Here is a 905,375-nt window from a genome sequence, read left to right as displayed (position 1 = left end):
CCACGCCGTGTCGGTCGGCGGCAGCGGAGCCACCGTGTTCGGGTGCGCGCTCGACCGCAGGACCAGCCCCGAATGGGCGGCGTGGGCGAACGGCGTCGCCGTGCGCGAGCTGGACTACCACGACACGTTCCTCGCAGCGGAGTACTCGCACCCGGGCGACAACATCCCGCCGATCGTGGCCGTGGCGCAGCACGTGGGTGCCGACGGCGCCGCGCTCGTGCGCGGACTCGCGACCGGCTACGAGATCCAGATCGACCTGGTGCGCGCGATCAGCCTGCACAAGCACAAGATCGACCACGTCGCCCACCTCGGCCCGTCGGCCGCGGCCGGCATCGGGACGCTCCTCGGCCTCGACGTCGAGACCATCTACCAGGCGGTCGGCCAGGCCCTGCACACCACCACCGCGACGCGGCAGTCGCGCAAGGGCGAGATCTCGACGTGGAAGGCGCACGCACCCGCGTTCGCCGGCAAGATGGCGATCGAGGCCGTGGATCGGGCGATGCGCGGCGAGACGTCGCCAAGCCCCATCTACGAGGGCGAGGACGGCGTCATCGCATGGCTGCTCGACGGCCCCGATGCCACCTACGAGGTCCCGCTCCCCGGTGCGGGCGAGCCCAAGCGGGGCATCCTCGACTCCTACACGAAGGAGCACTCGGCCGAGTACCAGGCGCAGGCCTGGATCGACCTCGCCCGCAAGCTCCACGGCGAGCACGAGGAGCTGCTGGACCCGGCGAACGTCGAGGCGATCGTGCTGCACACCTCGCACCACACGCACTACGTGATCGGCTCGGGCGCGAATGACCCGCAGAAGTACGACCCTACGGCGTCGCGCGAGACGCTCGATCACTCGATCCCGTACATCTTCGCGGTCGCGCTGCAGGACGGCGGCTGGCACCACGTCAACTCGTACACGCCCGAGCGTGCGGGCCGCGCCGACACCGTCGACCTCTGGCACAAGATCACCACGGCCGAGGACCCCGAGTGGACGCGCCGTTACCACTCCGAGGACCCGAACGAGAAGGCGTTCGGCGGCCGCGTCGAGATCCGCCTGACGAACGGCGAGACGATCGAGGACGAGATCGCGGTCGCCGACGCCCACCCGCTCGGCGCCCGGCCGTTCGCCCGCGAGGACTACGTGCGCAAGTTCCGGCTGCTGGCCGAGCCGGTGCTCGCGGCCGACGAGATCGAGCGCTTCCTCGACCTCGCCCAGCGCCTGCCCGGGCTGACCGCCGCCGAGGTGCAGCAGCTCACCATCGTCGCCGACTTCGGCGTCCTCGCGGGTGCACCGGCGCCGAAGGGCCTGTTCTGATGCTGTACTCCACCGTGCCGGCGCACGAGAAGCGCAGGCTGTTCCGCGAGCGGCTTGCGAGCGGCGAGCTGCTGCGCTTCCCGGGCGCGTTCAACCCGCTCAGCGCCCGGCTCATCGAGCGCAAGGGGTTCGAGGGCGTGTACATCTCGGGGGCGGTGCTCAGCGCGGACCTCGGTCTGCCCGACATCGGCCTGACGACGCTCACCGAGGTGGCCGCCCGCGGCCAGCAGATCGCGCGGATGACCGACCTGCCGGCCATCATCGACGCCGACACCGGGTTCGGCGAGCCGATGAACGTGGCACGCACGATCCAGACCCTCGAGGACGCCGGCATCGCCGGCACGCACATCGAGGACCAGATCAACCCGAAGCGCTGCGGTCACCTCGACGGCAAGGCCGTCGTCGACGAGGGCACCGCGATCAAGCGCATCCGGGCGGCCGCCGATGCCCGGCGCGACCCGAACTTCCTGATCATGGCGCGCACCGACATCCGCGCGGTGGAGGGGATGGATGCCGCCATCGACCGCGCGAAGGCGCTGGTGGATGCCGGAGCCGACGCGATCTTCCCCGAGGCCATGAGATCCCTCGACGAGTTCGCCGCGATCCGGGCCGCCGTCGACGTGCCGATCCTCGCCAACATGACGGAGTTCGGGAAGTCCGACCTGTTCTCGGTCGACCAGCTGCGGGACGTCGGGGTGAACATCGTCATCTGGCCGGTCTCGCTCCTGCGCATCGCGATGGGCGCGGCATCCCGTGCACTCGATACGCTCATCGAAGACGGACACCTCACCGCGAAGCTGGGTGAGATGCAGCACCGGGCCGATCTCTACGACCTCATCGACTACGAGCAGTACAACCACTTCGACCAGGACGTCTTCAACTTCCAGATCGACACCTCTGGTCGTTGAGCGAGGAGCGCAGCGACGAGACGAAACGCGTTTCGACTCGCGCGGACTCGCTCAACGAACGATGGCTGAGCAAAGGAGCAGAGCATGACCGAACCCGACATCAAGAAGGGGCTCGCGGGCGTCGTCGTCGACTACACGGCGGTCTCGAAGGTCAACCCCGACACGAACTCGCTGCTGTACCGCGGCTACCCGGTGCAGGAGCTCGCGGCCACGCAGTCGTTCGAGGCCGTCGCCTACCTGCTGTGGCACGGCGACCTGCCGACCGACGTGCAGCTGGCGCAGCTGCGCGCGACCGAGCGAGCGTACCGTCACCTCCCGGCTGATGTGCGTGCCGCGATCGACCTCGTGCCGATCGACGCGCACCCGATGGACGAGGTGCGCACGGCCGTGAGCCTCATCGGCGCCCGCGACCTCGCTGGCACCGGCTCGGTGCTCGACGTGAGCGGCAGCGCCGAGGAGAACCTGGCGCGCAGCGTCCGCCTGTTCGCCGTGCTCCCCGCGATCATCGCCTACGGCCAGCGCCGCCGGCGCGGCCAGCAGCCGGTCGCACCGCGCGACGACCTCGACTACGCCGCCAACTTCCTCTGGATGACGTTCGGCGAGGAGTCCGACCCGGTCGTCGTCGATGCCTTCAATCGCTCGATGATCCTGTACGCCGAGCACTCGTTCAACGCCTCGACGTTCACCGGCCGCGTCATCGCCTCGACGCTCAGCGACCTATATTCGGCAGTCGTCGGGGCCATCGGCGCCCTTAAGGGACCGCTGCACGGCGGGGCCAACGAAGCCGTGCTGCACATCTTCGACGAGATCGGCACCGCGGAGAACGTCGGACCGTGGCTCGACGAGGCGCTCGCCGAGAAGCGCAAGATCATGGGCTTCGGCCATCGCGTCTACAAGCGCGGGGACTCGCGCGTGCCGACGATGAAGGCCGCGCTCGACTCACTCGTCGAGCACTACGACCGGCCCGACGTCGCTGCGCTCTACGACACGCTCGAGTCGGAGTTCGTCGCACGCAAGGGGATCTACCCGAACCTCGACTACCCGTCGGGTCCGGCTTACAGCCTCATGGGCTTCGACACGCTCACCTTCACCCCGCTCTTCGTCGCGGCGCGCGTCACCGGCTGGACCGCGCACATCATGGAGCAGCTCGCCTCGAACGCGCTCATCCGCCCGCTGTCGGAGTACAACGGCCCCGACGAGCGCCACATCGAGGGCTATGTGCCGGATGCCGCGACCCTCGCCGCCGCCCAGCGCGAAGAGGAAGCGGCGGGGTGAGCCGATGAGCCTCTGGCACGGCGCCGACGCCGTCGATCTCGGGGCGATGGCAGCAGGGACGCTCATCGAGACCCTCGGCATCGAGATCGTCGAGATCCGCGACGACGCACTGGTCGGACGGATGCCGGTGGACCATCGCACCGTCCAGCCGGCGGGCGTGCTGCACGGCGGGGCATCGGTCGCGCTCGCCGAGACGCTGGCGTCGTGGGCGGGCTACCTCGCGGTGGATCGCGAGCGGTTCCACGTCGTCGGGCAGGAGGTCAACGCCAACCACATCCGCCCGATCTCGTCGGGCTGGGTGACGGCGACCGTGACGCCGGTGAACATCGGTCGCCGCGTGCACGTGTGGGAGATCCGCATCGTCGACGACGCCGGCAAGCTCGTGTGCATCTCGCGGTGCACGCTCGCCGTCATCGAGCAGCGCAGCACCTACGCGACGCCCGAGACGCGTCGATGATGCCGCGACCCGCGGCATCCGGGGCCGTCTTAGGCTCTTGAACAGGAGGTCTCCATGCCACAGGCCGTCATCGTCGACGTCGTCCGCACCCCGTCGGGGCGCGGCAAGCCCGGGGGCGCGCTGAGCGCAGTGCATCCGGTCGACCTCGTCGCCGGGGTGCTCACGGCGCTGCTCGAGCGCAGCGGGCTGGAGTCGCGGCAGGTCGACGACGTGCTGATGGGATGCGTCAGCCAGATCGGCGACCAGTCCCTCAACATCGCGCGGCAGGCCGTGCTCGCCGCCGGCTTCGACGAGACGGTGCCGGCTGTGACGATCGACCGCCAGTGCGGGTCGAGCCAGCAGGCCGCGCATTTCGCGGCGCAGGGCGTGATCGCCGGCGCGTACGACATCGTGATCGCCGCGGGCGTCGAGTCGATGAGCCGCGTGCCGCTGGGCTCGTCGGCCCACGGCGGGACCGTCTCGCAGGGCGTCGCGCACCGCTATCCCGAAGGCCTCGTGAACCAGGGCGTGTCGGCGGAGCTCATCGCCCAGCGGTGGGGCTTCGGCCGGGAAGAGCTCGACGCGTTCTCGGCAGAATCGCATCGGCGGGCAGCGGATGCCTGGACCCGAGGTGCGTTCGATTCGCAGGTGATCCCGGTGCTCGGCGGCGCCGCCGACGCGGTGGCGTTCGACGAGACCGTGCGCGCGGGCACGACCGCGGAGTTGCTGGCGGGGCTGAAGTCCGCCTTCCGCACCGATGCGCTCGCTGCGCGGTTCCCCGACCTCGACTGGCGCATCACGGCGGGCAATTCGTCGCCGCTCACGGATGCGGCATCCGCGGCGCTCATCATGAGCGAGGAGAAGGCGGCCGAGCTCGGCCTGACGCCGCGCGCGCGCTTCCACTCGTTCGCGGTGGTCGGCGACGACCCCATGATGATGCTGACCGGACCGATTCCGGCGACGAAGCGCATCCTCGAGCGCAGCGGCCTCGGGATCGACGACCTCGACGCGTACGAGGTGAACGAGGCGTTCGCGTCGGTGCCGCTCGCGTGGCTGCGCGAGGTCGATGCCGACCCTGCGAAGCTCAACCCGTGGGGCGGCGCGATCGCCCTCGGCCACGCGGTCGGGGCATCGGGCACCCGCCTGCTCGGCACCCTCGTGTCGTACCTCGAGGCGACCGGTGGCCGCTACGGCCTGCAGACGATGTGCGAGGGCGGCGGCATGGCCAACGCCACGGTGATCGAGCGCCTGTAGCGGGGGAGCGGTCGGGCTGCGCGATCGACGCGGGCGCCAGCTGCCCTCCGGGGATCCGCTGTCAGCCGACGCGTGATCGAACCGGATCCAGCACCGCCTCCGCCGCCCATGCGGCGGCATCGGCGATGTCGCGACGGCTCATTCCGAACTCCCGGCGGAAGGTGACCCAGGTCGCAGCCGAGTCGAGGTGCGCCAGGCCCGCGACGATCGCGATGCGTTCGGCGTCCTCGAGAGAGGGGATCTCGGCATCGACCATCTGCTCGAGCCTCGCCCGCGTGGGGGTGGGTGCCGCGCCGCTGATCCCTCGCATCGTCGTCTCAGCCACCACATGGGCCAGTTCCGGGCGGTGATCGTACGACTCCATCGCCGCCCGGATCGCGAGGGGCATGTCGAAGATGCTCGCGGAGTCCTGCCGGGGAAAGATCCTGCTCTCGATCCATGCCGCCGTCGCGAGCAGCAGATCGACCCGTGTCGCGTAGTTGCGGAAGACGGTTCGCTCGCCGACGCCGGCTCGGCGGGCGATCAGCCGGAATGACACGTCGTCGGTGCCGAGCTCCTCGATCAGCTCGGCGTAGGCGGCGAGGATCGCCTCTTGGGTGCGACTCACCTCGTGCGCTGCCTGCGCATCGATGTCGGAGGTCGCCGGCACGGTCATCCGCCTCCCCGTCGCGCCGCGCCTACTTCGGTCTCTCTCGGAATCAGCAGGTCGCCCAGGACCTCGGCGCACGTGCGGTCGAAGACATCCGCGATCTCCGGCGCACTCATATCGAAGCCCGTGCGCATACGGGCCCAGAACTGGGGCGACGCGAAATAGCGCAGTGCCGCTGCGACGCGCTGCAGATCCCGCTCGTTCAGAGAAGGGTGATTCGTGGCGAGCATCGCCACCAGGGCTCTGGTGAGGAAGGTCGGCTCCGCCTCGCCGGTCGGCGAGATCGTCGCCGCCCGCGCACACACGAAAGCGAACGCCGGTGACGAATCGAAAGCGTGGAACCTGCCGCGCGAGGCGGCCCGGAACTGAGCGATCGTGACGAAAGGCGGAAGCGGGAACTCGGTGGACTCGATCCACCCCGCGACACCCTCCAGCAGGTGCGATCTCGTCGGGAAGTGACGGTAGACCGTCCGCTCCGACACGCCGACCGCGTCGCCGAGCGTGCGGTACGAGATGTCGTCGAACGGGTGCTCGCGCAGAGCCGCGGCGGCGTTGGCGAGGATCGCTGTCGGAGTGTCGACGCCCTCCGCCATCGTCAGCCTCGTTCCTTCTGCCGTCTGGCCTGCTCGGCGGTCCGCCCAGGCGAGCTGTCCTGCGATGACGCCGGCTCGGCGGGCAGGAGATAGCGATCCGAGTCGTCCAGCGTGAGTGCGAGCGACGACACGTACTGGGTCTCGCCGAATGTCCCGCGCTCCGCCGATGCCAGCATATCCGGCCGCTCGAACGTATAGCCGGTGACGTGGCAGCGCAGCCGCTCACCGGACGGGTTGCCGTCGATATCGAGGATCGGTGACGCGATGCCATCGGTCTGGCGTCGCAGGTAGTACCTGCCGCGCGTCAGCAGCGCCATGAGCGGGGTCGTGATCACCGCCACGCCGATCGCGATCAGCACCGAGAGGGGCCGCAGATCCTCCCCGAACACACCAGCGAATGCCGCGAGCGACAGCAGCGACGCCAGACTCACCGACACGAGGCCGACCGGGTTCCAATCGCGCAGCATCCCGCGGCGGAACTCGGGGAACAACGGGGAGATGCGGAGGACGTGCTTGTTGATCGCGATGTCGGCGGCGATCGTGACCAGCCATGCCATCACGACATTGGCGTAGAGGCTGAGCACGAAGCTGATGAGGCTGAAGACGTCCATCCACATCAGCGCGAGCGCGATGGCGAGGTTGAAGAAGATGAAGACGGATCTGCCGGGGTACGTCTTGGTGAGGCGGGTGTACACGTTGGACCATGCCAGCGACCCGGAGTACGCGTTCGTGACGTTGATCTTCACCTGCGCGACGACGACGAGAACGAGCGCCAGCCCGATCGCCAGCCACTCCGGCATGATCGATTCGTAGAGCGCGATGAACTGGCGGACCGGCTCGGCGGCCTTCTGGCCGAGCTCCGGATCGACACGGGTGATGAGGTAGACCGCGAGGAACACGCCGATGACCTGCTTGATGCCGCTGAAGAGCACCCAGCCGGGTCCCGCGAACAGCAGCGAAGCCCACCACATCCGCCGATTCAGGCGCGTGCGCGGGGGCATCGCCCGGATGACGTCGATCTGCTCGGCGAGCTGCGGCGTCAGAGCGAAGCAGAGCGCGGCAGTGGCGACGATCGCCTGGAAGCTGACACTCCCATCGGACTCGCCCGGGAACGCGACGAACGCGCTCACCGCATCGGGATCGGTCACGATCACCCAGAGCAGCGGCAGCAGGGCGAGCGCGAGCCACAGCGGCGTGGTCCAGAACTGCAGTCGCTCGAGTGCGCGCATTCCGTAGATCACGATCGGGATCACCACCACCGTGGAGACGAGGTAGCCGATCGGGAGCGGGATGCCGATCGCGATGTGGAGTCCCTGTGCCATGATCGCCCCCTCGAGGGCGAAGAAGATGCACGTGAACACCGCGAAGATGACGGTCGTGATCGACGAGCCGTAGTAGCCGAACCCCGATCCGCGCGCGATCAGGTCCAGATCGAGGTTGTAGCGAGCGGCATAGTAGGCGATGGGCAGACCGACGATGAAGATCGTGATCGATGCGAACAGGATGCCGAGGACGGCGTTGTTGGTGCCGTGCTCGATCCCGCCGCTGGCCCCGATGGAGAAGTCGGCGAGGAAGGCGATCGAGCCGAGGGCGGTGACCCCGATGGAACCCGCGCTCCAGCGCCGGAACGAACGGGGGACGTAGCGGAAGGCGTAGTCTTCGAGGCTGTCCTCGGCGGCTGCCCGCGCGTTGTCTGCCCTGCCCACGTCGGACCCCCTGCGGCTCGCGTCAGGCTCATTCTGCGCCCCGCGTGTTACAGCCGCATTGCGAAGAGACAGCGCTAGATCGCCATTGCCGCCCGCACGCCTTCGGCCGCGGACGCTCCGCCGTCGCCCACGCTCGAGACGAAGCCGCTCGCGAGCACGAGGTACTTGTCCGCCGCCTCCAGTGCGAAGCCGATGTGCTGCTCGACGAGCAGGACGGATAGTCCCTCGCTCGCAAGCTGCATCACCGTGTGCTCGATCTCGGCGACGATCGTGGGCTGGATCCCCTCCGTCGGCTCGTCGAGGATGAGCATCTTCGGCTCGGTGATGAGCGCCCGAGCGATCGAGAGCTGCTGGCGCTGACCGCCGGAGAGCAGCCCGGCCTTGCGGCTCGCGAACTTCTCCAGGGCGGGGAATCGTGACAGCTGCTGCTCGATGAGCGCCTTGCCGCGCTTGCGACCGTCGGCGATGAGCTGCAGGTTCTCCATCGTGGTGAGCTGTGGGAACGACTGCTGACCCTGCGGCACATACGCCATGCCCCGTGCGACGCGCTTGTTGGGCGGCAGTGACGTGACGTCGTCTCCGTCGAAGATCACCCGACCGCTGCGCGGCTTGATGAGTCCGATCGCCACGCGCAGCAGAGTCGACTTGCCGGCGCCGTTGTGGCCGAGCACGGCGACCACCTTGGCGGCGGGCAGCGTCACACCGTGCAGCACGAGCGTCGGGCCGTACCCTGCCTGGATTTCGTTCAGCTCGAGCACGTCAGGCTCCCTCTTCCTGCATTGCGGCATCCGTCGTCCCGTCGGGCACCACGAACATGGCGGCGGTGGTCGCGGCCCCGGCGGTGCCGAGGTAGACCTCCTGCACCCTGGGGTCGGCCTGCACCTGGGCGACGGCCCCCTCCGAGAGGACCTTTCCCTGATGCAGCACCGTGACGCGCGACGCATAGCGGCGCATGAAGTCCATGTCGTGTTCGACGACGAGGACGATGCGGCGCTGGGCGATTCGCTGCAGCAGCTCTCCCGTGGCGGTCCGCTCGTCCTGGCTCATTCCGGCGACGGGCTCGTCCAGCAGCAGCGCGCGGGGCTCCTGAACGAGCATCATGCCGATCTCGAGCCACTGCTTCTGGCCGTGGGACAGGATGCCGGCGGGAGTCTCGCGCTCATCGCTGAGGCCGGTCTCCTCCAGCGCCGACTCGATCGCCGGGTCGACGCCGCGGCGGGCTCGCAGCAGCGAGAGCGAAGAGCGGTGCAGCCCCGCCGCGATGTCGAGGTTCTGCAGCACGGAGAGCTGCTCGAACACGCTCGCAGTCTGGAAGGTGCGGCCCACGCCGAGCCGCACGATCTTCTGGGTCGACCTGCCCAGGAGCTCCTGGCCCGCGAGCGTGACGGATCCCGTGCCCTTGGAGAGGCCGGTGATGGCGTCGATGCACGTGGTCTTGCCGGCACCGTTCGGACCGATGAGGAAGCGGACCTCGCCCGGGTGGGCGTCGAAGGAGACGCCGCCGACGGCGACGAATCCGTCGAACTCGACCCGCAGGTCGGTGACGACGAGCGAACCCTCGGCGGCGGTCACTTCGTCACCTCTTCACCGACGGGCTCGAGCACGGCAGCGGGATCGGCGAGCGCAGCGGGGGGTGTTTCGCGCGGGCGCCACACCAGACCCTTCGCCTTCCCGAACAGCGAGGACAGCCCCATCGGGAGGAAGAGCGTCACCAGGATGAAGACCAGGCCGAGGATGTAGATCCACCCGTCGGGCCAGTTGGAACCGAGACTCGACTGGCCCCATCCGATCGCCATCGCCCCGAGAGCCGGGCCGAAGAGCGAGGCGCGGCCTCCCAGCGCCACGCCGGCGATCATCAGGATCGAGGCGGAGGCGCCGATCTCGGCCGGGGTGATGATGCCCACGATGGGGACGAACAGTGCTCCCGCGATGCTGGCCATCACCGCGGCGACCACGTAGGCGACCAGCTTGATGTTGGCGGGGTCGTAGCCGAGGAACCGCACGCGCTCTTCGGCATCGCGCGTGGCGATCAGCAGCTCGCCGAAGCGGCTGCGATTGAGCTGCCACACCGCGAGCAGGCACAGGATGAGCAGCGAGGCGGCGATCATGAAGACCATCACCTTGTTCGCGTCGTCGTTCAGGACGAACCCGAAGAAGTACTTGAAGTCGCTGAGCCCGGTGTCGCCGCCGGTCTCGCGGATCGTCGAACTGATCAGGACCGCGAGCGCCACGGCGAGCGCCTGGGAGAGGATCGCGAAGTACGCGCCTTTGATTCTGCGCTTGAACAGGGCGTAGCCGAGCACCCCGGCCACGATCACCGGCAGCAGCACGATGGCCGCCAGCGTGAACGCGTCACTGCGGAACGGCTCCCAGAAGGCGGGAAGGGACGCCGACGGGTCGTACAGGATCATGAAGATGGGAAGGCTGCCGGGTGCCGTGCTCTCGAGTGTGAGGTGCATCGCCATGGCGTACGCACCGAGCCCGAAGAAGACCCCCTGGCCGAGGACCAGCATTCCTCCACGACCCCAGGCCAGCCCGATCCCCACCGCGGCGATCGCCCAGCAGCAGTACTTGCCGAGGTTGTTGAGCCAGTGCATCGACAGCACTGCCGGCGCGACGACCAGGAGCAGCACGGCGAACACCGCGATGCCGATGAGCGGAAGCCACGGTCTGATTCTCGTCATGTCAACCCCCGGGTGCGGACCGTGAACAGGCCCTGTGGACGGAACTGCAGGAACACGACGAGGAGCACGAAGGCCAGCACTTGGGCCATGCTTCCGGTCGTCCAGTCGGCGAAGAACGACAGCGCGATGCCGAAGGCCCACGCGGCGATCACGGTGCCCTTGATCTGGCCGACGCCGCCGGCGACCACCACGAGGAAGGCGGGAATGATGTACTGCGTGCCCATCTGAGAGTTCGTGCCGCCGATCAGGGATGCCGCGACTCCGGCGACACCGGCCAGGCCCGAACCCACGAAGAACGTGATGCGGTCGATGTTGCGGGTGCGGATGCCGCTGGTCTCGGCGAGGTCGCGGTTCTGGACCGTCGCTCTGATCCGGCGTCCGAAGGACGAGTACTTGAGCCACGCCGCCAGTGCGACCAGGCACAGGGCGGCCAGCACGATCGTGAACACCTGGCGAAGGGGCCACGCGTAGCCGAAGACGTCGACCTGCCCGTCGAGCCACCCGGGCGCCTCCACGGGCACGCCCTGTGCCGGGAAGATCTGCAACGCGAGCTGCTGCAGGATCAAAGCCACCCCGACCGTGACCAGGAGGGTGTCCAGCGGCCGTCGGTACATCCATTGGATGATGCCGATCTCGAGAAGAAGGCCGAGCAGGCCCGCGCCGACGAAGGCGAGCGGCAGGGCCAGCAGGATCGAGATGTTGCTCGAGGTGACGACCAGCTGGGTCATGTAGGCGATGAACGCGCCGGCCATGATGAACTCGCCGTGCGCCATGTTGATCACCCCCATCTGACCGAAGGTGAGGGTGAGCCCGAGCGCGGCCAGCAGCAGCAGCGCACCCAGCGCGGTGCCGTTCAGCAGGGGCGGTAAGAGTGCATCCACGTGCTTTCGCTCTCTGTGCGGTCGGGAGTTCTTCGGTGGTGATGGTGCGGGGTCCCGCGTCCGGGGGACACGGGACCCCGCATCCGGTGAGGATCAGCCCGCGGCGGCTACCAGAGCATCGCGGACGTCAGCGGGGAACCAGTCGTAGCCCTCGAGGTACGGGTCCGGCTCGATGAAGCCGTCGGAGGACCAGACGATGTCGAACTGGTTCTCGGCGTTGATCCTGCCGATGTTGCCCGGCTTTGAGATGTGGTGGTTCTCGCCGTCCAGCGTGACGACACCCTCCGGCGCGTCGACGGTGATCCCGCCTGCCGCGGCTGCCGCATTCACGTCGTCGACCTCGAAGGAGCCGGCCGCTTCGACCAGCGCCTTGTAGAGGTACATCGAGATGTACGCCGCCTCCATGGGGTCGGAGGTCACCCCGCTGCTGCCGGGGTAGGCCTTCCATCGCTCGATGAAAGCCGGGTTGTTGGGAGTGTCCATCGACTGGAAGTAGTTCCAGGACGCGTAGTTGCCGGTGACTTCGTGTCCCATGGCCGGCGCCTCCTCCTCGGCGATCGACACCGAGATGATCGGGGTCGTCTCGGGGGTGAGACCGGCGTCGTAGTAGGCCTTGATGAAGCCGACGTTCGACGAGCCGTTGATCGTGTTGAAGACGAAGTCCGGGTCCGCCGCGACGATCTTGGACACCTGAGTGGTCCAGTCGTCCTTGTCGAGGGGAACGTACTCCTCGCCGACGATCTCGATGCCGAGTTCTTCGGCGTAGAGCTTGATGATCGCGTTCGCGGTGCGCGGGAACACGTAGTCGGAGCCTGCCAGGAACAGCGTCTCCACACCCTGCGCGGCGAGGTAGTCCATCGCGGGGATGATCTGCTGGTTGGTGGTCGCGCCGGTGTAGTAGATGTTCGGCGACGACTCGAGGCCTTCGTACTGCACCGGGTAGAAGAACAGTCCGTTGTTCTCCTCGACGACCGGCTTGACGGCCTTGCGGGAGGACGAGGTCCAGCCGCCGAAGATCGCGGCGACGCAGTCCTGGGTGAGCAGCTTCTCGGTCTTCTCCGCGAAGGTCGGCCAGTCGGTGGCACCGTCTTCCTGGATGTACTCGATCTGCTTGCCGAGGATGCCGCCGTCGGCGTTGATCTCATCCGCGGCCATGTGCAGGACGTTGGAGACGGTCTGCTCCGAGATCGCCATGCCGCCGGTGAGCGAATTGAGGAAGCCCAGCTTGATCGTGTCGCCCGACGTGTCGATGCAGCTCGCCGGTGCCGCGGCATCCGATTCGGCCGCCGCCGGGGCATCGCCGGCGCGGGAACCGCAGCCGGCGAGAACGAGGGCGACCGTCGCCGCGAGGGCGGGAACAGCCAGCAGGCTTCGCGCCCGCCGTGTCCTGTTCGTTGTCATGGGAACTCCGTTTCTGTGTGATGCAGGTGGTGCGTTCTCGGGTGGGCCGGTCCGCCCTGCGGGCACGCCGCATGACGCCGTCGCACCGGCACTGTCCTCGGGAACGCCGAAAGGGAGGCGCGTCGAGGGTGTGGCGGCGCGGGCTGATCGGTGGGTCAGCGGTGTGGTGCAGGGGTGGGCCGGTGGTGCGGTGCGTCTCGATGCCTGCTGGTGCCGGGCTTCGCGTGCCGGTTCAGATCGGCGGAAGGTGGTCGCCGACTGCTGCGGTCCTGCCAGCATGGGCGCGTGACATTACTCTGACATTTCTCGATTGTTCCGGTTCTGTTAATCGTGCGCCGTTGCTCGGCCGCAGAAGCGCGTAATTCCGGGAAACCTCGAATTAATGCCGAAGTGAGGGCTCTCGGCAGCCGTCGGCGAATACGGGCGTTGTGGCACACTTCTGACATCACCAGCCGGAGGCCCGAATGCACTTCACTCCCGCCGAGACCGAGAAGCTCCTGCTGTCGGTCGCCGCGATGGTCGCGCGCGATCGGCTCGAGCGCGGCATCCTTCTCAACCACCCCGAGACGGTCGCGCTGCTGTCCTGCTGGGTGATCGAACGGGCCAGAGAAGGCCGTGGCGTCGCCGAGCTGATGCAGGAGGGCCGCGCCGTCCTCACGCGTGACCAGGTGATGCCGGGCGTTCCCGAGATGATCGCCGACGTGCAGGTCGAGGCGACCTTCCCCGACGGTCGCAAGCTCGTCACCGTCCACCATCCGATCGACTGAGGAGTCGCCGTGGCATCCGCTACCTCCCAAGGCCCTGGCGCCTACCGGATCCGACCGGGACGCATCGAGCTCAATGCCGATCGGAGCGAGGCGGAGCGCATCCGGCTCGTGTTCGTGAACACCGGAGACCGGCCGATCCAGATCGGTTCGCACATCCACCTGCCCGATGTGAATGCGGCCCTGGAGTTCGACCGCGCGCTCGCACACGGATTCCGCCTCGACATCGCGTCCGGAACCTCGCAGCGCTTCGAGCCGGGCGCGTCACGAGAGCTCGACGCCGTCGCGCTGCGCGGAGCGCGTCGGGTTCCCGGCATCCGGGTCAAGACCGACGGAGAGGAGCTCCTCGATGGTCTGGCTTGATCGGTCGCGGTACGCCGCGATCTACGGTCCGACGGTGGGCGACGAGGTGCGCCTCGGCGACACCGATCTGTGGATACAGATCGAGCGCGACCTCACCGCAGGCGGGGAGGAAGCCGTCTTCGGCGGCGGCAAGTCCATCCGCGAATCCATGGCCCAGGCCACGGCGACGCGGGCGGAAGGAGCGCTGGACACGGTCATCACCAACGCGGTCATCCTGGACTGGTGGGGCATCATCCGCGCCGATATCGGCATCCGTGACGGTCGCATCGTCGGCATCGGGCACGCCGGCAATCCCGACATCAGCGATGGCATCGACATGATCATCGGGCCCTCGACCGACGTCATCTCGGGCGAGGGGCGCATCGTCACCGCCGGCGCCATCGACTCGCACGTCCACCTGCTCTCGCCCTCGCAGATCCACGAGGCCCTCGCCACCGGGATCACCACGATCGTGGGCGGGGGCACCGGCCCCTCCGAGGGATCGAAGGCGACGACCGTCACACCCGGTGCGTGGCATCTGTCCGCCATGCACCGCGCGCTCGATCCCCTCCCCGTCAATGTCCTGCTGCTCGGCAAGGGCAACACCGTCTCGATGGCCGCACTGAAGGAGCAGGCGCTCGCGGGCGCCGCGGGCTACAAGGTGCACGAGGACTGGGGCTCGTCCCCCGCCGCGATCGACGCGTCCTTGCGTGCCGCCGAGGAGTGGGGGCTGCAGGTCGCGCTGCACTCCGACTCGCTGAACGAGGCGGGCTTCGTCGAGTCGACCATCGCGGCGATGGGCGGCCGGTCGATCCACGCATTCCACGTCGAGGGAGCGGGCGGCGGTCACGCGCCCGACATCCTCTCGATCGCGGGGCTGCCGAACGTGATCCCCGGTTCGACGAACCCGACCCTCCCGCACACGGTGAACACCGTCGCCGAGCACCTCGACATGCTGATGGTCTGCCATCACCTCAACCCCGCCGTGCCGGAGGATCTCGCGTTCGCGGAGTCCCGCATCCGTGCCACCACGATCGCTGCGGAAGACATCCTCCACGACATCGGAGCGCTGTCGGTGACCTCCTCCGACGCACAGGCGATGGGCCGCATCGGCGAAGTGGTCACGCGCACCTGGCAGGTCGCGCACGTTATGAAGCACCGTCGCGGTGGGTTGGACGGCGGGATGCCGGCAGACAACGAACGCGCACGGCGCTATGTGGCGAAGTACACGATCAACCCCGCGATCGCCCACGGCATCGCCTACGACGTCGGATCGATCGAGGTCGGCAAGCTCGCCGACCTCACGGTGTGGGACCCGAAGTTCTTCGGCGTCCGCCCGGCCGTCGTCGTCAAGGGAGGAGCGATCGCGTGGGCCGCGCTCGGCGACCCGAACGCGTCGATCCCGACACCTCAGCCCGTGATGATGCGACCGTCCTTCGGCGACACGATCGGGGCAGACCTGTCGGTCACCTACGTCTCACCCGCGGCTCTGCAGGACGGCCTCGCCGAGACGCTCGGGCTGCGCCGCCGACTCGCGACGGTCGAGCCCACGCGTCACATCGGCAAGGCCGACATGAAGAACAACGACCGTCTGCCGTCGATCCGCATCCGCCCCGACACGTTCGAGATCGCGATCGACGGCGAGGACGTCGAACCGGCACCCGCGGCATCCCTCCCGCTGGCCCAGCTGTACACCATGTTCTGAGACGCTCCATGGACTCCGCCGCGCACACCGTCACCATGCTGCTCGCCGACGCACGTCTGCCTTCGGGCGGGCACGCGTTCTCGGCGGGCGTCGAGCCGGCCGTCCAGGGCGGGCTCGCGCGAGCGGACGTCGGGGCGTTCCTGCGTGCCCGGGCGCGCACGACGACGCTCGTGGATGCCGCAACCGCGGTCGTGGCGCGGCGGGCCGGCCTCAGCGGTGCGCCTTATACGCCGGTCGAACGGGCGTGGGCGGCGCGCACCCCGAGCCGCGCAGCGCGGACCGCCTCGATCGACCTCGGCCGTGGGCTGCTGCGACTCGCGCAGCGCCTGTGGCCGCAGTCGCCCGCGATCGACGCACTGACCGGAGGGGACACGGCGACGCCGCCTCGCCCGATCGTCCTCGGCGCGATCGCGGCTCACGCGGGGCTCGATGCCGAGACTCTCGTGCGCGTCGCCGTGTACGACGACATGGCCGGCGGCGTCGCCGCTCTCCTCAAGCTCGAACCCGGCGACCCGGTCGACGGCGTGCGGCTCGTGATCGACGCGTGCGCGGCGGTCGATCCCTTCATCCTGCAGCTCGCGGCACTCGACTCACCCGAGGCGATCCCTGCGGCGAGCGCCCCCGAATCCGAAGCGTGGACAGAAGCCCACGCCGTAACGAACAGGAGACTCTTCCGTGCCTGACTCACCACTCGCTCCCCGCGCGCTCCGGCTCGGCGTCGCCGGCCCCGTCGGCACCGGCAAGTCGTCGCTCATCGCCACGGTGTGCCGCGCTCTCGCGACCGACCTGCGCCTCGGCGTCATCACGAACGACATCTACACCGATGAGGACGCCCGGTTCCTCCGCTCCGCCGGTGTGCTCGACCCCGAGCGCATCCGGGCCGTCGAGACCGGTGCGTGCCCGCACACCGCGATCCGCGACGACATCACCACCAACCTTCTGGCCGCCGAAGACCTCGAGCGAGACTTCGCGCCCCTCGACGTCGTGCTCATCGAGTCGGGCGGCGACAACCTGACGGCGACGTTCTCGCCCGCCCTGGTGGACGCGCAGATCTTCGTCCTGGACGTCGCCGGCGGAGGCGATGTCGCTCGGAAGGGCGGCCCGGGCATCGGTCGCGCCGACCTCCTCGTCGTCAACAAGACCGACCTGGCGCCGTATGTCGGCGTCGACGTGGCGCAGATGGTGACGGATGCCGAAGGGGCACGAGACGGCCGCGCTGTGCTGGCCCTGTCGCGGCACGACGCAGCCTCGGTCGCGGCGCTGCGTGCCTGGGTGCTGATGATTCTCGCGAGCCACCGGGCGGGTACCCACATCGCGCAGGACCCCGGGCCGATGGCCCCGCACTTCCACGCCGATGACGAGCATCCCGAGGGCGGGTTCGTCCACTCCCACGACCACGATGCCGCCGACGCCACCCACGTCCATGACCACTCCCGCACGCAGGCCGCGCGGCGCTGAGACGAACGAGTGACCTCGACGCGCATCGCGGTCGTCGCGGGTGAGCCGCGGGCGCATGTGGAGCTCGCCGTGGGCGCGCTCGCACCGCGCCTCATCTCGCGCGATCGCACACACGCGCAGATCGCGGTCGCCGCAGCCGGCATGGTGCTGCTCGGCGGCGACCACGTGCACATGGAGATCGACGTCGGACCGGGGTGCACGGTAGAGATCGAGGACGTCGGGGGGACGGTCGCCTATCGCGGCGCGCGTTCGTCGTGGATCCTCGACGTGGCGGTCGGAGCCGGCGGGACGCTGCTGTGGCACGGTCTGCCCTTCGTGGTCACGGACGGGGCGGACGTCGAACGCCGCACCTGCATCACCCTGGATTCCGACGCGCGAGCGGTGATCCGCGAGACGCTCGTGCTCGGCAGGCACGGCGAACGGGGCGGGCGACTCGCCTCAGCGCTGGCGGTCGCCGATAGCGGCGGACCCCTCCTCGTGGAAAGGCTGGAGGCAGCCGGGAGTACGCCCGAGCCCGGGGTGCTCGGCAGCAACCGGGTGATCGATGCCGTGATAGCCGTCGGATTCCGCCCGCCCGCCCGTGCGGGCGACCTCGAGTTCGATCGGCCCGGATCCATGGCGCGTCACCTCTCCGACCACACGCACGGCTCGTCCCTGGACCGCGTGTGGGATGCCTGGGTCTCGCACGCGCAGGAACGCCCCTTCACGCCTGAGCCGGAAAGGACTCACATTGACAGCACTCCGCGATGATCAGACCGGGCCACGCATCCGTCGGAGCACGATCGGCGTCATTTCGCTGATCGCGATCCTGCATGTGCTCGGCTGGGGAGTCCTGGTCCTCCTGGTGATCCCCGCCGGCATCCCGCTCGGTGGCGGCGGGGGCACGCTCGTCACTCTCGGCGTCGGGCTCACTGCGTACGCCCTGGGAGTGCGCCACGCGTTCGACGCCGACCACATCGCTGCGATCGACAACACCACGCGCCGCCTCGCCGAACGCGGAAAGCCGGCCAACACCGTCGGATTCTGGTTCTCGCTCGGCCACTCGACCGTCGTCGTCGTGCTGTGCATCCTGCTGGCACTCGGAATCACGGCGATCGGCACGTCGCTCGCCGATGACTCCTCCGCCCTTCGCACCTGGACCGGGATCATCGGCCCCACCGTCTCGGGCGTCTTCCTCCTCATCATCGCCGCCATCAACATCGCGTCGCTGCGGCGCCGCCACGGGCACGCAGGCGGTCCGGTGCTGCGGATGCTCGGGCCTTTCGAGCGAGCGGTGGATCGGCCGTCCCGCATGTACGTCGTCGGACTGCTGTTCGGGCTGGGCTTCGACACCGCCACGGAGATCGGGCTGCTCGCACTCGCAGGTGCCGCCAGCTTCGGAGCCGTGCCCTGGTGGGCAGCGCTCACCCTGCCGGTTCTGTTCGCCGCCGGAATGAGCGCCTTCGACACCACCCAAGGCGCGGTGATGCGCCGCGCGTACAGCTGGCAGCCCGGTCGGCGCCACCTGGGTGAGGTGTACGCGCTCGTGATGACCGGGATATCGGTGGTGGCCGCGGTGCTGATCGCGATCGTCCAGCTGTCAGACGTCCTCGTTGCGAATCTCGGCGTCGGAGGTCCGCTTCCCTGGGTGGCATCGGTGGGCATCGACGGACTCGGGTTCGTGCTGACAGGCATGCTCCTCGTCACATGGGCGGTCGTGCTGGTGACCATGCGACGGCCTCGGACGACCACGAACTGACGCCGGCCACGGGAGCCTCGCGCCGTACCGCGATGCGCGCACCTCCTCCCGCACCGCGCCGCGCGTCGAAAGGGGTGCGGCCCTTCCATCCGGGCGCAAGCGCGATCAGTATGGGTTCGTCGGCATCGAGCGATGAGGGGTTCAAAGATGAGCGTTTACCGAGTGATCGACGTCATCGGCACCAGTGCCTCGTCCTGGGAGGAGGCGGCACGAGAGGCCATCACCACCGCCGCGGGATCACTGCACGATCTGCGCGTCGCCGAGGTGACGAAGCAGGACATCGTGGTCGGCGACGACGGGACGCTGCTGTTCCGTTCCCGGGTCCAGCTGTCCTTCAAGTACGCGCCCGAGTAGGCCGATCGCCCGCACCGGCCGGCGCCCTGTCGGCTAGCATTCGGGGATGACGAACCTGCCGCCGATCGAAGATGTCTCGATCGGCGGTGACGACATCCGCCTCGGGCAGTTCGTGAAGTTCGCCGGACTCCTCGACTCCGGCGGAAACGTCAAAGAGGCCATCATCGACGGCTATGTTCTCGTGAACGGCGAGGTCGATCGCCGTCGCGGACGCCAGTTGCAGCTCGGCGACATCGTCGGCTTCGAGGGACGACGAGTGCGCGTCTGCCCCTGAGGGCGTCGACGCGGACGTCACCTCGTCTTCAGCCGCAGTTCGGGCGGCAGCCGCGCTGGGTGACCGCGTCGACCAGCACCGTGCCGATGTCGGTCGGCTGCAGCGCCTGATATGCCGCACCGTCGGTGGCGGCGGCGATCTGCTCGAGGGCGGCCTGGTCGGTGTCGGGTCCGTAGCCGATCGCGATGACGGCGACGGGTTTCGCCGGGTCGCGGAGCGTCTCGAGCTGCGCGAGCAGCCCCGGCAGGTCGAGGCCTTCGTCGTCCTCGTTGTACCCGTCGGTGTTGAGCAGGACCAGGTTGACCTGACCGGGGACGTAGGTCTCACGCATGTACTGCACCGCCGCGAGCACGCTGTCGTAGAGCCCGGTCCCGCCGCCGACCAGGCTGTCGAGCCCGTTCGCCGTGTCGATCGTGCGCTGTTTGTGCGCCGGATCGCCCAGCGGACCGAACGGGACGATCTCCTGCCAGTCCTGCCCGCCGATCCGCCGGCTCGAGAAGACCCAGGTGGCCAGCGACGAGTCGGTCGACAGCGAGTTGATCGCCCGGACGGCAGCCTGTTCGAACAGGTCGATGCGCCGCATGTCGGCGGTCGCGGGCTGGAGCATGGAACCCGACACGTCGTTGAGAGAGAGCATCCGCGACGGCGCCGTGATCATCTGCCAGGTGCGCAGCGCTTCGGCCTGGTTGGCGCTGTCGACGGGTTCGGATGCCGCACCGGCGTCCTCCGTGGTGGAGTCCAGCGTGCTGCCCGCCGCATCGCGCAGTCCGTACTCGACGAGCCGGTCGCTCCCGCCCACCAGGGAAGCGGAGAGCTCCTTCACGGCCGCGAGTGTGTCGTCCGAGGCGTCGGCGAGCGTCACGAGGGACACGCTCACCGCGGGCTTCACGTCGGCCGGATAGATCGGCACGAGGGGGGTCTCGGCATCCTCGTCGTATTCCAGGACGGCCTGCTCGGTGGTCACGGCGATCGTCGGCGTCGTCGCGGTGGAGGCCGCCGCGAGCGCGTCGGCGGCGGTGGGAACGACGCCGGCGTCGAGGCCGAGCGCGATCGCCGTGAACATCCGCGCGTCTCCGGCGACCGCCGTCTGCAGAGCCAGCAGCGCGGCGGAGCTCGCCGCGACCGTCGACGGATCCGGCAGCACGGCGGCGACCGAAGGTGCCGCCAGGCTCGCGAACCCGGCCCCGGCGGTCTGGAGAGCAGCCGCCGTCGCCTCGGTCGCGGCGAAGACGACGGGCGTGCTGGCCACGGGGTCGCTGACGACCAGTTCCGCGGCGTCCACCCCGGTGAGCTCCGCCTGACCGGTCGCCCGCGCGGGCCACATCGCGGAGTCGGGCACCCAGACGTCGAACTCCGGCGCAGACCCCGAGGCCAGCGCCGCCGCCGTGACCGAGCTGTCCTCCACGTTGATCGTCACGCCCGGGCAGTCAGCGCGGGATCGGGTCAGTTCGGCGACGGTCGCCTCGATCGCGCCCGCGACTGCCGGATCCGCAGTGATGCGCAGACTCGCCGGCAGACAGTCACTCGTCGACGTCGACGACGCGTCCTGCTCGGGTTCACCGGGGGCTCCGCGCAGGAAGAACACGCCGAGCACGACCGCGACGGCGACGGCGAGAACGATGATGACGCCCAGGAGGATCAGCGAGCGCTTCCGCTGCTGCGCAGCACGCGCGGCCGCGCGTGTGGGCGCGCTGTCGCTGGCGGGCGTGTTCGGCTGCACTCGAGCCACAAGCACTCCGATGGACGGCGGGTGGGTGCCCGCATGGGATACGGCGTCGTATCGGGGAATACGGCATCGTACGTGGGGGGATACTTCAGTGGAGTATAGGCGACGGGGGCAGCGCCGAAACGGAACGCCCGCGGGAGGGATGATGCGTCTGCCGCACAACCGGTCCTGGCGCGGGCGGCAGACCGTGACATCGATCGGTGATGCTGACAGGATGACGGCATGGCACGCGCCCTGCGGGTGATCCTCCGTGGTCGTTCACTCGTCTCACTCGAAGACGCGGCGCCGTCGCCGCCGCGTTGGACCGAGAGCTGAGGCCTGTGCATGACGCCATCGCACGTGATCAAGCCGCTGACGCCCGAGACCTTCCCGGCCTGGCTGGCGCTCGCGCAGAAGCACAACGGGGTCTGGGGCGGGTGCTATTGCTCGTATTTCCACGATGACACCGAGCACACGGTCAAGAGCGAGTACGACCGTCCGACGTTCAAGCAGCGACTCGTGGACGAGGGGGTGGCTCACGCGGCGCTGGTCTTCGACGGCGAGGATGCGATCGCGTGGTGCGAGTACGGCAGTCCGGCCGAGCTGCCGGGCATCTACCACCGCAAGCAGTACGACGCCGGTGAGGTCAACCCGGCGCCGTGGCGCATCACCTGCTTCTTCGTCGACCGCGACCACCGGCGTTCGGGAGTGGCGCGGGAGGCGCTGGACGGCGCACTCGCGCTGATCGCGCAGGCCGGCGGCGGCGAAGTCGTCTCATTCCCCAACGAGCTCGTCCCCGGCAAGAAGACGTCGTCTTCGTTCCTCCACAACGGCACGAGGGCCATGTTCGAGAAGGCGGGATTCACCTTCGAGCGCCATATCGGCAAGAGCAAGACCGTGATGCGCAAGACGATCCCACCTGCCCAGGACTGACCCCGGGTCCGGCGCGCCGGGCGCGCAGAGCAAGGCGAAGCGGCCGCCCGCCGCTAGACCGGCTCCGTGGTGCGGATCAGGCCGCAGTTCACGCACGACCATGCGACGAGGAATCGCTCATCGTCGAGGATCTCGAACCTCAGAGCGTCGCCGCAGGTCGGGCAGGATCGCGGATCCGCAGCATCCACCGTCATGCGGCCAGCCTATGGACCTGACCGGCACGGCGCACGCTGTGAAGCGAGCGGGATGCCCTGCTCGCCCGGGATCGTCACACTGTCATGTTCCCGGGCGGGGGTCCCGTCGGCGACCAGCTGCTGCGGACAGCGCCGGCGGGACCCGCTCGGCGAGGCTCAGGCGGCGAGGGCCTTCGCCTTCAGAGCGTTGTACTCGTCCTGGGTGATGGCGCCCGAGTCGAGGAGCTTCTTGGCGGACTCGATCTCAGTGGAAGCCGACGGAGCGCCTGCGACGCCGCGGATGTAGGCGTTGGCTTCACTCTGGGCCTGTCCGCGGCGCTCGAGCTCTCGCTGGCTCATCCCACGGCCGCGGGCGATGAGGTAGATCAAGGCGGCGAGGAACGGGACGGCGACGAGGAAGATGACCCAGAGGGCCTTGCCCCACCCGTTCAGGGTGTGGTCACGGAACAGGTCCATGATGATCGTGATGAAGATCCAGATGCAGGCGAAGAGGATATAGAACCAGAAGATCCACAGCAGGAAGTCCCAGAAGCTGCCGGTCATGATGACGTGCCTTTCGTTCGGGCGGCGTACCGCGCGGGCGTCCGCGTTCAGCGGTTCGCGCTGATGCCACCATCCTCCGGATCGCCCGTCCGCTCATCACCCGCGAAGGGTGACACCGACGTCTGGACCGGTGCGCAGTCGCACCCTCCGTCAGTACCTGATGCGGTAGCGGAGGTGGGTCACACCGTCTTCGCCGGGGAGGACCCTGATCCGCTCGAGCTCCCGGCGCGGCGAGCCGAGGTGCTCGAAGAGCCGGCGACCTTCTGCGAGCAGCACGGGGATGAGGTGGATCTCGATCTCGTCGAGGAGGGCGGCCGCGATGGCGCGCTGGGCCGTGGCGGCGCCGTGCACCAGGACGTCCTTGTCGCCCGCCGCCTGTCGTGCGTCGCGGAACGCCGCGGCGATGTCGTTCGTGTAGTGCACGGCGGACATGTCGCGTGCCCATGCCGGCATCGGCCGGCGGCTGAGGACCCAGATCGGCACCCCGCCGTGGTGGTCGCCGTGCCATCCCTCGGCCGGCTCGAACGTGCCGCGACCGGCGATCACGGCGCCGGTGGACATGAACTCGTCGACGATCTGCGCATTCGCTCCGCCCTCGGGAGGAAACACCCACTCATGGAGCCTGCTGCCGCCATCGCCGAGGCCGTTCTCGTCGGTCTCGTTGGGTCCTGCGATGAACCCGTCGAGCGACATGGACATGTACAGCACCGTGTTGGCCATGCACGACTCCGCTCTGCGTCGATGCAGGCATTGTCCTCCCTTCGCGCCGGCTCGGCGAGTACGTCGCGGTCGTCGCGGTCGTCGCGGTCGTCGCGGTCGCCGCGAACCCGCGCCCCGGCGGTGCAGAGACGCTGCCCGGGCGGGCGTCGGCCGGATCAGCTCGCTGATTGTGCATGAACTCGATGCGGATGCCCTTGTCGTCCTCGACCAGACGGGCGCCCCGAAGTATTCCGCATTTCGCCGGCCCCGCTGCGACACCACGCTGCAAGCGATTGCGTGCGCGGTAGACAGAACGGATGCCGCGGCGCTCAGGATCCCCCAGATGAGGGCGTTCTCATTATGTAAGCGCTTGCAGTTCTCGCGAGCGCGCTGCTAATGTCGGCCGCACATCGCACCACAACGGGCACGTCGCCGTGCCCCCCACTCAGGAGCTCCTGTGTCGAAGTCGACCTCAGCCCGTGCCCGCATCGTGACCGCAAGCCTCACCGCGGCGGCCCTCATCCTGACCGGAGGAGTGGTCGCGATCGCTCCCGCCGCTGCAGCCGAGCGCACGTTCGCGCTCGTCGGCAGCCTTCAGTCCGAGCTCGGCTGCCCCGATGACTGGCAGCCGGCCTGCGCCGCGACCGAGCTCGCCCCGACCGCGACGGCGAACATCTACGCCACCGAGTTCGAAGTGCCGGCCGGCTCGTATGCCTACAAGGTCGCGGTGAACGACGCGTGGGACGAGTCGTACGGGCTGAACGGGGGCAACGATGACATCCCGCTCACGGTCGACGGCCCGTCGACGCTGCGGTTCGTGTTCGACGACAACTCCCACCGCGTCGGCGTCGAGGTGAAGAGCCTGCGCGCCGGCTACACCGCCGACGACGACGCCCTCGTCACGGCCCCGGTGCGGCAGCCCGGCAGCCAGGAGCAGTTCTACTTCGTGATGACCGACCGCTTCGCCAACGCGGACGAGTCGAACGACGAGGGCGGCCTGACGGGTGACCGCCTGACGACCGGCTTCGACCCGACCGACAAGGGCTTCTACAACGGCGGCGACATCGCCGGTCTCCGCGAGAAGCTCGACTACATCGACGGCCTCGGCACGACCGCGATCTGGCTGACGCCGAGCTTCAAGAACAAGCCCGTGCAGGGCGAGGGCGCGAACGCGAGCGCCGGCTACCACGGCTACTGGATCACGGACTTCACGCAGATCGATCCCCACCTCGGCACCAACGCGGAGCTCGAGGCGCTCATCGCCGAGGCGCACGCCAAGGGCATCAAGGTGTACTTCGACATCATCACGAACCACACCGCCGACGTCGTCTCGTATGCCGACGGTCAGTACGGCTACGTCGACCAGGCGACCACCCCCTACCGCGACGCCGCCGGCACCGCGTTCGACCCGGCCACCTATGCCGGCACCGACTCGTTCCCGGCGCTCGACCCGTCGACCTCGTTCCCGCACCCGCCGGTGATCGCGGCCGAGGACGCGGACGCGAAGACCCCGGCTTGGCTCAACGACCCCACGCTGTACCACAACCGCGGCAACTCGACCTGGACGGGCGAGTCGGTGACGTACGGCGACTTCGACGGCCTGGACGACCTGATGACCGAGAATCCCGCGGTCGTGAACGGCTTCGTCGAGGTCTATCAGGACTGGATCGACCTCGGCATCGACGGCTTCCGCATCGACACCGCCAAGCACGTGAACTTCGAGTTCTGGGAGCAGTGGACCACCGAGGTGCTCGACTACGCGCGCGACGTCAAGGGCAAGGCCGACTTCTTCATGTTCGGCGAGGTCTACGACGCCGATCCGGTGAAACTCTCGCCGTACGTGCGCGACACCGACATGTCCAGCGTGCTCGACTTCACGTTCCAGTCCTCGGCCGTGAGCTTCGCGTCGGGCAACAGCGCGAAGGGGCTGCAGAGCCTCTACGCCGGCGACGACTGGTACACGACGCCCGACTCGTCGGCGACGGCGCTGCCGACGTTCCTCGGCAACCACGACATGGGCCGTGTCGGCTACATGCTGCAGTCGACATCGAACCCGCTCGAGCGCGACCTGCTCGCGCACGACCTGATGTTCCTGGGCCGCGGCCAGCCCGTCGTCTACTACGGCGACGAGCAGGGCTTCGCAGGCGCGGGCGGCGACAAGGACGCCCGCCAGAGCCTCTTCGCGACCGAGGTCGCCGCGTACCAGAACCAGAACCTCATCACGGGTGCCACCGCCGGCTCGGTCGACCGCTACGACACCTCCGCACCGATCTACGAGCGGATCGCCGCGCTCGCCGCGCTCCGTGATGCGCACCCGGCGCTCATCACCGGTGCACAGATCGAGCGCTACGCCGACAGCGGCGCGGGCGTCTACGCCTTCTCGCGCGTCGACCGCGACGAGAAGGTGGAGTACCTGGTCGCCCTCAACAACACCGCCTCGGACAAGACCGTGAGCCTCACCACACTCACCCGCGGCGCGTCCCTCGAGCCGGTCTACGGCACGACGACGGCGATCTCGACGGATGCCGCAGCCACGGCATCCGTCACCGTCCCGGCTCTGTCGGCCGTCGTCTACCGCGCCGACCGGCCGGTGACCGCGCCCGAGGCGCCGCTCGCCGTCACCGTGTCGGCGCCCGCCGCCGGCGCGGCGGTCACCGGCTCGGCGCCGATCGCCGCCGACGTCGACGATGCGACGTGGACCGAGACCAGCTTCGCGTGGCGCGTGGTCGGTTCGGACGAATGGCACGCGCTCGGCACGGCTGAAGACACCGACCCCCGCGTGTTCCACACTGCGGAGGGCCTCGCCGACGGCACGCTCGTGGAGTACCGCGCCGTGACGACGGATGCCGCCGGCGCCCACGCCGCCGCTTCGACCTACGCATCGGTCGGCAACGCCGTGACGCTCGACGTGCCGGAGGAGCCGGAGTCGCCGATCTCGATGGTGACGGTGCCCGGCAGCCTCAACTCCGAGATGGGCTGCGCCGGTGACTGGGCTCCCGGCTGCGAGGCGGCGAAGCTGACGCTGCGCGCCGACGGCATCTGGGCCGGTACGTTCGACCTGGCGCCCGGGGACTACGAGTACAAGGTCGCCATCGACGGCTCGTGGACGATCAACTACGGCGCGAACGGCGTGCTCGGCGGCGGGAACATCGCCATCACGCACCCCGGCGGCCCGATCTCGTTCTACTTCGACCCGCGCACGAACATCGTGCAGTCGAGCGCCGAAGGCCCCATCGTGACGGTTCCGGGCTCGCACCAGAGCGAGAGCGGCTGCACGGGCGACTGGGCGCCGGACTGCCTCGCGAGCCTCATGGCAGACGGAGACAAGGACGGCGTCTACGAGCTCACCGTCGACCTTCCCGCCGGTGCGTACGAGGGCAAGGTCGCGCACGGCATGAGCTGGAGCGAGAACTACGGCGTCGGCGGTGCTGCGGGCGGGTCCAACTACTCGTTCACCGCCCAGGACGGCGTGCCCGTGGTGTTCCGGTACACGCTCGCGACGCACGTGCTGCAGATCGGCGACGGGCTCCCCGGCCTCGGCGAGGAGCGCGCGCACTGGATCGACGAAGAGACGCTCGCGTGGCCTGCCGACCTCGGCGCCGACCCGGCAGAGGCGTCGTGGCAGCTGCACGCGTCGGCGGCGGCATCCCTCGCTCTGGAAGACGGCGAGGTCGTCGGGGGTGAGACGGTCGAGCTCACCCGCGTCGAGGGCGATCTCACCGACGCGCAGAAGGAGCGGTTCCCGGCTCTGGCGGGCTACGTCGCGCTGCGGGTGGCGGATGGGACGGATGCCGCGGCCTTCCTGCGCGGCCAGCTCCTGGTCTCGCAGCGCGACGCCGACGGCACGGTGCGGGCGTTCACCGGGGTGCAGATCCCGGGCGTGCTCGACGACCTCTACGCGGATGCCGTCGCCGACGCCGACCTCGGCGTGACGTTCGCGAAGGACAAGCCGACGTTCCGCCTGTGGGCCCCGACCGCGCAGAGCGCGACGCTGCTCACGTGGGAGCCCTCGACGGGCTCAGGGGCCGAGGCCGGCGACCCCGTGCGTCACGAGGCGACGTGGGATGCGGCATCCGGAATCTGGACCATCGCCGGCGCCAAGGCGCTGAAGGGCGACGAGTACCTGTGGGAGGTCGTCGTCTACGCGCCGACCACGGGGGTGATCGAGACGAATCAGGTCACCGACCCGTACTCGGTGGCGCTCACGACCAACTCGCAAGCGTCGGTCGCGATCGACCTGGACGACAAGCAGTGGCGCCCGAAGGCGTGGGAGAAGACGAAGACGCCCGTCGTGGACCGGCCCGTCGACCGCGCCATCTACGAACTGCACGTCCGCGACTTCTCCGTCACCGACGAGTCGGTGCCCGCGGCAGAGCGCGGCACGTACCGGGCGTTCACGCGTGACAGCGCGGGCACGGCGCAGCTGCGCCAACTCGTCGACGCCGGCATCAACACGGTGCACCTGCTGCCGACCTTCGACATCGCCACGATCGAGGAGGACCGCACGCAGCAGGCCGTGCCCGACTGCGACCTCGCTTCTATGCCGGCCGACAGCGCCGAGCAGCAGGCGTGCATCGAGCCGATCGTCGACGCCGACGGCTTCAACTGGGGCTATGACCCGCACCACTACTCGGTGCCCGAGGGCTCGTACGCCGTCGACCCGGAGGGCGGTACACGCGTCGCCGAGTTCCGCTCGATGGTGGGCGCGCTGCACGGCATGGGCCTGCAGGTCGTGCTCGACCAGGTGTTCAACCACACCTCGGCGTCGGGACAGGCGAACACCTCGGTGCTCGACCAGGTCGTGCCCGGCTACTACCAGCGCCTGAATGCGGCCGGCGGGGTTGAGACGTCGACGTGCTGCCAGAACGTGGCCACCGAGCACGAGGTCGCCCAGCGGCTCATGGTGGACTCCGTCGTGCTGTGGGCTCGCGAGTACAAGGTGGACGGGTTCCGCTTCGACCTCATGGGCCATCACTCGAAGGAGAACATGCTGGCGATCCGCGACGCCCTCGACGAGCTCACGCTCAAGCGCGACGGCGTCGACGGCAAGGCGATCTACTTGTACGGCGAGGGCTGGAACTTCGGCGAGGTCGCGAACAACGCCCTCTTCGAGCAGGCCACGCAGGGACAGCTGGGCGGCACCGGCATCGGCACGTTCAGCGACCGGCTGCGCGATGCCGTGCACGGCGGCAGCCCGGTCGACGCCGGCTCGAAGTTCTACCAGGGCTTCGGCACGGGCCTCGCGACCGACCCCAACGGCAGCGCCCAGTCGGCGCCCGGCGATCCGTTCGCCGATCTCGCCCACAAGACCGATCTCGTCAAGCTCGGGCTCGCAGGCAACCTGCGCGACTTCACCTTCATGTCGGCGGACGGCACGCTCAAGGCGGGCGACGAGCTGGACTACAACGGCTCGCCCGCGGGATACGCGGACCAGCCCGACGAGGTCATCACGTACGTCGACGCCCACGACAACGAGACGCTGTATGACCTCTCGGTGCTGAAGCTGCCCACCGACACCCCGATGGCGGACCGCGTGCGCATGAACACGCTGTCGCTCGCGACCACCGCCTACGCGCAGACGCCGTCGTTCTGGCACGCCGGCACGGAACTGCTGCGTTCGAAGTCGCTCGACCGCAACAGCTATAACTCCGGCGACTGGTTCAACCGCATCGACTGGACCGGCCAGGAGTCCACCTTCGGGTCGGGCCTGCCGCGCGAGGCCGACAACGGCGACCACTGGGACGACCTGGCGCCGCTCCTGGCCGATCCCGCGAACAAGCCCGGCGCACCCGACATTGCCACGGCCGAGGCATCCGCCCTCGATCTGCTGCGGGTGCGCGACGAGGTCGGTCTGCTGCGACTCGGATCCGCCGCGCTCATCGAGCAGAAGGTCTCGTTTCCGAACAGCGGGACGGATGCCGCTCCCGGCGTCATCGTGATGCTCATCGACGACCTCGTCGGCAAGGACGTCGACCCGAAGCTGAAGGGGGCGCTGGTGGTCTTCAACGCCGGCACCGAGCCCACCACGCAGACGGTCGCCGAGCTCGCCGGCCGGAAGTTCTCGCTGACGCCGGCGCTCGCCCAGGGCTCGGACCCCGTCGTGAAGACCACGACGTGGGATGCCGCGACCGGCACGATCACGGTGCCGGCGCGCACCGCGGTGGTGCTCGTCGAAGCCCAGCGTCGCTGACGCTCCCGGCGCTCGCCCGTCACGTGGCGGGCGAGCGCCGGTGATGACGAGTGCCGGCTCACCTTCGACAAAGGTTCGTTGTCTGTCACGGCGGCACCGTATGGCAGCCGTCGGACATCGGCCATGCCTCCTCCACGGGGATGCGAAGTCGGCGCGCAACCGGAGTTATCCACAGGTGCGAAACGGCATTTGATCTGGGAGTTTGAATGTCGGAACCCCTGGTCAGAATGGCGGTATGACGAACTTCGCCGAGGCCCTCGCGGCGGTCGGCGATGCGCTCGTGGCATTGTCGTCCGCGGCTCTCGCTGACGACGGAATGCGCATCCGCGATGACGCCGAGGTGTTGTCGGCTCTTGCGGCGACGGGCCGCGTACAGCGTGGTGTCGAGGCAGTCATGATCGAGGCGGTCGCGACGGTGCGTGAGCGTGACGAGCTGCGTGCGCACTCCGACCGCATCACGACCCGCTACGGATGCCGCAACCTCAGCGAGCTGGTGCAGCGGGCGACGCGTATGTCGAGCCGCAGCGCGACCGGTCTGGCCGCCGCCGCGCGTGCAGTGCAGCGGAGCACGGCGCTGTCGACGGGGGAGCTGCTGCCGGCGGAGTTCCCTCGACTGCGCGCGGCGCTGGCGGGCGCGCACGTGGGTGTGGACGGGGTCGTCGCGGTCGCATCGGCGTTCCGGCGTGCAGGCGCGGGGCGAGCAGGGCTGCTCGCGGCTGATGAGGAGCTCGCCGCGGCGGCGTGCGGCGAGGGCGCGGATGCTGCGGGGCCGGCGTGCGCCGACGAACTGGGCGCCCTTGCGCAGGTGTGGGCGGCGTATCTCGATCCGGACGGTGCCGAGCCGGTCGAGGCGCGGGCGCTGCGCAAGCGGGGGCTGACTTTCGGGCGACGCGACGGCGACGGGCTGGTTCCGGTGCGGGGCGGCCTACTGCCCGAGGTCGCCGCGCAGCTGCAGCTCGGATTCGACAGCGTGCTGAACCCGCGAGTCGACGGCGCGCCGGTGCCCGGCCCGTGCTTCATCGAGACGGGCGCCGAGCCCGATGGGGACGGTCCGTACGAGGACGCCGCCGACTCCCGTACCCCGGCGCAGCGGCGGCACGATGCCCTGGCAGTGCTGCTGACGGCGGCTGCGGCATCCGGTGAACTGCCGATGCTCGGCGGCGCGGCCTCGACACTCGTGGTGCACGTGCGTGAAGACGACCTCGCGACGGGGCGCGGGTATGCGCACCTGCCGGGTGACGACGAGCCGATCTCGATCGCCGCCGCCCGGCACATCGCCTGCGCGGGTGCGGTGCAGCGGGTGATGCTCGGCGAGCGCGGCCGGATCGTGTCCCTGGTGACGCTCGATCGCGTGTTCACCCACCATCAGCGGCGTGCGATCACGCTGCGTGACGGCGGCTGTGTCATCCCGGGGTGTCACGTGCCGCCGCAATGGGGTGAAATCCACCATGTCGAAGAGCATTCACGGGGCGGCCCGACGCACACCGACAACGGAGTGCTGCTGTGCTGGTTCCACCATCGCACCATCGACACCGGTGGATGGCAGGTGCGCATGATCGACGGCGTGCCGCACGTGAAGGGCCCGTACTGGTGGGACGCCGAGGTGAAGTGGCGGCCTGCCACGAAATCCCCGACCAGGCGGCGAGATCAGATCGCGATGCGCACGTGATCGCGGTGCCCGCGGCCAGCTGCCAACGGGAATGCGCCGGGCGCCGATGCTCATCCAGGCACCGGGTGTGCCGCCTCGTCACATGTTCAGTCGGGTGAGCAGCAGCTCCGCGGCGCGCGAGATCGCGTTGAGCTCGTATGGCACCACGACGAGCGCGATCACGGTGAAGATCGCGATCGTCGAGACGGTCGCGCGGCGGATGATCCGGTCGACGAGCAGCCCCAGCACCGTGGCGATGGCGATGGTCGCCCCCGCCACGGTCGCGAAGGCCATCCGCACGTAGGCCTCGTCGTCGGGCGCGGTCGAACTGTTGAAGAGGAGGCCGAACGCCACCGGCACGACGACGAGAGCGCCGACCAGCAGGATGGGTGCCGAGAAACCTCGCAGGCTCGTTCCGGGCCGGGGCTTCGTCGCGACGTCCGTCATGGCGCGAGCCTAGCGTCAGAGCGGGCTTCCGACGCGGACGAGGTTTCCGCTCCGGTCGACGATGGCGAACTCGCGCATGCCGTAGTCCGTGGTGACCGGCGCGACGATCCGGCTGCCGGTCGCAGGGTCGGGATCGACCGCGTCCGCCCACTCCTCGTATACGCGCTGCGCGTCGTCGACGTAGAGGTAGCACATCGACGATGTGCGCAGCGGATCGACCGAGAGGTCCTCGGTGAAGTGCAGGTCGGCGGTGCCGCGGCCGATGATGAGGTAGCCCCACTCCTCGGGCGGCGCTCCGCGATTCTCGAACCCCAGCCTCTCGAAGAACGCGAGGGTCTCACGAAGGTCACGGCTGAGGAGGATCGGGACGGCGCGCTCGTTCACAGACGCAGGCTAGCCTGATGGGGCGGCCCGGCGACAGGGGATCAGAGGGCGTCGAGGATGCCGGGGCCGAAGACGGCGACCGCTGCGACGGCGATACCGGCCACGGCGACGGCGGAGATCGCGAGGACGAGGATGTTGCCGCCGATCGTGAGCAGCAGCGCGGCCGCCGTGGGCAACTCGCGGCGGCGGGCGATCGGGACGGTCGATGTGGTGCTGGCCATGCTTCGACGCTACGGAACCGCCCGTCCTGCCGCGTCCCTCCAGAGTCTCATCGTCGTCCGTCCAGAGGATGATGCTCGTCGAGCGAGCGAGCGAGCGAGCGTCCGCGCTCCGTCGGAGTCGGCGCCGAGCCGAGCCGAGCCGAGCCCGAAAAAGATTCTCGAGAGAACTGTCGACATCGTCCGGCCCCGCGCGACGACCGGAGTGAGGCTGGCGAGCGCCCGCCCGCAACGGAAGGATCAGACCATGAAGTACATGATGTTCGTCGTCACCTCGCTCGAGCCCGACACCGAAGCGGACGACTCCGACGTCGACCTGTGGGTCGATCCCCTCGACGCCAGCGGCAAGCGCGTCATCGGAGAAGTGCTCGCCCCGCAGGCGGAGTCCACCGTCGTGAAGGTCCGCGGCGGTAAGGTCCTCACCGCTCGTGGCCCGTTCGTCGAGACGGCCGAGGTCATCTGCGGCTTCGACATCCTCGAGGTCGACGACCTCGAGGAGGCGATCGAGATCGCGTCGCGGCATCCGATGGCCCGCAACGGACAGCTCGAGCTGCGGCCGTTCATGGTCTGGCCCGAGGCGGAGCCGGCCGCCGGAGCCTGAGCGGCGGCATCCGCGATCACGAAAGGGCGGCTCCTGCGGGAGTCGCCCTTTCGACGGGGCGGGCGAGCGTGACCGACGGTTGTTCCATGGTTCACCTAACAGATAGTTGGAAGTCCATGTAAAATGATCGAGGTGCCAATGCCGGCACGATCGCGTTGATCAGGATGCCCCGCGAGGGCGTGCTGCATCTCTGAAGGAGCAACGGTGTCCACGATCACCCCTCTGACCTCGAGCCTGACCACCGAGGAGCGCGCCGCGATCCTCGACGCCGTCCGCGAGTTCGCGCAGAACGAGTTGGCGCCGCACGCGCTGGAGTGGGACGCGAAATCGTTCTTCCCCCGCGACACGCTGCGCAGCGCCGGCGAGCTCGGGCTCGGCGGCATCTATGCCCGCGACGACCTCGGGGGATCGGGGCTGTCGCGCTCGGATGCGGCCGCCATCTTCGAAGAGCTGGCGCAGGGCGACCCCGCGATCGCCGCCTACATCTCGATCCACAACATGGTCGTGTGGATGATCGACACGTACGGCAGTGACGCGCAGCGCAGCGAGTGGCTGCCGCTCCTCACCTCGATGTCGGGCTTCGGCAGCTACTGCCTCACCGAGCCGGGAGCCGGATCGGATGCCGCGGCCATCACCAGCAGTGCGATCCGGTCGGGCGACGACTACGTGCTGACCGGTGTGAAGCAGTTCATCTCGGGCGGGGGCGAGGCATCGGTCTACATCGTCATGGCGCGCACGGGCGAGCCGGGGGCTCGCGGCATCACGGCGTTCCTCGTTCCCGCCGACGCACCCGGACTGTCGTTCGGTGCGATCGAGCACAAGATGGGCTGGAACGCGCAGCCGACGCGCCAGGTGATCCTCGACGAGGTGCGCGTGCCCGCCGCGAGCATCCTCGGCGGCGAGGGCCAGGGCTTCAAGATCGCGATGTCGGCGCTCGACGGCGGACGAATCAACATCGCCGCCTGCTCGCTGGGCGGCGCGCAGTGGGCACTGGACCGCGCCCTGCGCTACGTGCACGAGCGCTTCACCTTCGGCGAGCCGCTCGCCGAGAAGCAGGCCGTCGTGTTCACCCTCGCCGACATGGCTACCGAACTGCACGCCGCGCGCGCCCTTGTGCGCGGTGCCGCGGCGGCGCTCGACGCCAAGGCGCCCGATGCGTCGCTGCAGTGCGCGATGGCCAAGCGCTTCGCGACGGATGCCGGCTTCACCGTCGCGAACCAGGCACTGCAGCTGCACGGCGGCTACGGCTACCTTCACGAGTACGGGATTGAGAAGGTGGTGCGCGATCTGCGAGTCCATCAGATCCTGGAGGGGACCAACGAGATCATGCGCGTGATCATCGGACGCCAGCTGCTCGCCGACTGACGTTCGCCGCGCGTTCGAGAAGCACCGACGAGGAGGTCCGAAATGAAGATCGCATTCCTGGGGCTCGGCCATATGGGCCTGCCCATGGCGAAGAATCTGGCGGCCGCCGGTCACGAGGTGACGGGCTTCGACGTCATGCCTGCCGCCGTCGCCGCAGCGCGTGACGGGGGACTCACCACCGCGGAGTCGGGAACGGATGCCGCCACCGGCGCCGACGTCGTCATCACCATGTTCCAGACCGGTGCGCAGGTGCTCGACGCCTATCGCGGTACGGATGGCACTGCGGGGCTGCTCGGTGTCGCGGCATCCGCAGCACTCTTCATCGACTGCTCGACCATCGCCGTCGACGAGGCGCGCGCCGCTCACGCACTCGCCGAGGCGGCCGGGCACCGGTCGCTCGACGCCCCGGTCTCGGGCGGAGTGGTCGGCGCCGAGAACGCCACGCTCGCATTCATGGTCGGCGGGACGGACGAGGACTTCGAGGCCTCGCGCCCGCTGCTCGAGGCAATGGGCCGCCGCGTCGTGCACTGCGGCGGCGCAGGGCTGGGGCAGGCCGCGAAGGTCTGCAACAACATGATCCTCGCGGTATCGCAGATCGCGGTCGCCGAGGCGTTCGTGCTGGGGGAGCGGCTCGGGCTGTCGCATCAGGCGCTGTTCGACGTCGCCTCGAATGCGTCGGGCCAGTGCTGGGCGCTGACGACGAACTGCCCGGTGCCGGGACCCGTGCCCACGAGCCCCGCCAACCGCGACTACCAGCCAGGCTTCGCCGGCGCGCTCATGAACAAGGACCTCGGGCTCGCCGAGCACGCGATCTCGGCGACGGGCGTCGAAGCGCGGATGGGCATGCTCGCCCGCGAGCTCTATGCGCAGTACGCCGCCGGCGATGGCGCCGGCCGGGACTTCTCGGGCATCATCAACACGATCCGCGCCGAGAGCGCCTGACCTCGGTCGGCTCGCCTGTCACCCTGTGGCGGCGGAGCCCACAAGACATGACAGTCGAGCGGCCCCGGCACGGAGCCGGATCTGCTCATCGGTCACGATGTGCAGGCGGAACCGACACAATGTGACAGCGGAGCAGCACACGCGCAAGCGGGACGGAGTAGAGATGACCGAGTACAAGACGATCCTCGTCGAGACCCGCGGTCGAGTCGGGTGGATCACGCTGAACCGGCCGGAGGCGCTCAACGCGCTGAACACGCAGGTCTGCTGGGATGTCGTGGCCGCGGCATCGGCGTTCGATGCCGACGAGGGCATCGGCGCCATCGTGCTCACCGGCTCGGAACGCGCGTTCGCGGCCGGCGCCGACATCAAGGAGATGGAGTCCAAGTCGGGGCTCGAGATGCTGATGGGCGACCACTTCGGCGGCTGGGCGCATTTCGCGGCGGTGCGGACCCCGGTCATCGCCGCCGTCTCGGGGTACGCGCTGGGCGGAGGGTGCGAGCTGGCGATGATGTGCGACATCATCCTCGCGGCCGACAGCGCGAAGTTCGGGCAGCCCGAGATCAACCTCGGCGTCATCCCCGGCATGGGCGGCTCGCAGCGGCTCATCCGCGCCGTCGGCTACTACAAGGCCGCCGAGCTGATCCTCACCGGACGGATGATGGATGCCGCAGAGGCCGAACGCTCCGGGCTCGTCTCGCGGGTCGTGTCGACCGCCGATCTGCTCGACGAGGCGCAGAAGACGGCTGAAGCCATCGCGTCGAAGAGCCTGCCGTCGCTGTATGCCGCGAAGGCCGTGCTGGACGCCGCCCTCGAGACGTCGCTGGCCGAGGGCCTGCGCCTCGAGAAGCACGTGTTCGCGAGCCTCTTCGACACCGCGGACCAGAAGGAGGGCATGGCCGCCTTCCGCGAGAAGCGTGCTCCGGAGTTCGAGGGTCGCTGAACCTGTTTCCGGTCGTTGAGCGAGCGAGGAACGCGGTCGTTGAGCGAGCTTGCGAGACGAAACGCAGAGACGAAACGCTCGCACCCGGCGTATCCGTTCGGTTCGGGGCGTTTCGTCTCGGTCGCTGCGCTCCCTCGCTCAACGACCGGTCTCTCAGAGGGGCTCGGGCTGGGGCTTCGGGTCGGTGAAGTCGCCGGCGTCCTTGCGGAACCGGGCGATGATCCGCACCAGCTCCGTTGTGTCGGCGTCGGCGAGTCCGGGATCCTCGAACACCTCGCTGTTGAGGGCAGCGGTCGCCCGCTCCACGAGTTCGCGACCGGTGTCGGTGAGCACGAGCATCGCCGCGCGCCCGTCGCCCGGGTGCGGCTCGCGCGAGACGAGGCCGTCGCGGGCCAGCCGGTCGACGGTGTTGGTGACGCTGGTCGGGTGCACCTGCAGGCGTGCGATGGCGCTGGCCATCGGCATCCGTCCCTCTCGCGTGAAGCCGAGCAGGCGCAGCAGCTCGTACCGGGCGAACGAGAGTCCGAAGGGCCGCAGTGCCGTGTCGATGCGCGCGAACAAGAGCTGCTGCGCCCTGATGATCGACGTCACGGCGGTCATGCCCGCAGCCGCGGGTTCCCAGCCATGGGCGATCCACTGGCGCTTGGCTTCGGCGATCGGGTCGACCGGAAGACGCTTGGGTGCTGCCATGACGACCTCCTCCTTCCACCGTACCGGTCCCCGGTGCGGCGCCCGATCCGGGGGCCGCGAAGAGGCGTCTATGTATACACACGGCGGGCCACGGGTCGGTCCGATCGGTGCATTCCGCGGGATTGGGTACATTGCACGCCGCGCCATAGACTCGTGCCCAGCGTGAGGAGATCGTCATGAAGATCGTCGTCCTGGTCAAGGAAGTCCCGGATACCTACGGGGATCGCAAGCTGTCGCTGGAGACCGGTCTGGCAGATCGCGCCGCGAGCGAGACGGTGCTCGACGAGATCGGCGAGCGTGCCCTCGAGGTCGCGCTGTCGTACGCCGACAAGACGCCCGGCACCGAGGTCGTCGTGCTGTCGATGACGCCCGAGTCCGCGTCCGCGACGGTGCGCAAGGGCCTCGCGATGGGTGCGTCGTCGGCCGTGCAGGTCGTCGACGAGGCGCTCCTGGGTGCCGACCTGGGCCTGACCGCCGAAGTGCTCGCGGCGGCCCTGCAGCGGACCGGCTTCGACCTCGTCATCGCCGGCAACCAGTCCACCGACGGCACGGGCGGCGTCATCCCCGCGATGGTGGCCGAGATCCTCGACGTGCCGAGTGCGACCTACCTCAGCACGGTCGAGATCGCCGGCGACGCCGTCTCGGGCGCACGCGCGTCGGACGGTGCGAGCCTGCAGGTGACCGCACCGCTTCCGGCCGTGATCTCGATCACCGAGGCGCTTCCCGACGCGCGCTTTCCCAACTTCAAGGGCATCATGGCGGCGAAGAAGAAGCCGTTCGAGACACTGTCGCTCGCCGAGCTCGAGATCGAGCCGCACGACCCGGCCGCGTCGCGGTCGATCGTCATCGCGCTGAGCGAGAAGCCGCCGCGCGAAGCCGGCGTGAAGATCGTCGATGAGGGCGACGCGGGCCAGAAGCTCGCGGAGTTCCTGATCCAGAACCGGCTTGCGTGAGGGTGCGTGCGTGATGACGTTTGCAGATGACTCCATCCTGGTCCTCCTCGACACGACCCCGTCGGGCGGGCTCGCCAAGTCGGCGGCCGAGCTCCTGGGCGCGGCCGCCACGGTCGGCACGCCGGTCGCGGTGATCGTCGGCGACGACGCGCTGGCGGCGGATGCCGCCGCTCTCGGCGCCGCTGCGGTGCTGGTCGCCGCTCCTGGCGAGGGGCTCGGCGCCACGGCGGTCGACGCGCTCACCGCCGCCGCCGACCAGGTGCGGCCCGACGCCATCCTGGTGGCGCACTCTGTGGAGGGCCGCGAGGTCGCGGGCCGGTACGCCGCGCGCACCCGGTCCGGCCTCGCGGTCGATGCCGTCGGCGTCTCGCGCGACCCCGAGGGCGTGATCGCGCACCACTCGGTCTACGGCGGCGCGTACAACGTCGATGCCGCGGTCACGTGGGGGGCGCCGGTCATCACCATCCGTCAGGGATCGATGGATGCCCGCGCCGATGCCGTCGCCGGGGTCGAAGCCGAACCGCTCGAGGTGCGCGCCTCGGGTCGCCGTGCCGCAACGGTGACGTCGGTCGATGAGACGGTGGTGTCGTCGACGCGTCCGGAGCTGCGGGGTGCGACGAAGGTGGTGTCGGGCGGTCGCGGACTCGGCTCCGGCGACAAGTTCGCGCTCGTCGAGCAGCTCGCCGACGCTCTGGGCGCCGCCATCGGCGCCTCTCGCGCCGCGGTCGACGCCGGCTACGTGCCCTACTCGTACCAGGTCGGCCAGACAGGAGTGTCGGTGTCGCCCCAGCTGTACGTGGCGCTCGGCATCTCGGGCGCGATCCAGCACAAGGCCGGCATGCAGACCGCGAAGACGATCGTCGCGATCAACAAGGACGCGGATGCCCCGATCTTCGAGATCGCGGACTTCGGTGTCGTCGGCGATCTGTTCCAGGTGGTGCCGCAGCTGATCGCTGCTCTCGAGGCGAAGAAGGCGTAACCCGGTATGGCGACGTTCGGTTCTGCGGTGCGGCGAGGACTGCCCCGTGTTCCCGGCGGCGAGCCGTGGCCGCCCGCCGGCACGGCGCCGGTGCCCGACGGCGACGGACGGGGCGGCCCCGTCGCTGAGCGAGCGAGGAACGTGGTCGTTGAGCGAGCTGGCGAGTCGAAACGCAGAGACGAAACGCCTCGAGCCACCGAGCAACCTCTGGTCGCGGCATCCGCCGGCGCCGCCCGGCGCATCCGTCGTGGCCTGCCGCGCGTGCCCGGTGGCGAGCCATGGCCGCCGGCATCCGTCGCCCCTGTTCAGGTGCCGCAAACGGTTGCCTCGGCGGCCGTTATCTCGCAGAATGTGACACCTGAAGCGGTGGGCACCGACGCTCAGGTGGCGCAATCGGTGGCTTCGGCGGCCGCGATCCCGCAGAACGTGACCCCCGAGCCCGCCGGAACGAACGCGGCGGCGCCCGGCGCGCGGCCCCTGCGCCGCGGCCTGCCGCGCGTGCCGGGCGGCGAGCCCTGGCCGCCTGCGGGCCTTGCGCCGAGCGGCCCGGCGGTCCCGGTCGTTGAGCGAGCGAGGAACGTGGTCGTTGAGCGAGCTGGCGAGTCGAAACGCAGAGACGAAACGCCCCGAACCGATGAGGATCTCGAGGTTCGCGACGTTTCACCCTCGGATGCTGTAGCGCCCCTCACTCCACGAGCCGAAGCTCAACCGGCCGCGCCGGCCCCTCCCGGGACGGTGACGGGCGTGCCGCTGTCCGAGCCGCTGCCCTTCCCGCGCACCGTGTGGGCGGGGACGGCCGCACGCACGCGTCCGGAGCCGCCGGCGGAGCCGAAGCGGATCGGACCCTTCACGCGCAGCCAGTGGGCCGGTGCCGTCATCGTCGGCGGCGCAGGGCTCCTGTACGCCGCGGCCATGGCCGTGCTCGCGGTGCGGTGGCTGCTGTCGACGTCGTGGGGGGTCGGGTTCCTCGAGACGTACCCGGGCGAGTACCACCTGCCCGAGGGCGCGCCGATCGGATTCCCCGCATGGCTCGGGTGGCAGCACTTCTTCAACGTGTTCCTGATGGTGCTCATCATCCGGTCGGGCCTGCGGGTGCGCACCGAGAAGCGGCCGACCGCGTTCTGGTCGCCGCGCAACAACGGCCGGCGCAAGATCAGCCTGAACCTGTGGTTCCACCAGTCGCTCGACATCCTGTGGCTGGTCAACGGCGTCGTCTTCGTCGTACTGCTGTTCGTGACCGGCCAGTGGCTGCGCATCGTGCCCACCTCCTGGGAGGTGTTCCCGAACGCCGTGTCGGCGACGCTGCAGTACGTCTCCCTCGACTGGCCGACCGAGAACGGCTGGGTGAACTACAACTCGCTGCAGCAGCTCGCGTACTTCGCGACGGTGTTCATCGCCGCGCCGCTGGCGGCGATCACCGGCGTGCGCATGTCGGGCGTGTGGCCGAAGAACGCCGCCGGGCTGAACAAGGCCTATCCGGTGGAGTGGGCGCGCGCGGTGCACTTCCCGGTGATGCTCTACTTCGTCGCGTTCATCGCGGTGCACGTCTTCCTCGTGTTCGCCACCGGCGCGCTGCGCAACCTCAACCACATGTACGCCGCACAGGGCTCGGTCGATCCGGACGCGTACGCCGACAACTGGACGGGGTTCTGGTTCTTCGTCGCCTCGCTCATCGTGATCGCGGCCGCGTGGATCGCCGCACGCCCGCTCGTGCTCGCCCCCATCGCCCGCCTCTTCGGCAAGGTCTCCGGCCGCTGAGGCCTGCTCGACGGGTCGGGGCGTTTCGTCTCTGCGTTTCGACTCGCAACCTCGCTCAACGACCGGGGGCGCTGCCCGCGGGTTGCTGACCGGGGGAGCCCGAGTGACCGAGACGCGCCGTTGTGCCGCGGCCCGGGCGTTTGGTCGCGCTCGTCCTCCGCTGGCTCAGCGACCGGGGCCTTGCCTGCCGGTCGTTGAGCGAGGGGGCGCCAGCGACCGAGACGAAACGCGCTGTGCCGCGGTCGGGGCGTTTCGTCTCTGCGTTTCGACTCACAAGCTCGCTCAACGACCGCGTTCCTCGCTCGCTCAACGACCGGGGGCTCCCTGTCGAGAGGCGCACCCGAGGTCAGGACTCGACGAGGATGCCGGCGAGGTCGGCGAGCGCGGGTGCCATGAGCTGCAGTTGCTCGGATGAGATCGTCGCGCCCCGCAGTCCCGCCATGCCGACGACCTGACCGATGTCGGCGCCCCGGAGGTCGACGTCGGTGAGCCGCGCGCCGCTGGCGTTCAGCGTGGCGATGCGGGTGGCCTCGAAGGCGACGCGGCGGGCCGAGGCATCCAGCATGTCGATCTCGTCGATCGTGCAGTCGACGAACGCGACGTCGAGCAGCTCCGCGGCGCGCAGGTTGACGTAGCCGAGCTTGCAGCGGATGAAGCGGATGCCGCGCCACCCGGCGTCGTACGCCTCGACGGACCCGAACCTGCTGTCCCTTACCTCGACGTCCCGCCAATCGCTGCGCGCTCCCGACGCGACGGGGATGTTCGCACCGACGAACACGGACTCCACCACGCGCGCGCCGCGGAAGCCCCACGTGGCGACCTCGAGACCGTCGAAGCGGCACGCCTCGACCGTGTCGCCGACACCGAGCTCCCACGCGTCCAGGGCGACGTCGCTGTACGCGAGGCCCTCGAAGCCGGTGGACCCGAACTCCGTCGAGTCCCGCTCGGCGAGGCCGGACAGCGCGGACTCGTCGAAATCGAACCGGGGGGCCTCTGTTCCGCTGCGTCCGCGCGGTGTCTTGGTTCGTGCTGCCACCACTGCACCCTAGCCCGCGGTCACGACACGAGCGCCGCCGCGTGCCATCCTGAGTCGCATGAGCCTCAGTCGCATCAGTCTGGTGATTCCTCCGGTGGGTCCGTGGCGCGCACAGGCCCGCTGGTACCGCTGGGCCGACGAGGTCGGCTACGACGTCGCCTACACCTACGACCACCTCACCCATGCGACGGCCCGCGGCGAATGGCTCGGCGAGGCGTTCACCACCCTCACTGCGGCGGCGGGGGTCACCGAGCGCATCCGGCTGGGGACCCTCGTCGCCTCCGCCGTCTTCCGCCGGCCGGTCGCGCTCGCGCGGGCGGCGATGACGGTCCAGGACATCTCCGAAGGCCGCCTCGTGCTCGGGCTCGGCCTCGGAGCACCCCCGTGCGAGCTCGCCGATCGCGGCGAGAACTCGACCATGGGTGAGATGGCCGCGCGTTTCGCCGACGTCGTCGAGGGCTACCGGGCGGTGCTCGACGGCGCCACGCAGTGGCGTGGCAAGACGATGTCGTTCACAGGTCTCGAGACGACCGGCCGCCCGCAGGGCGTCGACGCTCCCGAGCTGATGCTGGCCGCTCACGGGCCGCGGGCACTGGCGATGGCCGCGCGCTACGCCGACACGTGGAACACCTACGGCGGACCGGGGTCGACGCAGCTCGATGCCGACGAGTTCTGGCCGCTGATCGCGCAGCAGGCCGCCGGCTTCGCGGCGGAGTGCGATCGCGTCGGGCGCGACCCGTCGACCGTGCGGCGCTCGCTGCTGCTGGGCTTCGGCCGCGTGCGTCCGACCGCAGACGTCGACGCCTACCTCGCGGCCGCAGAGCGTGCGGCGAGCCTCGGAGTGGACGAGCTCGTCGTCTACAGCCCCGACTCGCCCGCCGGCATGGGCTCGGACCCGGGCGTGCACGAGCGGGCGCTCGCCCAGCTGCGCTGACGTCACGAGCACCCACGCCGCAGGGGACGTGCGCCGATCGCGTGGCCGGGATCCGTGCGGGGGATAACCCGAAGACAAGACTCCGGCTGCCTCGGGCGCGCTCGGCGGCGCACGCGCCTACCGTAAGGGGCATGACCTCCTCGGACTCTCCTGCCGTTCGCCCGGTGACGCGGCCCGCCCAGGTGGCGGGCGCCATCGCGCAGCTCGCCGCGCTCGGCGTCATCGGCGTCGCGGCGTTCTCGCTGCTGTTCACGCTGCTGGGCCTCGGCATCGGACTGCTCTTCGTGCTCGGCATCGGCGTGCTCGTGCTCATCGCGCTCGTGTACGTGCTGTTCGGTCTCGGTTGGCTCGAGACCGCGCGTGTCGACGGTCTCTACGAGTTCGGGCTTCCCGCGATGCGGCCGCGCCGCAGCGGCCGCCCCGGATTCGGCGGCGCCATGCGGACGATCTGGATGCAGGCGATCGACCCCGCCACCTGGCGGGCGCTCGCGAACCTGGCGATCGCCACGATTCTCGGGTGGGTCGTCGTGGCGCTCGCCGGACTGCTGGTGTCGGGCGCCGTCCTGGCGTTCACGCCGCTGTTCGCCGAGTCGAGCTCGGTGCGGCTGGCCAGCACCGGCATCGAGGTTCCGCTCTCGTGGGCGGTGCCGGTGGGGATCCTCGCGGTGCTCGTCGCCGCCGCCGGCCTCGTCGGCCTCGGTGTGCTCCACGGCATCATCGCGCGGGCCATCATGGTGCCCTCGCGCGAGGCGCAGCTGGCCGCCGCCGCGCGCGCGTCGAGTCAGCAGCACGCCGGTGCGGTCCGAGCCGCGGACGTCGAGCGCACCCGTATCGAGCGCGACCTGCACGACGGCGTCCAGCCTCGGCTGGTCTCGGTCGGCATGACGCTGGGCCTCGCGCAGCAGAAGATCGACGCCGACCCGGATGCCGCGAAGGCGCTGATCGCGGAGGCCCACACCTCGACCAAGGCGGCCATCACCGAGCTGCGACAGCTGGCCCGCGGCATCCACACGTCCGTCCTGGACGATCGCGGCCTCGATGCGGCCCTGTCGGCGCTCGTCGCGCGATCAGTCGTGCCCGTGCACACCGACGTGCGCCTCGACGGGCGCTGCAGCCGCGAGACCGAGGCGGCCGCCTACTTCGTGATCGCCGAAGCGCTCACCAACGCCGCCAAGCACTCCCGGGCCACCGAGGTGCGGGTCGTCGCACGCCTGCGTGAGCCCGGCACCCTGTGGGCGCGCGTCGAGGACAACGGGGTAGGCGGCGCACGCGTCATCCCCGGCGGCGGGCTCGACGGAATCGTGAACCGCGTGCTGGCGGCCGGCGGCGAGGCACGCATCGACAGTCCCGCCGGTGGACCGACGAGCGTGGAGGTGAGTATCCCGTGCGCATCCTGATCTGCGAGGACTCGGCGCTGCTGCGCGCCGGCCTCGTCCGCGTGCTCGAGGACGCCGGTCACCAGGTGGTCGCGGCTCTCCCCGACGCCTCGCACCTCGACGAGACCGTCGACCGCACCGCCCCCGAGCTGTGCATCCTCGACGTGCGCCTGCCGCCGAAGTGGACCGACGAGGGCATCCGCGCCGCGCTGTCTCTGCGCGCGCGGCTGCCCGAGCTCGCCGTCCTCGTGCTGTCGCAGTACGTCGAGGAGCGCTACGCCGCCGACCTCATCTCGTCCAGCGGCGGCGCGCTCGGCTACCTCCTCAAGGACCGGGTCGCCGACGTCACGGACTTCCTCGAGGCGATCGAACGCATCGCCTCCGGTGCCACGGTGCTCGATCCGGAGGTCGTGGCGCAACTGCTCAGCCGTCGCACGCGCGACGAACGGATGCTGCGCCTCACCGATCGCGAGGCCTCAGTGCTCGCGCTCATCGCTGAAGGCCGCTCCAACCAGGCGATCGCGAAGACGCTGCACGTCACCGAGGGCAGCGTCGAGAAGCACATCACGGCCGTCTTCCAGAAGCTCGACCTCGAACCCGACGAGTCGGGCAACCGCCGCGTCCTCGCCGCGATCGCCCACCTCGAGCACGGCGGCACGACGCCGCCCGCGCCGACACCTCCCTCGACGACACAGGGCGGCCGCGGGCCGCAGACAGGAACGAACCGATGAGCACGACCATGACGCCTCCTCCTGCGGCTCCCGATCGCACCGCCGAGGCACCTCGGCCGCCCGCCGGCGGTTCGCGCGTCATCGCGATCGTGATCATCGTGCTGGGTGCCATCGTGCTGCTGGGCACGATGACCTCGGCCGTGATCGGGACGATCGCGTCGGCATCCGTCCACACCTCGACGCGGTCGGTGGACGCCGCCGGCGTCGAAGACCTCGACATCGACACGGCGGCGGGTACGCTCCGCGTCGAGTTCACCGACGTTCAGGAGGCCGAACTCGAGGTGACCAGTTCATGGGGAGCAGACAACTGGCGGTTCGAGCGCGACGGCGACACGCTCGAGGTGTCATCGCCCGATCGGCTGGGCTGGTTCGGCTGGCGCGGGTGGTTCGGCGACGGGGGAGCGGACGCGGTGCTGCGGCTGCCGTCCTCCCTCGAGGGCCTCGATGCGGACGTCTCGCTCGCGGCCGGCGAATTCGTGGTCGACGGCGAGTTCGGCGAACTCGACCTGTCGCTGGCGGCGGGGTCGTTCGACGTGTCGGGGTCGGCCCAGTCGCTGAGCGCCGACGTCAGCGCCGGCCGCGGGACACTCGAACTCGACGGTGTGAGCGAGGCCGGGCTGACGGTCAGCGCCGGCTCGCTCGATGCCGTCCTCACCGGTTCGAGGCCCGATGTCATCGAGGCCGACGTGAGCGCCGGCACCCTGCGGATGACCGTGCCGGAGGGCGACTACGACGTGACCTCCGACGTGTCGGCCGGCGAGTTCGAGAACGGCATCGGCTCCACGCCGGGCGCCTCGAGCACGATCCGGGTGCAGGTGTCGGCCGGTCAGGCAGTGCTGCAATCCGGGCGCTGACTCGCTGAGGCTCTGACGCCTGAGGCGTCGCTGCACGCCCGGCCCCCAGCTGTGGGGGTTTGGGGCGTGTCGCGCGCGTTCGGGGCGTGCGGCGTGCGCCCCGAACGCGCGTGACGCGCCCCAAACACACAGCACGGGGTCGGGACGGGGTGGTCAGGCCGAGGAGGCGGCCGCTCCCGCGGCGAACCCCTCGGCGTAGGCCTCGTCGGCGCCGAGGCGGAACATGTCGCGCTCGAGCGGGCGCACGATCGACCGCGCGCCGGGAAGGTCCAGGGCTCCGACGAGGTCGGCGCGCCCGCGGACGACGGCCACCGGGCGGCGCGTGGCCTTGCCCTTGACGAGGTCGGCGGCCGCTGCCAGCTCGTCGGCCACGCAGGGCATGGTGACGACGAGCGGGCGGCCTTCGGCATCCGTCCCCCCGCGAAGGTCTTCGAACACCTGCACGCCGCCTGCGCCGATCGCGTGGTCGGTCTGACCCTCGCGCCAGGCGCGGCCCAGCGTGTCCGACACGATGACGCCGACATCGACGCCGAGCCGCTCGCGCAGCCCCGCCGCGATCGCCCGGGCGGACGCATCGGGATCGACCGGCAGCAGCAGCACTGTGCCGTCCGGCGTGTTCGACGCATCGACTCCGGCGGCAGCCGACACCATGCCGAGGCGATTCTCGACGATCCGCGTCGTCGAGCCGTTGGGCGAGGTGCGGGATGCCACGACCCGCACGGTCTCGGCGGTGATGGCGTCCTCGCGGTCCTCGGCCTCGACGAAGCGGTCCTCGGCCTTCGACACGATCTTGGAGGTGACGACGAGGATGTCCCCGTCCGCGAGCTCGTCCCCCGCCGCCTGCACGATGACATCGACGAGGTCGGCACCTGCCTGGATCTCGGGGATGCCTTCGAGGGGCCAGACGGTGAGCGCGGTGCGAGGCGGCATGGGTCCAGTCTTCCGGAAACTCGAGTGCCGGTCGTCGAGCGAATCTGCGAGCCGAACGCCTGTGATGCCTCCGAGGCGTTTCGGCTCGCTCGTTCCTCGCTCGCTCAACGACCGCGTGCAAGCGACGAGGGGGCGCGTCCGGCGAACCGGACACGCCCCCTCGCGAAAGCGGACAGCGGTGGATCAGCGCACGAAGCGCACCTCGGTGAGCGTCTCGCCGAGGAAGGGCTCGGTATGCGAGGCTCCGTCGAGCGTGAAGCCGTTTCGCGTGTAGAAGCGGTGCGCCCGCGGGTTGTCGTCGGCGACCCACAGGTACAGGCCCTCGGCGGGCTCGACGACCGCGTCGAACAGCTTCTGACCGATGCCGGTGCCGTGGAAGGAATCCAGCAGATAGATGAAGTACAGCTCGCGGAACCGCGGGGCGTCCTTGTCGCGGGCCGGACCCGAGCCGGCGAAGCCGACGATCTCGCCGTTCACGAGGGCGGCGAACATCTTGAACTCGGGACCCTGGACGGCCCAGTGGGTCCAGAGCTCGGCGAGGCGCTTGGGTGAGACCGCCTCCAGGGCGGCCTTGCTGATCAGGTGGTCGTACGTCTCGTGCCAGGCGGTCGCGTGAACGCGGCCGAGGGCCTCCGCGTCGACGTCGCGCACCGGACGGACGACGATGTCGGTCTGGGTTTCGGCTTCCATGGCCAGACTCTACGCGCGTCGGCGCGAGACCCGAAATCCGGCCAACGCCGGGTGAACACCGGGTGGCGAGCGGATGCCGCAGCTCTGGGTGCGCGGGCTCGACGCCACCGGCTTGTGCGCGGCGGATGGACCGGTGAGGGCTCAGATGTCGAGATTCGACAATCGAATCGGCGGATCCGTCGAGGATCGCTACCATCGCACCTCGTGAACGTGATGTGGCGGACCCTGATCGTGATGCTCACCGCGCGCCGGCGCCTGCGCCGCGGCGGACGGCTCGGGCCGAGCGAGATCAGTCGCATCCGGCTCACCACGCTGCTCACCGACATCGACCTGCTGCGTCACATGAACAACGGCCGCTACCTGTCGCTGTTCGATCTCGGCCGCTGGGATCTTCTGGTCCGCACCGGGCTGTGGGACGTCATGAAGACGCGCGGCTGGTACGCGGTCGTGTCGAGCGAGACCGTCACCTTCCGCAAGTCGCTGAATCTGTGGCAGCGGTTCGATGTCGAGTCGCGCATGATCGGCCACGACGACAAAGCCGTCTACCTCGAGCACCGCGCTGTGGTCGGCGGCGAGGTCTACGCCCGCGCCATCATCCGGGCGCGGATGATGAAGCGCTCCGGAGGCACGCTCTCGCACGACGAGCTGTTCGCCGCCGTCGGTCGCCCTGAGGGGGTTCCGGAAGTCGACGAGTGGGTGCACGAGTGGGCGGCGGCATCCGCTCTCCCGCCGACGCGTGCGGAGGCGCCCAGCGTCTGGAACTGACCTCGGCTGCTAGACGGCGCCCGCGGGATGATCGGGCTCGGGAACGAGCGTCAGACCACCGGGGGAGTTGGCGGCCTTGGTCAGCGCCTCGACCCAGGCCGGGTTGAGGCGCGGCTGGCGTCCGCCGAAGTACTCGAACGTCAGTGTGACATTCGGGCTCAGCCAGATCGACGTGCGGCCGAGGCCGCTGCGCATCGGGTCGGTCCAGGTGAAGGGGAAGGCCTCGCCTCGCCGCAGCTTGGCCCAGATGACTGCCTGCAGGTGCGCGAGGATGCGGTCGTCGAAGGAGGCGGTGACCCGCGAGTCGTACGTGAGCGTTCCCATCGTCTCCACAGTAGCCGTCCGTCTGGCGGAACTGGGCCTGGGAGTGTGGCTCGGAACATGCGAGGCGGCATTCTACGCGTTTCGGGTGCCGTTGTCTGGTGTTGCGTGGATCGACCGCCTCATCGACTCTGGGTGGATGGTCAGCTCGCCTCAACTCACTCGGGATCTGCGTGCGGCGCTCTCAGCCGGCGAGCTGTCGGTCGCGTTCCAACCGCAATTCGACCTCGGGGCATCCATCGCACCGCCCGGCGCGGCCCTTCCCGAGCCGGTCGCCGTGGAGGCGCTCTGCCGCTGGAACCATGCGCTGCTGGGTGCGGTGTCGCCCGAGCGGTTCATCCCGCTCGCGGAGGAGGCGGAGTTCCTCGATGAGATGGACGCGCACGTGTTCGCCCGCGCAGCGGCTCAGCTCGCACAGTGGCGGACGGAGGGTCACCTGCTCAGCCTTGCGGTGAACGCGTCGCCGGCGCATTTCTCATCGGACTACGCCGACGCGGTGCTCGCCCGGCTCGATGAGCTCGACCTCGATCCCGCCGTAGTGACGATCGAGATTACGGAGGCGCCCGCGCCGCAGCTGCGACCGCCGATGCTGTCCGCGATCCAGTCGCTCCACGCCGTCGGCGTCGCCATCTCGGTCGACGACTACGCGGCCGGCGACACCACCGTCGCCATGCTGGAGGCCATCCCCATCGACGAGGTCAAGATCGACCGGTCGCTCACGCAGCGCACGGACGCCGCCGCGGACGACGCGATCGCCGCCGTGGTCCAGAGCAGCGGCGACCACGGCTGGCGAGTGGTCGCCGAGGGGATCGAGACCATCGCAGACCTGGAACGGTCACGCGCGCGGGGTTGCCACCGCGGCCAGGGCTACCTGTGGGGCCTCCCGCTGACGGCCGGCGAGATGGACACGCGGCTCGCGCAGATCTGACGATCCTCGCCAGGCATCTGACGATCCGCGCCAGGCAGGGTCGTCACGACGCCGGTCCGCCTCGAGGCGGACGCGTGCTCAGAGCCCGTAGTCGGTCGTGTCGTCGGAGGGGTCGTCCGCCTGGCCGCTCGAATCGCCGACCTCGAACTGGGACCAGGTGACCGGCATCCCGGGTGAGAAGAGGATGTCGACGCCGGGGCCTCCGCGCAGCGGGGGGATGTTCACGTAGCCGCCCCCGGCCTTGATCGCCTCGAGGATCCTGCCCTTGAGCTCTGACACGGGGTCGGGGAGGAAATAGTCGCGTCCGTCGACGGTCAGTCGGTTCACGATCGCCATGGCCCCACAGTACCCGCCCATCGCCGCCGGTTAGGATCGAGCGGTGGGCACACTTCACTACGGCTCCCCGCCGGCCTCGTTCCAGATCGACGATCGAGCTCTCGCTCACGTCGAGCTCGTGGTGATGGCAAAGCTGCGCCGGCGCGAGAACCTGTCGTTCTCGCTGGTCGACGAGAAGACCTCCGTGCGGCAGGCGATGTGGATCTCACCGGTCACCACCCTGCGCTTCGAGTACGACGGCCCGATGCCCGAGATCAACCGGCTGTGGCTGCAGGACCTCGTCGACACTGCGAACTCCTCCAGCGGCCTGCGGCTCGTGCCGGAGCCGGAGCTCCCCTCACGCTAGACGCGTCCGCTCACGCTGAGACGCGTCCGCCGCCGTCTCGCTTCGCCCGGTACATCGCCGCATCTGCGGCATCCAGCAGCTCACCGGGTGAGCCGCCCCGCTCGGTGGCGACCATGCCCGCCGAGGCGTTCACCGAGATCTCGGTGCCGCGGACGACGATCGGCTCCCGGATGGCAGCCGCCGCCCGGCCGGCGATCGCCGCGGCCTCGGCGGCTCCGGCGCCGACGCACACCATCACGAACTCGTCGCCGCCCAGCCGGACGACGGCGTCCGAACCTCGTGCCACGCCGCTCAGGCGCCGGCCGATCGCCGCCAGAACCGCATCGCCCATCTCGTGCCCGTACGTGTCGTTGACGGCCTTGAAGTCGTCGAGGTCGAGGAACACGACGGCCAGCGGCTTGTCGGAGTTCTGCAGGAGCTCCTCCAGACGGTCGTCCAGGAAGCGGCGGTTGTGCAGGCCCGTCAGCGGGTCCCGCAGGGCGAGTTCCGCGAGTTCGGCCTGCGTGCGCGCCGCCATGGCCGAACGGATCTCCACGCCCAGCTCGAACGCGTCCTGCGCGTGCTCGCCCCACGGCAGGCTGCGTCCGGTGACGCTCTCGCGCCAGGCCGAGAACGACCGTCGCGGCGAGAGCGGGTGATCGCGGTTCTCGGCGCGCTGGTCGCCGAGCCAGTCGACGGATCGCGCGACCTCGCTGCGGACGAACACGAGCAGGTCGCCCTCTCCTCCCAGCGGGACGATGAGCAGGCCCGTGACGTCGGGGATCTCGACGGCGAGCTCCGGCCGTTCGAGCGGGAGGGCCTCCCACACGAACCGGCCGACCTCGAGCTCGTCGACCACGGCGAACAGGCGGTCGGCCGGCGGGACGACGCCCACGGTGTGAACGAGGTCTCCGATGCGCAGCAGGGCGCCGTCGGCCGGCACGACGTCGAGGACGGTGCGTGCGCCGCTCATGAGAACGTCTCCGACGTCGCCGCGACTGTAGAGCGGGGCGATGATCGAGATCCGCCGCTCACGGGCCTCGAGCTGCCGACGCAGGCGATGGATCTGCTGGGCGGCGGCCAGCTGCGTGCCGACCTGCGAGGCCATGACCTCGAGCGCTCGCCGCAGGAGCACGGGGATCCGGCGGGGCGTGCGGTGCGCGCAGGTGAACATGCCCACCAGATGATCGTCGATGACGATGCCGAACGACACCGTCGACGCCTGACCCATGTTGCGCATGAACTGCAGGTGGTGCGGCGAGACGGCCCGAAGCTCGGTGATGCCGAGATCCGCGGGAGCCACCTCCGGCAGGAGGGTGTGCAGGGCGAGCCCCGGGTCGTCCGTGTCGGCGATCACCCGCGACCGCTTCTCGATGTACAGGGCGCGCGCCTGAGAGGGGATGTCGGATGCCGGGAAGTGCAGCCCGAAGTAGGGCTCCATGTCGGGCTCGCGCTCATCGGCGACGATCTGGCCGTGGCCGTCCTCGTGGAACTGGTAGCACATGACGCGGTCGAAGCCGGTGATGTCCTTGATCTCACGGGCCGCCCTCCGGCGCAGTTCGTCGGGATCGGAGACGCCGGACAGGCGCTGGATCGCGCTGACCACGCCGGTGCGGACGTAGTCGAGGTCGGGGACGACAGGCTCCAGCTCGAGGAGCAGCGGGGTCGTGCCGCGGTGCGCGATGACGTCGTACGCCCGGCCCTCGAAATCGGCACGAACCGGGTCCACCGCGACGCCCTCGCCGATCGCCCATGTCAGCTTGTCGCTTCCCGCCTCACGCAGGTCGCGGCAGAGCCAGTGCTCGACGTTCTCGCTGGCGACGACGACGACACCTGTCGGCTCGTCGACGCCGAAGAGGATCCCATGGGATTGGATCCGCCCGATGGAGCGGATCGGCTCGGTCGCGCACTCTTGCAGCCGCAGCTGCTCCGCGGCATCGCGTGAGTGGTCGCCATCGAAAATCCGGAAAGAGAGGTCGGTCAACGCATGCCCTTCGGTGCATGGGGAAACGGGGGGAACTGCGTTGGCGAGGTTCTCAATCATATGCGTGACCCTGCTCGGCGTCGAAGTGTCCTCCACACCGGCTGGTGCGGCCGCTAGCGCACGGCGATCCGCGGCGCAAGCGGTTTGCCCGACCGGTCCAGGTGCTGTTGCGTGGACGATCGAGGCGCCGGCGATCCCGCCGGCGCGGGAGGGGAGGAGTGCGCCGTGGATACGACCACCCTTATCTGGATCATCGTCGGCATCGCCATCGTGCTCATCGTCGTCGTCGTCGCCCTGCTGGTGACGGCACGGGGGCGCCGCGCGCGTCGGGTGGAGCAGCAGCACGACCGCGCCGAGAAGCTCCGCGCGGACGCCCGGGAGACCGAGCTCCAAGCGCGCGAGCACGAGGCCGAGGCGGCCCGCGCGCGTGCGGACGCCGCAGCCGCCGCTGCGGCGGCGGAGGCGGCGAAGGCCCGCGCCGCCGAGGCGTCGATCGACGCCGAGCGCCGAGCCGGAACGATCGACGATCACCGCTCGGAAGCCGAGAAGCTGCGCGAGCAGCAGGCCGAGACGCTGCGCAAGGCGGACGACGTCGACCCGTACGTCGGTGACGACGCTCGTTCCGCCACGGCAGGCCACGCCGCCGCCGGTGACGACCGCGCGACGGTCCGCGATGGAGCCACCGTCGACGACCGTGCGACGGTACGCGATGGAAGCACCGTCGACGACCGCACGGCGGTCCGCGATGGCGACGTCGTGGACGACCGTGCCGCCGTCCGCGACACCGGCACGGTCGACGATCGCACCACCGCGGACGAGCAGATCACGCGGCCTCCGGCGCCGCAGACGCGAACCGACCGCGCCTGACACGCACGTCGAGCACGACGGCACGTCGCCCGCTAGCGTGGGTGCGTGATCGCCGTGCTCGACGTGCTCCGCACCGCGGGCCGCCTGCTGTGGCGGCACTGGCCGGTGCTGCTCGCGTGGTACGCGGCGGGCGTGCTCGGTCGGTATGTCGTGATCGAGGCGGCGGGCTTCGTCGGTGCCTACAACGCCGTCGCCGGATCCCTGCTGCTGCCGCTGGCGATCCTCTCGCGACTGGTGGCACTCGTCGCAATGCTCCTCGTCGTGCGGGACGGGATGCGGCAGCTCGACGAGATCTCGCCGCTGCCCGAGGACGCGGCGACGCGTCGCCGGCAGTTCACGGACGCGCTCCTGGCCGGCATCCTGCCGTTCTTCGCGTTCTACGCGGCGTGGGGATTCCTGCGCGAGGATGCTGCGGCGTACTCGGCTCGCGCACTCGAGGTGAGCGCGGGACTGAACTTCGCGGCGATCGTGGACGAGACCGACGCGGCGGGCGACGGCCTGGCAGGTGCGCTGACCCTCACCCCGGTGACGTTCGCGATCGTGGTGGTGGCGTTCGCGCTGCGGTGGGTGCTGAAACGCTCTCGCGAACGACTGCCGCGATGGTTCGGCGTCGTCGCCGCGTACCTCGAGGCCGTCTGGGTGTACTTCGCCGCCCTCGTCCTGTCCGTCGCGATCGAGTCCGTCGCCGGCTGGGTGCAGACACGACAGGGGATGGTGTGGCTTGACGACTTCCGGGCCACCGTCTCGTCTGCGTTCGCGCCGCTCGCGTGGGTCTGGGAGGGCATCGAGTGGTTCGTCGGGGAAGCCGGCGGCATCATTCTGCTGCCGCTCGCGTGGCTCACGATCGCCGGCGTCGTGTACGGGCAGGCCGTCGCGCCCGAGCCCGTGCCCGCCGACTCGCTCGGAGGCGAGGTCGGAGCACGCCTTCGCAGCCGCTACCGCTCGCTTCCGGGGCGGCTCCGTGCGCGCCTGGGCGACATCTGGGCGGACCTCGTGTCGCGGTTCACCCCGATCGGCGACGCGATCGTGCTCATGTGGCGCGCGGGCCCGGTCCTCATCGGCGGCTTCGTGCTGCTCTACACAGTGCTCCTCGCCGTGCAGGGATGGGCGGAGTGGGGTCTGCTGCGACTTGTCGGCCCGCACGACCTCGACAAGTTCTGGCTGGTGTTCGATCAGGTGATCTTCCTCGTCGTCCCGGTGCTGATCGAGCCCATCCGCATCGCGCTGGTGGCGGGCGGCTATGACGCCGTCATCGGCCGCCTCGTCTCGCGCCGCGCCACCGCCGCGCCCTCGAGTGAGCCGGCGCCTGCCGCGCCCTCCGGTGCAGCGGATGCATCTGCATGATCAGGGCTCGACGATGAAGCGGACGTTCTCCGGCCAGAGATCCGCCGATATGACGTCCACCGCGAACGGGCCGGCGGCGTCCTGTGGCACGACATAGCGCACGTCGAGTGTGTACGGTTCGGTCACGTCGGACGAGCAGGATGCCGGACGCAACGGGTCCCAGTCCGTGGTGAGCGAGGAGGTGTCGGCATCCCACTCGCGGTTCGCCCCCTGCAGCTCGCGGAGCATCGGCTCCGCGCACGCGAGCTCCGACGCTCGGGGGTCGATGTCGATCTGAACCCTCAGGACCCGCGCGTCGCGCGGCGCGAGCGGGTCGTCGACGAACTCCGCCACCGCGGGACCTACGACCGCTTCCCCGTAGCTGGTGTGCTGTCCCTGTTCGAGCACGGCGGGGACGGCCGGCGCGCCGGAGTTGGCTTCGCTCCACTCGTGCCAGGCGACGGTCGCCGCCAGCGCGGGAACGAGGATCATCAGCACGCCGACCGCCACCGCGTTCCTGCGCCACCACCCGCTCACAGGTTCGCCCATCCGGTCTCGGGGAGCTCGTCGCTCGGCGCGGTGGGCGCCGCGCCGAGGTCGAAATCCAGGACGATCATCGAGTCGAGCCGGCGGTCGGATGACAGTGCGAGCTCGAGAGTGGCGTCACCCGAGTCCAGGTCGGCCGGCAGCTCGAACGCCAGACCGCCGCCGATCGGAACGCCGGCTGACAGTTGTTCCCTGAACAGCGAGTCCGGCCGCTCGCTCGCGCCGTAGCGGACGCCGTCGACGACCAGCTCGGCGTGATTCAGGCTCACGAGATCCTCCGACGTCACGGATGCGACGTCGAGATCGACGACGATCCAGTTCCCCTCCGCGGACCAGTCGCCGGCGTGCAGCTCCGACGTGCGGCGGACGTCGCTGATCGTGGCGGCGATGTTGCGGCCGACAGCCTCCTCGCCGACGGCCGCGATCAGCGGCATGGGCGCCTGGATCTGCTCCTCTCCGGGCGTGACGAGTGCGACGAACCACGCGACCACGACGAGCCCCGCTCCGACCGACCACGCCGCCCAGCGGGGGAGGGCGCGATCAGCCCTGGCCATCGGCATCCTCCGCGTCCGCACCGGCACCCACGTCCTCGACCTCCACGGTGACGACCGCGTCGCGCACCGGGTCGATCCACCATTGGCCGGTCGTGACGAACGAGCCGGTGTACAGCGATCGTGCGTACAGCGTGACGGGCACTTCGTCGCCGGCTGCGAACGCGTCGGCGGGGACGGCCCACGCGAAGACGATCCGTGCGGGAACGTGCGGCTGCAGCCGGGGGCTGATCGTCGTGTCGTCGTACCGCGCGGCGCTGACGTCGGTGTCGATGCCCTCCACCGTGAGCGAGCTCCCGACGCCGCCGGCACCCGCGGTCACCGGACGATCCCACTCGTTCTCGACATCGGCGACGATAGCGAACACACGCTCGCCGGGCTCGGTGAAGACGCCCGCGTCGGACAGCTCGTCGATGAGGACCGCCCGCTGCACCGTGAGCGATCGTTCGGCCGTGATGTGTGCGTCCCCCGGCTCGAGACTCGCGGGCGCAGGCGCCGCCGCCGTGGCGAGCCCGCCGAAGGCCGCGGTGACGAGCAGGAATGCTCCGGTGGCGATGCCCGCGAACCATCTGGTCGGGACCCGATCGGTCGCCGCGCGCACCCAGGCGAACCGGCGCTTCGGCTCGGCAGGGGTGGTCGGCGACTCGGACACGGGGCCAGCCTAGGGCGAGAGCGGCCGGGCCTCGGATGCCGCGGGGAAGGCGTCGCGCAGCGCGCGACGCACCTCGAGGATGCCGGCCCGAGCCTGGGACGCCGTGCGCTGGGCGCTGAAGATCTCGCGCGTCGGACGGCCGGGCAGATCGAGCAGCGTCACCGGTGGACGCGTCCCCTCCCAGAGGAGATCCGGCAGCACGGCGGCGGCCTGGCCCGCGGCCACGAGTCGGGCGTGCGCGGAGAGGTCGGCGAGCTCGTAGCGCACGTCGGGCTCGTAGCCGGCAGCTCTGCACTGCTGCACCGCCCACAGCCGTGCCGCCGTGCCCGCGGGCTCCATCACCCACGGCCGCTCACGCAGGTCGCCGAGCGAGCGGGCCGGATCGGCGGGACCCACGGCGATGCGGATCGGATCGATGCCGAGCGTCTCGCGATCCAAGCCGTCGGAGTGCGCGCGCGTGTGCCCGGGGTACTGCTCGGCGATGACGAGATCGACGCCGCGCGCCGTCAGCTCGAACAGCCCGAGCTCGGGCGGCATCTCGACGAGCTCGACGCGCAGCTGCGGAGCCCGGGCGGCCAGCAGGGCGAGCGCGGCGGGAACGATCGCGAGCGCCGCGGTCTGCATCACGGCGACGCGCACGGGCGCGAGCCCGGGGTGCAGCGACTCGAGCTCGCCACGGGCGCGCTCGTCGAGGTCGAGTGCGCGAGCCGCGTGGGCGGCGAGGACGTGCCCGTGCTCGGTGAGTCGCACCCGGCGGCCCTCCGGCTCGAGGAGGGTCACACCGGCCTCCTTCTCGAGCAGCGCCAGCTGCTGCGAGATCGTCGACGGGCTGTACGAGAGCGCGTCGGCGACGGCGGTGAGGGTGCCGCGCAGCGCGAGCTCATGCAGCAGGCGCAGGCGTCGCAGCTCGAACATCGGCATCCCATCGAGAATCTCGAACGATACTGATCGTAGATCATCGCTTTTCACGAATGAATGGATGCCGCACCCTTGACCTCATGCAGCAAGTTGACCGTGCAATGCCCGGGGACGCGCAGGCTGGGCACGTCGAGGTGCAGGCTGGACTCACGGAGTCGATCGATGTGACGTCTGGAGTGCGCATGCAAGACGGAGTCGAGGAGCGTCTGGCCGTCGAGGCGGTGGCGCTCGCGCAGCGATGGGTGTCCGAGAGCGCCGAGGTCGAGGTCGACCCGGCGGCCGAACGGCTCGCCGGCGTGCTGAAGGACCCCAACGGGCTGCCGTTCACGATCGGCTTCGTGGACGGCGTCATGCGGCCCGAGAGCCTCTCGGCCGCGGCATCCCATCTGCACCGCGTCGCGCCGCTCGTGCCCGACTTCCTGCCGTGGCACCTGCGCGGTGCCGTCCGGCTCGGTGGCGCGGTCGCGCCCGTGCTGCCGTCGCCGGTCGTGCCGATCGCGCGGCGAGTGCTGCGCGGCATGGTCGGCCACCTCGTCGTCGACGCGCGCCCCGACAAGCTCGGGCCGGCCATCGCGACGCTGCGCGAGAGCGGGGCGCGGCTCAACCTCAACCTCCTGGGCGAGGCGGTGCTCGGCGAGAAGGAGGCGCTGCGACGGCTCGAGGGCATCCACGAGCTCATCCGCCGTCCCGACGTGGATTACGTGTCGGTCAAGGTCTCCGCCATCGCCAGCCACATCTCGATGTGGGCGTTCGACGAGGTCGTCGACAAGGTCGTCGAGCGACTGCGTCCGCTGTACCTCACCGCCGCGACCGATGGCACGTTCATCAACCTCGACATGGAGGAGTACCGCGACCTCGATCTCACGATCGCCGTGTTCACGCGGCTGCTCGAAGACCCGCGGCTGCGCCTGCTCGAGGCGGGCATCGTGCTGCAGGCCTACCTGCCGGACGCGCTGCCGGCGCTCGAGCAGCTCACCGCCTGGGCGCAGCAGCGCGTCGCCGCCGGCGGAGCGCGCATCAAGGTGCGCCTCGTGAAGGGCGCGAACCTGGCGATGGAGCGCGTGGACGCGATCATGCACGACTGGAGCCTCGCCACCTACGGCGAGAAGGTCGACTCGGACGCCAACTACATCCGGTGCCTGCGCTACGCGCTGCAGCCGGCGCGCACCGCCGCCGTGCGCATCGGCGTCGCGGGCCACAACCTCTTCGACATCGCCTACGCGTGGCTGCTCGCCCGATCGCGCTCGCTGAGCCTGAGCGGCGCGTCGCCGGATGTGGAGTTCGAGATGCTCCTCGGCATGGCGCAGGGCCAGGTGCAGGCGGTCACGCGCGAGGTCGGCCACGTGCTGCTGTACGTCCCGGTCGTGCGTCCCGACGAGTTCGACGTGGCGATCAGCTACCTCGTGCGCCGCTTGGAGGAGAACGCGTCCAGCGACAACTTCCTCTCGGCCGCGTTCGACCTGGCCGACGAGCCCGCGATGTTCGAGCGGGAGCGCGACCGCTTCCTCGGCTCGCTCGCGCGCGCCGGCGACGCCGGGCTCGCCACCGGGCCGAACCGATCGCAGGACCGTGCCGCGGAGGAGGCCGCAGCGACCGCGGCCGACGGAGCCGAGTCGATCGACCGCACCGACTCGCCGCGGGCGCAGGCGCGCCTGCGCCGTGCCGCAGCCACCGCCGACGAGGCGGGCCTGACCCAGGCGGTGATCGGGATCGCCCGCTCCGCCGCGCCCTGCGACACCGCGCCGCTCGAGCGCGCCGTGCCCGAGCAGGTGTTCGGCGCCGAGGCGTTCGTCGAGACGGCGGTGTTCGCACCGCGCGAGGGCGGCGTCCGGGCCGCCGGAGCCCCGGGCTTCCGGAACACAGCCGACAGCGACCCCGCACTGCCGGGCAACCGCGCGTGGGCTCGCGACATCCTGTCGCGCGTCGAGACCTCCCGCGCGGGCGACGCGACCATCGCTGCCGCGCGTGTCACCGACGAGCCCGCGCTCCAGGACATCGTGGGGGGCGTGCGCGCTGCGGCGTCGGGCTGGGGCGCCCTGCCCGCCGCGGACCGCGCCGGCGTGCTGGCCGCCGCCGCGAAGGCCCTCGAGGCCCGCCGCGGCGAGATCATCGAGGTCGCGGCCTCCGAGACCGGCAAGGTCTTCGCCGAGTCCGACGTCGAGGTGAGCGAGGCCGTCGACTTCGCGAACTACTACGCGGCGACGGCGCGCGAGCTCGACCGGGTGAGCGGCGCGGTGTTCGAGCCGGCGCGGCTGACCGTCGTCACCCCGCCGTGGAACTTCCCGATCGCGATCCCCGCAGGCGGCGTGCTCGCCGCGCTCGCCGCAGGGTCGGGCGTCGTGTTCAAGCCGGCGCCCCAGGCCCGGCGCTGCGCCGCCGTGGTCGCCGAGGCGCTGTGGGATGCCGGGGTGCCGCGCGACGTGCTGGCCCTGGTCGACATCGACGAGGGCGGGCTCGGGCAGACGCTCCTCTCGCACCCCGACGTCGACCGGGTCATCCTCACCGGTGCATTCGAGACGGCGGCGCTGTTCCGATCCTGGCGGCCCGACCTGCCGCTGCTCGCAGAGACCAGCGGCAAGAACGCCATGATCATCATGCCGACCGCCGACCTCGACCTCGCGGCATCCGATCTGATCAAGAGTGCATTCGGTCACGCGGGGCAGAAGTGCTCGGCGGCGTCGCTCGCGATCCTCGTCGGACCGGTCGGTCACTCGCAGCGCTTCGCGCGTCAGCTGGTGGATGCCGCGACCTCACTGCGCGTGGGGCCGCCGTCCGACCCGCTTAGCGAGGTCGGGCCCGTCGTCGAGGCGCCGCGCGGCAAGCTCCGGTGGGCGCTCACCACGCTCGACGAGGGGGAGTCCTGGCTCGTCGAGCCCCGGCAGGTCGACGGACCGCCCGAGTATGCGGGCCGGCTCTGGACGCCCGGCATCCGCACGGGCGTGCAGCCGGGGTCGCGCTTCCACCAGGAGGAGTTCTTCGGGCCGGTGCTCGGGATCATGCACGCGTCATCGCTCGCACATGCGATCGAGCTGCAGAACGCCGTGTCGTACGGGCTCACGGCGGGCCTCTATACGCAGCACCCCGGCGACCTGGCCCTGTGGCTCGACCGGGTCGAGGCCGGCAACCTCTACGTCAACCGTGGCATCACCGGCGCTATCGTGCAGCGGCAGCCCTTCGGCGGCTGGAAGCGGTCATCGGTGGGAGCCGGCGCGAAAGCCGGCGGCCCGAACTACCTCGTCGGACTCGGCCGCTGGCGCGCGACCACGGGTGCGCCGGCGTCGGCGACGCTGCACCTGCGCGGGCTCGACACCCGCATCGCCGCCCTCATCGAGGCCGCCCAGCCGTCTCTGGACTACGAGGCGTTCGAGTGGCTCCGCCGTGGCGCGCTCTCGGACGCGATCGTGTGGGATCGCGAGTTCGGGCAGGTGAAGGACGTCTCCGGCCTCGGCATCGAGCGCAACCTGTTCCGCTACCGCCCGATCCCGGCCGTCGCGCTGCGGGCGACGGCGGACGCCTCGTGGCAGGCGGTGCTGCGCGTGGTGGTCGCCGGACTCCGGGCGGGCTCCGGTCTGACGCTGAGCACACCCGTCGGGCTCCCGGCCGCCGTCCGTCGCGTGCTCGCCGACGAGGACGTCGCCGTGTACGTCGAGACCGACGAGCAGTGGATGCAGCGCATCGCGGTGGGCGACGACCTCATGGCGGCCGTGGCCGACGCCGATCCGGCTCCCCGGCCCTCGCGCGTGCGTCTCATCGGCCCGCGGGAATCCGTCGCGGCGCTGCACGCCACGGTGGCAGCGGCTGTCGGCGGCGACCCCGACCTCGCGATCTACGACAACGAGGTCACCACCGCCGGGCGGCTCGAGCTGCTCCCGTTCCTGCGTGAGCAGTCCGTGACGATCACGGCGCACCGCTTCGGCAACCCCGACCCCTGGTCGGAGGCGGTCATCTGACGAAGGATCGCGGATGCCGCGGGCGGCGGCATCCGCGATTCTCCACGGCGCTAGTCGGCCGTGGTGTCGGCGAAGCCGGTCGATTCGCGCCGCACGATGCGGAAGGACGGCTTGACGGTCTCGGGCGGCCGGCGCTCGCCCTTCTCCTTGATGCGCGCGATGAGACGGTCGACCGCGATGGCCGCGATCTCGGCGCGGCCGGTGTCGACCGTGGACATCGAGGGGACCGAGTAGTTGCTCTCGTCGATGTTGTCGAAGCCGATGACGGCGACGTCGTTGGGAACGCGCAGGCCCTCCTCGCGCAACGCGCGCAGCACGCCGAGGCCGAGGGTGTCGTTGAGGGCGAACACGGCGTCGAAGTCCACACCCTCGCGGACCATGAGGTGGGTTGCCGCCGCGCCGCCGGCCCGGTTCCAGCGGAGCATCGCGGTCGGGCGGACGAGCTCCGGATCGAGCGGGATACCGGCCTGCTCGAGGGCACGCAGGTAGCCCTTCAGGCGCAGATTCGCCGAACTCGCCTCGTCGCGTCCGTGCAGGTCGGCGCCGACCAGCGCGATGCGTCGGCGCCCGATCTCGAGCAGGTGCTCCACCGCCGCCTGAGACGACGAGGTGTTGTGCATGGTGACGTGGTCGGTGGGTCCGCCGAAGATGCGTTCGCCGAGGAGCACGAGCGGTCCGTCGACGGCGAGCGCTTCGGCATCGTCTTGTCCGAGGCTCACCGGGCTGAAAAGCAGGCCGTCCAGGAAGCGTGGACGGTTGCCGGTGACCGCGCGCAGCTCGGCCTCGCGCTCGCCGCTGGTCTGCTCCACCATGACACCGAGACCGCGCTTCTCGGCCGCCCTGATCACCTCGTCCGCGAGTTCGGCGAAGTAGTTCTCGCGCAGTGACGGCACAGCCAGCCCGATGACACCTGTGCGGCCGGACCGCAGCCCCCGCGCCGAGAGGTTCGGGCGGTAGTCGAGCTGCTCGATCGCTTCATTGACGCGATCGCGCGTGCCGGGTCGGACGTGCGGATAGTCGTTGATGACGTTCGACACCGTCTTGATCGAGACACCGGCCACTCGGGCGACGTCATGCATCGTTGCCCCCATCGATGCTCCCGCCTTCCCATGTGCGATCTCTGCACTCTACTGCCTTCCCCAGTCGGCGAGCGGTGGCCGCCGAGGGAGCGGCAGAGTGTGTGCGACGTCGCAATGCAACGTTGTAAAAGAAGTGTATCGTGCCCGCATTGCGCGTCATGGCGGACGCACCATGCGCCGAGGACGGAGTCCGGACGCGATCCCCTTCCGTCGACTCCCTCTCGCGTCGCGCCGCGGCCACCGCCCGCCATCTGCTCGACGCGGCTCGCAACGCGATCGCGACCGGGGCCGGAGCTCGCGGCTATCGCGATGAGGCGTACACGGCCCTGTCGGCGCTCCTGGCCCGCCTCGGCAGCGCGCCGGTCACCTACTGACGGCAGAAGTTTCGCCCGCCGCCCAGAAAATCCCGCCGGCATCTTGACAGCCGATGCGGCCGGTGGGAAAGTGACTACGACGTTGCTCTACAACGTTGTAGACCACACTTGGACCGACCGTCGCCACCCGGGGCGGACCGGCCCTCGGAACGGTCGTGCACCGACGAAGAAGTCAGCAATACCGAAAGGAAACTCCAGTGAAGACGAAGCCTGTCCTTGCTGCAGTCACAGCGCTCGCCCTGGTCGGCGCTCTGGCTGCCTGCACCGCCGGAGGTGGCGGCGACAATGCCGACGGCGGCGGCAACGACGACGCGAACTGCACGAACTCCATCCCCAAAGAGGATCTGCCGGTCGTCACCATGTGGGCCTGGTACCCCAACATGGAGCTCGTCGTCGACAACTTCAACGAGCAGAACGACGAGGTCCAGGTCTGCTGGACGAACGCCGGTGCGGGCGGTGACGCCTACGACAAGTTCCAGACCGCGATCTCAGCCGGCAGCGGCGCCCCCGACGTCATGATGGTCGAGGCTGACCGGATCGCGACCTTCCAGGCGCAGGACGCCCTGGTCGAGCTGAACGACCTCGGCTACGAGGACGTGAAGGACAACTTCAGCGAGGGCGCGTGGAAGGACGTCTCCGTCGGCGACGGCGTCTACGGCGCTCCGGTCGACGGCGGCCCGATGGGCATGATCTACCGCACCGACATCTTCGATCAGTACGGCATCACTCCGCCCACCACGTGGGCTGAGCTCGAGACTGCCGCGCAGACGGTGAAGGATGCCGGGGGCCCGGTCTTCGCCAGCTTCGCCGCGAACCAGCCCGCCGAGGTCACGGCGCTGATGTACCAGAACGGCGCGCAGCCGTTCGAGTACGACCCCGCCAACGAAGGTGAGATCGGGATCGACCTCAACAGCGCCGAGGTCAAGGAGGTCCTCGACTACTGGAGCGGACTTGTCGAGAAGGATCTTGTCGGCACGGAGGACCAGTTCACGCCCGAGTACATCGCGGGTGTCATCAACGGCGACTACGCCACCTACCTCTCGGCCGCCTGGGCTCCGGGCTACCTCCAGGGCGCGGGCGTCGGCGAGGGCGCGGATGCCGGTGTCTGGGCGACTGCCCCGATGCCGCAGTGGGATGCGAGCAACCCCATCGCTATCAACTGGGGTGGCTCCGCCTTCTCGGTGTCGAGCCAGGCGAGCGACCCCGACCTCGCGGCCCAGGTGGCGTTCGGCGTCTACGCGGACCAGGCTTCGCTGGACGACGGCTGGCAGAACCAGATCATCTTCCCGCTGAACGTCAACGTGCTGGAGTCTCCGGAGTTCCAGGACTACGAGGTGCCCTTCTTCGGCGGCCAGCAGGCCAACAAGGAGGTGTACGTGCCGGCGGCCCATGCCTACGAGGGCATGACCTACACGCCGATCGGCCAGTACTACTACTCGCAGCTCACGGAGCAGATCGCCCGCATCAACGAGGGGTCCGCAACCGGCTCCGAGGCGGCGGACGCCCTGCAAGAGGCCGTCGTGGCATATGCGGAGGAGCAGGGCTTCACCGTCAAGTGACGTGACCGCAGGGCCGGTCCGTGCTCCTGCGGACCGGCCCTCGGCCATCCCCTGCCAGACCTGGAGAAATCATGACTGCGTCAACCGCAACTCCCGCGAAGACGAAGCCCAGAAGGTCGACCACGCGGCGCCAGAACCTTTACGGCTGGCTCTTCGTCGGACCCTTCGGGATCGTCTTTCTCGCCCTTCTCATACTCCCGATCGGGTTCGCGCTCTATCTGAGCCTGTTCCAGAAGTCCCTCATCGGCGGGACGAGGTTCGTTCTCTTCGGGAACTACGTCAAGGCCTTCAGCGACCCGTCCTTCCTCGACGGCATGTGGTTCGTCATCCGGTTCTCGCTGGTGCTCATTCCGCTGCAGATGGCGATCTCGCTGGCGATCGCGCTGATCCTCGACATCGTGATCACACGGTTCGCGCGATTCTCGCGCCTGATGATCTTCATGCCCTACGCGATCCCGACCGTGATCGGTGCCCTGATGTGGGGGTTCCTCTACAGCGACAACTTCGGTCCCCTCGCGGAGATCTTCGAAAGTTTCGGCAGACAGGCTCCTGATTTCCTGAGCAGCAGCCTGATCTTCTACGGCCTGCTCAACATCGTCACCTGGCAGTGGGTCGGCTACTACATGATCATCCTGTACGCCGCGCTTCAGGGCATCGATCCGACGCTCTACGAGGCCGCGCGCATCGACGGCGCATCCCAATGGCAGATCGTCCTGCGGATCAAGATCCCGCTGCTCTCTCCAGCCCTGCTGCTGATCCTGGTGTTCGCCCTCATCGGCACCCTGCAGTTCTTCAACGAGCCCCAGATCCTGCAGCAGCTGGCCGCCGGAGCGATTCCCAACGACTTCACGCCCAACATGTACGCCTACCAGCAGGCGTTCTCGCTGGCGAACTACAACTACGGGGCGGCGATCTCGTTCGCGCTCGGTGCGGTCGTCTTCCTGTGCGTCTACATCTTCCTGTTCGCCACCCGCAAGCGAGGGAGCTTCTTCTCATGACCGTCACACCCATGGAGCTCACCGGCACGAACCCGAAGCCCCGGAGGCGCCTCGAGCGTCGAACGACTCCGCAGAAGCGCGGCCGCATCCCGATGAACATCGTGCTTGCGCTGCTGATGGTGTACTTCCTGATCCCGTTCTGGTGGCTTATCGTCAACAGCTCGAAGAGCTCGGCCGGTCTGTTCGGGGGTGGCAGTGCGCTCTGGTTCTCGGACGACATCGACTACATCGGCAATCTGGTCGAACTCTTCACCTACAGCGGGGGCATCTACGCACGGTGGCTGGCGAACTCCGCCCTCTACGCGATCGCCGGCGGCGTCGGGGCGACGGTGCTCGCCGTGCTGGCCGGCTACGGATTCGCGAAGTACAGCTTCACCGGCCGGCGTGCCGCGTTCGCGATCCTGCTGGGTGCCGTCATGATCCCGACGACGGCCCTCGTCATCCCCACCTTCGTGCTGTTCGCCCAGGTCGGCTGGACGAACACCATCTGGGCGGTGATCTTCCCCAGCCTGCTCAATCCGTTCGGGGTCTACCTGATGAACGTGTACGCGCGGGATGCGGTGCCCGACGAGCTGTTGGACGCCGCACGTGTCGACGGTGCGGGCGAGTTCAGAACGTTCCTGCAGGTGGCGCTGCCGCTCCTCCGCCCGGCGATCGTGACGGTGGTGCTGCTGTCCGTCGTGGCGTCGTGGAACAACTACTTCCTCCCGCTCGTGATGCTGTCGGACAACCGCCTCTTCCCGGTCACCGTCGGCATCGGGCTCTGGCAGTCCACCGCATCCACATACGGGGCGGCAGGCGGGCAGAGCCTGTGGAGCATCATCATCCTCGGCGCGCTCGTCTCCGTGATCCCGCTCATCATCGCGTTCCTCGGGCTTCAGAAGTACTGGCAGGGCGGGCTGTCGATCGGAAGCCTCAAGTGACCGCGCGGCACACGCCCCTGCCCCTTTCCCTCGTCGTTGGAAGAGAAGAATGAACCGAGCACACCTCACCCTCGACCCGCAGTTCACGATCGGACCCGTCGATCGCCGCCTCTTCGGCTCGTTCGTCGAGCACCTGGGCCGTTGCGTGTACGACGGCATCTACGAGCCGGGGCATGAGAATGCCGACGAGGACGGCTTCCGCACCGACGTCATCGAGCTCGTGCGCGAACTCGGGGTCTCGACCATCCGGTACCCGGGCGGCAACTTCGTGTCGGGCTACCGCTGGGAGGACGGCGTCGGGCCGCGGGAGGAGCGACCGCCACGGCTCGACCTGGCCTGGCACTCGACCGAGAGCAACGAGATCGGCCTCGACGAGTTCGCGACCTGGCTGAAGAAGGTCGACAGCGAGCTGATGTACGCGGTCAACCTGGGCACGCGTGGGGTGCTCGAGGCCCTCGACGTCCTCGAGTACGCCAATCTGCGCTCGGGCACCCATTGGGCGCAGCGACGCGTCGCGAACGGGCATCCCGAACCGCACGGCATCCGGATGTGGTGCCTGGGCAATGAGATGGACGGCCCGTGGCAGCTCGGCCACAGCACGGCTGAGGAGTACGGCAGGCTCGCGGCGAAGACAGCGAGCGCGATGCGGCAGATCGATCCCGATCTCGAGCTCGTCGTCTGCGGCAGCTCGAGCGCGCAGATGCCGACGTTCGGCGACTGGGAGCGTGTGGTCCTCGAGCACACCTACGACGACGTCGACTTCATCTCGTGCCACGCCTACTACGAGCCCAAGGGCGACGACTACGGCAGCTTCCTCGCGTCGGGCGTCAACATGGACCGCTTCATCGAGGCTGTCGTCGCGACGGCAGATCACGTCAAGGCGACCCGTCGCAGCGACAAGACCATCAACATCTCGTTCGACGAGTGGAACGTCTGGTACCAGTCCCGCTACAACGAGGTGGACAAGATCACCGACGTGGCCCAGTGGCCGGTCGCGCCGCGGCTGCTGGAGGACTCGTACTCGGTGCTGGATGCCGTCGTACTGGGCAGCCTCATGATCTCGCTGATCCGCCACGCCGACCGGGTGACCGCCGCCAGCCTCGCGCAGCTCGTCAATGTGATCGCGCCGATCATGACCGAGCCCGGCGGCCCCGCGTGGCGGCAGACCACGTTCCACCCGTTCTCGCTCACCTCGAGACTGGCCCGCGACGTCGCGCTCGAGCTCAAGCTCGACAGCCCGACTTACGACACCCCGCTCTACGGCGAGGTGCCGGTCGTCGACGCCGTCGCGACCCACGACGCGGCCGGCGGCGGAACGACGGTCTTCGCCGTCAACCGCAGCCTGACGGAGGAGGTCACACTCGACATCGACACCCGTGCGGTGGGCGCTATCGGCGACGCGCGGGCGACGTCGCTCTTCGACGGCGACATCCACGCGGCGAACACCCTGGATGATCCCGAACGCGTCACCCCGCGGGAGAACACCTCGGTGAGGGTCGCCGAGGGCACGGTCAGCATCACGCTGCCGCCTGTCTCGTGGACGGTTCTGACGCTCGACTGAGCGCAGCCGACCGATCCGTCTCAGACGTGCACACAGAGGAGGAGAGTCGATGACGCCTCACGGCATGCTCCGTGTCGACGGGACCCGCATCGTGGCCGACGACGGGCCGGTGACCCTGAGGCGGTTCGGGCTCGGCGGCTGGAACGTGGCTGACGCCTTCTCGTTCGCCCACTGCCGGATCCGCGAAGGGCTGGCGACGATACTCCGGCGCGCGGCGCGCTAGCACGGGTGGTGTGATGGCGCGGTCCCAGCGGGTGACACTCAAGGAGATCGCCGCACAGACCGGGGTGTCGCTGACGACCATCTCGAAGGTGCTCAACGGTGCGGCCGACGTGTCGTCGGCGACGCGCGCCCTCGTCGAGGACCAGCTGCGCAGGAGCGGCTATCGCCGCCGGAAGAGCAAAGAGCGGCGCGAGTACATCGAGGTGGTGCTGCACGAACTCGACGGCGACTGGGCACTCGCCGTCATCGAAGGGGTTCGCGAGAGCGCCGCCGAGGCGGGCCTGGCGATCTCACTGTCGGTCAGCGGCGACAGGCGTGCGCCCGGACCCGAGTGGATCGATGCCGTCGTGCGCCGCGGACCTACCGGGATCATCCTGCTGTTCGCCGATGTGCCTCCGCAGGGTCGCGCAACGCTCAAGGCGCGAGGCATCCCATTCGTCACCATCGATCCGGCAGGGGACCCGGCACCCGGCATCCCCTCCGTCGGGTCGGCGAACTGGTCCGGCGGTCTCGCGGCGACGAGGCACCTGCTGGAGCTGGGACATCGCCGGATCGCGGCGATCACCGGTCCCGAGGATGTCATGTGCTCCCTGGCGCGACTCGATGGCTACCGAGCGGCGATGACCTCCGCCGGGCTGGCGATCGAGCCGGAGTGGATCCGCTACGGCGACTTCCGGCGTGAGGGGGGCGAGAGGCATGCGTCCGAGCTGCTGCGACTCGCCGATCCGCCGACCGCGATCTTCGCGGGGAACGATCTGCAGGCCCTAGGTGTGGTGTACGCGGCGCAGGCGAGGGGAATCGCGGTGCCGAGCGGGTTGTCTGTCGTCGGCTACGACGACCTTGCGATCGCCGAGCTCGCACGCCCGCGGCTGACGACCGTTCATCAGCCGCTTCGCGAGATGGCCGAGCAGGCGACGAAGCTGCTTCTCCAGCTGCTCGACGAGCCGCGGCCGGACGTCACCCGGGTCGAACTGGCCACCACTCTCGTCGTCCGCGATTCGACGGCCGCGCCCGCTCGATAGCTCGATGCAGAGCGTCAGACTGCGCGCGAGAAGGATGCCGGCAGTCGCTGCAGGCCTCGCACGAAGGCCGTGCGGGCGCCAGGCTACCGCCGATCCACCACGTTGTGAAGCGCCGTTTACGACGTTGTACTTTCCCTTGACCAGATGTGACCGGCTCTGCAAGAGTGAGCGAGGACGGGAATTACTACGTTGTAAAAGCGCGCTTCGCTGCGCGCCCGCCCGTCTCAGCCAGTCGGCCCCGGGGGCCAGCGTGCTCCCGGAGCCGGTCGAGTCACACGAGATGAGGAATCGATGGAGATCACATCCGAGGACCGGCGCTCCCGCCGGTTCGGGAGAGCGAGACGAGCCGTTGCCGTCGTGACTGCTGCAGTCCTGGCACTCACCGGGCTGATGGCGGCCGCGCCGGCGAGCGCGGCGGACCCCTGGATCGCGCAGCAGGAAGGCGGATATCTGCGGATCGCCGTCCCTAACGCCGCTGTCGAAGCCGCGGTCGGGCCGGTGTCGCAGGTGGTCGTCGAGGGCAATTTCGGACCCTCGCACAACTGGGCGCAGATCGGGCTGCAGCGCAGCGGCGCCAACTGGACCGCGACGTACGGGCCCTTCGAGCCCGGCCTGTACTACTACCAGGTCACGGGGGACGACAGCAAAGTCCTGAAGGACACGAGCAACCCGACGAGCGTCGCATCCGAACCGGAGTGGAGCACGTTCTTCATCCCCGGCGAGTCGGCGGCGCTGCTGGCGGATGCGCCCGAGCAGGCCGGCGTCGTCCAGACGCTCTCGTACGCCAGTTCCGTCGCGGGCGAGGAGCGCGAGGCGCTCGTCTGGGTTCCGCCGACCTACCGGCCCAAGGGGAAGAAGCTGCCCGTGCTGTACCTCCAGCACGGTGGCGGCCAGAGCTACCGCGACTGGGTCGAGGTGGGGCGTGCGGAGCAGATCCTCGACAACCTGTGGCTGCGGGGCCAGCTCGAAGACATGCTCGTCGTGATGGGCAACGGCAACGTCGACGACTTCTCGGCTGAGCTGCTCGAGAACATCGTCCCCGCGGTCGAGCGGACCTACAACGTCTCGCCCTCCAAGAACCATCGGGCGCTCGCGGGCCTGTCGATGGGCGGGGGCCAGGCATTCGAGGTGTTCAGCGAGCACCCGGGCGAGTTCGACGCGATCGGCACGTTCGGAGCCGGACGCTTCGGCGACCTCGACGCCATCCCCGTCGACAGGATGAACGACCGAACCGAGCTGTTCCGCGTCTATGTCGGCAACAAGACCGACATCGCGCACAACGACGTCTACGACTCGTTCCAGAAGTTCGACGAGCTCGGACTGGACTATCAGTTCGACGGTGTGAACCCGGATGCCGGACACAACTGGAACGCCTGGCAGGAGAACCTCATCGATTTCGCGCCGCGGCTGTTCACCGGTGTGGCATCCGACCCCGCCATGAGCGAGGGGCACACGGCGCTCACGGAGCGCTTCGAGCCGCCCGCCGCGGGCACGACGCCCACACCGTGGCTCACCGAGGACGACTTCGTGACGTTCGAGACGACGACCGACTTCGCCGATGCCGAGTACGTCTCGGTGTGGGCGAACTGGGCGCCCGGTGGCAGCTGGCTGCGGGTGGAGATGAACAAGGTCGGTGATCGCTGGAGGGCGACCGTCGGCCCGCTCGAGGAGAAGTTCTACCACTATCGGCTCATCGTCGATCGTCAGTCCGTCAAGGACACGTCCAACCCGACGAAGGTGACATCGGAGCCGGCGTGGAGCACCTTCCTCGTCCCCGGAGAGGGATCGCGACTGCTTGCCGACGTCGCCGAGGGTCAGGGCGGGGACCTGGACGTCATGACCTACGAGAGCACCGTGGCCGGCCAGCAGCGCAGTGCCACGTGTGGACCCCGCCGGGATACGACCCCGACCGCGCCGAGCCCTATCCGCTGTTCGTGCTCAACCACGGCGGCGGTCAGAGCTGGACCGACTGGGTGGAGGTCGGGCGTGCACGCCAGATCCTCGACAACCTGTCGCTGGACGGCGCCATCGAGCCGATGGTCGTCGTGATGCCCAACGGCAACGTCGGGGACTACCCGCGGGAGCTGCTCGAGAACGTCGTACCGGTGACAGAGGAGCGCTACAACGTCAGCAGCGATCCCGCCGACCGGGCGCTGGCCGGGCTGTCGGCCGGCGGGGCGCGCACAGTGTCCGTGCTCAAGGCGCATCCCGGCGAGTTCGCCTGGATCGGGACCTTCGCAGCGGGCTTCGGCGGGACGGCAGGCGTCGACGTCGAGGCCATCAACGCGGGCACCGAGCTGTATCGCCTCTACACCGGTGACATCACGGACTTCACGTACGGGTCGGTGATGAACTCCCTTCCGGTGCTGGATCAGCTGGGCATCGAATACGAGTTCGACGGCGTGACGGTCGGCCCTCACGGGTGGGACGTCTGGCAGAAGAACCTCATCGACTTCGCCCCTCGGCTGTTCCAGGACCCGAACGGGTAGCGGGCGGCAGCCGAGCCGACGCGCCGCCGTCTTCCCTCACGGGGAGGCGGCGGTGCGTCCGTATGAGGAGCGCCGTGATCGCGGTCTGTAAAAGATTCTTGACATGCGCGGCAGACCGGCCTAAGTTCGGTGTCAAGAATCTTTTACACACTGCTGGGGGCATCTCATGGTCTACGAAGAGCGCAACATCTGGGCGAGCCTCATCGCGAGCGTGGTCGGGGTCGCTGTCTACCTGATCCTGGTCCTGCAGCAGGCGGGTGGCGGGCCGTTGACGGATGTCGACTGGGTGCCGCTGATGCTCTGGACGATCGGCGGCAGCATCGTCGCGGCGATCGTCATCAGCATCGTGTGGGGGATCCTCGCCGGCATGCGCGACCCCGACGGCGTCGGCACCAGCGATCAGCGCGACCGCGACATCAGCGCCATGAGCGGCAGGGTGGGCCAGGCGTTCACCGTCATCGCCGGTCTCGGCGTCATCGTGCTGTGCGCCTTCGAGGCGGACTGGTTCTGGATCGCGAACTGCATGTTCTTCGGCTTCGCCGCCTCGTCGATCATCGGCGGCATCGCGAGCGTCATCGCCTACCGCCGCGGGCTCGTCTGATGGTCAAGCCCACCAAGGTCACCAATTCGATCCGCGCCGTGCGCGAGGCGGCCGGCATCACCCAGGCCGAGCTCGCCCGCCGGATCGGCGTGACTCGACAGACCCTCATCGCCATCGAGCAGGGCAAGTACTCGCCCACGCTCGAGCTCGCCTTCCAGCTCTCCCGCGCCTTCGGCGTGGGCCTCGACGATCTCTTCGACTATCCGGAGGAATGACATGTCCGATCCCCGTCCCTCGACGCTGCGCACCGACACGATGCCCGCGTGGACCCAGCACCGCTACGGCGAGGCCGACGCCATCGCCCGGGAGACGGTCGACGTCCCCGCACCCGGACGCGGCGAGGCCCTGCTGAAGCTTCGCGCGACCGGCCTCAACAACGGCGACATCCGCGTGATGCGCGGCGAGCCGCTCCTCGTGCGTCTCGCGTTCGGCCTGCGCCGGCCGCGTCAGCCGGTGCGGGGGATGGATGCCGCGGCCACCGTGGTCGCGATCGGCGACGGTGTGACGCAGGTGGCCGTCGGCGATGAGGTCGTGGGGGAGCTGCCCGGCGGCGGCGGGCTCGCACGCTACGCGCTGTCACCGGCCGCTCGGCTCGTGCCCCGCCCTCCCGCTCTCGACGCCGTCGTCGCGGCGGCACTCCCGATCGCGGGCGGGACCGCGTGGCAGGCGCTCGAGCGCGGCGGCGCGGCATCCGGTCATCGCGTGCTGGTGATCGGAGCCTCGGGAGGCGTCGGCACGTTCGCCGTGCAGCTCGCGGTCCTGCGCGGCGCCGAGGTCTGGGCGCTGTGCGGTGAGCAGAACCGTGACCTCGTCGAAGGATTGGGCGCGACGCGCACCTTCGACTATCGCCGCGTGCAGCCCGGTTCGCCGGAGCTCGAGGACGGCTCGTTCGACGTGGTCGTCGACATCGCCGGCACCGCGCCGCTGCGTGTGCTGCAGCGCCTCGTGCGCGACGGCGGCCGGGTCGTGCTCGTGTCGGGGGAGGGCGGTCGCCTGCTGGGGCCGATGGGGCGGATCCTGGGCGCCTCTCTGCGCTCGATCGGCTCGCGACGGCCGCTTCGCCCGCTCGCGGCGACCGCGAAGCCCGACGTGCTCGCGGAGCTCATTGCACTCGCCGCGGCCGGGTCGCTGCGCCCCGTCATCGAGCGGACGTTCCCGTTCCCCGCCGCGCCCGCCGCGCTCGCCCACGTCGCCGCCGGGCACACGGTCGGGAAGGTCGTGGTGACGGCGGCCTGAGGCTGCCGCCGGGCCCACGCCCGGAGGCTCCGCAGCTGCGTGGAAACGGCGCGGGGACCTGCTCCCAGGGCGCGCACAACCTTCGTGAGAGAATGGTCGCGGCGTGCCCGGTTGTCCCCTTCCGTCGCGGTTCCTGAGCGAGCGCAGCGAGTCGAAGGGCCGCCGGGCCCCTGGACAGCGTCCGCCGCCCCTCGTACAGGAGCAAGATGTCCACGCAGAACACCGCGCCCGCCACCTCGACCAGTTCGGCGACCGAAGGTGCGACCGAGACCGACGTCGCCGCGGGTCGCATCCAGCAGGTGCGCCGCTACCTGATGTGCCGCCCCGAGCACTTCATCGTGAGCTACCGGATCAACCCGTGGATGGAGCCGGCGAACCCGACCGACACGGCTCTCGCCGTCCGTCAGTGGCAGGCGCTGTACGACACCTACATCGCACTCGGCCACGAGGTGCACCTCATCGACCCCATCGATGGCCTGCCCGACATGGTGTACACCGCCAACGGCGGCTTCGTCATCGACAACGTCGCCTACGGCGCGAAGTTCCGATTCCAGGAGCGTGTGCCCGAGGGCCCGGCGTTCATGGACTGGTTCCGCGCCAACGGCTTCGAGGTCGCCGAGCCCGTCGAGGTCAACGAGGGCGAAGGCGACTTCCTCCTGGTCGGAGACACGATCCTCGCCGGCACCGGCTTCCGCTCGACGGGTGACAGCCACCGCGAACTGGCCGACGTGTTCGGCAAGGAGGTCGTCAGTCTCAACCTCGTCGACCCGCGGTTCTACCACCTCGACACCGCCATCTCGGTGCTCGATCCGGTCGAAGGCACGGGCGGCGTCGAGAAGGCCAACATCGCCTACCTCGAGCAGGCGTTCGATGAGCGCAGCCAGGCGATCCTCGCCGAGCGCTACCCCGACGCGATCCGCGTCGCCGACGCCGATGGCGCCGTGTTCGGGCTCAACTCGGCCAGCGACGGGCTCAATGTCATCATCTCGCCGCGTGCGAAGGGCTTCGAGGCGCAGCTGCGCGAGCGCGGCTACAACCCGGTGCTCGTCGATCTGTCCGAGCTGCTGCTCGGCGGCGGCGGCATCAAGTGCTGCACGCTCGAGCTGCGGCGCTGACGGCGGGAAAGAGGAGCACCATGACCGCCACTTCACCCTCCGTCGACGCGGCGATGAGCCAGATCATCGCCGCCGAAGAGGAGCACGTCGCGCACAACTACCACCCGCTGCCCGTGGTGATCTCCCGCGGGGAGGGCGCGTGGGTGACCGATGTCGAAGGCAAGCGCTACCTCGACCTGCTGTCGGCCTACTCGGCGCTCAACTTCGGTCACGGGCATCCGGCGCTGCTCGCCGCGGCGCAGGAGCAGCTGAACCGCCTCACGCTCACCAGCCGCGCGTATCACAACGATCGCCTGGGGCCGTTCGCGGCCGCACTCGCCGCGCTGTGCGGCAAGGATCTCGTGCTGCCCATGAACACGGGCGCAGAGGCGGTCGAGACCGGCATCAAGGTCGCACGTGCGTGGGGCTATCGCGTGAAGGGCGTGGCGCCGGATGCCGCGCGCATCGTCGTCGCCCACGGCAACTTCCACGGCCGCACGACCACGATCGTGGGCTTCAGCGACGACCCGCAGGCGCGGGCCGACTTCGGGCCGTTCACGCCGGGCTTCGTGTCGGTGCCCTTCGGCGACGCCGCCGTCATCGACGCGGCGATCACCGCCGACACGGTCGCCGTGCTCATCGAGCCGATCCAGGGCGAGGCGGGCGTCGTGGTGCCGCCCGAGGGATACCTCCGGGCGGTGCGCGAGATCTGCACACGCCGCGGCGTGCTGCTCATCGCCGACGAGATCCAGTCGGGCCTCGGCCGTGTCGGCGAGACGTTCGCGTGCGACCGCGAAGGCGTCGTGCCCGACGTGTACCTGCTCGGAAAGGCGCTGGGCGGCGGCATCCTTCCCGTCTCGGCGGTCGTCGCCGATCGCGATGTCCTCGGCGTGATCCACCCGGGCGAGCACGGCTCGACCTTCGGCGGGAACCCGCTCGCCGCGGCGGTGGGTCTCCGTGTCGTCGAGATGCTGCAGACCGGCGAGTTCCAGCGGCGCGCCAAGCTCTTGGGCGAGCACCTCGAGTCCAAGCTGCAGGCGCTCATCGGCCATGGCGTGACGGAGATCCGCGTCGCGGGGCTCTGGGCGGGTGTCGACATCGATCCTGCCGTCGGCACCGGCCGCGAGATCGCCGAACGGCTCATCGGCCGCGGAGTGCTCGTCAAGGACACGCACGGCCAGACCATCCGCATCGCACCGCCGCTCGTCATCCGCGGCACCGAGCTGGACTGGGCGGTCGAGCAGCTGCGCGTGGTGCTCTCCGCCTGAACCGGGTCGGCCACGGCCGTCAGTCGAAGACCGACACCGTGCGCCAGTGCCAGCCGGTGGCCCCGTCCGGGGCGGGGGGCGCCGTCTTCTCGGTCTGCACCTCTCCGGCCTTGCTCGTCGCGCGGCATTCGATGACGTGGTCACCCGTCGTCGCCGTCCAGGGGAAGCTCCACTGCACCCACGTGTCGTCCGAGATGGCCGTCGCGAGGGCCGCCGGCATCCACTCGCCCTCGTCGATGCGCACCTCGACGCCCTCGACGCCCACCTGCTGCTGCCACGCCACGCCCGCGACGACCACCTCCCCGGCCTTCAGCCCCTGGCCGCGACGCGGCACGTCGATGCGCGACTGCAGCTTGATCGGTCCGCGCTCCGACCAGCCGCGCGTCGTCCAGTACGCGGTCGCGCGGTCGAAGCGCGTGACCTCGAGATCGACGACCCACTTCGTCGCCGACACGTAGCCGTACAGCCCCGGCACCACCATGCGCACCGGGAAGCCGTGCTCCGTCGGCAGCGGGGCGCCGTTCATGCCGACGGCGAGGATCGCGTTGCGTTCGTCGGTGAGGGCGTCCAGCGGGGTGGATGCCGTGAACCCGTCGATCGAGCGAGACAGCACCATGTCGGCGTCCGCGGTGGGGCGAGCACGGGCGAGCAGCTCGCGGAGCGGGTAGCCCAGCCACCGCGCGTTGCCGATCAGGGTGCCGCCGACCTCGTTCGAGACGCACGCGAGCGTGGTCCACGACTCCTCGAGCGGCAGTGCCAGCAGCTCGTCCCACGTCAGTTCGAACTCGTTCGCCACCATGCCGTGCACGCGCAGGCGCCAGTCCGCGGGGTCGACCTCGGGCACGATGAGGGCGGTGTCGATGCGGTAGAACCGGTCGTTGGGCGTGACGACATCGGCGAGGCCGGCGATGTCGAGCTCCGCGCCGGCGGGGACGGCGGATGCCGCGACCGCCGGCTGCGGCAGCCTCACCGCCCGCCGGACGGCGGCGACCGTCGCCGACGTCGCACCTCGCACGCCGACCACCGTCGCGAGGATGCCGGCTGCCGCGGCGGCACCCGCCCATGCGAAGAACGCGCGCCGGCTGGGCGGCGAGGCGGCGGGCACGTCCGAGGCGGGAGCGGCAATGGGCGCTGCGGGTTCGGCCGGTGCAGGCTCGGCCGGTGCCGGGTCGGCCGGTGCAGGGTCGGCCGGTGCCGGGTCGGCCGGTGCAGGGTCGGCCGGTGCAGGGTCGGCCGGGGCCGGCTGGAGCAGCCGGATCAGCAGCCAGAGCGCGACGGCGCCCACCGCACCTGCGATGAGTGCCGGCAGCCACGCGAGTGCGCCGGCGCCGGGTCGCGTCGCCGCGACGATCGCGCCGGTGATGCCGAAGGCGGCGATCACGACGACGCCCCACGGCGGACGGCGTGCCTGGAGCCAGCCGGCGAGCGCGGCGAGGACCAGCATCGCGAGGGCGATGCCGACCACGAGCGCGATCTTGTCGGCTGTGCCGAACAGGGCGATCGCGGTGTCTTTCGCCCACGGCGGCGCGACGTCGATGAGGGCGGCGCCGATCGCGGCCACGGGGCTGGAAGAGGGGCTGACGACGATGGCCGTCAACTCGCCGAGCCCCGCCCCGAGCAGCACGGCAGCCACGCCCGCGACCCACGTCAGCGGGGCCGGGGCGCGTCCCGCCGGTCGGGTCGCTGCCATGGTGCCAGCGTATGGTTCGTGAGCATCCGCAGGGCGGTGTCCGGGATTACGGGGTTCTTACGGCGCACCGGTCCGCGGCGCGGTGCAGCGTGCCGTGAGCGGGATGGGCGCCGGTTCGCGGGTGTCGTCCCGCCGCCGGCGCTCGCGCTCACGGTGCTGCCGGCATCCGTCGAAACACCGCGGCAACACGGCCCGCATTAGGCTGTCCGGATGGGTGATCTGTTCGACGGCTACGGGTCCACGCTCGCGCCGCGCAAGACGCCCTCGGGGGTTCCCGCGTTCGACGAGATGTTCGGAAACCCGGCGCACCCGGGTGCGCCGGCCGAGTCGCGCGAGGCCTATCGAGAGCTCTACCAGGCGCTCGCGCAGATGACTCAGGAGGAGCTGCGCGGACGCACCGATTCGCTCGCGAGCTCGTATCTCGCGCAGGGCGTGACGTTCGACTTCGCAGGGGAGGAGCGTCCCTTCCCGCTGGATGCCGTGCCCCGCGTGATCACGTTCGACGAGTGGTCGCGCATCGAGGCCGGTGTGAAGCAGCGCGTGCGCGCGCTCGAGGCCTTCCTCGACGACGCCTACGGGCATCAGTACTGCGTGCGCGACGAGGTGCTGCCCGCCGGGCTGATCGCGAGCTCGCAGTACTTCTACCGCCAGGCCGCCGGCATCCACTCCGCCAACGGCGTGCGCATCCAGGTGTCGGGCATCGATCTCATCCGCGACGAGCACGGCGAGATGCGCGTGCTCGAAGACAACGTGCGCGTGCCGTCGGGCGTCAGCTACGTCATCTCGAACCGGCGTGTCATGGCGCAGACCCTTCCCGAGCTCTTCGTCTCGATGCGGGTGCGCCCGGTCGGCGACTACCCGAACAAGCTGCTCGCGGCGCTGCGCGCCTCGGCGCCCGCCGGCATCGAGGACCCGAACGTCGTCGTGCTCACGCCCGGCGTCTACAACTCCGCCTACTTCGAGCACACGCTGCTCGCGCGACTCATGGGCGTCGAGCTCGTCGAGGGCCGCGACCTGCTGTGCATCGGCGGCAAGGTGTTCATGCGCACCACCCGCGGCCCCAAGCGCGTCGACGTGATCTATCGACGTGTCGACGACGAGTTCCTCGATCCGCTGCAGTTCCGCGCCGACTCGATGCTCGGCGCACCGGGACTCATGCTGGCGGCGCGGCTCGGCAACGTCACCATCGCGAACGCGGTGGGCAACGGCGTCGCCGACGACAAGCTGCTGTACACGTACGTGCCCGACCTCATCCGCTACTACCTGGCGGAGGAGCCGATCCTCAAGAACGTCGACACGTGGCGGCTCGAAGACCCGAACGCCCTCGAAGAGGTGCTCGACCGGCTCGACGAGCTGGTGGTGAAGCCGGTCGACGGCTCGGGCGGCAAGGGGCTGGTCGTCGGACCGGATGCCTCGCCCGCCGAGCTCGAGAAGCTCCGGCACAGCCTGCGCGCCGACCCCCGCGGCTGGATCGCTCAGCCCGTGGTCATGCTGTCGACGATCCCCACCCTCGTGGAGGACGGCATGCGACCGCGCCACGCCGACCTGCGGCCCTTCGCGGTCAACGACGGAGAAGACGTCTGGGTGCTCCCCGGAGGCCTGACCCGCGTCGCCCTGCCGGAAGGTCAGCTCGTCGTCAATTCCAGCCAGGGCGGCGGCTCGAAGGACACGTGGATCGTCGGCGGCTCCGCGCCCGGAAAGGTCGAGTACGGCCACGGCCGCGGCATGCCCGAACTCGTCGCCGACCAGGCGTCGACGGTGACCGCCGCGGTGCCGATCATCTACGACGCCCAGACCGAGCCCACCCACTCGCCGCACGACCGGCCCCGCTCCCGCGTCGAGCAGCAGGAGCAGCAGCAACAGCAGCAGCAGGCCGCGGTCGAGGGCGTTTCGTCTCCCATCGCCCGCTCAGCGACCGGGATTCCGGTCGTCGAGCGAGGGAGCGCCGGCGACCGGGACGAAACGCGTCGAGCTTCCGAGGACACGACATGCTGAGTCGCATCGCGGAGAGCCTGTTCTGGATCGGGCGGTACATCGAGCGCAGCGACGGCACGGCGCGCATCCTCGACGTGCACCTGCAGCTGCTGCTCGAAGACCCCTGGATCGACGAGGACACCGCCTGCCGGTCGCTCCTCAGCGTCATGGGCTCCGCCCCGCCGTCGGGAGTGGAGCACGTCCGCCGCGAAGACGTGCTGGCCCGCCTCGCGGTCGATCGCATGAACCCCTCGAGCATCGCCTACGCCCTCACGGCTGCGCGCGAGAACGCCCGCCGCGCGCGGGAGATCGTCTCGACGGAGCTGTGGGAGACGCTCAACACGACGAATGCACGGATGCCGCGGCGCCTGCAGAACGACCGCGTGCACGAGTTCTTCCAGTGGGTGCGCGAGCGCGCGGCGCTCGCCGTCGGCATCGTCGACTCGTCCACCAGTCGCGACGAGGCATGGCAGTTCTTCACGCTCGGACGCAGCATCGAGCGCACCGACATGACCGCGCGCCTGCTGGCGACACGGTCGCTGACCGAGGCATCCGGTCCGTCGTGGACGACGATCCTGCGCTCGTGCGGCGCCTACGAGGCCTACCTGCGCACGTACCGCGGCATGCCGAGCGCCGGCAATGCCGCCGAGTTCCTCCTGCTCGACCGGCTCTTCCCGCGCTCGATCATCTACTCGATCCAGCGCGCCGAGGAGTGCATGAGCGCGATCGACCCGCGCGCCGATCGCGTGGGCCACTCCAACACGGTGCTGCGCGCGCTCGGGCAGATCCGCAACGACCTCGAGTACCGGCCGATCTCCGAGATCCTCAGCGAGCTGCCCACGCACATGGACCGCGTGCAGACCGTCACGCGCGAGGCATCCGAAGCGATCCGCGGCCGGTTCTTCCCGACGCAGGCCGAGCCCAGCTGGATCGGAGAGATCTCATGAAACGCCTGCGCATCGAGCACCAGACCGGGTTCAGCTATCTGGGCGACGTGACGGCCTCGTACAACGAGGCGCGCATGCTCCCCGGCTCGACCGACAGTCAGTTCGTGCTGAACTCGTCGCTCGACATCGAGCCGTCGACATCCGTCAACCAGTACGTCGACTACTTCGGCACGCGGGTCGCGGCGTTCGACGTGCTGTCGCCCCACGCGTCTCTCACCATCACCGCGCGCTCGCTGGTCGAGGTGCGTCCGCGACCGCTCGAGCACATCGACCTCACGTGGGACGACCTCGCCCGCGAGTCCGCCCGCTCGATCGAGACCGTCGAGCAGTTGACGCAGACCGGGCGCACCCGCCCGCACGCCGAGGTCGCCGAGCTCGCGCGCGCCATCGCCGCGGAGCACGAGCACCCCGGTCGCGCCGCGCACGCGATCTCGGTCGCGGTGGGCGACGCCGTCGAGTACATGCACGGCATCACGGGCGTGCACTCGACCGCGAGCGAGGCGTGGGAGGCGCGCAAGGGCGTCTGTCAGGACATCGCGCACGTCACCCTCGGGGCGCTCCGCGAGGTCGGCATCCCGGCGCGCTACGTGTCGGGCTACCTGCATCCGCGTCCGTCGGCGGAGGTCGGCGTCGCGGTGACGGGCGAGTCCCACGCCTGGATCGAGTGGTACGCGGGGGAGTGGCAGGGCTTCGACCCCACGAACAACATCGAGATCGGCGACCGGCACGTGCTCGTCGGCCGTGGCCGCGACTACGGCGACGTGCCGCCGCTGCGCGGCGTGTACGCCGGCCCGTTCAAGAGCAACCTGCACGTCAAGGTGACGATCACGCGCGAGGCGTAGCCCCGGCTCGCCGTCCCCGGGCGCTGCCTGCCCCGGCGCGGCGAGGCATAGCCGCGGCTCGCCGTCCCCGGCGTTGCCGGCCGGGGTGCTCGGTCAGGCAGGCGGGTTGTCGGGGTCGAGGGTCTCGAGAGTGTCGGCTTCGACCGGGTTGTCCGCCTCGAGCTGCTCTTCGGTGGTCTCGTCGCCGCCCACCGGGTTCTCGTCGCCGCTGCTCGGCCTCTCGTCGCCCGGGATGCCGTCGCGGGGCGTTTCGTCGTCGCTTCGCCGTTCGTCCATGCCGACACGTTAACCCCGACGGATGCCGTGCGCCGGGGCCTTGACATGGCGCCGCTGCGGCCGAGGAGCCCTTCTCGGTGAAGTGGCCCATGGCACCGGACGGGGTGGTGTGGGGCACCGACGAGGGCGAGACCCCTTCGTACGGCGTGGTCCGTCGCACACTCGAAGCGTGCACCCCGGTGACCGCCGTGTTCGCCGCCGATGATGAACTCGCGTTCGGGGCGATGCGCGCCGCCGCGGAGGCGGGGGTGCCTCGCGCCGTGGTCCGGGAATGCGGTGGCTCGCGAATCCGCGCATGTCGAGCCCGAGACGCTCCGCGTCGACCACGGTGTGCGGGTCGACGGAGGGATCCAGCGTGAACCCGTTCGCGCCAAGATCAGGAGCCGACGTCGCGATGTCGGCATCCCAGTCCTGACCGGTCGCATGCCGTACCAGTTCGGCGATGCCCTGGAACGCCACGGTCGAGTACCGCGAGGCGGCGCCGGCGGCGAAGTCGCGTCCGGGCGCGCGCAGCGCGGCGTGAAGTCCCGCTGCCGGGTCGAGCGTCGGCTCCCGGATGCCGGACGTGTGGCTCACGAGGTGACGCAGGCGCACCACGTCCTCACGCCCGCTCGCGAACTCGGGAACGGCTGCGGCGAGCGGCGTCTCAGTAGTGAGCAGCCCGCGCTCGATCGCGCGCGCCGCGGTCAGGCCCGTCAGCACCTTGGTGATGGAGAACAGCCAGTACGGGGCGTCTGCCCGTGCCGGCCGGCCGTCGGTGGTCCCGAACGCGTCGAGCGCGACGACCCCGTCCGCTGTCGCGACGCCGAGCACGGCGGTCGGCAGACGCCCCGCCTCGACATGACGCCGCGCCCAGTCGAACGCCGCCCCGTAGCCGCTCACGCGCGCGGCTCGTACCGCTCGGGAGACACGGATGCCGCGACCGCGCGGCGCAGGTCCTCGAGGGTCGCGTCGGGGCCGAACCAGCCGTGCGCGCGCGCCTGCACGAGGACGTTGCCGAGCGCGGTCGCCTCGACCGGTCCCGCCAGCACGGGAAGCCCCGAGCGGTCGGCGGTCGCCTGGCAGAGCAGCCGGTTGAGCGCTCCGCCGCCGACGATGTGGATGACGTCGATGTCGCGGCCGGTGAGCCGGGCGGCGGTGGCGACGGCGTCGGCGAACGCCTGCGCGATGCTCTCCACGATCGTCCGTGCGAACGCCTCCCGGGTCGCCGGCACCGTTGCGCCGGCCTCGTCGAGGACCGCTGTGATGCGGGCGGGCATGTCGCCCGGTGCCGACAGGCGCGGATCGTCGGCGTCGAACAGCGGGATGTCACCGGTGACGGCGGCCGCGGCATCCAGCAATGCCGGAAGATCGATCGACGCCCCGTTCTCGGCCTCCCACGTGCGGACGGCCTCGCTCAGCAGCCACAGCCCCGTCACGTTGTGCAGGAACCGGACGCGTCCGTCGACGCCGCCCTCGTTCGTGAAGTTCGCCTCGCGGGCCGCGTCGCTCACGACGGGCTCGTCGAGCTCGACGCCGACAAGGCCCCAGGTGCCGCACGAGATGTAGGCGGCGTCGGGAGTGCTGAGCGGCACCGCCACCACCGCGGAAGCCGTGTCGTGCGAGCCGACCGCGATCACCTCGAGAGGTGCGCCGATGCGCTCGCGAACCTCGCCGTGGAGGGTGCCGAGCACGGCGCCCGGGTCGACGAGCGTTGGCAGGACGGATGCCGGAATGCCGAGTCGTGCCGCGAGCTCGAGGTCCCACTCGCCGGTGCGGACATCGACCAGCCCGGTGGTCGAGGCATTCGTGCGCTCGGCCACGCGGGTCCCGGTGAGGAGGAATGCGACGAGGTCGGGGATGAGCAGCGATGCCTCCGCATCTGCCAGCGCGGGCTCCACGGCGTACTGGTACAGCGTGTTGAAGGGGAGGAACTGCAGGCCGTTGCGGCGGTAGAGCTCCTCGAACGGGGCATCGCGGTGGACGATCTCGACCCCGCGGGCGGTGCGCTCGTCGCGGTAGTGGAACGGCTCGCCGAGCAGCTCGTCGCCGTGCACGAGCCCGTAGTCGACCGCCCACGAGTCGATGCCGATGCTCGCGATGCCCGGCTCGCGCCGGAACGCCTCCGCGAGCCCGTCGAGGATGTGGCGGTACAGCGCCGTGAAGTCCCAGTGCAGCCCGCCGTCGGGGCCGGTGACGGGACCGTTCGGGAACCGGGCGACCTGCTCGAGGCGCAGCATCCCGTCGCCCACGTACCCGAGCATGACGCGCCCGCTGGTCGCACCCAGGTCGACGGCCGCGACGATCCCGCCGGTCATGATGGGTCTCCTGGCGTTTCGACTCGCTTCGCTCGCTCAACGACCGGGATCCGGTCGCGGTCGTTGAGCGAGCGAGGAACGAGCGAGACGAAACGCCCCGAACGCGCTGTCATCGGAGGAACGCGGCGGCGACGCCGGAGTCGACCGGGATGTGCAGGCCCGTCGTGCGGCTGAGCTCGGGGCCGGTCAGCACGAATACCGCGTCGGCGACGTTCTCGGGCACGACCTCGCGCTTGAGGATGGTGCGGTTCGCGTAGTACTGGCCGAGGTCCTCTTCCTTGACGCCGTAGGTGGCGGCGCGGTTCGCGCCCCAGCCGGCGGCGAAGATGCCCGAGCCGCGCACGACGCCGTCGGGGTTGATGCCGTTGACGCGCACGCCGTGCTCGCCGAGCTCGACCGCGAGCAGGCGCACCTGATGCGCCTGGTCGGCCTTCGTCGCCGAGTAAGCGATGTTGTTCGGGCCGGCGAAGACGGAGTTCTTCGACGAGATGTAGATCACGTCGCCGCCGAGCTTCTGCTCGATGAGGATCTTCGCAGCGGCCTTCGAGACGAGGAACGAGCCCTTGGCCATCACGTCGTGCTGCAGGTCCCAGTCCTTCTCGGTGGTCTCCAGCAGCGGCTTCGACAGCGACAGTCCGGCGTTGTTGACGACGAGGTCGACGCCGCCGAACGCGAGCACGGCCGCGTCGAAGGCGGCCTGGATCGCGTCGGCGTCGGCGACGTTCGCGGCGACGCCGACGGCGACATCCGTGTTGCCGAGCTCGGCCGCAGCGGCCTGCGCCTTCTCGAGGTCGAGGTCGGCGATCACGACGCACGCGCCCTCGGCGGCGAGGCGGGTCGCGATGGCCTTGCCGATGCCGGATGCCGCGCCCGTGACGAGCGCGATGCGGCCCTGGTGCGTCTTGGGCTTCGGCATGCGCTGCAGCTTCGCCTCTTCGAGCGCCCAGTACTCGATGCGGAACTTCTCGGCGTCGGAGATGGGGGAGTAGGTCGACAGCGCCTCGGCGCCGCGCATCACGTTGATGGCGTTGACGTAGAACTCGCCCGCGACCCGGGCGGTCTGCTTGTTCGCGCCGCACGAGAACATGCCGACACCCGGGATCAGCACGATCAGCGGGTCGGCACCGCGGATCGCGGGGCTCTCGGCGGTCGCGTGCGCGTCGTAGTACGCCTGGTAGTCGGCGCGGTAGGCCTCGTGCAGCTCTGCGAGGCGCGCGATGGAGTCCTCGATCGACGCGTCGGACGGCAGGTCGAGGATGAGCGGCTTGACCTTGGTGCGCAGGAAGTGGTCGGGGCAGCTGGTGCCGAGCGCGGCGAGGGCGGGCGCCTTCTCGGACGCGAGGAAGTCCAGGACCTCGGGCGCGTCGGTGAAGTGGCCCACCATCGGCTTGTCGGTCGACGCGAGGCCGCGGATCGTCGGCGCGAGCGCGGCGGCCTTGGCCCGGCGCTCGGTCTCGGGCAGCGCCTCGAAGCCCGCGCGGACGCCGCCGAAGGGGTCGGCCTCGCCGTGCTCGGCGATGTAGGCGGCGGCGGTCTCGATGATCCACAGCGAGTTCTGCTCGGCCTCGTCGGAGGTGTCGCCCCACGCCGTGATGCCGTGGCCGCCGAGGATGCAGCCGATCGCCTGCGGGTTCTTCGCCTTGATGTCGGCGATGTCCAGGCCCACCTGGAAGCCGGGGCGGCGCCACGGCACCCACACCACCTTCTCGCCGAAGACCTTCGCGGTGAGCTCCTCGCCGTCGGCGGCGGTCGCGATCGCGATGCCCGAATCGGGGTGCAGGTGATCGACATGCGCGGCATCGACCAGGCCGTGCATCGCGGTGTCGATCGACGGCGCGGCGCCGCCCTTGCCGTGCAGGCAGTAATCGAACGCGGCCACCATCTCGTCCTCGCGGTCGATGCCGGGGTAGACGTTCACGAGCGCGCGCATGCGGTCCAGGCGCAGCACCGCGAGCCCCGACTCCTTCAGCGTGCCGAGGTCTCCGCCCGAGCCCTTGACCCACAGCAGCTCGACGGGCTCGCCCGTGACCGGGTCGGTCTCGGTGCCCTTCGCTGACGTGTTGCCGCCGGCGTAGTTCGTGTTCTTCGGGTCGGCGCCGAGGCGATTGGACCGGGTGATGAGGTCGGAGACGGCCGGGTTGGTCATGTCGGGATTCCTTCTGAGGTGGCTGGTGTGGCTCAAGCGAGTGAGGCCGAAGCGGAGGCGGGTGCGGCGGGCCGGGCGCCGGCGAGGGACAGGGAGGCGAGGCGGGTCGCGAAGCGGCCGAGGGTGACGGATGCCGCGGGCTCCTGCGGCCGGTTGAGATGCCCGTGATCGGTGCCCGGCTCGGTGACGACCTCGATCGGGCGCCCGGCGGCGCGCAGCGACGCGGCGAACGCCTCACCCGAGACGCGGAGTTCGTCGACGTCGCCGTTGACCATGAGCGTGGGCGGGAACTCCACGAGGTCGTCGGGGCGGGCATTGCCGGGAATCGCCGCGAGCGGCGCGTCGTCGATCGGACCGCCCAGGAAGTTCTCGTACATCGCCCGGATCATCTCCGGGCGGAACCGGTCGGCCGCGGGCTGCGCGTCCAGCGCGGCCCGGAGCGCGGCATCCGGCGCCGGCTGCACCGCCAGCAGCGTGGGGTAGGCGAGCAGAACGAGCGCGGGACGCGGCATCGACCGCTGCTCGATGAGCCGGAGCGTCGCTCCGGCGGCGAGGTTGCCGCCGGCGCTGGTCCCGCCGATCGCCAGTCGCCCGCGGTCGATGCGCAGGCGGTCTGCATTGTCGACGACCCACGCCCACGCCGTGAGCATGTCGTCGGATGCCGCGGGGTAGTGCTCTCCGCCGCCGGACCGGCCGGCGGCATCCCACCCCTCCGGAACGGGCGCGAGGCGGTAGTCGACCGAGACGACCGTCGTGCCGCGGGCAGCGAGCTGCCCGGCGACCCAGTCGGACTCGGGCATGTCGAGGTCTCCGAACGCGAACGCACCGCCGTGCGCCCACACCAGGCCGGTGCCGTGGGGCTCGCGCGCAGGATAGACGCGCACGAGGCCGTCGGCGGCGGAGTAGGGCTCGCTCATCTGCATCCTTCGGGTCCGGGCCGGCATCGGTGCCGGGATCGAGGTGGTGCACCGGGGGAGCGGGGATCGGCATCCCGCACCCCCGATGGGTCTTGGTCCGCGTCAGTGGCCGCGGGTTTGGGGCGTAGCCCCAATGGGTGCTGAGGACGTCAGGCGCCCCAGCCGGCCTGCGTGCCGCCGACGCGGTCCGCAGCGATCTGCTGCTGGTAGCCGGATGCCGCGTACGCGGCCATCGGGTCGGCCGCGAGTCCGCGCGACTCGCGCCACTCGGCGAGGGCGGGCCGGACGTCGGTGTAGAAGGCGTCCATGAACACGGCGTTGGCACCGAGCACGTCGTTCGCCTGCTGCGCCGCGGCGAGGGCGTCGCGGTCGACGAGGAGGGCGCGGGCGGTCATCTCCTGCACGTTCAGCACCGAGCGGATCTGGCCGGGGATCTTGTCCTCGACGTTGTGGCACTGGTCGAGCATGAACGCCACGTCCGGGTTGTTGAGCCCACCGCCGCGCACCACCTCGAAGATGATGCGGAACAGCTGGAACGGATCGGCGGCGCCCACGATGAGGTCGTCGTCGGCGTAGAAGCGCGAGTTGAAGTCGAACGAGCCGAGCTTCCCGAGGCGCAGCAGCTGCATGACGATGAACTCGATGTTGGTGCCCGGCGCGTGGTGGCCGGTGTCGAGGCAGACCATCGCCTTGTCGCCGAGCGAGGCGACCTGCGCGTAGGACGTGCCCCAGTCCGGAACGTCGGTGTGGTAGAACGCCGGCTCGAAGAACTTGTACTCGAGCACGAGCCGCTGCTCGTCCGACAGGCGGTCGTAGATCTTCTGCAGCGAGTCCTTCAGGCGGTCCTGACGCGCGCGGATGTCGGCCTGCCCCGGGTAGTTCGACCCCTCGGCGAGCCAGATCTTCAGGTCGCGCGAGCCGGTCGCATCCATGATGTCGATGCACTCGAGGTGGTGGTCGATCGCCTTGTTGCGGATGCGGTCGTCGTGGTGCGTGAGCGCACCGAACTTGTAGTCCTCGTCCTGGAAGGTGTTGGAGTTGATGGTGCCGAGGCTCACGCCGAGGTCTTCGGCGTTGCGGCGCAGGTCGGCGTAGTCGTCGACCTTGTCCCACGGGATGTGCAGGGCCACGCTCGGGGCGAGCTTCGTATAGACGTTGACCTGCGCGGCGTCGGCGATCTTCTCGTACGGATCGCGCGGCGTGCCGGCGGTCGTGAAGACGCGGAAGCGCGTGCCGGAGTTGCCGAACGCCCAGCTGGGAAGCTCGATGCCCTGGCCTTCGAGCGCGGACAGGATGTCGGGTGACAGCGTCGTCATGATGCGGTGCCTTCGTTGTCGGATGCCGGGGCCGAAGCTGCGGCGAGTTGGTCGTGCAGGTGGAAGATCTCGGTGAGGGGGGTGGCCGCCTGATCGGGCCGGCCCTCGAGGCCGACGAAGAAGCGGCCCATCTCGGCCTCCCAGCGCGCGGCGACCTCGGAGTTCGCGAGATAGGCCTGGGCCGCCTCGTCGTCGTCGGTCTCGTAATACCCGACGAGGCGCCCGCCCTCGCCCAGGAAGAGCGAGTAGTTGCGGCGGCCGGACGCCGCGATCTCGGCGAGCATCTCAGGCCAGACCGGAGTGTGGCGCGCGACGTACTCATCGAGCAGTTCGGTGCGGACCAGGAGCTGGAAGCAGACTCTCCGCGGGGCGGCGCTCTGGCGCGGCGACCCGCTGTGCGGAGCCTCGGGACGCCCGTGTCCGGCCGGCGTGGTCTCGCTCGTCATGGCGTGGTGTTCCTTCGTGTGTGGCGGTGGTGTCGGCGGTGACAGGCCGTCCGAGCTGTGAATCGTTTCAACGATACGCGATCTGCGGCGTGCTTGGCAAGTGCGGCCGCGCGGGCCCGTGTGGGGTTTCGGCGCCATCAGCGGCTGGCTCCACCGCGTCGTGGCCGTGGGAGGTGGAGGATGCCGCACCGCCGGTCGCCGCCACCCGCGTCGGCCTCGACTCGACCATGGCGGACGTCATCGACGACCGCGGGGCCTGTCGCGCGATCGTCGAGGTGATCGAGGCGGCGGATCCGGAGGCGGCGCACGCCTTCCGGACGAACACCACCTGGTCCGAGCGACGCGAGCTGGGCGAGTCGCCGTTCATGCACCGGGTCCCGACACGCAGCGCCGGATCGCGGAGCGTCTCGCCGAGCTGTCGGCGCAGCGCGAGGGGGGCGATGGTCGATGTCTGACCGGGCGCCGGGGCGGCGGGCGGCCGTCTCCCCGGCGGCTGCGCCTGCGGCCCGTCGGCACCGGGGCGCACCCGTGCCCTACACTCGCGGACAGCGGCAGGAAGTCGGAGGAGCGCAATGGCGGTGAGTGTGCGGGACGTCGCGGCTGCGGCATCCGTCTCCGTCGGCACGGTGTCGAACGTGCTCAACCGGCCCGAGAAGGTGTCGCCCGCGACCGTCGAGCGGGTGACGCAGGCGATCGCGGAGCTCGGCTTCGTGCGCAACGACGCCGCGCGTCAGCTGCGGGCCGGGCGCAGCCGCAGCATCGCGCTCATCGTGCTCGATGCGGGAAACCCCTTCTTCGCCGAAGTCGCCCGCGGCGCCGAGGACCGGGCCGCCGAGGCGGGCATGAGCGTGCTGCTCGGCAACAGCGACGAGCGCTCCGATCGCGAGGACGCCTACGTCGAGCTGTTCCGCGAGCAGCGGGTCAACGGCGTGCTCGTCACACCGGTCGACGGCGACCTGGGGCGGCTCGAGCGTCTCCGCACCGGCGGTGTCCCCGTCGTGCTCGTCGACCACGAGGACTCCGGGCGGGCGTTCGGGTCGGTCTCGGTCGACGACGTCGAAGGCGGCTACCTCGCGGTGTCGCATCTGCTCTCGATCGGCCGCCGAAGGATCGCCTTCATCGGCGGTCCTGCCTCGATCCGCCAGGTGGCGGATCGCCTCGAGGGCGCGCGGCGCGCCATCGCCGAGGTGCCCGGCGCGACCCTCGAGGTCATCGAGATGTCGGCGCTGTCGGTGCTGCAAGGACGCGAGGCAGGAGAGCTGCTGCGCGGTCGGCCCGCGGCGGATCGTCCCGACGCGGTGTTCGCGGCCAACGACCTGCTCGCGGTCGGCGCGCTGCAGGCCGTTACCCTCACATCGGACCTGCAGGTGCCGCGCGACATCGCGCTCATCGGCTACGATGACATCGACTTCGCGTCCGCCACAGTGGTGCCGCTGAGCTCGATCCGCCAGCCGGCGCACCTCATCGGCTATACCGCCGTCGACCTGCTCCTCAAGGACATCGAGGCGCCCGACGGAGAGCACGAGCGCACGGTGCGCTTCCAGCCCGAACTCGTCGTCCGCGAGTCGACCGCCGGCTGACTCACGGATCAGCCGTCGTTCGGATCAGAACGGGGGGCCGATGCCGGCGCCGGCGCGCGCCGCAGCAACTCGCCGGGGGGCGCGGCGAAGGGACCGCCGGGGTAGAGCTGGTTGGCCACGCTCTGGATGTCGCGAGCTATCGGGAGACGGATCGTCGACAGGATGCGACCGTTGTGCGCGGCGCGGAAGACGTCGGCCTTCCCGTCGGCGTTGCCCACCCAGACCGCGGTGGTCACCCGAGTGCTGGACGCGAGGAGCCAGGTCTGGAGCTGCTCATGGGTGCCGGTCTTGCCCAGCATCGGCGTGCCGTCGTTCGGGTTGCCGCCCGACCCGGTGCCGCCGGGAACCATGACGCCCTGCAGCGCGAACGCCGTCGCCGCAGCCACCTCGGGGCTGATGCTCTGCGAGCACCGGTCGCCCGGCACCGGAAGCTCGACGCCGTCGGCATTGACCACACGCTCGATCACCCGCGGCACGCAGTACACGCCGTTGTTCGCGACGGTCGCGAACGCCCCGGCCATGGCGACCGGTGCGATGTTGTTCGTGCCGATGACCGCTGCCGCGCCGTCGACGTCCACCGGACCGCCGTCGCCGCGGGTCACGCCCATCCGGGCCGCGACATTCTCGATGTCGCAGAGGTCGAGCTTCTCGGCCATCCCGAGGAAGCCGCTGTTGAGCGACTGCGCCGTGAACTGCATCGGCGTCCCGATGTAGCCGGGCACGTTGCCGAAGTTGCGCACGACGTGGTTCTCGCGGTTGATCCACGTTCCTTCGCAGCGATCCTGCAGGCGGGGGATGGCCCGGAGGCTGCCGTTGACGCCCTCGAACAGGGTGTGACCCGTCTCGAGCCAGTCGACGAGGGTGAACAGCTTGAAGGTCGATCCGGTCTCGAACCCCGTGGAGACGCCGTGCACCAGGTCGCCCGCGTAGACGAGCGACGTATAGGCCGGGTCGTTGGCGGAGACGTCGCGGTCCTCCGTGAACCGGTTGTTCTGGCTGATCGCCAGGATGCGCCCGGTGTTGGCTTCGATGCTGACCGCTGCCGACCCGAAGTCCATGCCGGGCACGGTCTCGGGCGCGTACCGCCGCATCGCATCCTGCGAGGCGTTCTGCAGGCGCCAGTCCAGCGTCGTGTAGATGTTCAGGCCCTCGCGAGTCAGCGACTTCTGTCGCTCCTGCGGGGTCGCACCGAAGGCCGCGGCGTAGTCCGGGTCGGAGCGCACGGTGTTGACCACGTACTGGCAGAAGAAGGGCGCGGAGGTCGCCACGCAGCCGACATGCGCGGGCTGCAGCGCCGGAGTGATCGGCTCCACCGCGGCCGCGACATACTGTTCGGCGGTGATGCGGCCGTCCTCCCGCATCCGGTCGAGGACGTAGAGCTGGCGCCCCTTCGTCGCACTGTACGCATCGCCGGCGGCGAGGTGCTGTTCGGGCGTGATCGTGCCCTCCGCGAGGAGCGTGTCCAACCCGGCGAGCGTCCCTGGTGTCACATCCTCGATCGTCCCGTCGGCGACCTTGTTGTAGGTGCTCCCGTCCGCTCCGAAGATGGACCCCGTGGGCCGGTCGATGCGGAACGTGTTGGGGTTCTGCACGATGCCCGCGAGCGTCGCCGCCTGTACCAGTGTCAAGTTCGCCGCCGTCGTGCTGAAGTAGTAGCGCGCCGCGGCTTCGATGCCATAGGTCGTGCCGCCGAAGTTCGCGATGTTCAGGTAGCCCAGCAGGATGTCGTTCTTGGAGTACTCCTTCCCGACCTGGACGGCGTAGCGGATCTCCTGGAGCTTGCGCTCGTATCCCTCCGCACCCCGCGCCTGCGTCGCATCGAGCCAGCAGGCCCGCAGCACCTCGTCTCGCGTCTGAGTATCGGTCGCGATGGCGTCGCGCTCGCACCGCTGCACGAGCACGTTCTTGACGTACTGCTGACTGATCGAGGAGCCGCCCTGGACCGCGCCGCCCTGCGCGTTCCGGATCAGCGCACGGGTCGTGCCGACGATGTCGACACCGCCGTGCTCGTAGTAGCGGGGATCCTCGGATGCCAGGATCGCGTCGTACATGACGGGCGCGACCTGGTCGAAAGCCACGGGAACACGGTTCTGGTCGTAGAACGACGTCAACTCGGTATCTTGTCCGGTCGCGGGATCGCGCGCGTAGATCGTCGTCGGCAGCATGAGCCGGTCGATCGCGAGGTAACTGGGCATGCCGTCGAACATCGAGACGGCCGTGCTCGCCGCATGCCCTGAGATCGCGATGACCGGGGCCAGGGGAGCCACGATCAGCAACCCGGCGATCACGCTGAGCACCACCAGGCCGACGAGGCCGCCGAGGACCCCCGCGAGTGTGCGCCTGTAAGGCGGCAGGCCCGCGGTCTGCGGAGAAACCCCTGTTGGCTTCACGACGGCGTCCAATGTCCGGTGGGGGAAAGCATGGCAGACCACCGCGGATTGCGCGACGGGTGCGCCGCGCGAGAGCGCGTCAGAGTCGCGCGAACGCCCCGGGGGAGACCTCGGCGGTGCGCGTCCTGCCGCCGGGCAGCTCGACCTCCACCGTGCGAGCACGGTGATCGAGGTTCGCCACGAGCACGACGGCCCCCTGTGCGGTGCTCGCGCCCAGGGCCCAGACAAGGCCGTCGGGAGATTCGCCACGGAGGCCCGCGTCACCGCCCAGCTCGGCCAGCGCGGTGACCGCGTCGAGCACCGGCCGCGACGAGCCGTCCGCCGCGCGCACCCCTCGCGGCCCCCACTCCTCGAAGTAGGCGAGGGTCGCGACGCCGGGCACGGCGAGGGCTGCCGCGCTCGCGACGGTCCACGCGGCGAGTTCCGGAGCGCCGATGCGGGCGTCGGCGGAATCGATGAGCGCGGCGCCGTAGCCCTCGCGCAGATCGTCGTGGGCGGGCCTGGGCGGCGGCGTCGTGGCCACGTTGTTGAAGTGCGGACGCAATGAGATCGGGCCGATGTGGACCGGATGCCCGGCGGCGATCTCGACGCCCTGTGCCGCGACGAGCCGCTGGACCGGCAGCGACTCGACGAGCTGCGCCGTGGTGAGGCTGTGGAACAGCGGCGTGACGCTGAACACGATGCCGTCGAGACCGCGAGGCAGGCGAGGGTGCTCGCGGTTCAGCTCGGTGAAGTGCGAGCGTGCCCCGCCGGCCACGTCGACTTCGAGTCCCGCCTCTGCGAGGGCGTGGCGCAGCAGCGCGATCGCCTCAAGGTCGGACACGTCCCGGGAAGGCCCGGACGGCCAGAAGGCCGTGACGCGGGCGACGGGAAGGGCCCGCAGCGCGTAGACGGCCTCGTCGATGCTCGCGGGGTCCGACTCGTCGAGCACGAAGCGCACGTCGAGCGCGCGGCGCGCATGGTCGGGCCGGCTCGCATCCGGCCGCCGCCGGACGGGCGCGCTCCGGTGCGGGCCAGCGGCGCGGTCGAGGGCAGCGCGCCAGTTGCGGGTGGCGAGGTCGAGCTCGACGAGCACGGTCGCCGGCCAGGGGGTGTCGATGGCCGGCGACTCGTCCTCGGGGGCCGGGTCCGCTGCCGTCGATGCCGCTGTGCCGATGTCCGGGAGCGGCGGCCCTTCGACGAGCCGGATGCGGGTCACGCGATTCCGCTCGGGAGCGATCGAGGTGCCGGACACGGCGGTGTCCACCGACTGCACCACGCGCTCACCGGCGGCGAGCGTGTAGGGGAAGGGCAGCGCGAGCGGACGGCTGTACGTCTTGTACGAGGCATCCGTCCAGTTGCGCTGATCCTCCATCTCGAACACGTCGCCGGTGAACCGCACATCGACCTCGAGTCCGTCGTGCGACCACGACAGGCCGGCGATGTCCAGGGCCGGCTGGTGCGGGGTGATCCGCACCGGGAACCGCGAGTCCGCGATCGTCCCATCCGAGTGGCGGACGTGCATCGTCGTGCCGGCGAGTCCGGGCGGATGCAGCACGACGAGCCCCGTGCGGTTGGTCGCGAACGCGCTCTGCGACTCCAGGTCGGTAAGCACCCTCAGACGGCCGGGACCGCGCACCTCGGCCCGCACGATCCCGCTCAGCTCAGCACCGAGGCTGCTCGATCGCACGTGCAACGTCACGGCGAGATCGCTAGAGTCGATCCGGTCGACCGTGAACGCGGCGGTGTCCCAGTTGCGATCGCGGACGACCGCGCGCACCGAGCGCAGCACCACGCCTCCCTCGTACGCGATGTCGGCGAGTTCGTCGTCGCGCACCTCGAGCGTCCAGGGCCCGCTTCGCCAGGGCCTGCTGCGCCCGGGCACCACGGGGTCGCTGCTCCACAACTCGGTCATGCGTCCCATCCTCGTCTTCATGTGGCGGATTCGGCGCCCGGTCGCAGGATGCCGCCGAGGTGGCCGTCGTGACCGGGTGCCGGACTTGTGCAGGACGAGGTTCGACGGCACCTCGAGCAGGTGCAGCCGATGAAGAAGACGCCTGATGCGAAGCCGGACTGCGCGGCGCGGCCAACCGGTTGACCAATGCAAGCAGCAGTCGGAAGCCGTGAACACCGGACTGTCGTACGTTGTTCGCATGCCGCCTATCCCGACGACTGCTCGGCCGAGATCACCACCACGCTCGGCGCGCTGCCCAGCGGCACGCCGGTGCCGAACACCGCTTTAGCCGTAAGGAGACGCGATGCCGCGCAATTGGGCTGAACCTACGAGTACACCGCGCCGCGGATCGTCGACGCGACGTCGGTCGACGATGTGCGCCGGGTGCTCCGCGAGCCGGGGGCGCGTCCGTGCCCTGGGCACGCGCCATTCGTTCACCGATCTGCCCGACACGACCGGCACGCTCGTCGACGTGACCGGCCGTGGGTACTGCGGCTGCCGCACTTCGCCTCGACGCCCAGCCCTCGTTCGGTGACGAGATCCAGAGCGAGTACTTCGTCGCCCACGCCGATGCGCCCGCCGCCCTGAACGCGGTGCGCGCGCTCGGTGACGGCATCCGTCCCCATCTCATCTGGACCGAGCTGCGCACGGCCGCGGCCAACGAGCTGTGGCTGAGCCCCGCCTACCGCCGCGACGTCGTGATCATCCACTTCACGTGGTTCACCCACCCCGACGAGGTCGCCGCCGCGCTCGGGCGCATCGAGGCGGCGCTGGAGCCGTTCGACGCGCGGCCGCACCCGGGGCAAGCTGCACGGCTTCGGCCGTGCCGACATGGGACGGGTCCACCCGCGGCTGGCCGATGCCCGCGCGGTGTTCGAGCGTCTCGATCCCGACGGGCGGTTCACCAACGCGCACCTCGAGCGCGTCGGGGTGCGCGAGCGGCGCTGACGCCGCGGGAACTGCGAAAGGGGAGATTCCCGCACGCCGGAGTGTGCGGCTTTCGCGCATCCACCGCCGGGGCGGCGGGGGAGGGGTCAGCTCGCGGCGCGGGTGCGCGCGGGCCTCTCGTCGTCGTCTCGGGGCAGCGGGATCGGCGTGGTGCCGGCGACCTCGTCGCTGAACTCTTCGGGGACGACGACGCTGAGCGGCCGCGTCTCGTCGAGTGTCAGGCGGAACCGCTTGCGCTCGTGGCGGTGCAGGCGGCCCGAGACGAGCAGCCACGTCGCACCGATCGCGAAGGCGACGAAAGCGGCGGCAGCGCCGACTAGGATCGCGACGCGGGGCCCGAACTCGGCGGCGACCCAGCCGACGATCGGCGCGCCGATCGGCGTCCCGCCCATGAGGATCGCCATGTAGAGCGCCAGCACGCGACCGCGCAGCGCCGGGTCGGTCGTGGTCTGCACGTAGCCGTTCGCCGTCGCCATCATCGTCACGACCGAGAAGCCCGTGAACACCAGCGTCGCCGCGTACAGCCAGTACGTCGGCATGAACGCGGACACCACCGCGGCGACCCCGAACATCGCCGTGCCTACGATGAGCACGCGCAGGCGGGCCCGATCGCGGCGGGCGGCCAGCAGCGCGCCGGCGACCGAGCCGATGGCGAGGATCGAGCTGAGCAGACCGAAGCCGTCGGCCTCCTTGTCGAACTCGACCGCCATCGTCGACGCGAGGATGGGGAAGTTCATGCCGAACGCCCCGATGAGGAAGACCATGGCGAAGGTCACGATGAAGTCGGGACGACGGGCGACGTACCTGACGCCGTCGGCCAGGCGCGACGACTGCGGCGCCTTCACGCGCGGCACCAGCTCGTTCGTGCGGATCAGGACCAGGGCGCCGAGCATGGCGAGGAAGGTCACGGCGTTCGCCACGAACACCCAGCCGGTGCCGATCGCGACGATCACGATGCCCGCCACCGCGGGGCCGATCATCCGCGCGCCGTTGAACGACGCCGCGTTCAGCGCGACGGCGTTGGAGGCGTTCTCTCGTGCGACGAGGTCGGAGACGAACGCCTGGCGTGCCGGGTTGTCGAACGCGGCGACCACGCCCAGAGCGAGCGCGAAGCCGTACATGATCGGCAGGGACATCGCGCCGGCGAAGATGAGCGCGCCGATGGCGACGCCGAGCAGCAGCAGCAGGCTCTGCGTGAGGAGAAGGAGCTTGCGGCGGTCGAAGCGGTCCGCGACGAGCCCGGTGACGCCCACCAGCAGCAGCGGTGGAGCGAACTGCAGCGCCATCGTCACGCCCATGGCGGCGGCGTCGTTCGACGTCAGCTCGGTCAGCACGACCCAGCTGATGGCAGTCGCCTGCATCCATGCGCCGATGTTCGACACCAGGGCGCCGATGAACCAGACGCGGTAGTTGAAGGCCGAGAACGACCGGAACATCGCGCTCATCGGTCGACCATCCGCTGCATGATCTCGGCGGCCGCGGCGATGGTGCCGCGCTCGGCGGGCGTGAGTTCCGCGAGGGATGCCTCGACCCACGCGTCGCGGCGGCGGGCCGTCTCTTCGACCACGGCTTCGCCGTCGGGCGTCAGCGAGATGACCACCTTGCGGCCGTCGCTCTCGTCGGCGGCGCGGACGATGTAGCCGGATTCCTGCAGGCAGTTGACCGTGCGGTTCATGGAGGGCGCCGACACACGCTCGCGCTCGGCGAGTTCGCCGAGGGTGTGCGCGCCGTGGACGCGCAGGGCTGCCAGCACGGCGAACTGGCCGTCGCTCATGGAGTCGACGGCACGCTGCGTGCGCATGCGCCGGGCGAGGCGGAACGTCGCGATCCGGAGCTGTGATGCGGCGGGCGACAGGTCGGGGTGGTCTCCCGCGTCGGCGGGAGAGGGAGTGGGGGTCGTCAGGGTTTCGTTGCTCATCCGGTTGTTTAGCTTAGCTTATTAGCTTTGCTAAAGAAAGTCTGCGGTTGCCGCGATGAGCGTGTGCGCGGGGCTTCGGTGTCTCGCACCTAGACTTCTGCGCATGCCCGAGTTCATCGATGCGTACGGCATCACGATCTTCTTCGACGTCCATCCGGCGAAGACCGAACCGCGGGCGGTCGTTCAGCTGCTGCACGGCGTCGGCGAGCATGCCGGACGGTACGCCGTGCTGATCGACGCGCTCACCACGAACGGCTACACCGTGTGGGCCGCGGACCACCGCGGCCACGGTCGCACCGGCATGCAGCAGCACGGCGGCGATGTCGCCCTGTTGGGGCACCTCGGTCCCGGCGGCCTGCGCGCGGCGCTCGCCACGATGTGGCAGTTCACCGAGCAGATCCACGCCGAGAACCCCGGATTGCCGCTCGTGCTGCTCGGTCACTCCGGCGGCTCCGTGCTCGCCCAGATGCTGGTGAACGCGCATCCCGAGGCGTACGACGGACTGGTCCTGACCGGCTCCGCGCTGCGCATGCCGGGGTCGATCCACACAAGCGGACTCAATAAGCCGTGGGCGGGTCCCGACGCGACGGGAACCGAGTGGCTCTCGAGCGACCTCTCGGTGGGGCGGGCCTTCCTCGACGACCCCCTCACCACCAGCGAAGACCCGATCAAGCTGATCGGGGTGCTGGATTCGCTGCGCATGTATGGTCTGCCCCGTCGCAACCTCGGTCGCGACATCCCGACCCTCCTCATGGTCGGTCGGGACGACACGGTCGGCGGACCGCGCAGCGTGCACCGGCTCGCCGATGCGTATCGCACCCGCTCCGGATTCACCGACGTGACGACGCTCGTCTACCCGGAAGCGCGGCACGAGATCTTCAACGAGGTCATGCAGCAGGACGTCCGCGCCGACCTGCTCGCGTGGCTCGAGCGGATCGCTCCCTCGAGAGCCTGACCCGGACCGCTGCCCCGATGGCGCCTCCTGCCGGCCGATTCCACCGTTGACGACCGGCGCCGGATGAGTCAGCCTGGCCGCAGTGGTCACTGTGGGAGCGCTCCCACGCTGGTTTCGAAGTCCGGCGGGCCGTCGGTCCCGCAGTGCCGCTCCTCGGGCGACGGTGCCCGGAGGTCGACGACGACCAGGAGATCCACATGACCCACCCACCCGCCAGACTTCGCGCGCGGCCCCCACAGCGTGCCTGGGCACTGGGCGCCGCCGCCGCACTCGCGGTCGGGCTCGCCGTGCCGCTGAGCGCGACCGCGGCCGCCGCCGACGAACCGGACGGCGACCTCGTCGGCTCCGAGCTCTACGTCAACCCGTGGAGCACCACCCTCGAAGCGGCCCAGTCGCTCACCGGGCAGGCGCGAGACGACGCCCAACTGCTGGGCTCGATCCCGTCCGCGGACTGGTTCACCTCGGGCACGCCGGCCGACGTCGAGGCGGCCGTCGATGACGTGGTCACCGCCGCCGCCGCGCAGGGCCGCATGCCCGTGCTCGTCGCGTACAACCTCCCCTTCCGCGACTGCGCGCAGTACTCGGCGGGCGGAGCGGCGGACACCGCGGCGTACAACGCCTGGATCGACGGGTTCGCCGCCGGCATCGGAGATCGTGCCGCCACCGTGATCCTCGAGCCCGACGGCCTCGGCATCATCCCGCACCACGTCACGCTCGACGGGCAGATGGAGTGGTGCCAGCCGGCCGAGGTGCCCGCCGACACCGCCGCCGCCGACCGCTTCACCCAGCTGAACCACGCCGTGGATGCGATCGGCGCTCTGCCGGAGGCATCCGTCTATCTCGACGGCACCAGCTCGGCGTGGCTCAACGTCGGCGAGATCTCGGACCGTCTGATCAAGGCCGGCGTGCAGGACGCAGACGGATTCTTCCTCAACGCCCAACTACCAGTTCACGGCGAACAACACCGCGTACGGCACCTGGGTGTCGCAGTGCATCGCCTACGCCACGCAGGTCAACGCGGGCGACTTCGGCTCGTGCGGCAACCAGTACTGGAACGGCGGCCCCGCGACCGATTGGCAAGGTGTGGGCATGTCGCCGTACGGCGAATGGAGCGCGGATGCCGCCGACCCGGCGCTCAACACCAGCGGCGTCGACTCGCGCTACGCGGCGATCCTCGGCGATGTGGAGGCCACCACGCGCTTCGTCATCGACACCAGCCGCAACGGCCTCGGGCCCTGGGACCACGAAGGCCAGTACGGCGACACGCACGAAGACTGGTGCAACCCGCCGGACCGCGGCCTGGGCACCCGCCCCGACACGACGACGGGTACGCCCCTCGTGGACGCATACCTGTGGATCAAGGTGCCGGGCGAATCCGACGGCAAGTGCTACCGCGGCACGGCGGGCCCGCTCGATCCGGAGCGCGGCATGGAGGACCCCGCGGCAGGTCAGTGGTTCGTCGAGCAGGCGCGCGAGCTCATCGCTTTGGCCAACCCGCCGCTTGCGCCGCTCGACTGCCACGTCGAGTGGGTCGCCGACGGCGACGAGGATGCGTTCTCGGCGACGGTGCGCCTGTCGGGCGTCGTCGCCGACCGGTGGACGCTCGCGTTCGCCGTGCCCGACGGGCAGATCGTGACGAAGGCCACGCGCGCGACCGTCACCCAGGCCGACGGCATCGTGACCGTCAGCGGCGCGACCAAGAAGGGCGGCAAGGCGCCCGACACGGTGATCCACGCGAAGGGCGCGGCGAGCACGCCGTGGCAGTTCCTTCTCGACGGGCGGGCCTGCACCTCATAGCGAGGGACGCGCTGCACTCCAGAGAGGCGGCGATGACGGATGCCTCGGCCCGTCGTCGCCGCCTCTTACCAGTCCTGCGGGTGTCGCGTCCAGCCCCGGCCTGTTTCGGGGGCCCGGAGCCGCGCGTCGATAGGCTGACCGGCGCCGCGGCGGCTGCCGCGGCATCCCTCGCGAAAGGTTCCCCCCACCTTGATCACCCTCAGCTGGCTCCTGCTCATCGCGCTCATCGGCGGCGCGGTCGCCCTCTTCGACGGCATCCTCCGAGTGCGGGGCAAGGGCAACACCGTCGTCGGCATCATCGAGATCGTCGTCGCCGCGCTGTTCATACTGTCGCTGTTCCTGCCCGGCATTCCGTTCGGCTCGCTCGTGCTGGCGATCGCGACGCTCATCGTGATCGTCGTGGGGCTCCTGCTCCGCGGCCGTCAGGGCATCGGCATCGCGATCGCGGCCCTCGCGGTCATCGCACTGTGGATCGTGCTCGTCAACCGGTGGCTCGTCATCCCCGGGATCAACTGATCTCTCGGCCGGGCGTCGCCTTCGGGCGGCGCCCGGTCTCTGGGCGCGCCGGCAATAGGCTGAACGCATGCACGGCGAATACAAGGTGCCCGGCGGAAAGCTCGTCGTCGTCGACCTCGAGGAGCGCGACGGCCGCATCGCGGACTTCCACCTCGCGGGCGACTTCTTCCTGGAGCCGGACGATGCGCTCGACGACATCGACGCCGCGGTGAACGGACTGCCGATCGAGGCGGACGTCGCGGCCATCGCCGCCGCCGTGCGGTCCGCGCTTCCGAGCGGGGCGCAGCTGCTGGGCTTCACGCCTGAAGCGGTCGGCACCGCCGTACGCCGCGCCCTCGTCACCGCCCCCGGCTGGCACGACTTCGATTGGGAGATCGTCCACGACAAGCCGGTCTCGCCGCGCATGAACCTGGCGCTCGACGAGGTGCTCACCGGCCGCGTCGGCGACGGCCGGCGGCGCCCGACGCTGCGGATCTGGGAGTGGGACGAGAACGCCGTCGTGATCGGCTCGTTCCAGTCGCTGCGTAACGAGGTCGACCCCGACGGGGCCGCGAAGCACGGCTTCGACGTCGTGCGCCGCATCTCGGGCGGCGGCGCGATGCTCATGGGCGCCAACTCGATCGTCACGTACTCGCTGTACGTGCCCGCATCACTGGTCGCCGGTCTGACGTTCGCGGACTCGTACGCGTTCCTCGACGACTGGGTGCTGCAGGCGCTGCGGACCCTCGGCATCGACGCCACGTACCAGCCGCTTAACGACATCGCCTCGCCCCAGGGCAAGATCGGCGGCGCCGCGCAGAAGCGCCTCGCGAACGGGGGAGTGCTGCACCACGCGACCCTCAGCTACGACATGGACGGCAGGGTCATGACCGAGGTGCTGCGCATCGGCCGCGAGAAGCTCAGCGACAAGGGGACGACGTCGGCCGACAAACGCGTGGACCCGCTGCGCCGTCAGACCGGTCTTCCCCGCGAGGCGATCATCGCCAAGCTCGCGGAGACGTTCCAGAACCTCTACGGCGCCGTCGCCGGTCACATCACCGACGACGAGTACGCCGAGGCCGAGGCGCTCGTGGAGTCCAAGTTCGCGACCGACGCGTGGCTGCGCCGGGTCCCGTGACGGGCGGGGGCGCGTGACCTCGGCTGCGGGAGGAACTGATGCCGCGCCGGGCGGCCGCGCAGCGGCCCCCCGCTCCACCCCGGCGCCCGGCTCGGCGGCTCCCGGCTCCGTCGAAATCCACGAGGGCGACAATCTCGAGGTCATCCGGCGGCTGCCCGACGCCTCCTTCACCCTGATCTACCTCGACCCGCCGTTCAACACCGGCCGCCCGCAGGAGCGCTCGATCGAGACCGCCAGGTCGCGGCATCCGTCCCCCTCCCTATCACCCGACGTCCCCGCCCACTCCCTCTCGGCGAGACCCCAGCGGGCGGACGAGACGGTGGGGGATTTCCACGGTCTCGGCGACCCGGTGGGGTCTCGCGGGGTGGGTGGTGCGGGAGCGCCACCGATCGCAGCCGGCGTCGTGCGGCGCGGGTTCCATGGTCGCGAGTACGAGCGCATCCGCGGCGACCTGCGGGCCTACGACGACCGGTTCGACGACTACTGGGGCTTCCTCGAGCCGCGGCTGCTCGAGGCCTGGCGCCTGCTCGCCGAGGACGGCACGCTGTACCTGCATCTCGACTACCGCGAGGCGCATTACGCCAAGGTGCTGATGGACGCGCTGGTCGGGCGCGAGCGCTTCCTCAACGAGCTCATCTGGGCCTATGACTACGGCGCCAAGACGCGCAAGCGCTGGCCCACCAAGCACGACACGATCCTCGTGTACGTCAAGGATCCGAAGGCGTACTGGTTCGACTCGGATGCCGTGGACCGCGAGCCCTACATGGCGCCGGGGCTGGTCACGCCCGAGAAGGCCGAGCGCGGCAAGCTCCCGACCGACGTCTGGTGGCACACGATCGTGCCGACGACCGGGCGCGAGAAGACGGGCTACCCGACGCAGAAGCCCGAGGGCATCCTGCGACGGATCGTGCAGGCCTCATCGCGCCCGGGGGACCGGGTGCTCGACTTCTTCGCGGGCAGCGGCACCACGGGTGCGGTGGCGTCGGCGCTCGGCCGCGACGCCGTCCTCGTCGATCACAACCCCGAGGCGATCGCCGTCATGCGCGAGCGGATGCCGCACGCCCGCGTTTCGGGCGTGGAGGACGAGCAAACGCTTCCCTAGGCTGGAGGCATGCGCTTCGGTACCTTCATCCCCCAAGGCTGGCGATTCGATCTGGTCGGCATCGACCCCTCCGAGCACTGGGCGGTGATGAAAGGGCTGGCAGAGCGCGCCGACGCCGGTGCGTGGGAGTCGCTGTGGGTCTACGACCACTTCCACACGACGCCCGTGCCGAGCGAGGAGGCGACGCACGAGGCATGGACGCTGATGGCGGCGTTCGCGGCGTCGACCCACCGCATCCGCCTCGGCCAGATGTGCACGTGCATGGGCTACCGCAATCCCGCCTACCTTGCGAAGGTCGCCGCGACCGTCGACATCGTCTCGGGCGGCCGCACCGAGATGGGCATCGGCGGCGGCTGGTACGAGCACGAGTGGGAGGCGTACGGCTACGGCTTCCCGCCGGTTCCGGAACGGCTGCGGATGCTGCGCGAAGGCGTCGACATCATGCAGCAGGCGTGGACCACCGGCCGCGCCACCCTCGACGGGAAGCACTACCAGGTCGACGGCGCCCTCGTGCAGCCGCTGCCCCTCCAGAACGGTGGCATCCCCATCTGGGTCGCCGGCGGCGGCGAGAAGGTGACGCTCAAGATCGCGGCGAAGTACGCGTCGTACACGAACTTCGCCGGCTCGCTCGACGACATCGACCGCAAGAGCGCGATCCTCCGCGAGCACTGCGACGCCCTCGGCCGCGACTTCTCGGAGATCACCCGCAGCTCGAACTTCAACACGATCGTCGGCGCGACCGAGGCCGAGGCCCACGAGCGTCTCGCGGCAGTCAAGGCTCGGGTCCTCCCGTTCGTCGGGCAGGAGCGCGCCGACCAGATCGAGCACGACTACGTGAGCTCGCCCGCCTTCGGCGCGGTCGAGCAGGTGGTCGAGCGTCTCGCCGAGCGCGAGCGGCACGGCATCACCTACGCGATCCACTACTTCCCCGAGGCGGCCTATGACCTCTCGGGCATCGAGCTCTTCGAGCGCGAAGTGCTGGCCGCGCTGGCCTGACGCGCCAACTCCGCAGAATCACCCCGGATATGCGGCGATCGGCTCGAATCCTGCCGGGTTCGCGCGATTCTTCGGAGTTCGTGTGGCGTGCGGGGCGCGGTCGTCGGGTCAGACGAGGGTGCGGACGCTGCGGTAGCCGTCGGCGATGACATCGGGAGCGGATGCCGCGCCTCCGAACACGCGTGTCGTCCCGGGTGCGTCCGACCAGGCGCGCCACCCGGGGGCGTCGCCCCGGATGAGGGCGACCGCGGCGCCGTGGATCGCGTCGGAGAGTCGCCGCGGGGGAGCGTCGCCGGCGATCGCGGCCACATGAGGCTCGTCGAGGCAGTCGAACCAGAACGGCACGTCCAGGCAGTGCAGCGCCCACCGCCGGGTCGGCGAGGGCCAGGAGAAGCGGTACACCCACGTCGGTGCGGCCCCGCGCGCGTCGGCGACCTTCACGACCGTCGAGCGGAAGACCACGTCGGTGACGTAGCGGCCGAGGACCGCTGCCGTCCCCTTGCGGCGCTGTGCCGCATTGTCGGTGAGGTAGGCGCGTCGGCGATCGCGGGGCACGTCGAGCTTCGCAAGTGCCTGGCCCGCGGGGATGAACCGGAGCTTGCGCTGGGCCGAGTCGAGCACCATCGTGAACTCGTCGTCCGTCGTGCCGAGCACGAGGGGCTTGTCGGCCCCCGCGCCGGAGCGCAGCGCGGCGATCGTGGGATCGGGGACGAGGTCGCCGTCGATCATCGGACCCCACGAGAGCCCGTCGTCCAGCAGCCCTCGCACACCGGCGAGGCGATCGGCCGATTCGGGCTCGACAGCCTTCGACTGGAGGGCGTGCAGGGTCTCCTCCGGTACGGAGGCGAAGCCCTCGCGCGTCGGCGCGACGCCGGCGAGACGAGCGAGCCTCGCCGATGCGGTGCGAGCACGCTCGGACGAGACGTCCGCCAGTGCGCCCGACAGCGCCCACACGGAATGGAACAGATGCTGCGCGGCGGGCATTGCGAGCAGTCGGAGCACCGCGCCTCCGCCGGCGGACTGCCCCGCGATCGTGACGTGCGACGGGTCGCCCCCGAATCTCGCGATGTTGTCCTGCACCCACTGCAATGCGGCGAGCCAGTCCCGCACGCCACGGTTCGACGGTGCGCCGTCGATGTGCCCGAATCCGTCGAAGCCGAGGCGATACGAGATCGTCACCGTGACGACGCCGTCGCGGTTGAAAGCGAGGCCGTCGTACCAGGGGCTCGCCGGAGACCCGGAGACGTAGCCCCCGCCGTGGATCCAGACGAGAACAGGGAGCGCGGTATCCACCACGCCCGGAACGGGCGTGAACACGTTGACGTTGAGCGTCGCGTTGCCGGGCACGGACGGCTCCGGAATGAGGGTGATCCCCGCGTCGCCGCGCTGCGCGGTCGCACCGAACTCGAGTGCGTCCCGCACACCCTCCCATGGTTCGGGCGGCACGGGCGCCTCGAATCGCAGTGCCCCGACCGGGGCCTTCGCGAACGGAATGCCGAGGAACGCGGCCGATCCGCCCGATCCGGGTTCGCCCCGCCAGAGGCCGCGAACCCTTCCCGTGACGGTGTCGGCCTCCACGTAACGCGTCGTCGCCGTGTCTGGGCTCGAAGGCGCGGAGACTGCGGGCGACGTGCCGGCAGCTGCCGGCGGGGGCGTGGGGTTCATGGCTTCTCCGGCGTGAGCAAGTCGAACAGGGCGCCGACGGTCGCGGCCATGTCGACGTCGGGCTCCAGTATCCACTGCACCTGCATGCCGTCCGCGACCGCCTGGAAGATGCGGGCGAGCGCCTCGGGTTCGATGCGGCTGTCGAGCCTGCCCGCCGCTTGCTGGGCGGCGATCGCCGCCGCGAAGGATCCGCGCAGGTTCTTGCCGCGCGCGAGGAAGAACTGGTGCGCGGGGTGCTCCGGATCCGCCGCGTCGACCGACAGCCGTGCGAAGAGATGCACCAGGCCGGGGACGTCGGCGTTGTGGCCGATGACGCCGAGAAAGCCCGCGCGGATGTCGCCCTGCTCGGCGTCCTCGACCCGCGGGGCGCCGTGCTCGAGATCGACTCCCAGGCCCTGGTCGAGCGAGTCGATCTCGTCGCGCTTGCGCAGGATCTCGGTGAAGAGATCCTCCTTGCTGTCGAAGTAGTGCAGGAGTCCGGCCTGGCTGAGGCCCACGGCATCCGCGAGCTCCTTCACCGACGCGCCGCGGTAGCCCTCGCGGGCGATCACGTCGAGGGCGCGCGTGAGGATCTCCTCCCGCTTCGCGACGCCCTTGGCGTAGGAGCCGCGTCGTCCGGTACCGCTCTCGGTCATAGGAGAAGTAAACCCGAATATCGCTTGATTTCTCAAAACCAAATGACATAAGGTTTTGCCGAGTGCGCTCACCGTCGAGCCCATGTCATCTGAAGCAGGGACCTGGTCATGACAGTGCCGTCGGACGACACCGCGTCCTCGGCATCCTCGGCGCGCTGGCCGTCTGGCCGAGCAAGGCCGTCCGCTGAACCGCGGCCACAGGCTTCCACACCCCGAAGAAAAGGAACTCCATGAGCATCCCCGATGTCACGGAACTGACCCTCGAAGAGAAGGCGTCGCTGACCAGCGGCGCGAGCTTCTGGTACACCAAGCCCGTCGAGCGAGTGGGCGTGCCCGCGATCATGGTCACCGACGGCCCGCACGGCCTGCGCAAGCAGCGCGAGGGCGGTGACCACCTGGGCATCGGCGACAGCGTGCCCGCCACCTGCTTCCCGCCGGCCGTCGGCCTCGGCTCGTCGTGGGACGTCGAGCTCATCCACCGCGTCGGCGAGGCGCTGGGCGCCGAGACGTCGATCGAGAACGTCGCGGTGCTGCTCGGCCCCGGCATCAACATCAAGCGCTCGCCGCTGTGCGGCCGCAACTTCGAGTACCTCTCCGAGGACCCGATCGTCTCGGGTGTGCTGGGCGCCGCGATCGTGAACGGCATCCAGTCGCAGGGCGTGGGCACCTCGCTCAAGCACTTCGCGGCCAATAACCAGGAGAACGACCGCATGCGGTCCTCGTCCGACGTCGACCCGCGCCCGCTGCGGGAGATCTACCTGCGCGGGTTCCAGCGGGTCGTCGAGGACGCCCAGCCCTGGACCGTGATGTGCTCGTACAACCGCATCAACGGCGTGTACGCCTCGGAGGACCCGTGGCTGCTCACCCAGGTGCTGCGCGACGAGTGGGGCTTCGAGGGTCTCGTGGTCTCGGACTGGGGTGCGGTCAACGAGCGCGTGCCGGGCCTCGCCGCCGGCATGGACCTCGAGATGCCGTCATCCAACGGCGTCACCGACGCGCAGATCGTCGCGGCGGTGCAGGACGGCTCGCTCGACGAGTCGGTGGTGGATGTCGCGGCCGGGCGTGTGCTCGACCTCGTGCGCAAGGCGACCGACGGTGCCGGCGCCATCGCGGGACCGCTCGACGTCGACGCCCACCACGCGCTCGCGCGGGAGGCCGCCGGCCGCTCCATCGTTCTCCTCAAGAACGACGGGGTCCTGCCGCTGGCGAAGAACGCGAGGCTCGCCGTGATCGGCGAGTTCGCCGCGAAGCCGCGCTTCCAGGGCGCGGGTTCGTCGATGATCAACCCGACGCGCCTCGACACCGCGCTCGACGAGATCCGCGCGCTCGCCGCCGGTGAGGTCGCCTACGCGCAGGGGTTCAGCAACGCGCTCGACGTCTCGGACGACCAGACCGCGGCGCTGCGCGCGGAGGCGGTGGCCGCGGCATCCGCTGCCGACGTGGCCGTCGTGTTCCTGGGACTGCCCGCCCGTCTCGAGTCCGAGGGCTACGACCGCGACGACATCGACCTGCCCGCCGCGCAGCTCGCCCTGCTGGACGCGGTGCTCGCGGCGAACGCGAACACCGTCGTGGTGCTCTCGAACGGCGGCGTCGTGGCGCTGCCGTTCGCCGACCGCGTGCCGGCGATCCTGGAGGGCTGGCTGCTCGGTCAGGCCGGCGGCGGTGCGACCGCCGACGTGCTGTTCGGCGCCGTCAATCCGTCGGCCAAGCTGACCGAGACGATCCCGGTGCGGCTCGAGGACACCCCGGCGTTCCTCGACTTCCCCGGCGAGTTCTCGCACACCCGCTACGGCGAGGGCCTCTTCGTCGGCTACCGCTGGTACGACGCGCGCCGTCTCGAGGTAGGGTTCCCCTTCGGCCACGGACTGTCGTATACGACGTTCTCTTACGCGGATGCCGCGGCGGTCGTCGACGCGGACGGCGACGTCGCGGTGACCGTTGCCGTCACCAACACCGGCGATCGCGCCGGCCGCGAGGTCGTGCAGGTCTACACGTCGCTCGCGGACTCGGCGGTGCAGCGTGCGCCGCGCGAGCTCAAGGCGTTCGCCTCGGTCGCGCTCGAGCCGGGCGAGACCCAGGTGGTCACGCTCACGGTGCGCCGCAAGGATCTCGCCTACTGGGACGTCCGCGCCGACCGCTGGGTCGTCGAGGGCGGCGAGTACGCCGTCGACATCGCGGCGTCGAGCCGCGACATCCGCTCGTCCGTGTCGGTGGCGGTCGACGGCGACGCGTTCACGCTGCCGCTGTCGCGCACGTCGTCGATGGGCGAGGTGCTGGCTCACCCGATCGCCGGGCCGATCGTGCAGGCCGCGATGGCCCAGATGCTCGGCGGCGTCAGCGACAGCGCGGCGTCGATCATGCCCGAGGGCGTCGACATGTCCAAGATGATGGAGTCGTTCCCGGTCGGCCGCATCGGCATGATGGGCGCCCTCGCGGGCGACGGCGAGGGTGTCGGCCCCGAGATGATCGACGGCCTCATCGCGATGGCGAACGCCGGCGGCGCGCCGCAGCAGGTCTGACACGCGCCACAGGATGCCCCGGCACCGAGCCCCGCGCGGGCACGATGCCGGGGCATCCGTCGTCTCGGCGTGCCCCTTGCCGCGGATGCGGAGGCGCGATGCCGGGGCATCCGTCGTCCGCGCCGGGCGCCCACCAGCCGGTGGCGCCGGGCGCCCACCAGCCGGTGGCCGCCCGTTCGGTTCGACGACACCGCGCGTTCACCAGCCCTTCGCACACCGTCGAGACGCTGGGCCGAACCCGAACCCCCCTCGTCGAAGGTGACCGCCGATGCGATCTCATCCGTCTTCCCACGCGCGTGTGCGCGCCCTCGTCGCCGTCGCGGCCGTGGCCTCGCTCGCGGCCGTTCCGGTCGTGGTGGCACCGGCGGCCTTCGCCGTCGAGCCCCCCGCGATCGTGAGTGAGATCGAGGCCGCCGTCGTCGGTCTCGAGCCGACGAGCGCCGGTGCTGCGATCGTGATCAACGAGGTCAACTCTGACCCCGGCGACTGGATCGAGCTCACCAACATCGGCAGCGACGCCGTCGACCTCTCGGGCTGGCTGCTCGCCGACAACGCCCGCCTCACCGACGCCACCCACCTGCAGTCGATCGCGGCCGGGACCACGCTCCAGTCCGGCGGCTTCCTGAAGCTCGATTACACCGCCGCCGGGCTCGGCAAGGGCGACGAGACGAACCTCTACCTCCCCGACGCGACGACGCTCGTCGACACCACCACGTGGCCGGCCGGCACCCACGCCACCTCGTGGGGTCGCTGCGCCGACGGCACTGGCGACTTCCAGGCGACCACGCCGACCCCGGGCGCCGCCAACGTGTGCGGGACGACGACGCCGCCGCCGGCGCCGGCACTGGACCCGAACTGGGACGACATCGAGATCAACGAGATCGCCTCGCTCAATGACGACGACACGGGCAACCCGGGCTTCGGCGATGCTGTCGAACTGGTCAACACCGGCACGCACGACGTCACGATCGAAGGCTGGTACCAGACCGACAGCGGTGCGGCCACAGGCGCGTCGCCGCTGACCCTGGCGGATCTCACGACCTGGGACGGCGACTCGCTCGAACCGGCCGGCTCATGGATCATCCCCGCCGGCGGGTATGTCGCATTCTCCTCGAAGAAGGGCCTTTCTGGAGAGGGCGATGCCGTCAAGATCTACGGCCCGGGCGCTGACGCGGCGACGCGCCAGCTCGTCGACGAGCAGGCATACGGCGACGGCGACGCCGGTGTATCCGACACGTACGACTCCGATGCGCGTGCCTTCGCGGCCTGCCCGGACGCGTCCGACGAGTTCTGGCGCGTGACCGAGAACAGTTTCGGGCAGGACAACACCTCGTCGTGCGCGACGAAGTCCCGCCGTCTGGATACGCCGGTCGTCCTCAACGAGGTCTCGAACGTCGGCGGAAAGGCCGAGCTGCTCAACACCGGGTCGGGGTCGGTGGACATCTCGGGCTGGGAGCTGCGGGATGCGCAGGATGCCGTGGTCCACACCGTTCCCGCCGGCACCGTGCTCGCGGCCGGCGCGTTCTACGTCGCGGACGACATCGCCGGGCTCGACAGCGCCGACGCGCTCACCATCCGCCGCGCGGAAGACGGCGCGAGCGTGATCGCGCACACCTGGTACGAGGACGGCATCGCGTCCTACAGCCGCTGCGATCTGTTCGGGACGGTGTCGTACGTCGAGACGCCGACCGCGACCTGGGGTGCGGCGAACGCCTGCCCGGGCTTGAGCACCGAGACCTGGCCGGGCGCCGCCACGGTGTCGGTCGTCGACGCGGTCGACGCCTTCACCGATCTCGACGCGAACGATGAGGGCGACGTGTCAGGCGCGGCGTTCGACCCCTCCGATCCGAGCATCCTCTGGGTGGTGATGAACAAGGGCCGCCTGTTCAAGATGCACGCGGTGAACGGTGTCTACGAGTCGTTCCCCGAGTGGGTCGGCGGCATCCCGCTCCGCTTCGCGGACGGTGGGGGCGAGCTGGACTCCGAGGGCATCACGGTCGCCCCCGACGGCGCGGTCTACATCACCTCGGAGCGCGACAACGGGCGCGCGAAGGACACGTCGTCGAACAAGATCGCCCGGTTCGATGTGAGCGCCGTGATGGCGACGACCACGGAGCTCGTCGCGACGCGTGAGTGGGATGTGAACGAGTTCGTCACGACCGGCACCAACCTCGGACTCGAAGGCATCACCTACGTGCCTGACGCGTTCCTGGTCGCATCCGGCTTCGAGGTCGACGGCACCGCGTACGCGGCGTCGGACTACGTCACTCCCGGGCTGTTCGTGACGGCGGTGGAGGCCACCGGCGCGCTGCACTTCTTCTCCCTCGCCGCCGGCGCCGCGCCCGTCGAGGTGAAGGTCGAGAGCTCGGGCTTCCCGTGGTCGATGGACGTCGCCTACGACGCGGATCGCGGCGCGCTGTGGGCCCTGTGCGACGACGGCTGCGGCGGCGTCTACAACCTCCTCGACGTCGTCGACGGAGACTTCGAGGTCGCGCACTCGTACGCCCGCCCCGCCGGGATGCCGAATCTCAACAACGAAGGCATGGCCGTCGCCCCGGCGTCCACGTGCGCGGACGGCTTCCAGGAGGTCGTATGGGCCGACGACGGTGACACCGACGGCCACTCGCTGCGCGCGGGCACGCTCCCGTGCCCGTCGACGGACGAGCCGGGTGGACCGGGAGAGCCGACGCCGACCCCGACGCCGGGCGCCCCGGCGACCCCCGGGCCGGCGCCGGACGGACAGCTCACCGACGCGACGCGTGGGTCGGTCGACGCACCGGCGACGGCCGCGGCAGGGCAGACGGTGACGCTCTTCGTCGGCACGCAGTACGCCGGCGACACCGTCTCGGTGTGGCTGCACTCCACTCCGATCTCGCTCGGCGCCCACGTGGTGAGCGCGGCGGGCACGGTGACGGTGACCCTGCCGGCGGGCGTCGCCCCGGGCGAGCATCGGCTGGTCGTCCTGGATGCCGACGGCAACGTGATCGGCTGGACCGAGGTGACCGTGACTGGGTCGCTGGCGGCGACTGGCGCCGACGGTGCCGGGCTGGCCGCGACTGCGGGGCTCGCCGCCGCGCTGATCGGCGCGGGCGTTCTCACGGTCGTGCTGCGCCGCCGCCGCGCGCACGCCTGACACGAGAACGACGATGCCCCGGCACCTGGTGCCGGGGCATCGTCGCGTGGGGGATCAGCTGTTGAGGAAGGCCAGGAGCGCCTCGTTCACCTCGGCGCCGTGGGTCCACAGCAGGCCGTGCGGGGCACCCTCGAGCTCGACGTAGGTCGCATCGGGCAGGAGGTCCTTGAACCGCCGCGCGGTCACGTCGATCGGCAGGATGTTGTCGGCGGTGCCGTGGAGGATGAGCGTCGGCACGTCGATGGCCGGGATGTCGGCGCGGAAATCGGTCGGCCACGTCAGCGGCGCCGCGGCGACCGCGGTGTTGCCGGCGAGGTTCGCGATCTGCGCGCTGCCCTCCAGCGCCTCCTGCGAGATGCGCGTGCCGAGGTTGTCGTCGAGGTTGTAGAAGTCCTTGAAGAAGCCGGCCATGAACGCGTAGCGGTCGTCGCGCACGGACTGCGCGATGCCGTCGAAGAACCCCTGGGGGCCGGCGCCACCCGGGTTGTCCTCGGTCTTGAGCAGGTACGGCTCGAGAGAGCCGAGGAATGCCGCCTTCGCGATGCGAGCGCTGCCGTAGCGCGACAGGTAGCGGGCGATCTCGCCGGTGCCCATCGAGAAGCCCACGAGGACAGCGTCGCGCAGGTCCAGGTCCTCGATCAGGGCGTGGAGGTCGGCCGCGAACGTGTCGTAGTCGTAGCCCGCGCCGGCCTTGGTCGATGCGCCGAAGCCACGGCGGTCGTACGCGATCACGCGGTAGCCGGCATCCAGCAGCGCCGCCTGCTGCTTGCCCCACGACTCGCCGTTCAGGGGGAACCCGTGGATCAGCACGACAGGCTGCGCGTCGGCCGGTCCTTGGTCGGTGTAGTAGAGGTCGATGTCGACCGAGTTCTCGGTTCCGACGGTGATGTACGCCACGATCGCTCCTTACGTGCGCGGATCGGATGCCCGCGCACCAGGTTCGACGCTAGAGCGCCCCGATCCATTCCCGCCACACCTTGCGCGCCGTGCGTCGCCCCTTCCCCAACGTTCACTTGCGCTGAACGTACGCGCCCACGTGGAATCGGCGTACGTCCAGCGCAAGTGAACGGGGGCCCGGGGCGCGCGGCGCGCGGCGGCGCAGGACGAAGAGGCGAGCGGCGCGGGGGTGCGGCGCGCGGAACGCGAGGGGCGGTGATCAGTCGCGGGCGGCGCCGGCGGACGGGGTCACGCTGAAGATCGTGGGGGCGGCGAAGCCGGCCGATGCGAAGGCGGCGGTGGTGGCATCCGTCACGGCCTGCACCCGATCGCGGGCGACCAGGGCGATCGCGGCGCCGCCGAAGCCGCCGCCGGTCATGCGGGCGCCGACGGCGCCGGCGGACAGCGCCGCCTCCACCGCGGTGTCGAGCTCGGGCACCGAGATCTCGAAGTCGTCGCGCATCGAGGCGTGCGACGCGACGAGGAGGTCGCCGATTGCGGTCGGGCCCTGCTCGCGGATGGTGCGCACGGTGTCGAGCACGCGCTGGTCCTCGGTGACGACGTGGCGCACGCGGCGGAAGGTCACGTCGTCGACGATCTCGGCCAGGCGCGGCATGTCGTCGAGGGTCACGTCGCGCAGGGCGGGAACCCCGAGCGCTGCGGCTCCGCGCTCGCAGGCCGCCCGGCGCTCTCCGTAGCCGCCGGTCGCGTGCGAGTGCTTCACGCCGGTGTCGATGACGACGAGCTCGAGTCCGGCATCCGCGAATCCGAGGTCGATGACCTGGGCGTCGAGCGAGCGGCAATCGAGGAAGATCGCGGCGTCGGCGCGGCCGAGGAGCGCCGCCATCTGGTCCATGATGCCGGTGGGCGCGCCGACGGCCTCGTTCTCGGCGCGGCGGCCGACCTTCGCCAGCGCGACGCGGTCGAGGCTGATTCCCCACGCGTCGGCGAGGGCGACGGCAGTCGCGCCCTCGATCGCCGCCGACGACGATAGCCCCGCGCCCACGGGCACGTCGGAGGCGAAGGCGAGGTCGACGCCGGGGACGATCGACGGGTCGGTTCCGGATGCCGCGAGCAGCGCCCACGCGACCCCCAGCGGGTAGCGGGCCCACTCCGGCACCTCGTCGCGTCGCCCGGGGAAGACCTCGGCGAGCTCTGCCAGGGCCAGCTCGGCGGTCGTGTCTTCGAAGGTCGAGGCGACGCGCACACGGAGGGCCCCGTCGGCGCGAGGCGCGAGCGCGACGTGCGTGCGGTGCTGGATGGCGAAGGGCAGCACGAAGCCGTCGTTGTAGTCGGTGTGCTCGCCGATGAGGTTCACGCGCCCCGGTGCCGACCAGGTGCCGATCGGCTCGGCGCCGAACCGTTCTGCGAAGATGGCGCGGGCAGCCGCGGCGGCGCGGGTGTCGGTGGCGGTCACAGCGACTCCTCGGGGATGGATGCGACGGCGTCGCGCAGCTTCGCGGCGGACGACTCGGGCGGGATGTCGCCGATCCAGGCGCCCATCGCGGCCTCGGATCCGGCGAGGAACTTGAGCTTGTCGGCGGCTCGACGCGGCGACGTGAGCTGCAGGTGCAGACGGGCGGTGTCGCGGCCGCGGTGCACCGGCGCCTGATGCCAGGCCGCGATGTACGGCGTCGGCGAGTCGTAGAGGGCGTCGAGCCCTCGCAGCAGACGCAGGTACAGGGGAGCGAGCTCGTCGCGCTCGGCACCCGTTGTCGCGGCGAAGTCGGCGACGTGGCGGTGCGGCAGCAGGTGGATCTCGATCGGCCAGCGCGCCGCGAACGGCACGAATGCGGTCCAGTGCTCGCCCTCGAGGATCACGCGCTCGCCGGCGCGCTCGAACGCCAGGATGCGCTCGAAGAGGTCGGGTCCTTCGCGGTCGATCGATGCCAGCAGACTGGTCGTGCGCGGCGTGATGTACGGGTACGCGTAGATCTGCCCGTGCGGATGGGGGAGCGTCACGCCGATCGCCTCCCCGCGGTTCTCGAACGGGAAGACCTGCTCGATGCCGGGGAGCGCCGACAGCGCGGCGGTGCGGTCGGCCCACGCCTCGATAACCGTGCGGGCGCGGGTGCTGCTGAGGGATCCGAACGATCCGGAGTGCTCGGGGCTGAAGCACACGACCTCGCAGCGGCCGACGCTCGTGCGCGTGCGGCCGAGGCCGGGAGTCACGAGGTCGTCGAGGTCGCGGGGCGCGTCTGCGCCGGCCGGGGCGTCGCCGTGGGCTTGCGCGAGCGCAGGCCCGAACGACGGCGACTTGTTCTCGAAGACGGCGACGTCGTACCGCGACGGGATCTCGGACGGGTTTGTCGGCGTCTGCGGTGCGAGCGGGTCGAGCTCGGCCGGCGGCAGGAATGCGCGGTTCTGGCGTGCCGCCGCGATCGAGACCCAGTCGCCGGTGAGCACGTCGCGACGCATGGTGGCCGTATCGGGCCGGGGGTCGAGCTCGCGTGTATCGACGGCGCGTTCCGCGCCGAGCGTCGTGCCGGGGTCGTCGTAGTAGATGAGGTCGCGGCCGTCCGCGAGCCGGGTCGGGCGCTTGATGACACCGGCGCCGAGCGCCTCGCCCGGGAGTTCGCGGGTAGACGGCGGAGGGTCGTCCAGAGGCGTGTTCACGTCAACACGCTAGCAAGTCAGCTATGTTGTCGTCAACATGGATCGGGGAACACGGATGCCGCAGCCGATGCCTGGCTCGGCATGCGCGCCGAGAAGGGGTGGCGCATGACGGCCAGGCGGGTATCGATGGCGGACGTCGCCGCGCGCGCCGGCGTCTCGGGGCAGACCGTGTCGCGCGTGGTCAACGCGAGCCCGCGGGTCGATCCCGAGACCCGCACGCGGGTCGAGTCGGCGATGTCGGAGCTCGGCTACCGTCCGCATCGCGCGGCCCGGGCACTCCGCACCGGTCGCACCCAGACCATCGGCCTGGTCGTCTCGACCCTCGCCTCGGTCGGCAACTCCCGCATGCTGCAGGCGGTGGCGGATGCCGCGGCCGCCCGCGGCTATGCCCTCACCGTCGTGACGCTCGGTGCCGACGGGGACGTGTCGGCCGCCTTCGAGCGTCTGTCCGACCAGAGCGTCGACGGTGCGATCGTGCTGAACGAGGCGACCGAGCGCGTGCGTGAGGCCGACCTCCGCGCGGCGGGACTGACGTTGGTGGTCGTGGACTCGCCGCACGACGATCGCTTCGGTGTCATCGAGACCGACCACTCGGGCGGCGCGCGACTGGCCGTGAGCCACCTCCTCGATCTCGGGCACGAGACGGTCCACCATCTGGCAGGACCGGCGGACTCGTTCGCCGCCGCCGAGCGCGAGCGGGGCTGGCGCGAGGCGCTCGCCGCAGCCGGGCCGCCGGTGCCGACGGTGGTGCGCGGCGACTGGACCTCCGCGTCTGGCTTCGCCGCGGCATCCGCTCTCCTCGAGGGCGGCGCGACCGCCGTCTTCGCGGCCAACGACCAGATGGCGCTCGGCCTGCTCCGCGCATTCGCCGAGGCGGGCAGCGCGGTGCCGGCGGACGTGAGCGTCGTCGGCTTCGACGACGTGGCGGATGCCGCCGACTACCGCCCGCCGCTCACCACGGTGCGCCAGGACTTCGACGCGCTCGGATCGCGCGCGGTCGCGGCGCTCGTCGAGGGCATCGAGGCCGGCACTCCCGCCGCGTTCGAGACGGTGCCGACGCGGCTCGTGGTGCGGGCGAGCACCGCGTCCGCCCGCTGAGTTCGCTTCCCCGCGCGCCCCCGAGCGCCGGCGCTCGTCGGTCGGGGGTCACGGAGTGCGGCATCCGCGCCGTCGCTGCGGCGTGTCGTGACACCCGAGCGCGTCGCGGCGGCGCGCACCTGTGACGGCGGGGCGAAGGATGGACGTCAGCTGTGGGCGCGGCGGGCTTCCCAGCCGCTTCGCACCATCTCGTCGACGGTGTAGCGGTTCTTCCAGTCGAGGTCGCGGGCGGCGAGCTCGCCGGTTGCGACGATGCGGTCGGGGTCGCCCGGCCGGCGGGGCGCGATCTCGGGCGTGAATCCGATCCCCGTGACCCGCGCCATGGCATCCATGATCTCGCGCACGCTCAGCCCGTTCTGCGAGCCGAGGTTGTACGCAGGCTCGATCGGCCGGTTCGCGAGCAGGCGCTGGGCAGCGGCGACATGGGCGGCGGCGATGTCGGCGACGTGGACGTAGTCGCGCACGTTGGTGCCGTCGGGGGTGTCGTAGTCATCGCCGTTGATGCGCGGGGTGCGGCCCTCGATGAGCGCCTCGAAGACCAGCGGGAACAGGTTGTGCGGGCTGGTGTCGTAGACGGCGGGGTCGCCGGAACCGACGACGTTGAAGTAGCGCAGCGCGGTGTAGCGCAACGCGTGCTCCGACGCGGCGGTGGCGATCGCCTGGTCGCGGATGAGCCACTCGCCGATGAGCTTGGACTCGCCGTACGGCGATGCCGGGCGCTTGGGCAGGTCCTCGGTCACGAGTGGGACGTCGGGAGTGCCATAGACGGCGGCCGACGACGAGAACACCAGGTGGGCGACATCCGCCGCCTGCATCGCGGCGAGGAGCGCCCGCGTGCCTTCGACGTTCTGCGCGTAGGTGTGCAGCGGGCGCTGCACCGAGACGCCGGCGTACTTGAAGCCGGCGAGGTGGATGACGCCCTCGACCCGGTGCTCGCGGAGCGTGCGCTCGACGAGGTCGTCGTCGAGGATCGAGCCCGTGACGAACGGCACGCCCTCGGGCACGAAGCCGGCGTGTCCGCTCGAGAGGTCGTCGATGACGACGGGCGAGAGACCCGCGTCGGCGAGCGCGCGGACGATGTGGGCGCCGATGTAGCCGGCACCTCCGGTCACAAGCCAGGTCATGTCACTCCGTTGGTCGGATTCAGCTGCGGTCGGTTCGCCGAGCGGCGTCGCATCCCATTCTGCCCGCTCCGGTGCGGCGTCCTTGTCGGGTACCCGGAGGGAGAGGCGGATGCGGTGGCCCCGCGTCCGAATCAGGTCAACCGGCCTTCCACAGAAGGTTGATTCCTTTCACTCTCCTGTGGACGCGCGGTTGACCTGTCCAGGGCGTGAGTGGAAGCGCGGTTGACCTGTCCAGGGCGTGCGGTGGCAGGTCTTCCGGCGGGCGGCGTCAGACCCGGGCGGCCCAGCGCCCCGCGCGCTGCAGCAGCGCTACGAGCTCGGGGGAGTCGTACGCGCGCGCATCGTGACCGAGCGATGACACGACCGCCCGTGTCGGCTGCTCGCGCACCCAGACCGCGGGATGCTCGACGCCGTCGACGTCATGAACGGCGAGCACGCGCTCACCATCGTCGACCACGAGATCGCTGTAGCGCTCGTCGAAGACGTCGATCGGCGGCATCCCCTCGGTCACAGGGTGATCGCCGTCGACGATCCTGACGCGCGCGTCGCCGACCGGCGGATGCCACGACAGACCCGGCTGCCATTCGCCGCCGATCGCCTCGCGCCAGGCCGGATGATCGCGCAGTGTCGACAGCGCGGCGTGGATGGCGATGAGCCCGATGCCGCGCGCGATCGCGGCTCGCAAGCCGGCGTCGGCGGCGGGATCGGCGCGGTGGCTGAGCTCGGTGCCGCCCTCGCGCCAGGGGTCGCCCGCGTTGACGATGAGCAGGTCGATGCCCTCGAGGTGGGCGAGAGCGTGGTCGACATCGTCATCGACCGTGACGTCCCAGCCGTCGGAGCGCAGCGCAGCCGCGATGCGTGCGGAGGTGGCGGGGAACGGATGCCAGGGGTCGTCGTAGCGGCCGGTTCCGGTGGCGATGACCGCGCGTGGCGGTACGGGCTCGGCTTCCGGCTGGTCCATGGATACCATGTTCTGCAGGATAACGCTTTCCCGCTCGAATGTCGCCATCACCAGCGCCGCCGTGCGCTCCCGAGGAGAATGACACCATGGCCCGCACCGTCGTGATCGCCCCCGATTCGTTCAAAGGCACCATCGGCGCGGCCGCGGCGGCCGAGGCCCTCGCCGGCGGGTGGTCGCGGGTGCGGCCGTCCGACGACGTCCGGCTGATGCCGATGGCCGACGGCGGTGAGGGCACCGTCGACGCCTTCGCGGCCGCAGTGCCGGGTGCGCGCCGCATGCCCGTCACGGTGACGGGTCCCGAGGGCACGCCGGTCGAGGCGTCCTGGGTGCTGCTGCCCGCCACGGCGGATGCCCCGCGCGGAACCGCCGTCGTCGAGCTCGCGAACACCAGCGGCATCGAACTGCTCGGGGCGCCGCCCCGGCTGCGACCGTTGGACGCGCACACCCGGGGTTTCGGGGAGGCCATCGCCGCTGCGCTGGCGCACGGCGTCTCGCGGCTGGTGCTCGGCATCGGCTCGAGCTCCTCCACCGACGGCGGCACGGGGATGCTCACGGCGCTCGGGGCGCGCTTCACGGATGCGGCGGGCGCACCCATCGTCGACGGTGCGCGGGGTGTTGCCGCGGTGTCGGCGGCCGACCTGTCCGGCCTCGTCCCGCTGCCGCCGGAAGGCGTGACCGTGCTCAGCGACGTGACCAACCCCCTGCTCGGCACGCGCGGCGCGGCTGCCGTCTTCGGCCCGCAGAAGGGCGCGGACCCGGATGACGTCCTCGCGCTGGACGCGGGGCTCGCGCGCCTGGCGGCGCTGGTCGACGCGGATCCGGATGCCGCGGGTGCCGGGGCAGCGGGCGGCACCGGTTTCGGCCTGCTGGCGTGGGGCGCCCGGCTCGTGCCCGGCTCGGCGGCGGTGGCAGACCTGGTGGGACTGGCCGATGCCGTGGCCCAGGCGTCGTTCGTCGTCACGGGCGAGGGCTCGTACGACGGTCAGTCGGCCGCCGGCAAAGTCCCGGCCCACGTGGCGGCGATCGCCACCTCGGCGGGCGTGCCGGTCGGACTGGTCGCGGGGCGGATCACGGCGGACGCTGATGTCTCGGACTTCGCCGCGACGGCCTCGCTTACGGAGCTCGCCGGCTCGGGTGCGGCGGCGATGGCAGACGCCGGGCGCTGGCTCGAGCAGGCGGGCGCGCAGCTCGCGCGGCGGTCGCCGAGCGCTGACGGCGCAGCCGATCCCCGAGTGTCGTGAAGGTTCGAGGCGTTTCGTCTGCGGGCGCCAGAGCGCCCTCCGCTCAACGACCGGAATCACGCGGTGGCCGAGCGAGCCTGATCGCGCCCGCAGTCTGTGCGTGCTCCGTTGTCTCCGGTCGTTGAGCGGGCGAGGCGAAACGTGTGGGGATCCGGTACTCCCGGAATCCGGTCGTTGGCCCGGCGAGCCGGCGGGCGGCAGGAGGTTGTGCGTGCTCCGTTGTTTCCGGTCGTTGAGCGAGCGAGGAACGAGCGAGACGAAACGCGTGGGGATCCAGAGGCGCCGGCAGCCGCTGGACGCCCTTCGACAGCCCCAGCGATTGGCCGGCTCAGCGGCCGGTGTGGAGCACACCGTTTCGGCGGTGCGGCAGCGTCGCGAGGCTTGCGTCGCGGAGCACCTCGGGCAGCAGGGCCTCGGGAGCGTCCTGGAACACCACGGGCCGCAGGAACCGGCGGATCGCCGTCGCGCCCACCGAGGTGTGCAGCGAGGTCGTCGCCGGCCACGGGCCACCGTGCTGCTGCGACCAGGTGACGGCCACGCCGGTCGGCCACCCGGCGAAGAGCACGCGTCCGGCCTTGCGGGTCAGCACCTCGAGCACGGCCGCGACGTCGTCCGACGGTTCGGAGTGCAGCGTCGCGGTCAGCGATCCCGGCACCGCTTCGAGGGCGGCGTGCAGCTCCTCGTCCGACGAGTAGCGCACGAGCAGCGTGACCGGGCCGAAGCACTCCTCCAGCAGCGTCTCGGGGCGCGCGGCGACGGCCGCGGCATCCGTCGACAGCACCACAGGCTGGGCCGAGCCGGGCTCCGCGGGCAGGCCATGGGCGACGACGGCCACCGACGGGTCGGCTTCGAGGTGCTCGATGCCCGACGGGAAGGCGGCGGTGATGCGGTCGGTGAGGAGCGGTCCGCCGCTGGAGCCCTCCGCGAAGCCCGCGACGAGGTCTTCGAAGCCGGCGCCTTGGGGCACGAAGACGACGCCGGGCTTGGTGCAGAACTGGCCCACGCCGAGCGTGAACGATCCGACGAGACCCTGGGCGAGCGCCTCGCCGCGCGCGGCGACCGCGGCGGAGGTGATCACGACCGGGTTGACCGAGCCCAGCTCCCCGTAGAACGGGATCGGGTCGGGCCGTCCGGCCGCGAGGTCGAAGAGGGCGCGTCCGCCGCCGAGCGAGCCGGTGAAGCCGGCGCCCTGGATGACGGGATGCTGCACGAGCGCGTTGCCGGCTTCGCGGCCCTCGACCAGCGCGAGGGATCCTTCCGGGGCGCCGGCGTCGACGAGCGCGGCGGCGACGATCGCGGCCGTGCGCTCCGACAGGCGAGGGTGGCCCGAGTGCGCCTTCACGATGACGGGGTTTCCTGCGGCGAGCGCCGAGGCGGTGTCGCCGCCCGCCACCGAGAACGCGAAGGGGAAGTTCGAGGCCGAGAACACCGCGACCGGCCCCACCCCCACGAGCATGCGGCGCAGCTCGGGACGCGGCGGGGTGGCCGAGGCGTCGGCGTCGTCGACGGTGAGCTCGAGGTACGAGCCCTCCTCGACGACCGTCGCGAACAGGCGCAGCTGGCCGGTGGTGCGGCCGACCTCGCCGCGCAGGCGCGTGGCGCCGAGCCGCGTCTCCGCGTCGGCGATCTCGACGAGCTCGTCGGCGTGCGCGTCGAGCGCGTCGGCGGCCGCGCGCAGCCACGTCGCCCGGGTCGCGGCGTCGGCCGCCCGCCACACGGGGCCGGCGGCGGCCGCGGCGGCGGCGAGGGCGTCGAGCTCAACGGTGCTGGTGGTCGTGATGGCGGTGGTCATGAGACTCCTCCGGAAGCGTGCAATGGGGTCATGAGAAGCGGATGCCGAGACCGGCGTGGTCGACCTCGGTGAGGAGGCCCTCCGAGATGCGGACCGGCGAATCGTCGAGGAGGGCGCCGAGCGCGCCGAAGCCGGCGTCCTCGACGTCCTCGGCCATCGGCGCGGGAACGCCGGGCACCGCGCGCAGGCACAGGGCGAGCTGGCCCGACAGCTCGGGCAGCAGGTGGGGGTGCACGGCGGCGCCGTACTCGGCGGCGATACCCGCGATTCCGAGGAACGGAGTGATGCCGCCGACCCGCATGATGTTCGGCTGAACGATCTGGGCGGCGCCGGTGCGGAGGAAGTCGTCGAAGCGGAAGACGTTGTGCAGGTTCTCGCCGACGGCGATCGGGATGCCGCTCGAGGCGCCGAGGCGCTGTGCGAGCTCGATGTGGCCGTACAGGTCGTCGGCACGCAGCGGCTCCTCGATCCACGCCGGCGAGACGTCGGCGAGCACCTCGAGCGAGCGCGTCGCGCGGTTGAGCTCCCAGCGCTGGTTCGCATCGATCATGAGCGCGCGGTCGTGGCCGAGCACCTCGCGCACGGCGCGCATGCGGTCGAGGTCCTCCGCCACGTCGGGCTTGCCGACCTTCACCTTGACGGCATCGAACCCGGCGTCGACCCAGCGCCGCACCTGGGCGACGAGCTCGTCCTCGGTGTAGTGGAGGTTCACGCCCGAGCCGTAGGCCCGGACGCTCTCGCGCTGGGCGCCGAGGAAGCCGGACAGCGACGTGCCGGCATCCCTCACTGCGGCATCCCACAGTGCGAGGTTCAGGCCGGCCATCGCGATGGTGGTGATGCCGCCGCCACCGGCCTCGTGGAGGTGCTGCCAGAGCGCGAGCCACTCCGAGCCCGGGTCGGCTGACCGGCCGATGGCGTAGGCGGTGATGTCGTGCGCGAGGAGGGCGTGCACCGCCTCGACGCCGATCTGCGGTGTCCATGAGAAGCCCCAGCCTTCGGTGCCGTCCGACCGCACGACGTGCGTCGCGATCACGCCGACCGACGTGACGTCGGCGCCCCACGGGCGTGTGAGCGGCACCCGGAGCAGTCGCGTGTCGAAGGCGGCGATCGTCGGGGCCCCGTCGAACGCCGCGGCACTCGCGCCGAGCGCGGCCGCCGACGATGCATCCGCCACCACGCCTGCCTCTGCGGGGTTCGTCATGACAGCAGCGCCCGCCCGGCCTCGAGGATCTCGGCGAGGCGCACCTCCTGCGCCGGGGTCGGGTCGACCAGCGGCGCACGCACCGAGCCGACCGGCAGACCACCGAGCCGCAGGCCCGTCTTGATGAGCGAGACGCCGAAGCCCGGGGTCTCGTCGCGCAGGGCCACGAGCGGCGAGTAGAACCCGTCGAGCAGTTCGGCGCGTCGCGCCTCGTCGCCGTCGATGTACGCGCGATAGTACGCGTTCGCCACCTCCGGGATCATCGCGAACGCCGCCGACGAGTACAGCGGGATGCCGATGCCCCGGTAGGCGCCCTGCGTCAGCTCGGCGGTGAGCAGGCCGTTGAAGAACGCGAAGTCCTCGCGTCCCTCGGCCGCCACTGCGCGCACGATCTGCTGCGCGAGGCCGACGTCGCCGACGCCGTCCTTGAAGCCGACGACCCGCGGGTTGCTGGCGAGGCGGCGCACCGAGTCGACCGAGAACTGCGCGTTGGCGCGGTGGTAGATCACGACGGGAAGATCGGATGCCGCTGCCACCGCCTCGACGTACGCGACGAGTCCGGCCTGCGGGCCGCCGACGAGGTAGGGCGGCAGGACGAGCAGCGCGTCGGCTCCGGCGTCGGCGGCTGCGTGGGCGAGGGCCTTGGCGTGGCCGAGGGGGCCGCCGGTGCCGGCGACGACGGGCACGCGGCCCGCGACGGTCTCGGTCGCCAACTGCACGACGCGCATCGCCTCCTCGGTGGACAGGGCGTGGAACTCGCCCGTGCCACAGGCCGGGAAGATGCCGCCGGGCGAGTGCGTGAGGGTGGTGTCGAGGTACTGCCGGAGCAGATCCTCGTCGACGCGGTCGGCGGCGTCGAACGGAGTGACGGGGAAGAAGAGGATGCCGTCGAAGTTCACGCCAGCACGTCCTTTCGGGTTGAGGCGGAGTCCGGGTCCGGGGCGTTTCGACTCGCACGCTCGCTCAACGACCGGGAGTCGACGTCTCCATCCGGGGCGTTTCGACTCGCAAGCTCGCTCAACGACCGGGAGTCGACGTCTCCATCCGGGGCGTTTCGACTCGCAAGCTCGCTCAACGACCGGGAGTCGACGTCTCCATCCGGTCGTTGAGCGAGCGAGGAACGAGCGAGACGAAACGCGTCGGAGGCGGCTGCGTAGGCGGGCTCGCCCAGCTCGCCCCGCCACCTGTGCGCGGGGCGCCAGCCCAGCACGCGGCGGGCCTTCGCGTTGGAGAACGCCGGCGAGGTGCCGGTCAGTCCCGCCGCAAGCTCGTCGGTGCCGGGCACGAACTGCGGCAGCAGTTCGGCGAGGGGCCGCCGCGCGAGCGCGTCGTCGGCGCCGACGAAGAACACCTCGGCGTTCGGGATGTCTGGGAGGGCCACCAGCAGCGTGTCGATGAACGTGGCGACGTCGCGGGCGTCGACGTAGTTGAAGAGCGCGGGGGCCGAGAGGGCCGGGTCGGCGAGGCGTTCGACCACCGTGTGGCCCTGCTGCGTGAGCGCGCCCTGCCACTCTTCCGGGGCGATGACGTAGCACGGACGGAAGGCGGCGAAGCGGGTCGCGTCGCCGGTCTGGCGTGCCAGCATCGCGATCGTCTGCTCGGCGAGGTGCTTCGACAGCGCGTAGGCGTTCCACGGCTGCGGGGTCGTCTCCTCGTCGAGCGGGAAGCGGTCGGGCAGCCAGCCCCTGGGCGCCCCGTAGCCGAGGACCGTGGGGCTGGATGCCGTCACGATCTTCGGGATGCCGGCGGCGACGCCGGCCGACATCACGGTGAGCGCCATCGTCGCGTTGGTGCGGAGGATGACCTCTTCGGGCGCACTGAACGGCATGGCGATCGCGGCCAGGTGGATGAGCGCCTCGGCGCGGACGTCGACGATCGCGCGGGTGGCGGCATCCGTGTCGGTCAGGTCCACCGCGATCTGCTCGAGGCCCTGCAGCTCGGCGGCGTCCGAGACATCGCGGTCCAGCGACACGAGTTCGTGGCCGGCGGCGGCGAGACCGGCGACGAGGCTGCGCCCGAGCCTGCCGGCGCCGCCGGTGACGGCGATGCGGGTCATGCGCGTGCGACCGCGGCGTCGGCGGCCAGGAATCGGATGCCGAGCTCGGCGACCTGCACGGGCAGCCCGGTCTCGAGCGAGCGGTTGCCGGCGATGCCGACGGCGATGGAGCGGACGCCGTCGCGCCAGTCGGCGGGGCGGGCGAGTGGGTCGTCTCCGGGGCCCTCCAACACGTCGGCGAGCAGCAGCGCGTCGCCGCCGCCGTGGCCGCCTTCGCCGGCGGCGTGGATCGGCACCTCGTACGCTGCCTCCCAGTGCCGCTGCACGATGAGGCGCTCGCCCTCGGGGCGGAGCGACCCGGAGGATCCGGCATCCACCGCGGACGGGTCGATCACCGGGTGCAGGCCCTCGTCGGCGAGGACGGCGCCGCGCTCGATGACCTCGAGCTCGGCGCGGCCGAGGGTGCCGTTGACCGCGACCCGGTAGCCCTCCCAGGGCGAGTGGGCGTTGAGGGAGTAGCTGAGGGTCGCGCCCGAGGCGTAGTCGACCACGAGGGCGAGGTTGTCTTCGATGGTGATGCCCTCGCCGAACACATCGCGGTCGCGGAGGTACCCGTCGTGATGCTCGGCGTCGAGGTACAGCGCCTTGAGTCGCTCATCGCCCCGCAGGTCGAGCTCGAATGCGTCGCCGTCGTCGTGAGTGCCGCGGGCGGGACGGTCGCCGAGGCCGCGGGCCGCCGCGTTGTCTGCGCCGTAGAAGCGCAGCCCACCCGAGGCGAAGACGCGCCGCGGCGCCGAGCGGATCCACCAGTTGACGAGGTCGAAGTGGTGGCTGGCCTTGTGCACCAGCAGGCCGCCGGAGTGCTCCTTCTCGCGGTGCCAGCGACGGAAGTAGTCGGCGCCGTGCTTGGTGTCGAGCACCCACGAGAAGTCCACGCTCGTGACGTCGCCGATGACGCCGTCCTGGATGACCTGGCGCAGCGCCGAGTTGCGCGGCGAGTAGCGGTAGTTGAACGTGATGACGACCTCGCGGCCGGTGCGGTCGATCGCGTCCTCGATGGCTGCGGCGCTCGGCCCGTCGATGGTCAGCGGCTTCTCGACGACGACGTCGGCTCCGGCATCCAGCGATCGGACGATCAGCGGGGCGTGCAGGTCGTCGCGGGCGCAGATCACGACGCGCTCGACGCGCTCGGTGCGGACCATCGTCTCGAGGTCGTCCGGGCCGTACACGGCCGGCGCGGGGAGGCCGGCCTCGACTACGCGGTCGACGTAGTACTGCGCGCGCACCGGGTTCGGCTCGCAGATCGCGACCAGCACGGCATCGCCGCGATAGCGCCCGATGATCGCGTCGACGTACATCTGGGCGCGGTGTCCCGCGCCCACGAGGGCGTACCGGCGGTGGCTCATCTCACTCCTTCAGGAAACGTTTTCTCATGCTACCACCCGTTCTCCCTCCGTCGCTCGGAACACGTGTTCCGGCCGGGGAGCGGAGGGTGCAGGTCAGGCGGCGGGGCCGGTCGTGCCGCGCACCGTCAGCTCGGGCAGGACCGTGAGCGGACCACCCGGCTCGTCGCCCTCGAGCAGCTCGCGCATGCGCGCCCACGCCTGCGCGCCGAGCTCGGCCGCGGGCACGGCGGCCGTCGTGAGCGGCGGAGTCGTGTACTGCGCGAACGGGATGTCGTCGAACCCGACGATCGAGAGGTCTTGGGGCACACGGCATCCGCTCGCCTGCACCGCGCTCAACAGCCCCATCGCGACGAGGTCGTTGAAGGCCAGCGCCGCGGTCGCGCCCGATGCCAGCACGGCGGCGCCGGCGTCGGCGCCCGCCTCGAAGTCGACACCGCACGCGATCTCGGTCACCACGGTGTCGGCGTGCGCGGCGACGAAGCCCGCGATCGCTTCGAGGCGCGCCGCGTTTGCCACGCTGCCCGGGGCGCCGGCGAGGAAGACGATGCGACGGTGTCCGAGCTCGTGAAGGTGGCCGAGCTCGGCCGCGAGGGCGGTGCCGTAGTCCGCGCGCACCGAGGGGACGTCGCCCGACGAGCGATTGATCAGCACCACCGGCCGCAGCCCGCCGACCAGCCGGTCGAGCTCGTCCTGCGGCAGGCGCGGGGCACAGAGGATGACGCCGTCCGTGCGGCGGCGGGTCGCGCCCGCGAGCACGCGTTCCTCCTCGACCGACTCCGCCGAGTCGGCCACCAGCACGTGGTAGTCGTCAGCGCCGGCGGCGTGGCTGAGGCCCCGCAGGATCGCCTGGAACGTCGGGTTGCCGAGATCGGGCACGATGACCGCCACCGTCTGCGTGCGGCCGAGGACGAGGCTGCGCGCGACGGGACTGGCGGTGTAGTCGAGGGCGGCGGCGGCATCCTTCACCCGCTCGGCGAGGACCGGGTCGACCGTGGGATTGCCGTTCAGCGCACGTGACACGGTCGACAGCGAGACTCCTGCGCGGGCGGCGACCTCGGCGATCGTGACGCGCGTCGCCCGGTCGGCGCGGGGCGGTCGAGGCATCCGTGTCTCCTTGGGTCGCGGCGCGCTCAGCCTACCCGGAAACGTTTCCCGACCCACCTGCGCCGGTGCACGTTGCGCCCCAGCGCCTCAGCTGCGCGGCGGGGTGCTGCCGCGCACGATGACCTCGAGCGGCAGTTGCGGTTCGCCCGCGGTCCACTCCGGGTCGGTCGCGGCGTGCAGGGCCTGGTAGCCGAGATCCTCCAGGGGCACGCGCACCGTGGTCAGGCCCGGACGGATGTCGCGTCCTGTCGCGATGTCGTCGAAGCCGGCGACCGCGACGTCGGCGCCGACCTGGCGCCCGGCGTCGCGGACGGCCGACATGATGCCGATCGCCACCACGTCGCTGATGCCGAAGATCAGCGTGCCGGCGGGCACGTCGCCGGTGAGGAGGTCGGATGCGGCCGCGTAGCCGGCGTCGCGGGTGAAGCCGACGCGTCGCACATCGCGGATCACGCCGCCGGCCGAGGTGAACCCCTCGGTGAAGCCGGCGAGCCGGTCGTCGGAGGTGCGGATGCCCTCGGCGGCCGCGACCACGATCGCGTCGCGATAGCCGAGGCCCGCGAGCTCGGCACCGAGCGCCGCGGAGCCGCCGCGATTGTCGACGGCCACCGAGCGCGCGGAGCCGCCGCCGGGGCCGACCACGACGACCCGGCCGCCCATGTTCGAGAAGGCGTCGAGCTCGCCCTGGAGGCCGACGGCGTCCGGTCCTTCGACACGGGATGCCGCGAGGATGAGGCCACGCGGGCGCTGGCCGCGCAGTGCGCGCACCAGCTTCACCTCGCGCTGCGGGTCGCGCTCGGTGATCGCGATGGTGACGACGAGTCCCGCCTCGTCGGCGCCGCGCGCGACGCCGGAGGCGAGCTGCCCGAAGTACGGGTCGGCGATGTCGGCGACCAGGAGCGCGACGATCGCGGAGGTGCCGCGCGCGGTGGCCTGCGCCGACAGGTTCGCCGTGTAGCCGAGTTGTTCGGCCGCGGCTTCGACCCGCTCGCGGTAGCTCTCGGCGACCTTGCGGGTCGAACCGTTCAGCACGCGCGATGCGGTGGCGAGCGAGACGCCGGCCACGCGCGCGACATCGTGCAGGGTTGCTGCGCCTCGGGCAGGCGCCGTGGTGTCGCTCACAGGCCAGAGTCTAGGCCCTGTGTCCGGTTCGGACGATAGATTGGGAAGCGGTTTCCCCGCATTGCTGCTCCGACGCAGCGACCGTCACCGGATCGAAGGAGTGCCATGTCCCGCACGGCTGCCCCGGCGGCCTTCGCGCCGGCCGGCACGTGCGCCTCGCGCTGGCGGCGCAGCACACGGTCAGTGCGACGCTGCAGCGACTGGATCCCGACCGCCTGCTGGCGCCGTTCCGCCGCGAGGCGGGGTTGCCCTCGCGCGCCGACTCCTACGGCGGCTGGGAGTCCGACGGTCTCGACGGACACACCGCCGGCCATGTGCTCTCGGCGGCGAGCACCCTCGCAGCGGCGGGGGATGCCGCGGCCGCCGACCTCGCACGGACGCTGGTGCGCGGCATCCGGGAGTGCCAGCTGGCGACGGGCAGCGGCTACGTCGGAGGAGCGCCCGGCGGCGCGGCGCCTGCGCGAGCTGCGGCTCCTGTCGGCGGTCTCGGACCCCTGACGCCCTCTTGCCACTGCCCAGACGCGAGAATCGGCGCGCGCCAGGGCGGGTGGTCGAGCCGCAGTCCGGGATTCGCGGGTTTCGGGCGAGCGTTTCCGGCGAAACCTGGACCGCCCCGGGTACCGGGGGACGCCGAGGACGATGACCCCTGCGTGCGGTCCGGGATTCGCGGGTTTCGGGCGAGCGTTTCCGGCGAAACCTGGACCGCCCAGGGTAGGGTCAGGAGCGCAGCGTCCGAGCGCCCCGGCGGCCTTCGCGAGGCCGTATTCGTGAAGCGACGCGAGCTCGTCGAACCGCTCCTCGTCCGAGAGTGTCTCGCCGCGCTCTCGGTGCAGCGCGTCGAGCGCGGCACCGAGCCGTGCCAGCACGTCCGGCGGCGATGACAGGTCGAACGCGCGGCTGCCCCACGAGAACGCATCGGGCGCGAGCACGGCGAAGCCGCTGCGCGCGAGGTCGTTCGCCGGGGTTCGGCCCGCGTAGCCGCGCGCCCGCAGGCGTGCCGCGCTCGGATGCGGTGCGCGGCCGGTGTCGACGAGCTGCTCGGCGCCGGTCGAGCGCACGCCGCCGTGGGCGTGCAAGGCGAGCACCCCGGGGAGATCACCGTCATGCTCGGCGGGTTCGAGCAGGTATGCCCGCGTGCGCGGGCCGAAGCCGAGCCACCAGCTCAGCTCACGGCCGCGCACGCCGTCGGCGAGCCATTCGCGCTCGATCTTCAGGTCGGCGGCGCTTGCCGCGCGCACACCCAGCACCTCGACCAGGGCAGGGCGGGAGGCGGCGGTCGTGCCGGTCGCGGCGTCGTACCCTGGCGAAGCGGTGTCGTTCGTCGGCGAGGCGCCGGGCTTCCCGGCGCCGGCGTTCCGGCGTCCGTCGAGACCGACGGGCACCAACGCCGGAGCGCTCGCGAGGAACGCCGGCCAATCGGCGTACCCCGCGAGCGCTCCTGTGCTCATCGAAGTGCGTTCAGCTCGCGACGCGAGCGCGTAGATGCGGGGAGACGGATGCCGCGAACCCGGCGGCCGTGCGCTGCACGGCGACGAGCGGGTCGGTGGCCCAGATCTTCTCGTTGAAGATCTCGACCTCGATGTCGCGGTCGTAGCCGGTCGCCTCGACGGCGGCGGTGAGCGAGGCGAAGTCGATGACACCGTCTCCCGGGTAGTGGCGGGCCAGCAGCACGTCGGCCGGGAGCGGCGTCTTCCAGTCGCACACCTGGTACGTGGCGATGCGGCCCTCGCGGCCGGCGCGCGCGATGGCGGAAAGCACGTCGGGGTCCCACCAGATGTGGAACGTGTCGACGGTCGCGCCGACGACGGCCGGGTCGAAGTCCGCTGCGATGTCGAGCGCCTGCCCGAGCGTCGAGACGACGCAGCGGTCCGACGCGTACATCGGGTGCAGCGGCTCGATCGCGAGCGTCACACCGGCGGCGGCGGCATCCGGAACCAGCTCGCCGATCGCATCACGCACCCGCTCGCGGGCGCCCACCAGGTCGCGCGATCCTTCGGGAAGGCCGCCGGCGACGAGCACGAGGATCGCGGTCGAGCCCTCGGCGCCGGCGGCGGCGAGCGTCGCGGCCTCTTCGATCGCGACGCGGTTGTCGTCGATCGACGCGCGGCGGGCGGGGCCCTCAGGCATCGTGAAGAAGCCCGACCGGCACTGCGTCGTGAAACGCAGCCCCGAGTCGGTGAGCATGGACGCCGCGGTGGCGAGCCCGACCTCCTGCACCGGCTCGCGCCACAGGCCGATCGCGGAGACGCCCGCCTCGGCGGTCACGCGCAGCGCCGTCGCGAGATCGGCGTACTTGATGGTCGCCTGGTTGATCGACAGGCGGGGGTCGGGCGTGGTCATGCGGGGCCTTCCTGGAGCATGTCCCGGACTTCATCGCGAGACGCGCCAACGAGCGATGAAGTCCGGAACACGAGGGGAGAGCGTCGGGACACGGATGCCGCACCCGACGCGCTGCGCTGACGCGCCGTCATGTGATCAGCCCCGGCACGTCGAGGCCGTTGTGGCGCAGCATCCCGTGCCAGCGGATAGCCGCGAGCTCGGGCCGCTCGAGGGCGAGCGACGCGTTCGCGAGCTCGACGATGCGCGACAGGTGCGGGAGGCTCCTGGCCGAGTGCAGGCCGCCCACCATCTGGAACGCCGGCTGGTGGCCGTTGAGCCACGACAGGAAGGCGACGCCCGTCTTGTAGTAGAACGTCGGCGCGGCGAAGACCTGGCGGCTGAGCTCCTCGGTCGGGCCGAGGATCTCGAGGTACCGCGCCGGGTCGCCGGCGTCGAGCGCTTGGATGGCGGCCGAGGCGACCGGCGTGATCGCCGCGAAGGCGCCGAGCAGCGCGTCCGAGTGCTGCTTTCCCCCGGTCGTTGAGCGAGCTTGCGAGTCGAGACGCCCCGAGCCGACGTCGTCGATGGGTTCGGCGCGTTTCGTCTCGCTCGTTCCTCGCTCGCTCAACGACCGGATGGATTCCCCGCCGATCAGCCCGACGTAGTTGAAGTCGTCGCCGGTGAACATGCGCACGCTCTCGGGAAGGCGCTCGCGCACCGACACCTCGGAGGCGGCATCCAGCAGGCTCATCTTGACGCCCGCGACCTTATCGACGTTCTCCTCGATGATCTCGAGCAGCACCGCCGACGCGTCGCGCCAGTCGGGCGAGCCGAAGTAGCCCTCGAGCGACGGGTCGAACGCGGTGCCGAGCCAGTGCAGTACGACCGGGGTCGTGGCGGAGGCGAGCACCTCGCGGTAGACCCGGCGGTAGTCGTCGGCCGACTCGGCGACGCGGGCGAGGTGGCGCGAGGCCATGAGCACCGGGCCCGCGCCCTGCTCCTCGGTGAAGTGGAGCTGCTCCTTGTAGGCGTCGATAACCTCGTCGATCGAGATGCGCTCGGCATCGACGTGGTCGGTGTTCACGCCGACCACGACCGAGCCGCCCTCTTCGCGGGCGACCTGCGCCGAGCGGGCGATGAGGTCGCGCGTGGCAGCGGCGTCGAGGCCCATGTTCCGCTGGGCGGTGTCCATGGCATCGGCGACGCCGAGGCCCCACGAGTACACGGCGCGGCGGAAGTCGAGGGTGGCGTCCCAGTCGACCTCCGCCGGCCGGCCCGGGGTGTTGTCGGCCCAGGTCTGCGGCACGACGTGCGCGGCGGCGTAGGCGACGCGGCTGCGGAGCAGGCCCTCGGGCTTGGTGTAGCCCGGGGACTCGTTCAGCTCGGCCGTCGAAGTGGCGCCGTCGGGTGAGAGGAGTGTGAGCTGCGGCATCCGGCGATCCCTGCTCAGTCCAGCGACAGGGCGGGCAGCTCGACCTTGCGGCCCTCGCGGCTCGACTGCAGGCCGGCCTCCGCGAGCAGCACGCCGCGCGCGCCCGAGAGGAGGTCGAACTCGTACTCTGTGCCGAGCACGTACGACTCGAGGAACTCCTCCCACTGCTGGCGGAAGCCGTTCTGGAACACGTCGTTGGTGGGAACCTCTGCCCAGTCGGCGTCGTAGTCGTGGTCGTCGGCGAGGTCGGGGTTCCAGACCGGCTTCGGTGTCGCGTTGCGGTGCTGGATCTTCGCGCCGAACAGCCCCACGACGGCCGAGCCGTGCGTGCCGTCGACGTGGAACTCGACGAGCTCGTCGCGGTTCACGCGCACGGTCCACGACGAGTTGATCTGCGCGACGATGTCGCCCTCGAGCTCGAAGATGCCGTACGCGGCGTCTTCGGCGGTCGCCGTGTAGTGCTCGCCCTTCTCGTCCCAGCGGTCCTGGATGTGCACGGCGGCCTGCGCGTAGACGGTCTTGACGTCGCCGAACAGGTTCTCGAGCACGTAGTTCCAGTGCGGGAACATGTCGACGATGATGCCGCCGCCGTCTTCGGCGCGGTAGTTCCAGCTGGGCCGCTGCGCGGGCTGCCAGTCGCCCTCGAACACCCAGTAGCCGAACTCGCCGCGCACCGACAGGATGCGGCCGAAGAAGCCGGAGTCGATGAGGCGCTTGAGCTTCTGCAGCCCGGGGAGGTAGAGCTTGTCGTGCACGACGCCGGTCTTCACACCGGCCTCCTGCGCGAGCTTGGCGAGCTCGAGGGCCTCTTCGACCGTCTCGGCCGTGGGCTTCTCGGTGTAGATGGTCTTGCCGGCGGCGATCGCCTTGCGAAGGGCCGAGGCGCGCGCCTTCGTGACGAGGAAGTCGGCGTAGATCTCCCAGCGCGGGTCGGCGAGAGCCGCGTCGAGGTCGGTGGTGTAGTCCTCGATGCCGTGCTGGGCGGCGAGGTCGGCGAGCTTCGCCTCGCTGCGGCCGACGAGGAGCGGCTTGACGGTCACCTTCGTGCCGTCGGCGAGCTCGATGCCGCCCTGGTCACGGATCGCGAGGATCGAGCGCACCAGGTGCTGGCGGTACCCCATGCGGCCCGAGACGCCGTTCATGATGATGCCGATCTCACGCACGGCGGGGCGGGCGGAGGCCTCGGCCGGGGCCGGGGCGATAGTCGTGTCGGTCACGGGGTCCTGCTTTCTTCTCTGAAGGCTTGTGGGTACCCGGCGGCGCGGTTGTCCGCACATCCGGTAAACGCTTTCCAGCAGTGTGCCACGCGATCGGATGCCGCGCAAGCGCTTTCCGACGCATGTCCGTCCCTCTGCGGCCAGCCGTCGGTCCACTCGCCTGTCACGAATGGTGGCGCATGGCCCCGATTCGTGACAGGCGAGCGGAGATGTTCACGCCCGCAGCAGCACGCAGCCGTGGGGTTCCAGAGCGAGCCGCACGACCGCGCTGCCGGGCGCGACGCCGCGCGCGGCATCCGACTGCACGTGGACGCCTTCGACGGGGGCGTCCGAACCGCTCCACACGTCCACCACGCGGGCCGGCGCGGGGCCGAGCGCGAGGGACCGCGTATCGAACGGCACCTCCCGCGCCTCGTCCGCCGTGTTGAACACGGCGGTCCATCGCGTGTCGCCGCGCGCGGCGGTCCACACGACGAGGTCGCGCTCGCGCAGGAGCTCGCGGTTGCCGGTCGAGTCGCGCAGGATCTCGAGCACCTCGTCGTTGGTGAACAGCGCGATCGTCTCGGCTGCGCTGGTGGGCAGGTCGCCGCCGATCATGAGAGGTGAGCGCGCCATCACCCACAGCGTGACGAGCGCGCGGCGCTCAGGCAGCGTCAGCGCGCCCTCGCGGGGCTCGCCCCGCTCGGCACGCAGCCCGATGCGGCCGAGCGGCAGCATGTCGGCGTCCGGCCACCCTTCGGGGCCGGCCAGCGGCGCCCATCGTGCCAAGCGGGCGAAGTTGGCCTCGACGTCCTCCCAGCGGTCCCAGAGGTCATCGCAGATGCGCCACATCGTCGCGTGCGCGCGCAGGTGCTCCAGGTTCGCGGCCGACAGGTCGCGGCCGGGCGACAGCGACAGCGCGATGTCGCGGTCGGCGCGCTGCACGGCGCGCGAGTAGGCCTCGATGTCGGGCGCCTGGTACGGCCACAGCATGTCGTCGGCCTTGAGGAAGTCCACGCCCCACTCGGCATACTGCGCGACGCACGCGTCGTAGTAGGCCTGTGCGCCGGGATGCGTGTGGTCGAGGCCGAGGTAGTGCGGGTTCCACTCGCAGACGTTCGTCGCGTCGGCGATCTGCGACGCCGTGGCCCCGGTCCCGGCGATCGGGACGTCGGCGGCGACGGCGACGCGGGGGATGCCGCGCATCACGTGGATGCCGAGCTTCAGTCCGAGCGCGTGCAGGCGTGCCGCGAGCGGCGCGAAGCCGGCTCCGTCTGCCGAGCTCGGGAACCGTGCGGGGTCGGGCTGCAGGCGGCCGGAGCCGTCGATGATCAGCGGTGCCGTCTCGTTGTACCCGTGCGATCGGGCCGTCGGGTCGGCCCAGTCGATGTCGACCACGATCGTGTCCCAGCCGTGCGGCAGCAGGTGCTCCGCCATGAACTCGGCGTTGGCGAGCACCTCCGCCTCGGTGACGGTGGTGCCGTACGAGTCCCAGCTGTTCCAGCCCATCGGGGGCGTGGCGGTCTTGTGCAGCGTCATCGCTCTCTCGTCTTCCTGTCATCGTCGACATGCTCAGGGGTTCCGCGGTGCGGGGTCTTCTCGGTCCACAGCGTGCGCTGGTCGATCCAGGCGGCGCTGACCTCGCACAGGGCGCCGTCGGCGGCCGCCAGCCGCGCGGAGGCGTCGGCCGGCAGGTGCACGCGGCTGTCGGAGCGCAGCGGCAGGACGCGCAGCTCGACGCGGGTCGCCGGCCCGGCGCCGATGTCTCGCAGGTTCACGACGAGCTCTGATCCGTCCCAGAACCGGTCCGTCGCCGTGACGCCATCCACGCGCAGCTGCGCGACATCGCCGGCCCACTGCACCCGCAGCACGGCATCGTCGTCGAACTTCTCGGGCACGTCGAGGCGATACACCGCGGCGTGGGCGTCGAGCACGGCATCGTGAGGTGCGGCCTGCCGGTTGTCGCGCGAGCCGTAGTCGCCGGACGGCATGGTCTCGGCCCTCACGAGCCGGATGGGGACGGATGCCGCGCCGCCCGGGTGCGCGTCGCGTTCCGGCGTCGCCGCCGGGGTGCCGTCGGCGGCCGAGCGCCGAGCCGAGGTGGCGGCGGGGTCCTCCCACCCGAGGTGGCGCCAGGTGCCGCCCGCATACTCGCGCAGGTCGGGCTCGGAGCCGCTCGCTCGCACCGCGACCCGGCCCTCGGCATCCCATGTCACCTCGTCGGCACCCACGAGCAGCCGCCGCCCGCCGGCGGCCGCGTCGACGACCCAGACCAGGTCGGCGTGGGCCGACGCGAGGACGAGTACGTCGAGCGCGGCGCCGTGCGGCTCCTGGATCCGCAGCGGCGTCGCCGCCGGTGCGAGGCGGTGGGTGAGACCGTCGTGTGCGAGCTCGACGGGGATGCCGGCATCCTCGATCAGCACCAGCGTCGGTGCGCCGTCGGCCGTGGCGGCGGGGAGCACGGTGAGTGCGGACGCCGTCGCCCAGTCGACCTTGACGCCGCCCACCTCGAGTCCGAGCGGCCAGCGGGTGACCGTCCCCGGCGGGATGTCGACCGGAGCGCTGGGCAGCTCGACCACGCCACGGGGAGTCTCGACGCGGAACCGCGCACCGCGGTACGTCGGCAGCGGCACATGCGGCTGATGCCACCCGATGAACAGGAACCCCGAGCCGTCGTCGGCGCGCACCGCCCAGCGCAGGGTCTCGGCATCCTCGACCCCCGTCGGGCGGACGTCGGGAAGATGCGACGGCGCGGGGGCGAGTCGCTCGCCGAACGCCTCGAGGAACGCGTGCTGCAGGCGCAGCGCCGCATGGCTCGGCGCTGCGCGGCCGGACTCGCCGATCGGCGCATGGAAGTCGTAGCTCAGCCGCGTCATGTCGTTGGGGTAGCCGGTGGCCTGCGTCTCTTCGAGACCCGGCCCGGGGTTCGTGCCTCCGGTGTACATGTAGTACCCCTGCCAGGCCGACCCGCTGCCGAGCTTGGCGTGCGCGACCGCGGCGATGTCACGGGCGCCGGGTCGCGGCCGCCGGTGGTACGCGGTCGCCATGCCGCCGCCCAGCTCGCAGGTGGCGGCGGGGAACCACGGCGACAGCTCGGCGCCCCCGCTCGTCGATGCCTCGTCGGCGCCGCGCTCGTCGGCGCCCCGCTCGTCGGCGCCCCGCTCGTCCGCGCCCCGCACGTCGGCGCCGATGCCCGGGTCGTCCCACGAGTCGGAGAAGAAGAAGTGCGCCCGGAAGGTGGGGTCCCACGCGTCGCCCGGGTCGACCCAGAACCCGTCGCCGTAGCCGCCCCACAGCGGCAGCACCTCGGGGTCGGGAAGCTGGGCGCCGCCCCACGCGGTCGCCGTCCACAGCGGCGCCGACATGCCGGCCTCGCGAGCCAGCCGCTTCAGGGTCGCGAGGTGACCGGGCTGGTCGTAGAGCTCGTTGTCCAGCTGGATCGCCAGCATGTTCTCGGGTGTGCAGCGCCCGTCGAGGGCATCCGCGATGCGCGCGAACCACTCCCGCACGAGGTCGAGGTATGCCGGGTCGTCGGTGCGATGGCGCACCGGCGCGTGCTGCACCCAGTCGGGCAGCCCGCCGTTGCGCATCTCGCCGTGCACCCACGGGCCGATCCGCAGCACGAGCTCGAGGCCCTCGGCCCGCACGGCGTCCACGAACGCGCCGACGTCGAATCGTCCGTCGAAGCGCGCCTGACCGCGCACCGGCTCGTGGTGCAGCCACGGCACGTAGGTCGAGACGACCGACACGCCGCCCGAGCGCATGAGCCGCAGGCGCTCGGTCCACCGCTCCCGGGGCACGCGCGTGTAGTGCAGCTCGCCCGAGACCGGCAGCCACGGGCGCCCGTCCCGCAGCAGGCTGCGGCTGGTGAGCGTGAGCCCGGGGCGCCGGTCCTCGGCGTTCGCCATGGCGGGCCGAAGCTCTTCGCGCAGCGGTCCGGTCGCGTCCACGCGCAGCATCCAGGTCTCCGATCGGCGGGGGAGGAGGGGATCAGGGGAGGAGTTGCGAGGAGCGGAGGTGGATCCGAGGGTGAAGGGCCCTCCGCCCGTCACATCTCCTCCGCTCCTCGCGGTGGTCACGCGAGTCGGATCGCTGCCCACGACACGGCGGGCAGTGCGACCGACAGCACGTCGCCGTCGACGGATGCCGCCGCCTCGCGCACGCCGACCCGCTCCCGGTTCTCGAGGGTGTTGGCCGCGTAGAGGTCGTCGTCGTGCAGCAGGTGCGACTCGACCACCTCGACGTCGCGGCCGAGCTCGCGCACCAGCGGAGCCAGGTCGACACGGAGGTCCGCGGCATCCGTCGTCGAACGGTTCACGACGAACAGCGACACGCCCTCGTCGTCGATCGTGGCGACGGCGTTCAGGGTCGGCACCTCGCCGAGCTTCTCGCTCGTGAAGGATGCCGACGACACGGGCACGCGCAGCGCGCGGCCCTGCCCCAGACGCGAGGTGATCGCGAACGGGAAGAACGTGGTCTGCCGCCAGGCCGGGCCGCCGGGCTCGGTCATGATCGGCGCGATGACGTTCACGAGCTGCGCCAGGGATGCCGAGCGCACGCGGTCGGCGTGCTGCAGCAGCGTGATGAGCAGGTCGCCGAAGACCACGGCATCGAGGGCGTTGTACTTGTCCTCCAGCAGGCGGGGCGCGACCGGCCAGGCGCCGCCCTTGAACTCGTGTCCCGACTCGGTGCCGTCCTCGCGGTGCAGGTACCAGACGTTCCACTCGTCGAACGAGATCATGATGCGCTTGTCGCTCTTCTTCGTCGCCGCCACCGTGTCGGCGATCGCGACGACCGACTCGATGAAGCGCGCCATGTCGACGCCGGAGGCGAGGAACTCCTGCGCATCGCCGTCGTGCTCCTGGTAGTAGGAGTGGCACGAGATGAAGTCGACGTCGTCGAACGTGTGCTCGAGGACGGTGCGCTCCCACGAGCCGAAGGTGGGCATGCCGCGGCCCGACGAGCCGCAGGCGACCAGCTCGACGCCGGGATCCAGCATCCGCATCGCCTTCGCCGTGCGCGAGGCGAGCTTGCCGTAGTGGTCGGCGTCGAGATGCCCGATCTGCCACGGGCCGTCCATCTCGTTGCCGAGGCACCACATCTTCACGGCGAACGGCGTCTCGCGGCCGTTCGACGCGCGCTGGTCCGTCCAGGCCGTCTCGGCATCGCTGTTGGCGTACTCGAGCAGGTCGAGCGCCTCGGGCGTGCCGCGCGTGCCGAGGTTGACCGCGAGCATCAGGTCGCTGCCGACGCGGTCGAGCCACGCCTGGAACTCGTGCAGCCCGACCTCGTTCGTCTCGGTCGAGTGCCACGCCAGGTCGAGTCGGCGCGGGCGCTCGGCCTTCGGGCCGATGCCGTCCTCCCACTTGTACCCCGACACGAAGTTGCCGCCGGGGTAGCGGATGGTCGAGACGCCGAGCTCCTTCACGAGCTCGATCACGTCGGTGCGGAACCCCTCGCTGTCGGCGGACGGATGCCCGGGCTCGAAGATGCCGTCGTAGATGTGGCGGCCGAGGTGCTCGACGAACCCGCCGAACAGGCGCCGGTCGATGTCGGCGACCTCGTAGTGCGGGTCGAGGCGTGCGGAGGCGTCGGTCGGAGAGGTCATGGGGCTCCTTCTTCGGATGGGTCGGTCGGACAGCCGGCGCGCGAAAGCGATGCCGGCGGTGCGGTCAGGCGGAGGCCGGCTCGTGCCGGAGCACGAGCGAGATGGCCGCGGATCGGGCGGGCAGCCGGTAGCGCGGCAGCACGCCGGGCCCGCAGGTCGCCGTGCCGACGCCCGACTGGGCCAGGTCGATCGACACGAAGGTGCGGCCTTCGGCGGGCAGCTCCCAGTTGTGCGCTGCGGCGGCGAGGGCCGGCCTGCTGTGGCGTGACACCGTGAGCGCGAACGAGCTGTCGAGCGACGACACGCGCAGCGCACCGCCCCGCGTGAGGATCCGTGCGTCACGGACCCCCATCCGCGAGCCGCTCTCCTGGGGGCGGACGTTGTCGACGGTGAGGTCGTCGGCGTCGAGGTGCCACCAGCCGAACCTGGCCGCGGAGCGCAGGTCGGGGTAGCTCGGCATCGGGCCGTACCCGGCGATGTCGGCGCCCAGCGGCTCGCCCTCGAGGACGAAGTCCAGGCCGAGCCGGGCCCATTCGGTGGTCCATGCATCGTTGGGCTCGAGCTCGACGTCGAGGCGAACGGCGTCGTCTGCGATCGCGGTCCATCGCAGGCGCGCATCGATCGAGCTGGCGAGGATCGGCGTGCCCGTCCGTGTGCGCACGAGGAGGCCGCCGTCATCCGCGCTCATGTCCGCCAGGCGTGTCACCATGCGGTCGATGCCCGCCGCACGCCAGCGGTCGGCGTACGACGGAAGGTCGAGCTCGTCGTTGCCGAGGTCGCGGTCGTTGTCGGTCGGGGCGCGCCAGACTCCCACGGTCGGTCCAGTGATGGCCATGCCTGCCAGCTCCTGGAGGCCGCCCGTCTCGCCATCGAAGCGCGCGGCCCCGACGCGGTCCTCGCGCGGCCCGGCGGCGCTCGCCGCCGGCAGAGCGGGACGCCCCTGGGTCACGTGCTGCCCGCTTCCGACGACGTGGCCGGCGTCCGCCCATGGGGCGGCGACGGCCGTCACCGCCTCCACCGTGAGCACATCGGCGACGCGGGACGCGGCATCCGTCCGGCACTCCGCGGGCAGGTCGACGGCGACCGTCGACCGCGGCGGGCACGGCGGAAGGTCGAGCGTGCCGGATGCCGTGACCTCGCCGTCGATGACGCGCGTCCAGCGCACGGCGACGTGCCCGAGGTCGAGGAAGTCGTAGCGATTCGCGACGCGCACCGCCGACCGGTCCGCGTCGACGTCGACCACCACCGGCGCGATCACGGCCGCGTAGTGGAGCAGACCGGGGCGCGGGGTGCGATGGGCGTCGACGAGTCCGTCGATGACGAAGTTGCCGTCGTGCACGTCCTCGCCGAAGTCGCCGCCGTACAGGATGCGCGCCTCGCCCTCGGGGCCGTCGACCTCGATGCCCTGCTCGACCCACTCCCAGACGAAGCCTCCGGCGTGACGGGGATACGCTTCGAACAGATCCCAGTACTCCTGCAGTGCGCCGGGCCCGGTCCCCATGGCGTGGCCGAACTCGCACTGGAGGAACGGGAGCGTGCGGCGGTGCATCTCGGCAGGGGCGGCGTCTTGCGGTGCGGGCCGGAGCGTCTCCTCGCCGATCTCGCGCACCTCGTCATGCGGGGCATACATGCGTGAATACACGTCGACGTAGCGGCTCTCGTGGTCGCCCTCATAGTGGACGAGACGGCTCGGGTCGGTCAGCTTCGCCCACCGCGCCATTGCCTCGAGGTTCGCTCCGGCATGCGACTCGTTGCCGAGCGACCACATGATGACGCTCGCATGGTTCTTGTCGCGGTGCACCGTGCGCCGGATGCGGTCGAGGAAGGCGTCGCGCCAGGCCGGATCGGCGCTCGGGTTGCCGCGCCAGCCCACGTGCTCGAAGCCGTGCGTCTCGAGGTCGCATTCGTCGATGACCCAGAAGCCGAGCTCGTCGAACAGATCGAGGACGTCGGGATGCGGCGGGTAGTGCGACGTGCGGACCGCGTTGATGTGGTGGCGCTTCATCAGGAGCAGCTCGTCGCGCGCCACCTCCGCGTCGAAGACGCGGCCGTGCCGGGGACGGTGCTCGTGCCGGTTCACGCCGCGCAGCATGATCGGCGCATCGTTGACGAGCAGGCGTGCGTCCTGCACCTCGACCCGCCGGAACCCGATCCGCACCGTGACCGCCTCGCTGCCGGTGCGCACGGTCGCCTCGTACAGGCGCGGCCGTTCCGCGGTCCACGGCTCGACGCCCGCGATGCGCAGTCTCTCGCCCAGGGCAACGTCGTCGATGCCGAGCTCCGCGATGGTGAGGCGGGCAGTCCCGCCCTGGTCCACGACAGCGGTGATGTCGAGGATCCCCTCGGAGGCCCGCGCGTCGTAATCGGCGTGGACGAAGAGGTCGTCGATGCCGCCGTCCGGCCGGCCGAGGAGGGTGACGCTGCGGAAGATCCCCGGCAGCCACCACATGTCCTGGTTCTCGAGGTACGTCGCGTCGCTGAACTGGGCCACGCGCACGGCCAGGCGGTTCACGCCGTCGGTGAGGATGCCGGACACGTCGAACTCGTGGGTGAGCCGGCTTCCGCGCGTCGTGCCGAGCAGGGTGTCGTTCAGCCAGACTTCGGCGGCGGACTCGATCCCGTCGAAGCGCAGGAGCCTGCGACCGTGGGCGAGAACCGACGGCGAGGCGTGGAAGTCGAGCCGGTAGTCGCCGATCCGGTTGGCGTCCGGCGGGTGCGGCGGGTCGACCGGGAAGGGCATCTGCACGTTGGAGTAGGCAGGTGATCCGTAGCCCTGCAGGTTCCAGTGGCCGGGCACTTCGATCGCCCCCCAGCCGGCGGCGTCCTCGGTGCGCCACCCGTCGGGAGCGGTACGCAGGGACGGCGAGACACGGAAGCGCCACGTGCCGTCCAGTGTCTGCTGCGGAGCGTCGGAGTGGAGGCGGGCGCGGGGAGTGATGGTGCCGGACCCGGGGCGGGTGGTGGCGATCTCCATGGGTTCCTCATCGATGAGTGAAGAGCGTCGAAGCTCGACCTTACCGCGTGGAATGCGTTTACCCCCTGCGAGGATCTCCACGGGAAGGCGCTTGCCCGCTGGTGTACTTTGCATTAATGTCCTAACATCGTATCAGCGATCGGATCCGGGCCTCAGCTCGGTGACACACACGGGGCGCGAAATCCCGCGCTCATCGACAACGACGTTGACCCCTGGTCTCCCGGGGTGAAAGGGAAGTCCAATGAAGCATTCAGTCACATCCCGCACGCGAGTGGCTCTGGCCCTCGCAGCGGCTGCCCTGACCGCCGTCTCGCTCACGGCGTGCAGCTCGGGTGACGCCGGCGAGTCCGACGAGCCGATCCAGTTCTTCCTGTCGGGCGACGCCAACCAGGGCGGCGGGTACGCCCACATGGCGGAGAAGTACGAGGAAGAGACCGGCGTCAAGGTCGAGATCGTCGACATCGCCAACGACGACCTCGCCACCAAGCTCCGCAACGCGGCGCAGGCCAACGACCTGCCGGCCATCGCCCGCGTCGGCGCCGTCGACCCGGTGTGGCGCAACGTCACCACCGACCTGTCGGACATCACCGAGGGCAGTGACATCCGCACCGATCTGTCCGACAAGGACGACGACGGAAACGTCATCTCGCTCCCGTCGGACATCACGGCGGTCGGCATGTTCATCAACAAGACGCTGTTCGACCAGGCGGGCGTCGCGTACCCGACCAGCGAAGACGACATCTGGACGTGGGACGAGTACGTCGCCGCCGTGAAGCAGGTGCAGGCGGCGACCGGCACCAGCTACGGCATGGTGATGGACAAGTCGTCGCACCGCCTCAAGGCGCTCCTGTACGAGTTCGGCTCGGACTACTTCCAGGCCGACGACAGCGGCGAGTTCAGCACCAACGACCAGACCAAGGTGGCGCTGGAGTACTTCAACTCCCTGAACGACGACTCGTTCATGCCCCGCTCCGTCTGGCTGTCGGATGCCGACCCCAACGCCCTCTTCAAGAGCGGCGACGTGGTCTCGTACCTCTCGGGCTCGTGGCAGATCGCGGACTTCGCGGTGAACATCGCCGACTTCGAGTGGGCCTCGGTCTACATGCCGCAGGAGGAGGAGCGCGCGACCAACTTCGGCAACGCCGCGTCGGTCGTCGTCTTCGACGGTCCTCAGGAGGAGGCCGCGCACGACTTCATCAAGTGGCTGTACGAGCCGGAGAACTACACCGAGCTCTCGGAGACCTCGTCGTTCATCCCCGCGATCGACGGACTCGACATCACGTACGCGGCGCACGCGGACGCCTTCGCCATCTACAACCAGGACATCGCCGCCTCGCCGGACATCGTGGGCGAGATCAAGGCGATGGAACTGCAGTACGGCGCGCAGGGCGTGACGACCGACGGCGACCCGGTGCGTGACGAGACGGTCAAGTACCTCAACGGCGAGCAGGACGTGGACACCACGATCGCGAACATCAACGCGCTGTTCACCGACCAGCTGGGCGCCCTGGAGTGACCATGTCCACCACCAAGTCCGTCGATGGGCGCAGTGCCGAGACTTCTGCGCTCATCACCGTGGGGCGGGGCGCGCGGCGCGCGCGCCGCCCCCGGCGGAGCTCTACGAGGTTCGTGCTCGCCCCGCTGGTGTTCATCGCGGTCGCGGTGGTGCTGTTCGCACTGTTCTTCCTGTGGCCGGGAGCGCTCGGACTCTGGTATTCGTTCACCGACTACTCGGGTGTCGGCACACCCGAGTTCATCGGGGCCGAGAACTACATCGACCTCGCGCAGGATCCGGTGTTCTACACCGTGCTCGGCCGCACCCTGCTGTACACGCTGCTGTCGGTGCCGCTGCACTACGTCGCGGCGCTCGGCATCGCCATGCTGCTGACCAGCACCTTCGCCAAGGGCAAGTCGGTGGCGCGGATCATCTTCTTCCTGCCGTGGCTCATCTCGCCGATCGTGGCCGGTGTCATCTGGAAGTGGCTGTTCGGCGAGAACTTCGGCCTCGTGAACTACCTCATCGAGATGCTCGGAGGCAACGGGCTGCAGTGGGAGACGAATCCCAACCTGGCGCTGGTGCTCATCCTCATCGTGAGCACGTGGGGCGGGACGGCGTTCAACATGCTGCTGTTCATCGCCGCCATCCGCAACATCCCGCAGTCGTATCTCGAGGCCGCCCAGCTGGACGGCGCCAACGGCTGGCAGCGGTTCTACCGGATCGTGCTGCCGCTCCTGCGGCCCACCTCGTTCATGGTGATCCTGCTCACCACGATCGGGGCGATGAAGGAGTTCGCCATGGTCCAGGCGCTCAACGGCGGTGGACCCGGCACGTCGAACATGTTCATCGTCCAGTACATCTACCGGACCGGATTCGAGCGCGCCGACGTCGGGTACGCCAGTGCGGCGTCGATGGTCCTCATGGTGATCCTCATCATCATCGCGATCATCCAGCTGCGCTTCGACAAGAGGAACGATCTCGCATGACGACTCTTCGACCCGGGACCCGCGCCCGCACCGCCAGCACCGGCGCCGGCGCCGGCACCCGCACGCGCACGTCCCGTCCGCTCCGCGCGCTGCCGAGCAGCCTCGTGCTCTGGCTCCTCGCCCTCGGCTTCCTGATCCCGGTCGCGTGGTTCCTGCTGAGCTCGTTCAAGCCAGGGTCCGAGCTGTTCAGCCTGCCGCTGACGCTCTTCCCCGAGAACTGGACGGTCAGCGGCTACACGACCGCCTGGAACCGGTTCAACTTCGCGCAGTACTTCCTCAACACCTCGATCGTCGCGGTCGTTACGACGGTGCTCACCGTGCTGGTCAGCGCCATGACCGGCTACGCGCTCGCCAAGTACCAGGCATGGTGGCTCAAGGTCTTCTTCATCTGCATCCTGGCCACGACGATGCTGCCGACCGAGGTCATCATGCCGAGCTCGTTCGCCGTGGTGCGCGACCTGGGTCTGTACAACACCCTCGCCGGCATCATCGTGCCGTCGATCATCACCGCGACGGGCATCTTCATGTTCCGTCAGTACTTCAAGACCATCCCCGACGAGCTGCTCGAGGCGGCGCGCATCGACGGCGTCTCGGAGTTCGGCGCGTTCTGGCGGATCATGCTGCCGCTGGCGAAGCCGATCGCGGTCGTGCTGGCGATCTTCTCGTTCCAGTGGCGATGGAACGACTACATCTGGCCGCTCATCGTGCTGCGCGACCCCGACCGCTACACCCTGCAGGTCGCCCTGCGCTCCATCGTCGGCGCCGACAACGTCGACTGGTCGGTGCTCCTGTCGGCCTCGGTGATCTCGCTGGTCCCGATGCTCATCCTCTTCGCGATCTTCCAGCGGCAGATCCTGAACGCCGACGTCAACTCGGGCCTGAAGGACTGAGATGGCGGAGGACTCGCATTTCCATACGGTGCTGAGCGAGGCGGTGGCCGACGAGGTTCACGCGTCGCTGGTCACCGCGATCGGTCCCGACGACGGGCACCGCCGCCTCATGGATCGCGCGAAGCTGTTCGTCGCGGCGTACGTGTGGCCACGGTCGGCCCACGCCGGCGATCCGGCGCTCATCGACGCCGCGCGTGAGAGCGTGCGTGCGCTCCGCGCCCGGCAGGGCGCCGGCGGGCTGTTCATCGGCGGCGACAACGTCGACTCGCCGCCCGACTCGTCGTTCACGGTGAACGACCTGTGCGACACGCTGCACATCATCGGCGCTGCTCCGGCCGGGGCGCGGAACGCCCTCGCCGCGCTGGCCACGGAACTCGGGGCGATCGCGGATGCCGTGGAGCCCGCGCTCGTCGCGGGCGGCGTGCACACGCCCAACCACCGCTGGGAGATCTCCGCCGCCCTGGCCCGCCTGCACCGCCGACGCCCCTCGCCGCAGCTGCGCGACCGCGCGGCGGAGTGGCTCGCCGAGGGCATCGACATCACGCCCGACGGGGTCTACTCCGAGCGCAGCGCGAACTACGCGGCGTATGTCTCGAACCCGTCGCTGAGCGTCATCGCCGACGTCCTGGACCACGACGAGGCCAGGGCCGCCGTCATCCGCAACCTCGAGAGCACGCTCGGGCTCATCCATCCCGACGACACCGTCGAGACCGTGCACTCGCGACGCCAGGATCAGCTGCGACGGTTCCCGGTGGCGCCCTACCTGACGGCGTACCGGCGGTACGCCGTCGAGCTCGGCCGGGGAGACTTCGCCTGGGCCGCGACGCGCGCGCTGCGCGCCGGCGTGGTGCACCCGGGCGCCGTGCTCGCCGACCTCCTCATCACGCCGCTCATCGGCGAGGAGCTGCCGGATGCCGCACCCCCGGCTCCGCGGGAGCGCTGGGAGCAGTCCGCCCTCGTCGTCGCCGCCTCGCCGCGCCGGCGCCTCGTGGTGTTCGGCGGAAGCGACTACCCGCGGTTCCGCCGCGTCCGCTCCGGCCTGTCGGCCAATCCCACCTTCCTCCGCATGTTCGCCGGCGCTGCCGTGCTCGACTCGGTGCGCCTCTCCCGTGACTTCTTCGGCCTCGGCCCGTTCCGCGCCGACCGGATGGTCTCGGCGCCCGGGCCCGACGGCGTCCTGCGGCACGAACTGACCGAGACGGTGTCCGCGCACTACTACCAGCCGATCGACGCGGCGCGACGTTCGCCCTCGGGCGAGTACGCCCTCACCGACGACGGCCGGTTCTTCGGCTCGATGGCGTTCGACGTTCGCGCGCGCGACGAGGTGCGCCTGCGCACCACGGTCGAGATCCGGCCGACCGATGACGGCGCCGTCGTCTCGATCGCGATCGACGGCCCCGACAGCCCGTGGGCACTCGAGCTGGCGTTCCGGGACGGCGGTCGATTCGAGGGCGTGACGACGCGGGCCGACGGTGCCGCAGTCCTCACGGACGGCATCGGACGCTACCGGGTGGGCGACAGCGTCATCGCCTTCGACGCGGGCGACGGGTACGCCGCCCAAGGCCCCGCGCGCTATCACCCGGGCGAGGACTACGCGTTCCTGGGCGCGACGGATGCCGCCGACGGCCAGCGCGTCTACCTGACCGGACGATCGCCTGGCGGGCTCGAGCTCACGCTCCGCGCCGAAGGCGACGTCCGATGAGCGCCGTCGTCGACGCCGTCGGCTTCCATGCGCTGCGGACGCTCCGCGCCGAGCGCCCGCACGCCGTCGAGGAGGCCCTGTCGTCGCGGGCGCGCCGCGACATCGTGCGCGGCGACGGAAGGCTCTTCATCGTGGCCGCCGATCACCCCGCGCGCGGTGCCCTGTCGGTCGGCGGCCGCGACGACGCGATGGCGAGCCGGTACCTGCTGCTGGAGCGGCTCGCGATCGCCCTCGGGCGTCCCGGCGTCGACGGAGTGCTGGGCACGCCGGACATCATCGACGACCTCGCGCTGCTCGGGCTGCTCGACGACAAGGTCGTCGTCGGCTCGATGAACCGCGGCGGCCTGCGCGGTGCGAGCTTCGAGATGGACGATCGCTTCACCGGCTACGACGTCGCGTCCATGGTGCGCTCGGGCGTCGACTTCGCGAAGGTCCTACTGCGGGTGAACTTCGCCGACGCCGCGACCGCGGCCACGCTGGAAGCGACCGCGCGTGCGGTGACGGCCGCGGCCGAGGCCCGCATGCCCATCATGATCGAGCCGTTCATCAGCCGATGGGACGGCGGACGCATCGTCAACGACCTCACGCCCGATGCCGTCGTGCTCTCGATGGCCATCGCCGCCGGGCTCGGCGCCAGCAGCGCGTACACCTGGATGAAGCTGCCGGTCGTGCCCGACATGGAACGCGTGATGCAGGCGACGACCCTGCCGACGCTGCTTCTCGGCGGCGACTCCGGCGGCGACCCGGACGATACCTTCTCCTCGTGGGAGGATGCCCTCGCGCTGCCCGGCGTCCGCGGGCTGACGGCGGGGCGCGCGCTGCTGTATCCGCCCGACGGAGATGTCGCGGGCGCGGTCGACGCCGCCGCCCGCCTCGTCCACCCCGACCTCTAGACCCGATGGAGAAGCCCATGCCCCGTGCCGAGGAGATCCGATGAACGCCGAGGTGGCCGGTGCGCCGGTGAGCTTCGGCGTCTTCGAGATGACGCCCGAGGGCGCCGCCACCGTGGCGGCCGACGACATGCTGGTCGTGCTCGCGGATGCCGGCTACGGCGGCGTCGACCTCGGTCCGGTGGGCTTTCTCGGCCGCGATGCCGAGCTGCGATCCCGGCTCGCCCACTTCGGGCTCGAGCTGGCCGGCGGGTGGGTGCAGCTGCCGCTGTCGGACGACGAGGCGTTCGAGGCCTCGCTGCCGTCGCTGCACGACGCCCTGCGCGTGTTCTCGGATGCCGCCGAGGCGGGGCCCCGCCGGCTGCCGCTGCCCACACTGGCCGACGACGGCTCGCTCACCCGCCGAGCGCATCCCGGCCGCGGTGCCGAGGTGGACGCGCTCGACGCCCACGCCTGGGAGCGGCTCTTCGCCAACACCGAGCGCGCCGCCGCGATCGTGCGCGCCGCCGGCTTCGAGCCGACGTTCCACCACCACGCCGGCACCTTCGTAGAGTCGCCCGACGAGATCGACCGCTTCCTCGCCCACGTCGACGTCGATCTCACCCTCGACACCGGTCACCTGCTCATCGCCGACGGCGATCCCGCCGACGCCGTGTCGCGCTGGGGGGACCGCATCAACCACCTGCATCTCAAGGACGTCGATCGCGCCGAGCTGCGTCGCGTCCTCGCCGCAGGCGGGGGGATGACCGAGGTGTGGTCGTCGGGAGCCTTCGTCGCCTTCGGCCACGGCGACCTCGACCTCGCGCGGGTGATGGATGCCATGGCCGCACGCGGTTTCGACGGCTGGGTCGTCGTCGAGCAGGATGTGCTGAACACCCCCGACGTCGACATCGACGCGTTCCGCGCCGCGCGCGGCGACGACCAGCGCGTCAACCGCGCGGCGCTGCAGCCCTGGGCCTGACGCCCGACGCCCGCCGCCGGCAAGACCCGATCCCCTCACCGATAAGGACACCACCGTGACCGACGCCCCCCTCCGCTTCGGCCTGATCGGCACCGGTCGCATCGGCCAGGTCCATGCCACGAACATCGCCGCCGGTCCCGACACCGTGCTCTCCTGGGTCGCCGACCCGATGGTCGACGGCGCGCACGCCGTGGCCGAACGCTTCGGCGGTCGGGTGACGGATGCCGCCGACGAGCTGTTCGCGGCCGCCGACGTGGATGCGGTGCTCATCGCCTCGCCCACCCCGACCCACGTCGACCTCATCGCGCGGGCGGTCGATCGCGGCATCCCGGTGTTCTGCGAGAAGCCGATCGACCTCGACATCGCCCGCGTCGACGCGCTGCGCCCGAAGGTCGCGGCCGCCGGCGTGCCCGTCGCGCTGGGATTCAACCGCCGCTTCGACCCCGCGTTCGCCGAGGTGCAGGCGCGGGTCGCGGCGGGCGAGATCGGCGCTCTCGAGCAGCTCACGATCATCAGCCGTGATCCGGCCGCGCCGCCGGCCGCCTACATCGGGGTGTCGGGCGGAATCTTCCGCGACATGACGATCCACGACTTCGACATGGCCCGTTTCTTCCTGCCCGACATCGTCGAGGTGACGGCCGTCGGCACGACCACCTTCGATGCCGGCGCGCGCGAGCACGGCGACTTCGACACGGCCGTCGTGACGCTGCGCGCGGCCTCGGGCGCCGTCGTCACCATCATCAACTCGCGCCACAGCGCGGTCGGGTACGACCAGCGGCTGGAGGCCTTCGGCGCGGTGGGCTCGCTGCAGGTGGCCAACCGCTCGACCAGCCTGGTCAGCCTCTCGACGTCCGAGCGGGTGGACGCGCGAGCGCCGTTCGAGGACTTCTTCCTGCAGCGCTATGCCGACGCGTACGCCGCCGAGCTCGAGGCCTTCGTCGCCCTGGTGCGCGGCGACGCCTCGACGAGCCCGACCTTCGAGGACGGCCGTGCCGCGCTGGTGCTCGCCGACGCCGCGCAGAGGTCTGCCACCGAGCGCGTCTCGGTGGCCGTGCACACCGACTGATCTGCGCGGGCATCGACCCCGCTAGGCGAAAGACGGATGCCGCGGCACGAGGCCGCGGCATCCGTCTTCCTGCGTTCGACAGGCTCAGCCCAGGATGGCGTCCGCCTCCGAGAAGAACTGCGTCACGGCGTCGTCGACCGAGAGCGCGCCGAGGCCGATCGACTTGCCGAGGTCCCAGAAGGTCTGCTCGAGCGAGCCGTAGCCGACGACCGGGACGGGCGGGGCGTCGCCGATGCGGTCGGCGGCGGACTCGATGTAGTCGGCGACCTGCTTGTCGGCGCCCTCGAGGGTCGTGCCCTCGAGCTTCGACGACGAGGCGGGGAAGCCGAGCGTGGTGCCGAAGATCTCGCCGGCCTCGGGGCTGTTCACCACGAAGTCGAGGAAGAGGGCCGCGGCCTCGGGGTGCTCGGTGTTCTTCGCGATCGCGACCTGCAGGCCCGCCTGACGGTAGAGGTCCTTCGAGCCCTCCTCCGCGGTCGGCGGAGCGACGATCGAGATGGACGAGGCGCCCGAGTCGGCGAGGTACCCGCCGAGGAAGTTGCTCCAGCTCATCTCGCTCGCGGTGATGGCGGCGCCGAAGCCCGACTTGGGCGAGAGCTCCTCGAGCTTCTGCTGCGGCACCGTGACACCGTCGCGGATGTCGGCGCCGGACTCCCAGAAGTCCCGCAGCTCGTCCTCGGTGAAGCCGAGCTCGCCGTCGTCGGTGTACAGGTTGCCGCCGTTGGCGCGGAGCACCAGCTCGAACACCTGGATGCGCTGCGTGTAGTCGGTGCCGCCGTAGACCGCGCCGCCCGTGGCGTCGGTGACGTCGGCCATCCAGTCGTCGAAGTCGGCGAAGCTGGTGCCGCCCTCGGGCGCCTCGACGCCCGCCTGTGCGACGAGGTCGTCGTTCACGAAGTTCGCCCACAGGCTGTAGCCGGTGGGGAGCGAGTACTGCACGTCGTCGAGCGCGCCCGTGCCCAGCAGCGACTCATCGAACGTGGTCGTGTCGATGTAGTCCGACACCTCGCCGAGGTCGAGCAGGTTGCCCGACTCGGCGTACTGGCGCAGGTAGCTGTCGGAGAACTGGAACACGTCGGGCAGTCCGCCGCCCGCGGCCTCGGTCTGCCGCTTCTCCCAGAAGCTCGGGAAGTCGGTGAACGAGGTGTTGATCGTGATGTTCGGGTACTCCTCGTTGAACGCCGCGATCAGGTCGTTGTAACGGGTCGCGCGGTCGTCGTTGCCCCAGAACGCGAAGTCGAGGGTGACCTTCTCGTCGGGGTCGAACGCGGCCGCGTCGTCGGGCTCGCCGCCGGCGCAGGCGGCGAGGACGAGGGCGGCGCCGGCGGTCAGGGCGGCTGCCGCGAACAGGGTGCGAGGTGCGGGCATCAGGGTGCTCCAGTCGTGATCGGGATGGGGTCAGGAAACGCTCAGGGCATCGCGCGCGGCGGATGAGGGGGCGTGGTCGGGGCCGGCGGTCACCGGTGCGGTGACGAAGGCGACGCCCTGCGCGTCGAGCACCACGCGGTCGACGACGACACCGGTCTCGGCATCCGTTCCGTCGATCGCGATCTCGACCCGCTCTTCGCCGTGGTTGATGAGGGTGACGAGGTCGCCCCGACGCGCTGCCTCGACCCCGGCGGGCAGTCCCTCGACGACGGGACGGACACCGGATGCCGCGACCACGGTCGCAACGACGGCGTCGAGCGCGTCGGTCTCGCGCCCGCCGGCCGAACGTCCGTCGCTCACCGGCGCATCACCGACAGGCACAGTGGCGACGTACCAGGCTTCGCCGGAACCGTAGCGGTGACGCGTGAGGGCGGGCGATCCTGCCTGCAGGCCGGACTCGAACGAGGCGACGACGTCTGCTCCGCCCGCGTGGACGCTCTCGGCCACCAGGCGGCCGCGCTGCTCGGCGCCATCGAGGCCGAATGTCACGGTGCCCGCCGCGGCGGCGGTGCGCGCGGCGCGGACGGCGTCGGTGCTCAGGGCGCCCACGCCGCCGGCGCTCGCCGAGGATCCCGCGAGCGCGCCGAAGTCCTCGAACCGCAGGCCGAGCACGGGGCCGAGCTGCGTCAGGAATCCACCGTCGCGGAACTGGTCGTGCTCGTCGACGATGTCGGTGAAGGGGCCGGTGAGGAGCGTTCCGCCGTCGTGGACGAAGCGTGCGAGCGCGGCTGCGCCCTCATCGCGGAGCAGGTACAGGGCGGGGGCGACCACCAGACGATAGGTGTCGTCGACTTCTTCGGGGCCGACGATGTCGACCTGGATGTTGCGCGCGTGGAACGCGCCGTACCACTCCAGCACGAGCGCCAGATAGTCGACCTCGGTCGGGTGGTCGCGCTCCTCGACGGCCCACCAGTTCTCCCAGTCGAAGACCAGCGCGACCTGGGCGTCGCGGCCGGGCGCCGGAAGCTCCGGCAGCGCGGCCAGGCGTGCGCCGAGCTCGGTCACGGCGTCCCAGGTGCGCGTCTCGGTGCCGGCGTGGGGCAGCATCGCCGAGTGGAACTTCTCGCTGCCCGCGCGGGACTGGCGCCACTGGAAGAACATGATGCCGTCGGCGCCGCGCGCGACGGACTGCGCGGTCTCGGCCATGAGCGCGCCGGGGCGCTTGCCCGGGTTGGCGGGACGCCAGTTCACGGAATCCGTCGCCTGCTCCCAGAGCAGCCACGGCACGCCGGGTTTGAGCGAGCGGATGAGGTCGCGCTGGAAGGCAGCGTCGCGCACGCGGTGCGGGTTGGCGGGGTCGGGGTAGCAGTCGTCCGCGATGACGTCCATGAACGGCGCCCACTTGCGGTAGTCCGCCGGCTTGAACGGGCCCATGAAGTTCGTGGTGATCGGCTGCGTGGCGCCGGCGCGCTGCAGGATCTCGCGCTCCATGAGGTAGCACTCGAGCAGCATGTCGCTGGTGAAGCGCCGCCAGTCGAGCATCGACGACGGGTTGTGGCTGTAGGGAGCGAGACGCGGCGGGAAGATCTCGTCGAAGGCGCCGTAGCGCTGCGACCAGAAGTTCGTCCCCCATGCCGCGTTGAGCGCGTCGATCGTGGCGTACCGGCCCTCGAGCCACACGCGGTACGCGTCGCGCGCGGCATCCGAGAAGTCCATCCAGAGGTGGCAGCCGAACTCGTTGCCCACGTGCCACATCACGACGGCGGGGTGGTGGGCGTAGCGCTCGCCGAGGCGTCGCACGAGCTCGCCGGCGAGGCGCCGGTACGTCGGCGACGACGGGGCGAAGTGCTGGCGGCTTCCCGGCCAGTACGACGCGCCGGACTCGTCGGCGGGCAGGGTCTCGGGGTAGGTGGCGCTCACCCACGGCGGGGGAGACGCGGTGGCGGTCGCGAGGTTCACCGCGATGCCGCCCGCGTGCAGCTTCTCGATGACGGTGTCGAGCCACGCGAAGTCCCACGCGTCCTCGGCGGGCTGGATGCGCGACCACGCGAAGATGCCGAGGCTCACGATGTTGACACCGGCCTCCTGCATGAGGCGCACATCGTCGTCCCACACGTCTTCGGGCCACTGGTCGGGGTTGTAATCGGCGCCGTACAGCACGTCGAGCAGCTCCTGTCTGGATGGTGCAGCGGGGTTCGGAGGCCGTGTCAGCGACGGCCGCGGCGCGCGGGGACCGCGACGACCGCGAAGGCGGCGCAGCCGAGGCCGGCGACGATGAGCGGGGCGAGCATCCACGTCATCACGCCGACGAGCACCGCCGCCGCCGCGAGGTACAGCGCGCCGACAGGATCGGCCGCGAGAGCGGACGGGATGCCGCGGACAGCGCCCCGCCAGCCGCGCTCGGGTATCCACGCGCCCGCCGCCACGAGCAGGGCGACGGCGCCGGCGACCAGTCCCAGCCACCCGACGATCGAGATCAGGGCGCCGCCGGGCAGTGCGCCCGAGTTCGCCAGGTCGATGTCGAGCAGCAGCAGGAGCGTCAGCGCGACGGCTGCGATGCCGACGACCAGGCCACCGGGGAGCGCGGCACGCCAGTCCTGCCAGAACGTCCGCGCATGCGACTGCTCGGCGTTCACATAGCGGCGGAGGTGCCGGATGCCGGCGGCCAGTGCCGCGGGCAGCGTGACGACGAGGATCCCGGCGGCGGTCACCAGCAGCCCGATCAGCAGCACCTCGCCGAACAGGGCGAAGGCGCCCTTCGCGCCCGGGTAGCGGGCGGGCTCGCGCTCGTCGAGCGTGGGGCCGCTGCCGGAGGCGTCGGCCCGGCGCGCGGCGCGGAGTTCTCGGCGGTTCATGTGCGGTCTCTTTCCTGGGTCCGTCAGCCCTTGAGGCCCTGTGTGGCGACGCCGTCGACGAGGAAGCGCTGGAACACGAGGAAGAAGAGCAGGACGGGGATGAGGGCGATGAACGACGCGGTGACGGTGGCGCCGTAGTCGCTGACCGAGGTCTGGTCGTTGTAGAGGCGCAGCGCGATCGGCAGCGGGTAGTTCTCGGGGCTGGTGAGGTACAGCAGGGGTCCGAGGAAGTCGTTCCAGGCCCAGATGAACGCGAAGATCGAGCAGGTGATCAGGGCGGGCTTGATCAGCGGCAGGATGATCGACCAGAAGATGCGCATGTGGCCGGCGCCGTCGATGCGGGCGGCTTCGTCCATGTCGCGGGGCATCTGGCGGATGAACTGGACGAGCAGGAACACGAAGAACGCTTCGGTGGCGAGGAACTTCGGCAGCAGCAGCGGCCAGAAGGTGTCGATCATGTCGAGCCGGTTGAAGATGATGTACTGCGGGATGATCACGACGTGGAACGGCAGCAGCAGGGTGCCGATCATCGCGGCGAACAGCACGCTGAGGCCCTTGAACTGGATGCGGGCGAACGCGTAGGCGGCGAGCGACGAGGACAGCAGCACGCCGATCACGGAGCCGGCGGCGATGATGAACGAGTTCAGGAAGAACCGCCACATCGGCACCCCGGCGATGCCCTCGAACACCTTGGTGTAGTTGTCGATGGTGGGCGCGTTCGGGATGAGGCCCATGTTGGAGCCGAACTCGCTGTTGGGCTTGAAGGTGGCGAACAGCAGCCATACCAGCGGGTAGAGCACGACCGCGGTGACCGCGATGAGCACGATGAACCAGATGACGGTCTGCCAGGTCTTGCGCTTGACCTTGCGGCGCGGGGCGCGGGGGGTGGCGTCGACCTGGTTCTCGAGGGTGGCGATGGCGGGTTCGCCGAAACTTGTGGTGCTCATCGGTTGTCTCCGGCGTAGTGGACCCAGCTTCGCTGGGTGCGGAAGAGGATGAAGGCGATGACGGCGACGACGATCAGCAGCACCCAGGCGATGGCGGCCGCGTAGCCCATCTGGCCGTCGCTGAAGCCGCGCTTGTAGAGGTACAGGGTGATGAAGTTCGTCATCCCGGCGGGGCCGCCGGTGCCGTTCGAGATGATGTACGCCGACGCGAACACCTGGAACGCGCCGATCAGGCCGAGCAGCAGGTTGAAGAAGATCACCGGCGACAGCATCGGCAGGGTGACGGCGCGGAACCGGTGCCAGGCGCCGGCGCCGTCCATCTCGGCCGCCTCGTAGAGCTCCTTGGGGATCTGCTTGAGGCCGGCGAGGAAGATGACCATGGTGGCGCCGAACTGCCAGATCGCGAGGAGGATCATCGCGGGCAGCACCAGTGCGGGGTTGCCGATCCAGCCGCCCAGGTCGATGCCGATCGCCGACAGGCCGTTGTCGACCGGGCCATCGCTGGCGAACATCGCCCGCCACACGATCGCGACCGACACGGATCCGCCGATGAGCGACGGGGCGTAGAAGGCGGACCGGAAGAACCCGGCGCCCTTGTCGCGGTAGTTCAGGAGCATGGCCACCGCGAGTGCCGCGGCGAGGGTGATCGGGGTGCCGACCACCACGTAGATCAGCGTGATCTGCGCGGACTGGATGAACGCCGGGTCCGACGTGAACATCCGGATGTAGTTGTCGAAGCCGATCCACTTCGGCGGGCTGAAGATGTTGTAGCTCGTGAACGACAGGTACAGCGAGTACGCCATCGGGATCAGCGTGAGGCCGAAGAACCCCACCAGCCACGGCACGAGGAACCCGTAGCCGGCGACCGTCTCCTTCACGGCACGCTGTCGCATGCCCGGACGATCCGTCCGTTCCGGCCGGGACCGGCGGAACAGGGAACGACGCGATGACTTCTCACCGGTCACGATGACTCTGGTCGCTGTGGTGCTCACGAGACTCTCCGATACGGGTTTGGGAGTGGTGCCCGGAAAGCTGTCACTGGTTGAGGACGACGTCCATCTCGGCGAAGAACTGCGAGACCGCGTCATCAACGGTGACCGTGCCGAAGTTCAGTTCCTCACCGAGCTGGCGGAACTTCTCCTCGAGGGTGCCGTAGCCGACGATCGGCACCGGCGGGGCGTCGCCCAGGCGGTCGGCGATCGAGGCCTCGTAGTCCTTGACCTGCTGGCTGAGCGGGTCGAGCTCGGCCGCGGCGAGGGCGGTCTCCGAGGCCGGCAGGCCGCGGTTGGTGCCGAAGATCTCGCCCGACTCCGGCGAGTTCACGAGGAAGTTGACGAGCGTCGCCGCCGCCTCGGGGTGCTCGGTGCTGGCCGAGATCGTGTGGAGCATCGAGGGCTTCAGGTACAAGTCCTTCGCGCCTTCCTCCGTCACCGGGGGAGCGATCAGGCCGAGCTCGGTGTATCCCTCGCCGAGGCCGGCGAGGTAGCCGGCGCCGAAGTTGTCCCACGTGAGCTCGCTCGCCGTCAGCGCGCTGTCGAAGGCGCCCTTCGGCGCGACCTCCGCGACGCGCTGCTGGGGGATGCCGATGCCGTCGCGGATGTCCTGACCAGACTCCCAGAACTCCGTCAGGCGCTCCTCGTCGAAGCCGGGCGTGCCGTCCTCGTTGAAGACGTTCTGGCCCTCGGCGCGCAACTGCAGCTCGAAGTTCTGGATGCGGCCGGTGAAGTCGGACCCACCCCAGAACTCGCCGCCCGCGCCGTCGGTGACCTCGCCCATCCACTCGGCGTAGTCGTCCCAGCTGCCGCCTTCGAACTCTGCGACGCCGGCGTTCTCGAGGAGGACCGGGTTGGTGAAGAGGCCCCACGCGTTGGTGGACGTGGTGATGCCGTAGGTCGTGTCGTTGACGACGCCGATGTCGAGGATGTTCTCGGGCAGCGGGTCGGTCTCGATGATGTTGCCGAGGTACGGGTCGAGATCGAGCAGCAGGTTGTTCTCGGCGTACTGACGCAGGTAGGAGTAGTCGAACTGCATCACGTCGGGGAGGTTGCCGCCGGCCGCCTCGGTCTGCCGCTTCTCCCAGAACTCGGGGAAGGTGAGGAACGTGGAGTTGACCGTGATGTTGGGGAACTCCTCGTTGAACGCGACGATCGCCTCGTTGTAGAGGTCGGCGCGCACGTCGTTGCCCCAGAACGCGAGGTTGAGGGTGACCTCCTCGTTCGGGTCGAACGTGGGAGCCGCGTCGGGGGTCTCGTTGCTGCCGCCGGCGCAGCCGGCGAGCACCAGGGCGGCGCTGGCCGCGACCGCGGCTCCGGCGAGGGCCCGCTTCTTGCTGAACATCCTTGTCCTCCTTGTGAACGTCTGCGTTCGCTTCTCCGCGTGAGACGTTCGTCGTCTGTAAGTGCGGTGTAGGCGCATCCGTGGTACGGAACATGCGGTGCTGGAAAGCGCTTGCCCGCAACGGTACCCCGTCTAAAAACGTTTCGCAAGCCATTCTCCGCACAAATTTAAACGATTCAGTAACGCTTGACGCGGCTTCTGCGCTCGGGGCCGTGCACGGTCCCAGTCGCCGGCCGCCGTCGGCGCCGCGCAGCCGGCCCGGACTCGGTGCGCAATCGTCGAAACGTTTCTGAGATTTGCATGAGACGTTTCACTTCCGACGGGTCGACGAGTTGACTCCGCCCGCGGCTGCGGTTACGTTACTCGTGGCTTTGCCGGGAAAACGTATTCCCGGTCGGTGCCTCTCGCCCACAACGATGGAGATGTGATGACGGACCATTCGTCTGCCATGCCGACGTGGGCCCTGCGTGCTCACGCCGTCTTCGACTGGGTGTGGTGGATGGCGTACGTCAACGCGCTGTGGTGGGTGTTCGCTCTCGCCGGGGGCATCCTGTTCGGCGTCGTGCCCTCGAGCACCGCCGCCGCTGACCTCACACGGCGACGCCTCCGGGGCGAGGTGTTCCCGGTGGCACGGTCCTTCGCCGCCGCATGGCGCCGCGATCTGCGGAAGGCGAACGTCGCGCTCGGCGTCGGATTCCTCGTGACCGGGATGCTGGCGGTCGGCGCCGCCGGGCAGCTCGCAGCCGGGACCGTCGGCTCAGTGCTCGGCGTCTCGACCGTCGTCGCACTGGCCGCAGCCTTCCTGATCACCGCTGTCTCGGTCCCGCTGTACGTCCACTACGAACTGCCGCTCCGCGCCTACCTCCTCACCGCGAGCCGCTGGGCGATGCGCAACGTCCTCCACGTAGTCCTGCTGCTGCTGGGAGCCGTCGCGATCGCGGCGGTCGGCAGCATCCTGCCCGGGATCGTCCCGTTCCTGACGGTGGGGGCGTGGCTGACGCTCAGCACGGTCATGTGCCTCTCGTTCTTCACCGCCAATGACCGCGCCGTCGCCGACCGCGTCGCCGCGCGGTCCCCTCTTCCTGATCCTCTCCGTCCACCTCCCCAGAGAAAATCCCCACCCCCGAACGAAGGAGTTCTGCAATGAACCACAGCAAGCCGCTCGTCGGCGTCGGCATCGCCGTCGTCGCCGCCCTCGCCCTCACCGGTTGCTCCGGGAGCGGAACCGGCGCCGATGACGCGAACAGCACGGATGCCGCGAAGCTCGAGAGCCTGTCGATCATGGCGCCGTTCCTCAGCACCAACGCCCCCGAGGAGGACAACGAGATCGAGGCCGCCGTCGAGGATGTCATCGGCGTCGATCTGGACATGACGTGGGTGCCGAATGCCTCTTACGGCGACAAGGTCAACATCACGCTCGCCGGCGACGATCTTCCCCAGGTGATGGTGATCCAGGGCAAGGACCCCGGGTTCGTCCGCAACGCGGAGGCCGGGGCGTTCTGGGACCTCACCGACTATCTCGACGACTACGAGAACCTCAAGACCACCTTCCCCGAGGTGCAGCGGGCGTCGAGCGTGAACGGCAAGGTGTACGGCGTCTTCCGCGCCCGCGACGTCATGCGGGAGGCCGTCATCATCCGCAAGGACTGGCTCGAGAACGTCGGACTCGAGCTGCCCGAGACGACCGAGGACCTCTACGAGATCGCGAAGGCCTTCACCGAGGACGATCCCGACGGCAACGGGACGGACGACACCTACGGTCTCATCATCCCGAAGTGGCCCGGCACCATCGGCACGAACAGCCCGTGGGACGCGATCGAGACCTGGTACGGCGCAGGCACCCGCTGGACCGAGCGCGACGGAGAGCTCGTGCCGAACTTCACCACCGACGAGTGGTTCGAGGCCGTGCAGTTCGAGCGGCAGCTGGTCGAGGAGGGCGTCGTCAACCCCGACTACGCGACGTTCGACTCCGCGAAGTGGAACGAGCCGTTCCTCACCGGCAAGGGCGGCATCATCATCGACGTCCACTCGCGCGTCGGCCAGCTGATCAGCCTGGTCAAGCAGTCGGATCCCGACAACTTCGAGAACTATGTCGACGTCACCGGCAACCTGACCGGGCCTGACGGCGAGCTGTACGCGCTGCCCACCTCGGGCTACAGCGGCTTCCTCGCGATCCCCAAGGCGCAGGTGCGCACCGAGGCGGAGCTGCGCGGCGTGCTCGAGGTGCTGAACGAGCTCAACTCGGCAGAGGCGGGGCCGATCCTCAACAACGGCATCGAAGATGTCACCTACACCCTGGACGGCGATCTTGCCGTCGCCGTGGACGACGTGCCGCAGGCGCTGAAGGACACCGTCGGCGCGTACGCACAGCTCGGCACCAACGTCAACGGCTTCCAGGGGTATCTGCCCAAGCAGCCGTCGGAGTACGAGCAGGAGATGTACGACAAGCGCAAGGAGATCGAGACGGCCGACCTCGAGTCGGCCCAGTTCGACCCGGCAGCGCCCTACGTGTCGCCGACATACGTCTCGAAGGGCGCCCAGCTGGACACCATCGTCGCCGATGCGCGCATCCAGTACATCGCGGGTCAGATCGACCTCGACGGGCTCGAGGACGCCGTCGAGCTGTGGCGCTCCAGCGGCGGCGACGACATCATCGCCGAGATCAACGAGCTGGCCGACGCCGACTCCTGATCGCCGGGCCGGGGATGACGGGTGCCTGCGCGCCCGTCATCCCCGGCACTGACCGAGAGGCCCATCCATGGCAATGCTCGACACCGCCGTCACGGCGACCGAGACGCTGACCGTAGAGAAGCAGAGCCGGCGCCGTCGCGGCGTTCGCGTCCACTTCACCCAGTTCAAGTGGCTCTACCTTCTGCTCGTACCCGGCATCGTCTACTTCCTGCTGTTCCGGTACTGGCCGATGTACGGCGCGATCATCGCCTTCAAGGACTACGTCCCCTTCCTCGGCATCGCCGACAGCCCCTGGGTCGGATTCGCGCACTTCGAGGACTTCTTCGCGAGCCCCGACTTCCCGCGTCTGCTCGGGAACACGATCATCCTCGCGCTGCTGTCGCTGCTGATCGCGTTTCCGCTGACGATCATCGTGGCGCTGCTGCTCAACGAGATGCGCCTGACGATCCTCAAGCGCACGACGCAGACGCTCATCTACGTGCCCCACTTCCTGTCGTGGACCGTGGTGGCGTCGCTGACCTACCTGCTGTTCGCACTCGACATCGGCCCGCTGCTCCAGCTGATCAACGGCATCCTCGGCACCGACATCAACTTCCTCGCCGATCCGGCGTGGTTCCGGCCGATCATCGTCCTGCAGGACATCTGGAAGAACACCGGGTGGGGCACCATCATCTTCCTGGCCGCGCTGGCCGGTGTCGACCAGGCGCAGTACGAGGCCGCGATCATCGACGGCGCGGGCCGCTTCCAGCGGGTGTGGCACATCACGATCCCCTCGATCATGCCCACGATCATCGTGATGCTCGTGCTGCAGATGGGGCAGATCCTCAACACCGGGTTCGAGCAGATCTACCTCATGACCAACTCGCTCAACCGATCGGTGGCCGACGTCTTCGACACGTACGTCTACTTCATGGGCATCACGCAGGGCTCCTACAGCTACAGCACCGCTGTGGGCCTGTTCAAGGCGGTCGTCGGCGTCGTGCTCATCTTCGGGGCGAACTGGGTCGCCAAGCGCTTCAACCAGGTAGGGATCTTCTGATGGCTCGCGAGAAGTACCGGTTCAACACTCCCGCCGGCCGCGTGTTCGACGTGTTCAACGTCGTGCTCCTCACGGGGATCGGCATCGTCGCGCTCGTGCCCTTCGTCTACGTCCTCGCCGGGTCGTTCGCGACCGAGGCCGAACTGGCGACGCGCTCGTTCTTCCTGTGGCCGGAGACGTTCTCGCTCGACGCGTACGAGGCGATCTTCACGAGCCCCGCCTTCGTGCGGGCACTCATCACGACGATCGTGGTGACGGCCGTGGGCACCGCGGTCCAGCTGGCGCTGACCGCGACGATGGCCTATCCACTGAGCAAGGCCAACCTGCCGGGCGGCCGTCTGATCCTCTCGCTGATCGTCTTCACGATGGTGTTCGGGGGCGGGATGATCCCGACGTTCCTGGTGGTGAAGGACCTCGGCCTGCTCAACAACTACTGGGCGCTGATCCTCCCGATGGCGATCAACCCGTTCAGCCTCATCATCATCAAGAACTTCTTCCAGCAGCTTCCCGCCGAGCTGGAGGAGTCCGCGAAGATCGACGGCGCGAACGAGCTGCAGACGCTGTGGAACATCGTGCTGCCGCTGTCGAAGCCGGTGCTCGCGACGTTCGCGCTCTTCTACGCGGTCGGGATCTGGAACGACTTCATGTCGCCGCTGCTGTACCTCAACGACAACTCGATGTGGACGCTGCAGATGTTCCTGCGTCAGGTGACCGTCGCCACCGACCTGTCGGTCGTGGAGCAGGATCCGACGCAGCTGCCGCCCGCGCAGGGCATCAAGTTCGCGGTCATCATCGTCGCGACGCTGCCGATCGTGCTGTTCTACCCCTTCCTGCAGAAGCACTTCGCGAAGGGCATGCTGATCGGGTCGGTCAAGGGATGACGCTGCTGTACCGCAATCCGCTGGCGGCGGCATCCGATCTGGACGGATGGGTCGCCGAGGGCCCGGTGGCGGTCCGCGCGACCGAGGACGGCCTGGCGCTGTCGAGCTCGGGCGGCTTCGACGACCACTGGACGCTGTGGTGCCCCGAGGTCTTCCCCGACCGGGTCCGCATCTCGTGGGATTTCGCGCCCCGCGAAGAGCCGGGTCTCGCCATGCTGTTCTTCGGTGCGGCGGCGACCGGCGGGCGCGGCATCTTCGACGATGGCGTCGCGCATCGCACCGGCGTCTACCCGCAGTACCACTCGAGCGACCTGCGGACTCTTCATGTGTCGTACTTCCGCCGCCGATGGGAGGACGAGCGCGCGTTCCACACATGCAATCTGCGCAAGTCGCCCGGCTTTCACCTCGTGTGCCAGGGGGGCGATCCGCTGCCGCCGGTGGTGGATGCGAAGGACTCGTACTACCGCATCGAGGTCGTCAAGGATGCCGCTCGCGTCTCGTTCTCGATCGACGGCCTGCCCCTGTTCGACTGGATCGATGACGAGTCCACCGGTCCCCGGATACGCGACGGCCGGATCGGATTCCGGCAGATGTCGCCGCTCGTCGCCCGCTACCGCAACCTGGAGGTTCACTCGCTGTGACCACTTCGACCGTCCCGCTCCGCTGGCTCGACGACGCCCCGCCGGCAGAGCTCCCCGGCGGCGCCACCTGGGGAGTCCCTCTTCCGCGCGGCACCGTCGCGTCCGTCTCGGCGCTCGGTCTGCGGCAGGTGGGTGGTCAGAGCGTGCCGGCGCAGTTCTGGCTGCTGGCGACCTGGCCGGACGGTTCGGTCAAGTGGGCGGGGTGCGCGGTCGGCGCGCTCGACGCGCCCGGTGCGTATGAGGTGGTGACCGACCTCTCGCCGCAGACGGCGGCCGCCGGCGCAGGGACCGGGTCCGTGGTCGTACGCGAGGACGCGGACGAGATCGTGGTCGCGAACGGCGTGATCGAGCTCGCGTTCGCACGCCCCGAGCACGGCGCGATCGACACGCTCGCGCGCCGCGTGGTGCGCGACGGGCGGATCGTCGCCCGCGACATCCGGCTGGTGAGCCTGCTGCAGGACGACGTGCCGGAGGACGGTGCGGCAGGCCCGCGCCGCCGGTTCCGGTCACGGGTGCACAGGGTCGTCGTGGAGCAGGACGGTCCGGTCCGCGCGATCGTCCGCGTCGTGGGCGCGCACCGGGACGAGGACGGTTCGCGCGAATGGCTCCCGTTCACCGTCCGGTTCGTGGTGGTCGCCGGGTCGGCTGAGATGCGTCTCGTGCACACGGTGGTGTGGGACGGGGATGCCGAGCACGACTTCCTGGCCGGGCTCGGTCTGCGCGCCGACGTGCCGCTGCGGGCGCCGCTGCACGACCGCCACGTCCGGATCGCGGGTGCTGACGGCGGGTTCTTCGCCGAGGCGGTCCGCGGGCTCACCGGTCTGCGGCGCGACCCCGGCGCCGAGGTGCGCGGCGCTCAGATCCGCGGCGAGGCGACGCCGCCGACCGCGCGCTGGAACCCGCAGGTGTCGGAGCGCCTCGAGCTCATCCCGGCGTGGGGCGACTTCACGCTGACCCAGCTCAGCGCCGACGGCTTCGCGATCCGCAAGCGCACCGCGCCCGGACACGCGTGGATCGATGCCGGCGCGGGGACGCGTGCCGAAGGCCTCATCGGGATCAGTGATCCGGCCGGCGGGCTCGGGGTCGGCATCCGCTCGTTCTGGCAGTCCCATCCCGGCCAGCTCGACCTGCGCGGTGCGACGGGCGATCAGGCGGAGCTCACCGCCTGGCTGTACGCGCCCGAGGCTCGGCCGATGGATCTGCGGTTCTACCACGACGGACTCGGCCAGGACGACTTCGCGACGCAGCTCGAAGGCCTCGAGATCACCTACGAGGACTACGAGCCCGGCTTCGGTGACGCTCACGGCGTGGCGCGCACGCACGAGCTGACGCTGTTCGCTTATGCCGCGACCCCGGCGATCGAGCAGGTGGCCGCGGCCGTCGAGCGGGTGCAGCGACCGCCGCTGCTGCAGCCCACACCGGAACACCTGCACGCGGTCGGCGTGTTCGGAGACTGGGCGCCGGTCGACCGCTCGACGCCGGCACGCACCGAGATCGAGGACAGCGTCGGCTTCCTGCTGGACTTCTATCTCGGGCAGGTCGATCAGCGCCGCTGGTACGGCTTCTGGAACTACGGCGACGTCATGCACGCCTACGACGCGGACCGTCACGTCTGGCGCTACGACGTGGGCGGCTACGCGTGGGACAACAGCGAGCTCTCGCCCGATCTCTGGCTGTGGTACTCGTACCTGCGCAGCGGACGCGCCGACGTCTTCCGCTTCGCCGAGGCGATGACCCGCCACACCGGGGAGGTGGACGTCTACCACCTGGGTCGATGGCAAGGGCTCGGCTCTCGGCACAACGTGCAGCACTGGGGGTGCAGCGCCAAGCAGCTGCGCATCTCGAGCCCGATCTACCGACGCATCTTCCACTACCTGACCGCCGATGAGCGAGTGGGCGACCTGCTCACCGAGCTGCGCGACAGCGACGCCCGCTTCCTCGACACCGATCCGACCCGCAAGGTGCGGACGGATGCCGCGACCTACCGCCCCGACCGCGCCGCGCTCGCGGTGGGGCTCGGCACCGACTGGGGCGCGCTGGCGGCGACGTGGCTGGCCGACTGGGAGCGCACCGGCAACGAGCGCTCGCGCGACCGGCTGCTCGGCACGATGGCCGACATCGGCGCACTTCCGCACGGATTCCTCACCGGCGAGGCGCTGTACGACATCGACGCCGGCCGATTCGACAGTGCGCGCGAACGCATCGCCGTGTCGCACCTGAGCGCCGTGTTCGGGCTCGTCGAGGTGTGCAGCGAGCTCATCTCGCTGGTCGACGTCCCCGGCTTCCGCGACGCGTGGCTCGAGTACTGCAGGCTCTACCTCGCTTCACCCGACGAGCAGGAGGCCGCGGTCGGGCAGCGACTCACCGGCATCCATCTCGAGCAGGCCCACAGCCGGCTCACCGCCTACGCAGCGGCGAGCCGAGGTGACGACGCGCTGGCGAATGCGGCATGGCAGGCGTTCGATGGGATCGGTGAGTGGCTGGTGCACCGCCGTGACTTCGTGCTGCGGCGCATCGACGGGCCCGCAGTGCTCAACCCCGTCGACGAGGCGCCGACGGTCGGAACCAACGACGTCGCGCAGTACGGACTCGCGGCGATCCAGAACCTGGCGCTGATCGGCGACCGGCTCCCGCGGTAGCGCGGGGTGCGGCATCCGATCTCCTGTCGAGCGCCCTTCGACAGGTCAACCGGCGCTCCACAGGAGGACTGGTGGGCGGAATGTCCTGTGGAAGGCCGGTTGACCTGTTGGATGCCGGACCGCGACACCGTGCCGCTCGCGCGGCGGCGGTTCGTGGGACTCAGCGAGCCTCGGGCTCAGTGGGCCGGGCGCAGGTCGATCACGGCGCTGGCGAAGCTCTTGCGGTGCGTCGGGTGCGCGGCGAGATCCGCCGGCGTCACCACTGCGCCGTCGGCGTCGGCCGAGGCGTAGATCGCCGCGACGAGCTCGATCGACCGGGCGGGGGCGTCGGCAGTCGGAGGGAGCGGGGTGCCCGATCGCAGCGCGTCGAAGACGTCCCGCAGCAGGTACACGTGGTCGCTGCGCTCCTCGGCGCCGGTGATCTCCCACGTCGCGGCCTCGTCGGCGTCGACGTGAGCAGCAGGCGTGATGCGCCAGTTCTCGTGGCCGTGGCCGTACAGGTGGTCGACCGTGATCGTGGCCTTCTCGGTGTCGATGCGGATCGTGCTCACCTCGCGCGGCGAGAGGGTGCTCGAGACGACCTGTGCCACCACGCCGCCCTCGAACACGACGGTCGCTGTCGACACGTCCTCGGTCTGCGTCTCGCGGTCGAGGCGCCACAGGCGGCCTTCGACGCGCGTCCAGTCGCCGAGCAGGAACGCCAGCAGGTCGAGCTGGTGGATGGCGTGGCCGAGGGTCGTGCCGCCGCCCTCGGTCTCCCACTTGCCGCGCCACGGAACGGCGAAGTACGCGGCATCGCGGTACCAGAGCGTCTGGCACTGGGCGACGAGCGGACGCCCGAGCGCGCCGGAGTCGAGCAGGCGCTTCACATGCGCGGGCGCCGTGCCGGTGCGCTGCTGGAAGACGACCGCGAGCCGGCGGTCGGCGGCGGCTGCGGCATCCGTCATCTCCTGGAGCTCATCGAGCGACGGCGCCGGAGGCTTCTCGACGACGACGTGCGCGCCGGCCGCGAAGGCGGCGACGGTCTGGGTGGCGTGCGCGCCCGGGGGAGTGCAGACGTGGACGACGTCGGGGTGCTCGGTCGCGAGGAGGGTCTCGAGGTCGTCGTACACGACGGGGGCGCCGTAGGAGGCGGCGAACGCCTCGGCCGACGCGCGGCTCAGGTCGGTCACGGCGACCAGCTCGGCCCGCGGGTATGCGGCGATCGCCCTCGCGTGCGAGTGGGCGATCGCTCCGGTGCCCACGATGGCGCAGCGCAGATTCTCGGTCACGGTGGCTCCTTCGGGTGGATCGAGAGCGGATGCCGCAGCCGGCGGCATCCGCTCTTCCAGGGTAGGCGGTGGGAGCGGAAAGCGCTATCCCACGCCGGAGACACCTCAGCGCGGGTGGCCCGCCTGCGTGGCGTGGAGGTGGGCGTAGCGGCCACCGGCGGCGAGCAGCGCGTCGTGCCCGCCGACCTCGACCACCTCGCCGTGCTCGAGAACGACGATCCGGTCGGCCTGGCGGATCGTCGACAGGCGGTGGGCGACGACCAGGGTGGTGCGGCCGCGCATCAGGCGGTTGAGCGCGTCTTTGACGAGCTCCTCCGACTCCGGGTCCAGCGCCGAGGTCGCCTCGTCGAGGAGGAGGATGCGCGGGTCGCGCACCAGCGCCCGGGCGATCGCGAGTCGCTGCCGCTGGCCGCCCGACAGGCGCGCGCCGCGCTCGCCGACGACGGTGTCCCCCCCGCCCGGCAGCCGGTCGACGAACTCGGCCGCGTTGGCGTCGCGCAGCGCCTGATGCAGACGCTCCTCCGACACGTCGTCGAGGCCGTACGCGATGTTGTCGCGGATGGTCCCCTCGAACAGCACCGACTCCTGCGGCACGACCGAGACGGACTGGCGCACGGTCCGCAGATCGAGGCTCTTCATGTCGGCCCCGTCGAGCAGGATGCGCCCCGACGTCGGGCGCACGAACCCCAGCACGAGGTTGAGCATCGTCGACTTGCCCGATCCCGACGAGCCCACGAAGGCGACGGTCTCGCCGGGCGGGATGTCGAGCGAGACGTCGTGCACGGCATCCCGTTCCGCGCCGTCGTAGCGATGCGAGACGTGCTGCAGCTGCAGATGACCCCCGACCTGCTCGACCGCGCGCTTGCCCTCGTTCTGCTCCAGGTCGGGCTCCTGCAGCACCTCCGAGATCGAGCGCATCGACTCGAGGCCGCGGGCGCCGACCGGGATGAGCATCAGCAGCGACGTCAGTCCCGACGTGAGCAGCGTGAAGTACGACGACAGCAGCACGACCTCGCCGGGCGTGATCGGGAGGATGCCGGTGAGCGCGAAGATCGCGGCGAGCACGAGGCATCCGAGTCCGAGCAGCTGCATCGCGACCCACGAGATCGACGCGACGTGGCCGTTGAGCATGTCGAGGTCGAGCCCCGCGCGACGGACGCCGTCGGCGCCGGCCTGCACGCGCGAGACGGCGGTGCGCTCGAGGCCGTGCGCGCGGGTCACCGGAATGAGCGAGGCCATCTCGCCGACGCGCGCGGCGAACCCCTCGACCTCGCGGCGGAACACCTCGTTGCGGGCCCGCGAGCGGCGGCTGAGGGTGGCGCGCAGCACGAGGGCGATCGGCACCGCGAGGGCGTACACGGGCAGGAACTGCGGCACGGCGATCGCGGTCATCACGATGGCGCCGATCAGCACCATCGTCGAGGACAGCAGCGGGTGCGTCACCTGCTGCAGCATGAGCTCGACGTTCTCGACGTCGCGCACCACCTTCGTCTGCACGATCGACGAGCTCACCCGCGTGTGGTAGCCGATCGACAGGCTCTGCAGTCGCGCGGCGAGGGCGTTGCGGAGGTCCGCGCCGGTGTCGCGCACGACCGTCATGAAGTTGCGCGTGTAGACGATGTGCATCGGGTAGTTCTGGATGAGCAGCACCGCCGCGATCGCGAACCACACCAGCACGGTCGACACGTCGCCGCCGGTCGCGACCAGGTCGATGATCTTGGCCGTCACCACCGGCAGGAACCAGAGCGGGATCTCCTTGCACGCGAACGCGAGGATGGCGGCAGTCATGCGCGCGGGGCGGCGCGCGAGCAGCGCCAGCACCGATCGGCCGGGTCGGGGATTCTGGGCGATCCCGATGACGCGGATAGCGCCGGTAAACGCTTTCTGAGTCATGATGACATGGTATCGACGGATGCCGCGCCCCGGCGCCTGCGAAAGGCTGAACATGACGTACCACCTGGCCGGAGACTCGACGGTCGCCCCCGCGAAGCCCGACGAGCTGCCCATGACCGGGTGGGGCTCGTACATCGAACCCGTGGTCGAGGCGCCGGTGCGCAACCTCGCCTACGGCGGCGCGACGACTGAGTCGTTCCTTGCCGACGGAACCTGGGCCCGCCTGCTCGACGGCGTCGCCGCGGGTGACGTCGTCGTGATCCAGTTCGGGCACAACGACCAGAAGCTGCCCGAACTCGGCGCGCGCGGCGGGTACACCGTACGCCTGCGCGGCATGGTCGACGACGTCCGCGCACGGGGCGCGCGACCGGTGCTGTGCACCTCCGTCGAGCGGCGCTGGTTCGACGGCGACCAAGTGATCGCGACGCACGGCGACTATCCGAACGCCGTGCGTGATCTGGCGCACGAGCTCGACGTGCCGCTGATCGACCTTACGGCGTTCACGACGTGGCTCTACGAGGATCTCGGGCCGGAGGCGTCCGTCGCCCTGCTGTCGCATTTCGCGCCCGGTGAGCACCCCTTGTGGCCCGACGGGCTCGCCGACGACACCCACTTCCACGAGCGGGGCGCGCGGCGGATAGCCGCCTTCGTCGGGCGGTCGCTGCGGGCGATCGAGCGCCGCGACGGCGATCGGCCGGCCATGGGCTCTCAGCTGGTCAGCTGAGGCGGCAGGCAGCCGACATGGGGTCAGCCGCCGGTCGAGGCGCGGACGACGAGCTCCGGTTGAAAGACGACGTTCCCCAGATCCGCACCGGCGGTGCCCGCGATCCGGGCCAGCAGCATCTCGGCGGCCGTGTGCCCCATCTCGCGAGCCGGCTGGCGAACCGAGGTGAGCGGCACGCCGGCGATCGCCGCGAACTCTATGTCGTCGTAGCCGACGACGGCGACGTCGTCGGGCACCCGCGCGCCCTGCGAGATCAGGCCGTGGACGAGCCCGATGGCGAGGTGGTCGTTCGACGTCACGATCCCCTCGGGACGGTCGGCGGGCGAGCGTGCCGCGAGCTGCTCGCCGAAGGCGCGGCCGAGATCAGAGGTGGTGCGCGAGGTCCAGATGGGCTCGAGGGACGCGCCCTCGTACGCAGCGACGGCCAGGCGCGCGCCCTGCAGGCGCTCGCGCACCTGCCGCACCTCCTCGCGCGCCCCGACGAAGGCCAGGCGACGGCGACCGGTCGCGAGCAGGTGCTCGGCCGCGAGCCGGCCACCCGCGACGTCGTCGAACGACACCGAGGGCAGCTCGCCGGTGTCGTCGACCGCATCCACCAGCACGACGGGGATGCCGCGGCCGCGCAGCCGCTGCAGCCACGGCTCGAGGGGGCCGAACGGGCTGACCAGGGCGCCCTCGACCTGCACGCGCTCGAAGAGCTCGAGGTGATCGCGCTCCTTGGCGACGTCGTCGCTGGAGTTGCCGACGAGCACGCGGAGTCCCGCGGCGGACGCCGCGTCCTCGGCGCCGGCGACCATTTCGGCGAAGAACGGGTTCGCGATGTTGATGACGGTCATGCCGAGGAGGCCGGACCTGCCCGCGCGCAGCTGCTGCGCCGCCTGCAGCGGAACGTAGCCGAGCTGATCGGCGGCCGAGCGCACCCGGTCGACGAGGCGCTCGCTGACCATGTGCGGGCGGTTGAGCGCGTTCGAGACGGTGCTGATCGACACGCCGGCGCGTTCGGCGACATCACGGATGCCGACTCGCTTCATGTCGCTCGTTCCGTCCTGGTCTCCCGGCACCCGGCCGGGAACGGACGCCTCCGCGCGTCCGGTCCGACCATGGTAGGCGCTTTCCATGGTGCGGACGCCCCGCCGGACGGCTCCCGATCGTTACCTCGGCGTTACGGGAAGGCATTTGACGAATCCGGTCCTCCCGCCTACTCTTCAATCGAAGCGGTTCGAAATCGAAGCGGTTCGACACTGGAACCCGAAAGCCCGCCCTCGATGGAGCGGCAGCCACGTACACGAAGGAGTGACATGGAACGGCGTCATGCTCACCCGGCGGCAGTCTCGGCGGATGCCGCGCACCCGGGCACCGTCCGATGACCACGCAGGCTCAAGCGCAGACGGTCTTCCAGGAGGCCGCGGTCCACAACCTCGACAAGAATTCGAGGAAGGGTCGCGCACGGCGGCCGCGCCCCGCGGGCAGCCGCACCTCGTTCACGCTGTTCCTCTGCATCGTCCCGTTCCTGATCCTCGCGTTCCTGTTCTCCTACCTCCCGTTGTACGGCTGGATCTACTCGCTCTACGACTACAAGCCGGCCCTCGGCCTCGAGGGCAGCGAGTTCGTCGGGCTGCAGTGGTTCCAGATGCTCGTGAGCTCGCCGACGCAGATGGCCCAGATCGGCCAGGTGCTGATGAACACCCTGGCGATCAGCTTCCTGGGCATCGCGACATCCGTGCTGCCGCTGTTCTTCGCGATCCTCCTCAACGAGGTGAAGGCACCGTGGTTCCGCAACTCGGTGCAGACCCTCACCGCGCTCCCCAACTTCATCTCGTGGGTGCTCGTGTACATGATCGCCTTCTCGCTCTTCTCGAGCTCCGGCCTGGTCAACGACGTGCTCAACGACGCGGGACTCATCACGACGCCGATCAAGTTCCTCGACAGCGACCAGAACGTCTGGATCACCATGACGCTCTGGAGCATCTGGAAGGGACTCGGCTGGGGCGCGATCATCTACCTCGCCTCGATCGCGGGCATCGACCAGTCGCTCTACGAGTCGGCCCGCATCGACGGGGCCGGGCGCTTCCAACTGATGCGCTACATCACCGTGCCGCAGCTGATGCCGACGTACCTCGTGCTGCTGCTGCTGTCGATCGCCAACATCCTCAACAACGGCATGGAGCAGTACTACGTGTTCCAGAACGCGTTCAACAAGGAGTGGATCCAGGTGCTCGACCTGTACGTCTACAACATCGGCATGACGGGCAACAGCCTGTCGCTGGCCACCGCGATCGGCATGCTGAAGAGCCTCATCTCGGTCGCCCTTCTGCTCACCGTCAACGCGGTCTCCAAGCGTGTCCGCGGCGAATCGATCGTCTGAGGGCCGGGCAATGACCACGACGATGACGAGGACGCTCACCACCGCGAAGCGCGGCGACACCTCCGCCCGCTACCGGGCGACGGTCGGCGATGTGCTGTTCCGCATCGCGAACTATGCGCTGTTCCTGCTGTTCGCGATCATCTGCGCGTACCCCTTCTACTACCTGATCATCAACTCGGTCAGCGCCAACGACGTCTCCGCGCTCGGGGATGTGCGCCTGTGGCCGGTCGGGTTCCACCTCTCGAACTACACGCAGGTGTTCCAGCTGCCGGGCCTGCCGATGGCGACCGTGGTCAGCGTCGGCCGCACCGTGATCGGCACCGTGCTGACGGTGCTCGCCTCCGCGTTCCTCGGCTTCATGTTCACGCAGACCCGCATGTGGGGACGCAAGTTCTGGTACCGCTTCCTCATCATCACGATGTACTTCAGCGCGGGCCTGATCCCGGTGTTCATCATCATGAAGACGCTGGGACTCACCAACAACTTCTGGGTCTACGTGCTGCCGTTCGTGGTGCAGCCGTTCAACGTGATCCTCGCGAAGACCTACGTCGAGTCGATGCCGCGCGAGCTCCAGGAGGCCGCCGAGGTCGACGGCGCCAACATCCTGCAGGTCTTCTTCCGCGTCTACCTGCCGAATATGACGCCGATCCTCGCGACGATCGCGATCTTCAGCGCGGTCACGCAGTGGAACAGCTTCCAGGACACCCTGATCTACATCACCGATCAGAGCCTGTACACGCTGCAGTACCTGCTCTACATGTTCATCAACCAGGCGTCGAGTCTGGCGCAGGCCGCGCAGAACGCGGGCGGCAATCTCGGCCAGATAGCCGGGGTGGCGACCCAGCAGACGCCGACCTCGATACGCATGACCGTCTCGGTGCTGGTCGTGCTGCCCATCATCTTCATCTATCCCCTGTTCCAGCGCTTCTTCGTGAAGGGCATCATGCTGGGCGCCGTCAAGGGTTGACGGCGGCCACGCACCACCAAGAAAGGAAAGCAATGAAGCTTCGAAAGAAGGTGTCCCTGGCGCTCGTGGCGCTGCTCGCCGCGGGATCGCTGGCCTCCTGCAGCGCAGGCGGCGGCGACGATCAAGGTGCGATCGACCAGTTCCCCGAGGCGTGGGACGAGGAGATCACGATCGACGTGTTCGACGGTCTCGCGAACTACATGGGCGTCCAGCAGGGCTGGTTCGCCAAGATCGTCAAGGACAAGTTCAACATGAAGTTGAACATCATCGCCCCGAATGTCGCGGGCGGCGGCGACACCCTGTACAACACGCGCGTGGCCGCCGGTGACCTCGGCGACCTCATCATCACCGACAAGGGCGAGAAGCTCGACGAGCTCATCGAGGGCGGTCTGGTGCAGGACTCGTCGAACTACTACCCGGCGATGGACAATGCCGCCGAGTTCGACGCGGCCGTCGAGAAGCTCAACGACGGCAAGGACGGCATCTACGGCTTCCCGTCCGCGGTCTCCTCCCTCAAGCCCACCGAGCCGTCCGAGGGTCTGAACCCGACCTTCGGCCCGTACGTGCGGTGGGACTACTACAAGGAGCTCGGCTACCCCGAGATCGGCACGCTCGAGGACCTGCTCCCGGTGCTCGCCGACATGCAGGCGGCCCACCCCGCCGCCGACAACGGCCAGCCCACCTACGCCTTCTCGCTGTTCAAGGACTGGGACGGCAACATGATGGTGACCGCCAAGCAGCCGGCGTGCTTCTACGGCTACGACGAGATCGGGTTCGTGCTGTCCAAGGCCGATGGCTCGGACTACCAGAGCATCCTCGACCCCGACGGCGAGTACATCCGTAACCTGAAGCTGTATTTCGACGCCAACCAGCTGGGCCTGGTCGACCCGGAGTCGACCACGCAGAACTACGACACGCTGTTCTCGAAGTTCCAGAACGGCCAGGTGCTGTTCTCGTGGTGGCCCTGGCTCGGGCAGTCGGCCTTCAACACCGAAGAGAACATGGCCGCCGGCAAGGGCTTCCAGATGGCGCCCCTGCAGGACCAGAACATCTTCTCGTACGGCGCCGAGGCGTACGGCGGCAAGCAGGTCTTCGCGATCGGCTCGAAGGCCGACGACCCGGAGCGCATCGCCGCGTTCGTCGACTGGCTGTACTCCGCCGAGGGCGCGTACGCCAACAGCAGCCAGACCGGAGCCTCGGCCGGCCCGCAGGGCCTCACATGGGAGGTCAACGACGCCGGTGAGCCGGAGCTCACCGACTTCGGCAACGAGGTGTTCCTGCAGGGCGGCGCGACCGTTCCCGAGGAATGGGGCGGCGGCGAGTACGCCGACGGCGTGTCCGCGCTGAACCTGAGCGCGGTCCTCCCGATCGACACCGACGCCGAGACCGGCCTGCCGTACAACTACACGTTCTGGCCGACCTACCAGGCCTCGATCGCCAACCCGCTGACCGAGGACTGGTCGGCGAAGATGGGCGACGCGACCTCGACCATGGAGTACCTGCAGGCGAACGACCAGGTGCTCGTGGCCCCGGGCGCGAGCTACGCGGCTCCCGCCGACGACTCCGAGATCGAGACGCTGCGCAATCAGGTCAAGGAGATCATCAAGCAGTACTCGTGGCAGATGGTCTTCGCCGAGAGCGAGGCGCAGTTCGAGTCGCTGCGCGACGAGCTCATCGAGACAGCGAACGGCCTCGGCTACGAGCAGGTGCTCGAGTTCGACATGGACAACGCGAAGTCGCAGAACGACGCGCGCGTCGCCGTGGCGGAGGAGTTCGCCGGCTGACACCCGCATGACGCGAAGGGCCCGGGATGCTGCATCCCGGGCCCTTCGTTCTTGCCCGGGTGACGGCATTCGCGTCGGTCTTCGCCGTCGCCAGACATTCCCCGTGGGGGCCGCTGAACTTCCGGTTCACACAACAGACAACCCTTGGGGCCAACGGCGCACCTGTGTGAGTCGGACGTTGATGCGGGTGTGTGAACCGGACGTTGATGCGGCTGTGTGAACCGGAAGTTCATCGGGGGTGTGTGAACCGGAAGTTCAATGGGGTTTTCGACAGTGTGCTGCCTGCCCGCGTCGCGCGCGCGGGCGCAAGTCCCCGCCGCCGAACGCCGCCCCGAAACACTCGATCGGCGCGGCACGCGCGGCAGGCGGCGCCGCGAACCGGATCAGGCGTCGTGGCGGGTGAAGACGCTGCGGAAGAGGAAGGCGGTCGCGTAGGCGCCGACGGAGAAGCCGATCGTGCCGACCAGGATCGCCGCCGGCGGGAACAGGATCATGAGCGCGACGGCGGTGACGGGGATCACCAGCACGCCCAGCGTGCGGACGGGCTCGGCGGCGGGCAGCAGAAGGGCGTTCTTGAGCGTCTGGCGCACGGTGTTGCGGAAGTACGCCACCTGGGCCATCGCATACAGGAACGCCGCGAAGAGGTACGCGCTGCCGATGACCGCGGCGATGCCGGCCGCGCCGGCCAGCAGCGCGGGGTGCGCGAACCAGAACACGCTCGAGAAGCCGAGCAGCGCGGCCGGGAGCAGCAGGCAGAGCATCAGGACCGTCGCGCGGCCGAAGCTGGCGCGGAACGCGGGGAAGAAGTCCTTGAGGGGGCGCCCGCTCTCGTCGTCGGAGTAGCGCAGGGTCACCTCGTACAGCGCGCTGGTGGCGGCGCCGATCGTCACGACCGGCAGGCACAGCACGATGTACAGGAGGTTGAGCCCGACGAAGGTCAGGAACGTCGAGAAGCCGCCGAGGGTGCGACTGTCGGGGTCGATCCGCATCAGCGGGTCACCCGCTGAACGGCGTCGGGCGGGGAGGCATGCGCGCAGGTCACCGTCATGTCGCCGCGGGCACTCCGGTCAGGGCCGGCGGCAGCAGCCGCACGGCCGGCTTCGCGCCGTTCGCGAGGATCTCGCAGATCATGTCTGTCGCGGCCGCGCCGATCGCCTCGGCCGGCACGGCGATGCTGTCGGCGAGGCCCGACACCGAGCGGGCGACGTCGTCGGGGCACAGCGCGACGACGGCGAGGTCGTAGCCGCGCGCATGACCGCGCTGGGCGATCGTCGTGGCCACATGCGGAAGCGCGCCCTCGTTGTGCACGAAGAAGCCCGTGATGTCGGGGTTCTCGGTCATCACCGCGTCGACGGTCGCGACCGACTCGGCGCTGCTCGGGCACGCGTGCACGGTGCCGGTCACGCCGTTCGCCTCGCAGGCCGCAAGGAAGCCCCGCGCCAGGCGGTCGGCGTAGGAGGTGTGGCGCGACATGACCTCGGGAGGCGAGCCGATGAGGGCGAGGCGCCGGTGGCCGAGCGCGACGAGGCGATCCACGGCCAGCCAGCCCGCGGCCTCGAAGTCGAAGTCGACGCAGGGGATCGCCCGCCTCCCCTCGGGCAGGCCGATCAGGACGCTCGGATGCCCGAGGCCCGACAGCGTGTCGATGCGCGGGTCGTCGGACTCGACATCCATCACCAGCAGGGCGTCGACCATCGATCCCTTGGCGGCTCGCTGCAGCGCCTTGGCGTCGTCGCTGGCGAGCAGCAGGATGTCGTAGCCGTGCTTGCGCGCCTGCGTGACGACGCCGGTGACGATCTGCATCACGACGTGCACGTTGACGCCCGTGCGCAGCGGAGCCTGGAGTCCGATGACGTTGGTCGACCGCGACGCCAGTGACCGCGCGCCCGCGTGCGGGCTGAAGCCGAGGTTGTCGATGGCCTTCTCGACGCGGTCGCGCGTCTCCTGCGAGATGGCCCGCTTGCCGCTCATGACGTACGAGACCGTCGAGATCGACACGCCCGCCGCCTGTGCGACGTCCGCGATCGTCACCATGAGGTTCCCCGTTCTCCTGCTTCGATCACCCGCGTGGTTCCGGGGGCGAGCTCGTACGTGCCGATCGATCCGTCGGGCCCGTGCACCATCATTGTCGCCGCTCGCGCGCCTGCCCGAAGTCGTGCCCGCACGAGGCGTCCGCCTGCCCATTCGACATCGACCGAGACGTCACCACGGGAACGGATGCCGCGCACGGCGCCGTCGGGCCACTGTTGCGGCAGCGCGGGTAGCAGCCGCAGCCGCACGCGCGCGGGGTCGTTCGACTCCGCCGCCGGTCGTGGCAGGGACTCGCCGTGTTCGGCCGGCTCGTCGAAGGACTGCACGAGGGCCTCCGCGATGGCCGCGGTCACGCCCAGGTTGCCGTCGATCTGGTACGGCGGGTGGGCGCTGAACAGGTTCGGGTAGAGGCCGCCGCGGTGCTCGTCGGAGCCCTCGTCGGCGGGTCGGAGCGCCAGCCGCAGCTGAGCGTGCACCGCCTCGCCGTCGCCGAGGCGCGCCTGCATGCCTGCCCGCCACGCGAGTGCCCAACCCGTCGACTCCGGACCGCGCAGCCGGATCGACTCGGATGCCGCGCGGGCGAGCTCCGGCGTCGCCTCGGGCGTGATCTGCGCGAGCGGGAACAGCCCGAGAAGGTGCGACAGATGCCGGTGCTCCGGCTCGGCCTCGGTGCGTTCGCAATCCCACTCGAGCAGGTCGCCCCGCGCCGAGACGCGCGGGTCGGGCAGCCTGCCGGTGCGCGCGGTGAGCTCCGCGACCCAGGGCTCGTCGAGGCCCAGCGTCGCGGCGCCGGCGCGGCAGACCGCGGCCAGTTCCCGCAGCAGCGCGACATCCATCGTGGCGGTGACAGCGACGCCGTGCTCGCGGCCGTCGGCGTCGAGGTAGTGGTTCTCGGGCGAGGTCGACGGACTCGTCCACGCGCGCTCGCCGTCGTCCTGGATCCACGACAGGGCGAAGGCCCCGGCCGACGCGAGCGCCGGCCAGGCCTCGTCGCGCAGGAACGCGCGGTCCCCTCCGAACGCGTAGTGCTCCCACAGGTGCAGTGCGAGCCACACGCCGCCGAGCGACCAGTTCGCCCACGCCGGGTCGCCGTGGCCCGCGCCCACCGGTGCCGCGTGGGCCCAGGCATCCGAGTTGTGATGGGCGACCCAGCCGTCCGCGCCGTACAGCTCCCGCGCGACGACCGGCCCCGTGGTCTCCGAGAGCCGCCGCGTGAACCGCAGCAGCGGCTCGTGGCATTCGGCGAGGCCGGTGGTCTCGGCCGGCCAGTACGCCATCTGCGTGTTGATGTTGAGCGTGTACGCGCTCGACCACGGCCCCGGGAGCTCGGCGTTCCAGAGACCCTGCAGCGTGATCGGGAGGCCGCCGGGCTGCGACGATGCGATGAGCAGGTACCGCCCGTAGTGGAACGCCAGCGCCGCCAGTGCGGCGTCGTCGCGCTCCTGGGCGCGGTACACGCGGTCGACGGTGTCGAGCGAGCCGGCGTCGGCGTCATCGGGAGCGGGCAGCTCGAGCGCGCACCGCTCGTAGAGGGCGCCGTGCGCCGCGACGTGCGCACCGAGGAGCGCCGTCGCTGTGCTGGTGACATCGGTGGCTACCGGGATGCCGGAGAGCAGCTCCTGCGCGCGCTGCCGTGCGTCGCGGTCATCGGCGGGGTCGCCGGGCAGCGAGGGCGCGGTCGCCGTCGCGACGGCGAACAGGTGGGTGGTCGCGGCAGCGCTGGTGAGGACCCCGTCGGCCACCTCGGCAGCGCCGAACGAGCGCACCACGACGGCGCCGTGGCGTCCGGTCCGCTCGTCGTACCGGACCGGTTCGGCGGGCTGCTCGTGGCCGGGAGCCACGTCGACCGGAAGCAGCCACTGGGTCACCAGGTCGCCGCCCACGTTCGCGGGAGCGGACTTCGCCCGCAGCAGCGAACCGACCTGGAGCCGCACGGAGATCGGCTCCTCAGCCGTGATCTCGTGCATGATCAGTCCGGTCACGAGGTCGGCCCACGTGCGGTGCGTCACGCCGTCGTAGGAGTGCGTCGCGACGCCGGTCGCGAGGTCCAGGCGCCGCTGGAAGGTCCCCGGGCCGGCGCCGACCGGTGGCCGCAGCACTTCGATGTCGATCCAGCCGAGCGGCAGGTAGGCCTGCACCCACGGCGTCTGCATCCGCTGCAGCAGCGCATCCGCCGCGTCGAGATCGTCCGCCTCGATCGCCCCGCGGACGGCCTCGAGCGCATCCGCCCCGCGCACGGTGACGCCCTCGAGCGGGTCGGCGCCGGCGTGACCCGACCACGCCGTGATGTCGTTCAGCCACAGCTTCTCGCCCCCGGCGAGGCCGGCGCACATGGCGCCGCGCAGGCCGTTGCCGACGGGGTACGCCTCGAGCCACCGGGAGGCCGGCGCGGACGCGCGAAGGGAGTGCAGGGCCTCGGAGCGGAGGCGCGTGGCCGCATCATCGCGGCGCGTGGACATCGTCACACCCTTAGTATATGGTCTCGGTGTTGAAGCGCTTCGAAAGATCGTCGCCCACTTCGGCATCCGCTCGTCGATCACCCCGTCCGCCGCACGAAACTCAGCGAAGAGGTTCTCCGCTCCATGGCCGCCACCCCGCACCCGCGCCGCATCGACGCGTTCGGTGAGCTCACCCGCGAACTCGGCATCTGCTTCGGCGGCGACTACAACCCCGAGCAGTGGCCCCGCGAGGTCTGGCACGAGGATGTCGAGCTGATGGTCCGCGCCGGCGTCAACCTCGTCACGGTGGGCGTCTTCAGCTGGGCGCGCCTCGAGCCGTCGCCGGGGGAGCGGGACTTCGCATGGCTCGACGAGGTGCTCGACCTGCTGCACGCGCACGGCATCGCCGTCGACCTCGCGACGCCGACCGCGTCGCCGCCGCCGTGGCTCGGCATCCTGCACCCCGAGACGCTGCCCGTGAACCCCGACGGCGTACGCCTCGCCGCCGGATCGCGCAACCAGTTCACGCCGGCCTCGCGCGTCTACCGCGCGCATGCTCTGTCGATCGCGACCGCGATGGCGGAGCGCTATGCGACCCACCCTGCGGTGCGCATGTGGCACGTCGGCAACGAGTTCGGCCAGATCGACTTCGGCGACGAGGCCGCACGCGAGTTCCGGCGGTGGCTGGCCGACCGCTACGGCACGATCGACGCGCTCAACGACGCCTGGGGCACGCTCGTCTGGGCGCAGCGCTACCGCGACTTCGACGAGATCGTGCCCCCGCGGCGCTTGCCCTATCTCGTCAACCCGGCGCAGTCGCTCGACTTCCGCCGCTACACGTCGTGGGCGCTGCAGCGCGTCTTCGGCGAACAGCGCGACGCGGTCCGCGACGCCGGTGCGTCGCAGCCGGTCACCACCAACTTCATGGGGTTCGAGCCGCTCACCGACCTGTGGGAGTGGGCGGGCGACGTCGACGTCGTCGCCGACGACCAGTACCCCGACCACGCCGCGGCGACCGCGTCGTCCGACATCGCACTCGTACAGGACCTCATGCGCTCGCTCGGCGACGGCCGCCCGTGGGTGCTCATGGAGCAGGCGGTGAGCGCGACCTCGTGGCGCCCGCACAACCTCCCGAAGAGCCGGGACCGCGCGCGCCTGGACTCGCTGCAGGCCGTCGCGCGCGGGGCCGACGCGATCTGCTTCTTCCAGTGGCGGCAGGCCCGGACGGGCGCCGAGCGCTTCCACTCCGCGCTGCTGCCGCACGCCGGAGCCGACACCGAGGTCTTCGCGGGCGCCTGTGCGCTGGGCACCGACCTGCAGCGGCTGCGGCCGGTGGTCGGCGGTCGGGTGGCGGCATCCGTCGCGCTCCTCTTCGACTGGCCCTCGCGCTGGGCGGCCGACGAGCCCGGGCGCCCGACCGAGCGGCTCGACACCCTCGAGCAGGTCCAGCGCTGGTACCGCGCGCTGTGGCGTCGCGGCATCGCGGTCGACCTCGTGCGCCCCGGCGCCGACCTCTCGACGTACCGCGTCGTGCTCGTGCCGCACACGTACATCGTCGAGACGGATGCCGCAGCCGCACTCCGCGCGGCGGTCGAAGGTGGCGCGAGCCTCGTGGTGGGCCCGTTCTCGGGGGTCGCCGACGTCAACGCCGGCATCCTCACCGGGCGTTCCCCGGTGCTGCTGCGCGACCTTCTCGGCGTCAGCGGCGAGGAGTGGGTGGGGCTGCCCGACGCGCCGACGCCGCTCGCGGTGGAGGCCGGCTGGACGACCGGCCCGGCGACGGCCGAGGCCACCGTCCTCGGGGAGCGGCTGCGCGCCGAAGGCGCCGACGTGCTCGCCCGCTTCGGCGATGGGCATCTCGCCGGAGCGCCGGCGATCACGCGCCACCGTGTCGGCGACGGCACCGCCTGGTACCTGGGCGCCGTCGCGTCGGACGATGCGCTCGCCGCCGTCCTCGACGACGCGCTCGGCGCCGCGGGCGTCACTGGCGTCGTGCCTGATCGCGTGCTGCCCGACGACGTCGAGGCCGTGCGGCGCGGCGACGCCCTCTTCCTTCTCAACCACGGTCAGGCGACGCGGCACCTCACGGTGCCCGGGCCGCACCGGGATCTCCTGTCGGACGCGGACGTCGACGGGCGGGCCACGCTCGCCCCCGGCGCCGCCATGGTGCTCATCGAAAGGCACGCAGAGTGAAGTTCACCGATGGCTACTGGCTCACCCGGCCAGGACTCGCGCCGCTGTATGCGGTCGAGGTCGACGACATCCGTCACGACGAGGCGGCCGGCACCATGACCGTGTACGCGCCGACGGCCGTGATCCGCGACCGCGGCGACACCCTCAATCGCGCGATGCTGACGATGACGCTCTCGGCCCCGGCGCCCGGCGTCGTCAAGGTGCGGGTCGAGCGGCACGCGGGTGCCGTGCACCGCGGCCCCGACTTCGAGGTGTTCGGCGAGGAGGGCTTCCGTCCCGAGATCGCGATCGACGACGAGGCCGGCATCCTCACGTCCGGCTCGTTGGCCGCGCGCGTCTCGCGGTCCGCAGGTCAGTGGCGCGTCGACTTCGAGAGCGACGGGCGCGTGCTGACCAGTTCGCTGCCGCGATCGATCGGGCACTTCACGGGCACCAGCGGCAAGAACGGCACGACCGGGACCCCCGGCACCGCGGGCACCGCCGCCGGCGGCACGCAGCCCACCTGGGTGCACCAGCAGCTGAGCATCGAACCGGGCGAGCGCGTCTACGGGCTCGGCGAGCGCTTCGGCGCGTTCGTGAAGAACGGCCAGGTCGTCGACACGTGGAACGCCGACGGCGGCACCTCGAGCGAGCAGTCCTACAAGAACGTGCCGTTCTACATCACGTCGCGCGGCTACGGCGTCTTCGTCGACAACCCCGCGAACGTCTCGTTCGAGGTCGGCAGCGAGGTCAACTCGCGCGTGCAGTTCTCGGTCGACGGCGAGTCGCTCGACTACTACGTCATCGCGGGACCCGAGCCGAAGGACGTGCTGCGCCGCTACACCGCACTCACCGGGCGCCCGGCGCGCGTGCCGGCGTGGTCGTTCGGGCTGTGGCTCACGACATCCTTCACCGCCAGCTATGACGAAGACACCGTGAGCGCCTTCGTCGACGGCATGGCCGAGCGCGACATCCCGCTGTCGGTCTTCCACTACGACTGCTTCTGGATGCGGGAGTACCAGTGGACCGACTTCGAGTGGGACGCCCGCGCCTTCCACGACCCGGTCGGCCAGATCGCCCGCATGCACGAGCGCGGCGTCCACGTGTCGGTGTGGATCAACCCCTACATCGCCCAGCGCTCGGCGCTGTTCCGCGAGGCGGCCGACAAGGACTACCTGCTGCGGCGCACCGATGGCAGCGTGTGGCAGTGGGACATGTGGCAGGCCGGCATGGGGCTCGTGGACTTCACGAACCCGGAGGCGGCCGACTGGTACGTCGCGAAGCTGCAGGGACTGCTCGACCAGGGCGTCGACGCGTTCAAGACCGACTTCGGCGAGCGGATCCCGGTCGAGGGCGTCGTGTGGCACGACGGGTCGGACCCGCACCGCATGCACAACTACTACGCGAAGCTCTACAACGAGGTCGTCTTCCGCGCGCTGGAGCGGCACCACGGCGTCGGGGACGCGGTCGTCTTCGCGCGCTCGGCGACCGCCGGCTCGCAGCAGTTCCCGGTGCACTGGGGCGGCGACAACGACTCGACCTTCCTCTCGATGGCAGAGTCCCTGCGCGGCGGGCTTTCGCTCGCCATGTCGGGCTTCGGCTACTGGAGCCACGACATCGGCGGGTTCGAGGGCACGCCCGACCCGGGCCTGTTCAAGCGGTGGCTCGCGTTCGGCCTGCTCTCGTCGCACTCCCGGCTGCACGGCTCGTCGTCGGTCCGCGTGCCGTGGGCCTTCGACGTGGAGGCCGTCGACATCGCCCGTGAGTTCACGAAGCTGAAGATGCGGCTCATGCCGTATCTGGCCGGTGCGGCCGAGCAGGCGCACTCCGACGGCACGCCGATGATGCGCCCGATGGTGCTGGAGTTCCCCGGCGACCGCTCCGGCTTCGACGCCGACACCCAGTACATGCTGGGCGAGTCGCTGCTCGTGGCCCCGGTGTTCACCGCCGACGGCGGCGTGGAGTACTACGTGCCAGAGGGACGATGGACCTCGCTCCTGGACGGCTCGGTCGTCGACGGCCGCCGGTGGGTGGCAGAGACCCACGGCTACGACTCGGTGCCGCTGCGCGTGCGCCCCGGCACCGTGCTGCCGTTCGGCGCCGACGACAGCCGCCCCGACTACGACTGGGCGGACGGCGTGACCCTGCGCTGCTTCGAGCTGCCCGACGGCTACGACGCCGTCACGTCGGTGCCCGGCCACGACGCCAAGGGGTCCATCGGCGCCGCCGGCGCCACCACGTTCCGCGTGCGCCGCGAAGGCGGGGCGATCATCGCCGCGTCGGACGACGCGCGCGCGCCGTGGGCGCTGCAGGTGGGAGACCGGATCGCACGGGCTGCCGCATCCGGAGAGATCCGCATCGAGATCGAGGAGGACGCACGATGAGCGAAACGGTGACTCCCGGGGAGCAGCCGCTGTTCCGGCAGGTCGACCAGCCGCTCGCGGCGCGTGCGCGCGACCTGCTCGACCGGCTGACGCCCGACGAGCGGCTCGCGATGCTGCACCAGGCGGCCCCCGCGATCGAGCGGCTCGGCGTCGCCGAGTGGCGCACCGGGTGCGAGGCGCTGCACGGCGCCGCATGGCTCGGCCGGGCGACGGTGTTCCCGCAGCCCGTCGGCCTCGCCGCGACGTGGGACACCGACCTCGTCGAGAAGGTGGGCGGGGTCGCCGCGATCGAGGTGCGCGCCAAGCGCGCCGAGAACCCGCTCGTGAGCCTCAACGTCTGGGCGCCGGTGGTCAACACGCTGCGCCACCCCGCGTGGGGGCGCAACGAGGAGGGCTACTCCGAAGACCCGCACGTCACCGCCGTGTTCGGCACGGCGTACTCTCGGGGCCTGCGCGGCGACCACCCGCGGGTCTGGCGCACGGTGCCCGCGCTCAAGCACTTCCTCGCCTACAACAACGAGACGGACCGCTCCACGACGTCGTCCGAGATGTCGCTGCGCACGCTCCACGAAGAGGAGCTGCCCGCCTTCCGCGGCGCGATCGAGGCCGGTGCTGCGGGCGGCGTCATGCTCGCCTATAACCAGGTCAACGGCATCCCGGCGCACACGCAGCCCGAACTCGTCGCCGAGGCGCGGTCGTGGACCGACGAATCGATCGCGGTCGTGTCGGATGCCGGCGCGCCCACGTTCCTCGTGACCACCCAGCGCGCCCAGCCCGACCACGTCCACGCCGCCGCGGCGCTGGTGCGCTCGGGGCTCGACTCGTTCACCGACAACGACGCCAACGCGGCGCCCACCATCGGCTACCTGCGCAAGGCGCTGGAGGACGGGCTCCTCACGACGGACGACATCGACCGGGCGGTGGTGCGCCTGCTCGAGCTGCGCATCCGCACCGGTGAGTTCGACGGCGCCGACGACCCGTATGCGGGCATCGGCGTCGAGGCGATCGACGCGCCGGAGGCGCGTGAGCTCGCCCGCGAAACGGTGGCGCGCTCCGTCGTCGTGCTGCGGAACGACGACGGAGTGCTGCCACTCTCGGATGCTTCGAGGGTCGCGGTCGTCGGACCGCTCGCCGACCTCGTGCTCACCGACTGGTACGCCGGCACCCCAACGTACTCGGTGGGCATCGGTGCCGCGGCCGCCGAGCGCTTCGGCGAGGCGGAGGTCGTGACCGGTGCCGACACGGTGGCGCTGCGCGCCGCATCGAACGGCCGCTACGTCGTCGCCGCCGCGGACGGCTCGTCCGTCGAGGCGTCGTCCGACGCCGCGGGCGACGACGCGCTGTTCGACATCACGGACTGGGGCGACGGCATCCTCACTCTCCGCTCCCACGCGAGCGGTCTGCTGCTCACCGGAGGCTCCTGGCCGATGCGCGCCGACGCCGCCCGGGTCGGCGGGTGGATCGTGCAGGAGAGCTTCCGCGCCCACGTGCACGCCGACGGCAGCTGGTCGCTGCTGCACCTCGGCTCGGGCCGCTGGATGCGGACCTTCCGCGACTCGGGGCTGCTCGCGGCCGAGGCGGTGACCCTCGACGACGCCGAGCGGTTCGGCGTGCGCGTCGTGCGGTCCGGCGCCTCCGCGGTCGCCGAGGCGGCCGCGCGAGCCGACGCCGTCATCGTCGCGGTGGGCAACGACCCGCACCTCGCGGGGCGCGAGACCGAGGACCGCCCGCACCTGCGACTGCCCGCCGCTGCCGCCGAGGTGTGGCGCGCGGCACGCGAGGCGAACCCGCGCGCGGTGCTCACGGTCGTGTCGAGCTACCCCTACGTGCTGGACGACGTGGATGCCGCAACCGTGGTGTGGTCGAGTCATGGCGGTCAGGAGCTCGGGCACGGCGTCATCGACGTGCTCTCGGGTGATCGCGAGCCGGCGGGCCGCCTGTCGCAGAGCTGGCCCGCCACCGAGGAGCAGGCGGGCGACCTGTTCGACTACGACACGCTGCGGCAGGGCGCGACCTACCGCCACCAGGCCGGCGAGCCCGCGTTCGCGTTCGGTCACGGCCTCACGTTCGCGCCGGTCGCGTACGAGTCCGTGACGCTGGCGGATGCCGCGACGAGCGGAGACTCCGACCGCGCGGGCCGCGTGGCGATTGCCGCTCCGGCGCCGACGCACCGTCACGCCGGCTTCGCGCCGCGCGGGGATGAGCCCGTCGTGCGGGCGGCGGTGCGGGTGCGCAACACCGGCGACCGCGACGCCGAGGAGCTCGTGCAGCTGTACGTGCTGCCCACCGGCGACTTCGCGATCGCGACCCCGCGCCGGGTGCTCGTCGCATATCGCCGCGTGCGCCTCGCGCCCGGCGAGGTCCGCGACGTCGAGCTCGAGTTCTCGCCCGGCAGGCTCGCGGTCTGGGATGACGACGTGCGCCTGCCGGGAGCGGTGGACGACTGGCTCCACGCCGGCGCGCTCCGGGTTCAGCCGGGTGCTTACGCCGTCGGGGCAGGCCCCTCCGCCTGGGACCTCCCCGTCCGCGCGGACCTCGAGGTCATCGCCTCCTGAAGCGGGCCCGTCCGTCCTCCCGGTCGTTGAGCGAGCGAGGGACGAGCGAGACGAAACGCGCCGCACCCGGCGCGGCAGTTCGGTTCGGCGCGTTTCGTCTCGGTCGCTGCGCTCCCTCGCTCAACGACCGGAATATACGACGCCACCCTCGGTCGCTGCGCTCCCTCGCTCAACGACCGGAACTCTGCTCCCGGTCGTTGAGCGAGCGAGGGACGAGCGAGACGAAACGCGCCGCACCCGGCGCAGACGACGAACTCAGGGTGCGAGTTCGTCCGCGAGAGCGCGGGTCTCGTCGGGGGTCCAGATGCGGTCGCCGAAGACGTGCCGGTGCGCCAGCGAGAGCTCGGCCCCCGGTGCGAGCACGATGTGCTCGTCGAACGAAGGGGAGGGCGCGAGGATCGGGAACGGCTCGCTGCGCACGAACCAGCGGATTGCGGGGCCACCGGTCGACGAGCCTGCGAATGCGAGCACCGTCCCGCCGCCGTCGAACTCGTCGTGCTCGCCCGAGAGGGCGACCCACGGCGCGTCGAGACCCATGACGGCGTCGGCGCCGGCGTCGTCGGGCAGGCCGCCGGCCAGCACGCGGCCGCCGGTCCAGGCGCGCGGCATCCGGATGACGAAGCCGGTGTAGCCGGCGTTCGGGCGGCCCTGCGTCGTCGGGCTACCGAACTCGAGGTCGCGGCCGGCGACGTTGCGGAGCGTCGTCGAGAAGTCCAGCAGCCACAGGCCGCGCTCGGCGTCGACGCTGTGGAAGCGGTGCGTCCGCGTCTCGGCGACCCACTCCTCTCCGCCCTGCGTGATCCAGGTGAGCTGCTCGGTGAACGACACCTCGGGGCCGGCATCCGTCATCTCCGTGAAGCCGTCGTGGCGCATGCGGCCGACGTTGTCGAGCAGGGCGTAGTCGCCGGTGTCCGGGCGGTAGGTGTTGCCGCCCCAGAAGTTCTCGCCCGACACGTGGGTCCACGTCATCTGCACGCCCTTGTGCCAGCGGTGGTCCCAGGGGCGGTACGCCGTGAGCGGGGCGCCGTCGAGCGCACGCACCGGATGCAGGAAAGGCTTGGGCCCCTCCGACGGCGCGCCGCCCGGGGCGAAGGCGTACCGGGCGATGTCGACGCCGGCGGTGGTCACGGTCAGGTCGGTGTCGTCGAGGCGAAGCGTCAGATCGGGCACGGTCTCATTGTGGCGCATCCCAACGGAAAACGCTTCCCAGCGTAAGCGGACGCGCGATTTTCCCGCTCGCTGAGGCCCGTGTCAAGAGGCAGGGGTTTCCGGGCGCTGGGGCGGCGCGAGCGGTAGCGTCATCGTCATCTCACAGGAGACACCGCACCCCCCGCGGTGTCCACGAGACAAAGGAGAGATCATGCTCTGGACAATTCTGGGCCTCATCATCATCGGCCTCATCGCCGGCCTCATCGCTCGCGCCGTCATCCCGGGCAAGCAGAGCATGGGCATTCTGCTGACGATCGTCCTCGGAATCGTCGGGTCTTTCGTCGGCGGCTTCCTCGGCTTCCTGCTCTTCGGCAGCGACCCCAACGGCGGCTTCCTGCAGCCTGCCGGGATCATCGGATCCATCCTCGGCGCGATCATCGTGCTCGGCCTGTACGTGCTCTTCACGCGTCGCCGCGGCGTCACGCGGTCCTGACCGCACGGGTCGCGCCGGGCCACCGGCCGACCCGCGAACGACAGAACGTCGCCCGAACCCATGCGTCCCTCGCATGGGTTCGGGCGATTCGTCTGCGTACGGGCGAGCCGTCTTGCGCAGGGTCAGGCGCGTTTCGTCTCGCTCATTCCTCGCTCGCTCAACGACCGGGGGTCGGGCGCGTTTCGTCTCGCTCGTTCCTCGCTCGCTCAACGACCGGGGGTCGGGCGCGTTTCGGGTCGGCCGTTTCTCGCTCGCTCAACGACCGGGGGTCAGGCGCGTTTCGTCTCGCTCGTTCCTCGCTCGCTCAACGACCGACCGGGGGGTCAGGCGCCGGCCAGGGCCTGCGACACCACCTCGCGCGCCTCTGCCTGCACCTGTGCGAGGTGCTCGGGACCGCGGAGCGACTCGGCGTAGAGCTTGTAGACGTCCTCGGTGCCCGACGGGCGCGCGGCGAACCACGCGTGCTCGGTCTGCACCTTGAGGCCGCCGATCGCTGCCCCGTTGCCGGGCGCGTGCGACAGCTTCGCGGTGATCGGCTCGCCGGCCAGCTCGGTCGCGGTGACCGCCTCGGGCGCCAGCTTTCCGAGCGCGGCCTTCTGGGCGGGGGATGCGGGGGCGTCGACACGCTGGTACGCCGAGGCGCCGAACTCGGCCTCGAGCTCCGCATAGCGCTGCGAGGGCGTCTTGCCGGTCACCGCGAGGATCTCGGCGGCCAGCAGGCACAGCAGGATGCCGTCCTTGTCGGTCGTCCAGACGCTCCCGTCGCGGCGCAGGAACGACGCGCCGGCCGACTCTTCGCCGCCGAACGCGACGGACCCGTCGAGCAGGCCGGGGACGAACCACTTGAATCCGACCGGAACCTCCAGCAGCCGACGCCCGAGCGATTCGGCTACCCGGTCGATGATCATCGAGCTCACGAGCGTCTTGCCGATCGCGGCATCCGCGGGCCATTCCGGGCGGTGCGAGTACAGGTAGTCGATCGCGACGGCCAGGTAGTGGTTGGGGTTCATCAGCCCCGCGTCGGGCGTCACGATCCCGTGCCGGTCGGCGTCCGCGTCGTTGCCGGTCAGGATGTCGTACTCGTCGCGGCGGCCGATGAGGCCTGCCATCGCCGACGGCGACGACGGATCCATGCGGATCTTCTCGTCCCAGTCCAGCGTCATGAACCGCCACGTCGGGTCGACGTCGGGGTTCACGACGGTGAGGTCGAGCCCGTGCACCTCTGCGATGAGCGCCCAGTACTCGACGGAGGCGCCGCCGAGGGGGTCGGCGCCGATGCGCACGCCCGCGCGGCGGATCGCCTCGATGTCGATGATGTTCGAGAGGTCGCGCACATAGGCGTCGCGGAAGTCGTACTCGCCGAGCGTGTCGGCGTCGATGTCGCGGAACGGCGTGCGCGCCACGCCCTCCAGGTTCGCCGCGATGAGCTCGTTCGCCCGGTCGGCGATCCAGCCGGTCGCGTCGGTGTCGGCGGGGCCGCCGTTCGGCGGGTTGTACTTGAAGCCGCCGTCGCGCGGCGGATTGTGGCTCGGGGTCACCACGATGCCGTCGGAGCGGCTCGGGTCGGCGGCATCCTTCCCGCGGTTGTAGGTGAGGATCGCGTGGCTGAGCGCGGGAGTCGGCACCCACGAGTCGCGGGCGTCCACGCGCACGTCGACGCCGTTCGCGACGAGCACCTCGATGGCGCTGCGCTCGGCGGGCAGCGACAGGCCGTGGGTGTCGCGGCCCAGGAACAGCGGCCCCTCGATGCCTTGCGCCCGGCGGTAGTCGACGATCGCCTGCGTCGTGGCGAGGATGTGGGTCTCGTTGAAGCTGGCCGACAGTGAGGAGCCGCGGTGGCCGCTGGTGCCGAACGCGACGCGCTGCTCGGGCACCGCCGGATCCGGGGTGATGTCGTAGTAGGCGGAGATCACCTCATCGATGTCGATGAGGTCGGATGCTTCGGCGGGCTGTCCTGCGCGACTCATGCGTCCCAGTCTGCCCTCCCGCAGGGCCTCGCGCATCGCCGATGACGGCCGTCCGCCGTTCCGTTCTCAGGAGTGGATGGTCCGCGTCGACGAATCCGCCGCGGATTGACGCGGTCGGGACGCCCGCCAGGCGCCGGCGATCCTGCGTACGGTACGGGAGGTGATGCCCACGCCGCGGCTGCGGGGCCCGCCCGCACGGCCGCGGCTAGGCTGGCACGCGTGACTTCCGAGGTCGCCTCCGCCGAGGCATCTGCTCCCACCCGCCGCACGTACAGCTATCTCGGGCCCGCGGGCACGTTCACCGAGGCGGCGCTCGCGCAGGTGCCCGAGGCGCGCGGCCACGAGTGGCGGTCGGTCCGCAACGTCGGCGAGGCGCTCGCGGACGTCGTCGAGGGCCGATCGGATGCCGCGATGATCGCCATCGAGAACTCCGTCGACGGCGGGGTGTCGACGGCGCAGGACGCCCTGGCCACGGTGCCCGGGCTCCGCATCGTGGGGGAGTACCTGGTGCCGGTCGAGTTCGTGCTGGTCGCCCGGCCGGGTGCGCGGCTCGAGGACGTGTCGCTCATCGCGGCGCATCCGGTGGCCTACGCACAGTGCCTGCAGTGGCTCTCGGGGAGCCTCCCCGCCCACGCGCACGTGCCGGCGGCGAGCAACGTCGCCAGCGCGATGGGCCTCCTCGACGGATCGAGCGATGCGGATGCCGCGATCGCACCGCCCGGCATCCTCGAGCACCACGAGCTCGAGCTGCTCGCCTCGAACATCGGCGACAACCCCAACGCCGTCACCCGTTTCGTGCTCGTGAGCCGCACGGTCGTGCCGCCGCCGCCGACAGGCGCCGACAAGACCTCGCTCATCGTCGAGCTGCCCGACGACCACCCCGGGGCCCTGCTCGAGATGCTGGAGCAGTTCGCCACCCGGGGCATCAACCTGTCGCTGCTCGCCTCCCGCCCGATCGGCGACGAGCTGGGCCGATACCGCTTCGTCGTCGACGCCGACGGGCATCTCGAGGACGAGCGGATGGCCGACGCCCTCCTCGGACTGCGCCGCTTCAGCCCGCGTGTGACCTTCCTCGGCTCGTACCCGCGGGCCGACCGTGCCGTGGTGCGCTACCCGGAGCGGTACGCCGACGACGTGTTCGTCGAGGCTCGCGACTGGCTGCGCGGTCTCATCTCGGGCGAGCCCGAGGTGCAGGAATGACGGCGCTGGCTTTGGATGCTTCGAACGAGCGGGAGGCGAAGGCGCTCGGCCGGCTTCGCAGCGAAGAGATCGCGTGGCTCGGCACCATCGGACGCGATGGCTTTCCGCACGCCGTGCCGGTGTGGTTCCTCTGGCAGGACGACGTCGCCTACGTCTTCTGCCAGCCTGGCTCGGCGAAGGTCAAGAACCTGCGTGAGAATCCGCGCGCGATGCTTCACCTCGAAGCCGGCGACGACGGCGAGCAGCTCCACGTGCTGCAGGGGACTGTCGAGTTGTCACCCGAGCCGACGGTCGATTGGCTGGATCGGCTCGGCGGGGCCTACCTCGCGAAGTACGCGGGCGGCATCGAGCGCCTCGGGTGGACGAACGACCGCATGTGGGCGGACTACTCGACCGTCGTGATCTTCAGGCCCCACAAGCTGATCGCCTGGTAGCGGACGTCGAACACCGGGGCCAGGCCGTCGTCAGGCAGGTTCTGAAAAACCCCATTGAACTTCCGGTTCACAGGGGTTGGTTGAGCTTCCGGTTCACAGGGGTTGGTTGAGCTTCCGGTTCACAGGGGTTGGTTGAGCTTCCGGTTCACAGGGGTTGGTTGAGCTTCCGGTTCACACGGGTTGGTTGAACTTCCGGTTCACACGGGTTGGTTGAACTTCCGGTTCACACGGGTCGGGTCATCGAGTCGGGACCGGGTTCGGCGTTCAGGCGTGTGAACCGGAAGTTCAATGGCGCTCTGGGAGGGTGCCTCGCTGGCGCCACGGTCGGGCGCCCGCCCTGGACCCCGGCGAGGGCGAATGCATCAGGACGCGAGGCCGAGCTCCGCGGCGAGCAGCTCGAGCGTCTGCAGGCGGCCGGGGGCGATATCCATCGGCTCGTTCTCGTACGAACCGGCGATCGGCGAGATCATGACCTCGTCGACACCGTGCCGCGCGGCGAAGGCGCGGAGGTCGGATGCCACGGCCGGCGCAGTGCCGACGAACCACTTCGCACGCGCCGACGCCATGAACGTGTCGCCGAGACCGGCGAAATCGGCGGCGTTCGCGATCGAGGCCTCGACGGTCTCGAGGGCGACGAGCGGCCGGTTCGTCCGCAGGCGCGCGGTCATGCGCAGGTTCGGCAGCGCACGCCCCTCCGCCTCGTCGTCCGTCGGCGCGACGAGCACGTTCGCGGTCAGGAACGTCCGCGGGGCGGCGAGCGTCTCGGACGCCACGAACGCCGTGCGGTAGAGCTCGAGAGCGCGTTCGAGGCCCTCGCCCGAGAAGTGGTTCGCGAAGACGTACGGCAGGCCGAGGGATGCCGCGAGCTGCGCCGAGTAGTCGCTCGAGCCGAGCAGCCACACGTCGGGCGTCGTGGTGGCGGCCGGCGTCGCGTGCACGTCGTACGTGCCGCCCGATGTGAAGCGCAGGGAGGCGCCGTCAGGAGCGACGAGGGAGATGATGTCGCGCACGTGGTCGGGGAAGCGCTCGACGTCGCTCGTGGTGCCGCTCTGGCGGAGCAGCTGCGTGATCACCGGGTCGGAGCCGGGTGCGCGGCCGAGGCCGAGGTCGATGCGACCGGGCGCGAGCGCCTCGAGCGCCGCGAACTGCTCGGCGACCACGAGCGGCGAGTGGTTCGGCAGCATGACGCCGCCCGAGCCGAGGCGGATCCGCGAGGTCCGAGCCGCCGCGGCCGCCGCCAGCACCGGCGGCGTCGTCGAGGCGACCGCCGGCATGTTGTGGTGCTCGGCGAACCAGTAGCGGCGGTAGCCCAGCCGATCGGCGGCGTCGACGAGGGAGAGGGATGCCGCGACCGCCTGGGCGCTCGTCTGGCCGGTGCGCACCGGAACGAGGTCGAGCACGGACAGGGCCGGGGTGGGGATGGCGGTACTCATCCCGTGCGACAACCCGCTGCGGCATCAGCTCTATTCCTTCCGGTCGTTGAGCGAGCGAAGCGAGACGAAACGCGCTGAGCCCTTCCGGTCGTTGAGCGAGCGAAGCGAGACGAAACGCGCTGAGCCCACGGTCAAGCCGGATTCTGGGCGTTTCGTCTCGCTCGTTCCTCGCTCGCTCGACGACCGGGGCGGATCAGGGGAGGCGGTTGCCCTTCGCGATGTTCTCACGCAGCTCGGCGGCGGTCTGGCGCGCCACGTACGCGGGCCGGTCGCGCTCCAGCCGCCACGACTCGCTGAGCGGCCCGGCGCTGACGGTGTCGAACCCGAGGGCGTCGTAGATGCCCGTCACGAGCTCGACGGCATCATCGTGGTCGCTCGCCGTGCCGAGGGCACGGCGGTCGGGATCGCCCGCAGGCAGGCCCGTGGTGTTGATCTCGGAAGCGAGGATCTGGTTGAACGCCTTCACCACCTCCGAGGCGGGCAGGTGCGCCTGCACGAGTCCGGACGTCGTGGCCTCGCCGCGGTCGAGGGCGTCGATGTGGCCGTCGCGCTCGAAGTAGTAGTTGATGGTGTCCAGCACGATCTTGCCGGCGAGCGGCTCGACCGGCAGATCCTTCAGTGCCTTCAGCGGCACCGTCACCACGGCGATGTCGCCGGCGGCTGCCGCGTCGGCGGCGGTCGCGGCGGTGACCTTCCGTCCGAGCTCGGCGACCAGGCCGGCCAGGCTCTCGGGTCCGCGCGAGTTGGCGATCACGACGTCGTACCCGAGCCCCGAGAAGGCGCGTGCGAGCGCGCTGCCGATATGTCCTGCACCGATGATTCCGATCGTTGTCATGACGGGCGGCAACCGGGCAGGGGCCGCGCGCATTCCGGGACTCGACACGGGAGGAAATCCGGGAAACGGTTTCGGAAAGCCGCCCCAGTGCTCCGGGAGCCGTGTGACGATGTCGGGATGGACTACGTGCACCTCGGACGAACCGGCACCTCCGTCTCGCGGATCGTGCTCGGCACGATGAACTTCGGCGACCGCACCTCGGAGCAGGACGCGTTCGCGATCATGGACCGCGCGCTGGAGCTCGGCGTGAACTTCTTCGACACCGCGAACGGCTACGGCGGCGCCGGCGGACGCGGCACCACCGAGGAGATCATCGGCCGGTGGTTCGCCGCCCGCCCCGGTGTGCGCGACGACATCGTCCTGGCGACGAAGGTGCACTCGCCGATGGTCGATCCCACACCCGACGGCGACGTCGTCAACGCACGCGGCGCGTCGGCGTGGCAGGTGCGCCGCGAGGCGATCGGGTCGCTGCGGCGGCTGCAGACCGACCGCATCGACCTCTACCAGTTCCACCACATCGACCGGCACATCTCGTGGCCGGAGCTCTGGCAGGCCATGGAGGTGCTGGTGGCGCGCGGGGAGGTCGTCTACACCGGCAGCTCGAACTTCGCGGCCTGGAACATCGCTCAGGCGAACGAGATCGCGACGCAGCGCAACTTCCTCGGGCTGGTCAGCGAGCAGTCGCTGTACAACCTCGTGCAGCGCTCCATCGAGCTCGAAGTCATCCCCGCGGCGCAGAACTACGGTCTCGGCATCCTGCCGTGGTCGCCACTGGCGGGCGGGCTGCTCAGCGGCGGATCGTCCGACGCCAACGCGCGCTCTGCGACGGCGCGTGTCGCGTCGCAGCGCGAGGAGCGCGGCGACCAGCTCGCCGCGTACGAGCGCTTCGCACAGGAACGCGGCTGGACGCCCTCCGCCCTCGGACTCGCGTGGCTGCTGCACCAGCCGGGTGTGACCGGACCGATCATCGGCCCCCGCACCGTCGAGCAGCTCGAGTCCGCGGTGTCGGCCCTCGACATCCGGCTCAGCGACGACGACCTGACGGAACTCGACGAGCTGTTCCCCGGCCCCGGCGGCCAGGCGCCCGAAGCGTACGCCTGGTAGCGACAGTGCCGGCGCCCGGCTCCCGTCACCTCAGGCGCGGGCGGCGCGCTTGACGTGCTCGTACGCGTCGAGCGCGGCCCTGCGGGTCTCGCCGAGATCGACGATGGGCTCGGGCGGGTGCTCTCCGAGGTGCTCCGGCGCCCACTCGCGCACGTAGTGCGCGTCGGAGTCGAACTTCCTGGCCTGCAGCTGCGGGTTGAAGATGCGGAAGTACGGCGCCGCATCGGCGCCCGACCCCGCCACCCACTGCCAGTTGAACGGGTTGTTGGCGCCGTCGGCGTCGACCAGCGTGTCCCAGAACCACTCTTCGCCGCGCCGCCAGTCGATGAGCAGGTTCTTGACGAGGAAGGATGCCGCCACCATCCGCACCCGGTTGTGCATGTAGCCCGTGTGCCACAGCTCCTTCATGCCCGCATCGACGAGCGCGACGCCGGTGCGGCCGCGCTGCCAGGCGTCGAGGTGGGTGGGCTTCAGCCGGGGCCAGGGGAACGCGTCGAACTCGGGCCGCAGATTGCGGCTGGCGAGGTCGGGGTGGTGGAAGAGGACGTGCCATGCGAATTCGCGCCACCCGAGCTCCGAGAGGAACCTGCCGCCGGCACCGGCCTCGACGGTCTCGTGCCAGACGATGTGCGGGCTGAGCTCGCCCCAGCGCAGGCGCGGCGACAGCAGTGAGGTCGCGCCGGCGGCGGGCTCGTCGCGGGCGCGGTCGTAGTGCGCGAGGTCGTCGCGCAGGAACTCCCGCAGCCGTCGGCGCGCGGCCGGTTCGCCCGGCTCCCACGTCTCGCGCAGTCCGCCCGCCCAGTCGGGCCGACTGGGCAGCAGCGCCCAGTCGTCGAGCGAGTCGGATGCCGGAGCCCGGCGCGGCCCGCCGACCTCGCGGGGTTCGGCGAGCGGGGCGCGCGGTGCGGGCAGGGCGAGGCACGCGCGCCAGAAGGGCGTGAACACCGAGAACGGGGTTCCGGCGCCGGTGCGCACCGCCCACGGCTCGAACAGCAGCGAGGCCGCGAACGACGAGACCTCGATGCCGTCGTCGCGGAGCGCGGACTTGAGGCCGGCATCGATCTCGCGCTCGGGCCCGCCGTATCTCCGGCTCCAGAAGACGGCGCCGGCCGCGGCATCCGTCACCGTCTCGCGCACCACCCGATCGGCCGGGCCGCGCCGCAGCACCAGGGTGCCGCCGCGCTCGCGCAGCCGCTCGCCCAGCGAGGCGAGGCTGTGGTGCAGCCACCAGCGCGCCGCCCCGCCGAGTGGGCGGATGCCGGGGCTCTCCTCGTCGAGCACGTACAACCCGATCACGGGCTCGCCGCGATCCAGGGCCGCACGCACCGCGGGGTTGTCGGCGAGGCGCAGGTCGTCGCGGAACCACACGATGGAGGGGCCGGGCATGGCCCCATCCTGCCGCGCGACGGGCCCGCGGGCGCGGTCTTGACAGGTCGACGACGATGGGTATGCGTCGCTTGCACCCACTTGCGCGATCCTGCAAGTTCTTGCGTACACTGAGCGCATGTCGAAGCGTCTCGCCGAAGTGGCGCGCAAGGTCGGGGTCAGCGAAGCCACCGTCAGCCGGGTGCTCAACGACAAGCCAGGGGTATCGGAAGCCACGCGCCAGGCCGTGCTCACCGCGCTCGACGTGCTCGGGTACGAGCGGCCAACCAAGCTCCGCGGCGAGCGGGCGCGACTCGTCGGGCTCGTGCTTCCCGAGCTGCAGAACCCGATCTTCCCGGCCCTCGCCGAGATCATCGGCGGCGGACTGACGCAGAACGGCTACACGCCGCTGCTGTGCACACAGAACGCCGGCGGCATCACCGAGTCCGACTACGTCGACCTGCTGCTGCAGCAGCAGGTGTCGGGCGTCATCTTCCTCGGTGGCAACTACAGCCAGGCGGATGCTGCGCACGAGCACTACGAGCGGCTCCGGCAGGTGCACCTGCCGACCGTGCTGGTGAACGCGCGCATCGACGCCCTAGACTTCGCCACCGTCTCGACCGACGACGGGGCGGCCGCGGAGCAGGCAATCCAGCACCTGCATCAGCTCGGCCACCGTCGCATCGGCCTGCTCCTGGGGCCGCTCGACCACATCCCCTCGCAGCGCAAGCTCGCCGCCGCGCGGCCGCTGCTGGAGCGCCTGGGCTCTCCGCTCGAGGACTCCCTCGTGGTGCGCGGCCTCTACTCGCTGGAGTCGGGCCAGGCCGGGGCCACCCGTCTGTTCGCAGCCGGGGCGACCGCCATCGTGTGCGCCAGTGACCCGCTCGCGCTCGGCGCCGTGCGCGCGGCGCGTCGGCATGGCCTGCGCGTGCCGGAGGACGTCAGCGTCGTGGGGTTCGACGACTCCTTCCTCATGAGCTGCACAGAGCCGCCGCTGACGACCGTGCGGCAGCCGATCGAGTCGATGGGGCGCACCGTCATCGAGCTGCTGCTGTCGCAGATCGCGGGTACGACGGAGCCCGGCGATGAGCTGCTCTTCGAGCCGGAGCTCGTGCTGCGGGCCTCGACCGGACCCGCCGCCTGACCGCTGACGCCTGACCGCCGCTTTCGGTAACACCCCGGTCGTTGAGCGGAGGGCGTTCCGGCGCCCGAAGACGAAACGCCTCCAGCCTCGCTGCGACGCCGCGTCCGGGGCGTTTCGTCTCGCTCGTTCCTCGCTCGCTCAACGACCGGCGTCGAGCCGCCTCGCGCGGCGCACGCGTCAGCGGAGCGGGATCGTCCGGAGAACGCGCGGGCTCGGGACTGGCGGGCGCCGCCGGCGAAGCCGACGCCGCGGGTAAGCGCGCCGGAGGACGATCCCGCGCAGCGGGTTTCCGTCCCGTCAGCCGATGCGCAAACGCAATCTTGCATAATTCTGTCGAAGACTTGCAAAGTAATTGTCCTGCGAATACATTCGTCGTATCGAGTCCTTCCATCGACGACGAGGAGTCACGTGGACACCGAGGTCCTCACCCGCGGCGAACGAGCCGTTCCCGCGAGCGACAACCCGCTGTGGTGGCGGTCGGCCGTCATCTACCAGGTCTACGTCCGCAGCTTCGCGGACGGGAACGGGGACGGCACGGGGGATCTCGCGGGGGTGCGCGCCCGTCTCGGCTACCTGAAGGACCTCGGCGTCGACGCCCTCTGGTTCAACCCCTGGTACCCGAGCCCGCTGGCCGACGGCGGCTACGACGTGCAGGACTACCGCGACATCGACCCCCGGTTCGGCACGCTCGAGGAGGCGGAGCTGCTGATCCAGGAGGCGCTGGCCCTCGGCATCCGCACGATCATCGACGTGGTGCCGAACCACCTCTCGGATCAGCACCCGTGGTTCCAGGCGGCGCTCGTCGCGGGTCCGGGCAGTCCCGAGCGCGAGCGCTTCTGGTTCCACCCGGGCGGTGGCCACGACGGCGACGAGATGCCGACGGACTGGGTCTCGAGCTTCCAGGGCGAGACGTGGACGCGCACGACGAACTCCGACGGCACGCCGGGGGAGTGGTATCTGCACCTCTTCACGCCGGAGCAGCCCGACCTGAACTGGAACCACCCCGACGTCCGTCGCGAGCACGAAGACATCCTCCGGTTCTGGTTCGACCGCGGCGTCGCGGGTGTGCGCATCGACTCCGCCGCGCTGCCGGTCAAGGACCCCGCGCTGCCGCACATCGGCGACGCCGTCCACGCGCCGGGCGAGCATCCGCACGTCGACCGCGACGAACTGCACGACATCTATCGGGGCTGGCGAGCCGTGGCCGACGAGTACGACGGCACGCGCGTGCTCGTCGGCGAAGTGTGGCTAGACGACGCGGAGCGCTTCGCACGCTACCTGCGGCCCGATGAGATGCACACGGCGTTCAACTTCGACTTCATGACGCAGCCGTGGAGCGCCGCGGCGCTGCGGGGCTCGATCCAGCGGACTCTCGCGGAGCACGAGCCGGTCGGCGCACCCGCCACCTGGGTCCTCTCGAACCATGACGTCACGCGTCCCGTCACGCGATACGGCCGCGCCGACTCCGCGTTCGCGTTCGCCCGCAAGCGGTTCGGCACACCCACGGACATCGCGCGGGGCACGCGTCGGGCACGTGCGGCGGCGCTGCTGACGGCGGCGCTGCCGGGAAGCCTCTACATCTACCAGGGCGATGAGCTGGGCCTCCCCGAGGCGGAGCTGCCGACGTCGGTCATCCAGGACCCCATGCACTTCCGTTCGGGAGGCGTCGATCCTGGGCGGGATGGATGCCGGGTCCCCCTGCCGTGGTCTGGGACCCGGCCGCCCTACGGCTTCGGGACGGCAGCCGGCGCCGAGACCTGGCTTCCGCAGCCCCTGGACTGGGCGCCCTTCGCCGCGGACTCCCAGCAGCGCGACCCGGGGTCGATGCTGTCGCTGTACCGCGAGGCCCTGCGTCTGCGGCGTGAGACCGGGGACCTGCACGGCGAGGACCTGGCGTGGCTCGAGCTCGGCGCGGACGTGCTCGCCTTCCGCCGTGGCGAGCGGACCGTATCGATGACCAACCTCTGCCCCGTCGCCGTGCCCCTTCCCGCTCACCGCGCGGTGCTGCTCTCCAGCGGACAGCCGACGGATGAGCGGGGAGGCATGCTTCCCCCTGACTCCACGGTGTGGCTCGCACTGTGAGCCCCCGAACCTGACACCCGGAGGCGGCCGCTGCGTCAGCTCCACAACCCGCTCGAACCCCGCACCACACACCACAGCACGACACAGCAGAAACGAAAGGACCCGACAATGACGTCCACGATCCGGCGCGCCGCCATCGGCGCGCTCGCACTCACCTCCACGGCGGCCCTGCTCGCCGGTTGCGCCAGCCCCGGGGGTGATGACGCAGACGGCGTCACCATCACGGTCGCGATCGACGCCGGGCTCGAGCAGGAGGCCCGTGACAACTTCGACGCGCGTGTCGAGGCGTTCGAGAAGGACAACCCCGACATCGCGGTCGAGACTCAGGAGTACACCTGGACGGCGCCCACCTTCACCACCGACCTCGCCGGCGGTACGCTGCCCGACGTCTTCACGATCCCGTTCACCGACGGCCGGGGACTCATCGCCAACGAGCAGATCGCCGATGTGTCGGAGCTCGTCGCGGAACTTCCGTATGCGGATCGCTTCAACCCCAACGTCGCGCAGGCGGGGCAGGCCGACGACGGCACCCAGTGGGCGATCCCGATCGCCGCGTACGGCCAGGGACTGCACTACAACCGCACCCTGTTCGAGGCGGCCGGCCTCGACCCCGATGCTCCTCCGGCCACGTGGGATGAGGTGCGAGAAGCGGCCAAGGCGATCTCGGAGGCGACCGGCCAGGCCGGGTACGCGACGATGACCTCGGGCAACACCGGCGGGTGGATCCTGACCACGCTGGTGAACGCGTTCGGGGGAGGCACCGAGGACGCGGACGCGACGGCGCCCACGCTCGACTCCGACCCCGCGGTCGCCGAGGCGCTGGAGTACCTCCACGAGCTGCGCTGGGCCGACAACTCGATGGGGTCGAACTTCCTCTACGACTGGGGCACCATCAACCAGGACTTCGCCGCCGGACGCATCGGCATGTACGTGTCGGGAGGGGGCAACTACGGGAACCTGGTGACGCAGAACGAGCTGAATCCCGACGACTACGGGCTGACGGTGCTGCCGCTCGAAGGCGACGACCCGGGCCTCCTCGGCGGCGGCACCCTGGCCGCCGTCAGCCCGAAGGCCGACGAGGCGGAGCAGGCTGCCGCGGTCGAGTGGATCGACTTCTACTACCTCGCCAAGCTCGCCGACGAGGACACCGTGGTCGAGACCGCCGAGCTCGCGGACTCGCTCGGCCAGCCGGTCGGCGCTCCGGAGCTGCCGATCTTCGACGCCACCCAGTACGAGGAGTACCAGTCGTGGATCGCGCCCTCGGTGAACGTGCCGGTCGAGCAGATGGCGCCCTACACCGACGCGATCTTCGACCAGCCGCTCGTCCCCGAACCGCGGGTGGCGACGCAGGACGTCTACGCTCTCCTCGACACGGTCGTCCAGTCCGTGCTCACCGACGAGAACGCCGACATCGCCGCGCTCCTCGCTGACGCGCAGTCGCAGGCCGACGCGCTGTACGCCAAGGCCGGCTCGTAATCCCCGTGTCCTCCCGGGGCGGCTCGCCCCGGGAGGACGTCGACCTGGAACAGGACCTGCCATGACGCAGCTGACGCCGACGACGGCGCCGCCGCCCGTCGCCGAGACCCCCGACACCATCGACCGTGCCGTGAGCGCGGCGCCACGCCGACGCCGCGGTGTCCGCGGGTGGGTGCGCGGCGACGGCCCGCACACCCTCGTCTTCCTCGTGCCGCTCCTGATCAGCTTCGTGTTCTTCTCGTGGAAGCCGATCGTGGATGCCGCGGTCATGGCGTTCCAGCACACGAACCTGATCTCCGCGCCCGAATGGGTCGGACTCGAGAACTTCGCGACGGTGCTGAACGACCCGCTGCTGGGGACCGCCGTCCTCAACACGCTGTGGTTCGCGGTGCTCGCGCTGCTCCTCGGCTACCCGATCCCGCTCGTGGTCGCGGTCCTGATGAGCGAGGTCCGCCGGGGGCGCGGCCTCTACAGCGCTCTGGCGTACCTGCCCGTGATCGTCCCGCCCGTCGTCGGCGCGCTCCTGTGGAAGTTCTTCTACGACGCGTCGCCCAACGGTGTATTCAACACGATCATCGGCTGGTTCGGACTCGCTCCGCTGCCGTGGCTGCAGGACCCCGCCACCGCGATGCCCTCCATCGTGCTGTTCGCCACCTGGTCGGCGGCCGGCGGCACGGTGATCATCTACCTCGCCGCGCTCATCGGCGTCGCCCCAGAGCTCTACGACGCGGCCGAGGTCGACGGCGCCGGAGTGTGGCGCAAGGTGTGGCACGTCACCGTGCCTCAGCTGCGCGGCGTGCTGCTGGTCACCTTCATCCTCCAGATCATCGGGACGGCGCAGGTGTTCCTCGAGCCCTTCCTGCTGACCGCCGGCGGTCCGGCGAACTCGACCATGACGGTGCTGATGCTCATCTACAAGTACGCGTTCCAGAACAGTCTGGGCGGCGATTACGGTGCCGCGACGGCGCTCAGTACCATGCTCGCCGTGGTGCTCGCGATCTTCTCCGCGGTCTACTTCCGCCTCACCAAGAGCTGGAGCACGTCGTGAGCCGGGTCGACGCCGCCGTCGCGCGCCGCCGTCCGCGCGAAGACGACGCCGATCGCGGCATCCTCTCGTCCGCCGATTGGCGCCGCGGGCGCGTCCGCGCGACGACGCGCGTCACTCACGCGGTGCTGCTGGTGTCGCTCGTCGTCGTGGGACTCGGACCGATCCTGTGGCTGGCGAAGTCGGCTGTCACGCCGACGCAGGACACGCTGCGCCAGCCGCTCGCGCTCTGGCCCAACGGCATGGACTGGGCGAACCTCGTCGAGGCCTGGAATCGCGTCGAGATCGACAAGTACTTCGGCAATACGGTGATCATCGCGCTGGGCGTCTGGCTGGTGCAGATACTCGTGGCGACCACGGCCGGCTACGCGCTGTCGGTGCTGCGTCCGCGGTACGGCAAGGTCGTCGTGGGGGCGGTCCTGGCCACGCTGTTCGTGCCGAGCATCGTGCTGCTCGTCCCGCTGTACCTGACGATCGTGCAGCCGCCGCTGCTCGGCCAGTCGCTCATCAACACGTTCTGGGCGGTGTGGCTTCCCGCGGGCGCGAACGCGTTCAACGTGCTGCTCGTCATGCGGTTCTTCGATTCGCTCCCCCGCGAGGTCTTCGAGGCGGCGCGCATGGACGGCGCGGGCCCCTACCGCCTGTTCTGGTCGGTGGTTCTTCCGATGTCGCGGCCGATCCTCGGGGTCGTCTCGGTCTTCGCGGTCATCGCCGCATGGAAGGACTTCCTCTGGCCGATGCTCGTCCTCAAGGACCCGGCATTGCAGCCGCTGTCCGTGCGGCTGCCGCAGCTGCAGCAGTTCATCGAGCTCGACGTCTTCCTCGCCGCGCTCGCGATCTCGACCGTGATCCCGATCCTGCTCTTCCTGCTGTTCCAGCGGGTGTTCCTCAACAGCGCCGGCATGGGCGGCGCCGTGAAGGGCTGAGCTCCCGTCAGAGACCGTCGGTGTCGTGGCCCTTGGGCACCACGACCAGGAGTGCGGCGGGGGCGACGCGGGTCTTCACCGAGAGGGCCTCGCCGAACTCGTCGCCGTCGAGCTGCACGGGCCGCGGCTCGTGTGTCGCCAGCTCGATCCCCGCGCCGCGGGAGTAGATCACGGCGTTGTCCTTGGTGCGCAGCGACAGCACGCGGCGGCCGGTGCGGAAGCGACGGAGGAAGCTGTTGTCCCACGCCACGCGGCGCCAGACGAACAGCCAGCCGAACGGCCCCTTGGGCTGGAAGATGACGATGTCGAGCGCGCCGTCGGCGATGGAGGCCTCGGGGATGAGGTCGAGTCCCGCGGGGAGCCTCCCGCAGTTCGCGAACAGCACGCTCTGCACGCGCGAGGAGTGCAGCCGGTGTCCGGGCAGCTCGTAGACGACGCGGAACGGCTTCGCGTACGGCAGCGCGCGCGCCGCCCCGTCAACGTATGCCACCCAGCCGACGGTCTTCTTCAGCTGCGGGTTGGTGTTGGCGATCATCGCGGCATCCAGGCCGATGCCGCCCATCACCACGAAGGCGTGCTCGGCGGTCGTCCCGTCGGGACGGCTCAGCTCGGTCCAGCCGACGTCCATGGCGAGCCTGTCGCCATCGAAGACGGCGCGCACCATCGCATCCGGCTCCGTCAGCGGCAGCCGCAGATTGCGGGCGAGCAGGTTGCCGGTGCCGCTGGGCACGATCGCGAGAGGAACGCCGCTGCCGCTCATCGCCTCCGACACGGCGCGCACGGTGCCGTCGCCGCCGGCCACGAGGACGGTGTCGACGCCCTCGTCGAGTGCCTGACGGGTCACGTCGTCGCCGAGGTCGTCGACCGTGGTCTCGTAGAACAGGGGCCCGGCCCACCCGGCGTCCGCCGAGAGCCGGGTGACGGTCTCGCGCAGGGTGTCGGCATCGACCTTGATCGGGTTGTAGACGAGGGCTGCCTTGGGTGAGGGGCGCTCACCCGCAGTCTCCAAGGGACGCGTCCGTCCCGCCGGATCGACGCGGCGCGCGTAGCCGGTCTCGCCGTCGGCCGTGTCGGCCTCGACGTCGTCGGGCTCGCGGATCACGTCGTCGGGCTTCGCAGCCTCGGCCGGGTCGGGTGCGTCGGCCTCGGGCGGCCCGGCAGGCGGGGCCGCGTCGGCGGTCGGGATCGTCTCCTCGATCTCCACCTCGGCGAGGTCGAGCTCGGCGGTGCTGGGACCGTCGGCGTAGATCGCATCGGCCGGGTGCGGGATGAGGTCGTCCTCGGGTCGTGCGTCGTCGGGTCGTGTGTCGTCAGGTCGTGCGTCGTCGGGCCGTGCGTCGTCGGGTCGTGCGTCGTCGCTCGATCCAGATGCCGCCATGTGGTCCAGAGTAGGACGCGAAACGCCCGTCGGGGGCATCCGAGGTCAAGGGGCGCGCCAGGGAGTCTCGGCCGTGGGTCGACGGCCGAGGCCACACGTGCCTGCGCGGAGGCCGTGACTAAGCTTGCAGGGTGATCGATCCCGTGCTGCTTCGCGACAATCCCGAGCTGGTCAAGCGCTCGCAGGAGGCGCGGGGCGAGTCGCCCGACACCGTTGACGTCGCCGTCGAGGCCGATCGGGCCCGACGTGCCGCGATCACGACGTTCGAAGAGCTCCGCGCCGCGCAGAACGCTCACGGCAAGAGAGTCGCGCAAGCCCCCAAAGAGGAGAAGGCGGCGCTCGTCGCCGAGGCCAAGCAGCTGAGCGAGCAGGTGAAGCAGGCCCAGCACGCGGTCACCGCCGCCGAGGAGGCATCCGCCGAGGCTTTCTCCGCCCTCGAGAACATCGTCATCGAGGGCGTGCCGTCCGGCGGCGAGGACGACTTCGTCACGCTGCGCACCCACGGCGAGGTTCCCGCCTTCGGCTTCGAGCCCCGCGACCACCTCGAGATCGGCGAGCGGCTCGGCGCGATCGACATGGAGCGCGGCACCAAGGTGTCGGGCAGCCGGTTCTACTTCCTCACCGGCATCGGCGCGCGCCTCGAGATCGCGCTGATGAACCTGGGGCTCGACCGCGCGCTGCAAGCGGGCTTCACGCCCATCATCCCGCCGACGCTGGTGCGCCCCGAGGTCATGCGCGGCACCGGGTTCCTCGGCAAGCACGCCGCCGAGGTCTACCACCTCGACGACGAGGACCTCTATCTCGTCGGCACCAGCGAGGTGCCGCTCGCCGGCTACCACATGGACGAGATCCTCGACCTCTCGCGCGGACCCAAGCGCTACGCCGGCTGGTCGACCTGCTACCGCAGCGAAGCCGGGTCGTACGGCAAGGACACCCGCGGCATCATCCGCGTGCACCAGTTCAACAAGCTCGAGATGTTCGTCTACACCACCCCTGAAGAGGCGGAGGCCGAGCACCTGCGCCTCGTCGAGCTGCAGGAGCGCATGCTGCAAGACCTGGGCCTGTCGTACCGCGTGATCGACGTGGCCGCGGGCGACCTCGGTTCGAGCGCCGCCCGCAAGTACGACGTCGAGGCCTGGGTGCCTACGCAGAACGCCTATCGTGAGCTCACCTCGACGTCGAACTGCACGACCTACCAGGCGCGTCGGCTCGACATCCGCTACCGGCCCGAAGGTGGCAAGACGCAGCCGGTCGCGACGCTCAACGGCACGCTCGCGACAACCCGCTGGATCGTTGCGATTCTCGAGACGCATCAGCGCGAGGACGGCTCGGTCACCGTGCCGGAGGTGCTGCGACCGTTCCTCGGCGGACTCGAGGTCATGGAGCCGATCGCGTGACCGACGCGCATCTGCCCGCGACCGGGTCGATCAAGGTCGTCGCGCCGAAGAAGGCCGCGAAGCTCGTCGAGCGGGTCGCGCGCGACACCGAGAATCCCGCCGTCGCGACGGAGCAGCTCCTCATCGCACTCGACATCGACGGCACCGTGCTACTCGAGGACGAGTCGCTGAGTCCGGGGGTCGTCGACGCCGTCGAGCACGCGCACCGCGCGGGCCACGAGGTGATGGTCGCCACCGGCCGCAGCTGGGAGGGTACCCGCGGCATCCTGCGCGTGCTGGGCATCGCCCCCGAGTTCGTCGTGTGCTCCAACGGCGCCGTCGTCCTCAAGCGCGTCGAGGCCGACGAGCTGCGGTACGACCGCTGGCACATCGAGACCTTCGACCCGAGCGCCGTTCTCGAGCAGCTGCGCGAGCACCTGCCCGACGCGCGCTACCTCGTCGAGCTGCCCGACGGCCGTCGGCTGTACACGGAGTACCTCGAGGACTGGAATCTCACGAACGCGCGTCGAGTGCCGTTCGAAGAGCTCGGCGCGCAGCCCGTGTGCCGCATCGTCGTCGTGTCGCCCGAAAAGCGCGAGAAGGACTTCGTCGACCTGGTGGCCCGCATCGGACTCCACCACGTCTCGTACGCCGTCGGCTGGACCGCATGGCTCGACATCGCGCCCAAGGGCGTCGACAAGAGCACCGGCCTCGAGCTGGTGCGCACCGAGCTCGGCATCGACCCGGCGCACGTCCTCGTGATGGGCGACGGCCGCAACGACGTCGGCATGTTCCGCTGGGCGCTCGACAACGGCGGGCGTGCCGTCGCGATGGCGCAGGGCCCGCAGGAAGTGCGGGATGCCGCAGGCGAGACCACGTCCTCGGTCCACGAGGGCGGCGTCGCCGCCGTGCTGCGCCTCCTCTGACCCCGCCACCCGGTCGTTGAGCGAGCGAGGAACGAGCGAGACGAAACGCCCCGAACCCGGCGCCTGACCGTGGTTCGAGGCGTTTCGTCTCGCTTCGCTCGCTCAATGACCGGACCAACTCGGGAAAGCGTGCGTCCTTCAGAGGATTGCCAGGCGCCGTTGGAAGAATGGGCCGACAGTGCTGTCGGCTAGACTCGACGCCTGTTCGACGGATGCCGCCCTCCGGGGTGGCTTCGGTCGGGAGGGTTGTCCGAGCGGCCGATGGACCTGGTCTTGAAAACCAGTGGGCAGCAATGTCCCGTGGGTTCGAATCCCACACCCTCCGCAGAAACGATGTGCCGGGGGCGACCGTGAGACCGCAGCATCCTTGAGAGGAACCGAGTGAGCTCGACGCACAAGCCCACGAGGCGTGGCCGCCGTACGGTGGCCCGTCATGGTGAGCTGTCGTCTCCGGGCCCGTTCGGCTTCGTCGCGAAGCTCATCGGCATCGTCGCCGCCGTGGTGCTGGTCTCGGGCGTCGGGGTCGCGGCATATGCCGTCACCGACATCACCACCAGCTTCACCGCGGATGCCGTCGAGCTCGAGGGCCAGGGATCCGTCCCGCCCGACATCGGAGCGATCGAGGGCGGCGTCGACATCCTGCTCGTCGGCACCGACGAATGCGAAGAGGAGTACGCATACCTCTTCGGTGACCGTTGCACAGGCGCGGACGCCGGCGGGCAGCTCAACGACGTCAACATGCTCGTGCACATCTCCGACAACCCGCGCCGGGTGACGGTGGTGTCGTTCCCGCGCGACCTGATGATCCCGATCCCGTCCTGCACGCGCGAAGACGGCTCGACCACGTCGGCGACCTCCAAGACGCAGATCAACGAGGCGTGGGGTTACGGCGGCCTGTCGTGCACCGCGAAGACGATCAGCGACCTGAGTGGTCAGAACATCCCGTTCGCCGCCAAGGTGAGCTTCGGCAACGTCATCAACATCACCGACGCGATCGGCGGCGTCGACGTCTGCATCGGCAACGGCGGCATCAAGGACAAGTACACCGCCATCAACTGGCCGGCGGGGCCGCGCACGATCCAGGGCGTCGAGGCGCTGCAGTTCCTTCGCACCCGCCACGGCCTGGAGAACGGCAGCGACCTGGCGCGCATCAGCAACCAGCAGCAGTACATGTCGAGTCTCGCCCGCAAGCTCGTCAGCAGCGAGGTGCTCTCCGACCCGGCGACGCTGTACAAGCTGGCCACCACAGCGGTCGACAACATCACGCCGAGCGAGTCGCTGACCAACCCGATGACGCTGATGCAGATCGCGCTCGCGATCAAGGACGTGCCGTTCGAAGACATCGTGTTCGTCCAGTACCCCGTGCTGACGGACCCCGCCGACGCCAACCGCGTGGTGCCCGACTACGACTCGGCCGATCAGCTGTGGGCGGCGCTCGCGGCGAACGAGTCGATCGAGGTCACGCACGACCAGGATCTCACCGGAGGAGTGATCGTGGCCGACCCGCAGCCCACTGAGCCGACCACCGACCCTGCGCCGACCACGGACCCGACCGCCGCGCCTGCGCCGAGCGAGACCCCCGTGGCGCTTCCCGACAACATCCCGGGTCAGAACGCGGCGCAGCAGACCTGCTCGGCCGGCAACGTCAGGGCCAACGGCTGATGGCGGCGTCGAAGCGGCCCTCGCGAGAGGGCCGGGCGCCCCTCGCGCGCCACGGTGCCCTGAAGTCCCGGCATCCGTTCGTCACACTCTTCGCCATGCTGGGCGTCGTGCTCGGCGTCTTCGGCGTGAGCGCTGCCAGCATCGCCGCGTACAACGTGTGGGACGCGACGCAGACGGTGGCCGCCAACGCCGTCGTTCTCGACGAGGGCGGGGTCCTGCCGCCGTCCCTGGGTGCGATCGAGGGCGGCGTCAACATCCTCATGGCCGGCACCGACTCGTGCGAGGGCGACAACGCGAAGCTGTCGTCCGCCTGCCAGCGCGGCGACACCGAGGGTGAGCGCAACGACGTCACCATGCTCGTGCGCATCTCGGACGAGCCCCGTCGCGTGACGGTCGTCTCGTTCCCGCGCGACATGCTCGTGCCGATCCCGTCCTGCCCCACGGAGGACGGCAGCGGCAGCTACTCGGCGATGTCGTCGCAAATGATGAACGCGTCGTACCAGTACGGTGGGCTCGCCTGCACCGTGCTCACGGTCGAATCGCTCATCGAGGACGAGATCGACTTCGCAGCGGCGATCCGCTGGACCGGCGTCATCAACATGTCCGATGCCATCGGCGGCGTGGACGTGTGCGTGGCCGACGACATCAGCGACTCGCACACCGGGCTCAGCCTCACCGCAGGCAACCACACGCTCCAGGGCGTCCAGGCGCTGCAGTTCCTGCGCATCCGCCACGGCATCGGCGACGGCTCGGACCTGGGCCGCATCTCGAACCAGCAGCAGTTCATGTCGTCGATGGTGCGCAAGCTGCAGTCCGGCGCCGTGCTGTCGAACCCCGCGACGCTGCTGAACCTCGCGTCGACCGCGATCAACCAGGTGCAGCAGAAGCAGCTGGTGCTGAGCTCCGGTCTCACCAACCCCACGCTCATGGTGCAGATCGCGATGGCGGTCAAGGACGTGCCGTACGAGGACATCGTGTTCGTGCAGTACCCGACGCGGTATTCGTCCGGCGACGGCGCGAGCCGGGTCATGCCGGTGAAGGATGCCGCGAAGGTGCTGTTCGACGCGCTCAAGGCCAACCAGCCGCTGACGCTCACCGGCGACGCCAGCCAGGGCTATGGCGTCGAGGTGACCGGTGAGGCCGTGAAGCCGGAGGTGGCGCCGACGCCCGCCGCGACGGCAGAGGCGGGGGAGACCCCGGCCACCGGTGAGACACCCGCGACGGCGGAGACGCCCGTGCCCGAGCAGCGGGTCGAGCTGCCCTCCGACATCGCGGGGCAGACCGCCGCGCAGACGACGTGCACGCAGAAGGAAGGCCGGTAGCCGGGCCGCGGTCCGCGCCGGCGCGGTCGGCTGATATGCCGTCCCGCGCGGTCGGCTGATACGCGTCCCGCGCACGGTAGGGCGACGCCGACTCAGGCGGGGTGTCCCTCGCTATCGGTGTGATCGCACTGGGTGGAGAACTTCGAGACGAAGACGAGCCAACTGCCGTCGGCCTGCAGCGTCGCGACACCGCCGTCCTGCCAGATCCCGTTCTCGGGCCACCACTGCGAGCCGGCGGGGTCGCCCTGGTTCTGGTGGACGTTGTGCATGCCCTGCACCGAGGCCGGTGCCGCGTTCTCGGGGAACGGCTCGCCCCACACCAGGGTGAGCGCGCCGATGCACAGCGTCGCCTCCAGCGCCTCCGACGCCTGCAGGTGATCGCCCGAGCGCCAGGGTCGGAGCACTGGGATCCAGAACCACGATCGCTCGGCGGGTACGGCATCCCTCGCGCGGAACAGCCGCTGCAGGAGCCGTCGGATGCCGATTACGCGCAGGGCCGGACGCCTGATCACGTCGATCGCCCCGGTCGTCGGCGCGGAGACGAGCCGGGTGAACGCCGGTGGCGGAAGCGTCGGCCATCCGAGCTTGGCGCTGGTCGTACGGACGGTCTTCCACTGCACGCCGGTTGCCGATTTGCTGCTGTCGACATCGACCGCGACCTTGAACTCGCGCGCTCCGCTGCGAACGCTGAGGTTGACGTGCCACCAGCGCCCGAACTCGTCGGGGTCGTCCCGCGCGTGCGACGTGAGGGTCCCACTGAGGACTCCGTACTGTGTGAACGGCATACCCGGAGGAGCGGTGCGCTCGTGTGGCTGATACGACGAAGGCGTTTCCGGTCGGGGGCGGCGTCGCGGCGACCGCGCCGGCGGGTGCAAGAAGCGGCGCTCGTCTCGGTTATGATTGCTGGGTGCATCCGCGCTTCGCGGCCGGATGCCTGGAGACGTCGCATAGTCAGGCCTAGTGCACCACCCTGCTAAGGTGGAGTCCTCGTAAGGGGACCGAGGGTTCAAATCCCTCCGTCTCCGCTCTTTGTCCTGAGTCGCGACATCGTTTACGAACCAGTCGCGACTCAGGACTTTTTTGTGGGTTCGTGGGGTTGACGGTGACGCTTGCTCGGTGAGTCGGGTCATCGTTGACGGCGCGTCTCATGGCTTCCGGGGTTGGTAGTCCCGGGTCGGGTCGATGGTGTGCTCGGCGATGATTTCGCCGGTGTTCGCGTTGCTGGTGACGATGTCGCGGTCGTGGATCAGCATGAGCACGGGTGTGCCGGTGTGGGCTTTGCCGATGCCGAGGTGTCGGAGTTTGCCGGCGTAGCGGATGGTGACTTTGCCGTGCGTGTCGACCTTGTCGGTGCGGGAGCGCCATTCTGTGGTCCGCGGACCGGTGGGGGTGGCTTTCGGGAGTGCGGTGTAGGCCTCGAGGGGTGTTCGGCGGCCGACGGATCGGTGTGGGCGTTTCGTGTTGTACCAGTTCTGGAACTCGGTCAGCAGCTGCTGGAGGTCGTCGATCGTGGCGGGCAGCGGTCGGGCGGCGAGGAAGCGTTTCAGGGTCTGGTGGAATCTCTCGATCTTCCCTTGGGTTTGCGGGTGTCCGGGGCGGCCGTTCTTCTGGGTGATGCCGTGCGCGGCGATGAGTTTCTCGAACCCGCCGCGGGCGCCCTTGTGGCGTGCGAGGCGGGTGGTGAACACGAGCCCGTTGTCGGTGAGGGTGGACATCGGCGGTCCGTATCGGCTGATCAGCTCGGTCATCGCGTGACGACCATGGGCCCGGTGAACGCGGGCGCGGCGCGGATGTCGAGGAGGAGCCGGGAGTGGTCGTCGAGGAAGTCGAGGATCTCGACCCGGGTGCCGGAGGCGAGGAGCCAGTGGGTGATGTCGGCTTGCCAGCACTCGTTGGGCAGATCAGCTTGGAAGCGGATGTAGGAGCTGCGGGGGCGCTTCTCGGGTGCCGGGGTGATCAGGGCTTCGGCGTGCAGGATGCGGCGGATCGTGGCCGTCGAGGGCACCCGGAAGCCCGCCTGCTCAAGGTGCCAGGCGATGGTGGCAGGGCCGGCGTCCGCGCCTTGAGCGACCAGCTCCCGGCGCAACTGGACGATCCGCTCGCGGATCACCGGCGTGGCCTCGGGACGGGTCTGCGGAGCCCGCGAACGCGGTGCGACACCGTCGGGTCCTTCGGCGTCGTAACGGCGGACGAGTGTATGGACCCATTGTCGGGTCACGCCGAATCGGGCAGCGGCCTCGGCATGGGAGAGACCTTGTTCACGGACGGCACGGACGATGACGAGGTTCTTCGGTTTCACGCCCCATCGTGTCCGCGGTCCCCGTCAGCGATGTCGCGACTCACCGGTCAACGATCACGGGCCCCGCGGTGTCAACGATGTCGCGACTCAGCCGTCAACGATCACGAGCGAGATCCGCGCGATCAGCTGTCAACGATGTCTGAAACCCGACACCACCGTCACCGCCATTTTGGGCCAGATCGACGTCCTTCTCGGACGGTCTCGATCTGGCCCATTCCTTTTGGATCCGTCTCGTTCCGTCTCGGATGTGGGCACGGGTGTGGTCAGGGGTTTTCCCGAGCAGGCGAGACCGTTCAGAGAGATCTTGTCGGGCGGGAACGAGACCGACTCAGACGGCTCGAGAGGGAACGAGATGGTCGGTCGGGTCGTCGTCGAGGATGCCGTGCCCACACTTTGCCCACAGAACCTCGCATGGTATTTGCCCCCACGGTAGGTGGAGTCAGCAGAGTCTCGAACTTCCGGACTACGGAAGTTCCGCGCCCGGATGTCGGAGCTCGCTTTCGTGCCGCGCCGCTTCTGGCCTACGTCGGGGAGGTCAACGCGGTTGCGCCGCATAGAGTTGTGCGGATGCGATCACGCGGGAGGTGACGATGCTGATCACGGTGACCTATGAGCCGGAGCATGGCTCTGGGGTAGACGCCACGGCACTCGGATTCTTGCTGCACAAGCATCCGGCGAAGGTGCAGACCTTCTCCGCGCCCGTTGGAGACATCCATGTCTTCTACCCCGAGGCGACAGCCGAGCGGTGCACGATTGTGGTGCTGCTCGAAGTCGATCCGGTGGGACTCGTCCGCAGCAAGCGGTTCCGGGGCGATGCGGGTGCGCTCGGGCACTATGTCAACGAGCGCCCGTATGTGCCGTCGAGTATGGTCGCCGTCGCCCTGGGAACCGTGTTCCGCACCGCGATGACCGGACGCAGCGACACCTACCCGGGCCTGGCGGCTTCCCGGCTCCCGCTCCGCATCGAGATCCCGGCCGTCTCCACGCGGGGTGGTGAGGACGATCTCGTCCGGAGGGTGTTCGAGCCCTGCGGGTGGACCGTTACCGAGAATCGCGTTCCGCTGGATCCGGCATTCCCGGAGTGGGGAGACTCACGCTACAGCGCCGTCACGCTGACGGGGATGGTCCGGCTCGCGGAGGCGCTGCGTCAGCTGTACGTACTGCTCCCGGTCCTCGACGATGCGAAGCACTACTGGGTCGGCGACGACGAGATCGCAAAGCTCGAACGCGCCGGCGAGGGCTGGCTGGCAGAGCATCCCGAACGTGACCTGATCACGCGTCGCTACCTCGTTCACCAGCGGTCGCTCCTTGCTCAGGCGGGCGAGGACGTCTCCGCACCGGGAGAGACGCCGCTGCGAGTGCTGCGTGCTGACGCCGTGCTGGCTGCGCTGCAGGATGCCGGGGCGCATCGCGTCATCGATATGGGATGCGGGCCAGGCGCGCTACTGTCGCGGCTCGCGAAGGACCGGTCTTTCACGAGGATCGTGGGCGTCGACGTGTCGGCGCGGTCGCTTGACCAGGCAGCGCGAGTGCTGCGCCTGGATGCAGCATCCGACGCTGACCGCGACCGCATCGACCTCGTCCATGGGTCCGTCGTCTACCGTGACGATCGCCTGCGAGGGTACGACGCGATGATCCTCATGGAAGTCATCGAGCACGTCGATCCGTCTCGCCTCGCGGCTTTGCAGGATGCCGTCTTCGCTGGCGCGGCTCCGGCCTCGGTGATCGTGACGACGCCGAACGCGGACTACAACTCGCTGTATCCGACGCTCGCAAGCGGTGACTTCCGTCATAGCGATCACCGGTTCGAGTGGTCCCGCAACCAGTTCCGTGCGTGGGCGAACGACGTCGCCTCGCGGTACGGGTATGGCGTTGAGTTCCGTCCGGTGGGTGTGGAGGATGCTGCGCTCGGTGCCCCAACGCAGCTCGCCCTGTTCCGGCGGGAGGCGGCAGCATGAGCGTGCTCGACATCCCCTCCCTCTCGCTGGTCGTACTGGTCGGGGCCTCCGGCTCCGGCAAGTCCACCTTCGCCCGCGAACACTTCGGGCCGTACGAGACCCTCTCGAGCGACAACTTCCGGGGGCTTGTCGCGAACGACGAAGCCGACCAATCCGCGACAGCGGCTGCGTTCGACGCGCTCCAGTTCGTCGCCGGCAAACGCCTGGACGCCGGCCTGCTGACGGTGGTCGACGCCACGAGTGTGCAGCCGGATGCGCGCCGCAAGCTCGTCGAGCTCGCAAAGGCGCACGACGTTCTCCCGGTCGCGATCGTGTTCGACGTGCCCGAGTCTGTCAGCATCGGTCGTAACGCTGAACGCACCGATCGTGCCATTCCCGCAGGGGTGGTGCGACGGCAGAGCGACCAGCTGCGTCGCGGACTGCGCCACCTCACGAAGGAAGGATTCCGAAAAGTCCACATCCTCCGGAGCCCTGATGATGTGGCAGCCGCTTCGATCGAGCGCACTCGGCTCCTCAACGACCGCAGCGACGAGCACGGCCCCTTCGACGTGATCGGCGACGTGCACGGATGCCGCAGCGAGCTCGAGTCCCTCCTGACCCGCCTCGGCTACGACATCCGCCGCGACGACGAGGGCCGTGCAACCGACGCCCACCACCCTGAGGGGCGTCGCGTCGTCTTCCTCGGTGACCTGGTTGACCGAGGCCCCGACGTCGTGGGCGTGCTCCGACTGGCGATGGGCATGGTCGCATCGGGGAACGCGCTCGCCGTCCCGGGCAACCACGAGGCCAAGCTCGTGCGGGCGCTGCGCGGCGCACAGGTGACGGTGTCGCACGGACTCGAGGAGACGCTCGCGCAGCTCGCGGGGGAGACAGCAGAGTTCCGCGATCAGGTCGCGGCCTTCTGCTACGACCTCGTCTCGCACCTCGTGCTCGATGACGGAAAGCTCGTCGTCGCGCACGCAGGGCTTAAGGAGCAGTACCACGGGCGCGCCTCAGGGCGCGTGCGCGCGTTCGCGCTCTACGGCGAGACCACGGGCGAAACCGACGAATTCGGGCTGCCCGTGCGCTACCCCTGGGCCCAGGACTACCGCGGCAAGGCCATCGTTCTCTACGGCCACACGCCGGTGCCGACCGTGGAGTGGGTCAACAACACCGCATGCCTCGACACCGGCTGCGTGTTCGGTGGAGCGCTGTCCGCGATGCGCTACCCGGAGCAGGAGGTCGTCGCGGTGCCGGCCGAGCGCGTCTGGTACGAGCCGATCCGCCCGCTAGCGGATGACGCACCGCAGCGTGAGCCAGGCGTGCTGAACCTGGGCGACGTGCAGGGCAAGCTGATCATCGAAACCAGCCTGCACGGTCTCGTCGGCATCAAGGAAGAACAGTCGGCCGGTGGGCTCGAGACAATGAGCCGCTGGGCGACCGACCCTCGCTGGCTCATCTACCTGCCGCCCACGATGTCCCCGCCGAACACCTCGGCGCGCTCGGACTACCTGGAGCATCCGGACGAGGCGTTCTCCTATTTCCGCGACCACGGCGTCACCGACGTGATCTGCGAAGAGAAGCACATGGGATCCCGCGCAGTCGCGCTGGTAGCACGCAACCCGCAACGCTTCAACGCGCCCGAGGGATGGCGCGGACTGGTGCACACACGCACCGGTCGGCCGTTCCTCGAGCCCGCAGCCGAGACGGACTTCCTGAACCGACTGGACGACGCGCTCGATGAGGCCGGCATTTGGGCTGAGCTCGGCTCGGACTGGATCCTGCTGGACGGAGAGGTGCTGCCGTGGTCGCTCAAGACAAGTGAGCTCATCCGGGATCTCTACGCATCAGTCGGCGCTGCGGGTGTCGCAGCGACGTCCGCAGCTTCATCAGTGCTCGCCCAGGCTGCGGCATCCGGCATCGACGTATCGGAGCTCACCGAACGAGTTCACGCACGCGTCGAGAACGTCGAACGGTTCCGCGATGCGTATCGTCGCTACGTCGGCGCACCAGAAGACGTGCGGTTCGCGCCGTTCCAGGTGCTTGCCGCAGGCGACGCCACCTTCGAGACAGACGACCACGGCTGGCACCTCGCGATTGCCGACCGACTCGCGAGTGCCGCGCCGGACCTTGTCTCGACCACCCAGCGACTGCGTGTGGACTTGAGGGACGCGGCATCCGTCGAGGCTGCCGTCGCCTGGTGGGAGAGCCTCACCGGCGACGGCGGCGAAGGCATGGTCGTCAAGCCCTTCGCCAACCTCACCCGCACCGGCAAAGGCCTGGTGCAGCCGGGTATCAAGGTCCGCGGACGGGAGTACCTGCGGATCATCTACGGACCCGACTACACCGATGAGGCGAACCTCGCGCGGCTCCAAGACCGCGACACGGGCCACAAGCGATCCCTCGCCGCCCGAGAGTACGCGCTCGGCCTTGAGGCGCTTCACCGGTTCACGAGCGGCGAGCCGCTGTGGCACGTTCACGAGGCCGTGTTCGGGGTGCTCGCGCTCGAGTCCGATCCGATCGACCCGCGACTCTAGGACGCGTAACCTCCCACCGCGATGTCAGTCGACTCTGCTAGCCTGACGTAGTCATGACCAGCCCGCTCGGGCTCCTCCGGGAGCCCACGGGCTGGTTTTCTTTGTCGGGCGATACGGTGGGGCTGATGAGTCAGCCCGACAAGGAGCACAAGACCTACGGCGAACAGGTGCAGATCCTGCAGGACCGAGGTCTGATCGTCGACGATCCCATCGCCGCGGAGCGCTTCCTGGCGAACTCCAACTATTACCGCGTCAGCGCCTACCTGCACACATACCGGCTTCGCAAGGTCGATGGCGACCCTGCCTTTGACGAGCGGCTGAACGAGTTCATCGACGGAATTCACTTCGCCCAGGTCGTTGCGCTCTACGAGTTCGATCAACGGATGCGCGATCTTCTGTTGGCGGCACTTGAGAGCTTCGAGATCTGCTTCCGAGCAGTCCTCGCCTATCACGCGGGCATGCGGCACCCGCACATCCACCTCTACCCGGAGCTGCTGAATGAAGCCTTCACCGCCCAACCTGAGGCGGTCGACCGCAATCGCCTGAGCAACTACGACCAGTGGCTGCAGAAATACTCGTCGCGATCGGATGAGTCGAAGGAGGCCTTCGTCGCCTGGCATGCCGCGCGTTACGACAGTCGACTACCCATCTGGGCGGCGGTCGAGATCATGGAGTTCGGGCAGGTTGCGAGGCTATATCGAGGGCTTGCACTGACCGAGCGAGATGCGATCGCTCGTGACCTCGGAATGCAAGCGCGAACGCTCGCTTCCTGGGTCGCTGCGTTCAACGGACTACGCAACACCTGTGCCCACCATGCACGGGTGTGGAACCGGACGCTCGTGATCGCGCCGGCGCTTCCCAAGCGCGGCTCGGTGCCGGCGCTCGATCACCTGCACGACCTTCACGATCGGAGCCAGAAGCGCCTGTACGTGCCAGCCGCTGCACTCGCCTGGTTCCTTACAACGAGAGGCCTACGGCCCGAATGGGTCGAGCAGTTCCGCGCGCACGTACTCAGCTTCCCGGACGACAAGGTCATCTCCCTGGCAGACATGGGCTTCGACGACGAGTGGGAGCAGCTCGGGCTCTGGAACCCGTGATCACCGCCGACGCGAGTCATCGCGATGTCGCCGAGGTCCGCGACCCTGCTCCGCGGCGCACCGCCTGGTGTGTGCTCGCTCGGCCGCTCGCCGACGATCATCCCGACGCCTACACTGGTGGCGAGGCGGTGAGGTCTCACCCTTGAAGCTCAACAATGTCCGGCGGTCGCCCGCCGGGGCTCGTACGATGTCTCCGCATCGCGTGTCATGTCTCAGGACATCGGTAACGGTTGTGGGTCAACACATCGGTGACGCTTCGGCGGTCGTTGGTGGTGACAGTTCTCGGCTCTATCTGTGAGGGATGAGCCCGGTTGAGCCTGTTGATCCTCGTGTCCGTCTGGCGATCGCGCAGTGGCCGCCGGACGCGCCGCGCGGGTCGGTGGCGACGTTCTGCGCCGAGCACGGGATCTCGCGGAAGACGTTCTATGCGATCCGCAAACGGGCGGTTGAGGAGGGGTGGGCGGCGGCGCTCGAGCCCCGCTCGCGGTGCCCGAGGAACAGTCCGACGCAGATCACCGACGACGCAAAGACCCAGGCGCTCGCGGTGCGAGCTGCGTTGGAGTCGTCGGGTCTGGATCACGGACCGATCAGCGTGCACGACAAGATGCTCGCGCTCGGGATGGAGGCGCCCTCGATCGCGTCGCTGGCGCGGATCTTCCGCCAGACCGGGGTGGCGCGGGCAGAGGCCAAAGAAGAAGCCGCGGGCCGCGTTCCGCCGGTTCGTATATCCGGCGCCGAACGCGTGCTGGCAGCTCGACGCCGCAGAGTATGTCCTGGCCGGCGGTCGGCGGTGCGTGATCTTCCAGCTCTCGGACGACCATGCCCGCTATGCGGTCGCATCCCACGTCGCCTGGAGCGAGAACTCCGGCGACGCGATCGTGGTGTTCGACAAGGGCGTGGCCGCGCACGGGGTGCCGCAACGGCTGCTCACCGATAACGGCCTGGCGTTCAACCCGTCGCGTCGCGGCGTGGTCGGGCAGCTCGTCGCGCACGTCACCGCGCTCGGTGTCGAACCGATCACTGGCAAGCCCTACCGGCCGACCACGCAAGGCAAGAACGAGAGGTTCCACCAGACCTTGTTCCGCTACCTCGACAAGCAGTCCCTCGCCGGCACGCTCGCCCAACTGCAGGAGCAGATCGACCGGTTCGACGTGATCTACAACACCGAACGACCACACCAGGCACTTCCCGGCCGGATCACGCCGCAACAGGCGTGGAACGCAACGCCGAAGGCCACTCCGCCCAGGCCCAAGCCGGACGCCGAGCGTCATGCCCTGCAGCTGCTGGGGCAACCCGCACCAGCCCCGCACCATCGAGTCGATGACGAGATCCGCGTCACCCGCATCGGGGACAACGGCACGATCTACGCGCGCGGCACCAAGTTCCAGACCAGCCGCGCGCTGGCCGGCCAGCTCGCGCACGTGATCTACGACGACAACACGCTGACGATCTTCGACGCCCGCGGCACCTTCATCATCGAGCACGCATGGCCGACACCCGGGACCGAGTACGTCGGCAGCGGCAACCCGCGCGGACCACGCCCTCGAACCCTCCCACTGTCACCGATGTCCTGAGACATGAAGTGTCACCGATGTCCTGATGCAGAACTGTCACCGATGTCCTGAGACATCACACTTCGCGAGTACTCGCGTGCCCACATCCTGCCCACAGATGCGCGCGGCACCCGCACTAGAGGTCGAACCCCAGCTCCGCGAATATCCACGCGCATCGCGTGTCGGACAGTATCCGCGCGGGCAGGAAGTGGACCTACGGCCCGGTCGTCGACGACGAGCACAAGGCTTGATCATCGCCCCGACAACAGCATCACTCCGATCGGTGATGACAACGTGCAGAGCTCTTACCCTGATCAGTTGAAGTCGGTCGCTGGTTGCCGACCCGGGAGGGTTCCCCGGAGCCCGTCGCGTTGGAGGGATCTCGCCTGATCCAGAGCGGCCGATACGGCGTCGAGATCATCGTCGAATAGATCCGCGTACACATCTAGGGTCATCGCCGCTGACGCATGACCAAGCATCCGTCTCGAAGCGGCGGTGGCGTGAGCGAAACGCGGAGCACATCGCCGAGTACCGCCGCCGCTACAACGCCGAGCACCGTGACGATGTCCTGCGCAAGAACCGCGAGTACATGAAGACGTACGACGCCCGCAAGCGCGCTGAAGAGCGACGAAGAGAGGCACGGCGACAGTACCAGCGTGAGTATTACGCGGCCCACCGGCACGAGTACCTCGACTACCAGCGGGAGCGCCGCGCGGCACGACGCGCGGCCGATCCCGATCGGTACCGTGCACAGACCAGTGCCCGCAATCAGCGCTGGAGAGACAGCCACAAGGAGCAGGAGAACGCGAAGCTCCGCGAAAAGTACCGTCAGAACCCGCAACGCGCCCGCGATCGTGGCCAGGCGTACTACGCGGCGAACGCGGAGCGCATCACCGCGCACCTGCGGGAGAAGTACGCGGAGACCCAGAAGTCAAGCGCGCGTACCACCGGGAGTGGCGCCGACGTGAGCGATTCCGCCAAGCCGAAGGCTTGCCGCCACGTCGGCTGCACACCGTCACGAAGGAACAGCGCGACGCCAACACGGCGGCCGCGGACGAGTTCTTCACGAGTGCACGAGCCACCAGGGAAGTGCTCGAACAGAACCTGTCGGAGATTTACGGTCCCACGCCGCCGAGTCTCATCCATCGCTTCAATCGGGACAGCGCACGCTTCCGGGCGGTCGCGTATCTGCTGAATACACCCCACCCCTGCGATCGCCTCCGCGTAAGTGAGGCTCGACGATTCGCCTACGAGGTCGAGAAGGCAGCCAGAGAAGCCGAGATGACGGCCCGGCAACGAGCACGCGCAATGGAACGGGTGAAGCAACTCGTCGCAAAGGCTCGCCCCTCCGCTGGCGCTCCGGGGCTGCGTTATTCCACGACCCGGCACTGCACACCCCTCCGGTCGCAAACGACGCGACTTGCCAGAAAGGCCACAGAAACAGTCAGGAAGAACAGATGCACACGAGGTCCAGATCATGAACACCATCGCCGGGCGGGATCAGCTCGAAGAAGCGGTGGACCGGCTCGCCCATGATAGGCCAATCGGGGCAGCCTCGAACTCGCGGCGAATGAGGACGGCGGACTCACCGTGACCATCGACTTGCCCTCCGCGGAGGCGGCGTCCTCGACCCGGCGATCTTCGTGACCCGAAGGCGTCGCTCTGGAGCACATGAGCGTGCATGCCCGGGACGGCATCGGACTGGCGTGCGTCACCCGAGCTGCGCACGCCCGTCCTCGTCAGCGCGCGTGGCCGAAGTACATCAACTCCCAGACACCGTCATCGTTCGCCGTATCGACGAGGTCGCCTCGACGGTAGTGCTCAACCGTCACCGCACCCGAGAACCGCAGGTAGGCCCCGTCGAAGCGGGCGATCTTCGCCGCGAGTTTCTTCGGGCCGCTGAGCGTGTCGATCAGGCGCTCGGAAGCAATGGTCTGGCGGCGTTCGAATTTCACGACGTACGTGTCGTCGCCGTCGACGTAGGTGTACCGCGTGACATCCGCCACCGGCTTCCCCGTGCGTTCGTCTGTCGCGACCACTTCCGTATCGAAGGTCACCTTCGTGTCGTCGTCTGCGACAACCTCGCCGTCTTTCGCAAGAAGGAACAGGGGGATGGTGTTGAAATCGTAGTCTTCGGCAGCTGTGATGTACGAGGCGATGACCGAGAATGGTCCCGCCTGACCGCGCGCCCAGTACCAGTTGTGGATGAGGGAAGGGAGGGCGGCGTTGCCCCAGTTGTGGTCGTGATAGCCCACCCCGGTGGTCTCGGTCGTCTTGCCGTCGACGGTGTAGCTCGCGGTTACCTGGCCCTGGGGGACGGAAGGCAGCCAGCCGAACTCATGGTCCTGCCTCTCGCCGAACAGCATGATCCCCGTCTCGGGTCGCCACGCCGGAACCTCGCCGGTGATGACGACGTCTGCGCTCACATCGCCTAGATCGACCGAGATCCGATACTCGTGCAGATCGCCGGAGAAGCGATTTCCCGCACCGATGCGCACATCCGCGTGATCGGTCGCCGCGCTCCACTCTGCGGGATTGAAGCGGACGATCCTGTCGACCTGGCGACCGTCCGGCAACGTCAGTTCGAAGCGGATGAGCGGATCGAGAGCCGTTCTCGGAACAGTGAAGTCCTTGTTCTGGAAGACGATCACCAGCACGGATCCATCGGCGAGATGCGCGTCGAAGTACCACCACTCGTACGTGCCTGCCCGGTTGTCGGTCCGTGCGCCGTCCTCCCAGCGTTGGATGGTTCGGGAAAGCCCGAACGCCGTGTATTCGGCGTCGCTGCGCGCCAGTCTGGCCAACGTGTTCTCAGTCATCTCAGGGACCTCCCCTTTTCGGCTGGCGTACCGAGGAACTATAGCGGTACATTTGTACCGTTATAACGTACGGTACTTTTGTACAGTTGGCAAGGAGGATCCATGGCCGGCTCAGGCTCGGGCAGAGGGGAAGTGCGGCGTCAGGTGATCCTGGCGGCGGCGATGGCGATCGTCGCGCGCGAAGGCGCGGGCGCCCTGACTCACCGTGCCGTGGCGGCCGAGGCAGGAGTGTCGCTCGCCTCCACCACTTATCACTTCGCGGGGATCGATGACCTGCGCCGGACGACCTTCGAATGGGCGGCGGACGAGATCGGGTCAGGCTTCGAGGGCGCACTGGCGAAAGCGCAGTCGAGCACGGAGCCTTTGAATGCGGTGACCGAGCAGTGGGCGCGCGTGCTCGCCGAGCATCGCGCGGCGTTCACCGCCGTCCTGGAGATGCTGATCGCGGCAGGCCGTGACCCTGAGCTTCGGCGCGTCGCCGAGGATCTGCTCACCCGGCCGGCTCAGCTGCTCGCCTTCGCCGGCTTCGAGGATCCGCCCGCTCTTGTCGCCGAGCTGATCGGGCTTGCGCTGGTGCACCTCATCGAGGTCCATTCGGACGTCGGCGATTTCAGCCGGAGGGCACTCGAGCTCATTCGCAGACACGCGGCGGAAGGCGACTAGAGACGCGTCCGCCGCCTTACCGGGATCAGGACTTCTCGCGCACCGCACAGACCGCCCGGTCGTAGAGGGTAGCGAGGTCTTCCGCGCCACCGCTGAGGACCCACGCCTCGCCTGCGACATCGAGGCACGCGATGACGCTGGCTAGGATGGCGCCCGGCGCCGGGTTCGACACATCGTCCTCCGCGATCGCCATGCGACGTCGGATGTCGGGGATCAGCAGCGACTGCCAGTGCAGGTGCTTCTCGATGCTCCGCGAGCGCAGCGATGGCGTCTCGTACATCATCTTCGCGAGCCTCAGCGTGACTCCAGGTTCCACCTCGAGCGCATTGACCTTGTCGAGCGCCTCGCGCAGCGCCTCCCACGGGCCGACGTTGAGAGGCACCTGATCGAGCTCGTCCCTCACGAGCTCCCCCCGGCCGGCCAGATGGCCCAGCACGATGTCCTCCTTCGTGCCGAAGTACCGAAAGAACGACCGTCGCGAGATGCCCGCGGTCGATGCGATCTCGTCGATGGTCGTCTGCTCGAAGCCTTGCTCGAGGAACAGCCGCATCGCCACGCTCGCGATCTCCGCATACACCGCCTCGCGAGATCGTTGCCACAAGCTCGTCGGGGTGCCCATGGAGAAATCTTACCCTACTGCCAGACTGACACTCAGTGACAGACGGACATACGCTCACACCTGTTCGTAGCACTCGCCCCCTGCGTCTGGAAGAACCTCGTGCCTGCAATCGACTATCGCCGCCAGACCATCCTGATCACCGGAGCTTCTTCTGGTATTGGCGAATCATTCGCTCGAGCGCTGGCTGCTCGCGGATCCGATCTCGTGCTGGTCGCGCGGCGCCGTGCTCGCCTCGAGGCGCTCGCCACGGAGCTGGAGCGCAGCCACGGGGTGACCGCCACCGTGATCAGCCAAGATCTCGGCTCGTCGTCCGCAGGCGCGGATCTGTCGGCCGCAACCGCTGCAGCCGGCCTCCGCGTCACGGGCATCATCAACAACGCCGGCTTCGGATCATTCGGCGACTTCGTCGATGAGGATGCGGATCTGTTCGCTCGGGAGATCGCCGTCGACATCAGCGCACCGGTGCAGATCAGTGGGGCCTTCCTGCCCGGAATGGTTGCCGAGGGGGAGGGGTTTCTCATCAACGTCGCCAGCATGTCTGCGTACGTGCCGACCCCGCGGATGGCCGTGTACGGTGCTGCAAAAGCATTCATCCTGAGCTTCACGGAATCGCTCTGGGCCGAGACCCGCGCATCCGGCGTCACGGTCTTCGCGCTCTCCCCCGGTGCGACGGAAACCGAGTTCAACACTGTAGTCGGCACGGATGACGCCACCTCCCGAGCGCGAATGCGCGCCGCCGATGATGTCGTGCTGACCGCGCTGGCTCATCTCCAGCGACGATACCCCGGCCCCAGCGTGATCGACGGCACTTCCAACAAGCTCAGCGCCAACATCGGTCGCGTGTTGAGCCGGCGTCGAACCGCCGAGCTCATGCACAGAATCACCGACCCCACGCGCCGCAGGACGCCCCGCAGCGCTTCCGCATGAAGTTCCGACGGCGACGCCGATCCTGCTACCGCCGCCACCGCTGCCACGTCGTCCGGCCCGTTCCACTCGCCCGCGGCTCGACGTGTGAGCCGACCCCGGGTGGGGCCGACATAGAGAGGCCAACCGTATCCGCATCCGGACCAACGGACGAGGCATCCACCGCCTCCCTGAACGCCGTGAAATCGTCGACGCGTACGCGAGCTGCAGATGCTCGAGCGCCCAGTCCTTCGTCACCCGACGGAGCCAGTGTCGGGTGCGCAATCTGGCCGGAATCCGAGCGGCGCGGAAATCGTGTACGAAATGCCGCCCCACGTCAACTGCCGACGTTCGCATCGAGGGCTGTTCGAGCCGCCCGGGCCGTCTTCGATGACGGGTGCGGTCTGTCAGCACGGTCTCGCCGCTGCGCGAGACGGCGCGGCGCGGCGTTTCGCATCCCACCGGCCCGTCGCCATCGGCGTCAGCGCCGTTCTAGGTTGGCGGCCGCCCAGGATCCGAGTTGTTCGAGGATCGGCAGCAGCCCTTCGCCACTCTCGGTGAGCGCGTATGAGACTGTGACGGGGGGGCCGGCGGTAACCGTGCGAGTCACGAGCGCGGCCTTGGCGAGTTCGGCCAGTCGATCTGACAGCACGGTGTCGCTGATGCCCGAGACGCCGCGGCGCAGGGAGACGAAGGTCGACGGGCCCCCTCCCAGCGCGGAGATGATCATGCCGTTCCAACGCTTGCCGAGCACGCTGAAGGCCAGTGTTACGGCTGCGTCGCAGACATGCGACTGTTCATCGACATCGCGCATGCGGCCATAGTACCGTGCTACGGTATCTGTATCCGCTAAGGAAATAGTAGTCCCTACGAAAACCGAGAGGTTTCTCATGTCCCTCTTCCGCCTGGATGCCAGCATTTTCCCAACGACGTCCGCGAGCCGTGCTCTCGCCGACCTCGTCGAAGCCGAATGGGCGGCATCGCACCCGGACTCCACCGTGACTCGCCGCGATCTGGCCACTGATCCAGTGCCCGCAACGGCTTGGGCGGATGCGGTCGCCGGCGGCTTCATCGCCGACGCGCAGCTCACTTCCGCACAGATCGAGGCGCGCGTCCTCGCGACCGCCGTCGCCGACGAGCTCATCGGCGCCGACGCGCTGCTGTTTGCCGTGCCGCTCTACAACTACGGAATCTCACAGCATTTCAAATCCTGGTTCGACCTCGCCTATACCGACTCGCGAATCGGCCCCAGCGGCACGACGCTGCTCGGCAAACCTGCGACGCTCGTCACCGTCCTCGGTGGCAACTACGCACCCGGCACGCCCAAAGACGGCTGGGACCACTCGACCGGATGGCTACGCCGCGTGCTGGAAGATGTCTGGGGCCTCGACCTGCGCGTCGTGCTGCGGCCGTTCACCCTGGTGGGCGTGAACCCGGCGCTCGATGACTTCGCCGACACCGCGCGGGAGCTCAAGCAGGCGGCCGAGACCGCCGCCCGGGCGTATGGCCAGGAGCTGGCCGCCCTCCGTCACGGACAGGTCGCTTGACTGGTCGCCCGCGCGGCTGCTGCCATCGCGAGCGTCTGCCTGAGAGGACCGCACATGGATTACGGACACGAGCTCCTCTTCGGAGCCTTCATCACCCCCACCGCCGCTGACCCGCACGTCCCCGTTGCGCTGGCTCAGTTGGCGGAGGCGTCTGGTCTCGACCTCGTCACTTTTCAGGACCACCCCTACCAGCCGTCATTCCTCGACACATGGACGCTTATGGCCTTCGTCGCGGCCGCCACCGAGAGGGTGCGCATCGCCCCAAACGTGCTGAACGTGCCGCTGCGGCCGCCTGCGGTGCTCGCAGGCGCAGCAGCGAGTCTCGACCTCCTGTCGGGCGGGCGCCTGGACCTCGGCCTCGGCGCCGGCGGGTTCTGGGACGCGATTGAGGCGATGGGTCCCCCGAAACTCACCCCTGGGCAGGCTGTGACCGCCCTTGAGGAGGCCATCGAAATCATCCGGGGACGCTGGGATATCACCCGTCGCGGTGGCGTGTTCGTCGACGGGACGGTGCACTCGGTACGCGGCGCCCAGCGGGGTCCCCGGCCCGCCCACGAAATCCCGATCTGGGTCGGGGCACGAAAGCCGCGGATGCTCGCGCTGCTCGGTCGCGCGGCCGACGGGTGGCTGCCGTCGCTGCCCTGGTTGGAGCCGGGTGACTACGCGCGCGGTAACGTCCGGATCGATGAGGCGGCCGAGGAAGCCGGACGCGACCCGCGGGCGATCCGCCGGCTGCTCAACATCGGACCCTCACCGAAGGACTCCCGGGCCTGGGCTGAGGAGCTCGCCGGGTACGCGCTCGCCGACGGCGTGTCGGCGTTCATCGCGATGGCCGACGACCCGCGCAGCCTGCAGCGCTTCGGAGCGGAGGTCGCCCCCGCGGTACGCGAGCTGGTCGAGCGCGAGCGCACCCGAAGCGGCAGCGCACCGGCGCCGGCGAGGTCGGTCGCGGCACTCTCTCGCCGCAGAGCCGGCATCGACTACGACGCCGCGCCCGCGGGCGTGCACGCGATCGAACCGGGCGACTTCGAATACCCGGATGTCGCGAACACCTACATGCGCGGCGGCAGCCCGGGCATCGTGGTCCAGCCCGCCGACGCCGAGCAGGTGTCGCGCGCCGTGGCGTTCGCGCGGCAGCATCCCGATGTCGCCCTGTCGGTGCGAAGCGGCGGTCACGGGATCTCCGGGCGCAGCACAAACGACGGCGGCATCGTGATCGACCTGCGGCGTTTGAACATGATCGAGGTGCTCGACGCCGGGCGGCGCCTGGTACGCATCGGCGCCGGCGCGCGCTGGGCGGATGTCGCGGCCGCGCTGGGCGAGCACGGCTGGGCGCTCAGCTCGGGAGACTACGGCGGCGTCGGGGTGGGCGGGCTTGCGACGGCCGGGGGCATCGGCTGGCTCGCGCGCGAGCATGGGCTCACGATCGACCACGTGCGCGCCGTCGAGATGGTGCTGGCCGACGGATCGGTCGTGCACGTCGACGCCGAGAACGACCCTGACCTGTTCTGGGCGGTGCGCGGCGCGGGCGCCAACATGGGCATCGCAACCGCCTTCGAGTTCGAGGTCGACGAGGTGGGCGAGGTCGGCTGGGCGCAACTCGTCATCCAGCCGAACGACCCGGCCGCATTCCTCGAGGGCTGGGGTGCTGCGGTGCAGGCGTCGCCTCGCGATCTCACCAGCTTCCTCATCATGTCGGGCGGCCGGCCCGGACAGCCGCCCACGGCCATCGTGATCGCGATGGTCGACTCCGACGACCCCGACACGGTCATTGAGCGGCTCCAGCCGTTCGCGCAGCTCGGGCCGCTCATGCAGCAGTCCGTGCAGCTGACGACCTACGCGCAGGTGATGGCGAACGCCGAGTCCGGTCCGCAGCAGGGTGCGGGCGAGCCTGTGTCGCGCTCCGCTCTCGTCGACACGATCACCCCGGAGCTCGCCGCCTCTATGGCGCACGTACTCGACAGCGGCGCCACGCACTTCTTCTCCGTGCGTGCGCTGGGCGGCGCGGTCGCCGACGTGCCCGACGACGCCACCGCCTACGCACATCGTTCAGCGGCCTTCTCGATCGCGACCGTCGGCGCGAACGAGGCGCGGCTGGAGGCGGCGTGGCGCGACATCGCGAAGCACTCGCGAGGACTTTACCTGAGCTTCGAGACCTCGCTGCGCCCAGAGCGCATCGGCGAGGCATATCCGCCCGCAACTCTTGAGCGCCTCCGCGCTATCAAGTCGCGGGTCGACCCCGACAATCTGTTCCGCGACAACTTCGCGATCGCGGCCGAGCCCACTGCCGCCGGCTGACTCCGGCTCGCCGGGCGCGGCGGAGGCTCGGGGCTGGTGGTTCTCGCGGGCTATGAGAGCGGTCAGGAATGCAAGGGGGGTGTTCCGGATCGTGGCTGGCCCAGCGTCCGCTTCTTCACGGAGTCGGCTCAGGCCGCGCAGCTGAGGGGCGACCTCCGCGGAGTCGTGATGGTTCATCATCTCGACGAAGCGGAGCTCGGCCACCCGGTGGATCGCGTGTTCTGCGAGCTCGAACGAGGCGCCCGTCGGGTCGATGCCGTTCTACTCCTTGGCTCGCGTCCGCGAGTTCAGGAGGCGGACCGCGAGGCGGTCGCCGTCGACGAAGATCTCCCGCTTCCCGACGTTGCGGCTTCCATGCGCCATCCGGCCACTGGTGCAGGCAGCTCGTCGAGCGGCTCGAGCTCAGTCGCAACGTCGGCACCCGTCTGCGCGGTCGAGTGCTCGAGGTGGCGGTGGCGCACCAATTCCGATCAGCTCAGCAGCGAGCACCGACGCGCGCACCACAGAGACGGGTGCAGCAGCAACCTCCGGCGGCGGCGGCGGGAGGTAGAGCAGCGAGGGGCCGGGTCGGCCCGCGAGCCAAAGGCCCGTTGTAGTTCGGGCGAGCGCGCGTCCGCGCGATGACAGCGCATCCGCGGGTGAGCCTCCGCAGCCCTAAGCCCTCGAGGTCGGAACCGGCCGCCAAGATCGTGGCGTTCAGCGTCGGCTTCTATTGGCGCCGGCGGTGAGCGCGATGGTCATGGTGATGTCTCCCGACGATGCATGTAGGTGGGGAATGTCAGCCTGCGAATCCGCGGGCGATCATGCTGCGGCCCGCGGTGACGATCGCCTCGCGGGCAGGCCGCGGGGTGATGCCGAGGACGGTGACAGTCTTGGTGTTGGAGACCCGCTTGACGTAGCCGAGGTCCGCGGCAACGGACTTGAACTCGTCCCGGAACAGGGCGGTGAGCCGGACGACGACGTCCGGGATCGACCGGGACGGGACCTTCGATGCCTTGTCGCCGAGCTCGGCCTTGAGGATCGCGCCGATCTCCTTCATCGCGATCGCCGGCTCGCCGGTACCCACCAGGAACCGCTCACCGGCCGCACCAGCCGCGGTCATCGCGGCGACGTGCGCCGCGGCGACGTCCCGCACGTCCACAATGGGGACGAACATGTTCGGATAGCCCGGCATCGCACCACTCAGGCTGTTGTGGATGATGTGGTTCGCACCGGAGACGTCCTCGCCCATGACCGGCCCCATCACCGCGACAGGCAGGATCGTCGTCAGCTCCATCGTCATGCCGGGCTGCGCGATGAAGTCCCAGGCCGCCTTCTCGGCGAGGATCTTGCTGCGCCCGTACACGTCGACGCCGGGACCGTTCAACGGCGACCAGTCGTCCTCGGTGAACACGTGATCGATGTGGCCGTGACCGAACCCGACGGCGTGGAACGCGGACGTCAGCACGACGCGCTTGATCCCCGCATCGCGGGCCGCGCGGAGGACGCGGAGAGCGCCGTCGCGGGCGGGGGCGATGACCTCTTCCTCGTCCTTGACCTTGCCGGTGTGGAGGGGGGAGGCGAGGTGGATGACGTGGTCCATCCCAGCGACCGCGTCCGCCCACCCGGCGTCATCCATCAGGTCCGCCTCGACGAAGGTCAGAGCCTCGTCCCGGGTCACGCCGGCGTCACGGAGCATCGTGCGGACGCTGTTCTCCTTGCGGAGGGAACGGATCGTGGAGCGCACAGTGTGCCCCTGCGCCAGGAGGTGGGTTATGACGTGGCCGGCGATGAAACCGGACCCGCCGGTGACGAGAACCTGCGACATGAGAGCCCTTTCGTGGTCTGTGTATCAAGCGACATCACGATCCTCGCCACGTCACCCGTGAGGACCCAGACCCCTGGTGACACTGGTAGTCACAGGGCATACCCGCCGTTGCACGCCGGCGATTACCGTGGTCGACATGACCGATGAGCCGAACACCCTGGGCGAGTACCTCCGAGCCCGCCGCGAGCTCGTCACTCCCGAACAGGTCGGCATTCCCGCCCTCGGTGTCCGGCGCGTGCCCGGCCTCCGTCGCGAAGAAGTCGCGATGCTCTCCGGCATCAGCGCCGAGTACTACCTCCGGCTCGAGCAGGGACGCGACCGCCACCCGTCCACCCAGGTCCTCGAAGCGATCGCCCGCGTCCTCCAGCTCGACGACGACGCCTATCTCCTCAGCCTCGCCGCCGAACGCCCACACCGGAAACGTCCCAAGTCCCGGAGGGAAACCCTCCCGGCCAGCACCGCGCAGCTCATCGACCAGCTCCCGTTCCCCGCCTTCGCTGAAGGCCGCTACCTGGACGTCCTCGCTGCAAACCCTCTCGCCGCAGCCGTCTCCCCGCGGCTGGTGGCGGGCGGCAACCGTCTCCGGGATGTGTTCCTCGACGAGGCGGAGCAGGACCTCTTCGAGGACTGGGAACGAGCCGCCGCCGCCCTGCTCGCCGGGTTCCGCAGAACCGTCGGACGCAGCATCGATGACCCTCGCGTCGTCGAACTCGTCGGTGAACTGTCCCTGGCGAGTCCTGGATTCCGTCAGTTGTGGGCACGACACGACATCGCCGAACGTACCGGCGCCACCGTCGTGTTGGAGCACCCCACCGTCGGGCAGCTCCGGCTCGAACGCGAGAAGCTCGCCATCGCGGGGACCGACGGCATCATGCTCGTCGTCTACCACGCGCAGCCCGGCACAGAGTCGGCAGAACGCCTCGCACTCCTCGGCTCGATGGTCGCGGCGACCGGATCGGCCCCCAGGACCTTCACGCCCCCCGCCGCCCGTCGGCTCTCCTGACGCGGCGAGGGTATGCGCATGGGACCGTCGTAGCTCACCTTCTCCGCCGCTGCTTCGAATCGCGCAGGGTCGATGGCGCGGACGAGAATATCGGCGCCGGTCGGTCTCGAGGCTCCTCCTGCCGACGCGGGGCCTGCTGAGCAGAGCGTCCGGCAGCGCGATCGGGATCACGGGCGTCCCGCGCTCCGCTCGCCCGATGCCGAAGAGCCGATGAGGACCGTGAGTGCAGTCCGGCGAGCGCGGACCGCGCGTCGTCCTAGGATGTCCCTCGTGAGGGCGAGCGATGTGGCTTATGAGCAACTGCGCCAGGAGATCATCGATTGGGTGCTCAAGCCCGGCACGCTTCTCGGCGAGATCGAGACGGCGGAACGGATCGGCGTCTCGCGCACCCCGATCCGGGAGGCGCTCGCGCGTCTGGCGGCCGAGGGCCTGGTCGCCGCCTCCGGTCGTACGGCGATCGTCGCACCACTGTCGCACAAGCACGTCGTCGAGCTCTTCGAGCTCCGCGAGGCGCTCGAGACCCAAGCGGCGCGCCTCGCTGCACGGCGCCGGGACCCCGAGAGGTTCGCGGCACTGCTGACCGAGTTCCGGCGCGGGCCGGAGGAGGGACAGCCGCTCGACGGGCGCCGGCCGTACTTCCTCTCCAGCGAACTCGACTCCGCCATCGACGAGGCCGCCGACAGCAGGTACCTCCGGTCCGCGCTCGAGGACATCCGCGGCCAGATCGCGCGGGTGCGCTTCCACGCCCGGTCGAACGCGGACAGGCTCTCCCAAGCGACGTTCGAGCACACTCAGATAGTGGAGGCCATCCTCGAGGGGGACGAGGTGTTCGCGGCCCAGGTGACCGCCGTCCATCTGCGCAACAGCCTCGCCGACGTGCTCGGCTCTCTTCCGGGGTGACTCGCTGCTCGAGTCTTAGGAGGATTCCCGATCGGCCGGATCCACGCGACGGTCATCGGCCCGATCGCGATCGCGGGCATCATCCGGACGGGCTCGGCCGCCGTGCCCGCGCCGCCCGACGTAGACTCCTGACATGGACAACCACGAAGTGGTGGAGGCGCTGCGCCGCGCGGTTCTGGATCTCGCGTCGAACAGCCCGGGGACGGAGCTCACCGTCGCTGCAGTGTCCTCGGCCGCCGGCATCCCACGGGACGACTACTACCGGTACGCCTCTAGTCCGATGCAGCTGCTGGCGGAGGCACTGAGCGACGAGCTGCTCACCGCCTACGACGAGATCGATGAACAGTACGACGCCGAGGAGGCGCGATCGCTGCGGGTGCGCACCTCGATGGAGCACATCGCGAAGTGGGCTCGGATCTACGGCGGCCCGATGCGTAAGGAGCTGATGCAGGCGCTCCGGAGGACTCTCGCCACGTCGTTCCGCATCATCAACGAGGAAGACCTGCGCAGCCACCCGGAGCTGCTTCCCGCGGGGATTTCGCCGGCCGACGATCTGGCGATCGAGTTCGTCGCAGCATACGTCACCGGAGGCGGGATGGCCGCGATCGAGGTCTGGGTCGACGACGCCGAGCCCGATGTCGAGCGTGGTCTTCAGCTTCTGACCGCGGTGTCTCCTCTGCCCAAGAGGGTCGACGTCTCGAAGGCGCCGGTCGAGGCGGTCGAGGGCTGATTCCCTGCCGCCGGGGCAGCCCTCTGGCGGCGAAGCATCGCGGGAACGCCCTCGATCGCGTTGAGCTGTCGTTCGACCTTGCCGCCGTCCCAGGCGAAGACACCGCCCGTACGGCCCATCGATCGGCGGATAGCGCCCTCTCGCTCGAGCGGCTCGAGCGCTCCCGGAGTTCCGATCGCGTCACGCCCAGATCCTCGGCGAGAGCCCGTTCCGAGCCGATCCGCTCCCCGGCCGCGTACTGCGCCTCGGCGAGCATCCGTCGGATGCGCTCGATCAGCCGTCGGCGCTCGTCCATGTCACCGGGCCGATCGCGCATCCGCGAGCGCGAGCGCGAGGCGCTCCAAAGCCCATGGGCAACGGGTTCCCGGTCGCGGCAGTCATCGCCCGCCCGGATGTGCTGGACGCCTTTCACGCCCAGGGCCCGTACTTCAACGGGGTCGCAACCCCGATCGCGTCAAGATCATCCCGGGCCTCAGCCCCTACATCGGCCGCACCGAGAAGGAGGCACGAGACCTGTACGAGAGCCTCGTGGCGTTCATCGACTTCGACGACGCCCGCGTGACGCTTTCGCGCAACCTGGGCGCCGACGTGTCCGATCTCGACCTGAACGAGAAGATCCCGCTCGAGCGCTTCGAGAACATCCCCGACGCCACCGTCGCGCGTCTCGCGGTATACCGCCACCTCACGGTCGAGGAGGACTACACGCTCCGCGACATCTTCATCAACTGGCGCAGCGTGACCGGGCATGCCGCGATGGTCGGCACGGCCTCGCAGGTCGCGGACCGCATGGTCGACTGGTTCGAGTCGGGCGCGTGCGACGGCTTCAGCCTCAACGCCCCGACCTTCCCCGCCTCGGTCGACGCGATCCGCGAGCAGCTCGTTCCCGAGCTGCAGTCGCGGGGGTACTTCCGAGAGGCGTACACCGAGACGACGCTGCGCGGACATCTCGGCTTGCCGGTTCCGCCCGCGTGGGATGCGGTGGCCGAGGCCTGAGCGACGGGGCGTGGTCAGGCGGGGGCGAGGTGGGGATCGTCGAACATCGTGAAGGTGGCCCGGTCCGCCCTCAGCGCGTCGAAGGCTATCTCCACCGGCCTTCCGTCGTCGTCGTGGATGAGCTGCTCGCGACGCAGCACCGGCGAACTCGGAGCGACGCCCAGGATCCGCGCCACCCCCGCATCGGCCACCGTCGCGCTGATCTCGGTGGTCACGCGACCGAGCTCGCGGGCGAAGATCCCCGCGATGACCTCCGCCAGAGTGATGGGCGACGTGCCGCGGCGAGCCTCCGTCTCCATGTCGAAGCGGCTGCTGAAGTAGACGGTGCGGATGCCGAGCGGCTCGCCGCCCAGCATCGAGGTTGTCTCCACCATCCGCAGCATCCGCTCGTCGGTCTGCAGCTTCTCACGCAGATACGGCGTCGAGGCCACGAGCTCGCGGTGCATGCCGCCGGGCTCCATGCGCCCGCCGTCGATGCGGTACACGTCGAGGACGTGAACGCGGGCGCCGGCCCAGCTCGGATACGTCCCGCGGCGCGGAGCGCGCGACACGACGCCCTCGGCCAGCAGCTGCTGCAGCGCATGGCGCATCGCGTTGCGGCTCGCGCCGTGCAGGTGCACGAGCGCCTCCTCGATCAGCTGGTCGCCGGAGGAGTACGTGCCGGCAAGCACCGCGGAGCGGATGAGATCGCGCACTCGGTGGGGGAGCTGGTGTCGTCCATGGCCCGAGCCGCCCTTGGCGCGCGGGTGCTCGGGCCGGGAGGCGGCGAGGAGGGCGTCCGCCGTGCGGACGTTCTCCGCCCCCGCGTCGTCTCCGTTCCCCGAGGCAGCCATCGCGTGCTGGTCAGGGTCGCCGGTTGCTGAGGATGAGGGTGCCCGCCGATCCGAACATCATCCCGATGCCCTGCACGAAGCTGATCTCGACTCCCTCGACCTGGTTGAACGCCTCGCCGCGGAGCTGTCGCACCGCCTCCTGGATCGCGAACATGCCGTACTTGCCGGTGTGCGTGTACGACAACCCGCCGCCGTTCGTGTTGACGGGGAGCCGCCCGCCGGGACGGCTGTTCCCCTCGGCGTAGAAGGCGCCCGACTCGCCGCGCCCGACGAACCCGGTGTCTTCGAGCATGTACAGCGGCAGGTGGGCGAAGGCGTCGTAGAACATGATGTGGTCGACGTCGGCGTGCGTGATGCCGGCCGTGCGGAACGCCTCGGCACTCGCCGAGCGGAAGGCGCCGAACGACTCCAGGTCGTCCATCTGTGACAGCAGCGGCGACTCCGCCGCCTCACCGGAGCCGAGCAGATACACGGTGCGGGAGGCGGAGGGAAGGTCGGCGGCGCGCTCGGCCGACATGAGCACGAGTGCTCCTCCGCCGTCGGTCACGACGCAGCACATGTCGCGCGTGAACGGGTAGGCGATCTCGGGCCCGGCGAGCACCTCGTCGACGGTGATCGGCTCGTTGCGCAGGGCGCGGGGGTTGCCCACCGCCCACTCGCGCTGCGCCGCGGCCACCACCGCGAGGTCGCGCGGCGACATCCCGCGTCCTTCCAGGAAGGCCAGGACGGGGGTGGTGAAGGTCGAGTAGGGGGCCATCGCGCCATAGGGGTGCTCGAACTGCCCGCCGAGGGACGACCCGTCGGACGCGTACGGCCGCGCGCCTACGCGGGAGCGCCCCGACTCGCCGTGCGTGACGAGCACGACGTCCGCGGCCCCCGAGGCGATCGCCGCCGCGGCGTGGCGAACGAGGACCATGAAGCTGCCCCCGCCCACCGAGGTGCCGTCCAACCAGCGCGGACGGATGCCGAGGTAGTCCGACACGTCGTACGGGGGCATGCCGTCGTTGGCGATGCCGTCCACCTCCGCGGCCGCGATGCCAGCGTCGGCGAGCGCGCGCACCGCTGCCTCGGCGTGCAGCTGCAGCACCGACTGGTCGGGGATCTTGCCCAGGCGAGCGGTCTCGGACGCGCCCGCGATGGCGATGTCGCCGCGGTGCATGCTGATCATTCGGACTCCTTCAGGGCGGGTCGGAACACGGGGAGGACCTGGTCCCCGCGCTCGTCGTAGTCGAGCTCGAGCGCCATGCCGAGCTGCAGCGCCGTCGGGACGGGCTCGACCCCGACGATGTTCGTCATCATGCGCACGCCCTCTTCGAGGTTCACCAGCGCGATGATCTGCTGCTCGACCTCGAACACCGGCAGGGGACGCCGGTTGATCACGTAGGACGCCAGGGTCGCGCGGCCCGACACGGGCCGCCATTCCAGGTCGCTCGACGTGCATTTCGGGCAGTACGAGCGCGGGTAGAAGATCGCCGCCCCGCAGTCGAGGCAGTGCTGGATGCTCATGGCGCGCGCCCTGGTGCTCTCCCAGAACGGGAGAGTCTCCGGCGTGGGCTTCGGAACCGGCCCTGTGGTCATCGTCGAACCCTTCGCTTCGTCGTCGCGTGTGCGGCAGCGGGAGAGCGCGTGGTCGCCGCGCCCTGAGGCTTAGTGTATACATGAAGAACGAACGATGTGACACGGATGGCGGAAAAACGGCATCTTGCTGACGATCAGAAAATGTGCTTGTATCCAGAATGCTCGATGGAAGAGCGACGACACGAAGGAGTGATATGGGAATCCTCGACGGCCGCGTGGCCATCATCACGGGCGCCGGCCGCGGCATCGGTGCCTCCATCGCCCGGCTGTACGTGCAGGAGGGCGCCCGCGTCGTCGTGAACGATCTGGGCTCCGCCGGCGACGGCTCCGGAGCCGACACCGGTCCCGCGCAGGACATCGCCGCCGAGCTGAACGCCCAGGCCGGTGAGACCGTCGCGGTCGCCGACGGGGGCGACGTCGCCGATGTCGAGACCGGCAAGCGCCTCGTCGACCTCGCATTGGAGAACTTCGGCAAGCTGGACGTCCTCGTCAATGTCGCCGGCATCCTCCGCGACCGGATGATCTTCAACCTGGAGGAGAAGGACTGGGATGCTGTCATCCGTGTCCACCTCAAGGGGCACTACAGCACCATCCGCCCCGCATCCGCGTATTGGCGTGAGCAGCGCAACCCCGACGGGCACTACCGGATCATCAACTTCACGTCGGCCTCGGGTCTGCACGGGTCGCCCGGCCAGCCGAACTACGCCGCCGCCAAGATGGGCGTCGTGGGTCTGACCCACTCGCTCGCGAACGGCCTGGCGCGCTACGGCGTGACGGCTAACGCGATCGCCCCGGGCGCGGCCACCCGCCTCACCGCGACGATCCCCGACGATCGCCGGCCCACCGCCGCGTCCAACGGCGACGCGACGCAGGCCGCCCCCGACATCGAGGAGCTGCGCCGGTCGCCCGACAACATCGCCCCCGTCGTGGCGTACATCGGCTCTGAGCAGTCGGACTGGCTCTCGGCTCGCACGATCTCCACCGCCGGTTTCCACGTCGGCCTGTACAACACGCCCGAGGAGATCGCGGCGTTCGACGGTGACAAGCCGTGGGATGCCGCCGGTCTCGCCCCCGAGTTCGAGCGGGCCTTCCGTCCGATCGCCGAGGGCCTCCCGTACTCGATGTTCATGTCTCAGCTGAAGGTTTGACGTCATGAAGGTCGCGGTAAATCGGGGCCGGTGCACGGGGATCGGCATCTGCGAGTCGATCTCCCCGGCGTACTTCGAGGTCGGCGACGACGGTGTCCTCATCCTCGTCCGCGAGACGGTCGGCGACGCTTACCGCGCCGAGGTCGAGGAGGCGGTCCGGTCGTGCCCGGCCGCGGCGCTGACCATCGTCGATGACTGAGCAGGGCGACCAGCCGCGCGAGGACGGGCTCCTCATCGCGGCGGGTCGCACCGAGGCCGCGTTGCTCGTGTGGGGTGTCAAAGCCTCCTTCCGCAGCTACGTGGCGGGGGTCGGCGGCGAGATCACCTGCTCCGATGGGGCGATCGAGCTGCCCGAAGGGTTCGGCTTCCCGATCCGCGGCGTCGAGGCGGACGGCACCCTCGCCGCAGCCGGCTCGGTCGTCATCCGTGCCCACGGCGGCCTGCTGAACGTCGAGCTGCGCGACCCGCGACTCGCCCGGACTCCGGGCGGCGACGAGTTGAGCATCGTGGGAGCCGCTCGCCGCGTCATCGTGGCGACCGCGGCGGCCGGCGATCCCGCCGCGACCGTTTCCCCGGCTCTGGAACTGCATCCCGACGCCGTTGCGCTGTTCGACGGCACCTACCCACCGGGCACCGAACTCGACCCGGTCCACTTCCTCCGGTATCGCGAGGGCGCAGCGCCCGAGCACGGAGCGTCCTGACGAAGGAGATGACGAGATGCCCATGGATCTCACGTACGTCGGCATGGCCGGCGAGCCGACCGAGCGGTCGTGGACGGTGAAGGACACGCTGCTGTACGCGGTCGCCGTCGGCGCCGGGCACGGCGACCCCTCGCGCGAGCTCGAGTTCGCGACCGAGAACTCCTCCGTCGCGCACCGTGTGCTGCCCTCGTTCATCTGCGTCGCCTCAGGCGGTCGGCTGCCTGAGGGCTTCTCTATCGACATGACGCGGATGCTGCATGCGGAGATGAGCTTCGAACTGCTCGCCGACTTGCCGGCGGAGGGACGCGTCGTCTCAACCGCGCGGGTGGACGGGATCTACGACAAGGGCTCGGGCGCGCTCGTGTCCACCGTGACCGACGTCGTCGACGCCGAGACCGGTGCCCCTCTCGCGCGCCTGGGGTCGGGGCTGTTCATCCGTGGCGAGGGCGGGTACGGCGGCGATCGGGGTACGAAGGACGATTGGGCCGTGCCCGACCGCGAGCCCGACGCGACGATCCACTACGACACGCTGCCGGAGCAGGCCCTCATCTACCGGCTCACGGGCGATCGCAATCCGCTGCACAGCGACCCGGTGTTCGCCCAGCGCGCAGGCTTCCCCGCTCCGATCCTCCACGGCATGTGCACCTACGGCATCACCGCGCGGGGACTGCTGCACGCCGTCGCCGATTCCGACCCCTCCGTCTTCGGCAGCATGTACGGGCGGTTCACCAAGCCCGTGCAGCTCGGCGAGGAGCTCGACATCCAGGTGTGGAAGACCGATGGCGGAGCCCTGTTCCGCACGCTCGACTCCGCCGGCGACGTGGTGATCGACCGCGGACGCGTGACGCTTCGGGGTCGGCCGTGACGGCCTTGGCCGGGGTTCGGGTCCTCGACCTCTCCGGCGGCATCGCGGGGCCGGTCGCGACGATGTTCCTGGCAGACTTCGGCGCCGACGTCATCCGCGTCGACGGGCCCGCGCCCGACCCCCAGGCCGCCAATCCGGGCTACGCCGTCTGGCACCGCAACAAGCGCAGCGTGGTTGTGGATCCCGCTCATCACGCCGACCTGGAGTGGCTCGCGGCGTCGGTCGCCGGGGCGGATGTCGTCGTGCTCGGGCACGGCTCGGAGCTGTCGGACTGGGGTTCCGCCGTCGCGCGTGCCGGTCAGGAGAACTCCCACCTCATCACCGTCCGCCTCCCCGCCTACCTCGACGGTCATGCCCCGTGGGGCGGCGGGGAGTCCCACCTGCTGCTGGCCGCGGTCGGTGGGCAGGCGATGCGGCAGGCCTCCGTCTGCGGCGGGGCGATCGCCAGCATGTCGCCGCACCTGTCCTACATCCACGGGCTGTGGGCGGCGACCTGCGCCGTCGCCGCGCTCGTGGAGCGGACCGTGTCGAGTCTCGGCCAGACGGTCACGGTGACGGGCGTGAACGCGCTGATCGGGGCGAACATCTACTCGGTGAGCACGAGCCCGAATGCTCCCGACCCGCTGACGACCGTGGGTCCTGCCGGTCGGCATCCCACCTACCGCCACTTCCTGTGCGGCGACGGCAAATGGATGGCCATCGGGGCGCTGGGTCCGAAGTTCGAAGAGCGCCTCCTGCGCGCACTCGGGCTGGACAGCGTCATCGAGGACGAGCGGATCGCGGGCGTGACCGCTCGGATGGCGCTGCCCGAGAACCTCCCCTGGGTGCGCGACCTGCTGGAGTCGGCGTTCTCGTCTCGAACGCGTGAGGAGATGCTGACGCTGGTGGAGGGCATCGGGATCCCGTGCGGACCGATGAACTCGCGCGAGGAATGGTTCGACAGCGAGATCGTCCGCGCGATCGGCATGCACGTCTCGGTGGAGGACCCGGAGCGAGGCACGGTCGAGATGCCCGGTGTGCCGATCGTGCTGACGCGCACCCCCGGCGGGGTCACCAGGCCCGCCCCGTCGGTCGGACAGCACAACGGCATCGCGCCGTGGCCCGCCAAGGCGGCGCAGCCCGACGTGCAACCGCGGTTCGTGCCGGGTCCGCTGTCGGGGTTCCGCGTGCTCAACATGGGCACGTTCGTCGCCTCGCCCTACGCGGGGCTGCTCCTGAGCGAGCTCGGCGCCGAGGTCATCAAGGTGGAACCGATCACCGGCGACCCGTTCCGGGTGTCTGGTTACACCGTCAACCGCGGCATGCGCAGCGTCTCCATCGACCTGTCCACCGCGGCGGGGCAGGCGGTGTTCCACCGCCTCGCCGAGACCGCCGACATCGTGATGGACGCGATGCGGCCCGGGGTGATGAAGAAGCTCAACATCGACTACGAGGCGCTCTCCGCGGTGAACCCGCGCATCGTCACGCAGTCGCTCTCCGCCTACGGGCAGGGCGGTATCCAGGCCCACCGGCCGGGAGTCGACATGGTCATCCAGGCGGAGAGTGGCATGATGTCCGCCTGGGGCGGCTCCGACGACCCGGTGGGAAACACCATCGCGATCAACGATGTGGCCAGCGCTGCGATGAGCGCCCTCGTGGCACTGCTGGGGCTGTACGAGCGCCAGATATCCGGTCACGGACAGCGCACGTGGAACTCGCTGGCGGCGACATCGGTGTTCCTGCAGATGGAGGAGATGGTCAGATACGAGGGCCGTCCGTCCCCCGTCGTCGGAAGCGCGGACTTCCGCGGCGCCCACCCGCTGCGCTCGTACTACGAGGCGCAAGACGGCTGGCTCGGCATCGACGTGCACACGTTCGACGACAACGCCGCGGTAGAGCGCTTGCAAGCGGCGGGGGTGATCGGCGACGGACCGGTGCGCGACGAACTCGCGGCCGCGATCGCCGCACTCACCGTGGCCGACGCGCTGCGCGCGCTCGCGCACGCGGGCATCCCCTCGGCACGCGCACGCAAGGTCTCGGAGGTGCTGCGCGACCCCGAGCTGCTCGAGGCGGAGGCCTTCCACATCCGCCCGGCCGACGACGGGACGACATTCATGCAGTCGGGCCGCTACGCCGCGTTCAGCCGCACACAGCGTCGCGGTCCGATGTCGCCCCCGGGCAACGGGGAGCACACCCGTCCCCTGCTCGCCGCCATCGGGGTGGCGCCGACCGAGGTGGATGAGCTCATCGCGGAGAGGACGGTGTTCGCCGGCGGTCCGGTGGTGCATCAGCTACCGATCAGCTATCGCTGAGACCGGTATACAGAACAGGGGTAATCATACCCGCGTCTTTCCGATGAGCCGGGTTATGTATACAATTGATTGACCGCATGGAAGCGGGAGGGACGGACCGGGCGGTCCGGCGAGTCATCGATGGAGAAGTCAATGGAGATTGTGGTAGATCGCGGCCGCTGCACCGGCATCGGCATTTGCGAGTCCGTCGACCCGGACCGCTTCGAGGTCGGCGCAGACGGTTCGCTCGTCGTTCTCGACCCGATGGTGACGGAGGGCGACCTCGCGCTCGCCGAGGAGGCCATCCGCTCCTGCCCGGCCGCAGCGCTCAAGCTGCACCGGATCGAGGAGGCCGCCTGATGGCCGGCGGGCTGGTGATCGTCGGCGCCTCGCTCTCGGGGCTGCGCGCCGCGCAGGCCGCACGCCGTGAGGGGTACGAGGGCGCCATCACCCTCATCGGCGACGAGACCCACCTGCCGTACGACCGGCCGCCGCTGTCGAAGGCCTACCTCGCCGAAGACGGTCAGCCGGACTACTACGTGACGGAGGGCGAGCTGGCCGAGCAGAGCATCGCGCTGCGCCTGTCCACCCGTGTGTCCGAGCTCGACCCCGACGCGCGCGAGATCGTGCTGAGCGATGGGGAGCGAGTGGCGTTCGACGAACTGATCATCGCAACCGGCGCCAGCCCGCGGCACCTGCCGGGCGCGCCCGAGCTCGACGGCATCGTCACCCTGCGCACCCTCGATGATGCGCTCGCGATCCGCGGACGGCTGCGCGCCGGGCTCGACGTCGTCATCATCGGCGCCGGCTTCATCGGCTCGGAGATCGCGTCGTCCGCCCATGAGAAGGGCGCGACGGTGACGATCCTCGAGGCGGCGCCCGTGCCGCTCGTGCGCGCGGTGGGGGAGGTGGTGGGCGCAGCGATCTCTACCCTGCATGAGCGCAACGGGGTGCGCCTGGTGTGCGGCGCGAAGATCGAGGCGCTCCTCGGGGAGGGCCGGATCGAGGCCGTGGAGCTCGCCGGCGGCGAGCGGATCCCCGCCGATCTCGTGGTCGTGGGCATCGGCGCCGCGCCCGCGACGTCGTGGCTCGCATCGTCCGGCATTGAGCTGCACCCGATCGACGGCGGAGTGGTGTGCAACGCTTACCTGCAGTCCTCGATCCCGGGCGTGTACGCGGCCGGGGACGTCACCCACTGGCCGAACGGGGTGATGGACATCACGATGCGGCTGGAGAACTGGACCAGCGCCGCCGACCAGGGTGCGCGCGCCGGGATCAACGCCGTTCTTCCCGACAAGCGAGCGCCTTTCGAGACGGTGCCCTACTTCTGGAGCGACTGGTACAAGAGCCGTATCCAGTTCGTCGGCAGCGCCACCGCCGAAAGCGTCAGCTTCGCCTCCGGCGGTCCCGAAGAGGACAAGTTCGTGGCCCTCTACCGCACCGGCGACCGGCTGGTGGGCGCGGCCACCCTCAACGAGCAGCGGAAGATCATGAAGCTGCGCCGCCTCATCCAACAACGGGCGCCCTATACGGACGCCCTCGCACTGCTCGAGCCGGCCGACGGCGACGTCGCCCGCCTCTCGGCATGAAGTCGCCCGCCTCTCGGCATGAAAGAGAAGAGCCAGACATGACCACTCCCACCGATGAGCTGCTGACCGTCCCGGCCACCAGCGGCGGCGCCGACCTCCCGACGGCCGCGACCCTGCCGGTGCTCAACCCCGCGACGGGCCGTCCGTTCGCGCTCGCGCCGGCGGTGACGCCCGAGCAGCTGTCCGGCGTCTTCGAGACCGCGCAGGCCGCGTTCGAGGATTGGCGGAAGGACGACGACCGCCGTCGGCAGGTGCTGCGCGACCTGGCGAGCGCGCTGCGCGAGAACATCGACGAGCTCGCTCCGATCCTAACCGCGGAGCAGGGCCACCCGCTGTCCGACTCGGTCGGGGAGCTGCAGGCCTCGGCGATGTGGTTCGACTACTACGCCGACCTCGAGCTGCCGAAGGAGATCATCCGCGACGACGCCGAGGCCTACGAGGAGGTCGTGCGTCGTCCCATGGGCGTCGTGAGCGCGATCACCCCGTGGAACTTCCCCATCGCACTCGCGGTGTGGAAGATCGCGCCGGCGCTGCGGGCGGGCAACACCATGGTCGTCAAGCCGTCGCAGTACACCCCGATGGCCACGCTCGCGCTTGGGCGGCTTGCGCGCGGCATCGTGCCCGACGGCGTCCTCAACGTCGTATCGGGTGGCCTCGGCTCCGCGATGGTCGCGCATCCCATCCCGCGCAAGGTGAGCTTCACCGGTTCCACGGAGGTCGGCAAGACCGTCGCGCTCAACGCCGCGGAAGACCTCAAGCGTGTCACGCTCGAACTCGGCGGCAACGACCCGGCGATCATCCTGCCCGACGTGGATGTCGCGGAGATCGCCGAGCGCCTCTTCTGGAACGGGTTCAACAACAACGGCCAGCTGTGCTTCGCGGTGAAGCGCGTCTACGCGCACCGCGACATCAAGGACGATCTCGTCGAGGCGCTTGCCGAGATCGCGAAGAAGGTCCGCGTCGCCGACGGCATGAGCGAGGGTGCACAGCTCGGCCCCATCAACAACAGCGCGCAGTTCGACCGCGTGGCCGAGCTCGTCGACGACGCCGTGCGCGGCGGCGCACGTGTGGCCGCGGGCGGCAACCGAATCGGCGACGAGGGGTACTTCTACACCCCGACCATCCTCGACAACGTCGACGACGGAGTCCGAGTCGTCGACGAGGAGCAGTTCGGACCGGTGCTGCCTGTCGTGTCCTTCACCGATGAGGCGGACGCGGTGCGTCGCGCCAACGCGAGCGAGTTCGGTCTCACCGCCTCCGTGTGGAGCGGCGACCCCGAGCGCGCCATGGCGCTGGCTCCGAGCATCGACGCCGGCCAGGTGGCGATCAACCGGCACGGCCGCGGGGTGCGCCCGCATCTGCCCTTCGGGGGTCACAAGTGGAGCGGCATCGGCGTCGAGAACGGGCCGTGGGGCCTTTACGGGTTCACCGAGATCCAGGTGCTCGCCGGACCCTCGCGGCAGTGACGCGCCCTTGGTGATACACCTTCCACCGCTGCCGGGGGGGAAGGCCCGATGAGGCTGCCCCGCGAGGTGATGATCCTCGCCTTCATCAGCTTCCTGTCCTCCATCGGGCTCGGCATCGTGGTGCCTTCTCTGCCGGCCCTCGGCGCCGACTACGGCGTCGGCATCGCCGCCATGAGCGTCGCGATTAGCGGTTTCGCTGCGGCGCGACTGATGACGAACCTCACGCTCACACCCATCCTTCGTCGCATGCGCCTGCAGCCGGTCCTCGCGATCGGCCTGGCGTTCCAGGGCCTGACGACGATCACGGCCGGGCTGGCCCAGGACTACACGTCCTTCATCCTGCTGCGATCGATCAGCGGCGCGGGCAGCGCGGCCTTCACGATCGCCTCGACGGCCCTCATGGTGGCGGTGGCTCCCTCCGACCGCCGCGGCCGGTCGATGAGCCTGCTAGCCGCGATGACGGGCATCGGCACGGTGTCCGGGCCGGCGCTGGGCGGTCTCCTGGTGACGATCGACCCCCACCTGCCACTCATCGTGTACGGCTCGTCGCTGTGCGTGGCCGCTGTGGTGACCCTTGTCTTCCTGCATCGCGTGCGCACGATCCGCACCGTGTCCCGCCAGGCGGCCGAGGCCGCGGACCCGGAGGCGGCCGCCCTCGGCGCCGGGCGAAGCCTTCTGCGGCGCCTTCTGAGCGACAACCTGTTCGTCACGGTCGTCGTGTGCCAGGCGGTCAACGGCGGGCTCTACTACGGCGTGCGCAGCGCCATCCTGCCCACTTACATGGAGCTGATCGGCTATACCGCGGGATTCGTCGGACTCCTGCTGACAGTGGGTGCGGTCTCGCAGGTCATCGCCTCGACGGCGTCGGGCACGATATCGGACCGCATCGGAAGATTCCCGATGCTCGCGGGGTCCTACGTCGCCGCGATCGCGAGCTTCACGCTCTTCCTCTTCGCGGACGCCGCGGTCGCGATCGCCGTGATCTCCTTCGCAGCCCTGGGGCTCGCCAGCGGTCTGCAGCAGTCGACCGCCGGCGCGCTCCTCGCCGACTCGCCCAACGGGCGCACGGCGGCAGCGGCGGGCATCTACTGGATCACGTTCGACGTCACGGCCATCATCGGACCCACCGTCGGCGGCATCGTGGCAGAGGCCTTCGGCATGCCGTGGGTGCTGATCGGCGGCATCGTCCTGCTGGTCGCCGCGCTGGCGAACGCTGTGCGGTCCTGGTGGCGGTCCGCGCGCGGAAGGCCGGGAGCGGCATGATGCGTGTATACCTCAGAAAGGTATTGACAGCCCGAAATTGCGGGATAGTCTTTTCGATGCAAGGCTTATGTATACATGAGTGTGAAACGCTTGACCTCACGACGGAGTGAACCGCTCCGCCGAACCCGTATCGACCGGAGCACTGAAGTGACCATCACGACGCCCGACGGCAACGGCCCCTTCACGCGGGAGCACCCTCTGACCACCGACGAGGACATCAGCTCTGACGCGTTCTGGCATCAGACATTCGAGGCACGCGACGAGACTTTCGCGCGGCTGCGGGCGGAAGCCCCCGTCAGCTGGCACGAGAGTCGCCACGTCACCGATGTTCCGGAGGAGTACCACGAGGCGGGGTTTTGGGCGCTGACGAAGAAGGAGGACATCACCTTCGCCAGCCAGAACCACCAGATCTTCAGCTCGGACCAGGCCAACGGCGGGGTCACCTTCCGGGCGATCGACCGCAGCGCCGCCGCTCCGCCCACTTTCCTCACGATGGATCCGCCCAACCACACGCGCTATCGACAGATCATGAGCGCGGCTTTCACGCCCAAGGCGGTCAACCGACTCAGCGAGAAGATCAACGAGCGCGCAGAGCAGATCGTCAGCGCCGTCGAGGGCGGCGGCGAGTTCGACTTCGTCAAGGATGTCGCGGCCAAGCTCCCGATGCTCACCGTCGCCGACCTCGTGGGCGTGCCGGAGAGCCTCGTGCGCACCTTCGCCGAGGCGGGCGACAACTTCGTCGGCGCGGGAGACCCCGAGTTCGCGGTGGAGGGCCTCAGCCGGCAGGAGTTCGCCTTCCAGCAGATCCAGGTGCTCACGCAGATCGGTGCCGACCTCGTGGAGTACCGCCGGTCGAACCCCGGTGACGACATCGCAACCGCGCTGGCCAACTTCGAGCCGGACGGCAAGCCGCTGAGCACCCAGGACATCGGCTCGATGATGCTGCTGCTGAGCGTCGCGGGCAACGACACGACCAAGCAGACGACGTCGCGCTCGGTGGTCTCGCTGTGGCGCAACCCCGACCAGAAGGCGTGGCTCACCGAGGACTTCGACGGGCGCATCGCCGCGTCGATCGAGGAGTTCGTCCGTCACGCCTCTCCCGTCATCCAGTTCGCTCGGACGGCCATGGAGGACGTCGAGATCCGCGGTCAGCAGATCGAGCGCGGTGACAAGGTCGTGCTCTTCTACTGCTCGGGCAACCGTGACGAGGAGTCGTGGCCGGATGCGCATGTGTTCGACCTGCAGCGCGAGCGTGTCCCGCACGTCGGGTTCGGTGGCGGCGGCGTGCACTACTGTCTGGGCAACGGTGTCGCCAAGGCGCAACTGCGGGCACTGTTCCGCGAGATCCTCACGCGTCTGCCCGACATGGAGGTGGGCGAGCCCGAATATCTCCGGAGCGATTTCATCAACGGCGTCAAGCACCTCCCGGTGCGGATCCCGGCCTGATGCGCGCCGCTGTCCTGCGCGGTGTCGACCGCCCTTTCGAGATTGAAGAGGTCGCTGTCGGCGAGCTCCGCCCCGACGAGGTGCTCGTTCGCGTCGTCGCCAGCGGCATGTGCCACACCGACCTCATCCTGCGAAACCCCGCGCGGGCGTCCGAGTTCACGCCGATCATCGCGGGACACGAGGGTGCGGGCGTGGTGGAGGAGGTCGGCAGCACCGTGACCCGTGTCAGCCCCGGCGACCACGTGCTGCTCAGCTTCGACTCCTGCGGGTGGTGTCGCGCATGTCTCACCGGAGCACCCGCCTACTGCGAGGAGTTCAACGCCCGCAACATGTTCGGCGTGCGAGCCGACGGCACCGCTGCGATCACCGACGGAGACGGGGCGACGGTGCGCAACCGCTGGTTCGGCCAGTCGTCCTTCGCCGAGCGCGCGGTCGCGACCGAGCGCAATCTCGTCGTCGTCGCGCCCGACCTCCCGCTGGAGCTCCTCGGCCCGCTGGGCTGCGGCTTGCAGACAGGCGCGGGCTCGGTCTTCAACGAGATGAAGCTCGCGCCGGGGCAGAGCATCGCCGTGTTCGGGGCGGGTGCGGTCGGGCTCGCCGCCGTCATGGCCGCGAAGATCGCCGGTGCGGGAGAGATCGTCGTGGTCGACTTGCATCTCTCGCGTCTGAAGCTCGCCCAGGAGCTGGGCGCGACGAGGGTCGTCCCCGGCGACGCCGACGATGTCCTCGAGCAGGTCAAGGGCGATACCGACGGGGTCGACTTCTCGTTCGACACGACCGCGGTGACCGGCGTGATCGCTACCGCGATCTCGGCGCTGCGGCAGGGCGGCAAAGCGGTGCTCGTCGGAGCCGGAAGCGGACGCATCGACATATCGCCGCTCCTTCTCGTGGGGCGGACGGTGACGTTCGTCCTCGAGGGCGGCGCCGTGCCGCAGGTGCTGCTGCCCCAGCTCGTGCGGTACTGGCGCGAAGGCGTCTTCCCCTTCGAGAAGCTCGTGCGCACCTACCCGCTCTCCGAGATCAACCAGGCCGAGGCCGACTCGCTCTCGGGCGCCACCATCAAACCCATCCTCGTCATGAGCTGAACTGAGGAGCATCACGTGACCCTTCAGCAGGCGTCGACCCGCGAGTGGTCGGCTACCTCGGACGGCGCCGACCTGCGCGCCATGCGCACCTTCGACGTCGTGAACCCGTCGACGGGCCAGGTCTTCGCCCAGGCGCCCGACATCCACCCCGATCAACTCGACGAAGTTTTCACCGGCGCGCACACCGCATTCCTGAAGTGGCGGACCGACGACGACTTCCGGCGGGAGAGGATGCGTCGAGCGGCAGCGGTCATTGAGGACCACGCGGCTGCGCTCGCCCCAGTGCTGACGATGGAGCAGGGGAAGCCGGTCGCCGACTCCACGCGTGAGTTCCTCGGGTCAGCCCGGTGGCTGCGTTACTACGCCGACCTCGAGGTGCCGCGCCAGGTGATCCGCGACGACGCGGAAGCGTACGAGGAGGTGTTCCACCGTCCGCTCGGTGTCGTGAGCGCCATCACGCCGTGGAACTTCCCCATCACGCTCGCCATGTGGAAGATCGCCCCCGCGCTGCGCGCGGGCAACACTCTCGTAGTCAAGCCCTCGCCATACACCCCACTCGCGACCCTGGCTCTCGGGGAGCTTCTGCGTGGCATCCTGCCCGACGGGGTCCTGAACATCGTCACCGGCCTCGACGCCCTCGGCGCCGGCATGGTGTCGCACCCCGTGCCGCGCAAGGTGAGCTTCACCGGCTCCACCACCGTCGGCAAGAAGGTGGCGCTCGGGGCGGCGCCCGCCCTGAAGCGGGTGACGCTGGAGTTGGGCGGGAACGACCCCGCCATCGTCCTGCCGGACGTGGACGTCGACGAGATCGCGCCGCGGCTGTTCTGGAACGCGTTCGGCAACAATGGCCAGATCTGCGTCGCTGTCAAGCGGGTCTATGCGCACGAGTCCGTCCGGCCCCGCCTCGTCGAAGCCCTCGGCGAGTTGGCCCGATCGGTGAAGGTCGGCGACGGCTTCGACGAGGGCGTGCGCCTGGGCCCGGTGAACAACCGTCCGCAGCTCGATCATGTGGCGGCGCTCGTCGACGAGGCAACCGGCCGCGGCGCTCGTGTGGTCGCGGGCGGGCAGACTCTGGGCGGCGACGGCTACTTCTACGCGCCGACCGTCCTCGACGGCGTCGACGACACCTTCCGCGTCGTCGCCGAGGAGCAGTTCGGCCCTGTGCTGCCCGTGCTCAGCTACCGCGACGAGGACGATGCGATCCGCCGCGCGAACGACAGCGTGTACGGGCTCACGGCCTCCGTCTGGTCGGCTGATCTCGATCACGCCGCCCGTATCGCCGAACGCATGGACTCCGGCCAGGTGGGCATCAACGCCCACGCGCGGGGGATGCTGCCACATCTGCCCTTCGGGGGGCACAAGTGGAGCGGGGTCGGCGTGGAGAACGGGCCGTGGGGCCTCTACAGCTTCACAGAACTGCAGGTCATCGTGGGACCGCCCCGCGTCGGCCGGTAGCGTCTGGGCGCTCACCCGGGAGGGTCGCTCAGACGGCGACTGGTCCGTCCCACGGACGCAGTCGTGCAGGAATCGTCGATCGGCGTCGATCGACGGCACATGTACTCAAGGAGGAGTTGCACATGAGCACCAAGCAGATCAGTCCTTCGGTCGCCGAAGCGTCGCCGCCCGGCGCGAGGCGCATCCGCCCCTGGGCGACTGTCGTCGGCGTGGGGATGACGATCGGTGTCGCGCCCGCCGCTCTCGGGATGTCGACCCTCGGCATCTTCGTCGTCGCCATCACGGCGGATACCGGGTGGGGACGTACGACTGTGACGGGCGGCTTCACCTTCGCCGCCATCGCGATGATGATCGGCTTCATCGTGGTCGCACGGATCGCCGACAGAGTCGCCGTGCGATGGCTCGTCATCCCGTCGTTCGTGCTCTTCCTCGCCGGTGTCGCGATGCTCGGGTTCGCGCCGCCGAGTATCCCGCTGTGGCTCGGTGCATGGGTGTGGCTCGGGTTCTTCGGCGCGGGCACCACCATCCCGTTGGCACGGGCGACCTTCAGCTGGTTCGACAACAAGCGCGGACTGGCGGTGGGGCTGACCGCCGCGATCGGCGGCATCGGCGCCACGGTCTGGCCGCTGGTCGCGAGCAGCTTCATCAGCTCGGTCGGATGGCGGTTGGGGTACCTGCTGCTGGCCCTCTGCGGTCTTCTGGTCTCGATGTTCGCGCTCCTCGTGCTCGTGCGCGTACGGGGAGAGCGGCACAAGCGCGGGCGGATCCTCACCGAGGTGGTGGAGGACGGCGAGCAGGTCAACCTCGAACTGCCCGGTCTTACCCTCCGCCAGGCGCTGCGCGGCCGGCATTTCTGGCTTATCCTGTTCGGCTTGAACGTCAGTGCCCTGGCCATCGTCGGTATCCAGATCCACCTGGTCCCCATGATGATGGACCGCGGAATGGGCGGACTCGAGGCGGCCAGCCTCCTCTCCGTGCTCGGGTTTGGAGGGATCATCGGTCGGATCCTCGGCGGAGTGCTGCTCGATCGCATCCACGGGACCTTCGTCGGCGCTGGAGTGCTGCTGATCTCCGCGTTCGGCATCCTCATCCTGGATGAGCCGTACTGGCTTGCGGCCGTTGCCGTGTTCCTCTTCGGGTTCGCGGTGGGCGTCGAAGGCGATCTATCCTACTTCTTCACCTCGCGCTACCTCGGTATGCGCTCCCTCGGCAGATTCCTCAGCGTCTTCGGGATATTCAACACGCTGATGGCCGCTTTCGGCCCGCTCATGCTCGGGATCGCCTACGACCTCACCGGCTCGTACGGCGGGTTCATTCCGGTGCTCATCGCGACACTCGTCATCGCGGCGATCCTCATCCTGCTGTTGGGCCGGTACACCTACCCGGCGATCACGGGCTTTGACAAGCTCGCGGTGCTGGACGAGCTCGCCGCGGCCGAGGTGCTGAGCGAAGAGGCGGTGCAGGAGGACATCCAGCGCGAGCGCGCGCGGGCCGAGCGGCACGGTGGGGCCGTGGCCGCAGGCGAGGCGGGCGGAGCAGGCGTTCACGGGACGCCCTGAGTCGGCCGGCCGACGAGGATATAGACGCAGAGCCATCAGCGGTCCCATGATGCGCGTCGCACCCCACGGCCCCAGCGGGAACCTCGCCCGATCTAGGATGTCCCTCGTGAGAGCGAGTGACGTGGCTTACGAGCAACTCCGTCAGGAGATCATCGACTGGGTACTGAAGCCGGGCACGCTCCTCGGCGAGATCGAGACGGCCGAGCGGGTCGGGGTGTCTCGCACCCCGATCCGCGAGGCACTCACGCGGCTCGCCGCCGAAGGGCTCGTGTCGGCGTCCGGCCGGACGGCGATCGTCGCTCCGCTCTCGCGCAAACGTGTGGTCGAGCTGTTCGAACTGCGCGAGGCGCTCGAGACCCAGGCGGCGCGTCTGGCGGCGCGTCGACGCGATGCCGCGCGCTTCGCCGCCCTCCTGGAGGAGTTCCGCCGGGGACCGGAGCCCGGGCAACCGGTGGATCCGCGGCGGCCGTACTTCCTCGCGAACGAACTGGATGCGGCCATCGATGAGGCAGCCGACAGCCGCTACCTCCAGACGGCGCTGGAGGACATCCGTGGCCAAGTCGCCCGGGTGCGGTTCCACGCGCACTCCAACACCGGCCGGCTCGAGCGCGCGACATCGGAGCACATGCAGATCGTCCAGGCCATCCTCGACGGCGACGAAACGTTCGCCGCGCAGGCGACCGCCGTGCACCTGCGCAACAGCCTCTCGAACGTGCTCGACTCGCTGCCGCTCTGAGGTGCAGTTTCTGAGATACATGCACGGGCGGGCATACATGCCGCTTCGGCGGCCCGTCCTCCGTGCCGGTATACATTCGAGGTGTGAGCAGCTCCCTCGTCGCCTCCGTTCCCGCGCAGCGACGAGCCGCCGAAGAGGGGTCGGTGGGGGAGCCGACGCCCCTCGCCGAAGGGCTGTGGTGTCTCCCGCTCGCCACGGGAACCCGCTCCCCCGTCGCAACCCCCTGCTACCTCATCGCGGGGGACGACGGATCGGTGCACGTCGTCGATCCCGGCGTGTCGGCCACGTCGTCGGAGCAGTGGCGGTATGCGCTCGCGTCGTGGGGAATCCCCATCGAGCGGATCGCCTCCGTGACGGCGACGCACATGCACCCTGATCATCTCGGCGGCGTCGCCGCGCTCGCCCGCGAGTCCGGAGCCGTGGTGCAGTTGGCGGAGCGCGAGGTGAAGGCGATGGATGCCGCCGCAACCCGCGAGTCGGACGACCTGGTCGACACGATCCGGTCATGGGGTGCGCCGGACGGCGTGCTGGACGACTTCACCTACATCGCGGCTCGGGCTCCGCGCCCCGAGCGCCCCGTCGTCGACGTGCTCTTGCGGGACGGCGACCTTCTCGACATCCCCGGCCGGACGCTGCGTGTGATGGCCACTCCGGGTCATACGCCGGGGCACATCTGCCTCGACCTGCCGGATGAGGGACGCGTCGTGGTCGGCGATCTCATCCTGCCCACGACGTTCCCGGGAATCGGGCTCGGGGGCGACGCCGATCATGGGGCTCTGCGCGACTACCACCGGTCGCTCGACGCGCTCGATGCCCTCGGCGACCGCGAGGTGCTGCCCGGCCACGGGTATTGCTTCAGCGGACTCTCGCAGCGCGTGGACGAGACGCGTCGTCATCATCGCCGGCGCACGCAAGAGGTGCGACGCGCTCTCGAGAACGGGGCGTCGAGCACGTGGGACGTTGCCGTGCACTTGACCTGGACGGCCGGCTTCGCGAACCTCCGCGGCTTCTTCCTGTTCTCCGCGCTCCAGCAGACGGCGATGCACATCGATCACGTGCGCGGCGGGATCGAGTAAGAAGTCTCCTTTACGGGTATACAGGGAGCAATCTGGCAAGAGGTACTTGCGGCAAATTGCCGGGGGTGGGAGTCTTGTCATCAGTTGCTTGTATACACAGGCGCAAACGACGACAGCGTTGGTCGGAATGGCGGACGGGAGTTCCCAGCCGGTGGTCGTCGGCCATACGCAGCGATGCGCCGATCGGCAGTGCCGGAGATCGACGCCCCGGTTCCCCCGGCGCTGCGACACCCGTCCGGCATCGCTCAACGAGGAGTCGCTCCTATGTCAACGACCGTTCAGCAGGGGGCACGCAAGCAGCGCAACCCCTGGGTGGTCCTCTTCGGATCGGGAATCGCGCAGATGTTCGGTCCCGGCCCGCTCGTTCTGGTCACCCTCGGCGTCTTCGTCATCCCGATCACGCAAGACACCGGCTTCGGCCGCACGACGGTGACCGGTGCGTACTCCGTCGCCGCTGTCGGCATGGCCATCGGCCTTGTCATCGTCGGCCGGCTGCTGGACCGCTACGCGGTGCGCTACATCCTGGTTCCCTGCTTCACTCTGTTCTGCATGTCGACCGCCCTCATCGCGTTGATGCCGGCCAACCCCATCGCCTTCCTCGTGCCCTTCTTCCTGCTGGGCTTCTTCGGCGCCGGAACTTTCATCCCGTTCACGAAGGCGCTCATCAGTTGGTTCGACAACAAGCGCGCTCTCGCCATTGGCATCTCGGCGGGCATCGCGGCGCTGGGCGGATCGATCACTCCCGTCCTCGCAGGCGCCTTCATCGGCAACTACGGATGGCGCGCGGCGTACGCGCTGCTGGCGCTCATCGCTCTGGTGGTGTCGCTGTCGATGATCTTCGCCTTCGTGCGCGCGCGCGCCGAACGTCACGTGCGCGGTCGCCTCGTCACCGAGACGCTGGACGACGGCAAGGAAGTGAGCCTCGAGCAGCCTGGCCTCACCTTCCGCGAGGCGCTGAGGGGCCGCTACTTCTGGATGCTGACGCTTGCCCTCGGGGCGGTGGGTGTCGCGGTCGTCGGCCTGCAGGTGCACCTCGTGCCGATGATGACCGACCGGGGAATGGATCCGGCGCAGGCGGTGCTCCTCATCACGATCTTCAGCCTCTCGGGACTCGCCGGCCGGGTCGTCGGCGGATTCCTGATCGACCGCATCCACGGCACCGTCATCGGCCCGATCGTCATCGCCGCTCCCGTCCTGGGCATGTTCTTCCTGCACCCGCCCTTCTGGTCGGCGGGGATCGCGGTCGGTCTCATCGGTCTGGCGTATGGCATCGAGGGCGATCTGGTCGCATTCTTCATCACCCGCTACCTCGGCACCCGTCACTTCGGGCAGATCTTCGGCATCGTGCAGTCGGTATTCCTCATCGGCACCGCGTTCGGGCCGCTCCTGCTCGGCATCGCCTACGACACCACCGGAAGCTACGATTCGGTGCTGCCGGGGCTCGGGGTGGTGCTCATCGTGTGCGCGATCACGATCGCGCTGCTCGGCCGGTACCCGTATCCGGCGGTGAAGGGCTTCGACAGCGTCGCCGCCAAGGACGAGTTCGCCGCCGCCGAGCTGCTCAGCGAAAGAGCGGAGGAGGAGGACCAGGTCGAGGCGAGCGGTGAGGTCGTCACCGCCGGCGGCGCCGAGCAGGCGCAGAAGAGCCCGCTGAACTGAGCCGACCCGCGTCGGCGTACACCGTATGGACTCCCCTTCCCCATCCCGACCGCGCGACCCTCGCCTCGTGACGGGAGTTCTGGCGCTCGCCGGCGTCATGACCTCGTTGCAGCAGACGATGATCATGCCCGTTCTGCCCGCATTCGAGGAGCCCTTTGACGCCACCCCGGCCGAGACCTCGTGGCTCGTGACCGCGACCCTCCTGACGGCCGCGGTGGCCACTCCTCTGCTCGGCCGCCTCGCCGACATCTACGGCAAGCGGCCCCTGCTGCTCGTGTGCATCGCCGCGATCGCCGCCGGGTCCACGGTCGGAGCCCTGGCGCCGAGCCTCGGGATGATCGTCGCTGGCCGAGCGCTCATCGGGGTCGGGATGGCGGTCGTCCCCATCGGAATCTCCACGCTGCGCGACGAGCTCCCCCCGGAGCGCATCCCGATGGGCGTCGCTCTGATGAGCGCCAGCTTCGGCGTCGGCAGCGGCGTCGGCTTCCCTCTCGGCGGGATCCTCGCCACGAGCGTCTCGTGGCGGGTGATCTTCGCGCTGACGACGGTGCTCGCGCTCGTGGTGCTCGTCGCCGTGGGGCTCGTCGTCCGCCGGGTGCCAGCGGGCAGGGAGGGCGGATTCGACGTCCTCGGAGCTGGACTGCTCAGCGCCGCGATCCTCGCCCTCCTGCTGGGCCTGACCGGCTCCGTCCCCTCGGGCGTGCCGGGGGGCGCTCTCACGTGCTTCCTCGTGTTCGCCGTCGCGTTCGTCGCCTGGGTGCTGTGGGAGGTCCGTGCCGTCGACCCGCTCGTCGACCTCCGTCTCGCTCTTCACCGTCCGGTGGCCCTCACTAATATCGCAACCGCGACTTTCAGCTTCGGCATCTTCACCAACGTCCTCGGCAGCGCGATGCAGGTGCAGGCGCCGGGCACGGAGAGCGGCGGGTTCGGCCTGGACGAGGCCGGCGCAGGTCTGTTCCTCGTTCCATCCGCCGTCGCTTTCTTCGCCATGGCGCCCGTCTCCGCCTGGCTCATCGGATGGGCGGGTGGTCGGTGGGTGCTGGCGCTCGGCGGCGGCGTCATGGCGGCCGCGTTCGCTCTGCGGATCATCTGGAACGCCCAGCTCTGGCACGCCGTGCTCTTCTCCACGGTCATCGCGGTCGGCACCGCGTTCGTCTTGGCGGCCGCCCCGTGGTTGCTCTTCCGCAACGTGCCACGCGAGCAGACCGCTTCGGCCACGAGCGTCAACGCCCTCGTGCGTTCGGTGGGGACGGCGGTGAGCTCCGCGACCGCGGCCGGCGCGATGGCCCTTGCCCTTCCGCCCGCGTGGTCGGCCGTCTCCCCGTTCGACCTCCTGTTCGCCGTCGCCGCAGTCGCGTGCGGGACGGGATGCATCCTGTCTCTGGCAATTCCGCGCAGCACGACGGGCGGGTCTGCGCCGCCCTATCCGGAGGGAGCGCCATGAGCCAGCTGGGGACCACCGTGTCGGCCGGCGTCGGACTCATCGAGATCCATCACGTCGCGCGCAACAACGCACTCACGGCGACCATGTGGCGTCGGCTTCCCGCGATCCTCGAGGACTGGGAGCAGGAGGACGAGGTACTCGCGGTCGTGTTGCGCGGCACCGGGGGGACGTTCTCGGCGGGCGCCGACATCGACGACGTGCCGGCCATCCTCTTCGACGACTCCCGGGAGGACCTCATCTCGCGGGCGACGAGAAGGCTGGCTTGCTTCCCCAAGCCGACGGTCGCGATCATCGAGGGCCACTGCATCGGCGGGGGATGGGAACTCGCCGGCGCGTGCGATCTGCGCGTGGCGACGCGCAGCGCCGTCTTCGGCGTTACGCCCGCGCGTCTGGGCGTCGTCTATCCCGTGTCGGGAGTGCGCAGACTCGTGGGCCTCGTGGGTCCGGGCGTAGCGCGACAGCTGCTTCTCACCGCCGAGCTCGTCCCCGCCGAGCGGGCGTATCGGTGGGGGATGGTGACGACACTCGCGGAGGACTCCGCGATCGACGAGATCGCCGCCGGCGTGGTTCGCACGCTCCTCAGCCGCTCGCAGCTGTCCGTCCGCGCCGCCAAGGAGATGGTCATGCTCCATGACGATCCCGAGGCGCAGCGCGCCGCGCACGACCGCTGGGCCGCCGCATCCCTCCTCAGCGGTGAGCTCGAAGAGGGACGGCGGGCGTTCCTCGAGCGGCGGGCGCCGCTCTTCCCGTGGCGCGGCACGCCCGCTGCCGCCGCGCCGGGTAAGCTCTAAACTTCGGTCATGGACAACCATGAGGTGGTGGAGAAGCTCCGCGCGGCGGTGCTCGAGCTCGCGTCGCACGACCCCGGTTCGGAGCTCACCGTGGCCCGGATCTCGGCGACGGCCGGAATCACGCGCGATGAGTATTACCGGTATGCCTCCAGCCCCATGCAACTGCTCGCCGAGGCGCTCAGCGACGAGCTCCTGACGATGTACGACGAGACCGGGGAACAGTACCCCCCGCAAATCGCGCGGGCGATGCGCCCTCGTCTCGCGCTGACCCACATCGCGAAGTGGGCAGCCGTGTACGGCGGGCCGCTGCGCAACGAGCTCATGGGGGCGCTGCGGCAGACCCTCGCCCCGTCCTTCCGGATGATCAACGAGGAGGACCTGCGTGCCTTCCCTGAGCTCATGCCTGAGGGGATGCCCGCTGACGATCTCGCGATCGAGTTCGTCTCGGCCTACATCTCCGGCGGGGGGATGGCCGCCATCGAGGTCTGGGTCAGCGAGCCCGAGCCGGATGTCGAGCGCGGCCTACAAATGCTCATGGCCGTATCCCCGCTGACCAAGATCGACGACGAGAAGGTCCAGGAGTACCTCCGCCGGCGCGGCTGACCCCGACGCCCGCCGTTCCCGCCGCCGGCCCCGCACTCTCGACCCGCCGAGATGACGTGATCTCGGCGGGCTGTGAGGGGGATGCGGGATACAGTGATCAAGAGTCCCTGTATACATAGCGCGTATCGTCCGACCCTGTAGTCATACCACTACAGGAAAGGGCGAGGGAATGACCGATCTCACTGGAAAGGTTGCCGTCGTCACGGGCTCCGCTCGCGGCATCGGCAAGGCCATCGCACAGCGCTTCGCCGGGCTGGGCGCGAACGTCGTCGTCAACTATTCGGGCGACGCGGAGAACGCCGCGCGCACCGTCGCCGAGATCGAAGCCGGGGGCGCGCGCGCCATCGCCGTCCAGGGCGACGTGTCGTCGACCGCGGATCTCGACCGGCTCTTCCAGACGGCGATCGACACCTTCGGACGCGTCGACATCGTCGTCGCGAACGCGGGCGTCGAGGTGGTCGGGATGCCGATCGTCGATGTCACCGAGGAGCAGTTCGACCGCTCGTTCGCCATCAACTCCAAGGGCACCTTCTTCACCCTCGCCAAGGGCGCGAAGGTCGTCGAGGATGGCGGACGCCTCCTCTACATCGCGTCGACGACCGCCATCGGCTGCCACCCGACAGCCGGCCTGTACGGCTCGAGCAAGGTCGCGGGTCTGCAGACCGTCGGTGTGCTTGCACAGGAAATCGGCGCCCGCAACATCACCGTCAACTCCATCATCCCCAGTTCGGTCGCGGGTGCCGGGATCTTCACCGGAGCGACCCCGGGCGATGCGATTCACCAGATGAACTCCATCCGCCCCCTCGGCGGCCGGCTGGGCACCCCAAAGGATGTCGCGGACGCAGCCGAGTACTTCGTCAGCGACCTGGCCGACTGGGTCAGCGGCACTTCGCTGCTCGTCGCCGGCGGCCTTCAGCAGTAGGCGTCCGGCCTCGGCGGCCCCGCCTTCCATTCCCACACACACCTCAACGTCACAATCCAACCCCCGCAAAGAAAGCGAGACATCCCATGTCCGACCGAAAGATCGCCCTCATCACTGGCGGCAGCCGCGGCCTCGGCCGCGCCGACGCCCTGGCGCTCGCCGACACCGGCGTCGACGCCATTCTCACCTACCGCACCGGCCGCGACGGGGCCGAGCAGGTCGTGCGCGACATCGAGGCGAAGGGCGGCAAGGCCGTCGCGCTCCCGCTGGACACCTCCGTCGTCTCGAGCTTCGCCGACTTCGCCGCCCAGGTGCGCGAGGCGCTCAGCTCCACCTGGGGTGCTGAGCGCTTCCACGTCCTCGTCAACAACGCCGGTATCGCCCACGTGGCTCCGTTCGCCGAGACGACCGAGGCGGACTTCGACGCCATGGTGAACGTGCACTTCAAGGGCCCGTTCTTCCTGACCCAGACACTGCTCCCGCTCCTCGCGGACGGCGGCAGCATCGTCAACTACTCGACCGGTCTGACGCGGTTCGTCGCCGAGGGCAGCTCCGCCTACGCGAGTATGAAGGGCGCGGTCGAGGTGCTCTCGAAGTACCAGGCGAAGGAGCTCGGCAAACGCGGCATCCGCGTGAACGCCGTCGCCCCCGGCCCCACCGCGACCGACTTCGGCGGCGGCTTCATGAAGTCGGACCAGTTCCGCGCAGGCGCCGGATCGCAGATCGCCCTCGGCCGCGTCGGCGAGCCCGAGGACATCGGCGAGGCCATCGCGGCACTGGTGTCGGACGCGGGCCGGTGGATCACCGCCCAGCGCATCGAGGTGTCGGGCGGCGCGCTGCTCTGACGAACCCGGCGGAGCCCCGATCGTCGCACGCCGGGGATCCGGGCTCCGCTCTCTCCCAGCCGCTTCGCCACAGACCGAGAGGTCGTGGTTAGGGCAGCACGCTGCGGTCAGCGCGCGCCGGCGATGCCGATGCCTCGCGCCTCCAGATCCAGGGATGTCGCGTAGTTGGAGACCTCGACGGCGGCGAGGTTCGTCTTCATCAGCGCGAAGGCGGCCGTGGGACCGGCCGCGAGCCGCCGGCAGAACGCCAACCCCTCCTCGCGCAGAGCGTCGTCGGGCACCACCTGGCGCACCAGCCCGAGGCGCTCGGCCTCGGCGGCGTCGATGCGGGGCGTGAGCATGAGGATCTCCAGAGCGCGCGCCCGACCGACCAAGCGGTGCAGGCCGTAGGTCACCCCGTTGTCGCCGGCGAGCCCGAGGTTCGCGAAGGCGGAGACGAACAGCGAGCTCTCGCCGGCGATGCGGAAGTCAGCGGCGAGCGCCAGGCCCATCCCGCCGCCGGCTGCTGCGCCGTTGACGAGGGCGACGGTCGGCTTGCGTACGGCGTAGAACGCGCCGGCGAACTCCGCGTGGAACCGCCGCATGGCGGTCTCGAGGTCGAGGGCGGCTGCGCCCAGCCCCGGCGAGACCGTGAGGGCGGGCTCCTTGCGGTCGGCGCCCGCGCAGAAGGCGTCACCGGCGCCGGTGACCGCCACCACCCGGACGGCCGGGTCCGCGTCGGCGCGGCGGATCGCCTCCGCGAACCCCGATCGCAGCGCGTCCGTCACCGCGTTCTTGCGCTCCGGTCGGTTCAGGGTGATCAGCAGCACACCGTCGTCGACGAACTCCGAGAGCACGACATCCCTGCCCGTCATACTGGCCGTTCCGTACGGTCGTGGCGGCGCACCGCATCCCGCGTCTGCTGCCAGTCCTCGTCGGTCCAGTCCCGTCGTTCGTCGCCGCGCGAGTTGTAGCGCAGGTGGTCGCCGCCGTCGATGATGACCGTCTGGCCGTTGACGTACTCGCTGCCGGGCGCCACAAGGAAGACGGCCAGGTTCGCCAGCTCCGACATGCGCCCGTTGCGGCGCATCGCGTTCGCGTCGTTGGGTCCGCCGGGCTCGAGCGGCTCCGCGCCGACGCGCAGGTGAGCCTGCGTGCCGGCGGTGGGGAAGGCCCCGGGCGCGAGAGCGTTGAGCCGGATGCCCTTCGGGGCCCACTCGAGGGCGAGCGAGCGCGTCATCATCTCGATGCCCGCCTTCGACATCGCGGAGGGGATCGTGTATGGAACGCCGCCGCCGATCCAGCTCGCGAGCACGGAGAGCACGGCCCCGCGGTCCCCGCCCGAGATCCACCGACGTCCGCAGGCCGCGGTCATGAGGAAACCCCCGCGGAAGACGATGTTCGCGATGGCGTCGAAGCCGCGGGGGGAGAGGTCTTCGGTGCGGCTAAGGAAGTTGCCGGCAGCGTTGTTCACGAGTGCGGTCAGCGGTCCGTCGGCCCAGATCGCGTCGAACATCGCCTCCACGGCATCGGCGTCGCGGATGTCGCGGGCGAGCGGGGTGACCGAACCCCCGTGCCGCGCTGTCAACTCTGCGGCGGCGGCGGCGAGGACGTCGCCGCGTCGTCCGCAGATGTATACCTGGGCGCCGAGGACGAGGAACGCCTCCGCCATCTCGCGGCCGAGGCCGGTGCCGCCGCCAGACACGAGAATCCGCTCCCCGCGCAGGATTCCCGGACGAAACATCAACTCTTCAGCATCCATCGCCGCTCCTCTGCGTCGCTGCACGGTCTTGCCGTCGGCACCACCATAGAGCACCGGGCACAGTTGCTGTATACACAGTTTCGCCGCTCAGCCGGGAAGACGCGACCCCAACGTGAGCTTATGTACACGATCAGCGGTCCTTCTTCCGCTGCATTGGACTCAAGAAGCACTTTGTGTATACGCTATGGGAGAAAGCGTCGGAGGGAGTGTGCATGCGGGCGAGTGAACACGCGTACGCGGCCCTCCTCGAGGAGATCCAGGTGGGGATCCTCCCCCCCGGCGCGGTGCTCGGTGAGGTCGAGCAGGCCGCCCGTTTCGGCGTCAGCCGTACGCCCCTGCGTGAGGCGATCGGACGCCTTGTGGCCGACGGCCTCGCGGTGCAGCAGTCGCCGCGCGTCACCGTCGTCGCCGCCATGGACGCCGACGACATCCGGCAGCTGTTCACCGTGCGCCGGTCTCTCGAGGAGACCGCCGCGCGCCTCGCGGCCGCCCGTCGCGAGGCCGCACGCGCGTTCGACGCCCTCGCGCGCGCGTTCGCCGCCGTGACCCTCGGCGACGCGGACGCTCGCGACGACTACTACTCGCTGATCGCCGCCTTCGACGCCGAGCTCGACCGCGCCGCCGCCAACGACTATTTGAGCGCCGCCCTGCGAACCCTCCGCACGCACCTGGTCCGGGTGCGCCGGCTCGCCCGCGACAACCCCGAGCGACTGACTCGCTCGGTGCAGGAGCACCATCTCATCGCCGCGGCGATCGCCGACGGGAACGCAGAGCTTGCCGCCCACGCGACCCACATCCACCTCCACAACGCGCTGGAGTTCACTCTCGCCGCCCTCCCCGACACGGTCGCGCCCGACTCGGAGCCGCGGCCGCCGTCCCGCCGACCGAAAGGCACAGCATGACCGTTCCCACCCACGTCCGCGTTCACCGCAGCGACGAGAATCTCGCCCGCTCCGAACAGCTGGCGTGGAAGATCGCCGAGGTCGCCGTCGACCCCGTGGAGGTTCAGGCCGACGTTGCCGACATGATCATCAACCGCGTGATCGACAACGCGGCAGTCGCGGCCGCCTCCCTCACCCGGCGGCCCGTGAGCTCCGCGCGCGCGCAGGCCCTCGACCACCCGGTGTCGGCCAACGGCGGCGGGTCGACGGTGTTCGGCTGCGCGAACGACAGGGTCTCGAGCCCCGAGTGGGCTGCCTGGGCCAACGGCGTCGCCGTGCGCGAGCTCGATTACCACGACACCTTCCTCGCCGCGGAGTACTCCCACCCCGGCGACAACATCCCACCGATCCTCGCGGTGGCCCAGCACACCGGTCGCGACGGCGCGGCGCTCGTGCGGGGCATCGCCACCGGGTACGAGATCCAGATCGACCTCGTGCGCGCCATCTCGCTGCACAAGCACAAGATCGACCACGTCGCGCACCTCGGCCCCTCGGCGGCCGCGGGCATCGGCACCCTGCTCGGCCTCGACATCGAGACCATCTACCAGGCCGTCGGGCAGGCACTGCACACGACCACCGCCACCCGGCAGTCCCGCAAGGGCGAGATCTCGACGTGGAAGGCCCACGCGCCGGCGTTCGCGGGCAAGATGGCGGTCGAGGCGGTCGACCGCGCGATGCGCGGCGAGACCAGCCCGTCCCCGATCTACGAGGGCGAGGATGGCGTGATCGCGTGGATGCTGGACGGCAAGGACGGCTCGTACGACGTGCCGCTTCCCGCGCCGGGCGAGCCCAAGCGCGGCATCCTCGACTCGTACACGAAGGAGCACTCGGCGGAGTACCAGGCGCAGGCGTGGATCGACCTCGCGCGCAAGCTGGGCACGCAGCATCCGCAGCTGCGCGATCCCGCGAACGTCGCATCGATCGTGCTGCACACGAGCAACCACACTCACGTCGTGATCGGCTCGGGTGCGAACGACCCGCAGAAGTACGACCCGAACGCGTCTCGCGAGACGCTCGACCACTCGATCCCCTACATCTTCGCCGTCGCGCTGCAAGACGGCACGTGGCACCACGTCGACGCGTACGCGCCCGAGCGCGCGGGCCGCGCCGACACCGTCGCGCTGTGGCGGAGCATCACGACGGCCGAGGACGCGGAGTGGACCCGCCGCTACCACTCGGAGGATCCCGACGAGAAGGCCTTCGGCGGGCGCGTGGTTATCACCCTGACCGACGGATCCACGATCGAGGACGAGATCGCGGTCGCCGACGCCCACCCGCTCGGCGCGCGACCCTTCGCGCGAGCCGACTACGTGCGCAAGTTCCGCCTGCTGGCCGACCCCGTGCTCGCGCCCGAGGAGATCGAGCGCTTCCTCGCGCTCGCCGAACGGCTTCCCGAGCTCAACGCCGACGAGGTGCGCGAGCTCAACATCGTCGCAAAGGCCGGCGTGCTCCGGGCGGCCCCGTCCCCGAGAGGACTCTTCTGATGCTGTACAGCACGACTCCCGCGGCCGAGAAGCGCCGCCTGTTCCGCGAGCGGCTCGGCTCGGGCGAGCTCCTGCGCTTCCCGGGCGCCTTCAACCCGCTCTCCGCCCGGCTCATCGAGCGCAAGGGGTTCGAGGGCGTCTACATCTCGGGCGCCGTCCTAGCCGCCGACCTGGGGCTCCCCGACATCGGCCTCACGACCCTGACCGAGGTGGCCGGTCGCGGTCAGCAGATCGCGCGCCTGACCGACCTCCCGGCGATCATCGACGCCGACACGGGGTTCGGCGAGCCGATGAACGTCGCCCGCACCATCCAGACCCTCGAGGATGCCGGGCTCGCCGGCGCGCACATCGAGGATCAGATCAACCCGAAGCGGTGCGGTCATCTCGACGGCAAGGCGGTGGTCGACGAGGACACGGCGATCAAACGCATCCGCGCCGCCGTCGACGCCCGGCGCGACCCCAACTTCCTGATCATGGCGCGTACCGACATCCGCGCTGTAGAGGGGATGGATGCCGCGATCGACCGCGCGAAAGCGCTGGTGGATGCCGGCGCCGACGCGATCTTCCCCGAGGCGATGCGAGACCTCGGAGAGTTCGAGGCGATGCGGGCCGCGCTCGACGTGCCGCTGCTGGCCAACATGACGGAGTTCGGCAAGTCGGAGCTGTTCTCCACTCAGCAGCTGCAGAGCGCCGGCATCGACATCGTGATCTGGCCGGTGTCGCTGCTGCGGATGGCGATGGGTGCGGCCGGCCGTGCCCTCGACGACCTCGACACGAAGGGTCACCTCCGTGGCAGGCTCGACGAGATGCAGCACCGTGCCGACCTGTACGACCTCATCGATTACGAGCACTACAACCACTTCGACACGACCGTCTTCAATTTCCAGATCACCCGCTGACCCGCGACGCTCCCGTGGCTTGCCCGTTTCTCCGCGTTTCGCGCACGAAGAACCCGGGGAAACGGGCAAGTCAGCGGGCTGGGACACCACTCGAAGGAGAGAGAAATGACCGACACCGACATCAAGAAGGGACTGGCCGGCGTGGTGGTGGATTACACCGGCGTCAGCAAGGTCAATCCTGAGACCAACAGCCTGCTGTATCGGGGGTACCCGGTGCAGGAGCTCGCGGCCACCCAGTCGTTCGAAGCCGTGGCCCACCTGCTGTGGCACGGCGAGCTGCCCTCGCACGAGCAGCTCGCCGCCCTGCGTGCGACCGAGCGCAAGAACCGCGCGCTCCAGACAGATGTCAAGGCTGCGATCGACCTCCTCCCGCTCGACGCGCACCCGATGGACGAGGTGCGCACGGCGGTCAGCGTCATCGGCGCGCGCGAGACCGCCGGCATCTCGAACGTGATGGATGCCGTAGGCACCCACGAGCAGAACCTCGAGCGCAGCATCCGGCTCTTCGGCGAGCTGCCCGCGATCGTGGCGTACGGCCAGCGGCGCCGCCGCGGACTCGAGCCCGTTGACGCCCGCGACGACCTCGACTATGCGGCGAACTTCCTGTGGCTGACCTTCGGCGAGGAGCCCGACGAGGTGGTCGTCGACGCGTTCAACCGCTCGATGATCCTGTACGCCGAGCACTCCTTCAACGCCTCCACCTTCACGGCGCGCGTGGTCACGTCCACTCTCAGCGACCTGTACTCGGCGATCGTCGCCGCGATCGGTGCTCTCAAGGGGCCGCTGCACGGCGGCGCGAACGAGGCCGTGCTGCACATCTTCGACGAGATCGGGGAGGCGGACAACGTCGTGCCGTGGCTCGACGAGGCGCTCGCGCACAAGCGCAAGATCATGGGCTTCGGCCACCGCGTGTACAAGCGCGGCGACTCGCGCGTACCCACGATGAAGGCCGCCCTCGACACCCTCGTCGCGCACTACGGGCGCCCAGACGTGGCGTCGCTCTACGACGCGCTCGAGAGCGAGTTCGTGAACCGCAAGGGCATCTACCCGAACCTCGACTACCCCTCGGGGCCGGCGTACAACCTCATCGGCTTCGATACCCTCACCTTCACACCGCTGTTCGTCGCCTCCCGCGTGACCGGGTGGACTGCGCACATCATGGAGCAGCAGGCATCGAACGCCCTCATCCGGCCGTTGTCGGCCTACAACGGTCCCGACGAGCGGCACATCGAGGGCTACTTCCCCGACACCGCTGCGCTCGAGGTCGCCGAGCGCGCGGAGGAAGCCGCGGGCTGATGTCCGAAGAAGGTCGTGCCGGTCGCGGTCGCGGGCACCCGCACGGCCGTCGGGAGCTTCGCCGGCGCCTCCCGCGACACTGACCCGTACGAGCTCGGTCGCAGGTGCTGACCGGCGCACTCGCGCGCGCCGGCGTCGCGCCCGACGGCGTGGACGACGCCGTCATGGAACGCATCGCCCGGAACGGCCCCAACGCCTACAACGCACGGTGCGTGGCGCTCGGCGTGGTGGTGCCCGTGCGCGTTCCGGTGTTCACGATCAGCGACGCCCTGGTCATGCGTTCGACGCGACCGGCGCCATCCTCACCGTCCGCGCCGCCGTCGACGTGCAGCGCCGCGACCGCGAGTACGCCCCGTCGGGACGATGTGCATCGGCGGCAGCCAGGCCCACCGGCCCGCTGCGCCGCTGGGCCGGGCCGACCACCCCCAAGACCGCGAGTCTCAGGGGTGAGGCCGGGACGCGTCACACGGGGGCGGCGGCGCGAGCCAGCCGCATCCACGTCTCCACGACGGTGTCGGGGTTCAGCGACATCGATTCGATGCCGCGGTCGAGGAGCCACTCCGCGAGGTCGGGGTGGTCGGAGGGGCCCTGTCCGCAGATGCCGACGTACTTGCCGCGGCGGCGGCAGGCCTCGATCGCCATCTCGAGCATGGCCAGAACCGCGGGGTCGCGCTCGTCGAAGGTCGAGGCGACGAGCGCCGAGTCGCGGTCGAGCCCGAGCGTCAGCTGCGTCATGTCGTTCGAGCCGATCGAGAACCCATCGAAGTGGTCGAGGAACCGGTCGGCGAGTACCGCGTTCGACGGCAGCTCGCACATCATGATGAGCTTCAGCCCGTTCTCCTCGCGGCGCAGGCCGTTCTCGGCGAGAAGCTCCACCACGGCCTCGGCCTCGGCGAGGGTGCGCACGAACGGCACCATGAGCTGCACGTTCGTGAGTCCCATGTCGTCGCGCACGCGCCGCATGGCCTCGCACTCGAGGTCGAAGCAGGCGCGGAACTCGGGCGAGATGTACCGCGACGCGCCGCGGTAGCCGATCATCGGGTTCTCCTCCTCGGGCTCATACAGCGAGCCCCCGATGAGGTTCGCGTACTCGTTCGACTTGAAGTCGCTCAGCCGCACGATGACGGGCTCGGGCGCGAAGGCGGCGGCGATCGTCGAGACTCCCTCGGCGACCCGCTGCACGAAGTACTCTGGGGGCGACGGGTAGGCCGCGATGCGCGAGCGGATGTTATCACCGAGGTCGCCCGGAAGCTCGTCGACGGCGAGCAGGGCACGCGGATGGATGCCGATCTGGCGATTGATGATGAACTCCAGCCGCGCGAGGCCGACCCCGCGGTGCGGGAGCCGCGCGAAGGAGAACGCCTGATCGGGCGTGCCCACGTTCATCATGATCTTCACCGGCAGCTCCGGCATGCGGTCGAGCTCGGTCTCCTCCAGCTCGAACTCGAGCGCCCCGGCGTAGACGTGGCCCTCGTCGCCCTCCGCGCACGAGACCGTGACCTCCTGGCCCTCGAGCAGCACGCGCGTGGCGGCTCCGGTTCCGACGACGGCAGGGATGCCGAGCTCGCGCGCGATGATGGCGGCGTGGCACGTGCGGCCGCCGCGGTTCGTCACGATCGCCGACGCGCGCTTCATGATCGGCTCCCAATCGGGATCGGTCATGTCGGCGACGAGCACCTCCCCAGGCACGAAATCGTGCATCTGGTCGATCGAGGTCAGCACCCGCACGGGACCCGCCCCGATGCGCTGGCCGATCGCGCGCCCCTCGACGAGCACGGGTCCGCGTTCGCGCAGCACGTAGCGGCGCATGACGTTCGCCTTCTCGCGCGAGACCACCGTCTCGGGTCGGGCCTGCAGCACGTACAGCCGGCCGTCCAGACCGTCCTTGCCCCACTCGATGTCCATGGGGCGGCCGTAGTGCTCCTCGATGACGACGGCGATCCGGCCCAGCTCCTCTACCTCGGCGTCCGTGAGAGAGAAACGCGCGCGGTCGGCGGGGTCGACATCGGCGAAGACGGTGCTCGCGCCGGCGCTGCGGCCCTCCGCGTAGCGCATCGTGATCGCCTTCTCGCCGAGCGAGCGCTTCAGCACTGCTGGGCGGCCCGCCCGCAGTGCGGGCTTGTACGCGTAGAATTCGTCGGGGTTGACCGCGCCCTGCACGACCGCTTCGCCGAGTCCATACGAGCTGGTCACGAAGACCGCCTGGTCGAACCCGGATTCGGTGTCGACGGTGAACATGACCCCCGATGCTCCGACATCCGAGCGCACCATCCGCTGCACCCCGGCGGAGAGAGCGACCTCGGCGTGGTCGAAGCCGTGGTGCACGCGGTAGGCGATCGCTCGGTCGTTGTACAGCGAAGCGTAGACGCTGCGGATCGCCTGCAGGATGTTCTCGACGCCGCCGATGTTGAGGAACGTCTCCTGCTGCCCGGCGAACGAGGCATCGGGGAGGTCTTCGGCGGTCGCGCTCGAACGGACCGCCCACGTCACCCCCTCCGGATCGGCGTCGTCGCGAAGCAGGGCGTCATAGGCCTTGCGGATGTCGCGCTCGAGGTCGGCGGGGAACGGCTGAGATTCGACCCACTCTCGCACGGTCGCACCGACGCGCGCGAGCTCCGCGACGTCGTCCGTGTCGAGCGCCTCCACGACCGAGCGAATGCGGTCGGCCAGAGCGTCCTCGGCGAGGAAGCGGCGATACGCGTCGGCGGTCGTCGCGAAGCCGCCGGGCACCCGCACCCCGGCCGAGGACAGGTGGGAGATCATCTCCCCGAGCGAGGCGTTCTTGCCGCCGACGGAGGCGAGGTCAGACATGCCGATCTCGCCGAACCACAGGATGTTGGACATCGGTTCTCCCTCTCGTGGGTTGCTTCCGCGGGCCTCAGCCGCGCAGCTTCTTGGACTGCAGAATCACGGCCGACATCTCCTCGACGCTCTTGGTCGCGGAGTTGAGGAACGGCACGCGCGTGCGCCGGTACAGGTCCTCCGCCCGGCGGAGTTCGAGAGTGCATTGCGCGAGGCTCGCGTATCGCGATTCGGGGCGGCGCTCGTGGCGGACCCGGCTGAGCCGCAGCGGTGTCGTCGTCAGCCCGAAGCAGCGGTCGGCGTACGGGCCGACCGTGCGCGGAAGCCCGTCGGTGGGGAAGTCGTCGTCGGTGAGCGGATAGTTGGCCACCAGCAGCCCGTACTGGAGCGCTAGGTACATCGTCGTGGGTGTCTTGCCGCAGCGGGACGGCGCGATGATGATCACGTCGGCCTGATCGAGCGCCCTGGCGCTCTGCCCGTCGTCGTGTTCGATGGCGTACTCGACCGCGCGCATCCGCGCGAAGTACCGCTGCACGTCTCCCACGCCGTGGTACTGGCCGAGCTGCTCGCTCGCCGTCGTCCCGAGCGCGCGCTCGAGCTCGTCCAGGTGCCCGCCGAGCAGGTCGATGATCTTCGCGGGCGAACGGGCGAGCTCCGCGCGGATGTCCGCGGCCTTCACGGTGGTGAAGACGATCGGCTCGAGCCCGTCGGCAGCGGCCTGCTCGATTTCGGCGACCACCGCGCGGGCACCGGCAACCGTGTCGACGAAGGGAACCGTCCGGCGGCGGAACGCGATCGCCGGGAAGTTCACCAGGAGAGCACTGCCGAGGGTCTCGGCGGTGATTCCGGTGCTGTCGGAAAGGAAGTAGGCGGCTCGCTCGGGCGCGGGCAGGGGTGTCGCACCCGCGACCGCGGGCAGGAATAGGTCGCTCACGTGCTCACCCCCTGTCTGTATACAGAGAGGTTAGAGAGCTTCTCGCCGACAGCCGCGCGCTCGAACGGTGAAAGTTGCCGCGATCTTTCGCGCCGCTTGATTTTGCGCCGTTCTCACGGGGAGAGTCTCCTCGCTCGTCGCCCAGCGACGGGAGGGTGGATCGACGGCCGTGGCAAGGCTGGCCCTCCGCGAATACAACGGAGGTATACAGGCGAGGGAATCGACGTGATCGATCGCGCCGAACTGGCGATGTTCCTACGGACGCGGCGGGAGTCGCTGCAACCTGAAGACGTCGGTATGACACGAGGAGCACGTCGGTGCACGCGAGGGCTTCGGCGGGAGGAAGTGGCATCGCTGTGCCACATGTCCACCGACTACTATGCCCGTCTTGAACGGGGGACCGGTCCGCACCCGTCGGAGCAGATGATCGCCTCGATCGCGCAGCGCCTTCACCTGACCCTCGACGAACGCGACCACCTGTTCCGACTCGCTGGGCACAACCCCCCCACCCGGGGGCCGTCCGGACTTCACATCGGCCCCGGGATGCTGCGCATCCTCGACCGGCTCGAGGACACGTCCGCGGAGATCGTGACGGAACTGGGCGAGACGATCCGCCAGACCGCTATGGGCCGCGCTCTCATGGGGGCGCGGGTCGCTACGGGGATGGATCGCAGCCTCGGGTATCGGTGGTTCATGTATCCGGCCATCCGGGACGGCTATCCGCCTGAGGAGCGGACTCAGCGGCTTCGTAGCTCTCGGTGCGGGTCTGCTCCTTGTACCGCTTGCGCTGATCGCGCTAGCAAACTGGGTTCATCGACCGCGGTCCGCGAGCGAAGCTGCCTGGTGGAATCGCGATCTTGATCACAAGCTGGCTTGCCATACTCGTCCTTGCAGCGGGAGTCGGCGCCGTTGCTGTCGGTATCCCGTTCAACGCGCAGTCGAGCCTCTCCCCATTCCTCACCTGGCTTGTGATGCTGGGTCCCTTCACAGCGATCGGAGTCGTAGTCGCCGTCGTGACTCGAACGGTGAGCTGGAAGCGAAGCGCCCCAGCGGCGTCGCTTAGATCGATCCTCGTCGCGCCTTCGTTATCGATTCGATGCGCGACCGATCGTGGACTGACGCGGGATGACTTGGAATCGACTGAAGTGCCGGCGGGGTGGAAGGCTCGCATTCGGGTCCTTGATGCGATCGAGGAGGAAGTTCACGGCTGTCGACGCAATCTCATCACGCCCGGCATCCACCGTGGACAGAGTGGGGAGCGAGTACCGAGTCTCGTCTGTATCATCGAACCCGATAATTGCCACATCCTCTGGAATCCTCAGCCCAGCGTGTTGAAGGACGCTCATCGCACCGAGAGCAAGGGCATCGCTGAAGGCAACGACGCCATCGAAGGCTATGTCGCTCTCGATCAATTCTCCGATCGTTGCAGCGCCATCGGCGCGATGCCAGCTACGAGTCTCGCCGATCAGGGCCTGATCGTGCGGTATCCCTGCGGCTTCGAGGGCATCAAGGTAGCCGCGGAACCTCAAGCCTGACGATCCGACTACTTCGCCGCGTTGTGCTCCGAGGGCGACTATCCGCTTTCTCCCGATCGACAGGAGATGGTCGGTAGCCGCGCGCGACGCTTCCACGTTCTGCATGGTGACGTGGTCGACAGGGGCATTGAAGATTCGTTCGCCCAGGAGAACGGTGGGTGTGGAGGTCTCGAAGAGGTAAGCATCTTCTTCTCCGAGCGCGAGGGCGCTGAACAGGATGCCGTCGACCATCTTGGTCCGAGAGCCCCGAAGCACTTCCACCTCGCGATCTCGATCCAACCCGACCGGCTCGATGAGAACGAACACGTTCTCAAGCGCCGCCGCGGTGATAACGGAATCGGCGAGCTCGGCGAAGTATGGGTTCCGTAGGTCCGGAATCACCAGGGTTATCACGCCGGTTCGGCCCAGTCGTAGGCCGCGTGCAGTGAGGTTTGGTCGGTACCCAAGGGTTCTCACCGACTCGAGCACCCGCTCCCTGGTGGCTGCGCTGACAAAAGGGTATTGGTTCACTACATTCGAAACGGTTCTAACCGAGACCCCAGCAGCTTGTGCGACGTCGCGCAGAGTAACTGAAGCGGGCACAGAACTCCTCTTTTCCTCGGGCACCACCCTAGAGCGTGCGCAGAGTTGAATTTCCCTTAGGGTGGACCACTCGGCCGGTCCGGCCCGCACTAGCATCTCGCGTTCGCATTTGACGGCGCTCCTTGACGCCACGCGCGTTCCAAGCGTATCGTTTGCAACGTTGCAAATTTGCAACGTTGCAAACCCAGTAGTCGGCACCACCGGCGCCGACAAGATACCGCACCGCGGACGTGGCACCCGCCGTCCGCGCTCCGAGGAGAAGAGACAATGAAGTTTCCTGAGAAAAGGCTCCGCCGTACCGCAGCAGCGGCCGTTGGCGGGAGCGCGGTTCTCGCGTTCGCGTTGACCGGCTGCGGCGGCGGTCAGGCCGCTCCTAACGATGGCGGTTCGGCCACCGAGGGCACCATCAACTGGTGGAGTTGGACACCCACGAACGATGTCGCCGAACAGGAGATCGCGGCTTTCAATGAGGAATACCCGGACATCGAGGTCATCTACAAGAAGGTCCCGATCGAAGACTACGCGGCCTCGTTAAAGCCCGCGCTCGCATCGAACGACGGTCCAGACGTCTACACGGTCTATAACAGCGGTGCCTTCGGCGCAGAGGCGTTCGCCCCCTTCGCCACTGACCTCACCCCAGCTGTGGAACAGATGCTCGGCGAGGATTGGGAGTCCAAGGTCTACGACGGCGGAGTGAAGGCTTACACGATCGACGACCGTCTCGTCGCGGCGCAATACGCCAAGGCGGGCGCTGGGATGATGTGGATCAACCAGGGGATGTTCGACCAGTACGACCTTGAGCCGCCGACGACGCTCGAGGAGTGGGTCTCGGTGTGTGAGACCTTCCGTGAGAATGGGCTCGGCTGCTTCCGGGAGGGCATGGCGAGCTCGGGTTTCGCCGCCGACACCCTGCACTCGATCATGGACAGCGTCAAGCCGGGTGTGTGGACGGATGCGCTCTCAGGAGACGGCAAGTGGTCAGACCCCGCCGTAGCGGAGAGCTTGGAGATTCTGCGCACCCTCTCGGAGGAGGGCATCCTCGACGAGGGCGCGGTCGGTATCGAGCAGTATCCGGACGTTAACAATGCATTCCTCACCGGCAAGGTCCCGATGGTGCAGATGGGCACGTGGTACCAGCAGAACGCCAGCCTCCCCACCCTCACCGCTGCCCTCGAAGGCGCTGGCGTATCTTCGGAAACGCCGGTGATCACGATCATGCCCATGCCGTTCCCAGATGTGGCCGGCAAGGGCAATCCACCGACGCTCTTCGCGGACGTTGATGCCGGCAACTCCGTGAATGCCAAGTCGAAGAACCTCAACGCCGCTACAACGTTCGCTGTCTGGCTGGGTCACTCGGAGGCGGGTCAGCAGGTCGTCACGAACAGCCTTGACTCGTTCGCGACGCTGGATGGCATCGTGCCGCAGTGGGACGAGATCGAACTCGTCGCGCCGGAACTGCAGCGACCCGCGCTGGAGGAGATCACGACGCATCTCGATCAAGCAACGGACTCGCGGTCGTTCGGGCTCTCCGCAGAGGTGAGCCAGGCCATCATCGACGCGTGTCAGGCGATGCTCATCAGCGACAAGTCCGGCCAAGAAGCGGCAGACGATATCCAGGCCGTCGCCGAGGCCGCGCAGAACCGATGAGCGGCTCGGTGATCGTTGGGACGATGTCGTGACCCTGGCGACGGGAGTGGCGTCTACGGCACGGAAGGCCGGCGCGACCTCCGAAGGGCGGTCGCGCCGGCCAGGCCGGCTCCGACGCCCCCCAGGCTTGCCTTGGATCCTGCCAGCGATGATCGTGTCGGTGGGCCTTCTGTACTTCTGCGTCGTGTATACCGGGTACCTCTCGACCCTGAAATGGGATGGAGCCAGCCCACTGCAGACGCCCGTCGGCGCTGACAACTTCACCCGAATGCTGCGGGATCCGGTGTTCTGGCGATCGATCGGAAACACTGTCGCCTTCTTCATCGTCACATTCGTTGTGCAAGTGGCGCTCGGCATCCTGCTCGCGTGCCTCCTGCATTCGAAGCTGTATCTCAAGACGCTTCACAAGGTGCTGATCTTCGTTCCGGTGGTTCTTGCGACAGCGACGACGGCGCCCGTGTTCCGTCAGATGTACGCTCCGGACGGAACGGTGAACGGCTTGCTCGAGGCGGTGGGTTTAGGCGCTCTCGCGCAACCCTGGCTGTCGGACGGAACGTCCGCGCTAATCATCGTGATGTCGGTGCAAATCTGGCAGTCGACCGGGATCGTGTTCGTGCTGTACTACGCGGCGATCGGCCAGATCGACCCGGAGATTCTGGAAGCGGCGCGCCTCGATGGGGCCGGGAACGTGCGGATCGTAGCGTCGATCGTCTGGCCGGGCGTGCGGGGGACGACGATCGCTATCGCAATCTTGACAGCGATCGGGTCGCTGAAGACCTTCGACATTCCGTTCCTCGTCACTGGAGGTGGACCCAGCTACGCCACCGAGTTCCTCGGGACCATGATCTACCGGGTCAGCGTTTCGTTCTCGCAGGTCGGCTACGGCGCGGCGATCTCCGTCGTCCTCCTCGTCCTGGCGGTCGGAACGGCAATCATCATCAGGGTTTCGAGTTCGGAAAGAGAAAAAGTCGATGTTTGAGACCAAGACCGTTCGCGCACGCCTCTTCTTGCAGATCCTCCTCGCCATCATCGTCCTGCCGTTCGTGTTTCCGCTCATCGCGATGGTGCAGGGCTCGCTTGCGGGCGCGGGGTGGGGAAACTACCAGACAGTGCTCTCGTTGCCGCTGCTGCCGGGCTTCTTCATCAACAGTGCGTTGCTCTCGGCGGCAGTCATCCTCATCGTGCTCGCGTGCACCACCATGGCGGCATTCGGCTTCTCGAAGCTGCACATCCGTGGAAAGGAGATCTACTTCTGGATGCTGATGGTGGCGCTCACGTTGCCGGGAGTTGTGCTGCTTGCGCCGCTGTTCGCCACGGTCACCCAGATCGGCGCCTACAACACGCTCTGGGCGGTCATCCTCCCGGTCGCGGCGCTGCAGATCCCGTTCACCGTCCTTCTGGCTCGAAACTTCGCCGACGGCATCCCGAACGAACTCATCGAGGCCGCCCGAGTAGATGGTGCCAGCACGTTCCGGACTTTCTGGCACGTCATGTTGCCGCTCATGAAGCCGATCATGGCCGCGGTCCTTGTACTTGTTTTCATCAACTCGTGGAACGAGTACCTGCTCGCGCTGCTCTTTCTGCAGACGCCCGAGCAGCAGACGATCACGCTGGTACCTCAGTTCTTCGTTGGCCAGTACAACAACGACCAGACCAAGGTGCTCGCGGCGGCGGTACTGACGGGGCTACCCGTCGTCATCGCCTACATCTTCTTGCAACGCTTCTTCGAGCGCGGTCTCGCGGCCGGCGCCTTGAAGTAACCCGATTTCGACGACGCGTCAGGCCGACGCGGAAGCAGCGGACGCCATACGGTGTCCGTCCTAAGGAAGGACGACGATGCCCCACGCCCGTATCGACCTGGACAAGGTGCACGCGCCGCGGTTAGCCGAGTACAGCAGGGCCATCCTCGACGGCATGGTGCGCGGCTTCGGCATGCCCGAGGACGACCTGTTCCAGAGCTTCCGGATGCACGAGCCCGGCGAGCTGTTCTACTCGGCGACGTTCCCCAACCAGCAGCGGGACGACATCATCTTCGTCGAATTGGTTGCGCAGGCCGGGTACACCGATGAGCAGAAGCAAGCAGCGATGGGGGCTATAGCGAGCGAACTGGCGGCGCTCGGGGTGAAGCCGGACAACGTCTTGTGCGTCACCCTTGAAGTGCATGGGGCCGCTTGGTACGCGCCGGATACGCGACACCCGGGAGGGGGGACCGGTAACGACTGACTCGCATTCCTACGCCAGCATCGATTTCAAGGTTATGCGGAGTGGATCCCGGGGCACATCGCTTGCACGAATTCAGAGACTCACTCGAGGGAATGGTCCAACCAGAAACGAAGGTGTCGGGGTCCGCTCTCTTACAGCGAAGTGAGTAGCCTTCGCACCTGACTCGGCATCGCCAATGTCAAAGACAACACATCATTCTGAAAGAGGAAAACATGCTCAAGGTGCTTTTTATCGGAGGTAACGGGATCATCAGCTCGGCGTGCAGCCAGCTGGCGGTCGAGCGAAACCTCGAACTGACTCTTCTCAACAGAGGTCGTCAGACATCGCGACCTCCGATTGACCACGTGGAAACACTGATCGGTGACTCAACGGATGCGCAGAGTGTGCGCGAAGCCGTCGGCGCGAAAAGTTTTGACGTGGTAGTCAATTTCCGCGCTTTCACCCCAGAGCAGGCGCAGGCCGACGTCGACCTCTTCCGCGACCGAACTGGCCAGTACATCTTCATCAGTTCCGCGTCGGCGTACCTAAAGCCCGTGACTCGGTTCCCGATCCTTGAGTCGACTCCACTGAAGAACCCGTTCTGGCAGTACTCGAGGGACAAGATCGCCTGTGAGCGCGTGCTCATGGACGCATTCGAGGAGGACGACTTCCCGGTCACGATCGTACGTCCGTCCCACACCTATGACCGCACCTTAGTGCCCCTGGACGGCGGCTGGACTGCAATCGCGCGGATGAGGGCAGGGAAGCCGACTCTGGTTCATGGAGACGGCACCTCGCTATGGACCCTGACCAATCACCGGGACGTCGCGCGCGGGCTAGTTGGACTCATGGGCCTCGATCGCAGTGTCGGCGATGCCATCCACATCACCAGCGACGAAATTCTCACGTGGGACATGATCGCGAATGAGCTTGCGGCTGCCGCCGGCACCACAGCCAACATCGTGCACGCGGCTTCGAACGCAGTCGCGCGCGCCTTCCCAGAGTGGGCGGACGGAATACTCGGCGACAAGGCCCATTCCGTGATCTTCGACAACAGCAAGATCAAGAGCTTGGTTCCCGACTTCGTGGCCACCGTGCCGTTCTCTCTCGGCGCCCGGGAGATCGTCGATTGGTACGACGACGACCCGAGTCGGCAGGCGGTCGATCGAGAACTTGATGCTCGCATCGACCAGTTCGTAGACCAGCAGTCAATCCACTACTAGCCCCGGACCGCCCGCACCGTCAACCGACAGACAGGTGAACCAATGACCGACTCCGAACCCACGATCTCCGCCAATGTCACGCCGGACGCCGCGAACTGGATGCGACCGCTCGGGAACACCGGTCTCCGCGTGTCGGCGATAACCGTGGGTGGGGCTCCTCTCGGCAGCATGCCAGAACTCTTCGGATATGCCACACCCGAGGAGCAGGCGATCACCCTCGTCGAGGCCGTCTGCGCAAGTCCAATCAGGTCGATCGACACGGCGAACATGTATGGCGACGGCCGAAGTGAACTACGCATCGCCGCGGGACTCACACGCGCGGGCGCTACCGCAGAGGGCATGCTCATCACGACCAAGGTGGACGGGAAAGACGGGGACTACTCGGGCGCCCGCGTCAGGGAGTCCGTCACGGAGAGCCTGGCGCGTCTCAGGGTGGAGTATCTGCCGCTCGTATACCTGCACGACCCGGAGTACGCCCCCGACGCCGGTTTCGAACGTCCCGGCGGGGCGATCGAGGCGTTGGTCGAGCTCAGGAATCGCGGCGTCGTAGGGCATATCGGAATCGCTGGCGGTCACGTGCCCACCATGAATCGGCTCATCGATACCGGTGCGTTCGAGGTCTTGCTGACGCACTCGCGGGCGACTCTCGTCGACGGGAGCGCGAACGAACTCATCGACCGCGCAAAGGCGATGGGGATGGGAGTGGCGAATGCTGCGGTGTATGGAGGCGGGCTCCTCGCGTCGCGTACTGCGCCTCCGCTCTACAGCAACTTCAAGCCCGCACATCCGGAAGTCCTATCTGCTACCTCGGCACTATTCGATCTTGCGGACGAATTCGGCATCGAACTCGCTGACGCCGCCGCGCAACACTCGCTTCGCGACTCGCGAATCGACACCACCATCGTCGGCATGTCGAAGCCGAAACGCGTCCCTCTCCTCCTCGCTGGACTGACGGTGCAAATTCCTGACGACTTCTGGCAGCGTGCCGCAGAACTGATGCCCGACAAGTCTCTGTGGGTCGACGCACACGCGAACTGAGGCCGAGGCGGACCCGCGTGCTCACCTACGATCGAGTAGTGCTCGTCCGCCGTGGTCCCATGGGGACGATTTGCACTCGTCCAAACTGACGAGAGGAGATCAGCAGCCAACGAACGCGAGCGGAGCATCACCGTCGCAAGCCGATGCCGCAGAGATGCTGTGGATCGATTGGGCGCCCATATCGCGCATCGGGTTTACCAGAGGGAGGCTCACATGGGGCATGGATTCGCAGTAGTCGATCTGGAGACGACGGGACTGTTCCCCGAGTACCACGACCGCATCGTGGAAGTCGCAATCGTGCACGTCTCGCGCAGCGGGGATCGGGGGAACATGGGAGACGCTCGGTGTCAAGCCACAACGTATCCGACGATGGCGACACCGCTGGGCAGCTTCTGCGCGCGTATGCGCCGGGCCGTGCGCACTTTCGACCGTTTGGGTGCCCTCAGCGAGCAGTTCGCTCGCCGACACACGTACTCGGCCCGCTGAGGGATCCCGTACCCGGGCCCCGCCGTTTTCCGCGATCTCCGGTTCGATATCGGGCATGCTGGGTGCGTTGCGGCGAAAACTCTCGACCAGTTCGTCTGGAGTGCTCGGGCCCGGGCCCTCCGGCACCAGACGATCGCAGCGGCGGCGTCGACGGTCGACTATCCGTCGGAGTCCGCGTTCAATGGCGCATTTCGTTGGGCGCCGGGTCAACCCTGCCGCGCGCTCGGTTTAACGCTCGCGGGCTCAACTAGAGCGCGTTTCCGCGGGAGCTTCGATGGGATTCCCCGTAGCCCGTTCCCGGATTGCCGGTGCAGTCGAGCGAGGTGGTCAGGCTGGCTGCTGCGGTTCCACCCTGAATCCGAGCTCACGAAGAACCTTCACGGCACCGGCCTTGCCGCCCTCAAAATCACCCGACGACAGGCGTGTTCCGGTGGCCAACTCGTAAGCCGCACCCAGGATTGCCTTGGGTGGGTACACCTTGTTGTCGTTGATGAGCTCGTACGTCGTGGCCGGGGCAAAACCGTGTACGGAAAAGAACTCGACTGCACCCAGTCGGTCGTACTCCTCCATTGCGCGGATGACGTGGGCAACTGAAACATGCTGCCACTCGATGTGATGGGTCATTGCTCCTCCGATATCTGTGGGTCGTGTATGGCCTATGTCTGTGGGTCTTGTGCGGCGCCTGCTCGCCCTACGGGAGCGCGGGACATGGGCAAGCCTGTCCTGTCGCGTACTCGAACCTCTCGCCCGATGTCGAAGCTTCGGTGTAATCAGTCGAGCACACCAACGCCGGAACGGGGTCAAGAAAGCCGCGAATGACAGCCGCTGTTTCCTCGAGGTGCTCTCCAGCAGGAAGTGTCCACCCTCGAGGAGGTGAACCTCGGCGTTCGGCAGGTCTTTTCGGAAGGCTCGCGCGCCATCGGGACCGAGCACTGCAACCGGCCCGAGAGTACCTACTCGCACTGACGACGCCGTGGAAGGGGGTCTCGTGACGCTCACGCCAGCAGACTCAGCCCGCCAACGATCCGGTCAACAGACTTACGTGGTCCAACCAGGCTCACCGCGGCATAGCCCACCTCCGAACCAGGCAGAGTGCTTAGCATCTCGAGGTACTCGTCATAAACACGGGTGTCCTGGGCGGCAAGCGGCATATCCGCGACGAAGACGTCGTCGCGACCGAACGCCTTGTCGCGGACCCGGCGCAGCCTCTCGGCGTCAGCAGCCAAGATCGTGCACCCCGCCCATGGCAAGCCATGATGCGTGGTGCCGTCGGCATCGACACCACCCTGGGCAAGCAGTCCGGACACAGCCGGAGAGGTGGCGGCGGCGACACACGCTGCAGCGTTGACGCTCCGGCCGGCAGGCAGACCAGCATCGACGATGATGACCCACTTCAGTCGCGCCGACCGAGTAGGTTCGCCCGTGCGCACTTCCGCAGGTTCGAACCCGATGAACTGGTCACTCATACAACATCTCCCCTGCCGAGCGCATTTTGCTGCACTATCAGTCGTGTATTCTACGAGAACATTCGGCTACCATGCGAGCATCCGTACTTTATACGGATATCATCGCTACATGACAGGCCTGGACGAACTTGATACGGCGATCCTCCGGGAACTCCAGCGCGATGCGCGGCGCACCAACCGCGACATCGCCGCCGCAGTGGGGGTCGCCCCAACCACCTCTCTGGACCGGATGCGATCGCTCCGTGAGCGCGGCGTGATCATCGGCGCACGTCTCGAGGTCGATCTGGGGAAGATCGGCCGACCTGTCCAAGCTCTTGTCGCGGTACGAGTTCGCCCACCGACACGTGCGAACATTGAGGGCTTCCGCGAATGGGCGGCAGGCTTGCCCGAAGTGCTCGGCGTGTTCGTAACAAGCGGCAGCGAGGACTTCCTCATCCACATCGCAGTGCCCGACAACAACCACCTCTACGCTTTCGTGATCGACCGCCTCACCGAGAAACCCGAAGTCGCCGACGTGCGCACCTCGATCGTGTACGAACACATCCGCCCCACCACCGTCCTCCCCGACCGCGATCTCCACAGCTGACCGCGAGCCATGTCCCGTCCCGCGTTCTCGCTCTCTCCGCGAGACGCTCCCTCGCTCCTATCCAAATGCCTTCTCCGCAGCACTCGCAGGGTGAGTCCCATAGCGTGGTGTCACTTCCCGCGAGGTGCTCGTCGTCGTCGACGTATGAGGGCCATCGTGGGATACCCAGTTGTTTCCGCCAAGAAGCAAAGAAGTGAATCTCACGATGACCCACCATCAGTCTGCCTTGACGACCCTGATCGGCGAAGTCCTCGCCGATCCCGTTCTCGCCCACTCGGACGTGTTCCGGCGGATGCTGCAGGCAGGCCTGCAGGACCTGATCAACGCGGAAGCGCCCGTGAAGATCGGTGCCGCCCCGCACGAGCGGACCCCGAAGCGCACCACACGCCGCAACGGGACCCGCCCCAAGACCCTCGCGACCCCGGCCGGGGAGGTGGATCTTGCGATCCCGAAGCTGCCGGAGGGGTCGTTCTTCCCGTCGCTGCTTTCCCGCGCCGTCGGGTCGACAAGGCGCTCTACGCGGTGATCTGCCAGGCCTGGATCGACGGGGTGAGCACTCGGAAGGTCGACCAGCTGATCCGGGCCCTCGGCAACGACACCGGCATCTCGAGGTCGACCGTGTCGCGGATCTGCGGCGAGATCGACGAGGCCGTGCAGGAGCTTCTCCATCGCCGGATCGATCACACCTGGTTCCCGTACCTCGTTGGAGCGGTCCGAGCTGGATCACGGTCCGGTCAGTGTCCACGAGAAGATGCGGTCGCTCGGGGTGGAGCCGGTGCCGTCTGCCGGCGATCGCGGCCATTCGATTCCTCCAGAGCCGTGCCGCGCCGCGTACCAGCGTGACCGAGTCACGGCGACGCAGGGGGTCGGCAGCGTGGTCGGCCTCCTATCGATCGCAGCCGAGCAGGGCACCGTGGACGATGAACCCGAGGTGCGCGCGTGGCAGGGCACCGACGGAGTTGCGCGAGCGGCAATCGTCGCCGCGCACCGGACTTCGCGAGCCGAGTCAACTCGTCGTGGAACAAGATGCAGAACAAGCTCCGCGTGCTGCACGCCGTCGGCGATGACCGAGCCGATATTCCCCGGTGCTCCGTCTCCTCGTCGACGCAGACCGGATCCACGCGATCACCTCGGAGTACCGGCGGATCGCCCGCGAGGGCGACGGTAAAGTCGACGCCTCGCTGAACGACAGCGGGGGGCAGAGCGAATGACGATGCTGAGCTTCCCCAGCGACGAGCCGGAGATCGATCCGACCAGGCCGGGCCAATGGCGCCTTGCCCAGATCGAACTCGTCAACTGGGGGACGTTCGCGGGCCACGTCTCCGTGGATGTCGCGCGCGCCGGTCACCTGTTCACTGGGCATCCGGATCGGGGAAGTCGTCTCTGCTCGACGCGATCGCTGCCGTTCTTACTCCTGACAAGTGGTTGCGTCTCAACGCGGCGGCTCAGGACGGCGCTTCCCGGCAGAGCGATCGGACACTGATGAGTTATGTGCGTGGGGCATGGAGCAAGGAAGCGGACGCGACCGCCGACCGGGCTACGACGACCTACCTTCGATCGAAGGCGACCTGGAGCGGCATCCTGCTGCGCTATGAGAACCTCCGCGACGAACCTGTCGTGCTGCTGCGGGTGTTCCACGCGCTCGGCACGCGCACTGAGCCGACAGCGCTAAAGGATGCGCGGATCTTCGCCCGCGGTCATGTGCAGCTCCTCGACATGAAGCCGCACGTCGAAGGTGGCATCGATGCCCGCAGCATGGTGAAGGCGCTCCCCGATGCGCTGATCACCACCGGCGGACGACACGGCCGCTTTCATGAACGTGTCATCCGGCAGTTCGGCTTCCGCGGAGACGCGACCCTGCTGCTTCTTCACAAGACGCAGTCGGCCAAGAACCTCGGGACCCTTGACGCGCTGTTCCGGGGATTCATGCTCGATCAGCCGGGGACCCTCTCACGCGCCGAGACCGCTGTCGAGCAGTTCACCGAGCTCGATGCCGCGCACAAGCACGTGGTCGACTTGCGCAAGCAGGCTGATGCCCTGCACCGGGTCGACGACGCGTGGTCGAGCAGTATCGAGCTCAGCTTGCCGCCGAGCTGGCGCGCATCGGAGCACCGATGCCCGAAGCCTCCGCCCAGTTCGCAGAGCTGCTGGCTGCCGCCGTCACCGAGGCTGCGCGCGATGTCCCCGCAGTGTCGTACGACGTGCGTGACGCTGCGAGTCAGTCGCGAAAGGCACTGGACGAGGTCACGAAGCAGATTCAATCGCGGAGGGATCACCGGAGCAATCTCGATGAGAAGCTCCTGGGAGCGCGGCGATTCCTCGCGGATGCGGTCGGCGTGCCGGTGTCGACGTTCCCCTTCGCCGGCGAGCTGATCTCGGTCGCCGAGCAGCACTCCGCCTGGCGCGGTGCGGCAGAGCGAGTGATTGCGCCGTTTTCGTCGACGCTCCTCGTGCGCGACGAACTTATTGTCGTCGCCCGTCGTGCGACCGAGTCCCGGACACTCGGTGTCCGGCTCGTGATCGAAGCCGTCCCGCACTCGGTCGACGAGCCGCGTCGCCCCAAGGATGCCCGCTCGCTCGTTCATCGCCTCGCGGTGAGCGACGGGCCCCTTGCATCGTACGTTCGCAAGCGCATCGCTACCGAGTTCGACTACGCCTGCGTTTCGCACCCCGACGAGCTCGACGACGTCGAACGCGGTGTCACGATCGGCGGCCTCGTCAAGCGCAACTCACGCCGGTACGAGAAGGATGACCGTCACGACGTCGGTGATGCCACCCGGTGGGTGCTGGGCGGCGATACCGAGGCGCGGCTCGAGGCGCTGCTTGAGCGTCGTCGTGAAGCGAAGGCGGCAATGGAGGAGGCAGCCAGCCGGGATGCCGAGGCCGACTCGCTTCGCCAGAATGCAGTGACCCGGCGCGACGTCTTCACGCGCGTGTCCGCGTTCACCTGGGACCAAGTGGATCTGGCTTCCGCGGCGGCGGTGACCAAGGCTCGGCGTGACGAACTTCGGGCGCTCACGAGCCGGTCGGGAACCCTTCGCGACGTTCGGGGTCCGCTTCGTCTTCACTTCGATCTCGAGGAAGCAATCTGCGCCCTCGAATGGGGACCGCCCCAGGGATGCGTTGACGGGGAGGATCCTTTCGCAGATGAGACCAGGTCGAGGAGTTCCTCACCGACCTGCGCCGTATCGTCGAAGGCAACTGGGCCGACCAGTCGGCCGCCGGTGCGGAGCAGCGCTTCGCCGTGCTGCAGCGCGTGATCGGGCGGCTTAGGTCTAAGGACCGCGTCGACATTGACTGGCGGAACCGCGTGCTCGACACGAGGCTCCACGTGAGTTTCCTTGCCCGGGAGAAGGACGTCACGGGCCGCGTTGTGCGGGTGTACGACTCAGCCGAGGGCTTGTCAGGCGGACAACGACAGAAGCTCGTGATCTTCTGTCTCGCCGCGGCGCTGCGGTATCAGCTCACAGAGGAAGAGGACGACGTGCCGCGGGTCGGGTCGATCGTGCTCGACGAAGCGTTCGATAAGGCTGACATCCGACACACGCGCAACGCGATGGAAGTCTTCCGCGAGTTCGGGTTCCACATGATTCTTGCGACGCCTCAGAAGCTGTTGCAGACTCTCGAGCAGTACGTTGGAGCGATCACGTCGGTGTCGAACCCCGATCGCAACGCATCACGGCTGGCGAACGTGGTCTTTTCTGTTGAACAAGCAGAAGTGGCCGCCACGCCGCATGTGGAGTCGCGCGCGTGACCTCGCTTGTCACGCCGAGGACTCGTTGAGGCGCTGCATCGCGCGGGAACCGGTGCATCCGGACTGGGTCTTCGCGAGCCGTCGCCGCTCATGCGGATCCGTGTTCTCGATCCGTCGCTCTCCTTCCGGGGGCTGACCGATGTGTCTGAACCGACTTCGAGCCAGGGGAGTGGAGGCGACCTCGGCGTTGATGGATGCCGAGACCCTATTCGACCACCGCGACCTCTGGGGGCTCGATCCAGAACCGAACGTCGGTGTGTTCGAGCTGCTCACACCCGGAGAGCGCGCGACGCTCCAGTCGCTGAGCGCCGGCGGTAACATTCGGCTCGAGCAGGAGCGCATCCCGTGGAGCTATGCGCTGGCGGCTGGGGTCTTTCTGAGCCGACCGCCAAAGCGTTGGTTAGGTGCCGGCGCGTGAACTCGCGGCCCAGCAGCTCCGGCGCTCTGACCGCGCCTCGGTCCGGCACTGTCGTCCGTACGCGGATGCCGCGGATGACGCCGTAGATGCCGAGCTGACGCACCAGCCGGTCGACCGTGGTCAGTACTGAAGGGGACGGCCTCCGGACCAACCGAACCATCGATCGATCGCTACGTGGACCGTCACGAGCGGGCTCTCCCTGGCAGGGTAGTCCTTGCCGAGGAAATGCCGAGAGAGTCGATCAATGTCGGCAAGTCCCTCGTCGGGCTTGATCGACACGACGTGTCCTTGGACAGACATGTGCGTGCCGAAGTCGTCCGCTGCGAGCACAGTCAGCGACACGTGGCCGTTGTTCTGAAGGTGCTTGAGGCGGGCGCGGTCTGCGTTCATGCACAGCATGAGGAGTCCGTCGTCTTCGACGAGGTACCACGTCGCTACCGATACGGGGCGACCGTTCGCCGTGACCGTCGCCATGACGGCCGGGTTCGGCTTGCGGAGGAAGGCGAGAGCGGTCTCTGGCAACGGAGCATCAGGCATCAGTCCATTCTGCCATCAGCCGGAGGAAGAGCGCGGCGAGATCCGACCGCCCGTCTGCCGAGCTGGCGCGGCGGTCGTGAAACTGATCGTGCGCGACGCGGCCCGCATCGCGTGTAGTCAAGCTGCACAATGTTGCCCGCATCGGGGTACTGTGGGGCGGGTAAGCGATGACACCCGCGGAGATGCTGAAATATGTCGACGGCGAACGAGATCGGCGCCCGGTTGCGGCACGAGCGACAGTCCCGCGGTCTGAGTCTTCGCAGTGTCGCCCAGTCTTTGGGAGTCTCCGCAAGTCTGATCTCTCAGGTCGAGACCGGCAAGACCCAGCCTTCGGTTACCACCCTCTATGCGCTAGCGAGCCTCATGTCCATCTCGGTCGACGACCTGCTGGGTCTGGAGGCAGAGCGTGGTCCGTCCGCCCCGCAGATCACGCCGCAACTAGATCTTCAGCGACGCGGAGAGAATCCGGTGATCGAGATGGAAAACGGAGTGCGCTGGGAGCGTCTCGCCATGGGAGGGAACGGCCCTGCCGACGTGATGTTGGTTACGTATCAGCCAGGCGCGTCCAGTTCTCTCGAAGGGCGCTTGATGCGCCACGTTGGCGTCGAATACGCCTACATGCTGTCCGGGGCGATCACGCTCCGAGTAGAGTTCGACACGCACGTGATCGGGCCCGGAGACTCTCTGCACTTCGATTCGGCTCGGCCGCACATGTTCTCGAACGACGGTCGAGAGCCGGCGACCGGACTGTGGCTGGTCGTGGGTCGACGCAACAATCAGCTCGTGTCTGCCGCGAACGGACGCAACTCCCCGACGCCTAGTGCGCCTTCCCACGTCGAGGTGCTGAAGCGGCTCGACACGGTCGGGTCGTCTGATTTATCCAGCATCGCTCAACAGTCTCAACAGACTGTTCGCCCCCACACCCCAGTCTCCTGACCCGCTCGTGCACTGCCTGCTTTTCAGCGGAACACCTCAGGATGTCTCGCGAGTTCCAGACGGCTGCGGCGGATGTGGCGTGCCAGCACCTGCTCCGCTTCGTCAGCGTCGCCTTGACGGATGGCGTTCACGATGAGGTGATGATCGTGGTGGACGCTTCGGTCCTCTTCGAGGTAGAACAGTCGCGTTGCTGCCCGCCGGTAGTGCTGGGTGCGATTCCACAGATTGAGGACAGTGGATCCCAGCACACTCGTCTCCACGGCTTGCAAGCAGGACAGGTGGAAAACACGATCGAGGCGGAGGAACTCCTCCACGTCGGTGGAACTCTCCATCGCGCCCGCGAGGAGTTCCAGCCCCTCGGCATCATCGGATGACAGGAGGGGGACGTTCATGCCGACCAGCAGTGGTTCCAATCGCTCACGCATTCTGTACATCTCTTGGCACTCGGCCATGCTGATGCGTGAGACCCACGCGCCCGTGTTCGGGATCAGGCTGACCAGACCCTCGGCCTCCAGGATCCGCAAGGCATCCCGTACCGGCAGCCGACTGGCGCCGTGCCGGTCGGCGAGTTCGTCCTGGCGGATCCGCTCGCCCGGCGCGTACGTGCCGGCGAGTATCTCCTCGCGAAGATTCGCTGCGATCGCCGCGCCCGTTGCGCCGTGGGTTGCCCTGTTCATGTCTTGCGCTCGCTTCATCGCTCCGGGTATGCGGGGTGCCAAAGAAGACGCGGGGCATCCCTCTCGTACGCCTTCCCCTCGGGGAAGCTGACGAGTTCGAACTGCAGGCCCCAAGGGCTTCGGAAATAGACCCACCGCTGCCCGCTGGCGGACTGCTTGCTGGCCGTCGGGTCACCCATGACCTCGACGTCGTTGTCGCGCAGATACTGTACCGCGACATCCAGATCGTCGACGTAGAAGGCGACGTGGTAACCGCCGATGTCGCTGTTGCGAGGTTGGGTGCGCTGCCGATCTGCGGATTCGTAAAGGAAGACTTCGAAGTTGGCGCCGTTTCCCAGCCGGTAGAAGCGGATCTCGCTGACGACCGTTCGGGGGTGCACGCCTAGATGTGTGTGCATCCAATCGTCCCCGTCGGAGCGCTTCGCGCCCAGACGGTAGACCTCCTCGCACCCGAGGATGCCCACGAGGAAGGAATGCGCGTCCTCCAAGTTCGGAACGGTGAATCCAATGTGATCCGTGCCACGGATGCCCGGGATTCCTCGCTGAGCGCTCATTCGACCTCCATGTCTCCGTGCCCTTGCCAGATTGTATCCGATAACCGTTGTGAACTCGAGGAAATCCAGGACAGTTCTCTGAGTTCCGCTTGTATTGGATAAAATCCTCGTCTAGCATCTGTAGACGACCGGACAGCGCCGGCCGTGAGAGGGAGTGAGGCGACGATGCCGAAGAAAAAGCGCCTGCAGACAGGTGTGGACTGGTTCGAACTGTCCACCACGAAGGCGGACTGGGATGCTGCCAACCCCGCCCTGCTCGGCACGATGCTTGCGCAGATGCATCTGATCCGCGCGTTCGAGGAGACCGTGCTCGAACTCGCCGGCGAGGGCCTGGTCCACGGCCCCGCCCATTCCAGCATCGGCCAGGAGGGTGGCGCCGTAGGCTCCATCGTCGGGCTCCGGTCCACTGACGGTGTCAACGGTTCTCACCGGGGCCATCATCAGTTTCTGGCCAAAGCTCTCACGCACGTCTCGGGCGGCGTCATAGACCCGAACGCTCCGGTGGACGCGACCATTCAGGAAGTGCTCCAGCGCACTCTGGCCGAGATCCTGGGGCTCGCCCAGGGTTATTGCCGCGGGCGCGGCGGATCGATGCACCTGCAGTGGTTTGAAGCCGGCGCGCTCGGGACCAACGCGATCGTCGGGGGCGGGGCCCCAATGGCCGCCGGCAATGCGTGGGCGCAGAAACACAGCGGCACCACCGACCTCACGATCAACTACCTCGGCGATGGCGCCGCGCAGATCGGTTCCGTTCTCGAATCGATGAACCTCGCTGCCGCCTGGAAGCTTCCGGTCTCGTTCTTCATTGAGAACAATCTCTACGCGGTCTCGACCCGGGCCGACGAGATCACCGCCGACCCCCGGTTCTCCGTACGAGGACAGGGCTTCGGAATCCCGTCCTGGCGCGTGGACGGCATGGACCCACTCGCCGTGTATCTCGCGACCGAGGAAGCGGCGGAGAGGATGCGGTCCGGCCAAGGGCCGACGGTCATCGAAGCAGAGGTCTACCGGTTCTTCCACCAGAACGGGCCCTACCCGGGCAGTGCTTTCGGTTATCGCACCAAGGCCGAGGAAGCGTCATGGCGTGCCCGTGACCCCCTCGGACTGGTTGCCACCCGAATGCAGGAACGGGGGCTCATCGATGACGCGCAGATCGCCGAGCTGCGTGCGCGTGTGCAACGAGCGATGACGGAGGCGGTGAGCGAACTGGTAGAAGCCGATCCGGACAATGTCGGCAAGCGCCGCATCAAGCCCGCACTGTGGCCCGAGACCAGCTTCGTCAACGTCGGCGTCCGCGGCGACGGCAGCGAACTGAATGGTCTTCCCCTTCTCGACGAGGTCGGCGAGACCCGCGCCCTCAAGTACGTCGATGCCGTCGCCCAGGTGATGGACCGCCGCATGGAGCTCGACGAGCGGATCGTCGTGATGGGGGAGGACGTGCACCGTCTCAACGGCGGTACCAACGGGGCCACGAAAGGGCTGGCCAAGCGTTACGGCGACGACCGGATCCTGGGCACCCCGATCAGCGAGAACGCCTTCACTGGGCTGGCCGGCGGGCTCGCGCTCGACGGCCGATTCCGTCCGGTGGTGGAGTTCATGTACCCCGACTTCATGTGGGTGGCCGCCGACCAGGTCTTCAACCAGATCGGCAAGGCGCGACACATGTTCGGCGGCGACAACCCCGTCCCGCTCGTCTTGCGCACAAAGGTCGCCATGGGCTCCGGGTACGGCTCGCAGCACCTCATGGATCCAGCCGGAGTCTTCGCGAGCAGCCCGGGCTGGCGCATCGTCGCTGCCTCCAACGCCACGGACTACGTGGGTCTGATGAACGCGGCCCTGGCGCTCGAGGATCCGGTGCTCGTGATCGAGCATGTGGATCTGTACGGTCAGGCCGACGAGGTGCCAACCGGCGACCTCGACTACATCATTCCGCCCGGCCAGGCGGCGCTGGTGCGCACCGGATCCGAGGTGACGGTCATTAGCTACTTGTCGATGGTCGGGCACGCCAAAGAAGCGATCGAGCAGACAGGAGTCGACGCGGATCTCATCGATCTGCGCTGGTTGGACCGAGCCTCCATCGACTGGGACACGATCGGCGCGAGCATCAGGAAGACCAACGCGGTCCTCATCGTCGAGCAGGGTGCCCAGGGCACGTCGTACGGTGCGTGGCTGGCTGACGAGGTCCAGCGTCGCTACTTCGACTGGCTCGACCAGCCGGTCGCGCGCGTCACCGGGCAGGAGGCCTCTCCCAGCATCTCCAAGGTCCTCGAGCGCGCGGCAATCGCTCGCACAGAAGAAGTGGTGGCCGGCCTCGAGGCCGTGCGCGCCGGATTCGGAGACTGAATCATGGCCGAAGTCATTCGTATGCCGGAGGTACTCGCGGGAGCCACCGAGGCTGCCATCCAGACCTGGCTCGTCGCCGAGGGCGCGAGGGTGGCGGTGGACCAGGGGCTTGCGGAGATCGAGACTGACAAAGCGATCGTCGAGCTCACTGCCGAAGCCACCGGCACGATCGGCCGACTGCTGGTCGCCGAAGGCGCAAACGTGTCGGTCGGCGAACCAATCCTCGTGCTTCTCGGTGAGGGTGAGAGTGCGGATGCTGTCGGACCGGCGCTCGCGTCCGCCGGGGTGCAGACAACTGGCGACGCGACGGCCGCTCCTTCGACACCCGTCGCAGCCTCGACCGCGGTCACACCCGAGCCGACGAGCGCAGCCTCCCTGTCTGCAGGGGCCACGGAGGTCAGTGCGCCGGCGGTCGATGTCGACGGCGGGCGCCGGCTATTCGCGAGCCCGCTGGTGCGCCGTCTCGCGGCCGATGCCGGGGTTGCTTTGGTCGACATCTCAGGGACCGGGCCGCAGGGGCGCATCGTTCGCCGTGATCTGGAGCGTCATCTCGCAAGTCACGACCTCGCCCGCGCAGCGGAGGAGAGCGCCTCACCGACGCCGAATGCGCCCGCCGCAGCTTTGGCCCCAACTCCTCCCGCGGCAGTCATTCAGTCCGCCCACTTCGAGGACGTGCCGCTCGACCGCATGCGCAAAGCGATCGCCCGTCGGCTCACGGAGAGCAAGTCGACCGTCCCGCATTTCTACCTGGTGGCCGACTGTCGCGTCGACGCCCTCCTGGAGTTGCGTCGGACCGTGAACGAGACAGCCTCCCGCAAGATCTCGGTGAACGACTTCGTCCTGAAGGCGGTCGCCGGCGCGCTCGTGGATCTGCCGGTCGCCAACGCGGTCTGGAATGGGGACAGCATCCGGCGATTCTCCTCCGTCGACATCTCGGTCGCCGTTGCCACGGAAGGTGGGCTCACCACACCGGTGCTGCGCGGGGTCGAACGACTCTCGCTCGGCGAGATCAGTGCGACGGTGTCGGAGATGGCCGGTCGCGCTCGCGAGGGCAAGCTCAAGCAGCACGAGCTGGAGGGCGGGAGCTTCTCCGTCTCCAACCTCGGCATGTATGGCACCACGCAGTTCTCGGCGATCCTCAACCCGCCGCAGTCCGGCATCCTGGCCGTTGGGGCCGCCCGTGCGACGCCTGTGGTCGGAGATGACGGCGAGTTGTCCGTCGGACAGGTGATGACGGTCACGCTTTCGGCGGATCATCGCGTGCTCGACGGCGCGGTGGCGGCGCAGTGGCTCGCCGCGTTCCAGCGTCGCATCGAGAACCCGCTCACCATTCTCATCTGATTGCTCCCCAGAACCCGGACAGGACACCATGACCACCATTCGCAGCATCGACCCGTCGACAGGTGTACAACTCGCCGCCTTCGAAGAGGACTCGGAAGAGTTCGTGGAGAGCCGTCTTGCGGCGGCTGCGGCAGCGATACCCCAGCTGGCCGAGCTAGGGTGGGACGGTCGCGCAGGGCTCATGCGCGCCGCCGCAGACCTCATCGAGTCTGAGATCGACGAACTGGCCGCCGTCATCACGGCAGAGATGGGCAAGCCCATCGCCCAGTCCCGCGCCGAAGTCAGCAAGTCGGCGTACGGGATGAGGTTCTACGCCGACAACGCGGAGAAGTTCCTCGCCGGCCGTGAACTCGACAACCCCGAGGCGGTGTCGGCATCAGCGGCACGCACTCGCTTCGAACCGCTTGGCGTGGTGCTCGCCGTGATGCCCTGGAACTATCCGATCTGGCAAGTGGTGCGCTTCGCCGCCCCGGCGCTCATGGCGGGAAACGCCGGAGTGCTCAAGCACGCTTCCAATGTGCCGCAGTCGGCCGTCTATATCGGTGAGCTCTTCACTCGGGCTGGCTTCCCGCACGGCGCATTCTCGACGCTCTTGATCGGTTCGCGCCGTGTCGAAGCGGTCATCCGCGACCCTCGGATCGCGGCGGTGACATTGACCGGCTCTGAAGGTGCCGGGCGGGCTGTGGGAGCGACCGCGGGCGACGTGCTGAAGAAGGCGGTGCTCGAACTGGGTGGCTCCGACCCCTTCATCGTGATGCCGTCTGCGGAGCTGGATGCCGCGGTGGCGACCGCGGTCACCGCACGCACGAGCAACAACGGGCAGGCCTGCATCAACGCGAAGAGGTTCATCGTGCACGAGGACGTCTATGACGATTTCGCGCGACTGTTTGCGGAGCGGATGGCAGCGCTCGTGATCGGCAACCCGGCCGACCCCGCGACGCAAATCGGGCCGCTCGCCACCGAATCGGGTCGCGAGGACGTCGAGGTGCTCGTCGAAGACGCTCGGGAGAAGGGCGCGACCATCCTCACCGGTGGACGTCGGGGAGATCGTGAGGACGGGTGGTTCTACGAGCCGACGGTGATCGCCGACATCACCACTGACATGAGGTTGTACGAGGAGGAGGCTTTCGGCCCGGTTGCTTCGCTGTACAAGGTGTCCTCTCTCGAGCATGCGCTCACCGTCGCGAACGACAGCCCGTTCGGCCTCGGCTCCGCGTTCTGGAGCAACGACGCGGAGGAGATCGCTCGCGCCGAGCGCGAGATTGAGGCCGGCGCGGTGTTCGTGAACGGCATGACCATCTCCTACGCGGAACTCCCGTTTGGCGGAATCAAACGTTCGGGCTTCGGGCGCGAGCTCTCGATGGAGGGGATCCGAGAGTTCTGCAACATCAAGACCGTCTGGGTCGCGTGATCCCACCGTTCCGCGCTGCCTGGACCCGGTCGCCGTCGGCGTCATAAGGACCGCCCGGCGGGGCGGACCACGCGGGCTGTCGTCGACGCGGCGCCCCTGGCAGGAACATTATCGGCACATAGAGCCGATGCTGAGACGAGCTCGCGCGTGCGGACGTATAGATTGACCAGAGACGCCGACTCAGCCCCGTTTGGTGGGGGAGTTGTATCGCGCTGCGATGGAAAGTGGGTTGACATGGTTGATGCTGGTATCCGGCCGGAGATCTCGGCGATCATTGACCGTATCGATGCGATTCGTCCGCGTTTGATCGCGAGTGGTCAGGGCGGTGATCAGGCGCGACGCATCGACGAGGAGGTGTTCGCGGCGGTTGTCGCTACTGGTGCGTTCACTGTGTCTGTACCTGAGAGGTTTGGTGGTCTTGCTGCCAACACGCGGGAGGCGAACGCTGTTGCACGCGCGATCGGCCGGGGCGATGGAAGCCTGGGTTGGGTGGATGGGATCCTGGACTCGGGAGCCTGGGTTGTGAGTTTGATGGACGACCGGGCTCAGGCTGATGTCTGGGGTGGCGAGGGTGGTGTGGATGCGCTCATCTCGATCGTGCTGGCGACGACTTCCGAGGCGGTGTTGGTCGACGGCGGCTACCGTGTGACGGGTAGGTGGGCGTACGGCACCGGCAGCATGCATGCAACGTGGTCCTTGCTGGGTATCCCGCTCAAGAATGAGGCCGGGGACATCGTGGATGCGGGCTTGGCGCTGATTCCCACTGCCGAGCTGAGCTATGAGGACAACTGGTTTGTCGCCGGGATGAAGTCCACGGCGAGCGTCACACAGGTCGCGCAGGACGTCTTCGTGCCCGCGCACCGGGTCTTTCCCCTGACGGCGGCTGTCGAGGGAGGCTACCTCGGTAGCAACTCCGAGGCCACGTACCAGACCGTTTTCGTTCCCTCGCTGTTTATGAAGCTGGTCGGTCCCCACCTGGGCATGGGGCGGGCGGCACTCGATTTCGTCATCTCGAAGGCGGAGGGCAAGGCGATCGCCTACACCGGCTACGAGAAGCAGGCCGACTCGGCGATCTTTCAGACCGTCATCGCGAAGGCCAGCGTGAATCTGAGCGCTGCGGAGTCGGTCGCGCAGCAAGTCGCCGACGAGATCTACGCCGCAACCGTGGACGGCACCTACGCGCCCTATGCGACGCGCATCGAGATGCGTGCCAAGGCAGCGTGGGTGGTGGAGACGGTCACCAATGTGATCAATGAACTCGTGACGGCTCACGGCTCGAGCGGGTTCGCAGAGGTCTCGCCGTTGCAGCGGATCTGGCGTGATCAGGCCACCGCTGCCCGGCACGGGCACACCCTCGCGGCCAGCGGATACGAGGCGTACGGGAAGATCCTCCTGGGACGCGAGGACGACGCACGATTCGTGCTGCCCATCGTATGAACAACCCCCTGTCGACGATGACAACAGGCGATATGAGCCTTCGATCCTCTTGAGGCTGGGGGCCTCGATTCGCGTAAGCGTGGATTGCCGAGCGTGATGTCACGGGTGAGCGCGTAGCCTGCGGCGTTGATGTCTGAGGCCGGCGAGGCTGGGTTGGCGCTGGCACGCATGTGCGACGCGGCGGAGGTGGTCATGGCATCCAGCGCGGTGTCGACCGTCGATCTGCTTGCTGTACGCCACAGCTCGACATTAGTCTGCTGTCACTTCACGTTTGCGTTGTCGTCGGAGCCTGTCGGGCGTACGACCTTCGGCTGCCCGCCGTTCGCTGATCGAACGACGCTGCGTGCCGACGAAGGAGACGACATGACTGAACCCGCGCGCGACGCTAGCCGCGAGAAGGAATTGCCGACGCGCGTGCTGCTCGGCGGACGAGTGCTGACGATGGACGATCGGCGGCCCGAGGCGCGCGCGATCGCGTGGCGCGGCGACCGGATCGTCGCGGTCGGCAGCGACCGCGACGTCCTGGGTTTCACCGGTACTTCCCCACGCGACGCCACGGACCTCGGGGGCCGCGTCGTGATGCCCGGACTCACCGACGCGCACGCGCACCTTGATCGCTTCGATCTCGGTGCCGATCAGCCCAGCTTTGCGGACTGCACCTCGCGCGAGGAGGTGCTGGCGGTGATCGCGGACGCCGTCACGTCCCGCGCTGAAGGCGAGTGGATCGTCACCCGTCCGATCGGGCGCCCGCCGACGTACGACGAGGCGCGGCTCGGGGATGGCTCTCTCGTGCCCACCCTGAGTGACCTCGACCGTGTCGCTCCGCGCAATCCCGTCTACGTGCGGCCCATCTGGGGCCATTGGAACCTGGCGGCCGATCTCGTCTCGGTGGCAAATTCAGCGGCCCTGCGCGCAGCGGGCGTTGACCCCGATCGCCTCGTTTCACCGAGTCCGCTCGTTGACCTGGTCCGGGACACGCGCGGCGATTTCACGGGAGTTTTCGTCGAGCGGACGCGGAATCCAATCGTCGAGAACACCCTTCTCGCCGCGGCTCCGGGGTTCGACCGCGACCAACGAGCGGCGGCGGTGGCCGCGGGATGGTCCGCGTATGCCTCGTACGGAACGACCGCGTACTTCGAGGGGCACGGTGTTGCCGACGAAGTGCTCGATGCGCATGCGAGCGCACGCGGCGAGGCGTTGCGAGGGGCGCTGATCTGGAGCCCCGACTGGACGGCGGATGCCATGGACGACGTCGGCAGCCTCGTATCCGACCGGCGGGCGGAACTTCTCGGCGCGCACTCCCGTCTCGATCTGCAGGGGGTATTCGTCGAACTGGGAGAGGATGATCCTGGCACGCGGACCCGACCGCTCAGTCAGACGGGGTGGGCTGGATTCAGCGCCGGCGCGCGGCTGTCGCCGACGGCGGCTCGACGCCTGCTGCGTGCGGCCGCCGCGGCGGGCACACGGGTCGCGGGCATCGACATCCGCCTCCTGCCGCTGATCGAGGAGATCGACCGCGAGATCCCCGTCGCGCCCCTGCGATGGGTACTTGGGCACATTCCCGTTCTGTCTGCGGCGCAGATCGACGTCATCGCGCGTCTGGGGCTGGTGATCACCACGATCGCTCCCTACTTCATACACCGGATGGGTGATGAGCTGCTGGAGTCCGAGGAGAACGCGGGCAGCATTCTGCCCCTGCCCGCCCTGCAGGAGGCAGGGGTGCCGTTCGCTTTCGGCAGCGACAACGTCCCGATCACGCTGTGGGAGTCCGTCTGGTCGGTCACGGAACGCCGAAGCGCCTCCGGACGCGTGGTCGATGCGCAGAATGCGTTGACGCGTGCGGAGGCGCTTCGCGCGGCGACCACCGGCGGCGCGTACCTCACCGGAGAGGAGTGCGCGCGGGGCGTGCTCCGTGAGGGCATGGCCGCCGATGTGATCGTGCTCGAAGATGATCCCCTCACTTGCCCGCCTGGGGCGCTCCGCCGTATGCGCTCGCGGGCGACGTTCGTCGCCGGCGAGGCTGTGTACGGCTCAATGGAGAAGATCGCGTGATGTGGGTTTACGAATGTTCAGTCGGGCTGTATAGTTCCGGGAAAGCCCCGGAGTCGTATACGAACATTCGTTTGCAGAGACGGGAGACTCGCGTTCACCCTGAGCGTCGAGGAGCACTACCGAGAGTCAGTACGTGATCAGCAGCCCTGGCCCGAGTGTGTGGGCCAGGTACAGCCCGAAGGGGGCCCTGTGCCTATCGACCGCCTGTTCCGTCTTCCCGCCCTAGCCGTCATGACCATGGGGGCCCTCGTCCTGAGCGCCTGTGCGGGGCAGCCGGCTCCCGCCGATGAGGGGGGTGTCACTGCACGGATCGTGACGGTCGGCACCCCCGGCTCCAATGTCGGCTTCCTCTTCGATGACATACCGGACGCGGTCGAGGCCGTCGGCGGTTCCGCCGAGGACGCGGGGTACTTCCCAAACACCGAGCCTGCGCTCGAGGCGCTCAACGGCGGGGCGGCGGACTTCGCGACGATCGTCACGTCCGGTGCCGTGACGGGTCTCACCGGGTCCGGCGACTACCTGCTCCTCGGCGTCAGCAAGCGTGACCCGGGACAGTTGTCGTCGATCGTGGTCCCGGTCGACAGCGACATCCAAAGCGTCGAGGACCTCGCCGGCCGGTCCGTAGCCGTGACCAAGGGTGCGGCCGGCGAGTACATCGTCGATCAGGCCGTCACCAACCACGACATGGCGGCGGATGCCGTCGAGAAGGTCTACCTCGGGCCGGGCGATGCTGCGGGTGCCTTCACTCAGGGGTCGATCGACGCGTGGGCGGCCTTCTACACGTTCATCCCGGCCGCCCTCAGCAATATGGGGGCACGTATTCTGATCACCGGCGACGACGAACTAAAGGGGAAGCTCGACTACGCCGTGCTGGTCGTGCGGCGAGATTTCGCCGAGGCGAACCCCGAGGTCACTGCCGCGGTCCTCAGGGGATACACCGCGGGTGCGGAGAAGGTCCTGGAGAGCCCTGATGAGTTCTTCGCGATCCAGAAGTCCGCGAACGACTTCAGCGAGGAACAGCTCGACTACCTTCTCGAGACGTTGCCCGTATATGAGCCATACGATGAAGAGACTCGCGCGTCGCTGCAAGAAACCATCGACTCCTGGCATGCGATCGGCACCCTCACCAAGGCATTCGACGTCGCCGACATCGTCTTCGATGTCCCGGCCGCGAACCCGTGAGCGACGTGATGGGAGCTACGAGGAGAACCGTACCGCCCCAATCCCCGCCATCGACTACGGTGATCGCTACATCGCCGAGAAGACAGCGGTGGTGGCATCGCGCGCGACCACTGCGGGCCGTCGGTCCGCTCGCGCTGCTCGTCGTCTGGCAGTTCGCGTCCATGACGGCTCTCATCCCCACGACGGTGCTTCCGCCACCGCTCGAGGTCCTCACCGCCGGGCTGGAGTTGCTCTCCACAGGTGAGCTTCAGGCCCACCTCTTGGTATCTCTCCAGCGCATCGGTGTCGCTCTCATCCTGGGGGTTTCGGTAGGCCTGGCCCTCGCCATCCTCGCCGGACTGTGGAAGGTCGGAGACGCCCTCATCGACCCGATCATGCAGATGATGCGGACGGTGCCCGTCCTCGCGCTCGTCCCGCTCTTCATCCTGTGGTTCGGGATCGGTGAGCCGTCGAAGGTGCTGATGATCGCACTGGCCGTGGTGTTCCCGGTCTACCTCAATACCTACGCCGGCATCCGGGGCGTGGATCGGAAGCTCTTCGAAGTCGGTGTCATAGTCCGCCTCTCGCCGATCGCCCGCATCCGGCACATCGTTCTGCCTGGCGCGTTGCCCGGCTTCCTCACGGGCCTGCGGATGTCGCTGGGTGTCGCCTGGCTCGTGCTCGTCATCAGCGAGCAAGTCAACGCGTCGGAAGGTGTCGGCTACCTCATGAACAACGCGCGGCTGTATCTGCGCACCGACGTGATCGTCCTCGGCATTCTCATCTATGCGCTTGCGGGGTACCTGTCCGACCTCATCGTCCGAATGATAGAGAAGCGTGCGCTCTCCTGGCGCCAGGGTTTGGAGACGACATGACCTCGCTCGACACCACCTCGTCCGCAGCGGCGTTGGTCGTCGCCTTGCGTACCGTGTCCCGCTCCTTCGGGGCCACCCAGGTACTCCACGACATCGATCTCGACATCCGCCGGGGCGAGTTCGTCGCGCTGCTCGGACGATCCGGGACCGGCAAGAGCACGCTCCTGAGGATCGTGGCCGGGCTAGACAACGGCGCGACGGGGGAGGTGCATGTCACCGACCGTCTGGCCGTCGGGTTCCAGGAGCCGCGCCTCCTGCCGTGGAAGAGGGTGTGGCGAAACATCGTATTGGGTCTGACCGGCGCCAATCTGCGCGAACGCGCGGAGGCCACCCTGCGGGAAGTGGGTCTGGAGCACCGCAGCGACGTGTGGCCCCTCACACTCTCCGGGGGAGAGGCCCAGCGGGCGTCCCTGGCCCGAGCGCTCATCCGCGAACCCGAACTCATGGTCTTGGACGAACCCTTCGGGGCTCTTGATGCGCTGACCAAGATCCGCATGCATGCGTTGCTGCTGGAGCTGTACCGCGCGCACCGGCCGGGCGTCTTGCTCGTCACCCACGACGTTGAGGAGGCGATTCTTCTCGCCGATCGGGTCCTGGTGATGGATGCCGGGCAGTTCGTCGCGGATGTTCCGATCGACCTGCCGCACCCGCGGCAGAAGGCAGGCGAGGAGTTCCTCCGGTTGCGGACGGCCCTGCTCGCCGACCTCGGGGTGCGAGAACTCGCCTGAGGACTGGCGGTCCCGCCACGACGTCGGATAAACGGTCGATCTGACTGGCGGGAACGATCTCTTGAGGTCAGGTGTTTGCAGACGGTCGCGCCGCGGACATCTAGGAATGGTCCGCGACCTCACCCGTGGTCGGTCCCCGCGCGGTTAACGACAGCGCGGTCTCGCCAGGCCGTCCCCCGCGGGTTGCCGCCCGCGGTCCCTCCCCGGGCGGAACGAGCGGCCGGTGACCGATCTGCTCCGCTCCGCCTGCGCCCAGCGAGCTCGCGGGTGCGCCCGGGCTTCGCCAACCACGCGTGGAGTGTCTTGCAGGCTGCTTGCTCGAAACTTGACTGCAAATCCGAGATCGCCTATGGTTAGGTGGCTAGGCCACCTGGCCACATGGAACTCAATGGTGAGGAGCCACGCTATGAAGCGCACATCACACGCACTGCCTCTGCTCGCCGTTGTAACCGCCGCACTCGCATTGGCCGGATGTGGCGGAGTGGGCAACCTGACAGAGACCTCCGGTTCACCGGCGCCACTGCAGGTCACCTACGCCAGCTTTGGCGAGAGTGTCGGCTTCGTCGCGACAGTGACGAAGTCGCTTCAGGCCGCAGCAGACGCGGCCGGTGTCGAACTCAGCGTTCTGGACAACCAGAACGACGCGGCGACCGCCGTGGACAATGCCCGCCAAGCCGCGACCACCGACCCGGACGTCTTCATCGAATACAACGGCAACGCCGACAGCAACTCGCGCGTCGCATCGTTGATGGCCGACGCCAGCATTCCCGTGATTGCCGTTCAGTACCCGATCGAGGGCGCGCCGCTCTTCGCCATCGACAACACCCAGGTCGGCGAGATCGGTGGCTCGCAATTGGCCGCGGCGGCTCAGGAGAAATGGGGAGAGGACGAAACCCCGGCGGCTCTGATCGTCACGCTCCCCCAGGGCGGGCCTATTCAGCTGGATCGCAGCGAAGGCGCGAAGGCTGCGATCTCCGACACCTACCCCGACATCGAGTTCACGGATGTCGACAGCCGTAGCGACGCCGCCGTCGGTCGCCAGCTCGCGGCGGATTTCCTTACGTCTCACCCCGATGAGCCCGTCATCATTTGGGCACACGTGGATTCCGTGGGCCTGGGCGTGGTCGCTGCGGTCGAAGCGTCCGGACGCGACGACGTCCTGGTCATGAGCACCGGGGGTGACGCGGCGATCTTCCCGGAGATACGTAAGGCCGGCACTCCGCTGGTAGGAACGGTCGGACTGTTCCCTGAGTCTTGGGGCTCGGTCCTCATCGATCTGGCTCAGAAGGTCGCCGCGGGCGAAGAGGTCCCCGAAGTGACGCATCCCGAGAAGATCGAGGTCATCTCCGCTGCGAACATCGGCCAGCTGTATCCGGAATGACTACCCACGACGATGCTCGCCTGCGGGCGACGGGAATCTCCAAGAGCTACGGAGGCGTGCGCGCGCTCAAGAGCGTGAGCATCACGCTCGCGCCGGGGCGCGTACATGCCCTGCTCGGAGAGAACGGTGCCGGAAAGTCCACGTTGGTGAACGTCCTCTCCGGTACTGTCCGCCCCGATGGTGGCGAGATCGCCGTCGACGGGGAGGTCGTGCAGTTCGGCGGACCGCAGGCGGCTCAGCGGCTGGGGATCCGCACGGTCCACCAGGAGCTGGAGCTGGCAGGTCCGCTGACGACCGCGGAGAACATCTACCTCGGTCGACTGCCGCGCAAGGGCCCGGTGGTGGCGTTCGCCCGCCTGGCCGCCGACACCGTGCGGGTGCTGCGAACACTGGGCAGTGCGATCGGACCCGAGGGGCGAGTCGACGTGCTGCCCGTTGCGGAACAACAGGTGATCGAGATCGCCCGGGCTTTGGCTGCCGAACCAGCCGTGCTCATCCTGGACGAACCCACCGCGGCTCTTCCCCCCAAAGAGATCGACCAGCTCCTGGAGCGAGTTCGGGGACTGGCGGCCTCGGGCGTTGCGATTCTCTACATCAGCCATCGGCTTGACGAAGTGATGCAGGTCAGTGATGACGTCACGGTGCTCCGCGACGGCCAGGTCGCGCTCTCTTCGGCGGCCAACGAACTGACCAAGGCGGATGTGGTCAGGGCGATGCTGGGGGTCGATGTCACCGCGTTCGTCGCCCCGCAATCGCGCGAGGCCGGCGAAGTGGCCGTGTCGGTGCGGAGCCTGAACGTGCCCGATGGGCACTTGGAGCATCTGGACCTCGACGTCGGCCAGGAAGAGATCGTGGGAGTGTTCGGTCTTCCCGGCAGCGGACATGATGCCATCGCGGGGGCGCTGTACGGCATGCTCCCCGCGACAGCGAACCGGGTCGATCTGCTCGGCGCGAGCAAGTTACCGGCCAGCCCACGTGATGCCATCGCCCGCGGCATCGGCCTTGTGCCCGCCGACCGAAAGAATGAAGGCCTCGCCCTGAAGCTGAGCGTCCTGGAGAACCTGATGCTCGTGCTCCAGCCCCGCCGCGCCGGAGGCATCCTCGTCGACAGAAGACGGCAGCGTGCACTCGCCGTGAGCCTCGCTGAGGAGTACCGGATCAAGATCGGCGACTTCTCAGCTCCGGTCGGCTCTCTCAGCGGGGGTAACCAGCAGAAGGTCGTGCTTGCCCGGTGGGCGGCAACCGGCGCGGTTCGACTCCTGCTCCTCTGTGAGCCCACCCGCGGCGTCGACGTGGGCGCGAAGACCGAGATCCACCGCCTGCTGCGCAGCCAGGCCGCAGCGGGCACCCCGTCGCTTCTCGTCTCGTCTGATCCGGAGGAGACCATCGCCCTGTGTGACCGCATCTACGTCGTACACGCCGGCCGAGTGGCCACGGAGTTCTCCGCAGGCCAGGCGACGCCCGCGCTGCTGACCGCAGCCGCGCTCTGAGAGGACCTCGACCATGCATTCCACCACAAGAGTCGAGCCAATCGCCGCCCGCACTCGCTTCGGCGTAGCCGCCCTGCTGCGGCAGCAGGACACTGCACTACTGCTCGTTCTGCTACTCCTCGTCGTGGCGTTCTCGCTCGCGTCGCCATACTTCTTCAGCGCTCGCAATCTCTCCAACGTGCTGTTGAGCGCCTCCATAATCGGCACGATGTCCGCCGTCGCGACGCTCGTCGTGGTCAGCGGAGCGCTCGATCTGTCCATCGGCTCGATCGTCGCGCTCACGTCGGTCTCGGCGGCGCTGCTGTCCTACGACCTGCAGTGGCCGCCCGGGCTCGCCATTGCCGCCGCCCTGGTAATCGGAGCGCTCGCGGGGGCCTTCAACGGCATTCTGGTAACCGTGCTGCGGATCAACCCCATCATCGCGACCATCGGCACCCTGTCGGTGTTCCGAGGGCTCGCGTTCGTGATCACCAACGGCCGTGACATTCCTGTGCTCGACCCGATCTCTGACTACCTCGGATTCGAGCGGATCGTCGGGATCCCCGTGTCGGTGATCGTCATGATTCTGGTGTTCATCGCGACATGGTGGGTCGCCAAGTACACTCCCTGGGGTCGCAACGTCTACGCGACCGGCGCCAACCCGCGTGCTGCGCGACTCGCCGGCGTCGGAGTGGGGGGCATCCGGATGGGCGTCCTCATCGCCAGCGGCCTGGTCGCCGCACTCGCCGGAGTACTCCTCAACGGTCAAGCCGGCTCCGCGACACCCGGTGCGGGCGTCGGTTACGAACTGCAGGTGCTCACCGCCGTCCTGTTGGGCGGCGCCAGCCTCACCGGCGGAGAGGGCCGGGTCACCCGGACATTCATCGGCGTACTCATCATCAGCGTTATCAACAACGGTATGACGCTGTTGTCGGTGCCCTCGTACTATCAGACCATCGCCAACGGCGCGCTGCTCTTGGTCGCGGTAGCCATCGACCAGTTCCGAACCAAAGCCGGCTACCGATGAAAGATCGGAGGGGACCCCGCGTGCTCGAGCACATCGTGGTTGTGGATGCCGGTGACCTGCCCCGGCCGCCTCTGGAGGCGGCGCTGGACCGTTTCGCCCATGGGATCCGGGGATGCCGGGGGCTGATCTCCATTAGCTGGGGCCAGAATTTCAACCCGCTGGGTCTCGAGCGTCGTTGCCACTACGTATGCACAGTAATCCTGGAGAGCGAGGAGACTCTTCGTACCCACTACTGGGAGCATCCAGCGCACCAGATTCTGCTTGCGGAGCTCCCCGGACTCTGCGAATCCAGGTTCGCTTTGGATTACTTCATCGACGAGGATGCTGCCCATGCCCGCTGACAGTCTGACCGTGGCGCGTGATGGCGATGTGGCCTGGCTCACCCTGCACCGGGGGGAACGCAACCTTCTTGATGCTGAGCTCACCCGGGCACTCGCGGATGCTGTTGCCGAGCTGGACACTCAAGGCGTCACCGCTATGGTGCTGACCGGAGCAGGAGCGGTGTTCTGTGCTGGTGCGGATGCATCGAAACTTCGAGCAACCGGGACTGCGCGAGAGTTCGCCGACGCCGCGATTGACCTCTTCTGCAACCTGGCAGAGGCGCAGGCCCCGGTCATCGCCGCTGTGAACGGCGACGCGCTCGCGGGCGGATTCGGGATCGCGTGCGCCGCAGACATCGTCATCGCCGTCGATGGTGCCGCGCTCGGCACGGTTGAGGCTGCTCTTGGCACCTGGCCGATGATCGCCCAGGTTCCGGCAAGCAGGCGCGTTCCCCCCAAAGCGGCGATCAGGAACGCCTTGACGGGAGTCCCGTTCACAACAGCTGAAGCGAAAGACCTCGGCGTCATCGATGAGATTCTGTCCGACGCGGGCGCGCTCCGCGTCCGCGCAGCGGAGGTGGCCCGAGAAGTGACGGTTGGGGGCGCCGCAGCTCGCCGCGGCAAGCCGATGCTGGTCGGCTTGTACATGCGTCAGTACCGCGCGGATCTGAGCGGCGCGGCAGACGCCTTCGTGGACATGTTCGGCGGCTGAGGGGTCCCGCGCCTACCGGCCGCGGAGGTGCGCCAGCATCGCGTGGTGGTGCGAGAGCACGTGCTCACGCATCGACACCGCGTCTCGCCGCTCGAGCGCTTCGAGCATCGCGATGTGCACCTCGTCCGGACGGTCTCCTGCGGCGAGAAGCCAGGCAGGAGTCTCGCCGGACTCGATCCACGTTCGGTAAGTGTTGCTCACCGCAGTGCTGTGGACTGCCTCGAACATCATGGCGAGGTACTGGTTCTGGCTGGCGCGAACAATCGCAGCGTGAAAGAGTGCATCAGCCGCAACCCAACTCGACGCGGACGCCGCGGTGGTCATCCGCTCCAGGGCGCGGCGCACCTTTGCGAGGTCGTCCGCGGTCGCACTGGTGGTAGCGAGCGCGGTGCCGCGGTCCTCCAACATGAGGCGCAGATCCAGGAGATGGTCGAGGGAGTCGCCGTCGATCTCCATCATGAGCTGCATCGACTGTGCGATGAGGTGCTCGGGTCGGCGCATGACGTACGCCCCGGATCCCGGGCGGATGTCTATCAGCCCCATCATCGAGAGCATCCTGAGTGCCTGCGCGACGATAGGGCGGCTTGCGCCGAGCTGCGAGGCGAGATCCCGCTCGGAAGGCAGGCGCGTCCCCTCCTGGAGGTCGTTCTTGAGGATGATCGTCCGGATCTGCTCCACGACTTCATCCGCGAGGCGGCTGGCGGAGACGGGACGCACCGCAGGGAAGGCCTGCAGCGGCTTCGGGTGCGCCATGCATCTCCTCTCATCGACTCCACCGGGACGTGGCCTGACCAAATTATCAGCCCGATCGGACGATGTTCACCAGCGCGGTCTGCTTCTGGATTGACACTCGCCTGAGTTGCCCGTAATCTCAAGTGGCATAGCCACCTGGCCACAAGAATGGGAGCAGCTATGACGACGACGTCGACACCGGTGAAAGACACGGTCACGCTGGCACGGGGCATTCGCCGGCGCGCGGTCGACATGATCGCCCCACAGGGATTCGGCTACCTCGGGCAGGCGCTTTCGAGCGCCGAGACCGTCGCGGCTCTCTACGGTAGTTACCTGCGTCCCGGGGTGGACCGCTTCATCTGCTCGCCCGGGCACTACATCATCGCCGCGTACGCTGCGGCGGCTGAGGTCGGGCTGCTGAGTGAAGAGCAGCTGCTCAGCTACGGGCAGGACGGCTCCGACCTGGAAGCCATCGGCACCGAACGCACCCCGCTCGTAGACCTGACGTGTGGATCGCTGGCTCAGGGGCTCTCCGGCGCCGCTGGATTCGCTTACGCCGACCGCCTGCGCTCGCGCACCGGAAGCCGCGTGTATGCCCTGATCAGCGACGGCGAGCTCGAGGAGGGGCAAGTCTGGGAGGCTGCCATCTTCGCCGCCCATCATCGGCTGGGCAGCCTCGTCGTGATCCTCGATGCGAACAACTCGCAGGTGGATGGTCCGCTCGACTCCATCACCACCATCGAGCCCATCGCTGACAAGTGGACCGCGTTCGGGTGGCATGCCATGGATATCGACGGTCACGACGTGGCCGCCGTGCACGCGGCCTTCGACAGCGCACTGAAAGATGAGCGCCCCTCGATCATCATCGCCCGTACCTCGACCGTGCACGGCCTCGACGTCCTACCGCCGGACGCCGACGGGCACTTCATCAAGCTGCCGCCGGAGCTGGCGGCTGCAGCCAGAGAGGAACTCGCCGATGCATAACCCGCCCTACGCGACCGAGCTCAAGCCGTACGGGCGAGCGCTCGTCGCGCTCGCCGAGCAGCGCGATGACGTCATCTGCCTCTCGGGCGACCTCACCCGCCAGACAGAGATCGACCTGTTCCAGGAACGTTTCCCGGAGCGATTCGTCCACGCCGGCATGGCCGAGGCGAACATGATCAGCATGGCCGGTGCCATGGCTCGCGAGGGCCTTCAGCCGTTCGTGCACACGTTCGGCGTGTTCGCGACTCGCCGCCCGTACGACCAGATCGTCAACGCCGTAGCCTACCCGAATCTGCCTGTGCGCCTCATCGGATTCATGCCCGGAATCTCGAGTCCGGGCGGCCCGAGCCACCAGGCCATCGAAGACGTCGCGATCATGCGTGCCCTGCCGAACTTCACGGTGATCGACGTTGCGGACGCGCTGGAGATCGCGCAGGTTGTGCCCCACCTCGCGACCATCCCCGGGCCCGTGTACCTGCGGCTCAAGCGTGGTGAGATCCCCATCATCTTCGAGACTGACCATGAGTTGCGCCTTGACAAGGCACATATCTTGACGGACGGGGACGACGTCGCTCTGGTGACGAACGGGATGATGCTCGCGGCGAGCCTCGACGCCGCCCGTACTCTGGCCGGTGCCGGCGTTGGGGTGAAGATCGTCCACGTCCCCGTGGTCAAGCCTCTCGACTCCGCAACTGTCCGGCGGGCCGTCGAGCAGGCGCGTGTCGTTGTCACGGCAGAGAACCACTCGGTCATCGGTGGGCTGGGCTCCGCGGTCGCTGAGGTCATCGCCGAAGCTGGTCTTGCTCGGCCCCTTCGTCGGGTCGGGATGCAGGACACCTTCGCGGAAGGCTCGCGCACCGCGCCGTACCTGTTCGAAAAGTACGGACTGTCCACCCAGGCACTCATCGATTCGGTCTGGGCCCACCTTGGTCACGATGGCGCAGCGCCTATCGCCGAACGCCAGGAGCTCGCCGTCGGCGAGTACCAGCCGGTCTGACCGCATCTACACGATTCATATCCGACGAAGGAACTGAACGACATGACCACTACCCACCTTCAGACGCCCGTGTCTTCCCCGGGCGCCATCATGGGCGTCGACTGGGAAGAGCGCGTCAACTTCGCTCGCCTGCGTGATGAGCGTCTGGCACGGGCGCAGGCCGAGCTGGAGAGCTCCTCGCTGGGCGCACTGATCCTGTTCGACATGAACAACGTGCGGTACACGACCGCGACGCACATCGGCAACTGGGCTCGCGACAAGTTGTTCCGGTGCGTCCTGCTGATGCGCGGACACGATCCGATCCTCTGGGACATCGGCTCTGCCGCTCGGCAGCACAAGATGCACGCTCCCTGGCTGAACGAGGACAGCTGGCGTGCCGGGCTGTCGACGTGGCGCGGTTCCATCCCGGAAGAGGTCGGAGTCGAGATCGGCAACGCCAAGCGCATCGCCGACATCCTCCGTGAGAACGGTCTGCAGAACGACCCCGTCGGGATTGACGTGGTGGAGATCCCGGTCCTTCGCGCGTTCGAGAATGAAGGACTGCACATCGTCAACGGGCAGGACCTGATGCAGCGTGCGCGCCGCATCAAGACCGTGGATGAGATCGCCCTGCTGTCGCACGCCGCGGGTATGGTCGACGCGGCCTACGACGAGCTCTACCGATTCCTCCACGTCGGAGTACGTGAGAACGATGCGGTTGCCCTGGTCAACCGTGTGCTCTACGAGCTCGGGTCCGAAGAAGTCGAGGCCGTCAACGCCATCGCGGGAGAGAGGTGCTCTCCTCACCCGCACGTGTTCTCCGACCGCATGATGCGGCCCGGTGATACCGCGTACTTTGACATCATTCATTCGTTCAACGGGTATCGGACCTGCTACTACCGGACCCTCAACATCGGTAGCGCGAACGCCAATCAGCGCGATGCGTACACGCGTGCTCGCGAGGCGATCGATGCCGCCATCGACCAGGTGAAACCCGGCGCCTCCAGCGCCGACATCGCCCGCGCCTTCCCATCGGCCGCAGATCTCGGCTACCACAGCGAGGAAGAGGCGTTCGGTCTGCAGTACTGCCACGGCATCGGACTATCCCTGTGGGAGCAGCCGCTCATCAGCCGCTACCACTCCCTGGAACACCCCGTGGAGATCGAGGAAGGCATGGTGTTCGCGCTAGAAACCTACTGGCCCACGAAGGATGGCTCATCTGCGGCCAGAATCGAGGAGGAAGTCGTCGTAACCAGCGAAGGCTGCAAGGTCATCACGCGCTTTCCTGCGGACGAGCTTCTGGTGGCCGGGACCCGCTACTGGAATGGCCACTCCTTTAACACGAACAACCTGGGAACGGGCATCCGCCAGAACGTCTGACTTGCATTTCGTGAGCGTGTGGCGGCGAATGCACCGTGATGAACCCATGGGGTGCGAAGCAAGCGTTCAGGGATGGCGAGAAGACGTCGCTCCATCGGCGACGGAGTGAGTTCGTGGTACTGCTCGCGTCGAGTGCCGCGAGAGCACACGCCGCGGGGGTTTTACCCCCGCGGCGTGCCGGCCACCGGGGATCTCAGCGAGCACGCTGGCCAAGCACGCCCCATCGCCGAGGGAGGCAGGAGTCGGAGACCTCGCGGTCGCGCTCGGCGGGGCACCCATGGGCTGCGCCAGCCGGCAACCCGGCATCTCGGTCGAACTGATCGACCACGCGAGTCAGCCGGCCGTGCCGTCGCGGTCATCCGGACGGCCCGGCGGCGCATGCACCCTTTAGCGGAACGGCAAAGGGGCACATCGACGTGAGAAGATTCATATCGGCAATCGGTGGTTTTGGTCGCCGCACTAATCTATCGCCGGTCGTACCGCGGCTCGAGGAGGCCAGGTGGCCACGCCACAGACATCAGAGACGACAGTTTCGGGTTTCGCCAATCTTTCGGACATGGACATCGTGGGGTGGCTTCCGTCGACACCCCCTGACGCGCGAATCCATTACTCATCCGCTGCGTTGACGTACGGAGACCTCCGGCTACCACGCGGCGACGACGCCGATGGTCACCCGCTGGTGATTCTCATCCATGGGGGCGCCTGGGAGTCCAGTTACACGTCGGACTACGTCGCGAGGCTGGCTGAATCGCTGACCGCGCTGGGCGTTGCGACCTGGAACCTCGAATTCCGTCGCCTCAACAACCCAGGCAGCGACTACCCCGGGATGTTCCTCGATATCTCCCAAGGGGTGGACTTCGCGCGTGAGTTGGCGAAGGACTACCCGATCGATCTGGACAGAGTGGTTCTGTTGGGGCACTCATCCGGCGGTCATCTCGCTACCTGGGCGGCGGGGCGCAAGAACATCTCGCCGGAGAGCCCGCTCTATAGCGAAGATCCACTCCGCGTGAGTGGCGTCGTCGACCTTGCGGGAGTCCTTGATCTCGAGTACGCCTACAATGCCGGCCGTACTGACGTCCTGCAGGTGGTAGGTGCCCACGATTCCGCGGCGCTGAGAGAGAAGGCCGGCGACACGTCGTCGATCCGACTGCTGCCGTTGGGAGTGCCCCAGTCGCTCATCATCGGGACAGCGGACAACCCGTGGCGGCTGGAAAGCCATCAGCGCTACCGGGACGCGGGAATGGCCGGCGGCGATCGGATCGACCTCATCCGACTCGAGGGGGCCAATCATTTCGACGTGGTGGATGTGAGCAGCCCTGCCTGGGAACCGATCGTGACGGCCGTGCGCGAGTACGCCGGCCTGCCGAAGAATGGTGCGACCGACAGCATTCCCGCAGTCAGCGCGAACTGACGCCCACATGCGCAACGCGAGCCGCGCAGCATTCTTGCCGTCGGCGGAAGCGGTGCGCGGCTCGCCTCGTCATGCGACTCGCGCCGAGCCGGCTGGCCCGCGCTCGCGCCTCGTCAGAGCACGGCGATGGCGTCTATCTCGATTGTGGCGTGGTTGTACAAGGAGTGAACGCCCACGAGAGTGCTCGCAGGCATGTGCTCAGCGCTGATGATCGAGTCTCGAACGCGTCGATACGTCTGCAGCTTCTCCTCATCGAGGTGCTTGACGTAGACATTCACCCGTACCAGGTGCGACAGGTCGGTTCCTGCGCGCACCAACGCTTCTTCCAGGGCGCGGAAGGTCAGTTCGGTCGAGCGGGCGAAGTCTTCGGGCACCGGCACATATACCCCCGACACGTACACGAGGCCCGTCGCCGTATCGATCACGCTGTCGGAAATTCCCGGTACTACGGGAGCGGGAACACGGGTCAGCCGCTGTGTGGTCATCTGGCGATCCTCCTGTTAAGCAGTAGTGGACGCTAGTGAAGCGTACATGATAACTTTGCGAGTGCTCCATCATCTGAATGCCGGCCTGGCGACCCGGCAGCCGCATCCACTCCCGGAGGAACACCATGACGATCGACAATCTCATTTCAGCGCCGCGCGAAGCAATCGGCGTCGACCTTGCACAGGCACCATTCGATGAAGAGCTGGTGGCGCGGGCGACGAAGCTGGTGCCCTTCATCCGAGAGCACGCGTCCGAAGGCGCGGCTGAGGAGCAGGTGTCTACGGTCGTCATCGATGCGCTCGCCGACGAGGGACTCCTCAACCTCTTCGTGCCGCGACGCCTCGGTGGCCAGGCGACCACCACGCGCACCGCCCTCGAGGTGCTGGCCGAGATCAGCCGCGGCGACGGCGCGACGGGATGGATCTCGTCCCTCTTGAACGCCGGGACGTGGTTCGGTACGACGTACGGCGAACAGACCCAGCAGGAGATCTGGGGAGACAACCCGAATGCCCGGATCTCGGCAATCTTCACTCCCGGCAGCTCGATGGAGCGTGTCGAGGGCGGCTATATCGTCAGCGGTCGGTGGCCCTGGGCCTCCGGTGGCTTCGCGGCCAACTGGGCGTGCCTGGGCATCGCCCTGGACGTCCCCGAGGGTGAGGACCCCCGTGGGCTCGCACTGTTCTCGCGTGACCAGTACTCGTTCGAGAGGACCTGGTTCGTCACGGGGATGAAGGGAACCGCCTCGAACACGATCGTGATGGAGAATCAGTTCGTCCCGGACCACCGCATTCAGCCCTTCGTCGGGATGCGCGATGCGAACTACCTCACGCCGTTCAAGGACGAGGAACTGACCTCGCGGATGGCGTTCATCCCGCTCGCCGCGATCATCCTCATCGCCCCTCAGCTGGGCCTCGCACGGCACGCTATGGAGCTGACCCTCAAGAAGCTGCCGAACAAGGGCGTCGCGTACACCCGGTACACGGAAGCCCGGAACTCCCCCTCGCACCAGCTCGGTATCGCAGAGGCTGCGACCAAGCTGCGCCTCGCTGAGCTCCTCGCCGCGAACATGGCCGATCTCATCGACAGCAGTGCCGCCGCGAACGAGCTTCAGCCGCTCGAGACGCGTGTGCAGATCCGCAACGACGTCGGTGTTGTCGCCGACCTGTGCAAGGAGGCGATCGGAATTCTCATGACCCTCAACGGCGCCGGTTCGTTCGCGGAGCCGAACGTGCTCTCGCGCGTCTGGCGCGATTCGGAGATCGCCGCTCGTCACGCATACGTGACGTCGGCGGTGGGCAAGGAAGTCTACGGCCGGGTTCTGCTCGGCACGGATGACCCCATCACGATGGACGTCTGATCCTCGGCGTCAAGCTATATCCACAGCAAAGAAAGAGAGCTATGTCTCAAGAACGCTTCACCCGCATCCCCGCACCCGTCGTGCCCGGGATCGCTGACAGTGTGAAGGTCACATCCGGCGACCTCCTCTTCGTCTCCGGAGCCGTGGGCTTCGAGGCCGACGGCTCGGTTCCCGCGGACTTCGCACGGGCGACCGAACTGACCCTCCGCGAGCTGGAGCGGGCGTTGAAGGCCGGGGGGGCCGACTTCTCGTCGGTGGTCCGCTTCAACGTCTACATCACCGACCTCGACAAGGAGAAGCTCGGCATCTACCGCCGGGTGCGCGACGAGATCGTGGGCACCGACACACTGATCGCCAGCACCCTCCTCGGTGTCGCGGCCCTGTTCAACAACTCGACGATCGAGATCGACGCGATCGCCGCCGTCTAGAACGACTCGATGCATGGAAGAGGTGGGCACTGCGGAGCCCACCTCTTCCTGATTCACCTCGGCGTATCCGCAGCGCGTCCCTTCACTCGTTGTGGATGAGCTTGGACCGGGGGCACTTGATGGCTGGATAGGAAAGAAACTGATGACAAATGTGACCGTGATCGGCACGGGCAATATCGGATCGGCCGTGGCCGCGGTGGCCACCAAGGGCGGTGCGCACGTACAGCTGCTTGGCCGGGATGGGGAGAAGGCCGCGAGCGTGGCCGCCGGACTCGGAGCGACCTCCGGGGCGGTCGGTGACGTTCTGACGGGCGACATCGTCGTCCTCGCTGTGCCATACGACGCGCTGGCAGAACTGGCTGAGCTGTACGGTCACCAGTTCGACGGCAAAGTGGTCGTCGATGTCACCAACCCGATCAATTTCGCCACGTTCGATGAGCTCACCGTTCCCGCCGACTCGTCTGCGGCAGGCGAGCTTCAGAAGCAGCTTCCGGATGCGCGGGTGGTCAAGGCGTTCAACACGAACTTTGCGGGCACGATCGCGACGGGTCAGGTCGGCGACGTGCCCACCACGGTGCTCGTCGCTGGCGACGACGATTCTGCCACGCAGGCGCTGGTCGACCTCATCACCGCTGGCGGCGTCGCAGCCGCCGCTATCGGGCCGCTCAAGCGCGCGCGGGAGCTGGAAGCATTTGCCTTCCTGCAGATCACTCTCGCTGCTCAGGAGATCGTCGGCTGGGGCGGCGGCTTCGCGCTCCGCAAGTAGGAGGCGATCTTCGGGCTGCCTCGGCCAGTCCGTCATCCTGCATCAATTCGGTGAGGCGATTGCTCTCGACACACCCCACGACGAATCGGCGACCGACAAATCGTCGGCGGTCGCACGCCGGATATGTGCGGCCATGAGAGCCTCCGCCAGGGGCGCGTCGCGGGCGGCGATTGCGGATCGAATTTCGAAGTGCTCGTGCCACAGATGCTTGTCGTCTCTGCTCATGGCGGCGGTGTTTATCCACTCCGACCTGCTGGACAGCACATGGATGAAGGACTTGACAACCTCGTTGCCGCATGCCGACGCGACCGCGTCGTGAAAACGTGAGTTCAGCCGGTGAAGCTCTGCCAGCTCACCGCGCGCAAGCACGTCGTCCCCCTGCGAGAGTATCGCGTCGATTTCTGCGAGATCCGCATCGGTTCTGTGAAGCGCGGCTTCCCTCGCAGCAGGCGGCTCCAGTATGCTCCGCACGCTTCTCACCTCGCGGATCACGTCGTCGTTCAGCCGCGTGACCGTGGGTGAGCCGTACGGCCTCAGGTCGATGAGTCCTTCAACGGCCAGCCCCCGTAGCGCTTCCCGCACCGGCACTCGCGAGACGCCGAACCTGGTCGCCAGCTGCGGCTCCGTGATCCGTGACCCGGGCGCCAGCTCTCCGCGGACGACCAGGTCGCGGATGGCGTCGACCAGCGCGCTGCCTCGAAGGGTGGCGGATTCTTCCAAGACGAGTGCTCCCGTGACTATGACCATCACCAGGATATTCGCCTGGCCGGACGAGTGGGTCCTCGATCGGCATCCCTCTTCACCGCGCGTTCGCCCTGATCGGCGAGCAGGATCGCTCCTCCGCGGTCGATCTGCTGTTCCTACCGATGCGCAGCGACCTATGAAGGCACTTCCCAGTCGAGCGCCAGGGGGAGGTCCTGCACACACGTCCCGGCGCGCAGGGTGTACGTGCCCGGCTCGAGCGACCACCCACCCGGCGTCCAGTGCGACAGGCGACGGGGATCGATCTGGATCGTGGCAGCGATCGTCTCGCCGGCCGCTGCCCGCACGGAGGCGAAGCCGACGAGCCAGCGAACGGGGCGCTCGACGGCGGAGTCTGCGCGCTCGGCATAGACCTGCACGACCTGCTTGCCAGGGCGCTTTCCCGTGTTCGCGAGGAGCACCTCGACCGCGTCTTCGACACGGGATGCCGCGCCCCACGTCCACGACGTGTAGCCGAGTCCGTGCCCGAACGGGAACGCGGGCTGCACGTCCGCCTTCAGCCAGGCACGGTAGCCGAGCTGAAGGCCTTCCGTGTAGGCGAGCACACCGTTGTCGGGCACGACGTTCGTCACCGGCGCATCCGCGAGCGCTGCCGGCCAGGTCGTGGGCAGACGCCCGCCGGGCTCAGCTTCCCCGAGAAGGATGTCCGCGAGAGCGGCGCCGAACTGCTGACCGCCGAAGTAGCCGTGGAGGATGGCGCTGACCTCGTCCGCCCACGGGAGCGTCACCGGAGACCCCGCGTTGACGATCACGATCGTCCGGGTATTGGCGGCCGCGACTGCTCTAACAAGGTCGTCCTGGCGTCCAGGCAGGTCGAGGCTTTCGCGGTCGTGTCCTTCCGACTCGACCCTGGCGTTGGTCCCGACGACGACGATGGCCACATCCGCGTCTGTGGCGGAAGCGACTGCACGCGCGATGAGCCCGTCGGGATCGGCATGGTCGGGCGCGATGCCGACGGTCACGCTGAGCGTACCCACCAGCGCACCCTCTGTCGGGATCGCGAACTCCGCGCGAAGCTCGATCGGGGTGCCCGGCGAGACCGTGATCGGGACCGTAGCCGACGGCGGGGAGGTGATCGCTGCGCCGTGGTCGGTACCCTCGAGCGTGGGGGAGTCCTCGAGGACGAGGACTCCGTCGACGAAGATCTTTCCAGGGTTGGCACCCGAGAATCCGAAGAGAAGATCGCCGCTGACCTCGGGCGAGTACGCGGTGCGGATCTCCAGCGTCGACGCCCCGACCAGGGCGGCTTCTCCACCGAACCAGACCAGTTCGGTCGAAAGTCGATCTTCAGAGGACAACTCGGCACCATCAGCGTCGAAGAACGTCACGCGTGCGCCGGGTCGCCCGGTCACCGGATTGGTTATCCTCTCGCGCGGGAAGCCTGAGATCCCCTCCTGGACGACCGCGCCGACTTCGTAGTCGACCTGCGCGTGCGGTAAGGCCGCGCGCAGACCTTCGAGCGGAGAAACGATGTGCTCGGGAAGGACTGTCGCCGAGCCGCCGCCCTGGGTTCGCACCTCACGGGCGTTGTGGCCGATCAGTACGACTCGCGAAAGCGCTGTGGCGTCCAGCGGCAGTATCCCGTCGTTCGAAAGAAGGACGCTTCCTTCGATCGCTGCAGTCCGCGCGAATGCCGTTCCGTCCACGGGTGTCGTGGCTGCGCCGGGTCCAGGGCCGAGAGCGCCGACGCGTTCGGCGAGGAGCAGGAGGCGCAACACTTTTCGGTCCACGTCGGACTCCTGCACCCTGCCGCCCCGAATCGCGTCGATGAGGTCGTCGTAGGCGGCGACGGGCCCGGGCATGGCGAGGTCTTGTGAGGCAGGGATCGCGTTGAGGCTGCGCACTGCGGTCCAGTCGCTGACGACGACTCCGTCGAAGCCCCACTCGGTGCTCAACGGGTTCTCGAGCAGATCGTTCTCCGTCATGGTGACCCCGTCGACGGCATTGTAGGCACTCATCAGCGCCCAGGCCCCTGCGCCCACGGCCCGCTCGAACGGTGCGAGGTACAGTTCACGCAGTGCCCGGTCGGTGGGGCGGACATCCACGGTGTACCGGTCGGTCTCGGAGTCGTTGGCGACGTAGTGCTTCGGTGTCGCAGCGACGCCGTTGTCCTGCAGCCCGGTGACGTATGCGGCGGCGAGTGCAGATGTCAGTTCAGGATCTTCGCTGAGGCATTCGAAGTGGCGGCCACCCAGGGGTGTGCGGTGCAGGTTGATGGTGGGTCCGAGGACGACGTCGACGCCCTTGCGGCGCGCTTCGGATGCTGCAGCGGCGCCGTACCGGTAGGCGAGGGCTGTGTCCCACGAGGCGCCGAGCGCGGAGCCGGAGGGGAGGTTGAGGGAGGGATCGCGTTCGTCCCACCGGGGCCCGCGGACACCGGCGGGACCGTCGGACAGCGTCATCGCGCGCAGTCCAATCGACGGGAGAGGAACCGTGGTCCAGAAGTCCGCGCCCTGGATGAGGGAGACTTTCTCCTCGAGCGTGAGTTTCGCCAGGAGCGGTCGGAGGTGGTCGGTAGGGGAAGTCACGAGAGAGTCCTTGTGGGAGAGAGGCGCGCCGATGAGTTCGCGGCGGACGCGAGTGGGCAGTGGTGTCCCGGCGGGCGCCTCGCTGGGATGGCGCCCGCCGGGAAGCGGGGGTCAGTCTGCGGTGGCGGGCCGCGCGTCCCGGAGTGCGCGGCGTTCGTTGCGCTTGACCTGTTGTCTGTCGGGGTCCGGGATCGGGGCCGCCATAAACAGCCTCTGGGTGTAGGGGTGGTTCGGCCGCGAGGTCACCTGGTCGCCGTCGCCGTTCTCTACGATCTCGCCGTGGTACATAACCACCACACGGTGGCTGATGTGGCGGACGACGGCGAGGTCGTGCGTGACGAAGAGGTAGGCGACCCCGGTGCGTTCCTGGATCTCGATGAACAGGTCGAGTACGCGCGCCTGAGTCGACAGATCGAGCGCCGAGACGGGTTCGTCGCACACGACGAGCTTCGGGTCGAGGGCGAGCGCCCGGGCGATCGCGATGCGCTGACGCTGGCCGCCGGAGAACTCACGCGGCAGACGACCGCGAGCATCGGCTGGCAGGCGCACCTGGTCGAGGAGTTCACGCACCCGGCGCTTCGCGACCGCACCCGTCACGCCGGCCGCGGTGAGCGGCTCGGTGAGCGTCTGCTCGATCGTCAGCGACGGGTTCAGCGATGAATAGGGATCCTGGAAGACGACCTGGATCTCGGAACTCAGCGCGCGGCGCTCCTTGCGCTGCAGCCGGGTGATGTCCTTGCCCTCGTATGTGATCTTCCCGGCCGTGACCGATGCGAGCCCGAGAACCGCGCGACCGAGCGTGGTCTTTCCCGAGCCGGACTCGCCGACCAGGCCCACAGTCTCGCCGGGCAGGATGTCGAGCGAGACTCCCTTGAGTGCGCGGAACGGCTGCGCGCGGAATCCCTTCCCGGGATACTCGACGACGAGGTTGTCGACACTGAGCAGAGTGTCGCTCATGAGTGTTCTCCCCGGGTTGTGGCACGGGTGAGCGCCGGGCGGGCAGGGCCTTCGTCGAGGATCGAGGCGAGCAGCGTTTTGGTGTACGGATGCGAAGGCCGGTGCAGGATCGCCCGTGCTGACCCGGTCTCCACGAACAGACCCGACTGCATGACCGTGACCCGATCGCACAGGTCTGCGACAACGCCGAAATTGTGCGTCACGAGCAAGACGGCCATGTCGCGTTCGGCTTGCAGGTCGCGAAGCAGATCGAGCACTTCGGCTTGCACCGTCACATCCAGTGCGGTGGTGGGCTCGTCCGCGATGATCAGGTCGGGTTCGGTAGAGACGGCACCGGCGATCAGGACGCGCTGGGCCATGCCGCCAGACACCTCGAACGGGTATGCCTTGAAGGTGCGGGCGGGCTGTGGGATTCCGACCCGCTCGAGCAGCCAGAGAGCCTTGTCGCGCGCTTCTTTCTTGCTCATTCCGAGCCCGACCCGAAGCGGTTCGGTGAGCAGGCTGCCGATCGTGAACGACGGATCGAGGTTACTCATCGGCTCTTGGGGGATATAGCCGATGCGCCGTCCGCGGATCGTGCTGTACTCCTTCTCGGATGCGGTGTCCAGGCGCAGACCTTCGTATGTGATCGAACCGCCGGTGACGGCGCCACCCTTGGGCAGCAGTCCCAATACCGCGAACGCGGTCTGCGACTTGCCTGAACCGGACTCGCCGATCAGGCCGTGCACCTCTCCCTTGCGGATGTCAAGGGAGACGCCGTGCACGACCTCGCGCGTCGGCCCGTCGCCCTGACCGTATCCGACCCGCAGATCCTTCACGCTCAGGACGACTTCGGGCGAGCGGCCCGCGACCTCCTCGTCGTCGTGGTGGATCGGACCAGCGTCAGCGGTGAGGATGTCGATCGAGTCGTCGAGGTCGGCGACGCTCGTTGCAGATGTCACCGCGGCGATCGACCCGGTGGTGGTGGCCACCGCGCGACGACGCTTGCGACGCACGACCACCGTGCGCTCGAGGACGTCGCGCATCGCGTTGGCCAGCAGCATCAGCGCGGTGCTCGTCGCGGCGATCGCGAGCGAGGGCCACACCATCAGCAGCGGTACGACGTAGATCTTGGTGAACGCGTCCTGCAGCATCCCGCCCCACGTCGGAACCGACGCGTCGCCGATCCCGAGGAACTCGAGACCCGACTGGATCGCGATCGCGATGGTCGCGACGACCGCTGTCTGGATCACGATCGGGGCGCGTACGACCGAGAGCACATGCCGGCCGAGAATTCGCCTGTCGCTCAGGCCCGACACGCGTGCGGCGTCGACGTAGAGCTCCGAGCGCACGGCGGTGACCATCGTGTACACGAGCCGGTAGTACGCGGGCGCTAGGACGACACCGAAGATGATCATCGAGAGCCACACCGACGGACCGGTGACAGCCCGGGCGGCGAGAAGGATCACCATCGCGGGAAGAGCCATCACGAGCGAGGTGACCCACGAGGCGGCATCATCGAACCAACCGTCGTAGTACCCGGCGATCAGACCGCCGGTTACTCCGAAGATGAAGGCGGTGAGTACGGCGAGCAGTGCCGCAGCGATCGTGATCTGCGTGGCGACGAGCAGGCGCGACAGGACGTCGCGACCGGCCGTGTCGGTGCCTAGCAGGTGCTGCGCGCTCGGCGGCTGCAGTATCGCCTGCAGATTCGCCGGATTCGGGTTGTAGGGGGCGATGAGGGGCCCGATGATCGCGATCACCACGATGATCGCGAGGGACGTCAGCGAGATGAGTGCGAGTGGGTTGCGTAGCAGCCGACCGAACAGGCGGTCGGCCCCAGCCGCACGCGTGGGAATCTCGGTGGGGACTTCGACGGCGGTCATGAGAGTCGCACCTTCGGATTAAGCGCAGCCTGCGCGAGATCGATCAGGAGGTTGACGACGACCGCGATGATCGCGGTGACGACGACGATGCCCATCACCATCGGGATGTCGCCCGCTGATGTGGCCTGGACCGTGAGTGAGCCGATGCCTGGGAGGGCGAAGATCTGCTCGACGATCACGGCGCCGCCGATCATGCCGATGAACTGCACGGCCAGGAGGGCCAGGGCCGGACCGCCTGCGTTGCGCAGCACGTGCTTGTAGAGGACACGGTTCGAGCTGAGGCCGCGGCTGCGCAGCGTTCGGACGTAATCCCGGGAAAGACCGTCGACGATCGAGCCGCGCACTTGCTGCGAGATCGTCGCTATGCCGCCGATCGCGAGCGCGACGATCGGCAATGTGACGCTGCTGAGCCACCCCGTGAACGACGTCGCGAGCGGGACGTATCCGGTCGCCTTGAACCAGTGCAGGTTGACCGCGAAGATCAGCACGAGGAAAAGGGCGATGAGAAACCCGGGGATCGCGAATCCGAGAATCGATAAGAACTGCACCGTGCCGTCGACGGCACCCCCTCGCCGTGCGGCGAAGATGCCGAGGATCACGGAGAAGATCGCCGTGAGCAGGATCGCGCCGATCACAAGGGAGAGCGTCACCGCGAGCCGGCTGCTCAGCTGGACAGCCACGAGCTGCCCGTTAAACCATGACCGACCCAGGTCACCGCTCACGGCAGAGGTGAGCCAATCCCAGAACTGCACGAAGAGAGGGCGGTCCAAGCCGAGTTCGGCGGCCTTGCGATCGACCACTTCCTGAGTGGCGTTCTGGCCGACGATCGTGCGGGCGATGTTCCCGCTACCGAGGTACAGAAGCGAGAAGGCGATAACCGTGATCACGACCAGAAGGATCGCGCCGGCCGCCACGCGCCGCATGATGAAGGTGAGCATGGCTCCACTCCTTGCAGAGAAGTCTCGAGAAATGATGTGGTCAGGCCCGGCCGTTCGGGCGGGCCTGACCACGACTACTGCTTCGGCTGGAAGTCGTAGATCGCGGGGTAGATGTTGCTGGGCAGCATTTCCACGGTCGTGTTGGGGTCGGTAGCGAAGCTTCCCGCCACACGGTAGAACGGGGCGAACCAGGCCTGTTCCACGATGTACCTGTTCAGCTCCTTGACGACCGAGGCCTGGGTGGCGTCGTCACCGAACTGGATCTGTTGCAGGTAGTCGTCGACTTGCGGATCCTGCGAGTGGAACGGGTTGAACGTCGCGGGCGGGGCGATCATGAACTGGATCAGCTGCCAGTCCGGGTTCTGCTCCAACGCCATGAACGACGCGGGATACTTCGGTGCCACCAGGTCGCCGACGAAGTTTCCGACTGGCACATCAGTCGCTTCGACGGTGATCCCCACGTCGGCCAGTTGCTGAGCGATCAGCGCGTATACGGTCGTGCCGAACACCGACATCGACGGCATCGCGATCGTCAGTCCATCCGCGTAGCCCGCCTCGGCAAGCAGCTCCTCAGCCTTCTCAGGGTCGTATGTGTAGTACTCGTCCAGATCGGGGTCGTACCCGCTGGAACTGGCAGGGAACACCTGCGTGGTCACGGTGCCGCGGTCCGCCTGCAGCGCGGTCAGCATGCTCGGGCGATCGAACGCGTAGTTGATCGCCTGGCGAACCCTCACATCACCCAGGGCAGGGTTCATCTCACCGGCTCGGTCCAGCAGCAGGAGCCCCTGGAAGTCGAGCTCATTGGCACTGAGCGTCCATCCGGCAGCCTCCACCTCGGCGGCAGTGTCATTGCTATTGAGCTTCACACCGTTCGCCTCGCCCGCCTTGATCGTGTTCAGCACGGCGGTGGTGTCGGTCAAGACGTTGATGACCAGGCTGTCGTAGTGCTGGACATCAGGATTCCAGTAGTTCGGGTTCTTCGTGTAGGTGTAGCTCGTCCCGGTGACGGTCGAAGCGGTGTCCAGGCTGTATGGTCCAGAGCCGACCGGCGTGGTCGCCACGTCAGCACTCTCGAGGGAAGCTTCCGCGCCGACCAGGCCCGCGTCACGGGTCAGGTAGTTGAGAAGCGCCGGGTCAGGTGCGCTGAGGGTGATGACAACCGTGGTGTCGTCGGGCGCCTCCACGCTCGTCACGCTTGCGAAGCTGCCGGCGTTGGGCGACGTGCCCTCCTTGTAGCGCAGCAGGTTCGTCGCGACCACATCACCGGTCAGCTTCGACCCGTCCGTGAAGGTGACGTCATCACGCAACGTGAGGGTCAGCACCGTGTTGTCGTCGTTGTAGGACCACTCCGTCGCCAGCCACGGCTCGATCGTGCCCTCCGGCGTCGCCAACAGCAACGTGTCGAACACCGCCTGGTAGAACGGGGAACGATTCCCCCACTCCGAACCAGCCGGATCGAACGTCACCGGCGCGCTGAGGGCGACCAGCGTGAGCGTTGCCCCGCGCTCGTCACTGCCTGTGTCCCCACCCGCACAACTCGACAACGCGAGCGCGGCTGTGACGGCGAGAGCGGTCGCCGCCGCGGCCTTGTTCCATCGGATCATCTCGAGTCCTTTTGTAGGGGCGACTCCGCCTTACGGATCGCCGTGATCGCCGAACCTAGCAGACAAAATGAGTGTTCACTAGGTTTTAGAGATTACAGTTTCATTGAACGAACCGAGTTCCGCAGGCAACCCTTCAGAATGAGACCGCGGGGATGAAACGGTTTCCGCCGGAGCGGAGGAGATGATGGACGCCACAGCAAAACCTCGTAAGCGCGAGCCTCGGGGCGAGTACGCCAAGACACGGGCGACACGCGCAGCCATACTCGACGCCGCACTTGACGTGTTCGCGGAGTCCGGGTACCGGTCTGGATCGCTGCGTGAAGTGGCCCAGCGGGTCGGCATGAGCGAGGCGGGGCTGCTGCACCACTTTCCCAACAAACCCGCGCTTCTGGCGGCGGTGCTCGACCGCCGCGACCATCATTCCCTCGAGTGGACGCGGATGACGGAAGGCAATGGCGACGTGACGCTCCGCGGGCTGGTCGAGACCGCGACGCGCAACTCCTCCTCGCCCGGCGTGGTGGAGCTGTATTGCATTCTGTCCGCCGAAGCCACCGCCGCCGATCACCCGGCACACGAGTACTTCGTCCGCCGCTATGAGCTGGGGCGCAGCAACGTGCGTCGCGCATTTGAAGACCTGGAGCGGCAGAACCGCCTCATGCCGGGGATCACCCCTCTGAATGCGGCCATCGCCACGCTCGCGATGATGGACGGGCTGCAGGTGCAATGGCTGCTGCACCGCGACGTCGTCGATATGGCCGCGGAGCTTCGCAGGTTCTTCACCGCGTTCGTCAATATCGACTTCGCATCCTCCCCCTAGCGTGTGCTGGCCCCGGCCCAGCGAGCGCAGGAGGTGACAGTTGGAGGAGTTGTTAAGCAGTGGTTGACAATACAGGGGTCGAGTGTGAGTATTAGCGAACATACGGCAGCACCAGTGAAATCAGAGCCGTCCTGGACGTCGGTGAGAGCACCCTTCGTGGACCTCGCCACCCTTCCCGACCCGCTTTCCCGCCCGGCTCCAGGACTGATCACCACATCGGATCCACCGTGCGCCAGGCGAGTGCGGATGTCGATCGTGCGGCAGATGCCTCGCGATCCGCAGAAGTATGACGAGAAGGGCCACGACCATGACGGTCAGAATCGAGTTGACGAAGCTCGGTCATGCGTGCGTGCGGCTGGAGAAGGATGGTCGCCGCATTGTCATCGACCCAGGCGAGTACAGTGACCCGGCCCGGGCGCTCGAAGGCGCCGAGCATGTCCTGATCACTCATCAGCATCCCGACCATCTCGACGAGGATGCCGTGCTGGAATTCCTGGCGGCACACAGCGCGGCGACCGTGCGTGCACCGGACGTGCCGGCGGCTCGTCTTGCCGCTCAGGCGGGAGACGCTGGAGTCGACGCGAGCCAGATCATCGCGACCGGCGCCGGTGAGAAGTTCGACTGCGCGGGATTCTCAGTGCGCACCGTCGGAGGTCAGCATGCGGTGATCCACGCCTTCATCCCGGTGGTCGCGAACACCGGCTACATCGTGGACGGGCTGGTGTACCACCCCGGCGACAGTTTTATCGTCCCTACCGGACCGGCTCCGGACACGCTGCTGGTGCCGCTGAGCGCACCCTGGAACAAGATGTCCGAGATGGTCGACTTCATCACGGCCGTACGGCCGAGGCAGGCCATCCCCGTGCACGACATCCTGCTCAACGAGACGGTCGGCCGTCCGCTCTATGTCAAGCGCGCCCAGATGTTCGCGGATCGGCACGGTGTGACACTCACGGACCTCGCTGTCGGACAGAGCGACATCATCGAGGGACCGGACCCGTCGGAGGTCGACGCCACCGCTGACGGCGCCTTCTCGGACCAGCTGGATCTCAAGCACTTCAACGGCTGATGCCGCGGCTCAGCGACCGAGCCGCGCCTGCGTCCGTTCCGCGGCTCACGTAGCCGACCGGGTCGAGGGAGCCGATGCGCCTCGCGCGCAAACGATTAGGTCTAGCAGAGGGAGAGAAGTGAAGAGAATACGCGTTGGGGCTATCGGCCTCGGCATGGTGGGGTCGGCTCAGGTGAAGACTTTCGCGCGGTCGGTCGGTGCGGGCGACCTGGTTGCGGTCTCCGATATCGATGTCGATCGTGCGCAGGCGATCGCGGAGACGCTGCCAGGAGATGTTCGCGTGTTCCGCACCGCGGAGGAGTTGATCGCGTCGGATGAGATCGAGGCGGTGACGATCGCGTCGAGCGCGGAGTCGCATCTTGCACTGGTTCTGGCGTGCATCGAGCACCGCAAGCCGGTCTTCTGCGAGAAACCGCTGGCCCTCACGGCTGCGGACTGTCAGCTGATCATCGACGCTGAAGTCCGCGCCGGGCGGCGTTTCGTCCAAGTGGGATTCATGCGCCGCTACGACGCGGCCTTCGTCGAGCTCAAGTCCGAGGTGGATACCGGGAATCTGGGCGAGATCGTTTCTTTGCAGTTCGTCCATCGAGCCGCCGATGTTCCGCCTTCTGTCACATCGTCCGCTCACACGACCGAGGCGGTCGTTCATGAGGCGGACAGCACACGCTGGCTCCTGAACGACGAGATTGTCGAGGTCCGCGTCCAGGGCAACGCCGGACGGTTCGGTCTGGACGAATGGCTGGACCCGCAATTCTTCTATTTCCGGACCGCGGCCGGCGTGATGATCTACTCGGAAGTCTTCCTCAAGGCGACCTACGGGTACGAGATCAGTTGCGATGTCGTCGGCCGCTCCGGAGTGGCCCGTCTCACCAATGCGACGCCGGTGGTCGTGAGTCTCGACTTCCACGTGTCCGGCGTGCGTGAGAAGGACTTCACGGTGCGCTTCGGCGAGGCCTACCGACGTGAGCTCGAGGCCTGGGCGCTTGACGCGGTCGAAGGAGTAGTCAACGGACCGAACGCCTGGGATGGGTACTGCGCCTCGGCGGTCACCGACGCATGCCTGGAGTCTTTGCGCAGCGGCACTCCCATTCAGGTGCAGTCGCGCCCGCGCCCCGCGCTCTACTCACCCGCCTAGGCGCAGACGCCATGCGCGGGTCGCTGTTCGCCACATCCGGGACGCCCCCGACCGGGCGGTCAGCGTCCGGCCGCGTACCCCTGCATGCCTCGTGCGTTCGCTCCGGCGATCAGCATCCCGTCCGCGCGGATTCCGGCCGCGCTGATCCGTCCGAGCGTCCACGGCTCCGCCTCGAGAAGACGGTGTCCGCGCTCGCGGAGGTCATTCAGGACCTCGGGGCCCAGCGACCCCTCGGCCACGAGTCCGAGAGGGGAGAAGCTACGCGGGAAGAACGAGGACGGCATGTGAGTCGAATGCCACGTGGCTGCGTCGATGGCCTCTTGCAGGTTCATCTTGTGCACCAGCAGGTTCAGCAGGAACGGAACGGTCCACTGATCCTGCTGGTCGCCACCGGGAGTGCCGAAGGCGAGGATGGGAACGCCATCACGCAGAAGCATCCCGGGGCTCAGCGTGGTACGAGGACGCTTGCGTGGCGCGATCGAATTAGGCAGGTCGGGCTCGAGCCAGAACATCTGCGCTCTGGTCGGGAGGGAGAAGCCGAGGCCCGGGACCACGGGGGAGCTCTGCAGCCATCCGCCACTCGGTGTGGCCGCGACAACATTCCCCCAACGGTCCACGACGTCCAGGTGGCAGGTGTCTCCGCGAACCGTGCCCAGACTCCGCAACGTCGGTTCGCCGGTTCCCGCGCCGGCGTACTCTCGCTCGCGGAAGATCTCGGGGGAGAGGCGTGGCGTTCGTCCACCCGGAGAGCCGGGACGCAGCTCGCTCGAGGCCCGCGACGTGACCAGCGCCGCGCGCTCGCGCGCGTACGAGTCCGACAACAGGTCGTGCAGGGGTACGTCGACGAAGTCGGGATCGCCGTAGTACGCCTCCCGGTCCGCGAACGCGAGCTTCGCCGTTTCCGCGACGGTGTGGACCATCTGCGCCGACCCTGCTTCGCCGACATCCTGGTGCGCGAGCATGGCGAGCTGCTGCAACAGGACGGGGCCCTGCCCCCAAGCCCCCGTCTTCGCGACGGTGACACCGGCGAAATCGATCGTCACCGGAGCCTCCCAGGTGGGCTCCCAGCGTGCGAGGTCGTCGCCGGTGAGGAGGCCGGTGTGATCTTCCCCCGTCACGTCCCGGACGGGTTGCCGCATGAAGGCATCGATTCGCTCCGCGACGAAGCCACGGTAGAAGACGTCTCGCGCGCGAGCGATGACGGCTTCGCGAGTTCCACCGCCCTGACTGGCCTCGGTCACAATACGTTCGAGCGTGTCGGCAAGCTGAGGATTGCGGAAGCGCGCTCCCGCGGCGATGGATTGATCCGAACGGAGATACACCTCCGCGGAGGATGTCCAGTGATCGGCGAACAGGTCGGTCACAGATTCGATCGCCGCGACAGCGTCGGGGATCAGCGGATGGCCGTTGCGCGCGTACTCTATGGCGAACCGGGTGATGCGCTCGAGTGGCAGTGTGCCGTGCCGCTCGATCATGCTCATCCACGCACCGAACGAGCCCGGGACGACGGCGGCGAGATGTCCGGTCCCGGGGATGACGTCCAGCCCCAGCGCCGCGAATGCAGCGCCGGTCGCGGCCTCGGGCGCCGGGCCCTGTCCACACAGCACCCACGGCTTCTGAGACGCGACATCGAAACCGATGATGGGTGTGTCCCCGCCCAGCCCGTTCAGGTGCGGCTCGACCACGTGCAGAAGCAGCCCTGCGGCCGCGGCGGCGTCGAAAGCGTTCCCCCCTTCTTCGAGCACGGCCATCCCCGCCGCCGCCACAAGCCAGTGGGTGGAGGCAACCATCCCGAAGGTGCCGACAAGTTCGGGACGAGTGGTGAATCGCATGGTGGTAGCCCTTTCCAACACGGCGTCGCGTCGAATCTCCGGGCCAACCCACCACGACGAAGGGGGCCCCTTACGGTAGTGGGCATCGTATACCAAAGCGTCGAACGTATACGAGTACGTTCTTGGGCTCCGCTCGATCGCGACCAAAGTGTGATAAATACGCCCTTGCGGCGCCGTGACTGGATCCCATACAGTTACCGCACCGCAAGTTCGTGTACGAACAACTTCCAGCAGGTGTTCGTCCAACTCGCCCGCGGAGACAGGAATCGGCCTGTTGCAACCCGCCATCGCCACCCAGAACAGAAAGCGCAGCGCGAACAATGAGAATTGCATCCCGAACAATTGCGGCGATCAGCGTCGCAGCGATATCGACGCTTGCCCTGGCAGGTTGCGTTGCCAGCGCTGCTCCGTCGGACAACCCGACCAGCAGCGACGACGCCGAAACGATCTTGCTCGGTGCGGTAATGGCCGAGACAGGCTTCATGTCGGTTGCCGATGTCCCTGCGATCAACTCGATGCAGATGACGATCGACGACATCAACGAAGCGGGCGGCATCGACGGTAAGCAGATCGAACTCCAGGTGATCGACACCGGATCGAAGCTGGAGGAGTACGCACCGGCGAGCCAGCAGCTCATCGATGCCGGCGCCAAGGCCCTCCTCTTCACCTGTGACTTCGACCTCTCGAGCCCGGGAGCCCTCGTCGCTGAGCAAGCGAACGTCCTGAGCGTGTCGCCGTGCATCAACGAAGCGCTCTTCGGGCCTAGTGGCGGGCTGAACCTCAGCTTCTCGTTGGGCAACTCGACGATCGGCGAGGGCGTGGTCATGGCCGAGTTCGCAGAGAGCAAGGGATGGAAGAGCGCCGCATTCCTCACCGACACCACCCTGAAGTACACCCAGAGCCAGTGTGAGTACGCACGTGAGCGATTCACCGAGCTCGGGGGAACGGACGTGGGAGACTACGAGTACATCCAGGGTGAGAGCATCCCGGAGATCGTTTCCAAGATCTCCGGCGGAACCGCACCCGATGTGATCTTCAACTGCGGCTACCTGCCCGGCGGTGCCCAGGTGGCCAAGGACTTGCGGGACGGCGGAATCACGGCTCCCGTCATCTCCGGCTTCGGCATGGACGGAACGTTCTGGCTCGATGCCATTCCCGGGCTGAGCGACTATTACACCGTTGGGCCCGTCTCGCTGACAGGCGACGACCCGGACCCCGCCGTGAACGAGTTCCTCGACCGTTACACCGCCGAGTACGGCGCACCCACCATGGGGACCTTCGTGATGGGGCCGTCGGCGATCGAATCCATCGTCAACGGCTACGAGATCGCGGGCAGCTGGGACGGAGCGGAGCTGGCCGATGCGCTCGTGACCTTCGACAACGAGGAGCTCCTCGTCGGTCCGACGACGTTCACGCCGGAATACCACATCGCCCTCGAGCGGCCGCAGAGCGTCCGCGTCGTCGAGGACGGGACGCTCAAGTTCGTCGAGCGACGTGCTCCCGAGAAGATCAATGTCAATGACTGAAGTCCGCAGTGTCCCTGGAGCCGGGCGCGACAGCGTCCGGCTCCAGGGCCGCGGGATTACGCGGTCGTACCGCGGTGTGAAGGCGCTGCAAGATGTGAACATCGAGATCCCGCGTGGTCGGGTGACCGGCCTGATCGGCGCCAATGGCGCGGGCAAGTCGACGCTCGTGAACATCCTCAGCGGGTTCGATCGGCCCGATGAGGGAGCCATCGAGATCGACGGCCAAATGCTTCCACACGAGTCGGCACAGCGCAGGACGCACCGCGGTATCGCCCGAACCTTCCAGCACGGGCATCTCTATCCTCTCCTCACAGTCATGGAGAATGTCGAAGTCACTGCACTGGCCTGCGGACTGTCCCGTTCAAAGGCTCGTGCACTCTCCTTGGACGTCCTGTCGGAGTTGCAGCTGGAAGAGTGGGCACTTCACAGCGCGGATCATCTGCCGCACGGCGTCGAGCGTCGCCTCGGCGTGGCGCGGGCGCTCGCGACGCGACCCAGCTGGGTGCTCTTCGACGAACCTGCCGCGGGTCTCAACGAGGGCGAAGCACAGCACTTCCGCGCGACGATGAGGGATCTCGCGGAGCGTGGCATCGGAGTGCTTCTGATCGATCACAATATGCCGCTCGTCTTCGGTAGTTGCGACCACATCTTCGTCCTCGGCGCGGGTCGGAACGTCCTCGACGGAACACCCGAAGAGATCCGCCATGACGAGCGCTTGGCCACCTCCTACCTGGGCAATGCAGCCCGGCAGATCGCAGACGGAGGCCACGATGCCGACGCATGACACCGAACGAGTGCTCACGATAGCGGGTCTGAAAGTCGCATACCGCGGCGTTCCCGCCGTGCGCGATGTGACCTTCCATGTGGATGCTGGCGAGCTGGTGGGCATCATCGGGCCCAATGGCGCCGGAAAATCTTCGACCCTCCTCGGAATCGTCAACGCCGTACGATCCGAGTCTGCGGAGACCAGCTTGCGGGGTATCGATCTGCGCCGGATGGTTCCGGAGCGCGTGGCTCGGACGGGACTGGCCCTGGTGACCGAAGGGCACCATATTTTCGGTCGCCTCACAGTTCGGGACAATCTCCGGCTCGGCTCGACTGCCCGCCGCGACCGAAGCGGTCTTTCGGACGATCTCGAATGGGTGTATGAGCTCTTCCCGATTCTGAACGAGTTCTCGAATCGCCCTGCAGGGCTTCTCTCTGGAGGGCAGCAGCAGCAGCTGGCGATCGGACGTGCGCTGCTGGCGGCGCCGACCCTTCTCGCGCTGGATGAGCCCTCGCTCGGCCTGTCGCCGACGGCAGTGGATACGGTCTTCGGTGCCATCGAGAGCATCTGTGCTCGTGGAACAGCTGTACTCATCGTCGAGCAGCGTGCGCAGCAGACAGTGGCCGCGGCGACCAGAACATACGTGCTAAGCGAAGGGCGCATCTCGATGACACTCTCCCCGACCGACGCGGATGACCCCGCGCTTCTCATGAAGGCGTACCTCGGATCGTGATTCCCGTCATTCAATCTCTCATCGACGCCACCTCAGCAGGGGCGGTGTACGCCCTCGCCGCGCTGGGCATCGGACTCGTCTTCGGCGTGCTGCGGCTCGCGAACTTCGCCAACGGTGAGATCATCACCGGGGCGGCCTACGCGCTCCTCCTCCTCTGGCCGGTGTCGTGGCCGCTCGCGCTTGCGGCTTCGGTCGTCGTTGCCGTCGCCCTGTCGCTGTTGATGGACCTCGCTGTCTTCCGATGGATGAGATCGCAATCGCCCGCCGCCCTGCTGATCGCCAGCTTCGGAGTGAGTATCCTGCTGCAGCGTTTCTACGAGGGAATCTTCGGCGCGAGGGTGCTGAGCGGCTCCGTTGCCCCCGCGTTGACAAGATCGGTGAACGTCGGAGGGCTGCGACTCAGCCTGCTCGCCATCGTCGCGATCGTGCTGGCTGCCATCCTTCTCCTCGCCGTACACCTATTCCTCACCCGGTCACGGATGGGCCTGCAGGTGCAGGCCGCCTCCGCCGACTTCCGAGTGGCGCGTATTCTCGGCATCCGATCGGGAGCTGTCATCGCAGTGACTCTGGGAATGAGCGGCATACTCGCCGCAGCCGTGGCCTTCATCCTGACCGCGCAGTCGGGCGCCGTCGATCCGACCTTCGGTGTCCAGGCGACGGTGTTCGGTCTTATAGGTGCCGTGATCGGCGGGTTGAACCGCATCGGTGGGGCGCTGGTCGGCGGGTTCGCCGTCGGGTTCGCCCTTTCGCTGTTCACGTCCTGGCTGCCCTCCGGATTCAACGACTTCCGCGTTGCATTCGTCTATCTACTCGTCATCGTCGTCCTCCTGATCGTTCCCAACGGAATCTTCGGTGGACGTACCGCCAAGGAACGCACATGACCCCCTCTCGAAGTGCCCGCCCTTCCCGCTTCGGGTGGACGGTGCCCGGTCCTCTCCTGTCCATGTGGACCCTCATCGTGCCCATGGTGGTCGTCTGGCTGTTCGCCTTGTTGGCGAGCAACGTGTCGCCCGCCGCTGCAATCGATCTCAGCTACGCTCTGGCCACCTTGATCGTCGTCGTGGCGATGTGGTCGTTCATTGGTAACAGCGGAGTTCTTTCCTTCGGACATCTCGCGTTCGTTGCGGTGGGTGCCTGGACGATGTCCCTGCTGACGATCAGCCCCCTGGTGAAGTCCTCGGTCATGCCCGAGCTAGCCCCCTTCCTGGCAGAGGCGTCCGCGGACCCCGTTATCGCCCTGATCATTGCGGCCGCCGTCGGCGGCGTGACGGCGCTCATCAGCGGCTTTGCGCTGATGCGCCTCCACGGGCTGGAGGCCGGTATCGCCACCTTCGCGCTGCTCATGCTGGTCGTACAGGTCCTCACCTATTGGAGCGCCATCGGGCCGAAATCAGGCCAATCGATGACGGGAATTCCGCGAAGCTTCGATCTGCAGAGCACATTGTTGATAGCGCTCATCGTCATCGTGCTCGCTTGGAGTTATGGGCAGAGTCGTAGCGCGCGGCTGCTCCGCGCATCGCGAGAGAACTCCCAGGCCGCCCCGGCCTCAGGAATCAGCATCACTCGCCACCGCATCATCGCGTTCACGGTCTCGGGCGCGCTCGCGGGTGTTGGCGGTGCGATGTGGGCTCAGACGAACCGCGTGATTCAGGCTTCCCAATTCGGCTTGGACTTCACGTTCACCACGATTGCCATGCTCATCGTCGGCGGGATGCTGTCGCTCTGGGGAGCGGTCGTCGGCACGCTTCTCATCTCGGCGTTGAACCATGTTCTGGGTGTGCTGGAGAACGGTGTGCAGATCGGCGGGGTGATCGTTTCGCTTCCCTCGGGCAGCCGTCTCGTCGTCGTTGCGGCGCTGATGGTTTTGATCATCATCCTCCGTCCGTCCGGCATCACTGGCGGCAGAGAGGCCCGATGGCCGTTCCGACCACGCGATCCCTTCCTCACCGGCGTGGTGGCCACACCGCGTGCGGCAACGACCTAGCGAATACACGACTGCTGCCGGGGCGGAGCAGCAGAGATGAGGAGTCAGCAATGAGTTTTTTCTCTCACAAGCCGATCGAGACCGTTGCGGAGGCGCGCGCGCGTGCGAAGAAGCTTCTCCCGAAGGACGTCTTCACGGCCTTGGAGGCGGGAAGCGATGGCGGGTCGACGATCCGGGCTAATCTGCGGGCGTTCGAGCAGGTGGGGATGATCCCCCGCGTGGGTGTGGAGATCCCGCTCCACCCCGATCTCAAGACCACGTTCATGGGCCAGAACATCGATCTGCCGGTGGTCATCGCTCCGGCGGCGGCGCAGGCGATGCACCCTGATGGCGAAGTGGGTGTCGCGCGGGCGTCGCGGCGCGCCGGCACCGCGCTCGGTCTCGCCAACTTCGCCTCGATGCCCGTGGAAGACGTAGCCAGCGCCAATCCCAACACGTTCGCGCATGTATACCTGTCAGGTGACCGCGACACGATCGCGGACCGTGTCGAGCGGTTCCGTCGGGCGGGTGTGAAGGGACTCATCTTCACGCTCGACCTCTCCGGCGGCAGAGTTGCACACCAACCACGCGATTGGGGTTCGCCCGTCTACCCAGACGGACTGGGCCTGGGGACCATGATGAAGTACGCGCCGACGGCGGTGGTCCACCCCCGATGGACCCTGCGTTACCTCCGGCGGGGGAGTGTGCCCGGCCTCTACGCGCCCAACATGAGCAAGAAGGACGGCGTCGTGCCGACCCTGGTCGGAGCGCTGAACGAATGGGTGGGTACGCACATCCCTACGTGGGATGACATGGCGTGGCTCAGCGACTTGTGGGGCGGCCCCTTCATGATCAAGGGGTTGGTGACCCCCGACGACGCGCGTCGTGCCCTTGACGTGGGCGCCACAGCGATCGGCGTCTCCAACCACGGCGGCAACAACCTCGACACCACGCCGTCGCCTCTGCGATTCCTTCCCGCCGTCGTGAAGGCGGTCGGCGACCAGGCCGAGGTGACATTCGACAGCGGTGTGCGCCGCGGGACGGATGTCGTCAAGGCCCTCGCGTTGGGCGCACAGTCGGTGATGATCGGTCGGCCGTGGTTCTACGGTCTGGCCACTGACGGGGAGCGGGGCGTCTACGAGGTGCTGGAAACGTTCCGTATCACCATCGAACGCACCCTGATCGGGCTCGGAAAGTCTTCGATCCATGACCTCACGCCCGAGGACCTCGTGATTCCCGACGGCTTCCTCATAGAGTAGATCGACCTGCTGAGCGAGTACGTTGGACGCGAGAATGCTCGAGGGGAAGGGATGCTTTTGGGTAATCCGGGTCTGAGGGGCAGGGCACTGGTCGATGCGATCCGCGACCTGATCATCTCCGGTGAATTGGCGCCGGGATCGCGGGTGACCGAACCATCGCTTGCCATGAGATTCGGCACCTCGAGGGTTCCCGTTCGGGAGGCTCTCCGCGTTCTCGCCGCCGAGGGGATGGTCGACCTCAAGCTGTACGGCTCGCCTCGGGTGCAGCTACTCACCGAAGAGGTGGTGCGCGAAGTTCGGGCTGCCCGGAACATCCTCGAGCCTCCGGCCGCCCGGGAGGCGGCGCTTCACCATACGCCCGCAGATCTTGCGCTGATCGATGCGATCCTCGCCGAAGGGGATAGAGCGCTGGACCACGGGGAGACTAGTGAGCAGCACAGATTGAACTCGCGGTTCCACGATGCGGTGGCTTCGGCGTGCGGCAACGCCATTCTGGGCGCGTTCGTGCACGTGCTCAGCAGTCGCTCCGAGTGGATCAACACGGCTGCGATCGCGCCCGGCCCCAGGCGGCTCTGGCAGGATCATCACGAGATCCGTGCCGCTATAGCGGCTGGAGACGGCCCGCTGGCTGAGGCGCTCATGGCAGCACACGTGCAGCGGGCCACGTCTGGGCCATTCGTTGCAGCGACCCTGTAACACGCTCCGACGCACCACATCCCTGATGGGTCGAGCAGAACAGCGCGAACGCAGCGCGGTCGGCTGCCAACCCGGACTGGCGACACTGTCTTGATAAGACGCGGCCACCTGCGCGGCGTGATGCCGTGCCTCTCGTTGTGCAGTCGAGCCAGATCTGTCGGGTATTCGAGAACCGTTGCGCCCAGACGAACGGGGCGTGTACTCTTGCTGCACACTGTGAGCAGCGTAGCTTACGCCTTCTCCGCAACTTCAACCACTCCAGAAAGACTGGCCCGTCATGAGCGAACGTAAGACCGACTACTCGATCTATTCACTCGAGTTCTGTCAAGGAGATGTGCCCGGCGACTTCATGGGGGGCGTCATCATGCACAGCAACGAGGGGGCCCAACGTGCCTCGATGCTGTACACCCTCATCATCGGCGGCGAGGTGGGCGGTAAGCAGCACGTCGCACTGGTGGACTGCGGCTTCCGCAACGACTACTGGCTGGATCGCTTTCCGTTCACCAAGTGGGAGAGTCCCGAGGAGGTCCTCGCGCGAGTTGATCTGCGCCCGGAGGACATCGAGGTGATCCTTGTGTCACACATGCACTTCGACCACATGGGCAACTTCGAGGCGTTTCCCAACGCCCAGCTCTACGTGCAGCTCGACGAGTACGTCGGATGGTCTCAGGCGGTCGAGACCGCCAACCAGCTCCCCTCCGAAGCGGAACGCGCATGGATCTTCTCCTCCTTCGACCCGACGGATCTCACCCGCGCAGCGAAAGGCATCGCGGACGGCAGGATCAGGTTCGTCAAGGGCGACCAGGAGCTTCTTCCCGGCGTGACCGCACGGCTCGCCCGCGACTCACACACGTTCGGCTCCCAGTGGTTCAAGGTCGAGACGCAGAACGGCCCATACGTGATCGCGGGGGACATCGTCTACCTCTACGAGAACGTCGAGACCATGTGGGTTCCGGGATACGGCCAGGGAAATTCGTTCAATCTGATCAACCTCTACAAGACCTTCAGGGACGAGCTCAAGGGTGAGACGAGCCGCATCATCCCTGGACACGACCAGGAGATCAAGCGGCGCTACACCTCGTGGGTTGCGGAGAGCGGCAACTCGGTCACCGAGGTCAACCTTCGTGCGATCGATGCGTCGCGCGCGCCCAAGAACGATGGCACGCTCCTGCTCTGACTCTGGCGAAGCACCGCGGAGCCCGCTTGGCGCCGACAACGCCCGCGGTCGATGCACGAAACATGTGAGATTCGAGATTCTGACTTCGTGCGCGACCGCGGGCTCGCCGTCGCAAGAGTGTTCATAGTTTAGTATTACTGTACGTCAGTCGTTGGGGCTGAACACTAACGGGTCTAATCGACCGTTCATTGGAGAACATCATGGCTGCAAGAAGGATCCTGATCGTCGGCGGTTCGAGTGGAATCGGCCTCGCGCTGGCGAACGACTTGGCGAACTCCGGCGACGAGGTGATCCTGACGAGTCGCTCGCTTGAGTCTGCTGAGCAGGTTGCGGCGACCGTTGGTGGGCGCACACGGGGCATCGCGCTCGACGTCGCCGAGCCGGAGGGCATCGCTGAGCAGCTGAAGGATGTCGGAGGGCTTGACGGCGTCGTGCTGGGTGCGGTCGAGCGTGACGTGAGCACCGTGAGGGACTTCGACATCACTCGCGCACGACACGTCGTCACGATGAAGCTGATCGGCTACACCGAGACGGTTCACTCGCTCCTGGATCGGCTTGAGCCCAGCGTGGCCACGGGGATCGTCCTCTTCGGCGGGCGCGCGAAGGACGCTCCTTACCCGGGCTCCGCAACGGTCTCTACCATCAACGGTGGCGTGGACGGGCTGATGAATACGATGGCGCTGGAACTCGCGCCGATCCGCGTGAACTCCCTACACCCCGGAATCATCGGGGACAGCCCCTTCTGGGCCGCGAAGCCCAGTGAGGTTCTCGAGGGCTATCGCTCCCGGACGCCGGGTGGAGAGCTTGCGACAACGGAGGACATCGTGGACGCTACGAAGTTCCTTCTCTTCAACAAGGGCGTCTCGGCGCACAGCCTGAACGTCGACCGCGGGTGGCGGATCAGCTGATTCGAGCAGTTCGATATCGCGCGCATATGTGAGCGCAGCAGAGCCGGGGTGTGTTTACGCCCCGGCTCTACGCTTTGTCGGTCATCGCACGATTGCCGGTCATTCCTCCAGAACGTCGAGCGCGTCGAGTCGTCGCAGCACGTCGACAGTGGAACGAGCCGACTGGCGGGAGGAAACAGGAGGCTCTTGTGGGTTCGGCAGGGAGTCACCATGGCGCCCCACCACGAACCAGATTCCTATCGCGGGTGTGGCTCCGTGATTAGAGGCCATGTGCGGCCTCGACGAATCGAAATGCCATGAATCGCCGGCGTTGAGCTCGTAGGTGTCGAACTCCACCTGCAATGTGAGGGAGCCTTCCAACAGATACGCGTACTCGAGACCTACGTGGCGCATCAGCCGTCCTTCGATGGAGCTGGCCGCCCCCGGCTGATAGGTGACAAGGAGAACGTCAGCGGGACCGCCTGGACCCATGGCGAGTTTCTCCCACCGGACGCCGTTCTCCATCTCGATGACAGGGTTCTCGGAGGCCCGCTGCACGACGGACCCCATCGGCAATCGCGAGGGAGCCGTGCCAGCCGGCTCCAGACCGAGCAGCTCATCGACAGATATCGACAGCAACGTGGCAAGAGAGTACAGCGTCGCTACCGACGGCTGCGTCTTGCCTGTTTCGACCTGCGAGATCAGACTCGCCGAAACCTTGAGCTCTTGAGCGACTGCGCGAAGGCTCAGGCCCCGTGATTGACGCTGACGCCGCAGGCGGGCACCGATCTCGTTCGCCGTCGACATACCTACCTACTCCGCGTCTCGAAAGGGATTCCCCCACACTAGCGCGGTCATTGATCCCCAGGTCCGTATTCGGGGTGACACGCCGCGTCCTTTCCGCGGACCCACGCGACCGCGCAGCTCGCCACGCGAAATCGGCCCGAAACATCTTCCGAGTGTTTAAGTAACACAGAACATGTAGACAATGAGTGAACACCCCGGGCGCCCACACGCGGATCGGGGTAGCGGGGTGAGAGCCATCCGGCACTCGACCCGTCGACGGAGAAAGAGGAACACCAAGATGCATCCTACTGGCCACATCGAAGTGCTTGAGGTGACGGAACCGGGCAGCGATGTCCTTACCGCTGACGCCTTCAGAGCGGCTTTCCGCAGCCATCCCGCCGGCGTCGCCGTCGTCACGGCGGACCCCGGCGGGGATCCCATCGCTATGACCGTGAGTTCGCTCACGTCCATCAGTGCGTCGCCCCCGCTGATGGCATTCTCTGCGTCGGCGCAGTCGTCAAGCACTGCGGCGCTTCGCAGAGCGACGAGCGTGGTTGTGCACCTGCTGAATGCCGAGCAGTTGTGGCTCGCTCAACTGGGCGCGACCACGGGGGTCGACCGGTTCCAGGACCCTACGAAGTGGCGTCGACTTCCGACGGGGGAGCCGGTCTTCCCTGACGGTGGAACGTGGATCCGGGGTGAGGTCGTGCACCGCGTTGAGGCAGGGAACGCTGTGATCCACGTCGTCAAGGCGATCGAAACCAACTCCTCTGCGGAATCATCGTCAGATGCGTCCGGCGTGGGGCCACTCGTCTACCACAATCGTTCCTGGCACGTGCTGAGCGATGCGTCGATGATCTGAGAAGGCCTCATGGTGGTCCGGCGCGAGCGGCGCCAACGCCGCCAGGTGTGCAGTCAAGACGCCTTGCCCTGGCCAGCCTCGTAGCGCGCTCGCGTCTCCTCGTCGATCTCCGGCCATTCGCTGTCCGCGGACCGCCCGAGCACCCAATCCCTTGTCTCATCGAGTTGCTGTCGCACCCGCGGCAGGTCCGCGCGCGTGTGGCGGCCCTCGCTGACGACCGCCTCGCCGCCGACGTACACAGCGGCCAAGTTGCGGGCCGTGGATTGGTAGACGACGAAATCCGCCGCCGAACCGGCTGCCAGGCCGAAGGGCGCGGTGTCGATGACGAGAAGATCGGCCGCTTTGCCCACGGAGATGCTTCCGATCGTGTCGGCCATCCCGAGGACACGGGCGCCGTCGATCGTCGCGAGCCGCAGAAGATCCATCGTGTCGAAGCTGGGGTGCCTTGCGGTGCGGGTGCCCGAACGATTCTGCGCGCGCTCTGTCTGACCATCCACCGCGTGAATGACAGCTCGAGCGATCCGGAGCTGCGTGAGAAGGCTGCCGTTGAGTGCCGAAGGCACATCGGTCCCGATCGAAACAGGTACGCCGCGACGGCGGGCGGCTCCAACTCGGGGAGCGATCCCCATCATTGCCGCTTCGATCTCGGGGGTGAAGGCGATCGAACCGCCGCTCTCCACGAGGAGGTCGATCTCATCATCGTCGATCGGACCCGCATGCACCCAGCTGATGTCCTCGCCCAGCAGGCCCGCCCCTGCGCTGAGAGAAACCTGCCCTGGCAGATTGGAGTGGATGCTCTGGCGCAGGCCCAGCCGTCGTGCCGACTCGACCTCACGGGTGTGGACCTCCGGCGAGACGTGATCGATGTTGTTCAGCGCGACGCCGAGAGACACCCGCTCGTGCTCTGACCACTCGGCGACCAGCTTCTCCAGTACCTGATGCCTTTCGTCAAAGGTCGTGAAGCCAGTGATACCGGCTTCGGGTCGGTGGCGGAAGCAGAACCCGAAGATGCCTCTGATGCCCGAGTCGTCGAGGGCGCGCAGCGACGCTTCGGCGTGCTGTGGCGAGTTGGTCGCATGGCAGAAATCGAACACGGTGGTCGTACCTGAGTGGAGCAGCTCGATCGCCCCGCCCAAGGTTGACGCATACATGTCCGCGGGACGGTAGCGACCGGAGAGCGGATGCACCAGCCCGAAGTACTCGCGGCCCCATGTCTCGGACGCGAGGCCGCGGATCGCCGACTGCCACAGATGAATATGGGTATCGATCATGCCGGGCATCACGATGGCCCCGGCGAGGTTCACGAGCTCCGCGTCAGCGATGCGTATGGAGTCGGCGACGTCGGCGATGACGCCGTCTTCGATGAGGATGTCGCCCGTGCGCTGACCCAGACGTTCGTCCATGGTCAAGAGGTAAGCGTCCTTGAGAATCGTGCGTCGCGTCATGATGGTCCTCCCTTTGCCGGCACCCACGCCGCCGACGGGGTTTAGCAGCATGCTAGATCTGCTGCTCCCAGACCGCAATCGATTGTTTCCCTCCTCCTGTCATAGTTGAGCTCGGCGTCGAGGGACGGGCGAGGCGGGGTTGGGGCGATCGCATCCACACCGGGAGATTCGGCTATTGATGGTTTGCAATCGATTGTGTAGATTGACCGGCATCCGAGATCGGTCACCCACGGAAGCGGGACCGACAGCGATGAAAGGTGGCGACGTGACGATCGATGTGACAGCGGGGCTGACGCCGACAGGCGCGACCGATTCTGTGATCGCGAACGCTCGCAGTCTGCGGGAGCGGCTGCGAGCACATGCGGCAACGGCGGACAGCAATCGGCAGCTCGACGCTGACGATGTCGATGCGATGACGGATGCCGGACTGATGTCGCTCTGGACCCCCCGTGCGTTCGGTGGACCGGAGACATCTTTCCGAACCGCGGTCGAAGTCGCCATCGCCCTCGGCGAAGGCGACGCGGCAGCCGGTTGGCTCGCCGGTGTCAGTAACGCGGGATCATTTGTGATGTCGCTCTTCAGCGAGCGAGCGCAGGCCGAGGTGTGGGCCGGTGGTCCCCACGTGCGAGGCGCGGGTGTCCTTGCTCCCGCTGGGCGCACGGAGGTCGCCCCGGGTGGGATGAAGCTGACCGGACGTTGGCCCTACATGTCGGGAGTGACGACAGCAGATTGGGTGTTCGTGACGGCGCCGGTTGGCGGCTCACTCGGGCCCGGTGCGCAGCTCGGATTCTTCCTCGTGCCGCGCGAGGAGATCGTGGTCGACGACACGTGGTTCGTCACTGGCATGCGTGCCACCGCCAGCTCGACTGCTGTGGTGAACGATGTCTACGTTCCGGAGCACCGCATCCTGCGCTGGAGCGCCTATGACGCCTCTGCCTGCAAGGGCATCTATCGGTCGCACATCTACTCGGTTCTGAACGTGGGCGTCGTCAGCACGCTCGTCGGCGAGCTGGGGTACGCCCTTGAGCTGGTACTTGAGAAGGCGGCCAGTCGTCCGATCGTCACGACGATGTACCGCAGCCAGGCGGAATCCGCGGCCTTTCAGGTGGAGGTGGGGCGGGCTGCGCAGATCGCGGAAACCGCGCGCCTGAGAATGCTCGCCGTGGCGGACGACATGGACCGGATTGTCGCGGAAGCCCGGCTGCCCACCAGCGAGGAAAAGACGAAGAATCGAGCGGACTGTGCATATATCGCGCAAGCGTGTTGGGACGCCGTCGACACGCTGGCAAGCGCGCATGGCACGTCGACGTTCTCGCAATCCAATCCGCTCGAGCGGGTCTGGCGAAACGCCGCCGTCGCCAGCCGACACGCCGGCCTCTCCCTCAGAGTGGGTAACGAGGTCTTCGGCCGCGAGCTTCTGGGAATCGAGACGCAGTCGATAGCTCCCACTTTGTGACGTGTCACCCCTTGTGCACGGCGGCCGAGAGCATCGCTGATCGGCCACGAGTTCGTCGTTTGGCACCACCGCACCTACGGCCGCACCCGGTGAAATCTGGCCGCACCAACGCCGACTCGGCGTTGGTCTCCACCGCCCCGTTCTCTGACGCTGTGCCGGGCTGGCAGTTCAGGGGATGGGGCACCTGCTCAAGATGAAAGTGGTTAATGATGGCAGATTCACTGGACCGACTTCGGATCGCTGCGGTATCTGGTAGCCAGCGTGCCGGTTCCGTCAACACCGGTCTTCTTCGTGCGTTGGTGTCGCTGGCCGAGCGGCGGGGCAAGATCGACATCACCATCGTTGATGGGCTGGCCGATCTCCCGTTCGCGTCCGTCGACGCCGCCTACGGCGACGTTCCTGATGCCGTGCGACATGTGCATGATCAGATCACGAAGGCTGACGGCATTATCATCGCTACGCCCGAGTACTGCTATTCCGTGCCCGCGCTGCTCAAGAACTTCTTCGATTGGCAGACACTGCCTGTCCCACCCAAGAACACGCTTCGTCACAAGCCACTGGGAATCGTCGGCGCGTCGATCAGCATGATGGGCACGAACCGGGCCCAGATGGATCTGCGGAAGATAGCGCTCTACTCGGATCTTGAGGTCATGGGTCGGCCCGAAGTCTACGTGGATGACGCCGCCGAGAAATTCACCAAAGATGGCGAGCTCACCGATCAGGCCACGTTCGAATTACTCGAGAGATGGCTGGACGACTTTGAGGAGTTCGCGCGGTCTACGCTCCGTCGAGGACTGCCGGACCTCTCACGAGAGTATCTGACGACTTGACTGTCCGGCCCCGGCAGACGCCTCCCTCGCGTGGCAGCACCTGCTACACTGCGGGCGGCAGTGAGGGCGCCTGACCCGGGCCGCGACAGGGAGATACAACGTGAACACGGGGCGGCGGGCGACGATCGCCGATGTCGCCGAGCTTGCGGGCGTTCATCCGGGCACAGCATCTCGTGCGCTGAATCCTGGCACTCGGGCCTTGGTCAACGCTGACACCGTCGAGCGGATCGTTCGATCGGCGCAACAGCTCGGCTACGTCCCGAATGCGCTCGCTCGCGGTCTCCGCACGAACAGCTCGATGACGGTCGGCGTCGTGATTCCCGACATCACTAACCCCCTATTCCCACCTATCGTCAGGGGCATCGAAGCCGAACTGCAGCCCCGGGGTTACTCCACCCTCATCGCCAACACCGACGGATTCGAGGCGGGAGAGCGCGGCGCGCTCGACTCGCTCTTGGACCGGCGCGTCGACGGCCTGATAGTGGCGTCGGGTCTGAGGGAGCAATCTCCGATCGCTGATCTCTACCAAGCCGGCGTCAAGGTCGTCCTGCTGAACCGCGACGCCGGACCGGTCCCGTACCCGCTGGTCACAGGCAACGATGCGAGCGGCATCACAGCCGCGGTGGAGGCGCTGCATGAGCTTGGGCACCGGAACTTGCTTCACGTCGCCGGCCCGATGAACATCTCGACCAGCTCGGCGCGCGCGGCGGCATTCGAGACGGCTGTCCGTTCCTTGGATGGGGTGGAAGGTAGCATCGTCGTCGCCGAAGCGTTGTCGATCGAGGCGGGGCGCACCGCGATGCTGTCGGTGCTCTCCAGCGGCGAACGCCGGGTCACGGGCGTCGTCGCGAGCACCGACGTGATTGCGGTGGGTATTCTCCGTGCGATGAGGCAGATGGGAGTCGACTGCCCACGGGACATCTCGGTGATCGGGTTCAACGACGTTCAGTTCGCCGAGGACTTCTGTCCGCCTCTGTCTACGGTCCGCGTGCCCGCGGCCGCGATGGGAGCGCGCGCCGCGCGATTGCTCCTGGACTGGCTTTCAGGCACACCGCAAACTCCGGAGACGGTCACGCTGCCGGTCACTTTGATGATGCGCGGATCGACCGCGCCCTCCCCTGCGTAAGCAGAGCACATGGCGTCGGGACCGTCCCGATGTTCAACCTCGTTCACCCCACATGCCGACGTGAGGCATGCATGGAAAGGAAAACAATGCGTTCATCCAGCGGCAGAGACCACATCCTGGCGGTCGGTTCCACAGAGGAACTCTACGGAATCCCGGGGCTGCCCTTCATACCGGCCGTCAGGGTCACCGGCTCTCATGAACTCGTCTTCGTCTCCGGTGTGCTGGGGCCGGCGACCAAGGAAGATTCCTCAATGACGATGGACGCAGAAGTCAGACGGGCCTACCGAAATCTGGAACGTGTGCTCAATCAGGCCGGGGGGACGCTTGCTGATGTCGTTTCCATGACGAAGTACGTGAAAGACATTGCGAACAACAACCGCATCGTCGAAGCGGTGACGAAGGAACAGCTCCCACACCTCACCACCACCACGACAGTCGAGATCGCTCGGCTGGTCCCCGAGGACCTGCGCTTCGAGGTCAGTGCGATCGCCGCGGTACGGATCGCACCGTAGGCTTCCGCGACGCATCTCGCATATTAGATCGGCGACGCGTTCCACAAACATAGGGAAGGACCGTGCTGACGAATCGATCGTCAGCACGGTCCTTCTTCGTGGGGGGGGGTGCGTCCCGATCAGCAGGTCAGCGTCGAGCCCGGACCGAGTTCGTGCCAGGTGCGGTTGTGGTACACGAGAGGCCGCCCGCTGTCTGACTCGGCTGCGTCACGGTCGACGATCTCGATCGCCTCGACGATGCAGAGGGTTGAGGAGCCCGCACGCACGTGATCGACGACGCGGGCGCGAATGACCACAGGCGCATCGACGAAGAACGGTTCGCCCTCGGGGAAGATAGCCCACCGGTTCGCGTCGCTGAATCGATCCGCACCGCGCTCGGCACCGAGTTTGGCCAGCCACGCGCAGTTCGCGTCGAGCATGTGCACCACGACGGTCTTCGCGGCAAGCACCACGGGGGTACTGGATGACATGTCCGAGACGGAGAAGACGAGGAGGGGAGGCTCCGCGCTCAACGATGAGAGGGAGCTGACGGTGAGTGCCGCGCGGTCTCCGTCGACGCTGGCGGAAACGACGGCGACTCCCGCCGGATGGTTGCGGAAGGCACGCTTGAACTGATCGGCCGATACTGTCTCGACTGTCTGCTGCATGATTGCTGCCCTTTCATTGTTGTCGTCGAAAACTTCTTTGTTGCCGTCGGAAGCGCGCTGCGCGGTCGGAGCGGTGGAACTCGTGTTGCGTTGCAGGCGGTACCGCAGGGCGGCGAGTTCGGCCCAGAGGGGGGCGGGGACGCGTCCCTCGAAGGTGCGGTAGAACTCCTCGGTGAGGTCGGCCTCTTGCAGCCAGAGCTGCGGGTCGACGGCGAACAGCTCGTCGAGGTCGGTCTGGGTCACGTCGGTGCCCCCGAGGTTGAGGTCCTCGGTGTGCGGGAGGCGGCCGATGGGGCTGTCGATCGCGCCGACCTCGCCCTCGATGCGGCGGATGATCCAGTCGATCACGCGCGAGTTGTCGCCGAAGCCGGGCCACAGGAAGCGTCCGTCCGTGCCCTTGCGGAACCAGTTGACCTGGAACACGCGGGGCGCGCGATCGAACCGCAGCTTGTGCCCGACTTTCAGCCAGTGGGCGAAGTAGTCGGCCATGTTGTAGCCGCAGAACGGCAGCATGGCGAACGGGTCGCGGCGCAGTTCGCCGACGGTGCCCTCGGCGGCCGCGGTGCGTTCGGACGAGACGTTCGAGCCCATGAAGACGCCGTGGGTCCAGTCGGTCGCCTCGACGACGAGCGGCACGTTGGTGGCGCGGCGCCCGCCGAAGAGGATGGCGTCGAGCGGCACGCCCTGTGGGGCATCCCAGTCGTCGGCGATCTGCGGGCACTGCGCGGCGGCGACGGTGAAGCGCGAGTTCGGGTGGGCGGCGGGGCGACCGGATGCCGGTGTCCAGGGGTTGCCCTGCCAGTCGGTGAGCTCTGCCGGCGGCTCGTCGGTCAGGCCTTCCCACCAGACGTCGCCGTCGGGGCGCAGCGCGACGTTCGTGAAGATCGTGTTGCCCCAGAGCGTCTCGACCGCGGTCACGTTGGTCGAGGCGCCGGTGCCCGGCGCGACGCCGAAGAACCCCGCCTCGGGGTTGATCGCCCACAGGCGGCCGTCCTCACCCGGACGCAGCCACGCGATGTCGTCGCCGAGGGTCTCGACGCGCCAGCCGGGGATCGTCGGGCGGAGCATCGCGAGGTTCGTCTTGCCACACGCCGAGGGGAAGGCCGCGGCGAGATGGTAGGCGCGTCCCGCGGGGTCGATCACGCGGATGAGCAGCATGTGCTCGGCGAGCCAGCCCTCGTCGCGGCCGATCACCGAGGCGATGCGCAGGGCGAAGCACTTCTTCGCGAGGATCGCGTTGCCGCCGTAGCCCGACCCGTACGACCAGACCTCGAGGGTGTCGGGGAAATGCACGATGTACTTCTCGTCGTTGCAGGGCCACGCCACGTCGGCCTGGCCCGGCTGCAGCGGCGCGCCGACCGTGTGCACGGTCTTGACCCAGGCGGCGCCGCCGGCGATCTCGCGCAGCACGGCGGTGCCCACGCGCGTCATGATGCCGATCGAGGTGACGGCGTAGGCACTGTCGGTGACCTGCACACCGATGTGCGAGAGCGGCCCGCCGACGGGGCCCATCGAGAACGGCACGACGTACATCGTGCGGCCGACCATCGAACCCTCGAACAGCGGCGTGATCGTCGCGCGGATCTCGTCCGGCGCTACCCAATTGTTCGTCGGGCCGGCATCCTCCTCACGCTCGGACGCGATGAACGTGCGCCCCTCGGTGCGAGCGACATCACTGGGATGCGACCGTGCCAGGTAGGAGCCCGGGCGCCACTCGGGGTTGAGCTTGATGAGCTTGCCCTCGTCGACCATCTCACGCAGCAGCGCGTCGTTCTCCGCCCGCGAACCATCGACCCAGTGCACACGAGCGGGCCGGGTCAGCGCAGCGACCTCATCAACCCACGCGCGCAGTGCGACCAGCCCAGGGAGCGTCGCCTGGTGTACTGACAACGTCGTTCCCATCGTCGCTCCTCCTTTGGTGCGATTGCCATACCGGCCGTCGTTCTCATCCGCCTGGACGCAGGTTGCTGTTCCAGCCATCAAGAAGCTGCGTAACGTTCATACTCATTGAACATCGAGCACGCGTCAAGACCCCTACTGAACACTTTTGGGGGTTGTATGCCCTAGCAATCGATTGCTAATGTACCGACACCGGACAATGCGGTGAGAGCGAAGCGGAGGCAACGATGTCGGATCTCTCGGATATGTCGGCGAGCGAGATCTCACTCGCGATCGCTTCCCGCGCGCTCAGCGTCACCGAAGTCGTCGAATCGACTCTCGCTCGCGTCGAGATATCTGAGCCGCACCTCAACGCCTTCGCACACATCGATCCTGACGGTGCGCTGAGGTCGGCGCGGAGCGTGCAGCGGCGGCTCGATGCCGGCGAGGACGTCGGGCTTCTTGCGGGTGTCCCGACCGTGATGAAGGACCTCTATAACACCTATCCCGGATGGCCCGCAACGTTCGGCGGTGCCCTGCTCAAAGGCACCTTCGTCGCCTCGGACCGGTCGTTGTATCCGCAACGGATGGAGGCCGCCGGAGCGATCATGGTGGGGGCGACAAACAGCCCGGCCCTCGGTTTCCGGGGCACCTGTGACAACGCGGTCTTCGGGGCGACCAGGAATCCGTTCAGCCTTGATCGCAACAGTGGGGGCTCGTCGGGTGGCAGTGCGGCTCTGGTCGCTGCGGGCGTCTTGCCGATCGCAGATGGAACGGATGGAGGCGGATCGATCCGGATTCCTTCCGCCTGGAGTGGCACGTTCGGATTCCAGCCGACATTCGGTCGAGTGCCCATGGTCATCCGGCCCAACGCCTTCGCCGCGACGGCGCCATTCGTGTACGAGGGGCCGATCACGCGGACTGTCGCCGACGCCGCGCTCGCGCTCGATGCTCTCAGTGGAAGAGACCGGCGGGATCCCTTCTCGCTGCGCGAACGGGTCGCGTGGTCCGCGGCGCTCGAGGGGAAGATCGCTGGAAAGCGGATCGGCTTCACGAGCGACTTCGGGATTTTCTCGGTCGATCGTCGAATCGTCGCGGCTGTCGAGTCATCCTTGCGCGCGTTCGAAGAGCAGGGGGCGATCATCGTGCCGCTCGACGTGGAACTGTCGCATCCGCTGCGAGAACTGAGCGACTTGTGGAGCCGGATGATCAGCGCAGGGAACCTCGCTACGGTGACCGCCTTCGGCGAATTCGGGCTCGACATGCGCCCGCAGCTTCCGGAACCGGTGACGCGGTGGATGGAGGTCGCGGCGGCGGCCGGCCCGGCATCGCTCCACGCGGACCAGACGATGCGGACTGCGGTGCTGGACGACATCGAGGGCATTTTCGACTCCGTGGACCTCATCGCCTCGCCGACCGTCGGTGCGCTTCCCGTGCTCAATCGCGCAGATGGTGAGACGGTGGGGCCTTCGGAAATCGAAGGCCGCGCCGTGGATCCGCTCATCGGCTGGTGCCTCACGTTCCTTACCAACTTCACCGGCCATCCTGCGGCATCCCTGCCGGGCGGGCTCATCGAGGGACTGCCCTTCGGTATTCAGCTGATCGCACCGCGGTTCGAAGACGATCTGCTGATGTCCGCGTGCGCCCGCTTCGAAGAGGCCGCCCCTTGGCGGGGAATGTATCGGCACATCGAGCCGACACTGAGATGAGGTTCCCCCGAAGGGCGTCGCGTCTTCAGATGCGCAGGCGCCACGCACGCTCGGTTCCCCGCGGAAGCGGCAAGACGTTCAGTATAGATTGACATAGAGAGCGCGCTCTGTCATGTTTTGGTTAACAACATCGATCGCGCTGCGATGGAAAGTGGGTTGACATGGTTGATGCTGGTATCCGGCCGGAGATCTCGGCGATCATTGACCGTATCGATGCGATTCGTCCGCGTTTGATCGCGAGTGGTCAGGGCGGTGATCAGGCGCGACGCATCGACGAGGAGGTGTTCGCGGCGGTTGTCGCTACTGGTGCGTTCACTGTGTCTGTACCTGAGAGGTTTGGTGGTCTTGCTGCCAACACGCGGGAGGCGAACGCTGTTGCACGCGCGATCGGCCGGGGCGATGGAAGCCTGGGTTGGGTGGATGGGATCCTGGACTCGGGAGCCTGGGTTGTGAGTTTGATGGACGACCGGGCTCAGGCTGATGTCTGGGGTGGCGAGGGTGGTGTAGATGCGCTCATCTCGATCGTGCTGGCGACGACTTCCGAGGCGGTGTTGGTCGACGGCGGCTACCGTGTGACGGGTAGGTGGGCGTACGGCACCGGCAGCATGCATGCAACGTGGTCCTTGCTGGGTATCCCGCTCAAGAATGAGGCCGGGGACATCGTGGATGCGGGCTTGGCGCTGATTCCCACTGCCGAGCTGAGCTATGAGGACAACTGGTTTGTCGCCGGGATGAAGTCCACGGCGAGCGTCACACAGGTCGCGCAGGACGTCTTCGTGCCCGCGCACCGGGTCTTTCCCCTGACGGCGGCTGTCGAGGGAGGCTACCTCGGTAGCAACTCCGAGGCCACGTACCAGACCGTTTTCGTCCCCTCGCTGTTTATGAAGCTGGTCGGTCCCCACCTGGGCATGGGGCGGGCGGCACTCGATTTCGTCATCTCGAAGGCGGAGGGCAAGGCGATCGCCTACACCGGCTACGAGAAGCAGGCCGACTCGGCGATCTTTCAGACCGTCATCGCGAAGGCCAGCGTGAATCTGAGCGCTGCGGAGTCGGTCGCGCAGCAAGTCGCCGACGAGATCTACGCCGCAACCGTGGACGGCACTTACGCGCCCTATGCGACGCGCATCGAGATGCGTGCCAAGGCAGCGTGGGTGGTGGAGACGGTCACCAATGTGATCAATGAACTCGTGACGGCTCACGGCTCGAGCGGGTTCGCAGAGGTCTCGCCGTTGCAGCGGATCTGGCGTGATCAGGCCACCGCTGCCCGGCACGGGCACACCCTCGCGGCCAGCGGATACGAGGCGTACGGGAAGATCCTCCTGGGACGCGAGGACGACGCACGATTCGTGCTGCCCATCGTATGAACAACCCCCTGTCGACGATGACAACAGGCACGGAGGAATTCGATGCAGTCAGAACCGCGCATCTCGGCTGAGCAGTTCCGATTCGCGTTCCGATCGCACCCGGCGGGTGTCGCCGTTGTCACGGCGGACGCGGGGGAGGGGCCGGTCGCGATGACGGTCAGCTCGGTGGCATCGATCTCGATCGACCCGCCCACCCTGATGTTCTCGGCCTCGGCGATCTCGTCGAGTACTCCCACCATCCGCAAGGCTGAAACCGTCGTTGTGCACCTCTTGGCGTCTGATCATGTCGCGCTCGCGAAGCTCGGCTCACGCAGCGGTGCTGCGAGGTTCGGAGACGAGATCGAGTGGGGACGTCTGCCGACGGGGGAACCCTACTATCCCGGCGCGACATGGCTTCGCGGCCGCGTCATGCAACGCATCGATGTCCACGGCTCGACCGTTCTCATCGTCGAGGCGATCGAAGCCAAACCCCACCCCGACGGCGACGCCGGCGAGCCCACACCGTTGGTGTACCACAACCGGCGCTGGCACGTCCTCAACGGCACGTCGGAGCTTCCCACGACCACAACCTCGCACTTCCACAGGGTGTACGGACGTGACGACTAGGGCATGACGCCCGACGCGACGGTGAGTGCACCAGCAGGCTCGTAGCCATCGGCCCGGCGATGTCAGCCGCCCCCCGAAGCCGCTCCACTCGTCACGAGAACCAGGAGAATCTATTGTCTTCGCAACGTATTACCAGAGTCCCGGCGCCGGTGATTCCCGGGATCTCTGACAGCGCGCGGGTAGCGGCGAGAAACCTCGTGTTCGTCTCGGGGCAGGTCGGCTTCGAGGAGGATGGCTCCGTTCCCAACGATTTCGTGCGTGCCATCGAACTCACCTACGCAGAGCTGGCGCGCGCACTCCGCTCGGCAGGGGCGACGTACCAGAACCTCGTGCGCGTCAACGTCTACATCGTCGGGCTCGACCAGGAGAAGCTCGCAACATGGCGCGAAACGCGCAACGCGATCGTCGCCACGCCGGAACCATCCGCGAGCACGGTTATCGGCGTTGAGTCGCTCTTCAACGGCGCGACGATCGAGATCGACGCGATTGCTGCGGTGTAATACCGCGAAAGGCGGGAATTGTTATGAATCAGATCGGTTTCTTGGGGCTGGGTCGCATGGGAGCGGCCATTTCGATCCGGATGGCAGAGGCGGGGTCTTCGGTCACCGTGTGGAACCGGAGCCGCACTGCTGCGGAGAGTGAGCTGCTCGCGGCAGGAATGACTCGAGCCGAGTCTGCGGCGGAAGCCCTTGCGGCGCCGATCTCCTTTTCGATGCTGGCCGATGACTCAGCTGCTGACGCCGTCTTGAGCCGTGAGAACATCGGGGTCGCGGGTCGACGCAGGGTGCACGTGAACATGGCCTCCGTGAGCGCGCAAATGGCGGATCTCCTCACGCGCCGATTCTCTGACGCGGATGTGAAGTACGTCGCTGCTCCCGTCCTGGGACGGCCCGAGGTGGCAGCGAAGGGTGGACTCAACATCCTCGTCGCGGGGCCGCGCGAGGCCGTCGAAGAAGTCGACCCGCTGCTCGCGGCCGCCAGTGTTCGGCGTTGGGTTCTCGGGGAGTCACCGCGACAGGCCAACGCCGTGAAGGTCGCAATGAACTTCATGCTGCTTCACGCACTCGAGTCGATGGGTGAAGGCATCGCGCTTGTGGAGGCGGAGGGGGTCGACGGATCGGACTTCGTGGATCTATTCACCTCCACTTTCTTCGGCGGCCCGATCCATCAGGTGTATGGCCGCATCATCGCCGACAGGCGGTACGACCCGCCTGGCTTCACCGTTGCCCTCGGGCTGAAGGACTTGACGCTCGCGGAGCAGCTCGCCGCGGAGCGGCGGGTGAGCTTGCCGACCGCGCCGGTACTGCGCACGCAGTTCGAGACCGCGCTAGCTGATCCTGCCCTCGCCGGTCTTGACTGGTCGGTGATCGCCGAACTCGGTCGGACGAGATCATCGTGAACGCGACGTGTTTCGGAATCGTCGGGTCCGACGTCTGGGGCGCGAGTCTTGACAGTAGCCTCGGTGCACAATGTGTAGTTACACTTAACGTGCGAGGGGGCGTCACGTGCTCCCATACAAGGGAGTGACATGAAGAGCACCGGAACCACGGGGACGAACGGCGTCGACTGGGAAGCGCGGGTCGACTTCGATCGACTCCGAGACGAGCGACTTGGTCGCCTCAAGGAGCAGCTGCAGGCTTCGGAGCTCGGAGCCGTCTTGGCCTTCGACTTCTCGAACATCCGCTACATGACGTCTACCCACATCGGTACCTGGGCGATGGACAAGCTGATCCGCTTCAGCTTGTTAACTCGCAACACCGATCCCATCTCCTGGGACTTCGGGTCCGCTGCTAAACACCACGCGCTGTACAACCCTTGGCTGGACGTTACTTCATCAGAGATGGACGCCGATCCGCACGCTCCCCACGAGGGTACGAAGCGGCCTCGGCTTGAGTCGGGCGCTCGTGCGGGAATCTCCACGCTGCGCGGCGCGTTCCCGGTCGATGCCGGAATCGCGGACGAAGTCGCACGCAAGATCAAGCGGGAGCTGGAGAAGTTCGGTGTTGCAAACCAGCCCTTGGGCGTCGACGTCATCGAACTTCCCGTCCTGTTCGCTCTGCAGAGGGCGGGGATCCAGGTCGTGGACGGTCAGCAGGTGTTCTTGGAGGCACGCCGGATAAAGACGCACGACGAGATCCGCCTTCTGACGCAGGCCGCGTCCATGGTGGATTCGGCATATGAGGAGCTCTATCGGTTCTTGCGCCCGGGCGTCCGGGAGAACGAGGCTGTCGGGCTTGTGGCCAAGACGCTCTACGATCTCGGATCCGAGTATGTCGAGGGCGTCAACGCGATCTCTGGCGAGCGCTGCTCGCCTCATCCCCACGTTTTCAGCGATCGGCTCATCCGCCCCGGCGACCCGGCCTTCTTCGACATCTTGCACAGCTGGAACGGCTACCGAACCTGCTATTACCGGACGTTCGCCGTCGGGTCGGCGTCACGTGCTCAGAAGGACGCCTACACGCGCGCACGCGAGTACATGGACCGGGCGATCGCGCTGGTGCGTCCTGGCGCGACCACGGCTGATATCTGCGCTGTCTGGCCGACCGCGCAGGAGTTCGGCTTCGAAAATGAAGAAGCTGCCTTCGCCCTCCAGTACGGCCACGGCGTCGGTTTGTCGATCTGGGAGAAGCCGATCTTCTCGCGACTGACCTCCTTCGACCACCCCGAGGAGTTGAAGGAAGGGATGGTCTTCGCACTCGAGACCTACTGGCCCGCTGCGGACGGTTGGGGAGCGGCGCGCATCGAGGAGGAAGTGGTCGTCACAGCGGACGGCTGTGAGGTCATCACCAAGTTCCCCGCCGAGGAGCTCCTGATCGCTGGCCCGCGGTATATCGCCGTCGGTGGGCCACTCAACAACGAGCGCGATTCCCAATCGCACCTCAACACGCCCTGGGGTCAGGCGAAGGCCTGACTGTACGCAGACTGCTCATCGCCTCGGATAAAGCCCCGCGCGCGAGAGCGACGCGGAAGAGGTGTCTTGGCCCGTGTTGGCTTCGGGGACGGGCCAAGACACCTCATTCAGCTCAGCTCGCGGGGAGTCGATGCCGAGAGAAGAACTCCCACATCAACTCGCTCGCGTTGATCGACTGGTCGGTCTCGCCGAACTGGTCCGCGGGGAGCAGGAAGCCGCTTCCGGGCCAGGTGTGTCCGCCACCTTCCACGGTGTAGAACGCCACCTCGCTACCGTCCGAGCAATCTGAGTACGCGCTGAGATCGACGGTCGCGGTGACGGCCGTGCGCGTCGGGGTCGAATCGCATTCGTTGATGAGGGCCCACTGTGCTACGGCATCCTCAACGCCGTAGCCGAAGTTCGTCGAGGTGCCGGTACCTCCCTCGAACTTGTTGACGGGGTCGGCATCACCGTGGAACGCGATCACCGGCACGGGTCGGGAGGGGTGGCAGTCTGTCGCGTCAGGCTCGGGGCCTGCCCGCAGCCCACCGACCGCGCCGATGGCCGCAATCAGGTCGGCGTCCTCGCAGGCGAGCCGGGAGGCCATTCGGCCACCCGCGGAGAACCCGGTGGCGTACACACGGGCCTCGTCGGCGCAGATCGCCAGCGGCAACGCGGCGATCAAGTCGCGAATCATGAGATCGTCGTCGGGCGTGCCCTCCGGAGCGAGGCTCGTCCCGCCGTACAACGGGAAGCCCGGGAAGTTCCAGATGAATCCGCGGGTGAACTCGACGGCGCCAGTGGGCGCCGCGATGGCGAAGCCATGTGAGTCCGCGATCGGCATCATGGCGCTGTATGCGAGTTGCTCGCTGCCGTCACTGGTACTGCCATGGCCATTGATCACGACGGGGACGGGTGTGTGACCGTCATAGGACGTCGGCACGTAGAGCAGGAATGGCCGCGATCCGCCGCCGGATGTCAAGGCCACCTCGTGGACACCGGGCTCCAGCGGGATGGAGCATTCCTCCTCGATCGCCGTGGGCGGCTGCGCAGTCGGAGAGCCCGCGCACGACGCGAGGCTCGCGGCGAGAGCCAATGCGGCTGCGCTCGCTCCTATCTTGGCTGATCGGTGGGCGCGAAGAATTGTTCCGCGTCGAGGACGTGATGCCGGGTTGATCATTGCTTTTCCTCATCTCGTGCGCGAACACGAGGTCTGCACGCGATTCGGCCGCTGTCAGAAGCAATCATCCGCGCGCTGCGCGGTGGGAGAACAGCAGTGAACTAGGCAGGCACTGACGCGGTAATCAGCGCGCGTTCCTCGTGAGGGGTGATCGCGAGTGCAATCGTTTGCGACAGGTTAGAGGGGTGGCCGACAGCGCGTCAATAGCCGACTTGCGGCTGTCAACCGAGAGGCATGTTCGTCGACGCCGAGACTTCAGACTTCGACGGACTCTCCATATGGCAGGTCCGAGATCGGTACTCCTCCCACACCGTCCACGCCGAGGAAGTACAGCGCATACTCTCGGCCCACCTCGCTGAGTTCGAGCTCGTGGATCTGGATGGCGCGAGTGGGGGCGACTCCACGTATGAAATCGACAGCCTGCCGGATTGATGTCCATGGACCGCTCGTCGGCATCAGCAGCGTTTCGACGGGTACACCGGGAAGCGCGTACGAGTCGCCCGGATGGAACACGCGGCCATCCACGAGGAACGAGATGTTCGAAACGGTCGGCATGTCTGGGTGGATGACGGCGTGCGTCCCCCCGAACGCCTGAACGGCGAAGGGACCGACGCTGAAGGAATCGCCCGGCGCTACCGTCACGAAACGATGGTCATGCCCCTCCACGAGTGCCGCCAGACCAGGCGGGCCGTAGATCGTGAGCTGCGGGTTCACCGCGAGCGCCTCCCGCACCGCGTCCGGGTCGAAATGATCGAAATGTTCGTGCGTCACGAGGACGCCGAGGGCGCTCGCGAGCAACTCGGCAGATTCCGGACTGACGGTGCCGGGGTCCGTGATGACGGTAGCGTCGTTTTTCTCGAAGCGCACCGTAGCGTGAGTGAACTTGGTAAGCAGCATTGAACCAGGATAGTCCAGGATCGGCGTTTGGAGTTGGAATCGTATACTAAGCGCGATATCGTTCAGTGAAGTCAGGGTGAACGCACACGCCCGTCAGAACCTTCGGGTTGTCGCGATCGCCGGCAGATCGTCGCGCCAGGACCGGCCCTGGGGCGTCTCATGAATCGAGGATGTGCCCCTATGAACGAGCAGAGTACGACCGGCGGTGCCCCGTCCGTCAGTCGAGTCGTGCCTATCTGCATCGGCATCGGCCTGCTGGCCGGCACGCTTTCCGGGATGTTCGGAGTGGGTGGCGGCACGGTGATCGTCCCGATGCTGGTGTTCTTCCTCGGCTTCGATCAGCGTCGCGCGGCTGGCACTTCGCTGGCTGCCATCGTGCTGACGGCTCCCGTAGGCGTAGTGGCCTACGCGCTGAATGGATCGGTGAACTGGATCGCAGGGTTGGTGCTGGCCGCCGGCGCCGTCGTGGGTGCTCAGATCGGAACTTGGCTGCTACCGAGGATCTCCCAGATCGCGCTGAGGTGGGCGTTCGTCGCCTTCCTCGTCGGCGTGATCGTCAGCTTGTTCCTGGTCATCCCGTCCCGCGATGCGTTGTTCGAACTCTCGTGGTTGAGCGGGGCAGGACTGGTCGCATTGGGGGTTGTGACCGGCACCGTCGCTGGGCTGATCGGGGTGGGTGGCGGCATCATCGTGGTCCCTGCGCTGATGTTGGGATTCGGAATGAGCGACCTGACGGCGAGAGGCACGTCGCTTCTCATGATGATCCCGACCGCCGTGTCGGGCACCGTGGGCAACATTCGGCGTACGAATGTCGACCTCCTCGCGGCTGGGGTGGTCGGGGTCGCGTCGTGCGCCACCACTGCTCTCGGTGTCTGGATCGCCACTCTGCTCGAGCCGCAGGTCGCCAACGCGCTCTTCGCGGCTTTTCTCGCGTTCATCGCGATCCAGATGGCCATCCGGGCCGTGCGCGCCGGAAGGGCCTGAGGCGCAGGGTTGCGAACGCGTTCGCAGGCGATCGGTGACTTCGACAGATGGAGTCGGGTACTCATGTGTCGAGATGCACGTCGAATCCGGTGTCCGCACCAGACCCAGACCCGTGTCGAGCAAGAGCCGGGGCGCGGTGATCGCGGCGCGCCCGTGCCGTGGCGGCTTCCGCAATAGTGGCCGCAGGTTGTGAGCGAAGCGCAGGTCCCTTACGATCAATGCAATCGATTGTTTAGCCAGAGGAGTGAAGAGATGGCCGCGAAGCCGACCGTTGGGTGGATCGGTGTGGGACGCATGGGATATCAGTTGGCCAAGCGCCTCCTGGACGCCGGGTACGACGTCGCGGTATACAACCGGACCCGCGAGAAGGCTGAGTCTCTGGTGGAGTTCGGCGCATCGGTCGTAGACAAGCCGGTCGAGCTGGCCGGTCGCGACATCGTGTTCAGCATGGTCTCTGCCTCCCACGACCTCGAGCAGGTGATCCTCGGTCAGGACGGCCTTCTCACCGACGAGGGTCGCGCTCCGAAGATCCTCGGGGACGCCTCTACGGTGTCGTCACAGGCGAGCGCCGGGGTGCGAGAGATTGCGGAATCCCGGGGCGTCGGGTTTCTCGCCACCCCGGTTTCGGGAAACCCCAAGGTGATCTCCATCGGCAAGCTCACGGTCGCGGCATCCGGACCACGCGACGTCTTCGACGCGGCCCTGCCACTGCTGGAGACGTGGGGGCGAGGCGTGACCTACGTCGGCGAAGGTGAGGTCGCCCGTACGGTCAAGATCGCACACAACGTGTTTCTCGGCGTTGTGACCCAGTCCCTCGCAGAGATCACCGTGCTCGCTGAGAAGGCTGGCGTGTCGCGAGAGGCATTCCTGACTTTTCTCAACGACTCCGTGATGGGATCGGTGTTCACGCAGTATAAGACGCCCGCATTCGTCAATCTGGACTTCACCCCCACCTTCACAAATGTCCTTCTGCAGAAGGACTTCGACCTCGGACTCGCCGCCGCCCAGGACCTCGGCGTCGTCATGCCAGTGGCGGCGGTCACGCGCAACATCGTTGCGCAGGAGGTCGGCAACGGAAACATCGACCAGGACTTCGCCTCGCTGCTTCTCACTGCGGCGCGGGGTTCAGGCCTGGACATTGCCTCCGAGGATGCGCCCGTCAGCGACGGACTCGAAGCCGACTGATGGGCGCACATCACTCGCACGGGGATGCCCGCCGTTTCGAGCGACCGGTGACGCGCCCGCCCGGCGTGCGTCCATTGGGAGCGCCGGGGCAGAACGGCGTCGACTACGAACACCGGGTCGACTTCGATCGGCTCCGCGAGTACCGTCTCTCCCGCGCGAAGGCGGCACTGGAGAGCAGTGACTGCGGCGCGTTCCTGCTGTTCGACTTCTACAACATCCGGTACACCACTCAGACGTGGATCGGGGGTGCCCTCGGCGACAAGATGATCCGTTACGCGCTCCTGATGCGTGGTCACGATCCGATTCTGTGGGACTTCGGCTCGGCGGTGCGTCATCACAAGCTGTACTCGGACTGGGTGCCCGAGGAGAACTATCGAGCCGGATTCCTCGGCTTCCGTGGCGCGGTGGCACCCGAAGGTGCTGGGCTGATGAAAGATGCGGTCTCGGAGATCCGCTCCCTGCTGAAGGCTGCCGGACTCGCCGACGCGCCACTGGGCATCGACATCGTCGAGCCCCCCTTCCTGTTCGAGCTGCAACGCCAGGGTCTCACCGTAGTCGATGCCCAGCAGGCCATGCTCGACGCCCGAGTGATCAAGAGCCAGGACGAGATCGTGCTCCTCAATCAGGCCGCGGCGATGGTCGACGGGGTCTACCAGGACATTGCGGAGGCGCTGAAGCCTGGGGTGCGGGAGAACGAAATCGTGGCGCTCGCGAACAAGCGTCTCTATGAGTACGGCTCGGATCAGGTCGAGGCCGTCAATGCGATCTCGGGCGAGCGGTGCAACCCGCACCCGCACAACTTCACGGACCGGATCATCCGCCCCGGCGACCAGGCCTTCTTCGATATCATCCATTCGTTCAACGGCTACCGCACGTGCTACTACCGCACGTTCGGCGTCGGCTGGGCCACCCCGAGCCAGCGGGACGCATACCAGCAGGCGAGGGAGTGGATGGACGTCGCACTGGACGCGATCAAGCCGGGCGTGGGAAGCGACCAGGTCGCCAGCGTGTTGCCGGCCGCCGAAGATTTCGGATTCGAGAACGAACTGGCCGCCTTCGGTCTGCAGTTCGCGCACGGTCTCGGCCTCGGTCTGCACGAGAGGCCGATCATTTCCCGGCTGAACTCGATGAAGGATCCCGTCGAGCTGAAACCGGGGATGGTGTTCGCCATGGAGACATACTGCCCAGCGTCCGATGGCATCTCGGCGGCGCGCATCGAGGAAGAGGTCGTTGTCACCGACTACGGCATCGAGGTGCTCACCAGGTTCCCGGCGCAAGAGCTCTTCGTCGCGAACCAGTACTGAACGGCGGATAACGATATGCCTCACTACGACGTCGCCATCCTCGGCGCGGGGCCCGGCGGGTACGTCGCGGCCGTCCGTGCTTCTCAGCTCGGCCTCAAGGTCGCGATCATCGAAGAGAAGTACTGGGGCGGTGTCTGCCTCAACGTCGGCTGCATCCCCTCGAAGGCTCTGCTCAAGAACGCCGACCTCGCGCACCAGTTCCACCACAAGGCCGATCTGTTCGGCATCTCGGGTGATGTGCACTTCGACTTCGGGGTCGCATGGGATCGCAGCCGCAAGGTGGCCGATACCCACGTCAAGGGCATCCACTACCTGATGAAGAAGAACAAGGTCGACGAGTACGAGGGGCGCGGATCGTTCACCGGTCCGAACGCGATCCGTGTGACCAAGGCCGACGGCTCCACCGAGGACGTCACCTTCGACAACGCGATCATCTCCACCGGCTCCAAGGTCCGCCTGCTTCCCGGCGTGCAGATCGGCGGCAACATCGTCACCTACGAGGAGCAGATCCTCGCCCGCGACCTGCCGCAGTCGATCGTCATCGTCGGCGCCGGCGCCATCGGCATGGAGTTCGCCTTCGTCATGGTGAACTACGGCGTCAAGGTCACGATCATCGAGTTCCTCGACCGGGCCCTGCCCAACGAGGACGCCGACGTCTCCAAGGAGATCGCGCGCCAGTACAAGGGCTACGGCGTCGACATCCTCACCTCGACCAAGGTCGAGACGGTCACCGACCACGGCGACCGCGTCACCGTGACCTACACCCCGGCGGCCGGCGGCGAGACGCAGTCGATCGACGCCGACAAGGTCATGATGTCGATCGGCTTCGCCGCAAACGTCGAGGGCTTCGGGCTCGAGAACACCGGCGTGAAGCTCACCGACCGCGGCGCCATCGACATCGACGACCACATGCGCACCAACGTGCCGCACATCTACGCGATCGGCGACGTCACCGCCAAACTGCAGCTGGCCCACGTGGCCGAGGCGCAGGGCGTCGTCGCCGCCGAGACGATCGGCAAGACCGAGACGATGACCCTCGGCGACTACCGCATGATGCCGCGCGCCACGTTCTGCTCGCCGCAGGTCGCCTCGTTCGGCCTCACCGAGCAGCAGGCGCGCGACGCCGGCTACGACGTCAAGGTCGCCAAGTTCCCGTTCTCGGCGAACGGCAAGGCGAACGGCCTGGGCGAGCCCATCGGCTTCGTCAAGCTCATCGCGGACGGCGAGCACCTCGAGCTGCTCGGCGGTCACCTCATCGGCCCCGACGTCTCGGAGCTGCTGCCCGAGCTGACGCTCGCCCAGAAGTGGGACCTCACTGCTCTCGAGGCCGCGCGCAACGTCCACACGCACCCGACGCTGTCGGAGGCCGTGCAGGAGGCCTTCCACGGCCTCGCCGGCCACATGATCAACCTCTGATCAGCTGACGCGGAAACGCCCCGGACCTTCTCGAAAGGTCCGGGGCGTTTCGTCTCGTCGCTGGCGCTCCTCGCTCAACGACCGGGTGCTGGTTCGGACGCGCGCGCGAAGCGAGACGAAACGCCTCTCCCCCGGTCGTTGAGCGAGCGGAGCGAGACGAAACCCGCTACGACTCCTCAGGCTCCCAGCGTGCGGGCGAGCTTGGAATCGGATGCCGCTTCCCGGCCACCGACCGCATGCACGGCTTGTGCGGCGGCGGCGAAAAGACGCCCGCGCTCCAGATCGTCGTCGGGCGCCGCGGGCCGAGCTGGAGTTCTCACGCCCGGCAGGTGTGCTCCCTGCGCCCGTCGTGGTCTGGACGCGCTCATCCACAGGATCCGCGACGGCTCCCGTGCTTCGTGGCCAAAACCACCGATCCGGATGCCCGCGAGCGCCTCGGTGAGGTGACGGTCGCAGTCACGGCCGCGATGCATCCTTACTCTGGGGTGAAATGTGTGAATCTTTCCTCAATTTCGTGCCGCAAGAGGCGAAGAATTCCAAATAGCTTTGCCGTGATAGCCCGGTCTATCGGGCAGAGCGGAGAGGTGATGACCCTCGACACAATGGCTGCGGCTGCAGCCCGCGGGAGCAGCGCGCTCACAGCACGGGCCGCGGTCTCGGTGTGGGACGGCACCGGGAGCACGGTCGCCCTGGAGACGATGTGGTCTGCGCAGTTGAGTCAGGTTCACAAAGCGGGCGACATCGAGCAGTACCCCGCTCAGATGCGCGCCGCCTACGCGCATGGACGTCACGTGAGGGGTAGCGCCGTCATCACGGGCGTTGCCGTCGCCGATCGCGCCGGGTTCCGCATCTCGGATGCAGAGGTCGAGGAGCTCGCTCGGCATGCGCTGATCATCGAGGAGTACCACGGCCGGCCGCTGGACAACGAGTGGGGCGAGGGACGTGCGATCGGACAGAAGATCGGCGCGGGACCAGTCCGCGTCATGACCGCGACCGACCAGATAGACCAGCTCCCGTCAGGCGACGTGCGCCCTGCCGACATGACGGATCCGGACTGGGAGCCCATCATGGAACTCGCCTCCGCCATCGTCACCACCCGCGGCGATCGCACTTGCCACACCTCGATCATTGCGCGGGAGCTCGGCATCCCCGCCGTCGAAGGCAGCGGCAACGCCACTCACGTCCTCGTTGACGCCCAAGAAGTGACGGAGTTCTGCGCCGAGGACGACATCGGATCCGTCTACCAGGGCATTCCCCGCGCGCTGCAGGAACTCGAAACCCTCGAGTCGCCGCTGCGCGATGAGATTGCCGAGCGGATCAGCGCCTGCGCATCGCCTCGGGAGTATTTCGTCCGACGGGTCGCTGAAGGCGTCTCGATTCTCGGCGCCGCGTTCGCGCCCGAACCGGTGATCGTGCTCATTCCCGACACCGTGGTCGAGACGTGGCTGTCACTGTCGTCAGGGGCGCAGACGGATGCCACGGTGCTGACCCGATGGACTGTCTGACAACACGATCGGCTGTGAGGAGAGACGAGATGTCTGCATTTGCATTCGCATTCCACGCTCATCGCGACGAGTGGGTCGCGCGTGAAGAGATCGCGGAGTCCCTGATCCCGTTGATCGGCGGGCTGTACCGCGACCACGGCGTGGTGACCTCGATCCACGGTCACCGGCTCATCAACCTGTCGGCGACCGGCGTGATCGAGATGCACGACCGGGCGCGCGAGCTCGGACACGACGAGCTGACGCTGGCGCAGAGCGGTGTGGTGCTCGCAGCCCTGCGCGAGATCCGGCCGGGACCGGCGTCGATTGACATCGCGCGCCTCGCCGCGTCGCTGCGCGAAGCGGGCGACGGCGTCGACGCGGTCCGTCACGTCCGCGCCGAGCTGGCGAGGGTCCCGACCGCGAGTCCGCTGCGGGCGAGCGCGGACGTGGTCCTATACGGGTTCGGCCGCATCGGTCGCCTCCTGGCACGCATTCTCATCAGTCAAGCGGGAAGCGGCCACGGACTGCGACTGCGGGCCATCGTCGTGCGGCGCGGGTCCGACAACGACCTCTCGAAACGCGCGAGTCTTCTCGCGCGCGACTCGGTGCACGGTCCGTTCGCCGGATCAGTGACAGTGGATCACGAGGCGGACGTGCTCATCGCGAACGGCACCCGCATCCAGGTGATCTATGCGGACGACCCGGCGATCATCGACTACACCGCTTATGGCATCGACGACGCGATCGTCGTGGACAACACCGGCCGGTGGCGCGACCAGGCAGGGCTCGCCCAGCACCTGTCGAGCACCGGAGTGTCGCGAGTGCTGCTGACGGCGCCGGGCAAGGCGCCGGTGAAGAACATCGTGCACGGCATCAACGACGATGCGATCACGCAAGACGACCGCATCCTGTCGGCGGCGTCGTGCACGACGAACGCCATCACGCCGGTGCTCGCCGCGATCGACGAGGCCTACGGCGTCGCGCGCGGCCACGTCGAGACGGTGCACTCGTTCACCAACGACCAGAACCTCACCGACAATTTCCACAGGGGCGACCGGCGCGGACGCTCGGCGGTCCTGAACATGGTGATCACGGAGACCGGTGCGGCCGAGGCCGTCGCCAAGGCATTGCCGCAGTTGGCAGGCAGGCTCACTGGGTCGAGCATCCGAGTCCCCACCCCCGATGTGTCGCTGGCGATCCTCCATCTCACGCTTGAGCGTCCCGCCGCGCGCGACGAGGTCAACGACTACCTGCGGCGGGTCTCGCTGCACTCACAGCTGCGTCAGCAGATCGACTATGTGGAGTCGCCAGAGGTGGTTTCCAGCGACTTCGTCGGGTCGCACCGCGCCGGGATCGTGGACGGGCTCGCCACGATCGCCGATGGCGTGAACCTCGTGCTCTACGTCTGGTATGACAACGAATTCGGGTACTCCTGCCAGGTGGTCCGCGTGCTCGAACGGATGGCTGGGACACACGCGGTCGTCGTCCCGGCACGTGCCGAAGTCCGCCTCGGCTCCGCTGCCGCGGTGTGAGGGGGGCTTCGTTCGAGCCCGCGCGCGGCGTCCCGCCATGCCGCCACGTGCAGCAATGCGATCAGGGCTTTCGCCATGGAGGACGATGACGCGGGGTTCTGGCCGGTGATGATCGGACCGTCCTGGGCGGCCCGCCCGGTGTCTTCGCCCGCGGGCCGGCCTCTCTGCGCTCTCCGACGGAACGCTGCGGTGGGGCGAGCTGCGCCGACAGGTCGACGGCATCAGCGAGAAGATGCTCGCCTCGACGCTTCGCACCCTCGCCGCCGACGGCCTCGTGCATCGGGAGTCGCTGCCGGCCGTTCCTCCCCACGTGGAGTACAGCCTCACCCCGCCCGGCCGCGACCTCATGGAGCGGATGCGCCCACTCGTCGCGTGGGTCGCCGACCACGCCGACGCGATGGTCGGGCGGACGTAGCGCCCCGCGACGGTGGATTCATTGATCTGCGCAGGCGAGTTCGTCATGCTCGGCTGGTGAACAGAATCGAACGTCGCGAATCCAGGGTGACGCGGATCACGACGGATGTCCCGGCGGGGATCTGAGAATGGCGGTGATCGAGGACGTTCGAGCGCTGGGTACGCAGCTGGAGCGCTCGTACCCCGTCTATGTGCACGGGAGGTTGAAGTTCCGCGTGGGTCAGATCGTGTACGTGGCGTTCTCGCTCGACGAGAGCGTGATGGGTTTCGCCTTCCCGAAGGAGGAGCGGGCGGCGCTCGTCGGGGGCGATCCACGCAAGTTCCAGATGCCATCGGCGACCGACCTGCGCTTCAACTGGGTGCACGCGGATCTTGCATCACTGGAGCCCGCAGAGGCCCGTGAGCTCGTCGTGGACGCCTGGCGCATGGTCGTCCCCCAGAAGCTCGCTCGCGCCTACGATCTCGCGCATCCGGACGGCCCGGGCTGAGGATGCAGGTTCTACCGCGGCGTGCGTGCGGCTCATGGCTTGCGCCATACCGACACGTGGCTGGTGGTGTCGGAGGTGAAGAGCGTGCGCTTCCAATCCTCGTTTCGACCCTCGAACACGAGACCCGCCAGTCGCGCCATGAGGTCGCACTCGGCGGGCCAGATGAAGCGGAAGTTGCTCGCGCCGTACCGGATCGAGCCGTCGTTGTCCCGCGTGTAGTGGTGCGAGGTGCCCTGCTGCGTGACGGGATCCATCGTGTCGAAGCCGAGGTGGGAGTCGCTGACGTCGAACGGGACCGCAGTCTGTCCGGGTGGGAACCGCCGCAGCGGCGGCACCCACAACTCGATGACGAAACGTCCGCCGGGCGCGAGATGGTCGGCGGCGTTCTGGAAGCACGCCACCTGCTCGTCCTGGGTGCGGAGATTGCCGATGCTGTTCCACACGACGTAGACGAGCGAGAAGACTCCCGAGACCGTGGTGGTCGCCATGTCGCCGACCGTGACGGGGGTCTCGTCGGCGGATGCCTCGGCCCGCAGCTGGTCGGCCATCGGCTGCGACAACTCGATGCCGGCCACACGGATGCCGCGCGCCGCCAGGGGATCGCAACTCGACCGGTCCCGATCGCGAATTCGAGAGCCGGTCCGTCGCCCGCGAGTTCCGCGAGGAAGTCGACCGTGGGTTCGAGTATCTCTGGCGCGAACATATCCGCCGCGGACGCCTCATAGCGTCGAGCTGTCTCGGCATCCCAGTAGTCGCTGCTCACCATTCGCCAGACGCTAGCCGAACCTCCGGCTCGGCGTTAGTTCCCGACCAGATCCGAGACGGGTCTCGCGCCAGCGTGGGCCGGACCCAGGCTCGAGCAGTGCTGCACGACTGCACGGCGGGGTGGTCGCCTATGCGACCGCGGTGAAGCAGAAGGTGCTGGCGGTGTCGCCGGGGCCGGTGGTGAGCGCCCGGTGCGCGGAGGAGATGGCCGCCGGTGTGGCAGCGCAGCTGGACGCGGATGCCGCCGTCGCGACGACCGGTGTGGGCGGACCCGACAGCGAGGAGGGCCGGGATCCGGGAACGGTCTACATCGGGTGGTGGGTCCACGGGCAGACCGGCAGCAGGCTGTACACCTTCGACGGCACGCCGGAAGAGGTCCTCGAAGCGACGGTCGCTGCCGTGCTCACCGACCTCCTCCGAGCCATGGATGCCGCCGAGCGCCGTGCATCCTGACGGCCGACGCCATGCGGTCCGCTGCCCGTCCCCGGGACGAGGTCGTCAGAAGCGGTAGCGCAGCAGCTGCATGTCGGTGGTGCCGGGCTCCAGACCCTCGTCGAGGAAACCGGCGCGTTCGGCGACATGGCGCGCGACCGCGTTCGCCGGACGGGTGCGCACCACGACATCGGTGCCCGGCGCGACGAGGGGCGCGAGCACGAGCGCCTGATCCACGACGATGCGTGCCAGTCCTCGCCCCTGCGCGGCCGGGGCGAAGCGGTAGTAGACGTTCAGCACGGGCTGGCCCGCCATCCTGTGATTCCGGATGCCGCCGAGACCGGCGAACACCCGCGCGCCGTCGTCGACGTCGGCTCCGGGCACGCCCTCCGGCCAGTCCGAGGCAGGGATGAGCACCGCCCAGTAACCGAACCCGTGTTCCGCCCAGTGCTCGAGCATCGGCTCCAGGAAGCGCGCGGAGTGCTCGACGTCGGTGTGCGTCTCCTCAGGGTCGTAGCGGTAGACGGTGGGGTCGCCGTGGGCGGCGAACACGCCCGCGGCGTCCGCTTCGTGCGGCCGGCGCAGCAGCACTCCTGCGTCGGTGGCGATCCGCAGCGCGTGTCGGCGCGCCGCCGCTGCGGTCGTCATGCAGTGAGGGTGACGACGCCGACGAGGATCGCGACGAGGACGTCGAGCACGGCGCAGAAGCGGGCGAGCGCTTGATCGACGACGCGTCCGGTGCGGTGGTGGTGAGCGTCCCACGCGGCGTGGCCGAGCAGCGCGGCCGAGACCAGCAGCCCGCCGACGGTCGGATCGAGCTGCAGGGCCAGCACGGCGGTCGCGCCGAGCACGAGCATCGCCGCCGTCTGCAGCGGCAGCGCCCACCAGGGATGGGCGCGGCGCGAGGCGGGTCCTGCAACGACCAGGACTCCGGCCAGCAGCAGCAGCCACGGCATGGCATCCAGATCTGCGAACTTGTCCAGCGAGATGAGAGCGAACGCGATGCCGAAGGCGACCCACGCCGCCCACCGCCGCTGCGTGGCGGCTGCAGCGAGATAGACGAGACCGGATGCCGCGACCACCGGAGCGACGTCGCGGCCATCCGTCAACCCGTACGCAGTGGCGGCGGCGACCAGTACGGCGAGCGCGATGGGCCATGCGATCTGCCACCAGGTACCCGCACGCCGGCGTGCCAGTGCGCTGTCGGGCGAGTCCTGCGTGAGGACGGCATCCATCTCCCACCCCTTTCTGGAACACGGGTAAACGGGTTATTAAACTGTACTCCGGTGTTCGAGTTAACGGAAGCCCTTCCTCAGCCATCGCGCTGAACGAGCCTAAGGCGACGCTCCAGCAGGCTAAAGTGCACATGACTGTCTGGTTTGGGAGGGCTCCGTGGCTGCAGCGGGAACTAACATCACTGAACCCGCGGGTGCGTCCTCCCAGGATCGTACGAAGCGCGCGGATGCCGTGCGCAACATCGAGGCGATCGTCGCCGCCGCCACCCGACTCCTCGCGGTCGACCCCGACGCGAGCATCAATGACATCGCCAAGGCCGCGAACGTCGGACGGGTGACGCTCTACGGTCACTTCGACTCTCGCGCGACGCTCATCCGCGAGGTCGTCGATCGCGCGATCGCCCAGACCGATGAGGCGCTGGCCGATCTCGACCTCGACGGCGACCCCCGCGAGGCTCTCGCGCGTCTGCTCGAGGCCACCTGGCACCTCACCCATAGGTTCGGTGCTGTCGTCGTCGCGGCTTCGCAAGCGCTGCCCCCCGAGCAGATCCGTCGTGCCCACGACGAGCCGGCGGCCCGCGTCCGGGCGCTGCTCGAGCGAGGACGCGACGCCGGCGAGTTCCGCCGCGACGTTCCCATCGACTGGCAGATCAGCGTCATCCAGGCGATCCTGCACGGGGCCTCGGCTGCGGTCCATCGTGGCGAGATCACCGCCGACGAGGCGCCCGCCCTGGTGCGCGACACGATCCTCGCCGCGCTCGCCGCCTGATACCGGCTCATCGGCTCGAGCTCATCGGCTCGGCCTCGGCTTCGGCCTCAGATGTGGATGCCGCCGTCGCCGCGCTGTTCGGTGCTCGGCGGGTCCGCCGTGCCCAGCGCCGCTCGCGCCGACGTCGCAACAACACCTCTTGTCGAACATGCATGTACGAGTTATTGTACTCGTACACAGATGTTCAACTTGCGAAAGGTCGTCGTCGTGCACACTTCAGATCCCACGGCAGCGAAGGCCCTCCCCACCACCGATCCGTCCCGCTGGCGCATCCTCGCCCTGCTGGGCGTGGCGCAGCTGATGCTGATCGTCGATGTCACGGTCGTCGCGATCGCGCTGCCCGAGATGCAAGCCGAACTCGGGCTGGACCGGACGACGGTCGCGTGGGTCGCGAGCGTCTACGCCCTGGTCTTCGGCGGCTTGATGCTGCTCGGCGGCAAGGCCGCCGACATCCTGGGGCCGCGGCGCGTGGTGCTGGCAGGCCTGTCAGTGTTCGTCGTCGCCTCGCTGCTCGCGGGACTGGCGGGCAGTGGCGAGGTGCTGCTGCTCGCCCGCGCGCTCCAGGGAGTGGGCGCGGCTGCCATGTCGCCCGCAGCGCTGTCGGTGATCGTGCGCACGTTCGCCGGTGCGGAGCTGACCCGTGCCCTCGGCGTGTGGTCGGCGCTCGGCGGCGCGGGTGCCGCCATCGGCGTGCTGCTCGGTGGCCTGCTGACCGCCGGGCCGGGGTGGCCGTGGGTGTTCTTCATCAACGTGCCCGTCGGCATCCTGTTGCTGATCGGTCTGGTGAGATCGGTCCGACCGCTGCCCGGATCCGGCGGCCGCCTCGACGTGGTCGGCGCGGCGCTGGTGACGGCCGCGACGGGCGCCGCGGTGTACGGACTCGCCGCCGCCGGCGATGAGGGCTGGTTGAGCGCTGCCACGCTGATCGCGATCTGTGCCGCGCTCGTGGGATACGGGCTCTTCGTGTGGCGGATCCGCACCGCCGCCGCCCCGCTCATCGAGCCGGCGATGCTCAGGCGAGGACCCGTGCTGCGCGGGCTGGGGCTGATCTTCGTCGCGGCCGCCCTGATGATCTCGGTGTTCTTCCTCGGCTCGTTCTCACTGCAGCACCTCCACGGGTTCACCGCCCTGGAGACCGGGCTGTCGTTCCTGCCTGTCGCCGCCGGCACCATCCTCGGCGCCACGCTCGGCGGCCGCATCATCCCGCGGTGGGGCGTGCGGACGGTCTCGGTGACGGGGCTGCTCATCACCGCTGCAGGACTCGCGGCAGCCGCGGGGGTCTTCTCCATGACGGTGCTGATCGTCGGCACGAGCGTGGCGGGCTTCGGCGTCGGCGCGGTGTTCGTCGCGGCCGCGGGCAGCATGTTCTCCGCGGTCGAGCCGGCCGAAGCCGGCGTCGCGTCGGGCGCGCTGAGCACCTTCCACGAGTTCGGCGCCGCCGCGGGGGTGTCCGCAGTGTCCAGCGTGGCGGCGGCGGCCCTGCTGGCTCCCGGTTTTGCCGCCTTCGCGTCCGGCTACTGGTTCGCCGCGGCCGTCGCGCTCTTGACAGGCCTGGCGTCGTTGCTGCGGCCGCGGCGGGCAGGCTGACGGATGCCGCGGGCCCGTGCCGACGGGGTCAGGACGCTTCGACCGCCGGTCGGGGGAGGTGGCGAAGGCGAGAACCTGGCTCGGGGTACAGCTGGCCGGCTGAGCGATCCGGCCGCTACAGCATGCTCACCACCGTCTTCCCGCGTGAGCCGCCCGCGGCCGCGAGCCGGAGCGCCTCGGCGGTCTGGTCGAAGGGAAGCACTGGGCCGACCACGGGCCGCAGCACGCCGTCGTCGACCAGCCGGGTGATGTCGCGCAATTGGTCGCCGCTGGCGTGCATGAACAGGAACTCGTAACTGACGCCGAGCTTGCGCGCGTGCCTGCGCACCTTCCGGCTGTGGCCGCGGACCACGAGCCGCACGAGGGGGCTGAGTCCGGCATCCCGCGCGAACTGGGGGTCGGGAGGGCCCGCGATGCCGATGGCGCGCCCGCCGGGCTTCAGGATGCGCAGCGACCTCTCCAGGTTTCTCGCCGCCGACGCCGTCGAGCACGAGGTCGAAGTCGCTGAGCTGCTGCGCGAAGTCTTCGGACCGATAGTCGATGACGATGTCCGCACCGAGTTCGCGCACGAACTGTGCGTTCGCGCTGCCGGCGGTGGTGGCGACCGTCGCGCCCAGATGGTTGAGCAAGGTGACTTGGACCATTTCGATATCACCGATTATAGTCAATAATGAGGACGCTCGGTAATGCCGTCACGAACGGGCGCTGGCCGGTCGGGCTCCTCCGCCCGGCATGATCCACACGGTGCACCCGCCACGTCACGGCGGGCTGAGCGTGGCGCCGGGCCTAGTGTCGTCACATGGGCGCGACGGCGAATGCCTACCTCACCGGTTTCGGCCGGTACCTTCCCGGCGCGCCCGTGGACAACGACGGCATCGCGGCCCGGCTCGGCGGCGACGACCCCGTCACCGAGCGCATCCGGCGCCGCATCCTGGAATCGAACGGCATCCGTCAGCGGCACTACGCGCTCGACGAGCACGGCGAGCCGACCGAGCTCAACGAGGAGCTCGCGGTCAAGGCGCTGCGCGCGGCGCTCGACGATCGCGGCATCGATGCGGCGGACATCCGGATGCTGGCGTGCGCGACCACGATGGGCGACGTCCTCGTTCCGGGCTTCGCGTCGATGGTGCACGGGCGTCTCGGCGGCGGGCCGATGCAGCTGCTGTCGGCGTCGGGGGTGTGCGCGTCCAGTCTGGCGGCGCTCGATGCCGCCGTCAGCAAGATCCGGCTCGGCGATCACCCGCGCGCCGCCGTCGTCGGCTCGGAGCTGCCCAGTCGGAGCCTCCGGCAGCGCCGGTACGACGGCATCCGCGCCGGCATGGACTCCCACTTCCTGCGGTGGATGCTGTCGGACGGCGCCGGCGCCGTCGTCGTGGAGTTCCAGCCGCATCCCGACAAGCCGTCCCTGCGCGTCGACTGGGTGCGGCACGTCTCGCTCGCCCATGAGCACGATGTCTGCATGCGCGCCGGAATGACGGGGCCCGAGCCTGTCGTCGGCGGCACCTGGCAGGACGTCGACATCGCCGACGCCGAGGCCGCGGGGATGTTCCTCCTGCGCCAGGACGTGGGCATGCTCGACGATCTGGCGGATGCCGGCATCCGCCAGTTCGAGGAGCTGGTCGACATCGGACTCGTCGACGTGCGGCATCTCGATCACGTCGTGTGCCACTACAGCACGAACATGTTCCGCGACGTCGCGTTCGAGGCGCTGCGTCGCCGCATCCCGACGCTCGACACCGACCGCTGGTTCTCGAATCTCGAGACCCGCGGGAACACCGGATCCGCCAGCATCTTCATCGCCCTCGAGGAGGCGTGGCGGACCGGCCGGTTCGCGCCGCGCGAGACGGTGCTCCTGGCCGTGCCCGAGTCGGGACGATTCTCTTTCGCCTTCGCCCACCTCACGGTGGTCGCCCCACCGCATCAGCAAGGAGCAACGCCATGAGCATCACGACGACCGCCTCGGCCGAGGCCTCGGCCGCCGACACGCTGTTCGAACGACTCGCCGACGTCTGGGTCGAGCTCGAGGGGCGTCTCGAGCGCGTCCCCATCCTCGCGCGGCTGGCCGAAGGCACCGTGACCCTCGACGACTACCGGCGGCTGCTGTTCAACCTCCGCCAGCAGGTCGTCGACGGGTCGCCGTGGATCTCGCGTGCGGCATCCAGCTTCGATGGCGACCATTTCGAGCTGCGTTCGGCGGCGATCCGCCACGCAGAGGAGGAGCACCGCGACCATCTCATGCTCGAGCGCGACTACGTCGCGATCGGCGGCTCGCTCGACGAGCTGCGCGCGGGCCGGAAGAACATCGGCTCGGAGGCGCTCTCGGCCTACATGTTCCACTACGCCGGCCGGCCGAATCCGGTAGGGCTCCTCGGCGCGATGTTCATCATCGAAGGGCTCGGCGCCAGGCGTGCGGCGGGCTGGGCCGCGCGATTCCAGGAGGTGCTGGGGCTCGCCGACAACCAGGTGCAATTCATGCGCTATCACCAGGATGCCGACACCGAGCACACCGGCAACCTCGAGGCCATCATCACCTCGGGTGCGATCGATGCGCGGGCGGCTGACGAGATCGTGCGCTGCGCGCAGGTGGTCGCCCGGCTCTACGCGCTGCAGCTCGAGGAACTGGATCGCTGACATGCCGCAGTTCGTGCGGACGGACCCGAGCATGTGGGAAGCGGTGTACGCCGATCCCTCGGTGCCCCTCGACCGCGCGCTCGTGCGGCAGATCATCGACGACCAGCGACGCCTCTCGCGCCGCTGGCTCTATCCCGTCGCTCGCGTGGTGTCGCGCGTCCTCGTCGCGCTCGTCTCGATCGTCAAGCGCGTGCTGCCGTTCCGATGGATGCCGCTGCGCACGATGGACACGCTGTGCGTGTGGTTCCTCCGCCGGTTCGTCTCGCCCGATGCCGTCGAGCTGCTCATCCGGCATTTCGTGGTCGAGACCAATCTCGTCAACTTCATCATCCGCAACACCTCGGTCGAGATGGAGCCGGTGACGCTTCGCCCCGAGACGCTCGCAGGGCTCGGAGACTCGGCCGTCGTCGAGCACGACGTCAACGTGTACGACGTGCTGATCGCGCTCGACGGGATCCCGCTGACCCCGCCGGAGCACCTCGACTTCACCCAACTCGACATCCCGCATCTGGATGCCGAGCGGCGGCGGCGCCGGCTGCTCAACCTCGACATCCAGACGGCGCTGTGCTTCATGAACATCCCGTTCTCGATGGCCCTCACCGTCGAGGAGTACCGCCGAGCGGTGCACTCGATCCGGTTCGACGACTCGTTCCTCGAGATCCTGGCGCTCGTGTGCGACGACGACACGTTCCGGCATTGGAAGCTCGCGGGCATGAGCCTCTGGATGGACTCGAACGTCGATGTGCCGCGGATGGTCTACCGCCACGCGCTCGTCTGCGAGTACGCCCACGCGCAGCTGGTGAAGCTCTCCGGCGGCGCCTACCCCCGCGAGACGCCCGCCGCGTTCGACTGACGGGATCTCGGCCACGCCTGCCCCCGGGCGCGTTAGCATCGCACCGATGGAACGCGTAGGACGAGAGGCAGGCCCGATGAGCCTGGATGAGATCGACCCCACCGTGCCGCCCTCGGGCGAGGGGTGCGCGGAGTGCGACGCCGTCGGCGGTTGGTGGGTGCACCTGCGGCGGTGCGCAGTGTGCGGGCACGTCGCATGCTGCGACACGTCGCCGGCGCAGCACGCGACGGCGCACTTCCGCACGAGGGGGCACCGCTACGTGCGCAGCTTCGAGCCGGGCGAGGACTGGTTCTGGGACTACGTCGCCGGCGACTACGTCAACGGGCCCGCCCTCGCGCCGCCCGTCTCGCGACCGGTCACGCAGCCGTCGCCCGGCCCGGCGGGCAGGCTGCCCGCCGACTGGCGGGAGTTGATCCACCGATGACCTCTCACGAGATCTCGCCGGCGAAGCAGCGTGAGATCGAACGCATGATGAAGCCGGCCCTGACAGACGCGCAGTGGGACCGGCTCCTCGCCTTCGGCGAGCCGCAGGAGGTCGCGGAGGGCGAGTACCTCTTCCAGGCCGGCGACCTCGACTACGACCTGATCCTGGTCGACACCGGCGAGATCGAGATCGTCCGTGTCTCCTTCGGCTGGGTCGACGAGACGGTGGTCGGCACGATGGGTTCGCGCAGCTTCGTCGGCGAGCTGGGCCTGCTGAACGGGCAGGGGGCGTTCCTGTCGGCGCGCGCTTCGAAGCCGGGCCGGATGCTGCGGGTGAGCCGCTCCCGGCTGCGTCTGCTGATGGCGGAGGACGATGAGCTGTGCGACATCGTGCTGCACGCCCTCTGGGCTCGACGCGAGATCCTCCGCCGCGGACCTGCTGCGCTGACCCTGAAGCTGGTCGGACCCCGTTCATCGCGCGAGTTCCTCACCCTCCGACGCTTCGCGGAGCGGGTCGATCTGGTGCACACCGCGATCGAACTGGCGCCCGGCGATCTCTGGACGCTCGGTGAGCACGGCATCGGCCTCGAGGATCTGCCGGTGGCGTTCATCCAGGGCGAGCCGATGGCGCGCGCGACGCCGGGCATGGTCGCGGAGCGCCTCGGGCTGAGCTATCAGGCGCGCGCCGACGAGGTCGTCGATCTCGTCGTCGTCGGCGGCGGGCCGGCCGGTCTGGCCGCGGCCATCTACGGTGCGTCCGAAGGTCTCGACACGGTGCTGCTGGATGCCGTCGCGCCGGGCGGGCAGGCGGCGGCGACGTCGAGGATCGAGAACTTCCTCGGATTCCCGTTCGGAGTCAGCGGCGGCGATCTGATCGGCCAGGCGTCGCTCCAGGCGCTGAAGTTCGGGGTCCGCGTCTATGCGCCCTGCGAGGCCGTCGACCTCCGACCCGTCGGCGACGACATCGACATCGCTCTCACCGACGGGCGCCTCATTCGCACGCGGACCGTGATCGTCACATCCGGCGCCGCCTACCGCACCCTCGACCTGGAGCGTTGGAACGAGTTCGAGGGCGCCGGCATCTACTACGCGGCGACGCCGCTCGAACTGCGCCAGGTCTTCGAGTCGCCCGTCGTCGTCGTGGGCGGCGCGAACTCCGCCGGCCAGGCGTCGCTGTATCTCGCCGCGAACGGCTGCCCCGTCCACCTGGTGGTGCGCGGCTCCGACCTCGGCACGCGGATGTCGTCGTATCTCGTGGATCGCCTGCTCGAGGATCCGCGCATCGACGTCCACACCGGCTCGCGCGTCGTGGGGCTGGACGGCCGGTCCACCCTCGAGCGCGTGAGCATCGATTCGGTGGGGGATGTCGCGGCGCGCGGGCTCTTCTGCTTCATCGGCGCGGAGCCCGCCACGTCGTGGCTCGCCGATCTCGACCGCGATGCCGACGGGTTCCTCCGCACCGGCACCGACGTGTCGGTCCAGTCGCTCCAGCGCTGGCAGGGGCTCGGAAGGGAGCCGCTGCCGTTCGAGACCTCCGTGCCGCGGATCTTCGCGGCCGGGGACGTGCGCCGCGGGTCGATGAAGCGCGTCGCCGCCGCCGTCGGCGAGGGCTCCAGCGCGGTCGCGTCGGTGCACCGGGCGCTGGCCGACTTCCGCTGAGCCGGGCGGGCGACCGCCGGCAGCCCCGCGCCGCGCCGGTCGTGCGGCGGCCTCGGCCTGCCGGTCGCTCGACCGTCCTCGGCGTGCCGTCGACCGGGTCTCGCGAGTATCACCGCGGTCGGCGGACCCTCCTTGCCCGTGGTGGAGGTACCACCGGGCGTGCGCCCGGAAGGGACGCGCCGATGGATGGAGGGAACCATCATGAGGTCCAGAATCGTCTCCATACTCGCCGTGTGTGCGGTGACGCTCGGGGTGGTGGCCGTCAGTCCACCCGCGTACGCCGCTCCACCGGATCGGGTGCGCGTCATCGTCCAGCTCGACCGCAAGGCGTCGGCCGACGACGTCGTGCGAGGAGTCGCCGGGGGTGCGACCGATGTGACGAAGACGGCGACGATGCCGTACGTGATCATGGAGGTGCCGCAGCCGGCGCTGCGGGGGCTGAAGAACAACCCGCACGTCGTCGGCGTCGTCGAGGACTTCGCCGATCCGCCGGCTCTCGCCAGCACGCTGCCGGTCGTGAACGGCGACGACGTGCAGGCGCTCGGCTACACGGGCGCCGGTGCCACCGTGGCGATCCTCGATTCCGGCATCGATGCCGACCATCCGTTCTTCGGATCCCGCATCGTCGCCCAGCACTGCTTCTCCGACCCCGGGGACGACGACGGCGACGGCGATGAGGCGAGCCTCTGCCCCGACGGCACGACCGAGGACACGTCCGCCGACATCGACAGCGACAACAACGCCACCTGCGTCGACGGCGGCGGCAACATCTGCGACCACGGCACCCACGTCGCCGGCATCGCAGCCGGCCGTGCGGCCGACGACGCCGGCGGATCGCCGCCGGGCAACGGCGTCGCACCCGACGCCCAGATCATCGCCGTGCAGGTGTTCACGCGCGTCAACGTGGCGAGCGACTGCGCGCCGAACCCTGCGCCCTGCGTGCTGTCTTACGTCTCGGACCAGATCCAGGGACTCGACTGGGTGCGAGGCCAGGCGGCGGCGAACCCGGGGTGGAACGTCGTGGCCAGCAACATGAGCCTCGGCGGCGGCAACAACTCGTCGGCCTGCGACGGCGACACGCGCAAGGCCGCGATCGACAGCAACCTGGCTTCCGGTATCGCGACCGTCATCGCCTCGGGAAACAACTCGTTCCTCAACGCCGTGGGGGCACCGGGATGCATCTCGACGGCGTTCACCGTCGGTCGCACGAACGACGACGACACGACCACGAACTCGGGCAACAGAGGTGCGCTGCTGGACGTGATGGCGCCGGGATCGTCGATCGACTCCGCGATCGACGATGACGTGTACGGCAGCAAGAGCGGCACATCCATGTCGACGCCGTTCGTGGCCGGAGCACTGGCTGTGCTGCGGTCGGCCTATCCGTCACGGCCGATCGCTAACCTGCTGGCCGACATCACCTCGACGGGCGTGCCCATCACCTACACCACGAACGCAGCCGGGACGACGACGAACACCACGCCGCGCCTCGACCTGCTCGCGGCGCTGCAATCGCCGAACGCGGCCCCGATGGTCACCGCCGACGACGTCGCGGTGACGGTGGACGAGGGGACGCAGGCGACGAACACCGGAACGGCGACGGATGCCGATGGCACCATCACCGCCCTCACGGCGACGATCGGCACGGTGACGCCTTCGGGCTCGTCGTGGTCGTGGTCGTACACACCGCCCGAGGGACCCGCCGACGAGACGGTGACCATCACCGCCACGGACGACAAGGGTGAAACGGGCCAGACGTCGTTCTCGCTGCACGTCGACAACGTGCCCCCTGCGGTCGTGGTCGACACGGTGACCGGAGCTGACGAGAACGCCGTCGTCACGCTCGCGGCGCACTTCGCCGACCCGGGTGTGAACGACACGCACACGGCCAGTGTGGACTGGGGCGACGGCACCGTCACCGCAGCCACGGTGACAGGCACCGCGGTCGAGGCGACGCACGTCTACGGCGACGACGGCTCGTTCCCGGTCACCCTCACCGTCACCGACGACGACGGCGGAGCGGGCTCCGACACGGGCACCGCAACGGTGGCCAACGTCGCCCCGACGGCCGAGATCACCGGACCGCCGACGACGTCGTGGAACGGACAGGACATCGTGTTCGGCACCGCCGGCGAGCCGGTGGCGTTCGAGGCTCGGGGCACCGACCCGGGCAGCGACGACCTCGTGTTCGCGTGGGACTTCGGTGACGGCGCGACCGCCAGTCACACGAGCCTGGTGAACCCGCCGGCCGCCGATGGCGACCCGAGCCCGAGCATCCAGCCTCGGGACGTGACGGATGCCGCGCCGCACACGTACGCGATCGCGTGCGCGGCGACCACCGGCGTCGAGGTGTCGGACGACGACGGGGGTTCGGCATCCGACGAGGTCCAGGTCGTGATCCTCGGCACCAGCACCGATGCCGGAACGCTGGGCGTGTGGCAGACCGACTACCGCGAGAAGCGCAGCGCGCTGCACACGGTCGACGAGAAGCTGTGCCTTCTCTCGGTCGTGCGGGTGCTGAGCGCCGTCTTCGACGAGAAGGTGCCGTTGACGACGATTCCGCATGCCGTGTCGGCGCTGTGGCCGAAGCAGACGAAGAACGCGGAGAACCAGTTCGACGCGCATCTGCTGTCGCTCTGGCTCAATGTCGCCGACGGGTCGATCGCGCTGAGCGATCCGGTCGACACCGATGGCGACGGCACGGCCGACGCCACGGTCGGCGCCGTGATCCAGGCCGGCGAAGCCGCGCGCACGGCGGCGAACCCGTCGCAGAGCGCGCTCACCTCGTTCAAGAACCTGTTCGAGGCGATCAACGCGGCTGCATGAGTCGACACGCGGGGGCCCGGCCGGACGGTCGGGCCCTCACGTGTCAGGGGGTCTGGCAGTACCTGTCACGCGGGGGTCTCCCGTGGACGCCCCCACGGGAGTGAGATGGGGGATGCCGTGGGGAGCGAGCGCCCCCGGGCACGAGGAGGATCCATGCACACCAGGAAGCTCGGTCAGGGCCTCGAGGTCTCGGCGATCGGCATCGGCGCGATGGGGATGTCGATGAGCTACGGTCCCAACCCCGGCGACCGCGACGACATGATCGGCGTGCTCCGCTACGCGGTCGAGCACGGCGTCACATTCATCGACACCGCCGAGGTGTACGGGCCGTACGACAACGAGGTGCTCGTCGGCGAGGCGATCGCCCCGATCCGCGACCAGGTCGTCGTGGCCACCAAGTTCGGGTGGGACATCGTCGACGGCAGCATGCAGGGCACGGACTCGCGACCCGAGCAGATCCGGCGCGTCGCCGACGCGTCGCTGCAGCGGCTCGGCGTCGAGGCGATCGACCTGTTCTACCAGCACCGGGTCGACCCGGACGTGCCGATCGAGGACGTCGCGGGCGCCGTCGGCGAACTCGTCGCGGCAGGGAAGGTGAAGCACTTCGGGCTCTCCGAGGCAGGGGCCGGGACGATCCGGCGCGCGCACGCGGTGTTCCCGGTGACGGCCGTGCAGAGCGAGTACTCGCTGTGGACCCGCGACCCCGAGCCCGAGGTGCTGCCGACGTGCGTCGAGCTCGGCATCGGGTTCGTGCCCTTCAGTCCGCTGGGCAAGGGCTTCCTCACGGGCACCGTGTCGGCCGACTCCACCTTCGGCGCCGATGAGATCCGCGGCCGGGTTCCGCGCTTCCAGCCCGACAACCTGCGGGCCAACCAGGCCATCGTCGACGGGGTGCGCGACATCGCCGCCGCACGCGGGGCGACGCCCGGCCAGGTGGCCCTCGCGTGGCTGCTGTCGCGGCATCCGTTCGTGGTCCCGATCCCGGGCACCCGGCGGCGCGAGCGCGTCGACGAGAACGCCGGGGCCACCGCCGTGCCGCTGTCGGCCGACGACATCGCGACGCTCGATGCGCTCGCCGCCGTCGTGGCCGGCAACCGCTATGACGACGGCGGCATGGCGATGGTGGGTCTGTGACGACCGCGGGGACGGATGCCGGAGGTCAGCGCGCGGACGCGGCTGCGGCATCCGTCTCCGCGACCGTGGCGTCGTGGGCGGCGAACTCTGCCGCCTGCGTCGCCGCCCACGACGCCAGCAGCTTGAGGGCATCGGCGGACGACGAGATCTGCGGGGCGGTGTAGACGTTCAGCACGAGGCCCGGTTCGCTGGGCAGGTCCATGGGCTCGTAGTTGAGATCGAGGTCGCCGACCACCGGATGGTGCAGGCGCTTCAGGCTGCTGCGGTGGAACTTCACGTCGCGCGACGCCCACCGCTCGCGGAACAGCTCGCTCTGCGTCGACAGCTCTCCGACGAGCCGGATGAGGTCGGGATCATGGGGGTTCCGACCCGCCTCCATCCGCAGCATCGCGGCGGAGTCGTGGGTGATCTGGTCGTAGTCGCGCCAGAACTCACGGGCCGCGGGATTCAGGTAGGCGAAGCGGGTGGTGTTCACCGGCCGCCGCGGGTCGTCGAACACGGGGGAGTACAGCGCGCGGGCGAGGAGGTTCGCCGCGATGATGTCGTGCCGGCCGTTGCGGACCCACGCCGGCGCCTCGGTGATCGCATCGAGCACCTGCGTGACGGCGGGGCGCACGGTCGATGCAGCGCGCCGTACGGGCCTGCGCGCCGGACCGGCGGCACGGGCGAGATCGAACAGATACTGGCGCTCCGCCTCGTCGAGCTGGAGGGTGCGGGCGATCGCATCCAGCACGCCCTCCGAGGCGCCCGCGAGGTTGCCGCGTTCGAGACGCACGTAGTAGTCCACCGAGACGCCGGCGAGCATCGCCACCTCCTCGCGACGCAGTCCCGCGACGCGGCGGTTGCCGCCATACGCAGGCAGTCCCGCCTGCTCGGGGGTGACCCGGGCGCGGCGCGAGCTCAGGAACTCCTTCACCTCGGCACGAATGTCAGCCATGACTCCACGCTAGGCCGCCCGGAGCGCCGGTGACAGGCTCTGCGAGTGCCCGGCGGGTGTGATCACCACCCGCCGCGGGTCGGCGTGTGTCCCTCGCGGGCGTCGTCGGGCATCGCCATCTCGGCGCGCACGCCGAGCAGGCGGATCGGGCGGCCCGGTTCGATCTTCGCGACGAGCTCGAGGGTCCGCGCCAGCACGACGGCGCGGTCGGCGGTCGAGGGGATCTTCTTCGTGAAGGTCTTGGTCAGGAACGGGGCGTAGCGCACCTTGAGCCCGAGGCCGACGACCGGGCGGTCATCGGCGGCCACCTCGTCCAGCACCTGGTCGAGCAGGCTCCGGGCGGCCGCCTCGATCTCGGCCGGATCGACGATGTCGGCCTGGAACGTGGTCTCCTTGCTGTGCCCGCGGGCGACCCAGGGCGTGTCGTCGACGACGGCCGAGCCGTCGCCGCGGCCGAGCTGCCGGTACCAGAGGCCCATGCGCGGCCCGAACTCGCCCGTCAGTGCCGTCTCGTCGGCGACGGCGAGCTCGGCGACGGTGCGGACGCCGAGCAGCGCGAGCCGCTTCGACACCTTGGACCCGACGCCCCAGAGCTCGATCGTCGGACGCTCGCCCATCACCTCGAGCCAGTTGTCGGCGGTCAGCCGGAAGGTGCCGCGCGGTTTGCCGAAGCCTGTCGCGACCTTGGCGCGCACGAGCGTGTCGCCGATGCCGACCGAGCAGTGCAGCCGCGTGCGGTCGAGCACGTCCTGCTGCAGGCGGCGCGCGTACGCCTCGGGGTCGTCGGTCTCGGCGCCGACGAACGCCTCGTCCCAGCCGAGCACCTGCACCACGGCACCGGGCTGGGCGCGCAGGGTCGCCATGACCTGCTCGGACGCTGCCAGGTACAGCGGTGCGTCGACCGGAAGGATGACGGCATCCGGGATCTTCCGTGCCGCGATGCGCAGCGGCATCCCCGACCCGACGCCGAACTCGCGCGCCTCGTACGACGCGGTCGAGACGACGGCGCGCTCCGTGGGGTCTCCGCGGCCACCGACGATGACCGGCTTGCCGGCGAGCTCCGGCCGGCGCAGCACCTCGACTGCCGCGATGAACTGGTCGAGATCGACGTGCAGCACCCAGGGCTTGGCCGCGGGCGTCGGCACCGCGGCATCCGCATTCATGACCCCGCCTCTCGCGACCGGCGCATGAGACGAGACTAGGCCGCATCGCCGACACGCCGCATAGGCGGGCGCGGGATCCGGAGGGTCAGCCGATTGCCGGCGTCCGCTGCCTACCGGTCACCGAGGCGGGCGTTACCCGCCGCCTTTCGTGGAGTCAACCCCGTGGCTCGGCACCGCCTGGTTTCGTACGGTGGCTGTTCCAGTGAGAGGAGCCGTCATGGCAACCAGCATTGTGACAGCAGAGATCGACGTGGACGCCCCGATCCGGGCCGTGTACGACCAGTGGACGCAGTTCGAGGAGTTCCCGCGCTTCATGTCCGCGGTGGAGCGCATCGACCAGCTCGACGACCAGCGCACCCACTGGATCGTGAACATCGGGGGAGTCGAGCGCGAGTTCGACGCCACCATCACCGATCAGGTGCCCGACGACCACATCTCGTGGGCGAGCCACGGTGAGAAGCTCCACACCGGCCGTGTCGGCTTCGTGCCGGCGGGGGACGGCGCTCGGGTCTCCCTCGAGATGACGTGGGTGCCCGAGTCCTTCACCGAGAAGGCCGGCGCCGCGCTCGGCATCGACGAGCGGGCCGCGAAGAAGGACCTTGAGCGCTTCAAGGAGTTCATCGAGGAGCGCGGCCGCGAGACGGGCGGCTGGCGCGGTGAGATCCACGGCACGCCGACGCGCGACGTCTGAACCGAGCTCGAGAAGAGGAGAACCACGATGTCCGACAGCCTTCCCGCAGACATCCCCGCGGCGCCCGACGGTCAGCTCGGGACGGAGCAGGCGGGAGTGCAGCCGCTCCGCGATCGCGACACGTCCATCGAACCGGACCCCACCCGCGACCCGGCGCAGGCCGAGTGGGATCGAACGACCGCGCTCGAGGTGGGCGAGGATCCGGACATCGAGACGGCCACCGGCGACGATCCGGCGCACCTGCCCTCCGATGACGAGGAGGTGCCGCGCGAGGACCTGCCGTCTGCGGCGATGCAGCCCGACACCCAGGGGTTCAGCCCGGAGATCGCCGAGCTCGGCGACACGGGCCAGGGCGACCTCGCACCCGAGGACTATTAATCAGCCGACCTGCCGATCCTCCTGCGTGGTCTAGGCGAACGCGAACAGCGGCGGGAACGCCACGACGACGATGGCCGCCCACACGAGGTAGACCGGCAGGAAGCCCGTCTGCCACCGTTCCAAGCGCTCGAACGGCGCGCGGCGCATCGCGAACCGGAGCTGCAGCCACGCGGCGCCGACGAGGTTCGCGAGCATGATGACGTTGAGCCCGAGCGAGGCGAGCTTGTTGGGACTCGCGCCCCACTCGGCGATCCGACCGATCATCGCGACGAGCACCAAGATGTCGACGACGAGCGCCGCCCCCACCATGAGCAATTGCAGCCGGTCGAACCACGACGGCGGCGCGAGCGGCTCGCGGGCCGATAGCGCGTAGAGGAGCAGGCCTACGACGACCACCAGCACGATGTCGAAGAGGATCAGCAGGTCGCGCTGGCCGAAGGCCTCGATCTCGCCTCCGCCGACGAGGTTCCCCTGCAGGAGTCCCGCGACGATGAAGGCGAGCAGCAGCAGTGTGAACAGCGGCGTGAACAGCTTGGTCAGCACCGGGGCGATGTTCTCGATGACGCTCTGCTTCGCCTCGACCAGCCATGCGGCGACGACGACCGCTCCGGCGACGCCGCACGGCACCATGAACTGCTCGACGAACCACTCGGCGTCGAGGCCGATCGCCGAGAACACGCCCATGGTGAGCGCGACGAGCACGCCGCCGCCGAGCGCGATGAGGGCGAGGTAGACCACCCATTCGCCGGTGAACCGGATGAAGTCCATGCGGGCGCGGGTCGATCTCACGCGCCCGTCGATGTACGCGATCCCGGTCACGATCCACAGCGCCACGGCGACATGCGTCGCGGCGAGCACGAGCGTCGCGCCGTCCGGTGCGAAAGGGTAGACCGCCATCACGACGGCCGCGAGAAAGAACGGGACTGCCACCACCGCGACGGTGGGCACGGACGCCCGGCGGCGCACCAGGAAGTACGTCGCGAGGAACGGCAGCACGAGCAGCGCCGCGAAGCGCGCGTAGAAGGCACCGTCGTCGCCGAAGCGGATGCCGAACAGCGCCGGGATCTGGATCGCCAGGCCCGCACCGATCGCGAGCCCGACGGCGAGCGGAAGGCCGCCGCCGCTGCGCGGCGCGGGCGGCTCGCCCGGGACCATCAGCTGCTTCCAGAGGCGCTCGGAGTGCTCGCGCGCGAACTCGCGAGAGAGGTCGTCGAGTCCGCCGAGCCGCTTCACGGCGACGAGGAACGCCTCGTCGCCGTCGAGGCCGGAGGCCTCGAGCCGATCGATCTGGCCGCGCAGGTGGTCTTCGAGCTCGTCGACGTCGCGGCCGTCGATCGCCTCGGGGCGCGAGACGTACGCTCGCCACGCCGAGATCTGGTCTTCGATGCGGGGCTCGAGGTGGTCCGCCATGTCACGCACCCCCGAACGCCGGGGCGCCGGCGAAGTCGGTGCCGCCGTCGCGATCCGACCACACCCGCTGCAGCGCCCGGCTCACCACCGCCCACTGCTGCCGCTGTTCGGCGAACGCCGCGCGACCGCTGGCGCTGAGACGGTAGTGCTTGCGCGGACGACCACTGGGGGAGGCCCCCCAGGACGACTCCACATGCCCGACCCGCTCCAGTCGGTGCAGCAGGGGGTAGAGCATGCCGTCGCTCCACTCCAGCTCGCCGCCCGAGAGCTCGCCCACGCGCTGCAGGATGGCGTAGCCGTACGACTCGCCGTCGGCGAGGATGCCGAGCACCATCGGCGTCGCTGCCGCGGCGACCAGGTCTTTGCCGATCTTCACATCGTCCTCCATACGTAGAAGCCCTATGTACATAGAAGTACAAGTTATCTAGAACTGCAAGGTAAAACGCATGACGCCGCGTGACAGTCGCGCGCGGCGCGCGGGAATGCGTTCGCCCGCGGCGTGTTGGGATGGGGAGGGCGAATCGCCGCCCACTCCGGACGAAGGACCCGCATGACCCTCCCCACGAGTACCCCCGACACCGTGACCGACGCCCGCTGGCACGCCGTGTCGTCCACGCACGGCGTCGCCGCGCTGCGCCACACGCACTGGCTGGATGCCGAGCCCCGCGCGTACGACGGTGCACCGGGCCTCTGGCGCGCGGTGGACGACCGGGTGGGCGGTACGGGTCTGCGCGCACAGGCGCCGGACGCCCCACGCGACGAGATCGTCTTGGCACCTGGAGAGCACCTCGACGTCGGACGCCTGCGGCTGAAGGCGATCAGCCGCGAGGGTGCACCGGCGCTGCGCGTGTTCGACCCCGAGGTTCCGGGGCGCACGCGGCTGCGCGGCATCCTGTCGTTCCCTCATGACGACGCGTGGGCGCTCACCGGTGTGTTCCACCCCGCGCCCGAAGGACAGATCAACGTCATCCGCAGCGTCGACGGGTACGAGCGGGAAGAGCCCGCGGTCGGCACGATCGCCCTCGAGGTGGGCGGCGCGCGCGTGGCGCTGACAGTCACCGGCGATCCGTCGTCCGGTCTGAGCGCCGTCATCGCGGATGCCACGAGCAACGTCGACGCCTACCGCTTCCGCTTCCTCGAGATCGACGCGCCGGCCGCCGACGGGTCGGTCACCGTCGACTTCAACAACGCCTACCTGCCGCCGTGCGCGTTCAGCGACCACTACGTGTGCCCGCTGCCGCCGGCAGGGAATCGCCTCGCCGTCCGGGTCGAGGCCGGGGAGCGCGCGACAGTCCTGGACTGAGCACGGTCGACCTCGCGCGACCGCGACGAGCCGGTCGCGCGGCGGGGATCGGTACGAGGACAATGGGGCCTCAGCCGGAGGGTGTCCGGCATGGCCCGATCCGAGGAGCCGACATGGCCCGTTCCCTCTCCGAGATCCGCGAACGCTCTCGTGAGCGCGCCCGACTGCGCGCCGCGGCGCGCTCCGAGCTGAAGAACACCGCGTACGAGATCTTCATCGGCGCGCTGTCGATCCTGTCGATCGTCAACCTGGTGCTCGTCTACGTGATCGCGGGCGACAACGCGGTCGAACTCGTGCTGTCGGTGATGAACGCCCTGTTCAGCGCGATCTTCCTGGGCGACTTCATCTACCGGATCTCGACCGCGCCGTCCGCGGGGCGCTACTTCTTCCGTGGCTTCGGCTGGGCCGATCTGCTGGCGAGCCTGCCGTTCCCGCAGTTCAAGATCCTCCGCCTGTTCCGTCTGCTGCGCGTCTTCCGGCTCCTGCGCGACCTCGGTCCGCGGACGGTCTGGGCGACGCTCATCCATGACCGCGCCAACAGCGCGCTGATGACGCTGCTCTTGATGGGCGTGCTCGTGCTGCAGTTCGGGAGCATCACGATCCTGGCGGTCGAGGAGCACGCGGACGGAGCCAACATCACGACGGCCTCCGATGCGCTCTGGTACACCCTCGTCACGATCTCGACCGTCGGCTACGGCGATCAGTACCCGGTCACCAATGCCGGCCGGCTCATCGGCGCACTCATCATCGTGGTCGGCGTCGGCATCTTCGGCACCTTCACCGGTTACCTGGCCAACCTCTTCCTCGGACCGGGCAGGGGCGGAGCCGAGGCTGCGGAGACGGATGCCGCGCTCGCCGATCCGGGCGACGAGCAGTCCGACGCAGCCACCGCGGGGGCGCCGGCTGCGGAGACCGCGCAGCCGTCGATCGCGCGCCACGCGGCGAAGGGGGTCGCCGCCGGTGCCGCGGCGGGTGCCGTGAACGCCGGTGTCTCGGCCGCCGCCGCTACGGTGGAAGGCGGCGCGGACGTTCCACCGGTCGCGGCCGCCGACGAGATGCCCGCCGACCCGGGGGAGACGGCCGAGCGGCTTCGCGCCCTCCTGGCGCAGTCCGAAGAGGCGATGGCCGAGATGCGGCGGCTGCTCGCCGGCGCCACGCCGTAGGGCCCGCCGGGCAGGCCGCTACGAAGGGGAGAGGCGCTCAGCTGCCGATGGTGTGGGGCCCTGCGGCCGGGTCGAGTTGCGGACGATCAGATGGGTGGGCAGCGGCGTGTCCTCGGTGACGCTGTCGGGCTCCTCCACCGCGATCAGCACCTTCTGCATCATGAGCTCGCCGAGGCTCGCGAAGTCCTGGCGCACGGTGGTGAGCGCCGGGTAGAGGTAGCCCGCCTCGGGCACGTCGTCGAAGCCGACCACGCTGACGTCCTCGGGGACGCGCAGCCCGCGCTCGCGCAGCGCGGACAGCAGACCGATGGACATGTGGTCGTTCGATGCGAACACCGCCGCCCCGGGGCCGATGTCGAGATCGGCGCCCAGCCGGTACCCGCTCGCGGCGGACCAGTCGCCGTGCCGCGGCTCGACGACCTCGAGGCGCCGCGACCCCAGCTCGTCGCGCCAGCCGCGGATGCGCTCCACGGCATCCGGAGCGCGCTGCGGCCCGGCGAGGTGGAGGATGCGCGTGTGGCCGAGCTCGGCGAGGTGTCGGACAGCCGAGCGGGCGCCGCGGTACTGATCGATCGAGACGATGAGGGGGCTCCTGCGCGCGGTCGCGGCGGCGGCGACTACCGGGATGCTGAGATCGAGGCCCCGGACGACCTCGAGCACGCCGATGTCGACGACGATGAGCACGATCGCGTCGACGCGCTGGCGGAGCAGCGACTCGATCACCTCTCGCACGGCGGCAGGGTCGGGATCGAGAGCACTCACCGTCTCGACGCTGTAGCGCTCCGCCCGGGCCGCGAAGTTGAAGGCCGTGGCCACCGACGTCGGGCCGTAGTCCGAGACCCCTGGCGCGACGAGGCCGATCGTTCGGGTGCGGCGGGTGACGAGGGCACGGGCCGCGGGGGAGGGGCTGTACCGCAGCTGTGCGATCGCCTGCTCCACCCGTGCGCGCGTGGCGGGGCGCACGTTGGGCAGGTCGTTGAGCACCCGCGAGACCGTCTGGTGCGAGACGCCCGCGAGCCGGGCGACGTCGAAGATGTTCGCGGAGCGCGCCTGCTTCTCGTCGGTCACCGTACTCCCTCCTCGTCGGCGTCGTCGGCCTGTGCGACGAGCGCCATGAGGGACTCGACGGTGAGCGAGTCGGACGGCAGTGTGTCGACCACGCGGCCGCCACGCAGGATCGCGACGCGGCTGGCGACGCGCAGCACCTCCTCGAGCTCGGCCGAGATGAACACCACCGACAGCCCGTTGTCGGCGAGCTCGCCCACGAGGTTCTGGATCTCGACCTTGGCTCCGACGTCGATGCCGCGCGTCGGCTCGTCGAGGACGAGCACGCGCGGTGAGAGCGCGAGCAGTCGTGCCAGCAGCACCTTCTGCTGGTTGCCGCCGGACAGCGTGCCCGCGGGGCGGTCCGGGTCGGCCGGCCGGATGTCGAGCGCCTCGATCCAGCTCATCGCGAGTTCCCGGCGGCGCTGATCCCGCATGCGCCGGAACACGCCTCGCTCCGCCTGCAGCGCGAGGGTGATGTTGTCCTGCACGCTGAGCTCGCTGATGATGCCCTCGGTGCGGCGGTTCTCCGACGAGTAGACGATGCCGAACGCGATCGCCTCGCGAGGGCTTCTCTGCTCGACCCGCCTTCCGCTGATCGTGATGATCCCCGCGTCCAGCCGGTCGGCTCCGGTGAGCGCGCGCGCCAGCTCGGTCCGTCCCGAGCCGAGGAGTCCCGCAAGCCCGAGCACCTCGCCCTCATGCAGCGCGACGTCGGCGTCGGCGATGCCGGGAGAGACCGTCACGCCGTGAGCATTGAGCAGAGCGGATGCCGCCTCCGGGGCGGCGTCGACGCGATCGCGTGTGCCGAGGTCCGAGAGGCTGCGCCCCAGCATCTTCTCGACGAGGTCTATGCGCAACAGCTCCGTCGGCAGGTACTCGCCGACGAGCCGGCCACCCCGGAGGACGGTGATGCGGTCGGCGATCTCGTAGACCTGGTCGAGGAAGTGGGAGATGAAGATGATCGCGACGCCGCGCTCCTTGAGGTCGCGCATGACGCGGAAGAGCTCGGCCACCTCGTCGATGTCGAGGCTCGAGGTGGGCTCGTCCAGCACGAGCACCCGCACGTCGATCGAGATCGCCCGCGCGATGGCGACGAGCTGCTGGACGGCGAGCGAGTGGCTGCCGAGCATCGACGCCGGATCGATCGTCAGCCCGAGTCCCGAGAGCACCTCGGCAGCACGCTCGCGCATCGCCGACCAGCGGATCGTGCCGAAGCGGCGCGGCTCGCGGCCGAGGCAGATGTTCTCGGCCACGGTGAGATTCGGCAGCAGGTCGATCTCCTGGTAGACCGTGCTGATCCCCGCGCGCAGCGCGTCGGCCGGTGTCCCGAACCGGACGGGTTGCCCGTCGAGCTCGATGCGTCCGATGTCGAGGTGCAGCGCCCCGGTGAGCGCCTTGATGAGCGTCGACTTGCCGGCGCCGTTCTCTCCCATGAGCGAGTGCACCTCGCCGGGGAACACGCGGAAGCGCACGGCGTCGAGCGCGGTCTCCGCGCCGAACCTTACCGTCGCCCCGGTGAGTTCCATGAGCGGACGCCGCTCGTCCATCACGCCATTATGTCGTGCGACGCGAACGGGTCCGCTCATGGCACTCGGGTCATCGGCGACGGTCGGACCGGGTGACGATGAACCGCTGCACGACGATGAACACCAGAAGCAGCCCGCCGATGATGATGCGGGTCCACGACTGCTCCGCGCCCATGAACGCGATGATGGTCTTGATCACGCCGTACACGAGCACGCCGATCATCGAGCCGATCACATAGCCGGACCCGCCCGTGAGGAGCGTGCCGCCGATGACCACCGCGGCGATCGCGTCGAGCTCTGTGCCGACGCCGTTGAGCGGGTAGCCGGCGCCGGAGTAGGCCGTGAGGACGAGGCCCGCGAGGCCGCCGCAGACGCCGCTGATCACGTAGACGAGGATCTTCGTCCGCGCCACCGGAAGGCCCATCAGCCGAGCCGACTGCTCGTTGCCGCCGATGGCGTAGATCGTGCGGCCGAAGCGCGTCCACTGCGTGACGAAGACGCCGATCGCGACGATGAGGAGGGCGAGGATGCCGGTGGGCGTCAGGTACCAGTCGCCCACCGTGAGCCGAGTGCGCTGCAGCCACAGCACCGCGGGGTCCTCGACACGGATCGACGACAGGCTGACGACGAACGCGAGGCCGCGAGCCAGGAACAGGCCGGCGAGCGAGGCGATGAACGGCTGCACGTCGAAGTAGTGCACGAGCACGCCTATCAGCAGGCCTATCGCGGCGCCGCCGAGCAGCATGAGCGGAATCGCCACGATCGCGGGAAGCCCCTCGGCCAGCAGCTTCGCGCACAGGATGCCGGTGAACGCCATCACGGACCCGACCGACAGGTCGATGCCGCCCGTCAGGATCACGAACGTCAGGCCAACGGCGAGTATCAGCAGGTAGGCGTTGTTCAGCAGCAGCGCCGAGAGGTTGCGAGGCGTGATGAAGTTGCCGAACGCGAACTGCGCGCCCACGAGGAGCACGATCAGGATCACGATGGCCGCGAACGTCGGCATGAGCGACGAGTGACGGCTCAGGAAGGTCGCATAGCGGGCGCCGAGCGTCGGGCGCCCGGCCTCGGTCTGAGTCGTCGTGGTCATCGGACCGCCTCCGCCTTCGTCGGCTCCGTCGTGGTCGAGGGTGTGGGTGCGGGCGTGCTCGGACCGCCGCCGCCGGAGCGGCGCGAGGCGATCAGCCCGCGGGCGAACCGGTGCAGCCGCGGCGACTGGACGAGGACGACCACGATCACGACCGCTGCGAAGAACACGGGCGCCTGCGCCGACGGCACGCCGAGGAACAGGATGGTGGACTCGAGCGTCTGGATCGTGAGGACGCCGACGACCGTGCCCGCGATGGTGAACTTGCCTCCCATGAGCGATGTGCCGCCCAGCACGACGGCGAGGATCGCATAGAGCTCGATGTACAGCCCCGCGGCATTCGCGTCGGCAGCCATGATGTTCGAGCTGTAGAGGACACCCGCCATGCCGGCCAGCACGCCGCTCGCGGCGTAGGCGCCGAAGACGATCCCGCGGGCACGGACGCCCGCCAGCCGGCTCGCCTCGGGGTTGATGCCGACGGACTCCGTGAGCACGCCGAGCGCGGTGCGCCGCTCGAGCAGTGCGATGACCGCGATCGCCGCGATGGAGATGAACAGGGCGAACGGGAGTCCGATGACGTAGCCCGTTGCGATGAACTTGTAGGGCGCGCTGGTGACCGTGGTGATGAACCCGTCGGTGATGAGCAGAGCCACGCCGCGGCCCGCGAGCATGAGCACGAGGGTCGCGATGATCGGCTGGATGCCCAGCACCGCGATGAGGAAGCCGTTCCACACGCCCAGGACGAGGGCCACCAGGATGCCGACCAGGAGCGCGACGGCGACGGTGGCGCCGCTGCCCGGATCGCCGGAGGTGTCGATGATCGTCAGCGCCACCGCGCCGGAGACAGCCATGATGGCGCCGACCGAGAGATCGATGCCCCGGGTGGCGATGACGATCGTCATGCCGAGGGCCACGAGCATGAGCGGCGCGCTGTTGCGGAGGATGTCGATGAGCGCTCCGTACAGCTGGCCGTCCCGCACGGTGATGCTGATGAACTGCGGTCGCGCGATCGTGTTGACCACGATCAGTGCGAGCAGGGCCGCGACCGGCCAGAACAGCCGGTGTGTGACGAGCTTCTTCACGCTGCGCTCCCCTCGCCCTCGTTGGCGATGTAGTCGATGAGCAGATCGAGGTCGACGGTGCTGGAGTCCAGCTCGCCGATGCGGCGTCGATCGCGCATGACGACGACTCGCTGTGCCAATCGAAGCACTTCTTCGAGCTCCGATGAGATGAAGATGACCGAGAGCCCCTGCGCCGAGAGCTCGGCGACCTTGCGCTGGATGTCGGCCTTCGCCCCGACGTCGATGCCGCGGGTGGGCTCGTCGAGGATGATCAGCTGCGGCGCGGTCGCCAGCCATCGGGCGAGCAGCACCTTCTGCTGGTTCCCGCCCGACAGATTGCGCACCAGCATGTCCGGGTCGGCCGGCCGGACTCCGAGTGCCGAGATGTACTCCGAGACCACCTGGTCGCGCTCCGCGCGGCGCACCGGGCGCATCCATCCCCGCTTCGCCTGGATGCCGAGCACGATGTTCTCGGCGACCGTCAGGTCGGCGATGACCCCTTCGGCGCGGCGGTCCTCGGAGGAGAACGCGATGCGATGGTCGATCGCGTGGCGGGGGGAGGTGAGACGTGCGGGCCGACCGCCCATCTCGACGGTTCCCGAGTCGGCCTTGTCGGCGCCGTACAGCAGTCGCACGAGCTCGGTGCGGCCCGAGCCGAGGAGCCCGGCGAGGCCGACGACCTCGCCCTCGTAGATGTCGAGGTCGCTGGGCTCCAGCATCCCTCTGCGTCCGACTCCGGTGGCGCGCAGCACCGGCGCCGCAGAGCGGTCGATGACGCGGTCGGCGGTGCGCGAGATGGCGGCGAGCTCGTCGAGCTCGCGCCCGATCATCTGGCTCACGAGGCTGTCGCGCGGCAGATCCGTCGCGATGTGCTCTCCGACGAGCCGGCCGTTGCGCAGCACCGTGATGCGGTCGGAGATCTCGTAGACCTGGTCGAGGAAGTGGCTGACGAACAGGATCGCGACGCCGTGGTCGCGGAGCTCTCGGATGACCGCGAACAGGCGCTCGACCTCGCCGCGGTCGAGGCTCGAGGTCGGCTCGTCGAGGATGAGCACCCTGGCGTCGAGCACCATGGCGCGGCTGATCGCGACGAGCTGCTGGATCGCGATGGAGTGGCTCGAGAGGATCGACCGCGTATCGATCGTGAGGCCGAGGCCCGCGAGGTGCTGGGCGGCGAGCCGGTGGACGGCCTTCCAGTCGATGCCCGCGCGGCCTCTCGGCTCGTGCCCGAGCATCACGTTCTCGCCGACCGAGAGGTTGGCGCAGAGGTTGACCTCCTGGTAGACGGTGGAGATCCCCGCTGCCTGCGCGTCCGCGGTCGCCGAGAACACCCGCTCCTCGCCGTCGACGGCGATCGTGCCGCTGTCGATCTGGTACACGCCGGTCAGGGCCTTGATGAGAGTCGACTTCCCGGCGCCGTTCTCGCCCATGAGGGAGTGGATCTCACCGCGGCGCAGCGTGAAGTCGACGTGATCGAGGGCGAGGACGCCGGGGAAGCTGATGGTGATGCCCCGCATCGCGACGGCGGGGGTGTCTTCGTTGACGATCATGCGCATCCGTGCTTTCGTGTCGAGTCCGACGTCCGTCGGGGATCGGCCTCAGCCGATCCCCGACGGACGCGGGGACGGGGATCAGTACGCGCGGGAGTCGATGACCTCGGCGGCCTGCTCCTGCGTGAAGGACTGGTCCTCGACATAGACCTCCTTCTCGACGTCCTTGCCGTCGAGGACGTCGGTCACGAGGCCCGCGGCGAGCTCGCCGAGCAGCGGGTTGCACTCCACGATGAAGTTGATCTTGCCGTCGACGAGGGCCTGCATGCCGTCATGCACCGCGTCGATCGAGATGATCTTGATGTCCTCGCCGGGTACGCCGCCTGCCGCTTCGATCGCTTCGATCGCGCCCAGCGCCATATCGTCGTTGTGCGCGTACAGAAGGTCGATGCCGTCCACGCCGTACTTCTGAAGGAAGCCCTCCATGACCGTCTTGCCGCCGTCGCGCGTGAAGTCGCCGGTCTGCGAGTCGATCGTCTCGATGGCCGTGCCCTCGATCGCCTCGTTGAATCCCTCGGCGCGGTCGTTCGCAGGCGCGGAGCCCGTGGTGCCCTCGAGCACGACCATCTTCGTCGGAGTGTCGGCGAAGTTCTCGGCCGCCCACTCGCCGGCGGTCACGCCCTCCTTCTTGAAGTCGAGGCCGACCCAGCTGGCGAAGAGATCGTCGGATGAGGTGACCGTGCGGTCTTCCAGCACGACCGGGATGCCGGCATCCGACGCCTCCTGGAGCACGTCGTCCCACCCGTCCTCCACGATCGGGGCGATGACGATCGCGTCGACGCCCCGGCTGATGAAGTCGCGGACCGCCGCGATCTGCGCCGCCGGGTCGTTGTCGGCGGCGTTGAAGATGAGCTCGAAGCCGTTGTCTTCGGAGAATGCCTCCTTCATCGACTCGGTGTTGGCGCTCCGCCAGCCCGACTCGGAACCGGTCTGCGCGAAGCCGACCGTCACGAGCTCGTCGCCACCTGCGCCGGCCCCGTTGCCCGGGCTCGCGCAGCCTGTGGCCACCAGTGCCATCGCTCCCAGAAGCGCTGCACCGGCGAGAATCCTGTTCTTCATTCCCAAAACCTCCTCGTTCGGGTCCGGCATCGACGCCGGTATCACTGTGCACCGGGCCGCACCCATGCCGCCCGTCCGCCTGAATGTTAGCCTTCACATTCGGGGGTAGCACAAGATGTGAGCGGTAACATTTGCGTAACGCGGGAGTTTGTGCGGGTCCTTCGGTCGGGAAATCTCGCGCAACTTCGCGGAAGTGAGGGATCACATCCGCCGCGCAGCGTCAGCCGACGCCGTCGTGGTCTCTCTCGGAGCACATGAGCGCGTTCACAACGCGCCCGCGGAGGACACCTGTCGGCCGGGACGCCTCGGTGTCAGTGTCGCAAAGCGACCGCGTTCCATACGCCCGCGCCGAGGACGACGGCGGCGGCGACCAGGGGAGCGACGAGGGCGGTCGCCGCCCCCGAGGTGTCGGCCACGAGACCGGTGACGGCCGATGCGGCGGACTGCCCGACGACGACGGCCGAGCCGAGCATCGTCATGACGGTCGCCGAGCGTCCGCGGGGGCTGAAGGCGGCCGCGAGGCTGTACTGGGTCACGAGCGTCGGCCCGATGCCCACACCGATCACGAGCAGGCAGATCGCCATCGCGCCGACCGTGCCGACGAAGGGCAGCAGGACGGCTCCGGCGACGAGGATCGCCGCGAACGTCAGCCACCGTGCCCGCAGGCTGAAGCGGGCTGGGAAGAGCGCGACGCCGAGGGCGAGCGCCGCGGATCCGATGCCCATCGCCCCGTAGACGAGGCCGGCCTGCTCGGGCACGCCGCGCTCGGCCATGAACGCCGTGAGCGAGGTCAGCATGGCGCCGAAGAACAGGCCCATGCCGAGTGCGCCCACGACGGGCGCGAAGACGCGTGCGCGGAAGAGCTCACCGAGCGGCGCCTGCTCGGGGCGGACGCCTCCTGCGGATGCCGCCGCCTTCGCCGCGGTCGGATGCAGCGCGAACGCGGTGACGAAGACCAGGCCCAGCACAGCGGCCCCGATCACCGGTGCCGCGGGGTTCAGTGTCGTCGCCAGCAGGCCGACGATGACGGGGCCGAAGACGAACACGATCTCGTCCGCCGCGGACTCGTATGCCATCGCGCCGTTCACGACGGGCGTGCGGCGCTCCTTCGGGTACGCCCGCCCGATGATGCCGACCAGGCGGCTCCGCGAGAGGGGTGCGACCTGCGGCATCGACGCCCCGATGAAGAAGGCGACCGCGAGCAGGGCGGCATCCGGCACCGGTGCGAAGGCCAGCCATGCGAAGGTCGCGAGCATGACGCTGTTGGCCGCGCCGGCGATCAGCAGCACGCGGCGCTGACCGAAGCGGTCGGCCGCGGCACCCAGGAGGGGCCCGACGAGCGCGGTGCCGAGGCCGGTCATCGCGCTCGTCGCACCGCCGAGGGCGAGCGATCCGCGCGCCGATACGACGAGCGTCAGGATGCCGACCACCATCATCGCGAACGGAAGGCGCGCGATCAGCGCGATGGGGAAGTACGCGTAGCCGGCCTCGCGGATGAGGCTCGGGCGCGGGGCGGTGCTCGCAGGGCGCTGTCGCGCATCGGTGAGTGTCGTGTGCATCGTGGTTCGGGGCTTTCCGGCCGCAGATGGCGGCATTGCGTGCCGCCTTGTCCGCAGCGGAGAGGGCCGCAGACAGGTAGATGCACATCGAGGATGGCCCGGCCAGTCTACCGATGCCACCTGAGCGGGGCCTGGCTGCCGGTCTCATGGGGGCGAGGGTGTCGGCGGTCGGTGGTATGCCGGCGGCCGGTGGTGCGCGTCAAAGCACTGCGCCGACCATCGCCTCGCCGAGGGGCGTGCGGCGGTGCAGCACGCGCACGCCTTCGCGCGTGCTCGACAGGAGGCCCGCATGAGGCACGGCCAGGTGGTGCGACGCGGTGGAGACAGCGAGGGCGGTCTCGCGGGCGACCTGGGAGGTCGTCCTCGGCTCGTGCGCGTCGAGCAGGATGCGGGCGCGCGCCGGCCCCAGCAGGGCGCCGAGGGCCGTGGTCGCGTCGGCGGAGTCGCGTGCCCACGTCGCCGTCACTCCCTGGGCCGGGTAGAACAGGGTCGGCTGCGCGGGCGGCTCGGTGAGCACGTTGCACCCGGAGGTGCCCATCACCGACGGCACCAGCACCAGTCCGCTGCCGCGGCAGTCGACGACCTCGCTCCAGATCCGCATCGTGACGCGCACCGCTCCGTCGGTCCACGCGACGCGATCGTGCAGCGTCTGGATCATGGCGCCGATGCCGCTCTCGGCGATGCGCCGCGACCGCACCGCGATGTCGGCGCGGAGCAGCCGCTCCAGCTGCGTCCACACCGGGGCGACGCCGGCGTTCCAGACCGACAGCCACGCCTCCGCGATCATGGCCCGGGCGCGGTCGGGCTGGTCCAGCATGCGCTGCACGGCGGCCTGACGGGCGCCCTCGGTGCGCACGAGCACTTTGGTCATGTCGACGCGGAAGCGCTCGTCGTCGATGTCACGCAGCCGCTCCGCCTCCGCCTCTGGCGTGAGCTCCCACGTCGGAGTGGTCGTGAAGAAGTCGGGGAAGTAGCCCTCTTCGCGGATCAGCAGAGCGAGCACCTCGAAGTCCTCGCGCGGGATCGCGCTGCGGGTGGCCCGCATCCATCCCCACTGCAGCGGGTACTCGTCGGGCCGGAGCAGCGCGCGCACCGCGTGACACAGCTCGTGGCCGGGCGAGACGCCGAACCGGATCGCGGTGAGGTCGTCCGGCGCGAGCTGGAAGTCGACGAACTTTCGATCCACATCGAAACTATAGGCCGACTCGTGGACGGCGAGGAGGCTGAGGACACACCACCAGCAAGCGGACGGAGCACCTCATGACCACCACCATTCCGGCCATCGTCCCCGCCGCCGACCTCGTCGTCGGCGCGGGCAGCCTGCGCCGTTTCATCGGCGTCGAGCACGGCGCAGCCGTCTCGTACTTCTTCGTCGACAACGAGCCCGGGCAGGGTCCCGACATCCATCGCCACCCCTACGCCGAGACCTGGGTGCTGCTCGAGGGCGAGGCGCGCATCACGATAGACGGCGCGACGCTGGATGCCGTCGCCGGCGACACGGCCACCGCCCCCGCTGGGGCGTGGCACGGCTTCAAGAACGCGGGAAGCGGCCGGCTGCGCGTGCTCTGCATCCACGCCTCGGACCGCATCATCCAGGAGTGGCAGGACGAACCCGGCGTGCTCGACATTCCCACCAGCGACTGATCGGATCCGGTTCATGACATTCCGGGCATATCTCGACAGCATCGAGCAGAAGACAGGCATCACGCCGCGGCAGTTCGTCGAGCTCGCCCACGAGAAGGGCTTCGACGAGGGCACGAAGGCCACGCCGATCGTCGAGTGGCTCGCGGCCGACTACGGCCTCGGCCGCGGGCACGCGATGGCCCTCGTCCACGTCATCACCAAGGGTCCGCAGATCAGCGACAAGCACGTCGGCACCGGCACCGCCCACTCGGATCCGTCGAACATGCTGTGGCTCGACGGCAAGGCGACGAACCCCCATCCCTGACCGCCCCCGATTCGGGGCGCGCCACGTACAGCTGGGGCGCACCGCGCGCGCCCGCACGCTCACGACGCGCCCCGAACCGGCAGAGAACGGGTACCGGCGGCTACCCGCGCCGCGGCGCTGGCGCTACGCGCGCCCGCGGCGCCGCCACCAGGGGTGACGACGCCGCGCCGCGGCATCCTCCGCATCCGCCTGCGCTGCGACGCGTGCGCTGCGTCGCTCGCGCCACGCCGCCACTTCGGCGTCGACGTCGCGGGTGGGCGTCACGACCGGCGGGCCGCCCTGCAGCTGCCGCCGGGCCTCGATGATGCGACGGTTGAAGTCCTCGATGGCCTCCCGCACCTCGGCCTCGCGCGACAGCGCGTCGAGCCGGGCGTCGAGCTCGGCGTCCTCCACCCGGAGCCTCAGAGCCGGCGGGCCGAGTCCGGTGAGCTTCTCGGTCTCGATCTTCCGGCGGATCCACCAGTCGGGATCATGCGTGGCGCCGAGTCCGGGGATCGGCTTGCCCGCACCGGGCAGGTCGTCGAACTCTCCCCGCCGGATCGCCTGCTGGATCGAGTTCTCGACGACCGCAGCCCGCTCGGCCGCCGAGAAGCCCCGTGCCGGCGGTGCGGCGGCATCCGCGGCATCCTCTTCGTCCGATGTGTAGCCCTGCTCGCGCTGCCACTTCTCGAAGCGGTAGCGCTCGGCGGCTTCGCGCGGCCCCTCGGTCATGAGCCCGAGATGTGATCCCGCCACGAGTGCTGCGGGTCGTACCCGAGCAGACGCCGGGCCTTGTCGATCGAGAGCAGGGTGTCGTGCTCGCCGAACTCGCGGGTCGGCACGCCGGGGAAGACCTCGGCGACGAGCTCGGCGTTGGGCCGCGACATCACGGTGTCGGCGGCGGCGATGATGTACGTCTCGAAGCCGGGAGGGGCGACCTCGAGCGCGCGCTCTACGGCCTGGGCGCCGTCGCGGGCGTCGATGTAGCCCCACAGGTTCCATTTGCGCTGGCGCGCGTCGGCGTCGTACGAGGGGAAGGCCTCGTAGTCCTCCGGCACCATCACGTTCGAGAACCGCAGGCCGGTGATCGACAGCTCGGGGTGCCACCGCACGAGTTCGACGGCCATGCGCTCCTCGAGCGTCTTCACGAGCGAGTACACCGACTCGGGGCGGGGCGGGTACTCCTCGTCGACGGGGATGTACGGCGGCGGCACGTCGAACGGCAGGCCGAGGACGGTCTCGCTCGACGCGTAGACGATGCGACGGATGCCGAGCCTCACGGCCGCCCAGAACACGTTGAACGTCGCGTTCATGTTGTTGTGGAAGGTCGCGACGTCGGAGCGGATGCCGGGGGCCGGGATCGCACCGAGGTGCACGACCGCGTCGAACCCGTCGTGGCGATCGCCCACCGCGGTCAGGGCGTCGACGACCTGGCCGTAGTCGGTGAGGTCGACCTGGACGAAATCGGGGCCGCGGGTGCCGACGACGTCGATGCCGAGGACGTCGTGGCCGGCCGCGCGCAGTTCGCGGGCGACCACGGTGCCGAGCTTTCCGGATGAGCCGGTGAGTGCGATGCGCATGACACCAGCCTGCCACTGCGCCGGGCTGCCGGGGCGGCCGGGGTGGCCGGAGTGGCCGGGGTGGCCGGGCGATAAGGCGGCCGGGTAGCTGGGGCGGCGGGGCGATGAGGCGGCCGGGGTGCGGGGCAGCTGGGCGGCGGGGCGGCCGGGCGGCGGGGCGGCCTGGCGGCGGGGTAGCCGGGGCGATGGGGGCGTGCCGTCAGTGCGCGGCGGTCGCACCGGGGGTCGCCGACGTCGTACCGCTGAGCCGGCGGAGCCGCTGCCGGGCGAAATCCTGCGCGCGCGGGCCTTCCTCGAGCGCCTTCGCCGACACCGCGAGCACGATCCTCGTGAGGGTCACGACGGGAAGCGGAGACCGGCGCAGTCCGAGCAGGCGCCGGTAGCTGCGCGGCAGGCTGGCGACGGCCGCCGCGAACAGCACGCGGTAGGCGATGCGCATGACGCCCGTGAAGGGCGCCGCGCGGAGGAACCGCACCACGTCGTCCACGCGCTCGTCGCGGCGGAGCTCGCCGCGGGTGAGGAACCCGTCCATTCGCGCGAGCAGCTCGCCCTCGGTCAGCGGGGGGTTCTTCAGGCGCATGAGGCGCCCGGCCTGCGCCCACTCCCGGACGTATGCGTCGGGACCGCCGGGAATCGGCCCGCCCCACCGCTGGTGCGCGCCGAGGAACGCTTCCGTGAAGGCGAGGTGCACCCACTCGACGAGGTCGGCGTCGGCCGCCGAATAGGCGCGCTCGCCCGCGGCGGACTCGTACGAGCCCCCGACCCGCTCGTGTAGTCGCGCAACGCGCTGTGTCTCTCGCGCGGCCTGAGCGGTCGAGCCGTAGGTGACGCAGATGATCCACCGGACGGTGCCCGTGAGGCGCCCGATCGGATCGTCCCGGTAGCGCGAGAAGTCGTGGACGCCCGCCATCGCGCCCGGGTGCAGCGCCTGGATGAGCAGCGCCCGGATGCCGGCGACGAACGTTGCCGTGCCCGCGTGCACCGTCCATATGGCGCCGCCGTCGGCGAAGTACCCGGCGTCGTCGCCCTCGGCGAGGGCCCGCACCCAGTGCGGCGTGCCATCGGGGTCGCCGGCGAGGGCGGTCAGCAGCCGCGCGCGCAGCGTCGGCCGGCGCGTCTTCGCAGAGCGTGCACCCATGACTCCAGCGTGCCACCCCGTGCGCTGACGGGCGCGGACTGACGGATAGGGTGTCCGCCATGGACGACACGAGGCCGCTGACCGCCGACCCCACCCGTGTGGGCGTGCGCGACGTGGCGCGGGCCGCCGGCGTATCGACGCAGACGGTGTCGCGCGTCATCAACGAGCACCCGAACATCCGGCCGGAGACCCGCGACCGCGTGCTGCAGGCGATCGCCGCGCTCGGCTACCGGGTCAACAATGCCGCCCGCACGCTGGGCACCCGAACGACCCGCACCCTGGGCGTCATCGCCTCCGATGCGACGCTGTACGGGCCCGCGGTCGGCATCGCCGCGCTCGAGGCGGCCGCGCGCGACGCCGGACGCTGGATCGCGACGGCGTACTCGGATGCCTCGGACGAGGCATCCGTCCGGGATGCGGCCGATCGGCTGCTCGGCCAGGGCGTGGACGGGCTCATCGTGCTCGCACCGCACGCGGCCACGCTGACGGCGCTCACCGGCGCGCACCCAGGGGTCGCCATCGCTGCGCTGCACACCGGGCCGGGCGCCGAGCAGCAGGAGGCCGGCGCCGCCCTCGCCATCTCGCACCTCATCGAGCTCGGCCATCGCCGCATCGGCCGGGTCGCCGGGCCCGCGGAATGGCTCGAGGCGCGCTCGCGCGAAGCGGGCATGCGACGCGCGCTCGAGGGCCCGGGCCTGGAGGCCGAGCCGCACTGGAGCGGCGACTGGACCGCCGCCGCCGGTGCTGCGCTCGCCGGGCGCATCGCCGCCGCCGTCCGCACGCCCGGCGGGCCGACCGCGGTGGCGGCGGCCAACGACCAGATGGCGCTGGGCCTCATCGCGGGGCTGCGCGAAGCGGGAGTCGACGTCCCGGGCGACGTGAGCATCGTGGGGTTCGACGACAATCCGGATGCCGCGTTCTACCGCCCGGCGCTCACCACGGTGGGCCTCGACCTGGCGGGGGAGGCGCGCCGCGCCGTCGCGGCCGTCCTCGGCGAGCGGCCCTCGGCCGCCGGCGCACCCCGGCTCGTCGTGCGCGCCTCCACCGCGCCGCCGCGCTGAGCACCGCGCCGCCGCGCTGAGCACCGCGCCGCCGCGCTGACTCTGCAGCGCCCCGGCCTGATCCCGCTGGCCTGATCCCGCCGCGTCGCGGCACCCGACGCCGCGGCGGATGCTCGGCAGTGTGCGGCATTCGCGCCCGTACCGTTCTCAGGATCACAAGCAGTAGCGCGCGGCGCCACCCGCGTGATTCCGGGGCAGGGTGGCGCGCCGGGGCCGGTTGATCCTGAGTTGGGTACGCGCGACCACTTGCGCCATCGGTTGTTACCGGTAACATCGATGCGCGCGACCGAGCGAGTCGCCCGACCGCACGAGACCCGACGGAGGACCCCGTGACCAGCCCCGAGCCGACGACGCCGGCACCCGCGTTCACACCCGAGGTCGAGGCATCCATCGCCGCCATCCGGGTCGATGTCGCGAAACTCCACGGCGAACTCGTGCGCTACGGACTCGTGGTCTGGACCGGGGGCAACGTGTCCGGGCGCGTGCCCGGCGCCGACCTCTTCGTCATCAAGCCATCGGGCGTCTCGTACGACGACCTCGGCCCCGAGAACATGATCCTGTGCGATCTCGACGGCAACGTCGTCCCCGGCACGCCGGGCAGCGACCGCAGCCCCTCCAGCGACACGGCGGCGCATGCCTACGTGTACCGCCACATGCCCGACGTCGGCGGCGTGGTGCACACGCACTCGACGTTCGCCGTCGCCTGGGCCGCGCGCGGCGAAGAGATCCCGTGCGTCATCACGGCCATGGCCGACGAGTTCGGCGGGCCGATCCCCATCGGTCCGTTCGCGACCATCGGAGACGACTCGATCGGCCGCGGAGTCGTCGACACGCTGACGGACCATCGCTCCCGCGCCGTACTCATGCAGAACCACGGCCCCTTCACGATCGGGGTGTCGGCGAAGGACGCCGTCAAGGCCGCGGTCATGGTCGAGGACGTCGCCCGCACCGTGCACTACGCGCGTGAGGCCGGCCCCCTGATCCCCATTCCGCAGGACGCGATCGACCGCCTCTTCGACCGCTACCAGAACGTCTACGGCCAGTCGTCCGACGAGCGTCGTGACGGCGACGGCGAGCGCGCGGAAGAGGCCGGCCGATGAGCGCCGACGCGATCCGGGCAGGGCGCACCGCCCTCGGCATCGAACTGGGGTCGACGCGCATCAAGGCATGCCTCGTCGATGCCGACGATCCGGCGAACGTGCTCGCCGTGGGCTCCCACGCGTGGGAGAACCGCTACGAGTCGGGCCTGTGGACCTACTCGCTCGACGACGTGTGGTCGGGGCTCCAGGCCGCGTACGCCGATCTCGTCTCCGACGCGCAGCATCGCCACGGCGTCGCGCCCGAGACGTTCGGCGCGATCGGCGTCTCGGCGATGATGCACGGCTACCTCGCCTTCGACGAGGCGGGCACGCTGCTCGTGCCGTTCCGCACGTGGCGCAACACGAACACCGGACCCGCGGCCGTGGAGCTCACCGATGCGTTCGGCGTGAACATCCCGCTGCGATGGTCGATCGCCCACCTGCATCAGGCTGTGGTGGATGCCGAGACGCACGTCCCCGACATTCGCTTCGTCACGACGCTCGCCGGCTTCGTCCACCAGCGCCTGACGGGGGAGAAGGTGCTCGGCGTCGGCGACGCGTCGGGGATGTTCCCGATCGACTCTGTCACGGGCGACTACGACGCCGGGATGCTCGCGCGCTACGACGCCCTCCGACAGGCTCAAGGACCGGCTGCCGGAAGGCTCTCCGTCGGCCATGTGTCCGACCTGCTGCCCCGCGTGCTCGCCGCCGGTGCTCCTGCCGGCGCGTTGACGGAGGAGGGCGCCGCGCTCCTCGACCCGACCGGCGCGCTGCGTCCCGGCATCCCGTTCTGTGCTCCCGAAGGGGACGCGGGCACGGGCATGGTCGCGACCAACGCCGTCGCGCCGCGGACCGGCAACGTCAGCGCAGGCACGAGCATCTTCGCGATGGTCGTCCTCGAGCGGCCGCTCGAACGCGTCCACCACGAGCTCGACCTCGTCACGACACCGTCCGGCGACGTGGTGGCGATGGTCCACTGCAACAACGGGGCGAGCGAGCTTGCCGCCTGGGCGGGCATGTTCGCCCGGTTCGCCGCCGCGTCGGGCGCGCCGCTCGCCGACGACGCCGTATACGAGACCCTGTTCCGCGAGGCGCTCGAGGGCGATGCGGATGCCGGTGGGCTGCTGGCCTACAACCATCTGGCCGGCGAGCCGATCGCCGGCCTCTCGGAGGGTCGCCCGCTGTTCGTGCGCACGCCCGACAGCCGCTTCACGCTCGCGAACGCCATGCGGGCCCAGCTCTATGGTGTGTTCGGCACGCTCGCGCTCGGGATGCGCGTGCTCGACGACGAAGGGGTCGGCCTCGACCGCATGTTCGCGCACGGCGGCATGTTCCGCACCGCCGGGGTCGCGCAGCGCTTCCTCGCCGGTGCGCTCGGCGCTCCGGTGTCGGTCGGCGACACGGCCTCGGAGGGTGGGGCGTGGGGCATCGCGGTGCTCGCCGCCTACCTCCCGCACGCCGGCGAGCTGAGCCTCGCCGCCTATCTCGACGACCGGGTCTTCGCGAACGCGGCGATCGCGACCGCCGAACCCGACCCCGCCGATGTCGCGGGCTTCGCCGCCTATCTCGACCGCTACCGCGCGGGCCTGGCCGTCGAGGCCGCCGCCGTCACGTCACTCACCGGTCGTTGAGCGAGCGAAGCGAGACGAAACGCTCCGACGGCTGTCACTGCGTCTCGTCTCGCTCGTTCCTCGCTCGCTCAACGACCGGTTCTCGCGAAAGGAAAGTCTCATGACACGCACGCCCCTGTCCACCTCGCTCGACGCCTATGAGATCTGGTTCGTCACCGGCAGTCAGAACCTCTACGGCGAAGAGACCCTGCGCCAGGTCGCGGCGCAGTCCCAGGCCGTCGCGGAGGGCCTCGCGGGCCTTCCGGTCAAGGTCGTGTGGAAGCCGGTGCTCAAGGACTCCGACTCGATCCGCCGCCTCGCCCTCGACGTCAACGCGCGCGACGAGGTCATCGGCGTGGTGGCGTGGATGCACACGTTCAGCCCCGCGAAGATGTGGATCGCGGGACTCGACGCGCTGCAGAAGCCGCTGCTGCACCTGCACACGCAGGCCAACGTCGAGCTGCCCTGGGCCGAGATCGACTTCGACTTCATGAACCTGAACCAGGCTGCGCACGGCGACCGGGAGTTCGGGTACATCCAGACCCGCCTCGGCGTCGCCCGCAAGACCGTGGTAGGTCACGTCTCGAACCCGGCGGTGCGGCAGCAGGTCGAGGACTGGCAGCGTGCGGCAGCCGGCTGGGCCGCCTCGCGCTCGCTGAAGCTCGCCCGCTTCGGCGACAACATGCGCTACGTCGCCGTCACCGAGGGTGACAAGACCGAGGCCGAGCTGCGCTTCGGCGTGCAGGTGAACACGTGGGGCGTGAACGAGCTCGTGGAGGCGGTGGATGCCGCCTCCGACGCCGAAGTCGACGCACTGGTCGCCGAGTACCTCGAGTCCTACGACGTCGCGCCCGAGCTGCGGCCGGACGGCGACCGCCACCAGTCGCTGCGCGACGGCGCGGCGATCGAGCTGGGCCTGCGGAGCTTCCTCGAGGAGGGCGGCTTCGGCGCCTTCACGACCTCGTTCGAGGACCTCGGCGCGCTGAAGCAGCTGCCTGGTCTCGCCGTGCAGCGCCTCATGGCCGAGGGCTACGGCTTCGGCGCCGAGGGCGACTGGAAGACCGCCATCCTGGTGCGCGTCGCGAACGTCATGGGCGCGGGCCTCCCCGGCGGCGCGAGCCTCATGGAGGACTACACCTACGACCTGGTCGCCGGTGACGAGAAGATCCTCGGCGCCCACATGCTCGAGGTCTCGCCGTCGCTGACCACGGCGAAGCCGCGCCTCGAGGTGCACCCGCTCGGCATCGGCGGCAAGGACGACCCGGTGCGTCTCGTCTTCACGGCCGATCCCGGACCGGCGCTGGTCGTCGCGATGAGCGACATGCGCGACCGCTTCCGCCTTGTTGCCAACATCGTCGAGAACGTGGATGCGCCCGACCTGCCGAAGCTCCCCGTCGGACGCGCCGTGTGGAAGCCCGCGCCGGACTTCGCCACCAGCGCCGCCTGCTGGCTCGCGGCCGGTGCCGCGCACCACACGGTCATGACCACCTCGGTCGGCATCGAGGTGTTCCGGGACTTCGCCGAGATCGCGGCGACCGAGCTCGTCGTCATCGACGAGGACACCACGGCGCGCGGCTTCCAGCGCGAGCTGCGCTGGAACCAGGCCTACTACCGTCTCGCGCAGGGTCTCTGATCCCTGGGACCCAGTCATCCGGGGTTTGGGGCGCATGGCGTCCGCTCGGGGCGCGCGCGGTGCGCCCCGAACGAGCGGGGTGCGCCCCAAACCGCGCCGCGCCACGCCACGCGCCACGGGCGACAGGGCTGCGCCCCAAGCCGGCAGGGACCATGCCTGGGAGCGATCCCGGTACCGTGATCTGCGGCGAACTTCCCTGCATCTGAAGAGGATTCGAAACTCATGGCACGACCCCCCGCATCAGGAACCCAGCACGCGCTCCGCGCCGGCGACTACGAAGCCGTCGTCGCGAGCGTCGGCGCGACGCTCCGCTCGCTCACATATCGCGGTCGCGACCTCGTCGTGCCGTTCGAGGCCGACGAGGTGCGTCCCGCGCACCGCGGTGCGACCCTCGCGCCGTGGCCGAACCGTGTGGTCGACGGGCGCTACTCGTTCGGCGGGCGGGACTTCCAGCTGCCGCTCACGGAGCCCGCGCGCTCGCACGCGCTGCACGGCCTGGCGACGTGGCTCGACTTCGAGGCGATCGACAAGGGGCCGGACCACGTGACCCTGGCCGCCGTCATCCAGCCGCAGACGGCCTACCCGTGGCGCCTCGTCGTCACGACGACCTTCGCGCTCGGGCCGGACGGGCTCACCCAGTCCGTCACCGCCCACAACGAGAGCGACGAGCCGGCGCCGTGGGGGACCGGGCCGCACCCGTACCTCGTCGCCGCCGACGGCCGCGTCGACGAGTGGACGCTCGAGCTGCCCGCGACGCAGGTGCTCGCCGTCACGCCCGACCGCCTCATCCCGACCGGTCTCGTCGCGGTCGATGCCGAGGATCCGGAGCGTTTCGACTACCGCTCGGCGCGGCCGATCGGCTCCGCCGAGATCGATCACGCGTACACCGGTCTCACCCGTGACGCCGACGGCACGGCCACGGTGCGGGTGACGGATGCCGCCGGCTCGGGTGTCCAGATGTCGTGGGATGCCGCGTGCCCATGGGTGCAGGTCCACACCGCCGACAAGCCCGACGCTGCGCAGAGCCGGCTGGGTCTCGCGGTCGAGCCGATGACCTGCGCACCCGACGCCTTCAACGCCGGGTCGTACGACTACGACGCGGGGCTCCTCGTCGTCGAGCCCGACGCCTCCGTCACCGCGTCGTGGCGGATCGGCGCCATCGGCTGATCGAAGTCTTGCGATCAGCGCCCTTGCTGATCGCGCGATCGCGGTAGCTCCCGCGATCGCTGCCGCACACGACGAAGGCGGAGCCGGCCCCCCGGTCGGCTCCGCCTTCATCGTGAGCGGGGTTCAGGTGCTGTCCCGCAGGTCTTCCTTGATGTCGTTGCGCGTCTTCACCGAGTCGCGCTCGGCTTCGGCCTTCTTGACGTCGGCATCAGCCTTCATCTCGTCGACTTTGTCTCCGACTCGATCGGTGGTGTCTTCCCACGCGTCCTTGATCTTCTCGCCGACGGCCTCGGCCGTCTCTTTCGCGTCGTCCATGAATCCCATCGATCTCTCCTCTCATGAGGGATGACATCGACGTTACGCCGGGGCCTTCGGCCGGATCAGGGGGTTGCACAGACGCGGGCCTCTTGATACACGGAGGGTCGCCGCCGTCGCCGGCGACAGCAGCCGCAGGGCGCAAGCGCGAGCCGCAGGGCACAGGGCGCAGCCGCAGGACGCAGCGCAGCGGCAGGGCGCAAGCGCGGGCCGCAGGGCGCAAGCGCGGCCGCCGGCGACAGCAGCCGCAGGGCGCAAGCGCGAGCCGCAGGGCGCAGGGCGCAGCCGCAGGACGCAGCGCAGCGGCAGGGCGCAAGCCCAGGGCTCGGCGCAGCCGCAGGGCGCAAGCGCGGCCGCGGCCGCAGCCGTCAGCGGAGCGGCGTCGTGGTGTCGATCGCGTCGCGCAGCGGCCGACGCATCGGCGCCCAGTAGCGGATCGGCATGACGCGCACGAGCACGTCGACGAGCCGCGCCTCCCGCCCGATCATGGTGCGGGGGCGACGGCGGATCGTCGCCTCGACGATGCGCGCCGCGGCCTCCGCAGGCTCGGTGTGGTACATCGCGGCCTGGGCCGAGGCTGCACGCTGGGCGACCGCGGGATCGATCGCCGCGGCATACCGGCCGTGCAGGATGATGCCGGTCTTCACCCCGGCCGGGTAGACCGCGCCGACGGTGATCGTGGAGCGCTCCAATTCGTGCCGCAGCGATTCGGTGAACCCCCGCACCGCGAACTTGCTCATCGCGTACGGGATGCGCCCGGCGGGGGCGGCGAGTCCGTAGATCGACACCAGGTGCGTGATGTGGGCGGCCGGCTCGCGACGAAGCGCCGGCAGGAGCGCCTTCGTGACGTTGACCGTGCCCCAGAGGTTGACGTCCATGAGCCAGCGCATCTCGGCCATCGTGAGCTGATCGATGTCGCCCAGCATCGACGACCCGGCGCACGTCACGAGGGACTGCACGTGAGGATGGGATGCCTCGACCGCGGCGACGACGGCTGCCACTGCGTCGTCGTCGGTGAGGTCGACGACGTGCGTCGTGTGGCCCGCGCCCTCGAGGCCCGCGGCGACGGCGGCGAGCCCGTCGGCGTTGCGGTCGAGCAGCGCGATGCGGGCACCGCGGGAGGCGAGCTGGCGAGCGACCTCGGCGCCCATCCCCGCGGCGCCGCCGGTGATGACGGTGGTGCGTCCGCGCACGTCCAGGGGCGCCATCTTCGTCATCTGCTACCTCTCGCTGCGCTCGTCGCCGTCGACGAGCCCTGCTTACGATTCTCGCTGACTCGCGACGCCGCTTCGGACGCTAGCCTTCTGAGGGGAGGTGCGATGGGCAAGACCGCAGAGGCGATCGCCGAAGGGGTGTCCATCGCGTCCGCCGCAGCACGGCTGGCGATCCGCAACCGCATCCTGGTCGAGACGATCGCGCATGACGAGCAGTTCGACGTGGTCGCCTTCACCCCGTTCGCTCGCGAGACGCTGACGGCGTTGGCCGACGAGCAGGACGAGGCGGCGGCACTCGTGAGGCGCCAGCGCAAGAAGGCATGGGGCAAGTTCACCGATCCCGACGGCACGCACGACTACCGCGATCGCGACACCCGAAATCTCCGCCGGCGCGGTCGGCAGTACGCCGGCGTGGCGCAGGCGCTCCGGCGCATGGCCGACGACCCGCGCGTCGTGCGGTCCCTCATCGAGCAGTCGCGTGATGCCGCGTGGGGCGACGTCGAGGCCAACCTGCAGCGTCGCCTGCGCGTCGAAGGCATGCGGCCCGATCTCGATCCGGACTACGACCGCATGCGCGCCGCCCGCATGCAGTCCATCCGTCTGGTCGACATCCCGCGTCTGGCCGCGCACAAGCGCCACCGCGACGAGGAAGACACGGATGCCGAGCCCGCCGCCGAGCCCGCCGCGGCGTCGCCGCGCATCTCGGGCATCGACGTCAGCGAGCTCGACTCCTGACCATCCGTGGGACGTAGGCGTACCCTCCCGACGTCGAGCGTCAGGCGCTGCTCGAGCGAGACGACGCCTACGTGCCGGCCTACGAGGGTGCGTCCGGCTGGCTCGCCATCCGTGTGGAGGCGGATACCGGCGACTGGGAGCTGTTCGCGGAGCTCCTCGACACCTCGTACCGTCGTGTCGCCCTGCAGCGGCAGCTTCGCGCACTCGACGCCCAGGACCTGTGAACAACGGGCCGGGAGCGCGTGAACACGCCCGGGAATCCGGCATCCTCCCGCCGATTCGCGCCGTGGGTGGCCGTGAGGTATTCTTGACGACGTTGTGCGCTGCTGCGAACGACACGCGCCCGTAGCTCAATGGATAGAGCATCTGACTACGGATCAGAAGGTTAGGGGTTCGAGTCCCTTCGGGCGCGCACTGTGTTGAGACAGTACTGATCGGAAGCCCGCGGATTTCCGCGGGTTTTCGTGTTTCCGGAGTTTGCGTCGGTATGCCGGCGCGCGGCTTGGTGCACACATCTATGCCCGCGGCGGGTCCGTCGAGATACGGCGCCGCCCGAGCATCGCGACTTCCTCGGGACGCAGCGACGCCCACGACCGATGATTCCGGCCAGCTCCGGGGTGAGCCGCGCTCGTCGGGTGGCGAGGAATTCGCGCACCTCGGTCTGGTTGTCCACGCCTGCCACGCTCCTCCTCCTTGAGTGTCCGGCTCATTCCTCCGGGGTGTCGCGCCCGAATGTCTCGAGGGTGATGGCCTCGGGCGCCGGCCCGCCGCGAACGCCCGTGTCGAGGGCGTCGATGCGAGCGATCTCATCGTCGGTGAGCTCGTAGTCGAACACGTCGAAGTTCTCGGCGATCCGCTCGGGCTTGACCGATTTCGGGATGGCTTGGACACCGTTCTGGATGTGCCAGCGGAGCATCACCTGGGCGGCGGTCTTGCCGTGTGCCGCGGCGATCTCGAGGATGACCGGGTCGTTGAAGGTGCTCTTGGCGTCGTCTCCACGGTAGGAGGTGATGCCGCCGATCGGCGACCACGCCTGCGTGAGAATGCCGCGCTCGGCGCCGAGGGCCTGCAGTTCTTTCTGCGGGAAGTATGGGTGGACTTCGATCTGGTTGACGGACGGCACGATCGTCGTCTCCGCGAGCAGCCGTTCGAGGTGGTCGATCATGAAGTTGCTGACGCCGATGGCGCGCACCTTGCCGTTGGCGAGCAGCTGCTCCAGCGCCTTGTACGCCGCGATCGTCTTGTCGAACTCGCCGGGAAGGGCCTGGTGCAGGATGAACAGGTCGATGACGTCGACCTGCAGCTTCCGGGCGCTCTTCTCGTAGGCGTGGAGGGTCTCGTCGTATCCGTAGTCCGAGATCCACACCTTCGACTCGAGGAAGACGTCGTCACGGTCGATGCCGGACGCGCGGAGGGCGTCGCCCACGCCACGCTCGTTCGCGTACGCGGCGGCGGTGTCGACGAGCCGGTATCCGGTCTGCAGGGCGGATGCCACGGCCTCGGCCGGGCACCGTCTGGTAGCCATGAGCATGACATTCACGGCAGACGAGTCGCCGACAGATGCCGCGCGCCGCATCATCGACGAGAACTCCTACGCAACACTCGCCACCGCCGACGTGGACGGTCGCCCGTGGGTGACGCCGATCTGGTTCGCGGAGCGCGGTCTGCGCCGGTACGTCTGGGTGTCCCGAACCACGCGGCGGCACTCGCTGAACGTCGCACAGCGCGCCGAGATCGCGCTCGTCGTCTTCGACTCGACTGTCCAAGCGGGCTCCGCGAGCGCGGTCTACGTCGAGGCGGCCGCGGCGCAGGTGCCGGACCACGAACTCGCGGGCGCGCTTGCGATATTCAACGCGAAGTGCGAGGCATCCGGACTGTCGACGTGGGACATGTCGGCGGTCTCGGCAGACGCTCCCCACCGGCTGTACCTGGCGACGGCGTTGCAGGTATGGGTGCTCGACGAGCACGAGAACCGGGTGCCCGTGCTGTAGCCCGGTGCGTGCGCACGGTCTTGACAGCCAGGTCCGGAGGCGAGGACGATAACGCGCAGATATGCGCCTTCCTCGAACCCGCGGTCGTCCGGTGCGACGATCGCCGGGCCTCGCTCCGGTGGTATGGGGCTCCACCGGGCTCTGATCAGTTCTGAGCGCAGGGACACGCGGTGGACGATACCGCTCGAAAGCTGCTTGCAGCCGCGCTGCGCTACGCGGCAGGCAGACTCGCCACCCTCGACACGGCGCAGAAGCTCGCGGAACTGGTCGAGAAGCCGCTCGCGGATGCGGTGCAGGTGCAGGGCCATCTGACCACTGCCGGCACGCAGCTCGCCACCGCGGTCACGGCGCTGGACGCCGGTGACCTGGCGAATGGGACGCGGCACCTGTGGGATGCACTGGGCGAAGTCGACGCGGCCGCGACCATTCTCGGGGTGAAGCTCGATGTGGTCGCGCAGAAGGCGATCGAGGAGGCCCCGCCGCGAGCGCTCCTCCAGGGCCTCGGCCTGCGCTCGCCCGTCGCCGCCATGAAGGCCGACGACAACGGCTCACCGCTCCTCGAGGTGACCTGGAAGGGAACCAGCGCATCGGCTCCGCCGTTCCAGGTCGACGCGGTCGAGCTCACGGTGCGGTTCGGTGCGCCGGGCCTCAGCATGACCGTCGCGGGCAGCGGTGCGAGCATCGATCTCGGCCGCGGCACCGACGGACTCATCCGCAAGCTCATCGGCGCTGCAGGGTCGGCATCGACCGACCTGGCTTTCACCGTCGACGCGCGCGGCGTCACGACGCGGGGCGCCGTGGGGCCGATCGCACTGCCCGCCCGGCTCGATGCGCAGGTGGTCGAGCTGCAGGGACTCGATCTGGCGCTGAATGCCGAGGGCGGCGACCTGCGTATCGATCTCCGCAGTCGGCTGCTCACAGAGCTGCTGGGCGTCCTCAAAGCCCGAGTCGACGGGGCCGGACTCCGGCTGCCCATCGACCCCGCCCGCATCCTCGCCGGCCAGCAGCCGTTCGGCGACCCGTCGTTTCTCGTGCCCGAGGCGATCGGCATCTCGCTCGACGCCGGACCGGTCTCCGGCGGCGGCTACCTCAGAGTGGTTCAGGGCGGGTTCGGGGGCGCGCTCGCCCTCACGATCGGACCCGTCAAGGTCGATGCCTTCGGGCTCTTCCGCGAAGTCGACGGCGCGATGTCGTTCGTCGTCGTCATGTCGATGCGGTTCCCGGTGCCGATCGAACTGGGGCTCCTCTTCACGCTGAACGCGGTCGGCGGCATCGTGGGTCTCGGGGTCGACGTGATGCCCGACGCGATCGCCGCCGGCATCAAGGACGGCGTGCTGGAACAGCTCATGTTCCCGCCCGACGTCGTCGCCGCTGCCCCGACGATCCTTCAGACGCTGGGCCGGGTGTTTCCGGCGAAGGCCGGAAGCTTCGTCGTCGGTCCCATGGTGCAGCTCGCGTGGGGTCGCCCGATCAGCCTCTTCACGCTCGACGTGGGGGTCGTGCTCGCCGCCCCCGACCCGGTGATCGTGATCGTCGGCCTTGCCAGGGCGGCGCTCCCCACCGAAGAGGCCCCGATCATCGACTTGCGCGCGGGGGTGATGGCGCAGTTCGGCCGCGGAAAGGTGTTGCTGCGTGCCGAGCTCTACAACTCGCGCATCGCACTGTTCTCCGTCTACGGCAGCCTCGGACTGCTCATCCGGTTCGACGACCCCGGCGTCTACCTCAGCGCCGGCGGGTTCCACCCGAAGTTCACGGCGATCCCCGGGGAGCTCACCGGGATGCGGCGCATCGGCGCAGAGATGTCTCCGCCCGTCGGCCTGCAACTCCGGTTGGAGGGCTACGTCGCCGTCACGCCGAACACGGTGCAGTTCGGCGGATCGATCGAGATCGGCTACTCCGTTGCGGTCGCCGCCGTGCGGGGGAGCCTCACCCTGGACGCCCTCATCCAGCTCGACCCGTTCGGGTTCGAGGTCGCGATCAGCGCCGGCGTGCACGTGGAGGCCTTCGGCATCGCGCTCCTCGGCGTGCAGCTGTCCGGTCGCCTGACCGGCCCGAGCCCCTGGACCATCGAGGGGCGCGGGCGCTTCTCGCTGCCGTGGCCGCTGCCCGACCCGAGCATCGACGTCGGACCCATCACCTTCGGCCCCTCGCGCCCGGCGTCACCCGCGCTCGAGGCCGTCGCGCCGCTCGCCAAGGTCGCGGAGGCCCTCAACCTTCCCGAGGCGTGGCAGCGCGCGGAACGCGCCGGTCAGTACGTGCCGGTCCGCATGACACCCGTCCCTGGTGTGCCCGCGGGTGGCGGCGACAGCCCCACTGTCATCGCGCCGTGGGAGCTCGTCCGGTGCTCACAGCGGCGCTTCCCGTGGCAGATGACCATCGAACGCGTCGGAGCAGCGCCCGTCGCCCCCGCCAAATGCCGGCTCGCCGTCCCCGGCGGCGTCCGTGTCGGTGCGGTCGGCGGAGCGCCCGGCGCCGCCGTCGATTCCTCTTCGGTGACGGAGTCGTTCGCGATCGGCCAGCTCCTCCAGCTCTCGGCGGACGCGCAGCTCGGCGCACCCGACTTCGAGGACCGCCAAGGCGGGCTCACCATCGACCTCTCCACGGCGGAGACGGATGCCGCAGCCCTCCTGCCATTCGTGCACTCCGTCGAGCTCGAATACGAGGACTCGTGGCCCGGCCGGCCCGAGGAACCCATCGAGCCCATGCGCCTGCTCATCTCGGATGCGATGCTCCGGCTCCTGCTGGACGCGGGTCCCGCCGGCAGCTCGGCGCTGCGCAGCGCGGAGGACTGGCGTCCCCAGCTGGCCGAGCGACGCATCGAGGTGCGCCCGGTGTCGGAGGTGCGCGTGACGGATGTCGCCTCCGGCGCCCTGCGCGCGGACTTCGCGCCCTGGAGCGATGCGCTCTTTAGCGCCCGGGGTGTCCAGGGCGGACTCGCCGCGATGACGAGGGTGGGTGCGTGATGGGCATGGTCGACGTCGCGGCACGGCTTCCGGCCGTGATCGCCGAACCTGCGCACGGCGAGAGCTTCACCTTCGTGCCCTACTTCCGCACCGGCGCCGCAGCCGGCATCCGTCATCCGCAGTTCTCCACCGATGCCTCGGCGACCGCGCGCATCGACGTGTCGTTCGACCTGTCCGACGGACACGGCGGCCTCGCACGGGTGCAGCAGGAGGTGGAGGTGCGCGGTCCCGGGGCCGTGCTCGGCATCGACCCGGCGCAGATCATCCGGCGCTACCCGGCACCCGGCACGGCGGATGCGACGACGGGCGACCTCGCCCACATCGAATTCGACCAGCCCGACCTGCCCTGGCTGTTCACACCGACCGCACCGAGCGGAGACGGCAGGCTCCCGCCGTGGCTGCGGCTGGTCGTCGTGCCGGCCGAGAACGCCGTCCGCAAGCCGCCGCTGCGGCCGGAGCTGCCGGAGACCTTCGAACTGAGGATCGGTGACCTTCCGCGGCCAGACGAGGCATGGGGATGGGCGCACGCGCAGGTGCTCGGAACACACAGGACGGATGCCGGACTCCTCGCCCGCAGCCTCGGCTCGGGGTCGCCACGGCTGAATCTGTCGCGACTGCTCGCACCGCGCCGGCTGGCACCCGACCGGCAGTGGCGTGCGATCGTGGTGCCGACCTTCCAGGCGGGAGTCGACGCGGCTCTCGGGCGTGCTCCCATGGCCACGCTGGCCTGGTCGTGGAGTCCTGCGGCGGGGCCGGACTCGAAGGTCATTCTTCCGGGGTACGACACGTGGGAGTTCGCGACCGCAGGGCTGCTCGGATTCGAAGAGCTCGCCGAACGGATCGAGGGCGTCCCCACTCCCGAAGGTCTCGGCCGGCGGCTCGTCGACACCTCCGATGCAGGGATGGGAGTCACCGGCGCCGTCGGTCCGCGCGACGTCTTCGGAGCGCTCGTGGCGCCCGGTGCAGAGACGGCACCGGCGCCCGGCGACCCTGGGCAGCTGACCGCCGCCTCAGAGGTCAGGCTGCGCGACCTCGTTGACGTGCCCGCCTCGACCGACGCCGATCCGGAGGTCGGTCCTCCGCTCTACGGGGGAGCGCACGTGCTCGCGACGGCGCTGCCTGCGGAGGGAGAGAACCCGCCCTGGCTCGCCGAGCTGAATCTCGACCCGGCCGAGCGGATCGCGGCCGGGCTCGGGACATCCGTGGTCCGGATGGACCAGGAGCCGCTGATGGCCGGTGCATGGTCGCAGCTGCAGAATGTGCTCGAGGCCAACCGCGTGCTGAACCGCGCCCGGTTCGCGGAGTTGGCGTCGACCGCGCTGCACCGCCGCACGATCGCGCGCATGAGCGCCGGCGACACGCTCGGCGTGACGCAGCGCGCCCTGGCCCACATTCCGGTCGGCGACGAGCTCACCGCGCGCGGCGCCGTTTCGGCCAGTGCTCTGCCGTTCGCGGCTGCGGGCGCCACCATGCGACGGATCGCCCGGCCCTTCGGGCGCGTCGCGCGGTTCACGGCGGCGGACGAGAGGACGCTCGCGGCGACCGCGCTCCTCGCGGACGACGACGGCAACGGGGCCGATTGGGTGCTTCCTGTACCCGGACCCGGCGTGTTGACCCATACCGAGCCCATGCGTCTGCTCGAACAAGGAGAGGGGCTCGAGGACGTCTTCCACGTCGACGGCGAGCGCGAGGCGGCAGCGATCCTGGCGGACCTGCTGGACGCCCTTCCACTCCCGGAGGAGATCGACGCCTGGCAGCGTGACACGGCGCTCGCCGGTCGGCTCGACGATGCGGCCGCCGACGTGGCCCTCGCGTGGGGGATTGCGCGCAGTCGCCAGGAGTGGGAGTTGCCGATGGCCTGCCTGGCGCGGTTCCCGGCGAGCGGTCTGCCGCCGGAACCGGGGTATCGCTCCTTCGCTCAAGACGAGCTGCGAGCCTGGGTCTTCGATCCGATCGGTGAGGAGGTCCGGCGGGTCTGCGAGGGAGAGGGGATCGAGGGCGTCGCGCTCGACTGGGAGGAGTTCGGGCCCGACGAAGGAGAGATCCGCCCGCTGTTCGAGGGGCCGAGCGGCGTCGTCCTCGAGACGTTCAACGAGGCGGTGGTTCGTGACCCCGAGCCCGTCGAGGCGCCGCGCCCGAGGCTCGACCTGACGGTGCTGGATCTATCGGGGCGGCTGCTGCCCGCTCTCACGGTGCCGCGACGACTGCGTACGCGCCTCCCGGGTCTGGCGGAGATGTTCGGGCGCGCTCCCGACGACCTCGACACTGTGATGGCGGCGCCGGAGTTCCGCCGGCCGCTCATCGAGGCGCTCAACCGGTACGACCAGGAGTGGATCATGCCGGGGGTGGCGGCCATCCAGCCCCACGACATGGTGACGGCGATGGAGACCAACGGACGCTTCGTGTCCTCGTTCCTCATCGGCGCCAACCACGAGTTCGCGCGGGAGCTGGTCTGGCGCGAGTACCCCACAGACGGCCGCGCGTCGAGCTTGCGACGCTTCTGGACGACGGAGCCTGACATCGCGCCGATCCACACCCTCCGCGGACCGGCAGGGCTCGGGGCCCTGGCCGATCCGGAACGAGCCGGCAAGCTCGTGTTCGTCGTGCGCGGCGAGCTCATCCGGCGCTTCCCCCATGTGATCGCGACGGTGGTCCGTTCGACTGCGCCGGACTACCCCGTGAAGTACGCGGCGCAGCCGGTGGAGCCGATCTTCCGCATCCCGCTGACGCCGGACCTGCTTCTCGCCGGATTCGACCTCACCGACGAGGTCGCGAAGGCACAGGACCCCACAACCGATCCGGTCCATCCCGCGTCGGGTGCCAACTGGTTCACGCTGGCCGAGCACATAGGCGCTCCGCGGTTCGGGCTCGACATCAATGAGCCGGAGGACCCGATCGAACCTCAGCCGGTTCGGGACGAGCTGACGTGGGAGCACTGGAAGAAGGAGGGTGAGCACCTCAACGCGTTCGTCCCCAGGATCTGGCCGCCGCGACCGCCGGGTAACCCGCCGGGCGTGCCCGAACCCGAGGGGACTTACACGAGCGCTCGTATCGCGTGGGCGCTCTTCCAGAAACCGGCGCGGGTCGGCTGGCGCGTGCAGGAACTCATCGGCGAGGGATGACGCATGGACATGGACCCATGGCTCGACGCCGCTTCCGAGCTCCCGCTGCTGCTCGTGCCCGTCCGCGTCGAGACGAAGTCGTATTGGCGTGACGCGCCGGGGGGCGACGTCGACCTCCGCGTGCGGATCTGGCCTGACGACGTCGCGACCGATCCCGCCGGGGCGCTGCGCCTGCTGCCCGACGCGTTCCGTGTCATCGTCACGCAGGATGGGATCGAGTCCATCGCCGAGGGCGCGCCGATCGATTCGGCGGCGCTCGGCATCCCACTCGGGAAGATCGATCAGCCGCCCGCTGAAGGTGAGACCGACGCCTTCGACGAGGGCATCGCGTCGCTGCGATCGCTCGCCGAGGGGACGGGTGGAACCGCCCTCTGGCTGCGCGACTACCAGGCCGCGGTCGGCGCGGGCCTGGCGATCACCGTGCCGCTGAGCGCGGGAACAGCCACGATTCAGCGCCTGGTGGTCATCGGCTTGCGCCGATCCGACCCACTCGATCCGGCCGCCGCGGCACGTGAGGTGCTCGCCGCTCTGCAGGCCCACCCCGACCGCGCCCTCGTCGCGGCGGGCACACCCACGAACAACACGGATGCCGCTCGCTCCGGCTGGGGAACCGCCACCGCGGGCGACGCAGACCCGACGACCGGTGGCGGTGCGGGCACGCTCGCCCGAGCCCTCGGCCTCGAAGCGGGAAGCTTCGCGGACTGGCCCGGCGCGACCGCCGTGGACGCCCGAGCCTCCTGGATGGCCGATGCGCTGTGGCCCGTGACATGGGGTCCGTGGCTGAGCCGGGCCATCCGCCCGCGGGCGATCGGCCCGTTCGATCGCCTCGACGTGGCCGACCATGTGCGGACGTTCGTGCGGCCCGCGGGACCGTACCCGGCGGTGCGGGTCGGACGCCAGCCCTACGGCATCGTGCCCGTGACGCTCACGAGTGCCCTCGCGTCCGGCGTCCGGGGGCACGCGCTGGTGCAACGGGCGGTACGCGCCGCGTGGCCGATGTGGGCGAATGCGCAGCCCCGCACGGTGCGGGTGGGTGATCTGGCGGAGACGCTCCCGTGGATCCTGGGGCTCGCGCCGGCGAGCCGGAACGTGCGCGTGCGACGGATGCTGCCCACCAGCGGCCCGCTGGGCGCGGCGCTGTCGGCCGGTCGCTTCGCCGCCGACGAGGCCGACCGTGATGACGTCACGCGCAAGCTCGAGGAAGGCATGGGTCTCAGGCCGTTCACGCTGCAGCGCGTGCCGCATCTCGGAGGTCCTCGGATGCTCGCTCTGCCGCTCGTCGCCGACGACGATGTGCCCGCGATCGAGGCTCTCGCACAGTCTCCCGACGCGGTGTGCGAGGGAAGCGTCCTTCAGCTGCTGCTGAGCTCGGCGTGGGCGGCAGCCGAAGCCGATGCGCGATTCCAGCTGCGACAGCTGCTCGACTCCGTCGGGCACGGGGAGCCGGGTGAGCTCGCTCCGGCGCTGCGCGAGACGCTGGAGCCCCTCCGGGAGCTCGTCGCGGATCAGGGCGCGTTCGACGAGCTGCTCGACGCGATCTTCGATCCCGCCCTCTTCGACGTCCCCGCGGCCCTGGATGCCGAGACCGGCGCTCGGGTGATCGATCTGTTGAGGTCCCGCCTCGGGGAACTGGTGACGAGCCTTGCCGCCCGCACGAGGGTGACCGCGCGGTTGCGCGGCGTCCGGCAACAGTTCGGGGCGTACACGCGGGCGCTGCGTGCGCTCGCGCAGCTGGTCGAGTACGTCGTCGCCCTCGCGTTCGCCGGCCGCACCCGCGACAGCATCCGCAACCTCACGACGGTCGACGACTCGCAGGTGCGCGAGCAGCTGCTCGCGGGCGCCCTGGATGCCGCCTCCCACCGCCTCGACGCGTGGGTGACGTCGCTGGCGACCCGGCGCCTCTCCGAGGTGCGTCAGGGCGCGCCCGACGGTGTGACGATCGGCGCGTTCGCATGGCTCGAAGACATCGCGCTGACGCCCCGCGCCGCCGACGACGTCGCCGCCGCCAGCGGGGTCGGCTGGATTCAGGCCCCCACCACGGCGCATGCCGCGGCGGCCGCCGTGCTGCGTGGTGCCCGGCTGACGCATGCCCCGATGGATGGGCCGGATTCGCCGCTCGAGCTCGACGTCAGCAGCACCCGCATGCGGCAGGCCGTCGACATCGTGCGCGGCATGCGCGCCGGGCAGGACCTGGGTGCGCTCCTGGGCTACCGCTTCGAACGCCGGCTGCATGAGACGGATGCCTCCCTCAACAGGTTCCTCCTGGTCCTCCGCGCGTTCGCGCCGCTGGTCGTCGGGCGCGAGACGCCGGCGGACGGTGCGACGCCGATGTCGCACACCGGCGCGGTCGTCGACGGACTGGGGCTGCTGAAGAGACTCGATGATCCCGCACGTCGTCGGGAGATCCTCGAGCCCGTGCTCACCGCGCCACAGACGTACGAGGGCTGGCGCGCGCCGACGCTCCGAGCTCCGGGCGCACCGGGAGTCGACGATCTCGACAAGGTCGTGGCGTGCGTCGACCGTCTCGACCAGCTCGCCGACGCGGTGTCGGACCTGCTGCTCGCCGAGGGCGTCCACCAGCTCGTCTCAGGCAACCCCGCGCGTGCCGCCGCCGCCATGAATGCGGTCTCCGGCGACACGATCCCGGAAGAGCCCCAGATCCCCTTCGCAGCGCCGGAACAGGACGGCGCGACGTACCGCCTGGCGGTCGTCGGCGGGGCGACCAGGGCGGCGGACGACGACGACAGTGGCTGGGTGTCCGGAATCCGCAGCGGCGCGCATCCCTTCCTCGAGCTCTGGTGCCGAGGCGTCCTCGGACCGGCCACCCGGATCGCGATCTCTGTCACCGGACCCGCAGCGCAGCGGACGCTCGCCCGAGCCCGGGTGTCCGCCCTCGAGTTCGTCATGGCCTCCGACGGCAGCCCGCAAGGACTCGAGCGGTTCTGGGCGCGATGCCGTCGGGGCTCTGCAGGTCTGCCGGAGAAGCCGCTGACCGTCCGGCCGGCGGTGCTGGCCGCGTCCCGCATCACGATCGCGGAGGCTTGGCAACTGGCCGCGGCCGCCCGCGCCGTGTTGTCGTCGGCCCGCGGCCTGGCACCCGACGACCTGGTGGGCAATGGCTCGACCGACCCCCGGCACGTCGTCGACGGCGCCGACCTCGGTGCCCGGCTGGAGACGGCCCGCCGGGGCATCGAGGGCATCGCCGACGTTCCGCCGGGTGCGAGCACCTCCGCACTGCTGCGGCGCGCTGACGAACTCGCCGCGATCGGCATCGGCGACGATGTGGATGCGGCCACGATCGATCCGGAGCTGCTTGCCGGCTACGTGGGAGGCCTCGCCGCGGTCGCCCAGGGTCGTCTCGCGGCGGCGGATGCCGCCGGCGCCGGCGCGGGCGCTGCGCTGGGCGACATCGTGGGGCGCCTGCCGGTCGTCCAGGTTCTCGATCCCCCCGCCGCCCCCGATGCCCCGGCGATCGTGGCCGCGCTGCGTCCGGCCGCGACGGACGCAGCGGTCGTCCGCCGCTGGCTCGCCCGCATGTCGACGGTGCGGCCGCCGGTCGCCGCATGGGCGACGCTCGCCGCCCTGCGACGCGCGTCCGGGAGCCCCGCAGCACTGCGCATCGCGCTGTTCGGCGCGGAGCGCTGGGCGGGGGATGCCGATCTTCCCGACCCGAATCATGCGGTGACCTCGGTCGTCGTCGAGTTGCTCGGGCCGACCTCGCCGCCGCGGGGATTCTCGCCGGGCGGCGCTCTTTCCGGCCTCGTCGTCGATCAGTGGGCCGAGAAGCGGCCGGCGCTGCGCCGCATGGAGGACGACACGCGTACTGCGCTCGTCACGACGGGTCTGGCCGTGCACGCGCAGGCACCGTCGGCACGAGCGCCCCAGGCGCTCCTGCTCGCCGTTCCGCCGGATGAGCAGGGGTGGTCGCAGGAGCGGTTGCTGGACCTGCTCGACGAGGTCAGCAGTCTCGTGCGAATGCGCGTCGCGACCCCCGCGGACATCGCCGAGATGGGGGAGATCCTGCCGGCGATCAGCCTCGACCACTGGTCGCGGGTGGACGCGCACACGGTCGATCCGAGGGCCCTGCTCGCTGTCGCGCTCTCGGTTCCGGCCTTCCTGAAGAACGAATGAGACCCGTGCCAAGGGAAGGAGTGTGACATGGCGAGTGTGTTCCGGCCCGCGACGGCCATCAGTGCGGTGACGGGCATCGTGCCCTTCGCGACCCGGATCGAGCCGAACCCGGTCAGCGGTGACCCCGAGGTCGGCCTCATGGCTCAGGTCTGGGATCCACTGTGGATGCTGGGCCGGCAATGGCAGTTCGGCGAGTTCGCCGGCGAAGACACCGGGACCCCGCTCGCGGTGACCGTCTCGGCCGAGTTCGATCCGATCACAGCCTGGCACCCGGGACCGCTTCCCGAAGAGGGGGATTCCCGCGACTGGCAGGCGTGGCGCGCCGGCGACCTGCTCGAGCCGCACGTCGAGGCCGAGGCATCCGATCCTCCACCCGACGGCTCGGGGCACACGCGGTTCGCGGCGGTTGCGGCGTGGGCGCTGCAGGACGTTCTCGCCGAGCTCGGCGAGGCCACCACAATCGCGAGGATCGTGCAGCGGTTCCCCGTGACGGCCCTCGGCGACGACGCGAGCGACTGGGCGCAGACGCAGCGCATGCTCGTGGGTCGCACCTTCGATGCCCAAGCGTTCGCCACCGCGATCGCGCGGAGTCATCCGGCCTGGCTCACCGCCGCTCTCAGGCGCGAAGGCCGCGAGGCCGCGCGCGCCGCGATCGAGGAGTGGCGCGCGTGGTTCGCCGAAGAGAGTGGAGCCGAAGCCGCCCCGTCCAGTTGGGTGGGCCGACGCCTGGAGTACGGGTTCAGCGTGGCGACGACGGCGCAAGTGCTCAGCGCCCCCGAGTACGGCGGCGGCACTGTGGGCTGGTCGAGCTTCGATCTGCTCCCACGAGAGAACGCACCGGATGCCGCGGGCCACGCGCCCGAGCCGATCACCCGCAACGTGCTCGCGTCACGCCTCGAGTTCCCGGGATCGCCCGTCTCGAGATTCTGGGAGTTCGAGGATGCGGCGGTGTCGCTCGGCGCCGTCTACGCCGACCCGGACGAGCTCGCTCGCGTGCTCGTCGTCGAAGCCGCGATCGTCACTGGCGACGACTGGCTCGTGCTGCCCGTCGACACGCCGCCCGGCGGTGTGCTGCGCGTGCACGGTGTGCGGTGGGTCGACACCTTCGGATCTCTGTGGGAACTCACCGAGCAGCCGACCCCGGTGCCCGCCGGCGCCGCCGCCGCGCCGTGGCGGATGTTCACGACGACGGAGGCCGCCCCCGAACCTGGCGCGCCCCGCGGCGAGCTCGAAGGGCTGTTCGTGCCGCCCGCGGCCGCGGCGGTGTTCGAGGGTCCGCCGATCGAGGACGTGCGCTTCCTGCGCGACGAGACCGCGAACCTCGTTTGGGCCATCGAGCAGACCGTGCCGGCGGTGTCGGGCGATCCCGCCCCCGTGAAGGCGGGGGCGATGCCGCCTCCGCGCCCGATCAACCCCGGCGACGCGCCGGCCGAGAAGGTGCTGGGATACGAGCTGCAGACCTTCGTGCCCGACAACTGGCACCCCTACGTCGCCCAGGTCAGCGAGGACGGCGTCCTGTTGCGCCGGGCCCGCATGGCGGACGCCGTGGATGGTGCGGCGAAGGGCCGGCTCCTCGCCGAGGACGCGCAGGAAGTGCTCATCGCGGCGGAGGTTCCGCGGCAGGGAGTCCGCGTCCAGCGGATCCCGCGTGCCGCGCGGAGGGCAGACGGCACCTGGAGCGTCTGGATCGGCCGCCTGGTCACTCCCGCCTTCGGCGAGGGTGAGAGCGGCCTGCAGTTCGACCGCACCAGGCGCCCGACGGGCTGACCGGCTCCTGAGCCATGATCGCGCCCTCGTCTCAGGCTGGCGCGGCTGATCGTCGATGACCGCTGGCCACCAGGGCGAGCGTCGAAGAGGGCGGCGCTTCAGGCAGGATTCAGCCGGCGGGGGCCAGACTGGGGCCGATGCGGATTCTCGTGGTGGATGATGAGGTGCGCCTCGCGGACGGCATCCGTCGCGGACTCGAGGCGGAGGGGTTCGGGGTGGACATCGCCCACAACGGCGTGGACGGACTGTGGCGTGCCCGAGAAACCGCGTACGACGCCATCGTGCTCGACCTGATGATGCCGGGCATGAGCGGATGGCGGGTCTGCGAGGCGCTGCGGGCGGAGGAGAAACTGGACGCCGGTGCTCATGCTCACCGCAAAGGACGGCGAGTGGGACCAGATCGAGGCGCTCGAGACCGGCGCCGACGACTACGTGACCAAGCCCTTCTCGTTCGCCGTGCTCGTCGCCCGCCTGCGTGCGCTGATCCGCCGGGGCGGTGTCGAGCGGCCGACGGTGCTCGAGGCGGGCGATCTTCGGCTCGACCCCGGTGCCCGCACGGTGCGGCGCGGCGATACCGATGTCGAGCTCACGTCGCGGGAGTTCTCCGTGCTCGAGCACCTCATGCGTCACCGCGGGCAGGTGATCTCCAAGCGCGACCTCATCGCCGGCGTCTGGAACGACGACTTCGAGGGCGACCCGAACATCGTCGAGGTCTACGTCGGTCACCTGCGGCGCAAGGTCGACCGGCCGTTCGGCCGAGCAGCGATCGAGACCATCCGCGGCGCGGGCTACCGTCTGGCGGCCGACGGTGGCTGAGCGGCGTCGCCGTTCGCTGCGGACCCGCATCACCGCGGCCTCAACGCTGGTCGTCGCCGCCGCGCTGGTGGGAGGGGCGCTGGCGTTCTACGGCATCCTGTCCGTCAGCATCCGTGAGGCCACCGTGCGTGCTGCCGAGACGCGCGCCGAGCAGCTCGCGGCCCGGATCGACGCCGAAGGGCCGGCCGTGGTGACCGGGTTGGACGACGACATCGCGCAGGTGCTCGACGAGGGCGGGCGTGTCGTCGCCACGTCGGAGGAAGCCGACAGCGGCGACCTGCCCGACATCGACGGAGCCCCCGCGATCACGTACGACGACGAACCGATGGTCGTCGTGCGGGAAGACCTCGACGATGGCGGCGCGCTGCTCCTGGCCGTGTCTGTGGAGGACGATCAGAGCACCCTCGCCACGGTCGCGGTGCTGCTCGCCGTCGCCGTCGCCGGGGTCGTCGCGCTGGTCGCCGCGATCACGTGGTGGGTGGTCGGGCGTACTCTCCGCCCGGTGGAGCGCATCCGCGCAGAGGTCGATGACATCTCCGCCGATCGCCTCGACCGGCGCGTCGCCGTGCCGGCATCGGGCGACGAGATCGCCGCGCTCGCCTGCACGATGAATCGAATGCTGGATCGGTTGGATGCCGCAGCCGCTGCGCAGCGACAGTTCGTATCGGATGCCTCGCACGAGCTGCGATCCCCGCTCGCGACGATCCGCCAGCACGCAGAGCTGGCGCAGCTGCACCCGGAAGCGACATCGATCGACGATCTTGCCGGGGTGGTCCACGACGAAGGGCTGCGGATGCAGGAACTCGTCGACGCGCTCCTGCTGCTGACGCGGCTCGACGAGAGTCCCGTGATCCAACACGAGGCCGTCGACCTCGACGACCTCGCCTTCGCGGAGATCACACGGCTCCGCGCCGGGGGTGCGGTGGTCGATGGGTCCGGCATCCATGCCGCACGGGTGCGCGGTGACGTCCGCTTGCTGGGCCGGCTCGTGCGCAATCTCGCCGACAACGCGGCGCGGCACGCACGGTCGGCTGTCGCGATCGGGGTGCTCGAGCGTGACGGGCAGGTGCTGCTGACAGTCGATGACGACGGCCCGGGCGTTCCGGCGGCGGAGCGCGAGCGCATCTTCGAGCGCTTCGTGCGCCTCGACGAGGCACGTGCACGCGACGCCGGAGGCAGTGGGCTGGGCCTTGCGATCGTCCGTGCGATCGCGGAGGCCGAGGGCGGCAGCGTGGCCGTCGAGGACTCTCAGCTCGGCGGCGCGCGGTTCTCGGTCGTGCTTCCCGCGGCATCCTGAACATGGCTTCAGGATGCTTCAGGCCTGCTTCAGCGACCGGTCGGCACCATCGGAGCATGGATGACAAGAACAGCACCCCCGAGACTTCCCCCGCCCGCCCCGCCGACGCCGAGCAGACCGAGGTGGTCGCCGCGACTCCCGCCCCCGCCCCGGGCGGGCGAGCCGACGCGGGCATGCCCGCGGCCGCTCCCGCCCCGAAGCGCCGCCGTACCCGCGGCCTGCTGATCGCCGGAGGCGCAGTGCTCGCGGCGGCCGTCCTCGCCGGGGGCGGCATCGCGGTCGGCGCGGCGATCGCGGACGAGGTCGACGAAGACGACACCACGTCGTCGGTGTCGGGCGAGCGGGATGAGGACTCCCGTGACGACGACTCGCGCGACGACAGCACCGGCGACGACAGCACCGGCGACGACAGCGCCGGCGGCGACCTGTCGACTCTTGGCACCTCCTCCGCCGACGACCTGGTCGCGATGATCGACGCGGCATCGGCCGCCGGCGAGGGCGAACCGGTGTCGATCGATCTGAAGCGGGATGGCGGCGCCGAGGTGACGCTCGAGGCCGAAGGCGGCGCCGAGACCGAGGTGCGGGTCGACGCATCGGGCGCGGCATCCGTCACGTCCACCGAGTCCGCCGACTCCGACGACACCGCGCCCCAGAACATCCTCGACGCCGACGCGATCGCGGCGATCGTGGATGCGGCGCTCGCCGAGGCCGACGGGCGCGTCGTCGAGATCGAGGCCGACGACGACAGCACCTCACCGTGGGACGTCACGGTTCTGACCGCCGCCGGCGAGTTCGTCGAGATCGACCTCGACGCCGAGTTCGCGGTGATCGCCGCCGGGGTCGAGAGCGACGACTGAGGCCGGCGCGAGGAACGGCGGCCACCTGACCACATCGGTCGGGCGGCCGCCGTTCGTCGTTCCGAGTCAGCTGCCGTCGCGCAGGTCGCCGAGGGTCGTCTGCGCGAAGCTCACTCGGTCGAACCACACGGCGCATCCGTCACCCGTCGGGCTCTGACCCTCGAACCCGAGCCGCACGTCGCCAATGTCGTCTCCGAGCGCGAATGCGCGGACGAAGTGCCACCAGTCGCCGTCGGTGGAGGCGTGCAGCGCGAATACCCGCCCGATCCGCGAGACGCGGAGCCAGACCGCGTCGCCGTCGACGGTGAACGAGTTGGCGTCATCCGACACCCCGCGAGTGACGACCGACACCACCATCGCCTGTCCGGCCGGCGACCGCTCGAAGCACAGCTTCGCCCAGTGCCGCTCATCGGCCCAGACGAGGAGGACGGCAGCGTCGAACATCGCCCGGAAGTCCGCGCCCACGCGGGCCGAGAAGACGAAATCGCCCGCTCCGGGAGCGCCGAGCAGCGTGACCGCGTTGAGCATCGTCTCGGCCGCGGTCCCGCTCTTGCCGCTCGGATCGACGAAGAGATCACTGTGCGCAGGGGCGAGCACCTCCACCCGGTCGGGGGCGACGGTCCACTCCGAGCCCTCCGAGGGGGTCAGCTCGAACGGGACGCCGGGAACGGCGAGGGATATCGACATCGAAGTGCTCCTGTGGTGGGGTGGGGAACGGTCTGGTGACGGAAACGACCGCCTGGCCGTCATCCGATCATGAACACCTGAGTCGAACCTTCTCGAAATCCGAGCCCGGCGTAGAAACCGAACGCGGGCATCTCGCGGTCGGTGATCAGTGTGAGAGCCGCCGCACCTTCCGCAGCCGCTCGATCGCGGACGGCCGCCATGAGCGCGCGGCCGATTCCCTGGCGCTGCGACGCGGGGAAGATGAAGAACTCATCGATGAAGATCTCGGACGTGTCCTGCCACGTGCGGCCATGAAAGTACACGGCGCCGACCACGCGGTCCGCCGCGACGGCGACGAGGGTGGTTGAGCGCGGCACGGCTCGGAACTCCCCGAGGTACTGGGCGGCGGACTCGACAGTCCATGAGTCGTTCCATGGCTCGCCGTTGTACGTCGCGACGAAACCCTCCAATACCGAGATGTCATCGGTGGGTCTCCACGGTCGTACCGTGACGCTCGACGCCGTGTCCATGTCGCTCCGCATCTATCGATTCTCCGGTGGTGATCTCGACGCGTCGACCATACCCGTGAAGCCCTCCCAAGCCCTCACCCTGGTCATCGCGGCGACGTGGCGGGTGATGCGACTCGACCGATGGCGCCGCCCGTCAGCCGAGGACGTCTCGCCGCGCGAGTCCCACCGTGGCGAGCGTGATCAGCACCGCCGTGCCGCCCCAGAGGAGCGCCAGCCCGGTCCAATCCATGCCGTTGGCGAGCGGTGCCTCACCGAACGCCCAGTCGAACGGCGAGAGCGCCCGCAGCCAGTCGAGATCCTCGCTGTTGTTCGCGATCGCCTGCAGCACGTACCCCCCGACGGCGATCGCGGATCCGACCCCGACTCCCCAGATGCGACGCCCGGTGAGTGCCCCGCCGGCGAGCGCAGCTGTGGCCGACAACATGCCGACACCGACCAGCGCCTTGGTCACCGCGAGCAGGTTGACGGGGTCCAGCTCGAGCTCTGCGGGACCGTTCACCGCTCCCACGGCGAGCAGGGCCACGAGCCCGAGCGCGAGCAGCTTCACGGTCAGGGCAGCAGCGCTTTCGAGCGCATACTGCACGCGCCCGGCGCCGTGCGCCAACGTCAGCTCGAGTCGTCCCGACTCCTCCGCACCGGCGATGAACGAAGCGCCCCAGCCGATCCCGGCGATCGTCACCAGCACGAAGCCGATCAAGCCGAAGAACGTCGCCTGGGTGTAGCCCGCCCCCGAGGTGATGTTCTCGTACCCGAGCGTGCGAACCAGTTCCGGCGGCAGTGTTTCAATCAGCCCCGACAGTTCCGGTGACTGCATCGTCGGGAACAGCGGCAGGTAGACGAGTGCGACAGCGACCAGTCCCACCGCCCAGCCCAGCAGCCCGCGCCACCCTTCGGCAAGCCAACCCCGGAACACCGGCAGCGGCGCCCGCATCGAACGGCCGCGTGACACCGCGACGGCAGTCATGATGCCGCCTGCGTCTGGGCATACAGATCGAGCACGGACTCCTCCAGATCGGGTTCCTCGACGGTGAGGTCGCGGATCGTCGCTCTCGCGAGAGCGCGGATGACCGGATCGATCTCGCCACGTGCGGTTGCGGACACCCGTACCAGGTCGCCCGGTGCCACCGTGACGTCCACGTCATCGAGGTCAGGCACCGCCATCAGAAGAAGCTGCACGGACTCGACGGTCGTCCCGGTGAGCGTGGCCCGGATGCGGCGGACGCCGGCGAGCCGCAGTTCCGCCACCGCGCCCTCTGCGACGACCCGGCCGCCGGCGAGGACGACGACGTCGTCGGCTGCCTGCTGGACCTCGCTGAGCACATGCGAGCTCAGCAGCACGGTCTGCCCCGCGTGCCGCGCTTCACGGAGCATCGCGAGAAACTCCCGCTGCACCAGCGGATCGAGTCCACTCGTCGGCTCGTCCAGGACCAGCAGCTCCGGTTCATGCATGAATGCCTGCACCAGACCGAGCTTCTGCCTGTTGCCCTTCGAGAGCGTCCGGACGGGACGCGTGAGGTCCAGGTCCAGTCGCTCCGCCAGAAGCTCGATCGATCCGGGCGGAACGGGGCCGCTGATCTCGGCGAGCTGCTTCAGGAGCGCGCCCCCCTTCACCCGACCCTCCAGACGGAGCTCCCCGGGGATGTAGCCGATCCGTCGGCGGAGCTTCGCCCCCGCCGCTCGAGGATTCTCGCCGAGTACGCTGATCTCGCCGCCGGTCGGTCGGATGATGTCGAGCAGCAGACGCAGGGTCGTCGTCTTGCCGGCCCCGTTGGGGCCGATGAGCCCGAACACGCTGCCCGACTCGACCCGCAGATCGAGTCCGTGCAGCGCGGTGTGCGAGCCGTAGCGCTTCGTGAGCGCACGAGTCTGAATCGCGAAAGGCATGGCGGGGTTCCTCTCATATCGAGGTCGTGCGCGGGTCGACGATCGGCCGAGATGCCTGAGTGTCGGATGCCTGCACGGTCTGGCCTTTCGTCGGCAACGTCGATGTTGCGCCGACCAGGCTTCCCGGCTCTCCACGACCGACTCTAGCCCTCGGCCTTCACCGTCGGGGGCACTTCGATGCCGACCTCGGCGATCGTCGAGCGCCCCGAGAACGGAGGCGGTTCACCCACGAGGAGATGTCTGAGAGAGCCGGTTGACGCGCTGTGGTGGCATGCGCAATAGTTAGGCATATGCCTAACTATTCCGTGGAGCTGGACGCGGTGCTCCGTGCTCTCGCGGATCCGACTCGGCGGATGGTCGTCGAGCGGCTCGCGAAGTCCCCGGCGATCGTGTCCGACCTCCTGGGGCTGGTCTCGATGACGCTGCCGTCGCTGCTTCAGCACCTGCGCATCCTCGAGGACGCGCGAATCGTCACGTCGAACAAACAGGGACGCGTCCGCACGGTGAGCCTGCGACCCGGCGCGCTCGACGTCCTGCACGTCTGGCTGGGCGAGCAGCGCACACCCGCCGAGCGGCAGGCAGACCGCCTCGGCATCCATTTGACCCGCATCACTGACAAGGAGACCTCGCAATGACCCGAGTTCGCATCGACCTGTTCTCGTCGCTCGACGGGTATACCGCGGCGCCCGATCCTCTGGCCGACAACCCCATGGGTGAGGACTGGGGACCCCTCACGGCGGCATACGCGGCCACCCGCACCTTCCGGCAGAGGGTCTTCGGCGACACGAGCGGCGCGGGCACGACCGGCGTAGACGAGTCGTACGCCGCAGCGTTCTTCACCGGCGTCGGCGCCGAGATCATGGGCGCAGCCATGTTCGGTCTGCACGCGAATCCCGACGACCCGTACTGGAAGGGGTGGTGGGGCGAAGAGCCGCCGTTCGGCTGCCCGGTCTACGTGCTCACGCACTCCGCACCCCGCCCGTCGATCGCGATGGGCAACGGCACGACCTTCCACTTCCGAACCGGCGCGATCGAGGACGTGCTCGCGGAGGCCACCGCCGCCGCCGGCGGGCTCGACGTCCGGGTCGGCGGCGGCGTGGGCACCGCGCAGGAATTCTTGCGGGCCGGTCTCGTCGACGATCTGCACGTAGGGATCGCACCGATCGTGCTCTCCCAGGGCAACCGCGTGTGGGATGACCTTCGCGGCCTCGAGCACACACACCGCGTGACCACGGAGGTCGCCGAAAGCGGCACCATCCACGTCACCTTCACCCGAGAGGAGCAGCGATGACGGTCGAGCGCCGACTCGCCCACGCCGGGTTCACGCTCACCCGCGACTATCCCGTGCCCGTCGAGGACGTGTGGCAGGCGTTCGCCGACGAGACGCAGAAGCGCAGCTGGTTCGGCGACAGCGATGCTTTCGACTCGCGCGAGTGGGCATTCGACTTCCGTGTCGGCGGGCGTGACGTCGACGAGGCGCAGTTCCACGGTGGACCGCTGTCACGGTACGAGGCCGTCTACACCGACATCGTCGAGCACGTGCGCATCGTCACGACCTATGACATGTGGCTCGACGGCATCCACATGTCCACGTCGGTGGCATCCCTCGAGTTCGAGCGGATCCCCGAGGGAACACGCTTCACGCATGCCGAGCACGGCATCTTCTTCGACCGGTTCTGGGCAGACGGGGTCAACCGCGAAGAAGGAACGCGAGGCATCCTCGAAGCTCTGGCCCGCCACCTCGGATAGACGCTGTCGCCGACGGTTCGCGTCAGGCGAGGTACGGGTCGACGAGCAGTGGTCCGCGGATGTCTCGGAGAGTGTCGATGAGGCGCTCGAGGCCCTTCGTGTTCCAGGCCGACATCTGCAGGTCGAACGGGCCCAGCGGCTCGAGCTTGCCGGTGCGGATGCGGACGACCTCCCACCGCACAGAGCGCAGCGCGCGGTCTTTGCGCAGGTCTGCGTCCTCGCGCTTGCCGACGTGTTCGAGACCGTGCCGGCCGGTGCTGTCGTACTCGATGGCGACGCGCAGCTCGGGAAGCAGGATGTCGGGCCACACCTCCACGTGGTCGAAGAACGGGCGCGCGACGCGCACGGCGTTCGAGCCGGGTGTGACCGACAGGCGGGCGAACAGGCCGGCGCGCAGCTGCGCCTCGACCGCGGATGCCGGCTTCGGCGCGCATTCCGAGCGGAAGGGCTCGCCGACGGGCAGGTCAGGCGTCTTCGCGCACACCTGCAGCCTGTGTCTCGGCGTGCGCGGCCGCAGAACCGCGCGACCGGTGGGATTCGCGACGGCGGCCGGGACCGGGGAGTCGGGAGGAGTCACCACGTCGCGCATCGGCAGTGCGTGGGCGGGCCGGGCGAGGTCGGCGCAGTCGGGGCACCAGGCGGAGCGCCGGCGTTCACGTCCGGGTCGGTTGCGCTGCTCGTCGGGAGTGGCCGCGAACTTGTGGCCGGCCTCGCACTGCCACAGCAGCAGCACGTCCGCCGCGGGCGGGACCTGGCTCAAGACGATGCCGGCGTTGAGCTCGGGATGGTACTGGCGGATGAGCGCGGGGAACGGCGCCCAGGCCTCGCGGTAGCTCCCCACCGGGTAGGGGACTTCCGACCCCTTTGAGAACTGGCGGCGGGCCCACCACAGTTCGACACGCTCCGCCATGGGAGCAGGGTAAGCAGGGCCGGCGACATCCCTGCCGTGCGCGCTCGGACGCGGTTCTCGCGGTCACTCGTGTTCCGGCAGCAGCGGCGTCGACCAGCCCGGATCGCGACCGAGTTGCGCGGCGCGTGCCACCGACGCCGCGCCGAAGCGGTCGCGAACCGCATCGAGCACCCCGTCGAGGCGAGACCCGTCGTCCCAGTCGATGGGCAGTTCCGGCGGGACGCTGTCGGCGCGGCCCAGCTGCGACAGTGACACCCCGATGAGGGTGATGCCGCGCTGCTCGATCTCGGGCTGTGCGGCGGCGAGCAGCCCCCGCGCGACCTCGAGCAGCAGGGCGGTGCGGTCGGTCGCGAAGCGGAACGTGCGGGATCTGGTGGCCTTCGCGTAGTCGCCGTAGCGCAGGCGCAGCACGACCGTGCGGCACACCCGGTCCCGCTCGCGCAGGCGGCGGGCGAGCCGGTCGACGATCTGCGTCAAGAAGAGGTCGAGCTCTTCCGCCGAGCGCGGGTGGTTGCCGAGCGCACGCTGAGAGCCGATCGACCCGCGGCGCCGCGTGGTGTCGACAGGGCGCGGGTCGCGCAGGCGAGCGAGCGCGTGGAGGTGTGCACCGGCAGCCCTGCCCAGCAGCCTCTCGGCGGTGGCGGCTTCGAGTTCGGCCAGCTGCCCGACGGTATGGATGCCGAGCCGGTGCAGCTTCTCCGCGGTCACGGCCCCGACACCCCACAGCCGTTCGACCGGCAGCGGGAGCAGGAACGCCTCCTCGTGATCGGGCTCGACGACGAGCAGGCCGTCGGGCTTGCTGACCGCGCTGGCGACCTTGGCGAGGAACTTCGTCCGCGCGACCCCGACCGAGATGGCGAGTCCGACCTCCGTGCGAACCCGCTCACGCAGGCGCACGGCGACCTGCTCGGGCGTGCCCGCGATGCGCCGCAGACCGCCGACCTCGAGGAAGGCTTCGTCGATCGAGAGCCCCTCCACGAGCGGTGTCGTATCGCGGAAGATCGCGAACACCTCACGGCTGGCCGTGGAGTATGCGTCCATCCGTGGGGGGACGACCACCGCATCCGGGCAGAGTTCGCGGGCCTGCCGGCCGCCCATCGCAGTGCGCACGCCACGGGCCTTCGCCTCGTAACTCGCCGCCAGCACCACGCCACCGCCGACGATGACGGGTCGTCCGCGCAGTGCGGGCGCGTCGCGCTGCTCGACCGAGGCGTAGAAGGCGTCGAGGTCGGCGTGCAGCACGGTCGCCTCGCCCCGCATCCCGCCCTCCCGCCGATCATCCCCATGCGGATCATCGCACCTACCGGGGACACCACACCTCGGGCGCCAGGTCAAGCCCCAAGACGCCGTGGCACCCCACGGGATATCCCTGTTCCACAGACAAACCCCCACTGCTTGAGGTGAGCAGCCATGATCACAATCGGATCAGCTCTCCGCTCCGTCGGAGACTCCCTGAGGAGGCTCTTCGACCGTCGGCGCCCGCGGCGGAGCACTTGGAAGGCGACGCTCGCCGACGTCCGCCGTGCCGAGGACCACCACTTCCCGGATACGTGAACTCTCGCCCGGCACTGCGTGAGCGCGGGATGCCTCATCCGTCGTCAGTGGATCGGGCAGCGTGACGGCGCCCCGCCCGCCCGCACGCGTGCTCCCGATCTCGGCATCGTCGGAAGCCGGCGGCGGTTCACGGAGAGCCCGGAGTCGAGGATTGTCAGCCGGGGATCGCTCAGCACGGCTATCGCGGCCGCGAGGCCGGCGATCGCGAGCTTCTCACCCGGGCAGCGGTGGCCGGTCGCAACTTCGGCGCCGCCGTGCGGGATGAAGGCTGTCAGCGCTTCGTAATCCTCGACGCCACGGAACCGCTCGGGGTCGAAGGCGGCGGGGTTCTCCCACGAACCGGCGTCCATGTCGGTGCCGAGGATGTCGAGCACCACCCGACCGCCGGCGGCGAGGTGCTGACCGTCGAGCTCGACGTCCTGCTTCGCCCATCCGGGCAGCATCGGCACGAAGGGCGCGGTGCGCCGGACCTCTTGAGCGAACATGATCGCGAGGGGACCGCCCACCAGCGCCGCCCGCTCCGCCGTCTCGGCGGCGATGCGAGCCCTCCACTCGGGCCGGTCGTGCAGTTCCTTGGCAGCGAAGGCGACGAAGCGCGCGACGGCGATCATCGGGCGCATCGAATTCTGCAGCTCCACCCCTGCGAGCTGTGCGGGCAGCAGCTCACCGGCGGGATCCGTGTGCCAGGCCCAGGAGTGGAGCGCCGTCCCGTCCGCCGCGGCGAGGTCGCCCGCGCGCACGGCCTCGATGAGGCGTCGCGCATGCCGGTCGGACCAGCGTCGGTTCACCGCAGCGGCGACGTAGGCAGGGGAGTAGGGCGCACCGAATCCGTCCACGATCTGCGCGAGACGCGCCGCCCAGCGGGTCTTCGCGGCGGGGGTGCCCGGCAGTCCGGCCCACACCATGATCGCCCGGCCCAGTGCACCGACTGCCGCATCGTAGGCGGTGCGCTCGCCGCCTTTGAGCCAGGCGTCGAGCTCGTGGCGCCATTCGCGCTCGAGCAGCGGCTGCAGGCGCTCGACCTCGGCATCCTCGTACGCCACGTCGACGAACGTCGCTTTGCGGTGGCGGTGCTCGTCGCCGTCGAGGCTGTGCACGGATCCGTGTCCGAACAGCGTGTTCTGCACGATCGCGGGCATCGCACCGTGCCGGGCGATGCGCGCCTGGTCGTAGAACACCGCCGCGCCCGCTGAGCCGCGCACGAGGAGCGCGTCGCGGCCCAGCAATCGCATCGGGGCGGACCGCCCACCGTCGCGGACCCGTCGCCAGATCCGCTCGCCGAAGTCATAGCCCTGGACGAGGACGGACAGCGAGTCGTCGGCGAGCGACGGCCTCATCGCGGCGGCCGCATCAGCAGCGCTCGGGCTTCACCGGCGGACGATGCGGGATCGGTATGGGCCGGGTGGTCCCAGAGCTCCGGCGACCGTGGCGGATCAGGTCGCGCAGCGCCGCGTCGGCGGTGCGGTAGTGGGTGGGCAGGCCGACCGGGTGCAGCCAGAGCACATCGACGCCGTCCCAGGCGGCCTCGCTGACGCAGGCGACGACACTTCTCGCGTCGGTCGTGGGGACGTGCGCGTCGCGGATGATCCACGTCGACTGATCCACGCGCTGCAGGTCGTACTGCCGCCCTGTCGGACGAACCTGTGGTTCGAGCATCACCATCGTTCGCTCACCTCTCCTGTCCGGTGTCGGACCACGGCGATGCGGATGTCGCTGTTCTCATTTCGGTGCCTCCAAGCTGATGCAGCGAGTCGATTCTGGTCGACAACAGGCCGGGTGTTCTCGGGGTTGACAAACCCCGCTCGGGACTGCGAGCCGGCTATTTCCGGGGGCCGCTGTCGATCCGCTGCGCCGCAATGGGCAGTGCCACCGCCAGCGAGATGCAGAGGACTCCGGCGACGAACACCAGCGCCGGCAGGAACGGGGCCGCGAAGGCCGAGCCGACCAGGTACATGCCGCCCAGGAGCAGGATGAGGTAAAGGACGAAGAGCATCGCGGACCCTCTCTCGAACCGCCTCCGTCGCGTGCGCGCGGGGCTGGTACCTGCCTATCGCAACGCCGCACGATTCACCAGAGGCAACGGTGCGCCGTCGGCGTCGCACGGCAGTCATCACACTGCATGCGCTGGCCACCCGAGTCGAGGCATCCTGCCTCTCGACTCGGTAACGGCGTGCAGTTCGCATCGACTGCGGCGTTAGCCTGGTGGCGATGAGCGCCTATGTCTCGGCGTTCGAGCTGTTCTCCATCGGCGTAGGACCCTCGAGCTCCCACACGGTCGGCCCGATGCGGGCCGCCCATGACTTCGTCGTCCGCCTGCGCGAGGCCGGCGTGCTGCCGCAGGTCGGCCGGGTGACCTGCACGCTGTACGGCTCGCTCGGTGCGACCGGCATCGGCCACGGGACACCCGACGCGGTCGTCGCCGGGCTGCGGGGACTCGAACCCGAGACGGTGGATCCGGATGCCGTGCGCTCGGCGTGGGGCGCCTGGCCCGACGGGCAGCCGCTCGTGCTCGCCGGCATCCGGGCCGTGCGCTTCGAACGCGGCGACGTCGTGTTCGCACCGCGCACGCGGCTGCCCGGTCACCCGAATGCCATGACGCTCGAAGCGTGGACCTCGGCCGACGACGGGCCGGCGCGCGCGGTGGCCGCGGCAGGCGTGCGCGAGACCGGATCGTCGTCGGTGACGGCTGTCGCTCCCGCCACGGATGCCGGACTCCTCGTCCGCGAGACCTACTACTCCGTCGGCGGCGGGTTCATCCGCCGTGAGGGCGATCCGCCGACGAGCGCCGAGCCCGGTGGCCCGGGCGCGTTCCCCCTGGACTTCGCGAGCGCGGAGGAGCTGCTGGCGCTGTGCGATGAGCGCGGCATCACGATCGCCGAGGCGGCACGCCTCAACGAGGAGGCCCGGCGACCCGACGAGGAGATCGCCGCGGGCCTGGATGCCATCTGGGATGCGATGGCCGCCTGCGTCGAGGCGGGCCTCGGAACCGGCGGCGTGCTGCCGGGGATGCTGGGTGTCAAGCGACGTGCGGCGTCGATCCGCGAGCAGCTCGAGGCTGCCGAGGCCGACGGCCGTCGTGAGCTGCCGGGGGAGTGGCTGGGCGCCTTCGCGCTCGCCGTCAACGAAGAGAACGCGGCGGGCGGAAGGGTCGTCACGGCGCCCACGAACGGCGCCGCCGGCATCGTGCCCGCGGTGGCGATGTACTGGTGGCGCTTCCTCGCCGATTCCGGGCTCGGCGTGGGCAACGCGGTCACCCCGTACGGCGAGCTCGTGGGCAGCGCCCTGCTCGGGTATCCCGGCCAGGCCCCTGGCTCTCCCGAGCCGGCGCAGTGGAGCGAGGAGCAGAGGGCTGAGGCGAACCGTCGCCGCGGCATCCGTCGGTTCCTCCTCACCGCCACCGCGCTGGGTTCGCTGTTCAAGGCCAACGCCTCGATCTCGGGTGCCGAGGGCGGCTGTCAGGCCGAGGTGGGATCGGCCTGCGCGATGGCGGCCGGTGGACTGACGGCCGTCATGGGTGGAACCAACCGGCAGATCGAGAACGCGGCCGAGATCGCGATGGAGCACCACCTCGGTCTGACGTGCGACCCTGTCGGCGGTCTCGTGCAGATACCCTGCATCGAGCGCAACGCCGTCGCCGCGTCGACGGCCGTGACGGCGGCGCGTCTCGCGCTGCGCGGTGACGGCTCGCACTACGTCTCGCTCGACGCCGTCGTCGAGACCATGCGGCAGACGGGCATCGACATGTCGCACAAATACAAGGAGACGAGCGAGGGCGGCCTCGCGGTCAACGTCATCGAGTGCTGACGAACTGTCTGGGCGTTTCGTCTCGCTTCGCTCGCTCAACGACCGGTCGTTGAGCGAGCTTGCGAGTCGAAACGCAGAGACGAAACGCGCCCGTGTTCGTTCACGGCGAACGCGGACCCATCTAGCACTCGCATGGTGAGAGTGCTAATCTGAACGTAGTTGAGCCAAGTGGGCTCAACTTCTGGACAGAGAGGAGATTCCCATGGCAACCTACGACCCGTTCCGTGACCTCGACCGTCTTGCGTCGAGTCTCTTCGAGACGCGCCGCGGTCCGCGCCGCATGCCGATGGACCTCTACCGCGACGGCGACCACTACGTCCTGACCGCCGACCTGCCGGGCATCGACCCGGGCTCGGTCGACATCGATGTCGACGGCCAGCTGCTGACGATCCGCGCCGAGCGCACGCTCACCAGCGGCGACGACGTCAAGTGGATCACCCGCGAGCGCGAGGCGGCGAGCTTCCTGCGCCAGCTCAACCTCGGCCAGGGCATCGACACCGAGCGCATCTCGGCCAGCTATGACAACGGCGTGCTGAGCGTGACGATCCCGGTGAGCGAGAAGGCCAAGCCGCGCAAGATCGAGGTGACGTCCGAGGGCGGCACGCCGACGATCCAGGCGCACGAGTCCAACGACGCGCCGCAGCCGATCGAGCAGTAGGCGCTCTGACAGTGGATGCCTCGTCCCGGCCGGGACGAGGCATCCGTTGTTCCCGGCGCCTACGTTCGCGCCGCGCCCGTGAAGTGGCGGCGGCATCGCGCCTGGTACGACTCGATGCCTCCCACCTGGTCGCTCGTCGGAGTGAGCGGATCGCCGGCGCCGCCGGCCGACAGCCGCTGATGGAACGCCGCGTCCTGACCGCACACCGCGCACACCGCTGTGAGCTTCAGGACGTCCTCTGCGATCGCCATGAGCGCCGGCAGCGGGTCGAACGGCCGGCCGTCGAAGGTGACGCAGAGGCCCGAGACGACGACGTCGACGCCTTCCGTCACCAGCGCATTCACGGCGTCGATGAGGTCCGGCCCGAAGAACTGCGCCTCGTCGATCGCGACCATGTCGAGCGCGCGGCCCTCGACCGAGGCGACGAGCGCTTCGACGTCGGGCACCGAGCGCGACGGCACGCTGAGCCCGGAGTGGGAGCTGACCTGCCCCTCGCCGCGACGATCGTCGAGGGCGTGGCTCACGACATCGACCGACAGGCCGGCGATGCGGGCGCGGCGGACGCGACGCATGAGCTCCTCGGACTTGCCGGCGAACATGGGACCTGCGACGACCTGCAGCCTCGCCTGAGTGCGCGTGTGCATGGCGCCCAGACTACGTCCGACCGGAATCGGATCACGTGGCCGCCAGTCGACTGCCGACGTAGGCTGACCCCGTGGTGGAGTACGCCGTGCCGGCGCCGAAGCGACGTCGCGGCCGCCCGCGCGCCGGGCAGTCCGATGCGCGCGAGCGGATCCTCGCCGCTGCCATGGACGAGTTCGGCGAACTCGGGTACGACGGCGCGACGATGCGCGGCATCGCCGGCAGGGCAGGCGTCGACTCGGCCCTCGTGCACCACTACTTCGGCACCAAGGCCGATCTCTTCGGCGAGACGGTGGGCGCGCCGATGCGGCCCGACCTCGCCATCCCCGAGATCCTCGCAGGGCCCCGCGACGAGGTGGGCGAGCGCATCGTGCGGTACCTGCTGGAGACCTGGGAGGACGCCGATGTGCGCCGTCGCGGCGTGGCCCTCCTGCGCACGACCATCGGAAACAAGCTCACGACGCCCCTCTTGGCGGGGTTCATCTCGCGCGAGCTGCTCTCGCGCATCGTCCGGGCGCTCGACGTCGAAGACGCCGAGCTGCGAGCGGCGCTCGTGGCCTCGCAGGTCGCGGGTCTGCTGATCGCCCGCTACGTCCTGCGACTGCCGGCGCTGGGAGAGGCATCCGTCGACGAACTGATCCGGCGCGTGGGGCCCACGGTACAGGGCTACCTCTACGGCTCGTGACGCCAGGGAGTCGCCGCCGGACCCCTTGACCCGGGGGCACGGCGGGCCCATTATTCATCACGTGATGAATAGCCTGAGGACGGATGCCGTCAGCGTGCGCGATCTGCACGTCCGACGCGGCAAGACCGAGGTCTTCACGTCTCTCGATCTCGACATCCCACGCGGCCAGATCACCGGCTTGATGGGTCCGTCGGGGTGCGGCAAGACGACGCTCATGCGCTCGATCGTGGGCGTGCAGAAGATCGCCGGCGGCTCGGTGACCGTGTTGGGCGAGCCGGGCGGATCACGCGCACTGCGACGGCGGGTGGCGTACGACACGCAGGCGGCGTCGGTGTACGGCGACCTCACCATCCGGCAGAACCTCCGCTATTTCGCCCGGCTGGTCGGAGCGCCCGGTCGCGATGTCGATCGGGTGATCGAGCAGGTCGGCCTCGCCGACCAGCGCGACCAGACGATCGACTCGCTCAGCGGCGGGCAGGAGAGTCGCGTCTCGCTCGCGGTGGCGATGCTCGGCGATCCCGAGCTGCTCGTGCTCGACGAGCCCACGGTGGGGCTCGATCCGCTGCTCCGGGCCGAGCTGTGGGACCTCTTCCGTGGTCTGGCAGACGCCGGGGCGACGCTCGTCGTCTCGAGCCACGTGATGGACGAGGCGGTGCGGTGCGACCGCCTCGTGCTGATGCGGGCGGGGCGGATCATCGCCGACACGACGCCGGGCGGCCTGCTCGCCGACACTGGGACGACGGATCCGGATGCCGCCTTCCTCACGCTGATCGAACGCGACGCCGTCCGGCAGGCGCAGGCGCAGGGGTCGCGCGCGGGCGATTCGCCCGTCGAACCGCACCCGCTCACGCGCCGCGAGCTTCGAGAAGGGCACCCGCACGAGTCGCAGACGGATCCCACGGACGACGGGCGGGCATCGTGAACGGCATGCTCACCCTCGCGACCGCCGGACGGGTGCTCCGCCAGCTCAGCCATGACCCGAGGTCGATCGTGCTCATGCTCGTCGCGCCGAGCCTGCTCGTCGGCTTGTTCGCCTGGCTGTTCAGCGACCAGGAGGGGGTGTTCGACCAGTTCGGCGGACCGATCCTGGCGCTGTTCCCGTTCATCGTGATGTTCCTCATCACCTCGATCACGACGCTCCGCGAGCGCCGGTCGGGGACCCTCGAGCGCCTGATGACCACCCCGATCGCCAAGGCCGACTTCATCGTCGGATACGGCCTCGCGTTCGGGCTGATGGCGACGCTGCAGGCGGTCATCACCGTCACCTTCGCCGTGTGGGTGTGCGGCCTCGAGGTCGACGGGCCGCTGTGGCAGCTGGGACTGGTGGCCGTCGTCGACGCGATCCTCGGCAGCGCGCTCGGGCTGCTCGCCAGTGCGTTCGCCCGTACCGAGTTCCAGGCCGTGCAGTTCATGCCGCTGATCGTGTTCCCGCAGATCATCCTCGGCGGCCTGTTCATGCCGCGCGAGGACATGCCCGAGGCGCTCTACCAGATCTCGAAGGTGCTGCCTTTGAGCTACGCCATCGACACGATCAACGCCGTGACGGCCGGCGACGAGGGCTGGGACGTGTTCGGTCCGCTGCTGGTCGTGGTGGCGTTCGCGGTCGGAGCGCTGATCCTCGCCTCGCTCACGCTCCGGCGCCGCACCCCGTGAGGGGGCCGGGAGCCACCGGTCGTTGAGCGAGCGAGGAACGAGCGAGACGAAACGCCCCAGCGCTCAGCGGCCGGAAACGACCGGTCGTTGAGCGAGCGAGGAACGAGCGAGACGAAACGCAGTGGGCCGACGTGCGACGCCGGCTGGGGCGTTTCGTCTCGCTGCGCTCGCTCAACGACCGAGCCGGGAGTCAGCAGCTGGGCTGCGTCTTGCGCAGCTTGGCGGTGAGGTCCCGCAGCTGGCTGAGCTCGGCGTCCGAGAGCAGCGACATCCGCTCGGCGATGGCCTTGCCGTGCGCGCTGGCGATGCGGCGGAACAGCGACGCACCGGCATCCGTCGCGTGGACGAGCGCCCCGCGCCCGTCGTCGGGATCGGCGCATTTCGTGAGCAGTCCGCGCGCCACCATGCGGTCGACGAGCCGCGAGACGCTGGGCTGGCTGATGAGCATGTTCGCGGTGACGTCGCGCAGCCGCGCGGTGAGGTCGTCGGAGCGAGTGACGGTGAGGAGCACGTCGTACTCGGCCTGACTCAGCATCTCTTCGTCGAAGTCGCCGTTGATGTCGCCGAACACCTCGTGCTGGGCCCGGAAGAGGCTCTCCCAGGCGTCGATGGCGAGACGGCGGTCGGTCATATCGTCAAGAGTAGGGCAGGCGGTGGACCCTAGGCTGGCCCCATGGCGTCTTCTGCAATCGCGTCGTGGCGCGCGCGCCGTCTCGGGGTCATGGGGCTGCTGCTCGCCGTCTTCGCGGGTCTGCTCCTCGCGGGCATCGGCGCCGCTCCCGCTCGTGCGGACGTCGAGGACTTCTCGTTCGAGAGCCTCGATGTCGAGTACCAGCTCGGTCGCGCCGAGGACGGCACGAGCACGCTCACCGTCGTCGAGACGTTCGTCGCGCTCTTCCCCGAGTCCGACCAGAACCGCGGCATGCGGCGGGTGATCCCCGACAACTACCAGGGTGCGCCGCTGAACCCGCAGCTCGTCTCCATCACGGACGAGAACGGTGTGGCGCGAGAGGCGGAGACCGAGGCGGAAGACGGCCTCTTCTCGATGACCTCGCGTGCCGGCGAGTTCGTCCACGGTCGCCAGACCTATGTCTTCACGTACACGCTCGAGAACGTCACGCGGTACTTCGCCGACACCGGTTCGGACGAGTTCTACTGGGACGTGAACGGCACCGCCTGGCCCCAGTCGTTCGGTCGCGTCACCGCGCGTGTGACCATGCAGGACGACGTGGATGCCGCGCGCACGGGTAGGCAGTCCTGCTATGTCGGCTACCAGGACGACACCCGGACGTGCCCCATCGGCGACTCCGACGGCGCCGTCGTGGCAACCGTCGAAGGGGTCCAGCCGTACCAGACGATGACGATCGCGATCGGGTTCGAGCCGGACACCTTCACCGAGTTCGACACCTCCTACCTGGCGTCGCCCTGGGGCTGGCTGCAGGCAGCGGTCGCTCTCCTCGGACTCGGCACGGCAGTGGTCTTCGCGGGCGTCACGCGTGCGCGGCACCTGCGCGACGAGCCCGGCCGCCCGGTCATCATCGCGGAGTACACGCCGCCGCGCGGAATCGACGCGCTCGAGAGTGCCGTGCTCCTCGGCCACACGTCCAAGGCGATCCCGGCCGAGGTGCTCGAGCAGGCGGTGGTGGGCAGCATCCGCATCGAGGAGGGCCCGCAGAAGTGGTTCGGCGGGACCCGGCTGAAGGCCGTGCTCCAGAACCCGTCGCTCGCAGACGGAGATGGACGGATGCTGCTTCCCGGCCTCTTCCCGTCCGGCATGCCGGGCGAGGAATTCGAGTTCGGTCGCACCGACACCAGGTTCTCGTCGACGGCGCAGAAGGTGCTGAAGGCGGCGACGTCCGAGCTGACCACGCGGGGGCTCCGTCGCAGAGTGCCGATCGGCCGCCGGGCGTGGCCGGTCGTGATCGCGGTCATCTCCGCCGTGCTCGTCCTGCTCTTCGGCATCGGCGCCCTCGTCGCTTACGTGACGCCGTGGGTTCCGGTGGTGCTCATCATCGGGGCCGTGATCGTCGTACTGGTGGTGGCGGGCACGGTGTCGCACAAGCCGCTCACCGCCGCCGGGGCGGAGGCCCGCGACCACCTGCGGGGGCTGAAGCAGTTCATCGAGTGGGCGGAGGCCGACCGCATCCGGATGCTGCAGTCGCCGCAAGGCGCCGAACGGGTGCCCGTCGACGTCTCCGATCCGCGGGTGAAGCTGAAGCTGTACGAGACCCTCCTTCCGTACGCCGTCGTGTTCGGACAGGAGAAGCGGTGGGCGGAAGAGCTCGCCGTCCTCTACGGCGAGGGGAACTCGCCGACCTGGTACGCCGGATCGTCGGGCTTCCACGCGGCGGCCTTCTCCGCAGGGATCTCGACGCTGTCGTCGTCGGCCTCCGCATCGTCGTCCTCGGGCGGGTCGTCGGGCGGCGGTTCTGCCGGCGGCGGCGGTGGTGGCGGAGGCGGCGGCGGCGTGTGAGGTCGGGTCCTGACTGCTCGGGCTCCGCGGATCGCGCCGCGGTCAGCCGTCGAGTCCGAGGCGTCGGGACCCCTCCGGCGCGTGCAGCCGGGTGAGGAACAGATCAGTGCCGCGCGGGATGCCGCGGCGGTCGCCGCGTGAGACGAGCACGATCACGACCACCGCGATCGGCACCGTCCAGGCCGCCGGCTGCTCGAGGAACGGGCGCAGCGCAGGCAGCCACGCCGAGACGATCCCGCCGCCGAGGATCGCGACGCCCGACAGCACCGCGCCGGTGAGCATGCCGGCGATCGCCCCTCGCGCCGTGAGACCGCGCCACCAGATGCCGAGCAGGAGCACCGGGCACAGCGTCGACGCGGTGAACGCGAAGACGAGCCCCACGCTGCCGGCCAGCCCCGCCGACTCCGTGGCGAGCGCCACGACGAGCGGGACGAACGATGAGAGCACGGCCGCGATGCGGAACCCCCGGACGCTGCCGCCGAGAAGGTCCTGGCTGATCACGCCGGCCAGCGAGACGACGAGACCCGACGACGTGGAGAGGAATGCCGCGAACGCGCCGGCGATGACGAACGCTGTGAGCACGTCGCCCAGTGGCCCGGCGACCAGCCGGCCCGGCAGCAGCAGGACGAGGGCGTCGGCGTCGCCGGAGGCGGCGAGGTCGGGGGCGAACGCCCGCCCCAGCAGCCCGAACGCCGTGGGGAACAGGTAGAAGACCGAAAGCATCACGAGCACGATGACGGTCGTGCGTCGCGCCGCCACCCCGTCGGGGTTGGTGTAGAAGCGCACCAGTACGTGGGGGAGCCCCAACGTGCCCAGCAGCAGCGCGACCATGAGTGAGATCGTCCGGTACACCTCGAGTTCGCCGGGACCGGCGCTCGCCGGGAACGCCTCGACGGGCGTCAGCGCCGGCGGCACGTCGCCGACGAGAAGCAGGATCGCGACCACCGGGATCGCGAGTGCCGTGAGCTTCAGCCAGAACTGGAACGCCTGCACGAACGTGATCGACCGCATGCCGCCGGCCGCGACGACGACGGCGACGATCACCGCGACGGCGAGCGAGCCGACCCAGGCGGGGAGGCCGGTGGTGATCCGCACGGTCAGCGCCGCGCCCTGCAGCTGCGGCACGATGTAGAACCAGCCGATGACGATGACGAGCGTGCTCGTCACCCGGCGTGCCCAGACCGAGTCGAGCCGCGCCTCGGTGAAGTCGGGGATCGTGTAGGCGCCCGAGCGGCGCAGCGGTGCGGCGACGAACAGCAGCAGCATGAGGTATCCAGCCGTGTAGCCGATCGGGAACCAGAGCGCCGCCGACCCCGTGAGCAGGATGAGGCCGGCGATGCCGAGGAACGACGCTGCCGACAGGTACTCCCCGCCGATGGCGGACGCGTTCCACCACGGCCGCACCGTGCGGCTCGCCACGTAGAAGTCGCTCGTCGTGCGTGAAACCCGCAGGCCGTAGAACCCGATGAGCGCCGACACGATCGCGACGGCCGCAATCGCGATGTAGCCGATGGCGGCGTTCACTCGTCCTCCGTCAGCGACCGGTAGCGTGCCTCATTCCGCGAAGCCGCGCGCAGATAGAGTCCGGCGACGGTGATGGCCAGCGGGTAGACGCCCACGCCGAGCAGGAGCCACGACAGGGGCACACCTGCTACGAATGTGGTGTCCAGCTCGGGTGCGAACGCGATCGCGAGCACGAACAGCGCCGTCGCCGCGGCGAATCCGACCGCGAACACGACCCCGAGTCGCAGCTGCGAGCGGATCAGCGAACGCACATACACTCCGGCGATATCGCTCGTCGGGGCATCGGCCGCATTGTGCGACACCGGCCGGGCCGAGGCTGCGGGCGACCCTGCGCGCGGCGCGGTCACCCGCACGCGCTGGAGTGGTGCTGCATCCCGAGGCGCGGGGTCGTCGGCGGCGTCGTCGTCGGAGTCTCCGTCGGCGCTGCTGTTCGAGGGGCGCGAGGTCATGACCGCGGCCGGATCGTCGTCGACTCGAGTCGATCCCGCAGCGCCGGCAGGAGGCGCCGGCTCACCGGCAGTTCGGCGCCGCCGACGACGACGCTCGGGTGGTCGCCGACGAGCCGGAGGCGCGCGAGGTGCGGGATCGCGACGAGGTACGAGCGGTGGATGCGCACGAACGTGTCGGCCCACTGCCGTTCGAGGTCCGACATCGGCACGCGCACGAGGTAGCTGGCCTCCTCCGTGTGCAGCCGGGCGTAGTCGCCCTGCGCCTGCACGTACCGCACCTCGTCGCGTCGGATCATGCGCGTCGTGCCGCCCAGCGTGACGGCGATCATCTCGGGCTGAGCGGATGCCGCGGCATCCGTCGCCGGCGCAGCCTGAGCCTTCATGGCCTCGACGACACGGGTGACCGAGCGGTGCAGGCGCTCGGTGCGCACCGGCTTCAGCAGATAGTCGACGGCGGCGAGGTCGAATGCCTCGAGTGCGCTCTCTTCGTCGGCGGTCACGAAGACGAGCGCGGGCCGGCGCTCGAAGCGCTGCAGTGCGCGGGCGAGGTCGAAGCCGTTGAGGCCGGGCATGTGGATGTCGAGGAACGCGGCGTCGACGCGCTCGCGTGTGAGCAGCCGGATCGCTTCGGCGCCCGACGCCGCCTGGTGGATGACGCCGATGCGGGGGTCCTGCCCGAGCAGGAAGGCGAGCTCGTCGATCGCTGGCTGCTCGTCGTCGGCGATGAGCACCGAGATCACCGTTCCCGCCTCCCTTCCGCGGCGGCCGGAGCCGGGGATGCCGCCGTCCGGCCCGCAGCGGAGGAGGATGCCGCGACGCGGCCCGGCTGCGACTTCGGCACGCGCATCCGCACCAGGGTGCCGGCGCCCACATTCGTCTCGACGACCAGCCCGTGCTCGTCGCCGTACACCTGCCGCAGCCGCGCGTCCACGTTGCGCAGGCCGACGTGCTGGCCGGTCGCCACGCCGGCGAGCGCGCTTTCGAGTGCGGCAGGATCGATGCCGACGCCGTCGTCCTCGACGCTGATCTCGGCGAACGCGCCCTGGTCGGATGCCTCGATCGTGATGCGTCCACCGCCCTCCTTGCCTTCGAGCCCGTGCCTCACCGCGTTCTCGACGAGTGGCTGGATCGAGAGGAACGGCACGACCGTCGAGAGGACCTCCGGGGCGATCTGCAACGTCACCTTCAGTCGGTCGCCGAACCGTGCGCGCTCGAGCTTCAGATAGCTGTCGATCGAGCGGAGCTCCTCGGCCACCGTGGTGAAGTCGCCGTGCCGGCGGAACGAGTAGCGGGTGAAATCGGCGAACTCGAGCACCAGCTCCCGTGCTTTGGCCGGGTCGGTGTTGATGAACGAGGCGATCGCGTTCAGCGAGTTGTAGATGAAGTGGGGGCTGATCTGCGCGCGCAGCGCGCGCACCTCGGCCTCGGCGAGCGCGGCCCTCGAGGCGTCGAGCTCGCCGAGCTCGACCTGAGCTGCGACCCAATCCGCCACCTCGCCGGTCGCGCGCACGAGACCGGCCCGCACACGCGGGGCGAAGGCGACGATTGCTCCGGCGGGCACGCCGCCCGCGAGGATCGGCGCGGCGACGACATCCGTCTCCCGGTCGCCGATCCGGATCCGCCGCTGCAGTTGCGGACGGTTCGACGCGCGCGCCTCAGCGGCGAGCCGTCCCGCGACCTCACGGACGGCGTCGTCCCCCTCGACCGTCACATGGCCCGCCGGGTCGACGAGCGCGAGCGTCTCGCACCCGAGGAGCGCCCGCAGATGCCGCCCCGCTCGCGTGGCGTCGCCCTCGGCGATGCCGCCGCGGAGGTGCTGGGCGGCGCGGCTCGCGAGGTGAAGCGTCTGATACGTCGCCTGTTCGACGTCGGTGCCGAGATCCTTCGATGCGACGATGCGCCGCAGCAGGATGACCACTCCGACCGCCAGCGCCCCGGCGACGACGCCGGCGGCAGCGGCGAGCAGCATCGACTCGGGCATGCGGCCAGCGTAGCCGTCGTTCGTCGTCGCCGATCCGCCGTTCGTCGCACCGTGCATGCCGTTCACCGACGACGAGCGGCGGCCACCCCCCGGCCCGCCCGGCCGCGCGCGAGCATGGTCGCACTGTCAACGCAGCGGCGCGGCCGACGGCGCGCCGACCCCCCTCGAAGGAGAGACGTCATGGGCAACGAAGCCCCGCGCGCCGCCATAGATCTCGCAGAGGTCGACTACGGCGCGGTCCAATCATCATCCGAGTTCCAACGGCTCCGGCGCACGCATCGGAGCTTCGTCTTCCCCGTTCTGGGCGCATGCATCGCCTGGTACTTCGCCTACGTGCTGCTCGCCACCTATGCGCACGACTTCATGTCCACCCGAGTGTTCGGAAGCGTCAACATCGCGATGGTGCTCGGCATGGCCCAGGTGGTCACCACCTTCGCCGTGACGACCTGGTACGTGCACTACGCCAACCGTCGCCTCGACCCGCTCGCGGAAGAGATCCGCGACGAGATCGAGACCGGCACCTTCGAGTCCGGCGCTCTGGAGAACGAGGAGGCACGCTGATGCTGCACTTCGAAGCGGCGAGCACCTCGCCCGGCGAGCCCTGGCTCAACATCGCCATCTTCGGTGCGTTCGTCGCGGTGACGATGGTCATCGTGTTCCGCGCCAGCCGGAACAACAAGACGGCCGCCGATTACTACGCCGCAGGGCGGTCGTTCACCGGCGGCCAGAACGGCGCAGCGATCGCCGGCGACTACCTGTCTGCGGCGTCGTTCCTGGGCATCGTCGGCGCGATCGCCATGACGGGGTACGACGGGTTCCTCTACTCGATCGGGTTCCTGGTGGCCTGGCTGGTGGCGCTCCTCCTCGTCGCGGAGCTCCTGCGCAACACGGGCAAGTTCACGATGGCCGACGTGCTGTCGTTCCGCCTCAAGCAGCGTCCGGTGCGCATCGCCGCGGCCACGACGACGCTCGTCGTCTGCTTCTTCTATCTGCTCGCGCAGATGGCGGGTGCCGGTGGTCTGGTCTCGCTGCTGCTCGGCATCGGCGACCAGCTCGGTCAGGCTCTCGTCATCACGGTGGTGGGCGCGCTGATGATCCTCTACGTGCTCATCGGCGGCATGAAGGGCACCACGTGGGTGCAGATCATCAAGGCGGTGCTGCTCATCGTCGGCGCCGGCGTGATGACCGTGTGGGTGCTGGCGATCAACGGGTTCGACTTCTCCGCGCTTCTCGACAAGGCCGTCGCCGTCGCCGAGAACCCGGCGATCCTCGACCCGGGTCTGAAGTACGGCGTATCGGAGGTCGCGAAGATCGACTTCCTCTCGCTCGGCCTCGCCCTCGTGCTGGGCACCGCCGCACTGCCCCACGTGCTCATGCGGTTCTACACCGTGCCCACGGCCAAGGAGGCGCGCAAGTCGGTGGTCTGGGCCATCTGGCTGATCGGCATCTTCTACGTCTTCACGCTGGTGCTCGGCTATGGTGCGGCTGCACTCGTCGGCCCGGCGGTCATCGCCGCGGCCCCCGGCGGCCCGAACTCGGCGGCCCCGCTGCTCGCGTTCTCGCTCGGCGGACCGCTGCTGCTCGGCCTCATCTCGGCTATCGCGTTCGCGACGATCCTCGCGGTGGTCGCCGGTCTCACGATCACCGCAGCGGCTTCGTTCGCGCACGACATCTATGCGTCGGTCGTGAAGAAGGGCAAGCCCGAGCCGGGCGCCGAGGTCAAGGTCGCGCGCCGCACGGTGGTCATCATCGGCATCGTCGCGATCGTGGGCGGCATCGGCGCGAACGGCCAGAACGTGGCGTTCCTGGTCGCGCTCGCCTTCGCCGTCGCGGCGTCGGCCAACCTGCCGACCATCGTGTACTCGCTCTTCTGGAAGCGCTTCACCACGAAGGGCGCCCTGTGGAGCATGTACGGCGGTCTCGCCTCGGCGATCCTGCTCATCGTGTTCTCGCCGGTGGTCTCGGGATCTGAGACGTCGATGCTGAAGACCGAGGCGATCAACTTCGCCTGGTTCCCGCTGTCGAACCCCGGCATCATCTCGATCCCGCTCGCATTCCTGCTGGGTTGGATCGTGAGCGTGCTCGACAAGACGCCCGAGGACGCGGCCAAGCAGTCCGAGATGGAGGTGCGCTCGCTCACCGGCATCGGTGCCGAGAAGGCGGTCAACCACTAGAAGTCCCCGCGGAGGCGAGGGCCGGTCGGGACGTTCCCGACCGGCCCTTGTTGTTGCGGCCATGTCGGCGCGTTCGGGCTTCGGGTCTCACGGCGCCCCGCTATGCCGATCTCACTCGCAGGTCGTTGTGGAGCACCCGGTTGGCGGATCGCCACCGTCTTCGTTGATCCACCCACGTCGGTGGCCGCACATAGGGGACGCCGTCGGGGTCGGCCCGCCCCTCGCGTACTCGACGACGTGGTGGATCTCGCACCACGCGGCGCGGACCCGGCATCCGGGGATCACGCAGCCGCCGTGGCGAGCGGCGATGGCCTTGCGCTGCCAATGCGTGAACACCCGGTCGGTGACCGCAAGGGCCTTGATCCGGCCGTTGGCGCCGAGCACGACACGATGGATGGTGCCGTGGCACCCGATGTGACGCGCGAAGGTCGCGGATACCGGCATCTCGCCGTCCGGCCCGTCGACGAAGGCGACGCCGTCTGCGCGCTCCAGCTGATCTGCGGCCACGGTGACCACGAGAGTGGGCGGCGCACCGCTCAGCGTGGGGCTGTCGGCGGACGCGGCCGCCGCGGCGAGGAGTCCGGCGAACGCGTCGTGCCGGTTCTGATCGGCGGTCCGCGGATCGCGGACGTGCTCGCCCGCGGCCGACCCGCCGGCGCCCGACGGCTCGACGTCGACGAACCGCGGAGCGCGGTCCTGGACGCGGGAACTGAGTTGGGCGTCGAGCAGCCGTTGCCGGGCGGCAGCGACGTCTGCGGTCACGTTGCCGTGCACGGGGGAGAGGCTGTTGCGTTCGCGTCCGAGCCGAGAGGTGCGCATGCGTTCGCTGTCTTCGTCGGGCAGGGTCCCGTCGGGATCGAGGAACAGCGCCCACGTCTGGGCCAGCGTTCGAGACGGGAGCGGCACGCTCCAGCAACTCGATCGGGCTGTCGCAGCCGAACGCCGTCAGCATGACGTCAGCGGCACCCGGTTCGCTGCGTCGCCCCACCTCTCCGGCGATGCCGAGGCGTGCGGCATCCGCCCATCGGCCGATCTCTTCGACCACCTTCAGTGTCTCGACGAGATCGTGGTCGGAGAGCGCGCGATGCCCTTCGCGATCAAGCGGTTCCCTCAAAGCGTCGCCCAGCACCGCTGCGATGTCGCGGAGGTCGGCGAGTGGGAAGGTCATACCCCCATCATGCCGAGGGGTTCCGACATTCCTGTGGGGGGAAATCGCAGGTCAAGCAGAATTTCTGTGGGTAACCTACGAGGACGAGCGAGCCGCGTCTGCTGTGGAGGAGGCGCCGACGCCGAGGGCAAGAGTAAGGGCCGGTCGGAGAGGCTACCGACCGGCCCTTGTCCCTTGCACCAAGAGTGTCCTGCAATCACATGCCGGTAGTTGCCACAGCAAAACAACTACCGTGCATGCACTCTATAACGGCGAGGTAACGAAGGGAAGGGTTCGTCGTTATCTTTTTGTGATTCATTTCCTGTGAGTCCGCCCGGTGTCCGGCGACGCGGATCTTGTCAGTGGCGCCACGCGAGGTGTCAGTAGCGCCAGGGGTCTGTCAACGGCGCCACGCAAGCTGTCAGCTGTTCGGCTTGTCTCGCAGCACCGCGTGATCGATCACGCGCCGAGCGGTCGGTGTCGGAACTGGTCGGCCTGCTCGTCGAGGTCTGCTGCCAGCCGGGAGACCTGCGACTCGGACAGCGAGTGGATCCCGAGGGTCTTGACCAACTTGTCCACCCGACGGGTGGAGACTCCGGCGAGGTAGCAGTCCGCGACGACCCTGATCAGCGCCGTCTCCGCACGTTTCCGGCGCTCGAGCAGCCATTCCGGGAAGTAGGTGCCCGGGCGGAGCTTCGGGATCGCGACATCGATCGTGCCGACACGCGTATCGAGGTCGCGGTGCCGGTAGTCGTTGCGTTGCGTCAGCCGGTCGGGCGAAGGCTTGCCCCATTCTGCGCCCACGACGGCGTCCACGTCCGCGGAGAGGAGCGCGTTGATCGTGGTCTGCAGCAGACTGCGCATCAGATCCGGAGACGCGTCGGTCAGGACTTCAGCGAGCACGCTCGCAGGGTCGACAATATGACCGCACTCACGTCGCGAGCGACGAGCCGGCCACCGTGGGCTACACCACTTCAAGGCGCGCTGCTCGCGCTAGGCGCGACCTCGCGGCGAGACACGTGAATGAGTCGACGCATCAGACGGTTGGCTCCCGGCGTGGGGCGTCTGAACCCGCCCGCTTGCCTTTCGAATCAGCCGGGTGGGACTTCCGCCGCGTTTCCTCGCGCCGAGGCAGCCCTCTCGCGCTGTGCGCTCATTATCTTGACGCGACCGGTCCCGTCGACTCGCGGACCAGCAGGTGCGTGGGGATCAGGGTGGTCCCCACGCGCGGTGGCTCACCGTTCAGGATCGAGATGAGGCGACTGGCCGCGAGGCGGCCCGCCTGCTCGGTGTCGCCGGCGATGGTTGTCAGCGGCGGGGCGCTGAAATCGGCGCCGAAGATGTCGTCGCACCCGACGACGCTCATATCATCAGGGACCCGCACGCCGCGCTGTCGGAGTCGCTGGAGCACGCCGATCGCGAGCAGGTCGTTGAAGGCGACGCAGGCCGTGGCACCGGTGACGAGCAGGGCGTCCGCGGCCGCCACCCCGCTAGTGCGCGTCGGGGTGTACGGGCCGACGACGATCGGGGTGAGGGACTGACGGCGCACCTGCTCCTCGAACTCCTTCCCGCGCCAGTGGTTCTGCCACGACCCGGGTGGTCCCGACACGAAGGCGATCGTCTCGTGTCCCAGCGCCTTGAGGTGATCGATGGCCTGGGTCAGGCCCGTCCGGATGTCGATCAGCACGCTGGGGATCTGCTCGTGCTGGCGGTTGATGACGGTCAGGGGGAGCCGCGCGGTGGCCTCCCGCAGCGCGGTCTCATCCAGGCGCGTCGCCGACAGGATGACGCCATCGACGATGCTCTCCAGCTGTGCGAGGGTCTCGGCCTCGGTCGAATGCGACTCGCCGGTGTCGATCAGCAGCTGCATAAAGCCGGCCGTGCGCAACTGCTCCTGCGTCGAACGGATGATGTCGAAGTAGAACGGGTTGGTCACGTCCGGCACCAGCAGCGCCACGAGCCCCTTACGGGCGGCGGTCCGGGCGCTTGTACTGGAGCTGGTGTAACCCAGTTCGCGCGCGGCATCCAGAATGCGCTGGCGTGTGTCCTCGTTGATGCGCCCAGGACTGTTCAGCGCCCGCGAGACCGTAGATGCGGCGACGCCGGCGCGCTCGGCAACCGCCTTCGCCGTCACTCGCATGAATGTCCTTTCGCCGTCCTGACGACCATAGAGGGGACGACTCGAATTGGCAAGCTTTGGCAATTGTTTGACTCCGCGTGCCAGGCGCGTTTCCCTAGGACCTGCGGGACCCGCACCTGCTCTTTTCCAATGACGTGAATGAGGAAATGATGAACTCCACCATCAAGAAGGTCGGCGCAATAGCTGCTGGAGCGCTCCTGCTCGCTGGCTGCGCCGCCAATACACCCGAAGCCGAAGAGACCGACGGGGCACCCGCACGCGGCGGTGCGCTCACGATCGGTCAGTTCGGTGACGTCGCCTCGTGGGATCCGGCCCAGGCGCACGTAGGGCATCAGTTGGTGCCTTACCAGCTGGTGTACGACACGCTCATCCTCCGGGAGCCAGACGGTGAGCTCAGCCCGATGCTCGCCACGGACTGGACCTACAACGACGATCGAACTGTGCTGACGCTGGAGCTGCGCGACGACGTCACCTTCTCGGATGGCGAGCGCTTCGACGCTGAGGCGGTGGTGGCGAACCTCGAGCATTTCAAGGCGGGCAACGGCCGCCAGGCAACGCAGCTGACCCAGTTCGAGTCGGCGACCGCGGTGGACGACGACACCGTCGAGATCACCCTCGCGCAGCCCGACCCCGCACTGGACTACTACTTCAGCCAGGCCGCGGGACTCATGGCGAGCCCTGCGGCGATCGAGGCAGGGACGCTCGAGACCGACCCGGTCGGCACCGGCCCGTACGTGTACGACAAGGCGAACTCAGTGCGTGACTCCCAGTCCTTCTTCACTGCCAAGGAGGACTATTGGAACCCCGAACTGCAAAAGTTCGACCAGGTCGAACTGCGTATTCTGATGGATGTCTCGGCACGCGTGAACGCGATCATCTCTGGTCAGGTCGACTGGGCCACTCTCGACGCGAAGTCGGCCGACCAGGCCGAAGACGCCGGGCTCGAGCTCATCCCGGACTACCAGGTGGACTGGACCGGCATGACCTTCCTCGACCGCGACGGCGTCATCAACCCGGCGCTCGCTGATGAGCGCGTCCGTCAGGCCATCAACTACGCCGTCGACCGGGACACGCTCCTGGAGCAGCTGCAGCTGGGTCGCGGGACCGCCACGAGCCAGGTGTTCGGACCCGACAGCGGCGCGTTCGTCGAGGACCTCGAGGAGTACTACACATACGACCCTGAGAAGGCGAAAGAGCTCTTGGAGGAAGCGGGCTTCGAGGACGGGTTCGAGCTCAAGGTGCCGGTTATCCCGGCGTTCGCAACCCAGATAACGGCGCTCGCGCAGCAGCTCGGCGAGGTCGGCATCACGGTCACTCAGGAGGCGGTCCCACAGGCGAACTATGTCCAGGACGTCCTGCTGCAGAAGTTCGAGGCCTTCAACTTCAATCTCTTCCAGGGCGAGGCCTGGGTGGCGATCAATCAGCTGATCGCGCCGTCCGCGACGTACAACCCGTTCGGCACCACAGAGCCCGAACTGGAAGAGCTCATCTCGGGCGTGCAGCAGGGCGGCGACGGCAGCGCCGAGGCCGCGCAAGAGGTGAATCGCTACGTCACTGAGAACGCCTGGTTCCTGCCGCTGTACCGCAACGACCAGATCAGCGTGTTCAATCCTGAGAAGGTCACCGTGGTCGCGCAGACGCAGTCGGCGATGCCCTTCATCTACAACTTCTCCCCGGCGGAGTAGGTAGACGACGGATCGGCGGAGGCGGCGACCGCACATTGCGCGTCAGTCGCCTCCGCCCTCCCAAAGCGGAGGATTCTCATGCTCACGTTCACGCTCCGACGCCTTGCGTCGGGTCTCGGGCTGCTGGTCGCCATCTCGATGCTGACGTACACGCTTCTCTTCTTCTCAAGCACGAGCATCGCCCGCAACCTCCTAGGAGAGCAGGCCACGCCCGAGCAGATCGCCCTCAAAGAGGCGGAGCTCGGTCTTGATCAGCCGCTTCCGGTGCGCTTTCTCAGCTGGGCCGGAGCGGCACTGCGCGGCGACCTCGGCCAGTCCTGGTTCAACGGCGAGCCCGTCACGCAGACGATCCTGAACCGCCTGCCCGTCACCCTCGTCCTGATGATCGTCTCCATCGTGCTGGTGGCGCTCATCGCGACGGCGCTCGGGGTACTCGCCGCCGTCCGTCGCGGATGGGTGGATCAGACGGTGCAGGTCGGCGCGGTGGTGGGCGATGCGATTCCCGGTTTCGTGATGGCCCTCGTTCTCGTCACGATCTTCGCGGTGAACCTCGGCTGGTTCCCTGCCGTCTCCACCATCCGCCCAGGGGCGGGGGCCGAGGCGTGGATCGTCTCTCTCAGCCTCCCGGTGATCGCGATCGTGGTGAACTACGTGACCTCAAGCGCCCAGCAGATCCGCAGCGCCGTCATCAAAGAACTCGACAAGGACTACGTCCGCACGCTCCGCAGCAGAGGGCTGGGAGAGCGGGAGATCGTGCTCAAGAACGTGCTACGCAGCGCCGCGCCGGCCGGTCTGACCGTGCTCAGCCTGCAGTTCATCGGCCTCCTCGGCGGAGTCATCATCCTGGAGCAGATCTTCGCCATCCCCGGGATCGGCCCCCTCTTCGTCACCGCGACCACGGTCGGAGACATCCCCGTCGTGATGGGGATGACCATCGTCACCGTGGTGATCGTCATCATCGTGAATCTGCTCGTGGACGTCGCCCAAGGCGCCCTCAACCCGAAGGTGCGCGTGTCATGACCGACGTCATCAGGACCCCCTCCGTCCCGAAGCGCTCCCAGCGCGGGACCCTGCGGCGGATGCTGCGCAATCCGCTCGGCATCGTCTCGCTTTCCCTGCTCACCGTGATCGTGCTTGCGGCGGTGTTCGCGCCGTTGATCGCACCGTTCGATCCGAACTTCGCCGACATCGGCAACACCCTCGCCGACCCGGGCGGGCAGAACCTGCTCGGCACCGACAGCGCGGGTCGTGACGTCTTCTCGCGGCTGCTCTACGGGGCCCGGCTCACGTTGCTTTCGGCGCTCCTGTGTGCGAGCGTCGCGATCGCGATCGGGCTTCCGGCGGGTCTGATCGCCGGCTACTACAGCGGCCAGTTCGACAGCACGTCGAACTGGTTCTCGAACATGCTGATGGCGCTGCCCGGCATCATCGTGCTGCTGGTCGTCCGCGCCGCGTTCGGACCATCGGTGTGGATCTCGATGATCTTCTTCGGCATCCTCATCAGCCCGAGCTACTACCGCCTGACCCGCACCGCCGTGCAGTCCGTCCGCAACGAGTTGTACGTCGACGCGGCGCGCGTGGTGGGGCTGAGCGATGCCCGTATCATCTCGCGGCACATCCTCTCCGTCGTCCGTGCACCGCTGATCATCCAGACGGCTCTGATCTGCGGAGTCGCGATCGCGGTGCAGTCCGGCCTGCAGTTCCTCGGACTGGGCGACCCGACCGAGGCATCCTGGGGTGCGATGCTCGGCGACGGGTTCAACAACATCTACACCCAGCCCTCCCTGATGCTCTGGCCGGCCCTTGCGATCGGCATCACCATCTGCTCACTGGTGCTGCTGGGGAACGCGATCCGCGACGCACTGGAAGATCGCCGCGAGATCAAGGCGCCCCGAAAAGCTCTCCCGGTCATCCCGGCGGCGGGGCGGCAGCCGGCCGTGATCGACGACGGCGAGGCGGTTCTGCAGGTCGCCGACCTGAGCGTCGGCTACCCGAACGCGCAGGGCAACTACACCAGCGTCGTCCGTGACGTGTCCCTCACCATTCGACCCGGTGAGGTCCTCGGCCTGGTGGGCGAGTCGGGATCGGGCAAGTCGCAGACCGCGTTTTCCATCCTGGGCCTGCTGCCCCGCACCGCACGCATCCTCTCGGGCTCGATCCGGTTCGAAAACACTGTTCTCGTGCGCGACGGCGAGGTCGACGTGAGGGCCGTGCTCGGCATCCGAGGTCGTCGGATCGGGTACATCCCGCAGGAGCCGATGTCGAATCTCGACCCGGCGTTCACGATCGGACACCAGCTGACCCGCCCGATGGTGAAGCTGCTCGGCATCTCGAAGAAGGAGGCCACCGAGCGCGCGAGGGATCTGCTGCGTCGCGTGGGCATCGCGGATCCCGATCGCGTGATGAAGGGATACCCGCACGAGATCTCGGGTGGGATGGCGCAGCGCGTGCTGATCGCGGGGGCCCTGTCGTGCGAGCCGGACCTGATCATCGCCGACGAGCCGACGACGGCGCTGGATGTGACCGTGCAGGCCGAGGTGCTCGATGTCATCCGGACGATGCAGCGCGAGCTCGGGGTGGCGGTGCTGCTGGTCACCCACAACATCGGTGTGATCGCTGATATCGCCGATCGCGTCGCGGTCATGCGCCAGGGCGCGATCGTCGAGACCGGGTCGGTGGATGAGATCCTGCGCCGTCCGGCGCACCCCTACACCCGCACGCTCATGGCGAGCATGCTCGTCGGCAAGGCACCGCTGACGACCCTTGGCCTCACCGGTCCTTCCACCGGCGCAGAGACGAGCGATGCAGAGGATGCGTTCGAGCAGGCCCGCGATCAGGCCGACATGCAGCAGCCCCTGTCGCCGGCGGCGGAAACCATCCTGCGAGAGGAGATCTGATGAGCGGCACGATTCTGGACGTCCGCGACCTGGTCGTCGAGTACAAGCCCAAGAAGCTTGGAGCCAAGCCGCATCGTGCTCTCCATGGGGTGTCGTTCAGCGTCGCGGAGGGTCGCACGCTCGGCCTCGTCGGCGAGTCGGGCTCGGGGAAGACGACGATCGGCCGGGCCATCCTCGGCCTGGCGTCGATCGCCTCAGGCACCATTGCATTCCGGGGCGACGACATCACCCGCATCAGCCGCCGAGAGCGCCGGAGATTCAGCGGTGACCTGCAGGTCATCTTCCAGGATCCGTACACGTCGCTGAATCCGGCGATGGACGTCGGGGACATCCTGGCCGAGCCGCTGGGCGTGCAGGGCGTCGCGCGGGATGCGGCGCGCAGACGGGTGGTGACGCTGCTGGACCGTGTGGGACTTCCGTCGAACGCGATCAATCGCCAGCCGAACGAGTTCTCGGGCGGGCAGCGGCAGCGTATCGCCATCGCCCGGGCGCTGGCGCTAGACCCCAAGCTCATTGTGTGCGACGAGCCGGTCAGCGCCCTGGACCTCACGACTCAGGCGCGTGTGCTCGATCTTCTGCTGGAGATCCAGCAGGACACCGGGGTGGCCTACCTGTTCATCTCGCACGATCTCGACGTCGTCCACCACATCAGTCACGACGTCTCCGTGCTCTACAAGGGCGAGATCGTCGAGAACGGTCCCGCGAGCGAGGTCACGCGCACGCCGCAGCACCCCTATACGAAACAGCTGCTCATGGCCTCTCCCGTGCCCGACCCCACCGAGCAGCGCATCCGCCGCGACCAGCGGCTCGCCCTCAAGAGCTCGCTCGACGCAGCCTGACCCCCGACAGAGAGACGAACAGTGCTCATGCCCATCTCCACTTCCACCCGCGAACTGTTCCGCCTGGACGGCCTGTGGCGGTTCGCGCTCGACAGCGTCGCCACCCCCGAGCCGTGGGCGGGCGAGCTCCAGAGCACCCTCGAGGCCCCGGTTCCGGCCAGTTACAACGACGTGTTCGCCGATCAGAAAATCCGGGAGCACGTCGGCTGGGTCTGGTACCAGCGCACCGTGCGGGTGCCCCGCGGGTGGGCCGGCGAACGCGTGGTCCTGCGAGTGGATGCCGCCACCCACGAAGGAGTCGTCTACGTCGACGACAGCAAAGTCGCGGAGCACGTCGGCGGGTACACGCCGTTCGAGGCCGACGTCACCGACCTGGCGGGCGCGGGTGAGCAGGTTCGGATCACGATCGGCGTGAACAACGAACTGACGAATGAGACGATTCCGCCCGGGACGATGTCGACGACCGCGGCGGGCCGTCGCAAGCAGGCGTACCGCCATGACTTCTCCAACTACGCGGGGCTGGCTCGCTCGGTGATCCTGTGTTCGGTTCCCGAGACGCGCGTGACCGACATCACCGTCAGGACCGACCTCGACGGGTCCACCGGTGCCGTGGATTACCGAGTGGAGACCTCGGGAGATGCCGATGTCCGCGTCGTGCTCTCCGACGCCGCCGGAACCGAGGTCGCCACCGCGGAAGGTGCGTCGGGCCGGCTGACCGTGCCGGATGCGGAACTCCGCGTGAGCGAGCCCGCCTTCTCTCCGACGATGTTCGACGACAACACCCAGGCGGCGCACGCCCAGGGCATCCGAGAATTGATCGACCGCGACAAGAACCACCCGAATGTGGTGATGTGGTCGATCGCGAACGAGCCCGACTCCGTCGAGGAGGGCGCCCGCGAGTGGCGCCCGAAGGCGGCCGCCTTCGCTCTCCGCGACCGGTGGCTTGCCGCCGCAGAAGGGGTGTGAACGTGAGCGATTCATCCCTGGCGCCCGCCGTCGAGCGGCTCGGACTCCTGTCATCCGACGCTCTGCTGCCGGCTGATCCGCGGACGCGCGACATCACCCGGGACCTCTACGCCGAGGTGGCATCGGCACCGATCATCTCGCCGCACGGTCACGTCGACCCTCGACTGCTCGTCGACGATGCTCCCTTCCGCGATCCCGCCGAGCTGCTGGTGACGCGGGATCATTACGTGACGCGCATCCTCCACTCGGCGGGGGTGCCGCTCTGGGAGCTGGGTCTGGATGTGAATCGGCCTGTGGATCCACGCGAGGCGTGGCGCCGACTGGCAGAGAACTGGCATCGCTTCGCCGGGACGGCGAGCGGGTACTGGCTGACGCACGAGCTGTCCTCGCTGTTCGGGATCGAGGAAGAGCTCGGCGAGGGGTCGGCCGATCGCACGTACGACCGCATCGCGGCGGCGCTGGGGGAGCCGGAGTTCCGCCCGCGTGCGCTCTTCGACAGGTTCGGCATCGAGGTGCTGGCGACGACCGACGATCCGCTCGATGACCTCGAGCCGCATCGCCTCCTCGCCGCGGACTCGTCCTTCAGGGGCCGCGTGCTCCCCACCTTCCGCCCGGACGCCTACGTCGACCCGGACGCGGCTATGTTCACCGAGAACGTGAACAGGCTCCTCGCCGCGACCGGGCAGCGCACCACCTTCGCCGGCTACCTCGCCGCCCTCGCCGAGCGCCGCGCGCACTTCATCGCGAGCGGGGCGGTGTCGGCGGATCACGGCGTTCTCGAACCGTTCACTGCCGACCTCACGCCGTCCGATGCCGACGGCCTCTTCCAGCAGGCGCTGTCTGGCACACTCGACCTCGCCGGCGCACGCCTCTTCCGCGGCCACATGCTGTTCCAGATGGCACGGATGAGCGTCGATGACGGCCTCGTGATGACCGTCCATCCCGGAGTGCGCCGCAACCACCACACGCCGACCTTCGAGCGGTACGGCGCCGACACCGGCCACGACATCCCGGTGCGCACCGAATACACGGAGAACCTGCGTCCGCTCCTCGAGGCCTTCGGCACCGCGCCGGGGTTCCACCTGGTGCTGTTCGCCGTCGACGAAACCCTCTACTCGCGTGAGATCGCTCCACTCGCGGGGTTCTATCCGAGCGTGTACATCGGCGCACCGTGGTGGTTCCTCGATGCGCCCGACGCGATCCTGCGCTGGCGTTCGGCTGTCACGGAGACCGCCGGCTTCTATCGCTCGAGCGGCTTCATCGACGACACGCGTGCGTTCCTCTCCATCCCGGCACGCCACGACACAGCGCGCCGTGTGGATGCCTCCTTCCTCGCGCGCCTGGTCGTGGAAGGACGCGTCTCGCTCCTCACCGCCCGCCAGATCTCACGAGACCTGGTGGGAGCCATCCCCGGAGAGGTATTCAAGCTGTGACAGACCTCACCTCCGAGCCGGGCCGCCCTCCGCGGCCGGTGCGCATCGTGCACATCGGGTTGGGCCGGTTCTTCCGTGCCCACCAGGCCTGGTACACAGCCAGGGCGACGGATGCCGCCGACTGGGGGATCGCAGCGTTCACGGTCCGCAGTCCCCGGGCAGCGGAACAGCTCGCAGCCCAGGACTTCTCCTACCCGCTCACCGTTCGGGGACCCGACGGTGACACGGAGGAGCTCATCGACAGCGTCGTCGCCGCGCACGACGGCGCGGATCTCGACGCGCTCCGTCGCTACCTGGCCTCCCCGGACGTGGCGGTGATAACGCTCACCGTCACCGAAGGCGGATACGGGCTCGACGCCAACGGCGACCCCGACCTCGCCGACGTCGAGGTGCAGAACGATCTCGATGCACTGCGAGCCGGCGCGACCACCGCTCAGACGGTGCTCGGCCGCCTGCTCCTCGGCCTCGATGCCCGCCGACGGGCCGACGCCGGACCGATCGCGATCGTGCCGTGCGACAACATCCCAGACAACGGCGCCTTCGTGGCGCGCGGAGTGACCGGGTTCGCCGCGCGGGTCGACAGCAGCCTGGCGGACTGGATCCGCTCGCACGTCTCATTCGTGAGCACGTCGGTAGACCGCATCACCCCCCAGGCGCCCTCGGGTGAGATCGTGACTGAGCCGTTCACCGAATGGGTGCTGGCCGGGGAGTTCCCCGCCGGGCGGCCGCACTGGGAGAGTGCCGGCGCCCGCTTCGTCGACGATATCGAGCCATGGGAGAACCGCAAGCTCTGGCTCCTCAACGGCGCGCACTGCATCCTCGCCTTCACCGGCATCCCGAAGGGGCTCGAGACGGTGGCGGACGCGATCACCGACCCGGAATGTCTCGCGCTGGTCGAGGACTTCTGGTCCGAAGCCGTCGCCTGCCTCCCACCCGGCACGGAGCACGAGGACTACCGGGAGCAGCTTGTCGCCCGATTCGCTAACCCCCGCATCGTCCACCGGCTCAGCCAGATCGCGACGGGAGCGACCTCCAAGGTGCAGTTCCGCTTCGCCGCGGTGGCCGAGCGCATGCTCGATGCGGGCCGCGCTCCCGCTGCCACGGCCCAGGCGACTGCGGCCTGGATCGACTGGCTCGACACCGGACCCTCCGAATCGGACCCGCGCGCGGACGAGCTCGCCGCGGCCGCGGCAACCGACGCTACGGTTCTCGCCCTCATCGAGGTCCTCTCTCCCCGGCTCGCGGCCTCCGAATCGTTCGTCGCGCGCGTGCGCGCTGCGACAGCCACGCACCCCGACGGGTTCGCCGTTCCCTCATCCCCACGGAGAGCATCATGATCATCGAAAAGGCAGAAGTCATCGTGACCAGCCCCGACCGCAACTTCGTCACGCTCAAGCTCACGACCGACGATGGATTCACCGGGCTCGGCGACGCGACCCTGAATGGTCGCGAGCTGGCCGTGGTCACCTACCTGACCGAGCACGTGGTGCCGCTGCTGATCGGTGCCGATGCGTCGCGGATCGAGGACACTTGGCAGTTCCTGTACCGCTCGGCGTACTGGCGGCGGGGCCCGGTCACGATGGCGGCGATCGCCTCGGTCGACATGGCGCTCTGGGACATCAAGGGCAAGGCGGCCGGGATGCCGGTGTACCAGCTGCTCGGCGGCGCTTCGCGCAACGGCCTGATGGCGTACGGGCACGCGTCCGGCAAGGAGCTGCCCGAGCTGTTCGACTCGATCCGCTCCCACCAGGAGCAGGGCTACAAGGCCATCCGGGTGCAGACCGGTGTCCCGACGCTGAAGGCGATCTACGGCATCGCCGCGCAGGGCGCCGACGTCGGTGACGCGACGGTCCGCTACGACCACGAGCCGGCGCGCCGCGGCGCGAAGCCCGTCGAAGAGGACTGGGACACCCGCGCCTACCTCAACCACCTGCCGGGCGTGTTCGAGGCCGTCCGCAATGAGTTCGGCCCCGACATCCCGCTGCTGCACGACGGTCATCACCGGATGACGCCGATCCAGGCGGCGCGGCTCGGCAAGGACCTGGAGCCGTACGACCTGTTCTGGCTGGAGGATTGCACGCCGGCCGAGAACCAGGAGGCTCTTCGCCTGGTGCGCCAGCACACCACGACGCCGCTCGCGATCGGCGAGATCTTCAACACGATCTGGGACTTCAAAGACATCATCCGCGACCAGCTCATCGACTACGTCCGCGGGGCCGTCACCCACATGGGCGGCATCACGTCGCTGAAGAAGACGCTCGACTACGCCGCGATGTACCAGATCAAGTCGGGCATGCACGGGCCGACCGACATCTCGCCGGTGGGAATGGCCGCGGCGATGCACCTCGGGCTGTCGATCCACAACTTCGGCATCCAGGAGTACATGAGGCACGGTGCCAAGACCGACCAGGTGTTCCAGCAGTCGTTCACCTGGACCGACGGCTACCTGCACCCCGGCGACAACCCCGGTCTCGGTGTCGAGCTCAACGTCGATGAAGCCGGCAAGTACCCCTACGCGCAGGCCTACCTGCCGTACAACCGCCTGCTCGACGGCACCGTGCACGACTGGTGATCAGCGTGCCGGAGTTCCGTCGCATCGTCGTGATGGGGGTCGCGGGTGCGGGTAAGACCACGATCGGACGGGCACTGGCGGAGGCCCTTGACGTGGCCTTCATGGACGCCGACGACCTACATCACCCGTCGAATGTCAGCAAGATGTCTGCCGGCGTGCCGCTCGAAGACAATGAAAAGCAACCACCACGTTGTTGTAGTGACAACACGACCAACAAGCGGCGAAAGGATCCCGTGAACACTTCACCGACGAATCAACCACTGCTCGGCGCTCGATCCCGACTGATCCTGCAGGTGGACGGCTTGTCGTTCAAGGATCTCAACGGCAACGGCATGCTGGACCCGTACGAGGACTGGCGACTCCCAGTAGAGGTCCGCGTCCGAGACCTGCTCGGGCGGATGACCCGATCCGAGAAGATCGGCATGATGCTCATCACCTCCCACTACATGGGGAAGTCCCGGATCATCGGCGACCCGACGCAAGGCATCCTCAACTCCCACGAGAAGTGGTCGACCGAGAACTTCTGGGCCGACGAAGGCTCAAGCTTCCGGCACTTCGACCAGCCCGTGCTCGAATACGTCGGCAGCGAGAAAGCGATCCTCGAGCTGGGCCTGCGCTACCTGATCGTGCGGGACAACCCGCGTTCCGACGACCTCGCTACCTGGGTGAACGCCCTGCAAGAGCTCGCGGAGTCATCGACCCACGGCATCCCCGTCGTCATGGTGAGCAACCCGCGCAACCACGTGTCGGACGTGACGATCTTCGGCATCGCTGAGGCCGCCGACCAGATGTCGCGCTGGCCGGGTGAGCTGGGGCTCGCGGCGACGCGGGACGCCGGTCTGGTCGAGGAGTTCGGGCGGCTCGCGGCGCGGCAGTGGCGTGCGGCGGGAATCACCAAGGGCTACATGTACATGGCCGACATCGTCACCGAGCCGCGCTGGTCCCGCGCGTCCGGTACCTTCGGCGATGACCCGGGGCTCGCCGCCGACATGATCGCGGCTGTCACGCGGGGCTTTCAAGGTTCCCGGCTCAGCAACTCCTCGGTCTCGCTGACCACCAAGCACTTCCCCGGCGGAGGTCCTCGTGATCGGGGCCACGATCCGCACTTTCACCACGGACGCCTCCAGCCGTATCCGACCGAGGGAAGCCTGTACCGGTACCACCTTCCCGTCTTCGCGGCGGCAATCGAGGCCGGTACCACGTCAGTGATGCCGTACTACGCGACGACCGTCAACTCGCGTTCCGCGCCGCAGCTGAAGGGCAGCCGGCCCTTCGACGAGGTGGGATTCGGCTTCGACCGCTACCTCATCGAAGAGGTGCTGCGCGGTGAGTTGGGCTTCACCGGGTACGTCAACTCTGACACCGGGATCTCGACCGGCATGCCGTGGGGTGTGGAAGACCTGAGCCGGCCCGAGCGGTTCGCTAAGGCGATCGACGCCGGCGTGAACGTCTTCTCGGGCGACGGCAATCCGAGGCACCTCCTGGATGCGGTGGAGCAGGGGCTCGTGACCGACTTTCAGCTCGACACCAGTGTGTCATTCCTCCTTGCCGAGATGTTCGAGCTCGGTCTCTTCGAGAACCCGTACGTCGACCCCGCCCTGGCTCAGGCCGTCGCCGAGGACCGCGAGATCCAGTCACTCGCCGACACGGCGCACCGCCGGTCGATCGTGCTGCTGCGCAACGATGCGAGTCTGTTGCCGCTCTCGACGCCCGAGACCCGCCTCTACGCCGAGGTGTTCACGGGCACGGGAGCGGAAGAAGAGACCGCGCGCTTCCGGCGCGAGGTCGAGGCGGCGCTCGAACCCGGCGCCGACATCGCGCTGACGGACTCCGTCGAGTCGGCCACGCACGCCGTGCTCTGGGTGCGTCCCGCCATGTCGGTGCTCAACGACCGCTCCGGCAAGGAGATGTCGATCGAGCTGGACGCCGAGACCGGTATCGACCGTCAACGCATCGTGAGCATCGAGGAGCGGATCCCGACGATCCTGGTGGTGAACTTCACCAATCCGTGGCTGATCGACTCGATCGCGCCCGCGGCAGCCGCGGTGGTCGGCACCTTCGGCGTTCTCACCGACGCGCTCGTCGACGTTCTCCGCGGCACCGTCACCCCCACGGGCCGGCTTCCGTACACCATCCCAGCCGACGCGGATGCCGTAGAAGGCAAGGCCCCCGACATCCCGGGTGCGGCCGAACCGGAGCACTACGCGTACACGGATGCCGTCGGCGCCCGCTACGAGTTCGGGTACGGGCTCACCCGCTTCTAGACCGTCCTCCTCGAAAACACCGCAGGAAAGGAAAACAATATGCGAATAGCCAATCGGCAAGGGCGTGCCATACTCGTCCGCGACGGCGACGCTGCACACCTCGAGGCTGCAGACATAGAGACCGCGACCGCGGGGCGGTTCTCATCAGACCCGGCCCACGCGTTCGAACGCTGGGACGAACTCGCCGCCTGGTTCACCGAGTCCGGATCTGCCGTTGCAGGGTGGGAGCCGATTGAGGCTTCGCATCTGGGGCCGCCAAGTCCCTCGCCCCGCCAGATCTTCGCGATCGGGGTCAACTACTCCGCGCACGCCGATGAGACCGGCATCGCCGTTCCCGAGCATCCGATGGTCTTCACCAAGTTCGCCTCGGCGCTGACCGGGCCCGAGACTCAGGTGTCGTTGCCAACCGAGACGGTCGACTGGGAGATCGAGTTGGTCGTTGTGATCGGCCGGCAGGGTGCGAACATCCCCGCCGACGCCGCGTGGGATCACATTGCCGGACTGACGGTTGGTCAAGACATCTCGGAACGCACATTGCAGATGGCGGGGAAGTTCCCGCAGTTCAGCCTCGCCAAGTCCTATCCCGGATTCGCGCCGACCGGCCCCGTCGTCGTTTCGCTCGACGAGTTTGACGACCTGAACGCGATCCCGCTGCGTGCCACGGTGAACGGGCGCGTGGTGCAGGAAGGCTCCACGGCACAGCTGATCTTCGGCATCCCGACCCTCATCGAACGGATCTCTGCCGTCTGCACGCTTTATCCGGGCGATCTGATCTTTACGGGCACCCCCGACGGCGTCGGGATGGGCCGTACTCCTCCGGTGTACCTGAAGCCCGGCGATGAGCTGGTCAGTGAGGTGCCCGGCGTCGGCATCTTGCGTCAGACGTTCGAGAAGAACTGACATGCGACGGTGGATGCTCGGTGCGGCGGCAACCCTCGCGGTGATCGTCTGGTCGGTCTCGGACTACATGCGTTGGCGCGCCCTCGGGGTCGGCGGCCTTCCCCCCACGATGTGGGGGTGGCTGAGGGTCACACACATGCGTATCCGAGCCGGCGACCCGTTTTCCGTGCGCACAGATGGCGTGGCGCACCCTGAGATCGCCGCGCTTCCCGCGAGGTCGTCGCCGCGGCCCGCGATCGCTCCTCATCCGGTTCCCCACCGGGTACTAGACCAGCACGCCTCGGCGGACCTCGTCTTGGACCTCGAGGGCGTCTTTGACGATTTCATCGCCACGGCCGACTCGTCGATCGAGTACCGGACTAGCAGTTGGGAAAGGCACAACAAGGCGCTGTTCCTCACCGCGTCACCGCGGTGGCGCGAGGGAGCTCGCTTGGAGTTCGGCCACTTCCACCCCTCGGACGGCTCCATGCACGTCATTCTCTCGCCCGCCGACGCCGCCATCGTCGTGGAGCGGTCATGGGGCGAGCTTCACCCGCTGGCGGGGAAAATGCTGGATCTGCCCGCCACGTACACACTCCTGTATCCGCCTCGCGATCGGGACGACCTGACGGTGGTGCGGACGATACTTCAAGCCGCGCTGGTCGCCACGGCGGAGCGCTCCGCGGTCGCATGACCCGCATGCCGTCGCTGGACCGATGCAGCGTCGTCACCGTTGTACACGCTCGGAATCTGCGAAGCAGAGTATTGCGTCATGAGATCACTTGACGAGGGACTCCGGCAAACGATCGTGCGGCGGAGATCCTCGTCAATGTCACCGCACTTCGAGTAGCCCTGCGACGTTTATCGCTGAGAGCCTGGTAAGGCTTGGCACCCCATCAAGTCACGGTTGTCACTGTGGCCGATCTCACGGGCAATGCGCGAGGGCGGAAGTATCCCCCTAGAAGGCCGGCCGGATCACCGGCCACAGATGGACCAATATCAGCCGCTGGAGACGGGACACGGAACTGTCGGCGGCGCGGTGAAAAGGGAACACTCAACGATTGGAGAGTGATCACTTTGGAGGACTGGGCACTGACTCGCAGGTTGGCTGCGGGGGGCCGCGGTCGTGCAGGTCGCGAATGCGCGCCATCCGACGCACTGGCCCTTGACCTCGGCATCCTGATGTGTACAGTGTGAACATACGCACTCGCACACTCGGAGGTTCCGATGCAGAGCACGACCCAGCAAGCCCTTCCGCCCGTCGTCGATGCCGAGACGTGGCGCCGCGAGCTCGCCGAACTCCGCGTCCGCGAGAAGGCGGCGACGCGCGAACTCGACGCGATCGCCGCGCAGCGACGCCGGCTGCCGATGGTCGAGCTGCCCGACTACACCCTCGTCGGCAAGGACGGATCCGTGCGCCTGGCCGACGTCTTCGAGGGCAGGTCGCAGCTCATCGTCTACAACCACATGTGGTTCGAGGGCAAGGAATGGCACTGCCCCGGCTGCACCGGTCTCACCTCGCAGTACACGCGTCTCGACTTCCTCGAGGCGTACGATGCCCGCTTCGTGATCGTGACCCAGGGCCCGATCGACGAGGCGCTCGCGTACCGCGAGAAGACCGGCAACCGCATGGAGTGGTACTCGACAGCCGACAGCCCGTTCGGCGCCGACATGGACGCACCCGCCGGCGGCGGGTTCGCCGTGAACGTGTTCCTCCGCGACGGCGACACGGTGTACCGCACGTGGCACACGAACGGCCGCGGCACCGAGCAGCTGAGCCACACGTTCCCGCTCATCGACCTGCTGCCGTACGGCAGGCAGGAGATGTGGCAGGACTCGCCGGAGGGGTGGCCGAAGTCCGACACCTACGACGGCTGGTTCACGTCGCAGAAGATCGCCGAGCTGTACGGCCCGGGTTCGGCGCGCGACTGAGAGCGGGATGCCGCGCTCCGCGACTGCGGCCGGGGCGCGGCATCCTGCGTCATATCGCGCACCGGCGCTCGCTCAGCGGCCGGTGGCGCGACGGGTCAGTACCAGTCGGTGGCCTGCGAGTGACCCCACGCGGCGCAGGGGGTGCCGTACGAGCCGGCGATGTAGCCGAGGCCCCAGGCGATCTGCGTTTTAGCGTTGCTCTGCCAGTCGGCGCCGGCGCTGGCCATCTTGTTGCCGGGGAGCGACTGCGGGATGCCGGTGGCGCCGCTTCCGGAGTTGTAGGCCTGGTAGTTCCAGCCCGACTCCTTGTTCCACAGCGACTCGAGGCACGAGAACTCGCCGTCGCCCCAGCCGTAGTGCGAGGCCGCCATCTGGCGTGCGGTCGCCTTGGCGCCGTCGGGCGTGTTGGCGGCGGCGAGGGCGGCAGCTGCCGCCTCGGCCTGGCGCTGCGCCTCGGCGGCGGCTGCGGCGGCCGCGGCGGCCGCTTCCTCCGCGGCCTTCTGCGCCTTGGCGGCGTCGAGGTGCTCGCGCAGCTCGGAGATGCGCGCCGAAACCCGAGCGGTGACGCGGTTCGCGTCGGCGGTGATCCCGGGCACGAGGAGCATGGGAACGAGGTCGAGCTTCGACAGGCGGTCGGCCGCGTCCTCGAGGGAGGCGGTGTCGATCGATGTGTCGGGCAGGCCGATGTCGAGGCCGGATGCGGCGATGTCGGTGGTCACCGCGGCAGCCTCGGTGAGCGCGACGCGCGCGGCGAGCACCGAGCCCTGGGCGTCGACGCGGATGTCGCGGAGGGTCGCTTCGGGCGCGGTGGCCGAGGCGATGGCCGACGCGGCCAGCGGGGCGGCGTTGGCGAGGGTCGGCGAGGCCAGCGTCAGGCCCGTTGTGAGGGCGATGCCGAGGGCGGCGCCGGCGGCGACGGCGGGGACGAAGAAACGGCCGCGGCGGCGGCGGGCAGAAGTGAGTGACGAGTCTGAGTGCATGACGAACGTACGATCCTTCGGGGTTTCGCGCCGCGGGTATCGGCGCCGTGCGCCCTCGGGGCGGACGCACAAGTGCCCGAGTCTGCCTCATGCCGTCTGGACGAGTCCCGGTGTTTTCCTGAACGAATCGTGGGAGGCGTTTTCCCTGAAACTCCTGATCCGGGGCACGAGAAGGTGCTTTCCACCGTCGAGAACGAAAGGGGGGAGGATGCCGGAGTCCCGGCATCCTCCCCCCTTCAGGTAAGCGATTCAGGCGGTGCGATGCGCCGTGTAGTAGCCGAGCAGGGCGCGGGTCGAGGCGTCCTGCGCGGCGATCGCCTCCGCGTCTCCCTCGATCGCCGGGGCGATCTGCAGGGCGAGCTGCTTGCCGAGTTCGACACCCCACTGGTCGAACGAGTTCACTCCCCAGATCACGCCCTGGGTGAAGGTGATGTGCTCGTACAGCGCCACCAGCTGGCCGAGCACCGACGGGGTGAGCGCCGGGGCGAAGATCGACGTGGTCGGCTTGTTGCCCGCGAAGGTGCGCGCGGCGACGAGGGCGCCGGTGGTGCCCTCGGCCTCGACCTCTTCCGCCGTCTTGCCGAACGCCAGCGCCTTGGTCTGCGCGAGGAAGTTCGACAGGAACAGCCCGTGCACGTCGCGCCCGTCGTCCGACAGCGGGTAGGCGGGGTTCGCGAAGGCGATGAAGTCCGCCGGGATCAGCCGGCTGCCCTGGTGGATCAGCTGGTAGAAGGCGTGCTGGCCGTTCGTGCCCGGCTCGCCCCAGAACACCTCGCCGGTATCGGTCGTCGCAGGGGAGCCGTCCCAGCGCACGGACTTGCCGTTCGATTCCATCGTCAGCTGCTGCAGGTACGCGGCGAAGCGGCTGAGCTGCTGGGCGTAGGGGAGCACCGCGTGCGACTGGGCGCCGAGGAAGTTGGTGTACCAGACGTTCAGGAGACCCATCAGCACGGGCACGTTGCGCTCGAGCGGGGTCGTGCGCACGTGCTCGTCGACCGCGTGGAACCCGGCGAGCAGCTCGCGGAACACGTCGGGCCCGAGCTCGATCATGAGCGACAGGCCGATGGCCGAGTCGACCGAGTAGCGGCCGCCGACCCAGTCCCAGAACCCGAAGGCGTTCGCTGTGTCGATGCCGAAGGCGGCGACCTTGTCGAGCGCCGTCGACACGGCCACGAAGTGGTGGGCGACGGCATCCGTCCTCGCCTCGTCCGAGCCGTCGATCGCGCCGGCCGCCTCGAGGCCGGCCCAGAGCCAGTCGCGGGCGAGCCGCGCGTTCGTCAGCGTCTCGAGGGTCGTGAACGTCTTCGACGCGACGATGAACAGCGTCGTCTCGGGATCGAGCCCCTTCGTCTTCTGCGCGAGGTCGGTCGGGTCGATGTTCGAGACGAACCGCGCCTCGATGCCGGCGGTCGCGTAGGGCTCCAGGGCCGCCGAGATCATGACGGGGCCGAGGTCGGACCCGCCGATCCCGATGTTGACGATATGGGTGACCTTCTTGCCGGTCGCGCCAGCCCACTCGCCGGAGCGCACGCGGTCGGCGAACGCCGTCATCGCGGTCAGCACCGACTGCACGTCGGCATCGATGTCCTGCCCGTCGACGACCAGCCGGGGCTGGGCGCCCTCTGGGCGGCGGAGCGCCGTGTGCAGCACCGCGCGGTCCTCGGTGGTGTTGATGTGCTCGCCGGCGATCATCGCGGCGTAGCGCTCGGCGACCCCGGTCTCCTCGGCGAGGCGCACGAGGGCGGCGAGGATCTCGTCGGTCACGAGGTTCTTCGACAGGTCGACGTGCAGGTCGGCGAGCCCGAAGCTCAGCCGTTCTGCGCGGCGCGGGTCGATCGCGAACCAATCGCGCAGATCGGGGGCGAACAAATCGCGGAGGGAGCTGAGCTCGGCCCAGGCGGACGTGGTGGTGGCATCGACGGGAGCGGTCACGCCCCCTAAAGTACCCGCGCCGATGCGCGCGTTGGTTACGCGTTACTCACCGGCGGTCGGTGTTCGTTGTGAGCGCGCCTACCCTTGAGAAGGAGGTGCCATGCCCTATCCCTCACCCGACCTGCGCCTGATCGCCGTCGATATGGACGGCACGCTGCTCGACGGCGACGGTCGCATCCCCGACGCTCTGTGGCCGCTGCTCGACCGTCTGCACGCCCGCGGCATCCGCTTCGCTCCGGCGAGCGGGCGCCAGCTCGCGACGCTCCAGCACGCCTTCGCCGACCACCTCGACCACATGGTGTTCATCGCCGAGAACGGCGCCTACGTCGTCGAGGGCGAGAGCGAGATCAGCTCGGACGCGATGGATACCCCTTTCACGGCATCCCTCGTCGCCCGCCTGCGCGCGCTCGCCGCGGCGGGCCGCAACCTCGGCGTCGTCGTGTGCGGCAAGCGGTCCGCCTACATCGAGCGCGCGGATGCGCCGTTCCTCGCGGAGGCGCAGAAGTACTACGCGCGCCTGCAGGTCGTCGGCGACCTGCTCGAGGTCGACGACCAGATCCTCAAGGTGGCGATCTTCGATTTCGCGGCGGCGGCGACCACGGCCCCCGCGCTCGACGACCTGCGCGCGACGCACCAGGTGGTGGTCTCGGGGCACCACTGGATCGATGTCATGAACCTCGGCGTCAACAAGGGCGTGGCCTTGCGCCGGTTGCAGGCGGCGACAGGGATCACGCACGAGCAGTCGGCCGTGTTCGGCGACTACCTCAACGACCTCGAGATGATGGATGCCGCGGCACTGTCGTTCGCGATGGCCAACGCGCACCCGGATATCGCGGCCCGGGCGCGCTTCCGCGCTCCCTCGAACCTCGACCACGGTGTCATCACCACGATCGAGAAGCTCCTCGACGGCGTGCCTGACGCCGTCGCCTGAGTCGGCGCGTCCCGTTCGTGAGCCGTCAGCGCGGGAGCGGCATTCATCCGGCGCGCGTCCGGCCGCGTCGGCCCCGCGTCGACCGCCGCGCTCGGTAGCGTGGCCTGCATGGCTGTGAGTCAGACCAGGCGGGCGCGCGCGGCGCGGCGCCGTGCGCGACGCGTGGCCGCCGCGGACAACGACCTCACCCTCGACGAGTGGGAGGCGCTGCTCGAGGCGTGGGCCTCGTGCGCGTACTGCGGCACCGCGGTAGGCCCGTTCCAGAAGGACTGCGTGCTGCCCATCTCGCGCGGCGGCCGGTACACGTTCGAGAACGTCGTCCCTGCGTGCCGCTCGTGCAACGCGAGCAAGAGCAATGACGAGGTCACCGGGTGGCTGCGCCGCAAGCGTCTCGACGAGCGCGCCTTCCTACTTCGGCACGTCGAGGTGCTCCGCGCCTGGCGCGACACGGCGGAGGTGGTCGTAGAGGAGGCCGAGGAGGAGGTGGGTGCGCCGTGACGGTCGATATCCGTCCGTACGAGTCCCGCGACTGGCACGCCATCTGCCGCATCCACGATGCCGCCCGCCTCGATGAGCTGAGGGGCGCCGGCCTGCTCGAGGCTTACCTCGACCTCGCCGCCACCTTCGAGAACGAAGGCCTGTTCGACGACCAGGTGTGGGTCGCCGAGTGCGAGGGGCGCGTCGCCGGCTTCATCGCGGAGCGTCGACCAGGAGGGCGGCGAGATCACCTGGATCTACGTCGACCCCGCCCGCTATCGCCGCGGCATCGGCCGCGCGCTCGTCGAGCACTTCATCGCGCGGGCGGGCGGGCCCGTCTCGACGTCCTGCGTGATGAGCTGATGAAGGACCGATCGGATGCCGCCACCCCGGTCGCCACGGTGACCGAGGGTGTCCTCCGCCACATCCTGCGCCACATCGACATCTACCGCCGCGAGCTGGCGGACGGGGGAGGGACGCTGCACGCGATGCTGAGCCGGCACTTCCGCGGCACGACCGAGATCCTGCTGGAACGCGGGCGCATACGGCTCCCGCTGACGGCCGACGGCGTCGCGGACTCGGCCGTCGCGGACGCCGCCGCATGCTTCCTCGCCGACGGCACGGTGGGCGTCATCGACGGATGGCTGCGGCATCCCCGTCCCCGTGTCGAGGACTTCCTGCGCGTCTATCTCGCACTGCTGCCGGAATGGTGGCCGCACCGCCCCGCGGTCTGACCGCCGGGCCGGCGGTCACGCCCGGTCGGACCGCCCGAGCAGCGCGATGCCGTCGAGCACCGCACGGTGCGTCGCGGGTGAGGCCAGCACCCGGAAGTGCCCGGCCGCAGGCACCGTGATGTTGGTGGCGCCGTCCAGGGCGCTGCCCTCGGGGATGTGCGGGTCGAACGGGCCGAAGATCGAGACGATGCGCCCGTTGATCGAGGTCTCGCGCCCGAGCTTGACGATCGTCTCGTCGTCGGGGAGGAACGCCCGAATGCTCGGATCGACGAAGATGCGTGCCCGCCGGGCGCCGGCGAAGGGGGTCGCGACGGCCACCAGTCCGAGGAGGCCGAGCGGACGTGTGCCGGTGCGCGGCGTCGCCGCGGCGGCGGCATCCGACGGGTCCTCGCCCGAAGTGGCGGCCTTCGCCGCCTCGACCGCGGCGCCGGAGGTCACCAGTACGTGCTTGCCGATGAGCCCGCCCTTGCTGTGCGCCACGAGCACCACACCGGCCCATGGCGCCGCGGCGTCGGCGAGCACGCGCTCGAGGCGGTCGGCGGTGTCGGGGATGCTGCGGCGGTTCACGCCGAGTCCGTGGACCACCCGCACCCGGTGCCCCGCGGCTGCCAGGGCATCTCCGAGGGGGCGGAGGAAGGTCCAGTGCTCGTACACCCCGGGGACGAGGTACACCTCGGGAAGCGCGGGGTCGCCCTGGCGCCAGGAGGCCGGGATGGGACGCGGCCGGCCGATCGACCAGGGGAGCGAGAGCACGGCGAACTGGCGTCGCGCCGCATAGAGGTAGTCGGCCGCCCACCACAGGGCATGCCGTACCGGCGAGGAGCGCGGGGCTGCGCCGGACGCGGCACGGTCGACCATGGTGCGCAGTCTACGAGGGGGGCGGCAGGGCCGTGCCGCGCACGCCCGTGATCGCCGCTTCCACGACGGATGCCGCGAGCGCGTCGACGACGGGTGCCGGCTGCCAGCGCACGGGGCCGTGTACCGCGATCTCGGCGAAGCCGTGGACCGCCGACCAGCACGCCCACTCGGCGTAGGGTCGTCGATCGGGGGCGAGGGCCCCGGCATCCACCATCGCGTCGAGCGTGTCCATGAGCAGGCTGAACGGGGCGACGATCTCGTCGTCGAGAGTGACGATGGCGTCGCTGGCGTGGGTGTCCTGCGTGAAGAAAGCGGTCTCGAACCAGCCGGGTTCCGCCCGGGCGAAGTCGATGTACGCCAGCCCGACGCGGCGCAGGCGCTCGATGGTGGCCGCTGCGGGCGCGAGGCCGCCGGGGGTCGCGGCCACGCGAGCGGTGATCGCGGCGGCGAGTGCGAGCTGCGCCTCGCCGGCGACGGCCCGCACGAGAGCATCGCGGTCGGCGAAGTGCCGGTACGCCGCGTTGGGCGAGACGCCGGCGGCGCGGGTCGCCTCTCGGAGCGTGACCGCGCCGGGACCGCCGGTGCGCGCGAGCTGCAGTCCTTGCCCGATCAGGGCCTGTCGGAGGTCACCGTGATGATAGGTGCGCACGGGTGAAGTCATTGCGTCCTCCCGCCCGGGTGTGTACGGTGTGAACATTGCATGTGAACAGTGTCCACATCGAGCTTAGACCCTCGCTCTTCCCTCCCCGACCGAGAACACGCCTAAGGAATCGACATGAGTCAGACGAGCCCCGCAGGGCCCGCCGCGTCCGACGAAGAGCTTCACGCACAGCCCGGTCCACGGACGCTGCGCGCGTTCTACCAGGTGCTCGTCAACACGGCGCTCGCGAATGTGACCAGCAGTTTCCTGTGGTTCGCCCTGACGTTCTGGGTGTACCTCGAAACGCAGTCGGTGCTCGCCACGGCCATCATCGGCGGCTCGTACATGCTGCTCGTCGCGGTGTTCGGCGTGGTGTTCGGCGTGATCGTCGACCGCATGAAGAAGAAGGCCGTCATGCTGCTGTCGAGCATCGTGACCACGGTCGCCTATCTGCTCGCGGGCGTGATCTTCCTGACCACACCCGAGAGCGCGCTGCTCGACTGGACCGGCCCCTGGTTCTGGGCGTTCGCCGGCGTCATCCTCGTGGGCGGGGTCGTCGAGAACCTCCGCAACATCGCGCTGTCGACGACGGTCACCCTGCTCGTGCCCGGGGAGCGCCGCGATCGCGCGAATGGCCTGGTGGGCGCGGTGCAGGGCATCGCGTTCATGGTGACGAGCGTCTTCTCCGGGCTGTCGATCGGTCTCCTCGGCATGGGGTGGACGGTCGCCATCGCCATCGCCGCCACCGGCGTCGCGCTGGTGCACCTGCTGTTCGTGCCCATCCCGAGCGGGGCGTCATCCACGTGGAGGGCGTGGCGCGTGCGGGCTTCAGCTTCCGCGGTGTGATCCCCGCGGTGATGGCGGTGCCGGGGCTGCTCGCGCTCATCCTGTTCGCGACGTTCAACAACCTCGTCGGCGGCGTCTTCATGGCCCTCATGGACCCGTACGGGCTGACACTGTTCTCGGTCGAGGCGTGGGGCATCGTCCTCGGTGTGACCAGCTTCGGCTTCATCATCGGCGGGGCGCTCGTGGCCAAGTTCGGACTCGGCAAGAACCCGGTCCGCACCTTGCTGCTGGTCAACATCGGGATCGCGCTGCTCGGTATGACCTTCGCCATCCGGGAGTGGTGGTGGCTGTACGCCCTCGGCATCCTGATCTTCATGGCCCTCATGCCGATTGCCGAGGCGTCCGAGCAGACGATCGTGCAGCGCGTCGTGCCGTATGAGAAGCAGGGCCGCGTCTTCGGTTTCGCCGCGAGCGTGGAGTCCGCCGCCGCGCCGGTCTCGGCATTCCTCATCGGTCCGATCGCGCAGTTCTGGCTCATCCCCTACATGGAGTCGCCGCAGGGACAGGACACCTTCGGCTGGCTGCTCGGCGACGGTGAGGCTCGGGGCATGGCGCTGGCGTTCGTCGGGGCGAGCCTCGTGCTGCTCCTTGTCGTGCTGCTCGCGTTCGTCTCGAAGCCCTACCGCGAGCTGTCGGATGCGTACGCCGCAGCGCCCCCGTCACTGCACACGGATGACGAGGGCACGGATGCCGTAGCCGCGGGCGTCCGCCCGGCGGCAGACGATCTGCGCTCAGGGCTGCGCTGACGCCCGGACGAGGCCCCGTGCCGCCGCGGCGATCGCGTCGGCCTCGGCCGCGAGGCCCGGCGCCCATGCGGCGAGGGCGGCGCGGCTGCGCTCGGCGATGATTCGCGCCTGTTCGGCCGCGATGCCGAGCTGGCCGAAGTGGTGCAGATAGAGCGCCGCGGTCCGCTGGAACTGCGGCGCGAACGACGTCCCAGCTCACGGCCGCGGGCGACCGGGTCGGCGGTGGTGGAGGTGAAGGTGCGGAGTTCCATGGGTTCCTTGCGATTCTTCCGGTCGTCGAGCGAGAGAGGAACGAGGCAGGCGAAACGTTGCGCGGGCGCCCCGGAGCGTCTCGTCGGGCTTTGCTCGTTCAGCGACCGCGGGCCGACGGCATGTTCAGAGCTCGGGCGTGCGCGGCGGCGCGGTCCGCCGCGGGCGGAGCGCCTCGAACGCGGCGGCCCAGGCGAGCAGCTCGGGGTCGCTGTACGCACGCCCGGCGATCGTCAGCCCGACCGGCATGCCGATGTCGTCCATCGTGCCCATCGGAACGGTGATGGTCGGCACGCCGAGGTGGCGGATCGCGAGGTTGCCGTTCGCGACCCAGACGCCGTTGCGCCAGCCGAGATCGGCGGACGCCTCGTTCACGTCCATGTCGGCGGGGCCGACGTCGGCGACGGCGGGGAAGACCACGGCGTCGAGGCCCAGGTCCGACATCCACTCCTCCAGGTCGCGGCGGCGGGTCTCCTCGAGGCCGCGCACGCCGTCCTCGATCTCGGGAATGTCGGTGAACGACGCGTACGGGTGCTCGCCCACCTGTGCGGGGTAGGTCGCGATGTCGTCGTCGAACCCGGTGTAGCGGTCGGCAAGTGCGCCGGGCGGATGCGGGAAGATCGCAGCCGGGTCGACGTCGTCGAGCCGGTCGAGTGCCGGGTCTCCGTTCGCCCGCAGGAAGTCGTCCCACGCCCAGGCCGAGAGATCGACGATCTCGCGGTGCAGGAACTCCGGGCTCACGAGTCCGCGCGTCATGACGGTGGGCGCCCCCGGGCGGTCGCCCTCGTAGTTCGTCACGACGGGGAAGTCGACCTCCACGATCTCGGCGCCGGCGGACTCCAGATCGCGGCGAGCCGTCTCCCAGAGCGCGATCACCGACGCGCGGGTCTCGACGCGCGTGCCCGTCGGTCCGCCGATGCCGCCGTCGGGGTTCGTGCCGGCCTCGGCGTCGGCGTTGATGTACATCCGCGGCACGCCGAAGCGGCGGCCGGCGAGCGTCGCGCGGGCCGTGTCGGGGTCGGCCGAGCCGAGCGCCGGGTACGAACCCGGGCGTGTGGCGGCGGTATCCGGAAGCGGGATCCACGGCTGAGTGCGCCAGAAGTCACCGCGGGTCTCGGGGTCGCGGGCGACGAGCACGTCGAGGATCTCGAGCATGTCGGCCATCGTGCGCGTGTGCGGCACGACCACGTCCATGGTGGGCACGAGCGGCCAGTTGCCGCGCACCGAGATCACACCGCGCGAGGGCGTGTACGCGCACAGCGCGTTGTTCGACGCCGGCGCCCGGCCGCTCGACCAGGTCTCCTCGCCGAGCCCGAAGGCGGCGAACGACGCGGCGGTCGCGGTGCCCGAGCCGTTGGACGATCCCGATCCGAACGCCGAGGTCAGGTAGTCCGCGTTGTACGGACTCTCGGCGCGGCCGTACACGCCGCGCTGCATGCCGCCGTTGGCCATCGGGGGCATGTTGGTGAGGCCGATCAGCACGCAGCCGGCCGCGCGCAGCCGCTCGATCGAGAATGCGTCGCGCTGTGCGACGAGGTCGGCGAACGCGGGCGAGCCCGCCGCCACCGTGAGCCCCTTCGCCAGGAACGAGTCCTTCGCCGTGTACGGGATGCCGTCGAGCGGCCCGAGCGTACGGCCCTCGGCGCGCCGGACATCGGATGCCGCAGCCTCGGCCCGCGCATCGGGATTGCGCACGACCACGGCGTTGAGCGCGGTGCCGGTGCCGGGCGCGTCGAACGCGTCGATGCGGGCGAGGTACGCGTCGAGGAGCTCGACGGCGGTGACGGCGCCGGACTGCAGCGCCGAGCGGAGCTGGGCGATCGTCGCCTCGACGACCGGGAAGTGGCGGGTCACCGGGTCACCGCCGGCTGCTGCTGCGTGATGCAGTGGATGCCGCCGCCGCCGGCGAAGATCTGGCGGGCGTCGACGGTCACCGCGCGGCGCCCGGGGTAGGCGGCCTCGAGGATCTCCCGCGCCTGCGCGTCCGCGCGCTCCTCGCCGAAGCCGCAGGCGATCACGCCGCCGTTGACGACGAGGTGGTTGACGTAGCTGTAGTCGACGAAGCCCTCGCCATCGCGCAGCGTCTCGGGTGCGGGCAGATCGATGATGTCGAAGCTGCGGCCCGCGGCATCCGTCTGCTCCGACAGGAACGCGCGCAGCGCGCGCGAGACCTCGAAGTCGGGGTGATCGGGGTTCTGCTGTGCGTGCAGCAGCAGGCGGCCGGGAGTCGGGATCGTCGCGACGATGTCGACGTGACCGTTGGTGCCGAAGTCGTCGTAGTCGCGGGTGAGGCCACGGGGGAGCCACACCGCCTTCGTCGCGCCGATCGTGCGGTGAAGCTCCGCCTCGACGCGCGCCTTGTCGGCGAAGCGGTTGCGGCGCGGGTCGAGCTGCACGGTCTCGGTGACGAGGACGGTGCCCTCACCGTCGACGTGGATGCCGCCGCCCTCGTTCACGAGCAGCGAGCTGACCACCTCGGCTCCCACCAACCCTGCGGTGAAGCGGGCGTGCTCGGCGGCCTCGGCCCACGACGCCCACTCGGGAGCCCCCCAGCCGTTGAAGACCCAGTCGACGGCGCCGAGGATGCCGGGGCGATCGTCGTCGACGACGAATGTGGGGCCGTGGTCGCGGAACCAGAACTCGTCGACGGGCGTCTCGACGATCTCGATGCCCGAGTCGAGCATGCGCCGCGCGCGATCGGACTTCGACGGATCGACGAGGATCGTCACCGGCTCGAAGTCTGCGACGGCGTTGGCGACGGCGCTCCACGCCGCGTAGAAGCGCTCCTGCTCGGCCGGGTCGTCGCCGAGCGTCGGCCCCTCGTTGGGGAACGCCATCCACGTGCGCTCGTGCGGATCGCCTTCGTGCGGCATCCTCCAGGCCATCGTCGCCCTCATCTCTGCTCGGCTCGCGGGGAGGTCCGGCTTCGGGTGGTCGTAATTGATCTATCGATCAATAGAGAAGATATCTATGCTGGCGAGAACATGTCAAGCACATCCTCGCGACCGCGCACCCGCAAGGCTCCCGCTGAACGCGCCGCCGAGATCGTCGCCGCGGCGACCGCGATCGCGCGCGAGCACGGTCTCAGCGCTCTCACCCTCCGCGCCGTCGCCGAGCGGGCCGGCGTCGCCTCCGGGCTCGTCGCCCACTACCAGCCGTCGATGGACGACCTCGTGGCGCGTGTGTACGCCGACCTCGTCGAGGAGGAGGTGCGCGACGTCGAGCAGGTCGTCGGCGCCATCGCCGACCCTGCGGCGCGGCTCGGCGCGCTCATCGACACCCTGATGGACGGCGCACGCGAAGAGCTCACCGTCGTCTGGGTCGAAGGGTGGGCGATGGCGCGCCGCAACGACGCGCTCGCAGTCGCGGTCCGCGCGCAGATGCAGCGGTGGCAGACGCTCGTCGAGGCGATCGTGGCGGACGGATGCCGCACCGGCGCGTTCTCGACGACCGAGCCCGGCGAGGTGGCGTGGGAGCTCATCGGCATGATCGACGGGCTCAACGCCCAGTCGCTGGCGCGCGGCACCGACACCACGCGCTTCGCCCTGCGCACCGCCCGCGCCGCCGAGGCGCTCGTGGGGGCGCGGCCCGGATCGGTTCCGGTCAGCGCATGAGCCGTATCCGATGGGATGAGATCCCGCCGGCACTCAGGGCCGCGATCGAAGACGTGCTGGGCGAGCCGGTCGTGGCGGCGCACTCGCAGCCCGGCGGCTACTCGCCCGGGTCGGCCGACCGCGTCGGCGCTGCCGCGCGGTCTCGACGACTTCGTCCGCGAGCACCACGAGGAGCTGACGGATGCCGCGGCCCGCGCTGTCGAGGACGTGCGAGGCGACCGGCTCGTGCACTTCGACACGCGCGCGCCGACAACATCCTGCTGCGCGACGACGGCACCGTCCTCCTCGTCGACTGGCCGTGGGGTGCGCGAGGCGTGCCGTGGTTCGACGCGCTGTCGCTGCTCATCAACGTCCGCCACTACGACCCCGGCGCCGACATCGAGAGACTGGTCACGGCGCATCCTGTCTTCGAGGGGATGCTGGCGGATGCCGCTACGCGCGTGCTCTCCGGGTTCGCCGGACTGTTCCTCGGCTCGTCGCTGCGGCCTGCGCCGCCGCGGATGCCGACCCTGCGCCGGTTCCAGCGCGACCAGGCCGTGGTGACGCTGGACTGGGTGCGCGAACGCTGGGAGGGTTGAGACCCGTGGGCGAGCTCGACGATCCGGTGGTGGTGCAGTTCCCGCTCCGCGGAGAGGGCTGGATGGCCGTCACGACTCCCGCCGCCCGCGTCCCGAGCCACGGTGTCGACATCCTCGGGCAGCGTTTCGCCTTCGATTTCGTGCGCGTCGACGACCGGCCGGGCGTTCACGTGCACCCGGCCTCGACCTTCACCGCCTCCACCGTGGGCGGACGCACGGACGAGTGCTACGCGTGGAACGCGCAGATCCATGCGCCGTTCGATGCGGAGGTGGTGGCGGCATCCGACGGCGTCGCCGAGCGCCGGTGGATCAATCCCGTCCGCGAGGCGGCGCGGATGGTGTGGAACGGCATCACATTCCGTCCCGACAGGATCCCGGCGATCCTCGGCAACCACGTGATCCTCCGCGCCGGAGACGTCTACGCGGGCTTCGCGCACCTCCGGCCCGGCACCGTGCGGGTGCGCGTCGGTGACGGCGTCGCTGCCGGCGACGTCATCGGCAACGTCGGCCACACCGGCAATTCGACATCGCCGCACCTGCACTTCCAGCTGATGGACTCCGCCGACCTCATGAGCGCGAAGGGCATCGCGTGCGCGTTCGCCGCCTACGACGTGCGCGTGGACGACGGCTCGTGGCGCCGCGTGGAGCGCGGCATCCCGGGCTCGCGCGAACGCATCCGCGCGATGGACGGCGGCCCGGCGGCGTAGCGTTACCGCCTCCTGCTTCGCGCCGCAAGCCCCCTCCGCGGGAGCTCGCAGCGCCGTACTTTCGGGGCAGCGAAGGGAGAACGCCATGACCACTCAGAACCCGTACCCCGGACCGATCCGCGACGACGACGACCCGATGCTCGACGACGGCACGGCCGGCGATGCCGACGGCATCCTCGACCCGATCCTCGACGCCGACGACGACCGGCCGCTCGATCCCGACTTGGACGACGACCAGCTCGACAGCGCTGCGGCCGATGAGCGCGCGGCCACCGCGGGCACCCTCGACGTCGACGATCGCCCGTGAGGCCGGGTGCACGCAACGGTGCCCGCGCGGCGGAACAGGGCCAGGATGGAGGAATGAACGCGATCCCGACCGTGATCCTGAACGACGGCGCCTGGTTCCCCGAGCTGGGCCTGGGCACCTACAACCTGCGCGGCGAGGAGGGGATCGAGGCGATGGTCGCCGCGATCGACTCCGGGTACCGCCTGCTCGATACCGCCGTCAACTACGAGAACGAGCGCGAGGTGGGCGAGGCCGTCCGCCGCAGCGGAGTGGATCGCGAGAAGCTCCTCGTCACCTCGAAGATCCCGGGGCGCCATCACGGCCACCAGGAGGCCATCGACAGCATCAAGGGATCCCTCGACCTGCTGGGCCTGGATCGCATCGATCTGCACCTGATCCACTGGCCCAACCCCAGCGTCGGCCGGTACGTCGAGACGTGGCGCGGCATGATCGACGCCCGTGACCAGGGTCTCGTGCGGTCGATCGGCGTCTCGAACTTCACGGAGGACCAGCTCACCGAGCTGATCGAAGAGACCGGCGTCGCGCCCGCCGTGAACCAGGTGGAGCTGCATCCCTATTTCCCGCAGGAAGCGCTGCGCGCGTTCCACCGGACGCACGGCATCCGCACCGAGAGCTGGAGTCCGCTCGCACGCCGCAGCGAGCTGCTGACGGAGCAGCTCATCCAAGAGCTCGCCACGGTCCACGACGTGACGCCGACGCAGGTCGTGCTGCGCTGGCACACGCAGCTCGGCAGCACGCCGATCCCGAAGTCCGCCGACCCCGACCGCCAGCGTGAGAACGCCGATGTGTTCGGCTTCACGCTCACCGACGACCAGGTCGCCGTGATCAGCGCGCTCGAGCGCGGACGCCTCTGGGACGGCGATCCCCTCACCCACGAGGAGATGTAGCCGCCCGTTCAGGCGTCGGGAAGCGCGTCGAGCCACTCGGTGAAGGTCTGGGTGCCGCGGAGGGCGTCGGCGCCGGGCAGGAGCGCACCCGAGCGGAATGCCCGGCCGAGCGTGCCCGGCGTGTTCACGACCGGCAACGGGGCGCGATAGCCGATCGCGTGCGCGTAGCGGTGCACCATGTCGGCGAGGCTCTCCTCGCGCGGACCGCCGAGGTCGGTCGTCCGTCCTGCCGGACCCTGTTCGGCGAGGTCGACGAGGTGCTCCGCCACCTCCCGAACGGCCACGGGCTGGATGCGGCCCGTCGACGCGACGTGGGCGCCGGCGTGGGTGCGATGGAACATCATCGCGGCGTACTCGTGGAACTGCGTGGTGCGCAGAATCGTCCAGGGCACGACTCCGCCGGCCACCAGTCGCTCCTGCGCGAGCTTGCCGGCGTAGTAGCCGTCGGGCGCGGCTTCGGCGCCGACGATGGTCAGCACGAGGTGATGCGGCACGCCGGCGGCCCGCTCTGCGACGAGGAGGTTCCTGGTCGCCCCGGCGAAGAACATCACCGACACGTCGGGCTTCGCCGTCACCACGTTCGTGACGTCGATCACCGCGTCGATGCCGTCGAGCGCACCAGTCAGACCGGCGCCGCTCAGCAGCTCCACGCCGGTGCGTCGCGACAGGACGACGACGTCGTGGCCGCGCCCGAGCGCGATCGCGGCGACGTGCTCGCCTGTCATCCCAGTGCCGCCGGCGATGGCGAGTCTCACGGATCCTCCTGCGTTCGCGTCGCGCAGCTACGCGCGCGTCAGTTCACGTCGCGCAGCCAGTCCGCGAACGTCTGCGTGGTCAGCACCGCATCGCTCCCCGGCAGGGCGAGGCCGGCGCGCATCGCCTTCATCTGCGATCCCGGCAGGCTCACCGAGGGGATCCATCCACGATGGCCGGTGCGCCGCGCGTATGCCTTCACCATCTCATCCAGGGCCTCCTCGCGCGGTCCGGCGAGGTCGGCGGCGCGCCCTCGCGGTGCGCCGGTCGCGAGTGTCGCGAGATGCGCCCCGACGTCGCGGGCCGCGACCGGCCGCACGCGCGCCCGCGGGGCGAGGTGCAGCGGCCCGAGCTTGGCGCGGTCGAACAGTTGCCCCGCGAACTCGTGGAACTGGGTCGCCCGCAGGATCGTCCACGGCACCGGGGAGGCCTCGACCACCAGCTCCTGCGCGAGCTTGCCGGCGTAGTAGTCGTGCGGCATCCGATCGATCCCGACGATGGAGAGCAGCACGAGGTGGGGGACGCCGGCCCGCGCGGCGGCCGCCACGAGGTTGCCGGTCGCGGTCTGGAAGAAGCGGATGGCGGCGTCGGCCGACAGCGTCGACACGTTGGAGGTGTCGACGACCGCGTCGACGCCGTCGACGGCGGAATCGAGACCTACTCCGGTGGCGAGGTCGACCCCGGTGCGGCGACTGAGCGCGACGGCGTCGTGCCCGTCCGCCCGCAACGCCTCCACGACCCGGCTGCCGACGACGCCCGTGCCTCCCGCGACAGCGACTCTCATGGCCTCGCTCCTCCCGACGATGTCTCCATCATGCACTCACGACCGGCTCATACAGCAGGTGCGACGGGGCATTCCCTCGCCTGATGGGCCTCGGTTAGCGTGGAGCCATGGCGACGACCCCCACCGACTCCACTCCCTTCGACTCGCTGGCCGACTACATCGCGCTTCCTCGCGTCGAGGCCCTCGCACTCTCGCCTGACGGGCAGACCGCCGTGCTCACGGTGGCGGCGCTCAAGAAGGACGGCACGGGCTACGAGCGCGCGCTCTGGGCCGTACCGGCCGACGGCGGGGGCGCGCCGCGACGGCTGACGCGTTCGGCCAAGGGCGAGGCGGGCGCCGCGTTCACCGCGAGCGGCGACATCCTGTTCGTGTCCGCGCGTCCCGACTCCGAAGGCGACGCCGACGACGAGTCCGGTCAGCTGTGGCTGCTGCCGGCCGCCGGCGGCGAAGCACGCCCCGTGACGCGGCTCGCGGGCGGTGTCGACGGCATCGCCGCGACCGCCGAGGCATCCGACCGCCTCGTGATCTCGGCATCCCTCCTTCCGGGGGCCGACACGCTCGAGAGCGAGGCGTCCCTGCGCGGCAAGCGCAAGGAGAAGAAGGTGTCGGCCATTCTGCACGACACCTGTCCGGTGCGCTTCTGGGACCACGACCTCGGCCCCGCGGAGCCGCACCTGCTGGCGATCGACGTCGACGCGCTCGAAGACACCATCGCCGCTGAGGTCGCGGAGGCCGCAGCCGAGGATGAGCGGGCGGCCGAGGCAGCACAGCATGCCGTGCCGGGCGCGGATGCCGACCCGTCGGCATCCGATGCGGAAGTGAAGCCGTATCCCGCGACACTGCCCCGCCCGCGCGACCTCACGCCCAAGCCAGGGCGCTCGGCCGACCACGCCGAGGCGGCCCTCACCCCGGACGGGACCACCCTCGTCGCCTCGATCGAGCGCCGCGAGCAGCGCGCCGGCCGCCGCATGATCGTCGCCATCGACACCGAGAGCGGCGAGCGCACGACGCTGTTCGACGAGGTCGACGTCGACTACGAGATGCCCGCCGTCAGCCACGACGGCACGCGCCTCGCGTATCTCCGCACCGTCAAGAGCACGCCGGCCGGTCCCACCGACTACGAGGTGTGGGTCGCGGCCGTCGACGGCTCCGGCGCCCGGCGCATCGCCGCCGACTGGGACCACTGGGTGTCATCGTTCGCCTTCGCCGCCGACGACTCCGCGCTCATCGCCACCGCAGACCACGACGGCCGAGGACCGGTGTTCCGCCTCCCGCTGGACGGCGGTGCGCCCGAGCGGCTCACCGACGACGACTTCGCGTACGCCAACGTGCTGGTCGACCGCAGCACGGGCGACCTCGTCGCCCTGCGCTCCTCGTGGGTCGTGCCCCCGCATCCGGTCCGCATCTGGGGCGACGGCACGGTCACCCCGCTCGCGACGCCGGCGGCCACTCCTCGCGCACCGGGCTCGATCACCGAGGTCGAGACCACGGCCGAGGACGGCGCTCGCGTGCGCGGCTGGCTGCTGCTGCCCGACGGCGCGTCGGCCGAGGCCCCCGCTCCGCTGCTGCTGTGGATCCACGGCGGTCCGCTCAACAGCTGGAACGCCTGGAGCTGGCGCTGGGCGCCGCTGCTCGCGGTGGCGCGCGGCTACGCGGTGCTCCTGCCCGACCCGGCGTTGTCGACCGGCTACGGCCTCGACTTCATCGCCCGCGGCTGGAACAGCTGGGGTCACAAGCCCTACACCGACCTGCTCGCCATCACCGACGCCGTCGAGGCCCGCGACGACATCGACCAGACGCGCACGGCAGCGATGGGCGCCTCGTTCGGCGGCTACATGGCCAACTGGGTCGCCGGTCACACCGACCGCTTCCGTGCGATCGTGACGCACGCCAGCCTGTGGGCGCTCGAACAGTTCGCCGGCACCACCGACAGCTCGGAGTACTGGCAGCGGATCTTCACGCCCGAGGCGATGATCGAGCACTCGCCGCACCAGTTCGTGCGCGACATCCGCACGCCGCTCCTCGTCGTGCACGGCGACAAGGACTACCGCGTGCCGATCGGCGAAGGGCTGCGGCTGTGGTCGGAGCTCGCCGAGCACCACGCCGACGCGGACGGCCGGATGCCGCACCGCTTCCTGTACTTCCCCGACGAGAACCACTGGGTGCTCAAGCCGCAGCACGCCGTGATCTGGTACGAGACCGTGTTCGCCTTCCTCGCCGAGCACGTGCAGGGCGAGGAGTTCCAGCGGCCCGAGCTGCTCGGCTGAACCTCGCCGTCGACTGACGGAGTCCGGGACGCGATTCAGGACGCGTGCCGGACTTCGCAGTCGCTTCCCGGCGACAGGATCGCCTCGTGGCCGTCGTCGAAGCGCACCACCAGCAGCGGATTCTCGCCGCTGCCGCGGACCTCGATGACCTCCCCCGCGCGTTCCGCCGCTCCCACGATGCGGCCGTGGATGACCACGCGATCGCCGACGCTCGCCTGCATGAGGACCACCTCCTGGCGCTCACGATACGACGCCCCGGACGCCAGGGGTAGAGGCATCCGCGACGGCGCGGCGGTCGGCCTACAGTTGTGCGCCGTCGTCGTCGCGGTTCTCGAGCCCGACGTTGCGCCCGCGCCACGACTCGTAGGCCATGAGCCAGCCGATCGACACGGCGGCGGCGAGAACGACGCCCAGCAGCACGCTGCCCCAGATCAGTCCGAAGACGATCCCCAGTGTGAACAGGAGCGCCGTGCCGAGCGCCCAGCCCGAGTGCCCGCGCGTCCAGCCCTTGCGTGTCGTGGTCATGTCGAAAGCTTAGGGGCGCGACAGGCGACGCGGGCGCTGCGATCGTCGTGGCTCTCGGTAGGTTGGAGGTCGACGACCACGCGCACGGAACGGATGTCATGACCCTCAACGTCAGCCCGCTCACCCTCGGCACCTCCGGCCTCGGACGGGACACCGTCCCGGGCTCACCCGAGGAGGAGGCCGCGGTCGCTTTCGCGGAGCAGCTCTTCGCGAGCACGCACGCGTTCCTCGACACCTCGAACAACTATGCGGGCGGACGCTCGGAGGCGGTGCTGGGCCTCGCCATCGCCCGCATCGGGACGGATGCCGCGACCCGCGTCATCTCGAAGGTCGACTGCGATCCCGAGACGGGCGCGTTCGATCGGGAGCGAGTGCTGCGGTCGTTCGACGAAACCGTGGCGCGCCTCGGCGTCGACCGCCTGCCGCTGCTGCACCTCCACGACCCTTACACGGTGACCTTCGACGAGGCGATGGCGCAGGGCGGCGCCGTGGAGGGACTCATCGAGCTGCGAGAGTCGGGCCGGATCGACGCCATCGGTGTCGCCGCCGGGCCTGTCGGCCTCATGGCCCGCTATGTCGGCACCGGCGTCTTCGACGCGGTGCTCGTGCACAACCGGTTCACGGTGGTCGACAGCTCGGCCGAACCGGTGTTCGCCGACGCGCACGAGCGCGGGATGACGGTGTTCAACGCAGCGCCGTTCGGCGCCGGCATCCTCGCCACGGGCACGAAGGAGGGTGCGATGTACGGCTACCGCCCCGCGACGCCCGAGCTGCAGGAGTGGGTCTCGCGACTGGAGCGCGTCTGCGCGTCGTTCGGCGTGAGCCTGCCCGCCGTGGCGCTGCAGTACTCCCTGCGGTCGCCGCTCGTCGACTCGACCGTGGTGGGCCTGTCGTCGGCGCAGCGCCTCACGCAGCTCGATGCCTTCGCCGCGACGCCCGTGCCGGACGACCTGTGGACCGAGCTCGAGTCGCTCGGCCCCGCGCCGTCGAACATCGACGACAGCGCCTACGCCTGACGCGGGGCCGGCGAGCGGGCCGGGCGGGGGGGGGAGTGCTCCGAACCGAGACCGGGCTCATGTGCCGGGCGACCCTCCGGGCTGTGCTCCGAACCTGAGCCTGGCCCCCGGCGACGCGCCGGGGGCCAGTCTCCCGCTCAGGACTGCTGCGCGTTGACCGCGACCATCCAGTCGATGCCGTAGCGGTCGGTGAGCATGCCGAACCGGCCGCCCCACGGCGGTGTGTCGTACGGCATGGTGATCGATCCGCCGTCGGCGAGCTTGTCCCAGAATCCCTGCAGCGCGGCCTCGTCGTCGCCGCTCACCGAGACCGAGATGCCGGCCGGCTTCTCGTAGGGCATGCCGGTGGGCGTGTCGGCGCCCATCAGGACGAAGCCGTCGGGGCTGGTGAGCTGCGCGTGCATCACGAGGTCGTTCTCGGCGGGATCCTGCACCATGCCCTCGTACTGGCCGAACGTGTCGATCGTCAGATCGCCGCCGAACACGGACTGGTAGAAGGTCATGGCCTCGCGGGCTTCGTTGCGGAAGGACAGATACGGGTTGAGGCTGGGCATGTCGAACTCCTGAAGTGGATGGTGGCTGCCGCGCCCGGCCGCGTGGCGGGTCCCAGTGTGGCCGGGGCCTCCGACATCCACAAGGACCCCCTACGCGGCTCAAGGGGCGGCAGCAAGCTCGCGGTTCAGGCAGGCAAGCAGGCCGCGCGGCTCAGCGGGCGCGGTGATCCTCGGGGTGCAGACGCGGTCCGCGGCGGGGCTCGCGCACGCCGCTCGCGCCGATCAGCCGGATCACGCGCTGGCGCTGACCGGGCCAGGCGGCGAGGAGCCGCAGCATCCCGTCATCGTCGACGCGGTGTCCGGTGAGGGCGAAGCCGACCTCGTGGGCGAGGTGGTAGTCGCCGACGCTGACTGCGTCGGGGTCGCCGAGGGCCCGGATGCGGGTCTCGGCCGAGGTCCAGGGGCCGATGCCGTGCTGGCTGACGAGCACACGGTCGACGGCCTCGCCGTCCTCGGCGGCGAGCACGGTGCGCACGATGGCATCGCCGCGTCGAGCGGCTCGCACCACGGTCTTGGACTGGGGCGGCTCGAGCCCGGCGCGATGCCAGACCCACGACGGGACGTGCTGCCAGCCCTCGACGGTCGGCGGTGCGAACATCGGCGCCGGCGTCGGACCGGGCGCGCGCTCGCCGCACCAGGTGACCACGCGCCGCCAGGCGGCGAACGCCTGCATGCCCGTGACCTTCTGCTCGAAGATCGCCGCCACGAGCGCATCGAACACGAGACCCGTGCGCGACAGGCGGAGTCCGGGGTTGCGGTGGCGCGCGGCGGCGATGAGCGGATGCCGGCTCGCATCGAAGTCTGCGCCGTCGTCGTCTGCGCCGCACAGCGCGGGCAGCTGCGACAGCGCCCATTCGCGACCGGGGCCCCACGCGGCGCCGCGGATCACGCCGGGGTGGGTCTCGCGGATCGCGAGGGTGGCGATGCCCGCAGGAGTGCGGCTCACGCGCCAGATGACTGCTCCGGAGACCGACATCGTCGGGTCGCCGGCACCGCGCCGCTGGTACAGCACGGTGCGACGAAGGTCGAGCGGATGGCGTGGCCGGTACTCCGTCTCGAGCGGCCGGCCCGGATCAGGGCGGGGATCGCGAGCCGTCGCGGCTCGCCCGTCGAAGCGCTCGGCACCCCTCGTCCGAGGGATGCGCGAGAGCGAGGTGGTCATGCCGCCCACCCTACGCCCCGGCCTCCGACATCCATGCCGGGGGCGCGACGCTCAGAAGCGGTCGGGCGACGGGGTGCCGTGGCCGTAGCGGATGACGACGTCGGCGTGGCGGTCGAACCGGTAGCCGACACCGCGCACCGTGCGCACGATGTCCTCGTACCGGCCGAGCTTGGCGCGCAGGCGCCGCACGTGCACGTCGATGGTGCGCTCGCCGGGAGCGTCGTCGTCGGTCGTGCCCTGCCAGAGCGACGTGACCAGCTCGGTGCGCTCGATCGTGCGGCCCTCGCGGAGGACGAGGTACTGCAGCAGCTCGAACTCCTTGAAGGTGAAGGCCGCGGACTCGCCGTCGATGAGCACCCGCTTGCGCGAGATGTCGACGACCACGCCGCCGGTCGACGGGTCCTCCTCTTCCGGCTCCTCCTGCTTGGTGCGGGCCACGGCCGAAGGCTCGTGAAGGGCGAGGCGCACGACGTCGACGTCGCGGCCGCCGGCGCCGACCGGCGCGAGGGCGACGGTCGCGTAGGTCTCGGCGGAGGGCGCGAGCTCGGCGATCGTGCGACGCAGGGCATCGACGAGCACGCCCAGGTTGACGCCCGATGCGGCGGCCTTGGCCTCGTCGAGGCCGACGTAGAGGGCGAAGCCTCGCGGTGCGGTGCCGGCCGGCAGAGCACGAGAGGCCGCCTGCGTGGCTTCGGCAGCCGGCGTGGCGGGTGCCTCGACAGCGGCCGGGGTGTTCACGGCGCGGAGGTGGCGGACGGGAGCGGTGGTGGGACGGTCGAGGAGAGCGGTGGTCGACATGATGATGGTCCTTGCGGGAGGAACCCGGAGAGCGGAACCGGGTTGGATGTGCTGCGGCCCGGATCGTCGGAGGCGATGAGGCCGTCGGCCGGTGGAGGCCGGTGCCCGACGTTGGGCGGTGTGCGAAGCGGATCCGGGTGCGCGTGATCGACGCACGAAACCGGTGCTTCGGGGGACTCCGTGCGATCCGTTTTCAGAAGCGGAGGAGGAGTCCGACGGGGGTCACCGTGCTAGTGGCACATTCGACAACACATGGCAACGCGACCGGCCATCATCATGCCGGCAGTCCTGTTCGCCTCCCGGGCGGACAGATACAGCGCGTTGTCAGTCATGTGGCCGATTATGACCGACTTTGTCGGAATACGTCAAATCGCACGGATGCCGAGCCCCGATCGTTTCGGAATGTGACAGATTGCTCAATCCCCACCGCGGCGGTGCGCGCGGGTCGTCGCGGAGCCGTCTCCGGGCGCGCCAGACGCTTCCTGCGTGCACGCTGAGCGATCGCCGGAACGTCGGTCGAGATGCGTCCCAGCGGCCCCTGCCGGGCGTAGCCTGTGCGGGTGAATGAGCTGCGTTTCCAGAAAGAGACGGATGCCTCGAGGTACACACTGCACCGCGGCGACCACCTGGTCAGCGTGCTCGATTACCGGGACGACGGCCGCACTGTCGCGATGACGCGCGCCTACACCGTGCCGACGTTCCGCGGCCACGGCTACGCCGGCGAGCTGGTCGAGCGGGCTGTCGAAGAACTCGAGCGGAGCGGCGACCGCAAAGTCGTGCCGGTGTGCTGGTACGTCGCGGACTGGTTCGAGGCGAACCCGTCGCGCCGCGGCATCCTGAATCAGCGCCCGTAGCGGCCACGGGATCGCCGACAGCGGCGGATCCTCTTGTCAAGCCCATGTCGTCGAGCCCCGCGCTGACGGAGGCTGGGGGTGGACGAGAGGAGTACCGGATGGAACGTGATCGGTCTACGCAGAACGACCTGCCCGAGGGTGTCATCAACGCCGACCCCGGTGGCGGCTGGGACGAAGTGGGCGACGGCGAGTCCCGCGAGCGCAGCGCCGCGGTGACGGAAGCCGACCTGCTGACGGATGCCGCGCTGCAGCCCGACGACCCGGTCGAGGGCGAGGCGGCCCGGCAGGGTGCCGATCCCGATCTGGTGGCCGACAGCACCGAAAGCGAGGAGCCGTGATGAGCACGACGGGCAACGAGTACGAGCAGACAGGCGTGAACTACCCCGACCGCGGGGACGCCGGAGGGGCGCAGGACACCCCGGCGGCCGGCGAGCCGGTCCGCGACGAGGCGCCCGCCGCGCCGCCGACCATGAGCGAGCCGGCGGACGACGCAGGCAACGCTCCCGCGGCGAACGAAGCGCCGGCGGAGTCGCGCCCCGAGCCCGCGGCGGCACCGGCCGGTGAGCCGAGCCACGAGGCCGTCGGCATCGGCGTCGTGGACGGCTCGGACCACCACGGCCACGACGAAGGCCGCGACACGCTGACGGCGAGCCAGGCGCAGCAGACGTCCGGCGGCCTCGGCACCGAGCAGGAGCAGCGCCTGCCGGCCATGTCGCAGAACAACGCCTCCGACGTCGACAAGGTCGCGGGCATCGTCGCCCAGACGCGCTCCGATGTCGGCACCGAGCCCTTGGAGCGGATCGCGGAGGTGCTGCGCCAGCGCCTCAGCCAATCGGGGGTCGACCTTCCCGACAACGACATCGAGGAGCTCGCACGCCAGGTGTCGACCGGCGACGCCGACAGTCCGGCGGCACCGGGACGCGACGCCGTGGGGTGACACCGCGATTCACCACCCGTCGTGCACGCGCCCGGCCCTAGGCTGGGCGCGTGCACATGGAGGCGTTGTTCACCGCCGTCGCCGTCGGGTTCGAGGCGGTCGGCGCCGCCGCGATGATCGTCGGCTTCGTGATCGCCCTCGTGCTCGGAGCCCGTTCGCTTTCGCGCCACGAGGGCGGGCAGGCCGCGTTCACGGTGCTGCGCACCACGCTCGGCGCCGCGATCCTGCTGGGACTCGAGGTTCTGGTGGCCGCGGACCTGATCCGCACCATCACCTCGAAGCCGTCCCTCGAGGACGCAGCGATCCTGGGTCTGATCGTGCTGATCCGTACGATCCTGTCGATCTCGATCCAGATCGAGATCGAGGGCACCCTTCCGTGGCGTCGCGCGCTGCTGCGCAGCGGCGGTCAGATGATCGGCGATGCCGTCGCGCGTGACCGCACGGCGGAGCAGCAGGCGTCAGCCGCGCGGGGATCCGCAACTGCGGACCCGCGCGCCGGCTGACGATCTAGGCGACCGCGCACACGGTGGTGCACTCTTCGGCCGCGTGCAGTCCGATCGGCCGCGGCCAGGCGACCCGCGCGGGGCGCGCGGCGACAGGGGCCGACGGCGTCCGGTGCGTGGCGGTCATCTTCCGCTCGCGAATCGTGGCGAGGATCGCGTGCTCGCGTTCCCGCGTCCAGGTGTCGTGGCGGTACTGCTGTTCGGCGGCGTATACAGCGAACATGGTTTCCTCCGTTGGTTCCGACAGAGTCAACCTACGCGGGGGCTCCGACATTGCCGGGTCGCGGCCGGATGGCAGGAATCCGTCGCAGTGCGGCGGTCCGGCGACAGCGCTCAGGCCTCTCCGGCGAACGTCCGGATGAGGCGGGCGGCGGGCGCGGCATCCCGGATCATCGTCTCGTGACCGTGGTCGGGCACCTCCGCCAGGCGCCCGTCGGGGAGCGTCGCCGCGACGCGGGCGCACCAGTCCGGCGGGGCCACCGGGTCGTCCTCGCCGCGCAGGACGAGCGCCGGCGCGTGCGCGCGGGCGAGGACGTCCTCGGGACGGTGAGCGAGCATGGCGCGGAACTTCGCGCGGATCCGCGGGCCCGCGTGGACGTACTCGCGCGCGCCGGCAGCGATCACGCGGGGACTCTCGACGGCGATGTCGCGGAGCAGCCGCCACAGCTGTCTCGGCGCCGTGCGGGCCGCGGGATCCACGGTGGGGCCGACGAGAACGATGCGGTCGACGACCGGGGGATGGCGCACCGCGATCTCGAGCGCGATCTGCGCGCCCATCGAATGCCCCACCACGACGGCGGGGACGTCGACCCGCTCGCGGAGATAGGCGGCCACGAGATCGGCCATGCGCTCGATGGTGAGCACGCGTGCGGGCTCGGGCGCCTCGCCGTAGCCGGGCAGGTCCAGGGCGATCACCTCGCCGTCGCCCAGATGGCGGGCGAGGTCCGCGAAGACGGCGCGTCCCATGCCGATGCCGTGGACGAGCAGGTACACGCGCTCGCCGTGACCGCGGCGCTCGGCGATCAACGTCGCGCCGGCGTGCGAGAACTCCTCGACCCTGTGCACGTCAGGCGGTGCCCGGCTGATCGCGCAGTCCGACGCGGTCCGGGATGTCGAAGTGCACGCGCGGGAGCCACGCCGACGGCTCCGGCCACGGCCGCGACGCCGGGAGGGACCGCAGACGTGCCCGCAGCGCCGAGCCGGAGGCCTCGACCGGCAGCACCCGGGACGGCGCGTGATGAGCCAAGGCGCCGAGCCACCAGTGCCGCCAGGTGCCCTCGATCGCCTCGGGCCCGGCCACCAGGTAGTAGTCCGGCATGACCGCCTCGCCCGACTCGAACAGCGACAGCAGCACGTCGACCTCGGTCTCGAGCGAGCCGAGGGTGCAGCGCTCCTCGTACAGCTCCACCCATGCGGCGGCGACGTGCTCGAGCGGATCGGCGTCGTGCACCACGTAGGGGGTGGACACCGAGGCGACCAGGTGCGCCGCGACGGCGGGCTGCGTCTCGCGCAGCGACAGCGCGACGAGGGCGGGAACGTCGGCCAGGCCCGTCAGCAGTTCGTCGCTGTCGGCACCGACGAGCGCCACGACGGTGGACCGGGGTGCGGTGTCTGCGTTGTGCGCCATGTCTCACGATACGTCGAACACGGCCTCGGTGGGTGGGTGCCCCGCCGACGTGCGGCCGGCACATGAGCGCAGCGGCCCGCGCTGCGCCGCGGCGCCCCGTATCGGGCGCCCGCTGGTCCTCACTCCGCGCTCAGCACCACGGTCGACAGGTCGGCGCCGAAGGTGAAGCGGGCGTCGACCGCACCGCCGCGCAGCACGCCCGGCAGCCACCGCGATGCATCGTCCCACATGCGCCGATACGGCACCGCGTCCAGCGCGTACCAGCGCGGCGTGATCTCGTCGGTCTCGACGGGATCGCCGACCCACCGCCGGCACACGAACACCGTCGAGCGCTGCGACCACGCGGGCCGGGTGGGGAAGTGGTAGTCGATCGTGCCGGCGAGGTGCAGATCGGATGCCGCCACCCGCACGCCGACCTCTTCCATGACCTCGCGCACGGCGGCCTCCTCGGCGGACTCACCCGGGTCGAGCTTGCCGCCGATGCCGACGATCCTGCCCTGACCGAGCCCGGTGCGCTTGTCGCCCAGGAGCACCTCGGCGCCCGCCGGACCGCGTCGCAGCAGATAGACGACGCAGACCTCGGGCAAGGACATGGATCGAGGGTACGCGCACGCCGGCCGGGCGATCGGGAACGCTGCGGTTCGCCGCCGCGCGGCCTGCCTCGCCGCGGATGTCAGGGGCCGAACGTACCGTGTGAGCATGCGGATCCTGCATACCTCGGACTGGCACATCGGGCGGTCGTTCCACGGCCACGCCACGCTCGATGCGCTGCGCAGTGTGCTCGATGCCCTCGTCCAGCAAGTGCGCGAGCATCGGGTCGACCTCGTGATCGTCGCGGGCGACGTGTTCGACTCCGCGACCCCAGCCGCGGGCGCCTACACGCTCCTCTCCGAAACGCTGCGGGGCCTCGCCGACTCGGGCGCGACGGTGGTCGTCACGAGCGGCAACCACGACTCCGCCGCGCGACTGGGGTTCCAGTCCGGGCTGCTGCGCGACGGTGTGCACGTGATCACCGAACCCGCGACCGTGGGGACGCCGGTCACCGTCACGGACGAGCACGGACCCGTCCACGTGTACGGCATCCCCTATCTCGAGCCGGTGCTGCTGCGCACCGTCTGGCCGGGGGTGCGCACCCAGGCCGACGTACTGACGCACGCGATGGACCTCGTGCGCGCGGACGTGGCACGCCGCGGGGGGCGGTCGATCGCGGTCGCGCACTGCTTCGCCGCCGGCGTGGAGCCGACGCCGCACCTCGAGCGCGACATCCAGCAGGGCGGGCTCGACATCGTGCCGCTGTCGGCCTTCGACGGCGTCGACTACATGGCGCTCGGTCACATCCACGGCCGCCAGCAGCTCTCGCCGCGCGTCCGGTATGCCGGCGCACCCCTGCACTACAGCTTCGACGAGGGGCACAAGCCCCGCGGATCATGGCTCATCGAGCTCGACGCCGACGGTCTCGCCGCCGACGAGGCCGCTGTGGAGTGGCTGCCGCTGCCGGTGCCCCGCGCCCTCGTGACACTGACGGCGACGCTCGACGAGCTGCTCGCCGACGAGCGCTTCGCCGGTCACGCCGGGGACTGGGTGCGCGCCGAGTACACAGACCCGCTGCCGCAGCGCGACCCGATGCGCCGGCTGCTCGCACGGTTCCCGCACTGCGCCGAGGTCCGCCACGCGCCGGTGGCAGCCCGCACCGACGACGCGCGCACCTACGCCCAGCGCGTGCGGACCGCGCGCAACGAGGCCGAGCTCGTCGACGCCTTCCTCGCCCACGTCCGCGACGGGGAGGGTGCCTCGGCGCGGGAGGCGGAGCTCGTCGGCGAGCTGCTGGACGAGCGCACCCGCGTGGAGGCCACGGCGTGAGGCTGCACCACCTCGAGCTCACCGGCTTCGGGCCGTTCCGTGAGCGGCAGAGCGTCGACTTCGAGGCGTTCGAGCGCGACGGCATCTTCCTGATCGCCGGCCGCACGGGGGCCGGCAAGTCGAGCATCCTGGACGGCGTCTGCTTCGCGCTGTACGGCAGTGTTCCCCGCTACGAGTCGGGCGACAAGCGGCTGCGCAGCGACCACTGCGATCCGGAGGACCCGACCGAGGTGCGTCTGGAGTTCACCGTCGGCGACCGTCGCTGGCGGGTGACCCGAGCCCCGGAGTACCAGCGGCCGTCGCGCCGCGGCGGGGGACTCACGACCGAGCCCACGCGCGCCGAGCTGGAAGAGCTCGTCGACGGCGTCTGGGTCGGCCGAGCCGGCAAACCCCGCGACGTCGGCTTGCTGCTCGACGAGGTGCTGGGGCTCAATGCCCAGCAGTTCCAGCAGGTCATCCTGCTCGCCCAGAACCGGTTCTCGCGCTTCCTGCTCGCCTCCGGCGCCGAGCGCCAGTCGCTGCTGCGGGCGCTCTTCGGGACCCGGCGCTACGAGGAGTACGCGCGCGAGCTGGGGGAGCGCAGCAAAGCTGCGCAGCACGAGCTCGACGCGCTCGGCGAACGGGCGCGCACCCTGCTCGACCAGGCGGAGCGCCTCATCGCGGCGCAGGAGCCCGTCGCAGCGGAGCGGGTCGAGGCGCCGCCGGTCGACCTGACGGCCCGCCGTGCCGCGGTCGAGCTCGGCGAGCAGCGCGCCCTGTACCGCCTCGACACGCTCGCGCACGAGCGTGCGGCCGCCGACGACACCCGTGCAGTCGCCGAGGCCGCGCACGCAGAGCGGGTCGCCCTGGCGAAGGCCCAGCAGGAGCTCGGCCGCGCACACGAACGCCTCACGGTGCTCGAGGAGGCCGGGGCGCAGATCGCCGTCGACCGTCGTCGGCTGCAGCATGCCCGCGCGGCCGAGGTGCTGCGGGCGCCGCTCGAAGCCGCGCTGGCCGCGGACGACGCGGCCGCGACGAGCAATGCCGCCGTCGCCTCGGCCGAGGCTGCGTGGCAGCGTGTCGCCGCTGGCAGCGGGGAGGAGGTCGTCGCCGACCTCGCCGAACTGGTGGAGCGCCTCACCGGCGACCTCGCGGTGTGGACCGCGGCGCTCACGCACGAGGCCGCCCTCGTCCAGGGCGAGGCGCAGGTGAGGGATGCCTCGACCGAGGCGACGCGGCTCGAGACCGACATCGTCGCCCTCGACGCGCAGCGTGCCCAGGTGCCCGCCGAGCTGGCCCGGCTGGACGCGGAGCTCGAGGCGGAGCGCGAAGCCGCAGCGCGGCGCGACCCCGCGCGGTCGCGACAGGAGGAGACGGCGAGCCGGCTCGCCGCGGCCGAGGAGGCGGCGCGGCTCGCCGCAGCGCAGCGGGAGGCCGAGATCTCGCACCGAGACGCGGCCGCTGCCGCCGCGACGGCAGCGGCGGCCGTCGCCCGGCTGCTGCAGCGTCGGCTGGATGGGTACGCCGGCGAGCTCGCGACGACGCTGGTCGACGGCGAGCCGTGCGCGGTCTGCGGCTCGACCGCGCATCCCTCGCCCGCCGAGCCGGCCGACGAACCGGTCACCGACGAGATGCTCGCCGCAGCCGAGGTCGAGCGCGACGCGACGGCACGTGACGAGCGCCGCGCGTCGGATGCCGCGAAGGCGGCGCGAGAGCGCCATGCCGAGGCCGCGGCGCGCGCCGGTGGACAGACCGTCGAGGTGCTGCGCACGCAGCTCGCCGCGGCGACCGAGGAGTTCGCCGATGCCGAGCGCGCGGTGGCGCGACGTGATGCCCTCGCCGCGCGTCATGCCGAGCTCGCAGCGCTCGACGCCGACGCCGAGGCCTCGCGCACCGGCCTCGTCGATCTTCTCGTCGCGGCGCGCACCCGCATTGCGGCGCTCACCGCGACGGTCGACGCCGCGCGTCAGGCAGCGGGTGCCGCGCGCGGCGAGTATGCCAGCGTCGCCGAGCGGGTGGCGCACGTGACCGCCCTCCGCGACGCGGCAAGAGCCGCCGCCGACGCGCGCGCCGACGCCGAGCGGGCGGCGACCCGGGCCGTCCAGGCGCGAACCGATGCGGACGAACGGATCGCGGCATCCGTCTTCGCCGACGCGGCGGAAGCGACCGCCGCCCTTCTGAAGCCCGCCGACATGGAGGCGCTGGCCGAACGGATCTCGTCGCACGACACCCAGCTCGCCGTGACGCGTGCGCGGGTGCTCGAGCTCGAGCTGGAGCTCGCCGGTGCGCCCGCCGGGCCCGTCGACACCGCGGCGTCGCGTGCCGCGCTCGACGCCGCCGACGCCGCACGCACCGCGGCGCTCCGCGCCGAGCGCGATGCGCACACCGCCGTCGAACGCCTGCGCGACCTGGCGCTGCAGATCGACGACGCGTACGCCGGTGTGGCCGCCCGCGCCGCCGACGCCGCCGCGATCGCCCGGCTCGCGGACACCGTGGCGGGGCGGGCCCCCAACACGATGAAGATGGACCTCGAGACCTTCGTGCTCGCCGCCGAACTCGAAGAGATCGTCGCCGCGGCGAACATGCGGCTGAGCGACATGTCGTCGGGCCGGTATCGACTGCAGCACACCGACGCCCGCGCTGCGCGCGGCGCCGCGTCGGGGCTCGGCCTCGAGATCATGGACGCCTTCACCGGTCAGGCGCGGCCGGCCCAGTCGCTGTCGGGCGGCGAGACGTTCCTCGCGTCGCTCGCCCTGGCGCTCGGTCTCGCCGAGGTCGTCACAGCCCGCGCCGGCGGGGTGCGCCTCGACACGCTGTTCGTCGACGAGGGGTTCGGCTCGCTCGACGAGGAGACCCTCGACCTGGCCATGCGCACCCTGGACGAGCTGCGGCAGGGCGGCCGCATGGTCGGGGTCATCAGCCACGTCGCGGCAATGAAGGAGCAGCTGCCCGCACAGCTCGCCGTCGAGGCGACGCCCCACGGCCCGAGCGTCATCAGGCAGGACGACGTCGCCCGCGTCTGATCCCTTCCAGGGGGAGCGGGATCAGACCTCGTATTCGGCGCGGATGCGATCGCGCAGCTGGTGGCTGCACGCGGCGACCGCGGCATGCCAGTCGGTGATCGCACCGTCCTGCGCGCGATCCGACACCGCCTTGAGCACGCGGATCGGCACCCCGAACTGCTGCGCGACCCAGATGTACGCGTAGGTCTCCATGTCGACCAGACCGGCGCCGAGCGGCCGGATCACCGCGACCGCCTCGGCGTCGTCGACGAAGTGGTCGCCCGTGGCGATGGTGACGCCCTCCGCCTCGAGTTCGACGAGCGGCGGCAGCGACACGTGCTGGCCGACGATGCCGTCGATGTCGGTGACGTCGTGCTGCAGTGCCGCGCTGATCTCGTAGACGGCTGCGTCGAGCCGCGCGTCGATCGCCCCGGCGGTGCCGACGACCACGATCTCGTCGTACACGGTGGCGTCGAGCGCCCGGGTGAGGGCGTAGGTGGCCTGGAGCTTGCCGGGGCCCGTGACGAGGCGGTCGAAGCCGGGAAGGTCGTCGGGAAAGGCGACGAGCTCGGAGGCGAGGGCGGCGACGAGAAGTCTCACACCCCCATCATGTCCGGCTTTCGCGCGAGCCGGATCCAGCGGGACACGGATGCCCCGCTCCACCCGCCGGGAACGGGAGCGGGGCTAGCCTGGGCACGATGCCTGAGTCCGAGTCGAGAACCACGAAGACCACGAGCACGGCCCGCGCCGTGCCGCCCACCACCGCCGTCATCCCGCTCTCGCCCGCCGCCCGCTGGCGCGCGTTCTGGGTGTGCGTCTCGGTGGCGGCGATCACGATCCTCGACATGACGAAGGTGAACGTGGCGCTGCCGTCGATCGGCGAGGTCCTCGGCGCTACCTCGACGCAGCTGCAGCTGATCGTGTCGGGGTTCGTGCTCACGTTCGGCCTGGTGCTGGTCCCGATGGGCCGCCTCGGCGACCAGCGCTCGCGCCGCACGCTGTTCATCGTCGGGCTCTCGCTGTACACGGTCACGAGCGTGATGTGCGCCCTCGCGCCGACCGCGGAGGTGCTGCTCGTCGGGCGGCTGCTGCAGGGCGTGGCCGCCGGCATCCAGATGCCCCAGGTCCTGGGCATGGCGCAGGAGCTGTTCCAGGGCAGGGAGCGCGCTCGGGCCTTCGGGCTGTTCGGCGCGACGATCGGCGTCGCGACGGCGTTCGGCCCGACGCTCGGCGGGCTGCTCATCGCGCTGGGCGGGCCGACCGACGGCTGGCGGCTCATCTTCTGGATGAACGTCCCGCTCTGCCTGGCCGCCATCGCGCTCGCGCTGTGGCTGCTGCCCGACACGCGTACGAGATCGCACCGCCGCGTGCAGCTCGATCCCGTCGGCGTCCTCCTGTTCGGCGCGAGCGTCGTCTCGCTCATGTGGCCGTTCCTCTTCACGACGGGCGCACCGACAGACAACCCGGCGCGCTGGTGGCTGCTCGTGGTGTTCGCCCTGTTCGTCTCGGCGTTCATCGCCTGGGAGCGTCACTATGCGGCGCGCGGCCGCAATCCGCTCATCCCGCTCAAGCTGTTCCGCATCGCGTCGTATCGCAACGGCACGCTGCTGCAGACGGCGTACTTCACCGCGGCGCCGGCGATGTTCCTCGTGACGACCCTGTTCCTGCAGATCGGTCTGGGGCTCGAACCCGTCTACGCGGGAATGGTCTCCATCGGCTTCGCGCTCGCGAGCGCCGTGACCTCGTGGGTCGGCGGCAACCTGGTGAGCAGCCACGGCCGCGTCGTGGTGGTGTGGGGACTCGTCGCCATGCTCGCCTGCGTCGGCGGCCTCATGCTCACGGCGCTGTATGCCCCGCCCGCATGGACCCCCTACATCATGGCCGCGATCATGACCGTCGGCGGCGCCGGCGGCGGCCTCGTGATCGCCCCGAACCAGACCCTCACGCTCGCCGAGATCCCGGTCAAGCAAGGCGGCGTCGCAGGCTCAGTCGGCCAGCTCGGCCAGCGCATCGGCGCGGCCGTGGGCACCGCGGTCGCACTGTCGCTGTTCTACGCGGCCATCTATCGCGAGTCCGGCACGCACGACGAGCTGGTCGTCTACCACGACGCGTACGCGTTCGGGATGCTGTCCGTCGCGCTCTTCCTCGCACTCGCGTTCATCGTGTCGATCGTCGACCTGACGGCGCGCCGCAAAGTCGGCTCTCGGTCGTCGGCCACCGACGCCCCGGTGCCCTGACCGTCACTTCGGGGGTCACGACACGCGGTCACGTCGCGCGCGATGCCGCGTGTCGTGACCCCCGAACGCCGCGGCTCGGGGCCGCGCTCAACGGCGGAGCGACACCGGTCCCATCACCGGCCGCCGGCGGTCGCGCACCCACCGGGCGTGCGTCCGGCGGAACTCCTCGCGCGTCGTGAACCGGTAACGATACGACACCGCCCGCACCCACCGCGGGCGCTCGCCCGCGAACGGGTCGTGCGCGAGCAGGCGCAGGGTCGCGGCATCCGCTTCCAGCAGCCGCACCAGGAACGTGGTGAACCAGTCCTCGAGCGAGCGACCGAGCGGCAGGAACCACATCAGCCAGTCCAGGCGCAGATGGTACGGCGCGAACTGGCGGGGGATGCGGCGCACGTCGCCCGGCTTGCCCTTGAAGGCGTACTCGCGCCAGGTCGCGGCATCCGGATCCTCATCGGTCGTCCCCTCGACGACGATCTCGATGCGCTGCTTCGTCACCGTGCCGAAGGCGCCGTACGCGTTGGCGAGCTGCCAGCGGTTGAACGAGGCGTTCATGAGCTGCCGGTGGGCGAACAGGTTCTGCAGCGGCGACCAGCTGAGCACGAGATACAGCACGCCGACGCCGCACGTGACGACGAGCCAGTACACCGGGAGCCCGTCGAGGGTCCACGGGGGATCGGATGCCGCAGGCGCGTGCTCGGCGCCGATGCCCGGCAGCCCGATCGCCGAGAAGGCGAGCACGATCGTCATCCAGTTGAGCCAGGCGAAGTTGCCGGTCAGGACGAGCCACGTCTGCGTCGCGATCACGATCGCAGCGGCCACCGCGCCGATGATCGCGGGCACGGGGCCGGGAACGAACAGCCCGAGGAGCGGTGCGAACAGGAACCACGGCACGACGAGCTGCGAGAAGTGGTTGCCGAGCACCTCGCCACGATGGAACCAGGCCGGGAGCAGGTGGGCCTGGCGGCTCAGCGGGCCGGGCATCGGCTGGGTCTCGTGGTGGTACATCAGGGCCGTGAGGTCGCGCCACTCGCGGCCGCCGCGGATCTTGATCATGCCCGCGCCGAACTCGAGCCGGAACACCAGCCACCAGAACAGGACGATCACCACGGTGGGCGGCGGCTGCCGATCCGACCCGAGGAAGGCCGCGAGGAACCCGGCCTCGAGGAGCAGCATCTCCCACCCGAAGCCGTAGAAGGTCTGGCCGATGCTCGTGATCGACATGTAGCCGAACCACAGACCGAGGAAGCAGAGCATCGGCACCCACGGGGGACCGAGCTGTGGGATGCCGATCACCAGAGCGGCCGCGACGACGACGCCCGTCACGCACAGCGCGACGAGCCGTCGGTCACTGTAGCTCAGCCAGCGGAACAGCGTCGGACGCAGCAGTCGCCGTCCGCGCGTCGACGAACGCGCCCAGTCGAGGAGCTCGGGCGCGGGCAGCAGCCCGTGCTCGCCCAGCAGCGGGCGGAACTGGTTCAGCGTCGACACGAATGCCACGACGAACAGCGCGGCGACGCCCCGCTGCAGCACCTGGCGCGCGAACTCGAAGTCGACCGCGGCGAAGCCGTTCACGGCGCCGGCTCACCTCGCTCGACGACGCACCCGCAACCTCCGGGACCGAGCACGGCGGCGGGAGGTCCGTCGGGACCGTTGTCGACCACCACCGTGCGCCGGGCCATGGCCTCATCCTTTCCGCCGGCCGCCGGGATCGACAGGGGCTTGACGGCTGTTCGGAGCTTTTCGCACGGAGAGCAGCGCTGGGCGCGTGGCGATCTTCCTCGTCGCGCGCGACGGGGACAGGATGGAGGTGCGGACGGTCCGCGGAGAATGAGGTGGATCATGCAATCGGTGCTTCTCGAGACTCCGGCGGGTATCACGGCTCGGCTCGGCTGGGATCCGAAGCTGCCCGACCACGACCGCAAGCGCCTTCTCGCCAAGGAGATCGTCGCCGCCCGGCTCGGGGTCGATCCGAAGGACGTGCGCGTCGAGCGCGAAGCGCCCCGCACGTTCGGGTTCCACACCCAGCTGTTCGCCGAGATTGGCGGGGCGGAGCTGCCGCTGAAGATCCGCAACGTCAACTTCCGCGCCGCCACGGTCGTCGCCGTCACCGACCCCGAGGTGTCGCTGGGGCTGGACCTGCGCGACGCGCATCCGGACGACGCCGAGATGCACCTGATGAAGCGCCACTCCCACCTGCTCGACGAGAACGACATGGGCAAGCTGATCGCGCACTGGACACGTGTGCAGGCCGTGAGGGATGCCGACGGCCGCGGCGCGCGCGTCGCCGCCGACCACGTGCGGCTCGACAGCCCGCTGACGAAGGGCTGGATCCCCGACCGGAAGGTCTTCTACCGGCTGGCGGATCTCTCGCGCGACAGCTGGATCATCACGCTCGCCTACGCGCAGCCACCCGCCTGAGCGCACGACGGCGGATCGCGCTGTCGCGGTCGGAGAGGCCGCGCGGTCAGTCCTCGACGAGCTCGGGGAGAGCCGCCCTGAGCTCCGCGAGCCACACGCGGGCGTTGCCGTCCGACGGTGCACGCCAGTCGCCGCGGGGCGACAGCGAGCCCGCCGGCGACACCTTCGGACCGTTGGGGATCGCGGAGCGCTTGAACTGCGCGAACGCGAAGTAGCGCTGGAGGAACACCTGAAGCCACTTCGCGACCGTGGGCAGGTCGTACGCGTAGCGGTCTTCGTCGGGGAAGCCGGGAGGCCAGGCGCCGGCATCCTTGTCGCTCCACGCGTGCGCGGCGAGGTACGCGATCTTCGACGGCCGGAAGCCGAATCGCAGCACGTGGTACAGCGTGAAGTCGTGCAGCGCGTAGGGGCCGATCCGGTCCTCGGTCGACTGCATCTTGCCGTCCTGGCCCGCGGGGACGAGCTCAGGCGAGATCTCGGTGTCGAGAACCGACTGCAGCACCTCCCGGGCGCGGTCGCTCAGCTCGGTGGAGCCGCCCTCGTCGCCTCGGTGCGAGATCACCCAGCGGATGATGTGCTGGATCAGCGTCTTCGGCACGCCGGTGTTGACGGCGTAGTGGCTCATGTGGTCGCCGACGCCGTACGTCGCCCAGCCGAGCGAGAGCTCCGACAGGTCGGACGTGCCGATGACCATGCCGCCGTGATGGTTCGCGAGGCGGAAGAGGTAGTCGGTGCGCAGGCCTGCCTGCACGTTCTCGAACGTGATGTCGTGCACCGGCTCGCCGTCGGCGAACGGGTGGTCCAGGCGCTCGAGCATCTCGATCGCGAGCGGGCGGATGTCGATGGTCTCGATCGACGCGCCGACCGACTCCGCGAGGGCGATGGCGTTCGACTTGGTGTGGTCGCTCGTCGCGAACCCCGGCATCGTGTAGGCGAGGATGTCGCCGCGCGGGCGGCCCATGAGGTCCATGGCCCGCGCCACCACGAGCAGGGCGTGGGTGGAGTCGAGCCCGCCGCTGACGCCGATCACGGGCTTCGGGCCGCCGATCGCCCGCATGCGCTGGACGAGGCCCGAGACCTGGATGTTGAACGCCTCGTAGCAGTCCTGCGCGAGGCGCGCGGGGTCGTCGGGCACGAACGGGAACCGGTCGAGGGTGCGGCGCAGCCCGACGTCGGTCTGCGGCGGGTCGAGCTGGAAGTGCACGGTGCGGAAGGCGGCATCCGCCTGCGTCGCCCGGCGGTTGTCGTCGAACGTGCCCTGGCGCAGGCGGTCCTGGCGCAGCCGGTCGAGGTCGACGTCGGCCACCGAGCGGCGCGGCCCGTCGGGGAAGCGCTCCGTCTCGACGAGCAGGTTGCCGCCCTCGTAGATCATCGTCTGGCCGTCCCACGAGACGTCGTTCGTCGATTCGCCGCTTCCGGCGGCCGCGTATGCGTAGGCGGCCAGGCAGCGCAGGGACTGCGACTGCACGAGGTCCTTGCGGTCCTCGGCGCGGGCGATGGTGATCGGGCTGCCGCTGAGGTTGAGCAGCACGGTCGCGCCGGCCAGCGCGGCGCTCGACGACGGCGGGATCGGCACCCAGACGTCTTCGCACACCTCGGCGTGCACGATGAGCCCGGGGACGTCGAGTGCCTCGAACAGCAGGTCGGGGCCGAACGGGGCCTCGAGCGCGCCGACGCGGATGTCCTGATCGCCCTGGTCGTCGCCCGGCGCGTACCAGCGCCGCTCGTAGAACTCGCGGTAGGTGGGCAGGTACGACTTCGGCGCGACGCCCAGCAGCTCGCCGCGGTGGATGACGACGGCGCAGTTGTAGAGGCGGTTGCGGTGGCGCAGCGGTGCACCCACGACGAGCACGGGGAGCAGATCCGCGGATGCCTCGACCAGCCGCTCGATCGCGGCGACCACGGCGTCGATCACCGGGTCCTGCATCACCAGGTCGTCGATGGCATAGCCGGTGAGGCAGAGCTCCGGGAAGACCGCGACGGCGACGGCGTCCGCGTCGCACTCGCGTGCTGTCTCGAGGACCGCGTCGGCATTGGCCGCGGGATCGGCGATCGAGACCGGGATCGTGCAGGCCGCGACGCGGGCGAACCCGTGTCGGTACGCGCTCTCGAAGGGCAGGCTCATGCGTTCCAGTCTGGCAGGTGGCCGCCCGATGGCCCGAGAACCAGCGGGGTGGTATGCGGCTCGCCTGTCACGATCGGTGGGGTCGGGCCGCCATTCGCGACAGCGGAGCGGGAGGTGTCGGATGCCGCGGCTAGGGTCGTGTGAGAAGGGCGGGGCATGCGATACATCGAGGACGAAGGCCGGATCGTCTGGAGTGCGAGTGATCTGAAGGCGGCCGCCGAATGCGAGTTCGCCTGGCTGCGCGCGATCGACGCGCGGCTCGGACGCGTCGCGGCGGTCGAAGAGCCCGAAGACCTCACTCTCGAGCGCGCAGCGCGTCTCGGCACCGTGCACGAGCGCCGTGTGCTCGACGAGTACGTCGCGCGGTACGGCGACCGGGTGGCCGTGATCCCCGAGACGAGATCGTCGGATGCCGCGGCCCTGGCCGATGCGGTCGCCCGCACGAACGCGGCGCTGGCCTCTGATGCCGAGGTCGTCTACCAGGCGGCGTTCGCCACCGATTCGTTCGTGGGGTTCGCCGACTTCCTGGTGCGCGACGACGCTGCCGGCAGCGGATCCGGCCGGCCATGGATCGTGCAGGACACGAAGCTCGCGCGGCACGCCCGCGTCACCGCACTGATGCAGCTCGCGGCCTACGTCGACCAGCTCGACCGCCTCGGCGTGCCCCGGTCCGGCCGTGTGCAGCTGCTGCTCGGCGACGGCAGCGTCAGCGAACACGAGGTCGATGACCTTCTCCCCGTCTTCGCACTGCGCCGCGAGCGCCTGGCCGCGTTGATCGCCGACCGGCGCCTCGAGCTCGGAGCGGCGGGGGAGCCGATCGCATGGGGCGACCCGCGCGGCGAGCTCGGCGTCGTCGCCTGCGGACGCTGCGCGACGTGCGACGCCGAGGTCGTGGCATCCCGTGACCTGCTCCTCGTCGCCGGCATGCGGCCGGTGCAGCGCGAACGGCTGCGCGCCGCCGGCATCCACACGATCGAGCAGCTCGCCGGGGCGCCGGCGGGGCCGACGGGGATGAATCCCGACGTGTTCGCCTCGCTGCGCACCCAGGCGCGCCTGCAGCTCGAGAGCCCGGCGGGAACGCCGCCGCTCGTGGCGCCGAAGGCCCACGTCGCGCGGCGCGACGTGACGGTGGTCGAGGCTGTGACGGTGGTCGACGCCGCGACCGTGGGCGACGCCGCGACCACCGCGCACGGCGCCGTGGGCGACGCGGCGACGACCGCGCGCGGCGCGGCGGTCCACGATGCGGTGGCGCAGGTCACGGTCGCGACTCTCCTCGAAGAGCCCGGCGTCCGAGAGGCCCCGCTTCCGGTCGAGGCGCCGCCGATCCCGGTGTTCGAGGTGATGGCGCCGCAGGCGCTGGGCGCGCTGCCGCGTCCCGACCACGGCGACCTCTTCTTCGACTTCGAGGGCGACCCGCTGCACACCGAGCCGCCGATGCCGGGGGAGCCCACCCAGTGGGGAATCGACTACCTGTTCGGCTGGGTCGATACTCGCGAGCAATACACCGCGCTGTGGGCGCACTCCTTCGCCGACGAGAAGCGCGCGCTCGAGACGTTCCTCGACATCGTGAACCTGCGGCGGCAGCAGTTCCCGGGCATGCACATCTACCACTACGCGCCGTACGAGCCGACGCATCTGCTGGCCATGGCCGCACGGCACGGCGTGCGCGAGGCCGACGTCGACCGGCTGCTGCGCGACGGCGTCTTCGTCGACCTCTACCCGATCGTGCGCCGCGCGCTGCGCGTCGGATCGCGGTCGTACTCGATCAAGAAGCTCGAACCGCTCTACATGGGCGACGAGGTGCGCACGAGCGACGTGCAGAAGGGCGACGACTCCATCGTCCGCTACGTCGAGGCCCGTGCGCTGCAGGCCGACGGCGCAGCGGCCGAAGCCGCCCTCCTCTTCGACGACCTCGCCGACTACAACCGCTACGACTGCGTGTCGACGCGGCGCCTGCGCGACTGGCTCGTCGACCGCGCGCGCGAGGCCGCCCTCGTGCCGTCGCCCAACCCCGAGCCGGACGAGCGCGCGTACGAGCCGTCGGCCCGGGCGACCGTGCTCGACGCACTCGCGCGGGAGCACGCCGAGGACTCCGTCGCGGGCCGCACGCTGCGCCTGGCCGCGGCCGCGATCGACTACTACCCGCGCGAGGCGAAGTCGTTCTGGGCGACGCACTTCCTGCGTCTGCGCGAGCCGGTGTCGTTGTGGGACGAGACCCGCGATGTGGTCGCGATCGACCCCGCGCGCAGTCGCGTGCGCGAGGACTGGCATTTCCTCGAGAGCGGCCGGGGCGGGGAGCGGCGCGTCGTCGAGCTGCGCGGCGACCTTGCACCGGGCACCCGCCTCAGCGAGGGGACGAACCCGTTCGCCCTGTACGAGCTGCCCGCGCCGTACCCGTTCGACGCCTCGCCGCGGTGGATCCACTCCTACCGTTCGGTCACCGTCCTCGAGGTCCTCGAGGACGGTGCCGTGATCGAGGAGACGGCGGTCGACGGCGTGACCTGGAACGAGCTGCCTCTCGCGCTCACACCTCAGGCGCCGCCCGCGGCGGGCAACCAGCAGGCCGCCATAGACGCGTGGGCGGATGCCGTCATCGACGCCGCGCCCGAGCTCCCGGCCGATCCTGCGACCGACATCCTGTGCCGCCGCCCGCCGCGCATGCTGCAGCCGCTGCTCGGAGCCGGGGTCGCACCGCGACCAGAGGGGAGCGCGCTCCCCGTCGCGGGCGAGGACGCCGTCGACGCGATCGCCCGCGCGGTGCGCGCGCTCGACCGCAGCTACCTCGCCGTGCAGGGCCCTCCCGGGACCGGCAAGACCTACGTCGGATCCCACGTCATCGCACGGCTCGTGCGGGACCACGGCTACAAGGTCGGCGTCGTCGCGCAGGGGCACGCGACGATCGAGCACCTGCTCGAGCGCGTGATCGCTGCCGGCGTTCTGGCCGCACAGGTGGGCAAGGCCCCGAAGGATCCGGCTGCCGCGCACGGCTTCACCGTGCTGCCGAAGAACGGCGTCGCCGCGTTCACGGCCGAGCACGAGGCATCGGGGTTCGTCATCGGCGGCACCGCGTGGGACTTCAGTCACGAGGGCCGTGTGCCGCGCGGCAGTCTCGACCTGCTCGTCGTCGACGAGGCCGGGCAGTTCTCGCTCGCGTCGACGATCGCCGTGTCGCTCGCGGCGCCGCGACTGCTGCTGCTGGGCGACCCGCAGCAGCTGCCTCAGGTGAGTCAGGGCACCCACCCCGCACCCGTCGACACGTCGGCGCTCGGGTGGGTCATGGACGGCGCCGACGTCATCCCGACCGAGTACGGCTACTTCCTGGCAGAGACCCGGCGCATGCGACCGGAGGTCGCCGCGCCGGTCTCGACGCTGTCGTACCGTGGCGAGCTGGCGGCGCACCCGTCGACGGCGCTGCGCCGGATCGACGGCATCCGTCCCGGGCTGGTGCCGATCCCACTGCGCCATCACGGCAACGCGACGCAGTCCCTCGAAGAGGCCGCCGAGGTCGCCCGGCTGGTGACGGATCTCATCGGGCGGGAGTGGACGGATGCCGCCACCGACGACAGCGACGGCACATCGGCGAGGCTGGCGCCGCGACCGCTGGAACAGGGCGATCTCATCGTCGTCACCCCCTACAACGCCCAACAGGTGGCCGTCGAGGCGGCCCTCGCCGCCGCGGGGTTCCCCGACGTGCCTGTCGGCACGGTGGACAAGTTCCAGGGCAAGGAGGCGGCTGTCGCCATCGTCTCCCTCGCGGCGTCGAGCGGCCGCGACGCGCCGCGCGGGCTCGAGTTCCTGCTGCTGCGCAACCGCCTGAACGTCGCGATCTCGCGGGCGATGCACACCGCGTTCCTGGTGTACTCGCCCGGGCTCCTGGATGACCTGCCGTACACCCCGGAGGGGGTGGCCAGGCTCAGCGGGTTCGCCCGGCTGGTCGGTCGCGGCTGAGCGCCGCGTAGACTCGCGCACACGTCGCACACGACAGCCCGAGACTCTCACGCGGGCGACCGCGCGAGACGCCGCCCGAACAGGAGCCCGCATGGCCGACGACGCATCGCAGCAGTTCGAGATCGACCTCCCGCCCGAGCTCATCGGCGGCGCGTACGCCGACTTCGCCAACGTCTGGCATACGCCGACGGTGTTCGTGATGGACTTCCTCACCCTCGCACAGCCCCCGCGCGAGCAGGTGGACGCCGAGACCGGCCAGCGCCACACCGTCGTGCCGGCACGCGTGGTGAGCCGCATCCGCATCCCGCCGGACCAGGTGTTCGAGCTGGCGAAGGCCCTCACCCAGCAGCTGGAGTTCTGGGAGCGCGAGACCGGACGCCGCAATCCGCAGGACCCGCCGCTGGGAGACTGAGGTCCGAGTCCGAGTCCGAGTCCGAGTCCGAGTCAGAACCCGGGTTAGCGGCGGTCTCGGGCGCGAGTAGTCCGCCGCGCGCGGCATGTCAACCCCTTTGGGGTCTGAATCCGACCCCACGTAGCCTTGCCAGGCGCCAGAAGGCGTGCAGGCGCGACATCCGTTCGGCGAGGGGCGGGTGTCGCGCCGTCTCCACGTGCGGCGCCCTCGCGACCGCCCGGCCCGTATCATCGCCGACGCTTCCTCCTCTGTCAGACGGAGGGGGACGCCATGACCACGATCGACCGGCCGGCCGCGACGGCGGCGATCGCACCCGCGCGCACGGCGACCGATCCGGCAACGGCAGCCGGCGCGCCGCAGCCCCGTCACGGGCTCCTGTTCTGGATCGTCCGCTACCTGCCCGCCGAGATCACCGGCACGGCGGTGATGGCGATCGCGGGCCTGCTCGCCACGCAGTGGACCGATGCGGCCCCGGTCATCGCCCTGGCCGCCCTTCTGGGCGAGATCGCCGGCTTCTATGCGGTGCTCGCGGCCACGATCTACCTCGAGCTCGTGCCGGTCACCGGGACGCGCCGCAAGGCCCTCGGCAAGACCGGCGTGCTCCTGATCGCCGAGTTCGGCGCGGCCGAGGTGCTCGACACCCTGCTCGTGCGACCGGCGGCACTCCTGCTGGGCGTCTGGCTCTTCCCCGATCCGCTGTGGGGCATGCTGGCCGGCAAGGTCGCCGCCGACATCGTCTTCTATGCGGTCGCCGCGGGCGCGTTCACCGTCACCGCCCGCACCGGACTGCGCGACGGGGGCCGGAATCGGCGCACGGAAGGGACGGCGACATGAACCTCGACGCGCTGCGCCGGGAGCCGCGGACGGCTCCCGCCTTCGCCGACCGGCGGCGCGCGGAGGCATCCGCCGTGATGTCGTCGGTGGCGGCGCGGGCCGCCATCGCCCTGCACGGGACCCCGCTGCTGCTGCTGGATCCGCAGCGCGTCCGCACGCAGTATCGCCGACTTCGCGCCGCGCTCCCGTTCGTCGGCTTCCACTACGCGGTCAAGGCGCTCGCGCATGACGCAGTGCTCGACGTGCTCGACGACGCGGGCTGCGGATTCGACATCGCCACCGGCGAGGAGCTCGCGATGCTCACGCGCCGCGGCATCGACGCCTCGCGGATGATCCACACGCATCCGATCAAGAAGCCCGCCGAGATCGCCTGCGCCCTGGCCGCGGGGGTGCGCACGTTCGTGGTCGACAACGAGGTCGAGATCGGCAAGTTCCGGGGCGCGCCGGCGGACACACGGCTGCTCGTGCGGCTGGCGTACCGCAGCCCGCATGCCAAGAGCGACCTGTCCAGCAAGTTCGGCGTCGGACCGTTCGAGGCCGCCCATCTCGTCGAGAGCGCCCTCGCCGCCGGGGTCACGGTCGCCGGCTTCACCTATCACGTCGGCAGCCAGCTCGACGATCCCGCTCGGTTCGCGTCCGCCGCTGCCGACACGATCGAGCTCATGGGCATCCTGGAGCGGCGCTGCAACGTGCAGTTCGACACGCTCGACATCGGCGGTGGGTTCCCGGCCTCGTACGACTCCGAGTCGGCAGCGATCGACGACATCGCGGCGCAGCTGCGACCGGTGCTCGCCCCGTACGCACGCCGACTCGACATCATCGCGGAGCCCGGCCGCGTGATGGTCGCCGATGCGATGACCCTCGTGACGAGCGTCGTCGGCATCGCCGAGCGCGGCGACGGGCGGTGGTACTACCTGGACGACGGCGTGTACGGGTCGTACTCGAACGTGCTGACGGAGGACGTGCATCCGCTGGTGTTCGCCGCACGCGATCTCACGGCGACCGACCCCTGGAGCGGCCGGCTCTCCGCCGGCGCGAGCGCCGGTGACCACCGCTGGGCGACGCTGGCCGGACCCACCTGCGACTCTTCGGACGTCATCGCACGAGAGGTCCTGCTGCCCGAGCTCCGCCTCGGTGATCTGCTCGTGAGCCCCACCATGGGGGCGTACACCACCGTGACGGCGACGCGCTTCAACGGCCGCCCCTTCACTCCGGTGGCCGTGATGGGCAGGGGTGCGCCGAGAGTCGAGGCCGGCGAGACCGCCGACCTCCGCCGCGTGCCGATCGTCTGACGCGACGGACTCGCGGCTCAGACCGTGCCGTACAGCCGATCGCCGGCGTCGCCGAGTCCGGGCACGATGTAGCCCTTCTCGTTGAGGCGCTCGTCGAGCGCGCCGAGCACGAGGGTGACGTCGCGTCCTTCGACCTGCTTCTCGATGGCGGCGACGCCCTCGGGAGCCCCGAGGATGCAGATCGCCGTCACGTCCTGCGCGCCGCGCTGGAACAGGAACTCGATCGCGGCGCCGAGCGAGCCGCCGGTCGCCAGCATGGGATCGAGCACGAAGCACTGGCGGTCGCTCAGGTCGTCGGGCAGTCGCTCGGCGTAGGTCGACGGCTCGAGGGTCTCGTGGTCCCGGACCATGCCGAGGAAGCCCACCTCGGCGGTCGGGATGAGCTTGACCATGCCCTCGAGCATGCCGAGGCCGGCGCGCAGGATGGGCACGACGAGGGGTCGCGGCTCGTCGATGCGGACGCCGGTCGTCGTGGTGACGGGCGTCTGGATCTCGATGGGCGCCACGCGGACGTTACGCGTCGCCTCGTACGCGAGGAGGGTGACGAGCTCCTCGGTGAGCTGACGGAACACGGGGGACGAGGTGCGCTGGTCGCGCAGCACCGTGAGCTTGTGGGTGATGAGCGGGTGGTCGGCGACGTGCAGGCGCATAGAGACAGGTTAGTGCGTCGCCGCCCTCGAACCCGGGGCCGGTTCGATGCGGACGGCTACGCTCGTGCTGTGCAGCCCGCTTCCGCCGACCTCGCAGCGATGGATCGCGCGCTCGCGCTCGCCGCCGCGGCAGGCGAAGCGGGTGACGTGCCCGTCGGCGCGGTGGTGACGGATGCCGAGGGCAGAGTGATCGCCGAGGGCCGCAATCTCCGCGAGCTCGACCACGATCCGACCGCGCACGCCGAGGTGGTGGCGCTGCGCGCGGCGGCTGCGGCGCGCGGCTCGTGGAACCTCGAGGGCTGCACGCTCGTGGTCACCCTGGAGCCCTGCGTGATGTGCGCGGGCGCCGTGCTGCAGTCGCGCATCTCGCGACTGGTCTTCGGCGCGTGGGACGCGAAAGCCGGCGCCGCGGGCTCGGTGTACGACGTCGTCCGCGACCGGCGTCTGCCGTATCGTGCCGAGGTCGTCGCCGGGGTGCGCGAGGATGCGGCATCCGCTCTCCTGCGGGCCTTCTTCGACGTGCGCCGCTGAGTCGTCCTCGGGACCCTTCCGCGCATCCGAGAACCGGGGGTCAGCCGCCGCCGTTCGGGGGGACAGCACCCTGCTACGGCTCTCCCGCCCGGGCCTAGCGTGACGCACGTGACCCGCCTCATCGAACCCGTCCGCACCGGTACCGCCATCGCGCGGCCGGGCGGCATCCGTTCCCGGATCGGCTGGACGTTCGTCCTGCTGACAGCGATCGCGATCGTCGCCTATGGCGCTGTGCCGTACTTCACCGCCTCGCTCGAGGCGCTCGCCGAGAGCCCCGGGCTCGCCGCGGACTACGTCGGGAAGCCGCCGCTCATCCAGGCGGCGCTCTACGTGCACATCGCCGGCGGCGCGACGGCGCTCGCACTGGGGGCGCTGCAGTTCTGGCGCGGTCTGCGTGCCCGTGCGCCACGCGTGCACCGGTGGATCGGGCGCGTCTACCTCGTCGGCGTCGCCGTCGGCAGTCTCGGCGGTCTCGTGATCGCCCCGACGAGCAGCGCCGGCTTCGTCGGGTTCTTCGGCTTCACCACGCTGGCCGTGCTGTGGCTCGTCACCGGGTGGCGGGCGTACCGCGCGATCCGGCGCGGCGATGTGCCCACTCACCGGGCGTGGATGATCCGCAACTACGCCCTGACGTACTCTGCCGTGACGCTGCGGATCTGGCTGCCGCTGCTGGTGTTCGCCCCGCTGCTGTTCGGGCAGACGCCCGACTTCGAGAACGCCTACGCCGCAGTGCCGTTCATCGCCTGGCTTCCGAATCTCCTCGTCGCGGAGTGGCTCATCCGCCGCCGTGGGCTGCCGTCGTACCGCCTGCCCGTCTGAGGCTGCGAAGTGCCCCGCCCGGGCCGCCGGCATCCGTCTCCGATCCCATCTCGTTCACTTGCGCTATACGTACGTGAAATGGCGGTTCGCGTGTACGAACAGCGCAAGTGAACCGATTCAGCACGGCGGCGGAGCGCGCGTGACGTCGTTGGTGAGGCGCAGAGGGTCAGCGGGGCAGATCGGGCAGCATCTCGCCCAGATACTCGACGTGCGAGACGTCCTGCAGATCCAGCAGCTGGAAGTACACACGCTCGATGCCGAACGACCGGTAGAACGCGATGCGCTCGCCGATCTCGGCGGCGTCGCCCACGATGTTCGTGCCGTCCCGCACGTCGGCGACCGTCTTTCCGATCCGCCCGGCGCGGCGGGCGACCTCGGCATCGTCGCGCCCGCCGAAGGTCGACATCGCGATCGAGAGCCGCACGGTCGCAGGGTCGCGGCCGATCCGGTCGCAGGCGGCGCGCAGGTTGTCGATGCGCTCCTGGATCTGGTGGTCTTCCGGGAAGCCGATGTTGTACTCGCGTGCGAAGCGGGCGACGAGGTCGGGGGTGCGCCGCGGACCGCCGCCGCCGATGATCACGGGGACGGACTGCTGCAGCGGTTTCGGCAGGCCGGGCGCCTCGACCAGCTCGTAGTTCGTTCCGCTGAAGCTGTAGGTCTCGCCGTCGCGCGTGGCCCACAGGCCGGTCACGATCTCGAGCTGCTCCTCGAGGAGGTCGAACCGCTTGGCCGGGAACGGGATGCCGTAGGCCCGGTGCTCGCGCTCGAACCACCCGGCTCCGAGTCCGAGCTCGACGCGTCCGCCCGACATCGCGTCGACCTGGGCGACCTGGATCGCCAGTGAGCCGGGGTGACGGAAAGTGACGGGGGAGACCAGGGTGCCGATGCGGATCCGGGACGTCTCGCGGGACAGCCCCGCCAGCGTCGTCCAGGCGTCGGTCGGTCCCGGCAGGCCGTCGCCCATCCCGCTCAGGTAGTGGTCCGACCGGAAGTATCCGGTGAAGCCGAGGCGCTCGGCGGTCTGGGCGTAGGCGAGCTCGTCGTCGTAGGTGGCACCGAGGTGGGGCTCGGTGAAGATGCAGTATTCGATGATCGTTCCCTGTGTGTGTCTCGCGGTCGCACGTCAGGTCGACGCGGTCCGACGACCTCTGGGGGCTGAGGCTGAAGGAGCGCCGGAGACTCAGTCGGCCGACTTGATGACGAACTCGGATGTCGGCGGCGCGGGGTCCTCGCCGGGGCGATAGATGTCGGGCTCCACGTAGATCACCCGCGCCGCGGGCACGGCGGCGCGCACACGCACCTCGACGCGGTCGATGTCGGCGGCGACGTGCGCGAGCGGCGCGTCGGCGGCGAACCCGATCTTCGCGGCGACGAGGAGCTCGTCGGGGCCGAGGTAGAGCGTCTTGAGGTGGATGAGCTTCTCGACCTCGGGTCCGGCGGTGATGGCGGCGACGATGCGCTGGTGATCCGCCTCCGTGGCGCCCTCGCCGACGAGCAGGCTCTTCGTCTCGATGCCGAGGACGATCGCGATCACGATGAGCAGCGTGCCGATCATGAGCGTGCCGAGGGCGTCGAAGACCGGGTTGCCGGTGATCACGGTGAGGCCGACGCCGAAGAGCGCGAACACCAGGCCGATGAGCGCGCCGACGTCTTCGAGCAGGACGACGGGGAGCTCCGGCGCCTTCGCGTGGCGGACGAACGACACCCACGACTGACCGCGGCCGCGCACGTGGTTGCTCTCGCGGACGGCGGTGCGCAGCGAGAACGACTCGAGGCCGATCGCGACGACCAGCACGACGATGGGCAGCCACCACCACTGCTCGTCCAGCCCGTGCGGGTGGGTGAGCTTCTCGACGCCCTCGTAGATCGCGAACAGACCGCCGACCGAGAACAGGATGATCGACACGACGAACGCGTAGACGTATCGCTCGCGTCCGTAGCCGAAGGGGTGATCGCGGTCGGCCATCTTCTTGGCCTTGCGCCCGCCGAGCATCAGCAGCAGCTGGTTGCCCGAGTCGGCGACCGAGTGGATCGCCTCGGCGAGCATCGAGGCGGAGCCCGAAAGGAACCAGGCGATGAACTTCGCCAGGGCGATGCCCATGTTCGCCAGGAACGCCGCGAGGATCGCCTTGCCGCCGCCGGAAGCACTCATGCCGACGAGTCTACGGATGCCGGGCCCGCGGCTCGCGCGCCGGACGCGCATCCGGCGCGGTCAGTCGGACGAGCGCAGGATGATGGCCTCGGTCGGGGGCGCGGGATCGTGACGGTGTCCGACGTAGCCGATGATCTCGAGCAGTGCGTGACGGAACTCCGCCAGCTGCTCGAGGTGGGGCGTGTGGCCGACGCCCTCGAGATTTCGCTCGGTCACCTGGCCGCCGGCATCCGCGTACCGCGTGAGCACGTCGCGCGTCTGCGAGACCATCGGCTGCGGCGGAGCGACCTCGTCGCCGGGCCAGTCCGGCACGATGCCGAGCTTGCCGAGGTTGTTGTAGTCGTAGAGCGAGGCGTCCGAGATGATCGGGTCGAGCACGCCGTGGATCCACAGGATCGCCGGCTTCACAGGCATGTCGACGATGGCCGACACATCGAAATGCCCCGGCGTCATCGTGTTGACCACGCCGATACCGCCCGCGGCGAAGCCCGGCCAGCTGGGGCTCGTCACGGAATCGCCCGGGTAGTTGCCTGTGGCGGTCGACGTCGTGAGCATCGAATCGACCCACACGTCCTCATGTGGGCTCTCGTACCCCGCCGCGACGAAGCCGGATCGGAAGACGCTGCGCGGCGAGGTCGCTGCGTCGTCCGTCGTGTCGTGGTCGATCAGGCGCTGCACGAAGTCGGGGTTCACCGTCCCTCCACCGCAGCCCGCGTCGTCGTCGGTGAGACGCGTCCCATCGCGACGGGTTCCTCCGAAGCCGTATGGCGAGATCGGAGCTTCCAGGGTGAGGCTCAGCACGGGGTGCTCGAGCGCGTACTGCATGATGACGCCGGCGCCCATGGACCAGCCGACGAGATGGGCGGTGGGGATGCCGAGCGCACTCAGCGTCGCGGCCACATCGTCGCTGAAGTCGCGCACCCCGCGCGTCGCGTCGATCGGCGCGTGCTCGGTGCCGCCGAACCCCCGCAGGTCGATCGCGATCACCCGCAGGTCGGTGGGGAGATTGAGCATCAGCTCCTGCCAGAACAGTGCCGACGAGAGGTTGCCGTGGATCAGCACCACGGTGCGCTCCGGCGGCGTGGCGGGATCGTCGCCCTCGCGCTCGAGCACGTTGACGGTGAGTCCGGGCGTCTCCACGCTGCGCGCGGTGATGCCGTCGAAGAGCGTCATGTCGGAAGCCTCCCACGTCGTGCGGGGGCTCCTGCGTCCCCGCACTTCCGAGGATAGACCGGCCCGAGACGCCGTGAACGGACTCTCGCGTCGCGGACGGCGGAGGCAGCGGCGGCGGCATCCGTCCGCCTCCCGGCGTACGGATGACGCTCGGCGCTCACTCCTCGGCTGCGGCGGTGGTCGGCTCCCCGGTGTAGAACGCGTACGTGTTGTCGGCGGCCCGTGCGGCGACCGCGGGGTCGGCGCCGTCGGCTGCGTGAGCGGCTCCCCAGGCGTCTGCGGCGCCGCGGTAGAACGCCCTGCCCTCGTCGGTGAACGCCCATGCCTCGGCTTCTTCGGGCGAGGGGCCGTCGCCTGCGGTCAGGTGCAGGCCGAGGCCCAGCAGGCCGCCGTCCCAGCCGACGCCCGTCGCACCGGGGCCGTAGACGTCCCAGAACTCCGCGGGCACATCGTCGGTGCGGGCGACGTGCTCGAGTTCGAACCTTGTCTCGGCGTCGCCCTCGGCCGTCAACCGCACGGTGAGCCAGGTCGCGCCGCCGCCGTACTCCCAGGTCGCCGTGAAACGGGCCGAGCCGTCCGCAGGAGGCGTGCACTCCTGGATCTCGCCGCCGGCGTTGCCCTCGATCTGATACCGGCCGCCGAGCCGGAGATCGCCCGTGATCGGCTGGAACCATCGCGCGATCCGCGCCGCGCTGGTGACGGCGTCCCACACATCGTCGATGGGGGACGGATACGTCTGCGCGAGCGTCTGGACGCGCGCCGGGTAGCCGTCGATCTCTGCGCTCGCGATCTCGCGGGTCACCGCGTCGAGCTGGTTCTGTACGTCGACCATGTCATTCCTCCTGGGGGTCGGTCGTGTCGGATTCGTCGCTCGCGGCATCCGGTTCCTGCTCGGCGGCGAGCCGGCGCTGGCGGCGTCCTCGGGCGAGCTCGGTGCCGAGGGCGTCGAGGTGCGGCTGCCAGAAGCGCCGGAACGGGTCGAACCACGCGGCGGCGTTCTCGAGCGGGTCGGGAGCGATGGCGTACAGCCTCCGCACGCCGTCGGGACGCACCGTCGCGAATCCCGACTCCCGCAGCACGCGCAGGTGCTGCGAGACGGCGGGCTGCGAGATGCCGAACTCGCGCTGCACGTCCTCGCCGATCTCGCCGGCGCTGCGCTCGCCCTCCGCCAGGAGTTCGAGGATGCGCCGGCGAACCGGATCGCCGAGGATGTCGAGCGCGTGCACGATTTCCATACTTGCTCGTGCGCTTATATAAGTCAAGTGTTAAGTCCGAGAGCGCTGTGCTCAGCGCTCGTAGGATGACGCCATGCCTGCTGACCTCACCGCCCTTCCGCCCATCGCGATCCTCGGCGCCGGCTCGATGGGCGGCGCGATCGCGCGCGGCCTCTCTCGCTCCGGCCTCGCCGGCGGGGGAGTGACGACCACGAACCGTTCGCGCGCGAAGGCCGCCGAGCTCGACGGGCTCGACGGCGTGACCAGTGTCGCGCTGGAGGCGCACCCGACCGCGAACACGGATGCCGCAGCCGCCGCCGACGTCGTGCTCGTGGGAGTGAAGCCCGCGATGGTCCCCGATCTGCTGCGGGAGATCGCGCCGTCGCTGCGGCGCGGCGCCATCGTCGTGAGCCTCGCCGCTGGGGTCACGATCGCGACGTTCGAGCAGCTCCTCGGCGGCGTCGCAGTGCTGCGCTCGATGCCGAACACGCCCGCCCTCGTGGGGCGCGGCGTCACCGGGCTCGCGGCAGGGTCGCAGGCAGACGCCGATGCGGTCGCCACGGTCCGGCGGCTCTTCGAGACCGTCGGCGCCGTCGTCGAGGTGCCCGAGGCGCAGATCGACGCGCTGTCGACGATCTCGGGTTCGGGTCCCGCCTACTTCTTCCTCCTCGTGGAGGAGTTCACCAAGGCCGCCGTCGGCAAGGGTTTCTCGCCGGCGGAGTCGCAGCTGCTGGCGGAGCAGACATTCATCGGCGCCGCCGCGCTGCTCGAGGCCTCCGAAGACGACCCGGCGGAGCTCCGCCGACGCGTCACGAGCCCGAAGGGCACCACGGAGCGGGCCATCGCCGCGCTGCAGGACGCGAAGCTCGACGAGGTGTTCGCCCGGGCAACCGACGCGGCGCTCGCGCGCGCGAAGGAGCTCGCCCAGGGCGGGTGAGCGTGCACCCGGGCACGCGATCCGCGGCGGGCCACGTGATCCGCGGCGGGCCACGTGATCCGCGGCGGGCGCGTGATCCGCGGCGGGTCAGTCTCGAGGCTGCTTCATGTACCACTCGGTGAACGCGCGGGCCCGCCCTTCCTCGTCGAGGTCGATCACCCACAGGTTGCGGTAGACGCGGCCGGCGGGCAGCTCGTCGTCAGGGGCGTAGACCGTGCGGCCGTCCACGAACACGCGGTCGCCGTCGACGCCCGCGATCTTCCACTCGAACTCGTACGTGCCGGGCTCGTCGCGCGCCTCGAGCCAGCCGGCGATGATGGCGTCGGCCCCGGCCCACGGTTCACCCCAAGGCTGGGTGAAGTACACGGCATCGTCGGTGAAGAGGGCCCGGATGTCGTCGGGCTCATTCGTCTTCCATGCGTTCTCGTACGCGTCGACCCATCGCCGGGCCGCGGCATCCGTCGTGTTCCGTTCTGTCATGCCGCGAGTATGCCGCGGGGCGGGGACATCCGACAGAGGGCCGCGTCAGCGCTCGAGCGAGGCGAAGCGCTCGATGTCGGAGTTGGTGCCCGAGACGATGATCAGGTCGTGGTTGGTGACCACGGTGTTCGCCTCGGCGTAGCGGAAGGGCTTGCCCGGGCTCTTCACGCCCACCACGGTGACGTTGTACTTGGTGCGCACGCCGGACTCGTTGAGGCCGACGCCGCGGATGAACTTCGGCGGGTACAGCTTGGCGAGGGCGAAGTCGTCGTCGAAGCGGATGAAGTCGAGCATGCGGCCGCTGACCAGGTGGGCGACGCGCTCACCGGCCTCGCGCTCGGGGTAGATGACGTGGTTCGCCCCGACGCGGGCGAGGATCTTGCCGTGCGACTGCGACACCGCCTTCGCCCAGATCTGCGGCACCTTGAGGTCGACCAGGTTCGCGGTGATGAGCACCGACGCCTCGATCGACGAGCCGACGGCGACGACCGCGACCTGGAAGTCCTGCGCACCGATCTGCTTGAGCGCGTCGATGTTGCGGGCGTCGGCCTGCACCGTGTGCGTGACGCGCTCCGACCACTTCTGCACGAGATCGAGACTGTCGTCGATCGCGAGCACCTCGCGATCGAGCCGATCGAGCTCACCCGCGCACGCGGCGCCGAAGCGCCCCAGTCCGATCACGAGAACGGGCGCGTCGCCCCTCATCCGCTCAACCAACGATGGGCCTTTCCACGGGCAGCGAGTAGAGCTGCGAACGGGATGTCGCGGCCACGGCCGCGGCGAGAGTCACTGTACCAATGCGGCCCATGAAGATCGTCAGGGCCATCACATAGACGGCCGGATCCGACAGCTCGGCCGTCAGGCCGGTGGAGAGGCCCACGGTCCCGAAGGCCGAGATGACGTCGAACAGGACGTCCGACACCTGCTCCTGCGAGATCTGGGAGATCACGATCGTGGAGAGTGCGACGATCGTCGCCCCCCACGCGACCACGGAGAGGGCGACGCGCTGCACGTCGCTCGGGATGCGCCGGCCGAACGCCTGAACCGACGGGCGACCCTTGGCCTCGGAGAACACGGCCAGTGCGAGCACGGCGAGCGTCGTCACCTTGATGCCGCCCGCCGTCGAAGCCGAGCCGCCGCCGACGAACATGAGCATGCAGCCGACGATGAGCGACGAGCCGTGGAGCTCGCCGATGTCGACGACGGCGAAGCCGCCGGACCTGGTCATCGCCGACAGGAAGAATGCCTGGAACGTGGTGTCCCAGGCATCCATCGACCCGAAGGTCTTCGGGTTGTTGTACTCGAGCGCGAGGAAGGCCGCCGCGCCGGCGAAGAACAAGAGCACCGTGGTGATCATCGTGAGCTTCGTGTGCAGCGGCCAGCGGCGCACGTCCCACACGTGCTTCCACAGGGCGTAGATGACGGGGAAGCCGATGCTGCCGAGGAACACGCCGACCATCAGCACCGTCAGCAGGAAGTAGTCGTCGGCGAACGGCTCCAGTCCGCCCGGATTGGGCGTGAAGCCCGTGTTGGTGAACGCCATCGCCGCGTAGAACGGGGCCTCCCAGAGGGCCTCCAGCGGGCGGATGCCGGCGAGCAGGAGCGACGGATACAGGGCGATCGCGACGAGCGCCTCGATGAGGAGGGTCGAGAGCGCGACCGTGCGCAGCAGCTGGCCGACCTCGCCGAGGCGGACCGTCTGGCTCTCGTTGACGGGTCCGGCGTGGGCGCGCATGGGATTGGTGTCACTCGCGGCGATGAGTTTCGCCCGCAGCCCGAGGCGCTTCGAGATCACGAGGCCGAGGATCGACGCCAGGGTGAGGACGCCCATCCCGCCGATGTTCACGCCGATGAAGATGATGACCTTGCCCAGTGGCGAGAACGTGGATGCGATGTCGACCGTGGACAGGCCGGTGACGCAGATGGTCGAGACCGCGGTGAACACCGCGTCGGCGAGCGGCAGTCGGCGGCCGTCCGCGGACGCGGCGGGCAGAGACAGCAGCGCCGTGAAGACCAGGATCAGCGACACGAACACCAGCACCGCGAATCGCGCGGGCGAGGTGGTGGTCAGATTGCGCAGCTGATCCCACAGCCGTCGCAGCATCGACGGGATGCGCCGCACGAGCGACCCGGCCGGGTCCGTCGTCATGCGTCGCCCCCTTCTCCAAGACCCCAGTCATGGTACTCCGCGGGGCTCCCGACTAATCTGAGCACATGGCGGACATCTTCGACGTGATCGCGGACGGAACACGTCGCGACATCCTGCGACTGCTGCTCGATCGATCATCCGCCGGAGAGCGCGGCACCAGCGTGTCGCACATCGTCACAGAGCTCGGCGCCAGCCAGCCGACGGTCTCGAAGCACCTCAAGGTGCTGCGCGAGGCGCACCTGGTCTCGGTGCGCGAGGAGGGGCAGCACCGCTACTACAGCCTCTCGGCCGCACCGCTGGACGAGGTCGACGACTGGCTCGTGCCGTTCCTCGACGGCGACGGCGGCGAGGCCGGCGAAGGGGTGGCCGTGGCGCTGCCCGACTCCGCCGCCCATGCGGCCGAAGTCGTCGGGCGGGCCGCCGCCTCGGCCAAGCACGCTCTCGAGAACGCCTTCAAGCGCCTCCCCGGCCGCTGATTCGTCGTCCGGTCGTTGAGCGAGGAGCGCAGCGACGAGACGAAACGCGCCGAGTCGACCTCTGTCGTCTGCTCGGGCGTTTCATCATCTGCGTTTCGACTCGCAAGCTCGCTCAACGACCGGACCCACCCGGAGGATGTCCCCGCGCAGCGGGACGGGCTCTACCGGCGCCCGGCCTTGCGGCGGAACAGCCAGGCACCCCAGACGAACGAGACGACGAGGATCCCGAAGCACCAGGCGATCGCCCACCCGACGGTGTCGTCGACGGGCGTTCCCATCAGGAGGCCGCGGATCGTCTCGATGATCGGCGTCACCGGCTGGTACTCCGCGACGCCCTGGAGCCACTCGGGCATCGTGTCGACCGGCACATACGCGCTCGAGAGATACGGCAGGAACAGGATGATGAACCCGTAGCCGTTGGCGCCTTCGGGGCTGCCGGAGGCGAGCCCGATCGCCGCGAACAGATACGTGATCGCGAGGATCCAGAGCGCGATCACCGCGACGGCGCCGAGCCAGCCCCACAGGCCCGCCGTCGGACGGAACCCCACGAGCAGTGCGACGCCGATCACGATCGCGGTCGCGAACAGGTTGCGCAGCAGACTTGCGACGACGTGTCCGGTGAGCACGGCGCTCGCGCGCACGGGCATCGTCCGGAACCGGTCGATGATGCCGGCCTTCATGTCGCCCGCGACGTAGACGGCGGTCGATGCGGCGCCGAAGCCGGCGCACGTGAGGATCACACCCGGCACGACGTAGTTGACGTAGTCGCCGGTGGGGTCGATCGCCCCGCCGAAGACCCACGTGAACATCAGCATGAGCATCACCGGCAGCAGGATCGCCATCAGCAGCGATTCGCCGTCGCGCAGCGAGTGCAGAAGGCTGCGCCCGACGAAGACACCCTCGGCGGTGAGGCCGGTCACCCGCGGACGCAGCGCGGGGAGGGTCGGCGAGGCGGTCACGGTGGTCATGCGATCTCCTTCATGGTGTCGGCCCGGCGGGCGTCGGCGCGCTCGCCGCGGCCGTCGGGGGTGGTGAGCGCGAGGAACACGTCGTCGAGGCTCGGTCGCCGCAGCGTGACGACGCCCTCGGCGCCCGACTCGTCGAGCACGTCGAGCGCCCGGCGCAGCCCGGTCACCGAGCCGTCGGTGGCGACTTCGCGGACGAGCTCGCCGTGCGCGTCGTGCAGCTCGACCGTGTCGCCGCCGATGCGGGACTTCAGTTGCGCGGCGGTTCCGGTGGCGACCACGCGGCCGCCGTCCAGCACGGCGATGCGGTCGGCCAGCTGGTCTGCCTCCTCGAGATACTGCGTGGTGAGGAAGACCGTGGTCCCCGCGTCGGCGAGCGAGCGGATGACGTCCCACAGTTCACGGCGGCTGCGGGTGTCGAGCCCCGTCGTCGGCTCGTCGAGGAACAGCACCTCGGGTGTGACGACGAAGCTGAGCGCCAGGTCGAGCCGTCGGCGCATGCCCCCCGAGTAGGTGCCGACGCGGCGGGATGCGGCATCCGTCAGTCCGAAGCGCTCGAGCAGCTCCGCGGCGCGTCTGCGGGCCGAGCGCCGGGAGAGCCCCGACAGGCGGCCCATCATGACGACGTTCTCGGTGCCGGTGAGGACGTCGTCCACGGCGGCGGCCTGGCCGGTCAGGCTGATGCGGCGCTTGACCTGCTCGGGAGCACGCGCCACGTCGACGCCCGCGACCGTGGCGGTGCCGGCGTCGGGGTGGACGAGCGTCGTGAGGATGTTGATGGTCGTGGTCTTGCCGGCGCCGTTCGGGCCCAGGAGCGCGAAGACCTCGCCACGGGCGACGTGGAGGTCGAGACCGTCGAGCACGTGCTGGCGGCCGAACGTCTTTCGCAGGCCCTCGACGACGATGACCGGCGGAGCGGTGCGGTCGGGCATGGGACTTCCTCTCAGAGATCTGTGTATGGGCGAAACTGTGTACAGCATTAACTGTTTATGACGGTAACACACTGTTTACCTCATAAACAGTCTTAGACTGACGGGATGACCGACGCCGTCGAGCCCGAGCTTCCGCGGGGCATCGCCCTCGCATGGGGCGTCGCCGCCAGTCCGCAGCGGGGTCCCAAGCGCGAGATGAGCGTCGAGCGCATCGTCGAGGCGGCGATGGAGATCGCGGATGCCGAGGGCCTGGGCGCCGTGTCGATGGCGGCGGTCGCGGCGAAACTCGGGTTCACGCCCATGTCGCTGTACCGGTACGTCACCGCGAAAGAAGACCTCGTGCTGCTCATGCAGGAGGAGGCCACCGGGTCGCCTTCGGAGGCGACGCGGGAGGCGGGCGGCTGGCGTGAGCGCCTGGAGGCGCTGTTCGGCGAGCAGCTGCAGCATTACCTGCGGCACCCCTGGGTCCTCGACATCCCGATCTCGGGCGTTCCGGCCACTCCCAACAGCGCAGCGTGGATGGATGCCGGGATCAGCGCGCTCGACGAGACGCCGCTGACCTACGAGGAGCGGTTGGCCGTGATGCTCCTGGTCACGGGCACGGCGCACTGGGCGGGCACGGTGCTCGCCGGGTATGCGCGCGTGGAACGCGAGCAGGGTGTCGGCAGCGACACGATCGCCCGCAACGAGGATGCGATGTTCCGGGCGCTCATCACCGCCGAGGCGTACCCCTCACTGCGGGCCGCGATCGAGGCGGGTGCGTTCCTGGACGACTCGGACCCGTTCTCCTTCGCGCTGGAGCGCGGCCTCGACGGGGTCGCCGCCTACATCGCCGCCGCAGCCGAGGGCCGGCGGGGCGAGCGCAAGCAGTGGGTCACGCTCGACGATGCCGACATCGCCGACGACAAGAAGTTCCGCGAGGCGCAGAAGGCGGTGCGGCAGGCCGAGAAGGCGCTGCGCGACGCGCGCAAGCTCGAACGTCTGGCCGCGCGCGAAGCGCACGACCGCAAGGCGCGCCAGCGCGCCGATGCGTGAACCGGCCTCATCCGCCACAGAAGTCACAGCCGTTCACACAGGCACCGTGTTTACACGCCGGTCCCGCGCGTTCTAGAGTGTGTGCAGCACTCCTGGGGAAGGAATCGACATGGCTGAACTGTCCGATGTGCGCTTCCTCACGGTCGCCGAGGTCGCCGAGCTCATGCGCGTGTCGAAGATGACGGTGTACCGCCTGGTGCACTCCGGCGAGCTGCCCGCTGTCCGCTTCGGACGCAGCTACCGGGTCCCCGAGTCCGCCGTCACCGAGGCCCTGCAACGGCCGATCGCCGACGTCGGCTAGACTGATCCGAGGCATTTTCCGTAACTGCCCGTTCCCGGGCGCCGCACACGCCGCGCCCAGACCCCGACATAGTGAGGTTTTCCGTGGGTTCTGTCATCAAGAAGCGCCGCAAGCGCATGGCGAAGAAGAAGCACCGCAAGCTGCTTCGCAAGACTCGCCACCAGCGCCGCAACAAGAAGTAAGCGGCATCCGCACCAAGCGCCTGTCTTCGGACGGGCGCTTCGTGTATGCCTGCTCCGCCCGGCGGAGCCCGCGACCCGAGAGGCCGACATGAAGTCCATCACCGTTGAGCAGCTGCGTGAGCGCGCCGACACCCCGCTCATCGACGTGCGCGAGGTCGACGAGTTCGCCGCCGGGCACGTGCCCGGGGCGGTCAACATCCCGATGTCAGCGATCGGCAGCCGGCTCGACGAACTGCCCGACGGCGCGTTCGACGTCATCTGCGCGATCGGAGGCCGTTCGGGCCGCGTTGTCGAGGCCCTCGAGGCGCGTGGCTATGACGCCACCAACGTCGACGGCGGCACGAACGAGTGGATCGCCGCCGGCTACCCGGTCGAGGCGTGACGGCAGAGCCCGCGTGACCACGATCACCCTCATCGGCAAGCCGGACTGCCACCTGTGCGACGTCGCCCGCGAGGTCGTCGAGACGGTCGTGGCCGAGCTGCCCGAGGACGCCGTCGACGTCGAGGAGCTCTCGATCGCCGCAGACCCCGCGCTCTACGCGCAGTGGTGGGAGAAGATCCCCGTGGTGCTCATCGACGGAGAGCTGCACGGCCACTGGCGCGTGTCGCCCGACCGCCTGCGTGCCGCGCTCAGCACCGCGCGCTGACCGCACTCGTCAGTCCCCGCGCGCACGTTCACGACGGCCGATCGGTGCGTCAGCCAGCGACATCCGTGTCCTCATCTGAGGACGTGAGCTCCGATGAGGGGCGACACGCCGGAGGGTGGACCGCATTCCGGCTCCGGTCCTCAGCTGAGGATGATGACGCCTTATCGCTCGCACTGACCACGTTCCTCAGATGAGGAGCGGCCGGCGACGAAGGTGCGACCTGATGCCGCGGCTCAGCCGGCGAGGCGCCCGCGCAGCGCGTTCAGCTCCGCGTCGGCCAGACCGCCCGACTGCAGGTACGCCGCCGAGCCGCCGCGCTCGTCGAGCCACGCCAGTGCCTGCTCGATGGCCGCGGGCGGCGTTCCCGTCACCAATTCGCGGATCTCGGGAGTCAGCGGCGCCCCCATCTGCTCGATGCCGGCGAGCATGCGCTCGGCCCACGGGCCGGCGAGGTTCCGCTCGGAGATCGCGTAGTCGGCGACGATCGCTTCCCGGTCCACCCCGACCGCGTCGAGCAGGAGCGCGACGGCGACACCGGTGCGGTCCTTGCCCGCCGTGCAGTGGACGAGGACCGCGGACGCGTGGCCATTGACGGTCCCCGCTCCCTCGCCAGCCATCACCGGCGCGCTGCGCGGAGCCTCGGGGACCTGGGGCGCAGCCACGTCCTGCCGCGCCTCGCTCAGCCCGGGTGCTGCGACTCGGCGCGCCGCCTCGGCGAACGAGGCCGCGCCGTGCTCGAGCATCTGGACGTACAGCTCGCCGAGGCGGGGGAGAGCCGCGAGGATCTTCTTCGCCATGCCGGTGTCGATGGGGCCGTCAGTCGTCGCCGCCTCGCCGGCGGCGCCGGTCAGTGCGCCCTCGAGGACCGACAGCTCGACGACTTCGACCTCCCGGTCGGCGGGCAGGCGGTCGGGCGCGCTCGCCTGCTCCATCGGCGTGCGGAAATCCGCGACGACGCCGATCGGGCTCGCCGAGAGCGCGGCGACGCCGGCATCGCTCAAGCCACTGAGGCTTTCCGAGCGATAGAGCACGCCGGGGCGGACGCTGCCGCCCGCTGCGAGGGGAAGGCCGCCGAGGTCGCGGAAGTTCTGGAGTCCGTCGAGGGTGATCGTCACCTTCGAGGATTACCACACTCCTGCGGTCGTGCCTCCGCTATCGGGGCGCCAGGCGCGTCGGGACGCGGATCCGGAATCAGGGCGCCAGGCGTGTCGGCCCGCGGAAGAGATAGGTGACCTCGCGGATCGAGTCCTGCCCGAGCAGCAGCATCATGACGCGGGCAAGACCCATGCCGAACCCGCCGTGGGGCGGGGCGCCGTAGCGGAAGAAGTCGAAGTAGAAGTCGAGGTGCTCGGGCTCGAGACCCTTCTCCTTCGCCTGCTCGATCAGCACATCGACACGGTGCTCGCGCTGCGCGCCCGTGGTGATCTCGACGCCCTTGAAGAGCAGGTCGTACGACTTGGTGAGCCCGGTCTCCTCGTCGCGCATGTGGTAGAACGCGCGGATCTCGGGGTGGTAGTCGGTGATGAAGACGAACTGGTGGCCGTAGGTCTCCTCGACATACGCCGAGATCTGGCGCTCGCCCTCGGGGTCGAGGTCGCCGTCGGTGCGGGGGATCTCGTAGCCCCGGCTCTTCACGATCTCGCGCGCCTCGGCGAGCGGGATGCGCGGGAACGGGATGGCGGGCACCTGCACCTCGAGGCCGAACAGCTCCTCGATCTCGGCGCCGTGCTTGTCCTTGACCACCTGGAACGCCGTCTGCAGAAGCTCCTCCTGCATGCGGGCTACGTCTTCGTGCGAGTCGATCCAGCTGATCTCGGCGTCGATCGACGTGAACTCGGTCGCATGGCGCGAGGTGAACGAGGGGTCGGCGCGGAACGCGGGGGCGATCTCGAAGATCTTGCCGAAGCCGGCGACCTGCGCCATCTGCTTGAAGAACTGCGGCGACTGCGCGAGGTAGGCGGTCTGGTCGCCGAAGTACTCCAGCGAGAACAGCTCCGCGTTCGACTCGGATGCCGAGGCCATCAGCTTCGGCGAGTGCACCTCGATGTAGTCGCGCTCGATCCAGTACGAGCGGAGAGCGTGCTCGAGCGTGGTCTGCACCCGGAAGATGAGGTTGTTGCGTCGCTGGCGGAGGTCGAGGAATCGCCAGTCCATGCGCTTGTCCATGCCGCTGTCGGCGGCGATGGGCGTCTCGGGGAGTGCGGCTGCTGCGACGTCCAGCGCGCCGATCTTGATCTCGACGCCGCCGAGCTTGACGCGCTCGTCGTGCTTGAGCTCACCCGTGACCGTCAGGAAGGTGCCCGTGGCGAGGTTCGAGATGAGGTCGGTGAGGGCCAGTGCACCGGCATCCTGTTCCGAACCGTCCTCGGCGGGCCGGGTCGCCGGATTGACCAGCTGCACCGCCCCGGTCTCGTCGCGAAGGATGACGAACTGCACCTTCTTCTGGTCGCGGACGGTCTCGACCCATCCGGAGACGGAGACGGGGCCGTCGGCGAGGCCCTTGAGCTGGTTGACGAGAACGCGTTCAGTCACGAGGGACAAGTGTACGTGGGGCTGCGCACCCCGCCTGTCGGTGCCGTCCGAAGTCATCGACGGCGTGGCAGATGCACAGTGGTGCGGGTGAGCATCACGCTCAGAGCGACTCCCGGCGCACGATCGACGTCGGCAGCACCTGGACCTTCTTTGCGGGCAGGCCCCGGATGGTGGCGATCAGCGTGTCGGCCGCGGCCCGCCCCATCTCCTCGAGCGGCTGGCGCACGGTGGTCAGCGGCGGATCGGATGTGCTCGCGATGAGGACGTCGTCGAATCCGACCACCGAGACGTCGGTCGGCACGCGGCGTCCCGCGGCCTGGAGCACCCGGATCGCACCGGCGGCCATCAGGTCGGATGAGGCGAAGATCCCATCGAGATCGGGCGCCCGCTGCAGCAGCCGCGCCATGGCGGCCGTGCCGCTGTCGAGCGTGAAATCGCCATGCACGATGGGTCCGGGCGTCAGGCCGTGCCGCGCGAGCTCGTCGGTCCATCCGCGTGTGCGCTCACGTGCCTGCTCCAGATCGAGGGGGCCTGTGATGATGCCGATCGAGCGACGGCCCGCCTCGACGAGAGCGCGCGCTGCCAGCACGCCGCCGCCGTAGTTGTCGGAATCGATGACGATCGGATCCGGGCCGATGTCGGCGTGAGGGCGACCCACCCACGCGATGGGCACGGGGGAGTCGGCGAGTCGCTCGACCAGGTGCGTGATCTCGTGCTGCAGGATCACGATCGCCCCGTCGAGAGCGCCGGAGCGCAGGAAGCGGGGGATCCGGTCGAGGTCCTCATGGTCGGCGGGCAGGAGGACGGGCTGCACCTCGCCCGCCGACAGTCCCTTGGCCGCGCCCTTCAGCACGGCGGTGAAAAAGGTGCCGCTCAGGCTTCCGAGCTCGTCGAAGGCGATCACGAGGCCGATCGCCCCGGCGCGTCCGCCCCGCAGCACTCGCGCGGCGAAGTTCGTCTCGTAACCCAGACGCCGGGCCTCGCGCTCGACCGCCGCCGCCATCGCGGCGTCCACATTCGTCGCGCCGGCGAGAACGCGGGCGGCGGTCGCGCGGGAGACCCCCGCGGCCTGCGCGACGTCGACGATGGTGGGTCTGACCATGGCTCCCCCCGTGAGCGTGGGCATGACGGAGAAGATCGTTCTCTCGCCGTCTCCATCATTGCATGGGTGGGGGTCGTTCCGCGGGTCGGACGCGCGGAAATCAGCCCGTGTGGAGGCTGAGTGCGACCAGGGCGCCACTGGGAATTCGTTCCAGGGTTGCCGCAGGCCCGGTAGGGCGGCTACTGTGGCCATCGCTGAGAGATCGATCTCTCAGCATCGGAGCCAAACCTCCCGCAGCCACATGTCCCCGAAGAAGAGGAGCTGTTGTGAATCGTCGCAAACTGGCCCTGCCCATCGCAGCAGTCGGTGCACTCGCGCTGGTGCTGTCCGGATGCTCGGGAGGATCGGGCTCCGGCTCCGACGATCCCGACGCCGAATTCGAGTTCTGGTCGTTCACAGGCATCGGCCAGAAGGACTCGGTCGATCGCTACCTCGAGGAGATGCCCGACGCCAAGGTGAAGTTGTCGGAGGTCGGCAGCACGACCGAGACCGCCACCGCGCTGACCGCGGCCCTCGCCGGCGGCCGCGTCCCCGACCTCGTGATGATCCAGAACGACGATCTGCCCAAGTTCGTGGAGAACCCGGGCAACTTCGTCGACCTGCGCACGCTCGGCGGCGACGATGTCGGCGACGACTACCTGGACTGGGCGGTCGACGCCGCCACCGCCGATGACGGCTCGCTGATCGGCATCCCCACCGATGTGGGGGGCCTGAGCTTCGCCTACCGTGCCGATCTCTTCGAAGCGGCCGGCCTGCCGACGGATCCGGCGGAGGTCGCGCAGATGTGGTCGTCGTGGGACGACTTCATCGCCATGGGCGAGCAGTACACGGCTGCCACGGGCCAGCCGTTCGTGGACAACGTCGAGACGTCGGTGTTCTTCTCCACCGTCAACCAGGTCACGGAGAAGTACTACTCCCCGGACGGCGAGCTCATCTTCGACACCAACCCGCAGGTCGAGGAGGCGTTCGACGTCGCCGTGCGCGCGTACGACGCCGGCATCAGCGCCAACATCCCGGCATGGTCGTCGGGCTGGGCGCCGGGCAAGGCCAACGGCGCCTTCGCGGTGACCACGGCGCCGTCATGGATCCTGTCCGGGCTCAAGAACGACGCCCCCGACACGGAAGGCGACTGGCGGATCGCGTCCATCCCGGGTGTCGGCGGCAACTGGGGCGGCAGCGTCATCGCCATCCCCGCCCGTGCCGACAACAAGGCGGCGGCGTGGCAGTACATCGAGACGATGCTGTCGCCGGAAGGTCAGACGGAGCACTTCGCGCAGACCGGAACCTTCCCCGCGGCCGAAGCGGCGCTCGAGAGCGACGAGGTGAAGGGCTACACGGACCCGTTCTTCGGCGACTCGGCCATCGGCGCCACCATCAGCGAGTCCGTGCTGCAGTTCAACTCGTTCTACAACGGCCCCGACACCAGCGCGATCGGCGGAGCCCTGCTCAACGCGCTCGTCGACATGCAGGCCGGCAACGTCGACCCGGCCGACGCCTGGGAGACCGGCGTGGCCAGCGCGAAGGCCGCCATCGGGGGCTGAGCCCCACCCGACCAGCGGTGGTCCGGCCATGGGCCGGGCCACCGCCCCGACCGAGGCAGGAAGATGACCGCCACCGCCACCGCCATCCCCGTCCAGAAGATCCGCCGGGGAGACCGGCCACCCTCCCGGAAGATCCGGCACCCGCTCGCGGAGCGGATCGCGCCCTACGTCTACATCGCGCCGTTCTTCGTGCTGTTCGCGATCTTCGGCCTCTTCCCGCTGCTCTTCACGTTCTATGTCGCGCTCTTCGACTGGAACCCGATCGGCGAGCAGACGTTCGTCGGGCTGGCGAACTTCGAGCGGCTCGTCCAGGACCCCCGGTTCTGGAACGCGTTCGTCAACACCTTCGGCATCTTCCTCATCTCGACGATTCCGCAGCTGCTCCTGGCGCTCGGCCTTGCGCACCTGCTGAACCACGCCATGCTGAAGTTCGCGAACTTCTTCCGCATGGCGCTGCTGGTGCCCTACATCACCTCGGTCGCCGCGACGGCGCTGGTGTTCGCGCAGATCTTCGACAAGAACTTCGGGCTGATCAACTGGGTGCTCGGGTGGTTCGGGATCGGCGAAGTCAACTTCCTCGCCTCGCAGGTCGGCTCGTGGATCGTGATCTCGTCGATGGTGATGTGGCGGTGGTTCGGCTACAACACCCTCCTGTACCTCGCCGGTCTCCAGGCGCTGCCGCGGGAGATGTACGAGGCGGCCTCGGTGGACGGGGCATCGAACTGGCAGCAGTTCATCCACCTGACGATCCCGTCGCTGCGCCCGATCATCATCTTCACGGTCATCATGTCGACCATCGGCGGGCTGCAGATCTTCACCGAACCGCTGCTGGTCGCCCCCGAGTCGGGTCTCACGTGCGGCGGCGGGCGGCAGTGTCAGACGCTCGCCCTCTTCCTTTACGAGCAGGGCTTCGGACAGTTCGAGTTCGGCTACGGCTCCGCCATCGGCGTCGCACTGTTCGTGATCGTCGTCGTGGTCTCGCTCATCAACTTCTTCCTGACCACCCGCACCCGGAGGGCACGCTGATGTCCGATGTCATCGACCAGGCCATTCCGCAGACGCCCGAAGAGGCGCTCGCGCAGCCCGAGAAGACACCGTCGCGTCGCGGCGGACGCCTGGGCCGCGTGCCCTGGCCCGTGTACGCCATGCTCATCGTCGCGGTCGTCATCAGCGTCTTCCCGCTGTACTACATGTTCGTGATCGCATCGGTGGGAGCCTCCGCGGTCACCTCGATCCCGCCGCGGCTCTACCCGGGATTCAACTTCTTCGAGATCGCCGCCAAGGTGTTCGAGACCGTCCCGTTCTTCCAGTCGCTGCTCAACAGCGTGATCGTGTCGCTGGCCATCGCGGTGATCGCCTCGCTGCTCTGCGCGCTCGCCGGATTCGCCTTCGCGAAGATGCACTTCCCCGGCCGCAACGCGCTGTTCCTGATCGTGCTGCTGACGATGACGGTGCCGGCGCAGCTCAGCGTCATTCCGCAGTACCTGATCATCTCGTGGCTCGACTGGGTCGACACCCTGCAGGCGATCATCGTCCCCGGGCTCGCCAGCGCGTTCGGCATCTTCTGGATGCGTCAGCACATGGCCACGACGCTGAGCGACGAACTCATGCAGGCGGCGCGGATCGACGGGGCGAACAGCTGGCAGATCTTCTGGCGCATCGGCTTCCCCGTGGTGCGGCCGGCCGCGTTCGTGCTGGGCCTCATCACCTTCACCGCGGTGTGGAACGACTTCATGTGGCCGTTCATCGTGCTCAAGTCGCCGGAGCTGTTCACGGTGCAGATCGCACTGAAGCAGCTGCAGGCCAACCGCACCATCGACCTGGCGCTGACGATGGGCGGCTCCTTCATGGCGACGCTGCCGCTGCTCATCGTCTTCTTCTTCGTCGGCCGGCGAATGGTCGCCGGCATCATGGATGGGGCGTTCAAGGGCTGATGAGCGCGCACGCCGACGTCATCGATCAGGGCCGATGGCGGGACACGACGCTGAGCGCGCGTGAGCGCGCGCAGGCGCTCGTCGACGAACTGACCCTCGAGGAGAAGGTCGCCCAACTCGGTTCCGTCTGGCTGACGGATGCCGCCGACGACTTCGCCCCGACCCTGGAGGGCGGTCTAGCGACCGAGGGCACCGATCCCTTCGCCCACGGGCTCGGTCAGCTGACGCGCGTGTTCGGCACCGCGCCGGTGAGCGTGAGCGAGGGCGTCACACGACTGCGCGAGCTGCAGTATCGCGTCGTGGCGAACCAGCGGCTCGGCATCCCGGCCCTCGTCCACGAGGAGTGCCTCACCGGCCTCGCGGCGTTCGGAGCCACGGCTTTCCCGACGCCACTGGCGTGGGCGGCGACATTCGACGAGGAGCTCGTGCGCGACATGGCCCGGGCGATCGGCGACGACATGCGCGCGATCGGCGTGCATCAAGGCCTCGCCCCCGTCCTGGACGTCGTGCGCGACTACCGGTGGGGTCGGGTCGAGGAGACCTTGGGAGAAGACCCCTATGTGGTCGGGCAGCTGGGTGCAGCGTACGTCGCCGGCCTGGAGGGCGCGGGCGTCGTCGCCACCCTGAAGCACTTCGCCGGATACGCGGCGTCGCGGGCCGCGCGCAATCACGGACCGGTGAGCATGGGACCGCGGGAGTTCGCCGACACCGTGCTGCCGCCGTTCGAGACGGCGCTGCGCCAGGGCGGTGCGCGCAGCGTGATGACCTCGTACACCGATGTCGACGGTATCCCGAGCACCGCGAACCGGCACCTGCTCGACGGCGTGCTGCGCACCGAGTGGGGTTTCGACGGGACCGTCGTCGCCGACTACTGGGCCGTGCCCTTCCTCGTGTCGATGCACCGGGTCGCCGCGGACGGCCCCGCGGCCGGTGCCCTCGCGCTCCGCGCCGGCGTCGACGTGGAGCTGCCCTCGACCGTCGCGTACGCCGCCCTGCCGCGCCTCGTGCGCGAAGGTGTCGTGGACGAGAGCGACATCGACCGCGCAGCGGTGCGCCACCTGCGCCACAAGATCGAAGCCGGCCTGCTCGATCGCGGGCCCGTCGTGCCCGACGGAGCGGAGGATGTGCTGCTGGACACCCCGCGCAACCGCGCCATCTCTGCGGCGCTCGCCGAGGAGTCGATCATCCTGCTGAGGGACGATGGGATGCTGCCGCTCGCCGAAGCGCGACGGATCGCGCTGATCGGCCCCGCCGCCACGGAGTACCGCAGTCTGCTCGGCTGCTACGCGTTCCCCAATCACGTGCTCACCAAGTACCCCGGCCACGCCCCGGGCATCGACATCCCGACGATCGAGGACGCCGTGCGCGCTGAGTGGGGAGACGCCCGGGTCCGCTCCGAGCGTGGCTGCGAGATCGTCGGCGACGAGGAGGTGCGGATCGACGAAGCGGTCGCGCTCGCCCGCGACAGCGACGTCGCCGTACTCGTCGTCGGCGATGTCGCCGGCCTGTTCGGGGCCGGGACGTCCGGCGAGGGGTGCGACGCGCCCCACCTGCGGCTGCCGGGCCGCCAGGACGACCTGGTCCGTGCGGTGCTGGCGACCGGGACGCCGACAGTGCTCGTCGTCGTCTCGGGGCGCCCGTACGCGCTCGGCGATTACACCGAGGCGGGAGCGATCGTGCAGGCATTCTTCCCGGGTGCGGACGGTGCGGCGGCCGTCGCCGGCGTGCTCTCCGGCCGCATCGCGCCCAGCGGGCGGCTCCCCGTCCAGATCCCGCGTTCTCCCGAGGCGACCGGCACGTACTTGCAGCCGCCTCTCGGTCGCCACAACCGCGGCATCACCGTCGCCGACCCCACGCCGCTGTTCCCGTTCGGCTTCGGGATGACGCCTGGCCGGATCGTCTACGAGAGCATCGAGACGCCGGCAGTGCTGCCGACCGGCGGCGCCGCGGAGGTGGCGGTTGTCGTGCGCAACGACGGTGCGGATGCCATCGAGGTCGTGCAGCTGTATGCGTCCTTCCCCTCCGGTCCGATCGTCCGCCCGGATGTTCAGCTGGTGGGCTTCGCGCGCATCCCGGTCCCCGCCGGCGCGCGACGCACCGTGCGGTTCACCCTCGAGGCCGCCCGGCTCGCGGCGACGGGCACGGACAACAGGCTCGCCGTCGAGCCCGGCGTCGCGGTACTCGCGGCCGGCCCTTCGGCGGCGGAGCGTCCGATCGAGACACGCGTGCGTCTGGCGGGGCCCCGGCGCGTCCTGCTGGCGCGGGCCGGCCGGACGGCATGGGATGTAGACGCGACCGAAGCGAAGGAGACAGCATGACGCAGACGCGGGGCATCCGGGTCCTGGTGTGGGGCGAGAACCACCATGAGAAGCACGATGAGGTGCCACGCCGCCTGTACCCAGACAGCATGCACGAGACGATCGCCGCCGGACTGCGCTCGCTCCTCGGCCCCGACAGCGTCGTCGACACGGCGACGCTCGACGATCCGGAGCACGGCCTGAGCGCCGAGCGCCTGGAGCAGACCGATGTGCTCTTCTGGTGGGGGCACGTGCGACACGACGCCGTCGACGACGCCGTGGTGGAGCGGGTTCATCGCGCCGTCCTCGGCGGCATGGGGCTGGTGGTGCTCCACTCCGGGCACTTCTCCAAGATCTTCATCCGCCTGATGGGGACGACGTGCAGCCTCCGATGGCGGCAGGGGGATGACCGCGAACTGGTGTGGACGGTATCGCCGAACCATCCGATCGCCGCCGGCGTGCCGCATCCGATCGTCATTCCCGCCCAGGAGATGTACGGCGAGTTCTTCGACGTGCCCGCCCCCGACGAGCTCGTGTTCGTCTCCAGCTTCAGCGGGGGAGAGGTGTTCCGGTCCGGGATGACCTTCTCCCGCGGACGCGGGCGCATCTTCTACTTCTCTCCGGGCGATCAGGATTACCCCGTCTACCACCAGCCGGAGATCCAGCGGGTCCTCGCCAATGCGGCCGGATGGGCGTTCCAGGACCGGCCGCGGGACCTTCCGCACCTGACGATGCACCGCACGGGCGAGTTCGACACGCCTCGCGAGTGGAACGGCGAGGTGCTGACATGAGAGAGGTCGTCCTCGTCGGTGCGGGAGGGATGGGCCGCGCCTGGATCGACGTGATCGAGCGACGCCCTGATCTGCGCGTGAGCGCGTTGGTGGACGTCTCGGTCGCCGCCGCGCAGGCGGCGGCGCGCGAGCGGGGCTGGGACGTCCCGTGCGTCGCCACGGTCGCCGAGGCGTTCGCCGCCGTGGAGCCGCCGAGCATGCTGCTCAACGTCACGATCCCCGAGGCCCACCGGGCGGTCAGTGAAGCGGCGCTGCGCGCCGGTGTGCCGGTGCTCAGCGAGAAGCCGGTGACCCCGACGGTCGCGGACGCCCTCGCCCTCGCCGCCGTGAGCGAACAGCAGGGAGTCCTCCTCGCGACCAGCCAGTCGCGGCGACACCTGGCGGGTCTGCGCGCGTTCCGCGACGCCGTGGCGGCGTACGGCGGCGCGGGCCAGCTCGACGCCGCGTTCTTCCAGAACCCGCGTTTCGGCGGCTTCCGCGATGAGATGGACTCGCCGCTGCTCATCGACATGGCGATCCACACGTTCGATCAGGCGCGATACGTGCTCGGCAGTGAGCCGGCGTCCGTCTACTGCGAGGAGTTCTCGCCGCCGTGGAGCTGGTATCGCGGGGGTGCCGCTGCCCAGGCGGTCTTCCGCTTCACCGATGGGGCGAGGTTCGCGTACTCCGGAAGCTGGTGCGCCGACGGCCTCACCACGTCGTGGAACGGCGCCTGGCGCGCGAGCGCGGCGGGCGGCTCGGTCGAGTGGGACGGCGAGCAGGCGGTCCGTGCGCAGGACGCCCACGACGTCCCGCAGACGCTGCAGCCCGTCGAGCAGGTGGAAGGGCTCGATGCCGCCCTCGCCGAGTTCCTGCAGGCGCTGGACGGCGGGCCGCTGCCGTCGGGTGAGATCCACGCGAACATCTGGAGCCTTGCGATGGTGGAGGCAGCCGTCGCGTCGGCGCGGTCCGGCGCCCCGGTGCTCCTCGACGAGGTGTTCGCGCGGGCAGCGGCGGCGTGCGTGGCCGAGGCGCGCAGCAGCGGTGACGACGACACCGCCGACCTCGTGGCGTCGTGGGGCGGTGCCCCGCCGCGGTGACGTCGGCTCGGCGGTGCGCGCCGCCGCCGTGACCCTCAGTCGGCCGCCTGCAGGTGCACCACGGCGGCGCGCTCGGGGTGGAACGTGGGGAACTCCAGGCCGACTCGGCTGAGCAGGGCGCCGCTCAGGACGGGGGCAGGACCGTGTTCGTCGAGACCCGGCGCCCCCAGCCATCCCGGCACCTGCCACGGGGGTCCGAGCGACTCCGGCGCGTCCACCGCGATCCGGTAGTGGCGCTCGGGAGCGAGGCCGGTGAGTCTCACGCGCGCCAGGGCGTCCGGGCTCGTCGCCGGCGTCACGATGGTGTACAACGCCTCCGTCCCCTCCGGCGAGACGACTCCTCGTACCGCGGGCGCGGAGTGGTCGGCAGGCCCGCCGACGGCGCGCCCCGTCGAGATGAGGCGTCGGTGCCTGCGGTAGAGCGAGATCCAGGACGAGAGCGTCTCGCGGTCGGCGTCCTCGAGGCCTCGGATGTCCCATTCGATCCCGAAGTGGCCGAGCAGCGCGACCGCGCACCGGTAGTGCAGGCTGGAGGTGCGTCCCGTCGTGCTGGAGACCGCCGAAGCGACATGCGAGCCCATCATCTCGGGCGGCACCAGGAGCCCGGTCCATCGCAGGATGTGGAACCGGTCGATCGGGTCGTGGCTGTCCGAGGGATGGATGCGGTCGGTGCGCTCGAGGATGCCGAGATCGACGCGTCCGCCGCCCGAGGCGCAGCTCTCGATCTCGAGGTCGGGGTGGCGAGCCCGCAGCTCGTCGATGAGCCGGTAGACGGCAAGCGTCTGCTCGTGCACGGCAGGAGCGCCGCTCACGGGGTGACCGGCCTCGACGAGATCTCGATTGTGGTCCCACTTCAGATAGCTCACGCCGATCGAGGTGACGAGATCGTCGAGCCGTTCCAGGATGTGGGAGTAGGCCTCGGGGTGCGTCAGATCGAGCACCTGCTGGAACCGGTAGCGCGGCGGAAGCTCCGGTCGCGCGCGGAGGATCCAGTCGGGATGCGCGCGGGCGAGGTCGGAGTCCTCGTTGATCATCTCGGGTTCCACCCAGAGCCCGAACTCCATGCCGAGCTGTCGGACGCGGTCGGCCAACGGCCGCAGGCCGTCGGGCCAGCCCACCGGATCGGGCGTCCAGTCGCCCAGCCCCGAGCGGTCATCCCGGCGGCCGCGGAACCAGCCGTCGTCGAGCACGTACCGCTCCACGCCGAGTTCGGCGCCGCGTTCGGCGAGATCGATGAGCGTTGCCGGGTCCTGGTCGAAGTACACCGCCTCCCAGACGTTCAGCGTGACCGGGCGCTCCCGTCGCGACGACCGCGACCTGGCGCGCAGGTGGTCGTGATAGCGCGACGCCGCACTGTCGAGTCCGTCGCCGTAGCTGCCGTAGACCCAAGGTGTGACGTACTCCTCGCCCGTCGTGAGCCGGATCTCTCCCGGCAGCAGCAGTTCGCCGCCCCGGAAGGCGAGGAAGCCGTCACCGCGCTCGATGGCGTGCTCGTGATTCCCGCTGAACCCGACGTGGCAGACCCACACCTCGCCGGCATCCGACGCGAACCCTGGAACGCCGGCGGCGATCACCGTCGTGGCGTCCAGGCCCGTGCGCCCACGGCGGGAGGGGCGGGTGTGGATGCCGCGGACGATGGGATGCCGCTGTGGGATCCGCTCGTGAGCCCAGCGTCCGGAGAAGTCGAGGACCTCGCCGGCACGCAGCGGAAGGGGCAGCGACAGCATCACCTCGGCGATCTCGAGCGGGGCTTCGTCCTCGCCGGTGTTGCGGATGAGAGCACGTGTTCGCAGCAGTCCACTCGCGCTGAGATCGATCTCCAGATGGAGCTCGATCTGTGCCCAGTCGTCGCGTGCGTCGACGACGACGCTGCCCGCGCCGACGGTGGCCACACCCGTCTCGACGGGCATGCCGGCGACTCGGATCGGCGCGGCGTGGAAGCGGGGAGCCCAGGCGGCACCCGCTCGATGCGCGCTCAGCCCTGGTCGGCCGAACCAGCCGCGGCTGTGCTCCGGCAGGATCGTCGCGTAGTATGGAACATCGGAATCGGTTGAAAGACCGGGCCTTTCCTCCGCCATGACGAAGCCTTGAAGATCATCGGCGCTCACATCGATGCGAGCGCCCCAGTGGACGATCCTGGGCAGGCTCGCTGCCTGCTGGGCCACCACGAGCGAGACGTCGCCGGCCGACAGGTGGGCGATGCGCACATCATTCATAAGAACCATTGTGCAGGGTCGGCGATCGCGAGGTACAGTCAGAGATCGATCTCAGAGGAGAGAACCATGCCCCTCGATACCTCCACCGCTGTCGCTCTCGCTCCCGGCGCGGTGCGCCTGACGAGCGGCGACGTCGACCGGCGCCGGCGACGCAACCGCGAGTATCTGGTCTCGCTCACCGAGCGCAACCTGGTGCAGAACCACCTCATCGAGGCGGGGATCGGCGACCAGCTGTGGCATCTGCATCCGTCGCGAGAGGGGCATGCCGATCGTGGACTCGACCGTCACTGGGGGTGGGAGACGCCTGGGTCTCTCCTGCGCGGCCACTTTCTCGGGCACTGGATGTCGGCGGCGGCACGCGAGGTGGCGGCGACGGGCGATGCCGTCCTCCGGGGCAAGCTCGACAACGTCATCCGGCTCCTGGCCGAGTGCCAGGAGGAGAACGGCGGCGCCTGGGTCTTCGCCACACCGCGGTCGTTCCTGCGCCGACTGGGCGAGGGGCGGGAGACCTGGGCGCCGCAGTATGCGATCCACAAGACCTTCATGGGTCTCATCGACGTCTACCGCGACCTGGGCGACGAGAGGGCTCTGACGATCGCGCATCGCGCGGCGGGAACGATCGCAGAGTGGGCACGGGGCTTCGGCACGGCGCGGTTCCAGGAGATCCTGGACGTCGAGACGGGCGGGATGCTCGAAGTCTGGGCGGATCTGCTCGAGGCGACAGGCGACGGCCTCTACCGGGAGCTGCTCGACCGCTACTGGCATGCGTCGCTGTTCGATCCACTGCTGGACGGCCAGGACGTTCTGACCAACATGCACGCCAACACGACCATCCCCGAGGTGCTCGGCGCCGCGCGCGCCTACGAAGTGACCGGGGATGAGCGGTGGCGGCGGGTCGTGGAGGCCTACTGGGAGTGGGCGGTGATCCGCCGGGGAACCTTCTGCACGGGCGGCCAGACGTCGGGCGAGATCTGGACACCGCCGTTCGAGTTCGCCGCGCGACGCGGATCGAAGACCCAGGAACACTGCGTCGTGTACAACATGATTCGCCTCGCCGACGTTCTGTTCCGCTGGAGCGGTGCCGCCGGGCCGCTGGACTACATCGAGGCCAATCTCTACAACGGGCTGCTCGCTCAGCAGAATCCCGAGACGGGGATGGTGGCCTACTTCCTCCCGCTTGAGGGCGGTGGCCGCAAGGAATGGGGCACTCCCACCGAAGACTTCTGGTGCTGCCACGGAACTCTCGTGCAGGCGCACACCCGTCTCGCCCAGCTCGCCGTATACGCCGGTGCGGACGACGTCGTGACCGTGGCGCAGTACCTGCCGGTCCGTGCCGAGGCGGCTGTCGCCGGGCACGCCGTCGGCGTCGAGATCCGGCTGCTCGATGACGCCGGGTACGTCGGTCCGGACGCGAACGCCGGCCCCGGCGGCGACCGTCGCCGCCCACGGGCGCTGCGGGCACGCGTCACCGTGACATCCGACGGAACCGACGCGGTGCGTCTGAGGCTCCGTGTGCCGGCATGGACCGACCGTGAGCCCGTCGTGCGCACGTCCGCCCGATGGCGCCGAGCGGGCGCTTGGCTGGAAGTCGATCACCCGGGCGGGGAAACCAGCGTCGACCTCGAGTTCCCGCTGACGCTGCGCGCGGTCCCGATCCCCGACGAGCCATCGACGATGGCCTTCGTCGAAGGGCCGGTCGTCCTCGCGGGTCTCGTCGACCGCGAAGTCGCCCTTCACGGGGATGCCGGCGATCCCACCACGATGCTCGCGCCCGACGACGAGCGCCAGTGGACGCAATGGCTCGTGCGGTATCGCTCGATCGGCCAGGATGCCGCCATCCGGTTCCTGCCGCTGCACGAGGTGACCGACCAGCGGTTCTCGATCTACTTCCCGGTGCGCTCGACGGTCAGCCGCTGAGCGTCAGGCGCGTGGACCCGCGCTCCACGAGCTCCGTCGGCATGACCACAGCTTCGGTCTCCACCGACTCGCCCGCCGCGGCGCGGGCCAGGATGTGCACCGCGGCGGCTGCCATCTCGCGGATCGGCTGGCGGATGGTGGTAAGCGGGGGGTGCAGCCAGCGGGCGCCGCGCACATCGTCGAAGCCGATGACGAGGACGTCTCGGGGGATGCTTCGTCCGCTGTCGGAGATCGCGCGGTAGGCGCCGGCCGCCATCTCGTCGGAACAGGCGAACACGCCGACCGGCCCCTCGCCGCCGAGCTCGGAGAGTGCGCGCGCGCATGCCCGTCGGGCGTCCCATGCGCTCCAGTCGGCGCTCGTCCGCACGAACTCGGCGTCCGGGGCGATCTTCTGGAGCGCGCTCGCGAAGCCTTCGACGCGCGCGCGTCCGTACCGGTAGGAAGGGGCGCCGCCGATGACGATGAATCGACGCGCGCCGCGCTCGACGAGGTGCTCAGCGGCGGCCTCGCCGCCGGCGCGATCGGTGGTCCGCACGCTGGGAAGCGGGCGGGACGCCTCGGAGGGAGGCTCCATCAGCACGAGCGGGATGCCGGCGCGGCGCATTGCCGCGATCTGGGTGCTGGTCGGCACGATGAGTCCCACGATGACCCCCGCCGAGCCGCGCGACCGGATCCGCGCGGGCCAGTCCTCGGCGGGATCCTCCCGTTCGGCCGTGAGCACGAGGTCGAAGCCGAGCTGCGAGGCGGTCGTGCGCGCGCCCGCCGTGATCTCCTCGGTGTACGGGTCGTGGAAGTGACCAAGCACCAGATCGAACATCAGGGACGTGCCGCGCCGCGGTCGCCCGCGCACCTGCCCGGCGGGCCGGTATCCGAGCTCGGTCGCCGAGCGCAGCACGCGTGCGCGGGTCTCGGCGGCCATCTCCCCGCGTGCACGGAGAGCTCGCGAGGCCGTGGCGATGCTCACCCCGGCCCGCTCGGCTACGGCGGTCAGGGTGACGTGATCTGCGGGTGGCATGGGTCCCATTTTGCGCAAATTGCGTTCGCCCGGCAATGCGTCGGTGGCATCGTTTGTCGACGTTGCACCTGCCCGTCGATGTGGAGGGATGAAGTCGATGATGACGAGACCGCGAACCGGACCGGCCGCAGCCCGCTGCACGGGCCGCCGACCTGGCGTCGCACGCACCGAGGTCCGGCCGTGAGCGCGCGGCGCGCCCTCATCGTCCGCGGGGGCGGCGACGGATATCGAATCGTCGAGGCGACGGAGATGTTCCGGTCGTTCCTGGACGACCACGGCTTCGACGTGAGGGTGGAGGAGTCCCACGCGATCTACGCCGACCGCGAGGAGATGGCGCGGATCGATCTCGTCGTGCAGTGCGTGACCGGCTGCGAGATCTCCGACGAGGCGCTGCGAGGACTCCGCGAGGCGGTCGAGCGGGGCACCGGGCTCGCCGGCTGGCACCGTGGCATCGCCGACTCCTACCGCAACAGATCCGACTACCTGCAGCTGATCGGCGGCCAGCTCGCCACGCATCCGGCTGCCGGCGCCGATGCCCAGGAGCAGGACCGCCCGGACGAGACGGTCTGCTACACGGTCGATGTGACTGACATCGGCCGCTCGCACGAGATCATGTCGGGACTCGAGGACTTCACGCTGCGTACCGAGCAGTACTGGGTGCTCACGGACGACCTCAACGAGGTGCTCGCGACCAGCACGCTTCCCGTGCGGCCGCACCGTCCGTGGCATCGGCCCGTCACCACGCCCGCGGTGTGGACGCGTGAGTGGGGTCAGGGCCGGGTCTTCGTCGCCGCACCGGGCCACAATCTCAGGGTCCTGCGCGACGTCAGCGTGCGCACGATCATCGAGAGAGGGATGCTCTGGGCGAGCCGCGGCGCGGCGGCCTAGGCATCCGGGCGCCTGCGCCCGCTGAGCGTCCGGTCTCAGGAGACTCCGGCAGACCCCATCGGCTTCGGGGGGTCTGCACCCGGGTTCCGTTCATCCTTCTTCCGTAGCGTGGACCCGTCGCGTCGAACGGTCGCGGCCGCCGCCACCAGGTGCCGACGGACGGACGGGGATCCGACGAATGACGACTGCAACGACGACCGACGGCTCGTGGCTGAGCACGCTCGCCGATTGGGCGGTCTCGCTCATGGACGTGATCGGACCGGCCGGCGCCGGCATCGCGATCGCCATGGAGAACCTGTTCCCACCCCTGCCGAGCGAGGTGATCCTGCCGATGGCGGGGCTCGCCGCGAGCCGTGGCTCCTTCACCGTCGTCGAGGCCCTGGTGTGGACGACCGCAGGATCGGTGATCGGGGCGCTGCTGCTGTACGGCCTCGGTGCCTGGCTCGGCGTCGCCCGGCTGCGTGCGATCGCGGCGAAGGTGCCGCTGCTGAAGCCCGAGGACATCGATCGCACGGTCGCCTGGTTCGAACGGCACGGCGGCAAGGCGGTGTTCTTCGGGCGCATGATCCCGATCTTCCGCAGCCTCATCTCGATCCCCGCCGGCATCACGCGCATGCCGTTGTGGCGATTCGCCCTCCTGACGGCGGCGGGCAGCCTGCTGTGGAACTCGATCTTCGTGCTGTCCGGATACTTCCTCGGTGAGTCCTGGCACATCGTCGAGCGATACGCGGACATCCTGCAGTACGCCGTCATCGCCGTCGCCGCGGCCGCCGTCTTGTGGTTCGTCGCGGCGCGCGTGCGCGAGGCGCTCGCCGCGCGTGATTCCCGCGGTGAGCCCGAGCTCGACTGAATCCGACTCCGCCCGAGGCGCCGCGCGTGCCGCGAACCTGGGAGCACGCTCAGCCGGCCCATAGATGAGGCCCACGTAGACTGGGGCGGTGCCCGCAGCTCGCCTCCATCTCGTGCGCCACGGGGAGGTTCACAACCCCGCCCGCGTGCTCTACGGGCGACTCCCGGGCTATGGCCTGAGCGCAGAAGGCCGCCGCATGGCCCGGCAGGCGGCGGAGTACGTGAAGTCGCTGGACCGGCCCGTCTCGGCGCTGGTGTGCTCGCCGCTGCAGCGGACGCAGGAATCGGCCGAGCCGTTCGCCGAGATCTTCGGCATGGCGCCGGTCATCGACGAGCGCGTCATCGAGCCGACCAACGTCTTCGAGGGCAAGCGCATGGCGATCGCCATGGTCAACCCGTGGAACTGGCGCCACCTCCGCAAGCCGGCGCTGCCCAGCTGGGGCGAGCCGTACGCGGACGTCGTGGGGCGCATGAACGCGGCGATGACGCACGCGTGGAATGCCGCGGACTCCGGTGACGTCGTCATCGTGTCGCACCAGCTCCCGATCTGGATCACCCACCTCGCGGTCGCCGGGCTGCCGCTGCGGCACGACCCCCGCGCGCGCCGCTGCGCGCTGTCGAGCGTGACGAGCTTCGAGATGGTCGACAAGAAGTGGACCGAGACCGCCTACGCCGAGCCGGCGTCGACGGCCGGCGCGGTGGATGTGGGGGCGGTATGACCGGTCGGCGGTCGCTGAGGGAGCGGAGCGGGACGCGGCGCAGGACGCAGGCGGCGGCATCCGCTCTCCTCGTCGTCGGCCTGATCGCCGGTCTCGCCGCGTGCACGAGCGACCCTCTCGCCGACCAGTACCGGTCCGGTGACAACAAGGGCTTCGTCGCCGCCGACGGCTTCCGCGTCGTCGAGATCTCGGCAGACCAGCGCAGCGAGCCGGTCGACTTCGAAGGCGTGCTCGACACCGGCGGCACGACCTCCAGCGCCGACTACGCCGGCGACGTGCTCGTCGTGAACTTCTGGTACGCCGGCTGCGCGCCCTGCCGTGTCGAAGCGCCCGAGCTCGCGGCGGCCGACGCCGCATTCGAGGGACAGGATGTCGCCTTCCTCGGCGTGAACCTCTACGACGGCGCCGAGGCGTCGCGCGCGTTCGCCGACACGTACGGCGTCTCGTACCCCAGTGCCCTGGCGACCGAGGACGGGTCGATCAAGCTCGCGTTCGCGGGGGAGAGCCCGCTCAATGCGGTCCCCGTCACGCTCGTGCTGGACAAGGAGGGCCGCGTCGCCGCGCGCCTGGTGGGGCAGATCGAGGACGCGTCGATCCTCGAGACCATCGTGCGCGAGACCCTGGAGGAGTCGTGAACCTGGGCGCGCTGGTCGCCGACGGCTCGCTGCTCATCGCGATCCCGATCGCGATCCTCGCCGGCGCCATCTCGTTCCTCTCGCCCTGCGTGCTTCCGCTGGTCCCCGGCTACCTCGGCTTCATCGGCGGTGCCGTGAGCCCGCGTCCGGCGCGGGTCGCGGTCGGCGCTTCGCCAAGCACGGCGACCGGAGACGGCTCGGCGACCGGCGACCCCCGGTCGTTGAGCGAGCGAAGCGAGACGAAACGCGCCGAACCCTCGGACGTCATCGAACCCGGTCGCGGGCGCCTCGTCCTCGGCGTGCTGCTGTTCATCGCCGGCTTCACCGTGGTCTTCGTCAGCGTGGCGATGCTCGGCGGCACGCTCGGGCGCTTCCTCCTCGAGTACGCCGACCTCATCACCCGCGTGCTCGGCGTCGTCATCATCGCGATGGGCCTCGTCTTCATCGGCTGGTTCGGCAGGGCGCAGCGCATCACGAGGCCGCAGGTGCGCAGCAGTCTCGGGCTGATCGGCGCGCCGCTGCTGGGGGTCGCGCTCGGCATCGGCTGGGCGCCGTGCATCGGACCCACGCTCGCCGTCATCCTCACCATGGCCTTCGACTCCGGCTCGGCGGCGCGCGCGGCGCTGCTCGGCGTGGCGTACTCGCTGGGGCTCGGCATCCCGTTCCTCCTCCTCACGCTCGGCTTCGGGTGGGCGACCCGCTCCGTGTCGTTCGTGCGCCGCCACATCCGTGTGGTGAACCTCATCGGCGGTGCGCTGCTCATCGTGCTCGGCCTCCTCATGGTGACCGGCGTGTGGACCGCCGTCATGGCCCAGCTCCAGGGGGTGTTCTCCAGTGTCCCGGCCCCGCTCTGACGCTCCGGAAGGCTCGGCGACCGAGGGGGCGGACGCCTCCGCCCCGGTCGAAGGGATGCTGCGTCCCGCCGATCACGCCGACTCCGCGGACTCCGCGGCTGCTCAGGACGGCATCACCCAGCCCGCCCTCGGCGTCGTCGGCTGGCTCCGCTGGGGCTGGCGCCAGCTCACGTCGATGCGCACCGCGCTGGTGCTCCTGCTGCTCCTCGCGATCGCGGCGGTGCCCGGGTCGCTCGTGCCGCAGCGCAGCGCCGACCCCAACGGCGTGCGCCAGTACTTCGTCGACAACGCCGACCTCGCACCGGTGCTCGACAAGCTGAGCCTGTTCGACGTCTACACCTCGCCGTGGTTCTCGGCGATCTACATCCTGCTGTTCATCTCGCTCGTCGGCTGCGTCATCCCGCGTACGAAGCATCACTACAAGGCGATGCGCGCACAGCCGCCCCGCACGCCCGTGCGGCTGTCGCGGCTGGAGGTGCACCGGTCCGAGATCCTCGAGTGCCAGGACGACGCGGATGCCGCAGCCGCCGCCGCGACGGCCGTCGCGGCCGCGCAGCAGCAGTTGCGCAAGGCCGGCTACCGCGTGGCGAGATACGACGGCGCCCGGGCATTCTCGGTCTCGGCCGAGCGCGGCTACCTCCGCGAGACCGGCAACCTCGTCTTCCACGCGTCGCTCGTCGGCGTCCTGCTGGCCGTCGGCATCGGCGGGGGATTCACCTATACCGGGCAGACCGTCATCATCGAGGGCCGCACGTGGGTCAACACGATGCTCGACTACACCTCGTTCAACCCCGGCCGGTTCGTGGACGAGGACGCCCTCACCCCCTACGCGCTCACGCTCGACGACTTCTCGCTGTCGTACGTGCCCCCCGGCCAGCAGGGCGCCGGGCAGGCCGGCGACTTCGTCGCCCACCTCACCACGCAGTTCCCCGACGCCGACCCCGGAACCGGCGAGGTGCGCGTCAACCACCCGCTGCAGATCGCCGGCGACAAGGTGTACCTGATGGGCAACGGATACGCGCCGACGATCACGATCCGCGACGACGCCGGCGATGTCGTGTTCTCCGAACCGGTGCCCTTCCTGCCCCAGGACAACAACATGACGTCGCAGGGCGTCGTGAAGGTACCGGACGGGCTGCGCGAGCAGGTGGGCCTGGTGGGCTTCTTCTATCCGACCGCGCAGGAGCTCTCCAACGGCGCCTTCACCTCGGTCTACGGCGACCTCGAGTACCCGATGCTCACGTTCTGGGTGTACGCCGGCGACCTCGGCATCGACGGCGGCATCCCGCGGTCGGTGTACACCCTCGACCCCGAGGGGATGACGCAGCTCGCCGGCGGCGAGTCCGGCACGCAGTCCCTCGCGCTGAAGCCCGGAGAGACCGTCGACCTGCCCGACGGGCTCGGGACGGTGACCTTCGAGAACGAGGCCCCCGAAGGCGTGGCAGGGTTCGAGGACTCGGTCAAGCGCTACGTGTCGCTGTCGGTCCACCGCGATGCCGCCGCCACCTGGGTGCTGGTGTTCGCGATCCTCGCGACGGCAGGACTCCTCGCCGCGCTGTTCGTCCCGCGCCGGCGGATGTGGGTGAGGGCGACGCCGCAGGGGCATACCGTGCAGCTCGAGTACGCCGGGCTCGCTCGCGGAGAGGACCCCGCCCTCGAGGGCGCCGTCTCGCAGTTCGCGCAGCGGCACCTCGCGTCGCTCGCCGGCCGGGACTCGGCCGGCGACCGCCCCCTCCAGCCCGATTCGACCCCCGACGTAGACTGAGGACCATGCCCGACGCCTCCCCCCTCACCCTCGACTCCGTCTCGGTGCTGCTGGTCTGGACGGCCATCGCGATCTACGCGCTCGCGTTCATCGCCTACGCGGTCGATCTGGCGCGTCGAGGCGCCGTCGCCGTGGAGGCGAAGGATGCCGCCGCCCACACCGCCCGCGACCGCGAGCTCGTCGCGGCCGGTGCCGGCGGCGGCTCTGGGCGCACCGGGATCATCGAGCAGATGCGTGCGCAGGAGACGGCATCCGAGCAGGCGCTCAACGCCCCCGTCGGCAGCCGCCAGCGCCTGGTGTGGGCCCGGATCGGCACGTCGCTGACGGTCCTCGGCTTCCTCTTCCATCTCGGCGGGGACGTGACCCGCGGCATCGCCGCCGGCCGCGTGCCGTGGTCGAACATGTACGAGTTCGCCCTCACCGGGACGCTCCTGATCGTCGCCGTGTACCTGGGCGTTCTCTTCCGCTACGACCTGCGGTTCCTCGGCACCTTCATCACCGGTCTCGTCGTCGTGCTGCTGGGCGGCACGGCGATCTGGTTCTACACCGACATCGTGCCGCTGATGGACCCGCTGAAGTCGGTGTGGCTCGTCATCCACGTGTTCGTCGCGTCGCTCGCGACCGCCCTGTTCGCGCTCGCCTTCGGCCTGTCGGTGCTGCAGCTGATGCAGGCGCGGCGAGAGGCGAGGATCGCCGCCGCTGCTCGTGTCCAGGACGCCGACGCCTCCGCGGCGTCGACCGCCAAGACCGGGCCGGGATTCCTGCGGACGCTGCCGGGCGCCGAGGCGCTCGAGTCGCTGGCGTACCGCTTCGCGATCCTCGGCTTCATCTTCTGGACATTCACCCTCATCGCCGGCTCCATCTGGGCCAACGACGCGTGGGGCCGATACTGGGGCTTCGACACGAAGGAAGTGTGGACCTTCGTGATCTGGGTGCTCTACGCCGGTTACATCCACGCGCGCGCGACCCGCGGATGGCGCGGTTCGCGTTCGGCCTGGCTGTCGATCATCGGCTTCACCGCCGTGATCTTCAACTTCACGATCGTCAACATGTTCTTCAAGGGCCTGCACGCCTACTCCGGCCTGAGCTGACCAGGTCACGGCCGGTCACGGCCGAGGCCCGGTCCACACCGTATGCCGCGGACGGAATGCCCGCGGCTCAGCGCGTCCCCGGGGCGGGTTCCAGGATGACGAGAGGCGTCTCGCGGCTGCGCCGAGAGGCAAGGGCGTCCAGGTCGTCGCCACCCTCGAGCGAGCGGAACACTTCCCAGAGGCGCTCACGTTCCGCACCCTGCGCTTCGCGTGCGATCACGTCGCGTCGCTCGCCGGGGAGATCGACGGATGCCGTCGGCCGCGCCAGCAGGTTCAGCCACCACGCCGGCGGCGGGTCGCCCCAGCCGTTCATCGCCATCGTGACGAGATTCGGGCCGTCCTCGACGTAGGCGACGATCGCGGCGCGCGGGGCACCCGAGCGGCGGCCGATGGTGTGCAGACGCATCATGCCCCAGACCTTCGAGCTCGGCGGCCGCAGCCCCAGGCGGCCGCCCGTGATGTTGTAGATGGCGCGGTGCACGACCCACGCGGTGCGGATGAACCAGCGCGGAGGCAAGCGCGCGGATCCGGACTGCGGAGCCGCGGCAGAGGGGGTGGCCACGCGATGATCATCGCGCCCGGCGGGGCCTGGGGCAACCCCCTGCCCGGCACAGCTCGAGCCCGGGCGACTCGTCGACCGGGCTTGAGCCATGAGGATCAGGCGGTGGCGGGCGTCGCCCTCAGCAGGGCGCGCGCCGAGGTGCTGCGCCGGCGGGCGACGACGATCATCGTGGCGACGAGCGCGAGGAACGTCCAGATGATCAGCCCGGCGAACGCCGCCCCGAGCCCCGAAGCCGAGGTGAGGGCCGCGAGCATGCCGTTGTAGGCAGGGGCCGTCGGCATGAGCCCCGCGATGCTCGACAGCGCACCCGGCACGGTGGAGACCACGCCGGTCGCGACCGTGAGCACGCCGATGAGCGCCGAGATCCAGCGACCGGCCCCGCCAAAGACAGCGACGAGCGCCTGGTTCACGGCGGCGAACGCGATGCCCGCGACGACGCAGACGCCGGCGAGCGCCCACCACTCGGCCCAGCCGTACGACGCGGCGAGCTGGACGACGCCGGCGACGAGCGCGCCCTGCAGCGCGCCGAGGCCGGCCGCCGGGGCGAACGACCGCAGTGCGAGCACCGCAGACGGCTGGCGCGACGTGAGGGCGCGGCGCGACACGGCCTGCAGCGCGATGAACGTGCCGAGCCCGCCGAACCACAGCGCGAGGGTCGCCAGCAGGGGGACCGCCGACGCACCGAAGAGCGATGTGCCCACGCCGTCGGCCTCGACCGGGTCGGCGACGACGGAGGCGAGATCGGTCGCCTCCTGGTCGGTGTACGACGGGAGGGACTCGGATGCCGTGGTCAGGCCGCTCGCGAGCTCGGACGTGCCGGTCGCCAGCTGGGCCACCCCGTCGGCGAGGCTCGTCGCACCGTCGGCGGCCTGCGTCGCGCCCGAGGCGAGCTGCGTCGAGCTGTCGGCGAGACCGCTGGCGCCGTACTGGATGCCGGTCATGCCGGTGGCGAGTTGGCCAGCGCCTGCGGCCGACTGGTCGATACCGCCCGCGAGCTGGGTGATCCCGCCTGCCAGCGTCGAGACGCCGGTGCCGGTTTGCCGGAACTGAGCCGCAAACTTCGCAGTACCCGCGGTGTCGAAGGAGTCGAGTGCCAGGACCGTCCCCGATGCGGCGGCATCCGCGCCGGTCGCCGCTTCGAGCAACGTGTCGCAGTACGCCGTCGGCGCGCCGCTGGCGGCGCAGTTCTCCGCAACGGCGAGCACGCCGGCAGCTGCCTGGGCGGACATCTCGGCGACGTCTGCGACCTCTGTGGGCACGAGGCCGGTCGCCTCGAGCTGTGCCGCCCCGCCGTTCAAGCCATCGGCGATCTGCTGGGCTCCGCCGGCCGCTTCGCGGGTCTTGCCGGCGATCGTCGTCAGACCCGACTGCAGCGACGTGGCACCTCCAGAGAGCTGGCCCGCACCGTCGGCCAGCTGTGAGGCCCCATCCGCGAGCTGCGTGTTGCCATCGGCGAGCTGCGAGATGCCGTCCGGCAGCTGTGCCGCGCCGTCGGCGGTCTGGCTCGCGCCGTCGGCGAGCTGGGTGGCGCCGTCGGCCGCCGTGCCGAGCTGGTCGCCCAGCGTCGTGAAGCCGAGGAACACGTTCTCGAGGTACACGCTCGACAGCTGCGTGCCCATGGTCGAGGCGGCGGCTGTCGCCACCTGCGCGGTGATGGCGTCATCGACGATGAGGCTGTCGGGCGGGGTCGTCACTTCGATGGTCGCCTGCTCGGGCGTCGATCCCGGAGCCGTCGACGTCGCGGCGGCCGAGAAGTTCTCGGGGATCGTGATGACCGCGGCGTAGGTGCCGTCCGCGAGGCCCGCCTCGGCATCCTCTTCGTTCGAGATCGTCCAGGTGAGGTTGCTGTCGAGCTCGTCAGATCCCTCGACGAGGCCGGCGGTGAGCTGACGGCCGAGCGGCACGGTCTGCCCGTCGATGGTGACGGGCTCGTCCTCGTTCACGATCGCGGCAGTGAGGCTGTCGAGCCGCTCGACGGGGTTGTACAGCGCGGCGACCAGGATGCCGCCGATCACGACCGGCAGCAGCAGCACGCCGACGAGCGTCAGCCACGTGACGGGCCGGCGGGAGCGCGCGCGCTCGACGGCCGTGGTGATCCAGTTCGGGGTCATGCGTTCACCTCTGCGGTGGGGGTGGTCAGGGGAGCGCCCGAGCGCAGCGTCAGCGAGGACACCTCGGGGCGGTGCGCGTCGGCGAGCAGGGCGAGCGCGGAACTCTCTGTGCGAGAGGTCACGACGAGCGTGAGCACGCCGTCGCCACCGCCGCGGCGCAGTGCGCTCGCGGCATCCCGCAGCAGCGCGCCCGCCTGGTCGCGCTCGGCGGCGTCGAGCGCGTCCACACCCTCGACGACGACGAGCGTCGCCTTGCCGGCGAGTGCGCGGCGCAGGGCGGGCAGCCGCTCCTCGGTGTCGCCCAGCAGTGCGAGCCCCACGTGGGCGCGCACCCAGGCGGCGCGCTCGGGGAGCAGGTGGCCGGCGACGCGCAGCTTGCCGTCGGTCGGCGCGAGCCGCCCGGCCAGGGTGAGCGCGAATGCTCGGGCGGCACGCGGGTCGCCGGTCGCGATGAGGGTGCCGCCGGGCTCGACCCGGAACGCGGCCTCCTCGAAGAGCACGACCTCGCCGGCGGAGCCACCGGCATCGGCGCGGACGCCGACGCCCTCGCCCGCGACCGCGGCGGTCGTGTTCGGCTCGGGCCAGGTCTCGAGTGCGAGCTCGCGCTCGACGGCTTCGCCTTCGATGTCGAAGTGGGGGAGGATCCGGTCGAGCCAGCGCGGGATCCACCAGGCCTTGTCGCCGAGCAGCGCCATCACCGCCGGCACGAGCGTCATACGCACGAGGAAGGCGTCGACGGCGATGCCGACGGCCAGGCCCAGCGCGATCGGCTTGATCGACGAGTCGCCCTCGGGCACGAAGGCCGCGAACACGGCGAACATGATGATCGCCGCCGCCGTCACGACGCGTGCCGAGGCGGTGAAGCCCGAGCGGACGGCGCCCAGCGCGATGTCGCGACGGCTGCGCGTCGAGTGGCCGGCCGCACCGCGGCGGGCGTGCACGTAGTCTTCGCGCATGCGGCTGACCAGGAACACCTGGTAGTCCATCGCGAGCCCGAACAGCACGCCCATCAGGATGATCGGCATGAAGCTGATGACCGGACCCGTACGCGTCACGTGCAGCAGGTCCGCGCCCCAGCCCCACTCGAAGACGGCCGCGACGACGCCGAACGACGCGGCGACCGACAGCAGGTAGCCGAGCGCGGCCTTCATGGGCACCCAGATCGAGCGGAACACGATCATCAGCAGCACCAGCGACAGACCGACGACGAAGACGCCGAACGGCAGCAGGGCGGCGCCCAGACGGTCCGAGATGTCGATGCCCACGGCCGTGAAGCCGGTCACCTTCAGGTCGACGCCGTACTCGTCCTCCAGCTCGGGGGCGAGATCCCGCAGCGCCCGAACGAGCTCGGCGGTGGCCGGGTCGTCCGGAGCGGTCTCGGGCACGATCTGGATCAGTCCGGTGTCGGCGGTCTCGTTCGGCGTCGCGAGCGCGACCTCCTTGACACCGGGAACCTTCTCGATCTCATCGGCGAGGTCGGCCATCAGCCCGAGCGGGTCGGTCGACGTGACGATCGTGCCCGTCATGATGAGCGGGCCGTTGGCGCCCGGGCCGAAGTGCTCGGCGGTGAGGTCGTACGCCTGGCGTGCCTGGCTCGACTCGGGCTGCTGGCCCGCGTTCGGGAGGGCCAGGGCGAGGCTCGCCGCCGGGATCGCCATGACACCGAGGGTCAGCACGACCGCGATGGTGGTCACCACGGGGTGGTTGGTGACCCACAGGACCCAGCGGTTGGTCTTCTTGACCGGAGCGGTGACTGCTTCCGCCGTGAGCGGGGTGGTGATCGAGCCCCGTTCGCGCGTCTCCGCAGCCTCGGTGGCCGTTCGCATGCGCCCCTGAGCCTGCTCCGACGAGCGTCCGCTCAGCTCTTCCGAGATCTCTGAGCCAGCCTCCAGGCGTTTCGTCTCGCTTCGCTCGCTCAACGAACGGGAGTCCTCTTCGGTCGTCGAGCGAGCGAGCGAGCGAGACGAAACGCCCTCGGCCTCGCGGGAGACGCGGGGGAGCGCCATGCCCCGCCGCTTCTTGCCGTGACCCCAGCCGGCGACCCGGCCCTTCGCGAAGCCCAGGAGGGCGGGCGTCAGAGTGATGGCCACGACCACGGCGATCGCGACGGCCACGGCCGCGGCGATGCCCATGGTCGTCAGGAATGGGATGCCGGCGAAGCCCAGGCCGATGAGGGCGATGAGCACGGTGACACCCGCGAACACGACGGCGGAGCCGGCGGTTCCGGTCGCCCGCGCGGCCGATTCTTCGGGCTCGACGCCGGCACGCACCTGGTCCTGATGTCGGGCGACGATGAACAGGGCGTAGTCGATGCCGACGGCGAGCCCCAGCATGATCGCGAGCATCGGCGTCGTGGACGAGATCGACGCGAACGCCGTGGAGACGTAGATGAGGGCGATCGCGAGGCCGACGCCGATGAGCGCCGACACCAGCGGGAACCAGGCGACGGCGAACGAGCGGAACGTCACGATCAGCACGAACAGCGCGATGAGCACGCCGACGGCCTCGATCAGCGAGAGGGCCGGCACGGAGGTCGAGAACAGGTCGCCGCCCATGGCGACCTCCGAGCCGTCGGGGAGCGTCTCGCGCAGATCGTCGGCGACCTCCTCGAGGCCCGCCTTGGTCTCGTCCGACACATCGGTCGCCTGCCCGTCGAACTGCAGTCGGATGATCGCGGCCGATTCGTCGTCCGAGACCATCCCCGTGACCATCTCGTTGAAGGGGTCCGTCACGGCGATCACCCCGTCGAGATCCTCGAGATGCGAGACGGTGTCGTCGATCGCAGATGCGTAGGGCTCGTCGTCGACCTGGTCGCCGTCGGCGGCGACGATCACGAGCTGCGCACTCGTGCCGCTGGCCTGCGGAAAGCTGCGGTCCAGCAGGGCGATGCCCTCCTGGGCCTCGGTGCCCGGGATCGAGAACGAGTTGTCGGTGCCCTTCATGAACAGCGCCGCGCCGCCGCCGGCGAGCGCGAGCAGCAGCAGCCACGAGACCAGCACCCGCCAGGGGTGGCGGTACGTCCAGCGGCCGAGCGCATACAGAAGAGTCGACACAGCGCCTCCGGTTCACGGATGAGGGGTTCGGGAAGTGTCGATACAGCGCTGTATCGGATACATGAGTGTATCGTAAGGCGCGTTGGCCGCCCGAACCTGAGTAGTCCGTGTGAGACTGGCGGCAAGGAGAATCGATGATCGACACCCCCGTGGTCGAAGTGGCCGGCACGTCACGCCGCCGCGAAGCGACCCGGCAGAAGCTGCTGGATGCCGCCGCCCTGGTCTTCGCCGAAGTCGGCCTGGATGCGGCATCCGTCGAGGCGATCTGCGAGCGCGCGGGCTTCACCCGTGGCGCGTTCTACTCGAACTTCGAGACCAAGGACGAGCTGATGCTCGCGCTGACGGAGCGCGTCGCCGGCGAGAAGATCGACGAGGTCGCCGAGCGTGTCGCCGTGCTGCAGGAGCGCGGTGACGACCTCGAGCCCGGTGCGCTGGTGCGCCAGCTGCTCGATGTCGCCTTCGACAAGAAGCAGGGCATCCTGCTGACGAGCGAGATCCGCACCCGCGCGATGCGCGACCCGCGGCTGGCCGAGACCTACCTCGCCTGGCAGGCGGGGATGGTGGATCGCGTGGGCTCCTTCATCGAGGAGCTCGCGGGCACCTACGGGTTCCGGCTGCGGCTGCCCGCGTCGGAGTTCGCCGGCATCATCCTGCAGACCTGGGAAGACACGTCCGCGTTCGCCATCATGACGGGCCGCACTACGGCCGAGATGCACCAGCTGGTGAACGACCGCACCGCGCGCCTCGCGACTGCTCTGGTCGATCCCGCCTGACTCCGAGCGTCGCCACCCCGCGGTCGCTGAGCGAGCGAAACGCGACACGTCGGCACCGGGGCGTTTCGTCTCGCTCGCTGGCGCTCCCTCGCCCGACGACCGGAGGTTTCTTCCCGGTCGTTGAGCGAGCGAGGAACGAGCGAGACGAAACGCGCCGAGCCGCCTCTGGATGTCGACCCGCCCTCTGCTCAGAGTGCGGCGTCGAGTACCGCGTAGCACCGTGCCAGGCGGTCGAGCCACCAGCCGCGGCGGTGGGCGGAGGCCGCGTGCGCGTCGAGCAGTGCGGGGTCGGGCGTGACCCGGCCCACCGCGAGGAAGCCGCTGCGCGGCACCAGTGGCGGGTCCGCCACGTCGGCGGTGAACAGCGACGCCGTCCCGAGTCCGCAGTCGTAGTCGAGCTCGGGGAGCGCGGCAGCCAGTGCCACGCCCATCGACAGCCCGACGGACGTGTCCAGGGCGCTGGAGACGACAGCCGGGAGCCCCGCCTCCGCCACGATCTCGAGCGCCCGGCGCACGCCGCCGAGGGGCTGCGCCTTGACGACCAGCAGATCGGCCGCCCCCGCGCGAGCCACCGCCAGCGGGTCGGCGGCCTTGCGCACGCTCTCGTCGGCGGCGATCGGGATGCCCATGTACTTCACTCGCCGCCGCAGCTCGGCGAGCTCGTCGACGCTCGCGCACGGCTGCTCGGCGTATTCGAGGTCGAACTCCGCGAGGGCGTGCAGTGCGCGCTCGGCCTCGTCCACGTTCCAGGCGCCGTTCGCGTCGATGCGCACGCGCCCCTCCGGACCCATCTCCTCGCGGACGGCCCGGACGCGAGCGACGTCGTCGGCGAGCACCTGACCGGCCTCGGCGACCTTGACCTTCGCCGTCCGGCAGCCGTCGAAACGCGCCAGCACGGCGGGGACGGCTGCGGCGGCGACCGCTGGAACGGTGGCGTTGACGCCGACGAGCTCGCGGCGGGCGGCTGGCCGCGGCATCCGTGAGTCCTCGATGGCCGCAGCGAGCCACGTCGATGCCTCAGCGTCGTCGTACTCCGCGAACGGCGAGAACTCCGCCCAGCCTTCGGGCCCCTCGAAGAGGAGTGCTTCGCGCACATCGATGCCGCGGAATCTGGTCGCCAGCGGCAGTGCGACGACGCGCGCCGTCGCGAGCACGTCATCGAGCGGGGGGAGGGAGCGTCGGGTGGTCACGGCTTCATCCTGCCCCGTCGGCGGATCAGAACCCGGCATGGAAGCGCTGGTGACGAACCTCTGACTGGGCGATCACGCGAGGGTCGGAGAAGTGGGACGCCTGCGCGTTGCGGCGCTCCTCGTAGGTGACGGGCTTTCCGAGGATGGCCCACTTCAGGCGGATCCAGCGGCTGGGCTTCTCTGACATGGCCGGCTCTCTCTCGCGTTCCGGTCAGCATGACAGGTCGGCCTCTGACTTTAAAGTGTGATTGACGATAGTGTGTGAAACACAGTATGGTGTGAGACATGAGCGAAACCGAGATCCTCGAGACGCACCTGCAGGAGCTGCGGCGCGGCACCGTCGTGCTCGCGTGCCTCCGCCTGCTCGTCCACCCCGGATACGGCTACGGGCTGCTCCAAGAGCTGGGCGAGCGCGGCTTCCCCACCGACGCGAACACGCTCTACCCGCTGCTGCGGCGCCTCGAGAAGCAGGGGTTCCTCACCAGCGAGTGGAACACCGACGAGTCGCGTCCGCGCAAGTTCTACCGCACCAGCGCCGCGGGCTCGCGGCTCGCGGCATCCCTCACCGACGACTTCCGCGCGATCGCCGCGGCGATCGACGACCTTCCGACCCCCGACGTTCAGCACTGACCCACGATCAGCAACTGAGGAGAACCGACATGACAACCGCGACGCTCACCGACCGTTACGTCGACGCCGCGATGCGCACCGTGCCCGAGGCGCAGCGCGAGGACCTGGCCGCCGAGCTGCGTGGCTCGATCGACGACCAGATCGAGGCGCGTCTCGCCGACGGGGAGGACCACACGTCCGCCGAACGCGCCGTCCTGACCGACCTCGGCGACCCCGACAAGCTCGCCGCCCAGTACACCGACCGGCCGCTGTGGCTCGTCGGGCCGCGCTACTTCCTCGACTGGTGGCGGCTGCTGAAGCTGCTGCTCTGGATCGTCCCGGTGTGCGCCGCCTTCGGCGTCTCGCTCGCGATGGTGCTCGACGGTGCGACGTTCGGCGAGATCGTCGGCGCCGTCGTGCCGCTGCTCATCTCGGTGGTCGTCCACATCGCGTTCTGGACCACCCTGGTCTTCGTCATCCTCGAGCGCACCGGGCACGACACGATGACGAACGGACCCTGGACCCCCGATCAGCTGCCCGAACCGCGCCAGCGCGGCGCCGGACTCGGCGACATGATCACCTCGCTCGCGTTCCTCGCGATCATGGCCGGCGTCGTGCTGTGGGACCACTTCGTCGGACTGGTGCCGACGCAGCCCGGGCTGCCGTTCCTCGACCCGGGGCTGTGGCCCTGGTGGATCATCGGGCTGTTCCTGCTGATGGCCATCGAAGCGGTGCTCGCGATCGTCGTCTACGCCGTCGGACGCTGGACTCCCGCGCTCGCCGTGGCCAACGGCATCCTGAATCTCGTCGTGGCGGTGCCGGCGCTGTGGCTGCTGTTCGAGGGACGGCTCATCAACCCCGAGTTCTTCCCGACGATCATCGCCGACGACGACGCGGAGGTCGGCGCGATCGTCAATGTCGTGATCGGCTTCGTGATCGCCGGCATCGCGATCTGGGACACGGTGGATGCCGCGATGAAGGCCGCGCGGGCCCGCCGAGGCTGACGCCGGTGTCCTCGACTGAGGACATGCGCCGAGATGAGGGTGCGCGGGCGACTGCGCGTCCTCATCTCGGCAATCCTCCTCGAACGAGGATCGCCCCCTCGCAGCGGCCCTAGTCTTTTTCCATGCCCCTCCTCGATACTCCTGTGCGCTTCGGCGTGCAGCTGCAGCCTCAGCACGCCCCGTACTCCGCGTTCCGCGACGCCGTCCTCCATCTCGAGGAGATGGGCGTCGACATCCTCTTCAACTGGGACCACTTCTTCCCGCTGTCGGGCGACCCCGACGGCCTGCACTTCGAGTCGTGGACCATGCTCGCCGCCTGGGCCGAGCAGACCGAGCGCGTCGAGTTCGGAGCGCTGGTCAACTGCAACAGCTACCGCAACCCCGACCTGCAGGCCGACATGGCCCGCACCGTCGACCACATCTCGGCGAAGGACGGCGTCGGCCGCTTCATCTTCGCGACCGGCTCGGGCTGGTTCGCCCGCGACTATGAGGAGTACGGCTACGAGTTCGGCACCGCCGGCTCGCGCCTCGACGACCTCGCCGCCGGGCTCGAGCGCATCGAGGCCCGCTGGCAGAAGCTCAACCCGGCGCCCACGCGCGAGATCCCGGTCATGATCGGCGGCAAGGGCGAGCAGAAGACGCTGCGCCTCGTCGCCCGGCACGCCGACATCTGGCACAGCTTCGTGCGCCCCGACGAGCTGCCGCACAAGCTCGACGTCATCCAGCGCTGGTCGGAGCGCGAGGAGCGCGACACGTCGAACCTCGTCATCTCGAACGAGCTGCACCAGCGCGGCGAGGGCATCGCCGACGAGCTGTACGACGCCGGTGTGCGCCTCTTCACGCTCGCCTTCCAGGGCCCCGACTGGGACTACGACCTCATCCGGTCGTGGCTGCGCTGGCGCGACTCGAAGAACGCCTGAGTCCCGCTCGCCGCGCCAGGTCGCAGTCCGTCTCTCCGTGAGACGACAGTGGGTGGACGAGACCCTGGGTGAACCCCACGGTCTCGTCCACCCGTTGTTGTCTCGCGAGGCGTGAGCGGGAGGACACAGGAGCGGGAGGATGCCGCGGCCGGAGGACCGCGGCACGTCACACGGGGGCCGCAACAACACGCGGAGACTAAACTCGCGCGGGTGACCGCAGCCCCGCCAGCACCCCGCTTCGCCCTCGACATCGACGGGGTGCCGCGACCCGAGCGGTCGCAGCAGCTGCTCGACGGCGTGCGGGAGCGGGTCGTGATCGCCGACGGGGCGATGGGCACGATGCTGCAGCGCTACGACCTCTCGATCGATGGCGACTTCGAGGGCCTCGAGGGCTGCAACGAGATCCTCAACGTCTCGCGTCCGGACGTCGTGGCGGCGATCCACGACGCCTACCTCGAGGTCGGCGTCGACGCCGTCGAGACGAACACGTTCGGCGCGAACTGGTCGAACCTCGGCGACTACGGAATCGACGACCGGATCACCGAGCTCGCCGCCGCGGGGGCGCGGATCGCGCGCGAGCGCGTCGAGGCGGCCGAGGCCGTCGACGGGCGCGTGCGCTGGGTGCTCGGCTCGATGGGGCCGGGTACGAAACTTCCGAGCCTCGGTCACACGACGTACGACAACCTGAAGCAGACGTTCGCGCTGCAGGCCGAGGGCCTCATCGACGGCGGTGCCGACGCGTTCCTCGTCGAGACCTCCCAGGATCTGCTGCAGACCAAGGCCGCCATCAACGGCTGCCGTCAGGCGATCGTGAGCCGCGGCATCCGTCTGCCGATCTTCGTCGAGGTGACGGTCGAGACCACCGGCACCATGCTCATGGGGTCCGAGATCGGGGCGGCGCTCACCGCGATCGAGCCGCTCGGCGTCGACGCCATCGGCCTGAACTGCGCCACCGGCCCCACCGAGATGAGCGAGCACCTGCGGCACCTGTCGAAGCACGCCACCGTGCCCGTCGCGTGCATGCCGAACGCCGGGCTGCCTGTGCTCGGGGCGAACGGCGCGCACTACCCGTTGTCGCCCGCCGAGCTCGCGACGGCGCACGAGCAGTTCGTGCGCGAGTTCGGGCTGGGCCTCGTCGGCGGATGCTGCGGCACGACGCCCGAGCACCTCGCCGCGGTCGTCGAGCGCTTGGAGCCCTTCCGCGTCGCCCCCGGGTCGTTGAGCGAGGCCGCGAGTCGAAACGCGGAGACGAAACGCGCCGACGCTTCCGCGGACGACCCGAGCGTTTCGTCTCGGGCGCCAGAGCGCCCTTCGCTCAACGACCGGAAGGTGACCGAAGACCCCGGCGTCGCGTCGCTGTACCAGCACGTGTCGTTCCAGCAGGATGCCTCGTACCTCGCGATCGGCGAGCGGACCAACGCGAACGGCTCGAAGGCGTTCCGCGAGGCCATGCTCGAGGAGCGGTGGGACGACTGCGTCGAGATCGCGCGGGACCAGATCCGCGTCGGCGCCCATCTGCTCGACGTCTGCACGGACTACGTCGGACGCGACGGTGCCGCCGACATGCGCGAGGTCGTGTCGCGCCTCGCGAGCGCCTCGACGCTCCCGCTCGTCGTGGACTCGACCGAGCCGGCGGTCATCGCGGCGGGGCTCGAGCTGATCGGCGGACGCCCGGTCGTGAACTCCGTGAACTACGAGGACGGCGACGGCCCGACCTCGCGCTTCGGCCGCATCATGCCGCTCGTGAAGGAGCACGGCACCGCCGTCGTGGCGCTGACGATCGACGAGCACGGTCAGGCCCGCACCACCGAAGGCAAGGTGCAGATCGCCACGCGCCTTATCGACGAGCTCGTCGACGAGTGGGGCCTGCGTGTCAGCGACATCATCGTCGACTGCCTGACGTTCCCGATCGCGACCGGCCAGGAGGAGACGCGCCGCGACGCCATCGAGACGATCGAGGCGATCCGGCAGATCACGGCGAAGTACCCCGGCATCAACACCACCCTCGGCGTCTCGAACGTGTCGTTCGGGCTCAACCCGGCCGCGCGCAGCGTGCTGAACTCGGCGTTCCTCCACGAGGCCGTCGAGGCCGGACTCACCTCGGGCATCATCGACGCGGCGAAGATCGTGCCGCTCGCCTCGATCTCCGACGAGCAGCGCAAGGTCGCCCTCGACCTGGTGTGGGATCGCCGCGAATACGACGCCGACGGCAACGTCACGTACGACCCGCTGGCACGGATGCTGGACCTCTTCGCCGGCGTCGACACGGCAGCGCTGCGCAACCAGCGTGCCGCCGAGCTCGCTGCGCTGCCGGTCGGCGAGCGGCTCGAGCGCCGCATCATCGACGGCGAGGGGAAGGGCCTCGAGGCCGATCTCGACCTGGCGCGCGAGGGCGGGCTGGCACCGCTGCAGATCATCAACGACCACCTGCTCGAGGGCATGAAGATCGTCGGCGAGCGGTTCGGCGCGGGCGAGATGCAGCTGCCGTTCGTGCTGCAGTCGGCCGAGGTGATGAAGACCGCGGTGGCGCTGCTCGAACCGCACATGGAGAAGTCGGATGCCTCGGGCAAGGGCCGCATCGTGCTCGCCACCGTGCGCGGTGACGTGCACGACATCGGCAAGAACCTCGTGGACATCATCCTCACCAACAACGGGTACGACGTCGTGAACCTCGGCATCAAGCAGCCGATCGCCGACATCATCGCCGCCGCTGAGGAGCACGACGCCGACGTCATCGGCATGTCGGGCCTGCTCGTGAAGTCGACGGTCGTCATGAAGGAGAACCTCGAAGAGCTCCGCTCCCGGGGCCTCGGCACGAAGTGGCCGGTGATCCTCGGCGGTGCGGCGCTCACCCGCGCCTACGTCGAGGACGACCTGGCGAGCCTCTTCGACGGCGAGGTGCGCTACGCCCGTGACGCGTTCGAGGGCCTCGCGCTCATGGAGCCGCTCGTGAAGATCGCGCGCGGCGCCGACCCGGCATCGGTCGGGTTGCCGGCATTGAAGAAGCGCCGCCATGCGGCCGGCTCGAAGCTCACGCTCACCGAACCCGAGGCGATGCCGACGCGCTCGGACGCGGCATCCGACAATCCCGTGCCCGCGCCGCCGTTCTGGGGCACGCGTATCGTGCGCGGCATCGCCCTGCACGACTACGCCGCCTTCCTCGACGAGCGCGCGACGTTCATGGGGCAGTGGGGCCTGAAGCCGGGCCGTGGAGACGACGGCGCGTCGTACGAGCAGCTCGTCGACACCGAGGGGCGGCCGCGGCTGCGCTACTGGCTCGACCGCATCCTCGGCGAGGGCATGCTCGACGCGTCGGTCGCGTACGGCTACTTCCCGGTCGTGTCGGAGGGCAACGACGTCGTCGTGCTGCACCACGGCGACGATGCGTCCGGGCGGCTCGGACGGGCCGGCCTCCTGGCGCCCGACGGCGGCTCCGGCGGCGAGAACGGCACCGACCGCCTGCGGTTCCACTTCCCGCGCCAGCGCCGCGACCGCCACCTGTGCCTCGCCGATTTCGTCCGCTCGCGCGAGTCGGGCGCCGTCGACGTGCTGCCCGTGCAGCTCGTGACGGCAGGCGCCAACATCGACTCGGTGACCGCGAAGCTGTTCGCCGAGGACAAGTACCGCGACTACTACGAGCTCAACGGTCTCGTGATGCAGCTGACCGAGGCGCTCGCCGAGTTCTGGCACGCCCGGATCCGCTCCGAGCTCGGCTTCTCGGGCGAGGACCCGACCGAGACCGCGGGGCTGTTCAAGCTCGAGTACCGCGGCGCCCGGTTCTCACTCGGCTACCCCGCGTGCCCCGACATGGAGGACCGCCGCAAGGTCGTCGAGCTGCTGCGCCCCGAGCGCATGGGCGTCGAGCTCAGCGAGGAGCTGCAACTGCACCCCGAGCAGTCCACCGACGCCTTCGTCTTCCACCACCCCGAGGCGAAGTACTTCTCGGTCTGACCCGGCTGCGCTGCGGTCGCGAGATCAGGTGATTTCACGGGGGTAGGACGTTTTCCCGGGGACCTTCCTGTGCTCGTGACATCACCTGATGCGGTGACGGATGCCGCGGCCCGCGGCATCCGTCATGTCATTGCGTGGTGATCTCGACGCTGACGTTCGGAGGCGGCGTGGTGTGCACCCAGGCGGCCGGATCGGCGGCGAAGAAGGCCACGAGGCCGATCACCGCCGCGAGGAGCGGGAGGGCCCACATCCCGGTGGCGGCCCGCCGGAGCACGCGTGTGACGACGGCGGCCTCGGTGGCCCGGGAGGCACGGCTCAGCGAGATGATGAAGACGATGGCCATCGCGAGCCACACCACCGGCGACGGCTCGAGTGTCGCGGTGTAGCAGGTCGCCGCAGCGTCGGTGGCGGTGACGCAGCCACCCTGCGAGCCGCGCGCGAACAGCCCGTAGAAGACCGCCCAGAACAGTCCCCGCTTCGCGAGCGAGATGATCTCGGGCACGTAGGCGCCGACGGGATTCGTCGACGTCGGCGTCGGGGTCGAGGTCGGGGTTGGGGGGATCGCTGTGGTCACGTGGGCTCCTCCTGGCACGTGACCTTCACGATAGGGCAGATGCTCGCTCTCGCGGAGCGGGTGCGTGCTGCCGGTGCGGCGCCAGCGGCTTGGCGCGGCGCAGGGCGGCGAGGATCGGCCGGCCCACCACGATCAGCCCGACGACGGTCGTGATCGCGCGGAGGGTGTCCCAGCTGAGCGTCGACGTCACCAGCGAGTACAGCAGGAAGCTCGACAGGTTCACCTCCAGCGGCGCGGTGCCGTCGTACGAGATGCCGGTGCCGTAGCCCACGGCGAACGGCCAGAACCACAGGTTCATCAGCAGGCCGAAGACGTACGAGGCGACGACGCCGTAGACGCAGAGCATGGCGATCTCGGCGGTCGGTGCGAGCCGGCGCGGCAGCGGTGCGTGGAGGGGGCGTGCGGACCGGCGCGGCAGCAGCCCGGCGACGGCCCCGACCCATGCGCATGCGAACATCTGGAAGGGCGTCCACGGCCCGAACGTGCCGGTGATGACCGTGGACAGCGCGATGGTCGCCATGCCGAGGAGCATGCCGAAGCGCGCCCCGTACGCCCGTCCGGCGAGGACCAGCAGGATGAAGACGGCCTCGACCCCGCCGACGCCGGTGCCGGCGATGCGCACCGCCGCCCCGATCGCGGCCAGTGTGCCGAGCAGCGCGAGCATGTGGGCCGAGCGCACCGTGCCGTCGAGCGTGGACACCACCACGAGCATCGCGAGCGGCGCCAGCGCGAGTGCGGCAATCGGCACCGCGGCGTACGCCTGCTGCGGCACGGCGGTCGCGACGAGCGGCCAGCAGAACGCCCCGAGCGCGACGAGGTTCGCGGCGAGGAGGGCGATCAGCGGAAGCCGGGCCGACACCCGTCCTGCGGCCTGGTGGGCCGCGGATTGCGTACCGTACTCAGGAACGCCGGTGCCCGGGAACCCGGCAAGGCCGGTTTCGTGGGCCGGTCCGGGGCGGTGGTCCTGAGAACGGTACGGCGCGGTTGCGGGGGGCCGACGGGGAGGGTCGGCGTCGAGGACGCCCGCACGCATCGACAGCACGCGATCGGCACGAGCCGCGACCTCGGGCTCGTGCGAGCCGACGGCGATCGCGGCCCCGGCCTCGGCGAGCGACAGGAGCGCCGCCCACAGGACATCACGTGCGGCGGGATCGAGGCCGCGGGTCGGCTCGTCGACGAGCAGCACGGCGGGCTCGCCGGCCACCTGGATGGCGAGGGCGAGGCAGCGGCGCTCGCCGACGGAGAGATCGCGCGGATGCCGCGCGAGAAGCGCGGCGAACGCGGGGTCTTCGGGGTCGCGTCCGAGGAACCCGGCGAACCGATCCGCGGTATCGCCGATCGTGTGCCGGCCGCTGCGCACGTGCCGATGAGACGAAGGGAGGTCCACGGACGCCGGCTCCGGCCCGCGTCGACGTCCGGGCTCTCGCCGCGACCGTGTCGCTCGACGATCCGCGCGGGCGCATTCCGCGCCGACCGTGTCGAAGACGAAGAGGTCGTCCGAGGCATCCGGAATCAACGCCACGCGGCCGGCCGCTTCGATCTGCGCGCCGCGCTCGGGCACGGCGAGCGCGGCGAGCAGGCTCGACTTGCCCGCACCGTTGGGTCCGACGAGCGCCACGATCTCGCCCGCGTCGAGCGTGAGATCGGCGGAATCGACGGCGATGACGGCCCCGTGCCGCACGGTGATCCCGCGTGCGCTCAGCGCCGGCGCGCGGCCGCCGTCTCCCGGCGCGCGGCCGCCGTGTCCCGGCGCGCGGCCGCCGTGTCCCGGCGCGCGGCCGCCGTGTCCCGGCGCGCGGCCGCCGTGTCCCGGCGCGCGGCCGCCGTGTCCCGGCGCGCGGCCGCCGCAGTCGCTATCGGGCCCCGCCGCCGGATCCTCTTGCGGCGTGGCTCGCATCGCCCAGGCCGGCGACGCGACCGATCCAGCCCGAACGACCCGCGTGCGTCCCGAGCCCGGGTGAAGCCCGGCAGCAGACGACATGCTCACCACGCCGCCGTCGATGCGGAGCACGGTGTCGGTGATCTCTGACAGCGTCGCCACACGGTGCTCGGCCACGACGACGCACATGACCGCCTCGTGCGCGAGGGCGTCGAGCAGCCCCGCGATACGCACGCGGGCGTCGGCGTCGAGGTCGGCCAGCGGCTCGTCGACCAGGAGCAGGATCGGGTGCTCGATTGTCGCGGCGGCGATCGCGACGAGCGTCGCCTCACCGGCCGACAGCCCGCGCGTGGGCCGGTCGAGGAGCCCTGTCACGCCCACCCGCGCCGCCACCTCGGCCACTCGGGCGCCCACGATCACCGGCGCGACGCCGCGGAGTTCGAGCGCGAGCCCGATCTCATCGCGTACGAGCTCGGTCGCGAACGCCTCGCGCGGATGCTGCAGCACAACGCCCACGCGCTGCGCGAGGTCGCGCGGGGGCACCCGGTCGCGCTCGTGTCCGACGACCCGCAGCGAGCCGGCGATCCAGCCGCCGTCGGTGTGGGTATGAAGGCCGGCGATGGCTCGCAGCAACGTGGACTTTCCCGACCCGGTCGCACCCGACACCAGAGTCAGCGTGCCGGCGGAAAGGACGAGGTCGGCGGGGAGACGGATGCCGGGGCTCGCCGCATCCGCCATCGCCGAAGCGCTGCGCGGGGCTTCGGGGCGCGAGACGACATCTGCCGCGGATGCCCGTCTGCCCCGCCCCGAGCGGGTCACCCGCCCGAAGCCGATCTCCACGTCGCGAGCCTCGACGGGCGCGAGACAGTCGCCGTCGAGGCCGCGCCCCGCGAAGCCGCGAAGCTCGAGGGCCGCGGCGACGTTCCCGGCGCGCTCGAGGGTGCGCTCGAGCAGGGGCAGCAGCATCCGTGGTCCGCCGCGCTCGCCGCGCAGCCGCTGCGCGAACCGCACCGCCCGGGCGCCGTCGGCGAGCGCGGGGAGCGTCGCCCCGGCGATGGCCAGGGCGCGGGCGATGCCGCGGAGCGGACCACGGCGCGACGCCCGCGCGAACACGCGATTGAGGTCGACGACGGCGTTCAGGACGCCGAAGGCGAGGATCGCCAGCGCGATCGGCAGGGCGCTGGCGGCGGCATCCCACAGTCCGTCGATGGTGACGGGGCCGAGCAGCACGACGTGCGCGAACGGCGCCGGCAGCCGCACCGCCGGAAGATCCAGCAGCACGAAGCCGTCGCCGTCGGCCCCGTGGAAGAGGATGCGGTAGACGACCCGGGCCGCTACGAATCCTGCGGCGAGGAGCGCCGCGGCACGCAGAGGACCGGGTCGGAACGTCATGTCAGGTCGTCGGCGCGGCCGGCTCGCCGTTCAGCGTGAAGAGCAGCTCGAGCGACTCGCCCGGCTCGAGCTGGAGGGTCGAGAGTCCCTCCTCGGCATACGCCCACTCGCCGTCCGCGGGCTTGATCCAGAGCGACCAGTATGCGAACGCGGCAGGCATCGACTCGCACGTCTCGAAGTAGTCCGAGCCGTCCGCAGCGGGGATCGCGACGTCTTCGGCAGGCACGCCGTTGACGCGGCACACGACCTCGTCGCCGTACTCGTCGGTGCCCTCGGTCGTCACGTTCACGAGGGTGAGGGCGTCGGCCGCGGCGAGCGTCTCGTCGGTGCCGATGCACCACGCCTTGCTGTCGCCGTCCTCGAGGCTCGACGCGTCCACGGCGACGGTGATGCCGTCGTCGTCCCCGCAGGCGCTGTCGAGGATCGCGACAGTCTTGGTCTCGGCTGGCGTGGGGGTCGAGTCGGGCGAGCCCGTGCAGGCCACGAGGGTGAAGAGCAGGGCAGCGGATGCCGCGGCAGCGGCCACGGTGCGAAGAGTCGAGGTCACCGATCCAGGCTAGTTGGCGGGCAGTGGTGTCCGGTGGCGGATGACGCCCGCCGACGCGCCGCCGTAGGCTGGCCGGGTGAGCGTTTCGGAACTGTTCGACGAGGACGAGTGGATGCCGGCACCCGGCCAGGCGGAGGGCGGTTACAGCGACATCACGTCCCACGTCTCGCGCGACGGCCGCATCGCCCGCATCGCATTCCACCGCCCGGAGGTGCGCAACGCGTTCCGCCCGCACACGGTGGACGAGCTGTACCGCGCGCTCGACATCGCGCGTCAGGACCCGCGTATCGGGGTGGTGCTGCTCACCGGCAACGGACCGAGCCCCAAGGACGGCGGCTGGGCGTTCTGCTCCGGCGGCGACCAGCGCATCCGCGGGCGCGACGGCTACAAGTACTCCGATTCCGATGCCGTCACCGACCCGACCCGCGCCGGGCGGCTGCACATCCTCGAGGTGCAGCGGCTGATCCGCTTCATGCCCAAGGTCGTCATCGCCGTGATCCCCGGCTGGGCCGCGGGCGGTGGGCACTCGCTGCACGTCGTGTGCGACCTGTCGATCGCCTCGGCCGAGCACGGCCGGTTCAAGCAGACCGACGCGGATGTCGGATCCTTCGACGCGGGCTACGGCTCCGCCTACTTCGCGCGCCAGATCGGACAGAAGTTCGCGCGCGAGGTGTTCTTCCTCGCCGAGGAGTACTCGGCGCAGCGCGCATATGAGATGGGCGCGGTCAATCGGGTCGTCCCGCACGCCGACCTCGAGCGCGAGGCGCTCGCCATGGCCCGCACCATCCTCACCAAGTCGCCGACCGCGATCCGCATGCTGAAGTTCGCATTCAACGCCGTCGACGATGGCATGGTCGGCCAGCAGGTGTTCGCCGGCGAGGCGACCCGCCTGGCGTACGGCACCGACGAGGCCGTCGAGGGCCGCGACGCCTTCCTCGAGAAGCGCGACCCCGACTGGTCGCCGTACCCCTGGCACTTCTGAGGACCCGCCGTGCACGAACTCCTCGACATCGCGCGACAGGGCTGTGAGCCCGGCCAGTCCCGTCCGTGGCGCGCGCGTGGGGAGTTGATGTCCGCATGAAGCTCGAACCCGTCGTCGGCGACGATCCCCGCGAGATCCTCCGAGCCCTGCGCGGGGCGCTCCACGGCGCGGGTCCCGCGCTGGGCCTGGGGCTCGTGAGCGGGCTCCCGGGCGAGGTCCGGCCCGGAACGGCCGTCATCGTGACGACATCGGGGTCCACCGGCATCCCCAAGAGTGTCGTGCTCAGTCGCGACGCCCTCACCGCGAGCGCGCTCGCGACCGCCGACCGCATCGGCGACGGCGCGTGGCTCCTGGCGCTGCCGGCGAGCTACGTCGCCGGGCTCCAGGTGCTGGTCCGCTCGCTCGTCGCCGACCGCGAGCCGGCGATCCTGTCCGGCGCTTTCACGCCCCAGTCCTTCGCCGCAGCCGCCCTGCTGATGGTGTCGACCGATCGAGGCGAGCGCGTCCCGACGTACACGTCGCTGGTGCCGGCCCAGCTGTCGAGACTGCTCGACGCCGCGGAGCACGACAGCTCGGTGCTCGCCGCCGTGCGCTCGTTCGAGACGATCCTCGTGGGCGGCCAGGCGCTGCCCGCCGCGACGCTCGAGCGCGCCGAGGCGGCGGGTGCGCGCATCGTCCGCACCTACGGCTCGACCGAGACCAGCGGCGGCTGCGTCTACGACGGCGTGCCGCTCGCGAATGTGCGGCTGCGCATCGAGCGCGGCGAGGTGCAGGTGTCGGGCCCGACCCTGGCCGAGGGCTACCTGGGCGATCACGTGCGGACCGATACCGTATTCCTCCGCGAGCGCGACGGCACGCGGTGGTACCGCACCGGCGACGCCGGCCTGTTCGACGACGGCGTGCTGCGGGTGCGCGGGCGCATCGACAACGTCATCGTGTCGGGCGGCGTCAACGTCTCGCTCGACCGCGTCGAACGGATCGTGCGGGGGATACCCGGACTCCACACGGCCGTCGTCGTCGGGATCCCCGACGAGCGCTGGGGCGAGGCATCCGTCGTCGTCGCCTCCCGCGGGGAGGCGCTGCGCCGCAGCGAAGCGGTCCAGCTGCAGGAGGCGCGCGCCGCCGTGCAGGCCGAGATCGGCGCGCACGCGCGTCCGTCGCGCCTCGTGCTCGTCGACGAACTGGCGACGCTGCCCTCAGGTAAGCCCGACCGCGAGGCCATCCGCCGCGCGGTCCTCGCCCTGCACTGATCCGCCTGGCCCTCCGCTCGAGGCGCTGCCTCGTCCTCGCTGCCGGCCACGTCGTCACTGCGCTGGTCCTCAACTGAGGACGAGTGCCGAGATGAGGTCGATTTCGGCGGTTTCGATCCTCGTTTCGGCTCCGTTCCTCATCTGAGGAGCGCACTCCGCTCGTTCGATGAACCGCTTGTCCTCGTTCGAGGATGCCCTTCGTGAATCTGGCCTCATTTGAGGAACTCCGGTCCTCGTTTGAGGAACGCGCGGCTGTCCCACAGCCAGCCCGCCGCCCTGAGCCCGGGGTGCGCGTCAGCTCTTCGGGTAAGGGCCCGTCTGCACCACGCAGAACCTGTTGCCCTCGGTGTCTTCGAGCACGACCCAGTCGGCGTCGTCGGGGTAGCCGTCCCAGTCGACCTCGCGGGCGCCGAGATCGAGGAGCCGCCGGATCTCCGCCGCCTGGTCTTCGGCGTAGAGGTCGAGGTGGATGCGCGGCGGGTAGTGCTGGGGATATCCGGTGACCGACAGGGCGAGGCTCGCGCCGGGCGCCGCCCAGTGGGCCTTGCCGGGCGGGTCGAGGATCACCCAGTCGTCGCTGGGCTCGCTGCGACTCTCGTAGCCGAGGGCGGAGCGCCAGAAGTCGCCGGCGCGGCCGATGTCTTCCACGGTGAGGACCGTGGATCCGATGCTCAACATGGCCTCTATGATCCGCGCGGCTCCCGACATGCGGCGAGGGGGTTGACGGCCACGCCGGTCTTCATCGGCCGGACCCCTAAGATGTGCATTCGTGGCAGCAACCTCCAGCAAGAAGCGCGGCACCGCGGGCGCGAAGAAGCAGCAGTCTCGCGGGAACCCGCAGAAGTCGAACGTCTCGCGTGATCCCGCGCGCGTCGCGAAGCCCACCATCGGCGACTGGATCGGCGCGGCACGGCTGCGCACCCTGCCGCTGGCGATCACACCGATCCTGGTCGGCACGGGCGCGGCGATCCTCGTGACCGACGTCTTCCACTGGGTGATCGCGCTGTTCTGCCTCATCGTCTCGGTGTCGCTGCAGATCGGCGTCAACTACGCCAACGACTACAGCGACGGCATCCGCGGCACCGACGACCACCGCGTCGGGCCCGCGCGCCTCACGGCGTCGCGCAAGGTCAAGCCACGCACCGTGCTGCTGGTGGCGCTGGCGTTCTTCGCGATCGCCGCGATCGCCGGTCTCGCCATCACGATCCGCACGCAGCAGTGGTGGCTCCTCGCGGTCGGCGCGGTCTGCCTCATCGCCGCATGGTTCTACACCGGAGGCAAGCGCCCCTACGGGTACTACGGCCTCGGCGAGCTCTTCGTCTTCGTGTTCTTCGGCCTCGTCGCCACCCTCGGCACGACCTGGGTGCAGGCGATCGCACTGCCGCAGGAGGCCTGGTTCGGCGCCGTCGGCGTGGGACTCCTCGCGTGTGCGGTGCTCCTTGCCAACAACCTCCGCGACATCGACCAGGACCGCGTCGCAGGCAAGAAGACGCTCACCGTGCTCATCGGCCGCACCGCCACGCGCTGGCTGTTCACGGTGTTGGTGCTTGTCGCATTCCTGATCGCCGCCTTCCTCGCATGGATCGGCTACCCGATCGCGTGGCTCACGCTCCTCGCCCTGCTGGCGGGGCTGCCCGCGATCCTCATCGTGTGGACATACCGCGATCCGCGCGAACTCGTGGTCGCCCTCGGCCTCACCTCGCTCACCTCGGTCGCGTACGGCGCCTTCCTGATGTGGGCCTTCATCGGCTGAGGCGGATGCCGCGGCCCCGGTATCCGTCGCCCTCCGGGTCGGCGGGGATCGCGCTGCAGCGCACTGCGGTCGCAGTCCGGCCCGGAGTCGCGTCGCTTCAACAGGTCAACCGGCCTTCCACAGGAGGTTGAACCGTTCCACTCTCCTGTGGAAGCGCGGTTGACCTGTTGGGGGCATGGAAGGAGCGTCCGGAGCATTGTTCCGGCGCGCAGCGCCCTTCTTGCGACGACGGCGTCTCAGGAGCACGTCAGGCCCCGCGGCGTCGGGGGCTGGGCCGCCTCAGGGCTTCGGCGCCTCGAGCCCGCGGTTCGTCAGGCCCGGGAATCCGGCGTCTTGTTGTCGGGAGCGCGGGGGTCGGTGGTGGCGTCGGCCGCGGCATCCTCCGCCTGCTCGTCGGTGACCGCGCTGCGCGACCGGGCACGGCGCTCGGCGAGACCCGACGTCGCATCCTCGAGCGGCTTGCGCAGGAAGAGCACCGACAGGCTCAGGCCGATGAGCGCGGCGAAGATGGCGGCGAGCCAGTAGTACTCCTGCATGATCGGGAACAGCATCAGGATGCCGAACGGCACGAGGAACGCCAGCAGCCGCAGCACCGAGTAGACGATGGCCGAGCGCGCTTTCACCCGTCCATCCTACGTTCGACCCACGGGCGGGTTCGGCGACGGTTGCGTCACGGCACGCCCACGCCGGGCCGCGCCCGCCTAGGATGGGAAGATGCCTCGGGTGCTGTTGATACTGGCCCTGGTGGCGACCGCGTTCTGGGTCTTCACCATCGTCGATTGCGCGGTCCAGCCCCCGAGCCGCCACCGTGGTGTGAGCAAGCCGGTCTGGATCCTCATCGTCGTCCTGCTGCCCGTCCTCGGCGGCCTGCTCTGGCTCATCGTCGGACGCGTGCGGGCCTCGTCCGTCGCCGCCCGCCGCGCGCCGGATGACGACCCCGAGTTCCTCGGCCGCATCGGCACGATCAGCGATCAGGACGAGCGCATCCGCCGCCTCGAGGAGGAGCTGGCGCAGCTCGACGCCGAGAGCGACGACCCCCGCTGGAGCCAGCCTCTCGGCCCGGCGGAATCCGACGACACCGCTGCTCCGGGTGGCACCGCCCCCGGAACGGCCGCCGCGGGCGGCACCGCCGCGCCGGGCACCCCGCCGCAGCCGAAGCCGCCGACCCGCCCCGCCGAGGGCGATGACGACGCCCGCGGCCAGCGCGGGGCCATCGGCTGACGTGACCGATACCCGCCGCGCCGCAGGCGCGCTCGACTCCGCGCCCGCGACCGACGCTGCCGCGGCGCTCCTGTGCCGGCTCGTGGAGCTCGGCTTGCGCCACGTCGTGCTCAGTCCAGGCTCGCGCTCGCAGTCGCTGGCGCTCGTCGCCGCGGAGCTCGAGCGGCGGGGCGCGATCCGCCTGCACGTGCGCATCGACGAGCGCGTCGCGGGCTTCACGGCGCTCGGCATCGGGCGGGAGACACGGATGCCGGCGGCCGTGGTCTGCACCTCCGGCACAGCGGTCGCCAACCTGCTGCCCGCCGCGCTCGAAGCCCACCACGCCGGTGTGCCGCTCCTGCTGCTGACGGCTGACCGCCCGCCCGAGCTGCGAGGCGTCGGCGCCAACCAGACCACGCGCCAGCCCGGGATGTTCGCACCCAGCGTGCGGCTCGAAGCCGACGTGCCGGTGCCGGAGGCGGTCGACCCGGACGGGACGCACGAGCAGAGCGCGATGCTGCGGGCGCTCGCCGACGAGGCCGTCGCCGCCGCCCTCGGTGCCGGAACGCGCGCGCCAGGCCCGGTGCACCTGAACCTGCCGTACCGCGAGCCGCTGGCCGGAGCACTCCCTGCGTGGATGGGGGTCCCCGCGGCGGAGCTCGACACCGCCGTCGACGACGACCCCGATGGGCCGCCCGTGGACGCCGAGGCCGAGGACGAGGCATCCGGAGCGCTCTACCAGGGCGGCGGCGGAATCGGCGAGTCCGACGTCCCTACCGAGCCGGAGGATGCGCCGCTCGTCCTCCAGCGCGGACCGCGTACGATCGTGCTCGCGGGAGCAGATGCCGGCGCCGAGGCCGAGGAGCTCGCGCACGTGGGCGGGTGGCCCCTCGTCGCCGAGATCGTGAGCGGTGCCCGCTTCGGGCGCCATCTCGTGCACGGATACCGGGAGCTGCTGCGCGAGCCCGAGCTCGGCGGTCGCATCGAGCGCGTGGTCGTGCTCGGGCACCCGACGCTCAGCCGCGAGGCCGCGGCGCTCCTCTCCGACGCGGATGTCGAGGTCGTGGCCGTGCGTGGTCCCGGCGAACCACTCAACCTCAACGGCGTCACGTTCGCGGCCGACCGCATCGCCGTCGCGACGGGGGACCCCGACCGCGCCTGGCTCGGGGAATGGCTGCAGGCCTCGCGCGCGGCATCCGTCGATCTCACTCCTCCTGCCCCTGACGCCGACGGCCTCTCGTCGGCGGTCCAGGGGGAGCGGCTGGGTGCGATCGCCGCAGAGCTCGAGGTCATCCGCGCGCCGATCGATCGCGCCGCCCTCGTCGACGCCGTCTGGCGGGCCTCCTGGCCTCATGACCGCCTCGTGTTCGGCTCGTCGCGGTTGGTGCGGGTGGCCGATCAGGTGCTGGCGGGCAAGAAGGTGCCGGTGCATGCGAATCGCGGGCTCGCGGGCATCGACGGCACGATCGCCACGGCGACCGGCATCGCGGTGGCGAGCCAGTCGGCCGGCGTCGCGGGCGTCACGCGCGTGCTGCTGGGCGACCTCGCACTGCTGCACGACGTCGGCGCCCTGCTGCTGCCGCCGCACGAGGAGCAGCCGCGCATCCAGCTCGTGGTCGGCAACGACGGCGGCGGCACCATCTTCGACGGCCTGGAGGTGGCCGCCGTGGCAGGCTCCGAGGTCATGGATCGAGTGCTGTACACGCCGCACGAGGTGAACCTCGAACAGCTCGCGCTCGCGTACGGCTGGGAGTACCGGCGGGTCACGACCCGGTCCGCGCTCGATCAGGCGCTCACGACGGCGGTCGAGGGTCGCCAGCTCATCGAAGTGCCGCTGGAGCGCTGACCGACACGCCCGATCGTCGCGCACAGATCCGGCGCGCGCGGTGGGTCGATCCTGGTCGCCGCCGGCCGAAGCACGCCATGATGGCTCCATGATCGCCTCGAGTCAGAAGCACTGGATCGGCGACGTCGCCGATCTCCTCCGGGTCGGCGAGGGGTTCCGCCTCGCCGACGTCGACACCCGTTCGACGCCGGGTTATGCGAAGGACAAGGTCCAGGCCGCGGAGGACCTGGAGGCGGGCGCGGCCGAACTCGACGAGTATCAGGAGCGGCTCTACGCGCGCAGCCGCGTGGAGGCGACGGATGCCGCCGTGCTGCTGGTGCTGCAGGCCATGGACTCGGCCGGCAAGGGCGGGATCATCCGGCACGTGGTCGGCTCGGTCGACCCGCAGGGCGTCGTGCTCTCGGCGTTCAAGAAGCCGACCCCCGAAGAGCTCGAGCACGACTTCCTGTGGCGGGTCGAGCGGCGTCTGCCGGTGTCGGGGCTCATCGGCGTCTTCGACCGCTCGCACTACGAGGACGTGCTGATCGGCCGCGTGCGACAGCTCGCGCCGGCCGAAGAGATCGAGCGCCGCTACGGCGCCATCAACGAGTTCGAGAAGCGCCTCACCGACACCGGGACCCGGGTCGTCAAGGTGATGCTGCACATCTCGCCCGAGGAGCAGAAGTCGCGGCTCATGGAGCGGCTCGAGCGGCCCGACAAGCACTGGAAGTACAACCCCGGCGACGTCGACGAGCGAGAACTCTGGCCGTCGTACATGGCGGCGTACCAGACCGTCTTCGAGCGCACCTCGACCGATCACGCTCCGTGGCATGTCGTGCCCGCCGACCGCAAGTGGTACGCGCGCCTGGCGGTGCAGCACCTGCTCCTCGAGGCTCTGGAGGAGATCGACCCGCACTGGCCGGTGGCGACCTTCGACGTTGAGACCGAGAAGGCGCGGCTCGCCGCGAGCTGACGTCGCCTCCGCGCGCTGACGTCGCCTCCGCGCGCTGCGGTCGCGCGAGACGACAGTGCGCGGACGAGACCGTGGGGTTCACCCACCGTCTCGTCCGTGCCTTGTCGTCTCGCCGGGATGCACGCTCCACCCCCGGCGACTCGCTCAGGCGAGGGCGTCGACGATCGGGCGGAACTTCACGCGGGTCTCGAGCAGCTCCGTCTCGGGGTTGCTCTGTGCGACGATGCCGGCGCCGGCGTGGGCGACGACGGGAATGGTGTCGCTGTCGGCCGCGTCCGCCGAGGCCGGTTCCTGAGCCCGTCGGGGCGTCGCGCCGATCTGGGCGCACCGCAGGGCGATGGCCCACTCGCCGTTCCCGTCGCCGTCGACCCACCCGACCGGGCCGGCGTACCGACGGCGGTCGAACGGCTCGAGTCGGCGGATCAGGTTGAGCGCGGCATCCCGCGGCGTCCCGGCGACGGCCGCGGTCGGGTGCAGCGCCGCCACGAGGTCGAGCGCCGAGGCGTGGTCGGCGAGGTCGCCGGCGACATCCGTCGCCAGATGCCACAGGTTCGGCAGCTTGAGCGTGAAGGGCTCGGGATCGGCGCTCAGGTGGCTGACGTGCGGGCCGAGCGTCGCGAGCACGCTCTGCACGGCGTAGCGGTGCTCGTCGAGGTCCTTCCCACTGTGCGCGAGGGAGGTGGATGCCGCGGTGTCGTCGTGCGCGTCGGTGCCGCGGGGGATCGTCCCGGCGAGCACCCGTGCGGTCACGACGCCGCGCGAGGCCGTCACGAGGGTCTCGGGGCTCGCGCCGATGAGCCCGTCGACGGCGAAGGTCCAGGTGTCGGGATAGTCGTCGGCCAGGGCGCGGACGAGCCTGCGCAGGTCGGCGCCGGCCGGGATCGTGCCCACGAGGTCGCGCGCGAGCACGACCTTCTCGAGCTCGCCGCGGACGATCGCGTCCACGGCCCGCCGCACCGCGGCCTGATAGCCGGCCGGGTTGAGCGTGCCGGGGCCGAGGGTCGCCGACCAGTAGGGGCCGTACGGCGTCGGCTCGACGGTGGCGACGTGAAGCTCGGTGTCGGCCGTGCGGATGCGGGTCACCCATGACCGCCCGTGATGGCGACCGACGACGGTCTGCGGGACCACGAGACGGCTCGTGCCTGAAGAGCTGTCGTCGAAGACGAACGTGCCGAAGGCGACAAGACCCGTGCCCGGAAGGCCCACCGGGTCGTCGACCTCGGCTGCCTCGGCGATCCGGCGCCACGTGTCGGCCGGAGTCGCCAGGGTCGCAGGGTCGAGGCCGGGATCGCTCTGCGGCCCCCGCTCGTACCCGCCCACGGATCCGAGGCCGACGATGCCGTCGCCGCGCCGCAGCCACGCGAGCGGCTCGTCGGGCGAGGCGTACGTGAGGAGGTCGTCGACGTGCTCGATCTCGCGGGTCTCGACCACCAGCTGGGGCGGGCGGAGCGCAGATGTCACGCCTCCAGCCTAGACTCGCGAGGTGACCGCCGACGCCGACGAGCAGCCTCATCCGCACCATCCCGAGCGACCCGCAGTCGGGACCGCGCTGCAGTTCCGCTGGCGCAAGTGGGACGGCGGCGCCCACTGGGTCAACGACGAGATCTACCTCGGCAGCGATCGCTGGGGCGACTGGCTCGGGCAGCCCGCCGGCTGGAACAACGCGCGACCGGGGCGCGAGTTCGCCGCCGAGCACGACAGCGTCACGCTGATCCCGCCGAGCGGCGACTTCGCCTACACGCACAACGCCGCCCCGCACTCGACGCGCGTGTACATCGACATCGCCTGGGATGTGCGATGGGATGCCGGCCTCCCGACCGGGATCGACATGGACCTCGACGTCGTCCGGCGCGAGCCCGCGCAACCGTACCTCGACCGCGATGGCGTGCTGCGCAGCCCCGGGGACGTCTATATCGAGGACCGCGACGAGTGGGAGGAGCACCGCGTCGCCTACCACTACCCGCTCGACCTGGTGGAGAGGCTCGAGTCCGTCGCCGTCGAGCTCGAAGGGCGCGTGCGCGCAGACCTCGCTCCGTTCGACGACGCGACCGCCCTGCACTGGCTCGCCCGCCTGGCCGCGCTGCCGCCGGTGGCACAGCCCGCCCCCGTGGACTTCGCCGAGACCGACGATCGTGACGCAGACACCACGGCCGCCGACCCCGCCCGCCCCGGCCCCGCTCGGCCCGGCAGCGCCGCCTAGACTCGAAGCCGTGGCATCCCACCCCTCCGATCACGAGCCGAATCGCGCCGACCTGCACAAGGATCCCTCGCGCGTGAGCGGCATGTTCGACCAGGTCGCCGCCGGCTACGACCGCACCAACACCGTGCTCAGCATGGGCAACGACCGGTTCTGGCGTGCTGCGACGACGCGCGCGGTCGACCCTCGTCCCGGCCAGCGCATCCTCGATCTCGCCGCCGGAACCGGCGCGTCCAGCGTGGCGCTCGCCGGCCGCGGCGCCGACGTGGTCGCGGCGGACTTCTCGCCCGGCATGATCGCCGAGGGCGAGCGCCGGCACGGGGCAGGTGCGCCGGGCGGCGGCATCCGGAATCTGTCGTTCGTGCAGGCGGACGCGACCGCGCTCCCGTTCGGCGACGACGAGTTCGACACCGTCACGATGTCGTTCGGGCTGCGCAACGTCAACGAGCCGAAGAAGGCGCTGCGCGAGCTGCTGCGCGTGACGAAGCCAGGCGGGCGACTCGTGATCTGCGAGTTCTCGCGCCCGCCGTCGAAGGCCTTCAACGGGCTCTACCGCTTCTACAACGACCGCGTGCTGCCGGTCGTCGCGAAGACCGTGAGCTCGAACGCCGAGGCGTACGACTACCTGAACGAGTCGATCCGCGACTGGCCCGACCAGCGCACCCTGGCGGCCTGGATCCGTGAGGCGGGGTGGACGAACGTCGCCCACCGCAACCTCTCGATGGGCATCGTCGCGCTGCACCGGGCTACGAAGCCTACCGGTCGTTGAGCGAGCGATCCCTCGGTCGTTGAGCGAGCGAAGCGAGACGAAACGCCTCGAACCACTCTGATGCGCCGGGTGCAGGCGTTTCGTCTCGCTCGTTCCTCGCTCGCTCAACGACCGCGTTCCAAGCTGGCTCAACGACCGCGTTCCAAGCTCGCTCGACGACCGTGTTCCTCGCTCGCTCGACGACCGGGACTCCATGTCCTCGCCGACCGTGGGACGAGGGCAAACGCGCCCCCGGTAGGCTGGGCATGTGACACCGACAGCGCCGGGCTCGCACATCGCGGGCAAGCTGGGCCTGACCGACCGCATCTTCGCGGGTGCGCGATCGCGCAGCCTGCTCAAGACCGTCGAGGCGGGCCTGAAGCGCGTCGACAGCGCCCTCGAGCGCGAACTGCGTGTCGCCGACACCCTCGCCGACGCCACCAGCCGCTACCTGTACGACGCCGGCGGCAAGCGTGTGCGCCCGATGCTCGCGCTGCTGACCGCCCAGCTGGGGGAGGGTGCGACCGACGAGGTCATCCAGGCCGCCACGGCGCTCGAGATGACCCACCTCGGCTCGCTCTACCACGACGACGTGATGGATGCCGCCGACAAGCGCCGCGGTGTGCCCAGCGCCCACGCGGTGTGGGGCAACAACGTCGCGATCCTCACCGGCGACCTGCTGTTCTCGCGCGCGAGCCAGATCATGGCCCGCCATGGCGACCGCGCCATCCGGCTGCAGGCTGACACGTTCGAGCGGCTCGTGCTCGGTCAGATGCATGAGACGGTGGGCCCGTCCGAGACCGACGATCGTGTCGAGTTCTATCTGAACGTCCTCTCCGACAAGACCGGCTCGCTGATCGCCGCCGCTGCGCAGTCGGGCGTGATCTTCTCGAACGGTCCTGCGGAGTTCGAAGAGCCGATGGTGACGTTCGGCGAGAAGGCCGGCGTCGCGTTCCAGCTTCTCGACGACGTCATCGATCTGTCCGCCGACCCGGTCGAGACGGGCAAGGTTCCCGGCACCGACCTGCGCGCCGGCGTGCCGACGATGCCCTACCTCGTGCTCGGCGAGCGGAAGGATGCCGCATCCATCGAGCTGCGCGCGCGCATCGACGACGGCGTCGCGCGCATCGCCGACGGCGCCGATCCCTCGATCCTCGACGAGCCGCTCGCGCAGCTGCGCGATCACGAGGCGACCGAAGCCACCCTCGACCTCGCGCACGCGTGGTCGACCGAGGCGATCGAGGCGCTTGCGCCGCTCCCGGACGGCGCCGTGCGCGAGGCCCTCACCCGTTTCGCGCAGGCTGTCGCCGACCGCTCCAGTTAGACGTTCCCGCGTTTCGTCTCGCTTCGCTCGCTCAACGACCGGGGAGTGCGACGAGCCGAGTTCCCGAAAGGACCCCCATGACCAAGCTCCGGCTGGCGATCGTCGGTGCAGGACCGGCAGGCATCTACGCCGCCGACATCCTGCTGAAGGCCGAGCGCAAGTTCGACGTGTCGATCGACCTGTTCGAGCAGCTGCCCGCTCCTTACGGGCTGGTCCGCTACGGCGTCGCCCCCGACCACCCGCGCATCAAGGGCATCATCACGGCGCTGCGCGAGGTGCTCGACCGCGGCGACATCCGCATCTTCGGCAATGTGCGCTTCGGCGAGGACATCACCCTCGACGACCTCAAGCACCACTACCACGCCGTGATCTTCGCCACCGGGGCCATCCGCGACACCGACCTCGACATCCCGGGCATCGACGCCGCCGGCTCGTACGGCGCGGCCGACTTCGTGAGCTGGTTCGACGGGCACCCGGACGTGCCGCGCGAATGGCCGCTGGATGCGGCATCCGTAGCCGTCCTCGGCAACGGCAACGTCGCCCTCGATGTGTCGCGCATGCTGGCCAAGCACGCCGAGGATCTGCTGCCCACCGAGATCCCCGACAACGTCTACGAGGGCCTCGCCGCCTCGAACGTGACCGACGTGCACGTGTTCGGCCGCCGCGGGCCCGCGAACGTCAAGTTCACGCCACTGGAGCTCCGCGAACTCGGCGAGCTGCGCGACGTCGACATGGTGGTCTACGACGAGGACTTCGACTACGACGACGCGGCGCGCGCCGCCATCGCGAGCAACAAGCAGGTCATGGTCATCGACCGCGTGCTGCAGTCGTGGCGCAAGCGCGACTCGGTCAACAACGCCGGGGGCACGGCATCCCGCCGCCTGCACCTGCACTTCTACGCGAAGCCGTTGGAGGTCAAGACGGATGCCGAGGGCCGCGTGTCGGCGCTCGTCTACGAGCGGACCCGCCCCGACGGCGAGGGCGGGGTGGTCGGCACCGGCGAGCTGCGCGAGCTGCCGATCCAGGCGCTATACCGCGCCGTCGGCTACTTCGGCTCGCCGCTGCCCGGCGTGCCGTTCGACAAGCGGCACGGCGTCATTCCCAACCGCGAGGGTCAGGTGCTGAGCACGGACTCGAACCAGCGGGTCAACGGCGTGTACGCCACCGGCTGGATCAAGCGCGGACCCGTCGGCCTCATCGGTCACACCAAGTCCGACGCGATGGAGACCATCCGCCATCTGATCAACGATCAGGGCACGTGGTGGCAGCCGGCCGACCCCTCGGAGGCGTCCATCCCTGAGCTGCTCGCCTCGCGCGGCGTGGCGTGGACCGACCTGGAGGGCTGGCACCGCCTCGACGGGCACGAGGTCGCGCTCGGCGCCCCGCACGAGCGGGCGCGCGTCAAGGTCGTGCCGCGCGACGAGATGGTGACGATCTCGCGCGGCGAGTAGCGGGCCCGGCCGTCGCGCCTGTCGGCGCGGCGGCGCACACTCCGACGGCTGAGCCGGCCCGAGCGCAGTGCCCCCGTAGGCTGAGCGCATGGCCGGGCCATCCCAGACGTGGGTCCCCGACGTCCTCGGGGAGCCGTTCGAGCAGCTGACGCTGTCCCTCGGTGTGGCGGGCGAGCACGGGGATCTCGTCGCCACCCTGGTCCGCAGCGTCCCGAACCCGGTGGTGACAGCTTTCGCGCCGCTGCGGGACGTCGATGTGCTGTACGTGCACGGCTGGTCCGACTACTTCTTCCAGCGCGAGCTCGCGCGGTTCTGGACCCACCGCGGGGCGCGGTTCTTCGCCCTCGACCTGCGCCGCTACGGCCGCAGCCTTCGCGACGGTCAGTCTCCGGGCTACATCGACTCGCTCGACGACTACGACGTCGACATCGAGGCGGCTCTGCGGGCAATGGGCCACCACCCGGCGGCGACCGGCAACGGACGCGGATCACGTGCCGGGGCGAAACCGGACAGGCGGGCCGCGCGGAAGGGGCGCCGGCTCGTGCTCATGGGCCATTCGACCGGCGGTCTCACGCTCACGCTGTGGGCCGCGCGCCATCCGGGGCGCGCCGACGCGCTCGTGCTGAACAGCCCGTGGCTCGAATTGCAGCTCGGCCCGCTCGGGCGTCAGGCCCTTGCGCCCCTGGTCGACATGCGTGCACGCCTCGATCCTCGGGGCACCCAGCCTGCCGTCGACTTCGGCTTCTACACGCGCGCCCAGGATGAGATCGGCAGCCTTCCCAACGGCGAGCATCGGGCGCTCTGGCGGCCCGACCGTGGGTTTCCGACGGCGCCCGGCTGGCTGTCCGCCGTCATGGCGGGGCATCGCCGCGTCGCGTCGGGCATCGACGTGGGCTGCCCTGCGATGGTGCTGCTGTCGACGGCCTCGACGCCTCCGCTCGCATGGCGCGAATCGATGACGTCGACGGACTCGGTGCTGGTCGTCGACGACATCGCCCGAGCCTCCACCAAGGTCGGCGAACTCGTGACGATCGCCCGGATCGAAGGCGCGATCCACGACGTGTTCCTTTCACGTGACGAACCCCGCGCGCAGGCGTACGATGCTCTCGACCGTTGGGTGAAGGGGTACGTCGTACCGGACTGATGTACCCGAAAATGTCCCCCGAAGAGGGGACAGCGGACACCTAGGAGCCCGGGTTAAGCTGTAGGGGAGATGTCCCCAGCATCTCAGGGAAGGCCCTCCCCAAAGAATCCTTCCCAAACCGTCGTCGAGCGCCGCTAACCGGGGGGTTGGTGAGCGAGAGCAGACGACGACAGGCCCCGGGTGTCCCCAGCACCCGGGGCCTTTATCGTTGATCGGGCCCGGCGGCGCGTCGTCCCGGTCGTGCGCCCGGGTCGCCGTGCGCGGGGGAGTGGCTCAGTCGCCGTGGCGGGCGAGCACGCGGATGAGCAGCACGTAGGTCGTGAGCGACAGCACGTACCCCAGCAGGTACACGACGAGCTCCTGCGCCAGGAAGCGGCTGTAGTCGAGCACGCCGTCCGTGAGCGCGGGTGAACTGAGACCGAGGAAATACGCAGCGGTCTGTCCGGCGGCGAAGATCCCCAGGAGCGCGAGGACCGCCAGGAGCGCGAGCCAGATGCGGGTGCGCCACACCCGGGCGGTCGCGGCCATCGCTGTCGTCGCGGTCCACGCGGGGACCTCGGGATCCAGCCAGCCGTTCACCTTGGGGATCAGGATGATCGCCGCGATGAACGCCGCGTTGAGGAGGGTGCCACCGACGCCGCTGAATGCGGCGATGCCGGTGTCACCGCGTACCAGCGTCGGGATCAGGAGGATGACGAGCACCGGCAGCGTCGCGACGACGGCCGACATCACGGCCCGGAGAACGCGCACGGCGCGTCAGCGTTCGTCGGCGAGCCGCGCCGCGATGGCGGTGCGTCGTCGGGTGATGTGGGCAGGCACGCGATTCCGGGGTGCTCCGTCGGGGGTCACGGGCGCGGATCGCTGGTCCGGCTGAGGAGTGGCCATGGGGGCATGGTATTGCACCGAGAATTCACCTGATGGTGCATCGACCGCAGCTGTGAGGTGTGCGACGCTTGCGCGCATGGGCATGGAGCAGATCTGGCCTGGCCTCTCCGCGGAGGCCCGCGACTGGCTGATCGCGAACAACGGCGACGCGGTCCCGGTCGACATCGCCGCCGAGATCGACGAACTCGTCGACGCGGCGGACGCGGAAGACGTGTGGGCGATCGAGTCGGGAGCCGCGCCCGCTGCACTCGAGCCGGAGGACGAGATTCAGGATGCCGACGAGGATCCCGGAGCCCGCTACCTCGCCGAGGACGCGATCGACTGGATCGAAGAGACCGCCAACGACGAATAGCGGATCTGCCGGGGGGTCCCTCGGGCACCCGTCTCGGGCCGTGTCCGCGGCACGGATCGCGGCGATCTACGCGGCCTCACGGCTCGTCACCACGTCGTTCTTCCTCCTCGCTGCACGACTGTCGCCCCCTGAGTCCCGGTTCGGCCCCGGTGGGGACCTGGCCACCTACATCGTCGCGTGGGACGCGCAGTACTACCACCGCATCGCGTCGGAGGGGTACCCGGTCGAGCTGCCGCTCACCACCGCCGGTGAGGTCGCGCAGAACGCGTGGGCATTCATGCCGCTCTATCCGTGGACGGCGGACGCGGCCGGATGGCTCCTCGGATCCTGGGCCGCGGGTGCGGTGGCACTGGCACTCATGGCCGGCTATCTCTGCTGCCTGGTTCTCCGCAGCATCCTGAGGCCGGCGATCGGCGAGACCGCGGCCCTGTGGGCGGTCGTGTTCTTCGCCTCAGCTCCCTTGGCAGCCATGTTCCAGGTCGGCTACGCGGAGGCGCCCTTCCTGCTGCTGATCCTGCTCGGCATCCGCAGCCTGCAGCGACGGCAGTACGCCGTGTTGTACGCGATCATCCCGGCGATGGCGTTCACACGCCCGGGCGTGCTGGCGTTCGCGCTGTTCCTCGGCCTGTTCGGCATCCGTCGGTGGCTGAGCCGAGCGCGCGAGCCGTTCGCGCGGCGCGAGGTCGTGCACATCGTCACGCTCGCCGGCATCGCGACCGCGCTCGGACTCTCCTGGCAGGTGATCGCCGGCGTCGTGACCGGTCGCGACGACGCCTATCTCGCGACGGAACTCGCCTGGCGGCGGCTGTGGGTCGGTGACGCGGGCGGATTCGTGCCCTTCGAAGGCTGGCCGCAGGCGGCGGACTATTGGTTCCGGTTCTGGGGTCTCGATCCGGTATGGGGCCCCCTCTGCCTGGGGCTCCTTGTGCTCGCCGGCGGCGCCGTGCTGGCGTTCAGCCCGCACGTGCCCCGTCTGGGACCGGAGATCCGGCTGTGGGCGGCCAGCTATCTCATCTACCTGCTGGCGGTCTTCCTCCCGCAATCGAGCGTGTTCCGGATCCTCTTCCCGCTCTCACCGCTCTGGGGCGCTGTGGCCGCCCCGCGGAGCCTTGCCTGGCGACTCGCCGTGCTCGCCACGTGCCTCGTCGGTCAATGGTGGTGGATCTGGAACATGTACGGGCTCGGCACCGAGTTCTGGCACATCCCCTGATCGCTCGGGGCACCGGTCCCGATCCGCGGGTCCGCGGCCTGCGGCGATGACAGCGCAATGCGGCGTCGAGGCCCCGGCTCCGCGAACGCCACGGCGATGCCCTCGGCCCGGTGCGCGCGGCGGGACTCACGGACGACATGGTGGCCAGGCTGCGCGCGCGAGCGGTGGTCGAGTGAGTCTCGTTGCCACGGCGCCGCCGACCGGGGACGCGGTTCGCCGCGGCCCCGGTCGACCGCGCGACGAGGAACTCGACGCCCAGATCCTCGCCGGTGCGCTCGCGCTCATCGACGAAGGCGAATCCGTCACGGTGCGCCGGCTGGTGCAGCGCAGCGGAGCGACGCGGGCGGCGATCTATCGGCGATGGCCGTCACTCACAGCCCTGGTGGCGGCGGCGCTGGATGTCGGCCGCACCGTGCCGCCCGACATCCCCCTCGACGGCGACCTGCGCGAGTGCGTGCAGGCCGCGATGTTCGGCGGGCAGAGCGTGAGCGTCGTGGGGTACTCGGAGGAGCGATTCCGGCAGCGCATACGCCTCGCGATGGCCGATCGGGACCTGCAGAAGGCGTACTGGGCGTCGCATGTCGTGCGGCGACGAGTCGCGCTCGAGCGGGCGCTCGCGACGGGCATCGAGCGCGGCATCCTCCGTGAAGGGCTGGACCCGGCGACGTGCTTCGACCTTCTCGCGGGTGTCGTCTACTACCAGCTCGTCGTGCGCGGGGCCGAGCTGAGCGATCCCGTCGTCTGGCAGCGGTGTCAAGACGCCTTCGACATCGCGTGGCGGGGCATGCTCGCCGTGGCGGATCCCCTCAACGGCGCGGAAGACGGCGACCTCTACCGGTGATACAGCGCGCGGTGCCCGGCTCACCACCGGGCGCCGCCTCGCTGTCGAGTCGTGGTGCCGTGCGGACCGAGCGGGTCCGCAGCAACCTCCAGGGGCGGCACGAAGCTGCGACGCCGCAGCGTCCGTCTGTGTCCTCGCGAGAGCGGCGCAAGGTGTCAGTTAACCCGTCCGCGCTAAGGTGCGGCTATGGCCAAGACGACGAAGGCCCAGCGCCAGGCGCTGGACGCGATGGAAGACGCCGCCATCGCGGCGAAGCAGGCGAAGAAGGCGGCCAAGGCTCTGCCGAGCAAGACCGCCAAGAAGCTGCGCGAGCTCTCCGAGGACGCCAAAGACGCCGCGGATGTCTCGAAGAAGGAGCTTCGGAAGAAGCCCGCCATGGTCGCCAAGCGTGCCACGCGAGCGGCTGACAAGCTCGTGAAGGCGACGGTCCAGGCTGTCGCCAAGGCCGAGAAGAGGGCCCGCCTCCGGGCAGAGGCCGAGCGCGCAGCGGCCGAAGCAGAACGGGTGGCGGCCGAGGCCGAGCAGCGTGTGGCGCAGGCGAAGGCGGCCAAGAAAGAGGCCGCCAAGGCTGCGAAGGCGGCCGAGCGCGCGGACCGTGAAGCCGCGGCGGCGCAGTCGGCTCTCGACAGCGAGCTCGCTGGTCCCGCCGAAACCCAAGGACTGAAGTCGACTGCGGCATCCGGCGAGGCGCCCGCGTCGACCGAATCGGCACCGCCCGTCGCCGCCACGGCGACCAAGGCGCCCGCGCGCAAGACGGTCGCACGACCGGCATCTCGCGCGAAGACCCCCGCCGCGTCATCAACGGTCAACAACGCTGCCGCCGCACCGCGTGCGAAGTCGTCGCGCGCGGCTTCGGCCGCGAGTGGAAACGGAGCATCCGACCTCTCGTCGCTCACGGTCGCCGCGCTGCGGGACCGTGCCCGGGCGGCCGGCAAGACGGGGTACTCGCGCCTGAGCAAGGCGCAGCTCGTCGCGCTCCTGTCCTGAGGTGCAGCCGGTGGGGGAGCCGCGAGAGCAGCTCGAACTCGACAGGTCAGGGTCAGCGACCCCTGCCCGTACCCTTCTCGACATCCTCCGCGAGACGACGGCGCGGCATCCCGAAGCATCTGCCCTCGACGACGGTTCAGGATCGCTCAGCTATCGAGATCTGATGGCCCGTGTCGGGCGCACCGCGGCGCAGCTTCACGACGCCGGTGTACGCCGTGGTGACCGGGTGGGCGTCCGCGTCCCGTCTGGCTCGAAGGAGCTGTACATCGCCATCCTCGCCGTGCTCGCCGTGGGTGCGGCGTACGTACCGGTGGACGTCGACGATCCGGACGAGCGCGCGCGCCTCGTCTTCGGCGAGGCAGGGGTCCGCGGAGTCATCACCGACGATGGCTACACCTCCGCCGAGGCGCAGGCGGAGGGCGAAGCCGAGGTGGCGGCATCCGCTGCCCTGTTCACGGGTGATGCGCCACATCCCAGTACCCATGCGGTCGTCACGGTTCCGCCGCCGGACGTGACAGACGACGCATGGATCATCTTCACGTCCGGGTCCACAGGAGTGCCGAAGGGAGTGGCCGTCACCCACCGCTCGGCGGCGGCCTTCGTCGATGCCGAGGCACGCCTGTTCCTGCAGGGCGCGCCGCTCGGCACGCGCGACCGCGTTCTCGCGGGACTTTCGGTCGCTTTCGACGCGTCGTGTGAAGAGATGTGGCTCGCGTGGCGGCACGGCGCGTGCCTCGTACCGGCACCTCGCGCACTCGTCCGATCCGGCGAGGATCTCGCCCCGTGGCTCATCCGGCAGGGCATCACGGTGGTCTCGACGGTTCCGACGCTGGCCGCGATGTGGCCGGAGGCGTCCATCGAGAACGTGAGGCTGCTGATCTTCGGCGGTGAGGCTTGCCCTCCGGAACTCGCTGCCCGTCTGGCCGCCGACGGCCGCGAGGTGTGGAACACGTACGGTCCCACCGAGGCGACGGTCGTCGCCTGCGCGGCGCCGCTCGACGCCGGCCCCGTGCGCATCGGGCTTCCGCTCGACGGCTGGGCGCTCGCCGTCGTCGACGCCGAGGGCGCGCGTGTCGCCGAGGGCGACATCGGCGAGCTGATCATCGGCGGTGTCGGATTGGCCCGCTACCTCGATCCTTCGAAGGATGCCGAGAAGTACGCGCCGATGCCGACCCTCGGCTGGGAACGCGCCTACCGTTCCGGCGACCTCGTGCGCTACGAACCCGAGGGGCTCGTCTTCATGGGGCGGGCCGATGATCAGGTGAAGGTCGGCGGGCGCCGCATCGAACTGGGTGAGGTCGAATCGGCGCTGCAGGACCTGCCGGGGATCACTGCGGCAGCTGCTGCGGTGCGATCGACCGATGCGGGTATTCCCGTGCTCGTCGGATATCTCGTGGCGAACGAGGGAGAGGACTTCGACCGGGCGCACGCGCGTGCCCTGCTGGCGGAGCGACTGCCGGCGGCCATCGTGCCGCTGCTGGCGGTCGTCGACGAACTTCCGGTCCGCACATCCGGCAAGGTCGACCGGGCGGCGCTTCCGTGGCCGTTGCCCGGTGTCGAGGCGCCGCTGGCGGGACTGTCTCCCGCCGAGGCCTGGCTTGCGGAGCAATGGCAGACCGTGCTCGGCATGCCGGTGCCCAGCCGGTCGGCCGACTTCTTCGACCTCGGCGGCGGGTCGCTGGCAGCCGCCCAGCTGGTCTCGCGGATCCGCGTGCGCGTGCCTGAGTTCTCCGTCGCCGACATCTACGACGTGCCGCGCTTGAGCTCGATGGCCAAGGCGCTCGGACCGTTGGAGGACGACGGACCGGCGACCTTCCACCGACCCGTGCCGACGCCCCGCGCCACCCAGTGGGTGCAGACGCTCCTCGGCGTGCCGCTCTTCATCATCACGGGCATCCGCTGGCTGCTGTACCTGCTCACAGCCAGTGCGCTGCTCCAGCTCGCCCCCGGCTTCGAAGCATTGCCCAGCACTCCCTGGTGGGTGCTCTTGATCGGGCTGGTCGTGTTCGCGACGCCCTTCGGGCGCATGGCCATCGCCGTCGTCGCGGCTCGATTGCTCCTGGCGGGCCTGCGCCCGGGCGACTACCCGCGTGGCGGCAGCGTGCATATGCGCCTCTGGCTCGCCGAGCAGATCGCCGACCAGATCGATGCCGTCGGCCTCGCCGGCGCGCCGTGGGTCACCTACTACGCGCGGGCGCTGGGTGCGAAGATCGGGCGCGGCGTCGACATGCATACGCTGCCCCCCATCACGGGGATGCTCGAGCTGGGCGACGGTGCCGCCGTCGAGCCCGAGGTGGATCTCACTGGCACCTGGATCGACGGCGACGTCCTGCGCGTCGGCGAAGTGCGCATCGGCGCCGACGCGACGATCGGAGCCCGCAGCACGCTGGCGCCGGGTACCCGGGTCGGGCAGCGCGCCGACATCGCGCCCGGTTCGGCCGTGTTCGGCCGTGTGCGGGCAGACCAGTCATGGGCCGGATCTCCGGCAGAGCGCGTCGGCGGCGTCGAGTCCGACTGGCCCGCGGAACGGGCTGCGGCGCCGACGCGCTGGCTCTGGGCGTACGCGGTCTCGTCGGTTGCGCTGGCCCTGCTGCCGCTCGTGTCGTTCGCCGTCGGCGGGCTGGTGATCGCGCAGGGGATCCGGGATGCCGAGACCCTCGGCGTCGCATTCCTCGGGGCGCTGGCGTGGCTCGTGCCCGCCGTCCTCGCAGTAGGCATCGTCTTCGCTGCGTCCGTCGTGCTCGCGGTGCGGGTGCTGTCGATCGGTCTCCACGAGGGCACCCACCCCGTGCGCAGCCGGATCGGATGGCAGGCATGGAGCATCGAGAGACTGCTCGACTCGTCGCGCACGGTGCTCTTCCCGCTGTACTCGAGCCTGTTCACGCCGGTATGGCTGCGTCTCCTCGGTGCGCGCGTCGGTCGCGAGGTCGAGGCATCCACCGTCCTGCTCATCCCCTCGATGACGCGCATCGACGACGGCGCGTTCCTCGCCGATGACACCATGGTCGGCTCGTACGAGCTGCGCGGCGGCTGGATGCGGCTCGGACCGGTCCGCATCGGCAAGCGCGCCTTCCTCGGAAACTCCGGAATGGCGGCGCCCGGCCACCGCGTGCCCCGCGACGGGCTCGTCGCCGTCCTGTCGTCCGCACCGCTGAAGGCGAAGCCGGGTTCGTCGTGGCTCGGATCGCCGGCCGTGCGGCTGCGTCGGCTGTCGGCCGAGGGTGACGAGAGCCGCACCTACCGGCCGACCGTCGGTCTTCGGATCGCGCGCACCCTCTGGGAACTCGGCAGGTTCGTGCCTGTCGTCGTCACCTGCGCGATCGGCCTCGGTGTCCTGTTCGGCCTCGCAGTGCTGTGGGAGACCGTGGGCCCCGTGTGGACGCTGCTCGTCTCCGGCATCGTGATGCTGGCCGCCGGTGCGGTGGCCGCAGGGCTGTCGACCGCGGCGAAGTGGCTCATCGTCGGCACGATCCGCGCGGGCGAGCAGCCCCTGTGGTCGAGCTTCGTCTGGCGCACCGAGGTCTCGGACACATTCACCGAGATGGTCGCCGCGCCCTGGTTCGCGCGCGCGGCCGCGGGAACGCCGGCTCTGGCCGTGTGGCTGCGGTCGCTCGGATCGCGGATCGGCCGTGGCGTGTGGTGCGAGAGCTATTGGCTTCCCGAGCCCGATCTCGTCACGCTGGGTGACGGGGCGGCCGTCAATCGCGGATGCGTTGTGCAGACCCACCTGTTCCATGATCGAATCATGAGCATGGACACGGTGGAGCTGGAGGCTGGTGCGACGCTCGGGCCGCACAGCGTCATCCTGCCGGGGGCGACACTCGGCGCCCACGCGACGGTCGGCCCCGCCTCGCTGGTGATGCGCGGCGAGACCGTGCCGGTGGGCTCGCGCTGGAGCGGCAATCCGATCGGCCCGTGGCGCGCGGTCAAGGTCCGCGCGTACCAGTCGACATCGTGAGTGCTCACGACGCGTACGCACCGCAGAGCGGCGATCCCACCTTCGGCATCGATTCCTACGAGCTCGACCTCTCGTACCGTGTGCGCACCAACCGCCTCGAGGGGCGCGCGGTCCTCAACGCGGTCGCGGCCGTTCCGACGTCGTCGGTCGCCTTGGATCTGATCGGGCTCCGCGTGTCGCGGGTGCGTGTGGATGGCGACCGCCGCACGGCCTACGCCCAGGGGCCGCGAAAGGTGCGGGTCGTGCTTCCCCGGCGGATGGAGGCGGGGGAGCGATTCTCTATCGAGGTGACGTACGCCGGCGCCCCCGCTCCGCGGCGGACACGCTGGGGCACCATCGGCTTCGAGGAACTCGAAGACGGTGCCCTCGTTGCAGCTCAGCCCATCGGCGCGCCGACGTGGTTCCCCTGCAACGACCGTCCCGACGATCGCGCCCGCTATTCGATCACCGTCGCGACGGATGCCGGCTACACCGCGGTCGCCACCGGGGCCCTCGTCGGCTCGGCGCGACGCGGGCAGTTCGAAGCCCGCACGTTCCGTTCCGACGTGCCGACGGCCACGTACCTCACGGCCGTGCACATCGGACGCTACGTCTCCAGCACGCTGCCAGGTTCTGCCGGCCCGATCGGGTTCCCGGTGACGGTCGTCCACCCGCCCGCGCTGCGCACCGAGGTGGCGACGGCCTTCGCACCGGTCACGCGCATGCTGCAGCTGTTCGAGTCCGCCTTCGGTCCGTACCCGCAAGACGCCTGCACCCTTGTGGTCACTCCCGACGAGCTCGAGATACCGCTCGAGGCGCAGGGGATGGCGGTCTTCGGCGCCAACCATCTCGACCCCGCATCGGAGCGCCTGGTGGCGCACGAACTGGCGCACCAGTGGTTCGGCAACAGCGTCGGCGTCGCGCGGTGGCAGGACATCTGGCTCAACGAGGGTTTCGCCTGTTACGCCGAGTGGATGTGGTCAGAGGCAGCGGGCCGCCAGACCGTCCACGAGAAGGCGGAACGGCACCACGCCCGGCTCGCCGCGCTCGATCAGGACCTGGTGCTGGCGGATCCCGGTCCCGGGCTGATGTTCGACGATCGCGTCTACAAGCGTGGCGCGCTGACCCTCTATGCGCTGCGACGTCGCATGGGGGAGAGCGCCTTCGCGGCACTCCTGCGCGAATGGGCGAGCGCCGGCGCCGGCGACTCGGTGACGACCGCGGACTTCCGTGCCCTGGTCGTGCGGCTCGCAGGGGCAGACATTGACGCGCTGCTCACGGCGTGGCTGGATCGACCCGAGCTGCCTCCGATGCCTCGCTGAGTGCGGCACTGATGACGAGGCCAGGGGGGCCGCCGATGTCCCATCCGCCGATGACTGGTCCGCCCGGCACGACCGCCCGCCATCTCTGGCCGCCCACCGGTGCGACGGCGACCGTGCCCGGGTCGACGCGAAGGCCCCGCCCGTCCGCCTTGAGGGCAGCCTCCACCCGCACCCAGTCGCGCAATCGCACGCCCGATCGAGCGCCGAGGATTCCGTTCAGACCTGCAGCGTCCCGCACCGGGTCGGTCTCGACTTCGGCGTCGATCGCGAATGTGCCAGGACCGCGCGAGGCGACCGCCGCGACGGCGACGCCGCTCGCATAGGCGACGGCAGGCCGGGCCGAGCCATCCGTCGTCCGAACCGGACCGTGTGGTCCGCCGCAGCGCGCGCAGGGATTCGACAGCTCGGCGCCCGGCGCCAGCATCTCACGCAGAAGATCCCACGCCACGTCGCGTCGTGCAGCGCCGTTCGGCACGACCTTCCACGCGAGCTGCAGCCGCGTGGGAGGTGTGGTCGCGAGCTCGCGCTCGATGCGGCCGGTGTGCGGCACGGCGCGAGGACTGCTGCCGCTCACGAAGTGCCCTCCGCCCGCTGCCTGAAACACCGCAGGTCGGGAGCTGGCGCTACCGGTAGTTGATGAACTGGAGGTCGACCTCGAGGTCGGCGGCCTTCAGCAGGCGCTGCACCTCCTGCAGGTCGTCGCGGGACTTGGACTGCACGCGCAGCTCGTCTCCCTGGATCTGCGACTTGACGCCCTTGGGCCCCTCGTCGCGGATGATCTTCGAGATCTTCTTCGCATTCTCCGACGAGATGCCGTCCTTGATCGTCGAGACGATCCGGTACTCTTTGCCGCTGGCGAAGGGCTCCCCGGACTCCAGGCTCTTCAGTGAGATGCCGCGCTTGATGAGCTTCGACTGGAAGACGTCGAGGACGGCCTTCGCGCGCTCCTCGGTGCTCGCCTTGATGAGCACCGACTCGCCGCTCCACTCGACGGAGGCGCCGGTGCCCTTGAAGTCGTACCGCTGCTCGATCTCTTTGCGCGCCTGGTTGAGGGCGTTCTCCGCCTCCTGGTGGTCGACCTTGCTGACGATGTCGAACGAGGAATCTGCCATGGCGGGAGTCTATCGGCGGGTGCCCGTCAACGCCGAGAGACGGTGCCGCGGCCGTCGTCCCGGGAGACAGCCGAGTGGTGGCGGGAGCTGTGCAAGCGATTCCATGGGCATCGAATGTCACGGCGAGATATCGATTGAGGCTGGTCGTGTTGCCAGTTCCCGTGGCGTCATGCACAATGTAAGCGCTTGCAGTTTGCACGCACACACGGTCTTCTGCCACGGCGAAGGTCGGCACTACACCAGCACTCAAGAGAGGCACCCACCAATGAAGGTGAACAAGAGGAGCATCGCGGCTTTCGGCGCGATCGCCGCTGTTTCCGCGCTGACCCTCGTCGGCTGCGCAAGCGGAGGCGACTCGAACTCGGGCGACGAAGGCGAGTCGGCAGGCGAGATCACGGTCTGGGTCGACGCCGACCGTGCCGCAGTGCTCGAGGACGCGGCGAAGGACTTCACCGCTGACACCGGCGTGAAGGTCAAGCTCGTGCAGAAGGAGTTCGGCGAGATCCGCGACCAGTTCGTGCAGCAGGTTCCGACCGGCAAAGGCCCCGACATCGCGGTGGGCGCCCACGACTGGCTGGGCACGCTCGTCACCAACGGCGTCGTGGCCCCGGTCGAGCTGGGCGACGCGGCATCCGACTACGAGAAGGTCGCGATCGACGCCTGGAGCTACGACGGCCAGGTCTACGGCGTTCCGTACGCGATCGAGAACATCGCGCTGCTGCGCAACACGGACCTCGCTCCCGAGGCTCCCACGTCGTACGACGACATGATCGCCAAGGGCACGGCGGCAGGCACCGAGTACAAGTTCCTCGTCGGTCTCGACCCCGAGGCGGCCGACCCGTACCACCTGTACCCATTCCAGACGTCGTTCGGCGCCCCCGTCTTCGGCACCAACGCCGACGGCAGCTACAACGCCGACGACCTGCAGATCGGCAACGAGGGCGGCCAGGCGTTCGCCACGTGGCTCGGCTCGCAGGGCGCGACGGGCACCGGTGTCTTCAACTCGAACATCTCGGGCGACCTCGCTCGCGAGAACTTCGTCGCCGGCAAGGCGCCGTTCTACCTCACCGGCCCGTGGAACGTGCCGGCCGCGGAAGAGGCGGGTCTCAACCTCGCCGTCGACCCGATCCCGTCGGCGGGCGGCCAGGCCGCTCAGCCGTTCGCGGGCGTGCAGGGCTTTTTCCTGAGCTCCGAGAGCGAAAACTCGCTGGCGGCCACCGAGTTCCTCGCGAACTACATCGGCAGCGAAGAGGTCCAGACCGCGCTCTACGAGGTCGGCGGCCGCACTCCGGCACTGACCGCTGCGTACGACGCGGCTGTGGCGGGCGACCCGATCACCGCCGGCTTCGGCGCCGTGGGAGCCGAAGCGGTCCCGATGCCGAGCATCCCCGAGATGGGCTCGGTGTGGGAGTACTGGGGCGTCACCGAGACGGCCATCATCAACGGCACCGGCGGCTCGCCGGTCGACCTGTGGAACAAGATGTCGTCCGACATCCAGGCCGCCATCCAGTAAGCAGCAGGCACGTTCGGGGCGGCGTCCGCGAGGACGCCGCCCCGGCACCGCATTCCCGCAGTCCCGGAAAGAAGAGCCGATGACGACGCCGACCATGGACCGCGACGCAGCGGTCGAGACACCCCCGAGCAAGAAGTCGAAGCGCGCCGCCCGCGTCGCGGAGGCGGCAGGCGCCGGCTGGAAGCTGATGATCTTCAAGGTCGTCGCCCTCGGTGTCATCGATGCCATCGCCGTGTACGCCGCGCTCGTGCTGTTCCAGAGCGAGCAGTGGGTCGCCGCGATCGCGGTGGTCGTCGTGACCGGCGTCGCCAACTGGGTGTACTTCGGCCGCGGCAACTTGCCCGCCAAGTACCTGATCCCCGGGCTCATCTTCCTGTTGATCTTCCAGATCTTCGTCGCCGGCTACACGGCGTACATCGCATTCACCAACTACGGCACCGGCCACAACGGCTCGAAGGAGAGCGCGGTCAACGCGCTCATGCTCTCGGCGCAGGAGCGCGTGCCCGACTCGCCCGAGTACGAGCTCACGATCGTCGAGCAGCTCGGCGAGTTCTCATTCCTCGTCACCGACCCTGACGGCGACGTCGAGATCGGCGGTGTGGAGCGCCCGCTCGAGTCCGTCGACGACGCCGAGATGGACGGCGGCAAGGCCGTCGCGGTACCCGGCTACACCACACTGAACTTCTCGCAGATCGTCGCGAACCAGGAGGCGATCGCCGACATGGCGGTGCCGCTCAGCGACGACCCGAACGACGGTTCGCTGCGCACGCCGGACGGCTCGGTGGCCTACGTGTACCTCTCCAGCCTCGAGTACGACGAGGCCGCCGGAACCATGACCGACACCCAGACCGGCACGGTGTACAGCGACATCGGCACGGGCGCCTTCACGGCGCCGGACGGCACAGAGCTCATGCCGGGCTGGCAGATCACCGTCGGCTTCGACAACTTCGTGAGGGCCTTCACCGAGGAGTCGATCCGGGCGCCGTTCGTCTCGGTGCTGGTGTGGACCTTCGTCTTCGCCTTCTTCTCGGTCTTCACCTGCTTCGCGCTCGGACTCTTCCTCGCGATCGTGTTCAACGACCCGCGCATGAAGTCCAAGAAGTACTACCGCCTGCTCATGATCCTCCCGTACGCGTTCCCGGGGTTCCTCTCGGCGCTCGTGTGGGCGGGCATGATGAACCAGGAGTTCGGCTTCATCAATGTCGTGCTCTTCGGCGGCGCCGACATCCCCTGGCTCACCAACGAGTGGCTGGCGAAGTTCAGCATCCTGCTGGTGAACCTGTGGCTCGGCTTCCCATACATGTTCCTCATCTGCACGGGCGCACTGCAGTCCATCCCGGACGACGTGCAAGAGGCCGCGAAGGTCGACGGAGCGAGCGCCTGGCAGATCTTCCGCAGCATCAAGCTGCCGCTGCTGTTCGTCGCGGTCGCTCCACTGCTGATCGCATCGTTCGCCTACAACTTCAACAACTTCACGCTGATCTACATGCTCACGGGCGGTGGCCCCCGCGACGTGACGGCTGACGTGAACGTCGGCGCCACCGACATCCTCATCACGATGGTCTACAAGGTGGCGTTCGTCGGGTCGAAGGCCGACTACGGCCTGGCGAGCGCGTTCTCGATCATCATCTTCCTGCTCGTCGCGACGATCTCGGTGATCGCCTTCCGACGGACCAAGGCCCTCGAGGAGCTGAACTGACATGAGCGATCTCAAGCCCGGCGCCCCCGCCGCCCGCGATCTGCTCGGCAAGGTCGCCGCCGAGGATGCTGAACTGGCTGCCGCCGGTGCAGACACCCACGCGGCCGCCGGCGTCCGCGGCGAGGCGCCGTTGCCGCGCCGCACGTTCAAGAAGTACTTCCGCGAGACGGGCTGGCGTCACATCGTCGGCGTCGTCGTGGCGGTCTTCGCGATCTTCCCTCTGCTGTACGTGCTGTCGGCGTCGCTCAACCCGGGCGGCACTCTGCTGACGGCCAACGGGCTGTTCTCGAACGTGAGCATCGAGAGCTACCTCGACCTGTTCCAGTCCGAGACCCATCCGTACGGGGCCTGGTTCGTCAACACGCTGGTGATCGGGCTGATCACCGCGGCCGGCACCGTGATCCTCGGTGCTCTCGCCGCGTACGCGTTCTCGCGCATGCGGTTCACCGGGCGCCGTTTCGGCCTCACGACGCTGCTCGTCGTCCAGATGTTCCCGCAGATGCTCGCGATGGTCGCGATCTTCCTCCTCATGGTGCAGATCAGCGACATCTTCCCGGCGATCGGCCTCAACACCCAGATCGGCCTGATCATGGTGTACCTCGGCGGCGCGCTCGGGGTGAACACCTATCTCATGTACGGGTTCTTCAACACCATTCCGGCATCCATCGACGAGGCTGCGAAGATCGACGGCGCGGGCCACGCGCGCATCTTCTTCACGATCATCCTGCGCCTGGTGGCACCGATCCTGGCGGTCGTCGGCCTGCTGTCGTTCATCGGCACGTCGAGCGAGTTCGTGATCGCGAGCATCATCCTCATCGACCCCGAGAAGCAGACGCTCGCGGTCGGCCTGTACAAGTTCATCTCCGACGAGTTCTCCAAGAACTGGAGCCTGTTCGCCGCGGGTGCGGTGCTGGCCGCCATCCTTCCGGTCGCACTGTTCCTCGCGCTGCAGCGCTACATCGTCGGCGGGCTCACCGCGGGCAGCGTGAAGTAGCGGCTGCCGCGGCTCGGTCGCCCCGTCGACGACGGCGTCGCCCGGTTCGAAATCGCCCCCCTCGCGGCGGCCGCGATCCATGCGGATTCGCGACGCTGAGGGCTCAGCATCCGTCTTGCTGCATGCCAGGATCGGGACGGACACAACTGAACAACAACACATGGGCTCTGTCATGGCCGCGGCCGTGCAACCACGTCGAACCGAACTCGCATTCGGCGGCGCCGCGCCGCCTGTCTTTGGAAAGGCAAGAGCATGACAACCCTGACCCCGCATCACGACGGCTCGCCCCTGTACGTGTCCGACCTCGCCCCGCAGCTGGGCGACGTCGTCACCGTGCGGCTGCGCGTGCCGGCCGGCTACGGCCCCCTCGCTGCAGTCCGCACCCGCTCGAACCCCGACCACGAGCCGGAGTGGACGGATGCCGCACTCCTCGGCACGGTCGACGGCTGGGACTGGTGGGAGGCACCGGTCACGGTGCGCAACCCCCGTCACGGCTACCGCTGGCTTCTGGTGCACGAAGACCGTCGTGTGGAGTGGCTCAACCAGACCGGGCTGCACCAGCTCGAGACGCTCGACGCGGAGGACTTCGCCCTGGTGGCGTACCCCGCACCGCCGGCGTGGCTCGCCGACGCCGTGATGTACCAGGTCTTCCCCGACCGCTTCGCGCGGTCGGCGCAGGCCGACGAACATCCGACGCCGGAGTGGGCGATCGCGGCGAGCTGGGACACCCCGGTCGACCCGGTGATGCCGGGCCGCTCGCAGCAGTTCTACGGCGGCGACCTCGACGGCGTGATCGAAAAGCTCGACCACCTGGTCTCACTCGGCGTCAACCTCCTCTATCTGACGCCGATCTTCCCCGCCGCGTCGAACCACCGCTACGACGCGTCGAGCTTCCACAGCGTCGACCCGCTGCTGGGCGGCGATGCGGCGTACATCCGCCTGATCGAGGCCGCCCACGCCCGCGGCATCCGTGTCATCGGCGATCTCACCAGCAACCATTCGGGCGATCGGCACGAGTGGTTCCAGGCGGCCGTCGGCCATCCGGGTGCGCCCGAGGAGGAGTTCTACTACTTCACCGACGACGCGAACACCGAGTACGTGTCGTGGCTGGGCACGCCCACGCTGCCGAAGTTCAACTGGGCCTCGCAGGAGCTGCGCCGGCGCTTCATCGAGGGACCCGACTCGGTCGTCGCGAAGTGGCTGAAGCCGCCGTACTCGGCGGACGGCTGGCGCATCGATGTCGCCAACATGACCGGCCGGCTCGGCGACGTCGATCTGAACGCCGAGGTGCGGCAGCTGCTGCGGCGCACCATGATCGAGATCAACCCCGACACCATCCTGCTCGGCGAGTCGACGAACGACGCTGCGAGCGACCTGCAGGGCGACGGCTGGCATGGCGCCATGACGTACCCGTCGTTCACGCGGCCGCTGTGGGGATGGCTCTCCGAGCCGACCGGTACGCCGTTCATGACGGCGGAGGGCGTCCAACGCACCGAGCCGTGGTTCTTCGGCCAGCCGATCGGCGGCATCCCGCGGTACACCGGGCGGCAGTTCGTCGACGCCGTCATCAGGTTCACCGCGAGCATCCCGTGGCGGGTGCGGCTGGGCAACATGCAGCCGCTCGACACACACGACACCGGCCGCTTCGCGACGAACGCCGGCCCCGGCACGATCCCGGTCGCGGTCGGCCTCATGGTGACGCTGCCGGGCCTTCCGGTCGTGTTCGCCGGCGACGAGTTCGGCCTGATCGGCGCCGAGGGTGAAGACAGCCGCACGCCGATCCCGTGGGGCACCGAGTCCGAGCCGGAGGTTGCGGAGCGTCTCGCCGTCTACCGCGAGCTCATCGCACTGCGGCGCGCGCACCCGACGCTGTCGACCGGCGGCCTGCGCTGGATCCACGTCGACGACGACACCGTCGTGTTCACGCGCGAGTCTGAGGACGAGACGCTGCTCGTGCTGGCGTCGAAGGGCGATGTGGATGCCGTGATCCCGTCCGGCGTGCTACCCGGCGCCGTGACGGCCGAGGCCGCCTACGGCGAGGCGACGCTTGTCGTGGCCGAAGACGGCGCGGTGCTGCTGTCGGCGGACGGTCCCGCGTTCGCGGTCTGGCGGCTCGCCGGTGTCGCCGTCCCTGTGCCTCTGCCGGATGCCGGTGAGCGCGCGGATGAGGTTTCGCGCGGCGTGGCGTCAGCGGCCGATCTGTCGCCGGCCGAGCAGGTGGCGTCGGCGTGACGACGCCCGAGCGGTTCGAGGAGCTCAGCGCGGGGCTCGCGACCGGCGTGCGGGAGCGCGACGGACTCGTCGGGCTCGTGCTGCTGGGCTCCGCTTCGGACGAGGCGCGGGAGCGGCGCGACGAATGGTCGGATCACGACTTCTTCGCGCTGACGGAAGCCGGGCGCGGAGCCGAGATCCGCCCCGACCTCTCGTGGCTGCCGGATCCGGATCGCCTCGTGCTGACCGCGCGGGAAGGCGAGATCGGCTTCGTCGCGGTCTACGACGATGCGCACGTGTTCGAATTCGCGTTCTCGGACGCGGCCGAGCTCGCCGGCGCCCGCGCCGGCGACGCCACGGTGATCGTCGATGACGCAGCGGGCACGACGGCGACGCTGCTCGCCGAGTCGCGGGGGCGGGCGGCCGACGGCGACCACTTTGATCCGGCCAACGACGTGCGTCTCGTGCTCGTGAAGCTGCTGATCGGCGTCGGTCGCGTGCGGCGCGGCGAGCTGCTCAACGGCAACGCGTTCGTCCGGCAGTGGGCGGTGCAGCTGCTGGTGCGGGCGATCCGCGGACGCTTCGCCGCGGCATCCACGTCCCTACGTGACGCGAACGATCCGATGCGGCGCTTCGAGCGGGACTTCCCGGTCTGGGGCGCCCACATCGCGGCGTCGCTCGATCTGCCGATCGAGGAGTCGGCGTACGAGCTGTACCGGCTCACCCGCGAGATCCTCGAGCCGGGCTGGGACGAGTTCCCATCGCACGCGGCCGACGTCGTCGCGGTGCGGCTCGGCTGGAGCTGAGGCACGGGGTCCACAGGTCGCGGCGGCGACCTGTGGACTTTCCGTGACACGCGGTCGCAGGATCCTGCACACTGAGTGCCATGTCAGCGTTGACCACCATCGGGCTGCCCGTAGCCCTCGGCATCATCATGTTCGGGCTCGGCATGAGCCTCACTCCCGGCGACTTCACCCGCGTCCTCAAGCAGCCGAAGGCGGTGATCGTCGCGCTGCTCTGCCAGCTGGTCCTGCTGCCCCTGATCTGCTTCGGTCTCGTGCTGGCGTTCCAGCTGCCGCCCGTGCTGGCGGTCGGCATGATGATGCTCGCCGCATCTCCGGGCGGAACCACCGCCAATCTCTACAGTCACCTGTTCCGAGGCGATGTGGCCCTGAACATCTCGCTCACGGCGGTGAACTCCGTGATCGCCGTGTTCACGCTCCCGGTCATCACGAACCTGGCGATCCTCTACTTCAACCCGTTCGACGACCAGCTCGGACTGCAGTGGGCGAAGACCATCGAGGTCTTCGCGATCGTGCTGCTCCCGGTCGCACTCGGAATGATCGTGCGCCGCTTCTGGCCGCGGTTCGCGACGGCGATGAACAAGCCGGTGCGCATCGCGTCGGTCGTCATCCTTGTCGTCGTCATCGTCGGGGCCGTCGCGCAGAGCTGGGCGCTCCTCCTCGAGAACTTCGGCCGCCTGTCGCTCATCACGATCGTGTTCTGCCTCATCAGCCTCACGATCGGCTACTTCGCCCCGCGCCTGGCGAAGGTCGGCAGACGGCAGTCGATCGCATCGTCGTTCGAGATCGGCATCCACAACGCCACGCTGGCGATCGTCATCGCGCAGACGGTGCTGGGCTCGGTGGAGCTCTCGCTCCCCGCCGCCGTGTACGGCGTGCTCATGTTCTTCATCGCGTTCGCGTTCGGGTTCCTCATCCGCGACCGCAGCACGAGAGTGGATGCAGCCGCCGAGCCCACCGGCCCCGTCGACGACGCCGCCGAGCCCGCCCCGCGCTGACCGCGCTGCGGCGTCGGGATCCACGCGCTGAAGTCTCGCGGTCGGGGCGGCGGCGGGAGGCGGGGTGGCGCAGGCATCCGTCATTCGTAGACTGGGCGGGCGAGGAGGTGCCATGCGCCCACTGACCGAGGAAGAAGTGCGTTCGTCGTTCGTGAACGCATCGTCGGACGAGCTGCGGCTCGTGACCCTGCCTGCCGACTTCATGCTCACCGACTGGGATCACCTCGATTTCCTGGCGTGGCGCGACCCGCGAAGCCGCGGCCGTGGCTACCTCGTCGCCGAGATCGACGGCGAGCCGGCGGGCGTCGTGCTGCGCGGCGCCGAGGGGTCGTCGCACGCCCGTGCTGCGCTGTGCAACCTGTGCCACACCATGCAGCCGGCAGACCAGGTGGTGATGTACACGGCGCGCAAGGCCGGTGAGGCGGGCGTCCACGGCGACAGCGTCGGCACGTACATCTGCGCCGACCTGTCGTGCCACGAGAACGTGCGGCTGGCCGCGCCGCTGGCCCCGAATGAGGTGCGCGCGAGCGTCGACCGCAAGATCGACGGCACCCGGCGCCGCACCGAGGCCTTCGTGGGCCGCGTGCTCGAGACCGCAGGGGTCGCGCGATGACCGTCGTGGTGGTGGGCGACGCGCTGATCGACGAGCTGCGCGACGACCACGGCGTGCGGGAGTTCGTCGGCGGAGCCGCGCTGAACGTGGCCGTCGGGCTCGCGCAGCTGGGCGTGCCCGCGACCCTCGTCGCGATGCTGGGCGACGACGAGCCCGCCTCGCGCGTACGGCGTTACCTCGCCGACTTCGGCGTCGATCTCATCGCGACGCCCTCCCTCATCGGCACGGCGCGCGCCGTGAGCACACGCTCCGGCGGCGGCGAGCCCGTTTACGAATTCAACGAGGCGGCACAGCAGCGGCGCATCAGATTCGGCGACGCCGAACGGCGGGCATTCGCGGATGCCGACCTCGTGGTCGTGAGCTGCCTCGCGTTCGACGACGCCGAGCAGGCCGCGGAGCTGGCCGACGCGATCGCGCAGGCGGGCGCCTCGGTCGCCGTCGACCCGAATCCGCGGACCGGCATGCTTCACGACAAGGCGGAGTTCGTGCGGGGCTTCGAGCAGCTGGCGGCGGGTGCCGCTCTCGTCAAGGTCGGCGAGGATGACGCCGCCCTGCTCTACGGTGACCGCCTGGATGCGCTGCGCGCCCGACTCGTCGACCTCGGCGCCCGCGCCGTGCTCGCGACGGAGGGGGCGGCCGGCGCCACGATCGAGGCCGGCGACGTCGTGGTGACGCGGCCGATCTCGAACCTCCCCGGCCGCATCGTCGACACGATGGGCGCCGGAGATGCCGCGCTGGCCGCGACCGTCGCCGCACTCGTCGAGAGCACACCCGCGGACGCAGACGCGTGGGAGGCGGTGCTGCAGTCGGCGATGGATGCCGCGGCAGCCACGTGCCGGTTCGAAGGGGCGCTGCTGCGCACCCCCAGTGCGCTCAGCGGTCTCGACATGGACCACATCGGCACCTGAATAGCTGTGATCCTCGGGCGTCGTCGGGGCGTCCGCTGTGCGGATTTCTGACCTCGCGCATCTACGCGTAAGATTGTGGATCGCGCCTCCGGTCGTCTGGAAAAGTCGGACGGGTGCGCGCCTGGCGAGTTACCCAAGCGGCCAAAGGGATCTGACTGTAAATCAGCCGTCTTAGACTTCGGGGGTTCGAATCCCTCACTCGCCACCATTTGCAAGCGCCCCCTCGTGGGGCGCTTCGTGGTTTCCAGGCGCTCTTGCCCGGGCCGTGCCCTCGTGGCGCTCCCCGGCGCCGAACTGGTCGAAGGGCTCGGACGCGCCACGGGGTGAGGCATCCGGCTCCGCACCTCCCGGAGGCTTCGCCTGCGTACCACGGAATCGGCATCCACGCGGTGCGGTGCGGCGTGTCAGGATGGCAGTGCAGGCAGTCCGCCCGCATCACGAGAGGAACGCCATGACCGCGCCCGACCCGTATGCGACGCCCGCCCCGGCGATGGATCAGGCGGCGCACGCCGACGGCTCCCGCTCGTCGCTGCTGCGCGCCGCCATCTGGGTGGCGATCGGCGCACTCATCGCGGCCGCCGTCGTGTGCGTGCTCTGGGTACTCCTGGGCTCTCAGAACGACATCATCGGCCGGGCGTTCCTGACGATCCTGCTGCTGGTGGGATTCGCCGGCGTCGCGATCCTCGACGCGCACCTGGCGCCGACTCGCCCCGCGTGGTTCGCACTGGCCAGCATGGGGTCGTGGATCGTGGCGCTCCTGCTCGGCGCCATCATGATCTGGATGCCGGAGCGCTACCCCTGGCTCGGATTCTCGCGGTTCATCCAGTTCCTGCTCATCGTGCTGATCCTTCAGCTGGTGCTGCTGCACGTGCGGTTCTACCTCAAGGCCTTCCAGCGCTACGACACGCCCTTCACCCGCACCGTCGCGGTTATCACCATCTCGCTCGTCGTCGCACTGGCCGCACTGCTGATCATCCCGCTCGCCTTCGGGGAGTGGCTCCTCCTCGCCGACATCTACTGGCGCATCGTCGTGGCCGTCGCGATCCTCGCCGCGCTCGGCACCGCCCTCGTTCCGCTCGTCAACGTGCTGTTCGCCCCCAAGAAGCCGCACGCCCACGTCGCGCACGCCCCTCTCGCACCGCCGGCCCCGTACGGCGCGCTCGCCGCCCCCGCGGCACCGGCCGCGCAGGAGCTGCTCCCGTGGCCGACGTACGTCGATGCCGTCACACCGCTGCCGATGCTTCCCGACGGCTCGCCCGACTGGAACGCGTATTACACCGGGTACCCGTCGCCCGGCGCCCACGTCTTCACGGCGATCGAGCCGGTCGCGCACGCCGAGCCGCAGGCTGCCCCGGCAGCACCCACGCCGTCGCAGCCCGCGGCGCCGGCGCAGCCCACCACGGCTCCCGGATACGAGGGGTACCCGCCGCCCCCGCCGCTGCCGCCGCGCGCCTGACCGCGGGCCGCCGCGCGCCTGACCGCGGGACGCGCCGACATCGCGCGGAAGCGATCTTCAGCCGGCGAGCAGCTCGAGTGCGGCCATCGCCGCGTTGTGCCCGCCGAGTCCGCTGACGGCGCCGCCCCTTCGGGCGCCCGAACCGCACACCAGCATGTTCGGGTGCTCCGTGGCGACGCCCCAGCGCTCGGCAGGCGTGACGAGCGTGTCTTCGTCGTCGGCCCACGGCCACGACAGCGCGCCGTGGAAGATGTCGCCGCCGATCATGCCCAGTGACTGCTCCAAATCGGCCGTCGTCCGCGCCTCCACGCACGCCGAGCCGTCCGGCGCCTCGTACACGCAGTCGGCGATGGGCTCGGCGAGTACCGTGTCGAGCGAGCGCTGAGCCGCCTCGAGGAGCGCCGTGCGCGCGGCATCCGGATCCCGGCCTTCGAGCAGCCGATGCGGCACCTGCAGGCCGAAGAGTGTCAGCGTGTGTGCGCCCGCGGCGCGCAGTTCCGGGCCGAGGATCGACGGGTCGGTCAGCGAGTGGCAGTAGATCTCGGCCGGCAGGGGCTCGGGGATGCCGCCGGCCAGGGCCGTCGCATGCGCCCGGTCGAGCTGCGACATCGTCTCGTTGACGTGGAAGGTCCCGGCGAACGCGGCCTCGGGAGCCACCCGCTCGTCACGGAGGCGGGGAAGGCGTCGCAGCAGCATGTTGACCTTGAGCTGCGCGCCTTCCGGCGGTGCGGTGTCGACCCCCGCCGGGCCGGCACCACCCGCGGCGAGCAGCCGGGCGAGCACGGCAGGGCCGACGCCGCTCAGCACCAATCGGGCGTGCACCGTGCGGTCGTCTGCGAGGGTGATCTCGCCGTCGGGCGTCACGGCCACGACCTCCGCACCGGTGCGCAGGTCGGCACCCGCCTCGGTCGCCGCGCGCGACAGCTCGGATGTCACGCGACCCATGCCGCCGACCGGCACGTCCCAGTCGCCGGTCCCACCGCCGATGACGTGATACAGGAAGCAGCGGTTCTGCCGCAGGCTTTCGTCGTCGGCCGACGCGAACGTGCCGATGAGGCCGTCGGTGAGCGCGATGCCGCGGGCGATGTCGGTGTCGAGGGAGGAACGCAGGAGTCCACCCAGCGGCCGCTCGAACAGCTCCTCCCAGAGCCGGTCGTCGTCGAGTGCCGCGCGCATCTCACCGGCTCGGCGCAACGGCTCGGTCATCGACGGGAAGATCAACCGCGCGACAGGTCCCATCCGCGCGGACAGGGCCGCGAAGCGCGCCGCCTCACCGGTCTCGCCGGTCACGCGGGCGAAGGCGTCGGCGGTGGCCGCGGCATTCGCCGTGTCGATGAGGATGCCGCGCGCAGGGTCCTGCGGGTCCGGCGTGTACGACGAGTAGCGACGGCGGAGCAGACGGATGCCGAGCCCCAGGTCATCGATGATGCGCTGCGGCAGCAGGCTCACGAGGTAGGAGTAGCGCGACAGCCGTGCGGCGACGCCCGGCCACGGTTCCTCCGACACCGCGGCGCCGCCGACATGGTCGAGCCGCTCGAGCACGACGACGGTGCGCCCGGCGCGGGCGAGGTACGCGGCGGCGACGAGGGCGTTGTGGCCGCCGCCGACGATGGCGACGTCGTGGACGGGGGAGCGCGTGGGCATGCGCACACGCTATCGAGGCGGTTCATCGTCACGCGAGCGTCGCCCCTCGTTCGCCGGCGCTGCGTGCGCCGCCGGATACCGTGGAGGCATGAGCCTCGAGCAGGACCTCGGATCCCTTGCCATCGACATCGCCCGCGAAGCCGGTGAGCTGGCCCGGCTGCGTCGTGACGCGGGTGTGGCGATCGCCGCGACGAAGTCGGCCCTCGCCGACATCGTCACCGAGGCCGATCGCGAGGTCGAGGCGCTCATCCGCGCGCGCCTGAAGGCCGCGCGGCCCGACGACGGCTTCCTCGGCGAGGAGACCGGAGCCGAGCGCGGGGCCAGTGACGTGACATGGGTCGTCGACCCCATCGACGGCACCGTCAACTATGCGTACGGCATCCCGACCTACGCGGTCAGCATCGCCGCCGTCCGTGGCGAGCCGACCCCCTACGCGTGGGAAGCGCTGGCGGGCGTCGTGTTCGCCCCGGTCAGCGGAGAGGTCTTCCATGCGGTGCGCGGCGAGGGCGCGTGGCTGGGCGTGCACCGGATCGCCGTCAACCCGGAGGTCGGACCGGCTGGCGCGCTTCTCGCAACGGGGTTCGGATACGATCCCGCGACGCGCCCAGGAGACCTCGATCTGATCGGCCGGGTGATGCCGGGCCTGGCACGCGACCTCCGCCGCGCCGGTGCCGCCTCGCTCGACCTGTCGTACGTCGCCGCGGGTCGCCTGGACGGATACTTCGAGCGCGGCCTCGCGCCCTGGGACCTCGCCGCCGGCGCCCTGCTGGTGACCGAAGCGGGCGGCCGATTCGGCCGTGCCGAACCCGACGGCGGTCCGCGCGGACCGCTCGTGGTCGCCGCGACGCCGGCGATCTTCGACCGCCTCGCCGGGGCGGCGGGATTGGTATGAGACAGCCGTCTCATCGAATTTTCACGAAGCGCGCGTCATGAAATCCGAGTCTTACATGGCATTCCCAGCACGCTCGGGGTAGTGTTTACCCGATCGTTACCTTCGCTGCCCGAACGGCGAAGGTGGTCATAGCCCGACCGACAGCCCTGCTGCGTGCACCCCCCCTCGCGGCACGACACGAGAGCCCGACTCCGCTTTGCCTTTCGACTCCCCTATGGCTGAGCCTGCGCCCACGCGCCGATCCAGCCGTCCTTCGCCGACGCCTGTTCAGGCGACGCCGGAGACCCCGGGGACGGGTCGCGCCACAGTCAGGCGGCAGGCGGCGGGAGGCGCTCCCGAGCGTCCCGCGGTCGTGTGGGGTCGTCCTGTCGAGGCCAAGCGAGCGGATGCCGCCACTCCGGCCGCCACGAAGTCCCAGGTGCCCGCTTCGGCGACGCCGGCGTCCGACATCCCCGCCCCGCGACCGACGCTGCCGGGGATCGACACTCCTCCCGCGGCGACGCCCGTCCTGCCGCCGGCCGCAGTTGCACCTGCAGCTCCCGCGCCGTCGTCGGTGGATCTCCCCGTGGCATCGAGCCCGGTCATCGAGTCGGTCGCGCCTCGCGTCCGCGCTCGTGGCGCGGCATCGGCTGTTCCGCCGGTGGCCCCGGTCGAGCACGTGAGCCGCCGCACCCGGCGCGCCCAGACCGGCGAGCAGCCCGTCGTCGCCGTGCCGCCGATCGCACCCGAGACTCCTGCCGTACTGGAACGCCCCGCCGCCGACTTCGATGCCGAGCTGCCGACGCGCGAAGAGCCGGCGCCGCTGCTGGACACCGTCCTCGTCGCCGCCGAGCCGTTCGAGCCCGCCGCTCCCGCCGTCGCGGCCGAGCCCGCCGCCGACACCGCTTCCACGTGGGCGGCCGACAGCCTCGCGAAGCTCCTGGCCGCCGAAGCGGCCGCCACGATCGCGTCGGCGGCTCCGCTCGTCGAGACCGGCGCCCTCCAGCCGGCCGCTGCTCCGCGACGAGCAGAGCCGCGCGTCGCTGAGGCCAAGCCGGCCGCAGCCGAACCGCAGGCGCAGACCGCGCCGCAGGCTGCGCGGGCACGCCGGGCAGCTGCCGCGTCGCAGACCCCGAACGTCCAGCAGACAACCCGCGCGTCTGAGGCCACCGCCCCGCAGCCGGCCACCGCGTCCGAGTCGGAGCCCGCCGAGACCCCGACGACCCAGGTTCACGCCGACCCCCGCCCCGAGCGTGTCGGACCCCTCACCGGTCCGATTCCGCAGCCTGCGGCATCCGATGTCGACGAGTTCGAGGCGGCCTCGCGCCTGTTCGCCTTCACCGGCGAAACCCCCGTCCAGAACGCGGCACCCGCCGGCGAAGCCGACGCCGACGCCGAGCCCGCACGGCACACCGCCCCCCGCCGCTCGCCGGCGCGCCGCGGTGCAGCCTTCAAGCGCGTCGCGACCGCATCGTTCTCGGTGGGCGTCTTCGGCATCGTCGGCCTCATGGCTGTCGGCATGACCACGCCGGCCGAGGCCGTCGCCGCGGTCAACGGCACCGACGCCTCGCTCTCGGTCGTCGCCATGGGCGACAACACGGTGCCGGTGATCGACGAGGCCGAGATCCAGGCGTACGTCGCCCCGGGCGACGCCCAGAACGACACGCTCCAGCGCACCGAGAACTACACCACCACGACGACCGCCCAGCTCGCGTCCGAGGCCGGGATCAAGAACTTCTCGAACCTGTTCCACAACAACCAGAACTCGAACATCCAGTGGCCCTTCGCAGTGGGCGTCACGATGTCGTACGGGTTCGGCATGCGCTCGGGTCGCATGCACGAGGGCATCGACTTCACGCCCGGCAACGGCGCGCCCGTGCAGGCCATTGCCGGCGGCACCGTCCGTGTCGCATCGGAGGCCGGCGGCGCCTACGGCGTGCACGTGATCATCGACCACATCATCGACGGTCAGCTCTTCTCGAGCCACTACGCGCACATGCAGTACGGATCGCTGGAGGTCACCCCGGGCCAGCAGGTCACGGTGGGTACCGTGATCGGCCACACGGGCAACACCGGACGGTCCTACGGCGCCCACACGCACTTCGAGATTCTCAAGAACGGCACCACTGCGATCGACCCCTGGCCATGGCTCCAGGAGTACACCGACGGCACCCACACCGTGGGCTGACCGGTTCGGAAGGATGCCGCGCCTCTGGTATCCTCTTCTAGTTGCCTGCTCGCAGGCAGCTCGCCCCGATAGCTCAGTGGCAGAGCACTTCCATGGTAAGGAAGGGGTCGTCAGTTCAATCCTGACTCGGGGCTCGCAGCATCCATTTCCATTCACCACGGATGCCGTGCGGCAGGGTAGCTCAGTTGGTGAGAGCGCACGACTCATAATCGTGAGGTCGCGGGTTCAAGCCCCGCTCCTGCTACATCAGAAAAACCCTGGTCAGCGGGGTTTTTCGTTTGCACCTGGCATGGTGGTGTGACGACAGTTGCCACGGTTTGCCCACACTCGCCCACCGTCCTCGCGGCGGAATCCGCCGGCAAACCGCGGAATCTCGCGGGTTCGTGCGGTGGCGAAGCGGTGGCCTCAGGATTCTCGGTAGTGCGCACCGGCACGGGAGTCGCTCCGGAGCGTAGCGTTCATTGTCGCGTGCACTGCAACTCGACCCTCTCGCCGGGGGAGTCTCTGCCGGCGCCGCGCGACCAGTCTGGCGCCATCACACTTCGCCCCCACGCCGGCCCTCGCAGCGTCCATCGTCTCGAGAAATCGTCGGGCACCGACAGCGGCATCTGCGCGGAGCTCTGCGTCGGTTCCAGTGTCACCGGTGTCCCTCATGACCTCAGCGAACACACCTGCCCACGAGCCGTTCAAATCGAGATACCTGGTCATCGCTTCGCGGATGTCATCTGGCCCAGCAGCGTCGCCGGCGATCTCGAGTTGGGCGGCCACCACACGTGCGGCCCCCGCCGCTCCTCCGTGGGCGTTGTACAGGGTCACGTACATGAGGTCGTACTTGTCCTTACGAAGCACCCGCGATAGCACCGCTGCTGCCTTCGCCAGCAAATAGCTGCCGAGGTTCGCAAAGCGAAGCGACACCATCTTCGGGGCCTCGGGGAAGTGGGCACGCGCTGCCGATGGGACGCTCAGTTCTCGTTGCACGGGAGCGAACAGAGCTGCGGCCGGGCCAGCCAGCTTGCTGGCGACCGCCAACCGGGACCCGGGTAACGGCACCGTATCTGCCGTGTGGTCCCAAACGTCACAGAGGAACTCGAGGCGAACTTGAGCGTCGCCGAGCATCGCGTCCCACCGCCACATGTTGGGTGAGGTAAAGCCGCCCGTCGTGAGCGCGTCGTCGAGCCAAGCGAAGTCCGTCGCAAACGAGTGTTCGTCGAAGCCGAGAGCGAAGAGGAGGTCGACATCCGTTGTGCCCTGATGCGGGACCGGCGCATCTGGGGCCAGATATTCCGGATTGAGTCCGCCGATCACCACGAAATCGTCGGTATGAGCTCCAGCCAGCAGCGCGAACCGCACCAGCGCTTCCTCGGCGCGAGCGCGTGACTCGCGAGTTCTCGGGTCAGAAGCCAATTGTCGCCTGCCGCAGGTGCTCAGCAGCTTCGGCCGCACGTCCTCGCTGGCGCAATAGATCCGCATACACGCGAACTCTGGACGCGGTGCGGAACCCCTTCACGTTTTCGGTAAGACGGAACACGTGTGCGTCCGCGGCGTGCATACGGATTCGTCCGCCTGACTCCACTCCAGTAACTTCGGGATGTTGGGACAGTGCGCTACCGGCGGAAAAGATCTGGTGTTCCGGGACGTAAAGGTCGACGGCCGGCACGCTCGTGAGGTAGGGCGCGATGTGGTCCGCTGCCGCTTCGGCGGTAAGTGCCCAGTCGTGGTCTGCCAATGCTTCAGCGAGCACTGAGAGCGACTGCTCCGAATCGCGCCAAGGAACGTGAAACCCGACTATCGCACCTTGTCCCGGACCCGCCATGTAGTGTCCTGCCCAGTCGCTAAGCATGCGGCCGGGGTCGCGAAATTGACGAGTCGCTGATCTGCCGCGCTCGGCACCGGTCTTGGCGGTGTACCGCTGTTCATCAAAGTGACGCAGTACCCGCGCGGTGTGAGCAACTGAGACACCCGCCGTCTCTGCGACGACGGCAACCTGCTCAATCTCTCCTCCACCGCCGGCACCCTCTCGCGCGCGCCACGCGAGTAGCGTCTCGGCCACAGCATCTGCAGCCGCGGACCACTTGAACGCGCGTCCCGCATCTGCGCGGATCGGCTCAAGGCGCGTGATGTAGAGTCGCCGTGGGATAACTATCTGGGCCCGACCGCTTGCATCCGCCCATGACAGCTGCTGTTCTTCCAAAACCTCTCTGGCACCGGGACTGATACGCCGAGCAGTTACCACCGGCGTTACGGTCGCCAAGCCCTCGAGGTCGTGTTCAATCTCGCTTCTTGCCCGCTTAGCATCGGCGGGGAGGCCCTCGCCGACCCACACTGGACGAAGCGCCCAAGAGTCCCATCCATCGCTGATTCGCAACACCTCGCCGTCCCACTCGGGCTGTAACTCTGGTGGAACCGCGCGGCGAAGCGCCGAGACGGAGGGCGAATTCTCTCGGATATCCATGATTAAATCCTACATTGATAAAACTGAATAATCTCGATATTAATGCTCTTCGATCCGATCGTGAGAATACCTGAACATCGACGAAAAAGGCGATGGTCGGGTAGTGAGGGTTCTCTGCCAGCGCGGCCGAGGCAAGACGTGCGTCGTCACCCGCGACGGAGTGCGCACGTAACCAATCGCTGGCGGTAAAGGCCGGGAGCCGAGGATCGGCGGATTCTTGCCCCATGAGATGCCGGGTCCGCACAGAGGGGTCCGGCTCGCACGCGCGTGTCATGCCCGTTCTGACGTCGTCCCGCGACGACCTCGGGCCTGACGCGGGCAGCCTCATCAGTGTGCCTTCGGAGCGTCGGGCATTGCTGAGCATGGCGGCCACATAGTCGAGATCGTCGTCGAACAGCTAGGCTTCCACATTGTGGATAATCTTTTGCGGTGGACGGCATGACCGTCGAACGCGCGTCTGGTGTGCAGTCCGTGGTGCGCGCGTTCGCGGCTCTCGAGGCGATGGGTGATCGAGGAGGGCAGGCAAGCTTGAGCGAGCTCGCCGCCGAACTCGGCTTGGCCATGCCCACCGTTCACCGGTTGTTGCGTACCCTGGTCGATCTCGGGTATGTCAGACAACTTCCATCGCGTCATTACGCACTTGGACCGGGCCTGATGAGGCTTGGCGATCAGGCGACCCGCATGATCGCCGCCTGGGCGCGGCCGGCTCTTGAGGGGCTTGAGTCCTCTGCGCATGAGACTGCGAACCTGGCGGCTCTTGAAGCCGGAATGGTGGTCTACGTGGCCCAAGTGCCGTCGAGACACCAGATGCGTATGTTCACAGAGGTCGGGCGTCGGGTGCACGCGCACTCCACCGGTGTCGGCAAGGCCCTCCTTGCAACAATTCCCGATGATCAGGTCAGCGCAATCGTCCGTAGCATCGGCATGCCTCGTTTCACGTCGAGCACGATCGTGACCGAAGCAGATCTGCTCGCCGAACTCGACGTGATCCGCCAACGAGGCTATGCGATCGATGAAGGTGAGCAAGAGGTGGGCGTTCGCTGTTTCGCCATGGCCATCGCGGGAACTCACCCGGCGATGGGCATTTCGGTGTCTGGTCCCAGCACGCGTGTCACTCTCAGCTCGGCAGATTGGATGGTGCCCGCGCTCCGGGAAACAGCAGGTCGGCTGAAGGCCCAACTGGTCGCCTCCGATCCGGCTCGGTGACGGCAGCTCTGCGGTGAACGGCTGCGTTATCGGGGGCGTACCGACACAACGATATAGGGCCTGCCTGACAGCTCGTCATCGAAGCCTGGAACCAGCCATCTATCGGTCTCGCCTACCAGCTCAACAATGATCTGCAGGTCGAAGGGCGTGTCGGTCATGGAGTTGTCGATCGTCGCGGAGAAGCAGTGGCCCTCCCTCGTCGTCGGGAGTGATAGCCAGGGTTGCGATTGGTCGGTCCGTCGAACCCAGAGGTTCACTGCGTTCGTTCCTCGGGCAGTGACGACAACGGCGATCTCATCCCCTCGCTTTACCTGCTCGGGAGCATCGATCGTTGCTGGCGGGGCAGGCGAACGTGTGAGGTCTGCCAGCGTCGGCGAGAGTCCCGATGCTCCGGTCGAATGCGAGAGCGCTGATGAGACGGCATCACGATCGGCAATGATGGCCGGGAGTCGGTCGCGCCAGTGCCCGCGGGAGTAGTCCGTTTGGCCGAAAGTGAGATCGCTCCTGTACACGCTCGCGACGTCGGATAGGTCCTTCCACGCACGTATTGCAGAGTCGTAGTGTTCCACGGCGTCGAATCCGGCGACGGGTGTGCCCCGGGAGGAGAGGGCAAATGCTGTCGCGGCGCGCAGTTTGGAGGCGGTGAACAGCCCGATGCCGGCCATAATGCGCACGTCTGCCTTCCAGCGTCGCCATGTCGGGTCATCTTCGTCAGGGATCAACTGAGAGGCAGCAGCGAGGTGTGCGAGCGCGGCGCGGGCGAGCCGCTCGAACCTGTCCGCGGAATCGAGTGGTGTCACCTTGGCGATGGCCCCGCCCAATGTGATCGCCGATACGAACTCGTCCACTGTCGCAAACAGCTGCGGATCGAGTGAACTGACGTTGCCGAAGTGGTGCGGCGGGTTCATGTCGAAGTCGGAGTTGGCGGGCCAGCCGGATTCCGCGTACGGATTTGCTGTCGGCGCGGCGTCTCTGATGATCGGCACCGGCGTGATCATCTCCGGCCAGTAGACGTTGTTCGCCACGGACGGCGCATGCGTCAGCAGCAGGTAGGGAAGGATGCGGGTCGCTGACGCAAGAGCCTGTTCGGCCTCGTCGGCGGCGTCGCCGAAGTCCTGCCGCAATGCGCGCTTCCACACGTCGGGTTCGGTCATGGGGTCGTATGTCAATCGCCCCCACAGTCGATATGTGTATGAGAACTTGCGCCAATCGTCGATGCCGAGCGCGAGGTCCGCATCCTCGTAGACCTCGCGACCACCCGTGGAGCCGGACCCCTTCTTGCCCTTGAACGACATCGGCTCGAACCACTCGACTCCGAGGGCCCCGCCGAATGACGCCTCCCGCCCGATGCCCGCCGCCATGGCTGGGTCCCCCCACATGAGCACCCGCTGGGTACCCGGCCACACCCGGTAGATCAGGTCGTACGTGCGATCGGAGCGGAGGAAGTCACCGTAGCCGTATCGAGTGAAGCTGCGGCGTGAGGTGACGGAGGTGCCGGTGACGGTCGGGTCGTGATGCCCGGTGTTCGGTGAGCCCACGAAGCGCGGTCGTCCCTGGTCATCGACCAAAGCCGGCGGCGCGGCTTCCCGTGTGCGGATGGACGCCTGGTGGTATGGCGGACCCATGTGCTCCGCCCAGTACTTGGGCGAGAGCACGAGCTTCTTGCCCAACGCGTCCACGGTGGCGATCAAGTTCTCGTCGACGCCCTTCGCGTGGAAGTCGAGCTCGTGGAGCGTATCGACTTCGCTAAGGCGCTCAAGAACGGTGGCCCAGAATTCGTGCGTGGGCTCGGGCACGCCGCCCTCGAAGTGGACGCGGAAAGTGATCCCCGAGATCTCCGGTACTTGGCGGAGGAGCTCGACGAGGGCATCGCGGCAGTAGATCGCGTGTGTTTCGGAGCCCAGCCCGAGGATTCGATGCCTTTCGTCGGCGCGATCGGTGCCGTAGTCGTAGGCGTGGTTCCACAGGCCGAGGCGAAACGAGATCCCTCGGCGGACGGTCTCGCGGGCAATGAACTTCAGCAGGTCCATGTTCTCTTCGCGTTCGGCGGCGGGCAGGCCATCGACGCTCACGTCGTAGCCCGGCAGCTTCAGCACGTACGGATAGAAGAAGCAGAAGTAGGTATCGTCCACCTGTCGATCGATCAGGTAGTCGTAGCCCGCTCCGGCCGTGAATGTGAAGCGGTTGATGCGGTGGCGCGCGAGCTCGTCGAGGTACTCGACCCAGAACTCACGTTTGCGAAACCACGGAGAGTCTTCCGGCTCGCTGGTGAACAGCCGCATGATACCTCGGACCGCGTTCGTCGGCTCCTCGACTCGTTCCCGCAGAGCATGCATGACATCGCCTCCGGTCCGGAGTGTGTCCTCGATCTCGAGAAGCGCATACACGACGCCTCTCTCGTCTCCAGCGATCACGCGGCCGTCGGGACCAGTGATCACTGCGAAGGCTTCCGACACTCCGTGTACGCGCGCAGCGGTCTCGCCGAGAGCCATGTCGTCTGTACTCGTGACTCGCAGGGCAATGGATTTCCCCCCGCCGCTTTGCGCCCTCTCGACCTGAGCTATCGCCCAGCGCACGGCGTCGCTCGCGTAAAGACTCGACGTTTGATCCACCGTGACCGACACGCTGACCTGGTCGCTCATGTTCTGCCTCGCTTCCGTCCCCGGCGAGCGGGAGCTGTAGACCGTTCGCCCCGCGGATCAAACCGGATTCTTGCGCAGATGGCGCACGGTGCTACTTCCCGGCTTCCGCATGATCGCACGTGCATCTGCACACCTGCGATGGGCGTTGCGGACCGCCTCGTGCAGCAACAATAAGCACTCCCCACCGGCTGCCGGCAACGATTTTCGTGAGCGGACGCATTATTGCGCAAGCCATCTTCCCGCCGTTGACGGCGCTGCGTGAGATCCCATAGCCTTCCACAGCAGCGAAGTGAATTCCGAATTGCAGAATACTTCGATGCGCAGATGAATGGAGCAATGGTGCCCGATCACAGGACTTGGCGCTCCTCAGTCAGCGACCTGGTGCGTAGCCGGTGAGCGCTCTCAAGGAGCTCACGGAGGTTCGGCGACCGAGGGGTGCGCCGAGAGTACGGGAGCGAAACCCAGACAATAAGGCGGCGTACCTCTTCCTCGCGCCGTGGCTCGTTGGACTCTTCGTCATCACGCTCGGTCCGATGCTGGCGTCTCTGGTGCTGTCCTTCACGGACTACAACCTGCTGCAACCGCCCGAGTGGATCGGCCTGGAGAACTTCGAAAGAATGGCGGGCGATCCACGCCTCTGGGCGTCATTGCGGGTCACCTTCGTCTACGTCGTCGTGTCCGTCCCCGTGCAGCTTGCAGTGGCGCTGGCGGTGGCGCTGCTGCTGGATCGGGGGATGCGCGGGCTGCCGTTTTACCGTTCGGTGTTGTATCTGCCTTCGCTGCTCGGTGCATCGGTGGCCATCGCCGTGCTCTGGCGGCAGATGTTCGGTGCAGACGGGCTGGTCAACCAAGTGCTTGGAATGCTCGGGTTCACCGATCTGCCCAGCTGGATCTCCAACCCGGATACCGCGCTCAGCACGCTCATCCTGCTCCACGTGTGGACTTTCGGGTCGCCGATGATCATCTTCCTCGCGGGGCTTCGTCAGATCCCCCGTCAGTACTACGAGGCGGCGGCGTTGGACGGCGCGGGCAGGGTGACGCGCTTCGTACGCATCACGCTGCCGCTGCTCTCTCCCATCATCTTCTTCAACTTGGTCCTGCAGATCATCGGCGCATTCCAGTCGTTCACTCAGGCATTCATCGTTTCAGGGGGTACAGGCGGTCCGGCTGATTCGACGCTCTTCTTCACCCTGTACCTCTATCAGAGAGGGTTCGGGCAATTCGACATGGGGTACGCGTCAGCGATGGCCTGGCTGCTCGTCGTGATCATCGCGGCGTTCACCGCCGTCAACTTCCTCTTCGCACGTTGGTGGGTGTTCTATGACGACTGACTCGACCATGCAAGCGACGCGGACGGTGGTGCTGCCCGACGCTGCCCGCCAGCGGGAGATAGGCCCGCGCATCCGCCTAACAGGCTGGCGCGGATCACGTCTCCGTTCCGTGCTGAAACACGCCGCCTTGATTCTCGCGGCGATCGTGATGATCTATCCGTTGCTCTGGATGGTCGTGAGCTCCCTCCGTCCGAATGACCTGATCTTCAGGCAACCGGGTCTGTGGCTGTCGACGCTTGAGTTCGACAACTATGTCAACGGTTGGAACGCACTCACTTATCCCTTCAGCCAGTACCTCCTCAACTCGGCGATCGTGGTGATCGGTGCGATTCTCGGCAATCTCATCTCGTGCTCGCTGGCAGCGTATGCGTTCGCGCGACTGCGATTTCGCGGGCGACGGCTGTGGTTTGCGGTCATGCTGCTCACGGTGATGCTGCCGTTTCATGTCGTGGTCGTGCCCCAATACATCTTGTTCTCGCAGCTCGGATGGGTGAACACCTTCTTGCCGCTGATCATCCCGAAGTTCCTGGCGACAGACGCGTTCTTCGTCTTCCTGATGGTGCAGTTCATCCGCGGGATTCCGCGCGAACTCGATGAAGCGGCGCGAATAGATGGGTGCGGCAAACTTCGTACCTTCTACCACGTGATTCTCCCGCTCATGGTGCCCGCCCTGGCGACGACCGCCATCTTCACGTTCATCTGGACGTGGAACGACTTCTTCACCGCGCTGATCTACCTGACTTCGCCCGACATGCTCACAGTTCCGCTGGCATTGCGAGTCTTCATCGATTCGACCGGCGGAAGCGACTGGGGGGCGATGTTCGCGATGTCGGTCGTTTCCTTGCTGCCGATATTCCTCGCGTTCTTGCTCGGCCAGCGGTTCCTGGTCAAGGGCATCGCGACGACCGGGTTGAAATGAGGTCCGAAACGGATGCGCAGTACCGACGGCTAGCCGTGAGGAACACGACCGCGAGGCGGTCACATCGGGCGACATCGTTGTCCCACACCTTGAGAGAAGGAGCAGATCAAAATGCCTGAACGACACAACTTTTTCCGGCGGGCATCCGTCGTCATCGCGATGGCGACAGCCGTCGCCGTCGCCGTGAGTGGCTGCGGCGCCTCAAGTGGCGGCGAGAGTGCCGAGGGGCCATCGACCATCGGCCTGACCTGGTGGGGAAACGCGGTGCGGGATGAGAATACGCGGGCACTCGCGGACGCGTTCACCGAGCTCGACCCTGACATCACGGTGGAGACGACCAATAGTGATTGGGGTGGATATTGGGACAAACTCGCGACGCAAGTGGCAGCCGGCAACGCTCCAGACGTCATTCAGATGGACGACAAGTACATCCGTGAGTACGGCGGACGAGGAGCCCTTCTTGAGTTGAGTGATGCAGGGATCGACACCTCGATGTTCGTACCCGGTTCGGTCGATCCCGGAGAAACCGCGGAGGGCCTCATGGGTATATCTGCAGGCATCATCGCCCCCGCGATCGTCATCAATCCGGCGTTCTTCGAAGCCGCCGGTGTTGCGATTCCGGATGACAGCACCTGGACGTGGGATGACTTCACAGCCTTGGCAGCCGAACTCACGGAAAAGTCACCGGAGGGAACGTTCGGCACCGCACTGCCGATCATCAACGAACTCTCCATCAATGTGTGGCTGCGCCAGCATGGCAAGGAGGCCTTCAGCGAGGACGGTCTGGGATTCGACGCTGACGACCTCGCGGGATGGTTCGAGTTCAACCTGGACTTGCAGGAGGCGGGCGCTGCTCCGGGCGCTGACAAGGCGGCAGAAGACATGGGCAAGCCCATCGACCAGACCGCGTTCGCGCTCGGTCAGGTCGGCATGAACTGGATCTGGTCGAATCAGCTCAATGCCTACGACGCCGCCATGGGCGGAGGCCTTCAGCTTCTTCGGTACCCGTCGCTCGACGGCACCGCAGCGGACGCGCAGCTCTGGTACAAGGCGTCGATGCTCTGGTCGATCTCCGCGCGGTCCAAGGATCCGCAGGCGGCTGCAGAACTGATCAACTTCCTGGTCAACACGCCCGACGCTGCCCAGATCCAGACCACGGAGCGCGGCATCCCGGCGAACACAGATCTGCGGGAGTCGATCCAGGACAAGCTCACGGACTCGGATGAAGTCCACGTCGCCTACCTGGATGCGATCGAGTCAGAACTGGGCGCACCGGTCGTGCTGCCTCCGGTCGGCGCGGGAAACTTCCCGCTTGTCCTTCAGCGGTACAGCGAGGACGTGCTGTTCGGTCGGACGACTCCTGACCAAGCGGCCACCGCGATGATCGACGAACTCGAGGCGAACATCGCCGCCGCCGGTTGACAGGCGACAGCTCGTCCCTCAGTCAGAAAGGAGAGGCAGTGACTGCCATGAAGTTCGGAGTGCTCGGAGCAGGTCTGATCGCAACGATCCCCAAGGGGGTGATCAGCAACATTCATCACCTGCGGGACAAGATTGAGATCACGGCGATCGCCGATCTCAACGCTGACCTCGCTGCATCCGTCGCACAGACCTACGGCATACCGCGCAGCTTCGACAGCTTGAACGCCATGCTGGAGTACGGAGATTTCGAAGCCGTCGCCAACCTCACGCCGACGCCAGCGCATTTCGAGACATCGCTCGTCATTCTCAACGCAGGAAAGCACCTCGCGCTCGAAAAGCCGATCTGCAATACGGTCGAGGAGATCGAGGAGATCGAGCGGACCGCCAAGGCAAATGGGGTGACGGTGGTGTATGCGCCGCCGTCGATGCTGTACCCCAGCCGTCGTGAGGCGCGCCGCCTGCTCGCGTCCGAGATGATCGGTCGGCCGACCCTCGTCAAGAGCCGCACATCGGGTGCGGGGCCTGCGAGCAGTCCTTGGCCCATCGACCCCAGCTCTTACTACAAGGGGCATGGATCGCTCTGGGAGATAGGGGTGTACTCGATCTTCGAAATGATGACGGTACTCAACCGCCCTGTGAAGAGCGTGTTCGGTTACTTTGGGCGAACCGAGGACACGCGGACCGTGCCGTCAGGTCCCTATCGCGGTCTGGTCGTTCCCGTCGAGTACGACGACAACCACGTCATCAGCCTGGACTTCGGCGACTCTCTGTTCGGTGTGTTCGACAGCACCTATAACGTGTGGGCGTCGCAAGCCCCGCGCATGGAGATCTTCGGACGGAAGGGAACGATGTCGGTCTGGGACAACATCGACTTCATGAACCCCCGGCTCGACGTCTACCAGGTTGACACTGATCGTGATGTCAAAGGCTGGATGTCCGTGGACTTCAACCACAATGTGCTGGCGCGCCAGCATGCGGCGAACGTTCAGCGCGCGATGTTCCTCGAGCATCTGGTGGACGTCGTGCACGACGGGGCGCAGAACGAGATGCCGTTCGACCGGGCGCGACACATCATGGAGATCATGGTCAAGGCCGAGCTGTCCGGCCAAACCGGTGAGGCGCAACCGATCGAATCGACATTCGCCCCGACGGTGATCGACACGAGCTTCAGCGACACGGCGGGGATCGCTCAATGAGCGGGAGCATCTTCGCTGTCGGTTCCGGAGAACCAGGCACCCACGCCGGTGTTCTTGCAACGGTGCAGGCTGACCGCGAGAGTCTCGACGTGATCGATCAGCTCGATACCGGCGAGGTCACCTATCTTGCAGTTCGCCCGGGCGGGGGAATCGTCTATGCCACGATCGAAACGGCGGGAGGTTCACAGTTGCTGACACTCGCGGTCGATGGCCTGTTCGGCCTGCGAATCCTGAATGCTGTCGCATGTGGACCGGGGCCGACGAGTCACGTGATGGTGACGGCAAATTTGCAGTTCATCGTTGTCGCCGGATACGGATCAAGCTCCATCACGACATTCGCATGCGACTCGGACGGGGTGGCTCGTGGGGAGAGTGACACTCTTGTCTTCGAGGGTGAGGGGCCGAATCGTGATCGGCAGACACAGTCGCACCCCCATCAGGTCGTCGAGTACGAGGGCGACCTCTTGGTGCCCGACCTCGGAAGTGATCGACTTCTAAGAGTGTCGATCGATGACACGGGGTCGTTGGCCCTGCTCGAGTCCTGGGAGGTGCCGGCGGGTTCTGGACCGAGGCATGTGCTACCCCATAAACACCTGCTCCTACTCGTCGCTGAACTGTCTGGCGAGCTGCTGTGGTCGGAGGATCCACGTGTCGGATGGCGGGTGGAGCCCAGCTGCGTCACCCGCATGCCGCCGCCCGCCCCCTCGGCGATCATCAGCCGGGGGCCTGATTCAGTCCTCCTGGCGAATCGGGGACCGGGCGTCATCTCCATCTGGGATACCTCGCAGGCGGTCCCGCGGTTGATCGAGGACATCGACTCAGGGCCGTCTTGGCCGCGGGACATGGAGGACAGCGAGGACCTGATCGTGGTCGCCAACTCGCGAGACTCTCAGCTGTGCGGACTGGATGCCGACGGCGGAGAGATTCTCTGGCGCACGAAGTGGGATCACCCCACGAGTGTCGTCAACCTGGATTCGTGAGATTCGTCGCTCTGCTCGACTCGCGCACGACGAGTTGCGACGGCAGTTCTATGCGCTCGTGAACCTCTTCGCCGGAATGAGCGGCGTGGACCATTTCGACGGCTCGTGCCGCGATCGCGGTCACCGGCTGACGGATGCTCGTTAGCGGAGGCTCCATTCGGGCAGCGCGCTCGACGTCGTCGAAACCCACGATGCTCACATCGTCGGGAATGGACAGCCCTAACGCGTCTACGACGCGATAGACGATGAACGCCATGTCATCGCTGAGCGCGAAGACGCCCAGTCGTTCGTCAATCTCCACGAAGGGCTTGAAGAACTCGGAGGTCACCTGCAAGAGCTCCCAATCCGTCGTCACACGGTCGATCACAGCGCCTTGCTGATACTCGGCGATCGCCTGCCGGAAACCGGTTTCGCGGGCGCGGCCAAAGCGGAACTGCGGAGCGCCGGTGACGATGAGGAATCGACGGATGCCTGTCGAGGCAAGATGCACCCCCGCGTCGTAACCACCGCGCCAGTCCGTTGTGCCGATGCTCGGCAGGTCGCCGCCGACATCAGACCGAGGGTCAAGCAGCACGATCGGGATCCGAAGGCCCCTCAGCTGGTCAAGCTGCCGTGTCGTCGGCGTGATGACCCCGAGGATGATCCCCGACGGCCGGCGTGTCGCAACCCGCGCGGGCCAGTCGTCCTCGGGCTCATCACGTTCGAGCGTGAGGGCGAGATCGTAGCCAACCCGGAACGCCGCTTCGCGGGCGCCTCGCACCACGGCGTCCGTCCATGACCCGCTGAATGTGCCCAACACAAGCTCGACAAGCCTCGTGTCGAGATTGCGGGGACGCCCCCGCGTCGTCGCCGAGCGTTCATAGCCCAGCTGTTCGGCCGCCGCGATGACTCGCGCGCGCGTCCCGGCCCCGAACTCACCACGACCACTCATGACACGTGATGCCGATGAGACTGACACGCCTGCCGCCACGGCGACATCGTGGAGAGTGATCGTGTGGTCGGGGCTACCCGTGGGCATTCGAGATCCTCGTGGCGAGCGGGCATCCGGGGCGGTCCCAAACCGTGTGGCTCACCTCAGCGGTGACTTTACCGCCAACGGTCCAGTGACGGTAAGTCATGGGCATGGCCCGGGAACCGTCGAAACTAGGCCGATACAGCCGTTCGAAGGAGATTCTTCTTGCGGCGCCGCATCTCATGAAGGATGGGCTCGGTGTAGCCATTCGGCTGAGTGGCTCCTTCGATGACCAGCCTGCGAGCAGTCTCGAACGCCAAGCCGGGTCCGTCAGGGCCGATGAGCACTTCGTAGTCCGGATCGCCTGCATTCTGTGCGTCAACGACGGGCGCCAGACGACGGAGGCTTTCGTCGATGTCCGTGATGTCGATCAATCCGTGTGCAAGCCAGTTTGCGAGGAGTTGGCTGGAGATCCGCAGCGTCGCGCGGTCCTCCATGAGGGAAACCCCGTGGATGTCCGGCACTTTTGAACAGCCCACGCCGGCATCGATCCACCGGACGACATATCCGAGGATGGACTGGATATTGTTGTCGAGCTCCTCCCGTACCTGCGCTCGGTTCCGCTCTCCCTCCCAGAGCGGAAGGCGCAGGATCTCCGAGATGTCGGGCAGGGGAGAGGCCGCGATAGCGTCCTGCGCGGAGGCGACGTCGACGTCGTGATAGTGAACCGCGTGGAGGGTTGCGGCTGTCGGTGAGGGAACCCAGGCCGTTGTCGCACCCGAGCGGGGATGGACTGCCTTCTGCTCGAGCATGTCGTGCATCAGGTCTGGCATCGCCCACATGCCCTTACCGATCTGTGCGTGCCCGCGGAAGCCCGCCGACAGTCCTGCCGCGACGTTGGCCTGCTCGTACGCGGCCATGAACGGCTGGTTTCGCATTCCGGCTTTCGGGACCATCGCCCCAGCCTGAAGTGAGGTGTGTATCTCGTCGCCCGTGCGATCGAGGAAGCCGGTGTTGATGAAGACGATTCGATCGGATGCTTCGGCGATCGCCGCCCTCAGATTGACCGTCGTTCGGCGCTCTTCATCCATGATGCCGATCTTCAGTGAGCGCGCGGGAAGATCCAGCAGTTTCTCCACGCGCGCGAAGAGGTCGACGGCGAAGCGCACCTCGTCCGGGCCGTGCATTTTCGGCTTCACGATGTACATCGATCCCATACGCGAATTGGGACGATGTCCTTCGCCGCGAAGGTCGGACACCGCGCCTAGGGCGGTCATGGCGGCGTCGAGAATTCCCTCGAAGACATCGTCGCCGTGCAGGTCGCGAACCGCGTCTGTCGTCATGAGGTGGCCGACGTTTCGAATGAGAAGGAGCGACCTGCCGGGGACGATGATCTCTTCTCGGTCCGGAGAGGTGTACTGCCGGTCCTCATTCATCGTGCGCACAAACGACCGATCGCCCTTGGTCACGTGTGTCGACAGTGTGCCACGCATCAGATCTCGCCAGTTGCGATAGCCGAGTGCCTTGTCATCGGCGTCGACTGCGGCGACTGAATCCTCGAGATCCATGATGGTGGTGACGGCCGACTCGAGTACGAGATCGTCGATGCCGGCCGGGTCGTTGGCTCCGATCGCTCCTGAACGGTCGAAGCGAATCTCGATGTGCAGGCCGTGGTGACGGAGAAGGACCGAGTCGGGTGTTTCGGGATGGCCGGTATAGCCCCGGAAGTCGCTGCTCCTGGCGAGCGCCGTCTCCGATCCGTCTGTCATCTCGATGACGAGGTCTCGACCAGTGACGCGATACGCCGTCGCCTGTGCGTGCGAACCTCGGACAAGGCGCGCGCCGCGGTCCAGGAAGTCTCGACCGAAGGCGATGACAGCAGCTCCGCGGACCGGGTTGTACGTGTCACCTCTGTCGCGTCCGCTCTGTTCGGGGATGGCGTCGGTGCCGTAGAGCGCGTCGTATAGGGACCCCCATCGGGCATTCGCTGCGTTAATCGCGAACCGGGCGTTCAGCAGGGGAACCACGAGTTGGGGTCCCGCAGTTCCGCTGATCTCCGGGTCGACGCTCGTAGTTGAGACCGTGAACTGCTGGGGTTCCTTCGTGAGATATCCGATCTCACGAAGGAACGTGCGGTATGTGTCCGGGTCGGGTCTTCCGGGGTGAGTTCGGTGGAATGCGTCCAGACGCTTCTGAAGCGCGTTGCGGTGCGAGAGAAGTGCGCGATTGCGTGGGGTGAGATCCGTGACGATCGCTGCCAGGCCTGCCCAGAAGTCGTCGACGGACAGCCCGAGCGCGTTGAGCTCTTCTTCAGCGAAGGCCACGATCGGTGCCGCGACGTCTAATCCCGCCTTCATCTGTCGTGTCGATGTCATGACTCCGCTCCTTCTGCGCCGATTTCAGCAAGGGTCAACTCGGCGACCTGGATGTCCTGCTCGGGGGCGCCTCCGGCTATCCCGAGGCCGCCGACAAGCAGGCCGTCGAAGATCAGGGGGACGCCGCCGGCGATGCTCGTGAGGCGTCCCCCGCTTCCATGTTCGAGCGCCGAGACGAGATCGGCCCGCATGGAAGCACTCGGTCGCCGGGTGGATGCCGCAGTGTCAGCCTTGCGCCGGCTGGTTTCCACACTGTGCGGCGTAGCCCCGTCTGCGCGCGCGAAGGCCACCAGATTCATCGATGGATCCACGACGCAGACCACTGCACGGATCCCGACTTCGGCGCCGATCCGTACCGCGGCGGCGACAGCATGCGCTGCGGTGTCATAGGTGATGGTCGGCTGTCGTGTGTGGGTTGCCACGTGTAGCTCCGCTTCGCTCAAGGACTGGTCTGGGTCTGGGTCTGGGCTGCGGTTGTCGGCACCGCCACTCAACACTATCCAGCAATAGCGCAATGCGGAATATCAAATCCGCATTGCGGAAGAAACGAGATGAAGGTATAACGGGGGAGCAACAACAAAAGCAGGGCATGTGCGCGACCCTCGCGTCGGCCGTGCCTGATCCCGAACTCGTCGCCCGTGGTTGCCGGGATGCCAACTCACTCGACCGACGGAGGTCTGGATGACAGCGAAGCTGGAGTACGCAGATCTGAGCACAGCTGAGCTCGCCCGCCTTCGCGAGGAGTTTTCCACTCTCGCGACGCTTGCCAACGACCTTGCCGGCCAGTTCGCGATACAGCCTCTTCTCGACCGAATCCTGCGACATGCGTTGGAGCTGCTCAACTGCGAGAGCGGATCGATCTGCACGGTGGACGAGGAGGCACACGTTTACCGAAAGGAGGTCGATCTTGGCGTCGGATGCCAGTCTGGGCAGACGTTCCCCTTGACCGAGGGTGTCACCGGGGAAATCGTGCGCAAGAACGACGCCGTTGTGTTCGACAACTACTCCGACGTTCCCGGTGGCCACATCCCCGAACGTGAACGCGCGTTCGTTCACGGAGTGATCGGCGTACCCATCCGCTGGAACGGCGCCATCATCGGGAGCTGCATCGCCTTCAGCAAGGATGACCGGCGACGGTTCACAGCGTCCGATGTCGCGATCCTGGAGCTGTTCGCCACTCACGCAGCGATAGCGATTGCGAATGCGCGGTTGCACTCCCTCGCGACGGCCCGGGCCAGTGACGCCGCCATTCTCGCCGAACGCGAGCGTCTCATCCGTGACGTGTCGGACACCCTTGGACGTGGACTGACGGATGTGTTGCGCTACCTCGACGCGGTGGAGCGTGCACAGGACTCCGGGCAGCGAACCGCCGGCATCCTGCGCGCGCGCACGGCAGCCCGAGCAGTCCTCAGTGACGCACGCCGCACGGTACTCGACACCGGCGGCGGACGCTTCGACGGAAACTCCTTGGTTGAGGCCATCCGGCTCGAACTCGAGTGGGCAGCATCCAGCGTCAGCATCGAGACGAAGTTCAGCGTTCTTGGAGAGCAGCAGGCGCTGGATGCGGAGATCAGCCGACAGGTATTTCGCGTCACGCAGGAAGCGCTGACCAATGTCGTCACGCACGCCCATGCCCATAACGTTCGAGTCGGATTGATCTTCTCGGACGAGCGGGTGTCGATCCTCGTCGAGGACGACGGTCGCGGCTTCGATCTTCAGACGGGGCGAGGCCATCCGTCTCCGCCCCTCCTGAACGGAAACGGGATCCACGGCTTAGTGGCGAGAGTCCGGCGGCTCGGCGGAGATCTCCAACTCGAGTCCACCCCCGGGTGGGGTACCAGGTTGCGGGCAGAACTTCCGCTGCTTCCGGCCGGGCCCACGGGGACACGCGCGCGGTGGCGCGTCCTCATCGTGCACGACCAGCCCGTCGTCAGAGCAGGACTGGTCAGGATGCTGAGCCTGACGGATCCCGACATTCAGGTGGTCGCCGAGATCGAGAGCTCCGACGACGTGGTCGAGGCCTGCGAGATGCTCCAACCTCACGTGGTGCTGGCGGATATCGACAGCCCCACACTCGAAGGCTCGCGCCTCAGCGCCTACCTTCATCGCGCGGCGCCATCCGTCGCGGTGCTGCTCTTGATCGGCTCGGTCGGCGATGAGGCTGTTCGCAACGCGGCGCGCAACGGCGCATTCGGATTCGTGTCTCGAGACATCGATGCGACCGGCCTGACCCGCGCGGTCGTCGGCGCTGCAGGCGGTGGTCAGAGCGGGCTCTTGATCACCACCCAGATGCTCGATAGGGCGGGCGTGATCGCCGGGCCCGACCACCTCACTACGCGTGAAAGGCAGGTTCGCGAACTGGTCGAACAGGGGCTTCCGGACAAGCAGATCGCGGCCCGCCTCGGCATTTCCGTCAAGACCGCGGAGAAGCACGTCGGCGCGGTTCTGAGGAAGACCGGCTCGGCGAATCGCACGTCGCTTGCTGCGAATTCCCCGTCGAGACGGTGAGCGCCCGGCTGGGGGAGATCCCTACCAAAAGGGCGGGATTGTCCCAATACCCCGCCTCGCGCGGCTCTCTTAGCGTCGTATCAGCGGACAACAAAGGAGAGGTCAGCATGCCGGTCGTCACTACGAAGGAGATCGTCGATAGGGCGTTCGAGCTGCGATACGGCGTCCCCGCCGTCAACGTCTTCAACGACTTGTCGATGGAGTCCGTCCTCTCCGGGGCCGTCGAAGCGCAGTCGCCGGTGATCGTTCAGACATCCGTCAAGACGGTGAGATCGTTGGGCGCAGCGACCATCTATGCGTCCTGGACGGCGATGACGTCGGGAGTCGATGTACCCGTAGCCCTCCACCTTGATCACTGCCCCGACCGAGACGTAATCAGCGAGTGTCTTCGACTGGGGTGGAACTCGGTCCTGTTCGATGCGTCACAACTGTCGGTCGCCGAGAATCAGCGTCAGACGCTCGAGGTGGTCGCGGAGGCGAGGAAACACGGGGCGGATGTCGAAGGCGAAATCGAGGCGATCACCGGAGTCGAGGACGGCCACGGATCCGACGAGGAATCCAGGCGAGAGAGTCTCGACACAGCGGTTTCGTTCATTCGCGCCACGGGAGTCGACATGTTCGCGCCGGCGATCGGCAACGCGCACGGTGAGTATCGGACCACACCCACTCTCGATGTCGATCGTGTGCGCGATCTGGTTGCCCTCACGTCGGTCCCGATCGCGTTGCACGGCGGCACCGGAATCGGTCCTGAGGCCGTCAGAGACCTGATCAGCGCCGGATGCGCGAAGGTCAACGTGTCTACGGGTCTGAAGCTCGCCTTCATGAAATCCAGCCTGTCGTTCTTGCGCGAGGCTGAGACGCGGGGCGTGTGGGATCCACCCTCACTGTTCTCTTTCGCCGGGCAGACGATGTCGTCTCTGACCCGCGACCTGGCGAATGCATTCGGGAGTTCAGGGCGGGCAGCGCTGTGACGACTCTCATTTTCGACTGCGACGGAGTGCTTGCCGATACCGAGCGTGAGGGCCATCTGCCCGCATTCAATGCCATGTTCGCGGATATCGGCCTCCCCGTCGAATGGTCGGATGACGACTACGCCAGACTCGTGTCTGTCGGGGGCGGCAAGGAGCGGTTGAAGACGCTGCTCACGCCCAGATTCGTCTCCGACAATGCGCTGCCCACGGGCACGGAAGACCAGGCGCGGCTCGTGGCGAACTGGCACGACCGCAAGTCGGCCGTCTATCGCGGTCTGATCGAGTCCGGACAGATTCCTCCCCGGCCCGGCATCCCTCGCCTCATTCGCCAGGCTGCCGAGGAAGGGTGGCAGCTCGCCGTCGCCTCCACCTCGGCCAGCGCATCCGTTCACGCTGTCCTCGAGCGGGTCGCGGGCCAGCACTTGGCCGCGCTATTCGCGGTCTTCGCGGGCGACATCGTGAGGAACAAGAAACCCGCACCGGACATTTATAACCTTGCACGCGCAGCGCTGGGAGCTGATCCCGAGACGACACTCGTCATCGAAGACAGCGGCATCGGCGTGGCGGCGGCGTCTGCGGCGGGCTTGACCACGGTGGTCACCGCAAGCACCTATACGCGACATGACGACTTCTCGGGAAGCGCGTTGGTGCTGACTTCACTCGGAGATTCGGGCGAGCCGGCGAGGGTCATCAGCGACCCATTCAGCGTCGAGCCCGGACCAGAAGTCCAGCTCGCCGACCTTTCGCTCGTGCTGCAGCGTGCGGGCGTCGATGCCCAGGGGAAGGTCGGGAAATGAATCGCGACGGCATCGAGGACGTGGAATTCATCGTGCTCATCACGGCGAGGACCGCCGTTGAACGCGAGGCTGAGTTCGGCGATCTGGACGCGGTCGTCGGAGACGGCGATCTCGGGTATTCATTGGCCCGAGGGTTCGAAGTCGTTCTGGCCAGGTGGGATTCGTTCGATCGCGCAGACATCGGAACGTTCCTGCAGGGTATCGCCCTGGCAATCGCCAGTCGCGTCGGAGGCACCTCCGGGCCGATATGGGGCACCGGTTTCCTGAGGGCGGCCATGATCGCGCGCGGTCTGCAATCAGTCACTCCATCCCAAGTGGGCGACATGCTCGACGCTGCCGTCTCGGGGATCAAGGAGCGAGGTAAGGCCGAGATCGGGGACAAGACCCTTCTGGACGTCTTGAAGCCGATGAGCGACTGCCTGCGTGAAGCGATCGAACGCGAGGTGGAGTCCGCGGAGTTGCTTCCTCTGCTCGCTCGAACCGCTCGATCGGCCGCCGAGGCAACCAGCGGGCTCCAAGCGCGCCGCGGTCGTGCGAGTTACAGCGGTGAGCGAAGCATCGGGTCGCCTGACGCAGGCGCGATGGTCGTCGCCATCATCCTCGAACAGATCTCGTACCTGTGGCCTGAGCGGGCACTGCAGGTCGAAGCCAAAGGAGTCCAAGGACCATGAAGAAGTTCGTCAATGAGCCGAAGAATTTCGTCGCCGAAATGCTCGAAGGCATCGCGCTCGCGAACCCGACCACCCTGCAATACGAGTCCGCATGCAATCTGATCATGCGAAAGGGCGCTCCGTTCGCCGGCAAGGTGTCGATAGTGCAGGGGTCGGGATCTGGTCACGAGCCGGCACACGTTCTGACCGTCGGCCGCGGGATGCTCGATGCCGCCTGCCCCGGCGACATTTTTGCCGCCCCGCCCGTCGAGTACGTCTATGAAACAACGAAACGCCTCGCTTCCGACAGCGGCGTCCTCCTTCTGGTGAACAACTACACCGGCGATCGCATGGCATTCGAGATGGCCCAAGAGCTCAGTCGTGCCGATGGCGTCGACGTCCGCACAGTCTTCATCGACGACGACGTATCGGTTCAAGATTCGACATACACAGTCGGACGGCGCGGCGTTGCGGGCAACTTCTTCGTCATCAAAGCGGTCGGCGCAGCCTCGGAGCGAGGTGCCGACATCGACGAGCTCGTCCGCATCGGAGAGAAGGTGAACTCCGTCACCCGCAGCATGGGCGTCGCCCTGACGGCCTGCACCCCTCCCGCGAAGGGAAGCCCGCTCTTCCACCTCGGCGATGACGAGATCGAGATCGGAGTTGGAATCCACGGCGAGCCTGGCCGTCGCAGGGCGGCCATCGTCGATGCAGACGTCTTGACGGACGAAATGCTGGACTCGGTCGTCGGCGATCTTCCATACCAAGCCGGTGACCGTGTGGCGCTCATGATCAACGGCCTCGGGGGCACGCCGATCGGTGAACTGTACGTCATCTACCGAAGAGCGCATCAGCGCCTGTCCAAAGCGGGCATCGCAATCGGCCGATCGTATGTCGGCGACTACTGCACCTCGCTGGACATGGCCGGAGCATCGATCACGCTCGTGCGGCTCGATGAAGAGATCGAGTCGCTGCTCGCGGAACCGGCCGAGGCCGGCATCCGGATTTTCTGAGACGCGGAGAGAAGCGAGCACACGAATGAGAACGACTCACGCATTGGTGAGTGACTGGCAGGTCGCCGACATCAGCGGGAAAGGCTGGGATCCGGCCGCCCCGTCCGACGACGGGTACGCGTGGCATCCTGCAGAAGTCCCGATCAGCATCCACGAGTGGCTGCTATCGCGCGGCGAGATCACGGATCCCCAGGAGGGTGCCAACGCCGCCGACAGTGAATGGGTAGGCGAACATGACTGGGCGCTCCGGCGTGACTTCTCCTCGCCGCTGGTCCCCCAGTCGGGACGCGTGTATCTCCAGATCTCTGAACTGGACACCGTCGCAACGCTCTACGTCAACGGTCAGCTGGTCCTCCGGTCCGCCAACATGTTCCGGACACACCGAATCGACGTCACGTCGCTGCTCGCCCCGGCGGGTGATGCCAACACTCTTGTCGCCATTCTCGAGTCGGCTCCGCATGCCGTGCAAGAGATCGTTCCTCCGGCGAACCATCGCAGCCTTCTCGCTCGGCAGCAGTACCTGCGCAAGGGTGCGGGAGATTTTGCGAGCTACCTCGGCATGCGTCCGCAGTTCGTGAAAGTGGGCATCGGTCGCGTCGAACTGGATGTCACCGAGCGGCTGGCCATCGACGGTTTGCGAATCTCGCAACAGATTGGCTCCGACCGAGCCGTCGTGTCGGTCACTCCCACGCTTGGTGGGCACGGCGATGCGAAGCTGACGTGGCGGTTGGTGCGGCCTGATGGTGAGTCGCAGACGGGTAGCCAACTCGGGTCGGACTCATGGGAGATCGAGATACTGAACCCCGAGCTGTGGTGGCCGAGAAGCCATGGCCCGTCCCCGCTCTACCGCCTGGAAGTGGAAGTGTCTGACTCCGTTGGAGCAGTCCTGGACCGTCGAGTCGAAACGTTGGGGCTCCGGACCATCGTGCTTGAGACCCAGGACCCATCCACGCAGGAACCGATCTTCAGGTTCCTCGTCAACGGGGTTCCGATTTATGCCAAGGGTGCGAACTGGGCCAATCTCGTCGGCATCTCAAACATCTGGGACAGCGATCGTGCCAACGCGCTTCTCGACCTCGTCGAACGAGGCGAAATGAACATGCTGCGCGTGTGGGGCGGAGGGCACCTCCCGGTCCGTGAGTTCTACGAACAGTGCGACCGACGCGGAATCCTCGTCTGGCAAGACTTCATGTTCGAGTATCACGCATACCCCGGCGATGTCGCTGAGTTCGCCCAGGACGTCCGGCTCGAGGTCGCCGGATTCGTAAGAGAACTGCGCAACCATGCATGTGTCGTTATCTGGTGCGGCGGCAACGAGAACCACATGGGCTGGCAGTTCCAGTACGGCTCGGCCCCGCAGATCGGAGAGTCGCTCTTCAGCGAACTGATCGCCGGGGTCGTAGCCGAACTGGACGGCACGCGTCCCTATCACCCGAGTTCGCCGTTCGGGGGGATCGAGGCGAACACGCCCGGAGAGGGTGACTGGCACGACTACACCACCCTGACCTGGAGTCCCGGGACGTCGGTTCCTGCATTCGTATCCGAGACCGGACGGGTGAGTGCTCCATCGTTGCGCTCGATGGCACGCTTCCTGAATCCCGATGAACTCTGGCCTGCCGGTCACGACGCGACAGTGCGCGTGCCCGGCACCCCAATGTGGCCAGACATGTGGGGATACCGCGCGCCGGACGGTGCCTGGGACAAAGTGGGGGAGGTCGAGCATTACCTGGAGCCGAAGTCCGCCGGCGATCTGATCCGCGTCCTCGGAATGGCGCACGGTGAGTACCTGCAGCAACGGGTGGAGCGTCAGCGCAGGGGGCGACCGAATGGTCAGGCGAGCGGTCCCCGCCGCAACTGGGGCAACCTCGTGTGGCGACTGAACGATCCATGGCCGATCCTCTACTGGAGCGTCATCGACTCGTATCTCCAGCCCAAAGTCCCGTTCTACTTTCTGCAGCGCGCATACGCGCCGGTCCTCCTGTCCTTCGAGGAGAGCGCCGACGACCTGCACGTCTGGGTCACGAACGACACCGCCGATCGGTTCGATGCCGAACTCACCGTCTCTCGCGAAGAGTTCGCCGGCGATGTCCTCGCGTCGGCCACGATCTCGGTCAGCGTGGGCCCGGGGGAATCTCGAAGAGTATTCGATGCAGGATCGCTCGGCGCCGTGGTGCGCAGGTCCCAGCTGCTGCATGCACGCGCGAACGAAATGCGCGCCACGTGGCTCGCCACGGGAGAACGCCACCTTCATCTGCCCGAAGCTCGACTCTCCATCGAGTCGACGCCCGCAGGCCTCGTGCTGTCGACAGACTCCTTCGCACGAAGTGTCGTCGTCGACCTAGTGGAGGAAAACGGCTCCGTGGCTGCAGCCAACTACTTCGATCTTCCAGCCTCGGCTACCCAGCTCATCGGTGCTTCACAAGAAGTGGCCGTCTCCGCGCTCAACGCCCGTCGGATCGTGACGTTCCCGTCCTCGGCGACCGAGACCAAAGAGCCTAGCCGGCCGTAGGTCGGATCCACCGTGGGCCAACCGACCCACGCACTCAAAGAGGAGACAACAGCAATGAAAACAAGAGCATCACTGACGATAGCCGGCCTGACGGTACTCGCCGTCACCGCAGCGGGATGCAGCGGAAGCAGCTCCGGATCAGGCGACGCAGACGGACCGGTCGAGATCGAATTCTGGGCCAGCCAGCAGGCACCGAGCATCGCTCTGACCGAGGAGGCACTCCAGCCCGTGCTGGACGCGTTCGAGGAAGAAAGCGGAATCCACGTAAAGCTCGAGGTTGTCGACTGGGCTAACCTGACAAACCGCACCCTCACGGCAGCTTCGACAGGCGTGGGACCCGACGTCATCAACATCGGCAACTCGAATGCCACCACCTTCCAGGCCACCGGCGCGTTCCTCCCGTTCGGCGACGAGGAGCTGGAAGCCATCGGCGGGTCTGAGCGCTTCGTGCCTGCCTCCTTCGCGACCGGCGGTGCTGAGGGTCAGCCACCGACCTCGATCCCGTACATCGGGTACGTCTACGGGCTCTACTACAACAAGAACATCCTTGCCGAGGCAGGGGTGGAGCCGCCGACCTCTTGGGAAGAGCTCACTGAGGTCGCCCAGCAGGTCACCGATCCAGACAACGGCGTATGGGGGCTGTCAATCCCGGGCGGGATGACCCAGACCAACATGCACATGGCCTTCATCCTGGGAACGCAAGACGGTGGTGCGCCGTTCGACTCCGAGGGCAGCCCGACCTTCACCGACCCCGGACTGGTCGATGGGATCCAGCGATACATCGACCTGATCGGATCGCTCGGTGTCGTCAACCCGGCAGATGCTCAGAACACCGACACGCAACAACCGATGGCGAACTTCGTTGACGGCAAATCGGCCATGCTGATGGGTCAAAACGACGTAGAACGTGCTCTCCGCGAGCGCGGGCTGACGCCCGACGACTACGGAATCGTACCGATCCCCACGCCGATTCCGCTGCCCTCCGGCGGAGAGGACATCTCCTCATTCGTCGGTGGAATCAACATCTCCATCTTCAAGAACACCGAGCATAAGGAAGCAGCTCTCGAGTTCGTGAAGTACATCACGAGCCCGGAAGCCCAGGAGATCATCGATGTTCCCTTCGGAGCCCTGCCCGTCAACACCGATGGCGTCATCACCTACACAGACAACCCGGTTGCCATCGAAACGTTCTCGGAGATCCTCGCCAACCGAGTGACGACATTCCCCCGAATCCCGACTTTCGCGGGATTCACGGCCAACGTGGGAGGTGCTGTCACCCAGCTCGTCGCACAGGCGGCGACGACAGGCAGTGTGTCGCGAGACGACATCGTCGACGCGTTGCAGGAAGCCCAGGAACAGTTCGAAGCCACGAATTGATCCCCTGGCGGCGGCTCCGAACGCACGAGGCCGCCGCCACCGGCCGACTCCCGACCACCCGAAAGGTGAGATGACTCTTCGAAACGTGACCCTGCCGAGCGGGGTGACAGTGACTGCCCCGCGACGCAAACGGGCGGTCTCCTGGACGAACGCGACGCCCTACCTGCTTGTTGCGCCGGCCATCGTTCTGGTTCTCATGGTTCAGCTCGGTCCGATGCTGGTCGGCATCATCATCAGCTTCTTCGATCTGACCCGCCTGTACATCACGAACTGGTCGGGGGCGCCGTTCGTCGCTCTCGAGAATTACGTGACTGCGTTGAGCTTCGCGTCGCCGGTCGGAGGCCGATTCCTTCAGTCGGTCGGCATCACGATCGCATTCACGGTGATCGTCGTCACCCTCTGCTACCTCCTCGGAATGTCCGCCGCTGTCGTGTTGCAGCGAACATTCAGAGGCAAAGGATGGTTCCGCACTCTCTTTCTCCTGCCATACGCTTTGCCGGTTTACGCGAGTGTCATCGTCTGGAGCTTCATGTTCCAGCGAGACAACGGCCTCATCAACCACGTACTTGTCGACACCCTCCACCTCGTCCAAGACCCGCCGTTCTGGCTTCTTGGAGACAACGCCTTCTGGTCGATGGTGATTGTCGCCGTATGGAACCGCTGGCCATTCGCGTTCCTGATGCTGATGGCCGGCCTCCAATCCATTCCCGAAGAGGTCTACCAGGCATCCTCGATCGATGGAGCGAGCGTGTGGAAGCAGGTGCGATACATCACGATCCCGATGCTTGCCCCCGTCAACTTCGTGCTGATCCTCATGATGTCGCTCTGGACCTTCAATGACTTCAACCACCCGTTCGTGCTCTTCGGTCCGACGCCACCTCCGGCCGCAAACCTCATATCCATGCACATTTACAACAACTCGTTCATCAACTGGAATTTCGGACTCGGCTCAGCGATGTCGGTTCTCGCCCTGATCTTCCTACTCGCGGCGAGCGGCGTCGCGCTCTGGCTCAATCGAAGGAGCAACCGTGAACTATGAGCCGATCTCATTTCGAGTGTTCCGATGGGTGGTGCTGACGTTCCTCGGGATATTCGTCATCGTGCCCGTCTACGTCATGGTCACGACCGCCCTCAAACCGATCGAAGACGTTCAAGGATCATTCGAGTGGTGGCCGAGCAACCTGACCATCCAGCCATTCATCGACATGTGGTCCAGCATCCCGCTGGCGCTCTATTTCACCAACAGCGTCATCGTGGCTGTCACCGCCACCGTCTTCAGCGTCATCATCGCGATCTTCGCGGCATACGCGATCTCGCGGTACCGGTTCCGCGCGCGGTCGAGTCTGTATGGGTCAACGCTCGCGACACAGATGCTCCCAGGCCTGCTATTCATGTTGCCGCTCTTCTTCATCTTCGTGAACCTCGACCGGGTCCTCGGAATCAACTTCTTCTTTCAGACACTGCCCGGGCTCATCATCACCTACCTGACCTTTACACTCCCGTTCTCGATCTGGATGCTTTCAGGCTTCTTCGACGGGATTCCACGCGACCTCGACGAGGCAGCCAAGGTCGATGGAGCGAACGTCGTGACGACCCTGTTCCGCATCATCATCCCCGTCGCGCGGCCCGGCATCGTGGCCGTCGCCGTCTACTCGTTCATGACGGCGTGGGGAGAGATCCTGTTCGCCTCTCAGATGACAAACGCGCAGACCAAGGTCCTGTCGATCGGCATGCAGGGCTACTCGAGCGAAGTCAGCGTCGCCTGGAATCAGATCATGGCGGCGTCCTTCACGGTGAGCGTCCCCGTGGTGGTGGTGTTCCTGCTGCTGCAGCGCTACATCATCGCCGGGCTGACCTCAGGGTCAGTCAAGTAGACCGCCCAGTACCCGTACCACCCACCCACCTCACCAGAAGGGCAAGAGAATGACACAAGCAACAATCGAGAAGCGGACGCTCGGACGCACCGGCGTCGAAGTCACAAGACTCGGATACGGCACCATGGAATTGCGGGGCGAGCGAATCTGGGGTGGACGTCCCATCCGCGACGAGCAGGCCGACACGATCCTGAACGACGTCCTCGACTCGGGGATCAACTTCCTGGACACATCTGCGGACTACGGCAAGAGTGAGGAGTTGATCGGCAAGTTCGCGGGCTCGCGACGAGCCGAGTATGTGCTCACCACGAAGACCGGGTGCGAGGTCGTACCCGGCGAGGAGACAGACCAGACGCTGCACGACTTCTCGCGCGACCACATGCTCTCGAACATCGAGAACAGCCTCCGCCTGTTGAGGACCGACCATCTTGACTTCGTGCAGTTGCACAACCCGACCGTCGAACAGGCGGAGACCTCGAAGGTCATCGACACGATGCGGGAGATCGTCGCGAACGGGCAGGCAGGCGCGTTCGGGATCTCGTCCCGTTCTCCTGATCTGCGAACTTTCGTCGAATGGGACGTCTTCGATGTCTTTCAGATCCCCTACTCGGCGCTGGAGCGAGCGCACGAGAATCTGATCACTCGCGCGCACGAGACCGGAGCGGGAGTCATCGTCCGCTCCGCAGCCCCACGGTCGTCTGTCGGCGGAGGGCTCGGTAAGGAGGACCGCTGGGCTACCTGGCAGCAGGCCGGCCTTGAGGAGCTCCTCGAACCCGGCGAGAGTCGCGCGCGCTGGATGCTGAGGTACCTGCTCAGCCACCCGCACATCGACACCGTGATCATAGGGACGATCAACCCTGACCACCTCCAGGAGAACCTCGCCGATCTCGCGGCGGGGCCCCTGGCGGCCGACGTGTATGCCGAAGCGAAGCTTCGGCTAGACAGGGCGGGACGGACACCCGAGGACGCATAGGAGCGTCGGCGTGGCAGTCGGTCAAGATGCAGGCTGCCACGCCTCGCACCAACAACTGCGATCACACGCGGAGTGAGAGTGATGTCAGAAGTCCGTGAGCGGCACGGAGTCAGAATCGTCGGTCTGGAACATCTCGGGCCAGTACCTCAGCACGCTTGCGCGCCACCCCGCCATTGGATCGTCGCGACGGCAGATCTCGATCAGGCCCGTGCCACCGATGTGGTCGCCGATATGCCCGGCTGTCGACCGGGAGCGTCAGCGAACTTCTCGAAGATTCTGACGTGCAGACAGCGATCAACCCCATCGTCCCCAAATCGCACGCTGAAGTGGCGCTGGGTGCGCTGGACCACGGCAAGAACGTCTGCGGGGAAAAGCCGCTCGCCGCATCAGTTACGACAACATCGACATCGCAGCGGCGAACGACCGGGGCCATTCTCGTCTGCCACACTCCGGATGTCCTCACCGACGCCACAGCCGATCTGACTATGGCGCTGTTGCTGGCCGTCGCTCGCCGCATCCCTGAGAACGACCGCTACCTTCGTGACGGCGGCAAAATTCTCTGGCGGCTCGAGCAACCGCTGATGGGACGAGATGTGTCGGGCGCGACGATCGGCATCGTGGGTGCGGCAAGATCGGCACCGCGGTTGCCCGACGCGCAGCCGCGTTCGGCATGCGCGTCATCTACACAAGCAGGTCCGCGTGGAACGCGAACGCCGCAACAGAGTTGGGTGCGCGACGAGTCCACCTCGACGATCTTCTCGCTTCTGCAGACTTTGTGAGCCTTCACGTGCCTCTGACGGATCAGACGCGCGAGATGATCGATGCTCGCGCGCTCTCACTGATGAAGCCAACCAGCGTCCTTCTCAATACATCACGCGGGGCACTTTGAATCGGCCTGACTTTCGTTCCGTTCTTCAAGTAAGGATGGAACACGATGAACAGGAAGTATTCGCCGGAGATGCGTGAGCGGGCGTTGCGGATGCTCGCGGAGACGCGCCCGTCGCACCCGACGATGATGAGTGCGGTGCGACATGTGGCAGGGCTGCTGGGGATGAGTCCGGAGACGCTGCGGTTGTGGCAGCGCCGCTACGAGGTTGACGCGGGCGTGAAGCTCGTGCTGACCACGGATGCGGCCGCGGAGATTAAGCGGCTGCAGAAGGAGAACGCCGAGCTGCGCAAGGCCAACGAGATCCTCAAGGCTGCGAGTGTGTTTTTCGCGAAGGAGCTCGACCGCCCCTGACCGAGATGATCCGGTTCATCGAGGAGTACCGGGATCGTTTCGGGGTCGAGCTCATCTGCCGGGTCCCGTCGAGGCGACCACCAGCGTTCCACGCGGCCATATCGAGCGTCTGCATAGGCAGGATCTCCGACCGCAGCGTGGCTGCAACGTTCCAGCCGACGATGCGTCTCGAGTAGACGTCGGTGACGAATGCCACGTAGGCGAACCCGGACCAGGTCGCGACGTCGGTCACGTCCCAGACCCAGAGCCGCCTGGGCGCCGGCGCGACGAACTTGCGATTGACGAGATCGCTCGGCAGCACCGTCGACCTGTCCGGTCGCGTGGTGAACACTCGCTTCGGCTTCCGGACGCCTCGCACTCCTGCAATGCGCATGAGGCGTTCCGTCTGGGTATGGATGGTAGCGGGGTTCACGTTCGGTTTCTGGTTGTAGTCGAAGTCGCCAACCATTTCTGACGCGGGAACCCGGCACCGGCGACGCGACGGATCGTGGACCGCCTATCCCGGTCATCGCACTCGGCGAGCAGCAGTTCCGCGAGGACCCCCGGTAGGTGAGTTGCTCCCACTCTGCCGCGCGGGTCGCTTCCTCGAGGACCGCCCGGATGGTGGGAAGCCGGAGTCGCCGGCAGGCCTGATCGACGGCCGCGGCCGCCGTTTCGGAGGTCATGCCGCCACTCGCCGGCGTCCCGAGCGGCCGCCGAGGCAGTCGACCCCTTGAGCGCACCGGGTTTGTGGCGGAGGACTTCGAGGTAGTGATCGAGCTGGATCGACTCGCCGCCGCGGGCGACGACCCGTTCATGTCGGGCGACTGGGGTGCGGCCGTCGAAGACGACCAGCTCGGTCGCGCGCAGCGAGACACGCACCTGCCGGCCGACCAGCCGGGCCGGGACTGAGTAGCGGGCCATTCGCACCGTGATCATGCTCGACCGCTCCACCCGCGGATGCAGCACCAGGCCAGGGTCGAACCGATCTACCGGCAACGGCGCCAACGCTGCCCTGTTGGCCTCGAAGTCGCGGGCAACCGTGGTCGTCTTCCCGGCGATGCGGTGATGATCGTCTCTGGCGTCCCAACCGCGGAGCCGCTCGCTGAGTTCGTCGAGGGAGTCGGTGACCGGCATCGGCGACAGCCACGTCCGGCGGGACCGACCCACGTCGCCTTCCACATCGCCCTTCTCGTGCGCGCCCTCGATGCCGGGCAGGCAGGAGTAGCCATCCTCCTCCGTGTTCTCGCGGGGGACAGATCGGCAGGGTTCTGGTCACCCGACGAGTCGCCCCATCTCGAACGTGCCCGCGGGGACGATCGCCTGATCGACGCTGTGACGACCCGTCATCGACAAGCGCACATCACCGGCGGCCGGCGCGCGGATGGTCAGGAATTGAGAACGGCGGGCGCTCCGCATGCACACTCGGAGCCGTAGCCTGCGTCCCCGAGAAGTTGCCGCTTTCGCACTCATGCAGACCCGCTCATGCCGATCGCCAGCCGGCCATCGATCGAGGGGGCGACGCGCGCATCCGACAGCAGTGTCGATTCCAGGGACCGAAGCCAGCTCAGCCATAGGTCGAGCTGAGTGATACCGGAATAGTGACTGGCGTCGCCAACGAGGATGAGGACATCGGGGTCGATCCCGGCGGAGTTCTCACCCAGGGTGAATGATCGGTCGCGGTTACGATAGCGGCGAATCTGCTCTTCCCGAAATGCGATCTCGGTAGCGACCTGATCGCGTAGCGCGCTCGGATGGATCGGGCCGAGAAGGGTGAACCGCGCCAGGAAGTCCGGTTCCTGCCACCGCGCGGGCGGCTCGTACGGGGCGGCTGCCGCTTCGCGAAGCCGTGCGATACCGGCGTCGGTGAGGAAGTACACCTTGGCCGCAGGGCCGCCGCGCTGCTCCTTCCGAAAATCGACCAAACCCTGCCGCTCAAGGACACGCAAGGCGCGGTAGATGTGTGCCTGGTCGGCGTTGGCCCGGAAGAAGATGCCCTCAACATCGAGCCATTTCTTCAGGTCGTAGCCGCTGCGCGCATTCTGGGCGAGCAGGGCCAGGAGGATCTCCTCGATCGTCATGTTCACCGCCTTTCGAAGGACCGTTGACTCGGGATCTCCAGTATATGCCTTGTCGCATAGCACGCAAGCAATGCGCGCACTCCAAGTTCGTGCGATCCGGTGCGGACTGATTGATTCTCGTGGCTTGACATCAACGCGGGGATGAGTCACTATCAGACGAATCCACTAAGGGACGAGTCCACTAGTTAGCCTTCAGAGGCATCCAAGCTGGTGCCCACAAACCGCAATCCATTCGAAGGAGAATGACGTGCATCGTCGCATATCCCGACCGCTCTCGCGGATCCTGAAAACCGTTGCCGCTCTTGCTGTCGCCGGAGTCGCCCTCGCCGGATGCTCCGGTGGCGGAATCTCCGGCTCCGCATCATCGGCTGGGGGTGGCACTCTCACCATCGCCGCTGTGTTCGACAACAACTCGTTTGATCGCGGAGCGCTCGAGATCGGCCATCGCGTCCACTTCTGGATGCCGGTCTACGACACTCTCCTCGTTCTCGACCCGCAAGCTGAGATCCAACCGAACTTGGCCACCGACTGGGCCTACAACGAGGACAACACCATCCTCAACCTCACGCTGCGGGACGATGTCACGTTCACCGACGGCACGCCCTTCGACGGCGAGGCTGTGAAGGCGAACCTCGAGTACCTCAAGGCCAGCACAGGCCAGAACTCCTATATGGCCGCGTCGATCGAACAGGTCGAGGTGGTGAGCTCGACCGAGGTCAACCTCCGTCTCAGTGCTCCCGACCCAGGCCTCCTCGGATATCTGACTGTCGTGGGAGGTGCCATGGCCAGCCCCGAGAGTCTCGGTGCCGGCGATGCGGCCACCACGGCTGTCGGCAGCGGTCCGTACACGCTGACCGAGGCTACTCCCGGCAGTCAGTACGTCTACGAGCGCAACGAGGACTATTGGAACACCGAGGAATTCCCTTATGACGAAATCGTGGTGAAGCCGATCGCCGACCCGACGGCACGCCTCAACGCGCTGAAGTCCGGCCAGGCCGATGTCGGCGTGGTGAACTCCACGCAGGCGGCTGAGGCGGAGGGCGGCGATCTGACGGTCGAGCGCTACCCGACCGACTGGCAGGGACTGTTCCTGAATGATCGCAACGGCACGATGGTTCCCGCCCTCGCTGACGTGCGCGTGCGGCAGGCGATCAACCTCGTCTTCGACAAGGAGTCGATCCTCAAGAACCTCTCGCGCGGCGAGGGCGAAGTCACGTCCCAGACGTTCAACACGCTCAGCGAGGCGTACGTGGCAGATCTCGACACGGCATACGAAATCGATCTGGAGCAGGCGAAGGATCTGATGGCGGAGGCCGGCTACGAAGACGGCTTCGCGGTGACGATGCCCGACCTCGCGCAGTTCCCGCAGGTCGCGCCGATCATCGAGCAGCAGTTGGCTCAGATCGGGATCGTTGTGACCTTCGAGAAGGTCGCCGCCGACGCCACGATCGCCGAGGTGCTCTCCGGCAAGTACCCGATGTTCTGGTTCTCGCTCGGCAGCCAGAGCGCGTGGCAGGACTTCCGCAAGTTCGCCTTCCCCACCTCGCCGTGGAACACGTCGAAAGTGGACGACCCGGGGATGACCTCGCTCCTCGAGACCGCTCAGTTCGCCACCGGCGACGAGCAGGCCAGTGCCTTCCAGGCGGTCAACGACTATCTCGTCGACCGGGCCTGGATGGCCCCGTGGTTCCGTGCCAACACGATCTTCGTCACGGCCACCGATGTCGACGCGACGCCGCAGGCGTGGAACGTCGTGCCCTGGATCCGGAACTTCGCGCCCGCGTCCTGATCGCGGTGGGGGCGGCGTACCCGAGCCGCCCCCACCCCAACCAAGAGCAGAGAAATGCTGTCATTCTTCATTCGCCGGATTCTTGCCGGCATAGTCCTGGTATTCGTGATCTCCACGGTGACGTTCCTTCTCGTGTACTCGACGGCCTCTGATGTGGCCCGCAATGTGCTGGGCGAAAACGCCACCGAGGAGCAGGTCGCGGCAAAGACGAGCGAGCTCGGCCTCGATCGCCCGCTGGTCACGCAATACTTCGACTGGCTCACGCACGCGTTGCAGGGCGACTTCGGCGTCTCGTGGTTCACGAGCGAGCCGGTCGCGCAGATGGTCTCGAACCGGATGCCTGTGACTCTCTCGATGGTCATCCTTGCGGTGGCGTTCACCGCCGTGATCAGCGCCGTCCTGGGCGTCACGGCGGCCGTGCGAGGCGGCGCCATCGACCGAGTGCTGCAGTTCGTCTCAATCATCGGCTTTTCGCTTCCCAACTTCTGGGTCGCACTGATGCTCGTCATCGTCTTCGCGCTCACGCTCCGGCTCTTCCCCGCGACTGGTTATGTTCCGTTCGAGCAGGACCCGTCTGCGTGGGCGCTCAGCCTGGTGCTCCCCGTGACCGCCCTCGTCATCGGTGGCATAGCATCGGCTGCCCAGCAGATCCGCGGTGCCTTCATCGACGTTCTCGAGCACGACTACATCCGGACCCTGGAAGCCCGCGGGATCAGCCGACGCTCGGTGCTGCTGCGTCATGTCTTGCGCAACGCCGCGCCGCCGGCGCTCACCGTCCTCTCCCTGCAGTTCATCGGACTGCTCGGTGGCGCCGTAGTCATCGAGCGCATCTTTGCCATTCCCGGGCTCGGAACCCTTACCGTCAACTCCTCTATCCAGGGCGATATCCCCGCGATCATGGGCATCGTGGTGGCGATGGTCATCGTGGTCGTGATCGTGAACCTGATCATCGACCTCGCCAACGGATGGATCAACCCGAAAGCGAGACTTCAGTGACCGGTGCACCCTCGACCGTCGCGGTCGTCACGGCCGCCAAGCCGCACGTCTCCCTCACGCGCAGCGTGCTGCGCAACCCGCTCGGCCTCACGGCGATCATCACGCTGCTGTTCGTCATCCTGCTGAGCATCTTCGGACCGATCTTCATGCAGCACTCGCCGACCGAGGTGCGCATCGACCTGATCCTCGCCGCTCCCGGTGGGGAATACCTGCTGGGTGGCGACAGCGCGGGACGCGACATCGCCAGCCGTCTCGTCTCGGGTGGGCGCAACACGCTCATCGGAGCCCTGATCGCCGTGTCGATCGCGCTGATCGTCGGCACGACGTCGGGTCTCATCGCGGGGTACTTCGGTAAGTTCTTCGACAGCGTGTCGAGCTGGATCGCCAACGTGATCCTGGCGCTGCCGGCCATGATCGTCCTCCTGGCGCTGTACCAGTCGCTGGGCGGATCGGTGTACGCCAGTATGGCCGTATTCGGCGTCATGCTCTCGCCCGGCTTCTTCCGGCTCACCCGCAACCAGGTCATCTCCGTGAAGAACGAGCTCTACGTCGACGCGGCCCGCGTGGCCGGACTGAGCAGTGGCCGTATCATCGGCCGGCACATCCTGCGCGTCGTGCGGTCACCCATCATCATCCAGACCGCCATCGTCGCAGGCATCGCGATCATCATTCAGTCGGGGCTGGAGTTCCTCGGCCTCGGAGACCCCAGTACCCCGACGTGGGGTGGCATGCTCCAGGATGCGTTCGCGAACATCTACATCGCCCCCCTGTCGGTGCTGTGGCCGGGCATCATGATCTCGATCACGGTGGCCGCGCTCGTGCTCCTCGGCAACGCGATCCGCGACGCCCTCCAGGGACGCCGCGTCGCAGGAGCCATCCGGCTCTCGCCGAAGGCGGCGACGCTGGAGAAGCCGGCCGGTGAAGGCGATGCGTCGGTGCTGCTCTCGGTGCGCGGACTCAGTGTGGCCTACGGCTCGATCGCAGACCCCACGGTTGTCGTGCACGACGTCGGCTTCGACATCCGCGACGGCGAGATCGTCGGCGTCGTCGGCGAATCCGGGTCGGGCAAGACGCAGTCGGCCTTCTCCATCCTCGGACTGCTTCCTCGGGGCGGTCGGGTGGCCGCTGGGTCGATCCTCTTCGAAGGAACCGAACTCGCCGGTGCCGACCGCACCGTGTTCCAAGCTATGCGCGGCAAAGAGATCGCCTACGTGCCGCAGGAGCCGATGAGCAACCTCGACCCGTCGTTCCGCATCGGCTTCCAGCTCGTCGAGCCCATGGTGACGGTGCTCGGCATCTCGAAGCGCGAGGCCAAGAAGCGGGCACTCGCACTCCTGTCACGCGTCGGCATCCCCGATCCGCAGCGCACTTTCAACGCCTACCCGCACGAGATCTCGGGCGGCATGGCGCAGCGCGTGCTCATCGCGGGCGCGGTGTCGTGCAACCCGAGGCTGCTGATCGCCGACGAGCCCACCACGGCGCTCGACGTCACGGTGCAGGCCGAGGTGCTCGACCTCCTGCGGGAGCTGCAGTCGGAGTACGGCATGGGAGTCATGCTCGTGACCCACAACCTCGGCGTCGTAGCCGATATCTGCGATCGGGTGGTCGTGATGCAGCACGGCCGAGTCGTCGAGCAGGGCACCGTGCACGAGATCTTCCAGGAGGCGAAGGATCCGTACACGCGGATGCTGCTCGACTCCACCCTCGACGACGTCGATGCGCGAGGCGAACTCGTCTCGGCCGAGAAGGGAGCGTAGTCATGACCAAGCTCAACCGGGGTGACATGCTCCTTGACGCGCGCGAAGTGGTTGTCGAGTTCCCCGTGAAGGGATGGCGCAAGCCGCCGTTCCAGGCACTGCACGGCGTCTCCATCGACATCCGGCAGGGCGAGACTCTCGGACTCGTCGGGGAATCGGGATCAGGCAAGACGACGCTCGGCCGTGCGGTACTCGGGCTGGTTCCCGTCACGCGTGGATCGATCGAGTTCGCGGGACGGAACATCTCCGCACTCTCGCCGCGGGAGCGCCGCGCGATGGCGACCGACATCCAGGTGGTGTTCCAGGATCCGTACAGCTCGCTGAACCCGGCCATGACCGTGGGTGACATCCTCAGCGAGCCGCTCTCCACGCAGCGCGCGACGCGCGAGGACGCCCGTCGGCGGGTTGGTGAACTGCTCGCGGCCGTCAACCTTCCGGCGGACGCGGCGAGCCGCTATCCGCGTGAGTTCTCGGGCGGGCAGCGCCAGCGCATCGCGACCGCGCGTGCTCTGGCGCTCGAGCCCGAGCTCATCGTCTGTGACGAGCCAGTGTCGGCCCTGGACCTGTCAACCCAGGCGCGGGTACTCGACCTCCTGATCGAGATCCAGGAGCGCACGGGGGTGTCGTACCTGTTCATTTCGCACGACCTCTCGGTGGTCCGAGCAATCAGCCACCGTGTGGCGGTGATGTATCGAGGCGACATCGTCGAAGTCGGCGCGGGAGACAAGCTCACCTCCGACCCCGACCACGAGTACTCGAAGAAGCTCCTGATGGCCGCACCCATCGCCGACCCGGTGATGCAGCGCGACCGCCGCGAGGAGCGGCGCCGTTTTTTCGAGGCGCAGATGATCACCGTGCAGCAGGAAGAGGTCATGTGATGCGCGCGATCGTTGTGATGTTCGACAGCCTCAACCGCCGGCTGCTGCCGGGATACGGCAACACCGACGTCGACGCACCGAACTTCGAGCGTCTCGCGACGCGGACCGCGACCTTCGATCAGTGCTACGCCGGCAGCATGCCCTGCATGCCAGCACGACGTGAGCTGCATACGGGGCGCTACAACTTCCTGCACCGGTCCTGGGGGCCTCTTGAACCGTTCGACGATTCGGTCCCCGAGATGATGAAGAAGGCTGGCGTCTACACCCACCTCGTCACGGACCACCAGCATTACTGGGAGGACGGCGCGGGCACCTATCACAACCGGTTCAACACGTACGAGTTCTTCCGCGGTCAGGAGGGCGACCTCTGGAAGGGGCATGTCGCGGACCCGGACGTGCCCGCGACGCTCAACCCGCGCCATTTCCTCGCCAGGCAGGACTTGATCAACCGGATGTACCTGCGGGACGAGGCAGACCACCCGCAGACCCTCACGTTCGACGCGGGTCTCGAATTCATGAAGGCGAACCTTGAAGAGGACCGCTGGCTACTGCACCTCGAAACGTTCGATCCACACGAGCCGTTCTTCAGCTACGACCGCTATCGCGAGCAGTATGGACTCGAGGAGGGCGGCGTCGTGTTTGACTGGCCCTCTTACCGCCGCGTCACCGAGTCGCACGAGGAGATGGAGCTCGCCCGCCGCTCGTACTATGCGCTCGTCTCCATGTGCGATCGGTCGCTCGGCCGCGTTCTCGACTTCATGGACGACAACGCCATGTGGGACGACACGATGCTGATCGTCTGCACCGACCACGGGTTCCTGCTCGGCGAGCACGGGTGGTGGGGCAAGTCCGTCATGCCTTGGTACGACGAGACGATCCACACACCGCTCTACATCTGGGACCCGCGGGCGGGTGTCCAGGGCGAACGCCGTGAGAGCCTCGTGCAGACGATCGACCTCGGGCCGACCCTGCTGGAATACTTCGAGCTCGAGCGCACAGACGACATGCACGGGCGACCCCTCGTCGACGTTGTCAGGGCTGACACCCCCGTGCGCGAGGGAGCGCTGTTCGGCGCGCACGGCGGTCACGTCAGCGTCACCGACGGACGCTATGTCTACATGCGGGCGTGCAGCGATGAGACCAACACTCCGCTCTTCGAGTACACCCTCATGCCGACTCATATGCGCAGCCGCTTCTCCGTGGACGAGCTGCGGCACGCGGAGCTCGTCGACGGCTTCGACTTCATGAAAGGCGTGCCCGTCCTCAAGATCCCTGCGTGGACCCTCGGGAATCCATGGGAGTTCGGCACCCTGCTGTTCGATCTGGAGACGGACCCCGACCAGACCACGCCGCTACGCGACGACGAGCTCGAGCTGCGGATGGCGGAGCTGCTGGTGGGATTGATGCGTCACAACGATGCTCCGGCCGACCAGTTCGAACGGCTCGGGCTGCCCGCCAGGGGTCCGCTGGCTGTCGAGCACCTGCAGGTGGAGCGGCAGTGGGGGCAGGCGGAACGGTCGCGTCAAGCGGCCGCCCGCCGTGAACATTTCCCCGACGGGTCCATCCTCACCTCGACCCCGGTCCGCGAGCTGCTCGCCGACGACCGTCGGCGCGAGGTCATCCAGGAGCTGATTCCCCAATTGGCTTCGCCGTTCATCGTCGGCTTCGCGGGCGGAGAGTCCCTCCTCCTCGCGGCGGCGGCCGTGCCGGGAGTGACCGGTGATCAACTCGTCGAGCTCGCGTCAGAGCTGGGCTCGGCGGACGCGGTGTACGACGGCTGAGACGTCAACGCCCGCTGACAACAACACACAGAGTGAGGAATTCGTTGGCCGAGGATCTGTACACAAACGAGACCTTCACCGACCTCCTCGAGCGTTTGACGCTGGAGGAGAAGGTGCAGTTGCTGACAGGTCGTGATTTCTGGACGACGTGGCCGATTGAGAAGATCGGGCTGCGGCGGATCTTGGTGTCGGACGGACCGAGCGGCGTACGCGGTGAGGTGTGGGACGAGCGGTCGCCGTCGCTGAATCTGCCGTCGGCGACGGCGTTGTCGTCGTCGTGGGACCCCGCGATGGCGGCCCGCTATGGGGCTGCGGCTGCGGTGGAGGCGCGGCGCAAGGATGTGGACGTGGTGCTGGGGCCGACGATCAATCTGCATCGATCTCCGCTGGGTGGCCGGCATTTCGAGGCGTTCAGCGAGGACCCGGTGCTGACGGCCGCACTCGCCGCAGCGTATGTGCGGGGCGTGCAGGAGAACGGGGTCGGTGCGACGCCGAAGCACTTCGTCGCGAACGATTTCGAGACCGAGCGGTTCACCGCCGACGTCAAGGTCGACGATCGGACGCTGCGAGAGGTCTACTTGCGGGCGTTCGAGGACGCGATCGTGCAAGAGCGGGCGTGGCTGGTGATGAGCGCGTACAACTCGATCAACGGCGCGACCGCCTCTGAGAATGAGTTGTTGGAGACGCCGCTGAACAGCGAGTGGGGCTTCGACGGTGTGGTTATCAGCGACTGGACCGCGGTGCGCAGCATCGAGAGTGCGAAGCATTCGCAGGATCTTGCGATGCCCGGCCCCGAGGGCCCGTGGGGCGACGCGCTGGTGGAGGCGGTTCGCAGCGGCGACGTCGACGAGGCGGCGATCGACCGCAAGGTTGTGCGTATTCTGCGGCTCGCCGCGCGGGTCAGTGCGCTGGAGGGCTTCGAACCCGTATCGGTGGAGCCGGTCCACCGCGAGGACGGCGTTGCATTCGCTCGCGAAGCCGCGGCGGATGGCTGCGTCCTCGTCGCCAACGATGGCATCCTTCCGCTCTCGACGCCCGCGCGGATCGCGGTCATCGGGCACAATGCCCGCCACGCCCGCACGCAAGGCGGCGGCAGCGCGACGGTGCTGCCGGAGCGCGTCGTGTCGCCGGTCGACGGCATCCGCAACGCGTTTCCCGACGCAGAGGTCACCTATTCGATAGGCGCGATTGTGCAGGAAGGTGTCGCCGAGCTCGACCGCGACGCGATGCGCAACCCTGTCACCGGCGAGGTCGGCGCCCGAGTTGAGATGCTCGACGACGAGGGCGAAGTGATCTTCGCGGAGGATCGGCTGGCCAGCGGCTTGGTCTACTTCGGCGGCGATGCCCCGATCGCCGCGATGTCACGGCTTGTCTTCGAGACCGACTACACACCGACCGAGTCCGGCCACTCGCGGTTCGGATTCGCTGCCGTCGGTACCGGCCGGGTGTTTGTGAACGGTGTGCTGCGCGAGGAGCGCACCGTGCAGGCGATCGGCGATGACCTCGGCGCCGCCTTCCTGGCACCGCCCGCGATATCGGTTCCCGTCGACTTCGTAGCCGGCACGACCGTGCGGTTGCGGGTGGAGTTCCTGCCCATTCGGCTCGGGGGTTTCGAGAACGCGCTGAGCCTTAGCGTGGGCACTGAGCCGGCCGACGTCGACGCCGACGAGCTCATCGCAGAGGCCTCCCGTGCCGCCGAGAACGCCGACGTCGCAATCGTGGTCGTGGGTACGAACTCGCGCGTGGAGTCGGAGGGTTACGACCGCACCGACCTGTCGCTGCCCGGCAGGCAGGACGACCTGGTCCGTGTCGTGCTGGCCGCCAACCCGCGCACGGCGGTGCTCGTCAACTCCGGCGCCCCGGTGCTGCTCCCGTGGCGGCAGGAGGCGGCGGCGCTCCTGCTGACCTATTTCGGCGGGCAGGAGTACGGCTCCGCGATCGGCGACATCCTCACCGGCGCTCGCGAACCGGGTGGCCGACTGCCCACCACGTGGCCTGTAGAGCTGGACGACCTGCCCATCTCGGACGTGACGCCTCACGACGGCGTCATCACCTACGACGAGGGCATTCACATCGGCTATCGCGCGTGGCTGCGTGCCGGCACGCACCCGGCCTACCCGTTCGGGTTCGGCCTGGGCTACACCACGTGGAGCATCGCCGGTGCGTCGGTCAGCGACTTCGCCGGCGATACGGCGACCGTGGCCGTCAGCGTGCAGAACACCGGCACCCGGGCTGGCAAGCAAGTCGTCCAGGTCTATGCGTCCCGTCCCGACTCCGTCGTCGAGCGTCCCGTGCGGTGGCTCGTCGGCTTCGCCGTCGTTCGCGCGGATGCCGGAGCCACGGTGTCTGCCAACGTCGTGGTTCGCAAACGCGACCTGGCCTACTGGGACGGCGAATGGCGCTACGAACCCGGCGAATATACACTCCACATCGGCTCCGATGTCATCAACATCGCCAGCACGGCGACGATTCGCCTCGGACTCAGCTGATCGAACGCGTCGTGCGAAAAGATGTCGCCGGCTCGCAGAGCCACGAAGATCGGTCCAAGGCGGCGGCGACCGGGCTGCCAGCTGTATGCGCGGCGTATCACAGCGCCTTGGGTGGTGTCGAAGGCGCTCATCCCGGCGGCGAACAGGATTCGCAGGGTGAGCGCCGCCCACCAAGGCACGGCTCCGAAGGTGGCGGCACCCGCGAGCGTGAGCAGTCCGATCTCCGTCGCCGTGTCGAAGCCGAGACCGAGCAGCGCACCGCGATCGTCGCGGCTCTGGCGCACCTCGACTCGGCTGCGACGTGGGGTCACCCTCCGCCGGGAGTTCGGAATGAGCCGTCGCGACATCGCCGACGCCGCGGCATGGGCGGCGGAAGTGGTGCTGGATCCCGTTCGATCCCGCGTCGGCTGAGGCGGGATCCGGTCGCCGCCCCGGCCGGCGACGTATCCGCCGGTCACGGAGCTGCGCCCTCGGTGTCGTAACGTCGAGGTGTGAGGCGCAGCGGTATCTACGTGGAGACGACGATCGCCGCCGACCTCGAGGCGGTGTGGACAGCCACGCAGGTTCCGGAGCACCACGTCCGGTGGGATGTGCGGTTCACACGGATCACTCCGACGGGGCTGACGGAGGCCGGTGCCACGGCCTTCGCGTACGAACGGCGGGTGCCGTTCCACCGCATCAGCGGCACCGGTGTGAGCATCGGCGAGAAGCAGCGCGCGGACGGCGCACGCACCTCCGCGCTCCGGTTCCACACGCGCGATCCGCTGTCGCCGATCCGCGAGGGGCGCGGGTACTGGCGCTACGTCCCGCAGGACGGCGGGATCGCCTTCCTCACCGGCTACGACTACACCCCCGGATGGGGAGTGCTGGACGTCGTCGTCCGCCCCGTCCTGGGCTGGGCCACGGCCTGGAGCTTCGACCGGCTGCGCATCTGGCTCGAGACCGGGGTCCCGCCGGAGCGCTGGCCGCTGTGGAGCGTGCTGTGGTGGTGGCGACCGGATCGACCTCGCGCCGGCCGCTGCCGTCGCACGCCGGCGTCTGGCCGGCGCCGTGCGGACCATCTGCAGAACGCGCCGGTGACCCTGGCCGCTCTGCCCGACCCCGGAGCACCCGCATGACCTCCATCTTCGAGCGGGCGCTCGGCGACGACTTCGACCGCCTGCATCCCATGATGAAGCGACGGTTCGGCGTCGGTCTGGACTCCGCGGAGGCGTGCGTGGGCAGGGGAGTGATGACGACCATCCGGCGCGGGCCGTGGTGGACGATCCCGTTCCTGCAGATCGGGCGCCTGCGGAACATCCTGATCCCCGACATCGGTGCCGACGTCCCGTTCGTCATCGAGAACTACCCCTACCGCGACCCGCTCGGCCGCGAGACCGTCACCTTCGTCCGCGAATACCGCATCGGCGCGCACCGGCGCAGATTCGACGCCACGATGATCCTCGACGAGGACCGGATCGTGGACTACCTGGGCACGCACCAGCACCTCGCGGTCGATCTGCGGCTGAGCGCGGACGAGGACGGCGGGCTGCTGCTCACATCGGGTGCGCAGCGGTTCTACGAAGGCCCGATCGGCTTCCGGTTCCCGATGCTCTTCAGCGGACGCGCGCGCTTGCGCGAATACTTCGACGACGCCGACCAGCGGTTCCACGTCGACCTCGAAGTCCACAACCGCTGGTTCGGGTTCCTGTTCGGCTATCGCGGCAGCTTCGACTGCGAGTGGATGCCGGCCACCGACGCTCCGGAACGCCTCAAACCGCGCCGGCACGAAGCTCGGGTCTGAGACGCGCCGCCCTCGCTGCGTTGCGGCCCTGGCGCCAGCCTCGGCGTCACGCGCTCGCGCACGCAGGTGACCTTCACCCACGATGGTCTCACCGCCGAGGACGAGTGCTATGACGTGTGCACTAACGCGTGGGGCATGTTCGTCGACGGGAGCCTCAAGGCGCTCATCGATACGGGGGCAGGGGCGCCGTACATCTTCGGCGGCGACGAGGCGCTGACCACCGAGGATCACGACGAGCTGCACCGTCAGGTGGCGGCCGCGGCTGCGAGCAAGGCGGTCTGACCACCCGTGCCGGTCCCGCCGGTCGCATCGTCGACGTGAGTCGCCGGCACCCGGGCGTGTATCGCCCCGGTGTCGGCGGCTCCCGTTACGGTGAGACGCGGAGGGGACATGAAGACGAAGAGACTTGCCCGCACCTCGTCGCGACTGCCGCGTCGAGGTCACGTGCTGGTGGCCATCACGGTGGTCGACGAGAACGGATTCACCTCCCAGTACGAGACGGTGGAAGCGCCTGTCGGTGCGCTCCGTGAGGGCGTGGCCGCGATCCATCTCGCTGCGGTCGAGGCAGGGGCCGACGCCGACTCCGCGTCCGCCTGACTTCGCGGCATCCGCGCTTGTGCGCTGCTTTCGTGCGTCCTAGAATCGAACATAGATTCGACGAAGGAGAGCGACATGCGTATGGCTTCCCGAGAGGATGTTCAAGTCTGGTGCGAGCGCGAGCGGCCGGTGCGCCTGGTGGTCGAGGGGGAGCGGTGGCGCATCATCGACACGCCGACGCGATGCGACGGCGGGCGGCTGTTCCAGAGCTGGCGGTTCACCGCCCGCAGTGATGTGGATCACCGGACGCGCGTCATGGATGTCGAAGAGGTGGACGGGCACTGGATGCTCGTCGCGTCCTGGGAGTGATCCGGGGAGCGTCGAACCGCTCCGCGGATCCGTGGATGAGAAGTTCCGCAGAACTTCTCACTGTGATGGCCGTAGCGCCCCTTGAAACATGAATCGTGTGTCAGGTATCGTCCCGCAGAGCGGCTTCCCCGAGCCGCTTCCGCGCTCTACAAGGAGGTACCAGCGCATGGCATCCACCCAGGAGTCCCCCGCGCCGATGAGGCAATCGAGTCTGCGGCGGGTCGTCACGGCATCGATGGCCGGCACCGTCGTCGAGTGGTACGAGTTCTTCCTCTACGCCACCGCGGCGACGCTCGTGTTCAACAAGATCATGTTCCCGCCGTCGGACGACCCGTATGCGCCGATCATCGCGGCGTTCGTGACGTACGCGGTCGGCTTCATCGCCCGCCCGCTCGGCGGCATCGTGTTCGGCCATTTCGGCGACAAGTACGGCCGCAAGAAGCTCCTCCAGCTCGCCATCATCCTGGTCGGCGTCGCCACGTTCCTGATGGGGTGCCTGCCCACATTCGACATGATCGGCTACTGGGCGCCGGCCCTCCTGGTCGCGCTCCGCTTCGCGCAGGGCTTCGCGGTCGGCGGTGAGTGGGGCGGTGCGATCCTCCTCGTCGCCGAGCACTCGCCCGACAAGACGCGCGGCTTCTGGGCGTCATGGCCGCAGGCTGCGGTCCCGATCGGCAACCTGGTCGCGACACTCGTCCTGCTGGTCCTCAGCCGTACCCTCACCGAGGAGCAGTTCCTCTCCTGGGGCTGGCGGATCGGCTTCTGGCTCTCCGTCGTGATCGTCGCCATCGGCTACTACGTCCGCACCCGTGTCACCGACGCGCCGATCTTCCTCGAGGTGCAGAAGGAGGTCGAGCAGTCGAAGGCGGTGCGCTTCGGCGTGGTCGAGGTGATCAAGCGCTACCCGCGGGGAGTGCTGACCGCCATGGGCCTGCGCTTCGCCGAGAACATCATGTACTACCTGGTCGTGACGTTCTCGATCACCTACCTGGCCGTGGCGCTCGAGGTCGACACCTCCGAGATCCTCGGGCTGCTCGTCATCGCCCATATCGTTCACATGATCGTCATCCCGCTCATCGGCGGTCTGACCGACCGGCTCGGCCGCAAGCCGGTGTACATCATCGGCACGATCGGCGCGGCGGCCTGGGGCTTCGTGGCCTTCCCGATGTTCGACACCCGCAACCCGGTGATCATCGTCGCGGCGATCAGCCTCGGCCTGTTCATCCACGCGTTCATGTACGCGCCGCAGCCCGCGATCATGTCGGAGATGTTCCCGACGCGGATGCGGTACTCGGGCGTCTCGCTCGGGTACCAGGTGACGTCGATCGTCGCCGGCTCGCTCGCACCGATCATCGCGACCGCTCTCCTGTCGAGCACCGGCTCGTACGTGCCGGTCGCCGTCTACCTGGCGATCGCGGCGGCGATCACGCTCGTCGCGGCGGTGTCGCTGCGCGAGACGAAGGGCTCGTCCCTGCACGAGCTCGACCGCCTCGACGAGGAGAAGCTGGCCGCCGAGAAGGTGACCGCCGACGCCTGACCGGTGCGAGAGACGAAGGAACGCCCCGCCACCTCGTGGCGGGGCGTTCACCGTCCTCGGCTGATCGAGCCGCCGAGATTAGACGCCCTTGCGTCTCGTCGGGACCGTCGCCGGCGTGCTGCGGAACACCAGCACCGTCGTGATGGCCAGGATCACGATGCCGATGGACTCGACGATGACGGTCTCGGGGACGAGCATCATGTCCCAGGACGAGGTGATGCCGAACAGCCCCACCGTCAGCGCGAGGATCAGGGCGAGCAGCGTGGCGATGAGGAACAGCAGGCTCAGCACCGTCGCCAGCTGCAGCAGCCGGCCGTGAAGCACCAGCATCCCGACTGCGAGCACCAGTGCGGCGATGGCATTGAGGACGAACATCACCCCCAGGATGCCGCCGGTGCCGTTGAAGACCAGGAACAGGTGGATGGCGCCTGCGGCGAGGAGGGCGATCGCGCTGAGGATGCGCATCGTCCAGAGCACGCGCCCGGCGGTATCGGTGGCTGCGGTCGTCATGGTGCTACCTGCTCTCCGGTGGAGGTGAGGTCGTCGAGGCCCTCTCGAGGGAAACGAGCGCGCGACCGCTGAGGTTCAACCGGACGAGCCACGTGACGTCGCGGCCGAACGACTCGAGCATCAGCAGCAGCGCCGCGGCCGCGACGGCCAGATTCGCCTCCGGCGGCAGCACCTGCGCCGCGACGATGGTCAGGGCGATGCCGCAGACGGCGGTGACGACCTTGCGCCAGTATCGCGGCGGCAACGTGCGGCGCATCCACGGCAGCCCCGCACCGGCGACCACGAACGCGTACCGCAGCAGGCCGATCGACAGCACCCACCAGCCGACGAACCTCACGTCGTACACGCACAGTACGAGCAGCAGGAACGCGTCGACCTCCATGTCGAATCGGGCGCCGAGTGCGCTCTCGCTTGCCGTCCGACGGGCGACGTACCCGTCGACACCGTCGAGCGCGAGAGCGCAGGCGACGAGTGTGACGAACAGCACGGTGGATGCCGCGCCCTCGACCGCCGCGCCCTCGAGCGCCGCGACGGTCAGTGCGGTGACGAGGCCGACGAGCATCGAGCGGGTCGCGGTCACCGCGTTCGCGGGTCCGAACCGAAGCGCGCCCCGACGGCGGAGCCCGACGGTCAGCAGCACGGTGGACACCATCAGGTAGGCGAGTCCGACCGCCACCGCCGTCGGCGACAGCGGGACGGCGGCTCCGATCGCGACCAGTCCGCCCGCCCCGGCCGCCACCCACCACCAAGGGACCCACTGAACCTTTTCCATGTGCGCTCCGTGTACTCCCTATGGCGGTCACGGGGGACACGACGCAGGTACCTGCCGCGGTTCATCCCGATCCTGAGGATGCCGCGCACGCATGGTGGACGATCGGCCCCGGGCAGGGCGAGTTCCGGTCGGAGCCGCTCCCCGGCCCGTCCGACAGCGAGGCATCGGTCCGGACGCTCTGGACCGGCGTGAGCCGCGGGACGGAGGGGCTCGTCGCGCGCGGTGAGGTGCCGGAGTCCGAGCGGGAGCGCATGCGGGCTCCGCTCCAAGGCGGAGACTTCCCGTTCCCGGTGAAGTACGGATACCTCAACGTCGGCATGGTGGACGACGGTCCGGCACAGCTCGTGGGGCGCACCGTGTTCGCCCTGGTCCCGCACCAGTCGCGCTACGTCGTCCCCGCCGAGGCGCTCGTCTCGGTGCCCGAGGGCGTTCCGCCCCGTCGCGCCGTGCTGGCGGGGGCGGTCGAGACGGCGGTCAACGTGCTGTGGGATGCCGCTCCGCTGATCGGCGACCGCGTCGTCGTCGTCGGCGCAGGCATGATCGGATGCGCCATCGCGCGCGTGGCGTGCGGCATCCCGGGCGTCGAGGTGACCCTCGTCGATGTCGACGCGGCGAAGGCGCCGCTCGCTCGAGCACTCGGTGCCGAGTTCGCCCTCGCCCCGGCCGACCCGCTGCCCGAGGCGGATGTCGTGATCGAGGCGAGCGGCAGCGGAGCGGGACTCGAGCTCGCCCTGCGGCTGGCGCCCACCGACGGAGAGGTGATCGTCGCGAGCTGGTACGGCAGCCGGCCGGTGCCGATCACGCTCGGCGCCGACTTCCACTCGCGGCGGCTCACGATCCGCTCCAGTCAGGTCGGCGCGGTGTCATCCCGCCGGCGGTCGACGCGCACGACCCGCGATCGCCTGGAGGTCGCCCTTCGGCTGCTGGAGGATCCGGCGTTCGACCTGCTGCTGGGCGGCACATCGTCCTGGCGGCAGCTGCCCGAGATCACGGCCGCACTCGCCGCGGGCACGGCCGGCGAACTCTGCCACACGATCGATTGGAGCACCGCATGACGTTCAGCGTCACCGTCCGCGACCACCTGATGATCGCCCACAGCCTGCGCGGCGACGTCTTCGGACCCGCGCAGCAGCTGCACGGCGCGACGTACCTCGTCGACGCCACGTTCCGCGCCGACGAGCTGGACGCCGACGGGGTGGTGGTCGACATCGGCCGCGCGGGCGACCTGATGCGCGAGATCGTCGGCGCGCTGACGTACCGCAACCTCGATGACGAGCCGGACTTCGACGGCGTCAACACCACGACGGAGCGGCTGTGCCAGATCGTGGGCGACCGGCTGGCGGCGCGCGTGCGCGACGGGGCCGTCGGCGCAGCGCGCCTGACGGGCATCGCGGTCACCCTCCACGAATCGCACGTGGCCTGGGCGTCGTACGAGGTGGCGTTGTGACGAGCGGACCCTCGGTCCGTTTCCTCGCCCCCGAAGGGGTCGACGATCCGCGTCGCGTGAGCGGCGGCAACGTCTACGACCGGCACATCCGCGACGGGCTGGCCGCGCGCGGCTGGACCGTCGAGGCTCTCGAGGTTGCGGATGCCGGGGAAGCGGCATCCGCTCTCCGCGGTGCAGACGACGACACGCTGGTGCTCGTGGACGGACTCGTGGCCGGCTGGGTGCCGGCGGCTCTCGAAGAGGAGGCGTCGCGCCTGCGCCTGGTGATGCTGGCCCACATGGTGGTGGCCGCGTTCCCCGACGCGACGGCTGCTGCGGTGGATGCCGAGCGCCGCGCGCTGGGGGTCGCCCGCGCGGTGATCGTGACGAGCCGCTGGACCGCCGGTGAGCTGGTGCGGCGCGGACTGACCGATCCGTCGCGGATCACCGTCGCCGTCCCGGGCGTGCAGCATGTGGATGCCGGCGCGCCGGCATCCGACAAGGCCCTGCTCTGCGTGGGGGTGCTGGCGCCGCACAAGGGGCAGGACACGCTGCTCGACGCGCTCGCACGGCTGCGAACGCCGGACTGGACCTGCGCCATCGTCGGGTCGTCCGAGCCGTTCCCGCGGTTCGCCGCAGCCATCGCCGAGCATGCGGCGGCGTTCGACGGCCGGGTGCAGCTCACCGGCGTCCTCGACGAGGACGGCCTCGCCGCGGCATACGACCGGAGCGCACTGCTCATCGCGCCGTCGCGGGTCGAGAGCTGGGGCATGGCGATCGCCGATGCGCGAGCCAGGGGGATCCCGGTCGTCGGCTCGGAGGCCGGCGGCATACCCGACGCGCTCGCCGGCGGGGGCGGTCTCCTCGTCCGCCCCGACGACCCGGCCGCGCTGGCCGATGCCTTGGAGAAGTGGATGTCGGACCCGCCGCTGCGGGCACGACTCCGGCGCGAGGCGGTCGTGGCCCGCACCTCACTGCCGACGTGGTCCGACACCGTGGCAGACGTCGCCCGCGCACTGGAGGCGGCATGACCTCGATCTCGACGGCGACAGCCGGCTGGCTCGCGCTGCGGGCGCCGGCCGACGATGCTGCTCGCTCTCCGGAGCTCGCACACGAGCTCGCCCGCATGCTGGCCGCAGTGTCCGCGCCTGTGGTGCTGCACGACCTCGGCGCGGGAACCGGGTCGATGACCCGCTGGCTCGCGCCGCGGCTTCCGGGGCCGCAGCAGTGGGTGCTCCGCGACGGGGACGCTGAGATCGTGGAGCACCTCGACCTCAGCGCGGTCGCCGACGCCGCCGGCCGGCCCGTCGACGCGCACGTCGTCGTCGAGGACCTCGCCGAACTCCCGAGCGAGACCTTCCGGGGGGCCGCGGCGGTGACGGCATCCGCTCTCCTCGATGTGATCACGCGGGCCGAGGCCGCCCACGTCGTCGCAGCCTGTGTCGCCGCGGGCGCTCCCGCGCTCTTCAGCCTCACCGTCACCGGGGCGGTGAGGCTGCGGCCGTCCGAGGCGCACGATGCGGTCGAGCGTGCCCTCGGCGCCGCGTTCGACGACCACCAGCGACGCGACGTCGACGGGCGGCGGATGCTGGGGCCCGACGCGGTCGCCGTGACAGCGGGTCTCTTCGCCGACGCGGGCTGGAACGTGCGCCGAGCGGCGACGCCGTGGCGCCTGAAGCGGCGGGACGGTCCCCTCGTCGCGGAGTGGCTGGACGGGTGGGTCGCTGCCGCCGTGGAATGGCGGCCGGAGCTCGCCGAGGACGCGGCGGCGTACCGCCGGCGTCGTCAGGCGCAGGCCGCAGCCGGCCGGCTGCGGGTCACCGTGTCGCACGAGGACCTGCTGGCGTGGCCCGGCTGAGAAGCATGCCCCCTCGGCTGCGGATGGCGGTGCGGATCGTGGCGGCGCTCGCGGTCGTGGTCGCGACGGCTGCCGTGGTCGGCGCCGCGCCATTCGTGGAAGGACTCGCCTCCATCTCGCCGTGGACGATCCTTGCCGCCGTCGCGCTCGCGGCGGTCGCGACAGCCGCTGCGGCCTGGAGGTGGCGGCTGGTCTCGACGGGGTTCGGCCTGCCGCTGGCGTGGGGGGACGCGTTCACCGCCTACTACCGCTCGCAGTTCCTCAACACCGTGCTTCCCGGTGGGATCGTGGGCGACGTGCAGCGCGCGTATCTGCACGGCAGCGACCACGACCGGCTGGATCTCGCCGCGCGCGCGGTGGCGGCCGAACGCATCGCCGGTCAGCTCGTGCAGATCGTGCTGACCCTCGCGATCCTGCTCCCGCTGGGGCTGACCTCGCCGCTGGCTCCGCTGGCGTGGCTCAGCGGAGGCGTCGTCGTGGTCGCGCTCGCCGCCGTCGCCGCCGTGGCCTTCAGTCGGCGGGGGCGCTCGCTGCTCGACCGCGAGTACCGCCTGCTGCGGCCCGTGGTGTCCCGGCCGCTGACGCTGCTCGCGATCACCGGTGCGTCGGTCGTCGTCGTCGCTGCGCACGCGGCCACCTTCGTCGTCGCGGGTCTGGCGGCGGGGGTGCACGCCGGAGCCGCCGAACTCGCCCTCGTGGCGCTGATCGTGCTCGGCGGGGCCGCGATCCCGCTCAGCATCGGGGGCTGGGGGCCGCGCGAGGCGGTCGCTGCCGCCGCCTTCGCCCTTGCGGGGCTGGGTGCCGCCGCAGGCGTCGCCGTCTCGACCGCGTTCGGCGTGCTGAACGTCGTCGCCGTCGCCCCCGGAGCCATAGCACTGCTGGCGGACCGCTTCCGTTCCCCGCGGCAGAGGGGCATCATCGGGAGGAGGAGATCCGTATGAGCGAGCGACCCTACGTGACCCTCAGTTGCGCGATGTCGATCGACGGCTACCTCGACAGCGCCGAGCCTCACCGGCTGGCGATGTCGAACGCGGCCGACCTGGACCGTGTCGACGACGTGCGTGCCCTCCATGACGCGATCATGGTGGGCGCGTCGACGGTGCGCCGAGACAACCCCCGTCTGCTGGTGCGGGATGCCGCCCGACGCGCGCGACGCCTGGCCTCGGGCCGGCGGGAGTCCCCGGCGAAGGTCACCGTGACGGCGAGTGGCGACCTCGCTCCGGACGCCGCGTTCTTCACGACGGGGGAGGGGCCGCGCATCGTCTACTGCCCGCAGGACCGGGAAGCGCAGCTGCGGCGCCGGCTGGGGGATCGTGCGACCGTCGTCGGGATCGGCGACGACTGCGTCGTGATGGCAGCGCTGCTCGATGATCTCGCCGCCCACAGGGGAGTGCGCAGCCTCATGGTGGAGGGCGGCGGCACCGTGCTGACCCAGTTCCTCGGCGCGGACCTCGTCGACGAGCTCCATCTCGTCATCGCCCCCTTCTTCGTCGGCGAGGCGCGCGCGCCGCGCGTCGTGGGGCCCGCGGCCTTTCCGTGGACCGCCTCGCGCCGCGCCCGGCTCGCAGACACGTGCCAGATCGGCGACGTCGTCCTGCTTCGCTACGCCCTCTCCGATCGGTTCGGCATGCTGGAGGGCCAGGGCACCGAAGCCGGACGGGTCGCCGCAGAGATTCCGTGAGCACCTCGCCGGGCGGCCCACGGCCCCGGGCATGGCGGGGTCGCGTCGGGATCGTCGCATCCGTCGCCCTGCTCGTCGTCCTGCCGCTCGTGCCCGGCGTCCTCGCGACGGGGTCGGCGCTGGCTCTCGTGCGGATCCCGGTCGAGTCGATCGTGATCCTGCTCGTCCTGGCGGTGACGCCGTGGCGCATACCGCGCGTCGCGCTCGCGACGGCGTTCGGGCTGTTCGTCTGCCTGGCGATGGTGCTCGCAGGCATCGACCTCGGCTATGAGGCGGCGCTCGGCACGCACTTCGTGCCGCTGGACTGGCCGCAGCTCGGCGACGCCTACGGCGTCGTCGCAGCGGCGATCGGCGGCGTTCCGGCAGCCGCGCTCGTCGCCGCGGCAGCGGCCGTGATCGCCGCCGCGACAGCGGCGCTGGCGTGGGCCGCGCTGCGCGTGGACGCTGTGCTCCGCCGTCACGCCGAACGCGGGCGCGCGGCCATCGCGGCGGTGACCGCCGTCTGGGTCGCCATCGCCGCGATGGCATCGCCGCTGGGACTCGCCGATCCGCCCGCGGCGGCGGCATCCGGCGGCGCCATCGGCTCAGCCGTCTCGCGCACCGTCGCCGCGCTCGAGACGAGAGCGACCGTCGCCCGGGCGATCGCCGGCGATCCCTTCGCCGACGTGGACGAGGACGGACTCCTCACCGCGCTGCGCGGCAAGAACGTCGTCTTCGCCTTCATCGAGAGCTACGGCCGGGTCGCGCTGGAGGACGATGAGATCTCGGACGGCGTCGGTGGGGTGCTCCGCCGCGGCGAGGAGGTCCTGACGGCGGAGGGGTACTCCGCCGAGAGCGCGTGGCTCACCTCGCCCACCTACGGCGGAGCGAGCTGGCTCGCGCATGCGACGCTGCAGACCGGTGTGTGGATCGACTCGCAGACGGTCTACAGCGAAGTGGTGCGCAGCGACCGGCTGACGCTGAGCGCGGCGTTCGCCGCGGCCGGCTGGCGGACGGTCAGCGAAGTGCCGTCCAACACCCAGGACTGGCCGGTCGGGTGGGAGTTCTACCGCTTCGGCACACTGCTGGACGCCACGAATGTCGGCTACCGCGGGCCGTCCTTCGGCTATGCGCGGATTCCCGACCAGTACACGTGGAAGCACTTCGCTGATCACCAGCTCGTGGATCAGCAGCGGCCGGTGATGGCCGAGATCGACCTCGTGTCGTCGCACACCCCGTGGGCGCCCCTTCCCGAGCTCCTGCCGTGGTCAGAGATCGGCGACGGATCGGTCTACGACGGGCAGCCCGAGCGCAGCCGCCCCGCCGGCGCCGTCTGGGAGGACCGGCAGACCGTCCAGCGCTTCTACGGACTGTCGATCGAGTACGCGCTCGGCGCGATGTTCTCTTTCCTCGAGAACGTCGACGACCCGGATCTCGTCGTGGTCGCACTCGGCGACCACCAGCCCGCTGCGATCGTGAGCGGAGAGGATGCCGACCGCGACGTGCCGATCACCATCATCGCGAAGGATCCGGGCGTCTTGGCGGCTGTCGCCGGGTGGGGCTGGGAGCCGGGTCTGCGACCCGGTGCGGGGTCGCCGATCTGGCGGATGGATGAGTTCCGCGACCGGTTCTTCACCGCGTTCGGGACTCCGCCCTGAGCCGAGGCTGGAAGGATGGCGGGATGACGTTCATCGTGCGCGTTCCTGAGCTGAGCGAGGCAGCGGAGATCGCCGATCTCCACGTGGAGACGTGGCGCGAGACCTACACGCACCTCCTGCCCGAGGAGTTCTTCGACGAGGACTACGTGCAGGGTCGTCACCGGTTGTGGCGTCGGCTTCTCGAGAATCCGCGCGAGGAATGGCGCATCCGCGTCGCCGAGCGGGACGGGCAGATCATCGGCCTGGCGACATCCGGCCCGAGCACGGCGACCGAGGGGCAGGATGCGCCGCGCGAACGCCAGCTCTACATGCTCTACGTGCTCGCGGCGGAGCACGGCGGGGGAGTCGGGCAGGCGCTGCTCGACGAGGTCGTCGGCGACGAGCCGGCGGTGCTGTGGGTGGCGAAGGCGAACCCCAGGGCGATCGCGTTCTACCGCCGCAACGGCTTCGCGTTCGACGGCGTCGAGGAGGCCTATCCCGGCGTTCCCACTCTCGTCGACGCGCGCATGGTGCGCTGACCGAGGCGCTGCGGACAGGCGAGTGCTCCTCAGCCGGCGAAGTCGGAGTCGTCGGTCCATGCGGCGATGTCGACGCCGTGGTTGTCGGGAGAGGTCAGCGTCCACCACTCGGGAGCGTGGGAGTCGTCGGCCAGGCGGCCTCCGGCGGCGAGGGCCGCGGCGACGCGGGCATTCACCTGGTCGCGCGGCACCGAGATGTCGATGTGCGTGCGGCCCCGGCCGGACTTCGCCGGCTCGAGGGGATGGAACCACACATGCGGATTCCGGCGCAGCGGGTCGACGGCATCCTCGGCGCCGAGCGGATCGTAGCCGAGCGCGGCGCTCCAGAACGGCCGCACGTGGGCATCGGGGCCCTGTGCGACGGCGATGCCGACGACGGTGAGCGCGGACGGGTCGGGCTCGAGACCGAGTTCGCGGGCGGCGCGCGAGACCGCGGCCGCGAGCTCGGCATCTGCGCTGCTCAACGCGCCGTCACGGCGACTGAACGTCTTGACGAACACCCCTTCGGGACGCAGGTCGACGTCGGGGTAATGATCGAGGGCCTCGGCGATCGGGACGATCGCGGCGACCAGACGGGCGCCCTGAGCGAGCGAGTCGGCCCGGAAGAACGCGTGCGCACCCCAGTACAGGACGCGCCAGTCCTCGACCCCTTCCGAGGAGTGGAAGGCGCGCGGGCTGATCGTCTCGAGCTCGGGCTCGATGGTGCCGTCGCCGAGCGGCGGCTGCGCGAGGATGATGCGTGAGAGCTGCTGCGGGCGCGTGAGCTGGGGCCAGTGGCCCGTCGGCAGGTCGATGAAGGTGACGTCCTCGAGCGTCGTGAACTCCTGCACGGACGCCGCACCCTCGCCGATCCAGGAGCGCAGGTCGGCGACGGAGTACTCGGTGGCGACCGCCGTGACGGGGATGCTGCGCCGGCGGTCGTCGTGGAGATGCTGGATGCCGGTGACCACGCCCGCCGGCGAGGGAACTGCGTAGGCGCGGAACGCCGTCATGCCGCCCTCGCCGAGGTCGCGGAGGTCGGCCTCGTCGAAGTCGCTCCAGTCGGGAAGGGGGAGATCGGCACCCACCGGTTCGTAGCCGGAGAGGAGCGGGGCGCCGTCGGGCGTCGGGAATCCGCCGATGAGGATCAGGCGTGCGACGCGGCCCGGGCGTGCATCCGCGGCCGCGTAGACGATGCCGGCGCCGGCCGAGTGACCCACCAGCACCACCTTCTCGCCCGGCGCCGCGTCGATCGCGGCCACGACGGCCGCGACGTGGCCGTCCAAGGTGATCGCCGAGCGATCGGCGTCCGCCGATTCCATGCCCGGCAGAGTGAGAGCGACCGGCCGGTGACCGGCGCGCTCGAGGGCGGGCGCGACTTCGTACCACGCCCATCCGCCCATCCACAGACCCGCGACCAGGATGATGTCCACTTTGCGCTCCTTCGCGTGATGACCGGTGGGGCCAGTGTGGCCCGATCCTCCGACATCCGCGACGGGGGAATACGTCGCGGTCGCAGGCGATTGACTCTCATACCCCTAGGGGGTATGAAGGAACTCGTACCGATAAGGAGAATGCCGTGACCGATCCGATTCGCGACAGCGACCTGGGCGGCGTCGCGCACGCTGACCAGCCGCACGCGGCGCACGATGATGCGCGCCACTCCGGGCACGACCACGCCGAGATGGATCACTCCTCGCACGCCGACCACGACCACGCGGCGATGGGGCATGCCGGCCATGACGCCGACGATCACGCCGCGATGGGTCACGCCGACCACGACCACGCCGCGATGGGCCACGGCGCGCACGGCGCGCACGGCGCGCACGGCGGCCACGCGGGCCACGGTGCGGATCACGTCGCGCGCTTCCGCCGGCTGTTCTGGATCAACCTCGCGCTCGCCGTCCCGGTGGTCGCGTTCTCGGGCATGTTCGCGATGGTGCTCGGCTACGCGCTGCCCGACGCGCCTCTCGTGCGCTGGATCTCGCCCGTGCTCGGGACCGTCATGTACTTCTGGGGCGGCTGGCCGTTCCTCACCGGCGCCGTCTCAGAGCTGCGTGCCCGCCGTCCCGGCATGATGCTGCTCATCGGCCTCGCCATCACGGTCGCCTTCTTCGCCTCGTGGGGCGCGAGCCTGGGCCTGCTCCACCACGAGCTCGAGTTCTGGTGGGAGCTCGCTCTCCTCATCGTGATCATGCTGCTGGGCCATTGGATCGAGATGCGCTCGCTTGCGCAGACGACGTCGGCGCTCGACTCTCTCGCAGCGCTCCTGCCCGACGAGGCCGAGCGCGTCGAGGGCGACCGCATCGTGACGGTGGCCCCTGCCGAGCTGCGCGTCGGCGATGTCGTCGTCGTGCGCCCCGGCGGCAGCGTGCCGGCCGACGGACGCATCGTCGACGGCCGTGCCGACATGGACGAGTCCATGGTCACCGGCGAGTCCCGGGCCGTCGCGCGCGCCACGGGCGACCAGGTCACCGCCGGCACCGTCGCCACCGACTCCGGACTCCGGGTCGAGGTCACGGCGACGGGCGACGACACCACGCTCGCCGGCATCCAGCGGCTCGTCGCCGAAGCGCAGAACTCGACTTCGCGGGCGCAGCGCCTCGCCGATCGCGCAGCCGGCTGGCTGTTCTGGTTCGCCCTCGGCGCGGCCGCCCTCACCGCCGTCGTGTGGAGCGCGCTGGGGATGCCGGATGAAGCGGTCGTACGCACCATCACGGTTCTCGTGATCGCCTGCCCGCACGCGCTGGGGCTCGCGATTCCGCTGGTGGTCTCGATCGCGACCGAGCGCGCGGCCCGGGGCGGCGTGCTCGTGAAGGACCGGCTCGCGCTCGAGTGCATGCGCACCATCGGCGCGGTCCTCTTCGACAAGACCGGCACCCTCACCAAGGGCGAGCCGACCGTCGTGGATGTCGCGACCGTCGCGAACATCGACGCCGACGCCGTGCTGGCACTGGCCGCGTCGGCCGAGGCCGACAGCGAGCACCCGCTGGCGAAGGCGATCGTCCGAGCCGCGCAGGCGCGTGGGCTGGCGCTCGCCGCAGCCACGGGGTTCCAGTCGTCGCCGGCGGTGGGCGTGACCGCGACCGTCGACGGCCGCCGTGTGCGCGTAGGCGGTCCGCGCCTGCTCGAAGAAGTCGGCGCGAGCGCTGTCGCGGCCGCTGCCCAGTGGCGCGAGCAGGGCTCGATCGTCCTCCATGTGGTGCGCGACGGCGAGGTGGTCGGCGGGCTCGCGCTCGCCGACGAGATCCGGCCAGAGTCGCGTGAGGCCGTCGATGCCCTGCAGAAGCTCGGCGTCGAGGTCGTCATGATCACCGGGGATGCCGAGCCCGTCGCCCGCTCGGTCGCCGAAGCCCTCGGCATCCGTCGTGTGTTCGCCGGTGTCCGCCCCGAAGACAAGGAGCGGAAGGTCGCGGAGCTGCAGGACGAGGGGCTCAAGGTCGCGATGGTGGGCGACGGCGTGAACGACGCCCCTGCGCTGGCGCGAGCCGACGTCGGCATCGCGATCGGCGCCGGCACCGACGTCGCGATCGCATCGGCAGGGGTCATCCTCGCGTCGAGCGACCCGCGTTCGGTGGTGTCGGTCATCGAGCTGTCCCGCGCGAGCTACCGCAAGATGACGCAGAACCTGTGGTGGGCCGCCGGGTACAACCTCATGTCGGTGCCGCTCGCGGCGGGTGTGCTCGCCCCCATCGGGTTCGTGCTGCCGATGTCGGTCGGTGCCATCCTGATGTCGCTGTCGACCGTCGTCGTGGCCCTGAACGCCCAGCTTCTGCGGCGGCTCGACCTCAGCCCCGAGCGCAGCGCCCGCGCCGTGCTCGAGCGCTGACCGGCCGCCGTCCCGCCCCGTCTCCCCGCTGCGCCGTCGCGCTGCGGGGACGACGCGGTGGGCGGTACGCGCACGGGCCGGCGTCGGCCGAGGCTTCCGCCGTCCTGGCACCCTCGCGGCGCGGCGATAGGGTTTGACAATGACGACGACTCCTCCCGGCTGGTACGACGACGGTCACGACGCACTGCGCTGGTGGGACGGGCAGCAGTGGACGGAGCATGTCGCCCAGCCCGACGCCGAGTCGTCGCCCGCCCCGACAGAGGCCGAGATCGTCGCCGACCAGCTCGGGTTCGGGCAGGAGGGCGCACCGGCCCAGGCCGACCCCCTCGCACAGCCCGGCGGACCTGGGCAGCCAGAGGGCGCGGCGCAGCCCGCACCGCAGTACGCGCCCGGCGACCCGGGGAACCCGCACGGCGCGTACCCCGGCGCTCCCGCGGGCGGTGCCTTCGCCGCCGCCACCGAGCCGCGCAAGCGCTCGAAGCTGTGGATCGTGTGGGTCGTGCTCGGTGTGGTGCTGCTCGGCATCGTGATCGCCGCGGCCGTGCTGATACCCCTGCTCATGCTGTCGGCGACCGCGGGAAGCACCGGCGACACCGACGACGAACGTGCAGCGGTCTCCGCGGTCGAGCTCTACGACGACGCCTGGCAGGACGGCGATTGCGACGCGTTCACGGCCGTGACCACCGAGAACTTCCGCGCCGAGTACGGATTCACCGACTGCCCCACCTTCGAAGCGGATGCCGAGGGCTTCGACGCGAGCTTCGACGACTACGAGGTGCGGGTCACCGACGTCGAGACCCAGGCCGACGAGATCGCGGTGACGACTCAAGAGACGTACACCGCGGTCATCGATGAGAACGGCGACCCGATCGACCCGGCACCCGGCTCGACGGTGTACCACTACACGCTCGTCGCGACCGATGGCACGTGGCTCATCGACGACCTGTACTACGACGAATGACCGCGGCAGAGACGCCCCGACCCGCTCACGACACCCGGTTTTACCTCGCCTGCGTAGGCATCGGCCTGCTCGCAGGACTGTTGTCGGGCCTGTTCGGCGTGGGCGGCGGCACGGTCATCGTCCCCTTCCTCGTCCTGCTGCTCGGCTTCGATCAGCGCCTCGCAGCCGGCACGTCCCTGGCCGCGATCGTGCCGACGGCGGCCGTGGGCGTGATCTCGTACGCGGTGCACGGCTCTGTCGCGTGGATCCCCGCGCTGCTGCTCGCGGGCGGTGCCGTCGTCGGCGCCCAGATCGGCACGTGGCTGCTGCCACGGCTCTCGCTCACCGTGCTTCGCTGGTCGTTCGTCGGCTTCCTGGTGGCGGTGATCGTGAGCCTGTTCGTCGTGATCCCCTCCCGGGATGCCGAGCTCGTCCTCACCTGGTTCAGCGGAGCGGCGCTGGTGGTGCTGGGCGTGGTCACCGGCATCCTGTCGGGACTCATCGGCGTGGGCGGCGGCATCATCGTCGTCCCGGCGCTGATGGTGCTTTTCGGCACGAGCGATCTCGTCGCCAAGGGCACCTCGCTGCTCATGATGATCCCGACGGCCGTCTCGGGCACCTTCGGCAACGTCCGCCGGCGCAACGTCGACCTCGTCGCGGCCGCGGTCGTGGGCGTCTCAGCGTGCACCACGACGGCGCTCGGCGCGTGGGCAGCGACCGTCATCGACCCGTTCGTCGGCAACATGCTGTTCGCCGCGTACCTCGTGGTCATCGCGGTGCAGATGGCGCTGCGTGCGTGGCGCGGACGCCCTCGCCCGGCCGGCCCGGCGGAACCCGCTCGGTAGGATGGCCAGGTGCCAGTGAACCCCGAGCTCGTCGGCCGCGACTTCCCGCCGACGATCCCCTACCTCGTGGGTCGAGAGAAGGTGCGCGAGTTCTCGCGCGCCGTCTTCGCCGACGACCCGCAGCACAGCGACCCCGCCGCCGCGCAGGCACTCGGCTATGCCGACGTCGTCGCGCCGCCGACTTTCGCGATCGTGGTGACCGACGCCACGCTCCAGCAGCTGCTGGGCGAGCCCGACTCGGGCATCGTCCTGAAGAACGTGCTGCACGCCGAGCAGAAGTTCCGTTACTCGCGGCCCATCGTCGCGGGCGACGAGCTCACCGCGAAGCTGTCGGTCACCGGCATCCGCGCGATGGGCGCGGCAGCCATGGTGACGAGCGAGTCCGAGATCACGGATGCCGCAGGCGACCACGTCGTGACGGCGACGTCCATCCTGCTCGTGGGGGAGGGTGACGAGTGAGCGCGCTGACAGACCTCGCCGTCGGGGACGTCGTCGCCGAGCGGACCGTGCACCTCACCCGGGAGTCCCTCGTGCGCTACGCCGGGGCATCCGGCGACTTCAACCCGATCCACTACCGCGACGACGTCGCTGCCGCGGTGGGTCTTCCCGGCGTCCTCGCGCACGGCATGCTCACCATGGGCCTCGCCGTCGGCACGATCGAGTCATGGATCGGCGACACCGGCCGCATCCTCGAGTACGGCGTGCGGTTCACCAAGCCCGTCGTGGTCGATTCCGAGACCGGCGCCGACGTGACCGTCGTCGCCAAGGTCGGCGCCGTCGACGAGGAATCGGCCCGCATCGACCTCACGGTCTCGTTCAACGAGACGACCGTGCTGGTCAAGGCGCAGGTGCGCGTCCGGACCGTCTGACGCATGCCCGAGGTCACCCCCATTCCGCTGTCGCGGCTCACGACCCTCCGCACCGGCGGCGAACCCGCGCGCATGATCGACGCACCGACGACCGACGAGCTGGTCGCGGTGCTGCGCGACGTCTGGGCCTCCGGCGATGACTGGCTCGTGCTGGGCGGCGGCTCGAACCTGTTCGTCGGCGACGAGCCGTTCGACGGCACCGTGGTGCGCGTGCTCACCCAGGGCATCGAACGGATGCCGTCGCCGCTGCCCGGACGCGCGCGCCTGCGGGTGCAGGCCGGCCACGATTGGGACGCCCTCGTCGCGTACGCCGTCGAGGGGGGCCTCGGCGGCGTCGAGGCGATGTCGGGGATCCCCGGCACCGTCGGCGCCGCGCCCGTGCAGAACATCGGCGCCTACGGCCAGGAGATCGTGCAGACGCTCACCGAGGTCGAGCTCCTCGACGAGTCCACGGGCGAGGTGTCGACGGTGCCCGCCGCCGAGCTCGGCCTCGGCTTCCGCACGTCGGTGCTCAAGCACCACTACGGCTCGGCGCCCGCCCGTCGCGCGGTGATCCTCACGGTGACCCTCGACCTTCCCGAGGTCGGCCCGGGCGCCCGCCGCATCGCCGGCGACCAGCTGCGCACGGCCCTGCGGCTCGGTCCCGACGACGAGGTGACGCTCGCCTGGGTGCGCGAGCGCATCCTCGAGACCCGCCGCAGCAAGGGCATGGTGCTCGACGCCGACGATCCCGACACCTACAGCGCAGGCTCGTTCTTCCAGAACGCGGTGGTCTCGGCATCCTTCGCGCGCACGCTTCCCGACGCGTGCCCCCGCTGGCCGGTGCATCCCGACCTCGACCCGGTGCTCGTCATCCCGCTCGCGAACTTCGACGGCTACGTGCCGCCGACGTCGACCGTCCGATCCGATGTCAAGGTGAGCGCCGGATGGCTGATCGAGCACGCCGGCGTGCGCAAGGGATTCAAGCTGCCACGCTCGCGCGCCGGCCTCTCGACCAAGCACGCGCTGGCCCTCACCAACCGCGGCAGCGCCACCGCCGCCGAGCTCGCCGAGCTCGCCCGCTTCATCCAGGGCCGCGTGCAGTCCGAGTTCGGCCTGGTGCTCCAGCCCGAGCCCGTGCTCCTGAACGTCGAGCTCTAGTCCCTCGCGCGGGAGCCGGACGCAGAACGCGGATGCCTCGAACCGAGGCATCCGCGTTCTGTGACGTCGTCGGCTACGACGCGAAGAGGCGCTGCAGGCGCTGCACGCCCTCGAGGAGCGCGTCGTCTCCGAGTGCGTACGAGAGGCGCAGGTAGCCCGACGGGCCGAAGGCCTCACCGGGCACGACGGCGACCTCGGCCTCTTCGAGGATGAGGTCGGCGAGCTCGAGCGAGGTCGTGGGCGTCTTGCCCGCCCACTCGCGGCCGAGCAGGCCGCGCACGTCGGGATAGACGTAGAACGCGCCCAGCGGGGTGGGCACCTCGACGCCGTCGATCTTCGACAGCTCGGTCACGATCGTGCGGCGACGGCGATCGAAGGCCTGACGCATCTGCTCGACCTCGTCCTGCGGGCCGGTGAGCGCCGCGAGCGCCGCGCGCTGCGCGATGTTGTTGACGTTCGAGCACAGGTGCGACTGGAGGTTGCCGGCGATCTTGATCGCCGCCTGCGGCCCGACCATCCACCCGAGGCGCCAGCCGGTCATCGCGTAGGTCTTCGCGACGCCGTTGACGAGGATCGTCTGGGCCGCGGCAGCCGGAACCGCCTCCACGATCGAGACGGCGCGGGTGCCTTCGTAGACCAGGTTCTGGTAGATCTCGTCGGAGATGATCCAGATGCCGTGCTCGACGGCCCACTCGCCGATCGCCGCGGTCTCCTCGGCCGTGTACACCGAGCCGGTCGGGTTCGACGGCGACACGAACACGAGCGCCGTCGTGCGGTCGGTGCGTGCGGCCTCGAGCTGCGCGACGGTCACCTTGTAGTCCTGGTCGGCGCCGGCGAAAACCTCGACCGGGATGCCGTCGGCCAGGGCGATCGCCTCCGGGTAGGTCGTCCAGTACGGGGCCGGCAGCAGCACTTCGTCGCCCGGGTTCACCACGGTCTGGAAGGCCTGGTAGACGGCCTGCTTGCCGCCGTTGGTGACGATGATCTGAGACGGGTCCACCTCGAGGCCGGAGTCGCGCAGCGTCTTCGCCGCGATCGCCTCGCGGAGCACCGGCAGACCCGCCGCCGGCGTGTAGCGGAAGTTCGCCGGGTTGTGCAGCGCCTCGGCGGCGGCATCCACGATGAACTGCGGCGTCGCGAAGTCGGGCTCGCCGGCCGCATACGAGATGACCGGCCGTCCGGCGGCCTGCAGGGCCTTGGCCTTGGCATCGACCTTGAGGGTCGCCGACTCGGCGATGGCGCTGAGCTTGCGGGAGAGCGTGGGCGTACGGGTGAGCGGTGCGCGTTCTGTCACGCTTCGAGCGTAGTCCGCGCGCGCGTCGCGGTCAGCGGACAATCGCCCTCGACCGGCCCGTGACTGTGCGCGATGCCCGGCGGGCGCGACGGAACGTCCGACGGCGGGCTACCGGGCGCCACGAGCGCACGGTACCCTGTGCCTCGTGGACGCCTGGATCTGGGGAGCCGTCGTGCTCGCCATCGTGCTCGTCGCCGCGGGCGGAATCGCCTGGTGGCTCGCGCGCGGGTGCATGCTCACGAGGATCGGCGCCACCGGTGCGATCGTCGGCGGCGTGCTATCGCTCATCGCCCTGGTCGTACTGCTCGATCCCGACGCGGGACTGCGCGCCGCAGCCGTCATCACGGTGGGCTCCGGCGTCTGGCTGCTCGCATGGGCGCTGGCGGGCGGCATCCGCGGGCAGCGACTGCTCCGCGCCGAGGAGCGAGCGGATGCCGCAGCCGCCCCGGTCGCGCCCGTGGTCGTCGCCTCCCGGCAGTTTCCGGCCGGCTGAGACCTGCGGCGAACCCTGACCTGGACAGGCGCCGCATCCACCGAATGGGGGATGCCTCCTCCAGCGGATGACGGCTGGGCGCGGCATCCGCTCACCGCCAGTCTGGAACCATGCAGACACAGGCGGTGCGGGTGCGGAACCTGCGCAAGACATACGGCGGCCGTGCTGTCGTCGACGGGGTGTCGTTCGACATCGCGCAGGGCGAGACGTTCGCGCTGCTCGGGCCGAACGGCGCGGGCAAGTCGACGACCGTCGAGATCCTCGAGGGGTACCGTCGCCGGTCGGGCGGCGAGGTCGAAGTGCTGGGCGTCGACCCCGCGACGGGAGGGCTCGACCTCAAGGCGCGGGTCGGCATCGTCCTGCAGTCGGCGGGGATCTCGGGGCCGGTCACCGTGCGGGAGCAGCTGCGGCAGTTCGCGGGGTTCTACCCCGACCCACGTGACGTCGACGAGGTGATCGCGGCGGTCGGCCTCGAGGCGCAGGCCAAGACCCGCATCTCGAAGCTCTCCGGCGGTCAGCAGCGGCGCGTCGACGTCGCACTCGGCATCATCGGGCGGCCCGAGCTGCTGTTCCTCGACGAGCCGACGACCGGCTTCGACCCGCACGCGCGGCGAGAGTTCTGGGACCTGATCCGTCGCCTACAGACCGACGGCACCACGATCCTGCTCACGACCCACTACCTCGACGAGGCCGCGCAGCTCGCCGACCGGGTCGCCGTGATCGCCGCCGGCCGCATGCAGGCGATCGGCCCGCTCGCGGGGTTCGGCGGCGCCGAGGCGCGCGTGCCGGTCGTGAGGTGGGTGGAGGCCGGGATGCTGCGGGAGGAGCGCACCGACGACCCGTTCGGGTTCACCACGGCGCTGGCCGCACGCCTGGGTGCGGCACCGGAAGAGCTCGAGATCGTGCGGCCCAGCCTCGAGGACATCTACCTCGGGCTGGTGGCCGAGGCCGAGGCCGAGACATCCGCCACCGCATCCGATGCGGTCGCTGCGAAGGGAGCAGGACGATGAGCGTCACGATGCAGAGCCCATCCTCGAGCGCGCGAAGTGGCGCGGCCGGCGGCACTCGGCGGCGCGGTCTGCTGGCGGTGGGCCTCTGGCGGGCCCGCTTCGAACTGCTGCAGTACTTCCGCTCGGGCGACACCCTCTTCTTCACCTTCCTGTTCCCGATCTTCATGCTGGGGCTGTTCAGCGTCGCATTCGGGTCGGATGGCGACGTGCAGATCTCACCCGGGGTGCCCCCGATCTCGATGGCCCAGCTGTACCTCCCCGGCATGATCGCGGCCGGCCTGCTACTGTCGGGCTTCCAGAACCTCGCGATGGACATCGCGATCGAACGCTCCGACGGCATGCTCAAGCGGCTCGGCGGCACCCCGCTGTCGCCGGTGAGCTACTTCATCGGCAAGATCGGGCAGGTTCTGGTGACCGGTGTGCTGCAGTCCGCGCTGCTGCTCCTGTTCGCATCGCTCGTGCTGGGCGTCGAGCTTCCCACCGAACCCGAGCGCTGGGCGACGTTCGCCTGGGTGTTCGTGCTCGGCATCACGACCTCGGCGCTGATCGGTGTCGCGCTGTCGGCCGTGCCTCGCACCGCCAAGAGCGCGACCGCCGTCGTCGTGCCGATCGCGCTGGCGCTGCAGTTCATCTCGGGCGTGTACCTGACGTTCTCGCAGCTGCCGGAGTGGCTGCAGAACGTAGCCGGGCTGTTCCCGCTTAAGTGGATGGCGCAGGGGATGCGGGCCGTCTTCCTCCCCGAGGAGTACGCGGCCCTCGAGCAGAACGGCGAGTGGGATCTCGCCGGGGTGGCGATCGCGCTGGCTGTCTGGCTCGTCGTCGGTCTCGTGCTCTCGCGCGTCACCTTCCGGTGGATCCGTCGCGACGCGTAGCCTGACGATGCCCGAACCGCCGCGATGGTGCGGAGGCGGGCGCTGGTCGTCGGAGGCGGGGAAGGGTGGGGCGCCATGCTGAGCAAGCGCCGGTGGGACGCGATCGTGGCGATCGTCTCGACGGTGATCGCCGTCGCGCTGGTGTTCCTCTTCCCGCCCGTGACCGCCGCCCGCACAGCGATCGCGCTCGCCGCGATCGTCGTCTTCGCGGCGGCGTACGCGCTGATCGGCCGCGACGCCGTCGAGCCGCCGCGGGCGGCGTGGCGGTATCCCGCGTTCCTCTCGGTGGCGGCGGTGGCGGTCGGGATCGGCGCCGGTGCCGCGCCGTTCATGGCCATGCTGCAGACGCTCGCCTACCCGCTCGTGTGGGTGGTCGGCGACTCCCGGCGCCGAGGGATCGGCGGATCCGCGGTCATCGCGGGAAGCGTGTTCGTGGGTGCGAGCTTCGGCTATGGCCCGAACCTGCAGTCGTTCCTCGCGGGAGCGACAACCGCTGTCTTCTCGCTCTCGTTCGCGATCGCGATCGGGCTGTGGATCGCGCAGATCGCCGAGTACGGCGAGGAGCGCGAACGGCTGCTCGCCGAGCTGACGGCCGCCCAGGGCCAGGTGGAGGCGCTCAGCCGCGAGCGGGGTGCTTCCGCCGAGCGCGAGCGCCTGGCCCGCGACATCCATGACACGCTCGCACAGACCCTCGCCGGACTGGTGATCTTCGCGGAGCGGGCCGGCCGGCAGTCGCGTGAGGGACAGACGGATGCCGCCGCCTCGACGATCGCGACCGTCGAGCAGGTCGCGCGCGACGCTCTCGCCGAGGCCCGTGCCCTGGTCGCCCGCACGGCCGCTGTGCCGCGCGAGCCCGCGTTCGCCGCGGCGGTCGAGCGCCTCGTGGAGCGCTTCCGTGCGCAGGGCCGGGGGGCCATCGTGCTCGACACGGCAGGGGTGGAGGGCGAGCTCGACCGCGAGACTCAGGTCGTGCTGCTGCGGTGTCTTCAGGAGGCCCTGTCGAATGCCGCGAAACACGCCGAGGCCGACCTCGTCGAGGTGCGGGTGCACGTGGACCCCGGCGGCACCGCGTCGCTCGAGGTCGCCGACGACGGACGCGGGTTCGAGCCCGACGCGACGGGTGCCGGATTCGGGCTCGACGGCATGCGGGAGCGCGTGGCGCTCGCCGGTGGCACGATCCAGGTCGCCTCGACCGCGGGGCACGGGACGACGCTGCGCGTGCAGCTTCGGCCGGCTCGAGAGGATGCAGTCCTGGATGCGAAGGAGGAGGCTTCATGATCCGGCTGCTCATCGCCGACGATCACCCGGTCGTGCGCGCCGGACTCGCCGGGCTGCTGTCGGACGAGCCCGGCTTCGAGGTCGTGGGCGAGGCATCCGATGGCGACGAAGCCGTGCGCCTCGCCGCCGCGACCCGTCCGGACGTCGTGCTGATGGACCTGCGCATGCCGCACGTGGACGGCGTCGCCGCGACCGCGCGGATCGCCGGGGGAGAAGCCGGCGACCCCGTGCCGCGCGTGCTGATCCTCACGACGTACGAGTCCGACGACCAGATCCTCGCGGCGATCGAGGCCGGTGCGTCGGGGTATCTGCTCAAGGCCGCGCCACAGGCCGAGATCGTCGCCGGCATCCGCTCGGTGGCGGCCGGGCAGTCGGCGCTCTCGCCGCAGGTGGCGGTGCGCCTCGTCGAACGGATGCGGCGGCCCGAGCCCGGCACCGTGCTCACGGCGCGCGAGACCGACGTGCTGCGGCTGGTCGCCACGGGGCTCAGCAACAAGCAGATCGCCGTGGCGCTCGGGATCGGCGAATCGACCGTGAAGACCCACCTGCTGAAGGTCTTCGAGAAGCTCGGCGTCGCCGACCGCACCCGCGCCGTGACGCTGGCGATGGAGCGCGGGCTTCTCGCGTAGCCGCTCGGCGACTCTCACGCGGCAGTGCGTGCAACGACGGATGCCTCGGACCGGGTGGTCCGAGGCATCCATCGTCTTCAGTGGTCGCCGTCGATCAGTTGAACTGGTTCATCGTGTTGTGCTGGCCGCCGGCCTTCAGGGCCGCGTCGCCGGCGAAGTACTCCTTGTGGTTGTCGCCGATGTCGCTTCCGGCCATGTTCTGGTGCTTGACCGTGGCGATGCCCTCGCGGATCTCGCGACGCTGCACACCCTTCACGTAGGCGAGCATGCCCTCGTCGCCGAAGTAGCCCTTGGCGAGGTCGTCGGTCGACAGGGCCGCGGTGTGGTAGGTCGGGAGCGTGATGAGGTGATGGAAGATCCCGGCGCGGGCGGAACCCTCACGCTGGAACGTGCGGATCTTCTCGTCGGCCAGCCGCGCCAGCTCGGTGTCGTCGTACTGGACGTTCATCAGGTCGCCGCGCTCGTAGGCCGAGACGTCCTCGCCCTGCTCCGCGAGCAGATCGTACGCCTGGTGGCGGAAGCTGAGCGTCCAGTTGAACGACGGGCTGTTGTTGTAGACGAGCTTCGCGTTCGGGACCTCGGCGCGGATCGCGTCGACCATGCCGGCGATCTGCTCCACGTGCGGCTTCTCTGTCTCGATCCACAGCAGGTCGGCACCGTTGCGCAGCGACGTGATGCAGTCCAGCACGACGCGCTCCTCACCGGTTCCGGAGCGGAACTGGTACAGGTTGCTGGCCAGGCGCTTGGGGCGCAGCAGCCTGCCGTCGCGCTTGATGACGACGTCGCCGTTGCCGAGATCGCCCGCCGAGATTTCTTCGACGTCGAGGAAGGAGTTGTACAGATCGCCGAGGTCGCCGGGCTCGTGCGTCACCGCGAGCTTCTGCGTGAGGCCGGCACCGAGCGAGTCGGTGCGGGCGACGATGATGCCGTTGTCGATGCCGAGCTCGAGGAACGCGTAGCGGACCGCGGTGAGCTTCGCGATGAAGTCCTCGTGCGGGACGGTGACCTTGCCGTCCTGGTGGCCGCACTGCTTCTCATCCGACACCTGATTCTCGATCTGGATGGCGCACGCGCCCGCCTCGATCATCTTCTTGGCGAGGAGATAGGTGGCCTCGGGATTGCCGAAGCCGGCGTCGATGTCGGCGATGATCGGCACGACGTGGGTCTCGTAGCTGTCGATCTGCGACTGGATGAACTCGACGGCGGTCTCGTCGCCGGCGACGCGCGCGTCGTCGAGCTTCGTGAAGAGCAGGTCGAGCTCGCGGGCGTCGGCCTGGCGGAGGAAGGTGTAGAGCTCCTCGATCAGGGCCGGCACCGATGTCTTCTCGTGCATCGACTGGTCGGGAAGGGGGCCGAACTCCGAGCGCAGCGCGGCGACCATCCAGCCCGACAGGTAGAGGTAGCGCTTGTTCGTGCTTTTCAGGTGCTTCTTGATCGAAATGAGCTTCTGCTGCCCGATGAAGCCGTGCCACACGCCGAGCGACTGGGTGTAGACCGACGAGTCAGCGTCGTACTCGGCCATGTCGCGGCGCATGATGTCGGCCGTGTACTGAGCGATCTCGAGTCCCGTCCGGAAGCGGTTCTGCGCCCGCATGCGGGCGGCGGACTCGGGGTCGATGGCGTCCCAGTTGGAGCCGTGCTGCTCCTTGAGCGCCCGGATGGCTTCGATGTCGTCGTTGTAGGCGGTCATGGTGTTCCTTTGCGATAGGTGGTTCGTGTCCCGAGAAGCGGGTGCCGCGTCAGTCGGTCTCGATCAGGAAGCGCGAGTAGGCCGGCAGCGTGAGGAACGCCGGGAAGTCCTGGCCGAGGGCGACGTCGCGGAAGATCTCCGCCGCGTCGTCGAAGCGGTCGCCCTCGCGCCGCTCGACCTCGCCCAGCACCTGGGTGATCAGACCCTCTACGTACTCGCGGGTGATCGGGGTTCCGTCCTCGGTGGTGCGGTCCTGGTGGATCCACTGCCACACCTGGCTGCGGCTGATCTCGGCGGTCGCGGCATCCTCCATGAGATTGTCGATCGCCACCGCGCCCAGGCCACGCAGCCACGCCTCGAGGTAGCGGATCGCCACGGACACGTTCGCGTGCACGCCCACCGCAGTGATCGGGCGCCCGATGTGCACGTCGATCAGGTCGCCCGCGCTCACGCGCACCTCGGGACGCTGACGGTCGAGCTGGTTCGGGCGATCGCCCAGCACCGCGTCGAACTCGGCCCGTGCGACCGGGATCAGGTCGGGGTGGGCCACCCACGTGCCGTCGAACCCGTCGCCGGCCTCGCGCTTCTTGTCAGCGGCGACCTTCTCGAACGCCGTCGCCGTCACCTCGGGGTCGCGGCGGTTCGGGATGAAGGCGCTCATGCCGCCGATCGCGAAGGCGCCGCGCTTGTGGCACGTCTGCACGAGCAGCTCGGTGTAGGAGCGCATGAACGGCACGGTCATCGTGACCTCGCTGCGGTCTGGCAGCACGAACCGTGCGCCCCGGCCGCGGTAGTTCTTGATGATCGAGAAGATGTAGTCCCAGCGCCCGGCGTTGAGGCCCGCACAGTGGTCGCGCAGCTCGAAGAGGATCTCCTCCATCTCGAACGCCGCGGGCAGCGTCTCGATGAGCACGGTCGCGCGGATCGTGCCGTGCGGGATCCCGATGTAGCGCTCGCTGAAGGTGAAGACGTCGTCCCACAGCTTCGCCTCTTCGCTCGACTCCAGCTTGGCGATGTAGAAGTACGGCCCGCGGCCGTTCGCGATCAGCCGCTCGGCGTTGTGGAAGAAGTACAGCCCGAAGTCCACCAGCGAGCCCGACGTGGCCATCGTGCGGCCGGTGCGGTCGGTGAAGCGGATGTGCTGCTCCGGCAGGTGCCATCCGCGAGGGCGCATCACGATCGTCGGCGTCTCGGTCGCGGTGACCTCGTAGCGCTTGCCCTCGGGGCTCGTGAACGCGAGCTCGCCGCGGATCGCGTCGCGCAGGCTCAGCTGGCCCTCGATGACGTTCTTCCAGGTCGGGCTGGTCGCATCCTCCTGGTCGGCGAGCCACACCTTCGCGCCGGAGTTGAGCGCGTTGATGGTCATCTTCGGGTCGGTGGGGCCGGTGATCTCGACGCGCCGGTCCTCGAGGCCGGGGCCGGCGCCCGCGACCTGCCACTCGGCATCCTCGCGGATGTGCCGGGTGTCGTCGCGGAACTGAGGGTCGTGCCCGTTGCCGATCTCGAAGCGACGGCGCATGCGGTCGGCGAGCCGGTCGTGCCGGCGGGCGCCGAAGCGCTGGTGCAGCTCGGTGAGGAACGCGATGGCCTCAGGGGTGAGGATCTCGTCGTACCGGGCCGGCATGCGGCCGGCGATCTCGATCGAGGGCTCGTGGGTCGTCGTGGGGATGTGGCCGGTGCGCGTACGCATCGGGGTGGCGGTTGCAGGTGTCATGTCCCTGTCCTGTCTGTGCGGTCCCGGTCGTTGAGCGAGCTTGCGAGCCGAAACGCATTCGGTGGATCAAGCGCGTTTCGTCTCGCTCGTTCCTCGCTCGCTCAACGACCGGGAAGCGACGTGTGTACTTTTCGGAGGGATGCTCCACCCGGCGTGTGGGCCGGGTCGGGGCATCCCGCGATCCGCGTTCTGGATCAACCGTCGGTAGGTCGTGTGACCACTCTGCGGTGAAGTTCAGCCCTTGAACTGACGATTCGACGTGTGAAGTTTTCGGATATTTCTGCTTTCGTGACAGAATCGACCCATGACGACGACGTTGACCACCGATCCGCGCGGTGAACTCCCCGACGATGATGAGGTGGACCCGCTCACCATCGGCCGCCGGATCCGGCAGCTGCGCACCGACCGCGGCATGACGCTCGAAGAGCTCGCCGCTGCCGTCGAACGCGCGCCCAGTCAGCTGTCGATGATCGAGAACGGTCGCCGCGAGCCGAAGCTCACGCTGCTCCAGTCGATCGCGCGGGCGCTCGGCTCATCGATCGACGCGATCCTGGAGTCCGAGCCGCTCGACGAGCGCGCCACGCTCGAGATCTCGCTCGAACGCGCCATGCGCGGCCAGACGTTCCAGGCGCTCGGCATCCCGCCGTTCCGCATCGGCAAGACGGTGCCCACCGAGGCGCTGAAGGCGATGCTGGCGCTGCAGGGCGAGATCGAGCGGCTGCGCGACGAGCGCGCCGCCACCCCCGAGGAGGCGCGTCGCGCGAACGTGGCGCTGCGCAAGCTCATGCGCACGCAGAACAACTACTTCGCCGAGCTGGAGCAGCAGGCGCGGGGGATCCTCGACGCCGTCGACCACCCGGGCGGTCCGCTGACCCAGCGCACGGCGTCCGATATCGCCGCCTATCTCGGCTTCACGCTGCACTACGTGCCCGACCTGCCGCAGACGACCCGATCGGTGGCAGACATCAAGAACGGGCGCCTCTACCTGTCGAGCCGCCTCACCACCAAGGGCGACCCGCGCACGGCGGTGCTGCAGGCGCTCTCGAGCCGGATCCTCGGCCACCGCGAGCCGACGTCGTACGCCGACTTCCTCCGCCAGCGCGTGGAGACCAACTACCTGACCGGCGCCCTCCTCATCCCCGAGGCGCATGCGGTGCCGTTCCTGCACGAGGCCAAGAAGGACCGGTCGATCTCGATCGAAGACCTCCGCGACGCGTACTCGGTGTCGTACGAGACCGCGGCGCACCGTTTCACGAACCTCGCGACCGTGCACCTGGGCTTGCCCGTGCACTTCCTCAAGGTGCACGAGTCAGGAGTCATCACGAAGGTCTACGAGAACGACGACGTCAACTTCCCGACCGACCGCCTCGGCGCGATCGAGGGGCAGATGTGCTGTCGCAAGTGGACCTCGCGCGTCGTCTTCGACGTCGACGACCACTTCAACCCGTACTACCAGTACACCGACACCGGGAACGGCACCTACTGGTGCACGGCTCGCGTGGAGCTGTCGAGCGAGGGGGCGCACTCGGTCAGCGTCGGCGTGCGGTTCGACGACACGAAGTGGTTCCTCGGCCGCAACACCCCCAACCGCGGCGTCTCGACCCACTCGGTCGAGGCGTGCTGCCGCCGCGCGCCCGCCGACCTGGAGTCGTCGTGGCGCGAGCAGTCCTGGCCGAATGTGCGCACGCCCCGCACCCTGCTCGCGACACTTCCCACGGGAGCCTTCCCCGGCGTCGACACTACCGACGTGTACGAGTTCCTCGAGGCGCACGCGCCCCGCTGATCCCGCCGCTGTCGCCGTCGCCGAGATCAGGTGATGTCATGGGTGGGCCGCGGGGCGTCAGTGGCGTCCGGCGACCCAGTCGGCGACGTGGGCGGGCCAGGCGGTGCGCGCCGACGAACCGGAGGCCTCGGACCGATCCGCCATGCGGTAGGCGGTGTAGATGGCGCTCACCGCTGTCCAGCGCAGCGGCTCGATCTCCCAGCGCTTCGCTCGGTGGCCCACCACCCACGGCAGGCGGGTGAGCTCGGTGTCGCGCTCCAGCACGAGGTCGGCGAGGGTGCGGCCGGCGAGGTTGGTCGCGGTCACGCCGGTGCCGACATAGCCGCCCGCCCAGCCGAGCCCCGTGGAGCGATCGTGCACGACGGTCGCCGCCCAGTCGCGCGGCACCCCGAGCACACCGGCCCAGGCGTGGGCGATGGGGGTGGCCGCGGCATCCGGGAAGAAGTCGTGAAGGAGATGCGTCAGCGACCGGATCGTGCGCTCCTGCGTCGCACCGTCGGTGTCGACGCGCGACCCGTAGCGGTAGGGCACGCCCCGCCCGCCGAAGGCGATGCGGTCGTCGGCGGTGCGCTGCGCGTACATGTACACGTGCGCGAAGTCGCCCAGCGTGTCGCGGGCGCCCCAGCCCACCGCGTCCCAGAAGTCCGCCGGCAGGGGTTCGGTCACGATCATCGACGAGTTCATGGGCAGCCAGGTGCGGTGCTCGCCGCGCAGGTCGGCGGTGAAACCCTCGGTCGCCCGCAGCACATGGGTCGCCCGGACCGTCCCGCGGTCGGTGACCGCCCGGCCGGCCGAGATCTCTCGCACGTGGGTCTGCTCGTAGATCGTGACACCCAGCCGTTCGACCGCTTCGGCGAGACCGCGCACGAGCCTCGCCGGGTGGATGCGCGCGCAGTGCGGGTGCCACACGGCGCCGAGTGCGCCCGCGATCCGGATGCGGGATGCCGCCGCCTCGGCATCCCACACCTCCGCGTCGGTGTGGGGCCACGACTGCTCGGCCTCCGCGCTTGCACGAAGGCGCGCGAGCTGTGCCGGCGTGCGGGCGACGCCGAACTCGCCGCCCTTGACGATGTCGGCGTCGATGCCCTCGCGGGTCGCGACGGCGATGACCTCGTCGACGGTCTCGTTGAGTGCGCGCTGCTGTGCGATCGCAGCCTCGCGGCCGTGCGTCTCGGCGTAGCGCTCGCGGCCGCCGGTGACGGTGTTCGTGAGCCACCCGCCGTTGCGACCGGATGCGCCGAAGCCGGCGAAGCGCTGCTCGAGCACGACCACCCGCAGGTCGGGCTGGGCGCGCTTGAGGTAGTACGCGGTCCACAGGCCGGTGTAGCCGGCCCCCACGATCGCGACGTCGGCGTCGGCGTCGCCGGGCAGCGGTGGTCTCGGGGTCGGTAGGCCGCCGAGGTCGCGCCACCACCACGACACGTCGCCGTTGGGAATCGTGTGGGCCTCGGGCGCGGCGCTGGAGGGCACGGTCATCCGCCCATCCTGCCGGGCATTGCGCGGTACGCGGGGACACGGAATGTCGCCATCGGGTCTCCTTCCCGTACCGATCGTGCGCAACGTCTCGTTTCGGCCGTTGAACTTCCGGTTCACACGGGTGGGCTGTGGGGTGTTGAACTTCGGGTTCACACGGGTGGGCTGTGGGGTGTTGAACTTCCGGTTCACATGGTTCGGGTCCGGGCCCGGGGCTCCGGGGAGTCGTGTGAGCCGGAAGTTCATCGGCGTATCGGGACGGTCTGCCTCGGCGAGGAGGATGGGCGGGTGAACAATCAGGCCGAGGGTGCCAGGGCGCGCAGCGCCGCCCACAGCTCGGCGCGGGTCGCGAACGACGCCAGGTCGCGGCCGAGCACGCGCTCGATGAGCGCGAGCCGGGTGCGCACGGTGTGCCGGTGGACGCCGAGGGACCGGGCCGCCGCCTCGTGCGAGCAGTCGGCGTGGAGCCAGACCTGCAGCGTCTCGACGAGGTGCGTGCCCTGCGCAGCGTCGTGGTCGTTCAGCGGCGCCAGCTCGGCGCGCGCGAGCGCCCGCGCGTCGTCGCTGAGTGCCGACAGCACGCCCCCGCGCGAGACCTCGGCGAACGCGGTCACCGCACCCGTGCCGCGATCGCGTGCGACACGCGCCTGCCCGAGTGCGGCGGCGAACGCGTCGTAGCCCGCAGGGTCCGACAGGCCGACGCGGACCTCGAAGCGGCCGACGAGATCGTGGATGCTCGAGGGATCGTCCGCCGGCACGACGAGCACGAGACCGTCGTCACCGCGTCCGAAGAACAGCGCACCGCGCTTCTCGTCGGCCCACAGCTCGAGCAGCTCGGCGATGCCGTCGATGCGGGCGGCCGCGGCATCCGTGACCGCCACCACGACGGGTGCCGGCGGAAGCGGCCCCCACAGCTCGCGGGAGGTGCGGCGGGCGAGCCCCGGGTCGCCGCTCAGGAGCGACTGCACCAGGCCGGCGCGCAGCGCCGAGCGGGCGCGGCCGAGCCCCTGCTGCTGCTCGAGCGCCAGACCGGCCATCGCGATGACGGCCGTGACGACGACGCGTCCCTCTTGGTCGAGGTCGCCGGTGGCGATCGCGATCACGCCGCGCAGGTGGCCGCCACGTCCGAGCGTCTGCAGCGTGAAGGGCGTGTCGCCGATGTGCAGCGACGAGCCGGCGCGTGCACCGCGGTGGAGGACCCCGGTCACCTCTCGCTGCAGCGCGGCGGCCGTTTCGGCGTCCAGCGCACCGGTGGGGTGCTCGCGCGACAGCTCGCCCGCCGCGTCGAACATGCCCACCCACGTGTCGAGCTGCTTGGCGAGCTCGGCCACCGTCGCGCCGAGGCCGTCGGGGCGGAGGGCAGCCAGGGCGATCGCCCGCTGCGCGGCCAGCGCCCAGCTGCGGCGGGCGTAGGCCTCGGCGGCGATCGCCTCGGCGTTGGCGCGGGCCACCGCGATGAACGGCGTGCGGTAGGGCACCTCGAACAGCGGCATCCGCTCGTCCCGGCACGCCTCGACGAGGGCGGGAGGGATGCCGGCGCGCACGACCTCGGTGCCGAACCCGAGTCCCACGACGCCCCGGGCCGCGAGGCGGTGAACGTAGGCACGGTACACGTCGGAAGCCTCGTCTCCCTTCGGGAACTGGGTGCCGGTGGTCAGCAGCACGAGCCCCTCGGACAGGAACGGGGTGGGATCGGCGAGGTCGGAGCTGTGCACCCAGCGGATCGCCTTGTCGAGGGCGCTGGGCTCCAGATCGTCGCCGGCGAGCGAGAGCCGCAGATCGCGCCGAGCCAGGAGGGCGCGAAGAGTGGGGGCGTCGGCATCCATGATGCTCCGAGTGTACGGCTCGTACAGCAGGGCAGGCAGAATGTACAGCGGGGAGGGTGCGGGCGCTCAGCGGAGCGACATACGCTCCCCACCATGAGCAGCGCAGCCGACATCGTCACAGAAACGCCCCTCGGCGGTCCGACCCTTCCGCAGGAGCGCCGCCTGGTCACCAGCATCCCCGGTCCTCGCTCGCAGGAGCTGATCGACCGCAAGGCCGATGCCGTCGCGGCGGGCGTCGGGCACACCGCGCCGGTGCACGCCGTCGCCGCAGGCGGGGGAGTCATCGTCGATGCCGACGGCAACTCGCTCATCGACCTCGGCTCGGGCATCGCGGTCGCCACGATCGGCAACGCGCACCCGAAGGTCGTCGCGGCGGTGCAGGCACAGGTCGCCCAGTTCACCCACACGTGCTTCATGATCGCGCCCTACGACTCGTACGTGTCGGTCGCCGAGGCGCTCAACCGCATCACGCCGGGCGACCACGCCAAGAAGAGCGCCCTGTTCAACTCGGGTGCCGAGGCGGTGGAGAACGCGGTCAAGATCGCCCGCAAGTACACCGGCAAGCAGGCGGTCGTCGCGTTCGACCACGGTTACCACGGCCGGACCAACCTCACGATGGCGCTGACCGCGAAGGCGATGCCGTACAAGAGCGGCTTCGGACCCTTCGCCTCGGAGATCTACCGCGCGCCGCTGTCGTACCCGTACCGCGACGGGCTCACCGGCCCCGAAGCCGCCAAGAAGGCCATCTCGATCATCGAGAAGCAGGTCGGCGCCGACAACCTCGCCGCCGTGATCATCGAGCCGATCCAGGGTGAGGGCGGCTTCATCGTCCCCGCCGACGGTTACCTGCCGGCGCTCGTCGAGTGGTGCCGTGCCAACGACGTCGTGTTCATCGCCGATGAGATCCAGACGGGCTTCGCACGCACGGGCGAGATGTTCGCGAGCGAGGTGTTCGGCATCGTTCCCGACCTCATCACGACCGCCAAGGGCATCGCGGGGGGCCTGCCACTGGCGGCCGTGACCGGCCGCGCCGAGATCATGGACGCCTCGCACGCGGGCGGCCTCGGCGGCACGTACGGCGGCAACCCGATCGCCTGCGCCGCCGCGCTCGCCGCGATCGACGTGTTCGAGAACGACGGGATGCTCCAGCGCGCCCGCGAGATCGAGACGGTCCTCAAGGGCCGCCTGCAGCAGCTGCAGGCCGCCGACCCCCGCGTCGGCGACGTGCGCGGCCACGGCGCGATGATCGCGGCCGAGTTCGTGGACCCCGCGACGGGGGAGCCGGATGCCGCGCTCACCGCTGCGGTCGCGAAGGCGTCCATCGCACAGGGCGTCATCGTGCTCACCTGCGGCACCTACGGGAACGTGATCCGTTTCCTGCCGCCGCTGTCGATCACCGACGACCTGCTCCACGAGGGCCTGGACGTCGTCGCGGCAGCGCTCGCGGCATCCTGATCCCCGCGTTTCGTCTCGCTTCGCTCGTTCAACGTCCAGGAAGCACCGGTCGTTGAGCGAGCGAGCGAGGAGCGAGCGAGACGAAACGCCCCACCTGAACGCAGCACGCGAGGCGCGCGAGCATGCACGCCCTGACGAAGGAGTCTCCATGATCGAGCTGACCCGCGACGTCGTCATCGTCGGCGCCGGCGCCGCCGGAACGACCGCCGCCAACGAGCTGAAGAAGGCAGGCCTCTCGGTCGTCGTGCTCGAGGCCCGGGACCGCGTCGGCGGGCGCCTGTGGACCGATGTCGTCGACGGCGCCATGCTCGAGATCGGCGGCCAGTGGGTGTCGCCCGATCAGGACGCCCTCAAGGAGACCCTCGCCGAGCTCGGGCTCGAGACCTACAGCCGCTATCGCGAAGGCGACTCGGTCTACATCGGCGAGGACGGTGAGCTCACCCGGTTCACCGGCGAGATCTTCCCGGTCGCGCCCGAGACCGAGAAGGAGATCGTCCGCCTCATCGAGGTGCTCGACGGGCTCGTCGCGCAGATCGACCCCGACAAGCCGTGGGAGCACCCCGACGCCGAGGCGCTGGACCGCATCTCGTTCCAGGCATGGCTCGAGGACCAGACCGAAGATCAGGAAGCGCGCGACAACATCGCGCTCTTCATCGCCGGTGCGATGCTGACCAAGCCCGCCTACGCGTTCTCCGCGCTGCAGGCGCTCCTCATGGCCGCCAGCGCCGGGAGCTTCTCGCACCTGGTCGACGCCGACTTCATCCTCGATGAGCGCGTCGTGGGCGGCCTGCAGCAGGTGCCGCTGCTCCTCGCGGAGCGTCTGGGCGACGACGTCGTGCTCGGGCAGCCGGTCACCGAGGTGCACTGGGGCGACGACGGCGTCCGCGTCGTCACCGACAACGGCCTCCAGGTGCGCGCGCGCTTCGTCATCCTGGCGCACGCGCCGATCCTCTACCCGTGGATCGAGTTCCAGCCGGCGCTGCCGCGCCTGAAGCAGCAGATGCACCAGCACATCTCGATGGGCTTTGTCATCAAGGTGCACGCGGTCTACGACCGGCCGTTCTGGCGCGAGCAGGGCCTGTCGGGCACCGCGTTCAGCCCCTACGAGATCTCCCACGAGGCGTACGACAACACCAACCACGGCGACGAGCGGGGAACGCTCGTGGGCTTCGTCTCGGACCGCAACGCCGATGACCTGTTCCGCGTGTCGGCCGAGGAGCGCAAAGAGCGCATCCTCGAGTCCCTGTCGCACTACTACGGGCCCGAGGCGAAGAACCCGCTGGTGTACTTCGAGAGCGACTGGGGCGCCGAGGAGTGGACGCGCGGCGCCTACGCCGCCAGCTTCGACCTCGGCGGCCTCGCGCGCTACGGCGCGGACCTGCGCACCCCCGTCGGCCCGATCCACTTCGCGTGCAGCGACATGGCCGGCGCGGGCTACCAGCACGTCGACGGCGCGATCCGCATGGGCCGCCTTGTCGCCGCCAGCATCGTCGAAGCAGCGCACCGATGAGTCCGCGGATCGTCGTCGGCTATACGGCGACGGATGCCGGAGCCGACGCGGTCGCCGTGGGCACGCGTCTGGCCGGCGCCATGCACGCGGCCCTCGACCTGGTGCTGGTGCTCCCGGCCGAGGACCGCAGCGTCATCACGCCGCCCGACGCCGGCTACGACCGCTACCTCGTGACGCAGGCCGAGGCGTGGCTCGCCGAGGCGTCGGCCTCGATCCCGGGGGACGTGGGCCATGCCGCGCATGTGCGCTTCGGCGACTCGTTCGCCGAGGGTCTGATCGCCGCAGCCCACGAGCTCGCGGCATCCCACATCGTGGTCGGCGCCGCCAACGGCGGACTGCGCGGACGCCACCGCCTCGGCACCGTGGCGAGCGAACTTCTGCACTCGTCTGACGTTCCCGTGGTGCTGGCACCTGAGGGGTCGCGCCACCTGGAGGTGACCGGCGTGAGCCGCATCACGGCGGCGATCGGCACGCGCCCGGGCGCCAGTGCGCTGCTCGAGGAGAGCGTGGCCCTCGCGGTCGCCACCGGCGCGGGCCTGCGCCTGCTGTCGCTCGTGTCCGTGGACCTCCCGGCCACCGTCGACACCGGCGTCATCCGCATCGCGGGCGCCGCTCACGCCGACGATGTGCTCGGCAAGGCGCTCGAGGTCCTCCCCGACGGCGTCGAGGCCGACGTCGTCGTGGCACGCGGCGACAGCATCGAAGACGCCGTCGCCCACCTCGCCTGGCAGCCGAGCGAGCTGGCGGTCGTCGGCTCCAGCCGGCTCGCACAGCCCCGCCGCCTGTTCCTCGGCTCGACCGCAGCGAAGATGCTGCACGAGCTTCCCGTACCGATGGTCGTCGTGCCCCGCACGCGCGGCCAGGACGGCTGACGCGCATGAGCGCTCCACAGCACTCCGGCGGCGCCGCACCGCTGGCCCCGTCTTCCGGCGCACACGCTGGCGAGCTCTCCCAGAAGGGGCTCAGCGCCGGCGCGGTGGGCGTCCTCGGCGCCGTCGTCATCGGCGTCTCGACCATCGCCCCCGCCTACACGCTCACCGCGTCTCTCGGGCCCACGGTCGCCGTGGTCGGCACGCAGGTGCCCGCGATCATCCTCGTCGGATTCATCCCGATGCTCCTGACCGCGTTCGGCTACCGCGAGCTCAACCGTGCGATGCCCGACTCGGGAACCTCGTTCACCTGGGGCGTGCGGGCGTTCGGTCCCTGGATCGGCTGGATGACGGGGTGGGGCCTCATCGCCGCCACCGTGATCGTGCTGTCGAATCTCGCCGGCATCGCGGTGGAGTTCCTCTTCCTGCTGATCTCGCAGTTGACCGGCAACCCCGACATCGCCGAGCTCGCGTTCAACCCCTTCATCAACGTCATCGTCTGCCTGCTGTTCATGCTCGGTGCGACGCTCATCTCCTACCGCGACATGCAGACCACCCAGAAGTTCCAGTACATCCTGGTGAGCTTCCAGGTCGTCGTGCTGCTGCTGTTCGCGGTCGTCGCGATCATCAAGGCGGTGTCGGGCGATGCGCCTGATCCGACGGCGTTCTCGTGGTCGTGGTTCAACCCGTTCGAGGTGCCGACGTTCAGCGCGTTCGCCGCGGGGTTGTCGCTGTCCATCTTCATCTTCTGGGGCTGGGACGTCGTCCTCACGATGAACGAGGAGACCAAGAACCCGGCCAAGACCCCCGGTCGCGCCGCGATGCTCACGGTCGTCATCGTGGTGTCGCTCTACCTCCTGCTGTCGATCGGCCTGATCATGTTCGCCGGCGTCGGCACGGGCGCGCTGGGACTGGCGAACGAGGACATCTCGGCGAACGTGTTCTTCGCCCTCTCCGACCCGATCCTCGGCCCGCTCGCGTTCCTCGTGTCGCTCGCGGTGCTGTCGAGCTCGGCCGCCTCGCTGCAGTCGACCGCCGTCGGCCCGGCGCGGACGCTGCTCGCCATGGGCCACTACGGCGCGCTGCCGAAGAAGTTCGCCCGGGTGAGCCCGCGGTTCTTCACGCCCGGCTACGCGACGGTGGTGTCGGCGATCGTGGCGTCGGTGTTCTACGCCGTCATGCGCGTGGTGAGCGAGAACGTCCTGACCGACACCATCCTGTCGCTCGGCATGATGATCTGCTTCTACTACGGCCTCACCGCGTTCGCGTGCGTCTGGTACTTCCGCAAGCAGTGGTTCGACTCGGTGCGCAGCTTCTTCTTCACCTTCCTCTTCCCGCTCGTCGGCGGCGCCATCCTCGCCGTTCTGTTCGTCACGACGCTCGTCGACTCGATGGACCCGGCGTACGGCAGCGGGTCGAGCATCTTCGGCCTCGGCCTGGTGTTCGTGCTCGGGGTCACCGTCATCCTCGTGGGTGTCGTGATCATGATCTGGCAGGCGATCAAGCGTCCGGCGTTCTTCCGCGGTGAGACACTCGGTATCGACGCCCCCGAAAGCCTTCGACGCGCCCGCAACTAGCGGGCAGACTGTCCCCAATCCATCCGATCGGAGAGGAAGCATGACCGACTACGCCGTCGTGAACCCGGCCACGGGGGAGACCCTGGCCACGTATCCGACCATCACCGACGAAGCCCTCGAGGCCGCCATCGCGGGAGCGGATGCCGCCTACCGCACGTGGCGCGATCAGCCCGTCGCCGAGCGCGCGGCCGGCATCCGCAAGGTCGCCGAGCTGCATCGAGAGCGCCGCGACGACCTCGCCGCGATCATCGTGCGCGAGATGGGCAAGCCGCTGGAGGCCGCGCTCGGCGAGGTCGACTTCGCCGCCGACATCACCGAGTACTACGCCGACCACGCGGAGAAGATCACCGGCGACCAGCCCATCGACATCGACGGCGAGGGCACCGCGGTCATCCGCCGCACGCCCCTCGGCGTGCTGTTGGGCATCATGCCGTGGAACTTCCCGTACTACCAGGTCGCCCGCTTCGCGGCGCCCAACATCGTGGTGGGCAACACGATCCTCCTCAAGCACGCGCCGCAGTGCCCCGAGTCGGCCGCCGCGATCGCAGCGATCTACGCCGACGCCGGGCTCGAGGGCGTGTACACGAACATCTACGCGACCAACGACCAGGCGGCCACCGTGATCGCCGACCGCCGCGTGCAGGGCGTCTCGGTCACCGGCTCCGAGCGCGCCGGAGCCGCCGTCGCCGAGATCGCGGGGCGAAACCTCAAGAAGGTCGCGCTCGAGCTCGGCGGGTCGGACCCGTTCATCCTTCTCTCGACCGACGACCTCGACGGCGCCGTGGAGGCCGCGGTCGCCGCGCGCCTCGACAACACCGGCCAGTCGTGCAACGCGGCCAAGCGCTTCATCGTGGTCGACGGCCTGTACGACGCGTTCCTCGAGAGGTTCACCGCCGCGATGTCGGGTGCGAAGGTCGGCGACCCGTTCGCGGACGACACCGTACTCGGCCCGCTGTCGTCGCTCACGGCGGCGGAGCGGCTGGCCGAGCAGGTCGACAGGGCCGTCGCCCAGGGGGCGACCCTCGTCACCGGTGGCACCCGTGACGGCGCGTTCTACCCGGGCACGGTCCTCGCGGACGTGACCCGCGACATGGACGCCTACCGCGAGGAGTTCTTCGGCCCCGTCGGCGTCGTCTACAAGGTCGCCGACGAGGACGCCGCCGTGGCGCTCGCGAACGACACCAGCTACGGCCTCGGCTCGTACGTCTTCACGACGGACGAGGAGCAGGCGAAGCGGGTCGCCGACAGGATCGACGCCGGCATGGTCTATGTCAACGTCGTGCTCGCCGACGAGCCGGGCCTGCCGTTCGGCGGCGTGAAGCGCTCCGGCACCTCGCGCGAGATGGGTCTCCTCGCGGCCGACGAGTTCGTCAACAAGAAGTTGATCCGCGTCGGCGCCTGAGGTTCCGCGTCAGCTCGGGGTGACGTGTCAGAGCCCCGTGCCCCCGGCGAGGCGGCCCCGTCGTCGCGCGATGCCGCCTTCCCGGGGGTGTCGCGAGACACCCGGGAGCGGGAGGATGGGAGCATGGCAGAGACATCGGACCCCGTCGTCGCCCTTTCCGATGAGCAGTGCTGGGAACGCCTGCGCGGGCAGGAGCTCGGCCGCCTCGTGACGCATGTCGGCGAGGTGCTCGACATCTTTCCCGTGAACTACGTCGTCGACGGCGAGAGCGTGCTGTTCCGCACCGCGCAGGGCAGCAAGCTGTTCGAGCTGACCGTCAACGACGAGGTGCTCTTCGAGGTAGACGACCACACCGAGACCGACGCGTGGAGCGTGATCCTCCGCGGACGCGCCCATCCGCTGGACAGCTCCGCCGAAGTGGAGCGGGCCGACGGGCTCGGCCTGAAGCCCTGGATCCCGACCCTCAAGTACACCTATGTGCGCGTCGAGCCGACCTCGCTGTCGGGCCGGGCGTTCGAACGGGGACCCGAGCCGGACCGCTACGGCGTACAGCAGTACTGAGCCGTGGAATCGCCCTCGCGAGGCCGCTCCCGGTTCGCGGCGTCCGCAGGCATGCCGTACACTGGAACGTGCAGTAGAAGTCTGCATTCTTTCGCCGTGCCCGTTGTCGGGTGCGGATCCTCAAGCCGCGGTGAGAGGGGAAGAGTGCGGGCTTCACGAGACCTCCGGGTCTCTAGGGCGGTAGCTCAATTGGCAGAGCAGCGGTCTCCAAAACCGCAGGTTGCAGGTTCGATTCCTGTCCGCCCTGCGCGTCAGCGCACACACCCTGCGTTGATAAGAAAGTGTGGTCGACCCGTGTCGGCTCACGGAAGGTAATCAGGTGGCATCGATGGTTCAGGACGAGCCGAAGGGCGAAGTCGTTCCCGCTGAGGGAACGGCCGCACCCCGCGAGAAGAAGCTCAACGTCTTCGCTCGTATCGCCCTGTTCATTCGTCAGGTCTTCGCCGAGCTCCGTAAGGTCGTCACCCCGACGCGCCAGGAGCTGCTGAAGTACACGGCGGTGGTGCTCGGCTTCGTCGTCGTCATGATGGCGCTCGTCTACGGCCTGGACGTGCTGTTCGTGTGGATCACGTCGTACGTCTTCGGAGTGCCCAGCGCCTGATCCCCGAGCGCTCCGGCTCGCCCCGGAGCCAGACACGGGCGGACCGCAGGTCCGGCAGCGGACGGAACGGAAGAGAACTCACGTGACTGAAAGATATGTCGACGACGCCGACTGGGCGACCGCCGCTGAGCAGTCCTCGGAGGACGACGAAGCCCAGGAGGGCAACGTCCTCGCCGAGGAGGAGCGCTCGGTCGAAGCAGCCGAGCACGTCGCGATCCACATCGTCGACGACGGTGATGGCGACGACGACGCCGACCTGGACGACATCGACATCGACGACCCGGAGGCGGACGCGATCGTGAACGACGCTCTCAATCTTGACGAGACGGCAGAGACCGAAGCAGCAGCCGAGGTGATCAACGACTCCCTCGCGGAAGAGGTCGCCGAGCGTGCGGCCGAGGCCGCCGACGAGGTGACCCCGTACGACGGTCCCGACGTGAACGGCGACGAGGACGAACCCGAGCTCGACGAGGACTTCGTCGCAGAGGTGGATGCCGCAGCCGGCGTCGTGGACGAGGTCGAGGCATCGGTCTCCCCGGCCGACGCCGCAGAGGCTCCTGCGTCCGCTGACGACGAGGACTCGGACGACGAGTTCGCCGACGACGAGATCGCCGACAGCGACGCCGAGGACGGCGAGGACGAGGACGAGGACCCGTACGAGGCGTTCCGTGCAGAGCTGCGCACGCTCCCGGGCAAGTGGTACGTCATCCACTCCTACGCCGGCTTCGAGCGCAAGGTGAAGGCCAATATCGAGCAGCGCAAGTCGACGCTCGAGGTCGAGGACGACATTTACCAGATCGAGGTCCCGATGGAGGACGTCGTCGAGATCAAGAACGGTCAGCGCAAGATGGTCACGCGCGTCCGGATCCCCGGCTACGTGCTCGTACGCATGGACCTGAACGAAGACACGTGGTCGGTCGTGCGTCACACGCCCGGCGTCACCGGCTTCGTAGGCAACGCCCACAACCCGACTCCGCTGCGCTTCGAAGAGGCCTTCAACATGCTGAAGAGCCTCGTCGAGGTCAAGGAGGTCGCCGGAGCCAAGGGCGGTCCGGCCAAGAAGGGCGCCGCCGCCGCGGCCCGAGTCATCCCCGCCGAGGTCGACTTCGAGGTGGGCGAGACCATCACGATCAAGGAGGGCTCGTTCGCGGGCCTGCCCGGCACGATCAGCGAGATCAAGCCCGAGAGCGGCAAGCTCACGGTCCTCGTCTCGCTCTTCGAGCGCGAGACCCCGGTTGAGCTCAGCTTCGACCAGGTCACCAAGCTTTGACGCGGGTCGGATCAATGCGAGCGCCAGCGAGCGTTGATGCGATCCCGGGTCAAGGTTGAGCGAGCGAAGCGAGTCGAAACACCCGCAATATCGCTGGTAGACTTCTCAGGTTTGCGCGCGCTCTGAGCGCGCGCGATGGACACCGCGATCCGGAACGGCCGGATTCGCGGGAGAACAGGGTGCTCCGGCATCCGCTGTTCGACGAAAGGAAAGAAGAATGGCACCGAAGAAGAAGGTGACCGGCCTGATCAAGCTTCAGATCAACGCCGGTGCCGCCAACCCGGCGCCGCCGATCGGGCCCGCGCTCGGTCAGCACGGCGTCAACATCATGGAGTTCTGCAAGGCGTACAACGCCGCGACCGAGTCGCAGCGCGGCAACGTCATCCCCGTGGAGATCACCGTCTACGAGGACCGCAGCTTCACGTTCATCCTGAAGACCCCGCCGGCCGCTGAGCTCATCAAGAAGGCCGCGGGCGTCCAGCGCGGCTCGGCCACCCCTCACACGGTCAAGGTCGCCAAGCTGACCAAGGAGCAGGTGCGCCAGATCGCCGAGACGAAGCAGCCCGACCTGAACGCGAACGACATCGAGGCCGCCTCGAAGATCATCGCCGGCACCGCCCGTTCCATGGGCATCACGGTCGAGGACTGAGGGGAAGAGGAACATGGCTACCAAGTCCAAGGCCTTCCGGGCCGCTGCCGCCAAGATCGAGGCGGACAAGTTCTACAGCCCCACCGAAGCCGTCGCGCTCGCGAAGCAGACCGGCTCCGCCAAGTTCGACTCGACCGTCGAGGTCGCGCTGAAGCTCTCCGTCGACCCCCGCAAGGCCGACCAGATGGTGCGTGGCACCGTCATCCTCCCGCACGGCACCGGAAAGACCGCCCGCGTCATCGTGTTCGCGACGGGTCCGGCCGCTGAGGCCGCGATCGCCGCAGGTGCGGACGAGGTCGGCGGCGCCGAGCTCATCGAGCGCGTCGCCGGTGGCTGGACCGCGTTCGACGCGGCCGTCTCGACGCCCGAGCTCATGGGCCAGGTCGGTCGCCTGGGTAAGGTGCTGGGTCCCCGTGGCCTCATGCCGAACCCCAAGACCGGAACCGTGACCCCCAACCCGGCCAAGGCCGTCGAGGAGATCAAGGGCGGCAAGATCGAGTTCCGCGTCGACAAGCACGCCAACGTGCACTTCGTCGTCGGCAAGGCGTCCTTCTCGGAGGAGCAGCTCGACGAGAACCTGAAGGTCGCGCTCGAGGAGATCGTCCGCCTCAAGCCGTCCAGCTCGAAGGGTCGCTACATCCAGAAGGGCGCCGTGTCGACCACGTTCGGCCCCGGCATCCCGCTGGACGTCAACGCCATCGTCTGACACTGCGTCGGATTCGCACGCAAGGGGCTCCACCTCCGGGTGGGGCCCCTTCGTCGTCCCGTAACCGTCTGCCGCGGCACCGTCAGGCGGGAGTAGCGTCGGAGACATGGTCGCGACGCTCCAGGATCTGTTCGGCATCGATGCGCCGATCGTGCTCGGCCCCTTCGGCGGGCTGTCGTCGGTCGAGCTGACCGCAGCGGTCAGCGAGGCCGGTGGGCTCGGCTCGTACGGCCTGTACGGCTACTCGGCTGATCGCATCAGCGACACCCTCGCCGCGCTGCACTCCGCGACCTCGCGTCCGTTCGCCGTGAACCTCTGGCTGCCCACGGGCGACGAGGTCACACCGGGCGAGGTCGACCTCGCACCGGCGATCGAGGCGACGGCACCCCTCTTCGACGACCTGGGTCTCGCGCATCCGTCACCGCCGATCGAGTTCCTGCCTGATCTCGACTCCCAGGTGACGGCGGTGCTGGATGCCGCGCCCGCGGCGCTGAGCGTCGTCTTCGGCGTCCCCTCCGAGCGGCTGGTCGCAGCGGCGCACAGCCGCGGCATCCGCGTGATCGGGACAGCGACGACCGTGGCCGAGGCCGTCGCGCTCGACGCCGCCGGTGTGGACGCCGTCGTCGCGACCGGCGCCGAGGCGGGCGGGCACCGCGTGTCGTTCCTGCGTCCGGCCGAACAGTCGCTCGTCGGCACCTTCGCGCTCGTGCCGCAGGTGGTCGACGCCGTCGGGGTACCGGTGATCGCCGCGGGCGGCATCGCCGACGGGCGCGGAGTCGCGGCGGCGTTCGCCCTCGGCGCCGCGGGCGTCCAGGTGGGCTCCGCCTTCCTCCGCACGCGGCAGTCGGCCGCCACCGACGCGCACCGCCGTGCCATCGAGGATGCCGCCGACACCGCCACGGTGCTCACCCGTGCCATGAGCGGGCGGCTCGCGCGCGGCATCCCGAACCGCGCCATGCGCACGATCGAGACCTCGGGGGTCATCGCCCCGTTCCCTGCCCAGAACTGGCTGACCGGGCGGTTCCGGGCCGAGGCCGGTCGCCGCGGAGACGGCGACCTCGTCTCGCTGTGGGCGGGGCAGGCCGCGGGGCTGGCCACCCGCGACGATGCGGCCGACGTGTTCGCCGAGCTCGCGGCCGGCGTTCCCGCCTGACTGCGTCCGCCGGCGGCGTCACCGCGTCGGCAGCACCTCGAAGCCGCGCTCGCCGGTGGCCTCGGCATCCGTCACGGTCGCGCCCTCGACGCGGGAGCCCGGCGGGCCTTCGGCCATCCATGCGAGCACCTCGTCGACCTGCCCGGGCGTGCCCTCGAGTTCGGCCTCGACCGAGCCGTCGCGGCGATTGCGCACCCACCCGGCCGCACCCGCCTCGCGTGCGACCATGCGCAGCGTGTACCGATAGCCCACGCCCTGGACGTCGCCGCGGACGGTCACGTGCACGCGTCTCATGCCGCCATCTTGCCGCGAGGCGGGCGCGTGGGCCAGGATGCCGCCATGGGAACCGTCGACGAACTCCTGGCCGGCCTTGATCCCGCCGATCGCCCATCGGTCGAGCGCATCTATGCGATCGCTCGCGAGGAGGCTCCCGACGCCGAGCAGGGCCTCGGCTACGGCATGCCGGCGCTCGTGTATCGCGGCAAGCCGCTCGTGTCGGTGATGCGGGCGAAGAAGCACATCGGCGTCTACCCGTTCAGCCCGGCAGCGGTCTCGGCGGTGGCAGATGCTCTGGGCGGCCATCCGGGCATCGGCCTGGACAAGGGGACGATCCGCTACCAGCCCGAGCATCCGCTGCCCGATGACGTCGTGCGCAGGCTGGTGAACGCGCGCAAGGAGCAGATCGAGGGCTGATGCCGGTCGGCCCGGGCGCGTCAGTGGGGGAGCACGAGCGAGACGCCGAGGCCGATCATGACGACCGCGATCACCGCGTCGAGGATCCGCCAGGCGCGCGGCGTCGACAGCCAGCGCCCGAGCAGACGCGCGCCGAACGCGAGGCCGAAGAACCAGACGATACTCGCGGTCATGGCGCCGGCGGTGAAGAGCCAGCGGTCGTCGCCGTGCGTGTTCGCGACCGTGCCGAGCAGGAAGACGGTGTCGAGGTAGACGTGCGGGTTGAGCCACGTCAGCGCCAGGCAGGTGAGGAGCGCGGGGATCAGACGGGTGCGGGTCGCCGCCGGCGGCGCCGAGCGGATGTCGCTGCGCACCTGCGAGGCCGAGACCTCGGGATCGAGGAGGAACTCGCCGGAGCCGGCATGCGTCACTCCGCCCGACGTGGTGCGGTGTGGTTCGACGACGCCCTCCTGCGGACTCACTGCTCCGACAGGCTGCTGGGTGTCATCGGCGCCGAGAGCCGCTCCCGTCGGCCGCCACGCGCGCCGTGCCGCGAGCACGCCGTACGCGACGAGGAACAGCGCGCCCGCCCAGCGGACCACGTCGACGAGCCAGGGCACGGCCTCCAGCACGAAGCCGACGCCCGAGACCCCGAGGGCGATGAGGATCGCATCCGAGATCGCGCAGATCGCCGCCACCGCGAGCACATGCTCTCGCCGCAGACCCTGCCGCAGCACGAAGAGGTTCTGAGCGCCGATGGCGATGATGAGCGAGAAGCCGAGGCCGAGACCGGCGAGAACAGGAGCGAGCACTCTTCGACGGTACGAGCGGCGGGAACCGAAGTCCAGCTCATGGATCTTCAGTACCATTAGCAGCACTGAAGATGCGCATCCCCTTCGAGTTGGCCGAGACCCTCGCCGTCGTCGTCGACGAAGGCACCCTCGACGCGGCCGCCCGCCGCCTCCACGTCACGCCGTCGGCGGTCAGCCAGCGCGTCAAGGCACTCGAGGAGCAGCTCGGACGCCTGGTGCTGGTGCGCTCCAAGCCGGTGCGAGCGACGGAGGCCGGAGCGGCGGTCATCCGGCTGGCGCGACAGATGGCCCTGCTCGAGCACGACGCGCTCGCCGACCTCGGCGCCGAGGACGACGAGACCGCACTCACGACCGTGCCGCTCGCGGTCAATGCCGACTCGCTGGCGACGTGGTTCCTCGGGCCGCTCGCGCGGCTGGCGGAGCGGCATCCCGTCGTCTTCGATCTGCACCGCGACGACCAGGACTTCACCGCCGGACTGCTCGAATCGGGAACCGTGATGGGAGCGGTGACCTCTCGGGCCGCGCCCGTTGCGGGATGCCGCTCCTCGCCGCTCGGCGCGATGCGCTACGAGGCCGTCGCCACCCCCGCCTACGCCGAACGGTGGCTCGAAGGGGACCGCCGCACCGCGCTCGCGAGCGCCCCGCTCGTAGACTTCGACCGGCGCGACGACCTGCAGAACGAGTGGCTCGCACAGCAGGGCGTGGATCCTGCGCACCCGCCGCGACACTACGTGCCGGCCTCCAACGACTTCGCGACGGCCGTGCGGCTCGGACTCGGCTGGGCCATGCTGCCGCGCTTCCAGTCCCACGACGCGCTCGACCGGGGCGAGCTCGTGCTCCTCGGCGGCCCACCCGTGGACGTCGCGCTGCACTGGCAGCAGTGGAACCTGCGCTCTCCGCTCCTCGACGCGATCGCGGACGCCGTCGTCGCCGAGGGCCGCCGTGTTCTCGCGCCCGCATGAACGTGTTCACTTGCGCTGAACGTACGCCGAACCCGCGTCAGCGCGTACATCCAGCGCAAGTGAACCGATTCATGCGAGGAGCGAGAGCGAGGGACGCGAGGGGGTCAGCCGTCGCTGACGCGGAGCACGACCTTGCCGCGCGTGTGGCCGGTCTCGATCGCCCGGTGGGCGTCGGGAGCGTCAGTGAGATCGAAGACGTTCTCGATGTAGACCTGCACCGAGCCCGAGTCGAGCAGGCGGGCGATCGTCGCCAGCGCACCGCCGTCGGGGATCACCTTGTACGACGTCGTCCGCACGCCCGCTTCGGCCGCCGCCTCGGCGTAGCCGGGCCACGACCCGGTCGGCACGACGACGTACAGCCCGCCCGGGCGCAGCACCTCGAGCGAACGGGTGCCTGTGTCGCCGCCGACGTTGCCGACGAGGTCGATGACGACGTCCACCTCACCGACGACATCCTCGAATCTCGTCGTGGTGTAGTCGACCACGACCGACGCTCCGAGTTCGCGCAGCCACGCGGCGTTGCGGCCCGACGCCGTCGCGGTGACGTGGGCGCCGAAGTACGCGGCGAACTGCACGGCGAAGTGGCCCACCCCGCCGCTGCCGGCGTGGATGAGCACGCGCTGGCCCTCGTGCGCGTGGGCGGTCTCGACGACGAGGCCCCAGGCGGTGAGCGCGGCGAGCGGCACGCCCGCCGCCTCGACATGCGACAGCGACGCCGGCTTGCGCGCGATCGACAGTGACGGCGCCACGACGTACTCGGCGTACGAGCCGCCCGTGCGCGGGAACGACGCCATGCCGAACACCTCCGTGCCCGGCGGGAAGGGGTGCGACTCGTACGGGCTCTTCACCACGATGCCGCTGAAGTCGTAGCCCGGGGTCGCCGGGTAGGCGTCGATCGCGCCCGAAACGCCGGCGCCGCCGCGCGTCTTGGCGTCGACCGGATTGACCCCGGCGGCCACGACGCGCACCAGCACCTCGCTGAGCACGGGGGAGGGGACCGGAACGGATGCCGCGCGCAGCGCGTCCGGCGCGCCCGGAGCGTCCACGACCATCGCCTGCATGGTGGCCGGCGGCTCCGCAACCGGCGTGAGCGGCGCCTCGGGTGTCGATCGCAGCGGTCGGATCCTCATGATGCACTCCTTCCGCGGGTGTGCCGTCATCGGCACCAGAACTGAACCCGGTGCAGACAGTCAACCCTGCGTTCGTCTCACCCGTGTTACGCCGGTGCTACCGATGGGCGAAGACGCGGTCGAGGCGAGTCACCGGAATCCGACCGCAAGAGCATCGGGGGAGAGCACATGCTCGATCGCGAGCATGCTCGCTCCGATCACGGCGGCGCGCTCGGCGGTCGCGGACTGGACGATGGCGAGGTGCTCCGTCGCCAGCGGGATCGACCGCGTGTAGACGACTTCCCGGACGCCCGCGATGAGGTGCTCACCGACGCGAGCCATGGATCCGCCGATCGCGATGACGGAGGGGTTGATGAGGCTCACGCAGATCGTGAGCACCTCCCCGATGTCGCGTCCCGCCTGGCGAACGGCCTGGACCGCCTCGATGTTGCCACGCTTGACGAGATCGACGACGTCCGAGCCGGTGCGCGCCTCGAGGCCATGCTCCCTCAGCGTCCGCGCGATCGCCGGGCCCGAGGCGATGGCTTCGAGACAGCCGCGGTTCCCGCAGCGGCAGGGCACGTTCGCGGCACGGGCGACCTGCACGTGGCCGATGTCGCCGGCGACTCCCTGCGCTCCGCGCTGCAGTGTGCCGCCCGATATCAGGCCGGCTCCGATACCGGTGGCGACCTTGATGAACATCAGGTGATCGACCGCGGGCCACGCGACCGACCGCTCGCCGAGCGCCATGATGTTGACGTCGTTGTCGACGAGCACCGGCACGTCCAGATGCTGATTGAGCCAGCCGGGGATGTCGAAGCGATCCCACCCGGGCATGATCGGCGGATTGACCGGCTGTCCGGTGGAGTGCTCCACGGGACCGGGAACTCCCACTCCGATCGCGGCCACGTGGGAGCTGTCCCGGCCGACGCGGCTGAGCAGCGTCGACGCGCCGTCGACCAGCCAGTTCAGCACGTGCTCGGGACCGAGGCCGATGTCGAGGGGTTCGGTTTGGTCGGCGAGGACGCTGCCGGAGAGGTCCGTCACCGCCACGGTCGCGTGCGAAGCTCCGATGTCGGCCGCGATCACGACTTTGGCCGCCGGGTTGAGGGCGAACTGCGACGGCGGACGCCCGCCGGTCGACACCGCCTCCGCGACGGGCGTGATGAGCCCCATCCGCATCAGTTGATCCACGCGTGCCGCGACCGTCGAACGGGCCAGTCCGGTGGACTTGGCGAGTTCCGCGCGGGTGCGGGGCACGCCGTCGCGCAGCAGCTGAAACAGCTGGTTCACGCCGCTCGCGTTGGTCGATTCGCCGTTCATGCTCACATCTCAGATTATCGGCGGGCCGGCAGGGCCCGACGCGTGACCGACGATCCACGGATGCCGCGGGTGCCGGTCGGCCGCGCTCGTGCAGTGCCGGGAGGCCGCCGCCTCGCACGACCTCCGCGCGCCGAGTCGCCGGCGCGGAGCGGAGGCCGTGCGGACGGTCATGTCGCTCGCCCGGTGGGCTTCGCGAACCGCTGCTGCAGCAGCACGGCCACGACGATGATGACGCCCTTGGCGACGGCCTGGACGGACGACGTGAGGTTGTTCTGGACGAACACGTTCGTCAGTGTGGCGAAGATGAGGACGCCGAACACTGTACCGGTGATGGTGCCGCGGCCGCCCACGAGCAGCGTGCCGCCGACGACGACTGCGGCGATGGCGTCGAGTTCGTACAGCTGCCCGTGCGTCGACGTGCCGGCCGTCGTCCGCCCGAGGATCATGACGGCGGCGATGCCGGCGCACAGCCCCGAGATGGCGTAGAGCCACATGGTGTGACGCTTGACGTTGATTCCGGCGAGCCGTGCGGCTTCGCGGTTGCCACCGATGGCGACCGTTCGCCGACCGAAGGTGGTGCGGTTCAGCAACACCCACCCGAGCGCCGCCACGATCGCGAAGATCCAGATGAGCATGTCGATGCCGATGATGTCGAGGTTCATGAACTCGATGAAGTCGCGATCGCCGATCTGGAGGGTGCGACGCTCTGCAAGGATCTCGGCCAGGCCACGTGCCGCCACCAGCATGGCCAGAGTCGCCATGAACGCCACGACCTTGCCGTAGGCGATGACGATTCCGTTGACGAGCCCGGCGGCGAGCCCGACCGCCAGGGCGATGAGGACCATGACGACCCAGTGCAGCTGATCGGCGAGGTCCTGGATCGCGGCGAGCGCCGCCACCACGGAGGCAAGTCCCATGACGGAGCCGACGGACAGGTCGATGCCGCCGGCGATGATCACCAACGTCATGCCGATGCTGATCACGCCGATGATGGAGGCCTGGCGCAGAATCGTCAAGATGTTGCTGACGCTCGTGAAGGTGTCGGGAGCGGTCACGGCGCCGACGATCACGAGCACGATCAGCGCGACGACGAGACCGAGGTTGCGTCCGACGGACCCCGACATGAACCGTTGGAAGCCTGACTTCCGGGTTCCGTCGCCGGGCACGCCTGTGGGAGGCGGCGCCTCTGAGGAGGTGGGAACGCCGGCGGTTCCCTGGGTGGTCTGCTCGCTCACGCGGCGGTTCCTTTCATGACGAGGTCGAGCACACCGTGCTCGTCGATCTGCGAGGCCGGGCGGGTGTCCAGGAGGCGTCCGTCGGCGATGACCAGGACGGTGTCGGCGAGGCCGAGCACCTCCTCGATCTCGCTCGACACGACGACGATGGCGTTGCCTGCGGCGGCCAGGCGGCGGATGAGGGCGTAGATCTCGGCACGAGCGCCGACATCGACGCCGCGGGTGGGCTCGTCCAGCAGCAGCACGCGGGTGCCGTGGATGAGCCACCGGGCGAGTAGGATCTTCTGCTGGTTGCCTCCCGACAGAGTGATCGCCTCGCGGTCGGGATCGGCCGGTCGCAGCTCGAGCGCCTCGATCTGCTCGCGCGTAGCCTTGCGCTCGGCACGCTCGTCCAGGAAGCCCGCCTTCGCGAATCGCGACACCGACGACAGTGTCACGTTCACGAAGATCGGCTCGTCGAGCACGAGACCCTGGCTCTTGCGCTCCTCGGGCGAGAGGCCGATGCCCGCACGGACCGCCGCCACGACGGAGCCTCGACGCAGAGGCTTCCCGCCGACTCGCACGGTGCCCGCCGTAGCCCGTCGTGCGCCGTAGACGGTCTCGAGAATCTCGGACCTGCCCGAGCCGACCAAGCCGGCGAGGCCGACCACTTCGCCCGCACGCACCGAGAACGACACGTCCTCGAACAGCCCCGCGGTCGACAGTCCCTCGACCTCGAGCACGACCGGAGCATCGGCGGGGATCGGCGCGGCGGCGGGGAACACGTTGGCGACGGACCGGCCGGTCATGAGCCTGATGAGCTCGGCGGTCGGGGTGTCGGCAACCGGGAGACCTGTGGCCATCGAGCGCCCGTCCTTCAGCACGGTGATGCGGTCGCCGATCTGGCGGATCTCTTCCAGTCGGTGGGTGATGTAGACGACTGCGATGCCTTGGGCGGTCAGCTCTCGTACGACGTGGAACAGGTTCTTCACCTCTTCGCTGTCGAGTACAGCCGACGGTTCGTCCATGATGATGAGCTTGATGTCGTGTGAGAGCGCTCGGGCCATGCTGACGATCTGCTTGTTGGCGGCGCTCAGCTGACCGACCTCTGTGTGCGGTGAGAGGCTGCCGTGTCCCAGCCGCCGGAGCAGCTCCCGGGCCCGCCGAGCCGCCTCGGAGCGCTTCGTGAATCCCCCACGCGCCAGTTCGTGCCCGAGGAAGATGTTCTCCGCGATCGTCAGACCGTCGACGACATCGAGCTCCTGATACATGGTCGCGATGCCGAGCTCGATGGCGGCCTCGGGTGTGGGGACGTCGACCGGCTGCCCCAGCCACGAGATGACGCCGTCGTCCGGGCGGTGCACTCCGGCGAGCGTCTTGATCAGCGTGGACTTACCTGCACCATTCTGGCCGAGGATGCAGTGCACCTCGCCCGGGAGGACCTCGAGATCGACACCGCGGAGGGCCTGGACACCCGCGAACGCCTTCGTCACACCCCGGACATCGAGTAATGCCGGCTCATGGTCAACTTTGATCACGCGACGAACATAACATGTGCACGCGCTCGATGCCGAGGGCTTCAGCCCGGCTGCGCTTTGCGGACTTCACGGGACACGGCACCGATTCTCACGTTGTAGTCACTGTTGGAACGGTGAGGTCACTTCTGCCGGATGGAGGACAAAAGATGACCACTCGACCTTTGGTTCTGCTACGTTGGTCCCCGTCAGCGTGGACTCTCGAGTGCGGGGACATCATTCCTCTCGGATACAGCGCTGTCACCGCTGCATCACATTTCGAGGAGGAAACATGCGCTCACACCTGAAAGCGCACACGCGACTGGTTCTCACCGGCGCCGCAGTCATCGCAGCCATCGGCCTTCTGGCCGGATGCACGGGCTCCGGCGCCGACGAGGACGACGTCACCGACCAGGGCACCACGACCGAGGAGAACGCCGAGTCGGGCGACACCGTCGTCATCGGGTTCTCCGGCCCTGCGGCCGACCATGGCTGGCTCGGTGCCATCAACTCCGGCGCGCAGGCCGCGGCCGACAGCTTCGACGACGTCGAACTGCGAGTGGCCGAGGGGACCAACGACCCGATCGCCCAGATAGCCGCCGTCGAGACCTTCGTCACGGACGGCGTCGACGCCATCGTACTGCTCCCCTCCGACGGCGCTGCGCTGACCGAAGCGGCCATCGCGGCGATGGAGGCCGGCATCCCGGTCATCAACGTCGACCGAGAGTTCTCCAGCCCCTTCGCCGCGCGGGCAACTGTCCTCGGCGACAACTACGGCATGGGGGTGAGCGCCGGAACCTATATCTGCGAGGAGCTGGAGGGCAACTCCGACGCCGTCGTCGCCGAGATCGCCGGCATCGACTCGCTGCCGCTCACGCAGGATCGCTCACGGGGCTTCGCCGACGCGCTCGAGGACTGCGGCCTGGAGGTCTCGGCCCGTGTGGCCGCCGACTTCACCGTGGCCGGCGGCGAGTCTGCGGCCTCGCAGCTCCTTTCTGCCAACCCGCAGATCGACGCGATCTGGAACCATGACGACGACCAGGGAGTCGGGGTGCTTGCGGCCATCGACTCGGCCGGGCGCGACGAATTCTTCATGGTCGGCGGCGCAGGCAGCCGCAGCGCCATGGAGGCCATCGAAGCCGACGACTCCGTGCTCAAGGCGACGATCATCTACCCGTCGACGCAGGCCGCCGACGGTGTGGCACTCGCGCGCCTCATCGCACAGGGCAAGACGATGGGCGACCTCGTCACGCCTGGCATTCCGAACCGCGTCGTCCTCGACGCTCCCGTGGTGACGAAGGAGAACGTCGACCAGTACATCGACCTCTCGTTCGAGTAAGTCAGACGACGAGCACGGGGCGCCCATCCACGCGAGGGGGGCGCCTCGCGCTCGACTTCCGAGAAGTGAGGACAGCGCGTTGACTGAAACGCTCCGCGTCGCCATGGTCGGACACGGCTTCATGGGCGCCGCTCATTCCCAAGGGTGGCGAGTCGCTCCCAGATTCTTCGACCTCCCTCGGCAGCCCGAGATGACCGTGGTGGTCGGCCGTGATGCCGAAGCCACAGCGGCCTCCGCCCGCAAATGGGGGTGGAATGACAGCGCCACCGACTGGCGGGCTGTGATCGCGCGCAACGACATCGACATCGTCGACATCGTCACGCCGGGCGATACGCATGCCGAGATCGCGATCGCCGCCCTCGAAGCCGGAAAACACGTATTGTGCGAGAAGCCGCTCGCCAACACCGTCGCCGAGGCGGAGGCGATGGAGAGGGCCGCCGCAGCCGCGGCGGAGCGGCGCATCCGATCCATGGTCGGCTTCACGTATCGTCGCGTGCCGGCGGCGACGTTCGCCCGCGATCTCGTGGCCGCCGGACGCATCGGGCGGATCCGCCAGGTTCGGGCTGAATACCTGCAGGACTGGCTGATGGATGCCGCGGCGCCGCTGACCTGGCGGCTCGAGAAGGAGCACGCGGGCTCAGGAGCGCTCGGCGACATCGGAGCACACGCCGTCGATCTCGCGGAATTCATCACCGGTGAGCGACTGACCTCCGTGTCGGGCGTCATGGAGACTCTGATCCACGAGCGGCCGCTGCTGGGCGAGGGTGTCGGACTCTCCGGGACGGCGTCCGCGGAGCGAGGGCGGGTCACCGTCGACGACGTCGCGCTCTTCACCGGCCGACTCGAGTCGAGTGCGCTGGCGTCGTTCGAGGCGACGCGGTTCCGCACCGGTCGCAAGAACGCGTTGCGCATCGAGATCTCGGGATCCGAGGGCGCGCTGGCGTTCGACCTCGAGCGGATGAACGAGCTCGAGTTCTATGACGCTACTCAGCCGGGCCTGGAGCAGGGGTTCCGTCGGATCCTCGTCACGGAGCATGATCACCCCTATCTGGCGCCGTGGTGGCCGACCGGTCATATGCTCGGGTACGAGCACGGCTTCTCGCACCAGGTCCGCGACTTCGTCGTCGCGATCGACGAGGGTTCGGCCCCGCGCCCTTCCTTCGCCGACGGCCTGCATGTGCAGCGCGTGCTTGACGGCGTGGAGCGCAGCTCGAACGCCGCAAGTGTCTGGACCCCCATTGCCGGATGAGCCCGGCATTCAACGACGAAAGGTACTCGCGATGTCGCGACCGGTCACTCTGTTCACGGGCCAGTGGGCCGACCTGCCGTTCGAGGAGGTGGCCCGGTTCGCAGGTGAGTGGGGCTACGACGGCCTCGAGATCGCGTGCTGGGGTGACCATCTCGACGTGTCGAGGTGGGATGACGATGCGTATGTGCAGAGTCGGCGCGACATCCTGGAGCGCAACGGGCTGCAGGTGTTCACCATCTCCAATCACCTCGCCGGCCAGGCGGTGTGCGACGATCCGATCGATGAGCGCCACCGCGATATCCTCAACGACCGCGTGTGGGGCGACGGCGATCCCGAAGGGGTCCGCGGGCGTGCTGCCGAGGAGCTCAAGCTTACGGCGCGGATGGCGGCGAAGCTGGGCGTGAAGACCGTCACCGGCTTCACGGGCTCGTCGATATGGAAGGCCGTGGCCATGTTCCCGCCCGCCAGTGACGCATTCGTCGACGCCGGGTATGCGGACTTCGCGGAGCGCTTCCATCCGATCCTCGACGTGTTCGACGAAGTGGGCGTCCGATTCGCCCACGAGGTCCACCCGTCCGAGATCGCCTACGACTATTGGACGACGCGCCGCACATTGGAGGCGATCGGCCATCGCGAGGCGTTCGGGCTGAACTGGGACCCATCGCACATGGTGTGGCAGGACCTCGACCCGGTCGGGTTCCTCTGGGACTTCCAAGACCGGATCTACCACGTCCACTGCAAAGATACGAAGAAGCGCACCGGCAACGGGCGCAACGGCCGGCTCTCGTCGCACCTGGCATGGGCGGATCCTCGTCGCGGCTGGGACTTCATCTCCACCGGACACGGCGATGTGCCGTGGGAGGACGCCTTCCGCATGCTGAACGCCATCGGGTACGACGGGCCGCTCTCGGTGGAGTGGGAGGACGCCGGGATGGATCGCCTGGTGGGAGCACCCGAGGCTCTCGAGTTCGTCCGTCGCCTGTCGACCTACCAGCCGTCGGCGGCGGCGTTCGACGCCGCTTTCTCGAACCAGAGCTGAGGCGGCGAAGCGCCGTCGTGGCGTTGCGGCGCACAGTGGTGGCTGCCTCAGTCGGAGGGTCGCTCGCCGAGGGTGAGGGCGTGCAGCAGCCGCGTGAGGTTCAGGATGTCGTCGACCGGCCACGCGGCGAGGGCGTCGACGAGCAGGCTCTCCTGCGGGGCGCGTGCTTCCGCGAGGCGCTCCAGCCCGAACGGGGTGGGGGAGAGCAGGCTCGAGCGGCCGTCGTCGGGGTCGGGGGTGCGCTGGATCAGATTCAGCTGCTCGAGTTCGCGGACCGTGCGGCTGATCTGGCCCTTGTCGGCCGTCAGCGCCTCGGCGAGTGCGGAGAGGGTGATGCCCTCGCGACGCACGATGGTGGTGAACACCTTGTAGGCGCCTGGCAGCATGCCGGGGCTCACGCGGTTGGCGTTCTCGGTGATGATCCGGCGGAAGCGGTTGATCAGCTCGCCGAACTCAGCCTCGAGGGCGCGCACCGCTTCGGTGCGCGCCGCTCGAGTGTCTTCGGAGGTCATCGTGTTCGACATTAGCGCCGGGTGCGCCGCGTCTGGTTCGCCGCGACGCCCGACTGTTCGGGCGTGACGGCGGTCTCGGCATCCTGCGTCTTCACCGTTGCTGTAGCGGTCAGCGCGTCCATGCCTTCGGCGACCGACACAGTCGCCAGGTCGGCCTCGCTGGCCTGCACGCGCTCGCTCGTCGTCATGTGGGTGAGCGGCTTGTTCGGCAGGAAGATGATCGCGATGAGGCTGATCACGGCCAGCGGCACGGCGATGAGGAACGAGTGGGCGATGGCCTGGGCGTAGATGTCCTCCACGATCACGCGGATCGCCTCGGGCAGCGCCGACACCTGCGGGATCGTGCCCGACTGGAGCTGCTCCGCGATGGCGGCGCCCTTCTCGCCCAGCGTCATGATGGCCGCACCGATGTCGTCCTTGCGCTGGGAGAACAGATCGGTCGCCGAGGTCGCCAGTGCGGCACCCATGACCGAGACGCCGATCGTGCCGCCGAGGCTGCGGAAGAACGTGACACCGGAGCTCGCGACGCCGATCTCACTCGGCTTGGCGGTGTTCTGCACGATGAGCACGAGGTTCTGCATCGTCATGCCGACGCCCGCACCGAGAAGGAACATGTACAGCGAGACGAGCACGAAGTTCGTGTCGTACTCGATGGTCGACAGCAGGAACGAGCCGGCGATGAGTAGCACGCCGCCTACGATGAGGTACGGCTTCCAGATGCCGTGACGGGTCACAAGACCGCCGATCACGATCGACGCCAGCAGCAGTCCGCCGATCATCGGGATCGTCATCAGACCTGCCTCGGTCGGCGTGGCGCCACGGGCGAGCTGCATGTACTGACTGAGGAAGACCGACGTGCCGAACATCGCGATGCCGATCGAGATCGACGCGATGACCGCGAGCGTGAACGTGCGGTTGCGGAACATCGTGAGGGGGATGAGCGGCTCCTTCGAGCGCAGCTCGACGATCACGAACAGCACGGCCGCGAGCAGCGCGCCGCCGACCATCAGGATGGTCTCCGTGCTCCACCAGTCGTAGTCCTTGCCGGCGTTGGTGACCCAGATGAGCAGCAACGACACAGCTGTCGAGAGCAGCACGATGCCGAAGTAGTCGATCCGCGCCTTCACCTTGGGGCGAGCGGGCAGGTGCAGTGTGCGCTGCATGATGATGAGCGCGGCGACCGCGAACGGCAGCGCGATGAAGAAGTTCCAGCGCCAGTCGATCGTGTCGGTGATGAAACCGCCGAGGAGCGGTCCGCCGACGGTGGCGACGGCCATCACGGCGCCGAACAGGCCCATGTAGCGGCCGCGCTCGCGCGGGCTGATGATGTCGGCCATGATGACCTGGCTGAGCGCGGCGAGACCGCCCGCGCCGATGCCCTGCACCGCGCGGAACGCGATGAGCGTGCCCGGGTCCTGCGAGAAGCCGGCGGCCGCAGTCGCCAGCACGAAGATGACGATGGCGATCTGGATCAGCAGCTTGCGGTTGAACAGGTCGGCGAGCTTGCCCCAGATGGGGGTGGAGATCGCGGTGGTCAGAAGGGTCGCGGTGACGACCCAGGTGAACGCGGCCTGGTCGCCGCCCAGGTCGTGGACGATGACGGGAAGCGATGTCGACACGACGGTCGACGCGAGCATCGACACGAACATGCCGAGCAGCAGGCCGGTGAGCGCCTGCAGCACCTTGCGGTGGTGGCGCTTCTCGTCGGCGCTCACGCTGCCGGCCGAGCCAGTGGCGACCGACCCGGTCGCGGGGGTGGACGTAGCCATGGGAATCCTTCGAACGGTGTTGGTGGAAGAGATGCGGCGACGGCGGCGCAGAGATGGTTGACCAGGGTCAACAGTTGATATGGGTCAACTATACGACAATGGTTGATGTGCGTCAACTATCAGCGCGGATGAAGGTACGGTGTCAGTCCGCTGCGGCGGACCGGCGCCGGCGGAGGCTCAGGCGGGGCGCGCGGTGCGCTCGGCAGAGCGGATGACCCACTCGACGCCGAGTGTGAAGAGCTCGCGGTCCTCGAGCTGCAGAAGCTGTGGCGAGATCTGAGCGATGTGCGGGTGCTTGATGGGGTCGACCAGGAGAGGTCCCTCGAACCACGGGCTGGTGTCCGAGGGTGCAGCGGTCCCGCGCTCGGTCCGCGCCCGGGCGACGCCGGCGGCCGACGAGAGGATGTGCGTCGCCATGAGCGCGTAGTGCTGCACCAGGTCCTCGCCCGTTAGGCCCGCGCGCGAGAACGCGTCGAGCATGAACTCGATCGCGTCGAGCTCGCCGGGACCGTGCGTGGTGAGCACGATGGCCTCCTGGCCGACAGCGGGGTAACGGGAGAGCTCGCTGAGCGTGGCGGACGCCAACTGGCGCAGTCGCTCCTGCCAGTCCTCGGGCGGCGCGGTCACAGCGGCGAGGGTGCGTACCGTGAGCTCGTCGAGCAGGGCGCCCATGAGGTCGTCCTTGCTGCGGAAGTGCCGATAGATCGCCGTCGGGTCGGTGCCGAGCTTGGCGCCCAGCTCTCGGATGGAGAGGGATCCAGAGCCGGTCGTCTCGGCGAGCTCCAGCCCTGCGGCGATGATCGTCGCCCGATCCAGGCGCCTGCCGCCGGACTTCTCGGACGTCGCTCCCCTGCGTGCCGCCATGATCCCCGCTTCCGCCGTCGCCGTCCATCGTGCCACGGAGCCGCACTCGGGCCCCGTGACGCCGAGCCTACAGGTCGCGTCATCAACTGGGTCAACACCGTTGACACCAGTGATGACCAACGCCTATCGTCAAGCAACCCGCTCGATGACGAAGGAGAGGTCCCGTGGCCGCTGCCGTTCCTGACGACGCACAGACGCCGTTCGCAGACACCGTGTTCACCGGAGGTGCGCTGTTCAGCTCCGACCTCGTGGCTGCGGGCAGCCACGAGGCGCTGACAGGTCTCGCCGTCGCGGTGCGCGGAGGGCGCATCGCCGCGGTGTGCGGCGAGGAAGCGGCATCCGTCCTCATCGGCCCTGACACCGAGGTCGTCGATCTCGCCGGCGCGTTGCTGGCGCCGGGCTTCCAGGACGCGCACATCCATCCGATGTCGGGGGGGCGTCGAGCTGCTGCAGTGCAACCTCACGGGCTCCGAGAACGCCGCCGACGCGCTCGCGACGATCGCCCGCTACGCCGCGGAGAATCCCGATGCGGAATGGATCGTGGGCGGCGGCTGGTCGATGGACCACTTCCCGGGCGGGGCGCCGCTGCGAGGCGCCCTCGACGCCATCGTGCCCGACCGCCCGGTGCTGCTCGTGAGCCGCGACCACCACTCGTCCTGGGCGAACACTGCGACGATGCGCCTCGTCCGCCGGGTGTGCGACGAGACCGTCGTGATGCGACGCGGCGAGATCGTCGAACGCGGGCGCACGGACGAGCTGCTCGGCGACCCGCAGCACGAGTACACGCGGCTGCTCATCGACTCCGTGCCCAAGCCCGGCTGGGATCCGGAGCAGGCGGGAGCCGAGGTCGAGGATGCAGGCGTCGACGCCCCCGGCTGGGACGGGGTGGCCGACGACGATGCGGAAGCCGCGTCGGTCGGGGCGGCGAAGGTCGAGGCCTCGGGGCAGGCACGGTGAGCGCCGGGTCTTCGTCGCGCGGTACGGTCGGTGCGAGCAGTATGGAGGCGTGTTCAGTGTCGAACTGATTCCGGATGCCGAGCTCGACCGCGCGGTCCGGGACGACTGGGATCGGCTCCTCGGGGCCGATCTGCCGAGCTCGGGGCGCAATCCCGCACCGAGCAACCGTCCGCACGTGACGCTCGCGGTGCGGGACCGGGTCGATCCGGCGGCGTTCGCCGGCATCGCCGAGCTGCTCCCCGTCGCCCTGGAGCTCGCCGGGTTCGTGCTGCTCGGTCATCGGGACCGGTACGTGCTCGCGCGGCACGTCGTCGTGAGCGCGCCGCTCCTCGCGATCCACCGCGTCGTCGCAGAGGTCGCCGGCCGACCCGAGCCGCGGTACTCGAACACCGGGATCGACCGGTGGACGCCGCACATCACTGTGGCGCGGGGGCTCACTGCCGCGCGACTGGCGACGGCGATGCGACTGGTGAAGGCGCCGAACGTCGTCGGGCAGGCGACAGGAGCGCGTGTGTGGGACGCCGATGCCCGGCGGGTGACCACGATCCGATGAGGCGCCGGCCGCGCCGGCACGTCGGCCGGTTCAGTCGGCGAGGGCGAGCGCGCGGAACGGCTCGCGCGGCGCAGCAGGCGGCTGCGGCATCCGCTCTGTCTGCTGTCGAGAGCGCGTCGTACGCAGGTAGAGCTCGTCGATGAGGGCGGTGGCGAGGCGCACGAGCTTCGCGATCTCGGCCTCGTCGCGATCGACCCATGCGCAGCGCGGCTCGTCGCCGACGGGCACGAAGCCGTCGTGCTGCTCCCAGGCCACGAGCGTGCGCTCCGCCCCGAGCACGTGCTGTTGCCACCACACCTGCCGGAGGTAGGACCGCGGGATGCTGCGCCAGGCCTTGTTGGTCGTCTTGATCTCGGCGAGCGTGATGCGTCCCGACGCGTCGACGGCGATGCCGTCCGGGGTCGCAAGGTGCCGCTTCTCGACGACCGCGTGGAACAACGCCGACGAGGGCTGGACGCCGTGAGTCGCGGCGACCCACGCGGCGATCTCGGGTTCGCGCGCCCGGCCGTGTGCCGTGTAGGCGTTGCCCGAGAAGCCCGAGCCGAGCAGCTTGGCGTCGGCGGCGCGGCCGATGGCCCGGTCGGAGGTGAGGGTCGCGACGTCGGTCGCGGTGATGCCGCGCGACCGTGCACGCACCCAGGCGACCCGGTCGCGCGAATCCGCGACGATGCGGGCCGCAACGTCCGGTGCATGCGCCGCGAGCGCCGAGGGGCGTGCGGCGGCGTGCTCGGGGTTCACCCTTCGAGGCTACGCCGCCGACCCGACATCCGCCGCCTGCGACGCACCAGCGGCATGGGGTCCGTCACGCGATGGCGCCCTTCGATGCGCACGACCTCGACGGACGGCGGTGCGCAAGAGGGGTTGCGATCGGCGGCGGCGGTGGCATCCTCGGGAACATGAGCACCATCACGTCAGACGAATTCCGCGCGTTCCCGGGTGTCGAGGACTGGCGTCCCCGCGTGACCGGCGCCTTCGCCCTGTTCCGCACCGGCAGCTTCGCGGCAGGCGCGCAGCTGTTCGCGGCGATCGCCGACCTCGCCGAGGCAGCCGACCACCACCCCGACGTCGACCTGCGCTACGCCACCGTGCGCGTGCGGCTGCTCACTCATTCGGCGGGCGGCCTGACGGCGAAGGATGCCGCGCTCGCCGCGCAGATCTCACAGGCGGCCCGCGAGCTCGACATCCGCGCCGAGACCGAGCGCATGCAGGACCTCATGCTCGCCGTGGCCACGCCCGATTCGCGCGCCGCGTTGGCGTTCTGGAAGGCGGTGACCGGTTTTCGCGAAGTGCGCGACGGCGTGCTGTTCGACGCCGACGGACGGGGGCCTCTCATCTGGTTCCAGCCCGTCGACAAGCCGCTGCGCGGCAGGTCGCACCTCGACGTCAACGCTCCGCGCGACGTGATCGAGAAGCGCCTCGAGGCAGCGCTCGCCGCCGGCGGGGTGATCGTCGACGACTCCCACGCGCCCGAGTGGTGGACCCTGGCGGACGCCGACGGCCACAAGGTGGACCTCTGCCCCTGGCGCGAGTAGAGGGCGGCGCGCCGGTCGCCGGCCGGCGGCAGCCGATCGTGTCAGAAGGCGGCGGCGCCGGCCTCTGCAACGGTCTGATCCTGGTCGCCCGAGCCGCCGCTGACGCCGACCGCACCCACGACGGCGCCGTCGCGGGAGAGCGGGACGCCGCCGGCGAAGATCGCGACCTTGCCGCCGTTGGTGGCGTGGATGCCGTAGAACTGCTGCGTCGGCTGCGAGTTCTCACCGAGGGTCTTCGTCTCGATGTCGAACGCGCGCGAGGTCCAGGCCTTGTTGATCGAGATGTTGACGCTGCCGATCCACGCGCCGTCCTGACGGACGTGGGCGACGAGATTGCCCCCCGCATCGACCACGGCGATGTTCATGGGCTGGCCGATCTCGTCGGCGCGCTTCTCCGCGGCGGCGATGACGCGACGGGCGTCTTCGAGGGTGACGGACATGGTGGTGTTCCTTTCGTGGGCGAGCGGATGCCTCGATCGAGGATTCCGCTCCTTGTCAGGTGGACTGGATGTACCCGTTGGGATTCAGCACGTACTTCTTCGCCGCTCCCTGATCGAAGTCGGCATATCCCTGCGGGGCGTCCTCGAGTCCGATGGCGGTGGCGCCGACGGCATCGGCGATCGCGACCTTGTCGTGGAGGATCGCCATCATGAGCCGGCGGTTGTAGCGCATGACAGGGCACTGGCCGGTCGTGAACGACAGCGATTTCGCCCAGCCGAGTCCGAGCCGCAGTGACAGCGACCCGACTTTCGCGGCCTCGTCGATCCCGCCAGGGTCGCCGGTGACGTACAGGCCCGGGATGCCGAGCGCGCCGCCGGCTGCGGTGATGTCCATCAGCGAGTTCAGCACGGTCGCGGGAGCCTCGTGCGAGGCATCCGCTCCGTGTCCGCGCGCTTCGAAGCCGACCGCGTCCACGGCGGAGTCGACCTCGGGTACGCCGAGGATCTGCTCGATCTGATCCTTGGGGTCGCCTGCCGACACGTCGACGGTCTCGCAGCCGAACGACCGCGCCCGCGCCAGGCGGTCCGCGTTCAGATCGCCCACGATGACCACCGCCGCACCGAGCAGCTGCGCCCCCACCGCGGCCGCGAGGCCGACGGGGCCGGCGCCCGCGATGTAGACGGTCGATCCCGGGCCGACGCCGGCGGTGTACGCGCCGTGGAACCCGGTGGGGAAGATGTCGGAGAGCATGGTGAGGTCGAGGATCTTCTCGAGAGCCTGGTCGCGGTCGGGGAAGACCAGCAGGTTCCAGTCGGCGTACGGCACCAGCACGTACTCCGCCTGGCCCCCCACCCAACCGCCCATGTCGACATAGCCGTAGGCGCTCCCCGGCCGGTCGGGGTTGACGTTGAGGCAGATGCCGGTCTTGCCCTCCTTGCAGTTGCGGCAGCGGCCGCACGCGATGTTGAAAGGCACCGAGACGATGTCGCCGACCTTGACGAACTCGACGTCGGGGCCGACTTCGACGACCTCACCGGTGATCTCATGGCCGAGCACAAGACCTGCAGGTGCCGTGGTGCGGCCGCGCACCATGTGCTGGTCCGAGCCGCAGATGTTCGTGCTCACGGTCTTGAGGATCGCGCCGTGCGGCACCTTCCTGCCGACGTTCGCCGGGTTGACGCCCGGACCGTCCTTCAGCTCGAACTCCGGGTAATCCGTGTCGACGACCTCGACCTCGCCGGGGCCTTTGTAGGCGACGGCCCTGTTGGCAGACATCTTCGTCCTCTCCGTCGCGCGGCGGATGACCTCGCGACTCGGTCATGCTGGCTCTGATGCGAGCCTGTACCTCGGCGACGCCACGCGCAACGGGGCCGCCCGCCGGCAGCGTGGGGCGCGAGCGGCGCCGTGACGGATGGCGGGCGCCGATTTGGCGGGAGCGCGGGCGTCGCGTACCCTTGTGGGAGCCGAAGACCGCCGGTCATTGACGTGCGCGCAAGCGTCACGAAGATCGAAGCACTGCATCGCAGGGGCCCGCGCAGGTGTCACGAACGATTCTCCTGGATTCAGGAATCCCGCTCCGTGCGCTTGCGCCGGAGCTTTTTTGTTGCCGTGACGAGAAGATGAGCGGATGCCTCCGGCCGGCGCCCCGCCACCGCGGAGCGTCTCACACACACAAGGAGTGACCATGGCGCAGAAGGACGCATCGGTTGCCGAGCTCACGAAGAACTTCGAGGACTCGAACGCCGTTCTGCTGACCGAGTACCGCGGTCTGACGGTTGCCCAGCTCAAGCAGCTGCGCAACAGCATCCGTCAGGACGCGGAATACGCCGTGGTGAAGAACACGCTGACCAAGATCGCCGCGAACAACGCGGGGATCACGGCGCTGGACGAGGACCTCAAGGGTCCGTCGGCCATCGCGTTCGTGCACGGCGACTTCGTCGCCACCGCGAAGGCTCTGCGTGACTTCGCCAAGGCCAACCCGCTTCTCGTGATCAAGGGCGGCGTTTTCGAGGGCAACTCCCTCAGCGCCGACGAGGTCAACAAGTACGCCTCGCTCGAGAGCCGTGAGGTTCTGCTTGCGAAGGCCGCGGGCATGATGAAGGCGACGATGGGCAAGGCTGCCGCGACCATCGACGCGCTTCGCGAAAAGCTGGAGACCGCCGAGGCCGCGTGAGCGACCGGCGATCTCTTCCCACAACCCCATCTATCTAGGAGATACATCATGGCGAAGCTCACCACTGAGGAACTGCTCCAGCAGTTCGCCGACCTGACCCTCGTCGAGCTCAGCGAGTTCGTGAAGGCGTTCGAGGAGAAGTTCGACGTCACCGCTGCTGCTCCCGTCGCCGTTGCCGGCGCCGGTGGCGCGGGCGCCGACGTTGCCGTCGAGGAGGAGAAGGACTCGTTCGACGTCATCCTCGAGGCTGCCGGCGACAAGAAGATCCAGGTCATCAAGACGGTCCGCGAGCTCACCTCGCTCGGCCTCGGCGAGGCCAAGGCTGTCGTCGACGGTGCTCCCAAGGCCGTCCTCGAGGGCGCCAACAAGGAGGCCGCCGAGAAGGCCAAGGCCGCTCTCGAAGAGGCCGGCGCGACGGTTACCCTCAAGTAATCTCTTTCCTTCGCGAAAGCCCCGGATGCTGTGCGTCCGGGGCTTTCGTCATGTCCGGGCAGGGGAATCGACCGACCAACCACCTCGTTCCGCGAAATCCCTTTCTCATGGTTTGATCTCGAATCACCCCTGATTTTCTCAGGGACTGCGTTCCGGCATCCGTTGTGACAAGAATGATAAAGCGCATTCCAGAAAGCGCATTCTCACCACTCGAAGACAGCCTCGACATCGAGCTGACCGACGACGAGACCTGGTCGTGGGACGACCTGAACGAGATCGCCGAGGAGGTCACCGCGGCCAGTGGCGGCGCGGTCGTCGGCTCGCAGTCCTGGGGATTCGAGGACGGCGGCCTCAACAACTGGCTGCGCCAGCACGGCGAGTCCCTGTTCGCCGAGGACGGATCGCCCGAGGTGACGGCCAGCGCCGAGACGCTCGCCGCCCGCGCTGCGCGCTCAGGCGGGGCTGTGACCGGACTGCTCGGCGTGGGTGTCGCCGGTGTCCACGGGCACGGCCGCAGTCACGTCGACGCCGTGCTCGCCGGCGCGGACTTCGAACTCGTCGCCGTCGCCGACCCCCGGGGCGGCCGCACCGGACGATGTCGTGTCGATCGACGCGGACCTCCGCCGCGCGAACGACATCGAGACCGACGACACGTCGTCCCTCGTCGTCGAGGTGCGCGGCGGCGCCCGCGTCGCCGCGGGTCTCGCGGTGACCGCCGCACGACGCCGCGAGCCGTATGTGCTGGTGCGGGGCACCCGTGGATTCCTCGTCTACCTGTACACGCTCGACATGCTCCACGTGCATCGCGACGGGGCGGCGCTCCGCGCGCGTACGCATTCGAACGCATCTCGCTGCTCGACGATCTCGCCGGGCACATCCGCGACGGCCGTGACCTGCTCGCTCCGCTGCACCGCACCGGCGCGTTCACCCGCGTGCTCGAGGCGATCGTGACCGGGCCGCCGGCGACGCCGATCGATCGCGGACTCGTGCGTGTCGAAGCATCCGGCGGCGAGACGTTCCGCACCGTGTCCGGCGTCGAGGACGCCGTCGAGCGCGTCGCCTGGGAGGGTCGAACCTTCCGCGACCTCGGGCGGCTGTGAACGTGTGCCGCCTGCCCCCCTAGCTAGGTGCGGCGCGGCCCGACCCCGATGATGGCGGACGCGTCGTCGTCGAAAGCCGCCGTCGAGTTGCGGACGACCAGAGGAGACGACTCGTAGAGCCGGTTCATCGGCGCCTCGGGGTCGTCGAGCTGCCACATGAGCAGCTGCACCGCCGCCCGCCCCTGCTGGTGAGGGCGCTGCTGCAGCGTCGTGAGCGAGAACATCTCGGCGTACGCGTGATCGTCGATGCCGACGACGCTCAGCCGCTCGGGAACCCGGATGCCCAGCCGGCGTGCCGCGATGATCGCGCCGACCGCCACTTCGTCGCACACGCCGACGATCGCCGTCGGGCGGGTGCGCCGGTCGCCCAGCAGCTCTACCGCGGCGCTGTACCCGCCCGGGAGCGCGACCTCGGACTGGACGTGACGGGAGGACGCCTCGAGGCCCGCATCGCGCATGGCGCGGCGGTAGCCGTGGAGCCGGCGGCCGTCGGCGAAGCTCGTCCGGCGCCCGTCGGGGTCGCCGCCGAGGAAGACGATCTCGCTGTGGCCCAGGCCGATGAGGTGCTCGGTGGCGATGCGCGCGGCCGCCTCGTCGTCGATCGACACAGCGTTCGTGCCGATGTCGTAACCGCCGACCGCGACCACCGGCTTGCCGAAGGCGATCAGCCGCTCGAGCTCGCGAGCGCTCGGCTCGATGCCCACCGCGATGAGCCCGTCGAACCGCTTTCGGGCGAGGAAATGCTCGAACATCTCGCGACGCGCGGCCGACTCGGGGGGCGCGCCGTACAGCGCCAGGTCGTAGCGGCGCTCCAGCAGCGCGTCCTGGATCCCCTCGAGCACCTGGGCGAAGAACCACCGGTCGAGGGACGGCATGACGACGCCGACGGTCTGGGTGCGACCGGTCACGAGGCTCACCGCACTCGTGGTGGGGACGTAGCCGAGCGCCGCTGCCGCATCCCTCACCCGCGCCCGCGTCGCGGCCGAGACGTAGCCGGCGCCCGTCAGGGCACGGGAAGCGGTCGACTTCGAGACGCCTGCCGCGCGAGCCACGTCGGCGATGCCCGCCATCGGGTCCTCCTCGCCTCCTGGGGACGCCGCCGTCGCCCGAATTGTGGAACCGGTTCCGGGCCTCATTGTGCCGTGATCGCCTCGCGGACGCCACCCCGGTTTTCGGTGTTTACCGAGTTGTGACCCACGGTCATTGTGCCGTCATGCGGCATCCCCTACCGTGAACATGGAATCGGTTCCCGATCCATACGAGCGGGGTACGCGATGCGTTGCGGCTCCGCGGACTCGAAGAGGAGGCAGACGAACATGACTGCATTGCGATCACGTCGTCGACACGGCTACATCGCGCTGGGGATCGCCGCGGTCGCGGCACTGACTCTCGCGGGCTGCGCCGAGGGTGGTGACGAGGGCGACGCCGGCGACGGCTCGCTCGAGGGCGAGACGGTCGAGATCTCCGGCGGCATCACCGGCACCGAGGCGGAGGCGCTTCAGAAGTCGTTCGACCAGTTCACCGCCGATACCGGCATCGAGGTCGTCTACACCGGCGACAAGGGGTTCGAGGGCAACATCGTGACGAAGGTCACCGGAGGCTCGGCACCCGACATCGCGATCGTGCCGCAGCCCGGTCTGTTCCGTTCCCTGGTCGAGACCGGCGAGGTCGTAGAGGGCAGCGACGAGGTCGCGGCGAACGTCGACGAGTACTGGGCTGCCGCCTGGAAGGACATCGGCTCCGTCGACGGTACCTTCTACGCTGCGCCCATGCTGGCGAACCTGAAGGGTTACATCTACTACTCGCCCAAGAGCTTCGAAGAGTGGGGGGTCGAGATCCCCGAGACCTGGCAGGAGCTGCTGGAGCTGACGGCCACGATCCGGGAGAAGACAGGTGAACCGCCGTGGTGTGCCGGCTTCTCGTCCGAAGCCGCGTCTGGTTGGCCCGGCACGGACTGGGTCGAGGATCTCGTGCTGCGCCAGGCAGGCGCCGACGTCTACGATAGCTGGGCCTCCGGAGAGACGCCCTTCACCGACCCCGACATCGAGGCAGCGTTCGACGAGGTCGCGAAGGTCCTGCTCGACCCGACCTACGTCAACGCCGGCTTCGGCGACGTGCAGAGCATCAACTCCACGGCGTTCGGCGACCCGATCGCCGCGGCGGTCGCCAACGGCACCTGCGCACTGACCCACCAGGCGTCGTTCCTCACCGCGAACTTCCTCGCGGTGCAGACGGCGGAGGGCGCAACGCCCGACGTCGCCGAAGACGGAGACGTGTATGCGTTCCTCATGCCCGGATTCGAGGGCGAGCCGTTCTCGGTGTCGGGCGGTGGCGAGCTCGTGACGACCTTCACCGATGACGCGGCCACCCAGGCGGTCGCGGAATACATGTCGACGCCCGAGTGGGCCGACACCCGGGTCGAACTCGGCGGCGCGATCTCGGCCAACACCGGGGCAGACCCGTCGCTGGCGTCGAGCAAGTTCCTCACCGACGCCATGACGGTACTGCAGGACCCCGAGACCGTGTTCCGCTTCGACGCCTCCGACCTGATGCCGGCGACCGTCGGCTCGGGATCGTTCTGGCGCGGCATGGTCGACTGGGTCGACGGGAAGCCGACACCGCAGGTCCTGGAAGACATCCAGGCAGGCTACGAGAACTGACGCACCGCACCTCGGTGCCGGGTCCGCACGCTCGCCGCGCGGACCCGGCACCGGGGTGACGTCATCCGTCGGCGTCGACGGGGAAGGCAGAACATGTCTCAGACCACATCAACGACGGACGACCAGGCGCAGGCGGCGCCGCCGCCCGAGCGTGGCGGCAACAAGCCGCCCTCGCGCGCGACGACGCGCATCGTCGTGACGATCGGCTTCATCCTCATCGCCGCGCTCGTCGTCTTCCTCTTCCTCAGTCCGCCGGCCCCCGATGCGCGGCCGACGTCGCTGGGGTTCTCGTTCAACTCGTTCTTCCAGTGGATCGGCAATCTCGGCCCCATCGTCCAGATTCCGATCGTCCTGCTGATCTTCGCCGTGGTGGTCGGGATCCTCCTGGTGCTCATCGAGTACGCGCCCCGCAAGGGCACGGGCTACTTCTGGCTGCGACTGGTCTCGTGCTTCGCGATCCCGCTGCTGGCGTTCATGATGCTGCGTCCGTATCAGAACGCGGTCATCTACGTGATCCCCATCGCGCTCATCGCGGGTGGCCTGCTCTTCTACGCCGACTATCGCGCCCGCGAAGGCGCGGGGTATCTGTACCAGCTGACGCTGTTCCTGGCACCGGCGGCGATCCTGATCCTGATCGGCCTCATCTACCCGTCGATCGCGACGATCATCCAGTCGTTCTTCGACAAGACCGGCGAGAACTTCGTCGGCATGGAGAACTACGTCTGGGCGTTCACGAACCCGCAGGGGTTCTGGTCGATCATCAACACGCTGATCTGGGCGATCTTCGCGCCCATCTTCGCGACGATCGTCGGACTCGCGTACGCCGCGTTCATGGAGCGTGCGCGCGGTGACAGGTTCCTCAAGATCCTGGTGTTCATCCCCTTCGCGATCGCACCCGTGAGCATCAGCCTCATCTGGCGGTTCGTCTACGACTACCGGCAGGGGGAGCAGATCGGAATCCTCAACGCCCTCGTCGTGGCATTCGGTGGCGAACCGGTCAGATGGCTGGACGTCTGGCCGCTCGTGAACACGTTCTGTCTGCTGTTCGCCTTCGTGTGGGCGCAGACCGGCTTCGCGATGGTGGTCCTGTCGGCCGCCATCAAGGCAGTGCCGGCCGAGCAGATGGAGGCCGCGCAGCTCGACGGCACCAACGCGTGGCAGCGGTTCACCAACGTCACCGTGCCGGGAATCCGCACCGCGATCGTGATCGTCCTCACGACGATCACTATCTCCGCGCTGAAGCTGTACGACATCGTGGCGGTGATGACCGGCGGCCGGTCGAACTCGACGGTGCTGGGCTTCGAGATGGTGAACCAGCAGCAGCGTTTCCAGAGCTACGGGCATGCGGCAGCGCTCGCGGTGCTGATCTTCGTGTTCGTCACACCGCTGATCATCTACAACGTCAGACAGCTCCGCCGGCAGAGGGAGGTGCGGTGATGACCGCCGTCGACTCTAAGATGACCCCGCAGCCCGACAGGGCGGCGGCGCGCAAGGTCGCGCGCGAGACTCGTCGCAACGAGGCGCAGGCACAGAAGCGCATGACGTCGCCCGTGGCGACGGTGATCGCGGTCGCGATCGCCTTCCTGTGGACGATCCCGACGCTCGGTCTGCTCATCACGTCGTTCCGTCCAGGGGCGGACTCAGCGTCCTCCGGGTGGTGGACGGTGTTCACCAACCCCGACTTCACGCTCGGGAACTACGAGGCCGCCCTCACCTCCGGCGGCACGGCACTCACGCTCGGCGAGTCGTTCCTGAACTCGCTCGCGATCACGATCCCCGTGACGATCTTCGCCCTCGCGATCGCGTCGCTGGCCGCCTACGCGTTCGCGTGGATGGACTTCAGGGGACGCGGCGTGCTGTTCGTGGCGGTCTTCGCGCTGCAGATCGTGCCCATCCAGATGGCGCTGGTGCCTCTGCTGAGCCTATTCTCGCGCGGACTCGAAATCGGCGACGTCGCGGTCTTCCCCGGCCTCGAGATGCGCGAGGTCGATCACAGCTTCGCGACGATGTGGATCGCGCACGTCATCTTCGCCCTGCCGCTGGCGATCTTCCTGCTGTACAACTTCATCGCCGAGATCCCTTCCGACGTGATCGAAGCGGCGCGGGTGGACGGAGCGGGCCATGGCCAGATCTTCTTCCGCATCATCCTGCCGCTGGCGACCCCGGCGCTCGCGTCGTTCGCCATCCTCGAGTTCGTGTGGGTGTGGAACGACCTGCTGGTGGCCACGATCTTCGCGCCGTCGTCCTCGCTGCCGATGACGCAGACACTGAACTCCCTGTCCGGGTCGTGGGGCGATCAGTGGTTCCTGATCTCGGCAGGTGCGTTCCTCGTGCTGGCCGTGCCGCTCATCGTGTTCCTCTCGCTGCAGAGGTTCTTCGTGCGCGGCCTGATGGCGGGTGCGACGAAGGGCTGACCCTCAGAGGGCGGACGGATGCCGCGCCCCGGCGATCGACGCCGGGGCGCGGCATCCGCATGTCGTCTCCGCATCAGTACCCTGAACGCATGGATGCCGCCTCCGACGCCTCGATCGCGCTGCCCGTCGCCGACGCCGGCCTCTCTGCCGCGGACGTCGCCGAGCGGGTAGCGGCGGGGAGCACGAACGCCTACACGCCCGACACGAGCCGGAGCGTGTGGACCATCGTGCGGGCGAACGTGTTCACGCTGTTCAACGGCATCGTGTTCGCGTGCTTCTTCGTGCTGTTCGTGCTGGGACGCTGGCAGGACGCGCTGTTCGGCCTCGCCGCGTTCGCGAACTCCATCATCGGATGTGTCCAGGAGTTCCGTGCCAAGGCCGCGCTCGACAGGCTCGCGCTCCTCAACGCACCGCAGGCCCGTGTGAGGCGCGACGGGGTCGAGGCCGAGATCGCGCCGGCAGACGTCGTGATCGACGACATCCTGATCCTCCGCGCCGGTGACCAGGTGCCCGCCGACGCCACCGTGATCGAGACGCGCGCCCTGCAGATCGACGAGTCGATGCTGACCGGCGAGTCCGATGCGGTCGACAAGCGCCCCGGCGACGAGGCCCTGTCGGGTTCGATCGTCGTCTCGGGCGAGGGCGCGTGCCGCGTCACGCGCGTAGGCGCCGATTCATACGCGAACCGCTTCGCGGGCGAGGCGAAACGGTTCTCGCTGGTGGCGTCGGAGGTGCGCGGGTCGGTGAACCGCGTGCTGAAGTGGATGAGCTGGATCATCGGACCCGTCGGACTGCTGGTGCTGAACGCGCAGATGATGGTCGCGGGCGGCTGGGTGCAGGCGTGGCAGAACGGCGGCTGGGTGCAGGCCGTGGTCAACACGATCGCCGCACTGACCGCGATGATCCCGCTCGGGCTCGTGCTGATCACCTCGATCACGTTCGCGGTGGGCGCGGCGAAGCTGGCCGGCCAGCAGGTGCTCGTCAACGAGCTCCCGGCGGTCGAGGGCCTCGCACGCGTCGACATCATCTGCCTCGACAAGACCGGCACGCTGACGGCGGGCGAGATCGCCTTCGACGCGCTGCAGGCGATGCCGGATGCCGCCGCCGGCGTTGCGGACGTGCTCGCCTGGTACGGCGCCGCCCCCGACGCGAACGCCACTGCCCGGTGCCTGCGGGATCCGTTCCCGGTCGGCGTCGCTCTCGAGGCGGCGGAGTACATCCCGTTCTCGTCGGCGCGCAAGTGGAGCGCTGCCTCATTCGCAACGGGTCCGGTGGGCACGTGGGTGCTGGGTGCACCCGAGATGGTGTTCGGCGATGCGGCCGCCGATCCCACGACGGACCTCGGCCGCATCGTGACCGAGCTCGCATCCTCCGGCCGTCGCACGCTCGTCCTGGCGCAGGCCGCGACGCCGCTCGGGAGCGGGGACGCCGAGGCCGAGCGGCTGCCCGCGACCCTCGTCCCTGCCGCGGTCGTGACCTTCCGGGAGCAGGTCCGCGACGACGCCGCGCAGACCCTGGCGTACTTCGCCCGGCAGGGCGTCGCCATCCGTGTCATCTCGGGTGACAACCCCCGCACGGTCGCGGCGATCGCGCGGGAGGTGGGGCTCGACGTGGCCGAGGGCTTCGACGCTCGCCGGCTCCCCGAGGACGAGGCGGGGCTGGCGGACGCGCTCGAGCACAACCTCGTGTTCGGCCGGGTGACCCCGGAGCAGAAGAAGCGGATGGTCCTCGCGCTCCAGTCGCGCGGTCACACGGTCGCGATGACCGGCGACGGTGTCAACGATGCGCTGGCCATCAAGACCGCCGACCTCGGCATCGCGATGAACTCCGGCGCGGCGGCGACCAAGGCGGTCGCGCGTATCGTGCTGCTCGACAGCAGGTTCTCGCATCTGCCGGACGTGGTCGCCGAGGGACGCCAGGTGATCGCGAACATCGAGCGCGTCTCGATGCTCTTCCTCACTAAGACGGCCTACGCGACGGGACTCGCCGTGCTGTTCGGCGTGCTCGTGCTCGAGTTCCCGTTCCTGCCGCGCCAGCTGTCGATCACGGACGGCCTGACCATCGGCATCCCCGCGTTCTTCCTTGCGCTGCTGCCGAACACCCAGAGATACGTGCCCGGGTTCCTGCGACGCTCCCTGGCGTTCGCGATCCCCGCCGGCGTGATCATCGCGGTCGCGCTGACGCTGTACACGCTGGGGGCCATGGCGCTCGGGGTGAGCGAACCGGAGCTGCGCACCGGGTCGACGATCATCCTCGCGATCGTGGGCATCTGGGTGCTCACCGTGCTCTCGCGACCGATCACGCGCTTCAAGGCTCTCGTGATCGGGGCGATGTTCATCGCGCTCGTCGCGGTCTTCACAGTGCCGCTGCTCACCGAGTTCTTCCAGCTCGTCGACCCGGGCGAAGACGCAGCCTGGCTGGTGACCGTCGTCACGGTGCTGACGATCGGCGCGATCGAGATCGTGCGGTTCTTCCACCGCCGCTACGTCGCGCGGGCGCTGGCCGACGCGGGTTCACTCGGCGGCGGCGGCGCGGGCGAAGTGGCGTGATCCGGGCGGCGCCCACAGGACGACGACGACCAGCACCTGCACGGCGAGCTGGATCGCGGTGCTCCAGTCCCAGCCGTCGGTGGTTGCGATCGTCACGGCGTTCAGCGTGATCAGGACCGCGAGGTAGATCGTCGCGAGCACGCGGGAGAGCCGGCTGCTGCGGGCGAGCCCCGAGGCGACCGCGACGAGCAGGAGCCCGAAGAGGATGATCGCCGCGCCCAGCAGAGAGACCGCGAGCACCTCGGCGCGCGCAACCTGGTAACGACTGAGGAGGACCAGGATGCCGAGCAGCACGTTGGCGAACGCGCTGAGGTAGACCATGACCACGGCGACGGTCACGACGACCGGCCGGCGCGCAGCGGGCGAGCGGCGGCTCTCGTGCGTGTCGGCGGTCACGCGATCACTGTAGCGGGCGCGGCTCGCGTCAGCCGGTGCAGCCGAGGCGCGTCTGGATCGACTGCATCGCGTCGATCTCGGACGTCTGACCGCTCTTGATGGCGCCGGCCACCTCGAGGGCGCGCGGGTCGGTGCCGAGCTCCAGGAGCGCGTCCGCCATGGGGATCGCGCCTTCGTGGTGCCGGATCATGAGCTGCAGGAACAGGCAGTCCGCCTCCTGCCCGGCGGCGGCCTCCAGAGCCGCGATCTCGTCCGCGGACGCCATGCCCATGGCTTCGTGCGCCTCGTCCTCGGTCATCGCGGCGCTGGACGCGCCGCCGTGCCCGTGGTCGTCGGCTGCGGCATCCATCCACTGCATCATCGGGCCGCCGGACTGGGAGAGACCCCACCGCACGAGCCAGTCGTACATCTGACCCCGCTGGCCGGCCTGCCCGGTGGCGATGTCGTAGGCGAGGATGCGCAGCTCGTCGTCCTCGGTCTTGCGGTAGATCTCCATGGCCATCTCGATCGCCTGTGCGTGGTGCACCTGCATATCGCGGGAGAATCCGGCCTCGGGCGAGGCCGTGCCCAGGGTCGTCGCGGCCGACTGCGAACCGAAGGTCGAGAAGCGTCCGACCGCGAAGGCGAGCGCGCCGATCAGCACGAGCGCGACGGCGATGACGATCCATCGCCGGGGGCCCCCGGTCGACGTCTCGTCCGTCACGCCGCGCCTACTTCTTTCCCGGCGCGTCGAGCGCACCGGTGCAGGCCGCGCCCGGCTCGGGAGCGTTCGTGCTGTTCCAGTACGCCTTGATGAACTCCTCGATGCGCTCGTCGTCGGCAGAGTCGACCTTGAGCTGGGCGTTCCACGCACTGACGGCGATGGGGCTGTCCATGTCGTTGTACGGGGAGAGCAGCGTGTAGGTCGAGGGCAGCGCGTCCTCGAGCGTGGCGATGTCGTCATCCGACACCTGCGCGGGGTCGTAGGTGATCCAGACCGCACCGTGCTCGAGGGAGTGGACGGCGTTCACGTTGGGAACCGGCTCGGTGTAGACGCCGCAGTTCAGCCAGACGGCGTTGTGGTCGCCGCCGGCCGGGGGAGTCTGGGCGTAGTCGACGTCGCCTTCTACATGGTTCGCCGTGTTCTCGAACGTCTCGACGCCCTCGATGCCGCTGCCGTCGCCGGCACCGCGCGCGTACGAGGGAGCCGGCGCGGGCGCGAACACGATGGAGGCGACGATCGCACCGACGACCAGCACGGCGGCGGCCGAGCCGACGATCCACCACACCAGCTTGCTGCGACGGCGCTTGGCGAGCTGCTTCTGGTACTCGGCGAGCTTCTCCTGGCGCTTCTGCTCGCGCTGCTGCTTTACGGTGAGGTCGATCTTCGCCTGCGTGGCCGGGTTGCCGCTCGTGCGCTTGTCGGTCGGGGTCATGCTCGTGATCTCTGCCAATCGGGAACAGGGGTCTGGGCGCCCGGAACATATCGCGCGACGGCGGATGGCGGGTTGCCCTCATCCTATGCGAGCGCATGTGTCCAAGCCCTGAGAAGGCGCCGACAGCGCTCACCGGCACCCCCGGTCGCGCGTGCGGCCGGGCGGGGGCATCCGCTATCATGGGATTTCGAATCGATTCGACCGCGCGTCGAAACGCGGATCCCGGTGCCGATCGGCAGCGCCGGACGATTCGCTTCCCCTCGGTCCGTCTCTCTGCGCCCGCACCGCCTTGCCGCGATGTCGACGCCGTTCCTCCGTACGCCGCCGTCGAATCTCCCGCCACGAAACGAAGCCCACTGTTGCTCGACACCGCATCGCTCCCCGTCCAGAAGCCCCAGACAGCCGCTGATCCCCAGCCCGCGCCGCCCGCGCACCCGACATCCACGGGCGCGATCCGCACGCTCGGGAGCAACCCGGCCACCGCGCCGATCGTGCTGCACCCGGGCGACTCGATCCCGCATCGTCGCCGCGTCCTCTACATCGTGCTGCTCGGCGCCCTGACGGCGCTCGGCCCGTTCACGATCGATCTCTACCTGCCGGCCTTCCCGGTGCTCGAGGCCGATTTCGACACCACGGCCGCCATGATCCAGCTCACCCTCACGGGCACGATGATCGGGTTCGCGCTGGGTCAGCTGATCGTCGGACCGCTGAGCGACAAGGTGGGCCGGCGGATTCCGCTGCTGTCGGTCACGGCACTCCACGTCGTGGCGAGCGTCGCCGCCGCGCTCGCCCCCACCCTCGAGCTGCTGTCGGTGGCACGGGTGCTGCAGGGTGCCGGAGCCGCCGCGGGCGGCGTCGTGGCCGCCGCGATCGTGCGCGACCTGTTCGGCGGTCGCCGCCTCGTCGTGATGCTGTCGCGCCTCGCGCTCGTCTCGGGTGTCGCGCCGGTGCTCGCTCCGCTCGTCGGATCGGCGCTCTTGGCCGTCATGCCGTGGCGCGGCATCTTCGTCGTCCTCGCCGTGTACGGCGCGATCATGCTCGTCTCGGCGATCGTGTTCCTGCCCGAGACCCTGCCGCCCGCGCGCCGCCACGAGCGAGGCTCGACCACCGTGTGGCAGCGCTACCGGAGCGTCTTCAGCGACCGGGTGTTCATCGGCGTGCTCATCATCGGGGGCATGACGTTCTCGGGCCTGTTCTCGTACCTCTCGAGCTCGTCGTTCCTCTTCCAGCTCAGCTACGGCCTGAGCGCCCAGGAGTACGGCCTGATGTTCGCCGTCAACTCGGTCGGCGTCGTGGTGGGCGTCCAGGCCGCGTCGCGTCTGGCGGCCCGTTTCGGTCCGCAGTGGGTCATGGCGTGGTCGACCGCGGTGCTCGTCGTCGCGGCCGCGGCCATCATCGTCACCGACCAGCTCGGTCTCGGGCTCTGGGGGACGATCGTGCCCCTGTTCGTCTTCATGACGGGGTGCGGCTTCACGTTCCCGTGCGTGCAGGTGCTGGCTCTCGACCGTCACGGCAAGGCGGCGGGCACGGCGCAGTCGATCATCGGTGCGACGAACTTCGGTGTCGCCGGCCTCATCTCGCCCCTCGTCGGGTGGATCGCGAAGGATGCCGGCATCACGGCGACGACGATGGCCTCGGTCATGGTCGGCTGCTCCTTGGTCGGTCTGCTGTCGCTGTGGCTCATCGTGCGTCCGCGCACGGTGGAGCGCCTGGCGCCCTGACCCGGGTTCACTCCGCGTGCGCCACCGGCTGCAGGCGGAACAGGCGGACGGTGCGTCCGGACTCCCGCTCGTAGTTGCGGTAGCCGGGCCATTGGGCCTCGATGCGCGCCCATACGGCGTCGCGTTCGGCGTCGGGCACCGGCGTGGCCTGCACGCGCATGCGCCGCCCGCGAACGGTGATCGCGGCATCCGGGTGGGCCAGCAGGTTCGCCGTCCATGCCGGGTGGCGAGCACCGGCGAAGTTCGTGCCCGCGACGATCGCGCGCCCCTGACCGTCGGGCGTGTACATCAGGGCCGCGTCGCGGGGTTCGCCCGACTTCGCTCCGACCGTGTGGAGCACGAGCGACGGCACCAGCAGCGCGCTCACCTGCACCCGTCCGTGCGAGATCCAGGTGACGAAGCGCTCGACCGGCGGCAGCAGCAGCGGCCCCAGCACGCGCCGGAACACCCTCGTGCGGGTGAGGGGCGCGACGATGGCACGCACGATGTCGACGGCCTTTGCTGCCATGGCTCCCATCCTGCCCGACGCCGGCGACGCCGTCACGGTCCGTGAGGCCCGCCGGGACGGGAGGCTGTCAAGAGGCGCGCGGAAAAGCCCGGATGAGGCGGATGTCGCTGCCTGCCAGGCAGAATGGGGCGATGACCACGACAGAGCGGCGGGTGGCAGCGCCTGTCATCGCCTACCTGATCGCCGGGTCGGCGCTCGTGGTGCTGTCGTGCCTGCTGGGCTGGTGGATCTTCTCGCGGGGAGAGGAGCCGTTCGCCGTCGACACCGCGTGGAACGCCCTCGTCGGCGAGTGGTGGGGCCCCGCCCTCACCGGGTTCTCGCAGGTCATGAACTTCGTCGGCGGCGGCTGGTTCGGCGTCCTCGTGGTGCCGATCGGCGGCGCGATCGGGCTCATCCTGCTGCGCCGCCCGTGGGCGGCGGCGTACTTCCTCGCTGCGGAAGCGGTCTCGGCCGCGGGAGTGCAGGTGCTCAAGCACGCGTTCGGTCGGGTGCGGCCGGAAGACATCCTCATCGTCTCGGACTACGGCTCATACCCGTCGGGGCATGTGGCCAACGCGGCCACGATCGCCGTCGCTGCCACCGTGATCTTCCCCCGTTTGTGGGTCGGCCTCGTCGGCGCTGCGTGGGTGCTGCTGATGGCGTTCAGCCGCACTTATCTGCACGCTCACTGGCTGAGCGACACGCTCGGCGGCGCCTTGATCGGCGCGGGGGCGGCACTGCTCGTGGCGGGCGCGTTCGCGCTGCCGATGGCGCGGGAGGGGACGGATGCCGCGGCGAAACGCCCGTGACTAGGCTGAGCGCATGACCGCGCCCGACTCGCCCGCGCCCGATTCCACCGCGACCGATCCGGCCATCCTCGCCGCCGAGACGGAGCTCGCCCGGCTGCGCGCTGAGGCGGATGCGGCCGAGGCGCACCTCAAGGCCGCTCAGGCCAGGGCCGCGCTCGCGGCCGCCGAGGCCGCCGCCGCGAAGGCCAAGGCGACCGGCACGCCCATCGCTGCCGGGCCGACCTCGGCATCGGCGACCCGAGCGCCCGCGGGAGCGCCCCGCTCACCCTCGGAGACTCAGGAACAAAGTCCTCACCCGACCGTCTCTGACAGCCAGCACGCCTCTCCACCCACCATCCTCCCCACGCAATCCGGCCCGCTCACTCGAGCCGACATCGAGAAGATCGCCTCCGGGTATGCGTTCGAGGAGACGACCCTCGATCTCGGTGCTCTGCTCAACGGCGAGCCGGTGCCGTCGGCGCAGATCCGCATCCCGCTCGGCATGATGAATCGCCACGGGCTCGTCGCGGGGGCGACGGGAACGGGCAAGACCCGCACGCTGCAGGGACTCGCCGAGCAGCTCGCGGCGAAGGGCGTGCCGGTGTTCGCCGCCGACATCAAGGGTGATCTGTCGGGTGTCGCGACGCCGGGCGCGCCGAGCGAGAAGCTGCTCGCGCGCACCCAGGCGATCGGGCAGGACTGGAAGCCCGAGGCATCCGCCACCGAGTACTTCGCGCTGGGCGGGATCGGCAAGGGCGTCCCCGTGCGGGCGACCGTGTCGGGCTTCGGGCCGCTGCTGTTGAGCAAGGTTCTGGGCCTCAACGACACGCAGGAGTCGAGCCTCGGCCTCGTATTCCACTACGCAGATGCCAACGGACTTGCGCTCGTGGACCTGTCGGACCTGCGCGCCGTCCTCAGCCACCTCACCAGCGACGAGGGCAAGGCAGAACTCAAGGAGCTCGGCGGGCTGTCTGCGGCGACGGCGGGGGTGATCCTGCGGGAGCTGATCACGTTCGCGGATGCCGGAGCCGACGTCTTCTTCGGCGAGCCCGAGTTCGACGTGGCCGACTTCATCCGCACAGCGTCCGACGGCCGCGGCATCATCAGCCTCCTCGAGGTGCCGGGGGTGATCGACAAGCCGGCGCTGTTCTCGACGTTCCTGATGTACCTCCTCGCCGAGCTGTTCGAGATCCTCCCCGAGGTGGGCGACGCCGACAAGCCGAAGCTGGTCTTCTTCTTCGACGAGGCGCACCTGCTGTTCAAGGACGCGTCGAAGGACTTCCTCGCTGCGATCGTGCAGACCGTGCGTCTCATCCGGTCGAAGGGGGTCGGCGTGTTCTTCGTGACGCAGACGCCGAAGGACGTGCCCTCCGACGTGCTGGCACAGCTGGGCTCGCGGGTGCAGCACGCGCTGCGCGCGTTCACGCCCGATGACGCGAAGGCGCTGCGCGCGACCGTCGGCACCTACCCGAGGTCCGGCTACGACCTCGAGCGCGTGCTGCAGGAGCTCGGCACCGGGGAGGCCATCGTCACCGTGATGAGCGAGAAGGGCGCCCCCACTCCGGTCGCCTGGACGCGGCTGCGCGCGCCACAGGGGCTCATGTCGCCGACGCCCGAGCCCGCCATCGAGGCCGCGGTGAAGGCGTCGCCGCTGCTCGCGAAGTACGGCACGGCGATCGACCGCGAGTCGGCGCGCGAGATCCTCACCGCGAAGATGAGGGCCGCCGACGACGCCGCAGCCGCGGAGGACGCTGCCCTTGCAAAGGCGAAGGCCGATGCGGAGTACGCGAAGCAGAAGGCCGCCATCGACAAGCAGCAGGCCGCCGCCGACAAGGCGAGCGCCGTCGCCGAGAAGAAGGCGCAGCAGGAGTACGAGCGGCTGCTCAAGAAGACGGCGGGGACGACCCGCACGTCGCGGTCGGCCCAGAAGTCGCCGCTCGACCAGATTCTGAACTCGAAGTCGACCCAGACGATACTGGGTGGGGTGATCCGCGGGATCTTCGGCACCGGCAAGCGCTGACGCATCCCAGCCCCCGAGGGCTCCACGTCCCGGGTCCCCGCGCAGTGCGAAGCCGCGCACGGAGCGGGCGTCGGGCGGATCCCTCCGATCCGAAAGGCCCGCGTGCGTCGCAGAGCAGTCGTCGTCGTCGCGCTGACGCTCGCCTTGGCGACCGCCGCCGCGGGCGTCGCGCTGGCGGTGGCCGCCACGTCGGGGACGAAGGACGCCGCGCCCTCGGCATCCGCTTCGCCATCGGCGTCGTCGTCGATCCCGGTTACAGCCGACGACTACTGCTACGTCGAGGCGATGATCTACTACCGCGTCAAGGAGCAGGAGCTCGCGCAGACGCTGCTGCGCAAGGAGGGCATCGACGCCGGGGCGAGCGGCTTCGCCACAGGCATCGCCGCGCGCAACGAGGACGAGCTCGACGACCTGCGCGAGTGGTACGTCTCGTGGGTCGACGCGCGTCCGGCCGAGCCGCCCGCCGACGGCCCCTGCGGCGGCCACGGCGCCGATCACGCGCAGATGCCGGGCATGCCCGCGTGGAGCACGCTGCAGGGCTTCGTCGATGCCCAGCATCCCGACGCCGAGCGCCGGTTCGCCGAGATCCTGCGCGACCAGAACGCGGGGATGGTCGCGCTCGTCGCGCTCATCCTCGACGGCGTTCCGCACCCGGCGGTGGTGGAGTCGGCCGACGAGGTGCTGAAGCAGGCCGCGGCCGATGAGCGGATGCTCGAACAATTCCTGGCCGCGGTGCCCTGAGGACACCGCGGTCTGCGGCATCCGTCGGGCTCCCTGCGCTCAACAGGTCAACCAGGCTTCGACAGGAGATCCGTGCCGGATCGGTCCTGCACGGGCGTGGTTGACCTGTTGACGGCCGGGCGCTGCGGATCGGTGACGCGCACGTGCGCGGCGCACGAACACGGGCGGCGGCGATCAGGCCGGAGATCGGTGCGACGAGGTCACCAGTCGCTGAGCGCGCCGATCGGAGCGAGCGCGCGCGCCGCGTCGCGGAGCGCGCCGACGTGGCGTGCGGCGACAGAGAGGCGCGAGATCGAGGTCGACAGGGTCACCGCTCCGACCGGGCGCGCGGCGTCGTCGTGGATCGGCACGGCGAGGCACCCGCGGTCGCTGCTGAGCAGCGCGACCTGCTCGGTGTAGCCACGGACCGCGTATGCCTCGTGGATGGCGCGGACGTCGCCGGACGCCGCGTCGACCCGCCAGCTCGGCGCCTGCGGCAGACGGCGGTCGGGGTGCGCGACCAGCCAGAGGTGTCCGATCGCCGATCGCGCGGGGTCGGCCAGCAGCACGTCGGGGTCCGACAGCGGCTGGGTGGTGTCCTCGTCGAGCACCAGAAGCCCGGAGCGGTGGAAGGCGAACAGGTGCACCGCCTCGCCCGTCTCGCTGCGGAGGCGATCCACGACCGCGGCGTGGGCCGGTCGTGTGCGGGCGCCCACGATCGCGGCGAGCTCGAGCACGCGCGTGCCGAGCAGGAACCCGGAGAAGTCCGGGCGCCGCACGAGGTACTCGTCGCGGACCAGCGAGTTGACCACGCGGTACACCGTCGCCCGCGGGGCGCCGACGGCGCGGGCGATCTCGGCCGCCGACGCGCCGCGGTCGTCACGCGCGACCTGCTCCAGGATCTCCAGCGCGAGGCCGAGGCCCTTCTCCGGAAGCCGGGTGTCGCCCGCGAGACCCGCGCCGCTCACGACCGGGCCGGCCCTTCGATGCAGTCCGAGTCGATCGGCCAGTCATGCACGCCGATCCGCGCGGCCACGCGCGGGTGGCGTGCCAGCCGCAGCGCGCCGGCGCCGACGACGACGGTGAGGATCCCGGCCGTCCACAGCAGCCCGCCGGGATTGTCGCGCAGTGTCGCGGCGAGGTAGAACCCCAGCACGCACAAGAGGCCGGCCAGGGGGAGTGCGCTGACCACCACGGCGCGCACCGTGAGCTCGCCGATGCGCGCGAGGAACACCGGCGCCGCCGCGCACACCAGTGCGTACGCCAGCACGAAGCCGATGATCGACGCCGGCGAGGTCACGATCCGCATGTCCTGACGGCTGCCGCCGACAGCGAGGATCGCGATCGGAACCGCCGTCACCACCGTCGTGAGCAGCACGCCGGCGACCGCCGGCACGCCGCGACCCGACACCCGGCCGAAGACCACCGGCAGCAGGCCCTCGCGGCTCATCGCGAAGCCGAGCCGCGTCGCGGCGTTCGTCATCGCCAGGGCGCAGGCGAGGAACGAGATCGCCACGATCACGTCGATGAGGCCGGACAGGCCCGTCACGGCGGCGAGGGATGCCGCGCCTGGCCGCTCCGCCACGATCGACAGCTGCGCGGCCGTCCCGACCAGCATCACCAGTCCCGTCGCGCCCACGCTCACCATCACCGCGCGCGGCACCGCCGCGAACGGACGACGTGTCTCCGGCCCGAGGGCGGCGCCGCTCTCGAAGCCGACGAAGCCGATGAGGGCGAAGGCGACGCCCGTGATGATCGCCTCGAGCGAGAAGTCCGAGGGGCGCGGGACGAGCAGCCCCAGATCCCACCGGGTGAGGCTGAGGGCGGCGATCGACAGGACCAGCACCGTCGCCACCGCGATCGACTCGAGCACCAGCAGCATGCGGGTGGACATCCGGAGTCCGCGGGCGACGACCAGCGCGATGATGCCGCCGAACACGGTGATGAGGACGACGACGAGCCACGGGGGAGCGGCGCCGCCGCTGAGAAGGTCCGCGAGTCGCTGCGAGCCCGACGCCAGCGTGTTCATGGCGACGGCGAGGTAGCCGATGCCCAGGGCGGCGCCGGTGACGAGGCCGACGTGGGAGCCGAGGCCGCGCGCCGCGAACGTGTACAGCGAGCCCGTGCTCGCGATGCGCCGCGCGAACATGCCGATGACGAGGCCGACGCCCACGACGAGGGTGATCGTGATCGCGATGTCGAGGAACGCGAACGATCCGCTGCGCGCGTAGGCGGCGGCGGGGTGGATCAGCAGGACGCCGGCGGGCGCGGTGGCCGCTACCGACTGCGCGACCACGTCGATCGTGCGCGCGTGGCGACGGTGCAGGCCCGCGAAGGGCGAGCTGGACCCGAGATCGTTCCTCGGCCGCGCCCGCTCGATCGCGTCCGCGAGTGCAGTGCTCACGCGTCCTCCTCGGTGCCCGGCGCTCGCCGCGGTGCGGCTGGCCGCGACGCTACCGGGCGCGCGTTGCCGGAAAAGGCGGCCCGTGTTTCCGCCGCGTGACACGGCGTGAGATCAGCGGGCCGGGATCGGCCGTCGTCGTCTCATCAGGATTTCGCTCGGCGTTCGCGACGCCACACGGCGGGGAAACGGCGCGGGCGAAGAATCGGCCCCGACGCGGGTGCGAGCCGCGTCATCGCCCTCGAAAGGAATCCCGTGACCGAACAACAGCTCTCTCCCGAGGGGGACTCGCCGCCCCCCTCGCGACAGCGGCCGGCACTGCGCGGCCGACTGCTCACACCGCGCGCCCTCGGCATCGGCTCCGTGGTCGCCGCCGCGGCCGCCGCCGTCGCCCTCCTCTTCGCGACGCAGACCGCCGTACAGGCGACCTCGTCGCCCGAGATCACGGCATCCACCCCCATCGCCGCCGACAGCACGGACGAAGACGCACCCGAGAAGGCGGAGGAGGTCGCCAAGCCCGCGACGATCGCGGCCGCCTACGACGCGCTCTCGGGAGCCGAGGTCGAGTACGTGCGCTTCGTCGGCGCTCAGGACGCGGCGTTCGCGGCCGGCGAGGACGTGTTCGGCGAGCCGGGACTGCAGTTCCTCTCCACCGACGTGGCCGACCCGCAGGCGTATTCCGACGGACAGCGGCGCCTGATCTCCCTGTACTACGACTACGCCACCAACGAGACGGTCAGCATGATCGTCAACGCGACGAACGGGGCGGTCGAGTCCGTGGACCGCGCCTCGGGCACGCAGCCCGCTCCGACGGATGCCGAGACCTCGCTCGCGTGGGAGCTGCTGCTCGACTCCGACGCGGCCCAGCCCGTCGTCGACGAGTTCGCCGCGCTCACCGGCGGCTCGGTCCTGACCCCGGCATCCGCCGAGGTCCTCCTCACCGCCCACTCGTTCGTCACGGATGCCGGATCCTTCGGTGCCGAGTCGTGCGGCGTCGACCGGTGCGTGCAGCTGCTCGCCCAGGTCGACGGCGGCGCCTTCCTCACCACCAGCACCTACGTCGTCAACCTGTCGACGCGGGCCGTCCTGTCCATCTCATGACCTTGGAGACCCTCCCGATGAAACGAAACCCCCTCCGCCGGCTTCTCGGCGCGGGCACCGCGATGGTGCTGCTGGCGGGCGGCCTCGTGCTGTCCGCACCCGCGGCGGCGTCCGCCCAGACGGTCACCGAGGCATCCTGCTCCGGCGACTCCCTCGTCTCGAAGACCCTCGAGTCCGGATCCAGCTGGCAGATGTGCTGGCGCCTCGACACCTACCGCGGCCTGGTCCTGGACAAGATCGCCTACCAGCCGCGCGACGACGCGGCGCCGATCCTCGTGCTCGACTCGATCGCGCTCGCCCAGCTCAACGTGCCGTACGACACCGGCGCCACCGAGTACAACGACGTGACGACCTACCAGGTGGGCGGGCGCCGCCTGCAGGCCATCGAGGCCGTCGACTGCCCGGTCGGCGAGGTGCGCAACGCGTGGGCGGACCCGGCCCGCGGCGACATCGCCGCGGTCTGCATCGGCGAAGAGGACTCGGGTCTCGCGTACCGGTCGAACATCACGGGCGACGCACTGTACGCCGCGCAGGGCACAGACCTCGTGCTGCACAGCGTGTCGCGCATCGGCTGGTACGAGTACCAGACCGAGTACCGGTTCCACGACGACGGCGAGATCTCGGTGCGCCTCGGCGCCACGGGCGACCTGTCGCCCAACGACTACGTCGACGTCGTGAACCAGGGGTGGCCGATCGCCCCGAGCCAGGAGGACTTCGCGGTCAACCACTACCATTCGGCGTTCTGGCGCGTGGACTTCGGCATCGATTCCGGGGCCACCCAGCTGGTCGAGAAGTTCGCGACCACGCCGACCGGCGAGTACGGCACGACGGGTGACACGGGTCACACCGCGATCCTCGAGACGCAGCTCACGCAGATCACGAACGAGACCAAGACGATGGGCTCGAACCGCGAGGCATACCGGGTCGTGAACCCCGAGAGCATCAACGCCGACGGCCACGCCCGCTCGTACGAGATCATCGTGCCGCGCGACCAGGCGTACAACCTCAACCCCGAGACCGACTACGACATCGCGTTCACGTCGGCCAAGTCGGATGAGATCCACGCCAGCCACAACCTGATCCCGTCGAAGGCGGGGCAGATGGTCAGCGACTACATCGCCGACGGCGAGACGCTCGCCGACCCGGTGGCATGGGTGAACGTGGGCTTCCATCACATCAACCGCGACGAGGACCAGAGCCCGATGCCGATCCACTGGCAGGGTTTCACCCTCTACCCGCGTGATTTCGCGGCGCAGAACCCGAACATCCCCGAGGGCCGCAAGTGGGTCAACGGCGACATGCGCGGGGTGCCGAACCCGAACATCACGCCGACGCCCACCGCGTCGCCGACGCCCACCCCGACGACCGAGCCCACCACGGAGCCCACGCCGACGCCCACCGAGTCCGGGAACGGGAACGGCAACGGGAACGGCAACGGGAACGGGAACGGCAACGGCAATGGGAACGGAAACGGCAACGGGGGCTCGACGGCGCCCGCAGCCGCGCCGGTGACCTTCGGCAGCGCCGAGGTCGCCCCCGGCGCCGCACAGTCGGCGACCGCAAGCGGCTTCACCCCCGGTGAGACCGTGAGCGCCGTGATGCACTCCGACCCCGTCGACGTCGGCACGTTCGTCGCCGACAGCGAGGGCGTCGTGAGCGTCCAGTTCGTAGTGCCCTCCGACACGCCCGCCGGCGAGCACTCGCTGGTCCTTACCGGGCAGACCTCGTCGGCCGTCGCCCAGGGATCGTTCACGGTGGCGTCCGCGTCGCCCGCGGCGATCTTCGGCGCACTCGCGACGACCGGGACCGACGCGAACAACTGGGCGCTGTCGGGCGTTCTGCTCCTGGTGGCAGGAGCCGGACTCGCGGCCACGTCGTGGCACCTGCGCCGCCAGCAGGCGGCCAAGGGACAGGCCGCGGCCTGACCCCCCCGCCCGCGGGGCGACGCGCCGGTCGCGTCGTCCCGCGGGACCCCCGTGTCGCGGAGACCTCCGCCCGCGGCATCCGGAGCTGAAAGGACCTCCCCATGCGCAGTCGTATCGCCGCCCTCGGCGTCGTGCTCGCCCTCTCCACCGCGATCGTCGCGGCCGGGGCCGTGGGGCTCAGCCTGACGACGGGTGCCGACTCGGCGCCGCAGGCCGCCTCAGCAGGCGCGAGGACGGATGCCGCCACCGCCGCCTACCCGACCGTCGAGGACCACTGCTACATCGAGGGCATGATCCCGCACCACGAACAGGCGCTCGAGCTCAGCAGACTCGTGCTGGGCGCCTCGGGGGTCCGCGAGCGCACGCAGGCGCTCGCCGAGTTCATCGTGGCCGACCAGGCCGCCGAGATCGAGACGATGCGGGCATGGCAGAACGCGTGGCGCGGAGCGATCCCCGCCGGCGGTTCGAGCGGTGGGCACGATGGGCACGGTGGCACGCAGCCCGCCGCTGGAGCGGTGCCGGCCGGATGCGGAGACCACCCGCACACGCAGATGAAGGGCATGGCGAGCGCCGAGCAGCTCGCCGCCCTCGACGCCGCCGAGGGCGGCGCCGCCGACCGGATGTTCCTCGACCTGATGATCGCGCATCACGAGGGCGCGCTCGAGATGGCCGAGAGCGCGGTCCGCGAGGGATCCAATGCGTACGTGCGCTCATCCGGCAAGCACGTGCTCGTCGAGCAGCAGCGCGAGATCGCGGCGATGACGGCGCTGCTCGCCGAGGCGCCGTGACGGTCGTCGCCGGCTCGGCGGCGGTCGGCCGATCGCTCGGCGGCAGGCGGCGGGCGCTCTTCTGGCTCGCAGCCCTTCTCGTCCCCGCCGGCGCAGCGCTCTCGCTCACCGCGGCCTTCGGTGTCGCGACGGTGCGCAACGACTCGATGAACCCGACGCTGCACAGCGGTGACACGGTGCTGTTCGACCGGTGGAGCCCGCCTGGGCGCGGCGACGTGGTGCTCCTCGTCGACCGCGAAGGATGGTCGGGTACGCAGAGCGCGCTCCTCGTGAAGCGGGTCGTCGGCGTCGCGGGCGACGTGGTCGTGTGCTGCGAGGCGGGCACAGGCCGGTTGCTCCTCAACGGAGCGCCGGTCGAGGAGGCCTATGCCGGCGCGGTGCGGCCGGGCGGCGACATCCCGTTCCGCGTCACCGTGCCCGAGGGTGCCGTCTGGGTCATGGGCGACAACCGGGCGGAGTCTGCCGACTCCCGGGCATCGGTGTCGGCGCCGGGGCAGGGGGCCGTGGCACGAGACGACCTGCGCGGCACCGCGCGTGCGTGGTGGGGCGGCTGAGCGCGCGGTGACACGCTCACGGACGGATGCCGGTGGCCGCCGCGTCCGTCATCCAAAGGCGTACCGCTCATGCGTCGTGAGGCGCCCTCGATGCCTGTGCGAGGCATAGCCTGGAGGTATGGCGACGAAGCCCCCGAGAGCCGATATCGACGAGACCCGCGTTCACGTGTCGCGGCCCAAGAAGGTCGCCGTCGGCGTGCCCGCGGTGCTGCACGCGCTCGAGATCGCGAACGAGCAGATGGGTGTGACCCGGTCGGTGCAGACGCTGCTGCGCGTCAACCAGAAGGACGGGTTCGACTGCCCCGGCTGCGCGTGGCCCGAGGAGGACAAGCGGCACATCGCGGAGTTCTGCGAGAACGGCGCCAAGGCCGTCGCCGAGGAGGCGACGCTGCGCCGGGTCGGCCCGGACTTCTTCGCCGCGCATTCGCTCGACGCGCTGCGCGGCCACGACGACTGGTGGCTCGGCCAGCAGGGGCGGCTGACCCACCCGATGGTGCTCGAAGAGGGTGCGACGCACTACCGGCCGATCTCGTGGGACGATGCGCTCGCCCTGGTCGCGGATGAGCTGCGGACGCTGGATGATCCCGATGAGGCGGTCTTCTACACGTCGGGCCGCACCTCGAACGAAGCGGCGTTCCTGTATCAGCTGCTGGTGCGCGGCCTCGGCACGAACAACCTGCCCGACTGCTCCAACATGTGCCATGAGTCCTCCGGCTCGGCGCTGACGGAGACGATCGGCATCGGCAAGGGGACCGTCTCGATCGACGACATCCACGACGCCGACCTGCTCATCGTCGCCGGGCAGAACCCGGGCACGAATCACCCCCGCATGCTCGTCGCGCTCGAGAAGGCGAAGCAGCGCGGGGCGACGATCATCGCGGTGAACCCGCTGCCCGAGGCGGGACTGATGCGCTTCGAGAACCCGCAGACGGTGCGGGGCGTCGCGTTCGGCGGCACCAAGCTCGCCGACCAGTTCCTGCAGATCCGCCTCGGCGGCGATCAGGCGCTGTTCCAGGCGATCGGCAAGCACCTCCTCGAGGCCGAGGAGGCCGACGGGGGTGTGCTCGACCACGAGTTCCTCGCCGCGCACACCAGCGGCTTCGATGAGTATCGTCAGGCCATGGCGGATGCCTCGTGGCGCGACCTCGTCACCGCCACGGGTCTTCCCGAGAAGTCGCTGCGGCGGGTCGCCGAGACCGTGCGCACGTCGAAGGCGACGATCGTCTGCTGGGCGATGGGACTCACCCAGCACAAGCACTCGGTGCCGACGCTGCGCGACGTGGTCAATCTGCTGCTGCTGCAGGGCAACATCGGCCGCCCGGGCGCGGGCGTCTGCCCCGTGCGCGGGCACTCCAACGTGCAGGGCGATCGCACCGTGGGCATCTACGAGAAGCCGTCGGCGGCGTTCCTCGACGCCCTCGACACGGAGTTCGCGTTCGCCGCCCCGCGCGAGCACGGCTTCGACACGGTCGGCGCGATCCGCGCGATGCGCGACGGCCGCGTGCGGTTCTTCATGAGCATGGGCGGCAACTTCGTGTCCGCGACCCCCGACACCGCGGTCGTCGAGGCCGGCATGTCGCGCGTCGGACTCACCGTGCACGTCTCCACGAAGCTCAACCGCTCCCACGTCGTCACGGGGCGTCGCGCTCTCATCCTGCCGACGCTGGGCCGCACCGACCGCGACCGCCGCGGCGGCCAGGAGCAGCGGGTCACGGTCGAGGACTCCATGGGAGCCGTCCACGCCTCCCGCGGCCGCCTGGCCCCGCCGTCGGAGGAGCTGCTCAGCGAGGTCGCCATCGTGGCTCGACTGAGCGGCCTGGTCTTCGGGTCCGCGGGTACCGGCGCAGCCGCCGGCGGTCGGACGTCAGCGTCGTCGTCCTCGTCGGCGGCGGCGTCGTCGTCGCGAGATCAGGTGATGTCACGGGAGAAGGACGTTGCGGGCGCGGATCGTCCTGAGCCGGTGACATCACCTGAGCCGGTGACGGATGCCGCGGGCGACGCGACGCGGCATGACCGCGGGTACCCGGAGCGCACCGCGGCCGAGGAGTCCGACGGCACCCACTCGCCGGTCCACAGCGACCGCGAGACCGCAGACGGCCCCGATCCGGCTGGTCTGCGGCATCCGTCCAACGTCCCGCACGCGGACTGGGCGGCGCTCGAGGCGGACTACGCGCTCATCCGCGCCCACATCGCGCGCGTCATCCCCGGGTTCGACGACTACGAGGAGCGCATCGGCAAGGGCGGCACGCTGCACCTGCCGAACGGACCGCGCGATGCGCGCCGCTTCGCGACGGCCGACGGCAGGGCGCGGTTCACCGTGAACCCGCTGGAGTATCCGCGGATCCCGCGCGGGCGCCTGCTGCTGCAGACGCTGCGCTCGCACGACCAGTACAACACCACGATCTACGGCAAGGACGACCGGTATCGCGGCATCCACGGCGGGCGCCGGGTCGTGCTGGTGAACGCCAAGGACATCGTCGCGCTGGGCTTCGCCGAGAACGACGTCGTCGACCTCGTGTCGGAGTGGAGGGGGCCGGACGGCACGCTCGAGGAGCGACGGGCGGAGGAGTTCCGCATCGTCGCCTATCGCACGCCTCGGGGCAACGCCGCCGCGTACTACCCGGAGACGAACGTGCTGGTGCCCCTGGACTCCGTCGCCGACGTCTCGGGAACGCCGACCTCGAAGTCGGTGGTGGTGCGGCTCGCACGTCGCACCTGAGAGTCCGGCGCGTGCCTAGGCTGGAGGCATGACCCGCGCCGCCGTCATCACCGTGTCCGATCGCTCCGCCGAGGGCGCTCGCGCCGACGCGAGCGGGCCGATCGCGGTCTCGGCGCTGCGGGAGGCGGGCTTCGACTGCGCCGATGCCGTCGTGGTGCATGACGGCGCCGACAGCGTCGAGCGCGCGCTGACCGCCGAGGTCGTCGCGGGCGTCAAGCTGATCGTGACGACGGGCGGCACGGGTGTCTCGCCGCGAGACCAGACGCCGGAGGGCACTGCACGCGTCGTGACCCGCCAGGTGCCCGGCATTGCGGAGGAGCTGCGACGACGCGGTGCGGCCGAGAAGCCCGCCGGCCTGCTGACGCGCGGGATCGCCGGTGTCGTCGACCCGCACGGCGCGCTCGTGGTCAACCTGCCCGGGTCCCCGGGCGGCGTGGCGGACGGGATGCCGGTCGTGCTGTCGGTCGCCCGACATGTGCTGGACCAGCTGGGCGGAGGGGACCACTGATGACCCTGACCACAGACGCGGTGCGCATGGCCGCCATCAGTGCCGAGCCGCTGGATCTCGACGCCCACCTGCGCGCCGTCGACGATTCCCGCATGGGCGCCGTGACGACGTTCGTCGGTCGCGTGCGCGATCATGATCCGGATGCCGCGACCGCCGTCGTCGCCCTCGAGTACTCGGCGCATCCTGACGCCGAACCGGCGCTCGCCCGCCTGGCGGCCGCGGCGATCGGGGCGACCGGAGCGCTCGTCGCCGTGTCGCACCGGGTCGGCACGCTGCGCGTCGGGGACGCCGCCGTCGTGATCGCAGTCGCGTCCGCCCACCGCGCCGAGGCGTTCGCGGTGTGCCGCACGCTGATCGAGACGATCAAGACCGACCTGCCGGTCTGGAAGCGCCAGGTCGAATCCGACGGCACCGCCACCTGGCTCGGCCTCGGCGGCTGACCGCAGCGGCCGAAGGCCCCGCAGCCCGGAAGCGGGATCAGCCGCCGGCGAAGGGCGGCAGCACGTCGACCAGGTCGTCACTGCCGAGGGGCGTGTCGTCGTCGACGCGTGAGCCGCCGACGAGCACGGCGCAGCGGGGCAGGATGCCGCCGAGCCCGGGGAACTCCTCCGATACGGCGCGGCGCAACTCACCCAGCGTCGTCTCGGTGCGGCGCTCGGAATCCAGGCCGGTCGCCTCCTGCGCGGCGGCGAAGTAGCGGACGACGGCCATCAGGCCTCGTGCTCCCAGTCGCCGGCGAGCGCGGTGATCGCGGCCACGGCGGACTCGATGTCGGCCGTGGAGCCGCCGTTGCGACCCGCCACGAGCCCGGCCACGAACGCGCTGAACGGCGCCGCCGGGCGTGCCACGCCGACCGCGACGTCGCGTGCCAGGTCGAGGATCAGCGATACCGGCACGTCTTCGGGCGCGAGGTCGAACCGCTCGCGCAGCGCGGCGGCCCAGGCGTCGAGGGCCTCCGGGGGAAGGGTGCGGGACTGCTCGCTCATGGCGACTCCTCCAGGCTGGGGTGCGCGTGATCGGCCCGCGCGCGGGCCTCGTTCAGATCCTCCCACGTGTCGACATCGCGGGTCAGGTCGTCGGGCGCCGCGACGACGGCGATCGCCAGCTCGTGGACGAGCCTGCGCATCGGCAGGTCGCGCCCTCCATCGGGGAGAGCGGATGCCGCCTGCCGCAGCGCCCGCGTGCGGTACACGCCCGTCAGCCACTGGGGGCGGCTCGATGCGTCGCCGAGGCACAGCCCCTCGGTATCGGCCGGGAGCAGAGCGAGATCGTCGACGAGCCGTCGGACGGCCGCATCCGCGCCGGGGAGGTCGCAGGCCAGTACGAGCGTCCACTCCGGGTCGTCCTCCGCCGGCCAGGATGCGAGCGCGGTGACCACGGCGGCGGCCGGGCCGCCGAACGGCGGATCCTCGCGCACCCACCCGACGGGGAGGCTCTCGTCGAGCACCGGTGCCACAACGGTGAGGGGCCGGGCTCCGGCATCCGTCGCCGCGGTCACCGCCGCCGACAGCAGTGTGCGCCCGCCCACCTCGAACAGCGGTTTGACGGCGCCGTCCACGCGCGTGCCGCGGCCGCCGGCGAGCAGGATCCCGCCCAGGCCGGCGGGGACGACGGGTCGCCGGCCGGGCATCAGCTTTCGCCCGGGCGGTGCCAGTCGCCGCTCTTGCCGCCGGTCTTCGTGACGATGCGCACGCTCTCGATCGAGGTGCCCTTGTCGAGCCCCTTCACCATGTCGACGACGGCGAGGCCGGCCACCGAGACCGCGGTCAGGGCCTCCATCTCGACGCCCGTGCGGTCTGCGGTGCGCACCGTCGCCTCGATCGCGACGCCGCCGTCTTCGACCGCGAGGTCGACCGCAGCGCCGTGCACGCCGATGACATGCGCGAGCGGCAGCAGCTCGGGGGTGCGCTTGGCGGCCTGGATGCCGGCGATGCGGGCGACCGCGAGCACATCGCCCTTCGGCACCGACCCGTCGCGCAGTGCGGCGACCACCTCGGGCGCGCAGCGCACGAAGGCGCGGGCTGTCGCGGAGCGCACGGTCGGCTGCTTCAGCGTGACATCGACCATGCGCGCGTTCCCGGCGTCGTCGAGGTGCGTGAAATTCGGCGGTTCGGGCGTGCTCATGAGATCAGCATGACATCGACGACATCGCCCGCCGCCACCGCGTCGACCTCGGCGGGCACGACGGCATAGGCCTCGGCACGGCCGAGTCCGCCCGCGAGGTGGGATCCGCCGCTCGTCGCCGGGACGGCACGCCAGGCCGCCGGATCGGAGCGGTCGATCGTGATGGGCAGGTACTGGCGCCGCGCCGGCGGCGTGCGCCAGCCGGCACCGGCCCGCAGCGCGATGACGGGGCGGTCGATGGCCCGGCGACCCTGAAGGCGCAGCAGCGCCGGTCGCACGAACACCTCGAACGAGACCGCCGCGCTGACCGGGTTGCCCGGCAGCCCGAACAGCAGCGTGCCCGCGGCGAGGCGGCCGAAGCCCTGTGGCTTGCCGGGCTGCATCGCCACCTTCGAGAAGACCATCGTCTCGGCGAGCGTGGTCTTGACCACCTCGTACGCTCCGGCGCTGACGCCGCCGGAGAAGATGACGACGTCCGCGCGCTCCGGCGACCGCGGGTCCGTCACCTCGGCGAGCAGGGCGTCGAGGGCCCCGCTCTCGTCGGGAACGCTGGCGCGGCGCACGACCTCGGCACCGGCTTCCGCGGCGAGGGCGGCGAGGAGGACGCTGTTCGACTCGGGGATCTGACCGCGACGGAGCGCGGATCCCGGCTCGACGAGCTCGCTCCCCGTCGAGATGACGGCGACACGCGGTCGACGTGCGACCACGACCTCGGCGACGCCGGCCGCTGCCGTCGCCGCGACCTGCAGGGGGCCGAGCAGCTCTCCGGACGGGAGCACCTCGTCACCGGCGCGCGCGTCCTCGCCGGCGCGACGGATGTGGGCGCCCACGGCGCGCGGGGCCTTCTGCACCGAGATCGCACCGAGGGAGTCGGCGAGCCCGCCGGCGGTGTCTTCGAACGGGACGATCGCGTCGGCGGCGGCCGGGACCGCCGAGCCGGTCATGATGCGCGCGGCCTCGCCGGGAGCGAGCGCCGGGTCGGCGTCGGTGCCGGCGGGCAGGTCGGCGACGACGCGGAGTGTCGCCGGCGCGACGGCCACGTCCTCGAAGCGGACGGCGAACCCGTCCATCGCCGAGTTGTCGAAGACCGGGATGTCGACCGCGGCCCGCACCGGTTCTCGCAGCGTGCGGCCGTGCGCGGCAGCGAGCGCGACCCGCTCGCTCTCCAGCGGTTCGACGGCCGCGAGCACATCGGCCAGGTGCTCCTCGACCGTGCGCAAGCCGCTCACGCGCGGACCGCCGCGCCGGCTGCGTCGCGGTTCCATGCGTCCATGCCGCCGGCGAGGACGGACGCCTCGATCCCTGCGGCGCGCAGAGCCACCGCCGCGCGCTGTGCGCGCATGCCGACCTGGCACACCACGATCACGCGGGGAGTCTCCACCCGGTGCGGCTCGGCGAGCACGTCGCCGAGCGGCAGCAGCATCGAGCCGGGGATGACGCCGCGCGCGGTCTCGAACGGCTCGCGCACGTCCAGCAGCACGGCCCCCGCCCGCTGCGCGGCGAGCGCCTCGGCCGGAGTCAGCTGCGGGATGGGTGCGGGGCGGGTGGGCTCAGGAGCGGCCTGCAAGCCGGCGCTCGCCCGCGAGACGCCCGCCGGGACGTCTTCGGGCACGGCAGGCTCGCGCGCGACACCGCCGCCGTGGGAAGGGACGTCCGCGGGGCGCAGCGGCACCTCGTCGGTCCGGGCGCGGAGGGCGTCGATCACCAGCACGCGTCCGAGCAGCGGGTCGCCGACCCCCGTGATGAGCTTGATGGCCTCGGTGGCCAGGAGGGCGCCGACCTGCAGGCAGAGGGCGCCGAGCACGCCAACCTGTGCGCAGGTGGGGGCCTCGCGTCCGGCATCCGGCGGGTAGAGATCGGCGAGGCGGACGGGCACCGCGCCGGCGGGCGGCGTCGACCAGAAGACCGTCGCCTGCGCGTGGAACTCCTGCACGACGCCCCACACGAGCGGAACGCCGAGGTCCTCGCACGCGGCGGCCACCGCCTCGCGGGTCTCGAACGTGTCGGTGCCGTCGATGACGACGTGCGCTCCGGCGAGGAGGTCGCGGGCATTGGCCGGCGTGAGCACGGCCTGCACCGGCCGCACCAGGGTCGTGGGCGAGAGGTCGGCGGCGATGCGGACGGCGGAGTCGACCTTGGCCGCACCGACATCGCCCACACGGTGCATCACCTGCCGTTGCAGATTGGATGCCTCGACCAGGTCGTCGTCGATCAGCGTGAGCGTGCCGACTCCGGCGGCCGCCAGCGCCAGCACGGCGGGGGAGCCGAGGCCGCCCGCACCGACGACCGCGACGTGCGCGGCGGCGAGGCGGCGCTGCGCGACGTCGCCGAAGCCGGCGAGCACGCGGTGCCGCGCGGTGCGCGTGAGTTCGGAATCGCTCAGCTCGGCGAGGGGCTCGACGAGTGGGGGAAAGGCCATATCCACAGGCTACGCCGCGCGCATCGGGGGTCGGGCGCCGCCCGTCCGATCGCGCGCCTGACGCACCGACGGCGGCCGGGCCGGCAGGGTCAGACGCGCCCGGTCAGGATGAGGTTCCAGTAGACCCACGGCAGAACGTGCCGGTCAAAGACCCACGACAGCCGGCTCTCGCGGTACATCCGCCGGAAGAACGGGATGGACGGCTTCGGCGTGCCCGTGTCGTCGAACTCCGCCCACACGACCGTCGACCGCGAGACCGTGAACGGGCACACCGCGTAGCCGTCGTAGCGCGCCTTCGGCTCTTTGCCGCGGAGCACCCTCGAGACGTTCTTCGCCAGCACCCACGTCTGCTTGCGGAGCGCCCCACCGCACTTCGAGTTGGTGGTCGCGGCGGCGTCGCCGAGAGCCCAGACACGGGGGAATCGCGGATGCCGCAGCGTCCGAGGATCGACCTCCACGAACCCTCCCGACGAGCCCGGCGCCGGGAGCACCGACGCCTTGAGCCAATCCGGGGCCGACTGCGGCGGTTCGACGTTGAGCACGTCGTAGTGCAGATGCTCGGGTCCGTCCGGCCCGCCGATCACGACCTCCTGCGCCGCGGAGTCCACACGGAGCAGCACCGAGCGGGTGCGCAGCTCGATGCCGTACTCCTCGATCTTGCGCTCGAGCTCGCGATCGAACGGCGGCAGGAACGCCGTCTCCGTCGGCACCACCATCACGACCCGGATCCTGTCCAGCACCCCCGTCGCCCGCCAGTAGTCGCACGCCTGATACATCGGCTTCTGTGCGGCACCCGCGCACGAGGCGGGCCCGTCGGGCTGGGTGAAGACGACCGTGCCCTCCTTCAGGTCGCGCAGCAGCAGCGACGCTTTCTGCGCCAGCTCGAATTCGTAGTGGGATGCCGCCGCCGGCGTCTGCATCGCCTCTGCCAGCCCCGGCACGCGGCCCCAGTCGAGCTGGATGCCCGGACACACGATGAGCTGGTCGAAGGTGACGCGGTCACCGGTCTCGAGCACGACGGCGTTCGCGTCGGGCTGGACGGCGGTGACGGCATCCTGGATCCACTCCACCCCTTTCGGCATCACCTCTCGCTGGGGGCGGACGGTGATGCCGGCGGGAGCGGTGCCGCCGGCGACGTGCGAGAACAGCGGTCTGTACTGGTGCTGCTCACGCGGCTCGATGATGGCGATGTCGTCGACGCCGGAGCGACGCAGCCTCGCGGCGACCGAGATGCCGCCGTTGCCCCCGCCGATGACCAGCACCTGATGATGCGCCTGCTGCTCGGACATGTTCCTCCCCTCGGATGGCGACTCCCGCCGACCGCGGTCGGCGGGAGTCGCGTCTGAGATCTCCCTGCAGGCGAGATTAGGCAGGCACCCGCACGAAGCGAGGGGGCTTGCGCAGGGGGCTGAGGTCGCACGAAGATGCCGGGTCGGACCCGTCGGGTGACCGGAACACGCGCCGACGTGTGCTCAGCCGGAGGCTCGCTTGGCCAGACGCCAGCCGCCGACGAACGCGAGCGTGATGAGCCCGAGGCTCAACGCCGCGAACCCGAAGATCGTGACGCGGGACACGAAGACGTAGTCTCCGCCCGGCGCGAAGGCGGCATCGGCGAGCGGCTGGTACGCGAACCAGCCGAACGATGCGGGCGTCGATGCCCCGATGACGATCGTGACCGCTCCCGCGAGGAGGAGAACCCCCGCGGTCGCCCATCCTGCACGTTCCTTGCCGCTCGGCTGCGCCATCTCCCGACCCTATCGAGCCGTCAGCCCGCCGGCGTCAGCAGGTCGAGAAGCTCCGGCGACGCCGCGCGAGGCTGGAGACCCGGGTCCACCAGGCGTCGGCAGCCGTCGAGTTCGACGGTGAACGGCTGCGATTGCCCGCTCACGAGACTCGGGTGGACGACGACCCACCTCGTCGCCGCGTCCGTGCACGACGGCGCTGTGGGGGCGTGCCGGGCGTCCGCGAGCACGGCTTGAGCCTCGGCGGTGGCCAGTTCGCGCACGCCGGCGAAGACGTTCGGATCACCCGTGACCGCCGGCGACCGCGTCGATCCCAATCCGGCGACGTAGTCGCACAGCCGCGCTCCGTCGACCGTGGCCACCTCGGGCCATGCCGGAAGCTCGAAGGGGATGAGCGCGTCCTCGCCGATCACCTGGTCGTCGGGTACGTCGGCGTCGGCGTCGGCGGGGAGACCACTCGTGGCATCCGGGCCGGCGAGAATCAGCATGCTCGCCTGGGTGGCGCATCCCGCATCGGTCGCCGCGGCGGAGTCGACCAGCGACTCGGGCGTGAACGTCTCGTCCACCACGGTGAGGGCCGCGAGAGCCGCGTCCAAGCCGACGGACTTGGGCGCTCCGCACCCGTCGGACGGGACCGCCACGCTCACGACGCGCCCGTCGGCGTCCTCCACCCACAGCTCGGGGGAGAGGTAGCCGATCGCGGTGCACGGTCCCATCGAACGCGGATCGCTGGGAGAGGCCAGCGCCGCGAGCACAGGTTCGAGGTCTCCCTCGAGTCGTTCGAGAAGCGCCCCCGACCAACTCCCGTCGTCGTCCTCCCACGACGCGTACGGGTCGCACCGCAGGACGGCGACCGCCGTGAAGTCGGACGGCACCAGTCCGGCTTCGGCGTGGCCTGCCTCGTAGGTCTGGGGGCAGATCACCGTCGCGACCGGCGTCGCCTCGATACGCGGGTCGCGGCCGATCCCGGGAATCGCCCCGCAGCCGGCGAGCACCAGGCTCACGCCGAGAGTCGCGACCACCACCGTCAGACGTCGCATCGTGTGCACCTCCGGTACCGACGCTAGAGGCGCCGGGACGACGCCGGGCAACGACCCTGTAACGATGCCCTGCACGCAAGAGGATGATGGATCCATGCCCGCCGCCCATCGTCCCGGCCTCCGGGTGGGCTCGGGGCTCACCATCCCCGAGTCCGAGCTGACCTGGCGCTTCTCGCGGTCATCCGGCCCCGGCGGGCAGGGCGTGAACACCGCCGACTCGCGGGCGGAGCTGGTCTGGGATGTGTCGCGCTCGGCCGCGCTGTCGCCGCACCAGCGCGAGAGGCTGCTCGCGCGGCTGAGCGGTCGCCTTGTCGACGGAGTGCTGACGATCGCGGCATCCGAGCACCGCGCGCAACTGCGCAACCGGGATGCCGCGCGTGCCCGGCTCGCCGCTCTCGTCGCCGACGCGCTACGGCCGCCTTCGCCCTCGCGACGACCCACGCGCCCGACCCGGGGCGCCAAGGAGCGGCGCCTGAGCGAGAAGAAGCGGCGCACCGACGTCAAGCGGCTGCGCCGTCCACCCGCCGACTGACGACGCCAGCGCCGGCGCTACGAGCGGCGCCGGGTGAGGTGGATGTCGACGGAGTCGCCGTCGGTCTTGCCGATCGCCCTTCTGACCTCGGCGTTGATCGGGAGCTTGTGCGTCCCGTCGCCGAGGGCCATGAAAGCACCTTCGAACGGGTGCCCGTCCACGGTGCCCGCCACCTTGACGAGTCCGCGGGTGCCGAAGATCGTGGCGGAATCGGGGAGCTTCACGCAAGTCCAGGTGTCGCCCGGCTGAGCTTTGCCGAGGGTGGCGGTGAAGCGGATATCGAGAGGCCCGGTGTGGTCCGACATGATGGCTCCAATCTCGGCCGCCGCAGCCGTGACGAGTGTGTACCGGGCGGCGGCCCTTCACAGGGATGACGATCGAACGTCGTCCCGATCGACAGCCTCTCAGAGCCTCAATCGGGAACGATGACCACGCTCTGGATCAGACCGTCGCGCAAGGTGAAGCGGAACGGGCTGGTGCCGTTGAACCCGTTGCCGGTCACCGCGAGGTGCACGAGGTAGGTTTCCGGGGCTGTTTCCCGCTCGATGTCGATGAGCTCGAAGTGCGACTGCTTGCCGATGTTGTCGGTTGCGATCCCACGCGCGGATGCCGTCGTGCCCGTGCGCCACGCGGCCCCAGTCGTCGAGCGAGCCGTCCTCGCTGAAGGCCGCGACGAACGCATCGGAGTCGCCGGCGTTCGTAGCGTCGATGAAGGTCGAGATGGGAGCGGGGATGAGTGCCATGCTCCGATCTTCCCCCCGCATCGCGGGGGTGGAGCGCCCAGGTTCAACGGATCCAGAAGTCCTCGGCGCGCGCGCCCGGCCGGAATCCGAAGTGCTCGAGCATCGCCGTCGCCTCCGGGAAGTGGGCGGCGAGCATGTCGGGTCCGTGGGCGTCGCTGCCGAACGTGACCGCGCGCCCGCCTTCCTCCGCCCACCACTGCGGGATCCACGGCCAGAGCCGCCGGGTGTTCATCTCGAGGCCCCGTTCCGACGCCGCGATCGCGCGCATCCCGGCACGGAACCCGTCTTCGAATCTGCGAGGGTCGAAGGGGCCCGCTGTGGCGACCGGCCAGGAGCGCACGGCGTAGTCGATGTGCGTGAACACCGCGAAGGAATCCGAGCCGGCGACCATGCGCGGGATCTCCTCGAGGTAGCTCCACATCACGTCGTCCGCGGGCATGTGATGGTAGAGCGTGGTCGGCTCGGTGCGGTCGGCGCCGTCGAAGGGGAGCATGTGCAGCGACCCGTTGACGCGATCGATGACCCCGCTGGAGAGCAGAGCGGCGGCGTGCGCGTCGCGCAGGTGCGGCTGGCCGAACTCGACGCCCGTGAGGATGCGCAGGTCGGGGAAGTCGTGACGGCACCGTTCGATCGCGGTGAGATAGCCCTCGACGTCGAACTCGGGCAGCCGCACATGGCCGCTCTCGTCGACGTACTTCTGCGCGTGCTCTCCGATGTCACCGTCATCGACTCTCCAGCCGTGCTCGAAGTCGAGGTGCTCGGTGAACACGATCGCCGGCAATCCGATCCGGACCGCACGTTCGCACGTACGGACCATCGAGCCTTGCGAGGCCGGATCCGAGCCGCAGTCCCACGACCACTCGCTGTGCACGTGGGCATCGGCGGGAAGAGTCGCCGTCATCTCGCCGAGAGTACTCCGGCCACCAGTGCACCCTTCAACGTCGTGACTCTCCAGCGTGCGTGGCGGTTCGGGTGTCACGAGTGGTGGCTTCGACGCCGGCGTTGCGGCGTGTCGTGACACCCGAGCGCGTGCGTAGACCGTTCAGGGGTCGCGAGTTGTGACTTCGACGCCGGCGTAGCGGCGTGTCGTGACACCCGAACGTGGGGGAACATGAACGGAGGATGCCGGTGCGCGGGGGCAGCCGCGTCGGGCGCGGCGGGCGCGGCGGGTTCGACGGTGATCTGGTCGGTGCCCCAGCGCATCGGCAGTGGCGCACCACGAACCGAAATCCGCGTATGCGGGGAAATGCCCGCGGACAACCCGCATGCGCGGTGATAGCGTGGAGCTGTGGCGAGCTACAAGATCTCCGAGGCGGCGCGGCTGCTCGCGGTGAGCGACGATACCGTCCGCCGATGGATCGACGCGGGCACGCTGCCGACGACCGGGGCATCGCCCGTCGAGATCCCGGGCGCCGCGCTCGCCGCCCGCGCCGTCGAGCTCGCCGCTGCGCCGGGCGATCCTGCGGACGTGCTCTCGAGCGCGCGCAATCGCTTCGTCGGGCTCGTCACCCGTGTGCAGATCGACGGCGTGATGGCGCAGGTCGACATCCAGTCCGGTCCGCACCGCGTGGTCTCGCTCATGTCGTCCGAGGCGGTGCGCGAGCTGGGACTCGAGCCCGGCTCGCTCGCCGTCGCCGTGGTCAAGGCGACCACGGTGATCGTCGAGACCCCGAAAGCCTGACGTGCGCCACGGGGCCACCGTTCGCGTCGCAGCGCTCCTCGCCGCTCTCGTGCTCGGACTCGCCGGCTGCGCGACGGGCGACGACCGGGATCCGGGCGCGTCGTCTGCGGAGACGACCTCGGCAGAGCCCGAGCTGTCCGGGGACCTCACGGTATATGCGGCCGCGTCGCTGCAGAGGGCGTTCGATGAGCTGGCGACGCAGTTCGAGCAGCGGCATCCGTCCCTCCGCGTGCAGCCTGTCGCCTACGACGGCTCGTCGACCCTGGCGACGCAGATCATCGAAGGAGCCCCCGCCGATGTCTTCGCGGCGGCGGACGAGCCGAACATGCAGAAGGTCGTCGATGCGGGCCTCGCGAGCGATCCCGAGCTGTTCGCGACGAACACGCTGACGCTCGTGGTTCCCGCAGGCGATCCGGGCGGGATCGACGGCCTCGAGGACCTCGCCGATCCCGACCGGACCGTGGTGCTGTGCGCCGCCGAGGTGCCGTGCGGGGCGGCGTCCGCGACGCTCCTCGCGAACGCCGGCGTGGATCCGAGCGTCGACAGCTACGAGCAGAACGTCACCGCGGTCCTCACGAAGGTCGCGGCCGGAGAGGCCGACGCGGGGCTGGTGTATGTGACGGACGCCGCGACCACGGGTGCCGTCGACGCGATCGAGGTGCCAGGCGCCGACGGTGTCGTGAACCGGTATCCGATCGCCGCGGTGAATGATGGTGCGAACCTGGAGGCTGCCGGCGCCTTCGTCGCGTTCGTGCTCGGCGATGAGGGCCGACGGGTGTTGGCGGCCTTCGGATTCGGGGCCTCGTGACCGTCGCCGCAGCACGCGACGTGCGCACGCACGAGGAGCGCGCCGGGTTCGTGCCCCGCGTGCTCGCGGTTCCGGCCGCGATCGGGCTCGGTCTGCTCGTCCTGCCCCTGGGCGCCCTCGTGCTGCGCGTGGACTGGTCGACGCTGTGGACCGATGTCACGTCGCCGCAGGCCCTGTCGGCGCTCGGCCTCTCGCTGGCGACCGGCGCCGTCGCCACAATCGTCTGCGTGGTCCTCGGTGTGCCGCTCGCCCTCCTCATCGCCCGGAGCACGGTGCGGACGGCGGCCATGCTGCGGGCGCTCGTGACGGTGCCGCTCGTGCTGCCGCCCATGGTCGGCGGGGTCGCGATGCTGTTCCTGTTCGGCCGCACCAGCTGGCTGGGCGGAATCCTCGCGGAGTGGGGGATCCGCATCCCGTTCACCACCACCGCCGTGGTGCTCGCGCAGACCTTCGTCGCTCTGCCGTTCCTCGTACTCGCGCTCGAAGGCGCGCTGCGCTCCACCGGCACCGGCTTCGAGCAGGCGGCGGCGGGTCTGGGCGCGGGGCGTTGGACGATCCTCGCCCGCGTGACCCTCCCGCTCGCCGCCCCCGGCCTCGTCGCGGGCATCGTGTTGTGCTTCGCCCGCGCGATCGGCGAGTTCGGCGCGACGGCCCTCTTCGCCGGCAATGCTCCCGGCGTGACGCAGACCATGCCGCTCGCGATCTATACGGCGTTCAACGGCGCCGGCGTCTCGCAGGGAACGGCGGTGGCACTCTCGCTGCTGCTGCTCGTCACCGCCGTCGGCGTGCTGCTGCTCGTACGCGCCTGGCGCGCGGAGCCCGCGCGATGAGCGGTGCGGCGGGCGAGAATGCGGCCACCGGCGCCGCAGAGGGACTCGAGGCCCGCATCCGCGTGGATCGCGGCGGGTTCGCGCTGGACGTGGCCCTCAGCGTGCCGGCGGGCGGGGTCGTGGCCCTCATGGGTCCGAGCGGCGCCGGGAAGTCGACGCTGCTCGGCGTCCTCGCCGGGCTGACGGGGTTCGATGAGGGAGAGGTCCGGCTGCACGGCCGGCTGCTCGACCGGCGCGCGTCCGACGGCTCCGCTGCGCGCCGCACGACGCCGGCGGCGCGCGGCGTGGTGCTGCTCGGGCAGGATCCGCGCCTGTTCCCGCATCTCAGCGCGCACGACAACGTGGCGTTCGGGCTGCGGGTGCACGGCGCCACGAAGACGGTGGCGGCGGCCGGAGCCGCGGACTGGCTTCGACGCGTCGGGCTGGAGGGCCTCGGCGAACGTCGGCCCGCTCAGCTTTCGGGTGGACAGCAGCAGCGCGTCGCGCTGGCGCGGGCGCTCGCGACGTCGCCCGCCGCGATCCTGCTCGACGAGCCGCTCACCTCGCTCGATACCGAGACCGCCGGCGACGTGCGCGCCCTGCTGCATCAGCAGCTCGCGGCGACGCGCACGACGGCCGTCGTCGCGACCCACGACGCGGTCGACGCGGTCGCGCTCGCGAGCCGCCTCGTCGTGCTCGAAGACGGCTGGGTCACGCAGACCGGACCGGTGCGCGAGGTCCTCGCGTCTCCGGCGACCCGGTTCGCCGCAGCGGTGGCGGGACTCAACCGCGTCGTCGGGATCATCGAACCCGCAGACTCGGCCTGGCGTGCCGGGGACCTGGTGCTGCCCCACGCGGCGGGGTCGCGGCATCCGTCTCTTGTTGCGGTGTTCCGGCCGAGCACCGTCCGGGTGATCGAGGGGCCGCCCCACGCCGCGGGGGAGTGGACAGCACGCATCGTGCGCCTCGAGCAGACGCCGGCCGGGGTGCGGATACGCACCGCCGATCCCGACGTCGCGGTGGACGTCGCCGCCGACAGCGCCGCGGGGCTCGCGCCCGGCGACACGATCACGCTGCGCGTGGACCCGGCCGACGTGCGACTGGTCGTCGAGCACTGAGCCTCCGCCACACTCAGAGCGTTTCGTCTCGCTCGTTCCTCGCTCGCTCAACGACCGGCAGAAGGTCTCGCTCGTTCCTCGCTCGCTCAACGACCGGCAGAAGGTCTCGCTCGTTCCTCGCTCGCTCAACGACCGGCAGAAGGTCTCGCTCGTTCCTCGCTCGCTCAACGACCGGCAGAAGGTCTCGCTCGTTCCTCGCTCGCTCAACGACCGGGCGAAAAGTTCCGGTCGTTGAGCGAGGGAGCGCCAGCGACCGAGACGAAACGCCTCGGGCCGAGGGACCGCGCCAGAGCGGGACGCTTCGTCAACGACCCAGGCCCCAGACGGCTGTCCGGCGCATCTCATAGACTCGCCCGGTGACGCGAATCCGCCCCTTTCGCCCCGGTGACGAACCCGCGCTCGTCGACATCTGCCTGAAGACAGCGGATGCCGGAGCCGACGCGACCGGCATCCTCGACGACGACGATCTCTGGGCCGAGATCTTCGTCCTGCCCTACGTGGCGCGTCATCCCCAGTTCGCCTTCGTGGTCGAGACGGACGACGGCCGCGTCGTCGGCTACATCGTGGGCGCCGCCGACTCCGCGGCGTTCGAGGAATGGTTCCGGACCGAGTGGTGGCCGCGGCACGCTGAGCGCTGGCCCCGGCCGAAGGGCGCGCAGACGGCCGCCGAATCGCGGCAGGACGGCATCCTCCGCTACGCGTACTCCCGCGCGGGCGGTGCCCAGCCGTTCGGTGACGAGTACCCGGCGCACCTGCACATCGACCTGCTGCCCGAGACGCAGGGCGAGGGCCTCGGCCGCCGGCTGATCGAGACGCTCGAAGCCGCCCTCCGCGAGGCGGGGGTGCCCGGCCTCCACCTGGTCGCCTCGGCCGAGAACGCCGGCGCGATCGCCTTCTATCCCCGCGTCGGGTTCGAGCCGATCCCGTCGCCCGCGGGTACGCAGGTCTTCGCGACGCGCCTCTGACCTACGCGACGACCGTCCTCGCGTCAACCCATCCGGGTGCGGAGCATGCCCGCGTAGTCTGCCCTCGTGGACGATGTCTCGGCGCCGACCGGCCGTGAGCCGGCACTCGTGGCGCTTCCGCGCCCCGACGGCTCCGCGCCGCGCGCGCTCGTCCTGGGCGCGACGGGGTACATCGGCGGGCGGCTGGTGCCCCGGCTGCTCAATGCCGGCTACGAGGTCCGTGTGCTGGCGCGCGATCCCGCGCGGGCGGCAGCATTCCCGTGGGGCGACCGCGTCGAGATCGTCCGTGGCGACGCCGCCGACGAGGGCCCGGTCGGCGAGGCCGTGCGCGACGTCGACGTGGTCTTCTACCTCGTCCACTCGATGTCGGGCGGCAGGCGTTTCGCCGACACCGACCGGCGCGCTGCCGAGACGGTCGCGAACGCGGCGGCCGCGGCATCCGTGGGTCGCATCGTCTATCTCGGCGGGCTGCACCCGACCGGGGTGACGCTCTCGCCGCACCTGCAGTCGCGCGTGGAGGTCGGGCGGACGTTCCTCGAGAGCGGCGTCCCGACGATCGTGCTGCAGGCGGGCGTCGTGATCGGGTCGGGGTCGGCGTCGTTCGAGATGGTGCGCCATCTCACCGAGGTGCTGCCCTACATGCCGGCGCCGAGGTGGGTGCGCAACCGCATCCAGCCCATCGCCGTGCGCGACGTGCTGCACTACCTGCTGGGCGCCGCACGACTGCCGGCCGACGTGAACCGCGCCGTCGACATCGGCGGCCCCGACGTGCTGCGGTACGGGCAGATGATGAACGGCTACGCCGTCGAGGCCGGGTTGCGCCAGCGCGCGATCGCGGCGCTCCCGGTGCTGACGCCACGACTCGCCTCGCACTGGGTCAACCTCGTGACACCGATCCCGCGCGCGATCGCGCGACCGCTCGTCGAGTCGCTCCAGAACGAGTGCATCGTGAAGGACCACGGGATCGACGAGCTCATCCCGCCACCGGAGGGCGGTCTGACTCCCTACCGCTCGGCGGTGCGGCTGGCGCTCGGCAAACTCGAGACCGACGCGATCGAGACCAGCTGGCAGGATGCCGGCGTGCTCGGTGCCCCGAGCGACCCGCTGCCGAACGACCCCGACTGGGCGGGTCGCGTGGTGTTCAGCGACGTCCGCACGGCGCACACCCCGGCATCTCCCGACGCGCTGTGGCGCGTCATCGTGGGGATCGGCGGAGAGAACGGGTGGTACTCGTCGCCGCTGCTGTGGGCGGTGCGCGGCTGGATGGATCGCCTGGTCGGGGGCATCGGGCTCGCCCGGGGGCGGCGCAGCCGTGATCGGCTCGCCGTGGGCGATGCGCTCGACTTCTGGCGGGTCGAGGCGCTGGAACCGGGACGGATGCTGCGCCTCCGGGCAGAGATGAAGGTGCCGGGTCTCGCCTGGCTCGAGCTGCGGGCGGCGGCCGACGAGGAGCGCGGCGGCTCACGCTACGACCAGCGCGCGGTGTTCTTCCCGCGGGGGCTCGCGGGGCGACTGTACTGGCTCGCCGTCCTGCCGTTCCACGGGTTCATCTTCGCGGGGATGGCACGGCGCATCACGGCGACCGCCGCGGCGGGCGGCGGCGGTGGCGAGGCCTGATCCGCGCGTCGGCGCGGCGCCTCAGGCCGTGAGGACAGCCGCGGGCGTCACGCCGTGAGGATCGGGCGGTGCGACACGAGGCGATCCAGCACCGAGCCCGGTGGCACCGCGTCGTACTTGTAGCTGAGCTTCTGCACGATCGACGCCCCCGCGACGAATCGCATCGCGTCGGGATCCCACGGCTGCATCATGCCGAGCTGCAGCAGGTGGCTGGCGGCACTCGAGAGCGGGGGTGCGGCCTCCCACTGTCCGTGGAACTCCGGCACGAGATCCAGGAGCACCTCGAAGATGCGGTGGTAGAGGAAGTAGTCGGGGATGCCGCCGCCCGACTCCCACCAGGCCTGGAGTGCGAGCCGCTGCAGGCGGATGAGCGGCGTCGCCGGCACGGCGGCGATGAACCAGTTGCCGATCTGGCGGCGGGTCCAGCGGGGGTACAGGGCGCCGGCGGTGAGCAGAGGTGCGACCGCCTGGGGGAGCGGGGCGGGCGCCCAGCAGGTGGCGTCGACCCAGATGCCGCCGAGGCGGTCGAGCACGCTGATGCGGACGAAGTCCGAGAAGTGCGCGGGGTGATCCTTCTCGAGGGCGTCGGCCACGGCATCCGGGATCTCCACGAGCTCGCGCGCCGACGTGCCGTCGAGCACGGTCAGCGGTGTCGGGAGGTCGTCGTGGAGGCGCGACATCTCGCCGACGCAGGCCTGCACGAGCGGGGGCGCGGAGTCCAGCGGCGAGTTCCAGAACGTGTACAGGTTCAGCGCCGAGGGATCGACGCGTCCGCCGTCGCGGTGCGCGAGGATCCTGCCGTCCTTGCGGCTGCCGGCCTGCTCCGGCAGGCCGGCGGCGATCCGCAGCTCGGGCAGGCGCGGGCGGAGGAACTCGGTGAACGTGCGGTACGCGGCGATCGCGGCCACCGGGTCGACAGTGTCACGGAACTTTTCGGCACGTCGCAGCTGCGCCTCGAGACCCTCGAACGGGTTCGGGATGCCGTCGCTCACGGTCAGAGCCTAGGCCGTGGTCCGCTGCACCAGCGGGATCACATGGCGTCAGGAATCGCGGCGCCGGCATCCGTCAGACCGGGATGCGGCCGTCCTCGAGGCGCACCACGCGGTCGACGAGCCCGTCGGGTACGGCCACGTGCGAGATCAGCACCACCGCCTGGTCGTCCCGCACGGCGCTCAGCAGGTCGACGAGCAGCCGATCGGATGCCTCGGGGTCGACGCCGGCGGTCGGCTCGTCGAGCACGAGCACGGGGAATCCGCGCAGCAGCGCTCGGGCCAGCGCGATGCGCTGCGCCTGACCGCCCGAGACGAGGGCGCCTCGTTCACCGACGCGCGCGCCGAGTCCGCCGCGCTCGCGCAGCCAGGCGTCGAGACCGACGCGGGCGAGCGCCGCCTCGAGCTCGGCATCCGTCGCCGTATCGTGCGCGAAGAGCAGGTTCTGCCGGATGTCTTCGTCGAAGAGCATCGGATGCTGCTCGCACAGCCCGACGGTCAGCCGCACGTCGTCGGGGGAGCGGTCGTGGACGGAACGCCCCCCGATCTCGTAGCCGCCCTCGGTGTCGAGGAACCGCACCAGCGCGTGGGCGAGGGTGCTCTTGCCCGCGCCGCTCGCGCCCATCACGAGCACGCGCTCGCCCGGACGGATCGCGAGGTCGATGTCGTGCAGCGAGGCCTGCGCCGCACCCGGCCAGCGCACCTCCGCGGCACGCAGCCGGATGCCGTCGCCGAGCGGGGGAGCCTCACCGGTGGGCGCGACCGTCTCGGGCGCCAGCTCCGCCGGCGGCGTCGCGGGCAGCGCGTCCGCGACGCGTTCGGCCGAAGCCCGCACCTGCCGCCATGCGGAGGCCGCCAGGGGAACGGTGGCGAACACCTCGAAGATCGCCATCGGCACCAGCACGACCACGGCGAGCGATGGGCCGGGAAGGGCGCCGGATGCCGTACCCGGCGCCGCGGCCAGCACCGCGGCGATCGAGGCTGCCCCGGCCAGGAGCGAGACCAGGGCGGCTGTGCCGGCCTGTGCACCGGAGCGGCGGACCACCGCGCGGCGGAGGGCGGCGTCGGCGCGGGCGATACGCTCTCGGCTCTGTGCCTCGGCGCCGAAGGCGGCGAGCACATCGAGGCTGCCGATGTGGTCGAGCACGGCGTCGGCGAGGGCCGCCCGCAACGGTGCGATGTCGCGCTCGGCGCGGGCGCCCGACATCCATCCCCACAGCGTCGCGACAGCCGCCGCGACGACGAGGCAGGCGAGCAGGGTCAGCGCCGCCGGCCACCACACGAACGCCACGAGCACGACCGCGCCGAGCGCCACGAGCGCCGAAGACACGAGCGGCTGCACCACCCGCAGCGGAAGGTTCTGCAGCTCGTCGACGTCGTCCACGAGCGCCCCGAGCACCGAGCCGCGGCGCGTGCGCGTCAGCCCGTCCGGCGCCAGCGGCACCAGTCGCCTCACGAGGTCGGCGCGGGTGGAGGCGAGCTGCCGCAGCGCGGCGTCGTGACCGGTGAGTCGTTCGAGGTAGCGGAACACGGCGCGAGAGATCGCGAAGAACCGCACACCGACCACCGCCGCCGACAGGTAGAGCACCGGCGGCTGCTCGCTCGCGCGGACGATGAGCCACGCGCTCACCGCGAGCAGCGCGACCGCCGACGCCTCGGAGGCGAAGCCGGCGGCCAGTGCCCACCAGAACCTCCACGCCGGCGGCATCGCCCCGCGCAGCACCTGCGTCGCGCTCACGGCCTCCACGCCGCTCCGCTTGCCAGGACCACGCGCCGACCGCGAGACCCCAGCGCGGGGACGAGACCCTGGGGTCAGCCCGAGGTCTCGTCCGTCCCGTGGGGTTTCACGGTCGTCGTGAGGCTGCGCGGGCGTCGGGGTCATGCGGGCACCTCGGCGGGCTCGAGGCGGATCACGGCGTCGGCGATCGCGCGGGCGCTGGTGCGGTGCGAGATGAGGAGCACCGTCGCGCCGGCATCCGCGAGCGACCGGATGCTGTCCCACAGCCGGCCCTCCGTCTCCGGGTCGAGCGCCGAGCTCGGCTCGTCGAGCGCGACCACCGGTGCGTTCCCGCGGAGATGCCGGTACAGCGCGCGGGCGACCGCCACACGCTGGGCCTGCCCGCCTGAGAGGCCGCCGCCCTGCACGCCGAGTTCGAGTACGGGGTCGAGGGTCCCTGCGCACGCGAGGTCCAGTGCGTGCCGCACGATCTCGGCATCCGGCGCCGCGTCGCCGAGGCCGACGTTGTCGGCGATCGTGCCGGCGAGCAGGCCGGGGCGCTGACCCGCCCACGCGAGCCACTCGGCCGGTGCGAGGTCACGGACATCGACGCCGTTCCACGCCGCTGCGCCGTCGAACGCGGCTGCGCCGCGCAGGGCCGCGAAGACGCTGGACTTGCCGGCGCCGCTCGGTCCCTCGATGAGGGTGACGGTGCCCGGGGCGGCCGTCAGATCGACGGGCTGCAGCATCCTGTCTCCGCGGCGCACGCGCACGGCAGAGAGCTCGAGGTGCGTTCCGGGCGTTTCGTCTCGCTCGTTCCTCGCTCGCTCACCGACCGGGCGTGGGGCTCGGCCGATCGCTGCCTGAGCCCGGTCCGCGCCGCGTCGGCGGGCGGCATCCAATACGTCGAACACGTCGTCGGTCGCGGCGATGCCTTCGGCCGCCGCGTGGAACTGCACGCCGACCTGACGGAGCGGCAGATACGCCTCGGGCGCCAGCAGCAGCACGAACAGGCCGACGGCGAGGGTGAGCGACCCCTCGATGAGCCGGAATCCGATCGAGACGGCGACGATCGCGACCGAGATCGACGCGAGGAACTCCAGTGCGAAGCCTGACAGGAACGACACACGCAGCACGCGCATCGTCTCGCGACGATAGTCGTCGGTGACGCGCGCGATCGACGCGGCAGCGCGATGCTGGCGGCCGAAGACCTTGAGCGTCGACAGCCCCTGCACGGTGTCGCCGAAGCGCGACGCGAGGCGCTGCAGCGTCTGCCACTGCCGCTGCTGCACGGAGCGCGTCGCAAGACCGATGAGCACCATGAAGATCGGGATGAGGGGGAGGGTGAGCAGCACCGTCAGCCCCGAGATCCAGTCCTGCCACCACATCACCGCGACGATCAGCGGCGTCGCCACCACCGTCTGCACCAGCTGGGGCAGGTAACGGCCGAAGTAGGCCTCGAGGGCGTCGAGGCCACGCCCCGCGGTGATCGCGAGCGCCGCGGAGTTGCGGGTTCCGAGCCACTCGGGCCCGAGTGCGCCGATCGCCGCGACGAGTGCCGTGCGCAGCTGCGTCTGCACCCGCGCGGCGGCGCGGGCGCAGACAGCCTCGCGCGTCCACAGCAGCACGGCCCGCACGGCGACCACGAGAGCGAGGGCGCTCAGAGCCGGCAGGAGTTCGGCCGGCGGCATCCCGTCGACCGCTCCGGTGATGGCGCGGGTCAGCAGCCAGGCGAACGCCACGATCACGGCCGTCTGCGCGAGCGCGATCGCCGCGATCGCGGCGAAGAACCACCGTGAGGCGGTCGCGTACTTCAGCAGCCGCGGGTCGACGGGTTTGCCCGACGTCGGGGCCGGGGCGTCGCCGTTGTTCTCGTCCATCGCTCCTTCGACCCTACCCATCGGTCCGCCGCATCTCCTCTGCTCGCCGCTCCGCCCTCCCGCGCCCCGGTTCCTCCGTCCCCATCGTTGACTTGCCGTATATGTACGCGACACGCCGGCGTGTCGCGCACATATACGGCAAGTCATCCCGGGGGGTGATGCGGCGGATACGTGAGGAGACGGATGCCGCGGCCCGCGGCATCCGCTCAGCTCAGTGCGCGACGGCCGCGGCCTTCTCGATGTGCGAGCGGGTGATGCGCTTGCGGAAGATCCAGTACGTCCAGCCCTGGTACGCCAGCACGAGCGGGAGGAAGACGAGCGCCGCCCACGACATGATCGTGAGGGTGTAGTCCGTGCTGGACGCGTTCTCGATGGTGAGCGAGCCGGCCGGGTCGCCGGTCGACGGCATCACGTACGGGAACAGGGCGAACCAGACGGCGAGGACCGCGGTGACGATCGTGAACGCGCCGAACCCGAATGCCCAGCCCTCGCGACCGCGGGCGTTGGAGATCCACGATGCGATGAGCAGCACGGCGGCGACCGCCGACAGGATCGCCGTCACCAGGGCGAACTCGCGGCCCTCGCTGAACGCCATGCCCACCGTCCACACCAGGAAGGCGGCGGCGACGACGATCGTCAGGAGGCCGGCACGGCCGGCCAGCCGGCGCGCATCGGCGGCGACCTGGCCGTCGGTCTTCAGCGCGACGAAGTACACGCCGTGCGTGAAGAACAGCAGCAGCGTGGTGAGGCCGCCGAGCAGTCCGTAGGGGTTGAGCAGGGTCAGGAACGACCCGACGAACTCGTGGTCCGCGTCCAGCGGCACGCCCTGCACGATGTTGGCGACCGCGACGCCCCACAGCAGCGCCGGCACGGCCGAGCCGACGACGATCATCGTGTCGAAGCCCCTCTTCCACCGCAGCGAGTCGCGCTGATGGCGGTATTCGAACGAGACGCCGCGCAGGATGAGCGCCAGCAGGATCAGCAGCAGCGCCAGGTAGAACCCGCTGAACAGCGTCGCGTACCACTCGGGGAACGCGGCGAACAGGCAGGCGCCGGCCACGATGACCCACGTCTCGTTGAGATCCCACACGGGGCCGATGGTGTTGATGACCTGGCGCCGGCTGACGTCGTTCTTGCCGAGGAACGGCAGCGACATGCCGACGCCGAAGTCGAACCCGTCGAGCACGAAGTAGCCGACGAAGAGGAATCCGACGATCCAGAACCAGAGGTAGGCGAGATCCATGACGTGCTCCTGAAGCTCCTAGTAGACCGTCGTCGGGGTGTCTTCGACCGCCAGGGCGCGCTGATCCGGCGCGCCCGGCTCGGGGAGGGGCTCAGGCCCCTTCTTGGCCGTCTTCACGATGAGTCCGAACTCGACGACCGCCAGTGCCGCGTAGATGAGCGTGAACGCGGTCAGCGAGATGAGGACGGTCCAGCCGGGCACCGAGGGCGAGACGCCGTCCTCGGTCAGCATCAGGCTGAACACGATCCAGGGCTGGCGGCCCATCTCGGTGAAGACCCAGCCCACCAGGATCGCGAGCAGGGATGCCGGCCACGCCCAGATCGCGAGCCGCCAGGCCCACGCCGGGACCTCGCGCGTCGCCTTCTTGCGGGTGAGCCAGAGGCCGACGACCGCGACGAGCGCCGCGACGCCGCCCAGGCCGATCATCCAGCGGAACGCCCAGTACGTGACCCACAGGATCGGGGCGAAGTTGCCGTCGACCTGGTCGGCGAACTGCGGGAACATCTCCGTGGTGTAGAGCGTGTTGAGGTCGTTGATGCCCTCGACGCAGCCGTCCAGCGAATGCGTCGACAGCAGCGCCAGCAGGTAGGGGACGCGGATCGAGAACAGCTCGCTCGTGCCGTCCGGGGTGCCGAGCGTGAAGATCGAGAATGAGGCATCCGCCCCGCACGCGCTGTCGAACAGCGCCTCGGCGGCGGCCATCTTCATGGGCTGGGTGGCGACCATCACGAGGCTCAGCTGGTCGCCCGAGATCGCGACACCCGCGAAAGCGGCGATGAGACCCCACAGGCCGAACTTCAGCGACGACCGCATCATGTCGACGTTCTGCCTGCGCAGCAGATGCCAGGCCGAGATCGACACGATGACGCCCGCGGTCATCATGAACGCCGCGAACAGGGTGTGCGGCAGGGCCGCCAGCGCGACCGGGTTTGTCAGCACGGCGAAGAAGTCGGTCATCTCGGCGCGTGAGCCGTCTTCGGCCATCTTGAAGCCGACGGGGTTCTGCATGAAGGCGTTCGCCGCGAGGATGAAGTATGCCGAGAACCAGGCGCCGATCGTCGCGATCCAGATGCTCGCGAGGTGCAGCGCCCTGGGCAGCTTGTCCCAGCCGAAGATCCACAGGCCGATGAAGGTGGCCTCGAAGAAGAAGGCCATCAGACCCTCGAAGGCGAGCGGAGCCCCGAACACGTCGCCGACGAACCGCGAGTAGGACGACCAGTTCATGCCGAACTGGAACTCCTGCACGATGCCGGTGACGACGCCCATCGCGAAGTTGATGAGGAAGATCTTCCCGAAGAACCGCGTCAAGTGCAGCCACTTCACGTTGCCGGTGCGGAACCACGCGGTCTGGAAGATCGCGACCGTGAGCGCCATGCCGAGCGTGAGCGGCACGAAGAGGAAGTGGTACAGCGTCGTGAGGCCGAACTGCCAGCGCGCCAGCAGCAGAGGGTCCAGCAGATCCATGTTGCGCTTCCGATCGTCGGACTGACTGTATGGTCTGACCACACAGTAGCATGTGGTCAGACCACAGGGGGAGTCGATCTTCGCGGTCGTCTCGCGGTCTCAGATTCCCAGTAATCCGCGCGTGGCGCGAGCTATCCGGCCGTGAATAATCCGACGCACCGGAGCCGTGTGCGGCGCCGCGCGACTACCCTCGAAGCATGGCGATCCGGGCAGAGCGATCGGAACCGGGCGCGTGAGTGCGATCCCGGTCACGATCGGGCGTCGGATGCCGCTCATCGCGGCATCCGAGCGGCTCGACGCCTCGGCGCAGGGCGCCGCACCGGCCTCCCGCAACATGACGATCGGCGATGCGCTGGTCGACACGCACGGGCGGGTGCACCGCGATCTGCGGATCTCGCTCACCGACCGCTGCTCGCTGCGATGCACGTACTGCATGCCCGAGCAGGGCAACGAGTGGCTCGCCAAGACGAGCATCCTGACGCTCGATGAGATCGAGCGCATCGCGCGCGTCGCCGCGGCCGACGGCATCACCACGTTCCGGCTCACCGGCGGCGAGCCGCTGCTGCGCACCGACATCGTCGAGGTGGTGCGCCGCCTCGCCGCGATCACAGGACCGACCGGCGCTCCGGTCGAGATCGCGATGACGACGAACGGCATCCGCCTTCCCGAACTGCTGCCCGGTCTGATCGAGGCGGGCCTTCACCGCCTGAACATCTCGATCGACACGCTGCGACGCGACCGTTTCCATGAGCTGACGCGCCGGGACCGGCTGGACGACGTGCTCGAGGGGATCGCGGCGGCCGGGGCGTCGGGCCTGCGCCCGCTGAAGCTCAACGCGGTGGCGATGCGCGATGTCAACGACGACGAGCTGGTCGAGCTCGTGGAGTTCGCGATCGCCCACGACGCGCAGATGCGGTTCATCGAGCAGATGCCGCTCGACGCCGGCCACACCTGGGACCGCTCGCGGATGGTCACGCAGGACGAGATCCTGCAGGCGCTCTCCCGGCGCTGGACACTCACCCCGGTGCCTGGCCGGGGCGGCGCTCCGGCCGCACGCTGGACGCTCGACGGCGGTCCGCACTCGGTGGGCGTGATCGCATCGGTCACCGCGCCGTTCTGCGGCGACTGCGATCGTCTGCGGCTGACCGCCGACGGACAGCTGCGCAACTGCCTGTTCTCGACGACCGAGTACGACGTCCTGCCGATCCTGCGCGACGGTCGCCCCGCCGAGGCGGTGGATGCCGGCATCGACGGGATGCTGCGCTCCTGCGTGCACGGCAAGCTGCCGGGGCATGCGATCAACGATCCTGCGTTCCTGCAGCCCGCACGCGGGATGAACGCGATCGGGGGCTGACATGGGCCGCCTCACCACGCGCGCCCCGGTCACGCGGATCACGCTGAACGACGGCGACTCCGCGGTCCGGCGCCGCGCCGACACGCTCGTCGTGGAGGAGCCGCTCGAGATCCGCATCGTGGGCGAAGCGCTCACCGTCACCATGCGCACGCCCGGGCACGACCTCGAGCTCGCCGCCGGCTTCCTGGTGTCGGAGGGCGTGATCGCTGCGAGCAGAGACCTCCGCTCGGCGATCCACTGCGGCGGTCCCGGCACCGGCTCGGCGGCAACGCCGCTGCTGACGATCGGGCCGGCGGCGGTCGGCACGCCGGCGTCGACGGAGAACACGTACAACGTGCTCGACATCGCTCTCGCACCGGGCCTGGCGCCGTTGATCACCGACATCGCGCGCAACTTCTACACGACCAGCTCGTGCGGCGTCTGCGGCACGGCGTCGATCGAGGCCATCGAGAAGCAGTCCCGCTACGACGTGGCGACGGATGCCGCAGCCGTCGATGCGGCAGTGATCACCACGCTCCCCGACACGCTGCGGGCAGGGCAGGCGGTGTTCGAGAAGACCGGCGGCCTCCACGCCGCGGCACTGTTCGACGCCGCCTCGGGGGAGCTTCTCGTGCTCCGCGAGGACGTCGGCCGCCATAACGCCGTCGACAAGGTCGTCGGCTGGGCGGTGCTCGAAGACCGGCTGCCGCTGACCGGAACGGTGCTGCAGGTGTCGGGCCGCGCGAGCTTCGAGCTCGTGCAGAAGGCCGTGATGGCCGGCATCCCGATCCTGTCCGCCGTCTCGGCGCCCTCGTCTCTCGCGGTGGAGCTCGCCGCGGCCACGGGGCTCACGCTCGTCGGGTTCGTGCGCGGATCGTCGATGAACGTGTACTCCCGGCCGGACCGGGTGCGGGTGCCGGCGCCCTCCCGGCTCTGAGACGGCTCAGCGCTGCGCGGCCGCGAGCTGCACCACGCACTGCGTGGGATCGCACGACGGCGCGATGCCCTCGACGCGCAGCGGACCGCCGGCCTGCGCCAGCACGCCGTCCATGATCCCCACGTGCACGTGGCATAGGGTGCCGCGGTGCTCGGCGGCGGGGGCGTGCGGGCACGGCGTCAGATCCACGGTCAGCGCGCGCTCATCGACGAGCGGGTCGAAGCCGGCGTCACCCAGGTCCTCCACGAGTGCGTCGAGCTGATGGAGGGCATCGGCGCCGAGCTCGGCATCCGTGTCGGATCCGTACATGCGGCGCAGCAGGTCGCCGCGCCGCGCCGCAGCCTCGGCCCGGCGGATCGCCACCGGACTCGACGCCTCGCCGTCGCCGGTGGCCGCCGAGTAGAGCACGCGCGGTCGCCCGCGCGTGGTGCGGCGCTCGGTCTCGCCGATCACGTAGCCGGCGTGCATCAGACGCTGCACGTGCTCGCGCACCGTGTTGGCGTGCAAGCCCGTCGCTGCGACCAGCTCCGAGACCGTCCGGTGCGGGCGCTCCTGAAGCAGATGCATGATCTCGACGCGGGAGTAGCTCGAGATCGCGCTGTACCCGGCCGTCATGCCCCCATTATCGCCGGATGCCGCGACGGTTCCGGCTCGCGATGCCGCATCGGCGTCGGATCAGAAGAGCTGGCCGAAGATGAGGATCGCGATGAAGAACACGGCCAGGATGGCCACGATGATGCCCAGCGTGCGGCCGGAGAGCTTCGCGACGCCCCACCCGATGAGCACGGGCACCGCGAACAGGAAGATCGCGATGATCCACCAGAACGTCGAGTAGCCGGCGCTGCTGGCCTCTTCGAGGCGGCCGCCGAAGAGCTGCTGCGTCGCGGGGTGGGTGGCGAAGCGCACCGCGATCGAGATGGGGACCGCGACGAACGCGAACACGACGAGTCCGATGAGCCAGCCCCAGAGGACGGGGCTGCCGTTGCCCGCGAGGACCCCGCCGTGCAGTTCGGGTTCGGGCTGGTGCTGCTGCTTGCCTGATGCCATGGGCATGACTCTAGTGGCGCGAAGCCTGCGTCGGTCGCGGGTTCCGCCCGGACGTGGCGCTGCCCGCCGGTCCTCAGGGAGGAGGCGGGCAGCGTCGGGGCGCCTAGGATCACCGCCTGGGGGTGCGGTTCTCCGCGCTCACCATCCACGAGAGCTGCTCAACACGCTCGAGGATGGCGTGGAGGATGTCGGCACTCGTGGGGTCTTCTTCGTCGACGGCGTCGTGCACGTCGCGACAGGTCGCTGCCACGTCGTCCAGTCGTTCCGTCATCAGATCGACGACCTCGTTCGTCGCGATCTCGCCCTGCGGGAACTCCGGCAGGGTGGTGTTCTGTGCGACCACGTCGCTGCGCCCGTCGGGCAGGGCGTGCAGCGACCGCATCCGCTCCGCGACGGTGTCGGCGAAGTCCCGGGCCGCCTCGATGATCTCGTCGAGCTGGAGGTGCGTGTCGCGGAAGTTCCGGCCGACGACGTTCCAATGCGCCTGCTTGCCCTGCAGCGAGAGCTCGATGAGGTCGACGAGCACCTTCTGCAGGTTCTCGCTCAGCGTCTCGGACGCCGTGAACCCGCGTTCCGCGTTCTGCTCCGGGGTGAGCGCCGCGCCGACCCCGCCGCGCGCCGTACGGCGACGGCTCTTCGTCGTCGCGCTCCCGCCGCTCTGCGAGGTGCTCTTCTTCGCGGTCGTCGTCGCCACTGTCGCTCCGTTCGTGGGGGTGCTCGCTCAGGAGACGGCCGTGAGGGCTCGCCGTTGGGGCACCGGCGTGGGTCGACCCGCTCTGCGGGTCGCCTCGACGCTAACCGGCCTGGGTCCAGAAAGCTCGGGGCTTGCCCTTTTCGTTGCGGCGTGCTACCCCTCGTCTCCGCCGTCCGCGTGGTGGGATGGGAGCGTCATGACTTCGCCGACTCCCGCCCCCGCGTCCGCCACCGAGATCGCCGCCGCCGTCCGCGCGGGCGACGTCTCCGCTCTGGAGACCGTCGAGGCGCACCTCGAGCGCATCGCCGCCGTCGATCCTGACGTGAACGCGCTCACCGTCGTCTTCGCCGAGCGGGCGCGGGAGGCGGCCGCCGAGGTGGATGCCGCGCTGGCGGCCGGCCGCGACCCGGGCCCGCTGGCGGGCGTGCCGATCTCGGTGAAGGAGAACATCGACCTCACCTGGTCGGCGACCACCAGCGGCTGGCGTGGGCTGGCCGATGCGGTGCCCGCGCGCGACGCCTCGATCGTCAGACGCCTGCGCGAAGCCGGAGCGGTCCCCGTCGGCCGCGGCAACATGCCCGACTTCGGCATGCGGTGGGACACCGACAACGACCTGTTCGGCCGCACGGTCAACCCGTGGAACCGCGAGCGCAGCGCCGGCGGCTCGAGCGGCGGCGACGCCGTTTCGGTCGCGACCGGCATGAGCGCCCTCGGCGTCGGCAACGACTTCGGCGGATCCCTGCGCCTGCCCGCCTACGCCGCCGGCGTGGTGGGGCTTCGTCCCACTGAGGGACGGGTGCCGCGTGCGGCCGTGAACGGACAGCCGGTGGTGCTCACGCTCCAGCAGTTCTCGGTGAATGGACCCCTGGCGCGAACGGTCGGCGACGTGGCACTCGCGCTCGGTGCGATGGAGGGCTGGGATGCCGACGACCCGGTGTCGATGACGGCGCCGACACCCGCCCGCGTGCCGCACCGCGTCGGAGTCGTGCGGCACACCGCCGGGACCGAGGTGGATCACGAGGTGTCCGCAGGCGTCGACCGTGCCGCGGCATCCCTCCTCCGCGCGGGCTGGGATGTCGTCGCGGTCGAGGCCCCGCACCTCGAGGAGGCGGCCGTGCTGTGGCGGCGGCTGTCGTGCACCGACATGCTGATCTCCCTCGACCCCGCGACGCTGGGGGAGCCGCTCGGTCGCTCGGCCACCGCGTTCCTGCGTGACAGCACCGCCGCGGCCCGCCCCTACGAGTCCGCGCGCGAGTACGCCGAGGCGTGGGCACGCCGCGCCGCGATCGCCGCGGATTGGCGGCGGCTGCAGGTCGAGGTTCCGCTCCTGCTCGGCCCCGTGTCGGCGTCGCGCATGCGCGAGTCGGACTACGACCTCGGCGGACGCGAATCGGCCGATCGCGCGTGGGGCGACCTGTGGCTCACCGTGGCAGCGAACTTCCTGGGGCTGCCCGCACTGGCGCTGCCGACCGGACTCGGCGCCGACGGCATGCCGACCGGTGTGCAGCTCATCGGCCCGTCGTGGGGCGAGCACATCGTGCTCGAGGCGGGCCATGCGGTCGAGGCGGGGGTCCCCCGACTGCCGTCACTCTTCTAGTGCGACGCGGGTCGTCGCGTCAGGATGGGGCGGGGCGGGCCCGCGTGGCCGCTGTATCAGCGCCACCGACCCTTCCTCCTCCCAGACGGAAGGCGAACGGAGAACCCATGTCTCGCACGCGCGCGTCGCAGGTGACGCTGCCGGATCTGCGCGGCCGGACGGCACTCGTGACCGGTGCGAGCGACGGCGTGGGGGTCGAGATCGCGCGCGGACTCGCGGGTGCGGGCGCCGATCTGCTGCTCCCGGTGCGCAATCGCGACAAGGGCGCGCGGGTGATCGACATGATGCGCACCGACTCGCCCGATGCCCGAGTGGGTCTTCGCGATCTCGATCTGGCGCGCCTGGCTTCGGTCGACGCGCTCGCCGCGGCGATGCGCGCCGAGCGGGCACCGCTGGACATCGTCGTTCTCAATGCGGGGATCGTGCTGCTCGGCGATCCCGAACGCCACGTGAGCGCCGACGGGTTCGAGCTGCACTTCCAGACCAACTTCCTCGGGCACTTCGCGCTGACGACGGCGCTGCTACCCCTCCTGCAAGAGCGTGGCGCACGCGTCGTCGTACAGCTGAGTCTCGCGGCGGCCATCGCCCGGCCGGCATGGAACGACCTCCAGAGCGAGCGCCGATACTCGCCGCTGCTGGCCTACGGTGCGTCGAAGGCGGCGCTCGGGCTGTTCGCGTACGAGCTCGCGCGACGCTCGGCCGCCGAGGGCTGGGGCATCTCGGTGCAGCTCAGCCACCCCGGTGTCGTGCCGGACACGGGGATCGCGCCGGCCATGCGCGCACGTCAGCGCAGCGGTGCCGCGCGCGGACTCGCGCAGCGGCTCGGCAGCACTCCCGCGCAGGCGGCGCAGCCGGCTCTGCTGGCGGCGGTGACGGATGCTGATCCTGTCGACCCTGCCGGTGAAGATCCCCTTGTCGCTGACTCGTCGATCCGAGGCTCCGGCCGGCAAGGGCGCGCGGCGTCCCCGGGCTTCTTCGGCCCGTCGGGCTGGATGCATTTCAGCGGCCCGGCGGACGCGTTGCGCCCGTACCGACGGCTCGCCGACCCTGCGGCCGGCGCACGGATGTGGGTGATCGCCGAGAAGCTGCTGCGCGACCGGGCCGACGCCGTGCGCGCCTGACAGGCTGCCTCACCGGCACGCTGGGCGCGTGCGAGCGCAGACGGCGCTGCGTCCGTGGACTACGGAATCGGCGACTCCGGAGCCTCCGGGGTCTGCGGGTACGGCGGCTCCTCGGGATGAGGCGCGAGGGGTTCCTCGGGCCAGGGCGCCGGCGGCTCGCTCGGCGGTTCCGGCGAGGGGAAGTCCGGGCTCGGCCCGCCGGGGCCGGCGGGTGCTTCGCCCGGCGGCGTCTGGTCGGGCAGCGGCTCCGGGATCGTGGGGTCGGTCATAGCTCCTCCAGCGAGGTCTGCGGGCGGTCTGTGGGGTTCGTGTCCAGGGTCCCTCGGCGAGGCGCGCGCGGCGAGACCCTTGACGCGGCATCGGCCCGGGGGTAACCGCGTGCGGCGCGGCAGGGGAGCATCCGTAGGCTGGAGGGGTGGCATCCGTTCTGAACATCTCGGCGTATCTGTTCACGCACATCGCCGACACTCCCGAGCTGCGGCCGACGCTGCGCGAGCGCGCCGTCGACGCGGGGCTGAAGGGCACCATCCTGCTCGCCGAGGAGGGGATCAACCTCTTCCTGGCGGGGGATGCCGCCGCCCTGCGCGGCTTCGTCGCCGACCTTCGGGCGGACCCGCGCTTCGCCGCGCTGACGACGAACGAGAGCTGGTCGGCGGCGCAGCCCTTCGGCAGGATGCTGGTCAAGGTCAAGCGCGAGATCATCCGCATGGACCACCCCACGATCCGCCCCGAGGTGGGGCGCGCGCCCGCGGTCGCCCCCGAGACGCTGCGCCGCTGGCTCGACCGTGGTCGAGACGATGAGGGACGCGAGGTCGTCCTGCTCGACACGCGCAACGCCTTCGAGGTCGACTACGGCGCGTTCGAGGGGGCTGTCGACTGGCGCCTCGAGCGGTTCACCCAGTTCCCGGATGCCGCAGCCGCCGCTGCAGCCGACCTCGACGGCAAGACCGTCGTGAGCTACTGCACCGGCGGCATCCGCTGCGAGAAGGCGGCGATCTATCTGCGCGAGGCCGGTGTGGAGGCGTATCAGCTGGACGGCGGCATCCTCGGCTACTTCGAGCAGGTCGGCGGCGATCACTGGAACGGGGAGTGCTTCGTGTTCGACGAGCGGGAGGCCCTCTCGCCCGCGCTGACGCCCCGACCGCAGGTGCTCGCATGACGGCGGCCGGATCGACGGCACCGGCGGACGAGCGTCCTGCCCGCCGCGCGGTGCTGATCGCCGTCGCGATCGACGTGGTGATGGTGATCGCCTTCGCCGCGATCGGCCGCGCCAGCCACGACTCGGACGTGTGGACCGGCCTCTGGCAGACGGCGTGGCCGTTCCTCGGCGGCCTCGCGGCCGGCTGGGTCGTCACCCTCGCCTGGCGGGCACCCGCCGCGCCGGTGCGAACCGGACTCGGCGTCTGGGCCGTCACCCTCGGAGGAGGGATGCTGCTGCGCGCGGCATCCGGTCAGGGCACGGCGCTCCCGTTCATCATCGTGGCCGCGGTGACCCTGTTCGTCGCGCTCGTCGGGTGGCGTGCCATCGACTTCGCCGTGCGCCGCGCGCGCCGGCGCTGAACCGGCCCTCAGCCGGTCTTGCGGAGGCCCGTCTCGATCACGATGCGGTTGCCGTCGATCACACCCGGCCCGTCGCCCGGCACGGGGGCGGGAGCGGGCGTGATCTGCTCGGCATCCCACACCGCCCGGGCGTTCTCGGCGGTCGGATAGAAGAACTCCTCGATGCCGAGCAGCCCTCCCGAGGAGTGCGAGGGCGCTTCGCCGCGGCTCCGCCGCCGATGTGTGTCGACCGCGAACCACAGGAAGTACACCGGCAGGGCGACTGCGGCGCTGGCGAAGGCCCACACCATGATCTCGCCCATGTCCATGACGACAGCGTACGTCGCGGTCACCGGTGCGCGAAGCCCTCCAGGGTCGCGTCGGGCGGGACTTCGTCGAACCACGCCTCGAAAGGCACGGGCGTGCCGTCGCCGGGAACAGCGTCGACGTAGGTGCTGCTCGCCGCGGCGATGCTGCCGTCGGCAGCCCGTGCGAGCACAGTGACCGCGACATACTCCTGGTCGTCTTCGAAGCGGGCGCTGAGTGTTCCCGACACAGCAGCCGGACCGTCCGGGCTGGTGGGGCCGGTCAGCTGCTCGACGACGAAGCTGCCGGTCTCAGCGGCGGGCGACAGCGTCGCCTCGGAGGCTTGGGGCGGGCTGACCGAGATGCTGGCGATCTGAGCGTCCCCCATGTCGAAGAAGTAGCCGACGAACGCCGTCCGTCCGGAGAGCAGCATGGTGTACGCGGGAACCGACGCGAGCGGCGACCCGTCGGCGGCGTAGGCGACGACGTCGAGGTACGAGTCGAACACGTAGTCCGCGTTCGCGTTGTCGATCACCACGGCGTACCACCACACGTCCTCGTAGTCGTGTCCGAACGCCGTCTCGGCCACGGTCGGCTGCACCGGCGTCGCGAACTGCGCCCCGGGGTCGGGCTGCCCGTCGGTTCCCGGAGCGGTGATGCCGGGCGCCACGTATTCCTCGTAGTCGTCGTCCCCATAGGGTCCGCTGTCGACTCCGGAGGTGCCGGCGAACGATCCCAGGACCGCGGCCACCGCGAGGACCACGGTCAGGATGCCTCCGACGATCGAGAGGATGAGCGCGGCGACGCCGAAGCCCTTGCCGCCCTGCTTCCTGCTGATCAGGGCGATCAACGCGAGGACGAAGGCGACGAACAGGAGCAGCGGCGACAGCGAGCCGGCTCCCCAGGAGCCGACGGCGGCAGCGACGAAGGCGAAGAGGATTCCGGCGCCCGCCATGACCAGCGCGACGATCGCGAGCGCCTTCGGCCGGGTGTCGATGCCGCGGGGGCGCTCGCCCCCGGGCGCGCGGCCGAAGGCCGGTGCTCCAGGGTAGGTGGGCGGTGGTGCCGCGGGGTGGCGTGCGTAGGGCGGGAGGGCGTAAGCCGCGGCGGGGGCGCCGGAGTCGGCACCCGGCTGCACTCCCGCGGACGCCGACGGAGGGCTGCCGGTCCACGGGGGCGCAACGGCAGGCGGGGTGTTCGTGGCACCGGGGTCGGCGTACGACGGGGTGGCGTACGCGTGGGTGAGGGGCTGAGCGGGCGGCTGCGCCGGCGCCGCGTCGGCGGGCGGCGATGTCGGCGTCGCGGGGATCGCGTAGGCGGGGATCGCGTACTGCGGAGCGTCGAGGGCAGGCGCCGTGTAGGGCCGCGCGGGCGCGGCCGCCTCCGCCGGATCGGCTGTCGACGCGGTCTCCCGCGGGGATTCCGGCTGGGAGGCTGACGCAGAGCCGTGCGGGAGCGTGGGATCCAGAGGCTCGCCGGGCGGGGGCGCAGCGGAGGGGTGGGCCGTGGGTGGGTGGTCGCCCGGTTGCTGCGGCGGGAGGGGGTCGGACATGCGGCTCCTGTTCTCGCTCTCCGGTGTCTGCCCCAACCTAGCGAAAGGACCGGGTGGTCTCAGGTGCATCGGCAGAAAGAGAACGGCGCCTCCCGCCGTGCCGCGAGGGCAGGGCTGGAGGCGCCGTCCTGTGGTCGGTGCGAGGTCAGCTCAGGCCGTTCTCGGCGAGCCAGTCCGCGGCGATGTCCTCGGCCGAACGCTCGTCCTCTGTGGACTCCACGTTGAGCGCGACCAGTCCCTCGGGGGTCAGCGCGGCGCTCACCGCGTTGATGACGTCGGCGATCTCGTCGGCGATGGCGGCGTTGACCACGGGGACGACGTTCGAGGCGAGGAAGAGGCCGTCAGGGTCTTCCAGCGTCACGAGGTCCTGGGTCGAGATGCGCGGGTCGGCGCTGTAGACGTTGGCGACCTGGATGTTCCCGGCGACGAGCTCGTCGACGGTGGTGTCGGCGGTCGCCTGGAACGACACGGTCACCCCGTAGACATCCTGGAGTCCGGTCGGCCCGTACGGGCGCTCCTCCAGCTCGGGCGCGCCGCCGAGCACCAGGCCGTCGATGCCGGCGAGATCGGCGATCGAGGTGAGCCCGTTCTCCTCCGCGAAGGCGGCGGTGACGTTGTAGGAGTCCTGGTCGGTTGCCGACGACTGGTCGAGCACCGTCAACCCCTCGGGCAGGGCGTCCTGCAGAGCCGCGTAGACGTCGTCCGACGTGGTCGCCGTGGTGTCGGGCTCGAAGTACTGCAGCAGGTTGCCGGTGTACTCGGGGAACAGGTCGATGTCGCCGTCCTCGAGGGCCGGCATGTAGGCGTCCCGCTGGCCGATGTTGAAGTTGCGCTCTACCGTGAAGCCGCCCGCCTCGAGTGCCTGCGCGTAGATCTCGGCGATGATCTCGTTCGAGTAATAGGCCTGCGAGCCGATGACGATGGTCGACGAGTCGCCGGTGTCTCCGTTGTCGCCGCCGTCGCCGCTCAGCGGGTCGCTGGACGCGCAGCCGGCGAGAGCGAGTGCCGCGATGGCGGTCCCGGCGAGCGCCGCGGTCAGGCGCGTGCGTGCTGTGGACATTTCGTTTACCTCCGGTGTGGTGGTGGGGGATATCAGCGGGAGAACTGCGGGGCGCGGGCGAGAGCAGGTGCACTCGCCGCCGAACGGACGCGGGGACCATCGGTCCTGGGCACGGCGAAGCGGGCGAGCAGGGCGAAGACCCCGTCGAGGACGAGAGCGAGTGCGACCACGACGATGGAGGCCCCGAGGATCTCGGGGAAGTCGCGGAGCGCGATGCCCTGCAGGATGTAGTAGCCGAGACCGCCCACGCCGATGTAGGCGCCGATGGTCACCGTGGCGACCACCTGCAGCGTCGCCGAGCGGAAGCCGCCGATGAGGAGTGAGAGTCCGAGTGGCATCTCGATCCGGAACAGGATCTGCCACTCCGTCATTCCCATCGCGCGGCCGGCGTCGATCACGGTCCGATCGATCGCCTCGATGCCCGCGTATGCACCGGCGAGGATCGACGGGATCGCCAGGACGACGAATGCCGCCACCGCGGCCTCGGTCTTGAAGGCCACGCCGAAGACGAGCCAGAGGAGGACCACGAGCCCGAGCGCGGGAAGTGCTCGAGCTGCACCCGAGAGGAACACGGCTAGTTCACGGCCGCGCCCCGTGTGGCCGATCAGCCAGCCGACGGGCGTTGCGATCACGGCCGCGATCGCGACGGATCCGAACGTGAACGCCAGATGCTGGGCGATGGCGGTCGGGAGCGGGAGCGAACCCGTCAGCCGTTCGGGGGAGAAGATCCAGGCGAACGCCTCGGCAAGCAGGTTCATGCGGTCACCGCCCGAAGCCGTGCCTGCCGTGGTGCCCTCGTTCGCCTCGTCCACGGCATGAGGGCGCGACCGGCCAGGATCAGCAGTCCGTCGATGATCAATGCGATGACGACGACCGCGACGACGCCCGCGAGGACCTCGGCGATGATTCGACGCTGCGATCCGTTCGTGAAGAGGTAGCCCAGATTCTCGACCCCGATGAGCGCCCCGACGGTCGCGAGGGAGATCGTCGACATCGCGGTCACCCGCAGGCCCGCCAGCACGACGGGCCCGGAGAGCGGGAAGTCGACCGTCCAGAAGCGTCGCCAGGCGCCGAAGCCGACAGCGACGGCGGCGGAACGCGTCACCGGGTCGACGGATGCCAGCCCGTCGGTGACGGAGCGCGTCATGATGGCGACCGCGTAGATCGTCAACGCGATGACGAGGTTCAACTCCGACAGGTAGGGCACGCCGAACAGCGTCAACAGAGCGAACAGGGCGAACGAGGGGATCGTGTACAGCAGCCCGACGACCGTCAGCACGGTGCCGCGGAGCCTGGTGTAGCGGAACGCCAGCCAGCCCAGAGGAACTGACAGGACGAACCCGGCGACGATCGCGACGGCGCTCTGACGCAGGTGGTCGACGGTCAGTGCGCCGATCAGGTCGAGGTTGTCGAGCACCCAGTTCACGGCTCGTCCTCCACCAGCACGCCCTGCGTGCGCCCGGCGGTGTCGACGAGCACCGTCCCGTGCGCCGTCTGCTTGGCGCGCAGCGCCCGTGCGCCGCGCTCGACGCCGATGAAGTCCGCGACGAACTCGCTCGCCGGGTTCTCGATGATCTCGCTCGGGGTGCCGATCTGGGCGACGCGCGCGCCCTTCTCGAGGATCACCACCTGGTCGCCGAGCAGGAACGCCTCGTCGATGTCGTGGGTCACGAAGACGATCGTCTTGTCGAGCTCGTCCTGCAGCCGCAGCGTCTCGGCCTGCAGCTCCCGGCGGACGATGGGGTCGACGGCGCCGAACGGCTCGTCCATCAGCAGGATGTTGGGGTCGACCGCGAGGGCCCGCGCGACACCCACGCGCTGCTGCTGGCCGCCCGAGAGCTGGCTCGGGTAGCGCTTCGCGAGCCCGCGCTCGAGGCCGACGACATCCATCAGCTCGAGTGCGTCCGCGCGCGCCTTCGCCCGCGAGACGCCGCTCAGCACGGGAACGGTCGCGATGTTGTCGATGACCGAGAAGTGGGGGAGGAGCCCCGCGTTCTGCAGCACGTACCCGATGCCGCGGCGGAGCGTCACCGGGTCGCGTTCCGAGATCGGCTCATCGTCGATCGTGATGACGCCGGTCGTCGGCTCGACCAGCCGGTTGATCATGCGCAGCAGTGTGGTCTTGCCGCTTCCCGACGATCCGACGAACACCGTGGTCTTGTGCGCGGGGATGAGCACGCTGAAGTCGTCGACGGCGGCGGTGCCATCCGGGTAACGCTTCGAGACCCCGCGGAATTCGATCGCCATGCTGCCCTTTCGGCCGGGGTTCCCACATAACCACACGCCGCCGACATGATGACGGAGGCCGACAGACGCCGTGATCTCCGGTATCCTCGCGCCCCGCGACGGCGGTGGCAACCGTGTCGCCTCTGTCGCCACGCGCCGCTACGTTGGGGCGCATGACTTCTCGCGAATACGACCTCATCGTGATCGGAGCCGGCCCGGTCGGCGAGAACGTGGCCGACCGGGCGACGCAGGGCGGCCTGTCGGTCGTCGTCGTCGAGAGCGAGCTCGTGGGCGGCGAATGCTCGTACTGGGCGTGCATCCCGTCGAAGGCGATGCTGCGCGCCGGTGCGGCGCTCAGCGCGGCCCGCCGTGTGAAGGGGGCGGCCGCTGCCGTGACGGGCAGCGTCGACGTCGCCGCCACCCTGGTGCGCCGCGACGAGCTCGTGCACCACTGGGACGACACGTCGCAGGTCGACTGGCTCCACGGCGCGGGCATCGACCTGGTCCGCGGTCACGGGCGGCTCACCGGTGAGCGCCAAGTCACGGTCACCGGCGCCGATGGCTCGGAGACCGTCCTGACCGCCCGCCACGCGGTCGCCGTCTCGACCGGATCGGCGGCACTGCTTCCCGACATCCCGGGCCTCCGCGAGGTCCAGCCGTGGACGAGCCGCGAAGCCACCGGCGTGCACGACGTTCCGGCGTCCCTGGCGGTGCTCGGCGGAGGCGTCGTCGGCAGCGAGATGGCCACTCTCTTCACCTCGTTCGGCGCCACCGTCACCGTCATCGCCCGGTCCGGCCTGCTGCGCGGCGTGGAGCCCTTCGCGGGCGAGGCGGTCGCGAAGGCGCTCACCGATGCCGGCACCGCGGTCCGCACCGGCGTCGAGGTCGAGAAGGTCTCGCGCGACGGCGGCGGCGATGTCGTGCTGTCGCTGTCGGACGGCTCGGAGGTGCGCGCGGCGGAGGTGCTCGTCGCCACAGGTCGGGTGCCCCGCACGTCCGACATCGGGCTCGAGACGGTCGGACTCGAGCCCGGCGCCTGGCTCGACGTCGACGACACGCTGCGCGTCCGCGGAGTCGACTGGCTGTACGCCGTCGGCGACGTCAATCACCGCGCGCTGCTCACCCACCAGGGCAAGTACCAGGCCCGCGCCGCCGGCGATGTCATCGCCGCGCGCGCACGGGCGGCGGACATCGACGACGCGCCCTGGGGCTCGCACGTCGCGACCGCCGATCATGCCGCCGTGCCCCAGGTGATCTTCACCGATCCGGAGGTGGCGGCGGTCGGCCACACCGAGGAGTCGGCACGCGCGGCGGGTCTCGACATCCGCGTGATCGACTACGACCTCTCGTGGCTCGCCGGCTCCAGTGAACTGGCCGACGACTACCAGGGGCGCGCGCGGGCGATCGTCGACGAGAAGCGACGCGTGCTCGTGGGCGCGACCTTCGTCGGGCAGGATGTCGGCGAGATGCTCCACGCCGCGACCATCGCCATCGTGGGCGAGGTGCCGATCGAGCGCCTCTGGCACGCCGTGCCGTCGTACCCCACGATCGGCGAGGTCTGGCTGCGCTGGCTCGAGGAGTACGGGCGCTGAGCTCAGCGCCCGCGACCCGCGTCCGGACTCGCCGTCACGGCGCGGCATGACAGAGTTCCAGACACCGTGGATGAGCCAGAGGTAGCCTTGGCGCTCATCGTCGCTCCGTCAGGAGGTGGCACATGAGGCCAGACCCATCACCGGTCGGCCCCGGTCAGGAATCGGTCTGGGACTATCCGCGTCCGCCACGGGTCGAGCAGGTCGCGCGGCGCGTGCGGATCCGATTGGGCGGTGAGGTGATCGTCGACACCGACGACGTCGTGCGCGTCCTCGAGACGAGCCACCCGCCGGTCTACTACCTGCCGATCTCCGCCTTCACCGCCGGCGCGCTGACTCCCGGCGAGGGCTCGTCCTACTGCGAGTTCAAGGGCGGCGCCAGGTACTTCGACGTCCGCGGCGGAGGGCAGCTCCGGCCGCGTGCCGCGTGGACCTACCCCGACCCGGCCGCCGGGTTCGAATCGCTCACCGGCCGGGTGGCGGTCTACGCCCGCGACATGGACCTGTGCACGGTCGACGGCGTCGAGGTGACCCCTCAGCCCGGGCGGTTCTACGGCGGATGGATCACGCCGGAGATCATCGGGCCGTTCAAGGGAGAACCCGGCTCGCTGGGGTGGTGACATCCCGTCCGCGCCCCACGCTCCCACGGCACCCACCTGCCGATCTGACAGGGAACACCCAGCCTGCTCCCTTGTTGAGCGATATATCGCTAGGTATCGTCGGCATATCGGCACACACTCGTTCAGGAGGTCGTCATGAGCGGTTCGTTCCAGGGATTCGGTTCGCGTCCGGGAGGTCAGGGCTCGGGTATTCCCGGCAGCCTGTGGGATGCGATGGATCAGTTGAAGGATGCCTTCGAGCGCGGGTTCTCACCCCGTGTCGGGCGCGGCGACGTGCGGGCAGCGGTGCTCGCGATCCTCGCCGAGAAGCCCATGCACGGGTATCAGATCATCCAGGAGATCGAGACGCGCAGCGACGGCGCGTGGAAGCCCAGCCCGGGCTCGGTCTACCCGACGCTGCAGCTGCTGGCCGACGAGGGTCTCGTCGCGGCGGAGGAGTCGGGCGGCAAGAAGACCTACTCGCTGACCGAGGCGGGGCGCGCGGAGGCGGCGGCCGCCGATGGCCAGTCCGCGCCGTGGGAGGCGTTCGGCTCGCGCGACACCGGGCGCACCAGCGCCCTGCCGAAGGCGGGCGCCAAGCTCGCGCAGGCAGCTGCGCAGGTCGGTCGCGGCGGCACGCCCGAGCAGGTGGCGCAGGCGGTCGAGGTGCTCGACGAGGCGCGGCGTAAGCTCTACTCGATCCTCGCTCAGGACTGACGGGCCGGCTGGTTGCCGGCGCACGACGTCGACCCGCGCAGACGGGGTCGGCGGGGTCCGCGATCCCGGGCGACCGGGATCGCAGGCACCTCTGATCACCTGATCCGCACCGCCTAGGAGCTTCGATGGTCGACGTCGGGAACGCGCGCGCCCGCTATCGCCGGATCCTGCGGTTCGCCGGGCGCTACATGGTCCAGGCGTGGTGGTTCGAGCTCGTCCTGCCGCGGTTCGGACTCGGTGCGCTCGCCGCCCGCGGACGCACCCGCCGGCTGCGCACCATCGCGCGGCGGTTCCACGTCCTGGCGGTCCAGTACGGCGGCCTCATGATCAAGGTCGGCCAGTTCCTGTCGTCGCGCCTCGACGTGCTGCCGCCAGAGATCACGAAGGAGCTCGAGGGCCTGCAGGACGAGGTGCCCCCGGTCGCCTTCCCGGCGATCCGCGAGCTCGCCGAGGCCGAGCTCGGCGTGCCCCTGACCCGCGCGTTCGAGTGGGTCGATGAGACGCCGGTCGCTGCAGCATCGCTCGGTCAGGCGCACCGTGCACGACTGACGCCGGCCGACGCCGCCGAGACCGGGTTCGCCGACGTCGTCATCAAGGTGCAGCGGCCCGGCATCGAGGCGATCGTCGACGTCGACCTCGCTGCGCTGCGGCGGGTGGCCGGCTGGCTCAGCCGGGTGAAGGTCGTGCGCGACCACGTCGATCTCCCGCAGCTCGTCGAGGAGTTCGCGCACACCAGCCGCGAGGAGATCGACTACCTCCACGAGGCGCAGAACGCGGAGCGGTTCGCCGCCGACGTCGCGGGCGACACCCGCGTCGCGGCACCCGAGGTCGCCTGGGAGCGCACAACGCGTCGCGTGCTGACGCTCCAGGACGTCACCGCGATCAAGATCAACGACATCGAGGGTCTGCGAGCCGCGGGAATCGATCCGGCCGCGGTGGCGGTCGAGTTCGCGAACGTGATGTTCGACCAGCTGTTCCTGCGGGGGTTCTTCCACGCCGACCCGCATCCGGGCAACATCTTCGTGACGCCGGTGGCGCGTCCCGCCGGTGATACCCGGCATCCATGGACGCTCACGTTCATCGACTTCGGGATGATGGGCGAGGTGCCCGACACGCTGCGGCACAACCTGCAGCAGCTGGTGATCGCGGTCGCCTCGCGCAACAGCGGGCAGATGATCGACAGCATCCGTGCGGTCGGCGTGCTGCTGCCGTCCGCGGACACCATCGAGCTCGAGCGGGCCATGACCGCGCTGTTCGCCCGCTTCGGGGGCATGGGGTTCGCCGAGCTGCAGAAGGTCGACCCGCGGGAGTTCCGCGATTTCGCCAAGGAGTTCGGCGATGTCGTCCGGTCGCTGCCGTTTCAGCTGCCCGAGAACTTCCTGCTGATCATCCGTGCGGTCTCGCTCACGAGCGGGATGTGCAGTTCGCTCGACCCCTCCTTCAACGTGTGGGATGCTGTCGAGCCGTATGCCGATCGTCTGCTGCGCGACGAGCGAGGCAGCATGGGGAGAGCCGTCGTACGGGAGGCGACGTCGATGGCCGGTGTCGTCGCACGGCTGCCGCGGCGGCTCGACGACATGGTCACCCGCATCGAGGACGGGCGGCTCGTCGCTGACGTGCCGAAGCTCGACAGGTGGCTGAAGAGGCTCGAGCGCATGGGCCGCCGTGTCGTCTCGGCCGTGCTGTTCGCCGGACTGCTGATCAGCGGTTCGGTGCTGCGTGCGGAGGACCTCACGATCGGCACCGTGCTGATGATCGCCTCACTCCTGCCGCTGCTGCACGCGCTGTTCGCGGGCTTCTCCGGCCGGCGCGGGCCCCACGACTGAGCCCCGTGGTCGGTGGAGCGCACGGCGCGGGCGCCGAGCGTCGCGGCCGCGCTTGTCGCGTGCAGCGGGAACCCCGCGATCTTCGACGCCCCGGCCCGCAGGCTCCCTAGACTTCGAAGGCGGGCGCCCTCGCGGCGCGCGTCGAGGACGAGCGGAGGAGCGCAGATGCAACTGGGAATGGTGGGCCTCGGCCGGATGGGCGGCAACATCGTCCGGCGGCTGATGCGGGACGGGCACGAGTGCGTCGTGTACGACGTGAGCGCGGATGCCGTCGCCGGCCTCGTGACGGAAGGCGCCGTGGGCGCAGGCAGCCTGGGCGACCTCGTGTCGCAACTCGAGGCGCCACGCGCGATCTGGCTGATGATCCCCGCCGGACTGACCGGAAAGGTCGTCGACGAGGTGGCCGCGCTGCTGGACCCGGGCGACATCATCATCGACGGTGGCAACTCGAACTATCGCGACGACGTGCGTCGCGCGGCGGCCCTGAAGGACAGCGGCATCCACTACGTCGACGTGGGCACGAGCGGTGGCGTGTTCGGCCTGGAGCGCGGGTACTGCCTGATGGTGGGCGGGCCGGACGAAGCCTTCCAGCGGATCGAGCCGATCCTCCAGACGATCGCGCCCGGCAGCGGGGAGGCCGGCCGTACGCCCGGACGTGCCGGCGACTTCGCGCCCGAAGAGCTCGGATACCTGCACTGCGGGCCCTCCGGCGCGGGACACTTCGTGAAGATGGTCCACAACGGCATCGAGTACGGGGTGATGGCGGCGCTCGCGGAAGGACTGAACATCCTCGAGCACGCGGATGCCGGTGTGCAGGAGGCGGAGCACTCGGCCGAGGTCGCCCCGCTCGAGGAGCCGGAGTTCTACCAGTTCACCATCGACACACCCAAGGTCGCGGAACTGTGGCGGCGAGGATCCGTGATCTCGTCCTGGCTGCTGGATCTGACCGCGGCCGCGCTCCAGGGCAATCCGACGCTAGAGGGGCTCGCGGGCCGCGTATCGGACTCCGGCGAGGGCCGCTGGACCGTGAAGGCCGCCGTCGACACGGGGGTCCCGGCTCCGGTGCTCGCGGCATCCCTGTTCGAGCGGTTCGCATCGCGGGGCGAGGACCAGTTCGCCAATCAGGTGCTGTCGGCGATGCGGCTGCAATTCGGCGGCCACCAGGAGTTGCCGGCGGGCGATGTGCTCGAGGCCGGCGGGCGCAAGTCGGAGTCCTCGAGCGGCGGGTCGGCGTCGGCAGCCGACGGCGCGTCGTGAGCAAGGTCGATCTCAAGAAGTCGATCGCCGCCTACAAAGCGCCGCGGGGATCGTTCGAGATCATCGACGTGCCGGCGATGCACTATCTGATGGTCGACGGCCACGGAGATCCGAATACGTCGGAGGCGTACGGGGAGGCGGTCGCGGCGGTCTTCTCCGTCGCCTACACGCTGAAGTTCCTGAGCAAGACCGACCTCGGTCAGGACTACGTGGTGATGCCGCTCGAGGGACTGTGGTGGTCCGATGACATGGCGACGTTCACGACGCAGCGCGACAAGTCGCGCTGGAGCTGGACGATGATGAGTCTCGTGCCGGAGTGGATCGACACCGCTCATTTCGAGCGGGCACGGGATGCGGCGGCCGCGAAGGGCGGCTCAGCGGCCATCGATCGGCTGCGGATGACGGAGCTGGTGGAGGGCACGTGCGTGCAGACGCTCCACGTGGGCTCGTACGACGAGGAGGCACCGGTGCTCGACGAGATGCACAGCCGGTTCATCCCGGATGCAGACCTGCGCATGCGTGGGCTGCACCACGAGATCTACCTGACCGATCCGCGTCGCTCGGCTCCCGAGCGGCTCCGGACGATTCTGCGCCAGCCGGTCGAGCAGGCGAGGCCTGCCGATCCGGCGGGGTGAGTGCAGGATGACTGTCGGCAGTCAGCCGGGGCCGATGTGATCGGCCCCGGCTGACGACAGATCAAAGCGGCCGGATGTTGGCGGCCTGCATGCCCTTCGGGCCACGCTCGGCGTCGAATTCGACCTTCTGGTCCTCGCGGAGCTCCTTGAAGCCCTCGCCGGTGATCGCGCTGAAGTGCGCGAAGAGGTCGGCCGAACCGTCGTCGGGGGCGATGAAGCCGTAGCCCTTCTCCGAGTTGAACCATTTCACGGTGCCAGTGGCCATCGTGTCTTTCCTTCTTTTTCGTGGGCCGTGTGAACGGCCGCGGGTGCCACTCGCGCGAGCGCGCAGTGGACGTGTGTGGCGCGCGTGGCGCGCGGGTGCGACGGTGTGCGAGGCGAACGACGCGGCGACTGCCGCGGATGCCTGGGGCTGCGTGGGGTGCACGCCGAGGGGCGACCCGAGGGCGCTCTGCGCCTCGAAGCCGTGGGAGCCGACAGCGACGAACCCCGCGTACTCGCCGGCGGCGGTCGCGACGAAGACGTCGGCGTCGGCCTGGTGCCAGTCGAGCAGGAGATGTGCCGGTGATGCTGTGGAAGTGACGGAAGTCAAAGGAACTTTCAGAAGGTGCGCGTCCGCGAGGCGGAAGGGGCACGAAATCGATGGGAGTGAAACCGCACTCGGCGGTGGACGTCGGAAGCTCTGCATTCCTCGTTGATGGCAGAGGATGTCGACAAAACAGCCCGATCGGGCGCTCCAGGTTAGCATGCTCCGGTGTGTGAAAGCCCGTGTGTCGCCCCGCGACCCGCCGAAGCGGCGGATGTCGCGCCTGAAACCGGCTATCTCCCTCGTGGGCCGGTCGTCCCGGCATCGGGTGCGGCGTCGGACCCGACGTCTTCGGGTCGACGCGAGATGAGGTTGGTCGCCCAGCGCTCGTTGAAGCCCGCGAGGAAACCCACCGAGCCCCAGAAGAACCAGCTCTCGACGCGCCCCTCGGGGATCACGAACACGACGGAGAGGAGTCCGCTCTTGAGCAGGAAGACGACCGCGGCGGCGAAGAACCACCCGAGGACGATGCGGTACCTCGCCGCGCCGCCGTCGGCGACCTCGATCGGCAGGTTGCCCATCTTGTGCATCCGCAGAAGCACGCTGACGCACGCGCCGGCAGCACCTGCGCCCAGTGCGACCAGGACGTCCCGCAGCGCGTCGGCTTGATCGGGCGGCATGGCACCTCCCCGCCACAGCGTGATCACCGCCGCACCGACACCGCCGATCAGGGCGAGGGCGACAGCGGTGAGGATGACGCCGCCGACGAGCCCGCGCGCGTATCTCCGGCGCGCGATCTCACCCTCCCGGCGCTTGAGGAAGTCATCCGCGTACCGCAGGCGGGCCTCGAGCGCGGCGACGTCGGAGGAGTGCGGACCGGAGCCGGCGAAGCCCCCGGCGGCGATGCGCACCGCTTCGCGGACGAGTTCGTCGAGGGTCGAGATGTCGTCTCCGCGCAGCACGAACCGCCCCCGCAGGAGCACCTCGTCGAGTCGCCCGAACTGCCGCGGTGCGGACGTGGCCACCTTCATCGCCGCCGCGTGGAAGCCCGGCTCGTCGCCGCTCAGCAGGCCGGCGGGCTGCTCGTGGAGCGCCTCCCGCTCCCGCTCGGCGGCACGCGAACGCGCGGCATTGGGAACACGGGCGAGCTGGATCCTCAGCCAGGTGACCCAGGATGCATCGCCGATCAGTCCCGTGCCGAGCGGGGACTGCGCTGCTTCGGTCATGATCGCTCCACTCTTTCCGCCGCGCACGCACGGCGGTTGCTCGGAAGAGGGTGAGCGACCGGGGCCAGATACACGGATGCCGCGACCCGGCCGGGTCGCGGCATCCGCTCTCTCGTCCGTGCTGAGCTGCTCGCTCAACCCCGAGAAGTCGTCGTCACGCGGTGGCGTCAGCGCGCTTGGGCAGCACCCACCCGGCACGCGGGAAGTGGCACGTGTAGCCGTTGGGGATGCGCAGCAGGTAGTCCTGGTGCTCGGGCTCGGCCTCCCAGAACGGGCCGGCGGGCTCGATCGTGGTGACGGCGTTGCCCGGCCACAGCCCCGACGCGTCGACGTCGGCGATGGTCTCGCGGGCGACCTGCTCCTGCTCGGGGGAGAGGGGGAAGATCGCCGAGCGGTAGCTCGAGCCGATGTCGTTGCCCTGGCGGTTCAGCGTCGACGGGTCGTGGATCTGGAAGAAGAACGCGAGGATGTCGCGGTACGTCGTCTTCGTGGGGTCGAAGACGATCTCCACCGCCTCCGCGTGGCCCGGGTGCTTGCGGTACGTCGCGTGCGCGTTCTCGCCGCCGGTGTAGCCGACGCGGGTGTCGAGAACGCCCGGCTGGCGGCGGATGAGGTCTTCCATGCCCCAGAAACAGCCGCCGGCGAGGACCGCCGTCTCGGTGCCGGGGGTGCGGGTGATCTCGCCGGTGTCGAAGGGTCCGCTGGTCATGATGTGTGCTCCTGGTTCTGGGCGGTGAAGAGGTGTCGGTAGGCGCCGTAGCCCTCGTCGTCGAGCGACGAGGCGGGCACGAAGCGCAGTGCGGCGGAGTTCATGCAGTATCTCAGGCCGCCGGCCTGCCGTGGGCCGTCGGGGAAGACATGACCGAGATGGCTGCCGGCTCCCGACGAGCGCACCTCGGTGCGGGGCAGGAGCAGCTTCCAGTCCTTCTTGGTCTCGACGGCGTCCGGCTCGATCGGCTTGGTGAAGCTCGGCCATCCGGTTCCGCTGTCGTACTTGTCGGTCGACGAGAACAGCGGCTGGCCCGAGACGACGTCGACGTAGATGCCGGGCTCGTGGTTGTTCCAGTACTCGTTGCGGAAGGGCGGCTCGGTGCCGTCCTCCTGTGTGACGTGGTACTGGGTGTCGGTGAGGCGGCTGAGCGCCTCGGGAGTCTTGCGGTAGTCGTTGCTCACGATTCCTCCTGGAAGCGGCGTCGCTGGCTGCGGCGTCATAGAGGAGAACGGATGCCGCATCCCTTTTGGTCCCGCGAACCTGGGAGCCAGCTTCGAGTTTCGGCGGGCAGGCGCGGATGGCGGCGGCGTTTCCCGACACCGATGTGGTGGTGTTCGGCCACAGTCACATCCCGTGGGACACGGCGGCGCCCGGCGGCTTGCGGCTGCTGAACCCGGGGTCGCCGACCGACCGTCGCCGCCAGCCCGCCCACACGATGATGACGATCACGGTCGACGCGGGCGAGCTGCGCGACATGCGGCTCGTCGAGCTCAGTCCTGTTCCTCCAGCAGCCTGACGCGCGCGACGAGGAGACCCGCGAGGAGGCCCCCGAGCCCCCCGGCCGCCATATCGCCGATCGAGTCCTCGTAGGTGACGAAGATCGCCCCCGAGATGAACTTCCAGCCGATCCACTCGAGCATCTCCCACACCGCGCTGAGTGCCAGCGCGAGGCTCGTCACGAGCAGGATCGGCGTCGCCCGCCGCGTCCCCGGCGCGAGAGGCAGCGGCACGAGCTCGAGCCGCGCGAGCAGGAGGTACGCCATGACGGCCACCATGCCGGTGAAGACGAAGTGCACGACGAGGTCCCAGCCGGGCACCGTCTGGTACAGCAGGAGGAGGTTGCTCCAGGCTGCGACGAGCACAGTGACGCAGAAGGCGATGTCGAGGCCCGGTCTCACCCCCGCGAACCGGGGGAGGACGAGCCCGATGAGAGCGAGGGCCAGCACGCCGGCGTCGGCAGGCGCCCACCAGACGAACCCGGCGACGACACTGAGCGGCCCCAGCACCCGGATCCCGTCCGCGATCCACTCGCCGGCGCCGCTCGGCGGCCGGAGGAAGCGCTGGATCACTGGCGTGCCCGTTCTGTTCGCACCGTCACGACCGCCTGCACGGGGAGGTGGTCGGAGGGCCACACGTCCCCGTGGCGGAAGGCGTTGATCGCCGCCCGCTCCACCCCGACATCCGGCGTCACGACGATCCAGTCGATGCGTGCCCTGTCCGGTCGCGGCGCGCGGTAGTTGGCGAACGTGCCGACGGATGCCGTCACGCGCTCGCCCGCGGCGGTCCAGGCGTCACGCAGCGAACCGTCGCCGAGCAGCGCCCTGAGGGTGCGCGACCCCTCGCCGGCGTTGAGATCGCCGGTCAGGATCGCCGGGCCCGGGTCGGCCATCGCCAGAAGCGCCTCGACCGAGCGGATGCGGGAGCGGGACGAGAACGGATCGAGGTGGGTGTTGACGGCGGTGAAGACGAGCCCGGTTCCCCGGTCCCGGAAGAGCGCCGTCACCGCGATGCGGGGGATGAGGTTTCCCCACGAGCGCGATCCCGGCTCGCGGGAGTGCTCCGACAGGGCGGTCTGCTCCCATTCGACGAGGTCGAGTCGCTCGGTGTCGAAGAAGAGCGGGCAGCCCTCTCCGGTGCCGCGCGGGCCGTGACCGCGCCCGATGAAGCGGTAGCGCGCGCCCAGCGCGTCCCGCATCGCATCGGCCTGGTCCGCAAGCACCTCCTGCGCGCCCACGATGGTCGGCTGCTCCATCCGCAGGAGAGCCCTGACGGCGGCCTCCCGGTGACGCCACCGGTCAGCGCGACGCCACGCGAGGCCGCTCATCCGGCGCCGGACGTTGAAGGTTATCACGTGGAGCTCCGGCGGGGTCACGGGGCCGATCAGCGGCCCGGGTCTGCGCGCACCGGCGGGCGTCGTCGGTCGCGTGTGCATTGCTTACGGTACGCAGATCCCGGTGTGCGGGCGCAAGGCCTTGCGGCCCGGTCGTGCCGGAGCGTGCCGTCAGGCGGAGCCCAGCCCCCCGCTCAGCCGGCCGTGGAACGAGGCGGCCGCTGCGCTCATGCCCTCGAGCTCGACTTCGATGCCCCGTTGCTCGTACTTGGTGACGATAGCATCCAGGGCGGCGACAGTGGAGGCATCCCACACGTGCGTCCGCGAGAGGTCGATGACGACGCGCGCCGGGTCGAACGCGTACTCGAACTGGGTCGTCAGGTCGTTGCTCGACGCGAAGAACAGCTCCCCGTCGACCCGGTAGCGGGCCGTCTCGCCGTCGACGGTGCGGGTGACGGTGGTGAAGTGGGCGACCCGGCGGGCGAACAGCACCATCGCGGCCAGCACGCCCAGGATGACGCCGACTGCCAGGTTGTGCGTCCACACGGTCGCGATGACGGTGACCAGCATGACGGCGGTCTCGCTCAGCGGCATCCGCTTCAGCGTCGCCGGCCGGATGCTGTGCCAGTCGAAGGTCATCGCCGAGACGGCAATCATGACGGCCACGAGTGCCGCCATGGGGATGAGTCCGACGATGTCGCCGAGGACGACGACGAGGATCAGCACCCACACGCCCGCCAGGAACGTCGAGATGCGCGTGCGGCCGCCGGAGGTCTTGACGTTGATCATCGTCTGGCCGATCATCGCGCAGCCGCCGGTGCCTCCGAAGAAGGCCGAGGCGAGGTTGGCGACGCCGAGGCCCCAGGCCTCGCGCGTCTTGCGCGAGCGGGTGTCGGTGATGTCGTCGACGAGCTTGGCAGTCATGAGCGACTCGAGAAGGCCGACCAGAGCCGCGGCGAAGGCGTACGGGGCGACGATCTGCAGGGTCTCCCAGGTCAGCGGCACGTTCGGGATGAGCAGCTCGGGAAGACTGCGGGGCAGCTCACCCTGGTCGGCGACGTTCGGCACCGCCGAGAGCCCGAACACGACGACCGCGGCGGTCAGCAGCACGATCGCGATGAGCGGCGCGGGGATCGCACGCGTGATGCGCGGCCAGACGAACAGGATGCCCAGGCCCACGGCCACCAGCACGTACACCGCCCAGGGAACGTCGACGAGCTGAGGCACCTGCGACAGGAAGATCAGGATCGCCAGGGCGTTCACGAAACCGACCATGACGCTGCGCGGGATGAACCGCATGAGCCGGGCGACGCCGAGCACGGCGAGCACGACCTGGATCACGCCCGCAAGGGCGATGGTGACGATGAGGTAGTCGGCCCCGTACTCGCGCGAGACGGGTGCGATCACGAGCGCGACCGCACCGGCCGCGGCGGTGATCATCGCGGGGCGACCACCGGTGAATGCGATGACCACAGAGAGCACGAACGACGAGAACAGGCCGACGCGAGGATCGACGCCGGCGACGACCGAGAACGCGATCGCCTCGGGGATGAGCGCGAGAGCCACGACCAGTCCCGCGAGCATCTCGCGGGTGAGCAGCCGGGGGCGCCGCAGCGCCTGCAGAACGGTCGGCTCGATGCGATAGCGATCAGCGGATTCGGCGACGGTGGACACGGGTGAAGACTCTAGTCGCGCCGGATCGGATCCTGCGGCCGCCCGCCCCTCGTACCCAAGACCGCCGGGGATCTCAAGGGCCTGCCCGAGACGCGAGACGCCCGGCAGACTCGCGGGATGGAGTACGAAGGCTTGTTCCCGTCCTGCGTGCAGCTCGTCCCGAGCGATCTGCCTGCTCCGCTGTGGGAGGCGCGATGAAGATCACCGACACCAGCGACCTCTGGTGGAAGAACGCGATCATCTACTGCCTCGACGTCGAGACGTACCTCGACTCCGACGGCGACGGCGTCGGCGATATGCAGGGCCTCGCGCAGCGCATCGACTACCTCGCCCAGCTCGGCGTGACGTGCCTCTGGCTCATGCCGTTCTATCCGACCCCCGATCGCGACGACGGTTACGACATCACCGACTTCTACGGCGTGGACCCGAGGCTGGGCAACCATGGAGAGTTCGTGGAGATGATCCGCACGGCCCACGACCGGGGCATGCGGGTGATCGTGGATCTCGTCGTCAACCACACCTCGGATCGGCATCCGTGGTTCCAGAAGGCCAAGCGCAGCGTCAACTCCCCGTACCGGGACTACTACATCTGGCGCGACGATGCACCGCCGAAGGGTCAGAAGAATCCGGTCTTCCCCGGCGAGGCCGACGGTGTCTGGTCCAAGGACGAGGCGTCGGGACAGTGGTACCAGCACAGCTTCTACGAGCATCAGCCCGACCTGAACATCGCCAATCCCGCCGTGCGCGACGAGCTCGCCCGCGTCATCGGGTACTGGCTGCAGATGGGCGTGTCGGGGTTCCGTGTGGACGCGGTGCCCTTCCTCCTCGAGATGCCCCCGGGCGCCGAGATCCCGGATCCGCACGAGCTGCTGCGCGACTTCCGGCGCTTCCTGCAGCGCCGCTCGAGCGAGGCCATCCTGCTCGGGGAGGTGAACCTCCCGTACGACCAGCAGGTCGCCTACTTCGGGGGCGGCGACGTGAGCGAGCTGTCGATGCAGTTCGATTTCGTCGGGATGCAGGCGTTCTACCTGGCGCTGGCACGGCGGGATCCTGCGCCGCTCGTCGCGGCGCTGACCTCTCGACCGGTCCTCCCCGAGGACGTGCAGTGGGCGAACTTCCTGCGCAATCACGACGAGCTGACCCTCGACAAGCTGACCGACGCCGAGCGGGAGGAGGTGTTCGACGCGTTCGCGCCCGACGAGCGGCAGCGCGTGTTCGGCCGGGGCATCACGCGCCGGCTCCCTCCGATGCTCGGGGATCCGCGGCGCATCCGCATGGCCTACAGCCTCCTGTTCACGCTCCCCGGCACGCCGGTGCTGTTCTACGGCGAGGAGATCGGGATGGGGGAGAACATCGACATCCCCGGGCGCAGCGCCGTGCGCACGCCGATGCAGTGGACGTCGGAGAAGAACGGCGGGTTCTCGCAGGCGGCGCCGTCCCGCCTGATCGCGCAGCCGCCCGGCGACGGCTACGCGCCGCAGCACGTCAACGCGGCGGACCAGATCGAGGACCGCGAGTCGCTGCTGCACTTCTTCCGTGATCTCATCTCGCGGTACCGCATCTCGCCGGAGCTCGGGTGGGGCACGCTGGAGGTGCTGGAGCAGCCCGTCGACACTCTCCTGGTGCATTCGCTCCGCGCGGACGTCGGCCGCATGGTCGCGATCCACAACTTCGCCGACGTGCCGGCCACGACGAGCTTCTCGCTGAAGGACGAGCCCGACGGCACCCGCCTCGTCGATCTGCTGGGAGCGGAGCGCATCCCTCTCGATGAGCGGGGAGGCGTGGAGCTCGAGGTTCCCGCCTACGGCTACCGCTGGCTGCGGGTCTCGCGTCCGGGCGACGGTCGCGTGTCGTAGCCGCGGTCGCGCGCTCTACGCCGCGGGGGCGCGCTCACGACGTGCTCGGCCCCATGCAAAGCGCGCGATCAGGCCGACCGCCGCGACGACGACGGCCGCGACGATCGGGCGAAGCGCGATCTCGGGTATGAACAGGGCCATGCGGAACACCGAGACGCCGTAGTCGATCATCTCGAGGGGATAGCGCGCGAGCACGCGGCTGCCTGCGGCGTTCGAGATGCCGGTCATCGCCGCCGGGGCGATCCAGAGCAGGGTGAGACAGACGACGGCGGCGACGACACGGCCGACGGTGTTCACCCCGGTCCACGCGATGGCGACGCCGACGAGGACCGGTGCCACCCACTGGATCAGCCCGACGATCACGTACAGCCCGTCGGATCCCGTCGCGAGGAGCGGCTGGAAGAAGGCGCCCACCCATGGTCCTGCGGCGATGGCGCCGGCGGTGAGCCCGATCAGCGCCCCGGCGCGCGGCGCCCGTGCGATGAGCAGCAGCGCCGCGACGCCGATGAGGAACGACACGACGCACACCGCGGTGAGCGCACCGAGGTAGAGCAACGACTCGCGGCGCTGCTGAAGCCCGGCGCCGACGACCAGTGCCGACTGGGCGATCGCCACGACCTGCACCGTGAGCACGCCGAGGGCGAGCAGGCCGAACCCGCCGCGCGTCAGCCGGGATCGTGTGGCCCGAGCCGCGATCCCCGCGGCCGCGCCTCCCACCACGATCAGGCCGAAGAGCTGGGTGAGCGCATACTGGCTGAACGGGAGCAACGCGAGCGGCATGGACTCCGGCGCTGTCTGCGCGTCCCAGAGGTTCTGGAGAGGCAGCCTCATCCCCGTGACGAGCCACGGCAGCAGGCCGACGGCCGCTGCGGCGATGCCGATGAGGATCGAGGCCCACCACGCGAGCGGCCGGCGATCGACGCCGGCCTCTCGGGGCAGATCGGATGCCGGCGCGGTCGTGGTCATGGGGTGGTCGACTCCGTCCTTCCGCCGACGCGCTCGGATGGCCCGGGGTGCGCCTGCACGATGCGCGCCAGCCTAGCGGGACGCTCGGCCTCGCCGAGGGAACGCCGAGGGTCGGGCTGCGACTGCGAGTGCTCCGGCAGCCGACGCGACGCGCCCACCCGACGGAGTGCGCGACGCGTCCAGCGCACCGGGGGGAAGTCGCGGGGGAAGTGCACGAGCACCGTGCGCAGGCCGCGGACGGCGCGGCGCCCGAACGCCTGGCCGGGGGCGAACGGCCGCATCGACATCCCCATCCGCGCGGCCGGGAGACGGCGGATGCGGCCGCGCTCGCCGAGGTGGAAGGAGAGGTCCATGTCGTCGTGCAGAGCGGCATCGAGGTGCACACGCGAGCGGATGCCGAGCCACGCCTGGCGACGCATCCCCATGTTGGAGCCGAACAGCGGGAGGTGACCGAGCGTGGGGACCATCACGGCGGCGTAGGCGCCCAGGTAGAGCGTCGCGAGCGGTGCGCGCAAGGCGCGCGGGCCGTCGATGAACCGGGCGCCGCCGGTGAACGCCGAGACGTCGGGCCGGAGGGCGAACGCGTCCGCCATGGCACGAGTCCACGACGCGTCGGGGACGCAGTCGGCGTCGAGCCGCAGGATGATCTCGCCCGCCGCGGCATCGTAGCCGGCGGCGCTCGCCGCGGGGATGCCGGGGGTCTCGCACCGGACCAGGCGGGCGCCGAACGCGCGCGCGACCTCGGCGGAGGCATCCGTCGATCCGTTGTCGACGACGATGACCTCGTCGGCGGGCCGTGTCTGCTGCGTGAGGGCGCGCAGGCACCGTGCGAGCTCGGTGTCGTCGTCCTTCACGGGGATGACCACCGAGATCAGCGGCGTGTCCGGCATCCTCCGATTCCACCCGTTCCCGCAGAAGGGGAGAAGGGCCTTGACTCCGGTGTGTGAATCGGGCTTCGATGCGCGCGCTCTCGATGGCACGCCCACCGGGTCCGCGGGTTAACAGGTCGGTGCCGCTGTGTCAATAGGCGGGCCCTGATCGATGCTCGTGCCTAGGCTTGCAGAGCAATACAGAGCAGTGCCGTGCGAAGCGGTCGAGTATCGGCGTTCGGGTCGCCGTGCAGACTCCCGTGAACGTGCTGATGGTCCCGGTGGGAGGGCTACCCACCGGGGCCATCGCTGCATCGAGGCGGCGCGCGTGCCAGTGTTCCGCCATCCCATCCCGATTACCCTGGCGACATGCACCGGATCTTCACCACGAGCTTCGCCTCGGTCTATCCGCTCTACGTGACGAAGGTGGAGCGGAAGGGCCGCACGAACGAGGAGCTCGACGAGATCATCGAGTGGCTGACCGGCTTCGACGACGCGCAGCTGAAGCAGCACATCGATGAGCACACGACGTTCGAGGACTTCTTCGCTGACGCCGACCTCAATCCCAACGCCTCGCTCATCACCGGCGTCATCTGCGGGATGCGCGTCGAGCAGATCGAGGATCCGCTGATGCAGAAGATCCGCTACCTCGACAAGCTCGTCGACGAGCTGGCGCGCGGGAAGGCCATGGAGAAGATCCTGCGCAACGCCTGATCGCGCCGGATGCCCCTCCGCGCCCTGCTACGTTCGGAGCGGGTCGACCGAGGAGAGCAGCATGGAGCGCAGCAGCTGGGTGCTGGTGGACGGCGAGAACATCGACGCCACCCTCGGCGGATCGATCCTCGGCAGACGGCCCCTGCCCGAGGAGCGACCGCGGTGGGACCGCCTGCTCGCGTTCGTCTCCGACCGCTGGGAGCGGCCCGCGAAGGGGCTCTTCTTCCTGAACGCGAGCACCCACCTGCCGATGCCGTTCGTGCAGGCGCTCCTCGCGCTCGGCTACCAGCCGGTTCCGCTCTCGGGCCCGGCCGACGAGAAGATCGTCGACATCGCGATCCAGCGGACGCTGCGCGCGCTCGCCGACCGTGACGACGACGTCGCCCTCGTCAGCCACGACCGCGACTTCGCCGAGGACCTCGCGCGGCTCGCCACCGACGGACGCCGGGTGGGCGTCATCGCGTTCCACGAGTTCCGCAGCACGGAGTTCACCGGCATCCCCGGCGTCGAGTTCTTCGACATCGAGTACGACGCCGAGGCCTTCGACGCTCCGCTGCCTCGCGTGCGGGTCATCCCGATCGAGCAGTTCGACCCGTCCGACTTCCTGCGGTGAGTCAGTACCAGCCGGTCGACTGCGAGTGGCTCCAGGCGCCGCACGGGTTGCCGTAGCGACCCGAGATGTAACCCAGACCCCACGAGATCTGCGTGGCGGGGTTGGTCTGCCAGTCGGCGCCGGCGCTGCCCATCTTGCTGCCCGGGAGCGCCTGAGGGATGCCGTACGCGCCGCTGCTGCGGTTGTACGCCTGGTAGTTCCAGCCCGATTCCTTCTGCCACAGGGACACGAGGCATCCGAACTGGTCGTCGCCCCAGCCGTAGCCGCCGATCATCGCGCGGGCCGTGGCCTGCGCGTCGGCGGGACTGGTGCCGCCCACGGCACCGCCGGTGGCGTACACGGGGCGAGGTGCCGACGGCGTCGAGGACGCCTTCTTGGCGGCGGCCGCTTCCGCAGCGGCCTGAGCAGCGGCTGCCGCTTCGGCCTCCTTGCGCGCCTTCTCCTCGGCCTCCTGCTGCGCCTTGAGGGCGACGGCGGCGTCGAGCCGTCCGCGCAGTCCCTGCGCCTGCTCGCTGACCGACGCGGCCAGGGTCGTCACGGCATCCGTGAAGTCGGTCGCATACATCGCGGGCAGCGCCTGGGCGCGCTGCAGCTGCTCGACAGCGGTCTCCAGCCCCGAGGTGTCGACCGTCGTGACGGGGGTGCCGACGTCGAGACCCGACGCGGCGATGTCGGAGGCGACCGTGGTCGCCGCAGTCACCGCGGCATTCGCTGCGGCGACGGCCTCGTCGGCGGCGGATGCCGACGGCACCTCCTCGGCGGTGACGGAGGGTGACGTCGTGTACGACGCGAGTGCGAAACCGGTGAGCGCTCCGGATGCCTCGGCCTGCGACGCGGGGGTCGCCGTGGTGAATCCCGCGGTGGCCAGGACGCCGATCGCGAGCGTCGCGGACAGCAGCACGGGGCGGCGGCGAAGGCGGCGTTCGGCGCGGCGCAGGGTGCGGCGGGCGGGCAGGAGAGACGTGTGGTTGCGCATGAAAGACCGGTTCCGTATCAGCGAAAAGCGCCATCGGGCGGCGCGTCGTACCCGTTCGGGCGGGCACAAGTCCCCGAGTCTCCCCGTCGTTTCTGGACGGTTCCGGTGCGTTACCTGAACGTTACATGTGAGGGGATTGTGCGAAAAGGCCAGATCACGAGGCTGCATCCGGTGCCGTCGGCCGCCCGGATGAGCGCCGCGAACTACGATCGGAGAACCCCTGCACCGCTACCGAGGAGGCTCGCCCGTGCCCTCAACCACCGCCCCCGCCGCCACCGCGGCTCTGGCTCACGCCGACGATCTCGCCGCCTTCGTGGCAGCATCGCCGTCGAGCTTCCACGCCGCCGCGGAGGTCGCGAGCCGCCTGGAGAGTGCGGGGTTCACGCGCCTCGATGAGGCGGCCGGCTGGCCGGCTCCGGCGGGAGGACAGTTCGTCGTCGTGCGCGACGGTGCGGCGATCGCATGGGTCGTACCGCCGTCCGCGACCGCCGCCACGGGTGTGCGCATCTTCGGCGCCCACAGCGACTCCCCGGGATTCAAGCTCAAGCCGAAGCCGACGACCGGACGGCTCGGCTGGCTGCAGGCCGGAGTCGAGATCTACGGGGGACCCCTGCTGAACTCGTGGCTCGATCGAGAGCTCCGCCTGGCCGGACGCCTCGTGCTCGACGACGGCACGAGCGTGCTGGCGTCGACCGGCGCGCTCCTGCGGCTGCCGCAGCTCGCGATCCACCTCGACCGCGAGGCCAACGACCACCTCGCCCTCGACAAGCAGTCGCAGACCCAGCCGGTGTGGGGGCTCGGTCCTGCGGACTCGGCCGATATCCTCGGCGAGCTCGCGCGTGAGGCCGGCGTCGACGCCGCGCGCATCCGCGGGTACGACATCGTGACGGCCGACTCCGCCGCGGGCGCCACCTTCGGACTGGAGGACGTCTTCTTCGCCTCCGGGCGGCTCGACGACCTCGCGTCGGTGCATGCGGGGGTCGTCGCACTGGAGCGCGCGGCCGAAGGCCACGACGCCGAGCACATCGCGATGCTCGCGGTGTTCGACCACGAAGAGGTCGGATCCGGCACGCGTTCGGGTGCCGCCGGCCCCTTCCTCGCCGACGTGCTCGAGCGCCTGTGGCTGTCTCTCGGCGCCGACCGCGAGCAGCAGCTGCGTGCTCTGGCGTCATCGTGGTGCGTCTCAAGCGACGTCGGACATTCGGTCCACCCGAACTACGCCGAGAAGCACGACCCGGTCGTGCAGCCGGTGCTCGGGTCGGGTCCAATCCTCAAGATCAACGCCAACCAGCGGTATGCCACGGATGCCGCGGGCGCGGCGGCGTGGAACGGATGGTGCGCGGCAGCAGGCGTCACCAGCCAGGAGTTCGTGTCGAACAACGCCGTGCCGTGCGGCTCGACGATCGGCCCGATCACCGCGACACGCCTGGGCATCCGGACCGTGGATGTCGGCATCCCGATCCTCTCGATGCACTCCGCACGCGAGCTCGCCGGCGTCAGTGACCTGTGGGACCTCGCCTGCGTCGCCGAGACGTACTTCCGCGGCTGAGGCCTCGGGTGTCGACGGCGGCTTCTCGCGCGGCGGAGCGTCGGTCCGGCTGTCGGCGGGCCTACCGGTCGAGGGCCAGGTACTGGTGCGTGAACGCGATGGCCATGCCGCCCTCGCCGACGCCCGCGACGACCCGCTTCACCGAGCCGGAGCGCACGTCGCCCACTGCGAAGACGCCCGGAGCGGTCGTCTCGAGGGCGAACGGGCGCCGCGTCTCGGCCCATGATCCCGACTCGAGGGCATCCGCCCCCGTCAGCACGAAGCCGCGCCCGTCGAGCGCGACCTGCGGTGGCAGCCAGGCGGTCTCGGCATCGGCTCCGATCATGACGAAGAGCACGTCGACGTCGCGGCGCCGCACGTCGCCGGTGCGCCGATCGGCGACGTCGGCGGCCCGCAGGCTGTCGGCCCCGTGCAGCGCGACGACTTCGCTGCGCGTCTCGACCCGGATCGCCGGGATGGCCGAGATCTGGTCGATGAGATACCTCGACATGCCGGCCTCGAGCGACTCGCCTCGCACGAGCAGCGTGACCGAGCGCGCGTGGCGGCTGAAGAACAGCGCGGCCTGGCCGGCGGAGTTGCCGGCGCCGATGATGCAGACGTCCGCGCCCTGCGCGACGGCGGAGTCGCTGCGGGCGGCGCCGTAGTAGACGCCGCTGCCGAGGAATCTGCCGACGCCGTCGAGGGGGAGCGTGCGCCACACGACACCGGTGGCGAGGATCACCACCTCGGCGCTGACGACATCGCCGCTGTCGAGCGTCAGGTCGTGCGTCGCCGGGTCCAGTGCCTCGACGGTGCGCGTGACCACCAGCTCCGCGCCCAGGCGCTTGGCCTGCTTGAACGCCCGGCTCGCGAGATCATCGCCCGAGATGCCGAACGGAAATCCGGTGTAGTTCTCGATCCGGGTCGACGTGCCTGCCTGACCGCCGGGCGCGAATGTCTCGACGACGAGCGTACGGAGCCCTTCCGCCGCGGCGTTCACGGCCGCCGTGAGACCGGCAGGCCCAGCACCGAGGATGACGACGTCGTAGTGGCGGGCTGACGGCGCCACATCGAGCCCCACGGCTTCGGCGACCTCGCGCATCGTCGGGTTCGCGAGCCGTCGTCCGTCGGCGAGCTCCAGGACGGTGTCGTCGACCGCGTCAGGGGCGGCATCCGCTGTCACATTCTCGAAATCGACCTGGTTGCGGGTGAGGAAGCCGCTCACGCGATGTGCTCGTGCGCTGCGCTTGGTGTGGATCAGTCGCACGCCGGGCTCGCGCTGCTCGGCGGCCATCGTCTGCAGGGAGTCGAGGTAGCGGCGTGCGAGGGTGGCCACCCGGTCGGGCACCGACGGGGCGAGCGCGGCGAGCGTGTAGTACACGGTGGGCTCGAGCTTCAGCACGCGCGTCGATCCGGCGGCGCGGCCGCTGGCAGGGAACGGCGTGCTGAGCGTCATCGGCACCTCGCCGAAGAACTGGCCTGGCCTACGTGTGCCGATGACGCGCTCGTCGCCGTTCACGATCTTGGTGATCTCGGCGAGGCCATCGACCACGATGAAGAGCGACCGCTCGTCGCCCTCGTGCGCGAAGTACTCGCCGGGTGCGAGCCGGATGTCCTCGACGGCGCCGACGAGGTAGGCGAGGCCTTCGTCGGGCACCCCTTCGAAGACGCGCATCGCGCGCAGACCGTCGACGGTGATCATGCGGCTCCCCAGCAGCCAGGCAGGAGCGCGCTGCGCACCCGGCGGCGCGATGCGCCACGCAGCGAAGCTACCGGGATGGCCGAGCGCCGGTCAACCGGGGTGACTCGTGCCCACCCGGCCGCCCGCGACGTCGGCGGATCGGCGTAGCCTGAACGGATGCCGCAGCCCACGACTCCGCAGGACGGCGAGGTGCGGGTCGCCACGACGCTCGGCGCACGCGCGCAGCTCGCTGCGCTGGCAGCCGATGCCGACGTCTCGCCGCTGATCGACCTGCCGGCGCAGGCGGACCCGCGGCCGGCGGCGGTGCTGATGCTGTTCGGTGTGCTGGACTCCCTGCCGAGCGATCACGACGCTCAGGCGCGTGCCGTGTCGCGCGATCTCGACGTCCTTCTCCTCGCTCGCGCCACGACGCTGCGCGCACATCCCGGTCAGGTCGCCTTCCCCGGCGGACGCCTCGACCCGGGCGACGACGGCCCGGTCGCGGCCGCGCTCCGCGAAGCCCGTGAAGAGACCGGGCTCGACACCGCGGGCGTCGAGGTGCTCGGAGAGCTCACCGACATCTCCCTCGCGTTCTCGCAGCACCTCGTGACGCCGGTGCTGGGCTGGTGGCGGCATCCGTCCTCCGTCCGCGTCGTCGACGAAGCCGAATCGGCAGCGGTGTTCCGGGCGCCCGTCGCCGACCTGCTGAACCCCGCCAACCGCGGCGTGACGGTGATCCGCCGCGACGGACACGAGTGGCGCGGTCCTGGATTCCTCGTGCGGCATGCGACGGGGGAGCACCTCGTGTGGGGCTTCACCGGGATGGTGCTCGACGGGCTGTTCGATCGCCTGGGGTGGAGCGAGCCGTGGGACGACGCCCGCGAACTGCCGCTCGTGCTGCCCGACTGACGGTGGGACTCAGCGGTAGCGGTAGTGCTGCGCGCTGGTATTGACCCACCCGACGAAGCGGCGTGCCTCGGGGTCGTGGGCGGCGGGATAGGGCGCGACCCACACCTGGGCGCCCGCGACCACCAGGTGCGGCGTCATCCGGTTGATCGCCCGGTTGATGGTGCGCGGGGTGATGGGCCCGGTCGGGCCGAACATGCGTCGCTCGACGGCCGCTCGCGTGAAGGCCGGTCGCCGCAGCAGCGCGTCCCCGGAGTCGAGGGATGCCTCGACTTCGGCGACCGGCTGGCTCAGGTCTCCGAAGTGGATCCACCGGCCGTCGATGACGATGCCCGCGAAGTCCTGCTCCTGGCCGCTGTAGCGCACGTCGGCGGTCCACCGGCGTCCGTCCCACCACCGGGTGCGTCCGCGCTGGTCGTCGTACCAGCCGGGCAGAGCGGGGCCGGCCGCGGCGGGTCCGGCATCCGTCCGCAGTTCGATGTCGGGCGCGCGCAGGTCGATGTACTCCTCGGTCCAGTGGGTGCCGTCCCACCAGCGCTGCTTGCCCGAGCCGTCGTCATACCACCCGGGTGCGGGTTGCGTGGCCATGCACCGAGGGTAGTTCGTGACACCGGAGGTCGGCGAGCGACCCGTCCGGTTCCTGGCGACGGCAGACTGGACGAATGCCTTCCGTCGACGACATCCTCCCCGCTGACCGACGCCATCTCCTCGAACTTCCGGTGTACGCGCACCTCGGCACGATCCGCCCCGACGACACCGTCCAGGTGAACCCGATGTGGTTCGAGTTCGACGGCGAGCACGTGCGGTTCACCCACACGAACTACCGGCAGAAGTACCGCAACCTGCAGCACAACCCGTCGATGTCGCTGTCGATCATCGACCCTGAACACCCGTTCCACTACCTGGAGGTCGCCGGCCGGCTCGTCGAGGTCGTCCCCGACCCCGAAGGCGGCTTCTACGTGCGGCTGCAGAACCGCTACGGCAACCCGAGCACCACGCCGCCCCGCGACAAGGCCGACCGCGTGATCCTCATCATGTCGATCGAGCGCGCGACGAAGCAGTAGCCGCCGGGGCTGGCACCCGGCGATCGCGCGGCGCATGCTGGAGCGATGAGCGACCCGCCCCGCAAACACGGCCCGCCACGACTCGCGGTACGGGTGACCGAGCCGGTCGGCCGCGCACTGGCGGGCAGACGATGGTTCCCGCTGTGGGCCGTGGTGCACCACCGCGGACGCCGCAGCGGCACCCCGTATGCGACCCCCGTCGCCGTGGTGCCGACGGCCGACCGCGACGCGATCCTCATCGGCCTTCCGTGGGGCGCCGACACGAACTGGGCGCTCAACATCGTCGCGGCGGGCGGCGCAACGCTGCGGTGGCGAGGCGGCGACGTAGGCGCCACCAATCCGCGCATCGTGGACGCCGACGAGGCGGCAGGCTTGGCGAAGGCTTCCTTCCGTCCGGTCGTTAGACGGATGCCGGCGGCCATCGTCCTGCGCCGGGTGCGGCCCGTGTGACTCTGCCAGGCGTACGCCGCGCGCCCCCATGGGCCCGGCTCAGGCGAGCGCGCGCAGCCTCTCGAGCAGTGGCTCGGCGGCCTCGGCGAGGAATCTTTCCTGCTCCTCGTCGCCGATCTGCACGAGAGCGACGTCGGTGAAGCCGGCGTCGAGGTAAGGGCGCACGCTCTCCGCGAGCTCGTCGAGATCCGGTCCGCACGGAATCGACGATGCGATGTCGTCGGGCCGCACGAAGCTGCTCGCGGCTTCGAAGCCGGCGGGCGTCGGCAGCTCCGCGTTGACCGGCCAGCCGCCGCCGAACCACCGGAACTGCTCGTGGGCGCGCTGGACGGCGGTGTCCCTGTCGGGATCCCAGGAGATCGGGATCTGCCCGATCTTGCGGGATCCGCCGTCGGTGCCGGGGCCGGCATCCGTGCGGCGCGCATCATCCCAGAGCTGCACCAGTTCGGACTTCGGCTCGACGGCGATCATGTGGTCGGCCATGGGAGCGAACGATGCGATCGACTCCTCGCCCGACACGGCGACGCCGATCTCGACCCGGGTGTCGGGCACATCCCAGATGCGCGCGGAGTCCACGCGGAAGTGCTCGCCCTGGTACGTCAGCAGCTCGCCCGAGTGCAGCTCGCGGATGATCTCGATGGCCTCGATCAGCCGGTCCTGGCGGACGTCGACGTTGGGCCATCCCTGACCGACGACGTGCTCGTTGAGGTTCTCGCCGGATCCCAGCCCGAGGACGAACCGGCCTTCGCTGAGGATCTGCAGCGTCGCGGCTTTCTGGGCGACGACGGCCGGGTGATAGCGCATCGTCGGGCAGGTCACATACGTCATGAGCTCGACGCGCGAGGTCGCATGGGCGACGGCGCCCAGCACCGTCCACGCGTACGGCGAGTGCCCCTGGCTCACGAGCCACGGCGAGTAGTGGTCGCTCGAGACCTCGAAGTCGAAGCCGGCGTCCTCCGCCGCCTGTGCGTAGCGGACCAGCTCCCGAGGACCGCTCTGCTCGCCCATCAGCGTGTATCCGAATCGTGTCATGCGCGCGACGATACGCACGGCCGCGAGCGAGTGCCGGGGGATTGCGACCCCGGGTCACGAGTGCTATCCGGACGTCCCGCAGGCCCGACATGGGGGCACGGCTGGAGAGCGGGCGCGACGCGCGATCGACCCCGGATACGATGGAGCGCATGGGAACGATCTGCAGCACGCCGATGACGGCGTGCGTCTTCTTCATTCGCGACCGCCGCGCCTGACGGCGCGCTCGCTGGTTCTCGCGTAACGCGCGCCGTCGTCCGGGATGTCCTCGCACCCCGGCCGCGCGTCCTCTCCCCGGCCGTCCACGGCCTCCTCGATCGACGCCTGCGTCGGGGTGCTCCCCTCTTCTTCGACTTGGAGCACCTCCCATGCGAAACCGTTCCGTACACGGTGGCCGGCACGAGCTCGGCCAGAACTTCCTCACCCACCGCCCGACGATCCACAGCATCGTCGAACTCGTCGCCGACACCCGCGGGCCGATCCTCGAGATCGGCGCGGGTGACGGTGCGCTCACCGTTCCCCTCGCCGGCCTCGGGCGCGATCTCGAAGCGATCGACATCGACGAGCAGCGCGTGCAGCGGCTGCGCCGGCGGCTGCCGCACGCCCGCATCGCCCACGCCGACGCCCTCCGGCATCCGCTCGACCGCCCGGTGCTGGTCGGCAACGTGCCGTACCACCTCACGACGCCGATCCTGCGCCGCCTGCTCACCCGCGACCGGTGGCGGCACGCCGTTCTCCTGACACAGTGGGAGGTCGCCCGCAAGCGCGCGGGAGTCGGCGGCGGCACCATGATGAGCGCCCAGGCGGCACCGTGGTTCGAGTTCGCGCTGCACGGCCGCGTGCCCGCGCGGCACTTCCGCCCCATGCCGAGCGTCGACGGCGGCATCCTCGGCATCACCCGGCGGGGTTCGCCGCTCGTCGATTCGCGTGAGCGAGCGACGTACGACCGCTTCGTGCGCGAGGTCTTCACAGGGCGCGGCGGCGACCTCGCCGCGATCGTGCAGCGTGCCTCGGGGCTCGGCCGGCCCCGCGTGCGGCGGGCGCTCGCCGACCTGGGTGTCGGCGCCGGCGCCCTGCCGCGCGACCTCCGTCCGGCGCAATGGGCCGGGCTGTGGGAGGCGGTGCGGTCATGACGCGGTGGCGACGCGGGTGCATGCGGAACGGGGATGCCGCTGCCCCGTGAGGGCTGTCGGACCGTCGGTGCGTGCCGCTAGCGTGGGCGGCGTCACGCGCCGTCGATCGTTGGAGGTCCCGCATGTCACCCGTCGTCGCCACCATGTCGATCTCGCTCGATGGGATCGGCGCCGGTGTGAACCAGACCGAGGAGCGCCCGTTCGGCGAGGTGCCCGAGAACGCCCTGCACCGGTGGATGTTCGAGACGCCCGAAGAGAACCGTGCCGAGATGGAGGCGATCGTCGCAGCCGGCGCGTTCATCATGGGGCGCAACATGTTCGGTCCCGTCCGCGGCGGGTGGGATCGGGACTGGCGGGGCTGGTGGGGGCCGAACCCGCCGTACCACCGCCCCGTCTTCGTGCTGACCCACTACCCGCGTGCGTCGATCGAGATGGAGGGCGGTACGACGTTCCACTTCGTCACCGACGGCATCCACGCGGCGCTCGACGGGGCGCGCGATGCTGCGGGTGACCTGCCCATCCACGTCGCGGGCGGCCCGTCGACGACCAACGCCTATCTCGCCGCAGGACTCATCGACGAGCTGGCGCTGCAGATCTCGCCGAGCATCGTCGGCGGCGGGCTCCGGCTGTTCGACGGGGTCGGGCCCCTGCGCCTCGAGCAGATCTCGGGGCGGCAGGCGTCGCTCGTCACGCACGTGCGGTATCGCGTGCTTCCCGCGGACTCCGCGTGACACCGCATCAGCTCACGCGGGACCAGGCTCGCCGCATCGTCGTGCGCGCGCAGCTGCTCGACGCCGATCGTCCCGGTGACGTCGTCGAGGTCGCCGAGCAGCTCGGCTACATCAAGATCGACCCCACGGCGACCATCGCGCCCTGCGAGCACACGGTGCTGTGGTCGCGCATCGGCTGGTCGTACGAGCCGGGTCAGCTGCGCAAGACGGTCGAGGACGACCGCCTGCTGTTCGAGTTCGACGGCGCGTTCCGGCCGATGAGCCTGCTTCCGCTGATGCTGCCGGGCATGCGCCGCTGGCCGCAGCGCGAGAGCAGCAAGCAGTGGCTGGCGGCGAACGCGGGATTCCGGGCCGACGTGCTGGCGCGACTGCGCGCGGAAGGTCCGCTGCTCGCGAGCGACATCCCCGACACCGCGCAGGTAAGCCGCGCACCCGACGGCTGGTCGGGCGCGAACCAGGTGCCCCACATGCTCGACTTCCTGCTGCGTCAGGGCGAGGTGGCGGTCACCGGGCGCGAGGGGCGCCATCGCCGCTGGGATCTCGCCGAGCGCGTCTACCCGCAGGATCTGGCGGAGTACGACGATGAGGAGGCCGCCGCGCTGCTCGCCGCACGGCGCCTGCAATCCGCGGGCATCGCGAAGCCGCACTGGTACTGGACCGGTGTCGCGAAAGACAGCGGGGAGCCCGCGGCGATCGAAGGCAGCTCCGTGAAGTACCGCGTCGATCCCGAGGCGCTCGCTGCGCTCGAGGACGCGGACTCCGGCGGCCGCGTCGCGTTCCTCAACCCGTACGACAGCATGTTGTTCGACCGCAGACGTCTCGAGGAGCTGTTCGAGTTCACCTACGTGCTCGAGCAGTTCAAGCCGAAGGCCCAGCGCCGGTACGGCTTCTTCGCTCATCCGATCCTCATGGGCGACCGCTTCGTCGGGATGCTCGACGCCGAAGTCGACCGTGAACGCGACATGCTGAAGGTCACGGCGGTCCACGAGTTCCTCCCGTTCGAGCCGGAGGAGTCCGAAATCGTGCGCGCCGAGATCGCCGACCTCGCCGAATGGCTCGGCGTATCGGTGACCGGACTGCCCTGAGCGGGCGGATGCCGACGCGCGCGGGGGTCCGTGCATCGCACCCGCGCGGCGGTGATGAGGCGTGGGAGCATCGACGTCTCGCTACGCTCGATCACGTGACTCCTCGTACGCTCGCCGGTGGCGCGATCCTTCGTGAGGCCCGGCGCGGCGACGAACCCGGCATCCTCGCGTGCATTCACGGACTCGCGGTGTACGAACGCGAGCCCGACGCGGTCGAGAACACGGTGGACGCGCTCGAGACGGCGCTGTTCGGCGACGAGCCCCGCGTCTTCGCCCACGTCGTCGAGCGCGGCGGCGAGATCGTCGGCATCGCGATCTGGTTCGTCACCTACTCCACCTGGACGGGGCGGCACGGCGTCTGGCTCGAGGATCTCTTCGTCGATCAGCGGCAGCGCGCCTTCGGCTACGGGAAGGCGCTGCTCGCGTCGCTGGCGAGCGTGTGCGTCGAGCGAGGGTACTCGCGCTTCGAATGGACGGTGCTCGACTGGAACGAGCCCGCGATCGGGTTCTACCGCTCGATCGGCGCCGAGCCGATGGGCGAGTGGACGACGCAGCGCGTGACCGGGGAGGCTCTCGCCGCGCTCGCGGCCACGCTCGACGCCTGACTGCCGCGCCCGGCGCCCGGCGCCCGACGGGCTCGCGTGCGTCAGGTCGTCAGGGCACGCGGTTCGACACGGTCAGCAGAACGACCGAGTCCTCGAGGGCGGCGAGACTGTGACGCTGCGGCGGCACGGTGAGGTGATCGCCGGACATGCCTTCCCACGCATCGTCTGCCGCTATCAGGCGGACGCGACCGCGGAGCACCTGCAGCGTCGCCTCATGCGGGCTGTCGTGCTCGGAGAGCTCATGGCCGGCGAGCAGCGCGATGACGGTCTCCCGCAGGGCGTTCTCGTGGCCGCCGCGAATGGTGCGCGCCGCGCGGCCGCTGGATGCCTCGCGCGCCTTCGCCATGAGGTCGTCGATCACGTCGGCCAGGTCCCTGCTGTCCATAGCATCGCCTCCATCGCCTCGGCTGGCCGGAGTCTACCGGTGCGGCTCGTGCGACTGACAGGGGTCCTGCGGTACGGCTCAGCCGAGCACCTCGGATCCGCCGTCGTCGGGCGGCTCGGCGACGACCTGCAGTCCCACGGGCGAGTTGGCCGTGCGCATCAGCGCCTCCAGCCAGGTCCGGTTGATCCTCGCCGGACGGCCGCCGTAGTAGGTGAATACCAGGTTCGCCGCGGCGTGCACCCAGACGGTCGTCCGTCCGCCGCCGGTGCTGATGTCGCCGTGCCATGTGAAGTAGAACGGCTCGTTCCGGCGCAGCTTCGTGCCGATGGCGACCTGCAGATGCGTGAGCACTCGATCGTCGAACTCCGCGCGGATGCCGCCCTCGTAGATGAACTTGCCCACGTTCCTCCCTCGGCGAGCCGCACGCCCGCACGAAGAGGTGAGTCCCGGCACGAAGGACGAGCCGGCGACATGCTGGAACACGCGCTCCCAGTGCGCCGCAAGATCCCGGTCGATCGGAGCAGCACTCGTCGTGGAGGCGCGCAGCGTGAACCGGTCGTCGCCTGACAGACAGCGTGCCTCCTCCTCGGCCGGGGCCCGGTCGAACACGAACGCGCGCACATCGGCGCGTGTGTGCCAGCGCGCGCTCGTCGGCCCTTCCAGCGCGAGCCAGGGCAGCCCCGCAGCCAGCTCGCCGCGCGGAGTTCCCACCCAGGCGCCGCGCGATGCCACTCGACAGGCCATCAACTGACCGTCCGGTTCGATGGCGGACTGCACCGAGGCGTTCAGCTGGTACTTCACGATCGAGAACCCGGGCGTCGCGGCGGACGTCCACGAGAACGCGAACGTGCGGGGATCCACGCGCTGCAGGGCCGCCGACGGCACGAACTGGCGCCACGTCGACTCGACGTCGCCGACGTCCCGCGACGCGAGCGTCAACACTTCGCCCAACCCTGCCCTCCCGGCATCCCGGGCACGTGCCGCAGTGTCCGGTCCGGACACTCTAACCTGCACGCGCAGCCGGACCAGCACCCGCCGGCGGCTCAGGCCGCGGGCTCGCGCAGGCCGGCCGAGATGAGATCGGCGAGCGCGGGCAGGTCGGCCGCGTCGGCCGGACCTGCGAGCTCGTCGCCCGGCGCTGCCGGCGCGAGTTCGTTGCTTGGGGAGTGGGCCGGAAGCGTCGGGGTCGTGATGATCGCGACCCACGCCTCCGCCGCGATCCGCACGCGCCGGGCGGCGATCGGATGCAGGATGCTCGCGCCGAGCACGCGCTCGACGATCGCCTGCAGCTGGCTGCGGTAGTCGCGGAGTCTCACGCGCACCTCGGGGTGCGTCCGATGCTCGCGCCACACGATGACGCGGCGCACCGCCGACTCGCCCTGCAGCTCGCGGATCCTGCCCGTGACGTTGAGCAGGGACTGCGCGGGATCGCCCTCGGCGATCAGGCCGGACGTGTCGATGGGATCGAGGTCGAGCCGTTCACGCATCAGCGCCCGCAGCAGATCGGTCTTGCTCGGGAAGTAGTAGAAGAGCAGCCCTTTGGGCACGCCCGCAAGGTCGGCGATCGCCCCTGTCGGGGTGGCGTCGAAGCCGCGCTCGGCGAAGAGGCGCTCGGCCGCATCGAGGATGAGGATCCGGCTCTCCCGGTTTCGGGTCATCTCGATTCCTCAGGAAAGGCGCGGGGGCCGCCGGCGGTGTCCGGCGCCCCCGTCCACGGTGCACGTCAGTGGGGAGGGCACCTCAGTGCGGGAGAGAATGGTCGTGCATGTGCATGGCCGGCCGGATGGCGAGTGCCGCGACGACCACCGCGACCGCCCCGCCGATCCAGCAGATCCAGGCGGCTGCGGAATCCATGCTGGCGTAGCCGCCCAGCCACGGAGCGACGAACAGCACCGCACCGAGCGCGAGCTGCACGTACTCCATCGCGACCATTCCCGGCATCGCGAGGTTCATGACGCCGGCGGCGATCAGCAGGATGCCGACGATCAGCATCCATGGCATGGAGGCGCCCATCGCCGGCATGAGCAGCGCCGCCACGGCGGCGACGAGGCCCACGACCACGGCGACCCAGTCCTCCCAACGAGTCCACTTGTTCATCGGAATCTCCTCCTTCGGAGACGGTGATGGCTCCCGATCGGGGGTCGATTACACGGTAATCCTGACTGACCGACCGGTCAAGATCCCTCGCGAACGGGTCCGCGGCGCTCTTGAGGGCGGTATCAGGCGCGGGCCGGCTGCCAGTCCAATGCGGGGGCGACGTGCTTTGCGAACGACTCGATCATGCGCAGGTTGAACTCCACGCCGAGCTGGCTGGGGATGGTCAGCATCAGGGTGTCGGCCGAGGCGATGGCCGCGTCCTCCTTGAGCTGCTCTACGAGCTCGTCGGGCTCGCCGGCATAGGTCTTGCCGAAGGTGGAGCGGATGCCGTCGATGACCCCGATCTGGTCGCCGTCCTGGCGGCCGCCGAAGTACATGCGCTCCTCGGCGGTGGTGATCGGGAAGATCGAACGACTCACCGACACACGCGGTTCGCCCTGATGGCCCGCGTCCCGCCACGCGGCGCGGAAGCCGTCGATCTGCTCCGCCTGGAGGATGTCGAACGGCCGTCCGTCCGCGGAGGTCAGCAGCGTCGACGACATCAGGTTCACTCCCGTGCGGCCCGCCCACTCGGCGGAGTCGCGGTTGCCGGCGCCCCACCACACGCGCGAGCGCAGCCCGGGTGAGTGCGGCTCGATGCGCTGCAGTCCCGTGCCACCGCCGAACGGCGACGAGGCGTCGCGCTCGGCGAGGCCTTCGCCCTCGATCGCGCGGAGGAAGAGATCGAAGTGCTCCCGGGCGATGTCGGCGCCCCGCGGGTCGTCCGATCCCGTGTACCCGAACGCCTCGTAGCCGCGCACGACGGTCTCGGGTGAGCCGCGGCTCACGCCGAGCGCGAGCCGGCCGCCCGAGATGAGGTCTACGGCGGCGGCTTCCTCGGCCAGGTAGAGCGGGTTCTCGTACCGCATGTCGATCACGCCGGTGCCGACCTCGATGCTCCGCGTGCGCGCCGCGATGGCGGCGAGCAACGGCATGGGCGATGCCTGCTGGCGCGCGAAGTGGTGCACGCGGAAGTAGGCGCCGTTCACGCCGAGGTCATCCATCCCCTGGGCGAGGTCGATCGCCTGCAGCATAGAGTCGGCGGCGGTGAGGTGCCGCCCGCCGCCCAGCGGGCCGTAGTGTCCGAACGAGAGGGTGCCGAATCGCTGCATGTCGACTGCAACGGTACGCGTGCAGCATCCATTCCGGTGAATGCAGTGCCGCTCATTCCCGTCCCGCCGCGTCACGCCTCGTCGATAGGATCATCCGCGATGCACCTCAGCGAGCGCCTGCGCCAGCTCGGCGCGTGAGCCGATCCCGAGCTTCGTGTAGGCCTTCCGCAGGTGGTACTCGATGGTCTTCGGGCTGAGGAACAGGGCGGCCGCCGCCTCGCGGGTCGTGCGGCCCTCTGCGAGCAGCACGCTGACCTGGAGTTCCTGCGGCGTGAGGTCATCGACAGCGTTCCCTACGGGGGCGCGGACGTGTTCGCCGGTCGCGGTGAGCTCGGTCGCGGCGCGGGCGCGCCATACGGATGCGCCGAGCTCGGCGAAGTCCTCGCATGCCGCGCGCAGCTGCACGCGCGCGTCGATCCGCCGTCCCGTCCTGCGGAGGCGCTCGCCGTAAGCGAGGCGGGTGCGGGCCACCTCGAACCGGTCGAGCGTCTGCTCGTGCCAGCCGAGCGCCGACTCGAACCAGGCGTCGGAGTCGCCGTCTGCATCGGCGATCCCCATCGCGCGCTCGCCGCGGGCGCGCGCCCACGGCTGTCCCTTCACCGACGCTCGGGCGCGGTATGCGGCGGCGATCGCCAGCGCCTCGCTCCTGCGTCCCACGCGCACCAGTGCGTCGCAGTACTCGGGCCCGGGGGAGAGGTCGACATCGTCCAGCCCGAGGCGTCCGAGCAGGGCGATCAGCTCCGCGAAGAGGTCCGCCGCCAGCTCGGGTCGTCCCAGCGAGAGCTCGAGATCGCCGAGGGCGTGCCCCACCCAGGCCTCGCCCACATGGATGTCGCGGGCGGCGCATTGCGCGCGCGCCTCCTCGCCGTGGGTGCGACACGCGTCGGCCTTCCCGGCGCGGGAATCGAGTCGTGCCAGGCCCGCGAGCGACATCGCCCGCTCGGTGGTCTGTCCTGTGTCGGTCGCGAGACGGATGGCCTCGGTGAAGTTCGCCTCGGCCCGCACCCACGACGCCGCCGTCGTCGCCTGATCGACCGCGACATGGAAGAGCAGGGCCGGCAGCGCGCCGATCCCGGTGGCGCCCCGCACCTCGTCCACGAGCGCGCGCAGTCGCACTCCGCTGGTGGTGTCGCGCAGATATAGGGGTGCGAGCATCAGCCACGAAAGGCGGCGAGGGTCCCGTCCCAGCTCCGGATCGCCCTCGAGAAGCGGAACGGCAGCGCGGATCTCGTCTGCGCCGCCGCGCCCGGCGAGCGTCTTCGCCATTCCCGACGCCATGAGCCCGAGCGCCCGCGCCCGCGTCGTGCTCACATCGGGCCGCAGATCGGCGATCCGGTCGGCGAGGGTCGAGGCGGTCCGTGCGTCGCCGAGGTAGTACGTGGCATGCACGGCATCCGCCAGTGCGACGGTCGCGGCGTCCGCCGACGTCGCGTGGTCGGCAGCACGCAGCAGGATGTCGAGGGCCTCCCGCAGCGAGCCGGTGCGGGCCGCGACCGAGGCGCGCAGCTCGGTCGCGCGGATGCCGTCGACGGGGGCGCTTCCGGCCGCGCTGGGAGCGGCATCGTGTCCGCGCCTGTCGAGCAGTGCGACCGCGCGCTCCCCGTCGCCCGCCTCCCATGCGGCATCCGCGGCCTTCAGCAGCCGCGCCGACCGCGCGCCCGCGTCGGGCGTCAGCCGCGCTGCGCGCTCGAATGCACCCGAGGCCACCGAGTAAGCGGCGCGCGAGGCGGCGTGGTCACCGGCCACCGAGAGCAGCTCGGCGATCGCCGCGTCGGGGTGCGAGGTCGCCTCCGAGAGGTGCCACGCCCTGCGGTCGACGTCTCCCGACGGTGCGGCGTCGGCAGCGGCGCGGTGCGCGGCCCGGCGCGCGTGCGCGGACGCTCCCGAGTACACCGCGGCGCGCAGGAGCGGATGCCGGAATGCGATGCGCCCGTCACGCACGGCGATCAGACCGAGGTCGTCCGCCGCGTCGAGCTCCGCCACATCCACGCCGTACGCCTCGCACGCGTCCGCGACGAAACGGAGGTCGGCGCCGCACACCGCGGCCACCAGGAGCGCGGCACGGCAGCCGGCATCCAATCCGGCGAGCCGTCTGCCGAACGCGTCGATCACCGCACGCGGCACCCGCAGGGGCAGACCGGTCTCGATGCTCTCGACCACATCGAGGTCGGCGGCACGCAGCTCCAGCATCGCGAGCGGATTGCCGTCGGTGGCGCGGTGGAGCAGGCGCACCTGCTCATCGGACACGTCGCCGGGAGCGTGTTCGAGGATCGTCCGGGCGGAGTCGAGATCCACCCCGCTCAACGCGAGCGACGGCCGATCGGCGACGAGATCATCCCCTTCCGGACTCCGCACCCCGAAGAGAATCACCACAGGGTCGGCGGCGAGCCGCCGCGCGGCGAAGACGAGCGCGTTCGAGGAAGGCTCGTCGGCGAGGTGCAGATCGTCGACGACGACAGCGACCGGTCCGTCCTCGGCGTATCGGCAGACCAGGCTCAGCACGGCCGCGCCGATCGTGAACCGGTCACGCCCATCGGCGGGGCCCGAGGCGCCGGGGAGGGCGAGAGCGGCGGATATGGCGTCGGCCTGCATCGGCGGGATGCCGTCGAGAGCGCCCAGCGCCGGCCGCAGCAACTGCAGCAGAGTGGCGAAGGGGATCTCGCGCTCGGACTCCAGACCGGTCGCCCGCAGCACGCGCATCCCGTCGAGGCGCGAGACGGCGTCCTCGAGGAGCGCCGTCTTGCCGACGCCGGCCTCTCCACGCACAGCCAGCACGCCGCTCGTCCCCAGGCGCGCTGCAGCCCCGAGCCGATCGATCGCCTGCTGCTCGGCCTGTCGACCCACCAGCATGGCCCGATTCTACGACCGCGTCCCGGACTAGGGGGGTCCCCGGATGCGGTGCCAGGGGCCGGCTGCCTACCTTCAAGGCATCTCCACCGCGGACCACCGACCGAAGGAGCCGCTGATGTCTCTCACCGTCCCACCCACACAGATCGACACCGACAAGCTGATGAACTTCGTGTTCCGCGCCGTCGACGAGGTCGGCGCGACCCTCAACGCCGCACTCGTCGTGATGGGCGACAAGCTCGGGTACTACCGGGACCTCGCCGACCACGGTCCGAGCACGCCGGCGCAGCTCGCCGAGCGCACGCAGACGGCCGAGCCGTACGCACGTGAGTGGCTGAACGCTCAGGCCGCAGGCGGCTACGTCACGTACGACCCGGCGACCAGGCGCTACACGCTGCCCGCCGAACACGCGGTCGCGATGACCGACCCCGACAGCGCGGCCTTCCTTCCCGGCTTCTTCCAGATCGCCCTCGGAACCGTCCACGACACGCAGCACATCGTGGATGCCGCGCGCAGCGGCGCCGGCTACGGCTGGCACCAGCACGGCGCCGACGTGCACGTCGGCTGCGAGCGGTTCTTCCGCCCGAGCTATCACGCCAACCTCGTCGACTCGTGGATCCCGGCGCTCGACGGAGTGAAGGAGAAGCTGGATGCAGGCGCACTCGTCGCCGACGTGGGCTGCGGCCACGGGGCGTCCACGATCCTGCTCGCCCAGGCGTTCCCGAACTCCACGTTCGTGGGCTCGGACTACCACGCCGAATCGATCGAGACGGCGCGCTCCCGGGCAGCGGAGGCGGGAGTGGCGAACGTGCGCTTCGAGGTCGCCTCGGCGCAGGAGTTCGGCGGCCGGGGGTACGACCTCGTCGCGATGTTCGACAGCCTCCACGACATGGGCGATCCGGTGGGGGCCGCGCGCCGCGTGCGCGACGCGATCGCCGACGACGGCACATGGATGATCGTCGAGCCGATGGCCGGCGACCACGTCGAAGACAACCTCAACCCCGTCGGCCGCGCGTACTACGGGTTCTCGACGCTGCTGTGCACGCCGTCGTCGCTGTCGCAGGACGTCGGCCTGGCGCTCGGCACCCAAGCCGGGCCGGCCCGTATCCGCGATGTGACCTCGGCGGCCGGGTTCACCCGGTTCCGCACCGTCGCCGAGACGCCGTTCAATCGCGTCATCGAAGCACGGCCCTGACGGCGCGCGGCGAGAGGGGCAGACTGGGGGGATGGCAGCCATGGGCAACCGCCATACCTGGGTCCGGGCGCAGCGCCGCCCGCGGAAGGCCCTGTTCCTCTCCTCGCCGATCGGCCTCGGCCATGCGCGACGCGACGTGGCGATCGCGCAGGAGTTGCGACGCCTCCACCCGGATCTGAAGATGGACTGGCTGGCCCAGCACCCGGTCACCCGGGTGCTGGCGGACGCCGGGGAACGCGTGCACCCGGCATCCGCTCTTCTGGCGAACGAGTCCGCCCACATCGAGGACGAGTCCGCCGACCACGATCTGCACGCCTTCCAGGCGATCCGCCGGATGGACGAGATCCTCGTGAACAACTTCATGGTGTTCAACGACGTCGTCGACGACACCTACTACGACCTCGTGATCGGCGACGAGGCATGGGACGTCGACTACTTCCTGCACGAGAACCCCGAGCTCAAGCGCTTCGCGTTCGCGTGGATGACCGACTTCGTGGGGTGGCTGCCGATGCCGAGCGGCGGGGATGCCGAGGCCGCCCTCACCGCGGACTACAACGCCGAGATGCTCGAGCAGCGGTCGCGGTATCGGCGGCTCCGCGACCGGTCGATCTTCGTCGGCAGCCCTGACGACATCGTGGACGCCTCGTTCGGCCCGGGACTGCCCGACATCCGGGAGTGGACCGAGGCCCACTACGAGTTCGCGGGGTACGTCACCGGCTTCGCGCCACCGACCGAGGAGGAGCGCGCGCGAGCACGCGCCCGCCTCGGATACGGGCCCGACGACGTGCTCTGCATCGTGACCGTCGGCGGCTCCGGCGTCGGCCATGCGCTTCTGCAGAGGGTGATGGATGCCGTTCCTCTCGCGAGGCGGCAGCTCCCGGCACTGCGCTTCCTCGTGGTGACCGGACCGCGCATCGATCCGTCGTCGCTGCCGCGGCGACAGGGCGCGCGGGTACGCGGATTCGTCCCAGACCTGTACCTCGCACTGGCCGCGTGCGACGTCGCCGTCGTGCAGGCCGGCCTGACGACCTGCATGGAGCTCGCCGCCGCCCGCCGTCCCTTCCTCTACGTGCCCCTCGAGAACCACTTCGAGCAGAACTTCCACGTGCGCCACCGACTGGAGCGCTACGGCGCCGGCCGCTGTCTCCGCTACGCGGAGGCGAGTGATCCCGCGGTGCTCGCAGAGGCTCTGGTCGCCGAGGTGACGCGCGAGGTGGACTATCGCCCGGTCGAGACGGACGGCGCGGCGCGCGCCGCGGCGCTGCTCGCGGAGCTGGTCTGATGCGCGCGCTGCAGCCGACCGCCACCGGCGTCGTCGACCGCGACGGCGTCGCGGTCCACTACGAGGTGTACGGCGAGGGCTCGCCGACGGTGTATCTGCTCATGCCCGACGTCATCGTTCACAGCCGGGCGTGGAAGGCGCAGATCCCCTTCCTGGCGCGGCACTTCCGCGTGGTCGTGAGCGACCCGCCGGGCAACGGGCTGAGCGGCACGCCGGTGTCGGCCGACCAGATGGACGATCCCGTACTGATCGCAGGGCAGTGGGCGGTGCTGGACGCCGTCGGAGCCGAGCAGGCGGTGCTCGTCGGAGTGTGCACCGGCGCCGGGCACTCCCTGATCATGGCCGGGCAGCGACCTGAGCGGGTGCTCGGCGCCTGCGCGATCAACCCGGGTCTGCGGCTGACCGAGCCGCTGCCGCACCGGATCGCGTTCGACTACGACGAGCCCCGCGACGCGTACGAGGGCTGGCAGAAGCAGAACCGCCACTACTGGAAGCAGGACTGGGCGGACTGGTCGGAGTTCTTCTTCGGGCAGATGTTCCCCGAGCCTCATTCGACCAAGCAGCTCGAGGACTGCGTCGACTGGTCGATGGGATCGGGGGCCGACATGCTGATCCTCGAGTACGCGTCGACCTACCTCGCCGCCGACATCGCGTCATCCCGCGCGATCTGCGACGCGGTCCGCTGCCCGGTGCTGGTGATCACGGGTTCGCTCGACATGTGCCAGAACCCGCTGCGCGGTCCGATCGCCGCCGATCTGACCGGCGGCGACCTCGTCGTGATCGAGGGCGGCGGGCACCTGCCTCAGGCGCGCGACCCGGTGAAGGTCAATCTCCTGCTGCGCGACTTCATCAGGCGTGTCGCGCCCTCGGGCCGGATCGGCCCCTGACGGCCTACGGCGCGGCGACGGGAGCGGGCGTCAGCGCGGCCAGCACCTCCATCACCGGGGCGAGCTCGGGCTGCTCGGCCGCTTCGGCGAGCACGCGTGCCAGCGTCTCGTCGTGGATGGAGTGCGCGCGCTCGTAGAGCTCGCGCCCTGCCGGGGTGAGCTCGGTGCAGGTGCCGCGCCGGTTGTCGGCGCACAGGACGCGCGCGATGAGGGCGCGATCCTCGAGGCGGTTCACCAGGCGCGTCGTCGCGCTGGGGCTGAGTGCGGTGGCGCGCGCGAGCTGCTGCATCCGCATATGCCGTCGTCCTCGTCCCCGTCGCGAAGGACGCGGATGAGGCGCCGGTCTGGATCGGCGCGGTCATCTCGGGTGCAGGTCTGGTCGTGATGGCTCTGGCCGCCGTCGCCGCCCGCCGGGCCGGCATCGCGGCGCGTCCGCCGCGGCGGACGGCGCCCGCGACGACGAGCACCGTCCCGGTCCCCGTCGTGTGAGGTCACCCGCGTGTGCCGGCGCGCGCACCCCCTGTCCCGGGTGCGCACGCCGTGCCTACGATGGCCGGACAGAAGATCACGCGGGGGATGCCGCGGCGGGAGGAGGCGCGTCATGGTTCAGGTTCGCGTGGCCGGCGTGGCCCTCGACGCCTCGGGGCAGCACGTGCTGCTGCTCAAGCCGGTGGATCAGCTTCCCGGCGACGGGCTCGTGCTGCCGATCTGGATCGGGCAGCTCGAGGCGACCTCGATCCTCGTCGCGGTGGAGAACGCGGATGTGCCACGCCCGCTCGCGCACGACCTGATGGGCCTGATGCTCGCCGCACTGGACGCGTCGGCGACGAGGGTGGAGGTGACCCGCATCGAAGAAGGCACCTTCTTCGCCGAGATCACGATCTCCACCCCCCTCGGTGATCGCATCGTGGATGCGAGGCCGTCGGATGCCATCGCGCTCGCTTCGCGCGTGGGGGCGCCGATGTGGGTGGCGGACGAGGTCCTGGCCGAGGCCGGCGTTCCCGACGTGCTCACCGAGACCGACGCGTCAGAGAGTCTCGACGAGTTCAAGCGCTTCCTCGACGAGGTCGAACCCGAGGACTTCGAGAGCTGAGGACTTCCGCGCTTCCCATGTATCTGGGAGAGCGCCGTCGGCTCATTGGTGGGGTGGCCCGCGCCGGAAGTGCGGGCGCGCTGACGAGTCGTGCCGACGATCCGTCGCGCACGCTTCAGCGAAAGGCATCCCGCCCATGTCCCTCAACGACCTCGCCATCGACGTCCCCCGCGCCGCCATCGGCGCCGCCGCCGGTGAACTGCGCACCGCGCTCGGTGCCCGCGTGCTGTTCCCGGGCGACGCCGGCTTCGACGCCGCGCGAACTCCGTGGAACGTCGCCGTGGCGCAGCATCCGTTTGCCGTCGCGTTTGCGGAATCAGCCGACGATGTCGTCGATGTCGTGCGTGCCGCGACCCTGTCGGGGCTCCGTGTGGCGCCGCAGTCGACCGGCCATGCTGCCGGGGCGCTCGCCGAGACGGATCTCGCGCACACCGTCCTCGTATCGCTCAGGGGCCTCCGCGGCGTCGCGGTCGACCCCGTGGCCCGGACGGCCCGCGTGCTCGGCGGCTCGCTCTGGAACGATGTGCTCGACGCTGCAGCGCCCCACGGTCTCACCGCACTGCACGGCAGCGCCGGGGACGTGTCGGTCGTCGGGTACCTGCTCAGCGGCGGGCTCTCGTTCTACGCCCGTGCACACCGCCTCGCCGTCAATGCGGTGCGCGCCGTCGAGGTCGTGACGGCCGACGGCACGCTCGTGCGGGCGAGCGAGGACGCGCACCCCGACCTGTTCTGGGCCCTGCGCGGCGGCTCCGGAGCCTTCGGCGTCGTCGTCGCGATCGAGATCGACCTGCTGCCCTTCGCCGACGTCTTCGCCGGCATGCTCCTGTGGGACGCATCTCAGGCCGCCGAGGTCTCGCACGCGTGGGCGCGGTGGACGCGCTCCGCACCGGAGACCACGACCACGTCGCTGCGGATCATGAACTTCCCGCCCATGCCCCAGCTTCCGCCCTTCCTGTCGGGACGCTCGGTGGTCGTCATCGACGGGGCGATCGAAGAGACGGATGCCGCGGCATCCGCTCTGCTCGCACCGCTGCGCGCGCTGCAGCCCGAGATCGACACGTTCGCACGCATCCCCGCGCCGGCGCTCGTCAGCATCCATATGGACCCGCCGGAGCCGACCCCGTCACTGACCTGGCACGCGATGCTCGACTCGTTCCCGTCGGAGGCCGTGGACGCGTTCGTCCGGGCGGCCGGGAGTCCGGGGATCTTCGTGCAGGAGGTGCGGCACCTCGGTGGCGCCGTGACACGGCGGCCGGTCGGAGGCGGCGCCATCGCGTCGCTCGACGGTGACTACCTGGTGCACTCGATCGCGATGGTGCCGGTGCCGGAGGCCGGCCCCGCTGCCACGGCTGCTGTCCGCGCCGGCGTCGCCGCGCTCGAGCCGTGGCACGTCGGCGCACTCGCACTGACGTTCATCGACGCGCCGGGTGCCGACCGCGCCCTCGCCTTCGGTTCGGCGTGGGCCCGCCTGCGTCAGCTCAAGCTCGCATACGACCCGGCCAACCTGTTCGCGGCGGCCCGGCCGGTCTGATCCGCCGAGCCGCTGCGGAGCGGAGCGGCTCAGGCTGCTCCGCTCGGTCGCGCCGATCAGGCCGCTCCGCTGCGGCGTACTCGGCTCGACCCGCGCGGCTCAGGCTGCTCTGCTGCGGACAGCGGCGGCGACATCCACCGGGGATCCCTGCCAGGGCGCACCGTGTCCGGGGAGGACCCACGATGCCGAGATGCCCGCAAGGCGGTCGAGCGACGCGGAAGCGTCGTCAGGGTCGTCGGTGAAGGGTGCGGGCTGCATGCCCTCGTGACCGGTGAGCACATGACGCGTCGTGAGCGCGTCGCCGACGAACACCGCATCGACGAGGGGCACGTGCACGGCGACGCTGCCGGGGGAGTGACCGGGCATCCCGATGATCACGGGGGAGCCGGGGAGGTCGAGCACGTCGCCGTCATGCACCTCGACCACCTCCGACACGTACGTCGTCGGCATGGCGCGCTTGCGCAGCGCGTAGGCGAAGAAGCCCAGGGTCGGGCCGAGCTTCATCGGGCCGGTGGCGACTTTCGGCTTCTCGCCGGTGCGGGCGCGCTCGGCATCGGCTTCGTGCACGTAGACAGGCACGCCGTGGTCGCGGCGCAGGCGCTCGGCGAACCCGATGTGGTCGCTGTCGCCGTGGGTAAGTACGACGCCCTTCACGTCGGCAGGCATCAGGCCGAGACTGCCGAGCTCGCGCACGAGGTCCTTCCAGTGACCGGGAAGACCCGCGTCGACGACGGTGACCCCGTCGTCGGTGACGACGAGGTAGGCGGCGACGATGTCGTTGCCGATGCGGTGCAGGTGCGGTGCGAGCTTCATGGCGCATCCTTCGGGGGGAGTGGGGGTTTCCGCGGTTGGCAAGGCTACGATACGTAGCTATCATGGCTAATGTCAATAGCCATCCAGGGGGAGCCGCATGCCGACACCGGAGCGCACGTCGTACGCCGAGATCATCGCCGCCGGACGAGATCTCCTCGAGGAGTCCGGGCCCGCGGGTCTCACGATGCAGCGGGTCGCGGACCGCGTGGGCGTGCGTGCGCCGTCGCTCTACAAACGGGTCCGCGATCGCGACGCGCTCATCGAGGCGGTGGCGGCGGCGACCGTGGACGATCTGGCGGCCCGGCTCGAGGCATCCGATCGCTCTCTTGAAGGGCTCGCCCGCGCGTACCGGGCCCTGGCGCAGAGCCGCCCCGAGGGGTTCCGCCTGATGTTCGCCACGGCGGCGCCCCCGGAGCTGCTCGCCCGCGCGGGTCTCACCATCGTCGACAGCGCCGCGGTGATCGCCGGCGAGGAGCATGCGCTGGACGCGGCGCGCCTGGTGACGGCATGGGCGACGGGGTTCATCCACATGGAGCTCGCCGGTGCGTTCCGCCTCGGCGGCGACGTCAACGCCGCCTTCGAGTACGGACTCGTCGCGCTGCGGCGAGGACTCGGCGGCTGATAGGAGGCGCTCGGCTCTTCCAGTCCTGTGGGGGATCGGGGGTGCGTGGGCATCAGCCGTGCGCGACGACCGGCTCGGGAACCGCCACCGGGAAGAGCGCGCGGACGAGACCCCATCCCACGGCCGCACCGACGAGCTGTGCGGCGATGAACGGCAGTGCGGACGCCGGTGCGATGCCCGCGAACGTGTCGGTGAACATGCGGCCGATCGTGATGGCGGGGTTCGCGAAGCTCGTGGATGATGTGAAGAAGTAGGCCGCACCGATGTAGGCGCCGACAGCGGGTGCCGCAAGCTGGCCGCGGCCGGTGCGGACCAGGGCGAAGATCACGAGGATCAGACCCGCCGTCGCGACCGCCTCGGCGAGCAGGAAGTGCCATCCGGAACGGTCCGTGGTGCTCCAGCTGACCGCGGGCTCCGCGAACATCAGGTTCGCGAGAACGGCGCCGGCGATGCATCCGAATACCTGGCTGGGTAGATACTTCGCCGCCGTCGACCAGCTGCGGCGTTGCAGGAGGATGTCGACGACCGTCACGACGGGATTGAAGTGGGCGCCCGAGACGGAGGCGAACACCAGGATCAGCACCGCGAGCCCGAGGGCGGTCGCGAACGCGTTCTCGAAGAGCTGCAGTCCGACGTCGCCGGGTGACAGCCGCTGTGCGGCGATGCCTGACCCCACGACGACGGCGGCGAGCCCCGCGCTGCCGAGGAACTCGCCCACGGTGGCGCGCGCGGCGCGGCTCACGAGGCGACGAGGAGCTGGGAGATACGGTCGAGGGCGCCCGGAACGAGCTTGAAGTACGCCCAGGTGCCGCGCTTGCTGCGTGTCAGGAAGCCGGCGGTGGTGAGGATCTTCAGGTGGTGCGACACCGTCGGCTGGGAGAGGCCGACCGGCTCGATCAGGTCGCAGACGCAGGCTTCCGAGTCTTCGGATGCGGCCACGATCGACAGGAGGCGCAGGCGTGCGGGGTCAGCCAGTGCTTTCATGGTCGTTGCCAGTTGCTCGGCTTCCGCCGCGGTCAGTGGTTCGCGCACCAGGGGTGCGCAGCAGGCGGCGGCGGTGACGTCGGTCACCTCGAGCATGGTGGTCATATATCGAGGGTAGTCGATATTGACAGATGTCGATAGATGGGCTCACAATCAGTATCGACGCTCATCGATATCCGTTGGAGGATGCTGTGACTCTGCTTGACCTGACACCTCGCGCGGCCGAAGCCGATCGGCTCTCGACGATCCCTGTCGCCATCATCGGCGCCGGCCCGATCGGGCTGGCAGCCGCCGCGAACCTCGTCGAACGCGGTATCGACTTCATCGTCTTCGAAGCGGGAGCGGAGGTCGCGGCCAGCGTACGCTCGTGGGGCCACACGCGTCTCTTCTCACCGTGGAAGCACCTCGTCGACCCGGCATCCCGTCGCCTGCTGGAGGAGCGCGGGTGGGAGCTGCCCGATCCCGAGCGCGCCCCGAATGGCGCGGAACTGGTGGAGAAGTACGTGGCGCCCCTGGCGGAGGTCGATGAGATCGCCTCGCGCGTGCGCCTCGGCGTCGAAGTGATCGGCGTCACGCGCGAGGGAATGGATCGCACGCGCACCCGGTCGCGCGCCGCCACCCCGTTCGCCGTGCGTATCCGCACCGCGTACGGCGAGGTCGAAGACGTTCCGGCCCGCGCCGTCATCGATGCCTCCGGCACCTATCTCTCACCCAACCCGCTGTCGTCGAGCGGGCTGGAGCTGCTCGGCATGGCCGAGATCGCCGATGCGGTGACGCCGGCCCTCCCCGATGTGCTCGGGCGCGACCGCGCGACGTTCGCCGGCCGCCACACGACGGTCGTCGGCGCCGGCCACTCCGCCGCGAACACCCTGCTCGCGCTCGCCGAACTCGCGCGGCAGGAGCCGGGCACGACCATCACGTGGCTGATCCGCAACGCCCAAGCCGTCCGCGTGTCCTCTTCTGCCGATGACGAGCTCGCCGACCGCGCCCGGCTGGGCAGCAGAGTCGACCGGGCGGTCGCCGACGGCCGGATCGCGGTGCTCGACGGCTTCGAGATCATCCGTGGCCGCCGCAGCGCGGCCGGCGTCGAGCTTGTGGGCCATCGTCGTGGCGAGGTCGTCGCCCACGCAACCGACGTGGTGGTCAATGCGACGGGGTTCCGTCCGAACCTCGACATGCTGCGTGAGATCCGCCTCGATCTCGACGAGATCGTCGAGGCGCCCCGGCGACTGGCGCCGCTGATCGATCCGAACGTCCACTCCTGCGGCACCGTCGAGCCGCATGGCTTTCGCGAGCTGACTCACCCCGAGCAGGGATTCTTCGTCGTCGGCATGAAGTCTTACGGCCGTGCGCCGACCTTCCTGCTGGCGACCGGCTACGAGCAGGTGCGCTCGGTGACCGCCTGGCTCGCGGGTGACACGGCATCCGCCTCGAACGTCGAGCTGGTCCTTCCGGCGACAGGCGTCTGCTCGACCGACGCCGGCAACGGGGGTGGATGCTGCTGATGATCGGCGTGCGCGAGATGGTTCCGGGGGATTGGCCGGCCATCGAGGCGATCTACGAACAGGGGATCGAGGACGGCGAGGCGACGTTCGAGACCGCAACGCCGACGTGGGAGGCGTTCGATGCGGGCAAGCTTCGCGGGTTGCGGTTCGTGGCCGTCGACGCGGACGGCGTCGTCGTGGGCTGGATCGCGGGGTCGGCGGTCTCGTCGCGTCCGGCCTATCGCGGTGTCGTGGAGCACTCCGTCTACATCGACCGCGGCGCGCGCGGCCAGGGCGTCGGCCGCATCCTGCTGGAAGCGTTCATCTCTGCAGCGGAGGCATCGGGGGTGTGGACGATCCAGTCGAGCATCTTCCCCGAGAACGGCGCCAGCCTGCGGCTTCACGAGGTCACCGGCTTCCGGGTCGTCGGACGACGTGAGCGGATCGCACGCTCCGGGGCCGGCCCCCACGCCGGTGCCTGGCGCGACACGCTGCTGATCGAGCGCCGGAGCGCTGTGGTCGAAACTGACTGAATCGTCTGCCACGGGCGGCAGATAGACTGCTGTCTATGGATCAGCCGGGGAGCCTTACGTCGCTGGGCGATCCTACGCGGGCCCGCATCCTTAGGCTGATTCGCGATTCCGCGGACGGAAAAGCTCTGGTGAGTCGTCTCGCGGAGGCGCTGGAGCTGCGGCAGCCGACCATCAGCCACCACATGAAGTCGCTGCACGGGGAGGGCATCGTCGTGCGCGAGCCCGACGGGCGTCGCGTCTGGTACTCGATCGCTCCGGAATTCGCGGGCCGCGTCGACGCCCTCCTCGGCGAGGATGCGCGACCGGCGCCTGACCCCGACCTCGAGCGCATCGCAACGGATCTCACTCTCAGATATCGTGGCGTCTTCGGTCCGGAGACCGTTCGCGCCAAGGTCGTGGAGAGCTACGAACTGCTCGCCGGCCGGTCGCGGTCGCCGATGCTGGCGAGTCGCACGGCTGCGTTCGCCGCCGCGCGCCTCGATGCGCTGAAGCGTTCTCAGGGGATCCCCGGTGCCGTTCCCTCCGTCCTGTTCGTCTGCGTGCAGAACGCGGGCCGATCGCAGATCGCGGCCGGGATCCTTCGTCAGCTCGCGGGTGATCGCGTGCTGGTCAGGACTGCAGGATCCGAGCCGGCAGGAGATGTGCGCAACGCCATCGTGGGCACCCTCGACGAGATCGGCGTCCCGCTCGGAGACGAGTTCCCCAAGCCGCTCACCGACGAAGCGGTGCGCGGCGCCGATGTCGTCGTCACAATGGGCTGCGGCGACGCCTGCCCGATCTACCCCGGCCGGCGCTACGTCGACTGGCAGCTGGAGGATCCCGTCGGCAAGTCGCCCGAACAGATCCGCGTCATCAGGGACGACATCGACCGCCGCGTACGCGCGCTTCTCACCGAACTCGTCGCCGAGAGTTCATCTGCGGCCCTCGTCGAATAGATAGACACTGGTCTATGCTTCTTGCGAGAGAGAAAGCGAGAACACCGTGACCGAGAAGCCCACCGTCCTGTTCGTCTGCGTGCACAACGCGGGTCGCTCCCAGATGGCCGCCGGCTATCTCCGTGCCCTCGGCGGCGACGACGTCGAGGTGCTGTCTGCAGGATCCGCGCCCAAGGATGCCATCAACCCGGTCGCCGTCGAGGCGATGGCGGAGGAGGGGATCGACATCGCCGGCAACACCCCCCAGGTGCTCACCGTCGACGCAGTGAGGGAGTCCGATGTCGTGATCACGATGGGCTGCGGTGACGCCTGCCCGATCTTCCCCGGCAAGCGCTACGAGGACTGGGAACTGGACGACCCGGCAGGTCAGGGGATCGAGGCCGTGCGTCCGATCCGCGACGAGATCCGCGGTCGTGTGGAGGCGCTGCTCGCCGAGATCCTGCCAGCACGCGGTGCCGCATGACCGGCGCACCCGGTCAGAGCGCGCTGCTGTCGCCTGATGCCGTCCTCCACCGCGCGGCCGAGCGTCTGACCCAGCAGTTCACGGGCATGGTCGGCGAGGAGACTGTCGAGCGCGTCGTCTTCGAGTCGTACACCGCTCTGGCGCGCACCGCGGCCGTCAGGACCCACCTGCCGAGCCTCGCTGAGAAGTTCGCACGCGATCGGTTGACCGCACTCGCCCAGTCCAAGGGGCTCATCGCGAAGCCGGTCCCCGAAGTGCTGTTCGTCTGCGTGCAGAACTCGGGCCGGTCGCAGATGGCCGCCGCGCTGACCCGTCATCTCGCCGGGGATCGGGTCCACGTCAGATCGGCGGGGTCGCAGCCGGGGGAGCGCATCCTGCCCGAGGTGGCACTCGCGCTCGCCGAGGTGGATCTCGATGTCACCGACGAGTTCCCGAAGCCACTGACGGATGATGTGGTGCGGGCGGCTGACGCGGTGATCACGATGGGCTGCGGAGACGCGTGTCCGCTCTACCCGGGCAAGCGGTACCTGGACTGGCAGCTGGAGGACCCCGCCGGCCTCGATCTGCAGGGGGTGCGGCGCGTACGCGACGAGATCCGAGATCGCGTCGAGCGCCTCCTCGCCGAGCTCCTCCCGGACTGATTCGCAGGAGGAAGGCTCGACGGCCACGGCCACGGCCACGGCCGACGCTGGTCGCGTCCCGCCGTCCGACGGAACACCAGCCCCTGACCGTCACCGCTCCAACGAGCATCCTTGGGGAGGGCGACCAAGCGCACCGCGCACCGAGGGACCTTGGGCCCGACCCGACCGCGGATTCCCGTGTGCAATGGGCGAAGACGAAAGGAGACCTCATGGGACGCACAGCGACAGGCAGCGCGCTCCTGCGGACATCCGAATGCTGGGATCTTCTCGAGACCGCGGCGGTCGGCCGTCTTGCGGTCACCGGGAGCGACGGCATGCCCGACATCTTCCCGGTCAACTTCGTGCCGTTCGAGGGCGCGGTCTACATCCGTACGGCGCCCGACGTGAAGGTCGTCTCGATCACCGCACACCCCTTCGCAGCCTTCGAGGTCGATGGCGAGAGCGACGAAGGCTGGTGGAGTGTCGTGGTGAGAGGAGCGGCCGCTCTGATGCGGGACGAAGTCGAGATCGAACGCAGCGGTGTCGGACGGCTGATGACGCAGAGCCCCCGGCACAAGCAGCATGTTCTCAAGGTCACTGCGACGACGGTCAGTGGGCGCCGATTCGCGCATCGCGAGGCGATCGCGCCGACCGCCCCCCGGCCCGTTGCTCGAGTTGCGGACGAGGAGCCGGAACCGCCGGAGCCGCCGCGGAGTGACCGTCCCGATCTGATCCCCTCGCATCCTCCGCGGACGTGAGCAGCGCCGGTGGGCCGATCCGCGAACGCCTGGCTCTCCCGCGGTCGCACCACGACCGGAGGATGAGCGGGACTTTGGACCCGCGTTCGCCGTCGGGTCGACGGCACGCTGGCACTATGTCCGAGCCTCAGAGTTCTTCTCGCCCATCCGCCGACCGCCGGCCGTTTCCGTGGTCCGAGCCAGGAATCCTGGTAGGGGTCGACGGCTCGGCGGCGGCACTCACCGCACTGCGCTACGCCGTCGACATCGCGCCGAAGCTCGGCCATCCCGTGCACGCACTTGTCGTGTGGGACTATCCCACGCTCGAATGGAGCGACGGGGTCGGCTGGTATTACCCGGGCACGTATGCCAGCCTCGAGGGCGCCGCCGAGGAGATCGCGTCGGACGCGGCGAGCAGTGTCTTCCCATCGGACACTCCAGACTGGTTCAGCAGCAGTACCATGAACGGACGCGCGGCCCGAGAGCTGGTCGATGCCTCGAAAGACGCGGCGATGCTGGTCGTCGGCACCCGCGGGCACGGTGAGTTGACGGGCCTTCTTCTCGGGTCGGTGAGCGCCGCCTGCGCGGCTCACGCCCATTGCCCTGTTCTCATCGTGCGGAACGATTAGTCGACAGGAACCTTCTCGAGGTGCTCCGGCACCCTGGCCGGCCAGCCGAGCTCGCGAGTGATGCGGGCGCGCAACGTATCGGCGGAAGCGGGCTCACCGTGCGTCACATAGACCGAGGTCGGAGCCGATGGCGCCGACTTCATCCATTCGATCAGGTCATCGGCGTCGGCGTGGGCCGACATCGAGTCGAGGTTGACCACTTCGGCGCGGATGGGAACGTCTCGCCCGAAGATCCGCAGTGTGCGCGCACCGCCCAGCAGGGCTGATCCGCGGGTTCCACCGGCCTGGTAGCCGGTGAGGACCACAGCGTTGCGAGGATCGCTCCCGTAGGCGGCGAGATGATGAAGCACGCGGCCGCCGGAGAGCATCCCACTGGCGGAGATGATCACCATCGGACCGCCGCGCAGATTCAGCAGCTTGGAGTCGTCGACCGTCGTGACGAGCTTCGGCAACCGATACATCCGATCCAGCTCATCGGCCTTCAGCTTGTGCTCGGTCGGATGCTGACGGTAGACGTCGACGACACCGACCGCCATCGGGCTGTTGACGAAGACAGGCACATCGGGGATCTCATGGCGATCGCGAAGTCTCGTCAGATGCAGGAGCACGGTCTCCGTCCGTCCGACGGCGAATGCGGCGATCACGACCACGCCTCCGCGGCCGGTGACTCGGCGCACGACATCCCCCAGACGCCTCTCCGGGTCTTCAGGATCGTGGCGTCGATCGCCGTAGGTCGATTCTGTGACGAGGACATCGGTTGCTTCCAGCGGTGCGGGAGGCAGCATCAGCGGATCGTCGGGACGCCCGAGGTCGCCTGTGAAGTGGACAGCGCGACCGGCCACGCGCAGCCGCACCTGCGCCGCACCGAGGATGTGACCGGCGGGGACGAGTTCCAGCTCGACATCATCGGCGAGCCGCACCGTCTCGCGAAAGGCGATCGGGCGGAACCGCTCGATCGCTGCCAGCGCATCGGGCAGCCGGTACAGGGGCTCGGGGTGCGCATGCTTCGACCATCGACCCTTTGCCGCATATCGCGCCTCTTCCTCGAGGAGGTGAGCGCTGTCGGGAAGCATGATGCGACACAGCTCCGTCGTGGCCGCCGTCGCATAGATGTGACCATGGAAGCCGTCGCGTACGAGCGCCGGAAGGTATCCGGAATGATCCAGGTGTGCGTGCGACACCACCACGGCATCGATGGCGTGCGGGGCGACGGGAAACGACGCGCGATTGCGGTCGCGGATCACCTTGTATCCCTGGAAGAGACCGCAGTCGACGAGGATGCGGCGGTCGCCGATCCTCGCGAGATAGCGAGAGCCGGTGACGGTGTCCGCGGCCCCGAGGAACTGCAGTGTAGCCGGCGACTTCGGAGTGTCGGTCATGGGAATCCTTCTGCGGTCCAGCGGGGGGAGTCGGAGCAGCAACGCTTCCTCGACGCGGCTCAGGCCCCCAGTAGATCCAGCGCGTGATAGGTCGCGTACGCGGGCCACACCATCGCCTGCAGTATGCCGAGCACGACGCCCCAGAACGAACCGTCGGAACGTGAGACGAAGTAGACGGCAGCCCCTATGAAGGCGAGCAGAAAGAACACCGCCGACGGCCCCGTCTGTTGCACGACCTGAGTGCTACGGCGGCTCTCGGTCATTGTTGCCCCTCCTCGATGGGATCAGATCCCGCACGAACCTCGCGGCTCGTCGCCGGTGCTCGCCGCCATGGCCGTTGACGATGCACTTCGAGCAGCTGGGCGCCCAGTCCGAAGAACACCATCGCGAGCCAGACCACGATGTTCAGCCACGGGATCTGCAGTGCGACGATGAGGATCACACCACCCACGAGCGACATGACCACCGGATGCTGCCTGTCGCGGAACACGAGGCGCCCGAGGTAGTACGCGCTGTAGACGAAGGTCGAAAGAACCATCACGGTCCACACCAGCGCGCCGGCCAGCGCCAGCGGGGCCCCGATGATCGTGAAGGTCAAGAACAGCAGCGCGACGGGCACGGCGATGGCCGAGACGAACCCCACGAGCAGGGCCTTCCATGGCGATGGCCGCAGGTGGTCGGTGACGCGATGCAGCCAGCGTGGGAAGAGCAGACCGGCGAACAGTGTGATGAGGCTGAGCGCGACGAGCGCGTAGAACACTCCGAGGAACCAGCCGACGAACACCGCCCAGGGTGAGACTTCGACCCGGGGTGCTTGCGGAGGTTCGACGCGTTTCACGGTCCCGTCCACCGCGCCCTCTGCGATGTCCGCGTCATCGCCACTCACGTAGGTCAGGCTTCCGTCGACCGATCCGTCGATGACGAGACGGCCGACGCTGACCACGACGTCGCCGCCGACCTCACCGGCGATGCCGATGCTTCCCGCAGCGGCGACCACGTCGGCGCCGAACGATCCGGTGTCGCCCAGCGTGAAGTTCGCGGCGAAGACCGTCCCGCTTCGAGAGACCTCGCCGGTGATCGAGACATCCTGGCCGGCCAGGCGCACATCTCCCTCCACCGTGCCGGTGATCGTGATGGTCTGCGCTGCGGCGATCACGTCGCCGGTCACATCGCCGCTGACGGTGACTGTCTGGCCCGAGGCGTACACGTCGCCGTCGATCGCGCCGGAGACATCGATCACCAAGCCGGAGTAAAACTGAGGGCCTTCGCGATCGTCCTCGGTCGCTGCCGCGACAGCGTCGGAATGCGGGGAGGGATTGCCAGTGACGGCCGCGCCGCCGGTGCCGAGCATGAGGACGCCGGCCGCGAGGACCACGGTGAGAAATCGGCGTACGTACGGTCGGCCGATCATCGGGATGCCTCTATCGAATCGACCCACGGCTGCATGAACATGACTCCACGGTGCGTGGTCGGCGGGGCGGCCCGGTAGTGCCGAAGGTCCCGCGCCTCGTCTGGTCAGCTCAGCAGGCGCACTCGTACCGCCGGCCGTGCAGGCCACCGGCCGCGTGGCTCTGCCCGCTATCCGGCAGGGTCGTTGGTCCCACCGAGCGGGGGCCGCGCCGCGTACGGTGGGGCCATGGCAGGGTCTGGCCGCCACCGTGAACGCTCCTGCGGCATCCGACATCCCGACGAGCTTGCGGATGTCGACACCTGGGTGGTCGCGTTCGAGGAGTACGAGCCGGCGCAGGAGGGGCGGCGCGAGTCGCTCTGCACGCTCGCCAACGGCTACTGGGGCACGCGGGGGGCATCGGAGGAGTCGGTCGCGGACGACGTGCACTACCCCGGCACCTACTTCGCCGGTGTCTACGACGAGGTCGACGGGATCGTCGATGGCGTGGAGATGCCCGGCGAAGAGGTGGTGAATGCGCCGAATTGGCTGCGTCTGCAGTTCCGTCTCGCGGACGACGGCTGGTTCGACATCGACTCCTTCGCGGATGCGGATCTGCTCGAGTTCCGTCAGGAGCTCGACGTTCGCCACGGCATCCTGACCCGGAACATCACCGTGCGCGACCGCGAGGGCAGGGTGACGACGATACGCAGCGATCGGTTCGTCTCACAGGCGACGCCGCGGCTCGCCGCGATGCGGGTCTCCATCCTTCCCGTGGACTGGTCCGGTCCCGTGACGGTGCGCGCGGGCGTCGACGGCCGGGTCGCAAACACCAATGTGCCCGACCATTCGCCGCGAACGCATCGGCACCTGCGCCCGACGCTCCTGCGCGAACAGACGCCCGATACGGTGCTGCTCGAGGTGGAGACCGCGCGTTCCCACATCCGCATCGCCACCGCGGCCCGCACGACGGTGCGACTCGGCGATACCGAGTTGCGTCCTGCGCGCCGGTTCGACGCCGACCCCGACGGATCGGTCGCGCACGAGTTCACCGCGGTGGTCGCTGCGGGCGTTCCCCTGGTGATCGAGAAGGTGGTGCATGTCAGCACGTCCCGCGATCGCGCGGTGCTCACGCCGGCCAAGTCCGCCGCGGACGGAGTCGCGATCGCCGCAAGCTTCGACGAACTGCTGATCGCTCACGCGCAGGCGTGGGAACGCCTCTGGCTCGAGTTCGCCGTCGAGATGCAACCCGCCGGAGAGATCGCGCTGGCGTTGCACTTCAATGCCTTCCATGTGATGCAGACCCTCAGTGCCGTCGACACGGACCTCGATGCCGGCGTCCCGGCCCGCGGCCTGCACGGCGAGGCGTACGACGGTCACGTGTTCTGGGACGAACTGTTCGTCTACCCGTTCATCACGCTGCGACGGCCTCAGCTCACCGCGGCCCTGCTCGCGTACCGTCACCGGCGCCTCGGGGAAGCGCAGCGGGCGGCTCTCTTGGCGGGTCACGTCGGCGCCATGTTTCCCTGGCAGAGCGGAATGGCCGGCGACGACGTGACGCCGCGGCGACTGTTCAACCCGTTGAACCGGCGATGGATACCGGACAACTCCTCGCTGCAGCGGCACGTGGGCCTGGCGATCGCGTTCAGCGCGTGGCAGTTCTACGAATCCACCGGCGACATCCAGTTTCTTCTTCATGACGGCGGGGACCTGATCGTCGGGGTCGCCCGGTTCTTCGCGTCACTCGCGGTCTACGATCCCGCACGGGATCGGTACTCCATCGACCATGTGATGGGACCCGACGAGTTCCACGACGGCTACATCGACCGTCCGGGCCAGGGCGTGCGCGACAACGTCTACACGAATGTGATGACGGCATGGGTGCTGCGACGAGCCATTGCGACGGTGGACCTGCTGCGGCGGCATCCGGGAGGGCTCGCATGGAGGCGGCTCGACATCCTGCCTGGTGAGCCGGACGAATGGCACCGGATCGCCTGCAGACTCACCGTGGTGTTCAACGACGATGGGACGCTCTCGCAGTTCGACGGCTACCAGGAACTCGAATCCATCGACCTGGAGGTCTACCGAAGAGCGCAGCCCTGGATCGGCAGGCTCGACCTGATCCTCGACGCCGATCAGGACACGACCAACCGGTATCAGGTGTCGAAGCAGCCCGACGCGCTCATGCTGTTGTATCTCCTCTCTGCGGAGGAACTGAGGGACCTGCTCGCCGACATGGGCTACGACCTCCCGCCCGATGCGATCGTGCGCACTGTGGACCGATACTCGGCCACTTCGACCTACGGCTCCACGCTGTCCAACGTCGTGCACTCGTGGCTCGAGGCGCGACGCGACCGCGCGCGCTCATGGACGTTTCTCGAACGGGCGCTCCACAGCGATCTGGACGACATCCAGCACGGCACCACACGCGAAGGCGTGCACATCGGCGCGATGGCGGGGTCCGTCGACATCGTCACGCGCTGCTACATCGGACTCGAGATGCGCAGCGATCGTCTCTGGTTCCATCCCCTGCTGCCCGTCGAGATCGATGCGGTGAGATTTCATCTCACGTACCGGGATCTGGCGCTCAGCGTGACCGTCACGCAGGCCGAGCTGCACATCGTCTCCGTGGAGGGGCGCGCGGCACCCGTCCGAATCGTCGTCGAGGGGACGGAGTTCGAGATCGGCCCCGGCGAGGAAAGGACATTCCCCCTTCTCCGCGCGGACGCCGGACCGTCAGCCGCTCGAGATCGAAGGGACCTTCGTCCCTGATCTCGTGGCCCCGGCGACGAACATCGGGGTATGGTCACCCGAGCACGGCTTGCCGCGGTGGACGAGGCGAACTTCACGTTGGACCACGCCGGGCAGGTCAACGTGTTCCTGGTCGCCGGACTTGTGCGCCCCGGAGGGTTCGTAAGGCCCAACGGGCTGCCCGACATGCCGATGTTGCGCCGAGGGCTGAGTGAGCGCATCGAGACGCTTCCGCAGCTTTGCCGCGTCGCTGTGCCGGTGGGTCGTCGGCATGCCTGGGCGGAACTCGCGCCCGACCTCGAACACCACGTTCGCGCGATTCCGGCTGTGCGCGGGGTCGGCGGACTCGAGCAGGTCTGCGCCGGCCTGATGTGTGTGCCGCTGCCGCTGGACCGGCCGCTGTGGGAACTCCTCGTCGTGCCGGGGGCGACGACGGACGGGCTCGGAATCGTGTTGCGCATCCATCACGCGATCGCGGACGGGATGTCGGCGGTCGCCATCGCCCGGACGCTCTTCCAGGAGATGCGCAGCGCGCGCCCGCGCCCGTGCCGTCTGCGACCCGCCCGGCGGCGCCGGGCCCCAGTCTCGCGCAGAGGTCGCGGCGGATCGCCGTGGGGCTTCAGCGGACTCTCGTGACCGTCATCAATCACGGCGTCGGGCAGACCGCGCTCCTCGGTCCGCGCAGCGCCCTTCACGGCGTCAGGTTCCTTGATGTCAGCCTCGGTTCGCTGACCTCACATGTGCGTCCGCTCGGCGGCACCGTGAACGATGCTCTCCTCGACGCTGTAGCGGCGGGCTACCGGGCCGTGCTGACTGCACTGAGCGAACCGATTCCGAAGTCGCTCCCGGTCTCGGTCCCGGTTGCGCTGACGAGACACGAAGGTTCCGCGAATCAGGTGGGGGTGATGCTCGTGCGCCTGCCGCTCGACGAGACCGACGCCGACCATCGCCTGCGGCTCATCGCCGAGCAGACGCGTCGCGAGAAGCCCCGGGCCAGGGCGCAGGGCACGCTCGAGCTCATGCGGGGCCCGGTCGGCGCGCGCGTCATGGACGTCGTCGGCCGGCGACAGCGCCTCGTGGCGGGATTCGTCACCAACGTCCCCGGTCCCAGCGGAACCCTGCGCCTCTGCGGGGCTCCGGTCGCGGCGATCTGGCCGGTTGCAGTGCTGGCCGCGAACGTCAGATCAGGTGTCGCTGCGTTGTCGTACGAGGGCCGGCTGTGGTGCGGGATCCACGTCGACGCAGCGAGCATCCCTGGCTCCGCCTTCGCTGACGGGATGGCGCAGGAACTCCTCCGGCTGACCACGTAGGTGGCCGCAGGCGGCCGATCATCGCCCCCCATTGAAGATGCGGACGATCACACGCCACAAGCGTGCGCGGAACGGTGCCTCGGCCGCTAGCCGCGCCACCAGGGCATCATCGGCCAGACTTGCTCAGGCACGTACATGAACACGCGAGAGATCGCGGCAGTGAGAATCCAGAGACCGAACCCGGCCGCCGTGATGATCCACGCGATCATCTTGTGCTGTTCGAAGTCGGGCAGCAGACGCCCATCCTTGTCGCGCTGCACGCCGGCCAGCGTGAGGATGAGATCGATGAGCCACCAGATGCCGAGGCCCCCGAGCGTCAGGAGCTTCAGAACCCCGGTGCCCACCTTGCCGAGATAGAAACGATCGACGCCGAGGAAGCCCAGCAGCCACGAGAACATCCATGTCGCAATGAACGATCGGTCGGACGCCATCGCTGTCTGAGGGGCGAGTGCTTCTCCGGCAGTTGCGGCCGGGGGTGAGGTGGTGGACATGTTGCCTCCTTGTTCGTCTCACTCTCCCGCGGTCGCGCCGAACGTCTTCGGGTCGAAGGTCCCGCGCTCTGCGGCCGCACATGGCACCGAAGCGGCCCCGCCCCGTACCTGTCGATCCGACTTCATCGGCGCGTAGGGTCGGATCCATGAGCGGGGACCAGCAGGACACTCCCGAGCGGACCCACATCGGTCGGTATCGCCAGATCGGCTCTGCGCTGCGTCGTCACGGCCTCGGGGTCCTGTGGGGCCTTCTTGGACTCGATCGGACCTTCCGGGGTGCGCGGGGCGGCGCCGGGAGCGCGCTGAGGGAGCTCACCGCGGAGGCGCCCATTCACCTCCGGGCCGCGCTCGAAGAGCTGGGCCCGACTTTCATCAAGCTCGGACAGCTCCTCTCCACGAGATCGGATCTGCTTCCGCCCGCCTTCGTCACCGAACTCGCAAAGCTGCAGGATGCCGCACCGCCTGTACCGGTGGATCTGATCCGCGAGGTGATCAGCAGTGAGCTGGGCGCCCCGCCTGAGCAGGTCTTCGCGTCATTCGAGGACCAGCCACTGGCATCCGCGTCGATCGGCCAAGCGCATGCGGCGACCCTTGCGGACGGAACGCCAGTGGTCGTGAAGGTCCGTAGACCAGACGCGGTCTCGCTCGTGCAGACCGATCTGGAGATACTGCAGAACCTCGCGTCCCGGGCCACCCGAACATGGCAGTTCGCTCGCGACGTCGATGTCGTCGCGATCGTCGACGAATTCGTCGCGACCATCCGTGCGGAGCTCGACTACCTCGAGGAGGGCCGGAACGCCGAGCGATTCGCTCGCGACTTCAAGGAGGACCCCTCCGTCATCATCCCGCGCGTCTACTGGGAGCACACCACATCGCGAGTCCTCACTCTCGAGCGGATGGAGGGGATGAATATCGCCGATGTCGGCGCCCTCGATGACGCCCACGTCGACCGCAACCTCGTCGCCCGGCGGGGCGCGGACATCGTCCTGAAGATGATCTTCGAGGATCGGTTCTTTCACGCGGACCTGCATCCCGGGAACCTCTTCATCCATCCTGACGGCGCGATCGCGCTCATCGACTTCGGCATGGTCGGCGTGATCGGCGAGGAGCTGCGAGGACACCTGAGCCGCCTCTTCATCGCGATGGTCCGCGGTGACGCCGAGCTCCTCGCATCAGCCCTGATCGACGTCTCGGTGACCGGGGCGTCCGTCGACCGGTTGACGCTGCGCGATGATCTGCGTCCGTTCGTCGCCCGGTACCAGCTGCGCTCTGTCCGGCAGACCCCGTTCGCCCCGATGATGGCGGACCTGTTCACCCTTCTCCGCACCAACCGCGTTCGGCTGCCCCGCGAGATGATGCTGCTCTTCAAGGCGCTGCTGCTCATCGAAGCGCTCGCCATGCGGCTCGACCCCGACTTCCGCCTCGGCGAAGCGCTCGGGCCCTACGCCGAACGCCTGGCCTGGGAGCGGCTGCGAGCCTCCGCCATCGCCAAGCGCCTCGCGAGGGCTTCGATCGACGTCGGCGAACTCGCACTCGACTTCCCGAGCATCCTCCGCCGGCTCGTGGATGCCGCAGACACCACCGGTATCCAGGTGCACCTGCGAGCGGCCGAACTCGAGCCGCTTGTCGGGCGGGCGGAGAGAATCGGGAACCGGCTCGTCGCCGGCATGATCGGCGCCGCCCTGATCAGCGGCATCGGCGGGCTGGTGTCGTCCGACCGGCGATGGGGCTCCTGGCGCGGCACGATGGTCGGTGCCGGGCTGGGGGCGATCGGGGCACTCGGTGCCTACCTCTCCTGGACAGCCAGGCATCGGCGCTTTCACTGACCTGGCGTCCCGGGTGCCGCGGCGACGCCGGCGGGGACCTCGCTGACAGGCCCGCGCAAGGCGCGCAGTGCGTACAGGATGGTCGCCAGGTCGACGAGTTCTTGGATGAGCGCCCCCGCCACGGCGGGGATGACACCGGTCATCGCGACGATCATGAGGCCGATGCTCAGCCCGATTCCGATCCAGATCGAGGTGAGCGCGACCCGCAGCGTGTGCCGGGCGATCGAGATGGCGTCGACGACCTTCGCGACCGAGTCGACGAGGATCACCACGTCTGCGGCATCCCCCGCCGCGGTCGCGCCTTTCGCGCCCATGGCTATGCCGATGTCGGCGGCTGCCAGCACCGGCGCGTCGTTCACTCCATCGCCCACCATCATCACCGGACCGGGGCTCAGCTCCGCCGCCAGACGCACCTTCTCGCCCGGAAGCAGTTCCGCGTGGATCTCGTCGATGCCGACCGCCTCCCCGATCGACTGGGCTGTGGTGTGGGCGTCCCCGGTGAGAATCGTGATCCGCTCCACCCCGTTGCTTCGCAGCCATGAGATGACCGCCCGTGACTCGGGTCGGGGTTCGTCGGCGAGCACGATCGCCCCCGCGTACCGCCCGTCCACCGCGACGTAGGCCGCAGCCTGCCCTGGGGCCAGCACGGTCCGGTGCGTGTCCGGGGCGATCGATGAGACATAGGCGGGCTTGCCGACGACGATGGTCCGTCCGTGCATGCGGGCGGTCACACCGTTCGTGGCGACTTCGCTCGCGTCCTCGGCCGCGACGAGGTCGAGCCCCCGCTCGGCGGCGGATTGGCGGATGCCGTCGGCGAGCACGTGAGTCGAATACTGCTCGGCAGATGCTGACAACCGCAGAAGTTCGTCAGCGGTGAAGCCATCAACGGCGCGCACCGCTACCAGCGTCGGCTTCCCCCGTGTGAGGGTGCCGGTCTTGTCGAAGGCCGCCGACCGCACCCTGGCCAGTTGCTCGATCACCGCGCCGCCCTTCATGATCACACCGGCTTTTGCCGAGCGTGACAGACCGCCGAGGAACGCCACGGGCGCCGCGATGAGCAGAGGGCACGGTGTCGCCAGCACGAGCACCTCGGCGAACCGGGTCGGATCGCCCGAGAGCGCCCACGCTGTCGCGGCCAGCACGAGCGAGACGGCGGTGAAGGGGATCGCGAACCGGTCGGCGAGCCGCACCACCGGGGCGCGGGACTCCTGGGCGCTGCGCACGAGTGCGACAATCTGCTGATACTGGCTGTCGGCACTGCCACGCGCGGCGCGGATGCGGACGATCCGGGTGCCGTTGATGGCGCCGGAGAGGACCTCGTCGCCGGCCGTCTTGCTGACCGGCAGGCTCTCGCCGGTCAGTGAGGACTCATCGAAGGCGCCGTCTTCGGAGAGCAGCACCCCGTCCACGGGGACGATCTCCGCCGGCCGCACGAGCAGGATGTCGCCGACGGCGACGTCGTCGACGGCGACGTCCACCACTTCGCCCTGCCGTGGGCTCGCATCGGCGGCGCGTTCGACGATGTGTGCGATCCGTGGCGAGCGATCCAGCAGCGCCGTCAGGTCGCGCTTGGCTCGCCGCTGCGCGAAGTCCTCCAGCGCCTCGCCCCCCGAGAGCATCAGGACGATGATGAGCGATGCGATGTACTCGTCGACCGCCAAGGTCGCGACCATCGCCACCACCGCCAGGATGTCGAGCCCGACGTGGCCCTTCAGAACGTCGCGGACCATGCCGACGAGCGTCCAGATGACCACCGCGCCGACCCAGGCCACCGCGGTCCAGCGGGCGAGCTGGGCTTCGCCTGCCGCTTCGAGCGCGAGGACGCTTCCCAGCACGATGATTGTCACCGTGATGACCGGATACGTCCACATCGATCGAAGGAACCGCATACGGGTCAGCCTCCCAGACCGCGGAGGCGGTATTCGAGCCGGCCGTGGGACTCGGCTCGCCGCGGGCGGATCATGCTCACCGGTCAGGACTCAACGCAGTGATCCGGGCCGGCTGACCGACCGTTCGGCGTCATCGACCGACGCCGGGTCCTCGCGGGGCGCCCGAGATGTGGCGAACCACAGGATCGCCGCCGGCAGGACCGGTGCGACCAGCGCGTAGAGAAGACCCGCGCTTCCGAAGACCAGTGCCTGGTAGCTGAGGATGGCAACGGCTCCGAAGGCGTAGGAGATCAGTGCCGCGGCAGCCCGCCCACGCGACCCGTTCGCGGACGCGAAGAACGCGATGACACCGTTGGCGACGAACGGTGCGACGAACACCCCTTGCACCGCCGGCGACAGGTTCTCTGCCGACCCCACGGCGGCACCCGATGCGAGAGCGAAGATCACCGAGACGACCGCATAGCCGATGAACGACAGGCATGTCACGACCAGGGCACGGATGACCCGATCGAAGACGGGAGGCAGGGCCGCCATGACCCCGTCGGGGTGCCGCGCGATCAGACCGGTGAGGGCGCTGAACAGCAACGTCTGCACCAGCATCTCCGGCATGCCGATGAGGTGATACCACCACGGCAGCTGGCTGTACACCGCCCCCTCCAGCGAGCCCGGTGCCGCTGCGGGTGTGGACAGGATTCCGACCCCGATGAAGAGCAGCCACAGCCACAGCCACCCGAGTCGTGCCACCAGGACCGAGCGGAACGGCAGGAGCACCGCTGCGATGATGAGTCCGCGCACCACCTGAAGGAGAGGGCCGACGATCACCGCGACCGAACCGAACGGGCGCATGAAGTCACGGATGATCGGCTGGGCGAACAGCTCCTCGTAGTTGAAGACCGTCGCCGCGACCAGCCCGACAGCGAAGTAGGTGACGACGTGCGCGAGCGTGACACGCACGAGGAAGCCGGCGACAGGTCGCGACGTGAGCATGTCGACAGAGTGGACCCGTCGATCGCGACCCGGCTGGGCCGAAGGTCCCGCCCAGGCGATCGTTCCGGACTCTTCGAACCGCCGCGGGGCAGGAGCGGCGCCGGCCAGACCGGCGCGTCGGCCGTGCGGGACCTTGGACCCGGCTCGTTCGTTGGGCGCGAGGAAGATGGGTATCGATCATGAGATACGTCGAGAACGCGCCACGGTTCCCGTTCTTCACAGGCAAGGGCGGCGTGGGCAAGACTTCGGTCGCGTGCGCGACCGCCGTTGAGCTGGCGAGCCACGGGCGGCGGGTGTTGCTCGTCAGTACCGATCCTGCATCTAATCTCGGTCAGGTGTTCGGCATCACGATCGGCAATCTCGTCACGATGATCCCGTCGGTGCCCGGACTGGCGGGCTTGGAGATCGATCCGGAGCAAGCCGTCGAGGCCTACCGGGAGCGCATCATCGCACCGATTCGCGGGCTCCTGCCGGAGATGGAGATCGCAGGGATCACCGAGGGCCTTTCGGGCTCCTGCACGACCGAGATCGCTTCGTTCGATGAGTTCACCCGACTACTCACGGACGACTCCGAATACGCAGACTACGACCACGTCATCTTCGATACGGCGCCCACCGGCCACACGATCCGGCTGCTGCAACTGCCCGGCTCATGGACCGAGTTCCTCTCCACGGGCGGCGACGCCTCATGCCTCGGACCTCTCGCCGGCCTCGAGAAGCAGCGCGCGACGTATGCGGCCGCTGTCGCGACGCTCACCGACCCGGCCCGCACCCGACTGGTTCTGGTCGCCCGCCCTCAGCCGTCCGCGCTGACGGAGATCGAGCGCACGTTCTCCGAGCTGACGGCGATCGGCATGACGCACGCCTTCGTCGTGATCAACGGCGTTCTTCCTGATCGAGCGGGCGACGAGCCGATCGCATCGGCGGTTCGCGCGCGCGAGGCGGCGGCGTTGTCGGCCGTGCCAGCCACGATCGCCGATCTGCCACGCGATGTCCTGGAGTTGAAGGCGGGCAACGTCGTCGGTCTCGACGCGCTCCGCGCGTTCTTCGGACCGGATCGTGCAGCTGCGCCGGCTGCCGACGGGGCGGCGGTCCCCGACCTGCCGGATGCCCCCTTGGCGGCGCTCGTGGACGAGATCGAGCGCGACGGTCGTTGCCTCGTGATGTGCATGGGGAAGGGCGGCGTCGGCAAGACGACTATCGCCGCGGCCCTGGCGCTCGCGCTGGCCCAGCGTGGCCATGAGGAGTCGGCCTTTCTGCGCACGCGTGCCCGCTACGAGATTGCGCAGATCGCGCACGTGCGCGCGCTGGCGGATCGGGTCGCGATCGTCCCGCTGCTCGCAGAGGAGCCGATCGGTGTCACGCGGCTGTCCGCACTGACCGGCGCCATCTCGCAGCCCGCCGCTTGAGGAGTCGCCTCTTGCTCGCGGTTCGTTGCTGAGCGGCGCCAAGCGTCCGGTGATGCGTCGGCTGTCGCGCTGGGACGGCGCTGCGCGCGTGTTGCTCCAGCTCGTCTCGTCGTCGCAGAACGATACCCCAGGGGGTATGCTAGTCTGTAGTCGTCCAACGGGAAAGGTGAAAGCCATGTGCAGGCGCCCTGGCCATCGGCGTGAGGGGCTGCGCCGGTTCGCCGGTGTCCATCGAACTGGATGCTGACACCGTGATCGTCGACGTTCGCACGCCGGCGGAGTACGCGACCGTCGTTCCCTGAGCCCGTTCGTGATCAGAGCCTGCAGGCAGAAGTCTGCGTCGAAAAATACCCTGGGGGGTAAGCAACTCATGCCGACCATTGAAATCATCGAAGCCGGTCTGCCGGCCCTCGACGCCGTCCGGGCGTCGGACATGGACGCTGTCCGGGCCGAGATCAGCCCCACGAACCAGGCAGCGGAGGTCGTGAGATGAGAATCGTGATCGTCGGCGGGGTCGCCGGGGGAATGAGCTGCGCGGCCCGTGCCCGTCGGCTCGACGAATCAGCCGAGATCATCGTGCTCGAGCGAGGCGCTCACGTCTCGTACGCGAACTGCGGACTGCCGTATCTCGTCGGCGGCGAGATCGTCGACCCGCGCGCGCTGCTTGTCCAGACGCCCGATTCGCTGCGCGCTGCGCTCGCGCTCGATGTGCGACCCGGCAATGAAGTCATCGCTGTCGACTCAGACGCGCACCTGGTCACCGTCCGTTCGGCGGACGGGCTCGAGCAGATCGCTTACGACGCGCTCGTGCTGTCGCCCGGTGCCTCCGCGTTCGTTCCGCCGATCCCGGGCGTCGACTCGCCCAGGGTACGCACCCTGCGCACGGTGGAGGACGCCGTAGCCCTTCGAGAGATCGTCACCAAGGGCGCCCGCCGCGCTGTCATCCTCGGCGCGGGATTCATCGGCATCGAAGCGGCTGAAGCGCTGGCGGCGCAAGGCCTCGACGTCTCGGTCGTCGAGCTGGCGCCGCAGCCGCTGCCGCCGGTCGAGCCGGAACTGGCGTGGCTGGTGTCTGAAGAACTGCGCGCACTCGGTATTGATCTGCGTGTCGGCATAGCGGCCACGTCAATCCATCACGAACCGGATGCCGACACCGTGGTGCTCGCCGATGGCACGGAACTGGCGGCAGACCTCATCGTGATGTCCGTAGGCGTGCGCCCCGACACCGCGGTCTTCGAGGAAGCCGGCGTCGCCTGCGAGCGTGGAGCGATGATCGTCGACAGCCACGGTCGCACGAGCGTCCCGGGCATCTGGGCAGTGGGTGACGCGACATTGAGCGTCGATGCGATCACCGGCGCTCGACGCCCCGTCGCTCTCGCCGGTCCCGCCAACCGTGCCGGCCGGCTCGTCGCCGACGACATCATCCGACCCGAGACTGCGCGTGAGATCCCTCAGCCCGTCGGGACCGCCATCGTTCGAGTCGGGTCGTTGACTGCCGCGCTGACCGGCGCGAACCGAATGGCGCTCGACGCCACTGCCACGGACTTCCGTACGCTGCACCTGCATGCGAACCAGCACGCCGGGTACTTTCCGGGCGCCAGCCAGATTCATCTCGTGGTGCACATCGATCCCGAGTCTGGTCGGCTGCTCGGCGCACAGGCTGTCGGCACGGAGGGCGTGGACAAGCGCATCGACGTGCTGGCCACCGCCCTCCGCGCAGGCATGACCGTCGACGAGCTCATCGATCTCGACCTTGCCTACTCCCCGCCGTACGGACAGGCGAAGGATGCCGTGAACCTCACCGGCATGGTCGGCGAGAACGTCCTGAACGGGACGCTGGCGCTCTGGTACTCCGAGGACCTGGACGAAGTGCTCGATGAGGCGCTGATCCTCGATGTGCGCCGCCCCGATGAATGGGATACCGGTCACGTGCCGGGCGCGCTGCACATCCCGCACACCGAGCTACGTGAACGCCTCGACGAGGTGCGGGAAGTGGCGGCGGGTCGTCCGGTTCGGGTGATGTGCGCCTCGGGTGTGCGATCGGCCATCGCCCATCGTGTGCTCGCCCAGGCCGGCATGGACTCTGCGTCGCTCTCGGGCGGCATCCTCACCCTGCGCGCCGCACTCGGCGCGCGAGCCTCAGACGTGCTCGAGACCGAAGGGGTGCTGCAGGGTGTCTGACGCCCAGAAGCTCATTTCGAATCGGCTTCGTCGCGCGCGCGGACAGCTGGACGCGGTGATCGCGGCGGTCGACGCCAATGAACCCTGCCGTGATGTCGTCACCCAGCTCGCCGCCGTCTCCAGCGCCTTGAACCGCGCCGGCTTCGTCATCATCTCGACGGCGATGAAGGAGTGCGTCGCCAGCCCCGATATCGAACGTGGCGACGACGACCTGACCACCGAAGAGCTCGAAAAGCTCTTCCTCATGCTCGCCTGACCCCTGGAGGAGACAACCCATGTGTTACGCCGTGAAATGCGAGAAATGTGGAAAAACAACCTGGTCCGGGTGTGGACAGCACGTCGACCAAGTCATGCGCGGCGTCCCCGCGTCTCAGCGTTGTGAAGGTCACGCCAACGAGCCGTCCAACGGATTCTTCGCCCGACTCTTCGGTCGTTGAACCGGCCCGGGGGAGTGAGCCTCACGCGAGAGTGAGGAACAGCTTCTCAAGTTCCTCCGGCGTCATCGACTTGTCGTCCGGGTCGGCGATGCAGGTGCGCATCGCCGATGCCACGATGGCGTATCCCGCCCGATCGAGCGCCTTCGAGACGGCCGACAGCTGGATCACGATGTCGCGACACTCGGCGCCGGACTCGACGGCCCGGATGACAGCGCCGAGCTGACCCTCCGCACGACGAAGCCGATTGACGATCTTGCGCTGCTGCGCAGCGAGATCTGCCGCGCCATCCACGTCGGAAAGAGTCGCGTCGTTGCTCGTCATGTGGGCTTCCTCACTCCTCGGCTGTGTTCCTGCCTGCAAGGATACCCGCCTGGGTATGTTCGAGGGCGCTCTGACACGACACAGAGCGTGTCATCCCCGCCGTCCGCTGTCTCCTGCCGGCACGCGCACTCGGGGATCGACGGGCTCTGCGTCGCTTCGCCCGGTCAGCGCAGGCGTAGCCTCCCCTCATGATCGAGACAGAAGGCGGCATGAATCCGGCACACGCCACCGAGCGGTCACCGTGAAGGTGGCCATGCTTGGTCCGATCGCGTGGCGCACACCGCCGCGCCACTACGGACCGTGGGAGCGCGTCACCAGCCTCTTGACCGAGGGGCTGGTGCGCAGGGGCGTCGATGTCACGCTGTTCGCGACCGCCGACTCCGAGACGGCCGCGGCGCTCGAGTTCGTGGCACCGCACGGCTACGCCGAGGATCCGCAGATGGATGGCCGGGTGTGGGAGGCGCTGCATGTCGCCCGTGCGATGGAGCGGTCCGCCGAGTTCGACATCGTGCACAACCAGCTCGATTGGCTGCCGCTCGTGTTCGGTGCCCAGTGGGCGGCACCGATGGTGACGACGATCCACGGCTTCTCGGGTGACGCGATCCTGCCAGCCTACGAACGGTCGGCATCCGCCTTCGTCTCGATCTCGGATGCCGACCGCTCACCTGGCCTCGATTACGTCGCGACGGTCCACCACGGCATCGACATGGTCGAACTCGACAGCCCGGCATCGACGGGCGACGACCTCGTCGTGTTCGGGCGCATACACCCTGACAAGGGCATCGCCGACGCGATCGAGATCGCCGCGCGCGCAGGACGTCGGCTTGTGATCTGCGGGATCGTCCAGGATGCCGCGTACTTCGCGCAGCGGATCGAACCCCGCATCGACGGCGACAGAGTCGTGTACCGCGGATCGGTCGGCCCGGCCGAGCGCGCAGACGTGCTGACATCGGCTGCGGTGCTGCTGCATCCCATCCACTTCGACGAGCCGTTCGGGCTGTCGGTCGTAGAGGCCATGGCGTGCGGCACCCCCGTCGTGGCGTACCGGCGCGGGTCGATGCCCGAGATCATCGACGAAGGCGTCACCGGCTTCGTCGTCGACGATGTCGCCGCGGCGGTCGACCGCGTCGCCAGCGCGGTGGCGCTCGATCGCGGCACCGTCCGCGCCAGGGCCCGGGAGCGGTTCGACGTCGAGCGCATGGTCGATGGCTACCTCGAGGTCTACGAGCTGGTCCTCGCCTCGCCCCGAAGCCGCACATGAGGGTGGTGTAGGGTGCGAAACAAAGCGCAGCCATGCTCACCGGTCGCGTAAACCGGACCGCGGCGACGCTGGCGCAGTTCCACGAGGGATGCCGTCGGCAGACGTCTCGAGTCCCCGGGTCGATCGATACCGGGCCGACAGAGATGGTCACCATGACCCGCTTCGGTTTTCTCTCCACTTATCCGCCCACCCGCTGCGGTCTCGCCACGTTCACGGAGGCGCTTGCCGGTGCGCTCGCCGCGGGCGAGCCGCACACGCCCACGATCGTCCGGGTGCTCGACGTGATGGACAGCCATCGCGGCGCCGAAGAGACCGGCCGGATCCCGAGCACGGTGGAGCTGGTTGCACGCAACCGGGTGACCTTGCGGGCGGCCGTCCGTGCGCTCGACGAGTGCGACGTCGCGATCGTTCAGCACGAGTACGGGATCTACGGGGGCCCGGACGGCGACGAGATCATCCCGTTGCTCCGATCGCTGAACACGCCGGCGATCGTCGTGCTCCACACGGTGCTCTCCGCGCCGACCGCCCACCAGCGGGTAGTGCTCGACACGGTGTGCAAACTGGCCGCGAACGTCGTCGTGATGACCGACAACGCCAGCGAGATCCTGCTGCGCACGTACAGCGTCAAGCGATCGAAAGTCCGCGTCATCCCTCACGGCGTGCCGGTGTCACATGAAGCTCGCGTGACGAAGGACGGCGGGTCGAAGCGCGTCCTCACATGGGGACTCATCTCGCCCGGCAAGGGGATCGAGTGGGGCATCCGCGCCTTGGCCAAGTTGCAGGATGCCGGCACGCCGGTGACGTATGTCATAGCTGGTCAGACCCATCCCAAGGTGGTCGCGCGCGACGGAGAGCGCCACCGCGAAACACTGCAGCGGCTGATCGACGACCTCGATCTGGCCGACGTCGTCACACTCGATGACCGTTACCTCAACGACTCGCAGCTCGCCGAGCACGTGGCCCGGGCCGACGTCGTTCTGCTGCCCTACGACTCTCGCGACCAGGCGACGTCCGGTGTGCTGATCGAGGCGGTAGCCGCGGGGGTCCCCGTCGTGGCGACAGGCTTCCCGCACGCCGTCGAGCTGCTGGGCAGGGGAGCGGGGCTGATCGCTCGGCATCAGGACCCGCATTCGATGTCAGAGGCCATCCGGACGATCCTCGCGGCCGAGACCACCGCGCAGCAGATGCACGACGCTGCGCTGCGCGACACGCAGGATGCCTCGTGGCCCGCGGTCGCCGAGCAGTACCGCGCACTGGCCGGCCGTATGGTGGCGATCGCGGCATGACCGGTCACGCAACCGACCAGAGCGCGTCGGGCGCGCCCACCTTCGCCCACCTCCTGGCAATGTCAGATGGGCACGGCCTCTTCGAACACGCGCTCCTGGATAGGCCCCGCCGCGATCACGGCTACTGCGTCGACGACGTCTCGCGCGCTCTCGTCGTTCTGCTGCGTGAGTCCGAGCGCACTGCGGAACTTGATCGGCTCGTCAGCACATGTCTCCGGTTCCTCGAGGCCGCTGTCGACGTCGACGGCCAGGTGCACAACCGCATGGCTGCCGGAGGCGAGTGGACGGACGATGCCGGGCTCGGCGATTGGTGGGGTCGCGCGCTGCGCGCCCTCGGCGCGGCATCCGTCGAACTCCCGACCGCATCGGATCGCTCGCGTGCCCGGATCACGTTCCACCGCGCCGCATCTTCGAGATCACCGCACGGGCGGGCGATGGCGTTCGCGACGCTGGGAGCGGCAGACGTGCTCAGCGCCGACCCCGACGACCTCTCCGCCCGCGCCTTGCTGCTGGACGGGGTTGCTTCGATCGCGGTCCCATCCGACCCCCGCTGGCCATGGCCCGAACCGCGCCTGCGCTACGCCAACGCGGCGCTCCCCGAAGCCCTCCTCGCCGGGGGTGCGGCCATGGACGATCCTCGGATCGTGGCTCGCGGACTCGCGATGCTGCGGTTCCTGCTGGATGTCGAGACACGTGACGGCCACCTGTCGGTGACGGGGGTCAGCGGCCGCAGCCCCGCTCAGCGGTCGGTTCAATTCGATCAGCAGCCCATCGAGGTGGCCGCCATCGCGGACGCGTGCGCCCGTGCTTTCGCCCTCACTGCGGATCCTTCGTGGCGCGACGGTGTCGCGGCGGCGTGGGCGTGGTTCACGGGCGACAACGACGCCCTCACACCCATGATCGATCTCGAGTCGGGAGCGGGCTTCGACGGACTGGAGGCAGGCGGGCGCAACGAGAACCAAGGGGCCGAATCCACACTCGCGGCCCTCTGCACCTACCAGCAGGCTGCCCGCCTCGGAGTGGTGGAACGGGTGGCGCCATGACGATTCGCGAGCATCCTGCGAGCCTCGACCACGATCCGACCCGTGTGGTGGCCAGATTCTTCCTCCCCGGCGAGGGACTGCGCTCGTCGCATTCGCGCGTCGCACAGATCATCGCCCGAGTGCTCGCGGGACCTGCCGCACTGACCGAGCGGATGGCGGCACACGTCGTCGGGGAGCTCTCGGCCAGGCATGCGGGTGTCGCCGACCTGCTGGCCGCGAATGCTCGAGCTGTCGCCAGCCGCATCGTGGGCCCCGCGGCTCTCACGGATGCTCAGGGAGCGGTGCTGGGGGCGGCCTTCACGGCGGAGTATGCCGTCGAGGGGGCGGCCCTCTGCAACCCCAGCGCCGTCGAGCATCCCTCGCAGGACGGACTCGGTCCGAACGAGCTGCGGGTGGCCATCGCCTTGCGCTGCATCGGAGAAGGGCACGTCTCGTCCATCGGATTCGCCGAAGCAGTGATCGACGCCGATGATGGCTGGACATTCGAGGAACGCGCGACGCCGCTGACGCTTCCCCTCGTGCGGGGTGCCGAGTGGTCTCGACAGCACTTCGGCCGCGCGCTCGAGCATGAAGGCCACCTCACCGATCTGGCCAGCGCGGTGCTCAGCAATCTCCCCGAGAGGTTCAGCGTGGCCGAGCTGGAGTACGCCCTCCTGGAGCTCCCGGACCAGCTCTCGACCCGTCCCGACAGCCGCTGGCCGACGCAGGCGATGCGCGACATGGCGGCGTCCGCATACCGGGCCGATTTCCCGCCCGACTCGCCCCTGAGTGGACGGATGCTTCTGCCCGTCGACGCCGAGGAGAACCACGGCATGGAAGACGCGCGGTTCGTCCACTTCACCGGTGCCGACGCGGTCACCGGCTATCGCGCGACCTACACCGCGTACGACGGCCACGACATCGCGCCTCGCCTGATCACATCGCCGGATCTCCGCGAGTTCACGATCCACCGCCTGACCGGCAGCGGCGCCCACAACAAGGGGATGGCGCTCTTTCCGCGGCTCGTCGGGGATCTTCACCTCGCCCTCAGCCGCACCGACGGCGAGAACATCTCCCTCGCGACGTCGATCGACGGCGTCATCTGGGACGACGCGGGCATCGTTCATCGCCCTACCGAGCTGTGGGAGCTCGTTCAGCTCGGAAACTGCGGCGCACCCATCGAGACGGAGCGCGGATGGCTGGTCCTCACGCACGGAGTCGGGCCATTGCGCACATACTCACTTGGCGCGATCCTGCTCGATCTCGATGACCCGTCTCGCGTGGTGGGACGGTCACGCGAGCCACTTCTGCAGCCGGTGAGCATGCTGCGCGACGGCTACGTGCCGCGGGTCGTCTACTCGTGCGGCGCTATCGCGCATCGGGGAACCCTGTGGATTCCGGTCGGCGTCGGCGATGACCGCATCCGCATCTTCTCGATCGGGATCGATGAAGTGATCGCCTCTCTCCATCCGTGAGCGTTTCGACGTCGCCGGCCGACCGTGCCCCCCCACACGCCTACTGGCGAGGAGTAATCTGAGGTCATGCTGACGGTGATCGTGATCCTCCTCGTGGTGTGGGCGATCCTCGCCGTCGTGGGGTTCGCTCTCGAGGGGCTGCTCTGGCTGGGGATCATCGGCGTCATCCTCTTCGTAGGCACTCTGATCTTCGGTTTCGTGCGGCGAGCGGCCGGTCGCCGGAACAGCGCCCCCTGACCCGACAGGTGGCGCCCGACCGGAGTCGCAGGGTCGGGTGAGCCGCGTTCAGCGGTCGAGTTGCATCTGCGCCCACGTGAGAGCGGTCGCTGCCCCGAACACGATCGGGACGGTGACGACGCCCAGCAGCGAAGGCCATGGCACGGTGTCCGGGGCGATCGCCCAGAGCGCTGGGGCGATGAGCGGAACCCAGACGCCCACGCCGAGCACGGCGCAGACCTGCGCCACGATCAGGAGCACGATGGTGGCGGCGATGCCGGCCAGGATGCTGCGTGCGACGCTTGCCACCCAGCCGGCCGGGACCGCCAGGCACGCGGTAAGAAGGGTGAGCAGCGGGATCCTGAGGAGTTGCAGCGTCCCATCGGGGTCGGTCGAGGGCAGACCGGCCGCGGTTCCGATCATGCCGAGCATGGCGGTGAGCACCAACGCCATGACGGTCGCCCACCCGAGAAAGACGAGGAGCTTGCCGACCGCGAGGGACGAACGCGGAATGGGGAGGGCGAACAGACCGGCGACGGTGCCGTCGGCGAACTCGCGGCCATAGAGCCAGGCGATGAGGATGCCACAGGCACCGAATCCTCCTGCGGCGAGGATCTGCGCCGCTGTGCCGACCAGCAATGTCCAGCCGTTCGTGTCTGCGAGCGGTCCGAGTCGGGCAAGCACTCGCTCGTCGCCAGCGGCTGCGGCCGCCAGCAACCCGCCTGTGAGCGCCGCGAGCGCGAGGATGAGGATCCCGGACGTCCATGGAACGACGCGCGAGGCGACGGCCTTGCGGGCTTCGACCGACACGGCTACCCCGAGGGCGTTCATTCCGGCCGCCGCGAGAGGTCATCGGCGTGGACCAGTGAGAAGAATGCCCGCTCGAGGTCGACCGTGGCGGGATCGAGTGCTCCGATGATGCGGCCGTCGTTCATGACGCTGATCCGGTCGGCGATGCGCGCCACCTCGTCGAGGTGGTGGCTGGAGACGACCACACCGGCGCCGGACTGTGCGCGGCGGAGCAGCGCCCCGCGAAGCAGGATCACGCCGGCCGGGTCGAGCGCGTTGGTTGGCTCGTCGAGGATGATGAGTCGCGGGTCGTGCTGGAGAGCGGCCGCCAATCCGACTCGTTGGCGATTGCCCAGGGACAGCCGGCGTGCGCGAACGCGCCCGTACCGCGTCAGGTCGAGTTCAGCGATCACCGACTCCACCATCGCCGTGGCTTCGACCGGCGTCGCGCCGTGCAGCCGGGCCGACAGACGCAGATTGCTGCGCACGTCCAGCTCCCCGTAGGCGACGGCCTGTTCGACAAGGTGGCCGACCCCCGCCCACGCTCGCGGAGGCAGGTCGGCTAGCGCCATCCCGCCGACCCGGACCTCACCCTCATCGGGACGCAGCATGCCCAACATCAGGCGCATGATCGTGGTCTTGCCGACGCCGTTCAGGCCCACCAACGCGTGAATCTCACCGCCTCTCACAGTGAGGTCGACGCCGTGCACGCCCGCGCCGCCGCGGAACGCGCGGCGAACCCCGCGCAACTCCACACGAAATTCACTGGTCTGCTGCCGCGCACGGCTACCGGCCATGATGCCGTCCTGCCTGAAGCTCGATCTGTTCCAGGACTCGAATCGCTGCGTCGGGCCCATCCTCGGACGCGAGTTGCGCCGACAGGGTGCTGGCGGATGCCGCGTACGTCGCGTTCGAGAGAAGCTCGGCGAGCCTCGCGGCGAGAGCGTTGCTCGTTGCTCGGGGCAACGGCAGTGGACGCGGTCCGACGCCGAGCTCGTGTACACGGCGCCCCCAGAACGGTTGATCGCCGAGCACCGGGCACACGAGCGTCGGCTTGCCGGCGCGCAACCCGGCCGCGGTAGTGCCGGATCCGCTGTGATGGACCACGGCATCCACACGGGAGAAGAGCCAATCGTGAGGCACCTCGTCGACAGGGTGGATGTACTCATTCGGCTCGATCGTCAGCGCACCCCAGCCGGTGGACACCACCGCCCGCGCCCCGACCTCGTCGAGAGCCTCGCGGACCAGGCGGCCCCGGTCCTCGGCTCTGCCGCCGAAGGCCATGCTGCCGAACCCGAGATAGATGACCGGGCGATCCCCGCCAAGGAACTCGGCCAGGTCGCGCGGAGGCTCCCAGCCTCGCGCGCTCTCGCCGAACCAATAACCGGTGACGTGCGCGGAGGAAGGGTAGTCGGCGGGGACAGGCACGACATGCCGGCTGAACGGATAGAGCACTGGGACGGCGGCGCCCTCTCGGGTCGTGAGGTAGTCGGTGCGTCTGCTCATCCGCGACAGCCCGAGAGTTTCGCGGCGGAACCTGTTGATCATGCCACCGTACGCAAGCGCGGTGAATCGATTGAAGTCGTAGGAGATCCGGTTGAGCGACCCCGGCAGCTGTCGGCTGAGGAACGGAACCGGGAAGGCGGATGTGGGGGTCAGGAACGGCAGGGGCAGGGAGGCGACGAACGGCAGCCCGAGGCGCTCCGCCACATGCAGACCGCCGAGGGCTTTCGGATGCCCCACGATCACCGTGGGCTGGACCTGCTGCGCGATCTGCCACTGCTCCTGGAGGGAGACGCGCATGCCTTGCGCCATCTCTCGGGCGAGGGTCAGAGCGTGGGCGGGGCCGCGCAGCCGTGTCATGCCGGCGCGCATCACTCGGTCCATCTCGGTCGCCATCGGCTCGAAGTCGACGTCGGCCGCAACCGTCTCACGGTACGGTTCCGGGGCGGCCAGCACCGCAGTGTGTCCGGCCGCGGTCAGGCGCTGAGCGAGGGCGGCGAACGGCTCGACGTCGCCACGGGTGCCGAAGGTGAGGATGAGTACGCGCATCAGCAAGTCCAATCGACGAAACGATCGCCGACCAGGCTTCCCGGCACTCCTACGGTCACCATACAACCCACTGCCTCGCAGCCGCATGAGCCGCGGGCCACCGACCCATCGCACGATCCGTCGACCACATGGTCAGTCGTTCATGCCCTCGGAGGTCACGATCTTACTGAGGCGTTCGTCTTTGGTTCCGATGGCGTCGAGCGCGGGGACAGCAGAGGCTTCTCGCGCCGGTCGTGAAACGAGGCAGCCACGTCGCAACCGTCGCATCAGCGGGGTCGAGATCGGCGGAATCACAAGCCGCGCGCGACCCAAGTGCACGATAACTGTGCCACGAGATTTCAAGCGGGTCGCGATCCCTTGAAAACACTGGGATCGCAGGTGCGGAGGATGGGGGATTCGAACTCTCGTTTTCGCGAGCGCCAATGGAGGGTTTTGCCGCGTAATTCCGCGGTTTTCGGAGCGACGCGATTGGACACGCCTGCGTTAACAGACCCCAATCTGCACGGCGTGTCGCGCTCAACTGTGCCAGTAGATGTGTCGCGATCCGGCTCGCTCCATTGGTCGAGCGCCCCTCGCGGTGGCGTTGGGACCTGCCTGCCTGCGGCTCGCCCGGCGCTCGATCGCCGGGCGCCGCCTGTGCTTCCGCCCGGTGCCGCGTGAGTGCGCGGCACCGGGCGGAAGGCGGGTGCGGCCCTTGTCTCAGTCCTCGCCGAGTCCGGCGGCCGAGACCGGCTCGTCGCCGGCTTCCGCGAGATGTTCATTGAGCAGGCGCAGGTCGAACAGTCCCTCGATCGAGCCGTCCTTCTGCGTGCCGGCCTGGATGCCGTCCTCGACGAGGGTTTCGAAGGTGTCGGCGTGCGGGTCGACGGAGAACGTGACGTGCTCCAGGGCGCGTTCGATGACGGCGTCGGCGAGCGGCTTGCCGGTCTCCTTCTCGATCGCACTGTTGATCACGGCAGGAGCCTGGTCGGCGTTGTCGGTGATCCACTGCACCGCCGCCTGGTGGCCTTCCAGCAGGTCGGCGACCACGTCGGGGTGCTCGTCGAGGAAGTCGTTGCGCACCAGCAGCACCGTGGTGGGGAACTCGCCGTCTTCCCAGAGGTCGGCCTCGTCCTGCAGCACGTGGGCGCCGGCGTCGATGATCAGCCGGGACACCCAGGGTTCGGGCAGCCAGGCGCCGTCGAGCTCGCCCTGCTGGAAGAGCGTGAGGGTCTGCGCGTTCTCGGTCGGGGTGATCTGCACGTCGCCGCCGCCGGAGGTGTCGGTGACGAAGCCCTCGTCGGCCAGCCACACCCGGGCCGCGACGTCCTGCGTGTTGCCCAGCTGCGGCGTCGCGATGGTGGTGCCCTCCAGGTCGGCCGGGGTGTCGATGCCGTCGCGGACCACCAGCGCGGCACCGCCGGTCGCGGCGCCGGCGATGATGCGGGCGGACTCGCCGCCTGACTGGATGAAGGTATTGATCGACGGGTTCGGGCCGATGTAGGTCGCATCGATCGCACCCGCCGACAGCGCCTCGATCGCCGCCGGGCCGGCGTTGAACACCTGCGTGGTGACCTCGACGTCCTCACCGAGCGCGTCGGCGAAGAGGCCCTCCTCCAGGCCGACGAGGGCGGGCGCGTGGGTGACGTTCGCGAAGTAGCCCAGCCGCAGCTCACCCACCGATGGGCCGGCGTCGGCCGCGTCAGTGGTCTCGGCCGGTGCCCCGGCGGCGGAGGCGCAACCGGCCATCATGGCCGCAACGAGTCCGAGAGACGTGATTGCTGTCGCGGTACGGAGTTTGTTCACGGTGTCGCCTTCGGTCGGCATTACTCGGGTTGGGGTAACTGCGCGGTCGCGCACTATCGGGCAGCGGTTCACGTCGCCGGGCCGGGACGCTACAGGGAGCCATCGGCGACAGTAGGAGCGTCCAAGCCGCCGATCTAGCCGGGTCGTCAAACCGAGAAACCGAGCGTCATCATCTGTCACCCGAGTTGCATTCGGAATTGCGGGTGGAGGCATGGCGAGTATGTCTTCCGCACCAGCGCTGTCCATTGTCACGCTGGGCAGATCCGGACTGGGCGACTCGTGGACCGACGATGGGTGAGGTGCCACGGAAGCGAGCTGGCGCGGCTCCCCTTGTTCCTGTGTGACGTCGCGTGTCGCCCTGTCGCGGCGTGTTTCGTCGGAACGTTTTACCCGGTCAGCGGCCCGACCAGCATGACCGTATGGTCACCCCACTCATCTCGGCGACCCAGCTCGCCGATCTCATGCGCGGCGGCACACCGCCGCGGATCCTCGATGTGCGCTGGCGCCTGGATCGGCCCGAGGGCCGTCCCGACTACCTCGACGGGCACCTGCCGGGAGCGGTCTACGTCGACCTGGACCACGAGCTTGCGCGGCGCGGCGACCCGGCTGAGGGGCGGCATCCGCTCCCGCCGCGCGAGCAGCTGCAGGCCGCCGCTCGGCGGTGGGGGATCCGCGCCGGCGATACGGTCGTGGCCTACGACGACGTGCACTCGGTCGCCGCCGCCCGCGCCTGGTGGGTGCTGACACGATCCGGAGTCGCCGACGTGCGGGTGCTCGATGGCGGGCTGCGGGGCTGGCTCGCGGAGCGACTCCCGCTCGAGACCGGCGACGTGCTGCCGCGGCCGCCGGGAGACATCGTGCTCGACGAGATCACCGAGGGCGTAGCCGACATCGATGGCGTCGAGGAATGGCCCGACCACGGCCTACTGCTCGACGTGCGCGCGCCCGAGCGGTATCGCGGCGACAGCGAACCGCTCGACCCGGTCGGCGGGCATATCCCGGGCGCCGTGAACCTGCCGACGACCGTGCACCTGTCGGCCGGGAAGTTCCGCTCGGCGGACGAGATCCGCGCGGAGTTCGCCGCCGCGGGCGTGCGAGATGGTGTCGCCGTGGCGGCGTACTGCGGCTCGGGCATCGCGGCGACTCACACGGCCCTCGCCGGCGTGATCGCCGGCATCGATGTGGTGGTCTATCCCGGCTCGTGGAGTCAATGGTCCCGCTCGCGCGGCCGGCTGGTCGCCGTCGGCCCGGCGCCCTCGCTGGACGTGGTGCCTCAATGACCGCCCCGGTCATCGTCGGTGATGGTCTGCACCCGAGCGGACCTCGTCACGCTGCAGCTGTCCGGTCGCACTCCACCCACCGGCAGGCGAACGCCTGTATCCCGGGTCGCAGCGACCGTCTGGGTGGGAACAGCGACCAGGACGCGCCTGACCCATCAGTGACTTGCTTGGCATGGCTCCCGACGGTGGTCACAGAGGCGCGCGTCCGAACGAGAAGACCGTCCGGCGCCGGAGCGCGAACCCAAGACGCTCATACGCCCTGATCGCGTTCACGTTCGACGCTGCCGCGTGCATCAGGGCACGGTCGCCGCGCTGCTGAATATGGAAGGCCACGTCGAGGACGAGCCGAGATGCCAGACCCTGGCGCCGATACGCGCTGTCGGTCGAGACGGCACTGATCTCGGTCCAGCCCTGCGGGTGCAGGCGCTCGCCGGCCATCGCAACCAGGCGACCGTCCCGGCGAATGCCGACATACCGGCCCAGCTCATGGGTGCGGGGGCGGAAGGGTCCCGGCTGGTTGCGTTCGACGATGGCCAGCATGTCGGCGACGTCGTCCGGCCCCAGGACGACGGCCTCCGCATCCGGACGCGGACGCAGCGCGTCGGTCTCGACGAGCTGCACCCCCTCGCCGCCGCCCAGGTCCTCCCAGCCGGCCGGGAACGGGCGTTCGGCTGCGGATAGTCCGACGGGCGCTCCAGGACCGACGAGATCGCGCAGTGCGTCCCAGACATCGGGGTTGGACCACGTGCGCACTGCCACGAACGGCGCGACGTCCTCGGGGTACCGCCGGACCAGGTCGTTGCCCTCGGCGAAGCCGGCGTGCGGGCCGGTCAGTGAGTGCCACGCAGGGTTGTCGAGCACCGTGGCGTCCGCGTGCGGGGCGACGGCGCCCCCCGGCTTGTCGCCGGCGGAAGCCGTCGCGCCGTCGGTGGAGGCGAGGACTGTGTCTGACATGCGTCAAGCGTGCGAGACCGGCGCCGACGTCGCCAAATGCCGGCGTCATCGCACGCAACGAGCCTGAGCATCGTTTGGCACCGCGCCATCTATGACGCCGCGCGACCCCGCCGATGGGGGCATTCAGCGGACGCCGTCTATGGTCAAGCACGGCGGAATTGCAGCAGTGTCAGCGAAGTCGCCCGAACGAGCTCTACAACCGAGGAGACCCCCGTGCCCAGCCAGTTGGAAGACGAGGCGCTGCAGTTCGTCCGCGACCTCATCCGGATCGAGACGGTGAACACAGGGGTTGCGGCCACCATCGGCGACGGCGAGACACGTGCTGCCATCTGGGTGCAGGAGCGTCTCGCCGAGGTGGGCATCGCGTCGGAGCTCGTCGAGTCGCGTCCCGGACGGGGGTCGCTCATCGCTCGTATCCCCGGACGCGATCGGGATGCGGGAGCCCTGTTGGTGCACGCGCACCTCGACGTCGTGCCGGTCGAGGAGAAGGACTGGACTTTCCCGCCCTTCGGCGCCGACATCGAAGCCGGCTACCTCTACGGCCGCGGCGCCGTCGACATGAAGAACTACGCGGGCACGATCGTGGCCGTGGCGCGTCACTTCGCGCGCGAGCAGATCGTGCCGCGACGCGACCTGGTGTTGGCGTTCCTCGCCGACGAAGAGAGCGGCGGGGTGTGGGGCGCCGGGTGGCTCGTCGAGAACCGCCCCGAGCTGTTCGCCGGCGTCACCGAGGCGCTGAGCGAGGTGGGCGGGTTCTCCGTGCCGCTGTACGCCGACCCCGCCGACGAACGCCGCGCGTACCTCGTGGCCACCAGCGAGAAGGGCGTCGCATGGTCGACGCTGCGCGCCCGCGGCCACGCGGCCCACGGCTCCCGACCGACCGACGACAACAGTGTGGTCCGACTCGCCCGGGCCGTGGCGGCCGTCGGCGAGCACCGGTTCCCGGTCGTGCGCACGCCCGCGCTGCAGCGCTTCCTGGATGTCTTCGGAGCGGCCCGTGGGCTCGCGTTCACCGACGAGTCGCTCGCTGACGACCTCGAGAGCCTCGGGTTCGTGTCGTCACTCGTCGGTGCGACGACGCGCAACACCGCGACCCCGACGGTGCTCGACGCCGGCGACAAGACGAACATCATCCCGGCGGAGGCGTCGGCGCGCCTCGACATCCGCATTCTGCCCAGACAGGACGACGCTCTCCGTGACGGGCTGCGCGAGCTCGTCGGCGACGGCATCGACATCCGCGAGGGCCGCTGGTGGTCCGCGACCGAGGCGCCCGTTGATGCGCCGATCATCGACGTGCTGCAGGAGGCGATCGCCATCGACGATCCTGATGGCGTGGTGGTGCCCTACCTGCTGCCGGCGAGCACCGACAACAAGCACTTCGCGAAGCTCGGCATCCACGGCTACGGGTTCGTGCCGCTGCGCGTGCCTCGCGACTTCGACGTGTTCGCGCAGTTCCACGCCGCCGACGAGCGGATCCCCGTCGACGCGCTGCACTTCTCGGCGCGGGTCACCGAACGGATACTTCGCACCGCCTAGAACGACGGATGCTTCCGCCCTTCCGTGCGGCGAGGGCCGAAGCATCCGTCATTCCGGTGGCGCGATGGTCACTCGGCGGCCGGGGCCTCGGCGGTGGGGCCGCCGGACTCCTTCCACGAGGGGAAGCCGCCGTCGACATGCGCGACGTTCGTGAAGCCCTTCGCGCGGAGCTGCTCGGCGACGGGGCCGGAGCCGTTGATCGTGCCGCACACGATGACGATGTCCTGGTCCCAGTCCGTGATCTCGGCGAACTTCTCCGGCGAGTCGATGAGGAACTGCGCGTCGAGGTTGTTGCGGTCGCCGCGGATGGAGCCGGGGATCACGCCGTCGCGCGCCCGGCCGGCGTCGCTGCGAACATCGACGACGAGCGCTCCCGCCGCGGCGCGTCCGGCGGCCTCCTCGGCGGTGATGAGCGGAGCGTCGAACGTGGGCTCGGCCGCGGTGTCGGTGGTGTCGGTCATGGCGGGTGATCCTTTCGGACGGACGGATGTCGGGACGGACGGGTGTCGCTTCTCGGCGTCACGCTACGGGCTCACCGCTAGCGACGGCGCACGGCGTTGTCATACGGCGCCACGATCCGTCATGCGCGGACCCGGGATCGTGCGGTACCGGCCGGTTCGACGTGATGAGGAGAAGGGGATCGCGATCAGAGGGTCAGGCAGCGAATTCCGCGCGCTCGCCCAGCGCGGGGAGCCCGAGGTTCTCGCGCAGCGTCGATCCCACGTACTCGGTGGGGTAGACGCCGCGCTCTTGCAACTCGGGGATGAGCCCGTCGACGATGTCGTCGAGTCCTTCGGGCACGAGGTACGGCGAGACGTTGAACCCGTCGACCGCTCCCGCGTCGACGTACTGCACGATGCGATCAGCGATCGACGAATAGCCGCCGACGAACGTGCGCAGCGACGACCGCTTGATGACGAACTCTCGGATCGAGAGGCCCTCGGCGGCCGCGCTGTCGCGCCACTCGCGGGCCGTCTCGAGCGCGCGACGGCCCTGGAACAGCGACCCACGCTGCCCGTCGACCTCCTCGACCACCGGGTCGATGTCGGGAAGCGGGCCGTTGGCGTCGTACTCCGACAAGTCTCGGCCCCAGATCGGCTCGAGGAAGCGGATCGCGGTCTGCGGCGACACCTGCGCGCGCGTGACCCAGTCGGCCTTCTCACGAGCCTCGCTGTCGGTGGCGGCGAGGATGAATTGCGCCCCCGGGAAGAACTTGAGCTCGTCCACAGCCCGCCCATGGGCGGGGAGGCGGCGGCGCAGGTCGGCCGCGAACGAGATCGCGTCCTCCAGGCCCGGGTGCGCTGAGAAGATGACGTCGGCACTGGATGCCGCGAACTCGCGGCCCTCGTCGGAGTCCCCTGCCTGGAACAGCACCGGCCGCCCCTGCGCGCTCGGCGGCAGCGGCGCGGGTCCTTCGAACGAGACCAGCTGATCGGCGACCGACACCGGCGTACCGACCCCATCGGCACCGGCGTCCCACAGCCGCTGCGCGGCGACCACGAACTGCGCTGCGCGGCGGTAACGGTCGGCGTGCTCCAGGTACCCGCCGCGGCGGAAGTTCGCGCCGGTCCACGCGTTGTCGGTCGTGACGATGTTCCAGCCTGCGCGGCCCTCGCTCAAGAGATCGAGCGAGTTCAGGCGCTTCGCCAGGTCGTACGGGTCGTTGTAGGTCGTGTTCTGCGTCGCGACGAGGCCGATGCGCTCGGTGACAGACGCCAACGCCGCGAGCTGCGTCTGGGCGTCGGGACGACCGGCGATGTCGAGCTCGTGGATACGGCCGAAATGCTCGCGCAGGCGCAGTCCCTCGCCGAGGAAGAAGGCCGAGAACAGCCCCCGCTCGGCGGTCTGCGCGATGCGGCGGAACGACTCGAAGTCGTACTGCGAACCGCTGCGGTCGCTCGACCAGATGGTGCCGAAGTTGACCCCCTGGAAGAAAACACCGAACTGGATGCGACGGGACGTGGTCATGCGAACTCCTTCACGGCGGTGGTGGCGTAGCGGCTGAGGCTGCGTTCAAGGCCGAGGGCATCCCGGAGGGTCTCGCCCGCCCGCGGTGAACGGAAGCCGATCCGCTCTTGCAGCGCCGGCAGCACTGCGCGCCCAACCTCTTCGAGATCGACGTCGAGCTCTGCGACGTGCAGGCGTACACCGTCGACGGATGCTGCCAGCCCGGCGATCAGCGCGACCAGACCATCCGCGTCGCCCGCGTAGCGCAGGCGCCCGGCGTCCGTCCAGCTCCCGAGGGCGTCGAGCCGCCGAGCCGCGGACACGGCGCGCGCGTCAAGCACCACCTCGACCTCGGCCCACACGAGCGGCGCACCCGCGGCACGCGCGCGGGATGCAGCATCCGTGATCTCCGCCGGACCGCTACCCGTGACCAGCGTGACGTCCGCGCCCGTGGTGTCGGCGGGCGCCACCACGACCAGCTGCCCTTGCGGGGGCCGGGGCGTGATGAGCGGACCCTTCACCAAGAAGCTCTCGCCCTCGAAGTCGACGTAGTGGAGCTTGTCGGCGTCGAGGTAGCGGCCGGTCGCGGCGTCCTGGATGACGGCGTCGTCCTCCCACGAGTCCCACAGCCGGCGAGCGACCTCGATCACGTCGTCGCGCTCGCGGCGGAGATCGTCGTCCGAGAGCGCCTCACGACCGTAGGCGGCGGCTTCACGCGTGGTTCCCGAGGCCGCGGCGATCCAGCCCGCGCGCCCGTTCGAGGCCCAGTCGAGGCTCGCGAGCTGCGTCGCCACGTGGAACGGCTCGCTGAAGGCGACGTGCGCGACCGGCACGAGCCCGATGGCCGACGTGAGCGGAGCGAGGAACGCGGCGCGCTGGACGGCATCGAGCCGCGCGACCGAGTCGGCGACCGGCAGCGGCGAGTCGTCGAACGTCACGGCGGTGAAGCCGAAGCGCTCGGCGGCCGCGCCGCGGGCGGCGAGGCGGCGTGGCGAGAGGGTGCCTGATGCGGCGCCGGAAGGGGAGTGGGCGCCGTCGGCGTCCAGCTCGAGGGCGACGGCGAACGGGGTGTCGGACATGCGGCCACGGTAGGTCTCGCCAGGCGGATCCCGGCCGCGCGAGTCGCCCGATTCCGGAGTGTGACGCCGCGTTGCACTCCGTCACGATCCGTGTCATGGCGGGGTCCGCCGGGCTGGGCGGCGGGCGAAGCCCTGCCCTACCTTCGGCCTACCGGCGCACCGACCTGCACCCCTCGACCCGCGCCCCGACCGAGGAGCACCCCATGACCGACACACTTCCGCGCCAGGCCGGCGCCGCAGACGCTGCGCCGTCGCCCGCGGCGTCGTCGCGCGTCGACCTCGGCGACCTGCGCGTGGTCCACACCCGCCACTGGTTCCGGTGGTCGATCGGCATCGTCGTGCTGTTCGTGGTCGCCCAGTTCGCCTGGTCGCTGGTCACGAACGAGAACTACGAGTGGGACGTCTTCGCCCACTACTTCCTCTCGGAGCCCGTGCTGCAGGGCGTCGGCATCACGCTGGCGCTCACCGTGACATCGGCGACCATCGGCTTCTTCCTCGGCACCCTCCTCGCGCTCGCCCGTCTCGCGAAGTCGCCGCTGCTCAATTCGGCGGCCTGGGTGTTCATCTGGTTCTTCCGCTCGGTGCCCCTCGTGGTGCAGATCATCGTCTGGTACAACCTCGGCTACCTGTATCCGACGCTCGGCCTGGGCACCCCGTTCACGACGGACTTCTGGATCGTCGAGTTCCCCACCGTGCAGCTGATCAGCGCTTTCGCCGCGGCGATCCTCGGACTCAGCCTCAATCAGGCGGCGTACTCGGCGGAGATCATCCGCGGCGGCCTGCTGTCGGTCGACCAGGGCCAGCTTGAGGCGGCCGCGGCACTCGGCATCCCTCCGCGCCGCCGGCTGACCCGCATCATCCTGCCGCAGGCGATGCGGTCCATCGTGCCGAACGCCACCAACGAGGTGATCGGCCTCGTCAAGGGCGCGTCGGTCGTGTTCGTGATCGCGATCCCCGAGGTGTTCTACGCCGTGCAGGTCATCTACAACCGCAACAGCCGCGTGATCCCGCTGCTCCTGGTCGCCGTGGTCTGGTACACGATCATCACCACGATCCTGAGCATCGCGCAGTACTACATCGAGCGGCACTACGCCCGCGGCACCGTGCGCGTGCTGCCCCCGACACCCGTCCAGCGTGCGCGCCACTGGATCGCCGTGCAGTGGGCACGTCTCGGTGACAGCGACGCCTCACCACCTCCTCTGGAGGGGACGGATGCTGCGCCCCCGGCCACTGCGGCATCGCAGAGTTCGAGCAACGACGCGAAGTTCGGAGGCCGCTGACATGACCACCACCAGCACGGAGCCCCCCGCCGGGACCGCCACGCGCGGCCTCGTCGAGATCCACAACGTCCACAAGAGCTACGGCGGAGTCGAGGTGCTGCGCGGCATCGACCTGACCGTCCAGCCGGGCGAGGTCGTCGCGATCCTCGGGCCGAGCGGCTCGGGCAAGTCGACCCTGCTGCGCACGATCAACCACCTCGAGAGCGTCGACCGCGGCTCGGTCACGGTCGACGGCCAGCTGATCGGCTACGAGCTGCGCGGCGACAAGCTCTATGAGCTGCGCGAGCGCGAGGTGCTGGAGCGCCGCACGCAGATCGGCATCGTCTTCCAGAACTTCAATCTCTTCCCGCACCTGACCGCGCTCGAGAACGTCACCGAGGCACCGGTCGCCCTCGGCCGGCTCTCCAAAGACGACGCCCGAGAGCTCGCCCTCGGCCTTCTCGACCGCGTGGGGCTCGCCGACAAGGCCGAGCACTACCCCCGGCAGCTGTCGGGCGGCCAGCAGCAGCGCGTCGCGATCGCCCGCGCCCTCGCCCTCAAGCCCAAAGTGATCCTGTTCGACGAGCCGACCAGCGCGCTCGACCCGGAGCTCGTGGGCGAGGTCCTCGACGTCATCCGCGACCTCGCTCAGCTCGGCACGACCCTCGTCATCGTCACCCACGAGGTCGGATTCGCCCGCGAGGTCGCCGACCGGGTCGTCTTCCTCGACGGCGGCCGCGTCATCGAGCAGGGCCCGCCCGCCGAGGTCCTCGTTACACCGAAGCACCCCCGCGTTCAGGACTTCCTCGCGAAAGTCCTGGCCTGAAACCGAGATCTCGACATCGAGTCCTCATCCGAGAAAAGGAAGCAATCACATGGCACTGAGTAAGAAGCAGGGCATCGCGATCGGTGTCGGAGCCGTCGCGGTGGCCGCGATCGTCGGCGGCATCGTCTGGGGCGTCAACCAGAACCAGCCCGCCGAGGCCGCCGCCGCCCCCGAGAAGACTGAGGAGTCGGCGAACGTCACGACCGACGAGATCCAGTGGGTCCGTCTCGACGAGCCCGTGGCCGAGGCGGTCGAAGCGCTCGAGGCGAGCGGGTTCGAGCCGGTCGAGCCGGGCAAGCTCACCGTCGCGCACTCGGCTTACGTGCCCCCGCTGGGCTACATCCCCGAGGGTGAGACCGAGGCGGCCGGCACCGAGCCGAACATCGGCGCGCTAATCGCCGACGCGCTGGGCCTCGAGTACAACCCGGTCGTCGTCGCGTGGGCGGACTGGCCCCTCGGCATCCAGTCCGGCAAGTACGACCTCATCACCTCCAACGTCACCGTCACCGAGGAGCGCAAGGAGCTCTACGACTTCGCGAGCTACCGCGAGGACCTGCTCGGCTTCTACGTGAAGTCCGACAGCGACATCCAGAAGATCGAGGAGGCCGCTGACATCTCCGGCCTCACCATCGCCGTCGGCTCGGGCACGAACCAGGAGCAGGTGCTGCTCACCTGGAACGAGGAACTGCAAGCCGGCGGCGAGGAGCCGGCCGAGCTTCAGTACTTCGACGACAACGCCGCTACCGTGCTCGCGCTGCAGTCAGGCCGCATCGACGCGACCTTCGGGCCCAATGCCACCTCCGCGTGGTCCGCACGTGAGACCGGCGACACCAAGCTCGTGGGCCTTGTGCCCGGCGGTTGGCCGCTGACGGCGAACATCGCCGCCGCGACGGCCAAGGGCAACGGCCTCATCGAGCCCGTCAGCATCGCGCTCAACTACCTCATCGAGAACGGCCAGTACGACGAGGTCCTGAAGATCTGGGACCTGGAGTCGGAGCGCGTCGAGACGAGCGAGATCAACCCCGCAGGACTGCCCAAGTCCTGATCGTACGAACCCGGCCGGGCCTGCTGAGAGCGGGCCCGGCCTCTTCCCTCCGCGCACCACCCAGGAGCTCCTCGTGTCCCACGTCCCCCTCTCCGTCCTCGACCTGTCGCCGTTCGGAGCGGGGCAGACGGCCGCCGACGGGCTGCGCGCCTCGATCGCCCTCGCTCGGCACACCGAGCAGCTGGGCTACCACCGCTACTGGCTCGCCGAGCACCACTTCAATCCCGGCCTGTCGGGCTCCGCGCCGCACGTCCTGCTCGCGGCGATCGCCGCTGCGACCGAGCGCATCCGCATCGGCACGGCGGCGACCATCATCGGCAACTACTCGCCCGTGCAAGTGGCCGAAGCAGCGGGCGTCGTGGCCGCGCTGCACCCGGGACGCTTCGACCTGGGAATCGGCCGCTCCGGCAATCGCAGCGCGGCGCAGAGTCCGCCGATCGAGGATCCGGCCGAGCAGCGGGTGGTGGACGGGCTGCTCCTGCCGCGGCCGCGGCCCTTCGCATTCGAGTCCGAGCGATTCGTCGTCCAGGCGCGCCTGCTGGGGCGCACCGACGACGACGCCGACCGGTTCGAGCAGGACGTGGCCGACATCCTCGCCTTCATCGACGGAACCTACACCGCCCCGGAGACGGTGGCGATCCACGCCACTCCCGCCGAGGGAGCGGACATCACCGTTTGGATCCATGGCTCGACGGCCGGGCCGAGCGCCCGGCTCGCCGGCGAACTCGGACTGCCGTTCGGCGCCAACTACCACGTCGCCCCCGCCTTCATCCTCGACGCCGTCGCCGAGTACCGCGCGTCGTTCCGTCCCGGTCGCATCGCAGCGCCGCACGTGATCGTGTCGGTGGACGTGGTCGTCGCAGATACGGATGCCGAAGCCCGCCGGCTCGCCGCGGGTTACGGTCGATGGGTGCACAGCATCCGCGCCGGTCAAGGGGCCGTCCCGTTCCCGTCGCCGCTCGGCGCCAGCGTCAACCCGCTCTCCCACGAAGAGTTCGAGGTCGTGCGCGACCGCGTCGAGACGCAATTCGTCGGCTCGGCCGACAGCGTCGTCGAGCGGCTGGAGACGTTGCAGCGCGTCACGGGCGCCGATGAGCTGCTGGTCACGACGATCACGCACGATCCCGATGACCGCGAGCGCTCGTACGCTCTCCTCGCTGATGCGTGGGGGACCGCCGAGACGGGCGAGCGCGAACTGCGGGCTGCCCCGGCGGGGGTGCTCGCTTGAGCGTGGAATCGGTCGCCGTGACTGACGACAGGCCCGTGGCTGCGGCATCCGTCCCCGCTGACATCACCATCCGCCTGGTGCGCACCGAGGAGTACGAACGCGCCGGCGAGGTGACCGCCGAGGCGTACCTGTCGAGCTACGGGAAGCTCTCCGACGAGTACGTCGCCTCGCTCCGCGATGTCGCGACCCGTGTGCGCGGCGGCGACGTGTGGGTGGCCGTCGAGCCGAGCGGCGAGATCCTCGGGACGGTGTGGATCGCGCGTCCGAACCGGCCGCTCGCGGAGGTCGCCCGACCCGGTGAGACGGACTTCCGGCAGCTCGCCGTGGCTCCTGCCGCCCGCGGCCGAGGCATCGGTGAGGCGCTCACCCGTCACGTCATCGACCTCGCGCGCGAGCGGGGTTCGCACCGCGTCGTGATGAACAGCGGTCCGGGGATGACCGGTGCACACGCGCTCTACGCGAAGCTGGGCTTCGAGCGGCTGCCGGAGCGCGAGGGTGCGTGGGAGGTGCAGCCCGGCCGCTGGATCGAGCTGTACACGTTCGGCTACGACCTCGCACCCGAGCCCGCGGAGGCGTCGCCGGGCGAGCGAGCATGGAGGCTTGAGACCGTCCGCTGGGACGACCCGCGCGCTGAGGCCCTGCGCTCCGAGATGGACGGCGAGATCTCGCCCCGCTACGCGGATCGGCTGACGGACGCTGTACCCGCCGCCGAGGAGGCCCAGCGCGCGTTCGCAGTCGATCCCGGCACGATCGTCGCAACAGTGCTCGCCGTCGACGAGACGGGCACGGCGGTCGGTCACGCGGCGCTGCGGGATCTCGTCCACGACGGCACGCGCGACCTCGAGGTTAAGCGCGTGTTCGTGAAGCCGCGCGCACGCGGCACGGGCGTGAGCCGGGCACTGATGGGCGAGCTCGAGCGCATCGCGCAGGATCGCGGCGCGAGTCGCCTGATCCTTCAGACCGGTGACCGCCAGCACGACGCGGTGGTCCTCTACGAGCGGATCGGGTACCGCCCGATCCCCATCTTCGAGCCCTACAGGGCGTTCGCCTTCTCGCAGTGCTTCGCCAAGGAGCTTGCGCCGCCGGTGTGAGGCGGGAGCCGTCGCTCACTTCCGGGCGGTGGTTCGCGAGCCGCCCCGCAGGGGCGCCGCCGCTTCGGCGCGAGTGCCCACCCGCCGGAACACAGGGTCTGCAGACGCGAACAGGGCAGCCGCTGAGCCCACCGCACACGTCACCAGCGCGGCCTGCAAGGTCGCGGCGGTCGAGATACCAGAGGAGGTGAGCAGGATGCCGGTGGCCAGGGCCACCAGAAAGGTCGCGGCCAGTCGCTGCGTGAGCTGGAGGAACGACGCGGCGACGCCGTGCAGCTCGGCCGGCGCGAACGAGAGGGTGGTGGCGCGCACCACCGGCTCGACGAGCCCGCCGCCGACGCCCAGCCCGATCTGCGCCACGGCGGCGACGACGAACAGCACACCTCCCGGCAGGAGCGGCGCAGCCCCCGCCAGTCCCGCGAAGAGCACCGCCTGCAGCCCGAGACCCAGCCACACCGTCGCCGCAGACCCGAGACGCCCCACGACCCGCAGGCTGAACAGCGACCCGCCCAGCCGGGCCAGGGCGCCCGGCGCGAACACGAGCGCGATCACCAGCGCCGACAGCGCCGGTGACTGGAGGAAGTAGAGGGTCACCGCCGAACTCGCCGCCATGCCGCTGCCGAACCACAGCAGCGCGACGACGTTCCCCACGACGAACCCGCGTGACCGGACCAGCGCCGGGGCGAAGAGTGGAAGCTTCCCGCGCCGCGCATAGCGGCGCTCCCACAGGACGAGCACGAGCCCCAGCACGACCGCGGCGCCGGCCACCGCCAGGCCCGACAGTCCCGAGAGTCCCGGCTCCACGACCGGCAGCGTCAGCGCCACCACCACGAGGCACAGCAGCACGATGCCCGGCAGATCGAGCCACAGGAGCCTCGACGTCTCCGCACGGGCGCGGCGGCCCGGCATCCCTCGCCATCCGAGCACGAATGCCGCGATCACCAGAGGCAACGGCGTCAGCAGCACGAGGCGCCACGCGGTATCGGCCGGGAACAGCCCGAGCATCGCGGCGGCGAGCACCGGACCGAGGACGCCCGCCAGACCGCCGACCGCGGTGTAGGCGGCGAGGGCGCTCAGACGTGATCTTCCCGTGAAGAGGTCCTGGATCGCCCCGAGCACCTGCGCGCTGATGACCCCGGCACCGAGGCCCTGCACGAACCGGGCCGCGACCAGCACCGCGATCGTCGGCGCGACCACCGCCGCGACGCCGCCGACCAGGAAGATCCCGAGACCCACGAGGAACAGCAGCCGGCGTCCATACACATCGCCGAAGCGTCCCGACGGGATCAGCCCGAGGCCGAAGGTCAGCGAGAACGAGGCCAGCAGCCACTGCACACCCGCAGTCGACCCGCCCAACGACGCGCTGACCGCCGGAGCGGCGTACGTGATGACGACCGCATCGAACAGCGTCGCGAAGCCCGCCGCCAGGCATGCCCAGAGCGCGGGCCGCGCATGCGACTGCTGCTTTCTCCTGCGATCGCTTTGCCGCGCGAGTCCGCGCTCGCCGGCGACCGCAGCTGTCGCGTCGCGGACCGCGCTCTCGCAGCTCATGCGGTCGTGAGCTGGCGCTCCCGCTGACCGAGCGGGTCGGCATCCGTCCACAGCGCCGTCGGGAACTCCCGCCGCAGCACCGGCGCGACCTCCAGCGCGAACCGCTCGAGGATCTCGAGCTGCTGCGCGAACGGCACCGTCGTGGGCAGGCTGATCGACTGCAGGTCGTGCCCGAGCCGGCCGTGGAACCGGGCGATCTTGTCGATCACCTGCTGCGGGGTGCCGACGAGTGCTGGACCTTCGGCCACGGCGTGCTCGATGTCGCGGAACGGAGTGTTGTTTCCGGGCACGTTGGTGGCGGCGACGATCGCGTTGTACACCGGCCCGTACTGGGCGATCGCCTCCTGCGTCGTGTCGGCGATGAAGAGCGCCCCCGAACCGGCGGCGACGAACGCGCCCGCCGGATCGTGGCCGTGCCGCGCATACTCGGAGCGGTAGTGGTCGACGAGCACGCCGTAGTTCTCGAGCGGCTGGATCGCGTTCGCGCTGAACAGCGGGTCGCCGATCTTCGCCGCGAGCCCCGCGGAGAAAAGGGTCGTCGCCGACCCGTGCCATACGCGGGGCGCGCCGGCGAACGGCCGCGGCAGCGTCGTCACGCCCGACAACGGCCGCGTGAACTCGGTGCCCGGCCAGGTCACGTCCTCCTCGCGCCAGAGCGTCCGCAGCAGCTCGTACTTCTCCGCGAGCAGCTCCCACTGGTCGTCGATGTCGAGCCCGAACAGCGGAAACTGAGCGACCTCATTGCCCTTGCCGATCGTGAGGTCGAGCCGGCCGCCGGAGAGCTGGTCGATGGTGGCGTAGTCCTCGGCGACGCGCACCGGGTCGAGCACCGAGAGCACCGTGACACCGGAATTGAGACGGATGCGGGAGGTGCGCGCGGCGATCGCACCCAGCAGCACCGTCGGTGACGACGAGATGAAGTGCCCTGCGTGGCGCTCGCCGATGGCGACGGCATCCAGCCCGAGCTCCTCGGCGCGGATCGCCTGCTGGAGCGTCTCGGCGAACCGTTCGGACGGCGAGACCTGGCGACCGGTGATGGGGTCGGCGCGGTAGGGGACGATGTCCAGGAGCTGGAACCTCATGCGGCCACCCCCGGGGCGACGAGCGCATCGGTGGAGCGCACGCGCGTGAGCGGCGTCTTCTCGCCGGCCTCGATGCCGATCGGCAGGCGGTTGCCCTCGGGAGGCAGCGGGCACGTCGCGAAGTCGGTGTACGCGCAGGGCAGGTTGACGGCGCGGTTGAAGTCGATCGTGGTCCAGCCGTCGGCGTAAGGGGCGTCCACGGACACCGAGCGGTTCGCGGCGTACGTGGTGATCCCGCTCGTCGCGTCGGTGAACAGGACGAGGAGGGAGCCGGGGGCCGCGCCCTGGAAGGCGGTCAGCGCGAATTCCTCGCCGCGCCACGAGAACTCCAGCACACCCGGGGCGTCGTACACGTGGGTGAGCCCGTCGACCGCGGCGCCGACCTCGGTCGGCCGCGGAGCGTCGAACGGGAGGAAGCGCGCGGCGACCCGCCAGCGCGGGTTCGGCACGTAGGTCGGGGTACCCGCGTACTCCGCGAGGAACGAATGGTCGGCGCGACGCGGACGCAGAACGGTGTGCCCGCCGCGGATCGCGATCTCGACCGCGCCAGCGACCTCGCCGTCCGTAAAGGTGGGGGTGACGCTGCCCCGCTCGGCGATCGCGCCGAACGCGTGCGTGCCGGTGATCGTCTCGCCCTCGAGCGTCAGGCTCTCGCCATCGGCGAGCTCGACGACCACGCCGCCGCTGCCGAGACGCCACGTGCCGGGAGCGCCGGGCAGCGTGATCGGGTCGGCACCGAGCCAGTGCAGGCCGGTGATCGCGAAGAAGCCGAGGGAGTCGGCGCGCCGCGTCTCATGCGTGCGGTGCCAGTCCTCCCACTCGCGTCCGAACTGGGCGCGGTCGATGTCGGTGTTGAGCGTCGTGGTCATAGGTCCTCCTCGGTGGACGGATGGGAAACGGATGCCGCGACCCTCGCGGCGTCCGCGGTCAGGCGGTTGCCGGCTCGGCGACGCGGGTCTTCGCGGCGGTGCTCGTATCGGCGTGGAACGTACGCACGGCGTGGTCGAGTGCGTCGACCGTGAGAGCGATCGAGTCGAGGTCGATGCGCTCATCGTTGCCGTGGAACAGGCGGCGGAAGGTGCCGTAGTCCCAGCGCTCGCTGAGCACGCCGAAGCCGTAGGCCGGGATGCCGCGGCGACGGTAGAACCGGCCATCGGTGCCGCCCACCCCGAGCATGGGCAGGAGCTCCGCCGTCGGGTAGGCGCGGCGCACGGCGCTGCCGAGGGCGTCGAACAAAGGAGTGTCGATCGGCGAGGCCGTCGACTCACCGAACCAGTCGCCCTCGATCTCGACGTGCTCGATGAGGTCGCCGAGCGCGTCGCGGATGAGCCCCTCGACGTCCTCGCGGGTGACATCGGGCAGGATGCGGATGTCGAGCTGCACGGTCGCCGTGCCCGGAATGACGTTGCCCTTCTCGCCGGCGCGCACGATGGTCGGCGAGATCGTCGTGTGCGTCGAGGCGTGCGCGAACCCGGCCAGGCTGCGGAGGTGTGGCAGGCCGTCGTAGAACCGCGCGGGGTCGGTCAGGGCGGTGCGGGTCGCGGGTTCGAGGTCGAGTGCCTCGGCGTACGCGCGCCATTGCGGCGTGATGACGGTCGTGCCGCGGTGCCGTGCGAGGCGGGTCACGGCCTCGGCCGCGATGACGGCGGCATTGCGGGATCCCCAGGGGGCCGAGCCGTGGCCGGGCGCACCGGTCACGCGCAGCAGCCGTCCCGCGCCTCCCTTCTCGCCGACCATGACGCCGAGGTGAGGCTGTGGGCCGGCGTGGGCGCCGCCGGACTCGGTCAGCACGTAGTCGGCGTCGATGAGGTCGAGACGGTGCTCGGTGAGCCAGCTCACGCCGAAGCGGCTGCCGTTCTCCTCGTCGGCGACGGCGGCGAAAATGAGGTCGCCGCGCGGACGGAAGCCGCCCCTCGCGACCGCCCGGGTCACGACGGCGTAGGCGGCGGTGAGGTTGAGCATGTCGATCGCGCCCCGGCCCCACAGCACGCCGTCGACGATCTCGCCCGCGAACGGATCGCGCGACCAGCCCCCCGGCTCCACCGGAACGACGTCGGTGTGGCCGACGAGGGCGAGGGACGGCGCGGTCGGATCCGTGCCCTCGATGCGAATGATGAGCGACGCGCGTCCCGGATGCGGCTCCACCACGACGCCTTCGAGACCGGACCCCTCGAAGAACCGCTGCAGCGTGCGCACCTGCAGGTGTTCGTGGCCCGAGTCGGGCGTACCGTCGTTGACGGCCGCGTTGCGGATCAGCTCCCCCAGCAGCTCCGTCGTCTGCTGCGCCAGCGAGCGCTGGGCGCTCATGCTGCGGCCCCTTCCGTCAGTACCCGCGGCGACAGAGTCGACCCCGGGATCGCCTCGATCAGCCGTCGCGTGTACTCCTCGCGCGGCGTACGGAGCACCTGCGCGGTCTTGCCCTGCTCGACGACTCGACCCTGCTGCATCACCGCCACACGGTCGGAGATCTCGCGGACCACGGCGAGATCGTGGCTGATGAACAGGTACGACACTCCCGAGTCGCGCTGCACCGCCGCGAGCAGGTCGAGGATCTGCGCCTGCACCGAGACATCGAGCGCCGACACGGCCTCGTCGAGCACCACGAGGTCGGGACGCAGCGCGAGGGCGCGGGCGATCGCGACGCGCTGTCGCTGACCGCCCGAGAGCTGGGCCGGACGCCGCGACGCGGCTCCTGCGGGCAGCGCCACCTGGTCGATCAGTTCGCGGACGCGGCGCGCCCGCTCCGCCGCGTCGACGCCATAGGCGCGCAGCGGCTCGTCGATCACCTCAGCGATCGTGAACCGTGGGTCGAGCGAAGCGAACGGGCTCTGATAGACGAGCTGGAACCGCCGGCGCAGGGCGCGCAGCTCCTCGCGGCCTGCGGCGACGAGATCCTCGCCGTCGAAACGGATGCTGCCCGCCGAGGGCTTCTCGAGGCGCAGCGCCAGTCGCGCCGTCGTGCTCTTGCCCGATCCCGACTCACCCACGATCGCAAGCGTCTCGCCGCTGTCCACGCGAAACGACACGTCGTCGACCGCGACGAGCTTCCCGCGCCCCGGAAGAGAGAATTCCTTGCGCAGACCCGCCACCTCGAGGAGCGCCGGGGTCGCGTCATCCTGTTCCGTCCGAAGGGGTCGCTCGCTCACCCGAGCAGCAGCGCCGCGCAGCCCCGGTGCCGCGGCGATGAGCGCGCGCGTGTAGGGATGTTGCGGGTCTTCGAGCACCTCGCGCGCCGGACCCGTCTCGACGATCTCGCCGTTCTGCATCACGATGATGCGGTCGGCGCGGTCTGCGGCGACGCCGAGGTCGTGCGTGATGAGCAGCACGGCGGTCCCGAGCGTCGACGCCAGGGCGTCGATGTGATCGAGGATCTGCTTCTGCACCGTGACGTCGAGGGCGCTGGTCGGCTCGTCCGCGATCACGAGCTGCGGCTCGGCCGCCAGTGCCGTCGCGATGAGCGCGCGCTGCTTCATGCCGCCCGAGAACTGGTGCGGGAACTGCTTGGCGCGGGCTTCGGGCTCACCGATCCCGGCGAGGCGCAGCAGCTCGACGGCCCGTGCGTCAGCGCCTCGGCGGGTGGCCAGCCCGTGGATGACGAGCGGCTCGCCCACCTGGCGTCCGACGCGCTTGACCGGGTTGAGGCTCGTCGTAGGATCCTGCGGGATGAGCCCGATCCCGCGCCCGCGCACCTCACGCCAGGCCCGGCGCGAGAGCCCGGTCAGGTCGGTGCCGTCGAAGACGATCGAGCCGGCGTCGACCGAGGCGTTCGAGGCGAGCAGGTGGATGACCGCGTGCGCGGTCGTACTCTTGCCCGAGCCCGATTCGCCCACGATCGCCACGACCTCGCCGCGGTCGACGGTGAAACTCACGTCGCGGACGGCCGGGCGCGGCTGCCCGCCCAGCGTGTACGAGACCGACAGGTTCGAGACCTCCAGGAGTGCGGTCATCGGATTCCTCCATTGCGCTCGAGGGCGCGCGAGATGCGGTTGGCCGACAGCACGACGGTGACGATCACGAGGCCCGGCAGTGTCGTGAGCCACCACGCCACGGCGAGGTAGTCGCGTCCGCCCGCCACGAGCGATCCCCACTCGGGGGTGGGCGGCGGCGCGCCGAAGCCGAGGAACGACAGTGACGAGATCGCGAGCACCATCACGCCGAACTCGAGGGCGGCCAGCGCCACCACCGGGCCGGATGCGTTGGGCAGCACATGACGGCGCAGCACGGTGTACCAGCGCACGCCCGAGACGCGGGCGGCCTCGACGTAGACGGCGGTGGCGATCTGCAGCACCTCGGCGCGCATGACCCGGGAGAAGGAGGCGATGCTCGCGAGTCCGACCGCGATCGCGACGTTGAGCGTGCCGAAGCCGAGCGCGGTGATGAGCGCCAGCGACAGGAGCAGGCTAGGGATCGCGAGCAGCACGTCCATGAAGCGCATGATCGCGTCGTCCACGAACCCGCGGAGGAACCCGGCGAGCAGGCCGAACAGCGACCCGACGGCGAGGCCGACGATGACGGCAACGGAGGTCGCGGCCAGCGACGTCGACGCGCCGTAGACGACGCGGGCGTAGAGGTCGCGACCGAGGTTGTCGGTCCCGAAGACGTGCTCGGGGCTCGGCGGAAGCAGCCGATCCTGGGGGATTCCCACGTTGGGATCCCAGGCCGTGAACCACGACGGCACCAGCGCCCACAGCGTCACGAGCGCGAGCACGAGGATCGACACGACCAGGGTCGGCTGCTTCAGCAGCGCGATGACCGGCTTCAGCGCAGACCGGCGGGTGGCGGCATCCGTTCGCTCTTCATCGAGGGCCGCCGCGAGCGGGCCGCCCGACGGATCGGCGTCGGGGTCGACGATCGACGCGACGAACGGGTCGTGCGGCTCCAGGGTGCGCGCGGGCGGGGAGAGCACGTTCTCGACGGTCATGACTGCTCCTGTCAGGCTGCGACGAACGCCGTGCGGGCGAGCGTGATGCGGCGGTCGATGAGGGGGTAGACGAGGTCGACGACGAGGTTCGCGACCACGAAGACGAGGGCGGCGAAGACGACCACGGTCTGCACGACGGGCACGTCGCGGTTGTTGACGGCGGTCACGACGAGGCGGCCGATGCCGAGGCGCGAGAACACCGTCTCGGTCACGACGGCACCCGAGAGCAGGCCCCCGATGAGCACGCCGACCATCGTGAGGGACGGAATCGCCGCGTTGCGGAACGCGTGGCCGAGCTGCACGCGGCGCTCACTTGCTCCCTTGGCGCGCACGATCTCGACGTACGGCTGGGCGAGGGTCGAGCGGAGGCTCCGTGACAGCAGCTGCGCGATGAAGGCGCCCGAGGGGATCGCGATCGTGATCGCGGGCAGCACGAGGCTTTCGAATCCTTCGTTGCCCATCGACGGGAAGAGCCGGATGCGGAACGAGAAGGCCTGCAGCAGCAGGAGTCCGATCCAGAACACCGGGATCGAGACGCCCAGCGGCGGCAGCGACGACAGCAGGTTGCGCAGCCACTGGGCGCGGGCGAGCGAGGCCGCCAGCGCGAGGACGATGCCGAACACGACCGACAGCACGAACGCAAAGGCGGTGAGCGCGATCGTCGGGGGCAGGGATTCCAGGAGGAGATCGGATGCCGGGCGCCCGGTCTGCGTCGACACCCCGAAGTCTCCGGTCAGCGCCTTGCCCAGGGCGACGAGGTACTGCTCGTACAACGGGCGGTCGAGCCCGAGCTCGCTGCGCAGCTGCGCCACGAGCTCGGGGTCGATCGCCTCCTGATCGCCGCCGCCCGCGAACAACGTCGCGGCGTCGCCCGGCAGGAGATAGAGGATGAGGAACGAGATCGTGTATGCGGCCCACAGGACGATCACGCCCTGCCCGATTCTCCGGGCGATGTATCGACCCCACATGTCTCGTCCCTCATCCCTTTCGTCGTGCCCGTGCGGGCTTACTCGGCGATCCAGGCGTCGTAGAAGTCCAGGCGGCTGGACGCCTCGAAGCCGAGACCCTGAACCTTCGACGCGGCCGTGATCGTGGTCGACAGCTGGTAGATCGGGATCGAGTAGCCGCCGGTGATCAGCAGCTCGGCGGCCTCGTCGACGACCTTCTGACGCTCGGTAGGGTCGATGATCGCCGCCTGCTCGTCGAGCAGCTCGTCGATCTCGGCCGGCTCGGTGCGCTTCGTGGCGTTGCTGGTGCCGCTCACTGAGAACACCGTGCGGAGCACGTCGGGATCGGCCCGCGTCAGGTTGCCGTACGAGAAGTCGTAGGTGCCGTCGGCGTTCGCGGCCTGCACGTCGGCGATGCTCGCGAAGGTCAGCTGCAGGTCGACGCCGATCTGGCGCAGCTGCTGCTGTACGAGCTCCAGCACCTCCTTGGGCGACTGCCAGTACGTCACGTGGAAGCTGAGCTTCTCGCCGTCCTTCTCGCGGATGCCGTCATCGCCTTCGGTCCAGCCCGACTCTTCGAGCAGGTCGGCCGCGGCCTCGGGGTCGTACTCGAGCACATCGCTCAGGTCGGTGAAGTACGGCGTCGACGAGGCGAGCGGCGACACGGCGGGCACGTCGTCGGGGCCGAGGAGGGTCGAGGTGATCTGCTCGCGGTCGATGCCTTTCTGGATCGCGAGGCGCACATTCTCGTCGGCGAGCTTCTTGGTCGACTGGTTGGCGTACAGGTTGTAGACCGAGCCCGGGTTGGCGCGGTTGAGCGACCAGAAGTCATCGCCCTCGAAGAGCACGGCGTCGGCCGTCGCGATGCCGGTGGTCGCGTCGATCTGACCCGACTGCAGGCTGCCGGTGCGGTTGCCCGACTCGGGCACGACCTTGTACGTGATGGTGTCGAGGTAGGCCTCGTCGGTGTGGGCGGCCGTCGACGGACCCCACTCATACCCTTCGCGACGCTCGAGCACGGCGCCCTCGTTGGGCGTGTAGCTCTGCACCGAGAACGGTCCCGAGCCGACGAAGTCGCCGAGGCAGCGGTCGGCCTGGCTCACCGCGGCGCTGGCTGGGGAGAGAAGGCCGAGGGTGAACGTCGACGTCGCCTGCAGGAACTGCGCGTTGGGCTCCGAGAAGTTGATCGTGACGGTCTGATCGTCGACGACATCGATGCTCTCGAGGTCGGCGAGGTAGGACGAGCCGAGGGTCGCCTTGGCGCCCAGCGCCTGGATGGCCTCGAAGTTCGTCTTGACGGACGCCGCGTCGATGGGCTCGCCATCGGCGTAACTGGGACCGTCCTGCAGCGTGAACGTGAAGCTCGTCGCGTCGTCGTTCACCTCGAAGTCGGTGGCGAGCCACGGCAGGATCTCACCGTTCTCGGGGTCCTGGATCGTCAGCGACGCGACGGTCTGGCGCGCGATGGCGATCGCGTCGTTGTTGCCGACCTGCTGCGGGTCGATGCACTGGCTGTCGACCGAGATCGCGAAGGTCAGGTTGCCGCCCGTGACGGGCTCCGCCTCGGCGGATGCGGTCGGTGCGGGGTCGCCGGCGCCGGTCGCGCACGCGGTCAGCGTGAGCGCGACGGCGCCGATCGCCGCAAGCGCGGCGATGCGGGGTCGGGTGAACGACATGGTGTCTCCAGAAGCTGTGGCGGGAAGTCGCGGCGGGGGTGCCGGCTCGTGATCTCAGCGTCCCCGGGGTGCGGGGCCGACCCCGAAGGCGCGTGTCACACGCCGTGAAGGTCGGTTGCGCGCGGTCACACGCCGTCACGCGGCGTCATATAAGGCCCGGTCGTCGAGCGAGCGAGGTACGCGCTCGTTGAGCGAGCTTGCGAGTCGAAACGCAGAGACGAAACGCGCACCCGGCCTCGTCGTCGCCGAAGGGGTTTCGTCTTCGGGCGCTACAGCGCCCTTCGCTCAACGACCGGTGCTTGGGCGGGGTGAACGCCCGGCAAATGGGTACGGCCAGTTACGGCGCGACGGGCACCGCGAGGCCGAGTCGCGCGGTGATGGCCCCCGCGACGACGTCGGTCTGCCGCAGCGACAGGGAGTTCGCCGCGGGCCGGGTGAACGCGCCCGCCTCGGTCTGCGACGTGAACGGCCCGATCGCGAACAGGGTGTCGTGCGGGGAGCCGTCGGGTCGCAGTACGCGCCCATCCTCGCCGACGCGCACGCGGCCGAGCGAGCCGTCGTAATCCTCATCGGCGACCCGCAGCTCGCTGCCGTGCACGGTCGCGAGCTCACGCAGCGCGATATTCATGCTGAGGGCGGCATCGGCGGCCGGAAGCCACGCGTCCACGAGCGCTCCGGCGACCGTCTCGCCGGGAACGCGGGCGCTGGATGCCGCGAACCCGCGTGGCTCGACGGCGACCGTGACGTCGGGTCCGAGGAAGCGCACCACCCCCGCATCGGCGAGGGCGAGCAGTTCCTCGAGCCGATGCGGCGGCGGTCCGCTCGCCAGGTAGCTGAAGAAGGTGTGCCAGCGGACCGGAAGCGTGTGTGCGCGCGAGCGCGCATTCCAGCGTTCCTTCGGGATCTCCGACAGCGCCATGAACGACAGCAGCGCCGCCATGAAGACGCCCTGGGCGGGGCTACGTTCCGGGCTCGTGCGCAGCAGCAGGTCCTCCGCGATGTGGGCGCGCACCCGGCGGTGCACCTCTTCGGTGTCCGCGAACGTCGCGCCGGCGAACGGGCGACCGAATGCCGCGACGTCGAACCGGTCCAGGGGATCGGGCACGACGGCGGCGATGGCGTCCCGAAGCGCCGGGTCGTCCCACGCGTGCGTCTGCAGCACTGACCGGAAGTCATCCCAGGTGGTGGCCACCCGGTCCGGGTGCCCTGTGAAGAGCTCGCGGTAGTGCCCGTGCAGCAGCTCGCCGGCGATGAGCGGCCAGGCGTCGCGGTCGAAGTCCAGGGGCCGTGCCGCGCGCTGGAGGTCGGCGATCGCCTCCGGCGTGAGCACCTCGCGCAGCGGCGCGTCGCCCTGCAGCGTCGAGGTCACCTTGGAGCGGTACGGCACGCCGCGCCGTGAGCCGACGTGCAGCCGGGGCTCGCGTCCCGATGCCAGGTAGCGGAGGGCGCCGTCGCCGTCGCGGTCGAACCGGCCGCCGCGTCCCTGGGTGAGCAGCACCACGAGATCGACGGCCGCGAGGCCCATGCCGCGCACGATGACGTCGCCCTGCTCCGGCAGCACGGACAGGTCCGCATCCGCGGTGAAGGCCGGGCCCACGTACACGAGCCCCTTGCGCAGCGCGGCCGCCGCCAGCGCTGCAGCCGCCGGATCGGGCTCCCGCTCGGTGTGGCCGAGGCAGTAGGCCACAGCGTCCGTCACGATCTCGCGACCGCTTGCGAGCGAGACGGTGTGCCGCCCCGACCGCGCCGGCCGCACCGACGTCACCGTGTCCGCGTGCAGGCGGATCGTCACACCCCCGGGCGCGTTCGCGGCAGTGCGGCGGAAGAACCAGTCGAGGTAGTAACTGTGGAGGCGCCGCGTCGGGAACCCCTCCGGCGCCAGGGTGCGTGCCTCGGCGGCCGACAGCTCGTCGAGGTCGACGTCAGGAAGGTCGCCCGCGCGCCAGAGCTCGAGCCACTCGCTGAGCGAGGGACCCGGATGCACCGGCCCGTCGATCGTGCAGCTGTGGTCGGTGAACACCGTGACGTCGCGCGTCATCGAGTTGAGTTTCAGCAGCGGCGACTGCGCGTGGCGCCAGATGCGGCCGGCACCGGGAGGGTGCGGGTCGACGAGGTCGATGTCGATCTGAGTGTGGTCGTCCGCGCGCGCCAGCACGCGTTCGAGGAGCATGATCGCCCGGGGGCCGGCTCCGACGAACAGCAGGCGCGCGCGATCGCTCATCGCGCAGCGAGGGCCGGTGCGGACTGTGCTCGAGCTGTTTGGAGCGCCGGGAGGCCGAGCAGGTCACGCAGCGTCGCGCCCTGCTCGTACGACTGGCGGTACGAACCTCGCTCCTGCAGCAGCGGCACGACGCGCTCGGCGAACTCGTCCAGGCCGTGGGGGGTCAGGTGGCCGACGATGGTGAAGCCGTCGGTCGCGCGCTCCTGCACATACCGATCGATTTCGGTCGCGATGTGGGCGGGCGTGCCGACGAAGGTGTGCTGAGCGGTGAGACGGATGACCAGCTCGCGGATGCTGAGACCCTCGGCCTCCGACAGCTCGCGGAGCTTCGCGATGCGTGCCCGCACCGCCGCGTGCCGGTTGGCCCAGCCGCGCGCTGTCTCGGATCCGGTGTCGGGGTCGACGTCGGGCAGCGGCCCATCGGGGTCGTAGCCGCTCAGGTCGCGGCCCCACACCTGCTCGACATACGTGAGCGCGACCTCCGGTCGCACCTGCTGCAGCGCGATCTCGCGCGAGCGCTCCTTCGCCTCCTCCTCGGTGTCGCCGATCGCGAAGGTCGCCGCCGGCAGGATCTTGAGCGAGTCCTCCCCACGGCCGTACTGGGCGAGCCGGCCCTTGACGTCGTCGTAGAACTCTCGCGCGTCCTCGAACTCCTGATGCAGCGAGAAGATGACCTCGGCGTGCTCGGCACCGAAGGTGCGACCGTCGGCGGAGTCGCCGGCCTGCACGATCACCGGGCGACCCTGCGGCGAACGGGGCACGTCGAACAGCGCGTCGACATCGAACTGCGGTCCGCTGTGACGCACGCCCGCGGGGACGCCGTCGTCGAGGAAGACACCGGTCGCTGCATCCGCGCGCACGCCGTCCACCGGCCAGGATTCCCATAGCTCCTTCGCGAGTTGGGCGAACTCGCGTGCCCGCTCGTAGCGGTCGGCGTGGTTCAGGTAGCCGCCGCGACGGAAGTTCGCGCCGTGGAAGGCGTCGGAGCTCGTCACGGCGTTCCAGCCCGCGCGGCCCCCCGACAGGTGGTCGAGGGTCGCGAGCTCGCGCGCCAGCTCGTACGGCTCGTTGAACGTGGTGTTCAGGGTGCCGACGACGCCGACGTGCTCGGTGATGGCGGCGACCGCGGCGAGGATCGACAGCGTGTTCGGGCGGCCCAGCACGTCGAGCTCGTGGATGCGGCCCTTGTGCTCGCGCAGGCGCAGTCCCTCGGCGAGGAAGACGTAATCGAACAGCCCGCGCTCGGCCGTCGCGGCGAAGTGCTCGAACGACGCGAAGTCGATCTGGCTGCCCGCGGTCGGGTCGGTCCAGACGGTGGTGCTGTTGACCCCGGGGAAGTGGGCGGCGAGGTGGATCTGACGGATGCTGCGGCTCACAGCGCGACCTTCTCTCGGACGTAGCGGCTCTCGGGGCGGGCGAGGTCGAGACGCGCGCGCAACGTGCCGGCGCCGTCGTCCTCGCGCAGTGTTCTGGTGGACCGCAGCAGCGGCACGAGCTTCTCGGTGATCGCCACGACGTCGGCGGGCTGTCGGGCGGGCCGCAGGCGCACACCGTCGACACCGGCGGCGGCCAGCTCGCGCACGACGTCCGCCACGTCGCCGGGCGTGCCCACGACGATGCGCGCATCCGACGTGAGCGGCGCGCCGTCCCATTCGTCCAGGCGAGCCAAGGCGCTGCGTGCTGCCGCCCCGGTGTCTTCGATCAGCACGACGAGGTCGGCGTAGACCCGCAGGCGCTCGTCGCCCGTGCGCAGCTCGTCGGCCGCGGCATCCAGTTCCGCGCGGATGCCGTCCAGCTCGAACCCGGGGCGGCCGCCTGCTTCGTGCGGCGTGGTGAAGACGAGGTCGGCATGTGCTGCGGCCAGTCGGTAGGGCACCGTCTGGTGCGCCAGGACCGTCAGCAGTGGCCGGCCCTGCGGCGACCGCGGCACGATCGACGCCCCGGTGATGGAGAAGAACTCGCCCTCGAACTCGATGTTGTGCACCCGATCGGCGTCGAGGAAGCGGCCCGTCGCGGCATCCCGGATGATGGCGTCGTCCTGCCAGGAGTCCCACAGTCGCGACAGGACGTCGGCGAACTCACCGGCCTCGCGGAACGCCGCGATGATCTCGGGGGAGTCCTCCACCCGGCCGGAGGCGGGGATCCCGTCGACGCCCGCGGCGCGGCGTCCGAAGTTCGCCCGCTCGGCGGCGGAAGCTCCCGCGACCAGGCGTACGCCGGCGCGGCCGCGGCTGGCGAAGTCGAGGGTCTGGATGCCGGTCGCGACATGGAACGGCTCCGGATGTGCCGTCGTCACGGTCGGCACGAGGCCGATCCGGCGTGTCAGCGGTGCGACGAAGGAAGCGATCAGGACGGCGTCGAGGCGGCCGCGGACACGGTCGCGCCGCAGGCCCTCGAGCGGCTCGAAGCGGTCGGTCAGCGACAACGCGTCCTCGATCGTCGCCAGCGCGACTCCGCTGTCGTCGGCGGTGCGCAGCAGATCGCGCCAGTAGGCGGGCGAGGTCAGCTCGTTGGGACGCGCGGTGGACTCGCGCCAGGCGGCGGGATGCCAGCCGGCGCGCTCGAAGGCGATGGCGATGTGCACCTGTTCGGTCACGGTCGTTCTTTCCTCTAGCTCGGGTTCTGATCTTGATGCGCGGGCGTCAGCCCACGCGGGAGTGGTCGCCCAGCCGGTGCCAGCCGCGGTTGTGATAGACCAGTGCACCGCCCCCGGTGGTGTTGGACTCCGCCCGGGCGATGTGCGCTTGCACCGCGTGTGCGGCGATGACCGTCGAGCCGCCGGCATCCATGCGACTGACCACGGCGCACCGCACCCACGCCCGCACCCCGCGGAAGACCGGCTCACCGGTGGGCAGCGGTGCCCACGACTCGGAGTCGGCGAATCGGTCGACGCCGCTCGTCGCTCCCAGGCGTGCGAGATCGATGTCGTCGGCGTCCAGCAGATGCACGACCACAGAGTCGGCCCCGAGGATCGTCGGCGTCGACGACGAGATCGACGACACCGAGAACACCAACAGGGGCGGATCGGCGCTGACCGATGACACGGACGACGCGGTGAGCGCGACCGGACCGCCGGGGCCGGTCGCGGTGATGACGGCGACGCCGCTGGGGTGCCCCCGGAAGAGCGTGCGGAACTCCGCCGGCGCGATCGCACCGCAGATCGAACGCGTCGCGGGATGCTGATCGGTCGCGGAAGCACTGGGGAGAGCGGTCATGGCACGACGGTAGGCGCGGCTCCCCGGCCAGGGCGGGATCGGAGTGAAACACGAGGAAACGCGCCGTCATACGGCGGCGCATGAGGTCGTCGAAGGTGCTGATCCCCTCGCGATCGGCTTGCATGGGGGCATGTCGAGCATCGTCGTCCTGGTCGGGAACCCGCAGCCCTCGTCTCGCACGCGCCTGGTGGCCGAGGAAGTAGCCAAGCGGATCGCCGCGCGCTCCGGAGCTCAGGTGACTGAGACGATCGACCTCGTCGACGTCGCACCGCTGCTCTTCCGCTTCCCCGACGACACGATCGACGACCTACGGCGCCGGGTCACGGCGGCTGACCTCGTCGTCGTCGCAAGCCCGACCTACAAGGCTTCGTACACGGGGCTGCTCAAGGCGTTCCTGGACCGCTTCGACGCGGGCGAACTGAACGGCGTGACGGCGGTTCCCCTGCTCACGATCGGCGCGCCGACCCACGCGCTCGCCGTCGAGCACAGCCTGCGCCCGCTGTTGGTCGAACTCGGAGCATCCACACCGACGCGGGGCATCGCGTTTCCGGCGTCCGAGACCGACCGCCGCGCAGAGGTCATCCAGGGGTGGCTCGATACGGAATGGCCCGCGCTGGAGCGCGTGCTGGGCGCGGACGCCACCGTCGCGCGGTGACGGCCGAGAGGCGGGGGAGCGCGGGGGGCGATGGGGCTGACCTCATGATGACGGATGCCGCGTCCCGCGCCGCGACGAACGCCACGCTCGATCTGCCCGCATGCTCGCCAGGGCTGGAGCAGACCTGGGCCGAGTCGTTCCCCGAGCTTTCCCGCCCCGTCACCCCGGTGCGGCCCTCCGACCCCCGGATTCTCGTGCTGGGAGAGGAGGTCGCGCGCGACCTCGACCTCGACCCGGCTTACCTCGGCTCCGCCGAAGGCCTACGCTTCCTCACCGGCGAATCGTTCCGTGACGGCCGGCCGCCCGTCGCCCAGCTGTACGCCGGGCACCAATGGGGCGTCTTCAAGCCGGTACTGGGCGACGGGCGCGCCGCGCTTCTCGGGGAACGTCGCGACAGCCACGGTCGTCTCCGCGATGTGCACCTCAAGGGCATCGGGCCGACGCCGCTCTCGCGCGTCGACGGGTACGCGGTCGTGGGCCCGATGCTGCGCGAATTCCTGATGGGCGAGGCCATGCACGCCCTGGGAGTTCCCACGACCCGCATGCTCGCGGTGGTCGCCACGGGCAGACCCCGAGCACTCGACGGCTCCACCCTGCCCGGAGCTGTTCTCGCGCGAACGGCATCCAGTCACGTGCGGTTCGGCTCGTTCGAGTACGTGCGCGCGCAGGGAGACATGGCGCTGCTTCGCCGGCTCGCCGACCACGTCATAGCCCGCCACTATCCGCAGGCGGCCGAGGCGCGGCATCCGTATCGGGCACTGCTCGAGGAGATCGTCGGCGAGGTCGCCGGGCTCACGGCGCACTGGATGCGCCTCGGCTTCGTGCACGGCGTGCTCAGCACCGACAACGTGCTCGTGGCCGCCGAGACCGTCGACTACGGGCCCTGCGCCTTCCTCGACGCCTATGAGCCCGGCGCGCACTTCAGCTCGATCGACCGGTTCGGGCGCTATGCGTACGACCGGCAGCCGTCAATCATGCGGTGGAACCTGGAGCGGCTCGGCGATGCGCTGTCGCCGTTGCTTGCGGATGAGACGGCAGCGGGGGAGGCGGTCGCGGCGGAGATCGTCGCCGGGTTCGATGCGCAGTACCAGCGACGCTGGGCGGAGGCCTTCCGCGCGAAGCTCGGCTTGGATGTGGCGGTCAGCGCGGCCGACGCCGCCGCGCTCGCCCACGACGCGCTCAGTCTGCTCGCGGAGCACAGGGTGGACTTCACGGGATTCTGGCGGGGTCTCGCGACGGCGGTGGAGGGCGATGACCGAGCGGTGCGGGATCGATTCCTCGGGCCGGTTCCCGAGTTGGATACCTGGCTGGTGCGGTGGCGTGCGCTCGCGCCCGATGCCGCGATGATGCGTGTCGTGAATCCTCGCTACATCGCCCGCAATCACATCGTCGAAGAGGCGCTGCAAGCGGCGAACGAGGGTGACTTGACGCCGTTCGAGCAGCTGCTCGAGCTGCTTCGCAAGCCTTACACCGAGCGCCCGGGAAGTGAGTACCTGCGGTTCGCGCGGCCGGCCCCGACAGGGACCGCACCGCACCGCACGTTCTGCGGCACATGAAGAGGCCCGCCGCGCCCATCGCTAGTCGGCCAGGTCATTCTCTGCGGCCAGCTCGCTTCATCAGAGCCTGCCGGCTCAGCTTCGTTCGTGCGCTCAGGGCGACCCAGCTCTGCCCGCGATCCCTCAGCCAGGACACGAGTTGATCGCGTTCTTCTAACAGCCGTGCCTCATCACGGTGGAGCCTCTCCAGGTCCCGGCTAAGAGCGCTCAAGCGATCAAGCCCTGCCCGTGGGTCGCCCAATCTTCGGTCCAGTCGGCGGCGTAGAGCGGCTCGTTGTTCCATCTCCCGCTGTTCCCGCTCAGCGCGATCCAGTGCCTCGAGTTCCCGCGCTTGCGCGGCTTCCCGCTTGGAATTCCGGCGCCCGCGAGCCATGTAACCAGGTTGTCAGGCGACCCCAGTGATCGCAAGACATCGCGGCCTTCCACTGAACAGTGCCTGCGTGCATTGCTGTTTTGGTCCTGGTTCGAGTGCGGGCTCGTTAGCCGTGCGGTTTCGGATCGCAGCTCGCTGGGCGGCTTGCTGTTCGGTCGGCCTGTGCTCCGAGCGAGGAAGCAGTGTCGGGTTGAGCGTGTGACGTCTCCTTGTCGACCGGCGAAGCGAGATGACTCGCTGGCTGACTGACACGCGATCATGGCCCCGCTGCAAGACGATGTGCGGGGAGCTGTGATCCGATCAGCAACACACCAACGCAGCCATCCGACGCCTGCACGCGCTCTGGGTGCGATCGCATGGGTCGAGCTGAGGCTCCGTCGCGGAGTGGGTAAGCCCACTTGATCAGCGCCACACTTCTGGTCTTCCACCGACATCGGCCTATCTCAGCGGTCGAGTGCGGTGGAGTGCAGGGACCGTGGAGTACCGCAGCGCCGGAGCGCCAGCGGAGGTGCGAGGATACGCCGCGAAAGCCCGGCACGGAGCCGCGCGCGAGCGCTACACTCTCGGGCTCGGTGGGCCGCCCCCGCGTTAGGCGACCGAAGTCTTCCCGGGGCGATGGGTGCAGACGGCACAGGTGCCGTCGGCGACGAGTTTGTGGCCATCGATGTTGCAGTCCCACGCCCGGCTGGGGACTGGTCGTGGACGGGCTTCAGACGCCGCTCTGGCGCGCGCGCACGCACCGCACGGCTGTCGGGTGCCGCCCGGATGCTTCGCGCAGTGAGGCGAGGGCGCGTTATGCGTGACGTCACGCGAGTCGTCACCCGTCGCGTAGGCAGACGCTCTCTTCAAAGTCCTTAACTGGCCTGTGCCTACGTTCGCCGTCACGTCACGCGTAACGCTGTCCGGCACGTCGGCGAGGGCGTGTGTGCCGTCGCGCTGACGATCGCGGTAGGCCTTCTGGCGGCGTCGTGCGCCCTCCCGGTAGCGCTCGACCTCCTCGGCCGTCGACTGGCGGAGGTCCTCCGACCAGCCGGGCAGCAAGTAGCCATCTTCGACGCGGCGCCAGATGCCGGCGGCCTCGAGCTCATCGAAGGCGCTCTGGTCTTCGCCGTCAGGGTGCAAGTACTTGGTGTAGCGGGCGGGGATCGCACCGTCCGTACCCTGGCCGTTGCACCACATCAGCGCACCGGCGAGGACGCGGAAGGCTCGGTCGCTCAGGTTGTCGATGCGGATGCTCCCCAACCACTCCGCCGGGAGCCGTGCGTCGACCATGATGATCGCGCGCAGACGTCAGGACTCGACGCCGAAGACGCGCAAGAGGGCGGCGCGGGGGATCATCCGGCGAGGTCCCAGCTGCACGGTCGGGATCGTGCCGCGTTCGACGCCGGCCTTGATAGTGCGGTACTCGACGCCAACCAGCGCGGCGGCGTCTTTGTATGTCAGCGCCAGCGAGTTCTCCGAACGGTTCATGATCTGTACCACCCTCTCGTGAGCCACCTTTGACAGCGAGTGCCCACACCGTAGCACGCGATTGAGCCATATGTGTCATGAATGCGTCATGTCGCACCTTGCTCGCTATTTCGCGACCTGTCATGATGACGATCATGGTGAAGCTGGAGACCGCCGACGTGAGCCCGGAGCGCGTGGAGGTGGGCAACGGCGTGAGCGTCCCGCGTTCCTGGACGGCGATCGTTCGAGACGAGCCTGGTGTCCCCGGCGCCATCCGTGTGCGGGTGGAGTTCGATCCGCGGCTCGCGCGGAGCGCCGCGGTGTCGGTGACGGTCGAACGTGCGGGAGAGGGCGACGAAGTCACCAGCCTCACCCTGCGAGAGGTGCGCGTGCAGGCCGCACTGCAGGCGACGGGCCTCCTAGTTTCCACAGTTGCCGACGGTTCCAAGGCGCCCGTGACTGGCGCGGCGTACGTTAGGCGCATGCGGGAGCGGACGGATAGATCAGCTGCCGAGAATGTGGTCGACGCGGCAGCGACGTATCGGCTTGCGGTCGCAGTCAACCTGCCGCCGCTGAAGACCGTGTCGGACTGCCTCGGCGTGAGTCAGAGTACTGCGACGCGATTGATGAACCGTGCCCGCATCGACGGCTTGGCTGCTGGCATTCGTCTCCCGGATGCGGACGCAACCGGCCCGGTTGTCGGCCCGTCTCGGACCAGCGGGCCATCGATCAACTGAGGAGAGGGAGCATGGCGCGGCGCGTGAACCACGAAGGCACCATCTCGCCTTACACGACGCCGTTAGGCGAAACGCGCTACCGAATCGCGTACTGGGTGGCCCGTCCCGATGGCGAGTTGGTGCGCCGATTCCGCCGTGGCTTCGAAACGGAACGCGCCGCACGTGAGGAAGTGACGGCGCTGCAGGTCGATATCCGGCGGGGAGTCCATGTCGAGGAGACACGCGAGACGCTCAACTCCTACTCAACGAAGTACTTCGACGGCCTACGGGTGCGACCAACCACCCTCGCCGGCTACCGGAAGCACTACCGTGTGCATGTCGAGCCCGCCTCGCTCGGACGCACACCGCTGAGCGAGATCACGAAGGACCAGCTGAACCGGTACTACCGCCAGTTGGAGCGCGACGGCAGGAGAGACCGGGGACACGTTGGCGAGCCCCTCGGTGCGGCGACTATCCGGCACATCCACGTGTTGGTGTCACAGATCCTGCAGCACGCGCTGGAAGACGGGCTGGTGCGGGTCAACGCCGCCAAGCGGGCCTCGCCGCCGACCAAGCTGGAGGCCGCGCCACCCGAGATGATGACCTGGTCGGCGGAGGACGCCCGACTGTTCCTCGATTGGTCGGAGTCGAGCGGCGACTACCTCTGGCTCGCATGGCTCACCCTGCTGGGCACCGGTATGCGGCGTGGCGAACTGCTCGGGCTGAGGTGGAAGGACGTTGACCTCGAGAACAACGTCATCACGATCGCCCGCGCTATGTCGTACGTGAAGGAATCCGGCAAGAAGCCGGTCATCGACTTTCACGCGACCAAGAGCGGCCGCGTGCGAAACGTTGATATCGACGCGCGGCTTGCGTCGACGCTGCGTACAAAGCGGGATATGCTCCGAGCAGTGGCGCCAGAACTGGCGCGGGGCGAGCAACTGATCTTTTGTAACCGGTTCGGCCGGCCACACAACCCGACGCAGTTCTCCCGTCAGTGGCGCGAGCGTATGGCCAAGGCCGGGGAGGCCCACCCGGATCTCGACGCTCTGCATCTGCACGAGCTGCGGCACACCCACGCGACGCTCCTACTACGCGCCGGCGTTCACCCGAAGATTGTTTCCGAGCGCCTCGGACACGCTGACATCCAGACCACCCTGAACACCTACTCGCACGCCGTGCGCACTCTTCAGCGGGGTGCTGCCGATCTCGTGGGTGAGCTACTGTCGCGGGACTCGTCGCGTGTCGCATTGGACTGAATCACCTGGCCGCCGTCTCGCCAGATCGCGAGATGCCAGGCGTCTGAGCAGAAGGATGCGATCGTGGTAGGCACGGCCCGACGCAACATCAACGCGGGGCGCTGTGCGCATCCCACTAGCATGTGGACATGTCGACTGTGGGGACGCCGGCCCCGTTGCCCCTGCCGCCGATCGTGCGTGGCTCGCCCAAGCGATTCACCGATCTGATGGAGGCCTATCAGGAGGGACTGGTCCGCGCCATCGCTGCCGCGAGCGGAGTGGTGGTGTCTAGACCGGAGATCGACGAGGGCATTGACCTCACGCTCACCCACCGTAGTGACGTCCACACCCACGTCGAGTCCGCGCGGTTGGAAGTGCAGCTCAAGTCGACGTACACCGCGTCGACGACGACCGGGTTCAGCGTCCAGATCAGCCGCGACCGATACGACTACTTGCGCACCCCGAACCCATCGATCGCGAAGATCCTGATCGTAATGTCGGTACCCCCCAGCCAAGATGACTGGATACACGCGACCGACAAGCGTGCGCGGGTCCACAATGCGGCGTACTGGGTCAACCTCGAGGGGATGCCGTCGAGTGCCGCCGCGGAGCCGACGGTCACGGCACCTTTCACGCAACGCTTCGATGACCGTGCGCTGTGCGACATGATGGTCCGGATCGGCAAAGGGGGTGCGCCGTGAGCCTGGAGCTCGCCACCGATGCGGCGGAGATCGTAACCGCACTCCTGCGTCGTCTCTCCTGGGCGCCAGCTTCTAAGGCGCTCGGGCGCTACGAGGTCTGGACGCCCGAAGAGACCGATTCTGACGAGGTGATCGTCCCGATCAACCCCGAGGCGGGCGACTATGCCGTGCTGCTCGAACGCGCGCGCCGCCACATTCTTCGCCGGTATGGCGCCGAAGCCGAGCGACTGGAAGCGCTGCTTCTGATCTCCGCCGCAGCCGACCTTGATTCCACCAAGTGGCAGAAACAGACGTCAGTCGACGCCGGCTTGATCCCTTGGATCGAGGGGGAAGCTATCTACGCTGCCGCGAGAGAGTCGCTTGTCTCCGCAGCACGTGCAGTCCGGAGTAAGCGATCGGTGCAGGGAAAGGCGAGTCGCTACCTGGCAAAAACCTTCATGGAGCAGGTGTTCATGGGGCAGACAGAGGTCGGCAGCTTCATCGTCACTGCCCACGTGCCCGCGTCCACTCGTTTCCACGTCTCAAAGAAGTCCGAAGAAGCTGCCAAGGTCGATCAACGCAAGGCCGATGTTGTTTCGGGGCGCGCGATCGTTGATGTGTTCGAGAACTCCATCGCCGCGGTGCGGGATGCCCTCACGGAATACAAGCGATCGCCTCGTATGGAGATGTTCGAAGACCTCGTGCCGGAGGGCGTCTCGTTCGAGTTGATTAGGTCTCTCGCCGCCCTGGCACGAGATGGCGACGCCGCGGTTACCGTTCAGCGAGGAGAGGCCTCTACAGCAACTCGAGAGATTACGTTTGACGCCGTCGAGGCACCCGTTCTGGACCGAGTGGCCGCTTCGTTCGCGAAGGTTCCTGAACCGACTCCCGTTGAGATCGTGGGCGAGGTTAGCCTCCTCGACAACTCGACCGCCGCGCCGATTCGTCTCGTTCGCGTCGACGTGATGAAGGGTGCAGCGGCACGACGTGTGCGTGTGCGCCTAACACCGGAGCAGTACGACACCGCGGTGGCGGCCCACGCCGCCCACCAATGGCTGAAGCTCTCGGGAACGCTCGAGAAGGACGGACGAGATTGGTGGCTCTATCACGCATCGGATGTTGGCCAGACAACGCCCGCTGAGGGACCCGCCGGAATTCAGCAAACCGTTTGGGATGATTCGGCGCTCGAGGACGACGAGTAGCCGCACTTTCGAAGCGAGCAACTGAATCGCCGAAGAGCGCGCTCCTCGGCGCGTGGCGACTAAATCGGCGTACAGGCGAACCTGTCACTCAATGGGACGTGGCGTGTCAGCAGACCGCTAGCGCACATGCGGTCACGTTTCATCCATGGCCGGATTTGGCCGGGACACGAGAGGTGTGCAAGCGGGACTTCCGGCCGCGTTGGCCAGACAGTGAACGATAACTGTGCCAGTACGCGTGTCACGCAAGATCGGGCGAGGTCGCGATCCCAGTGTTTTCTAGGCAGAACGGTGGCGGAGGATGGGGGATTCGAACCCCCGAGGGCTTGCACCCAACACGCTTTCCAAGCGTGCGCCATAGGCCACTAGGCGAATCCTCCAGGAGGCCCCGGAGGGCCGTCGACCATCCTACCCTGCGCGGCTACCGTGCCCGAACCGGCGCGCTTCCCGCATAGACGCTGCCCGGACGGATGATGAGCGATCGCGGGGCGAGCAGCGCCAGGATCCGCCGTGACGGCGGCACCGACGCCAGCAGCGCGACCCTCACGGAACCTGCGGCGTCGGCGGCGGCATCCCCCATCCACTGCGAACGGTTGCCGGCACGCGAGTAGCTGGCGCGCTCGATGGCGAGGACGACCGTGTCCATCTCGGATGCCGGTGCGCCGTGCTGCTCGACCAGCCGGCGTGCGAACGCGCGAGGGGTCTCGCTGGCGGGAACCGTGATGCCGACGTCGATCGCCGCCTCCTGGACGGACTGCCACGCAGCGGCGGCGTCACCGCCTCGAGCGGCGGCGTCCTGCGTGCGACGACGCAGTTCGCGGATGAGGAAGGGCAGCGAGAGGAGCACCATCACCGCCGCGACCACGCCGAGGATCGGCAGAGGGTCGAGGCCGGTCTGCGATGCATCGCCCGCCGCGTTCTCGCGCTGCTCTTCGAGGTCGATCTGAGCCTGGTCGCCCGGTGCCGTCGGCGTGGCGCCGGTCTGCGGGTTGGCGGCATCCGGGTCGGTGGGCTGGCCGGGCAGCGTGGCCTCGGACGAGAAGGTCGTCGGCACGCCGAGACCCGACGTCGGCTCGAACGGGATCCAGCCGATGCCTTCGAAATACACCTCGGGCCATGCGTGCAGTTGCGAGCTGTACACCGAGAAGACCGGCTGTCCGTCGATGCTCTGCGTCGTGGGCGTGCCGGGCAGATAGCCGACGACGATCCGCGACGGCATGTGCAGCGTCCGGGCCATGAGGGCGAACGCCGATGCGAAGTGGACGCAGTAGCCCTCGCGCACCTCGAGGAATTGGGCCACGGCATCGGCGCCGCTGCCGTCGAAGCCCTCCTCGACGGGAGAATCCAGCGAGTACAAGAAATCGCCGCCGCGGAACCAGCGCTGCAGCGCCGTCAGCCGGTCGTAGTCGGTAGTGGCTTCCGCCGTCATCTGCAGAGCGAGCTCTCCGATCACCTGAGGGATGTCGGTGGGCAGCTCCGTGGTCTCGTCGCGCACCTGCGCTCCCACCGCCGATGCGGCGCGCACCTGCTCGAGCGAAGGCCGCGCGGGGGCGTAGGCGACCTCGTACGACTGTCCCTGGGTCGAGCTGTTCGTGGAGGCGACCGTGTGGTTGTAAGGGACGGCGCCCCACAGGCCGGCGCTCAGACCGTCGATGCCGATCGCCGGGTAGGGCACCGGGGCCCACGGCGAGTCGAGGTTGATGATGTCGACCTTCGCCGAGTAGTCCGTCACCCGGATGTCATCGTCGGCGTCGACCGCCCCGAAGGCCCTGTCCGCGTCGAGCGAGATGGTCTGCGCACGATCCGGCGACCACACCCCGCCCTCGAAGCGGGAGAGCGTCGTCGCACGCAGGTACGGCACCGACGGCGCGTTCGTCCGCAGGCGCAGCACCTCGGCGTCCTGCGGGCGGCGCAGGTCGTCGCCGAGCTGCAGTGTGGCGTCGATCCCCGGCCCGGGGCCGAGGCCGGTTCCCGCACGTGCGCCCGGCTGGGGCAGCACCGGGGTGGCGACCACCGCTACGACGATGGCGATCGCGCCGATGCCGAGCGCCGTGGCGGGAACGCCCGCAGTGCGCTCCGCCTCGCGCTCCAACGGCTTCTCGCGCGAGCGCGTCTCGGACCGGATGAGGAAGAGGATCGTGATCGCGAGGAACACGAAGCCGATCACATCGACGTCGCTCGGCGCCGCGATCGCGGGGATGAGCGACACCGCGACGATTCCTACGGAGGCGAGGAGCGGCATCCGCGCCGTCACGACGACGTGGTCGACGACGATCGTGAGCAGCCCCATCGCCCCGACCACGATGAACGCCAGCGACACCGTGGGCTCGAGCGGGGCCGCGCCGACCGTGATCTCCTCCATCGCGGATTCGACCAGCAGCGGCACGGCGCGGATCGTATCGAGCGTCGGGATCGCCCACAGCAGCGCGGTGTCCCGCAGGAACACCAGGGTCATGAACACCGCCCAGACGGCCGCCTCGATGAGCGTGACCGCGACCGCGGGGAGGCGGTACCGACGAGCGGTATAGCCCGCCGCCAGGATCATCGCCGCCAGCAGGAGTGCGCCGATGAGCCACCAGCCGGGGTCGATCACCCGCACTACCGGCAGCAGCGCCGCCAGGAGCGCCGCCAGGATCGAGATCGTGAGCAGCCGCTCGCCGCCGCGTCCGCGGCCGGGCCGCGCCGACTCAGCCGAGGACATGATGCACCCCGCGGCCGATCGCGTTGGCCCACGCGATGGCGAGGTCGCGGTCCGGGCCGATGGAGGCGACATGCCAGCCGTGGTCGGCGGCGATGTCGAGTGCGTCGCCGACGGGGCCTGCGGTGAGGAGGATGGGCAGCGTGCTGTGGTGGGCGACCGACCCCAGCGCGACCGCGTCAGCGGGATCGAGTCGGCCGACGATCACCACGATCGGCCCGGTCGACAGTCCGGCGAACAGCCGCGACAGCCGGGGGAGGGCGTCGTCACGGTGGGCCGTCACCGTCGCGAACTGGACCAGCATCGCGTCCACGTCGGTCATGTCGCCGCCTTCGATGCGGTCGACGAGCACGGTGCCCTCCGAATCGAGGACCTCGACGGCGTATCCGTCGTGCACGAGCCGGGCGACCGCCGACACGCAGGCTGAGACGCCGGCTTCGAAGCCCGGGTCGGCGCCGGGTGCTCGCAGCGCCTCGGGCGACCAGCGCAGCGCCGCACGGTCGAGCACGACGGTCGCCTCGGGAGTGGACTCCTGCTCCTCCTGCCGCACCATCAGCTCGTCGCGATGAGCGGTCGCGCGCCAGTGGATGCGGCGCATCGAGTCGCCTGAGGCGTAGGGGCGGGCGACCAGGTTGTCGGCGCCCTGGCCCAGCTGATCCGTCGTGGTGTGCAGCATCCCTCCGGTGGCCCCGGCGTAGTCGATCAGCGGTGGCAGATCGACGACCGCCGGGGCGACGGTGACGGGTGTCCGCTGGTTGAAGACGACCGTGCGCCGGGCGAGCCCGAACGGGTCGGACGACCGCACCGTGAGCGGGCCGATGGAATGCACACCTCGCCGTGCACCGATGAGGGTGTACACGAGGTCGATGCTGCGGACGCCGCCGCGCTCGCCGCCGCGCAGTCCCGAGCCGAGAGCCGGAAAGGCGCCCTCCGCCTTTCCGCGGAGTCCTTTCGGCACGGTGTCCCGCCAGGTGCCCGGCGCCGTCGGCAGTGCGGTGCGAACCTCGACCCGCACCGACACGCGCGCGTCGCGCCCCACAGAGGCGACGTCGGGCACGAGCGATCGGGTGACCGCGTCGGTGCGACGGCCCACGTACAGCGATGCGACGCTCGCCGCGACGACGGCCAGCAGCAGGATGCCGAAGTACATCAGCTCGGCGAGTCCCGCCTCGTTGGCGACGATGAAGCATGCGATCGCGAGGACCAGCGCTCCGGTTCCCCGGACAGTCAGCGGCCACACGCGTCTCATCGTCTGCTCACTGACGGGAGGCGATCGGCACCCGCACGTTCGCCGCGATGCGCTCCAGGATCGTCGCGATCGCGTCGGCGGCGCTGGTGCCCCGCGCGCCGCCCGCGGCGCGCGTCGGGATCAGACGGTGCGCGAACACGGCCGCCAAGAGAGCGGTGATGTCGTCGGGGATGACGAACGCGCGTCCGTCGAGAGCCGCCCACACCTTGGCCGCGCGCACCAGCTGCAGGGTCGCACGAGGGCTCGCGCCCAGCCGTAGATCGCTGTGGGTGCGGGTGGCCTGCGCGAGGGCGACCGCGTAGTCCTCGATCGCGGGAGCCACGTGCACCGCCCGGGCCCACGCCACGAGTCCCGACACCTCGTCGGCCGACACCACCGGCGCCAGCTGGTCGAGGGGATTCGCGGTGTCGCGCTGGCGAAGCATCAGAGCCTCCGACCGCGCATCCGGGTAGCCCATCGAGATGCGCATCATGAAGCGGTCCCGCTGCGCCTCGGGGAGGGCGTACGTCCCCTCCATCTCGAGCGGGTTCTGCGTCGCGACCACCAGGAACGGCTCGGGCACGTAGTGCGTGCGGCCATCGACGGTGACCTGGCGCTCCTCCATCGCCTCGAGGAGAGCTGACTGGGTCTTGGGCGACGAGCGGTTGATCTCGTCGGCGATGACGATGTTCGCGAAGATGGCGCCGGGCTTGAACTCGAACTCGCGTTCCACCGGGTTGAAGACGCTCACTCCCGTCACGTCGCCCGGGAGCAGGTCGGGCGTGAACTGGATGCGACGGACGGTGGCGTCGACCGATGTGGCCAGCGCCCGCGCCAGCATGGTCTTGCCGACACCGGGCACGTCCTCGATGAGGAGGTGCCCCTCCGCGAGCAGGCACACCAGCGAGCTGCGCACCGCGTCGGGCTTGCCGTCGATGACGGTGCCGACCGCGTCGAGGATCGCGTCGGTGATGCGGGCGAACCCCTCCGCCGTGAGCGCGCCGGCCGGGGCGTCGGGTCCCGTCCGGGCATCCGTCGCAGTATCGACCATCGAGGCCTCCTGTTCCGCCTGCGAGCGGGCGGGTCCGGCGGGTAGGTGCGAGCGTCTTCGCCCACGGCTCGATCCTAACCACGGCGCGCGCGGTGCGGCACTGGGAGAACGCTGGATGCCGGCCGCCCGCCGTCGGCCGCCTACACCGACGCTGCCGCCATCAGCAGCACCGAGACACCCATGCAGGCGAGCTGTGCCCGGTCGAGAGACCGGTGGGCCCGCGCCAGGAGGAGCGTCGAGAAGGCGGCATACGCGACCGCGCCGCCCAGGAGGACGGCCAGGAGCAGCGTGCCCCCGCCTCCGTGCCCGTGCGCCGCGCCGCCTGCCGCGGCGACCGGGTCGTGCCCCATGCTCAGCTGCAGAGCGGCCATCGCGATCAGCCCGAGGCCCGTGTGCACCGCCATGCCGACGCCCGGCCGGGGGTGCGTGCCCGACGCCGCCCGTCCGCGCGGACGCCGCCAGGCGGCCAGCGCCATCGCGGCGGCGATGAGGAGCGCGGTCCAGTACACCGGGGCGACAAGCCGGGTGAGGGCGGCGTCGAGCATCGCGACCAGCATGAGGACGGATGCCGCGGCGTCGGGCCACCGCGCCCGGCCGCGGTCGGCTGCCAGACAGCAGGCGCCGATCGCGGCCGGGGCGATGGCCCAGGCGTGGAGCAGTTCGGTCACGGATCAGCCGTGGTGGTGGTGCGCGTCGTGCGCGTGCCCGTGCTCGCCCTGACCGTGGCCACCGGCGTCATGCGCGTGGGCGCCCGGGGTCGGTCCGTAGCCGCCCGTCGCGGCGTGCACGTGACCCGTGCCCGCTGCGCAGTGCGCCGACTCGGGTGCCGGCACGTGCAGCGTGGGGTTGCGCTCGAAGAAGTTGTACGGCTTCAGGGTGAACTTGGCGTAGTCCATGGGCATCACCGGCCAGTCCTCGTTGCGGGGGAAGTGGGTGAGCCCGAACGTGTGCCAGAGCACGACGTCCTCGCCGATCAGGGGCTCGTCCCCGGCGATGAAGGCCGGCAGACCGCCTCCGCCCGGGTGCTGGTTGACGAAGTCGCCGGCCGCGTACCGCTCGGCGGGGTCGTACTTCGTCACGAACAGGTTCTTCGTCGCGAACGCGGCGCGCGAGGCGATCGACGACGCATCGTCGGCGAGGAGCACCGGCGTCTCGGTGGGGAAGAGCACGTAGGAGGTGGGCTGACCCATCGAGGTGGTCTTCTCGGTGGAGGCGATCTGCCAGACGCGGTTGCGGGCGCCGTCGGCGACGCGGCCCGAGACCTTCTCGGACGCGATCGGCACGACTCTCTTGGTGAACGCGTTGCCGGCCGGGTTCTCGGCCGAGATCGGCACCCGCACGGCGTCGATCTCGTTCACGACGTTGGCGACGCCGTCGACGGTCATGTCGAGCCGCGCCGAGAACAGGTGCTGGTGGTACGGGGCGCCGAGACCCGGGGCGACCTCCGAGGCGAACGGGTAGGGGGATCCGTCCTCGTTCACGCCCGGGTACGCGGAGGTGAACAGGATGCCCGTGAGCTTCGCCTCGCACTCGATGGTGCCGTCGAGGTAGAGGTACCAGAAGAACCCGTAGTCGTAGTTGCCGACGGTGGTGAAGAACGAGATCACCAGCCGCCGCGACCGCCGCACCTCCGATGCGCCGGTGAACAGATCGGTGTGCTTCCAGAGCGAGCCGAAGTCCTCTTCGTGCATGCACACGCCGTTGCGCACGGTGCGCGGCATCCCGAGCTCGTCGGCGAGGATCGCATCGACGTACGTGATGTCGCCCACGCAGTCGCAGCCCAGCTCGAGCTCGTTGGTGTACCGGCCGAAGAGATATTCGCCGGTGTCGAAGTAGTTCTGCCAGAACCGGTTCGGCTGCGGGTCGGCGTAGGGCACCACCATCTCGCTGATCGACCCCCGGTACATCACCGGGCGTCCCGCGAACGAGAGCTGTCGCAGGATCAGGCCCTCGCGCGTGTCGAAGCCGATCCGGAGGTCCCACTCGCCCCACGTGACGTGCTCGCCGTCGACGTTCAGGCTCGATCCTTCGGGCTGCGTGATCACGATGGGCTTGAGGCCCTCGAGGGGCGCGCCCTGCAGGGCGGGGTCGTCGTAGTTGCCGCTCGTCTGGGGGATGTCGTACCCCGGGTTGTCGACGACCTTGATGACCGAGCGGGCGGCGACGTCGATGTAGGCGGTGAGTCCGTCCACCGGGTGCGCCCACGGATGGTCGGCGGCGTGGAACTGCTGGAACGCGAACGTGCGCAGGATGCGGCGCCCGGCCTCGTCCTCGTACCCGTAGCTGCCCGCCGACAGCGGCACGAGCACGACGTCCTCCGGCGTCAGCCCGCGAGCGGCGAGAGCGGCCACCCACTCCGCGTTCTCGTTGGCGATCACGCCCACCTCTTCGAACTCGGCGTCGAGGATCGGCAGCTGGCCCGCGGTGCCGTCGAGCTCGACGGTCGAGACCACCTCGCCGTCGGCCAGCGAGACGACCAGGTCGAGCGATCGGGCCGATCGCATGTCGAGCAGCTGCACGCGTGCCCGGCGCTCGGGGACTGGGCCGGTGCCCGCCTCCCACGCCAGGATCTCCGGCTTCGGCGCCTCTTCGAGACCGACGTAGGCGAATCGTGTCGCCTCCGTCGTCGTGTCCAGTCCGAGCACGACCGCGCGGACCGCTTCGATCTCGGCGGGCGTCAGTGAGGCGAGCGGATGCCGGGGCGCGGGCGGCGCCGCGAAGCCCGAGGCGGTGGCGATGTCGGTGATGGTCATGGTGCTCCTTCGGTGCGGGGATGGATGTCGGCGCGGTGCGTCAGCCGGCGATCGAGTCGGTGAGCTTCGCGTAGGCGGCGGGGTGGCGGTTCTTGATCCAGGCGGCCTGGACGTACCCGATGACGGGCACGACCACCACGAGTCCGAGCAGGAACCAGCTGACGGCGGCGAAAACCGGGTTGCCGTCGGCATCGACGTCGCCGACCATGATCGGGAAGTAGGCGACGATGAGGGCGGCCGAGAGCATGAGCCCCACGAATCCGAGGGCGGGGGCGACGACCGTGTTCCACACGCGCCGGTCCTTCTTGGTCCTGACGAAATAGACGATCACCGCGACCGACGTCAGAGCCATGAGGATCGCGATGGCGAGGGTCGCGACACCGGCGAACCAGGTGAAGACCTGCAGCACGGGGTCGAGGCCGAGTACCGCGAAGACCGCGATCAGCACGACCGCCGTGCCCGTCTGCACGAGCGACGACACGTGCGGCGAGAGGTGCTTGGCGTGCACCGCGCCCATCTTGTCCGGAAGGACGCCGGCGTTCGCCATGGAGTGCTGATAGCGCGTGACGACGTTGTGGAACGACAGGACGCAGGCGAACATCGCGGTGATCAGCAGGATGTTGACGGCGATCTCGCCGAACGAGCCGAGGTAGCGGGCCATCGTCGTGATGATGAACGTCCCGGGGTCCTCCGCGATGGCGTCGAGGACATTGCTCGGCCCCCACGCCATCACCAGCCCCCATGCGGCCAGCGTGTAGAAGACGCCGATGCCGATCACCGCGGCGTACGTGGCGCGAGGGATGGTCCGGTTCGGGTCCTTGGCCTCGTCGCGGAAGATCGCGGTGGCCTCGAAGCCGATGAATGCGGCGATCGCGAACATCAGTCCGACGCCGGGGGAGCCGCTCGCGACGTTCGCAGGCTCGAACGGTGCGAGACTCAGGCCCTCGGGCCCGCCGCTGGCGACCACGACGACCACCATCGCCAGGACGATCCCGACCTCGGCGACGAGCAGCACGCCGAGCACCTTGCTCGACAGGTCGATGTGGCGGTAGCCCAGCACGCCGACGACCGCGATCGTGGCGAGCGACATCAGCCACCAGGGCAGGGCAGGGCCACCGATCGACTGGACCGTCACCGACAGGATGTAGCCGATGTATCCGTACACCGACACCTGGATCGTGGTGTAAGTGAGCATCGCGATCCACGCGCTCGCGAGGCCGGTGGAGCGGCCGAGACCGTAACCGACGTACGTGAAGAAGGCGCCCGGTCTGGGCACGTGGCGGGTCATCGCGGCGAGGCCCACCGAGAACAGCAGCAGGATGACGGCGCTGATGGCGTAGAGCGCGGGGAAGCCGATCCCGTTGCCCAGGAGCATGCCGAGCGGCGCGGCGCCGCCGATCACGGTGAGGGGGGATGCGGCGGCCACCACCATGAAGACGATGGCGGTGACTCCGAGCGAGCCGGTCAGCGTCCGCTTCGCGGACGCCTCGACTCCCTTCGATTCGAGCTGGGTCATGGCAGAACCTCCGGGCGAACGCGGGAACGGGATGCCCTGAGCCTCGCGGCACCGCGTTGCGGCGCCGTCGCGCGCCGGTGAAACCTCGTGCACACCGAGTGAGATCGGCCGGCGCGGCCGTCTCATTCGGGTGACACACGGGCGAAACACGCGGGTAGCGGCCCGGCAACCGCGCCCGCGTAACGTCTCACGCGCACCACCGGAGGCGACATGACCGCACTCGAGCGCGCGATCGCGCGACCCGACCCCGTCCACGACTTCGGGGCGCGTTCACCGCTGGACGGGCTGGATCGCCGCAGCGTGGGCTTCTTCGACGTCCTCGCCCAGTCCGTGGCCGCCGTCGCCCCGGCTGCCGCGGCGACCACCGTCGTGCTGCTCGTCGCCGGCATCTCGCCCTCGGCGACGGTGCTCTCGATCGTGCTCGCCGGCGTTCTCAGCCTTCTCGTGGCACGCACCATCTCGCAGTTCGCGAGGCGGCTGGCCGCTGCAGGTTCGACCTACACCTACACCGCACGCGGCCTGGGGCCGGGTGCCGGACTCGCCTCCGGGGCGGCGATCCTCGTCGGCTACGGCGCGATCGCGATGTTCGCCCTGCTCGGCGGGGCGTACTACGTCACGTTCCTCCTGGAATCGGCGTGGCCCGCGGCAGGAGGCCCGGGGACGCTCGCCGCCGTGCTCGCCGCCGAGGCGGCCTTCGTCGCCGTCGTGCTCGTGCGCGGCATCCGGCTGTCCTCGCGCATCGCCCTCGTGGTCGAGGTGCTCTCGGTGGCCCTCATCGCCGTGCTCCTCGTCGTGCTCCTGATCCGGATCGGCCCGATCGACCCCGGTCGCATGCTCGGGCTCGGCGGGATCGACCCCGCGGCGCTCGCCGCGGGCTCGGTCATCGCGCTCACCGCCTTCGTCGGCTTCGAGAGCGCGTCGACGCTCGGCGTCGAGGCCCGCGCCCCGCTGCGCAATGTGCCGAGGGCGATCGTGTGGACGGTGCTGCTGTCTGGCGGTCTGTATGTCCTGGCGGCGGTCGCCCAGGTCGCCGGCTTCGACGCGATGGGTGCCTCGCTCGCCGCCAGCGCCTCGCCGATCAACGAGCTCGCGTCGGCGTACGGTCTGGGCGGCTGGGGGGTCGTGGCCGACATCGGCATCGCGGCCTCGTTCCTCGCGTGCGCCATCGGGTCCACCACCGCCCTCACCCGCGTGCTGTTCACCATGGGGCGCGACCGCGTGCTGCCGTCGCCGGCGGGCCGTGCGCATCCGCGATTCGGCACGCCCATCGGCGCGGTCGCGCTGGCCTTCCCGCTCATCGCCGGCGTGCCGTTCCTGCTCCTCTTGTCGGGCGTCGACGTGCGCGGCGCGATGCATGCCACCATCGCCGTCGGCGGCGCGGGGTACATCGTGGCCTACATCCTGGTGTGCATCGCCGCACCGGTCTTCCTGCGGCGCATCGGCGAGCTCACGACCGGATCGGCGATCACGGCGACCGTGTCGGCGGTCGTGCTCACCGGTGCGCTCGTCACGTTCTTCGTGGTCGACGCCGCCGCGGGCAGCGTCGCGGTCTGGGTGGTGCTCGCGGTCGGCGCCGTGGCCGCGATCGCGGTGCTCGTCCGGCTGCGCCGCGGCACGCCGTCGCTCGCGCGCGTCGGGTCGTACGACGAGCCCGTCGCCTCGGAGGTGCTGGGCGGCATCGCCCGGCGGGAGCGGAGGGGCGGTGCCTGAGAGGGTGTCGCCGGGGCCGACCCTGACGGCGCGTCAGCCGAAGGCGGTCCACAGCGCACTGACGGTGCTCGAGGCCGTGGCGCACCTGGGCGCCGGTGCGACCGCGCGCGAGATCTCGCTCGAGCTCGGGCTGCCGCGGGCCACCACCTACCGCCTCCTGAACCTGCTCGTGCAGGACGAGTACCTCGTGCGCACCCCCGACCTCGCGGGGTTCGCGCTGGGCGCCAAGGTCGTGCAGCTCGCCGCCGTGGCTGCGCCGCCGGCACGTCTGACGTCGGCGGCCAGGGGAGTGGTCGCCGAGGCGCGCTCGGCGCTGCGCGGTGGCGTGCATGTCGTCTTCTTCGTCGACGGTCGCATCTCGGTGATCGACGCGGATCCCGACTTCCCGCTGTCGGACGAGGTCCGTCTCGCCCGCGAGCCGGCGCGGTTCGCGATCGGGCGGCTGCTGACGATCGAGCAGGGGACTGCCGAGAGCGCGTCGCGCGGGGACTTCGCCGAACTGGGCGCCACTCGCCAGCGGGGCGAGCTCGCCCCCGGATACGGCTGTGTCGCGGTGCCGATCCTCGACGGCAGCGGTCGGTTCGCCGGAGCGGTCGGGTTCTCGGGGCCACGCCACCGGGTGGACGAGCCGGCGGCGGTGCTGGCGGTGCTGCAGCCGGCTGCCGCGCAGCTGGGCCCCCTGGTGGTGTGACGTCAGCCCCGCGCAGAGCGGGTAGACTGTCAGAAGCTCTCCGCGAGGCGGCATCCAGGCCAACTCCCCCAGGACGGAAACGTAGCAAGGGTAACCAGGCTCTGCCGGGTTCGCGGAGAGTCTTAATCTTCCCGGGCGCTTCGATCAGGCGAGTGCCCGGATCCGGTCAGCGACCGGCGGCGAAGGGGCCGTCGAGCACCGCCCACTGCAGCAGCATGATGGTCTTCGCATCCTGGATCCGCCCATCACGCACCATCGCCAGCGCGTCGCCGATCCCGATCTCGAGCAGCTCGATGTGCTCGCCCTCCTCCGGGAGCCCGCCTCGGTCTGCGGTGCGTGTCGAGCCGTCGTAGCGGGCGGCGAAGAAGTGGAGCCGCTCGGTGACCGAGCCCGGGCTCATGTACACGTCCCAGACGTGCTCGAGCTCGCCCACTTCGACGCCTGTCTCTTCGACCGCCTCCCGGCGGATCGCCGTCGCCGGATCGTCGTCATCGAGCAGTCCCGCCGCCGTCTCGATGAGCATCCCGTCGGGGTGGTCGTTGACGTAGACCGGGTAGCGGAACTGCCTGGTGAGCAGCACCGTGCGCCGATCCGGATCGTAGAGCAGCACCGTCGCCCCGTTGCCGCGATCGTAGGTCTCGCGCTGCTGGGTCTCCCATCCGCCCGACGGATCGCGGTATTCGAGCGTCGTGCGGCGCAGCACATGCCAGGCGGAGGCAAGCACCTCGACGTCCGTCACCCGAACGTCCGGATTGCGCTGCAGATCGCGCCCGATCCGATCCAGTCCCGTGCGGCCGCGATGGTCGGGAACGTCGATTCCGGGTCGGGGAGCATCCATGCCTCGAGCGTAGCCGCGCGCCCTCGGCGCACTCCGAGGGCCCCTGTCCCGGGGGCTCGCGCGGAGCGAGGCCGAGACGGAGCGCCTCCTCCGCCCATAGGCTGGGGTGGTGGCGCAGAGCATCTACATCACGTCGGCCGAAGGCCACTCGGGGAAGTCGACGGTCGCGCTCGGCGTGCTCGATGCCCTGAGTCACGCGACCGCGCGTGTGGGCGTGTTCCGGGCGATCGCGCGATCGACCGTGGAGCGCGACTACGTGCTGGAGATGCTGCTCGACCACGACGGCGTCGACCTGCCCTACAACGACTGCATCGGCGTCACATACGACGATGTGCGGCAGGATCCGGATGCCGCGCTCGCGACGATCGTCGAGCGCTACAAGGCGGTCGAGGCCCAGTGCGAGGCCGTGGTCATCGTCGGCAGCGACTACACCGACGTCGGCAGCCCCGCCGAGCTCGCGTACAACGCCCGCATCGCGGCGAACCTGGGCGCGCCGGTCCTGCTCGTGCTCGGCGGGCGCTCGGCGCAGAACCAGACGCAGCCCGAGCAGCTCGGGTCCTCGCTCCCGCGCACGCCTGCCGAGATGGGCCAGATCGCGGATCTCGCGCTCGCCGAGCTGCGGCACGGCCGTGCGAAACTGTTCGCCGTCGTGGCCAACCGCGCGGAGGCGGACATCGCCGACGAGACGATCGCCGCGATCCGCCGCTCCATCGACGCGCACCACGGCGAGGTGACCGTGCCGGCGACGCCCGTGCCGGTCTGGGCCATCCCCGAGGATCGGCATCTGGTGGCGCCGTCGATCCGCGGCATCATGCGCTCGGTCGACGGCGAGCTGCTCGCCGGCGACCCCGACCTGCTCACCCGCGAAGCGCTGGCGGTCGTCGTCGCGGGGATGTCGATGGTGAACGTGCTGCCCCGCCTCCTCGAGGGCGCCGTGGTCATCATCCCCGCCGACCGGTCGGAGGTGCTGCTGGCGACGCTGCTGGCGAATGCCTCGGGCACCTTCCCGTCGATCTCGGGCATCGTGCTGAACGGCGGGTTCGAGCTGCCCGAGCCCGTGACGCGGCTGATCGACGGCCTGGGGTCGAACGTGCCCATCATCACCACCGAGCTCGGTACGTACGAGACGGCGGTGCGCATCATGGGCACCCGCGGCCGCCTGGCCGCCGACTCGCAGCGCCGCTACGACACCGCCCTCGCCCTGTTCGAGCAGAGCGTCGACACCGATGAACTGCTCGTCTCGGTCGGCCTGGCGCGGGCGACGGTGGTGACACCGCTGATGTTCGAGTTCCAGCTCATCGAGCGGGCCCGCGCGCAGCGCAAGCGCATCGTGCTGCCCGAGGGGGATGACGACCGGGTCCTGCGCGCGGCGGCGACGGTGCTCAAGCGCGGCATCGCCGACCTCGTGATCCTCGGCGAGCCGTTCGAGGTGCGGGCGCGGGCGATCGAGCTCGGCATCGACATCCAGGGGGCCGAGGTGCTGTCGCCGCTCGACGCGGTGCACGTGCACAAGTTCGCGGAGGAGTACGCCCGACTGCGCGCGCACAAGGGCGTCACCGTCGCGCAGGCGGCGGACACCGTGACCGACGTGTCGTACTTCGGCACGATGATGGTGCACCTGGGCCTCGCCGACGGCATGGTCTCGGGCGCCGCCCACACGACGGCGCACACGATCCGCCCGGCGTTCGAGATCATCAAGACCCGCCCCGGCGTCTCGGTCGTCTCGAGCGTGTTCCTGATGGCGCTCGCCGACCGCGTGCTGGTCTACGGCGACTGCGCCGTCATCCCCGACCCCACCAGCGAGCAGCTCGCCGACATCGCGATCTCGTCCGCCGCGACGGCCGCGCAGTTCGGCATCGATCCTCGCGTGGCGATGCTGTCGTACTCGACGGGCGAATCGGGCTCGGGCGCCGAGGTCGAGAAGGTCAGGGACGCGACCGCCCTCGTCCGCTCGCGGGCGCCCGAGCTGCTCGTCGAGGGACCGATCCAGTACGACGCGGCGGCCGACGCCGCCGTGGCGGCGGCGAAGATGCCGGGCTCGGAGGTCGCCGGGCGCGCCACGGTGTTCGTCTTCCCCGACCTCAACACCGGCAACAACACGTACAAGGCGGTGCAGCGCTCGGCCGGCGCCGTCGCGATCGGACCGGTGCTGCAGGGCCTCAACAAGCCCATCAACGACCTGTCGCGCGGCGCCCTGGTGGACGACATCATCAACACGATCGCGATCACCGCGATCCAGGCGCAGGGGGAGTGATGCCACTCTCGGGCGTTCCTCGCTCGCTCAACGACCGGAATCCGGGAGTGAACCGCATGACCCCCGTGCTCGTCATCAACAGCGGCTCCTCGTCGTTCAAGTACCAGCTGCTCGACATGGACACCGAGCGCACGCTCGCCTCCGGCCTCGTCGAGCGCATCGGCGAGCCGATCGGCGTCGCCCGTCACACGGTCTACGCGACGCCCGCTCCGGCGGCGACAGGGGGCGTGGCGGGCACGCCCACCTTCCTCGACGCGACGCGCACACGCGAGCTGCCGATCCCCGACCACACGGCGGGCTTCGAAGTCATGCTGGACGCGTTCGCGTCCTACGGTCCGTCGCTCACCGAGACGCCGCCGGTCGCGGTCGGTCACCGGGTGGTCCACGGCGGCGCGCGGTTCTTCGAGCCCACGCTCATCACCCCGCTCGTCGAGATCAACATCGACGAGCTCTCGGTGCTCGCGCCATTGCACAATCCGGCGAACCTCGCCGGGATCGTCGCCGCCCGGACGGCGTTCCCCGATGTGCCCCATGTCGCCGTCTTCGACACGGCCTTCCACCAGACCCTCGCGCCGGCGGCGTACACCTACGCGATCGACACGGAGGTCGCGGCAGCCCATCGCATCCGCCGGTACGGGTTCCACGGCACGTCGCACAAGTTCGTCAGCGAGGCGGCGGCAGCCTTCCTCGCACGACCCCTGGTCGAGTTGAAGCAGATCGTCTTCCACCTGGGCAACGGCGCATCGGTCACCGCGATCGACGGCGGCCGGTCCATCGACACGTCCATGGGCTTCACTCCGCTCGAGGGACTCGTCATGGGCACGAGGTCGGGCGACATCGACCCCGCGGTGCTCTTCCAGCTCGAGCGGCGCGCCGGCATGTCGGTCGACGACCTCGACGACCTCCTCAACAAGCGCAGCGGCCTGCTCGGCCTCGCGGGATCCAACGACCTGCGAGACATCCGCGCGGCGATCGGGCGGGGCGAGCCGCGGGCGCTCCTCGCCTTCGAGGTCTACGTCCACCGGCTGCGCGCCTACGCCGGCGCCTATCTCGCCCAGCTCGGCGGCGCCGACGTCATCTCGTTCACGGCCGGTGTCGGAGAGAACGCGCCCGGCGTACGCGCCGGGGCGCTCGAGACGCTCGGATTCGCCGGCGTGGAGATCGACCATGAGCGCAACGAGAGCGCCGAGCGCGGCATCCGTGTCATCTCGACCGACGCGTCGGCCGTCACCGTCCTCGTCGTGCCGACCGACGAGGAGCTCGAGATCGCCCGCCAGACTCTGAGCGTCGCCCGTCCGTAACCCTCTCGGGGTGTCGAGCGGGCGCCCGTCCGCATTACGCTTGCTGAGCGGCGCGACGGAGTGCCGAGCACACACACCCGCACTCGCCCCCGGAGGTTCTGTGGCCCACGACGCCCTGCCCGATCTGACCGCCTTCGACGCCGTGCTGTTCGATCTGGACGGCGTCCTGACGCCCACGGCCGAAGTGCACATGCACGCGTGGCAGACCATGTTCGAGGAGCTCTTCACCGCGTGGGACATCACGCCGCCGTACACCGAGCGGGACTACTTCGACCACCTGGACGGCAAGAAGCGCTACGACGGCGTGGCCAGCCTGCTGCGCTCGCGCGACGTGGAGGTGCCGTGGGGCGATCCGTCCGATCCTCCGACCGCCGACACGGTGTGCGGCATCGGCAACCGCAAGAACGCGGTCTTCGAGCGCGTCCTGCGGGCGGAGGGCATCGCGCCCTACCCGGGATCGCTGCGCCTGCTCGACACGCTGGCGGATGCCGGCACCCGTGTCGCAGTGGTGTCCAGCTCCAAGAACGCGGAGGAGGTGCTGACGGCAGCCGGCATCCGTGATCGATTCACTGTCGTGATGGACGGCGTCATCGCCGAACGCGACCACCTCGCCTCCAAGCCTGCGCCGGACGTGTTCGTGGAGGCGGCCCGGATGCTGGAGGTCGAGCCCGCCCGCAGCGCCGCGGTGGAGGACGCCATCAGCGGCGTGCGCTCGGCGGCGGCCGGCGGCTTCGGACTCGTCGTGGGCGTGGACCGCGGCGTCGGGGTGCAGGACCTCATCGACGCCGGCGCCCACATCGTGGTTCAGGACCTGGAGGAATTCGTACGATGATCGACCGCGACCGCTTCCCCGTCGACGAGTGGCGGCTGATCGAGTCGTCGTTCGACCTCGACGACTCCGGTGTCACCGAGACGCTGTTCGCCGTGGGCAACGGCTATCTCGGCCTGCGCGGAAACCACTCGGAAGGGCGGTTCGCGCACGAGGACGGCACGTTCATCAACGGGTTCCACGAGACGTTCCCGATCCGCCACGCCGAGCAGGCGTACGGCTTCGCCGAGGTCGGACAGGCGATCATCAACGCCCCGGACGCGAAGGTCATGCGCGTGTACGTCGACGACGAGCCGCTGTCGCTCGACGTCGCCGACGTCCGCGAGTACGAGCGGGAGCTCGACATGCGCGACGGGATCCTGCGCCGCCACGTGCGGTGGACGACGCCGTCCGGCAAGGACGTCATGATCGGCATGGAGCGACTGGTGTCGTTCGAGGAGAAGCACCTCGCGCTGATGACGATCGAGGTCACCGTGCTGAACGCCGACGCTCCCGTCACCATCGCCAGCCAGATCATCAACCGGCAGGACGGCGAAGACGTCTACGGCGGCACCCCCACCGCTTCGCGCAAGGCCGGCTTCGACCCCCGCAAGACCGAGAAGCTCCACGAGCGCGTGCTGCAGCCGCAGGAGTACTGGCAGGACAAGCTGCGCTCGGCGCTGTCGTACCGCGTCACCGACTCCGGGATGACCATCGCCGTCGTCGCCGATCATCTCGTCGACACCGAGAACGAGTACACGTCGCGCACGCTCATCGAACCCGACATCGCGAAGAACGTCTTCCGCGTGCAGGCCAAGGCCGGCGTGCCGATCCGTGTCACCAAGCTCGTCAGCTACCACACCTCGCGCGGCGTTCCAGCGCGGGAACTGGTGGACCGCTGCCGGCGCACCCTCGACCGGGCGCTGAGCGAGGGCGTCGACGCCATCCGCACGCGGCAGCGGTCCTGGCTCGACGCGTTCTGGGAGCGCTCGGACGTGCGGATCGCCGGGCACGCCGACCTGCAGCAGGCCACGCGCTGGTGCCTGTTCCAGCTCGCGCAGGCCACCGCCCGGGCGGATGGCCTCGGCGTGCCGGCGAAAGGCATGACGGGCTCGGGCTACTCGGGGCACTACTTCTGGGACACCGAGATCTACGTGCTCCCGTTCCTCGCGTACACGACGCCGCTGTGGGCCCGTAACGCACTGCGCATGCGGTACCTCATGCTGCCCGCCGCGCGCCGTCGCGCGTTCCAGCTGAACGAGGCCGGTGCCCTGTTCCCCTGGCGCACCATCAACGGCGAAGAAGCGTCGGCCTACTATGCGGCCGGCACCGCGCAGTACCACATCAACGCCGACGTGAGCTTCGCCCTCGCGAAGTACGTCCGTGCCACCGGCGACGAAGAGTTCCTGTTCCGCGAGGGCGTCGACATCGCGGTCGAGACGGCGCGGCTGTGGGCGACCCTCGGCTTCTGGCGCTCGAGCGACGGCATGATCGACGGCGAAGGAGACACCTTCCACATTCACGGCGTCACCGGGCCCGACGAGTACACCACCGTCGTGAACGACAACCTGTTCACGAACGTCATGGCGCGGTTCAACCTCCGCTTCGCCGCGCGCACGGTGCGCGAGATGGCCGAGGTCGACGGCGAGGTCTACCGGCAGATGGTGGACCGCCTCGCCCTGGAGCCCGGCGAGCCCGAGGCGTGGGAGCGGGCCGCGGAGGCCATGCACATCCCGTTCAGCCCGAGCCTCGGCATCCACCCGCAGGATCACGTGTTCCTCGAGCGGGAGATCTGGGACCTCGAGAACACGCCGCCCGACAAGCGGCCGCTGCTGCTGCACTTCCACCCGCTGGTGATCTACCGCTATCAGGTGCTGAAGCAGGCGGACGTGGTGCTGGCGCTGTTCCTGCAGGGCAACCACTTCTCCGACGAGGACAAGCTCGCCGACTTCGAGTACTACGACCCGCTGACCACGGGCGACTCGACGCTGTCGGCGGTCGTGCAGGCGATCCTCGCGGCGGAGGTCGGCTACCAGGACCTGGCGCTCGAGTACTTCCGCGAGTCGATCTTCGTCGACCTCGGCGACCTGCACCACAACGCCGCCGACGGCGTGCACGTCGCGTCTGCCG

General features: G+C 69.5%; 808 protein-coding genes, 8 tRNA genes, 1 other RNA gene and 16 pseudogenes (2 of these 833 cut by a window edge). 503 read left to right on the top strand and 330 right to left on the bottom strand.

Features of this window, described 5'->3' with window-relative positions; translation table 11 throughout:
- The 5 genes from MRBLWS13_RS10900 to MRBLWS13_RS10880 all read left to right on the top strand — a co-directional run.
- Positions 1-1,309: the 3' portion of an MmgE/PrpD family protein gene (locus MRBLWS13_RS10900; protein ID WP_349425398.1), read on the top strand. It extends 218 nt beyond the left edge of the window; the window shows 1,309 of its 1,527 coding nt (coding positions 219-1,527); its start codon lies beyond the left edge, outside the window; its stop codon occupies positions 1,307-1,309.
- A complete protein-coding gene (prpB, locus tag MRBLWS13_RS10895) occupies positions 1,309-2,217 on the top strand; it encodes a methylisocitrate lyase (RefSeq protein ID WP_349425397.1) in 909 nt (302 codons plus the stop codon). The genes MRBLWS13_RS10900 and prpB (MRBLWS13_RS10895) overlap by 1 nt, the downstream gene beginning before the upstream one ends.
- An 84-nt stretch (positions 2,218-2,301) precedes the next feature.
- On the top strand, positions 2,302-3,492 hold the full coding sequence (locus tag MRBLWS13_RS10890; protein WP_349425396.1) for a bifunctional 2-methylcitrate synthase/citrate synthase: 1,191 nt from the start codon (positions 2,302-2,304) through the stop codon (positions 3,490-3,492).
- A 4-nt stretch (positions 3,493-3,496) separates the two neighbouring features.
- A complete protein-coding gene (locus MRBLWS13_RS10885) occupies positions 3,497-3,949 on the top strand; it encodes a hotdog fold thioesterase (RefSeq protein WP_349425395.1) in 453 nt (150 codons plus the stop codon).
- A gap of 54 nt (positions 3,950-4,003) precedes the next feature.
- Complete coding sequence (locus tag MRBLWS13_RS10880) at positions 4,004-5,182, top strand: thiolase family protein (RefSeq protein WP_349425394.1); 1,179 nt, start codon at positions 4,004-4,006, stop codon at positions 5,180-5,182.
- Positions 5,183-5,243: 61 nt separating this feature from the next.
- Here MRBLWS13_RS10880 and MRBLWS13_RS10875 read toward each other — a convergent pair whose 3' ends face one another.
- From MRBLWS13_RS10875 to urtA, 8 genes are all read right to left on the bottom strand, one after another.
- Positions 5,244-5,831 carry a helix-turn-helix domain-containing protein gene (locus tag MRBLWS13_RS10875; protein WP_349425393.1) on the bottom strand — a complete coding sequence of 196 codons (588 nt, stop codon included), beginning with the start codon at positions 5,829-5,831 and terminating at the stop codon, positions 5,244-5,246.
- Positions 5,832-5,833: 2 nt separating this feature from the next.
- Positions 5,834-6,424 carry a TetR/AcrR family transcriptional regulator gene (locus MRBLWS13_RS10870; protein WP_349425392.1) on the bottom strand — a complete coding sequence of 197 codons (591 nt, stop codon included), beginning with the start codon at positions 6,422-6,424 and terminating at the stop codon, positions 5,834-5,836.
- A 2-nt stretch (positions 6,425-6,426) separates the two neighbouring features.
- Entirely contained in the window at positions 6,427-8,130 is a 1,704-nt protein-coding gene (locus tag MRBLWS13_RS10865) for a hypothetical protein (protein ID WP_349425391.1), read from the bottom strand.
- Between the two features lie 74 nt (positions 8,131-8,204).
- Positions 8,205-8,888 (bottom strand): ATP-binding cassette domain-containing protein, encoded by a 684-nt coding sequence (locus tag MRBLWS13_RS10860; RefSeq protein WP_349425390.1) that lies wholly within the window; start codon positions 8,886-8,888, stop codon positions 8,205-8,207.
- A gap of 1 nt (position 8,889) precedes the next feature.
- A complete protein-coding gene (gene urtD, locus MRBLWS13_RS10855; protein WP_349425389.1) occupies positions 8,890-9,702 on the bottom strand; it encodes an urea ABC transporter ATP-binding protein UrtD in 813 nt (270 codons plus the stop codon).
- The gene (gene urtC, locus MRBLWS13_RS10850; protein WP_349425388.1) at positions 9,699-10,814 is read right to left on the bottom strand and encodes an urea ABC transporter permease subunit UrtC; all 1,116 of its coding nucleotides are present in this window, start codon (positions 10,812-10,814) and stop codon (positions 9,699-9,701) included. Before urtC ends, urtD begins: the two co-directional genes overlap by 4 nt.
- Entirely contained in the window at positions 10,811-11,695 is an 885-nt protein-coding gene (urtB, locus tag MRBLWS13_RS10845) for an urea ABC transporter permease subunit UrtB (RefSeq protein ID WP_349425387.1), read from the bottom strand. The genes urtC and urtB overlap by 4 nt, the downstream gene beginning before the upstream one ends.
- 93 nt (positions 11,696-11,788) lie before the next feature.
- Positions 11,789-13,096, bottom strand: a complete 1,308-nt coding sequence (gene urtA / locus MRBLWS13_RS10840) for an urea ABC transporter substrate-binding protein (RefSeq protein ID WP_349425386.1) — start codon at positions 13,094-13,096, stop codon at positions 11,789-11,791.
- A 464-nt stretch (positions 13,097-13,560) separates the two neighbouring features.
- Here urtA and MRBLWS13_RS10835 point away from each other — a divergent pair, with 464 nt between their 5' ends.
- The 9 genes from MRBLWS13_RS10835 (at position 13,561) to MRBLWS13_RS10795 (ending at position 19,731) form a co-directional block, all read left to right on the top strand.
- Positions 13,561-13,863: an urease subunit gamma gene (locus MRBLWS13_RS10835; RefSeq protein ID WP_349425385.1), complete on the top strand. Its 303-nt coding sequence runs from the start codon at positions 13,561-13,563 to the stop codon at positions 13,861-13,863.
- Positions 13,864-13,872: 9 nt separating this feature from the next.
- Positions 13,873-14,223, top strand: coding sequence for an urease subunit beta (gene ureB / locus MRBLWS13_RS10830; protein ID WP_349425384.1), 351 nt, complete (start codon positions 13,873-13,875; stop codon positions 14,221-14,223).
- Entirely contained in the window at positions 14,210-15,907 is a 1,698-nt protein-coding gene (locus tag MRBLWS13_RS10825) for an urease subunit alpha (RefSeq protein ID WP_349425383.1), read from the top strand. The genes ureB and MRBLWS13_RS10825 overlap by 14 nt, the downstream gene beginning before the upstream one ends.
- An 8-nt stretch (positions 15,908-15,915) precedes the next feature.
- Positions 15,916-16,590 (top strand): urease accessory UreF family protein, encoded by a 675-nt coding sequence (locus tag MRBLWS13_RS10820; RefSeq protein WP_349425382.1) that lies wholly within the window; start codon positions 15,916-15,918, stop codon positions 16,588-16,590.
- Positions 16,583-17,365 (top strand): urease accessory protein UreG, encoded by a 783-nt coding sequence (gene ureG / locus MRBLWS13_RS10815; RefSeq protein ID WP_349425381.1) that lies wholly within the window; start codon positions 16,583-16,585, stop codon positions 17,363-17,365. The genes MRBLWS13_RS10820 and ureG overlap by 8 nt, the downstream gene beginning before the upstream one ends.
- A gap of 9 nt (positions 17,366-17,374) precedes the next feature.
- Positions 17,375-18,115: an urease accessory protein UreD gene (locus MRBLWS13_RS10810; RefSeq protein WP_349425380.1), complete on the top strand. Its 741-nt coding sequence runs from the start codon at positions 17,375-17,377 to the stop codon at positions 18,113-18,115.
- A complete protein-coding gene (locus MRBLWS13_RS10805; protein ID WP_349425379.1) occupies positions 18,096-19,103 on the top strand; it encodes a HoxN/HupN/NixA family nickel/cobalt transporter in 1,008 nt (335 codons plus the stop codon). The genes MRBLWS13_RS10810 and MRBLWS13_RS10805 overlap by 20 nt, the downstream gene beginning before the upstream one ends.
- 147 nt (positions 19,104-19,250) lie before the next feature.
- A complete protein-coding gene (locus MRBLWS13_RS10800; RefSeq protein ID WP_349425378.1) occupies positions 19,251-19,457 on the top strand; it encodes a dodecin family protein in 207 nt (68 codons plus the stop codon).
- A gap of 46 nt (positions 19,458-19,503) precedes the next feature.
- Entirely contained in the window at positions 19,504-19,731 is a 228-nt protein-coding gene (locus tag MRBLWS13_RS10795; protein ID WP_349425377.1) for an RNA-binding S4 domain-containing protein, read from the top strand.
- Positions 19,732-19,759: 28 nt separating this feature from the next.
- On the opposite strand, the gene MRBLWS13_RS10790 is transcribed toward MRBLWS13_RS10795, so the two are convergent.
- Positions 19,760-21,460, bottom strand: a complete 1,701-nt coding sequence (locus MRBLWS13_RS10790) for a substrate-binding domain-containing protein (RefSeq protein WP_349425376.1) — start codon at positions 21,458-21,460, stop codon at positions 19,760-19,762.
- 321 nt (positions 21,461-21,781) lie between these two features.
- Here MRBLWS13_RS10790 and MRBLWS13_RS10785 point away from each other — a divergent pair, with 321 nt between their 5' ends.
- A complete protein-coding gene (locus MRBLWS13_RS10785; RefSeq protein WP_349425375.1) occupies positions 21,782-22,369 on the top strand; it encodes a GNAT family N-acetyltransferase in 588 nt (195 codons plus the stop codon).
- 53 nt (positions 22,370-22,422) lie between these two features.
- Here the strand turns inward: MRBLWS13_RS10785 and MRBLWS13_RS10780 are convergent, their stop codons facing one another.
- The 3 genes from MRBLWS13_RS10780 to MRBLWS13_RS10770 all read right to left on the bottom strand — a co-directional run bounded on the left by MRBLWS13_RS10780 (position 22,423) and on the right by MRBLWS13_RS10770 (position 23,826).
- Entirely contained in the window at positions 22,423-22,563 is a 141-nt protein-coding gene (locus MRBLWS13_RS10780; protein ID WP_349425374.1) for a hypothetical protein, read from the bottom strand.
- A 156-nt stretch (positions 22,564-22,719) separates the two neighbouring features.
- The gene (locus MRBLWS13_RS10775; RefSeq protein ID WP_349425373.1) at positions 22,720-23,106 is read right to left on the bottom strand and encodes an SHOCT domain-containing protein; all 387 of its coding nucleotides are present in this window, start codon (positions 23,104-23,106) and stop codon (positions 22,720-22,722) included.
- Between the two features lie 150 nt (positions 23,107-23,256).
- A complete protein-coding gene (locus MRBLWS13_RS10770) occupies positions 23,257-23,826 on the bottom strand; it encodes a dihydrofolate reductase family protein (RefSeq protein WP_349425372.1) in 570 nt (189 codons plus the stop codon).
- A gap of 436 nt (positions 23,827-24,262) precedes the next feature.
- On the opposite strand from MRBLWS13_RS10770, the gene pulA reads away from it, so the two are divergent.
- On the top strand, positions 24,263-29,995 hold the full coding sequence (gene pulA / locus MRBLWS13_RS10765) for a pullulanase-type alpha-1,6-glucosidase (RefSeq protein ID WP_349425371.1): 5,733 nt from the start codon (positions 24,263-24,265) through the stop codon (positions 29,993-29,995).
- A 235-nt stretch (positions 29,996-30,230) separates the two neighbouring features.
- Positions 30,231-31,664, top strand: a complete 1,434-nt coding sequence (locus tag MRBLWS13_RS10760; protein WP_349425370.1) for a DUF222 domain-containing protein — start codon at positions 30,231-30,233, stop codon at positions 31,662-31,664.
- Positions 31,665-31,742: 78 nt separating this feature from the next.
- Here the strand turns inward: MRBLWS13_RS10760 and MRBLWS13_RS10755 are convergent, their stop codons facing one another.
- From MRBLWS13_RS10755 to MRBLWS13_RS10745, 3 genes are read right to left on the bottom strand one after another with little or no spacing between them, the layout of a single operon-like run.
- Entirely contained in the window at positions 31,743-32,090 is a 348-nt protein-coding gene (locus tag MRBLWS13_RS10755; RefSeq protein ID WP_349425369.1) for a hypothetical protein, read from the bottom strand.
- 15 nt (positions 32,091-32,105) lie between these two features.
- Positions 32,106-32,474 (bottom strand): VOC family protein, encoded by a 369-nt coding sequence (locus tag MRBLWS13_RS10750; RefSeq protein WP_349425368.1) that lies wholly within the window; start codon positions 32,472-32,474, stop codon positions 32,106-32,108.
- Between the two features lie 41 nt (positions 32,475-32,515).
- On the bottom strand, positions 32,516-32,695 hold the full coding sequence (locus MRBLWS13_RS10745; protein WP_349425367.1) for a hypothetical protein: 180 nt from the start codon (positions 32,693-32,695) through the stop codon (positions 32,516-32,518).
- A gap of 244 nt (positions 32,696-32,939) precedes the next feature.
- Between MRBLWS13_RS10745 and MRBLWS13_RS10740 the strand changes: the two genes are divergently transcribed.
- The 4 genes from MRBLWS13_RS10740 to MRBLWS13_RS10725 all read left to right on the top strand — a co-directional run bounded on the left by MRBLWS13_RS10740 (position 32,940) and on the right by MRBLWS13_RS10725 (position 36,540).
- Positions 32,940-33,293 (top strand): YciI family protein, encoded by a 354-nt coding sequence (locus MRBLWS13_RS10740; protein WP_349425366.1) that lies wholly within the window; start codon positions 32,940-32,942, stop codon positions 33,291-33,293.
- 213 nt (positions 33,294-33,506) lie between these two features.
- Positions 33,507-34,658 carry an acyl-CoA dehydrogenase family protein gene (locus MRBLWS13_RS10735; RefSeq protein WP_349429037.1) on the top strand — a complete coding sequence of 384 codons (1,152 nt, stop codon included), beginning with the start codon at positions 33,507-33,509 and terminating at the stop codon, positions 34,656-34,658.
- 42 nt (positions 34,659-34,700) lie between these two features.
- Positions 34,701-35,600 (top strand): 3-hydroxyisobutyrate dehydrogenase, encoded by a 900-nt coding sequence (gene mmsB, locus MRBLWS13_RS10730; RefSeq protein WP_349425365.1) that lies wholly within the window; start codon positions 34,701-34,703, stop codon positions 35,598-35,600.
- Positions 35,601-35,763: 163 nt separating this feature from the next.
- The gene (locus tag MRBLWS13_RS10725) at positions 35,764-36,540 is read left to right on the top strand and encodes an enoyl-CoA hydratase-related protein (protein ID WP_349425364.1); all 777 of its coding nucleotides are present in this window, start codon (positions 35,764-35,766) and stop codon (positions 36,538-36,540) included.
- A 153-nt stretch (positions 36,541-36,693) separates the two neighbouring features.
- Here the strand turns inward: MRBLWS13_RS10725 and MRBLWS13_RS10720 are convergent, their stop codons facing one another.
- Positions 36,694-37,230 carry a MarR family transcriptional regulator gene (locus tag MRBLWS13_RS10720; RefSeq protein WP_349425363.1) on the bottom strand — a complete coding sequence of 179 codons (537 nt, stop codon included), beginning with the start codon at positions 37,228-37,230 and terminating at the stop codon, positions 36,694-36,696.
- A 176-nt stretch (positions 37,231-37,406) separates the two neighbouring features.
- Here MRBLWS13_RS10720 and MRBLWS13_RS10715 point away from each other — a divergent pair, with 176 nt between their 5' ends.
- The 3 genes from MRBLWS13_RS10715 to MRBLWS13_RS10705 all read left to right on the top strand — a co-directional run bounded on the left by MRBLWS13_RS10715 (position 37,407) and on the right by MRBLWS13_RS10705 (position 40,920).
- Entirely contained in the window at positions 37,407-38,183 is a 777-nt protein-coding gene (locus MRBLWS13_RS10715; RefSeq protein ID WP_349425362.1) for an electron transfer flavoprotein subunit beta/FixA family protein, read from the top strand.
- A 13-nt stretch (positions 38,184-38,196) separates the two neighbouring features.
- On the top strand, positions 38,197-39,162 hold the full coding sequence (locus MRBLWS13_RS10710; protein WP_349425361.1) for an electron transfer flavoprotein subunit alpha/FixB family protein: 966 nt from the start codon (positions 38,197-38,199) through the stop codon (positions 39,160-39,162).
- Positions 39,163-39,906: 744 nt separating this feature from the next.
- Positions 39,907-40,920 (top strand): cytochrome b/b6 domain-containing protein, encoded by a 1,014-nt coding sequence (locus MRBLWS13_RS10705; protein WP_349425360.1) that lies wholly within the window; start codon positions 39,907-39,909, stop codon positions 40,918-40,920.
- Between the two features lie 346 nt (positions 40,921-41,266).
- On the opposite strand, the gene MRBLWS13_RS10700 is transcribed toward MRBLWS13_RS10705, so the two are convergent.
- Positions 41,267-41,956 (bottom strand): pentapeptide repeat-containing protein, encoded by a 690-nt coding sequence (locus MRBLWS13_RS10700; protein WP_349425359.1) that lies wholly within the window; start codon positions 41,954-41,956, stop codon positions 41,267-41,269.
- Between the two features lie 58 nt (positions 41,957-42,014).
- Here MRBLWS13_RS10700 and MRBLWS13_RS10695 point away from each other — a divergent pair, with 58 nt between their 5' ends.
- From MRBLWS13_RS10695 to MRBLWS13_RS10680, 4 genes are all read left to right on the top strand, one after another.
- Positions 42,015-42,890: an LLM class flavin-dependent oxidoreductase gene (locus MRBLWS13_RS10695; protein ID WP_349425358.1), complete on the top strand. Its 876-nt coding sequence runs from the start codon at positions 42,015-42,017 to the stop codon at positions 42,888-42,890.
- A 131-nt stretch (positions 42,891-43,021) separates the two neighbouring features.
- Positions 43,022-44,287: a histidine kinase gene (locus MRBLWS13_RS10690; protein WP_349425357.1), complete on the top strand. Its 1,266-nt coding sequence runs from the start codon at positions 43,022-43,024 to the stop codon at positions 44,285-44,287.
- Entirely contained in the window at positions 44,275-44,997 is a 723-nt protein-coding gene (locus tag MRBLWS13_RS10685) for a response regulator transcription factor (protein WP_349425356.1), read from the top strand. Before MRBLWS13_RS10690 ends, MRBLWS13_RS10685 begins: the two co-directional genes overlap by 13 nt.
- On the top strand, positions 44,994-45,851 hold the full coding sequence (locus MRBLWS13_RS10680; protein WP_349425355.1) for a hypothetical protein: 858 nt from the start codon (positions 44,994-44,996) through the stop codon (positions 45,849-45,851). Before MRBLWS13_RS10685 ends, MRBLWS13_RS10680 begins: the two co-directional genes overlap by 4 nt.
- A gap of 153 nt (positions 45,852-46,004) precedes the next feature.
- Here the strand turns inward: MRBLWS13_RS10680 and MRBLWS13_RS10675 are convergent, their stop codons facing one another.
- Together MRBLWS13_RS10675 and MRBLWS13_RS10670 are read right to left on the bottom strand one after the other, a co-directional pair.
- Complete coding sequence (locus MRBLWS13_RS10675; RefSeq protein ID WP_349425354.1) at positions 46,005-46,781, bottom strand: coenzyme F420-0:L-glutamate ligase; 777 nt, start codon at positions 46,779-46,781, stop codon at positions 46,005-46,007.
- Positions 46,782-46,964: 183 nt separating this feature from the next.
- A complete protein-coding gene (locus tag MRBLWS13_RS10670) occupies positions 46,965-47,471 on the bottom strand; it encodes a GNAT family N-acetyltransferase (RefSeq protein ID WP_349425353.1) in 507 nt (168 codons plus the stop codon).
- Between the two features lie 204 nt (positions 47,472-47,675).
- Here MRBLWS13_RS10670 and MRBLWS13_RS10665 point away from each other — a divergent pair, with 204 nt between their 5' ends.
- Positions 47,676-48,236 (top strand): thioesterase family protein, encoded by a 561-nt coding sequence (locus MRBLWS13_RS10665; RefSeq protein WP_349425352.1) that lies wholly within the window; start codon positions 47,676-47,678, stop codon positions 48,234-48,236.
- Between the two features lie 9 nt (positions 48,237-48,245).
- Here the strand turns inward: MRBLWS13_RS10665 and MRBLWS13_RS10660 are convergent, their stop codons facing one another.
- The gene (locus tag MRBLWS13_RS10660; protein ID WP_301115044.1) at positions 48,246-48,560 is read right to left on the bottom strand and encodes an ATP-dependent DNA ligase; all 315 of its coding nucleotides are present in this window, start codon (positions 48,558-48,560) and stop codon (positions 48,246-48,248) included.
- 136 nt (positions 48,561-48,696) lie between these two features.
- On the opposite strand from MRBLWS13_RS10660, the gene MRBLWS13_RS10655 reads away from it, so the two are divergent.
- Positions 48,697-49,485 carry an EAL domain-containing protein gene (locus MRBLWS13_RS10655; RefSeq protein ID WP_349425351.1) on the top strand — a complete coding sequence of 263 codons (789 nt, stop codon included), beginning with the start codon at positions 48,697-48,699 and terminating at the stop codon, positions 49,483-49,485.
- 78 nt (positions 49,486-49,563) lie between these two features.
- Here the strand turns inward: MRBLWS13_RS10655 and MRBLWS13_RS10650 are convergent, their stop codons facing one another.
- On the bottom strand, positions 49,564-49,821 hold the full coding sequence (locus tag MRBLWS13_RS10650) for a hypothetical protein (RefSeq protein ID WP_349425350.1): 258 nt from the start codon (positions 49,819-49,821) through the stop codon (positions 49,564-49,566).
- 43 nt (positions 49,822-49,864) lie between these two features.
- Here MRBLWS13_RS10650 and MRBLWS13_RS10645 point away from each other — a divergent pair, with 43 nt between their 5' ends.
- Positions 49,865-50,167, top strand: coding sequence for a hypothetical protein (locus MRBLWS13_RS10645; protein WP_301115050.1), 303 nt, complete (start codon positions 49,865-49,867; stop codon positions 50,165-50,167).
- A 10-nt stretch (positions 50,168-50,177) separates the two neighbouring features.
- On the opposite strand, the gene MRBLWS13_RS10640 is transcribed toward MRBLWS13_RS10645, so the two are convergent.
- Positions 50,178-52,130: a diguanylate cyclase gene (locus MRBLWS13_RS10640; protein WP_349425349.1), complete on the bottom strand. Its 1,953-nt coding sequence runs from the start codon at positions 52,128-52,130 to the stop codon at positions 50,178-50,180.
- Positions 52,131-52,355: 225 nt separating this feature from the next.
- Between MRBLWS13_RS10640 and MRBLWS13_RS10635 the strand changes: the two genes are divergently transcribed.
- Both MRBLWS13_RS10635 and MRBLWS13_RS10630 read left to right on the top strand, forming a co-directional pair.
- Positions 52,356-52,997 (top strand): hypothetical protein, encoded by a 642-nt coding sequence (locus MRBLWS13_RS10635; RefSeq protein WP_349425348.1) that lies wholly within the window; start codon positions 52,356-52,358, stop codon positions 52,995-52,997.
- Positions 52,998-53,042: 45 nt separating this feature from the next.
- Positions 53,043-54,341 (top strand): hypothetical protein, encoded by a 1,299-nt coding sequence (locus tag MRBLWS13_RS10630; RefSeq protein WP_349425347.1) that lies wholly within the window; start codon positions 53,043-53,045, stop codon positions 54,339-54,341.
- On the opposite strand, the gene MRBLWS13_RS10625 is transcribed toward MRBLWS13_RS10630, so the two are convergent.
- From MRBLWS13_RS10625 to MRBLWS13_RS10610, 4 genes are read right to left on the bottom strand one after another with little or no spacing between them, the layout of a single operon-like run.
- Entirely contained in the window at positions 54,342-54,869 is a 528-nt protein-coding gene (locus MRBLWS13_RS10625; RefSeq protein WP_349425346.1) for a hypothetical protein, read from the bottom strand. It abuts the gene before it with no gap.
- On the bottom strand, positions 54,854-55,420 hold the full coding sequence (locus tag MRBLWS13_RS10620; protein WP_349425345.1) for a hypothetical protein: 567 nt from the start codon (positions 55,418-55,420) through the stop codon (positions 54,854-54,856). Before MRBLWS13_RS10620 ends, MRBLWS13_RS10625 begins: the two co-directional genes overlap by 16 nt.
- On the bottom strand, positions 55,407-56,069 hold the full coding sequence (locus MRBLWS13_RS10615) for a hypothetical protein (RefSeq protein WP_349425344.1): 663 nt from the start codon (positions 56,067-56,069) through the stop codon (positions 55,407-55,409). Before MRBLWS13_RS10615 ends, MRBLWS13_RS10620 begins: the two co-directional genes overlap by 14 nt.
- Before the next feature lie 9 nt (positions 56,070-56,078).
- Positions 56,079-56,990 (bottom strand): LysR family transcriptional regulator, encoded by a 912-nt coding sequence (locus MRBLWS13_RS10610; RefSeq protein ID WP_349425343.1) that lies wholly within the window; start codon positions 56,988-56,990, stop codon positions 56,079-56,081.
- A gap of 179 nt (positions 56,991-57,169) precedes the next feature.
- Between MRBLWS13_RS10610 and MRBLWS13_RS10605 the strand changes: the two genes are divergently transcribed.
- Positions 57,170-60,937: a bifunctional proline dehydrogenase/L-glutamate gamma-semialdehyde dehydrogenase gene (locus MRBLWS13_RS10605; RefSeq protein ID WP_349425342.1), complete on the top strand. Its 3,768-nt coding sequence runs from the start codon at positions 57,170-57,172 to the stop codon at positions 60,935-60,937.
- 50 nt (positions 60,938-60,987) lie between these two features.
- Here the strand turns inward: MRBLWS13_RS10605 and MRBLWS13_RS10600 are convergent, their stop codons facing one another.
- Positions 60,988-62,016: a LacI family DNA-binding transcriptional regulator gene (locus MRBLWS13_RS10600; protein WP_349425341.1), complete on the bottom strand. Its 1,029-nt coding sequence runs from the start codon at positions 62,014-62,016 to the stop codon at positions 60,988-60,990.
- A gap of 140 nt (positions 62,017-62,156) precedes the next feature.
- Between MRBLWS13_RS10600 and MRBLWS13_RS10595 the strand changes: the two genes are divergently transcribed.
- The 14 genes from MRBLWS13_RS10595 (at position 62,157) to rocD (ending at position 75,363) form a co-directional block, all read left to right on the top strand.
- Complete coding sequence (locus MRBLWS13_RS10595; protein ID WP_349425340.1) at positions 62,157-62,390, top strand: hypothetical protein; 234 nt, start codon at positions 62,157-62,159, stop codon at positions 62,388-62,390.
- A gap of 197 nt (positions 62,391-62,587) precedes the next feature.
- On the top strand, positions 62,588-63,949 hold the full coding sequence (locus tag MRBLWS13_RS10590; protein WP_349425339.1) for an extracellular solute-binding protein: 1,362 nt from the start codon (positions 62,588-62,590) through the stop codon (positions 63,947-63,949).
- A 71-nt stretch (positions 63,950-64,020) separates the two neighbouring features.
- Positions 64,021-64,947, top strand: a complete 927-nt coding sequence (locus tag MRBLWS13_RS10585) for a sugar ABC transporter permease (RefSeq protein ID WP_349425338.1) — start codon at positions 64,021-64,023, stop codon at positions 64,945-64,947.
- On the top strand, positions 64,944-65,870 hold the full coding sequence (locus MRBLWS13_RS10580) for a carbohydrate ABC transporter permease (RefSeq protein ID WP_349425337.1): 927 nt from the start codon (positions 64,944-64,946) through the stop codon (positions 65,868-65,870). Before MRBLWS13_RS10585 ends, MRBLWS13_RS10580 begins: the two co-directional genes overlap by 4 nt.
- Before the next feature lie 49 nt (positions 65,871-65,919).
- On the top strand, positions 65,920-67,431 hold the full coding sequence (locus MRBLWS13_RS10575; RefSeq protein WP_349425336.1) for an alpha-N-arabinofuranosidase: 1,512 nt from the start codon (positions 65,920-65,922) through the stop codon (positions 67,429-67,431).
- Positions 67,432-67,480: 49 nt separating this feature from the next.
- A complete protein-coding gene (locus MRBLWS13_RS10570; protein WP_349425335.1) occupies positions 67,481-67,654 on the top strand; it encodes a hypothetical protein in 174 nt (57 codons plus the stop codon).
- Between the two features lie 13 nt (positions 67,655-67,667).
- Positions 67,668-68,675 (top strand): LacI family DNA-binding transcriptional regulator, encoded by a 1,008-nt coding sequence (locus MRBLWS13_RS10565; RefSeq protein WP_349425334.1) that lies wholly within the window; start codon positions 67,668-67,670, stop codon positions 68,673-68,675.
- Positions 68,676-69,032: 357 nt separating this feature from the next.
- Complete coding sequence (locus MRBLWS13_RS10560) at positions 69,033-70,724, top strand: alpha/beta hydrolase-fold protein (RefSeq protein WP_349425333.1); 1,692 nt, start codon at positions 69,033-69,035, stop codon at positions 70,722-70,724.
- Positions 70,610-71,164, top strand: a complete 555-nt coding sequence (locus MRBLWS13_RS10555; protein ID WP_349425332.1) for an alpha/beta hydrolase-fold protein — start codon at positions 70,610-70,612, stop codon at positions 71,162-71,164. The genes MRBLWS13_RS10560 and MRBLWS13_RS10555 overlap by 115 nt, the downstream gene beginning before the upstream one ends.
- A 166-nt stretch (positions 71,165-71,330) precedes the next feature.
- Entirely contained in the window at positions 71,331-71,765 is a 435-nt protein-coding gene (locus MRBLWS13_RS10550) for a hypothetical protein (RefSeq protein WP_349425331.1), read from the top strand.
- Complete coding sequence (locus MRBLWS13_RS10545) at positions 71,765-71,980, top strand: helix-turn-helix transcriptional regulator (protein WP_349425330.1); 216 nt, start codon at positions 71,765-71,767, stop codon at positions 71,978-71,980. The genes MRBLWS13_RS10550 and MRBLWS13_RS10545 overlap by 1 nt, the downstream gene beginning before the upstream one ends.
- A 1-nt stretch (position 71,981) precedes the next feature.
- Positions 71,982-73,001, top strand: a complete 1,020-nt coding sequence (locus tag MRBLWS13_RS10540; protein ID WP_349425329.1) for an NAD(P)-dependent alcohol dehydrogenase — start codon at positions 71,982-71,984, stop codon at positions 72,999-73,001.
- 314 nt (positions 73,002-73,315) lie between these two features.
- Positions 73,316-74,116: a dimethylargininase gene (gene ddaH, locus MRBLWS13_RS10535; protein ID WP_349429036.1), complete on the top strand. Its 801-nt coding sequence runs from the start codon at positions 73,316-73,318 to the stop codon at positions 74,114-74,116.
- A gap of 20 nt (positions 74,117-74,136) precedes the next feature.
- Positions 74,137-75,363 (top strand): ornithine--oxo-acid transaminase, encoded by a 1,227-nt coding sequence (gene rocD, locus MRBLWS13_RS10530; RefSeq protein WP_349425328.1) that lies wholly within the window; start codon positions 74,137-74,139, stop codon positions 75,361-75,363.
- A gap of 19 nt (positions 75,364-75,382) precedes the next feature.
- On the opposite strand, the gene MRBLWS13_RS10525 is transcribed toward rocD, so the two are convergent.
- A complete protein-coding gene (locus MRBLWS13_RS10525; RefSeq protein WP_349425327.1) occupies positions 75,383-77,053 on the bottom strand; it encodes a molybdopterin-dependent oxidoreductase in 1,671 nt (556 codons plus the stop codon).
- A gap of 210 nt (positions 77,054-77,263) precedes the next feature.
- On the opposite strand from MRBLWS13_RS10525, the gene MRBLWS13_RS10520 reads away from it, so the two are divergent.
- The 3 genes from MRBLWS13_RS10520 to MRBLWS13_RS10510 are packed head-to-tail and all read left to right on the top strand — an operon-like array spanning position 77,264 to position 80,816.
- Positions 77,264-79,048 (top strand): circularly permuted type 2 ATP-grasp protein, encoded by a 1,785-nt coding sequence (locus tag MRBLWS13_RS10520; protein ID WP_349425326.1) that lies wholly within the window; start codon positions 77,264-77,266, stop codon positions 79,046-79,048.
- A complete protein-coding gene (locus MRBLWS13_RS10515; RefSeq protein ID WP_349425325.1) occupies positions 79,042-79,974 on the top strand; it encodes an alpha-E domain-containing protein in 933 nt (310 codons plus the stop codon). The genes MRBLWS13_RS10520 and MRBLWS13_RS10515 overlap by 7 nt, the downstream gene beginning before the upstream one ends.
- A complete protein-coding gene (locus MRBLWS13_RS10510) occupies positions 79,971-80,816 on the top strand; it encodes a transglutaminase family protein (RefSeq protein WP_349425324.1) in 846 nt (281 codons plus the stop codon). Before MRBLWS13_RS10515 ends, MRBLWS13_RS10510 begins: the two co-directional genes overlap by 4 nt.
- A 93-nt stretch (positions 80,817-80,909) precedes the next feature.
- On the opposite strand, the gene MRBLWS13_RS10505 is transcribed toward MRBLWS13_RS10510, so the two are convergent.
- From MRBLWS13_RS10505 to MRBLWS13_RS10475, 7 genes are all read right to left on the bottom strand, one after another.
- A complete protein-coding gene (locus MRBLWS13_RS10505; protein ID WP_349425323.1) occupies positions 80,910-81,092 on the bottom strand; it encodes a hypothetical protein in 183 nt (60 codons plus the stop codon).
- 9 nt (positions 81,093-81,101) lie between these two features.
- Positions 81,102-81,974, bottom strand: a complete 873-nt coding sequence (locus tag MRBLWS13_RS10500; protein ID WP_349425322.1) for a serine hydrolase domain-containing protein — start codon at positions 81,972-81,974, stop codon at positions 81,102-81,104.
- Entirely contained in the window at positions 81,971-83,389 is a 1,419-nt protein-coding gene (locus tag MRBLWS13_RS10495) for a rhamnulokinase family protein (protein ID WP_349425321.1), read from the bottom strand. Before MRBLWS13_RS10495 ends, MRBLWS13_RS10500 begins: the two co-directional genes overlap by 4 nt.
- A 109-nt stretch (positions 83,390-83,498) precedes the next feature.
- Positions 83,499-85,535 (bottom strand): bifunctional aldolase/short-chain dehydrogenase, encoded by a 2,037-nt coding sequence (locus MRBLWS13_RS10490; protein WP_349425320.1) that lies wholly within the window; start codon positions 85,533-85,535, stop codon positions 83,499-83,501.
- Between the two features lie 32 nt (positions 85,536-85,567).
- Positions 85,568-86,452 (bottom strand): alpha/beta hydrolase fold domain-containing protein, encoded by an 885-nt coding sequence (locus MRBLWS13_RS10485; RefSeq protein WP_349425319.1) that lies wholly within the window; start codon positions 86,450-86,452, stop codon positions 85,568-85,570.
- A gap of 149 nt (positions 86,453-86,601) precedes the next feature.
- Positions 86,602-87,768: an L-rhamnose isomerase gene (rhaI, locus tag MRBLWS13_RS10480; protein ID WP_349425318.1), complete on the bottom strand. Its 1,167-nt coding sequence runs from the start codon at positions 87,766-87,768 to the stop codon at positions 86,602-86,604.
- Complete coding sequence (locus MRBLWS13_RS10475; protein WP_349425317.1) at positions 87,765-88,214, bottom strand: L-rhamnose mutarotase; 450 nt, start codon at positions 88,212-88,214, stop codon at positions 87,765-87,767. Before MRBLWS13_RS10475 ends, rhaI begins: the two co-directional genes overlap by 4 nt.
- A 20-nt stretch (positions 88,215-88,234) precedes the next feature.
- Between MRBLWS13_RS10475 and MRBLWS13_RS10470 the strand changes: the two genes are divergently transcribed.
- Positions 88,235-88,669 carry a hypothetical protein gene (locus MRBLWS13_RS10470; protein ID WP_349425316.1) on the top strand — a complete coding sequence of 145 codons (435 nt, stop codon included), beginning with the start codon at positions 88,235-88,237 and terminating at the stop codon, positions 88,667-88,669.
- A gap of 117 nt (positions 88,670-88,786) precedes the next feature.
- The gene (locus MRBLWS13_RS10465) at positions 88,787-89,794 is read left to right on the top strand and encodes a LacI family DNA-binding transcriptional regulator (RefSeq protein WP_349425315.1); all 1,008 of its coding nucleotides are present in this window, start codon (positions 88,787-88,789) and stop codon (positions 89,792-89,794) included.
- Between the two features lie 8 nt (positions 89,795-89,802).
- Here the strand turns inward: MRBLWS13_RS10465 and MRBLWS13_RS10460 are convergent, their stop codons facing one another.
- The 4 genes from MRBLWS13_RS10460 to MRBLWS13_RS10445 form a co-directional block, all read right to left on the bottom strand.
- Positions 89,803-92,184 (bottom strand): transglycosylase domain-containing protein, encoded by a 2,382-nt coding sequence (locus MRBLWS13_RS10460; protein WP_349425314.1) that lies wholly within the window; start codon positions 92,182-92,184, stop codon positions 89,803-89,805.
- Between the two features lie 79 nt (positions 92,185-92,263).
- Complete coding sequence (locus tag MRBLWS13_RS10455) at positions 92,264-94,078, bottom strand: hypothetical protein (protein ID WP_349425313.1); 1,815 nt, start codon at positions 94,076-94,078, stop codon at positions 92,264-92,266.
- Between the two features lie 1,073 nt (positions 94,079-95,151).
- The gene (locus MRBLWS13_RS10450; protein WP_349425312.1) at positions 95,152-96,510 is read right to left on the bottom strand and encodes an MFS transporter; all 1,359 of its coding nucleotides are present in this window, start codon (positions 96,508-96,510) and stop codon (positions 95,152-95,154) included.
- Positions 96,507-96,983, bottom strand: a complete 477-nt coding sequence (locus MRBLWS13_RS10445) for a MarR family transcriptional regulator (RefSeq protein WP_349425311.1) — start codon at positions 96,981-96,983, stop codon at positions 96,507-96,509. Before MRBLWS13_RS10445 ends, MRBLWS13_RS10450 begins: the two co-directional genes overlap by 4 nt.
- Before the next feature lie 103 nt (positions 96,984-97,086).
- Between MRBLWS13_RS10445 and MRBLWS13_RS10440 the strand changes: the two genes are divergently transcribed.
- The 7 genes and pseudogenes from MRBLWS13_RS10440 (at position 97,087) to MRBLWS13_RS10410 (ending at position 103,466) form a co-directional block, all read left to right on the top strand.
- Entirely contained in the window at positions 97,087-97,938 is an 852-nt protein-coding gene (locus MRBLWS13_RS10440) for an alpha/beta hydrolase (RefSeq protein ID WP_349425310.1), read from the top strand.
- A 197-nt stretch (positions 97,939-98,135) separates the two neighbouring features.
- Positions 98,136-98,813 (top strand): annotated as a pseudogene (locus MRBLWS13_RS10435) (glycoside hydrolase family 6 protein); the annotation flags it as partial.
- 106 nt (positions 98,814-98,919) lie between these two features.
- Entirely contained in the window at positions 98,920-99,735 is an 816-nt protein-coding gene (locus tag MRBLWS13_RS10430; RefSeq protein ID WP_349425309.1) for a glycoside hydrolase family 6 protein, read from the top strand.
- Between the two features lie 189 nt (positions 99,736-99,924).
- A complete protein-coding gene (locus tag MRBLWS13_RS10425; RefSeq protein ID WP_349425308.1) occupies positions 99,925-100,251 on the top strand; it encodes a hypothetical protein in 327 nt (108 codons plus the stop codon).
- A 67-nt stretch (positions 100,252-100,318) separates the two neighbouring features.
- The gene (locus MRBLWS13_RS10420; protein ID WP_349425307.1) at positions 100,319-101,368 is read left to right on the top strand and encodes a biotin/lipoate A/B protein ligase family protein; all 1,050 of its coding nucleotides are present in this window, start codon (positions 100,319-100,321) and stop codon (positions 101,366-101,368) included.
- 115 nt (positions 101,369-101,483) lie between these two features.
- A complete protein-coding gene (locus MRBLWS13_RS10415) occupies positions 101,484-102,470 on the top strand; it encodes a site-specific DNA-methyltransferase (protein WP_349429035.1) in 987 nt (328 codons plus the stop codon).
- 9 nt (positions 102,471-102,479) lie between these two features.
- Positions 102,480-103,466 (top strand): LLM class F420-dependent oxidoreductase, encoded by a 987-nt coding sequence (locus tag MRBLWS13_RS10410; protein WP_349425306.1) that lies wholly within the window; start codon positions 102,480-102,482, stop codon positions 103,464-103,466.
- A 108-nt stretch (positions 103,467-103,574) separates the two neighbouring features.
- Here MRBLWS13_RS10410 and MRBLWS13_RS10405 read toward each other — a convergent pair whose 3' ends face one another.
- Positions 103,575-105,131 carry a carboxylesterase family protein gene (locus MRBLWS13_RS10405; RefSeq protein WP_349425305.1) on the bottom strand — a complete coding sequence of 519 codons (1,557 nt, stop codon included), beginning with the start codon at positions 105,129-105,131 and terminating at the stop codon, positions 103,575-103,577.
- A complete protein-coding gene (locus MRBLWS13_RS10400) occupies positions 105,128-105,766 on the bottom strand; it encodes a helix-turn-helix domain-containing protein (RefSeq protein ID WP_349425304.1) in 639 nt (212 codons plus the stop codon). The genes MRBLWS13_RS10405 and MRBLWS13_RS10400 overlap by 4 nt, the downstream gene beginning before the upstream one ends.
- A 230-nt stretch (positions 105,767-105,996) precedes the next feature.
- On the opposite strand from MRBLWS13_RS10400, the gene MRBLWS13_RS10395 reads away from it, so the two are divergent.
- A complete protein-coding gene (locus MRBLWS13_RS10395; RefSeq protein ID WP_349425303.1) occupies positions 105,997-108,285 on the top strand; it encodes a glycoside hydrolase family 3 C-terminal domain-containing protein in 2,289 nt (762 codons plus the stop codon).
- A 268-nt stretch (positions 108,286-108,553) separates the two neighbouring features.
- Positions 108,554-111,418 (top strand): lamin tail domain-containing protein, encoded by a 2,865-nt coding sequence (locus MRBLWS13_RS10390; protein ID WP_349425302.1) that lies wholly within the window; start codon positions 108,554-108,556, stop codon positions 111,416-111,418.
- Between the two features lie 54 nt (positions 111,419-111,472).
- On the opposite strand, the gene MRBLWS13_RS10385 is transcribed toward MRBLWS13_RS10390, so the two are convergent.
- The 3 genes from MRBLWS13_RS10385 to galT all read right to left on the bottom strand — a co-directional run bounded on the left by MRBLWS13_RS10385 (position 111,473) and on the right by galT (position 114,958).
- Entirely contained in the window at positions 111,473-112,315 is an 843-nt protein-coding gene (locus MRBLWS13_RS10385) for an alpha/beta hydrolase (RefSeq protein WP_349425301.1), read from the bottom strand.
- 259 nt (positions 112,316-112,574) lie between these two features.
- Positions 112,575-113,771: a galactokinase gene (gene galK, locus MRBLWS13_RS10380; protein ID WP_349425300.1), complete on the bottom strand. Its 1,197-nt coding sequence runs from the start codon at positions 113,769-113,771 to the stop codon at positions 112,575-112,577.
- Positions 113,768-114,958: a galactose-1-phosphate uridylyltransferase gene (gene galT, locus MRBLWS13_RS10375; RefSeq protein ID WP_349429034.1), complete on the bottom strand. Its 1,191-nt coding sequence runs from the start codon at positions 114,956-114,958 to the stop codon at positions 113,768-113,770. The genes galK and galT overlap by 4 nt, the downstream gene beginning before the upstream one ends.
- 117 nt (positions 114,959-115,075) lie before the next feature.
- Between galT and MRBLWS13_RS10370 the strand changes: the two genes are divergently transcribed.
- Complete coding sequence (locus MRBLWS13_RS10370) at positions 115,076-116,068, top strand: LacI family DNA-binding transcriptional regulator (RefSeq protein ID WP_349425299.1); 993 nt, start codon at positions 115,076-115,078, stop codon at positions 116,066-116,068.
- A 146-nt stretch (positions 116,069-116,214) separates the two neighbouring features.
- On the opposite strand, the gene galE is transcribed toward MRBLWS13_RS10370, so the two are convergent.
- Both galE and MRBLWS13_RS10360 read right to left on the bottom strand, forming a co-directional pair.
- Entirely contained in the window at positions 116,215-117,192 is a 978-nt protein-coding gene (gene galE, locus MRBLWS13_RS10365; protein ID WP_349425298.1) for a UDP-glucose 4-epimerase GalE, read from the bottom strand.
- Between the two features lie 268 nt (positions 117,193-117,460).
- The gene (locus tag MRBLWS13_RS10360) at positions 117,461-118,162 is read right to left on the bottom strand and encodes a ThuA domain-containing protein (protein WP_349425297.1); all 702 of its coding nucleotides are present in this window, start codon (positions 118,160-118,162) and stop codon (positions 117,461-117,463) included.
- Between the two features lie 77 nt (positions 118,163-118,239).
- On the opposite strand from MRBLWS13_RS10360, the gene MRBLWS13_RS10355 reads away from it, so the two are divergent.
- Positions 118,240-119,394 carry a glycerate kinase gene (locus tag MRBLWS13_RS10355; protein WP_349425296.1) on the top strand — a complete coding sequence of 385 codons (1,155 nt, stop codon included), beginning with the start codon at positions 118,240-118,242 and terminating at the stop codon, positions 119,392-119,394.
- 328 nt (positions 119,395-119,722) lie between these two features.
- Here MRBLWS13_RS10355 and MRBLWS13_RS10350 read toward each other — a convergent pair whose 3' ends face one another.
- The 7 genes and pseudogenes from MRBLWS13_RS10350 to MRBLWS13_RS10320 form a co-directional block, all read right to left on the bottom strand.
- Positions 119,723-121,186 carry an aldehyde dehydrogenase (NADP(+)) gene (locus MRBLWS13_RS10350; RefSeq protein WP_349425295.1) on the bottom strand — a complete coding sequence of 488 codons (1,464 nt, stop codon included), beginning with the start codon at positions 121,184-121,186 and terminating at the stop codon, positions 119,723-119,725.
- A 28-nt stretch (positions 121,187-121,214) separates the two neighbouring features.
- A complete protein-coding gene (locus MRBLWS13_RS10345) occupies positions 121,215-122,387 on the bottom strand; it encodes a mandelate racemase/muconate lactonizing enzyme family protein (protein WP_349425294.1) in 1,173 nt (390 codons plus the stop codon).
- Positions 122,384-123,286, bottom strand: a complete 903-nt coding sequence (locus MRBLWS13_RS10340; protein ID WP_349425293.1) for a 5-dehydro-4-deoxyglucarate dehydratase — start codon at positions 123,284-123,286, stop codon at positions 122,384-122,386. Before MRBLWS13_RS10340 ends, MRBLWS13_RS10345 begins: the two co-directional genes overlap by 4 nt.
- Before the next feature lie 269 nt (positions 123,287-123,555).
- Positions 123,556-124,443, bottom strand: a pseudogene (locus MRBLWS13_RS10335) (NAD(P)-dependent oxidoreductase); the annotation flags it as partial.
- Positions 124,440-125,789 carry a Gfo/Idh/MocA family oxidoreductase gene (locus MRBLWS13_RS10330; RefSeq protein WP_349425292.1) on the bottom strand — a complete coding sequence of 450 codons (1,350 nt, stop codon included), beginning with the start codon at positions 125,787-125,789 and terminating at the stop codon, positions 124,440-124,442. The pseudogene MRBLWS13_RS10335 and the gene MRBLWS13_RS10330, both read right to left, overlap by 4 nt.
- A 93-nt stretch (positions 125,790-125,882) precedes the next feature.
- A complete protein-coding gene (locus tag MRBLWS13_RS10325) occupies positions 125,883-126,893 on the bottom strand; it encodes a LacI family DNA-binding transcriptional regulator (protein WP_349425291.1) in 1,011 nt (336 codons plus the stop codon).
- An 87-nt stretch (positions 126,894-126,980) separates the two neighbouring features.
- Positions 126,981-128,015 (bottom strand): LacI family DNA-binding transcriptional regulator, encoded by a 1,035-nt coding sequence (locus MRBLWS13_RS10320; RefSeq protein ID WP_349425290.1) that lies wholly within the window; start codon positions 128,013-128,015, stop codon positions 126,981-126,983.
- 149 nt (positions 128,016-128,164) lie between these two features.
- Here MRBLWS13_RS10320 and MRBLWS13_RS10315 point away from each other — a divergent pair, with 149 nt between their 5' ends.
- Positions 128,165-128,896, top strand: coding sequence for a beta-L-arabinofuranosidase domain-containing protein (locus MRBLWS13_RS10315; RefSeq protein ID WP_349425289.1), 732 nt, complete (start codon positions 128,165-128,167; stop codon positions 128,894-128,896).
- A 577-nt stretch (positions 128,897-129,473) separates the two neighbouring features.
- On the opposite strand, the gene MRBLWS13_RS10310 is transcribed toward MRBLWS13_RS10315, so the two are convergent.
- The 7 genes from MRBLWS13_RS10310 to MRBLWS13_RS10280 all read right to left on the bottom strand — a co-directional run bounded on the left by MRBLWS13_RS10310 (position 129,474) and on the right by MRBLWS13_RS10280 (position 141,544).
- Positions 129,474-130,355 carry a sugar phosphate isomerase/epimerase family protein gene (locus MRBLWS13_RS10310; RefSeq protein ID WP_349425288.1) on the bottom strand — a complete coding sequence of 294 codons (882 nt, stop codon included), beginning with the start codon at positions 130,353-130,355 and terminating at the stop codon, positions 129,474-129,476.
- Positions 130,356-130,482: 127 nt separating this feature from the next.
- Positions 130,483-131,766, bottom strand: a complete 1,284-nt coding sequence (locus MRBLWS13_RS10305; RefSeq protein WP_349425287.1) for a dihydrodipicolinate synthase family protein — start codon at positions 131,764-131,766, stop codon at positions 130,483-130,485.
- A 14-nt stretch (positions 131,767-131,780) separates the two neighbouring features.
- Positions 131,781-132,983: a Gfo/Idh/MocA family oxidoreductase gene (locus MRBLWS13_RS10300; RefSeq protein ID WP_349425286.1), complete on the bottom strand. Its 1,203-nt coding sequence runs from the start codon at positions 132,981-132,983 to the stop codon at positions 131,781-131,783.
- A 213-nt stretch (positions 132,984-133,196) separates the two neighbouring features.
- Positions 133,197-134,501: a glycoside hydrolase family 27 protein gene (locus MRBLWS13_RS10295; RefSeq protein ID WP_349425285.1), complete on the bottom strand. Its 1,305-nt coding sequence runs from the start codon at positions 134,499-134,501 to the stop codon at positions 133,197-133,199.
- A complete protein-coding gene (locus MRBLWS13_RS10290; RefSeq protein WP_349425284.1) occupies positions 134,498-136,921 on the bottom strand; it encodes a beta-galactosidase in 2,424 nt (807 codons plus the stop codon). Before MRBLWS13_RS10290 ends, MRBLWS13_RS10295 begins: the two co-directional genes overlap by 4 nt.
- Before the next feature lie 116 nt (positions 136,922-137,037).
- On the bottom strand, positions 137,038-138,570 hold the full coding sequence (locus MRBLWS13_RS10285; RefSeq protein ID WP_349425283.1) for an alpha-N-arabinofuranosidase: 1,533 nt from the start codon (positions 138,568-138,570) through the stop codon (positions 137,038-137,040).
- Positions 138,571-138,634: 64 nt separating this feature from the next.
- Complete coding sequence (locus MRBLWS13_RS10280; protein ID WP_349425282.1) at positions 138,635-141,544, bottom strand: glycoside hydrolase family 2 TIM barrel-domain containing protein; 2,910 nt, start codon at positions 141,542-141,544, stop codon at positions 138,635-138,637.
- Positions 141,545-141,785: 241 nt separating this feature from the next.
- On the opposite strand from MRBLWS13_RS10280, the gene MRBLWS13_RS10275 reads away from it, so the two are divergent.
- Genes MRBLWS13_RS10275 through iolG form a run of 7 tightly spaced genes read left to right on the top strand, consistent with a single transcriptional unit; the run spans position 141,786 to position 149,537 of the window.
- Positions 141,786-143,060, top strand: coding sequence for an extracellular solute-binding protein (locus MRBLWS13_RS10275; RefSeq protein WP_349425281.1), 1,275 nt, complete (start codon positions 141,786-141,788; stop codon positions 143,058-143,060).
- A gap of 2 nt (positions 143,061-143,062) precedes the next feature.
- The gene (locus MRBLWS13_RS10270; RefSeq protein WP_349425280.1) at positions 143,063-144,028 is read left to right on the top strand and encodes a sugar ABC transporter permease; all 966 of its coding nucleotides are present in this window, start codon (positions 143,063-143,065) and stop codon (positions 144,026-144,028) included.
- Positions 144,025-144,918 carry a carbohydrate ABC transporter permease gene (locus tag MRBLWS13_RS10265; protein WP_349425279.1) on the top strand — a complete coding sequence of 298 codons (894 nt, stop codon included), beginning with the start codon at positions 144,025-144,027 and terminating at the stop codon, positions 144,916-144,918. The genes MRBLWS13_RS10270 and MRBLWS13_RS10265 overlap by 4 nt, the downstream gene beginning before the upstream one ends.
- A gap of 1 nt (position 144,919) precedes the next feature.
- Positions 144,920-146,620: a hypothetical protein gene (locus tag MRBLWS13_RS10260; protein ID WP_349425278.1), complete on the top strand. Its 1,701-nt coding sequence runs from the start codon at positions 144,920-144,922 to the stop codon at positions 146,618-146,620.
- Complete coding sequence (locus MRBLWS13_RS10255; RefSeq protein WP_349425277.1) at positions 146,617-147,513, top strand: deoxyribose-phosphate aldolase; 897 nt, start codon at positions 146,617-146,619, stop codon at positions 147,511-147,513. Before MRBLWS13_RS10260 ends, MRBLWS13_RS10255 begins: the two co-directional genes overlap by 4 nt.
- A gap of 40 nt (positions 147,514-147,553) precedes the next feature.
- Positions 147,554-148,471: a sugar phosphate isomerase/epimerase gene (locus MRBLWS13_RS10250; RefSeq protein WP_349428942.1), complete on the top strand. Its 918-nt coding sequence runs from the start codon at positions 147,554-147,556 to the stop codon at positions 148,469-148,471.
- Between the two features lie 55 nt (positions 148,472-148,526).
- Positions 148,527-149,537: an inositol 2-dehydrogenase gene (gene iolG / locus MRBLWS13_RS10245; RefSeq protein WP_349428941.1), complete on the top strand. Its 1,011-nt coding sequence runs from the start codon at positions 148,527-148,529 to the stop codon at positions 149,535-149,537.
- Between the two features lie 84 nt (positions 149,538-149,621).
- On the opposite strand, the gene MRBLWS13_RS10240 is transcribed toward iolG, so the two are convergent.
- The 6 genes from MRBLWS13_RS10240 to MRBLWS13_RS10215 form a co-directional block, all read right to left on the bottom strand.
- Positions 149,622-150,905: an extracellular solute-binding protein gene (locus tag MRBLWS13_RS10240; RefSeq protein ID WP_349428940.1), complete on the bottom strand. Its 1,284-nt coding sequence runs from the start codon at positions 150,903-150,905 to the stop codon at positions 149,622-149,624.
- A 30-nt stretch (positions 150,906-150,935) separates the two neighbouring features.
- A complete protein-coding gene (locus tag MRBLWS13_RS10235; RefSeq protein ID WP_349428939.1) occupies positions 150,936-153,065 on the bottom strand; it encodes a beta-galactosidase in 2,130 nt (709 codons plus the stop codon).
- 47 nt (positions 153,066-153,112) lie between these two features.
- Positions 153,113-153,760 carry a DUF624 domain-containing protein gene (locus MRBLWS13_RS10230; RefSeq protein ID WP_349428938.1) on the bottom strand — a complete coding sequence of 216 codons (648 nt, stop codon included), beginning with the start codon at positions 153,758-153,760 and terminating at the stop codon, positions 153,113-153,115.
- Between the two features lie 23 nt (positions 153,761-153,783).
- Positions 153,784-154,707, bottom strand: a complete 924-nt coding sequence (locus tag MRBLWS13_RS10225) for a carbohydrate ABC transporter permease (RefSeq protein ID WP_308868713.1) — start codon at positions 154,705-154,707, stop codon at positions 153,784-153,786.
- Positions 154,704-155,600 (bottom strand): sugar ABC transporter permease, encoded by an 897-nt coding sequence (locus MRBLWS13_RS10220; protein ID WP_349428937.1) that lies wholly within the window; start codon positions 155,598-155,600, stop codon positions 154,704-154,706. Before MRBLWS13_RS10220 ends, MRBLWS13_RS10225 begins: the two co-directional genes overlap by 4 nt.
- 142 nt (positions 155,601-155,742) lie before the next feature.
- Complete coding sequence (locus MRBLWS13_RS10215) at positions 155,743-157,044, bottom strand: extracellular solute-binding protein (protein WP_349428936.1); 1,302 nt, start codon at positions 157,042-157,044, stop codon at positions 155,743-155,745.
- A 448-nt stretch (positions 157,045-157,492) separates the two neighbouring features.
- Between MRBLWS13_RS10215 and MRBLWS13_RS10210 the strand changes: the two genes are divergently transcribed.
- The 6 genes from MRBLWS13_RS10210 to MRBLWS13_RS10185 all read left to right on the top strand — a co-directional run bounded on the left by MRBLWS13_RS10210 (position 157,493) and on the right by MRBLWS13_RS10185 (position 164,935).
- Positions 157,493-158,191 carry a DUF624 domain-containing protein gene (locus tag MRBLWS13_RS10210; protein ID WP_349428935.1) on the top strand — a complete coding sequence of 233 codons (699 nt, stop codon included), beginning with the start codon at positions 157,493-157,495 and terminating at the stop codon, positions 158,189-158,191.
- Positions 158,188-159,735 carry an extracellular solute-binding protein gene (locus MRBLWS13_RS10205; RefSeq protein ID WP_349428934.1) on the top strand — a complete coding sequence of 516 codons (1,548 nt, stop codon included), beginning with the start codon at positions 158,188-158,190 and terminating at the stop codon, positions 159,733-159,735. The genes MRBLWS13_RS10210 and MRBLWS13_RS10205 overlap by 4 nt, the downstream gene beginning before the upstream one ends.
- A 67-nt stretch (positions 159,736-159,802) precedes the next feature.
- On the top strand, positions 159,803-160,774 hold the full coding sequence (locus MRBLWS13_RS10200) for an ABC transporter permease subunit (RefSeq protein WP_349428933.1): 972 nt from the start codon (positions 159,803-159,805) through the stop codon (positions 160,772-160,774).
- Entirely contained in the window at positions 160,774-161,655 is an 882-nt protein-coding gene (locus tag MRBLWS13_RS10195; RefSeq protein ID WP_349428932.1) for a carbohydrate ABC transporter permease, read from the top strand. The genes MRBLWS13_RS10200 and MRBLWS13_RS10195 overlap by 1 nt, the downstream gene beginning before the upstream one ends.
- Positions 161,652-162,296, top strand: coding sequence for a DUF1961 family protein (locus MRBLWS13_RS10190; protein WP_349428931.1), 645 nt, complete (start codon positions 161,652-161,654; stop codon positions 162,294-162,296). The genes MRBLWS13_RS10195 and MRBLWS13_RS10190 overlap by 4 nt, the downstream gene beginning before the upstream one ends.
- A complete protein-coding gene (locus MRBLWS13_RS10185; protein WP_349428930.1) occupies positions 162,293-164,935 on the top strand; it encodes a Tat pathway signal sequence domain protein in 2,643 nt (880 codons plus the stop codon). Before MRBLWS13_RS10190 ends, MRBLWS13_RS10185 begins: the two co-directional genes overlap by 4 nt.
- A 176-nt stretch (positions 164,936-165,111) precedes the next feature.
- On the opposite strand, the gene MRBLWS13_RS10180 is transcribed toward MRBLWS13_RS10185, so the two are convergent.
- Together MRBLWS13_RS10180 and MRBLWS13_RS10175 are read right to left on the bottom strand one after the other, a co-directional pair.
- Positions 165,112-166,206: a Gfo/Idh/MocA family oxidoreductase gene (locus MRBLWS13_RS10180; protein ID WP_349428929.1), complete on the bottom strand. Its 1,095-nt coding sequence runs from the start codon at positions 166,204-166,206 to the stop codon at positions 165,112-165,114.
- A 105-nt stretch (positions 166,207-166,311) separates the two neighbouring features.
- Positions 166,312-168,099 carry an ABC transporter ATP-binding protein gene (locus MRBLWS13_RS10175; RefSeq protein ID WP_349428928.1) on the bottom strand — a complete coding sequence of 596 codons (1,788 nt, stop codon included), beginning with the start codon at positions 168,097-168,099 and terminating at the stop codon, positions 166,312-166,314.
- A gap of 52 nt (positions 168,100-168,151) precedes the next feature.
- On the opposite strand from MRBLWS13_RS10175, the gene MRBLWS13_RS10170 reads away from it, so the two are divergent.
- Complete coding sequence (locus MRBLWS13_RS10170; protein ID WP_349428927.1) at positions 168,152-168,823, top strand: rhamnogalacturonan acetylesterase; 672 nt, start codon at positions 168,152-168,154, stop codon at positions 168,821-168,823.
- A 23-nt stretch (positions 168,824-168,846) separates the two neighbouring features.
- Here the strand turns inward: MRBLWS13_RS10170 and MRBLWS13_RS10165 are convergent, their stop codons facing one another.
- Positions 168,847-169,854, bottom strand: coding sequence for a LacI family DNA-binding transcriptional regulator (locus tag MRBLWS13_RS10165; protein ID WP_349428926.1), 1,008 nt, complete (start codon positions 169,852-169,854; stop codon positions 168,847-168,849).
- A 332-nt stretch (positions 169,855-170,186) separates the two neighbouring features.
- On the opposite strand from MRBLWS13_RS10165, the gene MRBLWS13_RS10160 reads away from it, so the two are divergent.
- The 3 genes from MRBLWS13_RS10160 to MRBLWS13_RS10150 are packed head-to-tail and all read left to right on the top strand — an operon-like array spanning position 170,187 to position 173,939.
- A complete protein-coding gene (locus tag MRBLWS13_RS10160) occupies positions 170,187-171,188 on the top strand; it encodes an ABC transporter permease subunit (protein WP_349428925.1) in 1,002 nt (333 codons plus the stop codon).
- A 10-nt stretch (positions 171,189-171,198) separates the two neighbouring features.
- Positions 171,199-172,155 (top strand): carbohydrate ABC transporter permease, encoded by a 957-nt coding sequence (locus tag MRBLWS13_RS10155; protein ID WP_349428924.1) that lies wholly within the window; start codon positions 171,199-171,201, stop codon positions 172,153-172,155.
- A gap of 32 nt (positions 172,156-172,187) precedes the next feature.
- The gene (locus MRBLWS13_RS10150; RefSeq protein WP_349428923.1) at positions 172,188-173,939 is read left to right on the top strand and encodes an ABC transporter substrate-binding protein; all 1,752 of its coding nucleotides are present in this window, start codon (positions 172,188-172,190) and stop codon (positions 173,937-173,939) included.
- A 383-nt stretch (positions 173,940-174,322) separates the two neighbouring features.
- Here the strand turns inward: MRBLWS13_RS10150 and MRBLWS13_RS10145 are convergent, their stop codons facing one another.
- From MRBLWS13_RS10145 to MRBLWS13_RS10135, 3 genes are read right to left on the bottom strand one after another with little or no spacing between them, the layout of a single operon-like run.
- A complete protein-coding gene (locus tag MRBLWS13_RS10145; protein WP_349428922.1) occupies positions 174,323-174,928 on the bottom strand; it encodes a YesL family protein in 606 nt (201 codons plus the stop codon).
- Positions 174,929-174,983: 55 nt separating this feature from the next.
- A complete protein-coding gene (locus MRBLWS13_RS10140) occupies positions 174,984-175,973 on the bottom strand; it encodes a LacI family DNA-binding transcriptional regulator (protein ID WP_349428921.1) in 990 nt (329 codons plus the stop codon).
- Complete coding sequence (locus tag MRBLWS13_RS10135) at positions 175,967-178,429, bottom strand: glycoside hydrolase N-terminal domain-containing protein (protein ID WP_349429033.1); 2,463 nt, start codon at positions 178,427-178,429, stop codon at positions 175,967-175,969. Before MRBLWS13_RS10135 ends, MRBLWS13_RS10140 begins: the two co-directional genes overlap by 7 nt.
- Before the next feature lie 123 nt (positions 178,430-178,552).
- Between MRBLWS13_RS10135 and MRBLWS13_RS10130 the strand changes: the two genes are divergently transcribed.
- From MRBLWS13_RS10130 to MRBLWS13_RS10120, 3 genes are read left to right on the top strand one after another with little or no spacing between them, the layout of a single operon-like run.
- Positions 178,553-180,601 carry a beta-galactosidase gene (locus MRBLWS13_RS10130; RefSeq protein WP_349428920.1) on the top strand — a complete coding sequence of 683 codons (2,049 nt, stop codon included), beginning with the start codon at positions 178,553-178,555 and terminating at the stop codon, positions 180,599-180,601.
- Positions 180,598-182,964 carry an alpha-xylosidase gene (yicI, locus tag MRBLWS13_RS10125; RefSeq protein WP_349428919.1) on the top strand — a complete coding sequence of 789 codons (2,367 nt, stop codon included), beginning with the start codon at positions 180,598-180,600 and terminating at the stop codon, positions 182,962-182,964. The genes MRBLWS13_RS10130 and yicI overlap by 4 nt, the downstream gene beginning before the upstream one ends.
- The gene (locus MRBLWS13_RS10120) at positions 182,961-185,519 is read left to right on the top strand and encodes a glycoside hydrolase family 3 C-terminal domain-containing protein (protein WP_349428918.1); all 2,559 of its coding nucleotides are present in this window, start codon (positions 182,961-182,963) and stop codon (positions 185,517-185,519) included. The genes yicI and MRBLWS13_RS10120 overlap by 4 nt, the downstream gene beginning before the upstream one ends.
- A 255-nt stretch (positions 185,520-185,774) precedes the next feature.
- On the opposite strand, the gene MRBLWS13_RS10115 is transcribed toward MRBLWS13_RS10120, so the two are convergent.
- Complete coding sequence (locus tag MRBLWS13_RS10115) at positions 185,775-186,689, bottom strand: PmoA family protein (RefSeq protein WP_349428917.1); 915 nt, start codon at positions 186,687-186,689, stop codon at positions 185,775-185,777.
- Positions 186,690-186,879: 190 nt separating this feature from the next.
- Between MRBLWS13_RS10115 and MRBLWS13_RS10110 the strand changes: the two genes are divergently transcribed.
- The gene (locus MRBLWS13_RS10110; RefSeq protein WP_349428916.1) at positions 186,880-187,161 is read left to right on the top strand and encodes a GlsB/YeaQ/YmgE family stress response membrane protein; all 282 of its coding nucleotides are present in this window, start codon (positions 186,880-186,882) and stop codon (positions 187,159-187,161) included.
- A 323-nt stretch (positions 187,162-187,484) separates the two neighbouring features.
- Here the strand turns inward: MRBLWS13_RS10110 and pgm are convergent, their stop codons facing one another.
- Positions 187,485-189,128: a phosphoglucomutase (alpha-D-glucose-1,6-bisphosphate-dependent) gene (gene pgm, locus MRBLWS13_RS10105; protein WP_349428915.1), complete on the bottom strand. Its 1,644-nt coding sequence runs from the start codon at positions 189,126-189,128 to the stop codon at positions 187,485-187,487.
- A 219-nt stretch (positions 189,129-189,347) separates the two neighbouring features.
- Here pgm and pheA point away from each other — a divergent pair, with 219 nt between their 5' ends.
- Entirely contained in the window at positions 189,348-190,328 is a 981-nt protein-coding gene (pheA, locus tag MRBLWS13_RS10100; RefSeq protein ID WP_349428914.1) for a prephenate dehydratase, read from the top strand.
- Positions 190,325-190,762, top strand: a complete 438-nt coding sequence (locus MRBLWS13_RS10095) for a pyridoxamine 5'-phosphate oxidase family protein (protein ID WP_349428913.1) — start codon at positions 190,325-190,327, stop codon at positions 190,760-190,762. The genes pheA and MRBLWS13_RS10095 overlap by 4 nt, the downstream gene beginning before the upstream one ends.
- A gap of 362 nt (positions 190,763-191,124) precedes the next feature.
- Here the strand turns inward: MRBLWS13_RS10095 and MRBLWS13_RS10090 are convergent, their stop codons facing one another.
- Together MRBLWS13_RS10090 and MRBLWS13_RS10085 are read right to left on the bottom strand one after the other, a co-directional pair.
- Positions 191,125-192,195 carry an LLM class flavin-dependent oxidoreductase gene (locus tag MRBLWS13_RS10090; protein ID WP_349428912.1) on the bottom strand — a complete coding sequence of 357 codons (1,071 nt, stop codon included), beginning with the start codon at positions 192,193-192,195 and terminating at the stop codon, positions 191,125-191,127.
- Positions 192,196-192,388: 193 nt separating this feature from the next.
- Positions 192,389-193,030 carry an NAD(P)-binding domain-containing protein gene (locus MRBLWS13_RS10085; RefSeq protein ID WP_349428911.1) on the bottom strand — a complete coding sequence of 214 codons (642 nt, stop codon included), beginning with the start codon at positions 193,028-193,030 and terminating at the stop codon, positions 192,389-192,391.
- A gap of 117 nt (positions 193,031-193,147) precedes the next feature.
- On the opposite strand from MRBLWS13_RS10085, the gene MRBLWS13_RS10080 reads away from it, so the two are divergent.
- Entirely contained in the window at positions 193,148-194,134 is a 987-nt protein-coding gene (locus MRBLWS13_RS10080; RefSeq protein WP_349428910.1) for an aldo/keto reductase, read from the top strand.
- Positions 194,135-194,164: 30 nt separating this feature from the next.
- Here MRBLWS13_RS10080 and MRBLWS13_RS10075 read toward each other — a convergent pair whose 3' ends face one another.
- Positions 194,165-195,520, bottom strand: coding sequence for a deoxyribodipyrimidine photo-lyase (locus tag MRBLWS13_RS10075; RefSeq protein ID WP_349428909.1), 1,356 nt, complete (start codon positions 195,518-195,520; stop codon positions 194,165-194,167).
- Between the two features lie 118 nt (positions 195,521-195,638).
- On the opposite strand from MRBLWS13_RS10075, the gene MRBLWS13_RS10070 reads away from it, so the two are divergent.
- From MRBLWS13_RS10070 to MRBLWS13_RS10050, 5 genes are all read left to right on the top strand, one after another.
- Positions 195,639-196,643 carry a LacI family DNA-binding transcriptional regulator gene (locus MRBLWS13_RS10070; protein ID WP_349428908.1) on the top strand — a complete coding sequence of 335 codons (1,005 nt, stop codon included), beginning with the start codon at positions 195,639-195,641 and terminating at the stop codon, positions 196,641-196,643.
- 408 nt (positions 196,644-197,051) lie between these two features.
- Positions 197,052-198,725: a glycoside hydrolase family 13 protein gene (locus MRBLWS13_RS10065; RefSeq protein WP_349428907.1), complete on the top strand. Its 1,674-nt coding sequence runs from the start codon at positions 197,052-197,054 to the stop codon at positions 198,723-198,725.
- Positions 198,726-198,833: 108 nt separating this feature from the next.
- A complete protein-coding gene (locus MRBLWS13_RS10060) occupies positions 198,834-200,201 on the top strand; it encodes an extracellular solute-binding protein (protein ID WP_349428906.1) in 1,368 nt (455 codons plus the stop codon).
- Positions 200,202-200,262: 61 nt separating this feature from the next.
- The gene (locus MRBLWS13_RS10055; RefSeq protein WP_349428905.1) at positions 200,263-201,249 is read left to right on the top strand and encodes a sugar ABC transporter permease; all 987 of its coding nucleotides are present in this window, start codon (positions 200,263-200,265) and stop codon (positions 201,247-201,249) included.
- Positions 201,246-202,172 carry a carbohydrate ABC transporter permease gene (locus tag MRBLWS13_RS10050; RefSeq protein WP_349428904.1) on the top strand — a complete coding sequence of 309 codons (927 nt, stop codon included), beginning with the start codon at positions 201,246-201,248 and terminating at the stop codon, positions 202,170-202,172. Before MRBLWS13_RS10055 ends, MRBLWS13_RS10050 begins: the two co-directional genes overlap by 4 nt.
- A 7-nt stretch (positions 202,173-202,179) precedes the next feature.
- On the opposite strand, the gene MRBLWS13_RS10045 is transcribed toward MRBLWS13_RS10050, so the two are convergent.
- Positions 202,180-203,550: a diacylglycerol kinase family protein gene (locus MRBLWS13_RS10045; RefSeq protein ID WP_349428903.1), complete on the bottom strand. Its 1,371-nt coding sequence runs from the start codon at positions 203,548-203,550 to the stop codon at positions 202,180-202,182.
- A gap of 131 nt (positions 203,551-203,681) precedes the next feature.
- Between MRBLWS13_RS10045 and serS the strand changes: the two genes are divergently transcribed.
- From serS to MRBLWS13_RS10020, 5 genes are all read left to right on the top strand, one after another.
- A complete protein-coding gene (gene serS, locus MRBLWS13_RS10040) occupies positions 203,682-204,947 on the top strand; it encodes a serine--tRNA ligase (RefSeq protein ID WP_349428902.1) in 1,266 nt (421 codons plus the stop codon).
- Positions 204,944-205,852 (top strand): HAD family hydrolase, encoded by a 909-nt coding sequence (locus tag MRBLWS13_RS10035; RefSeq protein WP_349428901.1) that lies wholly within the window; start codon positions 204,944-204,946, stop codon positions 205,850-205,852. The genes serS and MRBLWS13_RS10035 overlap by 4 nt, the downstream gene beginning before the upstream one ends.
- A gap of 240 nt (positions 205,853-206,092) precedes the next feature.
- A tRNA-Ser gene (locus MRBLWS13_RS10030) sits at positions 206,093-206,177 on the top strand.
- Positions 206,178-206,233: 56 nt separating this feature from the next.
- Positions 206,234-207,514, top strand: a complete 1,281-nt coding sequence (locus tag MRBLWS13_RS10025; RefSeq protein ID WP_349428900.1) for an LCP family protein — start codon at positions 206,234-206,236, stop codon at positions 207,512-207,514.
- Positions 207,515-207,609: 95 nt separating this feature from the next.
- Complete coding sequence (locus tag MRBLWS13_RS10020; protein WP_349428899.1) at positions 207,610-208,836, top strand: LCP family protein; 1,227 nt, start codon at positions 207,610-207,612, stop codon at positions 208,834-208,836.
- Positions 208,837-208,928: 92 nt separating this feature from the next.
- Here the strand turns inward: MRBLWS13_RS10020 and MRBLWS13_RS10015 are convergent, their stop codons facing one another.
- Positions 208,929-209,621 carry a DUF2278 family protein gene (locus MRBLWS13_RS10015; protein WP_349428898.1) on the bottom strand — a complete coding sequence of 231 codons (693 nt, stop codon included), beginning with the start codon at positions 209,619-209,621 and terminating at the stop codon, positions 208,929-208,931.
- 151 nt (positions 209,622-209,772) lie between these two features.
- Here MRBLWS13_RS10015 and MRBLWS13_RS10010 point away from each other — a divergent pair.
- Positions 209,773-209,861 (top strand) — tRNA-Ser (locus MRBLWS13_RS10010).
- 120 nt (positions 209,862-209,981) lie between these two features.
- On the opposite strand, the pseudogene MRBLWS13_RS10005 reads toward MRBLWS13_RS10010, so the two are convergent.
- A pseudogene (locus tag MRBLWS13_RS10005) lies at positions 209,982-211,114 on the bottom strand (IS481 family transposase).
- Positions 211,115-211,725: 611 nt separating this feature from the next.
- On the opposite strand from MRBLWS13_RS10005, the gene MRBLWS13_RS10000 reads away from it, so the two are divergent.
- The 4 genes and pseudogenes from MRBLWS13_RS10000 (at position 211,726) to MRBLWS13_RS09985 (ending at position 218,306) form a co-directional block, all read left to right on the top strand.
- Positions 211,726-213,093 carry a 3' terminal RNA ribose 2'-O-methyltransferase Hen1 gene (locus MRBLWS13_RS10000; protein ID WP_349428897.1) on the top strand — a complete coding sequence of 456 codons (1,368 nt, stop codon included), beginning with the start codon at positions 211,726-211,728 and terminating at the stop codon, positions 213,091-213,093.
- Positions 213,090-215,609: a polynucleotide kinase-phosphatase gene (locus MRBLWS13_RS09995; RefSeq protein WP_349428896.1), complete on the top strand. Its 2,520-nt coding sequence runs from the start codon at positions 213,090-213,092 to the stop codon at positions 215,607-215,609. The genes MRBLWS13_RS10000 and MRBLWS13_RS09995 overlap by 4 nt, the downstream gene beginning before the upstream one ends.
- A 53-nt stretch (positions 215,610-215,662) precedes the next feature.
- Positions 215,663-216,706, top strand: a complete 1,044-nt coding sequence (locus tag MRBLWS13_RS09990; protein WP_349428895.1) for an Abi family protein — start codon at positions 215,663-215,665, stop codon at positions 216,704-216,706.
- A gap of 379 nt (positions 216,707-217,085) precedes the next feature.
- Positions 217,086-218,306, top strand: a pseudogene (locus MRBLWS13_RS09985) (IS481 family transposase).
- Positions 218,307-219,998: 1,692 nt separating this feature from the next.
- Here the strand turns inward: MRBLWS13_RS09985 and MRBLWS13_RS09980 are convergent.
- Complete coding sequence (locus MRBLWS13_RS09980) at positions 219,999-221,078, bottom strand: hydroxyneurosporene dehydrogenase (RefSeq protein WP_349428894.1); 1,080 nt, start codon at positions 221,076-221,078, stop codon at positions 219,999-220,001.
- A gap of 102 nt (positions 221,079-221,180) precedes the next feature.
- Here MRBLWS13_RS09980 and MRBLWS13_RS09975 point away from each other — a divergent pair, with 102 nt between their 5' ends.
- A complete protein-coding gene (locus MRBLWS13_RS09975; RefSeq protein ID WP_349428893.1) occupies positions 221,181-221,741 on the top strand; it encodes a TetR family transcriptional regulator in 561 nt (186 codons plus the stop codon).
- A 25-nt stretch (positions 221,742-221,766) separates the two neighbouring features.
- Here MRBLWS13_RS09975 and MRBLWS13_RS09970 read toward each other — a convergent pair whose 3' ends face one another.
- Positions 221,767-222,360: a TetR family transcriptional regulator gene (locus MRBLWS13_RS09970; protein WP_349428892.1), complete on the bottom strand. Its 594-nt coding sequence runs from the start codon at positions 222,358-222,360 to the stop codon at positions 221,767-221,769.
- A 99-nt stretch (positions 222,361-222,459) separates the two neighbouring features.
- Between MRBLWS13_RS09970 and MRBLWS13_RS09965 the strand changes: the two genes are divergently transcribed.
- Positions 222,460-223,287 (top strand): SDR family oxidoreductase, encoded by an 828-nt coding sequence (locus MRBLWS13_RS09965; RefSeq protein WP_349428891.1) that lies wholly within the window; start codon positions 222,460-222,462, stop codon positions 223,285-223,287.
- A 457-nt stretch (positions 223,288-223,744) separates the two neighbouring features.
- Here MRBLWS13_RS09965 and MRBLWS13_RS09960 read toward each other — a convergent pair whose 3' ends face one another.
- The gene (locus MRBLWS13_RS09960) at positions 223,745-224,077 is read right to left on the bottom strand and encodes a helix-turn-helix domain-containing protein (RefSeq protein ID WP_349428890.1); all 333 of its coding nucleotides are present in this window, start codon (positions 224,075-224,077) and stop codon (positions 223,745-223,747) included.
- Between the two features lie 76 nt (positions 224,078-224,153).
- On the opposite strand from MRBLWS13_RS09960, the gene MRBLWS13_RS09955 reads away from it, so the two are divergent.
- Together MRBLWS13_RS09955 and MRBLWS13_RS09950 are read left to right on the top strand one after the other, a co-directional pair.
- Positions 224,154-224,810 carry an NAD(P)H-dependent oxidoreductase gene (locus MRBLWS13_RS09955; protein ID WP_349428889.1) on the top strand — a complete coding sequence of 219 codons (657 nt, stop codon included), beginning with the start codon at positions 224,154-224,156 and terminating at the stop codon, positions 224,808-224,810.
- 54 nt (positions 224,811-224,864) lie between these two features.
- Positions 224,865-227,108, top strand: a complete 2,244-nt coding sequence (locus tag MRBLWS13_RS09950) for an LLM class flavin-dependent oxidoreductase (RefSeq protein WP_349428888.1) — start codon at positions 224,865-224,867, stop codon at positions 227,106-227,108.
- Positions 227,109-227,886: 778 nt separating this feature from the next.
- Here the strand turns inward: MRBLWS13_RS09950 and MRBLWS13_RS09945 are convergent.
- Complete coding sequence (locus MRBLWS13_RS09945; protein ID WP_349428887.1) at positions 227,887-228,915, bottom strand: NAD-dependent epimerase/dehydratase family protein; 1,029 nt, start codon at positions 228,913-228,915, stop codon at positions 227,887-227,889.
- A gap of 136 nt (positions 228,916-229,051) precedes the next feature.
- Here MRBLWS13_RS09945 and MRBLWS13_RS09940 point away from each other — a divergent pair, with 136 nt between their 5' ends.
- From MRBLWS13_RS09940 to MRBLWS13_RS09925, 4 genes are all read left to right on the top strand, one after another.
- Positions 229,052-229,918 carry a helix-turn-helix transcriptional regulator gene (locus MRBLWS13_RS09940; protein WP_349428886.1) on the top strand — a complete coding sequence of 289 codons (867 nt, stop codon included), beginning with the start codon at positions 229,052-229,054 and terminating at the stop codon, positions 229,916-229,918.
- 261 nt (positions 229,919-230,179) lie between these two features.
- Entirely contained in the window at positions 230,180-230,818 is a 639-nt protein-coding gene (locus MRBLWS13_RS09935) for a GntR family transcriptional regulator (RefSeq protein ID WP_349428885.1), read from the top strand.
- 133 nt (positions 230,819-230,951) lie between these two features.
- Complete coding sequence (locus tag MRBLWS13_RS09930) at positions 230,952-231,548, top strand: hypothetical protein (RefSeq protein ID WP_349428884.1); 597 nt, start codon at positions 230,952-230,954, stop codon at positions 231,546-231,548.
- Positions 231,549-232,076: 528 nt separating this feature from the next.
- Positions 232,077-232,541: a hypothetical protein gene (locus MRBLWS13_RS09925; protein ID WP_349428883.1), complete on the top strand. Its 465-nt coding sequence runs from the start codon at positions 232,077-232,079 to the stop codon at positions 232,539-232,541.
- A gap of 14 nt (positions 232,542-232,555) precedes the next feature.
- Here the strand turns inward: MRBLWS13_RS09925 and MRBLWS13_RS09920 are convergent, their stop codons facing one another.
- Genes MRBLWS13_RS09920 through MRBLWS13_RS09910 form a run of 3 tightly spaced genes read right to left on the bottom strand, consistent with a single transcriptional unit; the run spans position 232,556 to position 234,952 of the window.
- Entirely contained in the window at positions 232,556-233,374 is an 819-nt protein-coding gene (locus tag MRBLWS13_RS09920; RefSeq protein WP_349428882.1) for a GntR family transcriptional regulator, read from the bottom strand.
- Between the two features lie 10 nt (positions 233,375-233,384).
- Entirely contained in the window at positions 233,385-234,542 is a 1,158-nt protein-coding gene (locus tag MRBLWS13_RS09915) for a thiolase domain-containing protein (RefSeq protein WP_349428881.1), read from the bottom strand.
- The gene (locus tag MRBLWS13_RS09910) at positions 234,539-234,952 is read right to left on the bottom strand and encodes an OB-fold domain-containing protein (RefSeq protein WP_349428880.1); all 414 of its coding nucleotides are present in this window, start codon (positions 234,950-234,952) and stop codon (positions 234,539-234,541) included. The genes MRBLWS13_RS09915 and MRBLWS13_RS09910 overlap by 4 nt, the downstream gene beginning before the upstream one ends.
- 194 nt (positions 234,953-235,146) lie before the next feature.
- Between MRBLWS13_RS09910 and MRBLWS13_RS09905 the strand changes: the two genes are divergently transcribed.
- The 21 genes from MRBLWS13_RS09905 (at position 235,147) to MRBLWS13_RS09805 (ending at position 257,875) form a co-directional block, all read left to right on the top strand.
- Entirely contained in the window at positions 235,147-236,100 is a 954-nt protein-coding gene (locus tag MRBLWS13_RS09905; RefSeq protein WP_349428879.1) for an SDR family NAD(P)-dependent oxidoreductase, read from the top strand.
- Between the two features lie 4 nt (positions 236,101-236,104).
- Positions 236,105-236,299: a ferredoxin gene (locus MRBLWS13_RS09900; RefSeq protein WP_349428878.1), complete on the top strand. Its 195-nt coding sequence runs from the start codon at positions 236,105-236,107 to the stop codon at positions 236,297-236,299.
- Positions 236,292-236,801 (top strand): HtaA domain-containing protein, encoded by a 510-nt coding sequence (locus MRBLWS13_RS09895; RefSeq protein WP_349428877.1) that lies wholly within the window; start codon positions 236,292-236,294, stop codon positions 236,799-236,801. The genes MRBLWS13_RS09900 and MRBLWS13_RS09895 overlap by 8 nt, the downstream gene beginning before the upstream one ends.
- A gap of 16 nt (positions 236,802-236,817) precedes the next feature.
- A complete protein-coding gene (locus tag MRBLWS13_RS09890) occupies positions 236,818-237,666 on the top strand; it encodes a MaoC/PaaZ C-terminal domain-containing protein (RefSeq protein ID WP_349428876.1) in 849 nt (282 codons plus the stop codon).
- Positions 237,663-239,957: a CoA transferase gene (locus MRBLWS13_RS09885; RefSeq protein WP_349428875.1), complete on the top strand. Its 2,295-nt coding sequence runs from the start codon at positions 237,663-237,665 to the stop codon at positions 239,955-239,957. Before MRBLWS13_RS09890 ends, MRBLWS13_RS09885 begins: the two co-directional genes overlap by 4 nt.
- A gap of 69 nt (positions 239,958-240,026) precedes the next feature.
- Entirely contained in the window at positions 240,027-240,296 is a 270-nt protein-coding gene (locus MRBLWS13_RS09880) for a ferredoxin (RefSeq protein ID WP_349428874.1), read from the top strand.
- Positions 240,296-241,525 carry an FAD-dependent oxidoreductase gene (locus tag MRBLWS13_RS09875; RefSeq protein WP_349428873.1) on the top strand — a complete coding sequence of 410 codons (1,230 nt, stop codon included), beginning with the start codon at positions 240,296-240,298 and terminating at the stop codon, positions 241,523-241,525. Before MRBLWS13_RS09880 ends, MRBLWS13_RS09875 begins: the two co-directional genes overlap by 1 nt.
- 38 nt (positions 241,526-241,563) lie before the next feature.
- Positions 241,564-242,991 carry an aldehyde dehydrogenase family protein gene (locus tag MRBLWS13_RS09870; RefSeq protein ID WP_349428872.1) on the top strand — a complete coding sequence of 476 codons (1,428 nt, stop codon included), beginning with the start codon at positions 241,564-241,566 and terminating at the stop codon, positions 242,989-242,991.
- A gap of 48 nt (positions 242,992-243,039) precedes the next feature.
- Positions 243,040-244,254: an MFS transporter gene (locus tag MRBLWS13_RS09865; RefSeq protein ID WP_349428871.1), complete on the top strand. Its 1,215-nt coding sequence runs from the start codon at positions 243,040-243,042 to the stop codon at positions 244,252-244,254.
- A 147-nt stretch (positions 244,255-244,401) separates the two neighbouring features.
- Positions 244,402-245,700, top strand: a complete 1,299-nt coding sequence (locus MRBLWS13_RS09860) for a cytochrome P450 (RefSeq protein ID WP_349428870.1) — start codon at positions 244,402-244,404, stop codon at positions 245,698-245,700.
- A complete protein-coding gene (locus MRBLWS13_RS09855; RefSeq protein WP_349428869.1) occupies positions 245,700-246,785 on the top strand; it encodes an NAD(P)-dependent alcohol dehydrogenase in 1,086 nt (361 codons plus the stop codon). The genes MRBLWS13_RS09860 and MRBLWS13_RS09855 overlap by 1 nt, the downstream gene beginning before the upstream one ends.
- A 15-nt stretch (positions 246,786-246,800) precedes the next feature.
- A complete protein-coding gene (locus MRBLWS13_RS09850; RefSeq protein WP_349428868.1) occupies positions 246,801-248,240 on the top strand; it encodes an aldehyde dehydrogenase family protein in 1,440 nt (479 codons plus the stop codon).
- Positions 248,241-248,362: 122 nt separating this feature from the next.
- Positions 248,363-249,799, top strand: a complete 1,437-nt coding sequence (locus tag MRBLWS13_RS09845) for an MFS transporter (protein WP_349428867.1) — start codon at positions 248,363-248,365, stop codon at positions 249,797-249,799.
- Positions 249,800-249,896: 97 nt separating this feature from the next.
- Positions 249,897-250,535: a GntR family transcriptional regulator gene (locus MRBLWS13_RS09840; RefSeq protein ID WP_349429032.1), complete on the top strand. Its 639-nt coding sequence runs from the start codon at positions 249,897-249,899 to the stop codon at positions 250,533-250,535.
- Positions 250,536-250,618: 83 nt separating this feature from the next.
- Complete coding sequence (locus tag MRBLWS13_RS09835; RefSeq protein ID WP_349428866.1) at positions 250,619-251,611, top strand: MBL fold metallo-hydrolase; 993 nt, start codon at positions 250,619-250,621, stop codon at positions 251,609-251,611.
- A gap of 264 nt (positions 251,612-251,875) precedes the next feature.
- On the top strand, positions 251,876-253,270 hold the full coding sequence (locus MRBLWS13_RS09830) for an MFS transporter (protein WP_349428865.1): 1,395 nt from the start codon (positions 251,876-251,878) through the stop codon (positions 253,268-253,270).
- A 67-nt stretch (positions 253,271-253,337) separates the two neighbouring features.
- Positions 253,338-254,714, top strand: a complete 1,377-nt coding sequence (locus MRBLWS13_RS09825; protein WP_349428864.1) for an MFS transporter — start codon at positions 253,338-253,340, stop codon at positions 254,712-254,714.
- Positions 254,711-255,505, top strand: a complete 795-nt coding sequence (locus MRBLWS13_RS09820; protein WP_349428863.1) for an enoyl-CoA hydratase/isomerase family protein — start codon at positions 254,711-254,713, stop codon at positions 255,503-255,505. Before MRBLWS13_RS09825 ends, MRBLWS13_RS09820 begins: the two co-directional genes overlap by 4 nt.
- Before the next feature lie 9 nt (positions 255,506-255,514).
- On the top strand, positions 255,515-256,108 hold the full coding sequence (locus tag MRBLWS13_RS09815) for a hypothetical protein (RefSeq protein WP_349428862.1): 594 nt from the start codon (positions 255,515-255,517) through the stop codon (positions 256,106-256,108).
- A 169-nt stretch (positions 256,109-256,277) separates the two neighbouring features.
- Entirely contained in the window at positions 256,278-257,030 is a 753-nt protein-coding gene (locus tag MRBLWS13_RS09810; RefSeq protein WP_349428861.1) for an SDR family oxidoreductase, read from the top strand.
- 86 nt (positions 257,031-257,116) lie between these two features.
- Entirely contained in the window at positions 257,117-257,875 is a 759-nt protein-coding gene (locus MRBLWS13_RS09805; protein WP_349428860.1) for an SDR family oxidoreductase, read from the top strand.
- A 107-nt stretch (positions 257,876-257,982) separates the two neighbouring features.
- Here the strand turns inward: MRBLWS13_RS09805 and MRBLWS13_RS09800 are convergent, their stop codons facing one another.
- On the bottom strand, positions 257,983-258,729 hold the full coding sequence (locus MRBLWS13_RS09800; protein WP_349428859.1) for an enoyl-CoA hydratase-related protein: 747 nt from the start codon (positions 258,727-258,729) through the stop codon (positions 257,983-257,985).
- The gene (locus MRBLWS13_RS09795; protein ID WP_349428858.1) at positions 258,726-259,616 is read right to left on the bottom strand and encodes an SDR family oxidoreductase; all 891 of its coding nucleotides are present in this window, start codon (positions 259,614-259,616) and stop codon (positions 258,726-258,728) included. Before MRBLWS13_RS09795 ends, MRBLWS13_RS09800 begins: the two co-directional genes overlap by 4 nt.
- Positions 259,617-259,828: 212 nt before the next feature.
- On the opposite strand from MRBLWS13_RS09795, the gene MRBLWS13_RS09790 reads away from it, so the two are divergent.
- The 4 genes from MRBLWS13_RS09790 to MRBLWS13_RS09775 all read left to right on the top strand — a co-directional run bounded on the left by MRBLWS13_RS09790 (position 259,829) and on the right by MRBLWS13_RS09775 (position 264,236).
- The gene (locus MRBLWS13_RS09790) at positions 259,829-260,518 is read left to right on the top strand and encodes a GntR family transcriptional regulator (protein ID WP_349428857.1); all 690 of its coding nucleotides are present in this window, start codon (positions 259,829-259,831) and stop codon (positions 260,516-260,518) included.
- Positions 260,515-262,041 (top strand): MmgE/PrpD family protein, encoded by a 1,527-nt coding sequence (locus tag MRBLWS13_RS09785; RefSeq protein WP_349428856.1) that lies wholly within the window; start codon positions 260,515-260,517, stop codon positions 262,039-262,041. Before MRBLWS13_RS09790 ends, MRBLWS13_RS09785 begins: the two co-directional genes overlap by 4 nt.
- On the top strand, positions 262,041-262,940 hold the full coding sequence (prpB, locus tag MRBLWS13_RS09780) for a methylisocitrate lyase (protein ID WP_349428855.1): 900 nt from the start codon (positions 262,041-262,043) through the stop codon (positions 262,938-262,940). Before MRBLWS13_RS09785 ends, prpB (MRBLWS13_RS09780) begins: the two co-directional genes overlap by 1 nt.
- 105 nt (positions 262,941-263,045) lie before the next feature.
- Positions 263,046-264,236: a bifunctional 2-methylcitrate synthase/citrate synthase gene (locus MRBLWS13_RS09775; protein WP_349428854.1), complete on the top strand. Its 1,191-nt coding sequence runs from the start codon at positions 263,046-263,048 to the stop codon at positions 264,234-264,236.
- A 462-nt stretch (positions 264,237-264,698) separates the two neighbouring features.
- Here the strand turns inward: MRBLWS13_RS09775 and ppsA are convergent, their stop codons facing one another.
- Both ppsA and MRBLWS13_RS09765 read right to left on the bottom strand, forming a co-directional pair.
- Positions 264,699-267,080: a phosphoenolpyruvate synthase gene (ppsA, locus tag MRBLWS13_RS09770; RefSeq protein WP_349428853.1), complete on the bottom strand. Its 2,382-nt coding sequence runs from the start codon at positions 267,078-267,080 to the stop codon at positions 264,699-264,701.
- A gap of 34 nt (positions 267,081-267,114) precedes the next feature.
- A complete protein-coding gene (locus MRBLWS13_RS09765; RefSeq protein ID WP_349428852.1) occupies positions 267,115-267,972 on the bottom strand; it encodes a pyruvate, water dikinase regulatory protein in 858 nt (285 codons plus the stop codon).
- A gap of 225 nt (positions 267,973-268,197) precedes the next feature.
- On the opposite strand from MRBLWS13_RS09765, the pseudogene MRBLWS13_RS09760 reads away from it, so the two are divergent.
- Positions 268,198-268,704, top strand: a pseudogene (locus MRBLWS13_RS09760) (helix-turn-helix domain-containing protein); the annotation flags it as partial.
- A gap of 353 nt (positions 268,705-269,057) precedes the next feature.
- Here the strand turns inward: MRBLWS13_RS09760 and MRBLWS13_RS09755 are convergent.
- A complete protein-coding gene (locus MRBLWS13_RS09755) occupies positions 269,058-270,089 on the bottom strand; it encodes a LacI family DNA-binding transcriptional regulator (RefSeq protein WP_349429031.1) in 1,032 nt (343 codons plus the stop codon).
- A gap of 267 nt (positions 270,090-270,356) precedes the next feature.
- Between MRBLWS13_RS09755 and MRBLWS13_RS09750 the strand changes: the two genes are divergently transcribed.
- From MRBLWS13_RS09750 to MRBLWS13_RS09725, 6 genes are all read left to right on the top strand, one after another.
- Positions 270,357-271,736, top strand: coding sequence for an extracellular solute-binding protein (locus MRBLWS13_RS09750; protein WP_349428851.1), 1,380 nt, complete (start codon positions 270,357-270,359; stop codon positions 271,734-271,736).
- A gap of 148 nt (positions 271,737-271,884) precedes the next feature.
- A complete protein-coding gene (locus MRBLWS13_RS09745; RefSeq protein ID WP_349428850.1) occupies positions 271,885-272,715 on the top strand; it encodes a sugar ABC transporter permease in 831 nt (276 codons plus the stop codon).
- On the top strand, positions 272,708-273,496 hold the full coding sequence (locus MRBLWS13_RS09740; protein ID WP_349428849.1) for a carbohydrate ABC transporter permease: 789 nt from the start codon (positions 272,708-272,710) through the stop codon (positions 273,494-273,496). Before MRBLWS13_RS09745 ends, MRBLWS13_RS09740 begins: the two co-directional genes overlap by 8 nt.
- Positions 273,497-273,572: 76 nt before the next feature.
- Positions 273,573-273,959 (top strand): tautomerase family protein, encoded by a 387-nt coding sequence (locus MRBLWS13_RS09735; RefSeq protein ID WP_349428848.1) that lies wholly within the window; start codon positions 273,573-273,575, stop codon positions 273,957-273,959.
- Positions 273,960-274,171: 212 nt separating this feature from the next.
- On the top strand, positions 274,172-275,161 hold the full coding sequence (locus MRBLWS13_RS09730; RefSeq protein WP_349428847.1) for an NAD-dependent epimerase/dehydratase family protein: 990 nt from the start codon (positions 274,172-274,174) through the stop codon (positions 275,159-275,161).
- A gap of 42 nt (positions 275,162-275,203) precedes the next feature.
- The gene (locus tag MRBLWS13_RS09725) at positions 275,204-276,199 is read left to right on the top strand and encodes an aldo/keto reductase (RefSeq protein WP_349428846.1); all 996 of its coding nucleotides are present in this window, start codon (positions 275,204-275,206) and stop codon (positions 276,197-276,199) included.
- Between the two features lie 813 nt (positions 276,200-277,012).
- Here MRBLWS13_RS09725 and MRBLWS13_RS09720 read toward each other — a convergent pair.
- Positions 277,013-277,309 carry a hypothetical protein gene (locus MRBLWS13_RS09720; protein WP_349428845.1) on the bottom strand — a complete coding sequence of 99 codons (297 nt, stop codon included), beginning with the start codon at positions 277,307-277,309 and terminating at the stop codon, positions 277,013-277,015.
- Between the two features lie 371 nt (positions 277,310-277,680).
- Positions 277,681-278,151 carry a DUF2000 domain-containing protein gene (locus tag MRBLWS13_RS09715; protein WP_349428844.1) on the bottom strand — a complete coding sequence of 157 codons (471 nt, stop codon included), beginning with the start codon at positions 278,149-278,151 and terminating at the stop codon, positions 277,681-277,683.
- Positions 278,152-278,260: 109 nt separating this feature from the next.
- On the opposite strand from MRBLWS13_RS09715, the gene MRBLWS13_RS09710 reads away from it, so the two are divergent.
- Positions 278,261-278,737, top strand: a complete 477-nt coding sequence (locus tag MRBLWS13_RS09710; RefSeq protein WP_349428843.1) for an Lrp/AsnC family transcriptional regulator — start codon at positions 278,261-278,263, stop codon at positions 278,735-278,737.
- Positions 278,738-278,942: 205 nt separating this feature from the next.
- A pseudogene (locus tag MRBLWS13_RS09705) lies at positions 278,943-279,439 on the top strand (transposase); the annotation flags it as partial.
- 966 nt (positions 279,440-280,405) lie between these two features.
- Here the strand turns inward: MRBLWS13_RS09705 and MRBLWS13_RS09700 are convergent.
- Positions 280,406-280,609 (bottom strand): hypothetical protein, encoded by a 204-nt coding sequence (locus MRBLWS13_RS09700; RefSeq protein WP_349428842.1) that lies wholly within the window; start codon positions 280,607-280,609, stop codon positions 280,406-280,408.
- A 185-nt stretch (positions 280,610-280,794) separates the two neighbouring features.
- Here MRBLWS13_RS09700 and MRBLWS13_RS09695 point away from each other — a divergent pair, with 185 nt between their 5' ends.
- The 3 genes from MRBLWS13_RS09695 to MRBLWS13_RS09685 all read left to right on the top strand — a co-directional run bounded on the left by MRBLWS13_RS09695 (position 280,795) and on the right by MRBLWS13_RS09685 (position 282,909).
- A complete protein-coding gene (locus tag MRBLWS13_RS09695; protein ID WP_349428841.1) occupies positions 280,795-281,997 on the top strand; it encodes a hypothetical protein in 1,203 nt (400 codons plus the stop codon).
- Complete coding sequence (locus MRBLWS13_RS09690) at positions 281,982-282,491, top strand: SbcC/MukB-like Walker B domain-containing protein (RefSeq protein WP_349428840.1); 510 nt, start codon at positions 281,982-281,984, stop codon at positions 282,489-282,491. Before MRBLWS13_RS09695 ends, MRBLWS13_RS09690 begins: the two co-directional genes overlap by 16 nt.
- Before the next feature lie 139 nt (positions 282,492-282,630).
- A complete protein-coding gene (locus MRBLWS13_RS09685) occupies positions 282,631-282,909 on the top strand; it encodes a Wadjet anti-phage system protein JetD domain-containing protein (RefSeq protein WP_349428839.1) in 279 nt (92 codons plus the stop codon).
- 120 nt (positions 282,910-283,029) lie between these two features.
- Here the strand turns inward: MRBLWS13_RS09685 and MRBLWS13_RS09680 are convergent, their stop codons facing one another.
- A complete protein-coding gene (locus tag MRBLWS13_RS09680; RefSeq protein ID WP_349428838.1) occupies positions 283,030-283,446 on the bottom strand; it encodes a pyridoxamine 5'-phosphate oxidase family protein in 417 nt (138 codons plus the stop codon).
- A 192-nt stretch (positions 283,447-283,638) separates the two neighbouring features.
- Here MRBLWS13_RS09680 and MRBLWS13_RS09675 point away from each other — a divergent pair, with 192 nt between their 5' ends.
- On the top strand, positions 283,639-284,382 hold the full coding sequence (locus MRBLWS13_RS09675) for a cupin domain-containing protein (RefSeq protein ID WP_349428837.1): 744 nt from the start codon (positions 283,639-283,641) through the stop codon (positions 284,380-284,382).
- Between the two features lie 23 nt (positions 284,383-284,405).
- On the opposite strand, the gene MRBLWS13_RS09670 is transcribed toward MRBLWS13_RS09675, so the two are convergent.
- The gene (locus MRBLWS13_RS09670) at positions 284,406-285,059 is read right to left on the bottom strand and encodes a GntR family transcriptional regulator (protein ID WP_349428836.1); all 654 of its coding nucleotides are present in this window, start codon (positions 285,057-285,059) and stop codon (positions 284,406-284,408) included.
- A 14-nt stretch (positions 285,060-285,073) separates the two neighbouring features.
- Positions 285,074-285,613, bottom strand: a complete 540-nt coding sequence (locus MRBLWS13_RS09665) for a VOC family protein (RefSeq protein WP_349428835.1) — start codon at positions 285,611-285,613, stop codon at positions 285,074-285,076.
- 165 nt (positions 285,614-285,778) lie between these two features.
- On the opposite strand from MRBLWS13_RS09665, the gene MRBLWS13_RS09660 reads away from it, so the two are divergent.
- The 13 genes from MRBLWS13_RS09660 (at position 285,779) to MRBLWS13_RS09600 (ending at position 301,870) form a co-directional block, all read left to right on the top strand.
- Complete coding sequence (locus MRBLWS13_RS09660) at positions 285,779-287,956, top strand: thiamine pyrophosphate-dependent enzyme (protein ID WP_349428834.1); 2,178 nt, start codon at positions 285,779-285,781, stop codon at positions 287,954-287,956.
- A gap of 3 nt (positions 287,957-287,959) precedes the next feature.
- A complete protein-coding gene (locus tag MRBLWS13_RS09655) occupies positions 287,960-289,297 on the top strand; it encodes a 2-oxo acid dehydrogenase subunit E2 (protein WP_349428833.1) in 1,338 nt (445 codons plus the stop codon).
- A 28-nt stretch (positions 289,298-289,325) separates the two neighbouring features.
- On the top strand, positions 289,326-290,708 hold the full coding sequence (locus tag MRBLWS13_RS09650) for an aldehyde dehydrogenase family protein (RefSeq protein ID WP_349428832.1): 1,383 nt from the start codon (positions 289,326-289,328) through the stop codon (positions 290,706-290,708).
- Positions 290,709-290,942: 234 nt separating this feature from the next.
- The gene (locus tag MRBLWS13_RS09645) at positions 290,943-292,145 is read left to right on the top strand and encodes an acyl-CoA dehydrogenase family protein (RefSeq protein WP_349428778.1); all 1,203 of its coding nucleotides are present in this window, start codon (positions 290,943-290,945) and stop codon (positions 292,143-292,145) included.
- Between the two features lie 129 nt (positions 292,146-292,274).
- Positions 292,275-294,197 (top strand): amidohydrolase family protein, encoded by a 1,923-nt coding sequence (locus tag MRBLWS13_RS09640; RefSeq protein ID WP_349428831.1) that lies wholly within the window; start codon positions 292,275-292,277, stop codon positions 294,195-294,197.
- 189 nt (positions 294,198-294,386) lie between these two features.
- Positions 294,387-295,379 carry an ABC transporter substrate-binding protein gene (locus MRBLWS13_RS09635; RefSeq protein WP_349428830.1) on the top strand — a complete coding sequence of 331 codons (993 nt, stop codon included), beginning with the start codon at positions 294,387-294,389 and terminating at the stop codon, positions 295,377-295,379.
- A 59-nt stretch (positions 295,380-295,438) separates the two neighbouring features.
- On the top strand, positions 295,439-296,233 hold the full coding sequence (locus MRBLWS13_RS09630) for an ABC transporter permease (protein ID WP_349428829.1): 795 nt from the start codon (positions 295,439-295,441) through the stop codon (positions 296,231-296,233).
- Positions 296,230-296,961: an ABC transporter ATP-binding protein gene (locus tag MRBLWS13_RS09625; RefSeq protein ID WP_349428828.1), complete on the top strand. Its 732-nt coding sequence runs from the start codon at positions 296,230-296,232 to the stop codon at positions 296,959-296,961. The genes MRBLWS13_RS09630 and MRBLWS13_RS09625 overlap by 4 nt, the downstream gene beginning before the upstream one ends.
- A gap of 406 nt (positions 296,962-297,367) precedes the next feature.
- Complete coding sequence (locus MRBLWS13_RS09620) at positions 297,368-298,342, top strand: sugar ABC transporter substrate-binding protein (RefSeq protein WP_349428827.1); 975 nt, start codon at positions 297,368-297,370, stop codon at positions 298,340-298,342.
- Positions 298,339-299,832 carry a sugar ABC transporter ATP-binding protein gene (locus MRBLWS13_RS09615; protein WP_349428826.1) on the top strand — a complete coding sequence of 498 codons (1,494 nt, stop codon included), beginning with the start codon at positions 298,339-298,341 and terminating at the stop codon, positions 299,830-299,832. The genes MRBLWS13_RS09620 and MRBLWS13_RS09615 overlap by 4 nt, the downstream gene beginning before the upstream one ends.
- Before the next feature lie 13 nt (positions 299,833-299,845).
- Positions 299,846-300,838 (top strand): ABC transporter permease, encoded by a 993-nt coding sequence (locus MRBLWS13_RS09610; RefSeq protein WP_349428825.1) that lies wholly within the window; start codon positions 299,846-299,848, stop codon positions 300,836-300,838.
- Between the two features lie 20 nt (positions 300,839-300,858).
- Positions 300,859-301,179 carry a Dabb family protein gene (locus MRBLWS13_RS09605; protein WP_349428824.1) on the top strand — a complete coding sequence of 107 codons (321 nt, stop codon included), beginning with the start codon at positions 300,859-300,861 and terminating at the stop codon, positions 301,177-301,179.
- Entirely contained in the window at positions 301,169-301,870 is a 702-nt protein-coding gene (locus MRBLWS13_RS09600; protein WP_349428823.1) for an enoyl-CoA hydratase/isomerase family protein, read from the top strand. The genes MRBLWS13_RS09605 and MRBLWS13_RS09600 overlap by 11 nt, the downstream gene beginning before the upstream one ends.
- 12 nt (positions 301,871-301,882) lie before the next feature.
- Here MRBLWS13_RS09600 and MRBLWS13_RS09595 read toward each other — a convergent pair whose 3' ends face one another.
- The gene (locus MRBLWS13_RS09595) at positions 301,883-302,623 is read right to left on the bottom strand and encodes an FCD domain-containing protein (protein ID WP_349428822.1); all 741 of its coding nucleotides are present in this window, start codon (positions 302,621-302,623) and stop codon (positions 301,883-301,885) included.
- Between the two features lie 159 nt (positions 302,624-302,782).
- Between MRBLWS13_RS09595 and MRBLWS13_RS09590 the strand changes: the two genes are divergently transcribed.
- The 4 genes from MRBLWS13_RS09590 to MRBLWS13_RS09575 all read left to right on the top strand — a co-directional run bounded on the left by MRBLWS13_RS09590 (position 302,783) and on the right by MRBLWS13_RS09575 (position 307,353).
- Complete coding sequence (locus MRBLWS13_RS09590; RefSeq protein ID WP_349428821.1) at positions 302,783-303,586, top strand: 1-deoxy-D-xylulose-5-phosphate synthase N-terminal domain-containing protein; 804 nt, start codon at positions 302,783-302,785, stop codon at positions 303,584-303,586.
- Positions 303,579-304,583: a transketolase C-terminal domain-containing protein gene (locus MRBLWS13_RS09585; RefSeq protein WP_349428820.1), complete on the top strand. Its 1,005-nt coding sequence runs from the start codon at positions 303,579-303,581 to the stop codon at positions 304,581-304,583. The genes MRBLWS13_RS09590 and MRBLWS13_RS09585 overlap by 8 nt, the downstream gene beginning before the upstream one ends.
- Before the next feature lie 42 nt (positions 304,584-304,625).
- A complete protein-coding gene (locus tag MRBLWS13_RS09580; protein ID WP_349428819.1) occupies positions 304,626-305,942 on the top strand; it encodes a Xaa-Pro peptidase family protein in 1,317 nt (438 codons plus the stop codon).
- A gap of 499 nt (positions 305,943-306,441) precedes the next feature.
- Entirely contained in the window at positions 306,442-307,353 is a 912-nt protein-coding gene (locus MRBLWS13_RS09575; RefSeq protein ID WP_349428818.1) for an alpha/beta hydrolase, read from the top strand.
- 113 nt (positions 307,354-307,466) lie between these two features.
- Here the strand turns inward: MRBLWS13_RS09575 and MRBLWS13_RS09570 are convergent, their stop codons facing one another.
- Positions 307,467-307,838: a RidA family protein gene (locus tag MRBLWS13_RS09570; protein ID WP_349428817.1), complete on the bottom strand. Its 372-nt coding sequence runs from the start codon at positions 307,836-307,838 to the stop codon at positions 307,467-307,469.
- Between the two features lie 125 nt (positions 307,839-307,963).
- Here MRBLWS13_RS09570 and MRBLWS13_RS09565 point away from each other — a divergent pair, with 125 nt between their 5' ends.
- The 3 genes from MRBLWS13_RS09565 (at position 307,964) to MRBLWS13_RS09555 (ending at position 310,390) form a co-directional block, all read left to right on the top strand.
- Entirely contained in the window at positions 307,964-309,196 is a 1,233-nt protein-coding gene (locus MRBLWS13_RS09565) for an acyl-CoA dehydrogenase family protein (RefSeq protein WP_349428816.1), read from the top strand.
- A 41-nt stretch (positions 309,197-309,237) separates the two neighbouring features.
- Complete coding sequence (locus MRBLWS13_RS09560) at positions 309,238-309,624, top strand: RidA family protein (RefSeq protein WP_349428815.1); 387 nt, start codon at positions 309,238-309,240, stop codon at positions 309,622-309,624.
- A 91-nt stretch (positions 309,625-309,715) separates the two neighbouring features.
- Positions 309,716-310,390 (top strand): NAD(P)-binding domain-containing protein, encoded by a 675-nt coding sequence (locus tag MRBLWS13_RS09555; protein WP_349428814.1) that lies wholly within the window; start codon positions 309,716-309,718, stop codon positions 310,388-310,390.
- Positions 310,391-310,432: 42 nt separating this feature from the next.
- Here MRBLWS13_RS09555 and MRBLWS13_RS09550 read toward each other — a convergent pair whose 3' ends face one another.
- The 6 genes from MRBLWS13_RS09550 to MRBLWS13_RS09525 all read right to left on the bottom strand — a co-directional run bounded on the left by MRBLWS13_RS09550 (position 310,433) and on the right by MRBLWS13_RS09525 (position 319,044).
- A complete protein-coding gene (locus MRBLWS13_RS09550) occupies positions 310,433-311,137 on the bottom strand; it encodes a GntR family transcriptional regulator (protein WP_349428813.1) in 705 nt (234 codons plus the stop codon).
- A gap of 131 nt (positions 311,138-311,268) precedes the next feature.
- Positions 311,269-313,680, bottom strand: a complete 2,412-nt coding sequence (locus MRBLWS13_RS09545; protein WP_349428812.1) for a glycoside hydrolase family 3 C-terminal domain-containing protein — start codon at positions 313,678-313,680, stop codon at positions 311,269-311,271.
- A gap of 111 nt (positions 313,681-313,791) precedes the next feature.
- Entirely contained in the window at positions 313,792-314,637 is an 846-nt protein-coding gene (locus tag MRBLWS13_RS09540; protein WP_349428811.1) for an ATP-binding cassette domain-containing protein, read from the bottom strand.
- A complete protein-coding gene (locus tag MRBLWS13_RS09535) occupies positions 314,634-316,502 on the bottom strand; it encodes a dipeptide/oligopeptide/nickel ABC transporter permease/ATP-binding protein (protein WP_349428809.1) in 1,869 nt (622 codons plus the stop codon). Before MRBLWS13_RS09535 ends, MRBLWS13_RS09540 begins: the two co-directional genes overlap by 4 nt.
- The gene (locus tag MRBLWS13_RS09530; protein ID WP_349428807.1) at positions 316,499-317,440 is read right to left on the bottom strand and encodes an ABC transporter permease; all 942 of its coding nucleotides are present in this window, start codon (positions 317,438-317,440) and stop codon (positions 316,499-316,501) included. Before MRBLWS13_RS09530 ends, MRBLWS13_RS09535 begins: the two co-directional genes overlap by 4 nt.
- Positions 317,441-317,514: 74 nt before the next feature.
- Positions 317,515-319,044 carry an ABC transporter substrate-binding protein gene (locus MRBLWS13_RS09525; RefSeq protein ID WP_349428806.1) on the bottom strand — a complete coding sequence of 510 codons (1,530 nt, stop codon included), beginning with the start codon at positions 319,042-319,044 and terminating at the stop codon, positions 317,515-317,517.
- A 184-nt stretch (positions 319,045-319,228) separates the two neighbouring features.
- Between MRBLWS13_RS09525 and MRBLWS13_RS09520 the strand changes: the two genes are divergently transcribed.
- The 3 genes from MRBLWS13_RS09520 (at position 319,229) to MRBLWS13_RS09510 (ending at position 322,065) form a co-directional block, all read left to right on the top strand.
- Positions 319,229-319,861 carry a TetR/AcrR family transcriptional regulator gene (locus MRBLWS13_RS09520; protein WP_349428804.1) on the top strand — a complete coding sequence of 211 codons (633 nt, stop codon included), beginning with the start codon at positions 319,229-319,231 and terminating at the stop codon, positions 319,859-319,861.
- Between the two features lie 307 nt (positions 319,862-320,168).
- On the top strand, positions 320,169-320,930 hold the full coding sequence (locus MRBLWS13_RS09515) for an MBL fold metallo-hydrolase (protein WP_349428803.1): 762 nt from the start codon (positions 320,169-320,171) through the stop codon (positions 320,928-320,930).
- Between the two features lie 172 nt (positions 320,931-321,102).
- Entirely contained in the window at positions 321,103-322,065 is a 963-nt protein-coding gene (locus tag MRBLWS13_RS09510; RefSeq protein ID WP_349428800.1) for a Gfo/Idh/MocA family oxidoreductase, read from the top strand.
- A 59-nt stretch (positions 322,066-322,124) separates the two neighbouring features.
- Here MRBLWS13_RS09510 and MRBLWS13_RS09505 read toward each other — a convergent pair whose 3' ends face one another.
- Positions 322,125-323,897, bottom strand: coding sequence for a gamma-glutamyltransferase (locus tag MRBLWS13_RS09505; RefSeq protein WP_349428799.1), 1,773 nt, complete (start codon positions 323,895-323,897; stop codon positions 322,125-322,127).
- 320 nt (positions 323,898-324,217) lie between these two features.
- Here MRBLWS13_RS09505 and MRBLWS13_RS09500 point away from each other — a divergent pair, with 320 nt between their 5' ends.
- The 9 genes from MRBLWS13_RS09500 (at position 324,218) to MRBLWS13_RS09460 (ending at position 332,925) form a co-directional block, all read left to right on the top strand.
- Positions 324,218-325,423, top strand: a complete 1,206-nt coding sequence (locus tag MRBLWS13_RS09500) for an ABC transporter substrate-binding protein (protein ID WP_349428798.1) — start codon at positions 324,218-324,220, stop codon at positions 325,421-325,423.
- A 94-nt stretch (positions 325,424-325,517) separates the two neighbouring features.
- Positions 325,518-326,207 carry an ATP-binding cassette domain-containing protein gene (locus MRBLWS13_RS09495; RefSeq protein WP_349428796.1) on the top strand — a complete coding sequence of 230 codons (690 nt, stop codon included), beginning with the start codon at positions 325,518-325,520 and terminating at the stop codon, positions 326,205-326,207.
- Positions 326,194-326,922 carry an ATP-binding cassette domain-containing protein gene (locus MRBLWS13_RS09490; protein ID WP_349428795.1) on the top strand — a complete coding sequence of 243 codons (729 nt, stop codon included), beginning with the start codon at positions 326,194-326,196 and terminating at the stop codon, positions 326,920-326,922. The genes MRBLWS13_RS09495 and MRBLWS13_RS09490 overlap by 14 nt, the downstream gene beginning before the upstream one ends.
- Positions 326,919-327,803 carry a branched-chain amino acid ABC transporter permease gene (locus tag MRBLWS13_RS09485; protein WP_349428794.1) on the top strand — a complete coding sequence of 295 codons (885 nt, stop codon included), beginning with the start codon at positions 326,919-326,921 and terminating at the stop codon, positions 327,801-327,803. Before MRBLWS13_RS09490 ends, MRBLWS13_RS09485 begins: the two co-directional genes overlap by 4 nt.
- 62 nt (positions 327,804-327,865) lie before the next feature.
- Positions 327,866-328,906 carry a branched-chain amino acid ABC transporter permease gene (locus MRBLWS13_RS09480; protein ID WP_349428793.1) on the top strand — a complete coding sequence of 347 codons (1,041 nt, stop codon included), beginning with the start codon at positions 327,866-327,868 and terminating at the stop codon, positions 328,904-328,906.
- A 50-nt stretch (positions 328,907-328,956) separates the two neighbouring features.
- Entirely contained in the window at positions 328,957-330,144 is a 1,188-nt protein-coding gene (gene mftD, locus MRBLWS13_RS09475) for a pre-mycofactocin synthase MftD (protein ID WP_349428791.1), read from the top strand.
- Between the two features lie 51 nt (positions 330,145-330,195).
- Positions 330,196-330,840 carry a GntR family transcriptional regulator gene (locus tag MRBLWS13_RS09470; RefSeq protein ID WP_349428790.1) on the top strand — a complete coding sequence of 215 codons (645 nt, stop codon included), beginning with the start codon at positions 330,196-330,198 and terminating at the stop codon, positions 330,838-330,840.
- 277 nt (positions 330,841-331,117) lie between these two features.
- Positions 331,118-332,017 (top strand): N-acyl homoserine lactonase family protein, encoded by a 900-nt coding sequence (locus MRBLWS13_RS09465; protein ID WP_349428789.1) that lies wholly within the window; start codon positions 331,118-331,120, stop codon positions 332,015-332,017.
- 200 nt (positions 332,018-332,217) lie between these two features.
- Positions 332,218-332,925, top strand: a complete 708-nt coding sequence (locus MRBLWS13_RS09460) for an SDR family NAD(P)-dependent oxidoreductase (protein ID WP_349428788.1) — start codon at positions 332,218-332,220, stop codon at positions 332,923-332,925.
- 99 nt (positions 332,926-333,024) lie between these two features.
- Here MRBLWS13_RS09460 and MRBLWS13_RS09455 read toward each other — a convergent pair whose 3' ends face one another.
- Complete coding sequence (locus MRBLWS13_RS09455) at positions 333,025-333,711, bottom strand: helix-turn-helix domain-containing protein (RefSeq protein WP_349428787.1); 687 nt, start codon at positions 333,709-333,711, stop codon at positions 333,025-333,027.
- Between the two features lie 277 nt (positions 333,712-333,988).
- Here MRBLWS13_RS09455 and MRBLWS13_RS09450 point away from each other — a divergent pair, with 277 nt between their 5' ends.
- Positions 333,989-334,552, top strand: coding sequence for a flavin reductase family protein (locus MRBLWS13_RS09450; protein ID WP_349428786.1), 564 nt, complete (start codon positions 333,989-333,991; stop codon positions 334,550-334,552).
- Positions 334,553-334,605: 53 nt separating this feature from the next.
- On the opposite strand, the gene MRBLWS13_RS09445 is transcribed toward MRBLWS13_RS09450, so the two are convergent.
- Positions 334,606-336,048: an amidohydrolase family protein gene (locus MRBLWS13_RS09445; RefSeq protein WP_349428785.1), complete on the bottom strand. Its 1,443-nt coding sequence runs from the start codon at positions 336,046-336,048 to the stop codon at positions 334,606-334,608.
- 214 nt (positions 336,049-336,262) lie between these two features.
- Here MRBLWS13_RS09445 and MRBLWS13_RS09440 point away from each other — a divergent pair, with 214 nt between their 5' ends.
- The 4 genes from MRBLWS13_RS09440 to MRBLWS13_RS09425 all read left to right on the top strand — a co-directional run bounded on the left by MRBLWS13_RS09440 (position 336,263) and on the right by MRBLWS13_RS09425 (position 339,921).
- Positions 336,263-337,453 carry an acyl-CoA dehydrogenase family protein gene (locus MRBLWS13_RS09440; RefSeq protein WP_349428784.1) on the top strand — a complete coding sequence of 397 codons (1,191 nt, stop codon included), beginning with the start codon at positions 336,263-336,265 and terminating at the stop codon, positions 337,451-337,453.
- Positions 337,454-337,662: 209 nt separating this feature from the next.
- Positions 337,663-338,283 carry an NAD(P)H-dependent oxidoreductase gene (locus MRBLWS13_RS09435; protein WP_349428783.1) on the top strand — a complete coding sequence of 207 codons (621 nt, stop codon included), beginning with the start codon at positions 337,663-337,665 and terminating at the stop codon, positions 338,281-338,283.
- Positions 338,284-338,383: 100 nt separating this feature from the next.
- Complete coding sequence (locus MRBLWS13_RS09430; protein ID WP_349428782.1) at positions 338,384-339,409, top strand: LacI family DNA-binding transcriptional regulator; 1,026 nt, start codon at positions 338,384-338,386, stop codon at positions 339,407-339,409.
- An 86-nt stretch (positions 339,410-339,495) separates the two neighbouring features.
- Positions 339,496-339,921 carry a Rid family hydrolase gene (locus MRBLWS13_RS09425; protein ID WP_349428781.1) on the top strand — a complete coding sequence of 142 codons (426 nt, stop codon included), beginning with the start codon at positions 339,496-339,498 and terminating at the stop codon, positions 339,919-339,921.
- Between the two features lie 119 nt (positions 339,922-340,040).
- On the opposite strand, the gene MRBLWS13_RS09420 is transcribed toward MRBLWS13_RS09425, so the two are convergent.
- Both MRBLWS13_RS09420 and MRBLWS13_RS09415 read right to left on the bottom strand, forming a co-directional pair.
- Positions 340,041-340,568 (bottom strand): flavin reductase family protein, encoded by a 528-nt coding sequence (locus MRBLWS13_RS09420; RefSeq protein ID WP_349429030.1) that lies wholly within the window; start codon positions 340,566-340,568, stop codon positions 340,041-340,043.
- Between the two features lie 87 nt (positions 340,569-340,655).
- Positions 340,656-342,470, bottom strand: a pseudogene (locus MRBLWS13_RS09415) (phosphoenolpyruvate carboxykinase (GTP)); the annotation flags it as partial.
- A 224-nt stretch (positions 342,471-342,694) separates the two neighbouring features.
- On the opposite strand from MRBLWS13_RS09415, the gene MRBLWS13_RS09410 reads away from it, so the two are divergent.
- The 6 genes from MRBLWS13_RS09410 (at position 342,695) to MRBLWS13_RS09385 (ending at position 349,036) form a co-directional block, all read left to right on the top strand.
- Positions 342,695-344,155 (top strand): amidase, encoded by a 1,461-nt coding sequence (locus MRBLWS13_RS09410; RefSeq protein ID WP_349428779.1) that lies wholly within the window; start codon positions 342,695-342,697, stop codon positions 344,153-344,155.
- Positions 344,156-344,316: 161 nt separating this feature from the next.
- Complete coding sequence (locus MRBLWS13_RS09405; RefSeq protein ID WP_349428778.1) at positions 344,317-345,519, top strand: acyl-CoA dehydrogenase family protein; 1,203 nt, start codon at positions 344,317-344,319, stop codon at positions 345,517-345,519.
- A 42-nt stretch (positions 345,520-345,561) separates the two neighbouring features.
- Positions 345,562-346,125: a flavin reductase family protein gene (locus MRBLWS13_RS09400; protein WP_349428777.1), complete on the top strand. Its 564-nt coding sequence runs from the start codon at positions 345,562-345,564 to the stop codon at positions 346,123-346,125.
- 149 nt (positions 346,126-346,274) lie between these two features.
- Positions 346,275-346,625 (top strand): RidA family protein, encoded by a 351-nt coding sequence (locus MRBLWS13_RS09395; RefSeq protein ID WP_349428776.1) that lies wholly within the window; start codon positions 346,275-346,277, stop codon positions 346,623-346,625.
- A 23-nt stretch (positions 346,626-346,648) separates the two neighbouring features.
- Positions 346,649-347,524 carry an NAD(P)-dependent oxidoreductase gene (locus tag MRBLWS13_RS09390; RefSeq protein WP_349428774.1) on the top strand — a complete coding sequence of 292 codons (876 nt, stop codon included), beginning with the start codon at positions 346,649-346,651 and terminating at the stop codon, positions 347,522-347,524.
- 129 nt (positions 347,525-347,653) lie between these two features.
- Positions 347,654-349,036, top strand: coding sequence for a Xaa-Pro peptidase family protein (locus MRBLWS13_RS09385; protein WP_349428773.1), 1,383 nt, complete (start codon positions 347,654-347,656; stop codon positions 349,034-349,036).
- 112 nt (positions 349,037-349,148) lie between these two features.
- Here the strand turns inward: MRBLWS13_RS09385 and MRBLWS13_RS09380 are convergent, their stop codons facing one another.
- Both MRBLWS13_RS09380 and MRBLWS13_RS09375 read right to left on the bottom strand, forming a co-directional pair.
- The gene (locus MRBLWS13_RS09380) at positions 349,149-350,195 is read right to left on the bottom strand and encodes a PHB depolymerase family esterase (RefSeq protein ID WP_349428772.1); all 1,047 of its coding nucleotides are present in this window, start codon (positions 350,193-350,195) and stop codon (positions 349,149-349,151) included.
- Between the two features lie 255 nt (positions 350,196-350,450).
- Positions 350,451-351,092 (bottom strand): MBL fold metallo-hydrolase, encoded by a 642-nt coding sequence (locus MRBLWS13_RS09375; RefSeq protein WP_349428771.1) that lies wholly within the window; start codon positions 351,090-351,092, stop codon positions 350,451-350,453.
- Between the two features lie 180 nt (positions 351,093-351,272).
- Here MRBLWS13_RS09375 and MRBLWS13_RS09370 point away from each other — a divergent pair, with 180 nt between their 5' ends.
- From MRBLWS13_RS09370 to MRBLWS13_RS09335, 8 genes and pseudogenes are all read left to right on the top strand, one after another.
- A complete protein-coding gene (locus tag MRBLWS13_RS09370) occupies positions 351,273-352,076 on the top strand; it encodes a sulfite exporter TauE/SafE family protein (RefSeq protein ID WP_349428770.1) in 804 nt (267 codons plus the stop codon).
- A 189-nt stretch (positions 352,077-352,265) separates the two neighbouring features.
- On the top strand, positions 352,266-353,261 hold the full coding sequence (locus tag MRBLWS13_RS09365) for an NAD(P)-dependent oxidoreductase (protein WP_349428769.1): 996 nt from the start codon (positions 352,266-352,268) through the stop codon (positions 353,259-353,261).
- Positions 353,262-353,524: 263 nt separating this feature from the next.
- Positions 353,525-354,565 (top strand): Xaa-Pro peptidase family protein, encoded by a 1,041-nt coding sequence (locus tag MRBLWS13_RS09360; protein WP_349428768.1) that lies wholly within the window; start codon positions 353,525-353,527, stop codon positions 354,563-354,565.
- A gap of 15 nt (positions 354,566-354,580) precedes the next feature.
- Positions 354,581-355,981: a dihydrolipoyl dehydrogenase gene (gene lpdA / locus MRBLWS13_RS09355; RefSeq protein WP_349427764.1), complete on the top strand. Its 1,401-nt coding sequence runs from the start codon at positions 354,581-354,583 to the stop codon at positions 355,979-355,981.
- Positions 355,982-356,379: 398 nt separating this feature from the next.
- A complete protein-coding gene (locus MRBLWS13_RS09350) occupies positions 356,380-357,486 on the top strand; it encodes a PEP-utilizing enzyme (protein WP_349428767.1) in 1,107 nt (368 codons plus the stop codon).
- Positions 357,487-357,515: 29 nt separating this feature from the next.
- Positions 357,516-358,997 (top strand): glyceraldehyde-3-phosphate dehydrogenase, encoded by a 1,482-nt coding sequence (locus MRBLWS13_RS09345; protein WP_349428766.1) that lies wholly within the window; start codon positions 357,516-357,518, stop codon positions 358,995-358,997.
- Between the two features lie 160 nt (positions 358,998-359,157).
- A pseudogene (locus MRBLWS13_RS09340) lies at positions 359,158-359,412 on the top strand (helix-turn-helix domain-containing protein); the annotation flags it as partial.
- A 127-nt stretch (positions 359,413-359,539) separates the two neighbouring features.
- On the top strand, positions 359,540-359,899 hold the full coding sequence (locus MRBLWS13_RS09335) for a hypothetical protein (protein ID WP_349428765.1): 360 nt from the start codon (positions 359,540-359,542) through the stop codon (positions 359,897-359,899).
- A 32-nt stretch (positions 359,900-359,931) separates the two neighbouring features.
- On the opposite strand, the gene MRBLWS13_RS09330 is transcribed toward MRBLWS13_RS09335, so the two are convergent.
- Complete coding sequence (locus MRBLWS13_RS09330; protein ID WP_349428764.1) at positions 359,932-360,474, bottom strand: class I SAM-dependent methyltransferase; 543 nt, start codon at positions 360,472-360,474, stop codon at positions 359,932-359,934.
- Positions 360,475-360,805: 331 nt separating this feature from the next.
- Between MRBLWS13_RS09330 and MRBLWS13_RS09325 the strand changes: the two genes are divergently transcribed.
- A complete protein-coding gene (locus MRBLWS13_RS09325; RefSeq protein ID WP_349428763.1) occupies positions 360,806-361,117 on the top strand; it encodes a CinA family protein in 312 nt (103 codons plus the stop codon).
- Between the two features lie 45 nt (positions 361,118-361,162).
- Here the strand turns inward: MRBLWS13_RS09325 and MRBLWS13_RS09320 are convergent, their stop codons facing one another.
- Positions 361,163-361,744, bottom strand: coding sequence for a GNAT family N-acetyltransferase (locus MRBLWS13_RS09320; protein ID WP_349428762.1), 582 nt, complete (start codon positions 361,742-361,744; stop codon positions 361,163-361,165).
- Complete coding sequence (locus MRBLWS13_RS09315) at positions 361,741-362,331, bottom strand: hypothetical protein (protein ID WP_349428761.1); 591 nt, start codon at positions 362,329-362,331, stop codon at positions 361,741-361,743. Before MRBLWS13_RS09315 ends, MRBLWS13_RS09320 begins: the two co-directional genes overlap by 4 nt.
- A 157-nt stretch (positions 362,332-362,488) precedes the next feature.
- Between MRBLWS13_RS09315 and MRBLWS13_RS09310 the strand changes: the two genes are divergently transcribed.
- Both MRBLWS13_RS09310 and MRBLWS13_RS09305 read left to right on the top strand, forming a co-directional pair.
- Positions 362,489-363,100, top strand: a complete 612-nt coding sequence (locus MRBLWS13_RS09310; RefSeq protein ID WP_349428760.1) for a TetR family transcriptional regulator — start codon at positions 362,489-362,491, stop codon at positions 363,098-363,100.
- 180 nt (positions 363,101-363,280) lie between these two features.
- Positions 363,281-364,687 (top strand): MFS transporter, encoded by a 1,407-nt coding sequence (locus tag MRBLWS13_RS09305; protein WP_349428759.1) that lies wholly within the window; start codon positions 363,281-363,283, stop codon positions 364,685-364,687.
- Between the two features lie 115 nt (positions 364,688-364,802).
- Here the strand turns inward: MRBLWS13_RS09305 and MRBLWS13_RS09300 are convergent.
- Positions 364,803-365,307 (bottom strand): annotated as a pseudogene (locus MRBLWS13_RS09300) (zinc-binding dehydrogenase); the annotation flags it as partial.
- A 179-nt stretch (positions 365,308-365,486) separates the two neighbouring features.
- On the opposite strand from MRBLWS13_RS09300, the gene MRBLWS13_RS09295 reads away from it, so the two are divergent.
- The 7 genes from MRBLWS13_RS09295 to MRBLWS13_RS09265 all read left to right on the top strand — a co-directional run bounded on the left by MRBLWS13_RS09295 (position 365,487) and on the right by MRBLWS13_RS09265 (position 374,213).
- A complete protein-coding gene (locus MRBLWS13_RS09295; RefSeq protein WP_349428758.1) occupies positions 365,487-366,629 on the top strand; it encodes a 3-oxoacyl-[acyl-carrier-protein] synthase III C-terminal domain-containing protein in 1,143 nt (380 codons plus the stop codon).
- Positions 366,626-367,318 carry an iron-containing redox enzyme family protein gene (locus MRBLWS13_RS09290; protein WP_349428757.1) on the top strand — a complete coding sequence of 231 codons (693 nt, stop codon included), beginning with the start codon at positions 366,626-366,628 and terminating at the stop codon, positions 367,316-367,318. The genes MRBLWS13_RS09295 and MRBLWS13_RS09290 overlap by 4 nt, the downstream gene beginning before the upstream one ends.
- Position 367,319: 1 nt before the next feature.
- Entirely contained in the window at positions 367,320-368,171 is an 852-nt protein-coding gene (locus MRBLWS13_RS09285) for a hypothetical protein (protein ID WP_349428756.1), read from the top strand.
- A gap of 76 nt (positions 368,172-368,247) precedes the next feature.
- Positions 368,248-368,595: a UBP-type zinc finger domain-containing protein gene (locus tag MRBLWS13_RS09280; protein WP_349428755.1), complete on the top strand. Its 348-nt coding sequence runs from the start codon at positions 368,248-368,250 to the stop codon at positions 368,593-368,595.
- On the top strand, positions 368,592-370,253 hold the full coding sequence (locus tag MRBLWS13_RS09275) for an FAD-dependent oxidoreductase (RefSeq protein ID WP_349428754.1): 1,662 nt from the start codon (positions 368,592-368,594) through the stop codon (positions 370,251-370,253). Before MRBLWS13_RS09280 ends, MRBLWS13_RS09275 begins: the two co-directional genes overlap by 4 nt.
- 201 nt (positions 370,254-370,454) lie before the next feature.
- Positions 370,455-373,079, top strand: a complete 2,625-nt coding sequence (locus tag MRBLWS13_RS09270; RefSeq protein ID WP_349428753.1) for a S8 family serine peptidase — start codon at positions 370,455-370,457, stop codon at positions 373,077-373,079.
- A 153-nt stretch (positions 373,080-373,232) separates the two neighbouring features.
- Positions 373,233-374,213: an aldo/keto reductase gene (locus tag MRBLWS13_RS09265; RefSeq protein WP_349428752.1), complete on the top strand. Its 981-nt coding sequence runs from the start codon at positions 373,233-373,235 to the stop codon at positions 374,211-374,213.
- A gap of 25 nt (positions 374,214-374,238) precedes the next feature.
- Here MRBLWS13_RS09265 and MRBLWS13_RS09260 read toward each other — a convergent pair whose 3' ends face one another.
- Both MRBLWS13_RS09260 and MRBLWS13_RS09255 read right to left on the bottom strand, forming a co-directional pair.
- The gene (locus tag MRBLWS13_RS09260; RefSeq protein WP_349428751.1) at positions 374,239-375,150 is read right to left on the bottom strand and encodes a helix-turn-helix transcriptional regulator; all 912 of its coding nucleotides are present in this window, start codon (positions 375,148-375,150) and stop codon (positions 374,239-374,241) included.
- 62 nt (positions 375,151-375,212) lie between these two features.
- A complete protein-coding gene (locus MRBLWS13_RS09255; protein ID WP_349428750.1) occupies positions 375,213-376,313 on the bottom strand; it encodes a DNA polymerase IV in 1,101 nt (366 codons plus the stop codon).
- Positions 376,314-376,530: 217 nt separating this feature from the next.
- Here MRBLWS13_RS09255 and MRBLWS13_RS09250 point away from each other — a divergent pair, with 217 nt between their 5' ends.
- Together MRBLWS13_RS09250 and MRBLWS13_RS09245 are read left to right on the top strand one after the other, a co-directional pair.
- Positions 376,531-377,004, top strand: coding sequence for an SRPBCC family protein (locus MRBLWS13_RS09250; protein WP_349428749.1), 474 nt, complete (start codon positions 376,531-376,533; stop codon positions 377,002-377,004).
- Between the two features lie 27 nt (positions 377,005-377,031).
- Positions 377,032-377,382 carry a sugar ABC transporter ATPase gene (locus MRBLWS13_RS09245; protein WP_349428748.1) on the top strand — a complete coding sequence of 117 codons (351 nt, stop codon included), beginning with the start codon at positions 377,032-377,034 and terminating at the stop codon, positions 377,380-377,382.
- Positions 377,383-377,412: 30 nt separating this feature from the next.
- Here the strand turns inward: MRBLWS13_RS09245 and MRBLWS13_RS09240 are convergent, their stop codons facing one another.
- Entirely contained in the window at positions 377,413-378,792 is a 1,380-nt protein-coding gene (locus MRBLWS13_RS09240) for a permease prefix domain 1-containing protein (protein WP_349428747.1), read from the bottom strand.
- Position 378,793: 1 nt separating this feature from the next.
- The gene (locus MRBLWS13_RS09235; protein ID WP_349429029.1) at positions 378,794-379,168 is read right to left on the bottom strand and encodes a helix-turn-helix transcriptional regulator; all 375 of its coding nucleotides are present in this window, start codon (positions 379,166-379,168) and stop codon (positions 378,794-378,796) included.
- A gap of 174 nt (positions 379,169-379,342) precedes the next feature.
- Between MRBLWS13_RS09235 and MRBLWS13_RS09230 the strand changes: the two genes are divergently transcribed.
- A complete protein-coding gene (locus MRBLWS13_RS09230; RefSeq protein ID WP_349428746.1) occupies positions 379,343-380,095 on the top strand; it encodes a DUF1684 domain-containing protein in 753 nt (250 codons plus the stop codon).
- A gap of 113 nt (positions 380,096-380,208) precedes the next feature.
- Positions 380,209-381,258, top strand: a complete 1,050-nt coding sequence (locus MRBLWS13_RS09225) for a potassium channel family protein (protein WP_349428744.1) — start codon at positions 380,209-380,211, stop codon at positions 381,256-381,258.
- A gap of 18 nt (positions 381,259-381,276) precedes the next feature.
- Here MRBLWS13_RS09225 and MRBLWS13_RS09220 read toward each other — a convergent pair whose 3' ends face one another.
- From MRBLWS13_RS09220 to MRBLWS13_RS09185, 8 genes are all read right to left on the bottom strand, one after another.
- Entirely contained in the window at positions 381,277-382,326 is a 1,050-nt protein-coding gene (locus tag MRBLWS13_RS09220; RefSeq protein WP_349428743.1) for a LacI family DNA-binding transcriptional regulator, read from the bottom strand.
- Positions 382,323-383,852, bottom strand: a complete 1,530-nt coding sequence (locus MRBLWS13_RS09215; RefSeq protein ID WP_349428742.1) for a sugar ABC transporter ATP-binding protein — start codon at positions 383,850-383,852, stop codon at positions 382,323-382,325. The genes MRBLWS13_RS09220 and MRBLWS13_RS09215 overlap by 4 nt, the downstream gene beginning before the upstream one ends.
- A 49-nt stretch (positions 383,853-383,901) precedes the next feature.
- A complete protein-coding gene (locus MRBLWS13_RS09210) occupies positions 383,902-384,921 on the bottom strand; it encodes a sugar ABC transporter permease YjfF (RefSeq protein ID WP_349428741.1) in 1,020 nt (339 codons plus the stop codon).
- Positions 384,918-386,000 (bottom strand): ABC transporter permease, encoded by a 1,083-nt coding sequence (locus MRBLWS13_RS09205; RefSeq protein ID WP_349428740.1) that lies wholly within the window; start codon positions 385,998-386,000, stop codon positions 384,918-384,920. The genes MRBLWS13_RS09210 and MRBLWS13_RS09205 overlap by 4 nt, the downstream gene beginning before the upstream one ends.
- Positions 385,997-387,529 (bottom strand): sugar ABC transporter ATP-binding protein, encoded by a 1,533-nt coding sequence (locus MRBLWS13_RS09200; RefSeq protein ID WP_349428739.1) that lies wholly within the window; start codon positions 387,527-387,529, stop codon positions 385,997-385,999. Before MRBLWS13_RS09200 ends, MRBLWS13_RS09205 begins: the two co-directional genes overlap by 4 nt.
- 81 nt (positions 387,530-387,610) lie before the next feature.
- Positions 387,611-388,588, bottom strand: coding sequence for an ABC transporter substrate-binding protein (locus MRBLWS13_RS09195; protein ID WP_349428738.1), 978 nt, complete (start codon positions 388,586-388,588; stop codon positions 387,611-387,613).
- Between the two features lie 311 nt (positions 388,589-388,899).
- Entirely contained in the window at positions 388,900-390,147 is a 1,248-nt protein-coding gene (locus MRBLWS13_RS09190; protein WP_349428737.1) for an MFS transporter, read from the bottom strand.
- A gap of 199 nt (positions 390,148-390,346) precedes the next feature.
- Positions 390,347-391,333, bottom strand: a complete 987-nt coding sequence (locus MRBLWS13_RS09185; RefSeq protein ID WP_349428736.1) for a DUF5937 family protein — start codon at positions 391,331-391,333, stop codon at positions 390,347-390,349.
- 74 nt (positions 391,334-391,407) lie between these two features.
- On the opposite strand from MRBLWS13_RS09185, the gene MRBLWS13_RS09180 reads away from it, so the two are divergent.
- Together MRBLWS13_RS09180 and MRBLWS13_RS09175 are read left to right on the top strand one after the other, a co-directional pair.
- A complete protein-coding gene (locus tag MRBLWS13_RS09180; RefSeq protein ID WP_349428735.1) occupies positions 391,408-391,791 on the top strand; it encodes a cupin domain-containing protein in 384 nt (127 codons plus the stop codon).
- A gap of 13 nt (positions 391,792-391,804) precedes the next feature.
- Entirely contained in the window at positions 391,805-392,095 is a 291-nt protein-coding gene (locus MRBLWS13_RS09175; RefSeq protein WP_349428734.1) for a DUF4287 domain-containing protein, read from the top strand.
- A 123-nt stretch (positions 392,096-392,218) separates the two neighbouring features.
- Here the strand turns inward: MRBLWS13_RS09175 and MRBLWS13_RS09170 are convergent, their stop codons facing one another.
- From MRBLWS13_RS09170 to MRBLWS13_RS09160, 3 genes are all read right to left on the bottom strand, one after another.
- Complete coding sequence (locus tag MRBLWS13_RS09170) at positions 392,219-392,806, bottom strand: DUF1992 domain-containing protein (RefSeq protein ID WP_349428733.1); 588 nt, start codon at positions 392,804-392,806, stop codon at positions 392,219-392,221.
- On the bottom strand, positions 392,803-393,654 hold the full coding sequence (locus MRBLWS13_RS09165; protein WP_349428732.1) for an NAD(P)-dependent oxidoreductase: 852 nt from the start codon (positions 393,652-393,654) through the stop codon (positions 392,803-392,805). Before MRBLWS13_RS09165 ends, MRBLWS13_RS09170 begins: the two co-directional genes overlap by 4 nt.
- A gap of 199 nt (positions 393,655-393,853) precedes the next feature.
- A complete protein-coding gene (locus MRBLWS13_RS09160) occupies positions 393,854-394,792 on the bottom strand; it encodes an oxygenase MpaB family protein (RefSeq protein WP_349428731.1) in 939 nt (312 codons plus the stop codon).
- A gap of 59 nt (positions 394,793-394,851) precedes the next feature.
- Here MRBLWS13_RS09160 and MRBLWS13_RS09155 point away from each other — a divergent pair, with 59 nt between their 5' ends.
- From MRBLWS13_RS09155 to MRBLWS13_RS09135, 5 genes are all read left to right on the top strand, one after another.
- The gene (locus MRBLWS13_RS09155; RefSeq protein ID WP_349428730.1) at positions 394,852-395,853 is read left to right on the top strand and encodes a substrate-binding domain-containing protein; all 1,002 of its coding nucleotides are present in this window, start codon (positions 394,852-394,854) and stop codon (positions 395,851-395,853) included.
- Positions 395,854-396,182: 329 nt separating this feature from the next.
- Positions 396,183-396,953 (top strand): L-ribulose-5-phosphate 4-epimerase, encoded by a 771-nt coding sequence (locus tag MRBLWS13_RS09150; RefSeq protein WP_349428728.1) that lies wholly within the window; start codon positions 396,183-396,185, stop codon positions 396,951-396,953.
- On the top strand, positions 396,950-398,563 hold the full coding sequence (locus tag MRBLWS13_RS09145; protein WP_349428727.1) for an FGGY-family carbohydrate kinase: 1,614 nt from the start codon (positions 396,950-396,952) through the stop codon (positions 398,561-398,563). Before MRBLWS13_RS09150 ends, MRBLWS13_RS09145 begins: the two co-directional genes overlap by 4 nt.
- Positions 398,564-398,663: 100 nt before the next feature.
- Positions 398,664-400,175 (top strand): L-arabinose isomerase, encoded by a 1,512-nt coding sequence (araA, locus tag MRBLWS13_RS09140; protein WP_349428726.1) that lies wholly within the window; start codon positions 398,664-398,666, stop codon positions 400,173-400,175.
- Positions 400,176-400,397: 222 nt separating this feature from the next.
- Complete coding sequence (locus MRBLWS13_RS09135) at positions 400,398-401,342, top strand: aldose 1-epimerase family protein (RefSeq protein ID WP_349428725.1); 945 nt, start codon at positions 400,398-400,400, stop codon at positions 401,340-401,342.
- A gap of 123 nt (positions 401,343-401,465) precedes the next feature.
- Here the strand turns inward: MRBLWS13_RS09135 and MRBLWS13_RS09130 are convergent, their stop codons facing one another.
- Together MRBLWS13_RS09130 and MRBLWS13_RS09125 are read right to left on the bottom strand one after the other, a co-directional pair.
- Complete coding sequence (locus tag MRBLWS13_RS09130; protein ID WP_349428724.1) at positions 401,466-401,666, bottom strand: hypothetical protein; 201 nt, start codon at positions 401,664-401,666, stop codon at positions 401,466-401,468.
- Between the two features lie 359 nt (positions 401,667-402,025).
- Entirely contained in the window at positions 402,026-402,874 is an 849-nt protein-coding gene (locus MRBLWS13_RS09125; protein WP_349428723.1) for an SDR family oxidoreductase, read from the bottom strand.
- Positions 402,875-402,976: 102 nt separating this feature from the next.
- Between MRBLWS13_RS09125 and MRBLWS13_RS09120 the strand changes: the two genes are divergently transcribed.
- The 3 genes from MRBLWS13_RS09120 to MRBLWS13_RS09110 all read left to right on the top strand — a co-directional run bounded on the left by MRBLWS13_RS09120 (position 402,977) and on the right by MRBLWS13_RS09110 (position 404,018).
- Positions 402,977-403,606: an asparagine synthase gene (locus MRBLWS13_RS09120; protein WP_349428722.1), complete on the top strand. Its 630-nt coding sequence runs from the start codon at positions 402,977-402,979 to the stop codon at positions 403,604-403,606.
- A 71-nt stretch (positions 403,607-403,677) separates the two neighbouring features.
- Positions 403,678-403,830 (top strand): hypothetical protein, encoded by a 153-nt coding sequence (locus tag MRBLWS13_RS09115; protein WP_349428721.1) that lies wholly within the window; start codon positions 403,678-403,680, stop codon positions 403,828-403,830.
- A 115-nt stretch (positions 403,831-403,945) separates the two neighbouring features.
- Positions 403,946-404,018, top strand: a tRNA-Arg gene (locus MRBLWS13_RS09110).
- 294 nt (positions 404,019-404,312) lie between these two features.
- On the opposite strand, the gene MRBLWS13_RS09105 is transcribed toward MRBLWS13_RS09110, so the two are convergent.
- Entirely contained in the window at positions 404,313-405,131 is an 819-nt protein-coding gene (locus tag MRBLWS13_RS09105; protein ID WP_349428720.1) for an aldo/keto reductase, read from the bottom strand.
- A 4-nt stretch (positions 405,132-405,135) separates the two neighbouring features.
- Between MRBLWS13_RS09105 and MRBLWS13_RS09100 the strand changes: the two genes are divergently transcribed.
- The 8 genes and pseudogenes from MRBLWS13_RS09100 (at position 405,136) to MRBLWS13_RS09065 (ending at position 420,550) form a co-directional block, all read left to right on the top strand.
- On the top strand, positions 405,136-405,597 hold the full coding sequence (locus tag MRBLWS13_RS09100; protein ID WP_349428719.1) for a pyridoxamine 5'-phosphate oxidase family protein: 462 nt from the start codon (positions 405,136-405,138) through the stop codon (positions 405,595-405,597).
- 170 nt (positions 405,598-405,767) lie between these two features.
- Positions 405,768-408,560 carry a DUF6603 domain-containing protein gene (locus MRBLWS13_RS09095; RefSeq protein ID WP_349428718.1) on the top strand — a complete coding sequence of 931 codons (2,793 nt, stop codon included), beginning with the start codon at positions 405,768-405,770 and terminating at the stop codon, positions 408,558-408,560.
- Entirely contained in the window at positions 408,557-411,682 is a 3,126-nt protein-coding gene (locus MRBLWS13_RS09090; RefSeq protein WP_349428717.1) for a hypothetical protein, read from the top strand. The genes MRBLWS13_RS09095 and MRBLWS13_RS09090 overlap by 4 nt, the downstream gene beginning before the upstream one ends.
- Positions 411,683-411,685: 3 nt before the next feature.
- Entirely contained in the window at positions 411,686-415,813 is a 4,128-nt protein-coding gene (locus MRBLWS13_RS09085) for a hypothetical protein (protein ID WP_349428716.1), read from the top strand.
- Between the two features lie 27 nt (positions 415,814-415,840).
- Positions 415,841-417,580, top strand: coding sequence for a hypothetical protein (locus tag MRBLWS13_RS09080; RefSeq protein WP_349428715.1), 1,740 nt, complete (start codon positions 415,841-415,843; stop codon positions 417,578-417,580).
- Positions 417,581-417,717: 137 nt separating this feature from the next.
- Positions 417,718-418,396, top strand: a pseudogene (locus MRBLWS13_RS09075) (response regulator transcription factor).
- Entirely contained in the window at positions 418,389-419,693 is a 1,305-nt protein-coding gene (locus MRBLWS13_RS09070; RefSeq protein ID WP_349428714.1) for an ATP-binding protein, read from the top strand. The pseudogene MRBLWS13_RS09075 and the gene MRBLWS13_RS09070 overlap by 8 nt, the downstream one beginning before the upstream one ends.
- A gap of 56 nt (positions 419,694-419,749) precedes the next feature.
- Positions 419,750-420,550 carry a hypothetical protein gene (locus MRBLWS13_RS09065; protein WP_349428713.1) on the top strand — a complete coding sequence of 267 codons (801 nt, stop codon included), beginning with the start codon at positions 419,750-419,752 and terminating at the stop codon, positions 420,548-420,550.
- Between the two features lie 66 nt (positions 420,551-420,616).
- Here MRBLWS13_RS09065 and MRBLWS13_RS09060 read toward each other — a convergent pair whose 3' ends face one another.
- The 4 genes from MRBLWS13_RS09060 to MRBLWS13_RS09045 all read right to left on the bottom strand — a co-directional run bounded on the left by MRBLWS13_RS09060 (position 420,617) and on the right by MRBLWS13_RS09045 (position 423,630).
- A complete protein-coding gene (locus MRBLWS13_RS09060; protein ID WP_349428712.1) occupies positions 420,617-421,237 on the bottom strand; it encodes a DUF1349 domain-containing protein in 621 nt (206 codons plus the stop codon).
- Between the two features lie 59 nt (positions 421,238-421,296).
- Positions 421,297-421,758 (bottom strand): GNAT family N-acetyltransferase, encoded by a 462-nt coding sequence (locus MRBLWS13_RS09055; protein ID WP_349428711.1) that lies wholly within the window; start codon positions 421,756-421,758, stop codon positions 421,297-421,299.
- Between the two features lie 121 nt (positions 421,759-421,879).
- Positions 421,880-422,710 (bottom strand): ABC transporter permease subunit, encoded by an 831-nt coding sequence (locus MRBLWS13_RS09050; RefSeq protein WP_349428710.1) that lies wholly within the window; start codon positions 422,708-422,710, stop codon positions 421,880-421,882.
- On the bottom strand, positions 422,707-423,630 hold the full coding sequence (locus tag MRBLWS13_RS09045; protein ID WP_349428709.1) for an ABC transporter ATP-binding protein: 924 nt from the start codon (positions 423,628-423,630) through the stop codon (positions 422,707-422,709). Before MRBLWS13_RS09045 ends, MRBLWS13_RS09050 begins: the two co-directional genes overlap by 4 nt.
- Before the next feature lie 353 nt (positions 423,631-423,983).
- Between MRBLWS13_RS09045 and MRBLWS13_RS09040 the strand changes: the two genes are divergently transcribed.
- The 3 genes from MRBLWS13_RS09040 to MRBLWS13_RS09030 are packed head-to-tail and all read left to right on the top strand — an operon-like array spanning position 423,984 to position 425,379.
- Positions 423,984-424,265, top strand: coding sequence for an ArsR family transcriptional regulator (locus MRBLWS13_RS09040; RefSeq protein WP_349428708.1), 282 nt, complete (start codon positions 423,984-423,986; stop codon positions 424,263-424,265).
- Positions 424,262-424,921 (top strand): dihydrofolate reductase family protein, encoded by a 660-nt coding sequence (locus MRBLWS13_RS09035; protein ID WP_349428707.1) that lies wholly within the window; start codon positions 424,262-424,264, stop codon positions 424,919-424,921. Before MRBLWS13_RS09040 ends, MRBLWS13_RS09035 begins: the two co-directional genes overlap by 4 nt.
- The gene (locus tag MRBLWS13_RS09030) at positions 424,918-425,379 is read left to right on the top strand and encodes an SRPBCC domain-containing protein (protein WP_349428705.1); all 462 of its coding nucleotides are present in this window, start codon (positions 424,918-424,920) and stop codon (positions 425,377-425,379) included. Before MRBLWS13_RS09035 ends, MRBLWS13_RS09030 begins: the two co-directional genes overlap by 4 nt.
- Positions 425,380-425,401: 22 nt before the next feature.
- Here the strand turns inward: MRBLWS13_RS09030 and MRBLWS13_RS09025 are convergent, their stop codons facing one another.
- The 5 genes from MRBLWS13_RS09025 to MRBLWS13_RS09005 all read right to left on the bottom strand — a co-directional run bounded on the left by MRBLWS13_RS09025 (position 425,402) and on the right by MRBLWS13_RS09005 (position 429,836).
- Entirely contained in the window at positions 425,402-426,289 is an 888-nt protein-coding gene (locus tag MRBLWS13_RS09025; RefSeq protein WP_349428702.1) for a zinc-ribbon domain-containing protein, read from the bottom strand.
- Between the two features lie 63 nt (positions 426,290-426,352).
- Positions 426,353-427,549 (bottom strand): DNA polymerase IV, encoded by a 1,197-nt coding sequence (gene dinB / locus MRBLWS13_RS09020; protein ID WP_349428701.1) that lies wholly within the window; start codon positions 427,547-427,549, stop codon positions 426,353-426,355.
- 338 nt (positions 427,550-427,887) lie between these two features.
- The gene (locus tag MRBLWS13_RS09015; RefSeq protein ID WP_349428700.1) at positions 427,888-429,180 is read right to left on the bottom strand and encodes a cytochrome P450; all 1,293 of its coding nucleotides are present in this window, start codon (positions 429,178-429,180) and stop codon (positions 427,888-427,890) included.
- A gap of 13 nt (positions 429,181-429,193) precedes the next feature.
- Positions 429,194-429,499 (bottom strand): hypothetical protein, encoded by a 306-nt coding sequence (locus tag MRBLWS13_RS09010; RefSeq protein WP_349428699.1) that lies wholly within the window; start codon positions 429,497-429,499, stop codon positions 429,194-429,196.
- Positions 429,500-429,662: 163 nt separating this feature from the next.
- Entirely contained in the window at positions 429,663-429,836 is a 174-nt protein-coding gene (locus MRBLWS13_RS09005; RefSeq protein WP_308868560.1) for a hypothetical protein, read from the bottom strand.
- Between the two features lie 215 nt (positions 429,837-430,051).
- On the opposite strand from MRBLWS13_RS09005, the gene MRBLWS13_RS09000 reads away from it, so the two are divergent.
- Both MRBLWS13_RS09000 and MRBLWS13_RS08995 read left to right on the top strand, forming a co-directional pair.
- Positions 430,052-431,647 carry an L-serine ammonia-lyase, iron-sulfur-dependent, subunit alpha gene (locus MRBLWS13_RS09000; RefSeq protein WP_349428698.1) on the top strand — a complete coding sequence of 532 codons (1,596 nt, stop codon included), beginning with the start codon at positions 430,052-430,054 and terminating at the stop codon, positions 431,645-431,647.
- A gap of 202 nt (positions 431,648-431,849) precedes the next feature.
- On the top strand, positions 431,850-432,305 hold the full coding sequence (locus tag MRBLWS13_RS08995) for an Hsp20/alpha crystallin family protein (protein ID WP_349428697.1): 456 nt from the start codon (positions 431,850-431,852) through the stop codon (positions 432,303-432,305).
- Positions 432,306-432,364: 59 nt separating this feature from the next.
- Here the strand turns inward: MRBLWS13_RS08995 and MRBLWS13_RS08990 are convergent, their stop codons facing one another.
- Entirely contained in the window at positions 432,365-432,949 is a 585-nt protein-coding gene (locus MRBLWS13_RS08990) for a thymidine kinase (RefSeq protein ID WP_349428696.1), read from the bottom strand.
- A 71-nt stretch (positions 432,950-433,020) separates the two neighbouring features.
- On the opposite strand from MRBLWS13_RS08990, the gene MRBLWS13_RS08985 reads away from it, so the two are divergent.
- From MRBLWS13_RS08985 to MRBLWS13_RS08975, 3 genes are all read left to right on the top strand, one after another.
- Positions 433,021-433,632 carry a TetR family transcriptional regulator gene (locus MRBLWS13_RS08985; RefSeq protein WP_349428695.1) on the top strand — a complete coding sequence of 204 codons (612 nt, stop codon included), beginning with the start codon at positions 433,021-433,023 and terminating at the stop codon, positions 433,630-433,632.
- A gap of 64 nt (positions 433,633-433,696) precedes the next feature.
- The gene (locus tag MRBLWS13_RS08980; protein ID WP_349428694.1) at positions 433,697-434,554 is read left to right on the top strand and encodes an ABC transporter ATP-binding protein; all 858 of its coding nucleotides are present in this window, start codon (positions 433,697-433,699) and stop codon (positions 434,552-434,554) included.
- Positions 434,551-435,285, top strand: coding sequence for an ABC transporter permease (locus MRBLWS13_RS08975; RefSeq protein WP_349428693.1), 735 nt, complete (start codon positions 434,551-434,553; stop codon positions 435,283-435,285). The genes MRBLWS13_RS08980 and MRBLWS13_RS08975 overlap by 4 nt, the downstream gene beginning before the upstream one ends.
- Before the next feature lie 190 nt (positions 435,286-435,475).
- Here the strand turns inward: MRBLWS13_RS08975 and MRBLWS13_RS08970 are convergent, their stop codons facing one another.
- Positions 435,476-435,916: a MarR family transcriptional regulator gene (locus tag MRBLWS13_RS08970; protein WP_349428692.1), complete on the bottom strand. Its 441-nt coding sequence runs from the start codon at positions 435,914-435,916 to the stop codon at positions 435,476-435,478.
- 42 nt (positions 435,917-435,958) lie between these two features.
- On the opposite strand from MRBLWS13_RS08970, the gene MRBLWS13_RS08965 reads away from it, so the two are divergent.
- Positions 435,959-437,758: a DUF2207 domain-containing protein gene (locus MRBLWS13_RS08965; RefSeq protein ID WP_349428691.1), complete on the top strand. Its 1,800-nt coding sequence runs from the start codon at positions 435,959-435,961 to the stop codon at positions 437,756-437,758.
- A gap of 42 nt (positions 437,759-437,800) precedes the next feature.
- Here MRBLWS13_RS08965 and MRBLWS13_RS08960 read toward each other — a convergent pair whose 3' ends face one another.
- The 4 genes from MRBLWS13_RS08960 to MRBLWS13_RS08945 are packed head-to-tail and all read right to left on the bottom strand — an operon-like array spanning position 437,801 to position 441,712.
- Positions 437,801-439,282, bottom strand: a complete 1,482-nt coding sequence (locus MRBLWS13_RS08960; protein ID WP_349428690.1) for a cation acetate symporter — start codon at positions 439,280-439,282, stop codon at positions 437,801-437,803.
- Positions 439,279-439,731, bottom strand: coding sequence for a DUF485 domain-containing protein (locus MRBLWS13_RS08955; protein WP_349428689.1), 453 nt, complete (start codon positions 439,729-439,731; stop codon positions 439,279-439,281). Before MRBLWS13_RS08955 ends, MRBLWS13_RS08960 begins: the two co-directional genes overlap by 4 nt.
- Positions 439,728-440,471 carry a LytTR family DNA-binding domain-containing protein gene (locus tag MRBLWS13_RS08950; RefSeq protein WP_349428688.1) on the bottom strand — a complete coding sequence of 248 codons (744 nt, stop codon included), beginning with the start codon at positions 440,469-440,471 and terminating at the stop codon, positions 439,728-439,730. The genes MRBLWS13_RS08955 and MRBLWS13_RS08950 overlap by 4 nt, the downstream gene beginning before the upstream one ends.
- Positions 440,468-441,712, bottom strand: a complete 1,245-nt coding sequence (locus MRBLWS13_RS08945) for a sensor histidine kinase (RefSeq protein ID WP_349428687.1) — start codon at positions 441,710-441,712, stop codon at positions 440,468-440,470. Before MRBLWS13_RS08945 ends, MRBLWS13_RS08950 begins: the two co-directional genes overlap by 4 nt.
- A 180-nt stretch (positions 441,713-441,892) precedes the next feature.
- Here MRBLWS13_RS08945 and MRBLWS13_RS08940 point away from each other — a divergent pair, with 180 nt between their 5' ends.
- Complete coding sequence (locus MRBLWS13_RS08940; protein WP_349428686.1) at positions 441,893-442,273, top strand: DUF485 domain-containing protein; 381 nt, start codon at positions 441,893-441,895, stop codon at positions 442,271-442,273.
- Positions 442,273-443,886 carry a sodium/solute symporter gene (locus MRBLWS13_RS08935; RefSeq protein ID WP_349428685.1) on the top strand — a complete coding sequence of 538 codons (1,614 nt, stop codon included), beginning with the start codon at positions 442,273-442,275 and terminating at the stop codon, positions 443,884-443,886. Before MRBLWS13_RS08940 ends, MRBLWS13_RS08935 begins: the two co-directional genes overlap by 1 nt.
- Positions 443,887-443,997: 111 nt before the next feature.
- Here MRBLWS13_RS08935 and MRBLWS13_RS08930 read toward each other — a convergent pair whose 3' ends face one another.
- From MRBLWS13_RS08930 to MRBLWS13_RS08920, 3 genes and pseudogenes are all read right to left on the bottom strand, one after another.
- Positions 443,998-444,792, bottom strand: a complete 795-nt coding sequence (locus MRBLWS13_RS08930) for a DUF222 domain-containing protein (RefSeq protein WP_349428684.1) — start codon at positions 444,790-444,792, stop codon at positions 443,998-444,000.
- A 706-nt stretch (positions 444,793-445,498) separates the two neighbouring features.
- Positions 445,499-445,954, bottom strand: a pseudogene (locus tag MRBLWS13_RS08925) (transposase); the annotation flags it as partial.
- Between the two features lie 235 nt (positions 445,955-446,189).
- Positions 446,190-447,173 carry a LacI family DNA-binding transcriptional regulator gene (locus MRBLWS13_RS08920; RefSeq protein ID WP_349428683.1) on the bottom strand — a complete coding sequence of 328 codons (984 nt, stop codon included), beginning with the start codon at positions 447,171-447,173 and terminating at the stop codon, positions 446,190-446,192.
- 149 nt (positions 447,174-447,322) lie between these two features.
- Here MRBLWS13_RS08920 and MRBLWS13_RS08915 point away from each other — a divergent pair, with 149 nt between their 5' ends.
- The 12 genes from MRBLWS13_RS08915 to MRBLWS13_RS08860 all read left to right on the top strand — a co-directional run bounded on the left by MRBLWS13_RS08915 (position 447,323) and on the right by MRBLWS13_RS08860 (position 462,640).
- Positions 447,323-448,858 (top strand): ABC transporter substrate-binding protein, encoded by a 1,536-nt coding sequence (locus tag MRBLWS13_RS08915; protein ID WP_349428682.1) that lies wholly within the window; start codon positions 447,323-447,325, stop codon positions 448,856-448,858.
- Between the two features lie 78 nt (positions 448,859-448,936).
- Positions 448,937-449,878, top strand: a complete 942-nt coding sequence (locus tag MRBLWS13_RS08910; protein WP_349428681.1) for an ABC transporter permease — start codon at positions 448,937-448,939, stop codon at positions 449,876-449,878.
- Positions 449,875-451,755 (top strand): dipeptide/oligopeptide/nickel ABC transporter permease/ATP-binding protein, encoded by a 1,881-nt coding sequence (locus MRBLWS13_RS08905; protein ID WP_349428679.1) that lies wholly within the window; start codon positions 449,875-449,877, stop codon positions 451,753-451,755. Before MRBLWS13_RS08910 ends, MRBLWS13_RS08905 begins: the two co-directional genes overlap by 4 nt.
- Positions 451,755-452,594 carry an ATP-binding cassette domain-containing protein gene (locus MRBLWS13_RS08900; RefSeq protein ID WP_349428678.1) on the top strand — a complete coding sequence of 280 codons (840 nt, stop codon included), beginning with the start codon at positions 451,755-451,757 and terminating at the stop codon, positions 452,592-452,594. The genes MRBLWS13_RS08905 and MRBLWS13_RS08900 overlap by 1 nt, the downstream gene beginning before the upstream one ends.
- A gap of 27 nt (positions 452,595-452,621) precedes the next feature.
- Positions 452,622-453,560 (top strand): sugar-binding domain-containing protein, encoded by a 939-nt coding sequence (locus tag MRBLWS13_RS08895; protein WP_349428677.1) that lies wholly within the window; start codon positions 452,622-452,624, stop codon positions 453,558-453,560.
- Positions 453,561-453,562: 2 nt separating this feature from the next.
- Positions 453,563-454,993 (top strand): glucuronate isomerase, encoded by a 1,431-nt coding sequence (gene uxaC, locus MRBLWS13_RS08890; protein ID WP_349428676.1) that lies wholly within the window; start codon positions 453,563-453,565, stop codon positions 454,991-454,993.
- Positions 454,990-456,330, top strand: coding sequence for a mannitol dehydrogenase family protein (locus tag MRBLWS13_RS08885; protein ID WP_349428675.1), 1,341 nt, complete (start codon positions 454,990-454,992; stop codon positions 456,328-456,330). Before uxaC ends, MRBLWS13_RS08885 begins: the two co-directional genes overlap by 4 nt.
- Entirely contained in the window at positions 456,327-457,565 is a 1,239-nt protein-coding gene (gene manD, locus MRBLWS13_RS08880) for a D-mannonate dehydratase ManD (protein ID WP_349426079.1), read from the top strand. Before MRBLWS13_RS08885 ends, manD begins: the two co-directional genes overlap by 4 nt.
- Entirely contained in the window at positions 457,562-459,829 is a 2,268-nt protein-coding gene (locus MRBLWS13_RS08875) for a glycoside hydrolase family 3 N-terminal domain-containing protein (protein WP_349428674.1), read from the top strand. The genes manD and MRBLWS13_RS08875 overlap by 4 nt, the downstream gene beginning before the upstream one ends.
- A 39-nt stretch (positions 459,830-459,868) precedes the next feature.
- Entirely contained in the window at positions 459,869-460,729 is an 861-nt protein-coding gene (locus MRBLWS13_RS08870; protein ID WP_349428673.1) for a fumarylacetoacetate hydrolase family protein, read from the top strand.
- Position 460,730: 1 nt separating this feature from the next.
- A complete protein-coding gene (locus MRBLWS13_RS08865; RefSeq protein WP_349428672.1) occupies positions 460,731-461,402 on the top strand; it encodes a hypothetical protein in 672 nt (223 codons plus the stop codon).
- Positions 461,403-461,935: 533 nt separating this feature from the next.
- The gene (locus MRBLWS13_RS08860) at positions 461,936-462,640 is read left to right on the top strand and encodes a DUF899 family protein (RefSeq protein ID WP_349428671.1); all 705 of its coding nucleotides are present in this window, start codon (positions 461,936-461,938) and stop codon (positions 462,638-462,640) included.
- A gap of 95 nt (positions 462,641-462,735) precedes the next feature.
- Here the strand turns inward: MRBLWS13_RS08860 and MRBLWS13_RS08855 are convergent, their stop codons facing one another.
- Complete coding sequence (locus MRBLWS13_RS08855; protein WP_349428670.1) at positions 462,736-463,620, bottom strand: phospholipase; 885 nt, start codon at positions 463,618-463,620, stop codon at positions 462,736-462,738.
- 249 nt (positions 463,621-463,869) lie between these two features.
- Positions 463,870-465,552: a glucose-6-phosphate isomerase gene (gene pgi, locus MRBLWS13_RS08850; protein ID WP_349428669.1), complete on the bottom strand. Its 1,683-nt coding sequence runs from the start codon at positions 465,550-465,552 to the stop codon at positions 463,870-463,872.
- A gap of 100 nt (positions 465,553-465,652) precedes the next feature.
- Between pgi and MRBLWS13_RS08845 the strand changes: the two genes are divergently transcribed.
- The 3 genes from MRBLWS13_RS08845 to MRBLWS13_RS08835 all read left to right on the top strand — a co-directional run bounded on the left by MRBLWS13_RS08845 (position 465,653) and on the right by MRBLWS13_RS08835 (position 467,694).
- Entirely contained in the window at positions 465,653-466,483 is an 831-nt protein-coding gene (locus MRBLWS13_RS08845; RefSeq protein ID WP_349428668.1) for a Cof-type HAD-IIB family hydrolase, read from the top strand.
- Positions 466,484-466,591: 108 nt separating this feature from the next.
- On the top strand, positions 466,592-466,981 hold the full coding sequence (locus MRBLWS13_RS08840) for an HNH endonuclease signature motif containing protein (RefSeq protein WP_349428667.1): 390 nt from the start codon (positions 466,592-466,594) through the stop codon (positions 466,979-466,981).
- The gene (locus MRBLWS13_RS08835) at positions 466,978-467,694 is read left to right on the top strand and encodes a hypothetical protein (protein ID WP_349428666.1); all 717 of its coding nucleotides are present in this window, start codon (positions 466,978-466,980) and stop codon (positions 467,692-467,694) included. The genes MRBLWS13_RS08840 and MRBLWS13_RS08835 overlap by 4 nt, the downstream gene beginning before the upstream one ends.
- Before the next feature lie 15 nt (positions 467,695-467,709).
- Here the strand turns inward: MRBLWS13_RS08835 and MRBLWS13_RS08830 are convergent, their stop codons facing one another.
- A complete protein-coding gene (locus MRBLWS13_RS08830) occupies positions 467,710-468,552 on the bottom strand; it encodes a hypothetical protein (protein ID WP_349428665.1) in 843 nt (280 codons plus the stop codon).
- 10 nt (positions 468,553-468,562) lie between these two features.
- Complete coding sequence (locus tag MRBLWS13_RS08825) at positions 468,563-469,213, bottom strand: TetR/AcrR family transcriptional regulator (RefSeq protein ID WP_349428664.1); 651 nt, start codon at positions 469,211-469,213, stop codon at positions 468,563-468,565.
- A gap of 114 nt (positions 469,214-469,327) precedes the next feature.
- Between MRBLWS13_RS08825 and MRBLWS13_RS08820 the strand changes: the two are divergent.
- A pseudogene (locus MRBLWS13_RS08820) lies at positions 469,328-470,784 on the top strand (MFS transporter).
- Positions 470,785-471,159: 375 nt separating this feature from the next.
- Here the strand turns inward: MRBLWS13_RS08820 and MRBLWS13_RS08815 are convergent.
- Together MRBLWS13_RS08815 and MRBLWS13_RS08810 are read right to left on the bottom strand one after the other, a co-directional pair.
- Positions 471,160-472,887, bottom strand: coding sequence for an amidase (locus tag MRBLWS13_RS08815; RefSeq protein ID WP_349428663.1), 1,728 nt, complete (start codon positions 472,885-472,887; stop codon positions 471,160-471,162).
- A complete protein-coding gene (locus MRBLWS13_RS08810; RefSeq protein WP_349428662.1) occupies positions 472,884-473,918 on the bottom strand; it encodes an agmatine deiminase family protein in 1,035 nt (344 codons plus the stop codon). Before MRBLWS13_RS08810 ends, MRBLWS13_RS08815 begins: the two co-directional genes overlap by 4 nt.
- A 99-nt stretch (positions 473,919-474,017) precedes the next feature.
- Here MRBLWS13_RS08810 and MRBLWS13_RS08805 point away from each other — a divergent pair, with 99 nt between their 5' ends.
- From MRBLWS13_RS08805 to MRBLWS13_RS08785, 5 genes are all read left to right on the top strand, one after another.
- Positions 474,018-474,647, top strand: a complete 630-nt coding sequence (locus MRBLWS13_RS08805) for a TetR family transcriptional regulator C-terminal domain-containing protein (RefSeq protein ID WP_349428661.1) — start codon at positions 474,018-474,020, stop codon at positions 474,645-474,647.
- Positions 474,644-475,225 (top strand): hypothetical protein, encoded by a 582-nt coding sequence (locus MRBLWS13_RS08800; RefSeq protein ID WP_349428659.1) that lies wholly within the window; start codon positions 474,644-474,646, stop codon positions 475,223-475,225. The genes MRBLWS13_RS08805 and MRBLWS13_RS08800 overlap by 4 nt, the downstream gene beginning before the upstream one ends.
- 5 nt (positions 475,226-475,230) lie before the next feature.
- Entirely contained in the window at positions 475,231-475,932 is a 702-nt protein-coding gene (locus tag MRBLWS13_RS08795; RefSeq protein ID WP_349428658.1) for a M23 family metallopeptidase, read from the top strand.
- A gap of 85 nt (positions 475,933-476,017) precedes the next feature.
- Positions 476,018-476,239, top strand: a complete 222-nt coding sequence (locus MRBLWS13_RS08790) for a hypothetical protein (RefSeq protein ID WP_349428657.1) — start codon at positions 476,018-476,020, stop codon at positions 476,237-476,239.
- Between the two features lie 53 nt (positions 476,240-476,292).
- A complete protein-coding gene (locus MRBLWS13_RS08785) occupies positions 476,293-477,126 on the top strand; it encodes an aldo/keto reductase (protein WP_349428656.1) in 834 nt (277 codons plus the stop codon).
- A gap of 8 nt (positions 477,127-477,134) precedes the next feature.
- Here MRBLWS13_RS08785 and MRBLWS13_RS08780 read toward each other — a convergent pair whose 3' ends face one another.
- Both MRBLWS13_RS08780 and MRBLWS13_RS08775 read right to left on the bottom strand, forming a co-directional pair.
- Positions 477,135-477,881 (bottom strand): NAD(P)H-binding protein, encoded by a 747-nt coding sequence (locus MRBLWS13_RS08780; protein WP_349428655.1) that lies wholly within the window; start codon positions 477,879-477,881, stop codon positions 477,135-477,137.
- Positions 477,882-477,919: 38 nt separating this feature from the next.
- On the bottom strand, positions 477,920-478,663 hold the full coding sequence (locus MRBLWS13_RS08775; RefSeq protein ID WP_349428654.1) for an NAD(P)H-binding protein: 744 nt from the start codon (positions 478,661-478,663) through the stop codon (positions 477,920-477,922).
- A 107-nt stretch (positions 478,664-478,770) separates the two neighbouring features.
- On the opposite strand from MRBLWS13_RS08775, the gene MRBLWS13_RS08770 reads away from it, so the two are divergent.
- The gene (locus MRBLWS13_RS08770) at positions 478,771-480,930 is read left to right on the top strand and encodes an alpha/beta fold hydrolase (RefSeq protein ID WP_349428653.1); all 2,160 of its coding nucleotides are present in this window, start codon (positions 478,771-478,773) and stop codon (positions 480,928-480,930) included.
- 35 nt (positions 480,931-480,965) lie between these two features.
- Here the strand turns inward: MRBLWS13_RS08770 and MRBLWS13_RS08765 are convergent, their stop codons facing one another.
- Positions 480,966-481,208: a DUF1918 domain-containing protein gene (locus MRBLWS13_RS08765; protein ID WP_349428652.1), complete on the bottom strand. Its 243-nt coding sequence runs from the start codon at positions 481,206-481,208 to the stop codon at positions 480,966-480,968.
- 22 nt (positions 481,209-481,230) lie between these two features.
- Positions 481,231-481,455 (bottom strand): hypothetical protein, encoded by a 225-nt coding sequence (locus MRBLWS13_RS08760; protein ID WP_349428651.1) that lies wholly within the window; start codon positions 481,453-481,455, stop codon positions 481,231-481,233.
- A gap of 98 nt (positions 481,456-481,553) precedes the next feature.
- Here MRBLWS13_RS08760 and MRBLWS13_RS08755 point away from each other — a divergent pair, with 98 nt between their 5' ends.
- Positions 481,554-482,471 (top strand): aldo/keto reductase, encoded by a 918-nt coding sequence (locus MRBLWS13_RS08755; protein ID WP_349428650.1) that lies wholly within the window; start codon positions 481,554-481,556, stop codon positions 482,469-482,471.
- A 137-nt stretch (positions 482,472-482,608) separates the two neighbouring features.
- Here the strand turns inward: MRBLWS13_RS08755 and MRBLWS13_RS08750 are convergent, their stop codons facing one another.
- The 3 genes from MRBLWS13_RS08750 to MRBLWS13_RS08740 all read right to left on the bottom strand — a co-directional run bounded on the left by MRBLWS13_RS08750 (position 482,609) and on the right by MRBLWS13_RS08740 (position 484,985).
- Positions 482,609-483,025, bottom strand: a complete 417-nt coding sequence (locus tag MRBLWS13_RS08750) for a VOC family protein (RefSeq protein ID WP_349428648.1) — start codon at positions 483,023-483,025, stop codon at positions 482,609-482,611.
- A gap of 151 nt (positions 483,026-483,176) precedes the next feature.
- The gene (locus MRBLWS13_RS08745) at positions 483,177-484,187 is read right to left on the bottom strand and encodes a DNA-3-methyladenine glycosylase 2 family protein (protein WP_349428647.1); all 1,011 of its coding nucleotides are present in this window, start codon (positions 484,185-484,187) and stop codon (positions 483,177-483,179) included.
- A 51-nt stretch (positions 484,188-484,238) separates the two neighbouring features.
- Positions 484,239-484,985, bottom strand: a complete 747-nt coding sequence (locus MRBLWS13_RS08740) for a winged helix-turn-helix domain-containing protein (RefSeq protein WP_349428646.1) — start codon at positions 484,983-484,985, stop codon at positions 484,239-484,241.
- Positions 484,986-485,545: 560 nt separating this feature from the next.
- Between MRBLWS13_RS08740 and MRBLWS13_RS08735 the strand changes: the two genes are divergently transcribed.
- From MRBLWS13_RS08735 to MRBLWS13_RS08720, 4 genes are all read left to right on the top strand, one after another.
- On the top strand, positions 485,546-485,839 hold the full coding sequence (locus MRBLWS13_RS08735) for a GNAT family N-acetyltransferase (protein WP_349428645.1): 294 nt from the start codon (positions 485,546-485,548) through the stop codon (positions 485,837-485,839).
- Positions 485,840-485,937: 98 nt separating this feature from the next.
- Positions 485,938-486,177, top strand: coding sequence for a hypothetical protein (locus tag MRBLWS13_RS08730; protein ID WP_349428643.1), 240 nt, complete (start codon positions 485,938-485,940; stop codon positions 486,175-486,177).
- Positions 486,177-486,776, top strand: coding sequence for a hypothetical protein (locus tag MRBLWS13_RS08725; protein WP_349428642.1), 600 nt, complete (start codon positions 486,177-486,179; stop codon positions 486,774-486,776). The genes MRBLWS13_RS08730 and MRBLWS13_RS08725 overlap by 1 nt, the downstream gene beginning before the upstream one ends.
- A gap of 56 nt (positions 486,777-486,832) precedes the next feature.
- On the top strand, positions 486,833-487,279 hold the full coding sequence (locus MRBLWS13_RS08720) for a DUF1622 domain-containing protein (RefSeq protein WP_349429028.1): 447 nt from the start codon (positions 486,833-486,835) through the stop codon (positions 487,277-487,279).
- Positions 487,280-487,283: 4 nt separating this feature from the next.
- Here the strand turns inward: MRBLWS13_RS08720 and MRBLWS13_RS08715 are convergent, their stop codons facing one another.
- The 4 genes from MRBLWS13_RS08715 to MRBLWS13_RS08700 all read right to left on the bottom strand — a co-directional run bounded on the left by MRBLWS13_RS08715 (position 487,284) and on the right by MRBLWS13_RS08700 (position 489,499).
- Entirely contained in the window at positions 487,284-487,502 is a 219-nt protein-coding gene (locus MRBLWS13_RS08715) for a hypothetical protein (RefSeq protein WP_349428641.1), read from the bottom strand.
- 110 nt (positions 487,503-487,612) lie between these two features.
- Complete coding sequence (locus tag MRBLWS13_RS08710; protein ID WP_349428640.1) at positions 487,613-488,344, bottom strand: alpha/beta fold hydrolase; 732 nt, start codon at positions 488,342-488,344, stop codon at positions 487,613-487,615.
- A gap of 1 nt (position 488,345) precedes the next feature.
- On the bottom strand, positions 488,346-488,906 hold the full coding sequence (locus tag MRBLWS13_RS08705; protein ID WP_349428639.1) for a hypothetical protein: 561 nt from the start codon (positions 488,904-488,906) through the stop codon (positions 488,346-488,348).
- A 119-nt stretch (positions 488,907-489,025) separates the two neighbouring features.
- A complete protein-coding gene (locus tag MRBLWS13_RS08700; RefSeq protein ID WP_349428638.1) occupies positions 489,026-489,499 on the bottom strand; it encodes an 8-oxo-dGTP diphosphatase in 474 nt (157 codons plus the stop codon).
- A gap of 106 nt (positions 489,500-489,605) precedes the next feature.
- On the opposite strand from MRBLWS13_RS08700, the gene MRBLWS13_RS08695 reads away from it, so the two are divergent.
- Positions 489,606-490,766: an exonuclease SbcCD subunit D gene (locus tag MRBLWS13_RS08695; protein WP_349428637.1), complete on the top strand. Its 1,161-nt coding sequence runs from the start codon at positions 489,606-489,608 to the stop codon at positions 490,764-490,766.
- Positions 490,763-493,768, top strand: coding sequence for an SMC family ATPase (locus tag MRBLWS13_RS08690; RefSeq protein WP_349428636.1), 3,006 nt, complete (start codon positions 490,763-490,765; stop codon positions 493,766-493,768). Before MRBLWS13_RS08695 ends, MRBLWS13_RS08690 begins: the two co-directional genes overlap by 4 nt.
- Positions 493,769-493,789: 21 nt before the next feature.
- Here MRBLWS13_RS08690 and MRBLWS13_RS08685 read toward each other — a convergent pair whose 3' ends face one another.
- Complete coding sequence (locus MRBLWS13_RS08685) at positions 493,790-494,347, bottom strand: nucleoside phosphorylase (RefSeq protein WP_349428635.1); 558 nt, start codon at positions 494,345-494,347, stop codon at positions 493,790-493,792.
- Between the two features lie 98 nt (positions 494,348-494,445).
- Between MRBLWS13_RS08685 and MRBLWS13_RS08680 the strand changes: the two genes are divergently transcribed.
- The gene (locus MRBLWS13_RS08680; RefSeq protein ID WP_349428634.1) at positions 494,446-495,984 is read left to right on the top strand and encodes an MFS transporter; all 1,539 of its coding nucleotides are present in this window, start codon (positions 494,446-494,448) and stop codon (positions 495,982-495,984) included.
- A gap of 87 nt (positions 495,985-496,071) precedes the next feature.
- Here the strand turns inward: MRBLWS13_RS08680 and MRBLWS13_RS08675 are convergent, their stop codons facing one another.
- Complete coding sequence (locus MRBLWS13_RS08675) at positions 496,072-497,556, bottom strand: lipase maturation factor family protein (protein ID WP_349428633.1); 1,485 nt, start codon at positions 497,554-497,556, stop codon at positions 496,072-496,074.
- Positions 497,557-497,823: 267 nt separating this feature from the next.
- Between MRBLWS13_RS08675 and MRBLWS13_RS08670 the strand changes: the two genes are divergently transcribed.
- Complete coding sequence (locus MRBLWS13_RS08670) at positions 497,824-498,402, top strand: hypothetical protein (RefSeq protein WP_349428631.1); 579 nt, start codon at positions 497,824-497,826, stop codon at positions 498,400-498,402.
- Positions 498,403-498,448: 46 nt separating this feature from the next.
- On the opposite strand, the gene MRBLWS13_RS08665 is transcribed toward MRBLWS13_RS08670, so the two are convergent.
- Positions 498,449-500,527: an NAD(+) synthase gene (locus tag MRBLWS13_RS08665; protein ID WP_349428630.1), complete on the bottom strand. Its 2,079-nt coding sequence runs from the start codon at positions 500,525-500,527 to the stop codon at positions 498,449-498,451.
- A gap of 156 nt (positions 500,528-500,683) precedes the next feature.
- Between MRBLWS13_RS08665 and MRBLWS13_RS08660 the strand changes: the two genes are divergently transcribed.
- From MRBLWS13_RS08660 to MRBLWS13_RS08645, 4 genes are all read left to right on the top strand, one after another.
- Positions 500,684-504,475, top strand: a complete 3,792-nt coding sequence (locus MRBLWS13_RS08660; protein WP_349428629.1) for an AAA domain-containing protein — start codon at positions 500,684-500,686, stop codon at positions 504,473-504,475.
- Between the two features lie 91 nt (positions 504,476-504,566).
- Positions 504,567-504,887 (top strand): DUF3467 domain-containing protein, encoded by a 321-nt coding sequence (locus tag MRBLWS13_RS08655; RefSeq protein WP_308869475.1) that lies wholly within the window; start codon positions 504,567-504,569, stop codon positions 504,885-504,887.
- A 270-nt stretch (positions 504,888-505,157) separates the two neighbouring features.
- Positions 505,158-505,721 (top strand): hypothetical protein, encoded by a 564-nt coding sequence (locus MRBLWS13_RS08650; protein ID WP_349428628.1) that lies wholly within the window; start codon positions 505,158-505,160, stop codon positions 505,719-505,721.
- Positions 505,718-507,013 (top strand): type III PLP-dependent enzyme, encoded by a 1,296-nt coding sequence (locus MRBLWS13_RS08645; protein ID WP_349428627.1) that lies wholly within the window; start codon positions 505,718-505,720, stop codon positions 507,011-507,013. The genes MRBLWS13_RS08650 and MRBLWS13_RS08645 overlap by 4 nt, the downstream gene beginning before the upstream one ends.
- 17 nt (positions 507,014-507,030) lie before the next feature.
- Here MRBLWS13_RS08645 and upp read toward each other — a convergent pair whose 3' ends face one another.
- Positions 507,031-507,663, bottom strand: a complete 633-nt coding sequence (gene upp, locus MRBLWS13_RS08640) for a uracil phosphoribosyltransferase (protein ID WP_349428626.1) — start codon at positions 507,661-507,663, stop codon at positions 507,031-507,033.
- A 99-nt stretch (positions 507,664-507,762) separates the two neighbouring features.
- Between upp and MRBLWS13_RS08635 the strand changes: the two genes are divergently transcribed.
- The gene (locus tag MRBLWS13_RS08635; RefSeq protein WP_349429027.1) at positions 507,763-508,194 is read left to right on the top strand and encodes a nucleoside deaminase; all 432 of its coding nucleotides are present in this window, start codon (positions 507,763-507,765) and stop codon (positions 508,192-508,194) included.
- A 108-nt stretch (positions 508,195-508,302) separates the two neighbouring features.
- On the top strand, positions 508,303-509,013 hold the full coding sequence (locus MRBLWS13_RS08630) for a DUF2306 domain-containing protein (RefSeq protein WP_349428625.1): 711 nt from the start codon (positions 508,303-508,305) through the stop codon (positions 509,011-509,013).
- Between the two features lie 166 nt (positions 509,014-509,179).
- Here the strand turns inward: MRBLWS13_RS08630 and MRBLWS13_RS08625 are convergent, their stop codons facing one another.
- From MRBLWS13_RS08625 to MRBLWS13_RS08605, 5 genes are all read right to left on the bottom strand, one after another.
- Positions 509,180-510,103 carry an LLM class F420-dependent oxidoreductase gene (locus tag MRBLWS13_RS08625; protein ID WP_349429026.1) on the bottom strand — a complete coding sequence of 308 codons (924 nt, stop codon included), beginning with the start codon at positions 510,101-510,103 and terminating at the stop codon, positions 509,180-509,182.
- A 90-nt stretch (positions 510,104-510,193) separates the two neighbouring features.
- Positions 510,194-511,165: a cation diffusion facilitator family transporter gene (locus MRBLWS13_RS08620; protein WP_349428624.1), complete on the bottom strand. Its 972-nt coding sequence runs from the start codon at positions 511,163-511,165 to the stop codon at positions 510,194-510,196.
- Between the two features lie 60 nt (positions 511,166-511,225).
- On the bottom strand, positions 511,226-512,338 hold the full coding sequence (locus MRBLWS13_RS08615) for an alpha/beta fold hydrolase (protein WP_349428623.1): 1,113 nt from the start codon (positions 512,336-512,338) through the stop codon (positions 511,226-511,228).
- 157 nt (positions 512,339-512,495) lie between these two features.
- Positions 512,496-513,170 (bottom strand): SRPBCC domain-containing protein, encoded by a 675-nt coding sequence (locus MRBLWS13_RS08610; RefSeq protein ID WP_349428622.1) that lies wholly within the window; start codon positions 513,168-513,170, stop codon positions 512,496-512,498.
- Between the two features lies 1 nt (position 513,171).
- Positions 513,172-513,564, bottom strand: coding sequence for a metalloregulator ArsR/SmtB family transcription factor (locus tag MRBLWS13_RS08605; RefSeq protein WP_349429025.1), 393 nt, complete (start codon positions 513,562-513,564; stop codon positions 513,172-513,174).
- Positions 513,565-513,646: 82 nt separating this feature from the next.
- On the opposite strand from MRBLWS13_RS08605, the gene proC reads away from it, so the two are divergent.
- Entirely contained in the window at positions 513,647-514,489 is an 843-nt protein-coding gene (gene proC / locus MRBLWS13_RS08600; protein ID WP_349428621.1) for a pyrroline-5-carboxylate reductase, read from the top strand.
- An 87-nt stretch (positions 514,490-514,576) separates the two neighbouring features.
- Here proC and MRBLWS13_RS08595 read toward each other — a convergent pair whose 3' ends face one another.
- From MRBLWS13_RS08595 to MRBLWS13_RS08585, 3 genes are read right to left on the bottom strand one after another with little or no spacing between them, the layout of a single operon-like run.
- Complete coding sequence (locus MRBLWS13_RS08595) at positions 514,577-514,969, bottom strand: nuclear transport factor 2 family protein (protein ID WP_349428620.1); 393 nt, start codon at positions 514,967-514,969, stop codon at positions 514,577-514,579.
- A 45-nt stretch (positions 514,970-515,014) separates the two neighbouring features.
- Positions 515,015-515,686 carry a TrkA family potassium uptake protein gene (locus MRBLWS13_RS08590; RefSeq protein WP_349428619.1) on the bottom strand — a complete coding sequence of 224 codons (672 nt, stop codon included), beginning with the start codon at positions 515,684-515,686 and terminating at the stop codon, positions 515,015-515,017.
- Entirely contained in the window at positions 515,679-517,073 is a 1,395-nt protein-coding gene (locus MRBLWS13_RS08585; protein ID WP_349429024.1) for a potassium transporter TrkG, read from the bottom strand. Before MRBLWS13_RS08585 ends, MRBLWS13_RS08590 begins: the two co-directional genes overlap by 8 nt.
- A 110-nt stretch (positions 517,074-517,183) precedes the next feature.
- Between MRBLWS13_RS08585 and MRBLWS13_RS08580 the strand changes: the two genes are divergently transcribed.
- Entirely contained in the window at positions 517,184-517,594 is a 411-nt protein-coding gene (locus MRBLWS13_RS08580) for a metalloregulator ArsR/SmtB family transcription factor (protein ID WP_349428618.1), read from the top strand.
- Between the two features lie 161 nt (positions 517,595-517,755).
- On the opposite strand, the gene MRBLWS13_RS08575 is transcribed toward MRBLWS13_RS08580, so the two are convergent.
- Both MRBLWS13_RS08575 and MRBLWS13_RS08570 read right to left on the bottom strand, forming a co-directional pair.
- Entirely contained in the window at positions 517,756-518,562 is an 807-nt protein-coding gene (locus MRBLWS13_RS08575; protein ID WP_349428617.1) for an ABC transporter permease, read from the bottom strand.
- Positions 518,559-519,491, bottom strand: a complete 933-nt coding sequence (locus tag MRBLWS13_RS08570) for an ATP-binding cassette domain-containing protein (protein ID WP_349428616.1) — start codon at positions 519,489-519,491, stop codon at positions 518,559-518,561. The genes MRBLWS13_RS08575 and MRBLWS13_RS08570 overlap by 4 nt, the downstream gene beginning before the upstream one ends.
- A 105-nt stretch (positions 519,492-519,596) precedes the next feature.
- On the opposite strand from MRBLWS13_RS08570, the gene MRBLWS13_RS08565 reads away from it, so the two are divergent.
- The 5 genes from MRBLWS13_RS08565 to MRBLWS13_RS08545 all read left to right on the top strand — a co-directional run bounded on the left by MRBLWS13_RS08565 (position 519,597) and on the right by MRBLWS13_RS08545 (position 521,656).
- The gene (locus MRBLWS13_RS08565) at positions 519,597-520,526 is read left to right on the top strand and encodes a TetR/AcrR family transcriptional regulator (protein WP_349428615.1); all 930 of its coding nucleotides are present in this window, start codon (positions 519,597-519,599) and stop codon (positions 520,524-520,526) included.
- A gap of 109 nt (positions 520,527-520,635) precedes the next feature.
- Complete coding sequence (locus tag MRBLWS13_RS08560) at positions 520,636-520,827, top strand: helix-turn-helix domain-containing protein (protein ID WP_163618319.1); 192 nt, start codon at positions 520,636-520,638, stop codon at positions 520,825-520,827.
- Positions 520,828-520,910: 83 nt separating this feature from the next.
- Positions 520,911-521,009: an AURKAIP1/COX24 domain-containing protein gene (locus MRBLWS13_RS08555; RefSeq protein WP_003792170.1), complete on the top strand. Its 99-nt coding sequence runs from the start codon at positions 520,911-520,913 to the stop codon at positions 521,007-521,009.
- 88 nt (positions 521,010-521,097) lie between these two features.
- The gene (locus MRBLWS13_RS08550; protein WP_349428614.1) at positions 521,098-521,391 is read left to right on the top strand and encodes a rhodanese-like domain-containing protein; all 294 of its coding nucleotides are present in this window, start codon (positions 521,098-521,100) and stop codon (positions 521,389-521,391) included.
- Positions 521,392-521,404: 13 nt separating this feature from the next.
- Positions 521,405-521,656 (top strand): glutaredoxin family protein, encoded by a 252-nt coding sequence (locus MRBLWS13_RS08545; protein ID WP_349428613.1) that lies wholly within the window; start codon positions 521,405-521,407, stop codon positions 521,654-521,656.
- A 233-nt stretch (positions 521,657-521,889) separates the two neighbouring features.
- On the opposite strand, the gene MRBLWS13_RS08540 is transcribed toward MRBLWS13_RS08545, so the two are convergent.
- The 3 genes from MRBLWS13_RS08540 to MRBLWS13_RS08530 form a co-directional block, all read right to left on the bottom strand.
- Positions 521,890-522,771 (bottom strand): tyrosine-protein phosphatase, encoded by an 882-nt coding sequence (locus tag MRBLWS13_RS08540; RefSeq protein WP_349428612.1) that lies wholly within the window; start codon positions 522,769-522,771, stop codon positions 521,890-521,892.
- 76 nt (positions 522,772-522,847) lie between these two features.
- Positions 522,848-524,188: an aspartate--tRNA(Asn) ligase gene (gene aspS / locus MRBLWS13_RS08535; RefSeq protein ID WP_349428611.1), complete on the bottom strand. Its 1,341-nt coding sequence runs from the start codon at positions 524,186-524,188 to the stop codon at positions 522,848-522,850.
- Positions 524,189-524,288: 100 nt separating this feature from the next.
- Complete coding sequence (locus MRBLWS13_RS08530) at positions 524,289-525,290, bottom strand: LacI family DNA-binding transcriptional regulator (protein ID WP_349428610.1); 1,002 nt, start codon at positions 525,288-525,290, stop codon at positions 524,289-524,291.
- 266 nt (positions 525,291-525,556) lie between these two features.
- Between MRBLWS13_RS08530 and MRBLWS13_RS08525 the strand changes: the two genes are divergently transcribed.
- The 6 genes from MRBLWS13_RS08525 (at position 525,557) to MRBLWS13_RS08500 (ending at position 532,932) form a co-directional block, all read left to right on the top strand.
- Positions 525,557-526,831: an ABC transporter substrate-binding protein gene (locus MRBLWS13_RS08525; protein WP_349428609.1), complete on the top strand. Its 1,275-nt coding sequence runs from the start codon at positions 525,557-525,559 to the stop codon at positions 526,829-526,831.
- Between the two features lie 63 nt (positions 526,832-526,894).
- Positions 526,895-527,857 (top strand): sugar ABC transporter permease, encoded by a 963-nt coding sequence (locus MRBLWS13_RS08520; protein ID WP_349428608.1) that lies wholly within the window; start codon positions 526,895-526,897, stop codon positions 527,855-527,857.
- Positions 527,857-528,765: a carbohydrate ABC transporter permease gene (locus tag MRBLWS13_RS08515; protein ID WP_349428607.1), complete on the top strand. Its 909-nt coding sequence runs from the start codon at positions 527,857-527,859 to the stop codon at positions 528,763-528,765. The genes MRBLWS13_RS08520 and MRBLWS13_RS08515 overlap by 1 nt, the downstream gene beginning before the upstream one ends.
- On the top strand, positions 528,765-531,083 hold the full coding sequence (locus MRBLWS13_RS08510; RefSeq protein ID WP_349428606.1) for a glycoside hydrolase family 3 N-terminal domain-containing protein: 2,319 nt from the start codon (positions 528,765-528,767) through the stop codon (positions 531,081-531,083). The genes MRBLWS13_RS08515 and MRBLWS13_RS08510 overlap by 1 nt, the downstream gene beginning before the upstream one ends.
- Positions 531,080-531,853 carry a ThuA domain-containing protein gene (locus MRBLWS13_RS08505; protein WP_349428604.1) on the top strand — a complete coding sequence of 258 codons (774 nt, stop codon included), beginning with the start codon at positions 531,080-531,082 and terminating at the stop codon, positions 531,851-531,853. The genes MRBLWS13_RS08510 and MRBLWS13_RS08505 overlap by 4 nt, the downstream gene beginning before the upstream one ends.
- Complete coding sequence (locus MRBLWS13_RS08500) at positions 531,850-532,932, top strand: Gfo/Idh/MocA family oxidoreductase (RefSeq protein WP_349428603.1); 1,083 nt, start codon at positions 531,850-531,852, stop codon at positions 532,930-532,932. The genes MRBLWS13_RS08505 and MRBLWS13_RS08500 overlap by 4 nt, the downstream gene beginning before the upstream one ends.
- 35 nt (positions 532,933-532,967) lie before the next feature.
- Here the strand turns inward: MRBLWS13_RS08500 and MRBLWS13_RS08495 are convergent, their stop codons facing one another.
- Positions 532,968-535,148 carry an alpha-galactosidase gene (locus MRBLWS13_RS08495; protein WP_349428602.1) on the bottom strand — a complete coding sequence of 727 codons (2,181 nt, stop codon included), beginning with the start codon at positions 535,146-535,148 and terminating at the stop codon, positions 532,968-532,970.
- Between the two features lie 66 nt (positions 535,149-535,214).
- On the opposite strand from MRBLWS13_RS08495, the gene MRBLWS13_RS08490 reads away from it, so the two are divergent.
- On the top strand, positions 535,215-537,065 hold the full coding sequence (locus tag MRBLWS13_RS08490) for a beta-L-arabinofuranosidase domain-containing protein (protein ID WP_349428601.1): 1,851 nt from the start codon (positions 535,215-535,217) through the stop codon (positions 537,063-537,065).
- Here the strand turns inward: MRBLWS13_RS08490 and MRBLWS13_RS08485 are convergent.
- The gene (locus MRBLWS13_RS08485) at positions 537,055-538,080 is read right to left on the bottom strand and encodes a LacI family DNA-binding transcriptional regulator (protein ID WP_349428599.1); all 1,026 of its coding nucleotides are present in this window, start codon (positions 538,078-538,080) and stop codon (positions 537,055-537,057) included. The genes MRBLWS13_RS08490 and MRBLWS13_RS08485 overlap by 11 nt on opposite strands.
- 180 nt (positions 538,081-538,260) lie before the next feature.
- Here MRBLWS13_RS08485 and MRBLWS13_RS08480 point away from each other — a divergent pair, with 180 nt between their 5' ends.
- The 7 genes from MRBLWS13_RS08480 (at position 538,261) to ccsB (ending at position 544,881) form a co-directional block, all read left to right on the top strand.
- Positions 538,261-538,968: a ThuA domain-containing protein gene (locus MRBLWS13_RS08480; protein ID WP_349428598.1), complete on the top strand. Its 708-nt coding sequence runs from the start codon at positions 538,261-538,263 to the stop codon at positions 538,966-538,968.
- A gap of 178 nt (positions 538,969-539,146) precedes the next feature.
- Positions 539,147-539,818: a DedA family protein gene (locus tag MRBLWS13_RS08475; protein WP_349428597.1), complete on the top strand. Its 672-nt coding sequence runs from the start codon at positions 539,147-539,149 to the stop codon at positions 539,816-539,818.
- 88 nt (positions 539,819-539,906) lie between these two features.
- Positions 539,907-540,536 carry a histidine phosphatase family protein gene (locus MRBLWS13_RS08470; protein WP_349428595.1) on the top strand — a complete coding sequence of 210 codons (630 nt, stop codon included), beginning with the start codon at positions 539,907-539,909 and terminating at the stop codon, positions 540,534-540,536.
- Complete coding sequence (locus tag MRBLWS13_RS08465; protein ID WP_349428593.1) at positions 540,533-541,171, top strand: TlpA disulfide reductase family protein; 639 nt, start codon at positions 540,533-540,535, stop codon at positions 541,169-541,171. The genes MRBLWS13_RS08470 and MRBLWS13_RS08465 overlap by 4 nt, the downstream gene beginning before the upstream one ends.
- On the top strand, positions 541,168-542,025 hold the full coding sequence (locus MRBLWS13_RS08460) for a cytochrome c biogenesis protein CcdA (RefSeq protein WP_349428592.1): 858 nt from the start codon (positions 541,168-541,170) through the stop codon (positions 542,023-542,025). The genes MRBLWS13_RS08465 and MRBLWS13_RS08460 overlap by 4 nt, the downstream gene beginning before the upstream one ends.
- Before the next feature lie 55 nt (positions 542,026-542,080).
- Positions 542,081-543,790: a cytochrome c biogenesis protein ResB gene (locus MRBLWS13_RS08455; RefSeq protein WP_349428591.1), complete on the top strand. Its 1,710-nt coding sequence runs from the start codon at positions 542,081-542,083 to the stop codon at positions 543,788-543,790.
- A 5-nt stretch (positions 543,791-543,795) separates the two neighbouring features.
- Positions 543,796-544,881: a c-type cytochrome biogenesis protein CcsB gene (gene ccsB / locus MRBLWS13_RS08450; RefSeq protein ID WP_349428590.1), complete on the top strand. Its 1,086-nt coding sequence runs from the start codon at positions 543,796-543,798 to the stop codon at positions 544,879-544,881.
- Positions 544,882-544,948: 67 nt separating this feature from the next.
- On the opposite strand, the gene MRBLWS13_RS08445 is transcribed toward ccsB, so the two are convergent.
- From MRBLWS13_RS08445 to MRBLWS13_RS08435, 3 genes are all read right to left on the bottom strand, one after another.
- On the bottom strand, positions 544,949-545,443 hold the full coding sequence (locus MRBLWS13_RS08445) for a nitroreductase/quinone reductase family protein (protein ID WP_349428589.1): 495 nt from the start codon (positions 545,441-545,443) through the stop codon (positions 544,949-544,951).
- A gap of 95 nt (positions 545,444-545,538) precedes the next feature.
- Positions 545,539-547,554, bottom strand: a complete 2,016-nt coding sequence (locus MRBLWS13_RS08440; RefSeq protein ID WP_349428587.1) for a YhgE/Pip domain-containing protein — start codon at positions 547,552-547,554, stop codon at positions 545,539-545,541.
- Positions 547,551-550,607, bottom strand: coding sequence for an MMPL family transporter (locus tag MRBLWS13_RS08435; protein ID WP_349428586.1), 3,057 nt, complete (start codon positions 550,605-550,607; stop codon positions 547,551-547,553). Before MRBLWS13_RS08435 ends, MRBLWS13_RS08440 begins: the two co-directional genes overlap by 4 nt.
- A gap of 134 nt (positions 550,608-550,741) precedes the next feature.
- Between MRBLWS13_RS08435 and MRBLWS13_RS08430 the strand changes: the two genes are divergently transcribed.
- Positions 550,742-551,380: a helix-turn-helix domain-containing protein gene (locus MRBLWS13_RS08430; protein WP_349428585.1), complete on the top strand. Its 639-nt coding sequence runs from the start codon at positions 550,742-550,744 to the stop codon at positions 551,378-551,380.
- Between the two features lie 188 nt (positions 551,381-551,568).
- Here the strand turns inward: MRBLWS13_RS08430 and MRBLWS13_RS08425 are convergent, their stop codons facing one another.
- Both MRBLWS13_RS08425 and MRBLWS13_RS08420 read right to left on the bottom strand, forming a co-directional pair.
- Positions 551,569-552,570 (bottom strand): o-succinylbenzoate synthase, encoded by a 1,002-nt coding sequence (locus MRBLWS13_RS08425; RefSeq protein WP_349428584.1) that lies wholly within the window; start codon positions 552,568-552,570, stop codon positions 551,569-551,571.
- Between the two features lie 25 nt (positions 552,571-552,595).
- A complete protein-coding gene (locus tag MRBLWS13_RS08420) occupies positions 552,596-552,757 on the bottom strand; it encodes a hypothetical protein (RefSeq protein WP_349428583.1) in 162 nt (53 codons plus the stop codon).
- Positions 552,758-552,855: 98 nt separating this feature from the next.
- Between MRBLWS13_RS08420 and MRBLWS13_RS08415 the strand changes: the two genes are divergently transcribed.
- From MRBLWS13_RS08415 to MRBLWS13_RS08400, 4 genes are all read left to right on the top strand, one after another.
- Positions 552,856-553,200 (top strand): PadR family transcriptional regulator, encoded by a 345-nt coding sequence (locus MRBLWS13_RS08415; RefSeq protein ID WP_349428582.1) that lies wholly within the window; start codon positions 552,856-552,858, stop codon positions 553,198-553,200.
- A gap of 29 nt (positions 553,201-553,229) precedes the next feature.
- Positions 553,230-554,183 carry a permease prefix domain 1-containing protein gene (locus tag MRBLWS13_RS08410; RefSeq protein ID WP_349428581.1) on the top strand — a complete coding sequence of 318 codons (954 nt, stop codon included), beginning with the start codon at positions 553,230-553,232 and terminating at the stop codon, positions 554,181-554,183.
- Between the two features lie 122 nt (positions 554,184-554,305).
- Positions 554,306-555,103, top strand: coding sequence for an LLM class F420-dependent oxidoreductase (locus MRBLWS13_RS08405; RefSeq protein ID WP_349428580.1), 798 nt, complete (start codon positions 554,306-554,308; stop codon positions 555,101-555,103).
- A gap of 210 nt (positions 555,104-555,313) precedes the next feature.
- A complete protein-coding gene (locus MRBLWS13_RS08400; RefSeq protein WP_349428578.1) occupies positions 555,314-559,054 on the top strand; it encodes a homocysteine S-methyltransferase family protein in 3,741 nt (1,246 codons plus the stop codon).
- A gap of 127 nt (positions 559,055-559,181) precedes the next feature.
- On the opposite strand, the gene MRBLWS13_RS08395 is transcribed toward MRBLWS13_RS08400, so the two are convergent.
- Genes MRBLWS13_RS08395 through MRBLWS13_RS08385 form a run of 3 tightly spaced genes read right to left on the bottom strand, consistent with a single transcriptional unit; the run spans position 559,182 to position 563,446 of the window.
- Complete coding sequence (locus MRBLWS13_RS08395; RefSeq protein ID WP_349428576.1) at positions 559,182-559,628, bottom strand: hypothetical protein; 447 nt, start codon at positions 559,626-559,628, stop codon at positions 559,182-559,184.
- A 25-nt stretch (positions 559,629-559,653) separates the two neighbouring features.
- A complete protein-coding gene (locus tag MRBLWS13_RS08390; RefSeq protein ID WP_349428574.1) occupies positions 559,654-562,899 on the bottom strand; it encodes an ATP-binding cassette domain-containing protein in 3,246 nt (1,081 codons plus the stop codon).
- Between the two features lies 1 nt (position 562,900).
- Positions 562,901-563,446: a hypothetical protein gene (locus MRBLWS13_RS08385; protein WP_349428572.1), complete on the bottom strand. Its 546-nt coding sequence runs from the start codon at positions 563,444-563,446 to the stop codon at positions 562,901-562,903.
- A 112-nt stretch (positions 563,447-563,558) separates the two neighbouring features.
- On the opposite strand from MRBLWS13_RS08385, the gene MRBLWS13_RS08380 reads away from it, so the two are divergent.
- A complete protein-coding gene (locus tag MRBLWS13_RS08380) occupies positions 563,559-564,428 on the top strand; it encodes a 1,4-dihydroxy-2-naphthoyl-CoA synthase (RefSeq protein WP_349429023.1) in 870 nt (289 codons plus the stop codon).
- Between the two features lie 95 nt (positions 564,429-564,523).
- Complete coding sequence (locus MRBLWS13_RS08375; protein WP_349428570.1) at positions 564,524-565,678, top strand: AMP-binding protein; 1,155 nt, start codon at positions 564,524-564,526, stop codon at positions 565,676-565,678.
- A 294-nt stretch (positions 565,679-565,972) separates the two neighbouring features.
- On the opposite strand, the gene MRBLWS13_RS08370 is transcribed toward MRBLWS13_RS08375, so the two are convergent.
- On the bottom strand, positions 565,973-566,356 hold the full coding sequence (locus MRBLWS13_RS08370) for a VOC family protein (RefSeq protein ID WP_349428569.1): 384 nt from the start codon (positions 566,354-566,356) through the stop codon (positions 565,973-565,975).
- A 91-nt stretch (positions 566,357-566,447) separates the two neighbouring features.
- On the opposite strand from MRBLWS13_RS08370, the gene MRBLWS13_RS08365 reads away from it, so the two are divergent.
- Entirely contained in the window at positions 566,448-567,431 is a 984-nt protein-coding gene (locus MRBLWS13_RS08365; protein ID WP_349428568.1) for a 1,4-dihydroxy-2-naphthoate polyprenyltransferase, read from the top strand.
- 311 nt (positions 567,432-567,742) lie between these two features.
- Here MRBLWS13_RS08365 and MRBLWS13_RS08360 read toward each other — a convergent pair whose 3' ends face one another.
- Positions 567,743-568,054, bottom strand: a complete 312-nt coding sequence (locus MRBLWS13_RS08360; protein ID WP_349428567.1) for a DUF4229 domain-containing protein — start codon at positions 568,052-568,054, stop codon at positions 567,743-567,745.
- A gap of 91 nt (positions 568,055-568,145) precedes the next feature.
- On the opposite strand from MRBLWS13_RS08360, the gene MRBLWS13_RS08355 reads away from it, so the two are divergent.
- From MRBLWS13_RS08355 to MRBLWS13_RS08345, 3 genes are all read left to right on the top strand, one after another.
- On the top strand, positions 568,146-568,652 hold the full coding sequence (locus tag MRBLWS13_RS08355) for a PLDc N-terminal domain-containing protein (RefSeq protein ID WP_349428566.1): 507 nt from the start codon (positions 568,146-568,148) through the stop codon (positions 568,650-568,652).
- A 1-nt stretch (position 568,653) separates the two neighbouring features.
- Positions 568,654-570,477, top strand: a complete 1,824-nt coding sequence (menD, locus tag MRBLWS13_RS08350; protein ID WP_349428564.1) for a 2-succinyl-5-enolpyruvyl-6-hydroxy-3-cyclohexene-1-carboxylic-acid synthase — start codon at positions 568,654-568,656, stop codon at positions 570,475-570,477.
- A gap of 88 nt (positions 570,478-570,565) precedes the next feature.
- On the top strand, positions 570,566-571,429 hold the full coding sequence (locus MRBLWS13_RS08345; protein WP_349428563.1) for a polyphosphate kinase 2 family protein: 864 nt from the start codon (positions 570,566-570,568) through the stop codon (positions 571,427-571,429).
- A 144-nt stretch (positions 571,430-571,573) separates the two neighbouring features.
- Here MRBLWS13_RS08345 and MRBLWS13_RS08340 read toward each other — a convergent pair whose 3' ends face one another.
- Positions 571,574-572,890 (bottom strand): chorismate-binding protein, encoded by a 1,317-nt coding sequence (locus MRBLWS13_RS08340; RefSeq protein WP_349428562.1) that lies wholly within the window; start codon positions 572,888-572,890, stop codon positions 571,574-571,576.
- A 22-nt stretch (positions 572,891-572,912) separates the two neighbouring features.
- On the opposite strand from MRBLWS13_RS08340, the gene MRBLWS13_RS08335 reads away from it, so the two are divergent.
- The 5 genes from MRBLWS13_RS08335 to MRBLWS13_RS08315 all read left to right on the top strand — a co-directional run bounded on the left by MRBLWS13_RS08335 (position 572,913) and on the right by MRBLWS13_RS08315 (position 578,293).
- Positions 572,913-573,629 carry a DUF402 domain-containing protein gene (locus tag MRBLWS13_RS08335; RefSeq protein ID WP_349428561.1) on the top strand — a complete coding sequence of 239 codons (717 nt, stop codon included), beginning with the start codon at positions 572,913-572,915 and terminating at the stop codon, positions 573,627-573,629.
- 82 nt (positions 573,630-573,711) lie between these two features.
- Positions 573,712-574,395 (top strand): class I SAM-dependent methyltransferase, encoded by a 684-nt coding sequence (locus MRBLWS13_RS08330; RefSeq protein WP_349429022.1) that lies wholly within the window; start codon positions 573,712-573,714, stop codon positions 574,393-574,395.
- A gap of 247 nt (positions 574,396-574,642) precedes the next feature.
- Positions 574,643-575,698, top strand: coding sequence for a polyprenyl synthetase family protein (locus tag MRBLWS13_RS08325; protein WP_349428560.1), 1,056 nt, complete (start codon positions 574,643-574,645; stop codon positions 575,696-575,698).
- A gap of 77 nt (positions 575,699-575,775) precedes the next feature.
- Complete coding sequence (locus MRBLWS13_RS08320) at positions 575,776-577,149, top strand: FAD-dependent oxidoreductase (protein WP_349428559.1); 1,374 nt, start codon at positions 575,776-575,778, stop codon at positions 577,147-577,149.
- 88 nt (positions 577,150-577,237) lie between these two features.
- Complete coding sequence (locus MRBLWS13_RS08315; RefSeq protein ID WP_349428558.1) at positions 577,238-578,293, top strand: alpha/beta hydrolase; 1,056 nt, start codon at positions 577,238-577,240, stop codon at positions 578,291-578,293.
- A 273-nt stretch (positions 578,294-578,566) separates the two neighbouring features.
- On the opposite strand, the gene MRBLWS13_RS08310 is transcribed toward MRBLWS13_RS08315, so the two are convergent.
- A complete protein-coding gene (locus tag MRBLWS13_RS08310; RefSeq protein ID WP_349428557.1) occupies positions 578,567-579,043 on the bottom strand; it encodes a hypothetical protein in 477 nt (158 codons plus the stop codon).
- A 6-nt stretch (positions 579,044-579,049) separates the two neighbouring features.
- Positions 579,050-579,178 (bottom strand): hypothetical protein, encoded by a 129-nt coding sequence (locus MRBLWS13_RS08305; RefSeq protein WP_349428556.1) that lies wholly within the window; start codon positions 579,176-579,178, stop codon positions 579,050-579,052.
- A gap of 76 nt (positions 579,179-579,254) precedes the next feature.
- Here MRBLWS13_RS08305 and MRBLWS13_RS08300 point away from each other — a divergent pair, with 76 nt between their 5' ends.
- From MRBLWS13_RS08300 to MRBLWS13_RS08275, 6 genes are all read left to right on the top strand, one after another.
- Complete coding sequence (locus MRBLWS13_RS08300; protein ID WP_349428555.1) at positions 579,255-579,530, top strand: hypothetical protein; 276 nt, start codon at positions 579,255-579,257, stop codon at positions 579,528-579,530.
- A 40-nt stretch (positions 579,531-579,570) separates the two neighbouring features.
- Positions 579,571-580,740 (top strand): hypothetical protein, encoded by a 1,170-nt coding sequence (locus tag MRBLWS13_RS08295; RefSeq protein WP_349428554.1) that lies wholly within the window; start codon positions 579,571-579,573, stop codon positions 580,738-580,740.
- Positions 580,741-580,912: 172 nt separating this feature from the next.
- Entirely contained in the window at positions 580,913-581,581 is a 669-nt protein-coding gene (locus tag MRBLWS13_RS08290; RefSeq protein ID WP_349428553.1) for a TetR/AcrR family transcriptional regulator, read from the top strand.
- 186 nt (positions 581,582-581,767) lie between these two features.
- Complete coding sequence (locus MRBLWS13_RS08285) at positions 581,768-582,568, top strand: hypothetical protein (protein WP_349428552.1); 801 nt, start codon at positions 581,768-581,770, stop codon at positions 582,566-582,568.
- Positions 582,569-582,578: 10 nt separating this feature from the next.
- Positions 582,579-586,526: a Pls/PosA family non-ribosomal peptide synthetase gene (locus tag MRBLWS13_RS08280; RefSeq protein ID WP_349428550.1), complete on the top strand. Its 3,948-nt coding sequence runs from the start codon at positions 582,579-582,581 to the stop codon at positions 586,524-586,526.
- On the top strand, positions 586,523-587,827 hold the full coding sequence (locus MRBLWS13_RS08275) for a M1 family metallopeptidase (RefSeq protein ID WP_349428548.1): 1,305 nt from the start codon (positions 586,523-586,525) through the stop codon (positions 587,825-587,827). The genes MRBLWS13_RS08280 and MRBLWS13_RS08275 overlap by 4 nt, the downstream gene beginning before the upstream one ends.
- On the opposite strand, the gene MRBLWS13_RS08270 is transcribed toward MRBLWS13_RS08275, so the two are convergent.
- Positions 587,781-588,401 (bottom strand): chemotaxis protein CheY, encoded by a 621-nt coding sequence (locus MRBLWS13_RS08270; RefSeq protein ID WP_349428546.1) that lies wholly within the window; start codon positions 588,399-588,401, stop codon positions 587,781-587,783. The two genes, MRBLWS13_RS08275 and MRBLWS13_RS08270, sit on opposite strands and share 47 nt — an antisense overlap.
- Positions 588,402-588,450: 49 nt before the next feature.
- Positions 588,451-588,939 carry a YajQ family cyclic di-GMP-binding protein gene (locus MRBLWS13_RS08265; RefSeq protein WP_163618360.1) on the bottom strand — a complete coding sequence of 163 codons (489 nt, stop codon included), beginning with the start codon at positions 588,937-588,939 and terminating at the stop codon, positions 588,451-588,453.
- Positions 588,940-589,204: 265 nt separating this feature from the next.
- Here MRBLWS13_RS08265 and MRBLWS13_RS08260 point away from each other — a divergent pair, with 265 nt between their 5' ends.
- The 10 genes from MRBLWS13_RS08260 to MRBLWS13_RS08215 all read left to right on the top strand — a co-directional run bounded on the left by MRBLWS13_RS08260 (position 589,205) and on the right by MRBLWS13_RS08215 (position 600,134).
- The gene (locus MRBLWS13_RS08260; RefSeq protein ID WP_349428544.1) at positions 589,205-590,452 is read left to right on the top strand and encodes a maltose ABC transporter substrate-binding protein; all 1,248 of its coding nucleotides are present in this window, start codon (positions 589,205-589,207) and stop codon (positions 590,450-590,452) included.
- A gap of 79 nt (positions 590,453-590,531) precedes the next feature.
- Positions 590,532-592,151 carry an ABC transporter permease subunit gene (locus MRBLWS13_RS08255; protein ID WP_349428542.1) on the top strand — a complete coding sequence of 540 codons (1,620 nt, stop codon included), beginning with the start codon at positions 590,532-590,534 and terminating at the stop codon, positions 592,149-592,151.
- Position 592,152: 1 nt separating this feature from the next.
- Positions 592,153-593,145 carry a sugar ABC transporter permease gene (locus tag MRBLWS13_RS08250; protein ID WP_349428541.1) on the top strand — a complete coding sequence of 331 codons (993 nt, stop codon included), beginning with the start codon at positions 592,153-592,155 and terminating at the stop codon, positions 593,143-593,145.
- A gap of 252 nt (positions 593,146-593,397) precedes the next feature.
- The gene (locus tag MRBLWS13_RS08245) at positions 593,398-595,377 is read left to right on the top strand and encodes a glycoside hydrolase family 13 protein (protein WP_349428539.1); all 1,980 of its coding nucleotides are present in this window, start codon (positions 593,398-593,400) and stop codon (positions 595,375-595,377) included.
- Positions 595,374-596,162 (top strand): hypothetical protein, encoded by a 789-nt coding sequence (locus tag MRBLWS13_RS08240; RefSeq protein WP_349428538.1) that lies wholly within the window; start codon positions 595,374-595,376, stop codon positions 596,160-596,162. Before MRBLWS13_RS08245 ends, MRBLWS13_RS08240 begins: the two co-directional genes overlap by 4 nt.
- An 80-nt stretch (positions 596,163-596,242) precedes the next feature.
- On the top strand, positions 596,243-597,157 hold the full coding sequence (locus MRBLWS13_RS08235; RefSeq protein ID WP_349428537.1) for a bile acid:sodium symporter family protein: 915 nt from the start codon (positions 596,243-596,245) through the stop codon (positions 597,155-597,157).
- A 112-nt stretch (positions 597,158-597,269) separates the two neighbouring features.
- Positions 597,270-597,770 carry an FBP domain-containing protein gene (locus tag MRBLWS13_RS08230; protein ID WP_349428536.1) on the top strand — a complete coding sequence of 167 codons (501 nt, stop codon included), beginning with the start codon at positions 597,270-597,272 and terminating at the stop codon, positions 597,768-597,770.
- Positions 597,767-598,678: a PfkB family carbohydrate kinase gene (locus MRBLWS13_RS08225; RefSeq protein ID WP_349428535.1), complete on the top strand. Its 912-nt coding sequence runs from the start codon at positions 597,767-597,769 to the stop codon at positions 598,676-598,678. Before MRBLWS13_RS08230 ends, MRBLWS13_RS08225 begins: the two co-directional genes overlap by 4 nt.
- Positions 598,679-598,801: 123 nt before the next feature.
- A tRNA-Tyr gene (locus MRBLWS13_RS08220) sits at positions 598,802-598,886 on the top strand.
- Between the two features lie 243 nt (positions 598,887-599,129).
- A complete protein-coding gene (locus MRBLWS13_RS08215; RefSeq protein WP_349428534.1) occupies positions 599,130-600,134 on the top strand; it encodes a hypothetical protein in 1,005 nt (334 codons plus the stop codon).
- 57 nt (positions 600,135-600,191) lie between these two features.
- On the opposite strand, the gene MRBLWS13_RS08210 is transcribed toward MRBLWS13_RS08215, so the two are convergent.
- Positions 600,192-601,778, bottom strand: a complete 1,587-nt coding sequence (locus MRBLWS13_RS08210) for an NAD(P)/FAD-dependent oxidoreductase (RefSeq protein ID WP_349428533.1) — start codon at positions 601,776-601,778, stop codon at positions 600,192-600,194.
- Positions 601,779-601,866: 88 nt separating this feature from the next.
- Between MRBLWS13_RS08210 and MRBLWS13_RS08205 the strand changes: the two genes are divergently transcribed.
- From MRBLWS13_RS08205 to MRBLWS13_RS08190, 4 genes are all read left to right on the top strand, one after another.
- On the top strand, positions 601,867-602,670 hold the full coding sequence (locus MRBLWS13_RS08205) for an inositol monophosphatase family protein (protein ID WP_349428531.1): 804 nt from the start codon (positions 601,867-601,869) through the stop codon (positions 602,668-602,670).
- A gap of 352 nt (positions 602,671-603,022) precedes the next feature.
- A complete protein-coding gene (locus MRBLWS13_RS08200) occupies positions 603,023-604,837 on the top strand; it encodes a peptidoglycan DD-metalloendopeptidase family protein (protein WP_349428530.1) in 1,815 nt (604 codons plus the stop codon).
- 62 nt (positions 604,838-604,899) lie between these two features.
- Positions 604,900-604,971, top strand: a tRNA-Thr gene (locus MRBLWS13_RS08195).
- Between the two features lie 36 nt (positions 604,972-605,007).
- Positions 605,008-605,081, top strand: a tRNA-Met gene (locus tag MRBLWS13_RS08190).
- A gap of 161 nt (positions 605,082-605,242) precedes the next feature.
- Here MRBLWS13_RS08190 and MRBLWS13_RS08185 read toward each other — a convergent pair.
- Together MRBLWS13_RS08185 and MRBLWS13_RS08180 are read right to left on the bottom strand one after the other, a co-directional pair.
- Positions 605,243-606,187, bottom strand: a complete 945-nt coding sequence (locus MRBLWS13_RS08185; RefSeq protein ID WP_349428529.1) for a hypothetical protein — start codon at positions 606,185-606,187, stop codon at positions 605,243-605,245.
- A 43-nt stretch (positions 606,188-606,230) separates the two neighbouring features.
- Positions 606,231-607,289: a type IV toxin-antitoxin system AbiEi family antitoxin gene (locus MRBLWS13_RS08180; RefSeq protein WP_349428528.1), complete on the bottom strand. Its 1,059-nt coding sequence runs from the start codon at positions 607,287-607,289 to the stop codon at positions 606,231-606,233.
- Positions 607,290-607,727: 438 nt separating this feature from the next.
- Between MRBLWS13_RS08180 and MRBLWS13_RS08175 the strand changes: the two genes are divergently transcribed.
- A complete protein-coding gene (locus MRBLWS13_RS08175) occupies positions 607,728-608,495 on the top strand; it encodes an IclR family transcriptional regulator (RefSeq protein ID WP_349429021.1) in 768 nt (255 codons plus the stop codon).
- Positions 608,496-608,521: 26 nt separating this feature from the next.
- Here the strand turns inward: MRBLWS13_RS08175 and MRBLWS13_RS08170 are convergent, their stop codons facing one another.
- Positions 608,522-611,137 (bottom strand): hypothetical protein, encoded by a 2,616-nt coding sequence (locus tag MRBLWS13_RS08170; protein ID WP_349428527.1) that lies wholly within the window; start codon positions 611,135-611,137, stop codon positions 608,522-608,524.
- A 392-nt stretch (positions 611,138-611,529) separates the two neighbouring features.
- Here MRBLWS13_RS08170 and MRBLWS13_RS08165 point away from each other — a divergent pair, with 392 nt between their 5' ends.
- From MRBLWS13_RS08165 to MRBLWS13_RS08145, 5 genes are all read left to right on the top strand, one after another.
- Positions 611,530-612,468, top strand: a complete 939-nt coding sequence (locus tag MRBLWS13_RS08165) for a sugar ABC transporter permease (protein WP_349428526.1) — start codon at positions 611,530-611,532, stop codon at positions 612,466-612,468.
- Complete coding sequence (locus tag MRBLWS13_RS08160; RefSeq protein ID WP_349428525.1) at positions 612,458-613,387, top strand: carbohydrate ABC transporter permease; 930 nt, start codon at positions 612,458-612,460, stop codon at positions 613,385-613,387. Before MRBLWS13_RS08165 ends, MRBLWS13_RS08160 begins: the two co-directional genes overlap by 11 nt.
- 111 nt (positions 613,388-613,498) lie before the next feature.
- Positions 613,499-614,809: an extracellular solute-binding protein gene (locus tag MRBLWS13_RS08155; protein WP_349428524.1), complete on the top strand. Its 1,311-nt coding sequence runs from the start codon at positions 613,499-613,501 to the stop codon at positions 614,807-614,809.
- 47 nt (positions 614,810-614,856) lie between these two features.
- Positions 614,857-616,005, top strand: a complete 1,149-nt coding sequence (locus MRBLWS13_RS08150) for a Gfo/Idh/MocA family oxidoreductase (protein WP_349429020.1) — start codon at positions 614,857-614,859, stop codon at positions 616,003-616,005.
- Positions 616,002-616,985 carry a beta-propeller fold lactonase family protein gene (locus MRBLWS13_RS08145; RefSeq protein WP_349428523.1) on the top strand — a complete coding sequence of 328 codons (984 nt, stop codon included), beginning with the start codon at positions 616,002-616,004 and terminating at the stop codon, positions 616,983-616,985. The genes MRBLWS13_RS08150 and MRBLWS13_RS08145 overlap by 4 nt, the downstream gene beginning before the upstream one ends.
- Here MRBLWS13_RS08145 and MRBLWS13_RS08140 read toward each other — a convergent pair.
- From MRBLWS13_RS08140 to MRBLWS13_RS08130, 3 genes are all read right to left on the bottom strand, one after another.
- Entirely contained in the window at positions 616,969-617,955 is a 987-nt protein-coding gene (locus tag MRBLWS13_RS08140; RefSeq protein WP_349428522.1) for a LacI family DNA-binding transcriptional regulator, read from the bottom strand. The genes MRBLWS13_RS08145 and MRBLWS13_RS08140 overlap by 17 nt on opposite strands.
- Before the next feature lie 173 nt (positions 617,956-618,128).
- Positions 618,129-620,312, bottom strand: coding sequence for a malate synthase G (locus MRBLWS13_RS08135; RefSeq protein ID WP_349428521.1), 2,184 nt, complete (start codon positions 620,310-620,312; stop codon positions 618,129-618,131).
- On the bottom strand, positions 620,309-620,734 hold the full coding sequence (locus MRBLWS13_RS08130; protein ID WP_349428520.1) for a heme-binding protein: 426 nt from the start codon (positions 620,732-620,734) through the stop codon (positions 620,309-620,311). The genes MRBLWS13_RS08135 and MRBLWS13_RS08130 overlap by 4 nt, the downstream gene beginning before the upstream one ends.
- Before the next feature lie 259 nt (positions 620,735-620,993).
- Here MRBLWS13_RS08130 and MRBLWS13_RS08125 point away from each other — a divergent pair, with 259 nt between their 5' ends.
- The 12 genes from MRBLWS13_RS08125 (at position 620,994) to MRBLWS13_RS08070 (ending at position 634,224) form a co-directional block, all read left to right on the top strand.
- Positions 620,994-622,820, top strand: coding sequence for a GAF domain-containing protein (locus tag MRBLWS13_RS08125; protein WP_349428519.1), 1,827 nt, complete (start codon positions 620,994-620,996; stop codon positions 622,818-622,820).
- Between the two features lie 107 nt (positions 622,821-622,927).
- Positions 622,928-623,791: a class II fructose-bisphosphate aldolase gene (locus tag MRBLWS13_RS08120; RefSeq protein ID WP_349428518.1), complete on the top strand. Its 864-nt coding sequence runs from the start codon at positions 622,928-622,930 to the stop codon at positions 623,789-623,791.
- 26 nt (positions 623,792-623,817) lie between these two features.
- Positions 623,818-624,588 carry an HAD-IA family hydrolase gene (locus MRBLWS13_RS08115; RefSeq protein ID WP_349428517.1) on the top strand — a complete coding sequence of 257 codons (771 nt, stop codon included), beginning with the start codon at positions 623,818-623,820 and terminating at the stop codon, positions 624,586-624,588.
- Positions 624,585-625,259, top strand: a complete 675-nt coding sequence (gene dhaL / locus MRBLWS13_RS08110) for a dihydroxyacetone kinase subunit DhaL (protein WP_349428516.1) — start codon at positions 624,585-624,587, stop codon at positions 625,257-625,259. Before MRBLWS13_RS08115 ends, dhaL begins: the two co-directional genes overlap by 4 nt.
- Positions 625,256-626,251, top strand: coding sequence for a dihydroxyacetone kinase subunit DhaK (dhaK, locus tag MRBLWS13_RS08105; protein WP_349428515.1), 996 nt, complete (start codon positions 625,256-625,258; stop codon positions 626,249-626,251). Before dhaL ends, dhaK begins: the two co-directional genes overlap by 4 nt.
- Positions 626,252-626,297: 46 nt before the next feature.
- Positions 626,298-628,760: a glycoside hydrolase family 2 TIM barrel-domain containing protein gene (locus tag MRBLWS13_RS08100; RefSeq protein ID WP_349428514.1), complete on the top strand. Its 2,463-nt coding sequence runs from the start codon at positions 626,298-626,300 to the stop codon at positions 628,758-628,760.
- Positions 628,761-628,772: 12 nt separating this feature from the next.
- Positions 628,773-630,137, top strand: a complete 1,365-nt coding sequence (locus MRBLWS13_RS08095; protein WP_349428513.1) for a sugar ABC transporter substrate-binding protein — start codon at positions 628,773-628,775, stop codon at positions 630,135-630,137.
- Between the two features lie 85 nt (positions 630,138-630,222).
- Entirely contained in the window at positions 630,223-631,176 is a 954-nt protein-coding gene (locus MRBLWS13_RS08090; protein WP_349428512.1) for a sugar ABC transporter permease, read from the top strand.
- A complete protein-coding gene (locus MRBLWS13_RS08085; RefSeq protein ID WP_349428511.1) occupies positions 631,166-632,011 on the top strand; it encodes a carbohydrate ABC transporter permease in 846 nt (281 codons plus the stop codon). Before MRBLWS13_RS08090 ends, MRBLWS13_RS08085 begins: the two co-directional genes overlap by 11 nt.
- 49 nt (positions 632,012-632,060) lie before the next feature.
- Positions 632,061-632,984 carry an aldo/keto reductase gene (locus tag MRBLWS13_RS08080; protein ID WP_349428510.1) on the top strand — a complete coding sequence of 308 codons (924 nt, stop codon included), beginning with the start codon at positions 632,061-632,063 and terminating at the stop codon, positions 632,982-632,984.
- A gap of 281 nt (positions 632,985-633,265) precedes the next feature.
- Positions 633,266-633,763 (top strand): hypothetical protein, encoded by a 498-nt coding sequence (locus MRBLWS13_RS08075; protein WP_349428508.1) that lies wholly within the window; start codon positions 633,266-633,268, stop codon positions 633,761-633,763.
- 155 nt (positions 633,764-633,918) lie between these two features.
- Positions 633,919-634,224 (top strand): transposase, encoded by a 306-nt coding sequence (locus MRBLWS13_RS08070; protein ID WP_349428507.1) that lies wholly within the window; start codon positions 633,919-633,921, stop codon positions 634,222-634,224.
- On the opposite strand, the gene MRBLWS13_RS08065 is transcribed toward MRBLWS13_RS08070, so the two are convergent.
- The 4 genes and pseudogenes from MRBLWS13_RS08065 to MRBLWS13_RS08050 form a co-directional block, all read right to left on the bottom strand.
- Positions 634,178-634,555 (bottom strand): DDE-type integrase/transposase/recombinase, encoded by a 378-nt coding sequence (locus MRBLWS13_RS08065; protein ID WP_349429019.1) that lies wholly within the window; start codon positions 634,553-634,555, stop codon positions 634,178-634,180. The genes MRBLWS13_RS08070 and MRBLWS13_RS08065 overlap by 47 nt on opposite strands.
- A 57-nt stretch (positions 634,556-634,612) precedes the next feature.
- A pseudogene (locus tag MRBLWS13_RS08060) lies at positions 634,613-634,889 on the bottom strand (ATP-binding protein); the annotation flags it as partial.
- Between the two features lie 4 nt (positions 634,890-634,893).
- A pseudogene (locus tag MRBLWS13_RS08055) lies at positions 634,894-635,436 on the bottom strand (IS21 family transposase); the annotation flags it as partial.
- 236 nt (positions 635,437-635,672) lie between these two features.
- Positions 635,673-636,284: a PadR family transcriptional regulator gene (locus MRBLWS13_RS08050; protein ID WP_349428506.1), complete on the bottom strand. Its 612-nt coding sequence runs from the start codon at positions 636,282-636,284 to the stop codon at positions 635,673-635,675.
- Between the two features lie 397 nt (positions 636,285-636,681).
- Here MRBLWS13_RS08050 and MRBLWS13_RS08045 point away from each other — a divergent pair, with 397 nt between their 5' ends.
- The 6 genes from MRBLWS13_RS08045 to MRBLWS13_RS08020 all read left to right on the top strand — a co-directional run bounded on the left by MRBLWS13_RS08045 (position 636,682) and on the right by MRBLWS13_RS08020 (position 645,974).
- Positions 636,682-638,073 carry an ABC transporter substrate-binding protein gene (locus tag MRBLWS13_RS08045; RefSeq protein WP_349428505.1) on the top strand — a complete coding sequence of 464 codons (1,392 nt, stop codon included), beginning with the start codon at positions 636,682-636,684 and terminating at the stop codon, positions 638,071-638,073.
- Positions 638,074-638,178: 105 nt separating this feature from the next.
- A complete protein-coding gene (locus tag MRBLWS13_RS08040) occupies positions 638,179-639,069 on the top strand; it encodes an ABC transporter permease (RefSeq protein ID WP_349428504.1) in 891 nt (296 codons plus the stop codon).
- The gene (locus MRBLWS13_RS08035; protein WP_349428503.1) at positions 639,066-640,826 is read left to right on the top strand and encodes a dipeptide/oligopeptide/nickel ABC transporter permease/ATP-binding protein; all 1,761 of its coding nucleotides are present in this window, start codon (positions 639,066-639,068) and stop codon (positions 640,824-640,826) included. The genes MRBLWS13_RS08040 and MRBLWS13_RS08035 overlap by 4 nt, the downstream gene beginning before the upstream one ends.
- 2 nt (positions 640,827-640,828) lie before the next feature.
- A complete protein-coding gene (locus MRBLWS13_RS08030; RefSeq protein ID WP_349428502.1) occupies positions 640,829-641,704 on the top strand; it encodes an ATP-binding cassette domain-containing protein in 876 nt (291 codons plus the stop codon).
- Positions 641,704-643,485: a sulfatase gene (locus tag MRBLWS13_RS08025; RefSeq protein ID WP_349428501.1), complete on the top strand. Its 1,782-nt coding sequence runs from the start codon at positions 641,704-641,706 to the stop codon at positions 643,483-643,485. Before MRBLWS13_RS08030 ends, MRBLWS13_RS08025 begins: the two co-directional genes overlap by 1 nt.
- 44 nt (positions 643,486-643,529) lie before the next feature.
- Complete coding sequence (locus tag MRBLWS13_RS08020) at positions 643,530-645,974, top strand: glycoside hydrolase family 3 C-terminal domain-containing protein (RefSeq protein WP_349428499.1); 2,445 nt, start codon at positions 643,530-643,532, stop codon at positions 645,972-645,974.
- Here MRBLWS13_RS08020 and MRBLWS13_RS08015 read toward each other — a convergent pair.
- Positions 645,887-646,432, bottom strand: a complete 546-nt coding sequence (locus MRBLWS13_RS08015) for a hypothetical protein (protein WP_349428498.1) — start codon at positions 646,430-646,432, stop codon at positions 645,887-645,889. The two genes, MRBLWS13_RS08020 and MRBLWS13_RS08015, sit on opposite strands and share 88 nt — an antisense overlap.
- A gap of 33 nt (positions 646,433-646,465) precedes the next feature.
- Between MRBLWS13_RS08015 and MRBLWS13_RS08010 the strand changes: the two genes are divergently transcribed.
- From MRBLWS13_RS08010 to MRBLWS13_RS07985, 6 genes are all read left to right on the top strand, one after another.
- On the top strand, positions 646,466-647,092 hold the full coding sequence (locus MRBLWS13_RS08010; RefSeq protein WP_349428497.1) for an SRPBCC family protein: 627 nt from the start codon (positions 646,466-646,468) through the stop codon (positions 647,090-647,092).
- The gene (locus MRBLWS13_RS08005; RefSeq protein WP_349428496.1) at positions 647,089-647,757 is read left to right on the top strand and encodes a DUF4166 domain-containing protein; all 669 of its coding nucleotides are present in this window, start codon (positions 647,089-647,091) and stop codon (positions 647,755-647,757) included. The genes MRBLWS13_RS08010 and MRBLWS13_RS08005 overlap by 4 nt, the downstream gene beginning before the upstream one ends.
- Positions 647,758-647,823: 66 nt before the next feature.
- Positions 647,824-648,039 carry a hypothetical protein gene (locus tag MRBLWS13_RS08000; protein WP_349428495.1) on the top strand — a complete coding sequence of 72 codons (216 nt, stop codon included), beginning with the start codon at positions 647,824-647,826 and terminating at the stop codon, positions 648,037-648,039.
- 108 nt (positions 648,040-648,147) lie between these two features.
- A complete protein-coding gene (locus MRBLWS13_RS07995; protein ID WP_349428494.1) occupies positions 648,148-648,354 on the top strand; it encodes a hypothetical protein in 207 nt (68 codons plus the stop codon).
- A 75-nt stretch (positions 648,355-648,429) separates the two neighbouring features.
- A complete protein-coding gene (locus MRBLWS13_RS07990; protein ID WP_349428493.1) occupies positions 648,430-648,663 on the top strand; it encodes a hypothetical protein in 234 nt (77 codons plus the stop codon).
- Positions 648,664-648,829: 166 nt separating this feature from the next.
- A complete protein-coding gene (locus MRBLWS13_RS07985; RefSeq protein WP_349428492.1) occupies positions 648,830-650,200 on the top strand; it encodes an MFS transporter in 1,371 nt (456 codons plus the stop codon).
- Between the two features lie 78 nt (positions 650,201-650,278).
- On the opposite strand, the gene MRBLWS13_RS07980 is transcribed toward MRBLWS13_RS07985, so the two are convergent.
- Both MRBLWS13_RS07980 and MRBLWS13_RS07975 read right to left on the bottom strand, forming a co-directional pair.
- Positions 650,279-650,710 carry a hypothetical protein gene (locus MRBLWS13_RS07980; RefSeq protein WP_349428491.1) on the bottom strand — a complete coding sequence of 144 codons (432 nt, stop codon included), beginning with the start codon at positions 650,708-650,710 and terminating at the stop codon, positions 650,279-650,281.
- 4 nt (positions 650,711-650,714) lie between these two features.
- Positions 650,715-651,482, bottom strand: a complete 768-nt coding sequence (locus MRBLWS13_RS07975; RefSeq protein WP_349428490.1) for a CDP-alcohol phosphatidyltransferase family protein — start codon at positions 651,480-651,482, stop codon at positions 650,715-650,717.
- Between the two features lie 20 nt (positions 651,483-651,502).
- Between MRBLWS13_RS07975 and MRBLWS13_RS07970 the strand changes: the two genes are divergently transcribed.
- From MRBLWS13_RS07970 to MRBLWS13_RS07935, 8 genes are read left to right on the top strand one after another with little or no spacing between them, the layout of a single operon-like run.
- Positions 651,503-652,537: a zinc-binding alcohol dehydrogenase gene (locus MRBLWS13_RS07970; protein WP_349428489.1), complete on the top strand. Its 1,035-nt coding sequence runs from the start codon at positions 651,503-651,505 to the stop codon at positions 652,535-652,537.
- On the top strand, positions 652,534-652,929 hold the full coding sequence (locus MRBLWS13_RS07965; RefSeq protein ID WP_349428487.1) for a 6-carboxytetrahydropterin synthase: 396 nt from the start codon (positions 652,534-652,536) through the stop codon (positions 652,927-652,929). Before MRBLWS13_RS07970 ends, MRBLWS13_RS07965 begins: the two co-directional genes overlap by 4 nt.
- Entirely contained in the window at positions 652,926-653,939 is a 1,014-nt protein-coding gene (locus tag MRBLWS13_RS07960; protein ID WP_349428486.1) for a glycosyltransferase family 4 protein, read from the top strand. The genes MRBLWS13_RS07965 and MRBLWS13_RS07960 overlap by 4 nt, the downstream gene beginning before the upstream one ends.
- Positions 653,936-654,766: an SAM-dependent methyltransferase gene (locus MRBLWS13_RS07955; RefSeq protein WP_349428485.1), complete on the top strand. Its 831-nt coding sequence runs from the start codon at positions 653,936-653,938 to the stop codon at positions 654,764-654,766. The genes MRBLWS13_RS07960 and MRBLWS13_RS07955 overlap by 4 nt, the downstream gene beginning before the upstream one ends.
- A 5-nt stretch (positions 654,767-654,771) precedes the next feature.
- Positions 654,772-655,707 carry a lysylphosphatidylglycerol synthase transmembrane domain-containing protein gene (locus MRBLWS13_RS07950; protein WP_349428484.1) on the top strand — a complete coding sequence of 312 codons (936 nt, stop codon included), beginning with the start codon at positions 654,772-654,774 and terminating at the stop codon, positions 655,705-655,707.
- Positions 655,704-656,447, top strand: a complete 744-nt coding sequence (locus MRBLWS13_RS07945) for a dihydrofolate reductase family protein (protein WP_349428483.1) — start codon at positions 655,704-655,706, stop codon at positions 656,445-656,447. Before MRBLWS13_RS07950 ends, MRBLWS13_RS07945 begins: the two co-directional genes overlap by 4 nt.
- Positions 656,444-658,084: a CDP-alcohol phosphatidyltransferase gene (locus tag MRBLWS13_RS07940; protein WP_349428482.1), complete on the top strand. Its 1,641-nt coding sequence runs from the start codon at positions 656,444-656,446 to the stop codon at positions 658,082-658,084. The genes MRBLWS13_RS07945 and MRBLWS13_RS07940 overlap by 4 nt, the downstream gene beginning before the upstream one ends.
- 23 nt (positions 658,085-658,107) lie before the next feature.
- The gene (locus MRBLWS13_RS07935; protein ID WP_349428481.1) at positions 658,108-658,602 is read left to right on the top strand and encodes a GNAT family N-acetyltransferase; all 495 of its coding nucleotides are present in this window, start codon (positions 658,108-658,110) and stop codon (positions 658,600-658,602) included.
- Positions 658,603-658,631: 29 nt separating this feature from the next.
- On the opposite strand, the gene MRBLWS13_RS07930 is transcribed toward MRBLWS13_RS07935, so the two are convergent.
- Entirely contained in the window at positions 658,632-660,014 is a 1,383-nt protein-coding gene (locus MRBLWS13_RS07930) for an alpha/beta fold hydrolase (RefSeq protein WP_349428480.1), read from the bottom strand.
- A gap of 359 nt (positions 660,015-660,373) precedes the next feature.
- On the opposite strand from MRBLWS13_RS07930, the gene MRBLWS13_RS07925 reads away from it, so the two are divergent.
- The 6 genes from MRBLWS13_RS07925 (at position 660,374) to MRBLWS13_RS07900 (ending at position 666,204) form a co-directional block, all read left to right on the top strand.
- Entirely contained in the window at positions 660,374-662,410 is a 2,037-nt protein-coding gene (locus tag MRBLWS13_RS07925; protein WP_349429018.1) for a heavy metal translocating P-type ATPase, read from the top strand.
- A gap of 139 nt (positions 662,411-662,549) precedes the next feature.
- Entirely contained in the window at positions 662,550-663,371 is an 822-nt protein-coding gene (locus MRBLWS13_RS07920; protein ID WP_349428479.1) for a DUF2510 domain-containing protein, read from the top strand.
- Positions 663,368-664,195 carry a sulfite exporter TauE/SafE family protein gene (locus MRBLWS13_RS07915; protein ID WP_349428478.1) on the top strand — a complete coding sequence of 276 codons (828 nt, stop codon included), beginning with the start codon at positions 663,368-663,370 and terminating at the stop codon, positions 664,193-664,195. The genes MRBLWS13_RS07920 and MRBLWS13_RS07915 overlap by 4 nt, the downstream gene beginning before the upstream one ends.
- Before the next feature lie 9 nt (positions 664,196-664,204).
- Entirely contained in the window at positions 664,205-664,654 is a 450-nt protein-coding gene (locus tag MRBLWS13_RS07910) for a MaoC family dehydratase N-terminal domain-containing protein (protein ID WP_349428477.1), read from the top strand.
- Between the two features lie 5 nt (positions 664,655-664,659).
- The gene (locus tag MRBLWS13_RS07905) at positions 664,660-665,064 is read left to right on the top strand and encodes a MaoC/PaaZ C-terminal domain-containing protein (RefSeq protein WP_349429017.1); all 405 of its coding nucleotides are present in this window, start codon (positions 664,660-664,662) and stop codon (positions 665,062-665,064) included.
- Positions 665,065-665,067: 3 nt separating this feature from the next.
- A complete protein-coding gene (locus MRBLWS13_RS07900; protein ID WP_349428476.1) occupies positions 665,068-666,204 on the top strand; it encodes a UDP-N-acetylmuramate dehydrogenase in 1,137 nt (378 codons plus the stop codon).
- A gap of 73 nt (positions 666,205-666,277) precedes the next feature.
- Here the strand turns inward: MRBLWS13_RS07900 and MRBLWS13_RS07895 are convergent, their stop codons facing one another.
- A complete protein-coding gene (locus MRBLWS13_RS07895; RefSeq protein WP_349428475.1) occupies positions 666,278-667,498 on the bottom strand; it encodes a pyridoxal phosphate-dependent aminotransferase in 1,221 nt (406 codons plus the stop codon).
- A gap of 145 nt (positions 667,499-667,643) precedes the next feature.
- Here MRBLWS13_RS07895 and MRBLWS13_RS07890 point away from each other — a divergent pair, with 145 nt between their 5' ends.
- From MRBLWS13_RS07890 to MRBLWS13_RS07870, 5 genes are all read left to right on the top strand, one after another.
- The gene (locus MRBLWS13_RS07890) at positions 667,644-667,991 is read left to right on the top strand and encodes a hypothetical protein (protein ID WP_349428474.1); all 348 of its coding nucleotides are present in this window, start codon (positions 667,644-667,646) and stop codon (positions 667,989-667,991) included.
- Positions 667,992-668,101: 110 nt separating this feature from the next.
- Positions 668,102-669,001: an ABC transporter ATP-binding protein gene (locus MRBLWS13_RS07885; protein WP_349428473.1), complete on the top strand. Its 900-nt coding sequence runs from the start codon at positions 668,102-668,104 to the stop codon at positions 668,999-669,001.
- 8 nt (positions 669,002-669,009) lie between these two features.
- Entirely contained in the window at positions 669,010-669,873 is an 864-nt protein-coding gene (locus MRBLWS13_RS07880) for an ABC transporter permease (RefSeq protein ID WP_349428472.1), read from the top strand.
- Positions 669,874-669,948: 75 nt separating this feature from the next.
- On the top strand, positions 669,949-671,151 hold the full coding sequence (locus MRBLWS13_RS07875; RefSeq protein WP_349428471.1) for a sensor histidine kinase: 1,203 nt from the start codon (positions 669,949-669,951) through the stop codon (positions 671,149-671,151).
- Positions 671,148-671,780 carry a response regulator transcription factor gene (locus MRBLWS13_RS07870; RefSeq protein ID WP_349428470.1) on the top strand — a complete coding sequence of 211 codons (633 nt, stop codon included), beginning with the start codon at positions 671,148-671,150 and terminating at the stop codon, positions 671,778-671,780. The genes MRBLWS13_RS07875 and MRBLWS13_RS07870 overlap by 4 nt, the downstream gene beginning before the upstream one ends.
- 94 nt (positions 671,781-671,874) lie before the next feature.
- Here MRBLWS13_RS07870 and MRBLWS13_RS07865 read toward each other — a convergent pair whose 3' ends face one another.
- Both MRBLWS13_RS07865 and aceB read right to left on the bottom strand, forming a co-directional pair.
- Entirely contained in the window at positions 671,875-673,470 is a 1,596-nt protein-coding gene (locus MRBLWS13_RS07865) for an isocitrate lyase (protein ID WP_349428468.1), read from the bottom strand.
- Positions 673,471-673,519: 49 nt separating this feature from the next.
- Entirely contained in the window at positions 673,520-675,160 is a 1,641-nt protein-coding gene (gene aceB, locus MRBLWS13_RS07860) for a malate synthase A (protein WP_349429016.1), read from the bottom strand.
- A gap of 328 nt (positions 675,161-675,488) precedes the next feature.
- Here aceB and MRBLWS13_RS07855 point away from each other — a divergent pair, with 328 nt between their 5' ends.
- The gene (locus MRBLWS13_RS07855; RefSeq protein ID WP_349428467.1) at positions 675,489-676,967 is read left to right on the top strand and encodes a helix-turn-helix domain-containing protein; all 1,479 of its coding nucleotides are present in this window, start codon (positions 675,489-675,491) and stop codon (positions 676,965-676,967) included.
- A 57-nt stretch (positions 676,968-677,024) separates the two neighbouring features.
- On the opposite strand, the gene MRBLWS13_RS07850 is transcribed toward MRBLWS13_RS07855, so the two are convergent.
- Together MRBLWS13_RS07850 and MRBLWS13_RS07845 are read right to left on the bottom strand one after the other, a co-directional pair.
- On the bottom strand, positions 677,025-678,443 hold the full coding sequence (locus tag MRBLWS13_RS07850) for an FAD-binding oxidoreductase (RefSeq protein WP_349428466.1): 1,419 nt from the start codon (positions 678,441-678,443) through the stop codon (positions 677,025-677,027).
- 293 nt (positions 678,444-678,736) lie between these two features.
- On the bottom strand, positions 678,737-680,266 hold the full coding sequence (locus MRBLWS13_RS07845) for a PucR family transcriptional regulator (protein WP_349428465.1): 1,530 nt from the start codon (positions 680,264-680,266) through the stop codon (positions 678,737-678,739).
- Positions 680,267-680,359: 93 nt separating this feature from the next.
- Here MRBLWS13_RS07845 and gabT point away from each other — a divergent pair, with 93 nt between their 5' ends.
- From gabT to MRBLWS13_RS07785, 12 genes are all read left to right on the top strand, one after another.
- A complete protein-coding gene (gene gabT, locus MRBLWS13_RS07840) occupies positions 680,360-681,721 on the top strand; it encodes a 4-aminobutyrate--2-oxoglutarate transaminase (protein WP_349428464.1) in 1,362 nt (453 codons plus the stop codon).
- Positions 681,722-681,869: 148 nt separating this feature from the next.
- Complete coding sequence (locus MRBLWS13_RS07835; protein WP_349428463.1) at positions 681,870-683,231, top strand: NAD(P)/FAD-dependent oxidoreductase; 1,362 nt, start codon at positions 681,870-681,872, stop codon at positions 683,229-683,231.
- Positions 683,228-684,103, top strand: coding sequence for a universal stress protein (locus tag MRBLWS13_RS07830; RefSeq protein ID WP_349428462.1), 876 nt, complete (start codon positions 683,228-683,230; stop codon positions 684,101-684,103). The genes MRBLWS13_RS07835 and MRBLWS13_RS07830 overlap by 4 nt, the downstream gene beginning before the upstream one ends.
- A gap of 5 nt (positions 684,104-684,108) precedes the next feature.
- Positions 684,109-685,677, top strand: coding sequence for an APC family permease (locus MRBLWS13_RS07825; protein WP_349428461.1), 1,569 nt, complete (start codon positions 684,109-684,111; stop codon positions 685,675-685,677).
- Between the two features lie 40 nt (positions 685,678-685,717).
- The gene (locus MRBLWS13_RS07820; protein ID WP_349428460.1) at positions 685,718-687,079 is read left to right on the top strand and encodes an NAD-dependent succinate-semialdehyde dehydrogenase; all 1,362 of its coding nucleotides are present in this window, start codon (positions 685,718-685,720) and stop codon (positions 687,077-687,079) included.
- A 123-nt stretch (positions 687,080-687,202) separates the two neighbouring features.
- Positions 687,203-687,640 (top strand): pyridoxamine 5'-phosphate oxidase family protein, encoded by a 438-nt coding sequence (locus MRBLWS13_RS07815; RefSeq protein ID WP_349428459.1) that lies wholly within the window; start codon positions 687,203-687,205, stop codon positions 687,638-687,640.
- A 174-nt stretch (positions 687,641-687,814) separates the two neighbouring features.
- Positions 687,815-687,887, top strand: a tRNA-Trp gene (locus MRBLWS13_RS07810).
- Between the two features lie 81 nt (positions 687,888-687,968).
- A complete protein-coding gene (gene secE, locus MRBLWS13_RS07805; protein ID WP_349429015.1) occupies positions 687,969-688,241 on the top strand; it encodes a preprotein translocase subunit SecE in 273 nt (90 codons plus the stop codon).
- Positions 688,242-688,323: 82 nt separating this feature from the next.
- The gene (nusG, locus tag MRBLWS13_RS07800) at positions 688,324-689,511 is read left to right on the top strand and encodes a transcription termination/antitermination protein NusG (protein ID WP_349428458.1); all 1,188 of its coding nucleotides are present in this window, start codon (positions 688,324-688,326) and stop codon (positions 689,509-689,511) included.
- A gap of 217 nt (positions 689,512-689,728) precedes the next feature.
- Positions 689,729-690,160, top strand: a complete 432-nt coding sequence (gene rplK / locus MRBLWS13_RS07795; RefSeq protein ID WP_163619961.1) for a 50S ribosomal protein L11 — start codon at positions 689,729-689,731, stop codon at positions 690,158-690,160.
- Positions 690,161-690,173: 13 nt separating this feature from the next.
- On the top strand, positions 690,174-690,866 hold the full coding sequence (gene rplA / locus MRBLWS13_RS07790; RefSeq protein ID WP_349428457.1) for a 50S ribosomal protein L1: 693 nt from the start codon (positions 690,174-690,176) through the stop codon (positions 690,864-690,866).
- 106 nt (positions 690,867-690,972) lie between these two features.
- A complete protein-coding gene (locus tag MRBLWS13_RS07785; RefSeq protein ID WP_349428456.1) occupies positions 690,973-692,019 on the top strand; it encodes a DUF561 domain-containing protein in 1,047 nt (348 codons plus the stop codon).
- Positions 692,020-692,037: 18 nt separating this feature from the next.
- On the opposite strand, the gene MRBLWS13_RS07780 is transcribed toward MRBLWS13_RS07785, so the two are convergent.
- On the bottom strand, positions 692,038-692,313 hold the full coding sequence (locus tag MRBLWS13_RS07780) for an acylphosphatase (protein ID WP_349428455.1): 276 nt from the start codon (positions 692,311-692,313) through the stop codon (positions 692,038-692,040).
- A 45-nt stretch (positions 692,314-692,358) separates the two neighbouring features.
- Here MRBLWS13_RS07780 and MRBLWS13_RS07775 point away from each other — a divergent pair, with 45 nt between their 5' ends.
- Positions 692,359-692,712 (top strand): DUF1801 domain-containing protein, encoded by a 354-nt coding sequence (locus tag MRBLWS13_RS07775; RefSeq protein WP_349428454.1) that lies wholly within the window; start codon positions 692,359-692,361, stop codon positions 692,710-692,712.
- A gap of 20 nt (positions 692,713-692,732) precedes the next feature.
- On the opposite strand, the gene lysE is transcribed toward MRBLWS13_RS07775, so the two are convergent.
- The gene (gene lysE / locus MRBLWS13_RS07770) at positions 692,733-693,503 is read right to left on the bottom strand and encodes an L-lysine exporter (protein ID WP_349428453.1); all 771 of its coding nucleotides are present in this window, start codon (positions 693,501-693,503) and stop codon (positions 692,733-692,735) included.
- A gap of 71 nt (positions 693,504-693,574) precedes the next feature.
- Between lysE and MRBLWS13_RS07765 the strand changes: the two genes are divergently transcribed.
- Positions 693,575-694,465 carry a LysR family transcriptional regulator ArgP gene (locus MRBLWS13_RS07765; RefSeq protein ID WP_349428452.1) on the top strand — a complete coding sequence of 297 codons (891 nt, stop codon included), beginning with the start codon at positions 693,575-693,577 and terminating at the stop codon, positions 694,463-694,465.
- Between the two features lie 104 nt (positions 694,466-694,569).
- Here the strand turns inward: MRBLWS13_RS07765 and MRBLWS13_RS07760 are convergent, their stop codons facing one another.
- The 4 genes from MRBLWS13_RS07760 to MRBLWS13_RS07745 all read right to left on the bottom strand — a co-directional run bounded on the left by MRBLWS13_RS07760 (position 694,570) and on the right by MRBLWS13_RS07745 (position 699,604).
- Entirely contained in the window at positions 694,570-695,595 is a 1,026-nt protein-coding gene (locus tag MRBLWS13_RS07760) for an NADP-dependent oxidoreductase (RefSeq protein WP_349428451.1), read from the bottom strand.
- A gap of 129 nt (positions 695,596-695,724) precedes the next feature.
- Positions 695,725-696,897, bottom strand: coding sequence for an ROK family transcriptional regulator (locus MRBLWS13_RS07755; protein ID WP_349428450.1), 1,173 nt, complete (start codon positions 696,895-696,897; stop codon positions 695,725-695,727).
- A gap of 167 nt (positions 696,898-697,064) precedes the next feature.
- Entirely contained in the window at positions 697,065-698,132 is a 1,068-nt protein-coding gene (locus MRBLWS13_RS07750; RefSeq protein WP_349428449.1) for an ABC transporter permease, read from the bottom strand.
- Complete coding sequence (locus MRBLWS13_RS07745) at positions 698,129-699,604, bottom strand: sugar ABC transporter ATP-binding protein (RefSeq protein ID WP_349429014.1); 1,476 nt, start codon at positions 699,602-699,604, stop codon at positions 698,129-698,131. The genes MRBLWS13_RS07750 and MRBLWS13_RS07745 overlap by 4 nt, the downstream gene beginning before the upstream one ends.
- A gap of 313 nt (positions 699,605-699,917) precedes the next feature.
- Here MRBLWS13_RS07745 and MRBLWS13_RS07740 point away from each other — a divergent pair, with 313 nt between their 5' ends.
- The 3 genes from MRBLWS13_RS07740 (at position 699,918) to MRBLWS13_RS07730 (ending at position 703,252) form a co-directional block, all read left to right on the top strand.
- A complete protein-coding gene (locus MRBLWS13_RS07740; RefSeq protein ID WP_349428448.1) occupies positions 699,918-700,964 on the top strand; it encodes a substrate-binding domain-containing protein in 1,047 nt (348 codons plus the stop codon).
- A 103-nt stretch (positions 700,965-701,067) separates the two neighbouring features.
- A complete protein-coding gene (locus tag MRBLWS13_RS07735) occupies positions 701,068-702,213 on the top strand; it encodes a Gfo/Idh/MocA family oxidoreductase (RefSeq protein ID WP_349429013.1) in 1,146 nt (381 codons plus the stop codon).
- 31 nt (positions 702,214-702,244) lie between these two features.
- A complete protein-coding gene (locus MRBLWS13_RS07730) occupies positions 702,245-703,252 on the top strand; it encodes a sugar phosphate isomerase/epimerase (RefSeq protein WP_349428447.1) in 1,008 nt (335 codons plus the stop codon).
- A gap of 47 nt (positions 703,253-703,299) precedes the next feature.
- On the opposite strand, the gene MRBLWS13_RS07725 is transcribed toward MRBLWS13_RS07730, so the two are convergent.
- From MRBLWS13_RS07725 to MRBLWS13_RS07715, 3 genes are all read right to left on the bottom strand, one after another.
- Positions 703,300-703,764 carry a MarR family transcriptional regulator gene (locus MRBLWS13_RS07725; protein ID WP_349428446.1) on the bottom strand — a complete coding sequence of 155 codons (465 nt, stop codon included), beginning with the start codon at positions 703,762-703,764 and terminating at the stop codon, positions 703,300-703,302.
- 11 nt (positions 703,765-703,775) lie between these two features.
- Positions 703,776-705,533 carry an MDR family MFS transporter gene (locus MRBLWS13_RS07720; RefSeq protein ID WP_349428445.1) on the bottom strand — a complete coding sequence of 586 codons (1,758 nt, stop codon included), beginning with the start codon at positions 705,531-705,533 and terminating at the stop codon, positions 703,776-703,778.
- Positions 705,534-705,710: 177 nt separating this feature from the next.
- A complete protein-coding gene (locus MRBLWS13_RS07715; RefSeq protein WP_349428444.1) occupies positions 705,711-706,397 on the bottom strand; it encodes a TetR family transcriptional regulator in 687 nt (228 codons plus the stop codon).
- Between the two features lie 354 nt (positions 706,398-706,751).
- On the opposite strand from MRBLWS13_RS07715, the gene MRBLWS13_RS07710 reads away from it, so the two are divergent.
- Positions 706,752-707,354: an amidohydrolase family protein gene (locus MRBLWS13_RS07710; protein ID WP_349429012.1), complete on the top strand. Its 603-nt coding sequence runs from the start codon at positions 706,752-706,754 to the stop codon at positions 707,352-707,354.
- A gap of 49 nt (positions 707,355-707,403) precedes the next feature.
- On the top strand, positions 707,404-707,907 hold the full coding sequence (locus tag MRBLWS13_RS07705; RefSeq protein ID WP_349428443.1) for a 2'-5' RNA ligase family protein: 504 nt from the start codon (positions 707,404-707,406) through the stop codon (positions 707,905-707,907).
- 30 nt (positions 707,908-707,937) lie between these two features.
- Here the strand turns inward: MRBLWS13_RS07705 and MRBLWS13_RS07700 are convergent, their stop codons facing one another.
- Complete coding sequence (locus MRBLWS13_RS07700; protein WP_349428442.1) at positions 707,938-708,645, bottom strand: YqaJ viral recombinase family protein; 708 nt, start codon at positions 708,643-708,645, stop codon at positions 707,938-707,940.
- Positions 708,646-708,803: 158 nt separating this feature from the next.
- On the opposite strand from MRBLWS13_RS07700, the gene MRBLWS13_RS07695 reads away from it, so the two are divergent.
- Positions 708,804-709,439: a 4a-hydroxytetrahydrobiopterin dehydratase gene (locus tag MRBLWS13_RS07695; RefSeq protein ID WP_349428441.1), complete on the top strand. Its 636-nt coding sequence runs from the start codon at positions 708,804-708,806 to the stop codon at positions 709,437-709,439.
- A 41-nt stretch (positions 709,440-709,480) separates the two neighbouring features.
- Here the strand turns inward: MRBLWS13_RS07695 and MRBLWS13_RS07690 are convergent, their stop codons facing one another.
- Positions 709,481-709,879 (bottom strand): heme-binding protein, encoded by a 399-nt coding sequence (locus tag MRBLWS13_RS07690; protein ID WP_331911915.1) that lies wholly within the window; start codon positions 709,877-709,879, stop codon positions 709,481-709,483.
- A 55-nt stretch (positions 709,880-709,934) separates the two neighbouring features.
- Positions 709,935-711,155: a formaldehyde dehydrogenase, glutathione-independent gene (gene fdhA / locus MRBLWS13_RS07685; protein WP_349428440.1), complete on the bottom strand. Its 1,221-nt coding sequence runs from the start codon at positions 711,153-711,155 to the stop codon at positions 709,935-709,937.
- A gap of 409 nt (positions 711,156-711,564) precedes the next feature.
- Between fdhA and rplJ the strand changes: the two genes are divergently transcribed.
- The 3 genes from rplJ (at position 711,565) to MRBLWS13_RS07670 (ending at position 713,585) form a co-directional block, all read left to right on the top strand.
- Positions 711,565-712,053, top strand: a complete 489-nt coding sequence (rplJ, locus tag MRBLWS13_RS07680) for a 50S ribosomal protein L10 (protein WP_349428439.1) — start codon at positions 711,565-711,567, stop codon at positions 712,051-712,053.
- A 48-nt stretch (positions 712,054-712,101) separates the two neighbouring features.
- A complete protein-coding gene (rplL, locus tag MRBLWS13_RS07675; RefSeq protein ID WP_349428438.1) occupies positions 712,102-712,485 on the top strand; it encodes a 50S ribosomal protein L7/L12 in 384 nt (127 codons plus the stop codon).
- A gap of 173 nt (positions 712,486-712,658) precedes the next feature.
- Positions 712,659-713,585, top strand: coding sequence for a hypothetical protein (locus tag MRBLWS13_RS07670; RefSeq protein ID WP_349428437.1), 927 nt, complete (start codon positions 712,659-712,661; stop codon positions 713,583-713,585).
- A gap of 23 nt (positions 713,586-713,608) precedes the next feature.
- On the opposite strand, the gene MRBLWS13_RS07665 is transcribed toward MRBLWS13_RS07670, so the two are convergent.
- Positions 713,609-714,655, bottom strand: coding sequence for a LacI family DNA-binding transcriptional regulator (locus MRBLWS13_RS07665; RefSeq protein WP_349428436.1), 1,047 nt, complete (start codon positions 714,653-714,655; stop codon positions 713,609-713,611).
- 246 nt (positions 714,656-714,901) lie between these two features.
- Between MRBLWS13_RS07665 and MRBLWS13_RS07660 the strand changes: the two genes are divergently transcribed.
- From MRBLWS13_RS07660 to MRBLWS13_RS07645, 4 genes are all read left to right on the top strand, one after another.
- Positions 714,902-716,245, top strand: coding sequence for an ABC transporter substrate-binding protein (locus tag MRBLWS13_RS07660; protein ID WP_349428435.1), 1,344 nt, complete (start codon positions 714,902-714,904; stop codon positions 716,243-716,245).
- A 93-nt stretch (positions 716,246-716,338) separates the two neighbouring features.
- Positions 716,339-717,682, top strand: coding sequence for a sugar ABC transporter permease (locus MRBLWS13_RS07655; protein WP_349428433.1), 1,344 nt, complete (start codon positions 716,339-716,341; stop codon positions 717,680-717,682).
- Positions 717,682-718,659, top strand: a complete 978-nt coding sequence (locus MRBLWS13_RS07650) for a carbohydrate ABC transporter permease (RefSeq protein ID WP_349428432.1) — start codon at positions 717,682-717,684, stop codon at positions 718,657-718,659. The genes MRBLWS13_RS07655 and MRBLWS13_RS07650 overlap by 1 nt, the downstream gene beginning before the upstream one ends.
- A gap of 89 nt (positions 718,660-718,748) precedes the next feature.
- On the top strand, positions 718,749-721,208 hold the full coding sequence (locus MRBLWS13_RS07645; protein WP_349428431.1) for an HAD-IC family P-type ATPase: 2,460 nt from the start codon (positions 718,749-718,751) through the stop codon (positions 721,206-721,208).
- Here the strand turns inward: MRBLWS13_RS07645 and MRBLWS13_RS07640 are convergent.
- The 3 genes from MRBLWS13_RS07640 to MRBLWS13_RS07630 are packed head-to-tail and all read right to left on the bottom strand — an operon-like array spanning position 721,173 to position 723,019.
- Complete coding sequence (locus tag MRBLWS13_RS07640; protein ID WP_349428430.1) at positions 721,173-721,604, bottom strand: hypothetical protein; 432 nt, start codon at positions 721,602-721,604, stop codon at positions 721,173-721,175. The two genes, MRBLWS13_RS07645 and MRBLWS13_RS07640, sit on opposite strands and share 36 nt — an antisense overlap.
- A 28-nt stretch (positions 721,605-721,632) precedes the next feature.
- Positions 721,633-722,307: a DUF305 domain-containing protein gene (locus tag MRBLWS13_RS07635; protein WP_349428429.1), complete on the bottom strand. Its 675-nt coding sequence runs from the start codon at positions 722,305-722,307 to the stop codon at positions 721,633-721,635.
- A 7-nt stretch (positions 722,308-722,314) separates the two neighbouring features.
- The gene (locus tag MRBLWS13_RS07630) at positions 722,315-723,019 is read right to left on the bottom strand and encodes a DUF3105 domain-containing protein (protein WP_349428428.1); all 705 of its coding nucleotides are present in this window, start codon (positions 723,017-723,019) and stop codon (positions 722,315-722,317) included.
- A gap of 359 nt (positions 723,020-723,378) precedes the next feature.
- Here MRBLWS13_RS07630 and MRBLWS13_RS07625 point away from each other — a divergent pair, with 359 nt between their 5' ends.
- Positions 723,379-724,740, top strand: a complete 1,362-nt coding sequence (locus MRBLWS13_RS07625; protein WP_349428426.1) for a multidrug effflux MFS transporter — start codon at positions 723,379-723,381, stop codon at positions 724,738-724,740.
- Positions 724,741-724,747: 7 nt separating this feature from the next.
- On the opposite strand, the gene MRBLWS13_RS07620 is transcribed toward MRBLWS13_RS07625, so the two are convergent.
- Positions 724,748-725,248 (bottom strand): nitroreductase family deazaflavin-dependent oxidoreductase, encoded by a 501-nt coding sequence (locus MRBLWS13_RS07620; RefSeq protein ID WP_349428425.1) that lies wholly within the window; start codon positions 725,246-725,248, stop codon positions 724,748-724,750.
- Positions 725,249-725,379: 131 nt separating this feature from the next.
- On the opposite strand from MRBLWS13_RS07620, the gene MRBLWS13_RS07615 reads away from it, so the two are divergent.
- From MRBLWS13_RS07615 to MRBLWS13_RS07605, 3 genes are all read left to right on the top strand, one after another.
- Positions 725,380-726,036, top strand: coding sequence for a phosphatase PAP2 family protein (locus MRBLWS13_RS07615; protein WP_349428424.1), 657 nt, complete (start codon positions 725,380-725,382; stop codon positions 726,034-726,036).
- 13 nt (positions 726,037-726,049) lie between these two features.
- A complete protein-coding gene (locus MRBLWS13_RS07610; protein ID WP_349428423.1) occupies positions 726,050-728,035 on the top strand; it encodes a helicase HerA-like domain-containing protein in 1,986 nt (661 codons plus the stop codon).
- Positions 728,036-728,137: 102 nt separating this feature from the next.
- Positions 728,138-728,776 carry a DUF305 domain-containing protein gene (locus MRBLWS13_RS07605; RefSeq protein WP_349428421.1) on the top strand — a complete coding sequence of 213 codons (639 nt, stop codon included), beginning with the start codon at positions 728,138-728,140 and terminating at the stop codon, positions 728,774-728,776.
- A gap of 200 nt (positions 728,777-728,976) precedes the next feature.
- Here the strand turns inward: MRBLWS13_RS07605 and MRBLWS13_RS07600 are convergent, their stop codons facing one another.
- Together MRBLWS13_RS07600 and MRBLWS13_RS07595 are read right to left on the bottom strand one after the other, a co-directional pair.
- Positions 728,977-729,723: a helix-turn-helix domain-containing protein gene (locus MRBLWS13_RS07600; protein ID WP_349428420.1), complete on the bottom strand. Its 747-nt coding sequence runs from the start codon at positions 729,721-729,723 to the stop codon at positions 728,977-728,979.
- Positions 729,720-731,159, bottom strand: coding sequence for an APC family permease (locus MRBLWS13_RS07595; protein WP_349428419.1), 1,440 nt, complete (start codon positions 731,157-731,159; stop codon positions 729,720-729,722). Before MRBLWS13_RS07595 ends, MRBLWS13_RS07600 begins: the two co-directional genes overlap by 4 nt.
- 252 nt (positions 731,160-731,411) lie before the next feature.
- Between MRBLWS13_RS07595 and MRBLWS13_RS07590 the strand changes: the two genes are divergently transcribed.
- From MRBLWS13_RS07590 to MRBLWS13_RS07560, 7 genes are all read left to right on the top strand, one after another.
- A complete protein-coding gene (locus MRBLWS13_RS07590) occupies positions 731,412-732,257 on the top strand; it encodes a hypothetical protein (protein WP_349428417.1) in 846 nt (281 codons plus the stop codon).
- A 17-nt stretch (positions 732,258-732,274) separates the two neighbouring features.
- Positions 732,275-734,182, top strand: coding sequence for a hypothetical protein (locus tag MRBLWS13_RS07585; protein WP_349428416.1), 1,908 nt, complete (start codon positions 732,275-732,277; stop codon positions 734,180-734,182).
- Positions 734,183-734,283: 101 nt separating this feature from the next.
- Positions 734,284-734,970, top strand: a complete 687-nt coding sequence (locus MRBLWS13_RS07580) for a DUF305 domain-containing protein (RefSeq protein WP_349428413.1) — start codon at positions 734,284-734,286, stop codon at positions 734,968-734,970.
- On the top strand, positions 734,967-735,524 hold the full coding sequence (gene lepB / locus MRBLWS13_RS07575; protein WP_349428412.1) for a signal peptidase I: 558 nt from the start codon (positions 734,967-734,969) through the stop codon (positions 735,522-735,524). Before MRBLWS13_RS07580 ends, lepB begins: the two co-directional genes overlap by 4 nt.
- A gap of 118 nt (positions 735,525-735,642) precedes the next feature.
- The gene (locus MRBLWS13_RS07570) at positions 735,643-738,243 is read left to right on the top strand and encodes an FdhF/YdeP family oxidoreductase (protein ID WP_349428411.1); all 2,601 of its coding nucleotides are present in this window, start codon (positions 735,643-735,645) and stop codon (positions 738,241-738,243) included.
- Between the two features lie 28 nt (positions 738,244-738,271).
- Positions 738,272-738,751: a MogA/MoaB family molybdenum cofactor biosynthesis protein gene (locus tag MRBLWS13_RS07565; RefSeq protein WP_349428410.1), complete on the top strand. Its 480-nt coding sequence runs from the start codon at positions 738,272-738,274 to the stop codon at positions 738,749-738,751.
- Positions 738,751-739,191: a molybdenum cofactor biosynthesis protein MoaE gene (locus MRBLWS13_RS07560; protein WP_349428408.1), complete on the top strand. Its 441-nt coding sequence runs from the start codon at positions 738,751-738,753 to the stop codon at positions 739,189-739,191. Before MRBLWS13_RS07565 ends, MRBLWS13_RS07560 begins: the two co-directional genes overlap by 1 nt.
- A gap of 37 nt (positions 739,192-739,228) precedes the next feature.
- Here MRBLWS13_RS07560 and MRBLWS13_RS07555 read toward each other — a convergent pair whose 3' ends face one another.
- The 9 genes from MRBLWS13_RS07555 to MRBLWS13_RS07515 all read right to left on the bottom strand — a co-directional run bounded on the left by MRBLWS13_RS07555 (position 739,229) and on the right by MRBLWS13_RS07515 (position 746,076).
- Positions 739,229-739,462 carry a MoaD/ThiS family protein gene (locus MRBLWS13_RS07555; RefSeq protein WP_349428407.1) on the bottom strand — a complete coding sequence of 78 codons (234 nt, stop codon included), beginning with the start codon at positions 739,460-739,462 and terminating at the stop codon, positions 739,229-739,231.
- Positions 739,462-739,737: a DUF6457 domain-containing protein gene (locus tag MRBLWS13_RS07550; protein ID WP_349428406.1), complete on the bottom strand. Its 276-nt coding sequence runs from the start codon at positions 739,735-739,737 to the stop codon at positions 739,462-739,464. The genes MRBLWS13_RS07555 and MRBLWS13_RS07550 overlap by 1 nt, the downstream gene beginning before the upstream one ends.
- A complete protein-coding gene (locus MRBLWS13_RS07545) occupies positions 739,734-740,381 on the bottom strand; it encodes an NTP transferase domain-containing protein (protein WP_349428405.1) in 648 nt (215 codons plus the stop codon). Before MRBLWS13_RS07545 ends, MRBLWS13_RS07550 begins: the two co-directional genes overlap by 4 nt.
- Entirely contained in the window at positions 740,381-740,875 is a 495-nt protein-coding gene (gene moaC / locus MRBLWS13_RS07540) for a cyclic pyranopterin monophosphate synthase MoaC (RefSeq protein ID WP_349428404.1), read from the bottom strand. Before moaC ends, MRBLWS13_RS07545 begins: the two co-directional genes overlap by 1 nt.
- Positions 740,872-742,104, bottom strand: a complete 1,233-nt coding sequence (gene glp, locus MRBLWS13_RS07535) for a gephyrin-like molybdotransferase Glp (protein WP_349428403.1) — start codon at positions 742,102-742,104, stop codon at positions 740,872-740,874. The genes moaC and glp overlap by 4 nt, the downstream gene beginning before the upstream one ends.
- Positions 742,101-743,294, bottom strand: a complete 1,194-nt coding sequence (locus tag MRBLWS13_RS07530; RefSeq protein ID WP_349428402.1) for a ThiF family adenylyltransferase — start codon at positions 743,292-743,294, stop codon at positions 742,101-742,103. The genes glp and MRBLWS13_RS07530 overlap by 4 nt, the downstream gene beginning before the upstream one ends.
- Positions 743,295-743,383: 89 nt before the next feature.
- Positions 743,384-744,583 carry an FAD-dependent oxidoreductase gene (locus MRBLWS13_RS07525; RefSeq protein WP_349428400.1) on the bottom strand — a complete coding sequence of 400 codons (1,200 nt, stop codon included), beginning with the start codon at positions 744,581-744,583 and terminating at the stop codon, positions 743,384-743,386.
- 183 nt (positions 744,584-744,766) lie between these two features.
- Entirely contained in the window at positions 744,767-745,039 is a 273-nt protein-coding gene (locus MRBLWS13_RS07520) for a hypothetical protein (RefSeq protein ID WP_349428399.1), read from the bottom strand.
- A gap of 20 nt (positions 745,040-745,059) precedes the next feature.
- Complete coding sequence (locus MRBLWS13_RS07515) at positions 745,060-746,076, bottom strand: hypothetical protein (protein ID WP_349428398.1); 1,017 nt, start codon at positions 746,074-746,076, stop codon at positions 745,060-745,062.
- A 94-nt stretch (positions 746,077-746,170) separates the two neighbouring features.
- On the opposite strand from MRBLWS13_RS07515, the gene arfB reads away from it, so the two are divergent.
- Entirely contained in the window at positions 746,171-746,608 is a 438-nt protein-coding gene (arfB, locus tag MRBLWS13_RS07510; protein WP_349428397.1) for an alternative ribosome rescue aminoacyl-tRNA hydrolase ArfB, read from the top strand.
- A gap of 17 nt (positions 746,609-746,625) precedes the next feature.
- Here the strand turns inward: arfB and MRBLWS13_RS07505 are convergent, their stop codons facing one another.
- The 3 genes from MRBLWS13_RS07505 to MRBLWS13_RS07495 form a co-directional block, all read right to left on the bottom strand.
- Entirely contained in the window at positions 746,626-746,913 is a 288-nt protein-coding gene (locus tag MRBLWS13_RS07505; protein ID WP_349428396.1) for a DUF1905 domain-containing protein, read from the bottom strand.
- A gap of 107 nt (positions 746,914-747,020) precedes the next feature.
- Positions 747,021-747,290 (bottom strand): hypothetical protein, encoded by a 270-nt coding sequence (locus tag MRBLWS13_RS07500; protein WP_349428395.1) that lies wholly within the window; start codon positions 747,288-747,290, stop codon positions 747,021-747,023.
- Positions 747,291-747,394: 104 nt separating this feature from the next.
- Positions 747,395-748,252 carry a PHP domain-containing protein gene (locus MRBLWS13_RS07495; RefSeq protein WP_349428394.1) on the bottom strand — a complete coding sequence of 286 codons (858 nt, stop codon included), beginning with the start codon at positions 748,250-748,252 and terminating at the stop codon, positions 747,395-747,397.
- 387 nt (positions 748,253-748,639) lie between these two features.
- On the opposite strand from MRBLWS13_RS07495, the gene MRBLWS13_RS07490 reads away from it, so the two are divergent.
- The 6 genes from MRBLWS13_RS07490 to MRBLWS13_RS07465 all read left to right on the top strand — a co-directional run bounded on the left by MRBLWS13_RS07490 (position 748,640) and on the right by MRBLWS13_RS07465 (position 754,349).
- A complete protein-coding gene (locus tag MRBLWS13_RS07490) occupies positions 748,640-749,032 on the top strand; it encodes a TOBE domain-containing protein (protein ID WP_349428393.1) in 393 nt (130 codons plus the stop codon).
- A 1-nt stretch (position 749,033) separates the two neighbouring features.
- Positions 749,034-749,840 (top strand): molybdate ABC transporter substrate-binding protein, encoded by an 807-nt coding sequence (gene modA / locus MRBLWS13_RS07485; protein ID WP_349428392.1) that lies wholly within the window; start codon positions 749,034-749,036, stop codon positions 749,838-749,840.
- A complete protein-coding gene (locus MRBLWS13_RS07480) occupies positions 749,837-750,670 on the top strand; it encodes an ABC transporter permease (protein ID WP_349428391.1) in 834 nt (277 codons plus the stop codon). The genes modA and MRBLWS13_RS07480 overlap by 4 nt, the downstream gene beginning before the upstream one ends.
- Positions 750,667-751,767: an ABC transporter ATP-binding protein gene (locus MRBLWS13_RS07475; protein ID WP_349428390.1), complete on the top strand. Its 1,101-nt coding sequence runs from the start codon at positions 750,667-750,669 to the stop codon at positions 751,765-751,767. The genes MRBLWS13_RS07480 and MRBLWS13_RS07475 overlap by 4 nt, the downstream gene beginning before the upstream one ends.
- A 356-nt stretch (positions 751,768-752,123) precedes the next feature.
- Positions 752,124-752,732, top strand: coding sequence for a GNAT family N-acetyltransferase (locus MRBLWS13_RS07470; protein WP_349428389.1), 609 nt, complete (start codon positions 752,124-752,126; stop codon positions 752,730-752,732).
- 66 nt (positions 752,733-752,798) lie between these two features.
- Complete coding sequence (locus MRBLWS13_RS07465) at positions 752,799-754,349, top strand: SDR family oxidoreductase (protein WP_349428388.1); 1,551 nt, start codon at positions 752,799-752,801, stop codon at positions 754,347-754,349.
- Between the two features lie 47 nt (positions 754,350-754,396).
- On the opposite strand, the gene MRBLWS13_RS07460 is transcribed toward MRBLWS13_RS07465, so the two are convergent.
- From MRBLWS13_RS07460 to MRBLWS13_RS07440, 5 genes are all read right to left on the bottom strand, one after another.
- The gene (locus MRBLWS13_RS07460; RefSeq protein ID WP_349428387.1) at positions 754,397-755,341 is read right to left on the bottom strand and encodes a capsular polysaccharide synthesis protein; all 945 of its coding nucleotides are present in this window, start codon (positions 755,339-755,341) and stop codon (positions 754,397-754,399) included.
- A 73-nt stretch (positions 755,342-755,414) separates the two neighbouring features.
- On the bottom strand, positions 755,415-757,046 hold the full coding sequence (gene cydC / locus MRBLWS13_RS07455) for a thiol reductant ABC exporter subunit CydC (protein WP_349429011.1): 1,632 nt from the start codon (positions 757,044-757,046) through the stop codon (positions 755,415-755,417).
- A gap of 170 nt (positions 757,047-757,216) precedes the next feature.
- Positions 757,217-758,935, bottom strand: a complete 1,719-nt coding sequence (gene cydD / locus MRBLWS13_RS07450; protein ID WP_349428386.1) for a thiol reductant ABC exporter subunit CydD — start codon at positions 758,933-758,935, stop codon at positions 757,217-757,219.
- Between the two features lie 211 nt (positions 758,936-759,146).
- The gene (cydB, locus tag MRBLWS13_RS07445) at positions 759,147-760,178 is read right to left on the bottom strand and encodes a cytochrome d ubiquinol oxidase subunit II (RefSeq protein WP_349428385.1); all 1,032 of its coding nucleotides are present in this window, start codon (positions 760,176-760,178) and stop codon (positions 759,147-759,149) included.
- 18 nt (positions 760,179-760,196) lie between these two features.
- Positions 760,197-761,642 carry a cytochrome ubiquinol oxidase subunit I gene (locus MRBLWS13_RS07440; protein WP_349428384.1) on the bottom strand — a complete coding sequence of 482 codons (1,446 nt, stop codon included), beginning with the start codon at positions 761,640-761,642 and terminating at the stop codon, positions 760,197-760,199.
- A 334-nt stretch (positions 761,643-761,976) separates the two neighbouring features.
- On the opposite strand from MRBLWS13_RS07440, the gene moaA reads away from it, so the two are divergent.
- Positions 761,977-762,996 carry a GTP 3',8-cyclase MoaA gene (gene moaA / locus MRBLWS13_RS07435; RefSeq protein ID WP_349429010.1) on the top strand — a complete coding sequence of 340 codons (1,020 nt, stop codon included), beginning with the start codon at positions 761,977-761,979 and terminating at the stop codon, positions 762,994-762,996.
- Position 762,997: 1 nt separating this feature from the next.
- The gene (fdhD, locus tag MRBLWS13_RS07430; protein ID WP_349428383.1) at positions 762,998-763,912 is read left to right on the top strand and encodes a formate dehydrogenase accessory sulfurtransferase FdhD; all 915 of its coding nucleotides are present in this window, start codon (positions 762,998-763,000) and stop codon (positions 763,910-763,912) included.
- Between the two features lie 6 nt (positions 763,913-763,918).
- On the opposite strand, the gene MRBLWS13_RS07425 is transcribed toward fdhD, so the two are convergent.
- The 3 genes from MRBLWS13_RS07425 to MRBLWS13_RS07415 all read right to left on the bottom strand — a co-directional run bounded on the left by MRBLWS13_RS07425 (position 763,919) and on the right by MRBLWS13_RS07415 (position 765,653).
- Entirely contained in the window at positions 763,919-764,527 is a 609-nt protein-coding gene (locus MRBLWS13_RS07425) for an ArsR family transcriptional regulator (RefSeq protein ID WP_349428382.1), read from the bottom strand.
- Between the two features lie 60 nt (positions 764,528-764,587).
- Entirely contained in the window at positions 764,588-764,959 is a 372-nt protein-coding gene (locus MRBLWS13_RS07420; protein WP_349428381.1) for a hypothetical protein, read from the bottom strand.
- Between the two features lie 109 nt (positions 764,960-765,068).
- Positions 765,069-765,653, bottom strand: coding sequence for a DNA starvation/stationary phase protection protein (locus MRBLWS13_RS07415; protein ID WP_349428380.1), 585 nt, complete (start codon positions 765,651-765,653; stop codon positions 765,069-765,071).
- A gap of 196 nt (positions 765,654-765,849) precedes the next feature.
- On the opposite strand from MRBLWS13_RS07415, the gene MRBLWS13_RS07410 reads away from it, so the two are divergent.
- Both MRBLWS13_RS07410 and MRBLWS13_RS07405 read left to right on the top strand, forming a co-directional pair.
- Positions 765,850-767,250 carry an amidase gene (locus tag MRBLWS13_RS07410; protein ID WP_349428379.1) on the top strand — a complete coding sequence of 467 codons (1,401 nt, stop codon included), beginning with the start codon at positions 765,850-765,852 and terminating at the stop codon, positions 767,248-767,250.
- A 107-nt stretch (positions 767,251-767,357) separates the two neighbouring features.
- Positions 767,358-768,371, top strand: a complete 1,014-nt coding sequence (locus MRBLWS13_RS07405) for an SDR family NAD(P)-dependent oxidoreductase (protein WP_349428378.1) — start codon at positions 767,358-767,360, stop codon at positions 768,369-768,371.
- A 59-nt stretch (positions 768,372-768,430) separates the two neighbouring features.
- Here MRBLWS13_RS07405 and MRBLWS13_RS07400 read toward each other — a convergent pair whose 3' ends face one another.
- A complete protein-coding gene (locus MRBLWS13_RS07400; RefSeq protein WP_349428377.1) occupies positions 768,431-768,640 on the bottom strand; it encodes a hypothetical protein in 210 nt (69 codons plus the stop codon).
- A 146-nt stretch (positions 768,641-768,786) separates the two neighbouring features.
- Between MRBLWS13_RS07400 and MRBLWS13_RS07395 the strand changes: the two genes are divergently transcribed.
- Both MRBLWS13_RS07395 and MRBLWS13_RS07390 read left to right on the top strand, forming a co-directional pair.
- On the top strand, positions 768,787-769,530 hold the full coding sequence (locus MRBLWS13_RS07395; RefSeq protein ID WP_349428375.1) for a sulfurtransferase: 744 nt from the start codon (positions 768,787-768,789) through the stop codon (positions 769,528-769,530).
- Positions 769,527-769,931 carry a DUF3054 domain-containing protein gene (locus tag MRBLWS13_RS07390; RefSeq protein WP_349428374.1) on the top strand — a complete coding sequence of 135 codons (405 nt, stop codon included), beginning with the start codon at positions 769,527-769,529 and terminating at the stop codon, positions 769,929-769,931. Before MRBLWS13_RS07395 ends, MRBLWS13_RS07390 begins: the two co-directional genes overlap by 4 nt.
- Before the next feature lie 8 nt (positions 769,932-769,939).
- Here the strand turns inward: MRBLWS13_RS07390 and MRBLWS13_RS07385 are convergent, their stop codons facing one another.
- From MRBLWS13_RS07385 to MRBLWS13_RS07360, 6 genes are all read right to left on the bottom strand, one after another.
- Entirely contained in the window at positions 769,940-770,239 is a 300-nt protein-coding gene (locus MRBLWS13_RS07385) for a hypothetical protein (RefSeq protein ID WP_349428373.1), read from the bottom strand.
- Positions 770,240-770,259: 20 nt separating this feature from the next.
- On the bottom strand, positions 770,260-771,768 hold the full coding sequence (locus MRBLWS13_RS07380) for a hypothetical protein (protein WP_349428372.1): 1,509 nt from the start codon (positions 771,766-771,768) through the stop codon (positions 770,260-770,262).
- 145 nt (positions 771,769-771,913) lie between these two features.
- On the bottom strand, positions 771,914-772,828 hold the full coding sequence (locus MRBLWS13_RS07375; RefSeq protein ID WP_349428371.1) for an ABC transporter substrate-binding protein: 915 nt from the start codon (positions 772,826-772,828) through the stop codon (positions 771,914-771,916).
- Positions 772,829-772,860: 32 nt separating this feature from the next.
- Positions 772,861-773,586 (bottom strand): ABC transporter permease, encoded by a 726-nt coding sequence (locus tag MRBLWS13_RS07370; RefSeq protein WP_349429009.1) that lies wholly within the window; start codon positions 773,584-773,586, stop codon positions 772,861-772,863.
- A complete protein-coding gene (locus tag MRBLWS13_RS07365) occupies positions 773,583-774,254 on the bottom strand; it encodes an ABC transporter permease subunit (protein ID WP_349428370.1) in 672 nt (223 codons plus the stop codon). The genes MRBLWS13_RS07370 and MRBLWS13_RS07365 overlap by 4 nt, the downstream gene beginning before the upstream one ends.
- The gene (locus MRBLWS13_RS07360) at positions 774,251-775,075 is read right to left on the bottom strand and encodes an ATP-binding cassette domain-containing protein (protein ID WP_349428369.1); all 825 of its coding nucleotides are present in this window, start codon (positions 775,073-775,075) and stop codon (positions 774,251-774,253) included. The genes MRBLWS13_RS07365 and MRBLWS13_RS07360 overlap by 4 nt, the downstream gene beginning before the upstream one ends.
- A 152-nt stretch (positions 775,076-775,227) precedes the next feature.
- Between MRBLWS13_RS07360 and MRBLWS13_RS07355 the strand changes: the two genes are divergently transcribed.
- From MRBLWS13_RS07355 to MRBLWS13_RS07330, 6 genes are all read left to right on the top strand, one after another.
- Complete coding sequence (locus MRBLWS13_RS07355; RefSeq protein ID WP_349428368.1) at positions 775,228-776,646, top strand: NAD(P)/FAD-dependent oxidoreductase; 1,419 nt, start codon at positions 775,228-775,230, stop codon at positions 776,644-776,646.
- A 122-nt stretch (positions 776,647-776,768) separates the two neighbouring features.
- Positions 776,769-777,263: a DUF427 domain-containing protein gene (locus MRBLWS13_RS07350; protein WP_349428367.1), complete on the top strand. Its 495-nt coding sequence runs from the start codon at positions 776,769-776,771 to the stop codon at positions 777,261-777,263.
- A 135-nt stretch (positions 777,264-777,398) separates the two neighbouring features.
- Positions 777,399-777,959 (top strand): PadR family transcriptional regulator, encoded by a 561-nt coding sequence (locus tag MRBLWS13_RS07345; protein WP_349428366.1) that lies wholly within the window; start codon positions 777,399-777,401, stop codon positions 777,957-777,959.
- 125 nt (positions 777,960-778,084) lie between these two features.
- On the top strand, positions 778,085-779,785 hold the full coding sequence (locus MRBLWS13_RS07340; RefSeq protein ID WP_349428365.1) for an AarF/UbiB family protein: 1,701 nt from the start codon (positions 778,085-778,087) through the stop codon (positions 779,783-779,785).
- Positions 779,786-779,950: 165 nt separating this feature from the next.
- On the top strand, positions 779,951-781,042 hold the full coding sequence (gnd, locus tag MRBLWS13_RS07335) for a phosphogluconate dehydrogenase (NAD(+)-dependent, decarboxylating) (protein WP_349428363.1): 1,092 nt from the start codon (positions 779,951-779,953) through the stop codon (positions 781,040-781,042).
- Positions 781,039-781,677 carry a GyrI-like domain-containing protein gene (locus tag MRBLWS13_RS07330; RefSeq protein ID WP_349428362.1) on the top strand — a complete coding sequence of 213 codons (639 nt, stop codon included), beginning with the start codon at positions 781,039-781,041 and terminating at the stop codon, positions 781,675-781,677. Before gnd ends, MRBLWS13_RS07330 begins: the two co-directional genes overlap by 4 nt.
- Positions 781,678-781,738: 61 nt before the next feature.
- Here MRBLWS13_RS07330 and MRBLWS13_RS07325 read toward each other — a convergent pair whose 3' ends face one another.
- The 4 genes from MRBLWS13_RS07325 to msrB form a co-directional block, all read right to left on the bottom strand.
- Positions 781,739-781,942, bottom strand: a complete 204-nt coding sequence (locus MRBLWS13_RS07325) for a cold-shock protein (protein ID WP_026059428.1) — start codon at positions 781,940-781,942, stop codon at positions 781,739-781,741.
- A gap of 554 nt (positions 781,943-782,496) precedes the next feature.
- Entirely contained in the window at positions 782,497-783,429 is a 933-nt protein-coding gene (locus tag MRBLWS13_RS07320; protein WP_349428361.1) for a hypothetical protein, read from the bottom strand.
- A 154-nt stretch (positions 783,430-783,583) separates the two neighbouring features.
- Complete coding sequence (gene msrA / locus MRBLWS13_RS07315) at positions 783,584-784,138, bottom strand: peptide-methionine (S)-S-oxide reductase MsrA (RefSeq protein ID WP_349428360.1); 555 nt, start codon at positions 784,136-784,138, stop codon at positions 783,584-783,586.
- Complete coding sequence (gene msrB, locus MRBLWS13_RS07310) at positions 784,135-784,602, bottom strand: peptide-methionine (R)-S-oxide reductase MsrB (RefSeq protein ID WP_347976372.1); 468 nt, start codon at positions 784,600-784,602, stop codon at positions 784,135-784,137. Before msrB ends, msrA begins: the two co-directional genes overlap by 4 nt.
- 101 nt (positions 784,603-784,703) lie before the next feature.
- On the opposite strand from msrB, the pseudogene MRBLWS13_RS07305 reads away from it, so the two are divergent.
- Positions 784,704-784,937, top strand: a pseudogene (locus MRBLWS13_RS07305) (metallophosphoesterase family protein); the annotation flags it as partial.
- Here MRBLWS13_RS07305 and MRBLWS13_RS07300 read toward each other — a convergent pair.
- The 3 genes from MRBLWS13_RS07300 to MRBLWS13_RS07290 form a co-directional block, all read right to left on the bottom strand.
- Positions 784,912-785,490: a hypothetical protein gene (locus MRBLWS13_RS07300; RefSeq protein WP_349428359.1), complete on the bottom strand. Its 579-nt coding sequence runs from the start codon at positions 785,488-785,490 to the stop codon at positions 784,912-784,914. The pseudogene MRBLWS13_RS07305 and the gene MRBLWS13_RS07300 sit on opposite strands and share 26 nt — an antisense overlap.
- Positions 785,487-786,353 (bottom strand): endonuclease/exonuclease/phosphatase family protein, encoded by an 867-nt coding sequence (locus tag MRBLWS13_RS07295; protein WP_349428358.1) that lies wholly within the window; start codon positions 786,351-786,353, stop codon positions 785,487-785,489. The genes MRBLWS13_RS07300 and MRBLWS13_RS07295 overlap by 4 nt, the downstream gene beginning before the upstream one ends.
- Before the next feature lie 69 nt (positions 786,354-786,422).
- Positions 786,423-787,925: a SulP family inorganic anion transporter gene (locus MRBLWS13_RS07290; RefSeq protein ID WP_349428357.1), complete on the bottom strand. Its 1,503-nt coding sequence runs from the start codon at positions 787,923-787,925 to the stop codon at positions 786,423-786,425.
- A gap of 194 nt (positions 787,926-788,119) precedes the next feature.
- Between MRBLWS13_RS07290 and MRBLWS13_RS07285 the strand changes: the two genes are divergently transcribed.
- On the top strand, positions 788,120-789,781 hold the full coding sequence (locus MRBLWS13_RS07285) for an alpha-amylase family protein (RefSeq protein ID WP_349428356.1): 1,662 nt from the start codon (positions 788,120-788,122) through the stop codon (positions 789,779-789,781).
- 15 nt (positions 789,782-789,796) lie between these two features.
- On the opposite strand, the gene MRBLWS13_RS07280 is transcribed toward MRBLWS13_RS07285, so the two are convergent.
- Together MRBLWS13_RS07280 and MRBLWS13_RS07275 are read right to left on the bottom strand one after the other, a co-directional pair.
- A complete protein-coding gene (locus MRBLWS13_RS07280) occupies positions 789,797-790,747 on the bottom strand; it encodes a hypothetical protein (RefSeq protein ID WP_349428355.1) in 951 nt (316 codons plus the stop codon).
- The gene (locus tag MRBLWS13_RS07275) at positions 790,744-791,637 is read right to left on the bottom strand and encodes a glycosyltransferase family 2 protein (protein ID WP_349428354.1); all 894 of its coding nucleotides are present in this window, start codon (positions 791,635-791,637) and stop codon (positions 790,744-790,746) included. Before MRBLWS13_RS07275 ends, MRBLWS13_RS07280 begins: the two co-directional genes overlap by 4 nt.
- A 348-nt stretch (positions 791,638-791,985) precedes the next feature.
- Between MRBLWS13_RS07275 and MRBLWS13_RS07270 the strand changes: the two genes are divergently transcribed.
- Both MRBLWS13_RS07270 and MRBLWS13_RS07265 read left to right on the top strand, forming a co-directional pair.
- Positions 791,986-792,330, top strand: a complete 345-nt coding sequence (locus MRBLWS13_RS07270) for a DUF2200 domain-containing protein (protein WP_349428353.1) — start codon at positions 791,986-791,988, stop codon at positions 792,328-792,330.
- Between the two features lie 61 nt (positions 792,331-792,391).
- Positions 792,392-792,943, top strand: a complete 552-nt coding sequence (locus MRBLWS13_RS07265; RefSeq protein WP_349428352.1) for an NYN domain-containing protein — start codon at positions 792,392-792,394, stop codon at positions 792,941-792,943.
- 1 nt (position 792,944) lies between these two features.
- Here the strand turns inward: MRBLWS13_RS07265 and MRBLWS13_RS07260 are convergent, their stop codons facing one another.
- The gene (locus tag MRBLWS13_RS07260; RefSeq protein ID WP_349428351.1) at positions 792,945-793,919 is read right to left on the bottom strand and encodes a lytic transglycosylase domain-containing protein; all 975 of its coding nucleotides are present in this window, start codon (positions 793,917-793,919) and stop codon (positions 792,945-792,947) included.
- Between the two features lie 247 nt (positions 793,920-794,166).
- Here MRBLWS13_RS07260 and MRBLWS13_RS07255 point away from each other — a divergent pair, with 247 nt between their 5' ends.
- Complete coding sequence (locus MRBLWS13_RS07255; RefSeq protein ID WP_349428350.1) at positions 794,167-795,468, top strand: M18 family aminopeptidase; 1,302 nt, start codon at positions 794,167-794,169, stop codon at positions 795,466-795,468.
- 61 nt (positions 795,469-795,529) lie between these two features.
- Here the strand turns inward: MRBLWS13_RS07255 and MRBLWS13_RS07250 are convergent, their stop codons facing one another.
- Positions 795,530-797,149, bottom strand: coding sequence for an FAD-dependent oxidoreductase (locus MRBLWS13_RS07250; protein ID WP_349428348.1), 1,620 nt, complete (start codon positions 797,147-797,149; stop codon positions 795,530-795,532).
- Positions 797,150-797,305: 156 nt separating this feature from the next.
- Here MRBLWS13_RS07250 and MRBLWS13_RS07245 point away from each other — a divergent pair, with 156 nt between their 5' ends.
- Positions 797,306-798,037 (top strand): CoA pyrophosphatase, encoded by a 732-nt coding sequence (locus MRBLWS13_RS07245; protein ID WP_349428347.1) that lies wholly within the window; start codon positions 797,306-797,308, stop codon positions 798,035-798,037.
- A gap of 9 nt (positions 798,038-798,046) precedes the next feature.
- Here MRBLWS13_RS07245 and MRBLWS13_RS07240 read toward each other — a convergent pair whose 3' ends face one another.
- Positions 798,047-798,622 (bottom strand): DUF2510 domain-containing protein, encoded by a 576-nt coding sequence (locus tag MRBLWS13_RS07240; RefSeq protein WP_349428346.1) that lies wholly within the window; start codon positions 798,620-798,622, stop codon positions 798,047-798,049.
- A 74-nt stretch (positions 798,623-798,696) separates the two neighbouring features.
- Between MRBLWS13_RS07240 and MRBLWS13_RS07235 the strand changes: the two genes are divergently transcribed.
- Both MRBLWS13_RS07235 and MRBLWS13_RS07230 read left to right on the top strand, forming a co-directional pair.
- Entirely contained in the window at positions 798,697-799,098 is a 402-nt protein-coding gene (locus MRBLWS13_RS07235) for a PPOX class F420-dependent oxidoreductase (protein ID WP_349428345.1), read from the top strand.
- A 45-nt stretch (positions 799,099-799,143) separates the two neighbouring features.
- Complete coding sequence (locus MRBLWS13_RS07230) at positions 799,144-799,548, top strand: nitroreductase family deazaflavin-dependent oxidoreductase (protein ID WP_349428344.1); 405 nt, start codon at positions 799,144-799,146, stop codon at positions 799,546-799,548.
- 39 nt (positions 799,549-799,587) lie between these two features.
- Here MRBLWS13_RS07230 and MRBLWS13_RS07225 read toward each other — a convergent pair whose 3' ends face one another.
- Positions 799,588-800,580, bottom strand: coding sequence for an LLM class F420-dependent oxidoreductase (locus MRBLWS13_RS07225; RefSeq protein WP_349428343.1), 993 nt, complete (start codon positions 800,578-800,580; stop codon positions 799,588-799,590).
- Between the two features lie 365 nt (positions 800,581-800,945).
- On the opposite strand from MRBLWS13_RS07225, the gene erm reads away from it, so the two are divergent.
- The 4 genes from erm (at position 800,946) to MRBLWS13_RS07205 (ending at position 804,131) form a co-directional block, all read left to right on the top strand.
- Positions 800,946-801,710 carry a 23S ribosomal RNA methyltransferase Erm gene (gene erm, locus MRBLWS13_RS07220; RefSeq protein WP_349428342.1) on the top strand — a complete coding sequence of 255 codons (765 nt, stop codon included), beginning with the start codon at positions 800,946-800,948 and terminating at the stop codon, positions 801,708-801,710.
- Between the two features lie 122 nt (positions 801,711-801,832).
- Positions 801,833-802,441, top strand: a complete 609-nt coding sequence (locus MRBLWS13_RS07215; protein ID WP_349428341.1) for a dihydrofolate reductase family protein — start codon at positions 801,833-801,835, stop codon at positions 802,439-802,441.
- Positions 802,438-803,526, top strand: a complete 1,089-nt coding sequence (locus MRBLWS13_RS07210; RefSeq protein WP_349428340.1) for a crosslink repair DNA glycosylase YcaQ family protein — start codon at positions 802,438-802,440, stop codon at positions 803,524-803,526. Before MRBLWS13_RS07215 ends, MRBLWS13_RS07210 begins: the two co-directional genes overlap by 4 nt.
- A 95-nt stretch (positions 803,527-803,621) precedes the next feature.
- Positions 803,622-804,131, top strand: coding sequence for a GNAT family N-acetyltransferase (locus tag MRBLWS13_RS07205; protein WP_349428339.1), 510 nt, complete (start codon positions 803,622-803,624; stop codon positions 804,129-804,131).
- A gap of 49 nt (positions 804,132-804,180) precedes the next feature.
- On the opposite strand, the gene MRBLWS13_RS07200 is transcribed toward MRBLWS13_RS07205, so the two are convergent.
- The 6 genes from MRBLWS13_RS07200 to MRBLWS13_RS07175 all read right to left on the bottom strand — a co-directional run bounded on the left by MRBLWS13_RS07200 (position 804,181) and on the right by MRBLWS13_RS07175 (position 810,614).
- Entirely contained in the window at positions 804,181-804,516 is a 336-nt protein-coding gene (locus MRBLWS13_RS07200) for a cupin domain-containing protein (protein ID WP_349428338.1), read from the bottom strand.
- Positions 804,517-804,594: 78 nt separating this feature from the next.
- Positions 804,595-805,548 carry a hypothetical protein gene (locus tag MRBLWS13_RS07195; RefSeq protein ID WP_349428337.1) on the bottom strand — a complete coding sequence of 318 codons (954 nt, stop codon included), beginning with the start codon at positions 805,546-805,548 and terminating at the stop codon, positions 804,595-804,597.
- 11 nt (positions 805,549-805,559) lie between these two features.
- Entirely contained in the window at positions 805,560-806,174 is a 615-nt protein-coding gene (locus tag MRBLWS13_RS07190) for a helix-turn-helix domain-containing protein (protein ID WP_349428336.1), read from the bottom strand.
- 82 nt (positions 806,175-806,256) lie between these two features.
- The gene (locus MRBLWS13_RS07185) at positions 806,257-806,613 is read right to left on the bottom strand and encodes an SPW repeat protein (protein WP_349428335.1); all 357 of its coding nucleotides are present in this window, start codon (positions 806,611-806,613) and stop codon (positions 806,257-806,259) included.
- A gap of 122 nt (positions 806,614-806,735) precedes the next feature.
- Complete coding sequence (locus MRBLWS13_RS07180; RefSeq protein WP_349428334.1) at positions 806,736-807,764, bottom strand: LLM class flavin-dependent oxidoreductase; 1,029 nt, start codon at positions 807,762-807,764, stop codon at positions 806,736-806,738.
- A gap of 90 nt (positions 807,765-807,854) precedes the next feature.
- Entirely contained in the window at positions 807,855-810,614 is a 2,760-nt protein-coding gene (locus tag MRBLWS13_RS07175; RefSeq protein ID WP_349428333.1) for an AAA family ATPase, read from the bottom strand.
- Between the two features lie 115 nt (positions 810,615-810,729).
- On the opposite strand from MRBLWS13_RS07175, the gene MRBLWS13_RS07170 reads away from it, so the two are divergent.
- From MRBLWS13_RS07170 to MRBLWS13_RS07160, 3 genes are read left to right on the top strand one after another with little or no spacing between them, the layout of a single operon-like run.
- Positions 810,730-811,806 carry a class I SAM-dependent methyltransferase gene (locus MRBLWS13_RS07170; protein ID WP_349428332.1) on the top strand — a complete coding sequence of 359 codons (1,077 nt, stop codon included), beginning with the start codon at positions 810,730-810,732 and terminating at the stop codon, positions 811,804-811,806.
- 31 nt (positions 811,807-811,837) lie between these two features.
- Entirely contained in the window at positions 811,838-813,088 is a 1,251-nt protein-coding gene (locus MRBLWS13_RS07165; RefSeq protein ID WP_349428331.1) for a glycosyltransferase, read from the top strand.
- Positions 813,088-813,975: an alpha/beta hydrolase gene (locus tag MRBLWS13_RS07160; RefSeq protein WP_349428330.1), complete on the top strand. Its 888-nt coding sequence runs from the start codon at positions 813,088-813,090 to the stop codon at positions 813,973-813,975. The genes MRBLWS13_RS07165 and MRBLWS13_RS07160 overlap by 1 nt, the downstream gene beginning before the upstream one ends.
- 4 nt (positions 813,976-813,979) lie before the next feature.
- Here MRBLWS13_RS07160 and MRBLWS13_RS07155 read toward each other — a convergent pair.
- Positions 813,980-814,273 (bottom strand): annotated as a pseudogene (locus tag MRBLWS13_RS07155) (MarR family transcriptional regulator); the annotation flags it as partial.
- Positions 814,274-814,576: 303 nt separating this feature from the next.
- Between MRBLWS13_RS07155 and MRBLWS13_RS07150 the strand changes: the two are divergent.
- A complete protein-coding gene (locus MRBLWS13_RS07150; RefSeq protein WP_349428329.1) occupies positions 814,577-815,068 on the top strand; it encodes a bifunctional nuclease family protein in 492 nt (163 codons plus the stop codon).
- A gap of 136 nt (positions 815,069-815,204) precedes the next feature.
- Entirely contained in the window at positions 815,205-816,599 is a 1,395-nt protein-coding gene (locus MRBLWS13_RS07145) for an FAD-binding oxidoreductase (protein WP_349428328.1), read from the top strand.
- A 99-nt stretch (positions 816,600-816,698) separates the two neighbouring features.
- Here the strand turns inward: MRBLWS13_RS07145 and MRBLWS13_RS07140 are convergent, their stop codons facing one another.
- Positions 816,699-817,412, bottom strand: coding sequence for an MBL fold metallo-hydrolase (locus MRBLWS13_RS07140; protein WP_349428326.1), 714 nt, complete (start codon positions 817,410-817,412; stop codon positions 816,699-816,701).
- 97 nt (positions 817,413-817,509) lie between these two features.
- Between MRBLWS13_RS07140 and MRBLWS13_RS07135 the strand changes: the two genes are divergently transcribed.
- Positions 817,510-818,034: a WHG domain-containing protein gene (locus MRBLWS13_RS07135; protein ID WP_349428325.1), complete on the top strand. Its 525-nt coding sequence runs from the start codon at positions 817,510-817,512 to the stop codon at positions 818,032-818,034.
- A gap of 52 nt (positions 818,035-818,086) precedes the next feature.
- Here MRBLWS13_RS07135 and MRBLWS13_RS07130 read toward each other — a convergent pair whose 3' ends face one another.
- Complete coding sequence (locus MRBLWS13_RS07130) at positions 818,087-818,776, bottom strand: MIP/aquaporin family protein (RefSeq protein WP_349428324.1); 690 nt, start codon at positions 818,774-818,776, stop codon at positions 818,087-818,089.
- The gene (locus MRBLWS13_RS07125; RefSeq protein ID WP_349428323.1) at positions 818,773-819,123 is read right to left on the bottom strand and encodes a metalloregulator ArsR/SmtB family transcription factor; all 351 of its coding nucleotides are present in this window, start codon (positions 819,121-819,123) and stop codon (positions 818,773-818,775) included. The genes MRBLWS13_RS07130 and MRBLWS13_RS07125 overlap by 4 nt, the downstream gene beginning before the upstream one ends.
- 86 nt (positions 819,124-819,209) lie before the next feature.
- Here MRBLWS13_RS07125 and MRBLWS13_RS07120 point away from each other — a divergent pair, with 86 nt between their 5' ends.
- The 7 genes from MRBLWS13_RS07120 to MRBLWS13_RS07090 all read left to right on the top strand — a co-directional run bounded on the left by MRBLWS13_RS07120 (position 819,210) and on the right by MRBLWS13_RS07090 (position 824,419).
- The gene (locus MRBLWS13_RS07120; RefSeq protein WP_349428322.1) at positions 819,210-820,523 is read left to right on the top strand and encodes an NAD(P)-binding domain-containing protein; all 1,314 of its coding nucleotides are present in this window, start codon (positions 819,210-819,212) and stop codon (positions 820,521-820,523) included.
- Positions 820,514-821,035: an N-acetyltransferase family protein gene (locus tag MRBLWS13_RS07115; RefSeq protein WP_349428320.1), complete on the top strand. Its 522-nt coding sequence runs from the start codon at positions 820,514-820,516 to the stop codon at positions 821,033-821,035. Before MRBLWS13_RS07120 ends, MRBLWS13_RS07115 begins: the two co-directional genes overlap by 10 nt.
- 35 nt (positions 821,036-821,070) lie before the next feature.
- Positions 821,071-821,970, top strand: coding sequence for a metalloregulator ArsR/SmtB family transcription factor (locus tag MRBLWS13_RS07110; protein ID WP_349428319.1), 900 nt, complete (start codon positions 821,071-821,073; stop codon positions 821,968-821,970).
- A 46-nt stretch (positions 821,971-822,016) separates the two neighbouring features.
- Positions 822,017-822,433, top strand: coding sequence for an arsenate reductase ArsC (locus tag MRBLWS13_RS07105; RefSeq protein WP_349428318.1), 417 nt, complete (start codon positions 822,017-822,019; stop codon positions 822,431-822,433).
- Complete coding sequence (locus MRBLWS13_RS07100; RefSeq protein ID WP_349428317.1) at positions 822,430-823,074, top strand: arsenate reductase ArsC; 645 nt, start codon at positions 822,430-822,432, stop codon at positions 823,072-823,074. Before MRBLWS13_RS07105 ends, MRBLWS13_RS07100 begins: the two co-directional genes overlap by 4 nt.
- A gap of 209 nt (positions 823,075-823,283) precedes the next feature.
- Positions 823,284-823,811, top strand: a complete 528-nt coding sequence (locus tag MRBLWS13_RS07095) for a pyridoxamine 5'-phosphate oxidase family protein (protein WP_349428316.1) — start codon at positions 823,284-823,286, stop codon at positions 823,809-823,811.
- Between the two features lie 116 nt (positions 823,812-823,927).
- Positions 823,928-824,419, top strand: a complete 492-nt coding sequence (locus MRBLWS13_RS07090) for a universal stress protein (RefSeq protein WP_349428315.1) — start codon at positions 823,928-823,930, stop codon at positions 824,417-824,419.
- On the opposite strand, the gene MRBLWS13_RS07085 is transcribed toward MRBLWS13_RS07090, so the two are convergent.
- The 3 genes from MRBLWS13_RS07085 to MRBLWS13_RS07075 are packed head-to-tail and all read right to left on the bottom strand — an operon-like array spanning position 824,416 to position 827,209.
- On the bottom strand, positions 824,416-825,798 hold the full coding sequence (locus tag MRBLWS13_RS07085; RefSeq protein WP_349428314.1) for an MBL fold metallo-hydrolase: 1,383 nt from the start codon (positions 825,796-825,798) through the stop codon (positions 824,416-824,418). The two genes, MRBLWS13_RS07090 and MRBLWS13_RS07085, sit on opposite strands and share 4 nt — an antisense overlap.
- Before the next feature lie 59 nt (positions 825,799-825,857).
- A complete protein-coding gene (locus MRBLWS13_RS07080; protein ID WP_349428313.1) occupies positions 825,858-826,061 on the bottom strand; it encodes a hypothetical protein in 204 nt (67 codons plus the stop codon).
- Complete coding sequence (locus MRBLWS13_RS07075) at positions 826,058-827,209, bottom strand: polymer-forming cytoskeletal protein (RefSeq protein WP_349428312.1); 1,152 nt, start codon at positions 827,207-827,209, stop codon at positions 826,058-826,060. The genes MRBLWS13_RS07080 and MRBLWS13_RS07075 overlap by 4 nt, the downstream gene beginning before the upstream one ends.
- 225 nt (positions 827,210-827,434) lie before the next feature.
- Here MRBLWS13_RS07075 and MRBLWS13_RS07070 point away from each other — a divergent pair, with 225 nt between their 5' ends.
- From MRBLWS13_RS07070 to MRBLWS13_RS07060, 3 genes are read left to right on the top strand one after another with little or no spacing between them, the layout of a single operon-like run.
- Entirely contained in the window at positions 827,435-829,957 is a 2,523-nt protein-coding gene (locus MRBLWS13_RS07070; protein WP_349428311.1) for a glycosyl hydrolase family 65 protein, read from the top strand.
- A gap of 57 nt (positions 829,958-830,014) precedes the next feature.
- Positions 830,015-830,572: a wax ester/triacylglycerol synthase domain-containing protein gene (locus tag MRBLWS13_RS07065; protein WP_349428310.1), complete on the top strand. Its 558-nt coding sequence runs from the start codon at positions 830,015-830,017 to the stop codon at positions 830,570-830,572.
- On the top strand, positions 830,569-831,246 hold the full coding sequence (locus MRBLWS13_RS07060; protein ID WP_349428309.1) for a WS/DGAT domain-containing protein: 678 nt from the start codon (positions 830,569-830,571) through the stop codon (positions 831,244-831,246). Before MRBLWS13_RS07065 ends, MRBLWS13_RS07060 begins: the two co-directional genes overlap by 4 nt.
- Before the next feature lie 86 nt (positions 831,247-831,332).
- Here the strand turns inward: MRBLWS13_RS07060 and MRBLWS13_RS07055 are convergent, their stop codons facing one another.
- Complete coding sequence (locus MRBLWS13_RS07055; protein ID WP_349428308.1) at positions 831,333-831,737, bottom strand: TM2 domain-containing protein; 405 nt, start codon at positions 831,735-831,737, stop codon at positions 831,333-831,335.
- Between the two features lie 146 nt (positions 831,738-831,883).
- On the opposite strand from MRBLWS13_RS07055, the gene MRBLWS13_RS07050 reads away from it, so the two are divergent.
- Complete coding sequence (locus MRBLWS13_RS07050) at positions 831,884-833,563, top strand: AarF/ABC1/UbiB kinase family protein (RefSeq protein WP_349428307.1); 1,680 nt, start codon at positions 831,884-831,886, stop codon at positions 833,561-833,563.
- On the opposite strand, the gene MRBLWS13_RS07045 is transcribed toward MRBLWS13_RS07050, so the two are convergent.
- Entirely contained in the window at positions 833,557-835,452 is a 1,896-nt protein-coding gene (locus tag MRBLWS13_RS07045) for a heavy metal translocating P-type ATPase (RefSeq protein ID WP_349428306.1), read from the bottom strand. The two genes, MRBLWS13_RS07050 and MRBLWS13_RS07045, sit on opposite strands and share 7 nt — an antisense overlap.
- A 90-nt stretch (positions 835,453-835,542) precedes the next feature.
- Complete coding sequence (locus tag MRBLWS13_RS07040) at positions 835,543-836,439, bottom strand: hypothetical protein (RefSeq protein WP_349428305.1); 897 nt, start codon at positions 836,437-836,439, stop codon at positions 835,543-835,545.
- Positions 836,440-836,618: 179 nt separating this feature from the next.
- On the opposite strand from MRBLWS13_RS07040, the gene MRBLWS13_RS07035 reads away from it, so the two are divergent.
- The 4 genes from MRBLWS13_RS07035 to MRBLWS13_RS07020 all read left to right on the top strand — a co-directional run bounded on the left by MRBLWS13_RS07035 (position 836,619) and on the right by MRBLWS13_RS07020 (position 840,285).
- On the top strand, positions 836,619-837,848 hold the full coding sequence (locus tag MRBLWS13_RS07035) for a TRC40/GET3/ArsA family transport-energizing ATPase (RefSeq protein WP_349428304.1): 1,230 nt from the start codon (positions 836,619-836,621) through the stop codon (positions 837,846-837,848).
- A gap of 370 nt (positions 837,849-838,218) precedes the next feature.
- Positions 838,219-838,341 (top strand): hypothetical protein, encoded by a 123-nt coding sequence (locus MRBLWS13_RS07030; protein ID WP_349428303.1) that lies wholly within the window; start codon positions 838,219-838,221, stop codon positions 838,339-838,341.
- A complete protein-coding gene (locus MRBLWS13_RS07025) occupies positions 838,338-840,029 on the top strand; it encodes an FAD-dependent oxidoreductase (protein ID WP_349428302.1) in 1,692 nt (563 codons plus the stop codon). The genes MRBLWS13_RS07030 and MRBLWS13_RS07025 overlap by 4 nt, the downstream gene beginning before the upstream one ends.
- Complete coding sequence (locus MRBLWS13_RS07020) at positions 840,022-840,285, top strand: metal-sensitive transcriptional regulator (protein ID WP_349428301.1); 264 nt, start codon at positions 840,022-840,024, stop codon at positions 840,283-840,285. The genes MRBLWS13_RS07025 and MRBLWS13_RS07020 overlap by 8 nt, the downstream gene beginning before the upstream one ends.
- A gap of 202 nt (positions 840,286-840,487) precedes the next feature.
- On the opposite strand, the gene MRBLWS13_RS07015 is transcribed toward MRBLWS13_RS07020, so the two are convergent.
- The gene (locus tag MRBLWS13_RS07015; RefSeq protein ID WP_349428300.1) at positions 840,488-840,787 is read right to left on the bottom strand and encodes a metal-sensitive transcriptional regulator; all 300 of its coding nucleotides are present in this window, start codon (positions 840,785-840,787) and stop codon (positions 840,488-840,490) included.
- 253 nt (positions 840,788-841,040) lie between these two features.
- Between MRBLWS13_RS07015 and MRBLWS13_RS07010 the strand changes: the two genes are divergently transcribed.
- The 5 genes from MRBLWS13_RS07010 (at position 841,041) to MRBLWS13_RS06990 (ending at position 846,068) form a co-directional block, all read left to right on the top strand.
- Positions 841,041-842,048 carry a glycosyltransferase family 4 protein gene (locus MRBLWS13_RS07010; RefSeq protein WP_349428299.1) on the top strand — a complete coding sequence of 336 codons (1,008 nt, stop codon included), beginning with the start codon at positions 841,041-841,043 and terminating at the stop codon, positions 842,046-842,048.
- 152 nt (positions 842,049-842,200) lie between these two features.
- Positions 842,201-843,334, top strand: coding sequence for a glycosyltransferase (locus tag MRBLWS13_RS07005; protein WP_349428298.1), 1,134 nt, complete (start codon positions 842,201-842,203; stop codon positions 843,332-843,334).
- Positions 843,331-844,377 carry a glycosyltransferase gene (locus tag MRBLWS13_RS07000; protein ID WP_349428297.1) on the top strand — a complete coding sequence of 349 codons (1,047 nt, stop codon included), beginning with the start codon at positions 843,331-843,333 and terminating at the stop codon, positions 844,375-844,377. Before MRBLWS13_RS07005 ends, MRBLWS13_RS07000 begins: the two co-directional genes overlap by 4 nt.
- Positions 844,374-845,831 carry a glycosylase gene (locus MRBLWS13_RS06995; RefSeq protein WP_349428296.1) on the top strand — a complete coding sequence of 486 codons (1,458 nt, stop codon included), beginning with the start codon at positions 844,374-844,376 and terminating at the stop codon, positions 845,829-845,831. Before MRBLWS13_RS07000 ends, MRBLWS13_RS06995 begins: the two co-directional genes overlap by 4 nt.
- A gap of 66 nt (positions 845,832-845,897) precedes the next feature.
- On the top strand, positions 845,898-846,068 hold the full coding sequence (locus MRBLWS13_RS06990) for a hypothetical protein (protein WP_349428295.1): 171 nt from the start codon (positions 845,898-845,900) through the stop codon (positions 846,066-846,068).
- A gap of 48 nt (positions 846,069-846,116) precedes the next feature.
- Here the strand turns inward: MRBLWS13_RS06990 and MRBLWS13_RS06985 are convergent, their stop codons facing one another.
- The 4 genes from MRBLWS13_RS06985 to MRBLWS13_RS06970 all read right to left on the bottom strand — a co-directional run bounded on the left by MRBLWS13_RS06985 (position 846,117) and on the right by MRBLWS13_RS06970 (position 850,673).
- Positions 846,117-846,878, bottom strand: a complete 762-nt coding sequence (locus MRBLWS13_RS06985) for an ABC transporter permease (protein ID WP_349428294.1) — start codon at positions 846,876-846,878, stop codon at positions 846,117-846,119.
- Positions 846,875-847,693 (bottom strand): ABC transporter ATP-binding protein, encoded by an 819-nt coding sequence (locus tag MRBLWS13_RS06980; protein ID WP_349428293.1) that lies wholly within the window; start codon positions 847,691-847,693, stop codon positions 846,875-846,877. Before MRBLWS13_RS06980 ends, MRBLWS13_RS06985 begins: the two co-directional genes overlap by 4 nt.
- On the bottom strand, positions 847,623-848,888 hold the full coding sequence (locus tag MRBLWS13_RS06975; RefSeq protein WP_349428292.1) for a glycosyltransferase: 1,266 nt from the start codon (positions 848,886-848,888) through the stop codon (positions 847,623-847,625). Before MRBLWS13_RS06975 ends, MRBLWS13_RS06980 begins: the two co-directional genes overlap by 71 nt.
- Positions 848,889-849,587: 699 nt before the next feature.
- The gene (locus MRBLWS13_RS06970; protein ID WP_349428291.1) at positions 849,588-850,673 is read right to left on the bottom strand and encodes an ABC transporter substrate-binding protein; all 1,086 of its coding nucleotides are present in this window, start codon (positions 850,671-850,673) and stop codon (positions 849,588-849,590) included.
- Positions 850,674-851,092: 419 nt separating this feature from the next.
- Between MRBLWS13_RS06970 and MRBLWS13_RS06965 the strand changes: the two genes are divergently transcribed.
- Entirely contained in the window at positions 851,093-851,953 is an 861-nt protein-coding gene (locus tag MRBLWS13_RS06965; RefSeq protein WP_349428290.1) for a sulfurtransferase, read from the top strand.
- A gap of 189 nt (positions 851,954-852,142) precedes the next feature.
- On the opposite strand, the gene MRBLWS13_RS06960 is transcribed toward MRBLWS13_RS06965, so the two are convergent.
- Positions 852,143-852,907 (bottom strand): GNAT family N-acetyltransferase, encoded by a 765-nt coding sequence (locus tag MRBLWS13_RS06960; protein ID WP_349428289.1) that lies wholly within the window; start codon positions 852,905-852,907, stop codon positions 852,143-852,145.
- 213 nt (positions 852,908-853,120) lie between these two features.
- On the opposite strand from MRBLWS13_RS06960, the gene MRBLWS13_RS06955 reads away from it, so the two are divergent.
- On the top strand, positions 853,121-854,443 hold the full coding sequence (locus tag MRBLWS13_RS06955; protein WP_349428288.1) for a M20/M25/M40 family metallo-hydrolase: 1,323 nt from the start codon (positions 853,121-853,123) through the stop codon (positions 854,441-854,443).
- Positions 854,444-854,511: 68 nt separating this feature from the next.
- On the opposite strand, the gene MRBLWS13_RS06950 is transcribed toward MRBLWS13_RS06955, so the two are convergent.
- The 3 genes from MRBLWS13_RS06950 to MRBLWS13_RS06940 all read right to left on the bottom strand — a co-directional run bounded on the left by MRBLWS13_RS06950 (position 854,512) and on the right by MRBLWS13_RS06940 (position 857,469).
- On the bottom strand, positions 854,512-854,904 hold the full coding sequence (locus MRBLWS13_RS06950) for a rhodanese-like domain-containing protein (RefSeq protein WP_349428287.1): 393 nt from the start codon (positions 854,902-854,904) through the stop codon (positions 854,512-854,514).
- 193 nt (positions 854,905-855,097) lie between these two features.
- Positions 855,098-856,411 (bottom strand): LLM class flavin-dependent oxidoreductase, encoded by a 1,314-nt coding sequence (locus MRBLWS13_RS06945; RefSeq protein ID WP_349428286.1) that lies wholly within the window; start codon positions 856,409-856,411, stop codon positions 855,098-855,100.
- Entirely contained in the window at positions 856,408-857,469 is a 1,062-nt protein-coding gene (locus MRBLWS13_RS06940; protein ID WP_349428285.1) for an LLM class flavin-dependent oxidoreductase, read from the bottom strand. Before MRBLWS13_RS06940 ends, MRBLWS13_RS06945 begins: the two co-directional genes overlap by 4 nt.
- A gap of 203 nt (positions 857,470-857,672) precedes the next feature.
- Here MRBLWS13_RS06940 and MRBLWS13_RS06935 point away from each other — a divergent pair, with 203 nt between their 5' ends.
- The 5 genes from MRBLWS13_RS06935 (at position 857,673) to MRBLWS13_RS06915 (ending at position 862,918) form a co-directional block, all read left to right on the top strand.
- A complete protein-coding gene (locus tag MRBLWS13_RS06935) occupies positions 857,673-858,749 on the top strand; it encodes an amino acid ABC transporter permease (protein WP_349428284.1) in 1,077 nt (358 codons plus the stop codon).
- A 1-nt stretch (position 858,750) separates the two neighbouring features.
- Positions 858,751-859,554 carry an amino acid ABC transporter ATP-binding protein gene (locus MRBLWS13_RS06930; protein ID WP_349428282.1) on the top strand — a complete coding sequence of 268 codons (804 nt, stop codon included), beginning with the start codon at positions 858,751-858,753 and terminating at the stop codon, positions 859,552-859,554.
- 49 nt (positions 859,555-859,603) lie between these two features.
- Positions 859,604-860,599, top strand: a complete 996-nt coding sequence (locus MRBLWS13_RS06925) for an ABC transporter substrate-binding protein (protein ID WP_349428281.1) — start codon at positions 859,604-859,606, stop codon at positions 860,597-860,599.
- A gap of 73 nt (positions 860,600-860,672) precedes the next feature.
- Positions 860,673-861,827 carry an LLM class flavin-dependent oxidoreductase gene (locus tag MRBLWS13_RS06920; protein ID WP_349428280.1) on the top strand — a complete coding sequence of 385 codons (1,155 nt, stop codon included), beginning with the start codon at positions 860,673-860,675 and terminating at the stop codon, positions 861,825-861,827.
- A 17-nt stretch (positions 861,828-861,844) separates the two neighbouring features.
- Positions 861,845-862,918: a GNAT family N-acetyltransferase gene (locus tag MRBLWS13_RS06915; protein WP_349428279.1), complete on the top strand. Its 1,074-nt coding sequence runs from the start codon at positions 861,845-861,847 to the stop codon at positions 862,916-862,918.
- A gap of 15 nt (positions 862,919-862,933) precedes the next feature.
- Here the strand turns inward: MRBLWS13_RS06915 and MRBLWS13_RS06910 are convergent, their stop codons facing one another.
- From MRBLWS13_RS06910 to MRBLWS13_RS06855, 12 genes are all read right to left on the bottom strand, one after another.
- A complete protein-coding gene (locus tag MRBLWS13_RS06910) occupies positions 862,934-864,469 on the bottom strand; it encodes an MFS transporter (RefSeq protein WP_349428278.1) in 1,536 nt (511 codons plus the stop codon).
- On the bottom strand, positions 864,466-865,551 hold the full coding sequence (locus MRBLWS13_RS06905; protein WP_349428277.1) for an LLM class flavin-dependent oxidoreductase: 1,086 nt from the start codon (positions 865,549-865,551) through the stop codon (positions 864,466-864,468). The genes MRBLWS13_RS06910 and MRBLWS13_RS06905 overlap by 4 nt, the downstream gene beginning before the upstream one ends.
- Positions 865,548-866,420, bottom strand: coding sequence for a DUF1684 domain-containing protein (locus MRBLWS13_RS06900; protein ID WP_349428275.1), 873 nt, complete (start codon positions 866,418-866,420; stop codon positions 865,548-865,550). Before MRBLWS13_RS06900 ends, MRBLWS13_RS06905 begins: the two co-directional genes overlap by 4 nt.
- 58 nt (positions 866,421-866,478) lie before the next feature.
- A complete protein-coding gene (locus MRBLWS13_RS06895; protein WP_349428274.1) occupies positions 866,479-867,858 on the bottom strand; it encodes a M20/M25/M40 family metallo-hydrolase in 1,380 nt (459 codons plus the stop codon).
- Positions 867,855-869,498, bottom strand: coding sequence for an ABC transporter ATP-binding protein (locus MRBLWS13_RS06890; protein ID WP_349428272.1), 1,644 nt, complete (start codon positions 869,496-869,498; stop codon positions 867,855-867,857). The genes MRBLWS13_RS06895 and MRBLWS13_RS06890 overlap by 4 nt, the downstream gene beginning before the upstream one ends.
- On the bottom strand, positions 869,495-870,472 hold the full coding sequence (locus MRBLWS13_RS06885; protein WP_349428271.1) for an ABC transporter permease: 978 nt from the start codon (positions 870,470-870,472) through the stop codon (positions 869,495-869,497). The genes MRBLWS13_RS06890 and MRBLWS13_RS06885 overlap by 4 nt, the downstream gene beginning before the upstream one ends.
- An 11-nt stretch (positions 870,473-870,483) precedes the next feature.
- On the bottom strand, positions 870,484-871,440 hold the full coding sequence (locus MRBLWS13_RS06880) for an ABC transporter permease (protein ID WP_349428270.1): 957 nt from the start codon (positions 871,438-871,440) through the stop codon (positions 870,484-870,486).
- 38 nt (positions 871,441-871,478) lie between these two features.
- Positions 871,479-873,095 (bottom strand): ABC transporter substrate-binding protein, encoded by a 1,617-nt coding sequence (locus MRBLWS13_RS06875; RefSeq protein ID WP_349428269.1) that lies wholly within the window; start codon positions 873,093-873,095, stop codon positions 871,479-871,481.
- Positions 873,096-873,432: 337 nt separating this feature from the next.
- Positions 873,433-875,316, bottom strand: coding sequence for an FAD/NAD(P)-binding protein (locus MRBLWS13_RS06870; RefSeq protein WP_349428268.1), 1,884 nt, complete (start codon positions 875,314-875,316; stop codon positions 873,433-873,435).
- A complete protein-coding gene (locus MRBLWS13_RS06865) occupies positions 875,313-876,692 on the bottom strand; it encodes an NtaA/DmoA family FMN-dependent monooxygenase (RefSeq protein ID WP_349428267.1) in 1,380 nt (459 codons plus the stop codon). Before MRBLWS13_RS06865 ends, MRBLWS13_RS06870 begins: the two co-directional genes overlap by 4 nt.
- Positions 876,689-877,912, bottom strand: a complete 1,224-nt coding sequence (locus MRBLWS13_RS06860) for an LLM class flavin-dependent oxidoreductase (protein ID WP_349428266.1) — start codon at positions 877,910-877,912, stop codon at positions 876,689-876,691. The genes MRBLWS13_RS06865 and MRBLWS13_RS06860 overlap by 4 nt, the downstream gene beginning before the upstream one ends.
- 46 nt (positions 877,913-877,958) lie before the next feature.
- Complete coding sequence (locus tag MRBLWS13_RS06855; RefSeq protein WP_349428265.1) at positions 877,959-878,531, bottom strand: flavin reductase family protein; 573 nt, start codon at positions 878,529-878,531, stop codon at positions 877,959-877,961.
- Between the two features lie 130 nt (positions 878,532-878,661).
- Between MRBLWS13_RS06855 and MRBLWS13_RS06850 the strand changes: the two genes are divergently transcribed.
- On the top strand, positions 878,662-879,186 hold the full coding sequence (locus tag MRBLWS13_RS06850) for an NAD(P)H-dependent oxidoreductase (RefSeq protein ID WP_349428264.1): 525 nt from the start codon (positions 878,662-878,664) through the stop codon (positions 879,184-879,186).
- Entirely contained in the window at positions 879,183-880,742 is a 1,560-nt protein-coding gene (locus MRBLWS13_RS06845) for a protein adenylyltransferase SelO family protein (protein WP_349428263.1), read from the top strand. The genes MRBLWS13_RS06850 and MRBLWS13_RS06845 overlap by 4 nt, the downstream gene beginning before the upstream one ends.
- Positions 880,743-881,703: 961 nt before the next feature.
- On the opposite strand, the gene MRBLWS13_RS06840 is transcribed toward MRBLWS13_RS06845, so the two are convergent.
- Together MRBLWS13_RS06840 and MRBLWS13_RS06835 are read right to left on the bottom strand one after the other, a co-directional pair.
- The gene (locus MRBLWS13_RS06840) at positions 881,704-882,387 is read right to left on the bottom strand and encodes a hypothetical protein (RefSeq protein ID WP_349428262.1); all 684 of its coding nucleotides are present in this window, start codon (positions 882,385-882,387) and stop codon (positions 881,704-881,706) included.
- A gap of 18 nt (positions 882,388-882,405) precedes the next feature.
- Positions 882,406-882,585 carry a helix-turn-helix domain-containing protein gene (locus tag MRBLWS13_RS06835; RefSeq protein WP_349428261.1) on the bottom strand — a complete coding sequence of 60 codons (180 nt, stop codon included), beginning with the start codon at positions 882,583-882,585 and terminating at the stop codon, positions 882,406-882,408.
- 122 nt (positions 882,586-882,707) lie between these two features.
- Between MRBLWS13_RS06835 and MRBLWS13_RS06830 the strand changes: the two genes are divergently transcribed.
- The 4 genes from MRBLWS13_RS06830 (at position 882,708) to MRBLWS13_RS06815 (ending at position 886,400) form a co-directional block, all read left to right on the top strand.
- Complete coding sequence (locus MRBLWS13_RS06830; protein ID WP_349428260.1) at positions 882,708-883,301, top strand: hypothetical protein; 594 nt, start codon at positions 882,708-882,710, stop codon at positions 883,299-883,301.
- A gap of 11 nt (positions 883,302-883,312) precedes the next feature.
- Positions 883,313-884,539 (top strand): tyrosine-type recombinase/integrase, encoded by a 1,227-nt coding sequence (locus MRBLWS13_RS06825; protein ID WP_349428259.1) that lies wholly within the window; start codon positions 883,313-883,315, stop codon positions 884,537-884,539.
- Positions 884,540-884,667: 128 nt separating this feature from the next.
- Entirely contained in the window at positions 884,668-885,219 is a 552-nt protein-coding gene (locus MRBLWS13_RS06820; protein ID WP_349428258.1) for a DUF4365 domain-containing protein, read from the top strand.
- Complete coding sequence (locus MRBLWS13_RS06815) at positions 885,216-886,400, top strand: hypothetical protein (RefSeq protein WP_349428257.1); 1,185 nt, start codon at positions 885,216-885,218, stop codon at positions 886,398-886,400. Before MRBLWS13_RS06820 ends, MRBLWS13_RS06815 begins: the two co-directional genes overlap by 4 nt.
- Before the next feature lie 289 nt (positions 886,401-886,689).
- Here the strand turns inward: MRBLWS13_RS06815 and MRBLWS13_RS06810 are convergent.
- From MRBLWS13_RS06810 to MRBLWS13_RS06780, 7 genes are all read right to left on the bottom strand, one after another.
- A tRNA-Ser gene (locus tag MRBLWS13_RS06810) sits at positions 886,690-886,777 on the bottom strand.
- 41 nt (positions 886,778-886,818) lie between these two features.
- Positions 886,819-889,098, bottom strand: coding sequence for a DUF3488 and transglutaminase-like domain-containing protein (locus MRBLWS13_RS06805; protein ID WP_349428255.1), 2,280 nt, complete (start codon positions 889,096-889,098; stop codon positions 886,819-886,821).
- Positions 889,085-890,344 (bottom strand): DUF58 domain-containing protein, encoded by a 1,260-nt coding sequence (locus tag MRBLWS13_RS06800; protein ID WP_349428254.1) that lies wholly within the window; start codon positions 890,342-890,344, stop codon positions 889,085-889,087. The genes MRBLWS13_RS06805 and MRBLWS13_RS06800 overlap by 14 nt, the downstream gene beginning before the upstream one ends.
- 7 nt (positions 890,345-890,351) lie before the next feature.
- Positions 890,352-891,374, bottom strand: coding sequence for a MoxR family ATPase (locus tag MRBLWS13_RS06795; RefSeq protein WP_349428253.1), 1,023 nt, complete (start codon positions 891,372-891,374; stop codon positions 890,352-890,354).
- A gap of 140 nt (positions 891,375-891,514) precedes the next feature.
- Positions 891,515-892,042, bottom strand: coding sequence for a hypothetical protein (locus tag MRBLWS13_RS06790; RefSeq protein WP_349428252.1), 528 nt, complete (start codon positions 892,040-892,042; stop codon positions 891,515-891,517).
- Between the two features lie 3 nt (positions 892,043-892,045).
- On the bottom strand, positions 892,046-894,127 hold the full coding sequence (locus tag MRBLWS13_RS06785) for a primary-amine oxidase (RefSeq protein ID WP_349428251.1): 2,082 nt from the start codon (positions 894,125-894,127) through the stop codon (positions 892,046-892,048).
- A 40-nt stretch (positions 894,128-894,167) separates the two neighbouring features.
- Positions 894,168-895,643, bottom strand: coding sequence for an APC family permease (locus MRBLWS13_RS06780; RefSeq protein ID WP_349428250.1), 1,476 nt, complete (start codon positions 895,641-895,643; stop codon positions 894,168-894,170).
- A gap of 210 nt (positions 895,644-895,853) precedes the next feature.
- Here MRBLWS13_RS06780 and MRBLWS13_RS06775 point away from each other — a divergent pair, with 210 nt between their 5' ends.
- The 3 genes from MRBLWS13_RS06775 (at position 895,854) to ffs (ending at position 898,172) form a co-directional block, all read left to right on the top strand.
- Positions 895,854-897,353: an APC family permease gene (locus tag MRBLWS13_RS06775; protein ID WP_349428248.1), complete on the top strand. Its 1,500-nt coding sequence runs from the start codon at positions 895,854-895,856 to the stop codon at positions 897,351-897,353.
- Positions 897,346-898,044, top strand: coding sequence for a helix-turn-helix domain-containing protein (locus MRBLWS13_RS06770; RefSeq protein WP_349428247.1), 699 nt, complete (start codon positions 897,346-897,348; stop codon positions 898,042-898,044). The genes MRBLWS13_RS06775 and MRBLWS13_RS06770 overlap by 8 nt, the downstream gene beginning before the upstream one ends.
- Positions 898,045-898,075: 31 nt before the next feature.
- Positions 898,076-898,172: signal recognition particle sRNA small type (gene ffs, locus MRBLWS13_RS06765), an RNA gene on the top strand.
- A 38-nt stretch (positions 898,173-898,210) separates the two neighbouring features.
- On the opposite strand, the gene MRBLWS13_RS06760 is transcribed toward ffs, so the two are convergent.
- The gene (locus MRBLWS13_RS06760) at positions 898,211-898,882 is read right to left on the bottom strand and encodes an NUDIX domain-containing protein (protein ID WP_349428246.1); all 672 of its coding nucleotides are present in this window, start codon (positions 898,880-898,882) and stop codon (positions 898,211-898,213) included.
- Positions 898,883-898,991: 109 nt separating this feature from the next.
- Here MRBLWS13_RS06760 and pta point away from each other — a divergent pair, with 109 nt between their 5' ends.
- The 4 genes from pta to MRBLWS13_RS06740 form a co-directional block, all read left to right on the top strand.
- Positions 898,992-901,136, top strand: coding sequence for a phosphate acetyltransferase (gene pta / locus MRBLWS13_RS06755; protein ID WP_349428245.1), 2,145 nt, complete (start codon positions 898,992-898,994; stop codon positions 901,134-901,136).
- 56 nt (positions 901,137-901,192) lie between these two features.
- Positions 901,193-902,437: an acetate kinase gene (locus MRBLWS13_RS06750; protein WP_349428244.1), complete on the top strand. Its 1,245-nt coding sequence runs from the start codon at positions 901,193-901,195 to the stop codon at positions 902,435-902,437.
- A gap of 100 nt (positions 902,438-902,537) precedes the next feature.
- Positions 902,538-903,269 (top strand): HAD-IA family hydrolase, encoded by a 732-nt coding sequence (locus tag MRBLWS13_RS06745; protein ID WP_349428243.1) that lies wholly within the window; start codon positions 902,538-902,540, stop codon positions 903,267-903,269.
- Positions 903,266-905,375, top strand: the 5' portion of a protein-coding gene (locus MRBLWS13_RS06740; RefSeq protein WP_349428242.1) for a glycosyl hydrolase family 65 protein. It continues 416 nt past the right edge of the window; only the first 2,110 of its 2,526 coding nucleotides appear in the window; the start codon lies at positions 903,266-903,268; the stop codon falls past the right edge of the window. Before MRBLWS13_RS06745 ends, MRBLWS13_RS06740 begins: the two co-directional genes overlap by 4 nt.

The organism is Microbacterium sp. LWS13-1.2 (assembly GCF_040144835.1).
Classification (GTDB): Bacteria; Actinomycetota; Actinomycetes; order Actinomycetales; family Microbacteriaceae; genus Microbacterium.
This window is presented reverse-complemented; position numbering and strand designations above follow the sequence as displayed.

What these genes read in the sequence shown, in the direction of transcription:
- MRBLWS13_RS10745 (WP_349425367.1), bottom strand. Translation starts at nt 32,695, where the DNA reads ATGGCCAGCACCACATCGACCGTCCCGATCGCCCGCCGCCGCGAGTTG.
- MRBLWS13_RS06880 (WP_349428270.1), bottom strand. Translation starts at nt 871,440, where the DNA reads ATGTGGGGTCGATACATCGCCCGGAGAATCGGGCAGGGCGTGATCGTC.
- MRBLWS13_RS06775 (WP_349428248.1), top strand. Translation starts at nt 895,854, where the DNA reads ATGACCGCACTCGAGCGCGCGATCGCGCGACCCGACCCCGTCCACGAC.
- MRBLWS13_RS07655 (WP_349428433.1), top strand. Translation starts at nt 716,339, where the DNA reads ATGTCTCAGACCACATCAACGACGGACGACCAGGCGCAGGCGGCGCCG.
- MRBLWS13_RS09040 (WP_349428708.1), top strand. Translation starts at nt 423,984, where the DNA reads ATGGTCGTCGAGCGGCTCGCGAAGTCCCCGGCGATCGTGTCCGACCTC.
- MRBLWS13_RS09500 (WP_349428798.1), top strand. Translation starts at nt 324,218, where the DNA reads ATGAGAATTGCATCCCGAACAATTGCGGCGATCAGCGTCGCAGCGATA.
- MRBLWS13_RS09085 (WP_349428716.1), top strand. Translation starts at nt 411,686, where the DNA reads ATGGACATGGACCCATGGCTCGACGCCGCTTCCGAGCTCCCGCTGCTG.
- MRBLWS13_RS08030 (WP_349428502.1), top strand. Translation starts at nt 640,829, where the DNA reads ATGACCAAGCTCAACCGGGGTGACATGCTCCTTGACGCGCGCGAAGTG.
- MRBLWS13_RS07275 (WP_349428354.1), bottom strand. Translation starts at nt 791,637, where the DNA reads ATGCCGGACACGCCGCTGATCTCGGTGGTCATCCCCGTGAAGGACGAC.
- MRBLWS13_RS07545 (WP_349428405.1), bottom strand. Translation starts at nt 740,381, where the DNA reads ATGCCCGGCCGGCGACCCGTCGTCCCCGCCGGCCTGGGCGGGATCCTG.
- MRBLWS13_RS10400 (WP_349425304.1), bottom strand. Translation starts at nt 105,766, where the DNA reads ATGACCGAGAGCGGTACCGGACGACGCGGCTCCTACGCCAAGGGCGTC.
- MRBLWS13_RS09505 (WP_349428799.1), bottom strand. Translation starts at nt 323,897, where the DNA reads ATGCGATTCACCACTCGTCCCGAACTTGTCGGCACCTTCGGGATGGTT.
- MRBLWS13_RS09675 (WP_349428837.1), top strand. Translation starts at nt 283,639, where the DNA reads ATGTCGACGGCGAACGAGATCGGCGCCCGGTTGCGGCACGAGCGACAG.
- MRBLWS13_RS09990 (WP_349428895.1), top strand. Translation starts at nt 215,663, where the DNA reads ATGACCAGCCCGCTCGGGCTCCTCCGGGAGCCCACGGGCTGGTTTTCT.
- cydB (WP_349428385.1), bottom strand. Translation starts at nt 760,178, where the DNA reads ATGGATCTCGCCTACCTCTGGTTCTGGATCGTCGGATTCCTCTTCGTC.
- MRBLWS13_RS08560 (WP_163618319.1), top strand. Translation starts at nt 520,636, where the DNA reads ATGGCTGAACTGTCCGATGTGCGCTTCCTCACGGTCGCCGAGGTCGCC.
- MRBLWS13_RS07615 (WP_349428424.1), top strand. Translation starts at nt 725,380, where the DNA reads ATGACCACGACAGAGCGGCGGGTGGCAGCGCCTGTCATCGCCTACCTG.
- MRBLWS13_RS07880 (WP_349428472.1), top strand. Translation starts at nt 669,010, where the DNA reads ATGCAGAGCCCATCCTCGAGCGCGCGAAGTGGCGCGGCCGGCGGCACT.
- MRBLWS13_RS10205 (WP_349428934.1), top strand. Translation starts at nt 158,188, where the DNA reads ATGAACCACAGCAAGCCGCTCGTCGGCGTCGGCATCGCCGTCGTCGCC.
- MRBLWS13_RS07390 (WP_349428374.1), top strand. Translation starts at nt 769,527, where the DNA reads ATGACGGCGGCCGGATCGACGGCACCGGCGGACGAGCGTCCTGCCCGC.
- MRBLWS13_RS07075 (WP_349428312.1), bottom strand. Translation starts at nt 827,209, where the DNA reads ATGATCGGCCGACCGTACGTACGCCGATTTCTCACCGTGGTCCTCGCG.
- MRBLWS13_RS10240 (WP_349428940.1), bottom strand. Translation starts at nt 150,905, where the DNA reads ATGCCCGCACCTCGCACCCTGTTCGCGGCAGCCGCCCTGACCGCCGGC.
- MRBLWS13_RS08900 (WP_349428678.1), top strand. Translation starts at nt 451,755, where the DNA reads ATGAGCGGCACGATTCTGGACGTCCGCGACCTGGTCGTCGAGTACAAG.
- MRBLWS13_RS09160 (WP_349428731.1), bottom strand. Translation starts at nt 394,792, where the DNA reads ATGGGTGCACGCTCTGCGAAGACGCGCCGGCCGACGCTGCGCGCGCGG.
- ddaH (WP_349429036.1), top strand. Translation starts at nt 73,316, where the DNA reads ATGTGCCGCCCCGAGCACTTCATCGTGAGCTACCGGATCAACCCGTGG.
- MRBLWS13_RS07035 (WP_349428304.1), top strand. Translation starts at nt 836,619, where the DNA reads ATGAGATACGTCGAGAACGCGCCACGGTTCCCGTTCTTCACAGGCAAG.
- MRBLWS13_RS08170 (WP_349428527.1), bottom strand. Translation starts at nt 611,137, where the DNA reads ATGAGCGACCAGGTCAGCGTGTCGGTCACGGTGGATCAAACGTCGAGT.
- MRBLWS13_RS08620 (WP_349428624.1), bottom strand. Translation starts at nt 511,165, where the DNA reads ATGAGTGCTTCCGGCGGCGGCAAGGCGATCCTCGCGGCGTTCCTGGCG.
- MRBLWS13_RS09210 (WP_349428741.1), bottom strand. Translation starts at nt 384,921, where the DNA reads ATGACCACGACGACTCAGACCGAGGCCGGGCGCCCGACGCTCGGCGCC.
- MRBLWS13_RS09720 (WP_349428845.1), bottom strand. Translation starts at nt 277,309, where the DNA reads ATGACCCATCACATCGAGTGGCAGCATGTTTCAGTTGCCCACGTCATC.
- MRBLWS13_RS10495 (WP_349425321.1), bottom strand. Translation starts at nt 83,389, where the DNA reads ATGACCGGCGGGATCGTCGCGGCCGTCGACCTGGGTGCGACCAGCGGG.
- MRBLWS13_RS09595 (WP_349428822.1), bottom strand. Translation starts at nt 302,623, where the DNA reads ATGGCGCACCCGAAGCCGCTGCAGGCCTTCCCTGCGGTGCGTCCCGTC.
- MRBLWS13_RS08570 (WP_349428616.1), bottom strand. Translation starts at nt 519,491, where the DNA reads ATGCCCGACCGCACCGCTCCGCCGGTCATCGTCGTCGAGGGCCTGCGA.
- MRBLWS13_RS08805 (WP_349428661.1), top strand. Translation starts at nt 474,018, where the DNA reads ATGTCAAGCACATCCTCGCGACCGCGCACCCGCAAGGCTCCCGCTGAA.
- MRBLWS13_RS08440 (WP_349428587.1), bottom strand. Translation starts at nt 547,554, where the DNA reads ATGACCCCGAACTGGATCACCACGGCCGTCGAGCGCGCGCGCTCCCGC.
- MRBLWS13_RS09625 (WP_349428828.1), top strand. Translation starts at nt 296,230, where the DNA reads ATGACCTCGCTCGACACCACCTCGTCCGCAGCGGCGTTGGTCGTCGCC.
- MRBLWS13_RS09380 (WP_349428772.1), bottom strand. Translation starts at nt 350,195, where the DNA reads ATGATCAACCCGGCATCACGTCCTCGACGCGGAACAATTCTTCGCGCC.
- MRBLWS13_RS07650 (WP_349428432.1), top strand. Translation starts at nt 717,682, where the DNA reads ATGACCGCCGTCGACTCTAAGATGACCCCGCAGCCCGACAGGGCGGCG.
- MRBLWS13_RS07995 (WP_349428494.1), top strand. Translation starts at nt 648,148, where the DNA reads ATGAAGACGAAGAGACTTGCCCGCACCTCGTCGCGACTGCCGCGTCGA.
- MRBLWS13_RS08725 (WP_349428642.1), top strand. Translation starts at nt 486,177, where the DNA reads ATGAGCACGACGGGCAACGAGTACGAGCAGACAGGCGTGAACTACCCC.
- MRBLWS13_RS10550 (WP_349425331.1), top strand. Translation starts at nt 71,331, where the DNA reads ATGGTCTACGAAGAGCGCAACATCTGGGCGAGCCTCATCGCGAGCGTG.
- MRBLWS13_RS10190 (WP_349428931.1), top strand. Translation starts at nt 161,652, where the DNA reads ATGACGCTGCTGTACCGCAATCCGCTGGCGGCGGCATCCGATCTGGAC.
- MRBLWS13_RS09515 (WP_349428803.1), top strand. Translation starts at nt 320,169, where the DNA reads ATGACGGTCAGAATCGAGTTGACGAAGCTCGGTCATGCGTGCGTGCGG.
- MRBLWS13_RS09305 (WP_349428759.1), top strand. Translation starts at nt 363,281, where the DNA reads ATGTTCAACTTGCGAAAGGTCGTCGTCGTGCACACTTCAGATCCCACG.
- MRBLWS13_RS07925 (WP_349429018.1), top strand. Translation starts at nt 660,374, where the DNA reads ATGGGCCACGGCGCGCACGGCGCGCACGGCGCGCACGGCGGCCACGCG.
- MRBLWS13_RS09320 (WP_349428762.1), bottom strand. Translation starts at nt 361,744, where the DNA reads ATGACGACCGCAGCGGCGGCGCGCCGACACGCGCTGCGGATCGCCACC.
- MRBLWS13_RS09940 (WP_349428886.1), top strand. Translation starts at nt 229,052, where the DNA reads ATGACCGATGAGCCGAACACCCTGGGCGAGTACCTCCGAGCCCGCCGC.
- MRBLWS13_RS08665 (WP_349428630.1), bottom strand. Translation starts at nt 500,527, where the DNA reads ATGAGCCTGCCCTTCGAGAGCGCGTACCGACACGGGTTCGCCCGCGTC.
- MRBLWS13_RS07010 (WP_349428299.1), top strand. Translation starts at nt 841,041, where the DNA reads ATGCTTGGTCCGATCGCGTGGCGCACACCGCCGCGCCACTACGGACCG.
- MRBLWS13_RS06840 (WP_349428262.1), bottom strand. Translation starts at nt 882,387, where the DNA reads ATGGTCGACGCACGGCTCCCGGCGGAGTGGTTGGGGAGCATCCGCATC.
- MRBLWS13_RS09255 (WP_349428750.1), bottom strand. Translation starts at nt 376,313, where the DNA reads ATGAATGCGGATGCCGCGGTGCCGACGCCCGCGGCCAAGCCCTGGGTG.
- MRBLWS13_RS09035 (WP_349428707.1), top strand. Translation starts at nt 424,262, where the DNA reads ATGACCCGAGTTCGCATCGACCTGTTCTCGTCGCTCGACGGGTATACC.
- MRBLWS13_RS10870 (WP_349425392.1), bottom strand. Translation starts at nt 6,424, where the DNA reads ATGGCGGAGGGCGTCGACACTCCGACAGCGATCCTCGCCAACGCCGCC.
- MRBLWS13_RS09540 (WP_349428811.1), bottom strand. Translation starts at nt 314,637, where the DNA reads ATGAGCGACACTCTGCTCAGTGTCGACAACCTCGTCGTCGAGTATCCC.
- MRBLWS13_RS09725 (WP_349428846.1), top strand. Translation starts at nt 275,204, where the DNA reads ATGACCGACTCCGAACCCACGATCTCCGCCAATGTCACGCCGGACGCC.
- MRBLWS13_RS08315 (WP_349428558.1), top strand. Translation starts at nt 577,238, where the DNA reads ATGGCCGGGCCATCCCAGACGTGGGTCCCCGACGTCCTCGGGGAGCCG.
- dhaK (WP_349428515.1), top strand. Translation starts at nt 625,256, where the DNA reads ATGAAGAAGTTCGTCAATGAGCCGAAGAATTTCGTCGCCGAAATGCTC.
- MRBLWS13_RS10715 (WP_349425362.1), top strand. Translation starts at nt 37,407, where the DNA reads ATGAAGATCGTCGTCCTGGTCAAGGAAGTCCCGGATACCTACGGGGAT.
- MRBLWS13_RS07230 (WP_349428344.1), top strand. Translation starts at nt 799,144, where the DNA reads ATGAGCGACCCGCCCCGCAAACACGGCCCGCCACGACTCGCGGTACGG.
- MRBLWS13_RS07175 (WP_349428333.1), bottom strand. Translation starts at nt 810,614, where the DNA reads ATGCTGGTGGGTCGACAGGCCGAGCAGCAGGCGATCGATCGGCTCGGG.
- MRBLWS13_RS09650 (WP_349428832.1), top strand. Translation starts at nt 289,326, where the DNA reads ATGACCACCATTCGCAGCATCGACCCGTCGACAGGTGTACAACTCGCC.
- MRBLWS13_RS09530 (WP_349428807.1), bottom strand. Translation starts at nt 317,440, where the DNA reads ATGCTCACCTTCATCATGCGGCGCGTGGCGGCCGGCGCGATCCTTCTG.
- MRBLWS13_RS09450 (WP_349428786.1), top strand. Translation starts at nt 333,989, where the DNA reads ATGCATCCTACTGGCCACATCGAAGTGCTTGAGGTGACGGAACCGGGC.
- MRBLWS13_RS09865 (WP_349428871.1), top strand. Translation starts at nt 243,040, where the DNA reads ATGAGGCTGCCCCGCGAGGTGATGATCCTCGCCTTCATCAGCTTCCTG.
- MRBLWS13_RS09480 (WP_349428793.1), top strand. Translation starts at nt 327,866, where the DNA reads ATGTGGACCCTCATCGTGCCCATGGTGGTCGTCTGGCTGTTCGCCTTG.
- ccsB (WP_349428590.1), top strand. Translation starts at nt 543,796, where the DNA reads ATGCCCGACGCCTCCCCCCTCACCCTCGACTCCGTCTCGGTGCTGCTG.
- MRBLWS13_RS07965 (WP_349428487.1), top strand. Translation starts at nt 652,534, where the DNA reads ATGACGTTCAGCGTCACCGTCCGCGACCACCTGATGATCGCCCACAGC.
- MRBLWS13_RS08390 (WP_349428574.1), bottom strand. Translation starts at nt 562,899, where the DNA reads ATGACGTTCCGACCCGGTCCTCTGCGTGCCGCGGCGCTCCTCGCCGCA.
- MRBLWS13_RS09740 (WP_349428849.1), top strand. Translation starts at nt 272,708, where the DNA reads ATGTTTGAGACCAAGACCGTTCGCGCACGCCTCTTCTTGCAGATCCTC.
- MRBLWS13_RS10160 (WP_349428925.1), top strand. Translation starts at nt 170,187, where the DNA reads ATGACCACGCAGGCTCAAGCGCAGACGGTCTTCCAGGAGGCCGCGGTC.
- MRBLWS13_RS07115 (WP_349428320.1), top strand. Translation starts at nt 820,514, where the DNA reads ATGCTGCTGATGATCGGCGTGCGCGAGATGGTTCCGGGGGATTGGCCG.
- MRBLWS13_RS09295 (WP_349428758.1), top strand. Translation starts at nt 365,487, where the DNA reads ATGGGCGCGACGGCGAATGCCTACCTCACCGGTTTCGGCCGGTACCTT.
- MRBLWS13_RS07350 (WP_349428367.1), top strand. Translation starts at nt 776,769, where the DNA reads ATGAGGCCAGACCCATCACCGGTCGGCCCCGGTCAGGAATCGGTCTGG.
- MRBLWS13_RS07240 (WP_349428346.1), bottom strand. Translation starts at nt 798,622, where the DNA reads ATGGCCACGCAACCCGCACCCGGGTGGTATGACGACGGCTCGGGCAAG.
- MRBLWS13_RS10405 (WP_349425305.1), bottom strand. Translation starts at nt 105,131, where the DNA reads ATGAACCCCACGCCCCCGCCGGCAGCTGCCGGCACGTCGCCCGCAGTC.
- MRBLWS13_RS09845 (WP_349428867.1), top strand. Translation starts at nt 248,363, where the DNA reads ATGAGCACCAAGCAGATCAGTCCTTCGGTCGCCGAAGCGTCGCCGCCC.
- MRBLWS13_RS08070 (WP_349428507.1), top strand. Translation starts at nt 633,919, where the DNA reads ATGAACAGGAAGTATTCGCCGGAGATGCGTGAGCGGGCGTTGCGGATG.
- MRBLWS13_RS08695 (WP_349428637.1), top strand. Translation starts at nt 489,606, where the DNA reads ATGCGGATCCTGCATACCTCGGACTGGCACATCGGGCGGTCGTTCCAC.
- MRBLWS13_RS10510 (WP_349425324.1), top strand. Translation starts at nt 79,971, where the DNA reads ATGAAACGCCTGCGCATCGAGCACCAGACCGGGTTCAGCTATCTGGGC.
- MRBLWS13_RS09715 (WP_349428844.1), bottom strand. Translation starts at nt 278,151, where the DNA reads ATGAGTGACCAGTTCATCGGGTTCGAACCTGCGGAAGTGCGCACGGGC.
- MRBLWS13_RS10360 (WP_349425297.1), bottom strand. Translation starts at nt 118,162, where the DNA reads ATGGTATCCATGGACCAGCCGGAAGCCGAGCCCGTACCGCCACGCGCG.
- MRBLWS13_RS09100 (WP_349428719.1), top strand. Translation starts at nt 405,136, where the DNA reads ATGACATTCACGGCAGACGAGTCGCCGACAGATGCCGCGCGCCGCATC.
- MRBLWS13_RS08940 (WP_349428686.1), top strand. Translation starts at nt 441,893, where the DNA reads ATGGGCAACGAAGCCCCGCGCGCCGCCATAGATCTCGCAGAGGTCGAC.
- MRBLWS13_RS09460 (WP_349428788.1), top strand. Translation starts at nt 332,218, where the DNA reads ATGGCTGCAAGAAGGATCCTGATCGTCGGCGGTTCGAGTGGAATCGGC.
- MRBLWS13_RS06940 (WP_349428285.1), bottom strand. Translation starts at nt 857,469, where the DNA reads ATGTCCGACACCCCGTTCGCCGTCGCCCTCGAGCTGGACGCCGACGGC.
- MRBLWS13_RS07085 (WP_349428314.1), bottom strand. Translation starts at nt 825,798, where the DNA reads ATGACCGACACTCCGAAGTCGCCGGCTACACTGCAGTTCCTCGGGGCC.
- MRBLWS13_RS09285 (WP_349428756.1), top strand. Translation starts at nt 367,320, where the DNA reads ATGCCGCAGTTCGTGCGGACGGACCCGAGCATGTGGGAAGCGGTGTAC.
- MRBLWS13_RS10565 (WP_349425334.1), top strand. Translation starts at nt 67,668, where the DNA reads ATGGCGCGGTCCCAGCGGGTGACACTCAAGGAGATCGCCGCACAGACC.
- MRBLWS13_RS07380 (WP_349428372.1), bottom strand. Translation starts at nt 771,768, where the DNA reads ATGTCCGACCCCCTCCCGCCGCAGCAACCGGGCGACCACCCACCCACG.
- MRBLWS13_RS09175 (WP_349428734.1), top strand. Translation starts at nt 391,805, where the DNA reads ATGACATTCCGGGCATATCTCGACAGCATCGAGCAGAAGACAGGCATC.
- MRBLWS13_RS08145 (WP_349428523.1), top strand. Translation starts at nt 616,002, where the DNA reads ATGAGCGGGAGCATCTTCGCTGTCGGTTCCGGAGAACCAGGCACCCAC.
- MRBLWS13_RS06785 (WP_349428251.1), bottom strand. Translation starts at nt 894,127, where the DNA reads ATGACCATCACCGACATCGCCACCGCCTCGGGCTTCGCGGCGCCGCCC.
- MRBLWS13_RS08705 (WP_349428639.1), bottom strand. Translation starts at nt 488,906, where the DNA reads ATGGCGCACAACGCAGACACCGCACCCCGGTCCACCGTCGTGGCGCTC.
- MRBLWS13_RS08825 (WP_349428664.1), bottom strand. Translation starts at nt 469,213, where the DNA reads ATGACTTCACCCGTGCGCACCTATCATCACGGTGACCTCCGACAGGCC.
- MRBLWS13_RS07140 (WP_349428326.1), bottom strand. Translation starts at nt 817,412, where the DNA reads ATGAAGCTCGCACCGCACCTGCACCGCATCGGCAACGACATCGTCGCC.
- MRBLWS13_RS09805 (WP_349428860.1), top strand. Translation starts at nt 257,117, where the DNA reads ATGTCCGACCGAAAGATCGCCCTCATCACTGGCGGCAGCCGCGGCCTC.
- MRBLWS13_RS07420 (WP_349428381.1), bottom strand. Translation starts at nt 764,959, where the DNA reads ATGGCATCAGGCAAGCAGCAGCACCAGCCCGAACCCGAACTGCACGGC.
- MRBLWS13_RS07340 (WP_349428365.1), top strand. Translation starts at nt 778,085, where the DNA reads ATGGTCGACGTCGGGAACGCGCGCGCCCGCTATCGCCGGATCCTGCGG.
- MRBLWS13_RS10325 (WP_349425291.1), bottom strand. Translation starts at nt 126,893, where the DNA reads ATGCCTCGACCGCCCCGCGCCGACCGGGCGACGCGCGTCACGATCGCC.
- MRBLWS13_RS09645 (WP_349428778.1), top strand. Translation starts at nt 290,943, where the DNA reads ATGGTTGATGCTGGTATCCGGCCGGAGATCTCGGCGATCATTGACCGT.
- proC (WP_349428621.1), top strand. Translation starts at nt 513,647, where the DNA reads ATGCCTGCTGACCTCACCGCCCTTCCGCCCATCGCGATCCTCGGCGCC.
- MRBLWS13_RS08345 (WP_349428563.1), top strand. Translation starts at nt 570,566, where the DNA reads ATGATCGCCTCGAGTCAGAAGCACTGGATCGGCGACGTCGCCGATCTC.
- MRBLWS13_RS06825 (WP_349428259.1), top strand. Translation starts at nt 883,313, where the DNA reads ATGGCGCGGCGCGTGAACCACGAAGGCACCATCTCGCCTTACACGACG.
- MRBLWS13_RS08380 (WP_349429023.1), top strand. Translation starts at nt 563,559, where the DNA reads ATGCCGGCACCCGGCCAGGCGGAGGGCGGTTACAGCGACATCACGTCC.
- MRBLWS13_RS10575 (WP_349425336.1), top strand. Translation starts at nt 65,920, where the DNA reads ATGAACCGAGCACACCTCACCCTCGACCCGCAGTTCACGATCGGACCC.
- MRBLWS13_RS10890 (WP_349425396.1), top strand. Translation starts at nt 2,302, where the DNA reads ATGACCGAACCCGACATCAAGAAGGGGCTCGCGGGCGTCGTCGTCGAC.
- MRBLWS13_RS10260 (WP_349425278.1), top strand. Translation starts at nt 144,920, where the DNA reads ATGGCGGAGGACTCGCATTTCCATACGGTGCTGAGCGAGGCGGTGGCC.
- MRBLWS13_RS07580 (WP_349428413.1), top strand. Translation starts at nt 734,284, where the DNA reads ATGCGCAGTCGTATCGCCGCCCTCGGCGTCGTGCTCGCCCTCTCCACC.
- MRBLWS13_RS07475 (WP_349428390.1), top strand. Translation starts at nt 750,667, where the DNA reads ATGAGCGGTGCGGCGGGCGAGAATGCGGCCACCGGCGCCGCAGAGGGA.
- MRBLWS13_RS10175 (WP_349428928.1), bottom strand. Translation starts at nt 168,099, where the DNA reads ATGACTCAGAAAGCGTTTACCGGCGCTATCCGCGTCATCGGGATCGCC.
- MRBLWS13_RS07525 (WP_349428400.1), bottom strand. Translation starts at nt 744,583, where the DNA reads ATGTCCGAGCAGCAGGCGCATCATCAGGTGCTGGTCATCGGCGGGGGC.
- MRBLWS13_RS09135 (WP_349428725.1), top strand. Translation starts at nt 400,398, where the DNA reads ATGGCACGACCCCCCGCATCAGGAACCCAGCACGCGCTCCGCGCCGGC.
- MRBLWS13_RS10825 (WP_349425383.1), top strand. Translation starts at nt 14,210, where the DNA reads ATGGTCTGGCTTGATCGGTCGCGGTACGCCGCGATCTACGGTCCGACG.
- MRBLWS13_RS09855 (WP_349428869.1), top strand. Translation starts at nt 245,700, where the DNA reads ATGCGCGCCGCTGTCCTGCGCGGTGTCGACCGCCCTTTCGAGATTGAA.
- MRBLWS13_RS07585 (WP_349428416.1), top strand. Translation starts at nt 732,275, where the DNA reads ATGAAACGAAACCCCCTCCGCCGGCTTCTCGGCGCGGGCACCGCGATG.
- MRBLWS13_RS07280 (WP_349428355.1), bottom strand. Translation starts at nt 790,747, where the DNA reads ATGACCACGACCGCGCCGGCATCCGATCTGCCCCGAGAGGCCGGCGTC.
- MRBLWS13_RS09470 (WP_349428790.1), top strand. Translation starts at nt 330,196, where the DNA reads ATGCTTTTGGGTAATCCGGGTCTGAGGGGCAGGGCACTGGTCGATGCG.
- MRBLWS13_RS07295 (WP_349428358.1), bottom strand. Translation starts at nt 786,353, where the DNA reads ATGCACACGCGACCGACGACGCCCGCCGGTGCGCGCAGACCCGGGCCG.
- MRBLWS13_RS09315 (WP_349428761.1), bottom strand. Translation starts at nt 362,331, where the DNA reads ATGGATGCCGTCCTCACGCAGGACTCGCCCGACAGCGCACTGGCACGC.
- MRBLWS13_RS09105 (WP_349428720.1), bottom strand. Translation starts at nt 405,131, where the DNA reads ATGGCTACCAGACGGTGCCCGGCCGAGGCCGTGGCATCCGCCCTGCAG.
- MRBLWS13_RS10570 (WP_349425335.1), top strand. Translation starts at nt 67,481, where the DNA reads ATGACGCCTCACGGCATGCTCCGTGTCGACGGGACCCGCATCGTGGCC.
- MRBLWS13_RS09750 (WP_349428851.1), top strand. Translation starts at nt 270,357, where the DNA reads ATGAAGTTTCCTGAGAAAAGGCTCCGCCGTACCGCAGCAGCGGCCGTT.
- MRBLWS13_RS06895 (WP_349428274.1), bottom strand. Translation starts at nt 867,858, where the DNA reads ATGAGCGCCCAGCGCTCGCTGGCGCAGCAGACGACGGAGCTGCTGGGG.
- MRBLWS13_RS10215 (WP_349428936.1), bottom strand. Translation starts at nt 157,044, where the DNA reads ATGTTCAGCAAGAAGCGGGCCCTCGCCGGAGCCGCGGTCGCGGCCAGC.
- MRBLWS13_RS08610 (WP_349428622.1), bottom strand. Translation starts at nt 513,170, where the DNA reads ATGGTCGACGTACAGAACCAGCTCGACGCGGTGACCCGCGAGATCGCG.
- MRBLWS13_RS07780 (WP_349428455.1), bottom strand. Translation starts at nt 692,313, where the DNA reads ATGAGACGCGTGCACGTGACCGTCCGCGGCGACGTCCAGGGCGTGGGC.
- MRBLWS13_RS09360 (WP_349428768.1), top strand. Translation starts at nt 353,525, where the DNA reads ATGATCCGTTACGCGCTCCTGATGCGTGGTCACGATCCGATTCTGTGG.
- MRBLWS13_RS10000 (WP_349428897.1), top strand. Translation starts at nt 211,726, where the DNA reads ATGCTGATCACGGTGACCTATGAGCCGGAGCATGGCTCTGGGGTAGAC.
- MRBLWS13_RS08830 (WP_349428665.1), bottom strand. Translation starts at nt 468,552, where the DNA reads ATGGTCGACCGTGCCGCGTCCGGCGCAGCCCCGCGCTCCTCGCCGGTA.
- MRBLWS13_RS10225 (WP_308868713.1), bottom strand. Translation starts at nt 154,707, where the DNA reads ATGAGCACCACAAGTTTCGGCGAACCCGCCATCGCCACCCTCGAGAAC.
- MRBLWS13_RS07400 (WP_349428377.1), bottom strand. Translation starts at nt 768,640, where the DNA reads ATGACCGACCCCACGATCCCGGAGCCGCTGCCCGACCAGACGCCGCCG.
- MRBLWS13_RS09145 (WP_349428727.1), top strand. Translation starts at nt 396,950, where the DNA reads ATGAGCGCCGACGCGATCCGGGCAGGGCGCACCGCCCTCGGCATCGAA.
- MRBLWS13_RS09155 (WP_349428730.1), top strand. Translation starts at nt 394,852, where the DNA reads ATGGACGACACGAGGCCGCTGACCGCCGACCCCACCCGTGTGGGCGTG.
- MRBLWS13_RS08455 (WP_349428591.1), top strand. Translation starts at nt 542,081, where the DNA reads ATGCTGCGTCCCGCCGATCACGCCGACTCCGCGGACTCCGCGGCTGCT.
- MRBLWS13_RS09195 (WP_349428738.1), bottom strand. Translation starts at nt 388,588, where the DNA reads ATGAAGAACAGGATTCTCGCCGGTGCAGCGCTTCTGGGAGCGATGGCA.
- MRBLWS13_RS10200 (WP_349428933.1), top strand. Translation starts at nt 159,803, where the DNA reads ATGGCAATGCTCGACACCGCCGTCACGGCGACCGAGACGCTGACCGTA.
- MRBLWS13_RS07755 (WP_349428450.1), bottom strand. Translation starts at nt 696,897, where the DNA reads ATGAACGGCGAATCGACCAACGCGAGCGGCGTGAACCAGCTGTTTCAG.
- MRBLWS13_RS08250 (WP_349428541.1), top strand. Translation starts at nt 592,153, where the DNA reads ATGAGCGATCTCAAGCCCGGCGCCCCCGCCGCCCGCGATCTGCTCGGC.
- MRBLWS13_RS10820 (WP_349425382.1), top strand. Translation starts at nt 15,916, where the DNA reads ATGGACTCCGCCGCGCACACCGTCACCATGCTGCTCGCCGACGCACGT.
- MRBLWS13_RS06900 (WP_349428275.1), bottom strand. Translation starts at nt 866,420, where the DNA reads ATGACCACGACGCTCAACACCGACATCGACCGCGCCCAGTTCGGACGC.
- MRBLWS13_RS07100 (WP_349428317.1), top strand. Translation starts at nt 822,430, where the DNA reads ATGACCGGCGCACCCGGTCAGAGCGCGCTGCTGTCGCCTGATGCCGTC.
- MRBLWS13_RS06980 (WP_349428293.1), bottom strand. Translation starts at nt 847,693, where the DNA reads ATGGGCCCGACGCAGCGATTCGAGTCCTGGAACAGATCGAGCTTCAGG.
- MRBLWS13_RS10350 (WP_349425295.1), bottom strand. Translation starts at nt 121,186, where the DNA reads ATGACCACCGCCATCACGACCACCAGCACCGTTGAGCTCGACGCCCTC.
- MRBLWS13_RS07370 (WP_349429009.1), bottom strand. Translation starts at nt 773,586, where the DNA reads ATGAACCTGCTTGCCGAGGCGTTCGCCTGGATCTTCTCCCCCGAACGG.
- MRBLWS13_RS08700 (WP_349428638.1), bottom strand. Translation starts at nt 489,499, where the DNA reads ATGTCCTTGCCCGAGGTCTGCGTCGTCTATCTGCTGCGACGCGGTCCG.
- MRBLWS13_RS08565 (WP_349428615.1), top strand. Translation starts at nt 519,597, where the DNA reads ATGACCGACGCCGTCGAGCCCGAGCTTCCGCGGGGCATCGCCCTCGCA.
- MRBLWS13_RS06800 (WP_349428254.1), bottom strand. Translation starts at nt 890,344, where the DNA reads ATGAGACGCGTGTGGCCGCTGACTGTCCGGGGAACCGGAGCGCTGGTC.
- MRBLWS13_RS08840 (WP_349428667.1), top strand. Translation starts at nt 466,592, where the DNA reads ATGGCTGTGAGTCAGACCAGGCGGGCGCGCGCGGCGCGGCGCCGTGCG.
- MRBLWS13_RS10395 (WP_349425303.1), top strand. Translation starts at nt 105,997, where the DNA reads ATGAGCATCCCCGATGTCACGGAACTGACCCTCGAAGAGAAGGCGTCG.
- MRBLWS13_RS10255 (WP_349425277.1), top strand. Translation starts at nt 146,617, where the DNA reads ATGAGCGCCGTCGTCGACGCCGTCGGCTTCCATGCGCTGCGGACGCTC.
- rplJ (WP_349428439.1), top strand. Translation starts at nt 711,565, where the DNA reads ATGGCGCAGAAGGACGCATCGGTTGCCGAGCTCACGAAGAACTTCGAG.
- MRBLWS13_RS10045 (WP_349428903.1), bottom strand. Translation starts at nt 203,550, where the DNA reads ATGGCGGCATCTGGATCGAGCGACGACGCACGACCCGACGACGCACGG.
- MRBLWS13_RS06805 (WP_349428255.1), bottom strand. Translation starts at nt 889,098, where the DNA reads ATGTCCTCGGCTGAGTCGGCGCGGCCCGGCCGCGGACGCGGCGGCGAG.
- MRBLWS13_RS08595 (WP_349428620.1), bottom strand. Translation starts at nt 514,969, where the DNA reads ATGACAGAACGGAACACGACGGATGCCGCGGCCCGGCGATGGGTCGAC.
- MRBLWS13_RS08255 (WP_349428542.1), top strand. Translation starts at nt 590,532, where the DNA reads ATGACGACGCCGACCATGGACCGCGACGCAGCGGTCGAGACACCCCCG.
- MRBLWS13_RS07645 (WP_349428431.1), top strand. Translation starts at nt 718,749, where the DNA reads ATGGATGCCGCCTCCGACGCCTCGATCGCGCTGCCCGTCGCCGACGCC.
- MRBLWS13_RS07165 (WP_349428331.1), top strand. Translation starts at nt 811,838, where the DNA reads ATGGCAGCCATGGGCAACCGCCATACCTGGGTCCGGGCGCAGCGCCGC.
- MRBLWS13_RS08575 (WP_349428617.1), bottom strand. Translation starts at nt 518,562, where the DNA reads ATGACCACCGTGACCGCCTCGCCGACCCTCCCCGCGCTGCGTCCGCGG.
- MRBLWS13_RS09270 (WP_349428753.1), top strand. Translation starts at nt 370,455, where the DNA reads ATGAGGTCCAGAATCGTCTCCATACTCGCCGTGTGTGCGGTGACGCTC.
- MRBLWS13_RS09945 (WP_349428887.1), bottom strand. Translation starts at nt 228,915, where the DNA reads ATGTCGCAGGTTCTCGTCACCGGCGGGTCCGGTTTCATCGCCGGCCAC.
- MRBLWS13_RS07245 (WP_349428347.1), top strand. Translation starts at nt 797,306, where the DNA reads ATGCCGCAGCCCACGACTCCGCAGGACGGCGAGGTGCGGGTCGCCACG.
- MRBLWS13_RS07740 (WP_349428448.1), top strand. Translation starts at nt 699,918, where the DNA reads ATGCGCTCACACCTGAAAGCGCACACGCGACTGGTTCTCACCGGCGCC.
- MRBLWS13_RS10015 (WP_349428898.1), bottom strand. Translation starts at nt 209,621, where the DNA reads ATGCCGTTCACACAGTACGGAGTCCTCAGTGGGACCCTCACGTCGCAC.
- MRBLWS13_RS10090 (WP_349428912.1), bottom strand. Translation starts at nt 192,195, where the DNA reads ATGAGTACCGCCATCCCCACCCCGGCCCTGTCCGTGCTCGACCTCGTT.
- MRBLWS13_RS07945 (WP_349428483.1), top strand. Translation starts at nt 655,704, where the DNA reads ATGAGCGAGCGACCCTACGTGACCCTCAGTTGCGCGATGTCGATCGAC.
- MRBLWS13_RS10265 (WP_349425279.1), top strand. Translation starts at nt 144,025, where the DNA reads ATGACGACTCTTCGACCCGGGACCCGCGCCCGCACCGCCAGCACCGGC.
- MRBLWS13_RS10410 (WP_349425306.1), top strand. Translation starts at nt 102,480, where the DNA reads ATGCGCTTCGGTACCTTCATCCCCCAAGGCTGGCGATTCGATCTGGTC.
- MRBLWS13_RS07695 (WP_349428441.1), top strand. Translation starts at nt 708,804, where the DNA reads ATGAGCACCATCACGTCAGACGAATTCCGCGCGTTCCCGGGTGTCGAG.
- MRBLWS13_RS08670 (WP_349428631.1), top strand. Translation starts at nt 497,824, where the DNA reads ATGCAATCGGTGCTTCTCGAGACTCCGGCGGGTATCACGGCTCGGCTC.
- MRBLWS13_RS07145 (WP_349428328.1), top strand. Translation starts at nt 815,205, where the DNA reads ATGTCCCTCAACGACCTCGCCATCGACGTCCCCCGCGCCGCCATCGGC.
- MRBLWS13_RS09590 (WP_349428821.1), top strand. Translation starts at nt 302,783, where the DNA reads ATGACGACGACGTCGACACCGGTGAAAGACACGGTCACGCTGGCACGG.
- MRBLWS13_RS07875 (WP_349428471.1), top strand. Translation starts at nt 669,949, where the DNA reads ATGCTGAGCAAGCGCCGGTGGGACGCGATCGTGGCGATCGTCTCGACG.
- MRBLWS13_RS08935 (WP_349428685.1), top strand. Translation starts at nt 442,273, where the DNA reads ATGCTGCACTTCGAAGCGGCGAGCACCTCGCCCGGCGAGCCCTGGCTC.
- MRBLWS13_RS10580 (WP_349425337.1), top strand. Translation starts at nt 64,944, where the DNA reads ATGACCGTCACACCCATGGAGCTCACCGGCACGAACCCGAAGCCCCGG.
- MRBLWS13_RS06910 (WP_349428278.1), bottom strand. Translation starts at nt 864,469, where the DNA reads ATGAGCTGCGAGAGCGCGGTCCGCGACGCGACAGCTGCGGTCGCCGGC.
- MRBLWS13_RS07015 (WP_349428300.1), bottom strand. Translation starts at nt 840,787, where the DNA reads ATGACGAGCAACGACGCGACTCTTTCCGACGTGGATGGCGCGGCAGAT.
- MRBLWS13_RS08520 (WP_349428608.1), top strand. Translation starts at nt 526,895, where the DNA reads ATGACCGCCACCGCCACCGCCATCCCCGTCCAGAAGATCCGCCGGGGA.
- MRBLWS13_RS09400 (WP_349428777.1), top strand. Translation starts at nt 345,562, where the DNA reads ATGCAGTCAGAACCGCGCATCTCGGCTGAGCAGTTCCGATTCGCGTTC.
- MRBLWS13_RS07425 (WP_349428382.1), bottom strand. Translation starts at nt 764,527, where the DNA reads ATGACGGCCGGGTACAGCGCGATCTCGAGCTACTCCCGCGTCGAGATC.
- MRBLWS13_RS07045 (WP_349428306.1), bottom strand. Translation starts at nt 835,452, where the DNA reads ATGCGGTTCCTTCGATCGATGTGGACGTATCCGGTCATCACGGTGACA.
- MRBLWS13_RS10060 (WP_349428906.1), top strand. Translation starts at nt 198,834, where the DNA reads ATGACGTCCACGATCCGGCGCGCCGCCATCGGCGCGCTCGCACTCACC.
- MRBLWS13_RS09015 (WP_349428700.1), bottom strand. Translation starts at nt 429,180, where the DNA reads ATGAGGCCGTCGCTCGCCGACGACTCGCTGTCCGTCCTCGTCCAGGGC.
- MRBLWS13_RS06870 (WP_349428268.1), bottom strand. Translation starts at nt 875,316, where the DNA reads ATGAGCGATCGCGCGCGCCTGCTGTTCGTCGGAGCCGGCCCCCGGGCG.
- MRBLWS13_RS09060 (WP_349428712.1), bottom strand. Translation starts at nt 421,237, where the DNA reads ATGTCGATATCCCTCGCCGTTCCCGGCGTCCCGTTCGAGCTGACCCCC.
- MRBLWS13_RS08025 (WP_349428501.1), top strand. Translation starts at nt 641,704, where the DNA reads ATGCGCGCGATCGTTGTGATGTTCGACAGCCTCAACCGCCGGCTGCTG.
- MRBLWS13_RS08660 (WP_349428629.1), top strand. Translation starts at nt 500,684, where the DNA reads ATGCGATACATCGAGGACGAAGGCCGGATCGTCTGGAGTGCGAGTGAT.
- MRBLWS13_RS09560 (WP_349428815.1), top strand. Translation starts at nt 309,238, where the DNA reads ATGTCTCAAGAACGCTTCACCCGCATCCCCGCACCCGTCGTGCCCGGG.
- MRBLWS13_RS09920 (WP_349428882.1), bottom strand. Translation starts at nt 233,374, where the DNA reads ATGGCTGCCTCGGGGAACGGAGACGACGCGGGGGCGGAGAACGTCCGC.
- MRBLWS13_RS10295 (WP_349425285.1), bottom strand. Translation starts at nt 134,501, where the DNA reads ATGACGCTGCACAAGACCGCCACGCCCCCGATGGGCTGGAACAGCTGG.
- MRBLWS13_RS08420 (WP_349428583.1), bottom strand. Translation starts at nt 552,757, where the DNA reads ATGTCAGAGAAGCCCAGCCGCTGGATCCGCCTGAAGTGGGCCATCCTC.
- MRBLWS13_RS08965 (WP_349428691.1), top strand. Translation starts at nt 435,959, where the DNA reads ATGGCGTCTTCTGCAATCGCGTCGTGGCGCGCGCGCCGTCTCGGGGTC.
- MRBLWS13_RS07495 (WP_349428394.1), bottom strand. Translation starts at nt 748,252, where the DNA reads ATGACGGCGACTCTTCCCGCCGATGCCCACGTGCACAGCGAGTGGTCG.
- MRBLWS13_RS09445 (WP_349428785.1), bottom strand. Translation starts at nt 336,048, where the DNA reads ATGCTGCTAAACCCCGTCGGCGGCGTGGGTGCCGGCAAAGGGAGGACC.
- MRBLWS13_RS08135 (WP_349428521.1), bottom strand. Translation starts at nt 620,312, where the DNA reads ATGACATCGACACGACAGATGAAGGCGGGATTAGACGTCGCGGCACCG.
- MRBLWS13_RS10620 (WP_349425345.1), bottom strand. Translation starts at nt 55,420, where the DNA reads ATGGCCAGGGCTGATCGCGCCCTCCCCCGCTGGGCGGCGTGGTCGGTC.
- MRBLWS13_RS08475 (WP_349428597.1), top strand. Translation starts at nt 539,147, where the DNA reads ATGACGACTGCAACGACGACCGACGGCTCGTGGCTGAGCACGCTCGCC.
- MRBLWS13_RS08730 (WP_349428643.1), top strand. Translation starts at nt 485,938, where the DNA reads ATGGAACGTGATCGGTCTACGCAGAACGACCTGCCCGAGGGTGTCATC.
- MRBLWS13_RS07050 (WP_349428307.1), top strand. Translation starts at nt 831,884, where the DNA reads ATGAGCGGGGACCAGCAGGACACTCCCGAGCGGACCCACATCGGTCGG.
- cydC (WP_349429011.1), bottom strand. Translation starts at nt 757,046, where the DNA reads ATGCCGCCGGCGTGGAGGTTCTGGTGGGCACTGGCCGCCGGCTTCGCC.
- MRBLWS13_RS07270 (WP_349428353.1), top strand. Translation starts at nt 791,986, where the DNA reads ATGCACCGGATCTTCACCACGAGCTTCGCCTCGGTCTATCCGCTCTAC.
- MRBLWS13_RS07170 (WP_349428332.1), top strand. Translation starts at nt 810,730, where the DNA reads ATGTCTCTCACCGTCCCACCCACACAGATCGACACCGACAAGCTGATG.
- MRBLWS13_RS06750 (WP_349428244.1), top strand. Translation starts at nt 901,193, where the DNA reads ATGACCCCCGTGCTCGTCATCAACAGCGGCTCCTCGTCGTTCAAGTAC.
- MRBLWS13_RS08865 (WP_349428672.1), top strand. Translation starts at nt 460,731, where the DNA reads ATGCGACGGTGGATGCTCGGTGCGGCGGCAACCCTCGCGGTGATCGTC.
- MRBLWS13_RS10355 (WP_349425296.1), top strand. Translation starts at nt 118,240, where the DNA reads ATGGCCCGCACCGTCGTGATCGCCCCCGATTCGTTCAAAGGCACCATC.
- MRBLWS13_RS07970 (WP_349428489.1), top strand. Translation starts at nt 651,503, where the DNA reads ATGGCGGTCACGGGGGACACGACGCAGGTACCTGCCGCGGTTCATCCC.
- MRBLWS13_RS07025 (WP_349428302.1), top strand. Translation starts at nt 838,338, where the DNA reads ATGAGAATCGTGATCGTCGGCGGGGTCGCCGGGGGAATGAGCTGCGCG.
- MRBLWS13_RS08210 (WP_349428533.1), bottom strand. Translation starts at nt 601,778, where the DNA reads ATGCCCACGCGCTCCCCCGTCCACGACGTCGCCATCGTCGGCGGCGGC.
- MRBLWS13_RS09585 (WP_349428820.1), top strand. Translation starts at nt 303,579, where the DNA reads ATGCATAACCCGCCCTACGCGACCGAGCTCAAGCCGTACGGGCGAGCG.
- MRBLWS13_RS07690 (WP_331911915.1), bottom strand. Translation starts at nt 709,879, where the DNA reads ATGTCCGTCACCCTCGAAGACGCCCGTCGCGTCATCGCCGCCGCGGAG.
- MRBLWS13_RS09970 (WP_349428892.1), bottom strand. Translation starts at nt 222,360, where the DNA reads ATGGGCACCCCGACGAGCTTGTGGCAACGATCTCGCGAGGCGGTGTAT.
- MRBLWS13_RS07500 (WP_349428395.1), bottom strand. Translation starts at nt 747,290, where the DNA reads ATGCGTTCGTCGCGGCCTTCAGCGAGGACGGCTCGCTCGACGACTGGG.
- erm (WP_349428342.1), top strand. Translation starts at nt 800,946, where the DNA reads ATGCGAAACCGTTCCGTACACGGTGGCCGGCACGAGCTCGGCCAGAAC.
- MRBLWS13_RS09080 (WP_349428715.1), top strand. Translation starts at nt 415,841, where the DNA reads ATGGCGAGTGTGTTCCGGCCCGCGACGGCCATCAGTGCGGTGACGGGC.
- MRBLWS13_RS10505 (WP_349425323.1), bottom strand. Translation starts at nt 81,092, where the DNA reads ATGGACGAACGGCGAAGCGACGACGAAACGCCCCGCGACGGCATCCCG.
- MRBLWS13_RS09830 (WP_349428865.1), top strand. Translation starts at nt 251,876, where the DNA reads ATGTCAACGACCGTTCAGCAGGGGGCACGCAAGCAGCGCAACCCCTGG.
- rplK (WP_163619961.1), top strand. Translation starts at nt 689,729, where the DNA reads ATGGCACCGAAGAAGAAGGTGACCGGCCTGATCAAGCTTCAGATCAAC.
- MRBLWS13_RS08785 (WP_349428656.1), top strand. Translation starts at nt 476,293, where the DNA reads ATGAACGCGATCCCGACCGTGATCCTGAACGACGGCGCCTGGTTCCCC.
- MRBLWS13_RS07355 (WP_349428368.1), top strand. Translation starts at nt 775,228, where the DNA reads ATGACTTCTCGCGAATACGACCTCATCGTGATCGGAGCCGGCCCGGTC.
- MRBLWS13_RS06820 (WP_349428258.1), top strand. Translation starts at nt 884,668, where the DNA reads ATGTCGACTGTGGGGACGCCGGCCCCGTTGCCCCTGCCGCCGATCGTG.
- gnd (WP_349428363.1), top strand. Translation starts at nt 779,951, where the DNA reads ATGCAACTGGGAATGGTGGGCCTCGGCCGGATGGGCGGCAACATCGTC.
- MRBLWS13_RS07190 (WP_349428336.1), bottom strand. Translation starts at nt 806,174, where the DNA reads ATGACCCGAAACCGGGAGAGCCGGATCCTCATCCTCGATGCGGCCGAG.
- MRBLWS13_RS10165 (WP_349428926.1), bottom strand. Translation starts at nt 169,854, where the DNA reads ATGAAGCGAGTCGGCATCCGTGATGTCGCCGAACGCGCCGGCGTGTCG.
- MRBLWS13_RS10795 (WP_349425377.1), top strand. Translation starts at nt 19,504, where the DNA reads ATGACGAACCTGCCGCCGATCGAAGATGTCTCGATCGGCGGTGACGAC.
- MRBLWS13_RS09420 (WP_349429030.1), bottom strand. Translation starts at nt 340,568, where the DNA reads ATGCAGCAGACAGTCGAGACAGTATCGGCCGATCAGTTCAAGCGTGCC.
- MRBLWS13_RS07560 (WP_349428408.1), top strand. Translation starts at nt 738,751, where the DNA reads ATGACCCTGACCACAGACGCGGTGCGCATGGCCGCCATCAGTGCCGAG.
- MRBLWS13_RS06950 (WP_349428287.1), bottom strand. Translation starts at nt 854,904, where the DNA reads ATGACCGACACCACCGACACCGCGGCCGAGCCCACGTTCGACGCTCCG.
- MRBLWS13_RS09455 (WP_349428787.1), bottom strand. Translation starts at nt 333,711, where the DNA reads ATGTCGACGGCGAACGAGATCGGTGCCCGCCTGCGGCGTCAGCGTCAA.
- MRBLWS13_RS07565 (WP_349428410.1), top strand. Translation starts at nt 738,272, where the DNA reads ATGACCCGCGCCGCCGTCATCACCGTGTCCGATCGCTCCGCCGAGGGC.
- MRBLWS13_RS06990 (WP_349428295.1), top strand. Translation starts at nt 845,898, where the DNA reads ATGCTGACGGTGATCGTGATCCTCCTCGTGGTGTGGGCGATCCTCGCC.
- MRBLWS13_RS10390 (WP_349425302.1), top strand. Translation starts at nt 108,554, where the DNA reads ATGCGATCTCATCCGTCTTCCCACGCGCGTGTGCGCGCCCTCGTCGCC.
- MRBLWS13_RS07950 (WP_349428484.1), top strand. Translation starts at nt 654,772, where the DNA reads ATGCCCCCTCGGCTGCGGATGGCGGTGCGGATCGTGGCGGCGCTCGCG.
- MRBLWS13_RS08375 (WP_349428570.1), top strand. Translation starts at nt 564,524, where the DNA reads ATGAAGCTCGAACCCGTCGTCGGCGACGATCCCCGCGAGATCCTCCGA.
- MRBLWS13_RS09960 (WP_349428890.1), bottom strand. Translation starts at nt 224,077, where the DNA reads ATGCGCGATGTCGATGAACAGTCGCATGTCTGCGACGCAGCCGTAACA.
- MRBLWS13_RS07715 (WP_349428444.1), bottom strand. Translation starts at nt 706,397, where the DNA reads ATGGCGGCACGCAGGGGAGCGACGTCCGAGAAGTCCGGCGGCAGGCGC.
- MRBLWS13_RS07865 (WP_349428468.1), bottom strand. Translation starts at nt 673,470, where the DNA reads ATGACCGCCTACAACGACGACATCGAAGCCATCCGGGCGCTCAAGGAG.
- MRBLWS13_RS08990 (WP_349428696.1), bottom strand. Translation starts at nt 432,949, where the DNA reads ATGCACACGCGCACTCAGGCGAGGCTGCAGGTCGTCGCAGGTCCCATG.
- rocD (WP_349425328.1), top strand. Translation starts at nt 74,137, where the DNA reads ATGACCGCCACTTCACCCTCCGTCGACGCGGCGATGAGCCAGATCATC.
- MRBLWS13_RS09735 (WP_349428848.1), top strand. Translation starts at nt 273,573, where the DNA reads ATGCCCCACGCCCGTATCGACCTGGACAAGGTGCACGCGCCGCGGTTA.
- MRBLWS13_RS08430 (WP_349428585.1), top strand. Translation starts at nt 550,742, where the DNA reads ATGATCGACACCCCCGTGGTCGAAGTGGCCGGCACGTCACGCCGCCGC.
- MRBLWS13_RS07225 (WP_349428343.1), bottom strand. Translation starts at nt 800,580, where the DNA reads ATGACACGATTCGGATACACGCTGATGGGCGAGCAGAGCGGTCCTCGG.
- MRBLWS13_RS08180 (WP_349428528.1), bottom strand. Translation starts at nt 607,289, where the DNA reads ATGGATATCCGAGAGAATTCGCCCTCCGTCTCGGCGCTTCGCCGCGCG.
- MRBLWS13_RS08980 (WP_349428694.1), top strand. Translation starts at nt 433,697, where the DNA reads ATGAATAGCCTGAGGACGGATGCCGTCAGCGTGCGCGATCTGCACGTC.
- MRBLWS13_RS06930 (WP_349428282.1), top strand. Translation starts at nt 858,751, where the DNA reads ATGACCACCACCAGCACGGAGCCCCCCGCCGGGACCGCCACGCGCGGC.
- MRBLWS13_RS06835 (WP_349428261.1), bottom strand. Translation starts at nt 882,585, where the DNA reads ATGAACCGTTCGGAGAACTCGCTGGCGCTGACATACAAAGACGCCGCC.
- MRBLWS13_RS08770 (WP_349428653.1), top strand. Translation starts at nt 478,771, where the DNA reads ATGGCGACGACCCCCACCGACTCCACTCCCTTCGACTCGCTGGCCGAC.
- MRBLWS13_RS06795 (WP_349428253.1), bottom strand. Translation starts at nt 891,374, where the DNA reads ATGGTCGATACTGCGACGGATGCCCGGACGGGACCCGACGCCCCGGCC.
- MRBLWS13_RS08910 (WP_349428681.1), top strand. Translation starts at nt 448,937, where the DNA reads ATGCTCACGTTCACGCTCCGACGCCTTGCGTCGGGTCTCGGGCTGCTG.
- MRBLWS13_RS10800 (WP_349425378.1), top strand. Translation starts at nt 19,251, where the DNA reads ATGAGCGTTTACCGAGTGATCGACGTCATCGGCACCAGTGCCTCGTCC.
- MRBLWS13_RS07660 (WP_349428435.1), top strand. Translation starts at nt 714,902, where the DNA reads ATGACTGCATTGCGATCACGTCGTCGACACGGCTACATCGCGCTGGGG.
- MRBLWS13_RS08155 (WP_349428524.1), top strand. Translation starts at nt 613,499, where the DNA reads ATGCCTGAACGACACAACTTTTTCCGGCGGGCATCCGTCGTCATCGCG.
- MRBLWS13_RS07825 (WP_349428461.1), top strand. Translation starts at nt 684,109, where the DNA reads ATGAGCGCTCCACAGCACTCCGGCGGCGCCGCACCGCTGGCCCCGTCT.
- MRBLWS13_RS10080 (WP_349428910.1), top strand. Translation starts at nt 193,148, where the DNA reads ATGGACTACGTGCACCTCGGACGAACCGGCACCTCCGTCTCGCGGATC.
- MRBLWS13_RS08515 (WP_349428607.1), top strand. Translation starts at nt 527,857, where the DNA reads ATGTCCGATGTCATCGACCAGGCCATTCCGCAGACGCCCGAAGAGGCG.
- MRBLWS13_RS07160 (WP_349428330.1), top strand. Translation starts at nt 813,088, where the DNA reads ATGCGCGCGCTGCAGCCGACCGCCACCGGCGTCGTCGACCGCGACGGC.
- MRBLWS13_RS10465 (WP_349425315.1), top strand. Translation starts at nt 88,787, where the DNA reads ATGGCGGTGAGTGTGCGGGACGTCGCGGCTGCGGCATCCGTCTCCGTC.
- MRBLWS13_RS07405 (WP_349428378.1), top strand. Translation starts at nt 767,358, where the DNA reads ATGTCTCGCACGCGCGCGTCGCAGGTGACGCTGCCGGATCTGCGCGGC.
- MRBLWS13_RS07530 (WP_349428402.1), bottom strand. Translation starts at nt 743,294, where the DNA reads ATGGCCTTTCCCCCACTCGTCGAGCCCCTCGCCGAGCTGAGCGATTCC.
- MRBLWS13_RS08645 (WP_349428627.1), top strand. Translation starts at nt 505,718, where the DNA reads ATGAACCTCGACGCGCTGCGCCGGGAGCCGCGGACGGCTCCCGCCTTC.
- MRBLWS13_RS07125 (WP_349428323.1), bottom strand. Translation starts at nt 819,123, where the DNA reads ATGACCACCATGCTCGAGGTGACCGACGTCACCGCCGCCGCCTGCTGC.
- MRBLWS13_RS08160 (WP_349428525.1), top strand. Translation starts at nt 612,458, where the DNA reads ATGACGACTGACTCGACCATGCAAGCGACGCGGACGGTGGTGCTGCCC.
- MRBLWS13_RS09265 (WP_349428752.1), top strand. Translation starts at nt 373,233, where the DNA reads ATGCACACCAGGAAGCTCGGTCAGGGCCTCGAGGTCTCGGCGATCGGC.
- MRBLWS13_RS09580 (WP_349428819.1), top strand. Translation starts at nt 304,626, where the DNA reads ATGACCACTACCCACCTTCAGACGCCCGTGTCTTCCCCGGGCGCCATC.
- MRBLWS13_RS10540 (WP_349425329.1), top strand. Translation starts at nt 71,982, where the DNA reads ATGTCCGATCCCCGTCCCTCGACGCTGCGCACCGACACGATGCCCGCG.
- MRBLWS13_RS10885 (WP_349425395.1), top strand. Translation starts at nt 3,497, where the DNA reads ATGAGCCTCTGGCACGGCGCCGACGCCGTCGATCTCGGGGCGATGGCA.
- MRBLWS13_RS10445 (WP_349425311.1), bottom strand. Translation starts at nt 96,983, where the DNA reads ATGAGCAACGAAACCCTGACGACCCCCACTCCCTCTCCCGCCGACGCG.
- MRBLWS13_RS10690 (WP_349425357.1), top strand. Translation starts at nt 43,022, where the DNA reads ATGACCTCCTCGGACTCTCCTGCCGTTCGCCCGGTGACGCGGCCCGCC.
- MRBLWS13_RS10880 (WP_349425394.1), top strand. Translation starts at nt 4,004, where the DNA reads ATGCCACAGGCCGTCATCGTCGACGTCGTCCGCACCCCGTCGGGGCGC.
- MRBLWS13_RS10720 (WP_349425363.1), bottom strand. Translation starts at nt 37,230, where the DNA reads ATGGCAGCACCCAAGCGTCTTCCGGTCGACCCGATCGCCGAAGCCAAG.
- araA (WP_349428726.1), top strand. Translation starts at nt 398,664, where the DNA reads ATGACACGCACGCCCCTGTCCACCTCGCTCGACGCCTATGAGATCTGG.
- MRBLWS13_RS08150 (WP_349429020.1), top strand. Translation starts at nt 614,857, where the DNA reads ATGAAGTTCGGAGTGCTCGGAGCAGGTCTGATCGCAACGATCCCCAAG.
- MRBLWS13_RS09045 (WP_349428709.1), bottom strand. Translation starts at nt 423,630, where the DNA reads ATGCCTTTCGCGATTCAGACTCGTGCGCTCACGAAGCGCTACGGCTCG.
- MRBLWS13_RS08945 (WP_349428687.1), bottom strand. Translation starts at nt 441,712, where the DNA reads ATGCCCGAGTCGATGCTGCTCGCCGCTGCCGCCGGCGTCGTCGCCGGG.
- MRBLWS13_RS09570 (WP_349428817.1), bottom strand. Translation starts at nt 307,838, where the DNA reads ATGACCACACAGCGGCTGACCCGTGTTCCCGCTCCCGTAGTACCGGGA.
- MRBLWS13_RS10695 (WP_349425358.1), top strand. Translation starts at nt 42,015, where the DNA reads ATGAGCCTCAGTCGCATCAGTCTGGTGATTCCTCCGGTGGGTCCGTGG.
- MRBLWS13_RS10610 (WP_349425343.1), bottom strand. Translation starts at nt 56,990, where the DNA reads ATGCCGATGTTCGAGCTGCGACGCCTGCGCCTGCTGCATGAGCTCGCG.
- MRBLWS13_RS07260 (WP_349428351.1), bottom strand. Translation starts at nt 793,919, where the DNA reads ATGCGCAACCACACGTCTCTCCTGCCCGCCCGCCGCACCCTGCGCCGC.
- MRBLWS13_RS07550 (WP_349428406.1), bottom strand. Translation starts at nt 739,737, where the DNA reads ATGAGCGAGCAGTCCCGCACCCTTCCCCCGGAGGCCCTCGACGCCTGG.
- MRBLWS13_RS09895 (WP_349428877.1), top strand. Translation starts at nt 236,292, where the DNA reads ATGACTGAGCAGGGCGACCAGCCGCGCGAGGACGGGCTCCTCATCGCG.
- MRBLWS13_RS07030 (WP_349428303.1), top strand. Translation starts at nt 838,219, where the DNA reads ATGCCGACCATTGAAATCATCGAAGCCGGTCTGCCGGCCCTCGACGCC.
- MRBLWS13_RS09900 (WP_349428878.1), top strand. Translation starts at nt 236,105, where the DNA reads ATGAAGGTCGCGGTAAATCGGGGCCGGTGCACGGGGATCGGCATCTGC.
- MRBLWS13_RS08860 (WP_349428671.1), top strand. Translation starts at nt 461,936, where the DNA reads ATGCAGAGCACGACCCAGCAAGCCCTTCCGCCCGTCGTCGATGCCGAG.
- MRBLWS13_RS07850 (WP_349428466.1), bottom strand. Translation starts at nt 678,443, where the DNA reads ATGACCGTGCCCTCCAGCGCCGCGCCCGAGGCCCACACGATTCCCAAC.
- MRBLWS13_RS10740 (WP_349425366.1), top strand. Translation starts at nt 32,940, where the DNA reads ATGAAGTACATGATGTTCGTCGTCACCTCGCTCGAGCCCGACACCGAA.
- MRBLWS13_RS09165 (WP_349428732.1), bottom strand. Translation starts at nt 393,654, where the DNA reads ATGCGCATCGCACTCACCGGCTCATCCGGAAAGCTCGGCACCGTGGTC.
- MRBLWS13_RS07385 (WP_349428373.1), bottom strand. Translation starts at nt 770,239, where the DNA reads ATGGACATGGGCGAGATCATGGTGTGGGCCTTCGCCAGCGCCGCAGTC.
- MRBLWS13_RS08800 (WP_349428659.1), top strand. Translation starts at nt 474,644, where the DNA reads ATGAGCCGTATCCGATGGGATGAGATCCCGCCGGCACTCAGGGCCGCG.
- MRBLWS13_RS08655 (WP_308869475.1), top strand. Translation starts at nt 504,567, where the DNA reads ATGGCCGACGACGCATCGCAGCAGTTCGAGATCGACCTCCCGCCCGAG.
- MRBLWS13_RS09520 (WP_349428804.1), top strand. Translation starts at nt 319,229, where the DNA reads ATGGACGCCACAGCAAAACCTCGTAAGCGCGAGCCTCGGGGCGAGTAC.
- MRBLWS13_RS10440 (WP_349425310.1), top strand. Translation starts at nt 97,087, where the DNA reads ATGCCCGAGTTCATCGATGCGTACGGCATCACGATCTTCTTCGACGTC.
- MRBLWS13_RS10250 (WP_349428942.1), top strand. Translation starts at nt 147,554, where the DNA reads ATGAACGCCGAGGTGGCCGGTGCGCCGGTGAGCTTCGGCGTCTTCGAG.
- MRBLWS13_RS08915 (WP_349428682.1), top strand. Translation starts at nt 447,323, where the DNA reads ATGAACTCCACCATCAAGAAGGTCGGCGCAATAGCTGCTGGAGCGCTC.
- msrA (WP_349428360.1), bottom strand. Translation starts at nt 784,138, where the DNA reads ATGACCAGCGGACCCTTCGACACCGGCGAGATCACCCGCACCCCCGGC.
- MRBLWS13_RS09615 (WP_349428826.1), top strand. Translation starts at nt 298,339, where the DNA reads ATGACTACCCACGACGATGCTCGCCTGCGGGCGACGGGAATCTCCAAG.
- MRBLWS13_RS08370 (WP_349428569.1), bottom strand. Translation starts at nt 566,356, where the DNA reads ATGTTGAGCATCGGATCCACGGTCCTCACCGTGGAAGACATCGGCCGC.
- MRBLWS13_RS06885 (WP_349428271.1), bottom strand. Translation starts at nt 870,472, where the DNA reads ATGACCGTCGAGAACGTGCTCTCCCCGCCCGCGCGCACCCTGGAGCCG.
- MRBLWS13_RS09980 (WP_349428894.1), bottom strand. Translation starts at nt 221,078, where the DNA reads ATGACTGAGAACACGTTGGCCAGACTGGCGCGCAGCGACGCCGAATAC.
- MRBLWS13_RS09370 (WP_349428770.1), top strand. Translation starts at nt 351,273, where the DNA reads ATGAACGAGCAGAGTACGACCGGCGGTGCCCCGTCCGTCAGTCGAGTC.
- MRBLWS13_RS09875 (WP_349428873.1), top strand. Translation starts at nt 240,296, where the DNA reads ATGGCCGGCGGGCTGGTGATCGTCGGCGCCTCGCTCTCGGGGCTGCGC.
- MRBLWS13_RS08510 (WP_349428606.1), top strand. Translation starts at nt 528,765, where the DNA reads ATGAGCGCGCACGCCGACGTCATCGATCAGGGCCGATGGCGGGACACG.
- MRBLWS13_RS07135 (WP_349428325.1), top strand. Translation starts at nt 817,510, where the DNA reads ATGCCGACACCGGAGCGCACGTCGTACGCCGAGATCATCGCCGCCGGA.
- MRBLWS13_RS09910 (WP_349428880.1), bottom strand. Translation starts at nt 234,952, where the DNA reads ATGACCACAGGGCCGGTTCCGAAGCCCACGCCGGAGACTCTCCCGTTC.
- MRBLWS13_RS07670 (WP_349428437.1), top strand. Translation starts at nt 712,659, where the DNA reads ATGATAAAGCGCATTCCAGAAAGCGCATTCTCACCACTCGAAGACAGC.
- MRBLWS13_RS09730 (WP_349428847.1), top strand. Translation starts at nt 274,172, where the DNA reads ATGCTCAAGGTGCTTTTTATCGGAGGTAACGGGATCATCAGCTCGGCG.
- MRBLWS13_RS06995 (WP_349428296.1), top strand. Translation starts at nt 844,374, where the DNA reads ATGACGATTCGCGAGCATCCTGCGAGCCTCGACCACGATCCGACCCGT.
- dhaL (WP_349428516.1), top strand. Translation starts at nt 624,585, where the DNA reads ATGAATCGCGACGGCATCGAGGACGTGGAATTCATCGTGCTCATCACG.
- MRBLWS13_RS09245 (WP_349428748.1), top strand. Translation starts at nt 377,032, where the DNA reads ATGTCCGACAGCCTTCCCGCAGACATCCCCGCGGCGCCCGACGGTCAG.
- MRBLWS13_RS09550 (WP_349428813.1), bottom strand. Translation starts at nt 311,137, where the DNA reads ATGGTCATAGTCACGGGAGCACTCGTCTTGGAAGAATCCGCCACCCTT.
- MRBLWS13_RS08005 (WP_349428496.1), top strand. Translation starts at nt 647,089, where the DNA reads ATGACCTCCATCTTCGAGCGGGCGCTCGGCGACGACTTCGACCGCCTG.
- MRBLWS13_RS09810 (WP_349428861.1), top strand. Translation starts at nt 256,278, where the DNA reads ATGACCGATCTCACTGGAAAGGTTGCCGTCGTCACGGGCTCCGCTCGC.
- MRBLWS13_RS07215 (WP_349428341.1), top strand. Translation starts at nt 801,833, where the DNA reads ATGTCACCCGTCGTCGCCACCATGTCGATCTCGCTCGATGGGATCGGC.
- MRBLWS13_RS07730 (WP_349428447.1), top strand. Translation starts at nt 702,245, where the DNA reads ATGTCGCGACCGGTCACTCTGTTCACGGGCCAGTGGGCCGACCTGCCG.
- MRBLWS13_RS08120 (WP_349428518.1), top strand. Translation starts at nt 622,928, where the DNA reads ATGCCGGTCGTCACTACGAAGGAGATCGTCGATAGGGCGTTCGAGCTG.
- MRBLWS13_RS08750 (WP_349428648.1), bottom strand. Translation starts at nt 483,025, where the DNA reads ATGCCCAGCCTCAACCCGTATCTGTCCTTCCGCAACGAAGCCCGCGAG.
- MRBLWS13_RS09955 (WP_349428889.1), top strand. Translation starts at nt 224,154, where the DNA reads ATGTCCCTCTTCCGCCTGGATGCCAGCATTTTCCCAACGACGTCCGCG.
- MRBLWS13_RS09995 (WP_349428896.1), top strand. Translation starts at nt 213,090, where the DNA reads ATGAGCGTGCTCGACATCCCCTCCCTCTCGCTGGTCGTACTGGTCGGG.
- MRBLWS13_RS09905 (WP_349428879.1), top strand. Translation starts at nt 235,147, where the DNA reads ATGGGAATCCTCGACGGCCGCGTGGCCATCATCACGGGCGCCGGCCGC.
- rplA (WP_349428457.1), top strand. Translation starts at nt 690,174, where the DNA reads ATGGCTACCAAGTCCAAGGCCTTCCGGGCCGCTGCCGCCAAGATCGAG.
- MRBLWS13_RS09790 (WP_349428857.1), top strand. Translation starts at nt 259,829, where the DNA reads ATGCGGGCGAGTGAACACGCGTACGCGGCCCTCCTCGAGGAGATCCAG.
- MRBLWS13_RS09120 (WP_349428722.1), top strand. Translation starts at nt 402,977, where the DNA reads ATGGGCAAGACCGCAGAGGCGATCGCCGAAGGGGTGTCCATCGCGTCC.
- arfB (WP_349428397.1), top strand. Translation starts at nt 746,171, where the DNA reads ATGCCCGCCGCCCATCGTCCCGGCCTCCGGGTGGGCTCGGGGCTCACC.
- MRBLWS13_RS09800 (WP_349428859.1), bottom strand. Translation starts at nt 258,729, where the DNA reads ATGACGGGCAGGGATGTCGTGCTCTCGGAGTTCGTCGACGACGGTGTG.
- MRBLWS13_RS09180 (WP_349428735.1), top strand. Translation starts at nt 391,408, where the DNA reads ATGACCACCACCATTCCGGCCATCGTCCCCGCCGCCGACCTCGTCGTC.
- MRBLWS13_RS07815 (WP_349428459.1), top strand. Translation starts at nt 687,203, where the DNA reads ATGGCAGAGACATCGGACCCCGTCGTCGCCCTTTCCGATGAGCAGTGC.
- MRBLWS13_RS10625 (WP_349425346.1), bottom strand. Translation starts at nt 54,869, where the DNA reads ATGGGCGAACCTGTGAGCGGGTGGTGGCGCAGGAACGCGGTGGCGGTC.
- MRBLWS13_RS07040 (WP_349428305.1), bottom strand. Translation starts at nt 836,439, where the DNA reads ATGCTCACGTCGCGACCTGTCGCCGGCTTCCTCGTGCGTGTCACGCTC.
- MRBLWS13_RS10195 (WP_349428932.1), top strand. Translation starts at nt 160,774, where the DNA reads ATGGCTCGCGAGAAGTACCGGTTCAACACTCCCGCCGGCCGCGTGTTC.
- mmsB (WP_349425365.1), top strand. Translation starts at nt 34,701, where the DNA reads ATGAAGATCGCATTCCTGGGGCTCGGCCATATGGGCCTGCCCATGGCG.
- MRBLWS13_RS09410 (WP_349428779.1), top strand. Translation starts at nt 342,695, where the DNA reads ATGTCGGATCTCTCGGATATGTCGGCGAGCGAGATCTCACTCGCGATC.
- MRBLWS13_RS08905 (WP_349428679.1), top strand. Translation starts at nt 449,875, where the DNA reads ATGACCGACGTCATCAGGACCCCCTCCGTCCCGAAGCGCTCCCAGCGC.
- prpB (WP_349425397.1), top strand. Translation starts at nt 1,309, where the DNA reads ATGCTGTACTCCACCGTGCCGGCGCACGAGAAGCGCAGGCTGTTCCGC.
- MRBLWS13_RS09190 (WP_349428737.1), bottom strand. Translation starts at nt 390,147, where the DNA reads ATGCACACGACACTCACCGATGCGCGACAGCGCCCTGCGAGCACCGCC.
- MRBLWS13_RS10135 (WP_349429033.1), bottom strand. Translation starts at nt 178,429, where the DNA reads ATGTCCACGCGCCGCGATGATGCGGCCACGCGCCTCCGCTCCGAGGCC.
- MRBLWS13_RS06850 (WP_349428264.1), top strand. Translation starts at nt 878,662, where the DNA reads ATGTCGAGCATCGTCGTCCTGGTCGGGAACCCGCAGCCCTCGTCTCGC.
- MRBLWS13_RS10305 (WP_349425287.1), bottom strand. Translation starts at nt 131,766, where the DNA reads ATGCCGCAGCTCACACTCCTCTCACCCGACGGCGCCACTTCGACGGCC.
- MRBLWS13_RS09565 (WP_349428816.1), top strand. Translation starts at nt 307,964, where the DNA reads ATGACGATCGACAATCTCATTTCAGCGCCGCGCGAAGCAATCGGCGTC.
- moaC (WP_349428404.1), bottom strand. Translation starts at nt 740,875, where the DNA reads ATGAGCACGCCCGAACCGCCGAATTTCACGCACCTCGACGACGCCGGG.
- MRBLWS13_RS09345 (WP_349428766.1), top strand. Translation starts at nt 357,516, where the DNA reads ATGTCTGCATTTGCATTCGCATTCCACGCTCATCGCGACGAGTGGGTC.
- MRBLWS13_RS10455 (WP_349425313.1), bottom strand. Translation starts at nt 94,078, where the DNA reads ATGACCGAGTTGTGGAGCAGCGACCCCGTGGTGCCCGGGCGCAGCAGG.
- MRBLWS13_RS10770 (WP_349425372.1), bottom strand. Translation starts at nt 23,826, where the DNA reads ATGGCCAACACGGTGCTGTACATGTCCATGTCGCTCGACGGGTTCATC.
- MRBLWS13_RS09250 (WP_349428749.1), top strand. Translation starts at nt 376,531, where the DNA reads ATGGCAACCAGCATTGTGACAGCAGAGATCGACGTGGACGCCCCGATC.
- MRBLWS13_RS09390 (WP_349428774.1), top strand. Translation starts at nt 346,649, where the DNA reads ATGAATCAGATCGGTTTCTTGGGGCTGGGTCGCATGGGAGCGGCCATT.
- MRBLWS13_RS10605 (WP_349425342.1), top strand. Translation starts at nt 57,170, where the DNA reads ATGCAAGACGGAGTCGAGGAGCGTCTGGCCGTCGAGGCGGTGGCGCTC.
- MRBLWS13_RS10310 (WP_349425288.1), bottom strand. Translation starts at nt 130,355, where the DNA reads ATGACCACGCCCGACCCCCGCCTGTCGATCAACCAGGCGACCATCAAG.
- urtC (WP_349425388.1), bottom strand. Translation starts at nt 10,814, where the DNA reads ATGACGAGAATCAGACCGTGGCTTCCGCTCATCGGCATCGCGGTGTTC.
- MRBLWS13_RS10145 (WP_349428922.1), bottom strand. Translation starts at nt 174,928, where the DNA reads ATGCGGATCGACCCCGACAGTCGCACCCTCGGCGGCTTCTCGACGTTC.
- rplL (WP_349428438.1), top strand. Translation starts at nt 712,102, where the DNA reads ATGGCGAAGCTCACCACTGAGGAACTGCTCCAGCAGTTCGCCGACCTG.
- moaA (WP_349429010.1), top strand. Translation starts at nt 761,977, where the DNA reads ATGACGATCGGCGATGCGCTGGTCGACACGCACGGGCGGGTGCACCGC.
- MRBLWS13_RS08505 (WP_349428604.1), top strand. Translation starts at nt 531,080, where the DNA reads ATGACGCAGACGCGGGGCATCCGGGTCCTGGTGTGGGGCGAGAACCAC.
- MRBLWS13_RS07955 (WP_349428485.1), top strand. Translation starts at nt 653,936, where the DNA reads ATGACCTCGATCTCGACGGCGACAGCCGGCTGGCTCGCGCTGCGGGCG.
- MRBLWS13_RS09710 (WP_349428843.1), top strand. Translation starts at nt 278,261, where the DNA reads ATGACAGGCCTGGACGAACTTGATACGGCGATCCTCCGGGAACTCCAG.
- MRBLWS13_RS07820 (WP_349428460.1), top strand. Translation starts at nt 685,718, where the DNA reads ATGACCGACTACGCCGTCGTGAACCCGGCCACGGGGGAGACCCTGGCC.
- MRBLWS13_RS09775 (WP_349428854.1), top strand. Translation starts at nt 263,046, where the DNA reads ATGACCGACACCGACATCAAGAAGGGACTGGCCGGCGTGGTGGTGGAT.
- MRBLWS13_RS08245 (WP_349428539.1), top strand. Translation starts at nt 593,398, where the DNA reads ATGACAACCCTGACCCCGCATCACGACGGCTCGCCCCTGTACGTGTCC.
- MRBLWS13_RS08305 (WP_349428556.1), bottom strand. Translation starts at nt 579,178, where the DNA reads ATGGCCACTCCTCAGCCGGACCAGCGATCCGCGCCCGTGACCCCCGAC.
- MRBLWS13_RS06925 (WP_349428281.1), top strand. Translation starts at nt 859,604, where the DNA reads ATGGCACTGAGTAAGAAGCAGGGCATCGCGATCGGTGTCGGAGCCGTC.
- MRBLWS13_RS07055 (WP_349428308.1), bottom strand. Translation starts at nt 831,737, where the DNA reads ATGTCCACCACCTCACCCCCGGCCGCAACTGCCGGAGAAGCACTCGCC.
- MRBLWS13_RS10130 (WP_349428920.1), top strand. Translation starts at nt 178,553, where the DNA reads ATGGCCGCCACCCCGCACCCGCGCCGCATCGACGCGTTCGGTGAGCTC.
- MRBLWS13_RS10600 (WP_349425341.1), bottom strand. Translation starts at nt 62,016, where the DNA reads ATGCATGACGTCGCCCGAGTGGCCGGTGTCTCGATCAAGACGGTGTCG.
- MRBLWS13_RS07090 (WP_349428315.1), top strand. Translation starts at nt 823,928, where the DNA reads ATGTCCGAGCCTCAGAGTTCTTCTCGCCCATCCGCCGACCGCCGGCCG.
- MRBLWS13_RS09745 (WP_349428850.1), top strand. Translation starts at nt 271,885, where the DNA reads ATGATCGTGTCGGTGGGCCTTCTGTACTTCTGCGTCGTGTATACCGGG.
- MRBLWS13_RS09335 (WP_349428765.1), top strand. Translation starts at nt 359,540, where the DNA reads ATGGCGGTGATCGAGGACGTTCGAGCGCTGGGTACGCAGCTGGAGCGC.
- dinB (WP_349428701.1), bottom strand. Translation starts at nt 427,549, where the DNA reads ATGCGGGGCGAGGCGACCGTGCTGCACGCCGACCTCGACGCCTTCTAC.
- MRBLWS13_RS07775 (WP_349428454.1), top strand. Translation starts at nt 692,359, where the DNA reads ATGGGAACCGTCGACGAACTCCTGGCCGGCCTTGATCCCGCCGATCGC.
- MRBLWS13_RS08235 (WP_349428537.1), top strand. Translation starts at nt 596,243, where the DNA reads ATGTCAGCGTTGACCACCATCGGGCTGCCCGTAGCCCTCGGCATCATC.
- MRBLWS13_RS09215 (WP_349428742.1), bottom strand. Translation starts at nt 383,852, where the DNA reads ATGGACGAGCGGCGTCCGCTCATGGAACTCACCGGGGCGACGGTAAGG.
- MRBLWS13_RS09280 (WP_349428755.1), top strand. Translation starts at nt 368,248, where the DNA reads ATGAGCCTGGATGAGATCGACCCCACCGTGCCGCCCTCGGGCGAGGGG.
- MRBLWS13_RS08760 (WP_349428651.1), bottom strand. Translation starts at nt 481,455, where the DNA reads ATGACCACGACACGCAAGGGCTGGACGCGCGGGCACTCGGGCTGGGCG.
- MRBLWS13_RS09535 (WP_349428809.1), bottom strand. Translation starts at nt 316,502, where the DNA reads ATGACCGCCGTCGAAGTCCCCACCGAGATTCCCACGCGTGCGGCTGGG.
- MRBLWS13_RS08530 (WP_349428610.1), bottom strand. Translation starts at nt 525,290, where the DNA reads ATGGTCAGACCCACCATCGTCGACGTCGCGCAGGCCGCGGGGGTCTCC.
- MRBLWS13_RS09025 (WP_349428702.1), bottom strand. Translation starts at nt 426,289, where the DNA reads ATGGCGGAGCGTGTCGAACTGTGGTGGGCCCGCCGCCAGTTCTCAAAG.
- MRBLWS13_RS07410 (WP_349428379.1), top strand. Translation starts at nt 765,850, where the DNA reads ATGACTTCGCCGACTCCCGCCCCCGCGTCCGCCACCGAGATCGCCGCC.
- MRBLWS13_RS10545 (WP_349425330.1), top strand. Translation starts at nt 71,765, where the DNA reads ATGGTCAAGCCCACCAAGGTCACCAATTCGATCCGCGCCGTGCGCGAG.
- MRBLWS13_RS09680 (WP_349428838.1), bottom strand. Translation starts at nt 283,446, where the DNA reads ATGCCTGATGCTCCGTTGCCAGAGACCGCTCTCGCCTTCCTCCGCAAG.
- MRBLWS13_RS09665 (WP_349428835.1), bottom strand. Translation starts at nt 285,613, where the DNA reads ATGAGCGCTCAGCGAGGAATCCCGGGCATCCGTGGCACGGATCACATT.
- MRBLWS13_RS08215 (WP_349428534.1), top strand. Translation starts at nt 599,130, where the DNA reads ATGACCGCGCCCGACCCGTATGCGACGCCCGCCCCGGCGATGGATCAG.
- MRBLWS13_RS08050 (WP_349428506.1), bottom strand. Translation starts at nt 636,284, where the DNA reads ATGACGATCGAGGAGATCCTCCTGGCCCTGCTCGCCCAGAATGCGCGC.
- MRBLWS13_RS08790 (WP_349428657.1), top strand. Translation starts at nt 476,018, where the DNA reads ATGACCACTCAGAACCCGTACCCCGGACCGATCCGCGACGACGACGAC.
- MRBLWS13_RS08775 (WP_349428654.1), bottom strand. Translation starts at nt 478,663, where the DNA reads ATGAGAGTCGCTGTCGCGGGAGGCACGGGCGTCGTCGGCAGCCGGGTC.
- MRBLWS13_RS10835 (WP_349425385.1), top strand. Translation starts at nt 13,561, where the DNA reads ATGCACTTCACTCCCGCCGAGACCGAGAAGCTCCTGCTGTCGGTCGCC.
- MRBLWS13_RS09125 (WP_349428723.1), bottom strand. Translation starts at nt 402,874, where the DNA reads ATGACGAAGATGGCGCCCCTGGACGTGCGCGGACGCACCACCGTCATC.
- MRBLWS13_RS08300 (WP_349428555.1), top strand. Translation starts at nt 579,255, where the DNA reads ATGGGCATGGAGCAGATCTGGCCTGGCCTCTCCGCGGAGGCCCGCGAC.
- MRBLWS13_RS10110 (WP_349428916.1), top strand. Translation starts at nt 186,880, where the DNA reads ATGCTCTGGACAATTCTGGGCCTCATCATCATCGGCCTCATCGCCGGC.
- MRBLWS13_RS10725 (WP_349425364.1), top strand. Translation starts at nt 35,764, where the DNA reads ATGACCGAGTACAAGACGATCCTCGTCGAGACCCGCGGTCGAGTCGGG.
- MRBLWS13_RS06905 (WP_349428277.1), bottom strand. Translation starts at nt 865,551, where the DNA reads ATGAGGTTCCAGCTCCTGGACATCGTCCCCTACCGCGCCGACCCCATC.
- MRBLWS13_RS10520 (WP_349425326.1), top strand. Translation starts at nt 77,264, where the DNA reads ATGGGTGATCTGTTCGACGGCTACGGGTCCACGCTCGCGCCGCGCAAG.
- MRBLWS13_RS07725 (WP_349428446.1), bottom strand. Translation starts at nt 703,764, where the DNA reads ATGACCTCCGAAGACACTCGAGCGGCGCGCACCGAAGCGGTGCGCGCC.
- MRBLWS13_RS09230 (WP_349428746.1), top strand. Translation starts at nt 379,343, where the DNA reads ATGACCCTCCCCACGAGTACCCCCGACACCGTGACCGACGCCCGCTGG.
- rhaI (WP_349425318.1), bottom strand. Translation starts at nt 87,768, where the DNA reads ATGACGACGCTGTCACCCGACATCCTGTCCGCGCTCGAAGGCCAGGGC.
- MRBLWS13_RS09890 (WP_349428876.1), top strand. Translation starts at nt 236,818, where the DNA reads ATGCCCATGGATCTCACGTACGTCGGCATGGCCGGCGAGCCGACCGAG.
- MRBLWS13_RS10330 (WP_349425292.1), bottom strand. Translation starts at nt 125,789, where the DNA reads ATGAGCCACCGCCGGTACGCCCTCGTGGGCGCGGGACACCGCGCCCAG.
- MRBLWS13_RS08330 (WP_349429022.1), top strand. Translation starts at nt 573,712, where the DNA reads ATGTTCGACCAGGTCGCCGCCGGCTACGACCGCACCAACACCGTGCTC.
- MRBLWS13_RS08355 (WP_349428566.1), top strand. Translation starts at nt 568,146, where the DNA reads ATGCCTCGGGTGCTGTTGATACTGGCCCTGGTGGCGACCGCGTTCTGG.
- MRBLWS13_RS08920 (WP_349428683.1), bottom strand. Translation starts at nt 447,173, where the DNA reads ATGCGAGTGACGGCGAAGGCGGTTGCCGAGCGCGCCGGCGTCGCCGCA.
- MRBLWS13_RS10275 (WP_349425281.1), top strand. Translation starts at nt 141,786, where the DNA reads ATGAAGCATTCAGTCACATCCCGCACGCGAGTGGCTCTGGCCCTCGCA.
- MRBLWS13_RS10710 (WP_349425361.1), top strand. Translation starts at nt 38,197, where the DNA reads ATGACGTTTGCAGATGACTCCATCCTGGTCCTCCTCGACACGACCCCG.
- MRBLWS13_RS08465 (WP_349428593.1), top strand. Translation starts at nt 540,533, where the DNA reads ATGACCGGTCGGCGGTCGCTGAGGGAGCGGAGCGGGACGCGGCGCAGG.
- MRBLWS13_RS10120 (WP_349428918.1), top strand. Translation starts at nt 182,961, where the DNA reads ATGAGCGAAACGGTGACTCCCGGGGAGCAGCCGCTGTTCCGGCAGGTC.
- MRBLWS13_RS10755 (WP_349425369.1), bottom strand. Translation starts at nt 32,090, where the DNA reads ATGACGGACGTCGCGACGAAGCCCCGGCCCGGAACGAGCCTGCGAGGT.
- MRBLWS13_RS09930 (WP_349428884.1), top strand. Translation starts at nt 230,952, where the DNA reads ATGGACAACCACGAAGTGGTGGAGGCGCTGCGCCGCGCGGTTCTGGAT.
- MRBLWS13_RS09785 (WP_349428856.1), top strand. Translation starts at nt 260,515, where the DNA reads ATGACCGTTCCCACCCACGTCCGCGTTCACCGCAGCGACGAGAATCTC.
- MRBLWS13_RS06985 (WP_349428294.1), bottom strand. Translation starts at nt 846,878, where the DNA reads ATGAACGCCCTCGGGGTAGCCGTGTCGGTCGAAGCCCGCAAGGCCGTC.
- MRBLWS13_RS10140 (WP_349428921.1), bottom strand. Translation starts at nt 175,973, where the DNA reads ATGGTGACGATCGCGGACGTCGCACAGGCGGCGGGCGTGTCGATCTCG.
- MRBLWS13_RS09050 (WP_349428710.1), bottom strand. Translation starts at nt 422,710, where the DNA reads ATGACTGCCGTCGCGGTGTCACGCGGCCGTTCGATGCGGGCGCCGCTG.
- MRBLWS13_RS10285 (WP_349425283.1), bottom strand. Translation starts at nt 138,570, where the DNA reads ATGACCTCTCCGACCGACGCCTCCGCACGCCTCGACCCGCACTACGAG.
- MRBLWS13_RS09870 (WP_349428872.1), top strand. Translation starts at nt 241,564, where the DNA reads ATGACCACTCCCACCGATGAGCTGCTGACCGTCCCGGCCACCAGCGGC.
- MRBLWS13_RS08955 (WP_349428689.1), bottom strand. Translation starts at nt 439,731, where the DNA reads ATGACCTCGCGCCCCTCGAACAGCAGCGCCGACGGAGACTCCGACGAC.
- cydD (WP_349428386.1), bottom strand. Translation starts at nt 758,935, where the DNA reads ATGGACGAGAACAACGGCGACGCCCCGGCCCCGACGTCGGGCAAACCC.
- MRBLWS13_RS09005 (WP_308868560.1), bottom strand. Translation starts at nt 429,836, where the DNA reads ATGCTCTTCGTCCTTTACCTCATCCTGCTCCTGGGCGGCATGTACCTG.
- MRBLWS13_RS06830 (WP_349428260.1), top strand. Translation starts at nt 882,708, where the DNA reads ATGATGACGATCATGGTGAAGCTGGAGACCGCCGACGTGAGCCCGGAG.
- MRBLWS13_RS10075 (WP_349428909.1), bottom strand. Translation starts at nt 195,520, where the DNA reads ATGCCCGGCCCCTCCATCGTGTGGTTCCGCGACGACCTGCGCCTCGCC.
- MRBLWS13_RS10280 (WP_349425282.1), bottom strand. Translation starts at nt 141,544, where the DNA reads ATGGAGATCGCCACCACCCGCCCCGGGTCCGGCACCATCACTCCCCGC.
- MRBLWS13_RS07975 (WP_349428490.1), bottom strand. Translation starts at nt 651,482, where the DNA reads ATGGAAAAGGTTCAGTGGGTCCCTTGGTGGTGGGTGGCGGCCGGGGCG.
- MRBLWS13_RS10650 (WP_349425350.1), bottom strand. Translation starts at nt 49,821, where the DNA reads ATGGCGATCGTGAACCGACTGACCGTCGACGGACGCGACTATTTCCTC.
- MRBLWS13_RS07785 (WP_349428456.1), top strand. Translation starts at nt 690,973, where the DNA reads ATGGTCGCGACGCTCCAGGATCTGTTCGGCATCGATGCGCCGATCGTG.
- MRBLWS13_RS08175 (WP_349429021.1), top strand. Translation starts at nt 607,728, where the DNA reads ATGACCGTCGAACGCGCGTCTGGTGTGCAGTCCGTGGTGCGCGCGTTC.
- MRBLWS13_RS09055 (WP_349428711.1), bottom strand. Translation starts at nt 421,758, where the DNA reads ATGCGGAGCGACATGGACACGGCGTCGAGCGTCACGGTACGACCGTGG.
- pgm (WP_349428915.1), bottom strand. Translation starts at nt 189,128, where the DNA reads ATGAGTCGCGCAGGACAGCCCGCCGAAGCATCCGACCTCATCGACATC.
- MRBLWS13_RS10020 (WP_349428899.1), top strand. Translation starts at nt 207,610, where the DNA reads ATGCTGGGCGTCGTGCTCGGCGTCTTCGGCGTGAGCGCTGCCAGCATC.
- MRBLWS13_RS08715 (WP_349428641.1), bottom strand. Translation starts at nt 487,502, where the DNA reads ATGTTCGCTGTATACGCCGCCGAACAGCAGTACCGCCACGACACCTGG.
- ppsA (WP_349428853.1), bottom strand. Translation starts at nt 267,080, where the DNA reads ATGTCCAACATCCTGTGGTTCGGCGAGATCGGCATGTCTGACCTCGCC.
- MRBLWS13_RS08650 (WP_349428628.1), top strand. Translation starts at nt 505,158, where the DNA reads ATGACCACGATCGACCGGCCGGCCGCGACGGCGGCGATCGCACCCGCG.
- MRBLWS13_RS08410 (WP_349428581.1), top strand. Translation starts at nt 553,230, where the DNA reads ATGACAACCGCGACGCTCACCGACCGTTACGTCGACGCCGCGATGCGC.
- MRBLWS13_RS10230 (WP_349428938.1), bottom strand. Translation starts at nt 153,760, where the DNA reads ATGAACCGCCGAGAACTCCGCGCCGCGCGCCGGGCCGACGCCTCCGGC.
- MRBLWS13_RS10370 (WP_349425299.1), top strand. Translation starts at nt 115,076, where the DNA reads ATGACGGCCAGGCGGGTATCGATGGCGGACGTCGCCGCGCGCGCCGGC.
- aceB (WP_349429016.1), bottom strand. Translation starts at nt 675,160, where the DNA reads ATGCGTACGCGCACCGGCCACATCCCCACGACGACCCACGAGCCCTCG.
- MRBLWS13_RS07375 (WP_349428371.1), bottom strand. Translation starts at nt 772,828, where the DNA reads ATGTCCACAGCACGCACGCGCCTGACCGCGGCGCTCGCCGGGACCGCC.
- MRBLWS13_RS07835 (WP_349428463.1), top strand. Translation starts at nt 681,870, where the DNA reads ATGATCGAGCTGACCCGCGACGTCGTCATCGTCGGCGCCGGCGCCGCC.
- MRBLWS13_RS09820 (WP_349428863.1), top strand. Translation starts at nt 254,711, where the DNA reads ATGAGCCAGCTGGGGACCACCGTGTCGGCCGGCGTCGGACTCATCGAG.
- MRBLWS13_RS09935 (WP_349428885.1), top strand. Translation starts at nt 230,180, where the DNA reads ATGTCCCTCGTGAGGGCGAGCGATGTGGCTTATGAGCAACTGCGCCAG.
- MRBLWS13_RS09385 (WP_349428773.1), top strand. Translation starts at nt 347,654, where the DNA reads ATGAAGAGCACCGGAACCACGGGGACGAACGGCGTCGACTGGGAAGCG.
- MRBLWS13_RS07665 (WP_349428436.1), bottom strand. Translation starts at nt 714,655, where the DNA reads ATGGCGGGCATCGCCGACGTGGCTCGCGCGGCAGGCGTCTCGAAGTCG.
- MRBLWS13_RS09000 (WP_349428698.1), top strand. Translation starts at nt 430,052, where the DNA reads ATGAGCGCCTATGTCTCGGCGTTCGAGCTGTTCTCCATCGGCGTAGGA.
- fdhA (WP_349428440.1), bottom strand. Translation starts at nt 711,155, where the DNA reads ATGTCTGCCAACAGGGCCGTCGCCTACAAAGGCCCCGGCGAGGTCGAG.
- MRBLWS13_RS09840 (WP_349429032.1), top strand. Translation starts at nt 249,897, where the DNA reads ATGTCCCTCGTGAGAGCGAGTGACGTGGCTTACGAGCAACTCCGTCAG.
- MRBLWS13_RS10670 (WP_349425353.1), bottom strand. Translation starts at nt 47,471, where the DNA reads ATGGAAGCCGAAACCCAGACCGACATCGTCGTCCGTCCGGTGCGCGAC.
- MRBLWS13_RS07235 (WP_349428345.1), top strand. Translation starts at nt 798,697, where the DNA reads ATGCCTTCCGTCGACGACATCCTCCCCGCTGACCGACGCCATCTCCTC.
- MRBLWS13_RS09290 (WP_349428757.1), top strand. Translation starts at nt 366,626, where the DNA reads ATGAGCATCACGACGACCGCCTCGGCCGAGGCCTCGGCCGCCGACACG.
- MRBLWS13_RS07265 (WP_349428352.1), top strand. Translation starts at nt 792,392, where the DNA reads ATGGAGCGCAGCAGCTGGGTGCTGGTGGACGGCGAGAACATCGACGCC.
- MRBLWS13_RS10055 (WP_349428905.1), top strand. Translation starts at nt 200,263, where the DNA reads ATGACGCAGCTGACGCCGACGACGGCGCCGCCGCCCGTCGCCGAGACC.
- MRBLWS13_RS08895 (WP_349428677.1), top strand. Translation starts at nt 452,622, where the DNA reads ATGCCCATCTCCACTTCCACCCGCGAACTGTTCCGCCTGGACGGCCTG.
- MRBLWS13_RS10490 (WP_349425320.1), bottom strand. Translation starts at nt 85,535, where the DNA reads ATGACCAACCCGGCCGTCTCCGACCTCATCACCCGGTCCAATCGCCTC.
- MRBLWS13_RS06890 (WP_349428272.1), bottom strand. Translation starts at nt 869,498, where the DNA reads ATGACCGCACTCCTGGAGGTCTCGAACCTGTCGGTCTCGTACACGCTG.
- MRBLWS13_RS08810 (WP_349428662.1), bottom strand. Translation starts at nt 473,918, where the DNA reads ATGGCCTGGAGGATGCCGCACGAAGGCGATCCGCACGAGCGCACGTGG.
- MRBLWS13_RS07920 (WP_349428479.1), top strand. Translation starts at nt 662,550, where the DNA reads ATGACGACGACTCCTCCCGGCTGGTACGACGACGGTCACGACGCACTG.
- MRBLWS13_RS07915 (WP_349428478.1), top strand. Translation starts at nt 663,368, where the DNA reads ATGACCGCGGCAGAGACGCCCCGACCCGCTCACGACACCCGGTTTTAC.
- MRBLWS13_RS09065 (WP_349428713.1), top strand. Translation starts at nt 419,750, where the DNA reads ATGGATGACAAGAACAGCACCCCCGAGACTTCCCCCGCCCGCCCCGCC.
- MRBLWS13_RS07885 (WP_349428473.1), top strand. Translation starts at nt 668,102, where the DNA reads ATGCAGACACAGGCGGTGCGGGTGCGGAACCTGCGCAAGACATACGGC.
- MRBLWS13_RS09260 (WP_349428751.1), bottom strand. Translation starts at nt 375,150, where the DNA reads ATGGCTGACATTCGTGCCGAGGTGAAGGAGTTCCTGAGCTCGCGCCGC.
- MRBLWS13_RS07735 (WP_349429013.1), top strand. Translation starts at nt 701,068, where the DNA reads ATGGTCGGACACGGCTTCATGGGCGCCGCTCATTCCCAAGGGTGGCGA.
- MRBLWS13_RS07325 (WP_026059428.1), bottom strand. Translation starts at nt 781,942, where the DNA reads ATGGCCACTGGCACCGTGAAATGGTTCAACTCGGAGAAGGGCTACGGC.
- MRBLWS13_RS10475 (WP_349425317.1), bottom strand. Translation starts at nt 88,214, where the DNA reads ATGACGAGCGAGACCACGCCGGCCGGACACGGGCGTCCCGAGGCTCCG.
- MRBLWS13_RS10290 (WP_349425284.1), bottom strand. Translation starts at nt 136,921, where the DNA reads ATGCTGCGCGTGGACGCGACCGGACCGCTGCGCGAAGAGCTTCGGCCC.
- MRBLWS13_RS10760 (WP_349425370.1), top strand. Translation starts at nt 30,231, where the DNA reads ATGACGAACTTCGCCGAGGCCCTCGCGGCGGTCGGCGATGCGCTCGTG.
- MRBLWS13_RS07070 (WP_349428311.1), top strand. Translation starts at nt 827,435, where the DNA reads ATGGCAGGGTCTGGCCGCCACCGTGAACGCTCCTGCGGCATCCGACAT.
- MRBLWS13_RS10780 (WP_349425374.1), bottom strand. Translation starts at nt 22,563, where the DNA reads ATGACGGTGGATGCTGCGGATCCGCGATCCTGCCCGACCTGCGGCGAC.
- MRBLWS13_RS07570 (WP_349428411.1), top strand. Translation starts at nt 735,643, where the DNA reads ATGGCGACGAAGCCCCCGAGAGCCGATATCGACGAGACCCGCGTTCAC.
- MRBLWS13_RS08740 (WP_349428646.1), bottom strand. Translation starts at nt 484,985, where the DNA reads ATGTCGACCACCGCTCTCCTCGACCGTCCCACCACCGCTCCCGTCCGC.
- MRBLWS13_RS07440 (WP_349428384.1), bottom strand. Translation starts at nt 761,642, where the DNA reads ATGGATCTGCTGGACCCTCTGCTGCTGGCGCGCTGGCAGTTCGGCCTC.
- secE (WP_349429015.1), top strand. Translation starts at nt 687,969, where the DNA reads ATGGTTCAGGACGAGCCGAAGGGCGAAGTCGTTCCCGCTGAGGGAACG.
- MRBLWS13_RS06760 (WP_349428246.1), bottom strand. Translation starts at nt 898,882, where the DNA reads ATGGATGCTCCCCGACCCGGAATCGACGTTCCCGACCATCGCGGCCGC.
- MRBLWS13_RS07080 (WP_349428313.1), bottom strand. Translation starts at nt 826,061, where the DNA reads ATGACCGAGAGCCGCCGTAGCACTCAGGTCGTGCAACAGACGGGGCCG.
- MRBLWS13_RS08635 (WP_349429027.1), top strand. Translation starts at nt 507,763, where the DNA reads ATGGATCGCGCGCTCGCGCTCGCCGCCGCGGCAGGCGAAGCGGGTGAC.
- MRBLWS13_RS10270 (WP_349425280.1), top strand. Translation starts at nt 143,063, where the DNA reads ATGTCCACCACCAAGTCCGTCGATGGGCGCAGTGCCGAGACTTCTGCG.
- MRBLWS13_RS10655 (WP_349425351.1), top strand. Translation starts at nt 48,697, where the DNA reads ATGGTCAGCTCGCCTCAACTCACTCGGGATCTGCGTGCGGCGCTCTCA.
- MRBLWS13_RS09685 (WP_349428839.1), top strand. Translation starts at nt 282,631, where the DNA reads ATGTGTCTGAACCGACTTCGAGCCAGGGGAGTGGAGGCGACCTCGGCG.
- MRBLWS13_RS10220 (WP_349428937.1), bottom strand. Translation starts at nt 155,600, where the DNA reads ATGCGACAGCGTGCCGTGAAGGAGACGGTCGCCGGCTACGGGTTCCTC.
- MRBLWS13_RS10775 (WP_349425373.1), bottom strand. Translation starts at nt 23,106, where the DNA reads ATGACCGGCAGCTTCTGGGACTTCCTGCTGTGGATCTTCTGGTTCTAT.
- MRBLWS13_RS09375 (WP_349428771.1), bottom strand. Translation starts at nt 351,092, where the DNA reads ATGCTGCTTACCAAGTTCACTCACGCTACGGTGCGCTTCGAGAAAAAC.
- MRBLWS13_RS07765 (WP_349428452.1), top strand. Translation starts at nt 693,575, where the DNA reads ATGCGCATCCCCTTCGAGTTGGCCGAGACCCTCGCCGTCGTCGTCGAC.
- MRBLWS13_RS08870 (WP_349428673.1), top strand. Translation starts at nt 459,869, where the DNA reads ATGCGAATAGCCAATCGGCAAGGGCGTGCCATACTCGTCCGCGACGGC.
- MRBLWS13_RS08745 (WP_349428647.1), bottom strand. Translation starts at nt 484,187, where the DNA reads ATGACCACCTCGCTCTCGCGCATCCCTCGGACGAGGGGTGCCGAGCGC.
- MRBLWS13_RS10210 (WP_349428935.1), top strand. Translation starts at nt 157,493, where the DNA reads ATGCCGACGTGGGCCCTGCGTGCTCACGCCGTCTTCGACTGGGTGTGG.
- MRBLWS13_RS06855 (WP_349428265.1), bottom strand. Translation starts at nt 878,531, where the DNA reads ATGACCGCTCTCCCCAGTGCTTCCGCGACCGATCAGCATCCCGCGACG.
- fdhD (WP_349428383.1), top strand. Translation starts at nt 762,998, where the DNA reads ATGGGCCGCCTCACCACGCGCGCCCCGGTCACGCGGATCACGCTGAAC.
- MRBLWS13_RS08205 (WP_349428531.1), top strand. Translation starts at nt 601,867, where the DNA reads ATGAGCCTCGAGCAGGACCTCGGATCCCTTGCCATCGACATCGCCCGC.
- MRBLWS13_RS09200 (WP_349428739.1), bottom strand. Translation starts at nt 387,529, where the DNA reads ATGATCGTCAACGAAGACACCCCCGCCGTCGCGATGCGGGGCATCACC.
- MRBLWS13_RS10345 (WP_349425294.1), bottom strand. Translation starts at nt 122,387, where the DNA reads ATGACGAACCCCGCAGAGGCAGGCGTGGTGGCGGATGCATCGTCGGCG.
- MRBLWS13_RS09640 (WP_349428831.1), top strand. Translation starts at nt 292,275, where the DNA reads ATGTCTGAGGCCGGCGAGGCTGGGTTGGCGCTGGCACGCATGTGCGAC.
- MRBLWS13_RS07985 (WP_349428492.1), top strand. Translation starts at nt 648,830, where the DNA reads ATGGCATCCACCCAGGAGTCCCCCGCGCCGATGAGGCAATCGAGTCTG.
- urtA (WP_349425386.1), bottom strand. Translation starts at nt 13,096, where the DNA reads ATGACAACGAACAGGACACGGCGGGCGCGAAGCCTGCTGGCTGTTCCC.
- MRBLWS13_RS09170 (WP_349428733.1), bottom strand. Translation starts at nt 392,806, where the DNA reads ATGACCGAGGGGCCGCGCGAAGCCGCCGAGCGCTACCGCTTCGAGAAG.
- MRBLWS13_RS09030 (WP_349428705.1), top strand. Translation starts at nt 424,918, where the DNA reads ATGACGGTCGAGCGCCGACTCGCCCACGCCGGGTTCACGCTCACCCGC.
- MRBLWS13_RS08495 (WP_349428602.1), bottom strand. Translation starts at nt 535,148, where the DNA reads ATGAATGATGTGCGCATCGCCCACCTGTCGGCCGGCGACGTCTCGCTC.
- MRBLWS13_RS09795 (WP_349428858.1), bottom strand. Translation starts at nt 259,616, where the DNA reads ATGGATGCTGAAGAGTTGATGTTTCGTCCGGGAATCCTGCGCGGGGAG.
- MRBLWS13_RS07830 (WP_349428462.1), top strand. Translation starts at nt 683,228, where the DNA reads ATGAGTCCGCGGATCGTCGTCGGCTATACGGCGACGGATGCCGGAGCC.
- MRBLWS13_RS09525 (WP_349428806.1), bottom strand. Translation starts at nt 319,044, where the DNA reads ATGATCCGATGGAACAAGGCCGCGGCGGCGACCGCTCTCGCCGTCACA.
- MRBLWS13_RS10095 (WP_349428913.1), top strand. Translation starts at nt 190,325, where the DNA reads ATGACGGCGCTGGCTTTGGATGCTTCGAACGAGCGGGAGGCGAAGGCG.
- MRBLWS13_RS10675 (WP_349425354.1), bottom strand. Translation starts at nt 46,781, where the DNA reads ATGCCGCCTCGCACCGCGCTCACCGTCTGGCCCCTCGAAGGCATCCCC.
- galE (WP_349425298.1), bottom strand. Translation starts at nt 117,192, where the DNA reads ATGACCTGGCTTGTGACCGGAGGTGCCGGCTACATCGGCGCCCACATC.
- MRBLWS13_RS08490 (WP_349428601.1), top strand. Translation starts at nt 535,215, where the DNA reads ATGCCCCTCGATACCTCCACCGCTGTCGCTCTCGCTCCCGGCGCGGTG.
- mftD (WP_349428791.1), top strand. Translation starts at nt 328,957, where the DNA reads ATGAGTTTTTTCTCTCACAAGCCGATCGAGACCGTTGCGGAGGCGCGC.
- MRBLWS13_RS07630 (WP_349428428.1), bottom strand. Translation starts at nt 723,019, where the DNA reads ATGACCCCGACCGACAAGCGCACGAGCGGCAACCCGGCCACGCAGGCG.
- MRBLWS13_RS07935 (WP_349428481.1), top strand. Translation starts at nt 658,108, where the DNA reads ATGACGTTCATCGTGCGCGTTCCTGAGCTGAGCGAGGCAGCGGAGATC.
- MRBLWS13_RS08585 (WP_349429024.1), bottom strand. Translation starts at nt 517,073, where the DNA reads ATGCTGCGACGGCTGTGGGATCAGCTGCGCAATCTGACCACCACCTCG.
- MRBLWS13_RS10420 (WP_349425307.1), top strand. Translation starts at nt 100,319, where the DNA reads ATGCACGGCGAATACAAGGTGCCCGGCGGAAAGCTCGTCGTCGTCGAC.
- MRBLWS13_RS07720 (WP_349428445.1), bottom strand. Translation starts at nt 705,533, where the DNA reads ATGGCTACGTCCACCCCCGCGACCGGGTCGGTCGCCACTGGCTCGGCC.
- MRBLWS13_RS07555 (WP_349428407.1), bottom strand. Translation starts at nt 739,462, where the DNA reads ATGGCCGTCGTCCGCTACTTCGCCGCCGCGCAGGAGGCGACCGGCCTG.
- MRBLWS13_RS07110 (WP_349428319.1), top strand. Translation starts at nt 821,071, where the DNA reads ATGGATCAGCCGGGGAGCCTTACGTCGCTGGGCGATCCTACGCGGGCC.
- MRBLWS13_RS08225 (WP_349428535.1), top strand. Translation starts at nt 597,767, where the DNA reads ATGACCGTCGTGGTGGTGGGCGACGCGCTGATCGACGAGCTGCGCGAC.
- MRBLWS13_RS07900 (WP_349428476.1), top strand. Translation starts at nt 665,068, where the DNA reads ATGCCCGAGGTCACCCCCATTCCGCTGTCGCGGCTCACGACCCTCCGC.
- MRBLWS13_RS08125 (WP_349428519.1), top strand. Translation starts at nt 620,994, where the DNA reads ATGACAGCGAAGCTGGAGTACGCAGATCTGAGCACAGCTGAGCTCGCC.
- MRBLWS13_RS10155 (WP_349428924.1), top strand. Translation starts at nt 171,199, where the DNA reads ATGACCACGACGATGACGAGGACGCTCACCACCGCGAAGCGCGGCGAC.
- MRBLWS13_RS10525 (WP_349425327.1), bottom strand. Translation starts at nt 77,053, where the DNA reads ATGGCAGCGACCCGACCGGCGGGACGCGCCCCGGCCCCGCTGACGTGG.
- MRBLWS13_RS09405 (WP_349428778.1), top strand. Translation starts at nt 344,317, where the DNA reads ATGGTTGATGCTGGTATCCGGCCGGAGATCTCGGCGATCATTGACCGT.
- MRBLWS13_RS09225 (WP_349428744.1), top strand. Translation starts at nt 380,209, where the DNA reads ATGGCCCGTTCCCTCTCCGAGATCCGCGAACGCTCTCGTGAGCGCGCC.
- MRBLWS13_RS09465 (WP_349428789.1), top strand. Translation starts at nt 331,118, where the DNA reads ATGAGCGAACGTAAGACCGACTACTCGATCTATTCACTCGAGTTCTGT.
- MRBLWS13_RS08260 (WP_349428544.1), top strand. Translation starts at nt 589,205, where the DNA reads ATGAAGGTGAACAAGAGGAGCATCGCGGCTTTCGGCGCGATCGCCGCT.
- MRBLWS13_RS08265 (WP_163618360.1), bottom strand. Translation starts at nt 588,939, where the DNA reads ATGGCAGATTCCTCGTTCGACATCGTCAGCAAGGTCGACCACCAGGAG.
- MRBLWS13_RS10785 (WP_349425375.1), top strand. Translation starts at nt 21,782, where the DNA reads ATGACGCCATCGCACGTGATCAAGCCGCTGACGCCCGAGACCTTCCCG.
- MRBLWS13_RS08550 (WP_349428614.1), top strand. Translation starts at nt 521,098, where the DNA reads ATGAAGTCCATCACCGTTGAGCAGCTGCGTGAGCGCGCCGACACCCCG.
- upp (WP_349428626.1), bottom strand. Translation starts at nt 507,663, where the DNA reads ATGCGCCTGCACGTCGCCGACCACCCGCTCATCACCCACAAGCTCACG.
- gabT (WP_349428464.1), top strand. Translation starts at nt 680,360, where the DNA reads ATGAGCAGCGCAGCCGACATCGTCACAGAAACGCCCCTCGGCGGTCCG.
- MRBLWS13_RS08845 (WP_349428668.1), top strand. Translation starts at nt 465,653, where the DNA reads ATGCCCTATCCCTCACCCGACCTGCGCCTGATCGCCGTCGATATGGAC.
- MRBLWS13_RS07200 (WP_349428338.1), bottom strand. Translation starts at nt 804,516, where the DNA reads ATGGACAGCAGGGACCTGGCCGACGTGATCGACGACCTCATGGCGAAG.
- MRBLWS13_RS06935 (WP_349428284.1), top strand. Translation starts at nt 857,673, where the DNA reads ATGACCGACACACTTCCGCGCCAGGCCGGCGCCGCAGACGCTGCGCCG.
- MRBLWS13_RS07505 (WP_349428396.1), bottom strand. Translation starts at nt 746,913, where the DNA reads ATGTCGGACCACACCGGGCCTCTCGATATCCGCTTCACCGCCACCCTC.
- MRBLWS13_RS08615 (WP_349428623.1), bottom strand. Translation starts at nt 512,338, where the DNA reads ATGACGCTCTTCGACGGCATCACCGCGCGCAGCGTGGAGACGCCCGGA.
- MRBLWS13_RS07360 (WP_349428369.1), bottom strand. Translation starts at nt 775,075, where the DNA reads ATGGCGATCGAATTCCGCGGGGTCTCGAAGCGTTACCCGGATGGCACC.
- MRBLWS13_RS06875 (WP_349428269.1), bottom strand. Translation starts at nt 873,095, where the DNA reads ATGTCGTTCACCCGACCCCGCATCGCCGCGCTTGCGGCGATCGGCGCC.
- MRBLWS13_RS10150 (WP_349428923.1), top strand. Translation starts at nt 172,188, where the DNA reads ATGAAGCTTCGAAAGAAGGTGTCCCTGGCGCTCGTGGCGCTGCTCGCC.
- MRBLWS13_RS10070 (WP_349428908.1), top strand. Translation starts at nt 195,639, where the DNA reads ATGTCGAAGCGTCTCGCCGAAGTGGCGCGCAAGGTCGGGGTCAGCGAA.
- MRBLWS13_RS09010 (WP_349428699.1), bottom strand. Translation starts at nt 429,499, where the DNA reads ATGCTCGAACCACAGGTTCGTCCGACAGGGCGGCAGTACGACCTGCAG.
- MRBLWS13_RS07285 (WP_349428356.1), top strand. Translation starts at nt 788,120, where the DNA reads ATGAAGATCACCGACACCAGCGACCTCTGGTGGAAGAACGCGATCATC.
- MRBLWS13_RS09610 (WP_349428825.1), top strand. Translation starts at nt 299,846, where the DNA reads ATGCATTCCACCACAAGAGTCGAGCCAATCGCCGCCCGCACTCGCTTC.
- MRBLWS13_RS06945 (WP_349428286.1), bottom strand. Translation starts at nt 856,411, where the DNA reads ATGACCACGTCCCGTCGCATCCAGTTCGGTGTTTTCTTCCAGGGGGTC.
- MRBLWS13_RS08080 (WP_349428510.1), top strand. Translation starts at nt 632,061, where the DNA reads ATGACACAAGCAACAATCGAGAAGCGGACGCTCGGACGCACCGGCGTC.
- MRBLWS13_RS07980 (WP_349428491.1), bottom strand. Translation starts at nt 650,710, where the DNA reads ATGACGACCGCAGCCACCGATACCGCCGGGCGCGTGCTCTGGACGATG.
- MRBLWS13_RS09275 (WP_349428754.1), top strand. Translation starts at nt 368,592, where the DNA reads ATGACCTCTCACGAGATCTCGCCGGCGAAGCAGCGTGAGATCGAACGC.
- MRBLWS13_RS08415 (WP_349428582.1), top strand. Translation starts at nt 552,856, where the DNA reads ATGAGCGAAACCGAGATCCTCGAGACGCACCTGCAGGAGCTGCGGCGC.
- MRBLWS13_RS06975 (WP_349428292.1), bottom strand. Translation starts at nt 848,888, where the DNA reads ATGCGCGTACTCATCCTCACCTTCGGCACCCGTGGCGACGTCGAGCCG.
- MRBLWS13_RS08765 (WP_349428652.1), bottom strand. Translation starts at nt 481,208, where the DNA reads ATGCCTCTACCCCTGGCGTCCGGGGCGTCGTATCGTGAGCGCCAGGAG.
- MRBLWS13_RS06965 (WP_349428290.1), top strand. Translation starts at nt 851,093, where the DNA reads ATGGTCACCCCACTCATCTCGGCGACCCAGCTCGCCGATCTCATGCGC.
- MRBLWS13_RS07760 (WP_349428451.1), bottom strand. Translation starts at nt 695,595, where the DNA reads ATGAGGATCCGACCGCTGCGATCGACACCCGAGGCGCCGCTCACGCCG.
- MRBLWS13_RS09655 (WP_349428833.1), top strand. Translation starts at nt 287,960, where the DNA reads ATGGCCGAAGTCATTCGTATGCCGGAGGTACTCGCGGGAGCCACCGAG.
- MRBLWS13_RS08680 (WP_349428634.1), top strand. Translation starts at nt 494,446, where the DNA reads ATGCCTGAGTCCGAGTCGAGAACCACGAAGACCACGAGCACGGCCCGC.
- MRBLWS13_RS09915 (WP_349428881.1), bottom strand. Translation starts at nt 234,542, where the DNA reads ATGATCAGCATGCACCGCGGCGACATCGCCATCGCGGGCGCGTCCGAG.
- MRBLWS13_RS08995 (WP_349428697.1), top strand. Translation starts at nt 431,850, where the DNA reads ATGGCAACCTACGACCCGTTCCGTGACCTCGACCGTCTTGCGTCGAGT.
- MRBLWS13_RS07345 (WP_349428366.1), top strand. Translation starts at nt 777,399, where the DNA reads ATGAGCGGTTCGTTCCAGGGATTCGGTTCGCGTCCGGGAGGTCAGGGC.
- MRBLWS13_RS09950 (WP_349428888.1), top strand. Translation starts at nt 224,865, where the DNA reads ATGGATTACGGACACGAGCTCCTCTTCGGAGCCTTCATCACCCCCACC.
- prpB (WP_349428855.1), top strand. Translation starts at nt 262,041, where the DNA reads ATGCTGTACAGCACGACTCCCGCGGCCGAGAAGCGCCGCCTGTTCCGC.
- MRBLWS13_RS09660 (WP_349428834.1), top strand. Translation starts at nt 285,779, where the DNA reads ATGCCGAAGAAAAAGCGCCTGCAGACAGGTGTGGACTGGTTCGAACTG.
- MRBLWS13_RS06780 (WP_349428250.1), bottom strand. Translation starts at nt 895,643, where the DNA reads ATGACCCAGCTCGAATCGAAGGGAGTCGAGGCGTCCGCGAAGCGGACG.
- MRBLWS13_RS10085 (WP_349428911.1), bottom strand. Translation starts at nt 193,030, where the DNA reads ATGACAACGATCGGAATCATCGGTGCAGGACATATCGGCAGCGCGCTC.
- MRBLWS13_RS09435 (WP_349428783.1), top strand. Translation starts at nt 337,663, where the DNA reads ATGGCAGATTCACTGGACCGACTTCGGATCGCTGCGGTATCTGGTAGC.
- MRBLWS13_RS09670 (WP_349428836.1), bottom strand. Translation starts at nt 285,059, where the DNA reads ATGAACAGGGCAACCCACGGCGCAACGGGCGCGGCGATCGCAGCGAAT.
- MRBLWS13_RS07845 (WP_349428465.1), bottom strand. Translation starts at nt 680,266, where the DNA reads ATGGATGCCGACGCCCCCACTCTTCGCGCCCTCCTGGCTCGGCGCGAT.
- MRBLWS13_RS07620 (WP_349428425.1), bottom strand. Translation starts at nt 725,248, where the DNA reads ATGGCAGCAAAGGCCGTCGACATCGTGCGTGCCATCGTCGCGCCCCTC.
- MRBLWS13_RS07150 (WP_349428329.1), top strand. Translation starts at nt 814,577, where the DNA reads ATGGTTCAGGTTCGCGTGGCCGGCGTGGCCCTCGACGCCTCGGGGCAG.
- MRBLWS13_RS08405 (WP_349428580.1), top strand. Translation starts at nt 554,306, where the DNA reads ATGCCCCTCCTCGATACTCCTGTGCGCTTCGGCGTGCAGCTGCAGCCT.
- MRBLWS13_RS07870 (WP_349428470.1), top strand. Translation starts at nt 671,148, where the DNA reads ATGATCCGGCTGCTCATCGCCGACGATCACCCGGTCGTGCGCGCCGGA.
- MRBLWS13_RS08320 (WP_349428559.1), top strand. Translation starts at nt 575,776, where the DNA reads ATGACCAAGCTCCGGCTGGCGATCGTCGGTGCAGGACCGGCAGGCATC.
- MRBLWS13_RS07515 (WP_349428398.1), bottom strand. Translation starts at nt 746,076, where the DNA reads ATGCGACGTCTGACGGTGGTGGTCGCGACTCTCGGCGTGAGCCTGGTG.
- MRBLWS13_RS08580 (WP_349428618.1), top strand. Translation starts at nt 517,184, where the DNA reads ATGGCGGACATCTTCGACGTGATCGCGGACGGAACACGTCGCGACATC.
- MRBLWS13_RS08855 (WP_349428670.1), bottom strand. Translation starts at nt 463,620, where the DNA reads ATGCACTCAGACTCGTCACTCACTTCTGCCCGCCGCCGCCGCGGCCGT.
- MRBLWS13_RS07000 (WP_349428297.1), top strand. Translation starts at nt 843,331, where the DNA reads ATGACCGGTCACGCAACCGACCAGAGCGCGTCGGGCGCGCCCACCTTC.
- MRBLWS13_RS09240 (WP_349428747.1), bottom strand. Translation starts at nt 378,792, where the DNA reads ATGGCGGACCACCTCGAGCCCCGCATCGAAGACCAGATCTCGGCGTGG.
- MRBLWS13_RS10585 (WP_349425338.1), top strand. Translation starts at nt 64,021, where the DNA reads ATGACTGCGTCAACCGCAACTCCCGCGAAGACGAAGCCCAGAAGGTCG.
- MRBLWS13_RS10515 (WP_349425325.1), top strand. Translation starts at nt 79,042, where the DNA reads ATGCTGAGTCGCATCGCGGAGAGCCTGTTCTGGATCGGGCGGTACATC.
- lpdA (WP_349427764.1), top strand. Translation starts at nt 354,581, where the DNA reads ATGCCTCACTACGACGTCGCCATCCTCGGCGCGGGGCCCGGCGGGTAC.
- MRBLWS13_RS09425 (WP_349428781.1), top strand. Translation starts at nt 339,496, where the DNA reads ATGCGTTCATCCAGCGGCAGAGACCACATCCTGGCGGTCGGTTCCACA.
- MRBLWS13_RS08500 (WP_349428603.1), top strand. Translation starts at nt 531,850, where the DNA reads ATGAGAGAGGTCGTCCTCGTCGGTGCGGGAGGGATGGGCCGCGCCTGG.
- MRBLWS13_RS07320 (WP_349428361.1), bottom strand. Translation starts at nt 783,429, where the DNA reads ATGACCGAAGCAGCGCAGTCCCCGCTCGGCACGGGACTGATCGGCGAT.
- MRBLWS13_RS10680 (WP_349425355.1), top strand. Translation starts at nt 44,994, where the DNA reads ATGAGCACGACCATGACGCCTCCTCCTGCGGCTCCCGATCGCACCGCC.
- MRBLWS13_RS09490 (WP_349428795.1), top strand. Translation starts at nt 326,194, where the DNA reads ATGCCGACGCATGACACCGAACGAGTGCTCACGATAGCGGGTCTGAAA.
- MRBLWS13_RS09600 (WP_349428823.1), top strand. Translation starts at nt 301,169, where the DNA reads ATGCCCGCTGACAGTCTGACCGTGGCGCGTGATGGCGATGTGGCCTGG.
- MRBLWS13_RS07095 (WP_349428316.1), top strand. Translation starts at nt 823,284, where the DNA reads ATGGGACGCACAGCGACAGGCAGCGCGCTCCTGCGGACATCCGAATGC.
- MRBLWS13_RS07185 (WP_349428335.1), bottom strand. Translation starts at nt 806,613, where the DNA reads ATGAACAAGTGGACTCGTTGGGAGGACTGGGTCGCCGTGGTCGTGGGC.
- MRBLWS13_RS09975 (WP_349428893.1), top strand. Translation starts at nt 221,181, where the DNA reads ATGGCCGGCTCAGGCTCGGGCAGAGGGGAAGTGCGGCGTCAGGTGATC.
- MRBLWS13_RS08720 (WP_349429028.1), top strand. Translation starts at nt 486,833, where the DNA reads ATGGAGGCGTTGTTCACCGCCGTCGCCGTCGGGTTCGAGGCGGTCGGC.
- MRBLWS13_RS08755 (WP_349428650.1), top strand. Translation starts at nt 481,554, where the DNA reads ATGACCCTCAACGTCAGCCCGCTCACCCTCGGCACCTCCGGCCTCGGA.
- MRBLWS13_RS08285 (WP_349428552.1), top strand. Translation starts at nt 581,768, where the DNA reads ATGGCCAAGACGACGAAGGCCCAGCGCCAGGCGCTGGACGCGATGGAA.
- MRBLWS13_RS07610 (WP_349428423.1), top strand. Translation starts at nt 726,050, where the DNA reads ATGACCGCGCCCGACTCGCCCGCGCCCGATTCCACCGCGACCGATCCG.
- MRBLWS13_RS07180 (WP_349428334.1), bottom strand. Translation starts at nt 807,764, where the DNA reads ATGCAGCGATTCGGCACCCTCTCGTTCGGACACTACGGCCCGCTGGGC.
- MRBLWS13_RS07005 (WP_349428298.1), top strand. Translation starts at nt 842,201, where the DNA reads ATGACCCGCTTCGGTTTTCTCTCCACTTATCCGCCCACCCGCTGCGGT.
- MRBLWS13_RS10450 (WP_349425312.1), bottom strand. Translation starts at nt 96,510, where the DNA reads ATGAGCGCGATGTTCCGGTCGTTCTCGGCCTTCAACTACCGCGTCTGG.
- MRBLWS13_RS07855 (WP_349428467.1), top strand. Translation starts at nt 675,489, where the DNA reads ATGACGACGACGTTGACCACCGATCCGCGCGGTGAACTCCCCGACGAT.
- MRBLWS13_RS08485 (WP_349428599.1), bottom strand. Translation starts at nt 538,080, where the DNA reads ATGCCACCCGCAGATCACGTCACCCTGACCGCCGTAGCCGAGCGGGCC.
- manD (WP_349426079.1), top strand. Translation starts at nt 456,327, where the DNA reads ATGATCATCGAAAAGGCAGAAGTCATCGTGACCAGCCCCGACCGCAAC.
- MRBLWS13_RS07990 (WP_349428493.1), top strand. Translation starts at nt 648,430, where the DNA reads ATGCGTATGGCTTCCCGAGAGGATGTTCAAGTCTGGTGCGAGCGCGAG.
- MRBLWS13_RS10170 (WP_349428927.1), top strand. Translation starts at nt 168,152, where the DNA reads ATGACGTACCACCTGGCCGGAGACTCGACGGTCGCCCCCGCGAAGCCC.
- MRBLWS13_RS08230 (WP_349428536.1), top strand. Translation starts at nt 597,270, where the DNA reads ATGCGCCCACTGACCGAGGAAGAAGTGCGTTCGTCGTTCGTGAACGCA.
- MRBLWS13_RS07520 (WP_349428399.1), bottom strand. Translation starts at nt 745,039, where the DNA reads ATGGCGCAGCCGAGCGGCAAGGAACGTGCAGGATGGGCGACCGCGGGG.
- MRBLWS13_RS07250 (WP_349428348.1), bottom strand. Translation starts at nt 797,149, where the DNA reads ATGATCACCGTCGACGGTCTGCGCGCGATGCGCGTCTTCGAAGGGGTG.
- MRBLWS13_RS10660 (WP_301115044.1), bottom strand. Translation starts at nt 48,560, where the DNA reads ATGGGAACGCTCACGTACGACTCGCGGGTCACCGCCTCCTTCGACGAC.
- MRBLWS13_RS09620 (WP_349428827.1), top strand. Translation starts at nt 297,368, where the DNA reads ATGAAGCGCACATCACACGCACTGCCTCTGCTCGCCGTTGTAACCGCC.
- MRBLWS13_RS08970 (WP_349428692.1), bottom strand. Translation starts at nt 435,916, where the DNA reads ATGACCGACCGCCGTCTCGCCATCGACGCCTGGGAGAGCCTCTTCCGG.
- MRBLWS13_RS09815 (WP_349428862.1), top strand. Translation starts at nt 255,515, where the DNA reads ATGGACAACCATGAGGTGGTGGAGAAGCTCCGCGCGGCGGTGCTCGAG.
- MRBLWS13_RS06960 (WP_349428289.1), bottom strand. Translation starts at nt 852,907, where the DNA reads ATGTCAGACACAGTCCTCGCCTCCACCGACGGCGCGACGGCTTCCGCC.
- MRBLWS13_RS09130 (WP_349428724.1), bottom strand. Translation starts at nt 401,666, where the DNA reads ATGGGATTCATGGACGACGCGAAAGAGACGGCCGAGGCCGTCGGCGAG.
- MRBLWS13_RS10485 (WP_349425319.1), bottom strand. Translation starts at nt 86,452, where the DNA reads ATGAGCGAGCCCTACTCCGCCGCCGACGGCCTCGTGCGCGTCTATCCT.